This is a genomic window from Rhodococcus sp. P1Y, from assembly GCF_003641205.1.
Classification (GTDB): Bacteria; Actinomycetota; Actinomycetes; order Mycobacteriales; family Mycobacteriaceae; genus Rhodococcoides.
Genome location: NZ_CP032762.1, coordinates 5,188,565 through 5,868,661, shown reverse-complemented (window position 1 = coordinate 5,868,661; position 680,097 = coordinate 5,188,565). Strand labels below are relative to the sequence as shown.

Sequence of the window (680,097 nt, the reverse complement as noted above, 5' to 3'; positions counted from 1 at the left end):
TTCTTCTCAGTGCTCCGGATTGTCCGCCAAACGCTTGAACGATGCAGCGATTTCGGCTTCTGCCTCTGCGCGCCCCACCCAGTCTGCTGCCGTGACGTGCTTGTTCGGCTCCAGATCCTTGTAATGGACGAAGAAGTGCTTGATGGCTTCCAGCTCGAAGGTCGACACGTCGCTCAGGTCTTGGATGTGATCCCAGCGAGGATCGCCGGCTGGAACGCACAGCACTTTGTCGTCGCCGCCCGCCTCGTCGACCATCTTGAACATGGCAACGGGCCTGGCCTCGACGATGACGCCGGGGAACACCGATTCGGGGAGCAACACGAACGCGTCGAGCGGGTCGCCGTCCTCGCCGAGGGTGCCTTCGATGAAGCCGTAGTCGGCCGGGTATCCCATCGCGGTGTACAGGTAGCGGTCGAGGCGTACACGACCGGTCTTGTGGTCGACCTCGTACTTGTTGCGCTGACCCTTGGGGATCTCGATGGTGACGTCGAACGGCACGTGCAGACCTCGCTCTTCTTTGTACTTGGCGGCGTCTTGTTCGACGCGCTGTGGTGGCGGCGCCAGCGTACCGGACCCGAGGATACTGTTGGAGGAACTGCCACCGGGCAGAGATTCGATACCGAAAAGAGGATTGGGTGGCGGGGTTGACCAAGCGATCTCTCGGCCCGACCGCAGGCCGTAAGCGGCGTCGCACTCGAATCCTTCTGATTCTCGGCGTCGTCGTAGCTCTGGCCGCGGGCGGAACGGCCGTCGCGGCGATCTTGCCGCTCACCTCGGGTGAGGACTCCGCGGCTCCGACGGCGCCCGAGCCCGACCCGGTCATTCCGGCGCCCGCCATCGTGCCGGTGCCCGAATCGGCGCCGGTGCCGAGCGCGGCAGGGCTTGCTGCGGCGCTCGCCCCCGTCGTGGACGCTCCTGAACTGGGCGAGTTCGCCGGGATGGTGGCCGACGCCGTCAGTGGCGAGGTCCTGTGGTCCACCGGCAGTGACAACCCGATGACACCTGCGTCGACGACGAAAGTCCTCACCGCAGCCGCCGCGATGTTGGCACTCTCGCCCGAACACCGCGTCACGACACGGGTGGTCAAAGGCCAGAGCGAGGGCGAGATCGTCATCGTCGCTGCAGGCGATCCGACCATGACCGCGCAGCCGACGGGCACTCCAGGGTTTTATCCCGGTGCAGCGCGGATCGACGACATGGTGGAACAGATCAAGCGGTCTTCGGTTCCGGTGGATCGAATCGTCGTCGACACCTCGATCTACGACGGTCCCACGATGGCGCAGGGATGGTTCGAGCCCGACGTCGCCGCCGGATACATCACGCCGATCGAACCGATCATGCTCGACGGCGGCAGGTCGATACCGTTGGAGGACGAGTCTCCTCGCAGCGCCCAACCTGCCCTCGACGCAGGCCGAGCACTCGCACGGGGGCTGGGAATCGACCCCGCGCGGGTGACGCTCGGAACCGCGTCGGAAGGTGCCGACCAGGTGGCGAGCGTCCAGTCAGCCCCGCTGCGTGATCGGCTCGGACAGATGATGGGTAGGTCGGACAATGTTCTGGCCGAGGCGATCGGTCGAGAGATCGCCATCGAGACCAACGCGTCGCCGTCGTTCACCGGTGCGGTCGACTCGATCGGTCAGACCCTGTTCTCTGCGGGCTACGACCTGACCGGGATGAAACTTCACGACACGAGCGGGCTGTCGGTCGACGATCTGATTCCCGCTCGAATCCTCGACCAGATATTGACCTCGGCCGCTGGGTCGGACAAACCGGAGTTGCGCCCGATGCTCGACTACCTACCCGTTGCAGGCTCGACGGGCACCTTGTCGGACCGCTACGCAAGCAACGATCGCATCGGCGCCGGATGGGTACGTGCCAAAACTGGCACACTGTCGAACGCAAGCGCTCTCGCCGGATACGTCGTCGATGTGGATGGCAGGGCACTCACGTTCGCGCTGATGTCCAACGATCGGCCGCCCGAGGTATCGCGGCCCGCACTGGACGCCGTCGCGTCGACGCTCAGATTGTGTGGTTGCCGGTGAATGCCAAGAACACGGACGTAGAGAGCACCAACGACGAGAAGTCGGAATCGCGTGGAATCGGCGGCGCCGTCGACTGGGCCCTGGCGTCCAAGACCGGTGCCAAGCTGGCTCCGAAGGAACCGGCGACCTCGCGCTACACCGCGGAAACGGCCGTCGAGGAACTCGCACAGGCATCCATTCGTGCCGAAGGGCCGGTTCGGGAGACGACAGGACTGGCCGACGGTCTCCCGGTTCCCGAGGCGCAGATCGTCACTCGCGCTGGGTGGATCGAAGCAGCAGCAGCGTCCATGAAGCACCTCACCGGTGACTCGGACGCCGAGCCGTCGGGACTGCTCGCCGGCAAGCCCGCGGGGCTGCAGGCAGGCGCGATGCTTGCGTTTCTGTCCAGCGCCATCCTCGGGCAGTACGACCCCTTTACCGGCGAGCACGGCACACTTCTGCTCGTCGCGCCCAACATCATCGCGGTCGAGCGAGCATTGAAGGTTCCGCCGAGCGATTTTCGGTTGTGGGTGTGCCTGCACGAGGTGACGCACCGAGTCCAGTTCTCCTCCGCGCCGTGGATCGGGGAGTACATGCGTAGTTCGGTGGCGGTCCTCTCCGACGGAGTCGACGAGCCCATGGGCGAGTTCGCCGGCCGATTGACCACCGCACTCAAGGCTCGCAAAGCGTCCGACAAGGCCGAGGACGGAGGAATCGTCGGACTGCTTCGTGCCACTCAGCCCGCCGCGCAGCGCGACGCCATAGACCGTCTGTTGGTCCTCGGAACCTTGCTCGAGGGGCATGCCGATCACGTCATGGACGCGGTAGGGCCCGCTGTGGTTCCGTCGGTCGCGCAGATCAGAAGCGCCTTCGACAGCCGACGTCGGCGTAAGCAGAACCCGTTGCAGCGCGTCGTGCGAGCCTTGCTCGGAATGGACGCGAAGATGGCGCAGTACGTCCGCGGCAAAGCGTTCGTCGATCATGTGGTCGGTGCGGTGGGAATGGAACGCTTCAACGTCATTTGGACCGACGCGAGCACCCTGCCTTTGCTCGACGAGATCGAGAATCCGGACCGGTGGATCGCGCGCGTCCTGGGCTGATGCTGCCGGAGACACCAGCGATCCTCGAGGTGCGCCTCGCCGTGCGTTCGTGGCTGCGGTACTGGTCCGGCCCAGTGGCCGTTGCGCTGTCCGGTGGCGCGGATTCTCTCGCACTGACCGCGGCAGCGGCGGCCGAGGCCCCCGAGGTGGTGGCACTCGTCGTCGATCACGGTCTGCAGTCCGGATCCGCCGCGGTCGCCGCTACCGCAGCCTGGCAGGCGACGGCACTCGGTTGCGTCGACGCGAGGGTGCTGACGGTGACTGTCGGAACCGACGGCGGCATGGAAGCTGCTGCCAGGCGCGCCCGCTACGACGCGCTTCGAGATGCGCGGGGCGAGTCGGCGGTACTCATCGGGCACACGCTCGACGATCAGGCGGAGACCGTCCTTCTCGGACTCTCGCGTGGGTCGGGACCGCGGTCGATCGCCGGTATGGCCCCATGGGACGCGCCGTGGGGGAGACCGTTGCTCGGGGTGAGACGGTCGGTGACGTGGCAGGCGTGCGGTGACCTCGGAATCGCCGCGTTCGAGGACCCACACAACGTCGACGACGCCTTCTCCCGGGTCCGGTTGCGCCGCGAAGTGCTGCCGCTGCTCGAGGACGTGCTGGGCGGCGGCGTCGCCCAGGCACTCGGCCGGACCGCGACTCAGGTCCGCGAGGATTCCCAGGTTCTCGACGCACTGGCGGTGGACCTGCTCCACTCGGCGGGCGCCGGCGACGACCTGTCGGTGACGGTGCTCACTGACGTACCTCCGGCGCTTCGTCGACGAACTCTACGTCTGTGGTTGCTGCGCAATGGCGCAAAAGGGCTGTCGGACAAGCAGTTACGGTTGGTCGACGATTTGATCGGAGAGTGGCGTGGGCAAGGGGGCGTTGCTGTGAGCGGCGCGCCCGACGGTGCGAGGTTGGTGGTGGGGCGTCGGCGTGGCAGGCTTGTCACGGAGCTGGAGTGGAGCCTGCGGAATGACCATTGAGGCTGGAGTGGAGCCTGAGGGGCTTTTCAGGGAATCCGTGAACGAACGAGAACCTACGAAGGGACGCGCCGTGTACGAGGGCGACATCGAATCGATTCTCATCTCCGAGGAGCAGATCAAGGCTCGAACCGCGGAGCTTGCCGAGGAGATCGCCAAGCTGTATCCGGTGGGCGCGCCCGAGGGTGATCTTCTTCTGGTCGGTGTCCTCAAGGGCGCGATCATGTTCATGACCGATTTCGCGCGTGCGCTGCCGATTCCCACGCAGCTCGAGTTCATGGCGGTCAGCTCGTACGGTTCGTCGACGTCGTCGTCCGGCGTGGTGCGCATTCTCAAAGACCTCGACCGTGACATCAACGGCAGGCACGTGCTCATCGTCGAGGACATCATCGATTCAGGGCTGACGTTGTCGTGGCTCAAGCGCAACCTCGCGACGCGGAATCCTGCGTCGTTGTCAGTCGTCACGCTGCTGCGTAAGCCGGATGCCATCAAGGTCGACGTCGAGGTCGGACACGTCGGTTTCGATATCCCCAACGAGTTCGTGGTCGGGTACGGACTGGACTACAACGAGCGTTACCGCGACCTGCCCTACATCGGAACCCTCGAACCCCGCGTCTACGGCGGCTAGTTCCTGGACACGACGCGGCGTAGCGCTCCGAGGTCGCGCTCGATCAGACGGAAAATCGAGTACGACGCCACGAACGCGGCGATCCCGCCGACGCAGACGACCCGTACGACGTCGAGTATGTCCGGAATGTTCTCCGCTGGAACGAAAGTCAGACCGCCGACGGCGACCAGGGGAATTGCCGCGGCCACGGTCAGGTAGCCGATGCTGCGCCTGCTGGCTCTGGCGAGCAGAACGTCGTCCCGCTCACCGGCTCGTCCGTAGGGAAGGAACGACGGGTACAGGCATCGCACGGCGAACAGCGACACCAGGAAGAACGGGTATGCCGTCGCCATGGCTCCGCACACTACGAGCGATGCGATGAAGTGGACGTATGCCTGGGCCGGCACCGAACCGGCAGCGATCTGCAGCGACACCGGAAATGCGATCCCCGCACATACCCAGAGTCCGAGGCACACCGCGACCACGCGGCCTGCGACCTGCAGAGTGTCGTACCGCACGGCTGCGAGATCGTCGTCCGAGACGGGCTTGCCTGCGCGTAGGGCACGGGGAACGGACAGGACCCGTCGGAAGAAGTACACGATCATGGCCAGCCCGACGGGCCAGAACACCCCGTTGATCACTGCGGTGATCGTCTCGAATTGATCCTGCGCGACGGGCAGAAGATCGCCGATGATGAGGGCCTTGTTGTGCTGGTAGTTGTAGAACGCCGCGGTGACGTTGGGAATGCCGATGGCGGCCGTCATCGTCGGGACTGTGAGTTTTCGTAGCCGAAACCGAGTACTCGTCGGAGGCGGGTCGACGAGATCTCGCGCGTGCTGGTCGAGGCACAGCTCGAACTGCTGGGCCAGCTCCTGGCCCGTCGACCATCTGTCCTCGGGCAAGGGTGCGAGGCATCGGGTCAGCACGCGGCGCAGCGTCGACGGGCAATCCGGCGGGAGGGCGGCGACGGCAGCGTCGCTGATTCCGGCGCGGCGCATCTCGAGTAGCCCGTCGATGACCGTCCGGTCGCCGTCTCCGGATGCCGGCGAGGCGTCGTCGAACGGTTTTCTGCCGGACAGGAGCTCCCACAGCACGACCGCCAGCGAGTACAGGTCGCTTCGGGTGTCCAGATCCTCGGCGCTACCCGGTCTGCCCGGATGGCAGGCTTCCAACTGCTCTGGGGACATGTACGACAGCGAGCCGCCGAAATAGGCGACCGGGCTGTCGCCGTCGACCTGGTCGGAGAAACTGATGTTGAAATCGGCCAGCTTCGGCACACCCTCCGCGGTGAGCAGTATGTTGGCCGGTTTGATGTCCCGATGCAGCACGCCGTGCTCACCGGCGTAGTGCAGGGCCTCCGCGAGTCGTCGCCCCAGCCACGCTACGGTCTCCGGCCACGACAGTGCAGAAAGAGACTGTCGCACAGTCGAATCGGTGGGGCGCAGACTCCCGCGGGCGTCGAGTGCCGTGTCGACGACGTCGAGGAGCAGTGTGCCGCTTCGCTCGCTGGGCTCGCATGCGCGCACCCGTACCAGCAACTCGAGCAGGGTTCCGCCTGGCACGTACTGCATGTACAGGAGGCGAAGACCTCGGTCTGCAAGCAGACGTTGGTCGAAGACACGCACGATGTAGTCGTGGTCGAGCTGCGCGAGAGTCTGTGGCTCGCTGCCGCGATCCTCGGAAATCTTCACCGCGACGATCCGTTGCATCGACCGTTGGCGCGCCAGAAAGACACGGGCGAATGCTCCTCGACCGAGGCCCATCAGGAGATCGAAGTCGTCCACTCGCTCGCCGACGTCGAGATCCTCCAGCTCGCCGGGCGAACCTGGACGAGTCCACGCCAGCCCGGCGGTCGATGTCGCATCCGAGGTCGCCGTCATCTCTGACGTGTAGGCCCCGGTGGGTCGGCCCGTCAGTGTTCCGTCGAGGTCGGGAGGATGTTGGGCCGTCGGCTCGCCGACCATCGTGTTCAGCAGTTCGGCGAGCGCGGCAGCTTGATGGGGGAACTCGGTCAGATACTCCGGCGGCGACACGGAGTCACCGCTCTGGCGTCGAATGCAGAATTCTTCGTAGATGAGGTCCGCAGGCAGAGACCGAGCGTCGATCTCGTCGAACTCCGCGCAGTACTCGTGCAGGCGCTTCGGCATCCGAAACCGCAGCCAGCGTTCCTGGAGGTCGACGGAGATCAACTTCTCGAGCCATCGACGACGGATGACATCCGAGTCGGGGAGGTAGTCGGCGAGAACAGGCGGTTCGGGTGCCCCGCTGGTGGTGATCGCGTTCCACGCGCGGTGCAGGCGATGCACCGCGTCGACCTCGAGGTCGACGCCGACAGGCACAGTGGAGCGGGTCGAGGACGCGTCGGCCATCACCGGAACGGTGCCCGAGCTGGCTCGAACTGTGTTCTCGTCTGCGGTGACTCTGTCCGAGCCTGGCTGCACGAGACCAACCATAGACCCAGCGACGGCGTTACGCCTGGTGGAAGCAGTTGATTCGATACTGCGGAACCGCGACGGTCACCTCGTCGGCAGGCCTACATTCATCTGTATGAACCGCAGAACCACTCTGTCGAAGTGCGCCTGCATGGTTACCGTCGCGATCGTGGCCGTGGCCTGCTCGTCCTCCACCGAGGGCTCGGTTGATTCGACCGAATCGACCCCTTCTGTCAGCTTGTCCGAATCTTCGCCGACCACGTCCGCGGCGGAGCCACCTCCCGAGTTCACGCCGGTGCTCGGTCGTGTGCTGGAAGCGCCCGAACCAGTCCTCGCGACCGACAGCAAAACCCACCTGGTCTACGAGCTCGTTCTCACCAACGTACTGGCACAGCCGGTGACGCTGGAGTCCGTGGAAGTCCGCAGCGACGGCGACAGCCTTCTGACGCTGGACGCCGCCGAGCTTCCGGCATGGCTCCGAGTTCTGGGTTCCGCTACGCCCGGAACGGTGCTGGGACCGGGGCAGAGCGGCATCGTGTGGGTGGACGTCGCATTCGACGACCCTGCTCAGGTGCCCGGATCGCTACGGCACGTCGTGACCGCGACGCCGGAGAACGCAGCTCCGCCCCTGGTCCCGACTACCCTCACCGAGGATATTGCGTACACGGATGTGCCGGACTCTTCTCCGGTGGTGATCTCCCCACCTCTTCGTGGCAGCGGGTGGCTCGACGGAAACGGTTGCTGCGCCGTGACGCCGCATCGAGGGGCAGTCAATCCGATCGGGGGAGGGCTGTTCGCTGCGGAGCGCTTCGCAATCGACTATGTCCAGCTGAACCAGGACGGCAAGATGTTCGACGGTCCAGCGAACGTGCTCGAGAGCTACGCGTATTTCGGCGACGAGATACATGCCGTCGGCGACGGGCCCGTCGTGGCAGTTGTCGACGGTCTTCCCGAACAAACAGCAGGCACCAGTCCAGTCGGACTTCCTGTCGATCAGTACGGCGGTAACCACGTCGTGCAAGATCTGGGCGGCGGGCACTACGCGTTCTACGCCCATCTGAAGACGGGTAGCACCAGTGACGTCGCGGTGGGTGACGAGTTGAAGACGGGGACGAAAGTCGGGCTGCTCGGCAACAGCGGAAACACCGATGCGCCGCATCTGCACTTTCACGTGATGGACGGCCCGGATCCGTTGCATGCGAACGGTATTCCGTTCGTGTTCGATTCGTTCGAGCTCACTTCGAAGTTGGCAGGCGAGGAAGCCCTGGATCAGCTGGTCTCGACAGGCGGGCCGGCCGCCATGGACCCGACGTTCACCTCAGCCGATCGCTCCGAGCAGTTGCCCCTGACCTTCGATGTCATGACGTATAACGAGTAAAACGCAGGAGGGGTGTCCTCGGCTTACGCGTTTTGACACAATCGCTCCCGAGCCGGGGGGCGAACCCGATGCTGTTCGGGAACCTGACGGGCGTGGGGGACGTTGGACGAGGGAAGTGTGAACGAACTGCAGCACTGCCGAGGGTTCGATGCACGTCGGGCCTCGGACGCACTTCGGGTACGGCGCGACTGTGCGCGGTAGCCTGGAGTATCCGGTGCGCGGCCGGAGCCGCGCGTTGGAGATGACTGGAAAGGACGAGGCCGTCTCGGCTGAAGCTGTATGAATCGGAAGACAGTTATACGGAACCTGGCCATCGTTTTCGGGATTCTGCTGGTGATCTTCGCCTTCAGTTACTTCGGAAACGACACACGCGGCTGGAAGACCGTCGACACGTCGGTGGCGATCGCGCAGCTCGATTCGAAGAACGTCGACAAAGCACAGATCGACGACCGCGAACAGCAGGTCCGTCTCTACCTGAAGAACGGTAACGACGACACCGGCAACGAGACGCAGATTCTCGCCAAATACCCGGACTCGGCGTCGCAGACCATATTCGACAAGGTGAGCGACGACGGCCTCGAGAGCTACAACACTGTCGTCAGTCAGGACAGCTGGGTCTCGTCGCTCCTTCTCTTCGTCCTCCCGATGCTCCTTCTGCTCGGCGTATTCATCTTCATCATGAGCCGTATGCAGGGCGGCGGTCGCGGTGGAGTCATGGGCTTCGGAAAGTCGAAGGCCAAGCAGCTCAGCAAGGACATGCCGAAGACGACGTTCCAGGACGTCGCAGGTGCAGACGAAGCTGTCGAAGAGCTGTACGAGATCAAGGATTTCCTGCAGAACCCGGCGCGCTACCAGTCGCTCGGCGCGAAGATTCCCCGCGGAGTCCTGCTCTACGGCCCTCCCGGAACCGGCAAGACCTTGCTGGCGCGCGCGGTTGCCGGTGAAGCAGGCGTTCCGTTCTTCACTATCTCCGGCTCGGACTTCGTGGAGATGTTCGTCGGCGTCGGCGCCTCCCGTGTGCGCGACCTCTTCGAACAGGCCAAGCAGAACAGCCCGTGCATCATCTTCGTCGACGAGATCGACGCCGTCGGTCGCCAGCGCGGCGCCGGCATGGGCGGTGGCCACGACGAGCGTGAACAGACGCTCAACCAGCTACTCGTCGAGATGGACGGCTTCGGGGAGCGCACCGGCGTCATCCTCATCGCGGCGACCAACCGCCCCGACATCCTCGACCCAGCGCTACTGCGTCCGGGCCGATTCGACCGCCAGATTCCGGTCGGTGCCCCCGACCTCGCAGGTCGTCGCGCGATTCTGGCGGTGCACTCCGCCGGAAAGCCCGTCGCACACGACGCAGACCTGGAAGGTCTGGCCAAGCGCACCGTCGGTATGTCGGGCGCAGACCTCGCCAACGTCATCAACGAGGCCGCCCTGCTCACCGCGCGCGAGAACGGGACCGTCATCACCGAGGCGGCGCTCGAAGAATCGGTCGACCGAGTCGTCGGCGGACCACGTCGCAAGAGTCGCATCATCAGCGAGCACGAGAAGAAGATCACGGCGTACCACGAAGGCGGGCACACGCTTGCGGCGTGGGCTATGCCCGACATCGAGCCCGTCTACAAGGTCACCATCCTGGCCCGCGGGCGCACCGGCGGCCACGCGATGACAGTGCCCGAGGACGACAAGGGCCTGATGACGCGGTCGGAAATGCTCGCCCGACTGGTCATGGCGATGGGTGGACGTGCCGCAGAAGAACTCGTCTTCCACGAGCCGACCACCGGTGCGTCCTCGGACATCGACCAGGCAACGAAGATCGCCCGCGCAATGGTCACCGAGTACGGCATGAGCAGCAAGCTCGGCGCGGTCCGGTACGGCCAGGAACAGGGTGATCCGTTCCTGGGTCGGTCGATGGGCGTGCAGTCCGACTTCTCGCACGAGGTCGCACGTGAAATCGACGAGGAGGTACGCAACCTCATCGAGGCTGCGCACACCGAGGCGTGGGCGATCCTCAACGAATACCGCGACGTGCTGGACATCCTGGCCACCGAACTGCTCGAGCGCGAAACACTGACCCGTAAGGATCTGGAAAAGATCTTCACTGGCGTGACCAAGCGACCTCGAATCACTCTGTTCAACGACTTCGGCGACCGCATTCCGTCGGACAAGCCTCCGGTCAAGACACCCGGTGAGCTCGCGATCGAGCGCGGCGAGCCGTGGCCTCCGCAGCCGGTTGCTCCCAAAGTGGTTCCGCCGCAGCAGTTCCCGCAGCCCAGTTACGCCGGATCGCCGCAGCTGTCCAAGGGAGCTCCCGAGGGCTACAACGGTGTGAGCCGTCCGAACGGTTACGGACCGGGTAACGCGTACAACGGTGCACCAACCCATGGTTCGCCTACGAACGGTGCGCCTCCGAACGGTGCACCCACGAACGGTGGGCCGAGCAACGGTGCACCCACGAACGGTGGGCCGAGCAACGGTGCTGCAAATGGTGCGCCGAGTAATGGTGCGCCTGCCAGCGGTGGACCCAACAACGGTGGACCCAACAACGGTGGACTGCCGTACGGCAGCGCGCCGTACAACGGTGGACAGGGCGGTTCGGGGCAGCACTCCGGTGGGGGTTACTCCGGCGGTTCCTACCGCAACCCCGAGTCGCGGCCGCAGCCTGCGCGGCCGGACTACGGTGCACCGGCCGGATGGTCGGCACCGGGTTGGCCGCCCCGTGACTCGGGAACGTCGGGTTCGGACGCCGGCCGCAGTAGCGGCAATCGCTACTCCGATCAATCGCCGCAGTACCAGTCGCCTCCCGCGTACCAGTCGCCCCAGTACCGCCCCCCGCAGTACCAGCCACCGGAGTATCGGGAGCCCGGCAACGATCGGGACGCGCACGGTGACGAGCAGGGTCAGAACACCCAGGCTTACACCCCTCCGGCGCAGGCTCCGGCGCCTCGGTACCAGGATCCGGCGGGATCACAGTGGGATCCGCTGGGCGGGCTGCCTTCGGGTGGGCACCGCGAACCTGAGGAACGCGACACCGATCGAGACGGCGACGACGGCCCTCGCACTCAGCGCTGGGAAGGTCCGAACGGGCAGTAGTCGGACCTGTCCGTGCACGGCGATAGGCTGACACGACGAGTTCCCGCGGCGACATCGGCCACGGAGGACTCGAAGCGGAGCATGTGAATCGGCTCGTCGGGTTCCGATGGACCCGTGGGCCCGATCGGTGGAGGTAGAAGGTACGTGTCAGTCAGGCAGATCGACGAAGAAGGCGCTGCAGCGGAGCCGAGCGATGTTGTCGCGGTTGCGACCGGCAATACCTTCGATCAGCCGCGTGCGGAAGCTGCCGTGCGTGAACTGCTGATCGCCGTGGGTGAGGACCCGGACCGCGCCGGGCTGGTCGACACCCCTGCACGGGTGGCGCGGGCCTACCGAGAGATCTTCGGCGGGTTGTACCTCGATCCCGATTCGGTCCTCAACACGACGTTCGACGAGGGCCATCAGGAGCTCGTTCTGGTTCGCGATATCCCCATGTTCTCCACGTGCGAGCACCATCTCGTGTCGTTCCACGGTGTCGCTCACGTGGGGTACATCCCCGGCAGCAACGGCAAAGTCACCGGCCTGTCCAAGCTCGCACGCGTCGTCGACCTCTACGCCAAGCGGCCTCAGGTCCAGGAGCGTCTGACCAGTCAGATCGCGGACGCGGTGATGCGCAAGTTGGATCCGCGTGGGGCGATCGTCGTGATCGAGGCGGAGCACCTGTGCATGGCGATGCGCGGTATCCGCAAGCCGGGTGCGAGCACCACAACCTCGGCTGTGCGGGGCCTGTTCCAATCGAGTGCGGCGTCGCGGTCCGAGGCGTTGGATCTCATTCTGCGCAAATGACGTTGCCCGACGCCCCCGTGGTCATGGGGGTACTCAACGTGACCACCGACTCGTTCTCGGACGGTGGGCGCTATCTGGACGTCGAGTCGGCGGTAGCTCACGGCGTGGAGCTGCACGAGCTCGGTGTCGACATCGTCGACGTCGGCGGTGAATCGACACGCCCAGGCGCCGAACGAATCGATCCGGGTGTCGAAGCGGACCGCGTGGTCCCTGTCATTGCGGCCCTCAGCGCTCGTGGGATCACGACGAGCGTCGATACGATGCGCGCGTCGGTGGCTGCGGCGGCCATCGACGCCGGCGTGTCGATCGTCAACGACGTCTCTGGTGGACGCGCTGATCCCGACATGGCAGCCGTGGTCGCCGATGCGGGTGTGCCATGGATTTTGATGCACTGGCGATCGAACGAGGACTTCGCGCATTCGGGCGCTGCCGAGCAATACGACGATGTGGTCGCGGACGTGCGGCGGGAGCTCGAAGAACAAGTTGCGCGCGCGGTCGCGGCAGGTGTGGAGGCGTCGAACATCGTGTTGGATCCCGGTCTCGGATTCGCCAAGAACGCGCATCACAACTGGGAGTTGCTCCGAGCGATTCCTACGTTCGTCGAGCTGGGTATGCCCGTGTTGATCGGGGCGTCGCGCAAACGTTTTCTCGGATCGTTGTTGGCGAGGGACGGAGTTCCGCGCCCACCGGACGGGCGCGAGATCGCGACGGCGGTCGTCTCGGCGCTCGCTGTAGCGGGTGGTGCGTGGGGCGTCCGGGTGCATGACGCGCGTTCGAGTCTCGACGCGGTCGCCGTAGTTCGAGCGTGGCAGGGAGATGCAGGGTGAGTGACCGAATCGAGTTGCGCGGCTTGACCGTTCGCGGCAACCATGGGGTATTCGACTTCGAGAAGCGAGACGGTCAAGACTTCGTCGTCGACATCGTCGTGTGGATGGATCTCCGGCGCGCGGCTGCGACCGACGATCTGACCGAGACCATGCATTACGGCGAACTTGCCGAGGCCGCTGCCGCGATCGTGTCGGGTCCTGCGCGGGACCTCATCGAAACCGTTGCCGCCGAGATCGCGGACACAGTCATGCAGGACGAGCGTGTGGACGCCGTCGAGGTGGTGCTGCACAAGCCGTCGGCGCCTATTCCGTTGGAGTTCGCCGACGTCGCGGTCGTCGCGCACCGGACGCGGGCCGGCGCGTGAGCCGGGCGGTCCTGTCGATCGGCAGCAACGTCGGAGATTCCCTGGCCCATCTCCGCTCGGTCGCCGAGGCTCTCGGTTCACGCCTCGTCGCGGCATCCCCCGTCTATTCTTCCGCGCCCTGGGGTGGGGTCGAGCAGCAGGATTTTCTCAACGCGGTCGTCGTGGCCGAGGACGCAGATCGTGGACCGTACGAGTGGCTGGAGTTCGCCCGCGAACGTGAGGCAGCTGCCGAACGCGTTCGTGTCGTGCGGTGGGGACCGCGCAGCCTCGACGTGGACATCGTCGTGTGCCGGGATCCGGAGGACATCGTCAACCGCGACGAATCGTTGCTGTTACCGCACCCACGCGCTCACGAACGGGCATTCGTCCTGGTCCCGTGGTTGGACGTAGAACCGGACGCCACGCTGAGGGTGGGTGACGACGTCGAACCGACAGCGACGTGGCTAGGGGCCCTACCGGAGTCCGAACGCGACAGCGTGCGCAGAACCGACATGACACTGGACACGTCCGCGTGAACGAGGTGAAGCCGACCAGGGCGTGGGACCTCCTCGGGATCGGCGTTGTCGCAGCCGTCGCGACGTGGCTCCTCGTACGGTCGTTCTACGGATCCTTGCCGCCGATCTCCGTCGTCGCGGGTGGTTCGCTCTATCCGATTGCGCTCGGCGAAATGATTCTTGCGTTCGTCGTCCGGTCACGCATCGGAGGAAGCCGGATCGGCGACGGGCCACAACAGCTGCACCCCATCACCGCCGCGCGAGCTGTGGCCCTGGCCAAAGCATCCGCACTGGTGGGAGCCGCTGTGACGGGTGCGTGGGTGGGATTTCTGCTCCACGTCCTCCCACAGGCCGCGACGGTGCGAGCGGCGGCCGACGACAGGGCAGGCGCCGTCATCGGTCTCGTCGCCGCACTTGCGCTCGTCGGCGCCGCTCTGTGGCTCGAACACTGCTGCCGGACGCCCAAGGACGGGTCGGACGATCGAAGATGACATCCCTCGGGCTCACGCCGGATGATTTTCGGACTCCTGTGGCGAACCACAAACCAGCTTGACCGTTTGTCGATGACTGGGCGGTTACCCTTGGTGGCATGACCGAACCGACTCGCGCGAAAGCCGCCCGCCGCTCGCGGCGCAGTGCGAGCCAGGTCTTCATCGCTGCACTGGTCGTCTTCGGCATCGCCGCGAGTGTTCTTCTGTTGTTCAGCGAGAACATTCAATGGCTCCGCGTCGGCCTGGTGTCCGCATTGTGGGCTGCCATCGTCGGCGCCTTCGCCATGACGAAGTACCGACGCGAGTCCGTCGCCGACCAGACCAAGGCGAAAGACCTTCAGACGGTGTACGAGCTGCAGTTGGCCCGTGAGATCTCCGCCCGTCGCGAATACGAGCTCGGCGTGGAGGCTCGCGTCCGCAGCGAGGTCCAGATCGAGACCAGCGAGGTAGCTGCACTGCGAGCCGAGCTAGCGCATCTGCGAAACAACCTACAGATGCTGTTCGACGGCAACCTCCCCACCGAGAGGGTCGCTCTCCGCGCGGAAGCAACGAGAATGCAGGAACTCGGTGGTGGCCGCAACTACGACAGTTATCAGCCCGCGCCCTCGGGTCTGTACATACCTGGCCGTCAGGGCGTACCCGGGACGAACGGCGCAGAGCATGGTCCGGTCGCCGCGCCTCAGGCCGCCGACGACCCGACTCCCGCTGGGTCTGTGCCGGGATTGGCAACCCCGTACGACGAACCCGTCACCGCCGAAACGTCCATCTTGTTCCCCGACACCCCGATCGGGACCGAGCCACCTCGGGGATATGGTCCCGACTCGGGCCGAGTGCCGCCGTCCCGACGCCCAGAACCACGCGTTCCCGGTGGTGGTAGGCGAGTTCCGACGCCGCCGCGTGCATCGGGCCCGTCGCAGGATTCCAACTTTCCGGCGTACGCCGGGACCTCGTCCGTCGGCGATCCCGAGCCGTTCGTCGCCGCGCAGGCGTACGTCGAGTCCGCCGGCCCAGTCAACGACTTCGATGCACCTCCTGCCGCCTCGTACCAGGAGGCCGTGCCGGAGCCCGGCGCCGACGACCATGTAGCTCCGGTTCCGGTCGAACCGTCGACCAGTAGCGATACCTGGGGCGGTTACCTGCCCGAGCCCGAGCCCGAAGCGGTGCAGAGCCAAGGTGGGTGGAGCAACCTCGACAACGCGGCTGTCCCGGATTCGCACGACCCGCAGCCTGTGGCCGACCCGCAGCCTGTGGCCGACCCGCAGCCTGTGGTCGATCAGGAGTCCACCGACGCATCGTCAGGCAACTGGGACCTGCCCGAGCCCACTCCTCGCCGCCGGCGACGCGCTCAACCCGACTCTCCAGAGAACTCGGGAGCCCACTCCAACGGTCGGTCGGTCGCCGAGATCATGGCAGGCCTGCAGTCAGGTGACAGCGAACCCTCCGAGCGCAGGCACCGTCGTCGCGCGGATTGATCGTTCACCTCCGGTCGGGTGAAGTAGATCACTGCTCAGCGCGGTAGCAGGTGCGGTGGCCCTACCGCTATCCTTCGTTCAGGACGTCCGGTACCCGCAGCGCGGGACTGGAACGAACGAGAGGAAGTACATCGGTGACCTCATCCGAGTTCACTGCCGACCCTGCCCCTGCGCGTTTGACGGTGGGAATCGTCTCTGCAGGACGTGTGGGAACGGCGTTAGGCGAGGCGCTGGAGCGCGTCGGGCATCTCGTGGTCGGTTGTTCGGCTGTGTCGGAGGATTCGCGGCACCGCGCGGCGACGCGGTTGCCCGATTCCCAGATTCTTCCGATCGACGAGGTCGCGACCCGAGCTGAGCTGCTCGTGTTGTCGGTCCCTGACTACGAACTTGCTTCGCTCGCATCAGGACTCGCGGCGACGGGTGTGATCGCACCGGGGAAGCTAGTGGTTCATACCTCCGGCGCCAACGGGATCGGCGTGCTCGCACCGCTGACCGCCCTCGGTGCAATTCCGCTCGCCATTCATCCTGCGATGACGTTCACCGGTCATTCGGAGGACACGGACCGGCTCGCCTCCGCGTGCTTCGGCATCACCGCGTCCGACGAGATCGGCTACGCCGTCGCGCAGGCACTGGTGTTGGAGTTGGGCGGCGAACCCGTACACGTGGCCGAGGCCAACCGTGCGCTCTATCACGCAGCCCTCGCGCATGGTTCGAACCATCTCGTCACGTTGATCGCCGATGCAGTCGACGCATTGCGCGTGGCCCTGGACGGCCCCGGCTTTCCCGGCATCGACCCAGAACCCGACATCTACGCAGAACCCGGCTCGGAGCGCATCGCGCGGAGTGAGCCGGGAAACGCACTGGCGCAGCGTGTTCTGGCGCCGTTGGTGACGGCAGCGCTCGAGAACGTGCTTCGGAGCGGCCAGTCGGCACTGACCGGGCCCGTTGCTCGCGGTGACCTGGGTGCCGTGCGGAAACACCTCGAAGTGTTGACAGCGGTGGATCCGCGCATTGCGGCCGGCTACCGCGCATTGTCCTTGCGTTCGGCGCAAAGAGTCGATGCCGGAGCCGAACTCGTCGAATTTCTGGAAGGTGAACAATGACGCTCGCAGGAACTTACAAGGCGGGCGAACTGACCGTCCATCACGATCCCGCGGTGGTGACGTCGGTCTCGAAAGCTCTACGGGCAGTGGGTAAGACGGTGGCGCTCGTTCCCACCATGGGCGCATTGCACGCGGGTCACATCCACCTCGTGCGGCAGGCGAAGCGCACCGGCTCGGTGGTGATCGTGTCGATCTTCGTCAACCCACTGCAGTTCGGCGTCGGCGAGGATCTCGACGCCTACCCTCGGACGCTCGAATCCGACGTCGAACTGCTGAAAGAGGAAGGCGTCGAGCTCGTGTTCGCGCCGTCGGTCTCCGACATGTATCCGGCGGGACCACGAACGACGGTCCATCCAGGGCCGCTGGGTAGCGAGCTCGAAGGTGCGTCGCGGCCGACGCACTTCGCGGGAATGCTCACCGTGGTCGCGAAGCTCCTTCAGCTCGCGTCACCTCATGCGGCGTATTTCGGCGAGAAGGACTATCAGCAACTGACCCTCATCCGGCAGATGGTGCGGGATCTGAATTTCGACGTGAAGATATTCGGCGTACCCACTGTGCGAGAGCAGGACGGCCTCGCGTTGTCCTCGCGTAACCGGTATCTCGATGCGTCGCAACGGGAAGCGGCCATGGTGCTGTCCGCGGCCTTGGTAGCGGGCGCGCATGCAGCGGCCGGGGGAGCGGACGCGATCCTCGCCACAGCGCGCGGTGTGCTCGATGCGGTCCCCGAGGTCGCCGTCGACTACCTCGAACTGCGAGGCGTCGACCTGGGTGACGCGCCGGAGCGCGGTGACGGCAGGTTGCTGGTCGCGGCGAAGGTCGGCGCAACCAGATTGATCGACAACGTGGGGGTTGCGGTCGGCACCGGTTTCCTCGAAGCAGGAGTGGAGCCCGCGGAACGACCCGGTTTGGGCATGGCAGTGGAGCCCGCGGAACGACCTGATTTGGGCAATGCAGTGGATCGACGGAGCTAGGGAGAGAAAATGTTTCGCACGATGATGAAGTCGAAGATTCATCGCGCCACGGTGACGCATGCAGACCTGCACTACGTCGGCTCGGTCACCGTGGACCAGGATCTGATGGACGCAGCTGATCTTCTCGAAGGCGAGCAGGTGACCATCGTCGATATCGACAACGGGGCGCGGCTCGAGACGTACGTGATCACTGGTGAGCGAGGCAGTGGAGTCATCGGAATCAACGGCGCTGCAGCACATCTGGTCAACCCGGGTGATCTGGTGATTCTGATCGCCTACGGCGTGATGAACGAGCAGGAATGCAAGGACTACGCGCCGCGAGTGGTGTTCGTCGACGAGAAGAACGCACCTGTCGATCTCGGGACCGATCCAGCGCATGCGCCCGAGGGCTCCGGATTGATCACCCCGAGGACGCTGCGCGCGGACTCGGTTCTGGTGTAGCGATGCTGCTCGCAGTCGACATTCGGAACACGTCGACGACCCTCGGCTTGTTCAGCGGTAGCGGCGATCACGCAAAACTTCTTCGCGACTGGAGGATGCGCACCGATCCTCGCGTCACCGCCGACGAGTTGGCTCTGATGTTGCGCGGTCTCATCGGCAACGACGTGGAGCAGATCACCGGTGTGTCCGCGCTGTCGACCGTGCCGTCGATCCTGCGTGAGACGCGAACGATGCTGGGAAGGTACTGGAACCACGTTCCCCACGTCGTCGTCGAACCCGGTGTTCGAACCGGTGTGCCGTTGCTCGTCGACAACCCCAAGGAAGTGGGTGCCGACCGGATCGTGAACACCCTCGCTGCACACGATTTGTACGGAAGTGCCTGCATCGTCGTGGATTTCGGCACCACGACCTGCGTAGACGTCGTCTCGGCCAAGGGGGAATTTCTCGGCGGAGCTATCGCGCCGGGTCTGGAAGTGTCAGCTGCGGCGATGTCGTCCAGGTCGGCCGCGCTGCGCGAGGTCGAACTCCTGCGGCCACGATCGGTGGTCGGCAAGAACACGGTCGAGTGCATGCAGGCGGGTGCAGTCTTCGGGTTCGCGGGGCTGGTCGATGGTCTCGTCGGGCGAGTGAGGCGGGAGCTGCCCGAGTTCTCCGGCACCGACGTCGCGGTGATCGGAACGGGAGACAGTGCGCCGCTGATCATGGCCGAGAGTTCGGCGATCGAGCATCACGAACCAGACCTGACGCTCGAAGGGCTGAGGCTGGTGTTCGAGCGTAATCAAGCGAAACGACGCGTGCGCTAGCCAAATTCGGAGTGCTGTGCCAGAATCTTCACCGTGATGACGTGCATGGGACCCCAGGAGTGTTGTCGAGGCTGACCGCTGCCTCGTTCAATTACCGATCCTGGAGTAGTTTCCGTGCTTTCCACACCTGTCTTTTCTGGATCTGTGTTCCCGTCATCTGCCCCGCACCTGACGCTTCCCACACGCCTGCGTCCGCACGACCTGCTGCGGATCACCGATCAGGGTGCATCCGAAGTCCTCGAAGGTCGCTTCGATCACCTCCTTCCCGACGGTGGTGCCTGGCCGACCGACGAACGGTGGTCCACCCGCCTGCATACCGATGACGACCTGGATGTCTGGCTCATCAGTTGGGTTCCCGATCGTTCCACCGAGCTGCACGATCACGCCGGGTCGCTCGGTGCGCTCACAGTTCTCAGCGGCTCCCTCGTCGAACATCGTTGGGCGGGTGTCGGTCTCAAGCGTCGTCGCCTCGAGGCAGGGGACCAGGCCTCGTTCCCGCTCGGTTGGGTGCACGACGTGATGAGGGCACCGGCGTCCATCGCTCCCGCGCCTGCGGACGAGTTGCTGACCCCGACACTGAGCGTGCACGCGTACTCGCCACCGTTGACCGCGATGTCGTACTACGAGGTGACCGACAAGTCCTCTTTACGAAGAACCCGAACCGAGCTGACCGACGAGCCCGAAGGACCCTCGAAATGACCACTGCCGCTCCCGTCGGTCCAACGCGCAGAACGATCGTCGAGCTCTTGGAGGAGGCGCGCACCAAGATTCAGCGAATGACCGTCTTCGAACTGCGAGACGCAGTCGCGCGCGGCGCGATCGTCGTCGACATCAGGCCACAGGCGCAGCGAGCCATCGAAGGGACGCTGCCGGGAGCACTCGCCATCGAACGCAACGTCCTCGAGTGGCGTCTCGACCCGACGTCGGATGCGCGCCTCGCGGCCGCCGTCGATCACGGTGTCGAGTGGATAGTCATCTGCTCCGAGGGATACACCTCGTCGCTGGCGGCAGCGTCGCTGCAGGAACTGGGGTTGTCCAAGGCCACCGACCTGGTCGGTGGCTACCAGGCACTCAAGTCCGCAGGTCTGCTCGGCGTTCTGACCAAGGCCCAGCACTGCGTTCGTGAGGCCGAGGCCGTCACCGCGCACTGATTCTGTCTTTGTCGCACGTGACAGATAATGTGTGTGCCTGTGACTGACGCAGCCGCCCCGACGACCGACGACACTCCGGAACAGCTACGGATTCGTCGTGCCAAGCGGGACCGCCTGCTCGAACAGGGGCGGGAGGCCTATCCGGTCTCCGTCCCGCGGACCCACTCTCTCCGTCAGGTCCGCGATCTCTTTCCGAGCCTCGAGGCCGACACCACGACGGGTCAACTCGTCGGCGTCGCCGGCCGAGTCATCTTCGTTCGAAACACCGGCAAGCTGTGTTTCGCCACGCTGCAAGAAGGCGACGGCACCCAGCTGCAAGCGATGATCAGCCTCGCCGGTGTGGGCGAGGATGCACTAGCGGCATGGAAGTCGGACGTCGACCTCGGCGACTTCGTCTTCGTCCACGGTGAGGTCATCTCCAGCCGCCGTGGTGAGCTCAGCGTGATGGCGGACGCATGGCAGATCGCGTCCAAGGCACTTCGCCCGTTGCCCGTCGCGCACAAGGAATTGAACGAGGAGACGCGGATTCGTCAGCGTTACCTCGACCTGATCACGCGTCCCGAGGCTCGTGAGGTCGCTCGCAAGCGGGTCGCGGTCGTTCGCGAGTTGCGCGCCGCCCTCGAACGGAGGGGCTTCCTCGAAGTCGAGACCCCGATGCTGCAAACGCTGCACGGAGGCGCTGCTGCCAGGCCGTTCGTCACGCACTCCAACGCCCTCGACACCGACCTGTACCTGCGCATCGCTCCGGAACTGTTCCTCAAGCGCTGCGTGGTCGGCGGCATCGAGAAGGTCTTCGAGATCAACAGGAATTTCCGCAACGAGGGCGCTGACTCGTCGCACTCGCCCGAGTTCGCGATGCTCGAGACCTACGAGGCATACGGCACCTACGACGACTCGGCAACGATGACGCGCGAGCTCATCCAGGAGGTCGCGCAGGCGGCTCTTGGATCGCAGATCGTCCTCCTCCCCGACGGCACCACGTACGACTTGAGCGGCGAGTGGACGACCCTCGAGATGTACCCGTCGTTGTCCGAGGCCATCGGCGTCGATGTCACCCCCGAGACGTCCGTCGAGGAACTTCTCTCGCTGGCCGAGAAGGTCGGGCTCGACGTTCCTCGCAAGGACGGTAAGCCCATCTACGGCCACGGCAAGCTAGTGGAAGAGTTGTGGGAGCACCAGGTCGGCGACGACTTGTTCGCGCCGACCTTCGTCCGCGACTTCCCCGTCGAGACCTCGCCGTTGACCCGTCAGCACCGCAGCAAGCCCGGTATCACCGAGAAGTGGGACCTCTACATCCGTGGATTCGAGCTGGCCACCGGGTACTCCGAGCTCGTCGACCCGGTCATTCAGCGGGAACGTTTCGAGGACCAGGCGCGTCAGGCCGCAGCGGGTGACGACGAGGCGATGGTGCTCGACGAGGACTTCCTCGCCGCGATGGAACAGGGGATGCCGCCGACGACCGGAACAGGAATGGGAATCGATCGGTTGCTCATGACGCTGACCGGTCTGGGTATCCGAGAGACCATTCTGTTCCCGATCGTCAAGCCACAGCTCTGAGGTAAGCGTGTTCGCCAGCAGCGGACACGAAAGTGGAAACGATTTGAGCTCTGCCCGCGTTATGAACGGTAAGCAGGCACATTGGGAGCCCGTACCGGCGAGAATCGTCTGTACAAAGGGGGACCGAGGGTCGGCAAGTGAACCACCGGCCAACTACAGTGGAGCTGGAGGCGCAGACGCTTCGGCGTAGGCGCGACACCTTCAATGCCGAGCGACCCCGTGTCACTGGAACCTGTGGTGCTGGAAAGACCTGGTGGGTGAGTACGACCACCCACCGAGAAGTGAGGGAGAGCGATGTTCGAGAGGTTCACCGATCGCGCGCGGCGTGTTGTCGTCCTGGCACAAGAAGAAGCCCGGATGCTCAACCACAACTACATCGGCACGGAGCACATCCTGCTCGGTCTCATCCACGAGGGTGAGGGCGTCGCAGCGAAGTCTTTGGAGTCGCTGGGTATCTCCCTTGAAGGAGTCCGCAGCCAGGTCGAGGAGATCATCGGTCAGGGCCAGCAGGCTCCGTCCGGTCATATTCCCTTCACCCCGCGCGCCAAGAAAGTACTAGAGCTCAGCCTGCGTGAAGCGCTGCAGCTCGGACACAATTACATCGGCACCGAGCACATTCTGCTGGGTCTGATCCGCGAAGGCGAAGGCGTCGCGGCTCAGGTACTGGTCAAGCTCGGCGCCGACCTCAACCGGGTGCGTCAGCAGGTCATTCAGCTGCTGTCGGGCTACCAGGGCAAGGAACCGTCCGAATCAGGAAGCAGCCGCGGCGAAGCGGGCACCCCGTCCACCTCGCTCGTGCTCGACCAGTTCGGTCGCAACCTGACCCAGGCCGCACTCGAAGGCAAGCTCGACCCGGTCATCGGCCGCGCAAAGGAAATCGAGCGCGTCATGCAGGTCCTGAGTCGTCGTACCAAGAACAACCCTGTTCTCATCGGCGAGCCCGGTGTGGGTAAGACCGCAGTCGTCGAGGGCCTCGCGCAGGCCATCGTCAACGGCGAGGTCCCCGAGACTCTCAAGGACAAGCAGCTCTACACCCTCGACCTCGGGTCGCTGGTTGCAGGCAGCCGTTACCGCGGTGACTTCGAGGAGCGTCTGAAGAAGGTTCTCAAGGAGATCAACACCCGCGGCGACATCATCTTGTTCATCGACGAGCTGCACACCCTGGTGGGTGCGGGCGCGGCCGAGGGCGCCATTGACGCGGCCTCGATCCTCAAGCCGAAGCTCGCTCGTGGTGAACTCCAGACGATTGGTGCGACCACCCTCGACGAGTACCGCAAGTACATCGAGAAGGATGCTGCACTCGAGCGTCGTTTCCAGCCCGTGCAGGTCGGTGAGCCGACCGTCGAGCACACCATCGAGATCCTCAAGGGTCTGCGCGATCGCTACGAGGCTCACCACCGCGTCTCGATCACGGACGGTGCACTCGTCGCGGCAGCTACATTGGCCGATCGGTACATCAACGACAGGTTCCTGCCGGACAAGGCAATCGACCTCATCGACGAAGCGGGCGCACGGATGCGTATCCGCCGGATGACCGCGCCGCCAGACCTGCGCGAGTTCGACGACAAGATCGCCGACGCTCGTCGGGAGAAGGAATCGGCGATCGACGCGCAGGACTTCGAGAAGGCCGCGAACCTGCGCGATAAGGAAAAGCAGCTTGTTCAGCAGCGCGCCGAGCGTGAAAAGCAGTGGCGTTCCGGCGACCTCGACGTCATCGCCGAGGTCGACGACGAGCAGATCGCCGAGGTCCTTGGAAACTGGACCGGCATCCCCGTCTTCAAGCTCACCGAGGAGGAGACCACCCGTCTGCTCCGCATGGAAGACGAGCTGCACAAGCGCATCATCGGACAGGTCGAGGCTGTCAAGGCCGTCTCCAAGGCCATCCGTCGTACGCGTGCAGGTCTGAAGGATCCCAAGCGTCCGTCCGGATCGTTCATCTTCGCCGGCCCGTCCGGCGTCGGTAAGACCGAGCTGTCCAAGGCGCTGGCGAACTTCCTGTTCGGCGAGGACGACGCGCTCATTCAGATCGACATGGGCGAGTTCCACGACCGCTTCACCGCGTCGCGGCTGTTCGGTGCTCCTCCCGGATACGTCGGTTACGAAGAGGGCGGCCAGCTCACCGAGAAGGTCCGTCGTAAGCCGTTCTCCGTCGTGCTGTTCGACGAGATCGAGAAGGCCCACCAGGAGATCTACAACACCCTCCTGCAGGTGCTCGAAGACGGCCGTCTCACCGACGGCCAGGGACGCACGGTCGACTTCAAGAACACCGTGCTCATCTTCACCTCGAACCTCGGTACCTCGGACATCTCGAAGGCAGTCGGCCTCGGATTCTCCTCAGGAGAAGGCACCGGCTCGAACTACGAGCGGATGAAGCTCAAGGTCAACGACGAGCTGAAGAAGCATTTCCGCCCGGAGTTCCTGAACCGTATCGACGACATCGTCGTGTTCCACCAGCTCACCAAGGACGAGATCATCCAGATGGTCGATCTCATGCTCAACCGAGTCGAGGGTGCGCTCAAGAACAAGGACATGGCGATCGAGGTCACCGAGAAGGCGAAGTCGCTTCTCGCCAAGCGCGGATTCGACCCGGTCCTGGGTGCGCGGCCGCTGCGTCGCACCATCCAGCGCGAGATCGAGGATCAGCTGTCGGAGAAGATCCTCTTCGGAGAGATCGAAGCCGGACAGATCATCCTGGTCGACGTCGAGAACTGGGACGGCGAAGGCCAAGGCGAGGACGCGAAGTTCACGTTCCGCGGTGAGAAGAAGGCAATCATCGTTCCCGACGAGGTTCCGGTCGACCTGGCCAAGGCCTCGGGCGACGACGGAGAGTAAGTCTCCAGGTTCCAACTGAACGGACCGCACTCCTTACGGGGTGCGGTCCGTTTTGCTGTCACGGACCGGTGGCCGTCTGGCCGCCCGGGCGATCGCTTGAATGGCCCATTCATACGGTCAGATAGAGTGCGGGGTCCATTCAAGCGGGGGACCGCCGGCCTCGCGATCGCTTGAATGGTCCATTCATACGGTCAGATAGCGTGCGGGGTCCATTCAAGCCGGGGGACCGGCCGCCCGGGACGAACCGTCAGCTCGCGAGCACCCGTGCGATGAAGGGCATGACATCGGCATAGGCGATCAGCCCACCCGGCGCATGATTGGCTCCGGGGACGGGGACCGACGGGATCGGGTACTCGATATACGTCAGGTCCGTGAAACCTGCGGCAGTCCATCGGTCCCGAAGGGTTCGGCTTTGTTGCACGGGCACGGTGTCGTCGGACATGGATTGAGACAACAGGACCGGCGCGCTCGGCCGACCGTAGCCGACGGCATTGAGAGCGATGAGTGAGGCCGCTGGTTCGTCTTTCAGGTTCTCGCCCAGTGATCGGCCGTCGGAGGTGATGTCGGCCGACCGGAAGGCGCGATTGGCGGCGGGATCCGTCGAGCACCAGTTCTGTGAAGCGTCGAGGAGTTCTCTACCCGCGGGGTTGAACTGTCGGAGAATTGCGTCGGCACTCTCGGGGTAGGCGTTGACCAACCCGTCGACGGCGTAGAGCAGCGCCGGAGCGAGGGAACTGTTGTCGAGGTTGTCGACGTTGAGCGACGGGTCGGCGGGCGGTGCACCGACGTAGCTGCCACGGATGTCGAGTTCGGGTGCATACGAGGACTCGAGTTCCGCAGCCGAGCCTGCAGCGTGTCCTCCTTCGGAGTAGCCGAACAAGACGACGGGTGCTCCGGTGTTCCCGACGCCTGCGCGCGCGACATCGAGTAGGGCGTGACCGGCGTCGAGACGATTGAGGTAGGTGTGGCCGCCGGGTGTGCCGAGTCCTCGGTAGTCGGTGGCAGCGACGGCGTAGCCGGCAAGGAGCAGGGGGAGCACCGCGGGCGACGAGCCGATGGTCCCGAGTACAGCGGAGCCTGCACACCGGTCGGCCATGCCGGAGGTACCGGGGGCGTAGGCGATGACGGGGCGAGGGCCGGGTCCTGGCCAGGGTGCCTGCGGCGTCATGGTGTAGCCGGACACGACCATCGGATCACCGTGCGTGTCGGTGGAGGTGTACAGAATGCGTTCGATGTCGACTCCGAGACCTTCTCCCAAGGGAGGCCCGACGTGCGAACGTCGGACGATGTCACCGCCTGCGTGCGCTCCGGCGTCGATCACGGGTGTGGAATAGAACTCGGCCAAAGGTTGGGCCGTGGCGGGAGCAGCAGCGAGCGCGGTGACGGCGAGAGCGGCAACGACAGCGAATCGGAAGGCGGTCACGGCGGTCAGGCTAGACCGGCTGCGACTGGTTCGCCAGCGCAACGACCGATCGGAGCGTGACTCGCGGTACCGGTGAGCATCGCTTGCATGGACCCTTGTAGCTATTCGTTCGTATCGATGGACCATTCAAGCGGTCATAGTTCGCACTAAACAGGTGAGGCACGACCGGTCGTACTGGGCTTGACTGACCCTTGTGACTACCGCCTCGAAGACTCCGGCCCGGGCAGGGCTTGTCTTGTTCGTCCTCATCCTCGTCGCCGCCGTGGCGAACTTGAATTTGGCGGTTGCGAATGTCGCGCTACCCGAGATCGGACGTGATTTCGACGCCAGCCAAACCCAGCTGAACCTCATTGCGGTGGCGTATTCGTTGGGGCTTGCGGGATCCGTGCTCTACCTGGGTGCACTCGGTGACCGGTACGGACGCAAGCTCCTGTTGGTTCTGGGCATGGCGCTGTCCATCCCGGCCTGCGTCATCGCGAGCATCGCACCGAACTTCGAGGTGCTCTTCGGTGCTCGGTTGCTCGGCGGGTTGTCCGCTGGACTTGCGTACCCGACGACTCTTGCGTTGATCACCGCGCTGTGGTCGGGCACCGCGCGGACCAAGGCCATCGCACTGTGGTCGGCGCTCGGGGGTGCTCTGTCGGCGCTGGGCCCACTCTTGTCCGGGGCGCTGCTCGAGAAGTTCCATTGGGGGTCGGTGTTCATCGCGACTCTGCCATTGGCATTTCTTGCTCTCGTACTCGCGGTGGTGTTCGTGCCGGCTCACGTCAACGAGACTTCGGACCCGGTGGACAACCTCGGCGGCATGGTGTCCGTCGTGTTCATTGCGGCGCTCGTTCTGAGCATCAACTTCGCCCCGGTCGACGGAATGGGCACGCTGGCAATCGGGTTGGGTGCCATCGCTGTCGCTGCCGGAGCTGTGTTCGTCTTCAGACAGTCCCGCGCGAAGTTCCCTCTCTACGATCTGCGCATCGCGCGCCGACGCACTTTCTGGGCCGCGGGACTCGCAGGAATCATCGTGTTCGGTTCGCTGATGGGTGTGATCTTCGTCGGGCAGCAGTTCCTGCAGAACGTCCTCGAGTACTCGACGCTCGCCGCTGGTGCATCGACGCTGCCCGCGGCACTGGCGATGGTCATCGTGGCACCGCAATCGGCGAAACTCGTCGAATCCCGCGGGTCCCGGTTCACTCTGCTGCTGGGCTACCTCTTCATCGTCGCCGGATTGGTGGTGGCATGGGCGACATGGAAGGAAGGAGTGTCGTACGGATTCATCGCGGCGAGTTACGCGTTGCTGGGGATAGGCGTCGGGTTCGCCGGGACGCCCGCGTCACGTTCGCTGACTGGTTCGGTACCGGTTGATCGTGCTGGAATGGCCTCCGGCACTGCGGATTTGCAGCGCGACCTGGGAGGCGCGATTATGCAGTCGACGCTCGGCGCCCTCCTCACTGCAGGCTACGCCGCGTCGTTGACGTCGCAGATCGCCGATTCGCCGCAGGCGGGGACCATCAGCGACGAAACCCAGGCGGTCTTGACGAAGTCGTTCTCCTCCGCAGCAGATCTGGCCGAGCGCTATCCGCAGTACGGGGAGCAGATCATCACCGCTGCGAGGCAAGCATTCGAGGACGGTGACCAGAAGTCCTACGCCGCAGCCATACTCGTCGTCGTGGTGGGTGCCGTCATCGTCTCCTTCGCGTATCCGAAGCACGACGAGGAGAAGAGGTTGCTCGCGCACTACAGCTCGGAGGACAGGGAACCCATCGATACGGCATCCCCCGAAAACGGTTAGCCTCCTGTGAAGGCGCCGTCGGTCTCGGTCAGCTCTTGGCGGGCACGTCGAGAACGACCTCGAATTCGAGTAGCGAGGCACCCGAAGCCACTGGTTTCGCGCGCTCACCGGAATGCGCAGCTTTCGCGGGGCCGGCTGCCCACGCCTGAAACGCCTCCTCGGTTTCCCACTGCGTCACGACGAAGTAGCGGTCCTCGCCCTTGACCGGACGCAGGAGCTGGAAACCAAGGAACCCGGCCGAACCTTCGACGGCACTCGCTCGCGCGGCGAACCGCTTCTCCAGCTCGGGGCCGGCACCGGCGGGAACTTCGATTGCGTTGATCTTCACGACTGCCATGCCGGAAAGGTTACCTGCGCGGCTACCATCGCTGTGATGTTGCACGACGAGGGTGGAGACGGCGATCCGATCCTTCTGCTGCACGGGCTCATGGGCAGTGCGCGAACGTGGCGCCGTCAGATTCCCTGGTTGCGCCGCTATGGCCACGTGTACACCTACGACGCACCAGGCCACGGACGCCCGCCTCCCGCGGCCTTGACCACGGAAGCCTTCGTCGAGGATCTGAGCGTCCACGCCGAGGAGATCGGCCGGGCAACCGTCGTCGGACATTCCATGGGCTCGTTGCACGGCTGGTGTCTGGCGGCTGCCAGGCCGGAACTGGTGGCTGCACTCGTCGTCGAGGACATCGCACCGGACTTTCGCGGACGCACCGCGGACGCGTGGGCCGCCATGATCGAGAGCTGGCCCCAGCCGTTCCCGACCGAGGTAGCCGTGCGGGAGTACTTCGGAGATGTCGCGGGGCAGTACTTCCTTGATTCGTTCGAGCGGCGTCCGGACGGTTGGTATCTGCACGGCGACGTCGCGACCTTCGAGGCCATCTCCTCGGAATGGGGTACGAGGCACTTCTGGGCCGAGTGGGAATCCGTCGACGTGCCGTCCCTGCTGGTCGAAGGTGAGTTCGGCATCACACCGAAGGGTCAGATGGAGGAAATGTCCCGACGAAACCCCAAGTCGGAGTACGTCTCGGTACCTGGGGCAGCGCACCTGATCCACGACGAGAGGCCGGAAGAATATCGCGAGGTCGTGACGGCATTCCTGCGCCGATTACGATGACGCGAATGCCGACGGCGAAGATCAACGGAATCGATATCAACTACGACGTCAAGGGCACGGGGCCCCTCGTGGTGCTGGTGATGGGCACCGGCAGCCCAGGGCGAGTGTGGCAGGCGCATCAGGTCCCAGCTCTCGTGAACGCCGGGTTCCAGGTGGTCACCTTCGATAATCGCGGGATCTCGCCGTCGTTCGAACCCGGTCGTGGAATGGTTCTCGACGACTTGGTTGCCGACACGGCTGCGCTCATCGAACATCTCGGCGGAATGCGCGCGCGGGTGGTCGGAACGTCGATGGGGTCGCGGGTCACTCAGGAGCTGGCACTCGCGCGTCCCGACCTCGTGTCACACGCCGTCATGATGGCAACGTACGGGCGAGTGTCGCCGATGCAGAAGGCGTGGTTTCAGGGTGAGCGTGATCTCTACGACGCGGGTATCACGCTGCCGGATTCCTACCGCGCGGCGATGACCGCGATGAACAACTTCTCGCCTGCCACGCTGCGAGACGAGAAGGTTATCGGGGATTGGCTTGCAGTGCTGGAGTTCTCGGGCGGAAAGCGCACAGCCGGAACCCGGGCTCAGATCGGGCTCGAGATGCGCGCAGGCTCGGAACGGCTTACCGCCTACCGAAAGATCACGGCCAAATCGCTCGTCGTCGGGTTCGCGGACGACAGACTCATCCCTGTTCACCTGAGTCGCGAGGTCGCACAGGCGATTCCGGGTGCGCGCTACGAAGAGGTCGCGGACACCGGTCATTTCGGTTATCTCGAACGACCCGAGGTCGTCAACAAAATCCTCGTGGACTTCTTGCGCTGACGCGCCCGTGCGCGCGTAATGACACAGGAACGTAATTACTCACTCACGACCTCCGGCCGCGGGTCGTGAGTGGGTAGTGACACCAGACACCAGAACGTAACTACGCACGCACGGGCGGCGAAGCCGCGTCGCCCTCCCCAGCCAGGGCAAACATGCCGTCCTCGGTCTGTTCGACCAAGCCGTCGAGCAGCAGTGAATGCAGCGCCCGGTCACGCTGCCCGGGGTCGGTGAGCCACACGACGTCCAGACGTGCCCGCTCGACGGGTCCGTGACTGTCCCGCAGGACCGACATCAGTTTCCCGCGCACCTGGCGGTCGGTGCCCGCGAATTTCTGGACCTTCTTCGCCGGGCCTTCGTACGCGGGCCGACCCGCTTCGATCCACGAGCACTCGGGCAGTGGGCACAGCAGGCATGCGGGATTCTTCGCGGTACAGATCAAAGCACCGAGTTCCATCAACGCCGCCGAGTAGCGTGCAGCCTTGGCTCGGGTCCGTGGGAGGAGCGCGAGGGTGTCCGCGAGATCACGCGTCGTCGACGGGTTTCCAGGCTCTGCGGCTCCGTGCACGGCCCGCGCTACGACGCGTCGGACGTTGGTGTCGACGACGGGCACGCGCTGCCCGTAGGCGAAACATGCGACGGCCCGCGCGGTGTAGGCGCCGATGCCCGGCAGTCCGAGGAGGGTCTCCACGTCCTGGGGGACGACGTCACCGTGTTCGGAGGCAAGTACGCCCGCGCATTCGTGCAGTCGGAGCGCACGTCGGGGATAACCCAACTTCCCCCATGCACGCAGAACCTCGGCCTGTGACGACGCAGCCATCGCCGACGGCACGGGCCATCGCTGTACCCACTGCTCCCAGATGGGAGCGACGCGAGAGACCGGTGTCTGCTGGAGCATAATTTCGCTCATCAGGATCTGCCATCCGGTGACGCCCGGCCGACGCCACGGTAGGTCGCGTTCCTCGGAATCGAACCATCCGAGAAGGGCAGCTGTATCGATCGGCACGTCTCTCCTACGGCGTTGTCGAGAAGTACCCGACTCGCTGGTAACCAGCAGTACAGGCACAATGGATGACATGCCTGCTACGAACCCAGTCACAGCATGGAAGTCCCTCAAAGATGGTAACCAGCGTTTCGTCGCCGGAGAGCCACTGCACCCGAGTCAGGGAATCGAGGACCGCACACGTCTTGCGGAGGGCCAGCACCCAGGCGCAATCCTGTTCGGATGCGCCGACTCCCGCGTCGCCGCCGAGATCATTTTCGATCAGGGTCTCGGCGACATGTTCGTAGTCCGAACTGCGGGCCACACCATGGACTCGTCCGTTCTCGGATCGATCGAATACGGAGTCGCCGTCCTCGGAGCGCCACTCATCGTCGTGCTGGGCCACGACAGGTGCGGCGCCGTCAAAGCGACCATCGACGCCCTCGATTCCGGTGACACCCCCGGTGGCTACATTCGCGATGTAGTCGAGCGCGTCACTCCGTCGGTGCTGTCCGCACGCCGCGACGGGTACACCGCGGTCGACGATTTCGAGGCGCGTCACGTCGAGGAGACCGCGAATCTGCTGATGCAGCGCTCGCGCATCATCGCCGACAAAGTCGAAACGGGAGAGGTCGCAATCGTCGGTTTGACGTACAGGCTGTCCGAGGGCAGCGCACGTTTGCGCGAGGTCATCGGCGACATCGGCGAACTGCCTTGATCATCTCGGGCAGCTAGGTCGCGACACGCCGCAGGCGCTTGCCCGACGGGTGAGCTGATGGCACCTACGGTTGTTCTGTGTTGGAACCAACCGGGCCTTTGCCTCCCGAAATCTACTGGCGACGTCGTGCTCTCGCCATCGGTGCGGCCGTCGTCGTGCTCGGTTTGATCGTGTGGTTCATCGCCTCGCTCGGTGGCGGAGGCGACGAGAATCAGCAGGCCGAGCCCGCTGGTGTCGTGTCCTCGGCGAGCCCGACGACGACGGCACCCACCACCACCTCGTCTCAGGCGCTCGGCGCCGCCAGCGAAGGCGGGTCCGGCGGATCTGGTGGGTCTGGTGGGTCCTCGGGCGCTGCGGCATCCGGTGGTTCCGGGTCCAGCAGTGCGCCTGCTTCCGGTGCTCCGGTCGCGGCCAATCAGTGCCCCGATCAGAGCCTTGCGATCAAGGCGACGCCCGACAAGGCCACCTACCGGGTCGGCGAGGAACCTGGATTCACCGTCGTCATCACCAACATCAGCTCGACGGAGTGCCAGCGCGACGTCGGTGCAGGTCTGCAGCAGGCTTTGGTCTACACGCTCGACGATCAGCGCATCTGGTCCAACACGGACTGCTTCCCCGACGCGCAGTCCGATCTGCGGACCTTCAAGCCCGGTGAGCAGGCCGGCTTCACGGTCAAGTGGTCCGGCACCAATTCCGTCCCAGGATGCGAGGCCGAACGAATCCCGGTCGGTGCGGGCTCCTACAAGGTCATCGCACAGCTTGGTGAACTCCGCAGCTCGCCGGAGCCGTTCAACATCACGACCTAGTCAGTCGAACGGCCCGGCGATCGAAGATTCGGCCAGCCGGGACAGGCCTTCCCTGATGTGCCGTGCCCACAAGCCGCCGATGCCGTCGACCGACTGTAGATCGGCTGCTGTGGCCGCCAGCAGTACCTGAAGCGTCCCGAACGAGGCGACGAGCCGGTGGATCTGGCTGAACTGCAATCTCGGCACACGGGTCAGTACGCGGTAGCCGCGGGGGCTCATGGGAGTGTCGAGAGCTTCGATGGTCGAGGGGTAGCCGAAGGCTCTGGCCAGGGTGGTCAGATCGAGAAGATCGACGTCGGTGAGTTTGTCCAGAGCGCCGAGCGCGCGTTCGACGGCCGCTGTGCCAGCAGGTTCCGTTCCGGCAAGATAGTCACGCACCACGAGCTGACGGTCGACGTCGTTGTCGCCGAGCAGTTCCTCCAATTGGAGGGCCAATTGTCTTCCGTCGGTACCGAGTTCGAGTACGTTCTGCTCGATCTCGACCGAGACGCGTCGCACCATCTCCAGCCTCTGCGCAACGGTGAGGGCATCACGCAAGGTGACGAAGTCTTCGATCTCGACGACGGACAACTGACGTGTGGTCTCGTCGAGACGTGCCTTGTAGCGTTCGAGTGTCGCGACGGCCTGGTTGGCTCGTGACTGGATGGTCGCCGACCCCTCGACCACGTGCCGCACCCCTGCGACGTAGACACTGACAATGCTCATCGACTGACTCACCGACACGACCGGGTACCCGGTCTGCATCGCCGTACGCTCGGCTGCGCGGTGTCGCGTGCCGGACTCGACGGTGGGGATCTTGTGGTCGGGAACCAGTTGGACATTGGATCGGACGATCCGTGTGCCGTCCGTCGACAACACGACGGCCCCGTCCATCTTCGACAGCTCGCGTAGCCGGGTGGGTGCGAATTCGACGTCCAATTCGAAACCGCCGTCGCAGATAGCCTCGACCTCGTCGTCGTAACCGAGGACGATGAGCCCACCCGTGCGACCGCGGAGGATGCGCTCCAGGCCGTCGCGGAGGGCAGTGCCCGGCGCCAACCTCGCGATGGTCTCCCTCAACGCGGCGGACGACGGCTCGCCGCGTGTGGAGTCGTCCATGGTCATCCCCTCGTCGGTGTCGGCTCTGCTGCAAGCTTGCGCAATTTCACGGCACTTCGCAGCCCCGCAGGTAGAAGGTTACTTGAGCGATATCACCGTGATCGCGTACGCAGTGAATTCAGTGCGTCGCCGAGATTGGTGACGGTCTTCACCTTCATTCCGGCAGGGATGGCGTCCTCGTGTTCCGGGGTGATGGCATGGGTGAAGCCGAGCCGCGCCGCCTCGGCCAGTCGGCGCCCGAGACCGGAGACCCGCCGAACCTCGCCGGCCAATCCGACCTCGCCGAGAATCACGAATCCAGGCGGGAGGGGGACATCGGTGACGGCCGATGCGACGGCTGCCGCCAGCGCGAGATCCGCCGCAGGTTCACTGGTCTTCATGCCGCCGACCGTCGCTGCGTACACCTCGGTCTTGGCGACTTTCACGCCACAGCGTCGTTCGAGAACGGCAAGGATCATCGCGACACGGGCCGAGTCGAGGCCGCTGACCGCGCGTCGTGGTGACGGCATGTGCGTGTCCACGACGAGTGCCTGCAGTTCGGCCAGTAGGGGCCTCTTGCCGTCCATGGTGACCGTGACGGCAGTGCCGGGGACCGAGTCGGTGCGGTGGTGCAGGAAGAGTCCCGACGGATCCGAGATGCCCTCGATGCCGGTGTCGCGCAACTCGAAACACCCGACTTCGTCGGAGGCACCGAAGCGATTCTTGACGCCACGGATCATGCGCAGCGTGGTGTGTTTGTCGCCTTCGAAGTGAAGGACGACGTCGACGAGGTGTTCGAGTGATCGGGGTCCGGCGACGGCGCCGTCCTTGGTGACGTGCCCGATGAGCAGTACCGCTACGCCTGTGGTCTTCGCGAGTGAGGTGAGCGCACTGGTTATGGCGCGGACCTGCGTCACACCACCGATGACGCCGTCGACGTCGGCGGCGAGCATCGTCTGAACGGAGTCGACGATCAGCAGGCTCGGCTTCACTTGCTCGACGTGCCCGAAGACGGTCGCGAGATCGGATTCGGCGGCGAGGTAGACGCGTTCGTGAACGGCGCCGGTTCGGTCGGCGCGCAGTCGCACCTGCCCGGCCGACTCCTCGCCGGTGACGTACAGGGCACGCCGATCTTCGCCGGTCCGTGCCCAGCGGTGCACGACCTCGAGAAGCAAGGTGGATTTTCCGACGCCGGGTTCACCGGCGAGTAGAACCACCGAGCCGGGGACTAGCCCGCCTCCGAGCACTCGATCGAATTCGGATATTCCGGTGGAGTTGGCCTGGGAGGATGTGCTGCTGACCTGGGTGATGGCGGTGGCAGGAGTAGTCGGAACCATCGCAGCCATGGGCGATCGAGTGTTGCCTGCCCCGAGGCCGGATGCACCCGCGCGACTGGCGACGGGAGCGAGCACAGGCGCTTCGTCCATCGAGCCCCAGCTACCACACTCCGGGCAACGGCCGACCCACTTGGCCACGGTGTGCTGGCAGGCCGAACAGCGGTAGTTCGTCTTCAGTTTGGCCACGGGCAAAGACTAGAGGTGGCTACCGACAGGAACGTCAGTTGTTGCCGTCGGTAGCTTCCTCGACCTGAGTTTCGACGATGCTCTCTTCGACACTGTGAGCTTCGGCCTCCACCGGCGACTTCGCTGAGACGTCGCGGGGAAGAACCTGACCTGCATCGACGGGGACGAGCAACTCGACGTCGCCTGCCTCCTCGAACGTGAAGGTGACAGGCACGGTGAGCCCGGGGCGAACTTCCTCGCCGATGCCGTTCAGTTCGACGACGATGAACTGGAGCGGGATACCGGGATCCTCGACCTGGTTGTCGACGGGGGCGCCTGCTCCGAGGGCGGTGAGCGGGGCGATCTCCGTGCCGCCCGACTCCTCGCCGACAGTGATCGACGACGCTGCAGTCGTCGAGATGCGCGTGAGGGTGTCGGCGCTCGCGGGGCTGTTGTTGACGACGATGAATCCGAGTTCGACCTTGCCGCCCGGCTCGATCGAGTACTCCTCGGTCTGGGGGTAGACGACGTGCACGTTGCGCAGCGAGATGTTGCCGACCTCGGCTGAGTTTCCGTTGACCGCAGCGACCTGGTCGGAGGTCTGTGAGACCTGTCCGGCACCACAGGCACTCAGCGTCAGTACTCCGCCCGCAGCGATGGCGACAGCGGTTGCCAATCGACGGGTCTTACGGTTCGCAGTCGCAGCAATGAACGCAGTCACTTCGTCGTCCTCCAGTTGTGGCCGTCTGTAGTGGACGCCGTGCGATGCAGCCGCGTCGATCAGCCGATCCATCTCGTCCACTAGGCAGAGTAGTAGTCACCCGGCGAAGGGGGATCGCTGGGGCGCAAACTATGTCCCGAAAAGTACCCTTATCGGCGTGTTGACCGGCGTTTCGTGTCGTTTCCGCCACAGCGCGCAAACTGAACCGAAGGGGTGTCGGATACACGTTACGGCGCCTGTGTCAACCCCTGCGAAGACAGGACTACGCCCCTGACCTGCGCCGTTGATCCGAGCGCGTGGTAAAGTGGGTAAATCGAAAGGGGCATGGGACACATGATTTTCAAGGTCGGAGACACCGTCGTTTACCCCCATCACGGAGCGGCGCTGATCGAAGCGATAGAAACCCGCACCATCAAGGGTGAACCACGAGAGTACCTAGTTCTCAAAGTCGCTCAAGGCGATCTCACCGTCCGAGTTCCCGCAGACAACGCCGAATACGTCGGAGTGCGTGACGTCGTTGGGCAAGAGGGTCTCGACAAAGTCTTCCAGGTGCTGCGTGCACCGCACACCGAAGAGCCGACCAACTGGTCGCGCCGGTACAAGGCAAACCTCGAGAAGCTCGCTTCCGGCGACGTCAACAAGGTAGCCGAGGTCGTCCGCGATCTCTGGCGACGTGAGCAGGATCGTGGCCTCTCGGCAGGCGAGAAGCGCATGCTCGCCAAGGCGCGTCAGATTCTCGTCGGTGAGCTCGCGCTCGCCGAGGGAACGGACGAGGCCAAGGCCGACACCATTCTCGACGAAGTTCTCGCTGCAGCTTCGTAAGTGAGTTCGCATCTCGGTCCCGTCGTCGCGCTCGTTCCGGCGGCGGGCCAAGGCCTTCGCCTTCTGCGAGGTCAGCCGAAGGCATTCGTCGAACTCGGCGGCTCCACATTGTTGCAACGATCGGTCGACGGCCTGACATCGTCAGGGGCCGTCGACCGTGTTGTCGTAATGGTGCCCGCTGATCTGGTCGAACACACACGTGCACTGTTCGGTCCGTCCGTAACAGTCGTGGCGGGCGCCGCAGAGCGAACGGACTCCGTTCGCTCCGGTCTGTCCGAAGTAGGTGACGCCGGCATCGTGCTCGTACACGACGCCGCCCGCGCACTCACCCCACCGACATTGATCGCACGTGTCGTAGCGGAGGTCAGAGCGGGCCGTACCGCTGTCGTGCCTGCCCTCCCCGTGGCCGACACGATCAAATCCGTCGACATCATGGGCGCCGTGGTCGGCACACCCGACCGGAGCGCGCTACGTGCGATCCAAACGCCGCAGGGATTTCGAGCCGACCTGCTCCGCCGCGCCTACGCCGAGGCGTCGGGCACCGCGACCGACGATGCGGGTCTGGTCGAACGACTGGGCGAAACCGTCCACACCATCGTCGGTGACGCACTAGCTTTCAAGATCACTACGCCTCACGACCTTCTGTTGGCCGAGGCGATCGTCCTGCAGGAGAGCGTATGAGGGTCGGTATCGGCAGCGACGTGCATCCGATCGAAGTCGGTCGTCCGTGCTGGCTCGCAGGTCTGCTCTTCGAGGACGCAGACGGTTGTGAAGGCCATTCCGACGGTGACGTCGCCGCTCATGCCCTGTGTGACGCGCTTCTGTCGGCAGCAGGCCTGGGCGATCTCGGGTCCGTGTTCGGGACCGGACGACCCGAATGGGACGGTGTCAGCGGTTCGGCGATGCTCACCGAGGTGCGCCGACTGCTTACCGAGAGCGGCTTTGCCATCGGCAACGCTGCGGTGCAGATCATCGGCAACCGGCCCAAGATCGGACCGCGGCGCCTCGAAGCTCAGGAAACCTTGTCGACGGTGCTCGGAGCGCCGGTATCGGTATCGGCGACCACCACCGACGGACTCGGATTGACGGGTCGAGGTGAGGGAATCGCCGCCATCGCTACCGCACTTGTCGTGACGGAGTAAATGCACCGGTAGCATTGCTGGTCGTGACCCTTCACCTATACGACACCGAGACGAGGGCCCTGCGGGAATTTTCCCCCTTGGTCCCTGGCCATGCATCGGTGTATCTGTGTGGGGCGACGGTCCAGGGTGAGCCGCACATCGGTCACGTACGTAGTGGAGTCGCCTTCGACGTGTTGCGGCGTTGGCTTCTCGCCCACGACTACGACGTGGCGTTCATCCGCAACGTCACCGATATCGACGACAAGATATTGAACAAGGCACGCGACGCCGGCCGCCCGTGGTGGGAGTGGGCAGCGACGTTCGAGCGATCGTTCACCTGGGCGTACGACAAGCTCGGAGTACTTCCGCCCTCGGCCGAGCCGCGGGCGACCGGGCACATCACACAGATGGTCGAGCTGATCGAACGGCTCATCGCTTCCGGTCATGCGTATGCCGCGGAAGGTGACGTCTATTTCGACGTCGTCAGCTTCCCCGATTACGGCGCACTGTCCGGTCACAAACTCGACGACGTTCATCAGGGTGAGAGCGTCGGCGCCGGAAAGCGCGACCCGCGAGACTTCACGCTGTGGAAGGCTGCGAAGCCAGGCGAGCCGTCGTGGCCGACGCCGTGGGGCCGTGGCCGGCCGGGTTGGCATCTCGAATGCTCGGCTATGTGCGAGGCGTACCTCGGTCCGGACTTCGATATCCATTGCGGCGGTTTGGATCTGGTGTTTCCACATCACGAGAACGAGCGCGCTCAGAGCAAGGCTGCAGGCGACGGATTCAGCCGATACTGGCTCCACAACGGCTGGGTCACCATGGGCGGCGAGAAGATGTCGAAATCGCTCGGCAACGTCCTGTCCGTGCCGAATGTGCTGAAAAGCGTTCGACCGCAGGAACTTCGCTACTACCTCGGAAGTGCGCACTACCGTTCGATGCTTGAGTATTCGGACAATGCACTGCAGACGGCAGCGGTCACGTACCGCGGCATCGAAGGTTTCGTGAAGCGCACCGTCGAACGCGCCGGAGAGGTTCCGCTCGGCACGTGGACCGAGGACTTCGCCGCCGCGCTGAACGACGATCTCGGAGTACCCAAGGCCCTCGCTGCCGTGCATGCAACGGTGAAAACCGGCAACAGTGCGCTCGAGAGTGGGGACCTTTCCGGAGCCGTCGAGCAGGCGTCGAAGGTCAGGGCGATGCTGTCCATTCTCGGCGTCGACCCACTCGACCCGCATTGGGCAGCTGATTCGGGCGACAACGATGCCGTCGTCGGAGCCCTCGGTGTTCTGGTCGACGCCGAGTTGCAGCGCCGCGCACAGGCGAAGGTCGACAAGGACTGGGCCGCAGCGGACGCGATCAGGGACCGTCTGGCGAAGGCCGGAATAGACGTGACAGACACCCCCAACGGGCCCGAATGGTCCGTCGGGGCAACCAGTGGTACCGACGAAGCAGGGCAGTGATGGCAGGCAATTCCAGTAGGCGCGGCGCAGTTCGCAAGACAGGCACCAAGAAGGGGCAGGTCGCCGGATCCGGCGGTAACCGCCGCAGGGGCCTCGAAGGACGCGGTGCGACGCCACCAGCCGAGGCCAGGACGAAGCACCCCGCGTCGCGACGGGCCAAGCTTGCGGAGAAGTCCGCACAGAACCAAGGCGGCGGTGGCAGGCAGGGCGGCGGTCGCGTCGCGAGCAGAAAGAACGACGACGCTCCCGAGGTGGTGCTGGGTCGTAACCCTGTCGTGGAGTGCCTCCGCGCGGGTGTGCCGGCGACGGCTCTGTGGGTCGCTGTCGGCACCGACAGCGACGAGCGGCTCAAGGAGAGCATTCAGCGCGCCGCCGACGCCGGCATCTCGATTCTCGAGGTGCCACGCAGCGATCTGGACAAGCTCAGCGTCAACGGCCTGCACCAGGGTCTCGCGCTTCAGGTGCCGCCGTATCGCTACGCACACCCCGACGATCTTCTCGGTGCCGCTCGCGCACACCAGGAGTCTGCGATTCTCGTCGCGCTCGACAACATCACCGACCCCCGCAACCTCGGAGCTGTCGTGCGTTCCGTCGCTGCCTTCGGTGGCCATGGCGTCGTGATCCCGCAGCGTCGAAGCGCAAGCGTGTCCGCAGTCGCATGGCGCACGAGTGCCGGTGCGGCGGCCCGGCTTCCCGTCGCTCGGGCTACCAATCTGACTCGTACGCTCAAGGATTGGCAGACCAAGGGTGTCACCATCGTCGGCCTCGACGCCGAGGGCGACACCACGCTCGACGACTTCGACGCCAGCGGACCCGTCGCCATCGTCGTCGGATCCGAGGGCAAGGGCCTCTCGCGCTTGGTTCGTGAGACCTGCGATTCGATCCTGTCGATTCCGATGGCTGGGCCGGTCGAGTCGCTGAATGCATCCGTAGCAGCGGGCGTTGTGCTCGCCGACATCGCGCGTCAGCGTAGGCGGTAAGCGGCTTCGCCGCCCGTGCGTGGGTAGTGACACCCCAATGTCATTACGCACGCACGACCCGCGACGAATGTTAGGTTAGTCGAACCTAACGAAAGGGTTCGTCACGTGGCGTTCAACAGTGTGCGCGCAGTTGCGGGCATCGCAGCATTCGGTCTTGTTCTCGGTGTGGGCGCGTGTGCCTCCGATGCAGAGGAGAAGCCGGCGACCGAGACACGTTCTGTGGTGCACAAGCTCGGGACCACCGAGGTCCCCGTCGACCCCGAACGGATCGTCACCGTCGGCTACTCGGATCAGGACACTCTGCTTGCGTTCGCGGAGGTTCCGGTCGGGGTCACCGATTGGTATGGGGACTATCCGTACGCAACGTGGCCGTGGGCCCAGGACGCGCTGGGCGACGCCCAGCCTGAGGTGTTCAATCGGGGGCAGTTCACCGGGCAGGCCAACATCGCCTACGAGCAGATCGCCGCGCTGCAACCGGATCTCATCATGGCCCAGTACATCGATGTCAGCAGTGACGCCTATTCACGCTTGAGCGAGATCGCTCCCACCGTGACGGGCTCGCCCGACTACCCCGATTTCGGTATGCCGTGGCAGGAGAGCGTCCGACTTGTCGGCGATACTCTAGGGCAGTCCGACAAGGCTGCAGAGCTGGTCTCCGACGTCGATGCCGAACTGACCGCGCAACGGCAAGCTCATCCCGAGTTCGAGGGCAAGACCGTCGCGGTCGCCGAGGCCGGTGAACCGGGCAGCTTCTGGGTGCGGTCGCCGAACGACCAGCGTTCTCGTCTTCTCACGTCCTTGGGGTTCGTAATTCCGCAGCAGATTGCCGATCTCGCGGGAGACCAGGACGCATTCCAGATCAGCACCGAACAACTGGGAATGCTCGATCTCGATGTGCTGGTGTGGAACACGGGCAGTAGCGTAGGCACGAGCGATCAGGTCAAGGCAGTGCCGACGTATCAGGCCTTGAACGTCGCACGGGACGGCAGAGCCATCTTCGTCGATGATCCGATCGTGTCCGGTGCCTTGACGTGGGGCACGGTCCTGAGCCTGCCATTCGCAATCGACGCGCTCGTCCCACAGCTCGCCGAGGCTGCATCCAAGTAACGGCACGTGCGTGCGTAATGACACTCCGCTGTCATTACGCACGCACGGGCGCGAAGCGCACGACATCCCCCGGGCGTAGCTGGCCGAGGCGGGGAAGGTCGGCGCTGGTGACGACACCGATGACCGGGTAACCGCCGGTGACGGGGTGGTCGGCCAGGAACACGACCGGTTGACCGTCAGGAGGGACCTGAAGGGCGCCGACGACCATGCCTTCGCTGGGGAGTTCAGCGGTGCCCGAGCGTTCCAACGGTGCGACGCCATCGAGTCTGACGCCGACGCGGTCGGCTTCGGAGGTGACCGTCCATTCCTGGCCGAACAGTGCGGACGCGTCGGCGAACCAGTCGTCGCGGGGGCCGAGGATTACCCGGATGGGCCCGGAATCGATACGCGGTGGGGCCCAGGATGCGGCAGGCCAATCGGTCGACTCCCGGCCGATGGTGAGCACGTCGTTCGCAGCGAGCGGCGCTGGTCCGAGCTCGGCCATCGTGTCGGTCGATCTGCTTCCGAGAACCGGTTCGACGTCGATGCCGCCTCGGACCGCGAGATAGGTCCGAAGTCCGGAAATGGCTGTCCCGATGAACAATTCGTCCCCATCGGCGAGGTTGAGAGTGCAGTGCATCGCATCGCCGACGCCGTTGATCGTCACCGGCGCCCGAGCCCCGGTCGCCGCGGTCACGACGGGTCCGTGCGCTCGTATTCGCAGTCCGCCGAGAGTCGTCTCCACTGTTGCTGCGCCGAGCATGTTGCCTACCAGCCGATTTGCGGTGTCATGTGCGTCGCTGTCCGCAGCTCCGGAGCGGCCGACGCCGATGGACGAATATCCGAGCCTGCCTCGATCCTGGACTGTGGAAAGCGCACCCGGGGAGAGCACTTCGATGGAACTCATCGTTGCTCGAACCGGACGGTTGCTCCCGGTTGCAACAGGGCAGGTGGGTCGCGGTGAACGTCCCATAGCGGCGCATCGGTTCTTCCGATCAGCTGCCAACCGCCCGGGGAGCTGCGCGGGTAGATGCCCGAGAATTCACCCGCCAGCCCCACCGAACCTGCGGGCACCTTCGTGCGTGGTGTGTTGCGGCGAGGCACGTGCAGCCGATCGTTTTCGCCGACGAGGTAGCCGAATCCCGGCGCAAATCCGCCGAACGCAACGGTCCACGTCTGCTCCGTGTGTGCGCGGATAACCTCGTCGACGCTCATCGACGTGGCCTCGGCTACGTCACCCAGGTCCTCGCCGTTGTAGGACACTACGATGACCACGGGTTCGCTGTTTTCTGCTGCGGTGGAGTTCGCAGGATCTTTTGTGCGGACCCAATCGAGCACGCGATCGCGATTCCCGTTGTGCCGCACGAGGACGGTGCGCGCAGCGGGGACGAGGTCCTCGACTTCGTCGATCGGGGACTGGGCGAGAGACCGGTAGTACGTCATGGTCTCGGCCAAGTCGGAATACTCGACGAGCAATGCGTGATCTCCGCAGTCGTGGATGATCATCAGACGAACGCGGAGATGTCGATGTCGTTGTCGGACAGTGTATTACGGACTGCACGTGCCATCTCGAGTGCGCCGGGCGAATCTCCGTGCACGCAGACGGATTCGGCGTCGATGCTCACTGTCGAGCCGTCGATCGCCTCGACCACACCGTCGCGTACCAGCCTGAGTACCCGCTCGGCCACCGTGGACGGATCGGACAGGACTGCGCCGTCGATACGCCTGGATACCAACTCGCCGCTCGGGGTGTACGCACGATCGGCGAACGCCTCGGAGACGGTTCTCAGTCCGGCTCCGTGGGCTACGTCGAGGAATACGGAGCCGGGTAGTCCGAGGACAGGAAGAGTCGGGTCGTAGGTGCGTACGGCGTCGACCACGGCCTGCGCTTGCTCTCGATGGCTGACGATCGCGTTGTACAGCGCTCCATGAGGTTTGACGTAGGCGATCGCTGAACCGGCCGCCTGAGCGAGACCGTCGAGGGCGCCCATCTGGTACAGAACGTCGGCGGTCAGATCGGCAGGCTCGATGTCGATGAAGCGTCTGCCGAATCCGGCGAGATCGCGGTAACCGACTTGAGCGCCGATACGAACGGCACCATCCGCAGCAGCGCGACAGGTGTCGAGAATCGTCCGCGGATCGCCCGCGTGGAAGCCGCACGCGACATTCGCGCTCGTGACGACCGCCAACATGGCGTCGTCGTCACCTAGTTTCCAGGTACCGAAACTTTCGCCGAGGTCCGAGTTCAAATCGATGGAAGGCATCGGAGCCAAGTCTAGACCGCGAGCACCCGTCCTGAATTGGCCTTACGGCGAGATCCCACGGCACGGCAGACGAGGTAGATAACGAACGAGATCGTGGTCACGAAGGTCGACACGGGCACGCCGGGAGCCAGGGACAGCAGAATCCCGCCGACGGCCGCGGTTTCGGCGAACAGGATGGACAGCAGCGTCGCTTTCAGCGGGCTGGCAGTCACACGTGCGGCAGCGGCTGCGGGGGTGATGAGCAGCGACAGAACCAGCAGAGCACCGACGATCTGTACACCCAACGCGCAGGCTACGCCGACCAACACAGCGAAGACGACCGACAACGCCCGTACCGGGACGCCTCTGGCCAGTGCGACCTCCGGGTCGGTGCTGGCGAACAACAAGGGGCGGTAGACGACTGCCAGCACGATCAGCACGAGCACCGCGCAGATCAACAGCAACTGCAACCCGCTCTGCCCGACGCCGACGATTTGGCCGATGAGGAGCGAGAAGCTGGTGCCGGTACGTCCGGGGTACAGCCAGATGAAGAGCACCGACAGGCCGAGACCGAACGACATGATCACGCCGATGACCGAGTCGCGGTCGCGCGCCTTCGATCCGAGCAGCGCGAACATCACGGCCGCGACGACGGATCCGACGATCGCTCCGAGTCCGACGGTGATGCCCACGAGCAGTGCCGCCGATGCACCCGTCAGCGACAGCTCACTCGAGCCGTGAACCGCGAATGCCCATTGACGGCTGACGATGAGCGGTCCGAGCGCGCCCGCGAGCAACCCGAGGATGGCGGCCGCGATGAGTGCTTGTTGAACGAAGTCGTAGCTCAGCAGGTTCGCGGTGGTGCTGAAGTCGAAGATCTTGGAGAAGGCGTCTATGACTTTCTCGTTCACGACACGTCCTCGGTAGGTGGGTGGTGCGCACCCGCAGTTCCCAGCGCATCGATGGAGTCTCCGGTGCCGACGACGATGAGTCGGCCGCGGACTTTCAACACCTCGACCTCGGTGCCGTACAACTCCGAAAGCACCTCGGTGGTCATCACTTCGGCAGGTCGGCCGATACGGAACTTGCCGTCGACGATGTACACGACGCGATCGACGAGAGGAAGGATCGGATTGATCTCGTGGGTGACGAAGAGGACCGCGGTGCCGTGCTCCCGGCGTCGTCGATCGATCAGTTCGGACACCAACCGCTGGTTCGCGAGATCGAGGCTGAGCAAAGGCTCGTCGCACAGCAGGACCGACGGATCGCCGACGAGTGCCTGCGCGATACGCAGCCGTTGCTGCTCGCCGCCGGACAGCGTGCCGACGGGCGCGTCGGCGAATGCGCCTGCACCGACCTGTTCGATTGCGTCGTCGACGATTCGCCTGCGTTCACGCCGTCCCCGAAGTCCGATTCCCCACTGATGACCGTCCCAGCCGAGGCCGACGAGATCGCGCCCGCGCAGGGGCAAACCGTCGTCGATGCTGCGTTGTTGGGGAACGTAACCGACGCCCGACTGGCCGCGGCGAACCGGAGCATCGCCGATGGTGGCATCGCCCGTGGTCAGATGGTTCTGGCCGAGCAGGACCTTGAGCAGCGAAGTCTTGCCGGAGCCGTTGGGGCCAAGGACGGCGACGAATTCGCCGGCCTCGACGCTCAGGTCGAGGTTCTGCCACAGCGTGCGCTCACCGAACGCCAAACCGGCGTCGCGCAGTTCTACAGCAGACATGCGTTCATCTTCCCAGGGCCGTGCGTATCGGGCCTAGTCAGGATGCACTGAGTGCGGCTTGGAGATCCTCGGCCGCCTTGGTCTGCCACTCGATGTAGGTCAGACCTTCGGGCAGAGTTTCGGTGACCTCGACGACGGGCACACCCGCCGCTTCGGCGGTCGAGCGGATGTCCTGTGTGACGGCGTCCTGAGTCTGGGTGTTGTAGACCAGTGCTTTGACCGAGTTCGAGGTGAACAGGTCGCGAGTGGCTGCGATGGAGGCAGGCGACGGATCGTTGCCCTCCTCGATGGCGTCCTTGAAGTCCTCGGGCGTCTTGTCGTCCAAGCCGGATTCTTCGATCAGGTAGTGCGCAATCGGCTCGGTTTGTGCGACGGGCACGTTGCTGTGATCGGCGGCGATCTTCGCCGTCACGTCGGTGATGCCGTGCACCTGCTCGTGGAAGGTTTCGGCGTTGGCGGTGTACTGCGCGGCATTGTCGGGATCGAGCTGTCCGAGTGACTCTGCAATGGATTCTGCAGTGGCAGCGGCTACTTCGGCGTTGTACCAGACGTGTTCGTTGACCTCGCCGTGGCTGTGCCCATCGGTGTCGGCCGGCTCCGCTGTGTCGGCCGGCTCCGCGGTGTCCTCGTCGTGGGCGTGATCGGCATCGAGAAGGTCGAATGCGTTGACCGACGGCACGTTCTGGCCCTCGGAAGCGAGGATGTCGTCGATGAACTCGTCGTATCCGCCGCCGTTGTACACGACGAGCGACGCCTCGGCGATCTTGGCGGCGTCACCGGGGCTTGCTTCGTACGAGTGGGGGTCTGCCGACGGGTCGGCGATGATCGAGTCGACGGTGGCCAAGTCGCCTGCAACGGCTTCGGCGACGCTTCCCCACACGTTGGTCGAGGCGACGATGGTGATCGGTCCGTCGACTGCGGTTGCGGGCGCCGACGTCGTCTGGGTCTCGGTGTCCGAACTGCACGCGCTGAGGGTGAGAGTGGCGGCGCAGGACAATCCGACGAGCGCGGTGGTGGTACGACGCATGGGGGTGCTCCTGGAAGAAATCTAGATGCAATTGGAAACCGTTACCGTTGTACTCTAGCTATTTCCTGGTCACGGATCGAATCGGGCATCGGCTCCTCGATTTTCACTGGGACCCGGTTTGCGACTAACGTCCGAGTATGTCCAGGTCGAGGGAGCCGAGGCGCCCGGCAACGTTGGCGTCGATCGCCGCCGAGTTGAAGGTGTCGCGCACCACGGTGTCGAACGCGTACAACCGTCCTGACCAGCTGTCCCCGGAACTGCGCGAGCGAGTGCTCATGGCAGCCAAGCGTCGCGGCTACGCCGGGCCCGACCCGGTTGCACGGTCGTTGCGCACTCGCAAGGCAGGTGCGGTCGGTCTCGTGCTGACCGAGGCTCTCAGCTATTCCTTCCGTGACCCCGCCGCCATGGCGTTCCTCGCAGGCCTGGCCGAATCGTGCGAAGCAGCCGGACAAGGCCTTCTGTTGATACCCGCGGGCCCCGATCGCGACGACACCGCGGCTGCAGCCGTCGTCCAGCAGGCAGGAGTCGACGCGTTCGTCGTCTACTCCGTCGCCGACGACGACCCGTACCTCCAAGCGGTGCGCGAGCGGCACCTGCCGATCGTCATCTGCGATCAACCACGAGGTGTGCCGGAAGCTGCCCTCGTCGCCATCGACGACCGTGCCGCGATGAAACTCATTGCCGACCAGGTGATCACGCTCGGTCACAAGCACATCGCAGTGCTGTGCATGCGGCTCGGACGTGACCGACGCGATGGCGTCGTACCGCCGGGAAGGCTTGCGGACAGTCACTTTCACGTCCAACGCGAACGCATTGCGGGCGTCAAGGATGCGATGGCGGACGCTGGGCTCGACCCGGAGACCTTGACGGTCGTCGAACGGTTCGAGCACACCACCAGATCCGGCCACTCCGCGGCTGCCCAAGCGCTGCAAGCGAACCGAGAGACCACGGCCATGCTCTGCACCACCGACGTACTTGCACTCGGTGCCTTGAACTTCGCCAAGGTTACCGGCATCGACGTTCCAGGTCAGCTGACGGTCACCGGTTTCGATGGCGTCGAGGGTGCCATCCGTGACAACCTCACCACCGTCCGTCAGGACGCGGAGGAAAAGGGCAGGCGCGCGGGCGCTCTGCTGATGTCCACCTCGCGGTCGGGCGTCGTGTCGACGGAATTCCTACCCACCGAACTGGTCAAGGGGCGTACGGCGGGTCCGCCGCCGGCCGGGTGAGCCGCCGCCCCTTCCGCTTGAATGGACCCGAGTAGCTATCTGACCGTATGAATGGACCATTCGAGCGATCCGAGGCCGGTCAGCTCAGCAACGCCGCACACCTGAGCAGCCCGAGGTGACTGTAGGCCTGTGGGTGGTTGCCGAGGGAACGTTCGGCGACGGGGTCGTACTCCTCGCTGAGCAGTCCGGTTGGACCGGCTGCGCTGATGAGCTGTGCGAACAGTGCTTCGGCCTCGGAGCGTTGGCCGGTCAGCAGGTATGCCTCGACGAGCCAGGCGGCACAGAGGTGGAATCCGCCCTCCCCGCCGGGCAGGCCGTCGTCGTGGTGGTAGCGATACACCGTCGATCCGCTGCGTAGTTCGGCCTCGGTTGCGGTGACGGTCGCTGCGAACCGTGGATCTTCGGGGTCGATCAAGCCGGACAGTCCGATGTGCAAGGTTGCCGCGTCGAGATCGGTGCCGTCGTATGCGGCGGTGTAGGACTGCACTTCCTCGTTCCAGCCTTGGTCGAGGACTTCGGCGTGGATCGTCGAACGCAGTGTTTCCCAACCGGGTTCGGTCTCGCGACCGAAAGTCGACGCCAGGGTGAGCGCGCGGTCGATCGTCATCCACCCCATCACCTTCGAGTACACGTGGTGACGAGGGTTGCCGCGGATCTCCCAGATGCCGTGATCGGGTTCGGACCAGCGGCGCTCGACGGCTTCGACCATCGAGCGAACGAGTGACCAATCATCCTCGGACAGAGCATCTTTGCCGTGGAGCCCCTTCGCCTGGCGTGCGTGCGCTAGCGAAGAGATCAGGTCGACGATCGGCCCGAACACGTCGAGCTGGACCTGCTGGTTCGCCGCATTCCCGACGCGCACCGGCCGGGAACCGGCATAGCCGGGGAGTTCGTCGATGACGGCCTCGGGCGGCAGGCCGAGGCCCCAGATTGTGTACAGCGGGTGCAGGCGCTCGGGACCTGGAACCGATTGCAGCACATTGTGAATCCAGGATAGGTAGTTCTCGGCTTCGACCGTCGAGCCTACGTTGACCAGAGCCGACGCCGTCAGTGCCGCGTCGCGGAGCCAGCAGTATCGGTAGTCCCAGTTCCTGACGCCACCGATTTCCTCGGGAAGCGACGTGGTTGCTGCGGCCATGATGGAACCGGAGGCGGCGTGGACCAGTCCTCGGAGAGTCAGCGCCGAACGCTTCATCAGGTCTCGCTTGAGTGGGGGCAGGGTGAGGCCGTCGGCCCAGTCCTTCCAGTAGGTCTCAGCGTGTCGACGCCGCTCCTCCTCGGGCACTTCGGAAGGTCCGAGATCGTCCGTGCCCAAACGCAGTTCGAGAACAATGGGACTCGTCGACGGGTCCACCTCCGCGTGCGCGGTTTGCTGAGCCCCGTCGGACACGACATTCCACCGCACGCCAGGACTGCGCAGCACCATCGGGTCGGCGGTGCCGTAGATGCGCAGACCGTCGGCCTCCGGCTCGAGCCGTACCCACACCTTGCCGAACTCCGGCCTCGGCGCGAACGTGATCACGGCGGTCGCCTTGCCTGTGATGACGCGGGTCAGCGACGTCTGACCGTCCGGCACGTCGTGCGGGAGGTAGTCGGTGACCTGCAGGCTCGACCACTTCGTCTGCACGGTCATGGTCCCGTCGACATACTGCTGACTCAACGGCAGCGCGGCCCGGGTCGGGCCGACGCTGAAGTGGCCTGCCTCGTTGCCGCCGAGCAGGTGCGCGAAGATCGCTGCGGAGTCAGGTTCTGGATGGCACAGCCAGGTCATGTTCGCGTCCGGCGTCACGAGTGCGACGGCGTTGGGGCTAGCCAGCATCGTCAAGCGCTCGATTCGGGGCGCGTCGGCGCCGGACAGCCACTGGCGACGCTCCTCGAGCAGGAACGCCAGAGCCAGGGCGACCTGCTCGGTGCTCTCGATACGAAATTCGGCCGCGCTGTCTCCAGCACCGACCTTGACGCCGATGTCGGGACCGTGGAGGCGAGCGAACGCCTTCTCGTCGGTGGTGTCGTCACCGAAGAACACGGCGGCCGTCGCACCTTCCTGGTGACGAAGTATGTCGAGAGCAACGCCCTTGTCGGTGACGATGACGGCGAGTTCGATGACCGACTTACCTTCGGTGACCTGCACGCCATCGCGGAGAGCAACACCTTCGCGGACGGCGTTCAACGCGCGTTCCGCGTCGCCGGGTTCGGCGTTGCGTACGTGAAGCGCAGCGCTCGCGGGCTTCACTTCCACCCCGACGCCAGGGAACCTACTGGCAATCGACTCCATCTCGGTGGAGATGTCGGCGAGCAGCTTCTTGGCTTTGTCGTCGATGGCATGGATGAAGCCGACATCGAACTCGCTGCCGTGGCTTCCGACCAGTTGCACTTCGGCAGGTAGGCGCGACAGCGTCGCGAGGTCACGGAGGGCACGACCGGAGATGACGGCGGCGGTGGTTCCAGCGAGCGTCGCCAGACCGCGCATCGCGCTCACTGCCTCGGCGTGCGGAAACGCCTTCAACGGATCGGAGACGATGGGAGCCATCGTCCCGTCGTAGTCGGAGGTGACGAGCAGTCGGGGGGTCCTGGCAACGCCGATGAGGGCGCGGCGAAGTTCCAGCGGTAGATCCTGTGCAGTCACCTCAAAGAATCTAGGCGATGAAGAGGAAACCGGCTCACTCGGACGCCGAGCGTCACCCCAGAGCTTTGGAGTCTCCGAGCAGAAGATCGACGGTCAGTTCGAGGCGTGCGGCGACGTCCGTCGCGGAGGATCGCCGGGTCAGCCACGCGACGAGATTCGACAGCCACACATCACTGATGACGCGAGCGATGCTGAGCTGCAACTCAGTCGGCTCGCCGTCGCTCATCGCCTTTGCGAACAGCCGGTCCATCAGACGACCGACCTGATCGACCTCGGCGGCGGCGGATGCGTCGGCGAACATGAAGGCGCGGGTCATTGCCTCGGTGAGTAGCGGGTCACGTTGCATGGCACGTGTGATCTGTCCGAGTATCAGGTGCATGCGCTCCTGTGGCGTCTGGCCGGGCGGGAGTTTGCGCCTGGAATCGATCTTCTCGAATTCCCTCGCAAGAGCGGAAACGAGCAGGTGCACCTTGGAAGGGAAGTAGCGGTACAGCGTCCCGACGGCGACATCGGCCCGTTCGGCAACGGCGCGCATCTGGACGGCTTCGTATCCGCCCTTCGACGCAAGGGCCAAAGTCGAGTCCAGGATTCGCTTGCGGCGTTCACGCTGAGCGTTGGAACTCAGGTCGTCGTCCGTGAGCACACCGACCGATCGCAGCGGCGTGAGATCCGACGCTCCGTTGTTGTCCTGAGGGCCGTCAGACCCCGACCGAGTTGATGAGGTCATCGACGTTATTCCTATCCACCTTGACTCGCGACCAGCTAGCGTATTAGAACACGTTCTAGATGAAAAAGTCATCACGAGAACTGGGGAAACCATTGTGACAATTGCCACGACCGAGGATCAGCGCGATATCCAACGATCGATCAGATCGTGGGTTTCCTCGGCGGGACCGATCGAAACATTACGCGGTGACGAGTGTGGTAGCTGGGCGACGCACTGGCAGGCCCTCATCGACATCGGGCTGTTCTCGGTCGCGGTTGCCGAGGACGCGGGCGGCGCAGGCGGAAGCGTCGCGGACCTGGCGTCGATGCTGGAGGAGACGGGCGCGGGGCTGGTGGGTGGGCCTGTCCTGTCGACGGCGCTGGCCGCGATCCTCCTCGGGCGTAACGGCATACCGTGGGACGGGTCGCCGTGCGCGGTCGCTCTGTCGGGAGAGCCGGTTGCGGCGAGAGCCGAGGGCGATGCGGTCCGGCTCGACGGCACGGTCGAGATCGCGCAGGGAGCCGCGGACGGAGTCTCGTTGCTGCTTCCGCTCGATAGAGGGCGGGAAGGTGAATGGTGCATCGTGCCGTCGGACGCGTCGGGGGTGCAGATCGCGGCGGTCGTCGGTGTCGATCGAAGTGTTCCCCTCGCGCGGGTCTCACTGGATGCTGTCACCGTCGACGCGAGCGACATTCTGCAGCTGTCCGATGCCGGGGTCCGCGACCTTGCCGTCACGCTCGCGGCCGCCGAAGCCGCGGGGATCGCCGGATGGTGCTTGTCGACAGCCGTCGAACACGCCAAGTTCCGCGAGCAGTTCGGTGCGCCGATAGGTAGTTTCCAAGCGGTCAAACATCTGGCCGCGGAGATGCTGTGTCGGGTCGAGAAGATTCGAGCGTCGGCGTGGGATGCCGCAGTCGCGGCCGATTCGGCGCCCGAGGAATTTCCGTTGTCCGCGGCGGTGGCAGGCGCGATTGCGCTCGATGCCGCCGTCGACACAGCCAAGGACTGTATTCAGATCCTCGGTGGGATCGGGTTCACCTGGGAGCACGACGCGCACCTGTACCTGCGACGGGCGTTGTCGTTGCGCCAGCTGCTGGGCGGCACAGCGTCGTGGCAAGCCCGCGTGACGGAACTGACCCGAGCCGGGGTTCGTAGACAATTGACCGTGGATCTCGGCGATGCGGAGGAACTCCGGCACCGGGCTCGCGACGAGGTTCGCGAGCTGTTGTCCGTCAGCGACACTCGGGCGGCGCTGGCCGAGTCCGGACTGGCTGCCCCGCATTGGCCGAGGCCGCACGGCCGCGACGCAAGTGCCGCCGAGCAATTGCTCTACGCCGAGGAACTGCATCGAGCCGGCCTCGCTGCACCGGACCTGGTGATCGGGTGGTGGGCGGTGCCGACCATTCTCGAGCACGGAACGCACGAGCAGATCGAACGTTTCGCGGGCCCGACGTTGCGCGGCGACATCACCTGGTGCCAACTCTTCAGCGAGCCCGAAGCCGGGTCGGATCTGGCGTCGCTGCGGACGGTGGCGACGAAGGTCGACGGCGGGTGGACGCTGCAGGGACACAAGATTTGGACCTCGCTCGCGCGTGAGGCCGATTGGGCGATCTGTCTGGCGCGGACCGATCGCGACGCACCGAAACACAAGGGGATCAGCTACTTTCTCGTCGACATGAGATCGCCGGGGATTCGCGTGGAACCACTCCGCGAGATCACCGGTGACGCTGTGTTCAACGAGGTGTTCCTCGATGCGGTCTTCGTCCCCGAGGACGGGCTCGTCGGTATCGAGAACGACGGTTGGAAGCTGGCACGCACGACGCTCGCCAACGAGCGCGTCGCGATGAGCAACGGATCCACGCTCGGGTCGGCGTTGGAGGACGTGGTCGAAGAGACCCGCGAAATCGGCGGAATCGAGGCACGTCTAGGAAGTCTCGTCGCCGACGCTCTCGTCGGATCGCTGCTCGAGTTCCGATCGACGTTGCGACGCCTCGGCGGGCAGGACCCGGGTGCCGAATCCTCGGTACGCAAGTTGGTGGGGGTCCGTCATCGTCAGGATCTGGCCGAGTTCGCGCTGGAGGTGTCGGGCCCCGCCGGCGCCGTGGACGGGCCGCTGGCGAAGGAAATGCTGCTGACGCGGTGCCTGTCGATCGCGGGTGGAACGTCGCAGATTTTGCTGACGGTCGCGGCTGAAAGGATTCTCGGGTTGCCGAGGCGCTGACGCGCCCGTGCGCGCGTACTTACGTTCGGCGGTAACTACGCACGCACGACCCGGGTCTGGTGAAACCCAGCCGAAGGTGTTAAAAATAGAACACGTTCTACCAACTTTCATCTCAGGTCGAGGCAGGTGTTCAGGCGTGGATTTCGGACGAGATTCGACCCAGGCGACCGTTGCCGACATGGTCACCGGGTTGGTGGCGCGTCAGCCCGAGGATCTGTGGGCGGCGCTGTCCGATGCCGGGTTGGTGACGATGCTGCTGCCCGAATCTGCAGGCGGCGACGGACTCGGTCTGCCGGAGGCGGCGGCTGTGCTCACTGAACTTGCACGGGCGGCCGCGGTCGGACCAGCCCTCGCCACCATCGGGTTCGGTATGGTTCCGCTCGCGACGCTGTCGCCGGACGCAGCAGCAGGCGTGCCGCCCGGATCGATTCTTACCGCGGCTTTGGCGGAACCGGGCAGAGCGTTCCCTCGGGTGCCCGTTACAGCGGCCGAGACGGACGGCGACGGTGTGCGAGTCACGGGTACGAAGGTCGCCGTCCCCTACGCCGAGCAGGCCCACCTCGTTCTCGTGCCGACATCTCGGGGTGTCGTGCTGGTGGACCCCCACTCTGATGGAGTGCAGCTGACTCGAACGCCGTCGTCTTCGGGAGACCCCGAGTATGTGATCGAATTCGATTCGGCACCAGGCAAACTGATCAGTGCGGAGATCGAGACGCTGTATCGTGTCGCGATCGCGGCGATCGGCGCCGTCGCCGACGGTCTCGCGACAGGCGCCGCGGAGCTGACAGCAGCCCATCTCGCCAGTCGACATCAATTCGGCAAGCCGCTCGCGACGTTCCAAGCCGTCGCAGGAGAGATCGCCGACGTCTACGTCACCGCCAGGACCATTCACGTCGCAGCGGTATCTGCAATCTGGCAGGCCGGCAATCGGCGCCCCGACGACGATTCGGATGTCCTCGCCTACTGGATCGCGGCCGAGCTTCCCGCCGCGATGCAGATCTGTCATCACTTGCACGGTGGGATCGGCGTGGACGTCACGTATCCCATGCACCGGTATTACTCTGCCGCAAAGGATCTCGCTCGCCTCGTCGGCGGGTCGTCTTACCGGCTCGATCTCGTGGGGGCAGCATGTTCGTCGAACTGACCGAAGAGCAACTGAAACTGCAAGCCGAGCTGCGCAACTACTTCGCCGACCTCGTCAGCGAACACGACGCCGACATCATGATGACCGAGCGTCACGGTGAGACGTATCGAAAGATCATCAAGAAAATGGGTTCCGACGGCTGGCTCGGGGTCGGCTGGCCGAAGGAGTTCGGTGGCCACGGTTTCGGCGACATCGAGCAGTCGATCTTCGTCAACGAGGCTGCCCGCGCCGATGTCCCGCTGCCCGCCGTGACACTGCAAACCGTCGGGCCGACGCTGCAGAAGTTCGGCACGGAAATACAGAAGGACATGTTCCTACCCAAGATCCTCTCGGGCGATGTGCACTTCGCGATCGGGTACACCGAACCCGAGGCCGGTACCGATCTCGCGTCGCTCCGTACGACGGCCGTGAAACAGGGCGACGAGTACATCGTCAACGGACAGAAGATCTTCACCACCGGCGGTCACGACGCGGACTACATCTGGCTGGCAGTTCGTACCGGAGCACCGGATTCGCGTCATCGCGGCATCTCGATGCTGATCGTCGACACGCGCGATCCAGGGTATTCGTGGACGCCGATCATCACGTGCGACGGCGCGCATCATGTCAACGCCACCTACTTCAACGACGTCAGAGTCCCTGTGGACATGCTGGTCGGTGAGGAGAACGCAGGCTGGCGGCTCATCACCACGCAGCTCAATCACGAACGGGTCATGCTCGGCCCTGCCGGTCGGATAGCGGGACTGTATGTGCGACTGCGGAGGTGGGCCGAGCAGCACGCGCTTCTCGAGGAACCCGACGTCCAGCGGACTCTCGGCGAGATCCACGCGACCTTCCGCATCAACGAATTGCTCAACTGGCAAGTGGCGTCCTCCGCTGCGGAATCGGTCGACATCGCCGATGCTTCGGCGACCAAAGTCTTTGCCACCGAACGTATTCAAAGGATCGGGCGGATCGCCGAGGAGATGGTGGGGCGGCACGGAAATCCGGCCGATTCGGATACCGCGACGCTGATGGACTGGCTGGACAAGCAGGTCAAACGCAATCTCGTCATCACGTTCGGCGGTGGAGTCAACGAGGTGATGCGCGAGTTGATCGCGACCTCCGGTCTCGGATTGCCGAGGGTGATCCGGTGACCGACATTCTGGATGCGGCCGAGCGAATCCGAGCTGCGGGGGACAGTGCTCCGCGAGCGGGCCGGGATCCCGTCAACCAGCCGATGATCAACAATTGGGTCGAAGCCATAGGGGACGCAAATCCAATCTACGTCGATGACGCGGAGGCCAAGGCCGCGGGTCATTCGGGGATAGTCGCACCGCCCGCAATGGCGCAGGTCTGGACGATGGGTGGTCTGCATCGAACGAGATCCGCCGACGATCCGCTCGGGCAGATCATGGAAATCCTCGACGACGCAGGATTCACGTCCATCGTTGCCACAAATTGCGAACAAACGTACCACCGCTATCTCCAGCTTGGCGAAGAGGTCTCTCTGACAGCACGATTGGATGACGTCGTCGGGCCGAAGAAGACCGGACTCGGCCTCGGCTGGTTCGTCACCGTACGAAATACCTGGTGGGTGGACGGCCAACCCGTGGCCGACATGCTGTTCCGGGTTCTCAAGTTCGCTCCTACCGCACAACCTGACGTGACCGACCAGATCCGCCCCGTCGCCTCGCAGGAAACCGAGTTCTTCTGGGAAGGAGCCAAACTGGGAGAACTAAGAATCCAATGCGTCGACGACGGCTCCCTGCGGCACCCTCCGATCCCGGCCATCTGGCAGGACAAGGACAAGCCCATCGACTACGTGGTGGCCAGTGGGCGCGGGACCGTGTTCAGCTACGTCGTCCACCACGCTCCGAAGGTGCCGGGGCGATCACTGCCTTTCGTGGTCGCACTCGTCGAACTCGAAGAAGGAGTCCGCATGCTCGGGGAACTGCGAGGAGTAGAGCCGGCCGTCGGCCTCGAGGTCGAGGTGGAGTTCGTCCGCGTCGACGACGAGCTGACCCTTCCGGCATGGAGGGCGAGGACATGATCGCACGCGTGGGTGATGTACTGCCGGAACTGCAGATCACAGCGGACCCGACGTTCGTGGTGTCGACGGCGTTGGCCACCAGGGACTTTCAGGATGTCCATCACGACCGAGACAAGGCGATCGAACGGGGGTCGAAGGACATCTTCGTCAACATCCTCACCGACACCGGACTCGTGCAACGGTTCGTCACCGACTGGGCCGGGCCGTCGGCCCAGCTACGCTCGATCGCTCTGAAACTCGGTGTCCCGTGGTACGCCTACGACACGCTGACGTTGACCGGGACCGTGTCCTCGGTCGAGGACGGGGAAGTTACCGTCGACGTCCTCGGTCGAGACTCGTTGGGTGATCACATCACCGCGACCGTGAGGGTGTCGTGACCGGGCTGTCGGGACGCGCCGCGATCGTCGGGATCGGTGCGACCGACTTCTCCAAGGACTCGGGCCGGAGTGAATTGCGCCTGGCCGCAGAAGCTGTGACATCTGCGTTGGACGATGCCGGTCTCACGCCCGCGGACGTCGACGGACTGACGTCGTTCACGATGGACACCAACACCGAGACCGCAGTCGCTCGTGCCGTTGGTATCCCGAACCTGAAGTTCTTCAGTCGAATTCACTACGGCGGCGGTGCGGCGTGCGCGACGATTCAGCAGGCGGCGATGGCCGTCGCGACGGGTGTCGCCGATGTCGTCGTCGCATACCGCGCGTTCAACGAACGCTCGGGAGCACGTTTCGGGCAGGTCGCCTCGCACCTCGCCGCCGCCCCGACCTCGTCGGGAATCGACGCGGGCTGGTCGTACCCGCATGGACTGGGAACCCCCGCGTCCTTCGTTGCGATGGTCGCGCGTCGGTACATGCACGTGTACGGCGCTACGAGTGAGGATTTCGGGAAAGTTGCCGTCGCCGACCGAAAGCACGCTGCGAACAATCCGGCCGCGTTCTTCTACGGCAAGCCGATCACCCTGGAGGACCATCAGAATTCGCGGTGGATCGCCGAACCGCTGCACCTTCTCGATTGCTGCCAGGAGTCCGACGGCGGAATCGCAATTGTTGTGACCAGCGCCGAACGTGCGAAAGACCTTCCGAACCCGGCTGCGGTGATCACCGCCGCAGCACAGGGGAGCGGACCGGATCAATACATCATGACCAGCTACTACCGCGACGCCATGACCGGCTTGCCCGAGATGGGTCTCGTCGGCGACCAACTGTGGGCGCAGTCCGGACTGACACCGTCGGATATGCAAATGGCTGTGCTGTACGACCACTTCACCCCGTTCGTCTTGATGCAACTCGAGGAGTTGGGGTTCTGCGGGCGCGGCGAGGCGAGGGATTTCATCGCGGACGGGGCCATCGAACTGGGCGGCAGACTGCCCCTCAACACCCACGGCGGCCAACTGGGCGAGGCCTACATCCACGGAATGAACGGAATTGCCGAGGGCGTCAGGCAGATTCGGAAAACCTCGGTGAATCAGGTGCCGGACGTGGACAACGTGCTGGTGACGGCGGGGACAGGTGTTCCTACGTCGGGTCTGATTCTGTCGAGGAGTTGATCATCGCCGACGCAGATTCGGTGACGATCTCGAGCATGGCCTTCTCGGCGGCGGCGGCATCGCCTGCTTGAATCGAGGAGGCGACGACGCCGTGCAACCGGATGGCCTCCGGATCGGCCTGATGCGGCATCAGTGCGTGCCTGGTGCGGCCGGCCAACACCTCGACGACGATCTCGGACATCGAGCGCAGCATGGGATTACCCGACGCGGCAAGCAACGTCCGATGGAAGTCCGAGTCGTGCCCGAGGTAGGCGTCGGAGTTCGCGGCACGGGAGGTGGCCGACATGCCGATCACGGCCGCTGTGAGCTGACCACAATGCTCGGGGGTAGCGCGGGTCGCTGCGAGCCGCGCAGCCAAAGGCTCTATACCCGAGCGCAGTTCACTGAGAATGAGAAGTTGCGCAGACCGATTGGGTCCGGCGAGCTGCCATCGGATCACCAGTGGGTCGAGCGAGTTCCAGTGTGACGAGTCGAGCACCGTTATTCCCACCCTGCGGCGAACGGTGAGCAGTCCGAGCGACTCGAGAACGCGGACGACTTCACGAACCACTGTCCGGGAAACCTCGAACCGGACGGCGACGTCGTCGGCCGAGATGCGCGTGCCGACCGGCACAGTTCCGTCCACGATGTCCCGTCCCAGTTTGTCGAGTACGGAATCGTGTAATTGCAGGAACTCTGCGCGTGCTTCGGCCACCACTGTTCGATCGTGCCACGTATGCGTGAGGTTCTCTTGTCGCTAGTGTTGGCGCAGGGAGGACGAACACTATGAACAACAGAGAAGATGTGCAGTTCACGTCCGGCGGAGTGACGTGCCGGGCGTGGTTCTACGAGGGAACACCCGGCGCGCCCGTGGTGGTGCTCGGGCACGGGCTCGGGGGCGTCAGAACCATGCGACTCGATGCTTTCGCCGAGCGCTTCGCGGCCGAAGGATATTCGTGCCTGGTGTTCGACTACCGTCATTTCGGCGACAGTGACGGCGAGCCGCGCCAGCTTCTCGACATAGACCGTCAGCTCCAGGACTGGGCCGCGGCGATCGCGTACGCGCGTACACGAGGAAGCGGTCGCGTGGTGCTGTGGGGGACGTCGTTCGGCGGCGGGCACGTCATCGTGGCGGCAGCACGAGACGGTGACATCGCTGCTGTCGTGTCGCAGTGTCCGTTCACCGACGGACTCGCATCCGCGCTGGCCACGAACCCGCTCGTGGCGGCAAAAGTCACCCTCCGTGCTCTCGGCGATCGGGTTCGCGGGACGATCGGCCGAACGCCGAGGATGATCCCGCTGGCAGGTCCTCCCGGCTCCACGGCACTGATGTCGACACCCGATGCACTCGACGGCTACCTCGCGCTGCTGCCGGAGGCCGGCACCTTTCGAAACGAAGTGTTTGCCCGCGTCGGCCTCGACATCCCTCTCCGTCGTCCGGGACGGCACGCGTCGAAGGTGGCGTGTCCGATCCTGTTCTCGGTGTGCGAAACCGACTCGGTCGCGCCCGCCAAAGCCACATTGCGCCATGCAGCACGGGCGCCCAGGGGAGAAGTGCGGCTCTACCCGGAAGGCCATTTCGCAATTTACGTCGGCGAAGCCTTCGAGCGGGTCGTGGCCGATCAAATCGAGTTCCTCCTGCGCTGCGCACCTGTTCGGAACTAGCCCGACCCTGCGTCCGGGGTTTTGCGGGCTCTGGGGTTTTCGCGTGCCCGGGAGGTGACCGAAAGAGACGTTCGCTGCGGTCGCGTGCAGCAAAACACCGCCAATGAGTAGTACGAATCCAAACTGCTATTGCTATTTGTATGACTATTGGGGATAGTGAGCCGTGTCACCTCGACGGTCGAGGCTGACGTACCTCACTGAGACAGGGTGAACCATGCTGACGACGCTTGCTCAAGCTGCCGAGGACGCAACGGCGTCGGATGCGCAGCTCATCACCGCGGCCGTGGTCGGCGTCGCGGTCATCATCGCTTTGATCACTTGGCTGAAACTGCACCCGTTCCTCGCGCTCTCGATCGGTGCGGTCGGAGTGGGTATCGCCGCCGAGCTGGGGGCAGCCGATTCGGTGGCTGCCTTCGTGCAGGGCTTTGGCTCGACGATGGGCAGCGTCGGCATCCTCATCGGCTTCGGCGCGATGTTCGGCAAACTTCTGGCCGACTCCGGCGGCGCGGACCGTGTCGTCGACACGCTGGTCGGACGATCCTCGCCGGCGATGCTGCCGTGGACGATGGCTCTCGTGGGCGCCGTGATCGGCCTGCCGATGTTCTTCGAGATCGGCCTCGTATTGCTGATGCCGGTGATCATCCTCGTCGCCCGCAGATCGGGTCAGTCGTTGATCAGGATCGCAATCCCGACGCTCGCCGGACTGTCTGCCATGCACGGACTCGTACCACCGCATCCGGGCCCGCTGGTTGCGGTGTCCGCGCTGAACGCGAACCTCGGCCTCACTCTCGGCCTGGGTGTCATCGTCGCAATTCCGACCGTCGTCGTTGCCGGCCCGCTGTTCGGCAAGCTGGCCGCGAAATGGGTCGACGTTCCTGTTCCCGCGTTGTTCGAGACCTCCGACGAGGACGAAGGATCTCGCCGACGGCCGACGTTCGCAGCGACTCTGGCGGCCATCTTGCTCCCGGTCGTTCTGATGCTGGGCAAAGCGGCCGCGGATGTTGTTGCTGCCGACTCGAACTCGCCTCTCAAGAATCTTCTCGACTTTCTCGGCACACCTGTCGTCGCGTTGGGGTTGGCCGTCCTCGCCGGTATCGGACTGCTCGGCCGCGGTGGCGGCATGGACCGTCCCACGGTTGCGAAATCCCTCGAGAGTTCGTTGCCTCCCATCGCCGGAATCCTTCTGATCGTCGGCGCGGGTGGCGGTTTCAAGCAGGTCCTCATCGACACCGGAATCGCCGATGTGATCGCCGACGCCATCTCGGCAAGCAGTCTGCCGGTTCTGTTCTTGGCGTGGCTGGTGGCGGTGTTGATTCGCGTCGCGACAGGATCGGCGACGGTTGCAACGGTCACGGCGTCGGGAATTCTGGCTCCTGTTGCCGCAGAACTGTCTTCGACGCACGTGTCGCTGATGGTTCTGGCGATCGGCTCGGGATCGTTGTTCTTGTCGCACGTCAACGACGCAGGCTTCTGGTTGGTGAAGGAGTACCTGGGAACCTCCGTAGTGCAGAATTTGAAGACATGGAGTGTGATGGAATGCGTCATCTCGGTGACGGGCCTAGCCGGTGTGCTCGCGTTGAGTGCGGTGATCTGACGTGACGACCGAGCTGACCCCGCATCCCGTACTCGTCATCATGGGCGTCTCGGGATCCGGAAAGTCAACTGTGGCAGGAATTCTCGCCGGTGCGCTCAAATGGGATCTCCAGGAGGGCGACGACCTGCATCCCGAGGCGAACGTGGAGAAGATGGCGTCCGGTCAGCCGTTGACCGACGCTGATCGATGGCCTTGGCTCGGGACGATCGCTGAATGGATTCGTGCGCACACGAGTGTGGGTGAACCCGGAATCGTGACGTGCTCCGCGCTCAAGCGCAGTTACCGAGACGTCCTCGCGGAAGGCTCCGAGGGGCGCGTCGTCTTCGTTCACCTCGCCGGAACGAAGGATCGGATCAGCGGACGGCTCAATGCGCGGATGAACCACTTCATGCCGAGCGGGCTGTTGGACACCCAGCTCTCGACGTTGGAGCCGATCGAACCGGACGAGGCCGCCATTGTTGTCGATGTGGGGCCTCCACCTGCGGAAATCGCTGCTCGAATCATCGAGGAACTCGAGCGCAAGAACGCGGTATGAAGCAGCAGTGCTGGTTTTTAGGCATACGAATGAACGACATTGTTGCAAAAAGTATGGTGAATGCGGGAGAGTGAACTGGTTCACTGAATACTCGCGCACGCGGACAGGTCACGAGCCTTCGACGCGGCAGTACATGTGAGGAGACGTCCGATGGTGAGAGGTGTGCCGTCGAGACCGGTCGAGCTGCCGGTGCCGAACGCCGACGTCTGGGATTGGCAGCTCGACGGCCTGTGCCGCGGCTACGACTCCTCGGTCTTCTACCACCCGGAGGGTGAACGAGGACGCGCTCGCGCTACGCGTGAACGGCGCGCGAAAGACATCTGTGCGAGGTGCCCGGTGCTCGAACAGTGCCGATCCCATGCGCTGTCCGCCAACGAGCCCTACGGCGTGTGGGGCGGAATGTCGGCCCACGACCGGGCCGACTACTACCGCGGGACCGCCCGACTGGCCTAATCTCGCCTTGTGGTCGAACCGCAGAAGGTCACCCCGGTGCGGGGATGGGATGTCGCGGTCTCGATGACCGCTTTGGTGTTCACTCTGATGTTCGGTGGCCTCGCCGTCCTCGTCGGAATCTTCTCGCTTGCCTTCCTCGACTACTGCCCACCCGAATCGTGCAGCGCCGACGGTGCTGTCGCCGCGGTAATGGTGACCCTCGTTGCAGCGGGAGCACTCGGTGTAGCGGGGCTGGTCGCGACGGGCGTCAGACTCGCGCGCAGAAAGACAGCGTGGCCGTTCGCGGTGGGCACCCTGGTGGTGTGCATGCTCACCTGTATGGCAGGTGTAGTCGCCTATGCATCGGCGGTAGGTGCTTAGAACACCGAGATCACGTTTCGTGTCGGTGCCCTCGTGCACGATGGGCAACCATGAACAAGGTCTTGCGGGCGACGCTCGTCAGTGCGGTCGTCATCACCACGGTCATCGGCATAGCGTCGTTCGTCCTGAGTTTCGCGGCGCTGTGGGATCTCGCGACGATGGCAGGCGTGCCGAGAAATCTTTCCTGGCTGTGGCCGGTCATCGTCGACGGAACCATCCTGCAGGCCACGATCTCGGTCATCGCCCTGGCACAGTTCGACGAGCAACGTAGTGGGCGTCGATTCTTCTGGGCCGTTCTCGTCATAGCCGCCTTGGTCAGTATCGGCGCAAACGCCATGCACGCGTTCATCTCTCAGACGGGTACCCTTCATCCAGCGTTGTCGGCCACGATCGCAACGGTCGCGCCGGTCAGCCTCCTCGCCGCCACACACGGACTGGGAATCTTGGTGCGACTGCCGTCCCGACGCGAGGCGGTGGTGGCACCGTTCACCGAGGCTCGACGCGAACAACAACCTGTGCATCCGGAGCCGAGCCCGCCAGAGGTGGTTCACGTGACCGGAGAATCCCCCAAGGCTCCCGAATCGGCGGGCAGGGTTCTCGCCGCAGAACCTGTAGTCGCGGACAGGCCAGCGCTCCAGGATCGGCCCGAGTACTCGCATTCGACGCTCGCTGCGCGCGGTGACGACGAGGCACAGGACCCGCTCGCCGATGTCGACCGGTGGATTCTCGATGAGGACCGCTCCGAGGACCTGTACCCGGTCGAGGCGCCGTGACACCGGAACTGCGCCTCCAAGACCGCTGTCTCCAAAACCGCTGCCTCCAGACCGGCTGCTTCCAGAACCGCTGCCTCCAGACCCGCTGCTTCCAGAACCGCTGTGGCCTTCGGGTTGTGGCACTATCGAGAAGATGAGCAAGGTGACACCACAGGTTCCAGGACCGGGGCAGGAATCGGTGTGGGACTACCCGAGGCCTCCGCTTCTCGAACAGTCGAATCGGTTGATCACGGTCAGGTTCCAAGGAGTTCTCGTAGCGGAGACCAGAGATGCATGGCGTGTACTCGAGACGAGCCATCCGCCGACCTGGTACGTACCGCGTGACGACGTTGCACCGGGTGCGTTGACAGCGTCCGGCGTGCGGTCGACGCACTGCGAGTGGAAAGGCGCCGCAACCTACTGGGACGTGCACGGCGACGACCGAGTCAGCGAAGGGGCTGCATGGAGCTACGAGACTCCAACCAGTGACTTTCTTTCCATCACAGGGCATCTCGCGTTCTCGCCGAGTCGTCTCGAGTGCGAAGTGGACGGAGAGCGCGTCACGCCGCAGGAGGGCGGTTTCTACGAAGGCTGGATTACCAGTGATGTCGTCGGCCCGTTCAAGGGGATACCCGGCAGCTGGGGTTGGTGAGGTCCTGGGGTTGGTGAGGTCGCAGCCCTGACGTGCCTGCAGGCTCAGAGGGTCTTCGCGTATTCCTTCACTTCGGCGTCGAATTTTGCGATCGACGCCGCAACGTCGGCTGCTGGGGCCGGCCGTCCTATGTAGTAACCCTGAGCGAAATCGCAGCGCAGAGATCGCAATTCGAGCAGCGTCGCGAGGTCTTCCACTCCCTCGGCAGTGATGGTGAGCCCGAGGGTCCGGGCCAAGTCGATCGTCGACGAGACGATGACCCGGTGTGCCGGTGCTTTCGTCATGTCCGTCACGAAACTCTTGTCGATCTTGAGGTGTTGGACCGGCAGGTTCTGGAGATAGGCCAGCGAGCTGTAACCGGTTCCGTAGTCGTCGATTGCAAGCGTTACTCCAAGTTTGCGCAGTTCGGCCAGAGTGGCGATCGCGACCGGGGGATCGGTCATTGACGACGTCTCGGTGATCTCGAGCGTGAGCGCGTCCGGACGCATGCCGTTGTCGAGTGCCCGGCGTATCTGGTTCACGAGCGTGGTGTCCAAGAGGTTTCTGGTGGAGATGTTGACCGACACCTCCAGATCGAGACCGTCTCGACGCCACGCGAGACGGTGCGCTGTCACCTCGTCGAGAACGAAGTCGAGAAGAGGACGAATCAGTCCGGTCCGCTCGGCGATCGGTAGGAACGCGTCGGGTCCGATCAGTCCGAGCGTGGGATGGTTCCACCGCAGCAATGCCTCCACGCTCACCGCGCGCATGGACGACAGTTCGACTTGAAGCTGGTAGTAGACCTCGAGCTGGTGTTCAACAATGGCGGTGGTCAGCTCGCTGAGCATGACAAGGCGGTCACTGTCGTCGCGTTCCATGGTGCTGTCGTACACCGCGGTGCGCGGCTGGACGGTCTTGGCCGATTCCATTGCCAGGTATGCCCGTTGCCCGAGTTGTTCGGGATCCTCCTTGCCGGCGTCGGTTCCGGATCGGGCGATGCCGATGCTGACCTCTACGAGCAGTGTTGCGCGCCGGACGGCGACCGGCGCGCGTAGCGCATCGTGTACGTCATCTGCGAGCTCCAGTGCGACCGACAACTCGGCGTCGATCGCCACGACGAACACGTCGGCGCTGATCCGGCCCACTACGCCCCGGGTACCGACCGTGCGCACCAATCGATCCGCCACGGCACGGAGGACGTCGTCACCGACGCGGTGACCGAAGGTGTCGTTGACTTCTTTGAAGCGATCGATGTCGAGCAGGAGGAACGTGAGACTTCTCGTACTTGCTGCCCACCTCTCCAACCCCCGACGGTTCACCAGGCCGGTCAGGAGGTCGGTTTCAGCGACACCGCGCAGTGTGAGGGTCTGTCGTTGCAGCAACCGGAGTAATTCGCTCACTCGGACCAGGACCAGGCAGACGAGGGTTGTCGCGGACACTGTCACGGCCCATCCCCATGTCGTCGCAGGTTCGCCGCGTACCAGAAGCACGGCCATGACGGCGGGAGGTGTCAGGGCGGCCACGGTGACGACGAGGACGGTCGGAAAGTTGAACGACGCGGCGATGGTGGTCTCGGGATTGTGCGGTATCGGCGCCGTCAGGTACCCCATCGAGGGATGAACGGCGGCGGTCCCGACGAGAACGTAGTAGGCGAGGTAGCCGACGTCGACCAGTCTGTCCGCGACCCCCCCGACGGACACGAAGTTGGAGGCTATGTCGGATACGAGCAGTAGGACGACGGCTGCAGTCAGGAACCGAAACGTCATGCTCTGCCACTGTGTCGCGCCGAGAAAATGTATGAGGAAACCGAGCATGAAGACATCCATCATGCAATAGGTGACGCTGGTGATACCGCCGGCCTTGGAGAGCTCGCCGTACTTCGGGTAGATGACGAACACCCACAGGACCAGGCTGAACGCGATCATGACGATTGCACTGTTGATGACGTGAGCGCGATCGCCGCGCCGCCAGCCCTGATGGACCAGGAGATAGAGCCCCACAGCGAATATCGGGTATCCAACCAGATAGATGGCGTCTGCGAAGGAGACGATCGGGACGGCACCCTGCGCACGCGCGATGACGAGGAATGCCGCGTCGCCTGCGACCCACAGTGCAGACCCGGCGGCAATGAAAACCCAGCCGCGCAGTGCTGCTGGGCGGTGGAAACAGATCCCGGCGATCACCGCCACCAGCGAGATAGCCCCGATCGCGACGAACATCGACTCGGCCACGACGCCGGCGGGAGCGACGCAGAATCCGGCGCACGCAAGAAGCCCGAAGATCGGAAACAGCCACCACTTCACCGGGTGCTTCCTTCCCCCCGCATCGCGACGCCGCGGGATCGCCCGGTCCTGGGCTTCCCACACTATGTGACGTGTTGGTATTCGAACGTGCGATCCGGATGGATTGGGCTTCAGGGGAGCAGCTGGTCGATCAGAGTGTTGCTGTAGATGCGGTGGGGATCGAGCGAGTTGTAGACCGCGCGGGCGGTATCCCAGTTCTCGTCGGCGGCGACGCCCTCGCGGTAGGTGTTCGGCAGCGTCGTCTCGATCACGCCCGCGTCCTTGTAGGGCAGTTCGGTGCTGAACGCCCAGCCCTTGGACCATTCTGGGCGGAAAGTCGCCGAAGCGCCGGAGTAGTGGCCGCGCATCCACTGTTCCATTTCGCGGTAGAACGCGAACATTCCAGGAGTGCCGGGGACGCCGAGAACGTTGAGCCACACCGCGGTGTCCCATTCGGGATGATCCGGCCGCGGGCGCATCGCGGAGATGGTGGGGGGACCGGCCGATTCGACGAGTACGTCTGCGGAATCGTCCATACCGCAGCATCGTATTTCGACGGGACCGTTGATGGGGAACTGCCCGACAGACTGGTAGTACGACACCCTGGCGGAGAACCATTCGGTGAAGTCGTGGATCACCTGGGCGACATTGGCCCTCGAGGTGACGACTGCTCCGCCGCCCTCGGTCAAGAGCAGAGTGCTGGGCTTGATGTAGAACTGCAGATCCTTGGCCCAGCCCCACAGATCGTTCGAGGCGGTGACTGCCAGCCCGGCAACCGTCGTACCGTAGAACACTTGGCCGAACGCAGGTGCGATGAAGGTGTTCCCAGCGGTCAACTGTCCGATGAGGTCGGACGCGATCTCTGGCAGGTTGTCCGAGAACGCGTAGTTGTAAGGCCCGTACACCTCCCGTGCGGTCGGTGGTTTCTGCGGGCATACGGACCACACCTTGAGCCACGGCTTCTCGGTGAACGGGTACCAGATGGCCTCGACTCGGCCGGTCCGATCGAGGTAACTCTCGAACGTTCTCCCCGGGGCACCAGGCGGCGCGAACAGCTCCCGCCATCCGATATCGGTGAAACTCTCGCATCGCATACGCGGATTGACCCCCGCCTGCAGCGTCACCGACGTCAGGAACGTGCGCCCGAGGTGGGTCAGAAGCGGCGTGATCTCCGGCTCCGATCGGTCGAACGTGCGGAGTGCGTACTCGGACCCGTTCCACACCACCGCAGTCAGTGAGGTTACGAGGTTACTCAAGGACCCGTATGTTGTTCCCGCGACGGGTACTTCGCCGACGGCGGGTACAGCCGCGCCGTGGGCGTCGACCGCAAGAGCGCCTGCGATCGAGAGGACCCCAGGTGCTGGCACGCTGACCCAACCGAGTCCGTGGTCCTCCAGTTGTTGCAGTATCGCTTCCAGGCTCGCGCCTGCCCCGGCCCACACCGTCGAATTCCCGGCGTCGACGGAGACCCCGTTCAGATGAACCATGGTGTCCACCAGAACGGTTCGTGCCACACTTTCACCGTTGACGATGGTCAAGGGTGTCCAGCCGTGCATCGCGCCGCGCGGACGAATGCGGTAGTCGTTCTGGTGCGACCAGTTCGCCAGTCGCACAACATCCTCCGGCGTGACGGGCGAGCAGGTCCAGATGGCGTCGAGAACGATCTCCTTCGACCAGTTCTGATAGCGCTGCTGATAGAGCGGAATACCGGGTGGAAAGTTGGGCGGTGCCGGAATGGTCGTGTCCGCGCTTCCGAACGGAGCTGCACCTGCAGGTACGGCTCGGAGCACGGTCGCCGCAGCGAGAGCGCCTGCGCCAGCGGCGATGAACTGTCGACGATCGATCTCTGGCATTTTCAATCTCCGTGTTCTGACAGTGTGGTCTAGAACGAAATGTGGTCTAGAAGGTGGTGGCGACGACGTCGGCAAGGACAGGTGCTTCGTCGCGATCGGCTGTACTCACGCCGACGAGGTAGCGGTCGTTCTCGTGCCAGATCCGGCACACCAGAATGTCACCGGGATAGACCACTCCGGCGAATCGCCCACCGATGCTGCGGAGCGAGTCGGCGTCACCGCCGAGGACGGTATCGGTGACCGCTTTGGCCACCATCGAATACGTGCACAGGCCATGCAGAATTGGCTTCGGAAACCCTGCAGCACGGGCGAATTCGGGATCGGAATGCAGCGGGTTGCGATCTCCGCACATTCGATACATCAACGCTTGCTGGGGCAGAGTCTCGATTCGTGTTTCGGCGTCGGCCGGACGTTCGGGCAGTGTGATCTGGTTCTTGGGTCCGCGCTCGCCGCCGAATCCGCCTTCGCCCTTGGCGAAGATCGACGACCTCGTCCGCCAGAGTTGTGTTCCATCCGGTGCACTCGTCACCGCCTCCTGCACGATCACGGCCGCGGTGCCCTTGTCCCATATCTCGGTGATGCGGGTGAGCGTCTCGGCCTCTCCCGACGCCGGGATCGGCGCAGTCACCTCGATCTCCTGGCTTCCATGCACGACCTTGGCGAGGTCGATGTCGATACCCGGGAATCTCACGCGGGGAGCCTCGGTTGCGCGAAACGTCGCCGCGACCACTCCGAACGTCGGAAGTACCTGAGGCTTCGCATCGTCGAGGTAGCGAAGTTCGTGGATGTCGAGTGGATTGGAACCGGCGCCGAGAGCGAGGTGATACGTCTGAACGTCGCCCGCAGTCCAGGTGAATCGTTGTGCGGGCATCTCGGCTCCGAGCGCGAGCCGGGGATCGATGCTCACCTCGAAGACCTGCCGATGATGTCCAGCACGGCGAGATAACCGAACGTCATCGCGGGCCCGATGGTGGCGCCAGGTCCGGCGTAGGTGTGACCCATCACCGGTGCGCTCGCATTGCCGACGGCGTACAGACCGTCGACGACCGATCCGTCCTCCCGCAGGACCCTGCCGTCGGCGTCGGTGAGCAGACCTCCCTTGGTTCCGAGGTCGCCCGGCACCATTTTCACCGCATAGAACGGAGGTTTGTCGAGAATGCCGAGACTCGGATTCGGCTTGTTCGTCGGGTCACCGTAGTACTTGTCGTAGCCACTGTTGCCGCGGCCGTAATCCTCGTCGACGCCGGTGCGTGCGAAACCGTTGAAGCGCTGCACCGTTGCGGTGAGCTGTGCGGGCGGAATACCTGTCCGTTCGGCCAGTTCGGCAATCGTGTCCGCCTTGGTCACCACCCCTGCCTTCAGCCATCTCGATGGGAAGGGCTTCTTCGGTTGTAGTCCGGCGAAGATGTATCGATCGCGATAGCGCTGATCGATGATCATCCAGGTCGGGATGTTCTCGCCCGGGCCGTCACCCACGCCGTACTCGCCGCCGTACATCTTGTGCACAGCCTCCACGTACGGTGCAGCTTCGTTCAGAAATCTCATCCCCGATGCGTTCACCATGATGCCGCCGGGCAGAGTGCGTTCGGCGATGCAGAACCACGGACCTCCGGTGAGCGGAATCGACGGTCCCCACCACGCGTCGTCCATCAGATCGACCGCCGCGCCCAACTCCTGACCTGCGCGAATACCGTCACCGGTGTTCGCTTTTGCACCGACGGTCCACTCGGTGCCGATCGGCGCGCGCTGGTAGTGCGCGCGCATCTCCGCGTTGTGCTCGAAGCCACCGGACGCGATGATCACGCCGGACTTCGCGTGGAAGACGGTGCCGTCGGACGTCTTCACTCCGGTCACGCGGCCGTCGACGACGACGAGATCTGCCATCGCCGTGTCGAGTAGCACCGGCACCCCTGCGTCCAGGAGTCCAGCCCGAAGCGCTGCCGCCAGGGCCTGACCTCGGCCGAGCAGGTGCTTACGGGTGACTTTCGCTGCCATCCATCGCATCCCGACTCTGAGCACTCGAGCAATACCGCTCGGATGACGCCTCAGGAGGTTGATCGTTTTGTAGTCCGCCTGAGTCAGCACGACGTTCAGGGGGGCCTTGCCGTAGTCCGGCTCGAGATTGTGCACTTCGACTCCCAGGCACGACGCGTCGAACGGCGTCGGTTCGACGGACCGGCCACCGACGCGTCCACCAGGTGCCTCCGGGTAGTAGTCCGAGTAGCCCGGCACCCATTGCATTTTCAGTGGGGAGTGCGCCAGCACGAAGCTCAGCATCTCCGGCCCACGTTCGAGGTAGGTGTCGATGCGTTCCTTGGACACGACGTCGCCGATGATCGCGTGGAGATAGTCGCGCGCGGCCTCGGGAGTGTCGTCGACGCCATCCGCTTGCAAGGCCTCGTTGTTCGGGATCCACACTCCGCCGCCCGATCGGGCAGTCGAACCGCCGAAGTGTGAGGCCTTCTCGAGGACCACGACGCTGGATCCTCGGTGCGCCGCGGTGAGTGCTGCCGTCATCCCACCGGCACCGCTTCCGATGACGACGATGTCGTATTCCTGCTTGCTCATACTAGAACACGTTATAGAATGAGGATGCTGCTAGTCCATGCTTTCTGGCAGCGAAGATCAGTCAATTGCACTTCTGCAACCGAAACACGTTCCACTGAGTAGTTCGGAGGTTCGCCGCGTGAAATGGGATCTACACTCCGACGTCGTTGTGGTCGGGTTCGGCGCGGCCGGAGCCGCAGCGTCCATCGAGGCCGCATCGAGGGGCGCGGAGGTGATTGCACTCGACCGATACGCAGGCGGGGGAGCCAGCGCGATCTCCGGCGGGGTCGTCTACGCAGGCGGCGGTACGTCGGTGCAGACGGCCGCAGGCGTTCGCGACAGCGTCGAGCAGATGTATGCCTACCTGGCCGCGGAAGTGGGCGACGCCGTCGCTCCGGCCACACTGCGCGAGTTCTGCGAGGGCAGTCCACAGATGATCGAGTGGCTCCAACATCACGATGTTCCGTTCGAGCCGTCGCTGTGTCCGTACAAGACTTCGTATCCCAGCAACAAGCACTACCTCTATTACTCGGGTAGTGAGGCCGCAGGAGACTTTCGGGACGTAGCGACGCCCGCACCTCGTGGTCACCGGGCGAAGGGCAAGGGCACGTCGGGAAAGATGCTGTTCTCGCCCCTCGCGTCGTCCGCAGTGAAATCGGGTGTGCGCGTCGTGGGTCAGACGCGTGCGGTTGCCCTCGTCGTCACCGACGGTCGTGTGGTGGGAGTCGAATGCCGATCTCTGATCGACGCGCCCCCGCGAATCCGGCTGTTGCACAGAATGCTCGGCTCGCTCTCGGCCAAACCTGGGGTCTACGCACCCCAGTTCAGGTATCTGCTCGAACGCCGACTCGCACGAATCGAGAAGAAATACTCGACGGTGCTGCGAATTCAGGCGCGGCGCGGCGTCGTCCTCAGCGCAGGGGGATTCGTCGCGGACCGAGCGATGATGGCGGCTCACGCGCCGAAGTACACAGGCGGGATCGCACTCGGGACCGCAGGCGACGACGGTAGCGGTATTGCGTTGGCCACCGAAATCGGCGCGGCCACCGACAAACTCGGCAACATCTCGGCATGGCGATTCATCGTCCCGCCGGTTCCGTTCCTCGGTTCGCTACTGGTCGATCGCGAGGGAGAGCGGATGGTCGACGAGTCGCGATACGGCGCCGCGGTCGGTCACGCGATTGTGGAGCAGGGCGGCGGGCGCGGATGGTTGGTAGCCGACGCCGACCTGGTTCGAGACGCACGTGAGCAGCTTCCGTCGCAGTCGATGTGGTTCCAGCGTGTTCAGAACGCGGGAATGATGCGCACCGCGAAGAAGGGAGACACCGTCGAAGCTGCGGCGCGTGCGGCTGGAATCGATCCGGCCGGGCTACTGGCCACCGTCGAGAAGCACAACGCAGCCATCGCTGCGGGTGCACGTGACCCGTTCGGGAAACACGACGACTTTCGTAGACCCATCGTCTCGGCGCCGTTCACCCTGTTCGACGTCGGAATACCGCCGGCAGGCGCGGTCGCGAAAATGATGAATCCGTGCCCGATGATCACCCTCGGCGGACTCGTCGTCGACGAGAGCACCGGAGGAGTGAAAGACGTATCGGGAACGGTGATTCCGGGCCTGTTCGCCGCTGGGCGGACGGCGGTCGGTCTGTGCTCGAACTCGTACGTCAGCGGCCTGTCGCTTGCGGATTGCATCTTCTCCGGGCGTCGCGCAGGCGTGCACGCGGCGTCAGAGGAACGTCATCCGCACAACTAGTCGGGGACCGACAGGAATCCTTCCATCACCGCGTGATCGATGGATTCCTGCATCCGCGGACACGAATCCTGAGTGGCCGAGTTACCTGCCTCGCGGAAGAGCGGGCAGGTCTCGGACGGCCTCGTTGTCCACTGCACCGACGTTTGCTTGACACTGTTCTTGCGCACCAGAACGCCTGTTCCGCAGGCACGGCACTCGACAGGAGCAAGCTGGGAGTCGAGGTAATTTTCCTTGTCCCTGACTGTCTGTGCGTGTATCTCCTCAACCCGCGCGGGGTCGTTCGCGAAATTCGGCGCCTTGGCCCAGTGCAGGCTCATGCGTCGGCTTTCTCGGCCTCTTTTTCGGCGGCCTGTTTGGCGAGGTTCTCGTCGACCTCGTGTTGCCAGGCCTCGTTCGCCTTGGTGGTGTCGACCTCGAATTCGAATCGGTCGGTCATCTTCTCGTCGACGTCGGCGACGTCGACGTAGAACTGGTCGTACCAGCGCCGCAGTTGATAGACCGGCCCGTCCTCCTCGCAGAGCAGCGGGTTGTCGATCTTGGTCTTGTTCTTCCAGATCTCCACGTCCTGCAGAAATCCGACACTGATGCCCTCGGTGAACTTCTCGGCGAGCTTGGTCGCGGTCTTGTCGTCGATGCCTTTGGGCTTCTTGACCGTGATGCCCCACTGAAGGACGAACGAGTTCTGATCGATCGGGTAATGGCAGTTGATGAGAACGCTTTCGACCTCGTATCCGCCGTAGATGTTGATCAGCGGGTTGATCATGTACGAAGGACCGAAGTACGACGCCTCCGACCGGAGCAGGGTGTCACCGCCGTATTGCGATGCCATCCCGATGTCGGGACGTCCCTTGGTGTTCAGAAATTGCGACGCGATGTGGCCCTCGAAGACGTTCTTGAAGTACGTCGGGAACGCGTAGTGAATGTAGAAGAAGTGCGCCATGTCCACGACGTTGTCGATGATCTCGCGGCAGTTGGCGCCCTCGATGACCATCGAATTCCAGGTCCAGTCGGTCCAATCGTCGCTGTAGGCGCCTTCGATGCGCGGAATCGTCACGTCCTCGGGTGGCGGGTTGCCCTCGGCGTCGTTCCACACGAACAACTGCCCGTTCTGCTCGAGCGTCGTCCACGTTCGGGTCCGGGCCAGCGGCGGCACGCGCCTCGCGTAGGGAATCTCGGTGCATTTGCCGCTCGCGCCCCATCGCCAGTCGTGGAAGGGGCAGGCGATCTCGTCGCCCTTGACGGTTCCCTGGGTGAGATCGCCGCCCATATGCCGGCAGTAGCCGTCGAGGACGACGATCTTGCCCGACGTATCAGCGAACACGACGAGTTTGGTTCCGAACGCCTGTACCGCGTGTGGAGCTCCGTCGGTGAACGTCTTCGTGAGCCCGAGGCAGTGCCAACCACGCGCATACCGCGTCGGGGTCTCGCCGACGTCTATCTCACGGATCTTCGCCATGGGTGCCCCTTCAGTCCGATCTTGCGTACTAGAACACGTTATAGAATTTGGCCTGAACGCGCTAGTGAAAGCTGTGGAACAAGTTCTCGACAGTCACGGTAACGTGTTCTAGTCTTGGCTTCAGTACCCATCGATGGCAGGAGTAGGCAAAAGTGACTCACGAGGTGATGGAGAGGCTCGACGCCGTGCTGCCCACGCTGCGCGAACGCGCCCAGGAAACCGAAGATCTGCGACGCCTTCCCGACGAGACGGTGAAATCGCTGCAGGAAACGGGGTTCTTCAGGCTGTTGCAGCCCGCGCAATGGGGCGGCTACGAGGAAGACCCGGTGTTGTTCTATTCGGCGGTCAAGAAGATCGCGAGTGCCTGCGGATCGACGGGGTGGGTCAGTTCGATCATCGGAGTGCACAACTGGCACCTCGCGCTGTTCCCGCAGCAGGCGCAGGAGGACGTGTGGGGCCAGGACACCGACGTCCGGATCTCCTCGTCGTACGCTCCGATGGGAGCCGGAACCGTCGTCGACGGCGGCTACCGACTCTCGGGTGCATGGCAGTGGTCCTCGGGGTGTGATCACGCGTCCTGGGCGATGCTCGGCGGCCCGGTCATCAAGGATGGGCGTCCGGTGGACTTCGTGACTTTTCTCGTCCCGCGTGAGGACTACCGCATCGACGACGTCTGGAACGTGGTCGGCCTCCGCGGAACCGGCAGCAACACCGTCGTGGTGGAGGACAAGTTCATTCCCACACACCACGTGCTGAGCTTCAAGAAGATGAACGACCACACTGCCGAAGGGCTGCAGGTCAATACCGCACCCGTCTACAAAATGCCCTGGGGCACAATTCATCCGACCACGATCTCGGCGCCGATCGTGGGGATGGCAGAGGGCGCGTACGCAGCTCATGTCGAACACCAGGGAAAGCGCGTGCGCAAGGCGTTCGTCGGCGAGACCGGCAAGGACGATCCGTTCGCGAAAGTACGTATCGCCGAGGCGAGCAGCGACATCGATGCGGCGTGGCGTCAGCTCTCGGGAAACGTCGCCGACGAGTATGCCGTGCTGAAGGCCGGTGAGGAAGTTCCTATCGAACTCAGACTGCGTGCGCGACGAGATCAAGTCCGTGCGACGGGTAGGGCGGTTGCGTCCATCGACCTGCTCTTCGAGAGCGCGGGCGCGTCGGCACTCGAGAACGGTGCTCCACTGCAACGGTTCTGGCGTGATGCGCACGCCGGACGAGTGCACGCAGCCAACGATCCGGAGCGCGCGTATCAGATGTTCGGTGGAGGCGAGTTCGGTCTCCCGTTGAAGGACACGATGGTATGACCGCCGTTGCAGAGTTGACGTACGAGTCGACGTCGAAGTTCGCCCGAGTTCGCGAAGATCTGACACTGCACTATCACGAAGCGGGAGTCGGCAACGACACCACGATCGTTCTGCTCCATGGCGGAGGTCCAGGGGCGTCCGGTTGGTCCAACTTCGCCGCGAACATCCCGGTTCTCGCCGAGAAGTTTCACGTGTTGTGCGTCGACCAACCAGGATTCGGTAGATCGGACAAGCCGACCGAGCATCCGCAATACTTCGTGCACAGCAGCTCGGCGCTGAACGATCTTCTCGACCACCTCGGCATCGATCGTGTTCACCTGCTGGGTAATTCGCTCGGCGGAGGCACCGCGGTCAGGTTCGCACTGGACTATCCGAAGCGTGCAGGCAGATTGGTGCTCATGGGTCCCGGAGGGTTGAGCATCAATCTGTTCGCACCGGACCCCACCGAGGGAGTCAAGAACCTCGGTAGCTTCTCCGCGCCTCCTGGGCCGTCGAAGGAGAAGCTGAAGGCGTTCCTCGAGGTGATGGTCTACGACCAGTCCTTGATCACACCGGAACTGTTGGATCAGCGTTACGAGCAGGCGTCGACGCCGGAGTCTCTCGCCGCGATGAAGGCAATGGGAAAGTCCTTCGGCGGAGCGGATTACGAGAAGGGAATGCTGTGGCGCGAGGCGTACAAGCTTCGCCAGCGCGTGCTGCTCATCTGGGGCCGCGAGGATCGCGTCAACCCGATCGACGGTGCTCTCGTGGCGTTGAAAACCATCCCCCGAGCCCAGCTTCATGTTTTCGGTCGGTGCGGACATTGGGCACAGGTCGAGATGGCCGACGAATTCAACCGCCTTACAACGGCATTCTTGACCGAGGGGAACTGAACCAATGGGAATTCGTTCGCTCGCGTACATGCGCATCGAGGCAACCGACATGGATGCCTGGCGCACGTACGGCCTGAAGATTCTCGGGATGGTCGAGGGCAAAGGCGTCGTACCCGGTGCCCTGTACCTGAGGATGGACGACTTCCCGGCCCGCCTCGTCATCGTCCCGGGGGACAAGGATCGTCTGCTGGTATCCGGTTGGGAAACCGCAAATGCCGCGGAACTACAGTCGATTCGATCGGCGTTGGACGCAGCGGGGGTTCCGTACAAGGAAGGGACCGCAGAGCAGCTTCAGGACCGCCGCGTCGACGAGCTGATCGTCTTCGAGGATCCGTCGGGCAACACCCTCGAAGCGTTCCACGGTGCCGCACTGGAACACCGACGCATCGTCAGTCCCTACGGCCACAAGTTCGTGACCGGCGAGCAGGGCCTCGGACACGTGGTGCTTTCCACCGACGACGACGATGTTTCGCTGCGTTTCTACCGCGACGTTCTCGGTTTCCGTCTGCGTGATTCGATGCGACTTCCCCCTCAGATGATGGGCCGACCCGCCGACGGGCCGCCGGCCTGGCTGCGCTTCTTCGGGTGCAATCCGCGGCATCACAGCCTGGCGTTCCTCCCGATGCCGACGCCCAGCGGAATCGTGCACCTGATGATCGAGGTCGAGAACTCCGACGACGTCGGACTGGCATTGGACCGCGCGTTGCGCAAGAAAGTACCGATGTCGGCAACGCTCGGCCGCCACGTCAACGATCTGATGCTGTCCTTCTACATGAAGACTCCCGGTGGATTCGACATCGAATTCGGCTGCGAAGGAAGGCAAGTCGAGGACGAGGACTGGGTCGCACGCGAGAGCACGGCAGTGAGTCTGTGGGGCCACGACTTTTCGGTGGGAATGAAATAATGAGTTCTCAGTTCAGAGCTGTGATGGGGCAGTTCTGTACCGGGATCACGATCATCACCACGGTCCACGACGGTGCGCCCATCGGGTTCGCTTGCCAATCGTTCGCTGCGCTCTCGCTCGACCCTCCGCTCGTGCTGTTCTGCCCGACGAAGGGTTCACGGTCCTGGGCGGCGATCGAAGCGTCGGGCAGATTCGCAGTCAACGTGCTCGGTGAGGATCAGCAGGACACGTGCGCCCGATTCGGCTCCCGTGAGCCGGACAAGTTCGCCGGAGTGGACTGGACTGCATCGGAATTGGGTTCGCCGATTCTCGCGGGCGCGCTCGCGCACATCGACTGCACCGTCGAAACCGTCCACGACGGCGGAGACCACTTCGTCGTCATTGGGCGCGTGCAGACGCTCGGTGACATCGGCGGTGAACGCCCGCTGCTCTTCTACCGCGGTCAGTACACCGGCATCGAGCCGGACAAGACCGTGCCCGCACCGTGGCGCGACGATCTGGAAGCCTTCCTCACCACGGCGGCGTCGGATACGTGGTTGTAGTGCGCCCGTGCGTGCGTAGTTACCGCCCGCCGTCATTACGCACTCACCACCCCCTGACCTGCTCGTGAGTGCGTAGTTACCGCCCGCCGTAACTACGCGCGCACGGGCGGCGAAGCCGCGTAACCTGACCGGAATGATCACTTTCCGGCGCGTTGTCGAGGCGGACTTTCGGTTGATCGCGGAATGGCTGTCGCATCCGCACGTGGCGCGGTGGTGGCATCAGGAGTTCAGCGCCGAGGCGGTTGCACGCGACTTCGGTCCCGTCGCGCGGGGTGAGGAACCCGCCGAGGACCTGTTGGCGTTCGAGGACGAGGTGCCGTTCGCGCTCGTGCAGCGATGCAGGTGGGCCGACTACCCGGACGACCTCGCGGCGATCGCCGAGTACATCGACATGCCCGACGAGGCCACCACGATCGACTACCTCATAGGTGAAGTATCCGAAATCCACCGAGGCCGCGGGCCGCGCTTGATCGAGGCACTGGCCGTGGACACGTGGCGCGCGTATCCGTCGTCGAACGCGATTGTCGTCCCGGTTGTGGCAGGCAACCGGCAGTCGTGGCGGGCGTTGGAGAAGGCGGGTTTCCGACGCGTCGGCGAGGCGCAACTGGAAGCAGACAACCCGATCGACCCGCCGTTGCACTATGTCCAGAGGCTCGACCGTCCTAGTTCATGAGATGACGTCGGCGTCGCCGAATTCCATTCTCAGCGAGGGCATATGGGTCGTCATCAGTGCATGTCGGGGAAGGTCGAGTTTGCGCAACTCGTCGGCAATCGGGTGGTCTCCGAGCGTCAGCTGCGCCCCACCAGGCCTCGCTCGGGCGGTCCCCGGGTTCATGGTCCAACTGGTTTTGCGAGTCACGCCGTCGAGGCAGGAGTACGCGTCGAGCGGCCGCGAGAACAACCGTCCGGGTGCGGGGAGGCCGGAACGAAGTTCGAGCCGCAGGACCTCGGTGCCGGCTTGGCTCAGCCGGCCGCCGAACGTCGAACCGTAGGAGACATCGAAGTCGGCCAGCTCTTTGGGAAATCCCCAGATTTGTCTGCCCGCGGCCAGCGTGAACTCCCCGTCCACCGGCAGTCGATGGATCAGCACACCACCCACGATCGGGAACACGACACCGAACTCGTTGTACGGACCGAGATCTCCGTCTTCGTACCGCACGAAGATCAGGGCGCACAATCCCCGTCCCGGTCGCCATTTCTGGATACGCAGACCCGAGTAGTCGATCGAAAGTTGCGCCCGTTCGGCATCGACGGAGAACATGCCCATTGCAGCCTGCGCGCTTCGAACCTGCACGGGTGTCTCGATGCGCGTGCCGAGCACGTTGTGCGCAGTCATGACACAACGCCTCGGAGCCCGTCGGCTCCGTATACCTGCTCGAGCATCGAAGTGTAATCGGGTCCGCGTCTGAGGCTTTGGCCTCCGTCGACGTTGATCACCTGGCCGGTGATCCAGGTGGACGTCGGGCCGAGGAGGAACAGAGCGAGTGCGGCGATGTCGTCCACCTCCCCGACGCGACCCAGCGGCGTACATTCGAGATAATCGTCGAGGATCGGCCCGCCGTCGGTGATCAGCGCGACGAGCTCGGTCCGTGTGAGCCCCGGACGAATACCGTTGACACGCACGTTGCTTGCGCCCAGTTCGTCGGCTGCGAGCTGAACGAGATGATCGACGCCGGACTTGGACACGCCATAGGCGCCGAACCAACGGTGGGTATTGCTGCTCGCGATGGACGAGATCGCCACGAACGAACCACCGCCTCCGCGCACGAGTTCGCGAGCAGAATGCTTGAGCGTCAACATCGTTCCGGTGACATTGAGCTCGACGGTTCGACGCCATGCTGCCACGTCGATCTGCGTCACCGGTGCGATCGTCTCGTTGCCGCCCGCGCATGCGACGACACCGTCCAATCTGCCGGTGGCCTCGACTGCGAACGCAACGGCATCGACGACCGCGTCCTCACTCGTGACGTCGGCTGCGAATGTTCGCAGATCCTTGGCTTCGGCGGCCCGTGCGAGCGTGCTCTCGGTTCTCCCGACGATGGTGACTGTCGCGCCCGCGTCCGCGAGGGCCGTGGCGATGCCGAGGCCGATCCCGCTGCCACCGCCGGTTACCAGGATGGACTTTCCCTCGAATTCGGTCATTGCTGCCTCTCTGGCGGGGTCTCCGTTCCATAATAAGAACACGTTCTAGTTTTGGGAGGGTTTTCTGGTGACCACGCGTGTGGAAGTAGACCTCACCGACGGGCGTTTCTATGCAGGCGCTTTCGGGGACCCTCGGCACGCATACCAGTGGATGCGCGAGCACCAACCCGTCTACCGGCCCGATGGATCCGGATTGGCGGCGGTGGCGTCGTACTCGGGCGTTCTTGCAGCCGAACGTGACCCTGAACTGTTCTCCAATGCCGGAGGGATCCGACCGGAAATCGGCCCGTTGCCGCAGATGATCGATATGGACGATCCGCAGCACGTGCGTCGGCGCACGCTCGTCAACGCAGGATTCACCAGGCGGAAAGTCGAGGCGAAGATCGACCGCATCGGCCAGGTGTGCGACGAGCTGATCGACGCGGTGATCGACAAGGGCGAGTGCGATTTCGTCCGAGATCTTGCGGCTCCGCTGCCGATGGCAGTGATCGGAGACATGCTCGGCGTTCGCCCACACGAGCGTGAGACGTTCCTGCGCTGGTCCGATGATCTGGTGCGCGCGCTCGGAAGCCACGCGAGCGAAGTCGAGGTTCAGGCGATGATGACGGCATACGTCGAATTCACCGAGTTCACTCTTCGGATCATCGCCGAACGCCGTGAACACCCGGCCGACGATCTGATCAGCGTGCTGGTCCACGCCGAAGTCGACGGCCATCGCCTCACTGATCAGGACATCGTCAACGAGACACTCCTCATCCTCATCGGCGGCGACGAAACAACGAGACACGTCCTCAGCGGTGGGATGGAACAGCTTCTCCGTCACCCCGATCAACGAGATCGCCTGGCGACCGATCTCTCCGGGGTGCCTCGCGCGGTCGAGGAGATGCTGCGATGGTCGTCGCCGGTGAAGAACATGTGCCGAACCGTCACGCGAGATACGACGTTCCTCGGCACGCAGCTGCACGAGGGCGAGAAAGTCCTGTTGCTGTTCGAATCCGCAAACTTCGACGAGACGGCCTTCGAGCGACCCGAGGTCTTCGATGCTGCCCGTAGCCCGAATGCGCACCTGGCGTTCGGATTCGGATCTCATTTCTGCCTCGGCAACCAGTTGGCCCGAATCGAGGGACGGTTGATGTTCGAGCGAGTGCTGACCCGCCTACCGGGCATGGAGCTCGCAACCGACGAGCAACTACCGAGAAGAGCAGCCAACTTCGTGTCCGGACTCGAATCGATGCCCGTCCGGCTCGTCGGCTGAGGAAGCCACTGGGAGCAGAGCGAAAACGAACCTACGCGCTGCCTGCCGGTGACAGCGGGAGCACAATCAGCGCATGGAGATCGCTGTCTTGTTGGTGGTGCTCGCGATCGGCGTCCTTGCCGGTGCTGCACTCGCCGAACGCCTGGATGTACCGCCCCCGCTGCTCTTGATCGTCGTCGGTGCGGCCGTGTCGTACATCCCCGGGGTCCCGGAGGTCCACCTGGAACCGGAGGTGGTGCTGCTCGGGTTGCTGCCACCGTTGTTGTACGCGACGGCTATTCATTCCTCGCTGGTGGATTTCAATGCCAATCGCCGATCGATCCTGCTGCTGTCGGTCGTGCTCGTCATCGCGACGACGTTCGGGATCGGCGCCATCGTTCACTCGATCCTGCCCGGTATCTCCTGGCCGGCCGCGCTTGCGATCGGGGCAGTCGTCGCACCACCCGACGCCGTGGCAGCGACGGCGATCGGTCGACGAATCGGACTCCCACGACGTGTCGTCACAATCCTGGAGGGCGAGTCGCTGCTGAACGACGCGACGGCCCTCGTCGCGCTCAGTACCGCGATCTTCGCGCTCGGGCATTCGGTTCAGGCGTGGCGGGTAGGGCTCGATTTTTTCGTCGCCGCAGGTGGCGGAATCGCCGTCGGACTCGTGACGTTCGTTGTCGTCGCCAAGCTCCGCAAGCGACTCACCAATCCGGTGCTCGACACCGCGATCTCCTTCATCGTCCCGTTCGCCGCGTACCTCGTTGCCGAGGAGATACACGCGTCGGGCGTGCTCGCGGTGGTCATAGCCGGTCTGCTTCTCGGGCACAAGGCACCGATCCTGCAGTCGGCGCAGTCGCGGATAGCCGAACGAATCAACTGGCGCACCATCGCGTACATCCTCGAGAATGCCGTCTTCCTCCTGATCGGGTTGCAGGCGTCCTGGCTTCTACGCGACGTAGGCACCAGCTCGTTGTCGGCCACGACGATCATCGGTGTCTGCGTCGCCACGCTCCTCGGAGTCATCGGCATTCGGATGGTGTGGGTGTTCATCGCTCGTTTCGCGCTGATCCGCCCGGTTGCCGACGCGTCGACGGGTGTCGTCCCGTCGTGGCGGTACACCTTTCTCATCGGGTGGGCGGGGATGCGCGGAGTCGTGACCCTCGCTGCCGCATTCATCATTCCGATCGGTACCGAGTACCGAGAGATTCTGCTGCTGATCGCGTTCACCGTCGTCGCCGGCACCCTCTTCGTCCAGGGGCTGACCCTCCCGCTCGTGGCGAAGCGACTCAAAGTGCCGTCTCCGGACCCGATGGACGACGCGCTGGCACGGGCCACTCTGCTCCAGCAGGCGTCGAAAGCCGGTTACAAGGCGCTCGACGAACTCGACTACGAGGATCCTCATGGAGTCGATATGCTGGTCCGTCAACGGGTCGACCAGCGGAACTTCTCCGCATGGGAACGCTTGGGTACCACCGCGGATCAGGAAACTCCGAGCGAGCTGTACGCGCGTGTGCGCCTGACGATGATCAACGCCGAACGAGCCCGCATTCTCGAGATCCGGAGTTCGGGCACAGTGCCCTCGGAGGTCGTGGGTGAGGTCTTGGCGATGCTCGACGTCGAGGAATCGATGATCGACGTCGCGAGCGAGGCACGCCGGGACATCCGGACGTCGAACGAACTCCGCTCGCATCAGGGGCTGGGTTGCGAGGAACTCGATCACTTTCCTGCTGCCGAGATCGTGTCCGACGGCACCTGCCGCGAATGCATCAGGGACGGGACGGAATGGGTTGCCCTGCGGCAGTGTCTGCAGTGCGGTCATGTTGCCTGTTGCGACTCGTCGCCCAAGCAGCACGCGACTGTTCACTTCCACGAGACCGCACACCCGGTCATGGAGTCCGCCGAGCCGGGAGAGAACTGGCGGTGGTGCTACATCCACCACCTCACTGCCTGAAACGTGTCGGACCCTCGTGCGAACATGTGTTCGTGATCATGCACGCCGATCTCGACTCGTTCTATGCGTCGGTCGAGCAACGGGACGACCCAAGACTGCGGGGCAAACCTGTCCTCGTCGGTGGCGGCGTGGTGCTCGCAGCCAGTTACGAGGCCAAGGCGTTCGGTGTTCGCACGCCGATGAGCGGGTCGCAAGCTCGGGCGTTGTGTCGGCACGCCATCGTCGTTCCGCCGCGGATGGACGCATACATCGAGGCCAGCAAGGCTGTGTTCGAGATCTTTCACGACACGACCCCGCTCGTCGAAGGAATTTCCGTCGACGAAGCGTTTCTCGACGTCACCGGCATGAGCAAGATCCGCGGGACGCCGGTCCAGGTTGCCGAACGTTTACGCCGCGAGGTCAAGGACAAGGTCGGTCTGCCCATCACCGTCGGCATTGCGAGTACGAAGTTTCTGGCAAAAGTGGCCAGCGCGGTCGGCAAGCCGGATGGTCTCCTTCTGGTCGAGCCCGGTCGTGAACTCGAATTCCTGCACCCGCTGAACATCGAGAGATTGTGGGGTGTCGGCAAGGTCACGGCTGAGAAACTGCATGCCTTCGACATCGTGACGGTCGGCGATATCGCCGCGCAGTCCGAGGCGTCCATCGTTTCGATCCTCGGCAAAGGTGCCGGGCACCATCTGTACTCGCTCGCCAACAATCGTGATCCACGGCGGGTCCAGACCTACCGCGGACGCAGTTCCATCGGAGCTCAGCATGCGCTCGGTCGGGGGCCGACGTCGCCCACCGAGGTCGAAGCGTCGCTCATCGCACTGGTGGACAGGGTGACCCAGCGGATGCGCGCCGCCGAGCGGACGGGCAGGACCGTAGTTCTCAGGCTGCGTTTCGCCGACTTCACCGCAATCACCCGCTCGCACACCCTGCGCCGCGCCACCGCCGATACCCAGGACATCCTGGACGCGGCGTTGGCGCTGTTGCGCGAGGCCGCGCCGTTGATCGCCGATCAGGGCATCACGCTGGTCGGCGTGACGGTGGCCAACATCGAGCGCTCGGGTGCCGAGCAGTTGGAGCTTCAGTTCGACGGGCCGCAGGATGCCCCGAGCGCGTCTGCCCTGGATCTGGCCCTCGACGACGTTCACAACAAGTTCGGTAAGAAGTCCCTGACGAGGGGCGTGCTACTGGGTCGCGATACGGGACTCTCCGTCCCGCTACTTCCTGACCGATAAGGTCAACCGGAAGTCCTTCGGCATCAGCGTCAGTCGTTCTTCGATCTTCAGCCGGTACGACGGATCGGGGTGAAACTCGAACCTGTGCAGAATCATTCCGAGCACGAGGACTGCCTCGTGAATAGCGAACTGCCGTCCGATGCACGCGCGTTCGCCGGTGCCCCACGGCTTGTAGACATGTCCGGGGCGCGAGCGAATGTTGGCGGAGAGGAAGCGGTCGGGATCGAAGGCGTCGGTGTCGGAGCCCCACACTGGGTCTCGGTGCAATCCGGGAATCAATACGAACGCCCAGTCGCCCTGCTTCATGGTGTGCACCCCGCCGATGACGGTGTCCTCACGTGCTTGGCGCGCAAAAGCCGGTGCGGTCGGCCACAGGCGAAGCGCTTCGTCGAGGATGCGCCTGACCAGTCGAAGTTTGGGGACCTGCTCGAACGCGGGCACGTCGGTTCCCCATACCTCGTCGACCTCGGCGCGAGCTGCATCCGCAATCTGGGGATTCTGCGCCAGGTAGAACAGCGCGAACGACAGTGCGCCGGAGGTGGTCTCGTGACCCGCAATCAGAAACGTCAGGATCTGCTGCCGAATATTGATCTCGCTCAACGCATTCGGATTGTTCGAGTCCCTGGCGGCGTCGAGCATGATGTCGAGTAGGTCGCCCGCGCCGGACGTCCCGGAGTCGCGCCTGGTGCGAACGATGTCGTCGAGTACCTCGGCGAGGTAACGCTGATTGTTTTCGTTCCTGCGGTCGGCTCGTCGGAACATGATGTCGGCGAGCCACGGGATCGGCACCAGTTCGCGACGCTGATTGTGGGACAGAACGCCGACCATGGCGTCGACGAACGGGTGTGGTCGTTCGCGCTGGAAAGAATCGAACCCGTAGCTGAATCCGGTTCGTCCGATGGTGTCGAGCGTCAGTTTCGTCATGTCGGAGGACACGTCGACGGTTGTTCGTGAACTCCAGTGCGCTACGAGGTCGGTGGCCACGTCGAGCATGATCGCGTGGTAGCCGCGCATTGCACTTTGTGTGAAGGCGGGCCGTAGGAGGTCGTGGGCCTTCTGCCAATTGGGTTCGTGGGAGTAGGCGGTGAAGAGTCCGTCGCCGCCGATCGACCGGAGCCCTTCGATGGCGGGGGAGACGTACTTTCCGAAGCGTTCTTCGTCGCACAGTTCGCCCGCCATGTCGGCTCCCGAGACCAGCACGTACCGGCGGCCGAGGACCACGCGTTCGAAGATCGGACCCAGCGTCTTCGCCAACGCGATGGAGTCCTGCACCGGCGTCGACGCGTGTACTCCGACGACATCGCCCAGAACTGGGACTCTCTTGGGCGGATGTGGGAGCTCGGCTGTTCGTGCTGCGACGTCGGCGACCATGGGGAGCCCTTCGCTCGTTACTGAACTCGGATACAATAGAAAACGTACTCGCTGCTGAACCCGTGTCAAGTAGTACGATCGACCAGCGATGACAAGCCCTCGGAAACGACTCTCTCCCGACGCCAGGAGGGCCCAGCTGCTCGACATCGGTTCGAAGCTGTTCGCCGATCGCCCCTACGAAGAGGTGTGGATCGAAGAGGTCGCCGATCTCGCAGGGGTATCCCGCGGTCTGATGTACCACTACTTCTCGTCGAAGCGAGATTTCTTCTCCGAGATCATGAAGGCGGAGTCGGCTCGCATCCTGGAGATCACGGCGCCGGACACGTCGCTACCGGTCGGCGAACAGGTCGCCGCAGGACTCGACGCCTACATCCGGTATGCGGTCGAGCACGAACACGGTGTTCGTGCCATCAATCGCGGCGCGATGCTCGGCGACACGGAGATTCAGGCAATTCTGACGGCGGAACTCGAAATTCAGCAGCAGAGAATTCTTGCTGCTCTTCCGGAAGAGATGCGCGACGACGACGTCACCAGGACGGCTCTGCGGGGATGGGTGTCGTTCGTGCGAACCGTGTGCGTGGACTGGCTCGATCGAAAAACGATCAGTGAAGACGACGTCAGAGACCTGTGCCTTCGTGCTCTGGAGGGCCTGCTTCGCACGTCATGAGGGACTATCGTGACGGGTATGTGCCGAAATATCACCACCTTGCGCGGTCTGGAGCCCCACGCTACGGGCGAAGAGATCGAGGCCGCGGCTCGTCAATACGTCCGTAAGATCAGCGGCGTTCAAAAGACGTCCGACGCCACCCGCGAGGCTTTCGAGGCAGCCGTAGCCGAGGTCACCGCGACGACCCACCGCCTGCTCGATGCCCTGCCCGATCGTCGCCAGCCACCGCCTACGGTTCCGCCGCTGCGTAGGCCCGAGGTTCAGGCTCGAATTGCAGCGAAGGCCGCGACCTGACCGTCGGTCACCCGACCGCTGACAGGTATTCGCTGTAGAACAGCGCCATGCCGAGCGCCGATGCGACGGCGGCGAGCAGCCACAGCCGGATAATCACCGTCGTCTCCGGCCAACTTGCCAGCTCGAAATGGTGGTGGATCGGCGCCATTCGGAACACTCGAATTCCGTTGGTCCTGAACACCGCAACTTGAATGACGACCGATGATATCTCGGCGACGAACAGTGCGCCGATGACGACTGCGAGCAGTTCCGTCTTGGTCACCAGAGACAGGCCGGCGAGCAGACCACCGAGTGCGAGTGAGCCGGTGTCGCCCATGAATATCTTCGCGGGCGCTGCGTTCCACCAGAGAAATCCGATCGACGCGCCCGCCGCGGCGGCACAGACCACTGCGAGGTCGAGCGGATCGCGAACGTCGTAGCATCCCAGTCGTGGATCGGCCGAACAGGATTGCCGATACTGCCAGAATGTGATGACGCTGTACGCGCCGAGCGCCAGGGACATGGAGCCTGCGGCAAGGCCGTCGAGACCGTCGGTGAGATTGACCGCGTTCGACCAGGCGATGATCAGGACGCAGCAAAAACCCACGAAGGCCAGTGTCGGCATGTAGAACAACGCGATATCACGGACGTACGAGAGGTGCCGGCTACCCGGTGTGAGGCCGTGGCGATCGGGGAACTGCAGGACCAGGATCGCGAAAACGATTGCAGCAGAGATCTGTCCGACGTACTTCGCTTTGGCGGTGAGCCCGAGGTTGCGCCTGTTTCTCAATTTGATGTAGTCGTCGGCGAATCCGACGAGGCCGAGAACGGTCGTCAGGCCGAGCACGAGAAGCGCCGACGCCGATGGCCCGTCGGCATCGTATCGAATTCCGAGCAGGTGAGCCCCGCCGTAGCCTGCCCACAGCGCTACCACTATCGCGATGCCACCCATTGTGGGGGTCCCACGTTTGGACTGGTGACTCGCCGGGCCTTCGACCCGGATTTCCTGCCCGAACCCGTGCTGTGAAAACACCCTGATGAGAACCGGCGTCAGCAGGATGGACACAGCAAGCGCGATACCGCCCGCGAACAGAATCAAGATCACTGCGGAATTTCCATCTGGTGTTCCCTCCCCGGTGTGGCACAGTCCCCCCGCAGCAGTGTGCCAAAGCCCAGCTGATTTCGACGGCTGGCCACGTGGGAGGAGACCGATCCGTTATCGCTGCTTCACCGGGTGCTGTCGGGGGGAACTTCGGGAAGACCTTCGCTGGTTCGCAACTTCTCGGCCATCGACACAGAGCAGGTTCTGTGATTCCTCGGACAGGTCGAACGCTCGAGCCGGCAGGCGAAGACTAGATCCGTTCGATGATGGTGCCCGTCGACAACGCGCCGCCCGCGCACATGGTGATCAATGCGGTCGAGCCGTCGCAACGCTCGAGTTCGTGCAACGCCGTCGTGATCAGACGAGCCCCGGTGCTGCCGACGGGATGACCGATCGCCAGAGCCCCGCCGTTGACGTTGACCTTGTCGAGGTCGGGACCGTGCACCGACGCCCAGGACAGCGGTACCGATGCGAATGCTTCGTTCACCTCGAACAGATCCAGATCGCCGATCTTCATCCCACTTTGCTCGAGCACCCGTGTGGTTGCCTGAACGGGTCCGTCGAGATGGAACTCGGTCTCGGCGCCGACCAGGCATTGAGCGACGATCCTTGCGCGGGGTACGTATCCGAGAGCGCGGGCACGGTCCTCGTCCATCAGGATGACCGCAGCAGCGCCGTCGGAGATCTGTGACGACGTCCCCGCGGTGTGGAGTCCGCCGTCCATGACAGGTTTCAGCTTTGCCAGCGACTCGGCCGTGGTGTCGCGCAGTCCCTGGTCTCTCGTGACGAGTTCGTCGCCGACGCGCACTTCGAGTACTTCGCGCTCGAATCTACCTTCGTCCCACGCGCGTTTGGCGAACGCCTGCGAACGTACACCGAGAGATTCGAGATCCTCGCGGGAGAAGCCTCGACGTCGTGCAATGCGTTCGGCTGCCTCGAACTGGTTGGGAAGGTCGATGTTCCACGACTCGGGACGGCGAGGGCCGGCACCCTCGCCGACGTTGGCGCCCAGCGGGACTCGACTCATCGCTTCGACTCCGCATGCCATTCCGGCATCGATTGCTCCGGCTGCAATGAGACCTGCCACCAGGTGGGTCGCCTGTTGAGCGGAGCCGCACTGGGCGTCGACGGTCATGCATCCGCTCTGCCAGGGCAGGCCGGCATGCAGCCACGCAGTTCTGGTGATGTTGTTCGACTGTTCCCCGGCCTGGGTGACGCACCCTCCGATGATCTGCTCGATCTCCTCGGGTGCGATGCCGAGTCGCTCGATGGCTCCCCGTTGAGCCAGGCCGAGAAGTTCCGCGGCATGAAGCCCGGACAGCCAGCCACCTCGTTTGCCGATCGGGGTACGCGCAGCCTCGACGATGACGGGATTGCCCACGGTGGGCTCCTTTCTCTATCTCCTGAAAGTAGAACATGTTCCATATTTCCCGCAACCGATCTTCTTCCCTGTGGGGTGGGGCTGTGATTCAATCAATCTAGAACGTGTTCCAGAACCGTGGTAACCGCCAGGAGAGCTATGACAGACGTGCATTCGGACCTCGCGCGACCAGAAGTCCCAGACCTTCCGGACGGCTTCGACCCGACGGACCCCGACATCTACGAACGACGAATTCCGGTCGAGGAGTTCGCCGAGCTTCGCAGGACAGCGCCGATATGGTGGTGCCCCCAGCCCCCGACCAAAGGCGGTTTCGCCGACGACGGCTACTGGGTCGTCACCAGGCATGCCGATGTGAAGGAGATTTCGAAGCGCAGTGACGTGTTCTCGAGTTTCGAGAACACAGCCCTCCCGCGCTTCAACGACGACATCACACGCGAACAGATCGAGCTCCAGCGATTCGTGATGCTCAATCAGGATGCGCCGCAGCACACGAAGACGCGCAAGCTCGTCTCCAAGGGATTCACCCCGAAATCCATCAACGGATTGCGCGACGAACTGGAGCGCCGCGCCAATGCCATCGTGAAGAAGGCTGCCGAGAATCCGACAGGGGACTTCGTCACCGAGATCGCATCCGAACTGCCGCTGCAGGCGATCGCCGACCTCATCGGCATTCCCCAGGAGGATCGCAAGAAGATCTTCGACTGGTCCAACGAGATGACGTCGTACGACGACCCGGAGTTCGACATCGATCCGGTCGAGGCTTCGACCCAGATCCTCGGGTACGCCTACCAGATGGCCGACGAGCGGCGGGCGAACCCGCGGGACGACATCATCACCACACTGATCAATGCCGACATCGACGGCGACCACATGGCGCCGGAGGAGTTCGGGTTCTTCGTCATCATCTTGGCTGTGGCAGGTAACGAGACGACTCGCAACGCCATCACACACGGCATGGCTGCGTTCATGGACAACCCCGATCAGTGGGAGTTGTACAAGAAGGAACGGCCCGAGACCGCTGCCGACGAAATCGTCCGTTACGCAACACCGATCGTCGCCTTTCAGCGCACTGCGAAGGAAGATGTCGAACTGGGAGGGGTGACGATCCAGGCGGGCCAGCGGGTCGCGATGTTCTACAGTTCCGCGAACTTCGACGACGAGGTCTTCGACGAGCCCGAGAAGTTCGACATTCTGCGCAACCCCAACCCGCACGTCGGATTCGGCGGACATGGGGCGCACTATTGCATCGGTGCAAATCTCGCGCGCATGGAGATCAACTTGATGTTCAATGCCATCGCAGACCACATCCCGGACATTTCGAAGCTCGGCGATCCACGTCGCCTGAGGTCCGGGTGGCTCAACGGGGTCAAGGAGTTTCAGGTCGATTACACCGGTGGATGTCCGGTGAAGCACTAGTCCCCAGTGGCACGGTTAAGGCCCCCTGCGGGCGCTTAACCGTGCCACTGGGCTATCAGGCGATGAATTTCTCGGCGAACTTTCTCATCGATTCCTGCTTTGCCTCCAGTGGACCGTCGAATCCGATGCCGTCGAAGATCCAGGGCACGGTGATGATGTCGGTGACACCTGCATCCTCGAGTTCGGCGTATCCGTCCTTGCCGAAGCGGTCGATGCAGACCGTCTGAATCTCGAACGGCTCGTCGGCCTTGCCGTACTCGGTTCGCAGTTCCTTCAGGCGCGCGATGACGGACACCAGATCATCGAACTTGATCATTGCCGAGGTCCAGCCGTCGCCGACCTTCGCAGCCCTCCTCAGGGCCACGTCCGTATGCCCGCCCACGTAGAACGGAACAGGTTTGGTCGGAGCGGGGCTCATCTGCAACTTGTCGAAGTCGTAGAACTCACCGTGATGCTCCACCATGCCGCCGCCGAGGATCAGTTTGATGACGTCGATCATTTCGTCGACGCGCTTGCCGCGCTTGGCGTACGGAACGCCGCACCACTCGAACTCCTCAGGTGCCCAGCCGATTCCAACGCCGAAGCCGAACCTGTTACCGGTCAGTGCCGCAACCGATCCGACCTGGCGCGCAAGCAGCAGCGGGTTGCGAGAGCCCAGTTTGAGCACCTGCGTGTAGAACTCGATCTTCGAAGTCACCGCGCCCATTGCCGCCGCCGCGATCAGTGGGTCGACCCAGGGCGTGTTCTCGGTCCACATCCGCGAGCCGTCCGGCGTGTACGGATAGTCGGCGGATTGAGTTTCCATGTAGAACAACGAGTCCGGTAGCGCAATGGAGGTGAAGCCGCACTCCTCGGCTGTTCGTGCCAGCGCTGTCAATTCGTGCAACGGCGTCATTGCGATCCCGACGGTGTATTTCACGGCTGTTCGCTCCCTACGACCCACATCGAAAAATACTGTGACCCTCCGCCGTATGCATGGCCGAGTGCCTTCTTCGCATTCTCTACCTGGTGATCACCTGCGCGGTGCATTACTTGGATTGCAGCCTCGGCGAAACGGATCATCCCCGACGCGCCGATCGGATTGGACGACAGCACCCCGCCGGAACAATTGACGGGCAACTGCCCACCGATCGCGGTGTCGCCGGCCTCGGTCAGCTTCCAACCTTCACCCTCGCCGACGAATCCCAGATTCTCGAGCCACATCGGTTCGAACCACGAGAACGGCACATAGATTTCGGCGACGTCGATCTCAGTCAGGGGGTCGGTGATGCCTGCGGCCTTCCACAATGCGGCTGCGGCGTCACGGCCCGCCTGTGGGTTCACCTGGTCGCGGCCGGAGAAAGTCGTCGGCTCCGTACGCATGGCCGTTCCGTGTATCCAGGCGACCTTCTTGCCGTCGGCTTCGCGGCTGCGAGCAGTCTCCTCATCGCCGATGACGATTGCGCACGCTCCGTCGGAGGACGGGCAGGTCTCGTCGTATCGAATTGGATCCCACAGCATCTGAGATGCCTGAACGGATTCCAGGGTGATGTCGGGCTGCCTCAGATGTGCATACGGGTTCTTGCTCCCGTTCAGTCGGTCCTTGACCGCCACCATTGCGCCGATGTGCTCGGGTGCATGCGACCGCCGGATGTAGGAACGCACGTGCGGGGCAAAGTAGCCACCCGCGCCGGCCCCGACGGGCATGTTGAACGGCACCGGAATCGACAACGCCCACATGGCGTTGCTTTCCGACTGCTTTTCCCACGCGACTGCGAGAACCCGCCGGTGGACCCCGGACTGCACGAGCGAGGACGCCACCACCGCGGTCGAACCTCCCACGGAGCCTGCGGTATGCACGCGAAGCAGCGGTTTGCCGGTGGCTCCGATGGCGTCGGCCATGAACAACTCGGGCATCATGACACCCTCGAACAGGTCCGGGGCTTTGCCGACGACGACGGCGTCGATGTCGTCCCACGACACCTCGGCGTCGAGCATCGCTCGATCTATGGCCTCGCGCAGGAGACCGGACATCGATACGTCGTGACGCTTGGCGACGTAGTGAGTCTGGCCGGTGCCGATGACCGCGGCAGGTTGCTTGCTCACTTATTTCCCCTCCAGAACGGTGACCAGATTCTGTTGCAGCAGTGGGCCGCTCGTTGCGTGCGCCAGCACTCGGCTGTCCTTGCCGTCGAAAATCCGCGTTGCGGCGTGGCCGATTCGCTCGAGCCCCGCGGAGAACATTGCATTCCCGACGAGGGTGCCCCCGGACGGATTGATCGTGGCGTCGCCGGGGAGCCACTCGGAGAGAATCAATTCCTGATGCGTGAACGGTGCGTGGAGTTCTGCCGCGGTGATACTGGCAAGATCCCCGCCCGACGCCTTCAGCGCCGCGTTGTATGCGGACGGTGCCGTCGTCAGATCCCGTGCGCCGAAGTTGGGCGAGTCGACGAGATGCTCGATTCCAGTGATCCATGCGGGATTGTCTCGCAGTGAGCGAGCGCGGTCACCGGACGCGAGGACGATCGCCGACGCCCCGTCGGTCACCGGTGCGCAATCGTGCGCGCGAAGCGGATCGGCGATGTAGTCGGTTGCGAGCAACTCCGCTACATCCAGAATTCCAGTCAACTGCGCCAACGGATGTGCGTTGGCGCGATTGCGGACGGCTACTTCCGCCATCGCTCGCTCGTCCCACTTGCGGGCGTCGATCCCGGCACGAGCCTGAATCCCGGCGAGCGAGAACGAGTCCGGCCACAGCGGCGTGACGAGATACGGATCGAGCTGCAGTGCAAGAATCTTGGCAAGCAAACCCGCGGAGGACTTGCCGAACCCGTACACCAATGCGGTCTCGACCTCGCCGGTCATCAACTTGATCCACGCCTCGTAGAACGCCCACGCAGCATCCATCTCGACATGCGACTCGTTGATCGGGGGCACCGCGCCGATCGCATCGATCGCGGAGATGAACGAGAACGCGCGCCCGGCCAAGTAGTCCGATGATCCCGAACACCAGAAACCGATGTCGGACTTGGTGATTCCGAGTTCGTCGTACAGCTGACGAAAGCACGGCACCAACATTTCCACACCGTTCGTGGTGCCTGCGGTTTCCGCTACGTTGGGCGCCTGGGCGAAGCCCACTACTGCGATGTCGGTCATTGCTCGCCCTTCACAGGTGGTGCTTGTAGGTGTCGTACTCCGCGTCGGGCTCACCCGTCGGACGGAAGTATTCGATGTTCTCGAGCGTGTAACCCCACTCTTCGCGAGGTTTCCATTTCGCCGCCACCCGCATGCCCATGCGAACCTCGGCAGGTTCGCATTCGAGGATCAGATGCAGGAACGCGATGTCGGCGCCGTCGAGCAGTACGTAGGCGGCGATGTAGGGCGGTTTGATGCGCTGGCCGAGGAAAGGGACGTTGACGATGCAGTACGTGGTGACGATTCCCGTATCGGGAAGTTCGACCTGCTCGGCCGTCGGGCGTCCGTCGGTCGGGCTGGCACCGCGAGGTGGCACGTACACCTTGCCCTCGGAATCGGTACGTCCGCCGAGAATCCGTCCTTCTGCAAGTCCCCGGAGGTAGTAGCTCTCTTCGGCGGAGGCGGAGTGCTTGTACTCCAGCCGTAGCGGTGACGTGATCATGGCTACCGGATCGCCGGACGGCTCTTCTGCTGGTTCGTCGCCGTCTCCCGGCAGAAAGTGCGCGATGTCGTGAATGTCGCCGACCCGGCTCTCCGCCCACCGGGCGTGAACGCGCATCCCGGTCGACATCTGCTCCGCCGAACCTGCGTCCACGGCGTGAAGCAGGGCGGTATCGGCACCGTCGAGACGGATCAGTGCGAAGGCGAACGGGTGCTCGAGAGGATGCCCGTCGTACGGCGTCGTCACCCAGGACCACGAGACTACGGTTCCCGAGGACCCGACGTCGACGAAGTCGGTTATGGGTTCCTTTGTGGCGCTGTCGTATTCGGGAGGTGGCACGTACACCTTCCCGTCGCTCCCTCGTCCGCCGATGATCTGCTTGCGGCGCAGGCCCGTCAAGAACGCTCCGATTGTCGGCCCGACCGAGCGGGTGTAATCGAAGGCGTTGTTCAGAGGTGCGCTGAGTGGTGTGTTCACCATAGTCACACTCTGAGTAGAACAGGTTCTTATTATGGTGGCAAGACCAGTCGGATGGAGGGCTAAGAAAATGAAGCTCGGATTACAGCTCGGCTATTGGGGTGCGCAGCCGCCTTCGGGCGTGGGTGAACTGGTCGACGCGGCGGAAGCTGCCGGGTTCTCGGCGATCTTCGCGGCCGAATCCTGGGGATCGGACGCCTTCACCCCGCTCGCGTGGTGGGGGTCGAGGACGTCACGGGTCGGGCTCGGCACGTCGGTGGCCCAGCTGTCTGCTCGCACGCCGACGAGCTGCGCGATGCATGCTCTGACGCTCGATCACCTCAGTGGTGGGCGCGCAATTCTCGGGCTCGGGGTGTCCGGTCCGCAGGTCGTCGAGGGCTGGTACGGGCAACCATTTGCCAAGCCGTTGGCGCGCACCCGCGAGTACGTCGAGATCGTGCGAAAAGTCCTGGCGCGCGAAGCTCCGGTGACGAGCGAGGGGTCTCACTATCGGTTACCCGCGGAAGGCACGGGGCTCGGCAAGGCGCTCAAGCCGATCACCCACCCGTTACGCGCCGACCTGCCGATCTGGCTCGGTGCAGAGGGTCCGAAGAACGTAGCGCTGACAGCGGAGATCGCCGACGGCTGGCTCGCGATCTACTACTCACCCCGTCTTGCGCCGATGTACGACGAGTGGCTCGACGAGGGGTTCGCGCGGCCGGGTGCACGTCGCAGCCGAGAGGACTTCGAGATCGCTGCGACGTGCCAGGTGGTGCTGACCGATGATCGGGTCGAGACGATAGCTCGTATGAAGCCGACGATTGCTCTCTACGTCGGGGGCATGGGCGCACCGGAACTCAACTTCCACGCGCAGGTCTACCAGCGCATGGAGTATCACGCCGAGGTCGAAGAGATCGGACGGTTGTTCATGTCCGGCCGCAAGGAGGAGGCCGCGGCTCTCGTGCCCGACGAGATGGTGGCGGAGACGATGATCATCGGAAACGCCGACCATGTGCGCGGCGAGGTGAAGCGCTGGGAGGACGCGGGCGTGACCATGTTGTTGGTGACCGCGGACAGCGTGGCGCGAATCCACGAGCTCGGGGCCTTGCTCAAGTAGTAGAACACGTTCTAGATTTGAGGCATGACGACTGCGACGCGTACGGGTGGACTCTGGAACATCGCCGCCGAGGAACCGGAACGGAGCGCATTGGTCGATCCGGACGGTCGCTCGTGGACCTACGGCCAATTGGTTTCCGACGCAAACAGATACGGCCGTGGGCTTCAGGACCTCGGTCTTCGACCCGGCGACAGTGTCGTGATGATGCTGCACAACAGTGCAGATCTCGTGGCGTTCTACTTCGCAGCCTTCCAGACCGGGCTCTACATCGTCGCGGTGAACTGGCACCTCACCGGACCCGAGGTCGCGTACATCCTGAAGGACAGCGAGGCCAAAGCTTTTGTGGCGTCCGATCGTTTCGCGGAAGCGGCGTCGGTGGCCGCGGCGGAATCAGGCGTCGAGAATCGGTTTTCGGTCGGTGAGATCGAGGGCTTCACTCCGCTACAGGACCTGGGGGAGTCCGACGCTTTACCCGAAACCCGCACCACCGGCGGGCCGATGCTCTACACGTCGGGAACCACCGGAAAGCCCAAAGGCGTCCGACGTCCGCTCACCGGCGCGGACCCGGACCAGGTACCTCTTGCGTCGAGTGGGTTCTTTTCGATTTTCGGGATTGCACCGTTCGACGATCACGTCCATATCTGCGGTTCACCGCTCTATCACACGGCGGTGTTGAACTTCGTGACCATTTCGATTCAGTTGGGCCACAAAGCTGTTCTGATGGATCGGTGGGATCCGGAGGAAATGCTCGCGCTCATCGACCGGCACCGCGTCACGCACAGTCACATGGTTCCCACTCAGTTCCATCGGTTGCTTGCGTTGCCCGAGGACGTTCGCGCGAAGTACGACGTGTCCTCACTGCGGGTGATGATCCACGGTGCTGCGCCCTGTCCGCGGGAAGTGAAGCGTCGGATGCTCGACTGGTGGGGCCCGGTCGTGACCGAGTACTACGCGGCGACCGAAGGCGGAGGAACCGTCATCTCGGGAGGCGACTGGCTGCGCAAACCGGGATCTGTCGGCACCGCGTGGCCGAACTCCGTGGTGAAGGTTCTCGGCGACGACGGAAGTGAACTTCCGGCCGGCGAACCCGGACAGGTCTACATGCGAATGGGGGGCTCCAGCTTCGAATACCACCACGACAAGGCCAAGACCGAGGAGTCACGCGTCGGAGATCTGTTCACGCTCGGGGATATCGGCTACCTCGACGAGGACGGTTATCTGTTTCTGTGTGACCGCAAGTCCGACATGATCATTTCTGGCGGCGTCAACATCTATCCCGCCGAGATCGAGGGCGAACTCATAACCCATCCGAAGGTCGCCGATATCGCGGTATTCGGTGTGCCACATGCAGATTGGGGTGAAGAGATCAAAGCGGTCGTGCAGCTGGAATCCGGGATCGAACCGAGCGACGCAGTGACCGAGGAGCTCATGGTGTTCGCTCGCGAGCGGCTCGCGAAATTCAAGCTTCCGAAGTCCGTCGATTACTCAGCCGAACTGCCCCGCGATCCGAACGGAAAGTTGTACAAGCGCAAGCTCCGCGATCCGTACTGGCAGGGTCGGGCGAAGATCTAGGCGGAGCTGCCTACAGCGGATCGTGTTGCACGTGCTCCATTGGCGTGCCGACTTTGCGCAGGGCGTAGAGCGTCGTGCGCACCATCGCCGGGGATCCGCAGATCTGGATCTGTCGGTCGGCCCACGAACCGAATTGGGTGACGACCTTCCCGATGGACCCGTGCAACCGATGATGCATTCCCCACGGCAGCTCGGGCGTCGGACCGGAATGCCACCACGGATCCTCGTCCTCCTCGGTGACGGGGACGACTGTGAGCCAGGGGTTGGACAGAGACAACTGCCACAGGGTCTGCGCGTCGTACAGGTCGCGCGGATAGGTCCCGCTCATGAACAGATGGACGCGCGGATTCTTTCCGCGCCGAGCCATGTCCATGATCTGCGCCCGCAGCGGGGCGAGGCCGGTGCCACCGGCGATCATCAATACGTCCTCGTCGATGCTTCGGTCGACCTGGAATCCACCCAACGGTGGACTCACGGCCCATCGATCACCGACGACCGACTCGGTCACCATTGCCGGACTCACCCAACCGCCGGAGACGCGTCGGACATGGAACTCGATCTCGCCTTGCGGGTTGGACGGGATCGCAGGGGATAGGTAGCGCCACAACTTCGGGCGCTGCGGAATCTGAACGCTGACGTACTGGCCGGGGAAGTAATGAATGCCCTCGTCGAGTTGGAGCCTGATGATCGCCAGGTCGTCGAGCACTCGCTGATGTTCGACGATGGTCGCGCCCCAATACGGCGGTAGTTCGTCGGAGTCGGCGGCGACGGCCATGTTGTCGGTGACGAGTGCCAGAGTCTCGTGCCATGCGTCCTCGACCTCATCCGTCCACACCTCGTTGCCGACGAAGTTGCGGAACGCGGCGATCAAAGCCGATGCACCGGCCCGGAAGTGGGACCCGTCGACACCGTGCTTGCGATGATCGCGTCCGAGTTGCTGAAGGAACTCCGCGACCCGTTCGTCTTTGTCGAGATTGTCGAAGACGTGTGCCAGTGCGCGAACGAAATGGTCACGTTGCTGGTCCATCGACGCGGGAAAGAAGGCGCGAAACTCGGGATTCTCGACGAACAGTTGCGCATAGAACGACCGCGCCAACTGGGCCGGCCCATCCTCAGCAGCCAAAACGGACTTGAAACCGGCACGAACCAAGGAGATTGCTTGTGCACTGAGCATCAATCAACCCCCACCGTAGCTGGACGGTTCCAAAGTAGACCGGACGAGAGTATCCCGTATGTGCACCGCAGGCCACAGAAGAATCCTGAGAAATTCTAACTTGAGCGGAACAGACTCAACTCTTGCTACGTTGTACACACCGACATCAAGTTCTCTCCAGTAGAAAGCAGGTGACCGGTGGACAGTTTCACCCCCACCACGAAGACGCAGGCGGCGCTCAGTGCTGCTCTGCAGGCCGCATCCGCGGCCGGAAACCCGGACATCCGTCCGGCGCATGTGTTGGTGGCGTTGCTCGATCAGACCGACGGCATCGCCTCCCCCCTGTTGAAGGCCGTCGGCGTCGATCCAGCGACGGTGCGCGGTGAAGCTCGGACGCTCGTCGATCGGCTTCCGTCTGCAACAGGGTCCACCACGACGCCGCAACTCGGCCGTGAAGCGCTCGCCGCCATCACCGCAGCTCAACACCTCGCCACCGAGCTCGACGACGAGTACGTCTCCACCGAACACCTCATGGTGGGCCTGGCGACGGGCGACAGTGACGTAGCCAAGCTCCTGACCGGCCACGGCGCCGGCCCGAACGAGCTGCGCGACGCCTTCCAGACGGTTCGCGGCAGCGCACGCGTCACCAGTGCCGACCCCGAGAGCACCTACCAGGCGCTCGAGAAGTACAGCACCGACCTGACCGAGCAGGCCCGCGAAGGCAAGCTCGATCCGGTCATCGGCCGTGACACGGAAATTCGCCGTGTCGTGCAGGTGTTGTCGCGCCGCACCAAGAACAACCCGGTTCTCATCGGTGAGCCCGGCGTCGGCAAGACCGCCATCGTCGAAGGACTCGCTCAGCGCATCATCGCCGGCGACGTGCCGGAGAGCTTGCGCGGCAAAACCGTCGTATCGCTGGATCTGGGTTCGATGGTCGCTGGTGCCAAGTACCGAGGTGAATTCGAAGAGCGGCTCAAAGCGGTTCTCGACGACATCAAGAACTCCGCAGGCCAGGTCATCACCTTCATCGACGAGCTCCACACCATCGTCGGCGCAGGCGCGACCGGCGAGTCGGCGATGGATGCGGGCAACATGATCAAGCCGATGCTCGCGCGCGGTGAACTCCGCTTGGTCGGTGCGACAACGCTCGAGGAGTACCGCAAGTACATAGAGAAGGACGCAGCGCTCGAGCGTCGATTCCAGCAGGTGTACGTCGGCGAACCGTCCGTCGAGGACACAGTCGGCATCCTGCGTGGTCTCAAGGAGCGGTACGAGGTGCACCACGGTGTCCGCATCACGGACTCCGCGCTCGTATCCGCGGCGGCTCTCTCCGATCGGTACATCACGTCTCGGTTCCTGCCGGACAAGGCAATCGACCTGGTCGACGAGGCCGCGTCGAGACTCCGCATGGAGATCGATTCGCGTCCCGTCGAGATCGACGAGGTCGAACGAGCTGTGAGGCGCCTCGAGATCGAGGAGATGGCCCTGCAGAAGGAGACCGACGACGCGTCGAAGGCACGGCTCGAGAAGCTGCGTGCAGAACTGGCCGACGGGCAGGAGAAGCTCACCCAACTGAGCACACGCTGGCAGAACGAGAAGAACGCCATCGACTCGGTGCGCCTTCTCAAGGAGGAGCTCGAGAACCTGCGCGGGGAGTCCGAGCGGGCCGAGCGCGACGGCGATCTAGGCAAGGCTGCCGAGCTCCGGTACGGCCGAATCCCGACGTTGGAGAAGGAACTCGCGCAGAAGACCGAATCAACCGTCGCGCAAGACGACCTCATGCTCAAGGAGGAGGTCGGGCCGGACGACGTAGCCGACGTCGTCGCAGCGTGGACGGGCATCCCGGCAGGTCGGATGCTCGAAGGGGAAACCGCCAAGCTGCTGCGGATGGAGGACGAGCTCGGTAAGCGTGTCGTCGGGCAGAAAGACGCCGTACAAGCGGTGTCCGATGCCGTCCGGCGAGCTCGGGCAGGCGTCGCCGATCCGAACCGTCCGACAGGCTCGTTCCTGTTCCTTGGTCCCACCGGCGTCGGAAAGACCGAGCTCGCGAAAGCACTCGCGGACTTCCTGTTCGACGACGAACGCGCGATGGTCCGCATCGACATGAGCGAGTACAGCGAGAAGCACGCTGTGGCGCGACTCGTCGGTGCACCCCCCGGTTACGTGGGCTACGAGGCAGGCGGACAGCTCACCGAAGCGGTACGCAGGCGTCCGTACACGGTGGTGCTGTTCGACGAGGTCGAGAAGGCCCACCCCGACGTGTTCGACATTCTGCTCGCCGTCCTCGACGAGGGCAGATTGACCGACGGTCAGGGCCGCACCGTCGACTTCAGGAACACGATCTTGATCCTGACGTCGAACCTCGGCGCGGGCGGAACGCGAGAGCAGGTCATGGACGCGGTCCGGCGGTCGTTCAAGCCGGAGTTCGTCAACCGTCTCGACGACGTAGTGGTGTTCGACGCCTTGTCCGAGGACCAGTTGGAGTCGATCGTCGACATCCAGCTCGGCTTCCTCGCCAAGCGCCTCGCGGCACGCCGACTGACACTCGACGTGACCTCGCCCGCCAAACTTTGGCTGGCTGCCCGCGGATACGACCCGCTGTACGGCGCTCGTCCGTTGCGCAGGTTGATCCAGCAGGCGATCGGGGATCAGCTGGCGAAGTTGCTGCTCGCCGGTGAGGTCCGCGACGGCGACGTCGTTCCGGTCAATATCTCCGCAGACGGGGACGGTCTGGTCCTGGGTTAGGGCTAGCGCCGCATACGACAAAGAGAAGGCCCACCGGCCGCTGCCGGTGGGCCTTCTGCGCGACGTACCCTCGGTGCATGACTTCTCCGGATGATCCTCGCGACCGGTCGTGGGACGACGGCACCGCGAACCCACCGCCGGACCGCCCGGACTCCGAGCCCTCCACCCAGGCCTGGCAGGCCTACCCGGACTCCGGGCCGCTGCCGGACCAGCCGACCCAGCAGTACCCGGTCGCCCCCGAGTACCCGGGTGGCCAGCAGTACCCGGGTGGGCAGCAGTACCCGGGTGGGCAGCAGTACCCGGATCAACCGACGGCGCAGTACCCCACGCAGCAGTACGGGAACCCCCAGCAGTACGGCATCCCCCAGCAGCCGTATCCGGGTTCGCAGCAACCGAACCCGACGCAGGTGTTTCCGGCCTACGATCCGAATCAGCAGTATGGCGGACCGGACTACGCCGCCCAGAACTACGCCTCCCAGAACTATGGCGCCACTCAGAACTATGGCGCCACTCAGAACTATGGGCCACCGAGCCAGACCGGCGAGATGCCCTACGCCGCGGGCGATCCGGGACCGGGCGGTAACTCGTCCCGTAAATGGATCGTCGCTTTGGTGGCACTTGCGGCGCTCGGCGTCATCGTGCTGGCCGGAATTCTCGTCGTCACGAATCAACGAGCTGAGCCGACCACGGCCTCCCGTCCGCCGACAACGTCCTTCGCGCCTCTACCGACGGTGCCCCAGAGTCAGTCGCCGCTGGCGCCCCCGACCACGTCCGGCGGATTGGTTCCCGGTGGCATTCCCGAAATTCTCGGCGGTGCAGGAGCCGCGATCGGCACCATCACCACGATCGACGGTTCGACCCTGACGATTCAGGGAATCGACGGTGCTCCGGTGACCGTACTCATCACCCCGCAGACGCAGGTGCTCTCGTTGTCTGGGTTCGAGGCATCGTCGCTACAGGTCGGGTCGCTGGTCGTTGTCAACGGCAGTCCGATGCAGGACGGGACCATCACTGCCGACGTCATCGTCGAAACGCCGGATCTCGGAGGATAGATAACCGGAGGGGCACTATAAGCTGGGGTTCGATGACGGCTATGTGGTTCGGACTTGCAGCGATCGCCCTCGTGGGTGCAGTCGCCCTTCTGTATATCGACCGCTCGCGGCGCGACCAGGTGGGTCGGGTGCGGCAGATGTGGGCGAAGGCGCAGGGCTATACGTACTCGTCGTACGACGAGGCCATCGTGTTGCAGTTCGGACGCGCGGCGTTGGCCAAACCGGAGCACACCACTGCGGTGGATCTCGTGCGAGGCGTTAGGCGCGGGGAGAAGTTCGTGCTTTTCGACGTCGAAGAGACGGCGACCATCGTCGCAGTCCAGCGGCCGGTCGGTTCCGGTGTGGACATCGATCTCCGTCTCAAGTCGACACCGCCCCCTCGCGAAGCCGACATGGAATTGCTCGGCTCGATCGGACCCCGCGTCGTTTTTGCGACCGACATCGATGTCGCCCGCCGCGTGTGCGATCAACGAATGGCGGCGTTCACCGAATCAGTACCTGCAAACCTGGCGTTGATCTGGAGTGAGAACGACTGGACGCTCGGGTCGCTGCCGCTGGGAAGCACCGGGCGCGATTGGGATTCTGCGATCGACGCCGTCGCGCGGCTGTCGGGGATGCTGCACGTGCTGCCGCCCGCTGCCGGGTCATCGTCCCGATCGGCGAGGGCGTCGGCGCCACCTCAGGAGCGTCGCGGGAGACAGAATCTCGGCAACGACGACGGACGCCGTCGAGACACCGGTTCGGCGCGCCCACCGGAGCCCAGCCGCGATGCTCCCCGCCGCGATACATCAGGCCGCGACACGTCGGGCCGCGACACAGCCGGCCGCGATGCTCCTCGCCGCGATGCCCCCACCCGCGACACTCCAAGCCGCAATGTTCCAGGGCGTGAGGTTCCAGGGCGTGAGGGGCCAGGTCGTGAGGGGTCAGGGCCCGATGGACGCCGCCCGGATGTGCGCCCGCCTCTTCGTTCGGCTCCCGACCTCTCCGCGCCTGGATCCCGGCCTGCCCCCCGGCAGTCGCCAGTCTCTCGCGCCGAACCGCCCAGCCGCCCAACACCCATCAATAGGCGGCCCAGCGACTCCTGACGGCCTTGTCGAACCGAGCTTCCACAGGCGTCACCTCGAGCCCGTAGCCTTCTTCTCCATGACCGCCGAACAGATCGAACCAGCGTCCCCAGTCACTGTCCGTCCGGTAGCACTCGTCACCGGCCCGACATCGGGTCTCGGCGGCGGGTTCGCTCACCATCTGGCCGCACGCGGCTACGACCTTGTCCTCGTTGCGCGCAACGAACTCAAACTGCGGGCACTGGCGGACGATCTGAGGATCAGGTTCGGCGCGGACTCGGAGATCATCGCCGTCGACCTGTCCACGCAGTCGGGACGTGACGCGGTTGCAGAACGCCTTCACCGCGGCGTCGAGTTTCTCGTCAACAACGCGGGGTTCGGTACGTCGGGCGAGTTCTGGACGGCCGAGCCGGATCTGTTGCAGTCGCAACTCGACGTCAACGTCACGGCAGTGATGCAGTTGACCCGTGCAGCTCTGCCGTCGATGGTCGCGGCTGCGAAGGGGACCGTGGTCAACGTCGCGAGTGTGGCGGGCATCCTGTCCGGTCGCGGGTCGACCTATTCGGCGTCCAAGGCGTACGTCATCTCGTTCTCGGAAGGCCTGTCCGGAGGACTTGCAGGCACCGGTGTCCAGGTACAGGCGCTGTGCCCAGGGTTCGTGAAGACGGAGTTCCACCAACGTGCGGGCATCGAGATGTCGACGATCCCGCGGTTCATGTGGTTGAACGTCGAGCAGGTGGTGCGCGAGTCGATGCGTGATCTCGGCAAGGGCAAGGTCATCAGCGTTCCCGGTGCTCAGTACAAGGTGCTCACCGCCGTCGGAACCAAGGTGCCCACGAGCGTGGTGCGGAAGCTGACCAATCTGGTCGGTCGCGGACGCGGACGGACCTAACTTCCGCGGCATTCCCGGGCGAGCCTGCGAGCGAGTGTCGATCAACCCCGATAAATTCAAACCTTGTGACTGTTTTGGTGATCGTGGCACTGATCCTCGTTCTTGCAGTTCTCGCCTACGCGGCGAGTGTCGAACGGCGAGTGAGGCGATTCCGTTCGAACACCGCGGCCAGCAGACAGCTGGTGACAGTCGAACTGGATCGCCGTCACGTGCAGTTGGAGCCGTTCATCGCCGCTGTCGAATCCTCAGGGCTCGACCAGGACTTGGTCCGCCAGCTCGTCGGCGCCCGGTCGTGGTCGAAGGCTGTCCGCGACCGCGGTCTTGGGCTGCCCGCGCAGGCGGCGGCGGAGAACGCGCTGTCCGCTGCCGTCCATGCTGTTCTGTCCGAAGCGGATGCTCATCCGAAACTGCGGTCGAACTGGGCATTCCAGGGACCTGCCAGTGACCTGGAGACGACGGAGAAGCGCATAGCCGGAGCCGTGCGTGTCTACAACGACAACGCGTACAAGTTGTCACTGCTTCGCACGTCGTTCGCGACGAAGCCGATGGCGAAGGTTCTCAAGGTCACGTCCCCCGAACCGTTCGTCGAGCACGCCGCAGTTGCCGTCGACGGAAGGTCCGAGGACGTGCCCGCGTAGCTCGGCGGAATCGTTGTCGGTAGATTCATGGACCGAATCGATCGAAGGGAACCGCAATGGCCGACAATGCCCAGCGCACCGAATTGGCCGAGCTGGTTCGTGAACTCGCCGTAGTACACGGCAAGGTGACGTTGTCCTCGGGCAAGGAAGCCGACTACTACGTCGATCTGCGACGCGCGACGCTTCATCATCGCGCCAGTGCGCTGATCGGCTCGCTCATGCGGGAGCTCGTCGAGGATTGGGAGTTCGATTCCGTGGGCGGCCTGACGATGGGCGCCGATCCGGTTGCGCTGTCGATCGTCCATGCGGCGGGTCGGCCGATCGACGGCTTCGTCGTACGGAAAGCGGCCAAGGCGCACGGAATGCAGCGTCAGATCGAAGGACCCGACATCGTCGGGAAGCGAGTACTGGTGGTGGAGGACACGACTACTACCGGGAATTCGCCGCTCACCGCAGTCAAGGCGCTCCGTGACGCTGGGGCCACCGTGGTGGGCGTCGCGACCGTCGTGGACCGGGCGACCGGCGCGGACGAGGTCATCGCTGCCGAGGGGCTCGAGTACCGCTCGCTCCTCGGATTGGCCGATCTGGGCCTGTAGCGGCTCTGCCGCCAGTGGTGTGGTTAGGTGCCCCAGGGGGCACCTAACCACACCACTAGGCGACCTCGACTTCGTGCATATCCATGACGAAGCCGGCACCGGCGAAGTTGGGCATGTCGTCCGCGCCCGCCTTGCCCTCCTCGGATCCGAGGGCGGCGATAGCGTCCTCCTTGGACGGGAAGTTCAGATTGCCGACGACGAAATGGGCCGGCGTCGATCCGTCGAGAGTCTCGGACACGCCCCACTCGAACGAGATGATGCCGGGCATCTTCGCGGTCAACGGCGCGTGCACGCTGCGGTAGTGCGCGAGGAACGCATCGGGGTTGTCGGGATGGTTGTAGGCGATGCTGATGCGAAACATGGGAACTCCTTCTAATGGGTGATCGTGAAGCCTTCGTAGCCCTTGGCTGCGACGTCGTCGCAGATGTCTCGGTAGACGTTGAGTCCGCCGACATAGGACATGATCACGCGAGGTTTGCCGGGAATGTTGGCGCCGGTGTACCACGAGTTGCCCTCGGGGTAGAGCGTGGTGTCAGCGAGTTCGATTGCCTGCGTTGTCCATTCCTTCGCCGCGGTCTCGTCCGCCTCGAATGTGGTGGCGCCGATCGACTCCAGGTGCGCGACGGTGTCCGCCGTCCACTCGACGTGCTGTTCGATGGCGCAGACCACGTTGGTCAACACGTTGGGGCTACCAGGTCCGGTCAAAGTGAACAGGTTCGGGAACTCGTCGACGGCAATGCCGAGGTACGTGCTCGGACCGTCGGTCCACTTGTCCTGCAGTGACTTTCCGTTACGGCCTCGAATGTCGATCTTCAACAGTGGTCCGGTGATTGCGTCGAAACCGGTGGCGAAGACTATGACGTCGAGAGGGTACTCGGCGTCTGCGGTCTTCAGCCCGGTCGGAGTCAACCCTTCGATCGGCGCATCCTTCACGCTGACGAGCGATACGTTGTCGCGGTTGTAGGTTTGGAAGTAGTTGGTATCGAGTGTGATTCGCTTCGCTCCCAGCGGATGCTCACGAGGTGAGAGTGCCTCGGCAAGTTCCGGGTCCTCGACGACGGATCGGATCTTGCCGCGGAAGAACTCGGCGATCGTGTCGTTGGCCTCACGATTGCTGAGCAGGTCCGGGTAGGCAGCGATGAGATCTATGGCACGATGGCGACTCCACCGTTCCTCGAACACGGCCAGACGCTCTTCCTCGGAGTGGTCGAACGTGTTGACCTCGAGCGTGTCGACTGGCTGACCGCCTCCGGATGCCCTCGACGCGACCTTGAAGTTCTCGATGTCGGCTCGGAAGGACTGCTTCTCGTCTTCGGTCAGTGGCCGGTTGCCGCAGTCGAGGCTGAAGGCGGGTGTGCGCTGGAAGACCGTCAGATGTTCGGCCTGCTCGGCGATCTTCGGAATTACCTGCACACCAGAAGATCCGGTGCCGATGACACCTACCCGTTTGCCCGCGAAGTCGAATCCGTCACGCGGCCACGCGCTGGTGTGGATCGTCTCACCCTCGTAGGCGTCCAGACCCGCGAAATCAGGTGTCGACGACGTCGAAAGGCATCCGGCCGCGGTGATCAAGTACTTCGCCGTGACGTATTCACCGGCGTCGGTGCCGACCGTCCAACGCGATGTGTCCTCGTCCCACACCGCTGATTCGACGCGTACTCCGAACCGAAAGTGCTTCTTGACATCCAGCTTGTTCGCGACGAAGTCGATATACCTCAGGATCTCCGGTTGGGCTGGATAGCGCTCCGTCCATTCCCACTCGTCGATGATCTCCTGTGAGAACGTGAACGCGTATTCCATGCTGATGCAGTCGCATCGTGCACCGGGATATGTGTTCCAGAACCACGTACCACCAACGGTTTCGGCGGCCTCGTAACCTCGGACCGAGAGGCCGAGAGATTCGAGCTTGTGCGTCATGTAGACACCGGAAAAGCCGGCGCCGATGACGACGGAATCGAAATCGGTTGTGCTCATTGGGATTCCTTTCAGACCACAGCAGATGAGAGATGGGCACGAACGGACTCGCCGACGTATGCGATACCGGCGTCCGCGCCTGGAAGGATGTTGACGAACTGGAAGAACCCGTGCATTTGTCCGTCGAACACCTTCATCTCCGCGCGCACGCCGGCGGCGTTGAGCTTTTCGGCATAGGCCTGACCTTCGACGCGAAGGACGTCGTGTTCGGCTAACAACACCACCGCCGGGGCAACCCCCGACAGGTCCTCTGCATGCAAGGGGGACACGTCCCAGTTGCTGCGAACGGTCGCATCGGGCGTGTAGAGATCCCAGAACCAGACCATCGACGCCTTGTCGAGCATGAGCTGATTGGCGGGGTCGGCGTACGAGCTGTTCTCGAAGTCGTGATCGGTTACCGGGTAGACGAGGACTTGCAGCGACACGGTCGGTCCGTTCTCCCGAACGGCGCGCTGAGCGACCACTGCCGCGAGATTGCCACCCGAGCTGTCACCGCCCACCATGAGCGGCAAGGACGAACCGAAGCGAGATGCCGCCCACTGCAATACATCCCATGCGTCGTCGGCCGCGGTGGGGTAGACGTTCTCCGGTGCGAGACGGTAGTCGGGAAGCACGACGGTGCATCCTGTCTCCACAGCTAGGCGCCGCGCCAGGGTGTCGAACTGATCGGGAGTCCCGACGACCCATCCGCCGCCGTGGAAATACACGAGCACGCCGCGTGGCGAATCCGCTGGTGTCAGCACTCGTACGGGGATTCGGTAACCGTCGGCGGCCTGCGCTGTCGTGTTTTCGACTGAGTGCATGTCGGGGCCGGGGCCGTAGAGGTCGATGAAGGTGTCGTTCATCGCGCGGACCTCGTCAGGCGTCATCTCGTGCAGCGCTTTGCCGCCACCTTCGGCGGCTTGGGTGAGGAACGCGGCTGTGGCGTCGTCGAGTGCCATGGCATGACTCCTTCGAAGTGCTCTAATTACGGACGGTGTCCGTTCAGGTGATGCACCTCACTCTAAACACTGATAATCATTCGCCGCAACCGTCCGTGTTTGCGATAGCTCCAGCTGTGGTTTCGCCGCCACGTGTGATCTGGACAACCGTCCGATTTGGTTCTACTGTGACACCGATCACGAGTTCATGCGCATCATTGCCATGAAATAGGAGGAGTCATGAAGTTCACCACGGGTCCCGGCAGACTGGTCCTGTTCGGGCTGACCGGAGCCATGCTGTCCATGGCAGCGTGTAGTGGGTCAGGACCAACCGGTGCAACAGCCTCGGGGGAGATGCCTGCCGAGATCACCGTGCTCTCCACGACGGACAAGACCGGAACGCTCGCGTACGTCGGGGGCTCGCAGCTAGAAGGAATCGAGTTGGCCGTCGACGAGATCAACGATCAGAAGTTCCTCGGCGATTCCACGCTGAAGCTCGACAGTCGTGACACCGCGGGCGACGCCCAGACCGCTGCGAGTCAAGTGACCGAAGGGATTGCGAACCCGAACGTCGCCGCCATCCTCGGCACCGTGTCCGGTGCACAGTCGGTCGCAGTAGCACCGATAGCCGAGTCGTCGAAGACTCCCGTCGTGTTCACCCAGTCCGGAAGTGCAGGGGTTGTCATCGGCGACTACACATTCCGATCGACTGCGCCGCAGGAAACGTACTTCCCCAAAGCGATCGACCATCTGAAGACTCTCGGCGCCAAACGAATCAGCGTGCTCTACAACGCAGGCCAGCCGACGCTGGCAGAAATCGCCGAAAAGCAGCTCCCAGCCATGCAGGAGAGCGAGGACCTGGAAATTCTCTCCAGCACCAGCGTGCAGTCCACGACGCAAGACTTCGCGTCGACCATCACCAAGATCGTCGGAGAGAAGCCCGACGCTGTGGTGTTCCTCCTCGTCGGCGCACAGAATGCCACCGCCATGTCGCAGCTGCGTCAGGCAGGATTCGACGGCCCGGCCGTCGGGAACCCGGCCGCAGGCGCCGGAAACCTCGCTCCCGCAGGGCCGGCAGGTGCAGGGATGTTCTGGGCGACCGATTTCAACTACCTTCAGACCGCACCGTCCTCGGTTTCCTTCGTCGAGGCGTACAACGCCAAGTACGGCAAGAACCCGCTCAACTATGCCGCCGAAGGCTACGACGCGGCATGGATGATCGCCAGGGCCATCAAGGAATCGGGCGGCGCCTCGCGCGAGGACGTCAAGAACGGTCTCGACGCCGTCGCCGCAGCTGGATTCGACGGTGCCGTCGGGCCGGTGACGTTCGAAGGAAATGACCAGCGGGTCGCCGGAGTCGTCGTCGAGTGGGACGGCACCGCGGAAGGGCTGCTCGCGGAATGACGATCACCGAACGTTCACGGGGAGAGGTGATCTGAAACCATGGGTCAGACACTCATCGATGCGGCGATACTCGGATCCATCTATGTCCTGTTCTGTCTCGGCATGTCCCTCGTGTGGGGCACCGTCGGGATCCTCAACTTCGCGCACGGCGCGATCTTCATGTTCGCGGGGTTCGTCGGCTACCTGGTGGTCAAAGACCAACAATTGCCGATGATCGGCGTCATTGCTGTGTCGGTGCTCGTGGGTGCGTTGTTGTCCACGGCCATCGAAGTGCTTGCATTCCAACCGATTCTGAGGAGAGCGAAGACTCATCGGATTGCAGAGCTACAGATTTTGATAGGCGGCATCGGCGTTGCCGCCATCCCACTCGCGATCGCCCAGTATGTCACCAAGTCCGAGCCGTTCGGCTTCTCCAACAGCTCCTACGCAGTGAAGGTGTTCTCGTTCTTCGGCCTTCGAATCTCGAACACCGGTGTGATCATCGTGCTGTCCGCCGTGATTCTGACGGTCGGGATGGCGATATGGCTACGCAAGTCCATGGCAGGACTGGCGCTCCGGGCCATCGGTGTCGACGCCGAAACGGCGGCGCTCATGGGAGTCGACCGTCGAAAGCTCTCCCTGTCCACCATGGCCTTTGCCGGAGGTCTAGCAGGCCTGGCGGGGGCTCTCCTCACGTTCAATCTCGGCGCCATCACCCCGGAAAGCGGTGAGACGCTTTTGATCAAGGCATTCGCCGTCATCATCCTCGGTGGCGTCGGGAGCACGGCCGGTGTTGCCGCGGGCGCCTACATCCTGGCGTTGTCGGAGACTCTGGTGTTGCGATTCACCGGCGGTGGATGGGTCGACGCCGTGTGCTTCGGCATGATCTTCCTCGTCCTGCTGCTTCGCCCGCAGGGTCTCTTCGGCCGTAAGGAGGTGCGACGGGTATGAGTCAGTTCTACTTCTCGCACATCGTTCTGTTCCAGAGCACGTTCACCGTTCTGCTGCTGGCGCTGAGTATCCAGGTTCAGCTGCGCATGGGTGTGTTCTCCTTTGCAGGCGCAGGCTTCTACGGTCTTGGATCGTACGGAGCGGCAATCTTCGTCATCCGCTACGGGTTCAGCTCTTTTGCAGCCATCGCGGCGATCATGATCATCTGTGGGCTGATCGGTTTTCTGCTCGCGCTGCTGGTGCAACGGCTCAACGGGCTCTACCTGGCAATGGCAACGGTGTCGTTCGACCTGATCATCACCGTCGTCGCCCACAACGGTGGGACGTTGACCGGAGCCTCCGTCGGACTGTTCGGCGCACTCGCGTTTCCGCAGTTGACCATCGGTCACATCATTGCCATCACCGTGCTCGTCGTCGCGCTACTGGCACTGAGCGAGCGGGGGCGTCTGGGACGGCGTATCGATGCCGTTCGCGAGGATCCCGAGCTGGCGTCGTCCATGGGCGTCAACGTCTCGCGGTACCGAATCAGCTCTTTCGTGATCAGCGGGTTCATCGGTGCCCTCGGTGGCGCGATCAACGTGCTCCTCCGTACCACGGTGGCACCGGAGAGCATCGGATTCCCACTCGTCGTGCTGGGTTTGACGATCATCATCGTCGGTGGTGGACGCTCGTGGCTGGGAATCGTCATCGGCGCGATCATCTTCACGTGGTTGCCGTACTACCTCGAAATCGTCGGGCAGTACCAGGCCATCGTCTACGGCATCATTGTGGCGATCGCGGCCGTCTACGTACCGGGCGGGATCTACGGAACCGTCCTGGATCTGATTCGAAAGTCCAAGGCCAAACGGCTGGCAGGTGTCGCAGGGGAGAAGGAAACCGGCGGTACGGCCGAGGAACTCGACCTGGCTCAAACAGGGGAGAAAGCATGACGACCGACGCAGTGTCACGAGAGACTGTCGCTAGCCACGCCACAGCCGATGTTGTGCTCGGAATCGACGATGTCGCGGTGCATTACGGTGGAATCAAAGCCGTCGACGGCATTTCGTTCGACATCACCCGAGGGAAGATCTTCGGCATCCTCGGACCGAACGGGTCCGGCAAGAGCACCCTCTTGGCTGCGATCACACGGTTGACCCCACTCACGCGCGGTGCCTTGACATTCGAGGGCGAGGCATTTGCGAAAGTGTCCCCGCAGAGGGTCGCCAAGCTCGGTATCGCACGTACGTTCCAGACAGTCCGGTTGCTCCCGGATCTGACGGTCCGCGAGAACGTCGCGCTCGGAGCAGATCTCGGTGCCGAGGACGGCGGGTTTCGCGAGCGGATCGTCGGTCGAAAGGTTCTTCTGAAGCGGTCGAAGGACGCGGTCGCCGAGGCTCTGGAGCGTACCGGTCTGACGGGGCTGGAGGACGTCAGGCCAGGCGAGCTGTCCTACGGCTTGCAACGTCGGGTGGAGATCGCCAGGGCAATTGCGATGTCTCCCCGGCTTCTTCTGCTCGACGAGCCCACTGCCGGCATGAACAAGACCGAACGCGAGGATGTCTCCGCCCTGCTGAAGAAGCTTCGCGAGGAGGGGCTCACACAGTTGCTCGTCGAACACGACGTACAGATGATGGTCGACACGTGCGACACGTTGATTGCCATGAACTTCGGCGTTCTGATCGCACAGGGGAAGCCTCAGGACGTTGTGCGCGAACCCAGCGTGCAGGAAGCCTATCTCGGGAAGCGAGGAGCACAGGATGCTCGAAGTCAGTGATCTCCACGTCCAGTACGGCAAGGTCAGCGCGGTCACGAATATCGGTCTCACCGTGCAACCGGGACGAATCACGTTGGTACTCGGCGCAAATGGTGCGGGAAAGAGTACGACGCTTCGTACCATTGCTGGCTTGGTGGAGCCGACGGCAGGATCGATCGTTCTCGACGGTGAGTCGTTGGTCGGTGTGAAAGCTCACCGGGTGGTCAGCAAAGGTATTTCGCTCGTCCCCGAGGGGCGGCAGGTGTTCGCGTCGTTGTCCGTCGCCGAGAACCTACGCATCGGGGGGTACACGTCGACCAAGGAGAAACGCGAGAAGAACACAGAGCTGGCGTACGAGCTGTTCCCGATTCTGAGGGAACGCAAGGACGGGCCCGCTGGCCTGCTGAGCGGCGGTGAGCAGCAGATGCTCGCCTTCGGACGCGGGCTGATGTCCGATCCGAAGTACATCATGATGGACGAGCCGTCGATGGGCCTCGCGCCTGCGGTGGTCGACACCGTCATGGCCAGTGTGCGAGAGATCGGTGACCGCGGGCTCGGGGTGCTGATGGTCGAGCAGAACGCCGAAGCAGGACTGCGTGTCGCCGACGATGTCGTCGTGGTCAATCGTGGTGAGTCCGTGTACTCCGGTAGTGCCGAGGAAGCACGCTCGCACTCCTCGGTCGTCCTGGCGTTTCTGGGAGAGGCGGCGTTGGGCGCATGAGCAGATTCAGTGGCAAGGTGGTCCTGATCACCGGCGCTGCCCGCGGGCAAGGTCGCAACCATGCGTTGCGCTTCGCCGCCGAAGGCGCCGACATCATCGCAGTGGACGCATGCGAGGACGTCGACACCGTCGGATACGACCTTGCGACGGAGGACGACCTGGCCGAGACGGCGCGTTTGGTCGAGAAACTCGATCGCCGAATCGTGGCGTCGAAGACCAACGTCCGCGACCTCGACGCGCTACGAGCAGCCGTAGATTCTGCTGTCGGTGAGCTCGGCCGACTCGACGTGGTGGTCGCCAATGCCGGAATTGCGGGTAGCGGCGTGACACACGAGTTGTCCGCCGAGAACTGGCACAACATGATCGATACCAACCTCACCGGCGTGTGGAACACGACGACGGCTGCCACTCCGCACGTCCTGGCCGGTGGCCACGGAGGTTCGATGGTTCTCATCAGCTCCGTCGCGGGCACGAAAGGTCTGCCGTACAACGCGCACTACACAGCCGCCAAGCACGGTGTCCTTGGGTTGATGAAGAGCCTTGCAAACGAGCTGGGCCCGCAGAACATCCGGGTCAACACGGTGAATCCGACCAACGTCGAGACTCGGATGCTGTTGAACGATGCGATCTACAAGCTGTTTCTTCCCGACGAGGAAGCACCCACTCGGGAACAGGTGGTTCCGCTCCTGCACGACATGCACGTACTCGACATTCCGTATGTCGAGCCTGACGATGTCAGCAACGCGGTGCTCTTCCTGGCGGGCGACGAATCACGCTACGTAACAGGTATTTCCATTCCCGTCGATGCCGGAGTCCTCGTCAAGTAGCCGCTCCGCACCAGTGGCGTGGTTAGGGCCCCCAGGGGGCACTTATCCACGCCACTGGCGGCGGAGCCGCCGAACTACCGCCCCTTCCAGACCGGAGCCCGTTTCTCCTTGAACGCCGACGCGCCCTCGCGGGCGTCTTCCGAGCTTCTGACAGGCTCGTAGATCTTCCACATCTCGGCGAACTGCTCGTCGTTGGACCAGTCGCGGGCCTTGGTGATGATTTCCTTCGTCGCCCGCACAGCCATCGGGCCGTTCTGCGCGATCTTCTTCGCCAGTTCCAGCGCGACCTCCAGTGCATCTCCCGCTGGGGTGAGCCGGTTGATCAGTCCGGCATCCTTGGCCTCCTGCGCGCTGATGAAATCACCGGTGAGACACCATTCGACGGCAAGCGCGCGCGGGACACGGTCGGGCAGCCGGAGCAATCCACCGCCACCGGCGAGCAATCCGCGTTTGACCTCGGGCAGTCCGAAAATTGCAGTCTCGGACGCCACCACCAGATCACAGGCAAGCACGATCTCGAAACCGCCCGCGATTGCGTGGCCCTCGACAGCGGCGATCAACGGCTTCGCCGGGGGAGTCTCCGCGACGCCCGCGAATCCCCGCCCCGGAATCGACGGTTTCTCGCCGGCAAGGAATGCCTTCAAATCCATTCCGGTGCAAAAACTTTTGCCCTCGCCGGCAATGACGCCTGCGACGAGATCGTCGCGCGCGTCGAGCTCGTCCATGGCGTCGGCGATGGCCTGCGCAGTGGCGGTGTTGATCGCGTTGCGGACCTCGGGCCGGGCGATCGTGACGACCTGTACACCCTCGATCTGCTCGACCCTGACCAGCGCACTCATCGTGGCTGCATTCTGATCGCGCCGTCCAGGCGAATGACCTCACCGTTGATCATCGCGTTGTCGACGATGTGCAGGGCCAGCTTGGCGTATTCGTCGGCGTCGCCGAGGCGCGCTGGGTGCGGGATCTGCGCCGCCAAGCCGTCGCGAATTTCCTGGGAGAATCGGGACAGAATCGGGGTGTCGAAGATTCCGGGCGCAATACTGTTGACGCGAACCAACTTTCGAGACAGATCACGAGCCGCAACCAACGTCATGCCCACAACACCGGCTTTGGCCGACGCATACGGAATCTGGCCGATCTGACCTTCCCATGCTGCGACGGATGCCGTCATGATGACGACGCCGCGCTCACCGTCGACCGGTTCGTTGCGGACCATCCGAGCTGCTGCGAGCCTGAGGACATTGAAGCTGCCGATCAGGTTCGTCTGGATTAGCGAGGTGTAGAGCTCCAGAGAGCCTGGTGTGCCGTCTTTTTCGACGACCCGAACGGTTCCGCCGCGGCCTGCGCAGTGCACGACGGACCGAATGGGAGCCCGAGCTTCGGCGAGATCCAATGCCGCATCGACGGCGTCGGGATCGGCGACGTCGGCGGGGCCGAACTGGACCAGATCTCCGAGTTCCTGTGCGACGTCCTTGCCTGCGGACTGCGGCAGATCGACGATGACGGTGTTGACGCCTGCCGCGACGAATCGCTTGACCGTCGCGAGTCCGAGGCCGGACGCCCCGCCCGTGACGACTGCGGACGAATTGGTGAGATCCATGGACCGACTCCTTACTTCAGTATCTCGATGATGGTTGCGTTGGCCATTCCGCCTGCTTCGCACATGGTCTGCAGTCCGTAACGGCCGCCGGTGCGTTCGAGGTGATTGATCAACGTAGTCATGATGCGGGCGCCCGAGGCGCCCAGCGGATGTCCGAGCGCAATCGCTCCGCCGACGGGATTCAGGACGTCCTGATCGACGCCGAGCTCCTTCGCCCATGCCAGTGGGACCGAGGCAAATGCTTCGTTGACCTCGAAAGCGGAGATATCGGCCAGTGTCAAACCGGCCTTCTTCAAGACCTTTTCGGTCGCCGGGATCGGGCCGGTGAGCATCAATAGAGGATCGTCGCCGATCACCGCGGACGCGACGATTCTGGCCCGGGGCCGCAGACCCAACTGCGAGGCCCGCTCTTCGCTCATCACCAACAGGGCCGCAGCGCCGTCGGTGATCTGCGACGCGTTCCCGGCGGTGACGGTCCAGTCGAGGTCAGGGAACTGCGCTCGTCGCTCGTCGGTGCCGAACACGGCTTTCAGTCCGCCGAGCTTCTCGGCGGTCGTGCCCGTTCTGATGGTTTCGTCGGCGACGAGGCCACCGACCGGCACGATCTCGCCGGCGAAGTCCGTTTCCGAGGCTCGTGCGTGGGAGCGTGCGGAGTACTCGTCGAGCTCCGACCTGGAGATTCCCCACTTCTGCGCCACGAGTTCCGCGGCCACTCCTTGCGGCACCAAGACTGGAAACCGCTCACGAACACCCTCGCCGAACGGGTCGGCGTCACCGCGTGCGCTGCCCATCGGGACGCGGCTCATGGATTCGACCCCACCCGCGATCGCGATGTCGTACGCCCCGGCCACGACGCCCTGGACGGCGAAGTCGAGTGCCTGCTGCCCTGAACCGCATTTGCGTTCGACCGTCACCGACGGCACGTGAACCGGGAAACCCGCGGACAGCACTGCTTGACGGCCGGGTGTTCCAGACTGCTCACCGTTGCCTCCGACGCACCCGATGATGACGTCGTCCAGCAGGCCTGCGTCGAGCGAGGATCTGTCGACCAGTTGGCGCAGCACCTGACCGAGAAGGTCTGCTGGGTGAAGGTGCGACAGCCCGCCCCCGATCTTGCCCTTGCCCATGGGCGAACGAACGGCGTCGACGATGACTGCACGTGTCATGAAAACCCTCCTCGAGCAGGTTTGTGGAAACACACCGTGTTATTCATGATTATGTTTAGCATGAACCTAGCGGCCGACGGGTGGGATCTTGTACCGTAGGTCACACCGGATTAGTATAATCATGAGCATGAAAGAGGTGGCCATGTCTGCCAGCACACTCACCGACGACGAGCGCGCCATCAAAGAGGTGGCCGCCAAGGTCGCCACTGAGCGGTACGCCCCCAAAGCGGCGCAGTGGGATGCGGAGCGAACCGCGTTCCCGCTCGAAGAACGGAAGTTCCTCGGGTCGCTCGGCTTCCTCGGGATCGCCCTTCCCGAGCGTTTCGGTGGAGGAGGCGCACCGCTTCAGCAGGCACTCAACGTCATCGAGGAGTTCGCCTACCACTGCAGGCCCGCCGCATTCCAGATTTTCGAGGCGAACACCGGCCCAGCCCAGGTGATCGCCCGGATCGGAACCGAGGAACAGCGTGAGCGGTTTCTCCCGGGAATCATCGCAGGTGAGCTCACCATGGCAGTGGCGATCTCCGAGCCGGATGCGGGCTCGGCTGCGACGGACCTGACCACCAAAGCAACGGTAGACGGAGACACTGTCCGAGTCAGCGGAAACAAGCGCTGGATCTCCAACGGATCCGAGGCCGACGTCTACCTCGTCTATTCGCGCATGAGCGACGCGCCCGGTGCCAAGGGAATCGGTGCGGTTCTCGTCGAAGCCGACCGGGAGGGCGTCAGCTACGGCGCCCGCGAAAAGCTCATGGGCTTTCGCGGCATCCCGTCCGCCGACATCTACTTCGACGACGTCGCCGTCCCGAAGAAGAACATCGTCGTCGAACCCGGTGGCTTCCGCACGCTGTTCACCGCGTTCTCGATCGAACGCCTCGGCAACTCGACGATGAGCCTCGCGCTCGGCCAGGCTGCGCTCGACCAGTCGATCCGCTACGTCCAGGAGCGAACGCAGTTCGGCAAGCCGCTCATCGAGTTCCAGGCCGTGCAGATGACGATCGCGGACATGGCACTTCAGGTCGACGCCGCGAGGCTGCTGCTGCAGCGCGCAGCTGCATCGGTCATCGACGGAGAACAGCTTCCCAACTCGCTGCACGTCTCGCTTGCGAAGTGCACCGCCAACGAGATGGCAAAGAAGGTCACCGATCTCGCGATGCAGCTTCACGGCGGAAACGGTTACACCGAGGAGTTCGGCATAGAGCGCATGCACCGCGATGCGCACGGCTGGGCGCTCGCCGGTGGAACGCCGACCATGCAACGGACCCGAATTGTTTCCGAATTACTGGGACGTTCGTTCGATCAACGCGCTTGAATAACGGAGTAACTTGAGAAGGAGTACAAGAAATGCAGCGTTATGAAGGCCGTATCGCCGCCGTCATCGGCGGAGGTTCCGGCATGGGCCGTGCCATCAGTCACCGTCTCGCCTCCGAGGGAGCGTTCGTCTACGTCACCGACCTCAGTGAGGAAGCTTCGCGCAAGGTTGCCGCGGAGATCGAAGCCGAAGGCGGACAGGCGACAGCGGTAACCGTCGACGCCACGAACAACGACGACCTGAGGTCGCTCTTCTCCAAGATAGACGCCGAGAAGGGCGTACTGCACGCATTGCACGCTCAGGTCGGCATGCCGGGTCCAGGTGGGCTCGAAGTCGACGATGCGACGTGGGACAAGAACATCGACGTCAACGTCAAGAGCGCCTACTACTCCACGACGCTCGGGTTCGAACTACTCAAGAAGGCAGGCGGCAAGGGCTCGGTCACGCTGACCTCCTCGACGTCGGCGCTCATCGGGTCACCGTTCAGCCCCATCTACTCGATGACGAAGGGAGCGCTCGTACCGTTCGGCCGTGCGCTCGCACTCAACGGCGCCAAGGACGGCATCCGCGTCAACGTCATCTGCCCGGGGCAGGTCAAGACGCCGATGCTCGCCCAGTTCTTCGGACGAGAAAAAGGTTCGGACGTCACGGCTCTGGCAGCCGACTTCGTCGCGACCATCCCTCTGGGCCGCGGCGCCGAGCCGGAGGAAATCGCGTCGGTCATCGCGTTCCTCAACAGCGACGACGCCAGCTACATCACCGGCGTCACCATCCCCGTCGACGGCGGCCTCACCGCGCAATAAGCGCGCCAGATCAGAAGGGACTCTCATGGTTCAGGTCGGCTTACTGCTCAGCGACGTGCCGAAGTCGGTGACGCCGGCGCAGCAGTTCAAGGACATTCTCCGCATCGTCGAGACCGCGGAAGACAACGGGTTCAACTACATCGCCATCGGGCAGCACTTCCTCTACGGCGATCTGCGCTGGCTCCAGCCAGTGCCGCTGCTCGCCCGCCTCGCCGCGCACGTCGCACCGACGACCAAGCTCGTCACGCAGATCATGATCGCCCCGCTGTATCACCCGGTCATGCTCGCCGAGGAGATCGCGACACTCGACGTCGTCACCGAGGGCCGGTTGATCTTCGGCGCCGGATTGGGGTACCGCCCAGAGGAATTCGACTACCTCCAGGTCCCGTACAAGGAGCGCGCAGGGCGGTTCGACGAGTCCCTCCAGGTAATGAAGCAGCTGTGGACCCAGGACGAGGTCACCTTCGAGGGCAAGTACTTCCAACTCGACGGCGTCAAGCCGCACCTGCATCCAGTCCAGCAGCCACACGTCCCGATCTGGATCGGTGCGCACGCAATGGGCGGTGTGCGTCGAGCAGGAAAGTACGGCGACGCCTACGCCGTGCCGCCCGAGACCCCGAAGCACGAGGTCGAGGAGCGCTACCGCGTCGTCAAGGATCTGTTCGAGGCGCGCGGCAAGGAATTCGGCCTTCAGCCGCTCCGTCGTAACGTCCTCGTCGCGGACAGCAAGGAAGAAGCGATGGTCGAGTACGCGCGCGTTGCTCAGGGGCGCTACCTCACCTATGCGGCGAAGGGTCTCGACGTCATGGCCGGCCGCGATCTCGCAGGCCAGTTCGCCGAGTCGGTCTCCGATCATGTCATCGTCGGTACTCCGGACGATGTCGTCGGCAAGCTCACCGATCTGGTGACCACACTGCCGGTCGATCCACTCCTGCTGCGCCCCCAGTGGCCGACCATGGACGGCGACGAAACAATCGCAGCGATCGAGCGTCTCGGCAAGGATGTCGTTCCGTCGATGCTGGCCCTCGAACCTTTCCGGGACTTCAAGTGAGCCAGACGTACACCGATCTGCACCCGGCCTTCGCCGACCCGGAGGGGTGGACGCTCGACAACGTGCTGCGGACCCACGCCGCCGCCACGCCCGACGCCACGTTCCTGGTGACGCCGGAGGAGAAGTTGGAGTTCACCTACTCCGACATCCTCGGCGCCGCAGAACGTATCGCTGGTTCCTGGCATGCGGCGGGCGCGCAACAGGGTGACCGCGTCGTCATCATGGCGATGAATTCGTCACGGCTGATACGTAGTTGGTTCGCTGCCGCTGTCGGCGGAACCGTCGAGGTGCCGATCAACACGAACTACGAAGGCGAATTTCTTCGCCACCAGATCGTCACCGTCGGCGCACGCTGGGCCGTCATCGACGACACGTTCGCCGAGCGATTCGTCGCGATTGCCGAGCACAGCCGCGGCATCGAGAAATTCTGGGTGATCGACACCGGTACCGCGGACAAGGCACTCACCCTTCTGCGCGAGCACGGTTGGCAGGCCGAGGCTTGGGACGAGCTGGAGAAGGGCACGCCCGTCACCGTTCCCGCGCCGCGTGCGCAGGACCTCGGGGCTATCTTCTTCACCTCGGGGACGACGGGCCCGTCCAAGGGTGTCGCGATGCCGCACTCGCAGCTGTACTTCTTTGCGCAGGAGGTCGTGTCGCTCACCCGGCTCACCCCGGCCGATCGCTACATGACGACGACGCCGCTGTTCCACGGCAATGCCCAATTCATGGCCGTCTATCCGGCGCTCGTCGCCGGCGCCAGTGCCGTGGTGTACCCCAAGTTCAGTGCTAGCCGATGGATCGACATGGTCCGCGACTCCGGCGTCACCGTCACCAATTTCGTCGGCGTCATGATGGACTTCGCGTGGAAACAGGCTCCTCGGGAGAACGATCGCGACAACCAATTGCGCGCCGTGTACGCCGCCCCGATCGCGGACACCGTCGTCGATCAGTTCAAAGATCGTTACGGCATAGAGGCTTTCGTCAACGCCTTCGGACTCACCGAGACGTGCGCGCCGATCCTCACTCCGTACGGTGAGAAGATTCCTCCCGGTGCGGCAGGCAAGGTGGCCTCGGACTGGTTCGACATCAGGCTCGTCGACCCCGAGACCGACCGCGAAGTGCCCGTCGGTGAAGTCGGAGAACTGGTCGTACGTCCCGTCCAGCCATGGACCTGCAGCATGGGGTACTACGGCATGCCGGAGAAGACCCTCGAAGCATGGCGCAATCTGTGGTTCCACACCGGCGACGCTTTGCGCAAGGACGAGGACGGCTGGTTCTACTTCGTCGATCGCTACAAGGACGCCTTGCGAAGGCGCGGTGAGAACATCAGCTCCTACGAGGTGGAACAGGCCGTTCTCGGCCATCCCGCCGTCGTCGAATGCGCCGTCATCGGCGTTCCTGCCGACGTCGAAGCCGGTGAGGACGAGGTTCTCGCCGCTGTGGTCGTCAGCGAAAAGGCCGACCCGGCAGAGATTCTCGACTGGTGCACCGGTCGTATCCCTGCCTTCGCCACACCGCGATACGTCCGTTTCCTGGACGCGCTTCCCAAGACACCGTCCGAGAAGGTCCGCAAGGCCGTACTGCGCGACGAGGGCGTCACAGCCGACACGTTCGATCGCACCGCGGTGCCGGTCGCTTAGCGCAGGAGACATACATGGACTACTCTTCCGACCCCACACACGACGATATCCGCGCTGCGGTCAAGACGCTCTGCAAGGCGTTTCCCGACGACTACTGGATGGAGCACGACGACAGCCACGAATTCCCGTGGGACTTCTACAACGCTGTGGCCGAGGGCGGTTGGCTCGGACTGACCGTTCCCGAAGAGTACGGCGGCGGGGGACTCGGCGTCACCGAGGCTGCGATCGTCGAACGTGAGATCTCCGCGTCCGGAGCGGGAATGGGCGGATGCAGTGCAGTGCACATCGGCATCTTCGGATTCGAGCCGATCATCAATCACGGCAGCGAGGCGATGAAGAAGAAGTACCTTCCACGCGTCGTCACCGGTGAACTGCACACCTCGTTCGCCGTTACCGAGCCCGATGCAGGCACCGACACCACCAACATCAAGACGTTCGCGAAGAAGGTCGACGGCGGATTTCTGGTGTCGGGCAAAAAAGTGTGGATCACCAAGGCGCAGGAAGCCGAGAAGATGCTGCTCCTGGTGCGTACCAGTCCGCGCGTCGAGGGCGAAAAACGCACTGCTGGAATGACATTGCTGTTCGCGGACATGGATCGCAGCAAAGTCCAGATTCGTCCGATCCCGAAGATGGGTCGCAACGCCGTCGACACAAACGAACTCTTCATCGACGAGCTCTTCGTTGCTGACGAGGACGTCGTCGGCGAGGTCGGACACGGATTCCGCACCATCCTCGGCGGTCTGAACGCCGAGCGGGTCATCTCGGCCAATGCCGCACTCGGCATCGGTGAAGCGGCACTGAGACGAGGAACTCAGTACGCGAAGGAACGTGAGGTGTTCGGCCGCCCGATCGGCAAGAACCAGGGCATTGCCTTCCAACTCGCCGAAGCACGCATCCGGCTCGATGCCGCCACTGCCGTCGTCGACAAGGCTGCGTGGATGGTCGACGCCGGCCTGCCGTGTGGCCGAGAAGCCAACGCCGCCAAATACTTGTGTGCCGAAGCGGGATTCTTCGCCGCGGACGCAGCGCTGCAGGTGCACGGCGGATTCGGGTTCGGTAAGGAATTTCACGTCGAACGGTACTTCCGGGAATCCCGTCTGATGCGGATCGCGCCGATCAGCCAGGAGATGGTCCTCAACTACACCGCCGAGCATGTTCTCGGCTTGCCGCGCAGCTACTGAAGGGGAGTGACATGCAGCCGTATCGTTCGATCCTGTTCGTGCCTGGTCACCGCCCGCGGTGGGTGGACAAGGCCGTCGCGTCCGGCGCCGATTGCGTCGTACTCGATCTCGAGGACTCCGTTCCCTTGCCGGAAAAAGAGTCCGCGCGCGCAACGGTTGCCGAGTCGATCAGGAGGGTCCGCGAAACCAATCCCGATGTGGGGCTGTTCGTTCGAGTCAACCCCCTTGCGACGAGGCTCACGGGCGCGGATCTCGAAGCCGTCGTCGTCCCCGGCCTCACCGGAGTGTTCGCGCCGAAGATCGAAAAGGCTGTCGACGTGCTCCAGTACGACGCATTGCTCGACCACTTCGAGGCGCGCAACGGTGTCGACGGCCTCGAATACATCGTGCCGGTCGAGACCGTCAAGGCGATCCACAACTGCCTCGAGGTCGCGACAGCGTCGCCGCGCGTGGGCGCGATGATCGGCCCGTCCGCCGAGCACGCGGATATCGCCCGCGAGGTCGGATACGAATGGACACCCGAGGGGCTCGAAACTCTCTACCTGCGTAGCCGGGTTCTTCTTGCGTGCAGGGAGGCCAAGATCCACGCGCTGACCGGACTGTGGGAGGACCTCGAAAATCTGGACGGTCTCCGAGATTTCGCGGTCAAGGGCCGTCAACTCGGCTTTCGCGGCATGATCGCGATCCACCCGTCGCACGTCGAGACCGTCAACGCTGTGTTCAGCCCGTCGGAGCAGGACATCGAGTTCTACCGAGGGTTGGCCGAAGCGTACGAGAAGGCCGAGGCGCAGGGGACCGGTGCGTTGCGGTATCGAGGTCTGCACATCGACAAGGCGCACTACGACAAAGCGCTTCAGTGGCTGGAGCGCGCCGAAGCGATCATCGAGAGAGGCGAGAAGTAAATGCGAGGCTTGTATTTCGAAGAGTTCGAGGTCGGCAAGCACTACAGGCATGCGATGACCCGTACGGTGACCGAAATGGACAACGTCATGTTCACCTCGCTCACGATGAACATTCAGCCGCTGCACCTCGACGCGGAGTTCTGCAAGGGCACGATCCACGGGCAGCGACTGTTCAACAGCCTCTTCACCGTTGCGTTGATCGGTGCGTTCCATGTACCCGAGCTGACCATGGGCACCACCCTCGGCAACCTCGGCTACGAGAAGATCACCTTTCCCAACCCGGTGTTTCACGGCGACACCCTGCGCGCCGAGACCACCATCAAGAACAAGCGCGAATCCAAGAGCCGTGACGATTCCGGCATCGTGTGGTTCGAGCACATCGGCTACAACCAACGCGACGAGATCGTCTGCGTCCTCGAACGCGTCGGGTTGATGGCCAAACTTCCGGCAGAGCTTTGAGAAAGAGGGTGCATGAAATGACTGCAGTGGCAGAGATCGACCAGAAGTGGGTACCGGACACCAGGACTCTGCTGATCGGCGACACCGACGCTCAGCCTCAGGGTGAGACGTGGGACGTCTACAACCCCGCCACCGAAGAGGTCATCGCGACTGTCGGTGGAGCGTCGAGCAGCCAGGTGGACGATGCAGTAGCCGCAGCGCGGCAGGCATTTCCGGCGTGGTCCGCACTGAGCGGTGAAGAGCGCTCGAAGCACATCCACCGCTTCGCCGACGCGTTGGAGAAGGCCGCGGACCGGTTGCTGCCCTCGATCGTCAACGAGGTCGGGTGCCCAGTGTCGCTGGCGTCGTACCTGCAGGTGAAGATGGCGGTCGACGAGCATCTTCGATGGGCGGCTGAGGCCGCGAAGACCGAGCGCACGATTCATCTCGGTGAGTACGACAAGCCTGTTCCGACGATGAGCGACGTGGTCCACCAGCCCGTCGGCGTCGTCGCCGCTATAACCGGATACAACTACCCGCTCAACCTCGCGATCTTCAAGTTCGGTGCCGCGCTGGCCGCGGGCTGTACCGTCGTGCTGTTGCCGTCGCCGCGGACCCCGCTGACGACGCTGTTCCTCGGTGATCTCATCAAAGAATCTGGCCTGCCGCCGGGTGTCATGAACGTCATCATCGGTGGTGCCGATGTGGGACAGCAACTATCGTCGCACCGCGGTGTGGACCGTGTCTCGTTCACCGGCTCCGACGGCGTCGGCGCGAAGATCATGGAACAGGCGTCGGCCAATCTCACCGGTGTGACGCTCGAACTCGGCGGTAAGTCTCCGAACATTGTGCTCGAAGGCGTCGACGTCAAGAAGATCGCTGTCGAGATGCATCTTCGCTGGGCACGCAACGGCGGCCAGGGATGTGCGGCGCTCGCTCGGCTCCTGGTGCACGACAGCGTGTACGACGAGTTCCTCGAAGCAGGCGCGTCGGCCTTCGATCAGATGGTGGTCGGCGACCCGTGGGATCCCGCCACCAACATCGGACCGATGATCCGCCCCGACCATCAGGCTCGCGTCAACGGATTCATCGACGGATCGGTCGCCGAGGGCGGCACGAAGCTACTCCAGGTCACCAAGCCGCTGCCGGAGAAAGGGTGGTTCGTCAATCCGGTTCTGCTGGGCGGACTTCCACACAGCGCGCGTGCTGTCCAGCAAGAGATCTTCGGCCCCGTCGCGGTGATCGTGCCGTTCTCCGACACCGAGGAAGCGATCCGTCTTGCCAACGACACCGACTACGGCCTCGCGGCGAACGTCTGGTGCGACGATCCGATCGAGGCCAGGCGGGTCGCGGAGCAGGTCCGGGCCGGAACGGTGTGGATCAACGGAGGTGGCTCCATGCGTCCCGACGCCCCGTTCGGCGGCTACGGTAAGTCCGGAGTCGGCCGTGAGCTCGGCGAATGGGGCATGAAGGAATACCTAGAGGTCAAGCACATTCAGTGGAGGATCTGATGGGCGCTATCGGTCCGCTCGCGGGCATCAAGGTCGTCGAGCTCGGCACGATGTACGCCGCGCCGACGGCGGGCCGCATGCTCCGCGACTTCGGGGCAGAGGTGATCAAGGTCGAGGACCCAGCGTCGGGTGACTATGCGCGTCAGTGGATCCCGCAGAAAGAAGGCTTGTCGCTCGGGTTCTCGCGTCTCAACGCAGGAAAGCGCTCGGTGGGAATCGATTTGCGCGACGCCGAAGGTCGAGCGCTGGTCAAGCGTCTCATCGCCGGCGCGGACGTCGTGATCGAGTCCTTCAGGCCTGGACGTCTCGAGGCGTGGGGACTCGGCTTCGAGGAACTGTCGAAGGACAACCCCGGGCTCGTTCTGGCTCGGGTGTCCGGTTTCGGCCAGACCGGACCGAACTGCCTGCTGCCGGGCTTCGGAACCGTCGCCGAGACAGCCAGTGGATTCGCAAACGTCAATGGCTGGCCGGACTCGCCTCCCACCTCGCCGCCGTTCGGTTTCGCCGACTCCATCGCGGGCCTGTCCGCCGCGATGGGCGTGGCGATGTCGTTGTTCAAGAGGGAAAAGACCGGTCTCGGTGAGGAAGTCGACGTGGCGCTGTACGAGCCACTGATGTTCATCGTCGGCGACATGTTCCTCAAGTACACCGCGACGGGCGAGATTCAACAGCGTATCGGCAATTCGACCGGAGCCGCGTCCCCTCGCGGCATCTACGAGGCCGGCGACGGTAAGTTTCTGTCCATCGCTGCGTCGAATCAGGCCATCGCCAAGCGGTTGTTCGCTGCGATGGGAAAAGCGGAGATCATCGACGACCCGCGCTACGCCACCAATGCCGATCGCCTACGGAACAACGACGACGTGCAGACGATGGTGATCGACTGGTGCAAGAGCATGCCTCGTGCCGAGGTGCTTGCGACCCTTGAGAAGTTCGAGGTGGTGAGCGCCGCTGTGAACGACGCCTCCGATGTGGTGCAGGACCCGCACTTCTTGGAGCGAACATTGGTGGAGATCACCGGCAACGACGTTCTGGGCAAGGTCTTGATGCCGGGACCGGTTCTCCACATGAAGAGCTACGACGGGCCGGTGTACGACGGCGTGCCCGGAGTCGGGGAGCATACGGCCGAGATCTTGACGGCCGAGTTGTCCTTGAGTGCAGACGAACTCACCGACCTCGCGACGCGCGGGATCGTCAGCGCGTAGTTCGCAATACATGGTCGACCAGGTTGCGGGCGTACTCCTCGGAGTGCGCCCGCACTGCGTCGTCCAGCTTCTTCGGTGTGCTGAGGGTGTGCAGAATGATTGCGCCCAGCAAAGTTTCGAGCAACAGCGTGACCGAAGTGTCCGCGGGGAGTTCTCCGCGGGCGATGGCCTTGCGGACCATGTCTCGTGCGGCAAGGGTTTGCGAATCGCGGAAGAGTGCAAACTGATCGGTGACGCCGGGGATGGAATCACCCTCGATGGCCATCCGAAAGATTGCTCGCCCAGCGCCGCCGAGGTACAGCCTCATGGTCTGACGGGCGAGTTCGAGGAGGTCGGCCTTGATGTCACCGGAATCCTGAGTGGCGACGACGGTGATGCGGTCCTCGATTGCGTCCTGCAGCAGGGTGTTCTTGTTCGGCCATCGTAGGTAGATGGAGGCCTTTCCGACGGAGGCCTGGCGCGCGACGGCCTCGATGGAGAACTTGGCCCACCCCTGGGTTCCGAAGATGTCGACGGCGGCATCGAACACGCGTCGTTCCAGGTCGGGGTCGCGTGGGCGTCCCGTCTTGGAGGTGTCCGGCACTGCCTTCTCCTTCTCGTTCGAAAAATTTGTGACCTGAACCACTGAAAACCATTGATTCGCGTCATGGGGGAGTGTACTTTCCTAGTTACAGACGAAGAACGTTCAGAAACGTTCCGCCTTCCTGCTGATTCGGAAGGTGTTCTCCCTTTTCATGATTGGTGGGCGCAATGGCGCTGTTGGAGCGGTACCGCGTGCTCGACTTCACCGACGATCGTGGCCTGCTCGCAGGCCGGATGCTTGCCGATCTGGGCGCCGACGTGGTCCAGGTCGAGCCACTCGATGGGTCCTCGGCACGTACGGCCGAGCCGCTCGGACCTCGAGGATCGTATTTCTGGGACACCTACGCGGCCAACAAACGCGGCATAGCCATCGACCTCGAGAATCCAGCGGGCCTCCACGACTTGATCGCCCAGGCCGACGTCGTGATCGAGTCCGCAGGGCCCGGCGTGATGGACAGCCTTGGGCTCGGGTTCGAGAAGTTGCACACCCTGTTCCCGCGCCTGGTCTACGTCTCGATCTCGGCGTTCGGATCCACCGGGCCGAAATCGCGCTACGCCGCCAGTGACCTGGTGGTCTGGGCGGCGGGCGGTCCGCTCGACCCGCATCGGGAGAAAGATCGCCCTCCGGTCAGGATCTCGATTCCGCAGGCCTTTCTGCACGCCGCCGCCGATGCAGCCGACGGTGCCTTGTTCGCGTTACTGGCACGGACGCGCACCGGTCGTGGTCAGCACGTCGACGTCTCCGCGCAGGCATCCCTCGGAACAGCCACGCTGGGAAGGGTTCTCGCTCACACCGCAGGTGATGTATCCCCGGAGTGGGAAAAACTCGTCGATGGTCCGGTGAAGAAGATGGATCAGTCCGGCAGCGGTTCCGGTACTGATCCCGCCAAGAAGAAGTGGCGCTGCGCCGACGGTCTCATCGAATTCCATCTCACTGTCGGCCGCGCCTCCGGTGCGTTCACCTCGGCATTCTTCAGGTGGATGGCGTCGGAGAATCCGGACTACGAGCGGTTCGCGTCCATCGACTGGCGTGAGGTCCCCGACATGGTGGCACGCGGGGAGTTCGACGACGCTCGATTCGACGAGGCCCGCGGTGCCGTCGCCGAGTTCCTGGCAGGCAAGACGAAGAACGCGGTGCTGGAAGCGGCACGTGAACACCGATTGCTGTGCGTGCCGATCTACGACACCGGTGATGTTGCTGCGAGCCCGCAGCTGGATGCGCGTGGGTTCTACTCGACGGTTGTCGACGACGCAGGTCGCGAAGTGAGAATGCCGGGTGCATTCGCGAAGGTCAGTGGAGAGACCCTCCATGTTCGATCGCCTGCACCGTCTATCGGGCAACACACCGAGGAAGTTCTCGCCGACTGGGTAGGCACACGCGTCATGGAGAACGCGTCATGAGCAAGCCTCTCGCTGGAGTGAAGGTCCTCGACATGTCCTGGGTGGTCGCGGGCCCACTCGTCGGACGCGCCCTCGCCGACGCAGGCGCAACCGTCGTGCGCGTCGAATCCGGTACCAAAGTCGAGACGGCCCGTCTGATGCCGCCCTTCGAGGGCGGTGTTGCAGGACATGAGAACTCGGCTCTCTACGGTAACGTGAACGCAGGCAAACTCGGAATGTCGTTGGATCTTCGCCTCCCGGCCGCACGGGCCGTCGCCAGGTCTCTCGCCGACTGGGCGGACGTCGTCCTCGAGTCGTACGCGCCCGGTCGAATGAAGAAGTGGGGGCTCGACTACGAGACTCTGCGCGCGACCAACCCTGGCCTGATCATGGTGAGCAGTTCCATCAACGGACAGGACGGTCCGTACAGCGGCCTGGCCGGCTACGGAAACGTCGGAGCTGCGCTGTCGGGCTTTCAGTCGACCGTCGGTTGGGCGGATCGGCTTCCGCTCGGACCGTTCGGCCCGTACACCGACTATGTGGCTCCGCGGTTCGGCCTGGCGGCGTTGCTCGCTGCCCTGCTGAAGCGTGAGGAGAGCGGAGTCGGTGCGTACATCGACATCTCGCAGGTCGAGTGCGGTGCCTACCTGCAGTCGCCCTATCTGGCGAAGTATTCGGCGGAGGGCGCGGTTGTGGAGCGGCGAGGAAACAGCGACGCGGCGTTCTCACCCAACGGTGTTTACCCCTGCGCAGACGGCCGCTTCGTGGCCATCACCGTCGGCGACGACGACCAGTGGCGGATGCTCGCCACGATCATGAATCTTCCCGACGCCGCATCCGATTTTCGAACTCTCGACGTCCGGGTGCGCCGCAGTAGCGAACTCGACGATCTCGTCGCGGTGTGGACTGCGCGGCACCGCGCTCAGGATCTCGAAGACCTGCTGCAACGCGTCGGCATCGCCGCGCACGTCTCGGCCGACAGTCGGGCGTTCTGTGAGGACCCGCAGCTCCGGCACCGTGGGCATCTCGTCGAACTCGACCACCCCCTGCACGGACGAGTAACGGTCGAGGGGTCCAGGTACCAGCTCAGCGATACGCCTCTGTCCGCCGACCGAGCGGCCCCCGTGTGCGGCCAGGACAACACATACGTCCTGCACGACATCCTCGGCCTCACCGCCGAACAGATCGAGACATTGGAAAGTGAAGGTGCATTGGTATGACCGCAGAACTGACGGACGTCAGACCGTCCTGGGTGGCGGACTGGGACGAACTTCTCGCCCTTGTAGGCGAGGACTTCTCGGACGGCAGCATCCGCTGGGGTGGAGATAGAGTCGAATCGGGGACCGTCCGCAGGTATCTCGAACCGCTCGAGCTCGACAGTGCGATCCACTACGACGAAAACGCTGCCCATGCAGCCGGATTCGACGGTGTGATCGCACCGTCCACAGGTCTGCTGTCGTGGGCAATTGCGGCCATGCGTAACCCGGGTGAAGAGACGCTGTACGACAGCGCCGATCGCGACGCGCAGCCCACCCGAAGCCCGATCAACAACGAGGACCCGTACCCCGGCCCCGAGACCAGCGGGTTCCTCACTGCCAGCATGGAACTCGACTTCGTCAGGCCGGTGTTGCTCGGCGAGCGACTCGGAAACCGAGGACGACGGCTGATCTCGTGCAGTCCGAAGCAGACCTCACTCGGCCGAGGGGCGTTCCTGTCCTGGGAGAACGACATCGTCAGCGACCGCGGCGACGTCGTTGCTCGAGTACGCAACGTCGTCTACGCCTACAACCCCGTAACCGAGGACTCCGAATCATGAAATTTTTCGAGGATGTCACCGAGGGCGAGAAGCTCCCGGTGCCCGAATACCCACTGTCGATGTACCGACTCGTGATGGCGGCAGGGTCGAACCGCGACTTCAACTCCATCCACCACAACTCCGAGTACGCCAAGAATTCCGGTGCACCCGAGGCCTACGCCAACGTGTTGTTCCTGATGGGAATGTGGGAGAGGGCAGTTCGCGACTGGGCCGGACCGACCGGTGTCATCGGATCGGTGAAGGGCTTCGCCATGAAGAAGTTCAACCCCGTCGGTACCACCACGACCGTGCACGGCACCGTCGTGGGTAAGGAGATTCGAGGCGACAAAGGCGTCGTGACGGTCGAGTTGATCAGCCGCAACGAGGGCGTCGTCACCGTCGGGCCCGGAACGATGGAAATCGAACTGCCACTTCAGAAGGTACCAGCATGACAGCGTCGATTGCGGGCCTGGGAATCACCGAGATGGGCCGGATCTACGGCAAGACGGCGACGAATTTCGGCGCGGACGCGGTCCGTCGGGCAGCGGCAGATGCGCACCTGGAGTTGAGCGAGATCGACGGTCTTCTCATCAGCGGCGGTGTCACCGGGGAACTCGGCTTGCCGCTGGCGCAGGAACTCGGTCTCGAAGACCTGTCGCTGCTGTCGGTGATGCAGTCCTTCGGCTCGACGGCCGGCGCGATGGTTCAGTTCGCGGCATTGGCAATCGAAGCAGGACAGGCGACCACGGTGGCATGCGTGTTCGCGGACGCGCCGCTGAAAGAGCGGGTCGCGACCGGGGCGTCATATGCGCAGGCCAACTCGGGCGGAGTCGGTTGGGAAGGGATTCTAGGATCGACCGGCGTCAACAGTGCCAACTCGCTCTACGCGCTCGCAGCCAACCGACACATGCAGACCTACGGCACCACCTCCGAGCATCTCGGTGCCGTTGCGGTCGCACAACGGGCCTGGGCTGCTTTGAATCCGCTGGCGCAGATGCGCGACCCAATAACCCTTGCAGACCATCAGGATTCGCGGATGATCAGCTCACCGTTCCATCTGCTGGACTGCTGCCTGGTCTCCAACGGCGGCGTTGCCGTCATCGTGACGAGTGCCGAGCGCGCCAGAGATCTCGCGCAACCGCCGGTGGACATTCTGGCGTCGGCGCAATCGCATCCCGGCCACTACATGCGTCGCAGCGAAGACTTCGGATTGACCAGCGGAGCAGCACAATCGGGACCCAAGGCGTTCGCTGCTGCAGGGCTTTCCCCGTCGGACATCGACCTTGTCGAGCTTTACGACTGCTACACCTACACCCTGATGATTTCGCTGGAGGACTACGGATTCTGCGACAAGGGATCCGGCGGCGACTTCGTCTCTACGCCAGGTCTTCTCGGGCCAGATGGTTCGCTGAAGGTCAATACCGGCGGCGGACAGCTGTCGTCGTACTACATGTGGGGAATGACTCCGTTGTCGGAAGCGGTCATCCAGCTTCGCGGGCAGGCGGGGGCGCGTCAGGTCGACAGGCACGACACTGCGCTCGTGTCCGGAAACGGCGGCGTTCTCGACCACCATTCCACACTCCTGTTGGGAGCCGGCCGATGACTGCGATCCTGTCCATCCCGCTCGCGCCCGTTTGCCGTGACGCACAGACTGCCGAATTCTTCGACGGCACTGCGCGCGGCGAGTTCCTGTTGCGCGAGAACATCGGCACCGGTGAGCTTCTCGCGCCACAGGCCGCCGTTCCGGACGACGCCGACTACCGCTGGATGCCTGCCAGCGGCCGCGGCCGAATCATTTCGTGGACCACCGTGTACGGCCGCAACGCCGAACGCACCGTGGTACCACAACACATTCTTGCCGTCGTCGAACTCGACGAAGGCCCATGGTGGTGGACCCGACTGGTCACAGACGGCACAGAACCTCTGACCGGCGCGTCCGTCCACGCCGAATTCCACAAATCCGGTGAAGCCGACGAGCACGAATACGTGCCCGTCTTCGTACTCGACTGAACCCCTTACCTTTCGGAATGGAACCAACGATGGACGTTTCGACCGCGATCAAGACATCGCCGATCTCCCGCTATCAGTACAAAGTGCTGGCCGCCTGTCTGCTGGTCATCACCATCGACGGATTCGATGTGTTCGTGATGGGATTCGTGCTCCCACACCTACCCGACGGATTCTTCGACAGCACCGCCGAGAAGGGCTACCTGCTCAGCGCGGGCCTGGCCGGGATGGCGGCGGGCTCGATATTCCTAGCACCCCTTGCCGACAGGATCGGGCGTCGACGCCTCATCCTGTGGGGCCTCGTCCTCAACCTGATCGGTCTGGCAGCGTCGGCGATGTCGCCGAACGTCGAGGCGCTCATCGCAGCCCGCTTCCTCACCGGCATCGGTATCGGCGGCATGGCCGCCAGCCTGATCGTGCTCGTCCAGGAATTGTCCTCGGAGAAGCGCCGCAACACCATCATGGGTGTGTACTCGATCGGCTTCCCGCTCGGCAGCCTCGTCGGCGGCGGAATCGGGGCGCTGCTCGTGGCAGCCTTCGACGGCGCATGGCAGGTCATGTTCATCTTCGGCGCCGTCATCACTGCAGGTGCTGTTGCGGTCACACTCGTCATGATTCCCGAGTCGGTCGACTTCCTGATCAGCAAGAACACTCCGGAAGCCGACGCCCAGATCCGCAGCTTCATCGCCAAACTGAACAACCCCGCTATCGACCCGAATGCCCGACCCGCGCTGGCGCCCATCGTCGAGGACAACACCTCGGTTCGCGGATTGTTCGCGAACGGTATGTACTACCGAACGCTGCTGACGTGGCTGATGTACTCGTGCTTGATGTCGGCGTTCTACTTCGCGAACACCTGGACGCCGCAGCTGGTTAAAGAGTCCAGTGGCAGTGCAGAACTCGGAACCACCGCCGGACTGATCCTCTCCCTCGGCGGACTCGTCGGAGCACTGGTCTTTGGTGTGTGGACTTTGAAGATTTCCGCGGGTCGGTTGCTGTGGACGGCAATGGCGATTGCCGCCGTCTCTATCGTCGCGTTCGCAGCGTTCTTCGGGCACCCGGGAATTGCCATCGCGCTCACCGTCGCGGTCGGGCTGTTCACCTACATCGCGATCACCGCGGCTGCTGCTGTCGTCCCTCCGCTGTATGCCCTACGGGCCCGCTCGACCGCCATCGGGTGGATGCTGGGTATCGGCCGGTTGTTCTCCATCTCGGCTCCGATCGCCGTCGGCTATGCGCTGGCAGTGTTCGCTCCGCAGACGCTGTACTACTTCGCTGCGATCCCGATGGTGGTCGGTGCACTGGCTACCTACGCGCTGTGGAAGCACACACGTGACGAAGTCGCCCCCATGGACATCGTGGCGGAGCCGGTCTCGGGTTATCCACCACTCGTGAAAGAAGGCTGACCCATGGAGGACAAGCGCGTATTGGTGACGGGCGGAGGCTCGGGAATCGGCCGGGCCATCGCCGTCGAGGCAGCTGCGCAAGGAGCAGAAACGGTTGTCGTCGCGGACATCTCACCGGAGTTGCTGGCCGAGACCGAGACGCTGATCGCAGCGGCAGGGGCCAAGAGCGTCGCGCTGCGGGTGGACGTCTCCGACGGTGCACAGGTACGGCAGATGATCGACGACGCCGTCGCCGCCGCAGGTGGGCTGGACACGCTCGTCAACAACGTGGGCGTCATCGACACCGGTTTCGTGCCAGGGGAGCAGGCCAACATCGTCGACCTCCCCGAGGACGTGTGGGATGCGGTCATGAACATCAACGTCAAGTCGATGTGGCTGGCGACGAAATACGCTGCGCCGCATCTGCGGGCGTCCGATCGAGGGCCGTCCATCGTCAACGCAGCCTCTGTGTCCGGGATGATGGGGTACAAGACCCCTGCGTACTCCGTCAGCAAAGCCGCGGTGATCCAGCTGACTCGCACGACGGCGATCTCGCTGGCAAACGAGGTTCGGTGCAACAGCTTCTCGCCGGGTAGCTTCCGAACCACGATGGCGCAGAAGCATATCGACGCAGCCGAAGATCCGGTCGTGCAGGAACGCTTCATGAGTGGGGCACACTTGATCCCGCGTCTCGGCGATCCCGTCGAGGTGGCCCGGGTTGCGTGCTTCCTTGCATCCGATGCAGCGTCGTTCATGACGGGCACCAACGTCCCCGTCGACGGTGGAACCATGGCCTGGCGAGGTCTTCGGTCGTAGACGGTGCTCCGCACCAGTGGCACGGTTATGTACCCGGGAAGGTTCATAACCGTGCCACTGGCGGCGGAGCCGCTTCGAACGCACTGGCGGCGGAGCCGCCCTACATTCCGCCGTCCACGGTGATGATGGACCCTGTGGTGTAGCTGGATGCATCGCTCGCGAGATACAAGGCGGCTCCGACGATTTCGTTGGGGTCGCCTCCGCGCTTGGCGGCGAAGGTCGCGGCTCGCTTGCCGAAGGCCTCCATGTCCCAGGCGTTGGAGACGTCGGTGAGGAAGGTTCCCGCCATGATCGCGTTGGTGCGCACGGTCGGCCCGAAAGTCTTGGCCAGCCCGACGGTGATGGCGTTCAGGCCTGCCTTGGCAGCGGCGTACGGCAGCACGTCCGGCCTCGGCTTGGTCGACGCCGCACTCGAGATGTTGATGATGGAGCCGCCGTCGCCCTGCGCCATTCTGGTTCCGATCAGGGCTGCGAGGCGGAACGGGCCCTTCAGATTCACCCCGAGGACCTTGTCGAACAGAGTCTCGGAAATCGAGTCGACCGAGTCGTACAGCGGCGACATGCCCGCGTTGTTGATCAGCACGTCGACCTTGCCGAAGTGCTCGTAGGACTTGTCGACCAGCTCGTCGAGTGCGTCCCACTTCCCGACGTGGGCGGCGATCGGGAATGCCCGACGCCCGGTCGCGTCCTCGATCTCCTTGGCCGTCACCTGGCACGACTCGAAATCGCGGCTGGCGACGATGACGTCAGCACCTGCCTGGGCCAGGCCGAACGCCATCGCTTTGCCGAGTCCTCGGCTGCCTCCGGTGATCAGGGCTACGCGGCCGCTGAGATCGAACTGCGCAGTGATATCGACCTGACCTGGTGCGTCGAACTGGGGCATCGTTTTTCTCCTGGATCCGGACCGCTGTAGGCAATTCCTTAGTATGGTAATCATAGATTGACGAATGGAGACATGGTGTCTGAATCAGCGGGACTGTTCGAGCTCCCAAGTAAGTATGTCGAACTGCAGGTCGAAGCGCGGGCGCTTGCGGAATCTGTCCGCGATATCGCCGATCGGGCCGACGAGTCGGACAGCATCGACGTGGACGTCCGCAAGCGTCTACAGGCCACTGGCTTGGCCGGCGTGACGGTTCCGAGGCAGTTCGGGGGTCGGTTCGAGAAGGTCGACTCGCTTGCGGTCACCGTCGTACGTGAGCGCCTCGCTGCCGAATGCGCACACCTCGACTCGCTCTTCGCTATGCAGGGCATCGGCAGCTACGGGCTGTCGGTCGGCGGCACTCCCGCGATGCAGGAGTACTGGCTGCCGCGAGTAGCCAACCTCGACGCTATCGCCGCACTCGGCCTCACCGAGCCGCATGTGGGATCCGACCTCAAGGCGCTGACGACGTCGATCGAAGAGGTCGACGGCCAGCTCGTGGTCAACGGGCACAAATCTTTCATCACCAACGGCGGCGACGCGGACTTCTACAGCATTCTCGGTCGTGAGGGTGACGGGTACTCGTTGGTGCTTGTCCCGGCCGATGCCACGGGAGTCACCACCGAGCGTCCGCATCAGATCATTGCGCCGCACGTGCTGTCGGACGTGATCTTGAACGACGTTCGGGTACCGCTCGATCACCGCATCGGCGAGCCAGGGAAGGGCTTCTCGCTCGTGCTCGCTACCCTCGCCACGTTCCGTGTGTCGGTCGCGGGCGCAGCGGTCGGCCTGGCGGAAGCGGCTCTGAAAGAGGCTGTGCGGCACGCCAACAGCCGCGAGCAGTTCGGCGTCAGTCTGTCGAGGCTCGGCTCGGTGCCCGAGCACCTTGCAACGTGCTGGACCGACATCGAGATGGCACGCTCGCTGACGTACCGGGCCGCTGCTGCGTCCGCGCGTGACGCGAGAGCGAACCTGCACCTGTCTTCGATGGCCAAGGTTGCGGCCACCGAGGTGGCGGGCCGAGTGGTCGATCGAGCCGTTCAGGTCATGGGCCGCTATGGCATCACCCGCGGCAGTGTCATCGAACGCCTCTATCGAGAAGCGCGTCCGATGCGAATCTACGAGGGCTCCACCGAAGTGATCCTCGATTCGCTTGCCAAGCAACTGATCAAGGGCGACCTGCTGTAAGACCTGCCCGCGATGCTCGTCCGAGAATGTTCTGTGCTCGGGCGGGTATCGGCATGTCGTCGATTGATCAGGAGCCACGAAATCACCCTTGACGCAACGGGATTCATGATTATGATTGGCCTTGATGTGACAGTCGTCACGACAATCTCGAGGAGCCCGCCATGTCGTCCCGTTCAGGTATCGAGAACACCCTCAGCCGCTACGCTCTCGGATACGACGATCATCATCCGGAGATGATCGAAGCATCGTTCACCAAGGACGCGGTCCTGACGATGAAGATCGCCGACGGCGACCTCATCGGGCCGTTCGACGGTCTCGACGCGATCATGGAATTGATGAACGGCTCTGCGCATTCGCAGTCGGATCAGCGACGCCATCTGACGACGAACATCCTCATCGACGATATCGATGCCACACATGCGAAAGTCGTTGCTTATCTTGTGATCATCTCGGTGGCCGAAGGAAAACTGACAGTACTGTCCAGCGGCAAGTACGAGGACGAGTTCACCGAGGTCGACGGAACCTGGTTGATCTCCAAGCGTCACATCGCACTCGACCTCCCGTACTGAAGGCGCAGATATGTTGAATCAGGGACTCATCCCGGCCAAGTGGGCCGCGCTGACGCCGAACCGCCAGGCTGTGTTCGACGTGCCGAACGATCGGCGCATCACGTTCTCGGAGCTCGACGAGCGTGTTCGCAGGCTAGCCAACGGATTACGAGACCTGGGCCTGGAAAAGGGCGATCGTGTCGCCGTCCTGACACGCAATAGCGTCGAGTTCCAGGAGCTGTACTTCGCTGCTGGACAAGCGGGACTGGTTCTGCAGCCGCTCAATTGGCGCCTAGGGATCAAGCAGCTCATCGGACTGATCGCCGATGCTGCGCCGAAGGTGATCATCACCGCGGCCGAGTGGTCCGAGACCAAGCTCGAGCTGCAACGTTCGGTGAATGTCGATAATTGGCTCGAGTTCGGCGCCGACTCCGATGGTTCCTACGACGAGCTCCTGGCACGCTCGAGCGCGGCCGAACCCATCTGGACACCGTCGATCGGCGGAGACGACCCGTTCTTCATCCTCTACACGGGCGGAACCACCGGCGAATCCAAAGGTGCGATCCACACCCATACCAGCGCGGCAAACGGGATGCTCAATCAGACTGTGGCCGAACGTGTCGTACCTACCGACGTGTACATGCTCACCGGTCAGATGTACCACATTCCTGTAGTTCTCTCGATGAACTACATGAAGCACGGTTGTCCGGTGGTGCTGGTCAACTTCGAAGCGCAGCAGGCACTAGAGATCATCGAGTCCGAGAAGGTCTCCGCTTTCCTCGGCATCACCACGATGCTCAACTGGATGATGGCCGTCCCGAATTTCGCTTCGTACGACCTGTCCAGCCTTCGCAACATTCAGTACGGCGGCGGGCCGATGCCGTCGACCATCGTGCGTGCGGCGCTCGAATCCTTCCCGTGCACGCTGATCCAGGGTTACGGGCAGACCGAGGGTACGACGATGTCCTTCCTGTCCCAGGAGGATCACCTCGCCGCGGTCAAGGGTCACGACGTGCACCGTCTGAAGTCCTGCGGCCGCGAAGGTTTCGTCACCACCATTCGAATCGTCGACGCATTCGGTGAAGAAGTCCCACGTGACGGCAAGACCCCAGGCGAGATCGTCGTTCGGTCGGAGTCGAACATGATCGGCTACCTGAACCGCCCGGAATTGACCAAGGACACGCTGCGTGACGGCTGGATGTGGACCGGTGACATCGCGACGTGGGACGAAGACCGGTACATCTACATCGTCGACCGAGCCAAGGACATGATCATCTCCGGCGGAGAGAACATCTTCAGCGTGCAGGTCGAGGAAGCCATCGGCGCACACCCGTCGGTACTCGAATGCGCTGTCATCGGTGTTCCCGACGACGAATGGGGTGAGGCCGTCAAAGCTGTCGTCGTACTCAAACCAGGGACGACGGCCACCGAACAGGACATCATCGACGTTGCGAAGAAGAACCTGGCGTCGTACCAGAAGCCGCGGTCGGTCGACTTCGTCTCGGCCCTGCCCAAGGCACCCACCGGCAAGATCATGAAACGTGATCTGCGGTCGCCCTACTGGGAGGCGACGGGCCGCAGCGTATGACCGAGGACGAACTCACAGCCCTCGTCGGAACACGAATGCCCGGCGGCAGCAGGACGTTGGAGAAGTGGTGGGTCACCCTGGTGCTCGACGCCATGGAGTGCTCACCGGAGGACGGAGCCTCGCATCCGACGTTCGTGTTTCTCGTTGCCACCGGGTCGATGGGGTGGACGTGGAACGAACTGTTCGACGTCTTCCATGCGACCGAAGCAGATGGTCCGATGTTCGGCGAAACGAATACAACTGTTCACACCCCGTTGCAGACGGGGGAGACCTACACGGTCCGTGGCGAGATCGTCTCGGCTGCGCGCAAAACGGGCAAAAAGACGGGCGTGTTCGACATCGTCGGCTATCGCTTGGACGTGCTCGACGCACAGGCCGAGCTCGTCGCGTCCACCACCAACTCCATCGTCTTCCCGCGTCGAGGGGAGGCCGCGTGAATATCGAAGTGGGCCAATCCCTTCCTGCTCGCATCATCGAGAGCGTTGACCCGGAGAAGATGAAGCTTCTGTCGGCATTGATGCGGGACCCCAACCCGATCCATTTCGATCGCGTGGCCGTCGCGCAACTCGGCATGGGTGACAAGACAGTCAACCAAGGTCCGAGCAACATGGCGTACGTGTTGTCGATGCTCGGCCAGTGGGCCGGTGGATCCGATCGCATCACCCATTACCGATTCCGTTTCCTGGGCAACGTGTTCGAGGGTGACCGGCTGGAGGCGTTGGGAGTCGTGACGGCAGTGACCGAGAAGATCGATCGGCTCGAAGTCGAGTGTTCGCTTTCCTTGACCGTCATGGGCGGCGCCGAGGTCCTCACCGGTGCAGGAACCGTTCTACTACCGAAGGAGCATGCATGACCGGAAGGCTCGAAGGCAAAGTAGCATTCATCACCGGTGCAGCGCGCGGCCAAGGTCGCTCGCATGCAGTCAGATTGGCGCAGGAAGGCGCCGATATCATCGCCGTCGACATCTGCGAGAACATCGATACGGTCACCCCGTTCTACCCTCTCGCCACCGAGGAAGAACTGGCCGAGACGGCTGCGCAGGTCGAGGCCCTCGATCGCCGTATCGTCGCTCGGCGAGCCGACGTCCGCGACCTCGATCAGTTGCAGGCAGTGTTCGACGAGGGTGTCGCAGAGTTGGGTCGTGTCGACATCGTCGTCGCCAATGCAGGTATCGCGACCTATGGGCTGTCGTGGGAGCTGACGTCGGAGCAGTGGAAGGACATGATCGACGTCAACCTCACCGGTGTCTTCCACACCGCAAAGGTTGCGATCCCTGCTCTGATCGAGGCGGGCAACGGTGGTTCCATCGTGTTCACCAGTTCGATCGGTGGGTTGAAAGGCATTCAGCACGTCGCCCATTACGTTGCCGCGAAGCACGGGATCGTCGGATTGATGCGGACGATGGCCAACGAGCTCGGTCAGTACAAGATCCGCGTCAACACTGTGCATCCCACCAACGTCGACACCATCATGATCCAGAACCCAGGGACCTATTCGATGTTCGCACCGGGAGATCCGGAGCCCACGCAGGACAAGGCAATGGCGGGGTTCATGTCCCTGAACACGTTGCCGGTGCCCTGGATCGATCCCGTCGACATCAGCAATGCCGTGCTCTATCTCTCCAGTGACGAAGGCCGATATGTCACCGGTGTCACCCTGCCCGTGGATGCGGGCGCTTACGTGAAATGAAAGGACCATCATGACGACAACTCTGGTCGATCAGGACCTCGCGCACCGTGCGCAGACGACGTTGACCGCCTATGCCTGGGCAGCCGATTCCGGAGATCTCGATACATTGCGCGATCTCGCACTGGAGGACATAGCCGTCACGCAGACGACCCAGGAGAAGCGCGGGTTGGAGAACTTCCTCGACATCTACCGTGCGTTCGCGGCGTCCGAGACGGAGGTGTCACGCCACGTCGTCACCAACATGCTGGTGACACGCGAGGACGACGGCGTCCGCATCGAGGCGTACTTCGAGGCGACCTTGTTCAACCCCGACAGCACGTCCCGGATCTTCGGTCGTTACTCCGATTCTCTGGTCGAAGTAGACGGTGATCTGAAGATCAAGCACAAGAGAATCTACGTCGACCGCGTCATGGCACTGCCGACAGCGACCGCAGCGTTCGTGCCCTACGGATCCTCCGACTCGTGAGCCGGGTGGGAATCGACGACAACGAGAACCTCTCGTCGGTGCGCGCATCGATGGAAGGGCGCTCGGAGTTGATCGCAACCCAGACCGAGTGCACGTTCGCGTTCACTACCGAAGCAGGCTGGCCCGCGGGCGTCGTCATGAGCTACCTGTTCACCAGAGACAGGTTCTGGTTGACGGCGGCCGCAAGCCGGGCGCACGTTCGCGGGGCGGTGCGCGATCCCCGCGTGAGTCTGGTGATCTCCAATGCGGGCACGTCGCTGCCGGGCCGTCGAATGGTCTCGATTCGAGGCAAGGCCACTGTGCACGACGACGCTTCGGTGAAGACGTGGTTCTACCCCGAATTCTCGCGACATCTCGCACCGGGGGATCCCGACGCATTCGCGCGACTGCTGGACAGCCCGGAACGTGTCGTTCTCGAAGTCGAGCCTGTTCGGATCGCCGTCAGCCACGATTCGACGAAGATGCCCGGTGACGGGCGAGGTGGTCAGCTGCGATAGGTATTCCAGGTGGGCGCGGACTCGGGATAGTCAGCTTCGGCGTACCGAGTTTGCGGCCATCTGATCCGCTTGTTCGTCCGGAAACTCGCGCTCATGGCTTCGAATGGCACCGCGTACATGAAGGTGACCTCGCGGTGCTGGAACCGCCACCTGCCGTCGAAGGCGTAGTGGTCCGCATAGCGAAAAGCCGTCATCATCAGCGTATCTCGTACCGCGAGTTCGGCATGCCCGGTCATTCGTCCGGTTGCCGAGGTCCTGCTTTCGACGGTGATCAGGTGGATCTCCGGAGTGTGCAGCATGGTGGTGTAGCGGTCCATGCTGCCGACGTAGAACTCACGCAGCTCAGCATGGCCGCGCAGCGTGGCGCCGGCCACGGTGAATGTGGCATCGGGCGTGTACATCCCGAGGACCGCGTCGATGTCGTGGTCGTCCACCGCCATCGAATACGTGCCTGCCAGGTCGCGGATCGAATCCTTGGCAATGAGAATGTCGAGCGGTTTCATGTGTTCCTTAAACGGCTCCGCCCGTGCGTGCGTAGTTACGTCCCGACGTAACTACGCACGCACGGGCGCGAAGCGCCTCAAGCCTCAAATCCCTCCATCTGGGGCGGGGTGAGGGGCGAGATGACGCGGGAGGCTATTTTCCACCCGTCGTCGGTGTGTACGTAGGTGTCCTCGTTCAGCGCAATGGCTTTGAACGCCGCACCACCGTTGGTGTGGCCCTCGGAGAACACGTAGTTGGTGCCATGCGCGGTGGTCTCGGAATCGAAGTGCACGATGTGATTGGTGATGATGTGAAACTGATCCTTCACCTGCTCGGCATCGCGCTCGAAGAAGTCGAGGATCGCCTCGTGCCCCTCGTACTTCGCCAGACCCACCGGTGTCGCATCCCAGACGGCATCGACGGCGAACGCACTCAGCGCGAGCTTGGGATCGAACTTGTCCAATCCCAACGCGTAGGTGTGTGTTGCAGAAATGATTTCGCTGACACTCATTCGAGTCTCCTACTCGTCGTACATGATGACGCCGCGGATGTTCTTGCCGTCGCGCATGTCCTGGATGGCCTCGTTGATCTGTTCGAGCTTGTAGGTCTTGGTGACCAGCTCGTCCAGCATGAATTCGCCGCGGCGGTACATGTCGGCGATCAACGGGATGTCGCGGCGGGCCGTCGTGGTCCCGTAAAGCGTGCCCTGCAGGCGCTTTCCGGACATCGCGAATGTGAACAGGTCGAACGGCACATCGCGCTGGGTGACGGGTGCCGCCGACGTAAGGACCAGCGTGCCGCCACGTCGCGTCATCTCCTGCGCCGGGTTGAGCAGATGACCGTAGGCGATGTCGACGGTGATGAGCACCTTGTCGGCGCCCTGGCCGTTCGACAGAGAATCTACGAGTTCCTTGGCCTGATCGAGGTTTTCGACGGTATGGGTTGCGCCGAAGAGCTTCGCCTGGTCACGCTTGTACTCGACGGGGTCGACGGCGACGATGTTCTTCGCGCCCTTGTGGCGGGCTCCCTGGACTGCGTTCATGCCGACGCCGCCGGTGCCGATGACGACGACGGTCTCACCGAGAGCAACCTCGGCCGCGTAGACGGAGGATCCCCAGCCGGTGGGTACGCCGCAGCCGATGAGGGCTGCCTTGTCGAGCGGGATGTCCTTGCCGATCTTGACGCACGAGTCGATATTGGCGACGACGTACGGCGAGAACGTACCGAGGAACGAGAAGGGGCCGACGCCCTGGCCACGAGCGTGGACGCGATGGGTGCCGTCGGGTGCGAAGCCGGCGAGCACACCTGCGCCCATCTCGCACATGTTCGAGCGCCCGACAGTGCACATCTGACAATGCCCACACGACGGAAGGAACGACAGCACGACGTGGTCACCGACCTCGAAACCAGTGACGTCGGGACCGAGCTCCTCGATGACCCCTGCACCCTCGTGACCACCGATGATGGGTGCCCAATCGAGCGGGATGTCGCCGGTGTCGACGTGGTCGTCGCTGTGGCAGATTCCCGACGCCGCGAGCTTGATGCGCACTTCACGGCTCTTGGGCGGATCGATCTCGATCTCTTCCACACTCCAGCCCGAGCGCGTGCCGGGCTCCCAGATCAAGGCTCCGATGGTTTTCACTGCTGCTCCTTCGATGAGACCGAACATGCTGTCCACGTGCGATGTTGAATTGATGCGCACGTTTACATGTGACTCCAGTCACCATAACCATGATAATGATTAGTGTAAAGGTCGGGATGTTAGAAAGTGAGTACAGAAAGAGGTGCCGTAGATGGTCGACCATCCGACTAGCCAGACCTTCACACTTGCCTACGGAGACTGCGATGCCATCGGCATCTCGTACTTCGCGATGAACTACCCCTGGATGGAACGCACTTACAGCGTGTGGCTGCATTCCCACGGACTGGACAGTCACACGATGTTGGATGCCATCGGGGTCGGCACCGTCGGATTCGGTTCCGAATGCTCTTATCTCACGTCGTGCCGCGTATTCGACGAGATCACCTGCGGGATGGAACTCGATCACCTCGGAACCACCTCCTACATCGTCGGATTTCCGTTCACGCGCGGGGACGATCGCGTCGCGTACGGCAAGATCAAGTACGCCGTACGAGGCCCCGACGGACTCAAAGCTCCGATTCCCGACCCTCTGCGCGACGCGCTGTCCTCTCTCGACCGTCCGTGACGGCGCACACCGAGATCGATATTCAGGTTCTCGCCCGCCGGCGCCGGATGTTGGGCGCCGCAACAGCAGCTACGTTTGCCGCACTCGTCGTCGGATCGAACGTGCCTGGTCCGTTGCTCCCGATGTACGCGGACCGAATGGCACTCTCGACGTTCACTGTGTCTGCTCTGTTCGCAACGTATCTCGTGGCATTGGTGGTGACGTTCACCGTGATGGCACGTACGCATCTCACTCGCTATGCGTGGTTGTTGTTGCCGGTCTCCGTGGTGGGCGGCGTCGTCGCCGATATCGCGCTGATGATGGGCGGCGATTCCGTCGTCGCACTCTTCGTCGGCAGGTATCTGACCGGCACGTGCGTCGGGGTGGCCACGGGTGCGGCTGCGACCATCGCCGTGGCGGCCCGTGGTGAGAAGGGGCGGACCATCGCGGCGTCGGGAGCGATCTTCGGATCGTTCGTCGGTCTGATCCTCGGAGCTGCTGTGGCCGAATATCTTCCGGGACCGACCACGACTGTCTACCTGATTCATATGGGCCTGCTCGTGACGGTCCTGGCAGTTCTCGTGATCGCTCTCTATCGTGCGCGGGGGATTCTGCGCGCTGCTCTCGTCGAACCGGAATCCGTCGATGCTGAGGCGAGCAACACCGACCGCGACGCCCGCGCTCGCGCCGCGGGCTACGGTATCGGGCTCGCGGGCTGGGCGATCGGCGGCATCGCCGTCGGGATTCTGCCGACTGCTGTGCGCGAGCAGACCGGTAGCTCGTCGCTGATCGTCGGCGCCCTCGCCCCGGTGGTGTTGCTGTCGATCGCGTGGATTTCGCCGTTTGTCTTTGCATCTCTACGGACGGCGCTGCGGCCGATTCAGTCGCTGGTTCTCATCGCTTCCGGGGCCGTTCTGTGTTCGGCAGGGGTGGTGGCGTCGAACCTGGTGCTCGTTCTGGCCGGCTGCGTGTGCTGGGGACTCGGGCAGGGGTTCGCCTACGCGTGCGGGCTCCGGATATTGACGCGCGGAGCCACTGCCGTCGAGCAGGGGCGCGTCGCGTCACGATTCGCCTCGTTCTGTTACGGACTGACTGCAGTGCTCGCTCTTGTCACCGGCGCGGTGTCTACTGCGTGGGGAAGTGCGACGGGGATGGCAACGGCAGGAGTGGTTTTCGTGGTGCTGTGCTCTGCGGTCGCACTACTCGGTCACGGTCGCTGGGAGGCCGCCGTCGAGCCGCTAGGTCCAGAACTGCTCCAGCCAGGCGGCGTCACCCGAGTGCAGTGACTCCGGCCAGTCCGCAGGACGTCGATCTCCATAGGCGCGCATGCTGTTCGGGTCACCGAGTCCGTTCGAGTACTCACTCGTAGGCAGGTAGTACATGTAGGACATCAGTCGATCCTGAATTCTCCAGGTGGCGTCGACGCGACGGTAGACATCGCGGTATCGCAGTGCCGTTACCATCGGGACGCCGTTGCGCACCAACTCGGCATGTCCGACGGCAATCCCGATGGCGAGGTCGGCATCGCCGTCGTCGAATCGGATCACGTGCCCGTGCGTGACGTGGTTCGTCGGTCCGAGCGCGTCGAATCTGGCCTGGAAGACGTCGACGATGGTGTCGATGCCCGACGCCGAGAACACCCCGTCTGCGGACCGCATGGTCGCGTCGGCGGTGAACAGAGCTCTGATTCCGGTGGTGTTGCGCTCGTCCATGACCAGGCAGTAGAGAATCGGGAGTTCACCAATGGCCGTGCGTGATTCGATTCGATCGAGGCGTGCTTCGACGTCGGAGGTGAGCATCTCGGGGATCTTCTTCCGATTCCGGTATTTCCTGGACAGGACGCGACGGGACAGCCCATCATGAACTGAATCAGTATATGCGCATGATTACCAGGAAATGGGTGAAACGATGAACAGGTTTGCTGTCCCCGCGTTGGCCGCGGTCGCGATACTCGGCGTCGCCGGATGTAGCGGCGGAAGTGGGGGAGGCAGCACCGCTTCGGGTGAAATGCCGTCGGAAATCACGCTCTTCTCCGTCACCGACAAGACAGGGACGTTGTCCTACGCGGGATCCAACCAGCTCAAGGGAATCGAGCTGGCGATCGGCGAGATCAACGATCAGAAGTATTTGGGCGAGTCGACGGTGAAGCTGGAGAGCCGCGATACCGCGGGCGAGGCGCAGACCGCCGCAAGTCAGGTCACGGAGGCGACCGTCAATCCCGACGTCGCCGCGATTCTCGGCACAGTCACCAGCGCGCAGTCGATCGCCATCGCGCCACTTGCGCAGGCGGCCAAGGTTCCCATCGTGTTCACCCAATCCGGCAGTGAAGGCACGCTCGTCGGTGAATACACCTACCGTGCAACGGCTCCCATGGCTACCTACTACGACCAGGCGGGTGAGTATCTCCAGCAGGAGGGCGTGAAGACCCTCGGCATTCTGTACAACAGCGCCAACCCGACCTTGACGCAGCTGTCGGAGGAGACGATTCCGGAGATGGCCGAGCAGTTCGGGTACACCGTGGCATCGACATCTTCGGTGCAGAACACGACCCAGGACTTCACCGCGCCGATCGCCAAGATCCTCGCCGACAACCCGGACGGGATCGCGATCATGATGAACGGAGCCCAGAACGCCACTGCCGTATCGCAGCTGCGTCAAGCAGGCTACGACGGAACTCTCGTCACCCACACTGGTTCCGGTGCAGGCAATCTCACGCCCGCGGGCCCGGCGGGTGCAGGCATGACCTGGCCCACCGACTTCACCTACCACGGGACGAATCCCGGAACGCAGGAGTTCGTCGCGGCATACCGCGCCAAGTACGACGGCGAGAACCCGAACAACTACGCCGCCGAGGGTTATGACGCTGCGTGGATGATCGCCCACGCCATCGAGAAGTCCGGAGGTGCGTCGCGCGAGGACATCCAGAACGGTCTGCAGCAGGTCGTGGCAGAAGGCTTCACCGGCGCCGAAGGCGACGTCACCTTCGAGGGCAACGACATGCGAGTCAAGGGTGCAGTCGTGCAGTGGAACGGCACCGAGGAAGTCCTTCTGTCCGAAAAGTAGCCGCCTACTGCGGGTCCGGAAAGACGGCCTTCCTCTTCTGGAGGAAGGCCGTCGCACCCTCGATCATGTCGGGGCTCCCCACTGCCTGGTTGAGCATGCCGAGCCCCGTGGAGAAAGAGTCGCGTGCCGCGTTCCACCACACGTTGGAGCTGACCTTCGTGATCTCGAGGTACCGAGGACTCAGAGCGGAGATCTCGTCGCACCACCCCTGCACCGTCTCCTCCAGCTTGTCGTCGTCCACGACCTCGTTGATCAGGCCGAGATCCAACGCCTGCTGCGCGGAATACCGTCGGCACAGCATCGCCATCTCCTTGGCGCGCTTTTCGCCGATCTGCACACCCATGACGTTGGTGGCTCCGGTGACCGGGGAGCTTCCGACGCGAGGACCGGTTTGTCCGAACGTCGCAGAGCGGGCGGCGACAGCCAGATCGCACGCGACGATCAGCTCGTTCCCGCCGCCGGCGGCGGCGCCGTTGACGGCTGCGATCACCGGCCGCGGGCAATTGCGGATGGAGTCGAACAGGCGCAGCGAACCTCGATACAACTTGCGCATCTCCTTGGGTGTCGGCTCGCTGAGCTTGGCCAACGACCCGCCCGCGCAAAAGCTGCCGCCTGATCCTGTGATGACGACCGAGCGATAGCCCGACGCGTCGTCGAGGGCGTCGGCGATCGCGGCCGACATCTCAGGATCGAACGCATTACGACGCTCAGGCCTGTTGAGGCGAATCCAGAGGGTGGCCGGTGTACTTTCGATGATTACGTCAGGCATGGCGTTCCTGTTCTTCGGCGTGGGGGGTTGAAGGATTTGTACAGCGGGGAACTGCGGTTTCGTGGTCCACGGCCAGCTCGGGCTTTATTGTTATAATCAATCGCCTTGATTTACGGGGCGTCCGCGGACAGCGTTCGGTCCGCGCGAAGCTGGGAGGACACACTCATGACCGTGACCAATCGCGCTCCGAAGGCGGCGATGGTGATCGCGCAACAGATCATTCGCGACACGCTGCGTCAGGGCCTCGTTGTCGGCAATCTTCTTCCGCCCGAGAAGGCGATGCTCGAGAAGTATCAGATCGGTCGTGGAACGCTGCGTGAGGCGCTTCGTCTGCTCGAGTTTCAGGGAGTCATCGCGCTCAAGCCGGGGCCCAAAGGCGGCCCGGTTCTGCTCGACCCCGACGCCTCGCATCTGGCCAGCACGGTCATCCTGCTCATGCAACTCAAGAACGCGCCGTTCAAGGCTATCGCTGAAGCACGCGTGGCAATGGAACCGATGATCAGCAAATTGGCCGCCGAACGGATCTCCGACGACTCCCTCGTCCAACTCAACGGCACCATCGAAGCAATGCGTGATTCCCTCGACGACCAGTACATCTTCCTCGAGGCCAACAAGCAGTTCCACGACATCATCGCCTGGTCGTCGGGTAACCCGCTGTTCGGCTATCTTGTCGACTCGCTGCTCGGAATCATGGACGGCACGATCATCGGTATCGACTACCCGGCGCCTCGTCGCGCCGCGATTCTGACAGCTCATCAATCGATCTACGACTCTCTCCTTGCGCACGACCCAGGCCTCTCACAGGACCGGATGGCGCAGCACATCAACGAATACGTTCGCTACGCCGAGCGGAAGTTCCCGGATGTCATGGGCTCGGTCATTCAGTGGGATCGGGCTCTCTAGCTTTTTGGTACGCGCTCCGCGGCGCTTTTGGTTGGGCGCTCCGCGCCAGTGGCGTGGTTAGGGCCCCTCTGAGGCACTCAACCACGCCACTGAGGCACGGCCGCTAGTTCGCGTGCGCCGTAGGCGCCTAACTGACGCTGATGGCGCGTTCCGGGCAGCTGTCCGCTCCTGCCCTGGCCTCCCCGGCATGGTCGGGCTCCTGCCCCTCGGGCAGCACGTAGGCATGTCCATCCTCGTCGCGCAGAGCGAAGACCTGCGGCGATGTCATTTGGCACAGGCCGTGACCCTGGCACTGGAACTCGTCGACCGATACGTTCACGACTCCTCCTTCGAAGCACTCTTTGTTTACAGTCACTCCAGTGACCTGAACTATAAGCTGGTCAATGCTGTGATGTTGACAACATCGTAATCTAGTATAACCATTATCAGGACAAGGCCCGAATGGTTGCGCCAGATTTCGCTCGCAGGAGGAAACACAGACATGACTGAAAGCGGCCGTTGCCCGGTCATCCACTTCGACCACAACTCGCAGGAACACTCCGCGGATCCTGTTGGCTCCTACCGCAAGCTCAGGAACGCCGAGAAGCGCGGTTGGTCCGAAGCGCACGGCGGTTACTGGGTGTTGTCCGACTACGACGCCGTGTTCGACGCTTCCCGCGACGACGACACGTTCTCCTCGGCGCGAAACGAGTACGGCGGCGAAGGCCTGTCGGTGGTTATCCCCAAGACGCCCATGCACTTTCACATCCCGATCGAGCTGGATCCCCCTGAGTTCCGCAAGTACCGGAAGATCGTCAACCCCATCACCTCTCCGGCCGCCGTCGAGAAGATGAAGGATCTGGTCGAGCACCACACCACCGCCTTCATCGACAGCGTCATCGAGGCGGGCGAATGCGATTTCACCTCGGTCATCGGGGTGCCGGCCATCGTCACCGTCGACTGGCTAGGCCTCGGCATCGAGGACTGGAAGACCTATGCCGCAGCGCATCATGAGGCCCTCGCCGGGGTGCCGGGATCTCCGCACTACGAGCACGCAATGAAGGTCGACTTCCCGTACCTGTCCGAGAAGATGCGTTCGGTCATTGCCGATCGACGCGAGAACCCGACCGGCGACGTCATCAGCTACCTCGTGCAGCAGGAGGTCGACGGCCGCGTCCTCGACGACTTCGAGGTGTTCGCGATGGTCGAGCTCCTGGTCGCAGGTGGCACGGGAACGACGGCGTCACTGGTCAGTCAGACGCTCGTGTGGCTCGCCGATCACACGGACGTCCGCCAGCGCCTCATCGACGACCCGTCGCTGATGGATCATGCTGTCGAGGAATTCCTCCGGTTCTTTTCGCCGACGCAAGCGCTCGCGCGGACCGTGACCGACGACGTCGAATTCAAGGGGTGCCCGATGAAGAAGGGCGACCGCGTTCTCCTGTCGTGGGCGTCAGCGAACCGTGACGAAGAGCTGTTCGAGAATCCCGACGAGATCGACATCGACCGCTGGCCGAACAGGCACACAGCATTCGGTATCGGTGTGCACCGCTGCTCAGGTTCGCACCTCGGTCGTTTGATGGCAAAGACGTTGTTGACGCAGATCCTCAACCGTATGCCCGACTACACGATCGAACGCGACAAGCTCGAGCGCTACCCACATCAGGGCACCAATATGGGCTGGCAGCGAATCCCAGCGCACTTCACCCCGGGCAAGCGGCTCCTGGCAGACGGCGAGGCGCTTGCCGCGTCCACCGCACCCGCTGCCCCGATGTACTGATGAAAGTCGTCATCGTAGGCGGCGGTCTCGCCGGCGCGCGTTGCTGTGAAACGTTGCGGGCGAACGGTTTCGAAGGAGAGATCGTGCTTCTTGCCGCCGAGGAACACCTCCCCTACGACCGGCCTCCGCTGACGAAGGCTGCGCTGAAGGGTGAGTTGAACACGCAGTTGCGCACCGACTACGACGCCTTGAAGATCGATGTTCGCACCGGCACCGCCGCAACAGGACTCGACACGAGCGCCAAGCAAGTCCACACGGCAGGCGGCCCGGTCGAGTACGACGCCCTGATCATCGCGACGGGCGCCGCACCGATCCGGTTGCCGGGCAGCGAACGTCAGTTGGCCGTACGCACCGTGGACGATTCCCGCTCGCTGCGGGAGAAGCTGGTTCCAGGGGCGAAAGTCGTTCTCGTCGGCGCGAGTTGGATCGGCGCGGAGGTCGCGACAGCCGCTCTCGCTGCCGGCGCCGAGGTCACCTGCATCGAATCCGGTCCCGCGCCACTCGGAAATGCTCTGGGCGAGGAGATCGGCAAACGATTCGTCGACTGGTGGTCGGAGGTGGATCTTCGTCTCGGCATCGGCGTCCGCGAGGTCACCGACACCGGCGTCACGCTCACCACCGGCGAGGAAATCTCGGCCGACGTCGTCGTCGCCGGAGTCGGCGTCAGGCCGGATGTGGCGTGGCTGGGCGGATCAGGGCTCGAGATCGATCGAGGGATCGTCGTCGACGAGAACTTGCGGACTTCGGATCCTCACGTATTCGCCGTCGGTGATGTCGCAGTGCGCTGGTCACCGCGGGCCCAGGAACGTCTGCTCGTCGAACATTGGGACGACGCTAGAACCGGTCCCGACGCCATCGCCCGGACCCTGACGGGCGGCGAATCCGTCGCCCATGATCCTGTTCCGTACTTCTGGAGTGATCAATTCGGTCACAAGCTCCAATATGTCGGCCACCACTCGTCCACGGACACCGCTGTCGTTCGAGACGGCGTGGACGGCAAATGGGCTGCGGCATGGGTCGACGACTCAGGGCTGCTCACAGCGCATCTCAGTATCGACACGCCCAAGCTCATGATCGGCGCACGCGCTGCTGTTTCAGCCGGCGCGCGGCCCGACGCTCTCGCGCTACGCGATATCGCCCAACCGCTCAGCTAAATCCGTTCGGCAACAACAGGAGTGATGTACCGATGACCGCTACAGTCCCCACCGCAACGACCCTGAAGAGCTACGACAAACTGTTCATCGGCGGAAAGTGGGTCGAGCCGTCCAGCGACAAGGTGATCGAAGTCGTCTCCCCGATCACCGAGGAACTGCTCGCGACGGTTCCCGAAGCGCAGCCCGCCGACATCGACAAAGCCGTCGCTGCCGCACGAAAAGCGTTCGACGAAGGCCCCTGGCCACGTCTCACTGCCGCCGAACGGGCGAAGTATCTCATCCGTATCCAAGAAGAAGTCGAGAAGCGATTCGATGACATGGCAACCGCGTTCACCGCAGAGATCGGTGCACCGGCGGGCGCGAGCGTCGCATTCCACAACAACGCACTCAAGATGTGGGGCGACGCGTCCACCCTGCACGAGCGTTTCGAATTCGAAGAAGAGCGTAGTTGGCCCGAAGGTCACGGCAAGCTCGTCCGCGAGCCCATCGGCGTTGTTGCCACGATCATTCCGTGGAACGGCCCGGTCGCTACAGCCTCACTGAAGATCGCACCTGCTCTCGCTGCCGGTTGTACGGTCGTGCTCAAGCCTGCGCCCGAAGGCCCGGTCAGTACCATGCTGCTCGCCGAGGCACTCGAAGCGGCAGGTCTGCCCGAGGGCGTCATTTCCCTGCTGCCGGGTGGCCGCGAAACCGGTGAATATCTGGTGCGGCACAAGGACGTCGACAAAATCTCGTTTACTGGGTCGACCATTGCCGGACGCAAGATCATGAGCATCTGCGGTGAGCGCATCGCACGCGTCACGCTGGAATTGGGCGGTAAGTCTGCAGGTATCATCGCCGACGACATCGCCCTCGACAAGGTGTTTCCCGGCCTTGCGTTTGCAGGGATCGGCCACAGCGGTCAGGTCTGCGCGGCCATCACCCGCATCGTCGTCCCGCGTCACCGTCAGGACGAGGTGGTCGAGACCATCAAGACGATCTTCGAATCGGTGTCCGTCGGCGATCCGCGTAAGGACGACACCGTCATCGGACCGCTCGCCGCCGAGCGTCAGCGCACCCGCGTGCTCGACTACATCGAGGTCGGCAAGGCCGAGGGTGCGAGGCTCGTCACCGGTGGCGGCCGTCCGGCCGGACTGGACAAGGGCTGGTATGTCGAGCCGACGCTGTTCGCCGACGTCACCAACGACATGCGCATTGCACAGGAGGAAATCTTCGGTCCTGTCGTCGTGGTGATCCCGTTCGACGACGTCGACGAGGCCATCGCCATCGCCAACGATTCCGATTACGGTCTCTCCGGAGCCGTCTACGCCGAGGACGCTGCGCTCGCGGAGAGCATTGCCCGACGCGTCCGCACCGGTCAGATCTCGATCAACGGCTGGGACATGTGCGTCACGCAGCCCTTCGGTGGATACAAGCAGTCCGGCCTCGGCCGTGAAGGCAACGTCGAAGGCCTGAGTTCGTTCCTCGAGACCAAGCTGATTCAGTTCGCGAACTAGTTTTGCAAGATGAAGGGCCCCTCGTGAGGGGCCCTTCATCATTATCGAAGGTTCACAGCGCGGACGTAATTTGTTGAGTTGCAGCGGCTGAGGGGTGAATGCCTTCCTCTATTGCCTTGATCTGAAGTGCAAGGAATTTGCCGTAGTAGCGAGCCATCGCGAGGTTGCCGCCCATGAACCACAGACCTGGGTGCCCAGATTTTCGCCAAATGCCCTGTAGTTCGCCTTCGTCGTCGAGGCCCCACACTGGACCACAGCGGTCCGCGACGTGGTCGCCGAGGAGATGGCGGGCGGTTTCGAGCATTCCCTTGAATCCGGTGGCGAACACAACGATATCGGCGTCGAGGGCGGTACCGTCGGTCAGTCGGACGCCGTGCGGGGTGAATCGTTGGATCTCGACACCTGCTCGGATGTCAATGTCACCCGCGGCGATGAGTTCTGAGCAACCGACATTGATGTAGTAACCACCGCCTTTCTGGAGGAACAGCATGAGCGCGCCCGTGCCGTCGATCCCGGTGCTGAGCAAGAAACCGGATCGGCGGAGGCCATCGAGGAGGTCTTTGTCGGCCTCGGCCATGGCAGAGGTGGTGGCCTGGTGGATGTGGGGTACAGCCTTGAACGGGAATGAGGCACCGAGCAGGTCGGCCGTATCTGTCGGTGGCCCGGTTTCGTCGTACATGCCGACCATGGCGATTGCGGAGGCGTCGACGCTGACCACGTAGGAGGGGGACCGTTGGATCATCGTGACGTCGGCGCCCTGTTCATGCAGTTCTTGAGCAATGTCGTGGCCGCTATTGCAGCTGCCAACGACGGTCGCTTTCTTGCCGCGAAGATCAGTACCACCGGTGAATCCGCTTGAATGACAGAATGTTCCCGTGAATTTCTCCGCGTCGGGGACAGTGGGCATGTTCGGTTCGGTGCCGCTGGCGCCAGTTGCGAGCACCAGATGTCGGGGGTGCACGGTGCGCTCGCTGCCGTCTGCCCGCCGAATCGTTACGGTCCACACAGCGTCGTCGTCGTCGTAATTGCTGGACACTAGTTCGGAGCCGGTCCAGACATTGAGTTCCAATGTCGAGGCGTAGAACTCGAGCCAGTCGCCGATCTTGTCCTTCGGTGTATATATCGGCCAGGTCGGCGGGAACGGGAGGTAAGGGAGGTGGTCGTACCACACGGGGTCATGCAGCACGAGGGATCGGTAACGGTTGCGCCAGTTGTCACCGATGCGTTCGCCTCGGTCAATGACAAGCGTGCTCACGTCGACCTGTCCTAGGCGGGCCGCGAGACCGAGGCCGCCGTGGCCAGCGCCGATGACGAGGACCTGTGGTTCGGAATCGTTGAATTCCTGCTGCGCGAGACGGGCGTCCTGCCAGTTTCGGGCCATGCGGTCCGCGCCCTGGGCACCGCCGCGGGGGCGGCGGGCGCCGGCGGACTCCTCGTAACCGACGAGTTCCTCCATCGCAGTGAGCAAAGTCCAGGCCTTCCACGACGTATCGTCTCCGGTCTGGGTCAGACGGAGGACCCCTCGGCCGCGGGCCAATTCGGAGTCGATGGTGATGACCGCCTGTATCCAACGATCGTCACCAACCTCGACCAGGTTCGCTTCGTCAGGCATGAAAAACCGTACTTGGCCATGGTCGGGGCCCTCTGCGAGGTGCATACCGATGTTCTCGATACCATGCACGCTGCGCAAGTCCCAGCCGAAAATTAGTAAGTCCCGCCACCACCCATCGGCCTGGAACAACACCGCTGCCGCCGCTGAATCACGGCCGGCGACAGCCGTGGTGAATCCTCGAATCCACTCCTCGGCGATCGCTTTTGGATCGACATCATTCAGCGGTGCTGTCATGAGAATTCCAATCTATGATACTCATTACCTTGATTGTAATCAGTGTCACAGTTCGGGCCTCGTTTTGGCGGCAATTTGAAAGACTGCCCAAAAGTCTTCTCTGTGTGCTCATGCAGGTACGTCGACTTCGACGGAGAGCAGGCTCGCGTCACGAGTATCTTGGCGCGCGTGCTCGGAGGATGACGGCGCCGCACACGCGAACAGCGTCTTACCGTCCAGCCCGCCGAGCATGCATGCGAAAACCCCTGTCGGGAATACCTTTTCGTCGATAATCTTGCCGCCCTCGACGACGCGAATCAGCCTCTGGTGCAGCGCGTCGGCGACCCAGATCGCACCTTCGGAATCTAGACCGATGCCGTCAGGGGCTACGGAGGCTGCGCTCATAGCGTCCTTGACGGTGGTGCGGGGGACCTCGGGCCCGAACGCCGCCCAGATTCGACGGTTGGACAACCCGCCATCGTCGGCGACGTCGAATGCGGTCAACCGGTTACCCATCGACTCGGCGACGACCAGTGTGCGGTCTTCGGTGATAACGGACCCGTTGGGAAACAGCAAATCTCCGGCGGCGATGTCGGCGTCGCCGTTGGGAGCGACATGGATGAGCACAGCGGATTCGACGTACGACCGGCTACGAAACTCGAAACCGAAGGTACTGATGTACGCATGTCCGCGCTCGTCGACGACCATGTCGTTCAACTTGCCCGTTGCAAGGTGGGACACGTCGGCATGCGTGACGAGTGTGCCGTCGTTCTCGCGGCGTAGTACGAGCCCGTCGACCATCGATACGATCAGCAGTCGACCGTCGGGCAGCCAGCCGAGCCCGGACGGACGATCGGTCAGCGTCGCCTCGATGCGAACGTCGCCGTCGTCACCGATCGAAAGAACCTCGTGCGCATACAGATCCGAGACCCAGATCCGTCCATCGTGCCAACGTGGGCACTCGAGGAACGCCCTGTCGGTGATGACGGTGCTGATGTCGGTGGTGCCGGTCATAACTGTGTTCCTTTGCATGTCGACTTCTATCGTGTGAGGCCAGGCGGATCGCATCACTCCTGAGACGCGGCGACCATGTCTTCGCGTTCGACGACCTTGACGCGTTCGCGGCCTTCTTCTTCGCCGAGGGAGCGCTCAAAGGCGTCGAGGCGGTACCAGCCGTCCCAGGTGGTGAAGGGGACTTGCTTGCCTTCGAGGAAGGTGGTCACCTCGTCGAGGCCCGGCTCGGTGGCTCCGGTGAAGTTGGGTGCGTCCTCGAGCAGGTTGGCGACGGTTTCGTTGGCGTCGCCTTTGGTGTGGCCGATGAGGCCGACGGGTCCGCGTTTGATCCAGCCGGTGACGTAGGTGGCGGGGACCGTAGTGGTAGACGACGGCGATTCGACGACTCTGCCTGCTTCGTTGGGGATGGTGCCGGCTTGTTCGTCGAAGGGTAGTTGGCTGATGTTTTGGGAGAGGTAGCCGACGGCGCGGTAGACGGCTTGGACGTCCCAGTCGTTGTATTTGCCGGTGCCTTTGACGTTTCCGGTGCCGTCGAGTTCGGTGCGTTCGGTGCGTAGGCCGGTGACTGTGCCGTTTTCGCCGAGGATTTCGGTGGGGGATTCGAAGAAGTGCAGGAACAGTTTGTGGGGGCGGGTACCGACGTCGCGGATGGCCCAGTCCTGGAGGGTGTTGGCGACCATGTCGACCTGTTTGGAGTTGCGGCGTGCTTGTTCGGAGCCTTCGTCGTAGTCGATGTCTTCGGGGGCGACGATGACTTCGATGTTGGGGGAGTGGTCGAGTTCCCTCAATTCCAGTGGTGTGAATTTGGCCTGAGCGGGTCCGCGGCGTCCGAAGACGTGGACTTCGACGGCCTTGTTCGCTTTGAGGCCTTCGTACACGTTGGCGGGGATTTCGGTGGGGAGGAGTTCGTCGCCGGTTTTGGCGAGGACGCGTGCGACGTCGAGGGCGACGTTGCCGACGCCGAGGACGGCGACTTTTTCGGCGTCGAGGGGCCAGGTGCGGGGGACGTCGGGGTGGCCGTCGTACCAGGAGACGAAGTCTGCGGCGCCGTAGCTGCCGTCCAAGTCGATGCCGGGGATGTTGAGTGCGCGGTCGGCGTTGGCGCCGGTGGAGAAGATGACGGCGTCGTAGAAGCGGCGTAGGTCGCCCAAGGTGATGTCGGTGCCGTAGTCGATGTTGCCGAGTAGGCGGACCTGTGGTTTGTCGAGGACTTTGTGCAGGGCGGTGATGATGCCTTTGATGCGGGGGTGGTCGGGTGCGACGCCGTAGCGGATGAGCCCGAACGGGGCTGGCATGCGCTCGAAGAGGTCGATGCTGACACCCGGGCCGCTGACATTGTGGTCGGACTTCATGAGTGCGTCGGCGGCGTAGATGCCTGCCGGTCCCGCGCCGACGATGGCAACGCGAAGAGGTCTGGATGTGTCCATACCCTAATCGTAGTTATCATGCGCATGAATGCAAGACCCCCGCATGTGAACGTTTTTACATAGCCCACTATGTAAAAACGCTCACATGCAGCGAAGCGCCTACTCGAGCTGCGCCACCACGATGAAATTGTCGTTCGTAGGTTCACCGCCGCGAACATCGCAGTTGGCCAGGATCAACCGACCCGGGACCTGAGTGCGTAAATCGTTGTCGGACAACAACGAGCCCTTGGGCAACGGTCCGACGGTGTCGACCGAATACTCGAGGACCCCGCCGGGTGTCTGCAGCACCACATCGTCGCCTGGCTGGACGACACTCAACGACTTGAACGGTGCGTCACGCTTCGAATAGTTGTGTCCGGCAATGACAACAGTCTGCTGGGTGTCCGTCCCCGGTAGTCCGCTCTCGGCCCACCAGGCGGGTAGTTCGTCCACCGGGTTCAACACTTGATTTTCGTCGCGGAACAGCCCTTCGGGATTCACTGGACTGCTCAGATATGTTGCTCCGTCAGCAGATCGCAGTTCGATCCAGCTGGGTTGCGCAGGCTCCACCGGGGAGGGTGGAGCCACGGAGATCCGTGACTCCACCGACGACCTGTCCGGCGCGGCCGGTGCAGGTTCCGAAGTTGCACAACCTGCTACGAGCAGGGTCAGCCCTAGAGCAATCGCGAAATTACTACGTCGCATCTGTCGAGTTGCGGCGACGCAGGTACAGACCGCCACCGACGGCGGCGACGGCTACTACGCCGACTCCCGCCAGGATGGCAGGTGTCGAGGACGAGCTGTCGGAACTGCCCGATGCGCTGTCCGCCGAATCTCCCAGTGCCAGATCGACAGCGGGTAGTTCACCGGCGACCACGGTGACGCCGTCCTCGTTGGTGGTGAAGTAGTCGGCGACCGTGAACGATCCGTCTTCGTTGGAGACGCCGATCAGTTCGACGCCTGTTTCGTCGACGACGACCGTCGTGTCGTCGACCTGAGTCACCGGAACATCTTCCTTGACGGTGTTGCCCAAGTTGATGGTCCAGTTGAACTTCGGTCCACTGGCGGCGAGCTCGGCGGCTTTCGCCTTCAGGTCGGCCTCGGCCTTGGTTGCCGCGTCAGCAGCCGCTTTGGTGTCCGTCGCGACGGTCTGTGCCGCCTTCAACTCGGCAGCTTTGGCGTCGGCGACGACCTTGGTGTCGGTCTCGGCCTGAGCGGTTGTGGTCACCGCGAGGGCTGCGTCCGCTGCGAGTTCATTGGCGGCCTCGAGGTCCGTCTGTGCGTCGGCGGCGAGCTTTTCGAGCGCGGTGATGTCAGCAGCAGACGGTGCATCGGCGAGATCTGCTTGCGCCTTCGCGAGTGCATCGGTCTTCGCCGCGAGGTCTGTCTTGGCTGCGGTTTCGGCTGCTCGCGCGTCGGCGGCCTTTTGTGCCGCTGCGGTTGCCTCCTCGGTCGACGTTGCGGCTGCCGCTTCGAGTTCCTTGGCCCTGGCCTCGGCTGCTGCCGCGACCTCGACGGCCGTGCGTGCCTCGACGGCAGCGGAAAGCGACGCGGCTGCCTTGGCCGCTGCCGCGCGTACCGCTGCGGTCACCTTGGCGATGTTGAGAGTCTTGAACGACTCCTGGACTGCGACGAGGGAGTCCTGCAATGCTTTCGCCGAAGCCTCGGCGTCTGCTGTCGCGGTGGCGGCCAGTTCGGCCTTCGCTTCGGCTTCGATTCGCGCCTCGGCAGCCTTGGCGTCGGCGTCGGTGCTGCCGGCGGCCGTTGCTTCTGCTTCCAGGCGAGTGGCCTCGGTCGCAGCGTCCGCAGCGACCTTGTCCGCGTCGGTCTTGGCCTTCTGTGCTGCATCCGCGGCGGCTTGTAGGGCAACGGTGTCGCCCTTGGCCTTTGTCACGGCAGCGCTGGCCGCGATGGCGTCCAGCTTGGCCGTTGCTGCGATTTCGTCGGCAGCCTTGGACTTGGTTACGGCCTCTGCGGCTGCAACCTGAGCCTTGGTCGCTGCAGTGCTTGCGGCGGCGTCGGCGGTCTTGGCAGCCTCAAGCTTGACCTGCGCTGCAGCCGAGGCTTCCACGGCGAGCTTGCTGGCGGCTTCGGCGTCGGCCAGGGCCTTTTTCTCCGCGTCGGATAACTGCGGAATGACGTCGACGTTGACCGTCGCAGTTCCGTCTTCGTTGAATACGACGCCACCGGTGACGAGCGGAAGAGGCCGCGTGGCCGAGGGAGCTTCTGGGACGGGGACAGCCGCGGCCGCAGCGTCCCCGGTTCCGCTGGAGAGAACCTGCGCGGGAGGTAGTACAGGCGCCTCGCCTGCGACGGGCGCGGTCCCTTCAGGAGTGACGACCTCGACGCTTGCATCAGGTGCGACCGACTCAGGAGACTCTTCGCTGCCCCCTTCGGCGGGAGATTCCACGCTGGAGCTCTCCGAAGGCTGTTCGTCCTGAGCTGCGGCTACGCCCGGTGCAGCGATGGCGAACGACAGTGCTACCGCAGCGCCGGCGGCAGCCAGGCGGGTTTTCCGCGAACGAGCGATCGACTTCTGCGACATGGATCTTCTAACCCTTCGGTCGTGGCAGCCGAAGCTGCCAACACGTCCGGCCCGATCCGGAAATGCTTTTAGTGAGGCACACGTACTTGTGCTTCCAGGACCGTAACGGACCAATAGGTCTCTCAGGGTTTACCCAGGCTTTGGTTATGAACTTGTTACTGATGGTGCTTCTGTGACAAGAGTGACGACGGGAGACGACGACAGCGGGTTCTGAACGTCATTCGCACACTTTCTGGACAACCGCACACGGTGCAACCAGCGCGGGCGGTCGCAACGTGTGCGGTCGAGATCGACGAACGGGAATCGAAAAAGCCCCACCCGGATGTGTGCGGGTGGGGCTTCGTTCGTGCGAGCGAACGGGCGTCAGTTCAGGCTGTTGTCGTCCATGAAGTTCTTGATCGCCAGATCCCATTCCGCATCGCGTCGGCAATCCAGGTGGAACCGGATTGCCGCGTAGACGCCGTAGAAGATCAGGCAGGCCGCGAACAGGCTCCCGAATCCGGTGAACAGAGCCGCAAAGACGGCGTCGCCGTCCGAGAGAGGTGGAGTGGAGCGAGCGCCCTTGTCGTCGACCCAGATGTCGGCTTTCGTACCGATGGGCGCGCCGGTGCTGACGGCAACTTGACCTTGGTGCTCGACGTTCTGGAAGGTCCACGACGCGTCGACGGTCGCGCTGCTCTGGGTGGAGTAGTCGGACTGCGCGAAAGGCGTCGGTTCGGTCGTCGACGTCGTGGTAGCCGTGACGGAATGGCGGGTGTACTGCTGCTCTGCGACCCGGCTTTGCTGCTCGGACAGTGTGGCCATACCGAACCACGCCGCCGCCGGAACCATCAGAATCATGAGCACGGTGGCGATTCGCTTGACGCGGGCCTGGAGGCGGTCCGACGGTCGAACGAGGGGGTTTCGATCGAACTGCACGTCGACATGGGACGGCCCGGTGTTGTTCGTGTGTTTCCGCCGCATAGCAGTCCTCGGTCTCGTGTGCAGTGTTTACCCTCCAACGATGACAAGGTGGTGGACCGTGAATCAAGGAGAAGGGGCCAGCATCACACAATTGGTTACCCCAGCTAAGCAGGGAGGTTCGAGATGAACCGATCGACTTTGTCGCGCGCAGCCTTCGCCGCGGCTTCCGTCGTGACGGTGGCCGGGGCTGTTGTCGGATCACCGAGGACCCAGCAGATTGCAAAGCCGCTGATGGTTCCGGCGCTGGCCGCGGGCGTATCGAGGCCTGCTCTGCCGATTGCGACTGCACTGGCCGCGGCGACGCTGGGAGACGTTCTGCTCATCGACCCGGACGACGACACCCGCATTCTTCGCGGTGCGGCGGCGTTCGCGGTCATGCAGGGCTGCTACATCGGTCTGTTGTCTTCGCGTGGTGCGCGGCCACGAGCGGTGAACCTCGTTCCGCGGTTCGCCGGCTGGGCTGTAGCAGCGGTAACGCTCGGCCGGCGGTCTCGGGATGTGGCGCCCGGACTGTCCGGATACGGTCTGACACTCGCGACGATGTCGACGCTCGCAGCCGACCCGTCGCTCGCACCGGGCGCACGACGCTTCTGCGGACTCGTCGTGCCGGGCGTCGACCCTAGGTCGCGGCTCGCGCTGGGCGGGGTGCTGTTCACCGTGTCCGACGCTCTGATTGTCTTCAGACGATTGTTTCTCGTGTCCGAATCGCATCGCAGGGCAGCGGAAGGGACGATTCTCGCGACCTACGCACTAGCCCAGCTACTCCTCGTCGAGGGTCTGTCTCGGCAGTAGCAGCACACGGTGGTGATCGGCGGGGTCGACCATGATCGGGACTACGGCGCCTACGTGGAAGCGAGCCGATTCACCTGGCGGGATGGAATACACGATGCGACCCGCGAACGAGACCGATCCTGGAACGGTGAACTCCAGATCCAACTCGCTCGAGGTGTCGTCGATCGGATGAACCCGTGAAATTCTCGCCCATCCTTCGACGCCGTTGCGCGCTAGCTTGCGCTCATCGGCAGTGCGGCGACGGGCGATCATCATCGCCAGACCCAGCGCCGACGCGAATCCTGCGATCAACGCAGCCAGTTGGTAGGGGAGTGTTCCCGCTGGTGCGGACGGACGAAACCATCCAGCCCAGACCGCAAGCACGACGATGTACACGGCTGTGACGATCGCCACTGCGCGCACGGTTCGTTCGTGATTCATCCAAAATCTCCTCGAGACATTCTCAGGCTAGACCTCAAATGTGAACAAGGGTCTTACCGATACGCACAGTTACGCCTATCCTGACGGGGTGTCTACACCTACTGTGTTCATCACCGGCGCCGCTGCCGGGATCGGACGATCCACTGCCTTGAAATTTGCACGAGCCGGTTACCTCGTCGGTGCCTACGACATCGACGAGACGGGGTTGGCGTCTCTGGGCAAGGCCATCACCTCCAGCGGGGGCCGTGTGGTCACCGGAACCCTCGACGTCACCGACCCGCAGCAGTGGGAGGATCGTCTGAAGGAGTTCGACGCGGAGGCCGACGGTCGCCTCGACGTGTTGATCAACAACGCGGGCATTCTGGTCGCCGGGCGTTTCGAGGAGATGCCGATCGAAGTGCACAAGCGTCAGATCGACATCAATTTCAACGGCGTCGTCTACGGCACGCTCGCTGCATTCCCGTATCTGAAAGCGACGAAGGGCGCGCAGGTCGTGAACCTGTGCTCGGCGTCGGCGATCTACGGGCAACCCGAGTTGGTCACCTACGGCGCGACGAAGTTCGCAGTACGCGGTGTCACCGAGGCGCTGGATCTCGAGTGGGCCGAGTACGACATATCGGTCAAGGCCATGTGGCCGCTGTTCGTGCAGACGGCGATGACCCAGGGCGTGTCGACCGGCACCACCAATTCGCTCGGAATCAAGCTCACCGCCGACGATGTGTCCCAGGCCATCTTCGACGCCACACGACCGTCCAAGCGACTGCTGCACAAGGTGCACTTCCCGGTGGGAATCCAGTCCAAAGCGCTGTCGCTGGGTTCGCGTTTCTCTCCCGCATGGCTCACCCGCGAGGTCAACAGGCGCCTCGCACACAAGTAGGCATCGCACGACGGCGGCTGGGTCGGTTCGCCGGTAGGGTCGCTCTCCAGTACGGATGAGCGAAAGTGGGGTCGGGTTCTTTCATGGCACAACAGCGCGCGAGCAAGCGTCTGGCAGTGGCAGCGTCGGTAGCTGTCGTAGCGTTGATTTCGGGGTGCGGCAGTGAGTCCGGCGCGGACGTCGCTGCTGCACCACCGGTCACCACAACGACAACGACGACGGTCCCGCCCACGACCACGCAATTGCCTGCGCCCGCGCCGACGACAGAATTGCCACCGCCTCCGCCCACCGAGGTGGAACCCGTTCCGGCGCCGCAGACCACGTATGCGGCGCTGGACGGCGCCTACTACTTCTCCTCGCCCGACGGGCAGTTCCAGTGCGGCATCGTCACACTGGCCAGTCGAACCGAAGCCGGGTGCCAAGGCACCACCGCACCGGTCCCGCCGAGGCCCGAGGACTGCATGATCAGCTGGGGCAACGGAATCCGAGTGACCAACGAGGGTGAGGCCTCGTTCATGTGCTCGGGAGGTGCGGTGTACACCTCGGGTGGGGAGACCATCGACCCGCCACTCGCACTCGGTCAGTCCATCCATGCCGACGGGTACTCCTGCCTGTCGGCTTCGGAAGGCATCTCGTGTACCAACGACGAGACCGGGCACGGCTTCCGTATCGCCCCGGACAGTAACGAAATCTTTTGAGCGACATCCCTACCGGCGACATCCCTACCGGCGACGAGCCCGGCCCGACCGAATGGGGAGAGCACCCGAACGGCGTCGGGCCGTGGGAGCAGGAGCACGACGATCCTCGTCCCACCGGGGCGCAGTTCGACACCGCGTTGCTCGACGGGGGCGACCGTCGCAATGTCGTCGACGCCTATCGGTATTGGAGCAGGGAAGCGATCGTTGCGGACATCGACACTCGGCGCCACTCGCTGCACGTCGCCATCGAGAACTTCGCCAACGATGCGAACATCGGCACGGTCGTCAGGACAGCCAATGCTTTTGCCGCACAGTCGGTTCACATCGTCGGGCGCCGTCGTTGGAACAGGCGTGGTGCGATGGTGACCGACCGCTATCAGCACATCCATCATCACGACACAGTGGCTGACCTGCTCGTTTTTGCGCGCGAGCACGATCTGACGGTTGTTGCCGTCGACAACACGCCGGGATCGGTACCCATCGAGACGGCTGACCTGCCTCGCGACTGTCTGCTCCTGTTCGGTCAAGAGGGTCCTGGAGTCACCGCAGACGCCCGTGACGGCGCGTCGATGACCGTGTCCATCGCGCAGTTCGGGTCGACTCGAAGCATCAACGCAGGTGTTGCAGCCGGGATTGCGATGCACGCCTGGATCAGGCGTCATGCTGATCTGTCACAGGCCTGGTCCTGACTGTCTGTGAGGGTTCCGAGTGCGGATGGCAGGATCATCGGTTATGCAGGAGCTATGGGCGCAGCGGGCCGACGCTGCGGAGGGGGCGGTGCTCTCGCGGCACGTACGTCGGTTGTGGGGTCTGCCGGGGACAGCGCTTGCCGTCGTAGCGTGGCCGCCGGTTCGTCGCGAGCGGGCGTTTCTGAAGTGGCACTACTGGTGGCAGGCGCACCTGCTCGACTGCGCGGTGGATGCCGCGAGCCGTGAACCGACCTCCAAGCGCCGTCGGCGGCTCGCAAAGATCGCCCGCGCGCATCGTATTCGGAACATCACAGGCTGGACGAACAACTACTACGACGACATGGCCTGGCTCGGGCTGGCATTGGAACGAACGCAGCGCTTGCACTCGGTAGGACACCGAACCGCTATTCAAACGATCGAGATGGAGCTGTTCGACGCGTGGTCCCCGGACGCCGGGGGTGGCATCCCGTGGCGCCGAGGGGATGATTTCTTCAACGCTCCGGCCAATGGCCCTGCGTCGATTCTTCTTGCACGAACAGGCCGGTCGTGGCGCGCGCAGGCGATGGCAGATTGGATGGACAGTGCGCTCAAGGATCCGAAGAGTGGTCTGATCTTCGACGGAATCCGTACTGGCAGCGTGCTCGATCGGGCGATCTTCAGCTATTGCCAGGGCGTTGTTCTGGGAGTGGAGACCGAGCTTGCAATTCGGCTCGACGAATCGAGACACCGTGAGCGCGTGCACGACCTGGTCGCTGCGGTTGAGGCCCGGTTGTGTCGGGACCTGGTCATCGTCGGGGGAGGCGGCGGAGATGGAGGGCTGTTCGACGGCATTCTCGCTCGCTACCTGGCGTTCGTCGCGACGAGTCTGCCGGGGGATTCCGACGAAGATCAGGCTGCTCGTACTTTGGCTGCGGCGATCGTGCTCGCCTCGGCCGAATCAGCATGGGAGAACCGGCTGGAGGTCGAGGACTATCCCTTGTTCGGCGCTGCGTGGGAGTCCGAGGCAAGGCTCCCGGGGCCGAGCCACTCCGTCGCGACTTCTCGTGGGGGAACCGTTCGTTCCTCGGTCGTACCCGAACGAGACCTGTCCGTTCAGCTCGGCGGGTGGATGTTGATGGAGGCGGCGTACACGGTGTCCGCAGCCGGCTTTCGTTAGCTAAGGTATCGGTCATGGGGACCTCGTGGAATCCGGATGTGTACCTGAATTACGCCGACGAGCGTTCGCGGCCGTTCGTCGAGATGGTGGCACGAATTCGGCACGATTCTCCGGCGCGGGTGGTGGACCTCGGCTGCGGGACCGGCGTTCAAACGGCGACCCTGGCCGAGCGCTGGCCCGACGCGGTCATCACGGGCGTCGACTCGTCGCAGGACATGGTTGCGAAGCAGCCGCCGGATCTACCGCCGAACGTCTCCGTCGTCGAAGGCAATATTTTGGATTTCGACGCAACCGGGGTCGATGTACTCGTGTCGAACGCCGCGCTTCAATGGGTGCCGCAGCATCGGGATCTGATTCCGGTCTGGGCGTCGCAGTTGAATTCGGGTGGCACTCTGGCGTGGCAAGTGCCGGGAAATTTCGACGCCCCGTCGCATGTGCTTATGCGAGAACTGGCATCGTCGCCGGAATGGGCGCCACTGTTGACCGGTGTCCTGCGCGGCGGTGACAGTACCGACTCGGCACAGCAGTATGCGTCGGCGTTGCTCGACACGTCATGGTCCGTCGACACGTCATGGTCCGTCGACGCGTGGGAAACGACGTACATGCACGTCCTGCAGGGTGAAGACCCCGTCTTGAAGTGGGTGCGGGGGACCGGGTTGCGGCCCGTGCTGGATGTACTGACCGAAGATCAGCGACTTCGGTTCGAGGAGCAGTACGCGGCGCTCCTCCGTGAGGCATATCCCTCGACGACCGCAGGGACCGTCTTTCCGTTCCGCAGGGTCTTCGTCGTCGGTCGGAAAGACTGATCTACTCGAGAACTTCTTCGACCTCGATGGTCTCCGCGGGCCGAGCCATCTCCTTGCGGTATTGCCAGATTCCGAGTCCGGTCCCCACGACCAGAAGCACGATCATGCCGATCAGCACGGCTGGGAGCAGCCACGGCACCTTGTCGAGGAAGCTGCCGAAGTAGAAGCCGACCAGCAGGAGTACCGGCGCCCAGATGATCGCGCCCAGCGTGCTTGCGATCGTGTAGCGGCGGTGATTCATTTTTGCAGCGCCTGCGACCATCGGGCACAGGGTGCGAACCCACGGAATCCATCGAGCAACGAGGACCGCCCAGAACCCGTGCTTTTCCAGTAGCAAGTTCACCTTGTGCAGGTTCTTGGTGTTGAGGTATTTGCCGTTCTTGCGAGCGACGAGAGTCGATCCGGTGCGATGCCCGATGACGTAGCCCACCTGGTTGCCTGCGATTGCTGCGACCATGGCTCCGGCCGACAGTGCCCACACATGTGCGGTTCCGGATGCGTGCGTAGCCATGACGATTCCGGCAGTGATGAGCATGGAATCACCGGGCAGGAACAGGCCGATGATCACGGCGCACTCGATGAACACGAAGGTCATGACGATGATCCACACGACCAGAGGGCCTGCGGTGGAGAGGGGGCCGAATTGGCCCATCGACTCAATCACGATTGCTGCGTTTCCGCGATCTAGGAGGTGGGGTCCTGCTGCGCGTCGATGGCGTCGCTCGCCTCGGACAGCGGAGTCTTACGGGCCTTGATCAGTCGCTTACCGACCTCGATGGCGATCGGCAGGACGGACACCAGGACGATGAGGATGAAGATGATGTCGACGTTGTCTCGGATGAACTGAATTTGTCCGAGGAGGTAGCCGAGCATTGTGACGCCCGCTCCCCAGACGATGCCGCCGACCACGTTGTAGGTGAGGAAGATGGAGTACTTCATTTTCGACGCACCGGCGACGACGGGCGCGAATGTGCGCACGATGGGTACGAATCGCGCCAGGATGATGGTGATCGGGCCGTGCTTCTCGAAGAACGCATGTGACTCGTCGATGTACTTCTTCTTGAAGAACTTGGAGTCGTTCGACTTGAAGAGCGCCGCGCCACCCTTGGTCCCGATGAAGAATCCGACCTGGTCACCGAGAATCGCAGCGATAGGGATGAGTACGAGCAGCACCCCGATGGGAGCGAACGGTGGGATGTCCGCGGACTTCGATGCCGCGATCAAACCGGCCGTGAAGAGCAGTGAATCACCTGGCAGCAGCGGGAACAGGAGTCCGGATTCGATGAAGACGACGAGCAGCAACCCGACCAGCACCCAGGTGCCGAACGAGTTGAGCAGATTCACCGGATCGAGAAACCCGGGCAGGAGCGCCAGGTTGGTCGTCACGGATTCCGAGGCAGCAAGAAGACTCACGGCGCCCACCCTACCGGCCGAACCTGGGACAACCGTAAACAACAACTGGTGAAATGCCGTCGACACGATGTCCGATTTGTCACCTTCGGTGGCAGGGGTGCTGCATGTGATGTGGGTGGGTACCGCGACACACAGCGGTCGGGCTTGCCATACTGCAACAGACAATCAATCTCTTCACATGGAGGAATGACGCCGTGCCGATCGCAACTCCCGAGGTCTACGCCGAGATGCTTGGCCGGGCCAAGGAACACCAATTCGCATTTCCGGCAATCAACTGCGTGGGTTCCGAGTCCGTCAACGCCGCAATCAAAGGCTTCGCCGACGCGGGAAGTGACGGCATCATTCAGTTCTCGACCGGCGGTGCCGAGTTCGCGTCCGGTCTCGGTGTCAAGGACATGGTCACCGGCGCTGTGGCGCTCGCGGAGTTCGCTCACGTGATCGCCGCGAGGTACGACGTCACCATCGCGCTGCATACCGACCACTGCCCGAAGGACAAGCTCGACACCTACGTCCGCCCGCTGCTCGCCATCTCGCAGGAGCGCGTCGACGCGGGTCGCAATCCGCTGTTCCAGTCGCACATGTGGGATGGATCTGCCGTGCCGATCGACGAGAACCTGGAAATTGCCAAGGATCTGCTCGCCAAGGCTGCAGCGGCTCGCATCATCCTGGAAATCGAGATCGGTGTCGTCGGCGGTGAAGAAGACGGCGTCGAAGCAGAGATCAACGACAAGCTCTACACCTCCAACGAGGACTTCCTCAAGACCGTCGAGGCTCTCGGTGCGGGTGACGCAGGATCGCGCTACCTACTCGCAGCAACGTTCGGCAACGTGCACGGCGTATACAAGCCGGGCAACGTCAAGCTCAAGCCGTCCGTGCTCGCCGACGGCCAGCGTGTGGCGTCGGAGAAGCTGGGTCTGGCCGCAGGCTCGAAGCCGTTCGACTTCGTGTTCCACGGCGGATCGGGTTCGGCGAAGAGCGAGATCGAAGAGGCTCTCGATTACGGCGTCGTCAAGATGAACGTCGACACCGACACCCAGTACGCGTTCAGCCGCCCCATCGCCGGTCATTTCTTCAGCAACTACGACGGTGTGCTGAAGGTCGACGGCGAGGTCGGCAACAAGAAGGCCTACGACCCGCGCAGCTACCTCAAGAAGGCCGAAGCCGGCATGACCGCCCGCGTCATCGAGGCATGCAACGACCTCAAGTCCGCTGGTCGGAGCGTAAGCGCCGGATAGCGCGTCCCCGCAGTGGTGTGGTTCGGTGCCCTCGGAGGCACTCGTTCACACCACTGCGGTGGTGCGTGGCTGGCCCGGCTGTGACCGAATGACCCATTCGGTCACCCTGGCCTGCGGCGGACTTTGGACGCGCGGGTTTCAGCCGGTGCGCGTGTTGCAACCGGTGCTCTCGCTGCAACCCGCGCGGGGCGGCCCCGATGCGAGCGAACGACTCATTCGGTCACCCCACTTACTCGGGATCGCAGACCTTCCATTCGTCACCCTCGAGGCGGAGGTCGAAGGTCCGAGGTGACCGCTCGTTCGGGTTTGCTGCGGTGTACGCGATGACCTGCGCAATGGCGGTGTCGCCGGTGATCTGAACTGCATCGACGCCCTCGACGACGGGGATGTTCCCTTGCTCGACCGCCGTGCGATGCACGTCCGCGAAAGCGGCGTCGGGGATGTCGCGGTAGTAGGCGGCCATCTCTCCACATGAGGTCGACCGAAGAGTCTCGAGATCTCCCGACGTCAACGCCTCGGTGAACGAGCTGACCCGCGCTCGAATCTGAGTTTCGGGCGAGTTGTCCTCGCGTTCGCCCGACAGGTACAGAAAACCAGCTACTCCTACGGCGACGATCAGCAGCACCGCCGCGGCCAACGCAGCGATCCAGCGTCCGCCTACTCGTCGACGTGTCTTCACCTTCTCCGGTGGCGGTCCGATGCGCTCAGGTTTGGCAGCGGGCGCAATTCGACGCGGCTGAGGAAGGGTGCCCCTCGCTGCAGGATCCTCGGCTCGGGGCGGAATGCGCCGAGGTCCGACGGTGGGCTTGGCAACTGCAGTCGGCGGCCCGCTTGCTGCGGGTTGGCTCGTAGTGGGCCTGCCTGCTGTGGGCTCGGTGGTCGTGGGCTCGGTGATCCTCGGCGCGGGAGCCGCGACCCGCGGTATCGCGGTCGTTTCCGCTTCGGAGTTCGCCCCAGTCTCCGCCGCATCCGCCGTCCCGGCGACCGGGGGCTCCTCGGACTTGGAGACGTCGGACTTTGTGGCGTCAGGCTTGGAGACGTCGAGCTCGGTGGTGGCTGGGTCGGTTGCGTCTGACTTGGAAACGGCGGACTCGGCGGCGTCGCGCTTGGGCTCAGTCGGCTCACCGGGCTCCTCCGATTCCGCCTCGGGGACCGGGGCGGTGGGCTTGGGCAGGGGTTTCGCAGGCGGGCGGGGAGACTTGGTCCGAACCAGCGGTGCCTTGGCTGGCGGAGTCTTGGCAGGGGTGTTTTGGCTGGTGGCGTCTTGGCAGGCGGAGTGGCGTCCGGCTCGGACGTGACCGTGTCAGGACGTGTCGGCGGCTTCGGCTCGGCGTCGCCTGTGCTGATCGGCTCGCCCTTGGGGGGTATCGGGATGGCCTCGGTTGCGGGCTCGTCCGCCCGCGGCCCTGCCTCGGCCTTCTTCGCCCGTTCGTCCTTCTCCGACACCGTGTAACTCCCAACTGACCACAGAACTCGACCGAAACAACGAGCCTAATGGGCGAGGGTGGGTGGCCGGACGCAACCGACGGGGGTGTCGGGGCACAATGGTCGTCATGACTTCTTTCGGTGACCTGCTCGGACCACAGCCGACGCTGCTTCCCGGTGACGACGAAGCAGAGTCCGCCCTGCTGAATCACGAGGACCCCGCAGCGGTGGCTGCGGCGAACCCGACGGCATCCATCGCCTGGGCTTATCTGGCCGAAGCCGCTTTCGAGGGCGGCCAGACAATCACCGCGTACGCCTACGCTCGTACCGGTTATCACCGCGGGCTCGACCAGCTTCGCCGCAACGGATGGAAGGGATTCGGGCCGGTCCCGTACAGCCATGAGCCCAACCGAGGATTCCTCCGCTGCGTCGCCGTTCTCGCGAAAGCTGCGCGCGATATCGGGGAGAACGACGAATACGCCCGGTGCCTCGACCTCCTCGAAGACTGCGACCCGAAGGCAGCGGAAGCTCTCGGGCTCGGCTAACCGACTACGCCCGACCGCGCGGCGCGGAAAAGCTCGAGTTCGCGCCGGATTCACGCGGTTGCAGTTGTCGCTGCTGCCTATTGTTCAATGTGCGCTGGCAGCCGGTGTTGCCTGGTTCGTCGCGACCGACATAGTTGGCCACGCCCACCCGTTCTTCGCCCCGATCGCAGCGGTCGTATCCCTCGGCGTCTCGCTCGGAGCTCGGATGCGACGCTCGGCGGAACTCGTCGTCGGCGTCACGGTCGGCATCGGTGTCGGCGACTTGATCATTTCGGCCATCGGCAGCGGTCCGTGGCAGATTGCGCTGGTCGTGGTCCTCGCAATGGCGACCGCGGTCTTTCTCGACGGCGGTCCGATCATCGCGATGCAGGCCGGTTCGTCGGCGGTGCTCGTCGCGACCCTCATTCCTCCCGGCGACTCCGGAGGAATCGACCGAATGGTCGACGCGTTGACCGGCGGTCTCGTCGGCATCGCGATCGTCGCGCTGATCCCGACGCATCCGGTGTGGCGTGCGCGTAAGGATGCCGCGAAGGTGCTGGGTACGGCCTCCGAGGTGCTCCAGAAGGTCGCCGACGGTTTGGTCGCCAACGACCCGAAGCCCATCGAGGTGGCGTTGAAGAAGGCTCGGGCGACGCAGTCGGACATCGACACCCTTCGAACCGACCTCAAGGGCGGCCGAGAAATCGCTCGGATTTCGCCTCTGTACTGGGGGCATCGCAACCGTCTGGCCGGACTTGCCAAGACTGCGGACCCGATCGACAACGCGATCCGTAACATCCGAGTTCTGGCCCGCCGGTCACTGACCCTGGTGCGCGACGACGAGATTCTCGACCCGCGCGTCGTGGACGAAGTGGAGCGACTTGCCCACGCCACCGATGTGCTGCGGCGAATGATCCTGGCCGACCCAGGCCAGCAACCTGATGCGGCAGAGGCTGCCCGTGTTCTTCGTTCGGTTGCGGCTGGCGCGAAACCGGAGTTGATCTCCAACGCCGGACTGTCTGCGACTGTGGTGCTTGCTCAGCTCCGGTCGATCATCGTCGACTTCTTGCAGGTAGCGGGATTGAAGCGGATTTCGGCGCTGGCAACTCTGCCTCCCACCGTCGAGAAACCGGATGTGACGCCGGACCCGTTGTAGAACTCGTGGCCATTGCACATATGCGCATGTACGCATATGGTGACCTTTCGGAACGACCGAACGAAGGGGAGTCATGGGCGCGGGGCACGGGCACAGCCATGGAATGACGGGTGCGGGCGAGTCGGCATCGCCGTCGTCCAAACGCATCCGCAACATGGTCATCGCGCTGGGCATACTCGTCGTGTTCCTGATCCTGGAAGCCACGGTCGCGCTCGTCATCAACTCGCTCGGCCTGCTCGCCGACGCGGGTCACATGCTGACCGACGTGCTGGGTATGTCGATGGGACTCGTCGCTCTGTTGCTGGCGCGCAAGGGCAGTGCTGTCGCTGCACGCACTTTCGGTTGGCACCGAGCGGAAGTGTTGACGGCCATCGCCAACGCCGTTTTGCTCCTCGGTGTTGCGGCGTTCATCATGTACGAGGCAATCGACCGCATCGGCGACGCTCCCGAGATCCCCGGCCTCGCTCTGATCCTCACCGCCGCAGCAGGTTTGGTTGCGAATCTCGTTGTCATCCTCCTCATTCGCGGCGACGCGAAGGACAGCATCGCCGTGCGGGGTGCGTACATGGAAGTGCTTGCCGACGCCGTCGGCAGCGTCGGGGTTCTCGTCGCCGGGTTCGTCATGCTCGTCTTCGGCTGGACCTGGGCGGACATCGTGGTCGGTGTGGCGATTTCGCTGTGGGTCATCCCTCGCGCGCTGAAGCTCGCAGCTTCGGCGCTGCGGATTCTTACGCAAGCGAGCCCCGGCCACGTCGATGTCGAAGCTGTGGAAGCAGACCTGGCCGCCTTACCCGGCGTCGTCGGAGTTCACGACCTGCATGTCTGGACTTTGACAACCGGGATGGACGTCGCGACGGTTCACCTCGAGTGCGACGGATCGAGCTCAGTTCTACTCGAGCGCGCGAAGACGGTGTTGGCGACCTACGGCCTCGACCACGCCACCGTCCAGGTCGAGCCGAGCTCGCACGGTGCTGCGTGCAAAGACGAGCTCACGTGGTAGATCGCGACTCGCCGCCGTAGTTCGAGATTTCGATCAGATTGCCGTCCAAATCGCGGCAGTAGTGCGAAATCATCTCTCCGAGAGCGCCATGTTTGACCACCGGACCGTTGGTGATGGTGACGCCGCACGCGCGAAGGTGTGCGCCGACTTCTTCGGGTGACGAGCTGGTGACAAAGCAGAGGTCCTCGGAGCCGGCGGCTTCGACTTGACCGGACGTCCAGTCGGAATCATGTGCAAGCGCGTCGATCGGGCGCAGATTGATCTTCTGGTTGCCGAACTTCAGAGCAGTGCGTCGGTTCGGACCGAATACTTCGATCTCCATTCCGAGGACCTGCTCGTACCACGTCGCGGTCGCCTCGACGTCTCGGCAATTGATCACGATGTGGTCGAATCTATCCACCGTCAGTGCCATGGTTGCACGCTAACACCGACCTCACCTGGTAGCTCGGCAGTTCATCTGCTGAACGTGCGCACCGCCGAGCCCGGGTGCCACAGGTCGATCTGCATATGATCGTCGACGAGCGAGGTCAGGACGACCTCCTCGATGTCGAGATCGAAGACGTTGTACGGCGACAACTCCGGCGGTGACGCGTCGAAGACCTTCTGAAGCGCTTCGGGGTCGGTGAGTTCGACGGCTCGACCCGAGATCTTCGCGTCACCGCCGTCCATCGAGTGGTGGCCAGGATTGCTGTGGATCGCATACCGCGAATCCCGTTGCAGATCGCGTGCTTTGAGGGCATTGAGCATCGAGCCGAGTCGCAGCACGCCACCATCGGCGAACTCGACTTCGGTACCGCTCACGCGCGGGGAGCCGTCCTTGCGAAGGGTCGCCATGACGTGGTGCTTGTGCGCGGTGAATCGTGCTTTCACGGCGGCGGCCAGGTCGGGTGCCGCAGTGTCGAAATCACTCCAGGTAGCCATGGAAAGCAGTATTCACCGGTATCACTGACACCGTATGTCAGTGATTTCTCGTAGTCTTTCGGTATGCGGTCCTCGCGGCTCCTGCAGCTGATGCTGACGCTTCAGCACGGTCGTTCGACGACGGCTCGGGCGCTGGCCGAGGAGACCGGTGTGTCGGTGCGGACGATCTATCGAGACATCACTGCGCTCGCAGCTGCCGGGGTACCCATCTGGACCGAGTCGGGTCCCGGCGGAGGAATCCGGTTGCTCGACGGTTGGCAGTCGAAACTGAGCGGCATGACGGGCGTCGAGACCACGGCGCTGATGCTCCTCGGCGTGCCCTCGATTGCTGCTGACCTGGGCCTCGGCGAGGCCATTGCCGCCGCCGAGAACAAACTTCTGAGAGCACTCCCTGCCCCGATGCGGACCGACGCGCAACTGTGGCGTGAACGATTGCACGTCGATGCGCCCGGATGGTTCACGCTGCCCGACGTCAATGTCCACCTCCCGGTCGTCAGTGCGGCAGTGTTCGCCGGGCGGGTGCTGGAACTGGGCTACCGAGGATCGACCCGGCGAGTGGATCCGCTCGGACTCGTCGCAAAGGCGTCGGTCTGGTATCTGGTGGCGTCGAGAGCAGACAGGGTTCTGTCGTACCGCGTGGACAGAATCGAGAGTGCGACGGCGGCAAGCGACCTCGCGACCCGGCCGGCGGATTTCGACCTTGCTGGGTGGTGGGCGGAGTCGATGGCGTCGTTCGATCGAGCGCTGCTGTCGTTTCCCTGTCGAGTTCGATTGTCGCCGAGCGCGATACGAGCACTCCCGAACGTCGTCGGACGCGAGGCGACCCCGGATCCGACCGATCCCGACGACGACGGATGGTCGACGGTCGACCTCGTGCTCGAAAGCGAGGAAGTGGCACTCGGGCAGCTGATGTCGTTGGGCGTCGGCGTCGAAGTGCTGTTTCCGGTCTCGCTACGGACAGCACTGCGTGAGGCAGGTCTGGAAATCGCCAGGCGTCACACCTGACTCTGAAAAATGCTAGTCAGGGTATGCTGGGCGGATGGCGATGACACTGAAAGGCGGGTTGGCGGACAGGTCGGCGTGGACCGCGGACGAATGCTCGATCGACAAGGCCATGGGCGTCGTCGGAACCCGATCCGCAGTGTTGATCATGAGGGAAGCGTTCTACGGAACCACCAGGTTCGACGACTTTGCGCAGCGGGTCGGAATCACCGAGGCGGTGGCGTCGGCGAGATTGAAGGACCTGACCGCCGCTGGCCTGTTCGAGAAGTCGCCCTATCGTGAACCGGGCCAGCGGACACGCTACGAATACCTGCTCACCGAGATGGGCAACGACCTTTTACCCGTCGTGCTGGGGTTGATGCAGTGGGGCGACAAGTACCTGCAGGACGGTGGCGGTCCGCTGCAGATTTTCAGCGAAGACGGAGCTCCGGCGCACGTGGCCGTCCTCGCCGACGGACACGACCGACGAGCTGACGAACTTGCCGTCAGAGCCAAAATCTCATGAGGTAGTTGCCGTACTGAGCGAAGATCTCGGGAACGCCGGACAGTCCGAACACCCAGTAGATGGCATCGAAGAAGACGGCGTTGACCTGCGGAACGAACAAGAATGCCACCAGGATCAGAATTCCGTAACCCTTGAAATTGGCCAGGGCGCGCCGGGTGTCGTTCGACAGGTACGGCTCTATCGCGGCATATCCGTCGAGTCCAGGGACGGGCAGCAAATTCAGGATCGTCGCCATTACCTGTAGAAATGCCAGGAAACTCAGGCCCCACCAGAATGCAGAGTGGTCGCCCTCCATGCCGAAGAGCCGAATGACGATCAAGAGGATCACCGCGACGACGGCATTGGCTGCGGGCCCGGCCAGCGAGATTCGCGTTTGCACCTTGGGCGGGAACATTCCCGTCCGCAGATAGACAGCGCCGCCGGGAAGACCGATGCCGCCGATGGCGATGAAGAAGATCGGCAGCACCACCGACAACAGAGGGTGGCTGTATTTCAGCGGATTCAGCGTCAGGTAGCCGCGCAGTTCCACCTCGCGATCACCGGCCCGGTACGCGGTGGCGGCATGGCCGAATTCGTGCAGACACACCGTCACGATCCAGCCGGCGAGAACGAGAACGAACACTCCGATGCGAGCGGAAGTGGACGCTGGGGATTGCGCGGTCCAGGCGAGTACGCCACCGGCGATGGTGATTGCGACGACGGCCAGGAAAACCGGGCTCGGCCTGACGCGGCGGCGTCGGAGCGGGATGCTCACCTGACCAACAACCACTCCCGGTCGTGGCGGTAGAACGTCGACCGCTTGACCTCTCGCTCGCCCGGTACTCCGTCACGGGTGAGGTTGGCGGCGATCGCGCCGAGCTGCATCGCCCGTCCGGAGACCCATCGACGACCGAAAAGCTTGCGGCGCCCGGTGACTCGCGCTTTCAGCCCAGGCATCTCGGCCGTCGGGATCACTTCGACTCCCGAAACCGCACCGGAGAACAGTTGGGTGTCGTCGACATAGGCCTCGCCCTCGAGGTCCGAACCGGCGGGGCCGTTGAAGACAGCGCGACCCACGACGGCTTTGCCTGCATCGTCGCGGATGAGCGGAACTGGGCCGGCGCTTCCGGTCATCGCGACCTTCGCTGCGCGAGAACCGGTTGCGAGACGGTAGATGTGCCCGGCCGTCGTAGCGGCTTCCGGCACGAACGCGATTTCGAAGTGAAGCCGCTCGGTGCGCATGAGCCGGGTCAGGACCGCGGCGAGGGAGGCGTCATCGCCCAAGACGATGAGACGTGGATCTTGGGTCGTGCCGACGACTGAGAAGAGGGTGTCGCATTCGTCGTTCGTCGGTATGGGAGAGGCTGGGGTGAGGGGCACGTCCGTCAGCGAAATGGGCAACGGCGGGCTTCCGCAGTGCAGGACGAACGGTGTCACAGTGCTCCCCATATAGGCCGATCGCGAGGGGCGGCACCCCTTGCGCACGACATGCGCTTGTTGCAGACCACCGTAGCGCCATGACGGGTGCCACACCCCCTCGGCTAGACTGACCTCCCGGCCTGCCTTCTCACGGCAGCAACCTGCGTTGACGTCAATACACAGAAGAGACACCAGGAGAGCACATGCCGGCGATAGTCCTGATCGGCGCCCAATGGGGCGACGAGGGCAAAGGCAAAGCCACCGATCTGTTCGGAGAGCAACTGCAGTGGGTGGTCCGCTACCAAGGCGGAAACAACGCTGGCCACACGGTTGTACTCCCCAACGGTGACAAGTTCGCTCTTCACCTGATTCCGTCGGGCATCCTGACTCCCGGCGTGAAGAACATCATCGGCAATGGCGTCGTCGTCGATCCGGGTGTCCTGCTGACGGAGCTGGCAGGGCTCGAGGAGCGGAACGTCGACACCTCCGGGCTGCTGCTCAGTGCTGACGCGCACCTGATCATGCCGTACCACGTGGCCATCGACAAGGTCACCGAGCGCTTCCTCGGAGCCAAGAAGATCGGCACCACGGGCCGGGGCATCGGACCCTGCTACCAGGACAAATTCGCTCGTGTCGGCGTCCGCGCGGCGGACGTTCTCGACGAGAAGATCCTGACGCAGAAGGTCGAAGCGGCACTGGAGTTCAAGAACCAGGTGCTTTCGAAGATCTACAACCGTCGGGCGTTGGATCCGCAGCAGGTGGTCGACGAGGTCCTCGGCCAGGCGGAGAAGTTCAAGCACCGGATCGCCGATACGCGACTCGAGCTCAACCTCGCGCTGGAACGCGGCGAGACCGTCTTGCTCGAGGGCTCGCAGGGCACGTTGCTCGACGTCGACCACGGCACGTATCCCTACGTGACGTCGTCGAACCCCACCGCAGGCGGCGCAGCAGTCGGATCCGGAATCGGTCCGAACAAGATCACCACAGTCCTCGGCATCCTCAAGGCCTACACGACGCGTGTCGGCTCGGGCCCGTTCCCGACGGAGCTGTTCGACAACTTCGGCGAGTACCTCGCCAAGCAGGGCGGCGAGGTCGGTGTGACGACGGGACGCGCCAGGCGCACCGGATGGTTCGACGCTGTCATCGCGCGATACGCCACCCGCGTCAACGGCATCACCGACTACTTCCTGACCAAGCTCGACGTGCTCTCCAGTCTCGACACGGTCCCCATCTGCGTGGCCTACGACGTCGACGGTGTTCGTCACGACGAGATGCCGATGACTCAGACCGGCTTTCATCACGCCAAGCCGATCTACGAAGAGATGCCCGGTTGGTGGGAAGACATCTCCGGCGCTCGGAAGTTCGAGGATCTACCGCAGAACGCGCAGAACTACGTCCTGCGCCTCGAAGAACTCTCGGGCGCGTACATGTCCTGCATCGGCGTCGGGCCCGGACGTGACCAAACGATCGTGCGTCGGGACATTCTGAATCCCTGATTCTTCTTCCCTTCAAGCCCCGCACTTTTCGGAGTGCGGGGCTTTTTGGTGCGCCTTTTCCAACTCCAAGTTTGTATTCGAGCGCGTGTTTGCCTTTCCTTGAACAATGTCGCGTAATTTGCGTGACCAGTTCGCGCTCTGGGTGGATACTCGACGCCAAGTACCCGAGGAGGGCGTGCGATGTCCACTGAATACAACGGTCTCGACGTTTTCGGATTTCAGTTCGATCGCTTTGCTTACGAACATTCGTGGATCGGCCGACAGGTGGGCGAGTTCATGCTCGGCCCTGGAGGCGGCGGGATGCTCGAGTATCAGCACGCCACCGTTTTCGCTCTTCCCGAGGGTGGCGCTCACGAGGTTCACGGTCCCATCCTCGCGTGGTACCTAGCCCACGGAGGCCCGTACGGATCGCTGGGCTATCCGATCAGCGACGAGAAGCCGACGCCCACCGGTTTCGGGCGCTACAACCTGTTCGAACGAGGCGCCATTGGTTGGCTGCCTGGTACAGGTGCGTTCACGATCGGCGGCGCGCAGGAAGGTCGTGATGTCACGCCGGGCCCCGACGCTGAAGCAGTGTCGGCGGTAGAGGCTCCGAGCAGCGAATCTTTTCTGGTGTAGAAATCGGACGGTCGGTCTGGTTTCGCGCCGTTACACCGTCATCAAGAGTGTAACGCGGCACTGATCCGCTTTCAGTTCTTGTAATTCGGACCTTTCGATATCCGGCGGAATTCTTTTCTTTATAACGTTTCTAGATTCTTGCGATGATTGGTAACGCGCTCGGAATACGATTCGATAGTTGGTTCAGTCAGCGCACAAAGCGCCTGCCACCCAACCAAAAGAAATGAGTCGGGGCATGACCGATCAGGTTCAGAAGTCAAACAGGAAGCGCAAAGTCCGCGCATTGCTTGCCGGTGGTTTGGTGCTCGGCGTGGGTGCCGCAGTCACCTTGGCGGCGTGGACCGACAATGTCTGGGGTACTTCCGAGTTCAGTACGGGCGACACTGCTTGGAACCTCCAGGGAAACTTCACCGCAGACGGTGCCCCGTCTGGTTGGGACGAGTACGCGGAGCAGACCGACGCGGGAGACATGTTGTTCCCTTTCCCGGCTTTGCAACTCACGCCAGGAGACACGGTCTTCGCCCCTGTCGGGTTGAGGGTCGAGGAGGCAAATCAGTACGGCGCGGCAGTGCAACTACTGGGCGCAAGAACGTTGACGGGAACTACCCCGACAACCGGTTTGACCCCGCTTTTGACGTACTCGGTTTCGACGATCGCCAGCGCGAGTTCGTGCGCAGCGGGCGCCACGGTCACCGGCAATATCGTTCCAGCAGGGACTGCATTGACCGCTGGAACAGCACCAGCCGCGATCACCTTGCCTGATACGGGGGCCGCCGTTCAGTTGTGCTTCGCTGTGACCCTGCCGAGTACGGCGGGCTTGGACGCAGCGGGTCTTACGACCGGCGACCTGTATTGGCAGTTCGCAGGCACCTCCATCGACTAGATATCAGTGTCATCACATAGGTCACGGCAGCACCGTGCACTGGCGGCAGGGGGGATAGTCCTCGGTTTCGGGGCTGTTCTCGTTGCTGCCAGTTGGACGGACAGCGTCTTGGGCTTCTCTAGTTTTCAATCGGGCAGTCGGTTCGGAATCCAGTCGAGCGTTAACAACGGGGCGTCTTGGACTTCGAATCCGTCCACCGGTGCCACGAATGTGTTGAGCTTTTCGCCAGCGGTGACTGCGGTTGTGCCTGGGTCGGTGTCGTACGCCTCGATCCAACTGCGCAGCGAGGTCGGTTCATCGGCGGCAAACGTTTCTCTTTCCGGTGCCCAGTTGACCGGTGACGCAAATCTCGGGGGAGCGCTGGTCTATCGTGCTGTCCGGCTCCCTGCGGTCGGGACGAGCTGTGCCAGATCAGCATTCGACGGGTCACCTGCATGGGTGGCGGGTGCAGATGGCGCCGTACCCCTCACCACGGGATCCGCTGGCAACGTGATAAGCCTGCCCGCCGCTTCAACGACAACTGCCGGGCCCGCCACTGCTGTCTGCTTTGAGATCGGTTTGCCCGCATCCATTGCGAATTGGACCAATTCTGCTCTCCAGGGTAAGACCTCAAGGCCTGACTGGGCATTCAAAGGCACTTCCTAGAAAGATGGACATGACGCAAGCACGACACGGCTCACCGAGACGCAAGAGTTCGGTGTGGTCGATGCTCGGGGACTACGTACTGAACATTCTGGCCGTCGCAGGCGTGGTGTGCATCGGCCTTGTGATTGCGGCCTTCGCTTTCAACATCACCCTGATCATGTTTAAGACGGGGTCTATGTCACCGGCCATTCCTACGGGATCGCTGGCCGTGGTCAGGGAGGTCGCAGCCGACTCTGTCGATGTTGGAGATGTGGTCACGGTAGATCGGCCCGGCCAGCTGCCCGTCACCCATCGCGTGGTTTCGACAGACCCACTACCCGGTTCGACGACAACGTTCCTCGAGCTCAAAGGTGATGCCAACGCTGAAGCTGACGCAGGTTTGTACGAAGTCGTGAAGGTACGAAAAGTTCTGTGGTCGGTGCCGGGGCTTGCGCGCGTTATCGTCTATTTCTCAAATCCCGTTGTGATGGGCGGTATTACGATTGTGATGGCCGGACTGGTGGTAGCTGTATTTTGGCCGCGTCGCACGGACCGATCCGAGAATGACGAGTCTGACGCGGATACAGGCTTCGAGGTAGAGCCGCACTGATGGCGACCAAGAGGCAACGTTCCGTCTTCACCCTGGGAATCGTCGCAGTGCTGATGGCAGCCTTGCTCGGACGGTCGCAGGGATTTCTCGCCGAAACGGAAGCAGTCTGGACCGACCCGGAACATACATCTGCTTCAATCACGTCGGGGACGTGGACTACGGCCGGTTATGGGCTTGGTATTGGTGCGAAAGTAGTTTCTGCCGGCGGAATTCGCGTTCTCGGTGGCTCACCCCCTCCCTGGGTTGGTGCGTCCGGATCTCGTGACGCCTCAAGCGGGCCTACACCCGGGAGTCCCGGGCGAACCATTGGTAGTGGAACTGGACCGTACGATTCGATCAGCGGAATCGGCGTTAACAGACTCCGTATGGGCGGCAATTCTGATTTCACAGGAGCGGTTGGAGCAACCGGTTGTGGTTCGTACTCAGTGGGGGTCATCTCCCCCGTCTACTGTGGAGCCACCGCCGCAATAGCAACGGCATCGGCATCGGTCAGTTCGATGCACCTAGGCGGTTCCGTTCTTCAGCTGGTCGGTCCACTCATCACGACCTCGATAGTTTCGATTGCAGGCAGCGCGCAGGCGTTGTCGGCTGTCGTCACATGCGACTTGATTCTTGGCACATCAGCTATCACGCAGCAGCCCACGGCTGGAAGCCCGAGCATCGGCAACGGGACTATCTCCATTGGCGGCACAGCCGTTGCAATTCCCCCCTCCGGGAGCAAGACGATAGTCCCGAACGGGACGATCAGTCAGGCTGGCGTTGGATATCGCGACATCGTTTTGGATAGCACGCAATCCTCAGGCGGCGCCAACGGTTTTGCCAAACTGAAGCTAACCGGGAGTATCAGCCTGCTAGGGCTCAATCTTCTGCCCTTGTCCTTCGACGTCGACCTCGTGTCAGTGCAGTGTGGGCGGGGCACAGCGCCATCGGCGACCGCCGCCAGCGCACTCGCCCGAACCGCAGCTGCCCCGGAAGCTGCGCCATCGTCGGTCCCCCCCTCCTCATCCGAGACAACCACGCCCGACACTGCGACACCTAGCTCATCCGAAACGGCCACCGAGTCCCAAACGACTACGCCGAGTACTACACCAACTACGGCAGAAGAGGCTGCAGCACCGCCGCCCGAGGTGACGACAACGACCGAACCCCCGCCCGTCGAGGCTGCTGAACCACCCCCGGTCGAGACGGCCGAACCCCCACCGACCCCTACGACGACGACGCCACCACCCACGACAACCGAGCCACCGGACCCTGCGACGGTCTTCACTGGACCGGCCGAGGGGAACGTCGAGACCTTGACGTTCGCAGGTGATGTCGTCTGCACCGCACCCACGGGCGCGGATTACACCGGAACCGTCGAATTGACTTGTGACGACGGCAGCTCCGTCGCCGCCATCGGTTCCGCGTTGACCCCTGCAGGGGTGGCGGCGTCGACGGCCGGGGGAGTGTGGTCGCCGGTGCTGACGGCGGGAGGTACGGCAAGGCCAGTTCTAGCGGCCACCCGCGGTTGAGATAACTGCCCGATAGTTCGCCCCTACGGCTGGGCGGGCACGCTCAGAACAACGTCGGCTCCCCGAACCCCGCGACGCCCTCGATGGCCAGAATTCTCTGCTTCGTCGACGCCCCGCCGGGAGCGGAGAAGCCTCCTACCTCGCGGCCCGCGCCGACGACCCGGTGGCACGGGATGATGACCGGCACTGGATTGCGGCCGAGTGCACCTCCGACTGCCTGGGCCGCACCTGGAACTCCCAGCCGCGCGGCGACGGCGCCGTAGGTAAGCGTCGAACCCCTCGGGATCGAGCGGGTGAGGTCGTACACGGCTCGGTCGAAGTCGGAGACGTCGAGAATCACCGGTAACGCCGACAGGTCCGGCAACAAACCGTCGAACAACGCCGTGATGCCGTCGACTGCAGGACCGGACACCTCGTCGACAACGCCGGGAGCGTCCGAGAAGCCGGTCAAGTAGGCGACCAGAGATTCCTCTGCTTCCGGGAGGGCGACGGCGGTGATCCCGGCGGAGTTCCAGGCCACGCCGCATCGGCCGAGGGCGGTGTCGAACAGCGCGTAGGGCACAGCTCCAGTATGACCGCAACGTTCTAGTGGCATGGTTGGGTGCCATAGGGGGTACGTAACCCCTCCACTGGAGTATCAGTCCACTGAGTCCATGATTGGACTTGATCGAAAGGGCCAGTGAGCGAATACTGACGGTCATGGCTATCCGAGTCCTCAATGCAACGTCCGTGGCCCGCGATCTCGGACGTTGGCGGACCGACACGGAGGACGGAAGCGGGCGGCGTCGAACATCGAGACCCACCTACCGCGCCCTTGCCGACGGGGTCAGGCTTCTCATCCACGACGGTAGGATTCCGCTCGGCGTCGGGCTCCCCAGCGAGCGTGATCTGTCGGCGGCACTCGATCTCAGCCGCACCACGATCACCTCGTCGTACGCGGTTCTGCGTGAAGAGGGCTATCTGATCAGCAAGCAGGGCGCGAGAAGTACCGTTGCGCTGCCGGATATGGCTCGGCCGAACGGCCTTCTGGTGCAGTCGCGAAACTCCACTGGTCCGGTCATAGACATGAGTCACGCCGCGATGGCCGCACCGACGGAAGCGATGATGTCGGCGTACAGCTCTGCGCTGCAAGCACTTCCGACGTACTTGTCCAATCATGGAATGGAGCCGATTGGCTTGTCCGTGCTGCGGGAGTCGATTTCTCGTCGCTTCACCGAGCGCGGATTGCCGACGACTCCCGATCAAATCATGGTGACCTCGGGCGCGCAGCAGGCAGTCCGCTTGCTGCTCGGGACGTTGACCTCGCCGGGGGACAGAGTCCTGATCGACCACCCGACGTATCCCAATGCGCTCGAAGCGATTCGGCGAGTCGGGGCCAGGCCGGTGCCGGTTCCGATTCAGCCGGAGGGCGAACCGTGGGACCTCGACGGGATTCGAAGCGCAGCACGGCAAACTGCGTCGAAGGTCGCCTACATGATTCCCGACTTCCACAACCCCACCGGACGGTGCCTCGACGCCGACGGCCGAGCAGAACTGGCCAAGATCGCCAGGGACACCTCGATGACTCTGATTGTCGACGAGACCATGGTCGACCTGTGGCTGGATGCACCGCCTCCTCCGCCGGTCGCGTCGTTCGGCCGGGTGTCGGGAACGGACATCGTGACGATCGGGTCAGCGTCGAAATCGTATTGGGGCGGTCTGCGAATCGGCTGGATACGCGCCAACCCGTCGTTGATCAGTCGCCTGGCCGGCTCACGCGCGGCGCACGATCTCGGCACATCGATCATGGATCAGCTCGCGGCTGGATTCTTGCTGCAGGACGCCGACGCGATCCTCGAGACGCGGCGGGTCCAGCTTCGTGAACGCCGGAACGCTCTGGAAAGCGCACTGGCCGAACATCTTCCGGACTGGACCTACCGTCGGTCGACGGGTGGAATGTCGCTGTGGCTGCAAATTCCCGCCCCGGTGTCGAGTGCGCTTGCTGCCACCGTCCCGGCGTTCGGTGCGGTACTGGCCGCGGGACCTCGGTTCGGGGTGGAAGGCGCGTTCGAGCGGTTCATCCGTATGCCCTACACCCGCGAACCTGCCGAGTTGGCGGCCGCTGTCTCGGCGACCGCGGCCGCGTACCAGGCGTTGGCGCCGAACATCGACACCCAGCAACCGGCCCTGGTCTTTTGACCTATGTGAATAGAAATACACAGCCCCTATGTATTTCTATTCACGTGCGGCGAAGCCGCCTACTGCCAGACGGACTCGGCGTCGACTGCGGTCGCCGAGGGAGCCGTCGGGATGCCGTTGGGCGTGCGTGAGAACCGCGGTGCCGGGCGGTGCTGGGTGACCCCACCGACCTCGATGAGTGTCTCGCGTTCCTTGAGATGCCTTTGCTCGGGTGCTTCGGCGAAGGTGAGGATGGGGGATACGCACGCGTCGGCTCCGTCGAAGATGACGGCCCACTCGTCGCGCGTCTTGGTCTTGAACGTCGCGGTGAAGAGTTCGCGCATCTCGGGCCAGCGATCGCGTTCCCCTTGTCCTGGGGTGGTGGCGGGATCGAGTTCCAGTAGCCTCAGCAACTCGGCGAAGAACTGGGGTTCGAGTGCCCCGACGGCCATGTGCTTGCCGTCGGAGGTTTCGTAGGTGTCGTAGTAGGGCCATCCGGTGTCGAGCATGTTGACCCCGCGCTCGTCGGACCACGCACCGACGCCTCGCATACCCCAGATCATGTGGGACAGAGCCGCGGTGCCGTCGACCATGGCTGCGTCGACTACCTGGCCTTGCCCTGAGGTCTGGCGCTCGAACAGTGCCGCGAGAATTCCGAAGATCAGGAACATCGAACCGCCGCCGAAGTCGCCGACCATGTTCAGCGGAGGGACGGGCTTCTCGCCCTGTCTGCCGATGGCGTGTAGGACACCCGTGACGGAGATGTAGTTGATGTCGTGTCCGGCCGCAGAGGCCCATGGGCCCTCCTGGCCCCACCCGGTCATGCGGCCGTAGACGAGTCGAGGATTGCGCTCGAGGGCGACATCGGGGCCGAGGCCGAGGCGTTCGGTGACGCCGGGGCGGAACCCCTCGATGAGGACATCGGCGCGCTCGACGAGGCCTAGTACCTTCTCGACGTCGGCGGGGTCCTTCAGGTTGGCTTCGACGATAGTGCGGTTGCGCAGCTGTTGATCGTGCTCGGAGATCTGCCCGGCGCGCTGCACACGGACGACATCTGCACCTAGATCTGCCAGCAACAGCGCGGCATGGGGCCCGGGGCCGATCCCTGCCAGCTCGACTACCCGAAGTCCTGTAAGCGGTCCACCACTACTCGACACGTTTCCTCGTTCCGATCAGGCCGACAATGAGAATGAAGACTGTGAATCGAGGTTAACTTAAGCATGGACGTCCAAGCAGTCCGGGCCTATGGATAATGGGCGGGTGAGCTCAGGATACGAACAGCCAAGGATCGGTACGCCGTTGTCGCCGGGAGCTACGCGGGTGATGTTGCTCGGTGCTGGTGAACTGGGCAAAGAGGTGATCATCGCATTTCAACGGCTGGGCGTCGAGGTCATCGCGGTGGACCGCTACGAGAACGCACCTGGGCACCAGGTTGCCCATCATGCGTTCACCATCGACATGAGCGATCCCGAGCAACTGCTGGCGCTGATCGACGCTCAACAGCCCGATTTCGTCGTGCCCGAGATCGAAGCGATCGCCACCGACGCACTGGCCGAGGTCGAGAAACGCGGCCGCACCGTCGTCATCCCGACGGCGCGCGCAACGCAGCTGACGATGAACCGCGAGGGTATTCGCCGGCTCGCCGCGGAAGACCTGCGACTGCCGACGTCCCCGTATGCGTTCGCCGATTCGCTCGAAGACGTGCAAACCGCGCTCGCCTCGATCGGCTTCCCCGCGGTGATCAAGCCGGTGATGTCCTCGTCGGGCAAGGGGCAGTCCGTGGTCCGCGGACCCGAGGACGTCGCGCAGGCGTGGGAGTACGCCTTGAAGGGCGGCCGCGTCGACTTGGGTCGCGTCATTGTCGAGGGTTTCGTCGACTTCGACTACGAGATAACTCTTCTCACCATCAGGTCAGCTCAGGGAACCGACTTCTGCGAACCCATCGGGCACCTGCAGAAATCCGGTGACTACGTCGAAAGCTGGCAGCCGCAACCGATGTCGGAGGCCGCGCTTGCCGCAGCGAAGGACGTCGCGGACAAGATCACGACGTCTCTCGGCGGACGAGGTCTGTTCGGGGTCGAGTTGTTCGTCAAGGGCGACGACGTCTACTTCTCGGAGGTGAGCCCACGCCCGCACGACACTGGGCTGGTTACCCTTCGGACGCAGCGCTTCTCGGAGTTCGAACTCCATGCTCGCGCGATTCTCGGTCTGCCGGTCGACACGACCCTGATCTCGCCGGGTGCGTCCGCCGTGATCTATGGCGGCGTCGATGCAGAAGGAATCGCATTCGAGGGCGTCGCCGACGCGTTGGCCGTTCCCGAGACCGATCTCCGGCTGTTCGGTAAGCCCGAGAGTTTTGTTCGACGGCGCATGGGCGTCGCGGTCTCCACCGCAGGAGACATCGTCACCGCACGCGCGAGGGCGACGGACGCCGCGGGCAAGGTCCGTCCAGTCGCGTGAGTATCTGGGGCGAACTACTCGTCGGGCTGGCGATCGCGATCGGACTCGTCGGGATCGTCGTCCCGATTCTGCCCGGGACCATCCTCATCCTCGCGGCAATTGCCGTGTGGGCCTTCGTAACCGGCGGCACTGCGGCGTGGGTGACGTTCGGAATCGCAGCGCTTCTACTCGTCGCGAGCGGGGTCGTGAAATACACCTGGCCGGGCCGTCGTATGAAAGATGCAGGCATCCCGACGCGGTCGCTCGTCGTCGGCGGGCTGGTCGGTATCGTCGGATTTTTCGTCATCCCGATCGTCGGACTCTTCATCGGGTTCATCCTCGGTACGTACGTAGCCGAGCTACCGCGGCACAGGAGCGCAGCCGGCGCGTGGACATCCACCGTTCATGCCACCAAAGCGGCGGGTCTGTCCATCCTCGTCGAGCTGTTCGGAGCCCTCCTCGCGGCCGGTGTGTGGCTCGGAGCCGCAGTCTTCGTTTGACCCGAGCCCTACTTTGACCCGAGCCCTACTTGACCCGATACCAGGCCCGAGCGTTGGTGCCGAGGACGGCGGGTAGGTCCCCGCCGACGGCTTCGGCGACCAGGTCGATATCGGATTCGAGGAAGCGACGGGGCGCGCGAGTACCCGGCAGGTCGGTACCGAACATCAGCGCGGTCGGGTTGACGTGATGAATCTGTTTGATCGCGTCCGCGATGTCCATGTCGACCCGCCCGAATCCCGACGCTTTCACCCGGACGCCGCGATCGACGAGATCGAGCAGATAGGGCAGCCCGTGATGCGACATCCCCAGATGATCGATGCTGACCGCAGGGAGTTTGGACAGGATCGGTTCGAGCGAGAGCAGCATCGTTGCTTCGACGTACAACTCGGCGTGCCAGCCGACCAGGTCGTGAGCTTGTCTGGCCTGAGCGGTGAGCCCCTGTACATCAGTGGCGCCGCGTTTGAGGTTGAGACGGATCGCTCGGACACCTGCGTCGTCGAGCCTGAGAATCTCTTCGTCGGTCGTCTCGGGATCCAACTGCGCGACGCCGACCCAGCTCGGGCCGAGGGCCTCCAGCGCTGCAACCAGATAGGCCTGATCCGTTGTGTGAAACGAGGAACTGATGACGGCTCCGCCGGTGATTCCCAGACCGTCGGTGTCTCGCTCGTAGTCCTCGATCGTGTACGGCTCCGGTGGATAGCCCTGATTCTCGACCAGCGGGAACCGCGGATCGAGTATGTAGCGATGGGCGTCGAACACAGATGACAGCATGCCAGCTACACCGTTCGAGCTCCCCAGGACCCGCGGCGGTGTTTGAATCGAAACATGAAACCCGACGCCACAGTTGTCCTCGACGGTTACACCTTCTTCGAATGTCCGCGCTGGCACGACGATCGAATCTTCATATCGGACTTCTACAGTCAGCAGGTGTTGTCGGCCCGGGAGGACGGATCCGACGTTCGCGTCGAGGCCGAGGTGCCGCAGCAACCGTCGGGACTCGGTTGGCTGCCGGACGGGCGAATGCTGATCGTCTCGATGCGTGATCACACCATTCTGAGGCGTGAGGACGACGGGTCCCTCGTGGTCCACGCCGACTTGTCGTCGTACGTGAGCGCCAACCTCAACGACATGCTCGTCGACGCCCACGGCCGGGCGTACGTCGGCAACTTCGGCTTCGATCTGATGAACATGGCGACCCCGGATACGGCAGATCTTCTACGGGTCGATCCGGACGGGTCGGTGCAGGTCGTGGCCAAGGATCTCTATTTCCCGAACGGTATGGCGTTGACGCCCGACGGCGAACTATTGGTCGACGAGACCGTCGGCAACCGGATCAGTGTTTTTGCCGTGCACCCCGACGGTTCGCTGGGGGAGCGACGGGACTGGGCGAAGTTCGCGGAGGTGCCCGACATGGGCGATATGGCCACGGCGCTTGGGCAGCTGGTCGTGGCTTCGGATGGGTGCGCGATCGACACCGACGGTTCGTTGTGGGTCGCGGACGCTTTGGGCCAGCGCATCGTGCACGTAGCGCCGGGCAAGGGCATCGTCGATCAGCTCGAATTCGATACCGGCGTGTTCGCCTGCGGGCTCGGCGGTGCCGACGGCCGAACGTTGTATGTCTGTGCTGCGCCGGATTTCAACGAGCACCAGCGCAAGGTCGAAACGGCGGCGCAACTGCTGGCTGTGCGGGTGTAGGCGCTGCGCGCCCGTGAGTGGGTAGTTACGTCGGGCGGTAATTACCCACTCACGGGCGGCGAGCCGGCTAAGCCTTGTCGGGCTCGGAGGCCTTGAGCATGTCTTCGCGTTCGACGACCTTGACGCGTTCGCGGCCTTCTTCTTCGCCGAGGGAGCGTTCGTGGGCGTCGAGGCGGTACCAGCCGTCCCAGGTGGTGAAAGGGACCTGCTTGCCTTCGAGGAAGGAGGTCACCTCGTCGAGACCCGGCTCGGTGGCGCCGGTGAAGTTCGGTGCGTCCTCGAGCAGGTTGGCGACGGTTTCGTTGGCGTCGCCTTTGGTGTGACCGATGAGGCCGACGGGTCCGCGTTTGATCCAGCCGGTGACATAGGTGGCGGGGACGACGGTGGTCGACGACGGCGATTCGACGACTCTGCCTGCTTCGTTGGGGATGGTGCCGGCTTGTTCGTCGAAGGGGAGTTGGCTGATGTTCTGGGAGAGGTAGCCGACGGCGCGGTAGACGGCTTGGACGTCCCAGTCGTTGTATTTGCCGGTGCCTTTGACGTTTCCGGTGCCGTCGAGTTCGGTGCGCTCGGTGCGCAGGCCGGTGACCTTGCCGTTGTCGCCGAGGATTTCGGTGGGGGATTCGAAGAAGTGCAGGAACAGTTTGTGGGGGCGGGTGCCGACGTCGCGGATGGCCCAGTCCTGGAGGGTGTTGGCGACCATGTCGACCTGTTTGGAGTTGCGGCGTGCTTGTTCGGAGCCTTCGTCGTAGTCGATGTCTTCGGGGGCGACGATGACTTCGATGTTGGGGGAGTGGTCGAGTTCCCTCAATTCCAGTGGTGTGAATTTGGCTTGTGCGGGTCCGCGGCGTCCGAAGACGTGGACTTCGACGGCTTTGTTGGCTTTGAGGCCTTCGTAGACGTTGGCGGGGATTTCGGTGGGGAGTAGTTCGTCGCCGGTTTTGGCGAGGACGCGTGCGACGTCGAGGGCGACGTTGCCGACGCCGAGGACGGCGACTTTTTCGGCGTCGAGGGGCCAGGTGCGGGGGACGTCGGGGTGGCCGTCGTACCAGGAGACGAAGTCTGCGGCGCCGTAGCTGCCGTCGAGGTCGATGCCGGGGATGTTGAGTGCGCGGTCGGCGTTGGCGCCGGTGGAGAAGATGACGGCGTCGTAGAAGCGGCGTAGGTCGTCGAGGGTGATGTCGGTGCCGTAGTCGATGTTGCCGAGTAGGCGTACTTGTGGTTTGTCGAGGACTTTGTGGAGGGCGGTGATGATGCCTTTGATGCGGGGGTGGTCGGGTGCGACGCCGTAGCGGATGAGCCCGAACGGGGCTGGCATGCGCTCGAAGAGGTCGATGCTGACACCCGGGCCGCTGACATTGTGGTCGGACTTCATGAGTGCGTCGGCGGCGTAGATGCCTGCCGGTCCCGCGCCGACGATGGCAACGCGGAGAGGACGAGTCTGATCAGTCATGTGCAGCGAACTACCTTCGTCGAGGGCATGAGCGGACACCCCAGCATAAATTAAGTGTTACCTGATCTGGGCTGGTGGTCGTGCTTACAGGCTACTTCGCACCGTTCTCACACTCCAGACGGTGTCGACTTGAGCTAATTCCCTGTTTCAGGTAGGAATTGCATCATGCACACGACATTCCTGGTCCGGCGTATCGCCCTGGACTTCTGTCGTACGTGCACCAACGCATGTTGTCGGTGACCGTTCCCGATCTCAGGGCAAGAGTTCTCTCTTCACGCCTCATTCTGTCGGCCATTTCCCCACTTCATTTCTCGCGTGCGCACAAGCGTCGCCCTCTCCGCTGAATCCGCGATCGGCGTCGTCTGTGAAGTGCACCGAAGGAGCAATCATGACTACCGTTGAAACCAGGGTCTCACTCACGCTCGACAAGTTCGGCCCGCGGTTCGGTGCCGAGGTCATCGGCCTCGACGTCGCATCGGCGTCGGATGCCGAGGTGCGTGCCATCCGAGACGCTCTCGTCGAACACAAAGTTCTGGTGCTGCGTGGGCAATCGCTCGACGACGAAGGCCAGATCGACTTCGGCCGGCGGCTCGGCGAACTCACGGCGGGCCATCCCGTCCACGACAGCGGTCATGTTGCTGCCGAGGTCTATGCCCTCGACAGTCAGGACAACGGGTTCGCGGACGTCTGGCACACCGACGTCACGTTCATGCAGCGTCCGCCGATGGGGTCGATTCTGCGCCCTGTTGTTCTTCCGCCGCACGGGGGTGACACCAACTGGGCCGACAGTCAGCTGGCCTACGAATCACTCGCAGCCCCTGTGCGTCAGATGATCGACCAGCTCACCGCCGTGCACGACGGCAACCGCGAGTTCGGCTACTACCTCTCGCAAAAGCGCGGGGGCAAGGGCAATGTCTGGGACGGCAAAGAGGTGACCGCGCTGGTACCCGTCGAACATCCAGTGGTTCGGGTACATCCCGAAACGGGACGCAAGGGCATCTTCGTCAACCCCGGATTCACCTCGCACATCGCCGGCGTATCCGAAGCGGAGAGCCGCGGGATACTCGATTTCCTGTATGCGCACCTCACCAAGCCTGAGCATGTGGTTCGGCATCGCTGGCGTCTGGGGGATCTCGTGCTGTGGGACAACCGCAGCACCTCGCACTACGCCAACCGCGACTACGGCACCGAGCATCGCGTCATGCACCGCATCACGCTGCGCGGTGACATCCCGGTGGGACCCCAGCAGAAGTAAGTGAATGTCCTGCAGGGAAGATTCCAGGCATGGCGTCGTGGAGTGAACGTAGGCAAAAATGGGTCGACAGCCGTGAGGAAGCGCAGAACAACGCGTCCGCAGCGGCTGCCGCCGGCCGTTCCGATGCAACTGCGGGTGAGCGCCGACCACCGAACGCGTGGCCGTTCATTCTCGCCGCCGGGATAGTCGTCGTGTTGCTTGCAGGGATCTTTCTCGCTGCGAGATTTGCCCCCGCCGAGGACAATGTGACGCAAGCACAGTTGCTCACCGACAGCATCACCGAGTTCGTCGAAGCCCAGAACAACGGCGACGCCGAACAACTGCGTTCGACGACGTGCGACCAACAAGTAGGTCAGTTGATCACCGGCACCGACGAAGCCTACGAGCAGGCCCGCGCCGCCGACGTCGCCGAGAACGGCAAGTTGGTTGTCGACGGTGCCCCGACCGACTACGAGATCAACGGCGACCGCGGGATAGTGACAGTTCCGACAAAGCTCGAGAAGATCGGTACGACATCGATCGATCAGTGGAAGTTCGTCCGAGTCGACGACGAGTGGCTCGTCTGCAACGTGTGAAAGGCTGATCGACGTGACTTACGCAGGTGACATAACCCCGGAAGCGGCCTGGGAGCTGCTTCAAAACGATCCGCAGGCCGTCCTGGTCGACGTTCGCACACATGCAGAGTGGCAGTACGTCGGCGTGCCGGACACGTCCTCGATCGACCGCCCGACGCACCTCATCGAGTGGGTCAGCTACCCGAACGGCGCGCGCAACACGAACTTCGTCGATCAGCTCAAGGAAGCAGGCGTCGACGGAGAGCGGCCCGTGGTCTTCCTCTGCCGATCCGGCCAGCGGTCCATCGGGGCAGCCGAGGCGGCCACCGCGGCAGGGATCGGACCGTCGTACAACGTGCTCGACGGTTTCGAAGGCGCCACCGACGCCGACGGCCACCGCGGCACTGTCGGTTGGCGTGCGGTCGGATTGCCGTGGAGGCAGCAGTGAGCGAGAGAGTTCCAGGGCTGCCGAGAGGCGGAGGCTTCGACAAACCGCTCCCAGATGGCGTAGGCCAGGGCACTCTCGGAGTGCGAGGCGGGCTGATGCGATCGGGGTTCGACGAGAACGCCGAGGCGCTCTACCTGTCGTCCGGGTTCGTCTACGAGAGCGCTGGTGCGGCCGAGCAGGCGTTCACCGGCGAGATCGACCACTTCGTCTACTCGCGTTACGGCAACCCGACGGTCAAGATGTTCGAGGAGCGTTTGCGGCTGATCGAAGGTGCCGAGGCGTGTTTCGGTACGTCGAGCGGCATGTCGGCCGTGTTCACCGCGCTGGGTGCATTGTTGAAGGCCGGTGACCGATTGGTCGCCGCGCGTAGCCTTTTCGGATCCTGCTTCGTCGTCTGCAACGAGATTCTGCCCCGCTGGGGTGTCGAGACCGTGTTCGTCGACGGTGAAGACAACGCCCAGTGGGAAGAGGCCTTGTCGGTTCCGACGACCGCGGTGTTCTTCGAGACGCCGTCGAATCCCATGCAGTCGCTCGTCGACGTCGAGCGAGTGTCGGAACTGGCGCACGCTGCGGGCGCAACGGTGGTGTTGGACAACGTGTTTGCGACGCCGCTGCTACAGAACAGCCTTGAGCTCGGCGCAGACGTGGTGGTCTACTCCGGTACCAAGCACATCGACGGTCAGGGGCGAGTGCTCGGTGGCGCGATCCTCGGCTCGCGCGAGTACATCGACGGACCGGTTCAGACTCTGATGCGTCACACCGGACCCGCGCTGAGCCCGTTCAACGCGTGGACCCTGCTCAAGGGCCTCGAGACGATGCCGGTGCGCGTGCGACATTCGACGCAGTCGGCATTGGAGATCGCGCGATTCCTCGAAGGGCATCAGGCGGTGTCGTGGGTGAAGTACCCCTACCTCGAGTCGCACCCTCAGTACGAGCTCGCACAGAAGCAGATGAAGGGCGGCGGCACCGTCGTCACCTTCGAATTGGACGCACCCGAGGGCGAAGGTAAGAAGCGCGCCTTCGAGGTTCTCGACGCTCTACGTATCGTCGACATTTCCAACAATCTCGGTGACGCCAAGTCGCTCATCACCCATCCTGCCACCACGACGCACCGAGCCATGGGCCCGGAAGGCCGTGCGTCAGTAGGCCTTTCCGACGGTGTCGTGCGCATCTCCGTCGGACTGGAGGACACCGAGGATCTCATTGCCGATCTGAAGCAGGCGCTGGGAGGCGTCTAACCCAGATCGAAGGCCGAGAGCACCGTGCGAAACTTGGCGGTGGTCTCGGCCAGCTCGTCCTCGGGGTTGGACGCCTCGACGATGCCGCCACCGGCCGTGGCAAGCGCAGACAAACCGTCGGCTGCAAGTTCGAGGCCGCGGATGGCGACCATCCATTCGCCGTCGCCGGTGTCGTCGGACCAGCCGACCGCACCCGCATAGAAGCCGCGGGGCCCTTCGATGCGTGCGATCGCGTCCATTGCAGCCCTGCGTGGCACACCTGCAACCGCGGGTGTCGGGTGCAGAGCGACCGCCAGATCCAGTGCCGTGGTGGAGGTATCGCGCAGAATCCCGGTGATCGGCGTGCTCAGGTGCCATAGCTGTGGGGTGCTGCTGAGCTGAGGTTCGTCCGGTATCTGCACGTCGCTGCACAACGGCTCGAGGGCAGTTCGAATTTCGTCGACGACGAATCGGTGTTCGGCTTGCTCCTTGGCGCTCGCGGCGAGGCGTTCGGAGATGTCACGGTCCGTCGCCGGGTCTTCGCTTCGGGCGGCAGTGCCAGCGAACGGATGGCACGAGACCGTCCTTCCCTTCCGCCTGACGAGCAACTCCGGACTCGAACCGACGAGGAACTTGCCGGCAAAGTCGCCGCCCGCGGCAGACAGGTCGACGGCATACCCGTAGCCGAGCGGATCTCGGCGCACGAGTGCACCCAGAACTGCGAACGGATCGATCGGGGCGTCGGCATGAAGGCGGAGGGATCGAGCAAGCACCACCTTCTGCGCTGAGCCGTGACGGAGAGAATCGACGAGTGCCCGCACTCGGTCGACATGCACGTCGGACGAGGGAACGTGCTCGCCGATACGAACCTGGGGAAGCTGCTCTAGCCCGTCGGGCCGCCACGGACCAGTCGATGTGGTGAAGGTTCGAGGGTGGACGAGCGCGATCGGGTCGGCGACGTCGAACGGCAGCGCACCGACGATGGGAGTCCCGTCCCTGGCAGCGTCGGTGGCCTCTCGGATTGTGGAGAACACGCGCTCGACGCCTGTTGCTTCGACGTTGTAGCCCTCGCGCGAAAGTACGAAGCCTGCTCCCACCATCAGAAAGGCGACTGGGTGCGACCGACGAGGTCGGCGACGGAGTTGATCACCTTCGTCGGTCGGTACGGATAGTTCTCCACCGACGCAGTGGTCGAGATGCCGGTCAGGACCAGGATGGTTTGCAGGCCGGCTTCCAGTCCGGACAACACATCGGTGTCCATCCGGTCACCGATCATCAGCGTGCTCTCGGAATGCCCACCGATGGCGCGTAGCGCGGAGCGCATCATCAGAGCGTTCGGCTTTCCGACGTAGTACGGCTCCTTCCCCGTCGCCTTGGTGATCAGCGCTGCGACGGATCCGGTGGCAGGTAGTGAGCCTTCCCTCGACGGGCCGGTGGCGTCGGGGTTGGTTGCGATGAACCGTGCGCCCTTTTCGACGAGGCGGATCGCGGTGGTGATCGCCTCGAACGAGTAGGTGCGGGTCTCGCCGAGCACGACGTAGTCGGGACTGGAGTCGGTGAGGACGTAGCCGATGTCGTGCAGTGCCGTCGTGAGGCCGGATTCGCCGACCACGTACGCGCTGCCGCCCGGGCGCTGATTGCCCAGAAAGTTTGCTGTGGCCAGTGCCGATGTCCAGATGGACTTCTCCGGGATATTGAGCCCGGTGCGTTCGAGCCTCGCTCGGAGGTCGCGCGGCGTACGGATCGAGTTGTTCGTCAGCACGATGAAAGGAATTTCGTTCGACTGCAGCTCGGCGACGAACGCGTCGGCCCCGGGAATGAGGTGGTCCTCGTGGACGAGTACCCCGTCCATATCCATGAGGTAGGTCCATTGCTGCGGTTCGTCGAGTGAGCTCACGTCACCATTGTGCCCTCAGTCGTGCGCTTTTTCGGTCGTAGTGCCGCTAACTTGCTCTCTTCAGCGCAGTCCGACGTAGCGAGCGCTCGCGCGCGGTCATGCCGCCCCACACTCCGAACGGTTCGTTCGTCGCGAGCGCAAACTGTCGGCACTGCGAGATGACGGGGCATTGTTCGCACAGAACCTTTGCTTCGTCTTCGCGCTGACGTCGCGCGGTCCTGCCTTCGCCCGACGGAGAGAAGAACACGTCGGAGCTCTTGCCTCGGCATACCGCGTCGAGCTGCCACTGCCACGCTTCTGTCGATGGTGCCATGAGTCGATGATGACGGTCCAACAGACCGCTGAGAAGGTTTCGAATCATCGAGCGTCTAATGATGAGATGAATTTCAGGTTCGGTCACTTGGCTGTGCCCATCGGTGGCGTTCTTGTTGGGCTGACTCTGTTCGAACCGAGATCCGGAAACTTCGCTTACGTCGCGGGCGGCGATCGTCTCGACTCACTGCTGTTCAGCGACGTCACTGCCGTTGCTTTGGCAGGGGTCGTTGCCGTTCTTACGGCCTGTTTCGTTGCTCGCGCAGGACTTGCTGTCGGCTTGGTGGTAATCGGGGTTCTACTGATCTCGATTCCGATGCTCGCCCCCGCGATCCTCGGTCTGTACTTCAACGGACTGGGAGCCGGGCTGGTTCTCGGCGGGCTCCTTGTTCTGTGCCGCACAGGGCCACTCGCGTGGTTGCAGAGTGCGCTCGCAGTCGGTGTCCTGCTCGGGTCGATCGACATGGTCAGCACGATTCCTCGGCGGTACGCCGATTACTCGGCAGTAGGCGACGATCTCGGATCTACGACCGGTTGGCTGTTGCTGGCCGGTACGGGATGCCTGACGCTCTTCCTGTTCTTCTCGGACATACGAGCGGACGTCCTCGATCGCAGAGACCTCACGTTCGGGCTCGGTCTGCCCGTTGGAGCTCTGGCGGTCTACTGGCTGTACATACGTGCAGCCTCCGGCGAGTCCGATCCGGGATCAGTGTGGCCGGCCTCCGTCGCTTGGGCGGTCGTGACGGTGGCCGTTCTCCTGGGCTCCCTGTGGTTGTCGCGGGGATCTCGGACTGCAGGCCTGATCGCCGTAACCGCCCTTGCGGTGGCTGCCGTCGACGCACAACCCACATTCGTCACCGACGGACGGTGGACCTTTGTCGGTGTGGTCACGGCAGTCATCGGCGCAGTGGTCGGTCGGAGGTGGCCGGCACCGGTGGTCGGTATCGGCCTTCTCGCCGGCGTGGCTGCAGTGGGAACTGTCGACGGATCGCTGGCCGCCTTGATGTTTCCTGCCGTCGCGGCGTTCGCGCTCGCCTCCAGCGTGCCGACCACCGGTGCAGTTGCTGCGCCTGCGCTTCTAGCCCCTCTCCTTCTCGTCTTGCCCTTCACAGCCGATGTCGGCTGGACGGCGAACGGGAATCTCGACGGCTGGACCGCGATCGGACCGTCGCACGAAGAGCTGGTCATCGCCGATGTGGCGGGCATTGCGACAATCGCGCTGTGCGCGGTGGTGGCCTGGGTTCAGGTACGCCGGCGCACGGTGACACCAACGGACGGTGAAACCAACGGACGGTGAAACAGCGGGACCGTAAGTCAGAACGGCGGCGGGCGATAGCGTTCTCTCGCGGTTACGACTGCTCGGTGCTCGAGAAACCGCTCCCGGAGAAAGATTGCATCTTCTCGTTCCTGCGGATCCTTCAGTCGGGCGATGTCGCCGAGTGACGGTACGAAAGCTGCTCGGTCGGTGTTGATCAGGTCGTACCACTCGCTGTGCTCGCCAATGTTGGTCTCCCACCACGTTGGTTCGTACAGTTCGTCGGACGGTCCATTGGCGATGGGTTCTGCGGCTTCGGTTGGTGAGTCGTCGGTCGCAACGTCCATGTCCGTGAAGGTGTACGCACAGCCCGGGTCCACGGGTGAACCAGGGTTGGGTCGGGGCTTTCCGCTGTGTACGAAACTGTCTGCAATCATCACGGTGCCGTAGGTCGATGGGGTGACTCGGCGCAAGCCGGCACACGACGTCCAGAAGACGCCGTCTCCGCCCAATTTCGCAGCCGCCCACAGCTTCATGGTTTTCGACTGATGGTGAAAATTGCACAAAGGTTGCAAGTTCGACGCGATCGTCCATCCGCCGGCCAAAGGATCGTCGTGGTCGAACGGGACGATGTGGTCGATCTCGCACCGCGTTGCGGGCACACTGCAATTGGGAAAAGTGCAGGTGCAGTGCGTCGCACGGGTGAGCGCAACCAGTTCGGCCGAGGGTCTGTACGTCAACGCTCCCGCCGGTGGTTCGGCGAATCCGCCGTGGCCGTCGGGGTAGATGCCCTGAGTCAACGACGGATCTTCGGCCGCTGCGGCCAGGAAAGCCGCAATTGCCGCCGACAGCTGAACCTCTCGGCCTGCGATGCTGCCGCCACGGCCTGACCTCGCAGTGACGAGGCGGAGGGGAGGCGCCGGCCGAAGGGGTGGCGCCGGCGGAGGGGGAGACACCGTTCGGATCCGTGCTCTGGCGCCCGCCCGGGGTAGGAAGCGGTGCGGCAGCACGGGTTCGACCGCGCGCGATGATCCGGAATGCCCGCGGCCCGCCGGGGGATCCCGAGTTCGGACCCGTATCCCCGGGAGGCCGAGGCTGTGGCCCGTCGTCTCCAAAAGGCCCCGGCTCGGGTCCGGTGTTGCCTGGGGTTCCCGAATCACCACCGCAACCGCCACCGGTTTCGTCGTTACCGCTGCGATCGCAGCTAGCAGCTGTTTCAGCCGAAGGTTCTGGCTGGCGACTCGCGTCCTGCCCGCCGACCTGCGCTTTCGCGGCGTCAAGGAATTCGGTAAGCAGGATCTGCCACCGAGCGTCGCCTGCGATCAATCGGGCGGTCTCCGGATCCAGGACGGTTCCATCTCCGAGAGTTGCAGGCTCACTGGTCAACCCGAGCAACGATTCGGCACTGATCAGTATTTGCAAGAGGTGGGGCCGGCGCTTCGGAGTGAGGTCTACTGCGCCACGCACCGGGCAGTCCTCCTTGCCGCACAGACACGCGACGGCGTCCTCTCGATGGATCAGCGCGACCAAGGCATGTCCACGCAACTGCCTCTTGGTACGAGGGTCCCGTGAGCACACGGTTCCGGCGATCTCCTCCAACACCGAATCGCACTCGGCACCTTCGAGAGCCGTCATTTTTGCGAACAATGAGGCCATTCCATCGTTGCTCGCTTTGAGCTCGGCGCAACGCTCCTCTGACTCGGCGGCGATTCTGGCTGCGGTGGCCTCGTCTTTGTCATGATCGAACCAGTGGGCCCAGATTTTGTCTCGCAATACCTTCGTGCTGTAGCGGAGAGCGCTGGCAAGTATGTCCGCTTCGATGGCGCGCACGGTGTCGTCGCTGACTTTCGACAGCACAAGCGCGATAGTCCGAACGCGCGGATAGTCGAGGTCGCCGCCAGAGAAGGCTGTGCAAATCCCGGGCATTCTCCAGTGCAACTGCTTGCCAACGGTGATCATGTCGCGGACTACTGTTCGCGAAAGTGAGAGCGCAACAGCAGCTTCCGTCTCGACGGCACGATCGGCACGAGTGACATCCGCTTCACCTCCGCGATCGTGAATACCTGCTTCCGCAGCAAACCGGAATTCGCCGAGTTCGAACAGGTGCATAACCAATGCGGCGGCAGCTTTGTTTTCGGTCCGGCGATCATCGGTGAGCCCAGCGAGAAGTTCCGCAGCGACCGCGTCGTTATCGCGTCGGATCTGATCCTCGAAGCCCCCCGGCATCCCCATTGAAAGAACATTAGTCGAACAGGTGTTCGGACGCAACTCTTCTGAAATCCAGCGGTATGCAGGGCGCTGCTCTGAAGGGTTCGCAGATTGCAAGGTTTGAAATCACCCTGATCTCAAACCGATTGCCAAGCGGCACTGAGTAAACCAGTTGCGGCGACTTGACGGATCCACTATCGGCCGCTTACATTTCCCTCACCATCCAGAGCGACCGAGAGACCTTGGCTCTACGACGTCGCAGCAACCCCCTGCCTCACGGCAGGTGTGGGTGCTACCGCCAGGACCGATGGAGGACACATGAACTGTCGCACGTGGCGAGGTCTGTACGTCGACCTGTCTCGGGTCGGCACCCGCACTTGTACAGGGCACTTCCTGCTCTGAAGAGTCGGTACCCGCGCATCGATTCCTGCTGAACGGGGCTCTCGACGGCCGAAGCGTCGGCCGGTCGGAGGACCTGTTTCTCATCACGCATTTCCCTCGGAAGAAGGCTCGATCTCGTCATGCACACACACAGCCGGCGGTCCCGGTGACTCAGCTAGATTCTCGGCCCACGGCCGTAGACGAACACGTCGATGACGAACAGCTCGTCGTTGCCAGAAAGTGGCACCCGTGGCGCTGGGTGACCAGCATCGTGGTGCTGACACTCGTCGCACAGTTCGTGCACGGTCTTGCCACGAACCCAGGTTGGGACTGGGGGACCTTCGCAGAATACTTCGCTGCGCCGTCGATCCTCGCTGCTCTCTGGCTGACCATTCAGCTCACGTTCTGGGGCACTCTGATCGGATTCGTCATCGGCATAGCGCTGGCAATCGCCAGACTATCGAACAATCCGGTGTTGCAGACGATTTCGTGGTTCTACATCTGGGCGTTCCGGTCGATACCGCTTATCGTGCAGCTACTGTTCTGGTTCAACATTGCCTACCTGTATCAGACTCTGACCCTGGGAATTCCGTTCGGACCGGCCTTCTTCGAGTTCGACGTCAACAGCGTGATCAGTGGTTCCACAGCCGCGATCATCGGGTTGGCGCTGCATCAAGCGGCCTACTCGGCGGAGATCGTCCGTGCCGGCATCATTTCCGTCGACCAGGGTCAGTTGGAAGCTGCTGCAGCGCTTGGCATACCGAAGCATCGCGAGTTCTTCAAGATCATCCTGCCCCAGGCGATGCGCGGCATCCTGCCCAACGCGGCGAACGAAGTGATCAGCCTGTTCAAGGGCACGTCGATCGTGTCGGTCATGGCTATCGCCGAGCTGTTCTACCAGGTCCAGGTCGTGTATGGACGCAACGGTCGCGTGGTACCGCTGCTCATGGTCGCAACCGTCTGGTACATCGTGCTCACATCGATCCTGTCGGTCGTGCAGTTCTACGTCGAACGTCACTACGCCAAGGGCGCAGTCCGCAACATCCCGCTCACGCCGGTTCAGAAGGTCCGCAAGAAACTATCGGAAATCACCGCCCCGCCGCGCGGAGGAGGAACACGATGACGACGCTCGATGCATCGACGTCACCGTCGAAGACCAAGTATGCGGTCGAGGTTCGCGGGGTTCACAAGTCCTACGGCACGCTCGAAGTGCTCAAAGGCGTCGACCTCGTGGTTCGGCCGGGTGAAGTCACCGTCGTCATCGGACCGTCCGGATCGGGGAAGTCCACTCTGCTCCGTAGCCTCAATCACCTCGAGAAGGTGGACCAGGGGACAGTCCGCGTCGACAATGATCTCGTCGGATATCGGCGCAAGGGAAACAAGCTGCACGAGCTGGGCAACAAGGACATCCTTCGTCAACGCTCGCAGATCGGTTTCGTCTTCCAGAACTTCAATCTCTTCCCACATCTGACGGTGCTGGAGAACGTGATCGAAGCGCCGATCTCGGCCCAGAAGCGCAGGAAGTCCGACGTCGAGCCCGAGGCGCTCGCGCTTCTCGAGCGGGTCGGGTTGAAGGACAAAGCGCATGACTATCCCCGACGCCTGTCCGGTGGTCAGCAGCAGCGGGTCGCCATCGCTCGCGCACTTGCATTGCGACCCAAAGTTATTCTCTTCGACGAACCGACGTCGGCCCTTGACCCCGAATTGGTCGGCGAGGTCCTCGAAGTGATCAGAGGACTAGCCCGTGAGGGCGCAACCTTGGTGATCGTCACCCACGAGGTCGGATTCGCTCGCGAGATCGCCGACACCATCGTCTTCATGGACGCGGGTCAGGTGGTTGAACAGGGTTCGCCCGCAGAACTTCTCGACAATCCACAAGAGGAACGCACCAAGTCGTTCCTCGCACACGTCCTCTAGATCTACTTCACTTACACACACATCAAGGAACAGTCATGCCCAGATCCAACCGCCGCGTCGCGGTGCTAGTTTCGGCTCTTGCAGCAGTTGCCCTCACGGTGGGCGCCTGCAGTGAGCCAGAGGCCGAGAACACCGTCACCGCTTCCGACGGAATCACCTACGATCTCTCGCCCGAGCAGTCCGGCCGCATCCACGTCGACAAGGTCGACGAGATCGCCGCGAAGGTTCCGCAAGCAATTCGTGATCGCGGAACGTTGATCGGTACCGGTTCGACTGGTTCGACTCCGCCGCTCGGTTTCTACGCCACCGACGACAAGACTCCAGTTGGTTCGGAGATCGACATCGCCTGGTTGATCGCGGACACCCTCGGCCTGCAGTACGAGCGTCAGACTGCCGACTGGGCGCAGAACTTCGTCAAGATCGATTCCGGCGAGAACGACGTGTTCATTTCCAATGTCACTGTGACGGAGGAGCGTAAGGACAAGTACGACTTCGCGACCTATCGCCTCGACAACCTCGCATTCGAGGCAAAAAAGGACAGCGGCTGGACGATCGAAGGACGCAAGGACATCGTCGGCAAGAAGATCGGTGTCGGCTCGGGTACCAACCAGGAGCAGCTCCTCGTCGACTGGAACGAGGAGAACGCAGCCGAAGGCCTCGCTCCGGCCGAGATCGCCTACTACCAGAACACCTCGGACTACTACCTCGCCCTCGGCTCGGGACGTATCGACGCCTACTTCGGGCCGAACCCGTCGGCCGTCTACCACTCCTCTAGCACAGGTGAGAGCGAAGTCATCGGCACCTTCTCCGGCGCAGGCGACGCACTCCAAGGCGAGATCGCCGTGCTGACCAAGAAAGACAACGGGTTGATCGAGCCGATCCAGGAAGCCATCAACCACGTCATCGAAGACGGCAGCTACGCGAAGGTCCTCGAGAAGTGGGGCTTGCAGTCCGAGGCTGTCTCGGAGTCGGTCATCAATCCTCCCGGCCTGCCACGCAAGGCACCGTAATTTCTCGCAACACAGCTGAACAGGTAGAACAACTGACATGAACGTAGTAGTCGTCGGCGGCGGCGTCATCGGAGCCGCATCGGCGTGGAGTCTCACCAAGCGCGGCCACGATGTGACGTTGATCGAGCAGTTCGCGCCCGGACACAAGAACGGCGCCTCGCACGGAACATCTCGTATCTTCCGGCACGCTTACGCCGACGACTACTACGTCAGCCTTGCTGCCCGGGCCTACACGTTGTGGCGGGAGCTGGAAAACGACACGCAGTCAGAGCTTCTGACACTGACGGGTGCCGTCGACCATGGTTCACCCGACATCGTGAAGCCCCGGGTGAAGGCACTCACGAGGGCAGGTCTAGCCAGCGAAGTACTCGAACCACTCGACGCACAGAAGCGTTGGGCCGGTCTGGCATTCGACACAACAGTCCTCTATCACCCCGACGCCGGCCGCCTCCATGCCGACAGGAGCGTCGCGGCGTTCATCGAGGCTGCGCAGGCGCTCGGAGCGCGGGTCGAATACGGCAGTCCGGTACGCAGCATCTCGGCAACCGAGGTCTCGACGGACGCACGCACGTATTCCGCCGACCACATCGTCGTTGCAGCGGGGGCGTGGACGCACAAGGTCGTGTCCGCGCACGTCGATCTGCCGGTCCTCGTCACGACGCAGGAACAGCCCGCGCACTTCCTTCCGACGGTCGACGCCGACTGGCCGAGCTTCATTCATCACCCGGGCGCCGAGCTCCGGGGCGAAGGCATCTACGGCCTTGCGGGTGAGGAAGGCGTCAAGATCGGTGAGCATGGAACCGGACCCGTCGTCGACCCCGACACCCGCAACTTCACTCCCGAGTCCGACGGCATCGAGCGGCTGAAGACTTACGCACGTGCCTGGCTCCCCGGCGTCGATGCCGACTCAGCCAACCCGTTGACCTGCCTGTACACCACGACGCCGGACTCGAATTTCATCATCGACCGTCGGGACAACCTGACGATTGCCGGCGGATTTTCCGGGCACGGGTTCAAGTTTGCCCCAGCCGTGGGCGAGCTCGTCGCCGACCTCGTAGACGGCAGAATTCCCGAAACCGCGCTGTTTCGGCTGGGGTCCCGAACTATTTCCTAGCGATCGGGAATGGAATGGGATCGTGCTCGGTTCCTACAACTGAAAACACCATCCAGAGCGACTGAGAGACCTTGGCTCGACGACGTCGCAGCAACCATCACGCGGGCATCAAAGCTGCACGCGTGCGGGTGCTCCCGCCAGGACCGATGGAGGTAAAGAACGTATGAGCACGTCGTTCGACAGTCAAACCCTGCATTTCGTTGCTGTGCACCAAAACGACCCGCTGGCCGCCCCTCTGATGGAGGACTTGGCACGGGAGTATGCGAGTAGATACGGCAGAGCACTCGAGGAGCAATATCGTGACTTGACCACCTACCCGGCCGCCGAATTCGAACCACCGGGCGGCGCGCTGATAGTCGCGATGGCCGATGGCGTTCCCGTCGCAGGCGGCGCGTTTCGTCAATACGACAACACCACTGCCGAACTCAAGCGCATCTGGACTGCAGCGACGCACCGCAAACGCGGCTTCGGCACGCTCGTTGTTGCTGAACTCGAGCGAATCGCAGCCGAGCGCGGCTACCTGCGGATTTACTTGACCACGGGATGGCGGCAGCCCGAGGCGGTCGCGCTCTATCTCGCAGCCGGTTACACGGCGCTGTTCGATCCGAGCCTCCCCTCCGAGGAGATCGGCGTCCACCCGTTCGAAAAGTCCCTCGTCTGTGAGGGCGCTGCATGAAGTTCTTGCTGATGAGCCTCATCTCGCATCGCCCCGACCCGATCTCCCAGGAGAAGAAGAGTCCAGCCGAGCGACTGCGTGACGTCGTCGACACGGCGGTGCTCGCCGAAGAACTGGGTTTCGACGGTTTCGCAGTGGGTGAGCGTCACGAGGATCCGTTCATCTCGTCGTCACCGCCGGTAGTGCTGAGCAACATCGCAGCTCGCACCAGCACCATCGGCCTCTTCACGGCAGTGACGACATTGAGTCTGCTGGACCCGGTCCGTGCGTTCGAGGATTATTCGACCCTGGACAACCTGTCCGGCGGAAGGCTCGAACTGATTATCGGCAAAGGTAACGGTACTGCGCAGGCCGAGTTGTTCCATGTGACGGCCGAAGATCAATGGGATCGCAATCGCGAAGCGTACGAGCTCTTTCGGACGCTGTGGGCCAGCGAGAACGTTACGTGGAACGGGCAATTTCGCCCGTCGTTGACCAATGCGAAAGCCCTCCCGAGGCCGCTGCAGGATCGCATCAGGATCTGGCACGGCAGCGCGACCAGTCAGGAGTCCGTCGATCTTGCGGCGTACTACGGGGACCCGATTTTCTCCGCGAACGTCACCAATCCGATTCAGCCGTACGCCGAGCTGATCCGCCATTATCGCGAGCGGTGGGCGCACTACGGCCGTCGTCCCGAGGATGCGCTCGTCGGAGCCGGCACAGCAGGATTCCACGTGGCTCCGACTTCGCAGGAAGCTGTTGCCGCATACAGATTCACCTTCGAATCCAGGCTCGCTGCCCAGCGTCAGGCGGGCCTTCCCGTGGTGTTCGATTCCCTCGAAGACCTCGTCGAACGCAGCTCGGCCCTCATCGGCAGTCCAGAGCAAGTGATCGACAAGGTTGGTCGTTACCACGAGCAGTTCGGCCACGAAGTCATACACCTCAGCGCCGACGCCGACGGCGTGACTCCGTGCCAGCAGCGACGCAGCTTGGAACTCTTTCAGTCCGACGTCGCACCCGTTCTGCGCGAGCGGATTCGCAGTAGACCGCTCAGTGCCAACAAGTATTCGCCGAAAGAGGTTCTGGTATGAGCATTTTCGCCCTGGGTATCGAGTTGGACGGGGAGGGAGGGCATCCGGCCGCGTGGCGTCATGCGCACCACGCGCCGAGCGAATCGTTGACTGGAAGGGTCCTGCAGCACAAAGTCGCTGCAGCCGAGAATGCGGGTTTCACGTTCGCGACCTTCGACGACTCGATCGTCCCCGCCACCAGCGACATCACCGCTCGTGTCGACGCAATCAACCGAGCATCGTTCGTCGCCGCGACCACCTCGACCATCGGGCTGGTCCCGGTCGTCGGAACGACGTACGCCGAGCCGTTCCACATCTCGTCCCAGATTGCCACGCTCGACTACAGTTCGCGCGGACGAGGTGGTTGGATTCCGACGCGCGTGCACGACCCCGCTGTCGCACGTGCGTGGGGACGCCCGTTGATCAGCGAGCCCGCCGATCTCGATCGCGAGCAGCGTGATTCGATTACCGTCGCACGGGATCTGTGGGACTCGTGGGAAGACGACGCCGTGGTCCGCGACTACGCGTCCGGGCGGTTCCTCGATCGGGACAAGCTGCACTACGTCGACTTCCAGGGAGAAAGCTTCTCGGTCAAGGGTCCGGCGATCGTGCCTAGACCGCCGCAGGGTCAGCTCGTCGTGTTCGGGACGGAGGCCGATCGCGATCAGGTGGATGTCGTGCTCGCACAGAATGCCGACACCACACGCCAAGGACTGACGTTCCTCGAACTGGACGTCACACTGGATACGCCGAGCGCTTCGGCGTCGGAACGGCTGGAGTCGTTGAATTCGTACACTCGAGCACCGAGCAGCTCCCGGCGCGAATATACCGGTAGCGCAGCCGGTTTGGTCGACCTTCTCGCCGAGACAGCCGAGACGTTCGACGGTGTACGCCTGTTCCCGACGGTGATCGACGCCGATATCCGCGAACTTGCGCGCTACGTACTTCCGCCGCTGCTGAAGTCGGGCGTCGCACACCGGCCGGTCCCGGGTTCGACGTTCCGAAGCAACCTGGGTCTCACCCGCCCAGCAAATCGCTACGAGAGGGTCTGATATGACTTTGCACCGTCCAGACGCTCAGGTTCACTTCGGTGTGTTCTTCCAGGGCGTCAATCACACGACGATCTGGTCGGACCCGGCGAGCGGTTCGCAGATAGATTTCGAGACCTTCCGACGCATCATCGGAACCGCAGAACGAGGCCTGTTCGACGCCTTCTTCCTCGGCGAGGGGCTGCGCCTGCGTGAGCAGGAAGGCAAGATCCTCGACCTCGACATCGCGGGACGCCCCGACGCCATCGCTCAGCTGTCGGCGCTCGCCGGAATCACCTCGAACATAGGCCTTGTCGCCACCCAGAACACCACCTACAACGAGCCGGGCGACCTTGCCAGGCGCCTCGCGGGCCTTGACATCCTCTCCGACGGCAGAGCTGGTTGGAATGCCGTCACCACCGACAATGCGTGGACGGGCGAGAACTTCCGGCGTGGCGGCTTCCTCGATCACGAACTGCGCTACGAACGGGCAGATCAGTTCATCCGTACCGCTCGTGCGATCTGGGACGCGTGGGCGGACGACGCCATCGCGACCTCCCGCGACAGTGAATTCTGGGCAGAGAAGGATGCAGTGCAAAGAGTGTCGCTTTCGACTTCCCAATTCGACGTCGACCTCGACTCCACGCTGCCTCGGAGCCGTCAGGGCCACCCGGTGATCTTCCAAGCGGGGGATTCGCCGACGGGTCGGGATTTCGCCGCGGCCAACGCCGACGTCATCTTCTCACGTCACGGAACCGATTTCGACGAAGCGCTGACGTTCGCCAACGACATCCGGGCCCGTCTGCGTGCCGCGGGTCGTCCCGAGGACGACATCAAGATTCTTCCGGGTACGCAGATCGTGTTGGCGGAGAACGCCGCCGAGGTGGAGGAGAAGGAGCGGTGGGTCCGCGATGGCCAGTTCACCGGCCCCACTGCGCTCTCTCTCGTCGGACTTGTGTGGGGCAAGGATCTGTCGGACCGCGACCCCGATGGTCCATTGCCGTCGGAAGACCCAGTGGTTGCCCCGATCTCGTCGACTCGCGGTGCATTCCGCGACGGCAAGGATCCCGTAGAGATCGCCAAGGAATGGCGCGCGCTTGCCGAGGCCAAGAACCTGTCGCTACGCGAGGTCGCGATCGAGACGACAGTGCGTTCCGGGTTCGCCGGTACGCCAGGGCAGGTCGCCGATGAGCTCACCAAGTGGGTCCGTGAGGGCGCGACGGACGGCTTCAACATCTCGCCGTACATCGTTCCCGGCGGGCTCGACGAGATCGTCGATTGGTTGGTACCGGAGCTGCAGGAGCGTGGCGCGTACCGAACCGAGTACACCGAGACGACCCTGCGAGGACACCTCGGACTGCGCGAACCGTTGACGCGGAGAAAGACCGGTGAGACCGATAGCAGCGCTGCAGGCTGAGCTGGAGGAGACTCGCGCGGTCTCTCGCAAAGACGTCTTCGTCTGCGCAGCAGCTGGATTCACGACGCTACTGGACTCTGCCGTGCTCAGCATCGGCGTGCCTGCCATCAGGTCCTCGCTCGATGCAGGCACGTCGGAGGTCCAGTGGATCCTGGCGAGCTATTCGCTGACGTTCGGTCTCGCGCTCGTCCCGGCAGGCAGGTTGGGGGACGTGATCGGGCGTCGCCGACTCTTCTTGATCGGGTTGAGTCTGTTCTCGGTGATGGGCCTCATCGGTGCGTTCGCGGCGGAGCCCTGGATGATCGTCGCCGCGAGGCTCGGCCAGGGTATCGGGGCAGGAACCGTCAGCTCGCAGGTGCTCGGCATCATCACCGATCGTTACAGCGGTCGGGAACGCGCAAAAGCACTGGGTGCGTACAGTACTGCTGGCGGTCTCGCAGGGCTGTGCGGTCCGATCCTGGGCGGTGTGGTCCTCGGAGTCGCGGACCTGGACGTAGGGTGGCGTCTGCTGTTGCTGCTCAACGTGCCGTTCGCCCTCGTCACGCTCGCGGCTGCGGCTGCGTGGCTTCGCAAGGACTCGTCCAGACGATCGGGAGCGAGCATCGACGTGGTCGGGCTCATTGCGCTCGGCGTGGCAACACTGCTCCTCCTGTTCCCGATGGTGTCCTCGCTCGGTGCCACGTTGTCCGCGATTTCGGTGATCGGCAGTGCAGGCGTTCTCGTCGGATTCTGGTTCTGGGAGAAGCAGTTCGCCGCAGGAGGCGGAACTCCAGTTCTGCTTCCCGGCCTCGTTCAGTCGCGCGGCTACACGCTCGGGACGATGGTGGCGATGTTCTGGTTCGGCGCGATTCTGGCGCTGCAAGCAGTGCTCAGTCTGTACCTGATCGAAGGTCTGGGGTATCCCGCACTGCAGGCTGCTCTGATCATGGTCGGCAGCTCGATTCTGATGGCCGTCACGTCGGCCTTCGGCTGGCGCGTCGTCGTGAGGTTGGGCCGCACCGCGGTGATCGGAGCTGTCGTGCTCGAATTGTTCGTCGTGGCGGGATACGTATCGACCATCAACTTCCTCCCGCGCGAACTCACCGTGCCCGCGTTCGTCGTACTTGCCGTACTGTCCGGCCTTGCAAGCGGATTCGTCGACGCACCCAACCGTGGCATGACCCTCGAATACGCCCCAGCAGGGGCCAATGGCGTAGCAGCCGGTTTTCTGCAACTGTCCCAGCGATTGTCCGCGACGATCTCTCTCGCTGCAGTGTCGGGAATCTACCTCGGCGTCCTTGCTGCGAACGAGAACAACTACGGCCGTGCAGTCGCACTCGGTCTCGGCGTATGTGCGCTGATGCTGCTCGGTTCACTCACATGCGCCGTCATCGACGGTAGAAGGAGACGGAAATGACTTCTCACTCCCCAGGCTCCGCTCCTGCCATGACTGGACCGAAATTCTCGTGGTTCCTTCCCACCGGAGGTGACGACGAACGCCTCGGCGGGGCCTCACACGGCGTCGGGATCGGCGCTACCGACGAAGCCGTGGCGGACACAGGCCACCGCGAGGCGTCGCTCGAGTACTTGACGCAGATTGCCCAGACCGTCGACCGGCTCGGATTCCACGCTGCTCTGACGCCGACCGGCGGGCACTGTGAGGACGCATGGCTCGTCACCTCGGCGCTGATTGCAGCGACGAAGAACCTGAAGTTCCTCGTCGCGTTCCGGCCTGGCGCCGTCGCGCCCGTGCTGTCGGCGCAGATGGTCAGCACGTTCCAGCGGTTGTCCGGTGGGCGTGCGCTACTCAATGTTGTCGTCGGGGGCGACGACATCGAACAGCGCGCCTACGGCGACACCCTCGGTAAGGACGCGCGTTACCGTCGGGCACAGGAGTTTCTGGAGATCGCACGGGCTGTCGGTGACGGCAAGCCGGTTGCGGTCGACAGCGACTTCTACACGGTCGACCGCCCGAACGGCGGCGGCTTCGGTGGCCACCCACCGGTTCCATTGCCCGACGTCTACCTCGGCGGATCCTCGCCTGCCGCGATCGAGGTCGCTGCAGCTGAAGCCGACGTGTTCCTGACCTGGGGCGAGCCGCCCGCACAAGTGGCCGAGAAGATTTCGGTGGTCGAGAAGGCCGCAGCAAGGAAAGGCCGAACGATCAGGGGCGGAATTCGGTTGCACGTCATCACACGGGACACGTCCGACGAGGCCTGGGCAGTGGCAGACGATCTCATCTCCGATCTCGACGACGACCTCATCGCTCGCAGGCAGAAGGCGTTGCGCAGCATCGGTTCCGAAGGGCAGCGCCGCATGCTGGATCTGCACGGGGGAGACCGGGACAAGCTCGTTGTCTCGCCGAATTTGTGGGCCGGATTCGGGCTCGTACGCGGGGGTGCAGGAACCGCCCTCGTCGGAAGTCACGACGAGGTCGCCGACCGCATCCGCGAATACGTGGCTGCCGGCATCGACGAGTTCATTTTCTCCGGCTACCCCCACCGGGAAGAGGCCGAACACTTCGGCCGTGGCGTGTTGCCGCTCGTACGCACCGGTCATTCCCCTGTTACTACGTAGGAAACAACCCCAATTGGCGCCGCGGGCCCTCGTGCTCGTACACTCGACCACGCAACACCATCCAGAGCGACCGAGAGACCTGGCTCTACGACGTCGCAGCAACCCCCCGCGGGGCTAGTGAAACGCGGGTGAGGGTGCTACCGCCGGGACCGATGGAGGAACGATGAGCACCACCCCTCGCCGCCCAGCGTCTGTGCACGCCGTGGGTGAAGGTTTCGTGACGGCCTGGGGCCGCATTCATCTCGATCTGTGCCGATTGACCGGCTCGATCTGTCGCGGCTGACGCTTCTACAGCCAGATTTCTTTCTTTCTTCCCGTACCGCTCGAATCAGGTGTGCCGTAACGGTGTGCCCTATTCGGCGTCCTTCACAGATCCGGAGTGCCTCGGTGTCCTCTCGTTCCGTTTTCGCAGGCGTCAGCACACTCGCTGCCCTGAGCGTCGTTCTCACCGCGTGCGGCGGTGGTTCCACGTCGAGCAGTGCAGATGCGGGGGAGCCGACTGCGGGCGGCACCCTGCGATACGGGCTGTCCGGTGCCCCGTCCTGCTCGGATCCTGCACAATCGGCCACCAATCAGACCATCTACGTAGCTCGCCAGGTGGTGGATTCGCTCACCGACCAAGATCCGGACACAGGCGAAATCACCCCGTGGCTCGCCGACAGCTGGGAGGTCGCTCCGGACGCATCGTCCTTCACGTTCAAGCTCAAGGATGGCGTGACGTTCAGCGACGGGACGCCGGTCGACGCGGAAGCGGTCAAGGCGAACTTCGACTCGATCGTGAATGTGCTGACCACCGCGAAAGCACCACTCGGGGGCAGCTACCTCTTCGGGTACGAGGGCACGACCGTCGTCGATCCACTGACGGCCCGCATCGACTTCACCGGCCCGAACGCACAGTTCCTGCAGGCAAGTTCGACGACGCAGCTCGGCATCCAGTCGCCTGAGACGGTCGCCAAGCCGGCCGAAGACCGCTGCAGCGGAAACAACATCGGCAGCGGTCCGTTCACATATGCGGACTACCAGCAGGACCGCTCGGTCACCCTCGCCAAGCGGGCCGGATACGACTGGGGATCCGATGTGTTCGCCCACGATGGTGAGGCATACCTGGACACCATCGAATTCACCGTCGTGCCCGAATCAGGGGTCAGGACAGGAAGCCTGTCCTCGGGCCAGCTCGACGCCATTTCGGATGCACTTCCCCAGGATGCTCCACAGATCGAGGCGACCGGCGGACAGATCCTCACCACCTCGAACCCAGGTGTTCCGTTCGGGATTCAGCCGAATGTCACGCGCGGCGTACTCCAGGACCCCGAGGTGCGTAAGGCCCTGGTCCCTGCGATCAATCGCCAAGAACTCGTCGACACCGTCCTCGGTCCCGATTTCAGGACGGCGACCAGCACTCTTGCAAGCAAGACGCCGGGCTACACGGAACTGTCCGACGTCACGTACGACCCGGAGAAGGCCAAGTCGATTCTGGACGCAGCGGGTTGGGTTCCCGGCCCGGACGGCATCCGTGAGAAGGACGGTCAGAAGCTCTCGTTCAAGGTCATGTTCGCCGCTGTTTTCGCTGGCAACCAGGCGATTCTCGAACTGACGCAGCAGCAATTGCGCGACGTCGGCGTCGACCTTCAGCTCGAGCTGGTCTCGGTGCCGGAATCGACGGCGCGTCAGAACACCAAGGATTACGACGCGAACTATTACAACAGCACACGGGCCGACGGCGACATACTGCGGACCAGCTTCGCGATCGACGGTCGAAACCTGAACGCGCGCGGACCGATTCCTGATCTCGACGCATCGCTCACGAACGAACTCGCGACGACGGACACTGCCGAACGCAATGCGATCATCGCCGCCGCGCAGCAGCAGGTCCTCGACAACGGCCTCTGGATCCCGACGATCGAGCTCTCCCAAGCAATCGGAGCAGGCGCGAATGTCCAGGATCTGAAGTTCGAGGCCTCGGCGCGACTGCAGTTCTTCGACACCTGGCTGAGCGGACAGTAATCATGATTCGTTATCTCGCACTGCGCGTACTGCAGGCCGTAGCGGTCTTGTGGGCGGCGTTCACCATCTCGTTCATAGTGCTGTTCCTTCTTCCGTCCGACCCGGTCAGCATCGCTGCCGACGCGGCGGGTTCGGGAACGCCGGTGGACGCCGCCGCCATCGCGGAACTGCAGGCACGTTACGGACTCGATCAGCCCGTCTGGGTCCAGTACTGGAACTCTCTCAGCGGCGCAGTGCGCGGTGACTTCGGTTTCTCCATCGCCACTGGTCAGAAGGTCACGACGGCAATCTTCGACGCCCTGCCGAGCACACTGGCGTTGGCGACGACGGCTCTCGTGCTGGCCCTGCTCTTCGGCACTACCGTCGCGTTCTTCGCGACCTACACGAAGATCAACTGGCTTCGTACAGTCCTGTTCTCGATTCCACCGCTGGGTGTGGCGGTGCCGACCTTCTGGGTCGGACTGCTTCTACTGCAGGTGTTCTCGTTCCAGCTGCGGATCTTCCCTGCATTCGGTGACCAGGGCGTGTCCTCGCTGGTCCTGCCGGCCATCACGTTGGCGCTGCCGACCGGCGCGGTCATCGCGCAGGTTCTCGCCACCTCGATGACCACCACGTGGAAGCAACCGTTCGTCGAATCGGCTCGTGCGAAGGGTGTCTCACGCCTTCGCGTGCAGACCAAGCACGTCGCGCGGTTGTCGTCGATCCCGGCATTCACCATCGCGGGCGTACTCGTCGGCAACTTGCTGGCGGGCTCGGTCGTCGTCGAGACGGTGTTCTCTCGAGCAGGTGTCGGAAGGCTCACCCAGACGTCGGTGCTCGCTCAGGACATCCCGGTGGTCCAGGGCATCGTGGTCCTGACGTCGTTGGTGTTCGTCGTGGTCAATCTCGCGGTCGATCTGTTCTATCCGCTGATCGATCCGCGCATCGTCTCCGAGTACGCGTCGAGCGCACCGGTGAAGGAGAAAGCCCATGTCTGACATCCTGACTCGCGCGGAAACGTTCGACGCGACCGAACCTGTCGAGGCGAAGCCAGGTCCGAGCCGCCGGAAGCCTCGTGCGCGATCACTCGTGAAAAACTTGTGGTTGGCCATCTCGATCGTCGTCCTCGGTCTCGCGGTGGGCTTAGCGCTGTTCCCCGGGGTGTTCGCGAGCGGCGACCCCCTCAAAGGAGTCCCGGCGGACAAACTTCAGGGCCCGAGCGCTGCACACTGGTTCGGTACCGACAACATCGGCCGCGACCTGTACACACGCGTCGTGCACGGTGCCGGGTTGTCACTGACGGCAACGTTGGCCGCCGTTGCCATCGCGTTGATCGTCGGGTCACTGATCGGGCTGCTCGCCGGCGCAGTGGGCGGCATCGTGGATGCCGTCCTGATGCGCATCGTCGATGTGCTGCTGTCGATCCCGGCGCTTCTGCTTTCGCTAGCTTTGGTCACCGCACTCGGCTTCGGAACGCGCAATGTCGCCATCGCCGTCGGTGTCTCGCTCATCGCCAACTTCGCACGCGTGATGCGGTCCGAAGTTCTGCGCGTGAGGCGCTCGCTCTACGTCGAGGCCGCATACGCGTCGGGTGTTCGGTGGTACAACGTGTTCCGTCGCCATATCCTGCGCAACTCGTACGGTCCCGTCATCGCTCTCGCCGCAGTCGAATTCGGTATGGCCGTGCTCGCTGTCTCCGCGCTGAGCTTCCTCGGATTCGGAGCGGTTCCACCGACCCCCGAGTGGGGCTCGTTGATCTCGGAGGGAAGGAACTTCCTCGCAACGGCGTGGTGGATGACGACTCTGCCCGGCCTGGTCATCGTCGCCGTCGTCCTGTCCGCGCACCGCGTCGGACATGCACTCGAAGGTGGAAAATCATGAGTCCGGTCCTCGAAGTCGAGAATCTCCAGGTCTCGTACGGTGACACGAACGCTGTGTCCGGCGTGTCGTTGACGGTCGCCAAGGGCGAGGTCGTCGCCGTGGTCGGCGAGTCCGGTTCGGGCAAGTCGACGACTGCGCACGCGATCATCGGGCTGCTCGCCGGCACCGGTCACGTCACCGGCGGAACGGTTCGATTCGATGGAGACCGCATCGACGACGCGTCCGAAAAGACCCTCGATCGCCTGCGCGGAGCGCACATCGGCCTCGTGCCTCAGGATCCGACGACGTCGCTGAACCCCGTCGTCAGGATCGGTGAGCAGGTCGCCGAGGTGCTCCGCGTACACGGGCTCGCCACCAAGCGGTCCGCCAAGGTCGAGGCCATCCGCATCCTCACCGAAGCCGGCATCGACAATCCGGAAGTACGTGCGCGTCAGTACCCGCAGGACCTGTCCGGTGGACAGCGTCAGCGCGTACTCATCGGCATCGCACTCGCCTGCAGGCCGGAGCTCGTCATCGCCGACGAGCCGACGAGTGCGCTCGACGTGACCGTCCAGCGCCGTATTCTCGACCACCTCGACGAACGCATCGCGAAAACTGGTGCTGCGGTGTTGCTCATCACGCACGATCTGGGTGTCGCCGCCGATCGCGCTGACCGACTGGTCGTGATGAGCAAGGGCCGGATCGTCGAAACTGGTCCGACGGCAGAGATTCTGGCCAACCCGAAGCACGAGTACACCAAGTCGCTGCTGGCTGCGGCCCCGAGCTTGGGAACGACCCTGCGGCCCGCGCGAACCGACACGCGCTCGATCCTGACTGTGACCGACGTATCGAAGACGTTCCGTATCGGGCGTGGGGTGAACTTGGACGCGGTGACATCGGCGTCGTTCACGGTCCACCGCGGCCGGACGGTCTCGCTCGTCGGCGAATCGGGTTCGGGAAAGTCGACGCTCGCTCGCATCACCATCGGACTGGAGACGCCGACCTCCGGTTCCGTCGACTTCGACGGAACTTCCGTTGCGTCCCTGAAGGGCTCGGAGTTACGGGCACTTCGGCGCCGAGTGCAGATCGTTTACCAGAACCCGTACGCGTCGCTCAACCCGAAACTACCTGTCGAGCAGATCATTCGAGAGCCCCTCGACGCGTTCAAGGTCGGTTCTTCGGCGGAACGCGGCAAGCGTGTCACCGAACTGCTCGACCAGGTTGCTCTCCCCGCCGACTACCTTCGCCGCCGGCCGTCGGAACTGTCCGGCGGACAACGTCAGCGGGTGGCGATCGCTCGCGCGCTGGCGCTGCGACCGGAATTGGTGGTTCTCGACGAACCGGTGTCCGCGCTCGACGTGTCGGTCCAGGCTCAGATCCTCGATCTTCTCGACGAACTGCAGACCGGACTCGATCTCAGCTACCTGTTCATCTCTCATGATCTTGCCGTCGTGCGCCAGATCAGCGACACCGTTGCCGTCATGCAGGCCGGTTCGATCGTCGAATACGGGCCGACTGCACAGATATTCGATTCACCACAGCGCGAGTACACACGAGAATTGCTTGTCGCGATTCCCGGTGGCTCGGTCGACAAGGAGGCAGTTCGTGCCTGAGGAGAAGTTCTTGATTGCCGTCGACTTCCAGGGTGCGGGTATTCACCCGCAGGCGTGGCGTCGCGCAGACTCCCGCGCGGAAGAACTGTTCACCGCGCAGTACTGGACCGATCACATCGAGCTGGCAGACCGAGCCGGGATCGACATCGCGTTCGTTCCCGATTCCTTCGCACTGCAGAGCGGCGACGGTTCCGAACGCGGCAGGCTCGACGCCGCATCGGTCGCTGCGCGGGTCGCTGCGGTGACCCGGTCCATCGGTCTCGTCCCTACCGTGACGGTCACCCACACCGAACCGTTCCACGTGTCCAAGCAGATTGCGAGCATCGACTTCGCGTCCAAGGGGCGGGCCGGATGGGAGGTCGCGGTGTCCAGAGGCACGACCCAGGCAGATCTGTTCGGCCGCAAAGCAGCACAGACCGATGACTCGCTGTGGCGTGAAGCAGACGACGCCGTCGAGGTGGTCACCGGACTGTGGGACAGCTGGGAGGATGACGCGGAGATCCGTGACACGTCCACCGGTAGGTTCATCGATCGAGACAAGCTGCACTACATCGACTTCGAAGGCGAGTTCTTCTCGGTCAAGGGCCCTTCGATCACACCGCGTTCGCCGCAGGGACAGCCGGTCGTGGTGGTGCGTGCCGACGATGCACACTCGACGGGCGTGGCTGTACATCGCGCAGACGTCGTCCGGATCGCCGCGTCAACCGTCGAGGACGCGGCAGTTCTCGCGGCTCGTGTCCGTCGCGCTGTCGTTGCCGTAGGGCGGGACCCGGCGAGCGTTCACGTCCTTCTGGATCTCGAAGTCCAGGTGTCCGATACCGCAGCAGCGGATGTGGACCAGCTGAACTCGTGGTCGCCCTACGTCCCCGAATCGGTGACCTTCCGAGGCGACGGTGCCGAACTGGTGTCGCTGCTGACCGAACTGCGTGAGTCCGGCGTCGTCGACGGGGTGACGCTGCGACCGTTGGCGTTGTCGCAGTCTCTGCAGAACATCGCGCAGTACGTCCTTCCGCATCTGCCGTGGAAGCCAGCTGAACGGGAAGGCCTGTTGAGGACTCGTCTCGGCCTCGCTCGTCCGGTCAATCGTTATGCAGTAGAGGGAGTATCGCAGTGACTTCTCGCAAGAAGCAGATTCACCTCGGCGCGCATTTTCCCGGCGTCAACAACACCACGGTGTGGGCCGATCCGGAATCGAAGAGCCAGATCGACTTCGATTCGTTCGTTCACCTCGCGGAGACCGCGGAACGTGGACTGTTCGACTTCTTCTTTCTCGCCGAAGGTCTCAGGCTCCGGGAGCACCGGGGTCGTATTCACGATCTCGACGTCGTCGGTCGACCGGACACTCTCACGGTTCTGAACGCGCTTGCGGCGGTGACCACGCACCTCGGCCTGGCGGGCACGATCAACACCACGTTCAACGAGCCGTTCGAGCTCGCCAGGCAGTTCGCGTCGCTCGACCATCTGTCCGCCGGGCGCGCGGCCTGGAACATGGTTACCTCCTCGGATGCGTTCACCGGTGAGAACTTCCGTCGTGGCGGATATCTGGACCGAGCCGATCGGTACGTGCGTGCTCGCGAAATCGTCGATGTCGCACGAGAACTGTGGGACAGCTGGGCGCCGGACGCACTCGTCGTCGATCGTGAGAACGGGGTGTTTGCACGCGCGGAATCCATTGCGCAGGTTCGACACACCGGACCGCAGTTCGACATCGATGCGGCGTTCACCGTTCCGCGCAGCCCACAGGGACACCCGGTGCTGCTTCAGGCAGGTGACTCGGACGAGGGCCGAGAGTTCGGGGCGGCGAAAGCAGACGCCATCTTCACGATCCACGGGACGCTGGAGGCCGGTCAGGCGTTCTACGCCGACGTGAAAGGAAGATTGGCGAAGTACGGGCGCGAGCGCAGCGATCTGAAGGTGCTGCCCGCCGCGACCTTCGTCCTCGGTGATACACCTGAGGACGCCGAAGAACGCGCCCACCACATTCGACTTCAGCAAGTCGGTCCGCAGACAGCGATTTCGTTCCTCGAACAGGTCTGGGGGCGTGATCTTTCCGAATACGATCCGGACGGGCCGCTTCCGAAGGAAGACCCGACCGACGATGTGAACATCACACGAGGGCGGGTCCGGCACGGAGATCCTGCTGCCGTGGCGCGGGAGTGGCGCGAACGTGCGGAGGCCGGCAACCTGAGTATTCGGGAGCTGATCATCGAGGTGACGACGCGGCAGCAGTTCGTCGGCACGCCGGCTCAGGTTGCCGACGAAATCGACAGCTACGTACAGAACGACGCGAGCGACGGGTTCATTCTCGTCCCGCACATCACCCCTGCAGGCTTGGACGAGTTCGTGGACAAGGTGATTCCCGAACTGCAGGATCGTGGCAGCTTCCGCACGGAGTACACCGGAACCACACTGCGCGATCATCTGGGCCTGAGCCACCCCCATGAGAGTCAGGCGTACGACGTCGAGCGAGAAGGAGTACGAGCATCATGACCACGACCCTGAACACTTTCGAGGCTTCCTGGAACGAGTGGCACGCCGAGCGTGAGAGCTACTACAGCGATCCGCTCGGCTGGGTGTCGCTGACGGGGCTGTATTGGTTGACCGAAGAGTTCGAGAACATCGGTGACCTTCCCGGCCGTTGGCGCGCCGACGAGGACTTCGTGTACATCGACGGTCTCGCGGTAGACAAGATCGAACCGATCGAGGGCGCGCCTGGAATCCTCGTCGAGGACGGCGACCGGCGTATCGAGGTCATCCGTCGTACCGGCTCGGTGGCATTGCGTGTCCACGATCCGAAGTCGCCCCACCTCGAGTCCTTCACGGGCATTCCCGCCTACACACCGGACGAGAAGTGGAGCGTGACAGGCACCTTCGCGCCGTACCCGGAGGCCAAGATCGTCACGACGGGTGCCGTCGTCGAGGGCCTGGAGCATCACCACACCGCGGTCGGTGTCATCGACTTCGAACTCGGCGGTGAGAAGCAGCAGTTCGTCGCTTTCGGCGGCAAAGAAGGTGGACTGCGTGTTTTGTTCACCGATGCGACAAGTGGGGTGACCACCTACCCGGCTGCGCGTACGCTCGTCGTCACCGATCCGGACGAGAACGGTTCGGTGTCCCTCGACTTCAACCGCGCGTCGAATCTTCCGTGCTCGTTCACCGACTACGCGACGTGCCCGGTGGCACCTGCGGAGAACAAGCTGACTGTGGCTGTAGAAGCCGGCGAGAAGGATCCCCGTCCGGCGTCGGCGTCATGAGCAGAGTGCCGTTGTCCGTTCTCGATCTCTCGCCGATCAGCGAGGGGTCGACCGCCGCACAGGCACTGCGCAACACTCTCGACCTCGCGCGTCAAGCCGAGGAATGGGGGTATGAGCGGTACTGGGTCGCCGAACACCATTTTGTCGCTGCCGCCAGTTCCTCGCCCGCGGTGTTGGTCGGATTGATCGCCGCTGCCACCAACAGGATTCGTGTCGGTTCGGCCGCGGTGCAGATCGGTCACCACACCGCGGCATCGGTCGTCGAGTCCTTCGGCATCGTCGACGCCGTCTATCCGGGTCGTATCGACCTCGGCATCGGGCGATCGGGCCAGCGCCGCGCAGAAGCTCTCGCGGGTAAGGATCGGCCGCAGCCCGAGCGGAAGGACAAGATCATCGAGGGAATCTTGTTCCCGAAGCCGTTCGAGACCGGCAAGTTGCTCCTGTCCGAACGACTTTTGGCGACGGGCGAGGTACTTGTCCAGCCGAAAGCCGAAGCGCCCGACTTCGACGAGCAGCTCGGCGACATCGTCGCGTTTCTCCGGGGTGAATTCACCACACCGTCGGGAGTCGCTTTGACTGCGACCCCCGGTAGTGGTGCCCAGGTGGAGCTGTGGCTTTTCGGTAGCAGCGGCGGCCAGAGTGCACAAGTAGCAGGCGCACGCGGTTTACCGTTCGTCGCGAACTATCACGTCAGTCCCGGTACGACGCTCGATGCCGTCGAGGCCTACCGGGCGTCATTCGTTCCGTCCGAGGTGTTGAAAGAACCGTACGTCGTGGTGTCCGCCGATGCGTTGGTGGCCGAATCCGACGAGGAAGCAACGTATCTCGCATCGTCCTTTGCACAGTGGGTCTACAGCATTCGCAGCGGGCACGGCGCAATTCCGTACCCGGATCCCAAGACGGTGGTCCCATTGACCGACGAGCAGTCGGTCCTCGTTCAAGATCGCATTTCGACGCGGTTCGTCGGCTCCGCCGCAACGGTCGCCGAGAAGTTGGACGGCTTGCAGCGTGCCACGGGCGCCGAGGAACTCGTCGTGACCAGTACGACGCACGATCACGCAGACAGGCTCCGGTCGTACGAACTCCTCGGAAAGGAATGGGGATTACCCCGACTGCGCGTATAGGAGGGATGGATTCGAATCGAGTGGGAGTTGAATACAGACATGACACGAGCAGCGGTAGCAACAGCGTTCGGCGGACCCGAGGTCGTACGGATAATCGACGAGGCGCTCGCAAAGCCTGCGGCAGGGCAGGTACTCGTCGAGGTGAAGGCCATCGGCGTCAACCCCATCGACTACAAGCTCTACAGCGGAGCGTTCGGGTCGGATCAGTCGACCCTGCCTCTCCATCTCGGAAGTGAAGCAAGTGGCGTCGTTGTCGCAGTCGGCAACATAACGACAGGTCCGGGCGGGCCGATCTCCGTCGGCGACGAGGTCATCGTCTCCGGAGCGAAAGGTGCGTACGCGGACAAGCTCCTCGTGCCGGCCGACGCCGTTCTACCCAAGCCTGCGTCTCTCTCATGGGAGGCCGCGGCAGGTCTTCTGGTCGTGGCGGGAACGTCGTACGACACGTTGGAGGTCACCGGCGTGAAGGCTGGTGAGACGGTGCTCGTGCACGGCGCAGCAGGAGGCGTCGGATCGATCGTCGTTCAGCAGGCCAAGGCCCGCGGCGCTCGCGTGATCGGTACTGCTCGCGCTGTCAACCACAATGTGCTCCGCGGGTACGGTGCGGAGCCCGTCGAGTACGGAGACGGATTGCTCGAACGTGTGAAGGAACTCGCGCCAGGTGGCGTCGACGTCGCCATCGACACGGTGGGCACCGACGAGGCAATCGACGTGTCCCTGGCTCTCGTCGACAAGGCGCGCCTCGTTACCATCGCAGCATTCGGTCGCGCGGCCGAGGAGGGGTTCCCGTCCGTCGGTGGCGGAAACCCGCAGAGTGCGGAGAGGCGGAAGAAGGCACGCCTCGATCTTGTCGCCGCCGCGGGCGACGGCGAGTTCGAAGTCACGATCGCCAAGACGTTCCCGCTGGAGGACACGGCCAAGGCGCATGAGGAACTGAAATCCGAGCACCCGCGCGGAAAGTTCATTCTGATTCCGTAGCGAACCGCGGCTTCGCCGCCCGTGCGCGAATAATTACCGCGGAACGTCATTACGCACTCACGACCTCTGACCTGGGCCGTGAGTGCGTAATGACATCGGAGGGTAACTACGCGAACACGGGCGGCGCAGCCGCATAACGATTCGCCGGCCTCGGGAGCCCGTAGTGCTCGCGCAAAGTAGTGCCGGCGTACTCGGAACGGAATAGCCCCCGCGCCCGCAGGATCGGCAGCACCTCGTCGACGAAGACCTCCAGTCCTGACGGCAATGCAGGCGGCATGATGTTGAACCCGTCGGCCGCTCCGCCGAGGAACCACGTTTCGATCGAATCGGCCACCTGCAGCGGCGTGCCCGTGAAGGTGTGGTGCCCACGACCGCCGCCCAGGCGTCCGATCAGTTCGCGGACAGTGAGGGATTCCCGACGCGCGAGGTCCACGATCAGCGTGTAGCGGCTCTTTGCCTCCTCGATGTGCTCCTCGGCGAGTAGGTCGGCAGGTAGTTGCTCGTCGAGAGCGAGCACCGACGGATCCACCTTGAGGGTCTTCGCGAGTTGCTGCAAGGCGTATTCGGGGACGATGAGGCGGTCGAGTTCTGCGTCGAGTTCTCGGGCCTCTGCTTCGGTGGAACCGATGACGGGCACGATTCCCGGCAGGATCTTGATGTGGTCCGGGTTTCGGCCGACCGCCGCGGTGCGCTGCTTCAGATCGGAATAGAACGCTCGCGCATCCTCGATGGTCTGCTGCGCAGTGAACACCGCTTCGGCGTATTTCGATGCGAGCACCTTTCCGTCCTCGGATGAACCCGCCTGCACCAGAAGTGGATATCCCTGAATGGGACGGGGAACGTTGAGCGGACCGCGGACGGTAAAGTACTCACCGCGATGATCGACCGTGCGGACCCGATCGTTGTCTCCCCAGACACCGGCATCCTTGTCGGCAAGGATAGCGTCGTCATCCCAACTGTCCCAGAGCTGTTGGGCAACGTCGACGAACTCGGCGGCACGTGCGTACCGGTCACCATGATTCGGCAGTGTGTCGAGGTTGAAGTTCTGTGCTGCATCGAGACCCGCGGTGGTGACGATGTTCCACCCCGCACGGCCACCGGAGATGTGGTCGAGAGAGGCGAAGGCACGCGCGAGGTTGTACGGCTCGTTGTAACTCGTCGTCGCAGTGGCGACGAGGCCGATGCGCTCGGTCACCGTCGAGACCGCCGTCAGGATTTGCAACGGCTCGAGATTGCCCGACGGTCGACGGCCGACGTCGGCAACCAGCTGGGGGCTGTCGGCGAAGAAGATCGAGTCGAACTTGCCGCGCTCGGCGATCTGCGCCAGGCGCTGGTAGTGCTTGATGTCGACGCTTGCTCGCGGGTCGGACTGTGGTAAACGCCAGGATGATTCGTGGTGGCCTGTGGTCATCAGAAACGCGTTGAAGTGCAAAGTCCTGGTCATGACGTCACTTTCTCGAATGCGCCCAACGCGGTAAGGAGATCTTCCCGTTGAGCGACGAACTTCGGATCACTGTGTGTGCGTGGCAGATCGAGTTCGACATGCTGATCGGAGACGATCCGTCCCTCGTCGAGGACTAGAACTCGGTCGGCGAGGAGCAGCGCCTCGTCGACATCGTGGGTGATGAACAGGACTGCGGGCGTGTGTTTAGCGCACAGATCACGTAGCAAGGCGTGCATGCGAATTCGAGTCAGCGCATCGAGAGCGCCGAACGGTTCGTCGGCGAGCAGGAGCTCGGGCTCACGTACGAGAGATCTGGCGAGCGCGACCCGCTGCTGCTCACCGCCGGACAGCTCCTTCGGCCACGCGCTCTCGCGACCGGCGAGACCCACCTCGGCCAATGCCGCTCGCCCACGTTCGGCGGCATCGCGCCCTCCAAGGCCGAGGGTCACATTGTCGAGCACCCGCGACCACGGCAGCAATCGTGAATCCTGGAACACCACCGACCTATTCGCCGGAACCTCGAGTTCCCCCGAACCGAGTACGTCGTAATCGAGTTCTGCCAGCGCACGTAGGAGCGTGCTCTTGCCGGATCCGCTGCGGCCCAGGAGCGCGACGAACTCACCGCGCGCAATGTCTAGGTCGATGGCGTCGAGAACGACCCGATCTCCGAACCCTCGAGTGAGCGAACTCGCGCGAACCACCCTGTCTACCCGCCCAGTTCCTACCCGCCCAGTGTCTGTCGCCATGACAGTGCCCTCCGTTCCACGCGCCTGACCACGATGTCGCCGACCAGTCCGAAGATGGCATAGACGACGAGTCCGACGACGATGATGTCGATCTGTCCGTAGGTTCTGGCCTGCGTCATCAGATATCCAATGCCGCTCGTTGCGTTGACCTGCTCGACGACGACTAGTGCTAGCCACGAAATCGTGACGGCCATGCGCATACCCGTGAAAAACCCGGGCAGCGCGCCGGGGAGCGCGATACGACGCACGAACTGCCACCGCGACAATCCGACGGTTTCGGCCAGTTCGACGTAGCGGTTGTCGACACCCCGCAGCTGCGCATGTGTATTGATGTACACGGGGATGAGCACACTGGTGGTGATGACAATTATCTTCATGGATTCACCGATGCCGAACCACACGATGAACAGCGGAATGAGCGCAAGCGTCGGGATTGCTCTCTTGATCTGGATCGGGCCGTCGACCAACGATTCGCCGAGCCGAGACAGGCCGGAGACGAGCGCTAGTGCCACGCCGATAACCACACCGAGCACGAGGGAGATCACCGCCCGCTGAAGTGATGTCGACAGGTTGCTTTGCAGTCGGCCGTCGTCGATGAGATCCAGAGCCGTCGTGAAGATCGTCGACGGCGCCGGAAGCGTCTGCGGGTCGAGAATCCCCGTGGCCGAGGACACGATCCAGAGCGCGATCAGGATGCCGGGACCGATCGCCAGACCGTAGGGGATCGCCTTGCCCGGACCCAGTCTGCGACGGGAGATGTTTCGGGGCTTCAGAACCGAAGGCGACGCAATGTTCCTGCGCTCTTGACGAGTAGGAGTGACGACGGCCATCAGCTTTCACCCCTGGTGAACGAAGCGCCGACTTCTTCGACGGTCCGGTTCGACACGTCGGCGAAGCGAAGGTCGAATCCGTTCGCGGCCTCCACCGACTTGGGGAGTTCGCCCGCCTCGTCGATGATGTCGATGGTGTCCTGCTGTCGTTGAACAAGATCTTCGTCGAGTTTCGGAAACGAGTACGGACCCAGCGAGTCGACGATGCGCTTGCCGTCCTCCGCCGTCAAACCCTGGCCTTCGACGTAGTATTTCTGCAGCCACTCGTCGGGATTGTTGTTGGTCCACTGAACCGCTCGAACGAAGCTGGCGATGTAGGCCTGCAGCGCAGCGGCTTTCGCCGGGTCTTGGATCGCTTCGGCGCGCGCATACAGGTACGACAGGCCAGTGGACGTTCCGCCGGACTCCGACGTGTCGATCAGTGTTGTTCCTGGGTTCTTCAGGAATCGCGTGAGGTTGGGTTCGCCCAGCGGCGCAACGTCGACCTGACCCGTTCTGATCGCGTCGGGGAACTCGCCGAGCTGCAACCTGACGAGCTCGACATCCTCGGTGTTCAGCTCGGATCTTGCCAGTGCGCGAAGGACGATAGCCTGCTGGGCGGTGCCTTCCGCGTACGCGATCTTCTTGCCCTTCAGGTCGGCAAGCGTCGTGATGTCACGATCCGCGGCTACCGCCAATCGGGTGTTGTCCGGATTCGATTGGGTGCCGAGAATGATCGGCACGTCCTGGCCTGCGATGAGTGCCTGGATCGGCGGTGTGTCACCGACCCGCGCCACGTCGGCTGCGCCTGCGCGAAAGGCCTCGAGGATGGCCGGTCCACCGACGAAATTTGCGAACTCGTACTCGAAGGGGAGCTTGTCGAGCTCTCCCGATGCTCTCAGGACGGACTGCTGGAACTCGGATTGGTCGGCGATGACCAGTTTCGTGCCCGCCGGAATCTCCGTAGGCAGCGGGGCATCCGACGCCAACGCGTTCGCGGGGGTGTCGTCGCTCGCGCAGCCGGCCAGTGCACCGACCGCCGTCATGAGCGCGGTGACGGCCACTGCGGCTGTACGGATCGATCTTCGGTGTGCTGATGAAGTACGGAATGTACGCATTCGCACAGCCAACCCCGGACCGGACGGGGCGACAACAGTTTACGTTTGCGTGAATCAAAGTTTGCCCAGGTGGGGTTTTATCCCCTGTGCGTGGGTAGTTACGTTCGGCGGTAACTACGCGCGCACAGGCAGCGGAGCTGCACTCGGCAGGAGTTCGATCGCCAGTGCATCGTTGTGCCGGAAGAATCCCGCGTTGGTTCGAGGTCGTGGAAATGCCGAAGACCAGTTGTGGCCCGCGACCCACGGGCCTACCGCGTACCGCCTGTCGTGAGTCGAACCGTCGGAGTGAAGAATTCGGGAACGTCCGTCGACCGAGATCTTGGCTGCGCTCTTTTCGTTCGCGCGCACCTCGACCATCTCGCCGCGCGCGTGCAACGTGCGTAGCAACGCGTCACCGCTCGACTGGATCGACGCCACCGGCAGACGGGCGTCGACGAGAGTCCGGGCGGTCACGATTTCGGAATGCGAGGCACTCTGCGCCGAGAACACGCCTGTAGTGGTGTCGGCGCTGAACGTGGTGTCGGGGCCGAGGAACCGGACGATGCCGCTGGCCGCGAGTGCGCGTAGTTGCTCCAACCGTTGCGGCGGGGGTCCGCTGGCGATGAAGCTGAAGAACGAATGCAACCATCCCTCGATGTCGACAGCCACCGATTCTGCCGGAATACGCCCGCGGCGCAATAGTTCTCCGGTTGTCATGTACACGGACAGCAACGCGCTGAACACTGCCGCGTCACTGCTGTAGTGGTGATCGGCGCGTCGTGCGAGATCTGCGGCGATGTAGCCGGATACTCGCGAGGTGGCGTCGTCGATCCCATCGTACGATTCGCCGGCGAGCGGCCGGTCGATGCGTTCGAGATCTATCCGATCGTCGTCCTTGGGGACAAAGTACTCGACCAACTCGGCCGACGCTGTGGAACCCCACTCCACTGCATCGAACTGGCTCTCGAAGTCGGCCCACGTTCCGTTGGTGCGTTCGGGGTGGGATGCGAACAGCTCGTAGAAGTGAGCTCCCGCAATCTCTTTCGCAGCGAGCGGCCAGATGTCGTGTCGAAAGTCGAGCCGGCCCTCGCCAGGGAACGAGTCGGCGGAGAAGTACTTGGGCAGGGGCGGCCTGGCAGCGGCGATGTCGTACCCGATCTTCGAGTGGTAGGGCACGCCGCGACGCGAACCCGCGTAGATGACGGGCTCGCGGCCCGAGGGCTGGTACGAAAGTTCGCCATCGACGGAGCGACTGAACCTGCCGCCGCGGCTTTCGGCAAGCAGCACCATCCAATCGATGAACGCCAGGCCCAGTCCCGCAACGAGAATCGGCTCGGATTCGGGCACCACGTCGGGGTCGAGGTCCGCTGTATAACCGGGGCCGACGTAGGTCAGGCCGTGCGACTCGGCGAAGGTCCTCAGATAGTTCTCCGCGGCCGAGGGCAGGGCATCGGGATGGCCTTGGGCGAGCAGGAGAACATCCGCCTCGACCGTTGAGCCGTCGTCGAGGGTCAGCGTCTGAACGTCGCCATCCTGAACATCTACGACGGTCCGACGGTGCACACGGACATCGGAGGAGGTCCCGGTCAGCGCCCGAGCGAATACCCATTCCAGATACCTGCTCTGCAGGGTTCGAGACGCAAAAGAAGCGGGTGTGAAGTCGATCAGTTCGTCGACGAGCTCGGGATCGTTGCGCAGCGACTCGATGTTGTCGTGCACCCACTCGGCCAGCGTCGGGCCCGGTACGACAGGGCCGTCGACGATGGTGGTCTCATCGGTGAACATCGTGACGTCCGCTGCGACCGAGTTCATCCACAGCAAGGACGGTTGGCTGCCCCTCCAGATTCGGCCCGCGCCCGCAGGGAACGGATCGAAGACGTCGACGCAGACGCGGCGGTCATCGTGGCGTGCGCCAAGGTGAGCGAGCAACCGTTCGAGCACGCCGGTACCGCGCGGGCCTGCACCGACGATGGCGATGCGGTGTGGTGCTGAACTTTTCATGCGTTCGTGCCTCTCCATCGACCCTGGCGGAAGCACCCGCACCTACTTGCGTCGGGGGTTGCTGCGGCGTCGACGAGCCAGGACTCTAGACCGCTCTGGATGGTTGACACGACCATAGCCATGCCGGTTCGCGAGCGCTAATCGCGGATGAGAGGTACAACGCAGAATCACGCTGATTCTATTTCTGTTGCCCTCGAACTTCGGTTCAAAGGCTCGGTTCAGGGCGCGTCGGCACCTGGCTGTGGTAATTGAGCTGGGGTAGTTGGACCAGGACAGATCCGGGTCGCCGTCCCTTTCGATCATGATGATTCGAATGGTGTCCATTGTCATTCGGCAGGTCTAGGTTCGCTCTATGCAATGGTTGATACGCATTCGACGACTCGGGTGGTTCGACGGCCTTTCCGGGTGCAATCTCGGCTGCGCGCGTGCGGCCGTGGACCTTTCCGTCCACGGCTGACAGCCGACAGGCAGTACGGCCGCGAGTCATTCAGCCTGATTGCAACGCCCTTTACTTGCAGGCTCGAGCGCCAGCGTCGAACCATAACAGGTGCTGGTCTTTCTCGGCGCGAACTTCTCGCCCCTGACCAACGGTCTGTCACCCCTTGCCGGCGGCCGGCGTGGTCAGCGATTGTTGTCGATGACGAACGTCGCCAGGGCCTTGGGGTTCACAGTGTCGACATAGATCCGTGATGCGGCATGGTAGCGGAGGTGAAAGGCCTCCGTTGCCCTCTCTCGGCCACCCAGTAGTTTCGAGTCGCGTTGTGTGCCCCTTTCGCGGGCGGTGTCGAAGTCCGTGTCGACGAATACCGTTGTATCCCAATGGGCGTCGAGGGGAGGACGCTGTAGGAAGGTTCCGTCGACCACCAGCACGGCATTCTTCGGAGCATGGCGAGGCTCGGTGTCGAGACGTCGATCGGACTGCAGGTCTATGACGCCTTCACAGTACGACCCGGATCCGCCCGGCCCGAGCGGAACGAGCACTCGGGAGATCAGCGAATCGAAATCGTATGCATCCCAGTAATATCCTTCGGCAGACATGCGCCCCTGCCGATGTCGGTGCGCGCGGGGGTGGTGGAAGCCGTCCATTGTGAGATGGATTGACTGACGGTCCAAGCGTCCCAACGCACGTGTGATTGCAGCGGCAACGGTCGACTTTCCCGACGCCGTGATGCCGTCCACCGCTACGCGGACCGGATGCCCCAGATCGGTACAGGCAAGCGTCTCCGCGATGTCCAACACTCGCGCGTCCTCGAATGTCATATACCCCCCCCAACAATAATCATGTGATGTCCCACAGCTGACTGTAGAAGTCGAGTTCGGCCTCGTCCAGCGCAAGGAGCAAAAGAAACCTTTGGTCGATGCACCGACAGGTCAGGCGTTGGCCCGCATCATTCTGATGGTCAGGAAGCCGTCGACACCTGGGAAGTCCTGGGCGACGCCGTCGGGAATAAAACCGTTGCGTCGGTAGAAGGCAACCGCGCGGTGGTTGTCCTGGGCGACCCAGAGTTCGGTCGGTTCCTCGGTGAGCACGGCATCCAGGAGTTGTTGTCCGATGCCGGTGCCGTGGTAGTCGTCGAGGACGTACAGCGCGAACAGCTTTCGACGGCCGTCTTCGACACCGCAGTGCGCCAAACCGACGACGGCCGAGTCCAGTTCGGCGATCGCAACTGCATGGTCAGTGCTGTGAAGTCGAAGTACCCTCTGCCAGTGGGCTGTTCGACGGTCGATGGACCCTGCGTCGAGGTACGCCTCCGGCACGGTTCCGCCGTAAGTCGACCTCCAGACGGCCGTATGCACCCGGGCGATCTCCGCGGCGTCGGTGAATTCCGGGGCACGGATGATCACGTCCTCGGACATCATCGCTCCACGATAGAACATCGGGTGAAGGCCAACCCATTGATTCCAGCGGCGACTACCTTTCCTGGACGACCCCGTCGACGAGGATCCGAGCACCGCGCTCCGCGTAGAAGGACAGGTGGTTCTCGATGCCGGACGCCGCGGACGTAGCTTGTGGATAGAACCAGGCGACGTCCTGCGGCCCGTCCTGCACCGACACGTACGACGCAGTTCCCTTGTACGGACATGCGGTCGTCGTGGCCGACTCGGTCAGCAGCGAGTTCTTCACGTCGATGCGCGGGACGTAGTACCGCGGCGGGAGCCCGGTTTCGAACAGGATCTTCGGCGCTCGTGTCTGGGCGACGAGAACATCCCCTATGTAGACCTCCACATGGCGTGAGGACGGCAGGACGTCGACGCGTACGTACGGGTCGCGAGGGTGTACGAACACCTGCTCGTCCTCCTCGAACCACGCGTCGACGCGGTCCCAGTAGAACGACACGTATTCGCTCAGGTCGAGAGCGTCGTCCAACGCGTCCGGATAGGTCCAGAGCGCGTCGACCGAGGTCTTTCCCCCGACGGTCAGGGTCCTGTACGTCGCTGTTCCCTTGCGAGGACAAACCGTCGTGGTGGCCGAGTCGTGAAGGAAGTCGCTTCGAACATCCGTCCGTGGGATGTAATAGGCAGGCAGGTGGTCCTTCTCGAACAGATAGACGGACTCGGTGGTGTCGGCCACGACCTCACCTCCGAAGAACGCCCTGATCCGGCGGTGGTTCGGTTCGATCGACACGGTGCCGTTGGCTGCGACCGTCTGTGTTGCCTGTGCATGGCTGAGTGCTCTGGACATTGACATACCTCCAGTCTCGACGCTACCTCGCCTCTGAGCCGGATCGGTTGTTCACTGCACCCCTGATCAGAATCATTGACGAGGTCCCGCCCTGGTGATGGACTTGATGGCATGCCATTCTTCGACGGCGCACGCGGACCGATCTACTACCGTCACTGGGCGGCCGAGGTCGGAAAGGTCAACGTGATCTTTCTGCACGGCTACGGTGAACATTCGGGCCTCTACCACCGGTTCGCCGACTCGCTGAGCGCCGATGGCATCGACGTATGGGCCTTGGATCAGATCGGTCACGGTCTGTCGACCGGCGACCGAGGTGATTTCGGATCTCTCGACGAATTACAGTCCGACGCAGCAACACTGACGTCGTTGGCAAGGTCCTACGCGCCCGATGTCCCGTCGCTCGTGATAGGGCATTCCCTTGGTTCGGTCGTCGCCGGTCTGGCTATGCTCGACAACCCCGACCGTTATGTCGGCGCCGTCCTCTCGGGTGCGCCGCTGTCGCCGCTGGACTGGTTGGATCCGGCCGCCCAACAGTTCGACCTCGACCCGAGCGAACTCTCGGACGATCCGTTCTATCTCGACGCGCTCGTCAACGATCCCCTCGCCTTCGTCAGCAGCGACTCCGGAGACGTGCTTGCGCGTGAGTTACCCCGTGCCTGGGCTCGATTCGACAGAGACCTCGATACGCTGAAAGTGCCGGTTCTCGCGGTACACGGTCAGCTCGATCGGATCTCGCCGATCGACGGCGTGCGGCGATGGGTCGGCCGTGCGCCCGGTCTCCAGATCAGAGAGATCGCAGGTGCGCGCCACGACGTGCTCAACGAGACCGGACACCGTCGTACTGCTGCTTTGATCGCAGATTTCGTACTCGAACGCGCCGACACCGCATCACCGGTCACCTACGAGGAGGAGTCGTCATGGCAAGGCTGACAGTCACCGATGAGCAGCGAGCCGCGCTCGCCGAAGCCGCATCTTTCCCGCTGTTCGACGCCATCGCCGGGCGTCGTTCGCGCAGGTTTCCTCTCGGTGGCTCGATTCCCGACGGCCCCTTGGCCTTCGAGAGTGCGCACCCCGCGACGCCGTTGACCGAGGTCGAGCGGGCCCTGCTGCTGTCGGTGGTCGGTGGCGTCACGGGGTGGCACTACGGCATCACGCGGCATGGCGGCTACGCGCCCAATTTCCCCAACTACTCGGGAAGTGCTGTGGGGCGGACATTTCCGTCTGCGGCAGGGTTCCACACGAGTCAGCTGTTCTTCACCGACGATTCGGGAACTTATCTGCTCCCGAGCCGGGACACTCCGCCGCCGGCAGGGGAGTTCGACCTGGAGGACTGGCTGAATCACACTGCAGATCAGTACGTTCGGTTGTCCGGCACGCGCCTCGAGATCCCGCGTGAAGAGCCCTACATGGAGGGTCACAACACCTGGATTGCCAACCATCCGGGCAGTCTGCTCGCGTTTCCTGTGGCCGATCTTGCCGAGCACCTGATCGCCAACCTGTCGTTCTTCGCGGCCAACGGGTACGTGATTTTCGACGACGTGCACGACAGGCCGATTCCAGGACTCGAAAAATTCTCCGGTCTGGCCCATTTCGACGATCCGGTGCCGCTGTCGTTCGTGGAGCAGTACACCCTGACCGAGGCCAGCGCCGAACTCGCGACGGCTACTCACAACGGAGTGCTGGCACTGCAGGCGTTGGGGCTCGGCGGATGGATGTTCGACGGACTCGACCGGTTGTCGGTTCTCGGTGGCTCCGGGGATCCCCGGGCGCCCGGCCTCGGTTTCCGCTCCGACAGCGATCCGCGGTGGCCGTTTCCCAACGCCACGGGACTGGACGGCTACTTCGACACGCTCTCCCCGCCGCACGTGCCAACCGTGGCCGACGGCGTTGCCAAGTACATCGAGCGCAAGTACGGGCCGGGTGGCCCGTTCCATCCCGACACGCCTGGGGCCTGGTCGGATACGCCGAAGGTGCGGTCCTCGGCGTTGCCCGCCGAGGCGGTTCAAGACCTGGTGACGGCGGAGGCGTCGTACATCTACGAGTCTTTCGGCAAGCTACCGGGCACGGTCCCGACGGTGCACGTACTGATGTATCTGCAGGCCCAGAACATCGACCTCGACTTCTACGACACGCACTTCGCTCCAGGTGCGTACTTACGTACCCACCTGGAGCATGCGCGACGACTACAGCAATCGACGGTGATCACTCGAGCTTGAAGCCGACCTTCACCGTCACCTGAAAGTGCGCGACGGCGCCGTTCTCGATGTGTCCGCGAGTTTCGACGACCTCGAACCAGTCGAGATTCTTCAGCGTCGTGTTGGCGCGTGCAATGGCCTTGCGCACTGCATCGTCCGAGCTCTCCGTCGAGGTTCCGACGATCTCGGTGACACGGTAGATGTTGTCGCTCATATCTCGTTGCTCCTTCATTTCGCGATCGGCTTCCAGCATCTGATATTTCACCGACTCGCCTGATTTCGAAACCGAATGGCGAGTTCTCGCAGGTCGACCACCCACGGGGGAAGAATCACGGTGATTCGAATGTGCGCCTGCGCCGCCCGTGCGCGCGTAATTACGTTCCGCTGTCATTACGCGCTCACGACGAGGTCACGGGTGGTGAGTGCGTAGTTACGTTCTGGTGTTATTACGCGCGCACGGGCGGCGAAGCCGCACAAGCTCGTACCGCCGACGTCACCGGATTTGACCATCGACACCACCGGTGCGAACATCGACGATCTGGTCCGGCAGGTTCTGGAGGTAGTGGAGACCCGATGACGATCGAGTACGACCATCCGCTCGACGACCCGATCAGGTCGTCGTTGCTCGGCGAACATGCAAAATTCGCGCGCAGCATCGGCCGGAGCTTTCGGTTCGACCCCGAGGTCGCGCCGTTCCTCGGCCACCCGCCGGTCATCGAGGACAGCGACTGGGCGGACATCGCGCAACTCTTCGGTCCGGGCGACATCGTCTCGCTGCGAGGCGTCGGGCATCGGTTGCCGGCGGGATGGGGCCTGGTCGACCAGTTCGGGCTCGTCCAACTCGTCGGAACTCACCTCGAGACCAGGCCGCTTGCGGGCGCACTTCGGCTCGGAGCAACCGACGTTCCGGAGATGCTCGATCTCGTCGCACGCACTCAGCCTGGACCGTTTCTGCCGCGCACCTTCGAGCTCGGAACCTACCTCGGTCTCAGGGACGAGGGTGCGCTCATTGCGATGGCGGGGGAGCGGATGCACCCGACGGGATGGACCGAGATCAGTGCCGTCTGTACAGATCCCGCGTATCGCGGGCGAGGCCTCGCGACCGATCTGGTGCGCGCAGTGGGTCACGGCATTCGCGAACGTGGAGAGAAGCCGTTCCTTCATGCGTCGGCGGCCAACGAGAACGCCATCCGGCTGTACCTTTCGATCGGCTTCGAGATCCGTCAGCGCTCGCAACTGACTCTCGTGCGCACGCCCGCCTAGCGCCCTGCACCGGCGTCGCAGAACACTCTGTAGGTGCTGACTGCATGATGGAGTCGTGACTTCCGATCCGTCTCGACCCGACGAACGCTTCACCCTGGCCAGCGAACGAACGTTCCTGGCGTGGATGCGCACCTCACTCGGTTTGCTCGCCGGTGGTATCGCCGTCGTGCACCTCGTACCGGACTTCAGCACCGGATGGGTCAGGACGACGCTTGGGCTCGTTCTGATCCTGATGGCGGCCTCCGCCGCGATGGTCGGGCTGCGTCGCTGGCTACAGGTGCGGCGGGCGTTGGAATCGGGAGCACCTATGCCCGAAGCGAAAGAGCTGTGGATCTTCGCAGTCGGGATCGGTGCGATCGCTGTCCTGGCTGCAGTGGTGACCGTGCTGGGTATCCAGTAGTCCGGTGCCTCCGCCGGGAGTGCACAATCGAGGTACCAGTGAGTTTCGACGAGGGAGTAGCGCGTGGCACAGGCTTTGAAACTTGGATACAAGGCGTCGGCAGAGCAGTTCGGGCCGCGGGAGCTCGTCGAACTGGGTGTTCTCGCGGAGCAGCACGGAATGGATTCGGCGACGGTCAGCGACCACTTCCAGCCGTGGCGTCACGAAGGCGGGCATGCTCCGTTCTCCCTCGCGTGGATGACAGCCGTCGGGGAGCGGACCGAAACGATCCAACTCGGCACATCGGTCCTGACGCCGACGTTCCGCTACAACCCGTCGGTGATCGCGCAGGCATTCGCGACGATGGGGTGCCTCTACCCCGGACGCATCATGCTCGGCGTGGGTACCGGTGAGGCCCTCAACGAGATCGCCACCGGCTACAAGGGCGAGTGGCCGGACTTCAAGGAGCGATTCGCGCGGCTCCGTGAATCGGTTCGGCTGATGCGTGAACTGTGGCTCGGTGACCGCGTCGACTTCGAAGGCGATTACTACACCACCAAGGGCGCATCGATCTACGACGTTCCCGACGGCGGCATCCCCGTCTACATCGCAGCAGGCGGACCCGTCGTCGCGCGGTACGCCGGGCGTGCGGGAGACGGCTTCATCTGCACCTCGGGCAAGGGCATGGAGCTCTACACCGACAAACTGCTACCTGCCGTCGAAGAGGGTGCGGGCAAGGCAGAACGTGACGCCGGCGAGATCGACAAGATGATCGAGATCAAGATCAGTTACGACACCGATCCCGACCTGGCTCTCGAGAACACTCGCTTCTGGGCGCCGCTGTCACTGACGCCGGAGCAGAAGCACTCCATCGAGGACCCAATCGAAATGGAGAAAGCTGCCGACGAACTGCCGATCGAGCAGGTCGCCAAGCGCTGGATCGTCGCCTCGGACCCCGACGAGGCCGTCGAAAAGGTCAAGCAGTACACCGACGCGGGCCTGAACCACCTCGTCTTCCACGCGCCCGGGCACGATCAGAAGCGGTTCCTCGAACTCTTCGAGCGCGATCTGGCTCCTCGGCTCCGCAAGTTGGGGTAGTTCGGCTGCATCCCGTATCGCTTGAATGGTCCATTCATACGTTCTGCTCGTATGAATGGAACCATTCAAGCGGTGGGTCCACCGCGCGACGTCCGCTTGAATGGCACGCCCTAGCTATCTGGTCGTATGAATGGACCATTCAAGCGATCACGGGTCTACTCCGCCGACAACGCAAACAACCGCATCTCCCGGTCGGTCCGGTTCTTGTACTCCCCGTACACCCGGATCATGGAGTTGAACGCGTCGTAGATGCGTGCCTTCTCGGGACCTTCGACGAGCGCGGCGGTCACTGAAATTTTCTTACCCCCGATGGCGACGGTGGCGTGCGGGTCCGCGAGGAGGTTGGACGTCCAGGCCGGGTGGTGCTGTTGGCCGAAGTTGCTGCCGACGACGAACAACTGCGCCCCCTCCCGGTAGTACAGCAGCGGCGACGTTCGTGGTTCGCCGGACTTGCGGCCGGTAGTGGTCAGCAAGACCACCGGCGCGGCGATGGGTCCGAGGATGGTGAATCTGCCGTTCGTGCGCTCCAGCAACCTGCGGTCGACACCCGCGAGATTTCGGATCACCCAGGACCCTGGCTTCGTCGCCGCGAACGCGATCGCCGGCTTTCGCATGATGCTGGTTTCGCTACCCCAGCGGACGTCTGGAAACGGTGATTCGGCCATGACCGATCTGACTCCCGCGGGTCACCTCGTGTCAACTGTGGACCCGCTACGCTGGCGGACATGGCCGAACCAGCGTCGAGCATCTACATCGCCTCCCCCGAGGGCGACACCGGTAAATCGACCATCGCCCTCGGCGTACTGCAGATGCTGTGCGCGTCGGCGGCTCGCGTCGGGGTGTTTCGTCCCATCGCAAGGTCGACGACGGAGACCGACTACATTCTCGAACTGCTCATCGACCACACGACGGCTGATCTGTCGTACGAACAGTCGCTCGGCGTCACGTACGAGGAGGTCCATTCGGATCCCGAAGCGGCGCTGAGCGAGATTGTCTCGAGGTTCCACGACGTCGCAGCTCAATGTGATGCCGTCGTCATCGTCGGCAGTGATTTCACCGACGTCGGTAGTCCGAGCGAGCTGAGCTTCAACGCGCGCGTCGCCGCCAACCTCGGCGCTCCCGTTCTACTCGCGCTTCGTGGATCGGAGAGGTCGACGGACGAGATCGTCCAGCTCGGCCAGCTGTGTCAGGCCGAACTTCGCCAGCACCACGCGCATCTCGCCGCCATCGTCGCGAATCGGTGCGACCCGGACAAGCTCGACGAGATCACCGCAGCGCTCGAACCACTCGGCGTTCCCGCGTGGAGCTTGCCCGAGATTCCGCTGCTGATCGCCCCGACCATGGCCGAACTGCTCGAGGCCGTGAACGGCGAGATGTACAGCGGTGACGCGGAACTGATGCAGCGCGAGGCACTTCGCGTCATGGTCGGCGGAATGACGGCTGAGCATATTCTCGAGCGCCTCACCGAAGGCGTCGTCGTCATCGCTCCCGCGGACCGGTCGGACGTACTTCTCGCCCTCGTCAATGCCCATGAGGCAGAGGGATTTCCGTCGCTCGCCGGCATCATCATGAATGGCGGCATCGAGCCGCACCCGGCCATCGCACGGCTCGTCGCCGGACTCGGTCCGCGGCTCCCGATCCTCACGACGGATCTCGGAACCTTCGACACCGCATCGGCCGCGGCAAAGGCCCGTGGGCGCGTTGCCGTAGGTTCCCAACGGAAGGTCGATACGGCGCTGAGCCTGATGGAACAACGCGTGGACGCCAAGACCCTGCTCAGCAGGCTCGAACTCGCCATCCCGTCCATCACGACGCCGCAGATGTTCGAATACCAGCTCATCCACCGTGCTCGGGCCAACCAGAAGCACATCGTGTTGCCCGAAGGCGGAGACGATCGCATCCTCAGGGCCGCAGGTCGCTTGCTTCAACGGCAGGTCGCGAAGCTGACGATCCTCGGCGAGGAGGGTCCGATCCGTAGGCGCGCGGCCGAGCTCGGCGTAGACCTCGGTGAAGCGCAGGTTCTCGACCCGAAGACGTCGGAGCATGCAGAAGACTTCGCCGCCGAGTACACCGAACTGCGCAAGCACAAGGGTATGCGCATCGAACGGGCCCGCGAGATCATGACCGACATCTCCTACTTCGGAACCATGATGGTCTACAAGGGGATTGCCGACGGTATGGTGTCTGGTGCTGCGCACACGACTGCGCACACGATCCGCCCGTCCTTCGAGATCATCAAAACGGCCGACGGTGTCGAGACTGTCTCCAGTATCTTCCTCATGTGCCTGTCCGATCGTGTTCTCGCCTACGGTGATTGCGCTATCGTGCCGGACCCCAGTGCCGAGCAGCTCGCCGATATCGCCATCTCGTCCGCTGTGACCTCCGAGCAGTTCGGGATCGAACCGAGAGTGGCAATGCTGTCCTACTCGACGGGTGACTCCGGCAGCGGGGCCGATGTCGACAAGGTCCGCGCCGCTACCAAGCTCGTTCGAGAACGCAACCCGGAGTTGTTGGTGGAAGGACCTATTCAGTACGACGCCGCCATCGAGCCATCGGTTGCCAAGTCGAAGCTTCCCGATTCCGAGGTGGCAGGGCGCGCGACAGTCTTCATCTTTCCCGACCTCAACACGGGCAACAACACCTACAAGGCAGTGCAGCGAAGCGCAGGCGCTGTTGCTGTCGGTCCGGTCTTGCAGGGCCTTCGCAAACCTGTGAACGACCTCTCCCGCGGCGCCTTGGTCGAGGACATCGTCAACACCGTTGCCATCACGGCGATTCAGGCACAGGGGCTGGGCGAATGAGTGTTCTCGTAGTCAATTCCGGCTCGTCGTCGGTCAAGTTCCAACTGGTGGAACCATCGAGCGGAGAGTCGCTCGCCTCGGGCCTCGTCGAGCAGATCGGTGAACCGGAAGGCCGGATCGTCCTCGAGTTTCGCGGTGAGGAGACAGAGAAGCGCCGGGAAATAGCCGACCACGGCGCGGGTCTGTCGGCGGCATTCGAGATGCTGCGCGACGCGGGCGTCGAACTCGGTTCCGAGGTCACCGCCGTCGGCCACCGCGTGGTGCACGGAGGTGAGGTCTTCTTTCGGCCGACGCTGATCGACGACGACGTTCTGAAGAAGATAGCGGACCTCAGTGAGCTTGCCCCGCTGCACAATCCGCCCAACGTGTTGGGAATCGAGGTGGCGCGTCACCAGCTTCCCGACGTCCCCCACGTCGCTGTGTTCGACACCGCGTTCTTCCACGGCCTGCCCGACGCAGCGAAGACGTACGCCATCGACCGCGACGTAGCGCAGGCTCACGGTATCCGGCGCTACGGCTTCCACGGAACCTCGCACGAATACGTCTCGCAGCAGGTCGCGCAGTTCTTCGGCCGCGCGGATCTGAATCAGATCGTCCTGCACCTCGGGAACGGGGCGTCGGCGTCGGCCATTCGAGCCGGCGACCCCATCGACACCTCGATGGGGCTCACGCCGCTCGAAGGTCTCGTCATGGGGACTCGAAGCGGAGACATCGATCCAGGTGTCGTCATGCACCTGCGTCGTAGTGCAGGCATGGACGTCGACGAGATCGACGAGTTGCTCAACCGCCGTTCCGGTCTGAAAGGGCTTGCCGGGGTCAACGACTTTCGCGTGCTCGGGCAGAGGATCGACGACGGTGACGCCGACGCGCAACTGGCGTACGACGTCTACATTCATCGCCTTCGGAAATACATCGGGGCGTACATGCTGGCCTTGGGCAGACTCGACGTCATCGCCTTCACGGCAGGCGTGGGGGAGAACTCGACAGGGGTGCGTGCTGACGCGCTGGCGAACCTGGAAGGCTTCGGGATCGAGATCGATGCCGACCGTAATGCCCTGCGCAGCAAAGATATACGGGCCATCTCGGCCGACTCGTCGACAGTGACGGTACTCGTCGTTCCCACCAACGAGGAGCTCGCGATAGCGCGGGCGGCGGAGACGGTCGCTCAGAACATCGACTGAGGCCTGATGGCGTTGGCGAGATCGACGAGCGTGTACCGGTGGGCTCGGTCGGTTGCGTTACGTGCCAGGGCGCGAAGTCCGATCTCGGTTCCGGTGCGTAGACCGTTCTCGGTGAACGGTGCGCCCAGGATGGGTTCGCGCTCGGCTTCGACTGCGTGCCCGGACCGTACCCAGTCCATTGCCATCGCCAGTACGAGCGTGCGCATCTGAAGAGCGCGTGGTTCGCGACGAGGCAGCATCGCCACTCTCCGGGCGGCCTCGCGGAAGTCGTCTTCTTCCAGGTCCGGTGCCGGGCGATCCATCAGTAGCGTCAGCACACTCGTCATACGTGCGACGGCATAGTGGCGGGAGCTGATCGGAACTTGGTCGAGGATGGCAACGGCGGCAGCCGGGTCGCTGCGGTACATCATCTGCCGAGCCAACCCGAACGCCGAACTGACCACTGCACGGTTGGTTCGCCACACCGACAGGTAGTACGACTCCGCGCATTCGCGCCACTTCTCGCGGTCGTCGGTGTCGAGCCGGTGGGTTCCCTCCATGATGAGCTCGGCGCTCGCGGCGAGAGCGATTTTCGGGGCCAGTTCGCCAGGCATGGCGTCGAGAACCTTCTCGAAATGCGCGGAGGCGTCGGAGTATTCGCCCTTCAGCAGGTCGAGTAGTCCGGAGTACCACTCGACTCGCCACGGATCGGGGCCGTCCGTGATCACCTGCTTCAGAACGGATTCCGCGGTTCCGGCATCCCCGAGGTCGATGTGCGCTTTCACTTCGGCCAACGTGATCTCCAGGCCGCCGGGGGAGCCGTCGGCAAACCGCTCGATTCCGTTGCGCCGCGCGTGCGCGAGGGAGTCCAAAGTCTGCTGAGGTTCGCTGTGTACGGCGGCTGCCAGCAGCGGTGCGCTCGGGTCGAGCGGATCCACCAACGGTACCGGCAGCGCCGACACGACTTCGCGAGCGCTGATTCGATCGCCGCGGATCTTGCCGTCGACGTACGTGTCGGTTCGCCCCACCGACTCCTCTGTGCCGAATGTGGTGCGCGGAGGGCTGAACGCTGTGGATAGGCCGGGGCGTTCGCTTCCGGTCTGCAGCGCGAGAATTTCGCGGAGCACACCCGTCGACTGACTTGCCAGCACCTCTGCGGAGGAAAATCGTTGCGCCGGATCTGGGTTGGTCGCCCGTTCGAGAAGCCGCTTGAACGACGGATACTTCTGCAGAATTTCGTGGTCCGCGGTCGACGGGATGCCGAGGTCGTACTTTCCCTTCGTCGACGGCATGTCGAGAGTGAGGACAGCCAGAGTTCGTCCCGCGGTGTAGATGTCCGACGCCACCGTCGGACCGGTCTCGACGATCTCGGGGGCCTGGTAACCCGCTGTGCCGTAGAGGTATCCGTAGTCCTCGATGCCGGCGACCGCTCCGAGGTCGATCAGTTTGATCTGGTCGTTTGTGACCATGATGTTCTCTGGCTTGAGATCGTTGTACACCAGTCCGATCGAGTGCAGATACGCCAGCGCGGGCAGCACTTCGAGGACGTAGGCGATAGCCTGCTCGACCGGCATGCGGGTGCCGTCGGGGCGCGCGGAGAGGATGTCACGTAGCGAGCGGCCACCGACGTACTCCATGACGATGAAACCGATCTTGGTGCCGTCGGTGCGCGGCTGCTCGACGAAGTTGTAGATCTTCACGACGCCCGGATGCGCTACCTCGGCCAGGAACTGACGCTCGGCGACGGCAACCGCGTGCGCTTCGTCGTCGCCGAAGTGCAACAGCCCCTTCAGAACCACCCAGCGGTCGCTGACGTTGCGGTCGATCGCAAGGTAGATCCAGCCGAGACCGCCGTGTGCGATGCACCCTTGGACCTCGTACTGCCCGACCACCAGATCGCCCGGCTCGAGCAGCGGGGTGAAGTCGTACCGGGATCCGCAATGAGGGCAGATTCCCGACGGTTTGTCCGGCTCGTCGTCCGTGCTTCTGCCCACCGGGGAATTGCACTTCCAACAGAACCGCTTTCGCTGCGGCACAGTGGGATCCGACATGACGGCCGTCGCCGGATCGACAGGGTCCACGCGCGGAATCTCCACCAAACCGGCACCGAGCCGACGTCTGGGGTCGGTGCGATGCGATCGACTCGACCGCGTGCGTCCCGAGGTCCGTGACGAACGAACAGGAGAGACCGTGGCTTGGGTTCTGTCGACGGCCTGGGTTCTGTCGGCAGCCGGGGTTCTGTCCACGGCCGCGGTGGCATCGGACGTCGGCGGACGCGGAGTTGCCTGTGTACGTTCCACAGCCTCAGTGCGTTCCCCAGCCTCGGTGCGGTCCACAGCCTCGGTGCGACTGACGGCTTGGGTACGTTCGGAAGCTTCGGTGAACTGGGAAGGAGCGGTGGAAGGACCGGTCGGGTTTTCGGGATCGCGCGTGCTCATGTCTTCGCTCAATCCACGTACTGGGGGAAGGGAGCACCCGGCGAACTACCGAGCACGGTGAGCCAACGGTTGTAGAAGCGGTTCCAGGTACCGTCGCGGCGGATTCGTTCGAGAGTTCCGTTGACGAAACGAACCAAATCCTCACTCTCCTTCTTGATGCCGACACCGTACGGCTCCGGACTGAGGCTGTCGCCGACCAGCTGGAGGTACGGGTCCTGCGCGGCGAGGCCTGCCAGGATGGTGTCGTCGGTGCTGATGGCGTCGACCTGTCGCTGCTGCAACACCACGAGGCAGTCGGACCACATTGCGGCCGTGATGATCTGGGCGGCCGGGACGATCCGCTGCAATCTGCGTAGCGACGTGGTGCCGTCGACGGCGCACACGCGCCGGTTCGCTAGATCGGCGACGCCGTTGATGCCCGATCCGCGCACGGCCAGAACTCGGTGTTGCGCCTGGAAGTACACCGTGGAGAACGCGACCTGCTCCTTGCGGGCGCAGGTGATGGTCATCGTCTTGACCACTACGTCTACCGTCGAATTCTGGAGAGCCTCGATGCGTTCGGCAGAGGTCAGGATGCGGAAGTCGACCAACTCCGGGTCGCCGAGCAGGTCCCGGGCGATCTCGCGGGCGATGTCCACGTCGAAGCCGACGAGTTTCCCCGTCATCGGGTCGCGGAAACTGAAGAGATTGCTGCCCGTGTCGAGACCGACGGTGAGGCGCCCGCGAGCCTTGATCGCGTCGATCGTCGGCGTGGGAGGGGTGTTCTCGGCTGCGAGTCCCGCAGGCGTGGGACGGAGACTGGCGGTCGGCCTCGCGCACTGCGCGTCCGGGGTGGCTGGGTCGGGTGCGTCGGTGGGCGGTCCTGCGCCGTCGGGGAGTGGTGGTTCGGTGTAGCTGACGTCCGGTTCGGGCGGCAACGGCTCGGGCGAAACACAACTCGTGACGAGTAACCCGACGAGGATCAGGGCGAGAAGTGACAGAAGCCTGTTCACAAGTATTCACGCAACCTCGGTATGAGACCTCCCGTGACCGCCGCTGCCGCGGCGACGGTGAGAACTATTGCGCCGGAAGACACTCCGGTGAGCGAGGTTTTGGCACGCTCGACGTTGCCACGGAGTTCGGAACGAGCGTCCTCGATACCACCGATGAGCATGTCGTCGAGAGACTTGAACTGAAAGGCGGAATCGGCAACTCCACTGCCGGTCGCGATGGTGACCGCGGTGTTGAAATCGCCGACGGTCAAGGCGTCGTCGATTCGGTCGTGGGCAATGCGCCACTTCGAGAGCGAGTCGGTCATCGCCGCATTATCGTCGAACAGATTTCCGAGTTGGTTTGTCTTCTCGGTGAATTCGGCGTTGTATTCACGTCTGCTGCCGCGCTGAACCAAATTGAGCGTTTCGTCGGAGCGAGCTTGCTGCGCGAAGATGAACCCGGTCGTCAGTTCCTGGAGAGGCGCGACACCGCGGTCGAGGGCGCGATGGGTCGCCGACGCCGAAATCAGGCCGGCCACCAGCATCCAGCCGAGCAACACCGTCACCAACGCCGACGCCGTCAGGAATCCCCAATTGAGGGTGCGGTGCGTTCGGCGGGAGAGATAGATCTGAGCCAGAACCAGCAGTGCCAGTGTCAGCACGATCAACGCGATCGCGAACACCGGAGGGTTGACGAACCGTTCCTGATCGGTGGATACGCGTGACGCCTGCTCGGTGTAGAGCCGCTCGGCTCTGGGCAGCAGCGAAGTCTGCATCAGCGTCGAAGCCTCGCCCAGATACGAAGAACCCACCGGGTTACCGCTTCGATTGTTCGACCTCGCGGTCTCGACCAATCCTGTGTAGACCGGGAAAGCTGCGCTGATCTCGGTGAGGACGGTACGTGCTTCGTCGTCGTTCTCCCCCAGACCGTTGGATGCGCGAATGAGTTCCGTGCCGGCTTCTCCGATTGCCTGCGCGTACCGGTCGCGGACCTCCTGCGGCTCCAGACCGCCCGCGATGAATGCCGTCGAGGCTGCCGCATCGGCGACTGACAGCGCGCCGTACAGATTCTGCGCCGAGTTGGCCAGCGGCTCGGTTCGGACGAGCAGGGAATCGAGAGTGTAGGCGCGGTCGGTCACGGCCTGCGAGGTGATGAAACCGGTGGAGACCGAGACGAGAACGAGGAGCAACCCGAGGGTGATCATGCGCACCGGCGTCGACCGCGCAAGGCGTCGTAGCTCTCGCCGCGAGTCGCTTTCCGAAGCCATAGCTGCTGTCGTGGGAGGTACGGCAGCAGTGGGTGTAGTGCCGACCACATTCACAGGTTCGAGCATATAAGTTCTGCGACCGGAGCGCGTGCGGCGACGCCGACACTCGGCGCGGAATTATCGCCCGAGCGCTTCCCGGCGGCGCAATCCCCGGGACGGCAGCTCTCGCCTAAGGTAGGGCAGTATGCGCGGCGACGGTGACGGGTGGGTAATCGGCGAGAACGGGACACGGCACTGGGGAAAGCACGGCGCCGCTGGTCTATTGCTTCGTGCGCCCTCGCCTGGCGGTGAGCCGACGGTGCTGCTGCAGCACCGAGCACTGTGGAGCCATCAGGGTGGAACGTGGGCGCTGCCGGGTGGTGCACGAGATTCGCACGAGAGCAGCGTCGACGCGGCTGTCCGCGAAGCGGACGAGGAAGCGGGCATCGGTTCGGAGCGGTTGCAGGTCCGGGGCGAGAAGGTCACCGCCCGAGTTGCGAGCGGGTGGTCGTACACGACAGTCGTCGCCGACGCCGATCACCAACTCGCCACGACCCCCAACGGCGAAAGCACCGAATTGCGATGGGTGCCCGAGGACTCGGTCGACCTGTTGCCTCTGCACCCGGGGTTCGCTGCCAGCTGGCCCGAGCTGCGCGCTACACCGCTTCGAGTGCTCCTCGACACGGCGAACGTCCTCGGATCGCGGCCGAACGGTTGGTGGCGGGACCGAAGCGGAGCGACCGGTGAATTGCTGACCTCGCTGGCCGAGGTGTTGCCGAGGACGGTGGAACTGCCCGACGGCAGTTTCGGCTGGCTCGACTCGATCGAAGCGGTGCTCGAGGGTGACGCCAGAGCCGCGCAGTTCGAGGACACGCGCATCCCGGTCTTTCATGCGGCCGGCAGCGGTGACGACGAGCTTGCCCGACGCGCACACGACGGCGACGCGTTGACCGCGCTCGTCACCGCCGATCGTGGGCTGCGCCAACGACTGCCGACAGCCGTTCAGGTGCTGTCACCATCGACCGTACTGGCCTGGCTCGACTAGCTCCGTCTGAGCTTCTCGGCGAGTTCCTGCGCGGCAGCCTGCGGGTCGCGGGCTGCAGTGATGGCGCGGACCACGACGATCCGGTCGGCGCCCGCGGCGAGAACCTCGTCGACGTTGTCTGCATCGATGCCGCCGATCGCGAACCAGGGCCGCGAAGGTGCCGACTCCGCGGTGCTGCGTAGAAGGTCGAGACCGGCCGCCTTTCGGTTCGGCTTGGTGGGAGTTGCCCACACCGGTCCCGTCGCGAAATAGTCGACGCCGTCCTCGATGGCCGCAAGGCTGGCCTGGCTTCGGTTCTGCGTCGACCGTCCGATGACCACGTCGGGCCCGAGGATCTGGCGGGCGTAGTGAACGGGTAGATCGCCCTGGCCCAGATGCAGGACATCTGCGCCCGACGCCAAAGCCAGGTCGGCCCTGTCGTTGACGGCGAGCAATGCACCGTGGCGCCTGGTCGCGGCCGACAGGATGGCCAGCGCGGCGATCTCGTCCTTGGCCTCGAGCGGGCCGTGTTCACGCTCACCGGCGGAGTTCTTGTCGCGGAGCTGAATGATGTCGACTCCGCCGGACAGGGCGGCCTCGGCGAACTGCGCGAGGTCACCGTGCTCACGGCGAGCGTCGGTGCACAGATACAGGCGAGCAGATGCCAAACGCTCGCGTGCCGATTGATTTCGGGAGCTCTGAGTGGGATGCACGATGCAAACGGTAGTCTGTGATCAGTTCGTAACGACACGGGAGTCCTGGGGTACGCGGGGCTGAGAGTGGACACGCCCGTCCTTACCGTCAATACCTGAACCGGATCATGCCGGCGCAGGGAGTGAGGTGGGTCAGGAAATGTCGACAACGCTTGCCGTCGTGGGTGGCGGCGTCATCGGTCTTGCCGTTGCGGCGCGCGCAGTGCGTGACGGGTGGACGGTCACCCTGTACGACCCGTCCGTCGGGTCGGGTGCGTCGTGGGTAGCCGGCGGCATGCTCGCACCGCTGTCGGAAGGGTGGCCCGGCGAACACGACCTGCTCGCGCTCGGTGCACAGTCCCTCGCACGGTGGCCCGAGTTCGCACGCAGCTTGGGAGTCGACGTCTTCTCCGCATCAGGATCGTTGACCGTCGCACTGGATTCGGCCGATGCCGCAGATCTGCGGACCATCGCAGAATTCGTCGGACAGCAAGGTCACGAGCTCGAGATTCTCGGCCGCGCACAGATCCGGGAACTCGAACCGTCGTTGGCGCAGAACATCCGCCTCGGGCTGCTCGCGCCCACCGAATCCGCCGTCGACAATCGGGCTCTGATCACTGCCCTGCTTCAGGCTGCCGACGGTGTGGAGTTCGTTGCCGATACCGTCGCCGATCTCGATTCGCTCGACGCCGACCAGATTGTCGTCGCGTCGGGCGCACAGACTGCGACACTGCTCCCTTCCGTGCCTGTTCGCGCCGTGAAGGGCGAGATCCTCAGGCTTCGCCGACGACCGAGTGCAGGGGAGGCACCCACGCGCACCATCCGCGGCAGCGTCCACGGCCGGCCCATCTACCTGGTTCCCCGCGGCGATGGGCTCGTGGTCGGAGCAACGCAATACGAATCCGGCCAGGACACGCAGGTGACCGTCGCAGGCGTCCGCGACCTCATCGCCGACGCCGAACGACTGATGCCGAGCATCGGCGAATACGAACTGTACGAGGCCGCTGCCGGACTACGCCCGATGAGCCCGGACGGACTCCCCGTCATCGGTCGCATCTCCGACCGCGTGATCGTCGCATCAGGACACGGACGCAACGGAATCCTGTTGACGCCCATCACCGCAGACGCTGTCTCGGCGCTACTCGCCGGCGACACACTCCCCGAGGCAAAGGCCGCCGATCCAGCCCGGTTCCCCAGAAAAGGTAGGCAAGAATGATCACTGTCAACGGCGAAGACCACGCCCTCTCCGAGGGGCTGACGATGCGTCAGTTGCTGACCCAGCTCTCCATGCCGGACAAGGGCATCGCCGTCGCCGTCGACGGCACAGTGCTGCCGAAGAGCCGATGGGACTTGACCACCGTCGAAAAGGGCTGGAACATCGAAGTTCTCACGGCGGTGCAGGGTGGATAGGGGTCGTTCCGCGGGCTCCACTCCCACCGACGAGGGTCGTTCCGCAGGCTCCACTCCTGAGGTGGCTGACGTGTTGAGAATTGCGGACAAGACTTTCGACTCCCGCCTCATCATGGGCACCGGGGGAGCGGCCAACCTGGCTGTACTCGAAGAGGCGCTCGTCGCGTCGGGGACCGAGTTGACCACCGTCGCGATGCGACGCGTCGACGCAGGCGGCGGCACCGGTGTGCTCGAGCTGCTGCGAAAGCTGAACATTGCGCCACTGCCGAACACCGCTGGTTGTCGCGGCGCAGCCGAAGCAGTGCTGACCGCTCAGCTGGGTCGCGAGGCCCTCGAAACGGACTGGGTCAAGCTCGAAGTGATCGCCGACGAACGGACCCTCCTGCCCGACGCCATCGAATTGGTCAAGGCAGCAGAACAACTCGTCGACGACGGTTTCAACGTTCTGCCGTACACCACCGACGATCCGGTGCTTGCCCGCAGGCTCGAAGACATCGGATGTGTCGCCGTCATGCCGCTCGGCGCACCCATCGGAACCGGTCTCGGCATTTCCAATCCGCACAATATCGAGATGATCGTCGACGCGGCAGGGGTGCCCGTGATCCTCGACGCGGGTATCGGGACCGCGAGCGACGCCGCCCTCGCGATGGAATTGGGTTGCGATGCAGTCCTGCTCGCTACGGCAGTCACACGCGCCAAGGATCCGGCGCTCATGGCGTCGGCGATGCGGCACGCGGTCTCGGCGGGGTTTCAGGCCCGCCGTGCCGGGCGAATCCCCAAGCGATTCTGGGCGCAGGCCAGTTCTCCGATGTAAGCGCCCGTCATCCGAAAGGATGACGAAGGTCGAGACTCGAGAGCGATGTGCTCGCCTACCTCGGTGATGCACAGTAAGTGCCATGATCGAAGTAGCGGGACTGACCAAGCAGTACGGAGCGGTGAAGGCAGTCGAAGACCTCACCTTCACCGTCAAACCAGGGATCGTGACCGGCTTCCTCGGACCCAACGGGGCAGGCAAGTCGACGACCATGCGGATGATCCTCGGATTGGACCGCCCCACCAGCGGGCACGCCCTGATCGAAGGCAAGCCCTACAGCCAACTCAAGCAGCCACTGCGTACCGTCGGCGCGCTTCTCGACGCCAAGTGGGTGCACCCGAATCGCTCGGCGCGCGCGCATCTCGAGTGGATGGCCGCATCCAACGGAATTCCGAAGTCGCGTGTCGACGAGGTGCTTCGGTTGGTCGGCCTCAGCGAGGTCGCGAAGAAGAATGCCGGCGGCTTCTCACTGGGAATGTCGCAGCGTCTCGGTTTGGCCGGCGCACTGCTCGGTGACCCGAAGGTGCTGCTGTTCGACGAGCCGGTCAACGGACTCGATCCGGAGGGGATCGTCTGGATTCGAAAGTTCATGCAGCGCTTGGCTGCCGAAGGCCGGACGGTTCTCGTGTCGAGCCACCTCCTGTCCGAAATGGCCCAGACGGCAGAGCATCTCATCGTCATCGGACGAGGCAAGCTCATCTCGGACACGCCCGTCCAGACGTTCATCGACAATGCATCGGAAGCGTCGGTGCGCGTGCGCAGTCCGCAACTCGATGCCTTGCGCAGCGCGTTGACCTCGGCCGGACTCACAGTTCGTGATCCGGACGCAGGGAAAGAACTCCTGCCCTCGTTGGTCGTGGTCAATTCCACGACCGACACGATCGGCGACATCGCCGGTAGGGCAGGAATCATACTTCACGAATTGTCATCGCAACGTGGGTCTTTGGAAGAAGCATTCATGAAGCTCACCGGTGAGGACGTTCAGTATCACGGCGCAGGAGCCGATTCCATGGGAGGTGCACTCTGATGGGTGTATTGGCAGCAGAACGAATCAAGTTCACCACCACGAAGTCACCTTGGTGGTGCAGCGCCATCGTCGTGGTCCTCGGCCTCGGCTTCGGCGCATTGCTCGGCCTCGCCGCCAAGCTTGCTACCGACGCCGACAACATGGGTGAGATTCCCCCGACCACTGCTTACGATGTGGTGGGAAGCGGTGTCGGTGGTTTCGGGATCATGGTCCTGATGATCCTCGCCGCGCTGACCGTGACCAGCGAATACCGCTTCGGTTTGATTCGTACGACCTTCCAGGCCGTCACGAATCGGGCGTCCGTGCTCGGTGCGAAAGCGCTGATCGTGGGCGTGTACGGAGCAGTCCTGTCGCTCGTCCTCGCCTTCGGTGCGTTCTATCTGGCGAAAGCCCTTGCCGGAGAAGAAGCAGGCGCGCTCTTGAGCTTCGACGTCGACGGCACGTGGCGCGTGATCTACGGAACGGCGATTCTGGCCTTCCTGCAGATCGTCCTCGCTGTTGGCGTCGGTGCGTTGCTGCGTCAGTCGGCAGGCGCGATCGCAGTGCTCCTGCTGTGGCCGTTGCTGCTGGAGAACCTTGTGGGAATCATCCCGAAGGTCGGCGAGAAGATTCAGCCGTTCCTGCCCTTCCAGAACGCCAACCACTTCCTCGGTGCGGGTGGGGGCATCGACTTCCACTGGGGCCCGATCGGCAGCTTGATCTACTTCATCGCTTTCACCGCGGTCGTCTTCGGCGCAGCGGTGCTGGTGGTCAATCGTCGAGACGCATGACGTAAGTGCCGCTAGGGTGCTTGCATGCGACGGATGAACCTACTTGCAAGTCTCGCAGTCGGCGCTCTCGTTCTGGCCGGTTGCTCCACTTCTTCGGACAATTCCGAGGAGCCGGAGCAGCCGGCCAGTTCCGTTCCCACCCCGATTGCGACGCCCGACGGGCCTTCGCTGGCCGACGCCATCACCGAGGACGCCGTCGTAGGTCACCTCGAGGAACTCGAACGAATTGCGTCGGAGAACGACGGAAACAGAGCCGCAGGAACTCCCGGATACGATGCCAGCGTCGACTACGTCAAGGGCAAGTTGGAGGCAGCCGGATTCGACGTGGAGACACCCGAGTTCGACTTCGACCAATTCACCGCCGACACCCAGTTGCTGTCCGCTGGTGAGCAGCAGTTCTCGGTTGCGGCATTGCAGTATTCGCCGTCCACGCCCGAAGACGGCATCACCGCTCGCGTGGTCGTAGCACCCGCCGACGAGACACCCGGTTGCGAGGCAACGGATTACGCAGGCCTCGACCTCACCGGTTCCATCGTCGTGGTGAACCGTGGGTCCTGCCCGTTCGGTGCAAAGCAGACCGTGGCAGCAGATCTCGGAGCGGTCGCGGTAGTCGTCGTCAACAATCAGCCAGGGCCACTCGACGGTTCCACTCTGGGCGGCGCGGACATCGCCAGAATCCCCACCGGGGGCGTGAGTCAGGAAGACGGCGCCGCGGTTGCGGCAGCGCCCGAACTGACGTTGACGCTCGACACCGAAACTACTACGACCAAGAGCCGCAACATCATTGCGCAGACCAAGACGGGTGACACCTCCAACGTCGTCGTTGCAGGTGCGCACCTGGACAGCGTTCCCGAAGGGCCCGGCATCAACGACAACGGCACCGGCACCGCGGCCGTTCTGGAGTCTGCGCTGCAACTCGGCGCCGAACCCGAGGTCACCAACGCCGTCCGGTTCACGTTCTGGGGAGCCGAGGAGCTCGGACTCGTCGGATCCACGAAGTACGTCGAAGGACTGAGCGACGAGGACAAGGCCAACATCGCGCTCTACCTGAACTTCGACATGATCGGCTCGCACAACGCCGGTTACCTCGCCTACGACGGTGACGACTCCGACAAGGTGGGTGAGCCTGCAGGTCCCACGGGGTCCGACGCCATCGAGCGTGTCTTCGTCGAACGTCTCGGTGAGGAGGGCATCGCTGCCGACGGCACCGACTTCGACGGACGGTCCGACTACGGCCCGTTCATCGAGGTCGGAATTCCCGCGGGTGGGGTGTTCAGCGGGGCCGACGAGGAGAAGACACCTGCGCAGGCCGAGAAGTGGGGCGGCACCGCCGGTGAGACGTTCGACGAGAACTACCACACGGCCGAGGACACTTTGGCCAACGTCGACCGCGAAGCGCTCGCGAAGAACGCATCGGCGATCGGGTTCGGAATCGGTACCTATGCCCAGTCGGTCGAGGGGCCGAACGGCGTGCCCGTCGGTCCTGCGCGCGAGGCTGCACGAGCGGAACAGTAGTTGTGTGTAACCGTCGGTTACGCTCGTTTTCATGAACCCGTACGTGGCGTCGACCCTCCGATGGGTGCGCGGTGTCAACCGCAGCCCGGCGGTGGTCGACGTCGTACGGCGGTGCGGCGGATCCTCCCCGGCGACCCGACGTTCGGCGATCCGCTGTCGATGGCCGGCTCGGGATCGGCGTTGGCGGTTGCCCGCGCGGCCGACAGGTTCCTCGACGACGAACCAGGCGCGTCGCGCGAGGTCGGTCTCGGTGCACTACAGCTGTGGCAGGCGGTGTTGGAACGAACCGGACGCGGCCGCGGTGAACGCGACGTCACGATTGTGTTCACCGACCTCGTGGGATTCTCGTCGTGGTCCCTCGTGGCAGGAGACACCGACACTCTGACACTGCTGCGCAAGGTGTCCAAGGCTGTCGAGCCTGCCGTGGCGGCGAACGGCGGCCATGTCGTCAAACGTCTGGGTGATGGCGTCATGGCGGTCTTCTATCGGCCCGACCAGGCGCTCACAGCCGCGGTGGCCGCGCGCGAGGCACTCGCATTCGTGGACGTCGACGGATACACGCCGACGATGCGAGTCGGCATTCACACCGGTAGCCCACGTCAGATCGGTTCGGACTGGCTCGGCGTCGACGTCACCGTTGCGGCGAGGGTCATGCAGACCGGCGGCAACGGCAACCTCATGATGTCGCAGGTCGCGTTCGACGCACTTCCCGCAGGTACCCTCGAGGAACTCGGGCTCGCGGCGAGGCCTTATCGACGCGGCTTCTTCGCCCCGAAGCTCAACGGTGTCCCGGAGGACTTGAAGATTCTGCGGCTAGTGCAGTCTCCACAGAGGTGACACCGGCCCGTGTCCCGCGCCCAGGTCGTAGGACGCTGCCAGGCATGCGGTGACCCACTCCTTGCCGAATGCGACGGCGTCCGGAACCGAGTAACCGTTGGCCAGCGCGCACGCGATGGCGGCCGCGAGCGTGTCTCCGCCGCCGTGATCGTTGCCGGTGTCGATCCGAGGGCTGGAGAACTCCAGGAACTTGTCACCGTCGAACAGAATGTCCGTGCTCTTGTCCGATGTCCTCAGGTGCCCGCCTTTCACCAGCGACCACTGCGCGCCGAGAGAATGCAGGGCCTCGGCCGCGGCATGCGCGGTGGCGTCGTCGACGACGTCGATGCCGGTGATGAGGCGGATCTCGTCGAGATTGGGTGTCACGAGAGTCGCGATAGGGAAAAGCGTGTTCCTGACGGCACCGAGTGCTTCCTCGTGCAGGAGAGGGTCGCCGTGCATCGACGCGCACACCGGGTCGACGACGAGCGGGATCGATCCGTTCCGACCGATGCCGACCTCGGTGCACACTGCCGTCACCGCCTCGATGATCTGGGTCGACGCGAGCATGCCGGTCTTGGCGGCGCTGACGCCGATGTCGCTTGCGACCACTCGAATCTGATCGGCCACCACGCTGGGTGGGATCTCGTGAAAGCCGCTGACTCCGACGGTGTTCTGCACGGTGACCGCCGCGACGGCGACGCAGGCATGGACCCCGCACAGTGCCATGGTGCGACTGTCGGCTTGAATGCCCGCGCCACCACCGGAATCGGTGCCGGCGATGGTGAGTGCGCGGACGGGCGTCGCGCCGTTGGGGGTCAGCGGTAGGAACTTCACGATGAGTGACAGTACCGGCAGCGATGTAACTCGCAGCGACAGATGCGTGGATCGGCATGAATGTTGTTGCATCACAACACTGATCGCAGCTCTATATGACGATTACCAGCGCGCGTGTTGCAACGAGGTTGCAGACCTACGGAACCGAAGGTTTGTTGGTACAAACGGGTGACAAGCTAAGTAATCGCATGTTTAATAGTGGTGCAGGTCACATAAAGATCACAGACGCTCCACCCAACCATCTATCCAAGTAAAGGAGGTGACCCATGCTTGCCAGTACTCCCAGTGCAGATGTCTCCATCAATACCGACCAGAACCGCTTCGAGTTGAGGCTCAACGGTGATCTGGTAGGAATCGTCGGCTACTTCGAAGTCGAGTCCACCACCAAGCGCAGTCGAACCCATGTTGTGTCGTTCATGCACACCGTCGTCACCGAGGATTTCGGGCATCAAGGCCTCGCGGCAATTCTCGTCCGCAGATCACTGGACAGTGCTCGGTCGTATGGATGGAAGGTGAAGCCGGTCTGTACCTACGTGCAGCGGTTCGTTTCCGCCAATCCAGAGTATTCGGACGTCGTCGTCCCACTCTGAAGATCTCCCACTTTCACGATCCCTGACGTAACGGTTGCAACTCGGCGCTGCGTCGAATTGCTATCCGAAATCTCGGTCGCGAGACAGGACTGGTCGCCGCCGCGACGATGGTGGCATGGATCACGATCGATTGGATCTCGCGTCGCCTTCAACCCTCGCGTCGGCGGTTCGTATCGAGGACAACGTCACCCACGCGCGTTTCGACCTGTTCGTCGCCGACGATCTCGTCGGGATTCTGGGCTATCGGGATGCGGGCGACGGGGCCGTTGCCTTCATGCATACGGTCGTCAAGGAGGAATTCGGCGATCGGGGGTGGGCCGCTGTGCTCGTCCGGGGCGCGCTGAACACCGCCAGGGACAGGGGATGGCGCATCGTCCCGATCTGCACCTATGTTCGCCGATACCTCGCGCGGAACCCTGAATTCCTCGACCTGATCGAGTAGATGCGAGAGCACTGCTCTTGCGCGCGGCGATGCGCCGGTGAATACTGCTCTCAACGGAGAGCGACGCTCTCCGATTGAGGGAGAGTGAAACCAATGCAGCGATCCGCGGTCGTATTGCTCGTCGCCACCGGAATATTCTTCGCGGCCTACTCGGTGTTGCGCCCTTACTCGTCGGAGATCGGACTCGCGGCCGCCGACGCCTTCGCCTCACCCCTGTGGGTGGCAGCGCACGTCAGCGCGATGATCGGGTTCGTGGCGCTCGCTCTCGCGGTTCGCTCTCTCGGCGCCAGCGCCGGCGCAGAGGTGGCGATATGGGTCGGCGCCGGGCTCGTACTGCCGTACTACGGCGCCGAGACGTTCGCACTGAACGTCCTCGGCTCACAGGCGCAGAACTCCGGCGATTACAGCCTGATGGAGCTGGCCGAACCCATCCGGTACGGACCCACGCAGACGGTCATGTTCGGCGCAGGGCTGCTGGCGATCGCCGTGGGCGCGATCGTTCTCGCACGCGGGCTCGGCACGTGGCAGGCCTGGGTGTTCGCCGCCGGTTTCGTAGTGTTCTTGCCCCAGTTCTTCGCGCCGCCGTGGGTGCGCATCGCCCACGGACTGCTGATCCTCGTCGGAGCGGTAGCGCTTGCCGCAAGCACTTACCGTCAGGAAATGTCGACGACGACCGGGGCGTGATCGCTCGCGCCCTTTCCCTTGCGCTCCTCGCGATCGATCGACGCGCCGGAGACACGTGCCGCGAGGGCAGGCGACGCCAATGCCATGTCGATGCGTAGACCTTGCTTCTTCGGGAACCGCAGCTGGGTGTAGTCCCAGTACGTGAACGTTCGCGGCTCGGGAGTGAACTGGCGAGTCACCTCGGAGAAGCCGACTTCGGCAAAGGCGTCGAAGGCGTCGCGTTCGGGCTGCGAGGTGTGGGTCTTGCCTTCGAACAGCGCAGGGTCCCACACGTCGTCGTCGGTCGGCGCGATATTCCAGTCACCCACCAACGCGATCTGAGCCTGCGGATCCGACGAGACCCAGGCCTGGGCGTCGGCGCGGAGTTTCGCGAGCCATTCGAGCTTGTAGGTGTAGTGCGGGTCGGATAGTTCGCGGCCGTTGGGCACGTACAGGCTCCACACCCTGACGCCACCGCAGGTCGCGCCGATCGCCCTCGCCTCGCGAACTGCCTCGACCTCCGGGTCCTTGCTGAAGCCGGGCTGGTCTTCGAACCCGATCTGGACGTCGTCCAGGCCGACGCGGGACAGCAGCGCAACACCGTTCCACTGGCTCAGCCCGACGTGAGCCACCTCGTACCCGATGTCGGTGAACCGCTCGTACGGAAACTGCGCGTCCTTGCACTTGGTCTCTTGCATCGCCAGGACATCGATGTCGGACCGCTGCAACCAGTCGACGATCCGATCCTGCCGAGAGCGGACGGAGTTCACATTCCAGGTAGCCAATCGCACGGCGGCAAGACTAGCCGAGGTCACCGACACGGCGAAGCGCCGGCACGTGAACGAAAATTCACAGTGGGCTATGTATTTTCGCTCACGGCATTTCGGTCACGTCGGCGTAGCGATACCGGTGATGCTCGGTGAACCCGAGCGCCCGGTACATCGCGATTGCGCCCTCGTTGGCGGCCGACACCTGCAGGTACGCGTGTGTTGCGCCGTGTTCGAGCCCCCAGACGACGAGCTCGCCGCAGATCCGCGTCCCGAGTCCGTTGCGGCGGTGTTCCTCCGCCACCTCGATGGCCGTCAAGCCGACCCATCGACGTCCGTCCGGAGCGGCCGTCACCGCGGCGCGGCCGATCGCCAGCATGTCCGAGGCAGCACTTCCGAATCGGGCGAAACCGGCCACGCCGTCGCGTACTGCAGTAATGACCTCGAGGGCACCGTCGGGCAACGGTCTTCCGCGGTAGCGATAGAGCCCGAGCCAGTCGTCGTCCGGCGCGGCCGAGATCACCGACACGGACTCCGGCGGCAGTTCCAACCTGGATATATCGCCGGCCATCACCAGCGTCTCGTGACGGGTGGTCCAACCGGCAGGAGCGTCGCCGAGCCGGTCTGGAAGCAGCAACACCGCCGGAAGTCCGCGGGCGGCGAACCACGCTTCCACCTTCCCCAGCGACGCGCGAGAGGCCTGCGGCGCCAACGGCACCGCCGAATTCGCCCGACCGGTGAACCCGTGACCGGCGCGTAGTAGCCACCCGTCGATCCATTCCTGGTCGACGCCAGGCCATCCGTCGGCTGCTGCACTCTCGAGCGCGCGAATCTCGGATGTTCTGATCGGACGCGAACCGAGCGCCTTGAGTGCGACGACGCGATCCGGCGCGACCCTGACGATTCGTCCGTCCGAAGCTTCGACAGCAACAACCGAGTCGGCGTTCTCGATCAACGTCCCGATCACGTCGGTCATCGGATGACTGTGCCCGGGCGGAAGCCGGTACCGCATCGTGACGCGAGTGCCCAGCGCAACTGCAGAGACCACTCAGTCTTCCTCGTCGTGACCGAACGGATCGTCGACGGTGCCCGGAATCCACGACAGGCCAGGCTTGCCCCAACCGGCGCGCTTGATGGCCTTCTTCGCGGCCCGTGCGTTTCGCCCGATGAGAACGTCGACGTACAGGAAGCCGTCGAGATGCCCGACCTCGTGCTGCAGCATCCGTGCGAAGAAGCCCTTTCCTTCGATGTCGACGGGCTCACCGCTGGCGTCGGTGCCGGTGACTCGCGCCCAGTCGGCGCGGCCGGTCGGGTATTGCTCGCCGGGGACGGACAGGCAACCTTCGTCGTCGTCATCGGGATCGGGCATGGTCTCGGGAATGTCCGAGGTCTCGAGGACCGGGTTGATCACTGCGCCTGTGCGCCGAATCACCTTACCGTCGGGGCCCTCGTCCGGGCAGTCGTAGATGAACAACCGGAGTGGTTCGCCGACCTGGTTCGCAGCGAGGCCGACACCGTTCGCAGCGGCCAGCGTCTCGTACATGTTCGCGATAAGGTCGGCGAGTTCGGCCGGCGTCTGGGTGACGGGGGAAGTCGGGGTGTGCAGGACCGGGTCGCCGACGATCCGGATCGGGAGAATTGCCATGGTCGACAAGAATACTGGCGTCGGCGGTGAGTCGGTGCACACGGTGACGACGCGCGACTCGCCGCGAGTAGCGCACGCGCCCGCCGGGTCGTGCTCACCGTGGTTGAATGAACCCGAAACACACGCGTGTAATTTCGTGCCGGCTGCCCCGTCTTCGGGTGCGTCGACGCGGGTCGAGGGGGACCGGCATGGCGGCAACTAGGCACAGAGTGAGGGACCTGCTGACGCGGGTCCTGGAAGTCGAGGAGTGAGATGGACGGCGCAGCAGCGCGTGAGCAGAACCAATCTCAGCAATCGGACAAAACCAAAGACATCAACGAGGTCGGCGCCGACGGTCTGACGCGTCGGGAGCACGACATCCTGTCGTTCGAGCGTCAGTGGTGGAAGTACGCCGGTGCAAAAGAAGAGGCCATCAAGGAACTTTTCTCGATGTCCGCAACCCGGTACTACCAGGTTCTCAACGCTCTCGTCGATCGTCCCGAGTCCCTTGCCGCAGACCCGATGCTGGTCAAGCGTCTTCGTAGGCTCCGGGCGAGCAGGCAGAAGGCCCGGGCGGCACGTCGACTCGGCTTCGAGGTCTAGAGCAGTACTGTCCGAGGCGGCGCATGTGAAGAAGCGGCGCATGTCCGGTGACGCCGTGGCAATCCACTAGTGTCTGTCGGTGTGAGCAGTCCCAATCCGGAATCGTCCGGCCCTCCGCTCCGCGCCCTGGCGATGGTTCTCATTTCGCTCGCGATTCTGTTCGCGGCGATCGGTGCGTTGTCCTTGACCGATTCCGGCGGCGACGAAGCCGCCGCCCCCGAGGCCACCAGCGAGGTCGCGGCGACTACGCCCGCAAGCGGAGCTGGACAGTCGCCCGCGGTAACCTCGACCACGTCGAGTGCACCGACCACGTCGGCGGGACCAGCCGACATCGATCTTCGGGTACTGAACAACAGTGACGTGTCTGGTCTTGCTGCTACGACGGCGGCGACTCTGACCGCCGAAGGGTGGACGATCGCGGAGACCGGGAACTACGCCGAGACTCAGGTCGCCTCCACCACGGTGTACTACGGCACTGATTCCGGCGCCGAGAGCGCGGCGGAGGAGATCGCCCAGCAGCTGGGCGCGACCGCGGCGGCACTGCCTAGGACGGTGACCGGCTTCGGGAACGGGGTCATCGTCATGGTCACGCAGTGACCGAAGTGCACACAGATCTTCTGCAGCTGAGCCCGTCGAGCCACTACTACCGGGCATAGTTATGATCGATGCAACGTTCGCCCGGCCCCACGAAGGAGCTCTTTCCATGGCACCGACCAGTTCTGTCCGATCGGCGATCCGCTCCTGGCGCTTGGTGACCCCCGTGGTTGCAGTGGCCGCATTCGGTGTGGTCGCGTGCACGGCTCCCGAGACTCCCTCCGACGTTCCGGGCACGACCCCCGCCGTCTGGACCGGCCACGAGGATCCGAGCGGACACGGCGTCGCCGCTGACGCTCCGGAGAGCACCATCGAGTCCGAGTTCAAGAACGCCGCAGGCGCCACGGTCGGCACCGTTTCGTTCACCTCCGAGGACGATCATCTCGTTGTCACCATCGAGGCCGAGGATCTGACACCGGGCTTCCACGGGCTGCACATCCACACCGTCGGAGCGTGCGAGCCCAACTCGGTCGCGCCGGCAGGCGGCGAGCCGGGTGCGTTTCTGTCCGCAGGTGGTCATCTCCAGGTCGACGGCCGCACCGAGCATCCATCGAGCGGTGACCTGACGTCGCTTCAGGTCAGGGAAGACGGCACCGCCAGCCTGACGACGACGACCGATGCAGTCACGCTGGAGGATCTGCGCGCCGACGGTGGACGGTCGATCATCATTCACGAAGGCCCGGACAACTTCGCGAATATCCCGCCTCGCTACACACTCGCCGACGGCGCCACCGTGCCTGACATGAACACCTTGATGACCGGTGATGCAGGCGGCCGGGCCGCCTGCGCGGTTCTGGACTAGGCGAACGCGACCGTAATGCCTGGTCGCTCCGCACACCACGCGGGCCCCGCGCCCGCTATCGAATTCAACAGTTCCTCCCGCCCGACCCTCGGGGTCGAGTGGGAGATTGCCCTGGTCGACAGTGAGTCTCTCGACCTGGTCAACTCTGCGGCCGAGGTCATGGACGGTGTCACCGAGTTGGCGGGTGCGCAGACCCCTCGGGTCACGAAGGAACTCCTGCGTAATACCGTCGAACTGGTCACGGGCGTATGCGAGAACGTCGGTGAGGCGATGGACGATCTCGGAGACTCGTTGGATCTCGTTCGGCGCGCCGCGGATCCGCTGGGAATCGAATTGTTCTCGGCGGGAACGCATCCGTTCGCAGAGTGGTCGACACAGGTGCTGACCCGCTCACCGAGTTACGACGAGCTGATCGCCAGGACTCAGTGGTGGGGTCGTCAGATGCTCATCTGGGGTGTCCACGTTCATGTGGGAGTCTCGTCTCCGGACAAGGTTTTCCCGATTCTCAACTCATTGCTGCTGCAGTACCCGCACCTGCTCGCGCTGTCTGCTTCGTCGCCGATCTGGGCGGGTAACGACACCGGGTATGCAAGCAATCGGGCGTTGATGTTCCAGCAACTTCCGACCGCCGGTCTGCCTTTCCAGTTCGAGGACTGGTCTCAGTTCGAGGCCTTCGTGCGCGACCAGATGAAGACCGGCGTCATCGAACAGCTCGGTGGAATGCACTGGGACATCAGGCCGGCTCCGAAATGGGGAACCATCGAGGTTCGGGTGTGTGACGGTGCGTCCACAAAACGGGAACTGGCTGCACTCGTAGCACTGACGCACTGCCTCATCGTCGACCTCGACGAACGGCTGGAAGCAGGTGAGGTGCTCCCGAGCATGCCGCCGTGGCACGTCCAGGAGAACAAGTGGCGGGCCGCCAGATACGGCCTCGATGCGGAAATCATCCTCGACGCGGACAGCAACGAGCGCTTGATGACGGACGATCTGAACGACCTGCTGGAGAAGCTCACTCCGACGGCCGTTCGACTCGGGTGTGCCGACGAGCTGGCCTCGGTAGCCGAAATTCCGCGACGTGGCGCGTCCTATCAAAGGCAACGCCGTGTGGCCGCAGATTCGGGCGGCAACCTGCGATCCGTGGTCGAATCCTTGGTGAACGACCTGAAATTGTGATCGCTTCGATGTAATCGGTCGTTCATTTACCGTTTACTATGAACGGCGTGCTTCAGGGGGACGAGAGGCTTACACGTGTCGCGCGAGCGGCACCTGGAGCACTACGGTGGTATGGCGTCGGAGCAGGCGTGGTGCTCGTTTTCCTCGGATCGTTGCAGATCGCGGCCGGGGTCCACGGTTTTCCCGGTCCCGTTCCGAGCATTTGGAACGACTTCGTGGGCACTCCGAAATCGATGGCAGTCCCATGGGGCGGTTTGGCGCTCGCTCTGGTCGGCGTCAACTTCCGAACCCGAGTATGGGCGCTGTCGCTGGCCGTCGCGATCGACCTGGTCGGGGTGGTTCTACGTCTGGACGCAGGCAGACCGTTCGCAGTCGGAAACGGCGCGGTCATCGCGCTTGCCGGTTTGGCAGCCTTCACGGTCTGGCGACGGGATCTCAGCGGCATTCGGTCCGTCTGTCTCGGCGGGTTGTTGATTCTGGCAACCAAGGCGGGGGACGCCTGGCTCCAGATCACCACCATCGTGAGACCGTATGTTCTCGACGAATACGCCCAGTTGGCGGACCACGCGCTGGCGAACCCGTCGTGGATCGTCGGAGGCTGGCTCGACGTTCTCGGACCCGTAGCCTTCGCAGTGTTGCACTGGGTGTACATCCAGCTCCCGGTCGCGGCCATTGCAATCGCCATCTACCAACTGCGCGGTGTGGCGTCGGGGCGGGCGTGGCCATCGCACTACCTGGTGCGCACGTTCCTGCTCATCGGACTCGTCGGCCCGATCTTCTACATCCTGTTCCCCGTCGTCGGACCCATGTTCGCGTTCGGTCCCGCAGGCCAGGGATTCGAGGTCGGCAACCTGTGGCCACGGGTTGTCCCGTTCGACACCTCACCCGTCGAGATACCGTTCGACACCGAGACGCCGCGCAACTGCATGCCCAGCCTGCACACCGCGTGGGCACTGAGTCTGTTCGTCCATTCCAGGTCAGGGCCGTGGTGGCTTCGTCTGGGCGGAACGACATGGCTCGTGTGCACACTCGCCGCGACGCTCGGCTTCGGCTACCACTACGGCGTCGATCTGGTTGCAGGCGTCGTGCTGTGCCTGACGCTGGAATCGACTCTGCGCGACCCGGAACGCGGGTGGGACACCGCGCGCATTCGGCTCGTCGGCTACGGCTCCGCGGTGATGCTGACGCTGCTGCTGAGTTACCGCTACCTCGCCGTGCCGATGGGAACGTATCCGGAACTGTTCGGTCCGGCGATTCTGATCCTGATGGGTTCGGTGGTCGGAATGTTCTACGCGACGTTCTTCGCCGCACCCGGAACCGCCCTTGCCACCTGGGGCGGCCGAGACGTACCGGTCAGGACTCGTCCATCTCGTTGACGATGAGAAGTCCGTCGCGTCCACGCTGCTCACGGTAGGCGACCCGACCCACGGTATGCGCGATAACAGGTGCCGTCACGAGCGTGAACACCCCGACCAGCACCAACATCCAGATATCCACGCTGCCGCGCAGCTGGATGACAGCACCGGTCAGCACCAGAATCAGGCCCACCACCTGCGGCTTCGTGGCCGCGTGCATGCGTGAGAGCGTGTCGGGGAACCGGACGATTCCCACTGCGGCGGTGAAAGCCAGAATCGCGCCGAGAAGGATGAAGATCGCCGAGATCACTTCCAGAACCATGTTCATTCGTCCCTCACTCTGAATCGTGCGACGCTGACCGAACCGACGAAGCTGACCAACGACAATGCGACGATCGCAGGCACGATCGTCGTGTCGAGACTGTAGGTCGACCAGATAGCGAGGCCGCACATCGACACCGCGAGAATCGTGTCCATCGCGACGAGTCGGTCGAGTGTGCTGGGTCCGTCGAGCAGGCGGTAGGCGGTCAGAATGGCTGCCGCGACGAGCAGCACGCCGGAGACAGCGAGTACGACGGTCACGTCCAGTCCCCCTCTCGTTCGTCGTCGATCTTCTTGTCGTCGCGGCGCCCGTCGCTGGGTGTCGCGATATCGTCACCGAGAACTCCGTGGTACCGCTCGTACTCCTGGAAGTGCAAAGGACTCGGCTTCCAGTCGGAGTCACGTTCGAACGCTGCGATGAACTTTTTCTCGAGTGTGCGGACGTACTTGTAGAAGCCGTCCACGGCCTTCTGGCTGCCCATGTCCAGTACGTGAACGTAGAGCAACCTGCGAGTCTGGTCGATCTCGAGCACCATGGTGCCCGGCACGAGATTCATGGCGTCGACGAACAGCGTCAACACCAGATCCGATTTGATCGCGATGCGGCAGCGGAGAACGCCCGTGACCGGCGGTGCCTTGGGCCTGATCGCCAACCATGCGACGTTGACGCTCGATTCCACTGCGTAGTACAGAAATACGCCGATGAGACGAACGAGCGACAGCAAGTGGATGCGGCCCTCGACGGGGACCTTGGGGAGCGGAAGGAACACCATGATGCCGAGGCCGACGGCAATGCCGCCCAGGATGTTCGCGGCACTCACGTTGCCCCACAACAACACCCACACCGCGGTGAGCCAGGCCAGCGTCCACAGTCTGAGCAGCAGAAAGCGGTTCAGATACTTCATTTGCCCGCCTCCTCTCCGGCAATCCGATCGACGGTGTTGTCTCCGACGACTGAAGCCTGTGCTTCGTCTCCGACGAATTCCGCCCCGCGGACGGCGTCGATGTAGACCGACCTGTCGCGAAGATCGGCTGCAGCCCGGTCGCTGATGTCGATGATTCGTCCCGCGAAGACCGTCAGCGCTAGTCCGACGATCACGAGACCGACCGTCGGGATCAGCATGAAGGCCGGCATGCGGCCCACGTCCTCGCGGTCTGCGAGTTGGATATCCGACGAATCGTCGAGCAGCGCCGACGGGCTGTTGTCGGCGAGGCCGCCCTCGGGGGCATCGGCGCGAGCTCGCCAGAACGCCTTGGTCCAGACACGGGCCACGACGTACAGCGTCAGCAGGCTGGTGACCGTGCCGCCCGCGACGAGAATCCATGCCAGCACGCTGCCCTGTGCGCTACCGGCCTGCAGGAGCGCGACCTTCCCGATGAAGCCCGAGAACGGCGGAATGCCACCGAGGTTCAGTGCCGGGACCAGGAACACGATCGCGAGCACCGGGCTAGCCGCGGCGAGTCCGCCGAGACGCCTCAGTGACGAGGAGCCTGCTTGCCGTTCGATGAGTCCTACGACCAGGAACAGTGTGGTCTGCACGATGATGTGGTGCGCGACATAGTAGATCGCGCCCGACAGCCCGGACTGAGTGGACAGTGCGACGCCGAACACCATGTAGCCGATATGGCTGACGAGGGTGAACGACAGCAGACGTTTTATGTCGCTCTGCGCTATCGAGCCGAAGATGCCGACGAGCATCGTCAACAGACCGCAGACCATGAGGACGTTGTCGAGCGAACCGTCGGGAAAGAGCAGTGTGTGGGCGCGAATGATGGCGTACACACCGACTTTCGTCAGCAAGCCGGCGAACACTGCGGTGACCGGTGCGGGCGCCGTGGGATAGGAGTCGGGTAGCCACGTCGACAGTGGGAACACCGCCGCCTTGATTCCGAATGCGACGAGCAGCACCGCGAAGATTGCAGTCCTCGTGCCCGTCGGGATGTCGTCGAGGCGAGTTGCGATGTGCGCGAGATTGAGTGTTCCGGTGGCGGCGTAGACGAGGGCGATGCCGATCAGGAAGATCAGGGACGACACCATCGACACCATCACGTAGGAGACGCCCGCGCGCACACGATCCGCGCTCGCACCCAATGTCAGGAGCACGAACGACGCCGCCAGCAGAACCTCGAACCCGACGTAGAGGTTGAACAGGTCGCCTGCGAGGAAAGCATTGCAGATGCCTGCGGTCAACGCGAGATAGGTCGGAAGGAAGATCGAGACCGGCTGATTCTCGTTGCCGTCCCGGATGCCCTGGCCGATCGAGTACACCATGACGGCGAGCAGCACGATCGCGCTGACCACCAGCATCATCGCCGACAACCGGTCCACCACGAGTGAAATTCCGATGGGGGAATCCCAGCCGCCGACCTGCAGTGCCGACGTGCCGTCGCGGTCGGCCAAATAGAGCAGCATGCCGGACACCGCGACCACGGCGCTCAACGCGACGACGGTGATGAAACGTTGAACCCGCGGCCGCCTACCTGCGACGAGCGTCAAAGCAGCAGCGAACAGGGGGATCAATACGGGCAGGGGGGTGAGGACGTCGATGACGTCGGGGGAGACGGTCACTTCTTGTCTCCCTTCTTCGCTTGGCGCTCTGCCGGCTTGTCTTCCACTGCACTGTCGATGCCGTCGAGACCCCTCATGTCGGGTTCGTCGTCGTCATCGTCGAAGTCGCCCTCGTGCAGATCCTCGTAGCATTCGAGATCTTCGATGTTCTTCAATTCCTCGATCGGTATGGGATTGCCCCGTGAGTCGAATGCGTCACCGCTGAAGCTCGGTTCGCCGGTGACGGGGTCGTCCGAGCGATCTCGGTCCGGCATCTCGGCCATCGAGCGACGCTTGGAGACCTTGGTGTCCTCGGGGTCGTTCTCGACGTCGTCCTTGGTGTTGAGCGTGAAGGAGCGGTAGGCGAGGGCGAGGACGAACGCCGCGATGCCCATGGTGATGACGATGGCAGTGAGAATCATCGCCTGCGCCAACGGATCTGCCATGGTCTCGTGGATCGAGGTGGTCCTGCCGACTATCGGCGGAGTACCAGGAGGGCCGCCGACGGTGAGGATCAGAATGTTGACGCCGTTACCGAACAGCAGCAACCCCAACAGCATCTTGGTGATCGAACGCTCGAGCAGTAGGTACACGCCGCTCGCGACGAGAATGCCCACCACGATCAGCATTCCGAGATTCGCGGTCATCGGGCATTCACCTGGCTCTGCATTTCCACCTGAGCGTCGAGACGAGCACCGAGGCTTCGGAGAACGTCGAGTACGAGACCGACCACGATGAGATACACCCCGAGGTCGAAGAACAATGCGGTGACGAGCTTGATGTCACCGAGCACCGGCAACGTCAATTCCAACGTGGCCGACGAGAGCGCAGGTGCACCGAGGAACATCGACGAGATCGCGGTGCCGACGGCGAACACGAGGCCTGCGCCGAGGATCTTGCCTGCATCGATCGGGACGGCTTCGCCGAGTTCGTACCGGCCACCTGCGAGGTAGCGCAGCACGAGAGCGAGACCCGCGGTGAGGCCGCCCGCAAATCCGCCGCCCGGCGCGTTGTGGCCGGAGAAGAAGAAGTAGACGGACAGAACCATGATCGTCGGGAAGATCAACCTCGTCGTCACCTCGAGCACCAGCGATCGGTGTCGTGGATCGATGAGATCGCCTCCGAGCAGCCACGTCGTGTCGGAACCGATGCCGTTGTCCGCACCCGTCGCAGGGGCGTCGGCCACCCGCGGCGCGGTACCGAACCGGCGGTTGCGGAACACGAGGCTCGCGACGCCGGTCGCGGCCACGAGAAGGACCGAGACCTCGCCCATCGTGTCCCACGCGCGAATGTCGACGAGCAGTACGTTGACGATGTTCTTGCCGTCGCCGAGCAGGTACGCAGCATCGGGAAGCTGCAGTGAGATCGGGGTCGAGTTGCGCGCGTTCATCGCGAAGGCGCCCAGGACGGTGACCGTCGCACCGACGGCGATCGACAGCACAGCTCGCGGCAGACGGGATCCGGCCGAGCCGCGATCGTCGACTTCGGCGGGCAGCTTCCTCAGTACCAGCACGAAGACGACCAGAGTCAGGGTCTCGACGAGGAACTGTGTGAGTGCGAGGTCGGGTGCTCCGTGGACGGCGAAGATGACGCCGCAGCCGTATCCGGTGAGACCGACCAGGACGACGCTTGCGAGTCGGTTACGCATGACGGTCGCACCGAGTGCGCCGGAGATCATGATGAGCGACACCACGATCTGCATGGGGGTCTCGAACAGCACGAAGTCCAGATCCGGTTCGGCGCCGACAGCGAGGACGATAATCGGCAGCAGGACCAGCGTCAGCAGGATCGTTCCCTGAGTCAGGGGGAGCGATCCGCGCTGTGTGGTTCCGGTCAAGCGGATGGAGATGGTGTCCATGCCCTTGAGGACCGAGTCGTACACCCGGTCGGCGTTGCCGAGTGGCGGGTGCTCGAACTTGAGTCGGTTCACCATGCGGTGCGCGACGAACAGGCCGACACCGCCGGTCACGACGATCACCGTGAGGCCGAGCGGCAGGTTGACACCGTGCCACAGCGCGAGGTGGTACGCCGCCTGGCCGTAGGAATCGACTGTCCGTGCGTACGGACTGACGATGTGGTCGACGACGGGGGAGAAGATGCCTGCAACCGCGCCGAGAACCGCGAGGAAGGCCGGTGCCGCGAGGAACAGCGCCGAGGGTGCGTGCATGTTCTTCACGGCCGGGCTCGGGCGCTTGAGTTGCTTGCGGCCGAAGGCGCCCCAGACGAAGCGGATGCTGTAGGTGACGGTCAGGATCGATCCGACAACCAGGCCGATGACCACGAGAACGCTGACGGTCGGGTTCAGTGCGGGCGTTCCGATCACCGCGGACAACGCGGTCTCCTTGCCGACGAACCCGAGGAACGGCGGGAGGCCCGCCATGCTGGCCGCAGCCAACGCGGCGATTCCGCCGAGTATCGGCACCTTCTTGCCGAGGTGCGCGAGCTTGCGAATATCGCGGGTACCGGTGGTGTGATCGATGATGCCGACAACCATGAACAGCGCGGCTTTGAACATCGCGTGCGCAATGACCATGGTCAAGCCGGCCAGCATTGCCTTCTCGGTGCCGATTCCGACGAGCACCATCAGGAAGCCGAGCTGACTCACCGTTCCGAAAGCCAGGATCAGTTTGAGGTCGAACGCGCGCAACGCTCGCCAGCCCGCAAGGATCATCGACAGCAGTCCGAGGGTGATGATCGTCGCTCGCCACGGTCCTGAATCCGCGAACCCGGGCGCGAGGCGCGCAACCAGGTAGATGCCGGCCTTGACCATGGCAGCGGCGTGCAGGTAACCGCTGACGGGAGTCGGCGCGGCCATCGCGCCAGGCAGCCAGAAGTGCAGGGGGACGATGGCGGACTTCGAGAGCGCACCGACGAGGATCAAGACGATCGCGACACCGGGAAGCCAGCCGGACGGGGCATCGGCGATGATCTCGGAGAGGTTGTAGCTGCCCGCGACCTGACCGAGGATGATGATGCCGACGAGCATTGCGAGCCCGCCTGCCGTCGTTACCAGCAGTGCCTGGGTTGCTGCGCGGCGCGACGATGCGCGTTCGGCATAGTGACCGACGAGGAGGAACGACAGGACGGTCGTGATTTCCCAGAAGATGTACAGAACTAGCATGTTGTCGCTGGTGATGAGGCCGAACATCGCGCCGGAGAATGCCACCATCTCGGCAGCGAAGATGCCCAGGCGCGGTTCGTCGTCCTCGAAGTATCGGGCGCAGTACACCAGAATCAGCGCGCCGATGCCCAGGACGAGTAGCGACATGATCGCAGCGAGCGAATCGAACCGCATGTCGAAGTTCATGGACAGACCAGGGACCCATTCGATGTCCAAGGACTGCTCGGTGTTCCAATTGGCGAACACCCAGACGAGGCTCGCGAGCGGTACGAGCGCTAGAGGGAAGAATGCGTTGCGGCCCCACCAGCGGACCAATAGCGGCGCGAACACGGCCGCGACCGTGTGCGCTATCAAGATAGCGAGCAAAAAGATACTCCGTCGTCTCTGGTTGCGACTGCCCCAGTGGGGGTCGCGGTGGAAAGTTGGGCGGCGTCGAGTAGGCGAACAATCGAAAAATATGCTCGCGAGCCGTGTGCTGGGCCGGCGAGTATAAGTTCACTCCATCCTACTTTGCGGCCCCGACTCGCTGACATTCGGTACAAATTGGACGTGTGCTTGACGCTGCAGCAGGGCCGTCGTACTGTAATCAACAGATCCATTGATAAAGGAGTTTGTTGATAATGAGCGGATCCGGTCTGGACGAAGCCTTCATGGCACTCGCAGACCCGGTTCGCCGGGCAATTGTTGCTCGGCTCAGTCGTGGACCGCAGACGGTCAACGACCTGGCCGAACCGTTCGATATCAGCAAACAGGCGGTGTCTCGACACATCCAGGTGCTCGAGAACGCAGGCCTGGTCACTCGGTCCCGCGATGCCCAGCGTCGACCCGTCCATCTCGACTCGGGACGGCTCGAAGAGCTCACCGCATGGATCGACAAATACCGCATCATCCACGAACAGCAGTTCAGGAAGCTCGACGGGCTGCTGGCCAACCTGAAAGAGGAAGACGATGAGTAATCCCGTCACAGTCACCGCGCCCGACGGCCTGCCCTTCATCACCATCGCGCGCGAGTTCGACGCACCCGTCGCGGCAGTGTTCCGTGCGCACAAGGAGCCCGATCTGGTCAAGCAGTGGCTCGGTCCCCATGGCTACGACATGGAGATCGAACGCTACGACTTCGTGAGTGGTGGCCGGTATCGCTACGTCCACACCAATCCGGAAGGATCTCGGTTCGCCTTCAACGGCATCTTTCACGTCGTGCGCGAGAACGAGTTCGCGATCCAGACGTTCGAGTACGAGGGCTACCCAGACGTGGTGAGCCTCGAATCGATCTCCTTCGTGGATCTGGGTGACGGCAGAACTCGCCTGGACATCCACAGCACCTACCCCTCGGTGGAGGCGCGCGACGGTATGGCACAGAGCGGAATGGAAAAGGGTGTCACCCAGGGATACGAGCGACTCGACGCGATCGTAGGGAGCTGACAGTCATGGATTGGACGTTGGAAGTGGTCGTCGTGCCCGTCGCAGATCTCGATCGGTCCATCGAGTTCTACCGGGACAAGGTCGGATTCGACCTCGATCACGACACCCGCAACGAGCACATGCACATCGCGCAACTGACTCCACGGGGATCGGGGTGCTCCATCGTCATCGGAAATCTGCCGTCACAGCAGGAGATGGTGCCCGGATCGCTCAAGGGGCTCCAGCTGGTTGTCGCGGATGCCTACGCCGCGCGTGAGGAGTTGCTGGCGCGCGGTGTGGAGGCCGGCGAGATCACTGTGTTCGACGAACGGGACGGCGGCACGTTGTTCGGCTTCGAGGATCCCGACGGCAACACCTGGGCGGTTCAGCAGTTGAAAGCCCGCGCCGACAAGCCATTGATCCCGCGCTAGCGTGTCCGTGTGATGCGAACTGCTGGGCTGGCTTACGTGAGAGACCGTCGCATGCTCCAAGCTCGGTCGGTCGGGAAGTCTGCGTTCTACATGGCCGGCGGCAAGATCGACCCAGGTGAGAGCCCGCTGGAGGCACTGCACCGTGAGATCCGCGAGGAACTCGATGCTGCGGTGACCGACGTCGAGTTTCTCGGAGTCTTCGAATGCGAAGCGTGGGGGCACCCGGCCGGAACCGGGCTGGAGATTCACTGCTTCGTTGCGAACCTGGCATCGGATCCCGTGCCGACCAGCGAGATAGCCGAGATTCGCTACTTCACTCGCAACGAGTACGCGGCAATGCCCGATGTCGCCCCTGGTTCGCTGATGGTCTTCGATCGGATGCGTGAGCTCGATCTGATCGATTGAGGGGAATGGACTCCTCGGGTACGTTGTTGGCAGGAGAACGTACGTTCTCCTCACTTCGACGCTTTAGGAGTCTCAATGACGAGCTTGTCCCAGAAGGCGACCACCCTCCTCGAACTCCACAAGCCGGGCAACCCGGTCGTGCTCCCCACGGTGTGGGATGCGTGGTCGGCGAACCTCGCGGTCTCCGCAGGTTTCACCGCTCTGACGGTCGGTAGCCACCCCGTCTCCGATTCGATCGGTAAGCCGGACAACGAGGGCATCACCTTCGACGAACTGCTCGCCCGCATCTCGCAGATCACATCCGCCGTCGACGTGCCGCTGTCAGTCGACATCGAAGCCGGCTACGGCGAGGACCCCAAGCGCCTCATCGACGGGCTCATTTCCGCAGGTGCCGTCGGCCTCAACATCGAGGACACCGTTCACAGCGAAGGTGGCCGGCTTCGCGAAGCGCAGGAACACGCTGATTTCGTCGGCGCCCTGCGCACGGCGTCGGATGCCACCGATGTGCACGTGGTCATCAACGCCCGTACCGATCTGTTCGTCAAGCAGGTCGGTGACGAAAGTGACCGCGTCGACCGCGCAATCGCCCGCATGAAGCTAGCCGCGGATGCAGGCGCCGACTCGCTGTACCCGGTCGGATTCCACAACGACGCCGACTACAAGCGTCTCGTCGAGGAGCTCCCGCTGCCCGTCAACGCAATCGCCAACCCGGCGGACGGCGACTTGAAGCACTTCGCCGAGCTGGGCGTGGGACGCATCAGCTTCGGCCCGCTGTTCCAGGGCGCACTCGCAGGTGAAGCCGCGAAGCTGCTCGGACGCTGGAAGTAAGGCTTCCTCTCGCGCTGGGCGGCTCCGCCGCCAGTGGCGTGGTTAAGTGCCCTGTGGAGCACTTAACCACGCCACTAGCGCGCCGCGCTGTACGCCTTCAGGTGCGCCACTTGCTCTGGATCGAGCGAGGGGCGCACCGTCTTTCGTGCAGCCTCCACGTCCGCCGCAGTGACATCGGTGGCATCCATGGACCGACGCATCGCCGTCAGGGCGGCCTCTCGCAGGAGCGCCGAACAGTCCGCGGCCGAGTAGCCGTCGAGCTGTTCGGCCAGTGCATCCAGATCCACGTCTTCGGCCAACGGAACAGATTTTCCCGACGCTTTCAGAATGTCCTTGCGTGCGTCGGCATCCGGAGGTGGCACGAACACGAGTCGCTCCAAACGCCCCGGCCGAAGCAGCGCTGGGTCGATGAGATCGGGCCGGTTCGTGGCCCCGAGAACCACAACGTCGCGCAGAGGCTCCACTCCGTCGAGCTCGGTCAGCAGGGACGCGACAACACGATCGCCGACGCCCGAGTCCGAGCTTTGGCCGCGGCGGGGCGCGAGAGCGTCGAGCTCGTCGAGAAAGATCAAGGACGGCGCGGAATCTCGTGCACGTTGAAAGAGTTCACGGACAGCCTTTTCCGAGGACCCGACCCACTTGTCCATCAACTCGGCGCCCTTGACCGCGTGGACACTGAGCTGGCCCGAACTTGCGAGCGCCCGAACCAGAAACGTCTTACCGCATCCGGGTGGACCGTACAGTAGTACTCCTCGTGGGGGTTCGATGCCCAAGCGAGAGAACGAGTCCGGATGCTGGAGCGGCCACAGGACAGCCTCGGTGAGCGCTTGTTTGGTCTCGACCATGTCGCCGACGTCGTCGAGCGTGATGCTCCCGATGGACAGTTCCTCGGCGCCCGAGCGTGACAGGGGACGGATCACGTCCAGCGCACCGACCAGATCGTCCTGGGTGATGCGCGGATCAGCGGTGTCGCTACCGGCTCTCGACGCTGCTCGCAGCGCGGCTTCGCGGACCAGGGCAGCCAGGTCGGCGACCACGAAACCTGGTGTCCGAGAGGCGATGTCGCCCAAGGTCAGGCCGTCGGTCGGAGAGGTGCGGAGAAGGTGTTCCAGTAGCGCGGTTCGGCCCGCACCGTCGGGCAGCGACAGCGTGAGTTCTCGGTCGCAGAGGTTCTGTGCTCGTAATCGTGCGTCAGTGGATTCGGGGTGAGCGGTGGTGGCAACGAATGCGACGCCCGCCGTGTCGATCGCGCGCTCGATCTGATCCAACACGAGCGTCGACACAGGTTCGGCGTCCGACGGCAGAAGCGCGTCGATATCGGTGACGAAGAGAACCCCGCCTCCGGAAAGGGCCTCCACGGCGGACGAGAGCGCGTCCACTCGCGCAGAGCTTTCGAGCGCTCCGATGGACGGCCCGTCGAGCTCGACTACCGTCCTTCCCGCCAGTACCGCCCGGGCGAGCGTCGATTTGCCCACCCCCGCAGGACCTGTGATCAACACACCCAAGTGCGGGGATGCGCCCAACTTCGCAAGGAGTTCGGACTCGTCGAGAGCCAACCGGATCCACTCCGACAACTTCGCCTGCTGTGCCGACACGCCCACCAGTTCGGTGACGGGCACCACCGGTCGCTTTTCGGGCGCTGCGCGGTGAACCGACGCCGAAGATCGGGCGGTGGCCCAGGTGACGGCGGAGTTGGGTTGCACACTCACCGGACCGCCTGAAGGCTCGGCCCCGGACACCGTCAACAACTCGGTCGTCCATGCAACGCCGAAGGTACGTGAGAGTGCTTGTGTGGCAGCGCTCGTGCTCGTGCCGGGACCGAGATCGCGAGGGAGGAGGGACACGGTGTCTCCGACGCTCAGAACCTTCCCCAGCAGTGCTTGGCGAAGGGTTGGATCCGAAATCGATCCGACCGCGAGCGACGAACCGGACAGGGTCACCGTTTTGGCTCCGTACACCGTAACCGGTGTGATCGCGACCGAGCCGTTTTCCTTGATCCCTGCGTTGGACAGGGTGACGTCGTCGAGTAAGGCTGTCCCGTGCGGCGTGCCGTCAGGTGCCTTCCCTGCGACGGCAGCTGTACGACGGGCCCCGACGAGCGCGATGGCGTCCCACTCGCGGATACCCAGCGCAGCAAGCACTTCTGGGTGAAGGCGCACTACTCCGCGGCGTGCGTCGGCCGCCGAGGTGTTCAACCGTGCGGTGAGGACGAGTTGCGGATCGGTCACTGCGGACTCTTCGGTCGACGAAGACCGAGCCTGGCCGCCGACCGACGGTTGTTGCCGGGTGCACGGCGAATCGCTCGTCGTTCGGCTCGGCGTTCGGAGGGTTTGGCGTCCCACGTGTACGGGCGGGCAGCTACCCAGCGCTGCGAACGGACCGCAAATGGAATGTGTAGCAAGTAAACTGCGACCAGAACCATGAGCAGAACCAGCGGAAACGTGATCAACGCGGCTGCGGCCAGGGCGACGAGAATCAACAGTGCGGCAGCCAATCGCGGCGGCACCGACACTGTCTTGAGGGCAAGCGTCGGAATCCGGCTGACGGCCAGCCCGGCGGTGAACAGTGTCCACCCGACCACCACGTAGAACGAGGCCCACCACCCGTCGCCCCATTCCTGGAAGGCCGCGATCGGTGTGAGGACGATCAGAGCGCCTGCCGGGGCTGGAACTCCGGTGAAGAACTCACTGGCGTAGCCGGGGGTGTCGTCTTCTTCCAGCAACGTGTTGAACCGCGCCAGACGAAGGACCATGGCAACGGCGTAGACGAGCGCGATGATCCACCCGCCGCTCGACCCCTCCAGAAGCGTTACGTACAGAACCAATGCCGGCGCGACACCGAACGAAATGGAGTCGGCGAGTGAATCGAGCTCGGCACCGATCTTGCTGGTGGCATCGAGGAGACGCGCGATACGACCGTCGAGTGCATCGAGGATGGCGGCAGCGCCGATCATCGCCAGCGACGTTCCGAGTTGCCCGTCGAGCGCGAACTTCACCGCGGACAGTCCCGCGCACAGCGCAAGGATCGTAACGACCGAAGGCAACAATCGAACAGCAGCGGGTGGGCGAGCTCTTCGTGTGATCATCGTCTACTGCGGAAGTTCGGCGAGCACCGTTTCAGCGCCGACAGCGCGCTGACCACGTTCGACCAACAGCGTCGTCCCCGCCGGGAAATAGGTGTCGACGCGGGATCCGAACCTGATGAGGCCGTAGGTGTCACCTATCGACAGGGTGTCGCCGACCTTGGCGTTGTTGATGATTCGCCGAGCGATCAAGCCTGCGATCTGGACTACGCCGACGTCGTGACCGGACGGAGTGCGGATGTGCATGCTGTTTCGCTCGTTGACTTCGCTGGCCTCGGCGAGATCGGCTGACTTGAACTGGCCCTTACGGTGCACCACTTCGAGTACTTCACCGCCGACCGGTACCCGCTGAACGTGCACATCGAGGACGGACAGAAAGATGCTCACGCGAGGAAGAGGCGTGGAACCGAGATCGAGTTCGGCCGGGGGCACGGCGGAGTCGACCAAAGTGACCAAGCCGTCGGCCGGGGCGACGACGACGCCGGGGCGATTCGGTGGAACCCGGCTCGGGTGCCGGAAGAACGTGGCGCATGCACCGGCCGCGGTCAGGCCTGTGCGGCGGATCCACTTGTGTCGGCGTCCGAGCACCGCTACCGCCAGGGGACCTGCGACGAAGGGCAGTCCAGCGGGGTGCAGCGGCGGCACTGCGTTTTTCACCAGTTCGGCGACGTGCGCTATGCCACTGCTGGGCGGTTGACCGATCGGGGCTGGACGGCGGGCCACTTCGCTCCTAGTGCTGTTCGACTGACGGCATCCGAAACGGACACTGCCGGGGCCTCACACAGTACGTGAGTAGCCCCGGCAGGTGCGATGCGTGCAGTAGGTCAGGCCCTCGATCGGCCCATGACCTTCTTGACCAGGAACAGAAGTATGCACGCGCCCAGCAGGCAGGTCAGGAAGCTAAATATCCAGCCTCCACCTTCAACGTCGCGGTTAAGAAGGCTCAATATTCCGCCACCGATGAGTCCACCGACTACGCCGACGACAATATTCGCGATAATTCCCATGGACTCGTCGGTCTTCATGATCTTGCTGCCGATCCATCCGGCCAATCCGCCGATGACAATCCATCCGATGATGCTCAGGCCCAACATGTGTGCCCCCTCGTTTCTATGCCGTTAATGATGCTGAGGGGGACTGCCCGATAAGTTCAACGTGCAAACATTTTTCAGCCGTGCTCGCTCGCCGCCTTGATGCGCTGCAGGGTCTTGTTCATGCCATCGACGAGTTCCACGTCGAGCTGTTCGGTTCCGCCCAAGGCTTTGTCGATCAGAAATCTGGATATCGCACTGGTGCCGTTCGGGGCTTCTCGCTTTTCGACCACCGTGGTTCCCGAGGCGGTCGGGGTGAGTGTGTAGGACCAGATCATTTTGTTCTCGACAATTCTGAACGCGATCGACTTGTTGGGGGCGAACTCGATTACCTTCGCTGTCGTCGGCCAGACGAGAAAGCCCTTGCGGTTGATGTTGAGCGTCGTCGTCCCCTTACGGACATCACCCCCGAACACCTTCATCTTCCTGCACTGCGGACTCCACTCGCCCATGCGCTTCAGGTCCGATACGACTGCCCAGACCTTTTCGGGGGGTGCCGCAACATCGATGCTTGCTTCGAGGGTCTTGCTCATCGATACCTCCGTGAATGGTGCAACTCGATGTCACACACAATTTGTGGGCAGCCTATACGGACCGTCGAGCAGGATGCACCAATTTCGTCTTTGCGAGGCGGGAACCCGCGCCCGTCGCACGCAATCGGTACATCCTGCTCAATCCGCCGCGCCCGTTATCGCCGTGCGCGTCATCGCCGTGCTGCCCGGCGTCGTCGGACGACGTCTGCAATCTGGCGAGCCACCTTGTCGGGATTCGCCATCACGTCGTACGCCGAGAATCTGAGCATGAGCCATCCGTCGAGGACAAGCTCGTTCTGTCGTCGGCGGTCCTTGCTGAACACCTCGGTTCTGCTGTGGAATGCGAATCCGTCCACCTCGACGATCACCCTTGCAAGTTCGTCGACGAAATCGCACATGTACCTACCGACCCAGAAGTTCGCGTGCATCAGAAGACCGATCGCGGTGAGCGCGCGGGCGAGAACTCGCTCGGGCTCCGACGCGAATCGCAACGAGGCGCTGCGTAATTGGGCCTTCGCACGAGCGTTGCCCCGCATGTGCGGAGTGGAGCGAATTACGAACTTCAGAGTGTCGGGATCGATGTCGGTGGTGAGCCGTTCGTCGACGACACGTGCCACATCCTCGGGTTTCATCACCGCGATGCAGTCGATGAGGGCCCGTTCACGAGTCACCACTGGCAGGCTCTGACACTCCGTGGCCTCCTGACGGCGGAGCGCTCGACGGTGCAGCGTGAGCCACGGTGGTGTTCGTGCGTGGTGGTGCGACGACGGAACGGTGGCGTCGATGGTGTCGGTGTGGTCGATCCACCCGTACAACCAGGCGGCGGTGCGATGGCTGAGCAGCGCGCCCGGCTGCCAAACCGTGACGGCGTAGCAACGCGAAATTGGTGAGGGTTCCTCGATGGAGTAGATGCGCGGAAGTACTCGGTGATAGTTGCGGCTGATCGTGCTGTCGGACTGTCCGGACACACGTAGCTGCGCGCGAGTTGCGATGCCGAATGGGTGCATAGCTGAAGAGCATCGGGGGTGCATCGGTGCACTCATTTGCGGTGACCAGGGTTTCGAGAATGCCTGTGGATAACACCGGAGACTGGGGACAATGAGCAGGAAAGCCCAATCGCGCGCGCAGGGAGTGGGAACCCGCGTGGTATTTGCGCCAGTGGGCGATCAAGCTCAGCCCCGTCCGTCAGCGCCCCGCGAGCACGTTCAGATAATGCGGGTTGTTCATGATCCCCAGGACGTTGCCGAACGGGTCGACTACCGAAGCGGTGTTGAACCCTTCGCCGTGCTCGCGGACCTGGTCGTGCAGCGAAGCGCCCAGTGCAAGCAGACGATCCAGTGATCCGGCGAGGTTGTCGACGTGCCAGAACGTGATCGACTCACCCAAGGAAGTGCCCGGTATCGCGTACTTGCGGTCGACGATCCCGAGTTCGTGCTGGAAGTCGCCGACGCGAAACTCGACGTATGCGGGAGTTCCGTCGGGGTTGTCGCGCCGGAAGTAGGGCTCGATTCCCAGCAGCTCGGTGTACCAGGTAGCAGCCGCTGCGACGTCGTCTGCATAAAAGCTGATGTTGCTGAGTCCTCTGAGCATGTCGTTCTCCTTGGTCGTCGGTGTGAGATCAACCTTCGTACGCAAAGTGCTCACCAACTGACTACTTTTCCGAGCAGAATTCGAAGTATGCGCGCGGACCGACTCGTCGCCACCCTCCTTCTGATGCAGACCCGAGGGCGGGTGACCGCTGCAGAGATCGCTGGGGAGTTGGAGGTGTCCGTGGCGACGGCACGGCGAGATCTCGAATCACTGTCCGCGGCGGGCATTCCGGTCTACCCCCAGGCAGGCAGAAACGGCGGCTGGCAACTCATTGGAGGCGCCCGTACGGACCTGACCGGACTCAGCTCGGTCGAAGCGCAAGCTCTGTTCACTCTCGTCGGTCCGGGCGCCGCATTGTCTCCCGACGCGAAGGCGGCGTTGCGCAAGCTCGTGAAGGCTCTGCCCGAACCGTTTCGTGCGGACGCTCAGGCAGCTGCCGACGCGATCACCATCGATCCAGCCCAGTGGGGGCAGGTGGCCTCGCAACTGTCCGAGCACGTTCGCCTATTGCAGAGCGCGGTGGTCAGCCGAATGAATGTCACATTCGGTTACAAGGGAACCAGCCGCCGCGAAGTGAGTCCGTTGGGGCTCGTGGACAAGAACGACACCTGGTATCTCATCGCCTCCACCCCACACGGGCATCGGACCTTTCGCGTCGACCGGATGAGCGACATCGGCGCGACCGAGACGACCTTCGATCGGCCCAGGAATTTCGATCTCGCCGAAGCGTGGGCATCCGTGGTCGAGACGGTCGAGGACCAACAGCGCAGGACGTCGGCAACCGTCGTGATCCCCGAAAACCTGCTGTCCGTGCTCGAGAATCAGTTCGGCAAGCATTGCGTCGTCCAGAGTGTTTCCGGTGGAAAACTCACTGCGACGGTGTCCGCCCCAGCTCCGGTGATGATCGCGCAGCACTTGGCGGGATGGGGTGACGTTCTGCAGGTGATCGAATCGGAGTCTGTCCAGGCAGAGTTGGCGCGAATAGGGGCCGAGCTGGTCGCTCGCTATCGGGCCAATGCGACCCCACCCGTGCGTGCGTAGTTACCCCGGGGTGTCACTACCCACGCACGACCAGGTCAGGGGCCGTGAGTGCGTAGTTACCTTCGACGGTAACTACGCACGCACGGGCGGACTACATCTTCGCGTGCCGGGCGAGAACGAATGCGTAGAGCCCGTACAGCCCGATTCCGATTCCGGCGAGGATGAGCAGGATCTGGCCGAATGGTTGTTCGCCCAACGTCTTGACCGCCCCGTCGATCCCGGTGGCCTTGCTGGGGTCCGAGGTGAAGACGGCGACGATGACGAGTGCGCCCGCGCCGATCAGGGCAACGCCCTTGGCCGCGTAGCCGGCGATTCCGAGGTACTCGACGCCCTTGCTCTGGTGGCCTTCGAGATCGTCGAGGAAGTTCTTCGATACGCCCTTGTAGACGTGGTAGCCGCCGACTCCGATGACAACGAGTCCGACCACGATCAACACCAACTTGCCGAAGCCGTTTTCCATCAATCGCGCCGTCATGCCCGCGTTCTGCTGGCCGCTGGACTCGCCCGAACCTTTGGCGAACCCGAACGTCGACCACGCGAACGCGATGTACACGACCGCGAGCGCCCCGGCTTTGAGCCGATCCATCGCGCTGCCTTCGTCTTGATCCGACTTCTTTCCGACGATTGCTTCCATGATCCGCCAGATGGCCAGCGCCAGGAATGCCACAACGGCGATCCACAGTGCGATGGACCCGCCGGGCTTGCTGCCGAGTTCGGCGAGGGCACCGGACTGGTCGGCGTTACCGCCTTGTCCGAACGCAAGCCGGATGGCGATGTAGCCGATCAAGATGTGGAGAAGCCCGCTGACGAAGTGCCCGGCTCGGGCTGCTCGCTCGAACAGAGTGCTGTTCTGGACGCCTTCGACGGCTCCTGTTGCCGATGTGTTCACTGCTGGCCCCGATTCCATAGTGGTGGCACTCTCTTTACCCGCAGCCAACGAAGAAGAAACGTAGCTTCCGCGCGCCTCCCGCAAAACCGGTAACGCGAGGCGAACACTGGTCGATAGAAAGAACGAGGAATCAGAACCTAACCAAGAATGTGTTCGGAGTGATCGATCGTGAACCTTCATTCGATCTTGCATCGTCCAGGCTCGGGCGTGCCGCTGCTCGAATCGGCGCGGATGAGCGGAAGCCCCCGGAAGTGGCCGAGCGAACAGCTCGAGCGACTCCTGACTCCACGTGAGATAGACATGATCACGCGCGGCCAAATCTGACGATTACCCTGCTAGCGAATACCCGCTAGCACCCAGGCGCGAACGACCGCGGCGCGGCATACTTGTCACCAAGTAAATGCCCGACCGGGAGGGTCATGAAGCCTGCAATTCTCAGCGTCGACGACGATCCGGGTGTATCCCGATCCGTCGCTCGCGATCTTCGCCGTCACTACGGCGAAAACTATCGCATCATCAGGGCGGAATCCGGTGCTCAGGCGCTCGATGCGCTCAAGGAACTCAAGCTCCGCGGCCAGCCCGTGGCAGTGCTGCTCGCCGACTATCGCATGCCGCAGATGAACGGTATGGAATTCCTCGAGCAGGCGATGGACCTGTACCCCTATGCGCGACGGGTCCTCCTGACTGCGTACGCCGACACGGATGCCGCAATCGACGCCATCAACGTCATCGACCTCGACTACTACCTGCTCAAGCCGTGGGATCCTCCCGAAGAGAAGCTGTACCCCGTACTCGACGCCCAACTCGAGGCCTGGTCCTCGTCGGATCACCGTCCGGTCGAGGAGACCAAGGTGATCGGCCACCGCTGGTCGGCTCGGTCCTCCGAGGTTCGTGAATTCCTCGCCCGTAATCAGCTGCCCTACCGCTGGTACATGGCCGATGAACCCGAAGGCGCACGGCTCTTGACGTCGGCGGGCGTCGACGACACCGTGTGCCCGGTGATCGTCACCGCCGAGGGCAAAGCCTTGTGTGCACCGACGGACTCCGAACTCGGTGATCACCTCGGACTGACGACGACCCCGTCCGGCGAGTTCTACGACCTCGTCGTCATCGGCGGCGGCCCGGCCGGATTGGGCGCCGCTCTGTACGGCGCGTCGGAAGGACTTCGTACGACGCTCATCGAGCGGACCGCAACCGGCGGTCAGGCCGGTCAAAGCTCTCGCATCGAGAACTACCTCGGATTTCCCGACGGTGTATCCGGTGCACAGTTGGCGGAGCGGGCACGTCGGCAAGCACTGAAGTTCGGGGCCGAGGTCGTCACGACGCAGGACGTCGTCGGCTTGGAGGCCAACGGTTCGGCCCGAACGGTCCGATTCGCCGACGGGCGCAGTATCGATGCCCAGACGGTGATCCTGTCGACGGGTGTCGCCTACCGGCAGTTGGCGACGCCTGGGATCGAGAACTTCACCGGACGCGGGGTGTTCTACGGATCGGCGATGACCGAAGCTGCCCGGTGTGCCGCGCAGGACGTGTACATCGTCGGTGGTGCGAACTCGGCCGGTCAGGCTGCGGTCTACCTTGCGCGCGGTGCGAAGTCGGTGACGATTCTGATCCGGGCGCAGTCGCTCGAAGCGTCGATGTCGTACTACCTGATCAAGCAGATCGAGGAGCACCCCCGGATCACTGTGCGAACGTGCACCGAGGTCGTCGGGGTCGACGGGGACGATCACCTCGAGACGATCACGTTGCACAATCGCGTGACCGACACCGACGAGACGGTCGCTGCGCAGTATCTGTTTCTTTTCATCGGGGCTGCACCGCGGACCGACTGGCTCGACGGTTTCGTGGTCCGGGACGAGCACGGGTTCGTCGTCACCGGCCCTGATTTGGTCGTGGACGGCAAAGGGCCGAGAGGGTGGGACCGGGACCGATTGCCGCACCACCTCGAAACGAGCGTGCCCGGAGTGTTCGCGGCCGGGGACGTGCGATCCGATTCGGCAAAACGCGTCGCGTCGGCGGTAGGAGAGGGAGCGATGGCAGTGATGCTCGTGCACAGATATTTGGCCAACCCATGAGCCAGGAGCGCAGCCTGCGGAGTGACCATGTAGCCAGGAGCGCAGCCTGCGGAGTGACCAGATGAGCCAGCAGTGTTCGCCGGAAGAGCTGAAGACGCTGTTCCTGTTCGAGAAGCTGTCCGACGATCAGCTCGAGGAGCTGTGCGTCGCTGGGCACGTCGAGATCATCGAGCCGGGTCCGGTGTTCGCCGAAGGCGAGCCGGCGACGTGTTTCTACGTGTTGATCGAGGGTTCCTTGGTTCTGACGAAGCTGTCGGGTGGTGAGGATCTGGTGATCAGCCGCACGTCGCAGCGCGGTGTGTACGCAGGTGCGTGGCAGGCGTATCTCCGCGAGCGCGTTCCGCAGACCTACCCGAGTTCACTGCGTGTCAGCGCACCTTCGCGCTTTTTCGTGCTCGACGCGGACAAGTTCGCGGACATCGTCTCCGAGTGGTTCCCGATGGCGCTGCACCTGCTGGAGGGCCTGTTCATCGGCGCCCGTAACACCAGGCAGATCGTCGATCAGCGGGAACGGTTGCTTGCGCTCGGATCGCTGTCCGCCGGACTCACTCACGAATTGAACAACCCAGCGGCAGCGGCAGTTCGGGCGACGTCGGCGCTACGTGATCGTGTCGCGCACATGCGTCAGAAGCTGAAGATGATCGCGAACGGGTCGCTCGACCGGACGGCGCTCACCTCTCTCGTCGGTTTGCAGGAGGAGGCTGTCGAACTCGTCGCAAAGGCGCCGAAGTTGACGCCCCTCGAGGCGTCGGACCGTGAGGACGAGCTCGGAGATTGGTTCGACGACCACGACATCGCAGGCGGCTGGGATCTGGCGCCGACGTTCGTTGCGGCGGGTCTCGACGTCGCGTGGCTCGAGAAGGTTGCCGCAACGGTCGACGAATCGAAGACGCTGGAGGGCGCGATCAGGTGGCTCAACTACACCGTCGAAACCGAGCTCCTGATGAACGAGATCGCCGATTCCACGACGCGGGTGTCCACACTCGTCGGTGCGGCCAAACAGTATTCGCAGATGGACCGCGCGCCGTATCAGACCGTCGATATTCGTGAATTGCTCGACAGCACACTGGTGATGCTGGCACGAAAGATCGGCGACGACATCACCGTCGTCAAGGAATACGATCCGGCCGTTCCCCCGATTCCGGCATACGCAGCCGAGCTGAACCAAGTGTGGACCAACCTCATCGACAACGCCGTGCAGGCAATGAACGGCACTGGAACCCTCACCGTCAGAACAATTCTCGACCACGATCAGGTGCAGATCGAGATCGGTGACACCGGCCCCGGAGTTCCCGACGCCATCGCCTCACGCATCTTCGAGCCGTTCTTCACCACCAAGCCGGTGGGTGAGGGGACGGGTCTCGGTTTGGATATTTCGTGGCGGATCATCGTCAAGAAGCATCAGGGTGATCTGAACGTGGAGTCCGAACCGGGCAACACCAGATTCATCGTCCGGTTACCGATACAGCCCAGCCAGGAAGTTGGGCATTCTGCAGACTCCACAACCGCAGCACAGGAGGATTCATGAGCGAGCCCCAGCCGGAAAACGACATTCCAGGCATCGATACCGAAGTTCCCCCGTCGGGACCCGGCTGCGCGGAATGTACGGAATCGAAAGGGTGGTGGTTCCACCTTCGGAGGTGTGCGCAATGCGGGCATGTCGGGTGCTGCGATTCCTCGCCTTCGCAGCACGCGAGCAAGCACGCCGAAAGCACAGGCCACCAGTTCATTCGCAGTTTCGAGCCGGGTGAGGACTGGTACTACAGCTACGCCGACGAGCAGATGTACGACGGCCCCGATTTGGCGGAGCCTCAACATCATCCACTGGATCAGACGACCCCGGGACCCAAGGATCTCGTACCGTCGAACTGGCAGCGATATCTGAACTGACATGAGCGAGAACAAGACCGGGCCGACCGATGTCGACGTCGAGGATTTTTTGGCTGCCGTCGAGCATCCGGTTCGGCGCGCTGACGGCCTGATTTTGCACGAGATGTTCTCCGAGATCACCGAGCAACCCGCAGTGATGTGGGGGCCGACGATGGTGGGGTACGGGCAGTACCACTACCGCTACGACAGCGGCCGCGAAGGTGACGCCCTCGCCGTGGGGTTCTCGCCGAGGAGGGCGTCGCTCGCGTTGTACGGGCTCACGTATGCGCCGGAGACGGCGGAGTTGCTGGAGTCGTTGGGCAAGTACAAGACCGGCGCAGGATGCCTGTACGTGACAAAGCTTGCCGACGTCGACACCGATGTCCTCGGAAGAATGATCGAGGTGTCCTACCCGTACGTCGTCGGTACCCTCGGTGTATGACGCTGATCGCGGAAGACGTGTTCCTGCTTCTCGTCGACGATGTGACCGGTAAGCCGGTGGTCGACAGCACCAAGTTTCCCCGTGTCCTTGCCGGTGGTCTGGTGCTCGAACTGGCGATGAACGGTTCGGTTCGCATCACCGTCAAGGGTGAGCAGGTCAAGGACGGCCGGTTGGTGGTGTCCGGACCACCGCCGCCGGATCCACTTCTCGCGCGAGCGCACGCGCTCATCGGAACCCAGAGGAATCCGCTGAAGCCGCAGAGTGCGATCGAGAAGCTGCAGAAGAACCTGCACAAGGAAATCGGATTTCGGCTCGCGCAGCAGGGCTTCGTGACCGAGAGGCACGACAAGGTCCTCGGACTTTTCCCGACGACCAGCTGGCCTGCCCGGGATCCGGCACGCAAGAACTGGGCGCGTCAGTGGATCGGGAGCGCCATCGTCGACGGCACCACGCCGACGCCGGAGACATCCGCGTTGATCTCCCTGATTTCAGCGGTCGACGCCGTTCCGAAAGTACTGCCGGGCGTGGACAAGAAGCTCGCGAAGGCGCGGGCGAAACAGATCGCCGAGGGTGAATGGGCAAGCGCTGCAGTGCGTAAAGCGGTGCAAGATGTGAACGCTGCCGTCACGGCGGCGGTGATGGTTCCGATCATCGTCGCGTCGTCGGGTAGCTGAGCCCTAGTGGGCGTCCCGCTCACGAGCCCTGGTGCGCGTCCCGCCCAGTGGCGCGGATAAGTGCCCTGGAGGGGCCGCGAGCGTGCCTCTGGGGAGCGGCGATCTGGGATACTCGCGGGATGACCAGGTCTCTCGCCATCCTGATGTTCGACGACGTCGAGGTTCTCGACGCATGCGGACCGTTCGAAGTGTTCTCGGTGGCCAACCGGATCACGTCCCGCGATGGTGGTGAACCGGCATTCGACGTCGTACTCGTCGGGGTGAGCGAAGGACCCGTTCGTGCTCGTGGGGGAATGCGCATTTCGGTGGACACGACGATCGACGACACTCGTCACTACGACATCGTCCTGGTACCCGGTGGTGTCGTCCATGCTGTTGCGGCGGACCCCGCGGTGATCGCGTGGATCGAGAAGAATTCGAAGACAACCGAATTGACGGCGTCGGTGTGTACCGGTGCGTTCCTTCTGGCCAAGGCGGGCGTGTTGGATTCACGCCCGGTGACGACGCATTGGGAGGACATCGGCGAGTTACGCGCCGTGTGGCCGAATCTCGATGTCCGCGAGGGTGTTCGATTCCTCGATCACGGTGACATCGCTACGTCGGCGGGCATCAGCGCAGGTCTGGATCTAGCGCTTCACCTGGTAGGGCGTCTGGTGACCGAAGAAGTTGCGGCCCTCACTGCCCGGCAGATGCAGTACGACTGGTCAGACGCTCAGCAGGCGTAGAACGAGCGCGGCGACTGCGACCACGGTGAGGAAGGCCGAGGGTCCGATTCCTTTGGCATCCTGCACTCTCAGGTGCGCGATGACGGCCCCGACGAAGTACAGAATCACGCCGATGGCTGCCGCAACGCCGATCGGCCAGAAGAACAAACCGACGAGCATGCCGATGGCGCCCGCGATCTCCAGGTAGGCGAGCACAGGAACCTTGTCGGCGGGCACGCCGACCTGCTCCATGATCGGGATGACGGACGCGCTCTTGGTCAGTTTTCCGACTGCCGAGAAAGTGAGTGCAACGGCCAGGAAGATCGAAACAATCAGTGTCGCAATGAACATCGCAGTCTCAGGCCCGATCTCGAGGTGTATGAAGTTGCAGTCGGAAGAACAGTGACAAGGCAGACAGTAGCACCGTCGGCAGGATGGGGGAGTAACGACAAGAGGGGCCCGGCGTGTGCCGGGCCCCTCTTGTTCTCACGTGAATCTACGAGTTCGACTGAGACTGACCCTCGTGGGAATCCGCGAACTCCTGGGAGTCGAACACCTCGCCGCGGAGAGGATCTACCGGGCCGCTGTCCTGGGAGAATTCGACGGCTCCGGTGTCGGGGTCGACTTCCAACGACTCCGACGACACCTCGTGCACGGCGAGAACGACATGTCCGTTCGACGGCGTGGTAAGCCCGACGGTGGATGGTCCCAGCCCTGAGAACGTCGAGGAGATACCTACGCGCTTTCGACGTTTCGGTGCGCCGTCGGCCGTCCGTTCCGGCTCTTCCGGCCCGGACGTAGTGGGCGTCTGGGTCACCCGCACATACCGCGGGGTCGTCGCGACGTCGTACCGGAATGCCTTGACCATCGAGACGCACGCCAGGACGAGGATTATCGAGAACGGAACTGCCGTGGCTATCGACATCGTCTGCAACGCAGTAAGGGACCCGGTTCCACCCACGAGAAGCAGAATGGTGGCCGCGGTGCCTTCGAGAATCGACCAGTAGACCCTGGTGATCTTCGGGGGCTCCAGTTCACCGCCCGTGGAGAGTATGTCGATCACGAGTGATCCCGAGTCCGAGGACGTCACGAAGAAGAACACGATCACGAAGATCGCGAGGACGCTCGACATCGTCGCGAGCGGCAAACCGTCGAGCAGCTGGAAGAGGCTGGTATTCGTGTCGACCGCGCCGTCGACCAGCAGGTCGCCGTTCTCGCGCTGCCTGAGTATTCCTGCATCGCCGAAAATCGTGAACCACAGCGAACCGATGATGGTCGGTGCAAGCAGTACGCCGAAAACGAACTCGCGGATCGTACGGCCACGGGAGATGCGAGCGATGAACATTCCGACGAACGGAGCCCAGCTCATCCACCATCCCCAGTAGAAGATGGTCCACGCGCCGGCCCAGCCGTCATCGGCGAAAGGCGAGGTACGCAGCATCATTTCGGGAAGCGCCTGGATGTAACCGCCGAGGTTCTGTACCCATGACTGCATGAGGAACAGCGTCGGTCCGGCTACGAGGACGAAGATGGCGAGACCGGCGGCCAATCCCATGTTGATGTTGGACAGCCACTTCAGGCCCTTGGAAACGCCGGAGACCACCGAGAAAGTGGCAAGCCCGGTCACTCCTGCGATGAGCAGGACCGTCAACCAGTTGTTGCTCTCGACCCAGCCGAGATACGACAGGCCTGCCGAGATCTGCTGCACACCGAACCCGAGCGAGGTCGCGACGCCGAACAGTGTTCCGATGATGGCAACTGTGTCGATGGCATGTCCGATGCCACCCTCGATCCGCTTGCGGCCGAGCAGTGGTTCGAGGAGCCATCGCACCGACAGCGGACGCCCCTTGCGATACGTCATGTACGCAAGACCGAGGCCTACGACTACGTAGATCGCCCACGCATGCAGGCCCCAGTGGAAGAGCGTCAGTTCCATGGCTTGGTTGGCTGCCGCGTCCGTCGACCCGGCGACACCGCCTGCTTCGGGCGGAACCACATAGTGCGACAGCGGTTCGGCGACGCCGTAGAACACCAGGCCGATACCCATGCCGGCGCTGAAGAGCATCGCGAACCAGGACATCACCCCGAACTCGGGCTTTTCGTCGTCGCGCCCGAGGCGAATGTTTCCCACACGGCTGATTCCGCAGTACAGGGCGAAGACCACAAATCCGGTGGTAGCCAAGATGTACCACCAGCCGACACCGTCGGTAATTGCGGTGTTCAGTGAGGTGAAAGCGTCTGCGGCAGTGCTCGAGTAAACAACCGCGAACGCGATCATCGCGAAGATGACTATCGATGCGGGGACGAACACGGGCTTGAGCAGCCCGTCCCACGCTTCTTTTACTGCGTTGGGTTTCTTGTCGAGATTCACTTGTTTGTCGTCCTCACAATTTCGTATGCGAATTGTGGACGGCCGCCGATGCTGGGCCACCTCGAGCCGGGCCGACCACAATCGGTTCTCTTGCGTTAACCTCTGTTTGGTCAAGTACCGGTAAACACCGTAGCCGACCTATGTGGTGTGCGCGAACGCGGCGACCGTGCACGGGTCGCTGACCTGCGGAACTCCCACTACTGTTCATTTCGTGCCGCAAACTTGCGTGATCGGAAGCCCCGTCGTAGCGCCGTGTGTGTTCGCAGCGCTTCGGGCCGGCGATGAGACAGCGGTGGCGATCTCGCCATGACGCGCGGCCGTTTGTCGCCGGGAGATGTCTTCGCCGGGTACACCGTCGAGCGGCTTCTGGGCGTGGGCGGAATGAGCGAGGTGTATCTGGTTGCGGGCCACGAGACGCTCAAGATTCTCAATGCCGATGCCTCGCGGAGTGAACGGCTGAGGGCCAAGTTCGTCATGGAAGCGGAGATCGCGGGCACGCTGCATCATCCCAACATCGTGTCGGTGCACGCGCACGGCGAAACCGACGGTCAGCTGTGGATGTCGATGCATTACGTCGAGGGGTACAGCGCAGCCAGAATCGTCGCGCGCGGTCAGATTGCGTTGGAGGTTCGCAGGGCCGCCCGCATCGTCGGCGAGGTCGCGAAGGGGCTCGACTACGCACATGCACAGGGTGTGCTGCATCGCGATGTCAAGCCGTCGAACATATTGATCAGTACCGGAGCGCGTCCCGACGGCTACGAGCAGGTTCTGTTGTCCGACTGGGGAATTGCACGACTCGTCGACGACGAGACGCCGCTCGCACGCGGTGGAACGGTACTCACGTCCATCCAATACGCGGCGCCGGAGGTCCTTCGCGGCGAATCGTTGTCACCGCAGACCGATATCTACGCACTCGGCGCGACCCTCGTCGAGTTGCTCACCGGAAAACCGCCTTATCCGCTGGCGACGCCGCTTGCCATCATGGATGCTCAGCTGGGCGCGTCACCGCCGGTCGTGACCGAGCGGCGGCGAACCCTTCGAAAAGGCCTCGACACGGTCGTCGCAACGGCGTTGGCGAAGGATCCGGCCGATCGTTACGAGACTTGCCAGGACCTGGCCGACGCGGTGGAACGGGCTCTCACCGCGCCTGCGCCCGAGCCCCCGCCTCGGAGGTCTCCCTTCGGGGCGGGGCTGCGCAGCGTGCTACGTCGGCATCATTAGGTGTTGAACTCGTCCTCGTCGAGCGGTCTGTTGGCGACGACGGGGTACTGCCCGGTGTAACCGAGACGTTCCTCGGCGACCGCCAGCACCTTGGTGCGTACGAGGTACCAGCCACCGATCAGAGCGGGGATGATGATGACGAGGGTGGCGATCGTCCAGGTGCCGATCGGGGCGTCGAACGCCATGAGTACGAGCACGCCGAACAGGAACACCAGCGTCGCGTAGCTCGTGTAGGGCGCGCCGAACAACCGGAACTTCGGACGCTCGAGGATGCCCTTCTGGGACCAGCGGTACAGCTGGATCTGGCAGAGCACGATGGTCGCCCAGCTCGCGATGATGCCGAGAGCCGACATGTTCAGCACGATCTCGAACGCTTCGCCCGGCGCGATCGCGTTCAGCGCGACGCCGAACAGCGTGATGAAGCACGTCAGCAGAATCCCGCCGAACGGGACTCCGCCCTTGGTCATCTTCTTCGTGAACTCCGGGGCGCTGCCGTTCATGGCCATCGATCGCAGGATTCGACCCGTCGAGTAGAGACCGGCGTTGAGCGAGGACAGCGCAGCGGTGAGCACGACGATGTTCATGATTGTGCCTGCGCCGCCGAGGCCGATACTCGAGAAGAAAGTCACGAACGGACTCGTGCCTGCTGCGTATGCGGTGTACGGCATGAGCAGGGCCAGCAGTACGAGTGATCCGACGTAGAACAGTGCGATTCGTGCGATCACGGAGTTGATCGCACGTGGCATGACCTTGGCCGGGTTCTCGGTCTCACCTGCGGCGGTACCGACGAGTTCGACGGCCGCGTATGCGAAGACGACGCCGGAGATGACGATGACCAACGGCCAAGCGCCCGACGGGAACAGTCCGCCGTTGTCGGTGATCAGCGAGATGCCCGGCATCTCGGTGCCGACGGGGATGCGTCCGGCAAGGAACACGACGCCCACGACGAGGAACGTCACGAGAGCGATGACCTTGATGATCGCGGCCCAGAATTCCATTTCACCGAACCATTTGACCGAAACGAGATTGAGCGACATCACGATGACCAGAGCGATCAGCGCGATGACCCACTGAGGGATGACCTCGAACGAACCCCAGTAGTGCATGTACGTTGCGATGGCCGTGACGTCGACGATGGCCGTCATAGCCCAGTTGAGGAAGTACATCCAGCCGGCGACGAAGGCTGCCTTCTCTCCGAAGAACTCGCGAGCGTAGGAGACGAACGATCCCGACGACGGGCGATGCAGTACCAGCTCACCGAGCGCGCGCAAGATGAAGAAGACGAAGATTCCGCAGAGGGCGTAGGCGAGGAAGAGGCCAGGGCCGGCGCTCGCAAGTCGTCCACCTGCGCCGAGAAACAAGCCGGTACCGATTGCTCCGCCGATGGCGATCATCTGGAGCTGACGAGGCTTCAGGCCCTTGTGGTAGCCCTCCTCCTCGTGGTCCATCGCTGAGTTGTCGTATGTGGTGTCGACCGAATCGGACATGGTGCGATCCCTTGCTGTCGATTGCGCGAACGGGTGAATTGTCCGAATTGCTCTAGCTCGAATGTTCCTGTCCCGAACGGTATTTCCGCTGTGCGGCGTCACGAAAGGCGTTGGATGTAAACAAATCGCTCGGGTGTAAACAGTGCGTGAAGGCCGATCGAGAGCGTGAGCATCTGCTCGAGGGTGCGAATCCGTCCCAGCTCTGCGCCCTGAGTGAACGTGACCCCTCGACCTTGCACTCGCCATGGTCGAGTGCTAGAAATGCAGTTGGCACTCGCGCCTTGTGAGTGCCAGGTCGGGACGGTGAGGCTGGGAATCATCGACACCCCTGGTCGTCCGTCGCGGGCACCGAACTCGGCCGAGCAAGTGCAGATGAGCGAGACGACACACGTTTCGTTCTGCGTGTCACCCCCAATCCGGAGGATCACTTCGCAATGGCCAAGATCATCGCGTTCGACGAAGAGGCACGCCGTGGCCTCGAGCGAGGCCTCAACGCCCTCGCCGACGCAGTAAAGGTGACGTTGGGCCCCAAGGGTCGCAACGTCGTGCTCGAGAAGAAGTGGGGCGCCCCCACGATCACCAACGACGGCGTCTCCATCGCCAAGGAGATCGAGCTCGAGGATCCCTACGAGAAGATCGGTGCCGAGCTCGTCAAGGAGGTCGCCAAGAAGACGGACGACGTCGCAGGCGACGGCACCACCACCGCTACCGTTCTCGCCCAGGCACTCGTTCGTGAAGGCCTGCGCAACGTCGCAGCCGGCGCGAACCCGCTCGGCCTGAAGCGCGGCATCGAGAAGGCTGTTGCAGCCGTCACCGAGTCGCTGCTCGCTTCCGCCAAGGAGATCGACACCAAGGAGCAGATCGCTGCTACCGCTGGCATCTCCGCAGGCGACCCGTCCATCGGCGAGCTCATCGCCGAGGCAATGGACAAGGTCGGCAAGGAAGGCGTCATCACGGTCGAGGAGTCCAACACCTTCGGCCTGCAGCTCGAGCTCACCGAGGGCATGCGCTTCGACAAGGGCTACATCTCGGCGTACTTCGCCACCGATGCAGAGCGTCAGGAAGCCGTCCTCGAAGACGCGTACATCCTGCTCGTCAGCTCCAAGATCAGCACCGTCAAGGACCTGCTGCCGCTGCTGGAGAAGGTCATCCAGTCCGGCAAGCCGCTCGTCATCATCGCCGAGGACGTCGAGGGCGAAGCTCTCTCCACCCTCGTGGTGAACAAGATCCGTGGCACCTTCAAGTCCGTTGCCGTCAAGGCTCCCGGATTCGGTGACCGTCGCAAGGCGCAGCTCGCCGACATCGCCATCCTCACGGGTGGAGAGGTCATCAGCGAAGAGGTCGGCCTCTCCTTGGAGACCGCCGGACTCGAGCTGCTCGGTCAGGCACGCAAGGTCGTCATCACCAAGGACGAGACCACCATCGTCGAGGGCTCGGGCGACTCCGACGCCATCGCCGGTCGCGTCAGCCAGATCCGCGCCGAGATCGAGAACTCCGATTCCGACTACGACCGCGAGAAGCTGCAGGAGCGCCTGGCCAAGCTTGCCGGTGGCGTTGCAGTCATCAAGGCCGGAGCAGCGACCGAGGTCGAGCTCAAGGAGCGCAAGCACCGCATCGAAGATGCAGTGCGTAACGCCAAGGCTGCCGTCGAAGAGGGCATCGTTGCCGGTGGTGGCGTCGCGCTGCTGCAGGCCGCTCCCGCACTCGACAACCTCAAGCTGGACGGCGACGAGGCAACCGGCGTGAACATCGTTCGCGTCGCACTGTCCGCTCCGCTCAAGCAGATCGCATTCAACGCAGGCCTCGAGCCCGGCGTTGTTGCGGACAAGGTCTCCAACCTGCCCGCAGGTCACGGCCTCAACGCCGCGACCAACGAGTACGAGGACCTGCTCGCTGCAGGCATCAACGACCCGGTCAAGGTCACCCGCTCGGCACTGCAGAACGCAGCGTCCATCGCGGCTCTGTTCCTGACGACCGAGGCCGTCGTCGCCGACAAGCCCGAGAAGGCCGGAGCGCCTGCTGGCGATCCGACCGGTGGCATGGGCGGCATGGACTTCTGAGTCCCTTGTTGCACTGAAGAAGCCCGGCACCTTTCGAGGTGCCGGGCTTTTTCGCGTTCGAATCGGGTGCAACCAGCCGCGCGGATCGCGGTCGGCTGCACCCGATTCTCGGTGATACCCGCCTGGTTTGTGGTTAGTGTGAGTAATGGCTCGAATTCGCTCGATGACGGTCGCACTTGCCGTGGCAACGGCCCTCGCAGGTTGCTCCACCTCGGGCACCGCTACGCCTGCGTCGGCACCGACGACCAGCGTGGCGCCGACAATCACTGCTGACTCGACAACCGAGTCGACGAGCACAACGCCGCCTCCTACCTCGATGGCCGCCGAGCCGTACGTCGTCGGCAGTATTCGCATTACCGGATCGACAGCGCGTGCGACCTACGACGTCGCGATTCCACAGCTGAGCGGCGGCAATCCGGCCGTGACAGCCGAATTCAACGAGTCGATGCGCGCGGCGTTGCAGGATCAGATCGACCGCGATTACGGGAACGACTTCACCCTCAGCGACGGCTACTCGACGGGTACGAACCACGTCGGGCGGCGCGTGATCAGTGCCGAACAGATCACCGATTGGATCGCCGTGCCGCCCGGAGCGCACGGCAATTCACTGCTTGCGACCGTGACGATCAATGCCGATACAGCGCAGCCGATCTCCCTCGGCGATGCCTTCACCGATCTGGATGCCGGATTGTCTCGACTGTCCGATCGAGCAGCGGCAATTCTCCCGTCCACCCGCGCAGGCGACAGATTCGAGCGCTTGGGCATCGAACCGACGGTGGCCAACTTCGGGAACTGGACGGCATCGCCGGACGGTATGAACATTCACTTCGGTGACTACCAGGTGGGGGCCTATGGCATCGGCCTCATCACGATCACGGTCCCATGGACCGACCTGTCCGACGTCCTCGCTCCCGGCATGGAGGACGTGCTGAGCAGCTGACCCTGGGCCCGACAGTGCGAGCATGAACCCATGATGATTCGCGCAGGGGTGCTGGATGTGGCCTACGACCGCGTCGGTGATCCGTCCGGCCGCTCGGTGGTACTGATGCACGGGTTTCCGTACGACCCGCGCGGTTACGACGACGTCGCCGGGCTTCTCGCCCAGTCCGGTTACGACGTGGTGGTGCCGTACCTACGCGGCTTCGGACCCACCCGATTCGTCGACGTGAACACGATGCGCTCGGGTGAGCAGGCCGCAATCGGTCATGACCTTCGTGAGCTGATCATCGCTCTAAAACTGGGCCAACCGATTGTCGCCGGCTACGACTGGGGTGGGCGAGCTGCGTGCGTCGTCGCCGCGCTGTGGCCGGAACTGGTGTCGGGTCTGGTGAGCGTGTCCGGATACCTCGTACAGGACATCGCGGCGGCGGTGTCCACGCCGGTGCCGCCGCACCTCGAGAAGCGGTACTGGTACCAGTACTACCTGCACTCCGAGCGAGGCCGGGCCGGGCTGGCGGCCTACCGCGCAGAAATCGCCCAGACGCTGTGGACGGACTGGTCGCCGACGTGGAGGTTCGGTGACTCCGAGTTCGCGGCCACCGCGCCCTCGTTCGACAACCCCGACTTCGTGGATGTGTCCGTGCATTCGTACCGGCACCGATACGGCATCGAGGCCGGGGATGCCGCCTATGCAGAAACGCAGGAATTGCTGACACGGCAACCGGCGATCACGGTGCCCACGGTCGTGATCGATCCGACCGAGGACACCGTTGCCTCGTTGTACGGCCGCCCGGACCACGCGGCGCACTTCACCGATCTGATCGACGTTCGTCAGGTCGAGTGCGGCCACAACCCGCCCCAGGAGCTACCCGGGCACTTCGCCGACGCCATCGTGACGCTGGGTCAGGTGGTCCGGGATCGCAGTTCGATCTAGTCGACCGCGAGCTCGCCCAGCTCGTTCCAGTCGGTGCCGTCGACCTCTTGGCTGATGATCTTCGGGGTCTCCTGCAGGTACGGCGGGAGTTCCTTCTGGGCCTTCTTGAAGTGATCCGAGTTCACGTGCGTCGCACCGGCATCGGGATCCTTGAACGCCTCCACCAGGACGTATTCGGTGGGGTCGTCGAGAGTGCGCGACCAGAAATACCAGAGGCATCCTTCTTCGGCTTGGCATGCTTCGGTGAAATCGCGGGAGATCTCGGGCCAGTTGTCGGCGTGCTCGGGCTTGACCTTGAACTTGGCGGTGATGAAGATCAACGTTGCTCCTCGTAGTCGGTGTGGTGCTGGGGGGTACTACCCGGTTTCACGGTACGAGAATCGCGCGGCCGCGAACCCGTCCGTTGTCGAGGTCGTCGATAGCGCTCTGGAAGTAGTCCAGTGCGTACGTCTGCGTGTGCAGGTTGACGGCACCGCGTGCGGCGAGTGACATCAGATCGCAGAGGTCGTTGTACGACCCGACGAGGTTGCCGACGATGTTCTTCTCCGCCGACACCAGGTCGATGGTCGGCACGTCGACGTTCTCGCCGTACCCGATGACGTGATAGTCACCGGCCCGTCGGGTCATCGCCAATCCTTCTGCGGTGGAACCGTTCTCACCGACGAAGTCGAGTACCACCTCGGCCCCGAAGCCGCGGGTGAGTTCCATGACCTGATCGAACTGGGTGCCGTCGGCGACCACAGCATGGTCGGCCCCCAAGGTGAGCGCCAGTTTCACGGCATCGGCATTGCGGTCTATGACGATCAACTCGGCCGGGGAGAGCGCCTCGAGTACCTGAATACCGATGTGGCCCAGACCGCCGGCTCCGATGACGACGCACTTGTCTCTCGGCGTCAGACGCTTGGCCGCCTTCGCCGCCGCGTGGTACGCCGTCAGGCCGGCATCGGCCAGCGCGGCGACCGCGGACGGCTCGAGCGAATCGTCGATCTTCACAACTGTCCTGGCGTTGGTCCGCAGGTAGTCGGCGTATCCACCGTTGGTGTCGATCCCGGGGAAATCGCTGGTCTCGCAATGGACGTCGTCTCCGGATCGGCAGGCTCGGCACAGTCCACACGTCACGAGTGGATGCAGGATCACCTTGTCGCCCTCACGCACGTTGGTGACGGCCGACCCGACGGCATGGACCCACCCGGCGTTCTCGTGGCCGATCGTGTACGGCAGTGTGACGCCCGACTTTTCGGCCCATTGACCTTCGAGAATGTGCAGATCGGTGCGGCATACGCCGGCCCCACCGATCTTGACGATGACGTCGAGTGGGCCCTGTACTTCTGGAATCGGAACCTCGGTCATCTCCAGCTTCTTGTGATAGCCGACGACCTGGACGGCGCGCATCGAACTCATGAAACATGCTCCTGTGTAGTAAGTGTGGTGAGTGGAATGAACGCGCCTTCCACGCGAGGAACTTGCTGCTCCTCCGACCCCGGGTAGCGGGTCTGCAGCAATCCACGGCAGAAGTGCGCGTTGCCGTCGATCGAGACGCGGGTGGCGCGGGCTCGCCGCATCACCATCGTCAGGTCTCCGGTGTGTGGGTGACCGGTGTGATCGACGAGAGCCGGAGCCGCCGGATCGATCCTCAGCCCGAGTGCCTCACGCCGACGGAGCAGCGCGGTCGAGGTGCGATCGTCCGGTAGATCTCCGAGAACCACTGCGGCCAGATCGTTCTCGGTGGCGTCGCGGTTCGCTCGCAGCCACGCGTTCAACGATCGTTCCATCGCCGCCACATACGCCTTGCGGCGGAACGTCGCTCGCAGTTCCTCCAGATCTTCTTCGGCCTCGTGTCCGAAAGTGCCGCGGTAGCCCGCGTCGGCGGCGAGACCGGCGTTGATCTTGTCCGAGTCGTGGTGATCGTCGAGTTCGACGTGCACACGCTCGGTCCACGGCAACGCCGTCAACACGTCTTTCGCGTCGCCCGACATGAGGTACGCGAAGTTCGGCGAGCAGAACGACGTCGGCAATCGAAGATGAAGATGGACGGTGCCCTCGTCGACCTCGAGGGATCGGACGAAGCCGAGATCGGTGATGGGCTCGTCCAATTCGGGATCCAGGACGACGCCGAGGGCGGCGTAGGCCTCGTCCTTCCTGGTCGTCGTAGCAGTCGTCATGTCACACCGCCGCGAGATCGGCGCGCTCGGGCTGACGAGGTCCGGTCTCGGTCTCGTCGGCGTCGGGCAGCTGTAGTTCGGCGGGTACCGGGATGTCGTACAGCTTGGCGGCGTTGAGTCCGAGCACCTTCTTCTTCTGCTCGAGCGTGATGGGTGCGTATTCGTCGAGGGAGTCGTGGATCTGGAAGTCGACGAACCCTTCGACCAGCCACTTGGGTGTCCACAGCGCGTAGTCGGAAGAGAAGAAGATGCGGTCCTCGCCCAGCCAGTACAGCAGCTCACCCATGATCTGACCGAAGTACTTCGGGCGCGTGTGCATGAACGGAATGGCAACGGCGAGGCCGGCATACACGTTGGGCTCCTGGGTGGCGATCCAGCAGAAGTCCTCCAGGCGCGGCAGTCCGCAATGTTCGACGACGAAGTTCAGATCGGTGAAGTCGGTGGCCACGTGGTCGACGTCCGCGACGTCGAATGCATCGCGATCGAGCGGACGGATGGTCGGCCCCTTGTGCACGTGGATGTTCTTGATGCCGACCTCGCGGCACACCTCGAGGTAGCGGCGCGTCCAGTCGTCATCGAGCTTGTAGCCGCGGGAATCGCCGTGCCACTCGGCGGTGTACAGCTTGACGCCCTTCAGCCCGAATCGTTCTGCGTCGGCGCGCAGCTGGTCGAGGCCACGCTCACCGTTGCGCGGGTCGAAGTGGTGGTTGTAGGTCAACTTGTCCGGGTGTGCGGCGGCAAGCGCCGACGCTTCCTCCGTCTGCCCGAACCCGGTCTTGTAGAACTCCCCGAGGTGCGCCGGCTGGAAGATGGCGTGATCGACGTACCCGATCTCGAACAGGTCGTGCATCAACCGCTCGCCGCCCTGGTAGAGGTACTCGTCGTACGTCCACAGCTCGCTCTCGGGGGAGAGGTTGCGGTGATAGTCGTAGAAGCAGTCGATGAACTGTTTGCCGTGGATGTTGCGTTGGTTCTCCTGCCGCGCGTCCCACAGGGCGACGTGAGCGTCGACGATGAAGAAGTTTTCGCCGTTTTTGGTGTACATGCGTGAGCCTCCCGAAGTGCAGTTCGTGACATGGGTCACGTTTGTCTTTGCACGACGGTAAGGCGGTGTGGTCGTCTCGAGGGCCTCTCGCTGTCTCAATTCGAGACGATCGGCCGGCCGAGATTGCGACATGAGAATGTAACGTGAGTCACATGGCTGAATCGGAGGGCCTCGCGCGAGCCCGACTCCACGCGGAGCCCCTCGCTGCCGTCTCGCACCGACTGCTCGCATCGTGGCACCGCAGTCAGCGGTACGGCGTCTCGCTGGACGAGGTTGCTCCCGTCTTCTCGGGAACCTACGACGGTGAATCCCTGTTCTACCGGTGCGGCCGGGAAGTGCTCGACGGCTTACGCGACACGTTGGCGAACGAGCCGGTGTCGATGATGCTCACCGACGCCGACGGACTCGTGCTGGATCGCGTCAGCGCCGACCGCGAACTACTCGCCGCACTCGATCGCGTCCATCTGGCACCCGGATTCTCGTATGCCGAGGATCAGACGGGGACCAACGGACTCGCGCTGGCGCTGGCAGATCGGGTGCCCGCGGTGGTCCGAGCCGATGAACACTACTCACTGTCCCTGGCCGGGTACACCTGCGCGGCCGCTCCGGTGCTCGATCCACTGACCGGCCGGGTCGAGGGATGCGTCAACCTCACGACATGGTCGCGGTCTTCGTCGGATCTGCTTTTGGCCCTTGCCCAATCGGCGGCCGGGAACACCTCGGCCATGATGCTCGCACGGTCGCAGGGCCAGCAGCCTCGGCCGGCCCCGCGCGGTGAAGTGTTCCGAGTCGAGACAGCGCACAGCGGAGCGGGATCCAGCATCGTCGACGACCTTTCGCCCGCGTGGCGCAGTGCGTTCGGCACCGCGAGATCGGCTCTCGCCGATCATGGTTCGGTACTGATGGTCGGGGAGGCAGGTTCGGGCAGAGCCACCGTGCTGGCCCGCGCACTGCGGGCAACTCGGCCCCGCGGCCGGATCCTCAGTGCCGGTGCACCCGCAGCCCGTGACGCCGAAGCCTGGCTCGACCTGTGGACTCCCGAATTGCCGAAACCCGATACCGCCGTGGTCATTCGTGACGTCGACAGGCTGCCCGCCCGCGCGGCGGATACATTGGCCGAGCTACTGCGCCGCGCGGGAGCAGGCGTGCCGGTGACCGTGACGGCATCGAATTACGACGACGTTCCGCATGCACTCGCGGGATTGCTGCGCACGGTCGTCGAATTGCCCGCACTTCGGCATCGACCCGACGACATCGCGCCGCTCGCGCTGCACCTGGCAGGACGAGTACGTGGCCGGGCCGTCACGCTGACCGGCGCGGCCGAGCGAGCACTGCGTGAATACGCCTGGCGGGGCAACGTGGCGGAAGTAGCGACGGTGATGCATCATGCCGCTGTTCGAGCCGACGTCATCGGCGTCGAACACCTACCGCCGGAGGTGCTCTCGCGCACCACCCATCGACTCACCCGCATCGAGACGTTCGAGCGCGACGAGATGATCCGCGTGCTCACTCGGCCCGGCATCACGATGAGCGAGGCGGCGGAGGAACTGGGTATGAGCCGCGCGACCATCTACCGCAAAAGAGACCGTTACGGCATCACTCTGCGTTCTTGATCGCTTACGCTCGAACCCATGGCCAGTAGCTCTCCGTCGATCGAGTTACCGGTCGGTGACCGCGTAGTCCGCATCTCCAATCCCGATCGGGTGTATTTCCCCGAGAGCGGTGCCACCAAGCTGGATCTGGTGAACTACTACCTGAGTGTCGGCGACGGTATCGTGCGCGCGCTGCGGGAGCGTCCGTGCATGATGCACCGTTTCCCCAAGGGCCTCGCCGGCGACAAGGTGCACCAGAAGCGAGTACCGAACGGAGCGCCGCCGTGGCTCGAGACCGTGCAGGTGACGTTTCCGCGTTACAACCGCACCGCCGACGAGCTGTGCGTGACGGAGTTGGCGCACGTGGCCTGGGCCGTGCAGATGTCCACCGTCGAATTCCATCCGTGGAACAGTCGCCGCGCCGACGTGGAGATGCCCGACGAGTGGCGCATCGACCTCGACCCGATGCCAGACTGCCCGTTCGATCGAGTTCGGCGTGTAGCCGGTGTCGTGCAGGAGGTTCTCGAGGACCTGGGCGCTGTCGGTTGGCCGAAAACCTCCGGTGGACACGGTCTTCACATCTACGTGCGTATCGCTCCGGATCACGGGTTCAAGGATGTCCGCCGCGCCGCTCTGGCGTTCGCGCGCGAGGTGGAACGGCGTGCGCCAGAGGACGTGACCACAACCTGGTGGCGTAAGGACCGTGATCCGACAAAGCTGTTCGTCGACTACAACCAGAACGCGCGCGACCACACCATCGCCAGCGCCTATTCGGTGCGGGGAAATCAGGAAGCGACAGTGTCGACACCGATCTCGTGGGACGAGGTGGCCGCCGTCGAACCGCGGGACTTCACCATCTTCACGGTGCCGAAGCGGTTCGCCGAACTCGGGGATCTGCATGCGGGGATCGACGACGCTGTCTTCTCGATCGATCCGTTGCTCGAATGGGCCGAGCGCGACGAGCGTGAAGGGTTGAAGGAACCGGAAGAGTGAGCAGGGGAGGGGGCCGCGTGCAGTACGACGCGCACATCTTCGACGTGCAAGGCACGTTGATGGATTTCTACACACCCGTGGCGGAAGCGCTGGCGAGATATACGACAGCGGACGTGCAGGTCGGCGATATTGTTCGCGCCTGGCGACGCGACTACTTCGAGCGAGAGTCGGATCTGAAACAGTCAACAGACGAATGGCATTCGGTGCAGGGCGCGTACGTCGATGGGCTGGCGAAGGTGTGCGTGGACCTCGACATCAGCATCCCAGGTGACCTTCGACAGTGTGGCGATCACCGGCGGTGTACGAGCGGGCGTGCCGCTATCTCGGCGTCGAACCCGCCCGGGCGGCGATGGTCGCAGCGCATCCGTACTACCTCCGTGCGGCCCGCGCGGTGGGGATGGGTTGCGGATATCCGCGATCTTCCGTGACGCCGGAATCCTGACGCCGAGATCGAAGTTGTGCACCGATTTCCGCCGAAAACCGTACATAACTTCGATCTCGGCGAATTTGGTGGGCCAAGCGGGACGAGCGGGAAGGGCTGACGGAACCATGAGGAGTAACCGATTCGAGTCTCCATCGTTACCCCGGACCAGTTAATGCCCTCGTAAAGCAGACCGATAGGACTGGTAGACGAGACGGCGCCCCGGCCGGCTCGGGACGAGGAGAATTGATGTCCGTCGCTCGGAGCGCTGCTGTATTCGCTGCATTGTCTGCTGTCCTCGCTGTAAACGCCTGCTCCAGCGGAGGTTCCGTCAGTGATACGGCGACCGGAACCCCGGCCGTTTCCGCGACGGTGGCAGCAGCGCCGCCGCCGCAATCGGCGACTCAATCCGTGGCGACACCCGAGCCCCAGCAGAATGCCCCGGTGTCACCTACGACACGGACACCTGAGGAAGTGTCGGATCTTTTCCCGTGGAACCAGCCCCGACCCGGCCTGGATTCCGGAAACGTCGATCCGGAACTGTTCGCGACCGATCTCTATCAGTACAACTTCACCACGCCGTCGGGCAATGTTCAGTGCGGAATCTGGGCTGGGGGATCACCTGCGGGCCAGGTGGGTTGCCAGGCCGAGACTTCGGTCGCGCCGGCCGAGGGCCGTACCTGCACCAATGCCGAGAACGACAAGTATGCCGTGCGGGTCAACGAGGGCGGTGCGCAACACATTTGCACTACGCAGGGCATCTACACGGCTAACGAGCCCCGGGTGCTCGAGTACGGTCAGGTGCTGTCCGCGGTCGGTGTGGTGTGCGAATCGGACGAGATGTTCGGCGTCACCTGCTGGGGAACCGAGGGCGCCTTCATGTTTGCACGGGACTGGAACGAGAGTTGGGGCTAGCGGCGTAGCGACTCCACAGCGCCGCGGACAGCGTCGAGGTGAGCGGCCATGGCGTCGGCGGCCTGTTGGTAGTTGCCCGACCGGATACCCGCGACGATGAGGTCGTGCTCGACGTTGGACTTCTGTTGACGGTGTGCGACGAGGTTCAGGGTCTCCGATTGGCGGGTCAGTGCGCCTCGGATGTCGACGATGATCGCCTCGAACACACGGTTCTTGCTGGCGCGCGCAATGGCTGTGTGGAACTGTCCGTCTAGCAGGACCCAGGCCTGGTGGTCGTCCTCGCTACGCATCTCGTCGGTGAGGCCTTCTAGAACCGCAAGGTCGTCGTCGGTTCGGCGTTCGGCGGCCCATCCGGCCGAGGGAATTTCGACGTGCGGACGAGCTTCCATCAGTTCGCGGGCTTCGTAGTTGCCGATGTCGAGATCACCGGTGACGCGATCTCGAACGACGAATGTGCCGCGCCCTGTTTTGGTTTCGGTCAATCCGAGCGCGGTGCACGACCGAAGAGCTTCGCGGATCACCGAACGAGACACGCCGTGACGGGTGGCGAGTGCGGATTCGGCGGGCAGCTTGTCGCCGACGGCGATCTGACCCGAGACGATCGCGTCGCGGATGTCCTCGAACACGGCTTCGGCGGCGCTCAACCTCGTCACGGTCGGCTGCCTGACCGCCCAGCTGTCCGACAGGCTCATGTCTCGATCGTCCTCTTTTGCGAGCGCAACAGTCAAGCGGCAGGAGTGGAGCCTGCGGAATGACTGGATGGGGCAGGAGTCGAGCCTGGTGACAGGGAGCGAGGGTTGACGGCAGACGTGTCTTGGTTCACACTCTAACCTGTCAGACAGCCGGACAACCAGACGGCATCGCAACGAACCAGGGAGCAAACAGTGGTCGCCACACGTGTCGAGAAGGACCTTCTCGGCGAGCGCGAAGTACCAGCCGACGCGTACTGGGGCATCCACACCCTGCGCGCACTGGAGAATTTTCCCATCACGGGCAGGCCGATCTCGACCAACGCTCATCTGATCCGCGGTCTGGCCGCGGTCAAGTGGGCGGCCGCCGCAGCCAACGAGGAGCTCGGCATTCTCGACGCCACCCGTAGTGAGGCGATCCGTCAAGCGTGCCAGGAAATTCTCGACGGTCAGTTGCACGACCAGTTCGTCGTCGATGTCATTCAGGGCGGGGCTGGTACGTCGACCAACATGAACGCGAACGAGGTGATCGCGAACCGTGCGCTCGAGATCCTCGGCTACAGCCATGGCGATTACAGTCACCTGCACCCCAACGAGCACGTCAATGCGAGCCAGTCGACGAACGATGTCTACCCGACGGCCGTCAACGTCGCGACAATCTTCGCAGCACACGAACTCATCGACGCGATGAAGTTCCTGCGCGACGCGTTCCGCCGCAAGGCAACCGAGTTCGCGACCGTCGTGAAGATGGGCCGCACGCAGTTGCAAGACGCTGTGCCCATGACTCTCGGTCAGGAGTTCGGCACCTACGCAATCATGATCGACGAGGACTGCTCGCGACTCGAAGAGGCAGCACTGCTCGTACATGAAATCAACCTCGGCGCAACGGCAATCGGTACCGGCCTGAATGCACCCGTGGGCTACACGGCCTCAGCGTGTGAGCACCTGCGTCGCAAGACCGGGCTTCCTCTCGTCACGGCAACGGATCTGATCGAAGCGACGCAGGACGTCGGCCAGTTCGTACATCTTTCCGGGGTTCTCAAGCGCATTGCGGTCAAACTGTCCAAGATATGCAATGATCTCAGATTGCTGTCCTCAGGCCCACGCGCAGGATTGAACGAGATCAATCTTCCTGCGATGCAGGCAGGTTCGTCGATCATGCCGGGCAAGGTGAACCCGGTCATTCCCGAGGTTCTGAACCAGGTGGCGTACGAGGTCATCGGACACGACGTGACCATCACCATGGCTGCAGAGGCCGGTCAGCTGCAGCTGAACGCGTTCGAACCGATCATCGTCAAGTCGCTCTCGGAGGGCATGGCGCACCTCGGCGCCGCGTGCCGCACGGTTGCCAGCCGATGCGTCGACGGGATCACAGCCAACGTCGACCTCCTCCGCGAGCGCGTCGAAAACTCTATCGGTCTGGTGACTGCCCTCAGCCCGTACCTCGGCTACGTCGAATCCACCGCCATTGCGCAGGAAGCGCTGCTCACGGGGCGCAACGTCGTCGATCTCGTACTCGAGAAGAAGCTCCTCGCCCGCGACGAACTCGATCGTCTCCTCAGTCCGCAACATCTCGCGAATTTGCGCGTCACTCCCACCGAGCACGCAGATGCCCCCGAAACTTCGACAAGGTAGGTACACCCATGACAGTCGACAATCAACGGAGGTCTTCGGCTGAAGATCTCGGTTACCGAAAGTCTTTGAAGCCCCGACAGATTCAGATGATCGCGATCGGCGGCGCCATCGGAACCGGTCTGTTCATGGGCGCCGGTGGCAGGCTGCACGACTCGGGGCCCGCTTTGGTTCTCGTGTACGCGTTGTGCGGGTTCTTCGCGTTCCTCATCCTTCGTGCTCTCGGCGAGCTCGTCATGCATCGGCCCTCCTCGGGCAGCTTCGTGTCGTACTCACGTGAATTCTTCGGCGAGAAGATGGCCTTCGCTGCCGGCTGGCTCTACTGGATGAACTGGGCGATGACGGCGGTCGTCGACGTCACCGCCGTCGCGCTGTACATGAACTTTTTCAAGAAGTACTGGGCGCCGCTCGGAAACGTGGACCAATGGGTGTTCGCGTTGATCGGATTGCTCGTCGTTCTCGGATTGAACCTGGTGTCGGTGAAGGTGTTCGGCGAGCTGGAGTTCTGGTTCGCGCTCATCAAGGTCATCGCGCTCGTGACGTTCCTCGCGGTCGGCGTGTACTACGTCATCTTCGGAACCCCGATCGACGGACAGTCTCCGGGATTGAGCATCATCACCGACAACGGAGGCCTGATTCCGAACGGACTTCTTCCGGCCATCGTCGTGATCCAGGGCGTCGTGTTCGCCTACGCCTCGATCGAATTGGTCGGCACCGCAGCAGGCGAGACGGCCGACCCGGAAAAGGTAATTCCGAAGGCGATCAACACCGTCATCGTCCGAATTCTGATCTTCTACGTCGGATCGGTTCTGCTGCTCTCGCTTCTGCTTCCGTACACCGCATACCACGCAGGAGAAAGTCCGTTCGTCACGTTCTTCGGAGCGATCGACGTACAGGGTGCCGATGCGATCATGAACCTCGTCGTGCTCACTGCTGCACTGTCTTCGCTCAACGCCGGTCTGTATTCCACCGGACGTATTCTGCATTCGATGGCAGTGGCCGGATCTGCTCCCAAGTTCGCGGCTCGAATGAACAAAGCAGGCGTGCCGTACGGCGGTATCGCGTTGACAGCGTTGGTTGCCCTGGCCGGAGTTGGCCTCAACGCAGCAGTCCCGGCACAGGCCTTCGAGATCGTCTTGAATCTCGCGGCCCTCGGTATCATCAGCGCATGGGCGGTGATCATTCTGTGTCAGCTGAAGTTCTGGTCGCTCTCCCGCTCTGGAGCTGTCACCAGGCCGAAGTTCCGCATGTTCGGCGCGCCCTACACTGGCATCGCGACTCTCGGCTTTCTCCTGGCCGTGCTCGTTCTGATGGCCTTCGACAAACCGGTCGGCACCTGGACCATCGCGTCGATCTTGATCATCGCACCGTTGCTGGTCGGTGGTTGGTTCATGTGCCGCAGCAGGATTCGTGCCTTGGCCGACAATCGAGAGGTGTGACGGCTTGTCTCACATTGTTCTACTGACTACCGGCGGAACCATCGCAAGTAGTCGTGGCTCAGACGGCATCTCTCGTCCTGGGTCGGCGAGATTCGACATCGCCGACAAGGTCGTGACGCGCGAGCTGATGTCCAAGGACAGCTCCAGTTTCGACTTCGCAGATATGGACGCCATCGTCGCTGCGGTGTTCGACGCGCTGGCGGATCCAGCATGTTCAGGCGTCGTGGTTCTGCACGGTACGGACACGATGGAGGAAACGGCATTGCTCGTAGACCTCTTCCACGGCGACCCGCGGCCGGTCGTGTTCACCGGTGCACAGCGAACAGCAGATCACGATGCGCCCGACGGCCCGTCCAACGTTGCTGCGTCCCTCGCCGCAGTATCGGATCCCGTGAACGCAGGTCGCGGCGTCCTCGTGGCATTCGGCGGGAAAGTGCTCCCCGCGCGGGGTTTGACCAAGTGGCACACATCGGACCTGAATGCGTTCCTGAGTTCCGGAGAGCCGCGAGTTGTGTTGCCGCGCAAAAATATTGCGGGGGTACGCGTGGACATTGTGGCGCTCTACCCAGGTGCGGATGCGGTAGCCATCGACGCATACGTGGCGGCGGGTACACAAGGGATAGTCCTCGAAGCAACTGGTTCCGGCAACACCAACCAGCAAATCGTGGCGGCCGTGAAGTCCTGCGGTGTTCCAGTGGTGGTCACAACGCGCGTGCCGGTCGGAGCCATCGAACCCACCTACGGCGGCGGGGGAGGCGGCGCGGACCTCGTCGACGCCGGTGCGGTGTTCTCCCCGCTGCTGCGAGCCGGTCAGGCGAGGGTGCTGCTCGCGGTGCAGATCGCAAGCCGGGAGTAATCCTCCATTATCGCGCGAGATCGACGGGATTCCGCCGATTCCGCCCGATAGTGGAGCAAAATTCCCGCCTACAGTTCCGACTCGTCCAAGCTGGCGACGTGCACCGAGTCGCCCACAGAGAGATTTCCGCCCCGGAGAACGGTGAACTTCGATCCGAAGGCGACGCCCTTCTGCCGGGCCGTTCGGTAGGTGGCGAGTGTCTGGAGCGGCTCGCGGCCGTCGCGTTCGCCGCGGGCTTGGTCGACGGTGGTGACGGGGCAACGGATGGCGAGTTTCGTGTAGGTCAACTCGGTTTCGCCGACCGAGATGTCCCGCACCAGGTCCTCGGTGTGCGGCTCGTCCCAACCGGCAACGACGATGTTGGGCCGAAACCTGTTCATCGGAAGCGCGTGTTCGAGTCGAGAGTTCAGATCGGTGAGAGTCGACTCGGACAGTATGTGCACCGCCGAACTGTCTGCGAAACCTGCTGTGCCGGGGGCGATCCCGTCCGTCACTCGCTCGAATTCGGTAGGAACCACAACCAGCCGTGACCGTTCGCCGACGACCTCGCTCAACCATGCTGCAACATCGTCACCCTGATCGACGCCGCGGAAGGGACGACCGAACATCGTGACGTCGCGGGCCGGTGACGTGCGGTCGATTGCGACGCTCACCGAACCGAAGTCGGAGTGACGCAACGTCAGCGCAGTGCCGTCGATCGAGGGCGTGACGAGTGCCAGAACCGGGTCTCTTCGCTGACTGCGGAAGGACCCGTCCTCGTCGACGATCATGAATTCGCGGTCATGCTCCAACCCCCGCTCGGTCATCCGTGCGGACTGCGTCGAGTGACCCGCGCAGCCTTTGACTGGGTAGTACACCAACTCGGATACCGTCGCAGTCACGCAATCGAGGATACTGGGGCTTATGACACGGGCACTTCTGGTAGTCGATGTTCAGAACGATTTCACCGAGGGCGGCGCGCTCGGTGTCGACGGCGGAGGCGAGGTGGCGCGCAGAATCAGTGGACTGCTCGCAAGTGAAGGTGACGCGTACGACGTCATCGTCGCCTCTCGTGACTGGCACGACGCCGACAGCGACAACGGTGGGCACTTCGCGACCACCGAGCCACCGAACTTCACCACGACCTGGCCGGTTCACTGTGTTGCCGGAACTCCTGGCGCCGATTACCACCCCGACTTCGCCACGGGTTCGGTGGATGTTCACGTGTTCAAAGGCCAGGGCAAGCCGTCGTACTCGGCGTTCGAGGGTTCCACGGACGAGGGCCGCACGCTTCAGGAAGTGCTGGCCCGCAACGAGGTGACGGACGTCGATGTCGTCGGAATAGCGACGGACTACTGCGTGCGGGCATCTGCACTGGACGCCATCGCTGCCGGCCTGACGGTACGCGTTCTGACCGGCTTCATTGCCGGCGTCGATCCAGAGACGTCGGACGCAACCTTGAAGGAACTGTCCGACGCCGGCGCCGAGGTGGAGTGAAGCGCTGCTTCTAGGGCGTATCGATCGTCGTCGTGATCGAGGTGACCGACGGGGCCGCGGGCGTGCTGCCGAAGCCGAAGGTCACCGGGGGAGTGACGGGCGTCAGGTGGCCGAGATCTTCCCCTCGCCAGGTGGCGTCGACTTCGGTGATGCGGTGCTGGTGACGAGCCCCGTAATACTCGCGGCGGTCGTTGCCTGCGCTTCCTCGGGTGCGGACGCCGCGCAGTACGACGCGCGCGATCGGGTCGGAGATTCGGCAGAACCAGGGGGCGGTCACGACCGCAGCGGGCATCAGGTTCAACATCCGTCCGAGCAGTGTCGGCCGTCCTGTCGACAGCGTCACTCGGAGGTCGTCGGCCTCGACTTCGACGGCATTCCCGTGGCGGGTGAAGTCGACGGGGGTCAGGTAGACCTCGTCGAACGTGTACGTGGCCGTGACGAATTCGCGGACCTCGTCGTTGGGAGCGAGCAGGAGTCGATGGCCGCCCGCGAACTGGACCATGACGTCGGTGAATTCACCGAGCGGCGAGCGCGTCCAATGTCCGATCACCACGCGCACGCCTGATGCGGTGCCTATCCCGAATATCTCCCCGTGAAACCGTGACCTTCCCATCACACCGACTGTAACCACGGAGTGGGCGAAGTCGGGGCATGATGGAATCCATGGCGTCTTTGCAACCTACGATCTTCGTTCTGTTCGGTGCGACCGGTGACCTGGCGAAGCGGATGGTCCTCCCGTCGTTCTATCAACTTCACGTCGAAGGCCTGCTGCCCGAGAAGTGGCTGCTCGTCGGAAACGGCCGTCACGACACCCCCGTCGACGAGTTCCGCGAGCACGTCCGCGACGCGTTGAAGGAATTCGGACCCGACCTCGAGGACAAGGTGTGGGACGACTTCTCGAAGCGAATCAGGTTTGCAGGCAACGGCTTCACCGTCGACGATCCGGGCAGGCTCGTCGACGTGATCGAGGAGGGCAAGAAGGACATCGGTGACGCCCAGCTCGTGCACTACATAGCCCTGCCGCCGAGTGCGTTCGAGGACTACACCGCGGCCCTCGGCGCACACGGTCTCGCCGAGGGAGCGCGAGTGGTCTACGAGAAGCCGTTCGGCACGTCGCAGAAGGCGTTCGTACAGCTGGACAAAGCTGTGCACGACGTCCTCGACGAAAAGCAGATCTATCGGATCGATCACTTTCTCGGCAAAGAAGCGACACAGAATCTGCATGTGTTGCGGTTCGCGAACGGCATGGTCGACGGAGTGTGGAACGCCGAGCACGTCGAGCAGGTGCAGATCGACGTGCCGGAAACGCTGAACATCGACGATCGGGCCGAGTTCTACGACAGCACCGGTGCTGTCCTCGACATGCTCGTCACCCACTTGTTCCAGGTTGCCGCGGAGATCGCGATGGAACCGCCGGCATCGATGAACGCCGACGATCTCCAGTCCGCTCGCGAAACCGTCATCGGGTCGTTTCGGCCGATCGACACCTCCGAGGTCGTTCTCGGGCAGTACAACGGCTACCGCGACGTCGAGGGCGTCGCCGACGACTCGACGGTCGACACTTTCGTCGCCGCGAAGCTGTGGGTCGACACCGATCGCTGGCGCGGGGTGCCGTTCCTCCTGAGGACCGGAAAGATGTTGGGTGTCAGCGCCCAACGGGTGTCGTTGGTGTTCAAGAAGCCCGCGAACAGTCCGCTGACCGAGCTTCCCGCGGGCGGTGCCGCGCTGACATTCGATCTGTCCGGCAACGGCGCCATCGACTTCGCGGTGACGGTGAAGGAACCGGGTCCCGATTTCGATCTGTCCGTCGGGCATCTGTCACTGCCGCTCCCGGACGTTCCGGACGCCGAACCGCTCTCGCCGTATTCGCGCCTGATCCTCGATGTGTTGAACGGCGACCGTTCGTTGTTCACCAGACCGGACGGACTCGCCCACGTCTGGGAAGTCGCGGCACCGCTACTGGACAACCCGCCCGCCGTCGAGTTCTACGAGGGTGGGTCCATGGGCCCGAAGGAAGCCGAGGACCTCGCCGCGCCGTGCGGTTGGTTGGTGCGCTGACGCACGCGTCACCAGCGAGCTGCGGCAGCGAAGACGCGCTGCGGATCGACCGATGCGCGGATGGCGTCGAGTCGATCTCGCGTGGCCGCGTCCCACCCCAGCCGCACTCGATCGGCGGGTGTACCGGACGCAGCGCCTGCCATGTTCATGAACGCTCCGCCGCTCCAGGGCTCGAAGCGGTCGACGAAGGCGTCGAGAACTCCCGGCACCATGTCCGCGATCGGGGGTACCAAAACCCCGATTCCGAGGAGGTTGAACGCCGCCTGGCGGCCGCCGACGGCATTGTCGATCGCCGGCCCACGCGAGAGCGCTCCGCCCATCGCGCGGAGCTCGGCGACGGCCAATGGCATCTCGGCCGCCGTCATGAAGATCTCGAGCCCCTCGTCGGTCAACTCGTTCAACAGAAGTCCGCGTTCCATGGCAGGCATGGGATCGGTCGGATCCATGTGCACCGAGGCAAGCGCGGCGAACGGGATCTCACCCACGGTGTCCATGATCGGTTGGGCGAGCGCACGCATCGGTGCCAGTAACGCACAACCGTCCTCGGTGTTGCTGACGTGTGTGAACCGCAGATGAAGCACAGTGCGCCCGCGCAGTGGTTCGGGAAGCTCGGGCATCGGCGGCAGGTGCAGGATCGCGACGGACGTCGAGACCGATTCCGGGACCGTCGAAACCCACAGCCGCCACGCCTCGACCACCGCTCGTGCGTCCGTGATGTCGTAGAAGATTCCGCCTCCGAGCACTGTTTGAAGCGGGAACAAGTCCACGACGACTTCAGTGACGATTCCGAAGGCGGACCCACCTCCCCTCAATGCCCAGAACAGGTCGGCGTTCTGGTGCTCGTCCGCGCGTCGCGCCACGCCGTCAGCGGTGACCACCTCGATGCTGCGAACATGGTCGGCCGCGAAACCGTAGGTTCTTCCGATCGGGCTCAGACCACCACCGAGGGTGTAGCCGACGGCGCCGACCGTGGTCGACGAACCGGCGAGCGCGCCGAGACCGAACGGCGCAGCCGCATCGAGCACCTCTTGCCAGACGATTCCCGCGCCGATAGTTGCCGTCCGGGCGTGATGGTCGACGGTCAGTGTCCGCAAAGCGCGGGTACAGACGAGGATGGTGTCGGGGCCGGTTGCGTCGGCGCTGTGGCCGGTGCACTTGACCGCTACCTTCAATCCCGCGGCGCTCGCTATCCGCACGACTGCGGCGATATCGGCGGCATCTGCTGCGACGACGACGGCCGCTGGCTGATGGTCGACGGCCACATTGAAACCGGTCGCCTCGACGATGTACTCGGCTGTTCCCGGTTCGAGGACTGCCCCGCGGGTGGCCGCATCGAGGGCCGCGAGCACGGTGTTGCTTTCGGTGGTGGTCATCTGCAAGTTCCTTCGTTGTTCGGCGGTGTTCGTTCTCGTGACGAGAAGCAGACCATCGGCCGATTGGAGCCAACTTGGAGAACTCTTGGAGGACCTACTCGGCCTGCTCGATCCACCCGGGTTCCGCGAGCAGCACCTTCGTCGACTGCACCAAACGATCGGCGCAAACGCGGTGTTGCGTCGCTGAGTCGAGCTCGAGTAGTTCTGCAGCGACGGCGAGTGCGGCGTCGACCGGACCGCAGTACAGGGACCCGCTGTCGACCCCTGCCAACGTGCCGGCGAAAGGCAGTAGTTCGTCGTAGCAGGTGCGGCATACCTCAACGTCACCCAGCGCGGCTGCGGCGTGCGCGCGCAGTGCGGTCATGCCCCGCCAGTAGTAATCACGCTGGTAGGGCTCGGTGTTCTTCCACACTTCGCGCGCTCGTTTCAGATCACCGCTGCGAGCGAGAGCGAGCGTCCAGGCGTTCCGAACACTCACAGGAAGCCCACGGTCCAGTGACTCCAGGTCAGGGAGTATGTCTTCGTACGAGTCCGTCGCGATTGCGACCGCGAGGCGGCCGATGTACCGGATCTCGAATCCGTGCGAGCTTCCCTGTTCGTCCATGTAGTCGGCGACGGCGTCGTATCGAGCTCTGGCCGCCTCGTATCGGCCGGCCACGACGTCGATGAGCGCACCGAAGATCGACAGCACTCCGAGCAGCTGAGTCAGTGCGCTACCGCTGGCGTACCGCACGGCTTCTCTGACATGGCTGCGTGCACCGACCAGATCCACCGTCGAATTGCAGGCGAGGAACAGTTGGAAGTGGGCCAAGGCTTGATACTCGGCGAGGCCGTTGTCGGTTGCGACGGACAGCAATTGCCTCGCCCGAGGAAGCCGTTCGGAGTCGTGGTCCGGTCCGAATGCGATGTATCCGAATGCATTGAGGGCCATGCACAACGCTTCAGGATCACCGCACTCTTCGGCGAGTGCGACCGCCTCGCGGGCCTGGGCGCTCGCGGTCGCCGAGTCGAGTCCCTCCACCTCGAACACCGAGGTCACCAACAGGAGAACACGATCGAGCCGGCCTGTATCGGGATCGGCGAGCAAGCCGCGCACCGGCCCGAGAACCCTCTCGTCGGCAAGCCCTTCCCTGATGTGCCAGATAACCGGAGCTCGCCAGGACGTCACGGCGTCGAGCAAGACACGGCGATCACCGATGCGTGACGCGAGCGCGATCGCCTCCGCGCGACGCGCCCTCGCCTCGACGGTGTTCGCGGCACGTGCCAGAGATGCCACCAGCGGGATGAGCAACTCGACGCGGTCTTCGTCGGTGGGTTGGGCGGCCAGTTCCGAGGTCTCGACGGCCGAAAGCCACAGCTCCAGAGCTTCTTTGTGCGAACCGAGGTCTCCGGCCTGCCGGGCTGCAGCGGCGATGACGGCCGAGCACTCCCGCGCAGTGGATGCGGTGGCGCCGAGAGCCGCGTGGTGAGCGGTTGCGGTGAGATCGCCTCGGCGGCGACGAAGTACGTCGAATGCACGTGCGTGCGTCCGTCGACGACGGAGGTGCGGAAGGTCGAAGTACAAGGTGTCCCGCACGAGCGCGTGGCTGAATTCCACCCGATCGGCCGACGGTTCGGTCAGCAAACCGGCGAGCACCGCGGGCTCGAGATCGTCGACGAGTTGATCCTCGTCGAGACCGGTAGTGGCCAGGAGGGTATCGAGATCCGCGCCACGACCGAGAACCGAGAGGCGTCTGAGCGTCGTCAGTGTGCGTTCGGGGAGGCGAGAAAGTCTGCGCCTCAGTACATCTCCGATCCCGGTCGGAATGGAGTGCACTGCGGTCGACAGTCCCTCCGACGCGATGAGGCGGACGAGCTCTCGTACGAACAGAGGGTTGCCACCGGTTCGCTCCGCGAGGAGGTCCAGCGCTGCGTCGTCGATGTCGACCAATCCGAACCCGCGAGCAACAGAGGCGATGTGGCGGCGGTCGAGGCCCCGCAGATCCAGCCGTGTCGAGGGGACGTCGACCAGAGTCGCCCATGCGGACGTCAGGTCCTCGGTGATCTCGGACGCGCGATAGGTCGACACGACGAACACGTGCTCGGCTCGAATGTCGGACGCGAGTTGGCGGAGAATCGACACGGTCAGGGCGTCGGCACGATGTATGTCGTCGAGAACTATCACAGTCGGAGCGCGACGGGCGACGAAACCGACGTATTCGGCAACCCACTTGCCAATCCAGAACGGTTGAGCCGGTGCATCTTCGGCGTGTGGTGTGTCGGGCAGGATCGGCGCGAGACGTGCGCGGTCCGACGTGGTCATCCCGGCCGCTGCGATCAATGCGGTCAGTGCTTCTGTCCACGCCCAGGCGGGCGGAGCTCCCTCGACCTCCGGGGTTCGGCCCCAGGCGACGTTCCATCCACGCGAACTCAGTTCTGCTGTCAGCATCGAAGCGAGAGTGCTCTTCCCTTCGCCGGCCTCGCCGCCGATCCATGCCAATCGAAGTCCCGAGGAATTCGTCGATTCGGCTGCGTCGAGGAGCGTTTGCAGCGCCTCCGGCCGGCCGTTCTCGGTGTGCGTTGGGGCATCTGTCCTGGTGGCGGTGCGATTGGCATTCTGCCCGGAAGCCCGTCGGGCAGGCTCGGGCGCGGGCGGACGGTCGTCCGGGACGGAATGCGCGAGGATGTTGGCTTCGAGCGTGCGCAGATCGGGAGACGGGTCCACACCTAACTCACGAGCCAGATACTCCCGCGACGTCCGCAATACCGACAGGGCATCGGATTGCCTGCCGCTTCGGTAGAGCGCGATCGCAAGCAGGCGGACCGACTCCTCGCGATCGGGGTCGGCGCGCACGACGGCCTCGAGATCGGGTACGGCGTCGGCGAATTTCCGTGCGCGAATCGCCGCTTCGGCGCGTCGTTCCACGGCGCCCCGGCGGAGGTCCTCCAATCGCGATATCTCCCGGCTCGCCCACGGTGTGTCCGCCGTTTCGCGATACGGCTCGTCCGTCCACAGCTGCAGTGCTTCGTCGACGAGTCCAGCCTGGACGAGGCTCTCGAACTTCCAGACGTCGACGTCCTCGTCAGGCAGTACGAGCGCGTACCCCGGTGGTGCGCTGACGAGGACGGTCGCGGGCGTGCGCGGCGGACGGTTCGGTTCCAGCGCGCGGCGAAGGTTTGACACGTGCACTTGCAGTGCGCCGAGCGCCCGCGGCGGTGGGTCGCCTGCCCACAGGTCCTCGATGAGTAGATCGGTACTGACCACCCGGCGACGCGCGGCGACCAAACGGGCCAGTACCGCTCGCTGCCCGCGACTACCGAGGTCGACGCCATTCCCGTCGACACGGGCGCGCGTGCTCCCGAATGCGCGGATCGTCACCGTCGGGCTGGTCATAGTGCCCGTGAGGGTATCGAATTCCGCCGTCGGTCGCCCGCTGTCCGAGGACTCTCCTCGGGGCGGATTTCACTCGGTGGGCTCAGCGCTGGGGCATCAACATCCATGCTGCGAGGTAGACGAGAGCGACCGTCCCACCCGAGATGAAGGCGCCGATGACGGTGAGTACTCGCACGAGGTTGGCGTCGATCTCGAAGTACTCGGCGACTCCGCCGCAGACACCGGCGACCATCTTCTGCGAATCGGAGCGGACGAATTCCTTGGGTGCGTTCGTGTATGTCATGGATAGAAGTCTGCTGAATTGGGCTGCCCGGCACATCAGGTAGATCACCCATCCTCACCCTGAAGTCGGCTGTTCCGGTCGTCCGCCGTTCACCGAACCGTCACCGATTCGTTCCCGTCCGCCGATAGCTTTTCGCCATGACTCTTGATTTCAGCACGATCGGCGATCTCGCCACAGCTGTCGACCTGGCGGATACGTCGGGTTTCATCGTCGACGACAACGACGACGACGATCCCATCCTGCTGACCGTGCCCGACGGCCGCGTCGTGGACACCTGGCGTGAGGGATATCCCTATCAGGAGCGGATGACGCGGGCCGAGTACGACATGGAGAAGCGGCTTCTGCAGATCGAACTGCTCAAGTTGCAGATGTGGATCAAGGAAACCGGTCGACGGCACGTCATCGTGTTCGAGGGGCGGGACGCTGCAGGCAAGGGCGGCACCATCAAACGGTTCATGGAACACATGAATCCGCGAGGAGCACGCGTCGTCGCACTCGAAAAGCCGTCGGCGCGCGAATCGACGGAATGGTACTTCCAGCGCTACATCCAGCATCTGCCCGCGGCGGGTGAGATCGTGATGTTCGACCGCTCCTGGTACAACCGTGCGGGCGTCGAGCGAGTCATGGGGTTCTGCAGCGAAGACCAGCACGCGCGATTCGTCCGTCAAGCCCCGCTGTTCGAGCAGATGCTCGTCGATGACGGCGTCAGCCTGACCAAATTCTGGTTCTCGGTGTCTCAACTCGAGCAACGGACGAGATTCGCGATTCGCCAGGTCGACCCTGTCCGCCAGTGGAAGTTGTCGCCGATGGACCTCGCGTCGCTGGACAAGTGGGACGCGTACACCGCGGCGAAGGAGGAGAGTTTCCGCGCTACGGACACCGATATCGCGCCGTGGACGATCGTGAAGAGCAACGACAAGAAGCGTGCTCGAATCAACGCCATGCGCTTCATTCTCAACAAATACGACTACGCGAACAAAGACCCGGAAGTTGTGGGCGAAACCGACCCTTTGCTCGTGGGGCGAGCGCGTGACGTGATCGGAGAGTAATCCAGCGGGCGGGTCAAGTTATTGTTCCGTTATAGTCCGGCGTCGTCATCAGGTTTATTCCAAAACTTAACGGGGCCGTCGCAGACACCGCCGCCTGATGCGGTAAAAAAGGACATGAGTCGTGATCGATCGGCTCGTTTCCAAATTCGAGGAGTTTCTCATGGGTTCTGCAGCAGATTTCATCACAGACATCGCAGACGGCGTCTACGCAGGCATCGTCGAAGCGATCGTCGACCAGATTGTCGGCGTGCTTACTGCAGGCAGCGCAGCCTGATCTACTCCGACCACCGGCGGCGTCGGGGCACGGTGGTCGGGTATTCACCTGCGGAACGAACTTCCCGTTAATTCGACGATTCGATGACGCCAGGTTTTTTACTGGCAATTCCGTGGTCAATTCGAAATCCGCTTGGTAGGAATGACACCGGCGGTGATCGTTACGTAACCTTTGCCGACCAGGTAATAGTCCTCGAATTGAAGGAGCGTCAACGGTGTCCATCAAGCCTTCGAACAAGATCGAACTCACAGACCTTCTCGCTCTTTTCGGCCTGCTCAGCGGCAGCGCTGACCTCGCCGGCTCGAGTGAGACGCAGGCTTCGTTGCTCTGATCGCCTGACAGGCGAGAAGCAGCGCGCAGACGACACGGCGCCGATCCAGACCGTCACCCGGTCTCGATCGGCGCCGTTCTGCGTGCCCTAGGGTTACCGCGTGCAGACCGTGCCGATCCAGATGCCCGACGGCTCGACCGTCCCGGTGAATCTGTTCGAAGCCCAGCGTCCCCGATCGGACGTACCTGTGATCGTGGTTCTACCCGGCCTCGGCATTCCTGGCGGCTACTACGTTCTGTTCGCTCAGGCTTTGGCCGAGCGTGGATTCCACGTCGCCACCGCTGATCTGCGGGGCCAAGGGGACAGTAGGCCCAAACCGAGCGGGGCCAGCACATACGGCTATCAGGAACTTGTCTCGGTGGACTTCCCCGCCATCTTCGAGGTCGTGAGAGAACGGTTTCCCGACGCGACGCCCTACGCACTCGGACACAGCATGGGCGGACAGCTCGCCTCGCTCTACGCGTCCCGTATCCGTGGGCGCCTCGGCGGACTGATCCTCGTAGCGTCGGGATCGCCCTATCACCGAGGATTCGGCGTCGCTCGCGGTGCATCGTTGTTCGTCGGTGCAGCAGCAATGTCGTTGACCAGCAACATTGCCGGCTTCTGGCCCGGCGACCGGATCGACATCGGCGGCTTCGGACGGCAGTCCAAAGTGCTGATCGACGACTGGTCCCGTTTTGCCCGCTCGGGAAAGATCGAACCGGTGGGAGCGGATATCGACTACGAGGAACGGATATCGCGCCTCACTCTCCCGGTGCTCGCGCTGACATTCGACGGTGACGATCTGGCGCCCCGTGCGTCCATGTCGAACCTGTTGGCCAAGTTTCCGCGGGCCGTGGTGACCACGCGGCACCTGGAGGCACCCCGTGGTCACAACGAATGGATACGTCAGCCGTCAACGACCGTCGACCAGATCGAGGCATGGTTCATGCGCTGAGCGCATTCCAGAGGAACTGGTACGCCAGAGCAGTCTTGAACGCCAGCTGTGCGTTGTCGGCTGCACCGCCGTGCCCGCCCTCGATGTTCTCGAAATAGCTGACGTTCTGGCCCACTTCCTCCAACCTGGCTGCCATCTTGCGTGCGTGGCCGGGGTGAACCCGGTCGTCGCGGGTCGAGGTCGCGATGAGAATGGGCGGGTACTTCTTCTCGTCCGGTCCGACGACGTTCTGATACGGCGAGTACTCGGAAATGAAAGCCCACTCGTCGGGGTCCTCCGGGTCTCCGTACTCGGCGACCCACGACGCCCCTGCCAGTAGTAGGTGGTACCTCTTCATGTCCAGCAGTGGCACCTGACAGACGAGCGCTCCGAACAACTCTGGGTACTTGGTCACCATGATGCCCATCAACAGCCCGCCGTTGCTTCCGCCCTGCGCGCCGAGCTGCGCCGGCGTCGTGAACCCGCGTTCGACGAGGTCGCGAGCCACGGCGGCGAAGTCCTCGTGCACCTTGTGCCTGCCGGCGCGCAGAACCTGGGTATGCCAGTCGGGTCCGTACTCACCGCCGCCGCGGATATTGGCGACGACGTACGTCCCGCCCTTCTCGAGCCACGCGAGGCCGATCGAACCGCTGTACGACGGGGTGAGCGAGATATCGAAGCCGCCGTAGCCGTACAGAAGCGTCGGGCCAGGTTGTTCGGCAGCGTCTTCTTTTCGGACGATGAAGTACGGGATTGCGGTGCCGTCGAGCGAGGTGGCGAAATGTTGTGCGACGGTGAGACCTTCGGTGTCGAAGAACGATGGCGCTTGTTTCAGCGCCTCCACGTCGCCGCCGACGGTTCCGAACAGAAGCGTGGCGGGCGTGAGATAACCGCTCGACGACAGGAAGAACTCGTCGCCGTTTTCCTCTCCGTCGGTGCCGACGATCTCGATGGACGTCAGCTCGGGCAGGTTGTGAAGCGGCTGGTCGTTCCAACCGTCGGGGCCGGGTGTCAGGACGCGTAGTTCGGTTCTCACGTCGACCAGCGTGACGACGAGTAGGTGGTTCTCGGTCCAGGCGAATTGATGCAGCGAGCGGTGCGCGTCGGGCTCGAACAGCACCGTCAGGTCGCGCTCGCCGGCGAGGAAGGCGTCGAAATTCGTCGCGAGAAGCGCCCCGGACGGGTACGTAGTCTCGCGAGGCGTCCACTCGGTCATCGTGCGTATCAGCAGCCACTCCTTGTGGACCGACGTCGTCGCATCGGTCGGCGTCTCGACGCGGGTGAGGCTGTCGCCGTCGAGCAGGTAGAACTCGGCGTTGTAGAAGTCGGTTGCCCGTTGGACGAAGTCGCGTTCGAATCCGGGGGTTCTGTCGTGCCACGCCGAGATCGAGATGTCGCCGGGCTCGCCCTCGAAGACCGTCTTCGCCTCCGACAGGGGTGTTCCGCGGTTCCACCGCTTGGCGATACGCGGATACCCCGAATCGGTCAGAGATCCTTCGCCGAAATCGGTTCCGACGAACACCGAGTCGGCATCGATGTAGCCGATATCCGTCTTCGCCTCGTCGAGGTGAAACCCTTGATCACGGAAAGTTCTTGTCTCGATGTCGAACTCGCGTACGACGGTAGCGTCGGCGCCGCCTCGTGACATCGTCACCAGTGCGACGCGTTGGTCGGGACGCAGGACCTGAGCCCCGCTCCACACCCAGTTCTCACCTTCCTCACGCGCGACGGCATCGAGGTCGAGCAGCACGTCCCAATCGGGTGCGTCCTTGCGATACTCCTCCATCGTCGTTCTGCGCCACAGTCCGCGCACATGTGTCGCATCACGCCAGAAGTTGTAGAGGTAGTCGCCCCTGCGCCGTGCGTACGGGATGCGCGCGTCCGTGTCGAGCACCTCGCGAATGCGGGCTTCCACGGCGTCGAATTGGGGTCCCGCCAGCGATGCGGTGGTGGCGGCGTTACGTGTGCGGACCCAGTCGAGTGCCGTGTCGTCGGTGACCTCTTCGAGCCACAGGTAGGGATCCTCGGTGTTGCTCATGCACTCTTTCTACCGCCTGCAGTACTGTCCCGAAGGATGACCGGCCATGCGCTGACGTTCGCACTCGTAGGTCTCGTCGTCATGGTGTGGCCGTGGTCGCTGGTTCCGGCTTTTCTGCTGGCGGCGACGGAGCGGGGACCGGCCAAGCTCGCTGCCTACGCGGCTGGATACGTGCTCGCCCTCGGAACCGTCATGGTTCTTGCCGCGACGCTCTTGCCGCCCGGACCGCGAGCGAAGTCGACGGGCCACCTGGCGGCGTGGATCGAACTCGTCGTGGGGATTCTGCTCGCGCTGTTCGTGCTGGTGTTGTGGATCAGGGCGCGTCGAGCCGAACCTGTCACCCCGAAGTGGCTTCGCGGGCTCGATCGACTCGGGACCGTTGCGGCATTCGTGCTGGGCTTGTGGGTCCCCAACTACATGCTCGTCACTGTCGCGGTGGCGGAACTGACGCTCCTGGAACTCAGCGGTGGAGAAGCGGTGGCGGCAGCGGTCCTGTGGGTCCTGGTCGCGACGCTCGGGGTGGTGACGCCGCTGCTCGTTCTGGCTCGTTCGGGCGAAGACGCTGCGGCGGTGCAACAGTCGTGGCGAGAGTGGCTTGTGAAACACAGCTCGGCAATCATCTACGTGGTGCTCGGTCTCGTCGCCGTCGTGCTGATCGTCAAGGGGGGAACGTCGGTGTGAACATGCCGGAGATGAAGTTGTGGGAGCAACACACGTGTCTGCCCTTGGTGCCGAGCGCGGACGTCGCCGAGCTGGCTCGGTACCCGTTGGGTAGTTATGTCTCGGTCAACGTGGGTTTCTCGCCCCATTCCAAAGCGGTGTCCACGGAGCTGTGTGCGGATTTCCGTCGTAAGGCGGTGGCCGACGGTCGCTTCAGTGTGATCGGCGACGGTGAATCGGAGAACCTGATCACGCTTGCGTTCGATCTGGAGGACTCCGGTCCTCTCGAGGGCGACGTCGACAATGTTCGATATTTCCACGACCTCGGCGTGCGTTCGATGCTGCCGACCTACAACTGGGCCAATGCCGCGGGCTGCGGCTGTCTGGACGCCGAGGACACCGGACTCACTGCGTACGGGCGCGAGCTCGTCCGCGAGATGAACCGGGTGGGAATGCTCGCCGACGGTTCGCACTGCTCGATCCGGACCGGACTGGACATCGCGTCGACGACCCAGGCGCCGATGATCTACAGCCACTCCAACTTCGCAGCGCTGTGGGCACATCCGCGCAACATCACCGACGAACAGGCTGTGGAGTGCGCGCGAACCGGAGGGGTCGTCGGCATCAACGGCGTGGGAATCTTCCTCGGGCCGAACGGTCCGGACGAAGGCGCGCGCCGAGTGTCGGCGATGGCAGACCACATCGAGTACGGAGTCGAACTGTTGGGAATCGACCACGTCGGAATCGGTTCCGACTACTCGTTCGATCACGACGACTTCAATCTCGAGCTGGCCCTGCATCCCGAGGCGTTCTCCGAGGAGTACACCCGCTACGGACCCCTGCAATGGGTTCCGCCGGAGGACGTCGTCACCCTGCCGTCGATGTTGCGCGCACGCGGCTGGGACTCCGATGCGATCGCCGCTGTGTACGGGGGAAATTTCCGCAGGGTCGCGGGGCTCTCAGCACCCTACCGGCCGGTAACGGGACCGTCTGGAGACAGTGATACAGGACGGGACTATCCTGGGTAATCGTGACCTCACACTATGACGTCGTTGTCCTCGGAGCCGGTCCCGGTGGGTACGTCGCTGCTATCCGCGCGGCACAACTCGGACTGAGCACTGCCATCATCGAACAGAAGTATTGGGGCGGTGTCTGCCTGAACGTCGGCTGCATCCCCTCGAAGGCACTTCTCCGTAACGCCGAACTTGCGCACCTCTTCACCAAAGAGGCGAAGTTGTTCGGTATCTCCGGCGAAGCATCCTTCGACTTCGGCGCAGCATTCGATCGCAGCCGCAAGGTTGCCGACGGCCGCGTCAAGGGAATCCACTTCTTGATGAAGAAGAACAAGATCCCCGAGTACGACGGCAAGGGCACCTTCACCGACGCCAACACCATCGAGGTCGAGCTCACCAAGGGCGGCACCGAGACGTTGACGTTCGACAACGCCATCATCTCCACCGGTAGCACCACCAAGCTGCTGCCGGGCACGTCGCTGAGCGAGAACGTCGTCACGTACGAAGAGCAGATCATGACGAAGGAGCTCCCGGGTTCCATCCTCATCGTCGGCGCGGGCGCCATCGGCATGGAGTTCGGCTACGTCCTGAAGAACTACGGTGTCGACGTCACCATCGTCGAGTACCTCGATCGCGCGCTCCCCAACGAGGACAAGGACGTCTCGAAGGAGATCGAAAAGCAGTACAAGAAGCTCGGCGTCAAGGTCATCACCGGTGCCGGCGTTCAGAGCATCGACGACGACGGATCCAAGGTGACCGTCGAGATCAAGCACAACAAGTCCGGTGAGAGTGAGACGTTCACCGTCGACAAGGTGATGCAGTCCGTCGGATTCGCACCTCGCGTCGAAGGCTTCGGTCTCGAGAAGACCGGCGTCGAGCTGACCGACCGCGGCGCCATCGGCATCACGAACACGATGCAGACCAACGTTCCGCACATCTACGCGATCGGCGACGTGACGGCCAAGTTGCAGCTCGCGCATGTCGCGGAGGCGCAGGCAGTTGTTGCTGCGGAGACCATCGGCGGGGCCGAGACCCTCCCGATCGACGACTACCGCATGATGCCGCGCGCGACGTTCTGTCAGCCGCAGGTCGCCAGCTTCGGTCTCACCGAGGATCAGGCCCGCGAAGAAGCTCAGGCTCGTGGCTCGGACATCAAGGTCGCGAACTTCCCGTTCGCCGCCAACGGCAAGGCACACGGACTCGGTGACGCCACCGGCTTCGTCAAGCTGATCGCCGACACCGAGCACGGCGAGTTGCTGGGCGGACACCTCATCGGACCCGACGTCTCCGAGCTGCTCCCCGAGCTGACCCTCGCCCAGAAGTGGGACCTGACGGTCAACGAGCTGGCCCGAAACGTCCACACGCACCCGACGCTGTCGGAGGCGCTGCAGGAGGCCATCCACGGCCTCGCCGGACACATGATCAACTTCTGATCGGTCTTTTCACAACGAAAACATCCGTTCGCAACCTGAATCTCGGTTGTGGGCGGATGTTTTCGTTGTAGGGGCCAGGGTGGTCCTCCGGTTACATCGGCAGGCGTCGGAAGATCGGCTCGAGTGCGGACGCCACGAGACGCGCTGGACCGTCAGCATCGAGGGAGTCCGCGTCGTCCGTTTCGAGTTCTCCGATCTCGATTCCGATGATTTCACTGCTCGCCAGGGCGGCGGCGCATTCTTCGAGCTGGATCAGCGTCATTCCATCGGGAACGGCGTAATCGGTTGGTACCGTGCCTGGTTCGAGGACGTCGCAGTCGATGTGTATGTAGATGGGACGCCCGGAAACCAATTTTCTCAGCTTGTCTGCCATGTCGGACGCAACGGGCACGAGACTGATGTCGCGTGCGGTGATGAGGTCAAGCTCCGGCTGGTCGATGTCACGGGTTCCAACGAGAATCGTGCGACGTTCGGTGAGGCCTCCGCCGAGTCCCGAATTCCAGTGTCCCAGCGGGCCGGACAGGGCCAGGCCGCCAAGATAGCCAGTCGTGGTACTTCTCGGCGTGTTCAGATCTGCGTGTGCGTCGAACCACAGTACGGCGGCATCGGGTCTGTGCTTTGCAATCATCGGTAAGGTTGCCAAAGCGACTGCGCACCTACTCAATACGGTGACAGGAGACATTCCCGCGGTCAATATTCGGTCGTAGTGAGCGGACATTTGCCGTAAGGCCGGTAGGGCGATGGCAAGTTCCCGATCCCAATTGGCAGGACAAGCCGGTTGAGGCTTACCGATGACGTTGGGCTTTACGGACAGTCGTTCGCTGAGCACATGTGCGAATGCTGGCGTCGCTTGCATCGCGCGGTCGTTGTGATCTCCTGCGCGCGCCGCGAAGTGGCTGAGCGAAACTGGCATGAGTGTCATCCTGGGTGGAAGTTTCGAGCGGTCGCCTACAACGCTAGGAACAGGCAAGGTGGTGCCGCAACCATCGAAATGCTGGAGAAACCGGTGTGTGGTGTGCGTTCTGCTGGCACCGATTAAGCTTTCTGTGTGATCGATGAGTTGGACCGCCGTCTTATCTCTCTCCTGCGTGGACATTCACGGCTTCCGGTCGCCGTCCTCGCGAAAGAGCTCGAGGTGAACAGGTCGACGGTCACGGCGCGCATCGATCGCCTGACCCGCTCGGGTGTGATCGAAGCTTTCACCATTCGATTGAGCGACGAGATCGACAGGGACACGATCCGAGCCATCACGCTTGTGCGCAGCAGCCCTCAACTGGGCCAGGATGTAGTTCGGGCCATACGTGGGTTCCCGGAGGTCGACAATCTCCATTCGACGCTCGGCACCTGGGATCTGGTCGTACAGCTCCGGACATCGACGATGGCCGAGTTCGATTCGGTACTCGAACGGATCCGCGCAGTCGCCGGGGTTATGGATACGGAAACCAGTCTGCTGATCAATTCCCTCACAGGTCAGTGAAGAAGCCACCAAAAGGGCTGCGCCATACTTGGGGTGTGCCGGCGAACGAAGACCTTCAAGCGGCGCACCGCAACCACCGTGAGTTTTGGTGTCATCTTGCGCGCGTCACCGATGGTGCGGTCGTAGAGGTGCCCGGTGGTCTGATAGTCGACACGGGCATTCGAGCGGCCGGCTTCAACCAACTGCAGTGTGGGGCTGGTGGAACCCAGGACACAGCGGCGGTCGCTGCCGTTGCTGCACACTTTCAGGAACGCGATCTGATGTGGCGCGTTGTCAGCGAGCGGCCAAGTGCCGCAGTGCAGGAATTGGCCACGCTCCGTGGCATCGAGCGCGAGCCGTTGTACCCGATCATGACCATGGCGGTCGGCAACGCTGCGCAGCCTAGAGAGACTCCACTGGAACAATCGACGGCAGCGGACCTTGCCGATCTCCGAGCCTTCGTCGACTGCGCTGCTGCGGGCTACCGAATGGACTCGGCATTGTTGAAGCCGATCGTGCACAAGCGTGCTCTAAGCGACGACGACTTTTGGTTCTGTCTTGGCCGGCTCGACGGCCGGTGTGTGGCGGTGAGCATCGGCGTGCGCTCAGGTGACACTGTCGGGGTGTATTTCGTTGCTGTACGTCGCGGATTCAGGCATCGAGGCTTCGGCGCAGCGATTGCCCAGCAAGCAATCCAAGCCGGTTTCGCAGCCGGTGCAAGGCTGGCCGTTCTGCAGGCAACATCGTCGGGGTATCCGCTGTACGTCGACATGGGTTTCACACACGTAGCCGACTACTATATGTGGGATTTTCCGATCTACCCGCGAAAGCCGTCTGCTGTGAATTTCGAGTAGCTCGGTAGAGCGTCGATCAGAGGCGCATCTCGAACAGCGTGACGCTGAACCACTGGCCGTCATCGAATTCGCGGCGTCCGATCTCGTTGAAACCGTGGTGCTTGTAGTAGCTACGTAGAGCGGCGTTGGTTTCGGCGCAATCGAGTCTCAAGCGACCCACGCTGGCTTTTCGTGCCGTATCGGACGCCTGATCGAGCATTGCCGTTCCGAGGCCCGCGCCTGCGTGAGAACGATCGATAACCAGGCCGTGGACATAGCAGGCGTTCTCGTCGTCGGTCCAGATTTTCGGGTCCGACCAGATCAATCGCATTGCGGCGATGATGTTCTGTGTGTGCGGCTCGAGACCGACGACGAACTCGCCACGGGCGACTTGCTGATCGATAGTCGCGAGTGAAACCTCTCGTGGCGTCCACTGGTCGATGGATCTCGCAGCCAACCAATCCTCGGCCGCGTGGCGCAAAGCCAATATCGTTGCCGCGTCTGCACTCTCGGCACGACGAAAAAGTAACACGGGCATCCGCCTTCACCAGAAGTGGTGAAGCACCCAGGCGGACGACGCTTCGCTTTCAGGGGCTCCCCGGTGGTGACCACCTATCGCCAGTTGCCCTGTCAGGAACTTAGCATCCGTCGCAATCGGAGACCGAAGCGTCGTCGGACGACGCGATGTGAGTGGCGTACTTGCCCTCATTCACTTCGAGCAGCGAGAGCTGCGTCGACAAGATCTGCAGCGTCCTTCAGTCGGAGGCCGCGGTGTCGTTCACGCAGCGCTTTGATTGCCGAAATCCGGTTTTTCGTCCCCGCGATCGCAGACTGCACGTCCACAGACGGAACGTCGTCGGTTGCAACTAACGGGCGGGCCGCCGTAGTTCCTCGCGCCAAGTGCTTGCGCCACATCCTGACGGCGTCTATCGCGAATGTGACCGCGCCTGCGAGGACGGCTACAACGAAAAGCCAGTTCCAGAGAGTGGGATGTTCGACGGCGTCGCCCAGGCGGGGCCAAAGCACCACCGTGAACCAGATTGGAGCGAGGGTGTTTGCCCACCGGCGAACAACCTCACTGTCGAGTCGTACGCGAAACTTCGACACCCGACCCCCCTCGTGAACGCGCGATTTCGATGAATTACACCTACCTTAGGCCCGGTCAGAACACCCAGCTCGGCGCTGGTTGTGGCTCGACGTTGGGCTCAAGTCGGTCTGCGGCGCTGGTGGGCGTTGTAGCGGGCCTTCTTCTGACGGTTGCCACACGTGTTCATGTCGCACCATCGGCGGGAGCGGCTCTGGCTGGTATCGAAGAATGCGGCCCGGCACGTAAGCGATGCGCACAAGGCCAATCTGCCGTCTCGTTCGCCGGAAAGGATCTCGATTGCGTTGGCAGCGACCACGCTCAGTGCATCTTCGACGGACGTCGCGGTACTGAGCTGCCACTGCCGCTGTCCTTCGTGCGTCAGGATCGCTGCCGCACTGCCGTGTGTGCTGCGGTCGTTGATTATCGAGACGGCTGATTCGGGGAGTGGTTCTGCGAGTGCTGCGGCCGTCGCAGTTGCGTGAATTGCTTCCCTCAGTTCGCGAGCAAGGTCGAGTTGGTCGCTGTCGCACGACCCGACCGATAGTCCGCTGACGGTCAGCCAGTCGATGAGTCGTTGTGGGGTTGGAATCCGTTCGACTGCGTCGCCTCGGCGCTCGGTCAGCGTTGCAGTGAAGCTCGTCGCGAGCACAGTCCCAAAGCGAAAGTCGGGATAGTCGGTGCGCATGGAACCACCTTAGCCGGTTGCCTAGAAGTTCAGGGACTGCTAGAACTGTCTTAGCCGGTTCCGGATGACCGATCGTCGAGACGCTAGGGTCTCGAGCTCGCATTCGGATCGCTCGTTTTTCGCCTGTCTTGCCCGTCCGGGATTCGGTGTCACTTTTTGCCGATGGCGGGAGTTCATCGAACCCAGTGGGTTGAACCGAACGGGACCGGAGTTCCGGTCATCGAACAGCGTGGAGGGGATCGACATGGATGTGCGTACTCGGCTGCTTTCAAGGCGCGCCGGTTGGCTCGAGGTTGGGACGGTGGTCGTAGCGTGCGGGTTGCCGGTGGTGATGCTGTCGGCTGGTGAGTCGACCGGTGTGACAGCAGCTTTGAGCCTGGCCGTCGCAGGGATTGCATCGGCCATCGGATTGGTGCTGTTGCAGATTCGGATCGGGTTGTTTCATGTCGAGAGCGGCGCCGTTGCGGCAGTTGTGTTGCTGGTGGCCGGAATCGCGACGTGGTCGATCGCGGTTCTGTTGGCTGCTTCCGAACGGCCGGCGTTTTCACTGTCCCTGACAGCTGTGTCGGCTGTACTACTGCTGTTCGCCTTGCGGCAGATTGCGGAACCTACTGACGGCGGGTCCGCTTCGTGAGCCGACGAGCCATCGGCGTTCACCCACACCAAGCCCTGGTGGCCGAGGGCTTGGGCGATCTCCGAACTCGGTTGACTACAGCACACTTCCGGAATCTACGACGGCCACGTCTGCGCCATCCGGCCCACGTCAGTGGGTACAGGGGCGGCCGACCCGGTGAGGCCCTCCGGCGCAGCTCTCGATGCACCCTCCTTTCGTTGGTGAACGAGGTGCGGTGGTGGCGATGACATTCGCGCGGAACGTATCTCCGGCTCCAGAACGGACCGCCACAGGAGCGCCGCGAGGGATGACCGACTCTCGTGCGCCCGGCGAGTCTGGGCCCGCTACTGGCTACTCGGTGCCGCGGTGCTCATGTAGGTCGAACCTCGACTGGCGCAATTGATTTGGCAATCTAGCACTTCTGCCTGATGTATTCGCTCGACATGGAGTCCAGACGTCCGCGCAGGCGGATCGCCGCATAGGGTGTATCGAACTGGTGTTCGAAAACTTGTCGGTGGGTCGGGCTAGATTGATCTCATGCTTTCGGGGGATAGCGCTTCGGTCGACGAAGCCAACACAGCAGCAGGGGATATCGCCGATCTGACGGTCGGTGGTGCGGTGACGGCCGGCGAAGCGGTGACGGCGGGGGAAGCGGTGACTGTCGATGACGCGGTGACGGCCGGTGATGCGGTGACGGTTGGTGACTCAGTCACGGTTGGTGATGCTGCCGTGCTGCCGGATGCGGCTGCTGAATCAGTAGGTGGCAGCGCCGATGCGGATGAGACCTCCGAGCCGAGTGGTGTTGCAGTCGAACCTGATTCGATCAGCACGGAGGATCCAGCTGAATCGGAGGAGGCTGAAGTGCAGCAGGCTGGGTCGGGGGATCAGGCTGAAGCGGAGGGAGATGCTCTGCAGGAAGGAACAGCGGGGTCGAAGCCGGATCCGATGACCGCCTGGGCACAGTCGTGGTCCACCAACCGCGACGGCCGAGACGGAGTCGTACCGGTCACCGAACTCGACCTGACCGCGACACCGGTGATCGACGCACCCGGCCTCGCACGCGTCATCGCAGACCTCGAAGCAGGCATCATACGACTCGGACAGATACAAACGATGTCCCTGACCAACAGTGACCGCCGAGCCCTGCTGATGCGTACCGAAACCATGACCCGAACCCTGTTCGCCTACTCCCACACCTGGATCGCCGACCTCATCGACCAACACGGACTCGACGGCATCTACGGATCGATCCCCGAAGCACTCGCCGTCCTCCTCCGACTGTCGATGAAACAATCCGGACAACGCATCCTGATGGCCGAACAATTCGGCGAACGCACCACCCTCACCGGTGAACGCCTCCCACCACACCTACCCGCCACCACCCACGCCGCCGAAAACGGAATCATCGGCGAAGAACACCAACAGATCATCCGCAAATTCTTCAAAAGACTCGGCACCAAAGTCGACGCCGACACCGCCGAGCACGCCGAACAACAACTGGTGCAACTCGCTAGGGACCTACTGCCCGATGCGTTCACCGTCGCCGCCCGCCGCCTCTACGACATCCTCGACCCCGACGGCGACCTCGACACAGAATCGGTCGCCGAGAACACCTACCTCTACCTCGACGATCCCGACGCCGCAGGACTGAGCACCGGACGATTCCGCTGCGACGCCGAATTCCGCGCCTACCTCGAAGCCGCATTCAGCAAATGGGCCAAACCCGGCATGTGCAACCCCGCCGACACCACCCCCGTAATCGACGAACCCGACACCAACGAACCCGACACCAACAGCAGCCCCGACAACACAGAGCCGAGCTTGTTCGACACACCCACCGGCGACGACACCGGCAATTCGCGTTGCGGCAGTTCGGGTAGCGGCGGTCCCGGCAACAGTTCGGGTGATGGATCAGGCGACGGCAGTTCGGGCGACTGCGGTTCGGGCGACGATGACGCCGCCGAGGACGAGAGCGACGATCCCGGCGAGGATGCCGACGGCGACGGAGACGGCGAGGATTCGGACTCCGGTGTCACCGATACCGAATCCGAAGCCGACACCGAACGGGCCCAACGAGACAGACGCGGCCTCGGACGACGCCAACACGACGCACTCAAAACAATCCTGCGACAAATGCTCGCCTCCGGACAACTCGGCCAACACCGAGGACTACCCGTCACCGCCGTCATCACCATGACACTCAAAGAACTCGAAACAGCCACCGGACACGCCATCACCGCCACTGGATCCACCATCGCCATCCGCGACGCCATCCGCATGGCCACCCACGCCCACCACTACCTCGTCATCTTCGACGACCGCACCGGCAGACCCCTGCACCTCGCCCGCACCAAACGCCTCGCCACACCCGACCAACGCATCGTCCTCATCGCCGCCGACCGAGGCTGCACCTTCCCCGGCTGCATCCGACCCGCCACCTACTCCCAGACCCACCACATCGACGAATGGGCCGACGGCGGCAACACCGACATCGACACACTCACCTTCGGCTGCGACATCCACCACCCCCTCGTCGGAAAAACCGACACCGATTGGGCCACCACCAAAGCCGAACCCGACCACCCCTACCCCGGCCGCACCCTCTGGCACCCACCCACCGCACTCGACCCCACAGACACGGAACCATCAACCACTACCACCACCCACACGAATACATCCACCCCTCCGACACACCCCTGCCCGGCATGCCCGGCACCCTCGAATCAACGGACACCGACCAGCCGAACCCCGAAACAGCCCGGGCGCAGCGACATCCACATTCCCCACAACCCGGAACCCCCGAACCAGGCGCACCACCCGCCTGACACAAGGGGGGTGGCGACCCGACCGGCAGAACCGGTCGCCACCCGGGGGACCACCCCGGCCCCCACCAGCCCCACACACAGGGCACCTGCACCCAGCGGCACAGAAAGCACCACCTGTGCCGCCCACAGCCATGCCCGAATCTGCATGTGCCAGATAAGGGATCAGAATCCTCGATAAACGCCGTCGGCGTCGGCCGAGTCCGCGAAATCGGCGAAATCCATGTTCCCGAGCGACAGATTGTTCTCCACCTCAGCCAGGTGTTCCGGCGCGACACGCACCGTTTTCACAGCAGGAGTTCCTGATTCGTCGTTGCTGTGGTCCACGGCAAGGATCGGATGATCCGGGTTCATGATCGTTTCGCGGTCCGCAACGAAGAAGAAGTACGGTGGTGGGTTCCCTAAGACCGCGCGCAACTCGTGCACGGTGTGCTCCGCGAATGCGACATTGTCGATCGTATCTAGGTCCGCACATATTTCGACATCACCATCGAGGTTCCAGGGCACGCTGGCAGCATCGACCGTCGCCGACCAGGCGTCGTCGTCGGAGAATTCGGTTCGGATAAGAAGCGATCGGTCCCTGGGCAAATCGAACGGGTTGGACTTGGGCGGAGGCTGAGTCACCGTGGTCGTCAGGCTGTGAGGCAAGAAGTCGTCGCCGACCTTCAGTGTTGTCAGGGGTACCGCACGATCTGCGGGCCAGAACTGAACCAGCACGGATACGTCGGCTCGGTCGACGGCACGCCCCGATGCATGAGCGCGGACGTGCCACAGACCGGGTGTAACACCGTCGACTGCAGTTGTTCCTACGATGTCGGCGACGCTCGTTTCGGTGCCGACCGGATGAGGTACCAAGGTCAACGCGCCCGTGACATCGATGGTGCCCTCCTCGACGGTTTCCCATCGGCCGAGGCTCGGCTCCGGTGCGTGCTGCATCGAAGTAAGTTCGATACGGGCGGGACCGTACGTCGCACCGCTGTAGAGAACGATGTGGTTTCGTCCGAGATACATCAGGCGGCCGCTGTCGGGGCCACCGAACCCGTGTTCCGCAAGGAACGAATCCGGTTCGATCGTTTGGATCCACAAGATCGGGACGGCCAACTCGATCGTCTTGGAGATGTCCACTCGTGAACTGTAGGTTCCCGCATCGAGTTCGGACAACGGACCGCGGATCTGAGACAGTGGGGGTCATGCACTCGATCACGATCGGAACCGGAAAGCCGATCCTGCTCATCCACGGGTTTGCAGTCGATCATCGCCTGCTGCTGCCCCTGGAAGAGGTGTTCGTTCGCCGAGCAGGATGGGAACGCACGTACATCGACCTGCCGGGATTCGGTAGGACCCCGGCGGGACCGGAAGTCGACGGCAGCGACGCGGTCGCCGAGGTTCTCGTCGACTTCGCGAAAGAGCACTTCGGAAGCCGACGATTCGCTGTTCTGGGCATGTCCTACGGCGGATATCTCGCACGTCATGTCGTTGCTGAATTCGGGTCGCAGGTCGACGGCGTCGCGCTGATTGCTCCTGTCGCCCGGCCGGGATCGGACCGGACACTGCCTCCGAAAACGGTTCTGCGCGAGGACCCCGGTCTCCTGGGAAGGCTCGACCCGGCCGACGCTCGCGACTACCAGGAGATGGCGGTCGTCCAGAGCGAGGACAATTGGCGAAAATTCGAGGAGTCGGTTCTACCGGGCCTGCGAGCCCAGGACCTGTCGGCCGCCGCCCGAATTCAGTCGAGCTATTCGCTGAGTTCGGTTCCGGAAGAACGGTTCGGGACTTTCGACGGACCTGGTGTGATGATCACAGGCAGGCAGGATCACGTCGTCGGGCACGTCGATCAGATCGGATTGCTCCAGCACTATCCGCATATGGCGTTCGCAATACTCGACGGTGCAGGTCACAACGTGCACCTGGATCGGCAAGCGGAAACCGGTGCGCTGATTGATGGTTGGCTCGACCGAATGCAGTCCGCCCCGTCATGAGATCAAAAATCGCGCTCGACGCGTAGAGTACCGATGGTGGTTGCCAAGCCGTCGTATTGGCTTACCAGCAGCAAGAATTCGATGAGCTGGCGTTCGTCGAACTCGCCGGACAGCGCGGCCCAGGTTGCGTCGGACAGGTTCTTGGTATCGAGTAGCTCGTCCGTCGCGGCCAGGATCGTGCGATGACGCTCAGTCAATCCGAGCGCATCGGGTCCTTCTTTCACCTGTGCCAGAAGCTCTTTCGTCACTCCGAATCGACGGCCGATCCGGCTGTGGTGGTCTTGCTCGTATCCGCACTCACGTAGGTGCGCAACGCGGTTGATAACAAGCTCTGTTTCCTTCTTGGAAATCTGGCCGCCGGGCATCAACCTCCCGCTGTAGAAGAGCCAGCCGCGGAAGAGTCCCTTGTTTCGGCCCAAAGTGCTGAAGAGATGCGCGTCCGGGGTACCCGCCACTCGCGACAGAATTCGACACAGCACCCAGTTGATCGGGCCTAGGTCTTTGAACGAGCCGGTCGGGATTCGAGGTGTGCTCACCGCACCGACGCTACCTGCGCGCTTTACCGTGCACCAGGAAATGTGAGTCGTCGACGAGGTCTTCCACCAATTCGAGTGGGACCGAACCGCCCAGGTCGATGGTGATCCAGTGACGCTTGTTCATGTGATAACCAGGCACGATGTGCTCGTGTTCTCCGACCAACACCTCGGCTCGCTCCGGATCGCACTTCACCGTGATCCGGTCGATTCCGCCCTCGCCGGTGCCGATGGCGGCGAACATCTTCCCCCCGACCTTGTAGACCGATGTCTCGTTGCCGAAGGGATGCGTCAGCTCTGCCCCGGGGAGAGCTGCACAGAGTGTCTGGATGTGCTGCGACGGGTCCACCTGCTCAGGACTTTCGCCAATGATCGAATCGGTCCTTGATGTCGGATGCCACATCGCCGATGCCGTTACCCACGGCGTCGACCGCGCCCGTGAATCCACTGCCGAGATTGCGGATCGTGCTGATCAGTGGATCCTCGGACGTGTCGAAACTTTCCTTGTGGGACCGTGCCGCGTTCTTGAACTCCTCCGATGCCTTGGCCTCGTGATCCTCGGACTTGCGCGGATACTCACCGCGAAGCACGGCCGCGTACTCGCCGCTGTCGACCCACTTCTTCAATTCCGCAGCTCGAAGAACGGAGAACGGGTGCGAGAGAAGTTCGATGTTGAGTAGTTTGAGTACCCCGTCGCGAAGATCTCCGCTCGATTCGTACTCGGCCGCTTGGGCAAGGAACGCGTCTACGTCGATCTCACTGATCCGTGACCCACCAGCAAGCTTGAGCTGAACGCGAATAGCAGTGTGAACGTCCTGGCCGCAGAGCAATCCTGCTCTGTCGCCGGAGAGTTCGGACTTACGTTGCCATTCCATCAACCCCGCGATGATCGCGCGTAAGGCCCAACCTCCGACCGGGATCCAACCGATGGTGCCCGCCAGCCGCATCAGATGCATGAGCACCGTCCGATAGACGGCGTGACCGGAAAGTGCATGTCCGAGCTCGTGTCCGACGACGAATCTCTGTTCCTCGTAGGTCATGATGTCGAGCAACCCCGTTGTCAGCACGATGAACGGCCGATCCATTCCGATGGTGAAAGCGTTGACGACGGGCGATTGCAGAACGAAGAGTTCAGGTGTTTCCGTAGCGCCGAGAATGTCCACGCAGTCGGTTCGTAGGTCGTTCAGATCCTTGAACTGTCGGTCGTCGACGCGCACTGCAGTGGCGAGGTACATCAGACGGTGTTGGCGTTCGCGGAGAAGGCCTGACAGCGTGCGCAGGACGGTGTCGAACCCCTTCAGAGTGCGCAACGTGACGAGGGCAGCGCGATCCGATGGATGCTCCCACGCCCGCGAACTGATGTCGGGGAATTCGATACGCGTACGGTCCGGCGCGGTGGTCATCGTCGATCTCCCAGGGTCGGTGCCTACTCGACTGTCGAAATTACCAGTTAAACGGACGAATCGGTCCGATTAGGATGCGGTAGGCAGATCACACACTCGGCCCCAGCAGCAGTTCGGCCGCGTCGGCGGGGTGGGTGTAGGGCCACCAGTGTTGGGCGTCGACCAGAACTACTTGTAGGTCTGGAATCCAGCGATCCATCCCGTCTGCGAGATCGACGGACAGAAAGCGGTCACGTCGGGGAACTACGACTGTGGTGGGGACATCGCACCTCGGATCGGGTCCGGACACGAGCCGCCGCAGGACGTTCGCACGGTAGAGGGCCACACCGCGCTGTTGATTTCTCGGCTGTGGAATCGGTGCGTCCTCATCGCCCAGTGAGGAGAAGAACCGGGGAACGCTTCGCCGCACCACCGACAAGTGGAACGCCCAGATGTACCAGGAACGGACGAGTTGCGTGGCCAATGACGGCCACTGCGTCGGGCGAATCGCCCGTGCCCGGGAGACGTGCCTCAAATGATCCAGGCTGGGTCCTGACACCGATACGTAGGACGCGAACGTGGTCACTGCCCGTGTTGCGGACATGGCCTCCCACATCTGAACCGAACCCCAGTCGTGCGCCAGTACGTGTACCGGTCCCGCTAGGTCGGGAATCGAATCGACGACGGCGAACGAGTCGGCCGCGAGTCGTTCGATCGAGTAGTTCGCGAGTCCGTCGGCGACTTCCGTCTCGCCGCCGCCGCGTGTGTCGTATGCGACGACCCGGGCACGATCCCCGATTTCAACGATCAGGGGGTCGAACACGTGGTGATCGTCCGGGTAGCCGTGCACGAGCAACACGGTTGTGTCGGAGTGTCGATTGCCGTACTCGAACACCGCGATTTCGGCACCGGGAGTGTGCACCGTCCAGCGGCCGCTCTCGCTCATCCGGCTTCGCTTCTCGTGTAGACGGTTCCGCCGCGGAGCAGGTGCGCGATCATCTCGAGTCGCATGGCCTCCTGCTCGGGCTGGGGATGAACGATAGCTGCAAGCGCCTCACCGTCGAGGAGATGAACAACCGAGAAGACAACGGTGTCGAGCTGTCGCGGGTCGATCGTGCCTGCGACGGGCAACGTGCGGGCAAGTGCAGCGATCTGCTCGTGATACCGAACGGTCAACGGAGTCAGACGTGTTCGGAGCTCGGAATCGCTGCGTGCTGCAATCAACAGTTCGTACCAGGCGCCGTTGACGGGTGCGCGACACGCAGCGCGCAGCAGAGTGAGACAGTGCTCGACCGACGCGTTGCCGAACGAACTCAGGCCAGTGTGGAACTCCTCGAACTGTCGACGACGAACCTCGTCGGCCGCTGCGCCGACGATATCGAGTCGCGTGGCGAAATGCCGAAACAATGCGCCGGAGGACAGACCGGCTCGCGTCACGATCTCGTTGACGGTCGTTGCCGCGTAACCCTTCTCACACAGCGAGGAGATGGCAGCGTCGAGAAGCTTTGCAACCGTCTCCTCCCGTCGCTGCTGCTGGGTACGCCTCACACACGAGCCTTAGTTTCGGAGACAGCCGCGGCCCGGGCCCGTGGTTGCGGTGTGGTCGGTGTTCCCGCCCGCAAGAAGCTTCCTGCCCGCTCCGAGACGCCGAACCAGGGCGCGAATTCGCCGTCTCGGAAGACGACGCGGCCCGCGATGATGGTGGCTGTCACCGCAGAATCGTTGCGGTTGACCATTCTGCTCAACCCGCCGAACTCGGGCATGGTGTGCTCGCGGTACTCGGTGACCTCCGCGGTGAGCCCGTTCGGGTCGACGACGACGATGTCCGCGCGATCGCCCATCCTCAGGTGCCCGGCGTCGACGTTGTAGAAATCGGCGAGCTCGGCGCTGAGCTTGTGTACCGCTTTTTCTACCGTCATGAACGGCTTTCGGTCGTGCCTGGCCTCATGGACTCGGTGCAACAAGCGAATCCCGAAATTGTAGAAGGCCATGTTCCGCAGGTGCGCTCCCGCGTCGGAGAATCCGACGGTGACTCCCGGGGCGTTGATGAGCTTGTCCATCTGGCGTCGGCGGTGATTCGCGATCGTGGTGTGCCACCGTAGTTTACGACCGTGTTCGACGACGAGGTCGAGGAAAGCGTCGACGACGTGCACTCCACGTTCGGCGGCGACCTCGGCGATGTTCTTGCCGACGACGGACGCGTCGGGGCACTCGGTGATTTCGGCGTCGGCGAAGTCGCGGTGCCAGACGCGCGAGCTGAACTTCTTTTCGAAATCGGCGCGGAACCAGCGCCGGTACGCCTCGTCGGACAACAGCTCGTTGCGCCCTAGCTCTTCACGCAGATGCAGCGCCGCCCGACCCGACCCGAATTCCTCGAATACGACAAGATCGATTCCGTCGGAGTACACGTCGAACGTCGTCGGAAGATGCTGCCACCGGAACCGGCCTTTCCCCGGTCCGTTCACCAGGCGAGCGAGGGGCCCGAAAATGTGATGAATCCAAGGTGACGCTTTGGCGTCGGCCGCTGCGAGGAGCGAGATTCGTAAGGGAGATCGACCGAGTGCGGTTGCGGCGCCCAGGAAGAATGCGATGTCGTACTTGGTATTCAGGTTCGGAATGCTCTGCAACAAGCGATCGCGTCGACGAAGAATCTTGTGCAATGCGCGGAACTCGGACCACCGTGCGTAGGACGACGGCAGCGACCGCGACCGGTAGCGATCACCGTCGAGTTTGTCCCACGGGTTGGTCATCGTCGACATGCCGAGCAGCCCCGCGTCGAGCGCTGCGTTCAAGGCGTCGGACATTGCCTTGAATTCCCCTCGCGTCGGCTTCTGACTCCGGTCGGTCGACCGATCGAGGCCCATGACGTGCGCCCGAAGATCGGAATGACCCACCAGCGCCGCGATATTGGGCCCGAGCGGGAGTCGCTCCAGCGCGTCGATGTACTCGGCCGGGCCCGACCACGTCTTGTGGGTATCGACAGCCTTCAACACGTGATCGCGGGGGAGCGCCTCGACACGGCTGAACAGGTCGGCGATGTCGACCGGCGTCGAGTACAGAGTCGACAGCGAGCAATTCCCCAATAGCACGGTGGTTACTCCGTGTCGGACGGATTCTTCGAGCCCAGGCCCGACGAGTACCTCGGCGTCGTAGTGCGTGTGCACGTCCACGAAGCCCGGCATCACCCACTTGTCGGTCGCGTCGACCACTTCGGTGGATGGGCCGATGTCCAAGGGTGTGGAGGACACCGCGCGTACGACCCCGTCGACGATGCCGACGTCGGCCACGACCCCAGGGCCTCCGCTGCCGTCGTAGACGGTGCCGCCGGTCAGCACTACGTCGAATGCCCTACTCGTCATTGTGACCTCCATCACCGTCGATGGATGAACGCTAACTTAGAGAGTGGTCACTCGCAATAGGGGCGATCACTTCCGTGAGCCTGGTTAGGCTAACCTTTAACTTTCAATCAAGTCTTGGAGGTTGCCGGTGTTGGGATCGAGAAGTTCCGCGCTCGCGTTGTTGGCCGCATGCGTTCTGACGGCGACGGCGACGGCCTGTTCGGGGGAATCGAACGAACCAGTCGCAGGCGAGACGACCACCGAAGCCACGACGAGAACCGTCGAACATGCACGCGGCACTACCGAAGTGCCGACATCGCCGTTGCGGATCGTGACTCTGGAACCCGTCGAGTTGGACACCTCCGTCGCGCTCGGAGTGATTCCGGTCGGTACCGCCGTGCTGAGTGAAACGACCGGCGTGCCGGCATATCTCGGAGACGACGCCGCTGCCATCGAAACCATCGGAACCGTTCCTGCGCCGCGCATCGAGTCCATCGCAGCGCTGCAACCCGACCTCATCCTGGGAACCGAGACCCGGCACGGTGAGTTCTACGACCAGCTGGCGGCGATAGCCCCGACAGTCTTCATGGCATCCCAATCCGATCCATGGCAGGACAATGTTCGATTTGTCGGCCGCGCGCTCGGGCTGGAGGACAAGGCCGGCGAACTGCTGGGCGACTACGAAAACCGGTGCGCGGAGGTTGCCGCCGAACACGACACCGACGGCAAGACCGCCCAGCTGATTCGACCGCGTGACGACGTGTTGACGCTCTACGGACCTCTGTCGTTCGCGGGCAGCACTCTCGAATGCGCCGGGTTCACGACGCCACCGAGGGCGGAATGGGCCGACGAGATCTCCGTGGACCTGTCTCCCGAACTCGTCGGCGAGGCACGTGCAGACCTGATCGTCGTCACCTCCGCCACCCCGTCCGACCCAGCGGCGATCCCCGTCTCGATCACGGCAAATGCTGCGGCTCTTCCCAACCCGCACGCAGTGGACCAGTCCTACTGGATCACCGGCGTCGGGCCCAAGGGCGGACAGGCGGTGCTCGACGACATCGATCGCATTCTGTCGCAGTAAGGCCGCATCACTCAGGTCCGCACCATACCGGCCAACGCCGCAGCTTCCTCCGCCCGAGCGATGACTCGATCGCGAGAGGCGTCGATGTGCATCAGCAACGCGGTCAACGCGTCGTCGAGTTTGCCGTCGATGACGAGTTCACCGATGCGAATGTGCTCGTCGATCCGCGCGCGAAAGTCGTCGGACGACATCGGCCCGAGCATGCGCACTGGACGGACCTTGGCGTTGACAGCACGGAGCGCATCGGTGAGTGCGTCGTTCCCCGAGGCCGCCAGCACAGTGGTGTGAAAACGTTCGTCCATCAAAACCACGTCGGGGGGGTCGGGTGCTGAATCGATGGCTTCGTGCCAGGTTCGCAGTTCGATTTCGATGGATTGCCGGTCGTGGACAATCGCCGAATCCTCGATTGCTCTGGTGATTCCGCGAGACTCGAGGGTACGGCGTAGCTCGTACAGACCGGCAAGCTCGTCGACCCGTGGGCGGTACGGGTGGAGTCCGTCCTCGGCTCGCATGACCAGACCGTCCGATTGAAGCCGTGCGAGCGCCTCACGCACCGGGGTGCGTGAGACGCCGTACAGCTCCGCCAGGCGTTCCTCGCCGAGTCGTTCGGTGGCAGTGATCGCGCCGGAGATCAGATCTCGACGTAGTGAAACGTATACCTTCTCGCGAAGGTCCTTGCGCTGCATGACAATGTCGATCAGATCGCCATCGCTGCGCGTACGTCGGCCTCGGAATCGGTACCGCCCGCTCCGCTCGAGGTGATCCGCCCGGCTTCGAGGATGTAGTAGTTCTGGGCCGACTCGAGTGCGAAGCCGATGTGCTGCTCGACCAAGAGCACGCCGAGTCCACCGCGGCGCGTGAGGTCGAGAATCGTGCGCTCGATCTCGGCGACGACCGACGGCTGGATACCCTCGGTGGGCTCGTCGAGAATGAGCATTTTCGGTTCGGTGATCAATGCCCGGGCAATGGCGAGCTGCTGACGCTGGCCACCCGACAGTAGGCCGGCGCGTCTGGTGAGCAGTTCCTTCAGGGCAGGGAAGAGATCGAGGGCTTCGTCGATCAGCGCTTTGCCGCGTTTGCGACCGTCGGCGACGACCTGCAGGTTCTCTGCCGTAGTGAGCTGGCCGAAGGACTGTTGTCCCTGCGGAACGTATGCGAGACCGCGTGCGACGCGCGCACTCGGACGAAGAGCACTGACGTCCTCACCGTCGAACATGACCTTCCCCGACGTGACCTTCAGCAACCCGACTGCCGCGCGAAGCAGCGTCGTCTTGCCTGCGCCGTTGTGGCCCATCACTGCGGCGACGCCGTCTGCAGGTACCGTCAGGGACGCGCCATGGATGACCTCGCTTCGGCCGTAACCGGTTCGTACGTCGACGAGTTCAAGCATGGCCGTCTCCCTCTTCTGCGATCTGTTCGAGTTCTTCACCAGCGGCAGCCGTGCCGAGGTAGACCTCTTGGACCTTCGGATCCGCCTGGACCTCGGCGACAGTTCCCTCCGACAGCACCTTTCCGCCGGCGAGAACAGTTACCGACGTAGCGAACGCACGCATGAAGTCCATGTCGTGTTCGACGACGACCACCGTGCGCTCGCCGCCGATGCGGCGAAGCAGTTCGCCGGTCTCTTCGCGTTCTTCGTGGCTCATGCCTGCGACGGGCTCGTCGAGAAGGAGAACATCAGCGTTCTGTACCAACAGCATTCCGATTTCGAGCCACTGCTTCTGCCCATGGGCGAGGATGCCGGCGGGCTTGTCGCGTTCCCCTCTCAAGCCGATGGTCTCGAGTGCTTCCTCGATCTCGTCCGACACGGTCTTTCGCTTGCGCAGCATTGTCGACCACTTTCGGCCGGAGCCGGCCGCGATGTCCAGATTCTGCAGAACCGTGAGCTGCTCGAAGATGCTGGCAGTCTGGAACGTTCGCCCGACACCCAGGCGCGCGATCTGGTGAACCTTCTTTCCGAGCAGTTCGACGCCGGACTTGGTGACGGAGCCCGTCGCTGGAACCAGGCCGGTGATGGCGTCGATCAGCGTTGTCTTTCCCGCACCGTTCGGGCCGATGAGGAACCGAAGATCACCCTGCATGAGGGTGAGATTCACGTCGGTGTTGGCTTTGAAACCGTCGAAACTTACGGTGAGACCGCGTACTTCGAGGTACTGGCTCGACATACCGGCGTTACCGCCGAACGTCGGCTGGTGGCTGTCGATGTGGATCATTTGACCAGTTCCTTCTCTTCGACGTCGACGACATCGCCTGGTTCGTTCTCCGCGGCCTTCTTCCGTCGCCTCAGGGCGAAGAGTCCGGCGACACCCGCAGGGAAGAATCCGACGACGACGATGAACAGCAAGCCCTGTGCGTATGTCCAACCGGACGGGAACTGCTCGGACAACGTGGTCTGTGCCCACGCCACTCCCAGTGCTCCGAGGACGGGACCGAGCAAGGTGGTGCGTCCACCGATCGCGACGCCGATGAGGAATGCGATGGAGGGAACGATGCCGACATCGTTGGGGGAGACGATGCCGACGATCGGGACGAACAGGGCCCCGGCAAGTCCCGCGAAGAAGGCAGCGGTGACATACGCGACGATCTTGACGTTGGCCGGGTCGTAGCCCAGGAAGCGAACGCGCTCTTCCTGATCACGGACAGCGACGAGGAGTTCGCCGTAACGGGAGTACATCAGCTGACGCGTGATCGCGACGACTGCGAGTAGTACTCCTGCGGCGATGAAGAACAGCATCTGCTTGTTGACCGGGTCGTTCAGATTGAACCCGAAGAACGTGCGGAACCTGTTGAGCCCGTTGGATCCGCCCGTACTTTGCTGTCCGATCAGCAGGATCGCGAACGCCGCTGCCAGCGCCTGACTGAGGATCGCGAAGTACGCACCCTTGACCCTGCGCTTGAAGACGCCGAGTCCGAGGACCAGGGCGACGAGACCTGGAACGAAGAGAATTCCGAGGATCGTGACGAACGGCGACTGGAACGGAACCCAGTACGACGGCAGTTCACGGATACCGGCGATGGACATGAAGTCCGGGACTGCGTCGCCGCGGATGTCGGCGTCGGAGATCTTGAGGTGCATTGCCATGATGTACGCGCCGAGTCCGAAGAACACGCCCTGACCGAGGGTGAGCATTCCGCCGCGGCCCCAGGCCAATCCGATTCCCACGGCCACGATGGCGTAGCAGATGAACTTGCCGAGAAGGTTGAGCCTGAACTCGCTGAGAACGGCGGGTGCGACCGCGAACAGGAGGATGGCGGCGATGGCAAATCCCAGCCATGCCCCACGTTTCTGAATGAAGGTGCTCACACCAAACTCCTTGTCTTGACCGCGAACAGGCCTTGCGGGCGGGCTTGGAGGAAGATCACGATGAGGACGAACAGGATGACCTTGGCGATGGATGCCGTGGTGCTGTACTCGATGAACGAGTTGATGATGCCCAGAGCGAACGCTGCGATGACCGCGCCCTTGATCTGGCCGAGACCGCCGACCACGACCACCAGGAATGCGTCGATCAAGTAACTCTGGCCGACGGTCGAACTCGTCGATCCGATGAGCGTCAGTGCAACTCCGGCGACACCTGCGAGACCGGAACCGATGAAGAACGTCGAGATGTCGGTCTTGCGGGAAGAGATTCCGGACGTCTCGGCGAGGTCGCGGTTCTGCACCACGGCACGGATGCGTCGGCCCATCGGGGTTGTCTTGAGCGCGAACGACAGTGCGAGGACGCAGATGATCGCGAGCACGAGAATGAAGATGCGTGTCTTGGGGACCACGGCACCGAGGATGTCGACGCCGCCCGTGAGCCAACCGGGGGAGACGACGTTGACCGCGGGTGCACCGAAGATGTCGCGGGCCAATTGCTGCAGAACGAGTCCGACACCGAACGTGACGAGCAGCGTATCCAGCGGGCGGTGATACATGCGCTGGATGAGCGTGACCTCGAGCAGCACGCCCATTGCGCCGCCGACGAGGAATCCGACGATCAGAGAGATGAACAGCGACGCCCCGCCGGTGGAGACGACTTGCTGTACGACGTAAGCGGTGTACGAACCGGCCATGATGAATTCACCATGAGCCATGTTGATGACGCCCATCTGACCGAACGTCAGCGAGAGTCCCAGAGCGGCGAGCAAGAGGATCGATCCGATACTCAGGCCGGTGAACAGCTGCCCGACTACGACATCCATGTAAGGCTCCTTCGGAGAGGCGGCTCCGCCACCAGTGGCACGAATAAGTGCCCTACAGGGGACTTATTCGTGCCACTGGCAGGGAGGGCCTGGGATCAGTTGAGGTCGGCGGCCCAGTCGTAGGTCTCGAGGAACGGATCGGGCTCGATCGGTGCCGGCGACTCCCAGACGGTGTAGATCAGGCCGTCGGGACGGATTTCGCCGATGCGGGCCGTCTTTGAGATGTGGTGGTTGTCGCCGTTGATGACGACCTCACCTTCGGGAGCTGCGAAGCTGACACCGTCGGCTGCGGCCTGAATGTCGCTGACTGCGAACGAATCTGCCTTCTCGACGGTGTTCTTCCACAGGTAGACCGACGTGTAGGCGGCTTCCATCGGATCGGAGGTCGGCTTGTCCGCGCCGTACTTGGCCTTGTAGTCGGCGACGAATTTCGTGTTCTCCGGTGAGTCGACCGTCTGGTAGTAGTTCCACGCAGTCAGCTGGCCCTCGATGTTCTGTGCACCGATGCCTGCGACCTCTTCCTCGGCGATGGACACCGAGATAACCGGCATATCAGCGGCTTTGAGGCCGGCGTTTGTGTACTCGCGGAAGAACGCGACGTTGGAGTCACCGTTGAGGGTGTTGAACACGGCGTCGGCGTCGGCCGATCGAACCTTGTTGACGATGGTTGAGAAGTCCGTCGAACCGAGCGGGGTGTAGTCCTCGCCCTTGATCTCGATTCCGTTGGCTGCTGCGTACGCCTTGATCTCGCGGTTGGCGGTCTGGGGAAAGACGTAGTCGCTGCCGACCAGGTAGAGGGAGGTCACGCCCTGTTCCTTGAGGTAGTCGAGGGCGGGAATGATCTGTTGGTTCGTCGTGGCGCCGGTGTAGAAGATGTTGTCGGATGCTTCGAGGCCCTCGTACTGAACGGGGTAGTAGAGGAGTGCGTCGTTGTCTTCGAAGACCGGAAGCATCGCCTTGCGCGACGAGGATGTCCAACCGCCGAATACCGCTGCGACACAGTCGCTGCTGATGAGCTTTTCTGCCTTCTCGGCGAAGACGGTCGGCTCCGAGGCTCCGTCTTCTGCGACGACCTCGATCTGCTTTCCGTTGACGCCGCCGGAGGCGTTGATCTCTTCGATGGCGAGTGCGATCGAATCACGCACTGTCACTTCACTGATGGCCATTGTTCCGGACAGGGAGTTCAGTGAGCCGACCTTGATCGTGTCACCCGAGGTGTCCACGCAGGACTCTGTGGTGGACCCTCCGTCGCCGGATGCGGTGTCGCTTGCTTTGCTGCCGCATGCAGTGAGTGCCAGGGCGACCATTGCCAGTGCGGCCGGAGTGACCAGCGCGCGCGTGGCGAACTTGCGTGGGGGAAGTGCAGGCATCTTTGACGCCCTTTCGCTTGTATACGGAGTTGTATTCGCGATTGCAGACAGTAAAGGGGGAGTATTGCGCGGATATGTTGCGCGGTGACGAGTTCGTTTCGTCCGTTACGACGCTGTAAACAAGTTGGCGCACTACCCATCCGGGCGATCGTGGCGCCGATGGTGTGCGTCGGTGGTGGACGGTGGCGGCGGATCTACCCCTCTGTTGTGCGCGTCAGGGGGTCAAGAGCGCACAACGTGGGGGTAAATCACTATGGCCTCCCTGAAATGACAAGAAGGGTTGACATCTAGTGACAAGTCCGCTTGACTTTTGTCATGACCAACGCGCTGAAAACCAACGCAGTGCGTGACCATCGCAAGGCCGCGCGACTGACCCAGGCAGAGCTCGGGAAGGCGTGCGGGGTCAGCAGGCAAAGCATCGTCTCCGTCGAAGGCGGCGACTACGCGCCGAGCGTCTACCTGGCGTTGAAGCTGGCCAGAGCTCTGGACACCACTGTCGAAATACTATTCGGGGAAGAGGAGTGACGAGCATGAGCACCTTCATCAAGGCCATGCGTTTCGTCGGCGATCTGGACGACGAATTCTACGACGACGAACTGCAGCGCGACGTATGGAACGAGGCGTCGGCGGTCGGGTTCCAGCTGTTTCTCTGGATCTCGCTCGCAGCCGCCGCGATCCTGCCCTGGGTCGCCGGGATCACCGGCAGCTGGATCGCAGTCGGGGTGGTGGTGGTGTTCTTGACGGTGACGTTCGCCGTGCTCGGGTACACCAAGTCGCGTGGGCTCGATATGCACACTTCGCAAAAAATCACCCGGCCGCGCATCTACGGCGCTGTCGGCCTTTACCTGCTCGGGGCAGGCGGCGCGGCAGTGACGCTTCTGGCCGAGTACGGCGGCGGCAGCACACGGTACATAGCTGTGGGGGCGGCGATCGGTGCGTGCGGCGGACTCGTCTGCGGAATTGGCGGGCTGATCCGCAGGAAGCGCCTGGGTCGCGAGGACGAAGCCCGCGCCGAGCAGGAAGAACTCGTCGAACTCGGAAAGGAAGGCTGAACTGTCATGAGTGCATTCATCAAGACCATGCGTTTCGTCGGGGACCTCGACGACGAATTCTACGACGACGAACGACAACGAGACGTGTGGAACGAGGCCTCCGCCATAGGCTTTCAACTGTTCTCGTGGGCGGCAATGATCGCGGCAGCTGTTCTCGCCTGGACTGCCGGCCGAACCGGTGCCTGGATCGCACTGGGCCTTCTGGTCGCTCTGACCTCCGTCACCACGCTGACCATTGTTTATTCATGGGCTCGCGGAGTGAATCTGTACACCGCCTCGAAGATCGGCCGCGTCCGTGGTTTCGTAGTCGCCCTGGTCATTCTGGTCGGCTACATCGGCGTGCTGGTGAAGCTGCAGCCGAACATGTTCGCGGACGCGAGCTCCTGGGCGGGCGGAGTAACCGGAGCCGTCGTCGGTGGTGGCGCCGTCGGGGTGGGTATTTGGTACCTACGTAAGCGGAACGCCCGCTTCGAGGCCGAAGAAATCTGATGGTACAGGTGGCCTTCGGCCTCGGCGCTGCGAATCTCTAGTGGCACGAACTGCCGGGCTCGGTGTGACACGCCACGCCGTGATTGGAACTACGCGGTGACGGTGCTACATCGAGTGAGGGGTTTCGATCGAAGAAGCCGAAGGGCTTGAGCCAGAACGACACTGTGTCCGCAGGCATCACCGGCCAGTCCTCGGGCCGGGTGATGTGGTGGATGCCGAAGGTGTACCAGACCACCACGTCGGTGTTCTCGATGCTCCGGTCCGCCTCGGTCCATTCCGGCAGACCGTGGTCGATTCCGCTCTGGTTGACGAATTCACCACTGGGCCAACGCTCGTCAGGAGAATTGGGCGTCACCCATACGGTGTGGCCGATGACCTGCGCCCGTTGGAACACCGGCGAGTTGGGATCGAACATCGACGGGATCGCCGCGCCGGGCACCAGCTTGTACGCCGGACGAGTGCCGAGACCGTTGGTGACGTTGTCGTTGACGACCTTCCACGCCTTCTGGGTGTGCCAGTCGTAGTCCTGCTTGCCCTCGGACTCTGTCTTCAGCGGAGTGTTCACCTGGGTGAGCGCGAGACCGTACGGGTTGTCGGGACCCATCGGAACCTGTTGCGTCTCACTGGCATACACGGTGTTCTCGGTGCCGTCGATGTCGAGATCGAGCCTGGCAACGAGGAAGTGCTGGTGGAAGGGCGCATAGGTGCGATTGTCGATGAGGGTTCCGGAGGAGAAACTACTCCCGGGAGCAAAGTGCGTCACGACCATGATCCCTGTTGCGCGGACCTCGCACTCGATGTTGCCGTCCTGGTAGAAGCGCCAGTAGACAAGGTACTCGTAGTTCGCGACAGTGGCGTGAAAGCTGACCGTCAACCGTCGCATACGTCTCACCTCGGCACCGGCGTCGTGATCGACGTGCTTCCACAGGACGGCGTTGTCCTCTTCATGGATGCAGATGGCGTTGGTGATCGTGTACGGCTCGCCCTTGCTGTTGTGCAGTACGGCGTCGAGATACCGAATTTCGCCGAGGCAGTCGCAACCGAGTTCGAGCGAGGTGGTCATGAAGCCGAGACCCCATTCGCCGATGTCGAATGCGGTGCGACGGTAGTGGTCTTCGGTGTGGTCGCGGTACGGAACGACCATCTCGGCGAACGACATTCGGTTGGCCACGGACCGAGTGTTTCCATTGTCGTCGTACGTCACCGCATGTAGCGTCATACCCTCGCGGTAGTTGAACCCGACTCGCAACGACCAGTTCTGCCACGTCAGCAGATTGCCGTCGAGCTCGAACGACGGGCCTTCGGTCTGGGTGATGTCGAGTGGTTTCAGAGGCGGCCTCGTCGACGCATTCCTGATCCGCTCGGGAATGTGGCGGGGAACGTACTCGCCCATGATCTCCGGGCGCTCGACTCGGTAGGTGTCCTCGATCTCGAGCAGTTCCATCGTGTTGACGTCGATGACGCAGTGAAATCCGCCCACCGGGCCGGCATACGGATTGGCGCCCTCGGCTGCCTTGACCCACGTGTCCGACCAGCCGAGGCGTCGACCCTTGTACTTGTCGGGTGTCACGGCCTCGCCGTACGTCCAGGTGTCCATGAACACCAGCTCGAGATCGGTGATTCCTCGATCGGCAAGAGCGGCAATGACATCGGGATTGGCGCGGAGTGCGGCGTCGGCTTCTTCCCACTCGTCGACAGTGAAGTTCGGCTGGACGTCGGGGATATGCGTCCAGGATTCGGTGACGAAACCGTCGAGCGAGACAACGGCCTTGAACGTGGCGTTGTCGGTTCGGTTCAACACCACTGCCATTGCCCGCCGAGCAGGCCGAGCCCCGTCGGCGTCGAACGCGGCGATCTCGGCCTTGGGCGGCTCGATCATCTCGATCGAGCAGTAGCGCCACCCGTCGCCGACGGCGTGATCGCGAGCGAGAGTGGCTGAAACCGAGATGAACTCTTCGGTGGTCAACGGGTCGAGGGGGTGGGTGGTCATGCGATGGTCTCGGTCGAGCTCATGACGTGCTTGATGCGGGTGTAGTCCTCGACGCCGTACGCGGACAGATCCTTGCCGTAACCCGAGTACTTGAAACCGCCGTGCGGCATTTCGGCGACGAGGGGGATGTGGCAGTTGACCCAGACGCATCCGAAATCGAGTGCCGCCGAGAGGCGAAGACTACGTGCATGATCGGAGGTCCAGACGCTCGATGCGAGCCCGAAGTCGACGTCGTTGGCCAATTCGATTGCCTCGGCCTCGTCGGAGAACTTCTGGACTGTGAGGACGGGACCGAACGTCTCTTGCTGAACGATCGGGTCGGACTGCTTCACTCCGGTGATGACGGTCGGCTCGAAGAAGAAGCCGGTGTCGCCAATGCGCTTCCCTCCGGTCACGACGGTGGCGTGCGGTCCGATGCCCTCGACCTTAGATGTCACCTGCCTGAAGTGATTGACGTTGTTCAGCGGCCCGTAGAACGTATCCGGATCGTCGGGAAGGCCGACTTTGACCAACTTGGCCTTCTTGACGAGCGCGTCGACGAAAGTGTCGTGCACGGACTCGTGTACCAGTACACGCGTGACCGCGGTGCAGTCCTGGCCTGCGTTGAAGAACGCGGCGTCGCCGATACCGTCTGCTGCCTTGTCGAGATCGACGTCGTCGAACACCACCGCGGGTGCCTTTCCGCCGAGTTCGAGGTGCGCACGCTTGAGTTCCTTGGCTGCGCCGACCGCGACAGCGATACCCGCCCGAACCGAACCGGTGATGGACACGAGCGCCGGTGTCTTGTGTTCGACGATCGCGGCGCCGGTACCGCCGTTGCCCAGCACGACGTTGAAGACGCCGTCGGGAATGATGCCTTTGGAGATCTTCGCCAACACCAGCGTGCTTTCGGGCGTGGTGTCGCTCGGCTTGAGCACGATGGTGTTTCCTGCGGCCAGCGCCGGCCCGATCTTCCAGATCGCCATCATGAACGGGTAGTTCCACGGCGTGACCTGTCCGACGACTCCGAGCGGCTCGCGGCGGACGTAGGAGGTGAAGCCCTCCATGTACTCGCCCGCAGACTTGCCCTCCAACATCCGGGCGGCGCCGGCGAAGAAGCGCACCTGGTCTGCACCGACGGTGATTTCCTCGGCAGCGATCGTGGCCTTGGGCTGGCCGGTGTTGCGGCTCTGTGCGTCGACGAGCTCGTCGCTCGCGGCCTCGATGGCGTCGGCGAGCTTCAGTAGAACCTTCTGGCGCTCGCTGGGCGTTGTCTTGCCCCAGGTGGTGAAGGCTGTTCGAGCTGCGGTCATGGCGGCATCGACGTCGGAGGCGTCGGAGATCGGTGATTTGGCGACGACGCGCTCGTCGACCGGGTTCACGACGTCGAGTAGTTCGCTACCCGACGGCGTCACGAACTGCCCACCGATGTAGTTCTGCAGGACCTGGACAGCCATGTGGTGTGTTCCCATCTGTTCTGCGCGACAAGCTTCACGGCGCACCTGAAAAGTGTTTCGTTTGTGCAAATGTTGCACCCGCGATGTGATCCGCGCTACCTGACAAGATGTCGATTCGGTTGCGAACCAACCAGACGAAGTGGTGTGTCATGTGGGGTAGCGTCGTCGCTCATGAGTGCGGGGACTGCGATGAAGCAGATCGGCGACGGCGTGTGGGCGTCTCTGTGGGAGCCGGGAGGGTGGGGCCAGGCGAACACAGGACTGGTAGTCGACCCAGGTTCGGTGTCGATGGTGATCGATACGGTGTGGGACGTTCCGCGTGCACGTGAGATCGCAGACGAGACCGCCCGGCTCACCGCGAACGCACCTGTCACCGAAGCCGTCAACACTCATTCCGACGGTGACCACTGGTGGGGCAACGACACGCTGCCGTCGGGTGTTCGCATCACCACCAGTTCGGCGTCACTGCACGCGATGAAAGAGGAGACAGCTCCGGCGGGTGTGAACGCGTTCGCCGCGCTGGGATCGCGGATCGGCTGGGTCCCGGGTCCGCTCGGGGCGATGGGGAGCTATATGAATCGGGTGCGCGGGGGTGCCCAGTTCCCGGGCAAGTCCCCTCGGCTGCCGGATCACACCTTCGACGTGACCGAGAAGATCACCGTGGGGAGCCGAGATGTGCAGCTGAGGTATCTCGGTCCGGCGCACACCGTCGGTGACCTGATCGCACATGTGCCGGACGCGGGAATCGTGTTCACCGGAGACTTGCTGTTCATCGGCTCGACGCCGATCCTGTGGCACGGCCCTCTCGGCAACTGGCTGGGTGCACTGGACCATCTGCTGTCGCTGGACGCCGAGGCGTACGTGCCAGGTCACGGACCGCTGTGCGGAACGGCCGAAATCCGCGCGTTGCGTGAGTACTGGATCTGGGTAGAAGAATCGGGACGCCAGCATTTCGACGCAGGAGTCGAATCGACACCTGCGAGTCGAAACATGATGCAGTCGAAGGAATTCGAACGGTTTTCGACCTGGGATTGCGCCGAACGTCTCGTACTGACCATGTCCACGCTGTATCGGTTGTGGGAGGGCAAGCCGGCCGAACCGCCGACATTGGCCAGGAGAGCTCGGGCTTTCGCAGATGCAGGGACATTTCTCCGGGAGTTCGAATCACGTTGAGCGCGATCGTCGTGCCGAGCCGATCTCCGCGGTACTGCACCACGAGACATACGACCCCGTAGCTCAGACCTACCGGCTCACCGAACGAGGTACGGAGAGACGGAACTGCGGTGCTCGTCGATGTCGAGAGCCTTGCCGAGTGGTGGGAATGCGCGCTGGGGGCAATGCGGGCGTTCGCACACTCTGCAGCCGGCGCCGATGGGTGTCGCGACCGCCGACCCCTGCAGATCGAGCCCGTCCGCGTACACCAATCGGCTCGCGTGTCGGAGTTCGCAGCCGAGCCCGATCGCGAACAGCTTGCTCGGCTGACCGTAGCGGGCGGCTCGTCGTTCGACCGTGCGCGCAATCCAAAGGTAGCTGCGACCGTCGGGCATCTCGGCGATCTGAGTCATGATCTTGCCGGGGTACGCGAACGTTTCGTAGACATTCCACAGAGGGCAGGTGCCGCCACTCGACGAGAAATGAAAACCGGTCGCGGACTGCCTCTTCGACATGTTTCCGGCCCGATCGACGCGGACGAACGAGAATGGAACACCACGAAGCTTCGGTCGTTGCAGCGTGGACAACCGGTGGCAGATCGTCTCGTAACTGACCGAGAAGAACGCCGACAGTCTTTCGATGTCGTATCGAAAGTCCTCCGCCACATCGTGGAAATGATGATATGGAAGGACTGTTGCAGCGGCGAAATAGTTGGCGAAACCGAGGACCGCGAGCTTTTTCGATTCTTCGCTGGTGAAGCCGCCTTCGGCGACCATGTCGTCGAGCAGATCGCCGCACTCCAGGTACGCCAACTCGGCCGCGAGCTTGAACATCTTCTGTCCGCCGGAGAGGTGCGGCGAAATCTCGAGCAACCGCGTGTCCGGGTCGAAACGATGCAGGACGTTCTCCCCGAGATCGATTCGGTTGACGATGTGAACCTCGTGCAGATTCTGCAACCGCTTGGCGATCTCGGCTGCGACGTCAGCGCGGTGGAAACGAATGCGGGACGTCAGTTCCTCGGCAGCGGTGTCCAACTCGTGCAAATAATTCTGACGCTGATAGAAGTAGTCCCGCACTTCCTCGTGCGGCTTGCTGATCGCGCCGCTGCCACTGCCGTCGCTGAACCGCTCCTCGGTGGCCGCGGCCAGCTGAGCCGTCGTGTTGCGGTAGCGCCGGTGCATGTTGACCATCGCCCGGGCCAACTGTGGATGCGAGGACACCATCTGCGCAATCTCGTGCGCGTCGGCGACGATGCCCATGTCCTGATCGAGCGCGACCTCGCGGAGCTCGGCGACCAGTCGCGTGTCGTCCTCGGAGGAGAAGAACGAGGTGTCGACGCCGAAAACCTCGGAAATGCGGAGCAACACGGGCACGGTCAACGGGCGGACGTCGTGCTCGATCTGGTTGAGGTAGCTCGCCGAGATCTCGAGTTGGCCTGCAAGCGCAACCTGGCTCATCTTGCGCTCGGTGCGTAACTGCCGCAGCCGCACACCGACGAACGTCTTGGACATACGGCCAGGCTACGCCTGCGAAGAAGTTGCTTAACAACCTTCACCGAGCGGCAACGAGACGTCACGATTTGGCTCGTGGATCACAATTCGGCCTTCCGCGGAACATAACCGACCTCATGGGCGTATACCGGTACATGTGCTTGTTCGCACAGGTAACTAAGAGGGAGGCACACCATGTCAGACAATGTTCGTGAAGTCGTTCGCGATGCGCTCGTGTTGATCACCGGGGTCGTCCTGGTTGCGTCGACCATTTGGCTACCTGTCGGCGGCGACACCGGTGTCTCCGGTGCCCTGCTGATCCTCGGGATGCTGTCCGCAGGGACGGCGTTGTGGGCCATGTCGAGCGCGTCCAGGTCCAGTCACTGGGCACACGTGGCGTTGGGCGTCATGCTCGCGCTCTCGCCCGTCGTTCTCGTGTTCCCTGCCGGACTCATGGCCGCAGACATGTTCGCCCTCGTCGGTGGGCTGATCATCGCCGCTGCCGGTGTTCTCGGCGTCGTGGCGAGCGCCAGGAAGGCATCTGGTGGATCGAGCGCGAGCACGTTGGTTGCCTCCTCCGCCTCAGCTTCCGCCTCAGTGCCGGCCAGGGCCGCAGCAAGGCCCTAGGCTCGTCGAAACATCTCGTCGCCTACCGCCCTTCGTGTGGCCTCGGAGTCCGAACGACTTCGCCCCCGAAGGGCGGTTCGCTGCATTCGGGGGAGATGTGCGGCACGGGTGTGGTTGCCGGAAGCCGAAAGCGCCGCCAGTAGGTGTGATTCCCATCACAATAGAGACTGGACTTTCGCAAGCGGGAAAAGTTCTGGCTCGATTCAGACGAATTAAAGAAAGCCGTACGTACGTCCTGTTAAAATTGCGTGCATTGCGTTCACGAACTGCGGTTTCTTCCTACTGGCGAGTAACGCGCCCGTCCGATCGGCGAGGTTTGTGAAACGCAAATCTTCGCAACGTTAGCAAGCGAGGCTGAAAACGTAGCCAAGATTGGCACTGGCAAGAGGTAGACGAGCCCTTTTGCGATGTGTCATGGTCTTAACGAAACACCAGTAGAACACCCGCAGGGCCTGGCAATGGTGTGAAGAATTACCACGAGCCGGCCGCTCAGATCAGAAAGAACTGGAGCTGACGATGTCGACCACCGGCACACCGAAGACCACCGAAGAGATCCAGAAGGATTGGGACACCAACCCTCGCTGGAACGGCGTCACCCGTAATTTCACGGCCGAGCAGGTTTCCAAGCTCCAGGGCACCGTCGTCGAAGAGGCAACCCTCGCGCGTCGCGGCTCGGAAATTCTGTGGGATCTCGTGAACAACGAGGACTACATCAACTCCCTCGGTGCCCTCACCGGCAACCAGGCAGTACAGCAGGTCCGCGCCGGACTGCGCGCCATCTACCTCTCCGGTTGGCAGGTTGCAGGCGACGCGAACCTTTCCGGACACACCTACCCGGACCAGAGCCTCTACCCGGCCAACTCGGTGCCGACCGTCGTTCGCCGCATCAACAACGCACTGCTGCGCGCCGACGAGATCGCCAAGGTCGAGGGTGACACCTCCGTCAGCAACTGGCTTGCACCCGTCGTCGCCGACGCCGAAGCCGGCTTCGGTGGCGCGCTCAACGCATACGAGCTGCAGAAGGCCATGATCGCCGCAGGCGCCGCAGGCGTTCACTGGGAGGATCAGCTCGCCTCGGAGAAGAAGTGTGGCCACCTCGGCGGCAAGGTTCTCATCCCGACCCAGCAGCACATCCGCACCCTGACCTCGGCACGCCTCGCGTCCGACGTCGCCGACGTGCCGTCGGTCATCATCGCCCGCACCGACGCCGAGGCTGCAACCCTCATCACGTCCGATGTGGACGAGCGCGACGTGGAGTTCCTCGACGGAACCCGTACCGCAGAAGGCTTCTTCGGCGTGAAGAACGGCATCGAGCCCTGCATCGCCCGCGCCAAGGCATACGCACCGTACGCGGACCTCATCTGGATGGAGACCGGAGTTCCCGACCTCGAGGTCGCGAAGAAGTTCTCCGAGTCGGTTCGCAGCGAATTCCCGGACCAGCTGCTCGCCTACAACTGCTCGCCTTCGTTCAACTGGAAGGCACACCTGGACGACGCGACCATCGCGAAGTTCCAGAAGGAGCTCGGCGCGATGGGCTTCAAGTTCCAGTTCATCACCCTCGCGGGCTTCCACTCGCTCAACTACGGCATGTTCGACTTGGCTCACGGCTACGCCCGCGAAGGCATGACTGCGTTCGTCGACCTGCAGGAGCGCGAGTTCAAGGCTGCCTCCGAGCGCGGCTTCACCGCCGTCAAGCACCAGCGTGAGGTCGGTGCAGGCTACTTCGACACCATCGCCACCACCGTCGACCCCAACACGTCGACTGCAGCACTCAAGGGCTCGACCGAAGAGGGTCAGTTCCACTAGAAGTTCCGCCTCACTCGGGCGCATTTAGTCAGGCGGTCCGCGACCTTCGTTGCGGGCCGCCTGACTTGCATTCGGGCACTTTCGGCCTGTGCCCGAGCAGAGTTACCCCCAGCTCGCCTTGAAGCTGCTGTTGCGCACTGCATTCGATGAGGAGTTTGTCTTGACGGTCGAGCGAGTCGGCATCGTCGGCGCAGGTCAGATGGGCGCAGGGATCGCGGAGGTGTGCGCTCGCGCGCATGTCGACGTACTGGTGCACGAGAGAACTCGCGAGCTCGCGGCCGCAGGGCGCACACGCATACTGCGATCGCTGGACCGTGGGGTCAGCAGCGGCAAAATCACCGAACGCGAGCGCGAGCAGGCCACGTGCCGTCTGCGGTTCACCTCCGACCTCGGCGACTTCGCCGATCGCCACCTCGTCGTCGAGTCGGTGTTGGAGGACGAGAAGGTCAAGGCGGACATCTTCGCTCGACTCGACGCGGTCGTGACGGACCCCGACGCGGTACTCGCGTCCAACACGTCGTCGATCCCGATAACGAAGTTGAGCACCGCGACGCGCGCGCCCGACCGGGTCGTCGGGCTGCACTTCTTCAATCCGGTGCCCGTGCTCCCACTCGTGGAGCTGGTCACCACACCCCGGACGAGCGATACCGTCGCCGAGCGGGCGCAGGTGTTCGCGAGCGAAACACTCGGCAAGCAGGTGGTGCGTTCTGCGGACCGATCCGGGTTCGTCGTGAACGCGCTCCTCGTCCCGTACATCCTCTCGGCTATTCGCATGGTCGAATCAGGCTTCGCCACAAAGGAAGACGTCGACAAAGCGACCGTCCTCGGACTTGCACATCCGATGGGGCCGTTGGCGCTCGCCGACCTCGTGGGGCTCGACACCGTCAAGTCCATCGCCGACTCGATGTACTCCGAGTTCAGGGAACCTCTGTTCTCGGCGCCGCCGCTTCTGCTGCGCATGGTCGAAGCCGGTCTGGTGGGCAAGAAGACCGGGTCCGGGTTCTATCGTTACGAGAATGGAAAACGCCTCCGCCGCAACGTGAGTGGGAATACCGCGATCTGAATGCGCGCGCCGCTATGTGAACGAAAATACATGACACGTATGTAGTTTCGTTCACGTTCGCGAAGCGCCTGGCGTAGCTTGGTCACAGCGGTGCGAGAAATGAGCGCCGAAGAGCGGAACAGGGGATACAGCTGTGGGCAAGTCGAAGAAGTCGGGTGGGTTGGTTCCCAAGGTTCTCGGACTCGGTTTGGCAGCGACAGGCGCTGCGCACTTCGTCGTCCCTGAGGCTTTCGAAGGAATCACCAAGCTTCCCTTCCCGAAGGACACGCGTGATTGGATCAATCGGAACGGCGCGACCGAGCTCGCGGTCGGCGCTGCCATCGCGTACCCGAAAACCCGCACAGTGGGGCTGATCGGACTCGGGGCGTACGTGGGTTGGTTGGGCTACAACATAGCGCGCAACAGCTAGGCGCTACTAGGGCAGCCGGACGGCGTGAGGTGATTCGCAACGCTCACAATTGTTGCGAATCACTCTTCTCAGCTGGGAATACCCAGCTGGCGGCGATGTCCGCATTGCAGAGTTACCGATGCGTAGGTAGCAATATAGTTATGACTTCAGCTACTGCATACTCAGCGCCCTCTGCCGACGCACCCCTCGAGAAGGTCACGATCGAGCGCAGGGAGCTCGGTCCGAAGGACGTCCTCATCGAGGTCAAGTTCGCCGGCATCTGCCATTCCGACATTCACACCGCGCGGAACGAGTGGGGCGGCACCAACTACCCAGTCGTCCCCGGGCACGAGATCGCAGGCATCGTGGCCGAGGTCGGCTCCGACGTCAGCAAGCACAAGGTCGGTGACCGCGTCGGCGTCGGCTGTTTCGTCGACTCCTGCGGTGAGTGCGAAGCCTGCCTCGCAGGCGAGGAGCAGTACTGCTTCAAGGGCGTCACCCAGACGTACAACTCCAAGCAGGCCGACGGCTCGTTCACCCAGGGTGGGTACTCGACGCAGGTCGTCGTCACCGAGGGCTTCGTGCTGTCGATCCCCGAGGGCATCGAGCTCGATGTTGCCGCACCGCTGCTGTGCGCGGGCATCACGCTGTACTCGCCGCTCAAGCACTGGGGCGCGGGCCCCGGCAAGAAGGTCGCCATCATCGGTATGGGCGGACTGGGCCACGTCGGCGTCAAGATCGCGCACGCTCTCGGCGCGGAGGTCACCGTCCTGAGCCAGACTTTGAGCAAGGAAGAGGACGGCAAGCGTCTCGGCGCAGACCACTACTTCGCCACCTCCGACAAGGAGACGTTCAAGAAGCTGCGCGGCAACTTCGATCTGATCATCAACACCGTCTCCGCCGAGATCGACATGGACAGGCACATGTCCTTGCTCGCGATCAACGGCTCGCTCGTGATCCTGGGCCTTCCGTCCGAGCCGATCAAGGTGCGCGGATTCTCCCTCGCGGCCAACCGTCGTAGCCTCGCGGGCTCCATGGTCGGCGGCATCGCGCAGACCCAAGAGATGCTGAACTTCTGCGCCGAGCACCACATCGGCGCCGAGATCGAAACGATCGCAGCCGATCAGATCAACGAAGCGTACGAGCGCGTGTTGAAGAGCGACGTGCGCTACCGCTTCGTCATCGACGCCGGAACCTTCTGAGCTATCTCCCCTCGCGCGCGTTGTGGCTACCGGCAAGTAGTGCACAACGCGCGCGGTTGTGGGCGTAACGTCGAAACCAGGTCGGAAGATGTTCTCCGCAAGGAAAGGACGTTTTCATGAAGGCTTCGTCTGGTAACTCAGCCCGGTCCGCGCTCGGAGTGCTCGGCGTACTCGCGCTTGCCGCGTTCGTCGTCGCCGCGATCTTCGGTTACGGCACGTTGGCCGTCATCGCGGGATGCATCTGCGTGGTGGCCGTGGCCTCGGCGATGGGTCTGGTGGGCGGTACGCACGATCGGCGCACCCCCCACTTCCGCTAGCGAGTGTCAGCTCTCGGCCAGCCGCTTCTTCTCCACCTCGACGTCGAAATCTGCTGCAGGCCAGTCCAAGTCGAGCTTTTCGAGCGCGTCGATGAGGAGCTCGGTCACGGCGAGGCGGCTGTACCATTTGCGGTCTGCGGGAATGACGTACCACGGCGCGTAGTCGGTATTCGTGCGGTCGATGACACGCTGGTACGCCGTCCGATACTGCGGCAGAAAACCGCGTTCGGTGACGTCGGCCGGGTTGTATTTCCAGTGCTTGTCCGGCCGGTCCAAGCGTTCTTGTAGCCGCGCCCGCTGCTCCTCCGGTGAGACGAACAAGGCGACTTTCACCACCACCGTGCCTGCGTCGACCAATTCCTTCTCGAACGCGTTGATTTCGTCGAATCGTGATTCCCACACCTGGCGCGGAACCAGCTCGTGCACTGCGACGACGAGGACATCCTCGTAGTGCGACCGATCGAACACGCCGATTCGCCCGCCCCGGGGCAGCGCGTTACGGATCCGCCACAGGTAGTGGTGCTCGCGCTCCTCCTTCGTCGGAACCCCGAACGACGCGAGGTCGACGCCCTGCGGGTCGACCATGCCGATGACGTGGCGGACCATCCCGCCCTTGCCTGCCGTATCCATTCCCTGCAGAACGAGCAGGACCGACCGCAGATCACCCGTGCGCCCGTTGGCATACAACTTCTCCTGCAGCGCCGACAGAACTTCACCCCGTTCGGCGAGCAGTTCCTGCCCGTCGGCCTTCTTTCCGAAGAAGCCAGGAGTCTGTGAGAAGTCGATGTTTTCGACTTCGGTGTCGTCGGTCGCCCTCAGAATTTCGGCGGCGGGCGTCGACCAGAGGTTCTCGGTCTTCTTGGAATGCTTGGCCATGAACTCGACCTTATCGGCCGCATCGCCGGCCGCGGTTATTCTCGGATGCATGGCCCCGAAACTTGCAACAGCGGAATCCGTCGAACGTACGAAGCTGCTGGACTTCATCCGTCCGCGCCACCACTGCACTCTGATCACGCACAAGCGCAACGGCGACCTTCAGGTCTCCCCGGTGACTTCCGGTGTGGATTCGGAGGGACGGATCGTGATCGCGTCCTACCCCGAGCGTGCCAAAGTGGCGAACATCAGACGGGATTCCGCCGTGACGGTGTGTATCCATTCGGACGAGTGGAACGATCAGTACGTCCAGATCGACGGCACGGCCGAGATTCTCGATCTGCCGGACGCAGTCGAACCCCTCGTCGAATACTTTCGCAGCATCGCAGGCGAGCATTCCGACTGGGACGAGTATCGCGAGGCAATGGTCAAGCAGGGAAAGTCCTTGATACGCATCACAATCGAATCCTGGGGTCCGGTCGCCGAGGGTGGCTTCCCTCCAGGAAGAGTGTGAACTGCCGCCGGGGAGAGTGTGAACTGCCGCCGGGGGCGAGTGTCAGCCCTTCAGCGGGGCTGCGAACAGTGGAACGGCGTTCTCGATTGCGTACCGGGTACCTGCGGCCGACCCAGCTGAGAAGGAATTGCTGAGATTCTGATCGCCGAGGACGACGAGACGGCCGTCGCGCGCTACGGGGAGTCCCTGGATCGACGGGTCGCTCGTGATCGTGTCGGCGGACTGGAAGATGGGGAACATGATCGTCAGGTCGGCGTCGAGTTGCGCGACGTTCTCGGCCGAGAGGTCGATGGCGAACTTACCGGCTTCGGCTTGATCCTGGATGACGGGCGAGTTGACGAAGCCGAGCTTGGTCATGAAGTCGACACGTGCGTCACCGTCGACGTAGGCGCCGAGTTGGCCGCTGTACAAGGTACCGATCGCGACGGTCTTGTCGGCGAACTCGGGGTTCGCGGCCACCGCTGCGTCGAAGTCGGCGTTGGTCTCGTCGATGAGCGCCTGGCCCTCGTCCTGCGTGCCCAGAGCCTCGGCCACGAGCTCGGTCTGGCCTTCCCAGGTGGTTCCGTACGCGATATCGGTGCCGACCGGGGCGCCCACGGTCGGTGCCAACTCGGAGAGCTTGTCGTACGTCGCCTGGTCGTTGGTGCTACGCGTCCACAGGATCAGGTCGGGTCTGAGTGCTGCAACCGATTCGATGTCCACTTCGTACGTGCCGAGGATCGTCGGTGCGGTGTCGTAGGACTCCTCGACCCACGGGCCGAGACCATCGCCTCCGACCGCGAGCCAGTCACTGGCACCAACGGGCTGGACTCCCAGGGCGAGGGCTGTCTCGGCATCGGACCACCCGAGCGCGACGACGCGCTGCGGGTTCTCCGGCACGGTGACGTCGCCGAAGATCGTCGACACCGTAGCGCCCTCGGCCTCCGAGTCGGATGAATCAGAGCTGCTGCAGGCGGTCATGGTCAAGGCGACTGTCACCGCGAGAGCAGGGGCCAGGAACGAGAGACGAGAGGTGCGCATAGGCAACGCTAACCTACGGTTACGGCTTTCGAGAACTGATCGACAAGAGCGGAGTTGAACGCGGGCAGGTCGTCGGGGTTCCGACTCGAGATCAGGTTGCCGTCGATCACGACCTCCTCGTCGACGACGGTTCCTCCGGCGTTGCGAATGTCGGTACGAATGCTGGGGTACGAGGTGAGGGTTCGACCGCGAACGACATCGGCTTCCACCAGGGTCCACGGACCGTGGCAGATGACTCCGACCGGCTTGCCCGAGTCCACGAATCGTCGAACGAATTCGACTGCGTCGGAATCGGTCCTGAGCGAGTCCGGGTTGGTCGTACCGCCGGGGAGGATCAGGGCGTCGAAATCGTCCACCGATACGTCGGCGACGACAGCATCCACCGCGTACGTACCGGCGGGGTTGACATCGCTTTCGAACGATTGGATATCGCCGTGCGTGAGGGAAACGAGCGTGCTGGTGGCACCGGCCGACTCGACGGCGTCACGTGGTTGTACGAGTTCTACTTCTTCGACTCCGTCGGTGGCGAGAATGGCTACGCGGAGTCCTGTCAACGATGCAGCGGTCATGGTTCGAGGATGACCGCGTGCATCGTTTTTCAAACGAGGCGTCAGCTCTTCGGCGGGGTCTCGTCGTCGACCAACGGATGCGGCTGGGATTTGAATTTTGCGGGCGAACCGTCGGCCATCGCGACGCCGTGCACGCCGCCCCACGTCATCATCACGAGGTAGTCGATCAGATCCTCCATGGACATCGACTTGTTCGAAATCCACCAGTGCGTCGCGAGCTGCACCGCCCCGACGATGGCGAACGCGAACGGCACCGAACCGCCCGAGTCCATTTCACGGATACGTAGACGTTCGCCGAGCACGGTCGCGAGCAGCTCGGCAATCATCCGTTCCGACTCGGCGACCACATCACGGTTGCTGCCGGCGTTGTTGGCCATCACGTACAGGTAGACCTCGGGGTCGGTCGCGACCGTCTCGACGTACGCGGCGATCACCGCCCGAGTGAGGTGGTACTCGTCCAGCTCCTCCGAGATGGCGAAGTAGATACGTGGAGCGAGCGTCGTCTCGACGTATCGGGTCATCGTGGCGTTGGTCAGATCGTTCTTGTCGGTGAAATACCGGTAGAGAACGGTCTTCGAAATGCCGATCTCCGACGCGATCTCGTCCATTCCGATCTCGCGGCCACGCAACCGGATGGCAGCGAGGGTGCCGTCGACCAGTTCCTCGCGACGCGCGATCTTGTGTTCGCGCCACCGGCGCTTGCGGCCGTCGGGCTTCTCCGTCTTTGTCTCCGAATCGGTCTCGGCCTTTTCCGCTGGTGTTGCATTTCTCGCCACGTATGCCCCGCCGTATCCATCGTCTTCGTATGGCAATCAGCTTAGGCGTCGGCGATGGGATGCGCGTGCATGCCCGGGTCGAAGCGTGTGACCGCCGTTCGCATGCACAATGGCGACGTGGAACTGATGAATCTCGACGACGCAGCCAAGCGCCACGACCTTCGCAAGATGAAGCTCGTCGCGACGGGGTTTCTCGCGTTCGCCACCGTGGTCTACCTGATCTGCCGCTGGCAGGAGTCGCGTGGCGCAGGTGAATGGGTGGGTTATGTCCGTGCAGCCTCGGAAGCGGGAATGGTCGGCGCGCTCGCCGATTGGTTCGCGGTGACGGCGCTGTTCAAGCATCCGCTGGGGATTCCGATTCCCCACACGGCGATCATCCGGAAGAAGAAGGATCAGCTCGGCACATCGCTCAGCTCGTTCGTCGGGAACAATTTTCTTGCGCCGGACGTGGTCTCGGAGAAGGTGCGATCGGCGCAGGTTCCGCTTCGGCTGGGGACCTGGCTCGCCGAAACCGAGAATGCCGAGCGGGTGGCAGCGGAATCCGCCACGATCATGCACGGCGTGATCGAGGTCCTCAACGACGAGGACATCACACAGGTCATCGACAACACCATCGTGCGCAGGCTTGCCGATCCTCAGTGGGGCCCGCCGATCGGGCGTGTCCTCGACGAGCTCATCAAGGAGAACCGTCAGCTTCCATTGATCGACATGCTTGCCGAGCGGGCACACCAGTGGGCACTCGGCAGTGCGGAGACCATCGAACGCGTCGTCTCACGTGATTCACCGACGTGGTCGCCCAAGTTCGTCGACACTCTGCTCGGCGAGAAGATCTACAAGGAACTCGTCGAATTCACCTGGAAGATCCGCTCGAATCCGCAGCACGAACTGCGACTGGCCGCGAACAAATTCCTCGTCGACTATGCGCACGACCTGCAGCACGACCCGGCAACCATCGAGAAGGCCGAATCCCTCAAGGCGCAGATCATGGGTCGTGAGGAGATCACCGGTCTCGCGGCCGCCACGTGGAAGGTCGCCAAGCGGCTGATCACCGAATCGGTGGACGATCCGTCGAGCACCCTGCGCCGCAAGATCAGCGAGAACGTCGCCATGTGGGGCGCGAGAATCCGCGACGACGACGAACTGCGCGGCAAGGTCGACGGCTGGTTGCTCGGGGGAGCGCGATACATCGCGTCGAACTACGCCGACGAGATCACCACGATCATCACCGACACGGTCGCCCGCTGGGACGCCGACGAAGCAAGCCGAAAGATCGAACTCCAGGTCGGCCGCGATTTGCAGTTCATCCGAATCAACGGAACGGTCGTCGGATCGCTCGCGGGCCTTGCGATCTACTCGCTGTCGAATCTGTTGTTCTAGCGGCTCCGCCGCCCGTGCGTGCATAATCACCGCCGAACGTAACTACGCACTCACCTGGGGTGCTAGCAGAGTGCTTGCAATAGTTAGCGCCCTTCGGTAATGTCGCCGTCGTACACCGAAACCACGACTTTCAGATCACCGAATCGAGTGGTGAACATGACCCCGAGTAACGATGACCGGATCGACAACCAGGGGATAGTCGCGAAGGTGTCCGAGGCAACCGAGGTTGTCGCCGAGGCGAGTGATCTCGTCGCGAGCGTCGTGACCACGGCAGCGTCGGACATCGGCAGTTACATCCGCAGCCAGCGCGAAGCCGCCCAGGTATCCATGAGGCAGCTCGCGTCGAGGGCGGGGGTGAGCAATCCGTATCTCAGTCAGATCGAGCGCGGACTCCGCAAACCATCCGCCGAGGTGCTCACGCAGATCGCCAAGGGCCTGCGTGTGTCATCGGAAGTGTTGTACGTACGGGCCGGGTTCTTGGAAGAACGTCCACACGGTCCAGTTCGAGATGCCTTGCTCGGCGACACGGAGATCAACGAACGGCAGAAACATGTGCTGATCGAGATCTACGACTCCTTCCGTCGCGAGAACGAACAAGCGCAGAAGGCCGAGGACGCGCAGGTCACGGCGTCGCAATCCGAACCAGAACCATCTACTGACACCGAACCACCCATACAGGAGTCTTCCCATGACTGATCCCAAGAACCTCGACAACGTCAAGACGCCCCTCTACGCCGCCGTCGGTGCAGGCGACGCCGTCGTGCAGGCCGTCGCAGACGTGGTGGCCCAGGTGCGCTCGCGCGCCGAGACCCGCACCAGCGAGGTCACCGATCGCGTCGACACTGCCCGCGCTCGCATCGCGGACCTGTCCGAGGACGTCACCGAGGGCGTCGAGTCCCTGCGTGAGCGCCTGACGAACCTCCCGGCCGAACTTCCCGACGAGATCGCCGACCTGCGCGAGCGTTTCACCCCGGACGAGCTTCGCAAGGTTGCCGAGGCGTACCTCAAGGTTGCCTCCGATCTGTACACCTCGCTTGCCGAGCGCGGCGAGGAGACCGTCGAGCGCATCCGTCGCACACCGGCAGTCGAAGAGGGTCTGGAGCGGGCCAACGCGGCTGCGAACGACGTTGTCGATCTGACCGAACAGGCACTCGGCACCGTTGCGTCGCAGACGCGCGCCGTCGGTGAGCGCGCCGCCGCCCTCGCAGGCATCGCCTCCGAGAAGGTGCGCGACACGGCCGAGGACATCTCGGACGCAGCCGACGACATCGCAGACGAGATCGACGACGCCGGCGAAGGCGCCAAGGACAAAGCAGTCGAGGTGTCGGACAAGGTGAGCGGGCAGGCAGGCAAGGTCGAGTCCAAGACTCGCGGAACTGCTAACTCGCCGATCAAGAGAGCTGCTCCGGCCAAGAAGGCAACACCCGCCACGGCAGCGAAGTCCGCTACGCCCGCCAAGAAGGCACCGGCCAAGAAGACGACTCGCTGATCAATGGCGCTTCGTCCATCTCAGTAACGGGGATCGACCCCTGCATCGAGCGGTGCAGGGGTCGATTTGCGTAGTATGGCCGTGTGCCAGCAGTCGACAGCCTCACCGCCCTGATACTTCTCGTCCTCCGCTTCGTTGCGTTGGCGGGAGCCGCGTACGCGGTGTTTCACGCGGTTCGGCAGCGGACCGACGCGTTCACCGCGGTCGACAAGCTGACGAAGCCCGTGTGGGTCGGCATTCTCGTCGTGGCGCTGTTGGTGATCTTCGCTTTCGGAATCAACTTCATCGGAATCATCGGGATCGTCGCGGTGTGCGTCTATCTCGTCGACGTCCGGCCGAAGGTCGACGGAATTCAGCGCGGCCCGCGCTGGTAGATCCCACGGCCGGCCCGCGCAGGTAGATCCTGCATCGGCCCGGTGGCCGCCTACGCATATCGTTGCTCAGATGATCGAATACCGCGTCGACGATCTGGCACGCCGCGCAGGCGTGAGTGTCCGGAACGTTCGCGTCTACCAAGACCGCGGGCTGCTTCCGCCCCCGCGCAGGGAAGGCCGGACCGGCTGGTACAACGAGGCGCATCTGGCCAGGCTCGAGCTGATCAGCCGGATGCTGGATCGGGGATACACGTTCGCGACCATCAGCGAACTTCTGTCCGCGGCACAGTCGGGACTGCGCGTCGAGGACGTACTCACGACGGACGGCGAGGTGCAGCAGCTTCGCGAGATCAGGCATCTCGGCCGTGAGGAACTTCGGGGACTGTTCGGGCCAGGTATCGCCGACGAGGATCTTGACCGCGGCGCAGAGCTGGGTCTTATGGCACACGAGGGTGGCGGATTCCGGATCGACAATCCCGTCTTCCTGGAAGCCGCCAAACTGCTGCACGACGCAGGAATCCCGTTGACGCGAACGCTCGATCAGACCGAGGCGGTACGACGCGATCTCGATGATGTGGCTTCTCGTTTTGTTGCCTTGATCACAGACAAATTTCTTACCGACGGCAAAGATCCATTCGATACCGACGCCACGACAGTCGGAGAACTGGCCGAGCTGGTCAACAGCCTCCGGCCGCTCACCCACCGCGTCGTCGGGGTCTTGTTCGGGGAGGCCATGGAACGGCAGATCCTGTTGGCCATGGAAGGGATTCTGTCGGGGTACAGCACGACAGAGGGCGAAGGACCTGAATCGGCGAACGATCAGGCCAGCTAATGCGCAAGGAGATCGCGTGGTTACAAGCAGAGCAGCCCGGGGCATTTCGCTCGGTATCGCCGCCGCAGCAGGAATTGGCGCGGCCGTCGGGATCGGCGCAGCAGTGGCGAGGCGTCGCCGTCTGAACTCGTTCACGAGAACGACAGACACCGAGCCCGACGCGCTTCTGCACAGGCCCCCCTTCGTCCCACGCATCGTGCCTGTCGTCACCGACGACGGTGCCGAACTGCATGTGCGGGTCTACGGTGACCCGGAAGCGAAGCCCATCGTGTTCAGTCACGGATGGACATGCTCGGCGGACTACTGGTTCCCCCAGATCAATGCGTTCGCCGAAAATTATTCTGTGGTCGTCTACGACCAGCGCGGCCATGGGCAAAGTGACGTCGGAACCAGGCCCCTGGGCCCGGACGTGCTCGCCGATGACCTTGCCGATGTCCTGGCCGCCACCGTCGGCGAAGACAACAAGGCTGTGCTCGTCGGGCACAGCATGGGCGGCATGTCGATCATGGCGTGGGCGGGCAGGTATCCCGAACAGGTCGAGAACTTGGTGAGCGCAGTTCTTCTCGCATCGACCGCGACCGACAGCCTCGTGCGCGAAACTACCGTGATCCCGCTGCCGAACAGGTTCCCGAGGTTGCCGCTTCCGGTCGGTCGTGTCGTGCTCAAGTCGGCCGTACCTCTTCGTCCGTCTCCGGTCACCCGGCATGCCATCAAGTACATCTCGATGGCGCCAGGTTCGACGCAGGCAGAGGTGGCCTTCTGCGAGAAGATCGTGCTCGAATGCGAACCTCGTACACGCGGAATCTGGGGCGCCGCCCTCACCGACCTCGACATCCACGAAGCGCTCTCGAACATGAATGTCCCTACCTCGGTCCTGGTGGGCACTGCCGACCGCCTGACGCCGCCCGTGCACGCACGCAAGCTCGCGCAGGCGTTGGACGCGCATGGTCACCTCAGCGCACTCCTCGAGATTCCCGGCATCGGGCACATGAGCTCGGTCGAGGCCATCGACGAGTTCAACGCAGAAGTGATGCGGCTGCGCAGCATGTGAACGGAAATACATAGCCCACTATGTATTTTCGTTCACATGGGCGAAGCGCCTAACTGAAAACGACCGTCTTTCTGCCGTGCACGAGGACGCGATCCTCCAGGTGCCAGCGCAGGCCGCGGGAGAGGACGAGTTTCTCGATGTCCCGGCCCTGGCGGACCATGTCGGTGGTTTCGTCGGAGTGATCGACGCGAATGACGTCCTGTTCGACGATGGGGCCCGCGTCGAGTTCGGCCGTCACGTAGTGGCACGTCGCACCGATCAGCTTCACTCCGCGGGCGAACGCCTGGTGGTAGGGCCGGGCACCGACGAACGACGGCAGGAAGCTGTGGTGGATGTTGAGTGCACGGCCGGCCCAGCGCTCGCACAGATCCTGCGGCAATACCTGCATGAATCGTGCAAGCACGACGGCGTGCGGATCGTAGGAGTCCACGAGCGTCTTCACCTCGTCGAACGCCGGCCCGCGCTCGCTGGGGTCCTTCGGAAAGTCGACGTGGTGGAAAGTGATTCCATGCGCTTTCGCGACGGGTTCGAGTGATTTGTGATTGCCGATCACGGCTGAGATCTCGGCTGGCAGCTCCCCACCGGCCGCGCGTCCCAACAGGTCGTGCAGGCAGTGCGCCTCTTTGCTGACGAGGATGACTACACGCTTGCGTTCGCCCGAATCGGTCAGCGTCCATTCGGTGTCGGCGCCGATCTCGTCGGCGACGGTCTGAAATTTCGCCCGCAGTTCGTCGATCCCGATCCCCACCGACGACGCACGAACGGCCTGCCGGGTGAAGAACCATCCGGTGTCCGGGTCCGCGTGATAGGCAGCTTCGACGATCCATCCACCGACCTCGGCGAGAAACGTCGAGATCTTTGCGACGATGCCCGTACGGTCGGGACATCCGAGGGACAATACGTAGCGACGGTCGTCGATGACACCAGCAGAACTCATGCTCCGATTCTCTCAGGCGACGGAGACGCCCGTTGCCACCAGTGTCGTCGCGTCGACCGAGTCGATGCCGCGAGCGGTGAGGAGTTCGAGGAACTCGGTACGTATCGACGCCAGGGCATCGTCGTCGAATTCCGCGATCGCGCCTCGAAAACCGCTGCCGAGCACGAAGTTCCAGCTGAATTCCTCGGTGGCAGGCACATGATTCGAGAACTCGCGTACCTCGACCGACGTGCAGCCCGACTCGGTCAGCCACGGCCCGAGTGTCTCCTCCGTCTCGATCCGACGCAACGGGTGCGCGGCGTACGTCTCGGTCGCCAGAGGACCTTCGTGCGGTCGGCCGGGCTTGTATCGAGCGACCACCTCGAAGAACGCCCGAGCGAACGCCTCGATCGCCCCCTTGCGCCATACCGTCACGCCGACTCGGCCACCGGGCCTTACCAGCCGCACGAGACGCGCGAAGGAAATGTCCATGTCCGGTAGGAAGAACACACCGTACGAGCACGCCAGTGCGTCGTAACCGTCGGCAGCAGTGCTCGGCGGTTCCCACTGTGTGGCGTCGGCGCGTACGAAATCGATATTTCGCAGTGCTCGCGCGGTGGCCTTCAGCCGAGCGAGTTCGAGTAGGTCGTCCGACAGATCGATCGCGTGGACGAGTCCGTCCGGTCCGACCGCGGCCGCAGCGGGAAGTGCCGACGCCCCGGTCCCCGCGCAGATGTCGAGAACGCGCTCGCCCGAGCGCAATCCGAGCGCGAAAGCGAGCGATTGGCCTGCCGGACCCCAGACTAGCGGGGTGACGCTGTCGAACATCGGGCTCGTCGCGTCGAACGCGGCGCGGTACGGGGAGTCGGGCATGACCGAATTCTAGAGACCGGGGCGCTGTGGTTGGGTGGTCTCATGTCTCTCACACGCGGCGCACTTGCCCGGATGGTCGATCACACGTTGCTCAAACCCGAAGCGACGGGAGAGAACGTGACGGCTCTCGTCGAGGAAGGGCTCGACCTCGGGGTCCTCGCGGTCTGCGTGTCCCCGTCGATGCTGCCCGTGCGCGGACGCGGTCTCGTCGTGGCCGCGGTGGCGGGATTCCCGTCCGGCAAGCACCACTCGCTCGTCAAGGGCGCCGAGGCTCGTCTGGCGGTGGATCAGGGAGCGAACGAAATCGACATGGTCATCGATGTGGGCGCCGCAGTGACCGGCGACTACAACGCGGTGTTGTCCGACATCCTCACCGTGCGTGAGGCGATCGGCCCGACGGCCGTGCTCAAGGTGATCATCGAATCGGCCGCACTGTCCGACGAGGCCATCGTCGAAACCTGTCTCGTCGCCGAGAAAGCCGGAGCCGACTTCGTCAAGACCTCGACTGGCTTCCACCCGGCGGGCGGTGCGAGCGTGGAGGCAGTCAGGCTGATGGCCGAGACCGTCGGTGGCAGGTTGGGCGTCAAGGCGAGCGGCGGCATCCGTACGACGGACGCCGCCCTCGCCATGATCGACGCCGGGGCAACGCGATTGGGGTTGTCGGGAACTCGCGCTGTGCTCGACGGGTTGAGCTGATCAGCCAGTCGCGCTAAGCGAGTAGTTCGCACCCCTCGGGTACCTCGGTGGGCTGGTCGGCAGTGGGCGGAATCGAGTACTGCCCGCCTTCGAGGCTCAAGGCGATCCCCGTGTCGGTGACGGTCAGCGAACTGGGCGTCATACCGAGCGGGTACTGCTGGAGGCTGTCGGACAGAACGCTCACGATGCTGTCGACGAGGTCGGTCGGAATCCCGAGGCCGAGGATCGATGCGTCCACCGTCTGCACGTCCACTTTGCCGCCGGTGACCGTCGGCTTCACCGTCAACTGCGCCAGGCCGCCGACGGCAAAGGACAGCGTGCCCGCGCCCGCGTCGGAGGTGACGCCGGAGACGAGAGCGCCGATGCCCTGTGACTGCAATGTGGAGGCGATACCGCTCGTCGACCAGTCGATGTCCGCGCTCGAACTGCCGATGGTTCCGTTACTGTCCGCGGTTCGCTCCAGGTTCACGTCCTCGACCTCCGCGTGCACGACCATGCCTTCGGCGGGTCCGAACCGCGCGTCGTCGGAATCGAGCGTCACCGACGACACCTGCTTGTCGACGAGTGAGATCAGGATGGGCTTCCAGCCAAGGCCGATCTCGACCTGACTTCCGATCTCGCTCTGCAGCTGTCCTGCAAGGCAGGACTTGATCTGCTGGCGGAAGAACAGTTCTCCGCTCAGCAGCGCGGCGACGAGAACCAGAACGACGAGCACCGCGATCATGGGAGCTTTGCTTCGTGTCATTCGCCGCAGTCTTCCCGATGATTCTGAAAGTCCTCTGTGAATTGCGGATCGCCGCGCGGACTGTACCAATCTTTGTGACGTGCAACACATGTTTGTCGTACTCTTGTCAGCATGAGCCCGACACACCCGAGCATCGTCGATCTACGTCGTCTCGCGGCGAGTCAAGACGGTTACTTCACCACCGAACAGGCCGAAGCGCTGGGGTTCGAGGCTCCTGCCATGGTCGCGAACATCGCTGTCGGAGACTGGACCAAGGTGGAACGCAACCTGTTCCGCCTCACGGATTGGCCGCACAGCGACTTGGAACAGTTCGCGATGTGGTGTGCATGGTTCGGTGGTGATGCTGTGATTTCTCACCAAAGCGCCGCTGAACTCCACGGATTCGGGCACCTGCACCCGCAGTTCGTCCACGTGTCCGCGTTCACGAACCTTCGCCTGACGGACACCCGGCTGGCCGTGCACCGTCTGCAACTGACTCCGCACGACTTCGAGTCGACCGGGACGTTCCGGATGACGACGCCGGTTCGGACCATCCTCGATCTCGCCGCGGGCGGCATTTCCCAGATCACCCTCGACGAAGTCGTCGGCGACGCGGTAGCCATCGGCCGAGTCGATCCAAGTGCGCTCTACGAGGAAGCAGTCAACGGGCCCGATCGAGTGGCAGAACGCGTCGAACTGGCCCTCTCGGCCTGTACGTAACCTCCCCTGCAGGTAACCGGCCCGCGCTGTCACAGGGGGCGGACGACGTCCCAGGGCACGGTGAGGATGTTGTCGCGCATCCGGCGTCTCGGGACCGGCGTTTCGATTCCGCTGTCCGCCAAGTGCTTCAACGCAGCACGCCACCGCACACGCGGCCCGAAGGGGGCCAGCGGGGCGGCCGTCGACCATGCCCTGTCGGCAGCGTTCAGCAGCGCGTGGATCTTTTCGCCGGGAACGTTGCGGTGTATCAGTGCTTTCGGCAGGCGCTCCGCGATGTCCGATGGCGTATCGACGGTGAACGGGTCCCAGGCAATCGTCAGCGAGATCGGGCCCGAGGCGTCGAGCAGCACCCAGGCGCATCTGCGACCGAGTTCGTCGCAGGTACCGTCGATCAGCAGACCGCCGGGTGCGAGGCCCGACAGGATGCGGGCCCAGGCGTCGGGAACAGCGTCCTCGGGATATTGACGGAGAACGTTGAACGCCCGCACCAGGTTCGGGCGCAGACCGGCCAATTCGAAACCGCCTCGCGCGAAGGTGACATTCTCCGTCGACGGGACCACTCGGGCCGGATCGATCTCGAGTCCGGTGACCCGCAGGTCCTCGGCGACCGTTCGGAGCCTCCGAGCGAGTTCGAGCGTGGTGTCCGGACGGGCGCCGTACCCGAGGTCGACGACAAGCGGGTCCGGTGCGTCGGTCAGCACGCGTCGTACGAGTGGGTTGTGGGTCAGCCACCGGTCACTGCGGCGAAGGCGGTTGATGCCGGTGGTGCCGCGGGTAATGGTTCCTACAGGAGTGGAGCCTGCGGAACGACCCAATTGGCCAGGAGTGGAGCCCGCGGAACGACCCGGGTGGTCAGGAGTGGAGCCTGCGGAACGACCAGATTGGTCAGGAGTGGAGCCTCTAGTTGTTTTTGGCAAGCCAGTCTGCCGTCACTTCGCCCTCGCCCCGCCAGAGGTCACGGAGGTTGACGAGCATGAGCTGTTCGAGCTTGCCGCCGACGAAGGGAAGGAAGACCTTGGCCTCCGAGGAGGTGCGCAGGGTCGAACCTGTGTCGGTGGTGAACAGCGACGTGACGCCCTTGAGGCTGCCCGGCCCGGCGGGGATGGAGGCGTCGTACTTGCCCTCGGTGGTCTCCGAGTACGGATCGAAGTGAACGTTCCGGGTGATGACCATGTCCTTCTTCATGACCGTTTGCGCGATGTCGGGCAGTTCGGTCCTGGGAATGATGTGGTGCATCACGACGTCGATGCCGTTCTCGCCGACCTCGAAGCTCTTCAGCTCGTTGTGGGAGTACTTCTTCATCTCTTCGATGCGAGCGTCCCAGTGATCACGGCTCGACAACGCGGCGTACACCTGCTCCGTGGAGTAGGTGAACCGGGCTGAGTAGTTCATGCGGCGCGCCATAGACGCAGAGAGTACCTACTACAGGTTTTTTTCGATCCATTCGCCCGTGAAGTCGTGCTCGTTGTCGATGAGCGAGAGGACCTGCTCGCTGATCATTGCCTCGATCTTGCCGCCGAAGATCGGCACCTTGACCTCGGTGGTACCGGCGAGCGACATCGTCGACGACGTGGCGTCTCCCACGAGCAGCGTGGTGCCCGAGATGGTGGCCGGTGCGCCGTCGACCGTCGCTCCGAATTTGCCCTCTGCGCGTCCGCCGCCGAGTGGGCCCCAGGACTCGGTGCGCTCGATGACGAGCGGTCCCTTCTTGAATGCGGTGACGGCAGCGGGCAGTTCGTCCTCGGGAACGGACTGCGTGATGACGACGCTGATGGTCCCGTTCATCGCTGTGACACTCACCAGCTCTGCACCCGGTCCGCCGATCTCGGCGATCCGGTCCTTCCAGTACTGCTCGGAGACGAGCGCGGCGTGCACCTTGTCGACAGGTGCGGGAACGGGCGCGCTGTGCGCAATGGGGCGAGGCATAGGCGGAGGGTACCGGTGGCTCCGGCGGCGCCCGGTGACCGGTACCCTGGACTCCCGTGCCTACTGCAATTTCCGAGCTCACCACCATGCGACTCGGTGGACCCGCTCGTGAGTTCGCCGTCGCGACGACGTCCGACGAGTTGGTATCGCTGGTCCGCGGCGCCGATGCGTCGGGCACCCCTGTGCTGTTGATCGGTGGTGGATCGAACCTCGTCGTCGGCGATCAGGGTTTCGACGGCCTCGTGGTCAAGGTCGAGACTTCGGGCGTCGGTATCGGCGGCAGTTCGCTCACCGCCGCAGCGGGGGAGCGTTGGGATTCGATAGTCGCCGCATCGGTGGACGACGGGTTGGCCGGCCTCGAAGCTCTGTCGGGCATCCCTGGACTGACCGGTGCTACGCCGGTGCAGAACGTCGGCGCCTACGGAACGGTCACCTCCGACGTGCTGGAGAGCCTGACCGTCTACGACCGTGAGACGGGCGAGACCTCCAGGTGGACGCCGGATCAGTGCGGTTTCGGGTTGCATCGCCAGTCGGTGTTCAAGCACTCGACGCGATACGTGATTCTCGATACGACATTTTCGCTTCGTCGTTCTCGCTCCTCCGATCCTGTTCGCTACGCGGGCCTCGCAGATCGTCTCGGCGTCGCCGTGGGTGACACCGTTCCCGCCGCGGACGTGCGGGAGGCGGTGCTCGATCTGCGTGCGCAGAAGGGCATGGTTCTCGACGCCTCCGATCACGACACGTGGAGTGTCGGCTCGTTCTTTCTCAATCCGGTGTTGACGAAGGTCCCGTCGAGTGCGTCGCGTGCACCGCAGTACCCGGACCCGTCGGGGATCAAGATCCACGCAGCGTGGCTGATACAGAACGCAGGCTTCGCTCACGGCTACGGCACGGAGTTCGGCAACGGAACAGTCTCGTTGTCGACCAAGCACGTCCTGGCCATCACCAACAGAGGCGGGGCGAGTACCGCGGACGTGATGGCCTTGGCGTCGCACATTCGTGACGGGGTGGCGGCCGAATTCGGGATCACGTTGGTTCCGGAGTGCGACCTGGTCGGCTGCGCCCTGACCTGACTCGTGTTGCGGCTCGCGTCGGTACGAGCGCCTACCATCGAGATTCGACAAGTGAGTGGCTTCTCATCGTCGCTGCCGCTCACGAAGGAGGAAAGTTTCAGTGCAGGTCACAAGTGTCGGGCACGCTGGGTTCCATATTCAGACCGATGCGGGGAGCATTCTCTGCGACCCGTGGGTCAACCCTGCCTACTTCACGTCGTGGTTCCCGTTTCCCGACAACACCCAGCTCGACTGGGACGCTCTCGGCGACTGCGACTACCTGTACGTCTCGCATCTGCACAAGGACCACTTCGATCCGAAGAACCTTGCCGAGCACGTGAACAAGGACACGACCGTCCTCCTGCCCGACTATCCGGTCCCGGATCTCAAGCACGAGCTCGAGAAGCTCGGCTTTCACAAGTTCTTCGAGACGACGGACTCGGTCAAGCATCGCGTTTCCGGTCTCAAGGGCGATCTCGACATCATGATCATCGCGCTGCGTGCACCCGCGGACGGTCCGATCGGTGACTCCGGCCTCGTCGTGTCCGACGGCAAGACCGTCGCCTTCAACATGAACGACGCCCGGCCGGTGGACCTGGATGTGCTGACCGAGGAGTTCGGGCACGTCGACGTGCACATGCTGCAGTACTCCGGTGCGATCTGGTACCCGATGGTCTACGACATGGTCGAGCGCGCCAAGAAGTCGTTCGGCGAGCAGAAGCGTCAGCGTCAGATGGATCGAGCCCGTCAGTACATCGAGCAGATCGGCGCGACGTGGGTCATTCCGTCCGCGGGCCCGCCCTGTTTCCTCGACGACGAACTGCGATTCCTCAACGACGTCTACGCCGACCCGTCGAACATCTTTCCGGACCAGATGGTGTTCCTCGACCAGATGCGCCGCAACGGCCACGACAAGGGTCTGCTGCAGATCCCCGGTACGACCTCGACGTTCACAGGTAGCGAGCTGGTTTCGCACGAGCACCCGATTCCGGTCGATCAGGTGGAAGCCATCTTCACCACCGGCAAGGCCCAGTACATCGAGGACTTCGCGCAGCGGCAAGCAGGCGTCATCGCGGCCGAGAAGGCAGCGTGGGCGCCCGCCGAGGGCGAGCCACTTCTCGAACCGCTCCGAGAGCTGTTCGAGCCCATCATGATTCAAACCGACCAGATCTCCGACGGCATCGGTTACCCGGTGGCATTGATGCTCGGCGAGGAAACCGTCGTACTCGATTTTCCGAAGCGAATCGTGCGTGAGCCTCTGCTCAAGGAGCGGTACCGGTACAGCTTCACGATCCCGCCCGAGTTGGTTCGGACGGTCGTGCGCGACAAGGAACCCGACTGGGTCAACTCGATCTTCCTGTCGACGCGATTCCGGGCTCGTCGTGTGGGCGGCTACAACGAGTTCCTCTACACGTTCTTCAAATGCCTCACCGACGAGCGCATCGCCTACGCCGATGGCTGGTTCGCCGAGGCCCACGACGACACCGCAACGATCGTCAAGGACGGGTACGAGATCCAGCGTCGATGCCCACATCTGAAGGCCGACCTGTCGAAGTTCGGGATCGTCGAGGGCAACAAGCTCACCTGCAATCTTCACGGGTGGGATTGGAACCTCGACACCGGTCGCTGCTTGACGTCGAAGGGGCACGAACTGAGGTCGACGAAGCTCTGATTCCTTCCTACAACGTAATTGCGCGTTCACAGCTCGCAGAACGGGTGTGAACGCGCAATCTTGTTGCAAGAGTGTCGGGTTTGTCCGTATGAGTCCGTGAATTCGGTGTGAATCTGCGCGCACCTGGCCTCTCGATTGTGGCGCACTCATTTGTCGCGAGTACGTTGGAAATCGTGCATGTGCAGGGAGAACAGACAAAACGGACGCGCCTGTTGTGGCTGGTCACAGTGATCGCGGCGCTGACGGCGCTCATCGCAGGCTGCACAATCGGCAGCGACGGTGGATCCTCGGGCAATGCGGCACCGACGACGGAGGCCGCGCCCGTCGCCGGGGTGACCTACACGCCGGCCGACGGAGCCGAGGACGTCAGCCCGGTCGCCCCCATCTCGGTGGCGGTGAAGAACGGAACGCTCGAAGCCGTCACGCTCACCAACCCCGACGGCAAAGTCGTCCAGGGCACGCTGGCGCCGGACAAGACGTCTTTCGCGGTCGCGGAGCCGCTCGGTTACGGCGTGGCCTACACGTGGGCCGGTGATGCAGTCGGCAGCGACGGCAAGACCGTCCCCGTCGACGGCACGTTCACGACGGTGACCCCGGACAGCAGGACGTCGGTCAGCACCAACATCGGCGACGGCCAGGAGGTCGGCATCGCAGCGCCGATCATTCTGCAGTTCGACTCGGCCATCGAGGACAAGGCGGCCGTCGAGAAGGCCCTGACCGTGACCACGAACCCGCCGACTCCCGGCGCATGGGCATGGTTCCCCGACGACAACGGCTCGCGTGTGCACTGGCGTCCGACCAACTACTGGGCCCCCGGTACCGCAGTCTCGGTGAAGGCGAACCTGTACGGCGTCGACTACGGCGAGGGCAACTACGGCGCTGACGACGTGACCCTCGACTTCAGCATCGGACGCAGCCAGATCGTCAAGGCCGAAGCCACGAGCCACCGCATGCAGGTCGTTCGTGACGGGCAGACCGTCATGGACATCCCGGTCAGCTACGGCGAGGGCAACGAGGCTCGCAACGTCACCCGCAGCGGCATCCACGTGGTGACCGAAAAGCACGAGGACTTCCTCATGTCGAACCCGCCGTTCTACGAGAACGTGCGCGAACGATGGGCTGTGCGTATCTCCAACAACGGCGAGTTCATCCACGCGAACCCTCAGACGACTGGCGTGCAGGGGGCGTCGAACGTCACCAACGGGTGCATCAACCTCTCGACCGAGGACGCACAGCAGTACTTCCAGATCGCGATGTACGGCGATCCGGTGGAAGTGACGGGTACGTCCATCGACCTGTCCGCGGCCGACGGCGATCTCTACGACTGGGCCATCGACTGGTCGACGTGGGAATCGATGTCGGCATTGCCGGCGGGTGGGGCTGCTGCAACGACGACGGCTCCGGCCGCGAGTGCCCCCGCCGCAGTTCCAGCGGGGTAGGCGCTCCGCGCCCAGTGGCGCGATTAAGTGCCCTCCACGGCTCCTAATCGCGCCACTGGTGGCGGAGCCGCCGGTGCGCGGTCAATTCCTGGCGAAGCGGCCCGGACCCGCCTGATCACGCGGCTTGATGATGATCTGATCGAGATTGACGTGCGAGGGCCGTGAGGCGACGAAGCCGATGACCTCGGCGATGTCCTGTGCCACCAAGGGCGTTATGCCCTGGTAGACGGCGTCGGCCTTCGCCTCGTCACCGTCGAAGCGCACGAGAGAGAATTCGGTCTCGACGGCTCCCGGTGCCACCTCGGTGAGCCGCACCGGCTGACCGAGAAGTTCGCCGCGCAGCGTGCGGTGCAAAACGGCCTGGGCGTGCTTGGCCGAGGTGTACCCGGACCCGTTGTCGTACGCCTCGAATGCCGCGACCGACGTGATGGTCACCACAAGCCCGTCCCCGGACTCGATCAGCTTCGGCAGAAGTGCCTTGGTCACACGCAGCGTTCCGAGGACGTTCGTCTCCCACATCCAACGCCAGTCGTCGAGATCTGCATCGATGACCGGAGCGAGGCCTTTCGCGCCGCCCGCGTTGTTGATCAGCACATGGGCCCGCGGGATGACGGCGGTGAACGCGGCAACCGAATCCTCGTCCGTCACGTCGAGTTGCAGTGCAGTACCGCCGATTTCAGCTGCGACCTGCTCCAGGCGGTCGACGCGGCGAGCTCCGATGACGACGTGGTAACCCTGCTGTGCGAGCTGCCTCGCGGTGGCCTCGCCGATGCCCGAACTCGCGCCGGTCACGACGGCGATACGAGCGTCGGCTGGGATTTGTTCTGACAATGTCATGAATCGAATTCTAGCTGCGACGATCCGCATCGGCGATGGCCCCGTATTGGCGATCGGACGCCGAGGTGCTAATTTTGGCTCCATGTCCGCCAGCCACACTCCTGAACTGCGAGTCACCTACGTGACCGCCGCTCTGGGCTCTCGGCTGCCTCTCCCTCGTGAACTGTGTTGTCTCGGCCACGGAGCCTGTCGCTGAATTCTGCAGTCGACGGTTCGATTGCCAGCGTTTTCTTTCTCCCAAGCATCACGCATCACCCGTTTCGATCGGGTCTACTGCTGAGGACGAACAACAGTGTCACTTGCAACTTTGCCAGTATCGACATCGGTACCCAACTTTCGTGGTCCGCGGCCGACGTCAGTCGTACGCTCGGATGCGAGGGGTCGGGTCACGGTTGTCGCACCGGATCTTCGAATTGCCGACAGTCCAGCTGCATCCGTGCTTCGCGTGGCCTCGGTCGAGGGGCCGATATCACGCGATATCGCCGCTCGTGCAACAGGATTGAGCATCGCAACAGTCAACCGGCAGGTGTCGGCGCTACTCGGTGCAGGACTGCTGCGCGAACGCGCCGACCTCACCGCCGCGGGTGCCATCGGTCGTCCTCGCGTGCCGTTCGAGGTCAACCACGAGCCCTACGCAACCATCGGTATCCACATCGGCGCCATCGTCACCGGGATCGTCGTGAGCGACCTCCGTGGACGGATCCTCGGTGCCGTCGAGATCCCGACACCCGGTGGTCCTTCATCCGACGCATTGGCGATCATCACCCGCAGCGCAGGCGCATTCGCCTCCCGCTGGCACCGTCGAACACCGTTGTGGGTGGGCGTGGCACTCGGTGGGCGGGTCGACGGAGCCACTGGAATCGTCGACCATCCCCGACTCGGATGGGAGAACGCTCAGGTCGGGTCCATTGTCGGTGGTGGACTTGGACTTCCCGTATCGGTCTCGGGCCACGTCGAAGCCATGGCAGGTTCCGAACTGCTGCTGACGCCCGCGCGGGCCGAGGCATCCTCGACCGGAACCAGCCTGTATTTCTACGCTCGGGAGACCGCGGGCATCGCGTTGACGATCGACGGCCGCGTGCACACACCGTCCACCGGTCCTGGCTCGATCGCGCACCTGCCGACCGGCTCGAATGTACTGTGCGAGTGCGGAAAACGTGGATGCCTCGAAGCGACCGTGAGCGACCGCGCGGTGTTGGCCCTGGCCGTCGAACGTGGCGTTCTGGCCCCGGGGACCGGCGTCTCGGCGTTGTACCAGGCGGCTCACGACGGCTCGGCGCCTGCGCGTCGGATTCTCGTCGAACGTGCTCAGGTGCTCGGGCGGTCGGTCGGATTGCTACGCGACTTGTTCAATCCGGACCGGGTCGTTCTCGGAGGCCAAGCATTCACCGAGTACGCGGCAGGTATCCCGCATGTTGCCGAGGCGTTCGCATCCACATCGACGTTGCCGCGCAAGGACATTCGAATCACCGGGTTCGGTAGCAAGGTGCAGGAATTCGCCGCGGCGGTCGTTTCGCTCAGCGCGGTCTACTCCGATCCGCTCGCGTCGATGCGCCGGGCTGCCGCCTGATCTTCGAGTCGAGGACGGCATCATGGATGCATGACCGGACCAGTTCGACAGGCAAGTTCAATCGACGGCACCAACATCGTCTATCGGGTGTCGGGTGATCGCGGCGCCAGGCCCCTCGTCCTGCTCCACGGATGGGCGCAATCCTCGGCATGCTGGGGCGACAACCTTCTCGATGATCTCGCCGAGAATTTCCGGGTCGTCGCCGTCGATTTGCGCGGTCACGGGTATTCCGATGCACCGGTCGGTGGCTATGCAGAATCGGCCAACTGGGCGGGCGACGTCGAAGCGGTCCTGACCGCGGAGGGCATCGAAAGTGACGCGATTCTGCTCGGCTGGTCCTACGGCGGACTCGTCATCTGCGACTACCTCGCCGAACACGGGACCGGGGCGGTGGCGGGCGTCGTGTTCGTCGGCGCGATCACCAGCATTGGCCGGGGGGAGGCGGGCGGCCGCGTCGGGACTGCGATGCGCGCTGCCGTTCCGGGGGCGATGGCCGAGGAGCCGAGAGTCGCCATCAAGGCGTTGGGGAGCTTCGGCCACGCGCTCACCGGGCCAGTCGAAGGTAAGGGAGCGCAGGCACAAGCGCTGTTCGGGCTGACGCTGTCGACGGCGCCACGCGTCAGGGCAGCGTTGTTCGACAGGACCGTCTCGCACGACGACCTACTGAGGACGCTCGATGTTCCAGCTCTGGTGCTGCACGGGACCTCGGACACCGTCGTCGACGTTTCCGCAGGTAAGCACGCGGCATCGTTGATCCCTACGGTTACGGAGTCGTATTGGGACGGCGTCGACCACGGCCCGTTCGTGGCCGACCCTCAGCGGTTCCTCGGCGACGTCACAGCCTTTACGAGCGCCCTCCCTGCGCATGCGTGAGGCGGGGGAGTGCACACTGGAACAGTGAGTGGTCGCCAGTTGAATCGGGTCGCAGTGCTGTCGTTGCATACCTCCCCGCTGGCGCAGCCCGGAATGGGCGACGCGGGCGGGATGAACGTCTACGTTCTGCAGAGCGCCATCGAGCTGGCGAAACGCGGCGTAGAGGTCGAAATATTCACCCGTGCGACGTCCTCGTCCGATGAACCGCTCAGTGAGGCCGCACCTGGTGTGGTGGTACGCAATATCGTTGCCGGTCCGTTCGAGGGTCTCGACAAACAGGACCTCCCGACGCAGCTGTGTGCATTCGCCGCGGGAGTTCTTCGTGAGGAAGCGCGGCACGAGGCCGGGTACTACGACCTGGTTCACTCGCACTACTGGTTGTCCGGGCAGGTCGGCTGGCTCGCACGCGATCGCTGGGGTGTGCCGCTCGTCCACACAGCTCATACTTTGGCAGCGGTCAAGAATGCGTCGCTTGCGGCGGGGGATTCACCGGAACCGGCGGCACGGCAGATCGGCGAGCAGCAGGTCGTCGCGGAGGCGGACCGACTCATCGCCAACACCAGCGAAGAAGCCAAACAACTCATCGAGAACTACGGCGCGACGCCGGATTCGATCGACGTCGTTGCACCTGGCGCCGATCTGAGCCGGTACAGGCCCGGTGACAAGGCGGCCGCGCGCGCCGAGTTCGGCATCGATCCCCGCGAAACCGTCGTCGCATTCGTCGGGCGGATTCAGCCGCTCAAGGCGCCCGATGTACTGCTACGGGCGGCCGCGGAATTGGTTTCGCGGCAACCGAGTGTGCCACTCAGGGTGCTCGTCGTCGGCGGGCCGTCCGGCAGCGGTCTCGACCGTCCGGACAGCCTGATCGACCTCGCCGCCGAACTCGGAATCTCCGCGCGGGTGACGTTCCTCCCGCCGCAACCCTCCGACAAGCTCGTGCAGATCTACCGTGCGGCGGACGTCGTCGCTGTGCCGAGCTACAACGAGTCGTTCGGCCTCGTCGCGATCGAGGCGCAGGCGAGCGGCACCCCGGTGATCGCCGCCGACGTCGGCGGGCTCGGCGTGGCCGTACGGTCGGGAGAGACCGGTGTGCTGGTGCACGGGCACAGGACCGACGATTGGGCGACGGCGCTCGGAAAACTGCTGAAAGATCGAGAAGCGTTGGCGCGCATGGCCTCTGCGGCGCCGGTTCACGCTGCGGATTTCTCGTGGGAGCACACGGCCGAGGGGTTGCTCAGCAGTTACCGCGCCGCCCAGTTCCACTTCGATCGTGGCGTTGCTCCGAGCGAGTTCTCCCCGCGGCGCACCCGCGGACTTTCGAAGCTACGACGAGCAGAGGTGACGGCATGAGCGAGACGGCTACTCTCATCGACGCGGTGTTGAAGGAGCGCGAGCTCGACTACCAGCGCAAGGGCGACGAAGCCTTCGTCGTCGAGCTCCCGGGCGAACGCAAGCTCAAAACGACGACGATGCTGACCGTCGGGCACCACGGAGTGCGGATCGAGGCGTTCGTGTGCCGTAAGCCGGACGAGAACTTCGAGGGCGTCTACAAGTACCTGCTTCGACGCAACCGCAGGCTCTACGGTGTGCACTACACGATCGACAAGGTCGGCGATATCTATCTGGTCGGCAGGCTGTCTCTGCACGCCGTGAACGGCGAGGAGATCGACCGAATCCTCGGCCAGGTTCTCGAAGCCGCAGATGGCGATTTCAACATCCTGCTCGAACTCGGTTTTGCCGAATCGATCAAACGCGAGTGGGCGTGGCGGGTGTCTCGCGGGGAGTCGTTGGCAAACCTGAAGGCGTTCGAGCACCTCGTCGAGAAATAGCTCTTCCTGTACGCCGATATCGCCTCTACATCAACGCCTTTCACGTTCGGCTGGCCGACCGTCGCCGTCGGCGCGATCCTGTCGGCGACCAGCATCGACAGCGTGCCGGAGAGCGGAACGCCGAGCTTCGGCGCAGGCGATGCAAGAACCGAAATCATGCGGGGGACCCGTGTGTCGAGTAGCGTCGCGATTCAACAGACACTGGACGGCTCGCGTGTCCACAAGACGTGCGAGCCGGGCAGCGCAGGCAGAAGCGCTGCAAGAACCTATGGAGGAAGTCTTGACCGTCGTCATCGGCTCACGTACTCGGAGAATGGCATTCGGCGGCGTCGCGTCGCTCGGTGTGGTCGCACTTGTCGCGGGGTGTGGCTCCGCGCCGGAAGAGAGCGGCTCGGACTCGGGCGGAAGCGCCTCGGGCGACTTCAAGCCGTGCATGGTGTCCGACGCAGGCGGTTTCGACGACAAGTCTTTCAACCAGCTCAGCTTCGAGGGCCTGACCAATGCTTCCGAAGAGCTCGGTGTCAAGCCCATCACCGTCGAATCCGCGTCGCCGACGGACTACAGCCCCAACCTGTCGAATCTGATCGATCAGGGATGCTCGTTGATCCTGACCGTGGGGTTCGACCTCGCAGACGCGACCAAGGCCTCTGCCGAAGCGAATTCCGACGTCGACTTCGCGATCATCGACGATTCGAGCATCGACCTGCCTAACGTCAAGCCGCTGACGTACGACGCTGCGCAGGGCGGGTTCCTCGCCGGTTACGCGGCCGCGAGCTTCTCCAAGACAGGTGTGGTCGGCACGTTCGGCGGCTCGCAGCTGCCCACCGTGACCATCTTCATGGACGGGTTCGCCGACGGCGTCAACTACTTCAACGAGCAGAAGAACGGCAACGTCCGCGTCATCGGCTGGGACGTCCCCGCCCAGAACGGCTCCTTCACCGGGGGATTCGAGGCCAACGCGGTGGCGAAGAACACCGCACAGGGTCTCATCGATCAGAACGCGGACGTCATCTTTCCCGTCGGTGGCCCCATCTATCAGAGTGCGGCTCAGGCAATCCGTGACTCCTCACGGCCGATTGCCCTCATCGGCGCCGACGCAGACGTCTTCGAATCGGATCCGTCGGTGGGTGACCTCCTGCTCACGTCGGTGACCAAGGGGCTGCAGACCAGCGTCGACGAGATCGTCGCATCCTCGGGCGACGGATCGTTCGACAACGCGCCCTACGTCGGCACCCTCGAGAACGACGGAGTTGGCATTGCGCCGTTCCACGACTACGAATCTCAGGTGGATCCGGCGCTGCAAGGCGAGCTCGATGCGATCAAGGCAGGCATCATCGACGGCTCCATCACCGTCGAGTCACCGTCCTCACCCAAGTAGAACCACCCCTCGGTAAGAAGATATGAAGCTCGAACTGCAGGGAATCACGAAACGGTTCGGATCACTCGTAGCCAACGACTCCATCGACCTCGTCGTGGAATCGGGCGAGATCCACTGTCTGCTCGGTGAGAACGGCGCAGGAAAGTCGACGCTGATGAACGTTCTCAGCGGCCTCTACAGGGCCGAGGAGGGCAGGATCCTGCTCGACGGAGCCGAACAGCAGTTCGCCGGACCGGGTGAAGCGATGACGGCCGGGATTGGCATGGTGCACCAGCACTTCATGCTGATCCCGGTGTTCACCGTCGCCGAGAACATCATCCTCGGGCACGAGACGACCAAATCCGGTGGCAGGCTCGATCTCGACGCCGCACGAAAGCTGGTGCGCGAGATCTCGGCACGATTCGGGTTCGACCTCGACCCTGACGCGAAGGTCGACGACCTGCCCGTCGGAGTGCAGCAGCGCGTCGAGATCATCAAAGCTCTCAGCCGCGACGCCCGAGTGCTGGTGTTCGACGAGCCGACCGCCGTTCTCACACCGCAGGAAACCGACGATCTGATGCGCATCATGCGCGAGCTCGCAGCGTCGGGCACCACGATCGTGTTCATCACGCACAAGCTTCGGGAAGTGCGCGAAGTCGCCGATCGCATCACCGTCATCCGGCTGGGCAAGGTGGTCGGCGAAGCCGAGCCGACAGCAACCAACACCGAACTGGCCGCGCTGATGGTCGGTCGGGATGTGCAGCTGACCGTGTCGAAGGAACCCGCGCAGCCCGGAGAAGCTGCGTTGGTGGTGAAGAACCTGACGGTCTTCGACGACGTCGGCCACGCGGTCGTCGACGACGTCAGCCTCGAAGTACATGCCGGCGAGATCCTCGCGATCGCAGGTGTTCAGGGCAATGGCCAGAGCGAGTTCGCCCTGGCACTCCTCGGCGCCGCCGACCGGATGAGCGGCGAGATCGTTCTCGACGGCCGCTCTCTCGTCGGATCGAAGGTGCACGACGTACTCGGTGCCGGTGTCGGTTTCGTGCCCGAGGATCGAACGGTCGACGGTTTGGTCGGCGAGTTCACGATTGCCGAGAACCTGATGCTCGACAGGTCGACGGGATCGCCGTTCGTCCGTCGCGGTGCGATTCGCCGCGAATATCTCGACACGTTCGCGGAGGAGAAGGTGAAGGAGTTCGACGTACGAACTCCGAGCGTCGACACCGCAGTCGGGCGACTGTCCGGCGGCAATCAACAGAAGGTAGTTCTCGCCCGCGAGCTCAGCCGTGATCTGCGGCTGTTCGTCGCGTCGCAGCCGACACGCGGAATCGACGTCGGCTCGATCGAGTTCGTGCACAAGCGAATAGTCGCGACGAGGGACTCGGGAGTGCCGGTGATCGTCGTCTCCAGTGAACTCGACGAGGTCGCGGCCCTCGCAGACCGCATCGCCGTCATGTACCGCGGAACGATCGTCGGCATCGTGCCTGCCGACACCTCGCGTGAAGTTCTCGGATTGATGATGGGTGGAGAGCATGCCTGACGCGCAAGATTCGCAGCCGTCGCGCGCACACGTAGTTCTACGACAGATATTCACGGGCAGCGCGATCATTTCGGTGCTGGCGGTCGTTCTCGCCATCGTCGTGGGAGCGGTCCTCATCGCTGTCACCGACGAACAGGTCCAGGAGTCGGCAGGCTACTTCTTCTCGCGGCCGTCGGACATGCTCGTCGCTATCTGGGATTCGGTCTCCGGTGCGTATTCCTCGCTGTTCCAAGGATCGGTTTACAACTTCCGCCGGCCCGGTTTCGAGAACGGAATCAAGCCGCTCACGGAAACTCTTACCTTCGCGACACCGTTGATCGTCGCCGGTCTCGGTGTGGCGCTTGCTTTTCGGGTCGGAATGTTCAACATCGGCGGACGCGGGCAGATGCTCATCGCGGCTGCGTGTGCAGGGTGGGTGGGGTTCTCGCTGCAGCTACCCGCGGGCCTTCACCTGATCCTCGCCATCGTCGCAGGCGTCGTCGGCGGCGCTGTGTGGGGCGGCATCGCCGGAGTTCTCAAAGCTCGCACCGGTGCTCACGAAGTGATCGTGACGATCATGCTGAACTACGTCGCGTTCTACCTCGTCGCCTTCCTGTTGAGAACGCCGGGCGCCCTGCAGGCTCCCGGGCAGAACAACCCGAAAACTGCGGCCATGGAGTCGACGGCTGTGTTCCCGAAGCTGTTCGGCGACCGGTACTCCCTGCACGCCGGGTTCGTGCTCGTGGTTGTCGTGACCGTCGGAGTGTGGTGGCTACTGGAACGCTCGGCTCTCGGTTTCCGGTTCCGGGCCGTCGGGGAGAACCCACACGCGTCGAAGATCGCGGGAATCAACGTCAATCGTGTGTATCTGTACGCGATGGTGCTCTCCGGCGCACTCGTCGGACTTGCCGGGGTGGCGCAGGTTCTGGGTACGGTCACGACCGGGTTCGGAGCCGACATCGACGCGGGTATCGGCTTCGACGCCATTACCGTTGCGTTGCTCGGTCGTTCGAAGCCATGGGGTGTCTTCTTCGCGGGAATCCTGTTCGGTGCGTTCAAGGCAGGCGGTTTCGCGATGCAGGCGGCCGAAGGAATCCCCATCGACATAGTGCTCGTCGTTCAGTCTGTGATCGTGCTGTTCATTGCAGCGCCGCCGCTCGTACGGGCGGTATTCCGATTGCCACCGCCGGGTGCGGAGGTCGCGGCACGCGTCGATACCGCGAAGGTGGGTGCGCTGTGACCGCGACGGTGAACGAGGCGGAAGTCCTGGCGCCTGCTCGGAGCTGGAAAGTCCCAGGGGTGCTGGGCGTCGCGACCCTTCTGGCATTGATTCTGTTCGTCGTTCGTTCCAAGTCCGGAACGACGACGTTCGGGCTCGCCAGCGAAAACGACTTCTTCGCCTTGCCCGCAGTCTCGCTCCCGACGGCCGGCACCGGCATCGTGGTGTTCGTCCTTCTATTGCTGATCACGGTATTGACCGCGTGGAATGTCCTGCAGCGCAGCGTGACTCCTGTTTGGGTAATCGCCGTGTACGCGGTGGTGTTCGTCCTCGGATTCCTGACGTGGGCCGCGGCGGGTTCGACGGTTCCCGTTCCAGGCCTCCTGATCGGTGCCGTCGCGTTGAGCACGCCGTTGATCTTCGGCGCCATGGGCGGCGTCATCTCCGAACGCGTCGGCGTCATCAACATTGCCATCGAGGGACAGTTGCTCGCGGGTGCATTCGTCAGTGCTGTCGTGGCTTCGCTGACGGGATCGGCGTACGTGGCGCTGCTCGCGGCGTTGATCGCAGGTGCGCTGACCGCGTCGTTGCTCGCGATGTTCTCGATCAAGTATTTCGTCAACCAGGTCATCGTCGGAGTCGTTCTCAACGTGTTGGTCGTCGGGCTCACGAGTTTCCTGTACTCGGTGGTGCTGACGAAGAATCCGGAGACATTGAACTCGCCTCCGAGGTTCGGGCGCATCGAGATTCCGCTTCTCTCGCAGATTCCGGTGATCGGACCTGTGCTGTTCCGGCAGACCTTGATCGTGTACCTAATGTATTTCGCTGTTGCCCTCGTGTGGTTCGGGCTGTTCCACACCAAGTGGGGCCTGCGGCTGCGTGCCGTCGGCGAGCACCCGCAAGCCGCGGACACCGTCGGAATCAACGTCGCCCGTACGAGGTTCTGGAACGTGTGCCTCGCCGGTGCCATCGCGGGACTCGGCGGTGCCTATTTCACGCTCGGATCCGTCGGAGCCTTCGGCAAGGAAATGACCGCAGGCGCAGGCTACATCGCACTCGCTGCCGTCATCTTCGGACGATGGGATCCGATCCGCGCGACCCTTGCGGCATTGTTGTTCGGCTTCGCGTCGAATCTTCAGAACGTGCTCGGCATTATCGGTTCGCCGGTGCCGAGCGAGTTCATGCTGATGCTGCCGTACGTGGTGACGATCATCGCGGTCGCCGGACTGGTCGGGCACGTCCGCGGACCCGCCGCAGCAGGCAAACCGTATGTGAAGTCGTGAACTGACTCTTCAGTAGGGCCGTGTCCGTTGTGACGGCTTTCACTGTAGGGTTTGGTCATCTTGCCGTGTGTGTTCGAAGGAGAGCCATGAGCTTCAACAGCCCCTTTCCCGACGTGGAGATTCCGAATCTCAGTGTCTACGACTATCTGTTCGGGTCCATTGCGGACGCCGACCTGGACAAGCCGGCCCTGATCGACGGCACCTCGGGCGCAGTCACCACGTACAAGACCCTGATCGGGCAGATCGACGGCATTGCGGGCGCACTCGCAGCACGTGGTCTCGGGTTGGGTGACGTCGTCGGCCTGCATTCGCCGAACGTGCCCGCGTTCGCATCGGTTCTCCACGGCATTCTGCGTGCGGGCGGCACCGCCACCACCATCAACGCGCTCTACACCGCGGAGGACATCGCCAAGCAGCTCACTGGCTCGGGCGCAAAGTTCCTCTTCACCGTGTCGCCGCTCTACCCGCAGGCCAAGGCCGCTGCCGAGAAAGTCGGCATCCCCGACGATCACGTCATCGTCCTCGACGGCGCGGAGGGGCACCCGAATCTGAAGGATCTGCTGACGCAGGGTGCGCCGGCGCCCGAGGTGTCGTTCGACCCCGCGACCCAGATCGCGGTACTGCCGTACTCGTCGGGAACCACGGGCGTGCCCAAGGGCGTCATCCTCACGCACCGCAACCTCGTTGCGAACGTCGCGCAGATGGAGCCTCGGGTCGGGATCAATTCCGACGACGCGATCCTTGCGCTGCTGCCGTTCTTTCACATCTACGGCCTGACCGTGCTGCTCAACATCGCGCTCAAGCTGCGTGCCCACCTGGTGACCATGCCCAAGTTCGACCTGGTCGAGTTCCTGAAGCTGATCCAGGAACACAAGCTCACGTACTTGTTCATCGCCCCGCCCGTCGCGGTGGCCCTTGCCAAGCACCCGCTGATCGATCAGTACGACCTCTCGAGCGTTCACACCATCTTTTCCGGTGCGGCTCCACTGGACGAGGAGCTGGGCAAGGCCGTCGCCAAGCGACTCGATGCTCGGGTCCGTCAGGGCTACGGCATGAGCGAGCTCAGTCCGGTCAGCCACGCCATCCCGTTCGATCGTGACGATCTGCCACTCAGCTCGGTAGGCCTTCCGCTGGCCAACACGGTCAACAAGCTCGTCGATCCGGAGAGCGGCGAAGAGATCGAGCTGCCCACCGAGGGCAGGTCCAAGCCAGGCGAACTGTGGGTCAAGGGCCCGAACGTGATGCTCGGCTACCTCAACAATCCGTCTGCGACCTCGGACACCCTCGACGACGACGGTTACCTGCACACCGGCGACATCGCCGTCGCCGATCCCGAAGGAGTCGTCTTCATCGTCGACCGCCTCAAGGAACTCATCAAGTACAAGGGCTACCAGGTGCCGCCTGCCGAGCTCGAAGCGCTGCTTCTGACACATCCGGACATTGCCGACGCCGCTGTCATCGGCGTCCTCGACGACGAAGGTGAAGAGGTCCCGAAGGCCTTCGTCGTGCTGCAGGCCAACGCAGCGATCGACGAGGACGGCGTCATCGCCTTCGTCGCCGAGCGCGTGTCCCCGCACAAGAAGGTGCGCAAGGTCGAATTCATCGACACGGTGCCGAAGTCCGCTGCGGGCAAGATCCTTCGTAAAGATCTGCGCGCTGCAGAGGCATCGAAGTAAGTAACTCTCACGCAGGAACTCGGGGGCCCTCTATCCGATCGGGTAGGGGGCCTTCCTGCGCGAGTAGCTATGATCGCCCAATCGCTGGGGGTGATCATGGTGGACGACGGACGGCCCGAACCGCCGAACGGTCGGGGAGAAGTTCTGGAATGGAACCGCGCGCCGACACTGACAGTCCTGGGGATGATCGGCATTGGTTCGGTTCTCCTCTTCGTAGCCAGGCGCCGCGATACACCTCTGCTCGATTTGGGGTCCTGGGTGTCGCTGCCGCTGCTCGCCATCTTTGCTGCCGGGTTGATTCATGCCGTGTGGCACCCGACGCTGTCGGTGGGAGAGTCGTGGGTCCAGATGGGTACGCGTTGGGTCGACATGTCGGAACTGACACGAGTGAGCGTCGGCAGCCGCGGACGGAAACGGTGGTTCCTGACGCTCGAGGACGCGTCGGGTCGACGTATCAGGGGGTTCCCGCACTCGGCGCTTCGGGAGAATCCGGTGATGCGGGATCTCGTGCGTTCGAAGGTTCTGGACTGCGCCCAGTCGGGTCAGTGCGACATCTCCACGCGCGCACAGGATGTGCTCGATATTCCTCGAGACGCGGTGGTGAACGAAAGGTCGATCGAGCGCAGGAAATCCGAGGACCTCGGCGCCCTTCTGGTGGCCGTGTCGATCGGCGCCGGGCTCGTCGTGCTCGGGATCCGAGCCGGGAGTTTCTGGTGGACCACCGGTGGCGGCGCGTTTGCCCTCGTCGGTGGATTGCTGCTGTACAGGGATGGCAGGCGGCGGTGGGGTCGCTCGACTGTCGAATGAGCCTGGTGTACCAATCGCGTGACTTCGACGCGGGATTCCCCGTGGAGGGAGCGCAATTGGTACACCCCGCCCACCTTTTCGGGTAGTAAGGGTTGATGGACGTCATTGTCGACATTGCTCAGGGCCGGCTGCGCGGACAGCGCGGCGCAGTCACCTCGTTTCTCGGAATTCCGTATGCGGAGGCGCCGTTCGGGGCGCTCAGGTTCACCGCGCCGACTGCGCCGCCGCGTTGGGAAGGCGTACGTGACGCGCTGACGTTGGGGGCAACTGCGCCGAAGATCGGTTACCGGCCACCGACCAGCGAGATTCTCAGCGAGCCGGTCGTAGCCGGGGACGAGTGCCTGAACGTGAACGTGTGGACGCCCGATGTCGAGAGCTCGGGTCTGCCGGTGTTCGTCTGGATTCACGGTGGGGCATTCGTTAACGGCAGCAACGCAGTTCCGATCTACGACGGTGCCGCTTTCGCTCGAGACGGTGTCGTCGCCGTCACTGTCAACTATCGTCTCGGTGCCGACGGATTCGCGCGAATCGAGGGCGCACCCGCGAATCGTGGGCTGCTCGATCAGGTGGCCGCCCTCGAATGGGTTCGCGACAACATCGCGGCGTTCGGCGGAGATCCTGCCAAGGTGACGGTTGCGGGGGAGTCGGCCGGGGCCATGAGCGTCGGGACGCTGTTGTCGATGCCGCGCGCGGAGGGACTGTTCCACCGGGCGATTCTGCAGAGCGGCGCGGGCAACCACGTCATCACCGAGGCGACGGCCGGCAAGGTTGCGACCGCGTTGGCCGATGCGCTCGGAGTATCTGCCACGGTGGAGGGATTGGGCTCGGTTCCAATCGAGAATTTCGTGGACGCTCAACGCGAACTGGGTGACCGCGTCACAGCCGAAGCACCGACCGGGGCATGGGGTGAGCTCGCGTTCAACATGATGCCGTTCGAGCCGTACATCGACGGGGATGTCGTTCCAGACGTACCGATCTCGCGGATCTCGGCGGGGGCCGGTTCGGAAGTGGACATTCTGATCGGCACCACCAGCGAGGAGTTCGCGTTCTTCCTCGTCCCGGCTGGTGTCGCGGGCTACGTCGACGAGGCTCGCGTTCGCTTGGTACTCGGTGCCTACGGGGTCGATGTCGAGGCTGCCGTCGACGCCTATCGCGCGCAGCTGCCAGACGCCACCCCTGGCGAACTGCTGATCGCGCTGATGACGGATTGGTTCTTCCGAATCCCGGCGTTACGGATCGTCGAGTCACGGGCTTCTCGCGCGTTCGTGTACGAGTTCACGTGGCGTTCGAGCCTGTTCGACGGCAAACTCGGCGCCTGTCATGCGCTCGAGATCCCGTTCGTCTTCGACGTCCTCGACAAGCCGGAAACTGCTCGCATCACTGGCCCGAACCCGCCAGGAAAGCTCGCCGAGGAAATGCATCGCGCGTGGGTCGACTTCGTCCGCGACGGTTCGCCAGGTTGGGTGCAGTACGGCAGCGAGAGGTCGGTCATGATGTTCGGTGAGCAGTCCGGCGTCGCCGACGATCCTCGGCCGTCGACCAGAGGGGTGTGGGCCGGGGTGCGCTGATTTGGGCCCGTGTCCGCGCATTCGCCCGAAATGTCCGATAATTCTTATCGCACAGGACAATTGGAGTACGCCTGCCCTATCGTCGACGACTGTGAACGAACCGACGCCCAAGCTCAGGCTCACTCCGATGCGACCACGAGACCCGAACGAACCACATCGGGCCGCAAGTCCCCTCGAGTTGTTCTTCGACCTCGTCTTCGTCGTTGCCGTCAGTATCGCCGCCGTACAGCTTCATCACGCGCTGACCGAGAACCACATCGCCGCCGGCATCGTCAGCTATCTGATGGTGTTCTTCGGTATCTGGTGGGCGTGGATGAACTTCACGTGGTTCGCGACGTCGTTCGATACCGACGACTGGCTGTATCGACTACTCACCGTGGTGCAGATGGCAGGCGTGCTCGTGCTGGCCGCGGGTATCGAGCCGGCGTTCACGGACAAGAACTTCACCGTCCTGGTGCTCGGTTACGTCGTCATGCGTATCGCGATGGTGGCGCAGTGGATCCGCGCATCGAGGGTGCCCGAGTACCGGCGGACAGCACTGATCTACGCAGGCGGGATCACCGGCGTGCAGATCGTGTGGGTGCTGTGGCTGTTGATCCCCGAAGGTCCGCTGCAAGGAATTCTGTTCGTGGCGTTCGCCCTGGTGGAGATCTCGATCCCGGTCATCGCCGAGAAGCGCGGCCGCACGACCCCGTGGCATCCGCATCACATCACCGAACGCTACGGGCTGTTCACGCTCATTCTGCTCGGAGAATCCCTGCTCGCCTCGGCCAACGCCATTATCGAGGCCCTACGCGAGGAGACCGCCCTCGCTCCGCTGATCTCGATCTCGGTGCTCACGCTCGTCGTCACGGCGGGACTGTGGTGGATCTATTTCTGGCCACCGCATCACCGCAAGATCACCAGTTTCGGCAATTCGCTGACGTACGGCTACATGCATTACTTCATCTTCGCCGCGGCGGGCGCATTCTCGGCGGGCATCGAGGTGGAGATCGATGTCCTGACCGATCACAGCGAACTCGGCGATGTCGCGGCCTCGTTCACCGTCACCATTCCGATCGCGGTATTCGTGCTGGGAATTTGGTTCATTGCGATCAAGGACAACGCAGATCGTCTGGTCAACACAGTGGTGCCGGTCGGAGCCGTACTGGTGCTCCTCGACCCGGTCATTCCGATCCCCATCACACTGACTGCCGTCGTCATGGTGGTGATGGTCGCGGTGCTCGTCGTGCGCCGACCCGTGGAGGCCGAACATGAGAAACTTCATTCATGAGTATCGGAACCTTGATTCTGCTCCGCCATGGCGAGAGTGAATGGAACGCATCGAACCAGTTCACCGGCTGGGTGGACGTCCGGCTGACGGAGAAGGGCGAGGCCGAGGGAAAGCGCGCGGGCCAGCTGCTCGCCGAGGCCGGGGTCCTGCCGGACGTGCTGTACACGTCGCTGCTGCGCCGCGCGATCAGCACCGCGAACATCGCACTCGACGCCGCAGACCGTCACTGGATCCCTGTCGTCCGCGACTGGCGCCTGAACGAGCGTCACTACGGCGCACTGCAGGGACTGAACAAGGCCGAGACCAAGGACAAGTACGGCGACGAGCAGTTCATGCTGTGGCGTCGTAGCTACGACACCCCGCCGCCCGCGATCGAAGCGGGCAGCGAATACAGCCAGGACGCAGACCCGCGCTACGCCGATCTGCCGAGTGTCCCGCTGACCGAATGCCTCAAAGACGTCGTCGATCGGCTCATCCCGTACTTCGAGGAGACCATCGTCGCCGAGCTGAAAGTGGGCAAGAACGTCCTCGTCGCGGCCCACGGCAACTCGCTCCGCGCCCTGGTGAAGTACCTCGACGAGATTTCCGACGCCGATATCGCGGCTCTGAACATTCCGACCGGTATTCCATTGCAGTACGACTTCGAGGGTGGTGACGGAAAGCTCGTCCCGTCGAATCCGGGCGGAACGTACCTCGATCCCGAAGCGGCCGCCGCAGGAGCCGCTGCCGTCGCGAATCAGGGCGGTAAGTAGGGAGCACGTCTGAAACAGCAGGTGAACGATCGAAGAACACTGCCGACGGGGACTATGACGACCAGGGAAATGCCTGCACCCTGCGTATGTGAGCTGTCCATCGAACGTACGATTCCGGTGTGAGTGTTGCATCGGCCGTACTGCTGGCTATCGCCACGGCCTTCGTGGGATATCTCGTCGGCGGTGTTCTGATCCCCTACCTGGCGACGCGTCACTCCGAACGAAACCGCGCAACATCCGGGCTGACGATGTCGCAGGTGCTGGATCTGATCATTCTGGCGTCGGAGAGCGGCATCGCCGTCGTCGATCGGTTTCACGACGTCGTGTTGTCGAATCCTCGGGCCGAGGAGCTCGGTCTGGTGCGTAACCGCCTGATCGACGATCGCGCCTGGGACGCGGCGCAGAAGGTTCTCGCCGACGGTCACCCCGTCGAAGTAGACATCAGCTCGAGAGACATCAGAACCACTACCAGCCGTGACCGGATGGCAGTTCGGTGTGTCGCCCGACTGCTCAGCAAGGAAGACCAACGATTCGTCGTCCTGTTCGCCGACGACGATTCCGAGCAGGTAAGGATGGAAGCGACCCGTCGAGACTTCGTCGCCAACGTCAGCCACGAACTGAAGACCCCGGTTGGTGCGATGAGCCTGCTGGCCGAGGCGCTGCTCGAATCGGCCGAAGATCCGGACTCGGTCCGTCACTTCGGAGGCAAAGTCGTCGCCGAGTCGAAGAGGCTCGGCAACATGGTGACCGAATTGATTGCGCTCTCACGGCTGCAAGGTGCCGAGAAGTTGCCCGATCTGGAAGTCGTCGACGTCGACACCGTCGTGAACCAAGCCCTCGATCGGTCGAAGCTCGCTGCAGAGAACGCCGGAATCACCGTCACCACCGATCATCCGAGTGGCCTCGAGGTGCTCGGCGATCAGGCTCTTCTCGTCACAGCGCTGGCCAATCTGATCCAGAATGCGATCGCCTATTCGTCGGACGGATCGCCGGTGTCCGTGAGCCGTGCGCTCAGAAGCGATTCCGTCTCGTTTGCCGTCACCGACAGAGGTATCGGCATCGCCAAAGAAGACCAGGAGCGGGTCTTCGAACGATTCTTCCGCGTCGACAAAGCACGGTCGCGGGCGACAGGTGGCACGGGCCTCGGCCTTGCCATCGCAAAACACGTCGCAGCCAACCACAACGGGAGCATCTCGCTGTGGAGCAAGCTCGGCACCGGATCCACCTTCACTCTGCAGATCCCTGCCTATTTCGAAGAAGACGACCTCGGGTCGACAGAAGGAGAAGAACAGTGACCAACGTACTGATCGTCGAGGACGAAGAATCGTTGGCCGATCCCCTCGCTTTCCTCCTGCGTAAGGAAGGGTTCGACGCCACCGTTGTCGGCGACGGCCCCTCGGCTCTCGCTGAATTCGACAGGGCAGGAGCGGATATCGTGCTTCTCGACCTGATGCTGCCGGGAATGAGCGGCACCGACGTGTGCAAGCAGCTACGCGCACGCTCGGGTGTTCCCGTCATCATGGTGACCGCACGAGACAGCGAGATCGACAAGGTCGTAGGGCTCGAACTGGGCGCGGACGACTATGTGACCAAGCCGTATTCGGCGCGCGAGCTGATCGCACGTATCCGTGCGGTGTTGCGGCGCGGGAGCGACGCAGAACTCGACGGCACGACCGATACCGGTGTGCTCGAGGCAGGCCCGGTGCGTATGGACGTCGAGCGCCACGTGGTCATGGTCAATTCGGAGCAGATTACGTTGCCGCTCAAGGAATTCGATCTCCTCGAATACCTGTTGCGAAACTCCGGCAGGGTCCTCACGCGCGGTCAATTGATCGACCGGGTCTGGGGCGCCGATTACGTCGGCGACACCAAAACCCTCGACGTGCACGTCAAGAGACTTCGTTCGAAGATCGAATCGGATCCCGCGAAGCCGGAGCATCTCGTCACCGTTCGTGGACTCGGCTACAAGCTGGAGGGGTAGGCGCCTTCGGCGCATGTGAACGAAAATACGTAGGGGGCTAGGTATTTTCGTTCACATGCGTAACGCCTGTCAGCCCAGGAACCACACGTCGCGTAGCGGGTACTGAGCGGCGTGGATCAACGGGCGTCCCTCCTGGCGGCACTCCTTGACGCGGTAGTGCCCGTCGCCGATGCATTCGATCAGTCGTGAGGTTCCGTACGGGCTCACAATGATCGAGGTGGCCTCGGGAACGTACGCGCTTCCCGAAGAGATGCCACCCGGTGCAAGAACATCGACGAACTCGAAGGTCGCGTCGTACCACTGCCAGTTGAAATCGTCCGCTGATGCAGTCGGCGCCAGGCCTGCTGCCAGCCCGAGTGCAATGGCAGTCGCCGCCAGAAGTTTCTTGATCATGTCAGTTCCCCTTCGCCGTGTGATGGTGGACGAAGTGTGGCGCGCCGACTTCACCGATGGCAGGGTTCGGACGAATTTCACCCTCGAAGGATCAGACGCTGCGGAGCTGCCCTACTTGGTCCGCTGGGCCTCACGGGTCGCCGGGTGGACCGCGATGAGTCCGAGTCCGCGTCGGCGTTTGCACAGTGAGGCCAGTTCTTCGTACGCGGGCTTACCGAGGAGTTCGGTCAGTTCGGGTTTGTAGGACTCGAAGACCTGTTTGGCGCCTACGTGGGCGTCGGGGGAGCCGGAGCAGTACCAGGACAGATCGTGGCCGCCCTCGCCCCAGCCGCGACGGTCGTACTCGCCGATGGTGGTCTTGAGGATTTCGGTGCCGTCGGGCCGGGTGATCCAGTCCTGGGTGCGCCGAATCGGCAGCTGCCAGCACACATCAGGTTTGACCTCGAGCGGCTCGATGCCCTTCCTCAACGCCATCGAATGCAGCGCGCACCCGATTCCGCCTTCGAATCCTGGCCGGTTCTGGAAGATACATGCGCCTTTGTAGCGGCGGGTGCGCAGCGACTGCTCGTCATCGAGATCGTCGTACTCGACGTAGCCCTTCTTGCCGAGGCCCTTGTCCATCAGCTGCCAGTCCTGCGCGGTGAGCATCTTCACCGACGCATCGAGCTTGCGTTTGTCGTCGTCGTCGGAGAGGAACGCACCGTGCGAGCAACACCCGTCATCGGGGCGACCTGCAACGGTTCCTTGGCAGGCGGGTGTACCGAACACACACGTCCAATTCGACAGAAGCCAGGTGAGGTCTGCTGCGATGATGTGCTCGGAGTTGTCCGGATCGGGGAATTCCACCCATTCGCGAGGGAAATCCAGATCGACTTCTGCGGCAAACGACTGCTGCTTACTACCTGCTGTCACAAGAGACGACGGTAGACCCAGTACCGTGGTGATGTGCGATTAGGGGTGCTCGACGTCGGCAGCAACACCGTGCATCTTCTGGTGGTGGATGCGCATCGTGGCGGGCACCCGACACCGATGAGCTCCTCGAAAGCCACTCTCCGGCTCTCCGAGAACACCGACGCCGACGGAAATATCACGCGCGAGGGTGCGGACCGGCTGGTCAGCGAGGTCGGAGACTTCGCTGAGATAGCGAAGAAGTCCGGCTGCGGAGAGCTGATGGCCTTCGCCACGTCGGCCGTGCGTGACGCACACAACAGTGACGAAGTTCTGGCACGAGTTCTCAGCGAAACCGGCGTCGCACTGCAGACTCTGTCCGGCGTTGACGAAGCTCGGCTGACGTTCCTCGCCGTGCGTCGCTGGCACGGGTGGAGCGCGGGACGGATCCTCAACCTCGACATCGGCGGTGGCTCGCTCGAAATGACGACGGGTACCGACGAAGACCCTGATGTCGCATTCTCGCTTCAGCTCGGTGCAGGTCGCTTGACCAGGGACTGGCTCGACGTCGATCCCCCCGGAAAGCGACGCGTCGCGGTGCTGCGGGATTGGCTCGACGCCGAACTCGCGACCCCGGCGAAAGAGCTTCTCGCGGCTGGCGAGCCAGACCGAGCCGTCGGCACATCGAAGACGTTCCGGTCACTGGCGCGGCTAACCGGAGCGGCGCCCTCGGCGGCCGGTCCGAGGGTCACTCGAAGACTGACTGCGGACGGTCTGAGGCAACTCATAGCGTTCATTTCGCGGATGACGGCGTCGGACCGTGCAGAATTGGAAGGAGTCAGCGCCGACCGGTCACCGCAATTGGTGGCCGGGGCGTTGGTAGCGGAGGCGAGTATGCGAGCACTGTCGATCGATTCGATCGAGATCTGCCCGTGGGCGTTGAGGGAAGGTTTGATTTTGCGGAAGCTGGACACCGAAACGGACGGCGATCTGGTGGTGAGGTCGACATGAGCGAGAACAACGCGGACCCGGAGGACACCGGGCAAATTTCCGTTGCCGAACTCCTGGCCCGCAACGGCCAGAAGGGTACGAACCTCAGCACCGGGGGTCGGCGACGCCGGGGCGTCAAGGGCGGCATCTCCGTTGCCGAGCTGACCGGAGAGATTCCGATCGTCCGAGCGGAGCCGGCATCGGACGAGGCGCCCGTCATCGCGGCCGCCCCGACCCCGCGGGCCCGCAGCAAGGCCGAACCGGAGCCCGAACTTCTGTCCGGGTCGACCACCGCTGCCGGTGACCTCTTGAACCAGGCGCACGACGAGAACGAGCGCCGCCCGTACGGATCGACCGCTTCACAGCGTCCGAGCGATTCTCAGCGTCCAACACCGGCCTCACGACCCGCCCCCGTGAGCGGGCGTCGGGCAGCGCCGGAGCGTGCTTCCGAGGAAGACGCACAGACTGTCGTCACGCCGCCCCCGGCACGGGTCCAGCGCACGTCCGGGTTCGTTGCGCGAACCCGAGCGCAGCCGACCGAGTCGGACGCGGAACCGAAGACCGACGTCACTGCCCCGACACCCGCACCGGCTGCGACGCCGAAACCTGCACCTTCTACATCGGCCGGGGCCCCATCATCGACGGTCGCCGCGCCGAGGATCGACCGTGGCACTGTCGGCAAGGGCACGGTCGCCGCGCCGAAGGTCGACGAGGCAGCGGTCGACGGAGATGCCGACACCGTCCTCACACCCGATCTGACGAAGAAGATCACCGCACTGGAGAAGTCGGAGACGGGGGACGAGGCAAAGGCCGCTGAGCCCGAGGAAAAGGCGTCCGAGAAGAAAGCGGCCGAGGAAGCCGCCCCCACCGAGCCGCGGGCGTCCGGCAAGAAGGGTGCAGCCCGGCAGTGGCTCGGTCTTGTGGGCCAGGGAGTCGTGGCCGTCGTGGTCGGAGCCCTGCTGTTCAAAGGGTTCGAGCGACTGTGGGACATGCTGCCGTGGGTCGCATTGATCTTGTCGGTGCTCGTGATCGTCGGTCTCGTGGCAGTGGTGCGCATTCTTCGTCGAACCGACGACATGATCAGCATGGTCATCGCCATCGCAGTCGGAGTGTTCGTCACACTCGGACCTTTGGCATTCCAATTGAGTACGGGCTGATCGGGCTTCACGTGACGGACGGTCGAATTGCTGTGGGGCTGTCCACTGCCTCGGTGTATCCCCAGAACGCCGAGGCAGCTTTTCGGTATGCCGCCGAATTGGGGTACGACGGTGTCGAGCTCATGGTGTGGGCCGAATCGGTCAGTCAGGACATCGCAGCCGTCAGGGCGCTCTCGCGCAAGTACCGGATCCCGGTTCAAGCGATCCACGCACCATGTCTGCTGATCTCACAACGGGTGTGGGGCGCCGATCCAGCGGTAAAGCTCGAGCGTTCGGTCCAAGCGGCCGAGGAGCTGGGTAGCTCGACCGTCGTCGTACATCCGCCTTTTCGGTGGCAGAAGAAGTACGCCGAAGGGTTCGGTGAACAGGTCGCAGACCTGGAGATGGGCTCGGACGTCATCGTTGCGGTCGAGAACATGTTCCCGATGCGAGCCGACAGGTTCTTCGGCCGCAAGGAAGGGTCCGCAGCACGTTTGCGCAAACGCGGCGGGCCGGGAGCCGCGGTGTCTGCGTTTGCGCCGTCGTACGATCCGACGGATTCCGATCACGCGCACTACACACTGGACCTGTCGCACACGGCTACCGCGGGTACCGACGCCGTCGAGATGATGAAACGGATGGGCGACGGCCTTGCTCATCTGCATCTGGCTGACGGTCGAGGCGCCTCGGTCGATGAGCATTTGATACCTGGCCACGGCGATCAACCATGCGCCGAAGTATGTGCCGAGTTGGTGCGCAAAGGTTTCCGCGGACAGGCCGTGGTAGAGATCAACACTCAGAATGCCCGCACTCTGCCGGAACGAGCGTCGATGCTCGGTCAGGCGTTGGACTTTGCGCGCAAGCACCTCGGTTAGTACACCCGGGCGTACAGCAAGAATTCGGAAAGGCTCGAGCAATGAGTAGTCCCTTCGCGGCGGCGACGACGCTGACCACACTCGAACAGACGGAGACCGACGGAAACTACGGCGCGGTCATCGACTCGACCTGGACGATCGGACCGAAAGTTCACGGTGGAACGATGCTCGCGGCAGCGGCGGCCGCGGCACGGAAGCAGTTGCAGGAGAGCGACATTCAACCGCTTGCGGTCAGCGCCAGTTATCTCAGCGCACCGGACCCGGGCGAGGTCGAGCTGGCAGCGACCGTCCGCAAGCGCGGCAAACAGGTGTCGCACGTCGACGTCGAACTCACCCAGGGCGGCCGCGTCGCCATGCGCGCCGCCGTCACGCTGGGGCGACCGGATACCGACTCGCCCAGGTACGAGGTGGCGTCGCCACTCGCGTCGATGCCCGTCGAGCCGCCCGAGGGCACTCAGGCCATCGGCGGCGACCATCCGATGGCGTCGATCGTTCACGTCGCGCAAGGATGTGACATGCGTATCGACCCCGGTTCCGCGCACTTCTTGACCGGCCAGCAGGGGGAGCCCGAAGTTCGCATGTGGGTGCGCCCGCACGCGGGTGACGAGGCCGATGCCGATACGGCCCTCCTGTTCGCGCTGATGACGGGCGACATCTGTGCGCCGGTGACGATGAATCGTGGGATGTTCGGCTGGGCTCCGACGGTCCAGCTGACGGCGTACGTTCGGCGAGCACCCAGTCCCGGCTGGCTACGCGTCGCGGCGAACAGCACTGTCATCGGTGGAACCTGGTTCGAGGAGGACCACCTTGTCCTCGACTCGACTGGCGCAGTTGTGGTGCAGAGTAGGCAACTTGCGATGGTGCCGCGGTAGGTGCTGCGCACCGGCGTGAATGTTCGGTCGCAGGCTTCGGGCACGCTACCCGCACACAGGCGGCGGAGCCGCCGATCTAGGCTTGCCCGCATGACGAGAATTGCTGTAATCGGTGGCGGGCGGATCGGCGAGGCGCTGATCGCCGGGTTGCTCGAATCGGGTCACGCGGTCCGTGACCTCGTAGTGGCCGAGAAGTTCGATGCCCGCGCGGCCGAGTTGGCATCCGCCTTTGGAATCCTGACAACGACAATCGCCGAAGCATCCGAGAACGCGGATGTCATCGTGCTGGCCGTCAAACCCGGTGACGTCGACGGCGCACTCACCGAGGTCGCGAAGATCGACCTCGACGGCGAGCGCGAACAGCTGATCGTCTCCCTCGCAGCGGGCGTCCCGACGTCCAAGTTCGAGCCGAAGCTCCCTGCTGGCTTCCCCGTGGTGCGGGTCATGCCGAACACTCCGATGCTCGTCGGTGAAGGCGTGAGTGTGCTTGCGCCTGGCCGGTACGCCAAGCGTGAACACCTCGACCTGGTGGAGAAGATCCTGTCGTCGGTGGGCAAGGTGGTGACCGTCAAGGAGAGTCAGCTCGACGCAGTCACTGCCGTGTCCGGGTCCGGTCCGGCCTATTTTTTCCTCGTCGCCGAGGCGATGATCGACGCCGGTGTCGGGCTCGGTTTGACGCGCGACGTCGCCTCCGCGCTCGTCGTTCAGACGATGGTCGGCTCCGCTGCGATGCTGGATCGGGCCGACGAGACGCCAACCGAGCTTCGATACGCCGTGACCTCTCCCGGCGGCACGACAGCAGCGGCAGTCCGAAAATTGGAGGAAAATGGCCTCCGAGCAGCCTTTTTCGATGCGTTGACGGCTGCGAAGGCTCGTGCAGCTGAGATGGGCGTCACAGCAGAATAAAAAATTGGTTGCCTACACCCGTCGCAGTAACACCATTGGTCACGTTAGGCTCACAGGTAGCACGTGCGTGTCTGTTCGGCAGGAGGGGAAGCCTGCCGCGCGAGACGTGCCGGAGGTATGTGGATTGATGGCGCCTGTAAACAAGTCGTCCAAGGGTTCGTCCCCGGACGGTCAACTAGCTGGAACGCAATTCCTCACGGTTGCCGAAGTGGCAACGCTGATGAGGGTGTCGAAAATGACTGTGTACCGCCTGGTACACGGCGGAGAGCTGCCCGCTGTACGAGTGGGTCGATCGTTCCGTGTGCACGCCAAGGCGGTACACGACTACCTCGAGACCTCGTACTTCGACGCGGGCTGAACCGCATCGAAGGTACGCGGACGGGTATCGACGAGTGGACCGGGCCGGTTTCGTGGATCGATGTCCACACCGGTAAGGTGGAGACTCGTCGTGTTCGAGTAATATCGGCACTCGTCCCAGGGTCACGAGCGGAGCCTGCGGAGAGAGCAGGTTGGCTGAAAGTTGCATCGAGCTTCGACCTTGGAGGTTCAAGCAGATCGAGGCCCGAGCGCCAGCTTGGGGATCGACGGCCTGTCTTGCCCTGATCGGGTGAGCGGGTTCGAGGTGCCAGGTAGGCGTACGCAACTTCGCGTGCGCGAAAACGCTAGAGAAGAACGTGAGGACACCCGCCATGGGTTCAGTGATCAAGAAGCGTCGCAAGCGCATGTCGAAGAAGAAGCACCGCAAGTTGCTTCGACGCACTCGAGTGCAGCGCAGGAAACTCGGTAAATAAGAGTTCTGCGGACAAGCCCGTCACCGTTCTCGGTGGCGGGCTTCTCTGTATTCGGAGCAGTCCGTATTCGTAGCAGTCCGCGCAATTCGTCGCAGTCTGCGCACGAGATCAGAGGCGCCGTCTCGGCCCACATTTTCCTGCACATCGCGGCACTCGTGGTCCGCTCGCATCTTCGCGGGATTGCAGTAGGCTGCAGGCCAGCGGCAATCAATCGGGGGTGTGCGTGACTTCGAACGATCGAGGCGTTGCAGCGCCCAAAGTGGTGCTGGTCACCGGCGCGAGTCGTTTTCTCGGCGGCTATCTCGTCACCCGACTCGCACAGAACCCCGCCATCGACCGAGTTATCGCAGTCGACTCGCAATCGCCGAGCAAAGATCTTCTTCGACGGATGGGGCGCGCCGAGTTCGTACGCGCCGACATTCGCAACCCGCTCATCGGAAAAGTCATCAGGAACGCGGGCGTCGACACCGTCGTACACGCAGCCACCGTCACGAAACCGCCGCGGTCCGGCGGGCGAGCGACGATGAAGGACCTGAACGTCATCGGCGCTATGCAGTTGTTCGCGGTGTGTCAGAAGTCGCCGTCCGTGCAGAAGGTCGTGCTTCGATCGTCCTCGTCGGTATACGGATGCAGCGCCAAGGACCCGGTGAAGTTCACCGAAGAAATGAGCGCGCGTCGCCCGCCGTCGGGGGCGTTCGCCCGCGACACCATCGACATCGAGGGCTACATCCGCGGCCTCGGCCGTCGGCGCCCCGACATCGCCGTGTCAATCCTTCGAATGGCCCCGCTGATCGGGCCTCGTCTCAACGGCTCCATCTCCCGCTACATGACCTCGCCGATCGTCCCGAGCATCGTCGGCCGAGATGCACGGATGCAGTTGCTGCACGAAGAAGATGCGCTGGCGGCGCTCGAGCGGGCGACGACCGGCGGGCCGGCCGGAACGTTCAATGTCGGAGCCGACGGCACCATCATGTTGTCGCAGGCCATCCGGCGTGCCGGGCGCATCGAGGTCCCCGTGCCGTTCGCGCTGTTCAAGAGCGTCGGGCGAGCTCTGATGGGCGGAATGATGCGCGAGTTCACCACCGAGCAGCTGGACTACTTCCACTTCGGGTGTGGCCTCGACACCACACGAATGCGATCGGACCTCGGTTTCGAACCGCGATGGACTACCGTGCAGGCATTCGACGACTTCGTGCGGGGTGCTGCGCTGCGACCGGTACTTCGAACCGAGTGGGTGGACTCGGTGGAGAAACGGGCGGTCTGGGCGGCCGACGCTGGAGCGTCACTGTCCAAAGCTGTACTTGCTGCGACAACAGGTCGAGAGAGGTGAACGAAGTGGCAAAGGTGATCCCGCTGCACGGCAGTGGTCACGGGCGAGATCGAATCGAGCACGCTCGTTCCGATCGAAGCCGCGCCGACGACAGTCGCAGCCGTCACCCGTCCTCGTACGCCGAACCGAGCGCACCCATCCAGCTCAATCCGCCGACGACACCGACACCGCCCGCGGTGTCGGAACCGAGTCAGATCGACGCAGCGGCGAACAAGCTCGTCGACACCATCTCCGAGACTGCCGAATTCGTCCGGCGGCGCCTCGCGGGCGACTACACAGTCGACGAGTTCGGCTACGATCCTCACTTCGCCGACGCACTGTGGCTTCCGCTGCTTCGCCCGCTGTTCGACAAGTGGTTCAGGGTGGAGATCAAGGGGATCGAGAACATCCCCGACGTCGGCGGCGCTCTGGTGGTGGCCAACCATGCCGGAGTCATACCCGTCGACGCGTTGATGACCTCCGTTGCGGTGCGCGATCATCACCCCGCCCATCGGCCACTGCGAATGTTGGCTGCTGACATGGCATTCGAGATGCCGGGCGTAGGGACCATCGCACGCAAGGCAGGTCACACACTTGCCTGCAATCCCGATGCCGAGCGTCTGCTGCGGATGGGCGAAGTTGCTGCTGTGTTCCCCGAAGGGTTCAAAGGCATCGGCAAGCCGTTCAGCGAGCGGTACAAGTTGCAGCGCTTCGGTCGTGGCGGATTCGTGTCCGCTGCGCTCAAAACGGGTGCCCCGATCATCCCGTGCTCCATCGTCGGATCCGAGGAGATCTATCCGAAGATCGGTGACATCACTCCGCTGGCCAGACTGATGGGCATGCCGTATTTCCCGGTGACCCCGTTGTTCCCGCATTTCGGTCCGCTTGGGCTGATCCCGTTGCCGTCTAAGTGGTACATCGAGTTCGGCAAGCCGATCTACACCGATTCGTACGACGCCCAAGCCTCGGAGGACCCGATGGTGCTGTTCGAACTGACCGACCACGTCAGGGAGACCATTCAGCACACTCTCTACCGTCTGCTGGCCAAGCGTCGCAACGTCTTCCTGGGGTAGGCAGTAACCTCGCCTCTGTGATTGACCGAGACACCGTGCTGATTCGAGACACCATTACCGAGGACCTCCCCGCGATTCTCGACATCCACAACGATGCGATCAGGAATACGACGGCGATCTGGGACGAGACCGAGGTCGGTCTGGACGAGCGGATGGACTGGCTCGCCGGTCGATTGACCGCCGGTTATCCGGTGCTGACGGCGGTCGTCGATGGCTCGGTTGCAGGCTACGCGTCGTACGCCCAGTGGCGACCCAAGAGCGGGTACCGCCTCACCGTCGAACATTCGGTGTACGTGTCGGACGAGTTTCACCGGCGGGGTATTGCGACCGCATTGTTGACCGAGTTGATCGAGCGGGCACGGACGGCAGGGATTCATGCCCTCGTCGGAGTGATCGAATCCAGGAACACCACATCGATCGCTCTCCACGAGAAGTTCGGCTTCGTGACGGTGGGGCAGATGCCCGAGGTCGGCATCAAGTTCGACGAGTGGCTTGATCTCACGTTGATGCAGTTGACGCTTTAACTAGCTCACACGGCAGTCAGCTTGCACGGCAGTCAGCTTGCACGGCGTCGACCCAGGACGGCGGCGAGGCCCCCGCCGACCGCACCCAGTGCAAGCGCGGTCGGAACCCCGATCTTGGCCGCTTTGCGGCCGGTACGAAAGTCACGAATCTCCCAGCCGCGGTTCTTGGCGAGTTCCCGCAGATCCGCGTCGGGATTGACCGCCACGGCGGTGCCGACGAGCGAGAGCATCGGAACGTCGTTGTGACTGTCCGAGTACGCAGTACAGCGCTTGAGATTGAGTCCTTCGCGAACAGCGAGGGTGCGGACGGCATGAGCTTTGCCGAGTCCGTGCAAAATGTCGCCGACGAGTCGGCCGGTGAAGATGCCGTCCTTGCTTTCGGCGACGGTGCCGAGTGCTCCGGTCAGGCCGAGTCTTTCGGCGATGATCTGCGCGAGCTCGAGCGGGGTGGCCGTCACCAGCCACACCTGCTGACCTGCATCGAGGTGCATCTGTGCGAGCGCCGCAGTGCCCGGCCAGATCTTGTCGGCGATCAGCTCGTCGTAGATCTCCTCGCCGAGCGACCGAAGTTCCGACGTCGGCCTGCCCTTGATGAACGACAGAGCTTTCTCGCGGCCGCTCGCGACGTCCTCGCTGTTCTCCTTGCCGCTCACTCTGAATTTGACTTGCTGCCAAGCGAATTGGGCAAGATCACCACTGGTGAAGTACTTGCGAGCGGCGAGACCGCGGGCGAAATGAATGATCGAGGCGCCTTGGACCATGGTGTTGTCGACGTCGAAGAACGCAGCCGCAGTCAGGTCGAGGGGAATGGACCCGCCGCCCTCGGTCTGCAACGCGATGGCTGCGTCGGCGCTCGCCTCGCCCGCCACGCTGGCGCGAACCTGAGCGTCCGAAGGGCCGAGCGGATTGCGCAGACGCCGCTTACGCCGTTTGTCCGCGCGCGGATGTGCGGTGTCGACCATGTCCTCGTCGGGTACCTCGGTCACAGGCAGGTCCACGGGCACGGGCAGGTCGACAGCCCCCGCGCCGTCAGCCCCCGCCGCGTCAGCTACCGCGCCGTCAGCTCCCGATTGGTCGGCTCCCGTCTCGTCAGGGCCGACCCCAGGCGTCTTGGAACCCCCGTTGCTCATCACGCGCACCTCCATGTTCGAGCACTGCCTAGACCCTAGTCCGTAGGTCCGACCGAAGAGCTGTCCGCGTAGCCCCGACGCACGGGTCGAGCCCGGACAGGATGTGACCTTCGTCTCTCGCAGGGGAGTGCAAGAGTGGACCTATGAATTCTGCGGAGACATCGGTGGTTCTTCTCACCCGCGCCGGCTGTCACACCTGCGTCGTCGAGTTCGAGCGTTTGAAAGCCGTGTGCGCCGATTTCGGGTTGACACCGCGGGCGGTTGACGTCGACGAAGCTGCGCGCACCGCCCCTGACCTGCGTGCCGAGTTCGGTGACCGGGTACCCGTCGTTCTGATCGACGGGAAGGAGCACAGCTACTGGGAGGTCGACGAGCGCAGATTGCGGGCAGATCTGGCCTCCAGAAGGGCACCCTAAGAAGGTGTGTTTGCTCTCGCTTTGCAGGTGAGGGCCCCTCTAGCACGGATCCAGCGACTTTGTTCATTCGTTCACAAGCAGTTACCGTGGTGCGAACGTGAACCACAGATCACCTGCCCATGATCAGCGTGAAGACATGATCAGCGTGAAGACCGGCCCACAAAAGCCGATCGGACGAGGAGCCATGAACGTGACCGAAGAGCGCCCGGCCGTGCCGGTTGGTGTCGACCGGTCGCCACGTATCGATCGAACGGTGGGCCCCGAACGCGTTATCCCACAGGCTACGGTGACGCGATTGGCCACCTACTTGCGGGTCCTCGGAATCCTTGCCGACGACGGCGTTCTCATTGTTTCCAGCGAAGAACTCGCCACGGCGGCCGGAGTTGGATCGGCCAAACTGCGCAAGGACTTGTCGTTCCTCGGTCCCAACGGAGTGCGCGGAGTCGGATACGACGTCATGCGTCTTCGCGCGCGGATCGAAAGCGCCCTCGGCCTCGATCGCGGACACAAGGTCGTGCTCGTCGGAGTCGGAAATCTCGGTGAAGCGTTGGCCAGGTACGGCGGATTCGGGCGACGCGGTTTCTCCATGGTCGGTCTCTTCGACCGCAATCCGGAGCGCGTCGGCCTCGACATCGACGGTCTGCGCGTGCAACACGTCGATTCGCTCGAGGACGCGTGCCGCGAACTCGAAGCGACGATCGGCGTCATCGCCACTCCTGACGATTCCGCGCAAACCGTCGCCTCGGCCTTCGTGGCCGGCGGCGTCGAATGCATCCTCAGTTTTTCTCCCGTAACGCTCGACGTTCCGGATCGGGTCGAGGTCCGACGGGTCGACCTCGCGGTCGAGATGCAGGTGCTCTCGTTCAATTCCTCTCGTAACGAGGCCGCGCACGGTGCGCCTGCGTTGTCTCCTGCGCCTCGACTCGGTAGAAGCCGTGGTCCGCGCGTGAGCCCGGGTTCGATACCCGGCACCCCTGCAGCAAGTAGCTCCATCGGCAGTACCTCTCTAAAGAATGGATCGGTGATTGCACCGTGAGTGTCCTTCTCGTCGGGATTTCGCACCGCAGCGCTCCCGTCGCAGTCCTCGAACGTGTCGCGATCACGGACACCGACCGGCCGAAGCTGACGGACAAGCTCATGGCCAGCGGAAATATCTCCGAGGTCATGGTCGTGTCGACGTGCAACCGCGTCGAGGTCTACGCGGTGGTCGACGCCTTCCACGGCGCTCTCGCCTCGGTCGGCGAGATTCTTGCCGAACATTCGGGTCTCGCGGTGCCGGACCTCACCAAGCACGCGTACGTGCGATACAGCGAAGCTGCCGTCGAGCACCTGTTCGCCGTCGCGAGCGGCCTGGACTCCATGGTCATCGGTGAGCAGCAGATCCTCGGTCAGATTCGCGCCGCCTACGCGGCGTCCGACGGGCAGCAGGCGTCGGGACGAGTACTGCACGAACTGGCACAGCAGGCGCTCCGCGTCGGCAAGCGTGTGCACTCCGAAACAGGCATCGACTCGGCCGGCGCATCGGTCGTCTCGGTGGCGCTCGACCGTGCTGCGGACCTGTTCGGCGGCAGCCTTGCCGGGCGCACCGCAGTCGTCCTCGGTGCAGGCGCGATGGGCGGGCTGTCGGTCGCGCACCTCGGCCGCGCGGGCATCCAGCGTTTGATCGTCGTCAACCGCACGCGTGAGCGCGCCGTCCATCTGGCCGAAACGGCCTCCTCGGCCGGTGTCGACGCCTCGTCGGTGGATCTGGAAGACATCGCTTCGGCTCTGTCGGACGCCGACGTACTCGTCACCTGTACCGGCGCCGTGGGCGCAGTCGTCTCGCTCGCCGATGCTCATCTCGCGCTTGCACAGCGCGAAGCCGGGCGAGCGCTGGCCATCTGCGACCTCGGCCTCCCTCGCGACGTCGACCCGGCCGTTGCAGGTCTGCCCGGTGTCGAGGTCTTCGACATGGAGTCGCTTCAGCGTGATCCCGCCGCGGGGGCGGCGTCCTCAGACGCGTCGGCGGCCCGAGAAATCGTCTCCTCCGAGTTGTCCGGGTATTTGGCGGGGCAGCGTCTCGCGGAGGTAACCCCGACGGTGACCGCCCTGCGCCAGCGTGCTGCCGAGGTGGTCGAGGGCGAATTGATGCGGCTCGAGTCGCGGTTGCCCGGGTTGGATTCACCGCAGCGCGACGAGGTGGCACGGACCGTGCGACGCGTCGTCGACAAACTTCTTCACTCGCCGACCGTGCGGGTCAAGCAACTGGCCACCACCCCGGGTGGCGACTCCTACGCGGCGGCATTGCGCGAGCTCTTCGAGCTGAGCCCCGGTGCCGTCGAGGCTGTCGCCAGCCCTGTCGAGATCAACGGAATGGAACTCGTGGACGACTTCACAGCCAGCCGAACCGATGTCCAGAAGGGACAGCCGGAGTGAGCGAGATCGGCGCCCGGGTAATTCGGATCGGAACACGCGGTTCGTTGTTGGCCACGACGCAGGCGGAGACGGTTCGTCAGGGGCTCATAGCAGCAGGACTGAATGCCGAACTCGTCATCGTCAAGACCGCGGGCGACCTGTCGGCTGCCCCAGTGCAGACGATCGGCGTCGGCGTATTCACCGCAGCCCTGCGTGAGGCCCTCACCGACGGCAAGGTCGACATCGCGGTGCACTCGTACAAGGATCTGCCGACGGCTCCGGACGAGCGATTCGTCATCGCCGCTGTCCCCGAGCGCGAAGACCCGCGTGACGCGCTCGTCGCGCGTGACGGTCTGGTTCTCGGTGAACTCCCGGCGGGAGCGAAGATCGGCACGTCCGCGCCTCGCCGCGTCGCGCAGCTACGCGCTCTCGGCCAGGGACTGAACGTCGTGCCCCTGCGCGGCAACCTCGACACCCGAATCGGCAAGGTCGCCTCCGGCGAGCTCGATGCCGTCGTGGTGGCGCGGGCCGGGCTCGCTCGAATCGACAGACTCGAGGTCGTCACCGAATCCCTCGACCCGGTTCAGATGCTGCCTGCACCTGCGCAGGGCGCCCTCGCGGTCGAATGCCGAACCGCCGACACCGATCTCGTCGAGGTGGTTCGCACACTCGACGACGCCAACTCGCGCGCAGCCGTCGCAGCCGAGCGCGGACTGCTCGCCGAGCTCGAAGCAGGGTGCACGGCTCCGGTCGGAGCCGTCGCCGAGGTTGTCGAATCGATCGACGAGGACGGACGGATCTTCGACGAGATCTCGCTGCGCGGATGCGTCGCGGCGATCGACGGAAGCGACAGCATCAGAGCATCGATCGTCGGATCGATCGCAGGCGCCGAGGAACTCGGCCGCGACCTCGCTCGGGAACTGCTCGATCTGGGAGCGCGAGATCTCGTGGCTGTCACCGAACCAGCCGTACCAGCACACACCGGGGGAGCAACCCATGTCTAGGTCGATCACTGCACCGACCCGCGGACGCGCCAAACGCACGGCCCCGAGGCCCATTGTCCGCGGCGGCGCCATCGCGACCGCCCGGCTGATACCGAAACGGGGCCCGGCAACCCCGATCGAACTGCATTACCCATACAAGAAAGCACTGGAGAACAACCGATGAGCCCAGTCCGCAAGAACGCCAACGGGCGAATCCTGTTCGTGGGGTCAGGGCCGGGTGACCCGGCTCTGCTCACCGTCCGAGCACGCGAGGTTCTCGGCGCAGCCGAGCTCGCCTTCACCGACCCCGACGTCGACAAGGGCGTCGTCGCGCTCGTCGGCGCCGATTTGCCTCGTGACGCGGAGACCGGAGAGAACGGCGTCGACGTCCGTCCCGCTCTCGGTGAGCCCGCCGAGGTCGCCAAGACTCTGCTCGCGGAGGCGAAGAACGGTCACGACGTCGTCCGCCTCGTCTCGGGCGATCCGTTGACGGCCGATTCCGTCATCGCCGAGGTCAGTGCCGTCGCTCGCACACACGTGCAGTTCGAGGTCCTTCCCGGCTTGCCGTCCGGCTCGGCGGTACCCAGCTACGCCGGTATGGCACTCGGCTCCGGCCACACCGAAGCGGACGTCCGCGGTGAAGTCGACTGGGCCGCGCTCGCCGCAGCCCCTGGGCCGCTCGTGCTGCATGCCACCTCGGGCCACCTCGCCGAGACCGCCAGTGCGCTCGTCGAACACGGCCTGGCGCCTCAGACGCCTGCCGCGATCACCGTTCGCGGCACCACTCGTCAGCAGCGCACCGTCGAGGCGACGCTCGCGACGCTGAACGACGCGGGTAGCGAGCTCGTCGGCTCCCTCGTCGTCACCGTCGGCAAGGTCGTCACCGGCCGAAACAAGATGTCCTGGTGGGAATCGCGCGCGCTGTACGGCTGGACCGTGCTCGTGCCCCGCACGAAGGATCAGGCCGGTGAGATGAGCGATCGGCTCGTCACACACGGTGCGATCCCGATCGAGGTTCCGACCATTGCCGTCGAGCCTCCTCGTAGTCCCGCGCAGATGGAACGGTCCGTCAAGGGCCTCGTCGACGGTCGTTACCAGTGGGTCGTCTTCACCTCCACCAATGCGGTCCGGGCCGTGTGGGAGAAGTTCGAAGAGTTCGGTCTCGACGCCCGCGCGTTCTCCGGTGTCAAGATCGCCTGTGTCGGCGAAGCGACGGCCGAGAAGGTGCGCTCGTTCGGCATCAACCCCGAACTGCTTCCGTCGGGCGATCAGTCCTCCCTCGGGCTCCTCGAGGACTTCCCGCCGTACGACGAGGTGTTCGACCCGGTCAATCGAGTTCTGTTGCCGCGCGCCGATATCGCGACCGAAACGTTGGCCGAAGGTCTTCGCGAACGGGGATGGGAGATCGACGATGTCACGGCGTACCGCACGGTTCGCGCCGCGCCGCCACCCGCCGAGACCCGCGAGATGATCAAGACCGGCGGCTTCGACGCGGTGTGCTTCACGTCGAGTTCGACCGTCCGCAATCTCGTCGGTATCGCAGGCAAGCCCCACGCCCGCACCTTGGTCGCGTGCATCGGACCGAAGACGGCCGAGACGGCTGTCGAGTTCGGACTGCGCGTCGACGTGCAGCCCGAGACGGCGCAGGTGGGACCTCTCATCGAAGCGCTCGCCGAGCACGCTGCCCGACTGCGCGCCGAAGGTGCACTGCCGCCTCCGCGCAAGAAGTCGCGTAGGCGCTGACGAACGATGTTTCCAGTGGACCGCCCTCGCAGGCTGAGGCGAACCCCGGCGCTCAGGCGGTTGGTCGCCGAAACTTCGTTGCAGCCACGGCATCTGGTGTTGCCGATGTTCGTCGCCGACGGAATCTCCGAGGCTCGTGAGATTTCGTCGATGCCGGGTGTCTTCCAGCACACGCTCGATTCGTTGAGCAGGGCTGCCGAGGAAGCTGTTGCTGCTGGGGTCGGCGGCGTCATGCTGTTCGGCGTCCCCCGGCCCGAGGACAAGGATGCCGACGGCACGGGCGGCAGCGACCCCCACGGCATTCTCAACAGAGGTCTTGCTCGTTTGAAGGCCGACCTCGGTGACTCGACGGTGATCATGGCCGACACGTGTCTCGACGAGTTCACCGACCACGGCCACTGCGGAGTGCTGACGCCGGATGGGGTCGTGGACAACGACGCAACCCTGGCCCGCTACGTGGATATGGCTGTCTCGCAAGCGGATGCAGGTGCACATCTTCTCGGCCCGAGCGGAATGATGGATGGGCAGGTCGCCGCGATTCGCGACGGACTCGACGCGGCCGGGCACACCGAGGTCGGTCAATTGGCTTACTCGGCGAAGTACGCGTCGGCGTTCTACGGCCCGTTCCGTGAGGCCGTCGGTTCGTCCTTGAAAGGCGATCGGCGTACGTATCAACAGGATTCGGCCAACAGGCGTGAAGCTGTGCACGAGGTGGAGCTCGATCTCGCCGAAGGCGCAGACATGGTGATGGTCAAGCCGGCGATGAGCTATCTCGACATTCTGCGGGACGTCGCGAACATTTCGCCCGTTCCCGTTGCTGCGTACCAGATCTCGGGCGAGTACTCGATGATCACCGCGGCCGCGCAGAACGGGTGGATCGATCGTGATGCTGCGGTGCTCGAATCCCTGACGTGTATCAGGCGCGCGGGCGCGGACGTCGTGCTCACCTATTGGGCGACCGAGGCGGCGAGCTGGCTGTGAGCAACAACTGGAACCCGGAGAACGAGCAACAGCCGCCGCAACCGGATTGGCAGCGCTGGGAGGCCGAACACGGACCGACGAGCGTCGAATTCCCGCCCCCGGGGCCACCGCCCCGCGCGCCGGTCGAGCGTCCGGCTCCGGTGGACATCGAGACTGCGCGGCACCTGTGGTGGGTCGTTGCTGGGCTTGGCCTTCTGTCGTTGTTGTTGACGTTGATCGTCGTCAACGGCGAACGCGAGGTGTTTGCGCAACAGTTGGTCGACGACGTGAAAGCGCAGGACCCGACCCTTCCGCTCACGGTCGACTCGGCGCAGGGTTATCTGACGGCCGCCCTCGTTGTGATGGCACTTATCGGTATCGGTTTCGCTGCGTTGTTCGTCTACTGGGTCAAGAAGATGCGAATGGGCAAGGTGTGGGCGCGCGCTGTGCTGACGATGATCGGAACGGTCACCGTGGTCCTGGCCCTGCCCCAGCTGTTCGGCTTCGGCGTCGACGGTGGCGCGGTGCAGATCGTCATGAGCGTCGCAGGCATTCTTCAGGGCGTCGTAGCAGCTGGTGCTGTCTATTTGATGCATCGCAAGGAGTCGAACGCGTACTTTGGCGACGCATCGAAGAGATAGTTGTTGCGTGTCACATCCGTCACTTCAGTAACATGTGACTAGTATCACCGTTGATGGGGGATCCTTCGACGGAACGGAACTCGGATCCATGACGCAGCCCGAAATCAGACCGGACGAGAACGCCGAGCGAGGCAGGCCGATGTGGGCGCTGCTGGGTCTTCTCGTGGCAGTGTCCGTCGCCGTCTTCATCATGACCTTGGGGTTCAGTGCAGCCTGATCGGTCCTGGTTTCGCTGGCGTCGTACTGTGGAGTAACGTGGCGGACATCACAGTTTTCTGTCGTCAGGAGCCGCATGCAGGTCCGTGAAGAGCACCACGACGATCACGTTGTCCACTCCGAACACGGGGTTGCGCGCGAGATGATGTTGATCGGGCTCGTACTCGCGATGGGCGTGCTCGCGGCGGTGGCAATTCTGGTGCCCGCCATGGTCAGCACCTGAGCCTGGTACACCCTGCGACGCGATACCTGGCTGTGTCAGGGCACTATGGACTCGTGAATTCCGACATTCCGACGAGCACCAGACCTCGCGCGGTGACGGTTGCCTACACAATGTGGCTGGTTGCGGCCGTTCTGCTTGTTCTTGTCGCGTTGGTGACACTGACCGTTCCGGTCGATGGGCTCCGCACCTCACTCGAGGGGCAGGGCGCCTCGCCCGACGAAATCGACTCCTACCTGTCGACCATCCGCGCCGTCGGTGTCGTAGCTGCGGTGCTCGGACTGGCCGTGGGGTTTCTGTCCGGTCCTGTGCGGGCGGGGTTTGCGCGTTTTCGTCGCATTCTCGTGATCGTCTCGGTGGTCGTGTCCGTGCTGCTCCTGTTCGTCGTGTTCGGTTTGTCGCTGTTCCAGGAACTGCTGGCGGTCGTCCTGCTTCTTCTCGCGGCCAGTTCCCTCGTGTATCGGCCCTCGGCCAGGGCATGGTTCGCGCGTGGCTGACCAAGTCGTACTGTTCGAAGAGCCGGGAGCTCGGTGGCGCTCGCTGGCCTGGGGGCCTGCGGTCTGTGTTCTCGCCCTGATCATCGAACTGTCGACCGGTCCATTGGTGCATTGGTTCGCCCTCGCCCTGTTCGCGCTGCTGCTCGCGGGTTTCACCTATGTCCAGATCTCCGCGGCGCGACGCCACGTCAGCGTCGAGCTCACGAGGGAGTCCCTACGACAGGGGACGGAGACGCTCGACGTCGGCGACATCGATGTGGTTCTTCCGGCCGCGACCTATTCCGACGGGGACTACGAACCGAAGAAGTGGGAGACCGCTCGTGTACTCGGTGAGTTGACGGGTGTGCCGCGTCGCCGCCACGCCATCGGGCTGCGTTTGATCGGAGGCGGGTTGGTGCAAGCGTGGGCGAAGGACGAGGAAGCGTTGCGGTCTGCGCTCGCCGAGGTCGTGGCGGAGAAGCGATGAGAAGCATCGCCGAGGTAGTCGGCGCTGGGGTGTTGTTCGTCGTCGCCGTCGTGTTCTGGAACCTCGGGGTCACGCCGCAGGAGTTCGGTGCAACACCGGACGGCGAGCCGGCGTTCGAGTCGATCCGATATTCGGGCTCGTGGATTTCGGCCGCGACGGTTGCCGTACTTGGGGGCTCCCTGCTGTTGATCGACGCGATCCGAACGGCGGTTGTCAGGCCTTCCCATACCGGGTAGGGGTATCATTGGCGAGATGAGCAGTTATTCGACGGAGCAGGACGACCTGCTGAAGCGGTTGCGGCGTATCGAAGGCCAGGTTGCAGGAATCTCGCGCATGGTCGCCGAAGACCGATACTGCATCGACGTCCTGACTCAGGTGTCGGCAGCCACGAAAGCGTTGCAGTCCGTCTCGCTCAAACTGCTCGATGCGCACCTGGCGGGATGCGTCGTCGAAGCAGCAAAGCAAGGTGGCCCGGAGGCCGATGCGAAGGTGAAGGAAGCGTCGGACGCCATCGCCCGTCTCGTCCGTTCCTGACATGCGCTCGTGAAACGAGAGGAAAGAAGGGTTTGTCCGTGGAAAACAGTTTCGTCGTAGAAGGAATGACCTGCCAGCATTGCGCCACATCGGTTTTCGAGGAAATCTCCGAGATCGCAGGCGTTACCGATGTGAGGGTCGACGTAGCGTCGGGGCATGTGTCGGTCACGAGCGAGGGTGACATCGACAGCTCTTCGGTGGCAAACGCAGTGGCGGAGGCAGGGTATCGACTCGCCTCCTGAGTGAGTAACAATGTTTGGCCACCCTGGTATGTGGTACAGATCACGTGACACGATTGCTGACACCTTCCAGGAGTGTGCACGTGAACAAACTGTTGGCCAACACGGGGATTCTGGCGTCGAGTGTGTTGATGACACTTGCGTGTTCGACCGGCGCGTCTGCGCAACCGACCGCGGCACTGCCGACGCTCGAGGTGACGGTCGAAGCAGATGGTCTGTCCAGGCCGTGGGATGTGGTGTCCGCTCCGGACGGCACCATCCTCACCGGCGAGCGTGCAGGAAGATTCGTCGTCAAGAGATCTGGTGAGGAACCACGCGAGGTCGCAGCGGATTTGGCCGATCTGTACGCCGAAGGCGAGACCGGCCTCATGGGAATCGAACTCGCACAGGATTTTTCGACTTCGCGTGCCCTGTACACCTGCCAAGGGGTGCAAGGCTCGGGCGGTGGTCTCGGCACCGGGAGTGCGTCGCCGGGTTCAGCGGGTGGCAGTAGTAACCACATCGGGGTATTCCGGTGGACCGTCGACGAGGATTGGACGACGCTGACGCGGGAGCAGACACTCGTCGACGACATCCCGGTGGCCGACGGTGGACGCCACGGCGGATGTCGCATTCTCGCGGCTCCGGATGGCACCCTGTTCGTCGGAACCGGAGACACGGCGAGTCCGTCGGTGCCGCAGGATCGGACGTCGCTCGGCGGGAAGGTTCTGCACATCAACGCTGACGGCTCGGCCGCCGCGGATGCGCCGGGACGCGTGTACACGCTCGGCCACCGCAACGTTCAGGGCCTGGCGTTCCAGCCGGGTAGCGGACGACTGTACGAGGTCGAGCAGGGAACCTCGCGCGACGACGAGCTCAATCTGCTGGTCGCCGGCGGAAACTACGGTTACCGGCCCGACAAGACGCCGCTGATCTACGACGAGTCGGTGCCGATGACGGACCCGGATCGAGTGCCGGGGGCACGCGCCGCGGTGTGGAGTTCGGGTAGCCCGACCATCGCAACGCCAGACTTGACCTTCGTCGACGGCGATGCGTGGGGCGAATGGTCCGGCGCCGCGGTGGTGTCGAGCCAGCAGGGCAAGAAGCTTGTGTTCTTGAAGCTGAACGCGGACGGTACGACGGTGGAGCAGCAAGCCGTAGCGCTCGAGAACAAGTGGGGCCGGCTGCGGTCGCTTACGTCGCTGCCGGGTGGGGAGTTCCTGCTCACCACCGACAACGGGTCCGGGGACAAGATTCTGCGGGTCGCACCCTGACCCCCGTGCGTGGGTAGTTACCTCGGGCGGTAACTACGCACGCACGGGGGAGTGTCTACGCCTTGCTGGGGTTGGACGCTTCTTCCTCGTCGCTGCCGGCCTGAGGGTGGCCGAGCATCGCTGCACCGAGAAGGTGCTCGGGAACGCCGAAGCCCTCGACGAGTTCGAGCGCATGCAGTCGCAACGACCTGCAGCGCTCGTTGATGCCGCGAGTCACCGCCTTGGAGCGTTCGGTGGACAGGTACCGGTGCTCGATGAACCAGGCCTTGTCCTCCTCGATCACCGACAGCGCGTAGAGATCGCAGACCTGCTCGAGCAACTCCTTGGCGGTCTCGTCCTCGCAGGTGTCGATGCCGGCGATGAACGCCTCGAGAATGATGCGGTCGATATGAGCGCTCGCTGCGTGCAGCACGTGATCCTGCACGGCGTTGAACGCGTCGAAGGCGCTCGTCTCCTTCGACTTGCTCTGCAGCCTGCGCGCGACGGTGGACAGAAGGTAGTCCTCGCGGTCCTCGAACATCTTGACCTGGGTCCCGCGGTTGAACAACGAGCCCTCTTCTTCGTTGTCCTGACGGGAATCGAGGATGGTCTGCATGATCGTCTGTGCCGCAGTGCGTTTGACGACTCGGTCACCGGCGAATTCGGCCGCGAACCTCACCCATTCGACCGGGCTCATGCCCTTGACGTCGTCGGCGTAGGCGGTGAGCAACTCCTTGGCGACAAGCTGAGTCAGCACGTGGTTGTCACCCTCGAACGTGGTGAACACGTCGGTGTCGGCCTTCAGCGAGATCAAGCGATTCTCGGCGAGATAGCCTGCGCCGCCACATGCTTCACGCGCTTCCTGGATTGCCCTGGTGGCATGCCAGGTGTTGGCCGCCTTGAGACCGGCCGCGCGGGATTCGAGTTCGCGCTGCTCTTCGGCATCGGGATTGTCGGCGGTCTGCAGTTCGTGCATCTTGGCGACCAGTTCGTTCTGTGCGAACTGCAGTGCATACGACTTTGCGATCAACGGGAACAGGCGACGCTGATGGACGAGATAGTCCATGATGAGCACCTCTTCCTCGGACTTCGGAGCCGAGAACTGCCTGCGTTGCAGTGCATATCTGGTCGCGATGTCGAGTGCGACCCTCGCCGCGGCCGCGGCGCTTCCGCCGACGGTGACACGGCCGCGGATGAGCGTTCCGAGCATCGTGAAGAACCGTCGGCTCGGGTTCTCGATAGGTGAGGAGTACGTGCCGTCCGCAGAGACGTCGGCGTACTTGTTGAGCAGATTGTCACGGGGAATTCGCACGTGGTCGAACATGATTCGGCCGTTGTCGACTCCCGGGAGCCCGCCCTTGTACTGGCAGTCCGAGGTGGTGACGCCGGGGAGGTCGTCGCCGTTCTCGTCGCGAAGTGGAACGAAGAAGCAGTGGACGCCGTGGCCCTCGGGCTCTTGGCCAGGTCCGGCGGTGATCAGCTGTGCAAAGACTGCTGCGACGGTCGCGGTTTCGGCGGCACCGCCGATGTAGTCCTTGCGAGACGACGGTGTTGGAGAGTTGACGACGAACTCGTCGGTCGCGGCGTCGTACGTCGCAGTGGTCTCGAGCGACTGGACGTCGCTGCCGTGACCGGTCTCGGTCATGGCGAAGCAACCGAGTAGGTCCAGGTCGATGAGGCGTCGAACGTAGGCGTCGTGGTGACGCTCGGTGCCGAGGTTTTCGATGGCGCCGCCGAACAAGCCCCACTGGACGCCGGCTTTGACCATCAAGGAGAGGTCGGACATGGCGAGCATCTCGATCATGGTGACCGCTGCGCCGACGTCACCGGTGCCGCCGTGTTCTTTCTTGAATCCGTCGTCGGCTGCCCCGTGCTGCGCGAGAAGCTTCAGCTGTTCGAGGGCTTTCGTGCGCGCGATGACGGTATTCGGGGTGTAGTGCGGACGGAACTCGTCGCGAGAGAGTTGCTTGCGCGCCTCGTTCTTCGTATCGCGCCAGCGACCGTCCAACGTGTTGCGAATGTGATCCGAAGTGGTTGCCATACTCGACGGTAACCTGTGGCCGTTTCTACCGAGGTAGAAGGGCTACAGCGGCCACAGATATTCGCGCCAGACGTGCCGCAGGCGTGCCCAGAACTTGCTCCGACCATAGGGGCCGTCGTGAAACACCGACGCGCCGTTGTCCGCGAGCGCGCGGCTGACGAGCGGGCTGAAGCCGTCGAATTCGGCGACCAGATGCTCCTGGAAACCATCCGGCCAGGAGTATCGAGCCGGTTCGTGTTGTGCCTCCATGTGGGTGAGTGTAATCCAGACGTAACGCCAGTGTTACAAAGTTCAGCGCTACGGTATCCAGCGTTACGGCGTCGAGCATTAGGGTTTCGAGGCATCGACACTTCACGGATTTCTGCTCTCGACGCCGAACACGTCTGGCACCCCTACGGCGGGTTCCCGTCGACGACGCGTCCTCTCGTCGTGGACAGCGCAGAGGGCGTGCGCCTGAAACTTTCCGACGGCAGCGAGCTCATCGACGGCATGAGTTCGTGGTGGGCCGCGGTGCACGGCTATCGGCACCCCGTGCTCGACGCCGCCGTCCGCGATCAGTTGAGCCGAATGAGCCACGTCATGTTCGGCGGGCTGACGCATGAGCCGGCGGCGCGGCTCGCGGAACTGCTGGTGCAGATCACACCCGACGGTCTCGACAAGGTGTTCTTCGCCGATTCCGGATCGGTCTCGGTCGAGGTCGCAGCCAAGATGTGTATCCAGTACTGGAGATCACGCGGTAGGGAAAACAAGCGCAGGTTGATGACGTGGCGCGGGGGTTATCACGGCGACACGTTCGCGCCGATGAGCATCTGCGACCCCGACGGCGGGATGCATTCGCTGTGGTCTGACGTGCTGACCAGGCAGATCTTCGCGCCCGCGCCACCGAGTGCTTACGAGCCGGACTACGTGAAGGTATTCGAGCGCATCCTCGAAGCCGGTCGGGACGAGATCGCAGCCATCGTCGTCGAACCGATCGTGCAGGGTGCGGGCGGTATGCGTTTTCACGACCCGCGATACCTCACCGAGCTGCGCAGGATGGCCGACGAGCACGACGTGCTGCTGGTATTCGACGAGATCGCGACGGGCTTCGGCCGCACCGGAGAGTTGTTCGCCGCGGGTCACGCGGGCGTTGCCCCGGATGTCATGTGTGTCGGCAAGGCGCTGACCGGCGGATATATGACGCTGGCAGCCACGCTGTGTACGTCCGAGGTGGCCCAGGCGATCAGTGCGGGCGAAGCAGGCGGTCTGATGCATGGACCGACCTTCATGGCGAACCCGCTGGCATGTGCCGTCGCAGTCGCGGCTGCCGAGCTCGTGCTGGAGCGCGACTGGCGGGCCGAGGTGTCCGGTATCGAGCGCGGTCTGCTCGACGGGTTGGCGGGCGTCGAGGACCTACCGGGTGTCGCCGACGTGCGCGTTCTCGGCGGCATCGGCGTCGTCGAGATGCACGAGCCGGTGGACATGCAGCGAGCGACGGATGCCGCGGTGGGTGAAGGGGTGTGGTTGCGACCGTTCGGAAAACTGGTCTACGCGATGCCGCCGTATGTCTGCACACCCGCGGAGGTCGGACGCATAGCTGCTGCGCTGGGTGCTGTTGCGCAAACTTGAACGGTGTTCAAGTAGGGTCTCCGACGTGGCTGCACTCGACTGGTTGACCGACGCGGCTCGCCTGCGCGCCGACGCAGGCCTGCACCGGACGCTCACACCCAGGCCCAGGCCCGGACTCAACCACGGCGATCCGATCGATCTGGCGTCCAACGACTACCTGGGTCTCGGGCGTCACCCGGAGGTGCAGGAAGCGGCGTGTGCGGCCGTACGATGCTGGGGCGGCGGCGCAACCGGGTCCAGGCTCGTGAGCGGGACGACGATTCTGCACGAACAGCTCGAATCGGATCTCGCCGTATTCGCAGGAACAGAATCAGCGCTGGTCTTCTCTTCCGGCTACACCGCCAACCTCGGCGTAGTTGCTGCGCTGTCGGGTCGAGGCTCGCTGGTGCTGTCCGACTCGGCGTCGCACGCCTCCCTCGTCGACGCATGCAGGCTCTCGCGCGCGAGGGTCGAGGTGTACGACCGCACCGACATCGGGGCCGTCGAGACGAAGTTGCAGACAAGGACCGAAGAACGCGCGCTCGTCGTCACCGACTCGGTGTTCAGCGCGGACGGAGATCTTGCGCCGCTGCGCGAGTTGTATGCGCTGTGCCGCAGATACTCCGCAGCTCTCGTCGTCGACGAAGCGCACGGCATAGGTGTACGGGGAGCCGGAGGCCGTGGTCTCGTCCACGAGCTGGGTCTGCAGTCCAAGCCCGATCTGGTCGTCACCGCGACATTGTCGAAATCGCTTGCCTCACAGGGTGGCGTCGTCCTCGGTCCTGCTGCCGTACGCGAGCACCTGATCGACGTGGCCAGGCCGTTCATCTTCGACACCGGACTTGCGCCCGCCGCAGTCGGAGCGGCACGGGGAGCGTTGGCGGTGCTGACGCGTGAGCCGGAGAGGGCGAACGCAGTGCGAGAGCGCGCAGCCGACCTTGCCGAGATCGTCGGAGTCGACGCTCCCGAATCTGCCGTCGTCTCGGTGATTCTCGGCGATCCCGAATGTGCTTATGCCGCAGCGCAAGAGGCTCGCTCGCGAGGAGTGCACGTCGGGTGCTTTCGGCCGCCCTCGGTCCCGGCGGGAACGTCGCGGCTGCGCCTGACCGCGCGGGCGAATCTGACCGAGGCTGAACTCGATACCGTTCGCGCAGTCCTGGGCCCGATCCTGCAGGGGGTACGGGTATGACTGTCCTCGTCGTCACGGGAACCTCGACCGATGTCGGAAAGACTGTCGCGACGGCTGCGCTCGCCGCGACAGCGATGTCCCTCGGGTCGACGGTTGCCGTCGTGAAACCAGCGCAAACCGGGGTGCTGCCCGCCGAGCCGGGCGACCTCGCCGAAATCGAGCGTCTGACCGGAGTCGGCACGACCGTGGAATCGGCTCGCTACCGTGACCCACTTGCGCCAGATGTGGCAGCACGCCGAGCGTCGGCTCCGATGCTCGAACTCGAGACCGTGCTTGCCGACATCGGTGTACTGAGCGCAGACCTGGTCCTCGTCGAGGGTGCGGGCGGGCTGCTGGTGCGTCTCGGTGTCGGCGGATTCACGTTGCTCGACGTCGCTCGCGAGCTCCGAGCGCCCGTCGTCGTCGTGTGCGGCGCCGGGCTCGGCACCTTGAACCACACGGCGTTGACGGTGAACGCGCTCGAGCACGCGGGGGTCGCGTGCGCCGGGGCGATCATCGGGTCGTGGCCCGAACATCCGGACCTGGCCGAACAGACCAATCTTCTCGAACTTCCCGATGTCACCGGGATTGGCATCGTTGGGCGGATCCCTGCCGGGGCCGGAGCGTTCGACCGAGGTACCTTCGTCGGTGAGGCGCCGTCATGGTTGGACATGGACGCTCTCGCGAACATTTTGTCGCCCTGAACGGGCTTTTCGTCCGATTCCGTTTACCGAGCCCGCCCCCGGGTACCCAACCGCATCTACCAACAGTTGGGGGCTCGAAATGAACACCGCAGTATGGATTGTCATCGCAGTCGTCGTAGTGCTCCTCGTCATCGCCGTCGCACTGGCGCTGTCGAAGAAGCAAAAGGCAGCCAGGCGCGTCGAAGCCGAGAAGATTCGAGAAAAAGCCGCTGAACGCACCAGCGAGGTCGAGGAGCGTCAAGCACTCGCCGACGAGAGTGCCGCGAAGGCCCGTCGCGCACAGGCCGACGCCGAAGCCAAGGCAGCGGAAGCCCGACGGCTCAATCTGCAGGCCGAGACCCACCTGGGCGACGCGTCTACCTCGCGCGACGAGCTGGACGCCGAGTACGCCCGAGCGAACAAAATCGACCCCGACGTCAAGACCCGTGCGCGCTCTGGCGATGTGGACCAAGCGTCGGCCGAAAAGATAGTGCACCAGGACGCGCGCTCGGGTGACCACAGCGCCAATCCCGCCGGCAGCGGCGTGCATACCGACAGTGGCGTTCACAACGACAGTGGTGCCCATACCGGCAGTGGTGCCCGCAACGACAGTGGGGCATACACCGACGGCAACCTCGGTGAGCACAAGGATGCGCGCTCGGGTGATCACAGCGCGCTCGATCCGCGCGGCAGCAAGATCGATCCGCGCGGAGGTGCGCTCGACCCACGGACCGGTGGCGAGCACCGCCAGCCGTAACCGAATCTGCGGTTTACCCGACGAGCGTCGGTTTACAACATGAATTCGTGTTGTGAACCGACGCTTTCGTCGTAACTGGGCTGAACTCGGCGTCGATCGGCGGTAACCTGGCAATTCGGACACCGACCGAAACCGAGGATGGGGTGCACCACGATGAGTTCCGATATGGAGAAGCTGCGCGTCGGGACCGCGGAGCGTGAAGGCGTAGCGCAGATCCTCGGATCGGCAATGGCGGATGGTCGGCTGACACTTGCCGAATACGAGGAGCGGGTTGACGCGGTGTGGAAGTCGTCCACTCGGGGTGAACTTGCACGAGTGACGGACGACCTCCCTGCAGTGACGGCCGAGTCCGAGTCCGACGTCGACAAGAGCTCCGAGTGGCGTGAGTATTTCGACGAGTGGCGCTGGTGGTTCGGCGGCGCGATCATCATGTCGGGAATCTGGGGCTTTCAATCCATCTCCGACGGCGAACTGAACGGGTACTGGCCGGGCTGGCCGCTCGGGATCTGGGCCCTGATCCTGGTCGCAATGATCTTCATGCCCGACGACGACGAAGACGACAAGAAGAGCAAGAAGAAGCGCAAGAAGGGCTGATTATTACGCCCTGTAGTTGGCGATATCGGTAAACCTGGGACACTGGGGTTCGTGACTGTTTCCGCCGGCGACGACGCCCCGATCTCTGCCCAACTGTTCGAGCGCGCGAGCGCCGTGATTCCGGGCGGGGTGAACTCGCCGGTGCGTGCCTTCCAATCGGTGGGCGGAACGCCGCGCTTCATCACCGAGGCCAGCGGATACACGATGATCGACGCCGACGGCAACAGCTATGTCGACCTCATCTCGTCCTGGGGCCCGATGATCCATGGACACGCCCATCCTGTCGTCGTCGAGGCGGTGCAGAAGGCTGCGCAGACCGGCCTGTCCTTCGGTGCGCCTACCGAGCGCGAAATCGCACTCGCCGAGGAAATAGTGCGTCGAGTCGGGCCAGTCGACCAGGTTCGCCTTGTGAATTCCGGCACAGAGGCAACGATGAGCGCGGTGCGGCTCGCTCGTGGGTTCACCGGCCGTACCAAGATCGTCAAATTCTCCGGTTGTTACCACGGCCATGTCGACGCCCTCCTCGCCGACGCAGGGTCCGGTCTGGCCACGCTCGGCCTTCCGACCTCGCCGGGCGTGACCGGCGCGCAGGCTGCCGACACCATCGTCGTGCCGTACAACGACCTTGCCGCGGTCGAGGCAGTGTTCGCCGAGAACCCCGATCAGGTCGCCTGCATCATCACCGAAGCGGCCGCCGGCAACATGGGCGCGGTTCCGCCCGTACCCGGCTTCAACGCCGGTCTACGACGCCTGGCCACCGATAACGGCGCGCTGCTCATCATGGACGAGGTCATGACGGGCTTCCGCGTCAGTGCGGCCGGGTGGTACGGCATCGACGGCGTCGCCGGTGATCTCTACACCTTCGGCAAGGTCATGAGCGGCGGACTGCCCGCTGCTGCGTTCGGCGGCCGCGCCGACATCATGGCGTACCTTGCGCCTGCCGGACCGGTGTACCAGGCGGGCACGCTCTCGGGTAATCCCGTCGCCGTCGCAGCCGGGCTTGCGAGCCTCCAGCTGGCAGATGCGGCGGTCTACGAGAAGCTGCAGAACAACTCCGAACGGCTCGGCAGGCTGCTCGGCGATGCGCTGACCGAGGCAGGCGTTCGCCACCATGTCCAATTCGCGGGCACTATGGTGAGCGTGTTCTTCTCCGACGGACCCGTCACCGACTACGCAGGCGCCAAAGCCGCCGAAACGTGGCGTTACCCCGCGTTCTTCCACGGCCTGCTCTCCCGGGGCGTGTACCCGCCACCGAGTGCATTCGAGGCGTGGTTCGTCTCCGCAGCCCTCGACGACGACGCATTCCAGATCATTGCCGACGCCCTTCCCGACGCCGCTCGTGCGGCAGCCCGAGCAGAAGCAGGTAGCTGACCCGTGACGAACCCCGATGCAGTGACTGTTCCCGATGCGCATCCGCATCAGACGACGCGAACAATCGTCCACGTGCTGCGGCATGGTGAAGTGCACAACCCCAAAGGCATCCTCTACGGACGCCTTCCAGGGTTCCGCCTGTCGGTGACCGGACAGGCGCAGGCAACGGCCGTCGCGAATGCACTTGCCGGACACGACATCACGCACGTGGTGGCGTCTCCACTTCAGCGTGCGCAGGAAACTGCAGGTCCCATTGCCAAGGCGCACGGGCTCGCGATCGGCGAGGACGAAAACCTCATCGAGGCAGGCAACGAGTTCGAAGGCCTGCGTGTGGCCGTTGGCGACGGTGCTCTCCGGCGTCCACGCCACTGGTGGAAGCTACGCGACCCGTTCACGCCGTCGTGGGGCGAGCCGTACCTTCAAATCGCGCACCGGATGCTCGCCGCCGTGAATGCCGCACGCGTCGCCGCCGTCGGGCACGAAGCAGTCGTCGTCAGCCATCAGCTGCCGGTGTGGACGCTGCGCCGCTTCCTGCAGGGCGAACGTCTCTGGCACGATCCGCGTCACCGCCAGTGTGGCCTCGCATCGCTGACTTCCCTTGTCTACGAGGGGGATACGCTCGTCGACATCGTCTACTCCGAGCCTGCCGGTGCCAGTGATCCAAGGGTGACTGGTGCGTAAAGTTCTCGTCTCCTGTGTTGCTGCCGCCGCGCTCGTCTCAGGATGCGCGACGGGCACCGACGCTGTGGCGACCGGTGGCACGTTCGACTTCGTCTCACCCGGTGGCCAGACCGAGATCTACTACGACCCGCCCTCCGAGCGTGGAACGCTCGGGGAACTGTCCGGCCCCGATCTGATGGACGAGGGCAAGACCACCTCGTTGTCCGACTACGAGGGCAAAGCCGTCGTGCTGAACGTCTGGGGTCAGTGGTGTGGACCGTGTCGCGGTGAGGCGGACGACCTGGAGGAGGTCTTCGAGAACACGAAGGATCTCGGCGTCCAATTCCTCGGCATCAACGTACGCGACAATGCCCAGGACAAGGCGCAGGACTTCGTCATCGACAACAAGGTGACGTACCCGTCCATCTACGATCCGCCGATGCGCACGCTCGCCGCGCTCGGTGGCATTCCCACCTCGGTCGTTCCGACCACCATCGTTCTGGACAAGGAGCACCGCGTCGCCGCCGTGTTCCTGCGTGAACTCCTCACCGAGGACCTGCAACCCGTCGTCGAGCGGGTCGCGGGGGAGGAGAGCGACAGCCAGTGAGTGTCGAGGTGTACGCGGCGGGGATAGGCGAGACGTTTCAGACGACCGCCGCGACGGGTCCGTTGATCCTCGCGTTCGGAGTCTGTGCTCTCGCTGGGCTGGTGTCGTTCGCGTCCCCGTGCGTCGTACCGCTCGTTCCCGGTTATCTGTCCTACCTGGCCGGTGTCGTCGGCGCCGACGCCCCGGCGGTCACGGCTTCGGAAGCTGCGACGACGAAGGTGCGCGCCTCCTCGCGGCTGCGGGTTGCAGGCGCGGCGGGGTTGTTCGTGCTCGGCTTCACCGTCGTGTTCGTTCTCGCCACTGCGACGGTGTTCGGCGCGATCTCGGTGCTGTCGGTCAACCGCGAACTGTTGATGCGTATCGGCGGAGTGGTCACCATCGCAATGGGATTGGTGTTCATCGGACTCGTCCCGGCGCTGCAGCGCGATGTCAGATTCGAGCCGCGGCGAGTCGGCAGTCTGCTCGGCGCGCCGCTGCTCGGTGGGGTGTTCGCGCTCGGATGGACCCCATGCCTCGGGCCTACGCTGGCAAGCGTTATCTCGCTTGCCGCGGGCACCGAAGGCGCAACGGCGGCGCGCGGGGTCGCATTGATCGTCGCGTATTGCCTCGGTCTCGGCTTGCCCTTCGTGATCCTCGCGTTCGGATCGGTGAGCGCTCTACGCGGAGTCGGTTGGCTTCGCACTCATGCACGACAGATACAGGTGTTCGGCGGAATCATGTTGATAGCAGTAGGAATTGCGCTCGTCACGGGTGCATGGGACGTATTCGTCAGTTGGGTGCGCGACGCCTTCGTCTCCGATGTGGTGCTCCCGATATGAGTGATCTGGACACTCGGCCCTCGTCGGTTCCGCCGCGTCAGTCACGCGCCGGGCGCGCTGTCGCTTTGGTGCGCAATACGTGGCGATCGCTCACGAGCATGCGGACCGCGCTGGTACTGCTGTTTCTCCTTGCATTCGCGGCTATTCCCGGTGCGCTCGTGCCGCAGCGCAGTCTCAACGCCGGTAAGGTCGACGAATACATCGCAGCCAGGCCGACTCTCGGACCGCTGATGGACAAGCTCGAACTGTTCGACGTGTTCTCGAGTTTCTGGTTCACCGCGATCTACGCGCTCCTGTTCGTCTCGCTCATCGGCTGCATCGTCCCGCGGTGTATCGAACACGCAAAGGCGCTGCGTACCAAGCCCGTTCCGACGCCTCGTAATCTTTCCAGGCTTCCGCATCACCGCCAGTACACCTCCACCGAGCCGGCCGAAGAGACCGCGGCGAAGGTCAAGGCGCAGCTACGAGGCTGGAGGGTTGCTGCTCGCGGTTCCGGCGACGACGTGACGCTCTCGGCCGAGAAGGGCTATTTCCGCGAGTTCGGAAACCTGGTCTTCCATCTCTCGCTCGTTGGGCTTCTCGCTGCGATCGCACTCGGCAAACTGCTGGGATACGAGGGGAACGTCGTCGTCATCGCCAACGACGGACCGGGCTTCTGCAGTACATCTCCTGCTGTCTACGACGGTTTCCGCGCCGGGCAACTCGTCGACGGCACCAACATGGAACCGCTGTGCATCCGTGTGAAGGACTTCAAGGCGGACTACCTGGAGAACGGCCAGGCCGAGATGTTCACCTCGAACATCGAATACCAGGCCGAGGACGACCTTACGAACAACGTCTGGCAAGACGACGTGCTGCAGGTCAATCACCCGCTCCGCGTAGCAGGTGACCGCGTCTACCTACAGGGCCACGGATATGCGCCGACGTTCACCGTCACGTTCCCGAACGGGGAGACCCGCACCGAGACCATCCAGTGGCAACCGACCGACGCCACGACCTTCCTCTCCAGCGGTGTGCTTCGAATCGATCCGCCCGGGGGTCTCTATCCGGAGGCCGCCGAACGGCGTCAGAACCAGATCGCGATCGAGGGTCTGTTCGCGCCGACGGCGTTCTTCCACGGCAGTCTCCTGTCGTCCAGTTTTCCTGCGATGACCGACCCGGCCGTCGCGGTCGACATCTACAAGGGCGACACGGGTCTCGATACCGGGTACCCCCAGTCGCTGTTCTCGCTGAATCAAGAAATGATCAATCAGGGACGGCTGGTCAAGCAGGACCGCGTCAACCTGAAGCCCGGGGAGGCCTCCACGCTGTCGGACGGGACTACCGTCCGGTTCGACGGAGCCGAGGAATTCGTCAACCTGCAGGTCTCGCACGATCCGGCACAGACGTGGGTGCTCGTGTTCGCACTGACCATGATGAGCGGGCTGTTGGTGTCCCTGCTGATCAAACGGCGTCGCGTGTGGGTCCGGCTCCACACCGACCCGGATACACGACGTACTGTAGTAGAACTCGGTGGGCTCGCGCGGACCGATCAGGCGGGCTGGGGCGAAGAGTTCGACCGGCTCTGCGAAAAGCTGGTCGGTGACGTGACCGCAGCGAACAAGACCAGCGCGAACAAGAACAACCAGGAGAACTGACCGATGCCGATCAACGAGACACTCTCGCAGTACAGCGACTGGTCTTTCGAGTCCGCGTTCACCGTCTACGTGCTCGCGTTCGTCCTACTCATTGCGCAGTACGCGTCGATCAAGGCGACCAAGGTGCAGGCGCGCGAACTGGTCGGCAGTGGAGCGCCCGTCGCCGGAGTGGGTGTCCCGGGGCGCGTTGCGGAGACGCCGAAGCGGCCGCTGTCCGAGCGCTTGTCCGGTATGGGCTTCGCGCTGTTGATCCTGGCCCTCGTCCTGCATGTGGCGTCGGTGGTGCTCCGCGGTTTCGCGACCCATCGGTTCCCGCTCGGCAACATGTACGAGTTCGTCACCATGGCAACCGCAGCTGCGGCACTCACCTCGATCGTGCTGCTTCGCAAGCGGGCGATGCGTCCGATGCTGGTGTTCGTGCTCGCACCGATCATCGTTCTGATGTTCCTCGCCGCCACCAAGTTGTATGCCGATGCTGCTCCCGTCGTGCCTGCGCTGCGCTCCTACTGGCTGCCGATCCACGTCACCATCGTCAGCGTCGGCAGCGGCATCCTGCTGGTGTCCGGCGTCGCGAGTCTGCTGTTCCTCCTCCGGATCAAGCACCCGGCAGGCGAAGAGAGCCGCGGATTCTGGGGCAGGTTCGCGTCCAAGCTGCCCGACGCCAAGGCGCTGGACCGGCTTGCGTACAAGACGACGATCATCGCGTTCCCACTCTTCGGTGCAGGTGTCATCCTCGGAGCGATCTGGGCCGAAGCTGCCTGGGGCCGCTTCTGGGGCTGGGATCCCAAGGAGACGATGTCGTTCATCACGTGGATCATCTACGCCGCGTACCTCCACGCGCGCGCGACGTCCGGCTGGCGGAACACACGTGCTGCCTGGATCAACATCGGTGGATTCACTGCCATGCTGTTCAACCTCTTCATCATCAACATGGTTGTATCCGGACTGCACTCGTACGCAGGGCTCAATTGACCAAGCGAGAGTGATCCGGCAGGACTGGTAACGTCCGAGCCGTTATCGGCATGCGGGGGGCGTGCGCCGACCGACTGGGGAGTCGGAGTGAACGGGGGGAGACGCTCATGGCTGAATGGCAGATGAGCTCGTGGCAGGCAGTGCGCCCGGCCGAGCCGGGCGAAGACGCCGAGCCGACGCGTGATGCCGTAGTTCCGCGTGATGCAGTAGTTCCGCGTGATGCCGTAGTTCCGCGTGATGCAGTAGTTCCACCTGAAGTCGTAGTTCCGCGTGACTCAGCGCCCGCTGTTGCTGACGAGTCGTCGCCGTGGCAGCGCAGGGCCGAGAACGGCGGCCGCGGAACGCGTTCCGACGCGCAGGACACGGCGCGGGCGGCGAAGGCGGGGTGGACGGGCCGGGGCTTGACGAGCCAGCGGTGGATGTGACAGTGGTGGACGAGGCCGCCGTGCACGGGCCACGGGTTGACGAGACGGCGGGGGACGGGCCAGGGGCGGACGAGACAGCCGTGGACGAGACAGCCGTGGACGAGACAGCAGGGGCCAAAGCGCGGGTCGACGGGATGGCCGAGTCGGCACCTGCCTGCGCCACCGACACCGTCGGTAAGCGCCGCGCTCCGGAGGGCCCGTCGTGGCCCTCGACGCCTGTGCTCGGCTTCAGGTCGACACCGGTCCCGATGCCGCCCGATGTGTCGTCAGCGCCTGCTCGGGAGTCGCACGAGCACTTCGATCCGGGTTTGCAAGGTCAACTGCCTCCGGTCGTCAAGGCGTCCGCGCTGGATTTGACCAATGCTTTGTTGGTGCGCCAAGTTGCACCGCCCCCGGCGTCCGGTTGGCGAAAGTGGATCCACACTGTGACCGGGCGTCGAGTGAACCCGGGGAACAGTGCACATGACGAGCGCATGGTTCGCCTCACACGTCAGGTGGATCGCCATCTGGTCGGCTGCTACCGAATCTCGGTACTCAGCCTCAAGGGAGGCGTCGGGAAGACGACGACGACTGCGACTCTCGGTTCGACGTTCTCGTCGATCAGGGGTGACCGTGTCATTGCGGTCGACGCAAATCCGGACCGAGGAACCCTGAGCCAGAAGGTTCCTCTGGATACGTCTGCAACCGTGCGAAACCTGTTGCGCGACATCGACGAATTGGATCGCTACAGCGACATTCGTGGGTACACCTCGCAGAATCGCTTTCGGCTGGAGGTGCTGGCTTCGGACTCCGACCCGGCGGTGTCGGAGGCGTTCAGCGGCCAGGACTACGACAAGGCGGTGACCTTGCTGGAGAAGTTCTACAGCATCGTGCTCACCGATTGCGGTACAGGCCTCATGCACTCGGCGATGAGCAGCATTCTTGCGGGGTCCGACGCATTGGTCGTGGTCAGTTCGAGTTCCGTCGATGGCGCACGCAGCGCGTCGGCGACATTGGACTGGCTCGACGCGCACGGACACAGCGAACTCGTTCGCTCGTCCGTCGCAGTGGTGAACGCGGTTCGGCCACGCTCAGGGAAGGTTGATCTGGCCAAGGTCGTCGAACACTTCGAGCAGCGCTGCAGGCAGGTGGTGTTGATACCGTTCGACCCGCACCTCGAAGAGGGCGCGGAAATCGACCTGGACCGGTTGAAGAGCAAAACCCGCTCGGCATTACTCGAACTGGCGGCAGCGGTCGCGTCGGGATTCCCCAGCAATCGTCCCGAGGATGTTCAGCGGGTTCGCGATCAGCGGGCCCGGCCACGCGATCGGAACGGATCGGGCAACGAGGCGTAGTGGGGCCGGATCCGGCGCGCAGCCGATCGCGCAAGCGTCAGTCCGATCGCGTATGCGTCAGTCGGATCGCGCAGGGGTCATTTAGTCGGACGAATCCTGTTTGCCAGGTTCGTCTTTGCCTGATCGCCGAGCTTCGCGATTCATGCGCCACAAGAACTCGGGATCGTCGTCGGGTCCGACTACCCGGGTAGCCGGTGCCTGGGCTGTCGGGCCGAAAGCCTTCCAGAACAGAACGATCACTGCCACCACACCGATCAACGCCAAAAGATAGATCACGACGCACCTCCTCCTACGAGGGTAGCCGCGTAGGGATGCAGTGCGCACCCCTACGCGGCTCGCAAGTTCCTGAGAATTCAGTGCAGGGTCGAGATATCTTCTTTTTCAGCGGTGTGCGGCTTCGGTGGTCAGCGAGGACAGCAGCTGCATGACCTCGGTCTCGCGGAATCGACGGTGGCCACCGGGGGTGCGAAGCGACCCGAGTCGGCCTGCGTGTGCCCAGCGGGTGACCGTCTTCGGATCGACATGAAAGAGCGCCGCTACCTGCCCGGGTGTGAGCAGTGAATCCTGAGCCTTGTGCAGAGTTGGTGCGCTCATCTTGGTCGTGTCCTCCTGCGTGCTGTGTTCCGGTGGGCGGCGGTTGTTTTCCCCGCGCATCGAGGGCCTGTCCAGACCCACGATTTCGATGCCGCTGCACCGGACAGTGGATGAAGCAAATTCGTGTTCGAGGACCATGGTGGCACCCCGACCCCTAGGTACTCGACTGATCTAAAGTTGGTAAAGGGGAGGTAATGGACAAATCGGATAGTTCGGGCCGCCCGAAACGACCGAATTCGAAGGCGCTCAGCGAGGTGTCCAGGGCCAGGGCGGAGAGCTTCTTGCGGGCGGTAACCTGGGTTTCGTGAACAACAGCAACACACCTCCCGTGCCCACCGCGACCAAAGGGCAGCTGCTCAAAGATGTCGCTCTCTACAGCGGTGCACGGTTGCTGCTCGTCTTGGTGATCGGAGCTGTCATCGTCGGAGTGGGTCTGCTCGTCGACGTCGAAATTCCGATTCTCGTTGCCGCTGTGTTCGCGGTTCTCATCTCGCTGCCGCTCTCGCTCGTGCTGTTCAAGTCGTTGCGGATCCGCGTCAACGAGTCGATCGCAGGAGTCGACGAGGGGCGGCGCGCGGCGCGCGCCGATCTGCAGGCGAAACTGCGCGGCGAGGACGGCGAGTAGTGACGTCCATCGTCGACCGTTCGGTGTCTCGGGGTTGGGTCGACAATGCGGTTCGGCTCATTGAAGCTGACGCACAGCGGTCCGCCGACACCCATTTGCTCCGCTACCCGCTTCCCGTCGCATGGAACGTCCAGCTGTACCTCAAGGACGAGTCCACGCACATCACCGGCAGTCTCAAGCACAGGCTCGCCAGGTCGCTCTTTCTGTACGCCATTTGCAACGGTTGGGTCAACGAGAACACGACCGTCATCGAGGCGTCGTCAGGGTCGACGGCCGTCAGTGAGGCCTATTTCGCTCGATTGCTGGGTTTGCGATTCGTCGCTGTCATGCCGCGCAGCACCAGCCCGACCAAGATCTCACTGATCGAATCGCACGGTGGGCGATGCCATTTCGTCGACGATCCGTCGGCCATGTACACCGAGGCGCATCGCCTTGCAGCCGAACCCGACGCTCACTACATGGACCAGTTCACCCATGCGGAGCGGGCCACCGATTGGCGAGGCAACAACAACATCGCCGAGTCGATCTTCGATCAGCTCACCCACGAAGAGTCGCCCATACCCACGTGGGTCGTCGTCGGGGCCGGCACGGGCGGTACGAGTGCGACCATCGGTCGATACATCCGATATCGCCGCCACGCAACACGATTGGCAGTGGTCGATCCCGAGAACTCGGCGTTCATCGGTGGCTACGAGACCGGTCGGGCCGACTATTCCACCGGTAAGCCGTCGCGCATCGAAGGCATCGGACGGCCGATCGTCGAGCCGTCGTTCGTCGGACAAGTAATCGATCGCATGATCGCCGTGCCCGACGCCGCTTCGGTTGCAGCAGCGCGCCACGCATCCGTCGCACTGGGCAAACGGGTCGGAGGCTCGACCGGCACCAACATCTGGGGCGCCTTCGGTCTTATCGCCGAGATGATCGCCGCGGGCCGCAGCGGCAGTGTCGTGACACTGTTGTGTGACGGCGGTGAGCGTTATGCCGGAACGTATTTCGATGACCAGTGGGTCGCAGAGCAGGGCATGGATTTGCTCGAACCTACCGCGGCTCTCGAGCAGTTCGTTCGAACCGGAGAGTTCGGCTAGCTGCGGGTGAGCACGACCGACGCCGCAGCCGTTGCTCCGGCTGCGACGCTCACCGCCGGCCACGCGCCGATCTTCTTGGCCAACGGATGCGAAGCCCCGAAACCGACGAGGTACGTGCCGAGAAGCGCGCCTGCCACCGCCGGACCCGAAGATGCGTTCCACGACGCCGTGCACGCGACACCGACCGCAGCGAGTACCACCCCGCCGAGTTGACGGTTCTTCGTCTTCCGAGCGACCGCGAAACCTCCGAGCAGACCACCCGCAGCCAGCGCCGAGGTTGCCAGTGCTGAGCCGACCGTCTTTGTCTGTGCCATGAGCCCAGCTTAGTTCGCGGTTACGGTGACGGTTCGCCGACTGTGGACCATTCTCGCGGTACTTGTAACCCGGCGATGGAGCGAACGACTCATTCGGTCACCCCGCCGCAGCCCAGCCCGTACTAGTGCCCCTCGAACGTCGCACGCACTCGGATGGCCCGGGCTAGATGGTCGGTCTGCTCGATGACGAGCCGGCGGAGCGAGCTGGGCGCCCATTCGTGCTCGGAGAGCCATCGCTGCGCTGCAGCCGTCGAATCCTGTTGCGGAAACAGTCCGATGACGAGTCGTCGGGCAATCTCGATGCTCCGTGTGGACCACACATCCACGATCGAACCGAAGTAACGGTCGTCGTACTGCGCAAGGAGGTCGCGCCGTCCGCCTGCGCGGAAACCGGCCACCGTGGCGTCGACCGCGTCGTTGGACAGATCGTCCGAGTCCATCAGGTCGGACCATGCCTGTGCTTTGGCTTCGGCTGTCGGCTGCGCGGCGACGGCAGCCCTGTGCGCCGTGCGACCCGACGATGTTCCGTCGGTCTCCAGCTCGGCATCCAGGCGCGAACGGGACGTGCGGCCGCGAGCGCTCAGCGCCCGGATCAGCATCCACCGCTGTTCGGAATCCAGGTCGAGACCGTCGATGGGGAGGGTGCCGTCGACGAGCCGTTCGATCTGCCCGCTGCGGACGTCCGACGCCGATGCTGCAGCCGCGACCGCTCGGAGCCACACGATCTGGGCGTCGCTCCCCGGGTCGGCGGTCTCGAGCTCCGACCAGCAGGTGGACAACCATCGGTCTGCGGCACCGGATGATTCGGCCATGTAGGTCTCGACCGCATACTGTGCATTGGCCACCACGGAGGTCGCTACTGCGATCTTGGTTTCCGACGCCGCGAAACGGGATGCGATGTCGAGGTAAGTGCGTGGGTCGAGCTCGGCGTCGCGGGTGGAGTTCCACAACGCCGACCAGACGAGTCCGCGGGCAAGGGGATCGACGATGCGGTCGAGTGAGTCGGCAATTGTCGTCAGCGACCGTTCGTCGAAACGAATCTTGGCGTAGGTCAAATCGTCGTCGTTGAGGAGAGTCAGCGCTGCACTCGGCAATTCGACGGGTGTGCTCGCCGCCGTGATGTCGAGTTCGCGGCGATGGGTTCGCACGAGATTACCGTCGGAGTCGGCGTCGTACAGTCCGACTGCCAGTCGGTGCGGCCGTGGATCGGTCTGCTCGATCGCGGAGCCTGTGTAAGAAAGCGTCGAGACGCCGGTGGTGTGCAGCCATGCGGCGGCCCACTCGTCCAAGTTTCGACCGGATGCGGCCGATGCATGGGCGAGAAGATCTACCAGCGTCGTGTTGCCGTAGGCGAATTCGGCGAAGTACGTGCGCGAGGCCTCGAAGAATGCGTCCTCGCCGACGTAGGCCGCCAGCTGCTTCAGTACGCTCGCGCCCTTGGCGTAGGTGATTCCGTCGAAGTTGAGTTTGGCGGCTTCGAGATCGGGGATGTCGGCGACGATCGGGTGCGTCGTCGGCAGCTGATCCTGTGAATACGCCCAGGCTTTACGCCGATTCGCGAAGCTCACCCACGCATCGGTGAATCGTGTTGCGTGTGCGGAGGTGAAGGCGCCCATGAAGTCGGCGAACGATTCCTTGAGCCACAGGTCGTCCCACCACTCCATGGTCACGAGATCGCCGAACCACATGTGCGCCATCTCGTGGAGAATCGTGTTGGCCCGTTGCTCGTACTGCGCTTCCGTTGCAGCCGAACGAAATACGTAGGACTCGGTGAACGTGACGAGTCCAGGATTCTCCATTGCGCCGAGGTTGTACTCGGGTACGAAGATCTGGTCGTACTTGCCGAACGGATACGGAAAGTCGAACCGGTCGTGGTAGAAGTCCAATCCCTGTTTCGTGATCTCGAAAATGTTCTCTGGGTCGAAGTGCTCGGCGAGAGAGGCTCGGCACAGTGCCGACAGCGGAACGGTCAGATCCCCTCGCGTCCAGGATGATTCGGCCCGGTGGTACGGACCGGCTGCGATTGCGGTGATGTACGTCGAGATCGGCAGAGTCGGCTCGAATTCGACGGTGTCGTCTGACCTGGTTCCGGTTTGGTTGGACAGGACCTCCCACGACGGTGGCGCGGTGACCTCGAACGCAAAGGACGCCTTGATGTCCGGTTGCTCGAAATTTGCGAACACCCGCCTGGCGTCGGCAGGCTCGTACTGGGTGTAGAGGTACACCTTCTCGTCGACCGGATCGACGAACCGGTGCAGACCTTCGCCCGACCTCGAATAGCGACCGCGGGCTTCGACGACAACAGTGTTGTGGGCGCCGAGTCCGACCAACTGGATGCGTGACCCGTCGTAATCGACCGGAACGGAATCGCCGTCCAGAGTCACCGATACGACATCGGCCCCGATGAAGTCGAGCCAGGTTGCCTCGGTCGTGGCGTCGAAGGTGATTGTCGTGCGTGTTCCGAAGGTGTCGGCGTCGACTGCGTCGCGCAGGTCGAGTTGTACGCGGTAGGCGACTCCGCTGATGTGGCGCGCTCGGCGCCGGGTCTCGGTCCGGGTCAGATTCGCGGTGTTCACGATCCAAGGATAGGCGTCGCCGCTTTTGTCAACCAGGGTTGACGGAGTGTGGTTGTCAACGTATGTTGACAACCATGACGGAAGCAACGACGCTCGCGGCCGCAGCAGGAAGCCCTGACCCGGGCGAAGGACTGCGGGCGGTACTCGCCCTGCGCAGGCTCCTCGAGCGGCTCGAGTCGATTCAGGTCGCGAACGCCCGGAAACGCGGATGGTCGTGGCAGGCGATCGCGGACTCTCTCGAAGTGAGCAAGCAGGCCGTGCACAAGAAGCACAACGGAACGGGAAGGTAAGAGATGTTCGAGAAATTCACCGCAGACGCACGCGAGGCCGTGGTTGCAGCGCAGCAAGAAGCGCACGCTCTGGGAGCGACGAGAATTCGGACAGTCCACGTCTTCCTCGGAGTCATCGTTCACGCGGGTCCCGGACTTCGGTCGGCGTTGGAAGACGAGGGATACACGGCTGCATCGGTCCGGTCGACGGTGACCGACGCGGTGGCGTTGGGTGAGAAAGATGCCGAAGCCCTCGGATCGATCGGCATCGATCTGGGTGCAGTCCGGGCGAGTCTGGAAGCGACGTTCGGTGAAGGTGCACTGGATCGGCCAGCGCCGGAGAAGCGTGGTTGGTTGAATCGAAAGACCGGCCACATTCCGTTCGATGCAGGTGCGAAGAAGGCGCTCGAGCTGTCGTTGCGCGAGGCAATCGCTCGCAAGGATTCAGAAATTCGGTGTGAGCATCTCCTACTCGGTCTGATCCGGGGCGCGGACGCCAGCTTCACCGCAGTCGTGGACGAACCGAGCACACTTCGTGCCAGGATCGAATCCCTGGTTTCGTGAGAAAACCGCACGTCACCCACCCGTGAATCGGCGTCGATACAACTAGTCTGGTGGGCATGACATTTCTGGTACGCCTCGTCATCAACGCGGTCGCGATCTGGCTTGCTGCCCAGTGGGTGGGCGGAATAGACCTCACCAGCTCCGGCCGGGGAACGGGCTGGGATCTGGTGGTACTTGCAGGCATCGCAGCGGTGTTTACCGTCGTCAATGCCTTCATCAAGCCCTTGGTGAAGCTCCTGTCGCTACCGCTGCTGATTCTGACGCTCGGCTTGTTCACCCTCGTCATCAACGCACTGATGCTGCTGCTGACCGCGTGGATCTCGACGGCAACCGACTACGGCCTGCTGATTTCCGGGTTCGGCGCGGCCTTCTGGGGTGCGCTGATCATCTCGATCGTGAACTTCTTGCTCGGTGCATTCGTACCCGAGCGGCGTTAGGCGAACGCCAGCGAGACTCCGGTCGCGATGCCCCACACGAGCATTGCGAGTCCGGAGTCCCGGAGGGCAGGAATGAGAGCCATACCTGTTGCGCCCGACCGAACCGGCTTGTTCGCGCGGGCCGCGAGAGGGAGCGCAACGAGTGCGATCAGCGCCCACGGAGTACGCGCGACCAACGCCACGGTGACTGCGAACGGCACGACCATCAACGCCAGATGCAGCATCCGGGTGCGGGTGTCGCCGAGTCGTACCGCGAGAGTGAGCTTCCCGGAATCCGGGTCGGTGTCGATGTCGCGCAGGTTGTTGGCGACGAGGACTGCACTCGAGAAGGACCCGACCGCAATTGCCGCCACGAGTCCGGCCCAATCGACCCGACCGGCTTGCACGAACTGGGTTCCCAGCACCGCAATCAATCCGAAGAACACGAACACGGCGATCTCGCCGAGACCGCTGTACCCGTACGGCTTCTTACCGCCCGTGTAGTACCACGCGCCGGCGATGCAGACGGCGCCCACCACCACCAGCCACCAGGCGGAGGTCACGGCGAGCGCGAGTCCGGCGACCGCTCCGACGGCGAAGCACCCGATTGCCGCTGCCCTGACGGCGCCGGGGGTGGCAACTCCCGATCCGACGAGCCGCAGCGGTCCGACGCGCTCGTCGTCGGTGCCGCGGATGCCGTCGGAGTAGTCGTTCGCGAAGTTGACTCCGATGATCAGTGCCAGCGCCACTACGAGAGCCAGAAGTGCCTTCCACCACACGGCGCCGCCCAGTGAGGCGGCCGCGCCGGTACCGACGAGAACGGGTGCAATGGCGTTCGGGAGGGTGCGTGGGCGTGCGCCCTCGATCCAATGCGCTGTGGTGGCCATTGGTTGATCTTTGCGTATCGCTGCGTCGCTTGTGCGACGAGGTCTTTCGAAGCTGTCTGGGTATGGCGGACGGGTGGGTAGCGCAGGCTCAGGGGAACGGCAGTCGCGGAATGGGCGGAAGCTGAATCTGCGGAAGTTCGATGCGCGGCAATTGGAATGGAAGGGGCGCCGGAGGCGGCGGAGGGGCCACGTAACCGCCGGTGTTGTGCCGGGGAATGTAGGGGGTTTGCCCGACCGGATCAGGAGCGGGGGCCGCAGTGGTCGTCGCCTCCACCGGGAGCGGAGCGGGCAGTGCCGTCGTCGTTCCCGTCGGATCAGGTGGAACGACCCTCGTGGTGGACGACGTCTCCGCGACAGTCGTCACCGGGGTGCCCGCTACCGAGCGGTCGACCGAGGAGTCCGGCCACAGCATCCACGTGAAAAATCCCAGAGCGACGATGGACGGAAGTCCGAACCTGAGAAGCGGCGTCAGCAGTGTCCGCGCGCTGCGTCGCGCGGCGGTCGGTGCAGGCGGCCGCGTGCCGTCCACGCGCGTCGCGTACAGCGCCGCGCCCTCCGCAGCGATCAACTCGGGAGAGTCGGGTACCACGACCGGGATGCGTAGATACCGACGCAGCACCTCTTGAACGATCGGAATCCGGGCACCGCCACCGATGGCGACGACGACCTCGGGAGGAATCTCCGACATCTCGGAGAGGTCGCGCAACGCGATGGCGGACCGTTCCGCAGGCCGGATGATCTGCAGTTCGAACATCCGGCGGTCCATCAAACGAAACTGGCCGTCCGAGGTCTGCGTCGCCTCGTGCGTCGACAGTGCTTCCTTGATTTCCTTGCTGAATTCCAGCAGCGACGATTCCTCTTCGTGGGTGCGCGGGACAGCGAGGATGTCGAGAGTCAGAAGATGTTCGCGGACAGTGTGATCGATGGACGACCCGCTGAATTCGCTGGAGCGCGTCGTCGCATAGATCGTGCCGCTGTCGATGTCGGCGACGGTCAGTTCCAGGCCGCCCTCGCCGAGGTCGTAGAGCGCGACGGTGCGGTATTTGAAATCTGGATCTGCGCGAAGCTTCTCGATCGCGCCGGAAATCTCGGAGATGAGGTGAACTTCCGATACGTATTCCTCGACCAAGGCGGCCTTGAGGGCTGCGCTGTAGTCGGGATCGGGAAACGCCACTCCGAGTGAGTGAGGGGCATCCGGTCGATCGACGATGGCGCGTATGGCATGCGCGACGTCCTCGGCGTCGGGGACCGGCCCGATCGACGGGAACCATTCGGTCGTGAACGGCTGTCCGTCGGAGCTTCGGACCGCGCGTATGCCGCCCGAGCCCATGGAGATACCGACCGACGAAACCATAGTCGCTCGTGGCCTCCCGTCCCCGTCGTACCGCACTACACCCCATGTGTTCTTCCGCTACACCATACCGTCTTACGGTCTGTTTTCGAACCGATAACCGACTTGGAGGCGAATCTAGCAGCCGAACAGGGGCCGAGCGCTACAGAGGTAGGGCGGTCTCCGTCAAGCCTGCCCCGCCGACACGGCGAAACCACTCGCGACCGAATGCCTGAGCCAGCATGTCGAGCGGCATCTGCAGGAACGGGCCGAAATCACCGACCTGAGTTTCGTGCGCTTGCATCGCCGCTCGCTTGGCCTCCATGACCGAACCGACATCGACGACCGTAGTGATCTCGGACTCGGGTAGTCCGAACGTGTCGAGATCGGGCGGGGTGTTGTCGTCGGACCAGTTCGGATTGGCCTTCACCAGGGCCTGCATGTGATCACGGTTGGTGGTGGTCTCGTAGACGTTCTCGACCCCTGCGAGCTCGGCCGCGCGGAGACCGACGAAATGCACCTTGATGTGGTCGGGATGCCCGTACCCGCCGTTGGGGTCGTAGATGGTGAGGACGTCGGCGTTCTCTTCGTCGAGCACCGCGGCGAGCTTGCGAGCTGCGTCGTCGGTGTCCGCGTTGCAGAAGGCGTCGGGTACGTCGTTCTCCGGCGTCCCAGCCATGCCCGAGTCGGCGTAGTGCAGCATGACGACTCGGCTTACACCGAGCACCTCCGCAGAGTTGGCCAGCTCGGTCTTACGGCGTTCGGCCAGGGTCTCGCCCTCGGTCAGGATGCCGTCGGGAAACTCGCCGAGCGCGCCGTCGGTAGCCGTGACCAACACGACCCGGTGCCCTGCGTCCGCGGCCAGACGCATGACGCCACCCGTCGTGAAAACTTCGTCGTCGGGATGGGCGTGAAAGCAGACCAGTGTGCTCATGCACGACATGCTTGCACGGCCGCAGCTCGCTGTCTCATTCGGAGCCTCTGCCGATCAGACGAACGTCACGAAGGCTCAGAGACAGGGCGAGCGCGGCGGCGATCAGTGCACCGCCGAGCGGAAAGACGAGCCACGGATCGGCGATCGTGGGACGTAAGGGCTCGTCGGACTCGGTCGCGATTCCGACACCGCCCTCCAATGTTTGGTAGATGCCCTCGTTGCGACTCGCGACGGCGGTATCCGCCCCTCCGATTATCACTATCTGCGCGGTCGGATCCGAAGACTGCCGTTCCCAGTAGGCCGAAGGGTTCGTCCATGGATCAGCGGCAGGCCCGGGCTGCGGCGGCCAGTGCGTCCACGCCGTTGCAGCTCCTGCTCCGAGGACACCTCCCATCGCGATGAGGAGGGCGAACAAGCCGGTCCGCGACCTGTGCCGTTCGACGGCCAACCGAAGACCCGCGTCGACGAGGAACGAGGCAACGAAGAGCGCGACGAGTACCCCGGCACCTACGAAGTAGAGGGACGTCGGGAACCAATCCGGACGCGCGGACCCGACGGCCGCGTAGGCCGGAGCGGATCTGTCGTACACGCTCGCCACCTGGGTAGAGCCCGAATCGCCGGTGCTCGGAACTGCGATATGCCACGCGAGCGCCGCGCCGGCTCCCACGAGCGCACCCGTACCTGCCATCGCCGCGACGAGCAGATTCTTCATCGGTGAAATCTATCCGACCAAGCACCCTTTTTGCCGACCTGGCACACCTGCTCGGATCCGAACGGGTGTGCCGGCTCGAGAAAAGCGGTGCTAGCTCTACAAAGACGGTGCTAGCTCGACCAACGTCGCCCTCAGTGCTGCACGATCCAGCTTGCCGGGGCCTCTCGTCGGCAGCGAATCGACCAGGTACAGCTCGCGTGGCGCAGCCGTCGGATCCAAGGTCCGCGCAGCGTGTTCGCGTATCTCGGACAGCGTCACCTCGTTCGATGCAACTACCGCCACCACGACCCGCTCACCCAGCCGCTCGTCCGGCAACCCCACCACCGCGCATTCTCGAACCGACGGGTGCGTCGCGAGCGCGGCCTCGACGACCTGTGGCACCACCGTGAGTCCGCCCGTCGAGATGGCTTCGTCGAGCCTGCCCGTGATCGTGAGGACACCGCCTGCGAGCGTTCCGGCGTCGTCGGTCCTGAACCATCCGGGCTCCGCGAACGCCGGGTGCTGCGGCATCCCCCGGTAGCCGAGGGCAACCGTTGCTCCTCCGAGTACGACGCGGCCGTCGTCGATACGCAGGTCCACCCCGGCCAGTGGTACCCCGTCGTACACACAACCGCCTGCGGTCTCGCTCATTCCGTAGGTGCGGACGACTCGGATTCCGGCGTCGAGTGCTCTCTCCCGCAACGGGACCGGGGTCGCGGCGCCGCCGAGGAGCACTGCGTCGAACTCTGCGAGGGCCTCGGTGGCGGCAGCATCGTCCAAGGCCTTGACCAGCTGTGTCGGAACCAACGAGGTGTACTTGCGACCGGACATCCGCGCCACTGCACCCGCCAACGCCGATGGATCGAAGCCCGCCCGGACATCCAGGATCGCAGGATCGGTTCCGGCGAGGACGCTACGCAGCAGCACCTGCATCCCTGCGATGTGGTGTGCGGGCAAGGCAAGCAGCCACGTTCCCGGTCCGCCGAGGAAAAGGTGCGTCGCCGTTCCACTTGCCCGGAGGGCAGCAGCCGAGAGCATTGCACCCTTCGGTGTGCCCGTGGTGCCGGAGGTGGCGACGACGAGCGCGGCAGCGTCGTCGATCTCGGCACCGGGGGACAGTGCGTCTCGCAACCGCTCGGTTTCGCGTAGATCGTCGGCGGGAACCGGCAGTACAGCGGGGGAGTTGCCGTCCAGAACGGACGAAAGCCGCGGCAGGATCGCTGCCGCGGCTTCGCCCGAGGGAATCTTCAGTTCGTGGAGCACGTTCACACGGGAAGTTTAGAGTGCGAACGGATCCGCGAGTGGCCATCCACCGGAGGCCAGTCTGGAACGCACCCGCGAGATGTCCTCGTCGCGCGGCATCTCGTTGGTGACCTTCGTGATGGTGACTGCTATTCCGGCTTTGTCCGCCGGAAGCTGACCGCCCGAGATCAGCGCGTCCATCACCGATTGAACTTCGTCGTCCGACAATCGGCGAGCCAGAAGCGCAAGCAGCGGAACGTAATCCGCGTCGGGCACGCCCTCTGGGTAGCCGACCCGCAGCCACTCGAGGATCGAACTGAGAAAAGCAGGTACGGCCATCTACGTCAGTGAGGCGGGATCTGCGAGGGGCCAGCCGCCTGCAGCCAGGCGCGCCGACACTCGTGCGATGTCGTCGGTGGTCGGCTCGTGGTCGATGAGCTCGCGGATGAACTCGGTGATCTCGTCGTTGGTGATCGCGCCGTCTTCCAGCGCGCCGCCGATCGGGGACACCAAGCTCAGAACGACCTCGTGAACCTGCGCGTCGGTCAGTTCGGCCTTGCGAAGGAGAGCGACGAGCGGGAAGCGGTCCTTGGGCGGTACACCCTCTGGATATCCCGCGCGAAGCCATTCGAGTACGGAAGCGGGAAACGTCGTTTCGGTCATTACGTCAAGCCCTTTCTCGGATCAGAAGACGGAGATGCCGAAGGTGGTGTCGAGGAAGTTCTTCATGATGAAGAGGATTCCTGCGACGATCGCGACGACGACGACCGCGAAGCACAGAACTGCTGCAGCCGTTGCCGCTGCGGGTCGGGCCGTGGTGACCGTGCTGCCGTCGTCGCGTGCTTCACCGACGGCCATAGCCTTCAGTCCGAATGCGAATATCGCGGGAAGGCCAGCGCCGAGAAGCAGTCCGACGAGAACTACCTGCCACAGCGAATCGATTGTGTGCCTGAGGGTTTCCATGTCAGTGCTTCCTTAAACCGTCGTGGGGGACTTCTCGTCGGCCGGGATGAGGCCGCCGTCCCACTCGTCGTTGACGTTGTTCGGATCGATCGGCTGGCGACGCGACCGGATGTACATGACGGCCGCGAGTGCGACCAGGATGGCGAAGACGACGAGAACTCCCGGCAGCCCGCCGATGGTGTCGGCGAGGAACCAGCAGACCGCGCCCACGACGCCGGCGAGAGGCAGGGTGATAACCCAGGCCACAGCCATGCGTCCTGCAACGTTCCAGCGGACCTGCGCACCGGGCTTACCGATACCCGACCCGAGGATGGAACCGGTTGCGACCTGCGTGGTCGACAGCGGAAGGCCGAGATGGCTCGAGGTCAAGATGATTGCGGCCGAGGAGGATTCGGCAGCCATACCCTGCGGTGACGCGATCTCGACGAGGCCCTTGCCGAGGGTGCGAATGACGCGCCAGCCGCCGAGGTAGGTACCGAGGGCAATAGCGACTGCGCACGTGACCTTCACCCAGAGTGGCATTTCCGAATCCGGTGAGACGGTGCCGTAGGCGACGAGGGCCAGGAAGATGACACCCATCGTCTTCTGTGCGTCGTTCGTGCCGTGAGCGAGTGACACCAGCGAGGCCGATCCGATCTGGCCCCACCGGAATCCGCGTTCCTTGGACTTCTCGGGAACGGCGTTCGTGATGCGGTAGATGACCCAGGTTCCGACCGTCGCGACGAGTCCTGCGACGACGGGCGCGAGTACTGCGGGGAGGACGATCTTGCTCCAGACGCCGTCCCAGACGACGCCCGAGGTGCCGAGACCTGCGATGGTGGCGCCGATCAGGCCACCGAACAACGCGTGCGAGCTGCTCGACGGGATTCCGAGGAGCCAGGTTGCGAGGTTCCATAGAATGCCGCCGACGAGGCCGGCGAAGATGATGGTCAGCAGAGCTTGACCGCCGGTGTCGCCGAGGTTGACGATGCCCTTCGCGACCGTGGCAGCCACCTCCACCGAGAGGAATGCGCCGACGAGGTTCAGTACGGCGGACAGGGTGACCGCAACTTTGGGCTTCAATGCCCCCGTTGCGATCGACGTCGCCATGGCATTGGCGGTGTCGTGGAAACCGTTGGTGAAGTCGAAGGCCAGTGCCGTGACGACGACGACCAGAAGGACGATGAATTCTGCGCTCACGGTTGAAAGTGTGAGGCCTGGGTACTTCAATCCGATAATTTCTTCCGAAGTGTTCTTCTTCGGTTCCTGCACGATGCCCTTCGTTAACCTTACGTTCACCTTTTTGCACTAATTGTCCGAATAACGAGAGGCCTGGGTCACTCTCGTCAGCAGGGGTTCTGTCGGCCCCCTGTGGGACAGTGGAAACCGTGGAGTTCGACGGCGTATTCGATGGCGCGCACAGTAGTGGAGACCGCAGCAGTATCGACGATGCGGTCGCTGCGGCGCTGTCCTATCTCGACTCGGTCGATCCGGCGTCCGCGGCGGACGCGCAGACCGGATGGGAGGGGCTGCGCAGCATCTCGCCGCGGAGTGGGCCGACGCAAAATTCCGTCCAGACATTCCTGTGGACCCACCTCTGCGAAATGGCCTCCGAACCCGGGCGGGCGTGGGACATCGCGCGGGCGCTCGCCGACCTGCTCGACCGTCTCGGCCATGCGAGATACGCAGATATCGCGCGGAGTAGCGAGACCAGAACGATCCTGCACAGCGCCGACGAGGAAACCGAGAAGCTGCGGATCACCGAAGCCGTCGCCGATTCCGGAATCGGCGCCCCGGACACCGACCTGATCACGTGGCAGGACGTTCCCGAAGGTGTCGAGCGATCAGTACTCGACCTCGTCGGCGAAACACTCGAAGTCGCGTCCATCGCAGGTGAATTCGCACCTTCGCGTCCTGGTGCGCGACCACTGCGTCCCGCGGCAATCGCACTCAAGCGTCAGCGTCTGACCGACTCGATTCTGCGATCGACACGGTCGGGCGGAGTAGTGCTCGAACAACTCCTGGACCACCGGATCGCGCTGTGGGTCGCCTACAGCCCGCCGCGAGCCGAGCTGTATCGCGATCTGGCCGGACCGCTGCACGACGCAGTGGAACCGGCTTATTCGTGCGTTCGAAGGCTCGAAGGTCTTCTGGGGCTGGTCGGCGACGGAATCACGCTCACCGACAAGGGATACCTACCAGGAGACATCGTCGAGCGTGCAGTGGGAACGCTGTGGTCTCCTCGTGAATGGCCCTTCCCGCCCGGCGAAGAACTCGACACCGAACCCGTCCTCCGCATCCGACGCTTGTTGCTCAGACTGGGCCTCGTCCGTAAGCATCGTGGACAGCTGCTTCCCACTGCGCGTTCGCGCGGGATGAGCGCCGACAGGATGTGGGCGACGCTGGTGAGTCGAACCGTCGGCGCCGCGTATCACCCGGACACGATTGCGGCCGAGGTAGCGATCGCGGAGGTCGCACGTGGCAGGCGCCCCAAGGGTACGAGTTCGCTCGTCGGCGAACTGCTGACCGCCGAAGGGTGGTCTCACGTCGGTGGTGAGAGCGCCGGCACTCGCGATCTGCCGGTCGGGGACGACGTCGTCGCCGACCTGACTGCGCTCGGCGCGCTCTCCTACGACATCGAGGGCCAGGGAAAATCCGACATCGGGGGCCCCGAAACATCGGTTTCGCCGCCGTCTCCGGACGGTTCGCGCCTCGCTGCCGCGCTCCTGCGGCACCGGTTGCTCCACACTCAACTTCCCTCTGCGTGAACGATCGATCCTTCTTCTTCTCTCCCGCACGCCGTGCACGGCTAAGCTGACTTCGGTCGTGCCACCTAGGCGGCCGTCTCGAGGCCCGAGTCTTCGAAAAGCGGGAGGCGTAGATGGAGCACGATCCGTCGTCTCCCAATCGGCGAAGTCAGACTCGGAGGCAGAGCGACTCTGCCCGCCGCTATCTCGATGTCGAAGCGACCACACCGGCCTTGCGCTCCACCGTGGAACTCGCTGCCCGAAGCGTCGGATTCGCGATCGCGCAGCTCAACGTCCTCGATGACGCCACCCAGTACACCCTGGTCAACATCGGTGGACCGCCGGTGTCGACCGTCGAACGCTCCACGACGTTGTGCGACGACGTCGTACGCAGCGGGAAGTCCGCGGTCGTGACGCGTAATCGTGTCGATGCCACGGTCCGCCAGCGGGACATCCTCGACCGAAACGGTGTCGCGTCGTATGCGTCGGTCCCGCTTCGCGGGCGCGAGGGGCTGGTGATCGGGACTCTGTGTTTGTTGGACCGGATGTCGCGCGAGTTGACCGAGGGCCAAATGCAAGAGTTGGAACAGTACGGATCGGTACTGGAGGAACAGCTGGATCTGCACCGCCGGGTCGGCTCGACCTCGGCAAAATTGGACGGCGACAACGATTTGGCAGGTGCGTTGTTCGCGGGGCAGATCGTTCCCTGGTTCCAGCCGATCGTCGATCTAGGTACCGGATCCACCGTCGGATTCGAAGCGCTCGCCCGCTGGCATCACCCGACGCGAGGTCTCGTATCGCCCGCCGATTTCGTTCCGTTCGCCGAGGCCAGCGAGTTGATCATCGACATCGACCTCGAAGTGCTTCGCCTTGCGGTGAAAGAGGCCGAAGCGTGGCATGAACATCGCCCCGACCTCAGGCTGAGCGTCAACCTCTCCGGCAGGCATCTCGCCCATCCCGACGCCGTCACACAACTGCAGAGCGCCCTCGCGCACTCTTCGGTGCCGGCGCACCGGATCTCGCTCGAGCTGACCGAATCGTCCGCGGTGAGCGACGGGCCGCTCATCAGGCGGCACATCGACGACGTACACGCACTGGGGTTCCGCGTACTTCTCGACGACTTCGGCTCCGGGTGGTCGTCGCTGGAGCGTCTCGTCACGCTCGAACCGGACGGGGTCAAGATCGACGGACAGCTGACCAAATTCATCGACACCGATCGGGGCCGAGCCTTGGTGCGGGCGTTGTCGTCGGTCGCCAAGGACCTGGGCTTGGTCATGGTCATCGAGGGAATCGAAACTCGCGCCCAGGCCGATATCGCGTTGGAGCTGGGTTGCACTCTCGCACAAGGGTTTCTGTGGTCGCGTCCACTGTCCGCGGCCGCAGTGCGGCGATCGATCGAGGCTCTCTAGCTCACGTCGCCGCGCACGTCGCGCCGGAGCGGATGATCGGACGGTATCTGGACGAGAACGATGGGCACACCGTCCGGGTCGCGCAGCCACAACTCGACAAGGCCCCACGACTCCTGCTTCGCATCACGCTCTATGGCGATCCCACGGGAGCTCAGTTCCGCCGAGGCAGACTCGACGTCGCGCACCTGCAACCACAGGGCACCGTCGAAGGTTCCGGCCGACCCTGAACCTCCGTGAGCTGCGACCTCGATCAACGACTGGCCGGCGAAGAACACCGTCCCCGCGGCGTACTCGCGGTGGATCGCCAGCCCAAGTCCGTCGCGATAGAACGCGAGAGTTTTCTCGTAGTCGACAGGACGCAGGATCGTTCGGCCGCTCAGTATCTCCACGGCTCATCGATACCACACGCTCTATACGTCAGGGGGTTGCTTCGTACCTCAGGGGGTTGCTTCGTGCCCCGGCATGTTGTGTGTACGACGAGATTCCTTCATCTCCGCCTCGAAGACGTGACGCTTACCGTCCTGCAGTTCCTCGCGGACGAGTTGCTCGTGCTTGCGGAACTGCGACCAGTACAGATCGTCGAATTCCTCGACGATCTGGAACGACCACCGCCCGTCGATCGCGTTCCGCCCGATCATCTCCGCTTGGAGTCGGTCGGCCTGTTCGGTGTGCCCGGCGTCGCGGAGTTCGTCGACCGCCTCCCCGAGCTGCAGGTCGGCGTGTCCCATCAGTTGGTGGAAGGAGTACAGGTGTCCGCGGGCGCGTTCTATGGTCTCCAGCGCTTCGGACACCTTGCCGATGGCGGACACCGAGTCGTCCGAGAGTTCGGGGGGTCTGCGGTGTTCGGGACTCGGGGTCTGTCGATCGTTGCTCATCTGTGGGTAGTGCCCCGAACAGACACTTTTCAAATCAGCGTCCTTAAATCAGGGTCGTCACGACACGGTTGCCACCGGCGGCTTTGGCCTCGTACATCATCGAGTCGGCGACGCGAGACGCCGTGCCGAGCGTGTCGGAACTGGACGTCCACAGTGCCGATTCGGCGTAGAGAATCGCGGCCCCGACGCTCACCGTCACCGGGATCGCGTCACCTTCGGAGTGCAACGCTCGACGTATTCCATGTATCAGTGCGTCGATGTGCAACCTCGATGTCACGACCGCGGCGAGGTATTCCTCGCCGCCGGTCCGGCCGAGCACGCCGTAGCGAACGACATGCGAGGTCAGTCGCTCGGCCACGCGGCATATCACCGCGTCGCCCTCGTCGTGACCGTGGATGTCGTTCACTGCTTTGAAGTTGTCGATGTCCACGACGACGATCGCCGCGCACTGGCCTTCGGAGCGCCCCTGTATCCAGAGGTCTTCCAGCGCCGCGTCGAGACCGCGACGGTTGAGCAAACCGGTCAGCGGGTCGAGCACGGAACTGCGAGCATCTGCCGACAACGTCGACAGGAAGATGTGCGTCGTGACGGGCACGCTCATGATGCCCAGCAGGACCACGTCGGCTTGAACCAAAAGCGTGATGGTGTCCACCTCGCCGCGGATGTACAGCGCCGTCGTGAATGTCAGCGCAACCGCGGACGTGAAGACGAGGTGCGCCACGACCCAGCGGGGGCTGAGGAAGAACGTCACGAATGCGCCGATCACTGCGAAGAGGACGCACCCGAGCAACGCGTTTCTCAAATCGAGTACCGACAGAGCTGCGGCGACGCCCACGTCGGCGTAGATCGCGAACGTGACGACGCCCAGACGGCCGGGGAACGGCCGCACCAACCAGAGGGCGGCGATGACGATGTTCGTCGTGCACAGTGACAGCGTCAGTATCGTTGCCGCAGTACCGCTGGGCCCTCCGTCGGCGAACAGTGACATGAACGACATGCCGCTGATGTTGATCATCGACAGCGCGACGATGATCCTGATGATCTTCCCGGACGGATGCGAGTTCTGGAATTCGGTCATCCACTCGTAATCGTGCGGCTGCACGAACCACTGGACGACCGCCGCTACCGCACTCCCCGTTTCGCGGCGATGACGAGTCAGTGGATTGTGAGAGAGCGACATGGGACCTTAGAAGTATCGAGGAAACGGGGACCAGTCGGGATCGCGCTTCTCCAGGAACGAGTCGCGACCTTCTACGGCCTCGTCGGTCATGTAGGCCAGACGTGTTGCCTCACCTGCGAACAACTGCTGGCCGACAAGCCCGTCGTCCTGAAGGTTGAACGCGTACTTCAACATCCGTTGAGCCTGGGGCGACTTGGCGTTGATCTTCGCGGCCCATTCGATGGCCACATTCTCGAGTTCGTCGTGGTCGACGACGCGGTTGACGGCGCCCATCCGGTGCATCTCCTCGGCCGTGTACGTGTCGCCGAGGAAGAAGATCTCGCGAGCGAACTTCTGTCCCACCATCTTCGCGAGATAGGCGCTTCCGTAGCCGCCGTCGAAACTTCCGACATCGGCGTCCGTCTGCTTGAAGCGTGCGTGCTCGCGGCTCGCGAGCGTGAGATCGCAGACGACGTGCAGGCTGTGCCCACCGCCTGCGGCCCAGCCGTTCACCAGGCAGATAACCACTTTGGGCATGAATCGAATGAGGCGCTGCACCTCGAGGATGTGCAGGCGGCCCGCGCGCGCCCGGTCGACCGTGTCCGCCGTTTCACCTTCCGCGTACTGGTATCCGCTGCGTCCGCGAATGCGCTGATCGCCACCGGAGCAGAAGGCCCAGCCCCCGTCCTTCGAACTCGGGCCGTTGCCGGTCAGAAGAACCGTCCCGACGTCGGAACTGGCACGTGCGTGCTCGAGCGTGCGGTAGAGCTCGTCGACGGTGTGCGGCCGAAAGGCGTTCCGGATGTCCGGACGATCGAACGCGATACGCACCGTGTCGTCGGTGACATGGCGGTGATAGGTGATGTCGGTGAGATTCTCGAAACCGGGAACCGTCTGCCAAAGAGAAGGAGTGAAGGTCACGATGGCCACGATAGAGCTAGTGCGCCTCGGCCCGCACGATACGGTGCAGAGATGAGCGAAGATGCAGGCCGGGATGAGTACGAGCACCACGGCGGATTCCCCAAGTACACGCCGGCGGACGTCGGACCGGAGTGGGGTCGGTTGGTCGAAGCGCTCCGAACTCTGCAGGATCTGGCAGTCAGTGCTGCTCCGACTGCTGCGCTGACGACCGAGATCGCCGAGAAGATCGAGGCCGTCAATACGCAGCTGACTCCTTTCGTCGTTCCCGAAGGGCAGTCACCTGCGGGCAGAGTCATCACATTGCCCGGCCGTGGGTCGCTGCTGATGCTGCCGTGGATCGTCGAGAAGTTCGACGCCGACGGGGTGCGAAGTCGTGGCGTGTTCCGCAGGTTTCATCTCGGCGGCAACGGCGCTGCGCACGGCGGGACACTCCCGCTGCTCTTCGACGACATGTTCGGCATGATCCAGCACGCGTACGGCCGCCCGATCAGCCGAACCGCATACCTGCACATCAACTATCGCAAGATCACCCCGCTCGACACCGAATTGGTGATCGAGGGCAGCGTCGACCGTGTGGAAGGACGTAAGACCTTCATCAGCGCAGTACTGAAAGACCTCGACGGCAACGTGCTCGCCGACTCCGACGCCTTGATGGTCCAACTGCTCGAAGGCCAGCCGTGAGTCCGTCGGTCGACGACGTGCTCGACGGTTCGCACGTCCTCTCACTTCCGATGCGAACGAAGTTCAGGGGCATCACCACCCGCGAGATCATGCTGCTGCGCGGACCAGCCGGGTGGGGAGAATTCTCGCCCTTCGTCGAATACGACGACAAGGAATCCTCGTCGTGGCTGCGCTCGGCAATCGAGGCGGCTTGGGACGGGCCGCCGCAGCCCCACCGCCAGCGTGTGCGCGTCAACGCCACTGTGCCCGCCGTCACCGTTGACGAGGTTCCGGGCATCCTGGCGCGGTACGAAGGCGTCGACACCGCGAAAGTGAAGGTCGCCGAGAAGGGGCAGACGCTCGCGGACGATGTGGCGCGGGTGAGGGCAGTACGGGAGTTCGTGCCGAACGTGCGCATCGATGCCAACGGTGGCTGGACCGTCGAACAGGCGGTGTCGGCGGTGTCGGCAATGTTGGAAGACGGGGAACTCGAGTACGTCGAACAACCGTGCGCGACGGTTCCCGAGCTGGTCGAGGTGCGAGCGACACTGCCGGGTGTGCGGATCGCCGCCGACGAGAGCATTCGACGAGCCGAGGACCCGTTGCGCGTCGTTCGTGCCGGCGGGGCCGATGTCGCCGTCGTCAAGGTCGCTCCACTCGGAGGAATGCGGGCGTTGCTCGAACTCGCAGGGGAACTGGCCGAGTACGGCGTGCCTGTAGTGGTGTCGAGTGCGCTCGATTCCGCGGTCGGAATGGCCTCCGGATTGGCCGCGGCAGCCGCGATTCCTCGGCTGGAATTTGCGTGCGGACTCGGTACAGGCAGCCTGTTCCACGCCGACGTCTCCGACATCGGCGAACTCGTCGACGGGACCCTTCCGGTCGGGCCGATCACGCCCGATCCAGCCAGCTTGGAGGCGTTGGCGGCCCCGCCGGAGCGGGTCCGGTGGTGGCACGAACGAGTTCGGCGAACCCACCTGCATCTGCGGTAGTCTTCCCCGGTTCGTACGATGAAAAAGAACCATCCGGGAGGAATTCGAAGTGGTTGCTGCACTTAAGGAATCGTTGCTCGACGAGTCGAAGCGCGATGTTCTGCTGCCCGACGTTCTGGCATTGATCGACGCCGAGGTCTCGGACAAGAAGGGCGCCAGCGGCCTCGCGGTCAAGGGCGGGTACGGCGCGGTCAAGAAGGTCGGACCGTCGTACATCGAGAAGGCAGTCGAGGCTCTGTGGCCTGATTTCGTCGATCAGCTCGAGCCGTTCTGGCAGTCGTACAACGCTGCCCCGGCTGGCACGTTCGCCGACTACCTCGTCGCGAACTCCGACCAGGTGTCGAACGCACTGCTGTCGGTCACCGATTCGCGTATCGAGGACACCGACAAGAGCGTCGTGAAGAAGTTCTACGGCAGCCTGCGTGGTTCGGCGCAGAAGAATGTCGCCGAGGCGCTGCCGCGTCTGGGCGCGTTGGTCACCAAGTACGCCGGGTAGCAACTTCGTCGCCAGTGGCGTGGAAAAGTGCCATGGGGGGCACTTAACCACGCCACTGGCGTAGAACGCCTGTTCACATGGCCGCGAAGCGGCCCTTCTTCACAGCCTCCACCAGCAGCGCGTGATCGGCCTCGGTCTGGTCGGCGTACAAGCGGGCAAAGCGCGACAGCGCGGTATCGAGCGCATCCGACTCTCCGACGTACCCCGCGATCATCGACGCCCCGGACGTGCGGGCGTGGCCCTTCGCCAACAGCCTGCCCACCACCCCCGCATAGTCCACCAGCGCGGGTGCGTCGATCGACCCCAGATCGATGGTCCCCTTCATGTTCCTGAACTGCCGGACGTAGTACTGCCGGCCGTCGATCGTCGTCCACCCCAGCAACGGATCGCTGACCGTCTGCAGGTCCTGCTGGTATTCGACGACACGCTGCCCCTGATGGGCGTGCCAGGCCGACTCACCGTGAACGTACGGCGCGAGCACAGAGCGACGAGCCTGCTTGAGCTGCAAGAACACGACATCGTCCGGGCTCGACCCTTCCAGCAACGCCACGTACGCACGCAGTCCGACGCTGCCGACGCCGACGACGCGGTGGGCGACGTCGATCAACGTGTACCCACCGAGCACCCGACGCCAGTGCGGGGAAAGCGTCGTCAGATACTCATCGAGCCCCTGGGCCAGAAGTTCGTAGTCGCGCGCTGAAATACGTGTCGTGATCGGTGGCTCCTCGACCAGCCTGCGTTTGCCTTCGTGCTCCTCGGTGAATTGGGGGAGGACGCGGTCGCTGGTTCTTCTGCGAGCCTTTTTCGTCGCGCGTTTGATCTCCTTGCGCAGTGACCCCTCGGTGGCATTGGCCTGCAACTTCTCGGCCGTCAGCCGCTGGAACGAACGCGACATCAGAGGTTGGTCCGCAAGCCGCGACACCTCGATCCTGTACGCCCGAACGCACGCCGCGACAGCTTCCTCGCACTGGGCCTCGGTGCGGCCGTTCTGGCGCCCGGCCACCCAGATGCTCGCGGCGAGGCGTCGTAGATCCCACTCCCATGCGCCGGGGTGAGCCTCGTCGAAATCGTTCAGATCGATCACGAGGTCACGCTCTGGGGATGCGTAGAAGCCGAAGTTTCCGAGGTGCGAGTCACCGCTCACGACGGGAGTGATGCCGGTCGATGGGAGGAGCGCGACGTCGCGGGCCATCACGATCGCGGTACCGCGAAGAAAGCCGTAGGGCGACTCGGCCATCCGTTCGACGCGAACCGGGATCAGCCAGTCGATCCGGCCGTCGTGCGAGAACTCGATCTGACGAATCGGATCGGGTCGGTCCGACGGTGGCGTCCAGTCGCCCATCGATTCACGCGACACCTTCTCGCGCAGGCTCTTACCGAGTTGATAACGCTCGGCCCGAGGAGTGGGTTTGGCACGCAACGTGGCGTAGGACTTGCGATCCACCCCGCCTATCGCGGGTACGACGACATGGCCTGCGCGTGCATCGGGCATACGAAGACCTTATGGCCCCGGCGCGCCCTCACCCCGACCCACGTCGATAGTGCCGCACGATTTTCGTGCCGACCGGCACGGCGAACAACATCATGAACACGCGGATCACCTGTGCGGCGACCACAAAAGTCACGTTGGCACCGGTGGACGCAGCGACGGCAAGGACGGCGTAGACCCCGCCCGGCGTCGTGGCGAGATAGCCCTCGTAGGCGGTGATCGAGGTCGCGTTGGTGAGCCACAAGCCGAGCATCGCGCATCCGACGGTGACGCCGATGATCAGCAGCAGTGCCGTCGGCAGGACGCGCGAGATCGACCGAAGGCTCTCGATCGTGAACCGCATCCCTGCTTGCCAGCCGATACCGATGTAGGCCGCTGCCAGCAGAACCGGTGGGACCCCAGCGCCGAACGAGAATCCGAGCAGATCGACGACGGTCGCAAGAATGAGCGGTCCCAGCAGGCCGGGCGCGGGTAGCTTGATCAACCTCGCGAGCACGTATCCGACCGCAGCGCAGAACGCGACGAAGATCAGGTCGAGGTACCAAGGCGCCCCCGCAGTGACGACGAAGACGGCGTCGGTCCCGCGAGCTGAGAACACCAGGGTCGCGACGAGCGGCATCGTCGTCGTGACCAGCACGACGCGCAGGTACTGCACGACGGCCACGACTCGTTCGTCGCCGCCCAGTTCCTGTGCAATCGCGACGAGGCCCGACGCCCCACCTGCGACGAGTGCAAGCGCACCGGTGAGCGAATCGACGTCCTTCCGAAGTCCGAGCAGCGCCCCTGCGCCGATGGAGAGCACCAGCGTGCCGAGACATGCGAGCACGACGGGCAGCCAGTTGTCGCCGAGCGTGGCGAGTGTGTCGCGCTGCACGAGCGTGCCGATCTCGACACCCAGAACTGCTTGCGAGGCTATGCCCAACCGTTTCGGCAGACCCGAAGCCGGTGCCCATCCTGCGAGCGCGAACACCACGGCGACGAACAGTGCGACGAACAGACCGGGGGACGGAATCGACAGTTGCGCCGCCCCGATCGTCAGAACGACCGTGACGAGGACGAGCGAGAACCAGCGGCTCAAGAAGGGCGGCCGGGGCGATCCAGTAGCCGCACCTCGGGTGGGAGACCCCATTCGTTGCGACCGAGTCGGCTGAGCGGCGCGATCTTTTCGAACGACGGCAAACCGTCGTCGGCGAGAAACTCGGGACGCACGGCCATTGCGACGACGAGACCCATCACGACGAAGGAATTGCCCACCTCGACCACCTGATGCAGAGTTGCCTCGATCGCGATGGGCGAGTCGACCACGCGGGGAGGCGCCACCTTCTCGCTGGGTTCGCTGGCGATCCCCAGTTCCTCGAGTTCGCTGACGCCGTGGTCGTATCCCGCCGACGATTGGTTCACTTGGTCGATCAATGCCGACGTGGCCAGATTGATCACGAATTCACCGGTTGCCTCGATGTTCCGCAGGCTGTCCTTGCGCCCGACGGACGTGAATTGCACGACAGGCGGGGTGGACGAGGACACCGAGAAGAAGCTGTACGGCGCGAGATTGACCACACCGTGTTCGGAAATGGTCGAGACCCAGGCGATGGGACGAGGAACGACGGATGCCGTGAGCAGGGGATAGAAGCCGCCAGGCGGCATCTCGGACGGATCGAAGACAGTACGCACACCTCTATGGTGTCAAACAGATCACCAGCAGGCCGGATAGGGCATTCGGCGCGGGCTCTGACAATCTGGAGAGGTGAACCCGTCCAGTGCTCAGGCCGCAGCCGTCGTCGACGAACTCGTCCGCGGTGGTGTTCGAGACGTCGTGCTCTGTCCCGGCTCGCGGAACGCGCCTCTCGCATTCGCACTGCAGGAGGCCGACGTGGCGGGCCGCCTGCGGCTCCACATGCGGATCGACGAGCGGACCGCAGGATTTCTTGCCATCGGCTTGATTCTCGGCGGCGGACGACGACCGGTGCCGATCGTCATGACCTCGGGTACAGCTGTCGCGAACCTCGGACCCGCAGTGCTGGAGGCCAACTACGCGCGCATACCGCTGATCGTGCTGAGCGCGAACCGTCCGTACGAGATGCTCGGAACCGGGGCCAACCAGACCGTCGAGCAGCTCGGACTGTTCGGGAGCCAGGTCCGCGCGACCATCAGTCTCGGCCTCGCCGAGGACGGCGACGGACAGAACAGCCAGTGGCGCAGCGCAGTCTGCCGGGTGCTCGCGGCAGCACGCGGAACCCGCTCGGGCAACGCCGGGCCCGTCCACTTCGACCTCCCCTTGCGTGAACCGCTGGTTCCCGACCTGTCCGACGCCACCCCGCCGCCTCAGGGACGCCCCGCCGACGCACCGTGGACGACGACGCAGCAAGCAACGCTCGACGTGCCCGTCGACATCGACTTGACGATCGACACCGTCGTCGTATCGGGCCACGGCGCCGCGCTTCGCCCCGAACTCGCAGGCCTCCCCACCGTCGCCGAGCCGACAGCTCCGCTGCACGGTGCTCCTCTCCATCCGCTGGCGCTGTCTCAACTGAAACCGCGTCAGGCGATCATCACCGGTCGTCCGACGCTGCACCGTCCGGTATCGGCACTGCTCGCAGACCCGGCCGTCGACGTGTTCGCACTCACCACGGGTCCACGTTGGCCCGACGTGTCCGGCAACGTGCTGGCGACGGGGACGAGGGCCGTGACGTCGGGGACTCCGCGCCCCGAATGGATCGCACGCTGCGCCGACCTGTCTTCGAGAGCCGACCTCGCCGTGCGCGATCAGTTGGCCGCGCACCCCAAGTCGACGGGACTTCACGTAGCGGCGATAGTCATGGCCGCGCTACGTGACGGTGACCAGCTCCTGCTCGGGGCGTCGAACCCGGTACGTGATGCCGCGCTCGTCAGCTATCCGGCGTCGGGGGTCAGTGTGCTGTCCAACCGCGGCGTCGCAGGCATCGACGGCACAGTGTCGACCGCGGTCGGCGCCGCGCTTGCACGCGAGGGACGGACCATCGCTCTTCTCGGAGATCTGACCTTCCTGCACGACGCGTCAGGACTGCTCATCGGCACGGGCGAGCCTCGTCCGACCGACTTGACGATCGTCGTCGCCAACGACGACGGCGGCGGAATCTTCGAGTTGCTGGAGCAAGGCGACCCGCAGTACGCAGGCGCATTCGAGCGAGTTTTCGGAACGCCGCACGGGATGGATCTCGCAGCCCTGTGCGCGGCTTATCGCATCGCACATCGCAGCGTCGACGTCACGGAACTTGCTGCCGCTCTGAACGGTAGTGCGGAACACGGTCGTTCCGCAGGCTCCACTCCTGCCGAACACGGTCATTCCGCAGGCTCCACTCCTGCCGGAATCGGTCATTCCGCAAGCTCCACTCCTGCCGAACACGGTCATTCCGCAGGCTCCACTCCTGCCGGAATCAGAGTGCTGGAAGTGACGACGGAACGCGCAGGCCTGCGCGAATTGCATGCGGGAATTCGCGCGCGGCTCTAGCTTTCTTTCGGGGGGTCGGGTGTTTCTTCCTGCGCCTCGGCCCATTCGACCGTCTCTCGTGTTTCTTGGTCGACCATGTCGCGGATCATGTCGTTGATCAGCGATTCGATCTTGCCGCCGATCAGCGGGATCTTGACGGTCGACTTACCGCGCACGGTCAGGATGGAACCTTCGCCGTCGGGCCGAAGTGCGAGGGTGCCCTCGACCTTCGCGGGCAAGGACGACGAGCCACCGGACAGGGTGCCGTCGGCGATATCGCCCTCGAGCGGCCCCCAATGGTCCGTGCGGGTGATGAGGAGCTTGCCCTTGATGACCTTCTTGACGAAGCCCGGCAGCTCGGAAGTACCGACTTCCTCGGAGATGTCGACGGTGAACGAACCGTCCTCGTGCGTGATCAGCTCGTAGCCCTCGGTCTTCTGTGCCTTCTCGAACCGCGCGAGCCACTGATCCTCACTGGTCAGCGCCTCGTGGACGTCGGCGGGAGTGTGCTCTGAGTTGATCGTGAACTCGAAGTCGCGAGACATGCCAGCAGACGCTACCGGAGTACTGCGCCTGCGGCCGCACAGTAACGTCTATTCGCGTGAGCACCCCGAAAGTCCGGCGTCGAGCGAGAATCTCCGTCCTGATCGTGGCGACCGGAATTTCGGTTCTGTCTTTCCTGTTGGTGGTCGCTGCCTGGCAGAACGACCGAACCATCGCCTCCGACGAGGGCAGGGCGACGGCCGAGGTTCTCTCGGCCGGAAAGCTGCGGTCGGCGATCAGCTTCGTCACCCCGGACGGTGTCACGCACAACCCGCAACTCGGGGTTCTCTATCCCACCAACCTCGTTGCGGGTCAGCGCATCGACGTCGAGTACTCGAAGGAAGATCCTGATCTCGTTCGGGTGTCCGGCCGCAACGCCAGCGTCGCGCTGATTCCTGCCGCGTCGGTCATCGTCGTCACGTGGTTGATCGCCACGCCTGTTCTCCTTGTGTCGAAGCGTCGGGAACGGCAAGGTGTTTCCAGTGGCTAAGTACTGGGTGATCGCGGCCGTCGCGGGTGGATGCGCGTTCTTGCTCGTCATGAACTTCGACACTGCGTTCGTCCTCGGAGTCGTCGCCGTCGGAGTGTTGTGGGGTTGGGCGATGACGACGACCCTCCTGTTTCCTCGGTCCGGTACCGACGCGTCCTCACGTGTGCGCGCCGAGGAGTTGTCCGTGCCCTTGATCTACTGGCGTCCCGGCTGCGTGTTCTGCATGCGTATGCGCACGATCCTGTTCTTGCGACGAACGAAAGCAGTGTGGGTGAACATCCGCGTCGACGACGCGGCGGCCGCGCGGGTTCGATCGGTCAACGACGGAAACGAAACGGTCCCGACGGTGTTTCTGGGTGCCGAACACCGGACCAACCCAAGTCCGTCGTGGGTGGCTGCGCAGAGCAGCCAGAACCATTAGCGTGAACTTCGCCCGCCCGTAACGTTGGCGCTGCCGGGTGGCCCGAAGAGCTGCGCACACTGAGGATCGTGCGAGTAGCCATCGTTGCGGAATCGTTCCTACCCAACATGAACGGCGTCACGAACTCGGTGCTTCGAGTTCTAGAGCATCTCGAACGAACCGGCCACGACGCCATGGTCGTTGCCCCGGACAACCCGTCGGGCAGACCGAGGGCCGACGTCGAACACGGCCGGATCCCGGTGCATCGCGTACCGGCGGTCATGGTGCCGAAGGTCAGTTCGCTGCCGGTCGGTGTGCCGGGTCCTGGCCTGACTGCGACTCTGCGTGACTTCGCGCCCGACGTGGTGCATTTGGCGTCGCCCTTCCTTCTCGGTGCAGGCGGTCTTGCCGCTGCCAACCGCCTCGGTGTGCCGGCCATCGCGGTCTACCAGACCGACGTCGCAGGCTTCGCGGAGAGCTACGGGCTCGGTCTGACATCTCGCGCCGCGTGGCGATGGACTCGTCGCGTGCATCGTGGTGCTGCCCGGACGCTCGCACCCTCGTCCTCCGCGGTCGAGGCACTCGAATCGCACGGCGTTCCCCGCGTCCATCGGTGGGCGAGGGGGGTCGACGCCACACGGTTCGCACCCTCGTCGCGTCGGGACGCTCTGCGCGGTGCATGGACTCCGGACGGGAAACTGATCGTTGGATTCGTCGGGCGGCTCGCCCCGGAGAAGCACGTCGAGCGGCTCGCCGTGATTGCGAACGACCCCGGCATTCAGCTCGTCGTCGTCGGCGGCGGACCGGACCGCGACGCGCTCGAGAAGCTGATGCCGTCGGCGATCTTCACCGGTCAACTCGGCGGAGAAGAACTGGCCCAGGCTTACGCGAGCTTCGATGTGTTCGTTCACCCCGGCGAGCACGAAACGTTCTGCCAAGCGGTCCAGGAAGCACTTGCCAGCGGAGTTCCCGTCATCGGACCCGACGCCGGTGGCCCACGCGACCTGATCTCGCACTGCCGAAACGGATACCTGCTGCCGGTCGACCGATTCGCAGAACTGCTGCCGAGCGCCGTCGCAGCGCTGGCGTCACCGGTGATGCGCGCTCGATTCGGTGAGGCGGCTCGCAAGTCGGTACTCCATCGCACCTGGCCCGCCATCTGCGACGAACTTCTCGTGCACTACGGCGACGTCCTCGGCCTGGATCGGCAGCGGGCGCTCGAAAGTGCATGAAGCGTCCCTCTCGCGGGGACGGCTAAGCTCGAACCGTGGCTACAAGTTCGCGTGCAACGCTCGAGAAGGAACCGCATGAGGTCGCGTCGATGTTCGACGGCGTGGCCCGTCGGTACGACCTGACCAACACGGTTCTGTCGTTCGGCCAGGACAGGAGTTGGCGCAAGCTCACCCGTCGAGCGCTGAACCTGAAGCCGGGGGAGAGGGTTCTCGACCTCGCTGCAGGTACCGGAGTGTCTACCGTCGAGCTCGCGCGCAGCGGCGCGTGGTGCGTCGCCGCCGACTTCTCGAAAGGCATGCTGCAGGCCGGATCGGATCGAGACGTACCGATGGTTGCCGGGGATGCCATGCATCTCCCGTTTGCGGACGCGAGCTTCGATGCGGCCACGATCTCATTCGGGCTGCGCAACGTCTCCGATTTTCAGGCGGGTCTGCGCGAGATCGCCCGCGTAACGAAGCCCGGCGGCAGGCTCGTCGTGTGCGAATTCTCGACGCCCGTGTTCACCCCGTTCCGGACGGTGTACATGGAGTATCTGATGAAAGCGCTTCCCGCAGTCGCACGCGCGGTGTCGAGCAATCCCGACGCGTACGTCTACCTCGCCGAGTCCATCCGCGCATGGCCCAACCAGGAACAGCTGGCCTCCACCATCGCCGACAACGGCTGGTCGAATGTGAAGTGGCGCAACCTGTCCGGCGGAATTGTCGCTTTGCATGCCGCTACCCGCCCGTGAGTGCGTAGTTACGTCCCTATGTCACTACGCGCGCACGGGCGGCGGCGCCGCCTCAGCTGAACGGTGGCCGAGTATCGATCCTCAGTGACGCGCTACCCGACGCCCTCCACGCCCGTGCGACCAGGTCGGAGTCGGCCTCGGTGACGAGGTTGCCCATGACGCGCACCGCCACGGTCATCAGTGCACGCGATCGCATTCCGATCGGTCCACTTGCGGGCAAGAATCTCGGCACGGTCAGAAGGGCGGCGAGGCGTCGGGCAATGGAGAACGCCTGGCCGTAGTGCTCGCGCAACAGGGTAGGCCAGGCGTCGGTGAGATCGGTCTCGTCGAGCATGTCGGCGATCATCCGGCCACCTTCGAGGCCGTAGTCGATACCTTCGCCGTTGAGCGGATTCACGCACGCGGCGGCGTCGCCGATGATTGCCCAGTTCTTACCCGCCACGTTCGACACAGCACCGCCCATCGGCAACAACGCCGACGCCACCGCACGAAGGTCACCTGCGAGTGACCAGTCCTCGCGTCGCTGCGAGGTGTACAAGTCGAGCAACGGCCGAAGTGCGCCTGGCCCGGGCCGTTTCGCCGTCGCCAACGTCCCGACGCCGATGTTGACCTCACCGGTGCCGAGCGGGAAGATCCAGCCGTACCCCGGTTGAACGACTCCTGCTGCGTCACGAAGTTCGAGGTGCGATGAGATCCATGGATCGTTCGAGCGATCGGAGCTGATGTACGCACGGGCGGCGACCCCGAACGTGGTGTCCCGGTGCCATTCTCGGCCCAGCTTCTTGCCGAGCGTCGACCTGACACCATCGGCGACGATCAACCGGTTGCACGCGATCTCGCGTCCGTCCTCGAAGACGACCGACTTGACCGCAGTTCCGTCCATGGTTGCGCCGGTGGCCTTTGCGCCCTCCAGCATGGTTGCGCCGGAATCGACTGCCGCGATGCGTATTCGGTCGTCGAGCTCGGTCCGCGGAACAGCGCTGCCCACTGCGGGCAACGATCCGCCCGGCCATTCGAGTTGCAGTTCCTGACCGAAGCCCGAGAGTCGGAGTCCACGATTCTCGGCGCGGCCGCGGACCCACTCGCCGATGCCGAGGCGATCGAGTTCGGCTATTGCGCGCGGCGTGAGGCCGTCGCCGCACGTCTTGTCGCGGGGGAACGTCGCGGCATCGGCGAGTACCACGTCTCTACCCGCGCGCGCTGCCCATGCCGCGGCGGCCGAACCGGCCGGGCCTGCACCGATGACCAGAACGTCGGTGGATCGCGGTGTTGTCACTTCTCGAGTATTGCAGTGCAGAGTCGAACGACGCACAGTCCAGGGGCGTGGTCTACGGCACCTTCCGGCGCTGCCACACTCTAGGTTCACTACGGTGGTAGCGGGTACTTCCCAGAAAAGATGCGAATCGCCGATGACGACGACGACAGGACAAACAATCGTGAGCACAGACGACACGGCCGGTACGACGGTTGTCGCCGGGGTGGATCTCGTCGATCCGGAGCTTGCACGAACCGTTGCCGCCGGGCTCGAGGACGTCGAGAAATTGATGATCGCCGAGCTGTCGGACGGTGAGGACTTTCTCACCGAGGCTGCGCTGCATCTGGCGAAAGCAGGAGGTAAGCGATTCCGGCCGTTGTTCACTGTCCTGACCGGTCAGCTCGGACCGAATCCGACCGACGCGTCCATCGTGACGGCAGCGACCGTTGTCGAACTCGTCCACCTCGCGACGCTGTACCACGACGACGTCATGGACGAGGCGTCCATGAGAAGGGGCGCGGAGTCGGCGAATGCCCGTTGGGGAAACAGCATCGCTATCCTGGCCGGCGACTACCTCTTCGCGCATGCGTCGCGGTTGGTGTCGACGCTCGGACCCGAGGCTGTCCGCATCATTGCCGAAACGTTCGCGGAGCTGGTCACCGGCCAGATGCGCGAGACCATCGGAGTGAAGAAGGACGAGGACCCCGTCGCGCACTACCTGCGCGTCGTATGGGAGAAGACGGGCTCGCTGATCGCCGCGTGTGGCCGATTCGGTGGAACGTTCTCCGGCGGAGACGCCGATCACGTCGCATCGCTGGAGCGCTTGGGTGACGCAGTGGGTACCGCTTTCCAGATCTCCGACGACATCATCGACATCTCGTCGGCATCGGAGCAGTCCGGCAAGACGCCGGGGACCGACCTTCGTGAAGGTGTGCACACGTTGCCCGTTCTTTTCGCGCTGCGCGAGGAGGGTCCCGACGGTGATCGCCTGCGGATTCTGCTCGACGGTCCGGTCACCGAGGACGCTGCCGTCGCCGAAGCGCTCGAGTTGCTCGGGCGATCGCCCGGTATGACCAAGGCCAAAGCCACTCTGGCCGAGTTCGCCGACAAGGCGCATGCCGAACTTGCGACGCTTCCGCAAGGTGAAGCCAACGATGCGCTCGGTCGTCTCGTCGACTACACGGTCGAGCGGGTGGGCTGACCAAAGCACCGACGGGAACCTTGTCGGGTGCCGCGCTCGTTCACCCTTTCGAGAGATGAAGAATTCTTCGGAAGAGGCGACCAATGAGTTACGCGAACGGCGCAAAGACATTCGGCTTGTTGGTAGGGATGTCGGCGCTCATCGTCTTCATCGGGTCACTGTTCAACAGCGGGGCGATCCTGTGGCTGTCGGTGGCGCTCGCGGTCGGTGTGAACGGGTACGCCTACTTCAACAGCGCCAAGTTGGCGTTGCGCTCGATGCACGCCCAGCCGGTCACCGAGGTAGAGGCTCCCGCGATGTACCGCATCGTTCGCGAGCTGGCCACCACAGCGCACCAGCCGATGCCTGCGCTGTACATCAGTCCAACCAACAGCCCCAATGCCTTTGCCACCGGTCGCAATCCGCGAAACGCAGCCGTGTGCTGCACAACAGGAATTCTGCAGATACTCGACGAGCGCGAACTGCGAGCCGTCCTCGGGCACGAGCTGTCGCACGTCTACAACCGCGACATTCTGATCTCGTCCGTCGCAGGCGCCATGGCTGCCGTCATCTCCGGTTTGGCCAACTTCGCGATGTTCGCGTCCATGTTCGGTGGGCGTGGCAACGGCGGGGCCAATCCGTTTGCGCTTCTGTTGGTTTCGCTCCTCGGGCCCATTGCGGCGACCGTCGTCAAACTTGCGGTGTCGCGCTCTCGTGAGTATCAGGCCGACCAATCGGGTGCGGAACTGACGGGTGACCCGTTGGCGTTGGCGTCGGCGCTCCGCAAGCTGGAGAGGGGCGTTCAGGCGGCCCCGTTGCCCCCTGAGCCACGCATCGCGGCGGAATCGCACATGATGATCGCCAGCCCGTTTCGTGCGGGGGAGAAGGTCAGCAGGATGTTCGCCACGCACCCGCCGATGGCGGATCGAATCGAACGGCTCGAACGGATGGCCCGCGGGGAGTAGGCGGCCTCCGGCCGCATGTGAACAGAAATGCATAGCGGCGGGAGCGCAGCCTGCGGAGTGACTCGAAGGCACTGTGTATTTCTGTTCACATGCGCGTAGCGCCTACCGGTAGTTGACGAACTGCAGCGCGAGTCCGAAGTCCTCGGACTTGAGCAGCTGTTGGACGGCCTGGAGGTCGTCGCGCTTCTTGCTGCTGATGCGAAGTTCGTCACCCTGGATCTGCGCCTTGACGCCCTTGGGGCCGTCGTCGCGAATCTTCTTGGTGAGCTTTTTTGCGTTCTCGGTGGAGATGCCCTGGACGAGCTTGCCGGTGACCTTGTAGACCTTGCCGGACGCGGCGGGATCGTTGGTCTCGAAGGCTTTCAACGAGACGTCGCGACGGATCAGCTTCTCCTTGAAGACGTCCAGAGCGGCCTTCACCTTCTCTTCGCTTTCGGAGGTGATGACGATCACCTCAGCGTCTCCGCTGCCGGACCACTCGATCACGGTGCCGGACCCGCGGAAGTCGAACCGGGTCGACAGCTCCTTCGCGGCCTGTCCCAGAGCGTTGTCCACCTCCTGGCGGTCGACCTTGCTCACCACGTCGAAGGAAGAATCAGCCACTTGCAACTCCTGTAGGTCGAATCGATCGGTACGTGCGTCGGTACCCGACGTTAGCCCGTTCGCACCCCGGCTATCCACCCGGTTTGCGTTGAAGGGGCACGTTCGTTGTATTCTTCTCACCGCGCCGAAGAGAGCTGATCTTTTCGGGTGCAGCACGGCAGATTGCCCGAGCGGCCAATGGGAGCGGACTGTAAATCCGTCGGCTTATGCCTACGTAGGTTCGAATCCTACATCTGCCACACAGAACCCCCAGCGAGACGAAATTCTCGCTGGGGTTTCTTCTGTGAAGAGGAACCGCACGAAGTGCGCTGAGCATGCAATTTGGTACTCGGCGCTCGGACTGTGTAACCTCTTGAAGGCTTCGGAGCACGGTTAGTTCGTGCCCCAGAGCAACGCCCCCTTAGCTCAGTCGGTAGAGCGTTTCCATGGTAAGGAAAAGGTCAACGGTTCGATTCCGTTAGGGGGCTCGCTGGATTGGATGGTTCGCGTCCACACCCTTGTTAGTGAGAAGGTGTAGGGGTGAGCACCTGAGGCGGTGTAGCTCAGTTGGTAGAGCAAACGACTCATAATCGTTGCGTCGCCGGTTCAAGTCCGGTCACCGCTACACAAGTAAAATGCACAGTCCTGATTAACCGGATCAGATTTACCCGAAAGTAGGCATCCCGTGGCCTCCTCCACCGATGTGCGGCCCAAGATCACCTTGGCCTGCGAGGTTTGCAAGCACCGTAACTACATCACGAAGAAGAACCGCCGCAACGATCCCGACCGCCTCGAGCTGAAGAAGTTCTGCTCGAACTGCGGCACGCATCGCGCGCACCGCGAGTCTCGCTAGTCGCGGGCCTTTTCGGCTGCTGGTTTCTCGAACGGAGTCGACGCCACGCGTTAGGCTTACTTTTCTTGCCCTAACAGCATTTGCGTCCTGGGTAGAAAAGGTTCACTTACAGCGTGACTGAGTCAACGCAGGATCCGGAGCTTACGCAAGATCCGGCTAGACATGCGGCCGCGATGGTGGGCCACCACTACAAGGTGGACCACCCATACGAGGTCGGTCGCGAGAAGGTTCGTGAGTACGCGCGCGCCGTCCAGGACTGGCATCCAGCTCATCACGACGAGGATGCAGCCAAGAGTCTCGGCTACGACGGACTGCTCGCACCGCTGACGTTCATCTCGTTGGTCGGCATCATCGCGCAGTCTCGCATGTTCAAGGAGTTCATCGCCGGGTACGACCCGAGTCAGATTCTGCAGACGGATCAGCGTTTGCAGTTTCACAAGGCGATCTCGGTCGGCGACGAGCTGTCCTGCGAGGTGTTTCTCGAATCGTTCCGTCAGATGAGTGGTAGTGACATCATCACCACCAAGAACATCGTGACCGATCAGAACGGTGAGCTGGTTCAGACGACCTGGACCACCCTCGTTGCGCGCACCGGTGGCGAAGTGGATGAGAACATCGCTCACGCAGTCAAGGACGTGATCATGCATGGCGCTTCGTAATTTCGCGGACGTCTCCGTCGGAGAAGAGCTTCCCGAGCGCGTGGTCAAGCTGACCCGCGGTGACCTGGTCAACTACGCGGGCGTCTCCGGCGATCCCAACCCGATTCACTGGAGCGACGAGGTCGTCAAGCTCGCCGGGCTCGACAACGTCATCGCGCACGGCATGCTGACGATGGGCCTCGGTGCCGGATTCGTGACGTCTTGGCTGGGCGACCCAGGCGCGGTCACCGAATACAACGTCCGTTTCACCAGTTCCGTGTACGTACCCGCCGACTCGGCCGCGTCCGTGGAGTACACGGGCAAGGTCAAGTCGGTGGACCCGGACTCCAAGTCTGCGGTCATCGCCATCACTGCCAAGTCCGAAGGCAAGAAGATTTTCGGTCGCGCCACAGCCACCGTCCGCCTGGCTTGATCGGATTTCAGGGTTCCACATCCCGTGCAGTACACTCAGACTTCTGGGGTTGTTCAGCGCTGCGCGCTGCGTAATCGCAGAACGGCTCGATCCGGATTCGGATTCAGCCGAAGGGGCGTAGCTCAATTGGTAGAGCAACGGTCTCCAAAACCGTAGGTTGCAGGTTCAAGTCCTGTCGCCCCTGCCCATGTGGCTCCCTCATCGCGGTGACGATGAGGGCAGCGACGGTGTCAGCTACTGAGAGGAACGACGGGTGACCGAGGAGCGCGGTAAGCGCGACGACCAGTCGGAGGACTTGTCGACGCCGAACTCGGCGACGCCCGACGGTGCAGACTCCGCAGGCTCTGCCGCGGCGAGGCCCACCGGCAAGAAGGCCGCCCGTCGGACTCGTACGGCGGGGGATTCGGCCGAGAAGGTGTCGATCACCAAATCTCCGTCGGCCAGGACATCGGTTGCGACACGTGAGAAAGCCCGTGAGCCCAAACGTCCGAACATCTTCAAGCGTCTGATCCAGTTCCTGCGTGAGGTCATCGCGGAGCTGCGCAAGGTCATCTGGCCCAACCGTAAGCAGATGATCACCTACACCAGCGTGGTACTCGTGTTCGTGGCGTTCATGGTCGCGTTCATCAGTGGTCTCGACCTGGGATTCACGCAAGGCATCGAGTGGCTGTTCGGTTGATGCCGAGACAACCGAGTCCGACGGTCCGTAAGACATGCACGAAACGACAGAAAGGGTGCCTGCTGTGAGCACGCCGCACAACGACGCCACCGAAGTGGCCGCATTCGACGCCGATGTCGAGGCGACCAAACAGGGCCTCGAGGCGGAGCAGGCCGCTCAGGACCGCGAGACGGACGAGGCCATTGCGGCAGACGTCGCCGCTCAGGCAGTCATCGAAGACGATTCCGACGTTGTCGTCGACGAGACAGCCGACGTCTCCGCTGAGCCGGAAGATCCCGTCGCCGAGATGAAGGCAGCGCTCCGCCGCGCCCCGGGCGACTGGTACGTCATCCACTCGTATGCAGGTTACGAGAACAAGGTGAAAGCCAACCTCGAAACTCGCGTTCAGAACCTCGACGTCGGTGACTACATCTTCCAGGTCGAGGTACCGACCGAAGAGGTCACCGAGATCAAGAACGGCCAGCGCAAGCAGGTCAACCGGAAGGTCCTCCCCGGCTACATCCTGGTCCGCATGGAACTGAACGACGAGTCCTGGGGCGCCGTCCGCAACACCCCCGGTGTCACTGGCTTCGTCGGCGCCACATCGCGTCCGTCTCCGCTCACGATCAACGAGGTCGTCAAGTTCCTGCTTCCGCAGGAGGGCACGAAGAAGGACGCGAAAGCCACAGGAGCCAACGACGCAACGTCGACGGAGTCCTCGTCGAAGCCGACCATCGAGGTCGACTTCGAGGTCGGCGAGTCGGTCACCGTCATGGACGGTCCGTTCGCGACCCTTCCGGCCAGCATCAGCGAGGTCAACGCCGAGCAGCAGAAGCTCAAGGTGTTGGTATCGATCTTCGGCCGTGAAACTCCGGTCGAACTGGGCTTCACGCAGGTCGCCAAGATTTAGTCGGCGCTGCTCGAGCAAGCCCGCCAAGAACTTGCAGTAGTAACCGCAAGAAACCCGAGCGAATACAAGGAAAAAGAAATGCCCCCGAAGAAGAAGAAGCTAGCCGGGATCATCAAGCTTCAGATCCAGGCTGGAGCGGCAAACCCCGCTCCTCCCGTCGGCCCCGCACTGGGTCAGCACGGCGTCAACATCATGGAGTTCTGCAAGGCGTACAACGCAGCGACCGAGTCGCAGCGCGGAAACGTCGTGCCGGTCGAGATCTCGGTCTACGAGGACCGCACGTTCGACTTCAAGCTGAAGACTCCTCCCGCTGCCAAGCTGCTGCTCAAGGCTGCCGGCGTTGCCAAGGGCTCGGGCGAGCCGCACAAGACCAAGGTCGCCAAAGTGACCATGGATCAGGTGCGCGAGATCGCCAAGACCAAGGCCGAAGACCTCAACGCCAACGACATCGATCAGGCCGCGAAGATCATCGCCGGCACTGCTCGCTCGATGGGCATCACGGTCGAAGGCTGATTAAGCCTTCACCCCGCAGGAACGCAGCCCGCGGAGCGACTAGAAGACACAGCAACACGTGGGAGGGCCTGCCAGGCCTGCAAACCACACTGAACTCATGATTGGACAGTAAGAAATGGCAAAGCGCAGCAAGGCCTACCTCGAGCAGGCCGCAAAGGTGAATGCAGACAACCTGTACTCGCCGCTCGAAGCAGCAAAGTTGGCCAAGGACACCGCGTCGAGCAAGTTCGACGCAACCGTCGAGGTCGCCGTTCGTCTCGGCGTCGACCCTCGCAAGGCCGACCAGATGGTGCGTGGCACCGTCAACCTTCCCCACGGCACCGGCAAGACCGCTCGGGTCATCGTTTTCGCCGCTGGTGAGAAGGCTGCTGAAGCAGAGGCAGCAGGAGCCGACGTCGTCGGTGCAGAAGATCTGATCGAGCGCATCCAGGGCGGATTCCTGGACTTCGACGCTGCGATCGCCACCCCGGACCAGATGGCAAAGGTCGGCCGCATCGCCCGCGTCCTCGGACCGCGTGGCCTGATGCCGAACCCGAAGACGGGCACGGTCACCAACGATGTGACCAAGGCTGTCAACGACATCAAGGGCGGCAAGATCAACTTCCGCGTCGACAAGCAGTCGAACCTGCACTTCGTCATCGGCAAGGCGTCGTTCGACGACACCAAGCTGGTGGAGAACTACGGCGCAGCTCTCGACGAGATCCTTCGCGCGAAGCCGTCTTCGGCAAAGGGCCGCTACGTCAAGAAGGTCACCGTCTCGACGACCACCGGACCGGGAATCCCCGTCGACCCGGCTCGTACGCGCAACCTCCTCGAGCTCGACGAGGCGTAAGTCTTCTCGAACCGAAAAAGGCCGGCACTCCATTCGGGGTGTCGGCCTTTTCGTGCGTTAGGAGAGCTCCGCGGGGTGACCGAAAGAGACATTCGCTCACTCTGAGTGACCGAATGAGACATTCGCTCACTGTGAGTGACCGAATGAGACATTCGCTCACTGTGAGTGACCGAATGAGACATTGGCTCACTGTGAGTGACCGAATGAGACATTGGCTCACTGTGAGTGACCGAATGAGACATTGGCTCACTGTGAGTGACCGAATGAGACATTCGCTCACTGTGAGTGACCGAATGAGACATTCGCTCACTGTGAGTGACCGAAACAGACATTCGGTGCACCCCGAATGGTCCGAGTTTCACACCCGACCGAAGTTCGACGCCAACTCCCCAAGGATCTGGTCCCACAGCGGGCGGGGCAGGTCGTGGCCCATACCGTCGATGAGGTGCAGGGCCGAGCCCTTGACAGCTCGTGCGACGGCTCTGCCTCCGCTGGGTCGCATGAGGCGGTCAGCGAGTCCGTGGATCACTACCGTCGGTACGGCTATCTGCGCCGCGATACGACGAAGACTTCCGGTGCCCGTGACGGCGGCCATCTGACGTAGCGACCCGGCTGGGTTGTAGTTGCGGTCGTACATTTCACCTGCGGTGACGAGTAGTTCTTCCATCGGTGTGGGATAGGCAGGGCTCCCGATGATGCGTCGAGTATTGGCCGCATGCGCCACGATCTGTTCGCGGGTGGCACCTGGCCCCGGGCCTTTCATCAGCGGTAGAAGTGTGCGCGGATCCGGTGGGGGAAGGAACGCCTCGTTGGTGCTGGAGAAGATGATCGCTGCGCTGAGTACGCGTTCGGGGTACAGCCCGGCGAATACCTGAGCGATCATGCCTCCCATCGATGCACCGATGACGTGTACCTGCGGAATTTCGAGGTAGTCGAGCAGACCCTTGGTGTCGAGAGCCATGTCTTTCAACGTGTACGGAACCTTGCTCGACGCTCCGAGCTCGGTGCGCAGCAGTCGGAGCAGAGCTGAACCTTCGATCCGCTGGCCGTCCATCTTGGTGGACAGGCCGATGTCGCGGTTGTCGAAACGGATGACCCGGAAACCTTGCTCGACGATCCGCTCGCAGAATTGTCGTGGCCACAGCGTCATCTGTGCGCTCAGCCCCATGATCATCAAGACGACGGGATCGTCGGGGTCGCCCATGTCCTCGTAGGCGAGTTCGATCTCGTTGGACGGCGCGAATCCTGTGCGCGACTGCATGGGTCTCCTTCACCAGCCCGGCTCGCCGAGCAGCGGCACGACGAGATAGCTGGGGTGGTCCGGGTCGATGGTGATGTCTTGTTTGCGTCCGTGAGTCCGGAGCAGGTCGGGGAGGATGGGCATGAAGCGAGGTGCGTCGACGGCGAAGACGTCGACACGGAGGCGGTGTCCTTCTGCCACGACGGCTTCGGTGGTGAGTAGGTCGATGTCCAGTTCGATGTGTTCACCGACTGGGACGGGTAGCAGTGATTGCTCGGTGAGTGGGTGATACGGACGGGTGTAGTCACCGTTCGGCGCGAAGAGGGACAGTTCGTCGTCGACGGCTCTTCTCGATGCGAGGAGTGCACCGTTCGTCAACACGGTGGATCTGCCGTTCGGGTCGACATCGCACACCATGACTGCCCACAGGGCCTCGGGCGCATGGCACACGACCCGAAGGTGAAGGTTCATCGGCCCCGAGATCACAGTGTCCTCGGCTGCAATCCCGGTGGTGAACGTGACTGCACCCTTCTCCGCGAAACGGTTGTCGTAGGTGAAGCCGCCGCCCAGAACTGCCGTCACACCCGCCAGAACCTGAGTGGTGTCGCGCGATACCACCGCGCGCAGCGAAGGCCCGACGGAGAGGACCCCGTGCGAGAAGTCGGTATCGCCGACGAGGCTTCCGTCTCCGGAGGCATGCGGTGCTGTGCCCGACGTACCAGCGGACAGGTACAGCCTCGTGGGCTGCGCGTGCGGGGCAGGGAACCGGCCGTGGGCAGTCCAACCACCACCCTGGCTACGGAGGGTGACGGGGCCGAACTGTTCGATGCCGTTGTCCTCGTCACGCAGCCACCGGTCGAACCAGGCGCGCTCAAGCACATCGAGTCGCGGTGGGAACCCGGGTCTGCCGAAACCGATCCCGGGGTTGCAGTGATACCCGTCGCCGACGAGAAGTTGTTTGCGCCCACGTTCGAGCGCGAGCCTGTTGTAGATGTCGGGAGCGGACCCGCCGAAGATGTCGTGCCAGCATCCGTACACGAACGTCGGGATGTCGATTTGTTCGATATCGGCGTCGATCGTTTCGTAGTACGGGTCGTCGTAGATCCTGGTGTCGCCGCCGGTGATGAATCCCTTGGCCAAGTCGAGGAGATTGGTCGCGGGGGAGGAGAGTCGGGCGCGTAGCCACGCCGAGAGATCCAGATCCCGTACCGCCGGAACCCATTTGAGAGTGTTCACTGCTGTCAACCAGAGCGGGATGAATGCGGACGGAGCCCCGCCCGTCGCAAAGATCTCTCGGACGATGTCCACCGACCCCTCGACGGCGAAGATTGCTTCGAGTCCGGCGGGCCGTTTGGTTGCGGCCTGCAGTGCGTTGATCGCCGAATAGGAGATGCCGGTCATTCCGATTCGGCCGTTGCTCCAGTTCCGAGTGCCGATCCACTCGAGTATTTCCACGGAGTCCTGCTGCTCACGTTCGCCCAGCACGTCCCAGTTTCCGGTGGACGAACCGGTCCCTCTGGCGTCGACGATGATCTGTACGTATCCGCTGCGAATCAGGTTCCGATTCACCGACAGCAGGTCGGCCGCTCCGCCGTCGACGATGCGTGTGATTTCGGTGATGCCGGCGAAAGGGGTGTCGCTGAGATCGAACCGACGTGACAGGCGTCGGATCGCCCATCCGAGTACCGGTGCGTCGAGGATTGTGTCGATCCCCTTGATCAGCTCCTTGTTGTACGGGGTGATGTTGAGGACGGTCGGGAAAGCGGTAGGAACGGCATGCCCCGTGTCGTCAGCGGGCCGAAAGACGTAGGCGCGGAGAACAGCGCCGTCGCTCATGGGGATGGCCACGTTGGACGACGTCGCGATGCGGGGATAACGCGGGGTGTCCTCGACGAGTCTGCGCCACGCTGCTGCCGCGTCGCCGCCGCTCGGGTCCCGAAGTCGACCGGGCCGAGAGGGGTCCGGCCGCAGTAGTGGGCGCGGCTGCGCAGCAGTCATGCACCTGATTGAACAGTCAAGAGGGCTTGTTTGTCTCGCGGTGACCGGATTGTTGTCATTCACCGCCAGCGCGGCGGGGGACTTTCGTGGGGTTTCACACCGTCAGATCGTGTGAAAACCGTGGCCGCTGCCGACGGAATGTGTCTCCATGACAGATCGTTTTGGAGTTCCGGTGCAGGCTGAGGTAGCCTGGTCGACGGTTCCGAAGCGGAGATTCGTCGACGCAGAGGATCCGCCCAATCAAGTTCTACCCAAGACCGTTGGTCACCGCCTTCTCTACGGGATTTGTCCCCGAAGGATTGCGGTTGAAGGTCCGAGGCAACTCGGACGGCCCACGCAGGAGAACGAGGTAAGGGACCTGTAAGCCCGGCTTCGGCCGTGTGTCATGTCTACGCCCCGTGTGCTTCCTGCGCCCGGGGCGTTCGTCGTTTCTTCGGCCTCTCGCGATCGACATTACTTCCCACGAGAGGAGGCGAAGTATGGCAAAGCCCGAAAAAGTCTCAGCAGTTTCCGAGATCACCGAACAGTTCAAAGGTTCGACGGCTGCCGTCGTCACGGAATACCGCGGACTGTCGGTATCCGGTCTGACTCAGCTCCGGCGCGCGCTCGGTGAGAGTGCCACCTACTCCGTCGCCAAGAACACCCTGGTCAAGCGCGCTGCTGCCGAAGCTGGCATCACCGGGCTGGACGAGTTGTTCGTCGGACCGACCGCCATTGCATTCATCAAGGGCGAGCCGGTCGACGCAGCGAAGGCCATCAAGGCTTTCGCCAAGGACAACAAGGCCTTGGTCGTCAAGGGCGGCTACATGGACGGCGCAACGCTGTCCGTGGACGAGATCAACAAGATCGCGGACCTCGAGTCCCGCGAGATCTTGCTTGCAAAGCTCGCAGGTGCCATGAAGGGCAACTTGTCGAAGGCTGCAGGACTGTTCAACGCTCCTGCGTCGCAGATTGCACGTCTGGCCCAGGCATTGGCAGACAAGAAGGCTGCAGAAGCACCGGCTGCCGCAGAGGCACCCGCTGCCGAGGCACCGGCAGAAGCAGAAGCTCCCGCCGAAAGCTGATCCGCACTTACGCGAACAGCACCACCGAAACACTTTCGTCGCGGATCAGCGACTGGAGTACTTACAGGAAGGACCGCCACCATGGCGAAGCTCAGCACCGAAGAATTGCTCGACCAGTTCAAGGAGCTCACCCTCCTCGAGCTCAGCGAGTTCGTGAAGGCATTCGAGGAGACCTTCGAGGTCACCGCAGCCGCTCCCGTCGCAGTTGCAGCAGCTGGCGGAGCAGGCGCTCCGGCTGAGGCAGCCGAAGAGCAGGACGAGTTCGACGTCGTCCTCGAGTCGGCTGGCGACAAGAAGATCCAGGTCATCAAGGTCGTCCGTGAGGTCGTTTCCGGCCTGGGCCTGAAGGAAGCCAAGGATCTCGTCGAGAGCGCTCCGAAGGCAATCCTCGAGAAGGTCGCCAAGGACGCAGCCGAGGCTGCCAAGGAGAAGCTGGAAGCAGCCGGCGCGAAGATCTCCGTCAAGTAATCTTGCCGGAGTTCGCTTGCCGAACTCTCTTCTACGAAGGGCCATCCCCGTGCGGGGGTGGCCCTTCGTTTTGTCTGCTGTGTGAGGATTTACTGTTTTCCGGCTCGGTTCTGTGTGCTGCCACAACGGTGCAACCCTGGGCTTTGTCACAAATCGGGCGAGTCGCCCGCGTGTTGCGGTGAGATGAGCCACACTGTCTTCAAGGACCGAAGCCCGACTCGGGGAAGTTATTACTGGGCAGTAAGCTCCTGTGTCGGTGCGGACACTCGTGTGCGATAGAGTGACCCAACCCACATCCGGGTCGATGTGTTTCTACTGTGGAGGTCAGCGTGGGAGTCGAGGTTTCGGTCGAGGGATTGACCAAGTCTTTCGGAGTTCAGAAGATTTGGCAGGACGTCTCTTTGACGTTGCCGTCGGGTGAAGTCAGTGCTCTGCTGGGACCGTCGGGTACCGGTAAGTCGGTGTTCCTGAAGTCGTTGATCGGGCTGCTGCGGCCCGAGCACGGCAAGATTTTCGTCGACGGAACCGACATCCTGCAGTGCTCCTCGCGTGAGCTCTACGAGATCCGCAAGCTGTTCGGCGTGCTGTTCCAGGACGGTGCGCTGTTCGGGTCGATGAACTTGTACGACAACGTGGCATTCCCGCTCCGCGAGCATACGAAGAAGTCGGAATCCGATATCCGCAAGATCGTCATGGAGAAGCTCGAGCTGACCGGTCTGATCGGCGCGGAGGACAAGCTTCCAGGTGAGATCTCGGGCGGTATGCGCAAGCGCGCCGGTCTGGCTCGCGCGCTCGTGCTCGATCCCGAGATCATTCTGGTGGACGAGCCGGACTCCGGTCTCGATCCCGTTCGCACGACCTACATCTCGCAGACTTTGATCGACATCAACGCCGAGATCGATGCGACCATCCTGATCGTGTCGCACAACATCAACTTGGCTCGAACGGTGCCGGACAACATCGGCATGTTGTTCCGTCGTCAGCTGGTGATGTTCGGCCCCCGCGAGGTGCTGTTGACCTCCGACGAGCCCGTCGTCAAGCAGTTCTTGAACGGAACGATGATCGGGCCGATCGGTATGTCGGAGGAGAAGGACGAGGCGCAGATGGCCCACGAGCAGGCGCTCGTCGATGCCGGTCACCACGCTGGTGGTGTCGAGGATGTGGAAGGTATTGTGCCGCAGATGAAAGCGACGCCTGGTACTCCAGTTCGGCAGGCGGTGGGGCGCAGGCAGGAGCGCGTGCGTCAAATCATGCACACGCTGCCGCACAGTGCTCAGGTCGCAATTCAGGAAAGCCTCGACACGACCGATCCAGGTGCGTACACCCCCGCTTACGCGGGCAACCAGAGCCACGAGAACTCCGGTTACGACAACTCCGGTTACGACAACTCCGGTTACGACAATGCCGGTCAGGGCCAATCCGGCTATGACAACTCCGGCTATGACAACTCCGGTTACGACAATTCCGGCTACGAAACCGGTTACAGCGATCAGGGCCGCGGTCCTGCGCAGGGGCGGGGACAGTAAGAACTATGGGGGGATCGAAGAAGTCCGCTTTTGCTCCGGCGGGCGCAGCTCTCACGCAAGCCGGAAATATTGTAGAACTACTGGTGGAAGTCGCCAGGAACACGTTCAGACGCCCATTTCAGTTCCGTGAATTCATCGAGCAGGCGTGGTTCATCGCCAGCGTGACGATTTTGCCGACAGCGCTCGTCGCTATTCCGTTCGGTGCGGTGGTCTCGCTGCAGACAGGCTCGTTGATCAAGCAGCTGGGTGCCGAGTCGTTCACTGGTGCCGCCAGCGTGCTGGCCGTCATTCAGCAGGGCAGTCCTATCGTGACCGCGCTGCTGATCGCGGGAGCGGCAGGATCGGCCGTCACGGCCGACCTCGGCTCGCGCACGATTCGCGAGGAGATCGACGCGATGCGGGTTCTCGGCATCGACCCGGTGCATCGCCTCGTCGTACCGCGCGTGCTCGCAATGATTCTCGTTGCTCTTCTGCTCAACGGGCTCGTGTCCGTCGTCGGAATCGCGGGCGGGTACTTCTTCAACGTCGTTCTGCAGGGAGGTACCCCTGGTGCGTACCTTGCGTCCTTCTCGGCGCTGGCTCAGCTTCCCGACCTCTACGTCGCGGAATTCAAGGCAGCGATCTTCGGGCTCATCGCCGGCATCATCGCCTCCTACAAGGGCCTCAATCCCAACCCGGGACCCAAGGGAGTCGGCGAGGCAGTGAATCAGACGGTGGTCATCACCTTCCTCATGCTGTTCTTCGCCAACCTCATTCTCACCCTGGTGTACCTCCAGGTTGTTCCGGCGAAGGGAAGCTGACCCGCAATGACCATCGCCAAAGGTCGTGGCGACCGTACTTTGATGCGCGCCAAACGCATCGCAGGCGCCCCGCTCACCGTGCTCGAGAACGCGGGCGAGCAGATGTCGTTCTACGTTCGCGCCATCGGTTGGATTCCGCGCACGCTCGTTCACTACAAGAAGGAAGTCCTTCGCCTTCTCGCAGAGGTCACCTTCGGCACAGGTGCTCTCGCGGTCATCGGCGGCACCATCGGAGTCATCGTCATGATGTCCGGTGCGACGGGCGTCGTCGTCGGTCTGCAGGGTTACGCAGCCCTCGAACAGCTGGGCAGCTCCGTGCTCACCGGCTTCCTCTCGGCGTATGTCAACACCCGTGAGATCGCGCCCGTCGTGGCGGGTCTCGCGCTGTCGGCCACTGTCGGTGCAGGGTTCACGGCACAGCTGGGTGCGATGCGTATTTCCGAGGAGATCGACGCGCTGGAGGTCATGGCGGTGCCGAGTGTGCCGTTCTTGGTCACGACGCGAATGATCGCCGGATTCGTAGCAGTGATCCCGCTCTACATCGTGGGTCTGCTCGCCTCGTACATTGCCTCGAGGGGAATTAGTACGATCTTCAACGGCCAATCGGGCGGATCGTACGACCACTATTTCAATCTGTTCCTGCCACCCGAGGACGTGCTGTATTCGTTCCTCAAGGTGCTGATATTCGCCTTCGTCCTGATCATGATCCATTGCTACTACGGCTTTCACGCCTCGGGCGGTCCGGCGGGTGTCGGTGTCGCAGTAGGCCGGGCCGTGAGAACCGCCATCGTGACGGTTGCTGTTCTGGACTTCTTCCTCAGTCTCGCTATCTGGGGAACCACCACCACAGTGAGGGTTGCCGGATGATCGACTCGCCGTCGCGCTTGAGGCGACTTCTGCTCGGTCTTGCGTTCTTCCTGGTGCTGATTCTCTTTCTGGGATGGTCGGTCACCTCGTACAACAAGACGTTCAAGAAGGTCGTCAGTATCGACCTGGTCACGGACTCGGTGGGCAATGCGTTGCCGTCGAATGCCGATGTGAAGGTTCGCGGTCTGATCGTGGGTGAGGTCCGTTCGGCGTCTTCGGTCGACGGCGTCGTCACCGCGAAGCTCGCGATCGACCCGGACAAGGCGGAACTCATTCCGTCGAACTCCACCGCGCGGTTGCTGCCGAAGACACTGTTCGGTGAACGCTATGTTGCACTGCAGATTCCCGAGAACGACACCGCATCGCCGATCACCAACGGCACCGTGCTCCGGCAGGACACCAGTGGAAGCGCAATCGAGGTCGGGCAGTTGCTCGACAACCTGCTCCCACTGCTCGAAGCGATTCCGCCGCAGGATCTTGCGAGCACCCTCGGTGCTCTCGCGCAGGGTCTGAGTGGGCGCGGACAGCAACTCGGTCTGACGATCGATCGTTTGGAGAACATCTTCAAGGGTCTGAACACCGAACTGCCGAACATCCAGGAAGACCTGCGCGGTCTCGCGGACTTCTCGCAGACCTACGCCGATGCGGGCCCGCAGTTGATCGATGCACTCGACAACCTGTCGGTCACCGGTAACACGTTGGTCGAGCAGCGTCCGGCCGTGGACACTCTGATTTCGTCGTTGACGGCGACGAGCAGTTCGACGGCCGACTTCGTCGAGGCAAACGCGAACAACCTCATCACTATTTCCCGGGATTCGCGTGAGGCTCTCGAGCTGCTCGCGCAGTATTCGCCGTCGTTCGGCTGCACGTTCAGTCAGTTCGTACCGGTCGTCGAGCGCGCACAGAAAGTCATCGGGGTCGGCGACGAATACCGAGGCATCAACGTGTCCGCTGCGTTCGTCAATCCGAAGGGGCGTTACCTCCCCAACCAGGACGAGCCGAGGCTCTTCGACAACCGTGGTCCGCGGTGCTACACGCCGGCCGACACGGCTGCGGGGGAGTTCTTCCCGCAGTATCCGGGTGGTTCGGCGAACGACGGCTCCTACCAGGTGCCGTCGAGAAACCCGGGCCCGCAGGATATTCCGGAGCTTCCGGCGCCGCAGTACTCGGCATTGCCCGGACTGGACAACGCTGCTCCGGCGAGCTACGTGGGCTCGGATTTCGAACGTGACACACTCGCCGTGATCTACGGCGGACAGACGGGGACCGCTCCGGAGGACGTTCCTTCGTGGGTTACATCGGCGGGGGCGCCGGCATTGAGGGGTGCGGAGGTGACTATCAAATGAGGGGGCTTCTCGCGCCACTCGTCAAGCTGATCGTGTTCGCCGTGGTGACAATTCTGGCTACCGCGACGCTCGCGTTCTCCATCGCCAACATTTCGGGCGGAGGTGGCAAGACATACAGTGCCATCTTCAGCGATGTCGCTTCGCTCAACAACGGCGACGAGGTGCGCATCGCGGGTGTTCGTGTCGGCGACGTGAAAAAGATCGAGATCGTCAACGAGCGCGAGGCGAAAGTCGAGTTCTCTGTGGACGGCCGCGAGTACCTGCCGGCGTCGGTGACGGCGAACCTCCGCTACCGAAACCTTGTCGGTCAGCGCTACATCGCAATCGAACAGGGAGCAGGGGACCAGGGCGGCAAGATCAACCCTGGCGAGACCATTCCTCTCTCGCAGACCAAGCCTGCCGTCAACCTCACCACGCTGTTCGACGGATTCCGTCCGTTGTTCCAGACGCTGAGTGCCGATGACGTCAACAAGTTGTCGTACCAGATCATTCAGGTGTTCCAAGGAGAATCGGGCACCATTTCGGAGCTCGTGCGCAGTACGGCGAGCCTGACGAACACGGTCGCGGACAAAGACGTGGTGATCGGTGCGGTTATCACGAACCTGAACACTGTTCTGCAGACAGTGAATCAAAACGACGATCAGCTGGATTCGTTGATCGTCAACACCCAGCAGCTCGTGTCGGGTCTGTCGGCCGACCGCGACGTCGTCGGCTCGGCCGTGACCTCGCTCGCCGGTCTCACCGACGCCACGGCCGACCTGCTCGAGCCGACACGTCCCTCCATCCAAGGTTCTGTCGAGGCGCTGAACACGTTGGCAACAACGTTGAACAGACGCGAAGCCGACGTCACCAAGGTCCTTCAGACGTTGCCGAAGAAGCTCGACAAGCTCATTCGTACGGCCCAGCAGGGTTCGTGGTTCACGTTCTACCTGTGCGGTCTCGACATTCAGATCGGGCCTGGCACTTCGCCCAACCTGAACCTTCCGACGGGATTGCCGACTGTGAATCAACCGCTCTACACCAACGCGGCCTCGCGTTGCAAAGCTGGGGGGATCCAGGAATGAAGAAGCGCAGTCCTCTCGTCCTCGGCGCTCTCGGCATCGCAATCATCTTGCTGGCAACCGTGTCGGTGTTCTTTCTCGACAAGCTGCCCATCCTGGGTGCCGGTTCTACGTACACCGCGCAGTTCAAGGAGGCCGCAGGTCTCAAGGCCGGCAACGAAGTTCGAATTGCGGGTGTGAAGGTCGGCCAGGTCAGTTCGGTGGAACTCGACGGGGACAAGGTCAACGTTGCCTTCCGCGTCCAGGACGCATGGGTGGGCAACAACTCTTCGGCGTCCATCCAGATCAAGACCCTTCTCGGTCAGAAATATCTGGCCGTGGATCCTCGGGGCGACGACGTGCTCGGTCCCAAGGATCCGATCCCGTTGGAGCGCACGACTTCTCCGTACGACGTCATCGATGCGTTTTCCGATGCAGCCTCGACCATCGAGGACATCGACACGACCCAGCTGGCGTCGAGCTTCCAGACGTTGTCCCAGGCGTTCTCGGAGACGCCGGCCGACATCAGGGCGTCACTCGACGGCGTCAGCCGTCTGTCCGAGACGATCGCGAGCCGCGATGCCGAGCTGCAGAAGCTGTTCGAGGCGACCGGTCAGACGTCCAAGGTTCTAGCGGACCGCAATCAGGAGTTCACTCGGTTGATCTCCGACGCGGGCCCGTTGCTGGAAGAACTGAACAACCGTCAGCAGTCGATCTCGCAGTTGCTCACCGGCGTTCAGCGACTGTCGACTCAGCTCACGGGTCTCGTTCGAGACAACGAGCAACAGATCACCCCGATGCTCGAGCAGCTCAACGGCGTCATAGACATTCTCAACGAGAACAACGCCGAGCTCCGACGCGGCCTCGAGTTGTACGCGCCATTCGTGCGTTTGTACTCCAACGTCGTCGGCAACGGACGCTGGCTCGACATCACCTTGGCCAACCTCACACCTCCTGGATTGCCGTTGATTCCCGGCTACCGCGAGCCTGCTCGTGACCTGGGAGGGAACTGATGACCGATAGCGGAGAAAACGTGAAGAAAACCGGCGGAAGCCGCGCGGTCATCGCGGGTGTCGTGATCGCGGCTCTCGTGATCGCGGGTGGCTTGTGGTGGCTGTTCACCCGAGCTGGCGCGACCAACATCACCGCGTACTTCGACAAGTCCGTCGGCATTTACGAGGGATCCCAGGTGCGTGTGCTGGGCGTCGAGGTCGGCAAGGTGACCTCGGTGGTTCCGCAGGGTGATCAGGTCGAGGTGAAGATGCGCGTCCAACGTGGTGTCGACATTCCGTCCGACGCAAGGGCTGCACAGATCACGCCGTCGCTGGTCTCGGACCGATACGTCCAGCTTGCACCGGCCTACTCCGGCGGCGACAAGATGTCGGGTGACACCGTCATTCCGCGCGACCGCACTGCGACTCCGGTCGAGGTCGATCAGATCTACGCCAGCATCGACGAGCTCTCGAATGCGCTCGGACCGAACGGTGCCAACGCCAACGGAGCTCTCACCGATCTGGTCAACACCGGAGCTGCGAACCTCGAGGGCAACGGCGAGGCGCTCGGCAACACGATCACGCAGCTCTCCGACGCATCCCGCACCCTCAGCGACTCGCGTGGTGACCTGTTCGACACGGTCAAGAACTTGCAGACATTCGTGTCCGCACTTGCCGCGAACGACGAGCAAGTACGTCAATTCAACAACCAGCTGTCGGATCTCACGAGTTTCCTCAACGGAGAACGCGACGACCTGGGCGCTGCGTTGAATCAGTTGTCGATCACACTCGGCGACGTCGCCGGGTTCGTCGCGGACAACCGCGATCAGTTGGTTCGCGCCGCCGACGGCCTTGTCCAGCCCACCCAGGCCTTGGCCGACAACAAGGAGTCCCTGGTCGAGACGTTGACCATTCTTCCGCTGGCAATCAGCAACCTGGTCAACTCCTACGATGCGGAATCGGGAACGCTGGCTTCGCGCGCGAACTTGCAGAACGAAACGCAGGACCCGCTCGGAACGGTGTGTCGCCTGATCGACCTCGGCAAGTTGGTTCCCGGCGATCCGCGGTTCCAGCAGCTCGGCGCGCAGATCCAACCGGTCATCGATCGATGCGGGGAGATCACGACGCTGATCCAGGGCCCGGTTCGCGATTCCAATCTTGTTCTTCCGTTCGGTGTTCTGACCAACGAGACCGAGCAAGGCAATGTCGTTCCGGGTACGGTGCCGGGCGTCGTGTCGCCACGGCTGGGCGAGGGCAACACACTGCCCGGTCTGCAGGAATCGCTTGGAGGGGGACGGTGAGTAGGTCGATGAACACTTGGATTGCGGGTAAGCGGCCGCTGACCGCTGTGGTCGGCGCAACCGTGTTGGTCCTGTCGGCCAGTGCGTGTTCGCAAGGGGTGTACGGCATTCCGCTGCCCGGCGGCGCCGACGTGGGAAGTGACCCCATCCGGCTCACCATCCAATTCCAGGACGTGCTCGACCTGGTACCGCAGTCGACTGTCAAGGTCGACGGCGTCGAGGTCGGCCGAGTCGATTCGATCAGCGTCGCGGACGGTGAGTGGACGGCGAATGTCGGTGTGATCGTGAACAATTCGATCGACCTTCCTGCCAACGCCACAGCGGCTGTGGAGCAGACCTCGATCCTTGGTGAGAAGTTCGTCCAGTTGACCGTGCCCGAGGGCGATGCCGATCCACAGAAGCTACGTGACGGCGACACGATTCCGCTGGACCGTACGAGGGTCACGACCAATATCGAACAGGTCCTCGGTGCGCTGTCGCTCGTTCTCAACGGCGGCGGGGTTGGGCAACTCGCGCCGATCGTGAAGGAACTCAATGCGGCATTCGCCGGGCGCGAAGGTACGACGCGGAGTCTCCTGGAGGAAGCGAACACGCTCATCGGTGGGCTAGAACAGCAGCGAGACGACATCACGCGAGCACTCGACGGTCTCGATGTACTGACCACTCAGGTCAGTGGGCAAACGGAAAAGATCGATCGTGTGTTGCAGGACCTTCCGATCGCAACGGAAGTTCTGGAACAACAACGTCCGCAGCTGACCGCGATGCTGGGACAACTCGACCGTCTGGGCACCGTCGGCACCGATGTGATCAACCAGTCCAAGGACAACCTGATCGCCGACCTCCGTGCGTTGCGCCCGACGTTGCAAGCACTTGCCGCATCGGGCGACGACATCGTCACCACGTTGCCGCTGATTCCGACCCTGCCGTTCCCCGACGGCGTCGAGGAGATCACGCAGGGCAACTCGGCCAACCTGTACCTGTCACTGGACCTGTCCATCGGCACTGCTCTGCGCAACTTCGGAGTCGGCGAGGGCGACCCGGTCTACATTCCGCCGAAGTTCGGTGACCAACTTCCGTTGGTCGATCCATCCAATCCGTATTACAACGGAAACGGACCTCGTCCGGGGTGGCCGACGATCTCATTGCTGCCGCTTCCGCCGATCATTCCCAACCCGACGCCTCCGCCGGGAGTACCCGTCGCACCCGGTGCCGAGCCCGAAGAGGGTGAGACCGGTGCGCCGTTGACACCGTTCGATCCACTGAACGATCTGATCGAGCAACTCGGAGGTGGGCTGTGAGATCACGGCTGGTAAAGATTCAGCTCATCCTCTTCGTCATCGTTGCGGTAGTGGGTGTCGTATACGTCGGTGGAAAGTACGTTCGCCTCGACAACCTCCTCGGATTCGGCCAGTACAGCGTCACCGGTCAGTTCGCTGACTCCGGCGGAATCTTCACCAACGCCGAGGTGACCTACCGAGGTGTCCCGGTGGGCACTGTCGGCGCACTGTCGTTGACGCAGACCGGTATCGATGTCGAACTCCTTCTCGACAATGGGGGCCCGGAGATCCCGTCGTCGGCGCGTGCTGTCGTCGCCAACCGTTCGGCCATCGGTGAGCAGTACGTCGACTTGCAGCCGACCAGCGACGAAGGTCCGTACTTGGAGAACGGTTCGACGATTGCAACTGCCGACACCCAGACGCCGGTTCCGGTCGAGGATGTGCTCGCCAGTACCGATCAGCTCGTCAAAACGGTTCCCCTCGAGAATCTGACGACGGTGGTCCAGGAATTGGGTGCCGCATTCGACGGCAAGGGAGACGATCTGCAGGTTCTCGTGGACTCGCTCGGCTCGTTGTCCGAGACTGGTAACGAGGCACTTCCTCAGACGCTGGCCCTGATTCGCGACAGCCGGACCGTTCTGGACACCCAGTCCGAGCAGTCCTCGGCGATCAGGCAGTTCAGTCAGGACTTGAACTCGGTCACCGCGCAGATTCGAAGCAACGACCCGGATATTCGGCGTCTGATCAACACCGGAACAGCGGCCAGCGATCAGGTCGGAGCGCTCATCGCGGAAGGCGGTGAGTCGCTCACCACGGACTTGGGCAACTTGCGTGAGGTTGTCGAACTGGCTGCCCCACGAACGCTTGCGCTCAAGCCTCTGTTGATCTTCCTGCCTGCATTGGCTGCGGGCGCGGGGACGCTGACCCCCGGAGACGGAACCATTCATCAGGGTCTGCTGTTGGAGACCAACAACCCGCCTCCGTGCACGTTGGGTTACGAAGGTTCACAGGCAATTCTCGACGAGGAGAAGGCGAAGAACCCGAACTTCGATCTCACCGAGGACAACTACCCGTTGAACCTTCAGGCGAACTGCACGACGCCGCAGGGCAGCGTGACCGGTGTGCGTAGCGCCAACCGGATCGTGTTCGCCGATCCGGAGACGCCGCAGCCGTGGGACAACAAGCCCAAGGTCGACCCGGAGAAGCTGAATCTCAATCCGATTGCTTCCCAGCTCGCACCGCTCATCGGGGTCACCCCGAAGTAAGCAGCGGCAAATGGCGGTGGCTCTGCCGAGTTCGGCGGAGCCACCGCCGTTGTCGTTTCGTTGTGATTGAACGCAGATGCGGGTAGGTTCCGGCGCGGATCGAGCACGTGTTACCGAAGAGTAAGGTTGGGACTGTGACGTCAAACACCGAGACCGGGTCGTCGCCCGATCGTAAGAACAGAGCAAGGCCGGTTCTGATCGGCGTATCCGTCGTTGCAGTCCTCGCGCTCGTCGCGAGTGTGTGGTTCGGCATCGGATGGAAGAAGGCCTACGACGAGAAGTCCATCGCGGACGTGCGTGAATCCGCCCTCGCAGGCGCCGAGCAAGCTGCGATCAACCTCAGCACTGTCGACTCCGCGAAAATGGACGAGGCATTCGACACGATGCTCACCTCGGTCACCGGCGACGAGATGACGGCGTACCTGGAGGAGACGAAATCGTCGATCACCGACGAGCAGCGCAACTCTGGGCGCAAGATCTCTGCGGAGCTCCTCGGCACGACGCTGACCGAATTGAGCACGGACGACGGCACGGCGACGGCACTGGCCATCATCGCCAACACCACGACCAACGACGCCGACTCCGCTGTCATCGATCGAACCCGCCAGGTGATGCGCATGTACCTGCAGAACGTGGACGGAACCTGGAAAGTGAGCAAGCTTCTTCCCGTCGGGGATCGAGTGCCGCTCAACGCTGACAACACGCCCGCCTATCCCGGTACCACCGAAGTCGATCCGAACGCGGCGGTGGACCCGAACGCTGCCGTGGACCCGAACGCGCCGGTCGACCCGAACGCAGTTCCCCCCGCAAGCGACGGCACGGCACAGAACCCAGGTGCAACCGGAGGTCCGTAGACCCTTCCGGCCCGGTTCGCATTATCGCCTGCAGTAGCCAGATTCGAGGAGTTGTCCGCAGTGCCCCCACAGCGTCGCAAAATAGTTCCGCCCACCACGACGAGCAAAGCTCGTAAGAAGGTGGCAGGTAGTAGCCGGAAGCAGGAGGTCGACCCCACCTCGCCAACCGTCGAGAGGGACGCTCTCGTCGAGAACGAACCGCTCTTCACCTCCGAGCCGCTCCTCGGAGACGAGGCAGGCCCTGAGGGCAGGGCTGAGACCGACGGCAAGCCCGACACCGCTGACGACGCCGAGACCAGTGCGATCACCGAGTCCGCTTCGGCCGACAAGGCGGTGACCGCGGACCAGCCGCGACTGGACAAACCCGCAACTACGGAGAAGGCCACCACAGCAGAGAAGGACACCACAGCAGAGAAGGCCACCACAGCTGAGAAGGCCACAGCAGGGCAGACGCGCAACGGTGTGTTCGTCGATCCGGCGTATTCCGCTACAGGTGATGGCTCGCGGACTCGGTGGACCGCGACGATCGTTGTCGGTGTGGTCGCTGTGGCCTTGGTGGCGTTCGCAATCGTGGCTGCGCTGAAGCCCGGTACCGCGGTGGACAACTCGGCGTGGGTCGATCAGGGGGAGTCCTCCGAGGTGACACGGCAGGCAACCGAAGGACTTGCGGCGCTGTATCGCTACAACTACGAGACCATCGACGACGACTTGGCCAACGCACGCGCATTCATGAGCCCCTCGATGCAGGCGGACACGGACAAGTTCTTGGACGCGATCAAGTCGAATGCGCGGCAGAGCCAGACCGCGACGGACGTGGACGTGATGGACATCGGATTGACGCGTCTCGAATCGGACAAGGCCGAGCTGTTGGCGAACTTGAACGTCAGCTCGACGAGAGCGGGTGTCGCATACGGTAATGCGATGTTCCCGATCGTCGTCAACATGGAGAAGATAGACGGAACCTGGGTGGTTTCGGCGACCGAGTCCAAATGACGGCATGTGACCTTCACGACAGGTAAGACTCCGTTGCGGTGGTGAAACCGACCGTAAGCACGGTTTGTTCGCGGCTTAACCTCATCATCGGTATTTTGTTCCGCTAACTGCAGGCTTCGAGCAGTTAACATCGCGCTTGCGTCCCAGTGGGGGGCGAGCTCTGGTTGCGCGTGTTCGCCTCCCGGCAGCTCGCGTACCGGAGGTGGTTCGCGAGAACACGGAGCACTGATGACCGACATATCCATCGGACGAGTTTCTACCGAGATCTCCATCGGCCGCGAGGGTTACGCAACGGCTGTCAACCCCGAATTGGTCAGGCTGCTCGACGCGGTCGACCTCGGAGTCGAGTACGTATCGGGTCGTGGTACCGAGTTGTACGATGCCACCGGACGAGTCCACCTCGACTTCGCAGGGGCGTACGGCGCACTTCCTTTCGGGCACAACCCCGACAGCGTCTGGCGAGCGATGGACGCGGTTCGCGCCGGCGGCGAGGCCGTCTTTGTCCAGCCCTCGGTCTTGTTTCCGGCCGGCGAGCTGGCTGTGAGGTTGGTTGCCGTCGCCCCGCAAGGGCTCGGGCGGGTGACGTTCGTCAACAGCGGCGCTGAGGCGATCGAAGTCGCCATCAAGATCGCCAGGTCCGCGACGGGGCGACTCGGCGTTCTGAGTACGGAAAACAGCTTCCACGGTAAGACACTCGGCGCCTTGTCTGCGACAGGCAACAGCAAATACCAGACTGGGTTCGGTGCCCCGGCACCAGGATTCGCCTCGGTAGCGTTCGGTGACAGCGACGCACTGGAGCGGGCGTTCGTCGACGCTCCTGGGGAGTTTGCGGTGTTCGTTGTGGAACCGATCCAAGGCGAAGGCGGCGTTGTGACCCCGCCGGAGGGCTATCTCGCTCGGGTCCGCGAAATCTGCACCGAGCACGGGGTGCTGATGGCGTTGGACGAGGTTCAGACTGGATTGGGCCGCACCGGAACAATGTTCGCGTGCGACGCGGACGGGGTGGTGCCGGATATTCTGGCGTTGGCCAAGGCGCTCGGAGGTGGAGTTCTGCCGAGCGGTGCAGTGTTGTGCAAACCCGAGCTGATGGGGGAGAGCTTTGCGCTTCGACACACGTCCACCTTCGCCGGTAACGCGTTGACCGCGCGAGTCGGAATCGCTGTGCTCGACCAGCTCACCGCCGATGGCGGCGCCCTGGTGGCCCGCGCACGAGACATCGGCAGCATCGTCGAGGCCGAGTTGCGCAGGCTCGCTGCGAAGTACCCTGCCGTCGTCACCGACGTCCGAGGGCGCGGGCTGCTGCTCGGACTCGAGCTCACCGACGACATCAACTTCGTTGGACGGCAGGCGATCCTCGGATCGATCGCCGACCAGCAGAACCTCGCGGTCATGGTCTCGTCCTACCTGTCGCAGGTGGAGGGTATTCGCGTAGCTCCGACGCTGTTCGGCGCACGTGTTCTCCGGATCGAGCCGCCGTTGACGGTGACCGAATCCGAGTGCAGCCGAATGATCGCGGCGCTGGATCGAGCCTTGGCCTTTGCGTCCGAGGGTGATCTGGGTGGGCTTATCGGGCACCTCGTCGGACGACCGCCCAAGCCGGAGCCGACAGCGGAGTCCATTGTGGGAAAGCGACTCCCGTTCGTTCGGGAAGAGGCAGGCGACGGCAAGTTCGGCTTCATCGCTCATCCGCTAGATCTGGACTTCTTTGCAGCATTCGACACGTCGTTGGCCGAGTTCTCCCACCCCGAACGCGGCGACCTCCTCGGAAGGTTCGCGTCGGCGACCTCCGAGCTCAACCCGTCGCCATTCGTCATCGGTAGCGGACGAATCATCACCGAGCAGGACAGTGCCGCGCACGGAACGCTGATAGGACTGCCGTTCACCTCCAAAGGCCTTTTGACGCTTCCGCCGGCAGCGGCCGTGGCAGCCGTTGCCGGCGCCGCGAACTTGGCGTTCGAGAGGGGCGCTGCCGTCGTCGGACTGGGTGGATACTCCTCGGTGGTGACAGGCAACGGGCTGGCGCTGGGGAGGATGGCAGGTGTACTCACCACGGGTAACTCGTTCACGGCCGCGGCGAGTATTCGGGCAGTGCACCGGGTGTGCGCGGAACGCGGAATCGACCTGGCCACCGTACGGGTGGCTGTCCTCGGTGCTGCGGGAGCGATCGGCCGGACCATCGCGCGGGCGTTGGCTCCCGACGTCGGGTCGATCGCGCTCGTCGGTCGACCGGGTGAACGCGGCCAGATCGCTCCGAAGCTGTGGGACGCTGCGGGCGAGCTCGTCGATGCGGCCAGGGGCGGATCCGGTGGCTTCGCCGGTGCGGCCGAGAACGCAACCGTCGACAACCTGGTCACCAGCGGTCATCTGGAGTTCTTCGACGACCCCAAGGCCGGGGTGGCACGGGCGGACATCGTCATCGCGGCGACGTCGGCACCGCATTCGTTGATCGACGCGGCCGATCTCGCCGCTGACGCCATCGTCTGCGATGTCGCGCAACCGCCGAACATTCCGCACGATGTCGAGCGAATCAGGCCCGATGTCACCGTGTTCGACGGCGGTATCGTCCGACTGCCCGCGGGATCGGACTTCGGACTGAACTACGGAATCGCACCCGGTCTGACGTATGCATGCATGGCCGAAACGATGTTGCTGTCGCTGTCCGGGGAGTTCGAGCTGCGCAGTATCGGCACTGCGCTCGACCCAGCGAGCGTCCATCGTCTCGGCGTTCTTGCAGATCGCTACGGATTCGAGTTGGCCGAAGCAACTCGGTGGCGCGAGTCGGACTGATGGTCACCAGCGTCGTAGCCGGGTGCGCTGCCCGGCTACGACGCAGTGGGTACCACCGCCGGAGGACGGTTCATTCGATGAACCAGTGGTCCCCGTGGACCGATCGTTGCCGTACCGACCTCGACGAACCCCATCGCCGTCCAGAAGGGAATGTTGCCCTCCTTGCAAATCCCGAACGTCGTTCGTTCCTCGCGATCGACTCGATCGAAAATCGACCTGGACAGGGCTGCACCGACTCCGGAACGGTGGAGGGTCGGTTCGACGCCCAGGTAGACCCACAGCACGGCGTTCTCGTCGGGTGCGCCCTCGTCGAGCATCTTGTCCATCTGAATTCCGGCCCGTACGCCACGTCGCATCGCCCACAACAGATGTGGGCCCGCAATTGCGGTACGCCACCACGGCGGCTGGGGTGCGTCGTGCGGGTGCCACAGGCTCACGCCGACGATCTTGCCGTCCAACACGGCGAGTTCCGCGCCGCCGATCGGAAGATATCGGTGCCGAATGAGCGCGGACATCATCCGCCGCTGCAGTGTGGGCCTGCGATCGTCCCGAGGGAAGAAATAGGCGCTCACCGGGTCGTCCGATTGGAAAGCACGTGCCATCATCGCCGACATCTCCCTGATGTCGGACTTGGTTGCTGCTCTGATGTCAACCGGCATGTTCTTTCTCGCCTCTCTCTTCCGATGGTGTGTGGTTTTGTGGCAGGTTAACTTTCGGATGCAGCCACCAGTTCGCCTCACCCATGAGCCTGACGAGCGCGGGAACGAGCAACATCCGTACCACAGTCGCGTCGATGATCAGACCCACGATGACCCCGACTCCGAGCAGCCTCATCATCGCGAGTTCCGACAGCGAGAACGCAGCTGTCACCGTGATGAGGAGGAGCGCAGCAGCCGTCACGACTCTGCCGGTCCGAGCAGCGCCGAAACGCACTGCCTCTTCGGTGGATGCGCCGCGATCGTGTGCTTCGACGATGCGAGACAACAGAAATATCTCGTAGTCGGTGGAGAGTCCGAACACGACTGCGAGGATCAGGATGCTCATCGTGGCTTGCAGCGGTCCGGGCGTGATGCCGAGCAGCCCTGCCCCGTGTCCGTCGTGAAAGATCAAGGTCAGAACACCGAACGTCGCGGTCAGGCTGATCATTGCCATCGCAATTGCTTTCACCGACAGCACAATCGATCGGAAAGCAGCGGTGGTGACGACGAATGTCGCGGCGATCATGATGGCGAACATCCACGGGATCGTGTCGTAGATGGACGTGATGCCGTCCTGGCTGAGCGCTGTCGGGCCGCCGATCTCGATCACCGTGCCCTCGGGCGGGACGATGTCTCGGATGGAATCCACCGCCGCCAAGGCACCTTCGGTGCGATCGGGCGAACTGAGGATTGCACGCACCACCGCGTAGTCGTCCGATTCGCCTGCAGGCGCCGCGCCCGCGATGCCGTCGAGTCGGCCGATCTCGCTCGCGACCGCGAGAACCGTTCGTGCGTCGGGGGGTGTCGCGCCTGTCGACCGAACCATGACGGTGACACCGGAATTGGCGAGTGGAAAATCCGAAAACAACTTTTCGGTGGCGACCCGGGCCGGGGCGTCCTGCGGTAGTCCCCTGTGGTCGAGGTCGCCGAGCGCGACGCCGAAGACCGGCGCGCTGAGCAACGCGAGGAACGCGAGAATGGATGCAGCGACGACGATCGGCCTGCGCATAACTCGAAGCGCGACCGAACCCCAGAACCGTTCGGCCCGCTGGTCGCCCCGGTCGATCGCGCCTGTGCGCCAGGTCAGCGAATCGATGCGACGGCCGAGCAATGCGAGAGCAGCGGGAAGGGCCGTGAGCGAGACGAACGCCGCAGCGCCGACTGCGGCCATACCGCCGAACCCGAGAGAACGGACCATCGCCTGCGGGAATATGAGCATCCCGACGAAGCCGCACACCAGCAACAATCCCGAGAACGCGACGGTTCTTCCTGCCGTCGCCATAGTGGCGCGAACGGCGTCCTGCGTGGAGGCGCCGTGACGCAGTTCCTCGCGGAAGCGAGTCACCATGAACAAGCTGTAGTCCACGGCCATTCCGAGACTGACCAGAGACGCGATATTCGTGGCGAACACGCTCACCTCGGTGAACGAGGTGAGAATCCGCATCACTGCGAGCGAGGCCAGAATGCTGAGCCCTCCGATGCACAGCGGTACCGCCGCTGCGACGACTCCGCCGAAGATGACGAGCAGCAACACCATCAATATTGGGAACGTGATCGTCTCGGCGCGAACGAGATCCGCACGTGCCTCGGTGTTGTAGGCATCGGCGATCGTCGAGAAGCCGCCGAACTGAACGTCGATACCGTTCAGCAGGCGCTCGTCCTTGATGTCGCGGTATGCCTTGACGCGGTCGTCTTCGTCACCGGTGAACGTCAGCACTGCGATCACCGAGCGACCGTCGAAGGACTTCAGCCCTTGCGCGAACGCGGGGGGAACGTTCCAGTACGTCAACGGCGGGCGAACCAGTAGCGACGGATCGATGTCGGCCAGGTTCGCTTCGACGTCGCCGCGGATCTCGTCCGCTGATCTGCCGTCCTGCGGGGTGTAGACGATGGCGACGTCCGGGACGGTGCGGCCGAACCGAGCGTCGACGATGTCGTCGACCTGAGCGGCTTCGCTTCCCGGATCGGAATAGCCGCCGAGGCTCAGATCCGATACGACGCCGACGCCCCACACCCCGGCTGCGACAACCACGGCCAAGCAGGTGGCGAGCACCCACCGCGCACGACCGATGATCGTTTCCACCAGTCTGTTTCGCGGTTGTCGAGCCGAGTGGTCAGGCGGAGCTGCTGAGTTCGAAGCGTCTGGCACGTGACGTCCTGTCGGGTGGAAGAACACTGTTTCGGGGTTCGTCCGGATTCACCACGCTGAGCGCTTCGAGCGAGCCCCCTGTTGCCGCTGGTCAGCTGAGTTTCGAGGTGACACTACACCGATAACTTTCCGCCGTCGAGACTGCAGAAGTTCGCTGCACTCGGTTACTCTAGCGCCACACTGCGCGCGCGGCGTACTCATTCGCAAGCTGTTCTGCTGCAGAGCCTTTCGGTCGGACCATCTGGTCAATACTTCAACTGCTCGGGATGGATGGACATACGTGAACGTGCAGAAACCGGTCGAGGTGACCGCGCGCCATTTCGTCGACGCAGTACCGTCCAGGGTCGTGACCAATGCCGAGCTGTGCTCGACACTGGACACCGACCAGACGTGGATCGAGCAACGGACCGGAATCACCGAGCGCCGTTTTCTCCAAGACCACCTCGCAGCATCGGATCTCGCGCTCGAGGCAGCACAGGCAGCTCTCGACAGAAGCGGTCTTGCCGCGCTGGACATCGATGCCATCGTCCTGGCGACGGCGAATCCGGATCAACCGTTCCCGTCGACGGCCTTGACTGTCGCCCAACGCATGGGTGCGACGCGTGCACTACCGATCGACCTTACCCAGGGAGCATGCTCCGGGGGATTGCTCGCACTGGAATTGGCGTCGTCCATGATCGGCGACAGGTATCGGCACGTACTCGTGGTGGCCGTCGAGGTGTTCTCGCGGCAGACCGACCCCGAGGACCGAACGACGCGAATCTTCTTCGGCGACGCGGCCGGTGCTGCCATCGTCACCGGCGAGGAGGCGTCGGGACGCGGCATCAGATCTTCGGTGATCTCCGCCGAGCTGGACATGTCGGTCGGCATTCGAAGCGGCGGTTCGCGACACCCGGTGAACGCGTCCACGATCGAGCGCGGCGACCAGTTCATCTACATGGATGGGCCCCGCGTATGGAAGCTCGCGACGTCGCTACTGCCCGACGTGGTCCGCCGCGCCGTCGCCGCCGCCGATCTGGCACTGACGGACATCGACAACTTCGTGTTCCATCAGGCCAACCGCAACATCGTCCACAATGTGATGGACACGCTCGGAGTCGACCGGGCGCTGGCGCCCATCACCCTCGACCGACTCGGAAACACCGGTGCTGCAAGCATCTTCACTGCGATGGCGCAGCTGCGGCGAGACGGTCGCGCGGGAAAGGGCGAGGTGACGGTCATCGCCACCATCGGCGCCGGATTCGTCTGGGGTGCAATGGTCCTGGCCCACTGACGTCACCGATCGCCGTGCGGGGCGCTGGCCGGCCCCGCACGGCGTGGTTCAGAACTTCTCCAATACCGCCGAAATCTCGGTGAGTGCCGTGTCGATGTGCTCAGTCGTGTGCTCGCTCGAGACGAACAACCGCAGCCGTTCCTCCCCGAGAGGGACCGAGGGATACGTGATCGCGTTGACGTTCACACCCGCCTCCAACAGTGAGACATTGGCGAGTACAGCCTTCTGAGTGTCTCCGACGATGATCGGCAGAATCGGTGTGCCCTCGGCCAGACCGGTTTTCAGTCCGAGTGCCTGTGCCGTCGCGAATGCGTGCTGTGCGTTGCTGTGCAGTCGTGCAATTCGATCCGGTTCCGTGTCGATGATGTCGAGGCCGGCGAGCGCCGCGGCGATGGACGCTGGAGCAGGCGCCGTCGCGAACATACTGAGACCGGGGGCGGAATACTTGAAGGCTCTCACCACTTCTCGACGTCCGGCCAAAAATCCGCCGACGCTGCCAAGCGCCTTGGACATCGTTCCCATCCAGATGTCCACTGCGTCGCCGGGAAGTCCGTAGAGATCCCTGATGCCATGACCACGCTCGCCGAGGACACCGAACGCATGAGCCTCGTCGATCATCACGGCGCAGTCGTACTTGCGAGCCACCTCGACGAGCTGCGGTAGCAAGGCGACGTCACCGTCCATGCTGTAGTGGCTCTCCAGGATCACCATCGCACGGGTGAAGCTGCCTCTCGACATCTTCAGTATCGCCTCGAGTGCGCCAGGATCGTTGTGGCGGAAAGTGACTCGACGACAACCCGCCCACTCCGTACCGGAGACGATGCTGCTGTGCACCAGGGCGTCACAGACGGCCAGATCGCCCTGTCCGAGCAGGTACCCGACCGCTGCGGCATTGGTGAGGTACCCGCTCGTCGTGATCACCGCGTCGTCCACGTCGTAGACCTGGGCAATTCGCGACTCGAACTCCGCGTACAGCGGAATCTGGCCGGAGACGATGCGGCTCGCCGACACCGAAGTGCCGTATTCGTCGATTGCAGCCTTCGCCGCTTCCGCGACCCGGAGGTCGTTGCTCAAACCGAGGTAGTTGAAGCAACCGAAGTTGATCATGTCTCGATCGAGTTGCCGGATCGTCGCGCCGCTCGTTCCCTCGTGCTCGAGATAGAGCGGATTGGGAATGCCGAGCGAGGCGAACATCGCATCGACGCCGTCGAAGCGATCGACCGTGGCCACGATGTCGGGGTGGTCGAGCAGGCCCGCGCCCCGTGGCGGACGCGTGGAGGAGCTGATGCCAGGGGGCGTCGATGCTCTGGGAACGGCCGAGCCAGGGCTTGGTTCGTCGACGTGGACCGTCGAATAGCCGCTGCGGGAAAGCAACTGACGCGCGATATCCCTCGCGTCGCTGGTCACTGAACCAGGCCTGGCTCGGAACCGACGAGTGCAGGTTCAGCGGTTGCCGGCGGGGCCGGAATGATCTCGGTCTCCGTCTCCGTCTCTGTGTTGGTGTTCATGGGCGCAGGCTCGGGAACTGCGGGGACCGAGGCACCGTCGGCGCGGGCAGTGAGCCCGGCGGCGAGTTTTCCGCCGATGGCGGCAAGGCCGTGGCCACGGCCGAATTCGAGTACCGATAGTTCGAGCCCGACCGTCTTGCCGACGCGTGCGGCGAACTCCACGGCCATCAGCGAATCCAGTCCGAGCTCCGGCAACGGGGTCTGGACGTCGACCGCCTCGGCGTCGATACCCATCACCAGAGCCAACTGCTCGGCGAGAATGAACGTAAGTACGTCGGCCCGCTGATCTTCTGGCAACGCAAGTATCTCGGCGTGCAATGCCGAAATGCCGGAACCGCCGGTGCTCGCTGCGGCGATGTGTGCCGCGAACCGCGGAATCGTTGCCGACGCCGGGTTGGCGATTCCCCACTGCTCCCAGTCGATTCCGACGAGAGCCACGTGCGGGATGTCCAGCGTCAAACATTCGCGCAGGAACAACGTCGCCTCGTCCATGTCGATGTTCTTGAATCCGAGCATGTCGAGGTAGCGCACCACCTCCTGTTTCGCCTCGGCCATTCCGCCGCCCGACATCGATCCCCAGCTGACGGTGAACGCCGACTTGCCGCGCTGTCGGCGCGTCCAGGCCAGGGCGTCGAGCACCGAATTGGCTGCGGAGTACGACACCTGAGGCGCACCGCCCGTGAGGCTGCTCATCGACGAGAACATCACGAAGATGCTCGGGTCGACGCCCGCCTCGTCGAGTGCCTGATCGAGGTTGACCGCACCGGTGACCTTCGGCAGAAAGATGTTTCGAAGAGACTCGTCGGTGATGTCGTTGATCGCGTAGTTGTCGACGAGACCTGCGGTGTGGAAGATGCCCGCTAGTTGGCGTCCCGTTTCCTTCACCCGTTCCACCATCTGCAGGACGGCGTCGTAGTCGGAGATGTCGAGCAGTTCCTCGGTGACGACGACCCCGGCCGACGCGAACTCGGCGAGCGCCTCCTTCGCACGGTCGGTTGTCGCACCGCTTCGTCCGACGAGAACGAGAGCACGGGCACCATCGTCGACCAGCCACCGGGCGATTGCCGTGCCGAACGCACCGAATCCGCCGGTGACGAGGTAGACCCCGGCCGGGTCGATGTCGACGGTGGGGATCTCAGGGCGAACGACGGGGGAGTCCTCGGTGAGGTCGAGGACTACTCGGCCGGTGTGCGAGGAACGAATGATCGAGTCGAACGCTTCGCCGACCTGATCGAGCCCATAGCTGGTGTAGGGCAGGGGCTCGTATTCGCCTGCCGACATCTTGTCCAGCACTTCCCGGGTCACCTGACGCGCGAGTGCGGGCTTGTGCAGGAACATCCGGTCCATGTCCACTGCGTAGAACGTCAGATTGCGGTCGAACGGCTTCAAGTCCATGACACCGCCGAAGTAGATGTCGGCCTTGCCGATCTCGATGATGCGCGCGAATTCGCCTGCAACGTGCAGATTCTGAGCCATGATTTCACCAGGCGACGAGTTGAACACCACATCCACTCCGCGGCCGTCGGTGAGCGCCATGACCTCCTCGGAGTAGTTGAGCGAACGGGAGGCCAGCACCTCGTGTGCGCCCGCGTCCCGCGCGACGGCCCGCCGCTCCTCGGTTCCTGCAGTTGCGATGATGCGTGCACCGAGCAGTCGCGCCACCTGCACGGCGGCCAACCCCATACCGCCTGCGGCTCCGTGGACGAGCACTGTCTCGCCCGGCTGAATCCTGGCTAGGTGCACCAGGCCGTATTGAGCGCACAGGAAGGGCAGGATCGACGAGCACCACCCTGCCTCCCAATCCGCTGGTATGGACATGGTGCCGCCCTCGTCGATACCCACCGTGACATACCGGCGCATCATGTCCCGAGCGCACACTCCCATGTGGTCGCCGGGAACGACCTCGGTGACTCCCGGTCCTACCCGCGTGACGATGCCTGCGCCCTCGAGTCCGAGGGTTGTTCCGAAATACGTTCCGGCAAGTTCCTTGTCGGTGAGGACACCCATCACCTTCAGCGGGTCCTTGTAGTTGAGCCCGACGGCTTGCATCTTCACTTCGATTTCACCTGGACCGGGCGCTCGGCGCTTGTGTGCGCGGAAAGCCAAGTCCGACAGTAGTTTCGTCGCCGGCACCTCGATGGCGAACGACTGCTCGCCGTCGCGCTGAGCTGTCGGCTGTTCCCTGACTGCGAGGTGATCACCCAGATTGCGTTGCAAGGTCATCACCCATCTCGAGCCTTGCCTGAATGCGATTTCGTCGGCGACATCGCCGGCGAACGGGCCGAAGGCGAAGGTCTCCGTCGTGATCTCCGACAGAGTGGTCGACGGTTCGGCGTCGACGAAACGCCACGCCGCAGGCGACTGCTCGTTGCGCAGAGACCGTCGTGCGCCAACGAGGCCCGCATGGCAGAGATCGGCGCCGGCCTCGTCACCCGGCATGCAGAATGCTCGTTCGGTCACGACCACTGCGGACACACTGCCCGGCGCTGCCGCGGGTCCGAGTTCGTCGCCGTAGATCGCGACGTGCACGGTGCGTGCGGCGACGAGCAGCGACCCGACAGCGGCTGCCGGGTCGTCGAACCGACCGGCGACGGCAACGACCGTCGCGCGCTCGATGCCGTCGGTGGCCAAGCCGGACCGAAGCGCGGCGACGATCTCGTGAACGGTCAGCGAATCGGCACCGAGGATCAGCGACGATGGCCTCGACGACGCGATGGCCTCGGCGCGGGCCAGGGCGGAGCTGTCGGGTTCTCCGAGTAGAAGGACGAGCGCGAAATCCTGCGCGGCGTCGGTTCCTATCGCGTCGACGATCCGGTTGTCCCGCAACTCCCACACCGGTTCGTAGAAGACTTTCGACAGACGAGTGTGCAGCGATTGCGGCGGCGCGATGGGCCGGAACTCGACGCCACTGAGGGTCACGGCTGCCTTACCCTCGTCGTCGGTGACGGCGATGTCGGCCCGCATGGGTTCGATCGACGTTCGAGTCACGACGACCGTCGCGTGGTCGGCAATGGGCCCGTACCGCCGAACCGTGCCCATGGAGTACGGCACGACCGCGCCGGAGGCGCCCGCCGACAGCGTCGCCACACATTGCAGCGCCGTGTCGAGTACCGCGGGATGTACGAGGTGGCCGGATTCGGAGTGGCGTGTCGTGTCGATGGTCGCGACGACCGAATCCTTGCCGATCTGCACTTTTTCGATGCCCTGGAAGGCAGGCCCGTACTGCAGCCCGGCAGCGGCCAGGAGCGGATACAGAACGTCACCGGTGATGTCGTTCGTGCCGGAAGGGATTTCGTGAGCTACGAATGGCGCGTCGAAATGCCCTTCGACCAGTCGCCCCGTGGCGTTGACCGTCCATACCGTGTCCGATGCGGATCGTGAACGAATGACGAACCGCCTGGTGCTGTCCTCGACCGCCACCTGAAGTATCGGGACATCGTGCTTGTCGACGACGAGGGGAGCGACGAACTCCACGTGCTCGAGTCCTACTTCTCGGCGGCCCGTACGGGCGGCTGCAGCGCTCAGTGCTGCATCGAGGTAGGCCGTACCGGGGAGGAGCACCAAGCCGTCCACCACGTGATCGTGTAGCCAGGGCAGTTGGGAAATCGAGAGTTCGGCGTGCCACTCCGACGCAGCCGATCCGGTTCGATCACCGAGCATCGGGAACGCGGTGTCGGTTCCGAATCGGTCTGCGACCGAGGCGTCGTCCTCGCTCCACACGCGCGTCTTCTGCCAGGGGTACGCGGGAAGGGGGAAGTGTGGGGACGCTGCGGTGCCCGCGTCTGCGAACACTCGGCCGTCGAAGGAACCTGCTGCATACAGCGCCGCGAGCATGGTGTCCAGTGATTCTGCGTCGCTCTGCTTGCGTACCAGCGTGCCGATCGACGTGCCTGGATCGCCTGTTCGGATCAGGATCTCGCGGATGTTTCCCGACAACACCGGGTGTGGGCCGATCTCCAGAAAGACACGGTGTCCGCGGCCGATCAACGTGGTGATCGTATCCGCGAAACGAACAGGCTTGCGGACGTTGTCACACCAGTAGGCGCCATTCCAGTCCGCGCCGACCACCTGATCCGCTGTGACGGTCGAGAAGAGAGCCAGATCGGGGACGCGAGGATCGAGCGAGGCAAGTGCGGTAGCCACGTCGCCGAGGATCGGGTCCATCAGGTGGCTGTGATACGGAACCTCGACTTGCAACTTCTTCGCGAATATCCCAGCTGCGGTCAACTTTTCGGCGAGAGCGGTCAAGTGTTCGGCGTCACCGGCAACCGTCACGGCCGTCGGGCTGTTGATCGCAGCGACCGAGACGTGCGAGGCCATGTCCTCGCCTGCGTTGTTCAGGTATTCGACAGCATCGCTTTCGGACAGGCCAACCGCGAGCATCGATCCGCTCCCGGCGGTCGTCGCTTGCAGACGTGCGCGGTGGCAGCTGACGAGCAAGGCGTCGTGCAGGCTCAGTGCGCCACTGACGTATGCCGCACTGACTTCGCCCACACTGTGTCCGACGACCGTGGCCGGTTCGATTCCGAGAGTTCGCAACTCGGCCACCAGCGCTACCTGTACGAGAAAATTGGCAGGTTGCGCGACCTCGGTGTTCGTTACCTTGGAGTGGTCTTCCTCGCGGCACAGTTCTTCGATGATGGACCAGCCCGCGATTTCGATGAATGCGTCGTCGACGATGCCTGCCACGCGGGCGAATTCACCACCTGCATGCAGAAGATCTCGGGCCATCGCCCACCATTGCGGTCCCATCCCGCTGAACACGAACACTGGGGCAGCCCCCGCATTGTCCACGACATGGGCGGTGTTGCCCGCACCCGACGCCGTCTCGCGCAGCTTGTTCAGCAGGTCGCCTGCGCCGGTGTATGTCAGCGATGTGCGTACCGGGTGATGTGCGCGCCGAGTCCATGCGGCCGCAGTGAAGCTCCGTACGGTGTTCTCTTGGTCGTCCGAGCCGTCCACGACGAGTTCGAGGGTGTCCGCGAGCGATCCCGCTACCGCACGTAGAGCGGCGTCCGTGCGGGCGGAGAGGGGAAACAGTCGGGGACCGGTTGGACGCGAGGCAGGGGTCGACGACTCCGGTGCGTTGTCCATCACGACGTGCGCGTTGGTGCCGCCGTACCCGAATCCGTTGATTGCGACGACCGGACGATCGTAGTGCTCCGGGAACGGTTCGACCTCGGTGGGAATTCGAATAGCCAAGTCGTCGAACGGGATTGCGGGATTGAGAGTGTCGAGCCATGCTTGCGGAACGATGGTGCGGTGGTGGATCGACAGAGCGCTCTTGATGAGGCCTGCGATGCCTGCGGCTGCTTCGGTGTGCCCGATCGACGCCTTGATCGATCCCACGACAAGCGGAATCTCACGTCCGGTCGTGGCGCCGTACGCGCTACCGAGCGCCTCGATCTCGAGTGGATCGCCCACCGAGGTGCCGGTGCCGTGAGCTTCGACGTAGCCGACCTGACTCGGTTCGATGCCTGCTTCAGCGCAGACCCGCTCGGCGAGTACACGCTGGGACACCGGGTTGGGGACGGGAATCGCGATGGTGCGTCCGTCCTGGTTGACACCCGATCCTCTGATCACGGAGTAGATGCGATCGCCGTCGCGCAGAGCATCGGCCAGCGGGCGAAGCAACACCACACCTGCGCCCTCACCACGCCCGTACCCGTCGGCCGCGGCGTCGAATGACTTGGACCGACCGTCGAACGCCAGGAAACGTCCCTTGCACATCGAAACGAACGTTTCCGGCCTGATCATGGTGTTCGCTCCGCCCACCAGGGCCATCTCGCATTCGCCGCGGTCGAGCGCGCGGACAGCCTCGTGCACCGCGACGAGCGAGGACGAACACGCAGTGTCGATGGTCATGGATGGTCCAACCAGGTCCAGCGCATACGAGATTCGGTTGGACAGCAGCGTGTGCGACGAGCTGGTGGCGCTGTGGGCGTTGATGAACGGACGAGCCATCTGCGAACCACGAAGTCCCGCAGAGTCGTTGGTGAAACCGCCGATGTACACCCCGATGGGCTGTCCGGAGACACGTCCGGCGTGGCCTGCGTCGTCGAGCGCCTCCCATGCCACCTCGAGCAGCAACCGCTGCTGTGGATCGGTCACTGCTGCTTCACGTGGAGAGATGCCGAAGAACTCGGGGTCGAAGTCCCACAACGACTGCGTCAGGAACCCGCCCTTGCGGGTGTACATGCGTCCAGGTGCGTCGGGGTCGGGGTCGTAGAACCTGTCGGCGTTCCAACGATCGGCGGGAATGTCGACGATTCCATCGCCCTTCGAGATCATGAACTCCCAGAAGCTCTGTCCGTCGTGGACTCCCCCCGGAAACCTGCATCCGATACCGACAAGCGCAATTTCGACCATGACTCTCCCTCAGATGCATTGATGGCCCTGACCATGTGGGCTCCGAGGGGCGCGTCGATGTATGCGCACGCTGAATACAGTTGTGTCATAGTGTTCCCCCCGAAACGCCGTCGTGCACGGATGCCGGCTCTACCCCTACCGGTCCACCCGCGCTGAGTGAAATATAAGCAGACGCAGCGCGGATTGGCCATAGGAAAGATCGGCAAGAGTACGCCGGGTCGGATGTCTCAATGAGCGATGACAAGGTCCAGTTTTCAATATGTTTGACGATATCCGGCTGGGTTCATGGCTCTGGTCGGTTCTCGAACGTGGTTCAAGTCTCGTTGTGCCGCAATAAAGTTCGCATCGCTACTGACTTTGGCTAGCTATTGCACTGTGTTGCAGTGTATTTCAAAGCTCGAGCAGTGGGGCGGTCGACGCCGGCGGGTGGGGTGTAGCCGCGGGAGGGTGTAGCCGAGCGGGCCGACGCGTCAGCTCGGGGTGACCGAATGAGACATTCGCGCACTCTGAGTGACCGAATGAGTCGTTCGCTGTCCAGCGATACCCCGCGGTGACCGAATGAGACATTCGTTCACCTCGCGTCGTGGGCGCACGGGTTTCAGCGGCTGCGTCTGTTGCAACTGGTGCTTGGGCTGGAACGTGCGCGTCGGGGTTCGCCGGCCAGCTCGGGGGAGACCGAATGAGACATTCGCGCACTCTGAGTGACCGAATGAGTCGTTCGCTCGGCCGAGCGATACCCCACGGTGACCGAAAGAGACATTCGCTCATCCCAGCCCCCCCGCACCCACCTTCCTCAACCTGTACACACCCGACCGACCGGTACCATTCCAGCCCCGAAGTGCTCGAAACCGGCGGTGAGTACGAAACAAGCACTCAGCCCTCTTGACGCACGGGCGCGCAAGGGTCACTCTTGTCCTCGTACGCACCCCGTGGCAATCGTGAACAACCGGTTGCTCGGACCGCGACACGCCGCACTCGAAGGCGACGCGGGTTCCGATCTCGGGTGCTACTTTTGATGCCCCTGTTGCGCCGTGCGCACATTTGGGGTATCTTTGGACGTTGCGCTGGCTGCCTCCTGTCCACCTCTCGATTGCCGTGTCTGCGAAGTGATTACTTCGAAGAGATTGCAGTGGGGATTCGGTCTGGTTGTGACCAGCGAATTCGCCCCACATTAAGCAAGCAGATACAGCGGCGGTCGCACTGCACGAGCGGCCCGCGTGAGGTGCTGGAAGGACGCATCTTGGCAGTCTCTAGCCAGACCAAGGCAGTTGTCGGAACACCGGGAGCCCCGAGGAGGGTTTCGTTCGCGAATATTCGCGAGCCGTTGGAGGTACCCGGTCTCCTAGATGTACAGACGGACTCTTTCGAATGGCTGGTAGGTGCGCAGAGTTGGCGCGACCGTGCCGCCGCGCGCGGAGACAGCAGTGTCTCCGGCGGTCTCGAGGACATCCTGACCGAGCTTTCTCCTATCGAGGACTTCTCGGGCTCGATGTCTCTCTCCTTCTCCGATCCACGGTTCGACGAGGTCAAGGCCTCGATGGACGAGTGCAAGGACAAGGACATGACGTACGCGGCTCCGCTGTTCGTCACCGCCGAGTTCATCAATAACAACACCGGTGAAATCAAGAGCCAGACGGTCTTCATGGGCGATTTCCCCATGATGACCGACAAGGGCACCTTCATCATCAACGGAACCGAGCGCGTCGTCGTCTCGCAGCTCGTCCGTTCGCCCGGCGTCTACTTCGATCATTCGATCGACAAGACGACGGAGAAGGACCTGCACAGCGTCAAGGTCATTCCTGGTCGCGGTGCGTGGCTCGAGTTCGACGTCGACAAGCGCGACACCGTTGGTGTCCGTATCGACCGTAAGCGTCGCCAGCCCGTCACGGTGCTGCTCAAGGCTCTCGGGTGGACCACCGAGCAGATCACGGAGCGCTTCGGCTTCTCCGAGATCCTCATGGCCACTTTGGAGAAGGACAACACAGCCGGTACCGACGAGGCTCTCCTCGACATCTACCGCAAGTTGCGTCCGGGCGAGCCGCCCACGAAGGAATCCGCGCAGACTCTGCTGGAGAACCTGTTCTTCAAGGACAAGCGCTACGACCTCGCTCGCGTGGGTCGTTACAAGATCAACAAGAAGCTGGGCCTCAACTCGGGCCAGCCGATCGTGGCGTCGACCCTCACCGAGGAAGACATTGTCGCTACCATCGAGTACCTCGTGCGTCTGCACGCAGGTGACACCTCGATGACGGCACCCGAGGGCGTCGAGGTTCCTGTTGAGGTCGACGACATCGACCACTTCGGTAACCGTCGTCTCCGTACCGTCGGCGAGCTGATCCAGAACCAGATCCGCGTGGGCCTGTCCCGCATGGAGCGCGTCGTTCGCGAACGTATGACCACTCAGGACGTCGAGGCCATCACGCCGCAGACCCTGATCAACATCCGTCCCGTCGTCGCCGCGATCAAGGAGTTCTTCGGAACCTCCCAGCTGTCGCAGTTCATGGACCAGAACAACCCGCTGTCGGGCTTGACGCACAAGCGTCGTCTGTCCGCCCTTGGACCCGGTGGTCTCTCTCGTGAGCGCGCCGGCCTCGAGGTTCGTGACGTTCACCCGTCGCACTACGGCCGCATGTGTCCCATCGAGACCCCAGAAGGCCCGAACATCGGCCTGATCGGTTCGCTGTCGGTGTACGCACGGGTCAACCCGTTCGGCTTCATCGAAACCCCGTACCGCAAGGTCGTCGATGGCCAGGTCACCGACGATGTCGATTACCTGACCGCAGACGAAGAGGATCGCCACACGCTCGCGCAGGCCAACTCGCCTGTCGACAACAGCGGCCACTTCGTCGAGGACAAGATTCTCGTCCGTCGTAAGGGTGGAGAGGTCGAGTTCGTCTCGTCCTCCGACATCGACTACATGGACGTTTCGCCTCGTCAGATGGTCTCGGTCGCTACCGCGATGATTCCGTTCCTCGAGCACGACGACGCAAACCGTGCACTCATGGGTGCCAACATGCAGCGTCAGGCCGTCCCGCTGGTTCGCAGTGAGTCGCCGCTCGTCGGTACCGGTATGGAGCTTCGTGCTGCAGTCGATGCCGGTGACGTGGTCATCAGCGACAAGACGGGCGTCGTCGAAGAGGTCTCCGCGGACTACGTCACGGTCATGGCCGACGACGGAAGCCGCAAGACGTACCGGATGCGCAAGTTCGCACGCTCGAACCAGGGCACGTGCGCCAACCAGCGTCCCATCGTGGACGAGGGTCAGCGCGTCGAGTCCGGCCAGGTCCTCGCGGACGGTCCTTGCACCGAAGACGGCGAAATGGCGCTCGGCAAGAACCTGCTCGTGGCGATCATGCCGTGGGAAGGCCACAACTACGAGGACGCGATCATTCTTTCGCAGCGCCTCGTGGAAGAGGACGTTCTCACCTCGATCCACATCGAGGAGCACGAGATCGACGCCCGCGACACCAAGCTCGGTGCCGAGGAGATCACTCGCGACATCCCGAACGTCTCGGACGAGGTCCTCGCTGACCTCGACGAGCGCGGCATCATCCGTATCGGTGCCGAGGTTCGTGACGGCGACGTGCTGGTCGGAAAGGTCACGCCGAAGGGCGAGACCGAGCTGACCCCGGAAGAGCGTCTTCTGCGCGCAATCTTCGGTGAGAAGGCTCGCGAGGTTCGCGACACGTCGCTCAAGGTTCCGCACGGCGAGAACGGAAAGGTCATCGGCATTCGCGTGTTCTCGCGCGAGGACGACGACGATCTGCCTCCCGGCGTCAACGAGCTCGTGCGCGTCTACGTCGCTCAGAAGCGCAAGATCCAGGACGGCGACAAGCTGGCCGGCCGCCACGGCAACAAGGGTGTCATCGGCAAGATCCTCCCGCAGGAGGACATGCCGTTCATGTCCGACGGCACTCCGATCGACATCATCCTGAACACCCACGGTGTTCCGCGTCGCATGAACATCGGTCAGATCTTGGAGACCCACCTCGGGTGGATCGGCAAGACCGGCTGGAATGTCCAGGTCGCGACGGACGGCACGAGGCCCGATTGGGCCGAGCGTCTGCCGGAGGAAATGCTGTCGGCACCTGCAGACAGCAACATCGCCACCCCAGTGTTCGACGGCGCCAAGGAAAATCAGCTCACCGGCTTGCTGGAGAGCACAATTCCCAACCGCGACGGCGAGCAGATGGTCGGTTCCGACGGAAAGGCCACCTTGTTCGACGGCCGCTCCGGCGAGCCGTTCCCGTACCCGGTGTCGGTGGGCTACATGTACATCATCAAGCTGCACCACTTGGTCGACGACAAGATCCACGCTCGTTCGACCGGGCCGTACTCGATGATCACGCAGCAGCCCCTCGGTGGTAAGGCTCAGTTCGGTGGTCAGCGCTTCGGTGAGATGGAGTGCTGGGCCATGCAGGCGTACGGCGCTGCATACACGCTGCAGGAGCTTCTCACCATCAAGTCGGACGACGTCGTCGGCCGCGTGAAGGTGTACGAAGCCATCGTCAAGGGCGAGAACATCCCGGAGCCGGGTATCCCCGAGTCCTTCAAGGTGCTTCTCAAGGAGCTCCAGTCGCTGTGCCTCAACGTGGAGGTGCTGTCCTCGGACGGCGCAGCCATCACGATGGCCGACGGTGACGACGAGGATCTCGAGCGTGCCGCAGCCAACCTGGGAATCAACCTCTCCCGCAACGAAGCTGCGACGGTCGACGATCTCGCGCAGTAGTTCTCTCGGTCCTGCGGGCTTGCATCGCTGCAAGCCCGCAGGGCGAACACCTTTGATCTGATCAGCAGCAGCACAACACCCATCACGGGGAAAGGAAGTTACGTGCTCGACGTCAACTTCTTCGATGAACTCCGCATTGGCCTCGCCACTGCAGACGACATCCGTCAGTGGTCCTACGGCGAGGTCAAGAAGCCGGAGACCATCAACTACCGCACGCTCAAGCCCGAGAAGGACGGCCTCTTCTGCGAGAAGATCTTCGGCCCCACTCGGGACTGGGAGTGCTACTGCGGTAAGTACAAGCGCGTCCGCTTCAAGGGCATCATCTGCGAGCGTTGCGGCGTCGAGGTCACTCGCGCCAAGGTTCGTCGTGAGCGCATGGGCCACATCGAACTGGCCGCACCCGTCACGCACATCTGGTACTTCAAGGGCGTCCCGTCACGCCTCGGATACCTGCTCGACCTGGCACCGAAGGATCTGGAAAAGATCATCTACTTCGCTGCCTACGTCATCACCACGGTCGACGACGAGCTCCGTCACAACGAGCTCTCGACGCTCGAGGCCGAGATGGAGGTCGAGAAGAAGGCCGTCGCAGATCAGCGCGACGCCGATCTGGAGGCTCGGGCGCAGAAGCTCGAAGCCGACATCGCCGAGCTGGAGGCCGAGGGCGCCAAGTCCGACGTCCGCCGCAAGGTCAAGGACGGCGGCGAGCGCGAGATGCGTCAGCTCCGTGACCGTGCGCAGCGTGAGCTGGATCGTCTCGAAGAGATCTGGACCACCTTCACCAAGCTGTCGCCGAAGCAGCTCATCGTCGACGAGCTCATCTACCGTGAGCTCATCGATCGCTACGGCGAGTACTTCACCGGTGCCATGGGTGCCGAGTCGATCCAGAAGCTCATGCAGACCTTCGACGTCGACGCCGAAGCCGAAAACCTGCGCGAGACCATTCGTAGCGGCAAGGGCCAGAAGAAGCTTCGCGCGCTGAAGCGTCTCAAGGTCGTCGCCGCGTTCCAGGCCGGCCGTAACTCGCCGATGGGCATGGTCCTCGACGCTGTTCCGGTCATCCCGCCGGAGCTTCGTCCGATGGTTCAGCTCGACGGTGGACGTTTCGCTACGTCCGACCTCAACGACCTGTACCGCCGCGTCATCAACCGCAACAACCGCCTCAAGCGTCTGATCGATCTCGGTGCTCCCGAGATCATCGTCAACAACGAGAAGCGGATGCTGCAGGAGTCGGTCGACGCACTGTTCGACAACGGTCGTCGTGGACGTCCGGTCACCGGACCGGGCAACCGTCCGCTCAAGTCGCTGTCCGACTTGCTCAAGGGCAAGCAGGGTCGCTTCCGTCAGAACCTTCTCGGGAAGCGCGTCGACTACTCGGGCCGTTCGGTCATCGTCGTCGGTCCTCAGCTCAAGCTGCACCAGTGTGGTCTGCCCAAGCTGATGGCTCTCGAGCTGTTCAAGCCGTTCGTGATGAAGCGTCTGGTCGATCTGAACCACGCGCAGAACATCAAGTCGGCCAAGCGCATGGTCGAGCGCCAGCGTCCGCAGGTGTGGGACGTCCTCGAAGAGGTCATCGCCGAGCACCCCGTGCTGCTGAACCGTGCACCTACCCTGCACCGGTTGGGCATCCAGGCGTTCGAGCCACAGCTCGTCGAGGGCAAGGCCATCCAGCTGCACCCGCTCGTCTGTGAGGCGTTCAACGCCGACTTCGACGGTGACCAGATGGCTGTTCACCTTCCGCTGTCGGCAGAGGCTCAGGCCGAGGCACGCATCCTGATGCTGTCCTCGAACAACATCCTCTCGCCCGCGTCGGGTCGCCCGCTCGCCATGCCGCGTCTGGACATGGTCACGGGTCTGTTCCACCTCACTCGTCTCGACGACGGTGCCATCGGCGAGCGTGCCGATGCCAAGACCGACGAGGCCGAGTTCGGTGCGTACAGCAGCCCTGCCGAAGCGCAGATGGCTGTCGACCGCGGTTCGCTCACCGTGCAGTCGCTGATTCGTGTTCGTCTGACGACGCAGCGTCCGCCGCTCGACATCGAAGCCGAGCTGTTCCCGAACGGCTGGCGTCGTGGCGAGGCCTGGACCGCGCAGACCACTCTGGGACGCGTCATCTTCAACGAGCTGCTCCCGGCGGACTACCCGTTCGTCAACGAGCAGATGCCGAAGAAGCGTCAGTCGACCATCATCAACGATCTCGCCGAGCGTTACCCGATGATCGTCGTCGCTCAGACCGTCGACAAGCTCAAGGACGCAGGCTTCTACTGGGCCACGCGTTCGGGTGTCACCATCTCGATCTCCGACGTCCTCGTGCCGCCGGAGAAGCCGCAGATCATGGAGACGTTCGAGGCTCAGGCCGACCAGATCGAGAAGAAGTACCAGCGTGGCGCACTCGACAAGGTCGAGCGCAACTCCGCACTGGTCAAGATCTGGCAGGACGCCACCGAGCAGGTCGGTAAGGCCATGGAGGCGCACTTCCCCGACGACAACCCCATCCCGATGATCGTGAAGTCCGGTGCAGCCGGAAACATGACTCAGGTGCGGTCGCTCGCCGGTATGAAGGGCCTCGTGACCAACCCGAAGGGTGAGTTCATCCCGCGTCCGATCAAGTCTTCCTTCAAGGAAGGCCTGACGGTCCTCGAGTACTTCATCAACACGCACGGTGCTCGTAAGGGTCTGGCCGACACGGCGCTTCGTACCGCCGACTCGGGCTACCTGACGCGTCGTCTCGTCGACGTCTCGCAGGATGTCATCGTTCGGGAAACCGACTGTGGCACCGAGCGCGGCATCGTCACGACCATCGCCGAGAAGCTCGCGGACGGCACCATGATCCGCGACGCCCACGTCGAGACCAGCACCCGTGCACGCACGCTGGCAACCGATGCGATCGACGCCGATGGCAACATCATCGTCGCTCGTGGACACGACGTCGGCGACCCGGCCATCGATGCACTCATCGATGCGGGCATCACCGAGGTCAAGGTCCGTTCGGTGCTCACCTGCACCACCGGCACCGGCGTCTGCGCTACCTGCTACGGCCGTTCGATGGCCACCGGCAAGCTCGTCGACATCGGTGAGGCCGTCGGTATCGTCGCGGCTCAGTCGATCGGTGAGCCCGGTACTCAGCTGACCATGCGTACCTTCCACCAGGGTGGTGTCGCCGGAGATGACATCACCGGTGGTCTGCCTCGCGTGACGGAGCTGTTCGAGGCACGTGTGCCGAAGGGCAAGGCTCCTATCGCGGACGTGTCGGGACGCATTCAGCTCGAGGACGGCGATCGTTTCTACAAGATCACCATCGTCCCGGACGACGGCGGCGAAGAGGTTGTCTACGACAAGCTCTCCAAGCGTCAGCGTCTGCGCGTCTTCAAGCACGACGACGGCACCGAGCGCCTTCTGGCGGACGGTGACCACGTCGAGGTCGGCCAGCAGCTCATGGAAGGTGCTGCCGATCCGCACGAGGTTCTGCGCGTGATGGGTCCTCGCCAGGTTCAGATCCACCTGGTCAACGAGGTCCAGGAGGTGTACCGCAGTCAGGGCGTGTCGATTCACGACAAGCACGTCGAGACGATCGTGCGCCAGATGCTCCGTCGTGTGACGATCATCGACTCCGGCTCCACCGAATTCCTGCCCGGTTCTCTCACCGAGCGCAGCGAGTTCGAGGCGTCGAACCGTCGCGTCGTCGCCGAAGGTGGCGAGCCCGCAGCCGGACGTCCGGTCCTGATGGGTATCACCAAGGCGTCGCTGGCAACCGATTCTTGGCTGTCGGCAGCGTCCTTCCAGGAGACCACTCGTGTGCTCACCGATGCGGCCATCAACACCCGCAGCGACAAGCTCATCGGTCTCAAGGAGAACGTCATCATCGGTAAGCTCATCCCGGCTGGTACCGGCATCAACCGGTACCGGAACATCACGGTGCAGCCGACCGAAGAGGCACGCGCAGCGGCGTACGCTGTGCCGTCGTACGACGATCAGTACTACAGCCCGGACGGCTTCGGCCAGGGAACCGGTGCTGCAGTGCCGCTCGACGACTACGGTTTCTCCAACGAATACCGCTAGGCACTCAACCGCACCACTGGAAAGCCCCGCACCTTTCGAGGTGCGGGGCTTTTTCGTGTTCGCGAACTACTGGGGATCGAGGAATGTGTACAGCTTCGAGATTTTGTCACCGTCGAAGACGACGACGTCCATGCCGGTGACGACCGCGGGGCCGTCGGGCGGCGACAGAGCCCACGAGATGCGCGCGAGGTCCGCGATCACCGTGGGTTCGATCGCCACGCTGAACGTGAGTCCAGCGGTGTTCTCGTGCAGCGCGCGAACCGCGTCGACGATGGCATCTCGCCCGGTCGCCGTGCTTTCGGCTTCGTAGAAGACTGCGTCGGGGTGATACAGGGATTCGATGAGTTCGCGGCGACTACCGTCGTCATCGGCGTTGAAAACCTCCAGTACGTTGCGACGAACCGCATCGGCCTTGATTTCTTGTGTCATGTGTTCCCTCTAAGGTTGGGACCATTCGAGCCGGAAAGTACATGATATGTCACGCAAAGCGGGGGCGCCCGATCCTCCATGGTTGTCGTCGGAGCAGGCCGTCGTCTGGCGTGCCTACATGGGCCTGTCACTGCAGATGACGTACGAGATGAATCGTCAACTCACCGAAGATCACCAACTGTCCCTCGCCGACTACTCGGTCCTGGTGGCGCTGGCCGACAGCCCGGACGGGCGTAGGCGGGTCAGTGAGCTGGCGTCGGAGATCGGCTGGGAACGTAGCCGGTTGTCGCACCACCTGAAACGGATGTGCGGACGCGGGCTCACCGAACGTCGGGCATCAGCATCGGACGGCCGAGCAACGGACGCGTTGCTGACCGCGCTGGGCCGACGCGCGGTCGAGGAGGCGGCGCCCGACCACGTCGCCCTTGTGCAGCGGCTGTTCTTCGAAGGGTTGGACGACGCGGATCTGGCGGCTCTGGGCGATGTGATGACGCGCCTCAGAGCTCAGGTGCGCGAGCGGGGCACGCTCGCCTAAACGTGGTGGCACACGGCTTCCAGGTCGATGCCGTTGAGGTCGCGGACGAAGGATCCGTAGTAGGTTGCGTGATACTCCGGCTGTAGTCCTGGGGGACGCAACTCGGTGGCCCCCGCGGCGAGTGCAGCGTCGTGGAAAGCGTCGACCGTCGTGCGATCGGGTGCGCTGAAGGCCAGATGGGTATGCGGGCCGACCTGCGAGCCGGGGGCGTCGACGATCCAGAAGAACGGCTTCACGTGTGCCCAGCCGAAAGCGATCATCGCGAGCTGCTCGGCGCCAGGAGGTACGCGCATGATCTCGGTTATCCCCAGCGGTGCAAGCGCTCCGCGGTAGAACTCCGCGCTGGCCTGCAGGTCCGATACGCCGAAGTTGAGGTGGTCGATCTGGGAGCCTGTGCGATCCGGTGATGTCACGACTGCCACTGTGCGCCGAATTGCGGACAAGTACGGTCCGTGTGGCTTCGCCCGTGCGCGCGTAGTGACACCCCGCGGCTACTACGCACGCACGACGAGGTCGCAGCTCGTGAGTGCGTAGTGACGTCGGGCGGTACGTTTGCGCGCACGGGCGCGTCAGCGCGAGTTCACCACGCCTTCAGGCCGGAGACGTGCCCAGTTCGCTCCAGCGGTAGAGCCTCGAACGATGGGGAGAAGCAATCTACGAATCGGCCGTGACATCTCGCTGAGCGGAGGAGCGACGCGCAGGCAGTTCCTGACGTGGAGTGCGTTGGTGGGAGCGCTTGCGTTCGCGCCGGAACTCAGTTCGGCAACGGCTCGCGCGCAGTCGGCGATACCTCCGGACTACCCGTTCCGGCTCGGGGTGGCCTCGGGCGACCCGCTTCCGGATTCGGTGCTGCTCTGGACCCGACTTGCAACGGATCCCTTTGCGTACCAGGGCGGGATGACGCCGGGCGTGGTCCCGGTGAGGTGGCAGATCGCGACCGATGAGAAGTTCACATCGATCGCGCAGGAGGGGATCGATCTCGCCACCGAGTTCGACGGCTGGTCCTTGCATATCGACGTCAAAGGCCTGAATCCAGGACGGGAGTATTTCTATCGCTTCCTCGTCGGGCCACACTCGAGTCCAGTGGGCCGCACGAAAACCGCGCCTGCCGCCGGGCAGGCCCTCCAGCAACTCGACTTCGCATGGGCGTCGTGCCAGAAATGGGAGGACGGTTACTTCGGCGCGTACTCCGATCTCGCACAGTCGAATCTGGACGTCGTCTTCTTCCTCGGCGACTACATCTACGAGTACGCCATCAAGGACGAAGGAGCGCGGGCGGGCCAGCCCATGCCGGAATCCGCAAGTCGAGAAACCATGCAGCTCAGCGACTATCGCGATCGATACGCACTGTACAAGGCGGACGAAAACCTCGCCGCGGCTCATGCGTCGGCACCGTTCGTGTCGACGTTCGACGACCACGAGGTCGACAACAACTGGGCGTCGGACATCAGCCAGGATGGCGATGATCCGCGAGAGTTTCTGTTACGCAGGGCGGATGCGTTCAAAGCGTGGTGGGAGAACACTCCTGTCCGCGCGAACGTGAAACCGGCAGGACCCGACATGAAGGTCTACCGCCGATTCTCTTTCGGCGACCTCGTCGACTTCTCCGTGCTCGACACCCGTCAGTACCGCAGCGATCAAGCGAACGGCGACAAGGAACACGCGCAGAACGCCGAGACGGCTGATCCGTCACGGACGATCACCGGTGCCGAGCAAGAGCAATGGATTCTCGACGGGTTCTCGTCGCCCTCGACGTGGAATTTCCTTGCGCACCAGACGGTCATCTCCGACCTCGCGCAGGGATTGGACGGTGACCGCAAGGTCGGCATGGATCCGTGGAGCGGTTACGAGGCGTCGCGGCATCGCATTCTGGACGGGGCGCGGGATCGAGGGACGAAGAACGTCGCGTCGATCGTCGGCGATATCCACCGCACGATCGTCTCCGAACTCCAACGTGACTACCAGGATCAGGTGTCTCCGGTCGTGGGCGTCGAGATCGCAACGACGTCGATCGCGTCGGGCAAGGACGGCGCCGATGTCGATGGGACGGGTGCCGCGATCGCAGCCTGTTCTCCACACGTCAAGTTCGGTAACGCGCGACGTGGCTACCTTCGTGGCCGACTCACGCCGAACGAATGGCGTTCGGAGGTACGGGTACTCGATGCAGTATCGAGGCCGGGCGCGTCGATCAGAACGGCAACGACGGTCACCGTTCCCGAAGGACGCCCGGAAATTCAGCTGGGCTGACTCAGGTCGTGCGTGCGTAGTTACGCCGGGACGTAATTACGCACGCACGGGGTCAGCGCCCGTCGGCGATGATCCGAGCGACGTTGCGCTCGGCTAATGCTGTGATGGTGAGCGACGGGTTCGCCGCGCCGGTGCTTCCGGGGATCAGGGCGCCGTCGACGACGTAGAGGCCGTCGTGGCCTTTGACTCGGCCGTGCGAGTCGGTGACGTCCCCGAGTACGGCGCCGCCGAGTGGGTGCGCGGTGAAGGTGTCGTCGACGTCACGGGTGAACGGTTCGGCCGACACCACCGTCCCGCCGGCTTCGGCCATCCGGTTCTGCACTGCCCGTAGCGATTCGACGGTGTCGCGGCTTCCGCCCTTCGGCCACGAGAGGGTCATTCCGTCGCTGCCTGCGTCGTAACGGAAATCGGCGCGGAGCGGGTCGATGGTCATGCCGAGCGAGCCGAGGAACCCGAGATCCCACGGGACGCCGGGGACGTACCAGTTCTCGACGGTCAGCGGAAGGCCGGATTCGTCGACGATGCGCGACGCACATGGCGCTGCCTGCGGTGTGCCGGCAGCGGGCCCGAGGGACCTGGTCATCGATGCGTCGCCGTTGGTACCCCAGCCGCGCCCGACGAATTCGTTCAAGTTGCCGAGTGCGCCGGTGGCCTGCGCGCGGAGCAGCAGTTCTGTCGTGCCGATGGAGCCGGCGCCGAGAACGAGTTTGTCGCACGTAAGGGTCCGGGTCTCGAGGACATCGCCCGCGGGGGAGAGTCGTCGTACCTCGACGCGGTAACGGCCACCGGATTCGGTGCCGATCGAGGCGACCTCATGACTGTGGCTGACCGTCGTGCGGCCCGTTCCCTCGGCCTGCGGGATGTAGTTCTGAGTCAGATCGTGCTTTGCGCCGTTGGAGTTTCCGAACGTGCTGGCTCCGATGGTCGCGGACGGACGGGACCGGCCGGCGATCTCGTCGCGCACCACGCTCCAATTCCAGTTGCCGTCCACGGCCTCGGGGGTGAAGCCTGCGCGTCGGGCATGGTCGTCCCATGTCCGAGAATGCGCGAAGTTGGGGCTGTTGTAGATGTCGCCCGGCATCGTCGAGGGCAGCAACATCGAGCGTGCCTTCGGGTACCAGGTCCGTGCCATCTCGTCGTAGTCGAGTTTGCCGCCGAACGACAGATCGAAGAATCTTTTTTCCGGCGCGATGGTGACGCCTGTGTAGACGATCGAACCACCGCCGACGGCAGCTGCCCTCCACACCGACAGATTCTCGAAGCGGGTGGTATCGAGAACTCCGCCGAAACGGTCCACCGGACCGACGGGCATGCCCGTGATGTTGGTGAACGAACCTTGCTGCCACAGACCACGGCCGTCGGCGGTCATGTCGGCGGTGAAGATTTCGCGCCACGGGTCACGCGGCCACCTGAGTCCGCGTTCGAGAACGGTGACGTGGCTCCCGGCCTGGGCGAAACGCAAAGCAGCCGCGCTTGCTCCGAAGCCGGAACCGATCACGAGGACCGAGGAGTGATCAGGAGGACGCGGCGGGTCGGCGAACAGCTCGGGTACCAGTGACTGAATCGAGCCGACGCCGATGGGGACGGCTCCCGCGCGTCCACCCCACACCAAAGGGGGCGCCGTCATTCCGACCAGTCCTGCTGCTGCGAGCTGAAGCAGTTGCCTGCGTTTCACGTGTGATGTGTCCCCTGCACTCGATCCCGACCCGAAAAAGCATTCTTCCCTATTCATCCGGCCAAAAGCGACCCGACGTCATCGAACGGTGAAACTTCCCAGACTCTCCTCAGTTCGAGGTGGGAGTATCGCCTAGATGATCATCGTTCTCGGCGCCGTTTTTGTGACGGTTGCATTGCTGGCCGTCGTCGCGCATGTGGTCGATTCCAAGAATCAAGTGGTGCTCGTCGCAGGCGCACTCGCGCGCATTCCCTTGATGGCCTCGGTTCCGGGCGCTTTGCTGCTGACGGTCGGCCTCGGCCCGGTGGGAGCGGTGGTCGGGGCCCTTGCCGTCGTTGCGGCCGCGTCGACACAGGCGTCGCTTCGAGTCAACCGGTTCCGGCGACGGCCGACCGACGGCACGCCGTTCAGCGTCCTGCACGCGAATATTCTGCTCGGCAAGGCTGACGCCGATGCGATCATCGCCCTGGTGGACCGGTACGAACCGGACGTGCTCACCGTCGTCGAACTCACTCCGGCGGCGCACGGACGCCTCGTGGAGAAGGGCCTCCTCGACAGGCTTCCGCAGTCGTTCGTCAGCACCGCGTCGGGCGGAAACGGCACCGGCATCTACTCGCGGCATCCCATCGACGACCAACAACGTCACGACGGTTACGTCACCGAACTACTCTCGGCGCGGGTGAAGGTGCCGGGGGGGCCGTTGCCCTTGCTGTTCGCGGTCCATCCCGTACCGCCGTGGCCGCGTCACCCGGAGACCTGGGTGCGGGAGCTGGCGGCCATCGGACAGTTGCTCGCCAAGATCCCGGCCGACGACGGCCCCGTGGTGGTTGCGGGCGATTTCAATGCCACCTACGACCACAAGCGGTATCGCAACCTGCTGACCGGCGGCTACCGGGACGCTGCGATCGAGGTCGGGGCCGGTCATCTCGCGACGTACCGCGCCGACTGGACGCTCCCGCCCCTCATCGCGATCGATCACGTCCTCGTCCGCGGCGCCGAGGTGACCGACGTAGCGGTGGTGGATCTTCCGGGGTCGGACCATCGAGGAATCCGAGCGTCCCTGACGTTATGAGTACTGATGTTATGAGCACCGATGTTATGAGTACTGAGGCAATTCCTGCACCGCCCACTTGTTTCCGTCGGGGTCGGCGAAGAAGACGAACTTCCCCCACCCGAGGTCGACGACGGGTTCGATCTCGAGGCCTGCGGCCACCAAATGCTCACGTGCCTTCTCGGCGCTGGCAACGACGACCTGTAGACCCTCGACGCTGCCTGGCGTCGCCTCGGTGATGCCATTCCCAATGGCGATCGAGCACGCAGAACCCGGTGGGGTCAGCTGCACGAACCGGATGCCCTCCGAGGGGCTCATGTCGTGATCGGGGTTGAACCCGATCTTCACGTAGAAGTCCTTCGCGCGGTCCACGTCGGAAACTGGAATGATGACGAGCTCGAGTTTGATGTCCATGGTGGTCTCCTTCTCTCGGGTAGAGATATCTTCGCGCTGATCGAGGACAGATACGGTCCGCGAACAAAGCGGGAAATATGAGCGACGAACCTAAGGTTGGTGCAATTGTGCTCTTGTCCTTGCTCGATCGCTCCCGAACCCGCGACGGGTACAGCGATGCCGCTGCGCTGAAGGCGACGATCGACAGGGCCGTCAACGCGGAGAAGCTCGGATACCACCGATTCTGGGTAGCCGAGCACCACGGCGTGCCCGGCATCGCGAGCGGAGCGCCCCCGGTCCTCTTGGCCGCGATCGGCGCGACGACCTCGAAGATCCGCATCGGGTCCGGGGGAGTGATGCTGCCCAATCATCAGCCGTTCGTCGTCGCCGAGCAGTTCGCGATGCTCGAGGCTTTGTTCCCGGGCCGGGTCGATGTCGGCATCGGCCGGTCCCTCGGGTTCACCGAGCCGGTCAGAAGGGCCCTTCGCACCGGTCGCGACGAGCCGGACACGTTCGCCGCGGACCTGGACGAGCTTCACAGTTATCTCGACGGTACGGCGGCGGTGACGATCCGTCCGGCTGTTCCCGCGCCCCCGATCTACGTCCTTGCGACGGGACAGGGCCTCGCGGTGGCGGCAAAAGCCGGACTTCCGGTCGTGGTGGGCGGGCCGATACTGAAGGGCGACGGATCTGCACTGGAGGTCTATCGCCGCAAGTTCGTCCCGACGCCGAAAAACCCCGAACCGCGGGTCGTCGTCTCCCTCGACATCACCGTCGCCGACAGCACCGACGAGGCGCGCGAACTGGCACTCCCCGAGGCGTGGGCGATGGCGCAGTCACGGCGCACCGGAGAGTTCCCTCCGCTGGTCCACCCGTCGAAGATCGATCTCGACGCTGCCCCGGCGCGGACCCGCGAGCGCGTGGAGCGGTCGCTCGCCAGCGCGGTCCTTGGGACGCCCGACGAGGTGGCCTCCCAGCTCGAGAAGCTGATCGACGTCACCTCGCCGGACGAGATCCTGGCCTCCACGTCGACCTACGACCGAACTGCACTGTTCGACGCCGATGCCCGGTGGATTGCGCTGGCGCGCTCGCTGTCGAGCTGAGCCATCTGAGCCTCGGCGTAGCGGTCACCTGCGACCGCATCGGCCGGCACGGCCTTCTCGATCCGAGTGGCGTCCTGATCCGATAGCAGGATCGTCTGCGCCGCAATGGTTTCGGTCAATCGTTGGACGGTCCGCGCTCCGATGACCGGCACGATGTCCTCGCCGCGCGAGAGCACCCAGGCAATCGCGAGCTGTGCGACGGTTGCTCCGCGCTCGTCGGCGATCGCGGCGAGCGTCTCTACGAGTTCGACGTTCCGCGTGAGGTTCTCACCCTGGAAGCGTGGGCTGTGGGCGCGGAAATCGTTCGCGGCCATGGCTGTGTTGCCGCGGAAACGATCGCTGAGCAAGCCTCGCGACAGCACCCCGTACGCGGTGATCCCGACGCCGAGTTCGCGGGCAGTAGGGAGGATGTCCGCCTCGATGCCGCGGGAGACGATTGCGTACTCGATCTGCAGATCCGCGATGGGATGAACGGCCGCTGCGCGCCGCAGGGTGGCACTGCCGACCTCGGACAATCCGATGTGGCGGACGTAGCCTGCCTCGACCATCTCGGCGACGGCGCCGACGGTGTCCTCGATGGGTACCTGTGGGTCGAGACGGGCTGGTCGGTAGATGTCGATGTGGTCGACGCCCAGGCGCTGCAACGAGTAGCCGAGTGCACTCTTGACCGCCTCCGGCCTACCGTCGAATCCGAGCCAGCTGCCGTCGGGCCCGCGAAGTGCACCGAACTTCACCGACAGAACGACGTCCTCGCGATTTCTCTCTTTCAACGCCCGGCCGATCAGCATTTCATTGTGCCCCGCACCGTAGAAGTCACCTGTGTCCACCAGGGAGACACCCGCGTCGATCGCCGCGTGGATGGTCCGGATCGATTCGCTGTCGTCGGAGTCGCCGTATGCGCCCGACATGCCCATCCCGCCGAGTCCGATGCGGGAGACGGTTGGTCCTGTGCTTCCGAGTTGTGTCATGAGTTCTACTGTCGGCCCCGATCGACGTCCTCGGCAGAGAGCGGTTGTCGGGGGACCGGCGATCCCTGGCTGGGAGGCTTACCGAGGAGCACACTCGAAGAGTGGAACGAGACGAGCTTGCCGATTTCCTCCGTCGACGACGGGAGCTTCTGACGCCCGCCGACGTCGGTGTATCTCCGGGATCGAGGCGTCGTACACCGGGACTTCGGCGCGACGAAGTCGCGTTGCTCGCAGGTATGTCGACCGACTACTACACCCGGCTCGAACAACGCCGTGGCCCGCATCCGTCCACGCAGATTCTCGGTTCGTTGGCCCGCGCCCTCCGTCTCGACGACGACGAACGTGACCATCTCTACATACTCGCCGGCCAGGCAGCACCCACGCGGATCGGCGCGGATCGTCACGTCGGTCCTGGTTTGATGCATCTGCTGACCAAGCTGGACGACACCCCCGCGTGCGTGGTCACCGATCTCGGCGAGATCCTCGCCTCCAACGCGATGTTCGACGCGTTGTCCGGTGGTGCGCCCGACTACACGGGTCTCGATCGGTACGTGGTGTGGCGATTCTTCATGAATCCCGACGCGCGACGGATGTTCGTCGAGGAGGACTGGGAGGGCTTGGCGCACAAGCATGTTGCGGACCTGCGCGCAGTATCCGCGCGTCGGGCAGGCGACAAGGAAATCGCGCCTCTTCTCGCTCGGTTACGCGCCGAGAGCGAAGAATTCGAGAAGGTATGGAGCGAGCACCGGGTCGCGTTCAAAGCGCCGGCAATCAAGCGGTTCGTGCATCCCGACGTCGGAGTCGTCGCGGTCCATTGCGAGACCCTGGCGACACAGAAGGAGGGCCAGCACCTGATGGTCTACTCACCGCAGCCGGGAACCGATGCCAGACAAAAGTTGGACCTGCTCGGAGTCATCGGAATACAGCAGATGCGCGCTACTGTGGAGTGAGGCAGACAATTCGGACTCGCACTCGAAGGGCACACCATGGCACGCAAGAAACTGGACCGGGTTCACGCAACGACTGCCTTGGAAACGATCCGTGAAAGCCCAGCCATCGCACTTGTCGCAGCAGCGCCTGCCCTTGTGGTCTTCGCGATCGTCTGGTGGCTCGCCGGGTTCGGCACTGCGTTGCTTCTGCTCATCGCATTCGGTGTCGTCGGGTTCGTGGTCGCGAAACTCAGATGACTTCGCGATTTACCCCCACGTTGTGCGGCGGACGGCATCGGAAACGCACAACGAGGGGGTAGATCCACCCTGGCTCACGCCCGAAATCGACTAGCGCGGCACGTGGAAGTGCGTCAGCGAGCCGGTTCCTCGCCCAATCTCGGCCCACGAGCCGTCGAAGGTGAGTACTGCAATCGCCGACGTCGGAAACTTCCGGCCGATCTCGATTGCTGCTTGCGATCCGTCGGCTTCGGCCAATTCCAGTGCCGTGAACGGTATTCCGGGGGCGTGCCCGACGACCAGCAGTGTGTTCACGGCGTCGTCGGTGAGTGCGACCTCCTCGATGATCTCTTCGGGCGACGCTCCGTAGAGCGACTCTTCGAAGGACACGTGTGCATCTATGCCCGTTGCCGTCAGGGTTTGCTGTGTTCGTGTCGCCGTCGAACACAGCACAGCGTCCACGGCCCCGACCGATTCTCTGATCCACGCACCTGCCAGCCCGGCTTCCCTCTGCCCGCGGTCGGCGAGTGGCCGCTCGTGATCGGGCGTTCCTTCCGGGTATCCGGACTTGCCATGCCGCATCAGGACGAGTGTTCGGGTCATGGATACCACCGTATCGGCCCACTGTGTCGGACCGCCGATCTACAGTGACTCTTCGTCAGGGTGGGCGGGCCTGTAGGGGGAACAGTGATTCGGTCGGTCGTGTCAATTGTGTGCGCTGTCGCATTGCTGGTGTTCGGGGCCAGTCCAGCGAGCGGTCAGCCCTCACCCGTGCGCACCGAGATACCGGTCGCGTCGTCCTCGCCGGTGACCGATGTCGAAGCGTCCGTCGTTTCGGTGCCGGCGCCCCTGCCGCCCGATGCGCTGCCACATCCTGTCCAGTGCGACTACCTGTCCTACCTGCGGTACACCTCGGTCGATGGCCCGGCGAAGTCCGCCGATGCCGACCGCATCCTGGTCGCGCAGCCCGGCATTTTCGAGGGTGCGGGCGCGTTCGAATCGGTGGCGCGCAACACCGTGTCTGCCGCCGCCGCGCAGGGTTCGCACATCGAATTCTGGGCGCTCGATCGCCGCTCGAACTGCCTCGAAGACCACGCGGGCACTCAGGCGGCCCTGAAGACCGGAGACCTGAAGACTGCAACGGACTATTACTACGGCGGTGCCGAAGTCGACGGAAAACGATTCGCAGGCTTCGCCGACGGCGCGTCGACGGCCTGGCTCGCGAACCAGGGAATCGAGCAGACCCTGCGAGATCAGTACGACCTGCTTCGCCTGGAACTTCCCGATCAGCAGCTGCGTAAAGAGAAGGTGCTGTGCGGTGGGCACTCGCTCGGAGGTTTCGTCACCGGCTACTTCGCCGAGTGGGATTTCGACGGCAACCCGGCCACCCTGGACGACGCCGGATACAACCAGTGTGCGGGATACTTCGCGCTCGACACCATCGTCAAAGCTGGTACACCGCCTCTGCTCAGAGGCATTCCCGATATCGAACTTCCGGCAGCGGTGGCGGATCCGATTGCGAAGTTGACCGGCGCCCTGGACACGGCTCTGCCCGTTCTCCGTTTGCCTGCCGTCATCAACCCCGAAACGACCAACCTTCTTGCGATGGCAGGCGTTGCCGCGCGACTCGACCCGAACGGCATCAACGATCTCGTCGACGTGCTCCCCAACAATCTGAACATCGACGCCACCCTGCGGGTTCTGTTGTCCAAGGACACCGTGATGGCAGCGACGGGCAGTCCGTCGGTGCGCACGTTGTTCGCAACCAACGACGCAGTTCTCGGAGCTCTTCTCGACGACAACTCGCAGCCGTTCGGGTTCCTCCAGTCGAGTGTCGGCTTCATCGGCGCTCAGCCGGTGACGGACAAAGCATTTCCGACCCTCCCGGGGATGGAGGCGCTTCCGGTAATAGGCAGCGCGCTCGGGGACGCTCGCAAGGCTGCGCCCGCGGTGTACGGCGATCCTCTCGTCGTGTACACCTGGAACGACTACGACTCGCTCGACGATTCGGAACAGACTGCGCGCTACACCGATTCGACCAGTGAGGTCACATCGATCGCGCAGCTCGCGCGAAGCCTCGCCGAGCCGCCTCTCGATTTCACCGAGTGGTACTTTCCGACCACACTGGCGACAGATCTGACGCAGTCCGGTTCGACGGCAATCCGTGAGCATCGGTTGCACCGCGACGGCGTCGAGCGCAATCCGATCCTGACGCTCCAAGGCACCGGCGGCATCGAGCTGCCGCCGTCCGGTCACCCGAACGATCTTCCGATCGTGATCCAGGGTTACAACCACCTCGACGTCCTGACCGCCGCGCAGACTCAGAACAACGGTCGACCCGAGGTCGTCAGTACCGAACTCGCACGGTTCGCCGTCACGCCTGGATGACCACCTCCGGGGTCCTGAAAGATCACGTGACCTCGCGCACCTGCTACCTTGAACGCCGTTCAAGTTTGCATCACGAGGAGTGGTCATGTCCGAAGGCGTACAGGAGTCATCAGTGTCGGGTTCGAAGTCTCTTATCTCGGCCAGAGACATGGCACAAATCGCTGTGTTCGCGGCGCTCATCGCAGCCCTGGGCCTAGCAGGATCGATCACCGTCGGGGTCAGCGGCGTCCCGATCACGCTGCAGACGCTCGGCGTCATCCTCACCGGTGCCGTCCTCGGGGCGCGTAAAGGCGTAGCTGCCGTCGCAGTGTTCATCGCGCTCACCCTCATCGGGCTGCCGTTGTTGTCGGGTGGCCGCACGGGGTTGACGGCGCTTGCCGGTCCGAGTGCCGGTTACCTCGTCGGATGGATCCCGGGCGTTCTCGTCATCGGGTTCCTCACCGCCCGCATCCTGCCGAAGTACCCCGTCGTTCTGGGCCTGCTGATCAACGCGTTCGGCGGCATTGTCGTGATCTACGTTTTCGGGGTCATCGGTTTGCTGCTGCGTACCGACCTGTCGATCACGGCCGCGATCACCAGCACATTCGCCTACATCCCCGGTGATCTCGTGAAGGTCGTCATCGCCACCGTCGTCGCGAAGAGTGTGCACCGGGCGTACCCCGGGATCATCGCGACCCGGTGAGCGTCCTGCCGGGTGGATCGGCGGGCGACGTCGCGATCGACTGGAACGGCCGATCGCTCACCTACGCCGATCTCGATACCGCGATCGCGGACTGGCCGAAGCAGACAGTGCACGACGCGTCGGACCTCGACGTTCCCGACGCCCTGATCTGCGTCTTCGCTGCGGCACGGCAGGGGGCCGCAGTCCGCGTCTTCGATCCTCAGGCCCGGCCCGATCGACCCGATATCGAAGACGGCGCCTTCCTTCTGGTCGGCACCTCGGGCTCCACCGGGAACCCGCGTCCGTTGGCACGTACCGCCGAATCCTGGACGAGCAGCTTCGGCGAGTTCACCACGCTCACCGGGATCACCTCGAACGACCGAGTTCTTCTCACGGGTCCACTGCACGCCACGATGCACCTGTTCGCGGCCGTGCACGCACTGTGGCTCGGAGCTTGCGTCACCGACGATGTGCGACACGCGACCGTGACGCATGCTGTTCCTGCAGTACTTCGCACACTTGTCGACCACGCCCCTCTGCTGCGCATTGCGATCGTCGCGGGCACGTCCCTCGACGACGGTGCCCGAGAGCGCGCGCACAAGATTCGGCTGGTCGAGTACTACGGCGCCGCCGAGTTGTCGCTCGTCGCCGCGCGCGTGGTGCCCGAGCCGCTTCGATTGCTCCACGGTATCGACGCCGACATCCGCGACGGACTGCTGTTCGTTCGGTCGCCGTATCGAGTGCTCGGTACCGACGAGTGGGTCGGGGTCGGTGACCTGGCCGAGCTTCGGCCGGGCGGGGAACTCGTCGTCCACGGCCGCGGGAGCGCAGCAGTGAACGTAGGAGGTGCGACGGTCGTCGCCGAGGACGTCGAACGAGTACTCGACGCAATCGACGGGGTGAGCGCAGCCGCCGTGATCGGGACGCCGCATGCAGTTCTCGGCGAAACGGTGACCGCGGTGATCGAACTGTCCACCTCGGGCGACCTCGACGCCGTCAAAGCCGAGGCACGACGCGTACTCCGGCGAGAAGCGATGCCGCGGAGATGGACGATCGTCGACGAGCTCCCTCGCACGGGCAGCGGGAAGATCGCCCGGGGACGAGTGAAAGACTCTTACTCATGACACGAGGACGCGGGACGAACCCTGTGCTCGTCGCGCCGTGGCGAACTGCAATCGGCAATGCAGGTCATGGATTTTCCGAGCTCACGACGACCGATCTCGCCGCTCCCGTTCTTCAGGCCACGGTCCGCACGCTGCGTAAAGCGGGCTGCGACGAGCGCGTCGACGACGTCGTACTCGGCAACTGTCTCGGCCCCGGCGGGGACCCAGCGCGGATCGCGGCCCTGCGCGCAGGCCTCGGCGTCGAGATCCCCGGTGTGACGGTGGATCGCCAATGCGGGGCAGGGCTCGATGCGGTGATGCAGGCCGCGGCGCGCATCAAGGGCGGCGATGAGCGGCTGATTCTCGCCGGAGGCGTCGAGTCGGCAAGTACTGCGCCGTGGCGTTTCTGGCCGCCGACGCCGGGCGCCGACCCAGTGCGTTACACCCGAGCACCGTTCGCGCCGGCCGGATTCCCGGATCCGGACATGGGCGTTGCAGCCGACGATCTCGCCCGCATACGGGGCATCGGCCGGGCACGTCAGGACGCGTACGCGGCGCGGTCGCATTCCTTGGCCGCCGCGGCCGATTTCAGCGACGAGATCGTGTCGGTTGGAGGTATCGACCGAGACCAACGGATTCGGCCGAACATGACCGAGGCGCGGCTCGCGCGACTGAGGCCTGCGTTCTCGACCGACGGCACCGCGACCGCGGGCAATTCGTGCGGGATTTCCGACGGTGCCGCTGTGTTGGCAGTGACGACCGAGGGCCGCGCGCGCGAACTGCCGGCACTCCGAGTTGTCGGCGCCGCTGTCGCTGGCCACGACCCAGCGCTGCCAGGACTCGGCCCGGTGCCGGCGATCGAGAAGGTACTCGACCGGACTGGAATCACGCTGTCGGACATAGGAATCATCGAAATCACCGAGGCGTTCGCATCCGTCGTGCTCGCAGTATCCGATGCGCTCGGCGTCGACGAGGACGTGTTGTGTCCGCAAGGAGGCGCTATCGCGATGGGCCATCCGTGGGGTGCGTCCGGGGCGATCCTGCTGGTGCGGTTGGCACGTCAGATGACCGTCGACGGTGGACCGGAACTCGGCCTCGCGGCGTGCGCCATCGGCGGCGGGCAAGGTATCGCAATGATCGTGGAGCGTGTGTGGTGAGCGAGATCGTGTTTCGAGGCATCCGGCACTCGTTCGGTGAACGAGAGGTGCTGCGAGGCATCGACTTGTCCATCACCGAACGCAGGGTCGGAATCATCGGATCGAACGGTTCGGGCAAGTCGACACTTGCCCGCACCATCAACGGGCTGCTGACGCCCACATCGGGAACCGTGACGGTGGACGGTATCGATCCGGCGAAGAAGGGTGGGCAGGTTCGCAAGAAGGTCGGCTTCGTCTTCACCGACCCCGACAATCAGATAGTGATGCCTACCGTCGGCGAGGATCTCGCGTTCTCGCTCAGGCGATCGAAGTTGAGCAAGGACGAGATCGCCGATCGAGTGCAGGAGATCTTGACCAGGTTTCGGTTGGACGGGCACGCCGAGCACCCCGCCCACCTGTTGTCCGGCGGACAGAAGCAGTTGTTGGCCATCGGCGCGGTCCTCATCCGACGGCCGGAGGTCGTCGTCGCGGACGAGCCGACCACCCTGCTCGACCTCCGCAATGCGCGCGTCGTCTCCGAAGCGCTCGACTCGATCGATCAGCAGGTGATCGTCGTGACCCATCAGTTGGCGCTGCTGGAGTCGTTCGAGCGTGTCATCGTCATCGACGACGGACTCGTCGCGTTCGACGGCACACCGGACGACGCGGTCCCGGCCTACCAGGAGCTGGTCCTGTGATCGGGCTGTACCGCCCGGGGGACACGGTTGTGCATCGGCTTCCCGCCGGGGTGAAGTTGGCACTTCTGCTGATCTCGATTCTCGCCGCGACGCTGTTCGTGCGCACGCCGGTAGTCGTCGGGATCGTCGCAATCGCGGTTGCTCTGCTGTATGCGGTCGCACGTATTCCTGCGAAACTTGCTCTGGCGCAGCTACGTCCGGTGCTGTGGATGATCGTGATCATCGCGGTGTTCCAGGTGATCATCACCTCTCCCACCCGCGCAATCGTGGTATGCGGAGTCTTGCTGATCTCGGTGGCGCTCGCGGCGCTCGTGACGCTGACAACCCGGGTCACCGACATGCTCGATACGGTGACGCGGGCGCTCGGACCACTGCGGCGGTTCGGAGTCGACCCCGAACGGATCGGGTTGATGCTCGCGCTGGCTATTCGTTGTATTCCGATCCTCGCGACGATCGTGGGCGAGGTCTCCGAGGCGAGAAAGGCGCGGGGCCTTCAGTGGTCGATGACTGCGCTCGCGACACCCGTTCTCGTCCGGGCACTTCGAACGGCCGATGCGTTGGGAGACGCTCTCGTCGCCAGGGGCGTCGACGATGACTGAACTGCGCCGATGACTGAACTGCGCCGATGACTGAACTGCGCCGATGATTGAACTGCGCCGATGATTGAGCCGGGCCGTGAACCGAGCACGCCGATGCCTGAGCTTCTCACCTCACGGATAGCGTGCCGAGTGGAAGCCGACAGTGCGGCGGTCGCAGTCGTCGACCGTCGTGACGCAGTGTCGTACGGCGAACTCTGGGACCGAGTGCAGCGCACAGCCGCCGCGATGGGTGGCATGCGCCGAGTGGCGGTTCTTCCGACGTCCGATGTGGGTTCGATCGTTGCGGTGGCTGCCGCGATGCATTCGGGAGTGTCGGTGGTGTTGCTGCACCGGCATCTGTTGCCCGTCCAGTTCGCGAGAATCATGGAGCTGGCGGCACCGAATGTGGTGCTGGCCGAGCCGAATCAGCATCGCAGGCTCAGCCGCCTCGGCTGCGCGAATCCGGTCGCATTTCTGGACGAATCAGGCCACCCCCACATGGCCGCGACCCCGCAGAGCGAACTGCTCGTCGGTGTCACCTCCGGTACGACGGGTGAACCCAAGCTGTTCGTCCGGAGTCAACGTTCTTGGGCGCGAACACTCGACCGGAGTGACGCGATTTTCGACATTCGACCCGGAGACAGAGTGTCGACCCCGGGAGTGCTCGATCACACGCACTTTCTGTACGGCGCGTTGCACGCCCTGACCAGGGGAGCGACCGTCGATCTGCGGCCAGCGGCCGATGCGCTCGAAAGCGAAGCGACGCACCTGTATTCGGTGCCGACCATCGCCTGGGACATCGTGAGATCGGGGATCGGACCGGTGACGAGCGTTCGCGAGGTGCTCTCCAGTGCCGCCCGCTGGCCGACGTCCGGGCGCGTTGCGCTGCAGGAGGTATTGCCCACTGCATCGCTGACACACTTCTACGGCGCATCCGAGCTCAGCTTCGTTTCCTACGACCGTGGGGTCGAGCCGAGCGCGGGAATTCTGTTCGACGGGGTCGAAGCGCAGATTCGCGACGGTGTTGTTCACGTGCGCAGCGACATGCTGTTCGACGGCTACCTCACCGACATGGGGATCCAGAGCGGGCCCGTCGACGGCTGGATGACGGTAGGCGACAGGGGTTCGATCGAGGGTAGGGAGTTGACTCTGTTCGGTCGAGACTCCGACACCCTGATCAGGGCGGGCCTCAACGTGGAATTGGCGCCGATCGAGGCTGCAGCACTGGATATTTCGGGAGTCGTCGACGCGGCCGCGATTGCATTGCCCGACGCCAGGATGGGACAGGCGCCGGCGCTCGCTCTCGTGGTCGACGCGCATGCGCCGTCGACGGCAGAGATTCGACGGCATCTGCGCACCGTATTACCTGCCCCGAGCATGCCGTCGAGCATTCGCGTTCTCGATGCCCTTCCCCGCACCCCGCGCGGCAAGATCGACCGTCAGGCCCTCGGCGCGACCTTCGCGACTGAGCGGACCGACCCGTCGACGACGAACCACAGTGTGAGAGAGCCGTTGTCGTAGCGGTGCCGGATGGTGACGTGTTCGCCGGCGAGAACGGGGGACAGGTACTCGATGACGGCGCGGTGCGGTTCGCGCAGCAGCTCGCTCCGGTCGACGAGCAGTTCTTCGACGGCGTGCCAGTAGATTGCGTTGTTGACGTGGTTGAACGAGTCGATATCGGTTGCGCGCAAAGGGAATTGAACATCGGTATGCGATTCGGGCGGCGCAGGCTCGGTGAGCCAGGCCTTCCATCGAAGTCGATGTTCCTCTGTCGTGCGGGCAAGGAGGGTAAGTGCCTCGTCGCTGATGCGCGTCGGACCTCCGGTGGTGGCGCTGATGTTGATCCAGAAGCCCTCGGTTTCGATCGATGCGCCCTCGTCGGTGGTGATGTTCACCCGCATGTTCGACCATCGCGTCGACATCGACGAGCACCAACGGCGCATGTGTACGCGGTTGGGGAACTTCACCGGCGTATGCACGTCGATGACCGTTCTTCGTACGATCCAGAACGGGTCGGTGACGCCGAGGGACGTGGCCGCGAGGTTGTCCGAGCCGATGTCCTGTAGGTAGCGCGCGATTCCGTCGAATCTGAGGCGGTTGTCGGGATCGACGTCGCCGGTCCTCACGGTCCAGCCGGTCTCGAAGCCTTCTCCCTCGGGTGGCGCCGGGGCCAAGGGGTCGTCGAAGCTCAGTGGTTCGTTGCGGGCTCCGCTGGCCACAGGTGGGTTCTCCTCAATCCGGTCACGACCTCAGCTGTCGTTCTCGAACTTACCCGCAGCCTCTTCTCACAGCACCCGCCGCGCCTTCATGCCGTCGAACACCGGGCCGATGCGGACGACGTCGCCGAACGTCGGCGCGTGGACCATCTGGCCGTTGCCGACGTAGATGGCGACGTGGCCGGGGCCGGCTGACTGCCAGTTTCCGAACAGTAGGTCACCGGGCTGCGCCAACTCGATCGGCACTTCGGTGCCTACGTTCCACTGCGTCTCCGAGGTGCGCGGCAGAGTGACGGTGCCGCCCGAGGCCTTGTAGACCGCGTACGACGTAAGACCGGAGCAGTCGAAACCGCCGCCGGAGGGGCCGTTGATGTTGCCGCCACCCCACACGTACGGCAATCCGAGGTAGTCCATTGCGGAATTGACCGCCCGCGCACCGATACCGGCGAGGTCGAGCCCGGCGAAGGGATTGAGCATGGCCGCGAACTGGCGTTCCGTCGCTCGAATCTTGGCGACGTACGGCTTGGTCTGATTTTCGTAATCGGGTGTTCCCGAGGGCATTCCGCCTGATCGTAGAACCGCGCCCGCGCCTGCGTTGTACCCGGCGATCGTCAGGTCCAGGGTGTCACCCTTGACCCGTCCCTCGGCCTTCCACTTCTCGACCTGGCCGCTGATGTCGCACAACAGGTTTCCCGACGCCATCACCGAGTCCGCGATGCCGTTGATGTCGGCGGTGCCGTCGCCGTCGGCATCTTTGCCGTATGTCTGCCAGGTGCCGGGCATGAACTGCCCGGGTCCGCGTGCACCGGTGGACGAGACGGGCGCAGTCGGTCCGTAGCGAAAACCGTTCTCGGCGGCGTACAGAGCGGCGATCGTCGGAGCTTTGACTCCGCCGCAGATCGAGCCGGCCTTCATGAGCCACGGAACGAACGCGGTGATGGCCCCGATCGGTGACGCCGACACACCGGTGAACGTGGCGGGCATGCCGGGAAACAGTGCACGCCGAAGCGATTCGGCCGCTGGCATGAACGCCGTCTGCGACGCCAGGTCGCCGAGGGAGAACGAGGAGGTGCCGAACTGAACGATCCCCGCGGTGCTGGGAATCAGAGCACCGAGTGAGGTGACAGCGCCGAGCGAGGTGGCAGTGGAGATCGGACTGCTTGCGGCGGGTTTCGGCGCTGCAGCGAGCGGTGCCGGGGCCGCAGCGGGTTCGGCAGGTGTGCCGGTAGTGCTCTCGGCTGTCTCGGGCACCGTCGGCAGCATCGGTTCCGCGGCGTTCTCGACGGCAGTCGCTGCGTCGTCGAGCATCGTCTCCGCTTGCTCGCGCTGACTGTCCGGCAATCCGCCGAGTAGATCGTCGAGTTGTTGCTGCAATCCGTCCGATGAACCCTCGGCCGCTGCTGCTACCCCCTGCGCCCCGTCCTGGATCGGCGGAGGGAGATCGGTTCCGGCGACTGCGCCCGCTGCGGACACGATTACTGCAACGATGACTGCGATCGGATCGCCTGCCATGTAACAACTCCTGGTGCCTGTGAAGATTCCCGCCCCGACCTGCATGGCCCGCTCACGGTAGTGAGCTGACTCACATCATCATGCACTGCCGGGACGATTCGCGAGGCGTAATAGAACCGTCCGCTTGTGGCTGATCACAACCAGGCAATGGAGCGGCAGGTAGGTTGACCGAACAGACCGACAGGAGTGCTCGTGAACAAGAACGTCATATCCCCCGACACGGTCTGGGATCCGGGCGCACAGTTGTTGTCTCAATGTGTTGCCATCGAACAGGCCTCGACGACGCTGTACCTGTCCGGACAGACGGCGATCACCGCCGACGGGCAGTTCGCAGGAATCGGCGACGTCGACACGCAGATCAGGTTGGCGTTCGAGAACATTCGGCTCATCGTCGACGCGGCCGGCGGCACGCTCGACAACGTCGTGAAACTGACGGTCTACTTCGTCGATCTGCGCAACCTCGACACCTACACCGGGATTCTCGGCGAGCTCTTCCCCGAGACGAGACCGGCTCAGACCGTCGTCGAAATCTCACGCCTGGCGATGCCGGAACTACTCATCGAAATCGATGCGGTAGCTGTCCTCTAGACCGCGTCCTCTAGATCAGGGTGGACCAGTAGTCCGAGAACCTGATGCCGATCAAGGCGATCACCACGGCGTACCAGAGGGCGAGGATGGTCCAGCGCCATTCCAGCAAGAACCTCGCCGCGGTTCCTGCATGCTCGCGGTCCACCAGTTGCGAGAGCGAGACGACGAATATCGGCATGGTCACGAACCACACGACCATGCAGTACGGGCAGAGGGCGCCGATCTCGTACAGGCTCTGATCGATCAGCCAATGGATGAACACCTCGCCGAACAGCGTGCCGATCGACAGTCCCAGCCAATACCAGTGCGGCAACTCGATCTTCGCCAGCGTCAGGATTCCTGTCGTCACCACCACGGTGAACGCGACGATGCCGAGGATTGGGTTGGGGAATCCGAACAGTGCGGCCTGGTCCGTCGTCATCACCGAACCGCACGACAGCACCGGGTTCAAGCTGCACGACGGAACGTACGACGAGTCCTCGAGTAGTTTGAACCGCTCGATAGTCAGCGTCAACGCGGCGAGTAGACCGAGTAGCCCCCCGACTGTGAGGACCCATGCTGCCGCCCGTGCCGGCTTCACTGCGCCGGCCTCACTGTGCCGCAGCGATAGCCGCGCGCAGACCGTCCGGCGTCGGGTTCGACACCGCGGTGCCGTTGACCGTCACCGTCGGGGTGCTGGTGATGCCGCTGTTGACAACGTTCTGCGTTTGGCTCGCGACGTAGTCGGTGTATTTCCCGTCGGCGATACAGCTGCCGACGTCGATTTGCATCAGCTGAGCTATACCGGTCAGGTCCTCGTCGCTCAGACCCGCGCCACCCTCGGCGGGCTGCTGTTCGAACATCGCCTTGTGCCAGGCAGGCCACTTGGAGATGTCGGCGTCGGCGACGCAGAGGCTCGCGTTCGCCGCACGGGTCGAGTAGTTGGTCGTGGACATGCGGTCGAGTATCGCGATCGGCTTGTAGTCGACTGCGATGGTGTTGTCCGCGACCAGTTCCGACAGGGTGTCTCCGCTGATGGCCTCGAACTGCTTGCACGCCGGGCACTGGAAGTCCTCGACGGCAGTGACGACGACGGCCGCGTTCGGGTCACCGATGCGGATGGCGCCATCGGCTGTGACCGTCGACGGCGTCGCTGCGGGGGCTGCGGTGGTGTCGTCCGAACTCTTGGACGCGATGGAGAACCCGATGACGGCAACGAGCGCGATCAGTACAACGGCAACGCCGACCTGAATCAGCGTGCGACGCTGTCTGTCCTTCTTACCTTGCAGGGCCGCTGCGGCTGCCTGCGCCTTCTTCTTGCTGTTCTTACTCGCCCTGTCGTTGCTCACCGTGGCTGATCCCTCGCTCGTCCTACGCTCTGATCCCTGGGTCATTCCGCGGGCTCCACTCCTGCCCGAGTCAGCATAGGCAGGTGAACCTGAGCTCTAGCTGAGCGCGACGAGTCGTTCGATGGCGTATCCGTACCCTGCGATGCCGAGCCCAGCGATCACGCCATTGGCAATGGGGGAGACGTAGGAGTGGTGGCGGAAGTCCTCGCGCGCGTGCACGTTGCTGATGTGGACCTCGATGATCGGTACTTCCGGTATGACGAGCGCGTCCCTGAGGGCGACCGAGGTGTGGGTCAGTCCACCGGGATTGATGACAATTCCCGAGGCAGCGCCGCGGGCCTCGTGGATCCAGTCGATGATCTGGCCCTCGTGGTTCGACTGCTCCGCGCGAATGGTCCGGCCGTGAGCGGCTGCTGTCTTCTCGCACAGTGCGATCACGTCGGAAAGTGTGTCGTGACCGTACACATCTGGCTGGCGGGTACCGAGCATGTTCAGGTTCGGTCCGTTGAGTACCCAGATGGGGTGGGCCATGTGATTGCTCACTTTCTGCGTCGTCGCGTCCTGCCGGGTGCGATCTTCCCACAGACGACCCGGCAGAATGTTGCCAGTGAGAAGCGTGTGGGTGGTCTGGGGTGTGGGCGTGTTCGCGTACATCGTCGCAGTTCTGCACCGCACGGCATTCGGTGTCGCCGGACTCGACGCCGCCAACAGATTCTCGATCAGCCCGTCGCTGCTGTCGTCCTTCGTCGTTCTTCAGATCGTCGTGTACGCCGCCATGCAGATTCCGGTCGGGGTGGTTCTGGACCGCGTCGGATCGCGGAAGATGATCGCGCTCGGGGCGTTGCTGATGACCGTCGCGCAGGTGACGTTGGCCGTCACGGAGTCGTTGCCGCTGGCGGTGGCAGCCAGGGCGCTGGTAGGCGTCGGCGACGCATTGACGTTCATCTCGGTGCTGAGGTTGGTGCCGCAATGGTTCCCCCCGCGCCAGGTGCCGATCGTGTCGCAGCTGACCGGTCTGCTCGGGCAAGGCGGTCAGATCTTGTCGGCGGTGCCATTCCTGATTCTGCTGGGCGGACCGGGATGGAGCTTTGCGTTCGGCAGCGCCGCGTCACTCGGTCTCGTTGCGTTCGTGTTGGCGCTCGCCCTGATTCGCGATGCGCCACCCGGAACCGAGCCGGTCGAGAAGGCGACGTCGATTCGTGAGACGGTCGCGACGATCCGGCAGGTCTGGAAGCGTCCCGGAACCAGGCTCGGGTTCTTCAGTCACATGGGAACGCAGTTCTCGATCACGGTGTTCGCGTTGCTGTGGGGAATTCCATACCTAACCTCGGCACAGGGTTTGTCCGCGTCGACGGCCGGAGCGTTGCTGTCGGTGTCGGTGGTCTCGGCGGTGGCGTCGGGGATCGTGCTGGGGATTCTCACGGGCCGCTATCCGATGCGCCGGTCGTGGCTGGTGCTTGCCATCATGATCAGCAACGCGGCGATGTGGGGAATCGTCCTCGCTCTGCCTGGCCCCGCGCCGCTGTGGCTTCTCGTCGTTCTGGTGGTTGTCATATCGGTCGGAGGGCCGGGCTCGGTCATCGGCTTCGACTACGCCAGGACCTTCAACCCGAGTGCCAACCTCGGGACCGCCCAGGGGATGGTCAACATCGGCGGATTTCTCGCCTCGTTGCTCGTGATCGCGTCGATCGGATTGATCCTGGACTTGCGGGGCGGATACACGTTCGATGCGTTCCGCGTCGCATTTCTCGTGCAATACCCGGTGTGGATCGTCGCGATCACCGGGCTCGTCATCACACGGCGCAAGACTCGCAGGCAGCTGGCCGAAGAAGGCGTCTACCCCCATACGATGAGCGAGATCGTGCAGCGGTTCAGGGATCGCTGAAACCGCTTTGCTTTATCGGCTCGGCGAGCGCATGCTGGTGTCCCAATTTTAGTTGTGTGACACAAGCAAACATATCGTAAAGGTGTAACCAAGCGGTGGTATCCCCAGCTGATGTGACCAAGAACGACTCAGGCGAATACTCGCACCGGGAGATCATGACGATCCTCTCCGGACTCATGATGGGAATGTTTCTCGCGGCGCTCGATCAGACGATCGTGTCGACGTCGGTGCGCACGATCGCCGACGATCTCAACGGCTTCTCTGTGCTCGCGTGGGTCACGACGGCCTACCTCATCACCTCTACGGTCTCGACGCCGCTGTACGGCAAACTGTCCGATCTCTACGGTCGCAAACCGTTCTTCATGACGGCCATTTCGATCTTCGTCATCGGGTCGATGCTGTGCGGAATCTCCACGTCGATGTACGAACTCGCGGCCTTCCGCGCCGTCCAAGGACTCGGCGCGGGCGGGCTGATGTCCATGGCGCTTGCCATCATCGGCGACATCGTTCCGCCCCGTGAGCGCGCCAAGTACCAGGGCTACTTCCTCGCCGTATTCGGAACGTCCAGTGTTCTCGGCCCGGTCATCGGCGGACTGCTGGCAGGGCAGTCGTCGATCCTCGGCATCACCGGGTGGCGGTGGGTCTTTTACATCAACGTTCCGCTCGGCATCATCGCGCTCGTCGTGGTGTGGCGCGTGCTGAACCTGCCCGTGAACAGGCGCGAGGCCCGCATCGACTGGTGGGGCGCACTGCTCCTGACGATCGGACTCGTGCCACTGCTCATCATCGCCGAGCAAGGCCGCGTCTGGGGCTGGAGTTCGCCGCGCGCACTGGCGTGCTTCGCGATCGGCGTCGTCGGAATCATTGCGTTCGTTCTGGCCGAGATCAGGATGGGTGACGACGCTCTGATCCCCATGCGGTTCTTCCGCAACCGGCTGTTCGCGTTGTGTATCGCGGTCAGTGTCATCGCGGGTGCCGCGATGTTCGGTGGTATCTCACTGCTGCCGCAGTATCTGCAGGTGGTCAAGGGTTCGTCGCCGACACTGGCCGGGTATCAGACCCTCCCGCTCGTTGGAGCGCTGATGATCAGCTCGATCGTCTCCGGACGACTCATCTCCAAGACCGGCCGCTACAAGATCTTCCCGATCGTCGGTACCGCGCTGATGGCGATTGCGATGTTCACCTTCCACTACGTCCATGCCGACACTCCACTGTGGCAGACGATGGTCGTGATGGCGGTGTTCGGCGTCGGACTCGGTTCGATGATGCAGCCGCTGACGCTGGCCATTCAGAACGCGATGCCGCCGAAGGACATGGGAGTCTCGACGTCCGCCGCCACGTTCTTCCGGCAGATCGGTGCGACGCTCGGGGTTGCAGTGTTCCTGTCGATGCTGTTCACTCAGCTCACTCCGAAGACGACCGACGCATTGGTCACCGCGAGTGCCACTCCGGAGTTCCAATCGGCCGTCCAGGCCGCGTCGACGAGCGGCGATCCACTCGAGACAGGCTTCGCCGATGCGCTGATCGCGCGCGATCCCTCGATCGCGGGCAGCGCCCTGGTCGACTCGTCGTTCATCCAGAAGCTCGATTCCGCTCTCGCCGAGCCGTTCCGGATCGGATTCTCCGACGCGATGGACTATGTGTTCTTGGCGGTGTCGATCCTGATGGTCCTCGGGTTCGTCCTCGTCCTCTTCGTCAAGGAGGTGCCGTTGCGGACGATGTCCGGGTTGGCAGCGGCCAAGGCCGAGCGCGACGCCGAAGCCGAGCGCGACGCTGCGGCCGGTGAGGCTTCGTAGCTAGCGGTTCAGGGATCGAGACTGACTGTCGCGACAGAAGTCGGACTCTCGAGGCCTCTCAGCAGTACCGGGTCTCGAGCTTCCCAGCGGACTGCTTCGTCGGTAGTCGCACTGTCCACGACGTCGGAGGCGACCAACACCCGCGACTGCTCGTTCTTCGCAAGGTCCGACAGTCGCGCTGCGCAGTTCACCGGGCCGCCGATGACCGTGTACTCGTAGCGCTGCGTGGCACCAATGTCGCCGGCGAACACCTGGCCGGCGGCCACTCCGATTCCGAAGTCCATGGAGTCGAGCGATCTCAATGCCACGCGCAACCGTCGGGCTGCTCGTAGTGCTGCAGTGGCCGCATCGTCGATCGGTTGCGGCGCACCGAAGATCGCCAGCGCTGCGTCACCCTCGAACTTGTTGATGAATCCGAAGTTCTCGTCGACGGTGTCGACCACGATGGCAAGAAACTCGTTGAGCACCTCCGCGACGCGTTCGGGCGGATGGTCGACGGCGAACGTCGTCGATCCGACGAGGTCGATGAACAGCACTGCCGCGTACTGGACGTCGCCGCGTGGGAAGTCCGATTCCTCTAGCGCGCGGGAGGCTACCTGGGTCCCGACGTGGCGGCCGAAAAGGTCGCGCAGTCGTTCCCGTTCGGCCAACCCGGCCGACATGCTGTTGAAGCCGCGCTGTAGATCACCGATTTCCGAGGAGTCGTAGACGGGCACGCGGGCGTCTGCGGTGCCGGTCTCGAGTGCCCGCATCGCCGAGCTCACCTCGCGCACTGGTTCGGACACCGATCTCGCGACGAGCACGGTCCCTCGTAGTCCAGTGCCGAGTGCGATTGCCGAGACGATCAGGATCGGTAATTCGATCGGCGCTGGAATCTCGACGGGGTGGCCGGTCGAGTGTGCGATGACGATGAGGGTGATGGCCGAGACGGGGAATGCCGTGCATACGACCCACGTGACGACGAGCCGCGCCAGCACGCTCAGTTCACGACGCGTGCGCGGCTGCACTGCCGACGCGCGGACACTGATGGGGCGCAATGCTCGCTCGGTCAACAGATAGCCGGTCCCTGCCGTGGTCACGGCACCGAAGATCGTGCCGACGACGACGAGGATCGTGACGTCGTTCTCCGCCTCTCGGGTGAGGAACGCCAGCGCGAACCCGAATCCGAGCCACAGAATCAGATGTGATGCTGTGTGATGCAACGGTATTCGTTTCGCCCGCTTGGCCTGGCTGGCCGTGGGCGGCGCCTCGGTGCTCACCCACCGCAACGTCGGTGCGATCAGCAGAGCGCCTGCCGCAGCTCCGGCCGTGATCCCGAGTGGCACGATCCAACGGAACGCGCTGAATGCCGGATCGGTCAGGATGCTGCTCACCGTTGCAGTTTCCGAGCGTGCCAACAGAGCAACTACGAACGTGACCTGAACGGCGGCGAAGATGTTCAGCACGAGGAGCCCGACGCCGTACCGGACCGCTACGGACCTGGCCCGCTTGCGCGTCACCGCTGCGGCCCGCCGGTGAGTGCGCTGACCAGTGCCCGCATCGCGGAACCAGCACTGTCTGTTTCGGTCGGACCCAGCGCTACCAGTGCGGCGATCAGGGCCGCGATTTCCTCGAAGGTAAGACTGACGGGTGACAGCCGATCGTGGCGCGGGAGCCTGCTCCCGCCGTGTGTCCCCGGCACCGCCACGATGGGAACTCCCGACTCGACGAGCCGTCGGCGATCTCGTTCCACGGTCCTGGCGCTGACCTGCAATTTCTCGGCGAGTGCCTCGGTGGGAACCGGAACCGGAGAGTCCGCGAGAATTTCGATCAGGCGCTGCTGGCGGACAACGCGTCGCAGCGTCAGGTGGTTGTCACGGCTTTCGGCGCTCGTCTCGCGGGGCACAGTTGTGAATTCTGTCCGATTCCCGACACCGGCGTGGCGGTAATGAGCCGTACGTTGCTCGGCATGGCATACACCGAATTGGAAACCATCGAAGCATTCTTCGCCCGGTACACCGGATATTTGTCCGACGGCGACTTGGGCGGACTCGCCGACATCTACAACTATCCAGCGCTTGCGGTATCGCCGCGCGGTTGCATGGCCGTCACCGAGCCGCAGCAAACGCGAGACTTCTTCGCGCAGGGCCAGCAGTTCTACCGTTCTCGCGGCATTCAGAGCGTGCGAGCGAAGGACATCGTGACCGAGATCGAGGCGAACGGAATCTGGGTCGGGCATCTGGTTCTGGAGAACTTGGATGACGTCGGAACGCCCGCCGGTGAGGAAAGGAACGCCTACCAGATCGTCGTCGACGGTGACGGGAAGCGTCGGATCGCCGTGACCACGCCGCTCGACGGCGTGTAGCCCGCGGTTACTTTCCCCTGCTGCGCCGGTCTTACGTTGCATGAGCAAACGTGTGCAGTTGGGGCCGGTCGACACCTGGTACGACGAGAAGGGCAGCGGTGACCCGTTGGTTCTCCTGCATCCAGGCGGCGTCGATTCGCGTGCCATGGAACCGACTCTCGACGCGCTGACGCAGGAGTTCACCGTCTACACACCCGAGCGCCGCGGGCATGGTCGGACTCCCGACGTGGACGGCCCGATGACGTTCGACGACATGGCCACCGACACCGTCGCGTTCATCGAGACGGTGATCGGTGGACCCGCGAGGTTGGCAGGATGCAGTGACGGCGCGGTCGTCGCTTTGCTCGTGGCTTTGCGCCGACCGGACCTCGTCGAACGACTCGCCTGCGTCGCCGGAGTGTTTCACCGCGACGGTTGGGGCGGCGGAGTGTCCGATCCCGACGATGCGACACCGCAGTTTCTCGTCGACATGTACGGCGAGATCTCGCCCGACGGCGCCGACCACTATGCGGTGATCACAGCCAAGCTCGACGACATGCACCGAGCCGGGCCGCTCGTCACGCCCGAGCAGCTCGGTGAACTTCGTGTTCGGCTGCTGGTCATGATCGGGGACGACGACGAGGTCACCATCGAGCACGCGGCTCAGTTCTACGCCAACGCTGCGCGTGCTGAGTTGGCAATAGTGCCTGGCACTTCGCACGGCCTACTCGTCGAGAAGCCGGAGTTGTGCAACGCACTTCTCTTGGACTTCCTGACGCGCGACGCAGTCGCGACGTTCGCGCCGATTCGGCGGAGATAGGACTCTCGTTTCGGTCCCCAGCTGAGTTGTCAGAACGGTGCACCTCCTCGGTGTGCGCTGATCGCAGTACCGACAATCAGACCCACGGCCGTTCCCATCGATTCGTTGCACCCGACAATCGGTTCGAGATGAATCCGAGGTCGCTTCGAGCGAACGTTGCTGCCGGCGGCCCCTGCCCCTGAGCCTGCCTCTGCCCCTGATTCTGCGTCTGATCCTGATCCTGCGGCATGGGCCGATTTGCGAGTAGAGCTCCGCCGGTTCCGTGTGCGTGGATCGGTTCGCTTCGCAGTATCCACGGCGGATTGACCGAGCGCAGAGCCTGATTCGGCTGGCGTAGAACCTGATCCGGCCGCCACAGAACCTGATCCGGATCCGGCTGGAGCAGTCGACCCCGTGGCAACGGCTGCTTCCACTGCGGTCTCCGGCACGGTTTCGCATTTCGGTCTACGTTTGCGAGGAATGTGGGGAATCAGGGGCTGTTCCGCGCAGTCCGTTGTTCCGATGGCGCTTCCCGGCAGTGTGATTGCTGTCGTGCCTGAGCTGGATTCCCAGTAGTTCACCGCGCCGGCGAGCATGGTCGGTGTCCATGCGCCCATTGTTTTGAGTGCGTGGTGGTATTTGCAGAGGCAGTGGAGGTTGGTGAGGATGGTCCAGCCGCCTCGTGCGGGGTTGCGGTGGTTATAGGGGATGACGTGGTCGATTTCGCAGCCGGCTGCGGGGACGTCGCAGCCGGGGTGGCGGCAGGTGCGGTCTCGTTGGCGGACGCAGTCGGCGAGTGCGGTGGTTGGGCGATATCGGAGTGCGCTGTCGGGTGGTTCGATGTGTCCGCCGTGGCCGTCGGGATACAGCGCGACGGCTAGCCCTGGGTTGGCGGCGATTGATTTCTCCAGTGCGGCGATGAGGGTGTAGCGACCTTCGTGCGGTCCGGAAGTAGCGTCGGTTCTCGTGCGTGTGTGCGAGAGCTGAGGCCTCGGCAGTGCCATTCCTCGGCGTCTCCGTCCGCGTCCGAGTGGATGGAACGTCAGGTGTGTCGTGGGGTAGGTCTTCCTCGCAGACCCGAGATCGACGTCATCAGTTGGTTCGCGGTCATCCTCGTCCTCTGCGTCTGCGTCTGTGTCGTCGCCTGTGTCGTCGTCGCCGCCGTCGCCGTCGCCGTCGTTCTCGTCTTCGGTGTCCTGGCCCGTGTCTTCGGTGTCGCTGTCCTTGTTGTCGGTGTCCTGACCCTCGTTGTCGGTGACGAGTCCGAGGTTTCGGGCGAGGTCGAGTACCTCGGTGAGGATGATTTGGAGGTCACTGTTCTCCGCGAGCTGGCGGGCGTAGTCGGCGTCGATGTGACCGTGTCCGGCGAGGTAGGCGGGGAGGTCTGCGAGTCCGAGGAGGGTGTTGATGTCGATAGTGATGTTGGTGAGTGGGGTTCTGCGGTCGGGGAGTTCGGGGTTCGCGGTGCAGGGGTGATCGTCGTCGGGTTCGCAGGTGCAGGCGACGTAGCTTTCGCGTCGCATGAGGGCGGTGTAGGCGGCGGCGCGGCGTTGTCCGCGGGTGCGGGGGTCTCGGGGGCAGATGGTGTCTGCCATTTCGTTGATCAGTTGCCAGCTGGCTGCGGCGTCGGCTGCCTCGAGGTGTGCTTCGATGGTGGCGATCATGTCTTTGTCGCGGTATCGCACGCCGGTGAGTCTGGTGAGGTCTTTGCGGAGTTCGGTTGCTTCGTCTGGTGCGCTGCGGTGCATGATGGCGTCGACTTCGGTGGCGAGGGGGCCGGGGGAGAGGTGTAGGGCGGCGGTGAGGATTTCGGTTTCGGTGCGTTCGACAGCTGGGGTGCTGTAGGGGTTGGTGATGCGGTAGATGGCGCGTACGCGGGCAAGGTCGAGTTCCCCGGCTTCGAATGCTGTTTTGATGGCGGGCAATCGTAAGCGAAGGTCCATTCCGATTTCGGAGTAGGTGTCTGCGACTGTTTTGGAGCAGCCCAGGGCTGCGGCGATTTCGGAGGATGCGTAGTTTCCGGCGTCGGTGATGTGTTCGCCGACTTGAACCGTCTGGTGGATGCAGGAGTCCCAGATAGCCGCTGCGAGTGCGACTTTACGGGCGCAGGCTCGGTTTTCGATGACCGAGACGTCCCCGACTTCGTTCAGGAGGGATCGGTCGATGACGGGCTTCTTCTGCGGCCCTGTGTAAGCGGCGAATGCGCCTGCGAGACTTCCCGTCATCGTTGCCCCCCGGCAATCGTCTCGAACCAGTATTAGAACGTATGTGCCCCTCCTTACCTTTGTGTGGGTAGTTTGACCTCGATTCCGCCGAGGTTGAGGTAGATCATTGCTTTCAGCGATGCGGCAGAGTGGTGGCCGTAGCCGCGGGCGTTGATCAGTCTGATCTTGGAGTTGATTCCCTCGATGAGAGCGTTGGAGACACCCAATTCGATTGCTGCGCAGATCGCCTCGGACTTCTTGTCGATCATCCGGGCGAGTTGAACGAACGCACTGATGCCGCAGGACTTCGCTTCTTCGATCCAACGCCTCAAATACCGTGCAGCGTTCGACGGCGCGACTTTCCGGTAGAGATCCCGGAACTGTTCCTTCAGACGCCACGCCGTCCCGACTTCGGTGTCAGCTGCAGTCACCGTCCGCAATAGCGACTTATGGGTCTTGGTGAGCCGATTCTTACCGAGCCGCAACGCTGTTCGAGCCTTGCGCCACTCCGGTGCCTGCATGGTCAGCGTGCGACGAATCGACGCGGCATCGGAGAACACCCGGTCCAACGCTCGATTGACCCATTGCATGACATGAAAGGGATCCATGCACTGACGAGCCTGCGGGACGTGATGTTCGGCGGCCGCACGGAACGCCGGCGACCCGTCCATCGACACCACCTGCACCTCCTCTCGCTCCTGCGCGGACTGTTGTTCGAAGAACTCCGAAAACGAGTCCCGACCGCGGCCCTCGGAGATATAGATGACCTTGCCGGTGTCGTGATCACCCACGATCGTGAGGTACTTGTGCGGATGCCGATAACAGATTTCGTCGACACCGATCCGATAGAGCCGATCGAGGCGACGCGAGTCGATCAACGCATCGACCGCGCGTGTGACGATGGAGGTCACCGTTCGCCACGCGCAGCGCATCAACGTCGATACCGAGGTCCTGTCGGTGCGAGTGACCAGCCACAACACGGTGTCTTCGAAGTCTCGTGAATGCCGCGCTCGTGGCCGCGCCCACGGGATGTCCTCGGTACGAACACCGCAGGTCGGGCACTCGATCCGTCGGATCGAGTAGACCAGCCACACCTTGTGCCGGCCGAAATCGAGATGCCGCCAGCGACGAGGTTCGCGATCGTAAGCCGCGGTGCTCGAATAGCCACACGGGCACTTCACACGGCGCGCGGTAAGCCTGAGCGTGACCTCGACCAAAGAGTCTGTGATCGACACATCCGACACCGATGCACCGGGAATCTGAAGCAGACGGTTAAATGCAGTACTGACGCGCACGTGTAGCGGTCCTCCGGATTGAGGTCGGTGTAGGAACCCCGAAATCTAGAGGCCCAACACGTGCGCGTCCCTCATCTCACCGGCAACTCGCCGAACACTGCGTCCAACAACACAACCCACCCTGAACAGCAGAAATGACGCCCACACAAACCTCAGGAGCGCCACGTATGTTCGATAGTAATGCACAACTAAGCACGCGTCAAGGCAATTCTGTTGCGGCATAACCTTATCGGACGGGATTGACGCTATACACTAGGCCGCCGACAGATCGCATGAGGCCGGACGCGGTGGACTAATGCTCGTGCTCCTGCAGTGACCGGTAGTTCTTCGGTGTGAATCCTCCTGCAGCGCTCGATCTTTGTGAATCCATCGCGTTGGGATAGCGCAGCCCTTTTTCGTTTGCCTTCGAACCAGCCGTCAGATGCATTTGTGAGCCGATCGACGTACCGCATGAATTGTCCGCCGGTCGCTTGCGGTCATGCTGTCAAAAACCCGCGGATCATCGCGGCTGTTGCTTCCGGGTTCTGGAGCATCGGCAAGTGGCCGGTTGCGATCACCTGCGACCACTTCCCGCCGAGGCGCTCGGCGAAACGGCGCTGGAGCCCAGGTGAAAGCTGCTGGTCTCGAGTGGTCACCAGGAAGCCTCGGCGACCGGACCACACGTGGTCCCCAGTCTTTTGCCTGTACAGATCCAACGATTCAGGGGTGAATTCCGCGACAATGCGTTCCACAACGTCTTTGCTCAGGCCCGTCCCGAGGCCCCGTCGGATGGCTGTCGCAGGAGGGCGTGTGCCGGCAAGTCGCATCGCCGTGGCAATGGCCCACCGGTTCGGGGCTGGCATCGCGGACACGAAGGACCCGCCTGCCGCTGGAATCACGGCGGCGATCCCTAGGAAGCCCGTGACTCGGTCCGGAACCAGCCGTGCAACTTCGGCACCGACCACACCACCTGAGGAGTGCGCCACGATGGCGAACCGGCCTGGCGGTGCCGCTTCGACGGCGAGTTCGACGTATGCGGCCAGCGGAGCACCGGAGCAGTCTGAGGGCCGGGGCCCAACTGCCGAATCGGCATTCACCTGAGCTCGCACATCTTTCCAAATCCAGGGCGAGAGCCCAGCGCCGCTGAGGAACAAGATCGGGTGGTGCGCATCAGTCATGTATTAATCGTGGCCGACAACTTTGTCACCAGTCTGTCACCATTTGTGAATGAACCGCACGGACAGACTTTTTGCGATCCGCGAGGAGTTGCGTGGCGCGGGCAAAGGCGGTCGTACCGCCGACCGGCTTGCAGAGGTGTTCGAGGTCAGCGTCCGCACCATCAAGCGTGATGTCACCGCACTCGCACAGTCAGGCTTTCCTGTGTGGGCCAGACCGGGACCGGGCGGGGGCTACGTCGTCGATCGGAGCGCAACGCTTCCGCCCGTCAATTTCACCGAGTCGGAGGTCGCGGGGCTCGCCGCGGCTGCAGCAGCCAGTTGGGGGCAGCCCTTCGATCAGGATCTTCGAGCCGTGTTGAGAAAGGTCCTGAGCGCGATGGACGGCCCTGCTCGAAGACGTACTGCTCGTCTGACGGACCGAGTGTGGATGAATGTCAGCCACAACCGACGAAATACCCGGAACCTACGGTGTGTCGAGCAGAGTCTGGTCGAACAACGCGTCCTCGCTCTGCGGTACAGCGACCGACACGGCACGATAACGCTGCGACGGGTCGACCCAGTGCTCCTGGCGCACACACGGGGAACTTGGTACCTCATCGCCCACTGCCGGACCGCAGGGGCGATCCGTTGGTTCCGTCTGGACCGCATCGAAGTCGCAAACCTCACGACGGAAAGGGCCTCGAACATCCCGGTCGAGTCCGTAGGGATTCCGCCGCCGACAGCCCGACCGCTGAGCGATCTCTAGGTTCCATCGCGCTCACGATCAACCAACGGTAGGAAGGGGCGTGTCACTATTCCGGCGATGACGATTACCAGCGAACCCTGGAAGCACCCGCGGCCCGAGCAGTCGCAACTTCGCCTTGACGTTGTGCCCGCGCGCGTTGTGCACGCGCTGGCATCAGGTGAAACTGCTTCGCTCGGAGTGGAATACGCTTCGTCCTACCTGGCGGGGACCGATTGCCGTGCCCTGTGGCGGATGAGGAGCAAGCAGCTCATCGATACCCCCAGGGACGCGCCGTGGATCACGCGATCGATGGTCGACCCTCTCGTCGCGTTTCCGGTTGGCGTGGCAGGCTTCCACGGCGCTCCCGACGAGGCGGGGATGGTCGAGATCGGCTATCGGGTCGCCCCCGATCTACGTCGACGGGGCTATGCACGGCGATCCGTGGAAACGCTGCTCCACGTTGCGCGTGGTCAGCTGGATGTGAAAACGGTTCGCGCGACGATCAGCCCTGACAATCTCCCCTCGTTGGCCCTCATCAGGAGCTTCGGGTTCGTCGAGTCAGGGGAGCAATGGGACGAGGAAGATGGGCTGGAGATCATCTTCGAGATTTCGTCGTCGGAAGCGCACTTACGCTGCGATTTGCTGCCTTTCGGCAGCGCTCAGAGCCTTACCGATCGAGCGTCAGCTCGGGACATTCCGGGGCATCGTCGCCGAATGCGCCTACGGGTTCACGCATCCCACGCTGCCGGCAACCGAGCAATGGTCGGGGATGAGAATTCGGATGATGTCGTCGATCTGCCCGATCGTCAGCCCTGCCGATCCCGTGGTGAGGCTTGGTGTCGCCGGCTCGGCAGAGGCGACGGGAGCAAGGAGGCATGTTGCTGCAACGGTGAATGTCGCAACCGCAAGAGAGGGTCGGACGCCTGATCCCATCGGAAGAGCCTTTCGTCGAAGATTGGCAGCAGAGTCGACTGTAAACCGAACGACTGGTCTGTACAACTATCGGACAGGCGACCGGAAGGCCGTGGTTCATCACGAGGTCTTCAGATCGACCCACACCAAGCGGTGATCCGACGGATGACCGGCGTCGATGGGCCAGTAGACCTTCGACTCGACGACCGTCAGATCATCGGAGGGCAAGGCGTAGTCGACCCGCAGGTCACCGGGGACCGGATCGGAGAAGTCGGCGGTGTCGGTTCCATCTCCTGCGTCCGAGGTCGGGGTTGGGTCCTGGACGCGGGGATTGTCGAGGAGCTGCTGGATCGACCCGGCCACCGAATCGCCGTCTACCGGGTCGCTGTTCTGGTCGCCCAACACGACGAACGAGGCATCGCCGTCCAGCCCGCCGCGAACTCCGTTGTCGTCGTACAGGTAATCTGCTCCGTCGATGTAGTCGGCGGTCAACCTGATCTCGTCGTGATTGCGTTTCCCGTTGCGATCCTCGGGTCCGTCGAACGACGGCGGCGTCGGGTGGGACGCCAGAATGTGCACGGTCTTGCCGTCGACATCGACTGGCACATCCCAATGCGATTTACTCGACAGCCGAAGAGAGTCGGCGTTCGCACCGTAATACTCACGTGGCAGAAGCGAATTCGGCATGTCCTTCCACAGGAAAGTCTGGAACGTTCGGACCGAATCGAGAAGAATCGGATACTTGGACAGCACCACCATCCCGTACTGGCCGGGGAACTGACCGAAACCGAACGCGTCGCCGGGGCCGCCCACGGCACCGTCGGAATCGAGATCGAGGCCGGAATCGACGCCCGTGTTCACCGGTGCCGTGAACGAATATGGGTAGGCACCGCCGAGGTAGTTCTCGCGAAACAGGTCGACGGCACCCGGTGAGTAGTCGAACTCGTTGACCAGAAGAATGTCCGGGGCGTTCTCGACGATGACATCTGCGGCCGCGCGGGCCTGTTCGTTTTCGCCGCTCAGATCGGAAGTCAACTGCCCTTCGGCTGCGCGATTGAGGCTTGCGTTGAACGTCGCAATCCGAACGCTGGTCACCTCATTTTCCTCGACCGAAGTGCATGCCGTCAGCATAGCGACGGCGATGACGGCTGAAATGGCGCGCGCGTATTTCACTGGCAACACGGTAGTGACGAGAGGAGAACGGAAGATGTCCGTGCGTCGACCAGTGGCACGCCGAAGTGCCATGGAGGGCACTCAACCGCACCACTAAGACCATTAACAAGCAGGCTTGCTTGCTTTTTCTGTCCGACGATGTGAAGCTTTCTCCATGGCCGACCTCGACTCCATCGTCGATGACCTCCGCGCCGAGGGCGACGCCCTCGATGCACTGGTCGCCGACCTCACCGACCGACAATGGTCGACGCCGACTCCGGCTGCCGGATGGACCGTCGCTCATCAGATCGGGCATCTCTCCTGGACCGACAATGTCGCCGAGCGCACGACAGCGGGTGCGGCAGGCGACGCCGATGCGAAGGCGGAGTTCGACGTCGCAGTGAAGCGCGCATGGTCGGATCCGACCGGATTCGTGGACAGCTCAGCGGCAGAAGAGGCCCGAAACCCCGACCTCCTGGCGACGTGGCGTACCCGCCGGCACACGATGGCCGAGGCGCTGGCGAAGGTTCCGGCCGGGGTGAAGATCCCCTGGTTCGGACCGCCGATGAGCGCCGCATCGATGGCAACCGCGCGGCTGATGGAAACGTGGGCGCACGGCCAGGACGTCGCCGACGCGTTGGGCATCACCCGAGAACCCACCGAGCGCATCAGAGGCGTCGCGCACATCGGTGTTCGCACCCGAGACTTCGCGTACGCAGTCAACCAACAGACCCCGCCGACCGAGCCGTTCCGGGTCGAGCTCACCTCCCCCTTGGGCGAGCTCTGGACCTGGGGCCCCGGTGACGCGCCTCAGCGCGTCACCGGCTCGGCGGCGGACTTCTGCCTACTCGTCACTCAGCGTGCCCATCGCGACGACCTCGATATTCGTGCGGACGGCGCCGACGCTCAGCACTGGCTCACCATCGCCCAAGCCTTCGCAGGCCCTCCAGGACCAGGACGACCCACGAGATGAGCACGCCCGCAGTCAGGATCGGAAACTGTTCAGGCTTCTACGGAGACCGGATCTCGGCGATGCGCGAGATGCTCGAAGGCGGTGAGCTCGACTACCTCACCGGCGACTACCTCGCCGAGCTGACCATGCTCATCCTCGGCCGAGATCGCATGAAAGACGCCACCCGCGGATACGCGAAAACGTTTCTGCGTCAGGCGGAAGACTGCCTCGGGCTCGCGCTGGACAAGGGTGTCAAGATCGTCGTCAATGCCGGAGGTCTGAATCCTGCGGGGCTCGCGGAAGCGTTGAACAAGCTCGATTCCGGTGCGAACATCGCGTACGTCGAAGGCGACGACCTACTCTCGCGCGCAACTGATCTCGGCTTGGGCAGTCCGCTGACCGCCAACGCGTATCTCGGCGCTTGGGGGATCGTCGAAAGCTTGAAGGCAGGCGCCGACGTCGTCGTCACCGGTCGGGTCACCGATGCATCGGTCATCGTCGGACCGGCAGCTCACCATTTCGGTTGGTCGAGAACCGATTACGACGCCTTGGCCGGGGCGGTGGTGGCCGGTCACGTCATCGAATGCGGGACTCAGGCCACCGGTGGCAACTATTCGTTCTTCACCGAGATCGCCGACATGGGCAGGCCGGGCTTCCCGATCGCCGAAATCGAGGGCGACGGCTCGTCGGTCATCACCAAGCACGACGGCACCGGCGGTGCCGTCAGTGTGGGAACCGTCACCGCGCAGTTGCTGTATGAAATCACCGGCGGCCGCTACGCGAACCCTGACGTCACCGCGCGAATCGATACCGCGGTTTTAACGCAGGTCTCGAGCGACCGAGTGAGAATCACCGAGGTGAAGGGAGAGGCTCCTCCGCCCACGCTGAAGGTGTCGCTGAACTCGCTCGGCGGTTTTCGCAACGAGTTCACGTGCATACTCACCGGTCTCGACATCGACGCCAAAGCCGAGCTCGCGCAGAAACAATTTCAGTCCTGGCTTCCCGTGAGACCCAAGGAACTCGACTGGACTCTCGTGCGCACCGACAAGCCGAACGCAGACACCGAAGAGACCGCGAGTGCATTGCTCAGGTGCGTCGCGCGCGACACCGACCCGAACCTCGTCGGTCGCCAGTTCTCAGCGGTTGCAGTGGAACTCGCCCTCGCGAGCTATCCAGGATTCTCGCTCACCGCACCGCCGAGCAACGGGGCCCCTTTCGGGGTGTTCACTGCGGGGTACGTACCGGCGGAGAAGGTTCCCCACGTCGCGGTGTTACCGGACGGAACCCGAACCGATATTGCTCAGGCTACCGAGACGAGAGAGCTCGAACCTGTCGACGAGCCGCAACTTCCGCAGCGGCGACCCGAGGAACCGACACTGAAGGTTCCTCTCGGAACAATCGCTGCCGCCCGCAGCGGCGACAAAGGCGGCAATGCCAACGTCGGGGTGTGGGTACGCAGCGACGACGAGTTCGCCTGGCTGGTACACGCTCTGACAGTCGAGCAGATCAAGGTCCTCCTCCCAGAGGCGAAGGACCTCGACGTCACCCGCCACGTTCTCCCGCACCTCAGAGCCGTCAACTTCGTCATCGACGGCATCCTCGGCCAAGGCGTCGCATCGCAGGCCCGCTTCGACCCACAAGCCAAGGGGCTCGGCGAATGGCTGCGTTCCCGTCATATCGACATCCCCGAAACTCTTGTATTCCAAGGACAAATATGACCATCTGGACCACCCCCGAACGCCAGCAGCTCCGCAAGACCGTGCGCAGCTTCGTCGAACAGGACATCGCGCCGCACCTGAACCAATGGGAGACCGACGGCGAACTGCCACGCGAGCTGCACAAGAAGGCTGCGTCGCTCGGGCTCATCGGTGCAGGCTTTCCCGAGGAAGTCGGCGGCGACGGCGGCGACCTCGCCGACGCTGTCGTCATCTGCGAGGAGATGCATCAGGCCGGAGCGTCGGGCGGACTGTTCGCGTCGTTGTTCACGAGCGGAATCGCGTTGCCGCACTTGGTTGCAGCCGGAGATCCGGACCAGATCGACAAGTGGGTCAGGCCGACCCTTGCCGGCGACAAGATCGGGTCTCTGGCCATCACCGAACCGGGTGGCGGCTCCGATGTCGGGCATCTTCGTACGAAGGCTGTGAAAGATGGCGACCACTACGTCGTCAACGGTGCCAAGACCTACATCACCTCGGGATGTCGTGCAGATTTCGTCGTCACAGCGGTGAGAACCGGTGGTGACGGTGCCGGTGGAGTGTCACTTCTCGTCATCGAAAAGGGCACTCCCGGTTTCGAAGTGACGAGCAAGCTCGACAAGATGGGGTGGCGGGCGTCGGACACCGCGGAGTTGTCGTTCGTCGACGCACGGGTGCCGGTGAGCAATCTCGTCGGCGCGGAGAACAGCGGGTTCGCGCAGATTGCGCAGGCCTTCCTGACCGAACGAATCGCTCTGGCCGCCCAGGCCTACGCCAGCGCACAGCGTTGCCTCGACCTCACCCTGCAGTGGGTCCGTGATCGCGAGACATTCGGAAAGCCCTTGATCAAGCGGCAATCCGTCCAGAACACCGTGACCGAGATGGCACGGAAGATCGACATCGCTCGCGTCTACACGCGAAACATCGTCGAGCGGTCTCTGGAGGAAGACAACGACTTCATCGCCGAGGTCTGCTTCGCGAAGAACACCGCCGTGGAATCGGGGGAGTGGGTGGCCAACCAAGCCGTTCAACTGTTCGGCGGTCTCGGATACATGCGCGAAAGCGAAGTCGAACGCCAGTACCGAGACATGCGCATCCTCGGAATCGGCGGCGGCACAACAGAAATTCTCACCGGTCTTGCGGCGAAACGATTGGGGTACCAGGCATGAGCGTGCTGAAGTCCACCCTCGACACCGCGTCGGAGCAGTTCGTCGGTGCGACCGAGGCGATGAACACCAAACTCGCGGAGATCGACGCCGAACACGCGAAAGCGCTTCTCGGCGGCGGTGAGAAGTACGTTGCACGGCACAAGAAGCGCGACAAACTCCTCGCTCGCGAGCGGATCGAACTGCTCATCGACGAGGATTCTGCGTTTCTGGAGCTCTGCCCTCTCGCAGCGTGGGGCAGCGACTTCCCCGTCGGCGCCAGCACGGTCATGGGGATCGGCGTCGTCAGCGGTGTCGAATGCCTCATCGTTGCCAATGACCCGACGGTCCGCGGCGGTGCCAGCAACCCGTGGACCCTGAAGAAGGGTTTCCGCGCCAACGACATCGCGACGCAGAATCGTCTCCCCGTCATCTCTCTCGTCGAGTCCGGTGGCGCCGACCTGCCGACGCAAAAGGAAGTCTTCATTCCGGGCGGACGGATGTTCCGCGATTTGACGCAGCTGTCCGCCAAAGGAATTCCGACGATCGCCCTGGTCTTCGGCAACTCCACCGCGGGCGGCGCGTACATCCCCGGTATGTCCGACCACGTCGTGATGATCAAGGAGCGCTCCAAGGTGTTCCTCGCGGGGCCGCCTCTGGTGAAGATGGCGACCGGCGAGGACTCGGACGACGAATCACTCGGCGGCGCTGAGATGCACGCCCGAAAGTCTGGACTCGCCGACTATTTCGCAGTCGACGAGCAGGACGCCATTCGCATCGGCCGCAGTATCGTCAAGAGGCTGAACTGGAAGAAGAAGGGGCCCGAGCCGCGCGCCGAAGTGATCGAACCGCTTGCCGACCCCGAGGATCTTCTCGGCATCGTCCCCACGGATCTGAAGATCCCCTTCGACCCGCGCGAGGTGATTGCCCGGATCGTCGACGGATCGGATTTCGACGAGTTCAAGCCGATGTACGGCGGTTCGCTCGTCACCGGTTGGGCCGAACTGCACGGGTACCCCATCGGCATCCTCGCCAACGCCCGCGGCGTCCTGTTCAGCGAGGAGTCGCAGAAGGCGACGCAGTTCATCCAGCTGGCGAACCGTTCGAACACTCCGTTGCTGTTCCTGCACAACACCACCGGCTACATGGTGGGCAGGGAGTACGAGGAGGGCGGCATGATCAAGCACGGATCGATGATGATCAACGCCGTGTCCAATTCGAAGGTTCCGCACATCTCGATCCTGCTCGGCGCCTCCTACGGAGCCGGTCACTACGGTATGTGCGGTCGAGCATTCGACCCCCGGTTCCTGTTCGCCTGGCCCAGCAGCAAATCCGCCGTGATGGGCGGTGCGCAGCTGGCAGGCGTCATCTCGATCGTCGGACGTGCCGCCGCCGAAGCCCGCGGCCAAGCCTTCGACGAGGAGGCCGACGCCGGACTGCGCGCGATGATCGAAAATCAGATCGAAGCCGAATCGCTGCCGATGTTCCTCTCCGGACGCCTCTACGACGACGGCGTCATCGACCCCCGTGACACCCGCACGGTAGTGGGAATGTGCCTGTCGGCCATCGCCACCGCCCCGATCGAAGGCACCGAGAACTTCGGCGTCTTCCGGATGTGATGCGCAGATGACTATCACTTCAGTACTCGTCGCCAACCGCGGCGAAATTGCCCGGCGCGTCTTCGCCACTTGCCGCGCCGAAGGTATCGATACCGTCGCTGTCTTCTCCGACGCGGACGAAAAGTCGCCGCACGTACGGGACGCCGATGTAGCAGTCCGGCTACCGGGTAACTCGTCGAGCGAGACGTACCTGCGCGGTGAACTCGTCATCGCCGCAGCGGTCCAAGCCGGCGCCGATGCGATCCATCCCGGCTACGGATTTCTCTCGGAGAACGCCGAATTCGCACAACAGGTCCAGAACGCCGGACTGATCTGGATCGGACCGCCGGTCAAGGCCATCGAACTGATGGGCTCGAAGGTCGAGTCCAAGAAGATGATGCACGACGCCGGCGTCCCGGTCCTCACACAACTCGACCCAGCTACCGTGAGCGAGGGCGAGCTCCCGGTGCTTGTCAAAGCCTCCGCAGGTGGAGGTGGGCGCGGCATGCGCATCGTCCGTGAGATGAACAAGCTGACCGAGGAAATCGAAGCGGCGCAGAGGGAAGCGCTCTCGGCGTTCGGTGACGGCACCGTGTTCGTCGAGCGCTACATCGAAACCGGACGCCACATCGAGGTCCAGGTCATGGCCGACCGTCAGGGAACCGTATGGGCGGTGGGGGAGCGTGAGTGCTCGATCCAGCGTCGCCATCAGAAGGTCGTGGAGGAGGCGCCGTCGCCGCTCGTCGAGCGGATCGACGGTATGCGCGAGCGGTTGTTCGACGCGGCCAGGCTCGCCACCGAGGCTCTTCGGTACGAAGGGGCAGGCACCGTCGAGTTCCTCGCCGACGACAAGGGCAACTTCTTCTTCCTCGAGATGAACACACGACTTCAGGTGGAGCACCCCGTCACCGAATGTACGACGGGTCTCGACCTGGTTGCGTTGCAGATCGACGTGGCAGCGGGTAACCCGCTTCCGGCGATACAGCCTGCGACGCGAGGTCACTCCATCGAGGTTCGGCTGTACGCCGAAGACCCCTCGCAGGACTGGCAGCCACAAAGCGGCCCGGTGCATCGATTCGAGATCCCCGGCGCGCAGTTCAGCGTGTTGGACAAGGCCGGCGTAAGGGTGGACTCAGGCGTCGAGACAGGCAGTGTGGTCGGGACGCATTACGACCCCATGTTGGCCAAGGTCATTTCCTTCGCGCCCACCAGGGACCAGGCTGCGAATTTGCTCGCGAAGTCGTTGCAGAAAGCCACGATTCACGGACTGAAGACCAATCGTGATCTGCTCGTCAACATTCTTCGGCACCCGGCTTTCCTGGCGGGGGACACCGATACTGCGTTCTTCGATACCCACGGTCTCGAGGTCCTGTCGCAGTCGATCGCCCAGGGTCGTGCGCTCGAGCTCTCGGCTCTTGCGGCTGCGCTGGCCGACGCCGCCGACAACCGAAGTTCGGCGCCGGTGAACCGGGGTCTACCCAGCGGTTGGCGTAACCTTCCGTCGCAACCTCAGCGGAAGACGTACAACGACATCACCGTCGAATACTCTCTCGGCAGGTACGGACTGGTGACCGATCTGGGCGGCGTGACTCTGGTATCCAATACCCCGACCCTAGTGGTGCTCGACGACAACAAGATTCGGCGAACATTCCAGGTCTCACGGTATGGTCGAGACGTCTTCGTCGACTCCGCACTCGGGCCGGTTCGGCTCGTCAGATCCCCTCGTTTCACCGACCCCACCGAGGAAGTCGCGGCGGGCTCTCTGCTCGCACCGATGCCGGGTAGCGTCATCAGAGTTGCTGCAGCGCAGGGTGACACCGTCACTGCGGGGCAACCGATCCTGTGGCTCGAAGCGATGAAAATGGAACACACGGTCACGTCCCCTACCGATGGCGTGCTCACCGAGCTGAACGTCATCCAGGGGCAGCAAGTAGAAGTCGGCGCAGTCTTGGCCGTGGTAATAGAAGGAGAATCATGAGCTTTGTCGAATCCGAAGAGCAGAAGGGGCTGCGGGCCGCGGTCTCCTCGCTGGGCAAGCGGTACAACTACATCGATTACGTCCTTCCGAACGCGCGTAAAGGTGAACCGCTCACCGAATTGTGGAACGAGGCAGGCAAACTCGGATTTCTCGGCGTAAACCTCCCCGAGGAGTACGGCGGCGGCGGTGCGGGAATCTACGAGCTGGCGCTCGTGCAGGAGGAACTCTCCGCGCACGGCGCAGGGCTACTGCTCGTGGTGGTCAGCCCTGCAATCTGCGGCACCATCATCGGGAAGTACGGCACCGAGGACCAGAAGCGGACGTGGCTCACCGCGCTCGCCGACGGCTCCAAGATCATGGCCTTCGGTATCACCGAGCCGGACGCCGGATCCAATTCGCATCAGATCACGACAACGGCCAGACGCGATGGATCGGACTGGATCGTCAAGGGCAGCAAGATCTACATCTCCGGCGTCGACCAAGCGGATGCCGTGTTGATCGTCGCCCGTACGGAAGATTCCAAGACCGGCAAGCTCAAGCCTGCACTGTTCATCGTCCCGACCGACTCCGAGGGCTTCCAGAAGACCCGGATGGAGATGGACATCATCGAGCCGGACCATCAGTTCACGCTGTTCCTCGACGATGTACGACTTCCCGCCGAGGCGCTGGTCGGTGAAGCCGATGCAGCCTTGATGCAGTTGTTCGCCGGCCTGAATCCCGAACGCATCCTCGGGGCGGCGATGGCCGTCGGGATGGGCCGCTATGCGCTCGACGCTGCGGTGAAGTACGCGAACGAGCGGACGGTATGGAAGACGCCGATCGGTGCGCACCAGGGTATTTCGCATCCGCTGGCGCAGATCAAGATCGAGCTGGAGCTTGCGAAGCTGATGATGCAGAAAGCCGCGGTCCTCTACGACTCCGGCGACGATTTCGGTGCAGCCGAGGCCGCCAACATGGCCAAGTACGCGGCGGCAGAGGCAAGCATCAAAGCACTCGACCAGGCGATCCAGACCCACGGCGGCGCAGGTCTGACCGAGGAATACGGCCTCGCGGCGATGCTGGGCGCCGCACGTATCGCTCGCGTGGCCCCCGTCAGCCGAGAGATGATTCTCAATTTCGTGTCTCAGCATTCGCTCGGACTGCCCAGGTCGTACTGATGGCAGTGACTCGGGCAACGGACAACGCCGTCACCACGCTCACTCTCGACACTCCGCACAACCGAAATGCCCTGTCGACGGCCCTCGTCGAGGAACTCACGGCGGGGCTGCGGGAGGCATCGGGCGACCCGGACGTGAGAGCAATCGTTCTCACCCACACCGGCGGAACGTTCTGTGCGGGGGCCGACCTGACCGAGGCCGGTGGATCGGTCGAAGGCCGAACCGCTCAGATGCTCGGACTTCTCCGGGCGATTCTCGAGACGCCGAAGCCGGTGGTCGCCAAGATCGACGGTCACGTGCGGGCGGGCGGTATGGGCCTGGTCGGGGCGTGCGACGTCGTTGTCGCCGGAACCAAGGCGACCTTCGCCCTGACCGAAGTGCGGCTCGGGCTCGCGCCGTCGATCGTGTCCTTGACGCTTCTTCCTCGCATGAACTCCCGGGCAGCGAGTCGCTACTTCCTCACCGGAGAGAAGTTCGGGGCCCACGAGGCCGAGGCGATCGGACTGATCAGCGAGGCGAGCGCAGACCCGGCCACGACCGTCGAGGACATTCTCGGATCGCTCAGGCAGGGGTCACCCCAGGGGCTGGCCGAGTCGAAGAGGCTCACCACCGAGTCGATCCTCGCCGACTTCGATGCGCGTGGAACCGACTTGTCGGACCGTTCTGCGAACCTGTTTGCATCCGAGGAAGCTCGAGAGGGGATGATGTCCTTTCTGGAGAAGCGGCCGCCCTCGTGGGCGACGCACGGTCGGTAGGAGAAGTAGGTCGAGATGGTGACGGCGCGTGAACCGAAGCAAGATCGAAGTAGGGCCACGCGCCAGCGGCTCCTCGAAGCGACCATCGCCTCGCTGGCAGACCAGGGCTGGGGTGCGACGACCGTGGGTGTCGTCGCCGAGAAGGCCGGGGTCTCCCGCGGTGCAACACAGCACCATTTCCCGACGCGTGAGGACCTCATCACCGCGGCACTGGACTACATGTTCGACACCCGGATGGACGATGCCCGTCGCGAATCGGTCGCCCTGCCGACCGGCCATGCACGGACGGAGGCTGTCGTCGAACGGTTGGTCGAGTACTACACAGGCTCGGTGTTCAAGGCCGCACTCCAAGTGTGGACAGCCGCAGCGGCCGATCCGGAAATGCGGGCTCGGGTGTTGCCGTTGGAAGACAAATTCGGCCGGGTCGCACACCGGATGGCTGTCGAACAGCTCGGCGTCGACGACCGAGATCCCCAAACACACCGCCTCGTCCAGGCCACTCTCGACCTCGCTCGTGGTCTCGGCCTGGCCGATGTGCTGAGTGACGACTCACGCCGACGAAGCGAAATCGTTCGGGCGTGGTCGGGCGTGCTCGACTCCAGCTTGAAGATGAACTCGAGCTCGACGATGCACAAGGGTGAGAAAACCCTCGTCGACGGGTGATTTGAGCTCGTCGGTCAGCACGATGTCCGCACCCGTGGTTCGCTGTCGACTGTGAGCCAGATACACCGGGGACATATCTTCCACATTGCTGGATCGCCGACGGTCACCGACGCTGCGGCTGCGCTGGTCTCGATTCCCGACGGCGCCCTCGTCGTCGACGACAACGGAATAATCACCTACGTGGGCGAGTTCGACAACGCGGGCTCCACTCCTGGTTCGACTGTCGTGGACCATCGTCCTGGTTTTCTTCTTCCCGGGTTCATCGATACCCACGTTCATTTTCCGCAGACGTTCGCAGGCGACGCCTACGGCGGCGGACAGTTGCTCGAATGGCTGAACGCCTGCATCTTTCCATCGGAGTCGCTGCTCGAGGATCCTGAATTCGCATCCGACGCCGCCACGGCGTTCTGTGATCGCCGAATCGCAGCGGGCACCACGCAGGCGATGGTCTTCGGGTCGGCCTTTCCCCATGCGCAGGACTCGTTGTTCGAAGAAACCCGGCGACGTGGCCTCCGCGTCGTCAGCGGCAGAGGCGTCCAGACCACCGGTCCCGACTCTGCCCATGCCCTGATCACCAGCGAGGACGACGCAGTCAGGCTCGTCTCGGAGGAGATCGAGAAGTGGCACGGCGCCGACACCGGTGACGAAAAGACAGCGCTGCTGCACGTTGCCGTCGTACCGCGGTTCTCGCTGTCGGTCACCACCGAGACACTGAAAAATCTCGGGGAGCTGTACGACTCCGTCCGCGACCGCGGGGTCTACTTCCACAGCCATCTCAACGAGAACGACCGACCGGGTACAGGCGAGGTTGCTACGACCAAGGAGACCTACCAGGTCGACTCGTACCTCGACACCTATGACGGCAAGTTCCTGCCCGGATCGAAGGTCGGCGGCAAGAGCTTCCTCGGAAAGCGCAGCATCCTCGCGCACTCCGTGCACTGTCAGGATGTCGAACTGGCCCGCATGGCCGAAACCGGAACGTCGATCTCGCACTGCCCCACGTCGCAGCAGTTTCTCGGCTCGGGAACCATGCCGTGGAAGCGGACCGTCGCGGCCGGCGTCAACATCGCCATCGGTTCCGATTACGGCGGCGGCGACGAGTTCCTGCTGACGAGAGTGCTCGGCGACGCCTTCAAAGTGCACATTTCGGAGGCAGGCGACGACGGTGTTTCCCTCCACCCGGCGGAACTACTGTTCACCGGTACCCTCGCCGGCGCCCGGGCCCTCGACATGGAGAACCGTATCGGCAACTTCGATCACGGCAAAGAGGCCGATTTCATCGTCGTCGACCCAGCTGCGTGGCCGCCTCTCGGCGGCTTGATCGAACGCGGCGTTCGATCGGAGGAACCTGACATGGCGCGGGATCAGACGTTGTTCGCACTGCTGATGGCCATGCGAGAGCCGGCGATCACCGAGGTGTACGTGCAGGGCCGACGCATCGACACGATCTGATGCTCACCGCGCCCGCCACAGCCGTCAGTGTCTTCCATCGGGAGCAGGACGACGCCGGATTCGTCTCGTGGGTTGCCGAGTTGCATCGAGCTGCCGAGCACGCACCCGGTTTCGACAGTGCACTCGTGTCGACTCCCGACGCCGCGTCCTTCGCGTGGGCGGCCTCGGTGTCCTTCGACACCGAGGAGCACCTGCATGCCTGGCTGGATTCCCCGGAACGCGCAGGTTTGCTCAGCCAGGGCGACGCACTCGGCCACCACCGGATCAGCACGGACCTTCTAGTCGTCGAGGGCAGCGCGCCGTCGACGGGCGTCGGGATCATCGTGCACGACGTCGCAAACGGTAGACAGGACGAGTTTCTGCAGACACAGCAGGACCTGGTCGAACTGAGCTCGGGATTCTCCGGTTTCGAAGGTGCGGTGCTTCTCGGGCCGGGGCGCCCGAGCGACGAAATTCTCGGCGACGCGGCGTCGAAGTGGCTGTCGGTCCTTCGATTCCGTACCGATCGCCAACTGTCGGCATGGATGCAGTCCGACGTCCGCACGGCCGCTCTGCCGGAACTGCGCAAGCAGCTCACCGGAGATTTCTCGGTGATCACCCACAGCACCCCTTTCGGCTCCATCGTTCGTGTCGAAGACGGCAAGACCCAGGTGACGCCGGACTGGAAAACGGCAATGCTCGTCCTGCTCGTCCTCTATCCGACCGTGATGACACTGTCGCGGTTCGTCGGACCGCTCCTCGACGACATCGGATCGCCGCCGTGGCTGTCGATGTGGCTCAGTCAGATCCTCAGCGTCGGGTTGATGACCTACTTCTTCATGCCCGCGGTGACCGGATGGTTCAGGCGGTGGCTGGATCCGATCGACGGCGCACCGCGGAAGGTCTCGTTGGTGGGGGCTCTCGTGGTGGTGGTGGTCTACGCGGTCACGCTGGCGTTGTTCGCGTCGATCAAGTGGTTGCAGTTCTGGGACTATTTCGACTAGCTGCGGTGTCGGTGATCTCGGTTAGGGTCACCAGCATGCGCGCGACGGTGGTTCTCGGGGTGGCCTTGGCCGCGCTGCTGGTCGGCTGCGGTTCGGGTGACGACGCCTCTTCGGCGCGCCAGTCCACATCGGTTGATCCAGGCGCGTCCGGTCCGTTTTTCGGGCAGTGCGGATCGGTGAACGACGAGGAAGTCGTCCGAGCCTTCAATGTCCCTGCATTCACGATGATCACCCGTAATTCTGTCGGGTGCGAATGGGAAGTCGCCGGATTCACCGGACCGTCGGTGAGCTTCTCGTGGTACCGGGGAAGCCCTATCGACCGGGAACGATCGGGCTCCGAACTCATCGGCCGACCCGCCGACGACATCGAGATCGACGGGCATCCTGGATTCTCCGCCGCGACCAAAAACTATCTGTGCGAAGTCGGCGTGCAGTTCGGGAAGGATTTCGTCCATTGGTCCGTTACTTACGGGGACCAAGTACCGACAGCCGATGTGTGCGGGGTCGCCGAGCAACTCGCGGAGCTGACCGTGGAGCGAGCCCAGTGAGGCGCACGGCAGTGGCGGTCGGTGTTCTCCTCTTGGCCGGCTGCAGCACCACCGTCCCAGGCACGCCGAAGGCAGAGTCGTTCGACGGCAGCGCCGACTCGGAATTCACGAATCTGCTCACCGAGTGCGACGCCGTCGCCGACGATCGAATCGCCGACACGGTGGGCGGCGACGCCATCGAGCGCGGATTCTTCGGGGCCATCTGCCGGTGGGACGTGGCAGGCCCGAACGGCATCGTGAAGGTGACGTTCAACTGGTTCGAGAACGGTTCGTTGGATGCCGAACGGGACGCGAGCCAGCAAATGATGTACACGACGTCGGACATAACTGTGCAGGGCCGCAAGGCGATTCGCCAGCAGCCCCCTGACGATCCCGCATCCTGCGGGGTGACGGCCGGATCTCCGGACTCGGGTGTCGTCGGATGGTGGGTGCAGTACCTGCCAGGGTCGGGCCACCCCGATCCGTGCGAGGCCGCGACTACGTTGATGGATCTGACGATCAACCTGAGTCGATAGCACAAGCGATACCGTTTTGACCCGAGGCCGCGCCGCCAGGTATCGTTATGGGTCGTGTCCGGCCTGACCGGACCGTCTGTGTGCCTATGCGAGGTACAGCCGTGCTCACGCCCGGGCGTAAAGCCTGGAACGAGCGTGCGAAGCGGCTGCCGTGTGGGGGTATGCGACACACCCGACCGCGGGGTGCAAGAGACCCGCGGTAGCAGTACTGGAGCACCTGCAGTACTGACGTACGAGCAGTACCGGGTGAGGAGCAGTGTTCTCTTGCTCCAACTGCTAGATCCCTGAGTCTCTACAACAAAGAGACTCGCGACACGAAGAAAGCCGGTTCATGCCAACTATCAACCAGCTGGTCCGCAAGGGTCGCACCGACAAGGTTGCGAAACTGAAGACCGCTGCCCTCAAGGGCAGTCCCCAGCGCCGTGGTGTGTGCACTCGCGTGTACACCACCACTCCGAAGAAGCCCAACTCTGCTCTCCGTAAGGTCGCGCGTGTGCGCTTGACCAGCTCGGTAGAGGTCACCGCATACATCCCCGGTGAAGGCCACAACCTGCAGGAGCACTCCATGGTGCTCGTTCGCGGTGGTCGTGTGAAGGACCTCCCGGGTGTGCGTTACAAGATCATCCGCGGCTCGCTCGATACTCAGGGCGTCAAGAACCGCAAGCAGGCTCGCAGCCGCTACGGCGCCAAGAAGGAGAAGAGCTGATATGCCACGCAAGGGCCCAGCACCCAAGCGGCCGCTGATCAACGATCCGGTCTACGGATCCCCGTTGGTCACGCAGCTCGTCAACAAGATCCTCATGGACGGCAAGAAGTCGACCGCCGAGCGCATCGTGTACCAGGCTCTCGAGCAGGCACGCGAGAAGACCGGCACCGACCCCGTCGTCACGCTCAAGCGTGCACTCGACAACGTCAAGCCGGCCCTCGAGGTTCGCAGCCGTCGTGTCGGTGGCGCCACCTACCAGGTGCCCGTCGAGGTTCGTCCGGGCCGCTCCACCACGCTGGCACTGCGCTGGCTGGTCACGTTCTCGCGCGCTCGTCGTGAGAAGACCATGGTCGAGCGTCTGGCCAACGAGTTGCTCGACGCAAGCAACGGCCTCGGTGCCGCTGTGAAGCGTCGTGAGGACACCCACAAGATGGCAGAAGCCAACAAGGCGTTCGCGCACTACCGCTGGTGACTTCCTGTCGGGAGGGTGCGAGAAACTTCTCGCACCTTTCCGGCGTTGTATCTAGTACCTGGACCGGCCTGATTACCATTCAAAGCTGGACCAGTCCCACTTCTTCGACTTACAAGGCGGGATGAATTCCGTGGCACAGGACGTGCTGACCGACCTCAACAAGGTCCGCAACATCGGCATCATGGCCCACATCGATGCTGGTAAAACCACCACTACCGAGCGCATCCTCTTCTACACCGGTATCTCGTACAAGATCGGTGAGGTCCACGACGGCGCAGCCACGATGGACTGGATGGAGCAGGAGCAGGAGCGTGGCATCACGATCACCTCTGCTGCCACGACTTGCTTCTGGAACGACAACCAGATCAACATCATCGACACACCCGGCCACGTCGACTTCACCGTCGAGGTCGAGCGTTCGCTTCGCGTGCTCGATGGCGCCGTTGCCGTGTTCGACGGCAAAGAGGGTGTCGAGCCGCAGTCGGAGCAGGTGTGGCGGCAGGCCGACAAGTACGACGTTCCGCGTATCTGCTTCGTCAACAAGATGGACAAGCTGGGCGCTGACTTCTACTACACCGTGCAGACCATCATCGATCGTCTCGGTGCCAAGCCGCTGGTCATCCAGCTGCCGATCGGCGCAGAGAACGAGTTCGAGGGCGTTATCGACCTCGTGCAGATGAAGGCTCTCGTGTGGAGCGGCGAGACCAAGCTCGGTGAGAAGTACGAGATCCAGGAGATCCCGGAAAACCTCAAAGAGCGCGCAGACGAGTACCGCACCATGCTGCTCGAGACCGTGGCCGAGTCCGACGAAGCGCTTCTGGAGAAGCACTTCGGTGGCGAAGAGCTCACGATCGACGAGATCAAGGGCGCCATCCGCAAGATGACGGTCAACAGCGAGCTGTACCCGATCCTGTGTGGATCCGCGTTCAAGAACAAGGGCGTTCAGCCCATGCTCGACGCGGTCATCGACTACCTCCCGTCTCCCCTTGACGTTGCCGAGACCATCGGACACGCCATCGGTGACGAGGAGAAGGAGATCACTCGCAAGCCGTCCGCAGACGAGCCGTTCGCGGCTCTCGCGTTCAAGATTGCGACGCACCCCTTCTTCGGCAAGCTGACCTACGTCCGCGTGTACTCGGGCAAGGTCGACTCCGGCGCTCAGGTCATCAACTCGACCAAGGGCAAGAAGGAGCGTCTGGGCAAGCTCTTCCAGATGCACTCCAACAAGGAGAACGCGATCGCGACCGCATCTGCCGGTCACATCTACGCGGTCATCGGACTCAAGGACACCACGACGGGTGACACGCTCTGCGATCCGCAGAACCAGATCATCCTCGAGTCCATGAGCTTCCCGGACCCGGTCATCCAGGTCTCGATCGAGCCCAAGACCAAGTCCGACCAGGAGAAGCTGGGAACAGCAATCCAGAAGCTCGCCGAAGAGGATCCCACCTTCTCGGTGAAGCTGGACGAGGACACCGGCCAGACCGTCATCGGCGGTATGGGCGAGCTGCACCTCGACATCCTCGTCGACCGTATGCGTCGCGAGTTCAAGGTCGAGGCCAACGTCGGCAAGCCGCAGGTCGCGTACCGCGAGACCATCCGCAAGACGGTCGACAAGCACGACTACACGCACAAGAAGCAGACCGGTGGCTCCGGCCAGTTCGCGAAGGTCATCATCAAGCTCGAGCCTTTCGAGGGCGAAGATGGTGCCACGTACGAATTCGAGAACAAGGTCAGCGGTGGTCGTGTGCCGAGGGAGTACATCCCTTCGGTGGACGCCGGAGCCCAGGACGCCATGCAATACGGTGTTCTCGCCGGATACCCGCTCGTCAACGTCAAGGTCACACTGCTCGACGGTGCGTACCACGACGTCGACTCGTCGGAAATGGCCTTCAAGGTCGCCGGCTCACAAGCGTTCAAGGAAGCCGCTCGTAAGGCCGGCCCCGTCATTCTCGAACCAGTCATGGCCGTCGAGGTCATCACGCCCGAGGATTACATGGGTGAGGTCATCGGCGACCTGAACTCCCGCCGTGGTCAGATTCAGGCCATGGAGGAACGCAGCGGTGCCCGTATCGTCAAGGCACTGGTTCCGCTGTCGGAGATGTTCGGCTACATCGGAGACCTTCGGTCGAAGACTCAGGGCCGCGCTAACTACTCCATGGTGTTCGATTCCTACGCCGAGGTTCCTGCGAACGTCGCGAAGGAAATCATCGCTAAGGCAACCGGAGAATAATTTCTCCGCTAGCTGGACACGCTGCATCTGTAACACCGCACGACCATGCAGCTCACAAGAGCTGTACGAGACACCCGCACTGCTGCATTTCACGCAAGCACCAACAGTCCAGGAGGACACACAGTGGCGAAGGCGAAGTTCGAGCGGACGAAGCCGCACGTCAACATCGGGACCATTGGTCACGTTGACCACGGCAAGACGACGCTGACGGCAGCAATCACCAAGGTTCTGCACGACAAGTACCCGGACCTCAACGAGAGCTTTGCGTTCGATCAGATCGACAAGGCTCCCGAAGAGAAGGCTCGTGGTATCACGATCAACATCTCGCACGTCGAGTACCAGACGGAGAAGCGTCACTACGCTCACGTCGATGCTCCCGGTCACGCCGACTACATCAAGAACATGATCACCGGCGCGGCTCAGATGGACGGCGCGATCCTGGTCGTTGCAGCTACCGATGGCCCCATGCCGCAGACGCGTGAGCACGTCCTGCTCGCCAAGCAGGTCGGCGTTCCTTACATCCTCGTTGCACTCAACAAGGCCGACATGGTCGACGACGACGAGATCATCGAGCTCGTCGAGATGGAGGTCCGCGAGCTTCTCGCTGCGCAGGACTTCGACGAGGACGCACCGGTCATCAAGGTGTCCGCACTCAAGGCGCTCGAGGGCGACGAGAAGTGGGCCGAGAGCGTTGTCGAGCTCATGCAGGCCGTCGACGATTCCATCCCGGACCCCGTCCGCGAGACGGAGAAGCCGTTCCTCATGCCCGTCGAGGACGTCTTCACCATCACCGGTCGTGGCACCGTCGTCACCGGACGTATCGAGCGTGGCTCGGTCAACGTCAACGAAGAGGTCGAGATCGTCGGCATCCGTCCCGGCTCGACCAAGACCACGGTCACCGGCATCGAGATGTTCCGCAAGCTGCTCGACTCGGGCCAGGCAGGCGACAACGTCGGTCTGCTCGTTCGTGGCATCAAGCGTGAAGATGTCGAGCGTGGACAGGTCATCATCAAGCCGGGCACCACGACTCCCCACACGGAGTTCGAGGGCAACGCTTACATCCTGTCCAAGGACGAAGGCGGCCGTCACACGCCGTTCTTCAACAACTACCGCCCGCAGTTCTACTTCCGTACCACGGACGTTACGGGCGTCGTTACCCTCCCAGAGGGCACCGAGATGGTCATGCCTGGTGACAACACCGAGATGTCCGTCACGCTGATCCAGCCGGTCGCCATGGACGAGGGCCTGCGTTTCGCTATCCGTGAAGGCGGTCGTACCGTCGGCGCCGGTCGCGTCACGAAGATCATCAAGTGATCTAGTTCCACCCAGCTTCACCACAGCGGCACTCACCTTCGGGTGGGTGCCGCTTTGCTGTGTCCGGGGTTGTGCGTGTACCGCCCGTGCACCGAACGGCTCATTCGGTCACCCCCCCGAGCCGCCCTCGAAAAACCCCGAGCGCCGAAACCGCCCGTCCCGTAGCGTCGCACGAGTGCTCATGACTCTCACGGCCGATGCGACAACCGATTTCACGGACTCGACCGAACTCGGATATTTGTTGCACAAGCACCCCGACAAGGTGCAGAACTTCGGGCTGTCCGTGGGTTCGGCGACGGTGTTCTACCCGGAGGCAATGAGGGAATCCACCTGTGTCGCGCTGATTCTCGACGTCGACGCACTCGAGCTCGGCCGGAGTCTGCCGAAGTACTCGCCTGGCGAGTTCGCCCTCGGCCGCTACCTCAACGACCGTCCGTATGCCGGTGCATCTCTCCTTGCCGTTGCGATCTCGCGGGTGTTCAAACAAGCGATGGCCGGGGTGTGCACGGCACGTCCCGATCTGCCGGACCGAGAACTCCCACTGCGGATCACCTTGCCTTCGGTGCCGTGCCGAGGGGGCAGTGGCCTTGCCGCTGAACTGTTCGGTCCTCTGGGATGGGATGCGCAGACCACGCCGATCCCGCTCGACCCTGAGGTTGCGGAGTGGGGAGACTCCGTCTACGTGGATCTGACGCTGACCGGCACCGCTACGGTCGCGGCCGCACTGAGGCACCTCTACGTTCTGCTGCCAGTGCTCGACGACGTCAAGCACTACTGGGTGGGTGAGGACGAAGCCGACAAACTCGTTCGTGCAGCGGGTGATTGGCTCGGTGACCACCCACGTATCGAACTGATCACCGAGCGGTATCTCAAGCACCGTCGTGAACTGGTCGAGTCGGTAGTCGACAGGCTCGTTCCCGATGCCACCCCGAGTGTCCAGGCTCCGCGGGATCCAAGCCTGGGTGAACTCCGGGCGAGAGCGGTGCTTGCCGAATTGAAGGTGGTCGGCGCGAAGACCGTGGTCGATTTCGGGTGCGGTGAGGGGAGGCTGTTGCGTGAACTGTTCGCGGACAATACTTTCGAGAGAATCATCGGCGTGGATGTGAGTTCACGTGCGCTCGATTCAGCACAGCGCAGGCTTCGACTCGATGACCTCGGCGACAGGCAGAGGGCACGTATCGAGCTGATCCACTCGTCGGCGACGTACCGAGACAACCGGCTTCGCGGCTTCGACGCGATGGTGTTGATGGAGGTCATCGAGCACGTCGACGCCGACAGGTTGCCCGCGCTGGTCCGCTCCGTGTTTCAGGAGTCACGGGCTTCGACCGTCGTGGTCACCACACCCAACAGTGAGTACAACGAGCTGTACGACGGCCTGGCCGCGGACGAGTTCCGGCACCCAGACCATCGTTTCGAATTCACCCGTGCACAGTTCCAGGACTGGGCCGCGGAGATAGACGGGTACGACGTCAGGTTCGAGGGCGTCGGCCCCATGGACGACACCCGAGGCACCCCAACTCAGCTGGCTGTTTTCACCCGAAGAGAGGACACGGTATGACCCAGTACGAGATCCCCGACCTCTCGCTGGTCGTTCTGGTCGGAATCAGCGGATCGGGCAAATCGTCGTTCGCCGCTCGCCACTTCGGCGAGTACGAGACGGTGTCGAGCGACACGTGCCGCGGAATTGTCTCGGGAGATCCCAACCTGCAGAGCGCAACAAAGGACGCCTTCGAACTGCTGGAATTCATCGTCGCGAAGCGGCTTTCGGCCGGAAGGCTGACTGTCGTCGATGCCACGAACGTGCAACCTGCTGCCAGGAAGGCTCTGGTGAAGCTCGCGCGTGAGCATGATGTCCTACCGGTAGCGGTGGTGCTCGATGTGCCGGAGTCCGTGTGTGCGCAGCGCAACGCCGAGCGCCCGGACCGGACCTTCGGCCGGGACGTTCTAGGGCGTCAACACCAGCAACTGACGCGGTCGATGCGGGGGTTGTCCAAGGAGGGATTTCGCACGGTCCACGTTCTCGCCAGCACCGATGCCGTCGAGCACGCGAGTTTCGCGAGAACCCCGCTTCGAAGCGATCTGCGAAACGTCACCGGTCCGTTCGATGTCATCGGCGATATCCACGGGTGCCTCGGTGAACTGACTACGCTGCTTACCACCCTCGGCTACCGGATCCGACGAGATGGCGACGGTCGTGCCGAGGGTGCTGTGCCGCCGAGTGGCAGGACAGCTGTGTTCGTCGGCGATTTCGTCGACCGTGGGCCGGATTCGGTGGGTGTACTACGGCTCGTGATGGGCATGGTGGGTTCCGGTGAGGCACTGGCGGTTCCGGGTAACCACGAGCACAAGCTCGTACAGGCGTTGCGTGGGCGGAAGGTCAACGTCTCGCACGGGCTTGCGGAAACCCTCACGCAGCTCGACGGCGAGACAGAGCAGTTCCGCCTGGAGGTTCTGACGTTCTGCGACGGTCTGGTCGCTCACCTCGTGCTCGACGAGGGAAAGCTGGTCGTCGCGCACGCAGGCCTGATCGAGAAGTACCACAACCGGGCGTCGGGGAGGGTTCGTAGCTTTGCTCTCTACGGCGATACCACCGGCGAGACCGACGAATTCGGTCTTCCGGTCCGGTATCCCTGGGCGCAGGACTATCGCGGGTCGGCGATGGTCCTGTACGGACACACCCCTGTCCCGGAGCCGGAGTGGGTCAACGGCACTCTGTGTCTCGACACCGGTTGCGTGTTCGGCGGGAAGCTGACGGCGCTGCGGTATCCGGAGCGTGAGATCGTGTCCGTACCGGCCGAACGGGAGTGGTACACACCGGCGAAGCCGCTCAGCAGTGCGTTCCGAGAGGCGGATTCGCTCGATTTGACGGACATCATCGGACCGACGGGTGTCGAGACCGCACTTCGAGGACGTGTCAGTGTTCGTGCCGAGAACGCTGCGGGTGCTTTGGAGGTGATGAGTCGCTTCGCGGTGGCGCCGAAGTGGCTGCACTACCTACCGCCGACCATGGCGCCCACGCCGTCGTCGTCGAAGGAGGGGTACCTCGAGTACCCGACCGAGGCGTTCGATGCCTACCGAAAGGTGGGGGTGACCGAGGTGATCTGCGAGGAAAAGCACATGGGTTCGCGGGTGGTCGTCGTGGTCCACCGCGGCGCCGAAGGCATGGCCTACACGCGAACCGGACGAAGGGTATTCGAGAAGAACCTCACCGGGGAGTTGGTGCGGCGCGTCGATGCGGTCCTCGAAGGATCGGGAGTGTGGGACGAACTCGCTTCCGACCGAGTGATCCTCGATGCGGAACTCATGCCGTGGTCGGCGAAGGCAGGAGGGTTGATTCGTAGTCAGTACGCGTCGGTCGGTGCTGCGGCGCGGGCCGATCTGAGCGCCGAAGCAGCCCTGCTGGAGAGAGCCACTGCGCGCGGCCTGCAGGTGGGGGAGCGTCAGCGAATCAACGACGAGCGCACAGCGAACATGGCCGAATTCACCGAGGCATACCGCGGTTACGTCTGGCCGACGACTGGGTTGGATGGGGTATTGCTGGCGCCGTTCCAAGTGCTTGCGACTTCTACCGCCGTCCACGTGGAGAAGCCGCACCTGTGGCATCTCGCCGTCGCGGACAGGCTCGCCGATCACGACCCGACGCTGTTCACCTCGACCCGCAGAATGTCGGTCGACCTGTCTTCCGCGGAGTCGGTGGCGGCGGCGACGACGTGGTGGGAGGACCTGACCGGCAACGGCGGAGAAGGCATGGTGGTCAAGCCGGCGGCCAACGGGCCCAAGGGAAAAGTGCAGCCGGGTATCAAGGTTCGAGGTCGGAGCTACCTACGTCTGATCTACGGTCCGAATTACACCGACGCGGCGGCGCTGACAGCGCTCCGTGACCGAAACCTTGCTCACAAGCAGTCGATGGCGTTGCGCGAGTACGCGCTCGGCGTCGAGGCCCTGACGCGTTCGGTGAACGGAGAGCCTCTGTGGCGGGTGCATCAAGCGGTGTTCGCCGTGCTCGCGATGGACTCGGAGCCGGTCGATCCTCGGCTCTGAGTCCTGCGTGCGCCGACATGTACTTGGACGCGCACTGCGACGGCACCGCCCTGCATCGACTCGGCGACGAACGCCGCCGTCTGCTCAGCGCAGCGGGTGAACGCGTCGATGTCGATGTGGGGCGTGGTGTCCATTGTGACCGCCAGCGTCGCGGTACCTCGGTCGTCGATTGCCCGTCCACGCGCGGAGTCGACGCCGGGGAACGTCGCAAGGTCGGCGGCGACCCCGCGTGCCAGCGCCCCGAGATCGACTCGGACTGCGAGGGATTCGTCGGACGAAATTTGCAGCGTTCCGGTTCGACGCGGCGACAGATTGCCGATGAGCAACGCGAGGGCGATCAGCGCGCTCACCGCAGCAGTACCGGCGAGCGCACCTTCCCACCAGATTTGAGTCGGTAGGTCGCCGAACACCTCTCGGTCGAACCTCGACAGAGTGTTCAACGCGAGGGGCACGTCGAAGTACCATGCCAGAGCGAACGATCCCGCTGCGAGGAGCGCGAGACCGAGCGCTACGACGAGGATGCGGTCGAATGCCGCCGTCGCGCGCTTCACTTCTTGCTCTCCCGCACGCGCACACGCACCTTCCTGGTGTCGGCAAGAGCAGCGAGGGTCGGTGCCACGGCGTCGCGAACGGACTCGGTCACCGCGGCGTCGTCACCACCCGGGGTCCGGTGAACTTCTACTGTGACAGCTCGCTTGGTGACCGTCGTCCGGGCCGACTCGCTGCCGGGGACCGATCCGGCGTAGTCACTGCAGATTCGGGCAACGTCGGTCGGTCGCAGCCACACGATCGGTGACTTCGATTCCGGTGACCGGGCGCCGGTGTGGGTCTTGGTTCTCGGTGAGAGCCCCGACACGACGAGAATCAGGCCGACGACAATGGCAGCCGATGCGGCAGTGATCATCCACGGCGCCCAGTGCAGGTCTGCGATCCACGCGATGGCATTGCCTATCCATGGCGGCCCGCCGATCGTCTCGTGCGCGATCAGAAACTCACGCCCGGCGACGAACGCAACACCGAGGAGGGCCAGCGCCAGAACGACCGCGATGAACGCGGCAGCGGGACTTGCTGTCGGCGGACGAGGTCGCAGCGCACGGACGGAATCGCCGGCCGACGTGTGCTCGACCGAATCCTTCGGTGTCGTGCCCGCGACGATGATGTTCAAGCGATGCAGAGGAAGACCGACGAACCCGTCGAGGACTCGTCCCACCTCGGTGTGCACACCGTGTGCGACGTCGGCCACTTTCGTCGGCCACCGAACTGCGATGTAGAGGTTCACCGACACCGAATGCTCGCCGACCGAGACATCGGCGCGGGGGAGATCGCGCCCAGTCAGCCGCGACAGTCCACCGAGCTGGCGGACCACGTCCGGAACCGTCAGCGCAGCAGCTACAGCGACACGTGAAATGGCACGTTCCTTGATGACGAGCGTGCCCGGACCGCCACCTTCAGTCGCGTCGCCGGCTCCGCTGCCGGCAACCGGGGTCGCTTCGCCGTGATCAGCCACGGCCGCGGCTACGCAGCACCGACGTCAAATCGAGTCGTCCGTCGAGGTGGGCGCCGATGGCGACCCCGACCGCTCCGAGGAAGAGTGCGAGGACGAATGCGCTGAACCCACCGATGATTCCGGCGAGGGCGAGCAGCAATCCGGTGAGCAGACCGACGACTGTGAAGTTCATGTCTCAGCTTTCTGGAACGACGATGTCTTCGACGGTCACCGCGACCGTCACGGGTACGAGCGGTCTCACTGCAGCGCGGACGCCCGAGGCAACTCCATTGACATCGCACGGGTACTCGGCGCTGATATGGATGTCGCAACGCTCGGCGTCGATTCGTACGCCGACGACCTTCCTTCCGGGAAGGTAGGTAGCGACTTCACCGAACTCGCCTCCGTGCAGTGCCGCAACACCGGACACCGACAGCACGGCCTCGGCGACCGAATCCGCGAGCTCGAGCGAGTCGGCGGTCACTGGACCCGCGGTCGAACGTCGGTGTCGACGGCCTGCTCCGCCTCGTCGAACAAGATGACGTCGTAGACGGTGATGTTGACTTCGGTGACTTCCAAGCCCGTCATCCGTTCGACCGCCGTGATGACGTTCCGGCGGATCCCGGCTGCCAGTTCGTGAAGCGCGACGCCGTACTCCGCGACGATTCCGATGTCGATGGCTGCCTGCTTCTCGCCGACTTCCACCGCGACGCCTTGGCTGTGGTTGACCCGTGCGCCGGGGATGCGGTCGCGCAGAGCGCCGACGACACGGGCGGTCCCGCCGCCGACGTCGTACACGCCGTCGATCTCGCGTGTGGCAATGCCCGCGATTTTCGCGACCACGGCGTCGGCGATGATCGTTCGACCCTGCGTAGTGGTCAACGCTGCCGATCCGGCTGCGGCGAAGCTGGGGTCAGTGCTCATGGCATCGATCGTAGACGCGCCGCAGGGACACCGTGACTGTCCCGGAAACAGTTGTTCTTCTGGTAGAGATCTTCCATGACGATTGTGATCGTGGGAGCGGGTCTCGCTGGGCTGCGCACCGCGCAGGAATTGCGCAAACTCGGGTACGACGGGAACCTCGTGCTGGTGGGCGACGAACCACATCTGCCGTACGACAGGCCTCCTCTGTCCAAGGAAGTGATTCGCGGCGAGCGCGAGGACACCACGCTCGAACCACGGGAGTACTTCGACGAGCAGCGCATCGAGTTGCGGTTGGGTGTGGCCGCGACGGCCCTCGATCCGGCCGAGAAGTGCGTCGAACTCGCCGACGGATCACGACTGAAATACGACGACCTCGTCATCGCGACCGGGCTGACCCCGAAAAGGCTGTCCTCGCTGCCCGATCTCGGCGGCGTGCACGTTCTTCGTTCTCGCGACGATGCCGACGCCGTGCGGCAGGACGCCAGGGCGAGCTCGCACGCGGTGGTGATCGGGGCTGGTTTCATCGGGTGCGAACTCGCGGCCGGATTCCGGCATCTCGGTGTCGACGTGACGGTCGTCGAGCCTCAGCAGACCCCGCTCGCGTCCGTCCTGGGAACCGAGGTGGGGGCGTTGATCGGTCGCCTTCACGTCGCCGAGGGTGTGGACCTGCGCACCGGAGTCGGTGTCGACACCCTCCGCGGAGTGGACCGCGTGTCTCACGTGGTTCTGAGCGACGGTTCCGAGATCGCGGCCGACCTGGTGGTCGTCGGTATCGGTTCGACGCCGTCGGCAGGGTGGCTGGCAGAGTCGGGAATAGAGATCGGTGACGGCATCACTGCCGATTCCACGGGCCGCACGAGTGATCCGCATGTGTGGGCTGTCGGAGATGTGGCCGGGTGGTCCGGTGCGGGTAAGAGGGTGGAGCACTGGAGCAACGTCGGTGACCAAGTCCGTGTCATGGCACCTGCATTGCTCGGTGTCGAACCAGGTGCGTCGCGTCCGGTGGTTCCGTACTTCTGGAGCGACCAGTACGACGTGAAGATCCAGGCACTCGGATCTCCATCTCCCGGTGATTCGGTGGAGATCATCGAGGACGACGGCAGAAAATTCCTGGCATACTATGTCGGTGATGGAATTCTTACGGCCGTTGTCGGTGCGGGCAAGGCCGGTGGCGTAATGAAGATGCGTGCGAAGATCGGCCAACCGCGGTGAGCATTCTGCTCACGCAGCAGGACATCGCCGATGCGGAGAATCTCCTCGCACCGGTCATGCGACGAACCCCCGTTGTCTCTTCTCGAATTCTCTCCGACCTCACCGGTCTCGAAGTGCGGCTCAAGTGCGAAAACCTGCAACGCACAGGCTCTTTCAAGCCGCGCGGGGCGTACAACCGGATTGCCAAGTTGTCGTCGGCCGACCGTGCACACGGTGTCGTCGCTGCGAGTGCAGGCAACCATGCTCAGGGAGTTGCTTGGGCCGCATCCGAATTGGGGATCGCCTCGACGGTCTTCATGCCGACGGGTGTATCGCTGCCGAAGCTCGTCGCGACGAAGGCCTACGGAGCATCCGTCACGCTGGTCGGCCAGACGGTGGACGAGGCCCTCGGTCATGCTCGCCAGTTCGCCGAGCGTACCGGGGCCATCCTGATCCACCCGTTCGACCACGCGGATATCGTTGCAGGACAGGCGACTCTGGGTACCGAGCTGCTGGGGCAGATGCCCGACGTCGGCACCATCGTCGTACCCACGGGAGGTGGGGGACTGCTCGCAGGCGTCGCCGCGGCCGTCCACTTCCACAAGCCGGGCGTCCGAGTTCTCGGCGTTCAAGCCGAGGGCGCCGCCGCATGGCCGACATCGCTGAAAGCCGGCCATCCCGTTGCAGCGGAATCGATGTCGACGATGGCCGACGGCATCGCCGTCGGATTGCCGGGGAGCGTGCCGTTCGACCACGTCGTGGACTGGGTCGACGACGTGGTGACTGTCAGTGAGGACGCCTTGTCGCGGGCCCTTCTACTGTGTATCGAGCGCGCGAAATTGATCGTCGAACCCGCAGGTGCTGCCGCAGTCGCGGCGCTGATGAGTCGCGAAGACTTGGGTCTGGAGGGCCCGGTGTGCGCGATCCTCTCCGGCGGCAACATCGATCCGCTTCTGTTGACCCATGTCATCACCCATGGACTGCGCGCTGCCGGCCGATATCTGGCTGTGCGCGTCACTATTTCGGATCGCCCCGGTGGTCTGGTCGGTTTGCTCGGCGTCGTCAAGGCGTCGGGAGCAAGCGTCGTCGACGTCGTTCACTCCCGCACTGGAGGCCAATTGGGACTCGAAGAGGTAGAGGTGATGCTGACCGTCGAGACCCGCGGACCGACGCATCGCACAGAAGTTCTCGACGCCCTCGGTTCGAGTGGGTACGTCGTGACGGTCGAGAGCTAGAGGCGATGAGACCGAGACACAGGGTCGCCGCTGCCATCGTGGTGGCGGTTGTCGCTGCGGGCTGTGCTGGTCCGCAGGCCGAACCTGCCCTCGACGCGCGCTTCGGTCCCGGCGATTTCGCGGTGGCGCCCACCCCCGCCTGGTCGCTCGACCCGGTTGCGCTGGGAACGCCGACGCACCGGACTCCATTCGTGCTGCCCGAGGTTCCGGGTGGCGAAGGGCCCATGCTCGTCGGACTGTCCGACGGAGTCTACTCGCAGAATCCTCGCAGTCTGCGAGTGCTCGCGCTCGATCCCGGAACCGGAAAACGGTTGTGGCTGCGCGACATCGGACCGGTGCGCCAGTGCGCCGAGGAAATCGACGACACCGTACTCGCGTGTTATGGCGATCACCGCGTCGTCTATGTCGATGTCGCCGACGGTCGGATTCTCGGCGATATATCTACCGATTTCTACGTCTACCACGTCCGCGCTGCCGCAGGGGTGGGATATGTCTCCGGGCGCAGCGACGACATGCTGGTGTCCACCATCCACAGCGGTACGTTCACCGAACTCGACGAGCATTGGAACGCGACCTATCCGTCGCCGGTCGCCGGGCAGCCTGCATCGCCCGCCGTGTTCCCCGATCTCGGTATCGCCGACGTGTATTCGAGTGGTGCCCATCAGATCATCGACATCGACACCGGTGAGCCTCGGTTCCGCTACGCCGGTGTGAATCCGCTCGCGCTAGGCAACGATCTCTTCGCCAACGTCACGCAGGCACCGGACGGCACCCTGCGGGAGGTGATCCTCGACGGGCAGGGAGAGATCAGGACCGAGGTGCCGGTCGCGACGTTCGGTCTGGCGCCCGAGCCCTGGGCCAACATGGGTGCAAGCGACGACCTTCCGAAGTTTCTCGGCGACGGTGCCTACGACGCGAGGACCGGCGCCGAGCTCTGGCGAAATGCAGCCACGCTGGAGAACAACGGCGGAATCAACTCCGCAGTCCTCGCCGTGGTGGGCAATACCGTCGTCGTTCGCTCTTCCGAGACCCGCACATTTTCCGGCATAGATCTCCGGACCGGTCTGACGACGTGGACGACGCCGTGGCCGGACGCGTACTGGGCGCGTGCCGGCACCACCGACGGCGAACACTACATCTTCGGTGACTACACCGGCATGCACGCCTTGCGCGCATCGGACGGGGTCATGATGTGGTCGATCCCGTGGCCTGTCGGTGTGGATCCGCGCGAGATGTCGGTCGCAGAGAACGCGGGATTACTGACCGTGTCCGGCCGCACCGGGTCGACTGTGTGGTCTCCCACACGTCCGTAGACACGCAGTATTCGGCGAAGACCGGTTAATCTTCCACAGGTTTCGAGTCTGCAGTACGTCAGCACGATGTAGTGCCTAAGCGCTTGGGAATGGGGAACACATCATGGCGAACGCCATCGAAGTCGAGAATCTGGTACTCGAGTACGGCAAGAACACGGCTCTGGCGGGCATTTCCTTCGTCGTACCGGAGGGGACGGTCCTGGGCGTGCTCGGACCGAATGGGGCAGGCAAGACAACAGCAGTGCGGATTCTCGCAACGCTTCTGAAAGCGACGTCGGGAACAGCGAAGGTGCACGGCATCGACGTCGGCGACAATCCGAACGAAGTGCGTAAGTCGATCGGACTCACCGGTCAGTTCGCGGCCGTCGACGAATACCTGACCGGATACGAGAATCTGGAGATGGTCGGACGGCTCTTCGGCCTGAAGAAGGCCGAGGCGCACAAGCGAGCCGACGAGCTGCTGGCTCGGTTCGATCTGGAATACGCTCGCGACCGGACGGCCAAGCAGTACTCGGGCGGTATGCGTCGGCGGTTGGACATCGCAGCCAGCCTCATCGGGCGGCCGAAGGTGGTCTTTCTCGACGAGCCCACCACCGGGCTTGACCCGCGAAGTCGAAATGCCATGTGGGACTTCATCGCCGACCTGGTCAAGGACGGTACGACAATTCTGTTGACGACGCAGTATCTGGAAGAAGCCGACAGGCTGGCAGACAAGATCATCGTCCTCGACAAGGGCGCGATCATCGCCGAGGGCACCGCGGACGAGCTCAAGAATCAAGTCGGTGGTGAGCGTCTGGAGTTCGTGCTGACCGATGCAGCCGACAAGGATCGCGCACTCGAAATCCTCACCCCGATCGGCCTCGATGCGCCGTCGTACGACGAACAGACACGTCGAATCGGCATCCCAGTCGGCGGCGGCGCCGACGACTTGACGACGGCGCTCGTGCAATTGAAGGAAGCGGGCATCCACGTCGTGGACGTCGGTTTGCGCAGACCGAACCTCGACGACGTATTTCTCACCCTCACCGGCCATGCCACCGAGGACGACGCACCAGTGGAGGAAGAGAAATGAGCGTTCTTCACGATTCCCTCATCATCACCAAGCGAAACCTGATCAAGCTCAAGCGAGTTCCGGATCTGCTGTTCTTCGCGACGCTGTCACCGATCATGTTCGTGCTCCTGTTCGCGTACGTGTTCGGCAGTGCGATCGACATTCCCGGTGTCGACTACAAGAGCTTCCTGATGGGCGGCATCTTCGTTCAGACGATGATCTTCGGCGCCTCGATCACAGGGTCGTCACTGGCCGAAGACCTTCAGAAGGGCGTCATGGACCGCTTCCGGTCGCTGCCGATGGCGCGTTCGGCAGTAGTCATCGGACGCACCGCAGCGGACGTCGGCAACAACATCGTGACCATCACGATCATGTCGATCACGGGTCTCATCGTCGGCTGGCGCATCACGTCGTCGTTCTTCGAAGCGGTGGCGGGGTACGTTCTGCTCCTGCTGTTCGCGTACTCGATCTCATGGGTGATGGCGTTCGTCGGTTTGACGGTGCGGTCGCCGGAGATCTTCAACAACGCGTCGTTCATCGTCATCTTCCCGCTGACGTTCATCGCAAACACCTTCGTTCCGATCGACGGTTTCCCGACGGTGCTCAAGACGATTGCCGAATGGAACCCGATTTCGTCGGTGACTCTCGCGGTGCGTGAGCTGTTCGGCAACACCAATCCGCTCGCCCCGCCGCCGGAGGCGTGGCCGCTGCAGAATCCCGTTCTGTACACGTTGATCTGGGTGGTGCTGTTCCTCGTCATCTTCGTGCCGCTGTCGGTGCGCAAGTACGAGAGAACCTTGACAGCCTGAGTCGAGCACGGAAAAGCCCCTGGCCAATGTGTTGGCCAGGGGCTTTTCTCGTCGGTAATTTCTGTGTTTACGTGTGGTACGGCTCGGCGCTCAGAAGAGTCACCTTCATGGTCTTGCCGTTGGGCAGCGAGTACTCACGGGTGTCGCCGACCTTGGCGTCGATGAGGGCTCCGCCGAGGGGCGAGCTGGGGGAGTACACCTCGAGCTTGCCGTCGCGTGCGCCCTCTTCGCGGGTGGCGATGAGGAACGTTTCGGTATCCGACTCGTCTCCGTCGTAGTAGACCTTGACGACGGATCCGGGCAGGGCGACACCGGACTGTGTGGGCGCTTCGCCGACCTTCGCCGAGTTGAGAAGCTCCTGCAGCTGGCGAATTCGGGCTTCCTGCTGCCCCTGCTCTTCGCGCGCTGCGTGGTAACCGCCGTTCTCCTTCAGATCGCCCTCTTCGCGTCGCTCGTTGATCTCGGCGGCGATGACCGGACGATTGGAAATGAGTTGGTCGAGTTCGCTCTTGAGCCTGTCGTGGGATTCCTGGGTAAGCCAGGTCACCTGGGTCTCGGTCATCTCGATCACTCCCTTGTAGTCGAAGTCGCGGTGGACTCCCGGTCTTGTGCTGACATGCGCGCGCGTGTTGGCAAGGGATATCCCTGACGGATCCCCCTTGTCGGCCCACTTTTTGAGCCAACTGCAGCCTGAGCCGACTAGCAGCTTGAGCCGGCTGCAGCAGTGGCGCCGCTACGGCTTCTCACTTGCCAATCTGGCCGTCAATGCAGCAATACACGGCTCCAGTGCGGAACCGTGTACAGCGCAATCTTACCACGAGGCGGCGGGAGGTCAGCCTGCCCGTAAATACTCGGGGACATTCGTGCCGCAGCCGTACACGTCGGCCATGGCGGGAGGCTTCGACGTCGTGATGATCGACGACACCTCCACTTCGCGATCGACCGACCCGGGCACGAGAACCTCGCGTCTGCCGCTTTCCGATCCGTCGCGAGAGCGAGCGCGAATGATGCAGACAACTTCCTGGCCTGGATCGGCGCGGGTGACGCTGAAGCCCACGGTGACCGTGTCGTCGTCGAGGATGTCGAAGGACAGAGCCTTGCCTTCGACGTCTTGAACGGACAGACGTTGGTAGCCGAAGTAGGCGACCCCGAGTCCGACGACCAGCACCAGTACCAGCAGGAGGTTCTTGGTGCGGCGGGTGACGCCGGGACGCGTCGTCGACGCCGGGTACCGGCCTTCGGGAAGCGTGGCAGTCATACGAACTTTCTTCGGAGCGGGAACCCGTGCTCGGGTCTTCGGCAGCCGGTGCGGGCAGTGTCGGCGCCAAGTGGAACTATAGGGGTAGAGAAACATGCAGGCGAAGCTGAGGTGAGGAAAGAACGTGTCCGGACTACGGCTCATGGCGGTTCACGCCCATCCTGACGACGAGTCGAGCAAGGGTGCTGCAACAACAGCGCGGTACGCAGCCGAAGGCAACGACGTCCTGATCGTGACCCTCACCGGTGGTGAGCGAGGAGACATCCTCAATCCGGCGATGGATATCCCCGGTGTGCGCGATCGCATTCAAGAAGTTCGACGCGAGGAGATGGCGGAGGCGGCCCGCATCCTGGGCGTTCGTCAGACCTGGCTCGGTTATGTCGATTCCGGCCTCCCGGAGGGCGACCCGCTTCCTCCGCTGCCGGAGGGATGCTTCGCGCTCGTCCCGCTGGAGGAGTCGACCGAGGCCCTGGTCAAGGTGATTCGCGAGTTCAAGCCGCACGTCATCACGACCTACGACGAGAAGGGTGGCTACCCGCACCCGGACCACATCCGGTGCCATGAGGTGTCGGTTGCGGCGTACGAGGCTGCGGGAGATCCCGAGCAGTTCCCCGACGTGGGCGAGCCGTGGACGCCTCTCAAGCTCTACTACTCCCACGGATTTCTCCGGAAGCGGATGCAGCTGTTCCACGACTGGTTCATCGACCGAGGCGAAGAAAGCCCATTCGTGGACTGGCTGAAGCGGTGGACCGGCGACCGTGACGAGATCATGGAGCGCATCACGACGCAGGTAACCGTCGGCGACTACTTCGAACAGCGCGACGACGCTCTCCGGGCGCACGCGACGCAGATCGATCCCAACGGATCCTTCTTCGCTGTGCCGGTGGAGGTGCAGCGCAAGTTGTGGCCGACCGAGGAATACGAGCTCGCGCGAACGAGGGTCAAGACGTCGATTCCGGAAACGGAACTCTTCGCCGGGATCGAGCCGGAGCGCACCGAATGATCGTGTCCTTGCTGGCGCAGGGCGCGCCGGGGCCGGAATTCGGGAAGTCCTCACCCATCGGGCTCGTGATCATCGTCGCGTTGCTCGTCGGAACCGCATTGCTAATCTGGTCGATGAACAAGCAGATCAAGAAGTTGCCGGAGACGTTCGAGAAGGAAGATCCAGGCCCGGATCAGGAACTCGACGAAGGCACCGACCGAGGTGCAGTCCGCGAGAATCTTCGCTCGACGGAACCGAACACCGGCGAGAGCTGACGGTGCTCGGCTCGAACGCACTCGGTGAGTCGACGAGTCCTTACCTGCGTCAACACGCCGACAATCCCGTTCACTGGCAGCAGTGGACACCAGAAGCGTTGCAGTCCGCTCGGGATCGAGACGTCCCGATTCTGCTGTCCATCGGGTACTCGGCGTGCCATTGGTGTCACGTCATGGCACACGAGTCTTTCGAGGACGAGGCCACTGCAGCGTCGATGAACGCGAACTTCGTGTGCATCAAGGTCGATCGCGAAGAGCGTCCCGACCTCGACGCCGTCTACATGAACGCGACGGTCGCGATGACCGGCCAGGGCGGCTGGCCGATGACCTGCTTCCTGACCCCGGACGGCGAGCCCTTCTACTGCGGCACCTACTACCCGCCGCGTCCGCGGGCCGGGACGCCGTCGTTCCCGCAGTTGTTGGACGCGATCGCAGACACGTGGTCGACCCGTCGAAGCGAGGTGTTCGACGCCTCGGCGGCCATCATGGACGCCCTCCGTAGCAATTCGGGCAAACTGCCTACGTCGCAGCGTCCGGTCGACGCCGATCTGCTCGCCGAGGCGGTCGTCGGGATCAGAGCGGACGAGGACGTCGCTCACGGCGGGTTCGGAGGCGCCCCGAAGTTCCCGCCAGGTCCGTTGCTCGAAGGGCTGCTTCGGCACCACGAACGCACAGGGTCGGCGGCGGTACTCGACACCGTGCAGCGCGCGGCTGCTGCAATGGCGCGAGGCGGGATCTTCGACCAGATCGGCGGCGGTTTCGCGCGCTACTCGGTCGATGCGGAATGGATCGTCCCGCACTTCGAGAAAATGCTCTACGACAACGCGCTGCTGCTTCGGTTCTACGGTCATCTCGCGCGGGTCACCGGCGATCCGCTCGCGATTAGGGTCGCCGACGAGACCGCAGCGTTCATGCTGCGTGAACTTCGTACCGACACAGGCTGTTTCGCGTCCGCATTGGACGCCGACACCGAGGGTGTCGAGGGTCTGACGTACGCGTGGACGCCGGCGCAACTCGTCGACGTGCTCGGGTTCGAGGACGGGGTGTGGGCCGCGGGGTTGTTTGCCGTCGACTCCTCCGGGACGTTCGAGGCGGGTATGTCGGTGATGCAATTGCCCGAGGATCCGGATGACATCGAGCGGTTCGAACGCGTGCGCGCGACCTTGATGGATGCGCGCAATCGGCGTCCGCAACCGGGCCGCGACGACAAGGTCGTCACGGCGTGGAACGGGCTGGCGATCACGGCCCTGGCCGAGGCTGGCGCGGGACTCGGACGTTCGGCGTGGATCGACGCCGCGGCCGAGTGCGGCGAGCAGATCTTCGTTCGACACGAGGAGAACGGCAGGCTGCGGCGCGCGTCACTCGGAACGCACGTCGGGGACGCGACGGGCGTACTCGAAGACTATTCATGCCTTGCGGTGGCGTCGCTTGCGTTGTTCCAGGCCACCGGTGAGATCGTCTGGTCCGAACGGGCTCGGCGACTGCTGGATGCCGCGGTCGAACATTTTGCGGATGCCGAGCATCCGGGCAGCTGGTTCGACACGGCCGACGACGCGGAAATCTTGGTCACCCGCCCGCGAGATCCACTCGACAACGCCACGCCGTCAGGGGCGTCGACGATCACCGAGGCGCTCCTGGTGGCGGAGGCGCTCGCTCCGGTGGATGTGGCGAGCCGGTACGGGGAGTTGGCTGCGGCCGGTCTCGCCCGCTCGGCACTCGTGCTCGAGCGCGCACCCCGTTCGGCGGGACACTGGTTGGCCGTCGCGGAGGCTTCGGTTCGAGGCCCGTTGCAGATCGCGATCTCGACCGACGGGGACAGCGCGCTGTTGGACGCTGCCCGTAGACACGCTCCCGGCGGAACCACGATCCTTGCGGGCGTGGTCGATTCGTCTCCGTTGCTTGCGGGCCGGCCGATGATCCGGAATCAGGCTGCTGCGTACGTGTGTCGGGGTTTCGTGTGTGACGTGCCGGTGACGACGACCGACGAACTCGTCGCCTCCATGCGTCGCCGCCCGGCCGACTAGAACAGCACCAACCACACCGCGACAAGATGGCAGATCGCAGCGAGCACGGTTGCGGCGTGGAAGAATTCGTGGTGGCCGAACGTGGTGGGCCAAGGGTTGGGCCATTTGGTCGCGTAGAGGATTGCGCCGATGCTGTAGAGAATCCCGCCGACGAGTAGCAGTACGAATGGCGCGTATCCGACCTGCTCGATGAGCGTCGGAGCCACCGGAACGATGGCCCAGCCGAGCAGCAGGTAGAGCGGGACACCGACCCATTTCGGCGCCTGCGGCCACAGCATCTTGAGAGCGACGCCGCCGAGGGCGCCGATCCACACGACGATCAGCAGTGTCCGTCCGGTGTCCGTCGGTAGTCCGAGCACCGCAAACGGTGTGTAACTTCCCGCGATGAACAGGAAGATCATCGAGTGATCGGCACGTTTCATCCACGTCCGATGAGCTGGGTTGTCCCAGTGCACACGGTGATAGGTGGCGCTGACGCCGAAGACGCCGCAGACGGTGACGGCGTACACACTCGTCGCGATCCCTGCGCCGACCGAGACCATCGAGAACGCGAGCGTCACCAACACGATGCCCGCGACGACCGCTACTCCGAATGCGTAGAGGTGAATCCACCCGCGCATGCGTGGCTTGACGGGGAGCTCGTCCAATCCGAACATCGTCATGCGGGCAACCTCCTGTGCGTGATGGCAAACCTACGCAACCGTAGGTTCGTTGACTACTGTACCGGCGAGTAGCTTTCGGCGTCGGCGTAAGGTTGCTCCCCGTGGTGATGTCTCGGTGAAGATTCTCCCGACCAAAGTGCGCAGCGTCCTCTACAACGTGTACGAGCGACGCCTGCTGACGCAACTCGACGATGTCGCGCATCCGCGGCACGTCGCTGTGATGTGCGACGGCAACAGGCGATGGGCGCGAGAGAACGGGTTCACCGACGTCGCTCATGGCCACCGCATGGGCGCACTCAAGATCGCCGAGATGCTGGGCTGGTGCGACGCAGCGGGCATCGAGATGGCGACGATCTATCTACTGTCCACCGAAAACCTGCGACGCGACCCCGATGAGCTCGATTCGCTGCTCGAGATCATCACCGATGTCGTCGAGGAGATCTGTGGCCCCGACAAGAACTGGGGCGTCAAGATCGTCGGCACTCTCGACCAGCTCCCGTTGGCGACTGCACGCAGACTCAAAGAAGCTGCAGATATGACCGCGGGCCGAACCGGCACCCACGTCAACGTCGCAGTCGGGTACGGCGGTAGGCAGGAAATCGCCGACGCGGTTCAGTCGTTGCTCGGTGAGAAGATCGCCGAGGGCCTGTCCGGCGACGAACTCGTCCAAGCCGTCAGCGTCGAGGAGATCGACGGGCACCTCTACACCTCGGGCCAGCCCGATCCCGATCTCGTCATTCGGACGTCGGGGGAGCAGCGACTCTCCGGATTCCTGCTGTGGCAGAGCGCGTACTCCGAAATATGGTTCACCGAGGCCTACTGGCCGGAGTTCCGGCGCGTCGACTTTCTGCGAGCGTTACGCGACTACGCGGCTCGGCACCGGAGGTTCGGCATCTAGGTGCCTGCGCCCCCAGTGGTGCGGTTGAGTGCCCGGGACGGCACTCGTTCGTGCCACTAGAGCTTTCGCAGGCGCAGCCGGTTGATCGTGTGGTCGGCATCTTTGCGCAGCACCATCGTTGCGCGAGGCCGCGTCGGGAGAATGTTCTCGACCAGGTTCGGCAGGTTGATCGAATGCCACAGATCCTCGGCCGCGATCCGCGCATGCTCGTCGGACAGTCCGGCGTAGTGGTGAAAGTGTGAGGTGGGATCGGTGAACGAGGTCTTGCGAAGGGCGAGAAACCGTTTCACGTACCAGCTCTCGATGTCCTCGATGCGAGCGTCCACGTAGATCGAGAAGTCGAACAGATCCGACACCATCAACCGTGAACCGGTCTGCAGAACGTTGAGTCCCTCGACGATGAGGATGTCGGGTTGACGCACCATGTGGAACTGGCCCTTGATGATGTCGTACGACACGTGCGAGTACACCGGTGCCGCGACTTCCTCGGCACCGGATTTGACCTCGGTGACGAAGCGGAGGAGCTTGCGGCGGTCGTAACTCTCGGGAAAGCCCTTGCGGTGCAGGATTCCGCGGCGCATGAGCTCGGCCGTCGAATACAGAAATCCGTCGGTGGTGACCAGATCGACGCGAGGGTGATGGTCCCAGCGCGCGAGGAGGGCCTGCAACACACGGGCGGTCGTCGATTTCCCGACGGCGACGCTTCCGGCCACTCCGATGACGAAGGGAACCTGCCGATCGGGATGTTTCTCACCGAGGAAGGTTGCGGTCGCGGCGAAGAGGCGCTGACGTGCCGCTACTTGAAGGTGGATGAGACGGGCCAGAGGCAGATACACCTCGGCCACCTCGTCGAGGTCGATCTGCTCACCGAGTCCTCGAAGGCCGACGAGTTCTTCCTCGGTGAGGACGAGCGGAGTCGATTGCCTCAGCGTCCGCCACTGAGCACGGTCGAATTCGACGTACGGGCTGGACTCGCTCACTCGTGCGTACCAGGGAGTGTGCAGGGGGCGCACAAGGGACTCTGAAGTCGCATGGCGTCGATTGTGCTCGGTGCCACGGTGACTCGCACGGGCGGGGTAGTTCGCTGCGCGTTCATCCTCGACCGGCCACTATCGTCGACTGCATGAATGCAGATTCCTTCGTTCGTGAGTATCTTCTGCTCGGTTTGAGTTTCGACCGTCTCGAAGAAGGCTTCGTCGACGCCTACACCGGTGATCCCGAGTTGCGTCGACAGATCGAGAACGCCCCGTCGCCCGAGCCTCGTGCGCTGGCGCGCAGGGCCGCAGACCTTCGTGCTGAGCTGAAGAACACCGACCTTCCCCAGCAGCGCGCCGAGTTCGTCGACGTGCACCTGCGTGCGCTCGAGTGCTCCGGGCGAAAGTTCGCAGGCGAGGACATCGGCTTCGTCGACGAGGTGTTCGCTTACTTCGACGTCCGGATCGAACCGGGCGACCAGGACGAGTACTTACAGGCCCATCGCAAAATGGACGAGGTGCTGGCGGGGCCGGGAACTCTTCCCGAAAGGCTGGCCGCGCACCGCGCCGCCGACGTCGTTCCCGCCGATCGGCTTCAGGACTGCGTCGACGCGTTCTCCAGCGCGCTCCGCGACCGTGTTCGGGCCGAGTACTCCCTGCCCGAAACCGAGGTGGTGAATTACGAGGTCGTCGGCGACAAGCCGTGGTCGGGGTTCAACTACTACCTCGGCAACTACACCTCGACCGTGGCGATCAACTCCGACCTCGAGCAGCAGATGGCCAACCTGCCGCACCTGATCGCGCACGAGGCGTACCCAGGCCACCACACCGAGCATTGCCGTAAGGAAGCCGGTCTGGTTTCGGCCGGTCAGCTCGAACAGACTCTGTTTCTCGTCAACACTCCTCAATGCCTGATGGCCGAAGGCCTGGCCGATCTGGCGCTGAAGTCGATCGTCGGGCCAGGGTGGGGCTTGTGGGCACAGGAGATCTACGCCGATCTGGGGTTGCGTTTCGACGGGGAGAAGGCCGAGCGGCTCTCGCAGGCGTCGGGACAACTTCTGGGGGTGCGTCAGGATGCGGCCCTGCTGCTCCACGATCAGCATGCATCGCAGGACGACGTCGCGGCGTATCTGGAGCGGTGGTCCTTGACGTCGTCGAAGCGGGCGCGTCAGTCACTGAAGTTCCTGTCCTCGCCGCTGTGGCGGGCGTACATCTCGACGTATGTCGAGGGATACAAGCTTCTGGGCAGCTGGCTGGATCAGGGCGCGACGGTCACCGAAAGATCTGCGCTGTTCGGACGGCTTCTCGACGAACCCTTGATTCCGAGTGCGTTGCGGGCGAACTAGAGGCGTCTTCTAAGCTGTGTACGCCCACCTCGCTGCGTTCCTTTGGAGATTCTTGAAATGACCGATGTCAACAACCTGTCTCTGGCCGAGCTCGACCCCGAGGTCGCCGCAGCCATGGCGGGCGAACTCGGTCGTCAGCGCGACACTCTGGAGATGATCGCGTCGGAGAACTTCGTTCCGCGCGCAGTCTTGCAGGCTCAGGGCAGCGTCCTGACCAACAAGTACGCAGAGGGGTACCCGGGGCGTCGTTACTACGGTGGCTGCGAGCACGTCGACGTCATCGAGGACCTCGCGCGTAACCGCGCCAAAGAACTGTTCGGCGCCGAATTCGCCAACGTACAGCCGCACGCAGGCGCGCAGGCCAACGCGGCGGTGCTGATGGCACTGATCAACCCGGGCGACAAGATCATGGGCCTCGATCTCGCGCACGGTGGGCACCTCACACACGGGATGAAGCTGAACTTCTCCGGAAAGCTGTACGAGGTCGAGTCGTACGGCGTCAGCAAAGAAGATCACCGCATCGACATGGACGAGGTGCGCAAGCAGGCGTTGACGGCCAAGCCCCAGGTGCTCATCGCAGGCTGGTCGGCATACCCGCGGCACCAGGACTTCGAGGCCTTCCGCTCGATCGCCGACGAGGTCGGAGCGCTGCTGTGGGTCGACATGGCTCACTTCGCCGGTCTCGTCGCTGCCGGGCTGCACCCGTCGCCCGTTCCTTACGCGGACGTCGTGTCGTCGACGGTGCACAAGACACTCGGTGGGCCTCGCTCCGGCCTGATCCTGGCCAAGAAGGAATGGGCCAAGAAGATCAACTCGGCAGTGTTCCCCGGCCAGCAGGGTGGTCCGCTCATGCACGCCATCGCGGCCAAGGCGGTTGCCTTCAAGATCGCGGCGACGCCTGAGTTCAAGGAGCGTCAGGAGCGGACGTTGTTGGGGGCCTCGCTGCTCGCCGAGCGTCTGACCGCTGCCGACGTCGCCGACAAGGGTGTCTCGGTGCTCACGGGCGGAACCGACGTGCACCTGGCGCTGGTGGACCTGCGCAACAGCCAGCTCGACGGCCAGCAAGCCGAGGACCTACTCCACGAGGTCGGTATCACCGTCAACCGCAACGCCGTCCCGTTCGACCCGCGTCCCCCGATGGTCACCTCGGGCCTCCGTATCGGCACCGCTGCCCTCGCGACGCGTGGTTTCGGCGAAGCCGAGTTCACCGAGGTCGCCGACATCATCGGAACCGCACTCGCCACCGGTGAGGCCAGCGACTCCTTGAAGGAACGTGTCGTCAAGGTTGCGCAGAGCAAGCCCCTGTACGACGGGCTCGAAGACTGGGGATTGCTGGGCTGAGTTCGGGTCTCCCATTCGGCATGGATGCGCCGTTGCATGGCTCGTCCATACCGTGGCATCGTGCGTGCGCACCATCGGTTGTCCACACCATCGCTTGAATGGTCCATTCATACGATCTGATCGCTTTGGCGTGACATGCAAGCGCACGGTGCCGCAGCGTCGCATCGCTTGAATGGTCCATTCATACGATCTGATCGCCTCGGCGTGACATTCAAGCGGGAGGGGCTGCGCGGTGCCGCCAGCCGGTTAACGCGTTGTTCACCGACACGCCCCTCGCTCGGTGAGCCAATCGCAGGTTTCGGAGGTACCGTCGGCAGTAACAGGCAGCGGGGAAGCTACCTGTGCGGGAGGTTCTGATACGTGACTGAGTTAGTGAGCGCGAAAGGGCCGGCACCCGGCCCTCGTGTCAACTGACACGCCAGGACCGACCGGCCGAGCGACAAACGTCTGCGCGGTGTCGCGCGAGACATAGGAGCCCCACGTGACCACTTCACGCTCCGTTTCCGCCCCTCTTCGGACATTCGTGCTGGACACCTCGGTTCTACTGTCGGACCCCTGGGCAGTCATCCGGTTCGCCGAGCACAATGTGGTTCTCCCGCTGGTAGTCATCAGCGAACTGGAGGGTAAACGCCATCACCACGAGCTGGGATGGTTCGCGCGGGAATCTTTGCGCATGCTCGACGATCTTCGTGTCGAGCACGGTCGTCTCGATCAGCCGGTTCCCATCGGAACCGACGGTGGCACACTGCAAGTCGAGCTCAACCACACCGATCCTTCCGTTCTCCCCGTCGGCTTCCGTACCGATTCCAACGATTCTCGAATCCTGGCCTGCGCACTGAATTTGGCGGCTGAGGGCAAAGATGTCGTGCTGGTCAGCAAGGACATTCCGCTCCGAGTCAAAGCAGGCGCCGTCGGGCTTCCCGCCGACGAGTACCACGCTCACGACGTGGTCAACTCCGGTTGGACCGGTATGGCAGAACTCGAAGTCCAAGCTTTCGATATCGACCACTTGTTCTCCGAGGGCGTCATCGATCTCGACGGTGCCCGAGACATGCCGTGCCACACAGGTGTTCGCCTTCTGGGTGGACGGTCGAGTGCGCTCGGACGCGTCACGCCCGACAAGCAGGTTCAGTTGGTGCGCGGCGAGCGTGAGGCGTTCGGCTTGCATGGTCGTTCTGCGGAACAGCGTGTGGCACTTGATCTTCTGCTCGACGAGAGCATCGGGATCGTCTCGCTCGGCGGCAAGGCGGGTACGGGTAAGTCGGCACTTGCGCTGACGGCTGGCCTCGAAGCGGTCCTCGAGCGTCGTACACACCGGAAAGTCGTTGTGTTCCGGCCTCTTTACGCTGTCGGCGGACAGGAGCTCGGCTACCTTCCCGGTAGCGAGAGCGAGAAGATGGGTCCGTGGGCACAGGCGGTCTTCGACACGCTCGACGGACTGGCGAGCCCCGAGGTGATGGAGGAAGTCATTGCCCGCGGAATGCTGGAAGTCTTGCCACTGACGCACATTCGCGGACGTTCGCTGCACGATTCGTTCGTGATCGTCGACGAGGCTCAGTCCCTCGAGCGCAATGTTCTGCTGACGGTACTGTCGAGACTTGGGAGCGGCTCACGCGTCGTACTCACGCACGATGTCGCGCAGCGCGACAACCTGCGTGTCGGCCGTCACGACGGTGTCGCAGCGGTCATCGAAAAGCTCAAGGGCCACCCGCTTTTCGCGCACATCACCCTCACCCGCAGTGAGCGTTCCCCGATCGCTGCGCTGGTGACGGAAATGCTCGAGGAATTCGGTCCGGCAGGAGCGTAGGCCCTTCGCCCATGTGAACGAAAATGCATACTCCACTATGTATTTTCGTTCACATGGCGCGGAACGCGCCCTTCACAAGACCTTTGAAGAAGTCGAGGTTGTCGAAGTAGTCGCGCCACACCACGATCTTGTCCTCGCGCAGTTCGAACGTTCCGCACACCCAGAACTCGATGCGAAGCCGGCGCCAGATCAGCACGTCGGTTCGTTCGGTGAGCACTATGTCGCCGTCGGATGCGATGTTGTGGATCGTGACGTCGAAGCCGTAGGCAGGTTTGGCGAGCAGTCGCATGAACTTGCCGACCCTGGTGATTCCTTTGACTTTAGGAAGGCCCACGTTGTGCCACACGATCGTGTCGTCCAGACGCGCGATCACGTTGTCGATGTCGCGGGTCTTCAAGGCGTCGAACATCGCCGTGACGGTTGCTGCCTGCAGTGTGTCGGTCATATGGTGAAACGCCCCAATCGGTCGCGGTGAGGTTGCTCGCGGTACAAATGTACGTTTCGACCGCGGGCGGACGGTTCATGAGCGTAGACCTGCACGTACGTGGATTTGGGAGAATTCACAGAGGTCAGGGGCGCGACGTTTGGCGCCGAGGTCGAGACGCTACGGTTGCGGGTATGCCTACGAATATGACGGACGGTGACCTGCTGCTCCGACTGGAGCCCGCCGTCGAAGAGAACCTGACTCGCCACATCGAGGAAGCCGAGGACTGGCATCCTCATGAGTTCGCGCCCTGGGACGAGGGACGGAACTTCGCATTCCTCGGTGGAGAAGACTGGTCGCCCGAGCAGTCGCACCTCAGCGATGTGGAGATTCTGTCGGCAACCGTCGGCGTCCTCGTCGCCGACAACCTGCCCGCGTACCACCGCGAGCTGGCTCGTGCGCTCACCGGCCTCGGCGCCTGGTGGAAGTGGACCGGTCGCTGGACTTCGGAGGAGAACCGACAGGCGATCGTGCTGCGTGACTACATGGTGTTGACCCGCGCTGTCGACCCGGTAGCCCTCGAACGCGTCCGTATGGAAGAAATGACCAAGGGTTACGACGCCCCGAGCCTGCATGTTCTCGACATCATCGCGCATTTCGCGATCGACGAGACAGCGGCTGCACTGCGCAACACGAATACCATCGCGCTCGGCGGCGACGAGGTGTTGGCCAAGATTCTGACGAAGATCGCCGCTGACGACACCCTGCAAGCCACGTTCTACGTCAACATCGTCAACGAGGCGTTCAATGTCGTCCCGGATCAGATGATGCGTGCGATCGCAGACCGCGTCACCGGCTACGCCATCCCGGTCGTCGACCTGCCCAGCAAGGCCAACAGCACCGAGGCGCTGAAGGAAGCCGGAATCTACGACGAGGACCAGCAGCGCGAGAAGGTCTTCAAGCCGCTACTCGAGCGCTGGAATTTCTTCGGCCGCGACGATCTCGGCGACGAGGGTAAGAAGGCTCGCGAGGAGCTCGCGCACCTGGCTTGATCTGAGGACCGTACGCTCGGCCCCCGAACGCTTGAAAGGTCCATTCATACGATCAGATCGTATGAATGGACCTTTCTGGCGTTGCGGCCGGAGAACCCGCATCGCTTGAATGTCGCCTAGTAGCTATCCATCCGTATGAATGAACCATTCAAGCGATGAAGGGGCCGGGCGAAAACTAGTCCTTGACCTTTGCCATTGCCAGGACATCCAGACGCTTGTCGAGCTCTTCCTCGCTCAGCTTGTCGCCGATGAGTCCGCGATCGATGACGGTCTGACGGATCGTCTTCTTCTCCTTCAGCGCCTGCTTGGCGACGGCAGCTGCCTCCTCGTAACCGATCGCGGAGTTCAATGGCGTCACGATGGACGGGGATGACTCGGCGAGGGTCTTGAGGTGCTCGACGTTTGCTTCCAAACCGCTGACACACTTGTCGGCGAACAGAACCGACACGTTGGCAAGCAGCTTGAACGACTCGAGCACGTTGCGTGCCATCAGCGGGATGTAGACGTTCAGCTCGAATGCACCCGATGCGCCGCCGAATGCGACGGCAGCGTCGTTGCCGATGACCTGCGCGGCGACCTGCGTAACTGCCTCGGGCAGAACGGGGTTGACCTTGCCGGGCATGATGGAGCTGCCTGGCTGGAGGTCTGGAAGCGTGATTTCGCCGAGGCCGGTGAGCGGTCCCGACCCCATCCAGCGAATATCGTTGGCGATCTTGGTGAGCGAGACGGCGATGGTGCGCAGCGCACCCGATGCCTCGACGAGTCCGTCGCGTGCAGCCTGTGCTTCGAACGAATCCTTGGCGGCGGTGAGGGCGTCGACGCCAGTCGACTTGACCAGTTCGGCAACAACTTTCGGGCCGAAGCCGTCGGGAGCGTTGAGGCCGGTGCCGACCGCGGTGCCGCCGATGGGCAGCTCACCCAAGCGGGGGAGCGTTGCCTCGACGCGTTCGATGCCTGCTTCGATCTGACGGGCGTACCCGCCGAATTCCTGGCCGAGCGTGACCGGAACGGCATCCATGAGGTGGGTGCGTCCGGACTTGACGACGGTCTTCCATTCCGTGGCCTTGGCGGCCAACGCCTCGTGCAGGTGCTTCAACGCGGGCACGAGCGAGGTGACGGCAGCTTCGGTGGCGGCGACGTGAGTGGCCGTCGGGAAGGTGTCGTTGGAGGACTGCGACATGTTGACGTGGTCGTTCGGGTGAACCTCGACGCCGTTCGCCTTGGCGATCGATGCGATGACCTCGTTGGCGTTCATGTTCGAGCTGGTGCCCGAGCCGGTCTGGAAGACGTCGATCGGGAACTGATCGTCGTGCTTGCCGTCGGCAATTTCGGTCGCCGCAGAGATGATCGCGTCGGCAAGGGCGCCGTCGAGCAATCCGAGGTCCTTGTTGACCTGTGCGCATGCAGCCTTCAGCAGGCCCATCGCGCGGATCTGGGTGCGCTCGAGCGGACGGCCCGAGATGGGGAAGTTCTCCACCGCACGCTGCGTCTGGGCGCGCCAGAGTGCGTCGATGGGGACGCGAACTTCGCCCATGGTGTCGTGTTCGATCCGGAACTGCTGTTCGTCTGTCTGCGTCATGAGCCTTACTTTGCCAGTCGTCGGTTCGGTATCGGGAGGTAGGTCAGAACGAAGGAGCTTGCCCTGATTCGTCGGCGTCGAAGTCGACGGAGCTGTACTCGCGCAGCTTCTCGAGGCGGTGGTAGGCGTCGATCATGCGCACCGTGCCCGACTTGGACCGCATGACGATGGACTGGGTATGTGCACCGCCGCCTGCGTAGCGGACGCCCCGCAGCAGGTCGCCGTCGGTGACTCCGGTGGCCGTGAAGAAGACGTTCTCTCCGGAGACGAGGTCTTTGGTGTCGAGGACGCGGTCCAGGTCGTGGCCGGCGTCGATCGCCTTCTGCTTTTCGGTGTCGTCGGTCGGTGCGAGTCTGCCCTGGATGGCGCCGTCCATACAGCGCATCGCCGCGGCGGCGATGATGCCCTCGGGCGTTCCGCCGATGCCGATGAGTAGGTCGGTGCCCGAGTCGGGACGTGCTGCGGCAATCGCGCCCGCGACGTCACCGTCGGAGATCAAGCGGATGCGTGATCCGGCGTCGCGGACCTGCTGGATGAGTTCTGCGTGACGGGGACGGTCGAGAATGCAGACCGTCACGTCGGACGCCGAGCCCTTCTTGATCTTCGCGATTCGCGCGATGTTCTCGGCGACCGGTGCGGTGATGTCGATGACGTCTGCGTAGTCGGGTCCGACGGCGATCTTCTCCATGTAGAAGACAGCGGACGGGTCGAACATGGCGCCACGCTCGGCGACGGCCAACACCGAAATCGCATTGGGCATGCCCTTGGCCATCAGGGTGGTGCCATCGACGGGATCGACGGCGAAGTCGACCTCGGGGCCGTTGCCGTTGCCGACCTGCTCGCCGTTGTAGAGCATCGGGGCTTCGTCCTTCTCACCCTCACCGATGACGACGACACCGCGCATCGATACCGAGCTGACCAGCTGACGCATTGCGTCGACGGCCGCTCCGTCGCCACCCTCCTTGTCGCCACGTCCAACCCAGCGGCCCGACGCGAGCGCACCGGCCTCGGTAACGCGTACGAGTTCGAGTGCGAGGTTGCGATCTGGCGCCATGGCGCGAGTGGACTCGGTGCTGGCCGTCATCGGTTTGTAGCCTCCTGGTAGATGGGGGTCTTACCCAGCGCGATTATCTCATTGCAGGGCGACGTCGTGGGACGGAGGGCATGCGGCGACGGGGTACTGCCGCGCTGCGGGGATAATGGAGGGGTGGCGAACAGCAAACCCCGGATCTTGAACAACAACCGCGACATGGTGTGGTCGTTGATCCCACTCGTGATCGCATGTCTGATCATCGCCGGAGTCGCCAGTCAATGCACTCTGAGCCCGGGTGGCCCGAAGCAGGGGCCGATCCCGAATTTCGACGTCGACGCCGCACTGCAGTACGACGCCTCGGAGCTGAACTTCCCCATTCGCAACCCGGTGGTTCCCGAGGACTGGACGCCCAACTCCGGAAGCCGTCAGACGATCGCGGGCGAGCAAGGCGGCGACGTGAGCAACGTCGGATACATCTCGGGTGCCGGCCGCTACATCAAGCTCACGCAGTCGAGTGCGGTGGAGGAAGTGCTCGTGCCGTTCACCGTCGGCGAGGCTCGCTACGCTGCGGGAACCGAATCGATCGACGGCAAGGAATGGGTCGTCTACGAACAGCAGGGCGCCGAGTCCGTGTGGGTCACCGACCTCGGCGATGTCCGTCTGTTGGTCACCGGCAGCGGGAGTGACGAAGAATTCACCGAACTCGCCGCCGCGACGACCAGCGCAACGCCGTTGACGCCCTAGTCCTTCGTCCATCTTTCAACCGCAATCGTGTTGGTGCGGAATCGCGGCATGATTGTCGTCGACGCGGTGGTGTGGCCGCGTGCTGCGGGGACATTTCGGATCAGCCGCACGATCCGCGAGACGTCGGGATCGACAACAGGGGGTTGCAATGAGGGTGGGCGTTCTGGGCTTCGGCAACGTGGCTGCGGCAACAGTGGAGAGCTTCGTCTCGAACCGGGATCTCATCCTGAGCAAGACGAGTACGAACATCGACGTGGTGCGCGTTGCAACCCGCACGCCCTCGCGTGCCGAGGGTCGAGTTCCCGTGGGATGCGAAATCTCGGACGATTGCTGGGATGTCGTGAACGACGAGTCGATCGATGTCGTGATCGAGCTGACGGGCGACGTCGCGTTCGGAAGGCAGTTGATACTCGGAGCGTTGTCCGCGAACAAGCACGTGATCACTGCAAACAAGGCGTTGCTCGCCCGGCACGGCGACGAGATATTGGCGCACGCGGACAAAGTTTCTCGCAGCGTTCTGTTCGAGGGCGCTGTGGCAGTGTCCATCCCTATCATCAAGACCCTGAAAGAATCTGCAGCGGCAAATCGGGTGTCGTCGGTCGTCGGGATCCTCAACGGAACGTCGAACTACGTCCTGTCCCAAATGAGCGAGCAGGGCGTCGATTTCGCCGACGCTGTCAAGGATGCGCAGGGCAAAGGGTACGCCGAGGCCGACCCGACGCTCGATATCAACGGCGAGGATGCGGCCTACAAGATCACCCTGCTCGCTGCCTTGGCATTCGGGGTTCCGATCGACTTCGACGCCGTCGAGTTCCGTGGGATCGACACCGTCGAGTTGCGAGATATCGAATTCGCGAAAAGCTTCGGCTATCGGATGAAACTGATCGCCTACGCACGGCTGGTCCACGGCCGACTCGATGTCGGCGTCGAGCCGACGTTGGTCGACAGCGCTTCGATGCTGGCGCAGGTGCGCGGTTCGATGAACGGTATTGCCCTTCGGGGCGATCTTCTCGGACCGGCGTTCCTGTACGGCTCCGGGGCAGGTGGGGTGCAGACGGCGAGCGCAGTGCTCGCCGATCTGCTGGAGCTTGCGAACCGCGGAGCCGATGGCGGTCCGGCCGATCTGGGGTTCCAGCGGGGCAAGACGAGCCTGCCGGAATACCTTCCTGCCCTCGACCGGACAAGAGCGTTTTACATCCGCGTTCAGTTGGACGATCGAACCGGTAGCCTCGCCGAGGTCAGCGCCGTGCTTGCGGACGCGGGCGTCTCGGTGAGTGTGCTGCACCAGGATCGCAGCCGAAACGGCGTGACGGACTTGATCTTCACCACCCACATTATTTCCGCCGCGCAACTGGACCGTGTTCTTCCCCTCCTGCAGAACGTTGCGGGACCGGGGCGTTCGGTGGTCGTACACCCGATCCTCGACGCAGAGGGTGGAGCGTAGCCGGGCACTAAGCCGGGTAAGGCGTTCTCAGTCCTCTTCGGCGATGTGCGCGAGTGCGTTCTCGACGCGCTTGCGTGCGCCGGCGAGGTGTTCTTCGCAGCGGGTGGCGAGTTGTTCGCCGCGTTCCCACAGTGCGAGTGAGGCGTCGAGATCCAAGCCGCCCTGCTCCAAAACCTTGACGACGTCGACCAATTCGTCACGTGCCGCTTCGTAACCGAGTTCTGTGACCGGTACTTCTTCGCTCATTTTCGATCCTCTCATCTGACTTTGCCCATGACCGCGGCGGTGACTGCACCGTCGGCCACACGAACTCGAATCTGGGTTCCTGGTGGTGCGTCGTCGACGGACCTCAGAACTTCTGGATCGCTGCCTGCGACCATGCGCTGCACGACGGCGTAGCCGCGAGCCAGTGTCGCTGCCGGGCCAAGGGTCTGCAGGCGGGCCCGTAGGTGCTCGACGAGGGTGTCCTGCTTCGCCAGCTCCCGGAGAACGTCCCGCCTGGCCGCGTCGATGGCCCGGGTGATCTCCTCGCTGCGCAGGTCGATGCCTGCGATCGGGTCGGCCAGCACCGGCCGATGTCGGATCATCTCCAGGCCGCGGGCCTCGCGTGCTACCCAGTTGCGCAGTGCTGCAGCAGTTCTGGATCGGAGGTCGGCGACGAGGTTCTGCTCGGCGACGGCGTCGGGAACCACCAGTTTGGCGGCGTCGGTGGGAGTTGCGGCGCGGAGATCGGCAACGTGGTCGCTCAGCGGACTGTCCGGCTCGTGTCCGATCGCGCTGACGATGGGGGTCGTGGCCTTCGAGATCGCCCGGCACAGCGCCTCGTCGGAGAACGGAAGGAGATCTTCGACGCTTCCGCCGCCCCGCGCGAGGATGATGACGTCCACGTTTCCTTCGAGGTCCTTCAACGCGTCGAGAATCGCCGGCACCGCCGTTGGGCCCTGTACAGGTGTGTGCCTCACTTCGAAGTGCACTGCTGGCCAACGCCTCTGTGCGACGGTGAGGACGTCCTTCTCCGCCGCGGACGCACGGGCGGTGATCAGCCCGATGGTTCGTGGCAGGAACGGTAACGGACGTTTGAGCCGAGGGTCGAACAATCCCTCGGCGGCCAGCAAAGCGCGCAAACGTTCGACGCGTGCCAGTAGTTCGCCGACCCCGACGGCACGAATATCGGTGGCGCGCAACGAAATGGTTCCGCGCCCGGTGTAGAAGGACAGCTTGCCGTACAGGATGACCTGTGCGCCTTCACTCAACGGGACGGGGGAGCGGTCGAGGAGTTGCGGCGAACACGTGACCGACAGCGACATGTCGGCTGACGGGTCACGCAGAACCAGAAACGCAGTTCTGGTGCCGGGCCTGGCGTTGATCTGTGTCAGCTGCCCCTCGACCCACACGCTGCCGAGTTTGTCGATCCACCCCGCGACCTTCATCGCGACGGTCCGGACTGGCCACGGCTCTTCGGCGGTGCTCGAGGTCACTTTGCTTTGGCGGTGGTGATCCGGTTCTCCAACATCGTCAGGAACGGTGCACGGCCGCGCGAGGTGCCTTCGTATTCACGCAGGGTCTCCAAATCGTCCAGAGTCAGAGTCCGCAAGCGTGCGCGCAGCTGTGCGAGAGCGAGTGTGTCGTAATCCACCAGGTCGACGATGTCCGGGCGCTCGGAGCCCGGCGCAGGCGATTCCTCGGCGGGCAGATCCGGCGGCGGCGTCGAGTACAACGCGAACCGTCCCGTCGCGGGCGACGGCTCGTGGTCGGGAACGTCGACGTCGCCGTCGGACGCGGCGGCCAGGTCGTCGTCGAACACGGCCCACGACGGTTGCTCCTGGTCGGGAGTTCCGATCAGCGGCAATGCGGCGATGACCTGGTCGCCTTTGATAGCGAGGGCAGTCACCTGCTGTTGGAGGCGCATCGAGCTCGCGAGGACTTCGCTGACGACTGTCATCGGGAACGTGATCGCCGTACTGGGAAGTTTGCGCGCCTCTTCGACGACGGTCACAGCTACACCAGCAGCCAAGCGTGCAGCAAAGGGGACACGAGTCATACGCACCAGCCTGCCTGAAGTCCGGACGTTTGGGTAGCCGACATGCGGCGCTCGGCGTTCGCGAACCGCGAAGACCCGTATCCTGTAGGTATGTCTTCGGCTGTTCCTTTGAATCTTGGTATCGCACGTCCTTCGGGCGAGGGTATCCCGGCCTACTCCGGCGCGAAGCGGGTTCTGCTCGCAGAGCCACGAGGGTATTGCGCTGGGGTCGACCGTGCCGTCGAGACGGTGGAGAAGGCGCTGGAGAAGCACGGTGCGCCGGTCTACGTGCGCAAGGAGATCGTGCACAACCGACACGTCGTGGAGACTCTTGCCGATCGTGGTGCGGTCTTCGTCGAGGAGACCGACGAGGTCCCCGAAGGCTCACTTCTGGTGTTCTCCGCGCACGGAGTCTCGCCTGCGGTGCACGCCTCCGCGGCGGAACGGCAGCTTCGGACGATCGACGCCACGTGCCCGTTGGTCACGAAGGTGCACCAGGAAGCGAAGCGGTTCGCGCGCGACGACTACGACATCCTGCTGATCGGCCACGAGGGCCACGAGGAGGTCGAGGGCACTGCAGGCGAGGCGCCGGAGCACGTCCAACTCGTCGACGGCCCCGATTCGGTCGACGACGTCACCGTTCGCGACGTGAACAAGGTCATCTGGCTGTCGCAGACGACCCTCAGCGTCGACGAAACCATGACCACGGTCGCCCGGTTGCGGGAGAAGTTCCCGACCTTGCAGGATCCGCCCAGTGACGACATCTGCTACGCCACACAGAACCGTCAGGTCGCGGTCAAGGCCATGGCGCCTGAATGCGATCTCGTCATCGTGGTCGGTTCGAAGAACTCGTCGAACTCGGTGAGGCTGGTCGAGGTCGCACTGACAGCAGGCGCGCGGGCGAGCTACCTCGTCGACTACGCGAAGGAAGTCGACCTTGCCTGGCTCGACGGCATCACGACGGTCGGAATCACATCGGGTGCGTCGGTGCCGGAAATTCTGGTGCAGGGCGTGATCGACCTACTTGCCGAGCACGGGTTCGGCGACGTTCAGCCGGTCACCACGGCCAACGAAACCCTCGTGTTCTCGCTGCCACGCGAACTGCGTCCGGCGAAGGCCTGATCACTCCACTCGTCAGGCGTCTCCGCGATCCCGGTACCGCACCTGCGGAACTGGATGAGGCGGGATGTGGGTGCCGCTCGGCGTTGCTGCGCGGGGTGCAGAGTACGGGTCGACCTCGGGCGGGCGCGGAACACGCGGCGGCTGCGGACGCGGAGCTGGTCTGCGCGTCGGCTCGGCATCGCGGTCGGGCCTGGCGACGCTTCGCTCAGGCCTGGCAGCGCTTCGCTCGGGACGGTAGGGATCGGCGGCAGGGCGATCGTACTGCGGTTCCAGACGCTCCCGCCGGGCGCGACGGCCCTCGGTGGGAGCGGTTGTGGGCTCGGCTCGGCGCGATCGTGGTGCGGCCTCGGCGCCTCTACTGTGTGAAGCTCGAGTCTCCGGTGCCCGGCCCTCCGGTGTTGTAGCCACGCGGCGTGAGCGTGACTCGTCGGGGCGAGCCCGGTTCTCCCGCGACTGTGCTCGGTTCTGCTGAGAGCGGTCACGAGTCTCCTTGGCTCGATCACGCACCGTTCGCTTGGCCGCTCCGGCAGGCGCGTGTGACGACTGCTTCTTCAGGAAGACCCGAGCGGCACCGACGGCAACCGCGAGAATCGTTCCGAGCAGCATGATCGGGAAGCGATTTACCAGCGGGATCGCAAGGTTGAGAAGGAGATCCTTCAGGCTGGTTCCCGCGTTCTCTGTCAAGTACTGATACGACAGCGGAACGGCGACGAAGAGGATCAGTGGCGCCTGGACGATGGCGGTGAAAAGGCCGCGATATCTGACCAACACGACTGCGGCGACGATCCCGATGATGTACAGCGACGCGAATGCAGACGTCAGCTCGGAACCCCGCGCCGCGTCGATGACGAAACCCAGAAATGTTGCGCCGACGGCGATCGCCACTGCCCCCCAAGCAGGGACGCCTGGCACGGATGCGATTGCTGAACGTTGATCCAGCGGTACCCCGGAACGGGCACGTTGGGAGGTAGACACCCATCGAGGTTAGCGGCTGTTCACCCCACCGCGTCGTCGACATGACCGAACTGGCCGAACGAGTGCGACGAATCGGACACTCTCGGCCTGGCGTCCACCCGCCGTACGTCGACCACATCGGCGTCGAACAGTTCGAGTTCGTGGAGCTTTCTGGCGGTGACGCCGACGCGGGCGTCGACCGAGGACACCGTCGCGTTGTACGAGTCGACGGCCTTGCCGATGTGGCTGCCGAGCTTGTCGAGGTGCGACGAAACCACTCCGAGTCGGGTGTACAGCTCGCGCCCGAGTTCCTGTATCCGCGCAGCGTCCTCGGCGAGCGACTCCTGCTTCCAGGTGTACGCAACCGTCCGCAGTAGCGCGACCAAAGTGGTGGGCGTGGCAAGTATCACGTTTCTGGTGAAAGCGTATTCGAGCAGAGACGAGTCCGATGTCAGCGCGGCGTCGAGGAAGGGGTCCCCAGGGACGAACAGCACGACGAACTCGGGCGTCGGCTCGAAGGATCGCCAGTATTCTTTGGCGGCCAGCTGGTCGACGTGCGTCCTGAGGTGCCGAGCATGGCGCGTCATCTGCTTGTCTCGACGGTCCGGGTCTTCTTCCTGCGCGGCGTCGAGATACGCGGCGAACGGAACCTTGGCGTCCACCACGATCTGACGCCCGCCGGCGAGACGGACGATCATGTCGGGTCGGACCCCGTTCCTCGCCACCTGAGTGTCGAAGTCGCAATGCTTGACCATCCCTGCGAGCTCCACCACGCGCTCGAGCTGCATCTCTCCCCATCGACCGCGGATCTGTGGGGCCCGAAGGGCAGTGACCAGCTGTGAGGTCTGAGTGGACAACTGCACCGACGCTCGGTGCATACCGGTCACCTGCTCGCTGAGCCCGGCGTAGGCACGGATCCGGTTGTGCTCGACCTGACGCACGTGCTCGGTGAGGGCGTCGACGGCGTCGTGCAGCGGTTCGACGAGATGGGACACCTGTTGGCCGATGGCACCCGAATGCCGCCGCGCCGAGTCCTCGTTGACCGCCGACAGGGAGCGGCGAAGCAGTGCCTCGTTGTCGCGGAGCGCAGCCAATTGCGCTTCGGCTCGCACCGCTCGGTCGCCGACCCTCGATGCGTGCAGCAACCACCCGATGGCGCAGCCGACGACGAGGGCGAAAACCATGCCGAGAGCAGCGAGTGCGTTCATGAGTGCAGATGATGCACGAGGGCACCGACAGGCCGCGGCGCCTAGCCGAGTTTGTCGGTGGGTCCGGTTAGCGTCGTATTCCATGAAGATCCTGCACACCTCGGACTGGCACATCGGGCGCACGTTCCACGGCACCGATCTGCTCGCCGATCAGGCCGCTGCCCTGGCGGCCATCGCGGATCTCACCAAGATGCATGCAATCGACGTCGTCGTCGTTCCGGGCGACATCTACGATCGCGCGGTTCCCAGCGCCGACGCCGTCCTCGTGTGCAACAGGGGACTGGAAGCCATCCGTGCGGCAGGTGCCGTCATAGTCGCCACGTCGGGTAACCACGATTCGCCTGCCCGACTCGGAGCGGGCGCAGCGTTCGCGTCGGCGGGTGGTTTGCACCTGATGACGCGAGTCTCGGAAGTGGGCACCCCGGTAATCGTGAGCGACGAGTTCGGGCCTGTTGCCTTCTACGGGATTCCCTACCTCGAACCGGAAACCACGCGTATCGAACTCGACATACCGGCCGCGCGCTCGCACACGGAGGTTCTCGACGCGGCCATGGCGCGGGTGAATGCCGATCTACAGGAGCGCCGTGCGGATGCCACGTCCGTCAGATCAGTCGTGCTGGCCCATGCGTTCGTCGTCGGCGGTGAGGCGACGGGTTCCGAACGGTCCATTTCCGTGGGCGGCATCGAGACCGTACCCGCCTCGTCGTTCGACGGCGTGGATTACGTAGCACTCGGCCACCTGCACTCTCCTCAGACGTTGTCGACGGGTGTTCGATACTCCGGTTCGCCGCTGCCGTACTCGTTCGGCGAGCGCAGCCACAACAAAGCTGTCTGGATAGTCGAACTCGCCGCCGAGGGTCTCGCCACCGTCGACCGCGTCGATCTCCCTGTGGTCCGCGGGCTCAGTCGAATCGAGGGCACGGTCGAGGAACTCTTGGCGGACGAGCGGTTCGCCGACGCCGAACATCATTACGTCTCTGCGGTACTGACCGACCCGGTGCGCCCGGTGGACGCAATGAGGTCGCTGCAGCGCCGGTTCCCCTATGCCGTTCATCTCGAATGGAACCGTCCTGCTCAGGATTCCGATGCCCGCTATCGCGACCGGGTGCGCGGGCGTACCGACACCGAGATCATGGCGTCGTTCGTCACCGACATGCGCAGTGCGCCCACCAACAGCGAAACAGCGTTGCTGGAACGGGCTTTGGCGAGCGTTCGCCGCTACGAGGTTGCCGCTGATACCGCAAGCGGTCAGTACGAACTCTTCGGGAAGTCTGCGTGAGGCTGCACAAGCTGGAAATCACTGCATTCGGGCCGTTCGCACGGTCGGAGTCGGTTGACTTCGACGCACTCGGCGCCGACGGATTGTTCTTGCTCCACGGTCAGACCGGGGCTGGAAAGACGACCATCCTCGATGCCGTCGCGTTCGCGCTGTACGGCACAGTCCCAGGGGCGCGCAAGGACGGTAAACGCCTACTCTCCGATCACGCGGAACCCGGTGCCGTGCCGACGGTCACGCTCGACGCAACATTGGGTGGCCGACGGGTGCGGATAGTGCGGAGTCCCGAGTTCTTCAGGCCGAAGAAGCGCGGCGACGGGACAACGAAGCAGAACGCAAAGGCGTCGCTCACGTGGCTCGACGGTTCGAGCCAGAATCTGACCCGCCTCGACGAAATCGGCGACGCGGTCGGTGTGGCGCTCGGCATGAGCGCAGACCAGTTCTTTCAAGTCGTCCTTCTTCCTCAAGGTGAGTTCGCACGCTTCCTGCGGGCAGACAGCGACGAGCGAGGCAATCTGCTCGAGCGCCTGTTCGATACCAGCAGGTTCGGCGACATCGAGGAATGGTTCGCCGATGCCCGCCGAGTGAGCGCCGCACAGTTGGACAGCAGTCGTATTGCGACGGACAAGCTCCTGGGCCAAATATCGACGGCGTCCGGTGAGGAAGAACAACTCGATGTGCAGCCGGTCGAGTGGGCGAGCGACGTGCTCGACGCCGCGCGCGGCGCATACGTTCGGTCGAGTGAGGTGCTGGCAAGCGCGCGCATCACTTCGGAAGCTGCTGTCGCCGACCTCAAACAACTCGAGCTCGCCCGCGACCTGCACGCCCGTCGAAGAATCGCGCAGGAACAACTTGCGGAGTTTCACGCGGGCGCATCCGAGCGGGAGGCACTACGCCTGGAAGTGGAACGTTCGGTGGCCGCGGGTCCCGTCGCCGCGCTGGCAAGCGAACTCGCCGCGGCGGAGTCGATGGCTGCCACGGCGGTACGCACAGCTGCCAGGGTGCACCAGAAGTTCGAGGAGATCGACGGTTCGAGCGTAGTTCTGGACGGTCTTTCCGCATCAGGGCGCGACATCCTCGCCGATCGGGCACTGGTGGCGACTGCGGTTCGCACCTGGACCACCGAGGTGGCCGCGCTGGAGGAACTCCGCGTCCTCGCGCGTAGAGCTGACGCCGAGGACCGGACCGCGAAAGCTCTCGCCACCGAACTCGCGGTCGTAGAACGCGAACTGGGATCGCGCCGGACCGAGCGCTCGACTCTGCCGACCGCCATCACAACCGCCGAGACCGAACTGCACGCGGCGGTCGAGGCAGCGGCCGAGATTCCCTCGCTCGAGGCCGATTCCGCGCGCATCACTCGCGCAGTGGAAGCCGCCATCGAACTGGCCAAGACGCGCAAGAGGCTCGTCGTTGCCGAGAAGGCGCATCACGTAGCAGTGGGCACCTACAACGACGCCCGCAGCTACACTCTCGATCTTCGTGAGCAGCGACTGTCGGGGATGGCCGCAGAACTCGCAATGCGGCTGGTCGAGGGCGAGCCGTGCGGGGTGTGCGGTTCGTCCACGCACCCCGATCCGACTCACGCGGCGGAATCCACCGTCACCAAGGACGACGAGGCCGACGCAGCAGCGAGCGAGCGGCGAGCAGGAACCATCGCGGAGAAGAAGGCCGCCGAGGTCGCGGCTCTGCTGCGTGCGCGCGATGTGCTCGCGGAACAGTCGGGCGACCGAGACAGTGCCGAGCTCATCGGGTCACTCGACGGCATTACCTCGGCGCTCACAGCGGCACGTGCAGCGGCGGCAGCGCGCGACCGCCTCCAGGCAAGGCTCGCGAAACTGCGCGGCGAAGACCAACGACTGGCGGCGTCGATCGCCGAACTTCAGTCGACGGCCGCCGGAATCGAGGCGCGGGCTGCACAGGTCTCGATGAACGTGCGCGAGATGAGAAGCCGCATTGCCGACAGGGTCGACGGCACTACGAGCATCGATCGTCTTCTCGGCCGGTTGGAAGCATTGATCGCGCTGTCGACCGAGGTGCTCGACACACGCACCGACGCGGCCGGCAAGACCTCGGCGGCACACGATCTCGCCGATCGGCTCGCGTCGCTGGTGGCTGAATCGGGTTTCGCGTCGGCCGAGGAAGCGGCACGCGCAGTCGTAACCTCTGCGCGGGCCGCGTCGATCGAGAAGCAGATCGCGAAGGCCAACGACGTCAGGGCACACGCCGAACAAGTGCTCGCCGAGCCTGCGATCGCCGCTGTCGGAGACGACGAGCCGGTCGACACCGAAGCGGCGAAGATCGCCGTCGACGCTGCAGCCGTCGAATTGCACGCGGCTGTGGCGACGCACGCTGAATGCAAGCGCAGGACCGAGCAGCTCGAGGAGTTGACGGCGCAATTGTGGGCGGCGGTGGACCGCGCAGCACCGATGCAGGCAAGGCACGACGAACTCGCGGCGCTCGCAGATGTCGTCGCCGGCCGCGGCCAGAACGCGCGCAAGATGTCGCTCCGCTCGTACGTCCTGGCGTCGAGGCTGGAAGACGTTGCGGAGTCTGCGTCGGCTCGACTCCGGCGGATGTCGTCGGGGCGGTACGAATTCGTTCATTCGGACGAGGCCGAATCACGCGGGCGGCGAGGCGGTCTCGGTCTCGACATCCGCGACGACTACACCGGCGTCACTCGTTCCGCAAAGACCTTGTCGGGCGGAGAATCGTTCCTGGCGTCGTTGTCGCTCGCGCTCGGCCTCGCCGACGTCGTCGCGGCCGAATCCGGCGGAGTTGTGCTCGACACCATGTTCATCGACGAAGGATTCGGAACGCTCGACGCCGATACGCTCGAATCGGTTATGGGCGTCCTCGACGAGCTGCGTGCAGGCGGTCGGGTCGTCGGCATCGTCAGTCACGTCGACGAGATGCGCCAACGCATTCCGAGTCGCCTGCACGTGATTCGCGAGCGAGACGGGTCGAGACTTCAGCTCTTCGCTGCGTCCTGATCTGCGTCCTTCTGGGAGTCCTGTGGGTTCGTCTTCTTCGGCGCGTCCTTGTTGTTGCCGTCTTCGTCGGTCACCAGATCGGCGGGATCGGGAGCCTGAGTTTCGAGCTCGCGTTGATTCGCCTCGTCGGAGCGCTTGTCGATCTCTTCCGAGACGTAGCGAATGAGAACTGCGGCCGTCGCGGCGGCGGGGACGGCGAGGAATGCGCCGATGATTCCGAATACCGAGCTGCCTCCGGTGACCGCGAGCAACACGATCGCCGGATGCAGGTTCATGCTGCGACTCTGCAGGATCGGTTGCAGCACATTGCCTTCCAGTTGCTGCACCGCCAGGATGATGACGAGGACGATCAGCGCGGTGGTCGGACCGTTCGCAACCAGTGCGACCAGCACTGCCAGGGCACCTGCAACGAACGCACCGACAATGGGGATGAAGCCGCCGAGGAACGTCAGAGTGGCGAGAACCAGCGCCAGGGGCACCCCGAGGATCACCAGTCCCAGTCCGATGAAGAAGGCGTCGATCAAACTCACGATTGCCTGGGTACGAATGAATCCGCCGAGCGTCGTCCACATTCTGGCGAGGACCTCGGCAAGGTGCGTACCTGCGCGCCCACCGGCGAATCCATGCAGCCACGGAATGAACTTCGTGCCGTCCTTGACGAAGAAGAAGGTCAGAACGAGGACGAGAGCAAGCGTTACCAGGATGGAGCCTGCTGCCGACACACCCGTGAAAACACCGGATGCGATGGCGGTGCCGCTGTCCTGGAGCCTTGACGTGATGGCCGAGACGGCATTGTCGATCTGTTCGTCCTGCAGGTTTATCGGAGGACCCTTGAGCCAGTTCTGCACCTGCGAAACACCGGCGGATGCCTTGTCGACCAATTCCGGCGCCGAATCGGCGACCGACGGGACGATGAGCGTGATGATGCCGCCGATGACGAGGAAGAACACCACCAGCGCGGCGGTAGCGGACAGCGCAGGTGGGAGGCCGACCCGCATCATCCACTTCGTCGGCGGCCACAGGACGGTCGCGACGATGATCGCGAGAAGAGCCGGAAGGATGATCACCCACAGCGACGAGATCAACCATCCCAGAACCCACGCACCTGCTGCGACGGAGACGAGTATCAGCGACCACTTGGCCAACCAGATCCCGCCGACGCCGATGAGGTCACCCCGATCGCGCCCCGATTTCACACCGGGCGCTGCCTGCTCAGTCACGTCGAAGATCCTTCTGTTCGTGGGCTGGGTGCGAACTCGGGGGACCACTTGTGGTGACCGCCCACGCTCGCTGTACCCGAGTGACTCTAACGTCTGCGTATCCCGATCACCCTTGCTCGTGCGCGAGCAGCCACTGCTTTGCCGGTAGACCCCAGCGAAATCCGCCCATGCCGCCGCCGATCCTGAACACTCGATGGCAGGGCACGAACAGCGCCGCAGCGTTGCGAGCGCACGCGGATGCTGCGCCCCGGATGGCGGCAGGGCGTCCCGACAGTGCCGCGAACTCCGAATAGGTGACGGGTGCGCCTGCCGGAACCTTTCGTAGAACAGTCCATGCGTGGACGAGGAATTCGCCTGACACTTGGCTCACCGGAATGCCGTCGATCGCAGTGAAATCGCCGCGGTGATAGGCGTCGACTGCCTCGGTCACGCTGCCGAGATCACCTGCCTGGCGGATGTCGGTGGGGCGAAGTGTGCGGTGAATCAACGGTGCAAGCTCGTCGATCGACTCCGTCCAGCCTGATGCCAGCACGGACCCGGCCGAATCGACGATCGTGGTGAACGGGCCGATCGGTGTGTCGGTGGTAGCTGACGTCGCGATCCCAGCGGTCATGATTTCCTTCTTTCGAGTGCGATGTTCCACAGGTGCATCGAGACGTACGAACGCCACGGCGCCCAGCGGTGCGATTCCTTCAGCGAAATGCCGAGTGCTTCGGCGCCCTGGCGAACGACGAGGTCGGTGTCGAGCAGGACGTCGGGGTCGGCGAGCATACGCATCACGACGTAGCGCGCAGTCCACGGTCCGATTCCTTTCAAGGCGAGTAGATCTCGCTCCAGTTCGTCGGCGGGCAACGCCGTGTGCAGAACGAGCTTGCCCGACGCCAGCGCCTCGGCGACTCCGATGATGGCCTCCACCCGAGCCTTGGGCCCGGTGAGGACCTCGTGACCGCGTTCGGCGATGATCGCCGAGCTGGGGAACAACCGGGTGATGTTCCCGCCGAGCGGGTCCTCGATGTGCGAACCCAACGCCTCGACCAATCTGGCCGTGTGTGTCGCCGCAGCGCCGAGGGATATCTGCTGGCCGATCATCGTCCGCAGCAGAAGTTCGTCACCGTCGACATTGCCTGGAACTCGAATACCGCTGTGCAAGCGTATGTTCGGCGCAAGTGCAGTGTCCTCGCCCAGCGCCGAGTCGATTGCTTCGGGGTCGGAATCGAGGTCGAGAAGATGACGGATCCGCGCGACTGCAGGTGCCAGATCGCGCATGTCCTGCAGGCTGAGTGTGGTGTCGACGTATCCGTCCTCGATCCTGAGACCGACGACGCCATGGCCGTGGGGGAGTCGGAGGGAGCGTCGGTACACGCCCGCGTCGAAGCTCTCGCTGCCGGGCACCGCATGGCCCGAGAGGAACCATTCGAGCCACCCGCGGTCCAGCGGTTGCCGGTACGGGAGCCGGACGGTGACAGTGCCGTTCGACGAGACCGTCTTCTTCCTCGATGCCTCGTCACGCAGCGTGGTGGGGTTGACTGCGAAGACTTCACGCACGGTGTCGTTGAACTGACGGACGCTGGAGAATCCCGAGGCGAAGGCGATGTCGCTCATCGACATGTCCGTCGTCTGGATCAGCGTTCGCGCCGTGTGGGCGCGGTGTGCGCGGGCGAGCGCGAGAGGACCGGCTCCGATTTCGGCGGTGAGGACGCGGGTGAGTTGGCGTGTCGAATAGCCGAGTGTGTCGGCGAGCGAGTCGACTCCACCCCGCTCGACGGCCCCGTCGGAGATCAATCGCATAGCGCGAGAAGTCAGGTCCGAGTGAATGTTCCAGTGCGGTGAGCCGGGAGTTGCATCGGGCTGGCAGCGTCGGCAGGCGCGGTAGCCCTCCTGCTGAGCGGCCGCTGAGGTGGGAACGAACGAGACGTTCTTCGCCTTCGGTGTTGTGGCCGGGCACGACGGGCGACAGTAGATGCCCGTCGTGCGCACGGCCGTGAAGAACTGCCCGTCGAAACGGGTGTCCCTCGCTGACACGGCCCGGTAACACCGTTCGAAATCCAACTCCATGGACTCCACTGTGTCACCGGGCCCGGCCGGGTGCTAGCGGAAATCCGCCATGCACGTCGGTAGCCGAATCAGCTCAGCAGCAGCGCGCACCAGGTCGGCGATCTGCTTCGGTGTAGCGGTCTCGCCAGAACTGACGTTCCGACGGAACCGGCTCACCGGGGTGTACCCGCGCCATGTGTGCCAGGTACCGCTCGTAGTCCTTGTCGCCCATCAGCGACGTGATCCACCACCAGAGCCCCTTCATCTCAGTGGTGACTCGCGTGCGCGGCGCCCGGAGCGCGGACGGTTCCGTCTGCGATGAGTTTGTCCCATTCGCTCTGGATTTCCTTCTCGGCCGGAGTGGGGATGAAGCCTGCGGGACCGAAGATTTTCGACGGGACCGCGGGTTCTTCGTTGTCCGGCAGTTCGCGGCCACGTACGGCCTGGATGCAGACGACCACCCCGGCAGCGACGACGATCAGTACGAGTACCGCGAAGATGATCGACAACGTGCCTTGAATGAAGGTATTCCGGATGACCGCATCGATCGCATCTGCGGTCTTGGCGGTCTGGAATTCGGTCAGACCTCGGTTTTTCGCGTCGACGAACAGGCTGTGTTGCTTCCAGTAACCGATGGCGGGAATGTCGGAGAAGATTTTCTGGTACGACGCGGTCATGGTGACGATGAGGTCCCACACCAGTGGGATACCGGGAATCCACGCCCACTTGTACAGTCCGCGCTTGACGACGATCACCATCACGACGGTCAGTGCGATCGCGGCGAGCAGCTGATTGGCGATGCCGAACAGCGGGAACAGCGTGTTGATGCCGCCGAGGGGATCGGTGACGCCCATGAGAAGGATTGCGCCCCAAGCTGCAACGACGATCAGCGAGCACACCCAGGCGCCGGGGCGCCACGACGGATCTTTGAACTTCTTGGCGACCGAACCGGGCAGGTTTCCGATGCTGTCGGAGAGCATGAAGCGTGCAACGCGGGTACCTGCGTCAACCGTCGTGAGGATGAACAGGGCCTCGAACATGATCGCGAAGTGGTACCAGAAGGCCTTGAGGCTTTCGCCTCCGAAGACTTGGTGCAACACCTCGGACATGCCGAATGCCAACGTCGGAGCGCCGCCGGTGCGAGAGATGATCGATTCTTCACCGACTGCTTCGGCGGCCTGCGTCAATTCGCTAGGGGTGATGTCCGCACCGGGCAGCCCGAGGTTGTTGTTGAGGTAGTCGGCCGCCGTTTCCGGAGTCCCTCCTGTGAGTGCTGCGGGAGCGTTGAGCGCAAAGTACAGGTGCTGGTCCAGAACGCATGCGGTGATGAGGGCCATGATGGCGACGAACGACTCGGTGAGCATGCCGCCGTAGCCGATCATCCGCATCTGCTTTTCCTTCTCGAGCAGCTTGGGTGTTGTTCCCGAGCTGATCAGAGCATGGAATCCCGACAGTGCGCCGCAGGCAATGGTGATGAACAGGAACGGGAAGAGCGAGCCCGCGAAGGCCGGGCCGTTGCCCTCGGTGGCGAACGACGTCATGGCAGGCATCTGCATCTTGGGCTGGGCGATGAGGATTCCGACGGCCAGGAGCGCGATGGTGCCGATCTTCATGAACGTCGAGAGGTAATCGCGCGGTGCGAGCAGCAGCCAGACCGGGAGGATGGATGCGGCGAGTCCGTAGGCGATGAGGCACCAGGCGACGGTGACCTTCGAGAGGGTGAACCAGTCGGTGCCCCACTCGGTTTCGGCGACCCAGCCGCCCGAGACGATTGCGAACAGGAGTAGCACGACTCCGATCAGCGATATTTCGGAGACCTTGCCGGGGCGCAGGTAGCGCAGGTAGACACCCATGAACAGCGCGATGGGGATGGTGAGAGCGATGGAGAAGACGCCCCAGGGGCTCTCGGCGAGGGCGTTGACCACGACGAGCGCGAGTACGGCGATCAGGATGATCATGATGACGAAGACGCCGACGAGTGCAGCGATACCGCCGACTACGCCCAGTTCGTCGCGAGCCATCTGGCCCAGACTGCGCCCGCGGCGGCGCGTCGAGATCCACAGCACGAGGAAGTCCTGCACGGCGCCTGCGAACACGACGCCGATGATGATCCACAGCGTGCCGGGCAGGTAGCCCATCTGGGCGGCCAGAACCGGGCCGACGAGCGGACCTGCGCCTGCGATGGCGGCGAAGTGGTGGCCGAAGAGCACGCGACGATCCGTCGGCATGTAGTCCGTGCCGTTTTCGAGGATTTCCGCAGGTGTGGCGCGGTCGTCTCGCGGATGGACGATCTTGTTCTCGATCAGCCTGGCGTAGAAGCGGAACGCAAAGATGTAGGTACATACAGCGGCGATGACGAACCAGACAGCGTTGGGGTTCTCGCCGCGCACGATCGCGACGATGGTCCACGCGACGCCGCCGAGCAGGCCGATCAGGACGAACAGTATTCGTTTGGCCGGAGTCATGGGACTTTTGTCCACTACTCCGACCGGTGGCAAATCCGCATCGTTCTTCATGAGTTCGATGTTCGGATCGTCTGCCGCTTTCAATGCCATGGGGACCACTTTCAGCATCGGTGATGTGACAGCGATCACTGTAAACGGTGTGGGTGACAGCGCGGTCACGTTCTCAGGTGACTGCGTCCAAAGGTTGTGAATTTGCGGCGAGCGGAGGCGGCCTTTCAGCTCCCCAATGCCTCGTCGATCGCACGGGTGCTCAAGACCTGATCCAATACCATTGCTGCGCTGCCGATGACGCCCGAAAGGTCGTCGTGGGTGGTGGCTTGGATGGTCAACGCCTTGGTGGCCAGCGCGGTCGCGTTTCCGTAGACCGTCTCTCGTAAGCCTGCGACGAAGATGTCGTACGCCTTCGCCATGTCGCCGCCGACGATGAGCACCTCTGGGTTGAGCAGGTTGACGGCACCGGCCAGGGTCTCGCCGATGTGGCGTCCGCTGTCTCGGATGAGCCGCCTCGCTTCGGGGTCGCCGCTCACCGCGAGTTCGACGACACCTCGTATGTGCCCGACGCTGCGTCCCCGATCCTGGAGCGCACGCACGAGCGCCCAGCCGCCGGCGATCGCCTCCAGGCAGCCGCTGTCGCCGCAGCGACATGCCACTCCGGCTGCCGCAGCGATTTTGGTGTGGCCGAATTCGCCTGCCGCACCCAGTGATCCGCGCTGCAGTATTCCGCCGGCGACGATTCCTGCACCGAGGCCGGTCGACGCCTTGACCAGCAGTGCGTTCTGGAATCGATCCCGGTTGTCGCGGCGTTCTGCCAGGACCATCGCGTTGGCGTCGTTGTCCAGGAAGACCGGTGCGGATGTCGTCTCGGCGAAGAACGGCGCCAGCGGGATCCCGTCCCATCCGTGCATGATCGGCGAGTCGAGGCTGCACCCTCTGGCTGTGTCCGCAGTGCCGGGTATGGACAGGCCGACGCCGAGGATGCGGTGGTCGGTGCGACCTGACTCGTCGACGAGAACTTCGAGCCGTTTGGTGATCTGCGGCATCAGTTCGTCCGGGCCGACGCCGATTTCCTGGTCGACGGTGTCGCTGGCGAGAAACTCACCGCCGAGGGAGAAGACGCCCAGCTGTGAGCGACTGCGACCGATGGCTGCCGCGAGCACGATTCCGGCGTCGACGTCGAACGACAGCCGTGCGGGAGGGCGACCGCCGGTGGAGTGGGTGTCCTCGGTCTCGATCACCAGCCCCAGCGTCGTGAGCGCGTTCACCCTCGCGGCGACTGCCGAGCGCGAAAGCCCGGTGAACTTGCCGAGGTCTGTGCGTGTGTCGGCTTCACGGTCGCGGATCAGCGCGAACATCTCACCTGCGGTCGCGGGCGGTGCGCCGGGACGTGAAGTTCGCATATACGCCATTCAACCAATTCGCAACCGGGCAGGCAACAGCGGAAGAATTGACACTTACGATTTACAAATACATAAGTTGGGCTTGTCGAAACACCTAACTGCCCCTAGTCTGAATCGAGAAAGACCGAACACGGGAGACACCTCATGGACACACTTCACCCGGTTCTGCGCGAGGTCACCGACCGCATCGCAGTCCGCAGCCAGTCCGCACGAGCCGCCTACCTCGATCGAATCTCGGCCGCCGGAACGCAGGGGCCTGCCCGCGGCCGGTTGGCATGCGCCAACATCGCCCACGGCTTCGCCGCTTCCGGTAAGGCCGACAAACAAGCCCTACGCGGCACCGTCAAGCCCAATATCGCGATCGTGTCCGCGTACAACGACATGCTTTCGGCGCACAAGCCGTTCGAGACCTACCCCGCAGCACTCAAGTCCGCTGTCATCGACGCGGGCGGTATCGCGCAGTTCGCCGGGGGCGTGCCCGCCATGTGCGACGGCATCACACAGGGCCGCGACGGCATGGAACTCTCGCTGTTCAGTCGCGACATCATTGCGATGTCGACGGCGATTGCGTTGTCGCACGACATGTTCGACGCCACCCTCATGCTCGGGGTGTGCGACAAGATCGTGCCGGGAATGTTGATCGGAGCGTTGAGCTTCGGGCACCTGCCAGCAGTGTTCGTGCCTGCAGGCCCGATGACCTCCGGACTTCCCAACGGCGAAAAGGCAAAAGCTCGCCAGCTCTACGCCGAAGGAAAGGTAGGCCGGGAGGCGCTGCTGGACGCGGAGGCGGCGTCGTACCACGGTAGTGGCACGTGCACGTTCTTCGGCACCGCGAATTCCAACCAGCTTCTGATGGAGGTCATGGGCCTGCATCTACCTGGCTCGTCCTTCGTCAATCCGGGAACTGCGTTGCGCGACGCCCTGACTCGCGAGGCCGCACACGTCGTCACCGGTCTCACCGACCTGGGCGAGACGTACACTCCCGTCGGCGAGATTGTCGACGAGAAAGCACTCGTCAACGGCTGCGTCGCGCTTCTGGCCACCGGCGGATCGACCAATCACACGATGCACCTCGTCGCCATTGCGCGTGCGGCCGGGATCACGCTGACCTGGCAGGACCTGTCCGATCTCTCCGCTGTCGTACCCCTGATGTCGAGGATCTATCCGAACGGCAAGGCCGATGTCAATCACTTCCATGCCGCGGGTGGTCTCGGTTTCGTCATCGGTTCGCTCCTCGATGCAGGCTTGATGCACGAGGACGTGAAAACCATTGCTGGTCCGGGGCTTCGGCGGTACACGCAGGAACCCAAGCTCGACGGTGACGGCGTGATGTGGCACGACGGCACTCGCATGAGCCACGACGACAGCGTCCTACGCGGTGCGGACGAGCCGTTCAGCGCCGACGGTGGACTGAAAGTGCTGACCGGACCCCTCGGCAAGTGCGTCATCAAGACCTCCGCGATCGCGTCCGAGCATCGAGTGGTCACAGGTCCGGCCCGGGTGTTCGACGATCAAGCGGACTTTCTCGAAGCGTTCGACGCAGGTGAGCTTGAAGGTGACTTCGTTGCTGTTCTGCGCTACCAAGGCCCGCAGGCCAACGGGATGCCCGAGCTGCACAAGCTGACTCCGGCGCTCGGAATCCTCCAGGACCGGGGCTACCGCGTCGCGCTCATCACCGACGGCAGGATGTCCGGGGCATCCGGAAAAGTCCCCGCCGCAATACATCTGACACCCGAAGCCGCGAGCGGTGGGCCGATCGCCAAGATCGTCGACGGCGACATGATCACACTCGACTCGCTCACCGGGACATTGTCGATCGACGTACCTCTGGGCGAGTTCGAGGCGCGGCCAGTGACGGGTCGCGTGTTGACTCAGGACGAATGGGCCAGCACAGGGCGTGACCTGTTCTCCGGTATGCGTGCGCTCGTCGGACCCGCCGACGAGGGTGCGATGTTCGTTATGCGCTAGTGCGGCTCCGCCGCCCGTGCGCGCGTAAGTACCGCCGACGGTAACTACGCACGCACGACCCCAGGTACCGACCAACCTTAAGGAAAGAGAAACATGACCGAATCGCTGCTCGACCGCGTACCCGTCATCCCAGTGGTCGTCATCGAGAACCTCGATCACGCAGTGCCGATCGCCCGCGCGCTGGTCCAGGGCGGTGTGCCGGTCATCGAACTGACGCTTCGTACGCCGGTGGCGCTCGACGCCATCGAACGCATCGCCGCCGAGGTTCCCGAGATTCTCGTCGGGGCGGGCACGATCGTCACCCCCGGTCAGGCGAAGCAGGCTGCCGATGCGGGCGCTCAGTTCCTGGTGTCACCGGGTTGCACCCCGGCGTTGACGAAAGCCATGACGGAGACCGGCTTGCCTCATCTGCCCGGTGCCGCAACGGTGTCCGAGGTGCTCGCGCTACTCGAAGCCGGCTACACCGACCTCAAGTTCTTCCCGGCCGAAGCGTCGGGCGGGGCGAACTTCCTGAAGTCCATCCATTCGCCTGTCCCTGCGGCTCGCTTCTGCCCGACGGGCGGAATCTCCACGGCCAATGCGTCGTCGTACCTGGCCTTGCCGAACGTCGGATGCGTCGGGGGATCGTGGCTCACTCCGGCCCCGGTCCTCGCGGCAGAGGACTGGGACGCGGTAGCCTCCCTCGCCAAGGCTGCGGCGGAGCTGAAGACAACGGCGTGAGCACGTAATAGGGTGCCGTCCATGACGGACCCGAATCAGCAGTATCAGCAGTACGCGCCGCCACCGCTACCTCCGACGAACGCCGGGTGGGCGGTGGCGGCGGTCATCTTCTTCTGGCCAGTCGCCTTCTCGGCCTTCAACCACTCCTCGAACGTCTATCCACGATGGGCGATGGGGGATTTTCAGGGCGCGCAATATGCGTCGGACCGGGCGAAAAAGCTCGGGCAAATCGCGCTGTGGGTGTGGGTCGCGTTCGTTCTGGTGTTCGTGCTGTTCTATGTCCTGATGTTCGCTCTGCTCGTCAACTCCGGATGGAGCGCGGTGTAGGCGTGCACATGGGTTGACCTGAACATTCCTCGAGGTTCTACGTTGGAACCCATGGACACACTGGGACTCGGAAGAACTGGAATTTCGGTCGACGTCGGCCATTCGTACCTCGACGACGCCTGCGAGCTGGAATCGCTTGGTTACTCCTCGCTGTGGCTCGCGGGTGGCCAGATCGATCGGCTGAGCAGACTCGTCGACCTCGTGAGCGCGACGAGCACCGCGAAGGTCGTTCCCGGAATAGTTCCGGTCGACGTCTACGACGCCAATGCGACCCGTGCGCTCTACGACGAGCTGGAATCGTCGGGCAGATTCGTGCTCGGTCTGGGCGGTCCGCAGACCGCGAAGCCACTCGCCGGGTTGAATGCGTATCTCGACGATCTCACCGTTTCGTCCGACCGCATCCTCCTCGCCGCCCTGGGGCCGAAGAAGCTCGAACTCGCTCGCAGTAGAGCTGCCGGTGCCGTCGCACTGCTCGTCACTCCGGAATACACAGCCGATGCCAGGAAAATTCTCGGCGATGCCGTACTGGCCGTCAGTCAGTTCGTCGTTCTCGAGGAGGACCCTGCCAGGGCACGCGAGATTGCTCGCGAGCCGCTGTCTTTTCTCGCGTCGGTCGCCGGATACCGGCAGAACTTCCTTCGCATGGGCTTCACCAGCGACGACGTAGACGGGCTCAGCGATCAGCTCGTCGATGCCTTGGTCGCGTGGGGGAGCGTCGACGACATTGCCCGACGGGTGGATGAGCACTGGGTGGCAGGCGCAGATCACGTTGCCCTGGCGCCTCTCGGCACATCGAGCCTGGATGCGGGACGGGCGCTGTCCGAGCTGGTCGGCACACCAAAGTAGACTCCATAGACCGTGAGCCTCACCCTCGGAATCGTCGGACTGCCCAACGTCGGCAAGTCCACCCTCTTCAACGCGCTGACCAAGAACGATGTTCTGGCCGCGAACTATCCGTTCGCGACCATCGAGCCGAACGTCGGCGTCGTTCCGCTTCCCGATCCGAGGCTCGGCAAGCTCGCCGAGGTGTTCTCCTCGGAGAAGCTGGTGCCTGCGCTGGTGTCGTTCGTCGACATCGCCGGCATCGTGAAGGGTGCGTCCGAAGGTGCTGGCCTGGGCAACAAGTTCCTCGCGAACATTCGTGAGGCCGACGCCATCTGCCAGGTCGTCCGAGTCTTCGCCGACGACGACGTCGTGCACGTCGACGGCCGCGTCGATCCGTCCGCCGATATCGAGGTCATCGAGACCGAGCTCGCGATCGCGGATCTGCAGACGCTGGAGAAGGCCATCCCGCGCGTCGAGAAGGAAGCGCGGATCAAGAAGGACCGCAAGCCTGCACTCGATGCTGCGATTGCGGCTCAGGCAGTGCTCAACGAGGGCAAGACGCTGTTCTCGCAGAAGGGCAAGCTGGACTTCGAGCTGCTCAAGGAATTCCAGCTCCTCACCACCAAGCCGTTCCTCTACGTCTTCAATGCCGACGAGGCTGTGCTGACCGACGACGCGAAGGTCGGCGAGCTGGCGCGCTCCGTAGCCCCGGCTGACGCAGTTTTCCTGGACGCGAAGATCGAGTCCGAGCTGCTCGAACTCGACGCCGAATCCGCAGCCGAACTGCTCGAGAGCGTCGGACAAACAGAACCCGGTCTCGACGCCTTGGCCCGCGCCGGCTTCCACACCCTCGGCCTGCAGACCTACCTCACCGCGGGTCCCAAAGAGGCTCGGGCGTGGACAATTCACAAGGGCGACACGGCACCTCAGGCTGCGGGCGTCATTCACACCGACTTCGAGCGCGGTTTCATCAAGGCCGAAATCGTCAGCTTCAACGACCTCATCGACGCCGGATCCATGGCGGCAGCCAAGGCTGCGGGCAAAGTCCGCATCGAGGGCAAGGACTACGTCATGGTCGACGGGGATGTCGTGGAGTTCCGCTTCAACGTCTGAGCCACCGCCTAGCGATTTACCCCCCAGTTGTGCGCTGAACAGCCCTGAACCCGCACAGCTCGGGGGTAAATTTCTGCCTCAACATTTCCCACCCCTGGGAAAAATTGCCCAACGCTGATAGCGTCGAGACCATGCCGTCACCACGAGTGGAACGTGAGACGCCGACGTTCATTCAGTCGGCTCGCCGTGCCCAGCTGGTGGGGGTGGCCATCGAGGTAATCGCCGAACTCGGCGCCGAACGGGCGTCGCTCGGCAAGGTTGCCGAACGTGCAGGTGTCAGTCGGGGAGTGATCGGTTACCACTTCGGCAGCCGGGACGACCTACTCGACGCGGTGATTGCCGAGGTCTACGCCGTCGGTGCGCGCGAGGTCGGCCCGGGCGTCGCGGAGGCCGCATCACCGTCGGAGTCGCTGTCTGCGTTCGTTTCCGGCAGCATCACTTTCTACGCGAAATTCCCACACCACATGCAAGCGTTGACGGCGATCTTCGCGTCGGGTCATCGACCGCGCGTCGATCGGGGTGAGCATGCAGCCGAATTGCTGGAGCTCGATTCGATACTTCAGCGCGGAATCGACGCCGGCCATTTCCGGCCGATGGACACCACTCTCATGGCGTCGGTTATCCGCGCAGTTCTCGATGTTGCCGTCAAAGAAATTGCTGCAGGCCGTGATTCGCGATCGATCACCGAGGAAGTGCACCACACCGTTCTGGCTGCAACTCGACGGGAGAACTCATGAAAAAGATCGTGTCAGCTCTGGCGTGCCTGCTGCTTGTCGCCGCGTGCTCGACCGACACCACACCAGAACCATCCCTCGATATCGACACCACCACGGGCACACTGCACGGCAAGACCGTCGGCGAGACGCGTCAGTTTCTCGGGATCCGTTACGCAGAGCCCCCGGTGGGCGAGCTCAGATGGGCCCTCCCGCAGCCGGTCGCCGACACCGACGAGACTCTCGACGCCACTGAGCCTGGCGCAGCGTGCCCGCAGGCTCCGTCCGTCGGTGACATGAACGAGGATTGCTTGTTTCTCAACGTCACAGCACCTCGGTCGCCGTCCTCGGAGCCCCTGCCAGTCGTCGTCTGGTGGCATGGCGGCGGTTACACCAGTGGAGCTGGATCCGGTTACGATGCACAGCGCTTCGCCGAACAAGGCAACGTCATCGTCGTGACGGTCAATTACCGGCTAGGCATGTTCGGATATCTGGGACTCCCAGGCCTCGAAGGATCGGGCAACTTCGGTCTAGCCGACCAGCTGCTGGCGTTGAAGTGGGCGAACGACAATGCCGCAGCATTCGGTGGGGACGCGGACAACGTGACCGTCATGGGGGAGTCGGCTGGGGGTATGTCCGCGTGTGCTGCACTGGAATCGCCCGAAGCGCAGGGGCTGATGGACAAGGCTGTAATCATGTCGGGATCGTGCATGATCGACTGGCCCGCGGGAACGCTCTATCCGGGTCTACCCGAGATGACACCGTACGTACCCCTTGCCGAGAGCGAGGAGAACGGCGTGGCCATCGCGGCAGCCCTGAATTGCGCGGACGATCGACTTGGTTGCCTGCGTGCGCTGCCGGTAGATGTTCTCGTCGGACAAGGTTCGTCCTTCGGCAACGGCCTTGCCTACGGCACCGACCTCGTCCCGCGGAACCCCGCCGAGGCGCTGGCCGACGGCAATGTCCTGAAGATTCCGGTGATCACCGGGGGCAACGCCGACGAGCATCGCTCCTTTGTCGGTGGTGCGCTACTGGCGGATCCCAGCGCTGTCAGCGACTCGAACTACTCATCCCTCATCCAGCAGGCATTCGGATCCAGAGCGCCCGAGGTCGAACAACGTTATCCGAGAGGGAATTTCGCCAGCCCTCCTCTTGCCTGGTCGGCACTGGTTACCGATGCTGCATGGTCCTGCCCGACGCTCAGGGGCGCGAGCGACCTGGCGAAGAATGCCGACGTCTGGTCCTACGAGTTCGCTGACGAAACGGCGCCTGACGTCAGTGGCGTGTCCGCCTCCGGAGTTCCGCAAGGTGCAGCTCATGCGACCGATTTGGCGTACACCTTCGACCTGCAAGGCAATGATCTTACGACCGGTCCGGGTCAGAAGGAATTGTCGGAGAAAATGATCCAGGCTTGGTCGAGCTTTGCGCACACAGGAAGCCCCGGTGACGGTTGGCCCCGCACGACGGACGATACCGGTCCGGTGCTCGAGTTCGGCAACCCCGTCACCGAAGTAGGTGACTACTTCGACGCTCACCAGTGCGGCTTCTGGAACGCCCAGTAGGGACGGATTTACCCCCCCAGTTGTGCGCTGAACAGCCTCGAAGCCGCACAACTAGGGGGTAAATGCGCCAGCCGAAGCTACTTCTTGCCCCGCAACTTCTTCTCCAACGGCGTCGGGAACGTCGGGACGATGGCAGCTCCGTCCAGCAAGTCGGTGATCCGCCCGGCCTCAGCCGCGACTTCCGAAGCGTGAGATCCGATGTCCTCGAACAGCTCCGTGGCTACTTCGCCTGCTGGAGTAACGGCCCATCCGCCGACGATGCGGCCGTCGACCCAGATTGTGGGGCCGATGTTGCCGAACGTGTCGAAGAGTGGAGCCTTGTAGTCCCCGAGGTACCAGTCGCGCTGCTTCCACCCCATCGGCGTTGGATCCAGGGCGGGCAGCAACATGACACCAGCCGCGTCATCGCCGAACGAGGTGCCGGTCAGCATCACTCCATCTCCCGCCTCCAGTTCGACGTCGACGGTGTCCAGACCCGACAGCGCCCCGCGCGTCTGAGTCTTGTTCCACCCCGTCCACCATTGGACGTCGTCGAACGTCGCAGGACCGAATGCCTCGAGCCACCGTCGCACCAATTCTCGGCGGCTCTCGGCCTCGTCGACGACGGGAATACCGCCCGGCCACCATTGTTCGATCGGCGCCCACGCATGCCGACGCGACGTCCACGCCCCGCGGGGTTCGACGCGCACCATCTTTCCCTCGGCAGCCATCATCACCAACACCTCCGACGTGACGTATCGCTTGACGTCGTAGGCCTTGTCGGTCGTCGGCAGAATGGCAGTTTTCAGCAACGGAACGGCAGCAGACAGCTCTGCGCCCGTTGCTGTTCCGACGGTTCGCAGTCGTTCCTCCGTGCTCGACTCCACCTCGGCGAGCCACGTGTCGACGTTCTTCACCTCGGGCTCGGTAGGCAGGGTCGAGACCTGCTTCTTCAGTCGTGCGCGCATGGTCTTGGCAACCCCGAGGCTCGCAGCAGCATGTACGACGGGTACGTCGTCGTGAGCGAGGACGAACAGCGTCCGGCGCATCGCCATCAGTCGCACGAGCGAACGCCTGTCGTACATGGCCGCGCGCACATCCTCGACCGTCAGCGATCGAGCGCGCGCGAGAACCGACAGATACACCGTGGCCGGGTCGGTCGCGTGCAGCGCCAGCACCGACTTCACGACGTCCTCGGGCTTGGAGACATCGGCGAACTGACGTCCGACGAGCCGTGCCCGCCGCTGCGCATCGGTGATCTTCACGCCAACAGTGTGCCCGAGAACGACAGTGCGCCGAGGACCTGGCCAATACGGCACGGTCGTGGAACGATTACCCGCGTGGCCGGCGAACCGATCTCTGCGGAACGACGCAAGGATCTGGTGCGCCTGCGACGAGTGCGCGACCGGATGGATCGCGAGTACGCCGAGCCGCTCGACGTCGAAGCGCTGGCACGCGGGATCAATGTGTCCGCCGGCTACCTGAGTCGACAGTTCAAGTTGGCGTACGGTGAATCGCCGTACTCGTACTTGATGACTCGCAGAATCGAACGCGCGATGGCGTTGCTTCGCCGCGGCGACATGAGCGTCACCGACGTGTGTTTCGAAGTAGGCTGCAGCTCGCTCGGCACGTTCAGTACCCGTTTCACCGAACTGGTCGGGATGCCGCCGAGCGCGTACAAGAAGCAAGCAACAGGTGACACCGCCGGCATCCCGTCGTGCGTGGTCAAACAGGTGACGAGACCGATCAGGAATCGAGAAGCACAGACCCGCGCACCCCAACTAACCTGACCGGCATGACACTATCGCTCGACGCAATCGTCCTCGGCGCGCAGGATCCACAGGGTGCACGCACGTTCTACGATTCGGCACTGGCGCCGGCTGCCGGAAAAGTTCGACCGGACGAGTTCGACGAGAATCCGTCGGGCTTTCAGGGGTACACGGTGTCTTACATCGTTGCGCAGCCGACCGAGGTCCAGACGGTGCTCGACGCCGCAGCCGCTGCCGGGGCAACGATCGTCAAACCAGGCAAGAAGATGTTGTTCGGGGCGTTCTCGGGTGCGTTCCAGGCTCCCGACGGCTCGGTGTGGAAGGTTGCTGCGCCGACGAAGAAGGACACCGGACCCGCTGCTGCGCAACCGATTCCAACCGAGGTCGCTGCTCTGCTCGGCGTCGAGTCACCCAAGGAATCGAAAGTCTTCTACGAAAAACTGGGATTGACGACCGACCGCGACTACGGCAACAAGTACATCGATTTCGCGCCCGTCGACGGTTCTGCGCGACTGGGTTTGATGACTCGCAAGGCGCTGGCGAAGGACGCAGGCGTCGACGACGGAACTCCCGGACCGAGAAATCTCGTCCTCGAACACCGAGCCGTCTCCCGCGAGGCCGCCGACACCGTTCTCGCCGCGGCCAAGGCGGCGGGCGCGACGGTGTCCGGGGATCGCTTCACCGATCCCGACGGGTACGTCTGGCGGATCATCGCTGGTTAGCCGCGGCGCGGTCGACGGCCCGAGCGATGCGACGACTTCTGGTCTCCGGGCGCTTGGCCGTCGACACCGATTCGAGAATCAACCGTCGCGAGGATGGCGACAACTTCTCGAAGTTGCTGCGTGCCAACGGGTTGGCGGCGAGCGCTGCGTCCAGGTCGGCGGGAACGCGCGTATCGATCTCCCAGGTCCCTTCGGCTTGTGCGCGGTTAATCAGGTCCATCCCGGCCTGCGTCATCTGACCAGTCGAGATCATCCGGTGCGCGCGTTCCCGGTTGAGGGCGCTCCACCCACTGCGAATCCTGCGGGGCGAGAATCGCAATTGAGAACTGCGTTCGTCTCGGCTCCGATGCAGTCCGTCGATCCAGCCGAAGCACAGCGCCTGCTCGATGGCCTCGCTGTATCGGGGACTGTCCACCCCACTGCCCTTGTGTCCGATGACGAGCCAGACCTCCGGACTCGAAGAATGGTTCTCCGCGAGCCATTGACGCCACTGATCCACTGTTCCGACCTCGATGATGTTCATGCACTCATCATCGAACTCAAAGTGCTCACCTAGTGAGCACTTCATTTGCCGACGAGTTATTTGTTTGCCGACCATGCCCGGTCGGCAAATGATTATCTCGTCGGCAAACGTTCTACAGCTCGATCCCCGTCGCCTCGACCACCGTCGACCACAAGGCCTCGCGAGCTTCGGGAGAGTCCTTGCGCCACGACGGATAGTGAGTCGGCCGAATGGCGCGGTCGTGCCAGAATTTCCCGGTGCTCGTCAGAGCCTCGTCGCCCGCGACCAGCCAGACGATGGTGTCGGCGCCCTGAGCCGCAGTCCGCAGAAGAGGCTTCATGACGGTGCCGAACGCTGGAATCGATTCGGTCACGCCGGGGGTCGCGGCCCAGCCGGGATGCATGCTGTGCACGACCGGATCGTGTTCGTCGACGAGCTTGCCCGCGAGTTGCTCGGCCAGCACCACCTGCATGCGTTTGGTCCGCGCGTAGGCGGTCATTCCCGAGTACTTGCCGTCGGCGAACTCGAAATCCTGGGTCTGCAGCGGAACCGGATACATGCCGCCGCTCGATACGAAGACGACGCGGGATCCGGCGTCGAACAGTTCCCGGAGACCGACCGTCAACGCGACGGGGCCGAGAACATGCGTGGCGAACGCTGCCTCGTGATCCTGCGCGGTGAGCGTCCGCTCGGGTGGCATGACGCCTGCACAGTGAACGAGAGCGTGAAGTCCGGTGAGTTCCGAGGTCAACGTCGTCACCAAGGACGCCACCGAATCGAGGTCGCTGACATCGCAACGATGTACGACGACGGATCCCGCGGCCGCCGATCGAATGGTCCCGGCCGAGGCCTCCAAGCGCTCGGTGGATCGGCCCACGAGATGCACCCGAGCGCCCAGTTTCGCGAGCGAGGTCGCGGTCGCCGCGCCCAGGCCCGAGCTACCGCCGGTGACGACGACATCGATGGGTTCGGGAAACGGAGCGGGGTCCGCGCCCCAGAACCTGCTGCGGACGGCGGACCCGATGCGCGAGTAACCGGGTACGACGGCTCGGTCGAGGAGAGTATCGAGGATGCGCGTCACGGAGGTCATGGGTCCTTGGTACCCCGCCATGCCATGATGCACGCATGGCTCTTCCCGAGGCGGCGCGCGACATCCTTTCCGAACTGCCCGAGCACCGCCGGACCAGCTTCGAGCTCCGCCTCGAGCAGTGGTGGCCGGACCTGCACGACGCCGTCACCGCGTTGTACGACGACCCGGACGAGGTGGCGGCAGGACTCACCTCGCTCGCCGCTAGCGCGTTCGCGGAACGGGCCGAAGATCTTCATCTTCTCGACGAGCGCCGACTGCTCGAGCCCGACTGGTTCCAGCGACCGGACATGTTCGGCTACGCGTGCTACGTCGACCGCTACGCTGCCACGCTGAAGGGGCTGGGGGAGCGGCTCGATCATCTCACCGATCTGGGCGTCACCTACCTGCATCTGATGCCGCTGTTGAAGCCGCGCCCCGGCGACAACGACGGCGGATATGCCGTCATGGACTTCGGCGTCGTCAGGCCGGATCTGGGTACCACCGAAGATCTCCGCGACCTCGCAACGACCCTGCGAAGCCGAGGAATCAGTCCGGTGGTCGATCTGGTTCTCAATCATGTTGCTCGCGAGCATGAATGGGCCGAAAAGGCGCGTGCGGGTGATGCGCGCTATCGCGACTACTTCCACATCTATCCCAGCCGTGATACTCCCGACGCCTACGAGCGCACCCTTCCGGAGGTGTTTCCCGACTTCGCCCCGGGGAGCTTCACCCTCGACCCCGAGTTGAACGAATGGGTGTGGACGACGTTCAACGAGTGGCAGTGGGACCTGAACTGGTCGAATCCGTCGGTGCTGCTCGAATTCGCCGAAATAGTGATGAATTTGGCGAACCTGGGAATCGAAGTGCTTCGGCTCGATGCCATCGCCTTCCTGTGGAAGCGGATCGGCACCAATTGCCAGAACCAGCCCGAGGTGCATGCGATCACCCAGGCTTTGCGCACCGCGTGCAGGCTGGCGGCACCTGCGACGTTGTTCAAGGCCGAGGCAATCGTCGGACCGCGAGATCTCATGCCGTACCTGGGAATAGGGCGGCATACGGGCAGGGTCTCCGATATCGCCTACCACAATTCGCTGATGGTCCAGATCTGGTCCATGTTGGCGTCGGGCAGCACGGATCTCGCGCGGCACGCGTTGGCAGCTCTGCCGCCCACCCCGCCGAGTGGTACGTGGGTGACCTATGTGCGCTGTCACGATGACATCGGGTGGGCCATCGACGACGACGACGCTGCTTCGCGTGGTCTCACCGGCGTCGGGCATCGGCATTTTCTCGCCGATTGGTACTCCGGTGAATTCGACGGATCCTGGTCCGAAGGTGTTGTCTTCCAACACAACAAGGACACCGGTGACCGACGGATCAGTGGGACCGCAGCCGCGCTGAGTGGGCTCGGCCCGTCCAGGAAGGACCCCGAACGCGGGTTCGCACGAATTTTTCTCGCGCACGCCATCGTCTCGGCGTGGGGCGGAATTCCCGTGGTGTGGAGCGGCGACGAAATCGGTTCACCGGGTGACCCCGACTGGGCGAGCGAACCCGGGCATGCCGAGGACAACCGGTGGATTCATCGGCCTCGTGTGACCGACGACGATCGCGCGAAGCGCTTCGAGCGCGGTAGCGACGCACAGCGGGTGTTCGACGGCATCGCTCATATCGCGAGGGTGCGAAAGGGGCTTCCGATGCTCCATTCCGAGGCACCTGTTCGAGTTCTGACCGATTCGGACGACGGCCTCCTCGTATTGCAACGCCGACATCCGAGCGGAACGTTCGTCGGCGTCTTCAACGTCACCGCCGATACCAGGCCCCTGGCGCGCGCCGTGCTGTTCGAACTCGGGCTGACCGACCCGCGTGAGGTGCTCTCGGGGCACGAACTCGTCGATCGCGACGGGACTCTCTGGGTCCCTCCGTACGCGGCGTGGTGGGCGATCTGAGAATCGCGGATCAGCACGAGCGTTATTTCCCTGTTACCCTGCTCCCCGAAGGTCAGTCAAGTTTGTAAAGACGATAGGGATTCCTTGATGTTTTCTCGTGCCCGCAGCCTTGTGCTTGGACTCGTGACCATGTTGATCGCTGCGTTCGCTGCCGTTTCTCTCGGCACCGGCGTCGCTCAAGCCGACACGGCTCTGATCTACGTTCACTCCGATGCGATGAACAAGGACATCCCCGTCAAGGTGCTCAAGGCAGCAGGCGAGGGCCCGGCCCCGACGATCTACCTGCTCGACGGTCTGCGCGCACCGGACAACGACAACGGTTGGCTCATCGAAACCGACGTCGTGCAGTTCTTCGCGGACAAGCACGTCAACGTGGTCATTCCGTTCGGCGGCGGTGGAACGTTCTACACCGACTGGGAGCGTCCCGACCCCAAGCTCGGCGTCGTCAAGTGGGAAACATTCCTCACGCAGGAACTCCCGCCCGTCATGTCCGACCAGTTCGGCAGCGACGGCGTCAACAACGCAGTTGCAGGCCTGTCGATGAGCGGAACTTCTGCGCTCAACCTGGCCGCACACCACCCCGACTTCTACAAGGCCGTGGCGTCGTTCAGCGGTTACCCGTCGGCGAGCAGCCCCGGATACGCCCAGGGAATCCAGGTTTCCGTCGGCGAAATGGGTGGCAACGCTCGCAACATGTGGGGCGCATGGCCGTCTGCATCGTGGCTCGCCAACGACCCGCTGCTCAACGTCGGCGCACTCCGCAACACATCGGTATTCGTCTCGGCTGGCACCGGTTCGCCGCTGACCGATCCGACCGTCAACCCCGTGAGTGGCAGCTTCGACCCGGTCAAGTTCGCGCAGATGGTTCCCCTCGAGACCGCGTCGGGCCTGTCCAGCCGTGCCTACGTCGCTGCACTGCGTGCCGCAGGCGTCAACCCTGAGGTCCGTATCACCGGCACCGGAACGCACTGGTGGAACTTCTGGGAAGAGCACCTGCACGACGCCTGGTTCTCTACGTTCGCACCCGCGCTGGGGCAGTAGCTTTCCCGAACTTCCAGCATGAATGGCGCATCGCAACTGTTTATCCGTTGCGGTGCGCCATTCTTGCGTTTTAACTGGACGGTATGACTTCGCCCAAGATCGACATGGACTACACAGTGCTCGACTGCCCGGACACCGCGGCACTCGCCGAGTTCTACGGCAAGGTGCTCGGATGGAAGATCGTCAGGTCCGAGGGCGACTGGGCCGTGTTGCAGGGGCCGGGTGAGCTCCGGCTGGCATTCCAGCAGGCGGCCGACTTCGTTCCGCTCGACTGGCCGTCGGACGGAATCAAGATCCATCTCGACTTCGTCGTCGACGACATGGACGCCGCGGAACAGTACGTTCTCGGCCTCGGCGCGACGAAGCTCGAGGGCAACGAAAACCATGCGGGGTTCACGGTCTTCCGTGACCCCGTCGGTCACGTGTTCTGCTTGTGCCGTCGCGACTGACTACTATTCGCCCATGAGCAGCTTCCTGGTCGAACGTAAGACCACCATCGCAGCGTCGCCGGAGAAGATTCACGCGTTGATCGACGATTTCCACAATTGGACACGGTGGTCACCGTGGGAAGATGCCGACCCGAACTTGAAGCGCACCTACACCGGGCCCGATGCCGGTGTAGGTGCGTCGTACGCCTGGTCGGGAAACCGCAAGGCAGGCGCAGGCGCCATGACGATCACCGATTCGAAGCCCGGTCAGATCGTCGTTTTGGATCTGGTGTTCACCAAGCCGTTCAAGGCGAAGAACAAGACCACGTTCACCATCGATCCCGGTCCGAACGGTTCCGAGGTCACCTGGGCGATGACGGGTGAGAACAACTTGCTTTTCACCCTGGTGGGAAAGATCTTCCCGATGGACAAAGTTGTGGGCAAGGATTTCGAGAAGGGACTGGCCCGGCTGAAGGCTCAGGCCGAGAAGGTCTAGGCAACAGGGTTTAGGCAGCAGGGTTCAGGCAGCGAGTTCATAGGTCAGGAACGTGGCCTGAACCTGCAACCACTGGGCGAGAATCTCGCACCCGGTGAGGCCGCTCGCGTCCAGGGGTTCGCTCGCGTAGGCGATGTGTCGGTCGCCGGCAGGGTTCGCGAACCGGTACCGACGCCACGTCATCGAGCGCGGGAGGTATCCGGCCAGTTCCCGGGCTGCTGTGCGGAGCCGACGGACGTCGCGGACCCACTGTCGCGGTGACAGTCGGGTTTTCGCCGCGTTCTGAAAACCGTTGCTGCGCAGAAGAGTCAACAGCTGGCGAAGCCAGATGTTCGGAGTCCGAAACGACATCCACCCGGTGAGGTCCGCGATGTCGCGGATGTAGCTGTCGTCGCTGGCGTTGCAGATCATGTCGTGGGGATGACCGATCCACAGCACCTGGACCGAGGACGGCACAGCTGGACCGATTCCTGCCACGCCGCGGCCGGTGCACCCCGGTACGACGCCTGCAGGTTGCTGGGGATCGGAGATGAGCCCAGCAGCCGACACGGACGGCAGCACCAGTTCCCCCGACGCGATCCGGCCGAGCACCTCACGAACCACCGTGCATCCCTGCGAGTACCCGATCAATGCGACAGGGCCGTCGGTATTCTCGATGGCCGCGACGAGGCGTCGTACTCCGATCTGCGCGCTGTGCTGAAAACTGAGACCACCGATGGCAACGGGACCGTACGACGCTGGATAGCCGACCCACCTAGCGGTGAACCGGCTGTCCAGCGAATCGGTGACCTGGCTGAGCAGACCCGTCACATCGGTGCGGTGATCGTCCGGGTGGGATTCACCCGTGCCTCCCACCGCGAGGACCGTCATCTGCATCATGGGGACCACTCTGGCAGTCGATCCTGAGATGCGTACCCGAACAATTCTGAGAATCGTCTGTCAGGTGAGTACCGGCCGACCCAGCGGAAGCCCGCGACCACCCGTCGAGCGGCTCATCGCGTCGAGGAACAGGTATGCGCCGACGGCGACGAATGCGAACACCAGGTAGCCGCCGATGGATGTCAGCGATGTGCTGGCGTTCGAGGTGCCGAGAAAGACGAAGAACAGCGCGAGATCGATCAGAGCGAACAGAAGGGTGAACGCCAGCGGCAACCGAATGCTCGCCACAGTCAGAAGAACGATCACGACCAGCCAGGTGAGCAGGAACAACTTCTGTGTCTGCACGGCGTCTTCGGCGACGATGCCGTACCAGTTGTTGGTCAGTCCAAGAACGAGAACGGCGTAGCTGAGCCAGAAGCCGGTGAAGATGCCGAACACGCTCGCTACTGCGTTCTGATCGCGGCTCGCCGCCCAGATCGCTGCGACGAGCTGGCCGATTCCGGTTGCCGCAAGAATGATCGGGATCGACGCTCCCGTCGCTGCAGCCGGTACGTACCCCGTCAGGACGAGGCCGAGTGCTATCGATCCCACGAGGAACGTGGGCACGCCGATCAGTGCTGGATCCGCAACGGGAGGAGCCGGATCGACCGTGGCGACGGTGCGCGTAGATGATGGATCTGTAGTTGTCATGGCCGCAAAGCTACGAACATGAATGTGCCGATCGTGTGGTTTCGGACACACCGCCCGCCGAAAACAGGCTCAACGGGCAGGGGACAGCTAGCCGGGGAGTGCTCTCCTGCGCAGTGCATCGGCGACCTCGTCGACGGCGTCGTGTAGCAGCGCTTCGTAGACATCGGGGTCCGGAACAGCGGACTCGGAGGACGTGACGCTCAGGGTCACGGCGTCGCCGATTCCGTGCACTCCGTGCGTGAGGCCCATGACCGGCGAGAGGGCAGGGAATCCTGCGGTGAATCGGACCCGGCCGCCGCCGAGAAACAGGTTGTCGTCGCCGCGCGCGACGGACGAGACGACGGTGTTGCCCGTGACCGCGTCGGGAACGGCCGTGGCGTCGAACTGCCGGATGCCCCAGTGGAGCAGAACCGCGGGCACCATCTCGGTTGCCAGGCTTTGCGCCTCCATGGCGGGATGCTCGGCCCGTGCGCGCCGATCGGCCAGGGAAGCGGCTATCCGCTCGGCGCGTTCCGTGATGTCTGTGGCGACAGGAAAAAGGTCGACGCCTGAATTGCGAAAGTGGTTGCGTGCCTTCCTGGTTCCGGTTTTGGACATAGTGACTTCGGCGCCGAGCGATGCAGGCACGCTGTCACCGAGACGTTCCAAGTAGCGAGCCAGTGCGACCGAGATGGCGGTCGTCGCCCCCACTGTGACGCTGATACCGGGGGCGGTCAATTCGGAACTCTCGCGCACGACGCAGCGAACGGAGGTCGTGCCCGACGGTGCGACGTTCACTCGGGTCAGTGGACGACCTGGCGCTTGCGCGGGTACGGCACCGGATTCGGTGTCCGAGGTCAAGATCTGATCGAGTTCGTGGGCACGCTTGGACCTTCGAACGAATTCTCGTGGGCCGAATCGTCCGCGACCGAGCACGGTCGGCATCCTCTCGCGATGATCGCCGAACAACCTGCGAGCGATGTGCGAAGCGATGCGGCCGTCGCCGAGTGCATGTGAAATCTGCAGCACTGCAACGAGAGCCGGTCCGGTGCAGCGTGGTGCATCGTCGACTGCCTCGAAAAGATGTATGCACCAGGGGGTTTCGCTCTGATCGAGCTGGCGGTCGAAACTCGACGAGATTTCGGCGAGGCATTCCGGCCACGAAGTCCCGCGCCCTCGATCGCGCACGTGCCCGCCGCGGATCCTCATGGGTTTCATGCGCGGGTAACCGAGCGAGAATGGAACCTCGGATATCCGAATCTGCAGGTCTGCGATCGCCTGTGCGTTCTGGATCAGTTCGTCCCGTACGGACGCGGCAGAGGCGTCGGTGTCGAAGCAGTAGAGCAGGAACTGATCGTTCGGGATCTTTGCCGACATCCAGTACGTCTGGGCGTCGGTCGGATGAAGACGTCCGGGCATCGGCCGAGGATATCCCCAGCCGACGCCCGGACGCATGTATCTACCGAGGGTCAGGCTACGTTGACCAAACCGACCGTCGGGAAGAAGAAGCAGCTCTTGTCGCTACCGTCGACAGCCTTGTGGTTCACGGTGCCGAAGACTGCAGCGAGGACGGTGCCGGTTCCGGTCTCGACGGGAACCGCGCGGGCGCCCGCGGCGGGAAGGACGTTCAGCGCCTCGGTCAGGGGGCCCCTGACGAGATCTTTGACTGCGGGCAGAACGTCCAGGTTGTTCAGCACCGAGTCCACCAGCGTGGCTGTCGCACCACCGAAGTCGGCGAATCCGCCCTGGAAGGTGTTGACGTTGAACCACGCAACCTGCATTCCGGACTTGTCACCCGAGTCGTTCACGATGCCGGCAGGCACGAAGGCGAACATTGTTTCGCCCTTCTCCACCGCGTTGAGTGCTGGGAGCCCGGGAATCGGCGCGATGTTCGGCCACGGACCTGCTGCTCCGCCCGCGACGCCCGGCACGATGCCGAGCGGCGCACCCGGTGCCGCAGCGCAGTTGACGGCAGCGGTCGGGTAGAAGAACGGCGTGATTCCGAAGTCGGTCAAGATCTTGTTGACGGCATCGAGGGCTGCGAGCGGGTTTCCGTCCGTCGGCTCGGCAACCTCGGTGCGAGTCGAGGCGATCGCTTCGGCCGCGGCCTGCGACACCGCGTCCACTCCGACGGGGGCCGGATCAGCGGACGCGGTCGCGGGCACGGCGAGAAGGGCGGCGCAGGACAGGGCGACTGTTCCCGCTAAACGGCTGAAGCGACGAGACATGTGTGACTCCTGGGACTCATGAGACCAAAGTTACGAATGTGGTGATAGGACCACAATTCGAACGACATTCTCAAGCCCAGGAGTTCGCGGTTATTCAATCGATATGTCAGATCGACCGAACATCAACTGGCATTGATTCCGTAATCACGAACGATGCCGGCGAGACCGGACGCGTATCCCTGCCCGATTGCCCTGAACTTCCATTCCTGACCGCGGCGATAGAGTTCGCCGAACACCATTGCAGTTTCGGTCGACGCATCCTCGGTGAGGTCGAAACGGGCCAGTTCGCGGCCATCGGCGCGGTCGACTACACGAATGAATGCGTTGATGACCTGGCCGAAGCTCTGTCGAAGTGCATCGGCGTCGTGAATCGAGACCGGGAAGATGATCGAATCGATCTCGGGGGACAGGGCGACCAAGTCGATGTTGATGCTCTCGTCGTCGCCCTCTCCTTCTCCCGTTCGGTTGTCACCGGTGTGCTCGATCGCGCCGTCGGGGGAGCGAAGGTTGTTGTAGAAGACGAAGAACAGGTCGCCCGCGGATTTCTTGTCAGCGCCGAGACCGATTGCGCTCGCGTCGAGGTCGAAATCTCCGCCGGTCGTGTTGCGCACGTCCCAGCCGAGACCGATCGACACGGCAGTGAGGTTGGGGGCTTCTTTGGACAGCGAGACATTGCCGCCCTTGGCCAGGGTGACGCCCATGTGGCTTCTCCTTCTCTCGGGTTGTGCTCTCCACAGTAAGTGGTGAAGAGAGGGGAGGGTGTGACTAGCGGTGCTGAAGTGAATGTGGTGAAATACCGAAACCGAAAAAGTTATCAAGGCTGCCGACCGAAACGTCGGCGACACGCCGAAGTGAACTATCGATGTGGGGATTCACGTGCACGTATCGCGCCGGGACTTGTTCAAATATGCCGCCGTGGGGTCGGCGACCGCGCTCGGGCTTGCGGCGCTGAATTCGACGGTTGCCCACGCGGACGGGTTGGGCACCCTCGTCGATTACTCCGGTGGTGTGCCGTCGCCGGAATCCATCCGCGCTGCAGGTCACCTCGGTGCCGTTCGCTACGTCTCGGACCGCAGGCCAGGCGCCGAATGGATGCTCGGAAAGCCGTTGAAGCGCGGCGAGGCGGACGCCCTCACCGAAGCGGGCCTCGAAGTGGTGTCGAACTATCAGTTCGGCAAGGGCGAAACCTCCGACTGGAAGGGGGGATTCGCGGCAGGCGTCAAGCACGCCAAGCGTGGCCTGGAGCTGCATCGCGCCGCAGGTGGGCCCGAGAACCGGCCCATCTACGCATCCATCGACGACAACCCGACGGCCGTCCAGTTCGCTACCCAGATCGCGCCGTACATCCTGGGCTGGCAGTCGATCGTCGGCGCCGAGAACACCGGAATCTACGCCAATTCGCCGACCATCGAATTGGCTTCGGTCGCGGGCCTCGGTCAGTGGTATTGGCAACACAACTGGGGAACGCCCAAGGGGTTCAGACACCCGAAAGCGCATCTGCATCAGGTGCAGATAGACAAAGGGAAAATCGACGGGATCAGCGTCGACATCAATGTAATTCTCAAAGCCGATTACGGACAATGGTCGTTAGCGTGAATCTGACAGGTGTAGTCACCGATAAATGACATTGGTGTAATTCATCGGGATTGTTGTTCTTTTCTACTGTGCAGAATCAACAGAGACAGCGACACAGCGGTGAGAGCTGCAATTGCGAGCGAGAACACGACGCCTGCGGTGACGAGACCCCAGACGCCATGCCTCTGCTGAACGTGATGCCCTGGCCGACGCCGCACACGATTCCTGCGGTCAGCACTGCAGGGAGGAAAACCACCGCACCGCCGACTGCGTACACCGGCGGAGCTTATGTCCGCAGGTGTACGCAGTCGTGCTATAGCGACTGTCAGGGAACGTAGACGGTTCCTATGGTCGGCAGGAACCCACACGTACGAGCAGGTGCCGTCGGATCTTCCTTCGACTGGGTGGTGATCGAACCGGAGATGACGGCGAGGACGCGACCAGGGCCGGTGTCGGCGATCGTCGAGACCGTTGCGGGTCCGTCGGGATTGATGTTCGATGCGCCCGTCAGATCCTGAGTGCCTGTGCGACGGTTGTCGAGGTTGAGCCAGGTGACGGTCAGCGGAGCTTCCTGCGCAGCAGCGATGGGGGCCGTGCCGAGCGCGGTGAAGACGAACCCTGCTTGACCCGCGGGCGGGCCGGGAGGAGGAAGCGTCGCAGGGCCGGGAACAGCGAGAGCGGTCCCGACCGAATCAGCAGAGTCCGAGATGCAGCCCTTGCCGATGGTGGGGTAGAGGAACTGCGCGATCACTGGGCCGTCTGCGGGCGGAAGTTCGGGACCGCCACCGCCGGAGCCGTCGAGAAACGTGATGACCGTCTCGAGGGTGGACTTGACCTGATCCGGCAGTGCCGAGTTCTCGAGAAGCGCACGTGCCTGCCCGAGGAGGTCTGCCTGAGGAGGTCCGGCCACGTCCGTGGGGCCTGCAGCAGCGCCGAGGATGGCAGGCGCGAAGGATGCGAGTGCTTCGATCTCTGCGTAATCGGGAAGCGGCTGATCAGGAGTGGGGAGGAAGAACGGCGGGAGTTCCGCTGCGGGAGGGGACGGTTCGGCCGCTGCAACATTCGGCACAGCCAGCGCGGCAGCGAGCGCCACAGCTGCAGCAGTGACGGTCCTGCGCGTTAACCCGGTACGAAGCACTTGATATTCCCCATCCTCATCGAAAAAGCGGGCCGTGAATCGGTTGCTGGCTCGAGGGGCCACTCTATGTATACGACCCATCGTTGTACAGCCGATCCCAGCGATCGCTGACAACGCACATTAGCGTGTTACTGGTGTGAATAGTGTGGTTGGTGATGCAAATGTTATTTGTGACAATCCCTTACTAGTTCGACGTTTCTATGTGAGCCGCTGGTTCGGATCGCGCGGGACCGCCCTATAAGCTCGGCTGTCGATATGCGAGATAACCGAACGGAGCAGTAGAGAACGTGAACCGCTTGGTTCGATATGCACCGCTTCTGCTTGCGCTCTCGGTGATCGCCAGGTTCGTCTGGGCCTTCGCCACCGAGAACGGGATGAACCTCGTCGACCTCCATGTCTACGTCGACGGTTCGGCCGCTCTGTTGCGCGACGACCTGTACGACTTCACGTACTCCGCGGAGACGCCGGATTTCCCGCTCCCGTTCACGTATCCGCCGTTCGCAGCGTTGGTGTTCTTCCCGCTGCACTATCTGCCGTTCACCTTCGTCGGGGTGTGCTGGCAGCTCGCGACCATGGCGGCGATGTTCCTGCTCGTCAAGCTGAGCCTCGAGATGGTGGTCCCGGATCGGAATGTCACTCGCGTCGCGATGGCGTGGACTGCCCTGGCCCTGTGGACCGAACCGGTACGTACAACTCTGGACTACGGCCAGGTCAACGTTTTTCTTGCACTCGGAGCACTCGTCGCGATCCGAAGCGCCCGGTGGTGGTTGGCAGGAGGCATCATCGGCTTCATCGCGGGGATCAAGCTGACCCCGGCGATCACCGGCCTCTACTTCCTCGCCACGAAGCGGTGGAAGGCTGCGGCGTTCTCAGCTGTCGCCTTCGTCGCAACGGTTGCCGTCAGCTATCTGGTTCTCGGCCATCAAGCGGGAACGTACTTCACCACGCTGCTCGGGGACGCCGACCGCATCGGCCCTGTCGGGTCGGTGTGGAACCAGTCGCTTCGAGGCGCGATGAGTCGCATAGCCGGCGATGACGTCGAGTCGGGACCCGCCTGGATAGTGGGTGTACTCGTCTTCGCCGCGCTCGCGTTCCTGGCGTGGCGATCGCTGCGGATGGGAGACCGGCTCGGAACACTGCTCATCGTGCAGTTGCTGGGCTTGACGGTGTCGCCGATCTCGTGGTCACACCACTGGGTCTGGGTTCTTCCGCTGCTGGTGTGGCTCCTGCACGGCCCCGATCGCACCTTGCTGGGCACTCGGCTCGTCGCCGGCTACTGGTTGATCTCGACCCTGGTCGGTGTGCCGTGGATCCTCAGCTTCTTCCAGGAGTCGATCTGGCTGGTCTCGCGGCCCGGCGTACTCGCGTGGCTGGGCGCGGTCGACATCGTCGGCGTCCTGCTGGTCTACGGCTGGACGATTTACACCGGTCGCACGCGGCTCAGTCGTCGGGAAGCAGAGAATCGATCTCGTGAGCCAGACGTACGTCCTTCTGCGTGAGGCCGCCGTCGGAGTGCGTGGACAATGTGAAGGTCAGCTTTCGCCAGCGGATATCGATGTCGGGATGATGATCGGCGCTCTCCGCGGCAACCGCGATACGAGAGACGAACTCGATGGCGGCCGGAAACGTCGGAAGTTCGACCGTGCGGGTGATGGACTTGTCGACGAGACTCCACTCGGGCAATCCGGTGAGTGCGGCGTCGATATCGGAGTCGGAGAGTAATTCGGTCATGGAATCGATGGTGGCATGACAGGACTGGTTGTCGCAGGCGCCCTGGTCGTCGACGGGCTACTTCTGCTCGCACAACGGGCACGCCCACCCGAGCTCGCAGGCCTGTGGGAGCTGCCCGGTGGCAAGGTCGAGGACGGCGAGTCGCCCGACGCTGCCTTGGAGCGTGAGCTGCGGGAGGAGCTGGGCGTCGAGACGGCCGTGGGTGAGCAACTGTCCGGCGAGGTGCCCGTCGGGAACGGACTGATTCTCCGGGCCTACCGGGTCGAGCTGATCTCGGGAACGCCTGTGGCGCTCGATCATTCGGATATCCGGTGGGTCGACGCACGCACTTTGGGCGTCATGGATCTCGTCGACGCCGACCGCACCTGGGTTCCCGAGATCGGCTCGATGCTCAGGCAGACCGGGCCTTCTTGAGCCCCTTCTTGAGTTCCTTGCCCGTCGCTCCGGCGTTCTCGAGCTTCTTCATGCGCATGATCACCACGGGGCACTTGAGGCACCGCGTCGACTTCCGGCAGCATTTCTTCTTGGGCTTGAGACCCGACACCTTCTCGGCCTTGATCTTGCCCATGTACCTTGCTCGCTTTTCTGTGTATTTCAGGTGAACTCGAGGCCAAGAGTACTGCGTGGTGCAGGTCACCCTGTGCCAGCGGGTAAACTCGATCGGTCGCGAGAATCTCGCGGTGCAGCGCGCTTCTCTAGCGACATAAGCCCGCTAGCGAACTAGAGCCCGCATTCGACCCAGGAGAATTTTTCGCGTGAGTGCCCCAAGCAGTGCAGACAACATCGATATCACCACAACGTTCCGCAACGTAGCAATCGTTGCACACGTCGACCACGGCAAGACCACGCTGGTCGACGCTATGTTGAGGCAGTCAGGAGCGTTCGAGGAGCGCGCCGAAGCGATCGACCGCGTCATGGACTCGGGTGATCTCGAAAAGGAAAAAGGCATCACGATTCTGGCCAAGAACACGGCCGTGCATCGTCGCAATGCCGACGGAACGATGACCGTCATCAACGTCATCGACACCCCGGGCCACGCCGACTTCGGTGGTGAGGTCGAGCGCGGCCTGTCCATGGTCGACGGCGTCGTCCTCCTCGTCGACGCATCCGAGGGCCCACTGCCGCAGACACGTTTCGTGCTCCGCAAGGCGCTCGCTGCGTCGCTGCCCGTCATCTTGGTCGTCAACAAGACCGACCGTCCCGACGCGCGCATCGAAGAAGTTGTCTCGGAGAGCCACGACCTGCTTCTCGACCTCGCGTCGGATCTCGACGACGAAGCGTCCGAGGCAGCCGAACTCGCGCTCGACCTCCCCGTTCTCTACGCATCCGGTCGTGAGGGCAAGGCGTCGAAGGTGCAGCCCGAGAACGGCCACGCTCCTGACGCCGAAAACCTCGACGAACTCTTCGAGGTCCTGCTCAGCTACGTCCCCGCGCCCAAGGGCAATGTCGACGCACCGCTGCAGGCACATGTCACCAACCTCGACGCATCGGCCTTCCTCGGCCGCCTCGCTCTCGTCCGCATTCACAACGGCCAGCTCAGCAAGGGCCAGACCGTCAGCTGGATGCGTGAGGTCGACGGCGAGCCCGTCGTTCAGAAGGCGAAGATCACCGAGTTGCTCAACACGATCGGCGTCGAGCGTGTCCCGGGCGAGAAGGGTGTCGCAGGAGACATCGTCGCCGTCGCGGGCTTCTCGGACATCATGATCGGCGACACCCTCGCCGATCTGGAGAACCCGGTCGCTTTGCCACGTATCACCGTCGACCAGCCGGCCATCTCGGTCACCATCGGCACCAACACGAGCCCGCTCGTCGGACGCGTCAGCGGCCACAAGCTCACCTCGCGCATGGTCAAGAGCCGCCTCGATCAGGAGCTCATCGGCAACGTCTCGCTCAAGGTCCTCGACATCGGTCGCCCCGATGCCTGGGAGGTCCAGGGTCGTGGCGAGCTCGCGCTGGCCATCCTCGTCGAGCAGATGCGTCGTGAAGGCTTCGAGCTCACCGTCGGCAAGCCCCAGGTGGTCACCCAGCAGGTCGACGGCAAGCTGCATGAGCCCTTCGAAGAGCTCATGGTCGACACACCGGAGGAATTCCTCGGTGCCGTCACTCAGCTGCTCGCAGCGCGCAAAGGCAAGATGGTGCAGATGACGAACCACGGCGCAGGCTGGGTTCGTATGGAGTTCATCGTCCCCTCGCGTGGCTTGATCGGCTTCCGCACCGAGTTCCTCACCGACACCCGCGGTACCGGTATCGCCAATGCTGTCTTCCACGGCTACGCGCCGTGGGCAGGCGAGATCCGTGCGCGCCACACCGGTTCGCTCGTCTCCGACCGTAACGGCAGCGTCACCCCGTTCGCGATGATTCAGCTCGCCGACCGCGGCACGTTCTTCGTCGAGCCCGGTGCGGACACGTACGAGGGCATGGTCGTGGGCATCAACCCGCGTCAGGAAGACCTCGACATCAACGTGACCCGCGAGAAGAAGCTGACCAACATGCGTCAGTCCTCTGCAGACGTCATGGAGACCTTGGCCAAGCCCAAGAAGCTGGATCTGGAAATGGCGATGGAATTCTGTGCAGGCGACGAATGTGTCGAGGTGACCCCCGAGGTCGTTCGCGTGCGCAAGGTGCACCTGGACTCCAACGAGCGTGCGCGTGAGCGTTCGCGCAGCAAGTCGCGTGACAAGGCTGCTCTGTAAGAAAGCGCTACCGCGCCTGTGCGTGCGTAGTTACGTCCTGACGTAACTACGCGCGCACGGGCGCCGACGAAGGAGGAGCGGGTTGCGGCGACTGCGCACCGTGGGCATCTCTGCGATCGCCCTGATACTGGCATCGTGCACAGCCAACCCGCCCCCTCCCGTCGAGAGTGAGCCCACTCCGACCACCACGACCACTGTCGTCGCCCCCACCGAGACCGGTGATCCGGTCGTGGTCGCCATCGACGACGTGGGAATCGGGTTCAACCCGCATCTTCTCGCCGACCAATCTCCCGCGAACGCCGCGGTGAGTGCCCTCGTGCTGCCGAGCCCGTTCCGGCCCGCTGTCGATCCGATCGATCCGGCGAAGACCGTCTGGGTTCCCGATTCGACAGTGCTCGTCTCGGCCGAGGTGACGTCGCAGAACCCGTTCACCATCACGTATCAGCTCCGCAACGAAGCCCAGTGGTCGGACAGCGCGCCGATCGCGGCGGAAGACTTCCGTTACCTGTGGCAGCAGATGATTTCGCAACCGGGCGTCATCGACCCGGCAGGGTATGCGCTCATCGACGACGTCGCGTCATCCGGCGGCGGCAAAACCGTGAATGTCACTCTCTCACAGCCCTATCCGAACTGGCAGCGATTGTTCACCGATCTGCTGCCCAGTCACATCCTCAAGGATTCACTCGGGGGTTTCGAGACGGGCCTGAGTGAGAACGTTCCCGTGTCGGGTAGCAGATTCAACATCAAGTCGATAGATCAGGGTCGCGACGAGATCCTCCTCGAGCGCAACGACCGGTTCTGGGGCGAGCCGGCGCTGCCGTTCCAAATCCTTCTTCGACGCGGTGGCACCGCAGCGCAACTCGCGGACTCGTTGCGGTCCAACGATGCTCAGGTTGCTCAGGTTCGTGCGAGTACCGCGACGAGAGCGCAATTGGCGGCAATTCCAGGGGTTCGAACGGACGTCAGGTTTCAGCCGCGCGTTCTCGACGTGACGCTCAACGGCCGCACTCCCGGTCTCGTCGATCCTGCTGTCCGACAGGGGATTATGGGACTGCTCGACGCTTCCCTGTTGTCGACCGTGGCTGCCGGTTCCGGTTCTGCCGATCACCCGGCTCGCGCGCAACTGAGCAGCCCGTCCGATCCTGGATACACCGCGACCGCCCCGGCGCCGATCGGAAGAGATGCCGCACTCGCCCTTCTTCAACGTGCCGGGTACACAACGCTTCCCGACGGCTCACTCGTGAAGGACGGAGTCCCCGCCGAATTCGTCCTCGGCGCCGTGGAGAACGACACCGTCGCTCTCGCCGTCGCCAACACTGCGGCCGACCAGCTTGCCGGTGCGGGGTTCGAGGCGTCGGTGACTCCGCTGCCGGCCGAGGAGTTGTACAGCACGGCGCTGACCGGAGGCGAGGTGGACGCGATCGTCGGATGGTCGTCCGCCGGTATCGACCCTGCAACGGTCATGGCGTCCCGATTCTCCTGTCCAGCAGTGCAGACGAGTGAAACGTCGGCTCCGGTGGCCGAGCGGGACGTACCAGTTCCGCCGCCCAGCAACCTGTCGGGCTTGTGCATCCCCGATCTGGAGGACGTCGTGAATCGAGCGCTGCGCGGCGAAGTCCCCGGTGAACGGTTGAGGGCGGAGGCCGAGCCCAGGCTGTGGGACTTGTCCGCAGTTCTGCCGATCGTGCAAGATTCTTCTGTCGTTGCCGTCGGTAATGGTGTGGACGGTGTGTCGTTGACGGGACCGATCGAGGTCGGAATCTTCGGCGACGCACCAACGTGGACGAGGGCGAAGAACAAGTGAAACTGCTTCTGGTGCACGCGCATCCGGACGACGAGACCATCACCACCGGCGGAACGATCGCGTACTACGCGCGAGCGGGTGTCGAGGTCACCGTGCTTACATGCTCGCTCGGCGAGGAGGGCGAAGTCATCGGCGACGACTTGGCCGGCCTCGTCGCGGACCGAGCCGACCAACTCGGCGGATATCGCATCCACGAATTGCACGGCGCGCTCGGCATTCTCGGTGCGCAGTCGCCGATATTTCTCGGCGGAGCCGGCCGCTGGCGCGATTCCGGGATGGTGGGCACGGCTGCGGCGTCGAATCCGCGTGCATTCGTCAACGCGGACCGTGACGAGGCGTTGTCGGCGATGCTCACGGTGCTGCGGAGCGTTCGCCCTGATGTCGTCGTCGGTTACGACCCGGAGGGCGGTTACGGCCACCCGGACCACCAGCAGGTTCATTCGCTCGTGACCGAGGCCTTCGACATCTCCGGCTCCGACCGTTACCCGGAGGCCGGTGCGCCGTGGACTCCGCAGAAGTTCTACTGGACGGTCACCGGTGAAGCCCAGCTCTCCGGTGGCATTGCCGCGATCTCCGAGGTCCCCGAGGGCTGGCGCATGCCCGAGCCGGGCGAGCTGCCCAGCGTGCCCGACGACGTCGTCACCACGTCGCTGGACGTGCGGGAGGTGGTCGATCTCAAGCGTCGAGCACTCCGCGCACACGCTACGCAGGTCACGGTTGCTCCGTCCGGTGTCGAGTACGCGTTGTCGAACAACATCGTGCAGCCGATCCTGGCCGACGAGCAGTACGTACTCGTGCGCGGGACGTTGGGGGAGACGGATTCTTCGGGCAAAGAGCGTGACCTGTTCGCCGGGGTCTAGACTGTGAAGCCGATCACTAGTCGGCTAGCTGTAGGGGTGGGGCACACATATGTACAACTGGATCGTCCAGGACGCCATTGCTGCGTTCGTGAATTCGTTGAGGCCGGACTTTCCGCGCCAGGAGATTCTCTACCAGAACGGTTTGACCGACATCGCGTCTGCTTTGAGCAACCTGTTGACCGCTTTGGGATACCCGCCGGTCTCCTGATCTCGCTGGATACGTCAGTATTGGGTGCATGATCTCGAAGGCCGCATCCAATGCTGTCGTCCTCGTGTCGAGGGCAACTCTCGCAGTACTGATTTTCGACGGCTTTCTGTGTGGCATCTTGGCTGTCTTCTTCCTACCTGCGTATCTCGGGCCGATCCCGTTCCCCGTGAGTGCGTTGCTGGCAGGCGTAGCCAATGTCACGCTGCTGTTCGCCTCGCGCAAGGTCGCCGAGCAGTCGGTGGCGATTGCATCTCCGTTGATCGCATTTTTCGTTGCGATTCTGGTCTGCATGTTCGGCGGCCCCGGCGGCGACGTGCTGTTGCTTGCCGACTGGCGAACGGCTTTCCTGCTTCTCGGGGGCTTGGTCCCTCCCGGGATTCTGTTGTTCAGTTGGCGGCTGAAGACACTGACAACCCCGCATGCGACCCCGCTGCCCGGAGCACATCCTCGATCATCGACGGGGTCAGCGTCCCGGTAGAGGTGTTTCGTTGGCTGACGTGATAACTGCCGAACAGCCGTATTTCGCCCAGATCGACTTCGACGCCGTGTCCGAACTTCGGCCTGGGCCGCGGTATGTCCCAACCGTTGTTCTCCAGCGTCGGCAGCAATGACTGCCAACCGAAACCGCCGAGTACGACGATCGATCTCAATGTCGGTTTCAGCAGTCGAAGCTCGATGTCGAGCCATTTCCGGCAGCGGTCGCGTTCGGTGACGGTGGGCTTGTTGTCCGGCGGTGCGCAGTGCACCGGCGCGGTGATCCGGACGCCTCGAAGCGTCAAGCCGTCGTCGATGTGCGTCGACGTGGGCTGGTTGGCAAGTCCGACTGCGTGCAGCGCCGCGTAGAGGTAGTCGCCGCTGCGGTCTCCGGTGAACATGCGTCCGGTGCGGTTCGCACCGTGGGCTGCCGGAGCCAGCCCGACTATCAGTACGCGTGCGTCTGCCGGGCCGAATCCGGGAACCGCTCTACCCCAATAGGTTTGGTCGCGAAACGCGGCCCGCTTCTCGGTGGCGACCTTTTCGCGCCAATTGACCAAGCGTCGGCACGCGCGGCACTGCGACACGGCGTGATCGAGTTGGTCGACGCGCTCTACTGGGCCCACTTGTCGCCGGCTCCCGGAGTGACCGCCTCGACGAGGGCCCACGCCTGTTCGATCGGTACGTCGAGAACCTCGTAGTGGCCGACGCCCGCAGGTGTCGCCGCGACGATCGTCGCAACTCCGGCTCGTCGCTGGAAGAACGTCTGGCGGACCGTCCATCCGATGATGCCTGCTGCTTCGAGGCTGTGCCGGGTGCGATCGAGTGAGCCGTGCTGGGTGATGAGCCATCCCGGTAGGACTGCGTGGCCCAGGCCGCGATAGCGATCCCACGCGACGAAGACAGCACCGACCAGAAGGACACCGATGGCAACCCAGGCAAGGCGCGGGACCGGAACGCCGAGGGCTTCGGCAACGCCGACTCCAGCGGCGACGACGAGAACGGGAACCACCGCTCGCGTAAATCTCCGGCGCCTCGCTACAGGTCCGTGCGACAGCAGAGGCTTCCGAGCGTCGGCGCGCAATCCTGCGTCGCCGAGGACGACGGTCATCATGCGTCGAGCTTCGGTCGCAGGCGCCTGAGGGAGCAGGAGCGAGGACTCCTTCTTCTCCGCACTGACGCCCGTCATGATGGCGGTGAGTTTGGCTCCCTTGGCGATTCGTAGGAGCAGTGGCTCGGACAGGGAGGTGCCCCTGAGACGTTTGCGGTCGAGCGTGGTCGAGCGGGTCCTGAGGAGTCCGTGCGCGACATGAAGCCGCGTTCCGTCGTCGGTGACAGTGAGGTTGCCGTAGGCGATGAGGTAGCGGACGCAGGCGAACACGCTGGCAACGATCAGCAGAATCACGAGACCGACGACGATCACGAGGGCGATACCGAATCGCTCCGCGGAGTCGATGCTGTTGGACACGACCGAGGATTCGGTGATCCGTGTCCCGAGTCCGTACTGGAACAGAACGCCGACCGCAGCGGCGATGGTGACGACACCGGTGAACGAGAACGGGGCGAAGCGCACCCACGACACCTGCCAATGCGCAATTTCGTTTTCGACGACGGGCAGGGCATCGACGGTGTCGGGCTGTCTCGTGACACGCTCGAGGAGCTCCTCGCGGAGGGCTGGTACCACCTTTGCGTCCAGTGCGTTCAGTTCGAACTTCTCGCCCTTGTCTGCCTGCTGACCGGTTCCGATCCGGAGGATCGACAGCCCGAGTACGCGGTGCAGGACGCCGGCTTCGATGTCCACGGAACGGATGCGGCTTCGCGGCACGGACAGAAGCTTCTTTTGAAACACTCCTGTTCGAAGTTGCACGTGGACCGGACCGATGCGGTAGCTGGTGGTGAACCAACGCAGGATTGCGAACACGACGACCACCGCAACGATGATCAAGCCCCACACGTGGTTGCCGCTCTGACTTCCGACGATGAACGACACCAGCAGAATCGGCAGAACCTTCACCGCTTCGTTGACGGGGTGCACGAGAAGCATCCGCTTGTCGAGCCGCAGCCAAGGTTGTTGTTCTTCCTCGGCGAGAAGTTGGGGTTCGGTCATGTTGCGTCGCCCAAGGTACGCCCGGCGATGTCGGTGAGCTGCGCGACGGTTTTGTCGGCGACGTCCTTGTCCAGTGCAGTGATCTTGACCGCGCCAGCGGATGATGCGGTGGTAACCGTCACAGTGGAAAGTCCGAGCAGGCGGTCGATCGGACCACGTTCGGTGTCGACCGTCTGCACCCGGCTGATCGGCGCGATGCGTCGTTCCTGGTTGAACCATCCGGTGCGGGTGTACACCGCGGCGTCGGTGATCTCCCAGCGATGGACCCGATATCGCCATATCGGAGTCACCACGATGTCCAGCGCCGCGAGAACCACGGACACTGCGAACACCGCCACGTGCGGCCACGTCGTCCACTCGTCGACGATCACTGCCCACACGATCTGCGCGATGAACAGTGGCAGCCAGATCAGCGCTGCATTGATGGCCCACAGTTGCTTCGCTCGGGGACTCGGACGCCACGCTGGATCGGTCATCGTGATCATGGTTACAGACCCTAACGGCTTGTACCGACGCGCACGTGGCGTCGCCCTACGACCCTCCCGGTGGCACGAGGAAGTGTTGGAGGAGCATGATCGACTGGTGACTCTGTTGCCTGATCCCGCATCCGTTACTTCTGTTCCACCAGAGAAAGCACCGGCTCCGTCTGCCATGCGTCGTGTCCTGCGACGTGCCCGCGACGGTGTCAGTCTGAACGTCGACGAAGCCACCGTGCTGCTTCATGCGAGAGGCGAAGACCTGGTGGACCTGATGGCGTCGGCGTCCCGGGTGCGCGACGCCGGTTTGCTCGAGGCGGGGCGGCCGAAGACAGTCAGTTATTCGCGCAAAGTGTTCATCCCGATCACGAGGTTGTGCCGCGACAAGTGCCACTACTGCACGTTCGTCACAGTGCCGGGGAAGTTGAAAGCTGGTCGCGATTCTGGGGGCCATGGCTTGTTCATGGACCCGGACGAGATCATCGAGGTTGCGCGTCAGGGCGCCGAACTCGGTTGCAAAGAAGCGTTGTTCACTCTCGGTGACCGCCCCGAGGACCGGTGGCCGGAGGCGAAGGAGTGGCTCGACTCGCGCGGCTACGACTCGACGCTCGACTACGTGCGCGCGATGGCGATCAAGGTTCTCGAAGAGACCGGATTGCTGCCGCACCTCAATCCCGGCGTCATGTCCTGGCAGGAACTGTCGCGACTCAAGCCGGTCGCACCGTCGATGGGCATGATGCTCGAGACGACGTCGAGGCGACTGTTCGAAGAAAAAGGTCAGGCGCACTACGGCAGCCCGGACAAGGATCCCGAGGTCCGCCTCCGAACGCTGACCGACGCGGGCCGGCTCAACATCCCGTTCACGACGGGCATTCTCGTCGGAATCGGTGAGACCATCCGCGACCGCGCCGAGTCGATCATGGCGATACGTAAGGTGCACAAGGCCTTCGGTCACGTGCAGGAAATCATCGTGCAGAACTTCCTCGCGAAAAGCGACACAGCGATGCGGTCGGCACCGAACGCGGGCATGGAAGAGTTCCTCGCCACGATCGCGGTGACGCGCATCCTGCTCGGCCCGTCGATGCGAATTCAGGCCCCCCCGAATCTCGTCGAAGCCGAGGAAACTGCAGCGCTGCTCGGCGCGGGCGTCGACGATTGGGGTGGCGTGTCGCCGCTGACCCCGGACCACGTCAACCCCGAACGTCCGTGGCCGAACCTGGACAGTCTTGCCGAGCTCAGCGCGGCGGCGGGGTACACGCTGGTGGAGCGTTCGGCGGCGCAACCGCAGTACGTTCTCGCGGGAGCGCCATGGATCGATCCGCGGATTTCGGCGCACGTCAGAGCGCTGTCCGACCCCGAGACAGGAATGGCTCGCGCAGGCGTGAAGCCGACGGGCTTGCCGTGGCAGGAACCCGACGAGGAGTGGGAGTCGTCCGGACGTGTCGATCTGAACACCGAGATCGACACCCAGGGCCGCAACACCGAGACCCGCAGCGACTTGGCGAATGCGTTCGGTGACTGGGAATCGATTCGTGAGCAGGTTCGTGACCTCGCCGGGCTCGAGCGCGTGGACCGGGACCTGGTCTCCGCTCTGCACGCTGCCGAGAAGGACCCGGCTGGTCTGTCCGACGAGCAGTATCTTGCGTTGGCCACTGCCGAGGGCCCGGGAATGGACGCTGTGGCAGCGTTGGCCGACGATCTGCGTAAGCAGGTCAACGGCGACACCGTCACCTACGTGGTCAACCGCAATATCAACTTCACCAACATCTGCTACACCGGATGCCGATTCTGTGCGTTCGCTCAACGCAAGGGCGACGCCGACGCGTTCACACTCTCGACGGCCGAGGTTGCCGATCGTGCGTGGGAAGCACACGTCGCGGGCGCGTCCGAGGTGTGCATGCAGGGAGGGATCGACCCCGAACTGCCCGTCACCGGGTACGCGGATCTGGTGCGCGCGGTGAAGGCTCGGGTCCCGTCCATGCACGTGCACGCGTTCTCACCGATGGAGATCGTCAACGGCGCATCGCGGGGAGGGCAGTCGATCAGGGATTGGCTCACCGAGCTCCGCGAAGCAGGGTTGGACACCATTCCCGGCACGGCGGCGGAGATCCTCGACGACGAGGTCCGGTGGGTGCTGACCAAGGGCAAGTTGCCTGCCGCCGAATGGATCGAGGTGGTCACCACGGCACACGAAGTGGGGCTGCGGTCGAGTTCGACGATGATGTACGGGCACGTCGACAACCCGTCGCATTGGGTCGGGCACATGAACGTGCTGAAGAAGATCCAGGACAAGACCGGTGGATTCACCGAGTTCGTCCCGTTGCCGTTCGTCCATCAGAGCTCACCGCTGTACTTGGCGGGCGCATCCCGACCAGGTCCGACGAATCGCGACAACCGCGCGGTGCACGCTCTGGCGCGCATCATGTTGCACGGACGCATCGACTCGATTCAGACCTCATGGGTGAAGTTGGGGACCACGGGTACTCAGGTCATGCTCAACGGTGGTGCCAACGACCTCGGGGGAACATTGATGGAAGAGACCATTTCACGGATGGCAGGTAGTCAGAACGGATCGGAGAAGACCGTCGCCGAACTGCACGAGATCGCGAACGGCATCGGACGTCCTGCCCGCGAGCGGACCACGACCTACGGTCTGATCGATCGGGACGGCTCCTCGGCAGCTGCGCAGGCTCCGCTCCAGTCGGTAGGACTTGTCTGATCATGGACGATCGCACCGTTGCGGCTGCCCTCGAACGAGCAGTCGCCATCATCGACCCGGTACTCGACATCCTCGCCAAGCGCGATCCGGTGGGCTTGAAGGGCCGGACCTTCCGCCGACCCACCGAGAACGACACCGTCTTGGACAAGGTCCTGGACACGCTGGCGTCCGCACTGAACGCCACCGACTTCCCCGGGACCGAAGCGTGGCAGAAGCTCGACGCCGACGCGCGATCCGAATGGTGGGTTGCGCGGATCGGCGCGCTGAACACCGTCGCCGTCGCGTTTCCCGGGGTGTTCGGAGTGTTGGTCAACAGGCTGCCGCTGCAGGATCTTCTCGGGTTCGCGAATCAGTCGATGGTGCTGGTCGCGGTAGCGCGGGAGCGTGGAGTCACCGACCGTGCCTCGCACGTTCGACTGCTGGCGTCTGTGCTGTGTGAACGTGATATCGATCTCTCCGAGCCGAAAGCCGTCGAGAAGCCCGAAACGCGCCGCGATCGTGGACCGTTCGCGCTTCTCCATGCGATGTGGGACGTTGCGACCGTGCTCAGAGACGTGTCGAGCGAGCTGGCCAAGCGTCCGCACAGCCGGGGCATTTTCAGAGTGCTGTCGGCCATTCCCGTAGTCGGCGGAGTCGCGAGCTATATCGGTGAGCGCGGAGCGCTGTCGCGGGCGGCGAAAGAGGGTCGCCAATGGGTAGCGAAACACAAGAGCACGCAGATCCACGTAGGCTTCGAGGAGTCGGATTCACCCGCCGCTCTGCGCAAGTGAGGACACCCTGCGCTGATTGTCGGAATTCTTCGACGCAATACTAGGATGCTCAGGGCACCAGAGGCCGGAGGCTTTCGGTGTCCACTATCGGAGAGGGAGGGAGAGCAGCAGTGACCTACTCGATTGCGGAACCGTGTGTCGATGTGCTCGACAAGGCGTGCATCGAAGAATGCCCGGTGGACTGCATCTACGAGGGTAACCGAATGCTGTACATCCACCCGGATGAGTGCGTCGATTGCGGTGCGTGCGAGCCGGTATGCCCCGTCGAAGCCATTTTCTACGAAGACGACGTTCCCGAGCAGTGGAGCGGTTACGTCAGTGCCAACGTCGACTTCTTCGACGACCTCGGGTCGCCCGGCGGTGCTGCCAAGCTCGGCAAGACCGACTACGACCCTCCGTTCATCAAGGCGCTGCCTCCCATGGGTGAGAACTGACCTTGGCTCGAATATCGGTCGCAGCCGGTCTGCCCGACTTCCCGTGGGACTCGCTCACCGCACCCAAGGAGAAGGCGTCCTCGCACCCGGACGGGATCGTGAACCTGTCCGTCGGAACGCCGGTGGACCCCGTCGATCAGATCATTCGTGATGCGCTGAACGCGGTCTCGGATCAGCCGGGCTACCCGACGACGATCGGGACCCAAGATCTACGAACGGCGGCCGTGAATGCGCTCGCTCGTCGGTACGGGGTCACCGGCATCGACGCGGGTGATGTTCTGCCTGCCATCGGCACCAAAGAGATGATCGCGTGGCTGCCGACACTCCTCGGACTCGGGCAGGGCGACCTCGTCGTCATCCCCGAGCTCGCATACCCGACGTACGAGGTCGGCGCGCTGCTCGCGGGCGCGCGCGTCATCAGGGCCGATGGGCTCAACCGACTCGGACCTGAGAACGCGTCGCTGGTCTTCGTGAATTCCCCGTCCAACCCGACCGGCAAGGTCCTTCCCGTCGATCACCTGCGGAAGGTGGTCGCCTGGGCCCGCGAACGCGATGCCGTCGTGGTGTCCGACGAGTGCTACCTGGGTCTGACATGGGAGGACGAGTCCGTCTCGATTCTCGACCCTCGCGTGTCCGACGGTGATCACACGAACTTGCTGGCGGTGCACTCACTGTCCAAGACGTCGAACCTGGCGAGCTACCGAGCGGGGTTCGTTACCGGCGATCCGGTGCTGGTCCGGGATCTCCTCGAAGTCCGCAAGCACGCCGGAATGATCGTGCCGCTGCCCGTCCAAGCTGCGATGACCGTTGCGCTGAACGACGACGAGCACGAGAACCTTCAACGAGAGCGATACCGGGCTCGGCGCACCGAACTCAAAGCTGCCGTCGAGAAGGCGGGCTTCACAGTCGATCACTCGCAGGCCGGTCTGTACCTCTGGGCGACCAGAGGCGAGCCGTGCCGTGACACCGTCGACTGGTTCGCCGAGCGAGGCATCCTCGTGGCGCCGGGGGAGTTCTACGGACCGAGCGGGTCCGAGCACGTCAGGATCGCATTGACGGCAACCGATGAGAGAATCCACGCGGCCGCAGAGCGACTGACCGCGTAGCGCGTCGCACTCTACCCTCACGTAAGGGTAGAGTGGTCGATCGTGTCCGACGTCCTGACTGCTCTCCGATCACCCAGAATCTTGAAGACCGAGGTACTCGCCGGTCTCGTCGTCGCCTTGGCGCTGATACCCGAGGCGATTTCGTTCTCGATCATCGCAGGGGTCGATCCGAGCGTCGGCCTGTTCTCGGCGTTCACCATGGCCGTGACGATCGCGATTGTCGGCGGCCGCACCGCGATGATCTCTGCGGCTACCGGGTCCGTTGCGCTCGTCATTGCCCCGATCGTGCCGCAATACGGCCTCGACTACCTGGTCGCCACCGTGCTTCTCGGCGGGTTGATGCAGATCGTGTTGACGGCAGTCGGGGCCGCGGCGTTGATGCGGTTCATTCCGCGCAGCGTCATGGTCGGGTTCGTCAACGCACTTGCGATTCTCATTTTCATTGCGCAAATCAGGTACTTCGTCGACGTGTCGTGGCTCGTTTTTCCCATCGCAGCTGCGGCGATCGGGGTCATGGTGGTTCTTCCGCGCCTGACGACGGCAATCCCCGCGCCGCTCGTCGCGGTTGCGGCCCTGACGTCTCTGACCATCGTGTTCGGTGTCCAGGTTCCCAACGTCGGTGACGAAGGAGATCTGCCGTCGTCGTTGCCCTCACTGTTCATGCCCGATCTTCCGCTGAACCTCGAGACGCTGAAGATCATCGCGCCCTTCGCTTTTGCCATGGCGCTCGTCGGACTGCTCGAATCCCTGCTGACGGCCAAGCTCGTCGACGACGTCACCGATACGCCGTCGAACAAGGCTCGAGAAGGCGCTGGACTCGGTATCGCGAACATCGTCACTGGAGCGTTCGGCGGGATGGGCGGCTGCGCCTTGATCGGACAGACGATGATCAACGTGAAGATATCCGGTGCGCGCACGAGGATTTCGACGTTTCTCGCCGGCGTCTTCCTGCTCGTGCTCGTAGTGGTGTTCGGGGATGTCGTCGCACGGATCCCGATGTCGGTTCTCGGTGCAGTCATGATCATGGTGTGTTTCGCGACGTTCGATTGGCACTCCATCGCGCCGAAAACGTTGCGCCGCATGCCTCTCAGTGAAACCGCGGTCATGGTCGCGACAGTAGCGGTGACTGTGGCGACGGACAACCTTGCCTACGGTGTCATCGTCGGAGTCGTCATCGCGATGATCCTGTTCGCCAGACGAGTCGCTCACGTCACCGAGGTCGTGGACATTGCGCACCCCGATGAGCACACCCGTGTCTACGGAGTCCGTGGTGAGTTGTTCTTTGCGTCGAGCAACGACCTGATCCACCAATTCGACTATGCGACAGATCCGCTGAACGTCGTGATCGACTTGTCCGATGCGCACGTCTGGGATGCCTCGACCGTTGCTACCCTCGATGCCGTGACGACGAAGTACGCCAAATACGGCAAGACCGTCTCGATCGTCGGATTGGCCGGTGCGAGCAAGGAACGGCATTCACGGTTGACCGGACGGCTGGGTGGGGAGAGCTGAGAGATGGCTGCTCACATGCAGATCGGCGAGGTTGCCGAGCGCACCGGACTGTCGATTCGCACCCTGCGGCATTACGACGAGGTCGGTCTCGTGCCGCCGTCCGAGCGAAGCGCCGGAGGCTTTCGGCTCTATACCGAAGCCGACGTCGAACGGCTGATCGTGATTCGTCGAATGAAGCCGCTCGAATTCACCCTCGACGAGATGAGCACGTTGTTGACCTCGCTCGACACCATCGCGGCGGGCGGTGACGGTGTCGACGACGCGGCAGCGTTCGTCGATGCATGCCACTCCAAAGCCCAGGCCGCGTGCGAGAACCTTCGGAAGAAGCTTGCGTACGCGGAGGAACTGACGACGGTGCTCGACGCTACTCGTCGTCACCCCAGCCGCCCCGCCTGATACGGAGGATGTAGACCAGCTCGTTGCTGCCGAAGGCTTCGACCGTGGTGAACCTCTTCGGCTCGGCGTTGGTCGACGGGTTTCGGGCGTGTGCCTCCTCGTAGATTTGCGTCGCGCGTAGGTCGGCGAGCTCGACGCGCGTCCAGAAGTCGTCCGATTGAACGGAATAGACGAGCCTCGGCGCGCCGTCCGTGACGTGTTCGACCTCGAGGTCGTCCTCGTTCTCCAGGTCGTCGTCGAGTTCTTCCTCGGTGTCGGCGTCCTGCTCGGCGTCGGTCCCGATCAGGTAGACCCCAGGTTGCAGGTCTCCGGCGGGCACCGTCATGTATTCGGCGTAGTCGCCGGTGTCGATTCCGTCGGCATCCATGTATGTACGGTAGCCATGTGCTGCTTCGTTCATTGAACCCACTCGCCGTCGCGCGCGGAGACGATATCCCCGACGCTGTCACCATCGACGGCGTTTCGCTGTCGCGCGGGGACATCCTCGGTGCCGCGACCTCGGTCGCCGAGCGTATTTCCCGGGCCGAGCGGTTGGCCGTTCTGGCAACGCCGTCGGTCAAGACGGTGCTTGCCGTCGTCGGTTGTCTGATTGCCGGCGTGACAGTGGTTCCGGTTCCCCCTGACGCAGGTTCCGCCGAGCGTGAGCACATCCTGCGTGACTCGGGTGCGCAAGCGTGGCTCGGCGAGGCTCCCGACGACACGGCCGGATTGCAGGTGCTTCCTGTGCGGCAGCACGCGCGGTCGTGGCACAGCTATCCGGACCCGCATCCGTCGTCGATCGCGTTCGTTCTGTACACCTCGGGCACCACCGGTCCACCCAAGGGCGTTCTGCTCTCGCGTGAGGCGATCGCAGCAGGTATCGACGCTCTCGCCCAGGCGTGGCAGTGGACCTGGAAAGACACACTCGTGCACGGTCTTCCGCTGTTCCACGTGCACGGACTCATTCTCGGGTTGCTCGGTCCGCTGCGTGTGGGATCTCCGGTGATCCACACGGGCAAGCCGACGCCCGAGCTGTACGCCGCTGCTCGTGGGTCGCTGTACTTCGGCGTTCCTACGGTATGGTCGCGCATTGCCGCCGACGAGGATTCGGCGAGGGCACTGGCCGGTGCACGGCTGCTCGTGTCGGGAAGTGCGCCGTTACCCGTTCCGGTGTTCGAGAAGTTGCACGCCCTCACCGGTCACGCTCCCGTCGAACGCTACGGGATGAGCGAAACCTTGATCACGCTCTCGACGAGGTTCGACGGTGAGCGACGGCCCGGGTCGGTGGGAGTCCCCGTGGCAGGCGTCGAAACCCGGTTGAGGGGGGAGGCGGGAGAGATCCTGCCGCACGACGGAGAGGCCATCGGCGCGTTGCAGGTTCGCGGGCCGATGCTGTTCGACGGATACCTGAACAACCCGGAGGCGACGGCGAAGTCCTACACCGAGGATGGCTGGTTCGACACCGGTGACGTTGCCGTCATCGAGCCCGATGGGTTCCACCGTATCGTCGGGCGCGCCTCGACCGACCTGATCAAGACCGGTGGTTATCGAGTCGGCGCAGGCGAGATCGAAACCGTGATGTTGGGTCATTCGAGCGTCGACGAGGTAGCCGTCGTCGGGTTGCCCGATGGGGATCTCGGTCAGCGGATCGTTGCCTTCGTCGTCGGACACGAGATCGAACCGCAGGTATTGATCGATCTGGTGGCGTCCGAACTGTCGATTCACAAGCGGCCGCGAGAAGTTCGCGTCGTGGACGCGCTTCCCCGTAATGCCATGGGGAAGGTGCAGAAGAAACTTCTCGGCTAAGGGCGGGTGTAGAGGAACTTTCCGAATCCGACTATCGCAGAGTCGGATTGCACATCCACGGTGTGGACCCGAATCTTGCCCTGCTCGTTGCCGCCCACAGTGGTTGCTGTGTCACCGTCGACGGCAACCACGATGTTGGTGTGCTGGCCGACCCAGCTGCTGTTGTCGTAGAGAACCACGTCCCCGACCACCGGTGAGTAGCCCGTCGATTCGAATCGGCCCTGCTCTTGGTAGTACTCGGTGAGCGTGTAGACGCCGGGGATCCGCCAACTGCCCGAGTTCGGATTACTCAGAGGCTGTCCGGCTTCCCTCATGATCCAGCTGACGAAGTTGGCGCACCACGCTTCGTCGACACCTTCGGAGTAGAAGGTGCCCGGACGTTGCTGCTGGTGTTCCTTTTCGAGCAGTCCGACGACGGTGACCTGCTCGGGTGTCAGGCTGGACGTATCGATTTCCGGAAAAGCCGTCGTATCCCAGGGTAGGTACCGGCTCGGGGCCAACCACAGAACGCCGCCGGCGACCACGACAACCACCGCTGTTATCCCCGCAATCCATCGGCCGACACGTCGGCGCGGCTTGGTGGGGGAGTCGACAGTCATCACCCGAATGTACCGGCAGATGGTGAGGACGAGTGAGGACGTGCTCGCCGGGTGGTGACCACTTGCTTTACCAGTTCTCTTGTCACGACCGGTGTCAGAGGGGGTTCGGATCTCAGGACGGGGTTCGGCTGTGGACCAATTGCTTTGCCCCTGTTCAGTTTTGGTGACAATGTCGGTGGGATGCGATACATTCGAGCAAGTCGAACATACGTGCCCCTCCTTACCTTTGTGTGGGTAGTTTGACCTCGATTCCGCCGAGGTTGAGGTAGATCATTGCTTTCAGCGATGCGGCAGAGTGGTGGCCGTAGCCGCGGGCGTTGATCAGTCTGATCTTGGAGTTGATTCCCTCGATGAGAGCGTTGGAGACACCCAATTCGATTGCTGCGCAGATCGCCTCGGACTTCTTGTCGATCATCCGGGCGAGTTGAACGAACGCACTGATGCCGCAGGACTTCGCTTCTTCGATCCAACGCCTCAAATACCGTGCAGCGTTCGACGGCGCGACTTTCCGGTAGAGATCCCGGAACTGTTCCTTCAGACGCCACGCCGTCCCGACTTCGGTGTCAGCTGCAGTCACCGTCCGCAATAGCGACTTATGGGTCTTGGTGAGCCGATTCTTACCGAGCCGCAACGCTGTTCGAGCCTTGCGCCACTCCGGTGCCTGCATGGTCAGCGTGCGACGAATCGACGCGGCATCGGAGAACACCCGGTCCAACGCTCGATTGACCCATTGCATGACATGAAAGGGATCCATGCACTGACGAGCCTGCGGGACGTGATGTTCGGCGGCCGCACGGAACGCCGGCGACCCGTCCATCGACACCACCTGCACCTCCCTCGCTCCTGCGCGGACTGTTGTTCGAAGAACTCCGAAAACGAGTCCCGACCGCGGCCCTCGGAGATATAGATGACCTTGCCGGTGTCGTGATCACCCACGATCGTGAGGTACTTGTGCGGATGCCGATAACAGATTTCGTCGACACCGATCCGATAGAGCCGATCGAGGCGACGCGAGTCGATCAACGCATCGACCGCGCGTGTGACGATGGAGGTCACCGTTCGCCACGCGCAGCGCATCAACGTCGATACCGAGGTCCTGTCGGTGCGAGTGACCAGCCACAACACGGTGTCTTCGAAGTCTCGTGAATGCCGCGCTCGTGGCCGCGCCCACGGGATGTCCTCGGTACGAACACCGCAGGTCGGGCACTCGATCCGTCGGATCGAGTAGACCAGCCACACCTTGTGCCGGCCGAAATCGAGATGCCGCCAGCGACGAGGTTCGCGATCGTAAGCCGCGGTGCTCGAATAGCCACACGGGCACTTCACACGGCGCGCGGTAAGCCTGAGCGTGACCTCGACCAAAGAGTCTGTGATCGACACATCCGACACCGATGCACCGGGAATCTGAAGCAGACGGTTAAATGCAGTACTGACGCGCACGTGTAGCGGTCCTCCGGATTGAGGTCGGTGTAGGAACCCCGAAATCTAGAGGCCCAACACGTGCGCGTCCCTCATCTCACCGGCAACTCGCCGAACACTGCGTCCAACAACACAACCCACCCTGAACAGCAGAAATGACGCCCACACAAACCTCAGGAGCGCCACATACGTTCGACACCGAGGCGGATTCGAGGAGGCGACTTGAGTATCGACACCGACACACCACCGCCGGCCAGGAGCGGCTTTCCTAGCGACATCCCTGACGACGACATGCTCCTCGACGCCACCACGTCCGCCTACCGCGTCCTCAACGCAGCCCACGCAGCCTTCCTTGCGTCCGCCGAACAGTTCTACGACTCCCGCATCCGCGGCTTCGACAACGATTCTGTTCCGCGCACCCTCGATCCCGACCGCGTCGCCCACACCTCGGCGATCAACCAGCTCGCGGCCGCGACGACCACCACCGCGGGCACACTGGAGAGCGCCCTCAACGTGTGGTGGGCATCGCATCCCGCCTACAAAGAGCTGTTCATCGACGGCGCCGTCACCCTCGATGTCCTACGCACCATCCGAGACCACACCCACGGCGTACCACGAGAGGTCCTCGCCGCCATCGAACCGGACATCATCGCCGCTACCGCACACTTCACCCTGATCCGCCTAGGACGCGAAATCGACCGCCTCATCACCGAACACGACCCCGCCTGGGTCACCCACGCCCGCAAACGCGCTGCCTCCACCACCAAAAAAGTGCGACTGACCAAGCTGCCCCGCGGAATGGCCCGCATGTCCGCCGTCCTCTGCGCCATCGACGCCGCCGAACTCACAGCCCTCGTCGACGCCGAATGCGACCGCATCTGCGGCCTCGACCCCCGAACCCTCGACACCCGCAGGTCCGACGCCTTCACCGCCCTCGCCCGCGGCGGACACCTCAGTTGCCTCTGCGGCTACCCCCGCTGCCTCGACGAGCCCGACGACGACACCGACACCGAGTCGGGCACCGACACCAACACTGACTCGGGCACCGACCCGAGCAGTGACGGCGGTGACAGCGGTGGTGGTGGTTCAGGAACCGTAAAGTTCGGCGACGAAGACGAACCCGACGTCGCAGAACCCGACGACGACGGCTCGGGCGCCCGAGCTCCCTACGATTCCGGGCCTGGTGGGTGTCGATCCGGTGGTGTCTCGGCGGTTCCGCCGCCCGCGGGTCGCTGCGAATGCGGACGGCCCCTGCCGATCGTTCCCGATGCCATCCCCTGTTCCCGCGGCGCCACCAACAAGCCGGCAACACCGTTGATTCACATCACCGCCGACCTCGAAACAGTCCTCGGACTGCACAACCGATCTGCCTACCTCCATGGCTATGGACCCCTCGACCCCGACCACATCCGGGAACTCGCCACCGACGCCACCTGGCAGATCATCTTCACCGCCAGCCGAAAATACCTCGACACCCTCACTGACTTCGCCGACTACGACCCGCCCCCATCCGACACATCCGTCGAGCATGTACCGCACTGCACCTGCGCATGCGGCGAACCGCCACGCCCACAACCGACCACGTCTCACAACCCGCCCACCGAAACCCGAGAAACCCTCACCGACCTGCTGAACCGAGCCGCAACCGAGCACGACCACCACGCCAGCGGACTCCCGAACCGCATGAGCACCCCCACCCCTGAACAGTGCACAGACGACCGACGCCGCTCCACCCTCAGCCCACCCCGAACCCCACACCCACCACCACAATCGGCACTGGCAGTGCCATAGACAAAGACACAGACGTTGCTGAACACGACACCGGTATGACCCACGACCCGGACGACGTGGCGGCCATGGTCGGACCCGACGACGTCAATGCCACAGCAGACATCGTTCTCGGACGCACCGCACACCTACCCGCAGGCACCCTTCCCACACCCAACCCACTGCACCCCGGCACCCCACAGCACCCGAGTCCGCCACGTCGGAGTCCGGGCATCCTGGCCGAGCACTACCGAAAAGTCGTCGCCGACGACCCCTTCCACAGTCACGCCGAACACCCGGACGGGCATGGCGGACACCACACCCCACCGCCGGGAGCGCTCACCTACACCCCCAGCGCAGCCCTCGCACTCTGGGTACGCGCCCAACACCCCACCTGCCGACACCCCGGGTGCAACGTCCCCTCCAGCCGCTGCGACCTCGACCACATCGTCGAATTCGACCACCGAAACCCCGAGCAAGGAGGCTGGACCATCACCACCAACCTCGCCCCCTACTGCCGCACACACCACAACCTCAAAACCAGCAAACAATGGACCACCGAAGTCATGCACGACGATGTCATCCACACCACCGACCCACTCGGCAACCATTACTTCAGCCCGCCCGAACTTTGAGCACTCACTTGACCTTCGAGCCACCCGAGACTCCATGATGAATCTCGTGACCACACCAGAACTCATGACCATCGGCGCGTTTGCTCGTGCGACCGGACTGACCCCTGGAGCGCTCCGCTTCTATGCGGACGCGGCACTGCTGGTACCTGCCCGGATAGACGGATCGACCGGTTACCGTTATTACGCACCCGATCAGATCGACCAGGCGACGACGGTTCGCCGTTTACGCCATATGGACATGCCACTCGAGCAGATCGCGCTCGTTCTCGCCGGCGATGCCACACACATCGACCGGCATGTCGCGCATCTGGACGGCATTGCGAACCGAGCCCGTCGCTCCGCCGCCGAAATTCGAGCAACCCTTCACCCAGACAGCAACTACCCGAACGACTACATGGACAGGAAGTGCATCGTGATCTCAGTGAGCGGACCGATCTTCGCGGACGCAGTCGACCAAATCCTCACCGCAACAGCGCATCACCCCGAATTTCCAGTTCTCAGCGGTGTCCATGTGGAGGCACGAGGCGACGTCTTGACTGTGACTGCGACCGACAGGTACAGGCTGTCCACCCGCACTGTCGTTGTGGCACATTCGGATTCGACGCCATGGAATGCTGTGATCGACGGTGACGATCTGCGCGCCGCGATGCCGGACGTTCGCCGGGAACACGTCGTCGCCGTGAATCTCGACGACTCGGGCATCGTCTTCGGTCCGGGAGGCCGGCACTGCCGAAGGCTGAACGAGGAGTTTCCCGACTATCGAAGCATGCTGGATTCGTTGCCCGTGGCGGTGACGCGAGTCGTCGTGTCCAAGCGGTCACTGCAGCGGGTTATGGAAGACGGTCGGTTCGAGCGATGGGCCGTCGCGACCGGACACGGTCGTATTCGGTTGTCCGAGCCGGACTCCTCCGAGTTCGCCGACATCCCGACAACGGTCACGGGCCCGGATGTCGTGATCACCTTCGCCATGACGACTCTGTACCCGGCGGTCGCATCGGCTGTCGGGCCGGACGTGATGATCGACATCAGCGGTCCGACGGCGCCGGTGGTGGTCAGGTCCGCGGACGACGGAGATCTCACGACCTTGGCGATGCCGGTGGATCCGAGGGGCCCCGAATAAGGCTGATACTCTCGCACTCGTGACCGCGACCCATGTGACCTCCACGATGTTGGTCCGTCGCCGCACCATCGATTTCGCCCTCGTGTGTACGACCGGTTGTCGCCGGTCCTGATCCAACCAATCCGGTCAGGTTCACCACAACACATCACGAAGGGGACATCCATGTCCACAGCTCTGTCTCACCTGGGCTCGGTCACGTCGGCGACCAAAGAAGCCGTTGACGCCGATCCAAAGAATGCGCTCGTTGTCTTCAAAGGATCTGCCGTCGCCCACGACGCGGTCGCAAGCACGATCGCGCTCGGTAAGTTCAGCGTCGAGGTCGACGAGCCGCCTGCACTCGGGGGCGAGAACGCGGCAGCCAATCCCGTCGAGTACTACCTGGCGTCGCTGTTGTCCTGCCAGGTGGTCACCTACCGGGTCTGGGCCGACAAGCTCGGAATTGTCGTCGACGACATCACCGCCCGAGCCGAAGGCGACCTCGACGTCCGCGGCTTCTTCGGGTTCGACGACGATGTCCGCGCCGGGTTCGGTGAAGTGCGGGTGGTCGTCAATGTCACCGGTCCGGAAACTCGCGAGCGCTACGAAGAACTGCAGGAAGCTGTCGACGCGCACTGCCCTGTACTGGATCTGACACGCAACCCGACGCCGGTCCATACGACACTCGAAACGGCCTGATCCGATGAGCGAGAGAACCTTCGGTCTGCGTACGCGTGCGATTCATGCAGGCGCTCGACCGGACCCGGCGACCGGTTCGCGCGCGGTGCCGATCTATCAAACGGCTGGCTATGTGTTCGAGAACTCGGCCGACGCGGGGGATCTCTTCGCTCTGCAGAAGTACGGAAATGTCTACAGCCGCATCGCCAATCCCACTGTTGCCGCCCTCGAGGAGCGCGTTGCAAGCCTCGAGGGCGGCATCGGTGCAGTGGCGTTCGCCAGCGGGCTCGCTGCGGAGTTCGCTGTGTTCGCGGCGCTCGCCGGCAGCGGTGACCACATCGTCGCAGCAGCCGGCCTGTACGGAGGAACGGTTACCCAACTCGACGTGACGCTCAGAAGGTTCGGTGTCGAGACCACCTTCGTGAACGGCACCGATCCGAGCGGCTACGCCGCCGCCGTGACCGATCGAACCAAGCTGATCTACGTCGAGGTCATCGGGAACCCCTCGGGAGAGATTGCGGATCTCGAAGGTCTCGCGGCGGTCGCGCACGAAAACGGCATTCCACTGGTAGTCGACGCCACCATGGCGACGCCGTGGCTGTGCCGACCGATCGAATTCGGGGCGGACATCGTGGTGCATTCGGCGACGAAGTTCCTCGGTGGGCACGGTTCGACACTGGGAGGGCTCGTGGTCGAGGCCGGCCGATTCGACTGGGGTAGTGGCCGATTCCCCCAGATGACAGAACCTGTTGCGTCGTACGGCGGGTTGTCGTGGTGGGGAAACTTCGGCGAGTACGGATTTCTGACGAAGCTCCGCAGCGAGCAACTCCGCGATATCGGTGGATCGTTGCCCGCTCAGTCTGCTTTCACCTTGATTCAAGGTGTCGAAACGTTGCCGCAGCGTATGGACGCGCACGTCGAGAATGCACATCGCGTTGCCACATGGCTCGACGACGACCCTCGCGTCGAGTACGTGAAGTGGGCCGGTCTGCCGACGCACGAGCATCACGAACGAGCCAAGCGCTACCTCCCGGCCGGTCCGGGCGCGGTGTTTGCCTTCGGGCTCGCCGGCGGACGCGAGGCCGGTCAGAAATTCGTCGAGAGCGTCCAGGTTGCCAGCCATGTCGCCAACATCGGGGACGTCCGCACCCTTGTCATCCATCCTGGCAGCACCACCCACCGTCAACTCACCGACGAGCAGTTGCGGGGCGCGGGGGTCGGACCCGAACTTGTTCGAATCAGCGTCGGACTCGAGGACACCTCGGACATACTCTGGGACCTGGACCAAGCGCTGACACTGGCTACTGGACGGGAGCGGGAATGACCGAACGCATATGGCAGGGCCCGTCGGCGCAGCAGCGGCAGCGGATTCTGCGTGAGACCAAGACGGTGGCGATCGTGGGGGCCTCCAAAAATCCCTCTCGTGCAAGCTATTTCGTGAACAAGTATCTGGCCTCCACGAGCGACTACGAGATATTTCTCGTCAATCCCACCGTCGCGGACATCGAGGGAACCCCGGTTTATCCGACGCTTGCGGACCTACCGAAGGTCCCGGACCTGGTCGATGTGTTCCGTAAGTACGACGATCTTCCCTCGGTACTCCAGGAGACGATCGACGTCGGTGCCAAGACAATCTGGCTGCAGTTGGGTTTGTGGCACGAGCAGGTCGCAGCCGACGCCGAAGCTGCGGCACTGAACGTCGTCATGGACCGATGCCTCAAAATCGAACACGCGCGGTTCCACGGCGGCCTGCATCTGGCGGGATTCGACACAGGAGTCATCGATTCGCGCAGAGCGAGAGCGGTATGAACGAGTACGACCTGCAGCGGTTCGTCGATGCGCAGGACCGTGTTTGGGACGCCGTCCGCGCCGAGCTGAAGGCAGGGAAGAAGCGGACACATTGGATGTGGTTCGTCTTTCCGCAACTGGCGGGACTCGGGCTCAGTGCAACGGCGCAGCATTTCGCAATTGCAGATATCACCGAAGCCACGCTGTACCTCGAACACGAGATCCTCGGGCCTCGGCTGCTGCAGGCCGCGAAGTTGGTGGCAAAGGTGGAAGGCAAAAGCGCCGGCGAGATCTTCGGGTACCCCGACGATCTGAAACTCCATTCGTCGATCACGTTGTTCGCCGAAGCCGCCCCTGGTACCGAGGTATTCGGCAAGGTCCTCGACAAATACTTCTCCGGAAAACCCGACGAGCAGACTCTCGACCTACTCGCCCACTAACATCGAAGGAATGACCAACGACATGCCCGGAACAGTAGCGTTCGTTCAAGCCACCTGGCACAAAGATCTGGTCGACCGTGCACGGCAAGGATTCGTAGCCGAATTCGGCGGCGAAGTCGAAACGTTCGAAGTGCCGGGGGCGTTCGAGATCCCTCTGCATGCGCAGCGCTTGGCGCGAACAGGCAAGTACGCCGCGATCGTTGCGGCCGCTCTCGTCGTGGACGGCGGGATCTACCGTCACGAGTTCGTCGAGACCGCCGTCATCGACGGTCTCATGCGTGTTCAGTTGGACACCGACGTTCCGGTCTTCTCGGTAGTGCTGACTCCGCATCACTTCCACGAACACTCCGACCACAGCGAGTTCTTCTCCAATCATCTCGAGAAGAAGGGTGTCGAGGCGGCTCGTGCAGTGGTGCGCACCCTCGAATCTTTGAGGTCGATCGGTTAGTCCCGATACATGTCGACTACCGCGAGGTGTTCACCCAGGTCACCGGGGTAGGTCGAGATGCGCATGCGCGTCGCTACCCACTCCTCGGTGCCCTCTGACCCCCGTGTCCTGACGGTGACTTCCTCGTGGTCACCGCCCTCGAGCAAGCGTCTGTGCGAGTCCGAAATGACGGCGAGATCGTCGGGATGGAACACATCGTCCCCGGAGGAGACATCGCGCCACCGCACCCACGGTGCAGGCGTATCACTGAGCCACATCGCGAGGTAGCCCTGCCTCGGAACGAGAAGCGCAGCGAAGATTCCGCGTGCGTCCATTCCCCGCCGACGCGCCAGTACGTCGAGAATCGGTCGGTCCGGTGCGACTGTGTCGGTGACGTCGTGCCACAGAACCCGGACGCCGACCTCTTCCGGTTCGAGGCATGCGCGCGCGTGGCAATGCCACCGCATTACTCGACCGTCGGCGTGCAAGACCGAGAAGGAACCTTCCCAACTGTCGCCCTCCGACGGCGCCAAGCACAGCGCGAACAGACCTTCCGTGTCGTCGAACCGGATGGATTTGGCGTAGTACTCGGCGGGAGTTCGCTCGGGAACGTGATCGGTGGGTTCGACGCCGGACATCATCGACGCTTCGAGGGTTTGTGCGATGACACCCTTGTGGAGTAGCCAACTCACCCCTGATGCACGTCGGGGCGGACTCACATCACGGTCGGTCGGGGCAATCCACAGCTGAAGCGCGTGCACGGCGCCGGTGGGACCCATCACCGGCTCGGCCAGAAGTCGGAACGTCGTCGAGCCGGCGCGACTGCGAATTTCGGTCTGCTCTTCGTATCGCCGACCGGCAGTGAGGGCACGGACGAGAAAGGGCTCGACCGCGATCCTTGGGTCGGGCGACAAGCGTTGCAGGGACAGGGATTCGCGCAGACTGCGCGGATGGCCACCCTTTGCGACCACGTTCATCTCGCCCGGCATGAGTGTTTCGATCAGCGTCCATTCGGCGCTCGGAGGAGTCACCTCGAACGCACTGTCATGCGCATGTTCTGTGGTTTGAGTGTGAGTGATTCCTGCACATCCAGCTCGTACCCATCCTCGAGTTCGAACTCGAACGCGCGTGTCAGCTCAGCGAGGGTCAGGACGGACTCGTGCAGCGCGAATTGACGTCCGATGCACCCTCTCATCCCGGTGCCGAACGGACGATATGCCTGTGCGGGCCGGGATTTGGCGCGTTCGGAAGAGAATCGATCGGGATCGAATCGTTCCGGGTCGGGACCCCAGACCGGATCGCGGTGGACACCGAGAGTGAGAACAAACGCCCATTCTCCTGCCTTCATCGAGTACTGGCCGTCGCCGATGGAGGTGTCTTCACGCGCTTTTCTGAAGTAGCCGGGCGCCGACGGCCACAGCCTCAGCGTCTCGTCCACGACGCTTCGGGTGTAGCGCAGCTTCGAGACGCCTTCGAACGAGATTGGATCCACAGCCGAGTCGACCTCGGCTCGGACTTTCGCGGCCACATCCGGGTGCGTCGCGAGAAAGTACAGCGCAAATGCGAGCGTGCCCGCCGTTGTCTCGTTGCCCGCTACGAGGAAGGTGAGTACCTGATGGCGAATGTTGATTCGGTCGAGTGTCTCGCCGGTCTCCGGATCCGGGGTGTGCAGCATCAGGTCGAGCAGATCGTCGTGGCGGGTGTCCGGATTGTGCAACCGGCGCTCGATCACGTCGTCGACAACTCCGTGCACGTACGCGATGTCGCGTTCGTTGCGCGCGCTCTCGCCGCGGCGGAACACCCGCATGAACGGCAGATCGTTGGACGTACGGTTGACGAATCCGAGAATGCGCACGATTGCGGCCACGAACTCGTCATCCTTGGAAACGAACGCATCGAAGCTGTATCCGAAGCCTGCTCGTGCCATGTTCTCGAGCGTCAACTTGTTCAGGTCTGCAGTGACGTCGATCGACGTGTTCGGCCGACGGCCCCAGTGCTCGACGAGTTCGGCGGCGACCTCGGTCATCACCCGGTGGTACGTACGCATGGCGTCCCGGCTGAAGCCGGGCATCAGGATGCGGTGTGCTGCTCCCCAGTTCGGTTCGGAGTTGAACGCTGTGAACAGGCCGTCACCACCGAGCGCGCGAAGCTTTCGGTGCGGTAACGCCAGAAACTTCGCGAACCGCGTTTCGTCGTTCAACTCGGCCACGAGGTCTGCACCGCTGACGACGACGAGCCGGTGCTTCAGGATCTTCCGTTCGAAGATCGGTCCGAGTTCGGCGGCCATCCGCAGCTCGCGCTGAGTCGGTTTGTCCGCGTCGATGCTCAGGACGTCGCCGAGGACGGGCAAGCGGAAACGAGGAGTCGGTATCGTCACGCCGACAGTGTGCCCGAAGCCTCGGAACCGCACCGAGCTCGCACTCGCTCGTACGCGCGGGTGGTATCCGGTGCCAGCTCGGACGCGGTGATCGCCAGGCCAGTCCCGAGGTGAGGGTCGTACGGGATCTCGTCGACGGCGCGAGCTCGGCCGGCCAGTTTGCGACGCATCTCGGCGATGTCGATCACCGGTGCACCTGGTAGCTGGTGCGTGACGACGACAGAGGTGCGGCGCGCTGCCCGTTCGCCGATGATCAATGAGATGGTCTGCAGAGCAGTCTTCGCGCGGCCGAATGCATCGGGCCGCGCGGGAACGGTGAGCACAATCGTCGCCGACGGGTCGGAGACGACGGGATGCGCGCCGTAGCGACCGAAACCGCGATGGCCGAAATCGTAGAGCGAGACGTCGGCCCGATGACCGAGGTACCAATCGAGTCGCTCGAAGTCCGGCTCGGCGGCATCGAGCCAGGAGCGACCGAGCACCCTGGCGCCCGAACTCGACGCCGACATCGCAGCGTCGTCCAACCCCGTCTCGATCGTCGACGCGGACACGGTGTGATCGGCTGCTCGGTCGACCAAGTCGCCGCCACCGACCGTCGCATCCACAGCCACCGCGGTCTCCCCATCAAGGGCCCACAGATTTGCGAGAACGGCCGTTGCCGTCGTCGTGCCGGCCCCACCGCATGCTCCAAGTACCAACGTCGCGCTCATTTTCGCCCTCGCCGAACTGATCACGGTTCAATGCAGTCGTCCGCGCCGAGGAGTCAAGCTGCGGGAATCTTCCTGGTGGAAGCGCTGGGGAATAATACCCGACTCGGGTCAGTCGTTGGCGTGCAGGGCCGCGTTCAGTTCGACGCCCGTGCCCTTCCACGGCACTACCTCGACGGCGCCGGACACCGAGTTACGACGGAACAGCAGGTTGTTCTTACCGCTGAGCGTCGCTGCTTTGACGACCGTTCCGTCGGGCCCAGTGACCTTGGTACCTGCAGTGATGTAGAGGCCTGCCTCGACGACGCAGTCGTCACCGAGCGAGATGCCGAGTCCGGAATTGGCGCCGAGGAGGCAACTCTTGCCGAGAGAAATGACGTTCTTGCCGCCGCCGGACAAAGTGCCCATGATCGAGGCGCCGCCACCGACGTCCGAGCCGTCGCCGACGAGCACGCCGGCCGAGATGCGACCTTCGACCATCGAGTTGCCGAGAGTGCCCGCGTTGAAGTTGACGAACCCCTCGTGCATGACGGTGGTGCCGCTGGCGAGGTGCGCACCGAGACGCACACGGTCGGCGTCGGCGATACGGACGCCGGAGGGGACGACGTAGTCGACGAGCCTCGGAAACTTGTCGACCGAATACACGGTGACGTGGCCGCGGGCACGCAGGCGTGCTCGAACGGTTTCGAAGCCTTCGACCGCGGCGGGACCGAAGTTGGTCCAGACCACGTTGGCGAGGAAACCGAACTGACCGTCGAGGCTGAGCCCGTGTGGCTGGACGAGCCGATGCGAGAGCAGGTGCAGGCGCAAGTAGACGTCGTGCGCGTCGATCGGGGCGTCGTCGATGGATGCGATCGTGGTGCGCACGGCTACGACGTCGACGCCGCGGGCGGTGTCGGGTCCGACAAGTTCGGCCAGCTCGGAAGGGATGTCCGAGCCCTCGAGTCGGGTGGTGCCGGTCTCGGCGTATTCGCCGAGCTCGGGGCTCGGGTACCAGGTGTCGAGTACGACTCCAGCGGTAGTGATGTTGGCCAGACCGATTGCAGATGCTCCCTGTGCGCTCACAGGTGTCGAGAATACGGTGTAGACATGGCATGGGTGGAGGGGGAGCCATATGAAACGAATTCGATCTGCCGTCCTTGCGGCAGCACTCTTGATTACTGGAACAGCCGTGTTCGGTGCGCCCGAAGCATCTGCCGCGCCGGTGTGCGCAGGTGCTTCAGCCGCGCCGGTGAAAGTGGCGCAGATCGGCGGCACAGCCTTGGAGGGCGCGGCCGTCGACAGCTCCGGCAGGCTCTACACGACGGATATTCTCAGCGGTCGTGTCTACCGCATCGACGCACCGGGATCGCCCGCCTACGAGATCGCGAAGGTGTCCGGGGGTGGGGGCGCTCTCGCTTGGATGCCCGACGGCACCCTGCTGGTCGGCTACGGCGCCAACCCCCTCGTTCTCGTCGGGGACATCGTGAAGGCTGCAGGCATCGTTCGGTTGAACGTCGACACGCTCGAGACCAGTACATTCGCCACCGGTCTGAGTGCTGCCAACGGGCTCGCGGTGGCCGATGACGGAACCGTGTACGCCACAAACGATTTCGGAAGCCTGATCGGGCAGATCAGGCCCGACGGCACAGTGAATCCCGCGTGGGCCAGGTTCCCCAGCGCCAACGGCGCCGTGCTCGACGAGGCTGGGCAGTACCTGTACGTCTCCCGGACGTTCGTGAACTCCGGGGTGAGCAGAATCCCGATCGCGAACCCGTCCGCTCCCGAAAGCATCCTCGACCTGAACGGGCTGGATTCGCTCAGCGCGCCGGACGGGCTCACGCTCGACAGGAACGGCCGTCCCGTCGTGCCGTTCAACACACGCGGACAGATCGTGCGCATCGATGCACCTGGTAGTTACTGCATCCTCGGCAGCGGCATTCCAACGTCGAGTGTTGTCATTTACGGACGCGGTAGCCAGGGGTTTTCCGAAGGTCGACTGTTCCGCGCGGGGTTCGACGGCGCGGTATACGAGATTCCCGGTGGTGCCGCTTAGTCTGACCGAGTGAGTTTTCCCGAGTTGGACCTGCATGCCGATCCGATCGACCTGACTGCGGCGCTGGTGGACATCCCCAGCGTCTCGCAGGACGAGAGCGTCGTCGCCGACGCAGTGGAGGCCGCTCTCCGCAGTCAGACCACCGGATTCGAGATCGTCCGCAACGGCAACGCTGTTCTGGCGCGAACCGATCGCGGACTGCCTAGCCGTGTGATGCTGGCAGGACACCTCGACACCGTGCCGATCGCCGACAATGTGCCGAGTCGCCGCGAGAGAGACCATGCGGACGGCGACGTCATCCACGGGTGCGGCACGGTGGACATGAAGTCGGGCGACGCAGTCTTCCTGCACTTGGCGGCCACTGTCACCGACGCGGTGCACGACCTCACGCTCGTCTTCTACGACTGCGAGGAGATCGAGGCCACGAAGAACGGCCTCGGCCGAATCGAACGTGAGCTGCCCGAGTGGCTGCAGGCCGACGTCGCGATTCTGGGTGAACCCTCGGGCGGTTTCATCGAAGCCGGTTGCCAGGGCACACTTCGAGTGCGGTTGTCGGCCAGCGGAACCCGTGCCCACAGTGCGCGATCATGGTTGGGAGACAACGCGATCCACAAGTTCGGTGCCGTCCTGAATCGGCTCGCGTCGTACGAGGCTCGCCAGGTGGACATCGACGGGTGTGTCTATCGTGAGGGTCTGCAGGCGGTCCGCATTTCCGGTGGCGTCGCAGGAAACGTCGTCCCCGACGTGGCCGAACTCGACGTGAATTTCAGGTTCGCGCCGGACCGAAGCGTCGAGCAGGCAATCGAGCATGTTCGTGAAGTGGTCGACGGCTTGGATCTCGGTTTCGAGGTTACCGATGCTTCCCCCGGTGCATTGCCCGGTCTCGCTGCTCCCGCTGCCGCTGCGCTCATCGAGGCCGCGGGTGGGCAGTTCCGAGCCAAGTACGGCTGGACCGACGTCTCGCGGTTCTCGGCCCTGGGGATCCCCGCGGTCAACTACGGCCCCGGAGATCCGAACCTCGCGCACAAGAGGGACGAGCGCGTCCCGGTCCAGCAGATCACCGACGTCACCCGCGTCCTGCGAGCCTATCTTTCCAACCCGTAGCCTGTCCGCATGGACGACGAGAAGGCGATCAGGCACAAAGGGCCGGTAGTGCTTCGGCGTGGACGGAATTCGGAATCCTCCACCTCGGATCAGCGGTTGCTCGACCAACGGGGACCCGGCAATTGGATCCACACCGATACCTGGCGAGTGCTGCGGATTCAGAGCGAGTTCGTCGAGGGGTTCGGCGCCCTCGCCGAAGTCCCCAAAGCCGTGACGGTTTTCGGGTCGGCACGAACACCCGTGGATCACCCGGAGTACGCGCAAGCCCGCGAGCTCGGAAAGTCCCTGGCCGAAGCAGGATTCGCGGTCATCACCGGCGGAGGACCCGGAGCGATGGAAGGTGCGAACCGGGGAGCCTGCGACGCGGACGGGTACTCCATCGGTCTCGGAATCGAGCTCCCCTTCGAGCAGGGGCTCAACGAGTGGGTCGATCTCGGGGTCAACTTCCGTTACTTCTTCGTCCGAAAGACGATGTTCGTCAAGTACTCTCAGGCGTTCGTCTGTCTGCCGGGCGGGTTCGGTACCTTGGACGAGCTGTTCGAGGCGCTCACTCTGGTGCAGACCGAAAAAGTCACTCGATTCCCGATCATCCTGCTGGGCACCGAGTTCTGGTCGGGCTTGATCGACTGGATCAAGAACACTCTGGTGGCACAGGGCAAGGTGTCGCGAAAAGATCTCGAGCTCATCCACTGCACCGACAGCGTCGACGAGGCAGTGCAGATCGTGCTGAACACGACGGGGGAGACACTGTGAATCAACAAGCGACGAGTCCGCGACAATCGACGTGGAATGTGTGCGTCTACTGCGCATCCGGTCCGGTCGACGCATCGTTCATCGAACTCGCGCGCGAGCTGGGTACCGAGATCGGTCGGCGCGGCTGGGGTCTGGTCTCGGGCGGTGGCAACGTCTCGATGATGGGTGCCGTAGCAGAATCGGCCCGCGCTGCCGGAGCCTTCACTGTCGGCGTCATCCCCAAGGCGCTCGTGCACCGGGAGGTCGCCGATGTCGACGCGGACGAACTGATCGTCACCGACACCATGCGTGAGCGGAAGAAGGTCATGGAGGACCGAGCCGACGCATTCATCACGCTTCCCGGCGGAATCGGCACCTTGGAGGAGCTGTTCGAAACCTGGACGGCGGGGTATCTGGGAATGCACAGCAAGCCGATGGTTCTGCTCGATCCTCCGGGCCACTTCGACGGCCTTTTTCAGTGGATCGACGGACTGTCGTCGACCGGATTCGTTCAACAGCGTGCCTTGGATGCCCTGGTCAGAACCGTGACCGTGGAGTCAGCGCTCGATGCATGTTCGCCGTGAGTGAGCGAAAGGTTACCCTGGAGTAGGGTAACAAATCTCACATCGCACATAAGGGGAGTTCATGGCTGTCGATGCCCGTCAGAAAATTGGAGTAACCGATCTTGCGGTCGCGTTGCCGAAAATGGTGACGGAGGTGCCGAGTCTGCTCAAAGGTCTCGCGGGCTTCACGCGCAAGCCGAACGACAAGGCGTCTATCGGCAAGGTGTTCCAGGACGCCGCAGCCAAGAACGGCAACCGACCGTTCGTGCGATTCGACGGCGAATCCACCTCCTATGCCGACGCGAACGCCCTGGTCAATCAGTTCGCGAACGTCTTCGTCGATCGCGGTGTGAAGCGCGGGGACGTTGTCGCCGTCTTGAGCAAGAACCGTCCTGAGGCATTGTTCGCTGCACTGGCCGCGGTCAAGCTGGGTGCGACTGCAGGAATGCTCAACTACAACCAGCGGGGGGATGTCCTCGAGCACAGTCTCGGCATCCTCGACGCGAAGGTTCTGGTCCTCGACGAGAACGCGCAGGAGGCACTCGACTCGCTCGAGAAGGCACCCCAGGCAGGCGTCGTACTGCCGCTGAAGGAACTTGCCGAAGCGGCGCAGAAGGCGGACACCGCTAACCCGTCCGTGACCACGGAGATCCAGGCCAAGGAAAAAGCTTTCTACATTTTCACCTCGGGCACCACGGGTATGCCCAAGGCCAGCCTGATGAGCCACTTCCGGTGGCTGAAGTCGATGTCCGGGTTGGGCAACATGGGTGTTCGCCTTCGCAGCAACGACGTCATCTATTGCTGCTTGCCGCTCTACCACAACAACGCACTGACGGTGACGCTGTCCTCGGTGCTTGCGGGCGGCGCGACGATGGCGATCGGCGCGCAGTTCTCGGTCAGCAACTTCTGGCAGGACGTCGAGGTCAACAAGGCGACTGCGTTCACCTACATCGGCGAACTGTGCCGGTACCTGCTGACACAGCCCAAGAAGGACACCGACCGGAACAACACGATCAAGCTCATCGTCGGCAACGGCCTCCGCCCGGAGATTTGGGAGGAGTTCACCGAGCGTTTCGGGATCGAACGCGTCGCCGAGTTCTACGGTGCGAGCGAGTGCAACATCGCCTTCGTCAACGCGTTGAACATGAAGAAGACTGCAGGAATCTGCCCGCTGCCGTATGCCGTCGTCGAGTACGACGAAGAGAGCGGCAAGGCCAAACGCGGCAGCAACGGCAAGCTCCGCAAGGTGGGGGCGGGTGATGTCGGGCTTCTGCTGTCCAAGGTGACCGATCGCGCGCCGTTCGACGGTTACTCGGACGACGAGGCAACCGAGAAGAAGCTCGTTCGCGATGGATTCAAGGACGGTGACGCGTGGTTCGACACCGGCGACCTCGTCCGCAAACAGGGCTGGATGCACGTCGCTTTCGTCGACCGCCTCGGTGACACATTCCGCTGGAAGGGCGAAAACGTCGCGACGACGCAGGTCGAGGGCGCGCTCGGTGGGCATCCGGCCGTCGACGGTGCCGTGGTCTACGGCGTCGACATCGACGGAACCGACGGCAAGGCGGGCATGGCGGCCGTGACGTTGCGCGAGGGTGAATCCTTCGACGGAAAAGCTGTCGCCGAACATCTCTACGACAAGCTTCCGACCTACGCGGTCCCGCTGTTCGTCCGCGTCGTCGACAGCCTGGAGCAGACTTCGACGTTCAAGAGCCAGAAGGTTGCGCTCCGCAAACTCGGCTACGAAGAAGACGGCGACAGCGAGCTGTACGTGCTGCGTGGCAAGTCCGGCGGATACGACAAGGCCTACGACGGGTACGTCGACGAGGTCGCCGCTGGTAAGGCGCCCAAGGGCTAGGCCCGTGCCAATATTGGATTCATGAGCACTCTCTGCGGCAAGCCGGTGGCAGACGATCGCGCACTCGTCATGGCGATCGTCAACCGCACCCCCGACTCGTTCTACGACAAGGGCGCCAACTTCACCGACGAAGCGGCTATGGCGTCGGTGCATCGGGCTGTCGCAGAGGGTGCCGACATGGTCGACATCGGCGGCGTCAAAGCAGGGCCGGGGGTTCTGGTCGACGCCGCCGAGGAAACCCGCCGCGTCGTTCCGTTCGTCGAGGCGATCAGGAGCGCATACCCGGACCTGCTGATCAGTGTCGACACCTGGCGCAGCGAGGTCGCTCGGCTCGCATGCGGTGCCGGCGCGGATTTGATCAACGACACCTGGGCGGGAGCGGACCCAGACCTCGTGGCTGTCGCGGCCGAGGAAGGCGTCGGGATCGTCTGCTCGCACACCGGCGGCGCTACGCCGCGTACCCGACCGCATCGGGTTCGATACACCGATGTCGTCGCCGATGTCGTCGCCGAGGTGACGACATCGGCCGAAAAAGCTGTTGCAGCCGGAGTCGCCAGGGACTCGATTCTGATAGATCCGACCCATGATTTCGGGAAAAACACCTATCACGGGCTCGAGTTGTTGCGTCGCGTGGACGTTCTTGTAAACACCGGATGGCCAGTGCTCATGGCGCTGAGCAACAAGGATTTTATAGGCGAGACTCTAGGGGTAGAACTCGCCGACCGGTTGGAGGGAACATTGGCAGCGACAGCATTGGCCGCAGCAGGCGGAGCCCGAATGTTCCGGGTGCACGAGGTTGCGTCGACAAGAAGAGTCGTCGACATGGTTGCGGCGATACAGGGGACGAGGGTTCCGGTTCGGACAGTGAGGGGCCTCGCATGACACTTGCCGACCGAACGACCGTGATGAAATCGTGGGCGGACACCAACGGCTGGGACACCCCGTCGTGGTCCCTCGCCGAGTTGGAGGCGGCCAAGGCAGGCCGCACCGTATCTGTCGTACTCCCTGCGCTCAACGAGGAGGAGACCGTCGCGGCGGTCGTGGACACAATCCACCCGTTGCTGGGCGGGCTCGTCGACGAGCTGATCGTGCTCGACTCCGGGTCCACCGACGCCACCGCCGAGCGCGCGATCGCCGCGGGGGCACGCGTCATCAGCCGCGAAGAAGCCATCCCCGGGCTCGATCCGGTCAAGGGAAAGGGCGAAGTCCTGTGGCGTTCGGTTGCCGCGTCGACCGGTGATCTCATCGCCTTCGTCGACTCCGACTTGATCAACCCGGACCCGGCGTTCGTGCCGAAGCTTCTCGGCCCACTGCTGATGGGCGACGGGATCCACCTCGTCAAGGGCTACTACCGGCGTCCGCTGCGCACCAGCGGGACCGAGGACGCAAACGGGGGAGGACGCGTGACCGAACTCGTCGCCCGACCCCTTCTCGCCGCGCTGCGTCCTGAGCTGACCGGTGTAATTCAGCCTCTCGGAGGCGAATACGCAGGAACCCGAGAGTTGCTGTCCGCGGTGCCCTTCGCGCCCGGGTACGGCGTCGAGATCGGGCTTCTTCTCGACACCTACGACAGGCTCGGTCTCGGCGCTATCGGTCAGGTCAATCTGGGCGTCCGGAAGCACCGAAATCGTCCGCTCGTCGAGCTCGGCGCAATGAGTCGTCAGATCGTCGGGACGATGCTGAACCGGTGCGGGATGGTCGATTCGGGGGCAGGCCTGATGCAGTTCCGGGTCGACGGCGACTCGTTCGTGCCGTTCTCCACCGAGGTATCACTGGCGGATCGACCGGCCATCAACACCTTGCACGTGTGACGGGCAGGGCTGCGTGAGAAGATCCAGCAATGCTGACGCTCCTGCTGTACGTCGTCATCATTGCCGTCGTCGCAGCCCTGCTCTTCTTCGTCGCAAGTGCCGTTTTCGGTCGCGGTGAGGAACTCGAACCTCTTCCCGAAGGCACGACGGCGACGGTCCTTCCCGCCGAGGGCGTGACCGGTGACGACGTCCGAGACCTGAAGTTCCAGCAGACCCTGCGGGGTTACAAGCCGAGCGAAGTCGATTGGGCACTGGACCGGTTGGGTGCCGAGATCGACCTGCTGAGATCGCGCCTGGAAGAATCAGGGCCGGAAGAAGAATGACCGTGCTGCCGGGTCCCGACGGGAAGCTGCGGTGCCCCTGGGGAGCGACCGAGGACGATCTCTACCGCGAGTACCACGACACGGAATGGGGCCGCGAGCTTCACGGCCGGGACGCGCTGTACGAGCGGTTGTGCCTCGAGGCTTTCCAATCAGGTCTGTCGTGGATCACGATTCTGCGCAAGCGGGACAATTTTCGACGTGCGTTCGCGGGCTTCGATCCGGAGAAAGTCGCGGCGTTCGGACCCGCCGATGTGGAGCGTCTGATGGCCGACGCGTCCATCGTGCGGAATCGAGCCAAGATCGAGGCCGCTATCGGCAATGCCCGCATCGTGTCCGAGATGGATCTAGACGCCGTGCTCTGGTCTTTTGCTCCGACTCCGCGACCGCAACGTCTCGTTTCCGTATCGGATGTACCGGCGGTGACCGAGGAATCCAAGGCCATGGCCAAAGAACTGAAGCGCCGCGGGCTGCGGTTCTTCGGGCCGACCACGGCCTATGCGTTGATGCAGGCCACCGGAATGGTGAACGATCACCTGTCCGGCTGCCTCGTGACGACGCCGAATACCGACTCCGGTTCCCGGTATGGCCCTCCATAGGGAAGAATAGGACTCAAGAACCTCGCCGCTCACGGCGAGAACATCTTTTTTGGCCGACGCGCAGAGCTCGAGTGGCGCAGATCTGGAGGGAGCAGAGGATGGCGGCGATGAAGCCCCGGACCGGGGACGGTCCCCTCGAAGCAACCAAAGAGGGACGAGGGATCGTGATGAGGGTGCCACTGGAAGGTGGTGGACGCCTGGTCGTCGAACTTACCCCTGACGAGGCAGCTGCACTCGGTGAAGAGTTGAAGGGCGTCACCGGTTAACTGCCCGTGTTCTTCTGTGCCTAGCCCCGCTTGCCCTTCCGGCAGGCGGGGCTTAGTAATGCGGCGGTCGTCGGAGGTGTCGGCTCGTGCTTGCTGACGTCATGGACCTGCTGATCTGCCCGCATTGTTCGGCCGATCTAGATATGGAGGACCGAACGATCCTGTGCGACCGCGGACACTCGTTCGACGTCGCGAGGCAGGGGTACGTGAGTCTCCTGCCCGGGAACGCGGGCGGGATTCTCGGCGACTCGGCCGAGATGATCGCGGCGCGCGAGATGTTTCTCGGCGGTGGACACTTCACACCGATCCGCGATGCCGTCGTCGATGCTGTCGGTCGGCGTGAGGTGGTCCTGGAGGTCGGGGTCGGGAGTGGCTATTACTCGGCCGCGGTCCTCGAGCAGACCGGCGGCCGCGGTATCGGCGTGGACGTTTCCAAGGCTGCTGCCCGTCGTGCTGCCCGGGCACATCCTGGTCTCGGCTCGATCGTTGCCGACATCTGGAACGGTCTGCCAGTTCGGTCAGGTGCGCTGGGCGCGGCCCTGTGCGTGTTCTCCCCACGCAACGCAACGGAGTTGCAGCGGGTGATCGAGCCGGGCGGTGTACTGATCGTCGTGACGCCGACTGCGCGTCATCAGCAGGAATTGATCGGCGCCCTCGGACTCATCGGCGTCGATGACGAGAAAGCGCGCAGGCTCGGTGACTCTCTCGCGGGCAAGTTCGAACTCGCCTCCCGAGACGTCGTCGAGTTCGCGATGGAACTGAGCCATGCGGATGTGGCCAGCCTGGTCGCGATGGGGCCGTCTGCGCGTCACACGACCGACGCCTCACGCCAGGCGTCGATCGCAGCCCTACCGGCGACGACGACCGTGACGGCATCGGTCGTGGTCGGGGTCTATGCGCGTCTGGCGAGCGCGGCTTCGTAGACGTCGAGAGTCTGCTGAGCAATGGCTGCCCAGGAGAATTCGGCGACGGCCCTCGCACGCCCTGCCCGACCCATCGTGGCCGCCGTCTCGGGGTCGAGTGCGACCTCGTTGACCGTCTTCGCCAACGCTTCCTCGAATGCCTGCGGTTCGTACGAGTTGTAATGCACGAGCCGCCCGGTGACGCCGTTGTCGACGACCTCGGGTATGCCGCCGACATCGGAAGCAACGACTGCTGTTTCGGCTGCCATCGCCTCCAGATTGACGATCCCCAACGGTTCGTACACCGAAGGACAGACGAATACCTGTGCAGCGGAAAGAATTTCGCGAATCTTCTCGGTCGGCAGCATCTCACGTACCCAGTACACGCCGGTGCGGCTGCGCTGCAATTCCTCGACCGCGCGCTCGGTTTCGGCAGCGATCTCCGGAGTATCCGGCGCGCCTGCGCACAGGACCAGCTGGATCGCCGGGTCGAATCGGTGCGCCGCGGCAATCAGATGTCCGACGCCCTTCTGCCGGGTGATGCGTCCGACGAAGGCGACGATAGGCCGGTTCGGATCGACCCCGATTGCCTGCAGCGCCGAATCGGTGGGGTCGGCCGCCGGCCCCGCATGCCAGTTTTCGGTGTCGATCCCGTTGCGTACCACGTGAACTCGCGTCGGATCCAGTCGGGGATAGGCGTCGAGAACATCTTTGGCCATACCCTCGCTGACCGCAATGACCGCATCCGCATACTCGATCGCGTTCTTCTCGGACCACGACGATATGCGGTAACCGCCGCCCAACTGTTCGGCCTTCCACGGCCTGCGTGGCTCCAGCGAGTGAGCCGTCAGGATGTGCGGGACGTCGAACAGCTCGGCGGCCAGGTGACCGGCGAGCCCGGTGTACCAGGTGTGCGAGTGGACGACGTCTGCGCCTGCAGCTGCATTGGCCATGCGCAATTCGGCGGACAAGGTCGTGAGAGCCGCGTTGGCGCCGAGGAGTGCGGGATCGGGCTCGTGCACCTGCGCGTTCTCGCGCGGTGCTCCCATGCAGTGGATGTCGACCTCGCACAGCACTTTCAACTGCGCCGCAAGCTCGGTGACGTGCACACCTGCTCCGCCGTACACCTCAGGTGGATATTCCCTAGTCATCATTGCCACGCGCACAACTGTCAACCTACATTCCTTCGGCGAAACGCGTGTACTGCTAGCAAGGTTCATCCGGTGCGGATAGGTTGGCATGGTGAGGACACAACCGCACGTACTAGGGATCGTGCTTGCCGGCGGTGAGGGTAAGCGGCTTTACCCGATGACCGCGGACAGAGCAAAGCCAGCCGTCCCATTCGGCGGCGCATATCGACTGATCGACTTCGTACTGAGCAATCTCGTCAACGCCGGTTACCTCCGGCTGTGCGTGTTGACCCAGTACAAGTCGCATTCGCTCGACCGTCATATTTCGCAGACCTGGCGGCTGTCCGGGTTCGCGGGGGAGTACATCACTCCTGTGCCGGCTCAGCAGCGACTCGGTCCACGCTGGTACACCGGCAGCGCCGACGCCATCTTCCAATCACTCAACCTCGTCTACGACGAAGACCCCGAGTACATCGTGGTGTTCGGTGCGGACCACGTCTATCGCATGGATCCGGAACAGATGGTGCAGCAGCACATCGATTCCGGCGCAGGCGTCACCGTGGCAGGTATCCGGGTGCCACGAAGCGAAGCGTTCGCGTTCGGGTGCATCGACAGCGACGAGAACGGCAAGATCACGCAGTTCCTGGAGAAGCCCGCGCAACCGCCGGGCACTCCCGACGACCCCAATGTCACCTACGCCTCGATGGGCAACTACGTATTCACGACGAAGGTCCTGATCGACGCGATCAAGGCGGACTCGGAGAATTCCGACTCCGATCACGACATGGGCGGCGACATCATTCCCGCGCTCGTAGAAGCCGGTGTCGCGTCGGTGTACGACTTCAACGACAACGTCGTTCCCGGAGCGACCGAACGCGATCGTGGCTACTGGCGAGACGTCGGCACCATCGACGCGTTCTACGACGCACACATGGATCTGGTGTCCGTACACCCGATTTTCAACCTCTACAACCGCCGCTGGCCCATCCGTGGCGCGGCCGAGAACCTCCCTCCTGCCAAGTTCGTCCAGGGCGGTCTCGCGCAGGAATCCGTCGTCGGCGCCGGGTGCATCCTGTCCGCCGCAACGGTTCGCAACTCGGTCCTGTCCTCCAACGTCATGATCGACGACGGCGCGACCGTAGAGGGCAGCGTTCTGATGCCGGGCGTCAAGATCGGCAAGGGTGCCGTCGTGCGTCGGGCGATTCTCGACAAGAACGTCGTGGTCGGGCCCGGCGAGATCGTCGGCGTCGACCTCGAACGCGACAAGGAACGCTTCAACGTCTCCGCGGGCGGCGTCGTGTCGGTCGGTAAGGGCGTCTGGATCTAGCTGGCCCGACTCAGCTGCGCGAAGCGCAGATCAGCCCATCGCCGAGGGGGAGAAGGACCGTTGTCAGACGGTCGTCCTCGGCGATGGCGCGGGCTGCGGATCGCACGGCGACGGTCGTCGCGTCCCGTTGGGTCGAGTCGGGCACACGCCCGTTCAGCAGGGCGTTGTGTAGAACGAGCACGCCGCCGGGACGCAGCAGGCGAACGCTTTCCTGCACGAAATGCAAGTGGTCGACCGGGCTGGCATCGATGAACACGAGGTCGTAGGTGTCGTCGGCGAGCCGCGGCAGCACGTCGAGGGCCCAGCCGTTGATCAGGCGCGTGCGCGACGGGGGGATGCCTCCGGCGCGGAAGGCGTCTTTGGCTGCGCGCTGGTGCTCAGGTTCGGTGTCGATCGTGGTCAGGACGCCGTCGTCGCGCATGCCGTCGAGTAGCCAGAGTCCGCTGATGCCTGCACCGGTTCCGATTTCGACGACGGTTTTGGCGCCGAGCATCTGGGTGAAGATGCTCAGGATTGCGCCGACCGAAGCGGGAACGGGAGACGCGCCCAGTTCCTCGGCGCGTTCCCTGGCCGAGACCAGTACCTCGTCCTCCTGAGCGGAATCCTCGGCGTAGGCGAGCAACTTCTCGGCGTTTGTCGACACAAGGCGAGGTTAGCGTGGCCCGAGCGCAGCCTGCGGAGTGACTCGGATGATTGCGCGGAGATTTTCTCAGCAGCGCCTCAGCTAATTCATATCTGTGCCACACGCGGGTGGGAGAGGCTACTTGTGATCGCTTGATCGACAAGCAACACGAACAGGAACAACTCGACGGTGCCGGGGGTTGTACACGGCAACGGGAGCCGCACCGGTACGTGTTCCTGAGCAGGAGGATCCAGCCATCTACAAGATCAACGAAGATCGCGACACCTCGGTTTTACCCGGGGCAGAGTCCGAGGGTTCGGTCGAGGACCTCAGCGGTACGGCCGTGTTCGACGCTACCGGCGAAGCCACGACGATGCCGTCCTGGGACGAATTGGTCCGTGAGCACGGCGACCGTGTCTACCGTCTCGCCTACCGCCTGTCCGGCAACGCACAGGACGCCGAGGATCTCACGCAGGACACATTCATTCGTGTCTTCCGCTCACTGTCGAACTACCAGCCAGGCACCTTCGAAGGCTGGCTGCATCGCATCACCACCAACCTGTTCCTCGACATGGTTCGTCGCCGCAATCGCATCCGAATGGAAGCCCTTCCGGAGGACTACGACCGCGTTCCGTCCGAGACACCCAACCCCGAGCAGATCTACCACGACGCCCGACTCGATCCTGACCTACAGTCGGCGCTCGACTCGCTGGCACCCGAATTCCGTGCGGCAATCGTGCTGTGTGACATCGAAGGACTGTCGTACGAGGAGATCGGTGCAACACTGGGAGTCAAGCTGGGAACGGTTCGTAGCCGGATCCATCGGGGACGCGCGGCACTACGGGAGTACCTTCGAGTGAACGGGAAGGTCGACTCTTCTCACGCAAGTGCCCACTAGCCATCAGGAGGGTTGGATGACGCAGGCTGACAAGCCACGGCGGTTCAACTCCACCGAGCATCTGGCCAGCGAGGCCGTAGCGGCCTTCGCTGACGGTGAACTGCGGATGGCGGCCTACCTGCGCGCGGCCCGGCACATCGCCGAGTGCCCCGAGTGTGCCGCCGAAGTCGATGCCCAGCAACAGGCCCGCAGCGCATTGAAGGATTCCGGCGAGGTCTCGATGCCGCATTCTCTTCTCGGACTTCTCAACCAGATCCCCATGTGCGAGCCTGCGGAGGCAAAAGGCGACGTCGAACGAAGGCGTCGAGTCATCGTGACATCGGTTGCAAGCCTTCGCAGACGACGCAGGTGATTGCGGCGCTGTGTAACCTTGGCCGCTGTGACCGACGTAAGCGAGGGGTACCGGGAACGCGTGAGCACCACTACTGACCCAGATGCACCACGACTGCCTCCTCGGCCGCTGTATCGGCCCGCGGTCGACCCTGCGTCTGCCGCTGCTTTCGGACGGCCGAGCGACGTCGAGGGCTCGTTCACTCCGCCGGCCGGTCGTTCCGTTCCGTCCCCGAAGATCACCTCGCGCTCCCCTGATCCAGTCCTCGCAGAGGCGTTCGGACGGCCGGACGACGCCGAGGAATCCCTCCAGCGCGATCCGGATGCGCCCACCGGTCCCCCCGCCCCCGAAGCGGAACCGGAAGACCCGTGGCGCGACCCCACCTCCCTTGTCCGGCTCGGCGCAGCGGCCGCCGAAACGCCCGTCCCTCCCGAGAAGCCGGTCGGCCCCAAGCTCGGCGTCCGCGAGGTCCTGTTCGGTGAGCGCGTAGCTCCGAAGTCACTCGTCGTACTCGGTGTTCTCGCGCTCGCCATCGGCCTTGTCGGAGGCTTGATCGGCAGGGAAACAGCTGAGGTCACCGGCGCGTTGACCAGCCAAAAAGTGAACCTGGCCCAGTCGACGGGCGAGGATCTCCCGCAAGGCCAGGTCGCAAAGGTCGCCGATGCGGTGCTGCCGTCCGTGGTGTCCATCCAGGTGACGCTCGGAGACAACGCAGGCACCGGATCGGGAGTGGTCATCGCGGGCGAGGGCTACATCGTCACCAACAATCACGTCATCTCCATGGCAGCCACCAACCCGGACCGCGCAACGCTGCAGGTGACCTTCTCGGACGGCACCAAGGTCCCCGCCGACATCGTCGGCCGAGACGTCAAGACCGACCTCGCGGTGCTCAAGGCCGATGTCGGCAACCTCACGGTCGCCGAACTCGGCAACTCCGCCGACGTTCAGGTCGGCGAGGACGTCGTTGCGGTCGGTTCACCGCTCGGCTTGAGCAAAACGGTGACTCGCGGAATCGTCAGCGCGCTCGACCGACCGGTCAGGCTGTCCGGCGAGGGCACCGACACGGATGCCGTCATCGACGCGGTACAGACCGACGCAGCAATAAACCCTGGCAACTCCGGGGGGCCGCTGATCGACGCGGAAGGGCGCGTCATCGGCATCAATTCGGCGATCCGTAGCGAGAGCGGTGGGTCGGTCGGCCTCGGCTTCGCCATCCCCATCGACGATGTAACCAAGGTTGCACAGTCGCTCATCGCTACCGGTGAAATGAAGCACCCGGACATCGGCGTCAACGCTCGCTCGGTGATCAACGACGCCACCTCGGGGGCCGAAGTCGCGAACGTTCGATCCGGCGGCCCGGCACAGCAGGCAGGCATCGTCGAAGGTGACGTCATCACCAAGGTCGGTGACCGCGCAGTTACAAGCGCAGACGAACTCGTCGTTGCCGTGCAGGCCAGCGAGATTGGCCAGTCGACGCCGGTTCAGCTGGTTCGTTCGGGCCGACTCGTCGACGTCACCGTCACTCCGATTTCGGACTAGACTGGCCGACGTGTTCGCCAACATCGGCTGGGGAGAGTTCATGATTCTCCTGGTAGCCGCACTCGTTATCCTCGGGCCTGACCGGCTTCCCGGCGCAATCTCCTGGGTCACCAAATCCATTCGTCAGGTCAAGGACTACGCCAACGGCGCGAGCCAGCAACTCAAGGACGAACTCGGCACCGACTTCGAGGACTTCCGCAAACCACTGTCGGATCTCAATCAGCTGCGCGGAATGACCCCGCGCGCCGTCATCACCAAGCATCTCCTCGACGGGGACGATTCCATCTTCACCGGCAACTTCGACACGAAGGGGCCGGGAGGTAGCTCGAACGGCACCCCGAACACACCGTCCCTGAACAAGTCCTCACTGAACAAGCCGTCACTGGACAAGCCGTCACTGGACAAGGCATCACCGAGCGGGACGGCGTCGAACACGAGTCTTCCGTCGGGCCAGAATCCGCCCATCGATTCCGACGCCACGTAGGTTCGGCTCCCGTATCGCTTGAATGGTCCATTCATACGGTCAGATAGTGTGCACGGTCCATTCAAGCGATACGGGGTCGGCGAAACCTACAGCACCTTGTTCAGGAAGTCCTGGGTGCGAGGGTTCTGCGGGTTGCCGAACAGCTGGTCCGGTGTTCCTTCCTCGACGATCACGCCTTCGGCCATGAAGATGACGCGGTCTGCTACTTCGCGGGCGAAGCCCATTTCATGTGTCACGACGACCATCGTCATTCCACCCGTGGCCAGATCGCGCAGCACCTGAAGGACTTCGCCGACCATTTCGGGGTCGAGCGCCGACGTGGCTTCGTCGAACAGCATGATCGACGGGCTCATCGCGAGAGCGCGAGCGATCGCGACGCGCTGCTTCTGTCCGCCGGAGAGGTTGGCGGGCTTGTAGTTCGCCCGCTCGGACAGCCCCACCTGCTCGAGCAGCTTCAACGCCGCTTCCTTCGCCTGAGACTTCGACATCTTCTTCGTCTCGACGGGCGCGAGCATGACGTTCTCGAGCGCCGTCATGTGCGGGAAGAGGTTGAAGTGCTGGAACACCATGCCGATGTTCTGCCGCACCTTGTCCAAATTGACGCTCTTGTCGGTGAGATCGATGCCGTCGACGACGACGTGTCCTGCGGTGATCTCTTCCAGCTTGTTGAGGCATCGCAGGAATGTGCTCTTGCCGGATCCCGAAGGCCCGATGACACAGACGACCTCGCCGTTGGTGATCTCGGCGTCGATGCCCTTGAGGACGGTGTTGTCGCCGAACGCCTTCTCCAGCGCCTTGATCGAAATCTTGGTGCTCACTTGTTGATCCTCTTCTCGAGCCGGTTCGACAGCTTGGTGAGAGCCATGATGATGATGAAGTACATGACGCCGATGATCAGCCACATGTTGAACGATTCGAAGTTGCGGGCGATGATCAGACGTCCGGTCTGAGTCAGTTCGGCGAGGCCGATGACCGACAGCAGCGACGTGTCCTTCAGCG

The 680,097-nt window shown here is 63.6% G+C and carries 679 protein-coding genes, 4 tRNA genes, 3 pseudogenes and 4 riboswitches (1 of these 690 running past the window's edge); of the genes and pseudogenes, 440 read left to right on the top strand and 246 right to left on the bottom strand.

All coding sequences use genetic code 11. From position 1 onward, the window contains the following. Nucleotides 1-6: 6 nt before the first annotated feature. Complete coding sequence (locus D8W71_RS27265) at nt 7-498, bottom strand: inorganic diphosphatase (protein WP_121118307.1); 492 nt, start codon at nt 496-498, stop codon at nt 7-9. Nucleotides 499-635: 137 nt separating this feature from the next. Between D8W71_RS27265 and dacB the strand changes: the two genes are divergently transcribed. The 4 genes from dacB (at nt 636) to hpt (ending at nt 4,720) form a co-directional block, all read left to right on the top strand. Beyond that, nucleotides 636-2,042, top strand: coding sequence for a D-alanyl-D-alanine carboxypeptidase/D-alanyl-D-alanine endopeptidase (dacB, locus tag D8W71_RS27260; protein ID WP_121118305.1), 1,407 nt, complete (start codon nt 636-638; stop codon nt 2,040-2,042). A gap of 56 nt (nt 2,043-2,098) precedes the next feature. Next, nucleotides 2,099-3,121, top strand: coding sequence for a zinc-dependent metalloprotease (locus D8W71_RS27255; protein ID WP_236078164.1), 1,023 nt, complete (start codon nt 2,099-2,101; stop codon nt 3,119-3,121). Beyond that, the gene (tilS, locus tag D8W71_RS27250; RefSeq protein ID WP_442972003.1) at nt 3,097-4,095 is read left to right on the top strand and encodes a tRNA lysidine(34) synthetase TilS; all 999 of its coding nucleotides are present in this window, start codon (nt 3,097-3,099) and stop codon (nt 4,093-4,095) included. Before D8W71_RS27255 ends, tilS begins: the two co-directional genes overlap by 25 nt. Before the next feature lie 70 nt (nt 4,096-4,165). Then, entirely contained in the window at nt 4,166-4,720 is a 555-nt protein-coding gene (gene hpt / locus D8W71_RS27245) for a hypoxanthine phosphoribosyltransferase (protein WP_121118301.1), read from the top strand. Here hpt and D8W71_RS27240 read toward each other — a convergent pair. Continuing rightward, a complete protein-coding gene (locus D8W71_RS27240) occupies nt 4,717-7,140 on the bottom strand; it encodes a serine/threonine-protein kinase (RefSeq protein WP_236077631.1) in 2,424 nt (807 codons plus the stop codon). The genes hpt and D8W71_RS27240 overlap by 4 nt on opposite strands. Nucleotides 7,141-7,246: 106 nt before the next feature. Between D8W71_RS27240 and D8W71_RS27235 the strand changes: the two genes are divergently transcribed. The 16 genes from D8W71_RS27235 to D8W71_RS27160 all read left to right on the top strand — a co-directional run bounded on the left by D8W71_RS27235 (nt 7,247) and on the right by D8W71_RS27160 (nt 24,889). Further along, complete coding sequence (locus D8W71_RS27235; RefSeq protein WP_236077630.1) at nt 7,247-8,509, top strand: M23 family metallopeptidase; 1,263 nt, start codon at nt 7,247-7,249, stop codon at nt 8,507-8,509. A 279-nt stretch (nt 8,510-8,788) separates the two neighbouring features. Next, complete coding sequence (ftsH, locus tag D8W71_RS27230) at nt 8,789-11,596, top strand: ATP-dependent zinc metalloprotease FtsH (RefSeq protein ID WP_121118297.1); 2,808 nt, start codon at nt 8,789-8,791, stop codon at nt 11,594-11,596. Between the two features lie 159 nt (nt 11,597-11,755). After that, on the top strand, nt 11,756-12,382 hold the full coding sequence (gene folE, locus D8W71_RS27225; RefSeq protein ID WP_121120008.1) for a GTP cyclohydrolase I FolE: 627 nt from the start codon (nt 11,756-11,758) through the stop codon (nt 12,380-12,382). Further along, entirely contained in the window at nt 12,379-13,209 is an 831-nt protein-coding gene (gene folP / locus D8W71_RS27220; protein WP_201265210.1) for a dihydropteroate synthase, read from the top strand. The genes folE and folP (D8W71_RS27220) overlap by 4 nt, the downstream gene beginning before the upstream one ends. Next, complete coding sequence (gene folB, locus D8W71_RS27215; RefSeq protein WP_121118295.1) at nt 13,206-13,574, top strand: dihydroneopterin aldolase; 369 nt, start codon at nt 13,206-13,208, stop codon at nt 13,572-13,574. The genes folP (D8W71_RS27220) and folB overlap by 4 nt, the downstream gene beginning before the upstream one ends. Then, nucleotides 13,571-14,089: a 2-amino-4-hydroxy-6-hydroxymethyldihydropteridine diphosphokinase gene (gene folK, locus D8W71_RS27210; RefSeq protein ID WP_121118293.1), complete on the top strand. Its 519-nt coding sequence runs from the start codon at nt 13,571-13,573 to the stop codon at nt 14,087-14,089. Before folB ends, folK begins: the two co-directional genes overlap by 4 nt. Nucleotides 14,090-14,094: 5 nt before the next feature. Continuing rightward, nucleotides 14,095-14,559 carry a DUF3180 domain-containing protein gene (locus D8W71_RS27205; protein ID WP_201265473.1) on the top strand — a complete coding sequence of 155 codons (465 nt, stop codon included), beginning with the start codon at nt 14,095-14,097 and terminating at the stop codon, nt 14,557-14,559. A 98-nt stretch (nt 14,560-14,657) separates the two neighbouring features. Continuing rightward, nucleotides 14,658-16,031 carry a DUF6779 domain-containing protein gene (locus D8W71_RS27200; protein WP_121118289.1) on the top strand — a complete coding sequence of 458 codons (1,374 nt, stop codon included), beginning with the start codon at nt 14,658-14,660 and terminating at the stop codon, nt 16,029-16,031. Nucleotides 16,032-16,165: 134 nt separating this feature from the next. Further along, nucleotides 16,166-17,134: a Rossmann-like and DUF2520 domain-containing protein gene (locus D8W71_RS27195; RefSeq protein WP_121118287.1), complete on the top strand. Its 969-nt coding sequence runs from the start codon at nt 16,166-16,168 to the stop codon at nt 17,132-17,134. Further along, nucleotides 17,131-18,105 (top strand): pantoate--beta-alanine ligase, encoded by a 975-nt coding sequence (panC, locus tag D8W71_RS27190; RefSeq protein WP_236077629.1) that lies wholly within the window; start codon nt 17,131-17,133, stop codon nt 18,103-18,105. Before D8W71_RS27195 ends, panC begins: the two co-directional genes overlap by 4 nt. 9 nt (nt 18,106-18,114) lie before the next feature. Then, the gene (panD, locus tag D8W71_RS27185) at nt 18,115-18,546 is read left to right on the top strand and encodes an aspartate 1-decarboxylase (RefSeq protein WP_121118285.1); all 432 of its coding nucleotides are present in this window, start codon (nt 18,115-18,117) and stop codon (nt 18,544-18,546) included. 2 nt (nt 18,547-18,548) lie between these two features. Further along, nucleotides 18,549-19,349, top strand: coding sequence for a type III pantothenate kinase (locus D8W71_RS27180; protein WP_121118283.1), 801 nt, complete (start codon nt 18,549-18,551; stop codon nt 19,347-19,349). A 144-nt stretch (nt 19,350-19,493) separates the two neighbouring features. Further along, nucleotides 19,494-20,048: a cysteine dioxygenase gene (locus D8W71_RS27175; protein WP_201265209.1), complete on the top strand. Its 555-nt coding sequence runs from the start codon at nt 19,494-19,496 to the stop codon at nt 20,046-20,048. Next, nucleotides 20,045-20,500: a rhodanese-like domain-containing protein gene (locus tag D8W71_RS27170; protein ID WP_121118281.1), complete on the top strand. Its 456-nt coding sequence runs from the start codon at nt 20,045-20,047 to the stop codon at nt 20,498-20,500. The genes D8W71_RS27175 and D8W71_RS27170 overlap by 4 nt, the downstream gene beginning before the upstream one ends. Before the next feature lie 27 nt (nt 20,501-20,527). Further along, nucleotides 20,528-22,057, top strand: coding sequence for a lysine--tRNA ligase (gene lysS / locus D8W71_RS27165; protein WP_442972002.1), 1,530 nt, complete (start codon nt 20,528-20,530; stop codon nt 22,055-22,057). Nucleotides 22,058-22,351: 294 nt separating this feature from the next. Further along, entirely contained in the window at nt 22,352-24,889 is a 2,538-nt protein-coding gene (locus D8W71_RS27160) for an ATP-dependent Clp protease ATP-binding subunit (protein ID WP_121118276.1), read from the top strand. Between the two features lie 247 nt (nt 24,890-25,136). Here the strand turns inward: D8W71_RS27160 and D8W71_RS27155 are convergent, their stop codons facing one another. Continuing rightward, nucleotides 25,137-26,312, bottom strand: coding sequence for a lipase family protein (locus D8W71_RS27155; protein WP_236077628.1), 1,176 nt, complete (start codon nt 26,310-26,312; stop codon nt 25,137-25,139). 193 nt (nt 26,313-26,505) lie between these two features. Between D8W71_RS27155 and D8W71_RS27150 the strand changes: the two genes are divergently transcribed. Continuing rightward, entirely contained in the window at nt 26,506-28,098 is a 1,593-nt protein-coding gene (locus D8W71_RS27150) for an MFS transporter (protein WP_121118272.1), read from the top strand. A 28-nt stretch (nt 28,099-28,126) separates the two neighbouring features. Here D8W71_RS27150 and mhuD read toward each other — a convergent pair whose 3' ends face one another. After that, nucleotides 28,127-28,435, bottom strand: a complete 309-nt coding sequence (gene mhuD, locus D8W71_RS27145) for a mycobilin-forming heme oxygenase MhuD (RefSeq protein ID WP_121118270.1) — start codon at nt 28,433-28,435, stop codon at nt 28,127-28,129. A 36-nt stretch (nt 28,436-28,471) separates the two neighbouring features. Here mhuD and D8W71_RS27140 point away from each other — a divergent pair, with 36 nt between their 5' ends. After that, complete coding sequence (locus D8W71_RS27140) at nt 28,472-29,209, top strand: alpha/beta fold hydrolase (protein WP_121118268.1); 738 nt, start codon at nt 28,472-28,474, stop codon at nt 29,207-29,209. Between the two features lie 5 nt (nt 29,210-29,214). Further along, the gene (locus D8W71_RS27135) at nt 29,215-30,021 is read left to right on the top strand and encodes an alpha/beta fold hydrolase (protein WP_121120004.1); all 807 of its coding nucleotides are present in this window, start codon (nt 29,215-29,217) and stop codon (nt 30,019-30,021) included. A gap of 100 nt (nt 30,022-30,121) precedes the next feature. Here the strand turns inward: D8W71_RS27135 and D8W71_RS27130 are convergent, their stop codons facing one another. Further along, nucleotides 30,122-31,024 (bottom strand): A/G-specific adenine glycosylase, encoded by a 903-nt coding sequence (locus D8W71_RS27130; RefSeq protein ID WP_121118266.1) that lies wholly within the window; start codon nt 31,022-31,024, stop codon nt 30,122-30,124. A 70-nt stretch (nt 31,025-31,094) separates the two neighbouring features. Between D8W71_RS27130 and D8W71_RS27125 the strand changes: the two genes are divergently transcribed. Both D8W71_RS27125 and D8W71_RS27120 read left to right on the top strand, forming a co-directional pair. Then, nucleotides 31,095-31,718, top strand: a complete 624-nt coding sequence (locus tag D8W71_RS27125) for a carbonic anhydrase (RefSeq protein ID WP_121120002.1) — start codon at nt 31,095-31,097, stop codon at nt 31,716-31,718. A 77-nt stretch (nt 31,719-31,795) separates the two neighbouring features. Further along, nucleotides 31,796-32,524, top strand: a complete 729-nt coding sequence (locus D8W71_RS27120) for a hypothetical protein (RefSeq protein ID WP_121118264.1) — start codon at nt 31,796-31,798, stop codon at nt 32,522-32,524. Here D8W71_RS27120 and disA read toward each other — a convergent pair whose 3' ends face one another. From disA to D8W71_RS27105, 3 genes are all read right to left on the bottom strand, one after another. After that, the gene (gene disA, locus D8W71_RS27115) at nt 32,525-33,622 is read right to left on the bottom strand and encodes a DNA integrity scanning diadenylate cyclase DisA (RefSeq protein ID WP_121120000.1); all 1,098 of its coding nucleotides are present in this window, start codon (nt 33,620-33,622) and stop codon (nt 32,525-32,527) included. 92 nt (nt 33,623-33,714) lie between these two features. After that, complete coding sequence (gene radA, locus D8W71_RS27110; protein ID WP_121118262.1) at nt 33,715-35,124, bottom strand: DNA repair protein RadA; 1,410 nt, start codon at nt 35,122-35,124, stop codon at nt 33,715-33,717. 34 nt (nt 35,125-35,158) lie between these two features. Continuing rightward, nucleotides 35,159-35,824 (bottom strand): hypothetical protein, encoded by a 666-nt coding sequence (locus D8W71_RS27105; protein WP_121119998.1) that lies wholly within the window; start codon nt 35,822-35,824, stop codon nt 35,159-35,161. Nucleotides 35,825-36,157: 333 nt separating this feature from the next. Between D8W71_RS27105 and carD the strand changes: the two genes are divergently transcribed. From carD to D8W71_RS27075, 6 genes are all read left to right on the top strand, one after another. After that, nucleotides 36,158-36,646, top strand: coding sequence for an RNA polymerase-binding transcription factor CarD (gene carD / locus D8W71_RS27100; RefSeq protein ID WP_068376833.1), 489 nt, complete (start codon nt 36,158-36,160; stop codon nt 36,644-36,646). Continuing rightward, nucleotides 36,647-37,327: a 2-C-methyl-D-erythritol 4-phosphate cytidylyltransferase gene (ispD, locus tag D8W71_RS27095; RefSeq protein ID WP_121118260.1), complete on the top strand. Its 681-nt coding sequence runs from the start codon at nt 36,647-36,649 to the stop codon at nt 37,325-37,327. Further along, nucleotides 37,324-37,788 carry a 2-C-methyl-D-erythritol 2,4-cyclodiphosphate synthase gene (gene ispF, locus D8W71_RS27090; RefSeq protein WP_121118258.1) on the top strand — a complete coding sequence of 155 codons (465 nt, stop codon included), beginning with the start codon at nt 37,324-37,326 and terminating at the stop codon, nt 37,786-37,788. Before ispD ends, ispF begins: the two co-directional genes overlap by 4 nt. A gap of 23 nt (nt 37,789-37,811) precedes the next feature. Continuing rightward, nucleotides 37,812-39,227: a cysteine--tRNA ligase gene (gene cysS, locus D8W71_RS27085; protein ID WP_121119996.1), complete on the top strand. Its 1,416-nt coding sequence runs from the start codon at nt 37,812-37,814 to the stop codon at nt 39,225-39,227. Beyond that, a complete protein-coding gene (gene rlmB, locus D8W71_RS27080; protein WP_121118257.1) occupies nt 39,227-40,207 on the top strand; it encodes a 23S rRNA (guanosine(2251)-2'-O)-methyltransferase RlmB in 981 nt (326 codons plus the stop codon). The genes cysS and rlmB overlap by 1 nt, the downstream gene beginning before the upstream one ends. A gap of 105 nt (nt 40,208-40,312) precedes the next feature. Further along, a complete protein-coding gene (locus tag D8W71_RS27075; protein ID WP_201265208.1) occupies nt 40,313-41,314 on the top strand; it encodes an iron-siderophore ABC transporter substrate-binding protein in 1,002 nt (333 codons plus the stop codon). Between the two features lie 34 nt (nt 41,315-41,348). Here the strand turns inward: D8W71_RS27075 and D8W71_RS27070 are convergent, their stop codons facing one another. Genes D8W71_RS27070 through D8W71_RS27045 form a run of 6 tightly spaced genes read right to left on the bottom strand, consistent with a single transcriptional unit; the run spans nt 41,349 to nt 46,292 of the window. Beyond that, nucleotides 41,349-42,200, bottom strand: coding sequence for a biotin-dependent carboxyltransferase family protein (locus tag D8W71_RS27070; RefSeq protein ID WP_121118256.1), 852 nt, complete (start codon nt 42,198-42,200; stop codon nt 41,349-41,351). Beyond that, nucleotides 42,197-42,799, bottom strand: a complete 603-nt coding sequence (locus D8W71_RS27065; protein ID WP_121118255.1) for a 5-oxoprolinase subunit B family protein — start codon at nt 42,797-42,799, stop codon at nt 42,197-42,199. Before D8W71_RS27065 ends, D8W71_RS27070 begins: the two co-directional genes overlap by 4 nt. Next, nucleotides 42,799-43,557 carry a LamB/YcsF family protein gene (locus tag D8W71_RS27060; RefSeq protein WP_121119992.1) on the bottom strand — a complete coding sequence of 253 codons (759 nt, stop codon included), beginning with the start codon at nt 43,555-43,557 and terminating at the stop codon, nt 42,799-42,801. The genes D8W71_RS27065 and D8W71_RS27060 overlap by 1 nt, the downstream gene beginning before the upstream one ends. Before the next feature lie 11 nt (nt 43,558-43,568). After that, nucleotides 43,569-44,447 carry a metal ABC transporter permease gene (locus D8W71_RS27055; protein WP_121118254.1) on the bottom strand — a complete coding sequence of 293 codons (879 nt, stop codon included), beginning with the start codon at nt 44,445-44,447 and terminating at the stop codon, nt 43,569-43,571. After that, entirely contained in the window at nt 44,444-45,265 is an 822-nt protein-coding gene (locus D8W71_RS27050) for a metal ABC transporter ATP-binding protein (protein WP_121118253.1), read from the bottom strand. Before D8W71_RS27050 ends, D8W71_RS27055 begins: the two co-directional genes overlap by 4 nt. A 37-nt stretch (nt 45,266-45,302) precedes the next feature. Continuing rightward, on the bottom strand, nt 45,303-46,292 hold the full coding sequence (locus tag D8W71_RS27045; protein ID WP_121118252.1) for a metal ABC transporter solute-binding protein, Zn/Mn family: 990 nt from the start codon (nt 46,290-46,292) through the stop codon (nt 45,303-45,305). A gap of 137 nt (nt 46,293-46,429) precedes the next feature. Here D8W71_RS27045 and D8W71_RS27040 point away from each other — a divergent pair, with 137 nt between their 5' ends. After that, entirely contained in the window at nt 46,430-47,521 is a 1,092-nt protein-coding gene (locus D8W71_RS27040) for a LacI family DNA-binding transcriptional regulator (protein WP_201265207.1), read from the top strand. 79 nt (nt 47,522-47,600) lie between these two features. Here the strand turns inward: D8W71_RS27040 and otsB are convergent, their stop codons facing one another. Continuing rightward, the gene (gene otsB / locus D8W71_RS27035; protein ID WP_121118250.1) at nt 47,601-50,147 is read right to left on the bottom strand and encodes a trehalose-phosphatase; all 2,547 of its coding nucleotides are present in this window, start codon (nt 50,145-50,147) and stop codon (nt 47,601-47,603) included. A gap of 52 nt (nt 50,148-50,199) precedes the next feature. Then, complete coding sequence (kstR, locus tag D8W71_RS27030; RefSeq protein WP_236077627.1) at nt 50,200-50,874, bottom strand: cholesterol catabolism transcriptional regulator KstR; 675 nt, start codon at nt 50,872-50,874, stop codon at nt 50,200-50,202. A gap of 94 nt (nt 50,875-50,968) precedes the next feature. Here kstR and D8W71_RS27025 point away from each other — a divergent pair, with 94 nt between their 5' ends. The 6 genes from D8W71_RS27025 to D8W71_RS27000 all read left to right on the top strand — a co-directional run bounded on the left by D8W71_RS27025 (nt 50,969) and on the right by D8W71_RS27000 (nt 57,796). Continuing rightward, complete coding sequence (locus D8W71_RS27025) at nt 50,969-53,074, top strand: acyl-CoA dehydrogenase (protein WP_121118249.1); 2,106 nt, start codon at nt 50,969-50,971, stop codon at nt 53,072-53,074. A 136-nt stretch (nt 53,075-53,210) separates the two neighbouring features. Beyond that, the gene (locus D8W71_RS27020; RefSeq protein WP_121118248.1) at nt 53,211-54,218 is read left to right on the top strand and encodes an acyl-CoA dehydrogenase family protein; all 1,008 of its coding nucleotides are present in this window, start codon (nt 53,211-53,213) and stop codon (nt 54,216-54,218) included. Beyond that, nucleotides 54,203-55,354, top strand: coding sequence for an acyl-CoA dehydrogenase family protein (locus D8W71_RS27015; RefSeq protein ID WP_121118246.1), 1,152 nt, complete (start codon nt 54,203-54,205; stop codon nt 55,352-55,354). The genes D8W71_RS27020 and D8W71_RS27015 overlap by 16 nt, the downstream gene beginning before the upstream one ends. After that, the gene (locus D8W71_RS27010) at nt 55,351-56,250 is read left to right on the top strand and encodes a bifunctional MaoC family dehydratase N-terminal/OB-fold nucleic acid binding domain-containing protein (RefSeq protein ID WP_236077626.1); all 900 of its coding nucleotides are present in this window, start codon (nt 55,351-55,353) and stop codon (nt 56,248-56,250) included. Before D8W71_RS27015 ends, D8W71_RS27010 begins: the two co-directional genes overlap by 4 nt. Next, nucleotides 56,250-56,627, top strand: a complete 378-nt coding sequence (locus D8W71_RS27005; RefSeq protein WP_201265471.1) for a MaoC family dehydratase — start codon at nt 56,250-56,252, stop codon at nt 56,625-56,627. The genes D8W71_RS27010 and D8W71_RS27005 overlap by 1 nt, the downstream gene beginning before the upstream one ends. Continuing rightward, nucleotides 56,624-57,796, top strand: coding sequence for a lipid-transfer protein (locus D8W71_RS27000; protein ID WP_121118244.1), 1,173 nt, complete (start codon nt 56,624-56,626; stop codon nt 57,794-57,796). The genes D8W71_RS27005 and D8W71_RS27000 overlap by 4 nt, the downstream gene beginning before the upstream one ends. Here the strand turns inward: D8W71_RS27000 and D8W71_RS26995 are convergent. Then, complete coding sequence (locus tag D8W71_RS26995) at nt 57,765-58,493, bottom strand: FadR/GntR family transcriptional regulator (protein ID WP_442972001.1); 729 nt, start codon at nt 58,491-58,493, stop codon at nt 57,765-57,767. The two genes, D8W71_RS27000 and D8W71_RS26995, sit on opposite strands and share 32 nt — an antisense overlap. 68 nt (nt 58,494-58,561) lie before the next feature. Between D8W71_RS26995 and D8W71_RS26990 the strand changes: the two genes are divergently transcribed. The 7 genes from D8W71_RS26990 (at nt 58,562) to D8W71_RS26955 (ending at nt 63,786) form a co-directional block, all read left to right on the top strand. After that, on the top strand, nt 58,562-59,440 hold the full coding sequence (locus tag D8W71_RS26990; protein WP_121118242.1) for an alpha/beta hydrolase: 879 nt from the start codon (nt 58,562-58,564) through the stop codon (nt 59,438-59,440). Between the two features lie 214 nt (nt 59,441-59,654). Further along, nucleotides 59,655-61,034, top strand: a complete 1,380-nt coding sequence (locus D8W71_RS26985; protein WP_121118240.1) for a GntP family permease — start codon at nt 59,655-59,657, stop codon at nt 61,032-61,034. A gap of 40 nt (nt 61,035-61,074) precedes the next feature. Then, on the top strand, nt 61,075-61,569 hold the full coding sequence (locus tag D8W71_RS26980; RefSeq protein WP_201265470.1) for a gluconokinase: 495 nt from the start codon (nt 61,075-61,077) through the stop codon (nt 61,567-61,569). Between the two features lie 150 nt (nt 61,570-61,719). Continuing rightward, a complete protein-coding gene (locus tag D8W71_RS26975) occupies nt 61,720-62,022 on the top strand; it encodes a WhiB family transcriptional regulator (protein WP_121118238.1) in 303 nt (100 codons plus the stop codon). Between the two features lie 36 nt (nt 62,023-62,058). Next, entirely contained in the window at nt 62,059-62,382 is a 324-nt protein-coding gene (locus D8W71_RS26970; protein ID WP_121119980.1) for a hypothetical protein, read from the top strand. Nucleotides 62,383-62,432: 50 nt separating this feature from the next. Then, on the top strand, nt 62,433-63,155 hold the full coding sequence (locus D8W71_RS26965; protein WP_121118235.1) for a DUF2637 domain-containing protein: 723 nt from the start codon (nt 62,433-62,435) through the stop codon (nt 63,153-63,155). 133 nt (nt 63,156-63,288) lie between these two features. Then, nucleotides 63,289-63,786, top strand: a complete 498-nt coding sequence (locus D8W71_RS26955) for a DUF427 domain-containing protein (protein ID WP_121118232.1) — start codon at nt 63,289-63,291, stop codon at nt 63,784-63,786. A 44-nt stretch (nt 63,787-63,830) separates the two neighbouring features. Here D8W71_RS26955 and D8W71_RS26950 read toward each other — a convergent pair whose 3' ends face one another. The 4 genes from D8W71_RS26950 to kstD form a co-directional block, all read right to left on the bottom strand. Further along, on the bottom strand, nt 63,831-66,068 hold the full coding sequence (locus D8W71_RS26950; protein ID WP_121119978.1) for a putative bifunctional diguanylate cyclase/phosphodiesterase: 2,238 nt from the start codon (nt 66,066-66,068) through the stop codon (nt 63,831-63,833). A gap of 110 nt (nt 66,069-66,178) precedes the next feature. Next, entirely contained in the window at nt 66,179-67,900 is a 1,722-nt protein-coding gene (locus D8W71_RS26945; protein WP_121118230.1) for a cholesterol oxidase substrate-binding domain-containing protein, read from the bottom strand. 46 nt (nt 67,901-67,946) lie between these two features. After that, nucleotides 67,947-68,807, bottom strand: coding sequence for a MaoC/PaaZ C-terminal domain-containing protein (locus tag D8W71_RS26940; protein WP_121118228.1), 861 nt, complete (start codon nt 68,805-68,807; stop codon nt 67,947-67,949). Next, nucleotides 68,804-70,468, bottom strand: a complete 1,665-nt coding sequence (gene kstD / locus D8W71_RS26935) for a 3-oxosteroid 1-dehydrogenase (RefSeq protein ID WP_121118226.1) — start codon at nt 70,466-70,468, stop codon at nt 68,804-68,806. Before kstD ends, D8W71_RS26940 begins: the two co-directional genes overlap by 4 nt. Before the next feature lie 37 nt (nt 70,469-70,505). Here kstD and D8W71_RS26930 point away from each other — a divergent pair, with 37 nt between their 5' ends. After that, the gene (locus D8W71_RS26930) at nt 70,506-72,200 is read left to right on the top strand and encodes an FAD-binding protein (RefSeq protein ID WP_121118224.1); all 1,695 of its coding nucleotides are present in this window, start codon (nt 70,506-70,508) and stop codon (nt 72,198-72,200) included. On the opposite strand, the gene D8W71_RS26925 is transcribed toward D8W71_RS26930, so the two are convergent. Next, nucleotides 72,197-72,517, bottom strand: a complete 321-nt coding sequence (locus tag D8W71_RS26925; RefSeq protein ID WP_121118222.1) for a hypothetical protein — start codon at nt 72,515-72,517, stop codon at nt 72,197-72,199. The two genes, D8W71_RS26930 and D8W71_RS26925, sit on opposite strands and share 4 nt — an antisense overlap. Beyond that, nucleotides 72,514-73,656, bottom strand: coding sequence for a Rieske 2Fe-2S domain-containing protein (locus D8W71_RS26920; RefSeq protein ID WP_121118220.1), 1,143 nt, complete (start codon nt 73,654-73,656; stop codon nt 72,514-72,516). The genes D8W71_RS26925 and D8W71_RS26920 overlap by 4 nt, the downstream gene beginning before the upstream one ends. 167 nt (nt 73,657-73,823) lie before the next feature. On the opposite strand from D8W71_RS26920, the gene hsaA reads away from it, so the two are divergent. From hsaA to D8W71_RS26895, 5 genes are all read left to right on the top strand, one after another. Then, nucleotides 73,824-74,972: a 3-hydroxy-9,10-secoandrosta-1,3,5(10)-triene-9,17-dione monooxygenase oxygenase subunit gene (gene hsaA, locus D8W71_RS26915; protein ID WP_121119976.1), complete on the top strand. Its 1,149-nt coding sequence runs from the start codon at nt 73,824-73,826 to the stop codon at nt 74,970-74,972. Then, nucleotides 74,969-75,844 (top strand): 4,5:9,10-diseco-3-hydroxy-5,9,17-trioxoandrosta-1(10),2-diene-4-oate hydrolase, encoded by an 876-nt coding sequence (gene hsaD / locus D8W71_RS26910; RefSeq protein ID WP_121118219.1) that lies wholly within the window; start codon nt 74,969-74,971, stop codon nt 75,842-75,844. Before hsaA ends, hsaD begins: the two co-directional genes overlap by 4 nt. Before the next feature lie 4 nt (nt 75,845-75,848). Continuing rightward, entirely contained in the window at nt 75,849-76,748 is a 900-nt protein-coding gene (gene hsaC, locus D8W71_RS26905; RefSeq protein WP_121118217.1) for an iron-dependent extradiol dioxygenase HsaC, read from the top strand. Continuing rightward, complete coding sequence (hsaB, locus tag D8W71_RS26900) at nt 76,748-77,290, top strand: 3-hydroxy-9,10-secoandrosta-1,3,5(10)-triene-9,17-dione monooxygenase reductase subunit (RefSeq protein ID WP_121118215.1); 543 nt, start codon at nt 76,748-76,750, stop codon at nt 77,288-77,290. The genes hsaC and hsaB overlap by 1 nt, the downstream gene beginning before the upstream one ends. Nucleotides 77,291-77,423: 133 nt before the next feature. Beyond that, a complete protein-coding gene (locus tag D8W71_RS26895) occupies nt 77,424-77,963 on the top strand; it encodes a GNAT family N-acetyltransferase (RefSeq protein ID WP_121118213.1) in 540 nt (179 codons plus the stop codon). Here the strand turns inward: D8W71_RS26895 and D8W71_RS26890 are convergent. Together D8W71_RS26890 and D8W71_RS26885 are read right to left on the bottom strand one after the other, a co-directional pair. Beyond that, nucleotides 77,958-78,626, bottom strand: a complete 669-nt coding sequence (locus tag D8W71_RS26890) for an acetoacetate decarboxylase family protein (protein WP_121118211.1) — start codon at nt 78,624-78,626, stop codon at nt 77,958-77,960. The two genes, D8W71_RS26895 and D8W71_RS26890, sit on opposite strands and share 6 nt — an antisense overlap. Then, nucleotides 78,623-79,432 (bottom strand): SDR family oxidoreductase, encoded by an 810-nt coding sequence (locus tag D8W71_RS26885; protein ID WP_121118209.1) that lies wholly within the window; start codon nt 79,430-79,432, stop codon nt 78,623-78,625. The genes D8W71_RS26890 and D8W71_RS26885 overlap by 4 nt, the downstream gene beginning before the upstream one ends. A 64-nt stretch (nt 79,433-79,496) precedes the next feature. Between D8W71_RS26885 and D8W71_RS26880 the strand changes: the two genes are divergently transcribed. From D8W71_RS26880 to dinB, 3 genes are all read left to right on the top strand, one after another. Then, nucleotides 79,497-80,687, top strand: coding sequence for a cytochrome P450 (locus D8W71_RS26880; protein ID WP_442972068.1), 1,191 nt, complete (start codon nt 79,497-79,499; stop codon nt 80,685-80,687). Nucleotides 80,688-80,760: 73 nt separating this feature from the next. Then, nucleotides 80,761-82,626 carry a Na+/H+ antiporter gene (locus D8W71_RS26875; RefSeq protein ID WP_121118205.1) on the top strand — a complete coding sequence of 622 codons (1,866 nt, stop codon included), beginning with the start codon at nt 80,761-80,763 and terminating at the stop codon, nt 82,624-82,626. Nucleotides 82,627-82,664: 38 nt separating this feature from the next. After that, nucleotides 82,665-83,849, top strand: coding sequence for a DNA polymerase IV (gene dinB, locus D8W71_RS26870; RefSeq protein ID WP_201265469.1), 1,185 nt, complete (start codon nt 82,665-82,667; stop codon nt 83,847-83,849). Here dinB and D8W71_RS26865 read toward each other — a convergent pair. Next, complete coding sequence (locus tag D8W71_RS26865; RefSeq protein WP_121118201.1) at nt 83,832-85,220, bottom strand: cytochrome P450; 1,389 nt, start codon at nt 85,218-85,220, stop codon at nt 83,832-83,834. The genes dinB and D8W71_RS26865 overlap by 18 nt on opposite strands. 88 nt (nt 85,221-85,308) lie before the next feature. Here D8W71_RS26865 and D8W71_RS26860 point away from each other — a divergent pair, with 88 nt between their 5' ends. Together D8W71_RS26860 and D8W71_RS26855 are read left to right on the top strand one after the other, a co-directional pair. Then, the gene (locus D8W71_RS26860; RefSeq protein ID WP_121118199.1) at nt 85,309-85,887 is read left to right on the top strand and encodes a TetR/AcrR family transcriptional regulator; all 579 of its coding nucleotides are present in this window, start codon (nt 85,309-85,311) and stop codon (nt 85,885-85,887) included. A gap of 18 nt (nt 85,888-85,905) precedes the next feature. Next, nucleotides 85,906-86,181, top strand: a complete 276-nt coding sequence (locus tag D8W71_RS26855) for a DUF2277 domain-containing protein (protein WP_121118197.1) — start codon at nt 85,906-85,908, stop codon at nt 86,179-86,181. Between the two features lie 7 nt (nt 86,182-86,188). Here the strand turns inward: D8W71_RS26855 and mraY are convergent, their stop codons facing one another. Beyond that, nucleotides 86,189-87,265, bottom strand: a complete 1,077-nt coding sequence (gene mraY, locus D8W71_RS26850) for a phospho-N-acetylmuramoyl-pentapeptide-transferase (protein ID WP_121118195.1) — start codon at nt 87,263-87,265, stop codon at nt 86,189-86,191. Nucleotides 87,266-87,512: 247 nt separating this feature from the next. Beyond that, entirely contained in the window at nt 87,513-88,643 is a 1,131-nt protein-coding gene (locus tag D8W71_RS26840) for a steroid 3-ketoacyl-CoA thiolase (protein ID WP_121118193.1), read from the bottom strand. A gap of 138 nt (nt 88,644-88,781) precedes the next feature. On the opposite strand from D8W71_RS26840, the gene D8W71_RS26835 reads away from it, so the two are divergent. Further along, complete coding sequence (locus tag D8W71_RS26835; protein ID WP_121118191.1) at nt 88,782-90,059, top strand: cytochrome P450; 1,278 nt, start codon at nt 88,782-88,784, stop codon at nt 90,057-90,059. A 55-nt stretch (nt 90,060-90,114) separates the two neighbouring features. On the opposite strand, the gene D8W71_RS26830 is transcribed toward D8W71_RS26835, so the two are convergent. The 4 genes from D8W71_RS26830 to D8W71_RS26815 are packed head-to-tail and all read right to left on the bottom strand — an operon-like array spanning nt 90,115 to nt 94,155. Continuing rightward, entirely contained in the window at nt 90,115-90,978 is an 864-nt protein-coding gene (locus D8W71_RS26830; protein WP_121118189.1) for a TIGR03619 family F420-dependent LLM class oxidoreductase, read from the bottom strand. Next, a complete protein-coding gene (locus D8W71_RS26825; RefSeq protein ID WP_121118187.1) occupies nt 90,975-92,144 on the bottom strand; it encodes a thiolase domain-containing protein in 1,170 nt (389 codons plus the stop codon). Before D8W71_RS26825 ends, D8W71_RS26830 begins: the two co-directional genes overlap by 4 nt. Continuing rightward, on the bottom strand, nt 92,145-93,194 hold the full coding sequence (locus D8W71_RS26820; RefSeq protein ID WP_121118185.1) for a thiolase domain-containing protein: 1,050 nt from the start codon (nt 93,192-93,194) through the stop codon (nt 92,145-92,147). It lies immediately after the preceding gene. A gap of 10 nt (nt 93,195-93,204) precedes the next feature. Next, on the bottom strand, nt 93,205-94,155 hold the full coding sequence (locus D8W71_RS26815) for a Zn-ribbon domain-containing OB-fold protein (RefSeq protein ID WP_121118183.1): 951 nt from the start codon (nt 94,153-94,155) through the stop codon (nt 93,205-93,207). 67 nt (nt 94,156-94,222) lie between these two features. On the opposite strand from D8W71_RS26815, the gene D8W71_RS26810 reads away from it, so the two are divergent. Both D8W71_RS26810 and D8W71_RS26805 read left to right on the top strand, forming a co-directional pair. Beyond that, nucleotides 94,223-95,248 carry an LLM class F420-dependent oxidoreductase gene (locus D8W71_RS26810; RefSeq protein ID WP_121118181.1) on the top strand — a complete coding sequence of 342 codons (1,026 nt, stop codon included), beginning with the start codon at nt 94,223-94,225 and terminating at the stop codon, nt 95,246-95,248. Between the two features lie 24 nt (nt 95,249-95,272). Next, a complete protein-coding gene (locus D8W71_RS26805; RefSeq protein WP_121118179.1) occupies nt 95,273-96,820 on the top strand; it encodes an acyl-CoA synthetase in 1,548 nt (515 codons plus the stop codon). Between the two features lie 10 nt (nt 96,821-96,830). Here the strand turns inward: D8W71_RS26805 and D8W71_RS26800 are convergent, their stop codons facing one another. Beyond that, nucleotides 96,831-97,994 carry an FAD-binding oxidoreductase gene (locus tag D8W71_RS26800; RefSeq protein ID WP_121118177.1) on the bottom strand — a complete coding sequence of 388 codons (1,164 nt, stop codon included), beginning with the start codon at nt 97,992-97,994 and terminating at the stop codon, nt 96,831-96,833. A gap of 177 nt (nt 97,995-98,171) precedes the next feature. Here D8W71_RS26800 and clpB point away from each other — a divergent pair, with 177 nt between their 5' ends. From clpB to pyrE, 6 genes are all read left to right on the top strand, one after another. Beyond that, entirely contained in the window at nt 98,172-100,718 is a 2,547-nt protein-coding gene (gene clpB, locus D8W71_RS26795) for an ATP-dependent chaperone ClpB (RefSeq protein WP_121118175.1), read from the top strand. 77 nt (nt 100,719-100,795) lie between these two features. Continuing rightward, nucleotides 100,796-101,770, top strand: a complete 975-nt coding sequence (locus D8W71_RS26790; protein WP_121118173.1) for a DUF5666 domain-containing protein — start codon at nt 100,796-100,798, stop codon at nt 101,768-101,770. A 32-nt stretch (nt 101,771-101,802) separates the two neighbouring features. Continuing rightward, nucleotides 101,803-102,855, top strand: a complete 1,053-nt coding sequence (locus D8W71_RS26785) for a hypothetical protein (RefSeq protein ID WP_121118171.1) — start codon at nt 101,803-101,805, stop codon at nt 102,853-102,855. Nucleotides 102,856-102,913: 58 nt separating this feature from the next. Further along, a complete protein-coding gene (locus tag D8W71_RS26780) occupies nt 102,914-103,726 on the top strand; it encodes an SDR family NAD(P)-dependent oxidoreductase (protein WP_121118169.1) in 813 nt (270 codons plus the stop codon). A 65-nt stretch (nt 103,727-103,791) separates the two neighbouring features. Next, nucleotides 103,792-104,364: a LemA family protein gene (locus D8W71_RS26775; RefSeq protein ID WP_121118167.1), complete on the top strand. Its 573-nt coding sequence runs from the start codon at nt 103,792-103,794 to the stop codon at nt 104,362-104,364. Between the two features lie 56 nt (nt 104,365-104,420). After that, the gene (gene pyrE, locus D8W71_RS26770) at nt 104,421-104,960 is read left to right on the top strand and encodes an orotate phosphoribosyltransferase (RefSeq protein WP_121118165.1); all 540 of its coding nucleotides are present in this window, start codon (nt 104,421-104,423) and stop codon (nt 104,958-104,960) included. A gap of 55 nt (nt 104,961-105,015) precedes the next feature. Here the strand turns inward: pyrE and D8W71_RS26765 are convergent, their stop codons facing one another. From D8W71_RS26765 to D8W71_RS26755, 3 genes are read right to left on the bottom strand one after another with little or no spacing between them, the layout of a single operon-like run. Next, nucleotides 105,016-105,321 (bottom strand): EthD family reductase, encoded by a 306-nt coding sequence (locus tag D8W71_RS26765; protein ID WP_121118163.1) that lies wholly within the window; start codon nt 105,319-105,321, stop codon nt 105,016-105,018. An 11-nt stretch (nt 105,322-105,332) separates the two neighbouring features. Next, nucleotides 105,333-106,934, bottom strand: coding sequence for a flavin-containing monooxygenase (locus D8W71_RS26760; protein ID WP_121118161.1), 1,602 nt, complete (start codon nt 106,932-106,934; stop codon nt 105,333-105,335). Between the two features lie 11 nt (nt 106,935-106,945). Next, entirely contained in the window at nt 106,946-107,875 is a 930-nt protein-coding gene (locus D8W71_RS26755) for an alpha/beta hydrolase (RefSeq protein ID WP_121118159.1), read from the bottom strand. Between the two features lie 219 nt (nt 107,876-108,094). Here D8W71_RS26755 and D8W71_RS26750 point away from each other — a divergent pair, with 219 nt between their 5' ends. The 6 genes from D8W71_RS26750 to D8W71_RS26725 are packed head-to-tail and all read left to right on the top strand — an operon-like array spanning nt 108,095 to nt 113,468. Then, nucleotides 108,095-109,258, top strand: coding sequence for an ABC transporter substrate-binding protein (locus D8W71_RS26750; protein WP_121118157.1), 1,164 nt, complete (start codon nt 108,095-108,097; stop codon nt 109,256-109,258). Nucleotides 109,259-109,297: 39 nt separating this feature from the next. Continuing rightward, complete coding sequence (locus D8W71_RS26745) at nt 109,298-110,188, top strand: branched-chain amino acid ABC transporter permease (RefSeq protein WP_121118155.1); 891 nt, start codon at nt 109,298-109,300, stop codon at nt 110,186-110,188. Beyond that, nucleotides 110,185-111,117, top strand: a complete 933-nt coding sequence (locus D8W71_RS26740; protein ID WP_121118152.1) for a branched-chain amino acid ABC transporter permease — start codon at nt 110,185-110,187, stop codon at nt 111,115-111,117. Before D8W71_RS26745 ends, D8W71_RS26740 begins: the two co-directional genes overlap by 4 nt. Continuing rightward, nucleotides 111,114-111,941 carry an ABC transporter ATP-binding protein gene (locus D8W71_RS26735; protein WP_121118150.1) on the top strand — a complete coding sequence of 276 codons (828 nt, stop codon included), beginning with the start codon at nt 111,114-111,116 and terminating at the stop codon, nt 111,939-111,941. The genes D8W71_RS26740 and D8W71_RS26735 overlap by 4 nt, the downstream gene beginning before the upstream one ends. Continuing rightward, a complete protein-coding gene (locus D8W71_RS26730; RefSeq protein ID WP_121118148.1) occupies nt 111,925-112,641 on the top strand; it encodes an ABC transporter ATP-binding protein in 717 nt (238 codons plus the stop codon). The genes D8W71_RS26735 and D8W71_RS26730 overlap by 17 nt, the downstream gene beginning before the upstream one ends. After that, nucleotides 112,638-113,468, top strand: coding sequence for a mycofactocin-coupled SDR family oxidoreductase (locus D8W71_RS26725; RefSeq protein WP_121118146.1), 831 nt, complete (start codon nt 112,638-112,640; stop codon nt 113,466-113,468). Before D8W71_RS26730 ends, D8W71_RS26725 begins: the two co-directional genes overlap by 4 nt. Before the next feature lie 74 nt (nt 113,469-113,542). Here D8W71_RS26725 and D8W71_RS26720 read toward each other — a convergent pair whose 3' ends face one another. The 3 genes from D8W71_RS26720 to D8W71_RS26710 are packed head-to-tail and all read right to left on the bottom strand — an operon-like array spanning nt 113,543 to nt 116,234. Next, the gene (locus D8W71_RS26720; RefSeq protein ID WP_121118144.1) at nt 113,543-114,307 is read right to left on the bottom strand and encodes a crotonase/enoyl-CoA hydratase family protein; all 765 of its coding nucleotides are present in this window, start codon (nt 114,305-114,307) and stop codon (nt 113,543-113,545) included. Continuing rightward, nucleotides 114,304-115,068 carry an SDR family NAD(P)-dependent oxidoreductase gene (locus D8W71_RS26715; RefSeq protein ID WP_121118142.1) on the bottom strand — a complete coding sequence of 255 codons (765 nt, stop codon included), beginning with the start codon at nt 115,066-115,068 and terminating at the stop codon, nt 114,304-114,306. Before D8W71_RS26715 ends, D8W71_RS26720 begins: the two co-directional genes overlap by 4 nt. Before the next feature lie 11 nt (nt 115,069-115,079). Beyond that, nucleotides 115,080-116,234 carry a thiolase family protein gene (locus D8W71_RS26710; RefSeq protein WP_121118140.1) on the bottom strand — a complete coding sequence of 385 codons (1,155 nt, stop codon included), beginning with the start codon at nt 116,232-116,234 and terminating at the stop codon, nt 115,080-115,082. Nucleotides 116,235-116,355: 121 nt separating this feature from the next. Between D8W71_RS26710 and D8W71_RS26705 the strand changes: the two genes are divergently transcribed. From D8W71_RS26705 to D8W71_RS26665, 9 genes are read left to right on the top strand one after another with little or no spacing between them, the layout of a single operon-like run. Beyond that, nucleotides 116,356-117,546, top strand: a complete 1,191-nt coding sequence (locus D8W71_RS26705) for an acyl-CoA dehydrogenase family protein (protein WP_121118138.1) — start codon at nt 116,356-116,358, stop codon at nt 117,544-117,546. Between the two features lie 32 nt (nt 117,547-117,578). After that, nucleotides 117,579-118,349, top strand: coding sequence for an SDR family NAD(P)-dependent oxidoreductase (locus tag D8W71_RS26700; protein ID WP_121118136.1), 771 nt, complete (start codon nt 117,579-117,581; stop codon nt 118,347-118,349). Between the two features lie 25 nt (nt 118,350-118,374). After that, nucleotides 118,375-119,400: an LLM class flavin-dependent oxidoreductase gene (locus D8W71_RS26695; RefSeq protein ID WP_094654312.1), complete on the top strand. Its 1,026-nt coding sequence runs from the start codon at nt 118,375-118,377 to the stop codon at nt 119,398-119,400. Then, a complete protein-coding gene (locus tag D8W71_RS26690) occupies nt 119,397-121,040 on the top strand; it encodes an AMP-binding protein (protein WP_121118134.1) in 1,644 nt (547 codons plus the stop codon). The genes D8W71_RS26695 and D8W71_RS26690 overlap by 4 nt, the downstream gene beginning before the upstream one ends. A gap of 14 nt (nt 121,041-121,054) precedes the next feature. Further along, nucleotides 121,055-122,221, top strand: coding sequence for an acyl-CoA dehydrogenase family protein (locus tag D8W71_RS26685; RefSeq protein ID WP_121118132.1), 1,167 nt, complete (start codon nt 121,055-121,057; stop codon nt 122,219-122,221). An 11-nt stretch (nt 122,222-122,232) separates the two neighbouring features. After that, nucleotides 122,233-123,123, top strand: a complete 891-nt coding sequence (locus tag D8W71_RS26680; protein WP_121118130.1) for an HpcH/HpaI aldolase/citrate lyase family protein — start codon at nt 122,233-122,235, stop codon at nt 123,121-123,123. Continuing rightward, nucleotides 123,124-123,582, top strand: coding sequence for a MaoC family dehydratase (locus D8W71_RS26675; RefSeq protein WP_121118128.1), 459 nt, complete (start codon nt 123,124-123,126; stop codon nt 123,580-123,582). A 17-nt stretch (nt 123,583-123,599) separates the two neighbouring features. Continuing rightward, the gene (locus tag D8W71_RS26670; RefSeq protein ID WP_121118126.1) at nt 123,600-125,072 is read left to right on the top strand and encodes an aldehyde dehydrogenase family protein; all 1,473 of its coding nucleotides are present in this window, start codon (nt 123,600-123,602) and stop codon (nt 125,070-125,072) included. After that, entirely contained in the window at nt 125,072-126,274 is a 1,203-nt protein-coding gene (locus D8W71_RS26665; RefSeq protein WP_201265206.1) for a CaiB/BaiF CoA transferase family protein, read from the top strand. The genes D8W71_RS26670 and D8W71_RS26665 overlap by 1 nt, the downstream gene beginning before the upstream one ends. Here D8W71_RS26665 and D8W71_RS26660 read toward each other — a convergent pair. Beyond that, on the bottom strand, nt 126,264-126,857 hold the full coding sequence (locus D8W71_RS26660; protein WP_121118122.1) for a TetR/AcrR family transcriptional regulator: 594 nt from the start codon (nt 126,855-126,857) through the stop codon (nt 126,264-126,266). The genes D8W71_RS26665 and D8W71_RS26660 overlap by 11 nt on opposite strands. 167 nt (nt 126,858-127,024) lie before the next feature. Between D8W71_RS26660 and D8W71_RS26655 the strand changes: the two genes are divergently transcribed. The 8 genes from D8W71_RS26655 to D8W71_RS26620 are packed head-to-tail and all read left to right on the top strand — an operon-like array spanning nt 127,025 to nt 134,239. Beyond that, the gene (locus D8W71_RS26655) at nt 127,025-128,257 is read left to right on the top strand and encodes a CaiB/BaiF CoA transferase family protein (RefSeq protein ID WP_121118120.1); all 1,233 of its coding nucleotides are present in this window, start codon (nt 127,025-127,027) and stop codon (nt 128,255-128,257) included. Next, nucleotides 128,254-129,456, top strand: coding sequence for a CaiB/BaiF CoA transferase family protein (locus tag D8W71_RS26650; RefSeq protein WP_121118118.1), 1,203 nt, complete (start codon nt 128,254-128,256; stop codon nt 129,454-129,456). Before D8W71_RS26655 ends, D8W71_RS26650 begins: the two co-directional genes overlap by 4 nt. Beyond that, nucleotides 129,453-130,052: an FAS1-like dehydratase domain-containing protein gene (locus D8W71_RS26645; RefSeq protein ID WP_121118116.1), complete on the top strand. Its 600-nt coding sequence runs from the start codon at nt 129,453-129,455 to the stop codon at nt 130,050-130,052. Before D8W71_RS26650 ends, D8W71_RS26645 begins: the two co-directional genes overlap by 4 nt. Next, nucleotides 130,049-130,483: a MaoC/PaaZ C-terminal domain-containing protein gene (locus D8W71_RS26640; protein WP_121118114.1), complete on the top strand. Its 435-nt coding sequence runs from the start codon at nt 130,049-130,051 to the stop codon at nt 130,481-130,483. Before D8W71_RS26645 ends, D8W71_RS26640 begins: the two co-directional genes overlap by 4 nt. Beyond that, nucleotides 130,480-131,634, top strand: coding sequence for a thiolase family protein (locus D8W71_RS26635; protein WP_121118112.1), 1,155 nt, complete (start codon nt 130,480-130,482; stop codon nt 131,632-131,634). Before D8W71_RS26640 ends, D8W71_RS26635 begins: the two co-directional genes overlap by 4 nt. After that, a complete protein-coding gene (locus D8W71_RS26630) occupies nt 131,631-132,041 on the top strand; it encodes a Zn-ribbon domain-containing OB-fold protein (protein WP_121118110.1) in 411 nt (136 codons plus the stop codon). Before D8W71_RS26635 ends, D8W71_RS26630 begins: the two co-directional genes overlap by 4 nt. A 29-nt stretch (nt 132,042-132,070) precedes the next feature. Continuing rightward, entirely contained in the window at nt 132,071-133,444 is a 1,374-nt protein-coding gene (locus D8W71_RS26625) for an MFS transporter (protein ID WP_121118108.1), read from the top strand. 3 nt (nt 133,445-133,447) lie between these two features. After that, nucleotides 133,448-134,239, top strand: a complete 792-nt coding sequence (locus D8W71_RS26620; protein ID WP_121118106.1) for an SDR family NAD(P)-dependent oxidoreductase — start codon at nt 133,448-133,450, stop codon at nt 134,237-134,239. A 100-nt stretch (nt 134,240-134,339) separates the two neighbouring features. Here D8W71_RS26620 and D8W71_RS26615 read toward each other — a convergent pair whose 3' ends face one another. Beyond that, on the bottom strand, nt 134,340-135,122 hold the full coding sequence (locus D8W71_RS26615; RefSeq protein WP_121118104.1) for an SDR family NAD(P)-dependent oxidoreductase: 783 nt from the start codon (nt 135,120-135,122) through the stop codon (nt 134,340-134,342). A gap of 72 nt (nt 135,123-135,194) precedes the next feature. Here D8W71_RS26615 and D8W71_RS26610 point away from each other — a divergent pair, with 72 nt between their 5' ends. From D8W71_RS26610 to D8W71_RS26575, 8 genes are all read left to right on the top strand, one after another. After that, on the top strand, nt 135,195-136,346 hold the full coding sequence (locus tag D8W71_RS26610; protein ID WP_121118102.1) for an acyl-CoA dehydrogenase family protein: 1,152 nt from the start codon (nt 135,195-135,197) through the stop codon (nt 136,344-136,346). Nucleotides 136,347-136,507: 161 nt separating this feature from the next. Continuing rightward, complete coding sequence (locus D8W71_RS26605) at nt 136,508-136,915, top strand: nuclear transport factor 2 family protein (RefSeq protein ID WP_020110873.1); 408 nt, start codon at nt 136,508-136,510, stop codon at nt 136,913-136,915. A 10-nt stretch (nt 136,916-136,925) separates the two neighbouring features. After that, the gene (locus tag D8W71_RS26600) at nt 136,926-138,482 is read left to right on the top strand and encodes a class I adenylate-forming enzyme family protein (protein ID WP_121118100.1); all 1,557 of its coding nucleotides are present in this window, start codon (nt 136,926-136,928) and stop codon (nt 138,480-138,482) included. Next, nucleotides 138,479-138,919 carry a MaoC family dehydratase N-terminal domain-containing protein gene (locus D8W71_RS26595; protein ID WP_121118098.1) on the top strand — a complete coding sequence of 147 codons (441 nt, stop codon included), beginning with the start codon at nt 138,479-138,481 and terminating at the stop codon, nt 138,917-138,919. Before D8W71_RS26600 ends, D8W71_RS26595 begins: the two co-directional genes overlap by 4 nt. Beyond that, nucleotides 138,916-139,335 carry a MaoC family dehydratase gene (locus D8W71_RS26590; RefSeq protein ID WP_121118096.1) on the top strand — a complete coding sequence of 140 codons (420 nt, stop codon included), beginning with the start codon at nt 138,916-138,918 and terminating at the stop codon, nt 139,333-139,335. The genes D8W71_RS26595 and D8W71_RS26590 overlap by 4 nt, the downstream gene beginning before the upstream one ends. After that, nucleotides 139,332-140,171: a mycofactocin-coupled SDR family oxidoreductase gene (locus D8W71_RS26585; RefSeq protein WP_121118093.1), complete on the top strand. Its 840-nt coding sequence runs from the start codon at nt 139,332-139,334 to the stop codon at nt 140,169-140,171. Before D8W71_RS26590 ends, D8W71_RS26585 begins: the two co-directional genes overlap by 4 nt. A gap of 10 nt (nt 140,172-140,181) precedes the next feature. Beyond that, nucleotides 140,182-140,637, top strand: a complete 456-nt coding sequence (locus D8W71_RS26580) for a nuclear transport factor 2 family protein (RefSeq protein ID WP_121118091.1) — start codon at nt 140,182-140,184, stop codon at nt 140,635-140,637. Beyond that, nucleotides 140,634-141,134: a pyridoxamine 5'-phosphate oxidase family protein gene (locus D8W71_RS26575; RefSeq protein ID WP_121118089.1), complete on the top strand. Its 501-nt coding sequence runs from the start codon at nt 140,634-140,636 to the stop codon at nt 141,132-141,134. The genes D8W71_RS26580 and D8W71_RS26575 overlap by 4 nt, the downstream gene beginning before the upstream one ends. Here D8W71_RS26575 and D8W71_RS26570 read toward each other — a convergent pair. The 3 genes from D8W71_RS26570 to D8W71_RS26560 form a co-directional block, all read right to left on the bottom strand. Next, nucleotides 141,122-141,637: a nuclear transport factor 2 family protein gene (locus tag D8W71_RS26570; protein ID WP_121118087.1), complete on the bottom strand. Its 516-nt coding sequence runs from the start codon at nt 141,635-141,637 to the stop codon at nt 141,122-141,124. The two genes, D8W71_RS26575 and D8W71_RS26570, sit on opposite strands and share 13 nt — an antisense overlap. A 77-nt stretch (nt 141,638-141,714) precedes the next feature. Beyond that, complete coding sequence (locus tag D8W71_RS26565; protein WP_121118085.1) at nt 141,715-142,128, bottom strand: nuclear transport factor 2 family protein; 414 nt, start codon at nt 142,126-142,128, stop codon at nt 141,715-141,717. A gap of 9 nt (nt 142,129-142,137) precedes the next feature. Further along, entirely contained in the window at nt 142,138-143,259 is a 1,122-nt protein-coding gene (locus D8W71_RS26560; RefSeq protein ID WP_121119974.1) for an NDMA-dependent alcohol dehydrogenase, read from the bottom strand. A 151-nt stretch (nt 143,260-143,410) separates the two neighbouring features. Here D8W71_RS26560 and D8W71_RS26555 point away from each other — a divergent pair, with 151 nt between their 5' ends. Next, nucleotides 143,411-143,824, top strand: a complete 414-nt coding sequence (locus tag D8W71_RS26555) for an acyl-CoA thioesterase (RefSeq protein WP_121118083.1) — start codon at nt 143,411-143,413, stop codon at nt 143,822-143,824. Next, nucleotides 143,821-145,089 carry an MFS transporter gene (locus D8W71_RS26550; RefSeq protein WP_236077624.1) on the top strand — a complete coding sequence of 423 codons (1,269 nt, stop codon included), beginning with the start codon at nt 143,821-143,823 and terminating at the stop codon, nt 145,087-145,089. Before D8W71_RS26555 ends, D8W71_RS26550 begins: the two co-directional genes overlap by 4 nt. Here the strand turns inward: D8W71_RS26550 and D8W71_RS26545 are convergent. Continuing rightward, a complete protein-coding gene (locus D8W71_RS26545) occupies nt 145,042-145,602 on the bottom strand; it encodes a nuclear transport factor 2 family protein (RefSeq protein ID WP_121118081.1) in 561 nt (186 codons plus the stop codon). The genes D8W71_RS26550 and D8W71_RS26545 overlap by 48 nt on opposite strands. 109 nt (nt 145,603-145,711) lie before the next feature. On the opposite strand from D8W71_RS26545, the gene D8W71_RS26540 reads away from it, so the two are divergent. Next, nucleotides 145,712-146,866 carry an ABC transporter substrate-binding protein gene (locus D8W71_RS26540; protein ID WP_201265205.1) on the top strand — a complete coding sequence of 385 codons (1,155 nt, stop codon included), beginning with the start codon at nt 145,712-145,714 and terminating at the stop codon, nt 146,864-146,866. A gap of 4 nt (nt 146,867-146,870) precedes the next feature. Here D8W71_RS26540 and D8W71_RS26535 read toward each other — a convergent pair whose 3' ends face one another. Beyond that, entirely contained in the window at nt 146,871-147,635 is a 765-nt protein-coding gene (locus D8W71_RS26535) for an enoyl-CoA hydratase/isomerase family protein (protein WP_121118079.1), read from the bottom strand. A 165-nt stretch (nt 147,636-147,800) separates the two neighbouring features. Here D8W71_RS26535 and D8W71_RS26530 point away from each other — a divergent pair, with 165 nt between their 5' ends. Next, nucleotides 147,801-148,538 (top strand): FadR/GntR family transcriptional regulator, encoded by a 738-nt coding sequence (locus D8W71_RS26530; protein WP_121118078.1) that lies wholly within the window; start codon nt 147,801-147,803, stop codon nt 148,536-148,538. 127 nt (nt 148,539-148,665) lie between these two features. Here D8W71_RS26530 and D8W71_RS26525 read toward each other — a convergent pair whose 3' ends face one another. Further along, a complete protein-coding gene (locus tag D8W71_RS26525; RefSeq protein WP_121118076.1) occupies nt 148,666-148,857 on the bottom strand; it encodes a ferredoxin in 192 nt (63 codons plus the stop codon). A 162-nt stretch (nt 148,858-149,019) separates the two neighbouring features. Between D8W71_RS26525 and D8W71_RS26520 the strand changes: the two genes are divergently transcribed. The 3 genes from D8W71_RS26520 to D8W71_RS26510 are packed head-to-tail and all read left to right on the top strand — an operon-like array spanning nt 149,020 to nt 152,947. Beyond that, the gene (locus tag D8W71_RS26520; protein WP_121118073.1) at nt 149,020-150,297 is read left to right on the top strand and encodes a cytochrome P450; all 1,278 of its coding nucleotides are present in this window, start codon (nt 149,020-149,022) and stop codon (nt 150,295-150,297) included. Continuing rightward, entirely contained in the window at nt 150,297-151,451 is a 1,155-nt protein-coding gene (locus tag D8W71_RS26515; RefSeq protein ID WP_201265204.1) for an NAD(P)/FAD-dependent oxidoreductase, read from the top strand. Before D8W71_RS26520 ends, D8W71_RS26515 begins: the two co-directional genes overlap by 1 nt. Before the next feature lie 32 nt (nt 151,452-151,483). Further along, nucleotides 151,484-152,947 carry an aldehyde dehydrogenase gene (locus D8W71_RS26510; RefSeq protein WP_121118069.1) on the top strand — a complete coding sequence of 488 codons (1,464 nt, stop codon included), beginning with the start codon at nt 151,484-151,486 and terminating at the stop codon, nt 152,945-152,947. A gap of 52 nt (nt 152,948-152,999) precedes the next feature. On the opposite strand, the gene D8W71_RS26505 is transcribed toward D8W71_RS26510, so the two are convergent. The 6 genes from D8W71_RS26505 to D8W71_RS26480 all read right to left on the bottom strand — a co-directional run bounded on the left by D8W71_RS26505 (nt 153,000) and on the right by D8W71_RS26480 (nt 160,700). Then, the gene (locus D8W71_RS26505; RefSeq protein ID WP_121118067.1) at nt 153,000-154,793 is read right to left on the bottom strand and encodes a flavin-containing monooxygenase; all 1,794 of its coding nucleotides are present in this window, start codon (nt 154,791-154,793) and stop codon (nt 153,000-153,002) included. Nucleotides 154,794-154,901: 108 nt separating this feature from the next. Beyond that, entirely contained in the window at nt 154,902-155,786 is an 885-nt protein-coding gene (locus tag D8W71_RS26500; RefSeq protein ID WP_121118065.1) for an SMP-30/gluconolactonase/LRE family protein, read from the bottom strand. Between the two features lie 53 nt (nt 155,787-155,839). Next, nucleotides 155,840-157,213 (bottom strand): FAD-dependent oxidoreductase, encoded by a 1,374-nt coding sequence (locus D8W71_RS26495; protein ID WP_121118063.1) that lies wholly within the window; start codon nt 157,211-157,213, stop codon nt 155,840-155,842. Between the two features lie 99 nt (nt 157,214-157,312). Then, nucleotides 157,313-157,780 (bottom strand): class F sortase, encoded by a 468-nt coding sequence (locus D8W71_RS26490; RefSeq protein ID WP_236077623.1) that lies wholly within the window; start codon nt 157,778-157,780, stop codon nt 157,313-157,315. Nucleotides 157,781-157,886: 106 nt separating this feature from the next. Continuing rightward, nucleotides 157,887-159,737, bottom strand: a complete 1,851-nt coding sequence (locus D8W71_RS26485; RefSeq protein WP_121118060.1) for a hypothetical protein — start codon at nt 159,735-159,737, stop codon at nt 157,887-157,889. A 363-nt stretch (nt 159,738-160,100) separates the two neighbouring features. After that, nucleotides 160,101-160,700: an Rv1733c family protein gene (locus D8W71_RS26480; protein ID WP_121118057.1), complete on the bottom strand. Its 600-nt coding sequence runs from the start codon at nt 160,698-160,700 to the stop codon at nt 160,101-160,103. Between the two features lie 123 nt (nt 160,701-160,823). Between D8W71_RS26480 and D8W71_RS26475 the strand changes: the two genes are divergently transcribed. Then, complete coding sequence (locus D8W71_RS26475) at nt 160,824-161,492, top strand: lysoplasmalogenase (protein ID WP_121118055.1); 669 nt, start codon at nt 160,824-160,826, stop codon at nt 161,490-161,492. On the opposite strand, the gene D8W71_RS26470 is transcribed toward D8W71_RS26475, so the two are convergent. Continuing rightward, the gene (locus D8W71_RS26470; RefSeq protein WP_121118053.1) at nt 161,460-161,912 is read right to left on the bottom strand and encodes a hypothetical protein; all 453 of its coding nucleotides are present in this window, start codon (nt 161,910-161,912) and stop codon (nt 161,460-161,462) included. The genes D8W71_RS26475 and D8W71_RS26470 overlap by 33 nt on opposite strands. Before the next feature lie 88 nt (nt 161,913-162,000). Between D8W71_RS26470 and D8W71_RS26465 the strand changes: the two genes are divergently transcribed. The 5 genes from D8W71_RS26465 (at nt 162,001) to D8W71_RS26440 (ending at nt 166,138) form a co-directional block, all read left to right on the top strand. Beyond that, nucleotides 162,001-162,789: an SDR family oxidoreductase gene (locus D8W71_RS26465; protein WP_201265203.1), complete on the top strand. Its 789-nt coding sequence runs from the start codon at nt 162,001-162,003 to the stop codon at nt 162,787-162,789. Nucleotides 162,790-162,872: 83 nt separating this feature from the next. Further along, nucleotides 162,873-163,487 (top strand): DUF6636 domain-containing protein, encoded by a 615-nt coding sequence (locus D8W71_RS26455; protein WP_236077622.1) that lies wholly within the window; start codon nt 162,873-162,875, stop codon nt 163,485-163,487. Between the two features lie 5 nt (nt 163,488-163,492). Next, nucleotides 163,493-164,176 carry a TrmH family RNA methyltransferase gene (locus D8W71_RS26450; protein WP_201265465.1) on the top strand — a complete coding sequence of 228 codons (684 nt, stop codon included), beginning with the start codon at nt 163,493-163,495 and terminating at the stop codon, nt 164,174-164,176. A 43-nt stretch (nt 164,177-164,219) separates the two neighbouring features. After that, the gene (locus D8W71_RS26445) at nt 164,220-165,332 is read left to right on the top strand and encodes a glycoside hydrolase family 76 protein (RefSeq protein ID WP_201265202.1); all 1,113 of its coding nucleotides are present in this window, start codon (nt 164,220-164,222) and stop codon (nt 165,330-165,332) included. 14 nt (nt 165,333-165,346) lie between these two features. Next, nucleotides 165,347-166,138, top strand: a complete 792-nt coding sequence (locus D8W71_RS26440; protein WP_121118047.1) for a methyltransferase domain-containing protein — start codon at nt 165,347-165,349, stop codon at nt 166,136-166,138. A 1-nt stretch (nt 166,139) separates the two neighbouring features. Here the strand turns inward: D8W71_RS26440 and D8W71_RS26435 are convergent, their stop codons facing one another. Both D8W71_RS26435 and D8W71_RS26430 read right to left on the bottom strand, forming a co-directional pair. After that, nucleotides 166,140-166,790, bottom strand: a complete 651-nt coding sequence (locus D8W71_RS26435) for a DedA family protein (RefSeq protein ID WP_121118045.1) — start codon at nt 166,788-166,790, stop codon at nt 166,140-166,142. Nucleotides 166,791-166,822: 32 nt separating this feature from the next. Next, nucleotides 166,823-167,551, bottom strand: a complete 729-nt coding sequence (locus D8W71_RS26430; protein ID WP_121118043.1) for a VTT domain-containing protein — start codon at nt 167,549-167,551, stop codon at nt 166,823-166,825. Nucleotides 167,552-167,745: 194 nt separating this feature from the next. Between D8W71_RS26430 and fbaA the strand changes: the two genes are divergently transcribed. Beyond that, complete coding sequence (fbaA, locus tag D8W71_RS26425) at nt 167,746-168,786, top strand: class II fructose-bisphosphate aldolase (RefSeq protein WP_121118041.1); 1,041 nt, start codon at nt 167,746-167,748, stop codon at nt 168,784-168,786. A 229-nt stretch (nt 168,787-169,015) separates the two neighbouring features. Here the strand turns inward: fbaA and D8W71_RS26420 are convergent, their stop codons facing one another. Beyond that, nucleotides 169,016-169,465 carry an Rv0361 family membrane protein gene (locus D8W71_RS26420; protein WP_121118039.1) on the bottom strand — a complete coding sequence of 150 codons (450 nt, stop codon included), beginning with the start codon at nt 169,463-169,465 and terminating at the stop codon, nt 169,016-169,018. A gap of 67 nt (nt 169,466-169,532) precedes the next feature. On the opposite strand from D8W71_RS26420, the gene D8W71_RS26415 reads away from it, so the two are divergent. From D8W71_RS26415 to D8W71_RS26400, 5 genes are all read left to right on the top strand, one after another. Further along, the gene (locus D8W71_RS26415) at nt 169,533-170,084 is read left to right on the top strand and encodes a hypothetical protein (RefSeq protein ID WP_153275438.1); all 552 of its coding nucleotides are present in this window, start codon (nt 169,533-169,535) and stop codon (nt 170,082-170,084) included. 2 nt (nt 170,085-170,086) lie between these two features. Further along, complete coding sequence (locus D8W71_RS27440; protein WP_153275437.1) at nt 170,087-170,239, top strand: hypothetical protein; 153 nt, start codon at nt 170,087-170,089, stop codon at nt 170,237-170,239. Between the two features lie 100 nt (nt 170,240-170,339). Continuing rightward, a complete protein-coding gene (locus tag D8W71_RS26410) occupies nt 170,340-170,756 on the top strand; it encodes a DUF3151 domain-containing protein (RefSeq protein WP_121119964.1) in 417 nt (138 codons plus the stop codon). A 64-nt stretch (nt 170,757-170,820) separates the two neighbouring features. After that, complete coding sequence (locus tag D8W71_RS26405; protein ID WP_121119962.1) at nt 170,821-171,891, top strand: FUSC family protein; 1,071 nt, start codon at nt 170,821-170,823, stop codon at nt 171,889-171,891. Between the two features lie 73 nt (nt 171,892-171,964). After that, a complete protein-coding gene (locus D8W71_RS26400) occupies nt 171,965-172,891 on the top strand; it encodes a cation diffusion facilitator family transporter (RefSeq protein WP_121118035.1) in 927 nt (308 codons plus the stop codon). On the opposite strand, the gene D8W71_RS26395 is transcribed toward D8W71_RS26400, so the two are convergent. Together D8W71_RS26395 and D8W71_RS26390 are read right to left on the bottom strand one after the other, a co-directional pair. Further along, nucleotides 172,881-173,303, bottom strand: a complete 423-nt coding sequence (locus D8W71_RS26395; RefSeq protein ID WP_121118033.1) for a VOC family protein — start codon at nt 173,301-173,303, stop codon at nt 172,881-172,883. The genes D8W71_RS26400 and D8W71_RS26395 overlap by 11 nt on opposite strands. A 41-nt stretch (nt 173,304-173,344) precedes the next feature. Then, complete coding sequence (locus D8W71_RS26390; RefSeq protein WP_201265201.1) at nt 173,345-173,812, bottom strand: pyridoxamine 5'-phosphate oxidase family protein; 468 nt, start codon at nt 173,810-173,812, stop codon at nt 173,345-173,347. A 63-nt stretch (nt 173,813-173,875) separates the two neighbouring features. Between D8W71_RS26390 and D8W71_RS26385 the strand changes: the two genes are divergently transcribed. Together D8W71_RS26385 and D8W71_RS26380 are read left to right on the top strand one after the other, a co-directional pair. Continuing rightward, nucleotides 173,876-174,817 carry a helix-turn-helix transcriptional regulator gene (locus D8W71_RS26385; protein WP_121118031.1) on the top strand — a complete coding sequence of 314 codons (942 nt, stop codon included), beginning with the start codon at nt 173,876-173,878 and terminating at the stop codon, nt 174,815-174,817. 34 nt (nt 174,818-174,851) lie between these two features. Then, on the top strand, nt 174,852-175,319 hold the full coding sequence (locus D8W71_RS26380; RefSeq protein ID WP_121118029.1) for a winged helix-turn-helix transcriptional regulator: 468 nt from the start codon (nt 174,852-174,854) through the stop codon (nt 175,317-175,319). Here D8W71_RS26380 and D8W71_RS26375 read toward each other — a convergent pair. Together D8W71_RS26375 and D8W71_RS26370 are read right to left on the bottom strand one after the other, a co-directional pair. Then, nucleotides 175,300-176,073, bottom strand: a complete 774-nt coding sequence (locus tag D8W71_RS26375) for a site-2 protease family protein (RefSeq protein ID WP_201265200.1) — start codon at nt 176,071-176,073, stop codon at nt 175,300-175,302. The two genes, D8W71_RS26380 and D8W71_RS26375, sit on opposite strands and share 20 nt — an antisense overlap. Continuing rightward, complete coding sequence (locus tag D8W71_RS26370) at nt 176,070-176,747, bottom strand: hypothetical protein (protein ID WP_121118025.1); 678 nt, start codon at nt 176,745-176,747, stop codon at nt 176,070-176,072. The genes D8W71_RS26375 and D8W71_RS26370 overlap by 4 nt, the downstream gene beginning before the upstream one ends. A 173-nt stretch (nt 176,748-176,920) precedes the next feature. Between D8W71_RS26370 and D8W71_RS26365 the strand changes: the two genes are divergently transcribed. From D8W71_RS26365 to D8W71_RS27435, 5 genes are all read left to right on the top strand, one after another. Continuing rightward, entirely contained in the window at nt 176,921-178,213 is a 1,293-nt protein-coding gene (locus D8W71_RS26365) for an adenylosuccinate synthase (protein WP_121118023.1), read from the top strand. A gap of 180 nt (nt 178,214-178,393) precedes the next feature. Further along, entirely contained in the window at nt 178,394-178,831 is a 438-nt protein-coding gene (locus D8W71_RS26360; protein ID WP_121118021.1) for an LGFP repeat-containing protein, read from the top strand. 235 nt (nt 178,832-179,066) lie between these two features. Next, nucleotides 179,067-179,714, top strand: a complete 648-nt coding sequence (locus tag D8W71_RS26355; RefSeq protein ID WP_121118019.1) for a SipW-dependent-type signal peptide-containing protein — start codon at nt 179,067-179,069, stop codon at nt 179,712-179,714. A 655-nt stretch (nt 179,715-180,369) separates the two neighbouring features. Next, on the top strand, nt 180,370-180,948 hold the full coding sequence (locus tag D8W71_RS26350) for a signal peptidase I (protein WP_236077621.1): 579 nt from the start codon (nt 180,370-180,372) through the stop codon (nt 180,946-180,948). 1,127 nt (nt 180,949-182,075) lie between these two features. Beyond that, nucleotides 182,076-182,459, top strand: a complete 384-nt coding sequence (locus D8W71_RS27435) for a hypothetical protein (protein WP_153275436.1) — start codon at nt 182,076-182,078, stop codon at nt 182,457-182,459. 43 nt (nt 182,460-182,502) lie between these two features. Here D8W71_RS27435 and D8W71_RS26340 read toward each other — a convergent pair whose 3' ends face one another. Continuing rightward, complete coding sequence (locus tag D8W71_RS26340; protein WP_121118013.1) at nt 182,503-183,021, bottom strand: methylated-DNA--[protein]-cysteine S-methyltransferase; 519 nt, start codon at nt 183,019-183,021, stop codon at nt 182,503-182,505. A 137-nt stretch (nt 183,022-183,158) separates the two neighbouring features. Here D8W71_RS26340 and yczR point away from each other — a divergent pair, with 137 nt between their 5' ends. Further along, a complete protein-coding gene (gene yczR, locus D8W71_RS26335; protein ID WP_121118011.1) occupies nt 183,159-184,637 on the top strand; it encodes a MocR-like transcription factor YczR in 1,479 nt (492 codons plus the stop codon). Between the two features lie 59 nt (nt 184,638-184,696). Here the strand turns inward: yczR and D8W71_RS26330 are convergent, their stop codons facing one another. Next, complete coding sequence (locus tag D8W71_RS26330) at nt 184,697-185,773, bottom strand: CaiB/BaiF CoA transferase family protein (protein WP_121118009.1); 1,077 nt, start codon at nt 185,771-185,773, stop codon at nt 184,697-184,699. A 166-nt stretch (nt 185,774-185,939) separates the two neighbouring features. On the opposite strand from D8W71_RS26330, the gene purT reads away from it, so the two are divergent. Together purT and D8W71_RS26320 are read left to right on the top strand one after the other, a co-directional pair. Next, a complete protein-coding gene (purT, locus tag D8W71_RS26325) occupies nt 185,940-187,076 on the top strand; it encodes a formate-dependent phosphoribosylglycinamide formyltransferase (protein ID WP_236078162.1) in 1,137 nt (378 codons plus the stop codon). Then, nucleotides 187,073-187,555 (top strand): DUF456 domain-containing protein, encoded by a 483-nt coding sequence (locus D8W71_RS26320; RefSeq protein ID WP_121118005.1) that lies wholly within the window; start codon nt 187,073-187,075, stop codon nt 187,553-187,555. The genes purT and D8W71_RS26320 overlap by 4 nt, the downstream gene beginning before the upstream one ends. 25 nt (nt 187,556-187,580) lie before the next feature. Here the strand turns inward: D8W71_RS26320 and D8W71_RS26315 are convergent, their stop codons facing one another. Further along, a complete protein-coding gene (locus D8W71_RS26315; RefSeq protein WP_121118003.1) occupies nt 187,581-188,327 on the bottom strand; it encodes an amidohydrolase family protein in 747 nt (248 codons plus the stop codon). Between the two features lie 54 nt (nt 188,328-188,381). Between D8W71_RS26315 and D8W71_RS26310 the strand changes: the two genes are divergently transcribed. Continuing rightward, nucleotides 188,382-189,251, top strand: a complete 870-nt coding sequence (locus D8W71_RS26310; RefSeq protein ID WP_121118001.1) for an SMP-30/gluconolactonase/LRE family protein — start codon at nt 188,382-188,384, stop codon at nt 189,249-189,251. A 67-nt stretch (nt 189,252-189,318) separates the two neighbouring features. Here D8W71_RS26310 and D8W71_RS26305 read toward each other — a convergent pair whose 3' ends face one another. Continuing rightward, a complete protein-coding gene (locus D8W71_RS26305) occupies nt 189,319-190,704 on the bottom strand; it encodes an FAD-dependent oxidoreductase (RefSeq protein ID WP_121117999.1) in 1,386 nt (461 codons plus the stop codon). 385 nt (nt 190,705-191,089) lie between these two features. On the opposite strand from D8W71_RS26305, the gene D8W71_RS26300 reads away from it, so the two are divergent. From D8W71_RS26300 to D8W71_RS26285, 4 genes are read left to right on the top strand one after another with little or no spacing between them, the layout of a single operon-like run. After that, nucleotides 191,090-191,959 carry a TauD/TfdA dioxygenase family protein gene (locus D8W71_RS26300; RefSeq protein WP_201265463.1) on the top strand — a complete coding sequence of 290 codons (870 nt, stop codon included), beginning with the start codon at nt 191,090-191,092 and terminating at the stop codon, nt 191,957-191,959. Between the two features lie 29 nt (nt 191,960-191,988). Next, nucleotides 191,989-192,534, top strand: coding sequence for an Rv0361 family membrane protein (locus D8W71_RS26295; RefSeq protein WP_121117997.1), 546 nt, complete (start codon nt 191,989-191,991; stop codon nt 192,532-192,534). A gap of 13 nt (nt 192,535-192,547) precedes the next feature. After that, nucleotides 192,548-192,961, top strand: coding sequence for a rhodanese-like domain-containing protein (locus D8W71_RS26290; protein ID WP_121117995.1), 414 nt, complete (start codon nt 192,548-192,550; stop codon nt 192,959-192,961). Continuing rightward, nucleotides 192,946-194,199 (top strand): O-succinylhomoserine sulfhydrylase, encoded by a 1,254-nt coding sequence (locus D8W71_RS26285; RefSeq protein ID WP_121117993.1) that lies wholly within the window; start codon nt 192,946-192,948, stop codon nt 194,197-194,199. The genes D8W71_RS26290 and D8W71_RS26285 overlap by 16 nt, the downstream gene beginning before the upstream one ends. Here D8W71_RS26285 and D8W71_RS26280 read toward each other — a convergent pair. From D8W71_RS26280 to D8W71_RS26270, 3 genes are all read right to left on the bottom strand, one after another. Then, nucleotides 194,196-195,278, bottom strand: coding sequence for an isochorismate synthase (locus D8W71_RS26280; protein ID WP_121117991.1), 1,083 nt, complete (start codon nt 195,276-195,278; stop codon nt 194,196-194,198). The two genes, D8W71_RS26285 and D8W71_RS26280, sit on opposite strands and share 4 nt — an antisense overlap. Continuing rightward, nucleotides 195,278-196,036: an HAD-IIA family hydrolase gene (locus D8W71_RS26275; RefSeq protein WP_442972067.1), complete on the bottom strand. Its 759-nt coding sequence runs from the start codon at nt 196,034-196,036 to the stop codon at nt 195,278-195,280. The genes D8W71_RS26280 and D8W71_RS26275 overlap by 1 nt, the downstream gene beginning before the upstream one ends. An 85-nt stretch (nt 196,037-196,121) precedes the next feature. Further along, a complete protein-coding gene (locus tag D8W71_RS26270) occupies nt 196,122-196,388 on the bottom strand; it encodes a WhiB family transcriptional regulator (RefSeq protein ID WP_121119956.1) in 267 nt (88 codons plus the stop codon). 66 nt (nt 196,389-196,454) lie between these two features. On the opposite strand from D8W71_RS26270, the gene D8W71_RS26265 reads away from it, so the two are divergent. Beyond that, on the top strand, nt 196,455-197,684 hold the full coding sequence (locus D8W71_RS26265) for a hypothetical protein (RefSeq protein WP_121117987.1): 1,230 nt from the start codon (nt 196,455-196,457) through the stop codon (nt 197,682-197,684). 17 nt (nt 197,685-197,701) lie between these two features. Here the strand turns inward: D8W71_RS26265 and D8W71_RS28125 are convergent, their stop codons facing one another. Both D8W71_RS28125 and D8W71_RS28120 read right to left on the bottom strand, forming a co-directional pair. Next, nucleotides 197,702-198,598 carry an HNH endonuclease signature motif containing protein gene (locus D8W71_RS28125; protein ID WP_236077620.1) on the bottom strand — a complete coding sequence of 299 codons (897 nt, stop codon included), beginning with the start codon at nt 198,596-198,598 and terminating at the stop codon, nt 197,702-197,704. Between the two features lie 391 nt (nt 198,599-198,989). Continuing rightward, nucleotides 198,990-199,751, bottom strand: a pseudogene (locus tag D8W71_RS28120) (DUF222 domain-containing protein); the annotation flags it as partial. Here D8W71_RS28120 and D8W71_RS28115 point away from each other — a divergent pair. From D8W71_RS28115 to D8W71_RS26165, 21 genes are all read left to right on the top strand, one after another. Further along, nucleotides 199,698-199,877 (top strand): hypothetical protein, encoded by a 180-nt coding sequence (locus D8W71_RS28115; protein WP_236077619.1) that lies wholly within the window; start codon nt 199,698-199,700, stop codon nt 199,875-199,877. The pseudogene D8W71_RS28120 and the gene D8W71_RS28115 overlap by 54 nt on opposite strands. A 189-nt stretch (nt 199,878-200,066) precedes the next feature. Further along, nucleotides 200,067-200,164: riboswitch (SAM riboswitch) on the top strand. Nucleotides 200,165-200,397: 233 nt separating this feature from the next. Next, the gene (locus tag D8W71_RS26255; protein WP_121117985.1) at nt 200,398-201,354 is read left to right on the top strand and encodes an amino acid ABC transporter permease; all 957 of its coding nucleotides are present in this window, start codon (nt 200,398-200,400) and stop codon (nt 201,352-201,354) included. Next, the gene (locus tag D8W71_RS26250) at nt 201,351-202,148 is read left to right on the top strand and encodes an amino acid ABC transporter ATP-binding protein (RefSeq protein ID WP_121117983.1); all 798 of its coding nucleotides are present in this window, start codon (nt 201,351-201,353) and stop codon (nt 202,146-202,148) included. The genes D8W71_RS26255 and D8W71_RS26250 overlap by 4 nt, the downstream gene beginning before the upstream one ends. Nucleotides 202,149-202,183: 35 nt before the next feature. Further along, nucleotides 202,184-203,158: an ABC transporter substrate-binding protein gene (locus tag D8W71_RS26245; RefSeq protein ID WP_121117981.1), complete on the top strand. Its 975-nt coding sequence runs from the start codon at nt 202,184-202,186 to the stop codon at nt 203,156-203,158. Between the two features lie 37 nt (nt 203,159-203,195). Continuing rightward, nucleotides 203,196-204,272: an FAD-dependent oxidoreductase gene (locus D8W71_RS26240; RefSeq protein ID WP_121117979.1), complete on the top strand. Its 1,077-nt coding sequence runs from the start codon at nt 203,196-203,198 to the stop codon at nt 204,270-204,272. 163 nt (nt 204,273-204,435) lie between these two features. Continuing rightward, nucleotides 204,436-204,948: a GNAT family N-acetyltransferase gene (locus D8W71_RS26235; RefSeq protein WP_121117976.1), complete on the top strand. Its 513-nt coding sequence runs from the start codon at nt 204,436-204,438 to the stop codon at nt 204,946-204,948. Then, nucleotides 204,945-206,018 carry an LLM class flavin-dependent oxidoreductase gene (locus D8W71_RS26230; RefSeq protein ID WP_121117974.1) on the top strand — a complete coding sequence of 358 codons (1,074 nt, stop codon included), beginning with the start codon at nt 204,945-204,947 and terminating at the stop codon, nt 206,016-206,018. The genes D8W71_RS26235 and D8W71_RS26230 overlap by 4 nt, the downstream gene beginning before the upstream one ends. Beyond that, nucleotides 206,015-207,049 carry an LLM class flavin-dependent oxidoreductase gene (locus tag D8W71_RS26225; protein WP_121117972.1) on the top strand — a complete coding sequence of 345 codons (1,035 nt, stop codon included), beginning with the start codon at nt 206,015-206,017 and terminating at the stop codon, nt 207,047-207,049. Before D8W71_RS26230 ends, D8W71_RS26225 begins: the two co-directional genes overlap by 4 nt. Before the next feature lies 1 nt (nt 207,050). Beyond that, a complete protein-coding gene (locus D8W71_RS26220) occupies nt 207,051-208,442 on the top strand; it encodes an NtaA/DmoA family FMN-dependent monooxygenase (protein WP_121117970.1) in 1,392 nt (463 codons plus the stop codon). Beyond that, on the top strand, nt 208,414-209,838 hold the full coding sequence (locus D8W71_RS26215) for an MFS transporter (RefSeq protein WP_121117968.1): 1,425 nt from the start codon (nt 208,414-208,416) through the stop codon (nt 209,836-209,838). Before D8W71_RS26220 ends, D8W71_RS26215 begins: the two co-directional genes overlap by 29 nt. After that, a complete protein-coding gene (locus tag D8W71_RS26210) occupies nt 209,835-210,998 on the top strand; it encodes an LLM class flavin-dependent oxidoreductase (protein ID WP_442972000.1) in 1,164 nt (387 codons plus the stop codon). Before D8W71_RS26215 ends, D8W71_RS26210 begins: the two co-directional genes overlap by 4 nt. Nucleotides 210,999-211,052: 54 nt before the next feature. Then, nucleotides 211,053-211,157, top strand: a riboswitch (SAM riboswitch). A 4-nt stretch (nt 211,158-211,161) separates the two neighbouring features. Continuing rightward, nucleotides 211,162-211,281: a putative leader peptide gene (locus D8W71_RS28280; RefSeq protein WP_328588808.1), complete on the top strand. Its 120-nt coding sequence runs from the start codon at nt 211,162-211,164 to the stop codon at nt 211,279-211,281. 104 nt (nt 211,282-211,385) lie between these two features. Next, on the top strand, nt 211,386-213,002 hold the full coding sequence (locus D8W71_RS26205) for an ABC transporter substrate-binding protein (RefSeq protein WP_121117964.1): 1,617 nt from the start codon (nt 211,386-211,388) through the stop codon (nt 213,000-213,002). A 2-nt stretch (nt 213,003-213,004) separates the two neighbouring features. Continuing rightward, entirely contained in the window at nt 213,005-213,979 is a 975-nt protein-coding gene (locus tag D8W71_RS26200) for an ABC transporter permease (RefSeq protein ID WP_121117962.1), read from the top strand. Then, the gene (locus D8W71_RS26195; protein ID WP_121117960.1) at nt 213,972-214,862 is read left to right on the top strand and encodes an ABC transporter permease; all 891 of its coding nucleotides are present in this window, start codon (nt 213,972-213,974) and stop codon (nt 214,860-214,862) included. Before D8W71_RS26200 ends, D8W71_RS26195 begins: the two co-directional genes overlap by 8 nt. Beyond that, nucleotides 214,859-216,454 carry a dipeptide ABC transporter ATP-binding protein gene (locus tag D8W71_RS26190; protein ID WP_121117958.1) on the top strand — a complete coding sequence of 532 codons (1,596 nt, stop codon included), beginning with the start codon at nt 214,859-214,861 and terminating at the stop codon, nt 216,452-216,454. The genes D8W71_RS26195 and D8W71_RS26190 overlap by 4 nt, the downstream gene beginning before the upstream one ends. Next, nucleotides 216,447-217,568: an LLM class flavin-dependent oxidoreductase gene (locus D8W71_RS26185; protein ID WP_121117956.1), complete on the top strand. Its 1,122-nt coding sequence runs from the start codon at nt 216,447-216,449 to the stop codon at nt 217,566-217,568. Before D8W71_RS26190 ends, D8W71_RS26185 begins: the two co-directional genes overlap by 8 nt. After that, entirely contained in the window at nt 217,565-218,944 is a 1,380-nt protein-coding gene (locus D8W71_RS26180) for an NtaA/DmoA family FMN-dependent monooxygenase (RefSeq protein WP_121117954.1), read from the top strand. The genes D8W71_RS26185 and D8W71_RS26180 overlap by 4 nt, the downstream gene beginning before the upstream one ends. Next, nucleotides 218,941-219,708, top strand: a complete 768-nt coding sequence (locus D8W71_RS26175) for a DUF1684 domain-containing protein (RefSeq protein WP_121117952.1) — start codon at nt 218,941-218,943, stop codon at nt 219,706-219,708. Before D8W71_RS26180 ends, D8W71_RS26175 begins: the two co-directional genes overlap by 4 nt. Next, complete coding sequence (locus D8W71_RS26170) at nt 219,705-220,832, top strand: LLM class flavin-dependent oxidoreductase (RefSeq protein ID WP_121117950.1); 1,128 nt, start codon at nt 219,705-219,707, stop codon at nt 220,830-220,832. Before D8W71_RS26175 ends, D8W71_RS26170 begins: the two co-directional genes overlap by 4 nt. Before the next feature lie 39 nt (nt 220,833-220,871). Continuing rightward, nucleotides 220,872-221,810, top strand: coding sequence for an NADP-dependent oxidoreductase (locus D8W71_RS26165; RefSeq protein WP_121117948.1), 939 nt, complete (start codon nt 220,872-220,874; stop codon nt 221,808-221,810). 106 nt (nt 221,811-221,916) lie between these two features. Here D8W71_RS26165 and D8W71_RS26160 read toward each other — a convergent pair whose 3' ends face one another. The 8 genes from D8W71_RS26160 to D8W71_RS26125 all read right to left on the bottom strand — a co-directional run bounded on the left by D8W71_RS26160 (nt 221,917) and on the right by D8W71_RS26125 (nt 230,590). Beyond that, nucleotides 221,917-223,254 (bottom strand): LLM class flavin-dependent oxidoreductase, encoded by a 1,338-nt coding sequence (locus tag D8W71_RS26160; RefSeq protein ID WP_121117946.1) that lies wholly within the window; start codon nt 223,252-223,254, stop codon nt 221,917-221,919. After that, nucleotides 223,251-224,000, bottom strand: a complete 750-nt coding sequence (locus tag D8W71_RS26155; RefSeq protein ID WP_236077618.1) for an ABC transporter ATP-binding protein — start codon at nt 223,998-224,000, stop codon at nt 223,251-223,253. Before D8W71_RS26155 ends, D8W71_RS26160 begins: the two co-directional genes overlap by 4 nt. Then, entirely contained in the window at nt 223,976-224,830 is an 855-nt protein-coding gene (locus tag D8W71_RS26150; RefSeq protein ID WP_121117942.1) for an ABC transporter permease, read from the bottom strand. The genes D8W71_RS26155 and D8W71_RS26150 overlap by 25 nt, the downstream gene beginning before the upstream one ends. Next, complete coding sequence (locus tag D8W71_RS26145) at nt 224,830-225,855, bottom strand: ABC transporter substrate-binding protein (protein WP_121119954.1); 1,026 nt, start codon at nt 225,853-225,855, stop codon at nt 224,830-224,832. Before D8W71_RS26145 ends, D8W71_RS26150 begins: the two co-directional genes overlap by 1 nt. A 186-nt stretch (nt 225,856-226,041) precedes the next feature. Further along, a complete protein-coding gene (locus tag D8W71_RS26140; protein ID WP_121117939.1) occupies nt 226,042-227,907 on the bottom strand; it encodes an FAD/NAD(P)-binding protein in 1,866 nt (621 codons plus the stop codon). A 621-nt stretch (nt 227,908-228,528) separates the two neighbouring features. Beyond that, on the bottom strand, nt 228,529-229,167 hold the full coding sequence (locus D8W71_RS26135; RefSeq protein ID WP_121117937.1) for a uridine kinase: 639 nt from the start codon (nt 229,165-229,167) through the stop codon (nt 228,529-228,531). Nucleotides 229,168-229,278: 111 nt separating this feature from the next. Next, nucleotides 229,279-229,767, bottom strand: coding sequence for a GNAT family N-acetyltransferase (locus D8W71_RS26130; RefSeq protein WP_236077616.1), 489 nt, complete (start codon nt 229,765-229,767; stop codon nt 229,279-229,281). A 52-nt stretch (nt 229,768-229,819) separates the two neighbouring features. Further along, on the bottom strand, nt 229,820-230,590 hold the full coding sequence (locus tag D8W71_RS26125; protein ID WP_121117933.1) for a DUF427 domain-containing protein: 771 nt from the start codon (nt 230,588-230,590) through the stop codon (nt 229,820-229,822). A 111-nt stretch (nt 230,591-230,701) separates the two neighbouring features. Between D8W71_RS26125 and D8W71_RS26120 the strand changes: the two genes are divergently transcribed. After that, the gene (locus D8W71_RS26120) at nt 230,702-231,520 is read left to right on the top strand and encodes an alpha/beta fold hydrolase (RefSeq protein WP_121117931.1); all 819 of its coding nucleotides are present in this window, start codon (nt 230,702-230,704) and stop codon (nt 231,518-231,520) included. Then, entirely contained in the window at nt 231,508-232,806 is a 1,299-nt protein-coding gene (locus tag D8W71_RS26115) for a hypothetical protein (RefSeq protein WP_121117929.1), read from the top strand. Before D8W71_RS26120 ends, D8W71_RS26115 begins: the two co-directional genes overlap by 13 nt. Here D8W71_RS26115 and D8W71_RS26110 read toward each other — a convergent pair. After that, nucleotides 232,793-232,999, bottom strand: coding sequence for a dodecin (locus D8W71_RS26110; RefSeq protein WP_121119952.1), 207 nt, complete (start codon nt 232,997-232,999; stop codon nt 232,793-232,795). The genes D8W71_RS26115 and D8W71_RS26110 overlap by 14 nt on opposite strands. Before the next feature lie 359 nt (nt 233,000-233,358). Between D8W71_RS26110 and D8W71_RS26105 the strand changes: the two genes are divergently transcribed. The 3 genes from D8W71_RS26105 to fgd all read left to right on the top strand — a co-directional run bounded on the left by D8W71_RS26105 (nt 233,359) and on the right by fgd (nt 235,525). Further along, nucleotides 233,359-234,048, top strand: a complete 690-nt coding sequence (locus D8W71_RS26105; RefSeq protein WP_121117927.1) for a GNAT family N-acetyltransferase — start codon at nt 233,359-233,361, stop codon at nt 234,046-234,048. Between the two features lie 55 nt (nt 234,049-234,103). Then, nucleotides 234,104-234,448 (top strand): YidH family protein, encoded by a 345-nt coding sequence (locus tag D8W71_RS26100; protein ID WP_121117925.1) that lies wholly within the window; start codon nt 234,104-234,106, stop codon nt 234,446-234,448. A gap of 63 nt (nt 234,449-234,511) precedes the next feature. Continuing rightward, nucleotides 234,512-235,525, top strand: a complete 1,014-nt coding sequence (gene fgd / locus D8W71_RS26095; RefSeq protein ID WP_121117923.1) for a glucose-6-phosphate dehydrogenase (coenzyme-F420) — start codon at nt 234,512-234,514, stop codon at nt 235,523-235,525. A 155-nt stretch (nt 235,526-235,680) separates the two neighbouring features. On the opposite strand, the gene D8W71_RS26090 is transcribed toward fgd, so the two are convergent. Continuing rightward, the gene (locus tag D8W71_RS26090; protein ID WP_121117921.1) at nt 235,681-236,190 is read right to left on the bottom strand and encodes a nitroreductase/quinone reductase family protein; all 510 of its coding nucleotides are present in this window, start codon (nt 236,188-236,190) and stop codon (nt 235,681-235,683) included. A gap of 60 nt (nt 236,191-236,250) precedes the next feature. Here D8W71_RS26090 and pta point away from each other — a divergent pair, with 60 nt between their 5' ends. After that, complete coding sequence (gene pta / locus D8W71_RS26085; RefSeq protein WP_121117919.1) at nt 236,251-238,326, top strand: phosphate acetyltransferase; 2,076 nt, start codon at nt 236,251-236,253, stop codon at nt 238,324-238,326. After that, a complete protein-coding gene (locus tag D8W71_RS26080; RefSeq protein ID WP_121117917.1) occupies nt 238,323-239,507 on the top strand; it encodes an acetate kinase in 1,185 nt (394 codons plus the stop codon). The genes pta and D8W71_RS26080 overlap by 4 nt, the downstream gene beginning before the upstream one ends. On the opposite strand, the gene D8W71_RS26075 is transcribed toward D8W71_RS26080, so the two are convergent. From D8W71_RS26075 to D8W71_RS26065, 3 genes are read right to left on the bottom strand one after another with little or no spacing between them, the layout of a single operon-like run. Next, nucleotides 239,492-241,936 (bottom strand): tetratricopeptide repeat protein, encoded by a 2,445-nt coding sequence (locus tag D8W71_RS26075; RefSeq protein ID WP_442971999.1) that lies wholly within the window; start codon nt 241,934-241,936, stop codon nt 239,492-239,494. The two genes, D8W71_RS26080 and D8W71_RS26075, sit on opposite strands and share 16 nt — an antisense overlap. Next, nucleotides 241,933-242,916 carry a transporter substrate-binding domain-containing protein gene (locus tag D8W71_RS26070; RefSeq protein ID WP_121117915.1) on the bottom strand — a complete coding sequence of 328 codons (984 nt, stop codon included), beginning with the start codon at nt 242,914-242,916 and terminating at the stop codon, nt 241,933-241,935. The genes D8W71_RS26075 and D8W71_RS26070 overlap by 4 nt, the downstream gene beginning before the upstream one ends. Next, entirely contained in the window at nt 242,913-244,163 is a 1,251-nt protein-coding gene (locus D8W71_RS26065) for a hypothetical protein (protein WP_236077615.1), read from the bottom strand. Before D8W71_RS26065 ends, D8W71_RS26070 begins: the two co-directional genes overlap by 4 nt. A gap of 184 nt (nt 244,164-244,347) precedes the next feature. On the opposite strand from D8W71_RS26065, the gene D8W71_RS26060 reads away from it, so the two are divergent. Continuing rightward, entirely contained in the window at nt 244,348-245,187 is an 840-nt protein-coding gene (locus tag D8W71_RS26060; protein WP_121117913.1) for an NUDIX hydrolase, read from the top strand. Here D8W71_RS26060 and thiE read toward each other — a convergent pair. After that, nucleotides 245,184-245,879 carry a thiamine phosphate synthase gene (gene thiE, locus D8W71_RS26055; RefSeq protein WP_121117911.1) on the bottom strand — a complete coding sequence of 232 codons (696 nt, stop codon included), beginning with the start codon at nt 245,877-245,879 and terminating at the stop codon, nt 245,184-245,186. The genes D8W71_RS26060 and thiE overlap by 4 nt on opposite strands. 26 nt (nt 245,880-245,905) lie before the next feature. Continuing rightward, nucleotides 245,906-246,018: riboswitch (TPP riboswitch) on the top strand. Here thiE and thiO point away from each other — a divergent pair. From thiO to D8W71_RS26020, 7 genes and pseudogenes are all read left to right on the top strand, one after another. Continuing rightward, nucleotides 246,019-247,074 carry a glycine oxidase ThiO gene (gene thiO, locus D8W71_RS26050; protein ID WP_121119946.1) on the top strand — a complete coding sequence of 352 codons (1,056 nt, stop codon included), beginning with the start codon at nt 246,019-246,021 and terminating at the stop codon, nt 247,072-247,074. Then, complete coding sequence (gene thiS, locus D8W71_RS26045; protein WP_121117909.1) at nt 247,071-247,268, top strand: sulfur carrier protein ThiS; 198 nt, start codon at nt 247,071-247,073, stop codon at nt 247,266-247,268. The genes thiO and thiS overlap by 4 nt, the downstream gene beginning before the upstream one ends. 61 nt (nt 247,269-247,329) lie before the next feature. Next, nucleotides 247,330-248,082 (top strand): thiazole synthase, encoded by a 753-nt coding sequence (locus D8W71_RS26040; protein WP_121119944.1) that lies wholly within the window; start codon nt 247,330-247,332, stop codon nt 248,080-248,082. Between the two features lie 82 nt (nt 248,083-248,164). Beyond that, a complete protein-coding gene (locus D8W71_RS26035; protein ID WP_121117907.1) occupies nt 248,165-249,109 on the top strand; it encodes an ATP-binding cassette domain-containing protein in 945 nt (314 codons plus the stop codon). Further along, entirely contained in the window at nt 249,109-249,879 is a 771-nt protein-coding gene (locus D8W71_RS26030; protein ID WP_121117905.1) for an ABC transporter permease, read from the top strand. The genes D8W71_RS26035 and D8W71_RS26030 overlap by 1 nt, the downstream gene beginning before the upstream one ends. A 24-nt stretch (nt 249,880-249,903) precedes the next feature. Further along, nucleotides 249,904-251,394 carry a M28 family peptidase gene (locus D8W71_RS26025; RefSeq protein ID WP_121117903.1) on the top strand — a complete coding sequence of 497 codons (1,491 nt, stop codon included), beginning with the start codon at nt 249,904-249,906 and terminating at the stop codon, nt 251,392-251,394. A gap of 31 nt (nt 251,395-251,425) precedes the next feature. After that, a pseudogene (locus tag D8W71_RS26020) lies at nt 251,426-252,231 on the top strand (adenylate/guanylate cyclase domain-containing protein). Here the strand turns inward: D8W71_RS26020 and thiD are convergent. Beyond that, nucleotides 252,208-253,047 carry a bifunctional hydroxymethylpyrimidine kinase/phosphomethylpyrimidine kinase gene (gene thiD / locus D8W71_RS26015; protein ID WP_121119942.1) on the bottom strand — a complete coding sequence of 280 codons (840 nt, stop codon included), beginning with the start codon at nt 253,045-253,047 and terminating at the stop codon, nt 252,208-252,210. The pseudogene D8W71_RS26020 and the gene thiD sit on opposite strands and share 24 nt — an antisense overlap. Nucleotides 253,048-253,313: 266 nt before the next feature. On the opposite strand from thiD, the gene D8W71_RS26010 reads away from it, so the two are divergent. The 3 genes from D8W71_RS26010 (at nt 253,314) to D8W71_RS26000 (ending at nt 254,763) form a co-directional block, all read left to right on the top strand. Then, entirely contained in the window at nt 253,314-253,637 is a 324-nt protein-coding gene (locus tag D8W71_RS26010; RefSeq protein ID WP_121117901.1) for a GNAT family N-acetyltransferase, read from the top strand. Between the two features lie 115 nt (nt 253,638-253,752). Further along, entirely contained in the window at nt 253,753-254,079 is a 327-nt protein-coding gene (locus D8W71_RS26005) for a GNAT family N-acetyltransferase (RefSeq protein ID WP_121117899.1), read from the top strand. A gap of 93 nt (nt 254,080-254,172) precedes the next feature. Further along, complete coding sequence (locus tag D8W71_RS26000; protein ID WP_121117897.1) at nt 254,173-254,763, top strand: hypothetical protein; 591 nt, start codon at nt 254,173-254,175, stop codon at nt 254,761-254,763. Here the strand turns inward: D8W71_RS26000 and D8W71_RS25995 are convergent. From D8W71_RS25995 to D8W71_RS25985, 3 genes are all read right to left on the bottom strand, one after another. Then, entirely contained in the window at nt 254,733-255,533 is an 801-nt protein-coding gene (locus D8W71_RS25995) for an exodeoxyribonuclease III (RefSeq protein ID WP_121119940.1), read from the bottom strand. The genes D8W71_RS26000 and D8W71_RS25995 overlap by 31 nt on opposite strands. Before the next feature lie 82 nt (nt 255,534-255,615). Then, entirely contained in the window at nt 255,616-256,557 is a 942-nt protein-coding gene (locus D8W71_RS25990) for an N-acetylglutamate synthase, CG3035 family (RefSeq protein ID WP_442971998.1), read from the bottom strand. Further along, nucleotides 256,558-257,154 (bottom strand): peptide deformylase, encoded by a 597-nt coding sequence (locus D8W71_RS25985; RefSeq protein WP_121117895.1) that lies wholly within the window; start codon nt 257,152-257,154, stop codon nt 256,558-256,560. A 252-nt stretch (nt 257,155-257,406) separates the two neighbouring features. Between D8W71_RS25985 and D8W71_RS25980 the strand changes: the two genes are divergently transcribed. The 5 genes from D8W71_RS25980 (at nt 257,407) to D8W71_RS25960 (ending at nt 261,684) form a co-directional block, all read left to right on the top strand. Then, the gene (locus D8W71_RS25980; protein WP_121117893.1) at nt 257,407-257,736 is read left to right on the top strand and encodes a DUF3263 domain-containing protein; all 330 of its coding nucleotides are present in this window, start codon (nt 257,407-257,409) and stop codon (nt 257,734-257,736) included. 81 nt (nt 257,737-257,817) lie between these two features. Beyond that, on the top strand, nt 257,818-258,333 hold the full coding sequence (locus tag D8W71_RS25975) for a LytR C-terminal domain-containing protein (protein WP_236077614.1): 516 nt from the start codon (nt 257,818-257,820) through the stop codon (nt 258,331-258,333). Nucleotides 258,334-258,439: 106 nt separating this feature from the next. Continuing rightward, on the top strand, nt 258,440-259,132 hold the full coding sequence (sodC, locus tag D8W71_RS25970; RefSeq protein WP_201265198.1) for a superoxide dismutase[Cu-Zn]: 693 nt from the start codon (nt 258,440-258,442) through the stop codon (nt 259,130-259,132). A gap of 15 nt (nt 259,133-259,147) precedes the next feature. Beyond that, entirely contained in the window at nt 259,148-260,308 is a 1,161-nt protein-coding gene (locus tag D8W71_RS25965; protein ID WP_161965503.1) for a glutamate--cysteine ligase, read from the top strand. Nucleotides 260,309-260,346: 38 nt separating this feature from the next. Further along, complete coding sequence (locus tag D8W71_RS25960) at nt 260,347-261,684, top strand: phosphatase PAP2 family protein (RefSeq protein WP_121117887.1); 1,338 nt, start codon at nt 260,347-260,349, stop codon at nt 261,682-261,684. On the opposite strand, the gene mnhG is transcribed toward D8W71_RS25960, so the two are convergent. From mnhG to D8W71_RS25930, 6 genes are read right to left on the bottom strand one after another with little or no spacing between them, the layout of a single operon-like run. Continuing rightward, nucleotides 261,662-261,991 carry a monovalent cation/H(+) antiporter subunit G gene (mnhG, locus tag D8W71_RS25955; RefSeq protein ID WP_121117885.1) on the bottom strand — a complete coding sequence of 110 codons (330 nt, stop codon included), beginning with the start codon at nt 261,989-261,991 and terminating at the stop codon, nt 261,662-261,664. The genes D8W71_RS25960 and mnhG overlap by 23 nt on opposite strands. Next, complete coding sequence (locus D8W71_RS25950) at nt 261,988-262,245, bottom strand: monovalent cation/H+ antiporter complex subunit F (protein ID WP_121117883.1); 258 nt, start codon at nt 262,243-262,245, stop codon at nt 261,988-261,990. The genes mnhG and D8W71_RS25950 overlap by 4 nt, the downstream gene beginning before the upstream one ends. After that, the gene (locus tag D8W71_RS25945) at nt 262,242-262,880 is read right to left on the bottom strand and encodes a Na+/H+ antiporter subunit E (protein ID WP_201265460.1); all 639 of its coding nucleotides are present in this window, start codon (nt 262,878-262,880) and stop codon (nt 262,242-262,244) included. The genes D8W71_RS25950 and D8W71_RS25945 overlap by 4 nt, the downstream gene beginning before the upstream one ends. Before the next feature lie 5 nt (nt 262,881-262,885). Further along, nucleotides 262,886-264,553, bottom strand: coding sequence for a Na+/H+ antiporter subunit D (locus tag D8W71_RS25940; RefSeq protein WP_121117879.1), 1,668 nt, complete (start codon nt 264,551-264,553; stop codon nt 262,886-262,888). Beyond that, nucleotides 264,550-265,179: a Na(+)/H(+) antiporter subunit C gene (locus tag D8W71_RS25935; RefSeq protein ID WP_121117877.1), complete on the bottom strand. Its 630-nt coding sequence runs from the start codon at nt 265,177-265,179 to the stop codon at nt 264,550-264,552. The genes D8W71_RS25940 and D8W71_RS25935 overlap by 4 nt, the downstream gene beginning before the upstream one ends. Further along, on the bottom strand, nt 265,176-268,019 hold the full coding sequence (locus D8W71_RS25930; RefSeq protein ID WP_201265197.1) for a Na+/H+ antiporter subunit A: 2,844 nt from the start codon (nt 268,017-268,019) through the stop codon (nt 265,176-265,178). Before D8W71_RS25930 ends, D8W71_RS25935 begins: the two co-directional genes overlap by 4 nt. A 254-nt stretch (nt 268,020-268,273) precedes the next feature. Between D8W71_RS25930 and D8W71_RS25925 the strand changes: the two genes are divergently transcribed. The 5 genes from D8W71_RS25925 (at nt 268,274) to D8W71_RS25905 (ending at nt 270,718) form a co-directional block, all read left to right on the top strand. Next, nucleotides 268,274-268,609 (top strand): ArsR/SmtB family transcription factor, encoded by a 336-nt coding sequence (locus D8W71_RS25925; RefSeq protein WP_121117875.1) that lies wholly within the window; start codon nt 268,274-268,276, stop codon nt 268,607-268,609. Further along, nucleotides 268,602-269,075 carry an SRPBCC family protein gene (locus D8W71_RS25920; RefSeq protein ID WP_121117873.1) on the top strand — a complete coding sequence of 158 codons (474 nt, stop codon included), beginning with the start codon at nt 268,602-268,604 and terminating at the stop codon, nt 269,073-269,075. The genes D8W71_RS25925 and D8W71_RS25920 overlap by 8 nt, the downstream gene beginning before the upstream one ends. 5 nt (nt 269,076-269,080) lie before the next feature. Continuing rightward, nucleotides 269,081-269,485 (top strand): VOC family protein, encoded by a 405-nt coding sequence (locus D8W71_RS25915; protein WP_121117871.1) that lies wholly within the window; start codon nt 269,081-269,083, stop codon nt 269,483-269,485. 12 nt (nt 269,486-269,497) lie between these two features. Further along, nucleotides 269,498-269,890, top strand: coding sequence for an NUDIX hydrolase (locus D8W71_RS25910; RefSeq protein ID WP_236078154.1), 393 nt, complete (start codon nt 269,498-269,500; stop codon nt 269,888-269,890). Between the two features lie 75 nt (nt 269,891-269,965). Continuing rightward, on the top strand, nt 269,966-270,718 hold the full coding sequence (locus D8W71_RS25905; RefSeq protein WP_121117867.1) for an isocitrate lyase/PEP mutase family protein: 753 nt from the start codon (nt 269,966-269,968) through the stop codon (nt 270,716-270,718). A gap of 74 nt (nt 270,719-270,792) precedes the next feature. On the opposite strand, the gene D8W71_RS25900 is transcribed toward D8W71_RS25905, so the two are convergent. The 7 genes from D8W71_RS25900 to D8W71_RS25870 all read right to left on the bottom strand — a co-directional run bounded on the left by D8W71_RS25900 (nt 270,793) and on the right by D8W71_RS25870 (nt 277,014). Continuing rightward, the gene (locus D8W71_RS25900) at nt 270,793-272,946 is read right to left on the bottom strand and encodes an AAA family ATPase (protein WP_121117865.1); all 2,154 of its coding nucleotides are present in this window, start codon (nt 272,944-272,946) and stop codon (nt 270,793-270,795) included. Further along, complete coding sequence (pssA, locus tag D8W71_RS25895; RefSeq protein WP_121117863.1) at nt 272,943-273,803, bottom strand: CDP-diacylglycerol--serine O-phosphatidyltransferase; 861 nt, start codon at nt 273,801-273,803, stop codon at nt 272,943-272,945. The genes D8W71_RS25900 and pssA overlap by 4 nt, the downstream gene beginning before the upstream one ends. Nucleotides 273,804-273,806: 3 nt before the next feature. After that, nucleotides 273,807-274,523 (bottom strand): phosphatidylserine decarboxylase, encoded by a 717-nt coding sequence (locus D8W71_RS25890; RefSeq protein WP_121117861.1) that lies wholly within the window; start codon nt 274,521-274,523, stop codon nt 273,807-273,809. A gap of 101 nt (nt 274,524-274,624) precedes the next feature. Beyond that, nucleotides 274,625-274,894, bottom strand: a complete 270-nt coding sequence (locus D8W71_RS25885; RefSeq protein WP_121117859.1) for a GlsB/YeaQ/YmgE family stress response membrane protein — start codon at nt 274,892-274,894, stop codon at nt 274,625-274,627. Nucleotides 274,895-274,968: 74 nt separating this feature from the next. Next, the gene (locus tag D8W71_RS25880) at nt 274,969-275,424 is read right to left on the bottom strand and encodes an SRPBCC family protein (RefSeq protein WP_121117858.1); all 456 of its coding nucleotides are present in this window, start codon (nt 275,422-275,424) and stop codon (nt 274,969-274,971) included. 170 nt (nt 275,425-275,594) lie between these two features. Further along, nucleotides 275,595-276,431, bottom strand: coding sequence for a DUF559 domain-containing protein (locus D8W71_RS25875; RefSeq protein WP_161965502.1), 837 nt, complete (start codon nt 276,429-276,431; stop codon nt 275,595-275,597). A gap of 178 nt (nt 276,432-276,609) precedes the next feature. Beyond that, the gene (locus D8W71_RS25870; RefSeq protein WP_121119931.1) at nt 276,610-277,014 is read right to left on the bottom strand and encodes a VOC family protein; all 405 of its coding nucleotides are present in this window, start codon (nt 277,012-277,014) and stop codon (nt 276,610-276,612) included. Between the two features lie 87 nt (nt 277,015-277,101). On the opposite strand from D8W71_RS25870, the gene D8W71_RS25865 reads away from it, so the two are divergent. Continuing rightward, a complete protein-coding gene (locus D8W71_RS25865) occupies nt 277,102-278,055 on the top strand; it encodes a helix-turn-helix transcriptional regulator (RefSeq protein WP_121117854.1) in 954 nt (317 codons plus the stop codon). A 91-nt stretch (nt 278,056-278,146) separates the two neighbouring features. Here the strand turns inward: D8W71_RS25865 and D8W71_RS25860 are convergent, their stop codons facing one another. Further along, nucleotides 278,147-278,962 (bottom strand): DUF1206 domain-containing protein, encoded by an 816-nt coding sequence (locus tag D8W71_RS25860; protein WP_121117852.1) that lies wholly within the window; start codon nt 278,960-278,962, stop codon nt 278,147-278,149. A 401-nt stretch (nt 278,963-279,363) separates the two neighbouring features. Between D8W71_RS25860 and D8W71_RS25855 the strand changes: the two genes are divergently transcribed. The 6 genes from D8W71_RS25855 (at nt 279,364) to D8W71_RS25830 (ending at nt 284,729) form a co-directional block, all read left to right on the top strand. Next, nucleotides 279,364-281,019 carry an FAD-dependent oxidoreductase gene (locus D8W71_RS25855; protein ID WP_121117850.1) on the top strand — a complete coding sequence of 552 codons (1,656 nt, stop codon included), beginning with the start codon at nt 279,364-279,366 and terminating at the stop codon, nt 281,017-281,019. A gap of 61 nt (nt 281,020-281,080) precedes the next feature. Next, nucleotides 281,081-282,547, top strand: a complete 1,467-nt coding sequence (locus tag D8W71_RS25850; RefSeq protein WP_121117848.1) for an ATP-binding protein — start codon at nt 281,081-281,083, stop codon at nt 282,545-282,547. Further along, nucleotides 282,544-282,909: a UBP-type zinc finger domain-containing protein gene (locus D8W71_RS25845; protein WP_121117846.1), complete on the top strand. Its 366-nt coding sequence runs from the start codon at nt 282,544-282,546 to the stop codon at nt 282,907-282,909. Before D8W71_RS25850 ends, D8W71_RS25845 begins: the two co-directional genes overlap by 4 nt. A gap of 1 nt (nt 282,910) precedes the next feature. After that, complete coding sequence (locus D8W71_RS25840; protein ID WP_121117844.1) at nt 282,911-283,330, top strand: DUF1801 domain-containing protein; 420 nt, start codon at nt 282,911-282,913, stop codon at nt 283,328-283,330. After that, nucleotides 283,327-284,004, top strand: a complete 678-nt coding sequence (locus D8W71_RS25835) for a GOLPH3/VPS74 family protein (protein WP_121117842.1) — start codon at nt 283,327-283,329, stop codon at nt 284,002-284,004. The genes D8W71_RS25840 and D8W71_RS25835 overlap by 4 nt, the downstream gene beginning before the upstream one ends. 119 nt (nt 284,005-284,123) lie before the next feature. Then, the gene (locus D8W71_RS25830) at nt 284,124-284,729 is read left to right on the top strand and encodes a DJ-1/PfpI family protein (protein WP_121117840.1); all 606 of its coding nucleotides are present in this window, start codon (nt 284,124-284,126) and stop codon (nt 284,727-284,729) included. On the opposite strand, the gene D8W71_RS25825 is transcribed toward D8W71_RS25830, so the two are convergent. Both D8W71_RS25825 and D8W71_RS25820 read right to left on the bottom strand, forming a co-directional pair. Continuing rightward, the gene (locus D8W71_RS25825) at nt 284,709-285,059 is read right to left on the bottom strand and encodes a DoxX family protein (RefSeq protein ID WP_121117838.1); all 351 of its coding nucleotides are present in this window, start codon (nt 285,057-285,059) and stop codon (nt 284,709-284,711) included. The two genes, D8W71_RS25830 and D8W71_RS25825, sit on opposite strands and share 21 nt — an antisense overlap. A gap of 145 nt (nt 285,060-285,204) precedes the next feature. Next, nucleotides 285,205-287,079 carry a BCCT family transporter gene (locus D8W71_RS25820; RefSeq protein WP_121117836.1) on the bottom strand — a complete coding sequence of 625 codons (1,875 nt, stop codon included), beginning with the start codon at nt 287,077-287,079 and terminating at the stop codon, nt 285,205-285,207. Nucleotides 287,080-287,385: 306 nt separating this feature from the next. Here D8W71_RS25820 and D8W71_RS25815 point away from each other — a divergent pair, with 306 nt between their 5' ends. Beyond that, nucleotides 287,386-288,300, top strand: coding sequence for a serine/threonine-protein kinase (locus D8W71_RS25815; RefSeq protein WP_121117834.1), 915 nt, complete (start codon nt 287,386-287,388; stop codon nt 288,298-288,300). On the opposite strand, the gene D8W71_RS25810 is transcribed toward D8W71_RS25815, so the two are convergent. Beyond that, on the bottom strand, nt 288,297-289,787 hold the full coding sequence (locus D8W71_RS25810) for an amino acid permease (RefSeq protein WP_121117832.1): 1,491 nt from the start codon (nt 289,785-289,787) through the stop codon (nt 288,297-288,299). The two genes, D8W71_RS25815 and D8W71_RS25810, sit on opposite strands and share 4 nt — an antisense overlap. 434 nt (nt 289,788-290,221) lie before the next feature. On the opposite strand from D8W71_RS25810, the gene groL reads away from it, so the two are divergent. The 3 genes from groL (at nt 290,222) to D8W71_RS25795 (ending at nt 293,720) form a co-directional block, all read left to right on the top strand. Beyond that, nucleotides 290,222-291,847, top strand: a complete 1,626-nt coding sequence (gene groL, locus D8W71_RS25805; protein ID WP_115967265.1) for a chaperonin GroEL — start codon at nt 290,222-290,224, stop codon at nt 291,845-291,847. Nucleotides 291,848-292,010: 163 nt separating this feature from the next. Beyond that, nucleotides 292,011-292,787 carry an RsiV family protein gene (locus tag D8W71_RS25800; protein WP_236077612.1) on the top strand — a complete coding sequence of 259 codons (777 nt, stop codon included), beginning with the start codon at nt 292,011-292,013 and terminating at the stop codon, nt 292,785-292,787. A 30-nt stretch (nt 292,788-292,817) separates the two neighbouring features. Next, nucleotides 292,818-293,720 carry an alpha/beta fold hydrolase gene (locus D8W71_RS25795; protein ID WP_121117828.1) on the top strand — a complete coding sequence of 301 codons (903 nt, stop codon included), beginning with the start codon at nt 292,818-292,820 and terminating at the stop codon, nt 293,718-293,720. Here the strand turns inward: D8W71_RS25795 and D8W71_RS25790 are convergent. The 4 genes from D8W71_RS25790 to D8W71_RS25775 are packed head-to-tail and all read right to left on the bottom strand — an operon-like array spanning nt 293,717 to nt 296,927. Beyond that, nucleotides 293,717-294,040, bottom strand: a complete 324-nt coding sequence (locus D8W71_RS25790; RefSeq protein WP_121117826.1) for a putative quinol monooxygenase — start codon at nt 294,038-294,040, stop codon at nt 293,717-293,719. The genes D8W71_RS25795 and D8W71_RS25790 overlap by 4 nt on opposite strands. 46 nt (nt 294,041-294,086) lie before the next feature. Further along, the gene (locus D8W71_RS25785) at nt 294,087-295,112 is read right to left on the bottom strand and encodes an NAD(P)-dependent alcohol dehydrogenase (protein WP_121119929.1); all 1,026 of its coding nucleotides are present in this window, start codon (nt 295,110-295,112) and stop codon (nt 294,087-294,089) included. 5 nt (nt 295,113-295,117) lie between these two features. Further along, a complete protein-coding gene (locus D8W71_RS25780; protein WP_121117824.1) occupies nt 295,118-295,882 on the bottom strand; it encodes an iron-sulfur cluster assembly protein in 765 nt (254 codons plus the stop codon). A 1-nt stretch (nt 295,883) separates the two neighbouring features. Then, nucleotides 295,884-296,927: an amidohydrolase family protein gene (locus tag D8W71_RS25775; RefSeq protein WP_121117822.1), complete on the bottom strand. Its 1,044-nt coding sequence runs from the start codon at nt 296,925-296,927 to the stop codon at nt 295,884-295,886. A gap of 152 nt (nt 296,928-297,079) precedes the next feature. Here D8W71_RS25775 and D8W71_RS25770 point away from each other — a divergent pair, with 152 nt between their 5' ends. The 4 genes from D8W71_RS25770 to D8W71_RS25755 all read left to right on the top strand — a co-directional run bounded on the left by D8W71_RS25770 (nt 297,080) and on the right by D8W71_RS25755 (nt 300,848). Next, entirely contained in the window at nt 297,080-298,540 is a 1,461-nt protein-coding gene (locus tag D8W71_RS25770; protein WP_121117820.1) for a helix-turn-helix domain-containing protein, read from the top strand. 18 nt (nt 298,541-298,558) lie between these two features. Then, the gene (gene ligD, locus D8W71_RS25765; RefSeq protein WP_121117818.1) at nt 298,559-299,512 is read left to right on the top strand and encodes a non-homologous end-joining DNA ligase; all 954 of its coding nucleotides are present in this window, start codon (nt 298,559-298,561) and stop codon (nt 299,510-299,512) included. Beyond that, nucleotides 299,509-299,940, top strand: coding sequence for a hypothetical protein (locus D8W71_RS25760; RefSeq protein ID WP_153275434.1), 432 nt, complete (start codon nt 299,509-299,511; stop codon nt 299,938-299,940). Before ligD ends, D8W71_RS25760 begins: the two co-directional genes overlap by 4 nt. A 242-nt stretch (nt 299,941-300,182) precedes the next feature. Continuing rightward, nucleotides 300,183-300,848: a hypothetical protein gene (locus D8W71_RS25755; protein WP_121117814.1), complete on the top strand. Its 666-nt coding sequence runs from the start codon at nt 300,183-300,185 to the stop codon at nt 300,846-300,848. Here D8W71_RS25755 and D8W71_RS25750 read toward each other — a convergent pair. After that, nucleotides 300,845-301,540, bottom strand: coding sequence for a FadR/GntR family transcriptional regulator (locus D8W71_RS25750; protein WP_121117812.1), 696 nt, complete (start codon nt 301,538-301,540; stop codon nt 300,845-300,847). The two genes, D8W71_RS25755 and D8W71_RS25750, sit on opposite strands and share 4 nt — an antisense overlap. Before the next feature lie 192 nt (nt 301,541-301,732). Between D8W71_RS25750 and aspA the strand changes: the two genes are divergently transcribed. The 3 genes from aspA to D8W71_RS25735 are packed head-to-tail and all read left to right on the top strand — an operon-like array spanning nt 301,733 to nt 305,464. Next, a complete protein-coding gene (aspA, locus tag D8W71_RS25745; RefSeq protein WP_121117810.1) occupies nt 301,733-303,172 on the top strand; it encodes an aspartate ammonia-lyase in 1,440 nt (479 codons plus the stop codon). 8 nt (nt 303,173-303,180) lie between these two features. Next, nucleotides 303,181-304,608 (top strand): amino acid permease, encoded by a 1,428-nt coding sequence (locus D8W71_RS25740; RefSeq protein ID WP_121117808.1) that lies wholly within the window; start codon nt 303,181-303,183, stop codon nt 304,606-304,608. Nucleotides 304,609-304,612: 4 nt separating this feature from the next. Further along, entirely contained in the window at nt 304,613-305,464 is an 852-nt protein-coding gene (locus tag D8W71_RS25735) for an asparaginase (RefSeq protein ID WP_121117806.1), read from the top strand. A 68-nt stretch (nt 305,465-305,532) separates the two neighbouring features. Here D8W71_RS25735 and D8W71_RS25730 read toward each other — a convergent pair whose 3' ends face one another. Then, a complete protein-coding gene (locus D8W71_RS25730) occupies nt 305,533-306,345 on the bottom strand; it encodes an MOSC domain-containing protein (protein WP_236077611.1) in 813 nt (270 codons plus the stop codon). 22 nt (nt 306,346-306,367) lie between these two features. On the opposite strand from D8W71_RS25730, the gene D8W71_RS25725 reads away from it, so the two are divergent. After that, complete coding sequence (locus D8W71_RS25725; protein WP_121117802.1) at nt 306,368-306,940, top strand: isochorismatase family protein; 573 nt, start codon at nt 306,368-306,370, stop codon at nt 306,938-306,940. Between the two features lie 10 nt (nt 306,941-306,950). Here the strand turns inward: D8W71_RS25725 and D8W71_RS25720 are convergent, their stop codons facing one another. Then, nucleotides 306,951-307,553: a hypothetical protein gene (locus D8W71_RS25720; RefSeq protein WP_121117801.1), complete on the bottom strand. Its 603-nt coding sequence runs from the start codon at nt 307,551-307,553 to the stop codon at nt 306,951-306,953. Between the two features lie 41 nt (nt 307,554-307,594). Between D8W71_RS25720 and D8W71_RS25715 the strand changes: the two genes are divergently transcribed. Further along, on the top strand, nt 307,595-308,998 hold the full coding sequence (locus tag D8W71_RS25715; RefSeq protein WP_442972066.1) for a glucose-6-phosphate dehydrogenase: 1,404 nt from the start codon (nt 307,595-307,597) through the stop codon (nt 308,996-308,998). Nucleotides 308,999-309,006: 8 nt separating this feature from the next. Here the strand turns inward: D8W71_RS25715 and D8W71_RS25710 are convergent, their stop codons facing one another. From D8W71_RS25710 to D8W71_RS25700, 3 genes are all read right to left on the bottom strand, one after another. Next, nucleotides 309,007-310,371: an FAD-binding oxidoreductase gene (locus D8W71_RS25710; protein WP_121117799.1), complete on the bottom strand. Its 1,365-nt coding sequence runs from the start codon at nt 310,369-310,371 to the stop codon at nt 309,007-309,009. Between the two features lie 94 nt (nt 310,372-310,465). Then, a complete protein-coding gene (locus tag D8W71_RS25705) occupies nt 310,466-313,744 on the bottom strand; it encodes a BTAD domain-containing putative transcriptional regulator (RefSeq protein ID WP_121117797.1) in 3,279 nt (1,092 codons plus the stop codon). A gap of 82 nt (nt 313,745-313,826) precedes the next feature. Continuing rightward, nucleotides 313,827-314,027 carry a PspC domain-containing protein gene (locus D8W71_RS25700; RefSeq protein WP_121119925.1) on the bottom strand — a complete coding sequence of 67 codons (201 nt, stop codon included), beginning with the start codon at nt 314,025-314,027 and terminating at the stop codon, nt 313,827-313,829. Nucleotides 314,028-314,164: 137 nt separating this feature from the next. On the opposite strand from D8W71_RS25700, the gene ppk2 reads away from it, so the two are divergent. Next, nucleotides 314,165-315,076 carry a polyphosphate kinase 2 gene (ppk2, locus tag D8W71_RS25695; RefSeq protein WP_121117795.1) on the top strand — a complete coding sequence of 304 codons (912 nt, stop codon included), beginning with the start codon at nt 314,165-314,167 and terminating at the stop codon, nt 315,074-315,076. Nucleotides 315,077-315,781: 705 nt separating this feature from the next. Next, a complete protein-coding gene (locus tag D8W71_RS25690) occupies nt 315,782-316,618 on the top strand; it encodes an alpha/beta hydrolase family protein (protein ID WP_121117793.1) in 837 nt (278 codons plus the stop codon). Here D8W71_RS25690 and D8W71_RS25685 read toward each other — a convergent pair. Further along, nucleotides 316,608-318,635: a prolyl oligopeptidase family serine peptidase gene (locus D8W71_RS25685; RefSeq protein ID WP_121117791.1), complete on the bottom strand. Its 2,028-nt coding sequence runs from the start codon at nt 318,633-318,635 to the stop codon at nt 316,608-316,610. The two genes, D8W71_RS25690 and D8W71_RS25685, sit on opposite strands and share 11 nt — an antisense overlap. A 36-nt stretch (nt 318,636-318,671) precedes the next feature. Here D8W71_RS25685 and D8W71_RS25680 point away from each other — a divergent pair, with 36 nt between their 5' ends. Genes D8W71_RS25680 through lpdA form a run of 3 tightly spaced genes read left to right on the top strand, consistent with a single transcriptional unit; the run spans nt 318,672 to nt 321,741 of the window. After that, nucleotides 318,672-319,316, top strand: coding sequence for a GAP family protein (locus D8W71_RS25680; protein WP_121117789.1), 645 nt, complete (start codon nt 318,672-318,674; stop codon nt 319,314-319,316). Nucleotides 319,317-319,327: 11 nt separating this feature from the next. Further along, nucleotides 319,328-320,323 carry a dipeptidase gene (locus tag D8W71_RS25675; protein ID WP_442971997.1) on the top strand — a complete coding sequence of 332 codons (996 nt, stop codon included), beginning with the start codon at nt 319,328-319,330 and terminating at the stop codon, nt 320,321-320,323. A gap of 2 nt (nt 320,324-320,325) precedes the next feature. Further along, nucleotides 320,326-321,741: a dihydrolipoyl dehydrogenase gene (gene lpdA / locus D8W71_RS25670; RefSeq protein ID WP_121117785.1), complete on the top strand. Its 1,416-nt coding sequence runs from the start codon at nt 320,326-320,328 to the stop codon at nt 321,739-321,741. A 91-nt stretch (nt 321,742-321,832) separates the two neighbouring features. Here the strand turns inward: lpdA and D8W71_RS25665 are convergent, their stop codons facing one another. Next, the gene (locus tag D8W71_RS25665; RefSeq protein WP_201265195.1) at nt 321,833-322,654 is read right to left on the bottom strand and encodes an arginase family protein; all 822 of its coding nucleotides are present in this window, start codon (nt 322,652-322,654) and stop codon (nt 321,833-321,835) included. Between the two features lie 135 nt (nt 322,655-322,789). Here D8W71_RS25665 and D8W71_RS25660 point away from each other — a divergent pair, with 135 nt between their 5' ends. Beyond that, entirely contained in the window at nt 322,790-323,218 is a 429-nt protein-coding gene (locus D8W71_RS25660; RefSeq protein WP_121117781.1) for an Lrp/AsnC family transcriptional regulator, read from the top strand. A gap of 35 nt (nt 323,219-323,253) precedes the next feature. Beyond that, on the top strand, nt 323,254-324,051 hold the full coding sequence (locus D8W71_RS25655; RefSeq protein ID WP_153275433.1) for a GNAT family N-acetyltransferase: 798 nt from the start codon (nt 323,254-323,256) through the stop codon (nt 324,049-324,051). A 16-nt stretch (nt 324,052-324,067) separates the two neighbouring features. Here D8W71_RS25655 and D8W71_RS25650 read toward each other — a convergent pair whose 3' ends face one another. The 3 genes from D8W71_RS25650 to D8W71_RS25640 form a co-directional block, all read right to left on the bottom strand. After that, complete coding sequence (locus D8W71_RS25650; RefSeq protein ID WP_121117777.1) at nt 324,068-324,568, bottom strand: GNAT family N-acetyltransferase; 501 nt, start codon at nt 324,566-324,568, stop codon at nt 324,068-324,070. An 18-nt stretch (nt 324,569-324,586) separates the two neighbouring features. Continuing rightward, a riboswitch (ZMP/ZTP riboswitch) is annotated at nt 324,587-324,666 on the bottom strand. Between the two features lie 69 nt (nt 324,667-324,735). Further along, complete coding sequence (locus tag D8W71_RS25645; protein ID WP_153275432.1) at nt 324,736-325,059, bottom strand: hypothetical protein; 324 nt, start codon at nt 325,057-325,059, stop codon at nt 324,736-324,738. Between the two features lie 176 nt (nt 325,060-325,235). After that, nucleotides 325,236-325,802: a CGNR zinc finger domain-containing protein gene (locus D8W71_RS25640; protein WP_121117773.1), complete on the bottom strand. Its 567-nt coding sequence runs from the start codon at nt 325,800-325,802 to the stop codon at nt 325,236-325,238. Between the two features lie 244 nt (nt 325,803-326,046). Here D8W71_RS25640 and D8W71_RS25635 point away from each other — a divergent pair, with 244 nt between their 5' ends. Both D8W71_RS25635 and D8W71_RS28450 read left to right on the top strand, forming a co-directional pair. Then, nucleotides 326,047-326,436, top strand: coding sequence for a hypothetical protein (locus tag D8W71_RS25635; protein ID WP_153275431.1), 390 nt, complete (start codon nt 326,047-326,049; stop codon nt 326,434-326,436). A gap of 516 nt (nt 326,437-326,952) precedes the next feature. Beyond that, a complete protein-coding gene (locus D8W71_RS28450) occupies nt 326,953-329,418 on the top strand; it encodes a DUF222 domain-containing protein (RefSeq protein WP_121117769.1) in 2,466 nt (821 codons plus the stop codon). Here D8W71_RS28450 and D8W71_RS25625 read toward each other — a convergent pair. After that, nucleotides 329,403-330,362 (bottom strand): DUF6924 domain-containing protein, encoded by a 960-nt coding sequence (locus D8W71_RS25625; protein ID WP_121117767.1) that lies wholly within the window; start codon nt 330,360-330,362, stop codon nt 329,403-329,405. The two genes, D8W71_RS28450 and D8W71_RS25625, sit on opposite strands and share 16 nt — an antisense overlap. A 65-nt stretch (nt 330,363-330,427) precedes the next feature. Here D8W71_RS25625 and D8W71_RS25620 point away from each other — a divergent pair, with 65 nt between their 5' ends. Further along, nucleotides 330,428-331,216: an alpha/beta fold hydrolase gene (locus D8W71_RS25620; protein ID WP_121117765.1), complete on the top strand. Its 789-nt coding sequence runs from the start codon at nt 330,428-330,430 to the stop codon at nt 331,214-331,216. A 2-nt stretch (nt 331,217-331,218) separates the two neighbouring features. Here the strand turns inward: D8W71_RS25620 and D8W71_RS25615 are convergent, their stop codons facing one another. The 6 genes from D8W71_RS25615 to D8W71_RS25590 all read right to left on the bottom strand — a co-directional run bounded on the left by D8W71_RS25615 (nt 331,219) and on the right by D8W71_RS25590 (nt 336,490). Beyond that, a complete protein-coding gene (locus tag D8W71_RS25615) occupies nt 331,219-331,752 on the bottom strand; it encodes a carboxymuconolactone decarboxylase family protein (protein WP_121117763.1) in 534 nt (177 codons plus the stop codon). A gap of 10 nt (nt 331,753-331,762) precedes the next feature. After that, the gene (locus D8W71_RS25610; RefSeq protein ID WP_236077610.1) at nt 331,763-332,098 is read right to left on the bottom strand and encodes an MmcQ/YjbR family DNA-binding protein; all 336 of its coding nucleotides are present in this window, start codon (nt 332,096-332,098) and stop codon (nt 331,763-331,765) included. Nucleotides 332,099-332,102: 4 nt separating this feature from the next. Beyond that, nucleotides 332,103-333,152, bottom strand: coding sequence for a M48 family metallopeptidase (locus D8W71_RS25605; protein ID WP_121117759.1), 1,050 nt, complete (start codon nt 333,150-333,152; stop codon nt 332,103-332,105). Between the two features lie 88 nt (nt 333,153-333,240). Then, nucleotides 333,241-334,077: an alpha/beta fold hydrolase gene (locus D8W71_RS25600; protein ID WP_121117757.1), complete on the bottom strand. Its 837-nt coding sequence runs from the start codon at nt 334,075-334,077 to the stop codon at nt 333,241-333,243. Next, nucleotides 334,074-334,679, bottom strand: coding sequence for a TetR/AcrR family transcriptional regulator (locus tag D8W71_RS25595; RefSeq protein WP_121117754.1), 606 nt, complete (start codon nt 334,677-334,679; stop codon nt 334,074-334,076). The genes D8W71_RS25600 and D8W71_RS25595 overlap by 4 nt, the downstream gene beginning before the upstream one ends. After that, a complete protein-coding gene (locus D8W71_RS25590; RefSeq protein ID WP_121119923.1) occupies nt 334,676-336,490 on the bottom strand; it encodes an N-acyl-D-amino-acid deacylase family protein in 1,815 nt (604 codons plus the stop codon). Before D8W71_RS25590 ends, D8W71_RS25595 begins: the two co-directional genes overlap by 4 nt. Nucleotides 336,491-336,620: 130 nt before the next feature. Here D8W71_RS25590 and D8W71_RS25585 point away from each other — a divergent pair, with 130 nt between their 5' ends. Then, on the top strand, nt 336,621-337,550 hold the full coding sequence (locus tag D8W71_RS25585; RefSeq protein ID WP_236078153.1) for an ABC transporter substrate-binding protein: 930 nt from the start codon (nt 336,621-336,623) through the stop codon (nt 337,548-337,550). A gap of 11 nt (nt 337,551-337,561) precedes the next feature. Here D8W71_RS25585 and D8W71_RS25580 read toward each other — a convergent pair whose 3' ends face one another. The 6 genes from D8W71_RS25580 to urtA form a co-directional block, all read right to left on the bottom strand. After that, nucleotides 337,562-338,236 carry a GntR family transcriptional regulator gene (locus D8W71_RS25580; RefSeq protein ID WP_121117750.1) on the bottom strand — a complete coding sequence of 225 codons (675 nt, stop codon included), beginning with the start codon at nt 338,234-338,236 and terminating at the stop codon, nt 337,562-337,564. 11 nt (nt 338,237-338,247) lie between these two features. Further along, complete coding sequence (gene urtE, locus D8W71_RS25575; protein ID WP_121117748.1) at nt 338,248-338,940, bottom strand: urea ABC transporter ATP-binding subunit UrtE; 693 nt, start codon at nt 338,938-338,940, stop codon at nt 338,248-338,250. Then, on the bottom strand, nt 338,933-339,763 hold the full coding sequence (gene urtD / locus D8W71_RS25570) for an urea ABC transporter ATP-binding protein UrtD (RefSeq protein WP_121117746.1): 831 nt from the start codon (nt 339,761-339,763) through the stop codon (nt 338,933-338,935). The genes urtE and urtD overlap by 8 nt, the downstream gene beginning before the upstream one ends. Continuing rightward, the gene (gene urtC / locus D8W71_RS25565) at nt 339,760-340,854 is read right to left on the bottom strand and encodes an urea ABC transporter permease subunit UrtC (protein WP_121117744.1); all 1,095 of its coding nucleotides are present in this window, start codon (nt 340,852-340,854) and stop codon (nt 339,760-339,762) included. Before urtC ends, urtD begins: the two co-directional genes overlap by 4 nt. Beyond that, entirely contained in the window at nt 340,851-341,735 is an 885-nt protein-coding gene (gene urtB / locus D8W71_RS25560; protein WP_121117742.1) for an urea ABC transporter permease subunit UrtB, read from the bottom strand. The genes urtC and urtB overlap by 4 nt, the downstream gene beginning before the upstream one ends. Nucleotides 341,736-341,830: 95 nt before the next feature. Next, on the bottom strand, nt 341,831-343,105 hold the full coding sequence (gene urtA, locus D8W71_RS25555) for an urea ABC transporter substrate-binding protein (RefSeq protein ID WP_121117740.1): 1,275 nt from the start codon (nt 343,103-343,105) through the stop codon (nt 341,831-341,833). Between the two features lie 315 nt (nt 343,106-343,420). On the opposite strand from urtA, the gene D8W71_RS25550 reads away from it, so the two are divergent. Genes D8W71_RS25550 through D8W71_RS25540 form a run of 3 tightly spaced genes read left to right on the top strand, consistent with a single transcriptional unit; the run spans nt 343,421 to nt 344,646 of the window. Continuing rightward, complete coding sequence (locus D8W71_RS25550; RefSeq protein WP_121117738.1) at nt 343,421-343,630, top strand: helix-turn-helix transcriptional regulator; 210 nt, start codon at nt 343,421-343,423, stop codon at nt 343,628-343,630. 5 nt (nt 343,631-343,635) lie between these two features. Beyond that, nucleotides 343,636-344,157: a hypothetical protein gene (locus D8W71_RS25545; RefSeq protein WP_121119921.1), complete on the top strand. Its 522-nt coding sequence runs from the start codon at nt 343,636-343,638 to the stop codon at nt 344,155-344,157. A 6-nt stretch (nt 344,158-344,163) separates the two neighbouring features. Further along, the gene (locus tag D8W71_RS25540; protein ID WP_121117736.1) at nt 344,164-344,646 is read left to right on the top strand and encodes a DUF2029 domain-containing protein; all 483 of its coding nucleotides are present in this window, start codon (nt 344,164-344,166) and stop codon (nt 344,644-344,646) included. A gap of 37 nt (nt 344,647-344,683) precedes the next feature. On the opposite strand, the gene D8W71_RS25535 is transcribed toward D8W71_RS25540, so the two are convergent. Together D8W71_RS25535 and D8W71_RS25530 are read right to left on the bottom strand one after the other, a co-directional pair. Next, on the bottom strand, nt 344,684-346,636 hold the full coding sequence (locus tag D8W71_RS25535) for a primary-amine oxidase (RefSeq protein ID WP_121117734.1): 1,953 nt from the start codon (nt 346,634-346,636) through the stop codon (nt 344,684-344,686). Beyond that, the gene (locus D8W71_RS25530; protein ID WP_121117732.1) at nt 346,633-348,072 is read right to left on the bottom strand and encodes a gamma-aminobutyraldehyde dehydrogenase; all 1,440 of its coding nucleotides are present in this window, start codon (nt 348,070-348,072) and stop codon (nt 346,633-346,635) included. Before D8W71_RS25530 ends, D8W71_RS25535 begins: the two co-directional genes overlap by 4 nt. Nucleotides 348,073-348,243: 171 nt before the next feature. On the opposite strand from D8W71_RS25530, the gene D8W71_RS25525 reads away from it, so the two are divergent. Next, nucleotides 348,244-349,245: an MBL fold metallo-hydrolase gene (locus D8W71_RS25525; protein WP_121117730.1), complete on the top strand. Its 1,002-nt coding sequence runs from the start codon at nt 348,244-348,246 to the stop codon at nt 349,243-349,245. A 77-nt stretch (nt 349,246-349,322) separates the two neighbouring features. On the opposite strand, the gene ramB is transcribed toward D8W71_RS25525, so the two are convergent. Next, complete coding sequence (gene ramB, locus D8W71_RS25520; protein ID WP_121117728.1) at nt 349,323-350,735, bottom strand: acetate metabolism transcriptional regulator RamB; 1,413 nt, start codon at nt 350,733-350,735, stop codon at nt 349,323-349,325. Between the two features lie 174 nt (nt 350,736-350,909). On the opposite strand from ramB, the gene D8W71_RS25515 reads away from it, so the two are divergent. From D8W71_RS25515 to D8W71_RS25490, 6 genes are all read left to right on the top strand, one after another. Next, a complete protein-coding gene (locus D8W71_RS25515) occupies nt 350,910-351,341 on the top strand; it encodes an SPW repeat domain-containing protein (RefSeq protein ID WP_236077609.1) in 432 nt (143 codons plus the stop codon). A 516-nt stretch (nt 351,342-351,857) separates the two neighbouring features. Then, a complete protein-coding gene (aceA, locus tag D8W71_RS25510; RefSeq protein WP_121117726.1) occupies nt 351,858-353,147 on the top strand; it encodes an isocitrate lyase in 1,290 nt (429 codons plus the stop codon). Between the two features lie 160 nt (nt 353,148-353,307). Then, a complete protein-coding gene (locus D8W71_RS25505; protein ID WP_121119919.1) occupies nt 353,308-354,210 on the top strand; it encodes a 3-hydroxybutyryl-CoA dehydrogenase in 903 nt (300 codons plus the stop codon). Nucleotides 354,211-354,343: 133 nt separating this feature from the next. Continuing rightward, on the top strand, nt 354,344-354,619 hold the full coding sequence (locus D8W71_RS25500) for a hypothetical protein (protein WP_121117724.1): 276 nt from the start codon (nt 354,344-354,346) through the stop codon (nt 354,617-354,619). A gap of 140 nt (nt 354,620-354,759) precedes the next feature. Further along, nucleotides 354,760-355,800, top strand: a complete 1,041-nt coding sequence (locus tag D8W71_RS25495) for an NAD(P)-dependent alcohol dehydrogenase (protein WP_121117722.1) — start codon at nt 354,760-354,762, stop codon at nt 355,798-355,800. 116 nt (nt 355,801-355,916) lie between these two features. Beyond that, entirely contained in the window at nt 355,917-356,117 is a 201-nt protein-coding gene (locus D8W71_RS25490; protein WP_121117719.1) for a hypothetical protein, read from the top strand. A gap of 6 nt (nt 356,118-356,123) precedes the next feature. On the opposite strand, the gene D8W71_RS25485 is transcribed toward D8W71_RS25490, so the two are convergent. After that, the gene (locus D8W71_RS25485; RefSeq protein WP_121119917.1) at nt 356,124-356,993 is read right to left on the bottom strand and encodes a polyphosphate kinase 2 family protein; all 870 of its coding nucleotides are present in this window, start codon (nt 356,991-356,993) and stop codon (nt 356,124-356,126) included. A 49-nt stretch (nt 356,994-357,042) separates the two neighbouring features. Between D8W71_RS25485 and D8W71_RS25480 the strand changes: the two genes are divergently transcribed. Next, nucleotides 357,043-357,504, top strand: coding sequence for a PPOX class F420-dependent oxidoreductase (locus D8W71_RS25480; protein WP_121117717.1), 462 nt, complete (start codon nt 357,043-357,045; stop codon nt 357,502-357,504). A gap of 42 nt (nt 357,505-357,546) precedes the next feature. Here D8W71_RS25480 and D8W71_RS25475 read toward each other — a convergent pair whose 3' ends face one another. The 3 genes from D8W71_RS25475 to D8W71_RS25465 are packed head-to-tail and all read right to left on the bottom strand — an operon-like array spanning nt 357,547 to nt 359,869. After that, complete coding sequence (locus D8W71_RS25475; RefSeq protein ID WP_121117715.1) at nt 357,547-358,524, bottom strand: iron-siderophore ABC transporter substrate-binding protein; 978 nt, start codon at nt 358,522-358,524, stop codon at nt 357,547-357,549. An 8-nt stretch (nt 358,525-358,532) separates the two neighbouring features. Next, complete coding sequence (locus D8W71_RS25470) at nt 358,533-359,093, bottom strand: type 1 glutamine amidotransferase domain-containing protein (protein ID WP_121117712.1); 561 nt, start codon at nt 359,091-359,093, stop codon at nt 358,533-358,535. A gap of 41 nt (nt 359,094-359,134) precedes the next feature. Next, entirely contained in the window at nt 359,135-359,869 is a 735-nt protein-coding gene (locus D8W71_RS25465) for a TetR/AcrR family transcriptional regulator (protein ID WP_121117710.1), read from the bottom strand. A 126-nt stretch (nt 359,870-359,995) separates the two neighbouring features. Between D8W71_RS25465 and D8W71_RS25460 the strand changes: the two genes are divergently transcribed. The 6 genes from D8W71_RS25460 to D8W71_RS25435 all read left to right on the top strand — a co-directional run bounded on the left by D8W71_RS25460 (nt 359,996) and on the right by D8W71_RS25435 (nt 364,992). Next, nucleotides 359,996-361,246 carry a DUF445 domain-containing protein gene (locus D8W71_RS25460; protein ID WP_201265459.1) on the top strand — a complete coding sequence of 417 codons (1,251 nt, stop codon included), beginning with the start codon at nt 359,996-359,998 and terminating at the stop codon, nt 361,244-361,246. Nucleotides 361,247-361,402: 156 nt separating this feature from the next. Then, entirely contained in the window at nt 361,403-361,942 is a 540-nt protein-coding gene (locus tag D8W71_RS25455) for a helix-turn-helix domain-containing protein (protein WP_442971996.1), read from the top strand. Then, the gene (locus D8W71_RS25450; RefSeq protein WP_121117708.1) at nt 361,935-362,735 is read left to right on the top strand and encodes a heparin-binding hemagglutinin; all 801 of its coding nucleotides are present in this window, start codon (nt 361,935-361,937) and stop codon (nt 362,733-362,735) included. The genes D8W71_RS25455 and D8W71_RS25450 overlap by 8 nt, the downstream gene beginning before the upstream one ends. Nucleotides 362,736-362,818: 83 nt before the next feature. Continuing rightward, nucleotides 362,819-363,109: a DUF2516 family protein gene (locus D8W71_RS25445; protein WP_121117706.1), complete on the top strand. Its 291-nt coding sequence runs from the start codon at nt 362,819-362,821 to the stop codon at nt 363,107-363,109. A 70-nt stretch (nt 363,110-363,179) separates the two neighbouring features. Beyond that, a complete protein-coding gene (locus D8W71_RS25440) occupies nt 363,180-363,941 on the top strand; it encodes a MerR family transcriptional regulator (protein WP_121117704.1) in 762 nt (253 codons plus the stop codon). Between the two features lie 16 nt (nt 363,942-363,957). After that, nucleotides 363,958-364,992: an alpha/beta fold hydrolase gene (locus D8W71_RS25435; RefSeq protein ID WP_236077608.1), complete on the top strand. Its 1,035-nt coding sequence runs from the start codon at nt 363,958-363,960 to the stop codon at nt 364,990-364,992. 49 nt (nt 364,993-365,041) lie between these two features. On the opposite strand, the gene purU is transcribed toward D8W71_RS25435, so the two are convergent. Both purU and D8W71_RS25425 read right to left on the bottom strand, forming a co-directional pair. Further along, the gene (purU, locus tag D8W71_RS25430; RefSeq protein ID WP_121117702.1) at nt 365,042-365,929 is read right to left on the bottom strand and encodes a formyltetrahydrofolate deformylase; all 888 of its coding nucleotides are present in this window, start codon (nt 365,927-365,929) and stop codon (nt 365,042-365,044) included. 12 nt (nt 365,930-365,941) lie between these two features. Continuing rightward, a complete protein-coding gene (locus tag D8W71_RS25425; protein WP_121117700.1) occupies nt 365,942-366,781 on the bottom strand; it encodes a class I SAM-dependent methyltransferase in 840 nt (279 codons plus the stop codon). A 42-nt stretch (nt 366,782-366,823) separates the two neighbouring features. Here D8W71_RS25425 and deoC point away from each other — a divergent pair, with 42 nt between their 5' ends. Next, nucleotides 366,824-367,477, top strand: coding sequence for a deoxyribose-phosphate aldolase (deoC, locus tag D8W71_RS25420; protein ID WP_121117698.1), 654 nt, complete (start codon nt 366,824-366,826; stop codon nt 367,475-367,477). A gap of 13 nt (nt 367,478-367,490) precedes the next feature. Here the strand turns inward: deoC and D8W71_RS25415 are convergent, their stop codons facing one another. Continuing rightward, nucleotides 367,491-368,222 carry an LmeA family phospholipid-binding protein gene (locus D8W71_RS25415; RefSeq protein WP_201265194.1) on the bottom strand — a complete coding sequence of 244 codons (732 nt, stop codon included), beginning with the start codon at nt 368,220-368,222 and terminating at the stop codon, nt 367,491-367,493. A gap of 111 nt (nt 368,223-368,333) precedes the next feature. Between D8W71_RS25415 and D8W71_RS25410 the strand changes: the two genes are divergently transcribed. Next, the gene (locus D8W71_RS25410; RefSeq protein WP_121117694.1) at nt 368,334-368,921 is read left to right on the top strand and encodes a type IV toxin-antitoxin system AbiEi family antitoxin domain-containing protein; all 588 of its coding nucleotides are present in this window, start codon (nt 368,334-368,336) and stop codon (nt 368,919-368,921) included. Between the two features lie 29 nt (nt 368,922-368,950). Here the strand turns inward: D8W71_RS25410 and D8W71_RS25405 are convergent, their stop codons facing one another. The 3 genes from D8W71_RS25405 to D8W71_RS25395 all read right to left on the bottom strand — a co-directional run bounded on the left by D8W71_RS25405 (nt 368,951) and on the right by D8W71_RS25395 (nt 370,847). Next, the gene (locus tag D8W71_RS25405; RefSeq protein WP_201265193.1) at nt 368,951-369,736 is read right to left on the bottom strand and encodes a class I SAM-dependent methyltransferase; all 786 of its coding nucleotides are present in this window, start codon (nt 369,734-369,736) and stop codon (nt 368,951-368,953) included. Between the two features lie 85 nt (nt 369,737-369,821). After that, complete coding sequence (locus D8W71_RS25400) at nt 369,822-370,325, bottom strand: DUF2505 domain-containing protein (RefSeq protein WP_121117692.1); 504 nt, start codon at nt 370,323-370,325, stop codon at nt 369,822-369,824. A gap of 18 nt (nt 370,326-370,343) precedes the next feature. Continuing rightward, nucleotides 370,344-370,847, bottom strand: a complete 504-nt coding sequence (locus D8W71_RS25395) for a DUF2505 domain-containing protein (RefSeq protein WP_121117690.1) — start codon at nt 370,845-370,847, stop codon at nt 370,344-370,346. 56 nt (nt 370,848-370,903) lie between these two features. Between D8W71_RS25395 and D8W71_RS25390 the strand changes: the two genes are divergently transcribed. The 3 genes from D8W71_RS25390 to D8W71_RS25380 all read left to right on the top strand — a co-directional run bounded on the left by D8W71_RS25390 (nt 370,904) and on the right by D8W71_RS25380 (nt 375,010). Then, nucleotides 370,904-371,920, top strand: coding sequence for a UDP-N-acetylmuramate dehydrogenase (locus tag D8W71_RS25390; protein WP_121117688.1), 1,017 nt, complete (start codon nt 370,904-370,906; stop codon nt 371,918-371,920). A 100-nt stretch (nt 371,921-372,020) separates the two neighbouring features. Continuing rightward, entirely contained in the window at nt 372,021-373,571 is a 1,551-nt protein-coding gene (locus tag D8W71_RS25385) for an MBL fold metallo-hydrolase (protein WP_121117686.1), read from the top strand. Nucleotides 373,572-373,744: 173 nt separating this feature from the next. Next, the gene (locus D8W71_RS25380) at nt 373,745-375,010 is read left to right on the top strand and encodes a L,D-transpeptidase (RefSeq protein ID WP_201265192.1); all 1,266 of its coding nucleotides are present in this window, start codon (nt 373,745-373,747) and stop codon (nt 375,008-375,010) included. Nucleotides 375,011-375,091: 81 nt separating this feature from the next. Here the strand turns inward: D8W71_RS25380 and D8W71_RS25375 are convergent, their stop codons facing one another. Further along, entirely contained in the window at nt 375,092-375,847 is a 756-nt protein-coding gene (locus tag D8W71_RS25375; protein WP_121117682.1) for an SDR family NAD(P)-dependent oxidoreductase, read from the bottom strand. Nucleotides 375,848-376,139: 292 nt separating this feature from the next. Here D8W71_RS25375 and D8W71_RS25365 point away from each other — a divergent pair, with 292 nt between their 5' ends. The 15 genes from D8W71_RS25365 (at nt 376,140) to D8W71_RS25295 (ending at nt 393,557) form a co-directional block, all read left to right on the top strand. Then, complete coding sequence (locus D8W71_RS25365) at nt 376,140-377,417, top strand: ROK family protein (protein WP_201265191.1); 1,278 nt, start codon at nt 376,140-376,142, stop codon at nt 377,415-377,417. A gap of 30 nt (nt 377,418-377,447) precedes the next feature. Further along, nucleotides 377,448-378,290 carry an alpha/beta fold hydrolase gene (locus tag D8W71_RS25360; RefSeq protein ID WP_121117675.1) on the top strand — a complete coding sequence of 281 codons (843 nt, stop codon included), beginning with the start codon at nt 377,448-377,450 and terminating at the stop codon, nt 378,288-378,290. Nucleotides 378,291-378,314: 24 nt separating this feature from the next. Then, nucleotides 378,315-379,640, top strand: coding sequence for a D-inositol-3-phosphate glycosyltransferase (gene mshA, locus D8W71_RS25355; RefSeq protein WP_236077607.1), 1,326 nt, complete (start codon nt 378,315-378,317; stop codon nt 379,638-379,640). Then, on the top strand, nt 379,637-380,119 hold the full coding sequence (locus tag D8W71_RS25350) for a YbjN domain-containing protein (RefSeq protein WP_121117673.1): 483 nt from the start codon (nt 379,637-379,639) through the stop codon (nt 380,117-380,119). The genes mshA and D8W71_RS25350 overlap by 4 nt, the downstream gene beginning before the upstream one ends. 214 nt (nt 380,120-380,333) lie before the next feature. After that, nucleotides 380,334-381,497: a BMP family lipoprotein gene (locus D8W71_RS25345; RefSeq protein ID WP_236077606.1), complete on the top strand. Its 1,164-nt coding sequence runs from the start codon at nt 380,334-380,336 to the stop codon at nt 381,495-381,497. 22 nt (nt 381,498-381,519) lie between these two features. Then, nucleotides 381,520-383,019, top strand: coding sequence for an ABC transporter ATP-binding protein (locus D8W71_RS25340; protein ID WP_121117669.1), 1,500 nt, complete (start codon nt 381,520-381,522; stop codon nt 383,017-383,019). Further along, on the top strand, nt 383,012-384,238 hold the full coding sequence (locus D8W71_RS25335) for an ABC transporter permease (RefSeq protein ID WP_121119905.1): 1,227 nt from the start codon (nt 383,012-383,014) through the stop codon (nt 384,236-384,238). Before D8W71_RS25340 ends, D8W71_RS25335 begins: the two co-directional genes overlap by 8 nt. Next, the gene (locus D8W71_RS25330) at nt 384,235-385,500 is read left to right on the top strand and encodes an ABC transporter permease (protein WP_121117667.1); all 1,266 of its coding nucleotides are present in this window, start codon (nt 384,235-384,237) and stop codon (nt 385,498-385,500) included. Before D8W71_RS25335 ends, D8W71_RS25330 begins: the two co-directional genes overlap by 4 nt. A gap of 86 nt (nt 385,501-385,586) precedes the next feature. Then, nucleotides 385,587-387,176, top strand: a complete 1,590-nt coding sequence (locus D8W71_RS25325; RefSeq protein WP_121117665.1) for an AMP-binding protein — start codon at nt 385,587-385,589, stop codon at nt 387,174-387,176. A 69-nt stretch (nt 387,177-387,245) separates the two neighbouring features. Next, nucleotides 387,246-387,983: a hypothetical protein gene (locus D8W71_RS25320; protein ID WP_121117663.1), complete on the top strand. Its 738-nt coding sequence runs from the start codon at nt 387,246-387,248 to the stop codon at nt 387,981-387,983. Between the two features lie 95 nt (nt 387,984-388,078). After that, on the top strand, nt 388,079-389,551 hold the full coding sequence (locus D8W71_RS25315; protein WP_121117661.1) for a carboxylesterase/lipase family protein: 1,473 nt from the start codon (nt 388,079-388,081) through the stop codon (nt 389,549-389,551). 127 nt (nt 389,552-389,678) lie between these two features. Beyond that, the gene (locus D8W71_RS25310) at nt 389,679-390,824 is read left to right on the top strand and encodes a low temperature requirement protein A (RefSeq protein ID WP_121119903.1); all 1,146 of its coding nucleotides are present in this window, start codon (nt 389,679-389,681) and stop codon (nt 390,822-390,824) included. Next, a complete protein-coding gene (locus D8W71_RS25305) occupies nt 390,821-391,576 on the top strand; it encodes a phosphoglyceromutase (RefSeq protein WP_121117659.1) in 756 nt (251 codons plus the stop codon). The genes D8W71_RS25310 and D8W71_RS25305 overlap by 4 nt, the downstream gene beginning before the upstream one ends. Before the next feature lie 119 nt (nt 391,577-391,695). Further along, nucleotides 391,696-392,871: a sensor histidine kinase gene (locus D8W71_RS25300; RefSeq protein ID WP_121117657.1), complete on the top strand. Its 1,176-nt coding sequence runs from the start codon at nt 391,696-391,698 to the stop codon at nt 392,869-392,871. Then, the gene (locus tag D8W71_RS25295) at nt 392,868-393,557 is read left to right on the top strand and encodes a response regulator transcription factor (protein ID WP_121117654.1); all 690 of its coding nucleotides are present in this window, start codon (nt 392,868-392,870) and stop codon (nt 393,555-393,557) included. The genes D8W71_RS25300 and D8W71_RS25295 overlap by 4 nt, the downstream gene beginning before the upstream one ends. A gap of 69 nt (nt 393,558-393,626) precedes the next feature. Here the strand turns inward: D8W71_RS25295 and D8W71_RS25290 are convergent, their stop codons facing one another. Both D8W71_RS25290 and D8W71_RS25285 read right to left on the bottom strand, forming a co-directional pair. Then, a complete protein-coding gene (locus D8W71_RS25290) occupies nt 393,627-393,950 on the bottom strand; it encodes a hypothetical protein (RefSeq protein WP_153275430.1) in 324 nt (107 codons plus the stop codon). Nucleotides 393,951-394,061: 111 nt separating this feature from the next. Next, nucleotides 394,062-394,862 (bottom strand): hypothetical protein, encoded by an 801-nt coding sequence (locus D8W71_RS25285; RefSeq protein WP_121117650.1) that lies wholly within the window; start codon nt 394,860-394,862, stop codon nt 394,062-394,064. A 33-nt stretch (nt 394,863-394,895) separates the two neighbouring features. Between D8W71_RS25285 and D8W71_RS25280 the strand changes: the two genes are divergently transcribed. The 10 genes from D8W71_RS25280 to D8W71_RS25235 all read left to right on the top strand — a co-directional run bounded on the left by D8W71_RS25280 (nt 394,896) and on the right by D8W71_RS25235 (nt 403,314). Then, on the top strand, nt 394,896-395,849 hold the full coding sequence (locus D8W71_RS25280) for a Ppx/GppA phosphatase family protein (protein ID WP_161965501.1): 954 nt from the start codon (nt 394,896-394,898) through the stop codon (nt 395,847-395,849). Then, a complete protein-coding gene (locus D8W71_RS25275; RefSeq protein WP_121117646.1) occupies nt 395,846-396,985 on the top strand; it encodes a hypothetical protein in 1,140 nt (379 codons plus the stop codon). Before D8W71_RS25280 ends, D8W71_RS25275 begins: the two co-directional genes overlap by 4 nt. A gap of 32 nt (nt 396,986-397,017) precedes the next feature. Next, on the top strand, nt 397,018-397,839 hold the full coding sequence (locus D8W71_RS25270) for a sugar phosphate isomerase/epimerase family protein (protein WP_201265458.1): 822 nt from the start codon (nt 397,018-397,020) through the stop codon (nt 397,837-397,839). A 41-nt stretch (nt 397,840-397,880) separates the two neighbouring features. Further along, nucleotides 397,881-398,711 (top strand): thioesterase family protein, encoded by an 831-nt coding sequence (locus tag D8W71_RS25265; protein ID WP_121117644.1) that lies wholly within the window; start codon nt 397,881-397,883, stop codon nt 398,709-398,711. Between the two features lie 90 nt (nt 398,712-398,801). Further along, on the top strand, nt 398,802-399,617 hold the full coding sequence (gene proC / locus D8W71_RS25260; protein ID WP_121117642.1) for a pyrroline-5-carboxylate reductase: 816 nt from the start codon (nt 398,802-398,804) through the stop codon (nt 399,615-399,617). Between the two features lie 127 nt (nt 399,618-399,744). Next, nucleotides 399,745-399,975 carry a helix-turn-helix domain-containing protein gene (locus D8W71_RS25255; RefSeq protein ID WP_121117640.1) on the top strand — a complete coding sequence of 77 codons (231 nt, stop codon included), beginning with the start codon at nt 399,745-399,747 and terminating at the stop codon, nt 399,973-399,975. Nucleotides 399,976-400,306: 331 nt separating this feature from the next. Then, nucleotides 400,307-400,408, top strand: coding sequence for a 30S ribosomal protein bS22 (locus D8W71_RS25250; protein ID WP_003402602.1), 102 nt, complete (start codon nt 400,307-400,309; stop codon nt 400,406-400,408). 223 nt (nt 400,409-400,631) lie between these two features. Then, nucleotides 400,632-401,738 (top strand): NAD-dependent epimerase/dehydratase family protein, encoded by a 1,107-nt coding sequence (locus D8W71_RS25245; protein WP_201265189.1) that lies wholly within the window; start codon nt 400,632-400,634, stop codon nt 401,736-401,738. Continuing rightward, nucleotides 401,735-402,790, top strand: a complete 1,056-nt coding sequence (locus D8W71_RS25240) for a lysophospholipid acyltransferase family protein (protein ID WP_121117638.1) — start codon at nt 401,735-401,737, stop codon at nt 402,788-402,790. The genes D8W71_RS25245 and D8W71_RS25240 overlap by 4 nt, the downstream gene beginning before the upstream one ends. A gap of 35 nt (nt 402,791-402,825) precedes the next feature. Further along, a complete protein-coding gene (locus tag D8W71_RS25235) occupies nt 402,826-403,314 on the top strand; it encodes a GNAT family N-acetyltransferase (protein ID WP_121119897.1) in 489 nt (162 codons plus the stop codon). 32 nt (nt 403,315-403,346) lie between these two features. On the opposite strand, the gene D8W71_RS25230 is transcribed toward D8W71_RS25235, so the two are convergent. After that, nucleotides 403,347-404,276, bottom strand: coding sequence for an HAD family hydrolase (locus D8W71_RS25230; protein WP_236078147.1), 930 nt, complete (start codon nt 404,274-404,276; stop codon nt 403,347-403,349). A 311-nt stretch (nt 404,277-404,587) separates the two neighbouring features. Between D8W71_RS25230 and D8W71_RS25225 the strand changes: the two genes are divergently transcribed. The 16 genes from D8W71_RS25225 to D8W71_RS25165 all read left to right on the top strand — a co-directional run bounded on the left by D8W71_RS25225 (nt 404,588) and on the right by D8W71_RS25165 (nt 415,006). After that, a complete protein-coding gene (locus tag D8W71_RS25225; protein ID WP_121117634.1) occupies nt 404,588-404,860 on the top strand; it encodes a glutaredoxin family protein in 273 nt (90 codons plus the stop codon). Nucleotides 404,861-405,044: 184 nt separating this feature from the next. After that, nucleotides 405,045-405,896 (top strand): redox-sensing transcriptional repressor Rex, encoded by an 852-nt coding sequence (locus D8W71_RS25220; protein WP_121119895.1) that lies wholly within the window; start codon nt 405,045-405,047, stop codon nt 405,894-405,896. After that, nucleotides 405,893-407,275, top strand: a complete 1,383-nt coding sequence (locus D8W71_RS25215; protein WP_121117632.1) for a glutamyl-tRNA reductase — start codon at nt 405,893-405,895, stop codon at nt 407,273-407,275. Before D8W71_RS25220 ends, D8W71_RS25215 begins: the two co-directional genes overlap by 4 nt. After that, the gene (gene hemC, locus D8W71_RS25210; RefSeq protein ID WP_121117630.1) at nt 407,272-408,258 is read left to right on the top strand and encodes a hydroxymethylbilane synthase; all 987 of its coding nucleotides are present in this window, start codon (nt 407,272-407,274) and stop codon (nt 408,256-408,258) included. The genes D8W71_RS25215 and hemC overlap by 4 nt, the downstream gene beginning before the upstream one ends. Continuing rightward, nucleotides 408,251-408,421 carry a hypothetical protein gene (locus D8W71_RS27425; protein WP_153275429.1) on the top strand — a complete coding sequence of 57 codons (171 nt, stop codon included), beginning with the start codon at nt 408,251-408,253 and terminating at the stop codon, nt 408,419-408,421. The genes hemC and D8W71_RS27425 overlap by 8 nt, the downstream gene beginning before the upstream one ends. Next, nucleotides 408,418-409,980, top strand: a complete 1,563-nt coding sequence (locus tag D8W71_RS25205) for a uroporphyrinogen-III synthase (RefSeq protein ID WP_121117628.1) — start codon at nt 408,418-408,420, stop codon at nt 409,978-409,980. The genes D8W71_RS27425 and D8W71_RS25205 overlap by 4 nt, the downstream gene beginning before the upstream one ends. A gap of 6 nt (nt 409,981-409,986) precedes the next feature. Beyond that, nucleotides 409,987-410,961 (top strand): porphobilinogen synthase, encoded by a 975-nt coding sequence (gene hemB, locus D8W71_RS25200; protein ID WP_121117626.1) that lies wholly within the window; start codon nt 409,987-409,989, stop codon nt 410,959-410,961. Further along, nucleotides 410,958-411,581 (top strand): hypothetical protein, encoded by a 624-nt coding sequence (locus D8W71_RS25195; RefSeq protein ID WP_121119894.1) that lies wholly within the window; start codon nt 410,958-410,960, stop codon nt 411,579-411,581. The genes hemB and D8W71_RS25195 overlap by 4 nt, the downstream gene beginning before the upstream one ends. An 88-nt stretch (nt 411,582-411,669) precedes the next feature. Beyond that, complete coding sequence (locus D8W71_RS28210; RefSeq protein WP_268959850.1) at nt 411,670-411,798, top strand: hypothetical protein; 129 nt, start codon at nt 411,670-411,672, stop codon at nt 411,796-411,798. Nucleotides 411,799-411,873: 75 nt separating this feature from the next. After that, entirely contained in the window at nt 411,874-412,020 is a 147-nt protein-coding gene (locus D8W71_RS27700; RefSeq protein ID WP_201265188.1) for a hypothetical protein, read from the top strand. Nucleotides 412,021-412,073: 53 nt separating this feature from the next. Beyond that, on the top strand, nt 412,074-412,514 hold the full coding sequence (locus D8W71_RS25190) for a hypothetical protein (protein ID WP_121117624.1): 441 nt from the start codon (nt 412,074-412,076) through the stop codon (nt 412,512-412,514). Beyond that, nucleotides 412,507-412,980, top strand: a complete 474-nt coding sequence (locus D8W71_RS25185) for a hypothetical protein (RefSeq protein WP_121117622.1) — start codon at nt 412,507-412,509, stop codon at nt 412,978-412,980. Before D8W71_RS25190 ends, D8W71_RS25185 begins: the two co-directional genes overlap by 8 nt. Next, the gene (locus D8W71_RS25180; protein ID WP_121117620.1) at nt 412,977-413,216 is read left to right on the top strand and encodes a hypothetical protein; all 240 of its coding nucleotides are present in this window, start codon (nt 412,977-412,979) and stop codon (nt 413,214-413,216) included. Before D8W71_RS25185 ends, D8W71_RS25180 begins: the two co-directional genes overlap by 4 nt. Nucleotides 413,217-413,232: 16 nt before the next feature. Continuing rightward, entirely contained in the window at nt 413,233-413,514 is a 282-nt protein-coding gene (locus D8W71_RS25175) for a metal-sensitive transcriptional regulator (protein ID WP_121117618.1), read from the top strand. 38 nt (nt 413,515-413,552) lie between these two features. Continuing rightward, nucleotides 413,553-413,756: a heavy-metal-associated domain-containing protein gene (locus D8W71_RS25170; protein ID WP_442971995.1), complete on the top strand. Its 204-nt coding sequence runs from the start codon at nt 413,553-413,555 to the stop codon at nt 413,754-413,756. Nucleotides 413,757-413,836: 80 nt separating this feature from the next. Continuing rightward, entirely contained in the window at nt 413,837-415,006 is a 1,170-nt protein-coding gene (locus tag D8W71_RS25165) for a PQQ-dependent sugar dehydrogenase (RefSeq protein WP_121119891.1), read from the top strand. A 55-nt stretch (nt 415,007-415,061) separates the two neighbouring features. On the opposite strand, the gene D8W71_RS25160 is transcribed toward D8W71_RS25165, so the two are convergent. Continuing rightward, nucleotides 415,062-417,026 carry an acyl-CoA dehydrogenase family protein gene (locus D8W71_RS25160; RefSeq protein WP_121117616.1) on the bottom strand — a complete coding sequence of 655 codons (1,965 nt, stop codon included), beginning with the start codon at nt 417,024-417,026 and terminating at the stop codon, nt 415,062-415,064. A gap of 42 nt (nt 417,027-417,068) precedes the next feature. Beyond that, on the bottom strand, nt 417,069-417,275 hold the full coding sequence (locus tag D8W71_RS25155; RefSeq protein ID WP_121117614.1) for an inositol 2-dehydrogenase: 207 nt from the start codon (nt 417,273-417,275) through the stop codon (nt 417,069-417,071). Between the two features lie 93 nt (nt 417,276-417,368). Here D8W71_RS25155 and D8W71_RS25150 point away from each other — a divergent pair, with 93 nt between their 5' ends. From D8W71_RS25150 to D8W71_RS25090, 13 genes are all read left to right on the top strand, one after another. After that, nucleotides 417,369-418,634, top strand: coding sequence for an adenosylmethionine--8-amino-7-oxononanoate transaminase (locus tag D8W71_RS25150; protein ID WP_236078145.1), 1,266 nt, complete (start codon nt 417,369-417,371; stop codon nt 418,632-418,634). 25 nt (nt 418,635-418,659) lie between these two features. Continuing rightward, nucleotides 418,660-419,802, top strand: coding sequence for an 8-amino-7-oxononanoate synthase (locus D8W71_RS25145; RefSeq protein WP_121117610.1), 1,143 nt, complete (start codon nt 418,660-418,662; stop codon nt 419,800-419,802). Further along, on the top strand, nt 419,799-420,485 hold the full coding sequence (gene bioD, locus D8W71_RS25140) for a dethiobiotin synthase (protein ID WP_121117608.1): 687 nt from the start codon (nt 419,799-419,801) through the stop codon (nt 420,483-420,485). Before D8W71_RS25145 ends, bioD begins: the two co-directional genes overlap by 4 nt. Before the next feature lie 79 nt (nt 420,486-420,564). Next, complete coding sequence (locus D8W71_RS28110; protein ID WP_236077604.1) at nt 420,565-421,221, top strand: hypothetical protein; 657 nt, start codon at nt 420,565-420,567, stop codon at nt 421,219-421,221. A gap of 153 nt (nt 421,222-421,374) precedes the next feature. After that, nucleotides 421,375-421,815, top strand: a complete 441-nt coding sequence (locus D8W71_RS25130; RefSeq protein ID WP_121117606.1) for a DUF1707 SHOCT-like domain-containing protein — start codon at nt 421,375-421,377, stop codon at nt 421,813-421,815. A 51-nt stretch (nt 421,816-421,866) separates the two neighbouring features. Beyond that, complete coding sequence (gene hemL, locus D8W71_RS25125) at nt 421,867-423,186, top strand: glutamate-1-semialdehyde 2,1-aminomutase (protein ID WP_121117604.1); 1,320 nt, start codon at nt 421,867-421,869, stop codon at nt 423,184-423,186. Nucleotides 423,187-423,207: 21 nt separating this feature from the next. Beyond that, complete coding sequence (locus D8W71_RS25120) at nt 423,208-423,867, top strand: histidine phosphatase family protein (protein ID WP_121119889.1); 660 nt, start codon at nt 423,208-423,210, stop codon at nt 423,865-423,867. Beyond that, nucleotides 423,860-424,453, top strand: a complete 594-nt coding sequence (locus D8W71_RS25115) for a TlpA disulfide reductase family protein (RefSeq protein WP_121117602.1) — start codon at nt 423,860-423,862, stop codon at nt 424,451-424,453. The genes D8W71_RS25120 and D8W71_RS25115 overlap by 8 nt, the downstream gene beginning before the upstream one ends. After that, complete coding sequence (locus D8W71_RS25110; protein ID WP_121117600.1) at nt 424,450-425,271, top strand: cytochrome c biogenesis CcdA family protein; 822 nt, start codon at nt 424,450-424,452, stop codon at nt 425,269-425,271. The genes D8W71_RS25115 and D8W71_RS25110 overlap by 4 nt, the downstream gene beginning before the upstream one ends. Continuing rightward, nucleotides 425,268-426,908 carry a cytochrome c biogenesis protein ResB gene (gene resB, locus D8W71_RS25105; protein ID WP_121117598.1) on the top strand — a complete coding sequence of 547 codons (1,641 nt, stop codon included), beginning with the start codon at nt 425,268-425,270 and terminating at the stop codon, nt 426,906-426,908. The genes D8W71_RS25110 and resB overlap by 4 nt, the downstream gene beginning before the upstream one ends. Before the next feature lie 3 nt (nt 426,909-426,911). Further along, nucleotides 426,912-427,880 (top strand): c-type cytochrome biogenesis protein CcsB, encoded by a 969-nt coding sequence (ccsB, locus tag D8W71_RS25100; RefSeq protein WP_121117596.1) that lies wholly within the window; start codon nt 426,912-426,914, stop codon nt 427,878-427,880. A 107-nt stretch (nt 427,881-427,987) separates the two neighbouring features. After that, the gene (locus tag D8W71_RS25095; protein WP_121117594.1) at nt 427,988-428,305 is read left to right on the top strand and encodes a hypothetical protein; all 318 of its coding nucleotides are present in this window, start codon (nt 427,988-427,990) and stop codon (nt 428,303-428,305) included. A 134-nt stretch (nt 428,306-428,439) separates the two neighbouring features. After that, nucleotides 428,440-429,639: a MinD/ParA family ATP-binding protein gene (locus tag D8W71_RS25090; RefSeq protein WP_442972065.1), complete on the top strand. Its 1,200-nt coding sequence runs from the start codon at nt 428,440-428,442 to the stop codon at nt 429,637-429,639. Between the two features lie 81 nt (nt 429,640-429,720). On the opposite strand, the gene D8W71_RS25085 is transcribed toward D8W71_RS25090, so the two are convergent. Beyond that, nucleotides 429,721-429,915, bottom strand: a complete 195-nt coding sequence (locus tag D8W71_RS25085) for a hypothetical protein (protein WP_121117592.1) — start codon at nt 429,913-429,915, stop codon at nt 429,721-429,723. 105 nt (nt 429,916-430,020) lie between these two features. Continuing rightward, a complete protein-coding gene (locus D8W71_RS25080) occupies nt 430,021-430,233 on the bottom strand; it encodes a BldC family transcriptional regulator (protein ID WP_115967373.1) in 213 nt (70 codons plus the stop codon). A 304-nt stretch (nt 430,234-430,537) separates the two neighbouring features. Between D8W71_RS25080 and D8W71_RS25075 the strand changes: the two genes are divergently transcribed. Then, nucleotides 430,538-430,858, top strand: coding sequence for a DUF4229 domain-containing protein (locus D8W71_RS25075; RefSeq protein WP_121117590.1), 321 nt, complete (start codon nt 430,538-430,540; stop codon nt 430,856-430,858). Beyond that, entirely contained in the window at nt 430,858-431,943 is a 1,086-nt protein-coding gene (locus D8W71_RS25070) for a PLP-dependent cysteine synthase family protein (protein ID WP_121117588.1), read from the top strand. The genes D8W71_RS25075 and D8W71_RS25070 overlap by 1 nt, the downstream gene beginning before the upstream one ends. Here D8W71_RS25070 and D8W71_RS25065 read toward each other — a convergent pair. Next, on the bottom strand, nt 431,940-432,257 hold the full coding sequence (locus tag D8W71_RS25065; protein WP_121117586.1) for a hypothetical protein: 318 nt from the start codon (nt 432,255-432,257) through the stop codon (nt 431,940-431,942). The two genes, D8W71_RS25070 and D8W71_RS25065, sit on opposite strands and share 4 nt — an antisense overlap. A 122-nt stretch (nt 432,258-432,379) precedes the next feature. Next, nucleotides 432,380-434,833 (bottom strand): aminopeptidase N, encoded by a 2,454-nt coding sequence (gene pepN / locus D8W71_RS25060; protein ID WP_121117584.1) that lies wholly within the window; start codon nt 434,831-434,833, stop codon nt 432,380-432,382. A 74-nt stretch (nt 434,834-434,907) separates the two neighbouring features. Between pepN and D8W71_RS25055 the strand changes: the two genes are divergently transcribed. The 3 genes from D8W71_RS25055 to D8W71_RS25045 are packed head-to-tail and all read left to right on the top strand — an operon-like array spanning nt 434,908 to nt 436,103. Beyond that, nucleotides 434,908-435,123 (top strand): helix-turn-helix domain-containing protein, encoded by a 216-nt coding sequence (locus D8W71_RS25055; RefSeq protein ID WP_121119886.1) that lies wholly within the window; start codon nt 434,908-434,910, stop codon nt 435,121-435,123. A gap of 3 nt (nt 435,124-435,126) precedes the next feature. Then, nucleotides 435,127-435,666, top strand: a complete 540-nt coding sequence (locus D8W71_RS25050; RefSeq protein ID WP_121117582.1) for a Clp protease N-terminal domain-containing protein — start codon at nt 435,127-435,129, stop codon at nt 435,664-435,666. A 56-nt stretch (nt 435,667-435,722) separates the two neighbouring features. Next, nucleotides 435,723-436,103: a phage holin family protein gene (locus D8W71_RS25045; protein ID WP_121117580.1), complete on the top strand. Its 381-nt coding sequence runs from the start codon at nt 435,723-435,725 to the stop codon at nt 436,101-436,103. Here D8W71_RS25045 and D8W71_RS25040 read toward each other — a convergent pair. The 9 genes from D8W71_RS25040 to D8W71_RS25000 form a co-directional block, all read right to left on the bottom strand. After that, complete coding sequence (locus D8W71_RS25040; RefSeq protein WP_121117578.1) at nt 436,100-436,969, bottom strand: 1,4-dihydroxy-2-naphthoate polyprenyltransferase; 870 nt, start codon at nt 436,967-436,969, stop codon at nt 436,100-436,102. The two genes, D8W71_RS25045 and D8W71_RS25040, sit on opposite strands and share 4 nt — an antisense overlap. 88 nt (nt 436,970-437,057) lie before the next feature. Next, nucleotides 437,058-438,323, bottom strand: a complete 1,266-nt coding sequence (locus D8W71_RS25035; RefSeq protein ID WP_121117576.1) for an Hsp70 family protein — start codon at nt 438,321-438,323, stop codon at nt 437,058-437,060. Between the two features lie 139 nt (nt 438,324-438,462). After that, nucleotides 438,463-439,233: a PIG-L family deacetylase gene (locus tag D8W71_RS25030; RefSeq protein WP_121119884.1), complete on the bottom strand. Its 771-nt coding sequence runs from the start codon at nt 439,231-439,233 to the stop codon at nt 438,463-438,465. Between the two features lie 34 nt (nt 439,234-439,267). After that, complete coding sequence (locus tag D8W71_RS25025) at nt 439,268-439,945, bottom strand: hypothetical protein (RefSeq protein ID WP_121117574.1); 678 nt, start codon at nt 439,943-439,945, stop codon at nt 439,268-439,270. A gap of 96 nt (nt 439,946-440,041) precedes the next feature. Beyond that, on the bottom strand, nt 440,042-441,193 hold the full coding sequence (menE, locus tag D8W71_RS25020) for an o-succinylbenzoate--CoA ligase (RefSeq protein ID WP_121117572.1): 1,152 nt from the start codon (nt 441,191-441,193) through the stop codon (nt 440,042-440,044). Between the two features lie 9 nt (nt 441,194-441,202). Beyond that, nucleotides 441,203-441,505 (bottom strand): DUF3349 domain-containing protein, encoded by a 303-nt coding sequence (locus tag D8W71_RS25015; RefSeq protein ID WP_121117570.1) that lies wholly within the window; start codon nt 441,503-441,505, stop codon nt 441,203-441,205. Beyond that, a complete protein-coding gene (locus tag D8W71_RS25010) occupies nt 441,506-441,829 on the bottom strand; it encodes a DUF3349 domain-containing protein (protein WP_121117568.1) in 324 nt (107 codons plus the stop codon). A gap of 21 nt (nt 441,830-441,850) precedes the next feature. Then, nucleotides 441,851-442,129, bottom strand: a complete 279-nt coding sequence (locus tag D8W71_RS25005) for a hypothetical protein (protein WP_121117566.1) — start codon at nt 442,127-442,129, stop codon at nt 441,851-441,853. Between the two features lie 12 nt (nt 442,130-442,141). Then, nucleotides 442,142-443,308 (bottom strand): inorganic phosphate transporter, encoded by a 1,167-nt coding sequence (locus tag D8W71_RS25000; protein WP_121119882.1) that lies wholly within the window; start codon nt 443,306-443,308, stop codon nt 442,142-442,144. A 188-nt stretch (nt 443,309-443,496) separates the two neighbouring features. Here D8W71_RS25000 and D8W71_RS24995 point away from each other — a divergent pair, with 188 nt between their 5' ends. Both D8W71_RS24995 and D8W71_RS24990 read left to right on the top strand, forming a co-directional pair. Beyond that, nucleotides 443,497-444,876 carry a hypothetical protein gene (locus D8W71_RS24995; protein ID WP_236077603.1) on the top strand — a complete coding sequence of 460 codons (1,380 nt, stop codon included), beginning with the start codon at nt 443,497-443,499 and terminating at the stop codon, nt 444,874-444,876. 113 nt (nt 444,877-444,989) lie between these two features. Continuing rightward, on the top strand, nt 444,990-446,264 hold the full coding sequence (locus D8W71_RS24990; RefSeq protein WP_121117564.1) for a sensor domain-containing phosphodiesterase: 1,275 nt from the start codon (nt 444,990-444,992) through the stop codon (nt 446,262-446,264). Here D8W71_RS24990 and D8W71_RS24985 read toward each other — a convergent pair. From D8W71_RS24985 to D8W71_RS24970, 4 genes are read right to left on the bottom strand one after another with little or no spacing between them, the layout of a single operon-like run. Beyond that, nucleotides 446,261-446,653: a VOC family protein gene (locus D8W71_RS24985; RefSeq protein ID WP_121117562.1), complete on the bottom strand. Its 393-nt coding sequence runs from the start codon at nt 446,651-446,653 to the stop codon at nt 446,261-446,263. The two genes, D8W71_RS24990 and D8W71_RS24985, sit on opposite strands and share 4 nt — an antisense overlap. A 48-nt stretch (nt 446,654-446,701) precedes the next feature. Beyond that, nucleotides 446,702-447,139 carry a hypothetical protein gene (locus D8W71_RS24980; protein ID WP_121117560.1) on the bottom strand — a complete coding sequence of 146 codons (438 nt, stop codon included), beginning with the start codon at nt 447,137-447,139 and terminating at the stop codon, nt 446,702-446,704. 43 nt (nt 447,140-447,182) lie between these two features. Then, nucleotides 447,183-448,319 (bottom strand): GGDEF domain-containing protein, encoded by a 1,137-nt coding sequence (locus tag D8W71_RS24975; protein WP_121117558.1) that lies wholly within the window; start codon nt 448,317-448,319, stop codon nt 447,183-447,185. Nucleotides 448,320-448,325: 6 nt separating this feature from the next. Further along, complete coding sequence (locus D8W71_RS24970) at nt 448,326-449,219, bottom strand: 1,4-dihydroxy-2-naphthoyl-CoA synthase (RefSeq protein ID WP_121119878.1); 894 nt, start codon at nt 449,217-449,219, stop codon at nt 448,326-448,328. A gap of 51 nt (nt 449,220-449,270) precedes the next feature. On the opposite strand from D8W71_RS24970, the gene D8W71_RS24965 reads away from it, so the two are divergent. The 3 genes from D8W71_RS24965 to D8W71_RS24955 are packed head-to-tail and all read left to right on the top strand — an operon-like array spanning nt 449,271 to nt 451,364. Beyond that, complete coding sequence (locus D8W71_RS24965) at nt 449,271-449,900, top strand: PaaI family thioesterase (RefSeq protein WP_121117556.1); 630 nt, start codon at nt 449,271-449,273, stop codon at nt 449,898-449,900. Then, on the top strand, nt 449,897-450,868 hold the full coding sequence (locus D8W71_RS24960; protein WP_121117554.1) for an o-succinylbenzoate synthase: 972 nt from the start codon (nt 449,897-449,899) through the stop codon (nt 450,866-450,868). Before D8W71_RS24965 ends, D8W71_RS24960 begins: the two co-directional genes overlap by 4 nt. A gap of 49 nt (nt 450,869-450,917) precedes the next feature. After that, nucleotides 450,918-451,364 (top strand): DUF6918 family protein, encoded by a 447-nt coding sequence (locus D8W71_RS24955; RefSeq protein WP_121117552.1) that lies wholly within the window; start codon nt 450,918-450,920, stop codon nt 451,362-451,364. Between the two features lie 73 nt (nt 451,365-451,437). Here the strand turns inward: D8W71_RS24955 and D8W71_RS24950 are convergent, their stop codons facing one another. Genes D8W71_RS24950 through D8W71_RS24940 form a run of 3 tightly spaced genes read right to left on the bottom strand, consistent with a single transcriptional unit; the run spans nt 451,438 to nt 454,524 of the window. Beyond that, on the bottom strand, nt 451,438-452,856 hold the full coding sequence (locus tag D8W71_RS24950) for a DUF2252 domain-containing protein (RefSeq protein ID WP_121117550.1): 1,419 nt from the start codon (nt 452,854-452,856) through the stop codon (nt 451,438-451,440). 28 nt (nt 452,857-452,884) lie between these two features. Then, a complete protein-coding gene (locus tag D8W71_RS24945) occupies nt 452,885-453,931 on the bottom strand; it encodes an AbrB family transcriptional regulator (protein ID WP_236077602.1) in 1,047 nt (348 codons plus the stop codon). Further along, nucleotides 453,928-454,524 carry a flavin reductase family protein gene (locus D8W71_RS24940; protein ID WP_121117546.1) on the bottom strand — a complete coding sequence of 199 codons (597 nt, stop codon included), beginning with the start codon at nt 454,522-454,524 and terminating at the stop codon, nt 453,928-453,930. The genes D8W71_RS24945 and D8W71_RS24940 overlap by 4 nt, the downstream gene beginning before the upstream one ends. Nucleotides 454,525-454,597: 73 nt before the next feature. Here D8W71_RS24940 and menD point away from each other — a divergent pair, with 73 nt between their 5' ends. Continuing rightward, the gene (gene menD, locus D8W71_RS24935; protein ID WP_121117544.1) at nt 454,598-456,340 is read left to right on the top strand and encodes a 2-succinyl-5-enolpyruvyl-6-hydroxy-3-cyclohexene-1-carboxylic-acid synthase; all 1,743 of its coding nucleotides are present in this window, start codon (nt 454,598-454,600) and stop codon (nt 456,338-456,340) included. On the opposite strand, the gene D8W71_RS24930 is transcribed toward menD, so the two are convergent. After that, on the bottom strand, nt 456,337-456,864 hold the full coding sequence (locus tag D8W71_RS24930; protein ID WP_121117542.1) for a DUF2505 domain-containing protein: 528 nt from the start codon (nt 456,862-456,864) through the stop codon (nt 456,337-456,339). The two genes, menD and D8W71_RS24930, sit on opposite strands and share 4 nt — an antisense overlap. Before the next feature lie 56 nt (nt 456,865-456,920). On the opposite strand from D8W71_RS24930, the gene D8W71_RS24925 reads away from it, so the two are divergent. From D8W71_RS24925 to D8W71_RS24910, 4 genes are all read left to right on the top strand, one after another. Further along, nucleotides 456,921-457,352: a DUF3592 domain-containing protein gene (locus D8W71_RS24925; protein ID WP_121117540.1), complete on the top strand. Its 432-nt coding sequence runs from the start codon at nt 456,921-456,923 to the stop codon at nt 457,350-457,352. Next, nucleotides 457,345-457,773 (top strand): glutaredoxin domain-containing protein, encoded by a 429-nt coding sequence (locus tag D8W71_RS24920; protein ID WP_121117538.1) that lies wholly within the window; start codon nt 457,345-457,347, stop codon nt 457,771-457,773. The genes D8W71_RS24925 and D8W71_RS24920 overlap by 8 nt, the downstream gene beginning before the upstream one ends. 68 nt (nt 457,774-457,841) lie before the next feature. After that, nucleotides 457,842-458,984 carry a glycosyltransferase family 4 protein gene (locus D8W71_RS24915; protein ID WP_201265187.1) on the top strand — a complete coding sequence of 381 codons (1,143 nt, stop codon included), beginning with the start codon at nt 457,842-457,844 and terminating at the stop codon, nt 458,982-458,984. Nucleotides 458,985-459,019: 35 nt separating this feature from the next. Continuing rightward, nucleotides 459,020-459,715: a demethylmenaquinone methyltransferase gene (locus tag D8W71_RS24910; protein WP_121117536.1), complete on the top strand. Its 696-nt coding sequence runs from the start codon at nt 459,020-459,022 to the stop codon at nt 459,713-459,715. Nucleotides 459,716-459,767: 52 nt separating this feature from the next. Here the strand turns inward: D8W71_RS24910 and D8W71_RS24905 are convergent, their stop codons facing one another. Then, nucleotides 459,768-460,991 (bottom strand): geranylgeranyl reductase family protein, encoded by a 1,224-nt coding sequence (locus D8W71_RS24905; RefSeq protein ID WP_121117534.1) that lies wholly within the window; start codon nt 460,989-460,991, stop codon nt 459,768-459,770. Nucleotides 460,992-461,124: 133 nt separating this feature from the next. Between D8W71_RS24905 and D8W71_RS24900 the strand changes: the two genes are divergently transcribed. Next, the gene (locus D8W71_RS24900; RefSeq protein ID WP_121117532.1) at nt 461,125-462,171 is read left to right on the top strand and encodes a polyprenyl synthetase family protein; all 1,047 of its coding nucleotides are present in this window, start codon (nt 461,125-461,127) and stop codon (nt 462,169-462,171) included. 83 nt (nt 462,172-462,254) lie between these two features. Then, the gene (gene htpX / locus D8W71_RS24895; RefSeq protein ID WP_121117530.1) at nt 462,255-463,115 is read left to right on the top strand and encodes a zinc metalloprotease HtpX; all 861 of its coding nucleotides are present in this window, start codon (nt 462,255-462,257) and stop codon (nt 463,113-463,115) included. 102 nt (nt 463,116-463,217) lie between these two features. Here the strand turns inward: htpX and D8W71_RS24890 are convergent, their stop codons facing one another. Continuing rightward, nucleotides 463,218-463,718, bottom strand: a complete 501-nt coding sequence (locus D8W71_RS24890) for a YajQ family cyclic di-GMP-binding protein (RefSeq protein ID WP_121119874.1) — start codon at nt 463,716-463,718, stop codon at nt 463,218-463,220. Nucleotides 463,719-463,874: 156 nt separating this feature from the next. Here D8W71_RS24890 and D8W71_RS24885 point away from each other — a divergent pair. From D8W71_RS24885 to rplA, 11 genes are all read left to right on the top strand, one after another. Next, nucleotides 463,875-463,957, top strand: a tRNA-Tyr gene (locus tag D8W71_RS24885). Between the two features lie 155 nt (nt 463,958-464,112). Continuing rightward, nucleotides 464,113-464,185 (top strand) — tRNA-Thr (locus tag D8W71_RS24880). Nucleotides 464,186-464,249: 64 nt separating this feature from the next. After that, nucleotides 464,250-464,322: transfer RNA gene (locus D8W71_RS24875), tRNA-Met, on the top strand. Between the two features lie 60 nt (nt 464,323-464,382). Next, nucleotides 464,383-464,550: a 50S ribosomal protein L33 gene (gene rpmG, locus D8W71_RS24870; protein WP_019666436.1), complete on the top strand. Its 168-nt coding sequence runs from the start codon at nt 464,383-464,385 to the stop codon at nt 464,548-464,550. Between the two features lie 173 nt (nt 464,551-464,723). Next, the gene (gene hadA / locus D8W71_RS24865; protein WP_201265455.1) at nt 464,724-465,209 is read left to right on the top strand and encodes a (3R)-hydroxyacyl-ACP dehydratase subunit HadA; all 486 of its coding nucleotides are present in this window, start codon (nt 464,724-464,726) and stop codon (nt 465,207-465,209) included. Then, the gene (gene hadB, locus D8W71_RS24860) at nt 465,196-465,621 is read left to right on the top strand and encodes a (3R)-hydroxyacyl-ACP dehydratase subunit HadB (RefSeq protein ID WP_121117526.1); all 426 of its coding nucleotides are present in this window, start codon (nt 465,196-465,198) and stop codon (nt 465,619-465,621) included. The genes hadA and hadB overlap by 14 nt, the downstream gene beginning before the upstream one ends. A 111-nt stretch (nt 465,622-465,732) precedes the next feature. Beyond that, nucleotides 465,733-465,805 (top strand) — tRNA-Trp (locus D8W71_RS24855). A gap of 69 nt (nt 465,806-465,874) precedes the next feature. Continuing rightward, a complete protein-coding gene (gene secE, locus D8W71_RS24850) occupies nt 465,875-466,300 on the top strand; it encodes a preprotein translocase subunit SecE (protein WP_121117524.1) in 426 nt (141 codons plus the stop codon). A 64-nt stretch (nt 466,301-466,364) separates the two neighbouring features. Beyond that, nucleotides 466,365-467,189, top strand: a complete 825-nt coding sequence (nusG, locus tag D8W71_RS24845) for a transcription termination/antitermination protein NusG (protein WP_121117522.1) — start codon at nt 466,365-466,367, stop codon at nt 467,187-467,189. A 78-nt stretch (nt 467,190-467,267) separates the two neighbouring features. Further along, the gene (gene rplK, locus D8W71_RS24840; protein WP_075839252.1) at nt 467,268-467,702 is read left to right on the top strand and encodes a 50S ribosomal protein L11; all 435 of its coding nucleotides are present in this window, start codon (nt 467,268-467,270) and stop codon (nt 467,700-467,702) included. A 115-nt stretch (nt 467,703-467,817) separates the two neighbouring features. Further along, entirely contained in the window at nt 467,818-468,534 is a 717-nt protein-coding gene (gene rplA / locus D8W71_RS24835; protein ID WP_121117520.1) for a 50S ribosomal protein L1, read from the top strand. Nucleotides 468,535-468,892: 358 nt separating this feature from the next. Here the strand turns inward: rplA and D8W71_RS24830 are convergent, their stop codons facing one another. Together D8W71_RS24830 and D8W71_RS24825 are read right to left on the bottom strand one after the other, a co-directional pair. After that, nucleotides 468,893-469,795 (bottom strand): alpha/beta fold hydrolase, encoded by a 903-nt coding sequence (locus D8W71_RS24830; protein ID WP_121117518.1) that lies wholly within the window; start codon nt 469,793-469,795, stop codon nt 468,893-468,895. A gap of 9 nt (nt 469,796-469,804) precedes the next feature. Beyond that, nucleotides 469,805-471,772 carry a CocE/NonD family hydrolase gene (locus tag D8W71_RS24825; protein ID WP_121117516.1) on the bottom strand — a complete coding sequence of 656 codons (1,968 nt, stop codon included), beginning with the start codon at nt 471,770-471,772 and terminating at the stop codon, nt 469,805-469,807. 479 nt (nt 471,773-472,251) lie between these two features. Between D8W71_RS24825 and rplJ the strand changes: the two genes are divergently transcribed. The 14 genes from rplJ (at nt 472,252) to D8W71_RS24755 (ending at nt 488,352) form a co-directional block, all read left to right on the top strand. Next, nucleotides 472,252-472,836 (top strand): 50S ribosomal protein L10, encoded by a 585-nt coding sequence (rplJ, locus tag D8W71_RS24820; protein ID WP_121117514.1) that lies wholly within the window; start codon nt 472,252-472,254, stop codon nt 472,834-472,836. 81 nt (nt 472,837-472,917) lie between these two features. Then, nucleotides 472,918-473,304, top strand: a complete 387-nt coding sequence (rplL, locus tag D8W71_RS24815; RefSeq protein WP_032365267.1) for a 50S ribosomal protein L7/L12 — start codon at nt 472,918-472,920, stop codon at nt 473,302-473,304. Between the two features lie 329 nt (nt 473,305-473,633). After that, the gene (locus tag D8W71_RS24810; protein ID WP_236077601.1) at nt 473,634-474,830 is read left to right on the top strand and encodes an ABC transporter ATP-binding protein; all 1,197 of its coding nucleotides are present in this window, start codon (nt 473,634-473,636) and stop codon (nt 474,828-474,830) included. A gap of 5 nt (nt 474,831-474,835) precedes the next feature. Further along, nucleotides 474,836-475,630: an MlaE family ABC transporter permease gene (locus D8W71_RS24805; protein ID WP_121117510.1), complete on the top strand. Its 795-nt coding sequence runs from the start codon at nt 474,836-474,838 to the stop codon at nt 475,628-475,630. A gap of 6 nt (nt 475,631-475,636) precedes the next feature. Beyond that, nucleotides 475,637-476,497, top strand: a complete 861-nt coding sequence (locus D8W71_RS24800; RefSeq protein WP_121117508.1) for an MlaE family ABC transporter permease — start codon at nt 475,637-475,639, stop codon at nt 476,495-476,497. Next, nucleotides 476,494-477,843, top strand: coding sequence for an MCE family protein (locus D8W71_RS24795; protein WP_121117506.1), 1,350 nt, complete (start codon nt 476,494-476,496; stop codon nt 477,841-477,843). Before D8W71_RS24800 ends, D8W71_RS24795 begins: the two co-directional genes overlap by 4 nt. Then, the gene (locus D8W71_RS24790; RefSeq protein WP_121117504.1) at nt 477,840-478,907 is read left to right on the top strand and encodes an MCE family protein; all 1,068 of its coding nucleotides are present in this window, start codon (nt 477,840-477,842) and stop codon (nt 478,905-478,907) included. The genes D8W71_RS24795 and D8W71_RS24790 overlap by 4 nt, the downstream gene beginning before the upstream one ends. Then, a complete protein-coding gene (locus D8W71_RS24785) occupies nt 478,904-479,896 on the top strand; it encodes an MCE family protein (RefSeq protein ID WP_121117502.1) in 993 nt (330 codons plus the stop codon). The genes D8W71_RS24790 and D8W71_RS24785 overlap by 4 nt, the downstream gene beginning before the upstream one ends. Continuing rightward, a complete protein-coding gene (locus D8W71_RS24780) occupies nt 479,896-481,176 on the top strand; it encodes an MCE family protein (protein WP_121117500.1) in 1,281 nt (426 codons plus the stop codon). The genes D8W71_RS24785 and D8W71_RS24780 overlap by 1 nt, the downstream gene beginning before the upstream one ends. Nucleotides 481,177-481,184: 8 nt before the next feature. Beyond that, nucleotides 481,185-482,474 (top strand): MCE family protein, encoded by a 1,290-nt coding sequence (locus D8W71_RS24775; RefSeq protein ID WP_201265186.1) that lies wholly within the window; start codon nt 481,185-481,187, stop codon nt 482,472-482,474. Further along, a complete protein-coding gene (locus D8W71_RS24770; protein ID WP_121117496.1) occupies nt 482,471-483,718 on the top strand; it encodes an MCE family protein in 1,248 nt (415 codons plus the stop codon). The genes D8W71_RS24775 and D8W71_RS24770 overlap by 4 nt, the downstream gene beginning before the upstream one ends. A 134-nt stretch (nt 483,719-483,852) precedes the next feature. Beyond that, a complete protein-coding gene (locus D8W71_RS24765) occupies nt 483,853-484,572 on the top strand; it encodes a hypothetical protein (RefSeq protein ID WP_121117494.1) in 720 nt (239 codons plus the stop codon). A gap of 60 nt (nt 484,573-484,632) precedes the next feature. Next, nucleotides 484,633-485,565, top strand: coding sequence for a hypothetical protein (locus D8W71_RS24760; protein WP_121117492.1), 933 nt, complete (start codon nt 484,633-484,635; stop codon nt 485,563-485,565). A 228-nt stretch (nt 485,566-485,793) separates the two neighbouring features. Then, nucleotides 485,794-488,352, top strand: coding sequence for an aminotransferase class III-fold pyridoxal phosphate-dependent enzyme (locus tag D8W71_RS24755; RefSeq protein WP_121117490.1), 2,559 nt, complete (start codon nt 485,794-485,796; stop codon nt 488,350-488,352). 35 nt (nt 488,353-488,387) lie between these two features. On the opposite strand, the gene D8W71_RS24750 is transcribed toward D8W71_RS24755, so the two are convergent. Both D8W71_RS24750 and D8W71_RS24745 read right to left on the bottom strand, forming a co-directional pair. Continuing rightward, nucleotides 488,388-489,011: an N-acetyltransferase gene (locus D8W71_RS24750; RefSeq protein ID WP_121117488.1), complete on the bottom strand. Its 624-nt coding sequence runs from the start codon at nt 489,009-489,011 to the stop codon at nt 488,388-488,390. Beyond that, nucleotides 489,001-491,133 (bottom strand): MMPL family transporter, encoded by a 2,133-nt coding sequence (locus D8W71_RS24745; protein ID WP_236077600.1) that lies wholly within the window; start codon nt 491,131-491,133, stop codon nt 489,001-489,003. The genes D8W71_RS24750 and D8W71_RS24745 overlap by 11 nt, the downstream gene beginning before the upstream one ends. Nucleotides 491,134-491,479: 346 nt before the next feature. On the opposite strand from D8W71_RS24745, the gene D8W71_RS24740 reads away from it, so the two are divergent. Next, a complete protein-coding gene (locus tag D8W71_RS24740; RefSeq protein WP_121117486.1) occupies nt 491,480-492,472 on the top strand; it encodes a 3-oxoacyl-ACP synthase III family protein in 993 nt (330 codons plus the stop codon). A 48-nt stretch (nt 492,473-492,520) separates the two neighbouring features. Here D8W71_RS24740 and D8W71_RS24735 read toward each other — a convergent pair whose 3' ends face one another. Together D8W71_RS24735 and D8W71_RS24730 are read right to left on the bottom strand one after the other, a co-directional pair. Further along, entirely contained in the window at nt 492,521-493,879 is a 1,359-nt protein-coding gene (locus D8W71_RS24735) for an aminotransferase class I/II-fold pyridoxal phosphate-dependent enzyme (RefSeq protein ID WP_121117484.1), read from the bottom strand. Continuing rightward, nucleotides 493,876-500,349 carry a type I polyketide synthase gene (locus D8W71_RS24730; RefSeq protein WP_121117482.1) on the bottom strand — a complete coding sequence of 2,158 codons (6,474 nt, stop codon included), beginning with the start codon at nt 500,347-500,349 and terminating at the stop codon, nt 493,876-493,878. The genes D8W71_RS24735 and D8W71_RS24730 overlap by 4 nt, the downstream gene beginning before the upstream one ends. A gap of 1,222 nt (nt 500,350-501,571) precedes the next feature. Between D8W71_RS24730 and rpoB the strand changes: the two genes are divergently transcribed. Both rpoB and D8W71_RS24720 read left to right on the top strand, forming a co-directional pair. Continuing rightward, nucleotides 501,572-505,078, top strand: coding sequence for a DNA-directed RNA polymerase subunit beta (gene rpoB / locus D8W71_RS24725; RefSeq protein WP_121117481.1), 3,507 nt, complete (start codon nt 501,572-501,574; stop codon nt 505,076-505,078). A 102-nt stretch (nt 505,079-505,180) separates the two neighbouring features. Further along, on the top strand, nt 505,181-509,137 hold the full coding sequence (locus tag D8W71_RS24720) for a DNA-directed RNA polymerase subunit beta' (RefSeq protein ID WP_121117479.1): 3,957 nt from the start codon (nt 505,181-505,183) through the stop codon (nt 509,135-509,137). Nucleotides 509,138-509,203: 66 nt separating this feature from the next. Here the strand turns inward: D8W71_RS24720 and D8W71_RS24715 are convergent, their stop codons facing one another. Beyond that, the gene (locus D8W71_RS24715; protein WP_121117477.1) at nt 509,204-509,566 is read right to left on the bottom strand and encodes a nuclear transport factor 2 family protein; all 363 of its coding nucleotides are present in this window, start codon (nt 509,564-509,566) and stop codon (nt 509,204-509,206) included. 46 nt (nt 509,567-509,612) lie between these two features. Here D8W71_RS24715 and D8W71_RS24710 point away from each other — a divergent pair, with 46 nt between their 5' ends. Continuing rightward, nucleotides 509,613-510,101 carry a MarR family winged helix-turn-helix transcriptional regulator gene (locus tag D8W71_RS24710; RefSeq protein WP_121117475.1) on the top strand — a complete coding sequence of 163 codons (489 nt, stop codon included), beginning with the start codon at nt 509,613-509,615 and terminating at the stop codon, nt 510,099-510,101. Here the strand turns inward: D8W71_RS24710 and D8W71_RS24705 are convergent. Continuing rightward, nucleotides 510,098-510,514 (bottom strand): VOC family protein, encoded by a 417-nt coding sequence (locus tag D8W71_RS24705; RefSeq protein ID WP_121119870.1) that lies wholly within the window; start codon nt 510,512-510,514, stop codon nt 510,098-510,100. The two genes, D8W71_RS24710 and D8W71_RS24705, sit on opposite strands and share 4 nt — an antisense overlap. 226 nt (nt 510,515-510,740) lie before the next feature. On the opposite strand from D8W71_RS24705, the gene D8W71_RS24700 reads away from it, so the two are divergent. Then, on the top strand, nt 510,741-512,348 hold the full coding sequence (locus D8W71_RS24700; protein WP_121117473.1) for an alkaline phosphatase D family protein: 1,608 nt from the start codon (nt 510,741-510,743) through the stop codon (nt 512,346-512,348). A 52-nt stretch (nt 512,349-512,400) separates the two neighbouring features. Here the strand turns inward: D8W71_RS24700 and D8W71_RS24695 are convergent, their stop codons facing one another. Continuing rightward, nucleotides 512,401-514,023: a GMC oxidoreductase gene (locus tag D8W71_RS24695; protein ID WP_121117471.1), complete on the bottom strand. Its 1,623-nt coding sequence runs from the start codon at nt 514,021-514,023 to the stop codon at nt 512,401-512,403. A 136-nt stretch (nt 514,024-514,159) separates the two neighbouring features. Between D8W71_RS24695 and D8W71_RS24690 the strand changes: the two genes are divergently transcribed. After that, nucleotides 514,160-515,095 (top strand): endonuclease/exonuclease/phosphatase family protein, encoded by a 936-nt coding sequence (locus D8W71_RS24690; protein ID WP_121117469.1) that lies wholly within the window; start codon nt 514,160-514,162, stop codon nt 515,093-515,095. 24 nt (nt 515,096-515,119) lie between these two features. Here D8W71_RS24690 and D8W71_RS24685 read toward each other — a convergent pair whose 3' ends face one another. Beyond that, nucleotides 515,120-515,488: a VOC family protein gene (locus D8W71_RS24685; protein ID WP_121117467.1), complete on the bottom strand. Its 369-nt coding sequence runs from the start codon at nt 515,486-515,488 to the stop codon at nt 515,120-515,122. A 77-nt stretch (nt 515,489-515,565) separates the two neighbouring features. Here D8W71_RS24685 and D8W71_RS24680 point away from each other — a divergent pair, with 77 nt between their 5' ends. Further along, nucleotides 515,566-516,570, top strand: a complete 1,005-nt coding sequence (locus tag D8W71_RS24680; RefSeq protein ID WP_121117465.1) for an MsnO8 family LLM class oxidoreductase — start codon at nt 515,566-515,568, stop codon at nt 516,568-516,570. Here the strand turns inward: D8W71_RS24680 and D8W71_RS24675 are convergent. Then, on the bottom strand, nt 516,501-517,538 hold the full coding sequence (locus D8W71_RS24675; protein WP_121117463.1) for an aldo/keto reductase: 1,038 nt from the start codon (nt 517,536-517,538) through the stop codon (nt 516,501-516,503). The genes D8W71_RS24680 and D8W71_RS24675 overlap by 70 nt on opposite strands. Nucleotides 517,539-517,639: 101 nt before the next feature. Here D8W71_RS24675 and D8W71_RS24670 point away from each other — a divergent pair, with 101 nt between their 5' ends. Beyond that, entirely contained in the window at nt 517,640-518,488 is an 849-nt protein-coding gene (locus tag D8W71_RS24670) for a helix-turn-helix transcriptional regulator (RefSeq protein ID WP_121117461.1), read from the top strand. Between the two features lie 36 nt (nt 518,489-518,524). Beyond that, on the top strand, nt 518,525-518,725 hold the full coding sequence (locus D8W71_RS24665; RefSeq protein ID WP_121117459.1) for a hypothetical protein: 201 nt from the start codon (nt 518,525-518,527) through the stop codon (nt 518,723-518,725). A 90-nt stretch (nt 518,726-518,815) separates the two neighbouring features. On the opposite strand, the gene D8W71_RS24660 is transcribed toward D8W71_RS24665, so the two are convergent. Beyond that, a complete protein-coding gene (locus tag D8W71_RS24660) occupies nt 518,816-519,307 on the bottom strand; it encodes a SixA phosphatase family protein (RefSeq protein WP_121117457.1) in 492 nt (163 codons plus the stop codon). A 168-nt stretch (nt 519,308-519,475) separates the two neighbouring features. Between D8W71_RS24660 and D8W71_RS24655 the strand changes: the two genes are divergently transcribed. The 7 genes from D8W71_RS24655 (at nt 519,476) to D8W71_RS24625 (ending at nt 526,789) form a co-directional block, all read left to right on the top strand. After that, the gene (locus D8W71_RS24655) at nt 519,476-521,092 is read left to right on the top strand and encodes a hypothetical protein (RefSeq protein WP_201265185.1); all 1,617 of its coding nucleotides are present in this window, start codon (nt 519,476-519,478) and stop codon (nt 521,090-521,092) included. Nucleotides 521,093-521,240: 148 nt separating this feature from the next. Next, on the top strand, nt 521,241-521,774 hold the full coding sequence (locus D8W71_RS24650) for a biotin transporter BioY (RefSeq protein WP_121117453.1): 534 nt from the start codon (nt 521,241-521,243) through the stop codon (nt 521,772-521,774). Beyond that, entirely contained in the window at nt 521,771-522,877 is a 1,107-nt protein-coding gene (locus D8W71_RS24645; RefSeq protein WP_121117450.1) for an AMP-binding enzyme, read from the top strand. Before D8W71_RS24650 ends, D8W71_RS24645 begins: the two co-directional genes overlap by 4 nt. Further along, entirely contained in the window at nt 522,874-524,013 is a 1,140-nt protein-coding gene (locus tag D8W71_RS24640; protein WP_121117448.1) for a thiolase family protein, read from the top strand. The genes D8W71_RS24645 and D8W71_RS24640 overlap by 4 nt, the downstream gene beginning before the upstream one ends. Continuing rightward, nucleotides 524,010-524,690 carry an energy-coupling factor ABC transporter ATP-binding protein gene (locus D8W71_RS24635; RefSeq protein WP_121119868.1) on the top strand — a complete coding sequence of 227 codons (681 nt, stop codon included), beginning with the start codon at nt 524,010-524,012 and terminating at the stop codon, nt 524,688-524,690. The genes D8W71_RS24640 and D8W71_RS24635 overlap by 4 nt, the downstream gene beginning before the upstream one ends. Continuing rightward, complete coding sequence (locus tag D8W71_RS24630; protein WP_121117446.1) at nt 524,687-525,289, top strand: energy-coupling factor transporter transmembrane component T family protein; 603 nt, start codon at nt 524,687-524,689, stop codon at nt 525,287-525,289. Before D8W71_RS24635 ends, D8W71_RS24630 begins: the two co-directional genes overlap by 4 nt. A 93-nt stretch (nt 525,290-525,382) precedes the next feature. Then, nucleotides 525,383-526,789 carry an AMP-binding protein gene (locus tag D8W71_RS24625; RefSeq protein WP_121117444.1) on the top strand — a complete coding sequence of 469 codons (1,407 nt, stop codon included), beginning with the start codon at nt 525,383-525,385 and terminating at the stop codon, nt 526,787-526,789. On the opposite strand, the gene D8W71_RS24620 is transcribed toward D8W71_RS24625, so the two are convergent. Together D8W71_RS24620 and D8W71_RS24615 are read right to left on the bottom strand one after the other, a co-directional pair. Beyond that, nucleotides 526,708-527,460: an acyl-[acyl-carrier-protein] thioesterase gene (locus D8W71_RS24620; protein WP_201265451.1), complete on the bottom strand. Its 753-nt coding sequence runs from the start codon at nt 527,458-527,460 to the stop codon at nt 526,708-526,710. The two genes, D8W71_RS24625 and D8W71_RS24620, sit on opposite strands and share 82 nt — an antisense overlap. A 93-nt stretch (nt 527,461-527,553) precedes the next feature. Beyond that, a complete protein-coding gene (locus tag D8W71_RS24615) occupies nt 527,554-528,996 on the bottom strand; it encodes a C40 family peptidase (RefSeq protein WP_121117440.1) in 1,443 nt (480 codons plus the stop codon). A 192-nt stretch (nt 528,997-529,188) separates the two neighbouring features. On the opposite strand from D8W71_RS24615, the gene D8W71_RS24610 reads away from it, so the two are divergent. After that, a complete protein-coding gene (locus tag D8W71_RS24610) occupies nt 529,189-529,584 on the top strand; it encodes a RidA family protein (protein ID WP_121119866.1) in 396 nt (131 codons plus the stop codon). 10 nt (nt 529,585-529,594) lie between these two features. On the opposite strand, the gene D8W71_RS24605 is transcribed toward D8W71_RS24610, so the two are convergent. The 3 genes from D8W71_RS24605 to aroQ form a co-directional block, all read right to left on the bottom strand. Continuing rightward, nucleotides 529,595-530,164, bottom strand: a complete 570-nt coding sequence (locus D8W71_RS24605; RefSeq protein WP_121117438.1) for a vitamin K epoxide reductase family protein — start codon at nt 530,162-530,164, stop codon at nt 529,595-529,597. A gap of 10 nt (nt 530,165-530,174) precedes the next feature. Further along, nucleotides 530,175-530,912, bottom strand: coding sequence for a DsbA family protein (locus D8W71_RS24600; protein ID WP_121117436.1), 738 nt, complete (start codon nt 530,910-530,912; stop codon nt 530,175-530,177). Between the two features lie 96 nt (nt 530,913-531,008). Next, on the bottom strand, nt 531,009-531,443 hold the full coding sequence (aroQ, locus tag D8W71_RS24595; RefSeq protein WP_201265450.1) for a type II 3-dehydroquinate dehydratase: 435 nt from the start codon (nt 531,441-531,443) through the stop codon (nt 531,009-531,011). 67 nt (nt 531,444-531,510) lie between these two features. Here aroQ and D8W71_RS24590 point away from each other — a divergent pair, with 67 nt between their 5' ends. Both D8W71_RS24590 and D8W71_RS24585 read left to right on the top strand, forming a co-directional pair. After that, nucleotides 531,511-532,797 carry an MFS transporter gene (locus tag D8W71_RS24590; RefSeq protein WP_121117432.1) on the top strand — a complete coding sequence of 429 codons (1,287 nt, stop codon included), beginning with the start codon at nt 531,511-531,513 and terminating at the stop codon, nt 532,795-532,797. A gap of 113 nt (nt 532,798-532,910) precedes the next feature. Next, nucleotides 532,911-534,593 carry an MDR family MFS transporter gene (locus D8W71_RS24585; RefSeq protein ID WP_268959844.1) on the top strand — a complete coding sequence of 561 codons (1,683 nt, stop codon included), beginning with the start codon at nt 532,911-532,913 and terminating at the stop codon, nt 534,591-534,593. 8 nt (nt 534,594-534,601) lie between these two features. On the opposite strand, the gene D8W71_RS24580 is transcribed toward D8W71_RS24585, so the two are convergent. Together D8W71_RS24580 and D8W71_RS24575 are read right to left on the bottom strand one after the other, a co-directional pair. After that, a complete protein-coding gene (locus D8W71_RS24580) occupies nt 534,602-536,092 on the bottom strand; it encodes an adenylate/guanylate cyclase domain-containing protein (protein ID WP_121117428.1) in 1,491 nt (496 codons plus the stop codon). Further along, nucleotides 536,089-536,478, bottom strand: coding sequence for a helix-turn-helix transcriptional regulator (locus D8W71_RS24575; RefSeq protein WP_236077599.1), 390 nt, complete (start codon nt 536,476-536,478; stop codon nt 536,089-536,091). Before D8W71_RS24575 ends, D8W71_RS24580 begins: the two co-directional genes overlap by 4 nt. A gap of 63 nt (nt 536,479-536,541) precedes the next feature. Here D8W71_RS24575 and D8W71_RS24570 point away from each other — a divergent pair, with 63 nt between their 5' ends. Both D8W71_RS24570 and D8W71_RS24565 read left to right on the top strand, forming a co-directional pair. Beyond that, the gene (locus tag D8W71_RS24570) at nt 536,542-536,937 is read left to right on the top strand and encodes a hypothetical protein (RefSeq protein ID WP_121119862.1); all 396 of its coding nucleotides are present in this window, start codon (nt 536,542-536,544) and stop codon (nt 536,935-536,937) included. Nucleotides 536,938-536,977: 40 nt separating this feature from the next. Then, a complete protein-coding gene (locus D8W71_RS24565; RefSeq protein WP_121117426.1) occupies nt 536,978-537,736 on the top strand; it encodes an alpha/beta fold hydrolase in 759 nt (252 codons plus the stop codon). Between the two features lie 29 nt (nt 537,737-537,765). Here D8W71_RS24565 and D8W71_RS24560 read toward each other — a convergent pair whose 3' ends face one another. The 3 genes from D8W71_RS24560 to D8W71_RS24550 form a co-directional block, all read right to left on the bottom strand. After that, complete coding sequence (locus tag D8W71_RS24560) at nt 537,766-539,940, bottom strand: HNH endonuclease signature motif containing protein (protein ID WP_121117424.1); 2,175 nt, start codon at nt 539,938-539,940, stop codon at nt 537,766-537,768. Between the two features lie 53 nt (nt 539,941-539,993). Continuing rightward, complete coding sequence (locus D8W71_RS24555) at nt 539,994-541,214, bottom strand: ISL3 family transposase (RefSeq protein ID WP_121117422.1); 1,221 nt, start codon at nt 541,212-541,214, stop codon at nt 539,994-539,996. A 476-nt stretch (nt 541,215-541,690) separates the two neighbouring features. After that, complete coding sequence (locus tag D8W71_RS24550) at nt 541,691-542,371, bottom strand: alpha/beta fold hydrolase (RefSeq protein ID WP_121117420.1); 681 nt, start codon at nt 542,369-542,371, stop codon at nt 541,691-541,693. A 49-nt stretch (nt 542,372-542,420) separates the two neighbouring features. On the opposite strand from D8W71_RS24550, the gene D8W71_RS24545 reads away from it, so the two are divergent. Both D8W71_RS24545 and D8W71_RS24540 read left to right on the top strand, forming a co-directional pair. Further along, complete coding sequence (locus D8W71_RS24545; RefSeq protein WP_121117418.1) at nt 542,421-543,116, top strand: helix-turn-helix transcriptional regulator; 696 nt, start codon at nt 542,421-542,423, stop codon at nt 543,114-543,116. A gap of 231 nt (nt 543,117-543,347) precedes the next feature. Next, a complete protein-coding gene (locus D8W71_RS24540; protein ID WP_236077598.1) occupies nt 543,348-544,022 on the top strand; it encodes a GNAT family N-acetyltransferase in 675 nt (224 codons plus the stop codon). Nucleotides 544,023-544,127: 105 nt separating this feature from the next. On the opposite strand, the gene D8W71_RS24535 is transcribed toward D8W71_RS24540, so the two are convergent. Continuing rightward, complete coding sequence (locus D8W71_RS24535) at nt 544,128-545,180, bottom strand: endonuclease/exonuclease/phosphatase family protein (RefSeq protein WP_236077597.1); 1,053 nt, start codon at nt 545,178-545,180, stop codon at nt 544,128-544,130. Between the two features lie 154 nt (nt 545,181-545,334). Here D8W71_RS24535 and D8W71_RS24530 point away from each other — a divergent pair, with 154 nt between their 5' ends. The 18 genes from D8W71_RS24530 (at nt 545,335) to D8W71_RS24445 (ending at nt 567,365) form a co-directional block, all read left to right on the top strand. Next, complete coding sequence (locus tag D8W71_RS24530; protein ID WP_121117414.1) at nt 545,335-546,132, top strand: TIGR03084 family metal-binding protein; 798 nt, start codon at nt 545,335-545,337, stop codon at nt 546,130-546,132. Continuing rightward, nucleotides 546,129-547,829, top strand: coding sequence for an acyclic terpene utilization AtuA family protein (locus D8W71_RS24525; protein ID WP_121117412.1), 1,701 nt, complete (start codon nt 546,129-546,131; stop codon nt 547,827-547,829). Before D8W71_RS24530 ends, D8W71_RS24525 begins: the two co-directional genes overlap by 4 nt. Further along, nucleotides 547,826-548,974, top strand: a complete 1,149-nt coding sequence (locus tag D8W71_RS24520) for an acyl-CoA dehydrogenase family protein (protein ID WP_121117410.1) — start codon at nt 547,826-547,828, stop codon at nt 548,972-548,974. Before D8W71_RS24525 ends, D8W71_RS24520 begins: the two co-directional genes overlap by 4 nt. Beyond that, nucleotides 548,971-550,569 carry an acyl-CoA carboxylase subunit beta gene (locus D8W71_RS24515; RefSeq protein ID WP_121117408.1) on the top strand — a complete coding sequence of 533 codons (1,599 nt, stop codon included), beginning with the start codon at nt 548,971-548,973 and terminating at the stop codon, nt 550,567-550,569. The genes D8W71_RS24520 and D8W71_RS24515 overlap by 4 nt, the downstream gene beginning before the upstream one ends. A 7-nt stretch (nt 550,570-550,576) precedes the next feature. Next, nucleotides 550,577-552,526 carry an acetyl/propionyl/methylcrotonyl-CoA carboxylase subunit alpha gene (locus tag D8W71_RS24510; RefSeq protein WP_121117406.1) on the top strand — a complete coding sequence of 650 codons (1,950 nt, stop codon included), beginning with the start codon at nt 550,577-550,579 and terminating at the stop codon, nt 552,524-552,526. Continuing rightward, entirely contained in the window at nt 552,523-553,683 is a 1,161-nt protein-coding gene (locus D8W71_RS24505; RefSeq protein WP_121117404.1) for an acyl-CoA dehydrogenase family protein, read from the top strand. Before D8W71_RS24510 ends, D8W71_RS24505 begins: the two co-directional genes overlap by 4 nt. Then, complete coding sequence (locus D8W71_RS24500; RefSeq protein ID WP_121117402.1) at nt 553,683-554,438, top strand: enoyl-CoA hydratase family protein; 756 nt, start codon at nt 553,683-553,685, stop codon at nt 554,436-554,438. The genes D8W71_RS24505 and D8W71_RS24500 overlap by 1 nt, the downstream gene beginning before the upstream one ends. A 15-nt stretch (nt 554,439-554,453) precedes the next feature. Beyond that, the gene (locus tag D8W71_RS24495; RefSeq protein WP_121117400.1) at nt 554,454-555,101 is read left to right on the top strand and encodes a TetR/AcrR family transcriptional regulator; all 648 of its coding nucleotides are present in this window, start codon (nt 554,454-554,456) and stop codon (nt 555,099-555,101) included. A gap of 51 nt (nt 555,102-555,152) precedes the next feature. After that, complete coding sequence (locus D8W71_RS24490) at nt 555,153-556,553, top strand: amidohydrolase family protein (protein ID WP_121117398.1); 1,401 nt, start codon at nt 555,153-555,155, stop codon at nt 556,551-556,553. Then, the gene (locus D8W71_RS24485) at nt 556,553-557,536 is read left to right on the top strand and encodes an antibiotic biosynthesis monooxygenase (RefSeq protein ID WP_121117396.1); all 984 of its coding nucleotides are present in this window, start codon (nt 556,553-556,555) and stop codon (nt 557,534-557,536) included. Before D8W71_RS24490 ends, D8W71_RS24485 begins: the two co-directional genes overlap by 1 nt. Nucleotides 557,537-557,571: 35 nt before the next feature. Then, nucleotides 557,572-558,084 (top strand): DUF3558 domain-containing protein, encoded by a 513-nt coding sequence (locus tag D8W71_RS24480; RefSeq protein WP_121117394.1) that lies wholly within the window; start codon nt 557,572-557,574, stop codon nt 558,082-558,084. Beyond that, entirely contained in the window at nt 558,081-558,599 is a 519-nt protein-coding gene (locus D8W71_RS24475; RefSeq protein WP_121117392.1) for a DUF3558 domain-containing protein, read from the top strand. The genes D8W71_RS24480 and D8W71_RS24475 overlap by 4 nt, the downstream gene beginning before the upstream one ends. A 331-nt stretch (nt 558,600-558,930) precedes the next feature. Next, nucleotides 558,931-559,305 carry a 30S ribosomal protein S12 gene (gene rpsL, locus D8W71_RS24470; RefSeq protein WP_008714048.1) on the top strand — a complete coding sequence of 125 codons (375 nt, stop codon included), beginning with the start codon at nt 558,931-558,933 and terminating at the stop codon, nt 559,303-559,305. 1 nt (nt 559,306) lies between these two features. After that, entirely contained in the window at nt 559,307-559,777 is a 471-nt protein-coding gene (gene rpsG, locus D8W71_RS24465) for a 30S ribosomal protein S7 (RefSeq protein ID WP_072690599.1), read from the top strand. 130 nt (nt 559,778-559,907) lie between these two features. Further along, nucleotides 559,908-562,010, top strand: coding sequence for an elongation factor G (fusA, locus tag D8W71_RS24460; RefSeq protein WP_121119857.1), 2,103 nt, complete (start codon nt 559,908-559,910; stop codon nt 562,008-562,010). A gap of 123 nt (nt 562,011-562,133) precedes the next feature. Then, nucleotides 562,134-563,324 (top strand): elongation factor Tu, encoded by a 1,191-nt coding sequence (gene tuf, locus D8W71_RS24455; RefSeq protein WP_121117390.1) that lies wholly within the window; start codon nt 562,134-562,136, stop codon nt 563,322-563,324. A gap of 181 nt (nt 563,325-563,505) precedes the next feature. Continuing rightward, nucleotides 563,506-564,882: a 3' terminal RNA ribose 2'-O-methyltransferase Hen1 gene (locus tag D8W71_RS24450; protein WP_121119855.1), complete on the top strand. Its 1,377-nt coding sequence runs from the start codon at nt 563,506-563,508 to the stop codon at nt 564,880-564,882. Continuing rightward, nucleotides 564,879-567,365, top strand: coding sequence for a polynucleotide kinase-phosphatase (locus D8W71_RS24445; RefSeq protein ID WP_121117388.1), 2,487 nt, complete (start codon nt 564,879-564,881; stop codon nt 567,363-567,365). Before D8W71_RS24450 ends, D8W71_RS24445 begins: the two co-directional genes overlap by 4 nt. Here the strand turns inward: D8W71_RS24445 and D8W71_RS24440 are convergent. From D8W71_RS24440 to D8W71_RS24420, 5 genes are read right to left on the bottom strand one after another with little or no spacing between them, the layout of a single operon-like run. Next, the gene (locus tag D8W71_RS24440; RefSeq protein WP_236077596.1) at nt 567,308-567,916 is read right to left on the bottom strand and encodes a hypothetical protein; all 609 of its coding nucleotides are present in this window, start codon (nt 567,914-567,916) and stop codon (nt 567,308-567,310) included. The two genes, D8W71_RS24445 and D8W71_RS24440, sit on opposite strands and share 58 nt — an antisense overlap. Continuing rightward, nucleotides 567,913-568,872 carry a DUF6286 domain-containing Asp23/Gls24 family envelope stress response protein gene (locus D8W71_RS24435; protein WP_121117386.1) on the bottom strand — a complete coding sequence of 320 codons (960 nt, stop codon included), beginning with the start codon at nt 568,870-568,872 and terminating at the stop codon, nt 567,913-567,915. The genes D8W71_RS24440 and D8W71_RS24435 overlap by 4 nt, the downstream gene beginning before the upstream one ends. Next, a complete protein-coding gene (locus tag D8W71_RS24430) occupies nt 568,865-569,044 on the bottom strand; it encodes a DUF2273 domain-containing protein (RefSeq protein ID WP_121117384.1) in 180 nt (59 codons plus the stop codon). Before D8W71_RS24430 ends, D8W71_RS24435 begins: the two co-directional genes overlap by 8 nt. A 3-nt stretch (nt 569,045-569,047) precedes the next feature. After that, nucleotides 569,048-569,335 (bottom strand): hypothetical protein, encoded by a 288-nt coding sequence (locus D8W71_RS24425; RefSeq protein WP_121117382.1) that lies wholly within the window; start codon nt 569,333-569,335, stop codon nt 569,048-569,050. Further along, on the bottom strand, nt 569,332-569,775 hold the full coding sequence (locus D8W71_RS24420) for an Asp23/Gls24 family envelope stress response protein (RefSeq protein WP_121117380.1): 444 nt from the start codon (nt 569,773-569,775) through the stop codon (nt 569,332-569,334). The genes D8W71_RS24425 and D8W71_RS24420 overlap by 4 nt, the downstream gene beginning before the upstream one ends. Before the next feature lie 75 nt (nt 569,776-569,850). On the opposite strand from D8W71_RS24420, the gene D8W71_RS24415 reads away from it, so the two are divergent. The 5 genes from D8W71_RS24415 to D8W71_RS24395 all read left to right on the top strand — a co-directional run bounded on the left by D8W71_RS24415 (nt 569,851) and on the right by D8W71_RS24395 (nt 575,374). Continuing rightward, entirely contained in the window at nt 569,851-570,987 is a 1,137-nt protein-coding gene (locus D8W71_RS24415; RefSeq protein WP_121117378.1) for an NAD(P)/FAD-dependent oxidoreductase, read from the top strand. 56 nt (nt 570,988-571,043) lie between these two features. After that, nucleotides 571,044-572,201 (top strand): threonine ammonia-lyase, encoded by a 1,158-nt coding sequence (ilvA, locus tag D8W71_RS24410; protein WP_236078135.1) that lies wholly within the window; start codon nt 571,044-571,046, stop codon nt 572,199-572,201. A 5-nt stretch (nt 572,202-572,206) separates the two neighbouring features. Then, nucleotides 572,207-573,514, top strand: a complete 1,308-nt coding sequence (locus tag D8W71_RS24405) for an outer membrane protein assembly factor BamB family protein (protein ID WP_121117374.1) — start codon at nt 572,207-572,209, stop codon at nt 573,512-573,514. A 103-nt stretch (nt 573,515-573,617) separates the two neighbouring features. After that, entirely contained in the window at nt 573,618-574,586 is a 969-nt protein-coding gene (locus tag D8W71_RS24400; RefSeq protein ID WP_121117372.1) for an ATP-binding cassette domain-containing protein, read from the top strand. Then, nucleotides 574,583-575,374 carry an ABC transporter permease gene (locus D8W71_RS24395; protein ID WP_115967081.1) on the top strand — a complete coding sequence of 264 codons (792 nt, stop codon included), beginning with the start codon at nt 574,583-574,585 and terminating at the stop codon, nt 575,372-575,374. Before D8W71_RS24400 ends, D8W71_RS24395 begins: the two co-directional genes overlap by 4 nt. A 67-nt stretch (nt 575,375-575,441) precedes the next feature. Here D8W71_RS24395 and greA read toward each other — a convergent pair whose 3' ends face one another. Together greA and D8W71_RS24385 are read right to left on the bottom strand one after the other, a co-directional pair. Further along, nucleotides 575,442-575,936 (bottom strand): transcription elongation factor GreA, encoded by a 495-nt coding sequence (gene greA, locus D8W71_RS24390; protein WP_068381603.1) that lies wholly within the window; start codon nt 575,934-575,936, stop codon nt 575,442-575,444. Between the two features lie 270 nt (nt 575,937-576,206). Continuing rightward, on the bottom strand, nt 576,207-576,632 hold the full coding sequence (locus tag D8W71_RS24385; protein WP_121117370.1) for a DUF4307 domain-containing protein: 426 nt from the start codon (nt 576,630-576,632) through the stop codon (nt 576,207-576,209). 124 nt (nt 576,633-576,756) lie between these two features. Here D8W71_RS24385 and mca point away from each other — a divergent pair, with 124 nt between their 5' ends. The 3 genes from mca to D8W71_RS24370 are packed head-to-tail and all read left to right on the top strand — an operon-like array spanning nt 576,757 to nt 579,913. After that, entirely contained in the window at nt 576,757-577,635 is an 879-nt protein-coding gene (gene mca / locus D8W71_RS24380) for a mycothiol conjugate amidase Mca (protein WP_201265184.1), read from the top strand. After that, complete coding sequence (locus tag D8W71_RS24375) at nt 577,632-577,889, top strand: hypothetical protein (RefSeq protein ID WP_121117366.1); 258 nt, start codon at nt 577,632-577,634, stop codon at nt 577,887-577,889. The genes mca and D8W71_RS24375 overlap by 4 nt, the downstream gene beginning before the upstream one ends. Nucleotides 577,890-577,891: 2 nt before the next feature. Beyond that, entirely contained in the window at nt 577,892-579,913 is a 2,022-nt protein-coding gene (locus D8W71_RS24370) for a thioredoxin domain-containing protein (RefSeq protein ID WP_121117364.1), read from the top strand. Here D8W71_RS24370 and trhA read toward each other — a convergent pair. Then, complete coding sequence (gene trhA, locus D8W71_RS24365; RefSeq protein ID WP_121117362.1) at nt 579,910-580,575, bottom strand: PAQR family membrane homeostasis protein TrhA; 666 nt, start codon at nt 580,573-580,575, stop codon at nt 579,910-579,912. The genes D8W71_RS24370 and trhA overlap by 4 nt on opposite strands. A gap of 115 nt (nt 580,576-580,690) precedes the next feature. Here trhA and D8W71_RS24360 point away from each other — a divergent pair, with 115 nt between their 5' ends. Continuing rightward, a complete protein-coding gene (locus tag D8W71_RS24360) occupies nt 580,691-581,473 on the top strand; it encodes an isoprenyl transferase (RefSeq protein ID WP_121117360.1) in 783 nt (260 codons plus the stop codon). Between the two features lie 56 nt (nt 581,474-581,529). On the opposite strand, the gene coaA is transcribed toward D8W71_RS24360, so the two are convergent. Beyond that, nucleotides 581,530-582,477, bottom strand: a complete 948-nt coding sequence (gene coaA / locus D8W71_RS24355; protein WP_201265449.1) for a type I pantothenate kinase — start codon at nt 582,475-582,477, stop codon at nt 581,530-581,532. Between the two features lie 119 nt (nt 582,478-582,596). Between coaA and D8W71_RS24350 the strand changes: the two genes are divergently transcribed. From D8W71_RS24350 to D8W71_RS24340, 3 genes are all read left to right on the top strand, one after another. Further along, on the top strand, nt 582,597-583,793 hold the full coding sequence (locus D8W71_RS24350) for a DUF885 domain-containing protein (protein ID WP_121117358.1): 1,197 nt from the start codon (nt 582,597-582,599) through the stop codon (nt 583,791-583,793). Between the two features lie 57 nt (nt 583,794-583,850). After that, a complete protein-coding gene (gene glyA, locus D8W71_RS24345) occupies nt 583,851-585,134 on the top strand; it encodes a serine hydroxymethyltransferase (protein WP_121117356.1) in 1,284 nt (427 codons plus the stop codon). A 481-nt stretch (nt 585,135-585,615) separates the two neighbouring features. Continuing rightward, nucleotides 585,616-586,941 (top strand): PhoH family protein, encoded by a 1,326-nt coding sequence (locus D8W71_RS24340; RefSeq protein ID WP_236077595.1) that lies wholly within the window; start codon nt 585,616-585,618, stop codon nt 586,939-586,941. A gap of 49 nt (nt 586,942-586,990) precedes the next feature. Here the strand turns inward: D8W71_RS24340 and D8W71_RS24335 are convergent, their stop codons facing one another. Next, nucleotides 586,991-587,386: a limonene-1,2-epoxide hydrolase family protein gene (locus D8W71_RS24335; RefSeq protein ID WP_121117351.1), complete on the bottom strand. Its 396-nt coding sequence runs from the start codon at nt 587,384-587,386 to the stop codon at nt 586,991-586,993. Nucleotides 587,387-587,559: 173 nt separating this feature from the next. On the opposite strand from D8W71_RS24335, the gene D8W71_RS24330 reads away from it, so the two are divergent. Continuing rightward, nucleotides 587,560-588,417, top strand: a complete 858-nt coding sequence (locus tag D8W71_RS24330) for an acyl-ACP desaturase (RefSeq protein ID WP_121117349.1) — start codon at nt 587,560-587,562, stop codon at nt 588,415-588,417. Nucleotides 588,418-588,592: 175 nt separating this feature from the next. On the opposite strand, the gene D8W71_RS24325 is transcribed toward D8W71_RS24330, so the two are convergent. Together D8W71_RS24325 and glpX are read right to left on the bottom strand one after the other, a co-directional pair. Then, complete coding sequence (locus D8W71_RS24325; protein ID WP_121117347.1) at nt 588,593-589,996, bottom strand: class II fumarate hydratase; 1,404 nt, start codon at nt 589,994-589,996, stop codon at nt 588,593-588,595. Between the two features lie 43 nt (nt 589,997-590,039). After that, complete coding sequence (glpX, locus tag D8W71_RS24320) at nt 590,040-591,080, bottom strand: class II fructose-bisphosphatase (protein ID WP_121117345.1); 1,041 nt, start codon at nt 591,078-591,080, stop codon at nt 590,040-590,042. Between the two features lie 123 nt (nt 591,081-591,203). On the opposite strand from glpX, the gene D8W71_RS24315 reads away from it, so the two are divergent. Both D8W71_RS24315 and D8W71_RS24310 read left to right on the top strand, forming a co-directional pair. Beyond that, entirely contained in the window at nt 591,204-591,773 is a 570-nt protein-coding gene (locus D8W71_RS24315; protein ID WP_121117343.1) for a DUF4245 domain-containing protein, read from the top strand. Between the two features lie 148 nt (nt 591,774-591,921). Next, nucleotides 591,922-593,217, top strand: coding sequence for a homoserine dehydrogenase (locus tag D8W71_RS24310; RefSeq protein ID WP_121117341.1), 1,296 nt, complete (start codon nt 591,922-591,924; stop codon nt 593,215-593,217). Between the two features lie 27 nt (nt 593,218-593,244). On the opposite strand, the gene D8W71_RS24305 is transcribed toward D8W71_RS24310, so the two are convergent. Genes D8W71_RS24305 through D8W71_RS24295 form a run of 3 tightly spaced genes read right to left on the bottom strand, consistent with a single transcriptional unit; the run spans nt 593,245 to nt 595,258 of the window. Further along, a complete protein-coding gene (locus D8W71_RS24305) occupies nt 593,245-593,463 on the bottom strand; it encodes an exodeoxyribonuclease VII small subunit (RefSeq protein ID WP_121117339.1) in 219 nt (72 codons plus the stop codon). Between the two features lie 11 nt (nt 593,464-593,474). Further along, nucleotides 593,475-594,695: an exodeoxyribonuclease VII large subunit gene (gene xseA, locus D8W71_RS24300; RefSeq protein WP_121117337.1), complete on the bottom strand. Its 1,221-nt coding sequence runs from the start codon at nt 594,693-594,695 to the stop codon at nt 593,475-593,477. Next, nucleotides 594,692-595,258 carry a lipid droplet-associated protein gene (locus D8W71_RS24295; RefSeq protein ID WP_121117335.1) on the bottom strand — a complete coding sequence of 189 codons (567 nt, stop codon included), beginning with the start codon at nt 595,256-595,258 and terminating at the stop codon, nt 594,692-594,694. The genes xseA and D8W71_RS24295 overlap by 4 nt, the downstream gene beginning before the upstream one ends. A 90-nt stretch (nt 595,259-595,348) precedes the next feature. Between D8W71_RS24295 and D8W71_RS24290 the strand changes: the two genes are divergently transcribed. Next, nucleotides 595,349-596,359, top strand: a complete 1,011-nt coding sequence (locus D8W71_RS24290) for a 4-hydroxy-3-methylbut-2-enyl diphosphate reductase (RefSeq protein WP_121119851.1) — start codon at nt 595,349-595,351, stop codon at nt 596,357-596,359. Between the two features lie 12 nt (nt 596,360-596,371). Here D8W71_RS24290 and D8W71_RS24285 read toward each other — a convergent pair whose 3' ends face one another. Both D8W71_RS24285 and D8W71_RS24280 read right to left on the bottom strand, forming a co-directional pair. Continuing rightward, complete coding sequence (locus D8W71_RS24285; RefSeq protein ID WP_201265183.1) at nt 596,372-597,334, bottom strand: DUF6542 domain-containing protein; 963 nt, start codon at nt 597,332-597,334, stop codon at nt 596,372-596,374. A 20-nt stretch (nt 597,335-597,354) separates the two neighbouring features. Beyond that, nucleotides 597,355-598,521, bottom strand: a complete 1,167-nt coding sequence (locus tag D8W71_RS24280; protein WP_121117331.1) for a DNA recombination protein RmuC — start codon at nt 598,519-598,521, stop codon at nt 597,355-597,357. An 82-nt stretch (nt 598,522-598,603) separates the two neighbouring features. Between D8W71_RS24280 and D8W71_RS24275 the strand changes: the two genes are divergently transcribed. Beyond that, nucleotides 598,604-599,800, top strand: coding sequence for an exonuclease SbcCD subunit D (locus D8W71_RS24275; RefSeq protein WP_121117329.1), 1,197 nt, complete (start codon nt 598,604-598,606; stop codon nt 599,798-599,800). Next, nucleotides 599,797-602,787, top strand: coding sequence for an AAA family ATPase (locus D8W71_RS24270; protein ID WP_121117327.1), 2,991 nt, complete (start codon nt 599,797-599,799; stop codon nt 602,785-602,787). The genes D8W71_RS24275 and D8W71_RS24270 overlap by 4 nt, the downstream gene beginning before the upstream one ends. On the opposite strand, the gene D8W71_RS24265 is transcribed toward D8W71_RS24270, so the two are convergent. From D8W71_RS24265 to D8W71_RS24240, 6 genes are all read right to left on the bottom strand, one after another. Further along, a complete protein-coding gene (locus D8W71_RS24265) occupies nt 602,766-604,007 on the bottom strand; it encodes an AI-2E family transporter (protein ID WP_121117325.1) in 1,242 nt (413 codons plus the stop codon). The two genes, D8W71_RS24270 and D8W71_RS24265, sit on opposite strands and share 22 nt — an antisense overlap. A gap of 106 nt (nt 604,008-604,113) precedes the next feature. Next, nucleotides 604,114-604,620 (bottom strand): methylated-DNA--[protein]-cysteine S-methyltransferase, encoded by a 507-nt coding sequence (locus tag D8W71_RS24260; RefSeq protein ID WP_121117323.1) that lies wholly within the window; start codon nt 604,618-604,620, stop codon nt 604,114-604,116. Further along, entirely contained in the window at nt 604,617-606,062 is a 1,446-nt protein-coding gene (locus D8W71_RS24255; RefSeq protein WP_121117321.1) for a DNA-3-methyladenine glycosylase 2 family protein, read from the bottom strand. Before D8W71_RS24255 ends, D8W71_RS24260 begins: the two co-directional genes overlap by 4 nt. Nucleotides 606,063-606,135: 73 nt before the next feature. Further along, nucleotides 606,136-606,306, bottom strand: coding sequence for a YbdD/YjiX family protein (locus tag D8W71_RS24250; protein ID WP_121117320.1), 171 nt, complete (start codon nt 606,304-606,306; stop codon nt 606,136-606,138). Nucleotide 606,307: 1 nt separating this feature from the next. After that, nucleotides 606,308-608,596 (bottom strand): carbon starvation CstA family protein, encoded by a 2,289-nt coding sequence (locus D8W71_RS24245; RefSeq protein ID WP_121117318.1) that lies wholly within the window; start codon nt 608,594-608,596, stop codon nt 606,308-606,310. Nucleotides 608,597-608,721: 125 nt separating this feature from the next. Then, nucleotides 608,722-609,903, bottom strand: coding sequence for an ROK family protein (locus D8W71_RS24240; protein ID WP_121117316.1), 1,182 nt, complete (start codon nt 609,901-609,903; stop codon nt 608,722-608,724). A gap of 144 nt (nt 609,904-610,047) precedes the next feature. Between D8W71_RS24240 and edd the strand changes: the two genes are divergently transcribed. From edd to D8W71_RS24205, 7 genes are all read left to right on the top strand, one after another. After that, nucleotides 610,048-611,871 (top strand): phosphogluconate dehydratase, encoded by a 1,824-nt coding sequence (edd, locus tag D8W71_RS24235; protein ID WP_121117314.1) that lies wholly within the window; start codon nt 610,048-610,050, stop codon nt 611,869-611,871. 93 nt (nt 611,872-611,964) lie between these two features. Then, nucleotides 611,965-612,591: a bifunctional 4-hydroxy-2-oxoglutarate aldolase/2-dehydro-3-deoxy-phosphogluconate aldolase gene (gene eda / locus D8W71_RS24230; protein WP_121117312.1), complete on the top strand. Its 627-nt coding sequence runs from the start codon at nt 611,965-611,967 to the stop codon at nt 612,589-612,591. Between the two features lie 21 nt (nt 612,592-612,612). Continuing rightward, nucleotides 612,613-612,918, top strand: a complete 306-nt coding sequence (locus D8W71_RS24225) for a CD225/dispanin family protein (protein ID WP_121117309.1) — start codon at nt 612,613-612,615, stop codon at nt 612,916-612,918. A gap of 51 nt (nt 612,919-612,969) precedes the next feature. Then, entirely contained in the window at nt 612,970-613,764 is a 795-nt protein-coding gene (locus tag D8W71_RS24220; protein ID WP_121117307.1) for a TIGR03620 family F420-dependent LLM class oxidoreductase, read from the top strand. Between the two features lie 12 nt (nt 613,765-613,776). Continuing rightward, entirely contained in the window at nt 613,777-614,856 is a 1,080-nt protein-coding gene (gene ychF / locus D8W71_RS24215; RefSeq protein ID WP_121117305.1) for a redox-regulated ATPase YchF, read from the top strand. Nucleotides 614,857-614,987: 131 nt separating this feature from the next. Further along, a complete protein-coding gene (locus D8W71_RS24210; RefSeq protein WP_121117303.1) occupies nt 614,988-615,593 on the top strand; it encodes a TetR/AcrR family transcriptional regulator in 606 nt (201 codons plus the stop codon). Then, nucleotides 615,590-617,131 carry a carboxylesterase/lipase family protein gene (locus D8W71_RS24205; RefSeq protein ID WP_121117301.1) on the top strand — a complete coding sequence of 514 codons (1,542 nt, stop codon included), beginning with the start codon at nt 615,590-615,592 and terminating at the stop codon, nt 617,129-617,131. Before D8W71_RS24210 ends, D8W71_RS24205 begins: the two co-directional genes overlap by 4 nt. 77 nt (nt 617,132-617,208) lie before the next feature. Here D8W71_RS24205 and D8W71_RS24200 read toward each other — a convergent pair whose 3' ends face one another. Next, nucleotides 617,209-618,375 (bottom strand): winged helix DNA-binding domain-containing protein, encoded by a 1,167-nt coding sequence (locus D8W71_RS24200; protein ID WP_121117299.1) that lies wholly within the window; start codon nt 618,373-618,375, stop codon nt 617,209-617,211. 144 nt (nt 618,376-618,519) lie between these two features. Between D8W71_RS24200 and D8W71_RS24195 the strand changes: the two genes are divergently transcribed. Together D8W71_RS24195 and D8W71_RS24190 are read left to right on the top strand one after the other, a co-directional pair. Continuing rightward, nucleotides 618,520-618,900, top strand: a complete 381-nt coding sequence (locus D8W71_RS24195) for a helix-turn-helix transcriptional regulator (RefSeq protein ID WP_121119849.1) — start codon at nt 618,520-618,522, stop codon at nt 618,898-618,900. A gap of 5 nt (nt 618,901-618,905) precedes the next feature. Continuing rightward, nucleotides 618,906-619,601, top strand: a complete 696-nt coding sequence (locus D8W71_RS24190) for a bleomycin resistance protein (RefSeq protein WP_121117297.1) — start codon at nt 618,906-618,908, stop codon at nt 619,599-619,601. On the opposite strand, the gene D8W71_RS24185 is transcribed toward D8W71_RS24190, so the two are convergent. Together D8W71_RS24185 and D8W71_RS24180 are read right to left on the bottom strand one after the other, a co-directional pair. Next, entirely contained in the window at nt 619,588-620,124 is a 537-nt protein-coding gene (locus D8W71_RS24185; protein ID WP_121117295.1) for a YdeI/OmpD-associated family protein, read from the bottom strand. The genes D8W71_RS24190 and D8W71_RS24185 overlap by 14 nt on opposite strands. 112 nt (nt 620,125-620,236) lie before the next feature. Beyond that, nucleotides 620,237-621,193: an SDR family NAD(P)-dependent oxidoreductase gene (locus tag D8W71_RS24180; protein ID WP_121119847.1), complete on the bottom strand. Its 957-nt coding sequence runs from the start codon at nt 621,191-621,193 to the stop codon at nt 620,237-620,239. Nucleotides 621,194-621,228: 35 nt separating this feature from the next. Here D8W71_RS24180 and D8W71_RS24175 point away from each other — a divergent pair, with 35 nt between their 5' ends. From D8W71_RS24175 to D8W71_RS24160, 4 genes are all read left to right on the top strand, one after another. Beyond that, nucleotides 621,229-623,115, top strand: a complete 1,887-nt coding sequence (locus D8W71_RS24175) for an alpha-amylase family protein (protein ID WP_121117293.1) — start codon at nt 621,229-621,231, stop codon at nt 623,113-623,115. Between the two features lie 87 nt (nt 623,116-623,202). Next, entirely contained in the window at nt 623,203-624,156 is a 954-nt protein-coding gene (locus D8W71_RS24170) for an alpha/beta hydrolase (protein WP_121117290.1), read from the top strand. Between the two features lie 83 nt (nt 624,157-624,239). Then, nucleotides 624,240-624,605: a VOC family protein gene (locus D8W71_RS24165; protein WP_121117288.1), complete on the top strand. Its 366-nt coding sequence runs from the start codon at nt 624,240-624,242 to the stop codon at nt 624,603-624,605. Nucleotides 624,606-624,618: 13 nt separating this feature from the next. Beyond that, on the top strand, nt 624,619-625,080 hold the full coding sequence (locus D8W71_RS24160; RefSeq protein WP_121117286.1) for an SRPBCC family protein: 462 nt from the start codon (nt 624,619-624,621) through the stop codon (nt 625,078-625,080). A gap of 24 nt (nt 625,081-625,104) precedes the next feature. On the opposite strand, the gene D8W71_RS24155 is transcribed toward D8W71_RS24160, so the two are convergent. The 5 genes from D8W71_RS24155 to D8W71_RS24135 form a co-directional block, all read right to left on the bottom strand. After that, nucleotides 625,105-625,959: a PE-PPE domain-containing protein gene (locus D8W71_RS24155; protein WP_121117284.1), complete on the bottom strand. Its 855-nt coding sequence runs from the start codon at nt 625,957-625,959 to the stop codon at nt 625,105-625,107. Between the two features lie 60 nt (nt 625,960-626,019). Continuing rightward, entirely contained in the window at nt 626,020-626,649 is a 630-nt protein-coding gene (locus D8W71_RS24150; RefSeq protein ID WP_121117282.1) for a GPR1/FUN34/YaaH family transporter, read from the bottom strand. A gap of 87 nt (nt 626,650-626,736) precedes the next feature. After that, on the bottom strand, nt 626,737-628,047 hold the full coding sequence (locus D8W71_RS24145; protein ID WP_121117280.1) for a WS/DGAT domain-containing protein: 1,311 nt from the start codon (nt 628,045-628,047) through the stop codon (nt 626,737-626,739). 50 nt (nt 628,048-628,097) lie between these two features. Beyond that, nucleotides 628,098-628,856: a hypothetical protein gene (locus tag D8W71_RS24140; RefSeq protein WP_121117278.1), complete on the bottom strand. Its 759-nt coding sequence runs from the start codon at nt 628,854-628,856 to the stop codon at nt 628,098-628,100. A 122-nt stretch (nt 628,857-628,978) separates the two neighbouring features. After that, on the bottom strand, nt 628,979-629,557 hold the full coding sequence (locus D8W71_RS24135) for a TerD family protein (protein WP_121117276.1): 579 nt from the start codon (nt 629,555-629,557) through the stop codon (nt 628,979-628,981). Between the two features lie 175 nt (nt 629,558-629,732). On the opposite strand from D8W71_RS24135, the gene D8W71_RS24130 reads away from it, so the two are divergent. Continuing rightward, a complete protein-coding gene (locus D8W71_RS24130) occupies nt 629,733-630,452 on the top strand; it encodes a DUF1906 domain-containing protein (RefSeq protein WP_121117274.1) in 720 nt (239 codons plus the stop codon). Nucleotides 630,453-630,756: 304 nt separating this feature from the next. On the opposite strand, the gene D8W71_RS24120 is transcribed toward D8W71_RS24130, so the two are convergent. Then, nucleotides 630,757-631,569, bottom strand: coding sequence for an Rv1157c family protein (locus tag D8W71_RS24120; protein WP_121117272.1), 813 nt, complete (start codon nt 631,567-631,569; stop codon nt 630,757-630,759). A 287-nt stretch (nt 631,570-631,856) separates the two neighbouring features. On the opposite strand from D8W71_RS24120, the gene D8W71_RS24115 reads away from it, so the two are divergent. Continuing rightward, nucleotides 631,857-633,068 (top strand): mannosyltransferase, encoded by a 1,212-nt coding sequence (locus D8W71_RS24115; RefSeq protein WP_121117269.1) that lies wholly within the window; start codon nt 631,857-631,859, stop codon nt 633,066-633,068. Here D8W71_RS24115 and D8W71_RS24110 read toward each other — a convergent pair. Beyond that, complete coding sequence (locus D8W71_RS24110; protein ID WP_121117267.1) at nt 633,010-633,300, bottom strand: 4a-hydroxytetrahydrobiopterin dehydratase; 291 nt, start codon at nt 633,298-633,300, stop codon at nt 633,010-633,012. The two genes, D8W71_RS24115 and D8W71_RS24110, sit on opposite strands and share 59 nt — an antisense overlap. A 15-nt stretch (nt 633,301-633,315) precedes the next feature. Here D8W71_RS24110 and D8W71_RS24105 point away from each other — a divergent pair, with 15 nt between their 5' ends. After that, a complete protein-coding gene (locus D8W71_RS24105; RefSeq protein ID WP_121117265.1) occupies nt 633,316-633,714 on the top strand; it encodes a (deoxy)nucleoside triphosphate pyrophosphohydrolase in 399 nt (132 codons plus the stop codon). Here D8W71_RS24105 and D8W71_RS27695 read toward each other — a convergent pair. After that, the gene (locus D8W71_RS27695; RefSeq protein ID WP_201265182.1) at nt 633,692-633,868 is read right to left on the bottom strand and encodes a hypothetical protein; all 177 of its coding nucleotides are present in this window, start codon (nt 633,866-633,868) and stop codon (nt 633,692-633,694) included. The genes D8W71_RS24105 and D8W71_RS27695 overlap by 23 nt on opposite strands. 187 nt (nt 633,869-634,055) lie before the next feature. On the opposite strand from D8W71_RS27695, the gene typA reads away from it, so the two are divergent. The 5 genes from typA to D8W71_RS24085 all read left to right on the top strand — a co-directional run bounded on the left by typA (nt 634,056) and on the right by D8W71_RS24085 (nt 639,343). After that, nucleotides 634,056-635,993, top strand: coding sequence for a translational GTPase TypA (gene typA / locus D8W71_RS24100; RefSeq protein ID WP_121117263.1), 1,938 nt, complete (start codon nt 634,056-634,058; stop codon nt 635,991-635,993). Nucleotides 635,994-636,093: 100 nt separating this feature from the next. Next, nucleotides 636,094-637,797 carry an ABC transporter family substrate-binding protein gene (locus tag D8W71_RS24095; protein ID WP_236077594.1) on the top strand — a complete coding sequence of 568 codons (1,704 nt, stop codon included), beginning with the start codon at nt 636,094-636,096 and terminating at the stop codon, nt 637,795-637,797. After that, nucleotides 637,794-638,657 (top strand): N-acetyl-1-D-myo-inositol-2-amino-2-deoxy-alpha-D-glucopyranoside deacetylase, encoded by an 864-nt coding sequence (mshB, locus tag D8W71_RS24090; RefSeq protein ID WP_442971994.1) that lies wholly within the window; start codon nt 637,794-637,796, stop codon nt 638,655-638,657. The genes D8W71_RS24095 and mshB overlap by 4 nt, the downstream gene beginning before the upstream one ends. A gap of 49 nt (nt 638,658-638,706) precedes the next feature. Further along, complete coding sequence (locus tag D8W71_RS27690) at nt 638,707-638,865, top strand: hypothetical protein (protein WP_201265181.1); 159 nt, start codon at nt 638,707-638,709, stop codon at nt 638,863-638,865. A gap of 28 nt (nt 638,866-638,893) precedes the next feature. Further along, nucleotides 638,894-639,343: a hypothetical protein gene (locus D8W71_RS24085; protein WP_121117257.1), complete on the top strand. Its 450-nt coding sequence runs from the start codon at nt 638,894-638,896 to the stop codon at nt 639,341-639,343. Here D8W71_RS24085 and D8W71_RS24080 read toward each other — a convergent pair. Genes D8W71_RS24080 through D8W71_RS24070 form a run of 3 tightly spaced genes read right to left on the bottom strand, consistent with a single transcriptional unit; the run spans nt 639,252 to nt 641,931 of the window. Then, entirely contained in the window at nt 639,252-639,965 is a 714-nt protein-coding gene (locus D8W71_RS24080; RefSeq protein ID WP_236077593.1) for a uracil-DNA glycosylase, read from the bottom strand. The two genes, D8W71_RS24085 and D8W71_RS24080, sit on opposite strands and share 92 nt — an antisense overlap. Continuing rightward, nucleotides 639,953-641,446 carry a PH domain-containing protein gene (locus D8W71_RS24075; protein ID WP_121117253.1) on the bottom strand — a complete coding sequence of 498 codons (1,494 nt, stop codon included), beginning with the start codon at nt 641,444-641,446 and terminating at the stop codon, nt 639,953-639,955. Before D8W71_RS24075 ends, D8W71_RS24080 begins: the two co-directional genes overlap by 13 nt. Beyond that, nucleotides 641,443-641,931 (bottom strand): PH domain-containing protein, encoded by a 489-nt coding sequence (locus tag D8W71_RS24070; RefSeq protein ID WP_121117251.1) that lies wholly within the window; start codon nt 641,929-641,931, stop codon nt 641,443-641,445. Before D8W71_RS24070 ends, D8W71_RS24075 begins: the two co-directional genes overlap by 4 nt. A 97-nt stretch (nt 641,932-642,028) precedes the next feature. On the opposite strand from D8W71_RS24070, the gene D8W71_RS24065 reads away from it, so the two are divergent. From D8W71_RS24065 to D8W71_RS24040, 6 genes are all read left to right on the top strand, one after another. After that, nucleotides 642,029-644,641 carry a bifunctional FO biosynthesis protein CofGH gene (locus tag D8W71_RS24065; protein WP_201265179.1) on the top strand — a complete coding sequence of 871 codons (2,613 nt, stop codon included), beginning with the start codon at nt 642,029-642,031 and terminating at the stop codon, nt 644,639-644,641. A gap of 2 nt (nt 644,642-644,643) precedes the next feature. After that, nucleotides 644,644-645,411: a hypothetical protein gene (locus tag D8W71_RS24060; RefSeq protein WP_121117247.1), complete on the top strand. Its 768-nt coding sequence runs from the start codon at nt 644,644-644,646 to the stop codon at nt 645,409-645,411. Between the two features lie 110 nt (nt 645,412-645,521). After that, nucleotides 645,522-645,845, top strand: a complete 324-nt coding sequence (gene fdxA / locus D8W71_RS24055) for a ferredoxin (RefSeq protein WP_121117245.1) — start codon at nt 645,522-645,524, stop codon at nt 645,843-645,845. A 2-nt stretch (nt 645,846-645,847) separates the two neighbouring features. Further along, nucleotides 645,848-646,951: a succinyldiaminopimelate transaminase gene (gene dapC / locus D8W71_RS24050; RefSeq protein ID WP_121117243.1), complete on the top strand. Its 1,104-nt coding sequence runs from the start codon at nt 645,848-645,850 to the stop codon at nt 646,949-646,951. A gap of 39 nt (nt 646,952-646,990) precedes the next feature. Beyond that, nucleotides 646,991-648,463: a SulP family inorganic anion transporter gene (locus tag D8W71_RS24045; protein WP_121117241.1), complete on the top strand. Its 1,473-nt coding sequence runs from the start codon at nt 646,991-646,993 to the stop codon at nt 648,461-648,463. A 3-nt stretch (nt 648,464-648,466) separates the two neighbouring features. Next, nucleotides 648,467-648,859 (top strand): MerR family transcriptional regulator, encoded by a 393-nt coding sequence (locus D8W71_RS24040; RefSeq protein ID WP_121117239.1) that lies wholly within the window; start codon nt 648,467-648,469, stop codon nt 648,857-648,859. Here the strand turns inward: D8W71_RS24040 and D8W71_RS24035 are convergent. Continuing rightward, nucleotides 648,828-649,226 (bottom strand): hypothetical protein, encoded by a 399-nt coding sequence (locus D8W71_RS24035; RefSeq protein ID WP_121117237.1) that lies wholly within the window; start codon nt 649,224-649,226, stop codon nt 648,828-648,830. The two genes, D8W71_RS24040 and D8W71_RS24035, sit on opposite strands and share 32 nt — an antisense overlap. 2 nt (nt 649,227-649,228) lie before the next feature. Between D8W71_RS24035 and D8W71_RS24030 the strand changes: the two genes are divergently transcribed. Next, entirely contained in the window at nt 649,229-650,644 is a 1,416-nt protein-coding gene (locus D8W71_RS24030; protein WP_121117235.1) for an acyl-CoA synthetase, read from the top strand. On the opposite strand, the gene D8W71_RS24025 is transcribed toward D8W71_RS24030, so the two are convergent. Further along, a complete protein-coding gene (locus D8W71_RS24025) occupies nt 650,641-651,243 on the bottom strand; it encodes a CHAP domain-containing protein (protein WP_121117233.1) in 603 nt (200 codons plus the stop codon). The genes D8W71_RS24030 and D8W71_RS24025 overlap by 4 nt on opposite strands. Nucleotides 651,244-651,463: 220 nt before the next feature. Beyond that, nucleotides 651,464-652,683: pseudogene (locus D8W71_RS24020) on the bottom strand (ISL3 family transposase). A 201-nt stretch (nt 652,684-652,884) separates the two neighbouring features. On the opposite strand from D8W71_RS24020, the gene D8W71_RS24015 reads away from it, so the two are divergent. From D8W71_RS24015 to D8W71_RS23980, 8 genes are all read left to right on the top strand, one after another. Next, the gene (locus tag D8W71_RS24015) at nt 652,885-654,453 is read left to right on the top strand and encodes a DUF222 domain-containing protein (protein ID WP_153275428.1); all 1,569 of its coding nucleotides are present in this window, start codon (nt 652,885-652,887) and stop codon (nt 654,451-654,453) included. A 35-nt stretch (nt 654,454-654,488) separates the two neighbouring features. Next, nucleotides 654,489-655,064: an HNH endonuclease signature motif containing protein gene (locus D8W71_RS24010; protein ID WP_121117230.1), complete on the top strand. Its 576-nt coding sequence runs from the start codon at nt 654,489-654,491 to the stop codon at nt 655,062-655,064. A gap of 46 nt (nt 655,065-655,110) precedes the next feature. After that, nucleotides 655,111-656,184: a DNA polymerase III subunit beta family protein gene (locus tag D8W71_RS24005; protein ID WP_201265178.1), complete on the top strand. Its 1,074-nt coding sequence runs from the start codon at nt 655,111-655,113 to the stop codon at nt 656,182-656,184. A gap of 162 nt (nt 656,185-656,346) precedes the next feature. Further along, nucleotides 656,347-656,859 carry an OsmC family protein gene (locus tag D8W71_RS24000; RefSeq protein WP_121117228.1) on the top strand — a complete coding sequence of 171 codons (513 nt, stop codon included), beginning with the start codon at nt 656,347-656,349 and terminating at the stop codon, nt 656,857-656,859. Nucleotides 656,860-656,863: 4 nt separating this feature from the next. Beyond that, entirely contained in the window at nt 656,864-658,162 is a 1,299-nt protein-coding gene (locus D8W71_RS23995; protein WP_121117226.1) for an O-acetylhomoserine aminocarboxypropyltransferase/cysteine synthase family protein, read from the top strand. Continuing rightward, nucleotides 658,159-658,647 (top strand): CoA-binding protein, encoded by a 489-nt coding sequence (locus D8W71_RS23990; RefSeq protein ID WP_121117224.1) that lies wholly within the window; start codon nt 658,159-658,161, stop codon nt 658,645-658,647. Before D8W71_RS23995 ends, D8W71_RS23990 begins: the two co-directional genes overlap by 4 nt. Continuing rightward, entirely contained in the window at nt 658,644-659,066 is a 423-nt protein-coding gene (locus D8W71_RS23985; protein ID WP_121117222.1) for a DUF1810 domain-containing protein, read from the top strand. Before D8W71_RS23990 ends, D8W71_RS23985 begins: the two co-directional genes overlap by 4 nt. Nucleotides 659,067-659,088: 22 nt before the next feature. Beyond that, complete coding sequence (locus D8W71_RS23980; RefSeq protein WP_442971993.1) at nt 659,089-659,514, top strand: 6,7-dimethyl-8-ribityllumazine synthase; 426 nt, start codon at nt 659,089-659,091, stop codon at nt 659,512-659,514. On the opposite strand, the gene D8W71_RS23975 is transcribed toward D8W71_RS23980, so the two are convergent. The 4 genes from D8W71_RS23975 to dapD all read right to left on the bottom strand — a co-directional run bounded on the left by D8W71_RS23975 (nt 659,511) and on the right by dapD (nt 663,642). Then, nucleotides 659,511-660,524, bottom strand: a complete 1,014-nt coding sequence (locus D8W71_RS23975; RefSeq protein ID WP_121117218.1) for a GAF domain-containing protein — start codon at nt 660,522-660,524, stop codon at nt 659,511-659,513. The two genes, D8W71_RS23980 and D8W71_RS23975, sit on opposite strands and share 4 nt — an antisense overlap. Next, entirely contained in the window at nt 660,521-661,870 is a 1,350-nt protein-coding gene (locus D8W71_RS23970; RefSeq protein WP_236077592.1) for a cytochrome P450, read from the bottom strand. Before D8W71_RS23970 ends, D8W71_RS23975 begins: the two co-directional genes overlap by 4 nt. After that, complete coding sequence (locus D8W71_RS23965; RefSeq protein WP_121117214.1) at nt 661,867-662,580, bottom strand: hypothetical protein; 714 nt, start codon at nt 662,578-662,580, stop codon at nt 661,867-661,869. Before D8W71_RS23965 ends, D8W71_RS23970 begins: the two co-directional genes overlap by 4 nt. Before the next feature lie 108 nt (nt 662,581-662,688). Further along, complete coding sequence (dapD, locus tag D8W71_RS23960) at nt 662,689-663,642, bottom strand: 2,3,4,5-tetrahydropyridine-2,6-dicarboxylate N-succinyltransferase (protein ID WP_121117212.1); 954 nt, start codon at nt 663,640-663,642, stop codon at nt 662,689-662,691. 49 nt (nt 663,643-663,691) lie between these two features. Between dapD and D8W71_RS23955 the strand changes: the two genes are divergently transcribed. From D8W71_RS23955 to D8W71_RS23905, 11 genes are all read left to right on the top strand, one after another. Beyond that, on the top strand, nt 663,692-664,612 hold the full coding sequence (locus D8W71_RS23955) for an SMP-30/gluconolactonase/LRE family protein (protein ID WP_121117210.1): 921 nt from the start codon (nt 663,692-663,694) through the stop codon (nt 664,610-664,612). Between the two features lie 9 nt (nt 664,613-664,621). Further along, a complete protein-coding gene (gene dapE, locus D8W71_RS23950; RefSeq protein ID WP_121117208.1) occupies nt 664,622-665,716 on the top strand; it encodes a succinyl-diaminopimelate desuccinylase in 1,095 nt (364 codons plus the stop codon). Between the two features lie 9 nt (nt 665,717-665,725). Then, nucleotides 665,726-666,469, top strand: a complete 744-nt coding sequence (locus D8W71_RS23945; protein ID WP_121117206.1) for a TIGR00730 family Rossman fold protein — start codon at nt 665,726-665,728, stop codon at nt 666,467-666,469. Beyond that, nucleotides 666,466-667,032 (top strand): TIGR00730 family Rossman fold protein, encoded by a 567-nt coding sequence (locus D8W71_RS23940; RefSeq protein WP_121117204.1) that lies wholly within the window; start codon nt 666,466-666,468, stop codon nt 667,030-667,032. Before D8W71_RS23945 ends, D8W71_RS23940 begins: the two co-directional genes overlap by 4 nt. A gap of 61 nt (nt 667,033-667,093) precedes the next feature. Beyond that, nucleotides 667,094-668,869, top strand: coding sequence for a long-chain-acyl-CoA synthetase (locus D8W71_RS23935; RefSeq protein ID WP_121117202.1), 1,776 nt, complete (start codon nt 667,094-667,096; stop codon nt 668,867-668,869). A 21-nt stretch (nt 668,870-668,890) separates the two neighbouring features. Beyond that, nucleotides 668,891-669,751: a dihydropteroate synthase gene (folP, locus tag D8W71_RS23930; RefSeq protein WP_121117200.1), complete on the top strand. Its 861-nt coding sequence runs from the start codon at nt 668,891-668,893 to the stop codon at nt 669,749-669,751. Then, a complete protein-coding gene (locus tag D8W71_RS23925; RefSeq protein WP_121117198.1) occupies nt 669,748-670,680 on the top strand; it encodes a glucosyl-3-phosphoglycerate synthase in 933 nt (310 codons plus the stop codon). Before folP (D8W71_RS23930) ends, D8W71_RS23925 begins: the two co-directional genes overlap by 4 nt. A gap of 29 nt (nt 670,681-670,709) precedes the next feature. Beyond that, nucleotides 670,710-671,003, top strand: a complete 294-nt coding sequence (locus D8W71_RS23920; protein ID WP_121117196.1) for a DivIVA domain-containing protein — start codon at nt 670,710-670,712, stop codon at nt 671,001-671,003. After that, nucleotides 671,000-671,599 (top strand): DNA-3-methyladenine glycosylase I, encoded by a 600-nt coding sequence (locus D8W71_RS23915; protein ID WP_121117194.1) that lies wholly within the window; start codon nt 671,000-671,002, stop codon nt 671,597-671,599. Before D8W71_RS23920 ends, D8W71_RS23915 begins: the two co-directional genes overlap by 4 nt. A gap of 98 nt (nt 671,600-671,697) precedes the next feature. Next, the gene (locus D8W71_RS23910; protein ID WP_068369835.1) at nt 671,698-671,865 is read left to right on the top strand and encodes a DUF3117 domain-containing protein; all 168 of its coding nucleotides are present in this window, start codon (nt 671,698-671,700) and stop codon (nt 671,863-671,865) included. A gap of 86 nt (nt 671,866-671,951) precedes the next feature. Further along, on the top strand, nt 671,952-672,788 hold the full coding sequence (locus tag D8W71_RS23905; RefSeq protein WP_121117192.1) for a putative RNA methyltransferase: 837 nt from the start codon (nt 671,952-671,954) through the stop codon (nt 672,786-672,788). Here D8W71_RS23905 and glgA read toward each other — a convergent pair. Next, nucleotides 672,758-673,933: a glycogen synthase gene (glgA, locus tag D8W71_RS23900; protein WP_121117190.1), complete on the bottom strand. Its 1,176-nt coding sequence runs from the start codon at nt 673,931-673,933 to the stop codon at nt 672,758-672,760. The genes D8W71_RS23905 and glgA overlap by 31 nt on opposite strands. Before the next feature lie 76 nt (nt 673,934-674,009). Here glgA and glgC point away from each other — a divergent pair, with 76 nt between their 5' ends. Then, on the top strand, nt 674,010-675,224 hold the full coding sequence (gene glgC, locus D8W71_RS23895) for a glucose-1-phosphate adenylyltransferase (protein WP_201265447.1): 1,215 nt from the start codon (nt 674,010-674,012) through the stop codon (nt 675,222-675,224). 10 nt (nt 675,225-675,234) lie between these two features. Here the strand turns inward: glgC and D8W71_RS23890 are convergent, their stop codons facing one another. Further along, a complete protein-coding gene (locus D8W71_RS23890) occupies nt 675,235-675,867 on the bottom strand; it encodes an O-methyltransferase (RefSeq protein ID WP_201265177.1) in 633 nt (210 codons plus the stop codon). Nucleotides 675,868-676,111: 244 nt separating this feature from the next. On the opposite strand from D8W71_RS23890, the gene sigE reads away from it, so the two are divergent. The 4 genes from sigE to tatB are packed head-to-tail and all read left to right on the top strand — an operon-like array spanning nt 676,112 to nt 679,098. After that, nucleotides 676,112-676,744, top strand: coding sequence for an RNA polymerase sigma factor SigE (gene sigE / locus D8W71_RS23885; protein ID WP_121119840.1), 633 nt, complete (start codon nt 676,112-676,114; stop codon nt 676,742-676,744). 16 nt (nt 676,745-676,760) lie between these two features. Then, entirely contained in the window at nt 676,761-677,096 is a 336-nt protein-coding gene (locus tag D8W71_RS23880) for a hypothetical protein (RefSeq protein WP_236077591.1), read from the top strand. 18 nt (nt 677,097-677,114) lie between these two features. Beyond that, complete coding sequence (locus D8W71_RS23875; protein WP_121117184.1) at nt 677,115-678,614, top strand: trypsin-like peptidase domain-containing protein; 1,500 nt, start codon at nt 677,115-677,117, stop codon at nt 678,612-678,614. A gap of 10 nt (nt 678,615-678,624) precedes the next feature. Then, nucleotides 678,625-679,098, top strand: a complete 474-nt coding sequence (gene tatB / locus D8W71_RS23870; RefSeq protein WP_121117182.1) for a Sec-independent protein translocase protein TatB — start codon at nt 678,625-678,627, stop codon at nt 679,096-679,098. Nucleotides 679,099-679,184: 86 nt separating this feature from the next. On the opposite strand, the gene D8W71_RS23865 is transcribed toward tatB, so the two are convergent. Next, complete coding sequence (locus D8W71_RS23865) at nt 679,185-679,916, bottom strand: amino acid ABC transporter ATP-binding protein (RefSeq protein ID WP_121117180.1); 732 nt, start codon at nt 679,914-679,916, stop codon at nt 679,185-679,187. Then, nucleotides 679,913-680,097: the final stretch of an amino acid ABC transporter substrate-binding protein/permease gene (locus D8W71_RS23860; RefSeq protein WP_121117178.1), read on the bottom strand. It continues 1,273 nt past the right edge of the window; only the last 185 of its 1,458 coding nucleotides appear in the window; its start codon lies off the right edge, out of view — the gene reads right to left on this strand; it ends in the stop codon at nt 679,913-679,915. Before D8W71_RS23860 ends, D8W71_RS23865 begins: the two co-directional genes overlap by 4 nt.

Bases quoted from the DNA above. Each gene is read 5' to 3' on its own strand.
- D8W71_RS27235 (WP_236077630.1), top strand. From the start codon at position 7,247: ATGAACCGCAGAACCACTCTGTCGAAGTGCGCCTGCATGGTTACCGTC.
- ftsH (WP_121118297.1), top strand. From the start codon at position 8,789: ATGAATCGGAAGACAGTTATACGGAACCTGGCCATCGTTTTCGGGATT.
- folP (WP_201265210.1), top strand. From the start codon at position 12,379: ATGACGTTGCCCGACGCCCCCGTGGTCATGGGGGTACTCAACGTGACC.
- D8W71_RS27200 (WP_121118289.1), top strand. From the start codon at position 14,658: ATGACCGAACCGACTCGCGCGAAAGCCGCCCGCCGCTCGCGGCGCAGT.
- panC (WP_236077629.1), top strand. From the start codon at position 17,131: ATGACGCTCGCAGGAACTTACAAGGCGGGCGAACTGACCGTCCATCAC.
- panD (WP_121118285.1), top strand. From the start codon at position 18,115: ATGTTTCGCACGATGATGAAGTCGAAGATTCATCGCGCCACGGTGACG.
- D8W71_RS27180 (WP_121118283.1), top strand. From the start codon at position 18,549: ATGCTGCTCGCAGTCGACATTCGGAACACGTCGACGACCCTCGGCTTG.
- D8W71_RS27170 (WP_121118281.1), top strand. From the start codon at position 20,045: ATGACCACTGCCGCTCCCGTCGGTCCAACGCGCAGAACGATCGTCGAG.
- lysS (WP_442972002.1), top strand. From the start codon at position 20,528: ATGTGTGTGCCTGTGACTGACGCAGCCGCCCCGACGACCGACGACACT.
- D8W71_RS27160 (WP_121118276.1), top strand. From the start codon at position 22,352: ATGTTCGAGAGGTTCACCGATCGCGCGCGGCGTGTTGTCGTCCTGGCA.
- mhuD (WP_121118270.1), bottom strand. From the start codon at position 28,435: ATGGCAGTCGTGAAGATCAACGCAATCGAAGTTCCCGCCGGTGCCGGC.
- D8W71_RS27140 (WP_121118268.1), top strand. From the start codon at position 28,472: ATGTTGCACGACGAGGGTGGAGACGGCGATCCGATCCTTCTGCTGCAC.
- D8W71_RS27135 (WP_121120004.1), top strand. From the start codon at position 29,215: ATGCCGACGGCGAAGATCAACGGAATCGATATCAACTACGACGTCAAG.
- D8W71_RS27125 (WP_121120002.1), top strand. From the start codon at position 31,095: ATGCCTGCTACGAACCCAGTCACAGCATGGAAGTCCCTCAAAGATGGT.
- disA (WP_121120000.1), bottom strand. From the start codon at position 33,622: ATGGACGACTCCACACGCGGCGAGCCGTCGTCCGCCGCGTTGAGGGAG.
- carD (WP_068376833.1), top strand. From the start codon at position 36,158: ATGATTTTCAAGGTCGGAGACACCGTCGTTTACCCCCATCACGGAGCG.
- ispF (WP_121118258.1), top strand. From the start codon at position 37,324: ATGAGGGTCGGTATCGGCAGCGACGTGCATCCGATCGAAGTCGGTCGT.
- rlmB (WP_121118257.1), top strand. From the start codon at position 39,227: ATGGCAGGCAATTCCAGTAGGCGCGGCGCAGTTCGCAAGACAGGCACC.
- D8W71_RS27070 (WP_121118256.1), bottom strand. From the start codon at position 42,200: ATGAGTTCCATCGAAGTGCTCTCCCCGGGTGCGCTTTCCACAGTCCAG.
- D8W71_RS27065 (WP_121118255.1), bottom strand. From the start codon at position 42,799: ATGATCATCCACGACTGCGGAGATCACGCATTGCTCGTCGAGTATTCC.
- D8W71_RS27060 (WP_121119992.1), bottom strand. From the start codon at position 43,557: ATGCCTTCCATCGATTTGAACTCGGACCTCGGCGAAAGTTTCGGTACC.
- D8W71_RS27050 (WP_121118253.1), bottom strand. From the start codon at position 45,265: ATGTCTGCTGTAGAACTGCGCGACGCCGGTTTGGCGTTCGGTGAGCGC.
- D8W71_RS27045 (WP_121118252.1), bottom strand. From the start codon at position 46,292: ATGCGTCGTACCACCACCGCGCTCGTCGGATTGTCCTGCGCCGCCACT.
- D8W71_RS27040 (WP_201265207.1), top strand. From the start codon at position 46,430: ATGTCCAGGTCGAGGGAGCCGAGGCGCCCGGCAACGTTGGCGTCGATC.
- kstR (WP_236077627.1), bottom strand. From the start codon at position 50,874: ATGACCTCATCAACTCGGTCGGGGTCTGACGGCCCTCAGGACAACAAC.
- D8W71_RS27015 (WP_121118246.1), top strand. From the start codon at position 54,203: ATGTTCGTCGAACTGACCGAAGAGCAACTGAAACTGCAAGCCGAGCTG.
- D8W71_RS26990 (WP_121118242.1), top strand. From the start codon at position 58,562: ATGAACAACAGAGAAGATGTGCAGTTCACGTCCGGCGGAGTGACGTGC.
- D8W71_RS26985 (WP_121118240.1), top strand. From the start codon at position 59,655: ATGCTGACGACGCTTGCTCAAGCTGCCGAGGACGCAACGGCGTCGGAT.
- D8W71_RS26980 (WP_201265470.1), top strand. From the start codon at position 61,075: ATGGGCGTCTCGGGATCCGGAAAGTCAACTGTGGCAGGAATTCTCGCC.
- D8W71_RS26975 (WP_121118238.1), top strand. From the start codon at position 61,720: ATGGTGAGAGGTGTGCCGTCGAGACCGGTCGAGCTGCCGGTGCCGAAC.
- D8W71_RS26965 (WP_121118235.1), top strand. From the start codon at position 62,433: ATGAACAAGGTCTTGCGGGCGACGCTCGTCAGTGCGGTCGTCATCACC.
- D8W71_RS26955 (WP_121118232.1), top strand. From the start codon at position 63,289: ATGAGCAAGGTGACACCACAGGTTCCAGGACCGGGGCAGGAATCGGTG.
- D8W71_RS26945 (WP_121118230.1), bottom strand. From the start codon at position 67,900: ATGCCAGAGATCGATCGTCGACAGTTCATCGCCGCTGGCGCAGGCGCT.
- kstD (WP_121118226.1), bottom strand. From the start codon at position 70,468: ATGAGCAAGCAGGAATACGACATCGTCGTCATCGGAAGCGGTGCCGGT.
- D8W71_RS26930 (WP_121118224.1), top strand. From the start codon at position 70,506: ATGCTTTCTGGCAGCGAAGATCAGTCAATTGCACTTCTGCAACCGAAA.
- D8W71_RS26925 (WP_121118222.1), bottom strand. From the start codon at position 72,517: ATGAGCCTGCACTGGGCCAAGGCGCCGAATTTCGCGAACGACCCCGCG.
- D8W71_RS26920 (WP_121118220.1), bottom strand. From the start codon at position 73,656: ATGGCGAAGATCCGTGAGATAGACGTCGGCGAGACCCCGACGCGGTAT.
- hsaA (WP_121119976.1), top strand. From the start codon at position 73,824: ATGGAGAGGCTCGACGCCGTGCTGCCCACGCTGCGCGAACGCGCCCAG.
- hsaD (WP_121118219.1), top strand. From the start codon at position 74,969: ATGACCGCCGTTGCAGAGTTGACGTACGAGTCGACGTCGAAGTTCGCC.
- hsaC (WP_121118217.1), top strand. From the start codon at position 75,849: ATGGGAATTCGTTCGCTCGCGTACATGCGCATCGAGGCAACCGACATG.
- hsaB (WP_121118215.1), top strand. From the start codon at position 76,748: ATGAGTTCTCAGTTCAGAGCTGTGATGGGGCAGTTCTGTACCGGGATC.
- D8W71_RS26895 (WP_121118213.1), top strand. From the start codon at position 77,424: ATGATCACTTTCCGGCGCGTTGTCGAGGCGGACTTTCGGTTGATCGCG.
- D8W71_RS26890 (WP_121118211.1), bottom strand. From the start codon at position 78,626: ATGACTGCGCACAACGTGCTCGGCACGCGCATCGAGACACCCGTGCAG.
- D8W71_RS26885 (WP_121118209.1), bottom strand. From the start codon at position 79,432: ATGACCGAATTCGAGGGAAAGTCCATCCTGGTAACCGGCGGTGGCAGC.
- D8W71_RS26875 (WP_121118205.1), top strand. From the start codon at position 80,761: ATGGAGATCGCTGTCTTGTTGGTGGTGCTCGCGATCGGCGTCCTTGCC.
- dinB (WP_201265469.1), top strand. From the start codon at position 82,665: ATGCACGCCGATCTCGACTCGTTCTATGCGTCGGTCGAGCAACGGGAC.
- D8W71_RS26865 (WP_121118201.1), bottom strand. From the start codon at position 85,220: ATGGTCGCCGACGTCGCAGCACGAACAGCCGAGCTCCCACATCCGCCC.
- D8W71_RS26860 (WP_121118199.1), top strand. From the start codon at position 85,309: ATGACAAGCCCTCGGAAACGACTCTCTCCCGACGCCAGGAGGGCCCAG.
- D8W71_RS26855 (WP_121118197.1), top strand. From the start codon at position 85,906: ATGTGCCGAAATATCACCACCTTGCGCGGTCTGGAGCCCCACGCTACG.
- D8W71_RS26835 (WP_121118191.1), top strand. From the start codon at position 88,782: ATGACAGACGTGCATTCGGACCTCGCGCGACCAGAAGTCCCAGACCTT.
- D8W71_RS26820 (WP_121118185.1), bottom strand. From the start codon at position 93,194: ATGACCGACATCGCAGTAGTGGGCTTCGCCCAGGCGCCCAACGTAGCG.
- D8W71_RS26815 (WP_121118183.1), bottom strand. From the start codon at position 94,155: ATGGTGAACACACCACTCAGCGCACCTCTGAACAACGCCTTCGATTAC.
- D8W71_RS26810 (WP_121118181.1), top strand. From the start codon at position 94,223: ATGAAGCTCGGATTACAGCTCGGCTATTGGGGTGCGCAGCCGCCTTCG.
- D8W71_RS26805 (WP_121118179.1), top strand. From the start codon at position 95,273: ATGACGACTGCGACGCGTACGGGTGGACTCTGGAACATCGCCGCCGAG.
- D8W71_RS26800 (WP_121118177.1), bottom strand. From the start codon at position 97,994: ATGCTCAGTGCACAAGCAATCTCCTTGGTTCGTGCCGGTTTCAAGTCC.
- D8W71_RS26790 (WP_121118173.1), top strand. From the start codon at position 100,796: ATGACTTCTCCGGATGATCCTCGCGACCGGTCGTGGGACGACGGCACC.
- D8W71_RS26785 (WP_121118171.1), top strand. From the start codon at position 101,803: ATGACGGCTATGTGGTTCGGACTTGCAGCGATCGCCCTCGTGGGTGCA.
- D8W71_RS26780 (WP_121118169.1), top strand. From the start codon at position 102,914: ATGACCGCCGAACAGATCGAACCAGCGTCCCCAGTCACTGTCCGTCCG.
- pyrE (WP_121118165.1), top strand. From the start codon at position 104,421: ATGGCCGACAATGCCCAGCGCACCGAATTGGCCGAGCTGGTTCGTGAA.
- D8W71_RS26765 (WP_121118163.1), bottom strand. From the start codon at position 105,321: ATGTTTCGCATCAGCATCGCCTACAACCATCCCGACAACCCCGATGCG.
- D8W71_RS26760 (WP_121118161.1), bottom strand. From the start codon at position 106,934: ATGAGCACAACCGATTTCGATTCCGTCGTCATCGGCGCCGGCTTTTCC.
- D8W71_RS26755 (WP_121118159.1), bottom strand. From the start codon at position 107,875: ATGGCACTCGACGACGCCACAGCCGCGTTCCTCACCCAAGCCGCCGAA.
- D8W71_RS26750 (WP_121118157.1), top strand. From the start codon at position 108,095: ATGAAGTTCACCACGGGTCCCGGCAGACTGGTCCTGTTCGGGCTGACC.
- D8W71_RS26745 (WP_121118155.1), top strand. From the start codon at position 109,298: ATGGGTCAGACACTCATCGATGCGGCGATACTCGGATCCATCTATGTC.
- D8W71_RS26740 (WP_121118152.1), top strand. From the start codon at position 110,185: ATGAGTCAGTTCTACTTCTCGCACATCGTTCTGTTCCAGAGCACGTTC.
- D8W71_RS26735 (WP_121118150.1), top strand. From the start codon at position 111,114: ATGACGACCGACGCAGTGTCACGAGAGACTGTCGCTAGCCACGCCACA.
- D8W71_RS26730 (WP_121118148.1), top strand. From the start codon at position 111,925: ATGCTCGAAGTCAGTGATCTCCACGTCCAGTACGGCAAGGTCAGCGCG.
- D8W71_RS26725 (WP_121118146.1), top strand. From the start codon at position 112,638: ATGAGCAGATTCAGTGGCAAGGTGGTCCTGATCACCGGCGCTGCCCGC.
- D8W71_RS26720 (WP_121118144.1), bottom strand. From the start codon at position 114,307: ATGAGTGCGCTGGTCAGGGTCGAGCAGATCGAGGGTGTACAGGTCGTC.
- D8W71_RS26715 (WP_121118142.1), bottom strand. From the start codon at position 115,068: ATGGATCTCACCAATTCGTCCGCAGTCGTCACGGGCGGGGCGTCCGGC.
- D8W71_RS26710 (WP_121118140.1), bottom strand. From the start codon at position 116,234: ATGACACGTGCAGTCATCGTCGACGCCGTTCGTTCGCCCATGGGCAAG.
- D8W71_RS26705 (WP_121118138.1), top strand. From the start codon at position 116,356: ATGAGCATGAAAGAGGTGGCCATGTCTGCCAGCACACTCACCGACGAC.
- D8W71_RS26700 (WP_121118136.1), top strand. From the start codon at position 117,579: ATGCAGCGTTATGAAGGCCGTATCGCCGCCGTCATCGGCGGAGGTTCC.
- D8W71_RS26695 (WP_094654312.1), top strand. From the start codon at position 118,375: ATGGTTCAGGTCGGCTTACTGCTCAGCGACGTGCCGAAGTCGGTGACG.
- D8W71_RS26685 (WP_121118132.1), top strand. From the start codon at position 121,055: ATGGACTACTCTTCCGACCCCACACACGACGATATCCGCGCTGCGGTC.
- D8W71_RS26680 (WP_121118130.1), top strand. From the start codon at position 122,233: ATGCAGCCGTATCGTTCGATCCTGTTCGTGCCTGGTCACCGCCCGCGG.
- D8W71_RS26675 (WP_121118128.1), top strand. From the start codon at position 123,124: ATGCGAGGCTTGTATTTCGAAGAGTTCGAGGTCGGCAAGCACTACAGG.
- D8W71_RS26670 (WP_121118126.1), top strand. From the start codon at position 123,600: ATGACTGCAGTGGCAGAGATCGACCAGAAGTGGGTACCGGACACCAGG.
- D8W71_RS26665 (WP_201265206.1), top strand. From the start codon at position 125,072: ATGGGCGCTATCGGTCCGCTCGCGGGCATCAAGGTCGTCGAGCTCGGC.
- D8W71_RS26655 (WP_121118120.1), top strand. From the start codon at position 127,025: ATGGCGCTGTTGGAGCGGTACCGCGTGCTCGACTTCACCGACGATCGT.
- D8W71_RS26650 (WP_121118118.1), top strand. From the start codon at position 128,254: ATGAGCAAGCCTCTCGCTGGAGTGAAGGTCCTCGACATGTCCTGGGTG.
- D8W71_RS26645 (WP_121118116.1), top strand. From the start codon at position 129,453: ATGACCGCAGAACTGACGGACGTCAGACCGTCCTGGGTGGCGGACTGG.
- D8W71_RS26640 (WP_121118114.1), top strand. From the start codon at position 130,049: ATGAAATTTTTCGAGGATGTCACCGAGGGCGAGAAGCTCCCGGTGCCC.
- D8W71_RS26635 (WP_121118112.1), top strand. From the start codon at position 130,480: ATGACAGCGTCGATTGCGGGCCTGGGAATCACCGAGATGGGCCGGATC.
- D8W71_RS26630 (WP_121118110.1), top strand. From the start codon at position 131,631: ATGACTGCGATCCTGTCCATCCCGCTCGCGCCCGTTTGCCGTGACGCA.
- D8W71_RS26625 (WP_121118108.1), top strand. From the start codon at position 132,071: ATGGACGTTTCGACCGCGATCAAGACATCGCCGATCTCCCGCTATCAG.
- D8W71_RS26620 (WP_121118106.1), top strand. From the start codon at position 133,448: ATGGAGGACAAGCGCGTATTGGTGACGGGCGGAGGCTCGGGAATCGGC.
- D8W71_RS26615 (WP_121118104.1), bottom strand. From the start codon at position 135,122: ATGCCCCAGTTCGACGCACCAGGTCAGGTCGATATCACTGCGCAGTTC.
- D8W71_RS26610 (WP_121118102.1), top strand. From the start codon at position 135,195: ATGGTGTCTGAATCAGCGGGACTGTTCGAGCTCCCAAGTAAGTATGTC.
- D8W71_RS26605 (WP_020110873.1), top strand. From the start codon at position 136,508: ATGTCGTCCCGTTCAGGTATCGAGAACACCCTCAGCCGCTACGCTCTC.
- D8W71_RS26600 (WP_121118100.1), top strand. From the start codon at position 136,926: ATGTTGAATCAGGGACTCATCCCGGCCAAGTGGGCCGCGCTGACGCCG.
- D8W71_RS26595 (WP_121118098.1), top strand. From the start codon at position 138,479: ATGACCGAGGACGAACTCACAGCCCTCGTCGGAACACGAATGCCCGGC.
- D8W71_RS26585 (WP_121118093.1), top strand. From the start codon at position 139,332: ATGACCGGAAGGCTCGAAGGCAAAGTAGCATTCATCACCGGTGCAGCG.
- D8W71_RS26580 (WP_121118091.1), top strand. From the start codon at position 140,182: ATGACGACAACTCTGGTCGATCAGGACCTCGCGCACCGTGCGCAGACG.
- D8W71_RS26570 (WP_121118087.1), bottom strand. From the start codon at position 141,637: ATGAAACCGCTCGACATTCTCATTGCCAAGGATTCGATCCGCGACCTG.
- D8W71_RS26565 (WP_121118085.1), bottom strand. From the start codon at position 142,128: ATGAGTGTCAGCGAAATCATTTCTGCAACACACACCTACGCGTTGGGA.
- D8W71_RS26555 (WP_121118083.1), top strand. From the start codon at position 143,411: ATGGTCGACCATCCGACTAGCCAGACCTTCACACTTGCCTACGGAGAC.
- D8W71_RS26545 (WP_121118081.1), bottom strand. From the start codon at position 145,602: ATGCTCACCTCCGACGTCGAAGCACGCCTCGATCGAATCGAATCACGC.
- D8W71_RS26540 (WP_201265205.1), top strand. From the start codon at position 145,712: ATGAACAGGTTTGCTGTCCCCGCGTTGGCCGCGGTCGCGATACTCGGC.
- D8W71_RS26535 (WP_121118079.1), bottom strand. From the start codon at position 147,635: ATGCCTGACGTAATCATCGAAAGTACACCGGCCACCCTCTGGATTCGC.
- D8W71_RS26530 (WP_121118078.1), top strand. From the start codon at position 147,801: ATGACCGTGACCAATCGCGCTCCGAAGGCGGCGATGGTGATCGCGCAA.
- D8W71_RS26520 (WP_121118073.1), top strand. From the start codon at position 149,020: ATGACTGAAAGCGGCCGTTGCCCGGTCATCCACTTCGACCACAACTCG.
- D8W71_RS26515 (WP_201265204.1), top strand. From the start codon at position 150,297: ATGAAAGTCGTCATCGTAGGCGGCGGTCTCGCCGGCGCGCGTTGCTGT.
- D8W71_RS26510 (WP_121118069.1), top strand. From the start codon at position 151,484: ATGACCGCTACAGTCCCCACCGCAACGACCCTGAAGAGCTACGACAAA.
- D8W71_RS26505 (WP_121118067.1), bottom strand. From the start codon at position 154,793: ATGACAGCACCGCTGAATGATGTCGATCCAAAAGCGATCGCCGAGGAG.
- D8W71_RS26500 (WP_121118065.1), bottom strand. From the start codon at position 155,786: ATGACCGGCACCACCGACATCAGCACCGTCATCACCGACAGGGCGTTC.
- D8W71_RS26495 (WP_121118063.1), bottom strand. From the start codon at position 157,213: ATGGACACATCCAGACCTCTTCGCGTTGCCATCGTCGGCGCGGGACCG.
- D8W71_RS26485 (WP_121118060.1), bottom strand. From the start codon at position 159,737: ATGTCGCAGAAGTCGATCGCTCGTTCGCGGAAAACCCGCCTGGCTGCC.
- D8W71_RS26480 (WP_121118057.1), bottom strand. From the start codon at position 160,700: ATGCGGCGGAAACACACGAACAACACCGGGCCGTCCCATGTCGACGTG.
- D8W71_RS26475 (WP_121118055.1), top strand. From the start codon at position 160,824: ATGAACCGATCGACTTTGTCGCGCGCAGCCTTCGCCGCGGCTTCCGTC.
- D8W71_RS26470 (WP_121118053.1), bottom strand. From the start codon at position 161,912: ATGAATCACGAACGAACCGTGCGCGCAGTGGCGATCGTCACAGCCGTG.
- D8W71_RS26455 (WP_236077622.1), top strand. From the start codon at position 162,873: ATGGCACAACAGCGCGCGAGCAAGCGTCTGGCAGTGGCAGCGTCGGTA.
- D8W71_RS26445 (WP_201265202.1), top strand. From the start codon at position 164,220: ATGCAGGAGCTATGGGCGCAGCGGGCCGACGCTGCGGAGGGGGCGGTG.
- D8W71_RS26440 (WP_121118047.1), top strand. From the start codon at position 165,347: ATGGGGACCTCGTGGAATCCGGATGTGTACCTGAATTACGCCGACGAG.
- D8W71_RS26435 (WP_121118045.1), bottom strand. From the start codon at position 166,790: ATGGGCCAATTCGGCCCCCTCTCCACCGCAGGCCCTCTGGTCGTGTGG.
- D8W71_RS26410 (WP_121119964.1), top strand. From the start codon at position 170,340: ATGACTTCTTTCGGTGACCTGCTCGGACCACAGCCGACGCTGCTTCCC.
- D8W71_RS26400 (WP_121118035.1), top strand. From the start codon at position 171,965: ATGGGCGCGGGGCACGGGCACAGCCATGGAATGACGGGTGCGGGCGAG.
- D8W71_RS26395 (WP_121118033.1), bottom strand. From the start codon at position 173,303: ATGGCACTGACGGTGGATAGATTCGACCACATCGTGATCAATTGCCGA.
- D8W71_RS26390 (WP_201265201.1), bottom strand. From the start codon at position 173,812: ATGGCTACCTGGAGTGATTTCGACACTGCGGCACCCGACCTGGCCGCC.
- D8W71_RS26385 (WP_121118031.1), top strand. From the start codon at position 173,876: ATGCGGTCCTCGCGGCTCCTGCAGCTGATGCTGACGCTTCAGCACGGT.
- D8W71_RS26380 (WP_121118029.1), top strand. From the start codon at position 174,852: ATGGCGATGACACTGAAAGGCGGGTTGGCGGACAGGTCGGCGTGGACC.
- D8W71_RS26370 (WP_121118025.1), bottom strand. From the start codon at position 176,747: ATGGGGAGCACTGTGACACCGTTCGTCCTGCACTGCGGAAGCCCGCCG.
- D8W71_RS26365 (WP_121118023.1), top strand. From the start codon at position 176,921: ATGCCGGCGATAGTCCTGATCGGCGCCCAATGGGGCGACGAGGGCAAA.
- D8W71_RS26360 (WP_121118021.1), top strand. From the start codon at position 178,394: ATGTCCACTGAATACAACGGTCTCGACGTTTTCGGATTTCAGTTCGAT.
- D8W71_RS26355 (WP_121118019.1), top strand. From the start codon at position 179,067: ATGACCGATCAGGTTCAGAAGTCAAACAGGAAGCGCAAAGTCCGCGCA.
- D8W71_RS26350 (WP_236077621.1), top strand. From the start codon at position 180,370: ATGACGCAAGCACGACACGGCTCACCGAGACGCAAGAGTTCGGTGTGG.
- yczR (WP_121118011.1), top strand. From the start codon at position 183,159: ATGGCTATCCGAGTCCTCAATGCAACGTCCGTGGCCCGCGATCTCGGA.
- purT (WP_236078162.1), top strand. From the start codon at position 185,940: ATGTTGCTCGGTGCTGGTGAACTGGGCAAAGAGGTGATCATCGCATTT.
- D8W71_RS26315 (WP_121118003.1), bottom strand. From the start codon at position 188,327: ATGCTGTCATCTGTGTTCGACGCCCATCGCTACATACTCGATCCGCGG.
- D8W71_RS26310 (WP_121118001.1), top strand. From the start codon at position 188,382: ATGAAACCCGACGCCACAGTTGTCCTCGACGGTTACACCTTCTTCGAA.
- D8W71_RS26305 (WP_121117999.1), bottom strand. From the start codon at position 190,704: ATGACTGATCAGACTCGTCCTCTCCGCGTTGCCATCGTCGGCGCGGGA.
- D8W71_RS26295 (WP_121117997.1), top strand. From the start codon at position 191,989: ATGGCGTCGTGGAGTGAACGTAGGCAAAAATGGGTCGACAGCCGTGAG.
- D8W71_RS26280 (WP_121117991.1), bottom strand. From the start codon at position 195,278: ATGGTGGGAGCAGGCTTCGTACTTTCGCGCGAGGGCTACAACGTCGAA.
- D8W71_RS26275 (WP_442972067.1), bottom strand. From the start codon at position 196,036: ATGGATATGGACGGGGTACTCGTCCACGAGGACCACCTCATTCCCGGG.
- D8W71_RS26270 (WP_121119956.1), bottom strand. From the start codon at position 196,388: ATGGCACCATCGACAGAAGCGTGGCAGTGGCAGCTCGACGCGGTATGC.
- D8W71_RS26265 (WP_121117987.1), top strand. From the start codon at position 196,455: ATGAATTTCAGGTTCGGTCACTTGGCTGTGCCCATCGGTGGCGTTCTT.
- D8W71_RS26250 (WP_121117983.1), top strand. From the start codon at position 201,351: ATGACGACGCTCGATGCATCGACGTCACCGTCGAAGACCAAGTATGCG.
- D8W71_RS26245 (WP_121117981.1), top strand. From the start codon at position 202,184: ATGCCCAGATCCAACCGCCGCGTCGCGGTGCTAGTTTCGGCTCTTGCA.
- D8W71_RS26240 (WP_121117979.1), top strand. From the start codon at position 203,196: ATGAACGTAGTAGTCGTCGGCGGCGGCGTCATCGGAGCCGCATCGGCG.
- D8W71_RS26235 (WP_121117976.1), top strand. From the start codon at position 204,436: ATGAGCACGTCGTTCGACAGTCAAACCCTGCATTTCGTTGCTGTGCAC.
- D8W71_RS26230 (WP_121117974.1), top strand. From the start codon at position 204,945: ATGAAGTTCTTGCTGATGAGCCTCATCTCGCATCGCCCCGACCCGATC.
- D8W71_RS26225 (WP_121117972.1), top strand. From the start codon at position 206,015: ATGAGCATTTTCGCCCTGGGTATCGAGTTGGACGGGGAGGGAGGGCAT.
- D8W71_RS26220 (WP_121117970.1), top strand. From the start codon at position 207,051: ATGACTTTGCACCGTCCAGACGCTCAGGTTCACTTCGGTGTGTTCTTC.
- D8W71_RS26210 (WP_442972000.1), top strand. From the start codon at position 209,835: ATGACTTCTCACTCCCCAGGCTCCGCTCCTGCCATGACTGGACCGAAA.
- D8W71_RS28280 (WP_328588808.1), top strand. From the start codon at position 211,162: ATGAGCACCACCCCTCGCCGCCCAGCGTCTGTGCACGCCGTGGGTGAA.
- D8W71_RS26200 (WP_121117962.1), top strand. From the start codon at position 213,005: ATGATTCGTTATCTCGCACTGCGCGTACTGCAGGCCGTAGCGGTCTTG.
- D8W71_RS26195 (WP_121117960.1), top strand. From the start codon at position 213,972: ATGTCTGACATCCTGACTCGCGCGGAAACGTTCGACGCGACCGAACCT.
- D8W71_RS26190 (WP_121117958.1), top strand. From the start codon at position 214,859: ATGAGTCCGGTCCTCGAAGTCGAGAATCTCCAGGTCTCGTACGGTGAC.
- D8W71_RS26175 (WP_121117952.1), top strand. From the start codon at position 218,941: ATGACCACGACCCTGAACACTTTCGAGGCTTCCTGGAACGAGTGGCAC.
- D8W71_RS26170 (WP_121117950.1), top strand. From the start codon at position 219,705: ATGAGCAGAGTGCCGTTGTCCGTTCTCGATCTCTCGCCGATCAGCGAG.
- D8W71_RS26165 (WP_121117948.1), top strand. From the start codon at position 220,872: ATGACACGAGCAGCGGTAGCAACAGCGTTCGGCGGACCCGAGGTCGTA.
- D8W71_RS26160 (WP_121117946.1), bottom strand. From the start codon at position 223,254: ATGACCAGGACTTTGCACTTCAACGCGTTTCTGATGACCACAGGCCAC.
- D8W71_RS26155 (WP_236077618.1), bottom strand. From the start codon at position 224,000: ATGGCGACAGACACTGGGCGGGTAGGAACTGGGCGGGTAGACAGGGTG.
- D8W71_RS26150 (WP_121117942.1), bottom strand. From the start codon at position 224,830: ATGGCCGTCGTCACTCCTACTCGTCAAGAGCGCAGGAACATTGCGTCG.
- D8W71_RS26145 (WP_121119954.1), bottom strand. From the start codon at position 225,855: ATGACGGCGGTCGGTGCACTGGCCGGCTGCGCGAGCGACGACACCCCC.
- D8W71_RS26140 (WP_121117939.1), bottom strand. From the start codon at position 227,907: ATGAAAAGTTCAGCACCACACCGCATCGCCATCGTCGGTGCAGGCCCG.
- D8W71_RS26135 (WP_121117937.1), bottom strand. From the start codon at position 229,167: ATGACATTCGAGGACGCGCGAGTGTTGGACATCGCGGAGACGCTTGCC.
- D8W71_RS26130 (WP_236077616.1), bottom strand. From the start codon at position 229,767: ATGATGTCCGAGGACGTGATCATCCGTGCCCCGGAATTCACCGACGCC.
- D8W71_RS26125 (WP_121117933.1), bottom strand. From the start codon at position 230,590: ATGTCCAGAGCACTCAGCCATGCACAGGCAACACAGACGGTCGCAGCC.
- D8W71_RS26120 (WP_121117931.1), top strand. From the start codon at position 230,702: ATGCCATTCTTCGACGGCGCACGCGGACCGATCTACTACCGTCACTGG.
- D8W71_RS26115 (WP_121117929.1), top strand. From the start codon at position 231,508: ATGGCAAGGCTGACAGTCACCGATGAGCAGCGAGCCGCGCTCGCCGAA.
- D8W71_RS26110 (WP_121119952.1), bottom strand. From the start codon at position 232,999: ATGAGCGACAACATCTACCGTGTCACCGAGATCGTCGGAACCTCGACG.
- D8W71_RS26105 (WP_121117927.1), top strand. From the start codon at position 233,359: ATGACGATCGAGTACGACCATCCGCTCGACGACCCGATCAGGTCGTCG.
- D8W71_RS26090 (WP_121117921.1), bottom strand. From the start codon at position 236,190: ATGGCCGAATCACCGTTTCCAGACGTCCGCTGGGGTAGCGAAACCAGC.
- pta (WP_121117919.1), top strand. From the start codon at position 236,251: ATGGCCGAACCAGCGTCGAGCATCTACATCGCCTCCCCCGAGGGCGAC.
- D8W71_RS26080 (WP_121117917.1), top strand. From the start codon at position 238,323: ATGAGTGTTCTCGTAGTCAATTCCGGCTCGTCGTCGGTCAAGTTCCAA.
- D8W71_RS26065 (WP_236077615.1), bottom strand. From the start codon at position 244,163: ATGGCTTCGGAAAGCGACTCGCGGCGAGAGCTACGACGCCTTGCGCGG.
- D8W71_RS26060 (WP_121117913.1), top strand. From the start codon at position 244,348: ATGCGCGGCGACGGTGACGGGTGGGTAATCGGCGAGAACGGGACACGG.
- thiO (WP_121119946.1), top strand. From the start codon at position 246,019: ATGTCGACAACGCTTGCCGTCGTGGGTGGCGGCGTCATCGGTCTTGCC.
- thiS (WP_121117909.1), top strand. From the start codon at position 247,071: ATGATCACTGTCAACGGCGAAGACCACGCCCTCTCCGAGGGGCTGACG.
- D8W71_RS26035 (WP_121117907.1), top strand. From the start codon at position 248,165: ATGATCGAAGTAGCGGGACTGACCAAGCAGTACGGAGCGGTGAAGGCA.
- D8W71_RS26030 (WP_121117905.1), top strand. From the start codon at position 249,109: ATGGGTGTATTGGCAGCAGAACGAATCAAGTTCACCACCACGAAGTCA.
- D8W71_RS26025 (WP_121117903.1), top strand. From the start codon at position 249,904: ATGCGACGGATGAACCTACTTGCAAGTCTCGCAGTCGGCGCTCTCGTT.
- D8W71_RS26010 (WP_121117901.1), top strand. From the start codon at position 253,314: ATGCTTGCCAGTACTCCCAGTGCAGATGTCTCCATCAATACCGACCAG.
- D8W71_RS26005 (WP_121117899.1), top strand. From the start codon at position 253,753: ATGGATCACGATCGATTGGATCTCGCGTCGCCTTCAACCCTCGCGTCG.
- D8W71_RS26000 (WP_121117897.1), top strand. From the start codon at position 254,173: ATGCAGCGATCCGCGGTCGTATTGCTCGTCGCCACCGGAATATTCTTC.
- D8W71_RS25985 (WP_121117895.1), bottom strand. From the start codon at position 257,154: ATGGCAATTCTCCCGATCCGGATCGTCGGCGACCCGGTCCTGCACACC.
- D8W71_RS25980 (WP_121117893.1), top strand. From the start codon at position 257,407: ATGGACGGCGCAGCAGCGCGTGAGCAGAACCAATCTCAGCAATCGGAC.
- sodC (WP_201265198.1), top strand. From the start codon at position 258,440: ATGGCACCGACCAGTTCTGTCCGATCGGCGATCCGCTCCTGGCGCTTG.
- D8W71_RS25965 (WP_161965503.1), top strand. From the start codon at position 259,148: ATGCCTGGTCGCTCCGCACACCACGCGGGCCCCGCGCCCGCTATCGAA.
- D8W71_RS25960 (WP_121117887.1), top strand. From the start codon at position 260,347: ATGAACGGCGTGCTTCAGGGGGACGAGAGGCTTACACGTGTCGCGCGA.
- mnhG (WP_121117885.1), bottom strand. From the start codon at position 261,991: ATGAACATGGTTCTGGAAGTGATCTCGGCGATCTTCATCCTTCTCGGC.
- D8W71_RS25935 (WP_121117877.1), bottom strand. From the start codon at position 265,179: ATGACCGCGAATCTCGGAATGCTGATCGTGGTGGGCATTCTCGTCGCG.
- D8W71_RS25925 (WP_121117875.1), top strand. From the start codon at position 268,274: ATGAGCGGATCCGGTCTGGACGAAGCCTTCATGGCACTCGCAGACCCG.
- D8W71_RS25920 (WP_121117873.1), top strand. From the start codon at position 268,602: ATGAGTAATCCCGTCACAGTCACCGCGCCCGACGGCCTGCCCTTCATC.
- D8W71_RS25915 (WP_121117871.1), top strand. From the start codon at position 269,081: ATGGATTGGACGTTGGAAGTGGTCGTCGTGCCCGTCGCAGATCTCGAT.
- D8W71_RS25910 (WP_236078154.1), top strand. From the start codon at position 269,498: ATGCGAACTGCTGGGCTGGCTTACGTGAGAGACCGTCGCATGCTCCAA.
- D8W71_RS25905 (WP_121117867.1), top strand. From the start codon at position 269,966: ATGACGAGCTTGTCCCAGAAGGCGACCACCCTCCTCGAACTCCACAAG.
- pssA (WP_121117863.1), bottom strand. From the start codon at position 273,803: ATGATCACACGAAGAGCTCGCCCACCCGCTGCTGTTCGATTGTTGCCT.
- D8W71_RS25885 (WP_121117859.1), bottom strand. From the start codon at position 274,894: ATGTTGGGCCTGAGCATCATCGGATGGATTGTCATCGGCGGATTGGCC.
- D8W71_RS25880 (WP_121117858.1), bottom strand. From the start codon at position 275,424: ATGAGCAAGACCCTCGAAGCAAGCATCGATGTTGCGGCACCCCCCGAA.
- D8W71_RS25875 (WP_161965502.1), bottom strand. From the start codon at position 276,431: ATGCACCCATTCGGCATCGCAACTCGCGCGCAGCTACGTGTGTCCGGA.
- D8W71_RS25870 (WP_121119931.1), bottom strand. From the start codon at position 277,014: ATGCTCAGAGGACTCAGCAACATCAGCTTTTATGCAGACGACGTCGCA.
- D8W71_RS25865 (WP_121117854.1), top strand. From the start codon at position 277,102: ATGCGCGCGGACCGACTCGTCGCCACCCTCCTTCTGATGCAGACCCGA.
- D8W71_RS25860 (WP_121117852.1), bottom strand. From the start codon at position 278,962: ATGGAATCGGGGCCAGCAGTGAACACATCGGCAACAGGAGCCGTCGAA.
- D8W71_RS25855 (WP_121117850.1), top strand. From the start codon at position 279,364: ATGAAGCCTGCAATTCTCAGCGTCGACGACGATCCGGGTGTATCCCGA.
- D8W71_RS25850 (WP_121117848.1), top strand. From the start codon at position 281,081: ATGAGCCAGCAGTGTTCGCCGGAAGAGCTGAAGACGCTGTTCCTGTTC.
- D8W71_RS25845 (WP_121117846.1), top strand. From the start codon at position 282,544: ATGAGCGAGCCCCAGCCGGAAAACGACATTCCAGGCATCGATACCGAA.
- D8W71_RS25840 (WP_121117844.1), top strand. From the start codon at position 282,911: ATGAGCGAGAACAAGACCGGGCCGACCGATGTCGACGTCGAGGATTTT.
- D8W71_RS25835 (WP_121117842.1), top strand. From the start codon at position 283,327: ATGACGCTGATCGCGGAAGACGTGTTCCTGCTTCTCGTCGACGATGTG.
- D8W71_RS25830 (WP_121117840.1), top strand. From the start codon at position 284,124: ATGACCAGGTCTCTCGCCATCCTGATGTTCGACGACGTCGAGGTTCTC.
- D8W71_RS25825 (WP_121117838.1), bottom strand. From the start codon at position 285,059: ATGTTCATTGCGACACTGATTGTTTCGATCTTCCTGGCCGTTGCACTC.
- D8W71_RS25815 (WP_121117834.1), top strand. From the start codon at position 287,386: ATGACGCGCGGCCGTTTGTCGCCGGGAGATGTCTTCGCCGGGTACACC.
- D8W71_RS25810 (WP_121117832.1), bottom strand. From the start codon at position 289,787: ATGTCCGATTCGGTCGACACCACATACGACAACTCAGCGATGGACCAC.
- groL (WP_115967265.1), top strand. From the start codon at position 290,222: ATGGCCAAGATCATCGCGTTCGACGAAGAGGCACGCCGTGGCCTCGAG.
- D8W71_RS25800 (WP_236077612.1), top strand. From the start codon at position 292,011: ATGACGGTCGCACTTGCCGTGGCAACGGCCCTCGCAGGTTGCTCCACC.
- D8W71_RS25795 (WP_121117828.1), top strand. From the start codon at position 292,818: ATGATGATTCGCGCAGGGGTGCTGGATGTGGCCTACGACCGCGTCGGT.
- D8W71_RS25785 (WP_121119929.1), bottom strand. From the start codon at position 295,112: ATGCGCGCCGTCCAGGTCGTCGGCTATCACAAGAAGCTGGAGATGACC.
- D8W71_RS25780 (WP_121117824.1), bottom strand. From the start codon at position 295,882: ATGACGACTGCTACGACGACCAGGAAGGACGAGGCCTACGCCGCCCTC.
- D8W71_RS25775 (WP_121117822.1), bottom strand. From the start codon at position 296,927: ATGTACACCAAAAACGGCGAAAACTTCTTCATCGTCGACGCTCACGTC.
- D8W71_RS25770 (WP_121117820.1), top strand. From the start codon at position 297,080: ATGGCTGAATCGGAGGGCCTCGCGCGAGCCCGACTCCACGCGGAGCCC.
- ligD (WP_121117818.1), top strand. From the start codon at position 298,559: ATGGCCAGTAGCTCTCCGTCGATCGAGTTACCGGTCGGTGACCGCGTA.
- D8W71_RS25755 (WP_121117814.1), top strand. From the start codon at position 300,183: ATGTCCGTCGCTCGGAGCGCTGCTGTATTCGCTGCATTGTCTGCTGTC.
- D8W71_RS25750 (WP_121117812.1), bottom strand. From the start codon at position 301,540: ATGAGCCTGTCGGACAGCTGGGCGGTCAGGCAGCCGACCGTGACGAGG.
- D8W71_RS25740 (WP_121117808.1), top strand. From the start codon at position 303,181: ATGACAGTCGACAATCAACGGAGGTCTTCGGCTGAAGATCTCGGTTAC.
- D8W71_RS25725 (WP_121117802.1), top strand. From the start codon at position 306,368: ATGACACGGGCACTTCTGGTAGTCGATGTTCAGAACGATTTCACCGAG.
- D8W71_RS25720 (WP_121117801.1), bottom strand. From the start codon at position 307,553: ATGGGAAGGTCACGGTTTCACGGGGAGATATTCGGGATAGGCACCGCA.
- D8W71_RS25715 (WP_442972066.1), top strand. From the start codon at position 307,595: ATGGAATCCATGGCGTCTTTGCAACCTACGATCTTCGTTCTGTTCGGT.
- D8W71_RS25710 (WP_121117799.1), bottom strand. From the start codon at position 310,371: ATGACCACCACCGAAAGCAACACCGTGCTCGCGGCCCTCGATGCGGCC.
- D8W71_RS25705 (WP_121117797.1), bottom strand. From the start codon at position 313,744: ATGACCAGCCCGACGGTGACGATCCGCGCATTCGGGAGCACGCGCGCC.
- D8W71_RS25700 (WP_121119925.1), bottom strand. From the start codon at position 314,027: ATGACATACACGAACGCACCCAAGGAATTCGTCCGCTCCGATTCGCAG.
- ppk2 (WP_121117795.1), top strand. From the start codon at position 314,165: ATGACTCTTGATTTCAGCACGATCGGCGATCTCGCCACAGCTGTCGAC.
- D8W71_RS25685 (WP_121117791.1), bottom strand. From the start codon at position 318,635: ATGAGCAACACCGAGGATCCCTACCTGTGGCTCGAAGAGGTCACCGAC.
- D8W71_RS25680 (WP_121117789.1), top strand. From the start codon at position 318,672: ATGACCGGCCATGCGCTGACGTTCGCACTCGTAGGTCTCGTCGTCATG.
- D8W71_RS25675 (WP_442971997.1), top strand. From the start codon at position 319,328: ATGAAGTTGTGGGAGCAACACACGTGTCTGCCCTTGGTGCCGAGCGCG.
- D8W71_RS25665 (WP_201265195.1), bottom strand. From the start codon at position 322,654: ATGCCAGTTTCGCTCAGCCACTTCGCGGCGCGCGCAGGAGATCACAAC.
- D8W71_RS25650 (WP_121117777.1), bottom strand. From the start codon at position 324,568: ATGCCCGTGTTACTTTTTCGTCGTGCCGAGAGTGCAGACGCGGCAACG.
- D8W71_RS25640 (WP_121117773.1), bottom strand. From the start codon at position 325,802: ATGCGCACCGACTATCCCGACTTTCGCTTTGGGACTGTGCTCGCGACG.
- D8W71_RS25635 (WP_153275431.1), top strand. From the start codon at position 326,047: ATGGATGTGCGTACTCGGCTGCTTTCAAGGCGCGCCGGTTGGCTCGAG.
- D8W71_RS28450 (WP_121117769.1), top strand. From the start codon at position 326,953: ATGCTTTCGGGGGATAGCGCTTCGGTCGACGAAGCCAACACAGCAGCA.
- D8W71_RS25620 (WP_121117765.1), top strand. From the start codon at position 330,428: ATGCACTCGATCACGATCGGAACCGGAAAGCCGATCCTGCTCATCCAC.
- D8W71_RS25605 (WP_121117759.1), bottom strand. From the start codon at position 333,152: ATGACCACCGCGCCGGACCGTACGCGTATCGAATTCCCCGACATCAGT.
- D8W71_RS25600 (WP_121117757.1), bottom strand. From the start codon at position 334,077: ATGAGCGAGAGCGGCCGCTGGACGGTGCACACTCCCGGTGCCGAAATC.
- D8W71_RS25590 (WP_121119923.1), bottom strand. From the start codon at position 336,490: ATGACGAGTAGGGCATTCGACGTAGTGCTGACCGGCGGCACCGTCTAC.
- D8W71_RS25580 (WP_121117750.1), bottom strand. From the start codon at position 338,236: ATGCAGCGCAAGGACCTTCGCGAGAAGGTATACGTTTCACTACGTCGA.
- urtE (WP_121117748.1), bottom strand. From the start codon at position 338,940: ATGCTTGAACTCGTCGACGTACGAACCGGTTACGGCCGAAGCGAGGTC.
- urtD (WP_121117746.1), bottom strand. From the start codon at position 339,763: ATGATCCACATCGACAGCCACCAGCCGACGTTCGGCGGTAACGCCGGT.
- urtB (WP_121117742.1), bottom strand. From the start codon at position 341,735: ATGGATGTCGTAGTCGGGCAGCTGTTCACCGGCCTGAGTATCGGATCG.
- urtA (WP_121117740.1), bottom strand. From the start codon at position 343,105: ATGCCTGCACTTCCCCCACGCAAGTTCGCCACGCGCGCGCTGGTCACT.
- D8W71_RS25550 (WP_121117738.1), top strand. From the start codon at position 343,421: ATGACCAACGCGCTGAAAACCAACGCAGTGCGTGACCATCGCAAGGCC.
- D8W71_RS25545 (WP_121119921.1), top strand. From the start codon at position 343,636: ATGAGCACCTTCATCAAGGCCATGCGTTTCGTCGGCGATCTGGACGAC.
- D8W71_RS25540 (WP_121117736.1), top strand. From the start codon at position 344,164: ATGAGTGCATTCATCAAGACCATGCGTTTCGTCGGGGACCTCGACGAC.
- D8W71_RS25535 (WP_121117734.1), bottom strand. From the start codon at position 346,636: ATGACCACCCACCCCCTCGACCCGTTGACCACCGAAGAGTTCATCTCG.
- D8W71_RS25530 (WP_121117732.1), bottom strand. From the start codon at position 348,072: ATGGCTGTCCAGGTCCTGCAGAACTACATCGGTGGGCAGTTCGTGACG.
- D8W71_RS25525 (WP_121117730.1), top strand. From the start codon at position 348,244: ATGAGTGCGGGGACTGCGATGAAGCAGATCGGCGACGGCGTGTGGGCG.
- ramB (WP_121117728.1), bottom strand. From the start codon at position 350,735: ATGTCCAAGACGTTCGTCGGTGTGCGGCTGCGGCAGTTACGCACCGAG.
- D8W71_RS25515 (WP_236077609.1), top strand. From the start codon at position 350,910: ATGTCAGACAATGTTCGTGAAGTCGTTCGCGATGCGCTCGTGTTGATC.
- aceA (WP_121117726.1), top strand. From the start codon at position 351,858: ATGTCGACCACCGGCACACCGAAGACCACCGAAGAGATCCAGAAGGAT.
- D8W71_RS25495 (WP_121117722.1), top strand. From the start codon at position 354,760: ATGACTTCAGCTACTGCATACTCAGCGCCCTCTGCCGACGCACCCCTC.
- D8W71_RS25490 (WP_121117719.1), top strand. From the start codon at position 355,917: ATGAAGGCTTCGTCTGGTAACTCAGCCCGGTCCGCGCTCGGAGTGCTC.
- D8W71_RS25485 (WP_121119917.1), bottom strand. From the start codon at position 356,993: ATGGCCAAGCATTCCAAGAAGACCGAGAACCTCTGGTCGACGCCCGCC.
- D8W71_RS25480 (WP_121117717.1), top strand. From the start codon at position 357,043: ATGGCCCCGAAACTTGCAACAGCGGAATCCGTCGAACGTACGAAGCTG.
- D8W71_RS25475 (WP_121117715.1), bottom strand. From the start codon at position 358,524: ATGCGCACCTCTCGTCTCTCGTTCCTGGCCCCTGCTCTCGCGGTGACA.
- D8W71_RS25470 (WP_121117712.1), bottom strand. From the start codon at position 359,093: ATGACCGCTGCATCGTTGACAGGACTCCGCGTAGCCATTCTCGCCACC.
- D8W71_RS25460 (WP_201265459.1), top strand. From the start codon at position 359,996: ATGAATCTCGACGACGCAGCCAAGCGCCACGACCTTCGCAAGATGAAG.
- D8W71_RS25455 (WP_442971996.1), top strand. From the start codon at position 361,403: ATGACCCCGAGTAACGATGACCGGATCGACAACCAGGGGATAGTCGCG.
- D8W71_RS25450 (WP_121117708.1), top strand. From the start codon at position 361,935: ATGACTGATCCCAAGAACCTCGACAACGTCAAGACGCCCCTCTACGCC.
- D8W71_RS25440 (WP_121117704.1), top strand. From the start codon at position 363,180: ATGATCGAATACCGCGTCGACGATCTGGCACGCCGCGCAGGCGTGAGT.
- purU (WP_121117702.1), bottom strand. From the start codon at position 365,929: ATGAGTTCTGCTGGTGTCATCGACGACCGTCGCTACGTATTGTCCCTC.
- D8W71_RS25425 (WP_121117700.1), bottom strand. From the start codon at position 366,781: ATGCCCGACTCCCCGTACCGCGCCGCGTTCGACGCGACGAGCCCGATG.
- deoC (WP_121117698.1), top strand. From the start codon at position 366,824: ATGTCTCTCACACGCGGCGCACTTGCCCGGATGGTCGATCACACGTTG.
- D8W71_RS25415 (WP_201265194.1), bottom strand. From the start codon at position 368,222: ATGACACGAAGCAAAGCTCCCATGATCGCGGTGCTCGTCGTTCTGGTT.
- D8W71_RS25410 (WP_121117694.1), top strand. From the start codon at position 368,334: ATGAGCCCGACACACCCGAGCATCGTCGATCTACGTCGTCTCGCGGCG.
- D8W71_RS25400 (WP_121117692.1), bottom strand. From the start codon at position 370,325: ATGGCGCGCCGCATGAACTACTCAGCCCGGTTCACCTACTCCACGGAG.
- D8W71_RS25395 (WP_121117690.1), bottom strand. From the start codon at position 370,847: ATGCCTCGCCCCATTGCGCACAGCGCGCCCGTTCCCGCACCTGTCGAC.
- D8W71_RS25375 (WP_121117682.1), bottom strand. From the start codon at position 375,847: ATGACATTGTCAGAACAAATCCCAGCCGACGCTCGTATCGCCGTCGTG.
- D8W71_RS25360 (WP_121117675.1), top strand. From the start codon at position 377,448: ATGACCGGACCAGTTCGACAGGCAAGTTCAATCGACGGCACCAACATC.
- D8W71_RS25350 (WP_121117673.1), top strand. From the start codon at position 379,637: ATGAGCGAGACGGCTACTCTCATCGACGCGGTGTTGAAGGAGCGCGAG.
- D8W71_RS25340 (WP_121117669.1), top strand. From the start codon at position 381,520: ATGAAGCTCGAACTGCAGGGAATCACGAAACGGTTCGGATCACTCGTA.
- D8W71_RS25335 (WP_121119905.1), top strand. From the start codon at position 383,012: ATGCCTGACGCGCAAGATTCGCAGCCGTCGCGCGCACACGTAGTTCTA.
- D8W71_RS25325 (WP_121117665.1), top strand. From the start codon at position 385,587: ATGAGCTTCAACAGCCCCTTTCCCGACGTGGAGATTCCGAATCTCAGT.
- D8W71_RS25320 (WP_121117663.1), top strand. From the start codon at position 387,246: ATGATCGCCCAATCGCTGGGGGTGATCATGGTGGACGACGGACGGCCC.
- D8W71_RS25315 (WP_121117661.1), top strand. From the start codon at position 388,079: ATGGACGTCATTGTCGACATTGCTCAGGGCCGGCTGCGCGGACAGCGC.
- D8W71_RS25310 (WP_121119903.1), top strand. From the start codon at position 389,679: ATGCGACCACGAGACCCGAACGAACCACATCGGGCCGCAAGTCCCCTC.
- D8W71_RS25305 (WP_121117659.1), top strand. From the start codon at position 390,821: ATGAGTATCGGAACCTTGATTCTGCTCCGCCATGGCGAGAGTGAATGG.
- D8W71_RS25290 (WP_153275430.1), bottom strand. From the start codon at position 393,950: ATGATCAAGAAACTTCTGGCGGCGACTGCCATTGCACTCGGGCTGGCA.
- D8W71_RS25275 (WP_121117646.1), top strand. From the start codon at position 395,846: ATGAGCGAGAACAACGCGGACCCGGAGGACACCGGGCAAATTTCCGTT.
- D8W71_RS25265 (WP_121117644.1), top strand. From the start codon at position 397,881: ATGAGTAGTCCCTTCGCGGCGGCGACGACGCTGACCACACTCGAACAG.
- proC (WP_121117642.1), top strand. From the start codon at position 398,802: ATGACGAGAATTGCTGTAATCGGTGGCGGGCGGATCGGCGAGGCGCTG.
- D8W71_RS25255 (WP_121117640.1), top strand. From the start codon at position 399,745: ATGGCGCCTGTAAACAAGTCGTCCAAGGGTTCGTCCCCGGACGGTCAA.
- D8W71_RS25250 (WP_003402602.1), top strand. From the start codon at position 400,307: ATGGGTTCAGTGATCAAGAAGCGTCGCAAGCGCATGTCGAAGAAGAAG.
- D8W71_RS25230 (WP_236078147.1), bottom strand. From the start codon at position 404,276: ATGGTCGACACCGCACATCCGCGCGCGGACAAACGGCGTAAGCGGCGT.
- D8W71_RS25225 (WP_121117634.1), top strand. From the start codon at position 404,588: ATGAATTCTGCGGAGACATCGGTGGTTCTTCTCACCCGCGCCGGCTGT.
- D8W71_RS25220 (WP_121119895.1), top strand. From the start codon at position 405,045: ATGAACGTGACCGAAGAGCGCCCGGCCGTGCCGGTTGGTGTCGACCGG.
- D8W71_RS27425 (WP_153275429.1), top strand. From the start codon at position 408,251: ATGTCTAGGTCGATCACTGCACCGACCCGCGGACGCGCCAAACGCACG.
- D8W71_RS25205 (WP_121117628.1), top strand. From the start codon at position 408,418: ATGAGCCCAGTCCGCAAGAACGCCAACGGGCGAATCCTGTTCGTGGGG.
- hemB (WP_121117626.1), top strand. From the start codon at position 409,987: ATGTTTCCAGTGGACCGCCCTCGCAGGCTGAGGCGAACCCCGGCGCTC.
- D8W71_RS28210 (WP_268959850.1), top strand. From the start codon at position 411,670: ATGACGCAGCCCGAAATCAGACCGGACGAGAACGCCGAGCGAGGCAGG.
- D8W71_RS27700 (WP_201265188.1), top strand. From the start codon at position 411,874: ATGCAGGTCCGTGAAGAGCACCACGACGATCACGTTGTCCACTCCGAA.
- D8W71_RS25180 (WP_121117620.1), top strand. From the start codon at position 412,977: ATGAGAAGCATCGCCGAGGTAGTCGGCGCTGGGGTGTTGTTCGTCGTC.
- D8W71_RS25175 (WP_121117618.1), top strand. From the start codon at position 413,233: ATGAGCAGTTATTCGACGGAGCAGGACGACCTGCTGAAGCGGTTGCGG.
- D8W71_RS25160 (WP_121117616.1), bottom strand. From the start codon at position 417,026: ATGGCAACCACTTCGGATCACATTCGCAACACGTTGGACGGTCGCTGG.
- D8W71_RS25155 (WP_121117614.1), bottom strand. From the start codon at position 417,275: ATGGAGGCACAACACGAACCGGCTCGATACTCCTGGCCGGATGGTTTC.
- bioD (WP_121117608.1), top strand. From the start codon at position 419,799: ATGACTGTCCTCGTCGTCACGGGAACCTCGACCGATGTCGGAAAGACT.
- D8W71_RS28110 (WP_236077604.1), top strand. From the start codon at position 420,565: ATGAACACCGCAGTATGGATTGTCATCGCAGTCGTCGTAGTGCTCCTC.
- D8W71_RS25130 (WP_121117606.1), top strand. From the start codon at position 421,375: ATGAGTTCCGATATGGAGAAGCTGCGCGTCGGGACCGCGGAGCGTGAA.
- resB (WP_121117598.1), top strand. From the start codon at position 425,268: ATGAGTGATCTGGACACTCGGCCCTCGTCGGTTCCGCCGCGTCAGTCA.
- ccsB (WP_121117596.1), top strand. From the start codon at position 426,912: ATGCCGATCAACGAGACACTCTCGCAGTACAGCGACTGGTCTTTCGAG.
- D8W71_RS25095 (WP_121117594.1), top strand. From the start codon at position 427,988: ATGGCTGAATGGCAGATGAGCTCGTGGCAGGCAGTGCGCCCGGCCGAG.
- D8W71_RS25090 (WP_442972065.1), top strand. From the start codon at position 428,440: ATGGCCGAGTCGGCACCTGCCTGCGCCACCGACACCGTCGGTAAGCGC.
- D8W71_RS25080 (WP_115967373.1), bottom strand. From the start codon at position 430,233: ATGAGCGCACCAACTCTGCACAAGGCTCAGGATTCACTGCTCACACCC.
- D8W71_RS25065 (WP_121117586.1), bottom strand. From the start codon at position 432,257: ATGGCACAGACAAAGACGGTCGGCTCAGCACTGGCAACCTCGGCGCTG.
- D8W71_RS25055 (WP_121119886.1), top strand. From the start codon at position 434,908: ATGACGGAAGCAACGACGCTCGCGGCCGCAGCAGGAAGCCCTGACCCG.
- D8W71_RS25050 (WP_121117582.1), top strand. From the start codon at position 435,127: ATGTTCGAGAAATTCACCGCAGACGCACGCGAGGCCGTGGTTGCAGCG.
- D8W71_RS25045 (WP_121117580.1), top strand. From the start codon at position 435,723: ATGACATTTCTGGTACGCCTCGTCATCAACGCGGTCGCGATCTGGCTT.
- D8W71_RS25040 (WP_121117578.1), bottom strand. From the start codon at position 436,969: ATGGCCACCACAGCGCATTGGATCGAGGGCGCACGCCCACGCACCCTC.
- D8W71_RS25035 (WP_121117576.1), bottom strand. From the start codon at position 438,323: ATGGTTTCGTCGGTCGGTATCTCCATGGGCTCGGGCGGCATACGCGCG.
- D8W71_RS25030 (WP_121119884.1), bottom strand. From the start codon at position 439,233: ATGAGCACACTGGTCTGCTTTCACGCCCATCCCGACGACGAAGTTTTC.
- D8W71_RS25025 (WP_121117574.1), bottom strand. From the start codon at position 439,945: ATGAAGAATCTGCTCGTCGCGGCGATGGCAGGTACGGGTGCGCTCGTG.
- D8W71_RS25015 (WP_121117570.1), bottom strand. From the start codon at position 441,505: ATGGCCGTACCTGCTTTTCTCAGTTCGATCCTCGAGTGGCTGCGGGTC.
- D8W71_RS25010 (WP_121117568.1), bottom strand. From the start codon at position 441,829: ATGACCGAAACGACGTTTCCCGCTTCCGTACTCGAATGGCTTCGCGCG.
- D8W71_RS25005 (WP_121117566.1), bottom strand. From the start codon at position 442,129: ATGGAAACCCTCAGGCACACAATCGATTCGCTGTGGCAGGTAGTTCTC.
- D8W71_RS24990 (WP_121117564.1), top strand. From the start codon at position 444,990: ATGGAGCACGATCCGTCGTCTCCCAATCGGCGAAGTCAGACTCGGAGG.
- D8W71_RS24980 (WP_121117560.1), bottom strand. From the start codon at position 447,139: ATGAGCAACGATCGACAGACCCCGAGTCCCGAACACCGCAGACCCCCC.
- D8W71_RS24975 (WP_121117558.1), bottom strand. From the start codon at position 448,319: ATGTCGCTCTCTCACAATCCACTGACTCGTCATCGCCGCGAAACGGGG.
- D8W71_RS24965 (WP_121117556.1), top strand. From the start codon at position 449,271: ATGAGCGAAGATGCAGGCCGGGATGAGTACGAGCACCACGGCGGATTC.
- D8W71_RS24950 (WP_121117550.1), bottom strand. From the start codon at position 452,856: ATGCCCGATGCACGCGCAGGCCATGTCGTCGTACCCGCGATAGGCGGG.
- D8W71_RS24930 (WP_121117542.1), bottom strand. From the start codon at position 456,864: ATGTCTCGCGACTTCGAGTTCACGATCAACTCAGAGCACACTCCCGCC.
- D8W71_RS24900 (WP_121117532.1), top strand. From the start codon at position 461,125: ATGACGACGACGACAGGACAAACAATCGTGAGCACAGACGACACGGCC.
- htpX (WP_121117530.1), top strand. From the start codon at position 462,255: ATGAGTTACGCGAACGGCGCAAAGACATTCGGCTTGTTGGTAGGGATG.
- hadA (WP_201265455.1), top strand. From the start codon at position 464,724: ATGGTGGGCCACCACTACAAGGTGGACCACCCATACGAGGTCGGTCGC.
- hadB (WP_121117526.1), top strand. From the start codon at position 465,196: ATGGCGCTTCGTAATTTCGCGGACGTCTCCGTCGGAGAAGAGCTTCCC.
- rplK (WP_075839252.1), top strand. From the start codon at position 467,268: ATGCCCCCGAAGAAGAAGAAGCTAGCCGGGATCATCAAGCTTCAGATC.
- rplA (WP_121117520.1), top strand. From the start codon at position 467,818: ATGGCAAAGCGCAGCAAGGCCTACCTCGAGCAGGCCGCAAAGGTGAAT.
- D8W71_RS24830 (WP_121117518.1), bottom strand. From the start codon at position 469,795: ATGCAGTCGCGCACAGGATTCGCGCCGTCCAACGAGATCGAACTCGCC.
- D8W71_RS24825 (WP_121117516.1), bottom strand. From the start codon at position 471,772: ATGACTGCTGCGCAGCCGCGCCCACTACTGCGGCCGGACCCCTCTCGG.
- rplJ (WP_121117514.1), top strand. From the start codon at position 472,252: ATGGCAAAGCCCGAAAAAGTCTCAGCAGTTTCCGAGATCACCGAACAG.
- rplL (WP_032365267.1), top strand. From the start codon at position 472,918: ATGGCGAAGCTCAGCACCGAAGAATTGCTCGACCAGTTCAAGGAGCTC.
- D8W71_RS24805 (WP_121117510.1), top strand. From the start codon at position 474,836: ATGGGGGGATCGAAGAAGTCCGCTTTTGCTCCGGCGGGCGCAGCTCTC.
- D8W71_RS24800 (WP_121117508.1), top strand. From the start codon at position 475,637: ATGACCATCGCCAAAGGTCGTGGCGACCGTACTTTGATGCGCGCCAAA.
- D8W71_RS24795 (WP_121117506.1), top strand. From the start codon at position 476,494: ATGATCGACTCGCCGTCGCGCTTGAGGCGACTTCTGCTCGGTCTTGCG.
- D8W71_RS24790 (WP_121117504.1), top strand. From the start codon at position 477,840: ATGAGGGGGCTTCTCGCGCCACTCGTCAAGCTGATCGTGTTCGCCGTG.
- D8W71_RS24785 (WP_121117502.1), top strand. From the start codon at position 478,904: ATGAAGAAGCGCAGTCCTCTCGTCCTCGGCGCTCTCGGCATCGCAATC.
- D8W71_RS24780 (WP_121117500.1), top strand. From the start codon at position 479,896: ATGACCGATAGCGGAGAAAACGTGAAGAAAACCGGCGGAAGCCGCGCG.
- D8W71_RS24775 (WP_201265186.1), top strand. From the start codon at position 481,185: ATGAACACTTGGATTGCGGGTAAGCGGCCGCTGACCGCTGTGGTCGGC.
- D8W71_RS24755 (WP_121117490.1), top strand. From the start codon at position 485,794: ATGACCGACATATCCATCGGACGAGTTTCTACCGAGATCTCCATCGGC.
- D8W71_RS24750 (WP_121117488.1), bottom strand. From the start codon at position 489,011: ATGCCGGTTGACATCAGAGCAGCAACCAAGTCCGACATCAGGGAGATG.
- D8W71_RS24730 (WP_121117482.1), bottom strand. From the start codon at position 500,349: ATGGTCGAAATTGCGCTTGTCGGTATCGGATGCAGGTTTCCGGGGGGA.
- D8W71_RS24715 (WP_121117477.1), bottom strand. From the start codon at position 509,566: ATGACACAAGAAATCAAGGCCGATGCGGTTCGTCGCAACGTACTGGAG.
- D8W71_RS24710 (WP_121117475.1), top strand. From the start codon at position 509,613: ATGTCACGCAAAGCGGGGGCGCCCGATCCTCCATGGTTGTCGTCGGAG.
- D8W71_RS24700 (WP_121117473.1), top strand. From the start codon at position 510,741: ATGGGGAGAAGCAATCTACGAATCGGCCGTGACATCTCGCTGAGCGGA.
- D8W71_RS24690 (WP_121117469.1), top strand. From the start codon at position 514,160: ATGATCATCGTTCTCGGCGCCGTTTTTGTGACGGTTGCATTGCTGGCC.
- D8W71_RS24685 (WP_121117467.1), bottom strand. From the start codon at position 515,488: ATGGACATCAAACTCGAGCTCGTCATCATTCCAGTTTCCGACGTGGAC.
- D8W71_RS24680 (WP_121117465.1), top strand. From the start codon at position 515,566: ATGAGCGACGAACCTAAGGTTGGTGCAATTGTGCTCTTGTCCTTGCTC.
- D8W71_RS24675 (WP_121117463.1), bottom strand. From the start codon at position 517,538: ATGACACAACTCGGAAGCACAGGACCAACCGTCTCCCGCATCGGACTC.
- D8W71_RS24665 (WP_121117459.1), top strand. From the start codon at position 518,525: ATGGCACGCAAGAAACTGGACCGGGTTCACGCAACGACTGCCTTGGAA.
- D8W71_RS24660 (WP_121117457.1), bottom strand. From the start codon at position 519,307: ATGACCCGAACACTCGTCCTGATGCGGCATGGCAAGTCCGGATACCCG.
- D8W71_RS24650 (WP_121117453.1), top strand. From the start codon at position 521,241: ATGGCACAAATCGCTGTGTTCGCGGCGCTCATCGCAGCCCTGGGCCTA.
- D8W71_RS24640 (WP_121117448.1), top strand. From the start codon at position 522,874: ATGACACGAGGACGCGGGACGAACCCTGTGCTCGTCGCGCCGTGGCGA.
- D8W71_RS24625 (WP_121117444.1), top strand. From the start codon at position 525,383: ATGCCTGAGCTTCTCACCTCACGGATAGCGTGCCGAGTGGAAGCCGAC.
- D8W71_RS24615 (WP_121117440.1), bottom strand. From the start codon at position 528,996: ATGGCAGGCGATCCGATCGCAGTCATCGTTGCAGTAATCGTGTCCGCA.
- aroQ (WP_201265450.1), bottom strand. From the start codon at position 531,443: ATGGCCCACCCCATCTGGGTACTCAACGGACCGAACCTGAACATGCTC.
- D8W71_RS24590 (WP_121117432.1), top strand. From the start codon at position 531,511: ATGTTGCCAGTGAGAAGCGTGTGGGTGGTCTGGGGTGTGGGCGTGTTC.
- D8W71_RS24570 (WP_121119862.1), top strand. From the start codon at position 536,542: ATGGCATACACCGAATTGGAAACCATCGAAGCATTCTTCGCCCGGTAC.
- D8W71_RS24565 (WP_121117426.1), top strand. From the start codon at position 536,978: ATGAGCAAACGTGTGCAGTTGGGGCCGGTCGACACCTGGTACGACGAG.
- D8W71_RS24560 (WP_121117424.1), bottom strand. From the start codon at position 539,940: ATGACGGGAAGTCTCGCAGGCGCATTCGCCGCTTACACAGGGCCGCAG.
- D8W71_RS24550 (WP_121117420.1), bottom strand. From the start codon at position 542,371: ATGACTGATGCGCACCACCCGATCTTGTTCCTCAGCGGCGCTGGGCTC.
- D8W71_RS24545 (WP_121117418.1), top strand. From the start codon at position 542,421: ATGAACCGCACGGACAGACTTTTTGCGATCCGCGAGGAGTTGCGTGGC.
- D8W71_RS24540 (WP_236077598.1), top strand. From the start codon at position 543,348: ATGAGGAGCAAGCAGCTCATCGATACCCCCAGGGACGCGCCGTGGATC.
- D8W71_RS24530 (WP_121117414.1), top strand. From the start codon at position 545,335: ATGGCCGACCTCGACTCCATCGTCGATGACCTCCGCGCCGAGGGCGAC.
- D8W71_RS24525 (WP_121117412.1), top strand. From the start codon at position 546,129: ATGAGCACGCCCGCAGTCAGGATCGGAAACTGTTCAGGCTTCTACGGA.
- D8W71_RS24520 (WP_121117410.1), top strand. From the start codon at position 547,826: ATGACCATCTGGACCACCCCCGAACGCCAGCAGCTCCGCAAGACCGTG.
- D8W71_RS24515 (WP_121117408.1), top strand. From the start codon at position 548,971: ATGAGCGTGCTGAAGTCCACCCTCGACACCGCGTCGGAGCAGTTCGTC.
- D8W71_RS24510 (WP_121117406.1), top strand. From the start codon at position 550,577: ATGACTATCACTTCAGTACTCGTCGCCAACCGCGGCGAAATTGCCCGG.
- D8W71_RS24505 (WP_121117404.1), top strand. From the start codon at position 552,523: ATGAGCTTTGTCGAATCCGAAGAGCAGAAGGGGCTGCGGGCCGCGGTC.
- D8W71_RS24500 (WP_121117402.1), top strand. From the start codon at position 553,683: ATGGCAGTGACTCGGGCAACGGACAACGCCGTCACCACGCTCACTCTC.
- D8W71_RS24495 (WP_121117400.1), top strand. From the start codon at position 554,454: ATGGTGACGGCGCGTGAACCGAAGCAAGATCGAAGTAGGGCCACGCGC.
- D8W71_RS24485 (WP_121117396.1), top strand. From the start codon at position 556,553: ATGCTCACCGCGCCCGCCACAGCCGTCAGTGTCTTCCATCGGGAGCAG.
- D8W71_RS24480 (WP_121117394.1), top strand. From the start codon at position 557,572: ATGCGCGCGACGGTGGTTCTCGGGGTGGCCTTGGCCGCGCTGCTGGTC.
- rpsL (WP_008714048.1), top strand. From the start codon at position 558,931: ATGCCAACTATCAACCAGCTGGTCCGCAAGGGTCGCACCGACAAGGTT.
- rpsG (WP_072690599.1), top strand. From the start codon at position 559,307: ATGCCACGCAAGGGCCCAGCACCCAAGCGGCCGCTGATCAACGATCCG.
- D8W71_RS24450 (WP_121119855.1), top strand. From the start codon at position 563,506: ATGACTCTCACGGCCGATGCGACAACCGATTTCACGGACTCGACCGAA.
- D8W71_RS24445 (WP_121117388.1), top strand. From the start codon at position 564,879: ATGACCCAGTACGAGATCCCCGACCTCTCGCTGGTCGTTCTGGTCGGA.
- D8W71_RS24430 (WP_121117384.1), bottom strand. From the start codon at position 569,044: ATGAACTTCACAGTCGTCGGTCTGCTCACCGGATTGCTGCTCGCCCTC.
- D8W71_RS24420 (WP_121117380.1), bottom strand. From the start codon at position 569,775: ATGAGCACTGACCCCAGCTTCGCCGCAGCCGGATCGGCAGCGTTGACC.
- D8W71_RS24415 (WP_121117378.1), top strand. From the start codon at position 569,851: ATGACGATTGTGATCGTGGGAGCGGGTCTCGCTGGGCTGCGCACCGCG.
- ilvA (WP_236078135.1), top strand. From the start codon at position 571,044: ATGCGACGAACCCCCGTTGTCTCTTCTCGAATTCTCTCCGACCTCACC.
- D8W71_RS24405 (WP_121117374.1), top strand. From the start codon at position 572,207: ATGAGACCGAGACACAGGGTCGCCGCTGCCATCGTGGTGGCGGTTGTC.
- D8W71_RS24400 (WP_121117372.1), top strand. From the start codon at position 573,618: ATGGCGAACGCCATCGAAGTCGAGAATCTGGTACTCGAGTACGGCAAG.
- D8W71_RS24395 (WP_115967081.1), top strand. From the start codon at position 574,583: ATGAGCGTTCTTCACGATTCCCTCATCATCACCAAGCGAAACCTGATC.
- greA (WP_068381603.1), bottom strand. From the start codon at position 575,936: ATGACCGAGACCCAGGTGACCTGGCTTACCCAGGAATCCCACGACAGG.
- D8W71_RS24385 (WP_121117370.1), bottom strand. From the start codon at position 576,632: ATGACTGCCACGCTTCCCGAAGGCCGGTACCCGGCGTCGACGACGCGT.
- D8W71_RS24375 (WP_121117366.1), top strand. From the start codon at position 577,632: ATGATCGTGTCCTTGCTGGCGCAGGGCGCGCCGGGGCCGGAATTCGGG.
- trhA (WP_121117362.1), bottom strand. From the start codon at position 580,575: ATGACGATGTTCGGATTGGACGAGCTCCCCGTCAAGCCACGCATGCGC.
- D8W71_RS24350 (WP_121117358.1), top strand. From the start codon at position 582,597: ATGAATGCAGATTCCTTCGTTCGTGAGTATCTTCTGCTCGGTTTGAGT.
- glyA (WP_121117356.1), top strand. From the start codon at position 583,851: ATGACCGATGTCAACAACCTGTCTCTGGCCGAGCTCGACCCCGAGGTC.
- D8W71_RS24335 (WP_121117351.1), bottom strand. From the start codon at position 587,386: ATGACCGACACACTGCAGGCAGCAACCGTCACGGCGATGTTCGACGCC.
- D8W71_RS24330 (WP_121117349.1), top strand. From the start codon at position 587,560: ATGCCTACGAATATGACGGACGGTGACCTGCTGCTCCGACTGGAGCCC.
- D8W71_RS24325 (WP_121117347.1), bottom strand. From the start codon at position 589,996: ATGACGCAGACAGACGAACAGCAGTTCCGGATCGAACACGACACCATG.
- glpX (WP_121117345.1), bottom strand. From the start codon at position 591,080: ATGACGGCCAGCACCGAGTCCACTCGCGCCATGGCGCCAGATCGCAAC.
- D8W71_RS24310 (WP_121117341.1), top strand. From the start codon at position 591,922: ATGAGGGTGGGCGTTCTGGGCTTCGGCAACGTGGCTGCGGCAACAGTG.
- D8W71_RS24305 (WP_121117339.1), bottom strand. From the start codon at position 593,463: ATGAGCGAAGAAGTACCGGTCACAGAACTCGGTTACGAAGCGGCACGT.
- D8W71_RS24295 (WP_121117335.1), bottom strand. From the start codon at position 595,258: ATGACTCGTGTCCCCTTTGCTGCACGCTTGGCTGCTGGTGTAGCTGTG.
- D8W71_RS24290 (WP_121119851.1), top strand. From the start codon at position 595,349: ATGTCTTCGGCTGTTCCTTTGAATCTTGGTATCGCACGTCCTTCGGGC.
- D8W71_RS24280 (WP_121117331.1), bottom strand. From the start codon at position 598,521: ATGAACGCACTCGCTGCTCTCGGCATGGTTTTCGCCCTCGTCGTCGGC.
- D8W71_RS24275 (WP_121117329.1), top strand. From the start codon at position 598,604: ATGAAGATCCTGCACACCTCGGACTGGCACATCGGGCGCACGTTCCAC.
- D8W71_RS24260 (WP_121117323.1), bottom strand. From the start codon at position 604,620: ATGACCGCTGGGATCGCGACGTCAGCTACCACCGACACACCGATCGGC.
- D8W71_RS24255 (WP_121117321.1), bottom strand. From the start codon at position 606,062: ATGGAGTTGGATTTCGAACGGTGTTACCGGGCCGTGTCAGCGAGGGAC.
- D8W71_RS24250 (WP_121117320.1), bottom strand. From the start codon at position 606,306: ATGAAGGGGCTCTGGTGGTGGATCACGTCGCTGATGGGCGACAAGGAC.
- D8W71_RS24245 (WP_121117318.1), bottom strand. From the start codon at position 608,596: ATGGCATTGAAAGCGGCAGACGATCCGAACATCGAACTCATGAAGAAC.
- D8W71_RS24240 (WP_121117316.1), bottom strand. From the start codon at position 609,903: ATGCGAACTTCACGTCCCGGCGCACCGCCCGCGACCGCAGGTGAGATG.
- edd (WP_121117314.1), top strand. From the start codon at position 610,048: ATGGACACACTTCACCCGGTTCTGCGCGAGGTCACCGACCGCATCGCA.
- eda (WP_121117312.1), top strand. From the start codon at position 611,965: ATGACCGAATCGCTGCTCGACCGCGTACCCGTCATCCCAGTGGTCGTC.
- D8W71_RS24225 (WP_121117309.1), top strand. From the start codon at position 612,613: ATGACGGACCCGAATCAGCAGTATCAGCAGTACGCGCCGCCACCGCTA.
- D8W71_RS24220 (WP_121117307.1), top strand. From the start codon at position 612,970: ATGGACACACTGGGACTCGGAAGAACTGGAATTTCGGTCGACGTCGGC.
- D8W71_RS24210 (WP_121117303.1), top strand. From the start codon at position 614,988: ATGCCGTCACCACGAGTGGAACGTGAGACGCCGACGTTCATTCAGTCG.
- D8W71_RS24205 (WP_121117301.1), top strand. From the start codon at position 615,590: ATGAAAAAGATCGTGTCAGCTCTGGCGTGCCTGCTGCTTGTCGCCGCG.
- D8W71_RS24195 (WP_121119849.1), top strand. From the start codon at position 618,520: ATGGATCGCGAGTACGCCGAGCCGCTCGACGTCGAAGCGCTGGCACGC.
- D8W71_RS24190 (WP_121117297.1), top strand. From the start codon at position 618,906: ATGACACTATCGCTCGACGCAATCGTCCTCGGCGCGCAGGATCCACAG.
- D8W71_RS24185 (WP_121117295.1), bottom strand. From the start codon at position 620,124: ATGAACATCATCGAGGTCGGAACAGTGGATCAGTGGCGTCAATGGCTC.
- D8W71_RS24180 (WP_121119847.1), bottom strand. From the start codon at position 621,193: ATGACCTCCGTGACGCGCATCCTCGATACTCTCCTCGACCGAGCCGTC.
- D8W71_RS24175 (WP_121117293.1), top strand. From the start codon at position 621,229: ATGGCTCTTCCCGAGGCGGCGCGCGACATCCTTTCCGAACTGCCCGAG.
- D8W71_RS24170 (WP_121117290.1), top strand. From the start codon at position 623,203: ATGTTTTCTCGTGCCCGCAGCCTTGTGCTTGGACTCGTGACCATGTTG.
- D8W71_RS24165 (WP_121117288.1), top strand. From the start codon at position 624,240: ATGACTTCGCCCAAGATCGACATGGACTACACAGTGCTCGACTGCCCG.
- D8W71_RS24160 (WP_121117286.1), top strand. From the start codon at position 624,619: ATGAGCAGCTTCCTGGTCGAACGTAAGACCACCATCGCAGCGTCGCCG.
- D8W71_RS24155 (WP_121117284.1), bottom strand. From the start codon at position 625,959: ATGATGCAGATGACGGTCCTCGCGGTGGGAGGCACGGGTGAATCCCAC.
- D8W71_RS24150 (WP_121117282.1), bottom strand. From the start codon at position 626,649: ATGACAACTACAGATCCATCATCTACGCGCACCGTCGCCACGGTCGAT.
- D8W71_RS24145 (WP_121117280.1), bottom strand. From the start codon at position 628,047: ATGCCCGGACGTCTTCATCCGACCGACGCCCAGACGTACTGGATGTCG.
- D8W71_RS24140 (WP_121117278.1), bottom strand. From the start codon at position 628,856: ATGTCTCGTCGCTTCAGCCGTTTAGCGGGAACAGTCGCCCTGTCCTGC.
- D8W71_RS24135 (WP_121117276.1), bottom strand. From the start codon at position 629,557: ATGGGCGTCACCCTGGCCAAGGGCGGCAATGTCTCGCTGTCCAAAGAA.
- D8W71_RS24110 (WP_121117267.1), bottom strand. From the start codon at position 633,300: ATGACCGAATTACTCTCCGACTCCGATATCGACGCCGCACTCACCGGA.
- D8W71_RS24105 (WP_121117265.1), top strand. From the start codon at position 633,316: ATGACAGGACTGGTTGTCGCAGGCGCCCTGGTCGTCGACGGGCTACTT.
- D8W71_RS27695 (WP_201265182.1), bottom strand. From the start codon at position 633,868: ATGGGCAAGATCAAGGCCGAGAAGGTGTCGGGTCTCAAGCCCAAGAAG.
- D8W71_RS27690 (WP_201265181.1), top strand. From the start codon at position 638,707: ATGTACAACTGGATCGTCCAGGACGCCATTGCTGCGTTCGTGAATTCG.
- D8W71_RS24085 (WP_121117257.1), top strand. From the start codon at position 638,894: ATGATCTCGAAGGCCGCATCCAATGCTGTCGTCCTCGTGTCGAGGGCA.
- D8W71_RS24075 (WP_121117253.1), bottom strand. From the start codon at position 641,446: ATGACCGAACCCCAACTTCTCGCCGAGGAAGAACAACAACCTTGGCTG.
- D8W71_RS24070 (WP_121117251.1), bottom strand. From the start codon at position 641,931: ATGATCACGATGACCGATCCAGCGTGGCGTCCGAGTCCCCGAGCGAAG.
- D8W71_RS24060 (WP_121117247.1), top strand. From the start codon at position 644,644: ATGGACGATCGCACCGTTGCGGCTGCCCTCGAACGAGCAGTCGCCATC.
- D8W71_RS24040 (WP_121117239.1), top strand. From the start codon at position 648,467: ATGGCTGCTCACATGCAGATCGGCGAGGTTGCCGAGCGCACCGGACTG.
- D8W71_RS24035 (WP_121117237.1), bottom strand. From the start codon at position 649,226: ATGGATGCCGACGGAATCGACACCGGCGACTACGCCGAATACATGACG.
- D8W71_RS24030 (WP_121117235.1), top strand. From the start codon at position 649,229: ATGTACGGTAGCCATGTGCTGCTTCGTTCATTGAACCCACTCGCCGTC.
- D8W71_RS24025 (WP_121117233.1), bottom strand. From the start codon at position 651,243: ATGACTGTCGACTCCCCCACCAAGCCGCGCCGACGTGTCGGCCGATGG.
- D8W71_RS24010 (WP_121117230.1), top strand. From the start codon at position 654,489: ATGACCCACGACCCGGACGACGTGGCGGCCATGGTCGGACCCGACGAC.
- D8W71_RS24000 (WP_121117228.1), top strand. From the start codon at position 656,347: ATGTCCACAGCTCTGTCTCACCTGGGCTCGGTCACGTCGGCGACCAAA.
- D8W71_RS23995 (WP_121117226.1), top strand. From the start codon at position 656,864: ATGAGCGAGAGAACCTTCGGTCTGCGTACGCGTGCGATTCATGCAGGC.
- D8W71_RS23990 (WP_121117224.1), top strand. From the start codon at position 658,159: ATGACCGAACGCATATGGCAGGGCCCGTCGGCGCAGCAGCGGCAGCGG.
- D8W71_RS23985 (WP_121117222.1), top strand. From the start codon at position 658,644: ATGAACGAGTACGACCTGCAGCGGTTCGTCGATGCGCAGGACCGTGTT.
- D8W71_RS23980 (WP_442971993.1), top strand. From the start codon at position 659,089: ATGCCCGGAACAGTAGCGTTCGTTCAAGCCACCTGGCACAAAGATCTG.
- D8W71_RS23965 (WP_121117214.1), bottom strand. From the start codon at position 662,580: ATGAGCGCGACGTTGGTACTTGGAGCATGCGGTGGGGCCGGCACGACG.
- D8W71_RS23955 (WP_121117210.1), top strand. From the start codon at position 663,692: ATGAAACGAATTCGATCTGCCGTCCTTGCGGCAGCACTCTTGATTACT.
- D8W71_RS23945 (WP_121117206.1), top strand. From the start codon at position 665,726: ATGGACGACGAGAAGGCGATCAGGCACAAAGGGCCGGTAGTGCTTCGG.
- D8W71_RS23935 (WP_121117202.1), top strand. From the start codon at position 667,094: ATGGCTGTCGATGCCCGTCAGAAAATTGGAGTAACCGATCTTGCGGTC.
- folP (WP_121117200.1), top strand. From the start codon at position 668,891: ATGAGCACTCTCTGCGGCAAGCCGGTGGCAGACGATCGCGCACTCGTC.
- D8W71_RS23925 (WP_121117198.1), top strand. From the start codon at position 669,748: ATGACACTTGCCGACCGAACGACCGTGATGAAATCGTGGGCGGACACC.
- D8W71_RS23920 (WP_121117196.1), top strand. From the start codon at position 670,710: ATGCTGACGCTCCTGCTGTACGTCGTCATCATTGCCGTCGTCGCAGCC.
- D8W71_RS23915 (WP_121117194.1), top strand. From the start codon at position 671,000: ATGACCGTGCTGCCGGGTCCCGACGGGAAGCTGCGGTGCCCCTGGGGA.
- D8W71_RS23910 (WP_068369835.1), top strand. From the start codon at position 671,698: ATGGCGGCGATGAAGCCCCGGACCGGGGACGGTCCCCTCGAAGCAACC.
- D8W71_RS23880 (WP_236077591.1), top strand. From the start codon at position 676,761: ATGACGCAGGCTGACAAGCCACGGCGGTTCAACTCCACCGAGCATCTG.